Below are 909420 nucleotides of genomic sequence, written 5' to 3' on the forward strand. Positions count from 1 at the left end.
CGCCGGCCGCCAGCAGGTCCAGCGGGTACTGGCGCGCGGGCACGCGATGGTGGTTGCGGTAGGTCAGCGTATAGCGTTTGCGATAGCCGGCGGGGGTGCCGCCCAGCGCCTCAAGAGTGTCCACGCCGTGTAATTCAAGTGCGCTGGTATTGGCCCAGGCGATCGAGCCATCGGGTTCAAGCAGAATGATGCCTTCATTCAAACCCGCAATGATGGCTTGCAGGTGCTGGCGATGCGCGTGGGGCGCGGCGGCGTTTGCGGTCACGTAGGCCTCTTCGGTTCGCGTGGCGTTAGCCCACAGGATGCAGGCGCGCGGCGATGCTGTCCAGAGAGCAAAACGGACGAGTCTTAGCGGGGGGGTAAAGCCGGGGGGATAGCGCTTGGGGATAGCGCTTGGGGATAGGGTTTTGATTGAGCGCCGAGATATCGCGCCGAAGAAGCGGAGGGGTATACGCGCGCAGAAAAGCAAAAAGCTCCGGAATCCGGAGCTTCAATGGCGTACTGCTGTGGTGTGCTGCAATGCGGACAAGCACAAAGTGCTTGGCGGAGCGGACGGGGCTCGAACCCGCGACCCCCGGCGTGACAGGCCGGTATTCTAACCAACTGAACTACCGCTCCGCAGCGGTTTACTGAACTTCATCACTACACTGCGGTGTCAAGGCAGCTTGGAACTACATGCCAGAAAAGCTGGCGTCCCCTAGGGGATTCGAACCCCTGTACTCACCGTGAAAGGGTGATGTCCTAGGCCTCTAGACGAAGGGGACCTGAACTAACAGAACTGCAAACAACTTTACTACGGTACTGCGGTACTGCGATTTTGCCTAATGGTGGAGGTAAGCGGGATCGAACCGCTGACCTCTTGCATGCCATGCAAGCGCTCTCCCAGCTGAGCTATACCCCCACAGGGCGCCTTGGTGTTCCGAACTGCAAACAACAAGGTCTCACACTCTATAAAAGCAAAAAGCCCCGAAGACGGAGCTCTTGAAAGACTCAGAGCGAGAGAGCTTTTGGCGGAGCGGACGGGGCTCGAACCCGCGACCCCCGGCGTGACAGGCCGGTATTCTAACCAACTGAACTACCGCTCCGCAGCGGCTTACTCAACTACTTTGTCACTTCAACTGCACTTATCTACTTCTGTACTGCTGCCAGTAAACTGGCGTCCCCTAGGGGATTCGAACCCCTGTACTCACCGTGAAAGGGTGATGTCCTAGGCCTCTAGACGAAGGGGACTTGGACTTGCTGTACTGCATTACTGGTACTGCATTCTTCGCTGTTGACTGGTGGAGGTAAGCGGGATCGAACCGCTGACCTCTTGCATGCCATGCAAGCGCTCTCCCAGCTGAGCTATACCCCCGTTTCTCTAAGCAATGCCAGCTACGTTTTACGAGATAAACACACGTTTTATGGTGCGTTTTTCGTCGTTCGTTGCCGGTTTTGTTTAGTGCCGTTGGCGAAGAAACGAGATTATGCACGAACAAAATCGGGTGTGCAAGTCGATCGCGGGCAAAAACCGTAAAACGACAAAAAAAATGGGGGTTGGATGACTTTTTTTGCGTATTTTGTGATCGATTCATCGCAAAACGGGTGCCATCGATTTGTGCAGAATCCAGGAAAATCAATGGCTTGTGCTGATGCTATCGTGAGAGGCAAAAAATTTCTTCAATCCGTGGCTTTCGCGTAAAAAAAACGGCGCGACAACATCGAGAATTCACGCATGAGCACGAAGACTTCGTTTCCCACTCGGCCACTTGGCCGCAGCGGCATGGCCATTACGCGGATCGGTCTGGGCGCGTGGGCAATCGGCGGCAACGGCTGGGCGGTGGGGTGGGGGCCGCAAGACGACGCCGACTCCATCGCGGCGATCCGGCTGGCGGTGGACCGAGGCATCAACTGGATCGACACCGCCGCGGTCTACGGGCTGGGCCATTCCGAAGAGATCGTGCGCCGCGCGCTGGCGCAGATGGCGCCGGGTGAAAGGCCCTACGTGTTCACCAAATGCGGGCTGACCTGGTCGGCCGACAATCCCCAGGCGATGCCCCGCCGCACCGGCGCGCCCGCCAGCATCCGCCGCGAAATCGAGGGCTCGCTGCGCCGCCTGGGCGTGGAACGTATCGACCTTTACCAAATGCACTGGCCGGCCGGCGACGGCACGCCGATCGAGACCTATTGGCAGGAACTGCTGGACCTGAAGCAGGAAGGCAAGGTGGGGGCGATCGGCCTGTCGAATCACAATCTGGCGCAGGTGCAGGATGCCGAGTCGCTGGGCCACGTGGATTCGCTTCAGCCGCCGTTCTCGGCAATTCAGCGCGCCGCCGCCGCTGACCTGATCCCATGGTGTGCCGAACACGACATCGGCGTGATCGTCTATAGCCCGCTGCAATCCGGATTGTTAAGCGGTGCGTTTTCCGCCGAGCGCGCGCGTGCGTTGCCTCCGGACGATTGGCGCGCCCGCAATGCGGAGTTTTCGTCGCCCAACCTGGACCGGAACCTGGCGCTGGCCGATGCCTTGAAACCCATTGCCGAACAGCACGGCACCACGGTGGCCGCGGTTGCCGCAGCGTGGACGCTGGCTTGGCCCGGCGTCACCGGGGCGATCGTGGGCGCGCGCAGCGCCGCGCAGGTCAACGGTTTGCTGGGCGCGGCGGAGCTGGAGTTGGATAGCGACGACATGGACGCCGTCGCTGAAGCGATTGAACTGACCGGCGCGGGCGCCGGACCTGTGCGCCCGCCCGATGACAGCGGCCGCTTGCCGGTCAACCTGTTCGCTTAGGTCTGGAGCCTGGATTTGGGTCTGGGTCTGGGACTGGATCTGGACCTGGATCTGGACCTAAGCCCAGGTCTGGCCCCCGGGGCCGATCAGCCCCGGCGCGCCTTGCGGTGGCTGCCGATGGCGGCGATCAGCACCAGACCCATCAACGCCAACGCCAACTTGTCGCCAAATCGCGCATAAGGGGTCAGCCCCGTCATGCCCTGAACCGACACCGGCAGCACGCCCGGCTGCAAGGGCGCGAGCTGGGCCGCGACATGGCCCTTGGCATCGATAGCGGCGGTGATGCCGGTATTGGTGGAGGTCAGCATGGGGCGCGCGGTTTCCATGGTGCGCAGGCGGCCAATCTGCAAATGCTGGCGCAAGGCCCACGAATTGCCGAACCAGCCCAGGTTGCTGACGTTGACCAGGATGGTCGCGCCGGGCTCGCCGTTGGTGCCGGTCTGCAACGCGGGCAGCAGATCGGGGCCGAACAGATCTTCGTAGCAGATGTTGAAGGCGATGTGCTGGCCACCCACCGCGAACGGCGTCTGGCGTGCCGCGCCGCGATCGAAGTCGCCCAGCGGCATGTTCAGCAGGTCCACGAACCAGCGGAATCCAGGCGGCACGTATTCGCCCCAAGGCACCAGATGGCGCTTGTCGTAGCGCATGGCGGTGGTGCCACGCACCAGTTGTTCGATCGGCGTGTTGCCGTCAAAGCCCATCACGCTGTTGGTGTAGCGGTCGCGGCCATCGACCTGGTCGTGCAGGGGCACGCCCATGGCGATCGTCATGTTGCCGCGCGCGGCCACGCCGCGCCAGGCGTCCCAGACGCGCGGGTCCAACTGGTCTTGGAAGATGGGCAGCACCGTTTCGGGCAGGATCACCAGTTGCGGCGCGGGCACGCCCTGGGCGGGCGGCAATGCCGTCATTTCCAGATGGCGCACCAGGCTTTGCTCCAGCAAGGCCGGATCAAATTTCTGCGACTGTTCGATGTTGCCCTGGATCAGCCGCACGTTGAGCGGGTCGCCGGTTGGGGCGGACCAGTCCATGCGGGACAGCGGCCAACCGACAGCGGCAAGCGCCAGCGCGATGCCGGCCGCCATGGCCTGGCGCGAATCCATGGCCTTCTTGCGGGACGGTTGCCACAAGGTGGCGATCGCCGCCGCGACGAAGGCGGCGATGAACGCCATGCCATGCACGCCCAGAATCGGCGCCCAGCCGGCGATGGGGCTGTCCACCTGGGCGTAGCCGATGTTCAGCCACGGAAAACCCGTCAGCAAGACGGCGCGCAACCATTCGAAGCCGCCCCACATCGCGGCCCAGGCCAGGGCGGACGCCAGGATTCCAAGGGGCGTGGCGTCGGCGGTGAGGGGGGCATAGCGGCGCGTCAGCGCGCTGGCCGTGGCGGGAAACAAGGCCAGGAAGGCGGACAAGGCCAGCACGCCGGCCACGGCCAGCGGCGCGGCCAGATCGCCGTAGCGATGCATGCTGATGAACAGCCAGTACAGGCCCACCGCATAGGTGGCGAAGCCGAACAGCCAGCCCCGCAGCCAGGCCTGCCTGGCCGACGGCGCGGTCAGCGTGACGCGCGCCGCGATGGCCAGCATCAGAATCTGCGTGATCGCCAATGCCCAATCGGGCAAGGGGCCGGGCGCGAAGCTCAGGGCGTGCACGGCGCCGGCCAGCGTCAAGCCGGCGGCGCCACGCAGAAGGGTGCTGCGCGGGATACGGCTCATTCGTCGTCGGCGGGGCGGGCGGTTTGGGTGGGATCGTTGCGCTTGACGCGCAGCCAGATGGCGCGGCGGGCGTCGCCTCGGGCCACTTCCATGCGCAGGCCGTCGAATTCGGCGACGTCGCCCCGGCGCGGAATGCGGCCCAACTGGCCGCCCATCCAACCGCCGACGCTATCGTATTCGTCGTCCGGCAACGCGCAGCCGAACACCTCGTTGAAGTGCGAGATGTCCGTGGCCGCCATGACGCGCCACTGGTTTTCGCCTTCGGGGAAGATCTCGTCTTCCTCGGTTTCGTCGAATTCGTCTTCGATTTCACCGACGATCTGTTCCAGCACGTCTTCCATCGTGACCAGGCCCGAAATACCGCCGTGCTCATCGATGACGATGGCCTGGTGGTTACGGCTGGCGCGGAATTCGTGCAGCAGCACGTTCAGGCGCTTGGATTCGGGAATGAACACGGCGGGGCGGACCAGCGTGCGCAATTCGATGTTGGGTTCCAGCATGCAGCGCAGCAGATCCTTGGCCAGCAGGATGCCGATGATGTTGTCGCGGTCGCCCTCGTAGACCGGGAACCGCGAATGCGCGGTTTCGATCACCGAGGCCACCAGATAGGGGATGGGCTGCGTGACGTCCAGCAGATCCATGCGCGAGCGGGGAACCATGATGTCGCCGACGGTGCCTTCGGACACGGCCAGCGCACCCTTGATCATCTTGTAGGACTCGGCGTCCAGCAGGTGGCGATCGTGGGCGGCTTCCAGAATGGCCTTGATGCCTTCGCGGTCCTCGGGCTCTCGGCGCACAAGGGAAAGCAGGCGGTCTAGAAGGGATTTGGTGGCGGGTTTGGATGAGCGAGCAGTGGTCGCTTCAGGAGCAGGGTAAGGGTCAGACATCGTCCGGGAGGACAAGTTATGGAGGGGCCAGCATAACCGAAACTGACCTGCCTTTTGTTACGACGGCCTCGAAAATGGGGCCAAACAACGGCATCTGCGCCTTGCTGGCCGCCATTTTCATAAGATTCGTAAGGGTAGACCCGGACCTCCGGGCCCACCTGAACCCCGCGCTGGGCTCACATGAAAGCCGTGTTGAGCCGGCGCCTGTCGGCTTCAGTCAGCGACGACGTACGGGTCGTTGATGCCCATCTGCGCCAGCGTGGCCGTTTCCAGCGCTTCCATGCGCTTGGCGTCGCGTGCCTTGATGTGGTCGTAGCCCAGCGAATGCAGCACGCCATGGATGGTCAGGTGGGCCGCGTGTTCAAGCAGCGGCTTGCGCTGTTCACGGGCCTCGCGCACCAGCACGGGCACGCACATCACGATATCGCCGCGCGCCACGCCCACGGGGTCCACGCCATACTCAAAAGTGAGCACGTTGGTGGCGTAGTCGCGTTCGCGGAAGTCGCGGTTCAGGCGGCGGCCCTCGGCCGCGCCGACCAGGCGCAGGCTGAGCTCGGCGGCCGAGAAATCAACCAGGCCATCTTCGGCGGCGGCCGTCAGCGCGCGCTCAGCCCACCGACGCAGGCGCCAGCGGGGCAGGCGTGGCTCTTCCACCCCGTATTGCACGGACAGGGACAGCTCAGGCTTCATTTTCAGAGGCGCGGTCGTAAGCGTCGACGATGCGGGCCACCAAGGGGTGGCGCACGACGTCGCGGCTGGTGAAGCGGGTGGTGGCGATGCCTTGCACGTCTTCAAGCACCTTGACCGCGTGGGCCAGGCCGCTGTCCTGGCCGCGCGGCAGGTCCACCTGCGACGGGTCGCCGGTAATGACGGCCTTGCTGCCGAAGCCGATCCGCGTCAGGAACATTTTCATTTGTTCCGGCGTGGTGTTCTGCGCTTCGTCCAGGATCACGAAGGCGTGGTTCAGCGTGCGGCCGCGCATATAGGCCAGCGGTGCGATTTCGATGGTCTGCTTTTCAAACAGGCGCTGCACCTTTTCAAAACCCATCAGGTCGTACAGCGCGTCGTACAGCGGGCGTAGGTACGGGTCCACCTTCTGAGCCAGGTCGCCGGGCAGGAAGCCCAGGCGCTCGCCGGCTTCGACGGCAGGGCGGGTCAGCACCAGGCGCTGCACGGTGTCGCGTTCCATGGCGTCGATGGCGCAAGCCACCGCCAGCCAGGTCTTGCCGGTGCCGGCCGGGCCAACGCCAAACGTGATGTCGTGCTTCAGGATGTTGTTCAGGTAGTCGCGCTGGCGCGGCGTGCGCGGGCGCAGGTCGCTGCGCTTGGTGCGCAGCGCGATGCTGTCGCTTTCGTCGTCCAGGGCGGGCAGCGGGTCGGCTTCGGGGGCCTGTGCTTCCTGCTTGTCTTCCTGGCGGCCGACGCCGATTTCGACCAGGCCCAGCTGGATGTCGTCCACCGACAGAGCGCGGTGCACGGCCTGTTCGTGAAAGCGCCGCAGCACGCGGCCGGCCAGTTCAGCCCGTTCGCCTTCAATGGTGACGCGGCTGCCGCGGCGCGAAAGCTTCACTTCCATGCCATCGGCAAGCTGACGCAAATTTTCGTCCAGCGGGCCGCACAGGTTGGCCAGGTGGGTGTTGTCGCCGTCCAGGTTGACGACGGCGGGCATGCTGCGACGGGCGCGGGAACGGGGAGTGGTCATTCGGCCTCTTGGGGAACGCGGTCCACATCGGCCACCCGGGCGCGCAACGAATTCGTGTGCGCTTCGGTGATGATGACGTCGACCATTTGTCCGATGAGCCGCGCGGGCGCGGCGAAATTCACGATGCGGTTGTTCTCGGTGCGGCCCATCAGCTCGTTGGGGTCGCGGCGCGAGGGGCCTTCGACCAGCAGGCGCTGGCGGGTGCCGACCATGTTGCGGGCGATGGTGGCCGCCTGCTCGTTGATCAACGCTTGCAGGCGCTGCAGGCGGCGCAGTTTCACGTCTTGCGGCGTGTCGTCCGTCAGGTCGGCGGCGGGCGTGCCCGGGCGGCGCGAGTAGACGAACGAGAACGAGGTGTCGAAACCGACGTCCTCGATCAGCTTCATGGTCTTTTCGAAGTCTTCTTCGGTTTCACCGGGGAAGCCCACGATGAAGTCCGACGACAGGGTCAGGTCCGGGCGCGCCGCGCGCAGGCGCCGCACCACCGACTTGAATTCCAGCGTGGTGTAGCCGCGCTTCATGCCGGCCAGCACGCGGTCGCTGCCGGCTTGCACGGGCAGGTGCAAAAACGACACCAGCTTGGGCAGGCGGGCGTAGGCGTCCACCATGCGCTGGGTCATTTCCTTGGGGTGCGAGGTTGTGTAGCGGATGCGTTCGATGCCGGGAATTTCGTGCACGTATTCCAGCAGCATGGCGAAGTCGGCGATCTCGTCCGAGCCTTCCATCTTGCCGCGATAGGCGTTCACGTTCTGGCCCAGCAGCGTCACTTCCTTCACGCCCTGGTCGGCCAGGTCGGCCACTTCGATCAGCACGTCCTCGAACGGGCGCGAGACTTCCTCGCCGCGCGTGTACGGCACGACGCAGAAGCTGCAGTACTTGCTACAGCCTTCCATGATGGACACGAACGCCGTGGCGCCATCAACGCGCGGGGGCGGCATGTTGTCGAACTTTTCGATTTCCGGAAAGCTGATGTCCACCTGCGAGCGGCCTTCGGCACGGCGGCGCGCGATCAGGTCGGGCAGGCGGTGCAGGGTTTGCGGCCCGAACACCACGTCCACGTACGGGGCGCGCTTGACGATGGCAGCGCCTTCCTGGCTGGCCACGCAGCCGCCCACGCCAATCACCAGGTTCGGATTGGTCTTCTTCAGGTGCTGCACCCGGCCCAGATCCGAAAACACTTTTTCCTGCGCCTTTTCACGCACCGAACAGGTGTTGAACAGGATGACGTCGGCCTCTTCCGGGTTGTCGGTCAGTTCCAGGCCCTGGTCGCCGCGCAGCACGTCGGCCATCTTGTCCGAGTCGTACTCGTTCATCTGGCAGCCAAAGGTGCGGATGTACAGCTTGCGGGGGGAACCTGTGCCGGCGTCAGCGGCGGAAGTGTCAGGGACGGGCGCGGCGGGGGGGCCGTCACCGGGCGCGTTGCCGCGCTTGAGGGAGGTAGCTTGCATGATGGTCGCCGTGACGGGTGTAGATCCCGGGGGCTTCAATGAGGTGGAAAGGCGGAATTTTAACCCTTGCGTGGAAATTGTTTCTTTGCCGTGCGTGCGGGTGCCGTTACGATAGCGAGCCGGCTGGGTTTGAGTCGGCAGTAATATCTCTTATTCTCCTTGAGCGTTACCGATGAATCCCGATCCCCTGACGCCCCAGGCTGCCGTTTCGGTGGCCCCAGCCGCGCCCGGTCTATCCCCGCAGAAGCCGATCCGCCACCCTGTTTCCTTAGTGACGTGGCTGCTGCTTGCCGGGGTGTTGGCGCTGGTGGCCGGCGCCTGCGCGCGCTGGATCGATCTGCCGCTGGCCATCTGGATCAAGCAATCTGTCTCCGACGGTGTGAACCTGTCCTTCGAATGGATCGGGGAATTGGGCGAAAGCGGCCCGTACATCGGCGTGGCGCTGGCGTTTTACGTTGTGGGTCTGATTGGCCTGGCACGCGGCTGGAGCAACCCGCTGCGCATGAGCTACGCCAGCATGGCGCGCGGCAGCCTGCTGATGCTGTCCACCCTGGCGGTGGGCGGCTTGATTGTGCTCTTGCTTAAACGTTCGGTGGCGCGGGCGCGTCCCGAGTTGTTTTTCGAGAAGGGCATCTACGGCCTGGGCGAATCCTTTTCGCGCGCACAGCAGTTCAATTCCTTTCCGTCCAGCCACACCTATGCGGCCTTCGCCGTGGCCGTCGTGCTGGCTATCCTGGCGCCGCGCTGGCGCGCGGTCTTTTATCTGTTGGCCGTGCTGGTGGCAATGAGCCGCCTGGTCAACCTGGACCATTACCTGTCGGACGTGATGACCGCGGCCGGCATCGCCTTCGTGGTGGGTCATATGCTGGCGCCGCGCGTGTTGGGCAGCCAGTACCAATGGCCGCTGCGCGCGCCGTGGCGCTGGTGGAAGAAGGCGTAAGCGTGCGTGTTGAATAAAAGAAAGGCCGCGATGGTGTGAACTGACCCCAAGAAGTTGGACAGTTAAAAGCTAAGGGCCGAAGGCCTGGGTCCGGTATTGAACCGGGCTCAGGCCTTTTAGCTTGAGCTTGATGCGGTGGTGATTGTAGTAGTGGATGTAGCGGCGGATGCCGGCCTGTAGCTGCTCGATGCTCTCGAAGCGGTTCAGATGGAAGAACTCCGACTTGAGCGTGCCGAAGAAGCTCTCCATGGCGGCGTTGTCCAGGCAGTTGCCCTTGCGGGACATGCTCTGGGTGACGGCGCGCTCGGCCAGCAGGCGCCGGTAGGCGCGTTGCTGGTATTGCCAGCCCTGATCCGAGTGCAGCAACGGCGTATCCAAGGGTTTGAGCTTGGCGAAGGCCTTTTTCAGCATCTTGGTCACCAGGCTGAACACTGGGCGCTGCTCGGTTTGATAGGCCACGATCTCGCCGTTGTACAGGTCCATCACCGGGGACAGATACAGCTTCTTGCCCTGGACGTTGAACTCGGTCACGTCGGTAGCCCACTTCTGGTTGGGGCCAGACGCCTCGAACTGGCGCTTGAGCAAATCCGGTGCGATCCGGCCTACCTCGCCACGGTATGAGCGATATTTCTTGGCCCGCACTAGCGATTTGATCCCCAGCGCCTGCATCAGGCGCTGCACCGTCTTGTGGTTGATCAGTTCGCCGGCCTGGCGCAGCACCGAGGTGATCCGGCGATAGCCGTAGCGCCCCTTGTTGCGAGCATAGACGGCACCGATCCTGGCCTTGAGCCCGGCGTACTTGTCCGCCGCGCCCTGCGCCTTCAGATGGTAGTAAAACGTGCTGCGCGACAGCCGGGCTGCGCGCAGCAACAATGTCAGCGGATGGGCTGACCTTAATCCTTGGACCATTTGCGCTTTTTGACGAGCGCTTCGGTCCGTTCCGCTTGGATCAAGGCCTTCAATTTTTTTAGGTAGTCGAGCTCCGCACGCAGATAGGCATTCTCTTTGCGCAACTCGTCCTCGGTCATGTCTTTGGGGGTCGGTGCCGGAGGGTATTTATGCGGCATGGGACGTCTACCTTTAGTTCGCGGCGCCAACGCGCCTGCTCCCCCAGCATCATACTGGGCGCGCCAGATGCCGATGCTGCCCGCGTGACGAATGTCATAGAGCGCCGCAGCCTGGCGATCTGACAGGCCATCAAGGTCTATCCGCCCAAGCACCTCCTGCTTGAACGCCGCATCGTAATGACTGAACTTCTTGGCTAGCCCAGCACTGCCGTGCTGCTCGTAGCTCGCTACCCAACGGCGCAGCATCGAATGCTCGATCCCATGGCTGCGGGCCACCTCTCGATAGCCAAGCTGGCCAGCTAAGTAATGCCTTACCGCATTCAGCTTGAATCGCTCATCGTACTTCGTCATGAAAAACACCCCAAAGGTCGGACGGGTGTCCAACTTCTGGGGTGCAGTTCAGGTGATCGCGGCCTTTTTTTCACGGGTGGGTGTCAGGCGAAATTGACGACCACGCGGCGGTTCGTGCGGCTTTTCTTTTCAATCTTGGCGATGGCCACCGCACCGATTTCGCTGGTGTTGCGCACATGCGTGCCGCCACAGGGCTGGCGGTCCACGCCCGGGATGTCGATGATGCGGATCTTGGCCGTGCCGGCTGGCGGCGCGGCGCCGATGGTACGCACCAGGTCGGGCTGCGCGGCCAGTTCTTCGGGCGTGATGCCATTCACGGCAACGTCCAGGCCACGGTTGATCAGTGCGTTCAGGCGCTCGGTCAGTTCGCCTTTTTCCAGGGTGGATTCGGGCAGGTCGAAATCGATGCGCGCGGAGTCGGGCGAGATGCTGCATCCGGTCACCGGCGCGGGCACCAAGGCGCCCAGCAAGTGCAGGCAGGTGTGCAGGCGCATCAGGCGATGGCGGCGCGGCCAGTCGATGGCCACGGTGACGCGGTCACCCACTTGCGGGGCCGCGTCGCCCTCCGGCAGGGCCAGCACGTGCAAGATGCGCTGGCGGTCGTCTGCGTAGACCGTGTCCGCCAATGGCAGCACCCGCCCATCGGACAGGGTCAGCGTGCCGCTGTCGCCGGCCTGGCCACCGCTGCGTGCATAGCAGATGGTCTCGTCCAGCTCGACGCCTTCAGCGGTGACGGCAATGATGGTGGCCTCGCACTGGTCCAGGTAGGGCTCGTCGTCGAAACGTTTGCGGGTGGCGATGATGCGGGTGGCGGTCATGCAGGGTCTCCGGTTTGTAAGGGACGGGGCGCGTTACGCCAGGGTCTTCAGCCCTTGCGGCGTGTCGATCAGCGCGGTCAGGCGCGGCTGCCCGTCGGTTTGTTCCAGGTCGATCAGGGTGTCGGCCCCCATCCAGGTCAGCCCTTGGCGCAGCAGGCCCGCCTGCGGATGGCAACCGGTCAGGCGCACCAGCTTCAGGGGCTGGCGCGGCAGGCTGATGCCGGGGTAGGCGTCCACGTCCCATTGGATCAGCGTGGGCAGCAGGCCGTCGCCCGCCATGTGGCCCGCTTCGCGCCAGGCGGGCAGGCTGCCGTCGTCCGGCACCGTCAGGCGCCAGCGGAGATCACCGCGCGTCATGGGGATGACGGGGGCGATGCGTTCGGGGTGTTCGGCCTGCATGCGGGTCAGGTCCAACGGCGCTTCTACCCGCGCGGCCCAGTGCGCCAGGAAAGGCGCCTGTTCCAGCCGCGCGCGCATGTCGCCCTGGTCCAGTCCGAACCAGCGGGGGCGCTCGGGCGCGGGTGCATCGGGATCAATCGCGATGACCTCCAGATACACGCCGTCCGCCATGCCCAGCACGCGGTTGTGGGTGCCCATGCGCGGGTGCGCGCCGCCGCCCTGGGGCGCGATGCCCAGCAGGCCCGCGACATATTCGGTACCGCTGGCAAGGTCCGCCGCGGCGATGACGAGATGATCGATGGTGAGTTTCATGGTGGTCTATGGTAGCGAATGCGGAAGGATTCGTACCCGTACACCGTGCAGCGACGGGACAGTACAGTTTTGACTTGGTTTGGCGCAGACTTCTTGAGCGATCTAGGCGTTGCATAACACATACCAGGCAGAAAGCACAAAGCCCGTCGCGGGCGACGGGCTTTGGGAAACGCAAGACAGATCAGGATCAGGCGACTTCGCCTTCCTCGCCTTCCTTCTTGACCGGCTTGATCAGGTCTTCGCGCTTGACGCCCATCCACATGGCCAGCGCGGCGGCGACGAACACCGACGAATAGATGCCGAACCAGATGCCGATGGTGAGCGCCATGGCGAAGTAGTGCAGGGTGGGGCCGCCGAAGAACAGCATGGCCAGCACCATCATCTGCGTGGAACCGTGGGTAATGATGGTTCGCGAGATGGTCTGGGTGATGGCGCTGTTGATGACTTCGGTGACGTCGGCCTTGCGGTACTTGCGGAAGTTCTCGCGGATCCGGTCCATGATGACGACCGATTCGTTCACGGAATAGCCCAGCACCGCCAGCACGCCCGCCAGCACCGCCAGCGAGAATTCCCACTGGAAGAAGGCGAAGAAGCCCAGGATGATCACCACGTCGTGCAGGTTGGCGATCACGCCGGCGACGGCGAACTTCCATTCGAAGCGAAAGCCCAGGTACACCATGATGCCGATGACCACAACTAGCAAGGCCATCAAGCCGTTGTGCAGAAGCTCCTGGCCGATCTGCGGCCCGACGAACTCCACGCGGCGCAGTTCCACGCCGGAGTCTGCTGCCTTCAGGGCGGCCAGCACGCTTTCGCTTTGGGTGGCGGACGTTTGGCCTTCCTGAAGCGGCAGGCGGATCATGACGTCGTGCGAGGTGCCGAAGTTCTGCACCTGGAAGTCGGTGTAGCCCAGCTTGGACACCACGCCGCGCACGTTTTCAAGCTGCGCCGTCTGGGCGTAGTTGACTTCCATGACCGTGCCGCCGGTGAATTCGATCGACAGGTGAAAGCCGCGCGTGACGATGAAGAAGACCGCCAGGACGAACGTGACGAGACTGATGATGTTCAGCACCAATGCGTGGCGCATGAACGGGATGGTGCGGTGAATACGGAAGAATTCCATTTTTCGCCTTCGGTTCTTTTCTACGGCGGATGGCTGTGCGCCACCCGCCTTATTGTCAGTTTGCCTTCGGTTTCCAGACTTCGCCGATGGAGATCGTGGTGAGCTTCTTCTTGCGGCCGTAGTACAGGTTGGCCAGGGCGCGCACGCCCACCACCGACGAGAACATGGACGTCAGGATGCCCAGGCAGTGCACCACCGCGAAGCCCCGGATCGGACCCGAGCCGAAGGCCAGCAGCGCCAGGCCGACGATGAGCGTCGTGAGGTTCGAGTCAAGAATCGTGCCCCAGGCGCGTTCGAAACCTTGGTGGATGGCCTGCTGCGGGGAAGCCCCGGCGCGCAGTTCTTCGCGTATCCGCTCGTTGATCAGCACGTTCGAGTCAATGGCCATGCCGAGTGTCAGCGCAATAGCGGCGATACCGGGCAAGGTCAGCGTGGCTTGCAGCATGGACAAGAGCGCCAGCAGCAGCAACACGTTCAGCGTCAGGCCCACCGTGGAGAACACGCCGAACAGGCGGTAGTACACGATGATGAAGGCGGCGATGGCCAGGAAGCCGTACAGCGTCGAATGGAAGCCCTTCGAGATGTTGTCGGCGCCCAGGCTCGGGCCGATGGTGCGTTCTTCGATGATGGACATCGGCGCGGCCAGCGCGCCCGCGCGCAGCAGCAGCGCGGTGTCGGCGGCTTCTTCGGAGCTCATGCTGCCCGAGATCTGCACCTGGCCGCCCGCGATTTCGCTGCGGATGACCGGCGCCGTGACCACTTCGCCCTTGCCGTTTTCGAACAGCAGGATGGCCATGCGCTTGCCGATGTTGTCGCGGGTGACGTCGCGGAAGATACGCGCGCCCTTGGAGTCCAGCGTCAGGTGGACGGCGGCTTGCTGGGTTTGCGAGTCGCGGCCGGGTTGGGCGTCTTGCAGGTTTTCACCCGTCAGCACCACTTGGCGGCGAACCAGGATCGGGCGGCCGTCGCGGTCGTTGTAGCGTTCCAGGCCGAAGGGCACGGTGCCGCCCAGCAGCGCGCCTTGCGCGGTGGGGGAGTCGTCGACCATGCGGATTTCCAGCGTGGCGGTGCGGCCCAGCAGTTCCTTGGCCTTGGCCACGTCTTGCACGCCGGGCAGTTGCACCACGATGCGGTCCGCACCCTGTTGCTGGATGACCGGTTCGGCTACGCCCAGTTCGTTGATGCGGTTGTGCAGCGTGTTGATGTTCTGCTTCAGCGCGGAGTCTTGCACGCGCTGGACGGCGGCGGGATTCAGTGCGCCGATCAGCAGGGGCTTGCCGCCTTCTTCGCGTTCGGCGAATTCCAGGTCAGGCAGGCGGGTACGCAGGGTGGCGATGGCGCGATCGCGATCGTCGTTATTGGCGAACGTGGCGGCAACACCCATGCCCGAGCGTTCAACGCCGGCCACGTTGACCTTCTGGTCACGCAGCACGGAACGCACATCGGCGGCCAGCGAGTCGTAGCGGGCGGTCAGCGCGCCCTGCATGTCGACTTGCAGCAGGAAGTGCACGCCGCCGCGCAAGTCCAGGCCCAGGTACATGGGCTTGGGGGCGAACCAGCCCATGGCGCGCATCCAGGGAGGCGACGCGGGCAACAGGTTCAGCGCCACGGTGTAGTGCGGATCGTCGGCGACGGTGTTCAGGGATTTTTCGATCAGGTCACGGGCCTGCAGTTGCAGGTCGGTTGACGTGAAGCGGGCGCGCACGGTGCCGAGCGTGCCGTTTTGTTCGTAGAAGACGCCTTCGTTCGGGATCTTGGCGTCAGTCAGGATTTGTTCGACCCGGTTCAGCATGGCCGGATCCACCTTGATGGTGGCCTTGGCGCTGGAAACCTGGACCGCGGGGGACTCGCCGTAGAAATTGGGAAGCGTGTACAGCAGGCCAATGATGACCGCGATCAGGACCGTAATGTACTTCCAGAGGGGATAGCGGTTCATTGCCGGCTACTTCATGTCAGGGTGATAAAAGGGCCGCCCGGGCGATGAACGCGGCGGGCGGCGGTGGGGTCCCATCAAACGTAAGAGCCCGACGGGGCTCCTATTAGACGCTTAAAGGGCCTTGATGGTTCCTTTAGGAAGCACGGTCGACACCGACGATTTCTGCATGATCACTTCAACGGGCTTGTCGGCCAGTTCGGACACTTCAACGGTCACGTAGCTGTCATTGACCTTGGTGACTTTGCCCAGCATGCCGCCGGCGGTGACCACTTCGTCACCCTTGGCCAGGGCGGCGATCAGGTTGCGGTGTTCCTTCTGACGCTTCATCTGCGGGCGGATCATCAGGAAGTAGAGGATCACGAACATCAGGACGATGGGCAACATGCCCATCAGCGCATTACCTTCAGGGGCGGCGGCTTGAGCCACGACGAGGCTTGCGGTATCGATAACGGACATTGAATTCTCCTGCGTTTAAGTCTGTTTGGGTTGTTTGTTGCTACGGACGGCCATGCCCGAGTTCTCTATGTAACTACGACACATCGCCATACCCACTAGCTGTCTTGTTATGCGCCCATCCCCGCGCGAGCCATGGATAGGGCAAGCCGGCTATTGTATCCATCTTATTGCCGGCCTTTCACTAGGGGGGGATCCCAATCTATGGGGGCAAAACCCCAATAGAAAAGTCCCCCGGACAAAAAAAGCCCGCTATTCAATGCCGCGGGCGCGGTCCGCGGCGAACTGCGCGCGCCAGGCGTCGAAACGGCCTTCGGCGATGGCTTCGCGCATTTCCTTCATGATAGTCAGATAGAAATGCAGATTGTGCAGCGTGTTCAGGCGCGCGCCGGTGATCTCGTTGGCCCGTTGCAGATGGTGCAGGTAGGCGCGCGAGAAATTGGCGCAGGTGTGGCAAGTGCAACTGGGGTCCAGCGGGCGGGTGTCGTCGCGGTACTTGGCGTTGCGGATCTTGACGTCGCCAAAGCGGGTGAACAGCCAGCCGTTGCGGGCGTTACGGGTGGGCATGACGCAGTCGAACATGTCCACGCCACGGCTCACGCCCTCGACCAGGTCTTCCGGCGTGCCCACGCCCATCAGGTAGCGCGGCGCCTGGGCCGGCAGCTTCGGCGTGACGTGCGCCAGGATGCGCATCATGTCTTCCTTGGGCTCGCCCACGGATAGCCCGCCGATGGCGTAACCATGGAAGCCGATGTCCTGCAGGCCCGCCAGCGATTCGTCGCGCAGCGATTCATACATGCCGCCCTGAACGATGCCGAACAGCGCGTTCGGGTTGCCCAGGCGGTCGAATTCGTCGCGCGAGCGGCGCGCCCAGCGCAAGGACATGCGCATCGAGCGCGCGGCTTCTTCAACGGTGGCGGGGCGGCCATCGATTTCATACGGCGTGCATTCATCGAACACCATGACGATGTCGGAATTCAGCGAACGCTGGATGCGCATGGATTCTTCGGGCGTCAGGAACAGGCGCGCGCCGTCGATGGGCGAGGCGAACTTCACGCCTTCCTCGGTGATCTTGCGCATGCCTTGCAGGCTGAACACCTGGAAGCCGCCCGAGTCGGTCAGGATGGGCTTGTCCCATTGCATGAAGCCATGCAGGCCGCCGTGCTTTTCCATGATGTCCGTGCCCGGGCGCAGCCACAGGTGGAACGTGTTGCCCAACACGATCTGCGAGCCGATTTCCTTCAGCTCGTGCGGCATCATGGCCTTGACGCTGCCATAGGTGCCCACGGGCATGAAGATGGGCGTTTCGACCACGCCGTGGTTCAGCGTGACGCGGCCGCGGCGGGCGCCGCCGTCAGTGGCGAGCAGTTCAAAATTCAGACCAGTCATGGGGCGGAAGACTCGATAAACATGGCGTCGCCATAGCTGAAGAAACGGTAGCGCTGGGCTACCGCGTGGGCGTAGGCGCGGCGGATCGGCTCAACGCCGGCCAGCGCCGACACCAGCATCAGCAGGGTCGACTGGGGAAGGTGGAAGTTGGTGACCAGGGCGTCCACGACGCGGTACTGGTAGCCAGGCGTGATGAACAGGCGGGTGTCGCCCTGGGCGGCGGCCAGGGGCAGGCCGGGCGCCGTGCGGCCTTCGGTCTGCGCGGCGGCGGATTCCAGCGCGCGCACGCTGGTAGTGCCCACGGCGATGACGCGGCCGCCCTTGGCGCGGGTGGCGGCAATGGCGTCCACCGTGGCCTGGGGCACCGTGAACCACTCGGCGTGCATGATGTGGTCGGCCAGGTTGTCGACCCGCACCGGCTGGAACGTGCCCGCGCCGACGTGCAGCGTGACAAAAGCGCGCTCGATACCCAGGTCGGCCAGGCGGTCCAGCGTGGGCTGGTCAAAGTGCAGGCCGGCCGTGGGGGCGGCGACCGCGCCGGGTTCGCGGGCATAGACGGTTTGATAGCGATCGTCGTCGCCCGCGTCGGCCGCGTGCGTGATGTAGGGCGGCAGCGGGGTGGCGCCATGGGCGTCCAGCAAGTCCAGCACGGGGCCGGGGAAGCGGATGTCGAAGAGCTCGCCTTCGCGGCCCAGCACGGTGGCCTCGAAGGCCTCTGCCAGGCGCAACACCATGCCGGGTCCGGGCGATTTGCTGGCGCGCACGTGGGCCAGGACGCGGTCGGATTCGGTGATGCGTTCGACCAGTACCTCGACCTTGCCGCCGGTAATCTTGTGGCCGGCCAGGCGCGCCTTGATGACGCGGGTGTCGTTGAACACCAGCAGGTCGTTGGGGCGCAGCAAATCGGTCAGGTCGGCGAACTGGCGGTCGTGCAATTGGCCAGCGGCGTCCAGATGCAGCAGGCGGCTGCCCGTGCGCTGGGCGGCGGGCGTTTGCGCGATAAGCTCGGGCGGCAGCTCGTAATTGAAATCGGAAACGGTCAGGGACTGGGTCACGCGGATATCTGTCTGTCAGTGAGGGCGGCCCGGAAAACGAGGGCTGGGCCAGCCGGGCGGGCTCGGGGCAACCGGGTATTGTAAAGGCGAAGGTTATCAGGGCCGGAATACAGGGGCGCCCGTAACCGTCGCAGGTTTTGTATGCTCTCGGTTTTGCAGGACGGGCAACAAGGTGGACAGCGCATGACGGGACAAGCGAAGAAGCGGGTGGGCGGGCTCAGGCAATGGCTGGCCGGCGGGCTGCTGGCCTTGTCGGCAGGTTCCGCCTTTGCGCAGGTCCAGGGCTTGCCGCCAGACGTCATCAAGGCGTGGAAGGCCACCAAATTGCCCGACAGTTCGCTGTCGCTGGTGGTGCAGGAACTGGGCGGCCCGCGCATGGTGGCCCTGAACGCCAAGGAACCCCGCAACCCCGCGTCGGTGATGAAACTGGTCACCACCTGGGCCGCGCTGTCGGAGCTTGGCCCCAATTACGTCTGGCGCACTGAATTCATGACCGCGCCGGGCGCCCGGCCCGACGCGCGTGGCGTATTGGCCGGCCCCCTGTACCTGCGGGCGGGCGGCGACCCCCAATTCCTGATGCAAGACCTATGGGCCCTGTTGCGCGAATTGCGGCTGCGCGGGGTCAAGCAGATCAATGACTTGATCATCGACCGCAGCATCTTCGGCCAGGTCGCCATCGACCCCGGCGCCTTTGACGGCGCGCCCGACCGCGCCTATAACGCCAGCCCCGATGCGCTGATGGTGGGCTTTGGCGCGCAGCGCCTGCTGTTCACGCCGGACGCCGCCGCGCAGAAATGGGTGCCCCTGATCGACCCGCCGTTGCCCGGCTTGAAACTCGAGGGCAGCGTGGAATGGAGCGACATCCGTTGCCCCGGCCCGCCCGTGGTCACGACGGAACCGCTGATCACCCAGCAGGGCGTCACGATCCGCCTGGGCGGCAAGGTGGCGGGTTCGTGCGGGGAATTCAGCCTGTACCGTCTGGCCTTGTCGCAACCCGAATACGCCACCGAAATCTTCCGCCTGCTGTGGAAAGAGCTGGGCGGCACGTTCAAGGGGCAGGTCAAGTCCGGCATGGTGCCGGGCGACGCGGTGGTGCTGGCTTCGCACGATTCGCCGACGTTGGCCGAAGTGATCCGCCAGATCAATAAGCGCAGCAACAACGTCATGGCGCGCACGCTGCTGCTGACCCTGGGTGCCGAGCGCGGCCGCCGGCCCGCCACGGTGACCAGCAGCGAGGCCGTGGCCAAGGGCGCGCTGGTCAAGCAGGGGCTGGACATGCCTGAACTGGTCATCGACAACGGCGCGGGCCTGTCGCGCGAGGCCCGGGTGTCGGCCGACAGCCTGGCGTCGATGCTGACCGTGGCGTGGAATTCGCCGGTCATGCCGGAATACATTTCATCGTTCGCCATTGCCGGGGTGGACGGCACGGTGCGCCGCCGCCTGAAGGGCGACGGCACGCTGGGCATGGCCCACCTGAAGACGGGATCGCTGCGCGACGTGCGCGCGATCGCCGGTTACGTGCTGGGCGCCAGCGGCAAGCGCTACGTGGTGGTCAGTATCGTGAACCACGAGCAGGCGGGTGCCGTCCGCGCGTTCGACGACGCGCTCATCGCGTGGCTCGCAGAACAGTAGATGTTGGTTGCCCCCACGCCGCGCGCACTACGTGCGCTTGCTGCCCCCCGAGGGGGCTTTTTCCCCTTGGGGCGGCCCGGCGGGGAAAAGTCCCCTATGCTCCGCGCGGCTTCCAAACCGATTACGATCCTCAGCTATGGCTCGCAAATGGCCTGAGGCGACAACCCCTGTATTTCAATATTCTGGAGAATTACGCACATGCCCGTGCACGAAATCCGCCATCCGCTGATCCGCCACAAGCTCGGGATCATGCGTCGCGCCGACCTCAGCACCAAGAGCTTCCGGGAGTTGTCGCAGGAAGTGGGCGCGTTGCTCACGTACGAAGCGTCCAAGGACCTGCCGCTGGCGCCCGCCACCGTGCAGGGCTGGTGTGGTGAGGTTCAGGTTGAGAAAATCGCCGGCAAGAAAGTCACGGTGGTGCCCATCTTGCGCGCCGGCATCGGCATGCTGGATGGCGTGCTCAGCTTGATTCCCGGCGCCAAGGTCAGCGTGGTGGGCGTGGCCCGCAACGAAGAAACGCTGGAAGCCCATACGTACCTGGAACGCCTGGTCGGTGAACTGGACCAGCGCCTGGCGCTGATCGTCGACCCCATGCTGGCAACCGGCGGCTCGATGGTGGCCGCGATTGATCTGCTCAAGCGCGCCGGCTGCAAGGAAATCCGCGCCCTGGTGCTGGTGGCCGCGCCCGTCGGCATCGACACCGTGCTGGCCAAGCACCCCGACGTGCATATCTACACGGCGTCCATCGATGATGGCCTGAACGAACACGGCTACATCATGCCGGGCCTGGGCGACGCGGGCGACCGCATTTTCGGCACGACGCAAAAGGCGGTTTGAGGCAAGCGGCTACGCGCCGCCATCACCCTCGATATGTTGGCCAAACCATTGCAAGCGCGGCGCCAGCCCGGCCACTTCGCCCACGATCAACAGGGCGGGCGACCGGATGGCGTGTTCCGCCGCCAGGCGGGGCAGGGCTTCCAGCGTGCCCGACAGCACGCGCTGTTCCGGCCGGCTGCCGTTTTCGATCAGCGCGAACGGCGTGTCGGCCGCACGGCCATGAGCCAGCAGGCGGCGGGTCAGCAGGTCTAGCTGACCCACGCCCATATAGAACGCCAGCGTCTGCTTTTCACGCGCCAGCGCCGGCCAATCCAGATTGTCTTCGTCTTCACGGCAGTGCGCCGTGATCAGCCGCACCGACTGCGCATGCTCGCGGTGCGTCAGCGGAATGCCGGCATAGGCGGCACAGGCCAGCGCGGCCGTGATGCCCGGCACCACCTCGAAGCGCACCTTGTGTGCGCGCAGGTACTCCAGTTCTTCGCCGCCCCGGCCAAAGATGAACGCATCGCCACCCTTCAAGCGCACCACCCTGCGGCCGGCTTGTGCATGTTCCACCAGCAGGGCATGGATGCGGGCCTGGGTGGCGTGGTGGTTTTCACCGGGAAGCTTGCCCACGGCAATGCGCTCGGCATCGCGGCGCGCCAGCGACATCACGTCGTCGCTGACCAGGCGGTCGTACAGGATGACGTCGGCTTCGTTCAAGGCGCGCAGCGCCTTCAGGGTCAGCAGGCCGGGGTCGCCCGGCCCCGCGCCCACCAGCACCACGCTGCCGTCGGCCGGGGCCAGCGGCGCGTCCAGAGCCTGGGTCAGCGCGGCTTCGGCCTGCGCGGGTTGCTGCTGGCGCAGCAGGCCCGCCACCGGGCCGTCCAGCAGCCAGTCGTAGAAGCGGCGGCGCGCGCCCAGGTCGGGATGGCTGGCGCGGATGCGCTTGCGGTAGGTCGCGGCCAGCGCGGCCAGTTGGCCCAGCGTATGGTCGAACAGGGATTCGATGCGCTCGCGCACGCGGCGCGCCAGCACGGGCGCCACGCCCGACGACGAGATCGCCACGATGACGGGCGAGCGGTCGACAATGGAGGGCACCTGGAACGAGGACAGTTCCGGGTCGTCCACCACATTGGCAAAAATGCGTCGCGCGCTGGCGGCGTCGGATACCTCGGCATTGGCGCCGCGGTCGTCCGTGGCGGCCACCACCAGCCACACGTCGTTCAGCCAGTCGGGGTTGAACCGGCCGGCCAGATGGCGGACGCGGCCCTGGGCGGCCAGCTCGGTCAGTGCCGGGGTCAGTTCCGGCGCGCCCACGACCACGTCGGCCATGGCTTCCAATAGCGCGAGCGTCTTGCGCTCGGCCACCGCGCCACCGCCCACCACCAGCACTCGCCGACCCTTCAGGTCAGCAAAAATCGGGAAAAGCTTCATCTTGTGCCCGCCTCGGGCGTACCCGGCAAAATATCAGCCGATGATAGGGACGGGCTTACATCCCCACAACTTTTGATTTCTTGAATCCTTATATCCAGAACTTATATCCAGAACTTATTTGGTCAGGCGCTGCCCAGCCACTGGCTCATTTCGACGACCTCGCGCGCCACCTCGCCCAGCCGCTTCTGGCTTTGCATGGCGCGGTCACGCAACAGCCGGTGGGCTTCCTCTTCCGGAATCGAGCGCGTCTTCATCAGGATGCCCTTGGCCTTTTCCACCCACTGGCGCTCGGCCAGCCGCAGTTGCGCGTCGCGCAGTTCCTCGCGCCGCGACTTTTCCATGGCGAAGCGTTCAATCGCCACCGTCAACAAGGGTTCGATGCGGGTTGCCGGCACGTCGCCCACCACATAAGCCGCCACGCCCGCGCGCAACGCGGTGCGGATGGTGTCGCGGTTGCCGTCGTCGGTGAACATGACCACCGGCCGGTCGCTGTGTGCGCTGGCCACACAGACGTTTTCCAAGGTGTCGCGCCCGGGGGCGTCGCTGTCGATCAGCACCACGTCCGGGGCCGCCTGGGCGATGGCAGTGGCCAGGTCGGTGCCGGGCGCCACTTCCGAGACCACGTGTACGCCCGCCGCGGCAAGCGTTTGCCGCAGCGACGCCGCGCGTCCCTCGCCATCATTCAGCAGCATGACCTTCAGCATGTGTTTCCCCCGATGCCGTGGTGCATGCAAGTTCCATGCCATCCCGGATTGCGCGCGCGGCAAGAATCCCACGCACAGCTGCAGGGCGTGGGCGGCACAGGGATGGTGCGCCGCCGCATCGCATCGCGCACCAACTTGGTTCCGTGGCAAATACAACGGTCATCGCGCGCCTACGAATGATTCATCGCAACGCCAATGCTGGCGCGGCATACCGACCGGCCAAGGCATTTTCTTGCGCGTCTGGCACAGCGTTTGCTTGAGTGATATCGGGCGGCCAACGGCGGTCGCCGACGCAACGCGCCGCACTACGCGGCAAGGGACAACGACGTTCCGCTGCGCCAATGGACTGGGTTCCATGGCGCGCGGGACGTTTTTTTTTGCCAGGAGCCATGCATGACGCCAGTAACACGTAGCCCCTCATCCGACCTTGCCCCTCTTGTCGATGCGGGCGCGAATGCCAGCCGCCGCAAGTGGTTGAGCGGCACGGCGCGCGCGGTGGCGGGCGCCGGCCTGCTGTCCTTGGTCGACCCGCTGGTGCGCGCCGGCGCCTGGGCGGCCGGCACGGACGCACCGGAAAAGACCGAGGTGAAGATCGGCTTTATTCCGCTGACCGATTGCGCATCGGTGGTGATGGCGTCGGTGCTGGGCATCGACAAGAAATACGGCGTGACCATCACGCCGTCCAAGGAAGCGTCGTGGGCTGCCGTGCGCGACAAGCTGCTGACCGGCGAGCTCGATATGGCGCACGTGCTGTATGGGCTGGTGTACGGCGTGCACCTGGGCATCGGCGGCCCCAAGAAGGACATGGCGGTCTTGATGAGCCTGAATCAGAACGGGCAGGCAATCTCGCTATCCAACAAGGTGTTGGAAGGGGGCGCGCGCGATGGCGAATCGCTGGCCAAGCTGATGGCGTCCGACAAGCGCGAATACACCTTCGCGCAGACCTTCCCGACCGGCACGCACGCCATGTGGCTGTATTACTGGCTGGCCGCCTATGGCATCAATCCAATGAAAGACGCCAAGGTCATCACCGTGCCGCCGCCGCAGATGGTGGCGAACATGCGCGTGGGCAATATGGACGGCTTCTGCGTGGGCGAGCCCTGGGGCGCGCGCACCATCATGGACAAGATCGGCTTTACCGCCGTGACCTCGCAAGGCATCTGGCAGGACCATCCCGAAAAGGTGCTGGGCACCAGCGCGGATTTTGTGTCGCGCAATCCGAACACGGCGCGCGCCGTCACCGCCGCCATCCTAGAGGCCGGCAAGTGGATCGACGCCTCGCCTGCCAACCGCCAGAAGACGGCCGAAACCATCGCCGCCAAATCCTATGTGAACACGGACGCCAGCGGCATCGTGGACCGCATGCTGGGGAAGTACCAGGACGGCCTGGGCAAGACCTGGACCGACGAGCACGCCATGCGCTTCTACGCCGACGGGGCGGCCAACTTTCCGTACCTGAGCGACGGCATGTGGTTCCTGACGCAGCACAAGCGGTGGGGCCTCTTGAAAGAGCACCCCGACTACCTGGCGGTGGCCAAGCAGATCAACCGCATCGACCTCTACAAGCAGGCCGCGCAAGCCGCGGGTGTGGCCTTGCCCACCAGCGAAACGCGCAGCTCGACGCTGATCGACGGGGTGAAGTGGGACGGCAGCAACCCGGCGGCCTATGCCGACGGATTCAAGGTCAAGGTCTGACCGGAAAACCACAAGAGGGTTTGCTATGACTACTACCGTAACGACTGAGGGCCGGGGTGAGGCGTTTGTCGCCGCTGGCCGCGAGAAACTGGAATCGGCGCTCAAAGCAGTGGCCGGACCGGTGGCCGGCTTCGCATTGTTTGTGCTGATGTGGCAGGTGATCGCGATGCAGATTCCAGAGCTCCCCACGCCGGGGGTGACCTGGCATGCCGCCGTGACGCTGTTTTCCGACCCGTTCTACGACAACGGCCCCAACGACAAGGGCATCGGCTGGAACCTGGTGGCCTCGCTGGAGCGCGTGGCCATCGGCTTTGGCCTGGCGGCGGTGATCGGCATTCCGGCGGGCTTCGCCATCGGCCGCTACGCCGCCATCAACGCCATGTTTTCACCCATCGTCAGCCTGTTGCGTCCGGTGTCGCCGCTGGCCTGGCTGCCGCTGGGATTGCTGCTGTTCAAGGCCGCCAACCCCGCCGCGATCTGGGCGATTTTCATCTGTTCGATCTGGCCGATGATCATCAACACCGCCGTGGGCGTGTCGCGCGTGCCGCAGGACTACTTGAACGTGGCGCGGGTGCTGAACCTGTCCGAATGGAAGCTGACCACGAAAGTGCTGCTGCCGGCCGTGCTGCCCTATGTGTTGACCGGCGTGCGCCTGTCCATCGGCACCGCCTGGCTGGTGATCGTGGCGGCGGAAATGCTGACCGGGGGCACGGGTATCGGCTTCTGGCTGTGGGATGAATGGAACAACCTGAAGGTCGAGCACATCGTCATCGCCATTTTTGTGATCGGCATTGTGGGCTTGCTGTTGGAAACCCTGCTGGTGGCCCTGGCTCGCCGCTTTACCTACACCGAGGAATAGCGCCATGAAGAAATTCGTTCGCATCGAAAACGTGGGCCAGACCTTCCACACCCGCAAGGGCGACTTCGTGGCGTTGCGCGATATCGACCTGACGGTTGAGCAGGGGGAATTTATAACCCTGATCGGCCATTCCGGTTGCGGCAAATCGACCTTGTTGAATTTGATCGCGGGCTTGACCCGCCCAAGCCGTGGCGTGCTGCTGTGTGCCGAGCGCGAGATCACCGGGCCCGGCCCGGACCGCGCGGTGGTGTTCCAGAACCATTCGTTGCTGCCTTGGCTCACGTGCTTCCAGAACGTTTACCTGGCGGTGGAGCGCGTGTTCGGCGCCACGGAAAAGCGTCCGCAACTGGAGCAGCGCACGCGGGCGGCGCTTGAATTGGTGGGGCTGCTGCCGGCGCAAAACAAGCTGCCGCGCGAAATTTCAGGCGGCATGAAGCAGCGCGTGGGCATCGCGCGCGCCTTGGCCATCGAGCCGGGCGTGCTGCTCATGGACGAACCCTTCGGCGCGCTGGATGCGTTGACGCGCGCGCATCTGCAAGACGAGCTGCTGAAGATCGTGGCCAAGACGCGCACCACCACCATCATGGTCACGCACGACGTGGACGAGGCCGTGCTGCTGTCCGACCGCATCGTCATGCTGACCAACGGCCCGGCCGCCACCATAGGCGACATCCTGTCCGTGCCTTTGCCGCGCCCGCGTGACCGCGTGCGGCTGGCCAACGACGCCACGTATCTGGCCTGCCGCGCGTCGGTGGTGGACTTTCTGCATCGTCGCCATGGCAACCCGGAACGGTCGCAAGCCGCCGCTGACATCAACGCCGAGCTGGACCGCGAAGCCGAGGCCTTGGAATCCCCCGACCACGCCGTCCGGGCCGCCGCCTGAACGGCGGCACAGGAGAGCACATGGGCGCGACGACACGCAACACGGGCGCCAAGCCCAAGCTGGTGGTGGTGGGCAACGGCATGGCCGGTATCCGCACGGTGGAAGAACTGCTGGCGCTGGCGCCTGAGCTCTACGACATTACGGTGATCGGCGCCGAGCCCTACACCAACTACAACCGCATCCTGCTGTCCCCCGTGTTGACCGGGGAACAGACCTTGCAGGACATCGTGCTGAACGATGAAGCCTGGTATGCGCGGCATGGCATCCGGCTGCTGTGCAACCGCAAGGTCACGCGGGTGGACCGGGCGCGCCGCCGAGTGCATTGCGACGATGGCACCGAAGCCGCGTATGACCGCCTGCTGCTGGCCACGGGCTCGAACCCGACCATCCTGCCGGTGCCGGGCCACGACCTGGACGGCGTGGTCGCATTCCGCGACATCGACGACGTGAACCGGATGATCGAGGCATCGTCGCGCTACCGCAATGCGGTGGTGATCGGCGGCGGCCTGCTGGGGCTGGAAGCGGCCAATGGCCTGGCCGCCCGAGGCATGAACGTATCGGTCGTGCATTTGGGCGGCGCGTTGCTGGACCGCCAGTTGGATCGTGAAGCGGCGGCGCTGTTACGGCGCAGCCTGGAAGCGCGCGGCCTGACTTTTCTGCTGCAACGCCAGACGCGCGAGATTGTCGCGGGCGACGATGGGCGCGTGCGCGCGCTGCGGTTTACGGATGGCGCAGAGATACCGGCGGACCTGGTGGTGATGGCGGTGGGCGTGCGGCCGAATACGGCGCTGGCGGAAAGCTGCGGCTTGCGGGTGGATCGCGGCATCGTGGTGACCGACACCCTGCAGACCTATGACCCGCGCATCTACGCGGTGGGCGAATGCGTCAGCCATCGCGGTACGGCCTATGGCCTGGTCGCGCCCTTGTTCGAGCAGGCGAAGGTGGCGGCCAATCATCTGGCCATGCATGGCATCGGCCGATACGAAGGCAGCATCACGTCCACGAAATTGAAGGTGACGGGCATCGACCTGTTCTCCGCCGGGGACTTCACGGGCGGCGCGCACACCGAGACGATCGTGCTGGCCGACGCGTTGGACGGTGTCTACAAGAAGCTGGTGATCCGCGACGACAAGCTGGTGGGCGCGTGCCTGTATGGCGACACGGCCGACAGCAGTTGGTATGTGCGGCTGATGCGCGAAGGGCAGGGCATTGGCGCCCTGCGCGACCGGCTGATGGCCGGCGAGTTCGCTGGTGATGCGCTTGATAACGCGGTGGCGGGCGGATAAACCATGGACATGCCGTTGCGTAGGATCGTGCCGCTGGCGAACGAGGGCGGCGCGAACAAGGGCGTCGAAAACGAAGGCGAGCGCGAGCTGCGGTCGGTCTGCTGCTATTGCGGCACGGGATGCGGCGTGCGCGTGCAGGTGCGCGACGGTGCGGTGCTGCGGGTGCGTGGCGATGAAGATCATCCCGCCAATCACGGCAAGCTTTGCAGCAAGGGCCTGGCCCTGGCCGACACGGTGCGGCGAGACGGCGCGCGCGTGCTGTCGGCGCAATGGCGCGAGTCACGCGGCGCGGCGCACCAGAACATTGCCCTGGATCAGGCGTTGGACATCGCGGCGCAAAAGCTGGCCGATACGATACTGACGCACGGGCCGGACGCCGTAGGGTTTTACTTGTCGGGCCAGTTGCTGACCGAAGACTACGCCGTCTTCAACAAGCTGGCGCGCGCGCTGGCCGGCACCAACAATATCGACACCAATTCCAGGCTGTGCATGTCCAGCGCGGTGTCGGGCTACAAGCGCACACTGGGCGCGGATGCGCCGCCCGCCTGCTACGACGACCTGGACCTGGCCGACACCGTGCTGATCGCCGGTTCCAACATGGCGTACGCCCATCCCGTGCTGTTTCGCCGCCTGGAAGCGGCCCGCGCGCGCCGGCCCGGCATGAAGGTGATCGTGGTGGACCCCCGCCGCACGGATACCGCCGCGTTCGCCGACTTGCACCTGCCCATCGCGCCGGGCACGGACGTGGCGCTCTTTCATGCCATGTTGCACGTCATGGCGCATGAAGGGCGGCTCGACCAGACTTACATCGACCGTCACACCGACGGCTTTGACGCGCTGATGAATACCGTGGATGCGTATTCTCCGGCCGTGGCGCAGGAAATTTGCCGCGTGCCGGCCGCCGACATCATCCAGGCCGCGCGCTGGTTCGGAAGCGGCGGCGCGGCGCTGTCGCTATACACGATGGGCCTGAACCAATCCACCCAGGGCACCGACAAGAACGCCGCGCTGATCCATCTGCATCTGGCTACCGGCCAGATCGGCAAGCCGGGCGCGGGGCCGTTCTCGCTGACCGGCCAGCCCAACGCCATGGGCGGGCGCGAAGCCGGCGGCATGGCGACATTGCTGCCGGGCCACCGCGACCCTGCCGTGGCCCAAGATCGTGCCGAAGTCGCGGCGCTGTGGGGCGTGGACCGCCTGCCCGATGCGCCGGGCGCCACCGCATTGGAGCTCTTCGATGCCGTGCTGGCGGGCCGCGTGAAAGTGCTGTGGATTGCGGCAACGAATCCGGCGCAGTCACTGCCCGATCAGGCCCGTGTTCGCGCGGCCTTGGAGCAAGCCGAGTTCGTGATTGTGCAAGAGGCCTACACCGGCACCGAGACGCTGGCCTACGCCGACCTGGTGCTGCCCGCCGCGACCTGGCCCGAGAAATCGGGCACGGTCACCAATTCCGAACGCCGCGTCAGCCGCGTACATGCCGCCGTGGCGCCGCCCGGTGATGCCCAGCCGGATTGGCGGTTGGCGCAGGCGGTGGCGCAGCGTTTGGCGGCCCGCATCGCGCCGGACAAGGTGGCGGGGTTTGCGTACCGCGACGAAAGCGAAGTGTTCGCGGAACACGTGCGCATGACGGCGGGGCGCGACCTGGATTACAGCGCGCTGGACTACGCCATCCTGGATAGGGATGGGCCGCAGCAGTGGCCCTACCGGGCGGGGCAGGGCATGGCGCGGCTGTACGCGGATGGCGTGTTTCCCACCGCCCGCGGCCGCGCGCGGTTTTGCGATGTGCGCTATCAAGCGCCTGCCGACGCGCTGACGCCCGACTTCCCCATGCCGCTCACTACCGGCCGCTTGCGCGATCACTGGCACACAATGGCGCGCACGTCGCTGGCGCGGGTATTGACGCAGCATGTTGAAGAACCGTGGCTGTCCCTGCATCCGGAAACCTTGCAGCGGCTGGGGCTGGCGCCGGGCGCCCTGGCGCGGCTGCGTTCGCGGCGGGGCAGTGTGGTGCTACCCGTGCAGGCAGACGAGGGGCTGCAACGCGGCCACGCTTTCTTGCCCATGCATTGGGGCAGCGCCTACATGGCGGGTCTGGGCGTGAACGCGCTGGCCAGTCCGGCCACGGATCCCTTTTCGCGACAACCCGAATTGAAGTTCAGCGCTGTTGCCGTTGAACCCGCCGAACTGCCGTGGCAGGCGGCAGGCTGGCTGCAAGGCGATTCCGTGGCCCTGCGCGCACGCTTGGCGACCTGGCTGCGCCGCTTTGACTACGCGGTGGTGTCGCCATCCAGCGCGGGCGGCGTGCGCATTCGCGTGGCCGCGGCGCAGGCGCCGGACAATGGCGTGCTCGCCGAATTGGCGCAGTCGCTGGATCTTTGCCAGGCCGACGTAGTGTTCGACGATCTGGCGCAGGGCAAGCTGCGCCGGGTGACCGTGGCGGAGGGCAGCGTGCGCGCCTTCCTGCTGGCGGGGGACCTGCGGGCGCAGGACGCCCTGCTGTCCTGGGCCGCCGGCGGTCAGGCGCCAGCCAGCGTGTCCGCCTTGCTGGCGGGGCGCATCAGCGGGCCGGCGCGTTCGCGGACGGTGTGCGCGTGCATCGGCGTAAGCGAGGCCGCGATCCTGTCGGGCATCGCGCGCGGATGCGATCTGGACGGGCTGAAATCCACCTTGGGCTGCGGTACGGGCTGTGGCTCTTGCGTGCCAGAACTGCGGGCGTTGATCGCCCGCGCCCCGACACGAGTGGACATATGTCAGGCACGGCAACCGGTGTAGTATCAAGCCAGCCGCCGCCAGCCGTGGGCGGCCTGTCCTGAATACTGGAGTGGCTAGTGACGATGCAAAAAATCGCATCCTTGATGTTGTGCGTGGGCGCGCTGGGCGCGGCCGCGTCGGTGCAGGCGGGCGTTTGCGACGCCCAGTTCATGCATGACGGCGGTGCGGTGCAGTTGACCGGCTCGGGCAACCTGGCCCTGGGCGCGGACCTGAGCTTCACCGAAGTTACAAAAAGCAATGGCGACAACTGCCGGGCGCGCGTGCAGGGCGTGGCCACCTTCGGCTACGCGGGCCTGCCACCGGGCAAGTCCAAGCTTGATTACCTGATGACGGTGAAGGGCGGCCAAGCTACCTTCGTGCGCTATGCCACTGCCGGCGAAGCGCCGAAGCCGTCCGAGGGCCAGTTCGACCTGCGCATGCTGGGCCTGTTCGCTTACGACGGCAATCTGAACGCAGGCCAGAAACTGCCGGGTTCGTCGTTCCGCCTGAAGATCGGCAAGGAAGCGCCGGTGGGTGGTCAGCCCAGCACCACGGTTCGCATCGGCGAAAAAAGCGTGGGCCAAAAGACATCGTTGAGCACGGCCTTGGGCAACCAGTCGTGCCACCCCGTCAAGTACACGCGCAACTCGGACCCCACCATGGCCACGTTCCAAGGCCTGACCATTCCCATCCCCGGCATGAACACCACGGTCACCGATTGGTATTGCCCGGCGGTGAATCTGGTGATGAAGCAAGACATCGATCAAGGCGGCGTTAAATCGGCCGTTGAAATTACGCAGATCAAGTAGCACACGGTATCAAGCACGCCTTGCCGCGGGCAAGGCGGCTGGTATGATGTTTTTGTCATAGACACACAACAGGAGCTCAATAAAATGGCCACGAGAAAATCCGAAGAAGTCGCAAAAGAAAAACTCATCGACAGTGTCAAGACCAGCCTGACCGACGCCGAAAACCTGCTGCGCGAAGCAGCCGGCACCACCGGCGACAAGGCCAACGAGCTGCGTGAACGCGCCATGACCTCGCTCAAGCGCACGCGCGAAGCCCTCTACGAAGCACAAGACGCCGTGTTGGAGCGTGGCCGCAAAGCCGCGCGCGCCACCGACGACTACGTGCATGACAATCCCTGGCAAGCCATCGGTGTCGCAGGCGTGACCGGCCTGCTGCTCGGCTTGCTGATCAGCCGCCGCTAAGGGCTTGAGCGTCAAAGGCGGGCACTGCCCGCCTTTGACGTTCCAGACGCCATGGGTCTACGAAAATCTGTTTTCGGCGTTGCGTCCAGCCTGGTCGGGCTGTTGCGAACGCGCTTGGAGCTTCTGGCACTGGAAGCCGCCGATGAAAAGGCGCGCCTGCTCAAACTGCTGGGCATGGCATTTGCGGCGTTGCTTTTCCTGACGCTTGCGGTGCTGGTGTTCACGGTGACGGTGGCGGTGCTGTTCTGGCCCACCGAAGACCGCTACATGGCCTTGGGCCTGTTGGCGGCGTTCTACGGCATTGTCGGCATTGTGTTGCTGCTGGTTGTGCGCCACGGACTGGTCTATGGCGCGCCGCCTTTCGCGGCCACCCTGGACGAGCTGAGCCGCGATGCGGAACTGCTCGAACGGGTGCGTGATGCGCAAGACGACGATCCCCCGGCGCGTCGGCGCGAGGAGGACTGAACATGTCGAAAAGGTCTCCCGTCGTGGATCGCGCCGTGCGTATCGAGCTGCTGCGCGCCCGCGCCGCGATCGAACGCGAATCGCTGGTGCATGACATCGTGACGACCGGCCACAAGCTGGAACCCGCCTCGATCATCCGGGGTCTCTTGCCCCGGCTGGCCTCGGGCGGAGCATCGCGCTGGGCCATGCAGGCGATTACCTTGGCACGGCGCTATCCGCTGGTCAGTTCGTCCGTGTCGACGCTGCTGATGCGGGGCGGCAAACGTTCCAAGCTGCTGAAGATTGCGGGCGGCGCGCTTGTCGGCTGGCAGTTGTTCAAGCTATGGCGCAGCTCCCGCGAGGACGATCAGTAGGGTTCTGCGTTGCACCAAGCAAAAACCCCGCGTTGGGTACAACGGCGGGGTTTTTTTACGGGTGTGGATATGGTCGGCAGCGGCTACAGGCCCAACTGGCCCCAGATATCGTCCACGCGCTTTTTGACGTCGGCGTCCATGGTGATGGGCGTGCCCCATTCGCGCTGGGTTTCGCCAGGCCATTTGTTGGTGGCGTCCAGCCCCATCTTGCCGCCCAGCCCGGACACGGGCGAGGCGAAGTCCAGGTAGTCGATAGGCGTGTTTTCCACCAGCAGCGTGTCGCGCACGGGGTCCATGCGGGTCGTCATGGCCCACACCACTTCTTTCCAGTCGCGCGGGTTGATGTCTTCGTCCACCACCACGATGAACTTGGTGTACATGAACTGGCGCAGAATGCTCCACAGCCCGAACATGACGCGCTTGGCGTGGCCCGCGTACTGTTTGCGGATCGACACCACGGCCAGCCGGTAGCTGCAGCCTTCGGGGGGAAGATAGAAGTCGACGATCTCTGGCAGTTGGCGGCGCAAGAGCGGCACGAAGACTTCGTTCAGCGCGACGCCCAGCACGGCGGGCTCGTCGGGCGGTTTGCCGGTGTAGGTCGAATGATAGATGGGGTTGCGCCGCATCGTGATCCGCTCGACCGTGAAGACGGGAAACCAGTCCTGCTCGTTGTAGTAACCGGTGTGGTCGCCATAAGGGCCTTCCAGCGCCATTTCATAGTCGCTGTTGGGCGGCGGGTTGACGCCTTCGGGCACCACGGGCTTGATGGCGCGCGGGTCGGAGGACGGCAGCAAATGCCCCTCCAGCACGATTTCGGCCCAGGCCGGCACTGACAGGTTGCTGCCGAGTGCCTGCGCGACTTCGGTGCGCGAACCGCGCAGCAGGCCGGCAAACTGGTATTCGGACAGGCTGTCGGGCACGGGGGTGACGGCACCCAGCGTGGTGGCCGGGTCGGCGCCCAGCGCCACGGCAATGGGGAAGGGCGTGCCGGGGTTGGCCAGGGCGTGGTCGCGAAAATCCAGCGCGCCGCCGCGATGCGACAGCCAGCGCATGATCAGCTTGTTCGGCCCCAGCAGTTGCTGGCGGTAGATACCCAGGTTTTGCCGCTTGGCATTGGGGCCGCGTGTGATCACCAGGCCCCAGGTCAGCAAGGGCGCCACGTCGCCGGGCCAGCAGGTCTGGATCGGCAGGCGGGTCAGGTCCACATCCTTGCCTTCCCAGACCACTTCCTGGCAGGCCGGGCTTTTCACATTCTTGGGGCTCATGTCCCACAGCGCGGCCTTCAGCATCGACACCTTGGCCAGCGCATCGCGCAGCCCCTTGGGTGCTTCGGGTTCGCGCAGCGACGCCAGCAGTTCGCCGATATCGCGCAGGGCGCTGACGCTGTCGGCGCCCATGCCGCGCGCCACGCGGGACGGGGTGCCGAACAGGTTGGTCAGCACCGGCATCTGCGCCGGCTGGCCGTCGTGCAGGGCTTTTTCAAACAGCAGGGCGGGGCCTTCGGCACGCAGCACGCGGTCGGAAATTTCGGTCATTTCCAGGCGCGTGGACACGGGCGCGGCAATGCGTTTGAGATCGCCCATGCGTTCGAGTTGGGCGAGGAAGTCTCTAAGGTCGCGGTATTTCACTACAGATCCCAGCGATTTGGTTACATTTGAGGTCGAAAGAGAGGTTAACATTGACTCCCTCTTTTTCCACGCAGGAGGTTTTCATGCCCGATGCGTCAGTGGCCAGCCTGTTCAGGAATATGGCCCAAGGAGTGCACCAGTATCTTGCCGAATGCTTGCGAATTTGCTCAGTCTATCTGGGCATCGCAGTGATTGTGACGGTAAGCATGGGATTTGCCCTGCCCGGTTTGCGCGACCAGGCATTGCAAGTGCACAAAGCCTTGTTGACCGCCCTAGCGCCTTCATCCATGCAATCCGGCACCGATTCCGATGCCGGTTCCGAATTGGGTTCCGACACTGCGTCGGCAATTGCCATGGCCGTACCAACCGCTCCCGCCAGCAATGCCACCGGCATGCTGGGGCCGGCCCGCGTCGCACCGCCGGCGCAGAAAAAGCCGGCTTCGGCGGCAACGGGCCCCCAGGCGGAGGCCTTGCGCAACTATATTTCGCGCAAATACAAGGTGGCCTATGACGCCACCGGTCCGCTGTTGAACACCGTGTACAAGGTCAGCCGCGAAAAGCAGCTTGACCCCCTGTTGGTGCTGGCGGTCATCGCCATCGAGTCCCGCTACAACCCCTTGGCTGAAAGCCACGTGGGCGCGCAGGGCCTGATGCAGGTCATGACCAGCGTGCACCAGGAGAAGTTCGACGCCGTGGGCAAGAACCCGCTGGACCCCGCCGCCAACATCGGCGTGGGCGCCACGATCTTGCGCGATTGCATCAGCCGTCGCGGGTCGGTCGACGCCGGCCTGGCCTGCTACGTGGGCGCCACCGGACCGAACGACAACGGCTACGGCGCCAAAGTGCAGGCGGAACGTCGGCGCCTGGCGCTGGCCTCGGGCATTGCGCTGGCGCGCGACTGACGCCGCCGGCCGGTTGGACACCCAAGCGCGCTTCTTTCCGAAGCGCGCTTTTTTTAGCGTTGCAGCAGTTTGCCGATGCGGGCCACGGCCTCTTCCAGCCGGTCCAGGCCGGTGGCGTAGGAAAAACGCATGGTGTGGCTGCCATGGGTGGGTCCGAAGTCCAGGCCCGGCACGGCGGCAACCCCGGCTTCCAGCAGCAGGCGTTGCGAGAACGCGGCGCTGTCCATGCCCAGGTTGCTGATGTCGGCATAGATATAGAACGCGCCGTCCGGCTTGACCGGCACATGGATGCCCAAGCGCTCGAATTCGGGCAGCAGGTAGTCGCGGCGCTGCTTGAACGCTTCGCGGCGGTGCTCGAAGGTTTTCATCGCCTGCTCGGTGAAGCAGGCCAGCGCGGCGTGCTGGGCCAGGGTGGGCGCACAGATCGCCAGGCTGGCGGCAATTTTTTCAACGGGAGCCACCATGTTTTCGGGCACGATCATCCAGCCCAGCCGCCAGCCCGTCATGTGGAAGTACTTCGAAAAACTGTTGATGACGATGATGTCATCGTCCAGGGTCAACGCCGATTTCGGCTGGCCTTCATAGGACAGGCCCAGGTAGATTTCGTCGACGATGGCAAAGCCGTCGCGCGCGCGAACCTGCGCCAACAGTTCCGCCAATTCGGCATGGGCGATGGAGGTGCCGGTGGGGTTGCTGGGGGAGGCCACCAGCACGCCCTGGGTGGCGGGCGTCCAGTGCTGGGCCACGTCCGCCGCCGAAAGCTGGAACCGTTTTTCGGCCGAACTCGGAATCAAGCGCGGCACGCCGCCTGCCGCCAGCACGAAGTTGCTGTTGGCGGGGTAGGAGGGGTCCGGCATCAGGACTTCACCGCCGTGGTTGACCAGCGCCGCGCAGGCCAGCGTGAGCGCGCCCGATGCGCCCGCCGTGACAATCACGCGCGCCGGATTGATCTTGGCGCCGAACTGGTCGTGGTAGAACTGCGCAATGGCCTCGCGCAGCGGCATCAGGCCGGCGGGTGGGCCGTAGCCGCTCAGGCCGGCGCGCGCGGCGCGTTCCAGCGCTTCCACCACCTGGGGCGGCGCGGTAAAGTCCGGTTCGCCGATGCCCAGGCTGATAATGTCCTTGCCCGCCGCCTGTAGCGCTTGCGCCTGCTTGAAAAGTTCCACTACCTGGAAGGTCAGAAAGTCATGAGTGCGAGCAGCAAGGCGGGGCATTGGATTCTCGAAAAGCGTATTTGAAGCAAAAAGGAATTGTAGTCATGCAGCCATCCCGGCGCGCTTTCCTGCTTGGTAGGCGGCCCGCGCAAACGCCGTGGGCCGCATTTATGCAGCGCTTGACGCTGTTGTGCCAGGGGCAAGTCAATGATTTGGGCGAGAACGGTCCGGGCGGTGCACAGGCCATCCTGACACCCACGCGCGATGCCGACGTGGCCCATGCGCGCACACTGTGCGGCGAGTACCGCGTGGTGATGGCGCTGGAGGGCGCGACGGGGCCTTATGCGCCGTCCGCCAGCCCGCGTTTGCGGATTGATCCGTCGCGCCTGACCGGCTTGGCCCGCTTGGGTGGTGACCCGGCCAGTGACCCGGCGGGCAACCCCGCCCGTTGGCGCGCACAGCCCGGCGTGCCCATGGCGGCGCTGGTCCAGGCTGGCTTGCGGCAGTTCGCGGGTTTTCCGGATGCCATGACCCTGGCCGAATGGCTGGCCGCGCCGGCGCCCTGGCCGGCTGGCCGTTGTGCCGCCTCGGGCGTGCTGACGGTGGATGTCATGTTGGCCGACGGCGTCGAGGAAACCCTGGGACCTTTTGGCGAGGCCGATGTCCAGCCGTTGCGCTCAGCCACCGTGCAAAGCCTTGTGCCTTCGCTGTTTCAGTTGGCCTCGGGCGGCGACGCCTTTGCCACGCGGGACGGCGATCACTGGCTGGGGCGTTACCGGTTGGACGCGCTTAAACCCGAGGCTCCGGCCACCGTCAATCTGGCCCATCTGCTGCTGGGCCACGGCGGGACGCTGGCGTGGGTACAAAGCGTGACGCTGACTGATGCGCCGGCAGCCATGGAGCCGGGTTTCGTGCCGGTTGCGGACTCGGGCCTGGGGGCGGGCCTGGAGTCGGGTCGGAAGCCTGAAGCGCCTTCCTTCCCTCCATCGGAACCGCAAACGCCCGGGCTTGCCACGTTCCGGCTCGACGCGCGGGTCAAGACGCTGTTCGACCCGCATGGTCGTTTTCCCTTATTCCTGCCCAACGAAACCTGACGGTCATTCAGCTTAATGTAAGATTCGGCCGCTTGTCCTGCTCAAAGGGAGAGGCCGCGCAGAGATACCGCGAAGGCCGTCATGGGAATAGAATTCCTCCCTCTGTTTCACTTACCAGCCTGTAGCCGCCCATATGGATGACAACCTTCGCAAAGCCGCCCTTGAATATCACGAGGCCGGCCGTCCCGGCAAAATCTCGGTCACGCCGACCAAGCAACTGACGAATCAGCGCGACCTGGCGCTGGCCTATTCGCCGGGCGTGGCGGCAGCCTGTGAGGAAATCGTGGCCGACCCGGCCAATGTGTTTCGCTACACGGCGCGCGGCAACCTGGTGGGCGTGATCACCAACGGCACGGCGGTGCTGGGTCTGGGCAATATCGGCGCGCTGGCTTCCAAGCCCGTCATGGAAGGCAAGGCGGTGCTGTTCAAGAAGTTTGCCGGCCTGGATGTGTTCGACATCGAAATCAACGAAACCGACCCGGACAAGCTGGTCGAGATCATCGCGGGTCTTGAAGCCACGTTCGGCGGCATCAACCTGGAAGACATCAAGGCGCCAGAATGCTTCACCGTGGAACGCAAGCTGCGTGAACGGATGAAGATCCCGGTTTTCCACGACGACCAGCACGGCACCGCCATCACCGTGTCGGCCGCGTTCATCAACGGCCTGAAGGTCGTGGGCAAGGACATCAAGACGGTCAAGGTGGTGACCTCCGGGGCTGGCGCTGCCGCCCTGGCGTGCCTGGACCTGATGGTGGACCTGGGGCTGCCGCTGGAAAACATCTGGGTGACGGACATCGAAGGCGTGGTCTACGAGGGCCGCACCGTGCTGATGGACCCGGACAAGGCGCGTTTTGCGCAAAAGACGGAAGCCCGCAAGCTGGCGGAAGTGATCCAGGACGCCGACGTGTTCCTGGGCCTGTCGGCGGGCGGCGTGCTCAAGCCGGAAATGGTTGCGGCCATGGGGCCGCGTCCGCTGATCCTGGCGCTGGCCAATCCCACGCCGGAAATCCTGCCGGAACTGGCGCATTCGGTACGTGACGATGTTGTCATGGCCACGGGCCGGTCCGACTACCCGAACCAGGTCAACAACGTCCTGTGCTTCCCGTACATCTTTCGTGGCGCGCTGGACGTGGGCGCCACCACCATCACGCGCGAAATGGAAATGGCGGCGGTGTATGCCATTGCCCAGTTGGCGCAGGAGGAGCAGAACGAAGTCGTGGCCGCCGCCTATGGCACGTTCGACATCTCGTTCGGCCCCGAGTACCTGATTCCCAAGCCGTTTGACCCGCGCCTGATCGTGCGTATTGCACCGGCCGTGGCCAAGGCCGCGATGGACGGCGGCGTGGCCACGCGCCCGCTGGCCGACCTGGAAGCCTACGAAGCGCAGTTGCAGCAGTTCGTCTACCACTCTGGCGCGTTCATGAAGCCGCTGTTCTCGGCGGCCAAGCGTATCGTGCGTGAAGGTGGCCCCGCCCGCATCGTGTTTGCGGAAGGCGAAGACGAGCGCGTGCTGCGCGCAGTGCAGGTGGTGGTTGACGAAGGCCTGGCCCGCCCCATCCTGGTGGGCCGCCCGTCGGTGCTGCTGACCCGCATCGAAAAGCTGGGCCTGCGCCTGCGCCTGGGTGAAGACGTTGAAGTCACCAACCCGGAATACGATGAACGTTTCCATCAGTACTGGACGACCTACTGGGAACGCATGTGCCGTCGCGGCATCACCAAGGAAATGGCGCGCGTGGAAATGCGCCGCCGCATGACCTTGATCGGCGCGATGATGGTGCACCTGGGCGATGCCGACGGCATGGTTTGCGGGTCGGTGGGGGCGTATCACGATCACCTGCGTTTCGTGGATGAAGTGATCGGCCGCCGCCCGGGCCACAACGTGTATGCCGCCATGAACATCCTGCTGCTCAACGAGCGCACGGTGGTGTTGGTGGACACGCACGTCAACGATGAACCCACAGCGGAACAGATCGCGGAATTCACCATTTCGGCGGCCAACGAAATGCGCCGGATGTATCTGGCGCCGAAGGTGGCGCTGCTGTCGCGTTCGAACTTCGGTTCCGGCAGCTCGGCGTCCGGCGCCAAGATGCGCCGCGCGTTGGAAATCGTGCGCGAGAAAGAACCCGAACTGGAAATTGACGGAGAAATGCACGGTGACTGCGCGCTGGATGAAGCGCTGCGCATGCGCATCCTGCCGTCGTCCACGCTGAAGGGCGAAGCCAACCTGCTGGTGTGCCCGAACGTGGACTCGGGCAACATCGCCTATAACCTGCTCAAGACGGCGGCGGGCGGCAACGTGGCGGTGGGCCCGTTCCTGCTGGGCTGCAATGCGCCGGTGCATATCCTGACCTCCAGCTCGACCGTGCGCCGCATCGTCAACATGACCGCGATGACTGTGGTCGATGTCAACACGCCACGTTGAAGTGAGTCCCGCAGGTCCGGCGTGCCCGCGCGCGCCGATCGGCCTGGTCCTGACAGGTGGCGGCGCGCGCGCCGCCTATCAGGTCGGCGTGCTCAGCGCCATCATGGAGCTGCTGGACCCCGACTGGCAATCCCGCTTCCGTAACCCCTTTGACATCATCTGCGGCACATCGGCGGGCGCGATCAACGCCGCCGCGCTGGCCTGCCGCGCCGACCGCCCGCACCTGGGCGTGCGCCGCATTCGCCGGCTGTGGTCGTCTCTCAATACCGACATGATCTACCGCGCCGACGCGCCCGGGCTGATACGCACGGGTGTGCGCTGGCTGGGCTTGCTGTCGCTGGGGTGGATGTATTCGGGGCTGACGCGCAAACGACCGCAGTCGCTGCTGGACAACAGCCCCATGGAAGCGCTGCTGGGCCGGGTGCTGAACTTCGATCATTTGCGCGCCAACCTGGAAGGCGGCGCGCTGTCGGCGCTGGCCATCACGGCGTCGGGCTACACCAGCGGCGAACACCTGACTTTCTACCAGGCGCACGCACCCATCGAACCCTGGCACCGCTATTTGCGGCTGGCCATCCCCACGCCCATCAGTATCGACCATCTGATGGCGTCGTCATCGATTCCGTTTGTGTTCCCCGCGCGCCAGGTGCAGGTGCATGGCAAGGGTGAGTGGTGCGGCGACGGCTCCATGCGGCAGTTGGCGCCGATCAGCCCGGCCATTCATCTGGGCGCGCACCGCGTCATGGTGATAGGCACGGGCTTTCGTGACGATACCCATCCCGAGAACCGCGAAGATTCCCCGCCGTATCCGTCCTTGGCGCAGGTGGGCGGCCATGCGCTGTCCAGCATCTTCCTGGATGGCCTGTCGGTGGACGTGGAACGGCTGGAGCGCATCAATGCCCTGATGGAACACGCCACGCCGGATGGTGTCCAGGTCAATGTGCGCCGCATCCAGGTGCTGACCCTCACCCCCAGCCAGTCGCTGGACACGATGGCGCTTGAGCACTTGCAAGACATGCCCGCACAAGCGCGTGCTCTTTTCCGCGTACTCGGTGTATCGTCCGATCCAGGCCGTCCTGGGGGCGGTGCGCTGATGTCGTATCTGCTGTTCGAATCCAGCTACACCAAGCGATTGATTGAACTGGGTTATGCCGATACGATGCAGCGTAACGAAGAAGTGATCGCCTTTTTCAAGGAGGCTCAGGCATGACGCGCAATGGCCAATCTACGTTGCAGAAGCAGCTTCTGCGCGGGGGAGCGCTGCCTCATGAGGGGCTGGACAAGAAGGCCGTCGTGGATGCCTCCCACGAGCTGGGCCTGTCCTTGTTCGTTGCCAACTGCGACCCCGCCCGCAGCCGTTCCGCGGTACTGCGCGCCATCGTCAAGGCGGTGGACTTTCCCGAATACTTCGGCGGCAACCTGGATGCCCTGTACGACTGCCTGTGCGATACGGTCCTGGATCACAAGACGGGCGTCGTGTTGTGGCTGTACCGGTTGCACTCCGGCGACCCGGTGCTGGAAGAAGACGCCGCCCGTATTGAAACCGTATGTTCTGATGCGGCGGATTTCGCCCGCGAGAACGGTCGTATTTTTGCGTTCGTCATTGAGCACGCGGGCAAGCACCCCGATCCGGAACCCGGCATCGCGGCAGCGCCCTATGGCGAAAACGACTGAAGGCGTAACCGCCTGAGCGTTTGATGGTTCGGCGGGGGTTGCGGCTTGGCTGCTGCTTGGTGGTCGCTTTGGTGGTCGCTTTGGTGGTCGCTTGGCCGCCCGGCGGTCTGACTGCTACCAGCCCAGCAACGCGCTGACAGCCGACAGCAGCGCCAGCCCGGCAGTTTCGGTGCGCAGCACGCGCGGACCGAATCGCACGGCCTGCACGCCCGCCTGGCGGGCCAGGTCCAGTTCCTTGTCCGACCATCCGCCTTCAGGCCCGACCAGCAAGGTCAGCGCGGGTAAGTCGGGCGTGGCTCGCAGCTTGCCGGCCAGATCGTCAGTGGCTTCCGGATGACACAAAAGGCGCAATCCGTCGGCGGGCTGGGCCAGCCAGTCAGCCAGCGTTTGCGGTGCATCCACAGCCATCAGACGATTGCGGCCGCACTGTTCACTGGCGGATTGTGCAATGCGGTGCCAATGCGCCACGCGCTTGTCGAGCCGGGCGCCGGATAACTGCAACACGCTGCGTTGCGCGGCGATGGGGCTGACCCGGGCCGCGCCCAGTTCCACGGCCTTTTCCACCACCCAATCCATCTTGTCGCCAGACGGCAAGCCCTGTACCAGCGTGATGCGCCCGGCCAGTTCGGCTTCGCGGGGGTTGAAGTCGCCCAGTGTGGCGAAGCCTGCCTTGCCATCGACCTCAAGCACGGCCGGGTATTCGCCGCCTTGGCCATTGAACAGCACAACGGTTTCGCCGGCTTTCAGCCGCAGCACGCGCAATGCATGGTGCGCCAGGGCGTCCGGCAGGGCGACACGGGAGCCGGCAACAAGGGGAATGTCGCAGAAAAATCGGGGGGCGGACATGGGCGTTCGGGCGCGGGGCGCGGCCGTTCAGGTTATTTGAGCGCGTAGCCTACCACCTTGACCCCCCATTCCAGGAAGGTCGGGGCGCTGGACGCCAGGTTCAGGCCCAGCAGCGTCAGAAACCCCACCGTCATTTTCTTGTCCAGGCGCATGAACTGGGTACGCAGGTCGGCCAGGTCTTCGTGGGTGGCGAAACGCTTGAGTTCTTCGCGGGTGGGCAACTGCGCGATCTGATTGCGGATTTCGGCCAGTTCTTCGCGGCGCGCGAAAGGGGCAATCATGGCGGCCATTTCTTCGCGGCGAGCGAAGGGGGCGATCATGGCGGCCATTTCGTTGCGCCAGTCTTGCTGAAGCTTGGCGGCCAGGTCGGCTTCGCCCTTGATCTGGGCGCGCTCCAGCGCGCGTGCCAAGGCAACGGCACGTTCTTCGCCCACGGCATTTCGCAGGGCCATGAAGCCTTCGATGGGGATGGTCAGATTCAGCATGAGGCCCATGGTAGGGGACTCCATCAGAGAGGTACAGGGCACCATGCTGAATGTCGGACTACTTTCCCGCAATTGTGGGAGCTACGCTGATATTTCCCCGGGGGCGATACGCTTCATTACATCGGGCTTAAGAGCGATGGCGTGAGGGAAATCCCCTGATGCTAAAATCGTCTGCTTCGCAACCCACTCAACTGGCCCCTATATTTCCCGTAGGCGCGCCAGCTTCAAAGAGCCTTCCGAATGAGCAATCCGACCGCCCCTAAACTTGCCTTGGCGGATGCCATCCGCGCCCTCGCGATGGATGCTGTGCAACAAGCGAACTCCGGGCACCCGGGTGCTCCCATGGGCATGGCGGAAATCGCCCAAGCCTTGTGGACGGGCAACCTGCGCCACAACCCGAAGGATCCCGCCTGGGCCAACCGCGACCGCTTCGTGCTGTCCAACGGCCACGGCTCGATGCTGATCTACGCGCTCTTGCATCTGACGGGTTACGACCTGTCGATCGACGAGCTCAAGAATTTCCGCCAGTTGCATTCCAAGACGCCGGGCCACCCCGAAGTGGGCATCACCCCGGGCGTGGAAACCACCACCGGCCCGCTGGGCCAGGGCCTGGGCAACGCCGTGGGCATGGCGCTGGCCGAAGCGCTGCTGGCGGCTGAATTCAACAAGCCCGGCCACACCATCGTCGACCACCACACCTACGCCTTCACGGGCGACGGCTGCCTGATGGAAGGCATTTCGCACGAAGTGTGCTCGCTGGCCGGCACGCTGAAGCTTTCCAAGCTGGTCGTGCTGTATGACGATAACGGCATCTCCATCGACGGCCACGTCGAACACTGGTTCGCCGACGACACCGCCAAGCGCTTCGAAGGCTACGGCTGGAACGTGATCCGTGGCGTTGACGGCCATGACGTCGCCGCCGTGGACGCCGCCATCAAGGCTGCGCGTTCGCAATCGGAAAAGCCCACGCTGGTGGTCTGCCGCACCGTCATCGGCAAGGGTTCGCCCAACATGGCCGGCACGCACAACGTGCACGGCGCGCCGCTGGGCAAGGACGAAATCGCCGCCACGCGCGCCGCGCTGGGCTGGTCGTCGGAACCCTTCCAGATCCCGCAAGACGTCTACGACGGCTGGGATGGCCGCAAGTCGGGCGCCGCCGCGCAAGCCGAATGGCAAACCGCGTTTGACGCCTACGCCGCCGCATTCCCCGCCGAAGCCGCTGAATTCACGCGCCGCATGAAGGGCGAAATGCCCGAGGGCTACGCCGACCAGTTCAAGGCCTTCCTGGCCTCGACCCTGGAAAAGGCCGAAACCGTCGCCACCCGCAAGGCCTCGCAATTCGCGATCGCCGCGCTGGCGCCGCTGCTGCCCGAAATGCTGGGCGGCTCAGCCGACCTGACCGGTTCCAACTTCACCGACTGGAAGGGCGTTGCCGCCGTTCGCGCCGGTGACAAGGGCATCCAGTTCGGCCGCCACATCAACTACGGCGTGCGCGAATTCGGCATGGCCGCCATCATGAACGGCGTGGCCTTGCATGGCGGCTACCTGCCCTTCGGCGGCACGTTCCTGACGTTCTCGGACTACTCGCGCAACGCCATCCGCATGGCCGCGCTGATGAAGCAGCGCGTCGTACACGTGTTCACCCACGACTCGATCGGCCTGGGCGAAGACGGCCCGACCCACCAGTCCATCGAACACGCGGCCAGCCTGCGCTTGATTCCCAACCTGTCCTTGTGGCGTCCTTGCGATACGGCCGAAACCGCCGTGGCCTGGAACGCTGCCGTGACGCGCCCCACCAGCATCGGCATGGATGTGCATGACGGCGGCCCGACTGCCCTCTTGCTGTCGCGCCAGAACCTGCCGTTCGTGCCGCGTGACGCGGCTACCGTCGACGCCATCGCTCGTGGCGGCTATGTGCTGCGCGATGCCGAAGGCGCCCGCGCCGTCATCATCGCCACTGGCTCGGAAGTGGCCATTGCGCTGGACGCGCAGGCCCAACTGACCAAGGACGGCATCGCCGTGCGCGTGGTCTCCATGCCCAGCACCGACGTGTTCGACAAGCAAGACGCCGCCTGGAAACAATCCGTGCTGCCCAAGGGCCTGCCGCGCGTGGCTGTCGAAGCCGGCGTGACCGCCTTCTGGCACAAGTACGTGGGCCTGGAGGGCGCCGTGGTCGGCATCGACCGCTACGGTGAGTCCGCCCCGGCCGGCGCATTGTTCAAGTTCTTCGGGCTGACCGCCGACAAGGTGGCCGAGACCGTCAAACAGGTTTTGTAAAAAAGGAGCTTAGTATGACTATTCGCGTCGCCATCAACGGTTACGGTCGCATCGGCCGCAACATCCTGCGTGCCCACTACGAAGGTGGCAAGAAGCACGATATCGAAATCGTCGCCATCAACGACCTGGGCGATCCCAAGACGAACGCGCACCTGACGCGCTACGACACCGCCCACGGCAAGTTCCCGGGCACCGTCGAAGTCGACGGCGACTTCATGGTCGTCAACGGCGACAAGATCCGCGTGCTGGCCAATCGCAACCCGGCTGAACTGCCCTGGGGCGAGCTCAAGGTTGACGTGGTCCTGGAATGCACGGGCTTCTTCACGACGAAGGAAAAGGCCGGCGCGCACATCAAGGGCGGCGCCAAGAAAGTCATCATCTCGGCCCCGGGCGGCAAGGATGTGGACGCCACCATCGTGTTCGGCGTGAACCACGGCGTGCTCAAGTCGACCGACACGGTCATCTCGAACGCTTCGTGCACCACCAACTGCCTGGCCCCGCTGGTCAAGCCGCTGAACGACAAGCTGGGTCTGGAAAACGGCCTGATGACGACCGTTCACGCCTACACCAACGACCAGGTCCTGACCGACGTCTACCACGAAGACCTGCGCCGCGCGCGTTCGGCCACGATGAGCATGATCCCCACGAAGACCGGCGCTGCCGCTGCCGTGGGCCTGGTGCTGCCGGAACTGAACGGCAAGCTGGACGGCTACGCCATCCGCGTCCCGACCATCAACGTGTCGCTGGTTGACCTGTCGTTCGTGGCCAGCCGCGACACGACCGCCGAAGAAGTGAACAGCATCCTGAAGGCCGCGTCGGAAGGCGAGTTGAAGGGCATCCTGGACTACAACACCGAGCCCCTGGTTTCGGTGGACTACAACCACAACCCGGCCTCCAGCACCGTTGATGCGTCGCTGACCAAGGTCTCGGGCCGTCTGGTCAAGGTCTCGTCCTGGTACGACAACGAGTGGGGCTTCTCGAACCGCATGCTCGACACCACCGTCGCGCTGATGTCGGCCAAGTAAGCAACACGGTCAGTCCATAGGGGACGGATTTGTTTTCCGCCAATGCGGAAAATGGGTTCGTCCCCTTTGTTCGCCTATCGTAGGAAAGCAAATATGTCCAAGGTCAATACCCTGTCCGCGCTGGCCAAGTCCGGCGCCCTGTCCGGCAAGCGCGTGTTCATCCGTGCCGACTTGAACGTGCCGTTCGATGACACCGGCCGCATTTCCGAAGACACGCGCATCCGCGCCTCCGTGCCCGGCATCCGCCTGGCGCTGGACGCCGGCGCCGCCGTGATGGTCACGTCCCACCTGGGCCGCCCGAAAGAAGGCGTGCTGACCGACGCCGACTCGCTCGCCAAGGTCGGCCAGCGCCTGTCCGAACTGCTGGGCATGCCCGTGCAGTTGGTGCGCGACTGGGTCGATGGCGTCCAGGTGGATCACGGTCAGGTCGTGCTGCTGGAAAACTGCCGCGTGAACGTCGGCGAAAAGAAAGACGACGAAGCGCTGGCCAAGAAGATGGCCGCGCTGTGCGACGTCTATGTGAACGACGCGTTCGGCACGGCCCACCGCGCTGAAGCCACCACGCACGGCATCGCGCGCTTTGCGCCCATTGCCTGCGCCGGCCCCTTGCTGGCAGCCGAGCTCGACGCCCTGGGCCGTGCGCTGCACGAACCCAAGCGCCCGCTGGTCGCCATCGTGGGCGGTTCCAAGGTGTCGACCAAGCTGTCCATCCTGCAATCGCTGGCCGACAAGGTCGACCAGTTGGTGGTGGGCGGCGGCATCGCCAACACCTTCCTGCTGGCCGCTGGCCTGCCGATTGGCAAGTCGCTGGCCGAACCCGACCAGGTGGATCAGGCGCGCGCCGTGATCGAACTGATGAAGCAGCGCGGCGCGGCCGTGCCGATTCCGGTGGACGTGGTGTGCGCGAAGGCGTTCGGCGCGGATGCTGAAGCGACGGTGAAAGCCGCCACCGATGTGGCCGACGACGACATGATCCTGGACATCGGCCCGCAGACCGCGGCGCAGTTGGCCGAGATCCTGAAGAAGGCCGGCACCATCGTCTGGAACGGCCCGGTGGGCGTGTTTGAATTCGACCAGTTCGCCAACGGCACCGAAGTGGTGGCGCGCGCCATTGCGGAATCGGACGGCTTTTCGATCGCCGGCGGCGGCGACACGCTGGCCGCCATCGCCAAGTACGGCATCGGCGAACAGGTCGGCTACATCTCGACGGGCGGCGGCGCGTTCCTGGAATTCCTGGAAGGCAAGACCCTGCCGGCGGTAGCGGTGCTGGAAGCACGCGCAGCGTAATGATGGATCATTCGCGCAATATCCCATCGTAGGATGGGTGTAGCTTGAGACGGTCTTTGCAATAGCGCTGCAAGGTAGCGCGCGAAACCCATCAAGCGGCATACGCATGTGGCTGATTCGGCCATTGTGCCTGTGCTGCTTGATGGGTTTCGCGCGTTTGGGACTTGTGTTCTTCTTTGCGTCGGGCTCGCGCTGCACCCATCCTACGTGCCATTGAACGGCTTTTTTTAAGCGACCCGCCTTATTCCTTTTTGGCGGCGGAGATCTTCCTTCGAACCTGCGTGCTCGGTGCTGCGCGTTCGCGCAATATCCCATCGTAGGATGGGTGTAGCGCGAGACGGTCTTTGCAATAGCGCTGCAAGGTAGCGCGCGAACCCATCAAGCGGCATACGCATGTGGCTGATTCGGCCATTGTGCCTGTGCTGCTTGATGGGTTTCGCGCGTTTGGGACTTGTGTTCTTCTTTGCGTCGGGCTCGCGCTGCACCCATCCTACGTGCCATTGAACGGTTTTTAAGCGACCCGCCTTATTCCTTTTTGGCGGTGGAGATCTTCCTTCGAACCTGCGTGCTCGGTGCTGCGCGTTCGCGCAATATCCCATCGTAGGATGGGTGTAGCGCGAGACGGTCTTTGCAATAGCGCTGCAAGGTAGCGCGCGAACCCATCAAGCGGCATACGTATGTGGCTGATTCGGCCATTGTGCCTGTGCTGCTTGATGGGTTTCGCGCGTTTGGGACTTGTGTTCTTCTTTGCGTCGGGCTCGCGCTGCACCCATCCTACGTGCCATTGCAGATCGGGTTTTTAACCGACCATTCTTATTCCATTTTGGCGCCGGAGATTTTCACGATCTCTGCGTAGCGCTTGATTTCCGACTGGATGAACGCGCCGAATTCTTCCGGGGATTGGCCGGCCGGCACCAGCGCGCCCATGTTTTCCATGCGCTGCTTCACGTCCGGACTGGCCACGACTGCGTTGACCTCCTTGTTCAGGCGCTGCACCACGTCCGGCGGCGTGCCGGCGGGCGCCACGATGCCGTACCAGGCCGACGCATACATCTTCGGCACGCCTGCTTCCTCGAAGGTGGGCACGTTCGGCAGCGCCGGCAGACGCTGGTGCGAGGCCACGGCCAGTGCGCGCAGGGCGCCGGCCTGAACCTGGGCCAGCGATCCGGTGTCCAGCATCATGTCCACTTGTCCGGCCAGCAGGTCCGACACGGCCGGGCCGCTGCCCTTGTACGGAATGTGCATCACATCCGCGCCCGTCAGGTGCTTGAACATCGAACCCGCCAGATGCTGCGACGAGCCCACGCCGCCCGAACCGTAATTCAATTTGCCGGGTTGCGCCTTGGCGGCCGCGACCACGTCCGCGACTGAATTAAAGGGTGACTGCTTGGGCACTTCAAGAATGTTGGGAATTTCGGCCACGAAAGCGACCGGCGCGAAGTCCTTCGCCGCATCGAAGCCCAGGCGCGAATACAGGTGCGGATTGGCCGCGTTGGTGGAACTGGTGGCCATCAAGAGCGTGTAGCCGTCGGCCTTTTCACGCACGAAAGACGCGGTGCCGATATTGCCGCCCGCGCCGGCCTTGTTGTCCACGATCACCGTCTGGCCCAATCGTTCGGACAAGCGCTGCGCCAACAGGCGGCCCAACGAGTCCGTGGCGCCGCCCGGGGGCCAAGGCACCACCAGCTTGATCGGGCGGTCGGGATAGGTTTGCGCATGCACGGCAGGGGCAACGCCCGCGGCAAAGGCGGCCAGGATAAGCGCGCGGCTGGCGCGACGCAGGAAAGCGTAGGACATCAAGTCTCCAGAAGTGCCGGCCCTGTCCTTCGCGTCGGCTGGTCGATGCGGGCGGGCCATGTCGGTGTGCAAGGCGCGGTGAATTGCCGCTGTTCTTATGCGGGGGACTCTACGCAATCCGGCTTTTCGATAAAAGAGATAAATATGCAACGATCTTCATTCTAAAAAGGAATGAAATGCGTGGGCTTGTTGATTTGAATCGGGTTTAACTAGCACCGTCTGGTGTAGCCTTTGCGGTCTATGTGCCCCGTCGCGCAACATCATCAATCAGGTCATCTCGCAGCATCATGAACCTACGCTTCTTCCCCGGCCTGAACAATTTCCGTGGCATCACCCGAGACTCGGCGCGGCGCGATGTCATGGCAGGGCTAAGCGTGGCGGCGGTGGCCTTGCCGGTGGGCCTGGCCTATGCCGCGATGATGGGCGTTCCCCCCGTCGCCGGCCTGTGGGCCGCCATTGCGGGCATGCTGGGCTATGCGCTGTTCGGCTCGTCGCGCACCCTGATCGTGGGCCCGGACACCGCCACCTGCACGCTGATCGCCGCCACCCTGACGGGCATGGCGCTGACGTCGCCCGAAGACCGGCTGGTGGCCGCGACCGGCATTGCGCTGACCGTGGGCGTGGGCTGCCTGATCGCCCGCGTGCTGCGGCTGGGCGTGTTGGCCAACCTGCTGTCGCGCCCCGTCCTGATCGGCTACATGGCCGGCGTGGCGATTACCTTGGCGGTGTCGCAGATGAGCGGGCTGACGGGCGTGGGGCTGCGCAACAGCGGCCTGGTGCATCCGTTTCTGGAGCTGTCCCGGCGTATTCAGGAAATTCAGATTCCGACTCTGATCCTTGGGCTGGCCTCGTGCGCGCTGTTGGTAGGCGTCAAGCGCTGGCGGCCGACCTGGCCCGGTCCGATTCTGCTGGTCGTTGGGGGCTGCCTGTTGTCGTGGCTGTTTGATTTTCCCAGCCTGGGCATCGCGGTCGTGGGCGAAGTGCCGGCCGGCTTGCCGGGCATCAGCCTGCCCGTGCGGCTGGAAGGCGTGGACAGCATGCTGCTGGGCGCGGCGGGGGTGCTGGTGGTCAGTTTTTCCAGCGGCATCGTCACGGCGCGCAGTTTTGCCGCCCGCACCGGCGAACACGTGGACCCCAATCGCGAACTGGTGGGCTTTGGCGCGGCCAACGTGGCGGCGGGCCTCTTTCAGGGCTTTGTCGTGACGGGGGCCGATTCGCGCACGGCGGTGGGGCTGGTGGCCGGGGGCTCGTCGCCGCTGGTCAGCGTCAGCGCGGCCGTTGCCTTGGCGATCGTCGTGGGCTTGTTGAGCGCGCCGCTGTACTGGCTGCCGCAAGCCGTGCTGTCGGCCATCTTGCTGCTGGCGGCGGCCAGCCTTTTCGATGCCAAGGCCTTCATGCGCCTGGCACGCATTTCCCGCATCGAACTGGCTTTTGGCATTTTGGCGGCGGTGGGCGTGGTCGGCTTCGGCGTGTTGCAAGGCGTGGCGGTGTCGGTGGGCGCGACCCTGCTGTACGCCATGTATGTATCAGGCAACCCGCGCGACGCGCTGCTGGGTCGGCTGCCCGGCGAGTACGTGCTGGGCAAGCTGCATCTGAACCCCGACGCGCAGCCCGTGCCGGGCGTGGTGATCTGGCTGTTTGAATCGTCGGTCTGGTTCTTCAACGCCGATGCCTTCCGGCGCCGCGCGCGCGAAGTCATGGATCAGGCGGGTGACGCCACCTGGTTCGTGCTGGACGCCGAAGCCATGACGCAGGCCGATGCCGATGCGGTCGAAGCACTGTATGAGTTGAAGCGCGAACTGGATGCGCGCCACATCAGCTTGCTGGTGGCGGGCGGCCACGGCCAGTTCCGCATGGCGCTTGAACGTTCGGGGCTGGTCAAGAAAATTGGCCGCGACAAGATTTTCGGCAGCGCCGAACAAGCGGTCGAGGCAATAGAGCGATGGCGCCAGGGGCCGCCGGACACTCTTGCCTGAGCCTAATCGATGATGTGATAGCCGCCGTCGATGTACAGCGTCTGCCCGGTCATGAGCCGTGCGGCGTCGGTGGCCAGCCACGCGGTGGCTTCGCCCACATCGTCGATGGACACCAGGCTGCGCGCGGGCGCCTTGGATTGCGCGCGGTCCAGCAGCGCGTCGAATTCCGCAATGCCGGAGGCGGCGCGCGTTTTCAGTGGCCCGGGTGAAATGGCATGTACGCGGATGCCTTGCGGGCCGAGTTCGGCGGCCAGATAGCGCGTGGCCGATTCCAGCGCTGCCTTTACCGGCCCCATCATGTTGTAGTGCTCTACCACCATCTGTGAGCCGTAATAGCTCATGCAGAACAGGGCGCCGCCCTTGGTCATCAGCGGTTCGGCCAGCTTCGCCATGCGGATGAACGACCAGCACGACACGTCCATGGCTTGCAGGAAGCCTTCGCGCGAGCAGTCCGTCACGCGGCCATGCAGGTCGTCGCGCGGGGCGAAGGCGATGGAGTGCAGCACGAAGTCCAGGTGACCCCATTCGGCCGTGATGCGGTCGAACGCCGCTTCCAGTTCGCCGTCGTTCAGCAGGTTCAGCGGCATCAGCAACGGCGCGTCCACTTGGCGCGCAAGCGGCTCGACGTGGGGCAGCGCCTTGTCATTCAGATAGGTCACGGCCAGTTCGGCGCCCATGGCGCGAAACGCCTTGGCGCAGCCCCAGGCAATGGAATCGGCGTTGGCGATGCCGGTCACCAGGCCGCGCTTGCCGGCCAGCGGCAGCGCCGCGTTCGAGGTAGGGGCGTTCATCGTGGGCTCACTCGCGGTTGGGGCATTCTTGGCGCATTCATTGTTGGCGAACCAGGGCCAGCGTGTGTTGGGCAATGATCAGCTCTTCGTTGGTGCGGACCACATACACGCCGATGCGGCTGTCGTCGCTGGAGATGCGCGGCCCTTGATGGGCGTTGCGTTCCGGGTCCAGCCTGATGCCCAGCCAGCTCCAATGGTCAGCGATCATCTGCCGGATCTGGGGCGAGTTCTCGCCCACGCCGGCGGTGAACACAATGCCGTCGATGCCGTTCATGGCGCAGCCCAGGCCAAGCATGCCTTCGGCCACGCGCCACGCGAAATACTTCAGCGCCAGCTTGGCCGATGGCGCGTCGCTGGCCAGCAGTTCGCGCATGTCGTTGCTGATGCCCGACAGGCCCTTCATGCCGCAGTCGTGATAGAGCAGGTGCTCGATCTGGTCGTGGTCCATGCCGCGCTCCATCATCCACAGCACCACGCCCGCATCCAGCCGGCCGGGGCGCGTGCCCATGGGCAGGCCTTCCAACGCGGTGAAGCCCATCGTGCTGTCCACGCTCTTGCCTTCGTGCATGGCGCAGGCGGACACGCCCGAGCCCAGGTGCGCGGCGATGATCTTGCCCATTGCCAGTTCGGGCAGCGCCTGCTTCAAGCGCTGCGCGATGTACTCGTACGACAGCCCATGAAAGCCGTAGCGGCGCACGCCTTCCTGGTATAGCGATTCCGGCAGCGCGTAGCGGTCGGCCACGTCGGAATGACTGCGGTGAAACGCCGTGTCGAAGCACGCCACCTGCGGTATCCACGGGCGGCGTTCACGGATCACGCGGATGGGCGCCAGGTTGTTGGGTTGATGCAGCGGCGCCAGCGGCGTGAACGTATCCAGCTTGGCCAGCACGGCATCGTCCACCAGCACCGGTTCAGACAGGTCCGGCCCGCCATGCACCACGCGGTGTCCCACGGCCAGCGGCGCGCCGCCCAGATGGCCGCTTAACCAGGTGCCGACCACTTCCTGGGCGTCGCGTACGTCCGGTGCGTGGCTGGGCGCCACATCGCGTTCCAGCAAGGTCTTTCCCGCTGCGTCGCGTACCCGCAGCTTGGGATGCGAGGTGCCGATGCCTTCCAACTGGCCGCCCAGGCGCGGCGCCAGTTCCTGCTTGTCGTCGATGTCGTACAGGTAGAACTTGATGCTGGAACTGCCGGCGTTGATGACGAGGATGGTGTCGCTGGTATCTCGGGTGTCGCGGGGTTCGCTCATGGTTCTGGGATCCGGTAGCGGTGGGGCGCGGGTCAGATCAGCGGGCGGGCCGCCAACTGGCTGAGGTGGTGCGCGTAGATGGCCGCCACCGCGCACGACGCCAGGCGCGAACGCGGGCTGTCGGCGCGGCTGGTCAGGATGATGGGCACGCGCGCGCCCAGCACGATGCCGGCCGCTTCGGCGTTGGCCAGGAACGTCAGGTTCTTGGCCAGCATGTTGCCCGCTTCCAGGTCGGGTACCACCAGCACCTGCGCCACGCCCGCGACGGGCGAGCGGATGCCCTTGATGCGCGCCGCGTCCGGGCTGATGGCGTTGTCCAGCGCCAGCGGGCCGTCCAGCAGGCCGCCCGTGATCTGGCCACGGTCTGCCATCTTGCACAAGGCCGCCGCTTCGATGGTGCTGGGTATGCTGGGCGTGACCTGTTCCACCGCCGACAGGATGGCCACGCGCGGCTCGCCCAAGCCCAGCCCGTGATGCAGATCGATCACGTTGCGGATGATGTCGGCCTTGGTTTCCAGGTCGGGGAAGATATTGATGGCCGCGTCCGTGATGAAAAGCGGACCGGCATACGTGGGCACTTCCATGATGAACACATGGCTGATGCGCCGGCCGCTGCGCAAACCGGTGGTGCGCGCGACGACTTCGTGCATCAGTTCATCGGTATGCAGGCTGCCCTTCATCAGCAGCGTGGCCTCGCCGTTGCGCACCAGCGCCACGGCGGTTTCGGCGGCGGCGTGGCTATGCGGCACGTCGACAATGCGCGCATCGCCCAGGTTCAGATTGAACTGGGTCGCCGTGTCGCGGATCTTCTTTTCCGGGCCCACCAGGATGGGATGCAAGAGGCCCAGGTCGCGGGCTTCCAGCGCGGCGGACAAGGACGGTTCGTCGCAGGGGTGGGCGATGGCGCAGAAGGCCGGCTCCAGCGTCTGCGCGCGGGCGATCAGCGTGTCGTAATGCGTGGACGTGGGCAGTGTCATGCGCGCTTGGCCTTGGCGGGTTGTGCAGCGGGTTGCGCAGCGGCTTTCGTGCTGCGCTTCGTGGCGGGCTTGGCTGCTTTCTTAGCCGCCTTCGGTGGGGTCTTCGTTGCCGCCTTCGTTGCGGTCTTCGTTGCGGTTTTCGGTGCTGCGTCCGTTGCTGCCTTCGTCGCCACCTTCGCCGCTGATTTTGCCGCGGCCGGGTGCGGACGGGCAACCTTGGACGGCACTTGCGCGGCCGCGTCGATCAGGTTCAGCGCGGGGGCCGTGGAAGCGGGCGTGGCTTCCAGCCTGGCGGGCGCATGCGCCTGGGCGCGTTTCTGGGCACGGCGTTCGGCGGCCTCGAAGATGCGCTCCATTTCGGTAAGGCTTTCGCGAGCCGCCGGGCTAAGCGGTTCGGCGGCTTCCAACACGTGCTTCATCGTTTTCAGCGCGCTGCGGATGGCGTCGGGGGGCGACTTCTCCAACAGGCGCGGCATGGCCTGGATGGCGGCGTCGGAATCCAGCGTCAGGATCAAGGCCTGGTCGCGGATGGTGTCCTTGAATTCCTGCAACGTCATGGCGTTGTCGGACTCGGCGCGCACCTTGCGGATCAGCGCAAAGCTGCGTTCGTCCAGGCCACCTTCGGCGCCGGACACATACAGCAGCATGCGGATGGCCGCCACGCGCAAGCCGCCTTCTTGAAGCAGCGAACGCAGGTCGGCGGTGCGTTCTTCCATGAAGCGGCGGTGTTCGGGCGATACGCCGGGGTGCTTGCGCGGCGGGCCGGAGCGCGCGCCCAGGCCGGCCAGATCCTGCACCAGCGGCGATCCGTAGACGCCCATGAACGTGCGTTCGTCCGCGGAATCGCGCATTTCCTGCCAGATGTTCAGGCTGCTCTCGACCCAGTTCGAGAACATTTCCTGCGCGATCAGGAACGGGTTGGACTCGGACACCGGCTGGCGGTGTTCGCGCACCTGTTCGGCAACCGCCGCGATGGGGGCGATGGCGGGGTTGCGGTCCGAGATCAGCTCGTACGGCAAGCGCAGCGGATGCAGGCGCTGCGACCATTCCGCCGATTGCGGCGTAACCAGCGCACGCAGCCATGGCTGCATGAAGCTGCGGTACATGCCCAGGTTGATGTCCGAAATACGGGCCACGGCGGCAAAGCGCTTATCGTCTTCTTCCTTGCGGTCGACAATGGTGCGCACATCGTCCAGCGTGCGCTGCTCGAACGACAGCACGTAGTTGCCAAACGCCAGGTCGGCATTGGGCGTGTCGGGCGTCTTGTCGGCGATTTCAGCCTCGTAGATGCCGGGCGGCAGCACGTCGATCATGTCGATGTTCGACGTGAATTCCTGATGCTCCTTGCGGGCCACGCTGCCCGACACGAAGATGCCCAGGTGGCCGATGCTTTCGTGTACGGCGTAGACGATGGTCTGGCCGTGCGCCAGCACTTCGGCTTCGTTCTGGTACAGATCCGGGATCCAGCCCAGCGCCTGCGGCGGGGGCGTGATGTTGTCGCCCTTGGAGCAGAACACCACGATGGGCGAGCGGATATTGCGCAAGTCGATACGGATGCCGTCAGACGTGACCAGGCCGGCGGTGGCCAGGCGGTTGCCCACGAACAGGTTGTCGACGATGTACTGGATTTCGGGGCCGTTCAGGAAAACGTGGCCGCCCCACCATTTTTCAAAGCTCAGGTAGCGGTCGGCTTCGGTATCCACCTTGGAATACAGGTTGTACTGCTTGGACCACAAGGTGTTGGCGGGATTCAGGTTTTCGAAGTTCTGCACCAGCCAGGCGCCGTCGAATTTGCCGTTGCCCAGGTCGCTGGTCATCGCCGTCAACCAACTGCCGCCCAACAGGCCGCCGGAATAGCGCATGGGATTCATGCCGCGCCAGCCCGCCCAGTACGACAGCGGGGCGCCGGCCACGATGATGGGGCCGAACAATTCAGGGCGGATGGCGGCGGTCATCATGATCTGCCACCCGGCCTGGCAGTTGGCCACCACCACCGGCTTGCCTTCCGCGTCGGGGTGCATCGCGATGATCTCTTCCAGGAAGCGCGCCTCGGCCATCATCACGTCTTCGACGGTCTGTTCCGGCATGGGCTGCGGCAGGAAGGTGGCGAAGTAGCAGGGATGCCCCGCACGGACCGCCACACCGATCTCGCTTTCCGGCTTGAAGCCGCCGATGCCCGGACCGTGCCCGGCGCGCGGGTCCACCACCAGGAAGGGGCGCTTGATCGGGTCGGTTTCCACGCCTTCGGGCGGCTGGATGCGCAACAGCCCGTAGTTGACGGGGCGGGGCAGCTCGCGGCCATCCATCACCAGTTCGAACTCCATGCTGAGCACGTTGGGTGCGCGCTTGGCCATGTGTTCGTGATACTGGTTGCCGCGTTGGCGCAGCACGTCGGCGTAGAGCACGCCACGTTGCCAGGCATCCACGGCATATTCGTAGGCGGCCGTCCAGGGATTGAAGGACGGGGTGGGGACGCGATCGTTGCCGGAATCGGCCATGGCGATCTCCTGTGAGTGGCGCCCGACGGCGAAAGACCGTCGGACCGGCCCCAAGTGGAGCCGGCTAAGTTGACCTCACCATTACACCGCAACGAATGCTGCGCCGCAACATTTCAGCGATTAAAACTCGGTAATCCGCAGTGAATTCAGCCGTCCCTTTTTATTGTTGTCGACAGGCTGGTCATGGCGTGGTGTCAGTCGCGCGCGGCGGCGTTGTGTTCCAACCATTTCTGAACGGACGGGCGTTGCCATTGGGCGTCGGCATAAGCGCGCAACGGGTCGGGCAGGTCGTCCAGGGCCAGGCGCTTGAGCATGACCGCCAAATCCAGGTCGGCAATGCTCCAGGTGTCGAACAGCGTGGTCTGGCCCACGGGAATCAGGTAGCTGGCCACCCGAATCAGCTTGGCCGAGGCCGCGTGCCCCGCATCGGACAGGGGTTCGCCCGCCACGCCGTAGAACACGGTTTCGGTGGGACGTTCCTGGCGCAGCGCCGCCAGGTCACTGCGCAACCAGGCCTGCAATTGGCGGGCGCGGGCCCGGGGGCGGATCGCCTGCGGATACAGGGCGGCGTGTTGTGGGGCGGGAAAAACGTCTTCCAGGTATTCCGTGATGACGCTGGATTCCGTCAGGTTGAAGTCCTCGTGCGTCAGCGCCGGCACACGCGCGGTCAGCGCGCGGCACTGGTAGGGCTGCATGCGCTGCTCGCCCGCGTTCAGGTCGATGGGGCGCACTTCGAAAGGCAGTTGCTTTTCGGTCAGCGCCACATACACCGACATGGCGTAGGGGCTAAGGAACTGGGAATCGACGTATAGGGTAATCGGGGCGCCCAATGTAGTCTCCGGTCAGGCGGGGGTCTGGCAATGCGGCAATGCATAGCCATGCGGCACCGGGCCGCATGAATTGCAAAGCGTAACGCAACGGCAATTTTGCGTGTGGCGCAGGCGCATCAGTCAACAATGAAGAGCTTGGCGCCCGTGGTGGTGGACGAACGGTGCGGTTCGGCCTGGTCGGCCACCTGGTAGCTCATGCCGGGGGTCAAGACAAATTGGCGGCCATCTTCAAGCTCGGTGTGGAGCTCGCCTTCCAGACAGAAGAGGATGTGTCCCTTGGTACACCAGTGGTCGGCCAGGTAGCCCGCCGTGTATTCCACCATGCGTACGCGCAGGTCGCCGAATTGGCGCGTGCGCCAATAGGCCATGCCCGTGTCGCCGGCGTGTTCGGTGCGTTCGACTTCGGACCAGTCCGTGGTGCCGAAGGGGATGTTGCTCATCTTCATCGTGGATCCTGCGTTTAGGTGGGTGGCGGCCCAGTTTGGCCGCCGGTAAAGAATAGATACTGCGAAACAGATACTACGCCACTCGCGTGACACGCCGCATCCACGGCTTGGTCTGATATTGCGCATTGAAAAATCGGTCCGCAACCCCTATCTTGTTGATATTCAAGGCCGGATGCGGCACTGCCCCAGGCGGCCGAAACCTTTAAGGTGGGCTGGCATATGGAGTTCAAGGACTACTACAGCATTCTCGGGGTGGAGCGCAGCGCGTCGGAAGACGAAATCCGGCGCGCCTACCGCAAACTCGCCCGCAAATACCACCCCGACGTCAGCAAGGAAAGCGACGCCGAAGTTCGCATGCGCGACGTCAACGAAGCCTATGACGTGCTGCGCGATCAGGAAAAGCGCGTGGCCTACGACAACCTGGCGGCGGGCGTGTCACCCGAGGGCGGCTTCCAGCCGCCTCCCGGCTGGGACGAGGGCTTCGAATTCCACCGGGGCGCGGCGTCCGGCGACGAAGCGCAGTTCAGCGAATTCTTCTCGTCGCTGTTCGGGGGCCGTGGCCAACGCGGCCACCGCGCCGGTGGCCCAGGCGGGGCCAGCCAGCAGGACTTCCGGGTGCGCGGCGACGACCATCACGCCGCCATCGAGGTTGACCTGGAAGACGCCATCCATGGCGCCACGCGCGACATCAGCCTGCGCGCCATGGAGACGGACGCGCAAGGCCGCCCGCATCTGCAGACACGCACGCTAAGCGTGCGCATCCCGGCGGGCGTGCGCGAAGGCCAGTTCATTCGGCTGTCCGGCCAGGGCATGCCAGGATACGGCGGTGGCGAAAACGGCGATCTTTATCTTGAGGTGCGCTTCAAGCCACATCCCCGCTACCGCGCCGAAGGGCGCGACCTGTATATGACGCTGCCGGTGGCGCCGTGGGAAGCGGCGCTGGGCTCGAAGGTGAATGCGCCCACGCCTGGCGGCACGGTTGAAGTGTCGATTCCACCGGGGTCGGGCAATGGCCGCAAGCTGCGGCTGCGCGGGCGCGGCATACCGGGCGATCCACCGGGTGACCTGTACCTGGTGCTGGACCTGGTGCTGCCGCCCGCCGATAGCGATGCGGCCAAGGCGGCCTACCGGAAGCTGCAACAGGATGCGCCGTTCAACCCGCGACGCCACATGGGGGTCTGATCATGAACAAACTTGTCATCACCAGCGCCACCGTCGTGGGCAAATCGCAGCCGCTCAGCGCGGATGATCTAGCCCGCGCCTGCCATGCGGAAGTGGAGTGGGTGGCCCAACTGGTTGAGGTCGGCATCGTCAATGCCCGGGGACGTCAACCCGCGGAATGGTGCTTCTACAGCATGGACCTGCAACGCGCCCTGCACGCGCGCAGGTTGGAGCACGACTTTGGCGCCAGCCTGGACGCGGTGGCGCTGATCCTGGACCTGAGCCAAGAAGTGCGTCGCCTGAAAGCGCAGTTGCGCGCCCTGGGCGAGGCGGATCAGTAGGCACTTCGGCGGCTTTCGTCCGCGCGCGGCGCAAGGCAAAATGGTCGGAGTCCAAGGCAGAGGAGGCCGACCATGCTTACGCTTTACCATGCGCCGCGCTCGCGGTCGTTCAGGGTGTTGTGGCTGCTTGAGGAATTGGGCGTGCCCTACGACACCGAAATGGTGTCCATTCGCGGCACCGACAGCGCGGGGCATATGCCCGCCGACTACATCGACATCCATCCCCACCGCAAGGTGCCCGCCTTGGTGCACGACGGCGTGCCCATCTTCGAAACCCCCGCCATTGCGCTATACCTGACGGACCTTTTCCCCGAAAAAGGGCTGGGGCCCTTGGTGGGCGACGCGCAGCGCGGGCCCTATCTGACGTGGCTGGCCTATTCCACCGGCGTGTTCGAGCCTGCCATGGTGGAACGCGCCTTCAAGCGGCCGCACCAGGACGGCGCGCCGGGTTGGGGGTCGGCCGACGAGGTTGAACAGGTGCTGACCCGGGTGTTGCAGGCCCGGCCGTACTTCCTGGGCGATACGTTTTCGGCCGTGGACATCGTGCTGGGCGGGTCGCTGCAATACATGGTGCAGGTGAAGGTGATACCCGAATCGCCCGTGTTCAACGCCTACTTCGAACGGCTGGGGGCGCGCCCGGCGATGCACCGGGCCTTGCAGCGCGACGGCGACATCGAAGAATCCTGATGGGTCAGCCGCCGGCCTGGATGCGGTTGCGCAGGTCAGCCTGCCATTGGTCCGGGCGACCCAGGTAACGGCCGGGTTCCAGCAGGGTGTAGGCACCGTGCTGTTCCAGCACCAGCGTGGGGAAACCGCTGCCGCCCACTTGCGCAAGCAGGCGACGACTGGCCGCGATATGCGCGGCGGTGTCCGCGCCCTGGGCGGCATCGTAGGCGGCGTCAAACGCGACGCCGTCCAGGCCGATCTCGCGAGCCAGTTCCTTCAGGACGGCGGGGTCGGCGATGCGGCGGCCCTCCTCATAGTGCGCGCGTTGCAGGCGCTTGAGCAGGTCCAGCCCACGGCCGGCGAGTTGTTCGGCGGCCAGGATGGCGGTGGTAGGGGGCTCGGAATCGAAGACGGCGCCGGTATCGCGCAGCAAGCCGTCGAAGTAGCCCTTGCCGAAGACTTGGCCGGTCATGCTGGCGATGCGTTCGTCATGCGCCATGACGTAGCGGCGCAGCGCGTCGGTGACGGGCTGGCGGTTGCTGCCCGTCATCATGCCGCCGCCATGGGGCGCCACATGCAGGCCGGCAACGCCGCGCGCGGCGTCCACCAGCGGGGCGGCGCCATAGCACCAGCCGCAGAGCGGGTCAAAGATGTAATGCAGGGTGGGGGTCTGGGTAGCCATGGCGCCATGGTAGACGCGGACCGCGTGCCAGGAAAAGCCTGACGCGGTCGCCACTGTGTTGCACCGGCCGCGCAGATTGCCCGCGCGGCCGTCTGGCCTTAGCCCGAGATTTGTACGCCGATCCAGAACAGCGCGGCCGCCAACGACATCGAGGCGGGCAGGGTCAGCACCCAGGCCAGCAGGATGTTGCGCACGGTATTGCCTTGCAGGCCGGTCTTGTTGGCGATCATCGTGCCCGCCACGCCTGAAGACAGCACGTGGGTCGTGGACACCGGCAGGCTGAACACGTTGGCCAGCCCGATGGCGGCAACGGCCGTCACCTGCGCCGACATGCCCTGCGCGTACGTCATGCCTTGTTTGCCGATCTTTTCGCCCACAGTCAGCACCACGCGGCGCCAGCCGACCATGGTGCCGGCGCCCAGCGCCAGGGCCACCGCCACGATGACCCAGAAGGGCGCGTATTCCGTGGTGGCCGTCAGGTCGGACCGCAGGCGTTGCAGGTCGGCGCGTTCGCGGGCGGGCAGCCCTTCGATGCTCGATACCTTCTTGGCAGTGTCATCCAGGCAGAGCAGGTAGCGGCGCACGTCGATACGCTTTTCGGGCGACAGGTCGGCGTAGTTGCTGACCCCGGCCAAATCGGTTTGCAGCGCGGCGATGGTCGGTACGGTCAGTTTGGGGTCGCAGCGGAAGGTGGGCGGCAATTCGGTCGTGACGTCCGGGCGATTTAGCGCCAGGAAGTCGCCCAGCATCGCTTCGTTGCGGTGGTAGAACACGTTCAGATGGTTGGCCGCGTCGCGCGTGCGTTCAATCTGATAGGTGGTGCTGGTGGTATCCAGCACGAAGTTGGCGGGCACGATACCGATCAGCACCAGCATGATCAGGCCGATGCCCTTCTGGCCGTCGTTGGACCCGTGCACGAAGCTCACGCCCATGGCCGACAGCACCAGCACCAGGCGGTTCCAGAACGGCGGGTGCTTTTTGTTGTCGATGGCGCGGCGCTGCTCGGGCGTCTTGTGCATTTTCGACAGCGGCAGCCAGCGCTTGAGCAACAGCAGCAAGCCGCCCGCCACCAGGAAACCGGCGATGGGCGAGGCTACCAGCGACATGCCGATGTCGATCGCCTTGCCCCAGTTCACGCCGTCCGCCAGCGGCAGGTCGGTGATCAGGGCGTTGGCCAGGCCTACGCCCAGGATCGAGCCGATCAGCGTGTGCGAGCTGGAGGCAGGGATGCCGAAGTACCAGGTGCCCAGGTTCCAGGCGATGGCGGCGGCCAGCATGGCGAACACCATGGCCAGGCCGCGGCCGGTATCCACGTTGATCAGCAGTTCCACCGGCAGCAGGTGGACGATGGCATAGGCCACACCCACGCCGCCCAGCAGCACCCCCAGGAAGTTGAAGATGCCGGACAACACCACCGCAAGATGCGGCGGCATGGCCTTGGTATAGATCACCGTGGCCACGGCGTTGGCCGTGTCGTGGAAACCATTGATGAATTCAAAGGCCAGGACGAATGTCAGGGCCAGCACAAGGCTGAGGCCGACCCAGAGGTCTAGGCCGTGGAAGAGGTCGAACATGGAGGCGGGGGGCGAGGTTCCGGCGTGAGGAGCCGATTATTGCAGATTTGTGACCGGGCCCTGGTTGCGTCGAAAAACCAAATCCCGCCCCGCCGACGGGCGCGACCGTCAGAATTTCGAGTATTGGAACTCGATCTCCATCGGCTTGCCCAGGTTGGCGGCGGTGTCCGCCTGGATCAGCAACACGGCCAGCACGCCCAGATACAGCAGGCACAGCCAAAGCGTTCTTTTCATGAGGGCGTCAATCCAGTGGTGTCCGGGGGAACCCGTCTTCGCGGGTCGGGGCAGGCGTCATGGGCGGAATACCTCGGCAATCTTGCGGTTCACGCGCAACCACCCCAGTTCGCCCAGATGCTGCACGTCACGCAGCATGCCCACTTCGTACGGCGCGTCATACAGGTCCATGCAGGTCATCGCGTAGCGCTGGCACAGCGTGGCGACTTCCTTTTGCACGGGATCAAAGCGATCCAGGTCCTTGAACACCATCGGGTGCAGCGGCTGCATCACGAACAGCGCATTCACGCCGCGCTGGTGCAGCAGCGCCATCAAGGCGGTGAGTTCACGCAGTTCAACGCGGCCCGTCAGCGGCTGCGGCTGATACGCGGTCTTGCCGCCCTCCGGAATACCGCGCAGGTATTTGTTGAAGAAATCGTCGCGCACCGCGTAGCGGTTGCCTGTCATCTGATCCTGTTCCGCGCGTTGGGCCTCTTCCGCCAGCGCGTCCCAGTCCACCACGCGGGCAGCGGCGGCAGGGCCTTCGCGCTCGCGCTCCGGGGCCGGCGCGGCATGCGCGGGCGTCCACAGGTCGACCAGGCGTTGACGGAATACATAGGCTTGCTCGGCCATCATGGACCAGGCCACGCCTGCGTCGCCCTTGTCGCGCAGCCAGCGAGCCAGCTCGGCGCGGCCCTCGGGCTGCTTCACCAAGCGGGGCAGCAGCGGGTTGGCGTGTTCCTTGAATTCATCGGCGCCCAGCCCGCCGTCGCCGTCGAACCAGCCGGGCGACAGCATCACCACCACGCGCGAGGCCGGCGACAAGTCATCGGCCAGCGCGGCCAGCACCAATTGCATGCCCAGGGACTGAAAGCCCGAATGGCCATAGGCCAGCACGGGCATCTGGAGTTCGTCGGCAAGATAGCGGTAGGGAACGAAGCGCAGATCGTTGCTGGTCAGTTCGGACGAGCCCAGGATCACCAGCCGGTCCCCCGTGCGCAGCGCCTGGCTCAGCCGCGACAGGTTGCGCGTCTGCTCATGCAGCGTGTTGCCCAGGTTGGGCAGGTAGATGCCGGGCGCCGCGGCGGGCACGGGTTCCGTCTTCAAGGCCAGCGCGTGCCAGGCGAGCCAGCACACGGCGGCGGCGGTCGACAAGGCCAGCGCGGCGGCCAGGGCGTGCTGGCGTAACGGTCGTTTGAACATGGAAGCCAAGAGGGGGAGGGGTGACGCGCCAGCCAGGAATATTTTTGTTAGCGGATGTTATCCACCGTCCGTGACCCCAACAAGCGCGGTAAACGGGGCCACTGAGCAGATTCGCTTTTTCGCCACAGCGCCAAACGGGCCAGGCGGACCGGCCGGCCGCCATTCTCCAGGGAAAGAATGCGATAGCATCGACATCGCGGCCATCTTCTGGATTTCCATGATTGACCGCACCGCGCGCCATGCCTGGCCGTCGGTACTGCCTCCCTTTCCTCTCATACGCCTTCGCCATGACCGCCACGACCCGAATCGCCCGCCGCCATCCCGACGACCTGATCATCGGCCTGGTGTCCGTCTCTGACCGCGCGTCCAGCGGCACCTACCAGGACCTGGGCCTGCCCGCCTTGCGCGAATGGCTGGGCTCGGCGCTGGTGTCGCCCTGGCAGGCGGTCGACCGGCTGATTCCTGACGAGCCGGCACGCATTTCCGAAACCTTGATCGAGCTTGTCGACATCTGTGGCTGCGATCTGGTCCTGACCACCGGCGGCACGGGCCCCGCCCGCCGCGACGTCACGCCCGAGGCCACCTTGGCCGTGGGCACGAAAGAGATGCCGGGTTTCGGCGAACAGATGCGCCAGATCAGCCTGCGCTTTGTGCCCACGGCGATTCTGTCGCGCCAGGTGGCGGTTATCCGGGAAACGCCTTCGCATGCGGCCCTGATCGTGAACCTGCCCGGCCAGCCGAAGTCCATTCGTGAAACCCTGGAAGGGTTGAAGGGCGATGACGGCGCCGTCATCGCGCCTGGAATTTTTGCCGCCATCCCCTACTGCATTGATCTGATCGGCGGGCCTTATGCAGAGACGCGCTCCGAGATCATCGATGCGTTCCGCCCCAAATCGGCCCGCCGCGCGCCCCAGTCCTGAGTCCTTGCCGCGCGTAGCGCTGCGTTATAGTTTTGGCCGCCCATCCACTTTTCTGCTTGAGAGTCCGCCCGTCATGAAGGTTCGCATTGCCCTGTCCCTTACCGTCCTGGCTGCCTTGTCGGCCTGCGCCAACGTCAAAGACGTGCGTGATCGCGACCCCGTTTTCTACGGTTCCACCCAGCGCACGGCCGAGGCCTACACGACCTGCGTGGCCAGCGCCTGGAAGAACATGGGCGTCAACTTTCAGCAGAAGGCAGTGCGCAATGGGTTTGAATTGATCCAGGAAGACAGCCTGGGCGTCGAAGCCGTGCTGACCACCACCACCTGGCAGGGCAAGACCGAAGTGCGCCTGTCCACGCGCATCGCCCGCCGCGACCAAAGCATCATCGAACCGGCGAACCTGTGCCTGTAAGCAAGCTGTACCCGCGCCGCGCCGTTCTGGGGCTGGGCCTGGCGGCCGCCGCCCTGGCCATGGGCCTGCCGCGCCGCGCGGCTGCCCAGCAAGGCTTCATTTCGCGCAAGCTGAATGCCCCGGTGCCGGGCGGCGTGGCCGTCTTGTCGCTGGGCGATGCCGACGTTGCGCCCGAAGTCACCTTCCAGGACCGGCGCGTGATGGTCCTGCGTGAAGAAGGCAAGCAATGGATCGCCGTGGTGGGGATTCCGCTGAGCGTGAAGCCGGGCGAGCAGCACGCCGTGGTGCGCGACGCCAACGGTGAACGCAAGCTGCCGTTCAAGGTGGGCGCCAAGGAATACGTGGCGCAGCACATCACCCTGAAGAATCGGCGTCAGGTGGATCCCAACCCGGACGACATGAAGCGCATCGAGCGCGAGCTGGCCGAGCAGGTCGCTGCCTATCGGACGTATCGCGCCGGGGTGACGCCCAGCAATGTGCTGCTGGACCGCCCCGTGAACGGCGGGCGCCTGTCCAGCCCGTTCGGGCTGCGCCGGTTTTTCAACGGCCAGGAACGCAATCCGCATTCGGGGCTGGACTTCGCCGTGCCCTCGGGCACGCCGATCAAGGCGCCGGCGGCGGGCGTGGTGGTGCTGGTGGGGGATTATTTCTTCAACGGCAAGACCGTGTTCATCGACCATGGCCAGGGCTTCATCAGCATGTTCTGCCATATGTCAGCCGTAGACGTGAAGGTGGGCGACGAGGTGCCGCGCGGTGGAGTGGTGGGCAAGGTGGGCGCCACGGGGCGCGCGACCGGGCCGCATTTGCACTGGAACATCAGCCTGAATGATGCGCGGGTGGATCCCGCCATTTTCATCGGGGCCTTCAAGCCCTGATTCCGCTGATTCAATCCCGGGCCGGCGTGCCCGGCGCACGCATCAGGCCGTGGCCGTTTGCTGCGCGATCTTGTTCAACACGTACTGATGCATGCGCTCGGCATAATCCATCTGCTGGCGCACATGGTGCTGCGCGGCCTCTTGCTCGTCCAGGCAGTTGTCGTACTTGATCTTGGCTTCGGCGTAGGTCAGGCCGGTATTGCGCAGGCTGTTGATGAACGCCTCGCGCGATTGGTGCAGCAGGCGCAGCCCTTCCTCCCCTTTCGCGAATTTTCTTCGCGCCAGGGAAAGCTGGTCAGCAGCGGCTTGCAACTCTTCTTTGAAATCCATCTTGCTTCATGCGTTTCCCGTCAGACATTGCCTGATCGGGTTGCCATTTTTTCACGAACGGACGTTCCACGCATTACGGCATGTCGCGCCGGGGCCTTAAGGGCGGTGGGCCCTGAGGCAGGCGACGAAAAGCCAGGGGGAGCCGGCCAACAGGCCGGCCCTGAGGCCCTGGCTTAACGGCGGTATTGCTGGGGACGATGGGGCGCGGGAGCGCGCTCGTCCTTGTGGCGGAAATTGATGCGGCCCTTGGTCAGGTCATAGGGCGACATTTCCAGGGTGACACGGTCACCCGCCAGGATGCGGATGCGGTGCTTGCGGATACGGCCGGAGGCGTAAGCGCCGACTTCGATGCCGTTGTCCAGTTTGACGCGGTAGCGGCTATCGGGCAGCACTTCGTCAACAATGCCATCCAATTCGATGAGTTCTTCTTTAGCCATTCTCTACTCCTTGATCAATACGCGCAGCCAGGCCGGCGGCATGACGCGCCGCACGAAGCGGCATGCGCGTTGGACACAGATAACCAGGTCCAGCGGTTGAACGTAAAACGTTCGGGCAAGCGCGGGTAAAGGCCACGGCATCCGAAGCGGATGTCTGAAATGACGGATACTCGCGCAGCGTGGGCAATGTGCGCGCGGGGCGCGGCTTGGTCGCGACGCCATGCAAATGCATGGTTCCGGAAGAAGCGGGTTGGAGCGTTTGCTGCAATGCCTTGCGGCGCGTGGGGCAGGGGTGAGGTCGCTCGGTGGGTTGATCCGTGAGGTTCCCCGGTGATGTCCACCCGGGCCATCCCGTGGGGGTAATCCAGTGGCTTATCTCAACCAAACCGGGAGCAGCCTGGGTATCTTGGGGGGTTGCCCGAAGGAGTACAGGTTGGCACGCAGAGTGACCGAAGCCCGGTTTTTGCGGAAAAATCACGGACTGATGTTACTGCAAAGCGCGCAGCTTAGCCAGTATTTATCCGCGCGAGCGGCGTGATAGTTGCTGCTGAACGACTCCGCGTTCGGGGGCGCGGCCCCGAGACCCCCGCATTGCGCGGGCTCGGGCGAGGGGGCTTCAGGGTGCGGGCTTATGTAACGGTTTGCTGGCGGGATTCGAGTTCGGCGGGAAAGTCGTCGGGGTATTGGGGCAAATCATCCGTGATGTCGAACCACGGCGCCTTGCTGGCCACATGGCAGTGCGCGGCGGGCTTGACGCCGGGGTCGTCGTCCAGCGCGCCCAGCGGCAGGCCGTAGGCGTCGGGCGCCTGGTCGAAGCGGCTGAGCAAGGGCGTGCCGCAGGCTTCGCAAAAACCCCGGTAGTTGCCCGGCGACGAGGCATACCACGTGACGTGGTTTTCGCCCTTGGTCCATTTGAAATCAACCGCTTGCACCGAGGCGCGGCTTCGAAAAGCCGCGCCGTGCGATTTGCGGCACATGACGCAGTGGCAGTTCAGGGCGTCGGTGAGGGGGCCGTCGATCTCGTAAGCCACGCGGCCGCACAGGCAGGAACCTTTGATCATGATGAGCGCCAGGCATTGGGATAACACCTCGAATATACCCGCGCCGCCCGCCGCCCGTCGCCGCAAGCCGTCCGCCTGGACGTTTATGACGGTGATCTTTCAGTTGGTTGCTGGCCCCGATTTTTATCCCTGGCGATTGGGCTTGCGGGTCATCGCGCTGTCATGCCGCGAAAACAGAATGCCGCAATGACCACATCCAAGGGGGATCAAGCGATGACAACCGCCATCGAAGTACATGCCTTGAGCAAAACGTTCCAGGCCGGGTCCAAGGCGCTGGACAACGTCAGCCTGCAAGTGGCCGACGGCGAAATGGTGGCGCTGCTGGGCGCGTCGGGTTCGGGCAAGTCCACACTGCTGCGCCATCTGGCGGGTTTTGTCGCCGGTGATGCAGGCAATTCGGGCGCGGGCAGCGTCACGGTCAATGGCCAGCTTATCCAGCGCAACGGCCGCCTTAGCCGTGACGTGCGCGCGGCGCGTGCAGGCATCGGCTTCGTGTTCCAGCAATTCAACCTGGTGGGCCGCCTGCCGGTCATCACCAACGTCTTGACCGGCATGTTGCCGCGCGTGCCGCTGTGGCGCAGCCTGACGCGCTGGTTCCTGCGCGACGAAGTGCGCCAGGGTCTGGAAGCGCTTGCCCAAGTTGGTATAGACGACTATGCATTTCAGCGCGCCTCGACGCTGTCCGGCGGCCAGCAGCAGCGCGCCGCCATCGCCCGCACGCTGGTGCAGAACGCGCGTGTGATCCTGGCCGACGAACCCATCGCGTCCTTGGACCCCGAGTCGTCGCGCCGCGTGATGGACACGCTGGCCCAGATCAACCGCAGCCGCAAGGTGGCGGTGGTGGTGTCGCTGCACCAGGTGGACGTGGCCTTGCGCTACTGCCCGCGCGTGGTGGCGCTGCGCCACGGCAAGGTCGTGTATGACGGCCGCGCCACCGACCTGACTCCCGAAATGCTGCGCGACCTGTATGGCTCGGAACTGAGCGAACTGCTGCCCGAGTACACGCAGCAGGCGCCGGCCATGCCGGCCCTGGCGCCGTTGTCCACTTTGGCGCAAGCCGCCTGATCCCTTTTTTTATTCCGCTCTTCGCGACCTCTCTGCCCCTTCCTACCCGGAGCCACCCATGCTACGCAGAACCTTCGTTACCCTGATCGCCGCCGCGGCCCTGTCCACGCAAGCCCACGCGGAAGAGGCCAAGCCCTTGAACTTCGGCATCATCTCGACCGAGTCGTCGACCAACCTGAAATCCGTCTGGCAGCCCGTCATTGACGACCTGAGCCGCGCCATCGGCGTGCCGGTCAAGCCCTTCTTCGCGTCGGACTACGCCGGCATCATCGAAGGCATGCGCTTCAACAAGGTGCAGTTGGGCTGGTTCGGCAACAAGTCGGCCATCGAAGCCGTGGACCGCGCCAAGGGCGAAGTGTTCGCCTCGGTCATCGACAAGGACGGTAACCCTGGCTACTGGTCGCTCTTGATCGTCAACAAGGACAGCAACCTGAAGACGCTGGATGACGTGTTGAAAAGCCCTGGCAAGCTGAGCTACGGCGCGGGCGACCCCAACTCCACGTCCGGCACCGCCGTGCCCGGCTACTACCTATGGGCCGCCAACAAGATCGAACCCAAGACCTTCTTCAAGACCATGCGTTCCAGCAACCATGAAACCAACTTGCTGTCGGTCATCAACAAGCAGGTGGATGTGGCCGTCAACAACACCGAAGCGCTGGAGCGCTATCGCCTGAACACGGGCAAGGACGCCAACGACAGCGTGCGCGTGCTGTGGAAGTCGCCGTTGATTCCGGCCGACCCGCTGGTCATGCGTTCCGACCTGCCCGCCGACCTGAAGGGCCGCATCCGCGACTTCTTCGTCAATTACGGCAAGGGCAAGGACGCCCAGCGCGAAATGGCCAACCTGAAGGCGCTGACCTATCAGGGCTTCCGCGCGTCCGACAACCAGCAGCTGGTGCCCATCCGCCAGATCGAGCTTGCCCGCGAAAAGGCCAAGGTCGAATCCGACACCACGCTGGGCCAGGCGGAAAAGCAACAGCAACTGGCTGACCTGGACAAGAAGCTGGCCGGCCTGGGCCAGCCTGCCGTCGCCAAGCAATAAGCACGGCGAATTGCCGACGCATCGCCGACGCATCGCCTGATGCGTCGGCCCTGCCTTTTTTGAACGCCTTCAAGCGGACCGCCCCTTCCATGAACCTTGCCACTCATTCCCCCCGCCTGCCCACCGCGCCGCGCTCGTCGTTGCCCGTGCTGCTTGTGTGGGCCGTCGTTCTCGCGCTGCTGGTCATGTCATGGCAGGGCGCGGACATGCGGCCCATGGATCTGTTGCGCGACTCGGGCAACATGGCTCAATTTGCCGCCGACTTCTTTCCGCCTAATTTTCGCGACTGGCGCATGTACCTGGACGAGATGATCGTCACCGTGCAGATCGCGGTGTGGGGCACGTTCCTGGCCATCGTGGTGGCCGTGCCGCTGGGGCTGCTGTGCTCGTCGAACATGGTGCCGGCCTGGGTCTACCAGCCGATGCGGCGCCTGATGGATGCGTGCCGCGCCATCAACGAAATGGTGTTCGCGATGCTGTTCATCGTGGCCGTGGGACTGGGCCCGTTCGCCGGCGTGCTGGCGCTGTGGGTCCACACGACCGGGGTGCTGGCCAAGCTGTTTTCGGAAGCCGTCGAAGCCATCGACCCGCGCCCCGTCGAAGGCGTGCGCGCCACCGGCGCCAATGCGCTGGAAGAAATCGTCTACGGCGTCATTCCGCAAGTGCTGCCGCTGTGGATCTCGTATTCGCTGTACCGCTTTGAATCCAACGTGCGGTCCGCGTCGGTGGTGGGCATCGTGGGTGCCGGCGGTATCGGCACCGTGCTGTGGGAAATCATCCGCAGCTTCCGCTACGCCGAAACCTGCGCGGTGATGATCATCATCGTGGCCTTCGTGGTGGCCATCGACATGCTGTCCTCGCGGATCCGGCGGGCGTTGATCTAGCTGGCCTGCCGTGCCGCCAACAGCGCCGGCAGCGCCAGCAAGCCCGCCAGGCGGGCGTTGTCGACGTCGGCGTCCGACACCTTGGGGCGCGGCATCAGGAAATTCACCGTGCCCAGGCACACGTCGTTGTAAACGACGGGGACGTTGATCACCGATTGCAGGCCCAGCTTGCGGATGGCGTCGTGGTCATTGAAGAATTCGCGGATGGCGGCTTCCCCTTCGCCCACGAACACGCGCTGTTCCAGCAACACGTGGCGGCCCCAGGGCGTGTCGCGCTTGTCCTTGCTGCCGCCCGGCGGATAGGCTTGCGGGTTGGAACTGTACAGGCGCACCACGCGCATGGCGTCGGCGTCAAAGCGGTTGACGGTGCACAGGGTGTGTTCCAGCGAGGCGTGGGCGTAGGCGTCGATGGCCTGCAAGGCCGCCGCCGAGTCGGCGGCGGCATAGGCCAGAGCGATCGCTTGCACGCCGGCCAGCGCCGGCGTCACGGAAGTCGGCTTGCCGTTCATTCAGCGGTAATTCCCAGTTCCTTGATCAGCTTGCCGTACTTGTCGGCATCGCGCGCCAGGATCTGGCCGAACTGCTCCGGCGTGGTTTCCGTCAGCAGCACGCCCATGTCGCCCATCTTCTTGATGACGTCGGGACGCTTCAGGATCAGGTTGATTTCGCGGTTCAGGCGGGCGGTAAGTTCAGGCGGCATGCCGGCGGGGCCGAAGGCGCCGTACCAGACCGACAATTCATAGCCCGGCAGCGTTTCGCCAACAGTGGGCACGTCAGGCAAGAGCGGCGAACGCTTTTCTTCAGTGACGCCCAGCAGCTTCAGCTTGTCGGTGCGCACGTGGGGCAGGGTCTGCGTGCCGGCGCTGAACAGCACCTGCGTGCGGCCGGCCACCGTGTCCAGCACGGCGGGCGCGCCACCACGGTAGGGGATGTGCATCATCTTCACACCCGCGGCCTTTTCAAACAGCGCGGCGCTCAGGTGGTTGGTGGAGCCTTGTCCCGCCGACGCATAGGCCACGGTGTCGGGGCGCTCTTTCACGTAGGCGATGAATTCCTTCACGTTCTTGGCGGGCACCGAGGGGTGCACCACCATCGTGTTCGTCACCAAGGCCAGTTCAGCGATGGGCGTGAAGTCCTTGACGCCATCGAAGGGCATGTTGGAATACAGCGCCTGGTTCATCGTGTGCGTGCTCATCGAGCCCACCAGCAGCGTGTAGCCATCGGGCTTGGCGCGCGCCACGAAGGTGGTGCCGATGTTGCCGGATGCGCCCGAGCGGTTTTCAACGATGACCGGCTGGCCAAGCGATTGGGTCAGCCCTTCGGACAGCACGCGCGCCAGGATGTCGGTGGACCCGCCCGCCGCCCACGGCACGATCAGCGTGATGGGTTTTTCAGGCCAGGCGGCCTGGGACAAGGCGGGCGTGGCCAGGGCCAGGCCCAGCGCGCACACGCGCAGCAATCGTTGGAAATTCAGCTTCATGGTGTTTACCCCTGTGAAAGTGCCGGTCTGGACGCCGGCTGGATGGAAATGGTTGATATGGGTCTGTTGATAATGTTCAGCGCCCCACGGCGTAGCCCTGCATGCCGCGCGGATTGGCCCCCGCGCGCAGCAGCAGGCCGCCGCCCGCGATGGGTTCGCGCGTGCAGGCGCTGATGCGTCCTTCGGACCAGGCCGGTCCGACCTTGACGTCGTGGCCGGCGGCGCGCAGCGCTTCGATGGTGGCCTCGGGCAAGCGTGATTCCACCGTCAGCCGGTTCAGCGTTTGCGTGCGCGGCCAGAACGAGCCCGGGAAATGATCGATGTGCCACGACGGCGCGTCGATGGCTTCTTGCAAATTCATGCCCATGGCGTGCCGCAGGAAGAACGCCACGGTCCATTGGTCCTGCTGGTCGCCGCCCGGCGTGCCGAACGCCATATAAGGTTGCCCGTCGCGCAACACCAGGCCCGGTGACAGCGTGGTGCAGGGGCGCTTGCCGGCTTGCAGTTGGCCGGGCACGCCATCGTCCAGCCAGGTCATTTGCAACCGGGTCGTCAGCGGAAAGCCCAGGCCGGGCACGACGGGGCTGGACGACAGCCAGCCGCCCGAGGGCGTGGCGGCGACCATGTTGCCGTCGCGGTCGATAACGTCGATCTGGCAGGTGTCGCCCACGAAGATTTCGCGCGCGGCCCACTCGGCCACGGGCGGCAAGGCCGCGAACGTGGGCTCGCCCACGCCGAAGCGCGTGTCGGAAGCGGCCAGCGTGCGGTCGGCGGCGCCCAGGTCAGGCAGGCGGGGGGCAAGCCCATCGGGGCTGCCGGGCCGGAGCACGGTGGACGCGGTGGTGTCGATGAGGGCAGCGCGCTCGCGCGCATAGGCGTCGCTGAGCAGTGCGGTCAAGGGCACGGGCGTGAAGTCGGGGTCGCCATACCAGGCGGCGCGGTCCGCGAACGCCAGCTTGGCCGCTTCGGCAATGCGGTGCACGAATTCGGGCGATGTGGGGTCCAGGCCTTCCATGCCCAGATGCCGCAGCATCGCTAATTGCTGCAAATGCACCGGCCCTTGCGACCATACGCCGCACTTGGCCACGGTATAGCGGCCGTACTGCGTGGTGACGGGCTCATCGTAGGTGGCGCGCCAGTCGGCCATGTCGGCCTTGCGCAGCAGTCCGCGATTGCGCTGGCCGGTGGTGTCGCGCACTTCGGCTTCGGTGTAGTAGGTGTCGATGGCGTCGGCGACAAAGCCGCGATACCAGCAGTTCAAGGCCGCATCGATGCGGCCGATGCGATCACTGCTGGCGGCATGCGCTTCATTCAGGATGCGCGTGTACGTGTCGGCGATGGCGGGCGTGCGAAACAGGGAATCCGGCGCGGGAACGCGGTCATCGGGCATCCAGACGTCGCGCGAGGTGGTCCATTCGTCACGAAACAGCGCCTGCACGGCCAGCACCGCCTGCGACACGCGCGGCACCAGCGGGAAACCGTGGCGGGCGTAGTCGATGGCGGGGCGCAGCACGTCGGCCAGTTCCCACGTGCCGTAGTCGCGCAGCAGCGTCAGCCAGGCGCCGAAAGCGCCGGGGACCGTGGCGGGCAAGAGGCCGATGCCGGGCACCATTTCCACGCCCAGCGCGCGGAACGCGGCGGGCGTGGCCAGCGCGGGGGCGGGCCCTTGGCCGCATAGCGCGCGCATGCGTTGTTCGTTTTCGCTCCAGAACAGAATGGGCACTTCGCCGCCCGGGCCGTTCAGGTGCGGCTCCACGATCTGTAGCGTGAAGCCCCCGGCCACGGCCGCGTCATAGGCGTTGCCGCCGCGTTCCAGCACCCCCATGGCCACCTGCGATGCCAGCCAATGCGTGGACGACACAACACCGAAGGTGCCGCGTATTTCAGGACGGGTGGTGAAGGAGGCGCTCATGGTGGCGGGGCGGCTGTGGGTAAGGGACGAGAAGAAGTATAGGGTTGTGAAATAACTGGAATCATCTTTGTTGGCATAATCCAATAACTGTTTGGTTATAGAGAAAGCCATGAGCTGGGATGCTGCCCGTCTGTCCAACCGCCTGAAACACCGCCACCTGGTCTTGCTGACCAACATCGCCAAGCACGGTTCGCTGACGCGCGTGGCGGCGGCCACCGGCATCAGCCAGCCCGCCGTGACCAAGGCGCTGGCCGAGCTTGAGGATATTTTCGGCGGGCCCTTGTTCCTGCGCAGCGGGCGCGGGCTGCTGCCCACGGCGCTGGGCAATCTGGCCCTGGTCCGCGCGCGGCACATGCAGAGCGACCTGGACCTGTGGGCGCGTGAAGTCGAAGCCCTGCATGCGGGCCATTCGGCGCATCTGAACGTGGGCGTGGTGCCCTATGTGTCCAGCGCCTTGCTCACCACCGCCATCAGCCGCCTGCACCAGCGCTATGGCGTCACGCTGACGCTGCACCGCGCCACCACGGACCACTTGGTGCCCATGCTGCGCCGCCATGAGCTGGACTGCATCATCAGCCGCGCCACGTCCACGGTGACGCTGGACGACCTGATCCACCGCGTGCTGTACCGCCAGCGGCCGCGCTTGATCGCGCATAGCCGCCTGGCGCAACGCCTGGCGCGGCGCCGGCCCGATTGGGCGGGGGTGGCCGCCATGGACTGGGTGCTGCCGGCCGCCAACACGCCCACGCGGCAATTGATCGTTGAACACTTCATCCGCGCGGGTCTGCGTCCGCCGTCGCCGGTGCTGGAGGCCTATTCCACGGATGTCATCGAAGGCATGCTGACCATGAACGAGGCGCTGATTTCAGTGGTGCCGGAAGACATCGCGCGCGAGCTTTGCCAGCGCGGCAAGCTGGGCATGCTGCCTTGGGATTTCGGTTGGGAACTGCCGCCCATCAACCTGATCCGCCGCAAGCGCGAACAGGTGCTGGCGGCGGAAGAGCGCTTTTCCGAAATCCTGCTGGACTTGTGCGTGGACGCCGGGCTGCCGGAAGGCGCGGGTTTCGGGGCGCCTGCGGCGGCTTGAACCCTGGATAGCGGGTTTCGCTGGGCCAATCGCTTCAGCGTGCCCGCCGCGTCATTCGGCTAGCCGCGTCAGCTAACCACGTTAGACAGCCCCTTCAGCCCGCCAACGCCCGGCGTGCAATGCCCAGCAAGGCCGCCGCCGCGACATCATGCGCGGCATCGTTGCTGATCCGCGTGTAGGCGCAGTGCGGCGGAATGGCAAAGGCCTGTGCCGCGCGCGTCAGCCGCTCCTGAATCTGGTCCGCGCTTTCGCGGCCCCGGCCCGCCAGCCGTTGCGCAAGCACGGATGGGTCCACGGTGACTTCCACGGCGGTCAATGCCGGGTAGCGCTGATGCGCCGCTGCCAGATGCTCGCGCGAACCGTTCACGATCACCGCCGCGCCACAGGCCAGCCAGGTATCGATCTCGATGCCGATGCCGTATTGCAAGCCATGGCTGGCCCAACGCAGGGCGAAGCAACCCAGCGCCGCGCGTCGCGCGAACTCTTCCGGCGTCAAGGCCAGCGCGTCTTCCGTGCCGCCGCTATCGCGGGTGATGTAGCGGTGCGCCACCAACACGGGTTCTTCTGCATGCAGATGCGCGCGCAGCCAGCGCAGCAAAGTGTCCTTGCCGCTGCCCGATGCACCCATCAGGTAGATCAGGCGCGCACCGTCGGCGGGCGGCAAGGGGGGGGCGGGCGTGGTCATGGCGCGGCGGGGCCTTGCAGGGCAGGCGCGCCGACGGCGTCGGACTGCGTGCCGTCAAAATGGTAGTGGCGCGCTGCGACAAAATCGGCGCCAGGTTCTGACTGCACGAAGAGGCTGACGCTGGATACGGGCATCGCCTGGCCGCGCAGCGGGTCGGCAAAGGCGGCGATGCGGCGTTGCGCCTGCTCCAGCGCATCGCCCTCCAGCTTGCCGGTCAGCGTGATGTGAAAGGTGTAGGTGTCGAAGACATACGGGTAGCCCCAACGCGCCAGCATCGCCTGTTGTTCGGGCGTCAGGGCATGGGGTTGGCGCCGCGCGATTTCCTCGGGCGTGGGCGGGGCACGAAAGACGTCCAGCGCCTGCACGGCGGCGTCGGCCAACGCCTGGATGCGGGCCTGGCCTGGTGTGTCCGCGTCCGCAATGCGCCAGGCCAGAAAGCCGCGCAGCGTTTCGCATTCCAGCGCCAAGCCAAAGGGGCTGATGCCGTCGACCAGCTTTCTTACTGCCGCGTCCAGCGCCTGCGGCGTGGCGCCGGAGGCCAGCCGGAAGGGCGGCTTCAGGGTGGCGTGCAGGCCGTAGTGGCGCGGTGCGTCGGTCCAGTCGCGCGCGGCATCGGGCTGACCCGGCAAGGGCGGCAGCAGGGCGCCCGTGTCCGCGCAGCGGCCCAGCCAGCGGCTGCCGCATTCGCGCCACGGTCCACTGGGCGACAGGTACAAGGCGTAGCGGTGGGCAAGCGGCATGATCAAGCCGCCATGCGTTGGCTGTGGCCGTCGCCGAACACGCGCGTGGCGTAGCGCAGTTCGCCGCCGACAATGGCCGCCACCACGCGCGGCAAGCCCGGCACGTTGTCGTCCACCACGATGGCGTCGGCGATCAGGCCCGGCGCCAGTGCGCCACGGTCTTTCAAGCCGGCGGCGCGCGCGGGGTTCATCGACACCAGGTTCCAGGCCTGCGCCAGCGGCAGCACGCCGTCTTGCACCAGACGCATCACGGCGGCCAGCGGGGCGGGGTAGTAGTAGTCGGACGTCAGGATGTCGCACAGGCCCGCCTGCACCATCTCGGTGGCGCTGGGCGCGCCGGTATGGCTGCCGCCGCGCACGACGTTGGGCGCGCCGAACACCACGGAATTGCCCAGCTCGCGGGCCACGCAGGCGGCTTCACGGGTCAGCGGAAACTCGGCCACGCCGCAGCCCAGTTGATGGTAGTAGCGGCGCGTGGCGGCGTCGGGATCATCATGCGAGGCGACCTTCAAGCCGGCCGCTTGCGCGCACACCGTCAGGTCGCGCATGGCGTCGGCCACGGAATCCGCCGCCGACATCGCGGCGCGGATGCGTTGCTGGAAGGTGTCCAGATCGCATTCCGCGCGGTTGGCGTACTGCATCAGCTTGCGGTCGTCGCCCAGGCGGCGGGCCATGCCGGGCAAGTGGTCGTTCAGCGCCAAAAAGCGCACACGGCCGTCGCGGATCCACTGTTGGGCCAGTTCTACGCCGCCCACATGGTGCGTTTCAAAGCGCAGATGCACATAGTGCCGTGCGCCCATCATTGGCTGCATGCGCTCCAGCGCATCGAACATGCGTTCGGCATAGGCCTCGCCGCGCAGCCCGCCTTCCCAGGACAGCGTCACGCCGTGGAATTCGGTGGTGATGCCATTGGCCAGCAATTGGCGGTCTACGTCGAACAAGGCGCTGTCATACGGAAAGGTGACACTGGGGCGGGGCATGATGGCGCGTTCGAAAGCGTCGCCGTGCAGGTCCACGATGCCGGGCAGCACCAGCAGTTGGCCGGCGTCGAACCACGGCGCGCCACGGGCGGGCGAGCCGCCGCCGTCGTCGATGAGTCCGCCCTGAAAGCGCAGGCTGGCTTGTTCGACGCCACGCGGCGTCAGGATGCGTTGGCCTGTAACACCGGCCAAGGGCGAAGGGGCGTGTGAGTTCATGGTGTGAACGTTATCGATTTTGCATGACAACCAGATGTCTAGATGAGTTAACGCTTGTCGGCCCAAGAAGGGCCGTGAAGCTTAGCTGTCGTCCGCCACCATCAGTTGCACCAGATCGCCCACAAAGCGGGTGATGCTGTATTGCAGCGGGGCGCCGTCCTGATCCACGTTCAAGGCCTCGATCTGCAAAATGGGCCGGGTTTTGGGCTGGCCCAGCAGGCGCGCGACTTCCGGCGTGGGCAGCGCGGCGGTAATGCGCGACCATTTGCGCGTGTAATCGCCAATGCCGTAGTGCGCGTACACCTTGGACACCGAGCGCAACGCGGTCAGGCGGTCGGCAAAATCCGGGAACCGCTTTTCGTCGAAAAAGTGTTCAGAGGCGCTGATGGGGCGGTTTTCAGCCTTGCCCACGATTTGCACGCGCAACAGCGGGGCGGTGCGGGTCAGGCCCAGGTGCTTGGCAATATCAGCCGCGCGCAAGGTTTGGCTGCCCAATACTTCCTGGTGGCCCAGCATGCCCTGGCTGCGCAGGTTTTCGGAAAAGCGCGTGCGCTTGCCGATGGCGTAGTCAATGGCGTGCTCTTGCACGAACGTGCCACGGCCCTGTTCGATGCGGACCAGCCCACTTTGCTCCAGCTCGCCCATGGCGCGCCGGATGGTGTGGCGGTTGACCGAAAACTTGGCGGCCAGTTCGGGCTCGGAGGGCAGTTGCTCGCCCGCCAGATAGAGCTTGTTGCGGATGTCGTCCGCCAGGGACTCCCCGATTTGCCGCCAGACGGCGATGCCGGAACCTCTTTCAACCATGGGGTCTGCTCGTGCTGTCATATCAGCTTCATGAAGAATGGCTGTGATTGTGCCCGATGCGGCGCGCGCCGGATAGGCGCTGCGCATTCACCGCAACTGTCATCAAAAATTCACGCCAGCCTGTTGAACTTCAATTTCCAAGCGATCATACTTCATCCAGTCGTCTAGACGTGTAGAGGAAATTATGGATCACTCACAAGCGGGGCAGCAAACGCCCGATGCCCGGCGCGCCGCCTGGATGCGCGTGTTGTCCCTGGCGGACCCGGCCTCCTTGGAAGGGGCATTCAGTGGCTTGGGCAGCGTGCCGCCACACCAGATGCTGCGGCCGGCCCAAACCGGCATGGCCATGGTGCGGGCGCGCAGCGGCGGTACCGGCGCGCGTTTCAATCTGGGCGAAATGACCGTGACGCGCTGCGCGGTGACGCTGGACGCAGCCGGCGCGGGCGTGGTGGGCGTGGCCTACGTGCAGGGGCGTTCATTGCGCCATGCCGAACAGGCCGCGGTAGCCGACGCGCTGCTGCAACTGCCGGAATGGCACGACACCGTGCAAGCGCAATTGATCCAGCCGCTGGCGCGCCAGCATGCCGATAAGGTCGACGCCCAGGCGCGTGTCGCGGCTCAAACCAAGGTTGAATTCTTCACGATGGTGCGGGGCGAGGACTGACATGCAAGCACAGACTCTAAGCACGCCGACCGCCGCGCGCGGCGGCCTCATCCCCGGGTTTGCCGCCCCGGTCAACGATGCGCAAACCACCTTTCGCGCCGCGCTCAAGGCCTTGGCGCATCCCGGGCGCGTGCAAGAAATCGTCGCCCACTGCGGCGTGCCCGCCGGCTTGTCGCCGGCCATGACGGCGCTGCTGCTGACGCTGGTCGACGGCGATACGCCCTTGTGGTTGCCCCCGGAAGCGAGCGCCGACGCGCTGGCCTTCCTGCGCTTTCATTGCGGCTGCCCCATCGTGCCATCGCCGTCGCTGGCGCGCTTCGCCGCCGTGCCGATGGGTTGCGATGCACCCGCGCTGTCCGCCTGCCATCCGGGCGACCCGGCCTATCCGGACTTGTCTACGACCTTGCTGCTTGAAGTGGGCTCGCTTGCCGACGGCCACGCGGTCAGCCTGACCGGCCCGGGCATCCAGACGCGGCAAGCGCTGTCGGTCACGGGCCTGCCCGAGGGCTTCTGGCGCGACTGGCGCCTGAACCATCAACAGTTTCCGCTGGGCGTCGACGTGTTCCTGACGCAAGACCGGTGGATATGTGGACTGCCGCGCACGACGCGGGTGGAGAACTGACATGTACGTAGCCGTCAAAGGGGGCGAACGCGCCATCCTGAATTCCTACCGCATGCTGGACGCCTACCGGCGCGGCGACCGCGCGGTGCCCGAACTGAGCCTGGACCAGATTCGCGAACAGATGCCGCTGGCGGTATCGCGCGTGATGGCCGAGGGCTCGCTCTACGATCCGCAACTGGCCTCGCTGGCGCTCAAGCAGGCGGCGGGCGATGTGATCGAAGCCGTGTTCCTGCTGCGCGCCTATCGCACCACCTTGTCGCGCTATGGCTACACGCAGCCGATCGACACGGGCGCCATGCGCTTGCAGCGCCGTATCTCGTCCACCTTCAAGGACGTGCCGGGCGGCCAGATCCTGGGCCCCACCTACGACTACACCCAACGCTTGCTGGACTTCACGCTGGAAGCGCAGCGCGAGGCCGATGCGCTGCCCGCGGGCGGTGAGGCGCTGGATAGCGCCATGCCGCGCGTGACGGATCTGTTGGCGCACGATGAATTGATCGACGCCGAACCCGTGCCCGAAGGCGACCCCGAACCCTTTGACCTGACGCGCCAGCCGCTGGACTTTCCGGCCTCGCGCGCGGCCCGTCTGCAAAACCTGGCGCGCGCCGACGAGGGCTTTCTGTTGTCCATGGGCTATTCCACGCAGCGCGGCTACGGCAACACCCATCCGTTCGCGGCCGAAATTCGCTACGGCACGCTGGAAGTAGAGATGCACATCGAAGAGCTGGGCTTCGCCGTCACGGTGGGCGAAATCGAAATCACCGAATGCCAGATGGTGAGCCAGTTCGCGGGCAATGCCGACGACGGTCCGAAGTTCACGCGCGGCTACGGCCTGACCTTCGGTTACGGCGAACGCAAAGCCATGTCGATGGCGCTGGTGGACCGCGCGTTGAAGGCCAAGGACCTGGGCGAACGCGCCGATTCGCCCGCCAACGACCACGAGTTCGTGCTGTATCACAGTGACAACGTCGAGGCGTCCGGCTTCGTCCAGCACTTGAAGCTGCCGCATTACGTGGACTTCCAGGCGAATCTGGAACTGCTGCGCCGCTTGCGCGCGGACGGCGCTGCACAAAAAGCCGAGCCGCTTGACACAACCCAAGCCGCATCGCAACCCACCCCCCAAGCCGCTCCCAGCGATCTGATCGACGAGGCTGTTTCCCAATGAGCGCCCACCACGCCACGGTCGAACGCGACGACCACTACAACTTTGCGTATCTCGACGAATCCACCAAGCGCATGCTGCGCCGCGCGCTGCTCAAGGCGGTGGCCATACCCGGCTACCAGGTGCCCTTCGGCAGCCGCGAGATGCCGCTGCCTTATGGCTGGGGCACGGGCGGCATCCAGGTCACGGCGGCCATCATCGGCCAGGACGATGTGCTGAAGGTCATCGACCAAGGGTCGGACGACACCACCAACGCCATCAACATCCGCCGCTTCTTTGGCCGCGTCACGGGCGTGGCCACGACGGAATCCACGCCGGACGCCACCATTGTGCAGACGCGCCACCGCATTCCTGAAACGCCGCTGCGCGAAGGGCAGGTGATGGTCTACCAAGTGCCGATTCCGGAACCGTTGCGCTGGCTTGAACCCAGTGAAACCGAAACCCGCACGATGCACGCGCTGGCTGAATACGGCGGCATGCACGTCAAGCTGTACGAGGACATCGCGCAGCACGGCCACATCGCCACCACCTACGACTACCCCGTCATCGTGAACGACCGCTACATGATGCGCCCGTCGCCCATCCCGAAGTTCGACAACCCCAAGCTGGACGGCAACCCGGCGCTGATGCTGTTCGGCGCCGGCCGCGAAAAGCGCGTCTATGCCGTGCCTCCGTACACCCGCGTCAAAAGCCTGGACTTCGACGACCACCCCTTCACCGTGGAAACCTGGACCGAATGCTGCGACCTGTGCGGATCGCGCGACAGCTATCTGGATGAAATCATCCTGGACGACGCGGGCACGCGCCGCTTCGTGTGTTCGGACACGGAATACTGCAACCACCGCCAAGCGCAACAACGCAACGACGAGGCCACGGCATGAACCCCCAACCCCACCCGCAACCCCTGCTTTCCGTGCGCAACATGACGCGCACTTGGGACGGCGTGCACGGTTGCCGCGACGTCAGCTTTGACCTGTTTCCCGGCGAAGTCCTGTGCGTGGTCGGTGAGTCCGGCTCGGGCAAGAGCACCTTGCTGTCGGCCGTGTCATACCAAACCCAGCCGGACGCCGGCAGCGTCTGGTACGACACGCGAGACCAGGGCTTCATCGACCTGGCCGCGCTGCCCGGCGCGCGCCTGCGCCTCTTGTCGCGCACCGATTGGGGCTTTGTGCGGCAGAACGCGCGCGACGGCCTGCGCATGCAGGTCAGCGCGGGCGCCAACATCGCCGAGCGCCTGATGGCCGTGGGCGACCGGCATTACGGTGACCTGCGCGCCGTGGCGGGCAACTGGCTGCAAAAGATGGAGATCGACGCGGGCCGCCTGGACGATACGCCGGTGTCGTTTTCCGGCGGCATGCAGCAGCGCTTGCAGATCGCGCGCAATCTGGTCACGCATCCGCGCCTGGTGTTCATGGACGAGCCGACCGCGTCGCTGGATGTGTCGGTGCAGGCGCGCTTGTTGGACCTGCTGCGCCAGTTGGTCACGGACCTGGGCCTGGCCGCCATCGTGGTCACGCACGATCTGGCGGTGGCGCGCCTGCTGGCGCATCGCACGCTGGTGATGCGCGGCGGCGTGGTGGTGGAAAGCGGGCTGACCGACCAGATTCTTGACGACCCCCAACACCCCTACACCCAGTTGCTGGTGTCTTCCATTTTGCAGAGCTGAACATGCGCGCAACCACTCCCATGATCGAGGTGCGGGGCCTCGGAAAGATGTTCACCCTGCATAACCAGGGCGGCATCCGCCTGCCCGTGCTGGACGCGGTGGACTTTGATGCTGCCGCGGGCGATTGCCTGGTACTGGCCGGCCCGTCAGGCACCGGCAAAAGCACCTTGCTGCGCTGCCTGTACGGCAACTATCTGGCCACCGAAGGCAGCATCCGCGTGCGCGCAAACGACGAATGGGTCGAGCTGGTGGGCGCGCCCGAACAACGCATTCTGGCCTTGCGCCGCGACGTCATCGGTTATGTCAGCCAGTTCCTGCGGGTGATTCCGCGCGTGTCCGCGCTGGATGTAGTGGCCGAGCCGCTGCGCATGGCGGGCGTGGACGCGGACGCCGCGCGCGAGCAGGCCGGCGCCTTGTTGCAACGCCTGAACGTGCCGCCGCGCCTGTGGGGCTTGGCGCCCGCCACGTTTTCGGGCGGCGAGCAGCAGCGTGTGAACATCGCGCGCGGCTTCATCGCGCGCCATCCCATCTTGCTGCTGGATGAACCCACGGCTTCGCTGGACGCCGACAACCGCCGCGTGGTGATCGCGCTGATCCATGAAGCCCTGGCGGCGGGGCGTTGCCTGCTGGGCATTTTTCACGATGCCGAGGTGCGCGACGCCGTCGCCACGAAAACGTTGGCGCTGCGCCCGGCGTTGCTCGGGGCGGCAGAGTCGACCCAACCGGAGGAATCATGCAAAGCACCTATCTGACCCACGCCCGCGTGGTGCTGCCCGATCGCGTGCTGGACAACAGCGCGGTGCTGATCGATGACGGCCGCATCGTCGCCATCGAACCCGACGGCGCGCGCGCGGACCGGGTGGTCGATCTACAGGGCCAGACCCTCTTGCCCGGGCTGATCGACCTGCATTGCGACGCCATCGAAAAGGAAGCTGAACCCCGTTCGCGCGTGCTGTTTCCCCTGGACTTCGCCGTGGCCCAGGTCGACCGCCGCAATGCCGCGGCCGGCATCACCACGCCCTACCATGCGCTGTCGTTCGCGAACAAGGATTTGGGCGTGCGCAATAACCAGACGGCGGCCGAAGTGGTGCGCACGCTGCGCGCATTCCGCCCGCACAGCCTGGTGGATAACCGCGTGCATTGCCGCTACGAAGTTACCGACGACACCTCGGTGCCGGTGCTGCGCGCGCTGATGGAAGAGGGCGCGGTGGACCTGTTGTCCGTCATGGATCATTCGCCGGGGCAGGGCCAGTTCAAGACGCTGGAGTCGTATCTGCAATACATGATGGGCAATCACGCAATGACCCGCGAGCAGGCGGAAGAAGCCGCCCATGCCAAGACGCGCGCGAAAGATGGCGCGGTGACGCGGGTAGAGACCTTGCTGGCGCACGCCAAGTCCCTGGGCATACCCACCGCCAGCCATGACGACGATTCCGTGCAACGCATTGCCACCATGCGCAACCTGGGCGTGGCAATGAGCGAATTCCCGATCACGCTGGATACCGCCCGCGCGGCGGTGTCATGCGGCCTGCCCACCATTCTGGGCGCGCCGAACGTGCTGCGCGGCCAAAGCCAGAGCGGGTCGATGCGGGCCATCGATGCCATTCGCGCGGGCGTGGCCAGTTGCCTGTGTTCGGACTATCAGCCGTCCACGCTGATCGCCGCGGCCTACACGGTGGCGGCGCAGACGGACCTGAGCTGGCCGCAGGCGATTGCACTGGTCACGGCGAACCCCGCGGACGCCTGCGGGCTGTCGGACCGGGGCCGTATCGCCGTGGGCCTGCGCGCCGATCTGGTGGCAGTGGCGCAGGTGGGCGCCTTGCCATTGATCAGTCACACCTGGTCGGCCGGCCGGCTGGTATTCTCCACGCACTATCAGCCGTCGCGTACCCACGTGGCGGCGGCGCCCCAGCCGCAACGGGTGGCGGCCTGAGCCGCTGGTGATGTCTTCCAGGAGAACCGCGATGAATCCGATCGTGATTGCCGTGGCGCTCAGCGCCACGCACACGTTCAGCAAGCCTGTAGTGCCCACGATCATGCTGTTGCGCGGGCTGGGGGTGGATGGCGACGCGCATCAGGGGGTGACCGTAAAGCATCGCTCGCGCGTGCGCGTCGACCCCACGCAGCCCAACCTGCGGCAGGTGCATTTGATTCAGGCCGAGCTGCATGACGAACTGCAACTGGCCGGTTTCAACGTCGCCGAAGGCACGATGGGCGAAAACATCACCACCCGGGGTATCGATCTGCTGGCCTTGCCGCGCGGTGCGCGCTTGCGCATCGGGGTCGACGCGGTGGTCGAGATCACCGGGCTGCGCAATCCCTGCGTGCAACTGGACCAGTATCAGAAGGGCTTGACGGGCGCCGTGCTGGGCCGCAATCCCGACGGCAGCCTGCAACGCCGCGCCGGCGTCATGGGGATTGTGGTGGAGGGCGGGGCGGTCAGCCCCGGCGACGCCATTCGGGCCGAGCTTCCCGCACTGCCGCATTTCCCGCTGGAACGGGTGTAGGGGCAAAAACATCGTTGCGGGTCAAAGACGGGTTGCCCGGCATCTGGTTAAATGGCGAAGGGCGTAACGGCCTAAGGCGCAGCCGGCCCTTCTCCGGCTCGTCATCCAATTTTCCGGAGCGCGCGATGGCACGATTCAATTTCAACCAAGACCCCGAAGAACCCGATCTGTGGGCGGCCGAAAACGTGCCCGTCGGCGATGGCCGTCCCCCCATCCACGTCATGATCCAGACGGATGGCGAAGAGCCCGACAGCGGCGCGTCCAAGGTGGTCAAGGCCATCATCGACAATCTGGACGATCACATCCTGGCAGCGGCCGAGTTCCTGCTGGATAACTATTCCTACGAGCACTACAAGAAGCTGGGCCTGGAAGACGACCAGTTGCTGCAGGAAGAAACCGCCGAAGCCATGGCCGAAAAAGCCGTGCTGCGCGCCTTGTGGCTGTTCGACGAAGACGGCGACGGCTACGAACTCTGGTTTACGCTGCCCTGGGACCCGGTCCACACCTACGACGTTGAATTCGAAGACGGCGCACCGGTGTCCTGCTCGGTGAACGACTGAATACAGTCGACTGAATCGGGTCGCCCCGGTTCAGTCGATCCCACCCAATCGACTACCCCTGGTTTTCGGGCACGACTGCTGGCGTGCCGGTTGCCGGCCGCGCCGGCGCATCGGCGGCCGCGTCGCCGGGGTTGTCTTCCCGCTTATCTTCCAGCTTGGCGATGACGGCGGTGGCCAGGCTGTTGCCCACCACGTTCGTCGCCGTGCGGCCCATGTCGAAGAACTGGTCGATGCCCATGATCAGCAGCAGCCCGGCCTCGGGCAAATGGAACATCGGCAAGGTCGCGGCCACCACCACCAGCGACGCGCGGGCCACGCCCGCCATGCCCTTGCTGGTCACCATCAGCACCAGCAGCAAGGTCAGTTGCTGGGCAAAGCTCATTTCGATGTTGTAGGCCTGCGCGATGAACAGCACCGCGAACGACTGGTACATCATCGAACCATCCAGGTTGAACGAATACCCCAGCGGCAACACAAAGCCCGAAATGCGCTTGGACACGCCAAAGCGTTCCAGCGCTTCGATCGTCTTCGGGTAGGCCGATTCGCTGCTGGCGGTGGAAAAGGCCAGCAGGGTCGGTTCCTTGATCAGCCCGCCCAGGCGGCGCGTGGACTTACCCAAAAACAGATAGCCCACGCCGAACAGAATGGCCCACAGCAGCGCCAGGCCCAGGTAGAACTCACCGATCAACTTGCCGTAGCTGACCAGCACGCTCAGACCTTCGGTGGTGATGGCGGCGGCCATGGCGGCGAACACACCCAGCGGCGCAAAGCGCATCACATAGTCGGTGACGCGGAACATGATCTTGGCCAGCTCGTCGATCAAGGTGTAGATCGTGTTGTGGCCCTTGCCGCGTATGAACGACAGCGCGGCTCCGAAGAACAGCGAGAACACCAGGATCTGCAAGATCTCGTTGTTGGCCATGGCCTCGGCGATGCTCTTGGGGAACACGTGCGCAATGAAGGCCTTGAGCGTGAAGTCGCCGGTCTTTAGGCCCGAGGTGATGCCCGCGTCGGGTATCGCCAGATTCATGTGCGCGCCCGGATGGAACAGATTGACCAGCAGCAGGCCCAGCAACAGCGACACGGCGGAAGCGGCAATGAACCACACCATGGCGCGCAGGCCGATGCGGCCCACGGCGTTGGCGTCGCTCATGCTGGCCAGGCCCGATACCAGGGTGGCGAACACCAGCGGGGCGATGATCATCTTGATCATGCGCAGGAAAATATCCGTGACCAGGCTGAAGTACGAGGCAATGTGCGCGGCCTCTGTGGCGTCCTGCGCGGTCTTGTCGCAGAGGTAGCCCACCAGGACGCCCAATACCATGGCGATGCCGATGGTGCGCGTCAGCTTCTTTGTATTCATGATCAAAACGGAAAACGAGGAGCCCGCCGCTGCAAGACCCCAGGGGGGCTGCGCCCGCCGGCACGGGGCGGGAAAACGGTCCGGTGACGGGTATGCCGGGGCAACCTGCAAACTGCGGGTTTTCCCTTGGGGCGCGATGTTAACGCTGCACTCCTGACACGCAGTTGTCATGCTGGGGACGTATCAGTAACACCTTCCGGCGTGCCAGAATGGGCCCGCCGCCCAGCGGCGCGTCAATAAGAACCGGCCCCGACCGGGAACATAAAAGGAGATCAAACAATGCCGAAACGCGAACTGTCCGTGCTGGCTTCCGGGTACACCTATCTGGAAGGCCTGCGGTGGCACGAAGACCGCCTGTGGGCGTCGGACTTCTATACCGAGCAGGTCATCGCCGTGGACCTGGCCGGCAAGATTGAACAGATCTGCCGCGTGCCGCAGCAGCCCTCGGGCCTGGGCTGGCTGCCCGATGGCCGCCTGCTGATCTCATCCATGAAAGACCGCAAGGTGCTGCGCCGCGAGGCCGACGGCACGCTGGCCGTGCATGCCGACTTGTCGGCGCTTACGGGCGGCCCCATCAACGACATGGTGGTGGATGACCAGGGCCGGGCCTACGTGGGCAATTTCGGGTTTGACCTGATGGCCGGTGAACCGGTCGCGACAACCACGCTGGTGCGGGTGGACACGGACGGCGTGGCGCAGGCAGTGGCCGAAGGGCTGTGCTTTCCCAACGGTTCGTTCATCACGCCGGACGGCAAGACGCTGATCGTCAACGAAACCTTCGGCAACCGGATCTCGGAATTCGACATCCTGCCCACGGGCGCGCTGGGCCCGCGCCGCGACTGGGCCAACTTCGGGCCATTGCCCGATAGCGACGACCTGTCGGTGCTGATCGCCGCGTCGGCCATCGGCCCGGACGGCGGGGCGCTGGACGCGGAAGGCGCGCTGTGGGTGGCCGACGCCATCGGCAAGCGGATCGTGCGGCTGGCGCGCGGCGGCCAGATCCTGGAGCAGATCGACACCGGCGAATTCGGCATCTTCGCGGCGGCCCTGGGCGGGCCGGACGGCTGCACGCTATTCATGGCCGCCGCCCCGGATTTCATCGAAGCCAACCGCCGCGCCAAGCCCGAAGGCCGCATTCTGATGACCCGGGTGGACGTGCCGCACGCGGGTCGGCCTTGAAGGGTCGGTCTTGAGGGGGCTGCCTTGACGGGTTGGTCTTGATGGGGCGGGCTTGAGGGGGCGGCCCCGGGGCTGGACGCCCTGGGGCTGGTCTTCAACGCCTACTTCGGCGCCAGCCAGGCGTCGGCGTAGCTGCCCACGGCGCCCAGTCCGGTCGTGATGGCGCCGTGTACCCGCTTGTCCAGGTAGGTGGAGTAATTGGTGTCGTCGATCCAGGCCAAGGGCACGTCTTCCGCCAGAATTTTCTGGACCTCGGTGTACAGGCGTTGGCGTTCCTCATCCGTGGGCGCGGTGGCGGCCTGGTCAAAGAGCGCATCCACCTTGGGATTGCGATATTGCGAGGTGTTGGTGAAGGCCAGCCCCTTTTTGATGTTGCTGCTGACGTAGGTGCGCGACACGCCGATTGCCGGGTCGCCATACTGGAATACGCCGTTGTAGGCCATGTCGAAATCCCAGTTGCCCATGCGGGTGGTCCAGCCGCCCACGTCGGTGCTTTCGATGTCGATCACGATGCCGACCTTGCCCAGGCTCTGCTTGGTGTATTCGGCAATGCGGCGCTGCATTTCGCCGTAAGGGTTGGGGATCAGCCCCAGCTTCACGCGCACGCCATTGGCGTCCGGCTTCAGGCCCATTTCGTCGAGCAGGGCGATGGCCTTCTTGGGGTCATACGGATACTGCTTGATGTTGGAGTCGTAAAAGCGCGTGTTGCGATGGAACGGACCCGTCGACACGGTGCCCATGCCGAACATGATGCGCTTGGCGATGAAATCGCGGTTGATGGCGTACATGACCGCTTGCCGGAAGCGCTTGTCGTCCATGGGTTTGCGCGCCCCGTTCATTTCGATCCAGTGCAGCGTGGACCAGTATTCATAGCCCTTTTGCGTGACGTTGATGTGCGGCAGTTTGGCCACGCGCGGCATGTCGAAGGGTTCGATGTCTTGCAACCAGGCCTGCTGTACGGTGCGTTGCTCCAGCGCCAGACGGCGCGAGGCCGCATCCGGGATCACGCGGAAAATGATGCCGTCCAGATAGGGCCTGCCTTTCGCCCAGTAGTGCTCGTTCTTGACCAGCTCAATGTAGGAGCCGCGCTCCCAGCGCTTGAACTTGAACGGGCCGGTGCCGACGGGTGCATTGTTGTGCGGGTTTTGCGCCATGGGCGTGTCGACATCGAACAGATGCTTGGGCAGGATCACGCCGCCGCCGATGTCGAAGGCATACAGGAACGCTGAATAGCGTTCCTTCAACTTGAACACCACGGTGTGATCGTCGGGCGCGGTGATGTCCTGGATGTAGCGCATCAGCGCGCGCGTGCGCGGCGTGTTGGCCAGCACCTGCTTGTAGGAAAACAGCACGTCCGCCGACGTGAAGGGCTTGCCGTCGTGCCATTGCGCGTTGGGCTGCAGGCGGAACGTATAGGTCAACTGATCGTCGGACACCTCCCAGGACTTGGCCAGGCTGGGCTGCGGCTTCAGGTCGAACGAATAGGTCAACAGACTTTCGTACACCTTGCCCGCCACCATCTGCGTAGTGCCCACCTGCTGCATGGCCACGTTCAGATTGGGCGGCTCGGGGTTCAGGATGGCGGTTAGCACGCCGCCGTATTGCGGCTGAAGCTCGGCCGAGGGCGGCGCGGCCAAAACGGTGGCGGGGGTGGCGGCCATTGCCGTGGCGGCCATTGCCTTGGCGACAGCGGCGGTGACCAGCAGGCCCCGAGTCAGGGCGCGGCGGACGATATTGCACTTCAAGGCGAGTCTCCTTGGTTTTTAAGTATCAAATATTGATACTACGGAATCCAAGAGGCTTATGGTGCAGCAGTGGCCCCGGCCGCGCAAGGCGGCGAGGGCTAGGGATATCCCGCTAAAGGAATGGGGAGGGCGGCGCCTTCAGTTGCGGTTGGGGCGGCCGCTCAGTGCGCGCGCGGCCGAGATCGCCAATGAGCTGAAGCGCTGCGTGAAGGAATCCAGCGTCCATTCGGCCAGCAGGCCGGAGATATGGATGGCCGCGATGGGGCGGCCGCTGTGGTCGACGACCGCGCTGCCCAGCACGATCTCGCCCACCATGCTTTCTTCCAGGCAGATGGCGTAGCCCTGCACGCGCGCCTCGCGCACGCGCTGGCGGATCAGGTCCGGGTCGGTGATGGTCTTGGCCGTCAGCGGGCGCAAGTCGCTGCGCGCCAGGATGTCGTCGACTTCGTCATCAGCCAGGTGCGACATGATGGCGCGGCCACCCGATGACGAGAATGTCGGCATGCGGCGCCCCACCAGCGTGGCGTAGAAGGTCTGGCGCTTGCTCTGCCGGCGCAGGGCATACACGATGGTCAGGCCGTCGAACAGGCTCAGATCCACGCGCTCGCCGCATTCCTGTTGCAGTTGTTCCAGGATGGGCGTGGCGCGTTCAAGCAACGGATGGCCGCGCAGAAAGTCGAAGGTGCGGTCCAGGATCTTCTTGCCCAGCACGTAGCCGCGCTGGTTGCTGCCGCGTTCCAGATAGCCCAGGGCCACCAGCGTATGCAGCATGCGCTGGGTTGAACTGCGGTCCAGCCCTGACAGTTCTGTCAGCTCATTCAGGCTGAGCGGGCCGGGATGGTTCGAAAAAGCCTCCAGGATGCCGAAGCCTTTCGCCAGGGATTGGTTGAACCGGGTTTCGGTTGTGGCCATGTTGATTTACTCCAGTCTCTTTTCTTGTTTTTGCCGCGCGGTATCGGTGCGGGCTATTCGCACGCGGATAGGAACTGTAGTGGCAAATCGATTTCTGTCAGGGCTAGGGAAATTACCCATGGTTTCCGTCTTGTCCCGTAATTGTGCGAACTCTATCATGCCAAATATGGATATCTAGATATCAAATATTGATACCTATGAATTTGCCGCTTTCACATCCGACAAGGGGAATGCAATGAGCAGCGTCGCAGCAGCCAGCCTGGACCAGGCCCGTATCGCCGAAGCCGTCAACCAGCTTCGCCAATACATGACCGACACGCTGACCGGTTTCGTGCAATGCCGCAGCCTGCCCGGGCAGGAGATGTCCGCCGCCGAGTTTCTGGAAGACGCGCTGGCGGACCTGGGCCTGGCGTCCGAGCGCATTGCGCTGCGCACCGAAGAACTGAAAAACCTGCCGCTGTATTCCCCGGCATGCTGCCCGGACGGCGGCCGCTACAACGTGCTGGCGCGCCACGAGCCGCGCAGCGCGGGCGGCCGGGCCGTCTTGTTCAACGGCCACCTGGACGTGGTGCCCACGGGACCGCATGAACTCTGGGACCCGGCGCCGTTCGACGGTGAACTGCGCGATGGCTGGTTGTATGGCCGCGGCGCGGGCGACATGAAGGCGGGCATCATCTGCGCGCTGGCCGCGTTCAAGGCGCTGCGCGAGCTGGGCGTGCAACCCGCTGGCGCGGTGGGCTTCAACGGCGTGCTTGAAGAAGAAAACACCGGCAACGGCACGCTGGCCACGGTGTCGGCGCTGCAAAGCGCCATCGCGGCGGCCAAGCTCAGCGCGTTCGACGCGGTGGTCATCCCCGAACCCACGCATGAACGCATGATGAGCGCGCAACTGGGCGTGTACTGGATGTACGTGGACATCGTGGGCCGCCCCGCGCATGCCGCGTACATGACCACGGGCGTCAACCCGGTCGAAACCGGTCTGCGCATCGTGGACGCCATGAAGCAGTTGGAACACGAATGGAACCTGCCCGAAAACCGGCACCCCGCCTATCGCGATCATGCGCATCCCATCAACTTCAACCTGGGGCAGATCCACGCGGGTGACTGGAATTCGTCGGTGCCCAGCGTCTGCACGCTGGGCATGCGCATCGCCTGCTATCCGGACATGAGCATCGAAGCGGCCAAGCAGTTGGTCGAGTCGCGCATCCGCGCCGTCGAAGCCGAACTGACCGACAGCGATGTGCGCATCGACATCCGCTACGAAGGCTTCCACGCGCCGGGCTGCGAGTACGACCTGGACGTGCCGGCCATGCAGTTGCTGGCCGATGCCCACCGCCGCGTGGCCGGCGAATTGCCCGAGCCCACCGCGTTGACGGCCACCACCGATGGCCGCCATTTCCGGCTGCTGATGGACGTGCCGGTGACCTGCTACGGCCCCAAGGTGCAGAACGTGCACGGCTTCAATGAATGCGTGTCGGTGGACAGCATGGTGCGCGTGGCCACCGCCTTGGCGCTTTTCATCCACGACTGGTGCGGCGTCGAACCGCTGCAAGCCTGAGCCCGGCCGCGGCATGCGCCGCGGCGCCTCCTGCCGTTGTTCTCTCAATACGGAATACCTGCCATGACATCCATCATTGCCCGGCGCGCCCTGGCGCGCTGCACCCTGGCCGTGGCCAGCCTTCTGACCCTGTCGACGCCCGTCTCGCAGGCGGCTGAAACGCCCCAATACGGCGGCGTGCTGACCGCCATCCTGAGCCCCGAGCCGCCCAGCTTGAACGTGGCGGTGCAACAAGTGGCCAGCACGCAGTTGGTGGGAGGCAAGATATTCGAAAGCCTGCTGACCTACTCCTTCGATCTCAAGCCGCAGCCCGGCCTGGCCAAGTCCTGGGACGTTTCGCCCGACCGCCTGACCTACACCTTCCACCTGCAACCCAAGGTGCAGTGGCACGATGGCAAGCCGTTCTCGTCCGACGACGTGGTGTTCACCTACACCAAGATCCTGGCTAACACGCCGCGCACCCGCACGCTGATGGCCAATGTGCAAGAAGTGTCGGCACCCGATGCGCAGACCGTCGTCTTCAAGCTGAAGCAGCCGTATTCGGCGTTCCTGTACGCCTTCGACATCGGCGGCGGCGCCATCCTGCCCAAGCATTTGTATGACGTGGACACGCCCATTGGCCAGAACCCCAACAACAACGCGCCCATCGGCACCGGCCCGTTCAAGTTCAAGCACTGGGAACGTGGTTCTTATGTTGAGCTCGTCAAGAACGAGCACTACTGGAAGGAAGGCCGGCCCTACCTGGACGGCATCACCTACCGCGTGATTCCCGATTCGGCCTCGCGCCGCGTGGCGCTGGAACAAGGCACGGTGCTCCAGGGCTGGTTGCAGGACATCGAGCCGGTGGATGTGCCGCGCCTGGTCAAGCTGCCCCACATCACCGAGACCCACAAGGGATATGAGTACTGGTCCACCTTGCAATGGATTGAACTGAACGGCGGTCGCCAGCCGTTTTCGGACAAGCGCTTTCGCCAGGCGCTGATGTACGGCATCAACCGCCAGTTCATCGTCGACAAAATCATGTTCGGGGCGGGCACCGTGGCCACCGGCCCTATTCACCACAACACGCGCTTCTATGACGCCAACGTCAAGAAGTACCCCTACGATCCTAAGAAGGCCATTGCGCTGCTGGACGAAATGGGCCTGAAGCCGGACGCCAAGGGCGTGCGCGCCACGCTGGGCCTGATCCCGCTGCCTTATGGCGAAATGCCGCGCCGCACCGCGGAATACATCAAGCAGAACCTGGCCAAGATCGGCGTGGCCGTCAGCATCGAGAACACCGATGTGGGCGGATGGGTCAGCCGCGTGGGCAACTGGGATTTCGACATGGGCGCCAACGGCGTATTCCAGTACGGCGACCCGGCGATCGGCGTGTCGCGCACCTACGTCAGCAGCAACATCAAGAAGGGGCTGATGTTCAGCAATACCTCGCAGTACAGCAACCCCAAGGTCGATGAGCTGTTCGATGCCGCCGCTACGGCCGCAACGGACGAAGAACGCCAGAAGCTGTACAGCGAGGCGCAGCGCATTCTTGTCGAGGACGTGCCGGTGCTGTGGCTGGCCGACACGAACTATTCGACGCTGCTGAACAAGCGCGTGCACAACGCGGTGACGACGGCGCTGGGCGTGGTGGATACGCAAAGCGATACCTGGCTGTCCAAAGAATGAAGAAGGTCGGCAAATTCCTGGCGAACCGGGTGGTCAAGAGCGTCCTGGTTCTGCTGATGATCGCGCTCTTCAACTTCTTCCTGGTGCGGGCGGCGCCGGGCGACCCCGCCGAAATCCTGGCGGGTCAGTCCGGCGCGGTGGATGCCGAGTTCATCGCCAAGCTGCGCCAGGAATTCGGGCTGGACAAGCCCATTGCCGTGCAACTGGGCCAGTACCTGAAGAACGTCGCGACGTTCGACCTGGGCTATTCCTACCGCCAGCAGGCGCCGGTTTCCAGCCTGATCCTGCAACACCTGCCCGCCACGTTGCTGCTGACCTTGTCGGCCTTCGCGTTCGCGCTGCTGGCGGGCGTCAGCCTGGGCACGCAGGCGGCGCTGCGGGTGGGGAAGTGGGGCGACACCGTCATCACCACGCTGTCCATGTTGGCCTACGCCACGCCGCTGTTCTGGGTGGGGTTGATGCTGGTGCTGTTGTTCTCGGTGAACCTGGAATGGCTGCCGGCCTTCGGTTATGAAAGCGTGGGCGCCAATCTGACGGGGTTGGCCCGCCTGGCGGATGTCGCCAAGCATCTGCTGCTGCCGGCGCTGACCCTGGGCATGTTCTACATGGCGGTCTACGCCCGCTTGACGCGCGCGTCCATCCTGGAAATCAGCCAGCTTGATTTCGTCAAGACGGCGCGCGCCAAGGGCTTGTCAGAACGCACGGTCATCGTGCGCCACGTGCTGCGCAACGCGCTGCTGCCCGTCATCACGTATGCCGGTATCCAGGCGGGCGGCCTGATCGGCGGTTCGCTGCTGGTGGAAACCGTTTTCGCGTGGCCGGGTATCGGCCGGCTGGCGTTTGACGCCTTGATCCAGCGCGACTACAGCGTGCTGCTGGGCGTGTTCTTCGTGGCCTCGCTGATCGTGGTGGTGGTCAACCTAGTCACCGACATTCTGTACACGGTGGCGGATCCCAGGATCGAACTGAAATGAAAGCGTTCATGCAATCGTTCTGCCGCAACAAGGGCGGCATCATGGGCCTGATCGTGATCGCGCTGGTCACGCTGATGGCCCTCACCGCCAGCTGGATCTTTCCGGACAGCCCCTGGGACATCATCAACGGCCCCTTCATGCCGCCATTGTCGGACGGCGCCTTGCTGGGCACCGACACCCTTGGCCGCGACATCGCCACCGGTATCGCCTATGGGTCCCGCGTGACGTTGGTGCTGGCCGCCGTGTCCACGGCGGTGTCCATCCTGGTGGGCATCACGGTGGGCGCGCTGGCGGGCTTTTATGGCGGGCGGGTCGACCAGGCCATCGTCGGCTTCATCGAACTCTTCCAGACCATTCCCAGTTTCTTCCTGGCGGTGGTGCTGGTGGCCATCCTGACGCCCAACATGGCGACGGTGATCTTCGCGATTGCGGTGGTGTCCTGGCCGCCCTTGGCGCGCCTGGTGCGGGCCGAGTTCATGAGCCTGAAAAATCGTGAATTCGTGCAGGCGGCCATGCTGGCCGGCCAATCCAACCTGCGCATCATCCTGACGCAGATCCTGCCCAACAGCCTGTCGCCGGTGATCGTGTCGGGCTCGCTCATGATCGCCAGCTCGATCCTGCTGGAATCGGCGCTCAGCTTCCTGGGCCTGGGCGACCCCAACGCCATGACGTGGGGCTACATCATCGGCGCGTCGCGCAGTGTGCTGCGCGATGCCTGGTGGATGAGCGTGTTCCCCGGCGTGGCGATTCTGGTGACGGTGCTGTCGCTGAACCTGATCGGCGAAGCGCTGAACGACGCGCTGAATCCAAAGCTGGCGCGCAGGAGGACGACGTAATGGGTACCGACTACACGAATGCGAATGCCGACGCCACGCATTCCGCCGCCACGAATGCCACCACCGCGGCTTCCGACACCTCCAGCGCGCTGCTGGACATCCGCGGTCTCAGCGTAACGGCCGCGCATGGTGGGCCGACCGTGGTGCAGGACGTGTCCTACACCGTCAACCGCAACGAGATCCTGTGCGTGGTGGGGGAATCCGGTTCGGGCAAATCCGTGACGGCGCACGCCATCATGGGCTTGCTGCCGGCCGGCCAACTCAGCGTCACGCAGGGGCAGATCCTGTACGGCGGGCGCGACCTGGTCGGGCTGTCGGCCACCGACTGGTACGGCTTGCGCGGCAAGTCGTTCGGCATGGTGTTCCAGGAGCCCATGACCGCGCTGAATCCCATCATGCGCGTGGGCCGGCAGGTGGACGAGGTGCTCGAACGCCACACCACGCTGAGCGTCGCGGCGCGCAAGCAGCGCGTGCTGGAATTGTTTGAACAGGTGTTGCTGCCGGATCCCGCCGCCATGATCGACGCCTTTCCGTTCCAGTTGTCGGGCGGGCAGCGCCAGCGCGTGGTGATCGCGATGGCGCTGGCGCTGGAGCCGGACGTGCTGATCGCCGATGAACCCACGACCGCGCTGGACGTCACGACGCAGGCGCAGATACTCGGGCTGATCAAGGACATCCAGCGGCGCATGGGCATCGGCGTCATCTTCATTACCCACGACTTTGGCGTGGTGGCCAACATTGCCGACCGCATCGTCGTCATGCGCAAGGGCGCGGTGGTGGAGGCGGGCGCCGCCCAAGACATCCTGAACCGCCCACAGCATCCCTATACGCGCCAGTTGATCGCCGCCGTGCCGCACAAGCCCGAGGGCAAAGAAGAGGCGGGTGCGGCGCCCGCGCTGATGGTGGTGGACAAGCTGTGCAAGACCTTCGCCACCGGCGGGCGCCGGGTCGACGCACTGCGCGATATCTCGCTGGAAATCCGGCAGGGCGAAACGCTGGGCCTGGTGGGCGAGTCCGGCTCGGGCAAGTCCACCTTGGGCCGCACGCTGATCGGCTTGATCTCGCCTGACAGCGGCAGCGTGCGTATGGAGGGCCAGGAACTCGTCGGCATGAAGCCGCGCGACTTCCGCCCCTATCGTCGCCAGATCCAGATGGTGTTCCAGGACCCCTATGCATCGCTGAACCCGCGCCACCGCGTGATCGAGGCGGTGGCGCAAGGCCCCATCGCGTTCGGCATCAGCCGCAAGACCGCGCTGCGCGATGCGCGTGAATTGCTGGAACTGGTGGGCTTGGGCGGAGACGCGGGCGACCGCTATCCACACCAATTTTCCGGTGGGCAGCGCCAGCGCGTGGGCATCGCGCGCGCCCTGGCCTTGAAGCCCCGGCTGCTGGTGGCGGACGAAGCGGTGTCGGCGCTGGACGTGTCCATCCAGGCGCAGGTGCTGGACCTGCTCAAGACCGTGAGCGGGCAGTTCGACCTGTCGGTGCTGTTCATCACCCACGACCTGCGTGTCGCGGCCCAGATCTGCGACCGCATTGCCGTCATGCGGCAAGGGCAACTGGTGGAGCTGGAACGCGCGGCCACGATTTTCTACCACCCACAACATGAATACACGCGCCGCCTGATCGAATCGGTGCCGGGCAAGGCCTGGAACAAACCCGATCTGGAAGCGCTGTCAGACCCCTCAAGGAGCAAGCAGTATGCGTGACACCGAGTATCAGGCGCTGGACGGGCTGGCGCTGGCCGACTTGTTGGCAAGGCGCGAAGTCAGCCCCGAAGACCTGATGGCCTGCGCCATCAATCTGGCGCGGGAACGCGCGCCGGCCATGAATGCGCTTTGCTACGAGCGCTATGAAGAGTCCCTGGACGTGGCGCGCGCCTGGCAAGTCCGGGGCGTGTTTGGCGCGATTCCATTCCTGCTGAAGGATTCCGGGCTGGCGCACACGCGCTTTCCGTCCAGCCTGGGCTCCCGCCTGCTGAACGACACGCGCTATGCCCGCAACGCCACGCTGGCTGACCGCTTCGAGGCGGCTGGCCTGATTCCGTTTGCACGCACCACCGTCCCGGAATTCTGCATGGCGCCCACCACCGAGGCGGCGCGCAACGGCGGCCCCACCCGCAACCCCTGGGACCTGACGCGCTCGACGGGCGGCTCCAGCGGCGGCGCGGCGGCGGCGGTGGCGGCGGGCATCGTTCCCTTGGCGCACGGCAGCGACGGCGGGGGCTCCATCCGTATTCCCGCCGCGGCTTGCGGCGTGTATGGGCTGAAAGTGTCGCGGGGCCGCGTGCCCATGGGCCCGTTGCGGGGCGAAGGCTGGGGCGGCCTGGCGACGGATGGCGTGCTGTCGCGTTCGGTGCGCGACACGGCGGCCGCGCTGGACGCCGTGTGCGCGCCGGAGCCGGGCGCGCCCTATGCGGCGCCCGCCGCCCCGGGGTCATATCTGGAACTGCTGGCCACCCCCCCGCGAAAAATGCGCATCGTCGTGTGGCGCAGCGCCTTCAATGGCGTGGCCGTGGCGCCCGAATGTGTTGCCGCTGTCGAGCGCGCGGCGGCGCTGTGCCGGGAACTGGGCCACGAGGTCGTGGACGGCACGCCGCCGGACATCGAGTACGACGCCTTCGTGCAGGCCCACGCCAATGTGCTGGCAGGGAACATCGTGCTGTCGGTGGATACGCGGCTGGGCCTGACCGGCCAGCCCTTGCACGACGATGACCTGGAACCCGTGCTGCGCCAGGGCTATGAATACGGCAAGACGCTGCCCGCGGCGCAGTACATCGGCAGTGTGAACCGCTTCCATGCCATCGGCCGCATCCTGGACCACTATATGGAAGGCTGCGACGCCATCCTGTCGCCCTCGCTGACGCAACTGCCGTTGAAGCTGGGCGAATTGTCCACGGCCCAGGGCTCGTTCCTGGACTTCCGCCGCAAGGTCGCCACCTATGGCACGTTCTCGGCGGCGTTCAATGCGTCGGGCCAGCCGGCCGCCAGCTTGCCGCTGGTCTGGACCGACGCGGGCCTGCCCGTGGGCGTGCAGGTGGTGGGCCGCTATGGCCACGAAGCGGTGGTGCTGGCCTTGTCGGCCCAACTGGAAACGGCCCAGCCCTGGGCCGGACGCATCGCGGTGCCGCAGCCCGTCTAGGGGCGGCCCCGGGGGAACAGCCCCCGAGGCAGGAGTTTCGCGCGTCGGGGCGGCTTTGGCCGCCCCTAGTCCCTCATGCTTCCGGACGACCCGCGCGGCCTTGCGCCGCTTTGCCATCGGCTGAATGGACCGGATACCGGCGGTTGCAAGACCTTTCAGCGATTCCCCCGTAAAATCACCCCATTCAGCAAGGCTTCAACCATTTCAATAAACAGTACTTAGGAGGACCACTCATGGCCCTAGTCTCCATGCGCCAGCTGCTCGACCACGCCGCCGAGAACGGCTACGGCATTCCGGCTTTCAACGTCAATAACCTGGAACAGGTCCAGGCCATCATGGAAGCCGCTGCGGAGACCGACAGCCCGGTGATCATGCAAGCTTCGGCCGGCGCGCGCAAATACGCGGGCGAGGGCTTCCTGAAGCACCTGATCCAGGCCGCGGTGGAATCCTATCCGCACATTCCCGTCGTCATGCACCAGGATCACGGCCAGTCGCCCAAGGTCTGCCAAGGCGCGATCGACCTCGGTTTCTCCAGCGTGATGATGGACGGTTCGCTGAAAGAAGACGGCAAGACCATCGCCGACTACGACTACAACGTCGAAGTCACCAAGAAGGTCGTGGACGTCGCCCACAAGCTGGGCGTGACGGTTGAAGGCGAACTCGGCTGCCTGGGTTCCCTGGAAACCATGGAAGGCGACAAGGAAGACGGACACGGCGCCGACGGCAAGCTGACCATGGATCAACTGCTGACCGATCCGGAACAAGCCGCCGACTTCGTGCGCCGCACCCAGTTGGACGCGCTGGCGATTGCCATCGGCACCAGCCACGGCGCCTACAAGTTCACGCGCAAGCCCACCGGCGACATCCTGTCGATTTCCCGCATCAAGGAAATCCACGCCCGCCTGCCCAACACCCACCTGGTGATGCACGGCAGCTCCAGCGTGCCGCAGGAACTGCTGGCCGAGATCCGTGAATTCGGCGGCAACATGAAGGAAACCTACGGCGTGCCGGTCGAGGAAATCCAGGAAGCCATCAAGTACGGCGTGCGCAAGATCAATATCGACACCGATATTCGTCTGGCCATGACCGGCGCCATCCGCCGCTTCTTCGCCGAGAACCCCGAAAAGTTCGACCCGCGCGAATACTTGAAGCCCGCCCGCGCCGCTGCCAAGGCGATCTGTGTGGCTCGCTACACGGAATTCGGCACGGCCGGCAACGCCAGCAAGATCAAGGCGCTGCCGCTGACCGAAATCGCCGCGCAGTACGCATCGGGCAAGCTGTCGCAAGTGGTGCAGTAAATCTGTCCAGCGCCGCCTTCGGGGGGCGCCGGGGTAGCAAAAAGGGGTGGGTCCGTCATGGACCCACCCCTTTGTTTTGGCCGGCTGCCAAGACGGGCGTACCGGCTGGCCGCGTCAGCCCCGCGCGTCAGGCGGGCGGCGAGTTTTGCGGGAAGTGCGGCACGCTGCGGTCCACGTGGTGCCAGGACGGCGCCGAACTGGTCCACAGGCTGGCCTTGGCGTGGAAGGCTTCGGGGTCGTCCAGCGAGCCCGCGCGCACCACTTCGTATCCCATGCCTTCCGAGCCGCCGAACAGCGGCGTGCCACAGGCGGCGCAGAAGCTGCGCATGACGGTGTGCCCGGAGTCTCCCTTGTAGCGGTGTTCCTTGGCCTGGCCGCGCAGCATCGTCACCGAGCCGGCGGGAAAGATCAACGCATGGGCCGGGGCGCCGCCGCTGGAATATTGGCAGTCGCGGCAATGACAGGTGGCGGCGGTGATGGGCTCGTCGGTAACGGCGTAACGGATCGCGCCGCACTGGCAACCGCCAGTCAGGTGTACCGGCGCGTCGGCGGCGGGCGGGCGTTTGAGGGAAGCTTCCTGCATACGACTTTGTCTCCGGGCGTAAGGTCTGCGGCGTGACGCCCAAAGGCGGCCGGCGCGAATTGTGAGTCGGAAATCAGAGCCTAACCCGGCCCCCGCCGCCCGGCAAGACGGGCTTATTTGCAGTAATCTATGCGTCTTGCAGAGGCCATGCCGCCTTTTGCGCAGGTTCCGATTTCGTTCTACTTCCCGCCCTGGCGCTCGCCCGTGGCGGGAATCTTCATTTTTGCCATAGGCCATTCCCGTGACTTCTGCTTTGCATCAATCCAGCATCAAGTCCTTGCCGCTGCTGGGCCGCGGTAAGGTGCGCGATATGTACGCGGTGGGCGACGACAAGTTGCTGATCGTCGCGTCGGATCGTATCTCCGCTTTCGACGTGATCCTTGACGACCCCATTCCCGGCAAGGGACAGGTGCTGACCGAGCTGACCGAATTCTGGTTGCAGAAGCTGGCCCACATCCTGCCGAACCACTCCACGGGCGTGCAGCCCGAAGACGTGGTGGCCCCGGAAGAAGTCGACCAGGTGCGCGGCCGCGCCGTCGTGGTCAAGCGCCTGAAGCCGATTCTGGTGGAAGCGGTTGCCCGCGGTTACCTGATCGGTTCCGGCTGGAAGGACTACCAGGCCACCGGCGCCGTCTGCGGCATTCAACTGCCCGCCGGCCTGCAACAGGCCAGCCAGTTGCCCGAGCCCATCTTCACGCCCGCCGCCAAGGCCGAATTCGGCATGCACGACGAAAACGTGGACTTTGCGCACGTGGTGAAGGAAGTTGGCCAGGAAATGGCCGAGCGCATCCGCGACGTCACGCTCAAGCTGTACACGGAAGCCGCCAAGTTCGCCGCCACCAAGGGCATCATCATTGCCGACACCAAGTTCGAATTCGGCCTGGACGACAACGGCACGCTGCACTTGATGGACGAGGTGCTGACGCCTGATTCGTCACGCTTCTGGCCCGCCGACGGCTACCGCGTGGGCATCAGCCCCCCGTCGTTCGACAAGCAGTTCGTGCGCGACTGGCTGGAAACCCAAACCTGGGACAAGACCCCGCCCGCCCCGCGCCTGCCGCAAGACGTACTGGTGAAGACGGCCGCCAAGTACCGCGAAGGGCTGGATCGCCTGATCGCCTGATCCGCCTGATCCGCCTTAGGGCATCAGGCCTTCGTGGTCGAAACAACCCGCTCATGCACAGTGAGCGGGTTTTTTTATGCCTCCAAGGCATAAGCCGGCGCCGCGCGCATCAGGGCTTTCGATAACAAATATGTCGGATTGTTACGTTATACTCGTCGGCTGCTTAGCAGGACGTCCGCCGACAGGAGCCTTCCGCATGATCATGATGTTGCCCTTTCTGACCGGATTGGTCGCCGTGTGGTTCGGGGTGCTTGGCAAGCGCCGCCCCTGCGTGACTTTCTGGATGCTGACGCTGGCGATCTTTGCCGCCTGGTGCGTGCACCACATGAACACGCCCCTGGCGTTGTCGCTGTAAAGGCCGGGCAATGATCTTTTCCCGCAATCCGGCGCGCGGCTCGCGCGTGTTGAACGGCCTGGCCCTGCTGGGCATCTCCGGCATCCTGGGCATGGCCTTCGCCTGGCAGTTCATTTATGACGAACTGCCGTGCCCGCTATGCCTGTTGCAGCGCGTGGCGCTGATACTTGCCGGGGTGGGGTTCCTGCTGAACATGCGCTTGGGGCCATCGCCCATGCACTACGCCATGAGCATCGCGGCGTCGCTCGGGGGAATGCTGGCGTCGGGCCGGCAAGTGCTGCTGCACATGGCGCCGGGCGACCCGGGCTATGGCTCGCCGTTCCTGGGCATGCATTTCTACACCTGGGCCTTCATCGCCTTTTGCGCCATCATCGTTTTCTGCATTCTGATGCAGACGGCCGACCGCAAATGGGGCGACAGCATGCTGAAAAAGCCGGTGTCGGTGCTGGGCATCATCGTCATGGCCCTGTTTTTCATCATGACGCTGGCCAACGTGGGCGGCACCACGCTGGAATGCGGTTTCGGGCCTTGCCCGGACAATCCCGACAGCTATCTGTGGCTGTCGTCATCGGCCGCACGCTAGCTTCGCCCGCGCGCCGGGTAAAATACCGGGTTTCGCGGACTGGGTCCGCGGTCCTTTGACATTCCGCGGGCAGGTTTCCGCGGTCTTACCTCTTTGACACCGGTTATGACAGCCAAGACTTCCGCAGCGGCAGAGGCCACCCCCGTGGTGGGCGTGATTATGGGATCTTCCAGCGATTGGGAGGTCATGAAGCACGCGGTGACCATGCTGGAGGATTTCGGCGTGGCTTACGAGGCGCGCGTGATTTCCGCGCATCGCATGCCGCAGGACATGGCCGAGTACGGCGCGGCGGCACATGGCCGCGGCCTGCGCGGCATCATCGCCGGCGCCGGCGGCGCGGCCCACCTGCCGGGCATGATGGCGGCGCTGACCGAAGTGCCGGTGTTTGGCGTGCCCGTGCCGTCCAAGTACCTGCGCGGCGAAGATTCGCTGCTGTCCATCGTGCAGATGCCCAAGGGCGTGCCGGTGGCCACGTTTGCAATTGGCGAAGCCGGCGCGGCCAACGCGGCGCTGCACGTGATTGCCACGCTGGCCGGTACCGATGCGGGCTTGCATCAGAAGCTGGTGGCTTTCCGCGCGCGCCAGACGCAAGCCGCGCGCGACATGAAGGTTCCGCCCGAGGCGTCGATCGTATGAGCAAACCCACTTCCTTCATGATTGCCCCCGGCGGCTGGCTGGGCTTGCTGGGCGGCGGCCAACTGGGCCGCATGTTCTGCCACGCGGCGCAAAGCCTGGGCTACAAGGTCGCCGTGCTGGATCCGGCCGACGAATGCCCCGCCGGCATGGTGGCCGACCTGCACATCCAGGCGGCCTACGACGACGAAGCCGGACTGGCCCGCCTGGCCCAGACCTGTCAGGCCGTCACCACCGAATTTGAAAACGTACCCGCCGACAGCCTGCGCACGCTGGCCACGCGCTGCCGCGTCAGCCCGGCCGCCGACGCCGTGGCCATCGTGCAGGACCGTATCGCCGAAAAGACCTTCATCGCCGCGCAAGGCATTCCCGTTGCGCCGCACGCCGCCATCCGCAGCGAAGCGGACCTGCGCGCCGCGCCCGAGGCTTTGTTCCCCGGCATTCTGAAAGTGGCCCGCCTGGGCTATGACGGCAAGGGTCAGGCCCGCATCAACACGCGCGACGAAGCGCTTGCTGCTTTCGCTGAATTCGGCGGCGTGGCCTGCGTGCTGGAAGCCTTGATGCCGCTGGATTATGAAATCTCGGTGGTGCTGGCGCGCGGTTTCGATGGTGCCAGCGTGGTGTTCCCGGTGGCGCGCAACGTGCATCGCGACGGCATCCTGGCGGTGTCGACGGCGGCGCCCGTGCAGTCGGACGCGGCCCATGCCGAACGGCAGGCCCGCGCCACCGAGGCGGCGCAGTCCATTGCGCAAGGCCTGGGCTACCACGGCGTGCTGTGCGTGGAGTTCTTTGTCTTGAAGGACGGCAGCCTCATCGTCAACGAGATCGCGCCGCGCCCGCACAACAGCGGCCACTACACGATGAACGCCTGCGTCACCAGCCAGTTCGAACAGCAGGCGCGCGCGATGGCCGGCTTGCCCTTGGGCAGCACGGCGCTGCTGGCGCCCGCCGTCATGCTGAACATCCTGGGCGACATCTGGTACGAATCGGCCACGGCCACGACCCAGCGCGAACCGGATTGGGCCGCCGCGCTGGCGGTGCCCACCGCCAAGCTGCACTTGTACGGCAAGCATGACGCGCGCCGAGCCCGCAAGATGGGCCACATCACCATCGTGGCGCCCACGCTGGATGAAGCCCGCAGCGACGCCGCCCGTGTGGCCGCCGCGCTGGGCATGCAAGCCCCCGAGTAAACCGCGATGCCTTCCTTGCCTACGCTGGATTCCGCGCGCGACGCGGACATCGCCCACGCCGCGCAGCGCCTGCTGGACGGCGAGCTCGCCGCCTTTCCCACCGAGACCGTCTACGGCCTGGGCGCGGACGCGGAAAACCCGCAGGCGGTGGCGAAGATCTATGCGGCCAAGGGCCGCCCGTCGAATCATCCCGTCATCGTGCACATCGCGCCCGGTGGTGATGTGTCGTATTGGGCAGCGGACGTGCCGCCCGAGGCGCGCCTGCTGATCGATGCGTTCTGGCCGGGGCCGCTGACGCTGATCCTGAAGCGCGCGCCGCATATCGTTGATACGGTTAGCGGCGGCCAGGACAGCATCGGCATTCGCTGCCCATCGCACCCGGTGGCGCAGGCGCTGCTGGCGGCGTTTGCGGCGGGCAAGCCGAACGGGCAGGGCGGCGTGGCCGCGCCGTCGGCCAACAAGTTCGGCCAGGTGTCGCCCACGCGCGCCGAGCATGTGCGCAGCGAATTCCCCGAGGAAGTCGCGGCGGGCATGCCGGTGCTGGAAGGCGGGGCGTCGGAAGTCGGTATCGAGTCGACCATTCTTGACCTGTCGCGGCTGGATCGGGGGGCGGGTCCCGTGCTGCTGCGTCCGGGTCATATCAGTGCGGCGCAGATTGAAGCGGTGCTGGGCATGCAGGTGTTCGCACCGGACGCCGCCGCGCCCAGGGCATCGGGGACGTTGAAGGCGCACTATGCGCCGCGCACGCCGCTTGAGCTGGCGTCGGATGATCGCCTGCAAGAGGTGGTGCAAGGACGGAATCTGCCGGCGGGCAAGGTGGTGGTGGTGGCGTATGGGGTGAAGCCTGAAGCGCTGGATGCGCGTTTGCAATGGCAGCCCGTTCCCGCAGACCCGGCGCGCTATGCGCAGGCCTTGTATGGATTGCTGCGCGATCTGGATAAGCAGGGGTATTCGCGCATCATCGTGCAGGCGCCGCCCGCCAGCGATGAATGGCACGCGGTCAATGACCGGATTGGTCGCGCGGCTGCCGCGTTTTCGCTGGATATGACGGGGTTGGAGTAGGTTGCTTGATGGGGTTTGTGGGACTCTTGGGCGGTGGCTTGATGGGTTTCGCGCGAACTTGGCTTGGTTTCTTTTGCTGGGCTTCTCGCGCTGCACCCATCCTACGAATCGTGGGGTGCGGTGGCTCCTGAATCGTGCTGGTTTCTGCGGGCTTCGTTGATGTGGACGGTTGCTTGATGGGTTTCGCGCGAACTTGGCTTGGGTTCTTTTGTTGGGTTTCTCGCGCTGCACCCATCCTACGTGCCGGACTTGTAGGATGGGTGCAGCGCGGCATGGCGGTTAGCTAAGGCACGGCGCGTCACGCGCGTAACCCATCGGACGGTGCCGCCCACGTCCTCACGCCACCAAAAATTCCCCGATTCTTTCCACTGCTTGCCGCAACGGGGGCAAGAACTCTTCGGTCAGGCGCGTCAGCGGCACACGCGCTGCCTTGACGCTGACGTTCACGGCGCCGCAGGCTTTGCCGCTGGCGGAACGGACGGCAACTGAAATCGCGCGCACGTTCAATTCCAATTCCTGGTCGACCACCGCGTAGCCTTGCTCGCGGATACGCGCCAATTCCACGCGCAATTTCGCCTCGGTGTTCAGCGTAAATTCCGTATAGGGCTGCAAGTCGGTCGCGGCGAAATAGCGGGCCAGGGCGGGCTCGGGCAATTCGGCCAGCAACACGCGCCCGATCGACGTGCAATACGCCGGCAGGCGGCTGCCCAGGCCCATGGAGGTTGCCAGCAGGCGGTTCACTTCGGAACGCGCCAGGTACAACATTTCGTGGCCTTCCATGATGGCCAGCGCGCAGGTCTCGTTGACCGTGGCGCTCAGTTCTTCCAGCACGGGTTGGGCCAGCGACACAAACGGCGTCGACGAAAAATACGCATAGCCCAGGCCCAGGATGCGCGGCGTCAGCACATACAGCCTGCCGTGCTGTTCGGCAATGCCCAGCAGCACCAGCGTGTGCAGGCAGCGCTGCACCACCGCGCGCGGCAGGCCTGCGCGACGGCTCAGTTCCGCCGCCGTTTGCGGATGGCGCCGCGTGCCGAACGCGCGGATCACGTGCAGGCCGCGCGCCAGGGTCAGCATGTAGTCCGGGTCGCCCCGGAACTGGTCGGGATGGTCGTCAGCGGCCAACGGCGCGGCGTAGCCGGGCGGGGGCAGATTAGGCAGCATCAGCCCGCGCGCAGCGGCGCGCCGGTGCGTCCTTGCAGTTCGGTCAGCGTCATGCCGTCGATCATATCCCGAACCACCAGGCCATCCGGCGTGACATCAATGACCGCCAGATCGGTATAGATGCGGTCCACCACGCCCGCGCCCGTCAGAGGATAAGTGCAGCGCTCGACGATCTTCGGATCACCGTTCTTGCTGTTGTGCTCCATCATGATGAACACGCTGCGCGCACCAACCGCCAGGTCCATCGCACCGCCCACGGCGGGCGCTTCGCCCGGCTTGGCCAGCGACCAGTTGGCCAGATCCCCATTGGCCGCGACCTGCATGCCGCCCATGACGCAGATGTCCAGGTGGCCGCCGCGCATCATCGCGAACGAATCGGCATGGTGAAAATACGCACCGCCCGCAAGCAGGGTCACGGGCTGCTTGCCGGCGTTGATCAAATCCAGATTGATGGCGTCGTCAGCGGGCGGCGGGCCCATGCCCAGGATGCCGTTTTCGCTGTGCAGCACAATCTCGCGGTCATCCGGCAGGTGCGCGGCCACCAGCACCGGCATGCCGATGCCCAGGTTGACGTAGCTGCCGTCGGGAATATCCAGGGCCAGGCGGCGCGCCATGGCCTCGCGGGTCAGGGGTTGATACATGGCTGTCCTTCAACTGGAAAAGGCGGCTTTGGCCACCTCGGTGACGCGCTTGACGAAGATGCCGGGCGTCACGATGGCTTCGGGCGGCAATTCACCCAGTTCGGCCTTGGCGCGCACCTGCACGATGGTGGTCTTGGCCGCCATGCACATGATCGGCCCGAAGTTGCGCGCGCTCTTGTGATAAGTCAGATTTCCCCAGCGGTCGCCCTGGTCGGCCTTGACCAGCGCAAAGTCGCCATGCAGCGGCGTCTCGAAGACATGGCCGCGCCCGTTGATCATGCGCGTTTCCTTGCCTTGGGCCAGTTCGGTGCCGTAGGCGGTGGGCGTGAAAAATCCGCCCAGCCCCGCGCCCGCCGCGCGCAGCCGCTCGGCGATGGTGCCTTGCGGCACGCATTCCAGTTCGATGCCGCCGCGCCGATACAGGTCGTCGAAGACCCAGGAGTGAGACGCCTTGGGAAACGAGCAGATGACTTTGCGCACGCGGCCGGCCTTGATCAGCGCGGCCAGCCCCGTTTCGTGGTTGCCCGCGTTGTTGCTGACCACGGTGAGCTCGCGCGCGCCCTGGTCGATCAGTGCATGGATCAGTTCGGTGGGCATGCCGGCGCCGCCGAAACCGCTGATCAGTATCGTGGCGCCGTCGTGGATGTCCGAGACCGCGGCCTCGGGCGTGTCGATGAACTTGTTGATCATGGTGTGGGTTCCGATCTGCCGGGGCAGCTGTGTTGCCGCCGCGCCCCGGCTTCGTTCAGTTCGCGGTGATGCCGACCTGCTTGACGACGTCGGCGTAGTGGGCGGACTCTTGCCGCATGAATTCGGCGAACTGCGCCGTCGTGCCCCCCACCGGCAGGAAGCCGACGTCGATGAATTTACGCCGTACCTCGGGGTCTTTCACCACTTCCGCGACCTCGCGCGCCATGCGGTCGATGATGGGCTGGGGCGTATTGGCCGGCGCCAGCAGCCCCGCCCACGAACCCGTTTCAAAACCCGGCTGGCCGGCTTCGCCCATGGTGGGAATCGAGGGTTCGTCGGGCCAGCGTTGCTTGCCGGTGAAGGCCAGCGCCTTCAGCCGGTTCTGTTTCACGTATTGCATCGGCACCAGGATCGGGTCGAACACCATCGATACGCGCCCGCCCAGCAGGTCCGTCAGAATCGGCGCGCTGCCCTTGTAGGCCACGTGCGTCATCGCAATCTGGTTCTTCGACGCGAACCGCGCGCCGGTCAGGTGCGCGTTGGAACCCGTGCCGCTGGAGGCATAGGTGAGCTTGTCGGGATGCTTGCGGCCGTAATCGACCAATTCGGCCACGTTGTTGACGGGCACGTCTTCGGCCACGAACAGGAACAGGGGCAGATCGGCCATTTGTACGACGGGCACCAGGTCCGTGGGCTTGAAGTTCAGCTTGTACAGATGGAAGTTGACCAGGTAGGCCGGCAGCATGGCCAGGAAGGTGTAGCCGTCCGGGTCCGCCTTGGCGGCGATGGCCGAGCCCACGCTGCTGTTGGCGCCCGGCTTGTTCTCGACAATGATCGTCTGGCCCAGGCGCGGCGCCAGCTTTTCCACCACGATGCGGGTGACGATGTCGGTGGAGCCGCCGGGGGTGTACGGCACGATGATCTTGATGGGCTTGGTGGGCCAGTCATCCGCGGCCTGGGCCGGGCCGGCGGCCAGGCCGATGGTGGCCAGGGCCGAGCACAACAGGGTTTTCAGGGCAAGGCGGCGGGGCTGCGATTTGCAAACTGTAGCCATGGATTTGTCTCCTCCATGAATCGACCGAATATCGATGCGCGCCGGGTTTTTCTAGTGGCGCGCTCGGCGTTTTTTTAAGGTTTGCGGCAATGCCGCGTATCGGACATCGACGCAAAAAAAGTATGGCATGCGGGGGCGCGACGATTGGGGTGTAAGGGTCTGATTAAGTTCGATCACCGGACAAATGGCCAAATCTGTCTGACTCGTCATTCCCGGGGTTTGCACTAGGGAAAGCCGCGTTGTTCATGTGGTGGACATGGCGTAATCTGGCTCGGATTTCACCCTCAGGAGAAGCACAATGAAGCGGTCAACGTGGTTTGCAGCCGGCGCTTTGGCCCTGGCGTGCGCGTCCCAGGCGGCAGTTGCCGGCCCCACCCTGGATGCGGTGAAGAAAAAGGGATTTGTGCAGTGCGGCCTGACCGACGGCGTTTCCGGGTTCTCGGCCACCAACAGCAAGGGCGAATGGGAAGGCATGGACGTGGACATCTGCCGCGCGGTGGCCGCGGCCGTGTTCGGTGATCCGACCAAATTCAAAGGTACCGCGCTGTCCACCCAGCAACGCTTCACCGCGCTGCAATCGGGTGAAGTCGACGTATTGCTGCGCACCGTCACGCTGACCCAGACGCGCGACACGTCACTGGGGCTGTCTGCCGTGGCCCCCAGCTTCTTTGACGGCCAGGGCATCCTGGTCAGCAAGAAGCTGGGCGTGAAAAGCGCCAAGGAACTCAACGGCGCCACCGTCTGCGTGCAGCCCGGCACCACCACCGAATTGAACCTGGCCGACTGGTTCCGCGCCAACGGCATCGAATTCAAGCCCGTGGTGATCGACAAGGTGACGGAAGTGGTGCGCGCCTTTGAATCCGGCCGCTGCGACGCCTTCACCGACGACTCCTCGCAACTGGCCGCCGTGCGCGCCACGCAAGTGGCGAACCCGGATGACTACGAGATCCTGCCCGAACGTTTCTCGAAAGAACCGCTGGGGCCCATGGTGCGCCAGGGCGACGAGAACTGGCTGGGCATCGTGCGCTGGACCTTGTTCGCGCTGCAGGAAGCCGAGGAGTACGGCGTCACGCAGAAGAACGTGGATGAGATGTTGAAGAGCAAGAACCCGAACGTCTTGCGCATCCTGGGCGTGACGCCGGGGGCGGGCAAGAACATGGGCCTGGACGAAAAGTGGGCCTACAACGCCATCAAGGCCGTGGGCAACTACAGCGAAGTGTTCGAGCGCAACGTCGGCAAGGACAGCAAGCTGGGCCTGCAACGGGGCACCAATGCGCTGTGGAGCAACGGCGGCGCGATGTATCCGTGGCCGATTCGGTGATGCGGCGCGCGCGGTAATAGCCAGGCGGCCCGCGGCGCGGGCCGCTTTTTATTGCCAGGGTGATCACGGGCATGCTGCTGACGCGGATTTCTCCCAATCGCCATGCGATATAAGCGAACCGTTATACGGTACGCTATGCGTTTTCCCCTTGCACGCCCCGCGCCATGACCCTGACGCCACACCCCGAGGATTCTCCTTTGTTCATTGCCGCGCTGGCGCGCGGTATTTCCGTATTGCGGGCGTTCAGCGAAGGGCAGCCTGCCATGACGCTGCCTGAACTCGCGGAGGCGACGGGCTTGAGCAAAAGCGCGGTCCAGCGCTTTACGCACACGCTTTGGACGCTGGGCTACCTGCGCAAGGACCCCACCAGCAAGAAGTTCTCGCTGGCGCCCTGGTCGCTGGAGCTAGGGATGCACTATGTGCAGACCAGTCCGCTGGTGCTGGGCGGCAACCCTTTCCTGCATACGCTGAACCGGAACAGCCAGGAAACATGCAGCCTGGCAGAGCCGGACGGCCTAGACATGGTCTATGTGGCGCGTTTCGCCACCCACAAGGAAATGTTCGTGAACATGCCGGTCGGCATGCGCTTGCCGTTGTATTGCACGGCGGCTGGACGTGCCGTGCTGGCCAAGCTGGACCCGGGCGTTGCGCATGATCTGCTGGAACGCTGCGCCCGCAAGCCTTACACGGCAAATACGCTGACCACCATGGACGACTTGCTGGACGAGCTGGCGTTCGCGCGGCGCCACGGCTATGCACGGTCCAACGGCGAGTTCTATCCCGGCGACATCACGGTCAGCGCGGCGGTCCTGGATGCCGGCGGCACCCCCTTGGGCGCCGTGAACGTGTCCGTGCCATCCAGCCGCTGGTCTTTTGAACAGGCGCAAGCCGTGTTCGGCCCGCAGGTGGTGGAAACCGCGCACGCTATCAGTGCATCGCGCACCTTGGGGCGGTCGCATCCCTTCTACCTGATGGAACCGCCTGGCGGCGCGTTGCGGGGGGCGATGCCACCGCCCGACGACGCGGCCTGATCCCTTTCCGCATGCCGTTTTTTGGTGCGACATCCGCACCATGGCAGGGCGCACTCTTTCGTAATTCCTACTAAATCGCTCAACTAAATTTCACGCCTCTAGGGGGAACTCCCTAATTGGCTGCCTTGGTTTTTGCTTGCTAATCTATTTACGCCACGATCGTATCGCATAGCGATTCGATTGAATCTAAATAGAGCAACGTTCGCGATATTGCCGACGGGGCATGCCCAGGAGCCGCGCTGTGCCGCAGTCATCTGAAGTCCGTTTCAATCCCGTTGCCGGGTTCATGGGTTTGCCATCGGTCCGCGAGCCCGGGACGGGCCTGGCGCGCGCTTGCGTGGTCGGTATTCCGTTCGATTGCGGCACGCATCCATTCCGCGTCGGGTCGCGGCAGGGCCCTGACGCGATCCGCGAGCAATCCCGCTTGCTGCGCCCCGTCGACATCTTCCGCCGTCATGGCATCGACAATCCGCCCGAATTCCTGCGCGCCATCGACGTGGGCAACGTGGCCTGCCACCCGGGTGACCCCGACGCTTCGTACCCGCTGATCGAAGCCGGCATCGGCGCCATCCTGGATGCGGGTGCGATCCCCATCTCGATGGGGGGAGACGGCGCGGTGACGTTGCCGCAGTTGCGTGCCGTGGGACGCCGCCATCCGGATTTCGTCGTGCTGCATTTCGATTCGCACACCGACACCTATCCCATCGCCGGCTACAACACGGCCACGACTTTCACACGAGCGGCGGAAGAAGGGCTGCTGGACGTTGCGGCCAGCTTCCACGTCGGCACCCGGGGCAGTTCCTTCATGCCCGGGGTGTTGGAGTTCGGACGCGAGGTCGGCTACACGATCGTCCCCTACGACGACTTCGATCAGGACCAGAAAGCCACGCTGGCGGACATCAAGCAGCGTATCGGCCAGCGCCCGGTCTACCTGTGCTTTGACATGGACATCTTCGACCCCTCCTGCGCGCCGGGCGTATGCACGCCGGAGTGGGGCGGCTTGTCGGCCAAGGAAGGGCTGGCGCTTTTGCGCCAGCTTGCCGGCCTGAACTTCGTGGCGTTCGACGTCAACACCGTGTCGCCGCCGCAAGACGTGCAGGGGGCCACGGCCTTCCTGGCCGCTACCGTGATGCAGGAATTCTGCGCGTTGGCGGCGGTAGCGGTACAGCAGTACCCGCAAGGGCGTCCGGCCTGAGCCGTGCGTTTGCAGCATTCATGTCTGCGCATTCATTCATCCAAGGGGAAAACGATGAAACTCAAATCCATCCTGCTGGGCCTGGCAGCCGCCGGCCTGCTTATCCAATCGGCCGCGCAGGCGCGCACGCTGGACGAAGTGCGCGCCGATAAAAGCCTGGCCGTCGTCACCACCGCATCCGCGCCGCCGCACGGTTTCAAGAATCCAAAGTCGAACCAGTTGGAAGGCATCATGGTGGACGTGGCGGCCGGCGTGGCCAAGCACCTGAAGGTGTCGGACAAGCTGTCCGACGTGCCCTTTTCCGGCTTGATCCCCACGCTTACGTCCGGGCGGGCGGACGTCATGTCCGCGCCACTCTTCATCACCGAAGAACGGGCAAAGGCCATCGATTTTTCGGTACCCGTCTACGGCTGGGGCGAAGGCGTGGTGGTCAGCGACAAGGCGACCAGAAAGTACGCCAGGTTCGAAGACATGCAGGGACAGCGGGTGGGCGTGCTGGTGGATTCGGTGCAGTTCAACATGATCAAGGACATGCCGGGCACCAAGGTCACAACCTACCAGGACTATTCGACCTTGCTGGCTGACGTGCGTGCCGGCCGCATCGACCTGGGCATCGTGGACCCGCCCAGCATCATCTACCAGATTCAGACCAAGAACATTCCGGGCGTGAAGCTGGACACCGGCTACGAGCCGCAACGCAAGTGGCAGGTTGGCATGGCCGTGCAGAAGGGCAATACCACGCTGCTCGAAGCCGTCAACCAGGCACTGGCCGAGATGAAGGCAAACGGGGAAATGGCCGCCATCGGAAAGAAGTGGGGCGTGTCCGACCTGATCAGCAAGTAAGCGCCGCAACGGCACGCATAAGGAGCACGACTTGGATCTCGCTACGCTGCGCATGTACCTGACCCCTTTGGCCGAGGGCACGGTCTGGACTTTGGCGCTGTTTTTCTGTTCGGCTTTTCTGGCGGTGGCGTTGGGCCTGGTCGTCTGCTTGTGCCGCTTGTCGCCTTCGCGCCTGCTGAGCCGAGGGGCGCGGTTCTACATTGAGGTGATCCGCGGCACGCCGCTGCTGCTGCAACTGTTCTACATCTACTACGGGCTGCCCGAGATGGGGGTGGTCATCAACGGTTTCGTGGCCGGCGTGCTGGGCCTGACCCTGAACTTCGGCGCGTACCTGGCCGAACTGTTCCGAAGCGGAATCCAGTCGGTGGACACGGGCCAGTACGAGGCGGCCCGCGCGCTGGGTCTGCGCAAAGTGCAGCGGCTGCGCCGCATCGTGTTGCCGCAAGCGCTGCGCACGGTCTTCCCGGCCTTGGGCAACTACGCGCTGGTGTTGATCAAGGAGACGTCGCTGGTGGCCGTCATCAGCGTGTACGAACTGATGCGGGCGGGCGAGATGCTGGCCGGCGCGACCTTCCAGGCGCTGACGGTCTACACGATGGTGGGGGTCATCTACTTCGCCATGTGCAGCGTGCTGTCGTACCTGTTCCGGCGTTCCGAGAAGCGCTTGACGGTGCCGGGCTACTGGAGCGGCGCCGGCGAGAACCACGATATTTCCAAGGCCTGAAACGATGAACGCAACGACTGCCTCCGCCCCGATCATCACGATGCAGGGCGTCAGCAAATGGTATGGCGACTTCCAGGTGCTGAACGACCTGGCGCTGGAAGTGTCGCCCGGAGAGAAATTGATACTCTGTGGGCCGTCCGGCTCGGGAAAATCCACCACCATCCGCTTGCTGAACCGCCTGGAGGAACACCAGAAGGGCCGCATCGTGGTTGATGGCATCGAACTCAATGAAGATGTGAAGAATATCGAGCGCATCCGCGCGGAAGTCGGCATGGTGTTCCAGCACTTCAACCTGTTCCCGCATTTGACCGTGCTTGAGAATTGCACGTTGGCGCCGCTGCTGGTCAAGGGCGTGCCGGCGGATGAGGCCCGGTCGCGCGCCATGGAATATCTGGAGCGGGTGCGGATTCCACAGCACGCCGACAAGTATCCCGGCCAGCTCTCGGGCGGCCAGAAGCAGCGCGTGGCGATCGCGCGCGCCTTATGCATGCAACCCAAGATCATGTTGTTCGACGAACCCACCTCGGCGCTGGATCCCGAGATGGTCAAGGAAGTGCTGGACACCATGGTCGCGCTGGCCAAAGACGGCATGACGATGGTTTGCGTCACGCATGAAATGGGATTCGCGCGGGAAGTGGGCGACCGGGTGGTCTTCATGGACCAGGGAGCCATCGTTGAGGCCGACACGCCGGAGAACTTCTTCAATGCGCCCCGTTCGGAACGAGCACGGGCCTTCCTGGGGCAGATATTGGGCTGACGTCGTAACGGCTGGATGGCATTTATGCTAATTCCGGCTGGCGGAACTCGGCGGCCGGATACCGGAATGGTTCCATGCTCGCAACCTGAAATGGGTCTATCGCGATTTTGATACGCTCCCTATCATGCATATCAGGCGGGCGCGCATGCGCCCGCATCGCCATTGAAAACGACTAGGGAAAATCATGAACGGCGCTGACAGTCTCTGCGATACCTTGCTGGCCAACGATGTGGACGTGTGTTTTGCCAACCCCGGCACATCCGAAATGCACTTTGTCGCGGCCTTGGATCGCAAACCCAAGATGCGCTGCGTGCTGGGCCTGTTCGAAGGCGTGGTGACGGGCGCGGCCGACGGTTACGCGCGCATGGCCGACAAGCCGGCCGCCACCTTGCTGCACCTGGGGCCCGGCCTGGGCAATGGCCTGGCCAACCTGCACAACGCCAAGCGCGCGCGCACGCCCATGGTCAATATCGTGGGTGACCACGCCACCTATCACGTGCAATACGACGCGCCGCTGACCAGCGACGTGGAGGGCGTGGCGCGTCCCATGTCGCATTGGGTCAAGCGCACGATGACGGCCGCCGCCGTGTCGGCGGATGCCGCCGAGGCCATTGGCGTGGCGCGTCAGGCGCCCGGCAACATCGCCACCCTGATCCTGCCCGCCGACACCGCCTGGACCGATCTGCCCGACAGCGCGCCCGCGCCGGTGCAAGTGAAGGACCTGCCCTTGGCCCAGACCTCCGCCGAGTCCGTGCGCGCGGCAGCCGCCGCCATCCGCTCGGGCGAAGTCACGGTGCTGATGCTGGGCGGCGCGGCGCTGCGTGAACGCGCCTTGAACGCCGCCGGCCGTATCGCCCGCGCCACCGGTGTGCGCCTGATGTCCGAAACCTCCAACCGCCGCATCGAACGTGGCGGCGCGCGTACCCCGGTTGACCGGCTGCCCTATCCGATTGACCTGGCCGTGGCCAAGCTGAAAGACGTAAAGCACCTGGTGCTGGCGGGCGCCAAGGCGCCGGTCGGCTTCTTCGCCTACCCCGGCAAGCCCAGCCTGCTGGCGCCGCCCGACAGCAACCAGGTCGTGCTGGCGTCCGCCGAACAAGATCTTGCGCATGCGCTGGAATGGCTGGCCGATGAGCTTGGCATTGCCGCCGACGCCCCGCGCCTGGCCACGCCGGCCGCGGCCTATGACGTGCCGTCGACTGGCAAGCTGACCGGCGCCGCCGTGAACATTCTTATCGCTCACACCTTGCCCGAGCAAGCCATTGTGTGCGACGAGTCCATCACGCAGGGCCGCGAATTTCCCATCTACAGCGCCAGCAGCGCGCCGCACGATTGGCTGATGCTGACCGGCGGCGCCATCGGCATCGGCCTGCCGCTGGCAACCGGCGCCGCCGTGGCCTGCCCGGACCGCAAGGTCATCACGCTGCAAGCCGATGGCAGCGGCATGTACACCTTGCAAGCGCTGTGGACGCAAGCGCGCGAAAACCTGGACTGCCTCACGGTCATCCTGGCCAACCGCTCCTACGCCACGTTGCATGGCGAAATGAAGAACGTGGGCGTGAAGGAACCGGGCCGCAACGCCCGCCGCATGCTGGACCTGGAAGAGCCCTATCTGGATTGGACGCACCTGGCGCGCGGCATGGGCGTGGAGGCGGTCAGCGTGGATACGGTGGAAGGCTTTGCGCGCGCGCTGGCCGACGGCCTGAAGCGCCGTGGGCCGTTCCTGATCGAAGCCATCATCTAAGGCGGCATAGCCGGGAGGCACCCCTGGGACGTCCCCGGGGCTGCACGCAAAGGTCGAACCCCGGGCCGCATTCCGGTCGGCATATCCGGTCGGCATACCCCGGCCGTGTGCCTGAGTTGCCTACTCCTACACGCCCAGATAGCGCGTCAGTTGTTCCGGTTGCCGGGCCAGCGACGCGCTATCGCCGTCTTCCACGATCAGCCCTTTTTCCATTACCAGGCAACGATCGGTGTGTTCGAGCACCGCGCGATAGTTGCGGTCCACGATCAACGTAGACATCCCCGTCGCGCGAATCTCGCGGATGATGCGCCAGATCTCGGCCACGATCAGCGGGGCCAGCCCTTCGGTGGCTTCATCCAGAATCAGCAGGTCGGGGTTGGTCATCAGCGCGCGGCCGATGGCCAGCATCTGCTGCTCACCGCCCGACAACTGCTGCCCACCATGGCCCAGCCGTTCGCGCAGCCGGGGAAAGGTGTCCAGCACGCGCGTATAGGTCCAGGCGCGCTCGCCACCTACGCTGGGCCGCGCCGCCACTTGCAGGTTTTCACGCACGTTCAGATTGGGGAAAATGCCGCGCCCTTCAGGCACGTACGCGACGCCCATGCGCGCAATGGCATGGGCCGGCGCGCGGGTGCAATCGCGACCAGCCACGCGCACCTGGCCGCGCGTGCTTTTCACCTGGCCCATCAGGCTGCGGATCAGCGTGGTCTTGCCCATGCCGTTGCGTCCCACCAGCCCCACGGATTCACCTGGGGCGATGTGCATGTCCACGCCGCGCAGCACATGGCTGGCGCCGTAGTACACATGCAGGCCGCCCGCTTCGATCAAGGTGTGCATGCGGGGTCTCCTTGGGTGTGGCCGGGGCGGGTGTCTTCGCCCAGGTAAGCCGTGCGCACGTCCGCGTTGGCGCGGATGTCGGCGGGCGGGCCGCTGGCGATGGCGGTGCCGTTGACCATCACGGTGATGGTTTCGGCAATGCGGAACACCGCGTCCATGTCGTGCTCCACCAGCAAAATCGCGTGGCCTGCCTTCAAGCTTTGCAGCAGGTCCAGAATGCGGTCTGTTTCTTCCGGTCCCATGCCGGCCAAGGGCTCATCCAGCAGCAGTACCTGGGGTTCGCCTGCCAGGCACATGGCGATTTCAAGCTGGCGCTTGCGACCGTGCGGCAGCAGGCCGGCCGGTCGCGCGGCGTCGTCCGCCAGCCCCGTGCGTTCCAGCGCGTGATGTGCCAATTCCGCGCTGCGCCGGCAGTCCGACGCCGAACGCCACCAATGCCAGAAGCGCTGGCGTGCCGCCTGCGCCGTCAAGCGACAGTTCTCGAACACGCTCAGTTCGGGAAACAGCGTCGAACGCTGGTAGCTGCGGCCCAGTCCGGCACGCGCCCGTTGCGGCTGGCGCCAGGGGGTGATGTCGCGTCCGCCCAGCATCACCTGGCCGCTGCTGGGCGCCAGTTCGCCCGACAGGATGTTGATCAGTGTGGACTTGCCCGCCCCGTTGGTGCCGATGACGGCATGCACCTGGCCGCGCGCCAGCGTGAGTGATACGTCGTTGACCGCGGTCAGCCCGCCAAAGCGGCGCGTGATGCCGGTGGCGGCAAGCAGGCAATCAGACATGGCGTTCTCCCTGGATGGGCAGGCGGGCAGCGGGGCGCACGGAGGTGGAGGAGGGCGCCAGGGCCTGCGTGCCGCCGCCAGAGGCCGCATGCGCATTGGCGGCGCGTGCCTCGCGACGCTGGCGCCATTGCGCGGGCAGGCCCGCAATGCCATTGGGCAGCAGCGCCACCAGCGCAATGATGGCGATACCCAGCGGCAGATGCCAATGGCGTGCGTAGTCGCCAAACAGCGCCTGCGACTGGAACAACTCTTGCATCAGCACCAGCGCCACCGTGCCGATCACCGCGCCGCCCAGGCTGGCCATGCCGCCCAGAATCACCATCAGCAACACCAGGCCAGATTGTTCCCAAGCCAGCAGTTCCGGCGTGACAAAGCCGTCTTTCAGCGCGAAAAGAAAGCCCGCCAGACTGGCCAGCGTGGCGCCCACCACGTAGGCGGTCAGCTTGTACGGATACGTGGCATAGCCGGCTGCGCGCATACGTTGTTCGTTGATGCGGATGCCGGCCAGCGCCGCGCCAAAGGGTGACCGCCGCAGCAGCGACAGAAAGCCCCAGGTCAGCGCCAGGCAGGCCAGCACGAAGAAGTAGAAGGTGGTGGCGTTGCTCAGGTCGAAGGGCATCCAGCCGCCCACGGGCAGTTCGGGCCGGAAGTACAGGTAGATGCCATCGCTGCCGCCGCCGAAGTCGGTGTCGTGGAAAACGTAATAGGCCATCTGCGCAAAGGCCAGCGTCACCATGATGAAGTACACGCCGCGCGTGCGCAGCGCCAGCGCGCCGGTCAAGAGCGCATAGGCCGCCGCCGCCAACAGGGCCGCGGGCAATAGCCACCACAGGTTGCCCGCCTGGGATTCGGGCGACAGCAGTGCCGCCGCATAGGCGCCGATGCCGAAGAAGGCGGCATGCCCCAGGCTGACCAGCCCCGCGCCGCCCACCAGCAGTTGCAGGCTTAGCGCGAAGATGGCGTAGATCATGACCTTGATGGCCAGGCCCGTGTAGTAGTCGCTGCCGCTATAGGCAAACGCAGCCAGCGCCAGCAACGTTGCAAGGGGAAGAAGTCTCTGCATGGCTAGCCCTGTTTGAACAGCCCTTCGGGCTTGCATAGAAGAATGAAGGCCATCAGCAGATACACCAGCACGCCCGCGGCGGACGGGAACAGCACCTGGCCGAAGGTTTCCACAAAGCCCACCAGCATCGCGGCCAGGAAGGCGCCGCGTATCGAGCCGATGCCGCCGATCACCACCACCACGAAGCAGATGATCAGCACCCCGTTGCCCATGCCGGGATACACCGACGACACGGGCGCGGCAATGGTGCCGGCCAGCGCCGCCAGGGCCACGCCGGCCGCGAACACCAGCCGGTACAGCTTGTTGACGTCGATGCCCAAGGACGCGGTCATTTCGCGGTTGCTGGCGCCGGCGCGCAGCATCATGCCCAGCCGCGTGCGCGAAATCACCCAATACAGCAGCAGCGCCACCGCAATGCCCACGGCCGAGATGAATAGCCGATACACCGGATACGTCATCACGCCGCCCAGCGAGATACTGCCTTGCAGCCACGCGGGCAGCGGCACGCCGTGCACGTCGTTGCCCACCAGGATGCTGCGCAGTTCCTCGAAGACCAAAATCAGCCCGTAAGTCATCAGCACCTGCTGCAAGTGGTTGCGGTGGTACAGGTAGCTGAAGAACGCCGCTTCCAGCACATAGCCCAACGCACCGGCCAGCAGCACGCACACGGCAAGGGTGGCGATAAAGCCGCCGCCCAGCCAGCGGTCAACCAGCGGCCCCAGCGCAAACGCCATGTAGGCGCCGATCATGTAGAAGCTGCCATGGGCCAGGTTGATGATGCCCATGATGCCGAAGATCAGCGTGAGTCCGCTGGCCACCAGGAACAGCAGCAAGCCGTACTGGAATGCGTTCAGGCTTTGAATAAGCAGGATGCTGATGTCCATGGGGCGTCCTTGTTGCCTGGGTGCGTCAGAGCTTGCAGCCGCGCGCGGGGTCGGCCAGCTTTTTCGCGGCAACCTCGACGACCTTGTTCTCCAGGCCATCCACCCGGCGCAGATAAATGTCCTGCACCGGGTTGCCCGCAGCCGACAGCGTGAAGGGGCCGCGCGGGCTGTCCACGGTGGCGCCGCGCATCGCCTGGCGGAAGTCCGCCTTCTTGGCGAAGTCGCCCTTCACGGCCGACAGGCCCGACTGCATCAGTTGCGCGGCGTCGTAGCCTTGCACGGCGTACACGTCAGGCTGCACCTTGTAGTTCTTGGCGTAGTCGGCGCGGAAGGCGTTGTCGCGCGGCGTGTTAAGACCGTCGGCGTAGTGCAGCGTGGTCAAGAGGCCTTGCGCGGATGCGCCTTGCGCCTGCAAGGTGCCGTCGGTAAGGAAGCCCGAGCCGTACAGCGGAATGGTCTTGTCCAGGCCCGCCGCGTGATAGTCCTGCACGAACTTCACCGCGCCGCCGCCCGCGAAGAAGGTGAACACCATGTCGGGCTTGGTGGCGGCAATCTCGGTCAGGAGCGATTGGAATTCCACGTTGGGAAACGGCAGGCTCAATTCCTTGACGACCTTGCCGCCCGCCTTTTCAAAACCTTCCTTGAAGCCGCCAATGGCCTCGTCCCCCGCCGCGTATTTCCAGCTGATGGTGACGGCGGTCTTGTGGCCCTTGGCGTAGGCCACGGGGCCCATGGCGTAGGCCGGCTGCCAGTTGGTGAACGACGTGCGGAAGATGCCGGGGCCGCACAGCGGGCCGGTGATGGCGTTGGCGCCCGCGTTGGTGACGATCAGCGTGGTGTCGCTGTCTTTCGCGGCCTTGGCCAGCGCCATCGCCACGCCTGAGTGCACCGTGCCGATCAGCACGTCGACCTGGTCGCGCTTGATCAGGCGGTTGGCGTTTTCAGCGGCCTTGGCGGGGTTGGACTCGTCATCCACCTTGAAGTATTCGATCTCGCGCCCGCCCAGCTTGCCGCCTTGTTCGGCAACGTACAGCTTGAAGCCGTTCTCGATGGCGTTGCCCAGCGCGGCGAAGGTGCCGCTGTAGGGCAGCATGAAACCGACTTTGATCTTGTCGGCGGCCTGCGCGCCGCTGGCGGCGAACGTCAGGGCCGCGGCAATCGCAGCCCGGGTCAGGGCGTGGTTCATGGTTTGTCTCCGTGCTTGTCATGGGCTGGCGGAAGGCCGGCCGGGTTTAACCAACGCGCCGACAATGCCGGCGAGGGGGATTCATAGCGTTGCTTCTTCCAACTGACGCAGCCGGAAGCGCTGGATCTTTCCCGTGGCCGTCTTGGGCAGCTCTTCGGTGAAGTTGATCTGGCGCGGATACTTGAAGGGCGCCAGATGCTGCTTCACATAGCTTTGCAGCGCGGCGCCGGTCTGGGCGTCGGGCTCGAAGCCCGGGCGCAGCACCACATAGGCCTTGGTTTTGACCAGGCCGTCGTGGTCCGGCACGCCGATCACGGCGGCTTCCAGCACGGCTTCGTGCTGCACCAGCACGTTTTCCACTTCCACCGGCGACACATACTGGCCGCTGACCTTGATCATGTCGTCGCTGCGGCCGGCATAGGTGTAGTAGCCGTCGGTGTCACAGGTGTATTTGTCGCCGCTTTTCAACCAGTCGCCCAGAAAGCACTGGCGCGTCTTGTCGCGGTTGTTCCAGTACATCAGCGCGGCGCTGGGGCCTTTGATGTAGAGGTCGCCGATGGTGCCGGCCGCCACGGGCGCGCCGCTGTCGTCGCGCAACTGCACTTCGTAGCCCGGCACGGGCTTGCCGGTGGTGCCGTAGCGGATCTGCCCGCTTTGGTTCGAGATGAAGATGTGCAGCATCTCGGTGGAGCCGATGCCGTCCAGGATCTCGCAGCCGAAATGCCGCGTGAAGCGTTCACCGATGTCGCGCGGCAAGGCTTCGCCGGCTGACGTACATACCCGCATCGCCACCTGCTCGCGCGGCGGCAAGTCGGGTGATGCCAGCATGCTGGCGTACAAGGTGGGCACGCCGTAGAACACGGTGGGGCGATGCCGCGTCAGGCGCTGGAAAACGGCCTGTGGGGTGGGACGTTCGCCCATCAGGATGACGGTGGCGCCGACGGACAGCGGAAAGGTCAGGCCGTTGCCCAGGCCGTAGGCAAAGAACAGCTTGGCGGCTGAGAACACCACGTCGTCCTCGCGGATGCCCAGCACCGGCTTGGCATAGAGTTCGGCCGTGTGCCAAAGGTTGCCATGCGTATGCACCACACCCTTGGGCTTGCCGGTGGAGCCCGACGAATACAGCCAGAACGCGATCTCGTCGGAGAGCGTGCGCACGGCGGGGGCCAGCGGCGCGCCGGCCAACAGGGCGTCGAAGTCCTGGGCGGGGGCGGGCAGGGTGGCTGCGGGGTGCGCAGGTTTGGGCTGTGCGTTGTTTGGCTGTGCAGGTTTGGGCTGTGCGTTGTTTGGCTGTGACACGACCACGTGTTCGACATCCCCGGGCGATTGGGCCAGCGCCGCCTGCAAGGCCGGCATCAGCGCGCCCGAGACGAACACGGCGCGCACGCGGCTGTGCGTGATGATGTAGGCGTAATCGTCGGGCGTCAGCAGCGTGTTGACGGCCACGGGCACCACGCCGGCATGCAGTGCGCCCAGGAAGGCAACGGGCCAATCTACCGTGTCCTGCATCAGCAGCAGGATGCGTTCTTCGCGGCGCAATCCCAACTGCCGCAACGCGCCCGCCATGCGCGCGACCCGCTCGGCCAGTTCGCCGTAGCTGAGCTGGCGGCTGTCGTCGATATAGGCGGGCTTGGCGGCGCGGGCGGCGTTCAGGGCAGCCAGATGGCTGGCGAAGTTGAGTTCGGCGGGGCAGGTGTTCACGGTTGTCTCCTGATGTCCTGGTGGGGCGCGTCATGGCTGTGTTTTTTTGTCTGCCATGGCGGGTGGGCGTCGGCGTCAGCCGTCGGGCGGTGTGAACGCGATGGCGCCGCCGGGCAGCAGGTACAGCACCAGCGCGCGGCCTTGCGTCACGGTGGGGCTATGCGCGCTGCCGGGGCCGTAGACCAGCCAGCCGGCGCCGTGGCCGTCAAAGCGCGCGTCGGCGGTGAGCGGCATGATCAGGTCTATTTCGCCATTGGGATGCGCGTGGTGGGGGCCGGCCAGGTCGTTCATGTCGACCACGTCCACCGAGCAGCCAGCCAGGTCTTCCGCCGGCTTGATGACGCGCCCGTAGCGGATGCCGCCGCCTTCGCGGTTGCACATCCAGCCGTCGGCCACGCCCTGCCTACAGGCGGCGAAGATGTTCTGGTACAGCGTGCTATCGGGGCCGGCCTCGCGGTTCAGCATCGCCTGCAGCCCCTCATCCAGCGGCTGGTTCGCCACCAGGCGCGTGGCCTCGCGCATCAGGGCATGGAATTGATCTGGCGTGCTCACCGGGACTCCTCCTTTACACTGTCGGCGCCTTGGAAGCGGCATGAACTTGAATGCTGCTTTGTTGCGCGATAACGGCTTGGAACTGCTTGGAAGGAAAAATAGTGCTTCCATACGAAAGGGTCAAGCACTATAGTGCATAAAACATGGCGTATCAGGGTATTTGCGGAGTCAGCCAAACATGAATCAAGCGCTAGATGCGGCGCCAACCGAACCCAGGCGGGAAGCTTTCCTGGTGGCATTGGGCGAGCGCGTGCGCCGCCTGCGAGCCATACGCGGCATGACCCGCAAAAGCCTGTCGCAAGTGACCGGGGTGTCGGAACGGCATCTGGCCAATCTTGAACATGGGGTGGGCAATGCGTCCATCCTGGTGCTGCTGCAGATTGCCCGCGCCTTCAATTGCGCGCTGGCTGAACTGGTGGGCGATGTCACCACCGAATCGCCCGACTGGCTGCTGATCCGCGAACTGCTCAGCGGCCGCACCGAATCCGACCTGCAACGCGCGCGCGAAGCCTTGACGCAACTGTTTGGCGTGGGCGCGGGCGCGCAGCGGCCCAACCGCACGCAGCGCGTGGCGCTGATCGGGCTGCGTGGCGCGGGCAAGTCCACCCTGGGCCAGATGCTGGCCGACGATCTGGGCTACCCCTTTGTCGAACTCAACCGCGAGATCGAGCGCGTGGCGGGGTGCAGCATCCTGGAAATCCATAATCTGTATGGCCCCAACGCGTATCGCCGCTACGAACGGCGGGCGCTGGAAGAAGCGGTGCAGATCTACCCGGAAATGGTGCTGGCCACCCCCGGCGGGCTGGTGTCCGAACCCGCCACGCTGAACCTGCTGCTGGCGCACTGCTACACGGTATGGCTGCGCGCCACGCCCGAAGAGCACATGGGCCGCGTCATGGCGCAGGGCGATTTCCGCCCCATGTCGGGCAATAACGAAGCCATGGCCGACCTGAAGCGCATCCTGGCCGGGCGCGAGGCTTTCTACGAGAAGGCTGACCTGACCTGGGTCACCAGCAACCTGGAAGTGCAGGAAAGCTTTGCCGGCCTGCGCACCCAGGTTCGCAAAGCCTGCGGCCTGCCGCTATAAAACTGCACTTTTCTGCATGTCTTGCTTGACGTGTCTTTTTGCCTGAACTAATCTGCACAATAATTCATGTGATGCAGTATTTTTCCTGTCCAGGCAGGGCGTACGAGGAGACACACGATGAGCAGCACCGCAAATGGGGCGGAATCCCGGCTTGAAGTTCGGCCGGAATCCCGGCCTGAATCTTTGGCAGAAGCCCGCGTCGATTTCCGCACCCAACCCGGCCAATACCGCCATTGGCGCCTGTCGTTCGACGGCCCCGTCGCCACCCTGGCCATGGATGTGGCCGAAGACGGCGGCCTGCGCCCCGGCTACAAGCTCAAGCTGAATTCCTACGACCTGGGCGTAGACATTGAATTGCACGACGCCCTGCAACGCATCCGCTTCGAACACCCCGAAGTGAAAAGCGTGGTCGTCACCAGCATGAAAGACCGCATCTTCTGTTCGGGCGCCAACATCTTCATGCTGGGCTTGTCGTCGCACGCCTGGAAGGTGAACTTCTGCAAGTTCACCAACGAAACCCGCAACGGCATCGAAGATTCCAGCCGTCATAGCGGTCTGAAATTCATCGCCGCGCTGAACGGCGCCTGCGCCGGGGGCGGGTACGAGCTGGCCTTGGCCTGCGACGAAATCTTGCTGGTGGACGACCGCTCGTCCTCGGTGGCGCTGCCCGAGGTGCCGCTCTTGGGCGTGCTGCCCGGCACAGGCGGGCTGACGCGCGTGACCGACAAGCGGCGCGTGCGCCACGACCATGCAGATATCTTCTGCACGCTGGTCGAAGGCGTGCGCGGCCAGCGTGCCAAGGACTGGCGGCTGGTGGACGACGTGGTCAAGCCCGCGCGTTTTGAAGAGGCGGTGCGTGAACGGGCGATGGCGCTGGCGGAAAGCAGCGACCGCCAGGGGACTGAGCCCGGCATTGCGCTGACGCCGATCGAACGCACTGAAGGCGCGGACCATTTGTCGTACCGCTACGTGGATATCCAGGTTGACCGCGACAAGCGCCTGGCAACCTGGACCGTGCGCGCTCCGGAAGGCGAGGTGCCATCCGAACTGGCTGACATCATGGCCGCGGGCGCCGCATGGTGGCCCTTGCAGATGGCGCGTGAACTGGACGACGCCATCTTGACGATGCGCACCAACGAGCTGGACATCGGCACCTGGATCTTCAAGACCGAAGGCGACGCCGCTGCCGTGTTGGCCGCCGACGCCACGCTGCAACGGCACGCGGGCCACTGGTTCGTGCGTGAAACGGCCGGCATGCTGCGCCGCACGCTGGCGCGCCTGGACGTTACCTCGCGCAGCCTGTTCGCGCTGATCGAACCCGGCTCCTGCTTTGTGGGCACCTTGCTGGAACTGGCGCTGGCCGCCGACCGTAGCTACATGCTGGATAGCGAGGCGGATGCCGGTGCCGACGTTGATGAACCTGCCGCGCAGATCGTCGTGGGCGAACGCAACTTCGGCGCCTATCCGATGGTGAACGGGCAAAGCCGCTTGCAGCGCCGCTTCTATGAAGAAATCGAGCCGCTGGAAGCCGTGCGCGCCCGCGCCGGGCAAGCCCTGTCGGCCGTCGACGCGCTGAACCTGGGCCTGGTGACCTACGCGCCCGACAGCATCGACTGGGACGACGAGGTGCGGATGATGCTTGAGGAACGCCGCGCGCTCTCGCCCGACGCCTTGACCGGGCTGGAAGCCAACCTGCGCTTTGGAGGCAAAGAGACGATGGAAACCCGCATCTTCGGGCGCCTGACGGCCTGGCAGAACTGGATCTTCAACCGCCCCAACGCGGCCGGCGACAAGGGCGCGCTAAAGCTCTACGGCAAGGGCGAGCAGGCCGCGTTCGACTGGAAGCGGGTCTGAAAATCGGTCATAGAAGCCGGTCTTAGAAGCCGGCCATGGAAGCCGGTCTTCGACGCCGAGCCGGAAAACAAACAAGGAGCGAGACAATGTCTGGAATCAACTACACCGATAAGATCCCCAATAACGTCAACCTGTCCGGCGATCGCACCTTGCAACGCGCGCTGGAACATTGGCAGCCCAACTACCTGCAATGGTGGCAAGACATGGGGCCTGACGGCTCGCATGGCTTCGACGTCTACCTGCGCACGGCAGTCAGCGTGGAACCCGATGGCTGGGCCAACTTCGACCACGTGCGCATGCCGGATTACCGTTGGGGCATCTTCCTGGCGCCGCAGGACGGCCAGCGCAAGATCCACTTCGGCGAAAACATCGGCCGCGACGTGTGGCAGGATGTGCCGGGCGAACACCGCGCCAATCTGCGCCGCATCATCGTGACGCAGGGCGACACCGAACCCGCATCGATCGAACAGCAACGCCACCTGGGCCTGACCGCGCCGTCGCAGTACGACCTGCGCAACCTGTTCCAGATCAACGTTGAAGAAGGCCGCCACCTGTGGGCCATGGTGTATTTGCTGCATCGCTACTTCGGCCGCGATGGCCGCGAAGAGGCCGACGCGCTGTTGCAGCGCACGTCGGGCGATGCCGACAACCCGCGCATCCTGGGTGCCTTCAACGAGAAGACGCCCGACTGGCTGGCCTTCTACATGTTTACCTACTTCACCGACCGCGACGGCAAGTTCCAGTTGTGCGCGTTGGCAGAGTCCAGCTTCGACCCGCTGGCGCGCACCACCAAGTTCATGCTGACCGAAGAAGCGCACCACATGTTCGTGGGCGAATCCGGTATCTCGCGCGTGATCCAGCGCACCTGCGAAGTGATGAACCAGTTGAAGACCGACGATCCGCAAAGCGTGCGCGCGGCCGGCGTGATTGATCTGCCCACCATCCAGCGCTATTTGAATTTCCACTACAGCGTCACCATCGACCTGTTCGGCGCGGATCAGTCGTCGAACGCGGCCATCTTCTATGGCTCGGGCTTGAAGGGCCGCTATGAAGAGTCCAAGCGCACCGACGACCACCAGTTGAAGAACGACACCTATCGCGTGCTGACCGTGAACAACGGCAAGCTGAACGAGGTGGAAGTGCCCATGCTGAACGCCCTGAACGAAGTGCTGCGCGATGACTTCATCCGCGATTCGGTGGCGGGTATTGGCCGCTGGAACAAGGTCATCGAAAAAAGTGGTATTCCGTTCCGCCTGCAGGTGCCGCACAAGGCGTTCAACCGGCAGATCGGCACGCTGGCCGGGATCCGCATGTCGCCCGAAGGCGAGATCGTGTCCGAAGCGCAATGGCAGGCCAACAGCCACAAGTGGCTGCCCACGCCTGAAGACCGCGCGTTTGTCGCGTCGCTGATGGGGCGGGTGACGGAACCCGGCAAGTTCGCCAATTGGATCGCGCCGCCCGTCATGGGCGTCAACCGCCAGCCAGTGAACTTCGATTACGTCCGTTTCAACTGAAGGCGACGGGGCGGCGCGCGCATGCCGCCCGCCCGCGCATTGGGAAGACCGCGATGAACGCTCCCTTACCCGCACAGGTGCTCAAGCAGCACCTGATCGACCCCGAGATCTGTATCCGCTGCAACACGTGCGAAGAGACCTGTCCGGTTGACGCGATCACGCACGATTCCAACAACTACGTGGTGGACCCTGACATCTGCAATGGCTGCATGGCCTGTGTGCCGCCGTGCCCAACGGGCTCGATCGACAACTGGCGGCTGATGGTGCGCAGCGAAGCGTATTCGGTGCAAGAGCAATTGGGCTGGGAAGAGTTGCCCAAGGAAAAGGCGTTGCCGGTGGCGGATGAGGCTGTGGCGGCGGCGGCACCTTCGGATGACGTGTCCGAGGCGCTGGCGCAGCCTTCCGGGCAAGCGTCCTTCACGCTGCCGGGTGCCTCCGTGCCGCCATGGTCGGCCGCGCATCCCTACGTCAATCTTTACACGCACAAGGCGCCGATGACGGCCACCGTAGTCGGCAACTATCGCGTGACGGGCGCCGATACCGAAAGCGACATCCATCACATCGTGCTGGACTTCGGCGAGCTGCCGTTTCCCGTGTTGGAGGGTCAGTCCATCGGCATCCTGCCCCCCGGCGTGGACGCCCAAGGCCGGCCGCATCATGCGCGCCAGTATTCGTTGGCCAGTCCGCGCGACGGCGAACGCGCGGGCTACAACAACCTGTCGCTGACAGTAAAGCGCGTGACCGAGGACCACGGCGGCGTGGCGGCACATGGGGTGTGTTCGAACTATTTGTGCGATCTGGCCAAGAACGACACGGTGCAGGTCATAGGCCCCTTCGGCCATACCTTCTTGATGCCGAACCACCCGCGCGCGAACCTGATCATGATCTGCACGGGCACGGGTTCCGCGCCGATGCGCGCGATGACCGAGCGCTACCGGCGGCGTATCGATACGGGTGAAAACGGCAAGCTGATGCTGTTCTTCGGCGCGCGCACCGAACGCGAACTGCCGTATTTCGGACCGCTGATGAAGCTGCCGCGCGACTTCATCGACATCAATCTGGCGCTGTCGCGCGAGCCCGGCCAGCCCAAGCGCTATGTGCAGGATTTGATCCGCGATCGGGCTGGGCAAGTGCGCGATCTGCTGGCCGATCGCAACACCTGCATCTATGTGTGCGGGCTGAAAGGCATGGAAGTCGGCGTGCTGGACGCCTTGCGTGATGTGACGATGCAGGCGGGGCAGGATTGGTCTATCCTGCACGATGTGCTGCGCCGCGAAGGGCGCCTGCATTTCGAGACCTATTAGCGTCATTCACAAGCGTGACATACGTGAAAAGCACGGCGCGCCTTGAGCGCGCCGTTTGTTTTTCCGGGGGGAAAAAATAAATGAAGTTCGCTGAATTCAAAGACGGCATGTTGATCAAGGCCGGTCCGGTCACCATCACGGAAGCCGAGATCCTGGAGTTCGCCCGCAAGTTCGACCCGCAGTGGTTCCACACCGACCCGCAACGCGCGGCGGAAGGCCGCTGGGGCGGGCTGATCGCCAGCGGGTGGCATACGTGCGCGCTGGCCATGCGCATGGCGGTGGATGCCGCGCTGCATGATTCGGAGTCGTTCGGGTCGCCTGGGTTGGGGGAAGTGCGCTGGCGGACTCCGGTGCGCCCGGGCGATACCTTGCGTTTGGAGGCGCGTGTGCAAGGCGCGAGAACGTCGTCGTCACGCCCGGATCTGGGGATTATCACGTGGTCTTGGACGGTGATCAATCAGCACGACGAAGGCGTGCTGGAAATGGACGCGACGAGTTTGTTTGATCTGTCGGGGGAGAATTAAGGGGGGGATGTGGTGTGATGGGTTTGCGCGATGGAGGCTGCGCGTTTGGCGGATGCATCGCGCGCCACACCCATCCTACGGGCTTGCGGTGGATGATGGGTTTGCGCGGTGGCGGCTGCGTGTTTGGTGGATGCATCGCGCGCTGCACCCATCCTACGGGCTTGCGGTGATTGATGAGTTTGCGCTTTTGGCTGGCGCATCGCGCGCCGCACCGCGTTGTAGGATGGGTGCGGCGCGGGGATGTCGGGGCAAGGACCCTGTCGTATAGCGCGCGTAACCCATCACGGTGCCACCCAAAAAAAATCCCGCCTTCATCGCGAAGGCGGGATTTTCATTCAAGCCTGACAAGCGATCAATAGAACGCCTGGATGCCCGTTTGGGCGCGGCCCAGGATCAGGGCGTGCACGTCGTGGGTGCCTTCGTAGGTGTTGACCACTTCCAGGTTCACCAAATGGCGGGCCACGCCGAATTCGTCCGAAATGCCGTTGCCGCCGAGCATGTCGCGCGCCAGGCGGGCGATGTCCAGGGCCTTGCCGCAGGAATTGCGCTTCATGATGGACGTAATTTCGACGGCGGCGGTGCCTTCGTCCTTCATGCGGCCCAAACGCAGGCAGCCTTGCAGGGCCAGCGTGATTTCGGTTTGCATGTCGGCCAGCTTCTTCTGGATCAGCTGGTTGGCGGCGAGCGGGCGGCCGAATTGCTTGCGGTCCAGCGTGTACTGGCGAGCCGTGTGCCAGCAGGCTTCAGCGGCGCCGACGGCACCCCAGGCGATGCCGTAGCGGGCGGAATTCAAGCACGTGAACGGACCCTTCAGGCCGGACACGCCGGGCATCATCTGGTCTTCGGACACTTCCACTTCGTCCATGACGATTTCGCCGGTGATCGACGCGCGCAGGCCGACCTTGCCGTGGATGGCCGGGGCCGACAGGCCCTTCATGCCCTTGTCCAGAATGAAGCCGCGGATCTTGCCGTCGAAGTCGCCGCCGACGCACTTGGCCCACACCACGAACACGTCCGCGATCGGCGAATTCGTGATCCACATCTTGTTGCCGGAAACCTTGTAGCCGTCGGACGTCTTGACGGCGCGGGTTTCCATGCCGCCGGGGTCGGAACCGTGGTTGGGTTCGGTCAGGCCGAAGCAGCCGATCCACTCGCCGCGCGCCAGCTTGGGCAGGTACTTCTTCTTTTGCGCTTCGCTGCCGAATTCGTTGATCGGCACCATTACCAGCGACGACTGCACGCTCATCATCGAGCGGTAGCCGGAGTCGATGCGTTCGACTTCGCGGGCGATCAGGCCGTAGCTGACGTAGTTCATGCCAGCGCCGCCGTATTCTTCAGGAATGGTGGCGCCCAACAGGCCCAGTTCACCCATTTCCGAGAAGATTTCCGGATCGGTTTTCTCGTTGCGGAAGGCGTTCAGCACGCGGGGGGCAAGCTTGTCCTGCGAATAGGCATAGGCGGCGTCGCGCACCATGCGTTCTTCTTCGGTCAGTTGCTGGTCCAGCAACAGGGGATCTTGCCATTGAAAAGAAGGATTCGAGGACATGCTGGGTCTCCGCTATGGATCCGTATTCGGAATCTAGAAAGTTTAAACCTAAAATAATTCGGGCGGCAAGTTCGGGTTTCCGAGGGCGGCGCGCCTGGGCGCACCGCCGTGTTTGCCCGCCCGGTCGAGGGTTCAGTGCTGAGCTTTGAGCGCCGCGTCGCGGATCTTTTCCAAGGTCGTCGACGGGGTGATGGTTTCGGGGTCGATGAAGCAATGCAGGATGGCCGGCTTGCCGCTGGCCAGGGCGCGTTCGAACGCCGGGCCGAACTGTTCGGTGGTCTCGACGCGTTCACCGTGGCCGCCGAAGGCGCGCGCGTAATCGGCAAAGTCCGGGTTCTTGAGTTCAGTCGCGGACACGCGGCCGGGGTAGTGCTTTTCCTGGTGCATGCGGATGGTGCCGTACATGCCGTTGTCGACCAGCACCACCACGATGGGCAGGTCGTACTGGACGGCGGTGGCGAATTCCTGGCCGTGCATCAGGAAGCAGCCGTCGCCGGCAAAGCAGACAACCGTCTTGTCAGGCCAGACGCGCTTGGCGCCCACTGCCGCGGGCAGGCCGTAACCCATCGAGCCCGACGTCGGCGCCAACTGCGTGCCAAAGCGCGTGAAGCGGTGGAAGCGATGCAGCCAGGTGGCGTAGTTGCCCGCGCCGTTGGTCATGATGGCGTCGGCCGGCAGCGTCTTTTCCAGATACGCCATAACCTGGCCCATTTGCAGCGCGCCCGGGGTCGTGACAGTTTCCGGGTCGCTCCACTTCAGGTACGACTCGCGCATGGCCTGCGTGCCTTCCGCCCACACGGGCTTGGCGGGCGCTTTCAGGCTGCCCAGCGACTCGGCGAACGCAGCGGGCGACGTATTGATGGCCAGCGTGGCGCGGTAGACGCGGCCCAGTTCGGCGGTGTCGGGATGCACGTGCACCAGCTTTTGCTTCGGGACCGGAATGTCCAGCAGCGTGTAGGCCTGGCTGGGGTTTTCGGACATGCGGCCGCCCACCAGCAGGATCAGGTCGGCATCGGCCACGCGCTTGAGCAAAGCCGGGTTGATGCCCAGGCCCACGTCGCCGATGAAGCAGGGGTGATCAGCCGGGAACAGCATCTGGCGGCGGAACGACACCGCCGTGGGCAGCGCATGGCGCTGCGCGAAATCAGCAAACTGCTGCACCGCGCGGGCGTCCCAGCGGGTGCCACCCAGGATGGCGACAGGGTTCTTGGCGTCGGCCAAGAGCTTTTCCAGGTCGGCCAACTGGCCGGCCGTGGGCGCGGATTCAATCAATTCGTAGCGCGGGGCGTCGGCCACCTTGGCCGCTTCCACCAGCATGTCTTCGGGCAGCGCGATCACGACGGGGCCGGGGCGGCCGGACGTGGCGATGTGGAACGCGCGCGAGATCAGTTCGGGAATGCGCTCGACCTGATCGATCTCGGTGACCCACTTGGCCTGCGTGCCGAACACGGCGCGGTAGTCCATTTCCTGAAAGGCTTCGCGCTCGCGCATGCCACGTTCGATCTGGCCCACGAACAGAATCAGCGGCGTGGAATCCTGCTTGGCGATGTGCACGCCGGCCAGCGCGTTGGACGCGCCCGGGCCACGGGTGACCATGCAGATGCCGGGTTCACCGGTCAGCTTGCCGTGGGCGTCCGCCATCATGGCCGCGCCGCCTTCCTGGCGGCACACGGTAACTTTGATATCCGCGTCGTGCAGGCCGTCCAGCACCGCCAGATAGCTCTCGCCGGGAACGCAGAAAACGTGTTTGACGCCCTGGGCGACCAATTGGTCGACCAGAATGTGACCGCCAAGGCGGGAATCTTGCTGAGACATGGTGGGGTGTCGTGGTGAGCCGAGGATAAGACCTTTGAGGATATGTGCCCTGGCCGCACAACGCAATTGATAAAATTGCACAATCTATTGATTCCCCGGCACGTAGTGCCCGTTGGCTTTCAGGCAGTTTTGCAACATGAGAAACGGCATTCCCAACTTGACCGCCCTGCAGGCGTTCGAGGCATCGGCCCGGCTGGGCAGCTTTTCCCGCGCCGCCGAAGAACTGTCCCTGACGCATAGCGCCGTCTACCGGCAGGTGGCCAGCCTGGAAGCGCGGCTGGGCGTGCAGTTGTTCACGCGCGTGCGGCGGCGCATTGTGCTGACCGATCACGGCGCCGAATACGCCGGCCGGATCCGTCACCATCTGGACCAGATCGAAAAAGATACCTTCGGCCTGGTCAGCCGCACGGGCATGGGCCGCAGCATACACATTGCGGTAGTGCCCACGCTGGCCACCACCTGGCTCATCCCGCGCCTGGCGGACTTCCAGCGGACGCATGCCGACATTACCGTCAGCCTGTCGGTGCGCACCTTGCCATTCCAGTTCAAAGACCAGCCGTTCGACGGCGCGCTTTATCATGGCGACGGCTTGTGGCCCGGCACCCAGGGCGGGCTGCTGTTTCCCGAGCGGGAACTGGTGCCCGTCTGCGCGCCCGCGCTTGCCGCCCGCGCCGCCAAGACGGCCGAGGCGGGCGTCAGCGTGCTGGCCGGCATGACGCATCTGCACCTGGCCTCGCGGCCGGACGCCTGGCGCCAGTGGTATGCCGCCAATAACCATCTGTATGGCCCGCAGGCCGCGGGCGGCCCCCGTTATGAACTGTTCACCATGGTGATGGCGGCGGTGCAGGCCGGCTTGGGCGTGGGGCTGATGCCGCGCTTCCTGGCCCAACCCGCGCTGGACCAGGGCACGCTGGCCATGCCCGTGCCGCAATCCCTGACGGTCAGCCAGGGGTATTACTTCGGCTATCCGCAGCGCAGCGAGCGGTCGGATGCGCTCAAGCTCTTCGAAACCTGGCTGAAGTCCGCGGCGGCAGGGGTGGGGGAACGATGAAGGCCATGACGAAGGGAACACCGAGGCAAACAGCGAGGCAAACAGCGAAGGAAACGCCGAAGGGCATGACGACCGCCCGCCCAGCGCTTGCCTCCCAAGCCGATATCGACGCTTTCATCGACGCCGTGTGGCTGGAAGACGGCCTGTCGGCCAACACGCTGGCCGCCTACCGCCGCGACCTGACCGGGTTCGCCCGCTGGCTTGAAGACCCGGAAGCCTATGCCCGCGAAATGGCCGATCGCCATGGCGATGCGGCAAGCGCCCAGGCACTGCCCGTGGAACCGGCCAAACCGCTGTGCGACGCGCAAAAGGCCGACATCGAAGCCTGGTTCGCCTTCCGCCACGAAGAAACCCGCGCCACCACCGCCAACCGCCGCCTGGCCGCGCTGCGCCGATTCTTTGCCTGGGCGCTGCGCGAACGCCGCTCGGAACGCGACCCCTGCCTGACCCTGATCGCCGCCAAGCAGCCGCCGCGCCTGCCCAAGACCCTGTCCGAGCAACAAGTGGACGCCTTGCTGCGCGCGCCCGATGTCACGCAGCCGCGCGGCCTGCGTGACCGCGCCATGCTGGAAACGCTGTACGCCACCGGTTTGCGTGTGTCTGAATTGGTGGGCGTGCGCGCGCTGGACGTCAGCCTGAATGAAGGCGTGGTGCGCGTGGTGCTGGGCAAGGGCGGCAAAGACCGCCTGGTGCCGCTGGGCGCCGAGGCGGCTCACTGGATCGACCTGTATTTGAAAACCGCGCGCCCCGAGCTGGCAGCCGGCCGCCAAAGCGATGCGCTGTTCATCACCGGCCGCGCCGAAGCCATGTCGCGCCAGGCGTTCTGGCAACTGGTGAAGAAGTATGCGTTGCTGGCCGACATCCACGCGCCGCTGTCGCCGCACGTCTTGCGCCACGCCTTCGCCACGCACCTGCTGAACCATGGCGCCGACCTGCGCGTGGTGCAGATGCTGCTGGGCCACGCCGACATTTCCACCACGCAGATCTACACCCACGTCGCGCGCGAGCGCCTGAAGGCGCTGCACGCCGCGCACCATCCGCGCGGTTAGCCGCCCGCGACGACGTTCCCTTTATCTATTCTGATCCGGCAAACCATGAGCAAAGCCCGCCACGTATCCGAAACCCCCGCCACGCAACTCCTCAAGCAGCACAAGGTGCCCTACACCGAACACACCTACGACTACGTGGACCACGGCGGCGCGGGCGAAGCCGCGCGCCAGTTGGGCCTGGACCCGCACGCTGTCGTAAAGACGCTGGTGATGGAAGACGAATCCGCCAAGCCGCTGATCGTCGTCATGCATGGCGACCGCGAAGTCTCCACGAAGAACCTGGCGCGCCAGGCGGGGCTGAAACGGGTCGAGCCCTGCAAGCCCGAGGTGGCGCAGCGGCATTCCGGTTACCAGGTGGGCGGCACGTCGCCCTTCGGCACCCGCAAGAAGATGCCGGTGTGGGTCGAGGCCGACGTGCTGACTTACCCGGTGGTCTACATCAACGGTGGACGGCGCGGTTACCTGATCGGCATCGACCCCAACGCCCTGGTGACGGTGTTGGGCGCCAAGCCGGTGTCCGTGGCACTGGAATAGGGCCGCGACGGCCGCGCAGCAGTCAGGCGCGGTTTAAGGCCTGCTCTTGGGCAGATTGCTCCAGCATCTTTTGATAGGCGCTGTAATAGCAGGCCGCCGCCGCGCGGGCGTGTCCCAGCATGCGGATGCGCACAAGTTCGGTATCGCCGGATAGAAACGCTTCGTACAGGCCCCGCATGCCCTGCAGGATGATGCTGCGGATTTCCTGGTCGTCCATCGTCACCAGGCGCACCACCTGCACGTGATCGATGTAGCGCGAGATCACCTCGGCCAGTTCGCGGTTGGGCACCATCGTCAGCCAGGCCGATCGGAAATGCGCGTTGCTACGCATGAATTCGTCGATGTCGGTGCGGGCGTGCGCGTCTTCGGCGCGTTCCAGGGCAGCCTTCATATCGGCCAGGCCCTTGGGGCCGGCGTGTACCGAGGCCGCGGCGGCCGCGGCGGGTTCAAGCAGCGTGCGGATTTCGAAAATCTCGTTCATCTCGCCCAGCGTGAATCGGCGCAGCACGAAGCCGCGCGCCGTGCCTTCCAGCAAGCCTTCGCTTTTAAGTTGCATCAGCGCTTCGCGCACGGGCATGCGCGACACCTCGAGCTCTTCGGCAATGTCGTGATCCACCAGCCGGTCTTCCAGACGGATCAGGCCCATCTGTATGCGCTCTCGGACGATGCCGTACACCTGTTCACGCAGGTTCGGCTTGCGCGCCGTGTCTCTTGTTGTGGTTTTTGCCTTCATCACTGCCTGCCGGCCTTAATCGTTTTGCGCCTGGAACGCGCAACAAGGCGCGCCCATGCTGGCGCACCTGGTCTCGCGAAACGTGCTTGCCTTGCCCGCGACCAATGCGCTGACGGCCTCCAGCATACCTGTAATCGCATGGCAGACCGGGCGGTCGGACGCGGTGACGGCCATCGCGAATGGGCTGTTGTCCACCTCTAGCGCCAGCGCGTCCGTGCCCTCCGTCTGGAAGCGCCAGACGCCCCAGCCCAGGTCGGCGGCGGCTTGCGTCATCACCTGCAGGAACTGCACGCGGTCGGGCGCGCCTTGCGCCTGATAGGCCCGCGCGGAGGCGCCGCCGTGGCTGCGCACCGATGCCTGCAGGCTGCCAAGTGCTGCGTCGCGTTGCGCGGGCGGCAGGGCGGCGAACAGTCCCATCAATACGTCGGCGCGCAGCATGACGTAGCGGCGGTCGGCATCCAGGATGGCGCCTGCATCGGCGTCCCATACCAGGCGTTCTTGAAGTTGTCCCATTTGATCTGTTCCATCGCCGGGCCGGCGGGTTGTGTAGGCGGGTGCAGCGGCTGTTGGGGCGGGGTTATCCCTTAACAATATATTGTTTAAGTGAGTACTAAACCGCTGATACTAGGGTAAATAATTAGTTTAAAGTTCAACTACTAGTGCTTAAATTCACAACAGTATACTGTTCGCGCGGCGGTGCCGGGCGCCTTTGCAACGATTCCGATATCGGAGGCCGTTCATGATTGACGCATGGTGGGTAAGGTGGTTTGGCAGAGCCGTGGTGGCCTGTCTGGCAATGGTGTGTAGTGGGCTGATGGCGTCCTCGGCGTGGGCTCAGGCGGACAAGCCGGCCGCGCAAGGTGAAGAGCTGAAGATTGCGTATCCGGTGGACGTGCCCTCATGGGATCCCACCGCCGTCACGTTCCCGGCGGGGCAGTCGTTGTACAAGGCGGTCTTCGATTCCGCGCTGTTCATAGACGGGAATCTGAAGCTGCAACCGGCGCTGATCAAAAGCTGGCGCTGGCTGGACGACAAGAACATGCGGCTGGGCATCGTGCTGCGCGACGATGTGACCTTCCACGATGGCTCCAAGCTGACCACCGACGATTTCAAGTTCAGCTTCCTGGACCGTCCCAAGCAGGACAAGCGCCTGGCCATCAACGGCTTCTTCGGTGCGCTGCAAGACATTCAAGTCGCCAGCCCCACCGAAGCCACGATGGTGTTTTCCACACCGACCCCGACGGCGCCGAACTACCTGGGTTTTCTGACCTCGTACATCCTGCCCCACGCCTACTTCGAAAAAGTGGGCGAAGACGGGTTCAAGGCCGCGCCTATTGGCGCCGGTCCGTACAAGGTCGTGCGCTATGAACGCGGCTCCCGCGTGGTGCTGGAGGCGTATGACAAATACTGGGGGCCGAAACCCGCCATCAAGCGCGTGGTGTTCGAGTTCGTGCCGGATTCGTCGGCGCGCGTGGCGATGCTGGAATCGGGTCGGGCCGACGTCGCGGTGCAAATTCCACTGCGTGAAGTCAATCGCCTGAACAAGAACCCCGCGCTGAAGGCCGAGGTCTATCCGTACAGCGAGATCTTCATCCTGCAAATTCCCAGCTACGTGCCGGAATTCCAGAACGAGCACGTGCGGCGCGCCTTGCACCTGGCCATCAACAAGCAGGCCATCTCCAAGGCTTTCTACGCCAACGTGGCCAAGCCGCTTTCCGTGTTGGCCACCCCCGGGTCGCCGGGCGACGTGGCCGGGTTCAACTATGCGTTCGACAAGGCCGCGGCGCAGGCCGAGCTGGCACGCGCGGGATACGGGCCGGACAAGCCGTTGAAGATCCAGTTCCTGTCGACCAACAACACCTTTCCCAGCGACTACGAAATGGCGCGCGCCATTGTGCAGATGTGGTCGCAGATCGGGGTGCAGGCCGATCTGCAAGAGATCACGCTGGCAAAGTACCTTGAGCTGAGCCATTCATCGAAGGTGCCTGGCGTCATGCTGTACAGCTGGGCCAATGCCACCGGCGACCCCGAAATATTCGCCGGCAAGATCCTGGACCCGCGCCTGCGCTTTTCCACCTGGAAAGAACCGGAACTGGCCAAGACCATCGACGCGCTGGCGGCCCAGGCCGACCCTGATAAACGCATTCAGGGCTACCGCGAGCTGGCGCGCCAGGCCACCGAACACGCCTGGAGCCTGCCGCTGTTGCAGTCCGTGGCCACGGTGGCGTCCAAGAAGTCCGTGGACATGCAGGTCTATCAAACCGGCTACATCCTGCCTGCGACGTATCGCTGGAGCCGCTGATGTGGGCAGCGCTGGTGTCCCATTTCGTGCGGCGGCTGGCGGTGGCGGTGCCCACCATGCTGGCGCTGTCCGTGGTGGTCTTCGTGGTGCTGCGTTTGTTGCCCGCGGACCCCTTGGGCATGATGCTGCCGCCCAGCGCAACCAGCGCCGAAGTCGAGGCCTTGCGGCACACGATGGGGCTGGATCGGTCCCTGATCGTGCAATACGGCATCTGGCTCGGGCAGGTGCTGCACGGCGACCTGGGGCGTTCCATCAGCTCCGGCGTGCCGGTCACGCAACTGATCGCCACCACCTTGCCGGCCACGCTGGAGCTATCGATCGTGGCGCTCATCATGGCGCTTGCCATCAGTGTTCCGGGCGGCTTGCTGCTGTACGTGCTGCATGATCGCCGTGGCGAGTTGGTGGCCGACACGGGGCTGGTGCTGCTGATCTCCATCCCCGGGTTCCTGTGGGGAATATTCCTGATGCTGGGCTTTGGCGTGCATTGGCCCATCCTGCCGTTCTCGGGCAGGTTCAGTTCGGACGTGGCCATGTCGGGCCCCACCGGCTTCGTGCTGCTGGACTTCCTGTTGCAGGGCCGCTGGGCGGCATGGGGCGACGCGGCATCGCACCTGGTGTTGCCGGCGCTGGCCTTGGCGCTGGGGTTTAGCCCCTTGATCGTGCGGGTGCTGCGCGCCAGCCTGCTGGAAGCCAGTCACGAACAATACGTGGCCGTCGCGCGGCTGCGCGGTCAGCCCGAACGGCGCGTGATTCTGCGCCACATGCTGCGCAACGCGTTCTTGCCCACGCTGACCCTGATCGGCGTGCAGTTCGGGTTTCTGTTTGGCGGCACCTTGCTGATCGAGATGATTTTCTCGTTCCCCGGCATGGGCAACATGATGGTGCAGGCGGTTCGCAACCATGACCTGCCGCTGATCCAGGGCATTTCGCTGGTCTTTTGCGCGGTGATCCTGCTGATCAATGCCAGCGTCGACTGCCTGTACGCCGTAATTGACCCCCGCTTGAGAGACCTCTGATGACGACGCTGAATTTCCGCGCGGCCCCGGTCGCGGTCCGCCTGTCTGGCTGGTGGCTGGCCCTGCGCGCATCGCCCAAGGCAGCGCTGGGCGGGGCGATTGTGCTGGCGCTGCTGGCGGTGGCGTTGTTTGCGCCCGCCATCGCGCCGAACGATCCGCTGGCGCAGGACCTGCTGTCTCCCTTGTTGCCGCCGGCCTGGGCGGCGGATGGGTTGTCGCAATATCCGCTGGGTACCGACAGCCTGGGCCGCTGCGTGTTGTCGCGCCTGATATTCGGCACGCGCGTGGCCTTGTGGGTGGGCCTTTGCGCCGCCATGGGCGCGATGCTGGTGGGCTGCACCCTGGCCCTGGTGGCTGCCTATTTCGGCGGCCGCGTGGACAAGGCAATCGGCTATCTGGTGGACTTGTGGATGTCGTTTCCGCCCGTGGTGCTGTCGCTGATATTGATGGTGGGCCTGGGCACCGGCGTGGGTAACGTGATTCTTGCCATCGTGCTGGTGGACTGGACGCGGTTCTGCCGGGTGGTGCGGGCCGAGGCCTTGAAGATTCGCCGCAACGACTATGTGACGGCGGCGCGGCTGATGGGCTTTGGCCATATGCGCGTGATGCTGCGCGAGATGCTGCCGGGCCTGGTGCCGCTGATACTTACCTTGTTCAGCCTGCAGATCGGCATCGCCATCATTGTCGAAGCCATCCTCAGCTTTGTCGGGCTGTCGGTGCCGGCCGACGTCGTTGCCTGGGGCGTGATGATTGCCGACGCCCGCAGCACCATGCAGGAAGCCATCTGGACCCTGATCGCGCCGGTCGCCGGCATTGTGTTGACGGTGTTCGGATTCAATTTGCTCAGCGACGGCATGCGCCAGATGCTGGATCCGCGCAAGCGTGGAAGGAACTAGGCCATGTCGCTGTTGAGCTTGCAGAACCTGACGCTGACCGTGAACGTCGACGTGGGCGGCCAGCGCCTGCCCGCCGCCGTATTGCGCGGCATAGACCTGGAGGTTCCCGAGGGCCGCATGCTGGGCCTGGTGGGCGAATCGGGCGCGGGAAAAAGCATGGTGGGCCGCATGGTGGCGGGCAGCTTGCCACCCGGGTTCACGATCACGCAAGGCGCCATTCATTTTCGTGGCACCGATTTGAATCAGCTTCCAGCCGCGCAACGCCGCGCCATGTTGGGGCGGCAGATTGCCTTCATTCCGCAAGAGCCGCTGTCGGGCCTCAACCCCGCGCTGACGGTGCGCCAGCAACTGTTCGAGCATCTGCGCCATGTGGGCATACCGGCGGCGCGGCACGAGTCTTATGCCTGTGAGCGCCTGCACGAGGTCGGCTTGGCCGACGCGGCTGGCATGCTGGCGCGGTATCCGCACCAGATGTCGGGCGGACAGTGCCAGCGCATTCTGATCGCCATGGCGTTCTGCGGCGACCCGGCGCTGATCTTTGCCGACGAACCCACCACGGCGCTGGACGTCATCACCCAGGCGCAGATCATGCGGGTGCTGGCGGAACAACAACGGCGCCATAAAACGTCGGTGGTGTTGGTGACCCATGATCTGCGCTTGGCCGCGCACGTCTGCGATTCGATCGCCGTCCTGTACGCGGGCGAAGTGGTGGAATTCGGTTCGGCGCGCCAGGTGCTGGACGAGCCCCTGCATCCCTACACGCGCAGCCTGAAGGAATCCGCGCCAGGCATGGCGGCACCGACGCAGGCCTTGCGCACCTTGCCCGATTTCATGCCGGGCTTGCGTGACTTCGCCACGCTACGAGGATGCCGGTTTGCGTCTCGCTGCCCGTCGCGTCAAGACGTTTGCGGCCAGCGCGACATTGCGTTGCTAGACCGTGGCGGCGAGCGCGCCGCGCGTTGCCTGCCGTCCATTCCGCCTTTACGTGCCCCGGCTGACGACGACGGAACCGCGTTCCTGGCGATGCGCGCAGTGCCGCCCTCAAGCGCGGAACCGGTGGTGACGCTTAGCGACGTTGCGCTCAGCTATCCCGGGCGCGCGCGTCTGTTCAAGGCCCGGCCCCAACTGCAGATCTTGCAGCCCTTGTCGCTGTCCGTCGCGCAGGGGGAGTTCCTGGGCATCGTCGGTGAAAGCGGCAGTGGCAAGACGAGCCTTGCCCGCCTTATCGCCGGAATGGTTCCGGCAAGCGCGGGCCGCATTGCCTATGCCACGTCCGAGCGTCCCGCCGACACGCCCTCTGCCAACCCGTTGCGGCGGGCCTCCGGCCATGCGCCGCTGGCGGACCCGCACGACGTGCAGTTGGTATTTCAGAACCCCGATTCCGCCCTGAATCCCAGGCGCTCGGTGGGTTCGCTGGTGACGCAGATTCTGGAAGCCGCGCCCGCTGGCACAAGCGCCAACACGGGGCGTTCGGCGCGACTGCAGGCCGCGCTGCGCTTGCTGGCGTCGGTCGGCCTGCCGCCAGAGGCCGTGGACCGCCTGCCCTCGCAGCTATCCGGCGGGCAGAAGCAGCGCGTCAACATCGCCCGCGCGCTATGCGTGACGCCGCGATTGATCGTGGCCGACGAAATCGTCTCGGGCCTGGACGTGTCGGTCCAGGCGCTGATCCTGAACCTGTTGTTGCGGCTGAAAGAAGAACTGGGCATTGCCCTGGTGTTCGTGTCGCACGACCTGGCCGTCGTCCGCTATTTGTGCACGCGTGTGCTGGTGTTGCACCAAGGCAAGGTCGTGGAGCAAGGGCCCGTGGATGAGGTCTTTGAACGGCCTCGGCACGCCTACACCCGCGCGCTGATCGCCGCCGTGCCGCCGGATTCGGCCAGCCGTGCCTGGACGCCGATACCCATTGGCGATACGCCCGCGCCAAACCTGGCGCAAGCCGCCGCTGCCTGACCCGAAACCATGAAACGCACAGGAGACGCTATGACGGACGGTTCTTTCAAGGACGGTTCTTTCCACCAGGGGTTCGGGCATCTGGTCGGACCGGACCAGGTACACCGGGACTTGTATATCGATCCCGATGTGTACCGCGCCGAGCAAGCCCGGCTGTGGACGCGCGCCTGGGTGTACGTGGGCCACGAAAGCCAGACGCCCGCCGTGGGTGACTACACCACCACCCACATCGCCGGACAGTCGATGATCATGCTGCGCGCCAGTGCGAACGAGGTGACGGTGCTGATGAACCGGTGTGCGCACAAGGGCAGCCAGTTGGTGCACGAGCACGCGGGGAATTGCGGCAAGGTCTTGCGCTGCCCGTATCACGCCTGGACCTACCGGCTGGATGGCAGCCTGCTGTCCATTCCCTTGAAGAACGACTACGAGGGCACGAACCTGTCCGCCTGCCCGTCCGGCAAGGGCCTGGCGTCGCCCGGCGCCTGCGTGAACTACAAGGGCTTTGTGTTCGCGCGGATCAGCCACGACGGCCCGGACTTCGCGTCCTATTTCGGGGAAGCCCTTGCCACGCTCGACAACATGGTGGCGCGCGCGCCGGACGGCGAACTGTCCGTGCTGGGTGCGCCCTTGCGCAACCGCATCGGCTGCAACTGGAAGCTCTATCTGGAAAACGTCAACGACACCGTGCATCCCATCTCCACGCATGAATCGGCCGCCAGTGCCGCGAAGCACGTGGCAGAAGCGCTGCCCGAAGGCGGCGACACCGTGTTGGCCATGGAGCAATTGCTGCCTTTTGGCGCGGGCTACAGCTTCTATTCCGAAATGGGCGCACGGGTGCTGCCGCACGGGCACAGCATCCTGGGCACGAAGTTCAGCATTCACACCGGCTACGCCCCGCTGCCCGACTATCAAGCGGAGCTGGAAGCGCGCCATGGCAAAGAGGGCGCGCAACAGATCCTGGCGTTTTCCCCGCAGAACACCGTGCTTTATCCCAGCCTGGCAGCCAAGGCGTCGCCCATGATCCTGCGCGTGCTGCGTCCGCTGGCGGTCAACGAGACCCTGATCGAAACCTGGGCTTTCGCGCCCAAGAACGCGCCCGCCCGTCTGCGGCAACGCGCGGCGTCGTACGCGCGGCTGGTGTTTTCGCCCATGTCGGTGGTTGCCCATGACGACGTGCATCTGTTCGAAAGCCAGCAACGTGGCCTGGCCTGTGACGGTAATGAATGGCTGAGCCTGCACCGCGGCTATCAAGAGAGCGAATTGCAGGCCGGCGCCAGTTCAATGGAAAGCGGCAATAACGAGTGGGTCATCCGCAATCAACATCGCGGCTGGCTGAACCTGATGGGAGACGCTGCGTGACTAGCCAGCAAATGTCCACGGATACCACGACGCTGCGCGCCGCGCTGAGCGCGTTCGTGTACCACGAAGCCATGCTGCTGGACACGCGGCGTTACGACGAATGGTTGTCCTTGTATGCGGAAGACGGCTTGTATTGGATGCCCCTGTCGCCGGACCAGCCCTTGGGGGACGAGTCGCCGTCCTTGCTTTACGAAGACCTGTTGTTGCTGCGCCTGCGCATGCAGCGCTATGGCAATCCCCGCGCGCATTCCTTGCACCCGGCGGTGCGCGGGCTGCGCATCCTGCAGGCGCCGCAGCTCATGGATGGCGAGCCTGGCTCGACCCTGCACCACACGCGCACACCCTTCCTGTACGTGGAGACGCAAGGAGACACGCAACGCATGTTGGCGGCTACGGCGTATCACACGGTTGAAGGCGCGCCCGGCGCGTTCAGGCTACGCATGAAAAAGGTCGTGCTGCTGAACGCGGAAGCCAGTCTGCCGGCTATCCAGTTGTTGTTATAGGGGCGACGTTGCCCCGACCTTGATCACCACCTTGCCCCGGGCTCTGCCGCTTTCGACATAGGCCAAGGCCTCTTGCGCGGCATCCAATGGAAAAACGCGATCGATCACGGGTCGGATGGCGCCGGATTCGACCAGCCCGGTGATCCGCCGTAGCTGTTCTCCGTGTGCGCGCATGAATACGAAGTCATAGTCGACGCCGAGCTTGGCCGCTTTCCGGCGTACGCGCCAGCTAAGAAGCCGTAACGCCTGCTTCAATCCCCAAGACAGCCCTTGTTGTTCGGCGAAGGCGGGCGTGGGTGGACCAGAGATGGAAATCAGTCGTGCTCCGGATCCGGCTTTGAGCACCTGAAACGATTTATCCAGTACGTCAGGCCCCAAGCTATTGAGGACCACGCCGTAGTCGCGCAGCGTCGATTCGAACGCTTGTGTGCGGTAGTCGATGACGAGATCGGCGCCCAAGCCCTTAACCCAATCGACGTTGCGAGTGCTGGTCGTTGTTGCGACAAAAGCGCCCAGGTGCTTGGCAAGCTGGATCGCGATCGTTCCGACACCACCGGACCCAGCGTGTATCAACACCTTTTGCCCCGGCTTCACCTGCGCGGTTTCAACCAGCACCTGCCAGGCGGTCAGCGCCACCAAGGGCAGCGAGGCCGCCTGTTCCATGTCCAGGTTGCGGGGTTTGAGGGCCAGCGCGTCTTCATTTACGGCGATCAACTCGGCGAAACTGCCAATGCGATTGTCCGGTGGTCGCCCATACACTTCGTCGCCCGGCTTGAATTGGCGCACGTTTCTGCCGACCCGCACGACGACTCCCGCCAGGTCGTTGCCGAGCACCAGGGGGAAACGATAGGGAAGGATGAGTTTGAATTCACCTTTGCGGATCTTGGCGTCCAGCGCGTTGACGCTGGCGGCATGCACCTGCACCAAGACATCGTTGTCGCCGACAGAGGGCTCGGGTAATTGGCCAAGCTTGCCGACGTCTTTGTAGCGCTCGATAAAAAATGCCTGCATGGTTGCGTAGCCTGTGGCCAGATAAAAGGCCGCGCGCCCGGGTGGCCGCGGTCAACACCAAGCCCGCGCGACGTCGAAATCCATCACGCGGGATTCATTATGATGTCGATCGTAATCTAAACGGTTTTCTGCGGCAAGCGCCGGAAACAGGGCAATGGCGTAATGCCGGGGCGGCCCGGGTTATTCCCGCGGCGGAGGGTTTCCCGCAACCACCAAGGCCCATAAATTCTCGGCCACGGCAGCCATGTCGCTAGGTTGGCGAAACAGGCAGATGTCCAGCGGGATGTCCCATTCCTTCCCGCCTGCCCGAACCAGGCTGCCCTGTTGCAGGTCATCGTGCACCAGCATGTCGGGTAGCCAGGCGATGCCTCGGCCTTGTATCGCCATGGATCGCAGCAACGTGGCGTGGGGCCCTACGAAAGTGGTCTGGATGCGTTCAACTGGCATCGACTTGTGCCGCAATTGGTGGCTGACGATGCGGCCCAGGCCGGAGGCCGGCCCATAGGCAAGAAAGGGCACCACGCCGTCGTCGTCGAGGCGGTGCGCCGGCGTGTCGGCAAGGCCATCGGCAGCGGGGGCGCAGACCGGCACCAGCATGTCCGTACCCAGATGCACCTTGGGGTAGGGCACTTCATCCAGTCGGCTGGCCACTTGCGGATGGCGGTGGCACAGCAGGAACTGCACGCGCCGCTGCGCCATCAGGTCTTCGCAGGCCTGGAAACTGTCGGACATCATCTGGATCGCGCCGACTTCCAGCGCCGCTTCCAGCCGGGTCAGCCATTGGGGGAAGAACGTCAACGACAGCAGATGGGTGGCCGCAAAACGCAAGCTGGCGCCTTCCTGGGCGTGGGCGGCCAGCGCCTTGATGCGGGCGGCTTCAAGGTCGGCCATGGCCTGCTTGAGCAGCGGCAGGAATTTTCGGCCTGCGGCGGTCAGTTCGGTGGGGTGTGTGCTGCGGTCAAAGAGGTCCGCGCCCACCCATTCTTCCAGCGCGCGGATGTGTCGGCTGAACGCCGGTTGCGCGATGGCGCGGGCTTCCGCCGCGCGCGAAAAACTGCCTGTCTCGGCCAGGGAACAAAAGTCCTCAAGCCAATTCATGTCCAGGGGTCGGTTTCCAGGTCCCATGTCAGGTGTGCGCCGCGGCAAACATAATTCTATGCGTTTCGAGTATTGGACGACCCCATGGGGGTGCCGCAATCATACCTGCCATTCCCTACCCATAAGATACGGAGACAACGATGGCTTCCATCTCGAATTACCGCGGCATCATCCCGGCGATTTCCTGCCCCTTTACCGACGATCATCGTATCGACGAACCCGCGCTGCGCCGCCTGGCCTCGTGGCTGGCGGGACACGATGGCGTCGTCGCCGTCATGACCAACGGCCATACGGGCGAAGTGTTTTCGCTGACCCCATCCGAACGTGCGCAAGTGACCCGCATCGTGGCGGACGAACTGCGCGGCAAGCTGCCCGTGATTTCGTCGATTGTTTGCGAAGGCATTGCCGAGGCGCAGGAACATGCCCGCGCCGCGCGCGAAGCGGGCGCCGCCGCGCTGGACGTCATGCCGCCGCACCACTGGCTGCGCTTTGGCTTCACACCCGGCCATGCGCTTGAATATTTCCAGGCCATCCACGAGGCCGCGCCTGACCTTGACCTGGTGTGCCACGTATACCCGGCGTGGACGCGGGCGTCCTACTCGTCCAAGCTGATGGGCGACCTGGCCCGCTTGCCCTACGTGCAGGCGTTCAAGGTGGGCCAGCGCGACATGAACAAATATGCGCGCGACATCCAGGCGCTGCGTGAGGCCGATGCGTCCAAGGCCATCCTGACCTGCCACGACGAATATCTGCTGGCGTCGATGGTGCAGGGCGTGGACGGCGCGCTGGTCGGCTTCGCCACGTTCATCCCGCAACTGATCATCGACCTGTGGGACGCCGTCAAGGCAGGCGACCTGAAGCGCGCGCAGCAGGTGCAGGCCTTGATCACGCCGCTGAAAGACGCCGTCTACGGCGGCGGCGAACCCACTGGCGAAGCCCATGCCCGCATGAAGGCCGGCATGTACCTGGCGGGCGTGCTGGAAAGCGCGACCGTGCGCCCGCCTACCGAGGCGCCCAACGACGCCGACATGCAGGCGCTGCGCACGGCGTTGACCGGCGCGGGCTTGCTGGCTCGCTGAAGCACTCGCGTCTGTAGCGGCACGGATGCGGCGGGGTGGCGTGGCGCCAACCCCCTGCACGATGCCGCAAGCAAAATAAACAAGAGGAGACACATCATGCAAAAGAGAATCGCGTTGCGCGCCATGGTCGCGTTGTGCCTGGCTATTGGGGGCGGCATGGCGCATGCGCAAGACACCTACCCGTCACGGCAGATCCGGTTCGTGATCCCGTTTCCGCCGGGTGGCACGCTGGACATGCTGGGCCGCGACCTGGCGCAGAAGCTCAGCGAACAGACTGGCCAAAGCTTCATCGTGGAAAACCGTTCGGGCGGCAACGGCATCATCGGCGCCGACGTCGTGGCCAAATCACCGGCCGATGGCTACACCTTGCTGTTCAATGCGTCGACCTTCACGACTGCGCCCATGACCATGAAGGCGGTGCCCTTCGACGTCGACAAGAATTTCGTGCCGGTGGCCATGGCGGGCAAGGCGCCGCTGTCGGTCTCGGTGAAGAAGGAACTGCCCGTGACCGACCTGGCCGGCTTGCTGGCCTACGCCAAGAAGAACCCGGGCCAGCTCACCTTTGCCGTGGGCTCCATCGGGTCCGCGGGTCACCTGGCCACCGAGCTCTTGAAACGCCAGGGTGGCCTGGACTACATGGTCATCCCGTATCGCGGCACGTCGCCCGCCTTGCAGGATCTGGTGGGCGGGCGCATTGATGGCTTCATCGACCCAGTCCTGGGCGCCGTGTCGTACTACAAAAGCGGCATGCTGAAGATCCTGGCCGTGACGTCCGACGCGCGCCTGCCCAACCTGCCCGACGTGCCGACCGTCAGCGAAGTGTTGCCCGGCTATCAGTTCTACAGTTGGTACGGGTTGTGGGCGCCGGCAGGCACGCCGGGGCCCATCGTCGAGAAGCTGAACGCCGAGGTCAACAAGGCCTTGTCTTCGGGCATGACGGCCAAGTACGAACAACTGGGCGTGACGTTGACGCCGGGGTCGACCACGGCGTTCGCACGCTTCCAGAAAGACGACATGGCACGCTCGCGCAAGATCATCGACGAAGGAAACATCCATGTCGAATAATCCGGCGGGCGCGCTGGCTGTGGTGACCGGCGCCACGGGCGGCATCGGCCTGGCCATTGTGCAGCGCCTGCTGGACGCGGGCTGGCAGGTGGCGGGCCTGGACATCGGGCCGGCCGTGGCGCGGCATGCGGCCTATCGCCACATCACCGTTGACCTGTGCGATGAGGCCGCTACCCGGCAGGCGTTGGTGGGCTGCAAGCACGCCAGGGCGTTGGTGCATGCCGCGGGCATCATGCGGGTGGGACCCTTGGCGCAGTTGGACCCCGCCGACGGCGAACGCATGTGGAAGCTGCACGTGGACGTTGCCGTCAGGCTGGCCCAGATGTTGGCGCCGGAGATGGCCGAACGTGGTGGCGGCCGCGTGGTGCTGGTGGGTAGCCGGACTGCCCAGGGCATGCCCGGCCGCAGCCAGTACGCGGCGTCCAAGGCCGCGCTGGTGGCGCTGGCGCGCAGTTGGGCGGCGGAACTGGCGCCACAGGGCGTCACCGTGAACGTGGTGTCGCCGGCCGCCACGCAGACAGGCATGTTGCAGGACCCCGCGCGGGCCGCCAGCGCGCCACGGATGCCGCCGATAGGCAGATTGATCCAACCCGAGGAAGTGGCCGCGCTGGTCGAATTCCTGCTGTCGCCCCAAGCGGCCGCCATTACCGGCCAGGACATCGCGATCTGCGGCGGCGCATCATTGCCGCGCTGAGCCGGCCTGCTGTAGTGTCCCCCATGTGGTATCCCCGTGTGGTATCCCATTACCACCCCCCGCCCGTCGGACGCGCGCACAATGTCTCCCAGAACATCAAGAACCGGAAGCCCATGCCGGGTGCTGAACCGGCCGCCCCTCATCCCAAGGAGACATTCATGAGCAAGAGACTGTTGATGCTGGTCGGCGATTACGCCGAAGACTACGAAACCATGGTGCCGTACCAGACCTTGCTGGCCGTGGGGCACACGGTGCACGCGGTCTGCCCGGACAAGAAGGCCGGCGACACCATTGCCACCGCCATCCACGATTTCGAAGGCGCGCAGACCTACAGTGAAAAGCGTGGTCACAACTTTGCGTTGAACTTCGACTTCGATCGCGTCGAGCCCGCGTCCTACGACGGCTTGGTGATACCCGGCGGCCGCGCGCCGGAATACTTGCGGCTGAACGAAAAAGTGCTGGATATCGTCCGTTACTTCGATCAGGCCGGCAAACCCATTGCAGCGGTGTGCCACGGCGCGCAACTGCTGGCGGCGGCCGGCATCCTGAAAGGGCGCACCTGCTCGGCGTACCCCGCGTGCGCGCCCGAGGTGCGGTTGGCGGGCGGCACCTATGCCGAGATCGGCATCGATCAAGCCTATACCGATGGCAACCTGGTGACGGCGCCGGCCTGGCCCGCGCACCCGGCATGGCTGTCGCAATTCCTGGCGGTGCTGGGCACGAAGATCACGCCCTGATGCGTGGGGTCGTGCTGGGTGGAATCAGGCAAAGTCCAGCACGACCCGGCCTTCGATCTGGCCCTGCTTCATGCGGTCGAACACGCTGTTGATGTTTTCCAGCCGATCCGTGGACACCGTGGCGCGCACCTTGCCGGCTTCGGCAAATTGCAAGGACTCTTGCAGGTCCAGCCTGGAGCCCACGATAGAGCCGCGCACGGTGACGCCGTTCAACACCATGTCGAAGATCGACAGCGGGAAGTCGCCCGGCGGCAAACCGTTCAGCGCCACGGTGCCGCCGCGCCGCACCATGCCCATCGCCTGCTCAAACGCCTTGGGCGATACGGCCGTGATCAGCGCGCCATGCGCGCCACCGATTTCGCGCTTCAGGTAAGCGGCGGGGTCGGTGGTCCTGGCGTTGACGGTGACCTCGGCGCCCAGGCGGCGGGCCAGCTCCAGCTTGGTGTCGTCGATGTCCACCGCGGCCACGTTCAGGCCCATGGCGCGGGCGTATTGCACCGCCATGTGGCCCAGCCCGCCGATGCCGGAGATGACGACCCAGTTGCCGGGCCGCGTGTCCGTCATCTTCAGGCCCTTGTACACGGTGACGCCCGCGCACAGCACGGGGGCGATGTCGACAAAGCCCACGTTCTTGGGCAACAGCCCCACGTAGTCGGCGGCAGCCAGCGCGTATTCGGCGAAACCGCCGTTGACGGAATAGCCTGCGTTCTGCTGCTGTTCACACAGCGTTTCCCAGCCGCCCAGGCAGTGTTCGCAGTGGCCGCAGGCGGAATACAGCCAGGGAATGCCCACGCGGTCGCCTTCCTTCACATGGGTCACGCCGGCGCCCACCGCCACCACGTGGCCCACGCCTTCGTGGCCCGGAATGAAGGGCGGCTTGGGTTTGACGGGCCAGTCGCCCTGGACGGCGTGCAGGTCGGTATGGCAGACGCCGCAGGCTTCTATCTTGACCAGCAGTTCGCCCGGCCCCGGGCGCGGCACGGCCACTTCTTCAATCACCAGGGGTTCGCCAAATGCGCGCGCAACGGCGGCTTTCATTGTCTTGTCCATCGTCTGCTCCGAAGTCAGGTCAGTTTCCCTATGCTCGACCGCTTGCGTCGTCGACACCATGATTTTTATCAATCGGGACCGGATGGAAAGGGTGGGGGACGGGTGACGTGACGGCAGCGTGTTGACGCTACGGGATGTCAGGGACGTAAGCCGCCTGGCGTGTTGCGAGCGCCGCGGCAAACGTCGTAAAGTGGCCCTTCGCGAGGCGTGCCCGGCAGGTGCGCCTGGCCCCTGGTCCGGGAGCTTATATGTGTGAAATCTTCATCCGCGCGAGCGAGCAGTCCTACGCGCCCGAAACCCGTTCGCTGCGCCTGCATGGCGTGGCGACCAGCTTGCGGCTGGAGCAGTTGTTCTGGCAGGTGCTGGAAGAAATTGCCGGGCGTGACGGCATGCGCGTCACGCAATTGATCGAACGGCTGTACGACGAGCTGATCGAATATCGCGGCGAGGCCGCCAATTTCACGTCGTTCCTGCGCGTGTGCTGCCTGCGCTATCAGTTGCTGCAGGCCGATGGGCGCATTCCTCACGATGCTTCGGTGCCGATCCGGTCGCTGAACCCGCAAGCGGTGCTGGAAGGACTGCCGGCATCGATGTACGACGCGGAACCGCTGCGCGCCAAACGGCGCGTCGCCGCCTAGGCTGGTCAAAAAAATAAGGCCCGATCAGATCGGGCCTTATGCATTGTTGCGCGATGTGGGGCCGCCCGCTATGGGTGCCCCCGCCGTCAGTGTTCAGCCCCCGGGCTGAATGGACGCCAGCGCCACTTCGTTTTGTACGATGCGACGGATGCGCACCGCATCGCCAATGCGCGACAGCTTGCCTTGCGAATCCAGCAGCACGATGGCCAGGTCGCGGCCATTGATGCGCGCCAGCATCACCAGGCACTCGCCGGCCTCGTTGATGTAGCCGGTCTTGGACACCTTGATGTCCCAGTCGGGCTTGCGCACCAGCAGGTTCGTATTGCGGAAGGTTTGCGTGCGGTTGTTGATTTCAACGTCGTACTCGGTGTCGGTCGAGTAGCGATGGATCAGCGGGCGTTGCGAGGCCGCGCGCAGCAGGCGGGCCAGATCATGTGGCGACGACACGTTGTCGCTGGACAAACCGGTAGGCTCGATAAAGTGTGTGCTGGTCATGCCCAACGATTGCGCCTTGGCGTTCATGGCAGCCACGAAAGCGGGCAGGCCGCCCGGGTAGTGGCGGCCCAGCGCGTTGGCGGCGCGGTTCTCAGACGACATCAAGGCCAGGTGCAGCATGTCGCCGCGTGACAGCTTGGTGCCCACGCGCAATCGTGACGTGGTGTGCTTGAGGCCGTCGATGTCATCGTCGGTGATCTCAAGCATTTCATCCATCGGCAAGTTGGCGTCCACCACCACGACGGCCGTCATCAGCTTCGAGATGGAAGCGATGGGTCGCACCACGTTTTCGTTCTTGGCGAACAGAACGGTGGATGTTTCCAGGTCTTGCACATACGCCGTGCTGGAGCGCAGCGCGGCGGCTTCAGCGCGCACCGACGAAGCGGCGGGCGGCATGGCGGCGGATGCCGCCAATGCCGCGGCGCGTTGCGCGCGGTTCGGTTTGTTGGGCTTGCCACTCTTGCCGGCGGCGCCCTTCTTGGGCGGCGTGCCCTTGGCGGCCACTTGCTTGCCACCCTTGGGCGGCGACTTCTTGGCGGTGGACGACGACTTGGGCGGGGCTTTCTTGGCGCTTGATGAAGATTTGGGAGGCGCCTTCTTGGCGCTGGGGGAGGCTTTGGCAGCGGCTTGCTTGCCGGAGGAACCCTTGCCCGAAGCCGCCTTCGGGGCGGGGGCCTTCTTGGCTTGTTGCGCCTTGCAAGCCGCCGATTTGGCGTTGGTCTTGCAAGGGTCGGAATTTTTCGCGGCTTGCGCGGCGGGGGGCAGGAGCGCGCACATCGCCAGCGCCATGGGCGCTACCGCGTTCGCAATTGCACGTGTCCAGGAAAATGCCATGGTTGAGCAGGCTTATCAGTCTGTGAAGAAGTGTTTCGCAAGCCGGCGTATCGTCGGTTCAGGAAAAGTCCCGATGAATTAGGGGCTTACGCGATGAATTTAAACAGTACATCAAGAGGCGCGCAAGGCGATTCGCGATCTTGTCATAAAAAAATAATAGTGACGCATGTGTCATGGATGCAATTTGTCACAGGCGTGAGGTGAGAAGCTAACGGCTGAACGCGCGTGAGCGTAGCCCGGAATAACCCTCATTTGGCTGAACGTCGGTAATAGCCGTCTTTAGAAGACTAAATTCAGTCTAGAATCAGTCTCATTGGATCCGAGGACAGCCATGAAATACTCAACCCAAGTCAAGCCCATCAGCTACCTGAAAAGCCATGCGGCAGAGATCGTCAAGGAGATTTCTGAGAATCGAGAACCGATGCTCATCACTCAAAACGGGGAGGCAAAACTCGTGGTGATGGATGTTCTGAGCTACGAAGAGCAAGAACAAACGATTGCGCTACTGCAACTGTTGGCCCGCGGACGCCGCGAGATTGAAGAGGGCCGGGTCGTTCCAGCTGCCAATGTTTTCGCTCAGATTGAGGCAATGGACAAAGAAGGTTCGGAATGAGCCACCAGGTTGTTTTTCTTCAGTCCGCTGTAGACGATTTGCATGAAATTCGCCGCTACATTAGAAAGCACTTTTCTCAGGCGGTTTGGCAGGCTTCTTATGCCAAGATAAAGAAAGCAATCCTTAACCTCGAGCAGTTTCCGCAGGTCGGCCACGCCCCTCTCGAACTGCCTGCCACGCATTTCCTCGAAATCATCGCTGCGAAGAACCGCGTCATCTATGAGGTGGTAGGGAAGATCGTCTATATCCACGTCATCTGCGACACACGTCAGGACTTCAAGACAAAGCTCGCAAGGCGGCCCGTCCGAACAGGTTAGCCACCTGGCCGGACGCGGACGCGAGCTACATTGCGCACGTGAGTCGTGGGGCCCAATTCATAATCCGCCTTGCGTTGCAGGGTCGCCCCTGAAAAGCGATACAATTCCGCCCGCAGCGTGTCTCCGTAGTTCAACGGATAGAACAAGGACCTCCTAAGTCCTAGATACAGGTTCGATTCCTGTCGGAGACGCCAGCTTGTCTTTCTGCCTTCCTTTCCTGCCAGGCCATTCGCGCCTTTCGTCTATTTCCCACTCTGAAATCTGAAGTGTCCGGCATTGAATCGTGCTGAACTGCCGTGCTGAACCGCCGTGCTGAACTGCCGTGCCGAACCGCTTGTTGCCATGGCGCAAATCACTAGCGCGGTGAGCGCCGAGCGCACACGCTTGGCGATTTAGGATTCGTCTGAAATTGCGGTCCAGATGCCGCTGGTATGTGCGCGCCGTACCAAGGCGGCGTCATAATGCGCGCAGTGCCGACGGGACGCCACACAATTACAACCTGCGCCTGCGGCCCGACCCCTGACGCAGGAGACTTTCACCATGATGCTGGGTTGGCTTGCGCTTGCCTTGTTGATCTTTGCCCTGCTGGCGTATGCCGCCCTAAGGCACAGCCCGCTACGCATGCCCGACCTGCTGGCCACGCTGGACAGCATGGATCAGGGCGTAAGCGTGGTGGATGCGCGCATGCGGCTGGTGGCTTGGAACCAGCAGTATCAACGCCTCTTCGATTACCCAGACGGCCTGCTGCGCGTGGGGCAACCGGTGGCCGACCTGATCCGCTTCAATGCGCATCGCGGCAAGTTCGGGGCGGATCCGGGCCTGGATATCGACGCCCTGGTAGGCAAGCGCATCGCCTTGATGCAGGCGGGCGCCGTCTATCACCGCCAGCGCACCTTGCGGTCTGGGCGCGTGGTGGAACTGCGTGGCCGGCCATTGCCGCGCGGCGGTTACGTCACCAGCTATAGCGACATCACCGACTTCAAGCGCGTGGAAAGCGAGCTGCGCGACATCAACAACACGCTTGAGCAGCGCGTCAGCGCGCGGGCGCAAGAGGCCGAAGCGGCGCAGCGGTCGCGCACCCAGTTCCTGACCGCCGTCAGCCACGACGTGCTACAGCCCATCAACGCGGCGCGCCTGTTTGCGTCGGCACTGAACGAGGAAGACCGGCCCGAGGCACAGCGCTATCTGGCGGGCCGCATCAACACGTCGCTGCGCGCGGCGGAAGAATTGCTTGAAGGCCTGCTGGATATATCGCGGCTGAACGCGGGGGTGCTCAAGCCTGAACTCAGCGACTTCAACGTGGAACCCATGTTGCGCCAACTGGCCGACCAGTACGGTCACGTGGCCCTGCGGGCCGGCTTGCAGTTGCGCCTGCATGCCAAACCTTCGCTGCTGGTGCGCAGCGATCCGCGCTTGTTGCGCCGTATCTTGCAGAACTTCCTGGCCAATGCGCTGCGTTACACGGGGGGCGGCCGCATTCTGCTGTCCGCGCGTTCGCAAGGCGGGCAAGTTCAACTGCAAGTGTGGGACACCGGGCCGGGCATTCCCCCGCATCAATTGCGCCGCATCTACGACGAGTTCCAGCGCTACGAACAGCCGCAGAACCGGGAAGGGCGCAGCTTCGGCCTGGGGCTTTCCATCTGCCGCCGCTTTGCGTTGTTGCTGGGACATGGGCTGGACGCGCGCTCGGCCCTGGGCCGGGGCAGCGTGTTTTCGGTCAGCGTGCCCAGCGCTGCAACCACTAGGCCCGCGCTGGCTCGCTTGAACGTCGGGGCGTCGGGGTTGCAATGGCCGCCCGCACATGCCTCGCTACAAGGCTTGCGGGTGCTGTGCCTGGACAATGACTCGCAAGTGCTCGGCGGCTTGCAAGCGCTGCTTGGCGGCTGGCAGGCCAGTGTGTGGTGCGCGGCCACGTTGGACGACGCCCTGGCGCTGATGCGGCATCAGCCTCATGTTCTATTAGTGGACTTCCTTCTGCGCGACTGCATGAACGGGTTGGATAGCCTTGACGCCCTGCGCGCCGGCTCGCCTGCCGCGCGCGGCGCGCTGCTGGTGGCGGATGGCGCGGATGCCTTGGCCCAGGCGGCGCGGGCGCGCGGTTATCGGATGCTGACCAAGCCGATCAAGCCGGCGTCGCTGCGTGCCTTGCTGACGGCGAAGCTGCGCGCGCAGATGTTGACGCAGCACGAGTTGGCGCATCAAGGATTGGCGCGTCAGGGTTTAGAGCATCAAGGATTGGCGCAGCAGGGTTTGGAGCAGCGGAGTTCGGAGCAGCGTGGCTTGGCCGCATCACGCTTCCCCCCTGGAATTTGACGCCATAGCGCCATAGCGCCACGTGCCCAGGCCCAGCCGCGCGGCGATCACCACGGCTTGCGTGCGGTTCGATACCCGCAGCTTGCGCATCACAACGGTCATGTGGGCCTTGATGGTGGCTTCCGATACCTGCAATTCGTGCGCAATCTGCTTGTTCAGCAATCCCGCGCCCACCATCTGCAATACCCGGAACTGCTGCGGCGTCAGTTCGCGCACATTGGCCGCCATGGCCGGCTCGCGCGGCAGGGCGTCGCGGGTTGCGGTAATGGTGGCGGCAATGGTGGCGTGACCGGCATCGGGCGCCCAGGTGCCGCCATCCATCACATGCAGCAAGGCAGCGCCCAGCGTATCGGCGTCCGATGATTTCGGGATGAAGCCCATCGCGCCGTGATCCAGCGCGCGGCGTATCAAGAGCGGGTCTTCATGCGCCGACACAATCACGATGGGCAGTTGCGGATGCTGGCTGCGCAAATGGCCAAGCGGCTCCAGGCCGAACGAGCCGGGCATGTCCAGGTCCAGCAACAGCAGGTCGGCGTTGGGGCAGGAGTCGACCAGATCGTAGAGCACGGAGATCTGGTCGGCTTCGTGAATGACGGCGTCCGGGAACACACGGCCGATCACCCCTCGCAAAGCTTCACGAAACAGCGGGTGGCCATCGGCGATCAGCAGGACAGGCATGGGCCGATCATGCCACACGCCGCTCGCGCACCAGCGCCTGGACCACCGTGGGATCGGCCAGCGTGGTGATGTCGCCGAGGTCGTCGATGGTGTTCTCGGCAATCTTGCGCAGGATGCGGCGCATGATCTTGCCCGAGCGCGTCTTCGGCAGGCTGGGCGCCCATTGCAGGTGGTCGGGCGTTGCAATCGGGCCGATCTCGCGGCGCACGTGCGCCACCAGCTCCTGGCGTAGCGTATCGGACTGCTTGGCGCCGGACTTCAGCGTGACGTACACATAGATGCCCTGGCCCTTGATGTCGTGCGCGTAGCCCACGGCGGCGGCTTCGGCCACCTTGGGGTGCGACACCAAAGCGCTTTCCAGTTCGGCGGTGCCGATGCGGTGTCCGCTGACGTTGAGCACGTCGTCCACCCGCCCGGTGATCCAGTAGTCGCCGTCTTCGTCGCGGCGGCAACTGTCGCCCGTGAAGTACATGCCCGGATAGTCCTTGAAGCAGCTCTGGATGTAGCGCTGTTCATCGCCGTACACCGAACGTGCCTGGCCAGGCCAGGAATCGCGGATGAAAAGATTGCCTTCGCCGGGGCCGTTGATGATGGCGCCGGTCTTCACATCGACAAGCTCGGGGCGGATACCGAAGAAGGGCGTGCTGGCCGCGCCCGGCTTGCTGGCGCGGGCGCCGGGCAGAGGCGAAATCAGGATGCCGCCCGTTTCGGTTTGCCACCAGGTGTCCACGATGGGGCAGCGGCCCGCGCCCACGATGTCGTGATACCAGCGCCAGGCTTCGGGGTTGATGGGTTCGCCCACCGACCCCAGCAGTCGCAAGGACTCGCGCGACGTGCGCAGCACGGGCTCGGACCCTTCGCGCATCAGCGCGCGGATGGCGGTGGGGGCCGTGTAGAAGATGGTGACGGCGTGTTTGTCGATGACCTGCCAGAAGCGCGAGGCGTCCGGATAGCTGGGCACGCCTTCAAACATGAGGGTGGTGGCGCCGTTGGCCAGCGGGCCATAGACCAGGTAGCTGTGGCCGGTGATCCAGCCCACGTCGGCCGTGCACCAGAAGACGTCGCCGTCGCGGATGTCAAACAGCGTGGCGTGGGTGTAGGCGGCATAGACGAGGTAGCCGCCCGTGGTGTGCAGCATGCCCTTGGGCTTGCCGGTGCTGCCCGAGGTGTAAAGAATGAACAGCGGGTCTTCGGCGTTCATGCGTTCAGGCGGGCAGTCGTCCGGCTCGCGTTCCATCAGGCGGTCCAGCCAGTAGTCGCGTTCGGGCGTCATGTTGACGGATTCACCGGTGTGCGGCACGACCAGCACGGTGCGCACGACTTCCATGCCCGGCATGTCCAGCGCGGCGTCCACGTTGGCCTTCAGCGCAACGCTTCGGCCCGCGCGGCGGCCGCCGTCGGCGGTGATGATGGCGCAAGCGCCGCAGTTGCGCACGCGGTCGGCAATGGATGCCGGCGCGAACCCGCCGAACACCACGTTATGCACCGCGCCAATACGTGCGCATGCCAACAGCGCCACCACGGTGTCGGCAATCATCGGCATATAGATGGTGACGCGGTCGCCGCGCCCGATGCCTAGGCGGCGCAACGCGTTGCCCATCTTGCAGACCTTGGTGTGCAGTTCGCGGTAGGTCAGGCGTTGCGAGGGCATGCCGGGGTCGTCGGATTCCCAGATCAGCGCGGTCTTGTCGCCGCGTGTTGCCAGGTGTCGATCCAGGCAATTGACGCTGACGTTCAGTTCGCCATCGGCATACCAGCGAATATGAAAGTCGTCGGGCGACAGATTGACGTCGCGGATCTGGGTGGGTTCGCGATACCACTGCAGGCGCTTGGCCGCATCCGCCCAGAACGCATCGGGGTCCTGCAGCGAGGCCGCGTACGCGGCTTCGTACTGGTCGTGCGTGACCGTGTGCGGTCCGGCAAAACCTTGGGGGACGGGATAGCGATCGCGTATGGGTTCCATGATGGCTCCTGAGCGGGGTGAATAGGGGGGGGGTTAATGAGCGACGGCGGTGGTGGCGCCGATGCCCGTCTGGCTGCGGACGGTCAAGGCGTCGAAGGCCTCGGCTTCCTGCTGCGCCCGGGGGCTGTTGTCCAGCGTGGAGAACAGCCAGATCGAAAAGAACGCCAGCGGGATGGACAGAATGCCGGGGTTGGGGAACGGCGTGATGGGCGTGGCAAAGCCGAATACATCGACCCATACCGTGTCGCTCAGCACCACCCAGATCGTGGCCGAGGCCAGCCCGAGAAAGCCGCCGATGGTGGCGCCCCGCGTGGTGCAACCGCGCCAGGAAATCGACAGCACCAGCACCGGGAAGTTGGCGCTGGCCGCAATCGCGAACGCCAGGCCCACCATGAACGCCACGTTCTGGTTTTCAAACACGATGCCCAGCAAGATGGCCATGACGCCCAGCGCAATGGTGGACAGCCGAGAGATACGCATCTGCTGGGCTTCGGTGGCGCGGCCCCGCGCGATGACGTTGGCGTAGAGGTCATGCGAAATAGCCGCCGCGCCCGCCAGCGCCAGGCCCGCCACCACCGCGACGATGGTGGCGAAGGTAACGGCCGCCAAAAAGCCCAGCAGCAGGTTGCCGCCCACCGCGTTGGCCAGGTGCACGGCCACCATGTTGGTGCCGCCGATCAGGCTTTTCAGCATGTCGAACTGGCCATCCGCGCCCGTCACGTAATACTCGGGGTGGCGCACCAGCAGCGCCACCGCGCCAAAGCCGATGATGAAGGTCAGCAGGTAGAAGTAGCCGATGAATGAGCTGGCGTAGATGACCGACTTGCGCGCTTCCTTGGCGTTGGACACGGTGAAGAATCGCATCAGGATGTGCGGCAGCCCGGCGGTGCCGAAGGCCAGCGCAATGCCCAGCGACAAGGCGTTCAATGGGTTGCTGCTGACCTGCGCACCCGGCGCCAGCAGTTCCCTGCCGGACGGGTGCACGCGCGTCGCTTCCGCCAGCAGGGCGTCGGGGCTGTAGTTGAACGCGGCCATCACCAGCACCGTCATCAGCGTGGCGCCCAGCAGCATCAGCACCGCCTTGATGATCTGCACCCACGTGGTGGCGGTCATGCCGCCGAAGGCCACGTAGATCATCATCAGCGACCCGACGATCACCACGGCGACGTTGTAGTCCAGCCCGAACAGCAACACGATGAGCTTGCCCGCGCCCACCATCTGCGCAATCAGGTACAGCGCAATGATCAGCAAGGACGCGCTGGCCGCCAGCACGCGCATCGGCGTCTGCGACAGCCGGAACGAGGTGACGTCGGCGAAGTTGTAGCGGCCCAGGTTGCGCAGCCGTTCGGCGATCAGGAACATGACCACGGGCCAGCCGAACAGAAAGCCGATGGCGTAGATCATGCCGTCGAACCCGCTGACGTAGACCATGCCCGCAATGCCCAGGAAAGACGCGGCCGACAGGTAGTCGCCCGCGATGGCCAGGCCGTTCTGAAAGCCCGACAGCCCGCCGCCCGCGGTGTAGAAGTCGGACGTGGTGCGGGTGCGCTTGGCGGCCCAGTAGGTGATGCCCATGGTGCCGGCGATGAACGCCAGGAACATCACGATGGCGGACATGCTGGCTTGTCCGCCGGTGGCGGCGCGCGCCGCGCCCGCCAGCGTGCAGCCCAGGATGAAGATCAATGCGGCGCCCAGTTTCTTGTTTTTCATGACACGTCCTTGATGATGGCGGCCAGCAGCGGGTCGAACACGGAATTGGAGATATGCACGTAGGCGGAAATCAGCACCACGGCGCTGCACACGACCAGCGTGCCCGTCAGCACGCCGATGCTCATCGTCATGCCGGGTACCGGGCTGCCGAAGAACACGGGGTCAAAGGCCAGCGTCAGAATGAAACCGGCGTAGATCACGCCCGTGATGGCAAAGAACAACAAACTGGCGCGGCTGCGGCGGCGCAGCAGTTCCTGATATTTGGGATGCCGCATGACGGCGGCGACCCTGCTTTCGGGTTCGGATGCTTGGGGGGAGGGGGGCCCGTGGGGGGAGGGCACGTGGGGTGAAGGCACGTGTTTGGGGGTGGGCACGATAGGGCTCCTTGTTGATATTGCCGGGCGCCGTCAGCGCATCCGGATGGGCCCGTTTGGGGATGCCTCGCGGGCCTCTGCCCAATATAGAGACGCATCACGTGCTAGAACACACGACCTTGGTCGTAGGGGGTAGGCCCTAGTGACAGGGCGCGCAAAGCGCGATTCGGCAGCAGGGCTATTACCGTTGCGCGGGCGGCGACTTGTATATGATGTCGGCCGGGTCCCGAGGAGGGGACGCAAACCCAAACAACAACCAGACACGGGTTTCATGTCTAGCCAAACCGATACGATTTCCACGCGCACCCTCATCCTGGGCACCTTGGTGGTGCTGCTTGCCATGGGCGTGCGCGCCACTTTTGGCCTCTTCATGCAGCCGATGGGCCTGGCCCACGGCTGGGGGCGCGACGTGTTCTCAATGGCGTTCGCGCTGCAGAACCTGGTCTGGGGCGTAGCCTGTATCTTCATGGGCATCCTGGCCGACCGCTACGGCTCCGGTCGCACGATCGCGCTGGGCGCGGTGCTCTACATGCTGGGTATGATCGGCACCCGCTTCGCCACCGACGAAACCACGCTGTACCTGACGGCGGGCGTCCTGGTCGGGCTGGGCCAGGCGGGCACCACATTTCCGGTGATCCTGCCGGTGGTGGCGCGCGCGGTGCCGCCCGCCTACCGCAGCACGGCCATGGGCATCGCCAGCGCGGGCGGCTCATTGGGCCAGTTCGCGGTGGTGCCGACCGGGCAGGCGCTGATCACCGGCATGGACTGGCCGGGCGCCTTGTGGGTGTTGTCGCTGTTCGTGGCTTGCGCCGCGCCGCTGGCTTACTTCCTGCGCGGCCGCCCGCAAGCGCAGTCGGGGCCGCAGCAATCGCTGGCCGCCGCCGTGCGCCAGGCGGTGCGCCACCCGTCGTTCCACTTCCTGTTCCTGAGCTACTTCGTCTGTGGCTTTCACACGGCCTTCATCACGCTGCACCTGCCCGCCTACGTGACCGACGGCGGCTTGACGGCCGGGCAGGGCGCGACCGCGGTGGCGCTGATCGGCCTGTTCAATGTGGTGGGCTCGTTCTATGCCGGCAAGCTGGGCGGCAAATACAGCAAGAAGCGCCTGTTGGCCCTGGTGTATTTCATGCGCGCCTTCGGCATCGTGCTGCTGTTGGCGGTGCCGCTGTCGGCTTGGGTGCTGTATGTGTTCGCGGCGTGGATGGGTTTGTTCTGGCTGGGCACCGTGCCGCTCACGCAAGGGCTGATCGGGCAGATCTACGGCCTGCGCTATGCCGCCACGCTGTCGGGCATCGTCTTCTTGGGGCACCAGTTGGGCAGCTTCATCGGCGTCTGGCTGGGCGGGTATGCTTACGCCAAGACCGGCAATTACGATATGGTCTGGTGGCTGGGCTTGGCGCTTGCCATCATTGCCGCGCTGCTGTGCCTGCCGGTGCGCGAGCAACCGGTGAATGTCGCCGAACCCCGACCCGTGGCAACTTGATCGCCGCGACCCGACTGCAACCCGACCGACTGCAACCCGACCGTCCGCCACCCGCCTGCCGCCTGCCTGCCATTTGGAACCCCTGACCATGCCGCACGCCAACACCCCCGCCGTCCGCCGCCATCGAGGCTGGCGCGCCGTGGGCGGTTTGGCGCTGGCGGCAGTGCTGGGCTTGGCATTCTGGGGCTACACCACGCCCGACATGCAGCTGCATTGGGAAAACCTGGCCGCCCTGTGCGGCTTCTAGCCGCTTCTTTTTCGGATGCCCATGCAGGACGCGCCGCTTTCCCCTTCTTTGCTTTCCCCATCCTTGCTGTCCCTGGCGGACATCGGCGCCCTGGCCGCCGCCGACACGCTGGTGCTGACGGTGAACAACCGCCTGTCGCGCCGGCTGACGCTGGAACTGGCCGGCCTGCTGCGCCAGGAACGCCAGGTCAGCGAGCTGCCGCGCATCTTGCCCTTGTCCGCCTGGCTTGCCGAGTCCGCCAACGAACTGGCGTTTGAAGCCGACGACGACGTGCCCGCCTACCGGCTGGACAGCTTCGCCACGCAATTGGTCTGGACCGAAGCCATCCGCGCCGAAGAGGCCGAGCGCGTGCTGCTGGACGCCAGCCAGGCGGCCAAGCTGTCCATGGACGCCGACCTGCTGATGGACGAATGGGATTTGCACGTGCCCTCGGGCGCCGACACCGATGAATACCGCGGCTTTGCCAAGTGGCGCGTGCGCTACCGGCAGACGCTGGCGGGTATCGACGCCGAGGACGCCAACCAAGGCTATGCCCGCGTGCTGCGCGCCTTGGAAGAAGGCCGCTTACCTATCCCCGGGCAATTGGTGCTGGCCGGGTTTACCGACGTATCGCCACGTTTTCGCCGTCTGCTGCGCGCCTTTGAAGACCAGGGCTGCCGGGTTGCGCAATGGCGCGACGAGCAGCGCGTTGAAACCGTGGCCCGCCGTTTCGAAGCCGCTGACCAGGGTGCGGAATGGCGCGCGGCGGCGGCGTGGGCCGCCAGCCAGTTGCGGGCGCATCCGCAGGGGCGCTTTGCCATCGTGTCGCCGCAGTTGGAAGCCGAATCCCCGTTTGCGCGCCGTGTCTTGAGCCAGGCTTTGGCCGGCCGCGACGGCGCGCCGGCCCATGCCTTCAACGTGGCCGTGGGCCGGCCGCTGAATGACTGGCCGATGGCGCGCGCCGCGCTGGCGTGGCTGCGTGCATTGGCCGAATGCGCGGGCGGCAAGGGCTGCGGCGTGGACGTGCTGGGCGCGGCGCTGCTGGCCGGGCATTGCGCGGGCGACGTGCGCGACCGCGCGCGCCTGGCCGCTATCGATGCGCGTTGGCGCCGTCAGGCGGTGCAGCGCGTCAGCCCGAATGATTGGAAGAAGCTGCTGGCCGACACGCCCGCTTTGGCGCAGGCCTGGAACCAGGCGCTGGACATCTGGACCCAGGGCGGCCGCCAGGCCACGTGCGACGTCTGGATGCTGCGTATGAAAGCGGCGTTGACGGCGCTGGGCTTTCCGGGCGAAGGCGCGCTGGACAGCGTGGCCTATCAGGTCATGGGCGCATTGGGCGATGCCCTGGGCAGCTTTTCAGCGCTGGCGCCGGCGGCCGGCCGGCTGGGCGGCGTGGCGGCGGTCAACCTGCTGCAAAGCGTGGCGCGGTCGGCGTCGTTCCAGCCGCAGCGCGATCCCACCGCGCGGCTGGACGTGCTGGGCCTGCTGGAAGCCGAAGGCGGCTACTGGGACGGCGTGTGGATGCTGGGGCTGACCGACGACGTGCTGCCCGCGTCGCCCAAGCCCAACCCCCTCTTGCCCTTGGCCGTGCTGCGCCAGGCCAAGGCCCCGCGCGCCACGCCGGAACGCGAACGCGAATGGGCCGAAGGCATGTATGCCGCGCTGTGCCGCTGCGCGCCCGACATCATCGTCAGCCATGCCCATATGGATGGCGAACGCGAGCTGCGGCCCTCGCCGCTGATTGCTGGCGCCGCCTTGACCGATTGGACGCCGCCGCTGGTCGAAGCCACGGCGGCGCTGCCGCAGGAATCGCTGGACGACAGGCAGGGCCCGCCCTTGGCGGCGGGCAACCGTGGTGGCGGCGGGCTGGACGTGCTGGACACGCAGGCGCGCAATCCGCTTTGGGCGTTCGTGCGGCACCGCCTGGGTGGGCGCGAGCTTGCGCCCTATGCCGATAGCGCCACCGTGAACGTGCGCGGCCAGTTCCTGCACAAGGCGCTGGAACTGGTGTGGGGCATGATGCCCGACCAGGACGCGCTGCACGACGTCATCGCCACCCAGCGGCTGGCTGCCTTGCTGGAACAAGCCGTGGCCCAGGCTGCTGACGAAGAACTCAAGGACTATGCGCCCGCGTTGAAGACGCTGGAATGCCAGCGTGCGCAGACCGTGCTGGCGTCGTGGCTCCACATGGAGGCGCAGCGCCTGCCGTTCGCGGTGGCCCAGGTCGAAAAGAGCCACCAGTGGCAGCGCGGCGCGTTGACCTTGAAGCTGCGGCTGGACCGCATCGATAGCCTGGCCGATGGCCGCAACGTCATCGTCGACTACAAGACCGGCGTGGCCGCCGCCAAGCCCGAACCCGATTGGTCGCGCAGCCGTCCCGTGAACGTGCAGTTGCCGTTCTATGCGTCGGTGCTGGCGGATGCCGCGGGCGGCGAGGTGGCGGGCCTGGTGCTGGCGCAGATCCACGCGCGCCAGGTGGCCGCGCAGGGCCTGGCCGACGAAGACCTGGGCGTGCCCGGCGTGACGCTGGCCAGCGACAGCAAGTTTTTCGACGGCCTGACCTGGTCGGAAATCCGGCAGCGGTGGCGTGTGGCCATCGAGGCGCTGGCCGATGAATACGTGGCGGGCGTGGCCAGCAATGTGGCCTACCGCCGCGACGACCTGAAATACTGCGATGCATTGCCGTTCCTGCGTCTGCATCTTGACGACGAGGACGCCTGAGCCATGGCCGACACAGAACGCCTGCCACAGGACCACGCCGCGCGCACCGACGCGCTGGACCCCACCCGCTCGTTCCTGGTGCAAGCCCCGGCCGGCTCCGGCAAGACCGAGCTGTTGACCGACCGCATCCTGGCCTTGCTGGCCACGGTGAACCGGCCCGAGGAAATCGTCGCCATCACGTTCACGCGCAAGGCCGCGTCCGAGATGCACGCGCGCGTGCTCAGCAAGCTGCGGCGCGGGCTGGACGGGCCGCCCGAGGCCATGCACGAACGCCGCAGTTGGGAGCTGGCGCGCGCCGCGCTGGCCCGCAACGCCGAGCAGGGCTGGCATCTGCTGGACCACCCGGCGCGTCTGGCAATCCGCACCATCGACTCGTTCTGCGCGGGGCTGGTGCGCAGCATGCCGTGGCTGTCCGAACTGGGCGGCATGCCCGACATCACCGACGACGCGCGCGCCCATTACGAAGCGGCGGCGCGCGCCACGCTGGACCTGGCCGACGACTACGACGCCGTGCGCATCCTGTTGCAGCATCTGGACGTGGACGTGCAGGCGGCCAAGGACGCCATCGCCGACATGCTGGGCCAGCGCGACCAATGGCTGCCGCTGCTGCGTCACGGTTCCGACCGCGCCGGCATGCAGGCCATGCTGGCCGAAGCCATCGGCGAAGACCTGGACGCGCTTTGCGAAGCCATGCCTTATGGCTGGGCCGACGCGCTGTGCGGCCCGGCCCGCTTGGCCGCGGCCCACCTGCAAGACGGCGAAGACGACAACAAGCTGCTGGCGCTGTTGGACTGGACGCAAGAGCTGCCGCCTGATGCCGAGGTGCTGGACCAGTGGCGCGCCGTGGCCCATCTGCTGCTGACGGGCACCGGCAGCCTGCGCAAGACCGTCAACAAAAATCTGGGCTTTCCGGCCAAGTGCGCGCACAAGGAACCCTTTGTGGCGTGGCTGGAAGCCGCGGACGACAAGGCCGCCTGGGTGCGCCGGCTGAACGCCGTGCGCGACATTCCCAACCCGCATTTCACGGACGCGCAATGGGAAGTGCTGGGCGCGCAGTTGATGACCCTGGCGCTGGCCGTGGCGCAACTGCGCTTGCGCTTCGCCGACCAGGGCGAGGTGGACTTCATCGAAATCGCGCAACGCGCGGCCGCCGCGCTGGGCAGCGCCGACGATCCCGGTGAACTGCTGCTGAAACTGGACGCATCAATCCGCCACCTGCTGATCGACGAATTCCAGGACACCAGCCAGACGCAGCTTGACCTGTTGCGCACGCTGACGTCGGGCTGGCAGGCGGGCGATGGCCGCAGCTTGTTCCTGGTGGGCGACCCCATGCAATCCATCTACCGTTTCCGCAAGGCGGAAGTGGGCCTGTTCCTGGAAGTCGCCGATATGGGCGTGGGCGAATTGACGCCCGACTTCCTGAACCTGACCGACAATTTCCGCTCGCAGGCGGGCATCGTGGAATGGGTCAACCAATCGTTCGCGGGCCTGCTGCCCAAGCGCAGCGACGCCGCCGCGGGCGCCATTGCCTACAGCCCGTCCACGGCATTCCACGAGGCGCTGCCAGACCCGGCGGTGTGCTTTCACCCGGCCTGGTCGCGGGCGGGGGGAACACCGGCCGAAGAGCAAGCCGAGGAAATCGCGCTGGGCCTGGTGCGCCAGGCGCTGATCGACCACAAGGGCGCCAAGCATCCGGTGGCGGTGCTGGTGCGCGCGCGCAGCCACCTGGGCAACCTGACGCGCCGGCTGGCGCAGGAAGGCATCCGCTGCCGCGCCGTGGACCTGGTGCCGTTGGCCCTGCGCCCGGTGGTGGCCGACCTGGTGCAGTTGGTGCGGGCGCTGTCGCATCCGGGCGACCGGCTGGCTTGGCTGTCGGTGCTGCGCGCGCCGTACTGCGGCTTGACGCTGACGTCCCTGCAGCGCCTGTTTGGCGACGACCACATCACGCCCGTTCCCGTGCTGCTGGAACGCGCGCTGCGCATTGCGCCGCCGACGGCGCCGCTGCCCCAGGCCGCGCGCAGTGAACCGCAGGGTTCCTTGTTCGACGCGTTTCCGGCAGCGTCCGAAGCAAGCGAAGCGCTGGAAACGCCCGCCGCGCAAGCGGTGTTGAGCGCCGATGAATTCGAACGCCTGCGCCAGGTGGCCGCCATTTTGCTGGACAAGCGCAATGCCTCGGGCGCGATGCCGTTCGCGGCCTGGGTGGAGTCCTTGTGGCGGCGCCTGGGCGGCCCGGCGCTGTACTCCGGCCTGTCGGTATCGAATGACGCTGAAAGCCTGTTCCAACTGTTGGAGCGGCTGGCGCCGCACGGCGGCATCGATCCGGCCGCCTTGGACGCCGGTATCTCACGCCTGTTCGCCGCACCCGATGCGGCGGACGAGGACGACGGCGCGGTCGAAATCATGACCATGCACAAGTCCAAGGGCCTGCAGTTTGAAACGGTCATCCTGTACGGCCTGCACCGCGCGCCTCGGGGTGATCAGGCGCCGCTGGTGCGTTTTGAACAAAGCAGCGGCCGCGTGCTGTTTGGCCCGGTCAAGCCGCGCGCCGAGGTCGAGGCCGACCCGATATCGCGCTACCTGGGCGCCCGCGAGGCCCGCCGCGCGTCGTACGAGATTGATCGTCTGCTGTACGTGGCGGCGACACGGGCGCGCAAACGCCTGCACCTGGTGGGCCATGTCGCGGTCGACGAGGCCACCGGCCAAGCCAAGACGCCGCCGTCCGCGAGTTTGCTGGGCCGCTTGTGGCCGTGCCTGGTTCCGCCCGTGCCACCCACGCAGGAAAGCGAGGCCGAGCCCGACGCGGTCGACACCCCGGAATGGCAAGGCGAGCCGCTGCGCCGCGTGGCCGGCGACGGCCTTGCGCAGTTGGCGCGGCTGTCCAGCGTGGTCATCAGCCCCGGCTTCGGCGCAGCCGAACGGGGCGCGTGGGGCGACGGCAGCGAACACCCCGCCTGGCAGCTTGAAGCCGGCTACGACGCCGCCATCGGCACGCTGGCGCACGCCTGGCTTGCCCGCATCGGCCAAGATGGCATCCACGCCTGGCCGGCCAACGCCCTGGCCGACCGCCTTCCCGCCATGCGCCGCCAACTGACCCGCGCAGGCATCCCCGCCAGCCAGGCCGACGCCGCCGCCGAGGCCGTCCTGGAAACGCTGCAAGCCACGCTAGCCGACGATCGCGGCCTGTGGCTGCTATCCCAATCCGGCGCCCGCCGCGAATGGCCGCTGATCGACGCGGCCGGCAAGGTATCGGTGATTGACCTGGCGCTAAGCACCGAAGACGGCTGGCTGATCGTCGACTACAAAACCGGCCGCCCCCATCCCGGCGAACCCCCAGCGGCGTTCGCGGCACGGATGCGTCAAAGACACGGCGATCAGTTGCTGCGGTATTGCACGCAAGTCACATCGCTGGACGGCCGCAAGGCCAAAGCCGCGCTGTACTTTCCCAGGGCGAAGGCGTGGATTGATTTGCAGGGGTGAGGGAGGCGGGGGGGAGGGTGGGGGGATGTATGTGGCAGATGGGTTACGCGCGTAGACGACCTGTTTTCTTCTGACGGCCAACCCGCGCTTCACCCATCCTACGAGCATGGGCTTCACCCATCCTACGAGCAAGTGAGCCGCCAAATATCCGGCAAATCAAACGTCGGAAAAAGTCAGGCAAATCAAACGTCGGAAAAAGTCAGGCAAATCAAACGTCGGAAAAAGTCAGGCAAATCAAACGTCGGAAAAAGTCAGGCAAATCAAACGTCGGAAAAAGTCAGGCAAATCAAACGTCGGAAAAAGTCAGGCAAATCAAACGTCGGAAAAAGTCACGCAAATCAAACGTCGGAAAAAGTCAGGCAAAGCGAAGCGAGCCGAGAAGAAGCAAGGCAAAGCGAAGCGAGCCAAAAATGGCAAGCGAAGCAACGCCATCACCCCCTCCCCCTCGGGGGGAGGGCCGGGGAGGGGGCAACATACCGCCCCACAGGGGCCCGCCAACCGGAAGGCTGCAAGCAAGCGAAGCGCAGCTCTGCTAGAATTCCGGTTGGCGGGCCCCTCCGCATGGTTCGACGGTGAACCTGGTCAGGTCGGGAACGAAGCAGCCATAGTCGTTTAGGGTCAGTGCCGGAGTAAGGCTCGCCAACCGGATTCTTCAAAGCAAAGGGTCATGATTTCAGTTCATGGCCCTTCGCTTTCAAGGGGGACGGGGTTATTTTCCAGGGATTCGTTCCACGGGAATAAGCCCGTCCCCTTTGCATTTCAGCCAGCACGCGAAACAGGCTCTACAATCCAGCCATGACTTATCTGGTACTGGCCCGCAAGTGGCGGCCGAGATCGTTCGATACCCTCGTGGGACAGGATCACGTGGTCCGCGCGCTGACTCATGCGCTCGACACCCAACGCCTGCACCATGCCTGGTTGTTTACCGGCACGCGGGGCGTGGGCAAGACCACGTTGTCCCGCATTCTGGCCAAGTCGCTCAACTGTGAAACCGGCATCACGTCCAAGCCTTGCGGCGTCTGCCGCGCTTGTACGGAAATCGACGCCGGGCGCTTTGTTGACTACCTGGAGCTGGATGCGGCCTCGAACCGCGGCGTCGAGGAAATGACGCAGTTGCTCGAACAGGCGGTGTACTCGCCGGGCGCGGGGCGCTTCAAGGTCTACATGATCGACGAAGTGCACATGCTGACCGGCCACGCCTTCAACGCCATGTTGAAGACGCTGGAAGAGCCGCCCCCCCACGTCAAATTCATCCTGGCCACCACCGATCCGCAAAAGATCCCGGTGACGGTGCTGTCGCGCTGCCTGCAGTTCAATTTGAAGCAGATGCCGGCCGACTCCATCGTCGGGCACCTGCAAGCGGTGCTGGGCCACGAAGAAGTCGCCTTCGAAATGCCGGCCTTGCGCCTGATCGGCCAGGCCGCGCAGGGTTCGATGCGCGATGCGCTGTCGCTCACCGACCAAGCCATTGCCTATAGCGCCGGCAACATGACCGAGGACGCCGTGCGCGGCATGCTCGGCACCATCGACCAGCGCCATCTGGTGCGTCTGCTTGACGCCTTGTCGGCGGGCGACGCCAAGAGCGTGTTGGCCGTGGCGGATGAGCTGGCCATACGCGGCTTGTCGTACGCGGGGGCGCTGGCCGACCTGGCCGTGCTGCTGTCGCGCGTTGCGATCGAACAGCGCGTCACGGGCGTCACGCCTGCCGAAGACCCGCTGGCCGCCGACATCGCGCGGCTGGCGCTGAGCCTGCATCCCGACGCCGTCCAGTTGTTCTATTCAGTGGCAGTGCATAGCCGCAGCGAACTGACGTTGGCGCCGGACGAATACGCGGGCTTCATCATGGCCTGCCTGCGCATGCTGGCGCTCAATGGCGAAGCCGGGCCGCAGACTGCATTGGAAGCGCCTGTCACTCCGGCCCGCCAGACGGCGGAACCGGCCTCGGCTTCCGCGCCGGAAGCGGTTGTTGCGGCTGCCGAGGTTGCACCTGCCGCTTCGCCCGCCGCCGCAGCCGTCGCTGCGTCCACGCCGGCCGCAGTGACCGAACCTGCGCCGCAGGCAACGGTCGCGTCCACCGCGCCGGTTGCCGAACCTGCCCAGGCGGCTCCCGCACCCGCCGCGCCGACGCCACAAGTTACGGCCCAAGCCGCACCGCAAGCCGCACCGCAAGCCGCGCCCCAAGCCGCACCGCAACCGGCACCGCAAGCCGCACCCCAGCCCGCGCCGCAATCGGCCACTGCCGCAACGGCAGCGACGCCCGCGCCAGACAGCGTGCCGCCGTGGGAAGACCTTCCGGCTGGGACGACGACTACCGCGCAAGCGGCGCCACCGCCTGCGCCCGAACCCGCACCAGAGCCCCCGCCCGAATCCACGCTGGCGCCTACGCCGGAACCCACGCCAGAACTGTCCCCCGCCGCGCCTGCCTTTGACGCCGATGCGGCCGCTGCCGTTGCGCCCGCTGCTGCTACAGCATCCGCCGCCGACACCGCCGCCGCCAAGGGCGCAGGTTCCGCCGCGCTCGCTGTCACGCCCGCCGTGGCGGCCGTGCTGGCCACCGCGCCGGCCGAGGCCGACAACGACGGCCCGCCGTCCTGGGTCGACGAAGAAATCCCCTTTGAAGCCGAAGGCGGCTTTGTGCCGGAGGGCGGTTTCACGTCCAACCCGGACGACGATGAATTTGAAACGCTGGCCAGCGCGCCGTCGGTGGCGCCGCCACCCGCTGCCCGCCGTGAAGCCCCCGCGCCGTCGCGCAAGCGCGCCTCTCGCGCTCGCATGTCTGACATGACCCAGGCCGGCTGGCCCGAATTGGCCGCGCGCCTGCCCGTCACGGGCCTGGCGGCGGAACTGGCGCGGCAAAGCGAATGGGCCGGCGTGCAGGGCGATGCCATCGTGCTGCGCGTGGCCGTCAAGACGCTGGCCGAAAGCGAAAGCCGCGTGCGTCTGCAAACCGTCTTGTGCGAACATTTCGGCCAGGGCATCCGGCTGGATGTGCAAGTCGGCATCACCGGCGACGACACCGCGCACGCGGTTGCCAAAGCCGAACGCGCCGCGCGCCAGCAGGCCGCCGAAGATGCGGTGGCCGTCGATCCCTTCGTGCAAGCGTTGTTGGCCGATTTCGGCGGGCAGGTCGTTGCCGGCTCCATCCGCCACGTTGATCCCCCGGCCGCTGCCTGACGCGGCGGCCATCTCTTATTCCCCTCGTTCAAGGAACATCCATCATGATGAAAGGACAACTGGCCGGCCTGATGCGCCAGGCGCAGCAGATGCAGGAAAACATGAAGAAGGCGCAAGACGCGCTGGCCGAGATCCTGGTCGAAGGCGCCTCGGGCGGCGGCCTGGTCAAGGTCACCATGACCTGCCGCCACGACGTCAAGCGCGTCGTGATCGACCCGTCGCTGCTGGGCGACGACAAGGACATGCTGGAAGACCTGGTTGCTGCCGCGTTCAACGACGCGCTGCGCAAGGCCGAAACCACGTCGCAGGAAAAGATGGCGGGCGTCACCGCCGGCATGCCGCTGCCCCCCGGCATGAAGCTGCCGTTCTGATCAAGGCTGCCCTGGGCTGCAATGGATCCCTTACTGCCTGAACCCGAACCGCTGGTGTCCCTGATCGAGGCGCTGCGGCGCCTGCCCGGCGTGGGCGTTCGATCAGCCCGGCGCATGGCCTATCACCTGTTGCAGCATGACCCGCAAGGCGCGGACATGCTGGGGCGGGCGTTGGCCGGCGCGGTGCGGGACTTGAAACATTGCGCCCGTTGCAACAGCTTTTCCGAAGACGAGGTCTGCGGCACCTGCGCCAACCCCAAGCGCGACCCGTCGCTCTTGTGCATCGTGGAAACCCCGGCCGACCAGAACATGATCGAGTCCAGCCACGGCTACCGTGGCCTGTACTACGTGCTGATGGGCCGTGTGGCGCCGCTTGAGGGCATCGGCCCGCGCGAGCTGGATTTCGATCGCGTCATCAAGCGCGCAACCGATGGGGTGGTGCAGGAAGTCATCCTGGCCACCAACTTCACCGCCGAAGGCGAAACCACCGCCCACTTCCTGGGCGAAGCGCTGGGTGAACGCGGCCTGCGCGTTACGCGCCTGGCGCGTGGCGTGCCCGCGGGCAGCGAACTTGAATACGTGGATGCCGGCACCATCGCCTGGGCGCTGATGGAGCGCAAGACCACCTGACCCAAGGCTCGCAACGTTAAAACAGCCACCGGCAACGTACCGGCTCGGCACGAAACGTGAGGAAGACAAACCATGTCAGCGCTGACCGGACTGAAAGTCCTGGAACTCGGCACGCTTATCGCCGGCCCCTTCGCCGCGCGCATCTTCGGCGAATTCGGCGCCGACGTCATCAAGGTGGAAACGCCGCACGGGCCGGATGGCACGGGCGGTGGCGACCCCATCCGCAGTTGGCGCCACCTGCACGAGGGCAATTCGCTCTGGTGGACGGTACAGGCGCGCAACAAGCAATCCATTGCCCTCAATCTGAAAGACCCGCGCGCGCAGGAAATTGCCCGCAAGCTGGCGCTGGACGCCGATGTCGTGGTGGAAAACTACCGGCCCGGCGTGCTGGAAAAGTGGGGCTTGGGCTTTGAGCAACTGCGCGCCATCAACCCTGCGTTGATCATGGTGCGGCTGTCGGGCTACGGCCAGACGGGCCCCATGAAAGACCAGCCTGGTTTTGGCGCCATCGGCGAATCGATGGGTGGTCTGCGCTATGTCTCGGGCCATCCTGACCGCCCCCCGCTGCGGGTCGGCATTTCCATCGGCGACTCCATCGCCGCGCTGCACGGCGTGATCGGCGCCATGATGGCGCTGCGCCACCGCGACGCCACGGGCGGGCGGTGGAACGGCAAGACGGGCGATGCCTGCCAGGCGGGGCAGGGGCAGATGGTGGACGTGGCCTTGTACGAAGCCGTCTTCAACATGATGGAGAGCCTGGTGCCCGAATACGACGTGGCCGGCGTGGTGCGCGAGCGCACCGGCGGCGCGCTGCCGGGCATCGTGCCATCAAACACCTACACCACCCGCGACGGCCAGAACATCGTTATCGCGGGCAATGGCGACGCCATCTTTCACCGCCTGATGCGCGCCATCGGCCGCGACGACCTGGCCGAAGACCCCGACCTGGTGCGCAACGATGGGCGCGCGCGCCGCGTGGAAGAAATCGACGGGGCGATCCAGCAGTGGTGCAACGGGCGCACCATCGACGAGGCGCTGGGCACGCTCAAGGGCGCCGATGTGCCGGTCGGAAAAATCTATAGCGTGGCCGATATGTTCAGCGATCCGCAGTTCCTGGCGCGCCGCATGATCGAACAACATCAGCTTGCCGACGGCAGTCCCGTGAAGCTTCCCGCAGTGGTTCCCAAGCTGTCGGAAACCCCTGGCCAGACGCGCTGGGTAGGCCCGAAATTAGGGGAACATACCGAGGAAGTCCTGAAAGCGCTGGGGTATGATTCAGCGGCTATTGACGAGCTGGCGAAGACCGGCGCTATCGGTAAACCCGACAACTAAGGAGACAACCCAATGTCAGTTACTCGCCGTGACTTGCTCAAGATGGCTGGCGCCGCCGGCGTCATGGGCATGGCCCCCGCCATCGTGCGGGCTCAGAAGCTTGAGAAGACCAAAGTCCAGATCGCCGTGGGCGGCAAGCCCCTGATTTATTACCTTCCGCTGTCCATCGCGGAAGCTCGCGGCTACTTCAAGGATGAAGGGCTGGACGTCAGCATCGCCGACTTCGCGGGCGGCTCCAAGGCCTTGCAAGCCGTGGTGGGTGGCAGCGCCGACATCGTGTCGGGTGCCTTCGAACACACGCTGTCGATGCAGTCCAAGGGCCAGGCTTATCGCGCCTTCGTGCTGCAAGGCCGCGCACCGATGATCGGTGTGGGCGTGTCCAAGAAGAACCTGCCCAACTACAAAGGCGCCGCTGACCTCAAGGGCAAGAAGATCGGCGTGACCGCGCCGGGTTCGTCCACCAACATGGTGGTCAGCTTCTTCCTGGCCAAGCATGGCTTGAAGGCCTCTGACGTTTCCATCATCGGCGTGGGCGCCGGCGCGGGTGCCGTGACGGCGCTGCGCAGCGGCCAGATCGACGCCATCTCCAACACCGACCCCGTGGTGTCGATGTTGCAGATGCCGGGCGACATCGAGATCATTGTCGACACGCGCACCCTCAAGGACACGCAGGACATCTTCGGCGGCAACATGCCGGCCGGTTGCCTGTACGCGCCCCAAGCGTTCATCGACGCCAATCCGAACACCACCCAGGCGCTGGCCAATGCAATGGTGCGCGCCGACAAGTGGATTCAGAAGGCAGGCCCGGATGAAATCGCCAAGGTCGTGCCGGAAACGTATCTGCTGGGCGACCCGGCCATCTACAAGGCCGCCATCGCGAAGAGCCTGGAAGGTCTGTCGCCCGACGGCATGATCCCCGAGGACGGCGCGGCCACCGCGCTCAAGGCGCTGGCCGCGTACCAGGCGGAGTTCAACGCGTCGAAGATTGATCCGTCCAAGGTCTGGACCAACGACTTCGCTCGCCGCGCCAACGAGAAATACGCCAATGGTTGAAGCCGCACTATCGCTGGAAAATATCAGTTGCACCTTTGTTTCGCGCGACGACCGGTCGCAACGCTACACCGCCGTCAGCGATACCAGCCTGGCCATCGCGCCGGGCGAGTTCGTGTCGGTGGTGGGCCCGACCGGCTGCGGTAAGTCCACCTTGCTCAATGTCGGCGCCGGCTTGCTGGCGCCGTCGAGCGGGCAGGTGAAGGTCTTCGGCCAACCCTTGTCCGGCATCAACGAGCGTGCGGGCTACATGTTCCAGGGCGAAGCGCTGTTGCCCTGGCGCAGCGCGCTGGACAACGTGGTGGCCGGCCTGGATTTCGCCGGCGTGCCACGCCCCGAAGCGCTGGAGCGCGGGCGGGAGTGGATGCGCCGGGTGGGGCTGGGCGGCTTCGAAAGCCGCTATCCGCACCAGATGTCGGGTGGCATGCGCAAGCGCGCCATGCTTGCCCAGACGCTGATCCGCGACCCCGACATCATCCTGATGGACGAGCCGTTTTCCGCCCTGGACATCCAGACGCGCCAGTTGATGGAAAACGAAGTCCTGGACTTGTGGATGGCCAAGCGCAAGGCCGTGCTGTTCATCACGCACGACCTGGACGAAGCCATCGCGATGAGCGACCGCGTGATCGTGCTGTCGGCCGGTCCCGGCACGCACCCCATCGGGGAATTCGCCATTGACCTGCCGCGTCCGCGCGACGTGGCCGAGGTACGCGCCCATCCGCGCTTTGTCGAACTGCACTCGGCCATCTGGGCGGTGCTGCGCGAAGAAGTGCTCAAGGGCTATGCCCAACAGAAGCGAGCCTGAGGTATGTCGAAGTCACTGAAATCCGGTTCCGCCAGCTTGCGCTTCTGGCAACTGCTGCTGCTGGTCGTCATCCTGGGCGTCTGGCATTTTGCGTCGCGCGATCCCAAGATTGCGTTCTTCTTCGGCGAGCCCTTGAAGGTCTGGGGCCGTATCTGGGCCTGGTTCGTCACCAATGCGGACATCTACACGCACCTGGGGGTGACGCTGACCGAAACCGTGCTGGCCTTTTTCATCGGCACCATCGCGGGCTTGGGCTTTGGCTTGTGGCTGGGCTTGTCGCCGCGCGCAAGCGCAATCCTCGACCCCTACATCAAGGCCGCCAACTCGATGCCGCGCGTCATTCTGGCGCCTATTTTCGGCATGTGGTTCGGCTTGGGGATCTGGTCGAAGGTGGCGCTGGCGGTCACGCTGGTGTTCTTCATCGTGTTCTTCAACGTCTACCAGGGCGTGCGCGAAGTCAGCCCAACCCTGCTCGACAACGCCCGCATGCTGGGCGCGCGCAAGCGTCAGTTGCTGCGTCACGTCTACCTGCCGTCGGCCACCAGCTGGGTGTTTTCCAGCCTGCATACTTCCGTGGGCCTGGCCTTCGTGGGCGCGGTGGTGGGGGAATACCTGGGCTCGGCAAGCGGCGTGGGCTACTTGATCCTTCAGGCGGAAGGCACGTTCGACGTGAACACCGTGTTCGCGGGCATCGTGGTGCTGACCGCGTTTGCGCTGGTGCTGGACTACATCGTCGGCGTGGGTGAAAAGCGCTTGATGAAGTGGCAGCCCAAATCGGGCGAAACCGAAAAGCTGTAATCAAGCAGCGCGGCCGCGCCGCGAGCCGATCAGGTTCGCAGCGCGTGCCGGCTGTGCAGCCAGGCCGTCAGGCTGTCGAAGGCGTCACGCGCGCCTTGCAAAGCGTGGTCCTCGCGCCCTTGGGCGCCGGCCTCGCTGTCCAGAAACTGTAGAAACGTCTTCCACATCGGCCCTAGCGCCTCGCCATAGCCGCGCAGATAGCGCAGCGGCAGCGCGGGCGTGGCATCGGCCAGTTGCCTGGCCAGAAAGCGTCCACCCAGTTGCGACCCTTCCACCACGTACGCAACCCCCAACGCATAAGCGTCGGCCGCCTCGATACGGGGCGCGTCAGCGCAGTACGACACCGGTGCCGCGTCACCAGCGGCGGCCAGGTCGGCACGGATCCATTCGCTTTTACCGGCGCGCGCGGAGGCTTGCAGGCTGTGGGGCCAGTCCAGTCGCCACAGGCGCTGTTCCAAGGGTTCCAGCCAGCCCAGCAACGCGCGCAGATAATTCAAATACCCGGCGCGGTCCATGTCGCCGCTGGTCAGGGCCAGGCCCTGGTCCAGCGCCTCGTGCCTGTCGCGCGTGCCGTCGCGAAGCCACTGGTGTACGGGCGAAATCATGGCGGTTGCTTATTGCTCTTGGGTGGCAACAGGCAGGTGCAACGACCAGCACTGTGCTTGGCGCTCCAGGCGCCAGCCGGATACCGCCGCCAGCAGTTCCACTTCCTCGGGGGCAAAGGCGGGCTGCTCGGACGGCGCCGTCGACGCCAAGCTGTTCGGAAAAAGCACATGCCAGGCATCGGGCTGCGAACAATCCAGCGTCAACGCGGCGTCCGCCGGCAGGACGGACAGCAGGCTCAGCAGCCAGGCCAGCAGCAGATACCGCGAGGTGAATTGCGGCACCTGGATGTCGGCCGCGTCTTCGGGCCAGGTGATGCTGTGACGCGACAGCAGCAGATGCGAAAACATCAGCTTGCGGCACTCGCGCAGCAGGGCTTCGACGGACGTGGTGGCGTCGCTGTCCAGCAGCCATTGGTCCAGTTCGCGCACGATGGTGACGCTGTCTTCCAGCATGCCGGTCAGGTCGCCCGCCAGGCGATGGCAGCGCTGCTGCAAGGCGTCGGCATCGGCGCCGTCCGGGGTTTGGCGCAGCATCGCGGCGGCCAGCGTTGCGTTGGACAGCGGGCCCACGACTTCGTGGCGCAGCACCGGGAACACCTGGGCCAGCACTTTGAACCGCACACCTTGCGCGGCAAGGGCGTCCAGGGGGTTGGCGATAGACATGGGCGGCCCTAGTGAGTCTGTTGCAAGATGGCCAGCAGCGCGTCGGGGTCGGCGGGCTTTTCGATCCAGCCGTCGAACATGCCGTCCGCGTCACGGCGCTCGTGGCGCGCCAGGCCGCTCAGGGCATAGATGCGCGGCGGTGCGCCGCGCGAGCGCAAGCGGGACGCCAACTCATAGCCGTCCATATCAGGCAGCAGGATGTCAACCAGCACGGCTTCGGGGCTGAAGCCGTCAATCATGTCGAGGGCGGCTTCGCCTGAGGCGGCGCAGCGCGTTTCCACGCCTGAAAGCGCCAGGAACTCGGCAAGCAGCTCCGAGCCCATTTCATTGTCGTCAACCAGCAGGACGCGAACTGCGCGCACTTCGTTCAAAAGGTGTCTCCAAGGTTCAAGGGGCGGGCGTGTCGCGCACGTCGCGCGGCAGCCTCACCGTAAAAATGACCAGGCCGTCCCGGCACGCAACCGAGATCTCGCCGTCATGGCCGCGCACGACCTGTTCGGCGATATACAGGCCCAGCCCCAGGCCGTTGCGGTTGCGCGACTGGCCCAGCGATTCGGGTTTGAAAGGCGAAAAAAGATGCGTCAGCACCTCTTGCGCAATGGGCGCGCCATGGTTGATGACGCGCAATTCTATGTCGTTGCCGCGCTGGTGCGCCTGAACAATGATGGGCTGGCGCGGCGCGCCGTGCTGGCGCGCGTTGCTCATCAGGTTGGTCACAACCTGGGCGATGCGATCGGTGTCGGCCATCAGCATCAAGCCGGGTTCCACATCGGGTTCGATGCGCAAGCCGGGGTAGGCCTGCCGCTTTTCGTCGATCAGCCCGTTGACCAGATCGCTCAGGGCGCACGGCCGCTTTTCGATGCCCAGGCCCATGCCGCCCTGTAAACGCGATAAATCCAGCACCTGTGAAATCAGGCGCTGCATACGGCCGCTGGAATAACGGATGCGTTCGCCCATGCGCGCGCCGGAATCCGTTTTGGACAGCAGCGTGGCGGCCATGGAGATGGACTGCAATGGGTCACGCAGATCATGGCCCAGCATGGCCAGCAGCGCGGTGCGCGCGCGGTCGACGTCGGCAGCCCGGCTCGTGGCGATGTGGGAAAGTTCGTCGCGCAGATTGTCGGCGGCTTCCAGTTCGGCGGGCAGCCACGGGGTGCAGGTATTGCGCACCACTTCGCGCCAGGCCTCAAAAGAGCCGCGCGGCGTCAGGCGCGGGCCCTGGTTGCCGACCGCGTATTGCTTTTCGGGCTTGCCGCCCCACACCAGCGTTTCGATCTGCTCTTTGCGCAGCCAGATCAGCCAGCCGTTGTTCATCGGGTCGAACTTGCAGGCCAGCAGGCCGGCATACGGGACCAGATCGGTTTGCAGATCGGGGTAGTCGCGAGCGATGTTGTCGGTATGCACCAGGCGCTGGCCGCTTTGGTCCAGCGCGCACAGAATGCCCGACAACTCGCCGCGCGGCGCGATGCCGCCAAACACCGTGACGCTGTTGCCCCACAGGCACAGCGCGGCGTCGTTCTCGATCAGTGACGCGGGCGTGTCGGGCCCGCTCGACAAGGCCAGATGCAGGTTTTCGGAGGCGGAGGCGCGTTCGGTCAGCTGGCTGACCAAGACTGCGTTGCGGCGCGCCTGGGCGGCGCGTTCAGCCCCTTCGATATTGGCCAACGCGGCGGACAGCACCTGCGCCAGCGCTTCGCAGGCCAGGCGCGCGGGGTAGGGGATGGGGCGCGGCCCATGGTGATGGCAGGCAATCATGCCCCATAGCCGGTCGCCGATCACGATCGACAGGCTCATCGACGCTTGCACGCCCATGTTGGCCATGTATTCCAGGTGGATCGGCGACACGCTGCGCAACACTGAAAAGCTCATGTCCAGCGGCTTCGCGGCCGCCGCGGGCGCGCCCAGCACGCGCACCGGTGTGTAGCGCGCATCGGCAATCTGGCGTAGCGTGTTCATGGTGTACAGGCGGCGCGCTTGCGCGGGGATATCGCCGGCGGGATAGCGGCGGCCCACCCAGTCTTCCAACGACTCGTGGCGTTCTTCCGTGAAGATTTCGCCGCTGTCGTCGGGATGAAAGCGGTAGGCCATGACGCGGTCGAAACCGGTGGCGCGGCGCACCTCGCGCACGGCGCTCTTGAGCAAGCCGGCGATGTCGCGCTCGCGACGCACGCGCTCGATGCTGCGGTAAATGCGTGCGGGGTCGGCGACGCTCTCGCCGACCTGGACGCGTTGCTCCAGTTCGATAATCGTGAGGCCGTCGCTATTGCGGTGGCCGATCACGTCGTACGTAGCGTCGTTCAACGCAAGCGCGAAGGGGTCGAAAACGGGATCGGACTTGTCCAGCCACACCGTCAGATACTCGGCCAGGCTGGCGGGCAGCGCGCCTGGCAGGCAGCACTCGCCCAAGGTTAGCGACACCCCCAGCACGGCAGGCGCATTTTCGCTGGCAAATTGCAGCACGCCATCCGCGTCGAACGCCAGCAACGCTCCCAACGGCTGGATAGCGCCCGGTATATGTATCGGTTCGCTGTCGCAGTTGGCGAGCGTGACTGGCGTGGGGGATTGGGTTGGCGCATTCATTGTGGGTGGGGTACCTGGGACGCGCAATGAGCTGTCATTATGTCAAATATATTGTTCGAATGTATGCATTTGCAGCCCCTTCAACTCTCTGGAGCGCCCATGGCCCGTCTTCCCTACGCCGATCTGTCTCATCCCGAAGCACGTCCCCTGGTGGACCGCATCGTTGCCGAACGGGGCAGCGTGCTTCATCTGTACCAAATGCTGCTGCATAGCCCCGCTGTGGCCGGAGGCTGGTTGAACTACCTGACGTCCATTCGGCAACTCAGTACCTTGCCCGGCGACGTGCGCGAACTGGTCATCATGCGCGTCGCCGCGCTAAACGGCGCGCCCTACGAAGCCGATCAGCATGCGCCGATCGCGCTTAAAGAAGGTGTGTCGCAAGCCCAGTTGGATGCCCTGGGCGATTGGGAGAACTCAACGCTGTTCGACGAGCGCGAGAAAGCCGTACTGGCCTACACCGACGCCATGACGCGCAACGTCCAGGTGCCGGAACCGGTGTTTCAGGCGGCCCGCGCGGCTATGGGCTCGGAAAAGCTCATCGTCGAACTGACCGCGACGGTCGCGGCCTACAACATGGTGTCGCGGTTTCTGGAAGCGTTGCAGGTGCATTCGCACGACCACCGCTAAGTTCACCGCTAAGTTCACCGCCAAGTTCACCGCCAAACAGGCAGGCCATCAGGCGTGTCAGCAAGTAGCGTGCCCAAAGTTTGGGCACGCTTGTTTTTTAGCTGAAAGCGGTAGGATCAGCGGCGCTGAGCGGCGATCAATGCATCCAGCTTCACCGCGTCGGCGACGAACAGGCGGATGCCTTCGGACAGTTTTTCGCTGGCCATCGCGTCGTCGTTGAGCAGCGTGCGGAAGCTGACTTCGTCCGCGTCGATACGATCAATGGCGGGGCCCGTGTCGTCGGCGCGCAATTGCGCCGGTGCATCGCCTTGCGTGCCGGCCAACTGATTGAGCAAGTCCGGGCTGATGGTCAGCAGATCGCAGCCCGACAGCGCCAGGATCTGGCCCACGTTGCGGAAGCTGGCGCCCATGATTTCGGTAGAAATGTCGTGTTGCTTGTAATACCGGTAGATGCGCGTCACCGACAGCACGCCGGGATCTTGCGGCCCGGCGTTGTCGGCTTCCACCCACGCGGCGCCGGCGCTTTTCTTGTGCCAGTCGTAGATGCGGCCAACAAAAGGCGAAATCAGCTGCACACGCGCGTCGGCGCAGGCGACGGCCTGGGGCAGTGAAAACAGCAGCGTCAGGTTGCAGCGCACGCCTTCGGCTTGCAGGGCGCGGGCGGCCTGGATGCCTTCCCAGGTGGACGCGATCTTGATCAGCACGCGCTCGCGCGGCACGCCGGCGGCTTCGTACAGGGCGATCAGGCCGCGCGCGCGCTCGATGGTGGCGCGGGTGTCGAACGACAGGCGGGCATCCACTTCGGTGGACACGCGGCCCGGCACGATGTTCAGGATGGCGCGGCCAAAGGCCACCAGCAGGCGGTCGACCAGTTCAGGCGCGGACGCACCCGGGTGATCGCGCACGGTTTGTTCCAGCAGGGGGCGGTAGGCATCCTGCTGAACGGCTTTAAGAATAAGGGACGGGTTGGTGGTGGCGTCGGTGGGGCGCAACGCCTTCATGGCTTCGAAATCGCCGGTGTCGGCGACAACGGTGGTGTGGTTGCGCAAGGCGTCAAGTTGGCTGGGCATGGACAAGGTGCGGCTCACAACGGCAAGGGTTGAAGATTCCCTAGCGTATCACTGCCTTTGGTGTCTCGCCGTCGCCCACAAGCCGGAGGTCGCGCAGGGGCCAATCAGCGATTCCGGCCTTATTTGGCGCGGTTCGCCGGGGAATTTGCCCGGTCAAGGTATAATCCGAAGGTTTGATTATCGATTCTAAAACCGGGGTTTACTGTGCTGCCGCAACTTTTTCCCGAGGGGATCAACCGCTTCCCTCCTGCAATTCTGGCTCTGGCGGACGGTACCATTTTTCGAGGCGTGTCGATCGGTGCGCCTGGGGCTACCGTTGCCGAAGTGGTGTTCAACACCGCGATGACCGGGTACCAGGAAATTCTCACCGATCCCAGCTATAGCGGTCAGATCGTTACGCTGACCTATCCGCACATTGGCAACACCGGCGTCAACGCCGAAGACGTGGAAGCCAATCGCGTCTATGCCGCCGGACTCGTGGTCCGCGACTGTCCCGCCCGCGTGTCGAACTTCCGTTCCACGCAATCCCTGCCCGACTATCTGGCCGCGCAGGGCATCGTTGCCATCTCCGGCATCGACACCCGCAAGCTCACGCGCATCCTGCGTGAAAAAGGCGCCCAGGGCGCCTGCATCTTCGTCGGCACCGACGCCGAACGCGCCGTTGAAATGGCGCAGGGCTTTGCCGGCATGGCCGGCCAGGACCTGGCCAAGGTCGTGTCGCAGAAAGCCAGCACCGAATGGACCGAAGGCACCTGGCAATTGGGCGAAGGCTTCTCCAAGCCCGACCAATCCAAGTTCCACGTCGTCGCTTACGACTTCGGCATCAAGACGAACATCCTGCGCCTGTTGGCTGATCGCGGTTGCCGCCTGACCGTGGTGCCGGCGCAAACCAGCGCCGAAGACGTCCTGAAGCTCAATCCCGACGGCGTGTTCCTGTCCAACGGCCCCGGCGACCCCGAGCCCTGCGACTACGCCATCGACGCCACGCGCACGTTCCTGGACAAGAAGCTGCCGGTCTTCGGCATCTGCCTGGGCCATCAGATCATGGGCCTGGCCGTGGGCGGCAAGACGCTCAAGATGAAGACGGGCCATCACGGCGCGAACCACCCCGTGCAAGACTTGCAGTCCAAGCGCGTGTTCATCACCAGCCAGAACCACGGCTTCGCGGTCGATGCGGCCAGCCTGCCGGCCAATGCGCGCGTCACGCACGTGTCGCTGTTTGACGGCACGCTGCAGGGCTTCGAGCTCACCGACCGCCCGGCCTTCTGCTTCCAGGGTCACCCCGAAGCCAGCCCGGGTCCGCACGACATCCTTGAACTGTTCGACAAGTTCATCGCCCTGATGTCCGGCCAAAAGTAAAGATTGCATCATGCCCAAGCGTACAGACCTAAAAAGCATACTCATCATCGGCGCCGGCCCCATCATCATCGGGCAGGCCTGCGAATTCGACTATTCCGGCGCACAGGCGTGCAAGGCGCTCAAGGCCGAGGGTTACCGCACCATCCTGGTGAACAGCAACCCCGCCACGATCATGACGGACCCGGAAACGGCCGACGTCACCTACATCGAGCCCATCACCTGGCAAGCGGTTGAAAAGATCATCGAGCGTGAAAAGCCCGATGCGCTGCTGCCCACCATGGGCGGCCAGACCGCGCTGAATTGCGCACTGGACCTGGCCCATCACGGCGTGCTGAAAAAGCACAACGTGGAACTGATCGGCGCCAACGAGCACGCCATCGAAAAGGCCGAAGACCGCCAGAAGTTCAAGCAGGCCATGACCGACATCGGCCTGGAATCGGCCAAGTCGGGCGTCGCCCACAGCATGGACGAAGCCTGGGAAGTGCAGCGCCGCATCGCTTCCGAAGTGGGCACCTCGGGTTTCCCGGCCGTCATTCGCCCCAGCTTCACCATGGGTGGCTCGGGCGGTGGTATCGCCTACAACGCCGAAGAATTCGAAACCATCTGCCGCCGCGGCCTGGAAGCCTCGCCGACCAGCGAACTGCTGATCGAAGAATCCTTGCTGGGCTGGAAGGAATTCGAGATGGAAGTGGTCCGCGACAAGGCGGACAACTGCATCATCGTCTGCTCAATCGAAAACCTGGACCCGATGGGCGTGCACACCGGTGACTCGATCACCGTGGCGCCGGCCCAGACGCTGACCGACAAGGAATACCAGATCATGCGTAACGCATCGATCGCGGTGTTGCGCGAGATCGGCGTGGATACGGGTGGTTCGAACGTGCAGTTCGCGGTCAACCCGCGTGACGGCCGCATGATCGTCATCGAGATGAACCCGCGCGTGTCGCGTTCGTCGGCGTTGGCATCCAAGGCCACCGGCTTCCCCATCGCCAAGGTCGCCGCGCGCCTGGCCGTGGGCTACACGCTGGACGAGCTCAAGAACGAAATCACCGGCGGCGCCACGCCTGCCTCGTTCGAACCGTCGATCGACTACGTCGTCACCAAGGTGCCGCGTTTCGCCTTCGAAAAATTCCCCACCGCCGATGCGCGCCTGACCACCCAGATGAAGTCCGTGGGTGAAGTCATGGCCATCGGCCGCACTTTCCAGGAATCGTTCCAGAAGGCGCTGCGTGGCCTGGAAGTCGGCGTCGACGGCCTGAACCAGAAAACCACCGACCGCGAAAAGCTGCAAGTCGAACTGGGCGAGCCCGGTCCCGAACGCATCTGGTACGTGGGCGACGCCTTCGCGCAAGGCTTCACGCTGGACGAAGTGCACAACATCACGCACATCGACCCGTGGTTCCTGTCGCAGATCAAGGAAATCGTCGACATCGAACTGGCGTTGGAACAAAAGACGCTGGCCGACCTGGACTACGCCACGCTGTGGGAACTGAAGCGCCGCGGTTTTTCCGACCGCCGCCTGGCGTTCCTGCTGGATTCCGCTGAATCGGAAGTGCGCAAGCTGCGTCACCAGTTGAACGTGCGCCCGGTCTACAAGCGCGTGGACACCTGCGCCGCCGAATTCGCCACCCGCACTGCGTACATGTACTCCACGTACGAGGAAGAGTGCGAATCCGCGCCCACCGATCGCAAGAAGATCATCGTGCTGGGCGGTGGCCCGAACCGTATCGGCCAGGGCATCGAGTTCGACTACTGCTGCGTGCATGCCGCGCTGGCGCTGCGCGACGACGGGTACGAGACCATCATGGTCAACTGCAACCCGGAAACCGTGTCCACCGACTACGACACGTCCGACCGTCTGTACTTCGAACCGCTGACCTTGGAAGACGTGCTGGAAATCGTCCACAAGGAAAACCCGGTCGGCATGATTGTCCAGTACGGCGGCCAGACCCCGTTGAAGCTGGCCCGTGCCCTGGAAGCCAACGGCGTGCCCATCATCGGCACCAGCCCGGAATCCATCGACGTTGCCGAAGACCGCGAACGCTTCCAGAAGCTGCTGAACAAGCTGGGCTTGCGTCAGCCGCCCAACCGCACCGCGCGCACCGAAGGCGAGGCCCTGGCCCACGCCACCGAGATCGGCTACCCGCTGGTCGTGCGCCCCAGCTACGTGCTGGGCGGCCGCGCCATGGAAATCGTGCACGAGCAGCAAGACCTCGAGCGCTACATGCGTGAGGCCGTGAAGGTCAGCAATGACTCGCCCGTGCTGCTGGACCGCTTCCTGAACAACGCCACCGAAGTCGACGTGGACTGCCTGGCCGATGGCGAAACCGTCTTCATCGGCGGCGTCATGGAACACATCGAGCAGGCCGGCGTGCACTCGGGCGACTCGGCTTGCAGCCTGCCGCCTTACTCGCTGTCGGCGGAAGTCATCGCCGAGATCAAGCGCCAGACCACGATGATGGCCAAGGCCTTGAACGTCAGCGGCCTGATGAACGTGCAGTTCGCCATCCAGGGCGGTGACGTCTACGTGCTGGAAGTGAACCCGCGCGCCTCGCGTACGGTGCCCTACGTGTCCAAGGCCACCGGCCTGCAACTGGCCAAGATCGCCGCGCGCGCCATGGCCGGCCAGACGCTGGCGGCGCAAGGCATCACCAAGGAAGTCGTGCCGCCTTACTTCTCGGTCAAGGAAGCCGTGTTCCCGTTCGTGAAGTTCCCGGGCGTGGACACCATCCTGGGTCCGGAAATGAAGTCGACCGGCGAAGTGATGGGCGTGGGCATGAGCTTCGGCGAAGCCTTCGTGAAGTCGCAATTGGCTGCTGGCGTGCGCCTGCCGGAATCCGGCACGGTGTTCATCAGCGTGAAGAACCAGGACAAGCCCCGCGCCGTGGAAGTGGCGCGCGGCCTGCACGCCATGGGCTTCAAGCTGGTTGCCACGCGCGGCACGGCGGCCGAAATTGAAACCGCGGGCATTCCGGTGCAAGTGGTCAACAAGGTCACCGAAGGCCGTCCGCACATCGTCGACATGGTGAAGAACGGCGAAATCGCGCTGGTCATCAACACCGTCGAAGAACGCCGCAACGCCATCGTTGATTCGCGCACGATCCGTACGCAGTCGCTGGCTGCCCGCGTCACCTTCTTCACCACCATCGCCGGCGCCCGCGCCGCGGTCGAAGGCATGCAGTATCTGCGCCAGGGCCTGGGCCTGCAGGTGTATCCGTTGCAGGAACTGCACGCATCGCTTAGCGGTCAAGGCTGACGCGATAGCGCCAAGCCTACGGGCTTGAGGTAGGATGCCGGGGCGGCCCTTGATCAGGGCCGCCCTTTTTCTTTTCTATCTTCCTATTCGCTTACGACGATCCCATGAACAGAGTCTTCATCACCGGCGCCAGCAGTGGCCTGGGTCGCGCCCTGGCGCAGCAGTACGCCGCATCGGGCGCCACGCTGGGTCTCTTGGGCCGGCGCGAAGACGCGCTGCGTGAATTGGCCGACAGCCTGCCGGGCGAGCATCGTTGTTACGCGGTGGACGTGCGCGACCGCGCCGCGCTGCATGCGGCGGCGGCCGATTTCATTGCGTTTTGCCAGGGCAGGGTGGATGTCGTCATCGCCAGCGCCGGCATCAGCGCGGGCACCTTGACCGAGCACGGCGAGGACTACGACGTCTTCAAGGCCATCGTGGACACCAACTTGCTGGCCACCGTGGCCACCTTCGAGCCCTTCGTAGGCGCCATGCGCGCCGCTGGATCGGGTCGCCTGGTGGGTATTGCCAGCGTGGCGGGTGTGCGCGGACTGCCGGGCGCAGGCGCCTACAGCGCCTCCAAATCCGCCGTGGTGACCTATTGCGAAAGCCTGCGTCTGGAATTGGCGGCTGACGGTATCCGGGTGGTGACAATTGCCCCGGGCTACATCAAGACCGCCATGACGGCGAAGAACCCGTATTCCATGCCCTTTTTGATGGAAGCGGCCGCCTTTGCACAACGCGCGCATGCAGCGATTGCACGCGGCACGTCGTATACGGTGATTCCGTGGCAGATGGGCGTGGTGGCCAAGCTGATGCGCCTGTTGCCCAACGCGGTGTACGACAAGCTGGCGCGCAACGCGCCACGCAAGCCGCGCAAAGCAGGGTGATGCGTGTTGCGTGCGTTACGGCACCACGTCGTCGCCGACCTCATCGGCCACGTGGCCCACGTCGCCCCAATCCAGCACTTCCCATTTACGCCCCTCTACGCCGACGCGATTGATGCTGACGTTCAGCAGCGCGGCATCGCGCGCGCCGTTTAGCGGCACGCCCGAGGCATGGCGCCAGATGATGTCCAGCACGCCGCCGTGCGTGAACATCAGGATGCGCTCGCCGTCGTGGCGGCTGGCGATGTCGTCCACGGTGGAAATGACGCGCGACTGGAACTGGCCCAGCGTTTCGCCGCCATCCAGCGGCCGCAAGGGGTCGCGGCTTTTCCAGGCGGCGGCGGCTTCGGGCGCCTGCACGTCGATGTGTTCGTGGTCCAGCCCTTCCAGCACGCCGAAGCCGCGCTCGCGGATGCCGGGCTCTACCCGCACGCGCAAACCCAGTTGTTCGGATACCGGCACCGCCGTGGCGTGGGCGCGTTGCAGGTCGCTGCTGTAGATGGCGTGGATGGGCGTTTCGCGGGCCTCGTCGCGCAGGCGCGCGGCAAGCAGGCTGGCCTGGTTGACGCCGAATTCGTTCAGGGGAATGTCTTTCCAGCCTTGCAGGCGGCGCTGGCGGTTCCAGTCGGTTTCGCCATGGCGGATGAACCAGATTTCAGTCATTACGGTCGTAGTGGGGAATAAGGCAGGGAGTGGGGCAAAGCGTGGTGATCAACGCTTGTTAATCAACGCTTGGTCATCAAAGCTGGGCCGGCGCGATCACCGCGCGCGGCTTCCAAATGGCATGAATGATCGAGCTTAACGCGACGAGCGCGGGCTCGCTAGCGCGCTCATAAGGCAGGATGAAGCCTAGCATGGCGTCGGCGCGGGCTTGGCCCCACACGATGAAATCATTGGACGCGGCGCCCGCCAGTGCGGTCTCTTCGCGCAACAGCGCGCAGCCCGCGCCAGCGCGTACCAGCGCCTCCAGGTTGGCCTGGTCATCGTTTTGCATGACGATGCGCGGTGTCAGGCCATGGCGTTCGAACATGTCGCGCAGCAGCAGATGCGTATGGCTGCCCGACGGCCCGTCCAGCCACGGCAACTGGGCCACTTCGCGCCAGCCGCCGCGCTTGAGCGCCGTGGCGTGTTCTTTCGGCAAGGCAATGCGATAGCGCACGCTGCGCAGCGGCAGCCACAGCACCCCGCGCGGCGGGTTGGCGGCGATGGTCAGCGCGGCCGGCAGCCGGCCGGTGCTGACCTGTTCGGCCAGCGTGGCGGTGGGCAGGGTCTGGGTCTTCAATTCCACCAGCGGCAGGCGCTGCGTCACGGCCGAGGCCAGCTCCCCCAGGCGCAGGAAGTCCGGCTTTTCGCTGGGCACGCCCAGTTCCACGACCCCATGCAGGCTGCCCTGCAACTGCTGTGCTTCAGACTTGAACTGCGCGCCCAGCACCAGCAGCGATTCCGCCGTGGGCAGCAGCACCTCGCCCGCCTTGGCCAGCGCCAGCCGGCCGCCGCTACGGTCGAACAAGGCCACGCCCAGGCTTTGTTCCAGCGCCTTGATCTGCGCGGTCACGGCGGGCTGGGTCAGGGACAGCGCTTCGGCCGCCTTGGTCAGGTTGCCCAGCCGGGCAACCGTGACGAAAGCGCGGATCTGATAGATTTCCATGGCGGCAAGTTTAGGCCGCCAGCAGCCGTATCTGGGTGGGCTCCAGTCCAATGGAAACCGGCGCGCCGGCAGGAAAGGGCGACAGCCCCGCCAGGTGCGACTGGTCGGCCGTCAGGCGCTGCTCACCGATCAGCACCTGATAGCGCGTGAATTCACCCAGGAACTCGCTGCTTTCCACAATGCCCGGCAGCCACACATAGCGCGCATCGCCCAGGCCATCCGCCATTTCGATCTGCACGGTATGCGGCCGGAAGCTGGCGGCCAGGCGGCTTGCGGCGGGCGCCTCGGCCGTCAGCGGCAGATGCAGGTCGCCCACGCCCGGCACCGCCAGCACGACGCTGCCGCTGGTGCGTTCGCGCACATCGCCTTCCAGCACGTTCATCGTGCCCACGAAGTTGGCCACGAAGCGGTTCACCGGATAATCGAACAGCGTGCTGGGCGCGCCAATCTGCTGCACCACGCCGTGGTCCAGCACGGCCATGCGGTCAGCCGTGGTCATGGCTTCTTCCTGGTCGTGCGTGACGAAGATGGTGGTGATGCCCAGCCGGCGTTGCAGGCTGAGCAGGTCCTGGCGCATCTGCACGCGCAGCTTCTTGTCCAGGTTCGACAGCGGTTCATCCAGCAGCAGCACCTGCGGTTCGATGACGATGGTTCGGGCCAGCGCCACGCGCTGCTGCTGCCCGCCCGACAATTGATTCGGCCGGCGCTTGCCAAACTGCGACAGCCCCACCAGTTCGAGCGCGGCTTCGACCTTGGCGCGGATCTCGGCCCGGGGCAGCTTGCGTTCGACCAGGCCGAACGCCACGTTGTCCCAGACCGACATGTGCGGCCACAACGCATAGTTCTGGAACACCATGCCGATGTTGCGGTTCCAGGGCGGGGTGCCGCTGATGTCCTTGCCGTCCACCAGCAACTGGCCCGCGCTGTGCCGGTTGAAGCCGGCAATCAGCCGCAGCAATGTTGACTTGCCCGAGCCCGACGGCCCCAGCAACGCGAAGAACTCCCCCGGCTCGACGTGGATGTTCACATCTTTCAGCACTTCCGTCGTGCCGTACGACAGGCGGATGTTGCGGCACTCTACGCTAACTTTCTTCATGCGGATTCCCCCTCAGTGCGCGCCGGACGCTGGCGCGACTGCGCGCGCTCCACCAGCAGGTGCGATACATACGTGCCGATAGCCACCGCGGCCACCGCCAGCACGCCCAGCGCGGCCCCCGGCCCCCGTCCCGCCGCGCTTTGCATATACAGATAAATGCCGTAGCTCATGGGCGCCTGGCTGTCCTTGGTGACCAGCATGATGGTGGCCGACAGCTCAACTGCCGCCGTCACGAAGCTGGTCACGAAGCCCGCCAGCATGCCGCCCGCCATCAACGGCACCACCACGCGGCGGATCGTGCTCATGCGCGTGGCGCCCAGCGATTGCGCGGCTTCCTCCAGCGACACATTGATCTGCTGCAAGGACGCCACGCAAGAGCGCAGCGCGTACGGCAGGCGCCTGACCGAATACGCAATCATGATGATGATCCACGACGAGGTCAGCAGCGTGCCGGTTCCGGGAAGCTCGATCCCGCGGAACGTGCGCAGGAAGCCGATGGCCAGCACGATGCCGGGGATTGCCAAGGCAGCGGAGGCCATGAAGTCCAGCCACTGGCGCGCCGGCAGCCGGGTGCGCAGCATCAGGTAGGCGATGGCGGTGCCAATAATCACATCCACGCCCGCCGCCAGCCCGCAATAAAGCAGCGTGTTGGCGATCATGCCCTGCGACTCGGAAAACACCGCCGAATAATGCGCCAACGTGTAGCCGTCGGGCAGCGGCGCAAAGCTCCAGACGCTGGCCAGCGACAGCAGCAGCACACCCATGTGCGGCGACAGCACGAGCAGCAGCACCAGGATGATCCAGCCGTAGGCCAGCACGCTTTCCATCGGCCCCAGCTTGCGCTTCTGGATCGAATTGCCGCCCTTTTGCAGCGTGGAGTAATCACGCCCCTTAAGCACGCGCGCCGACAGCCACAACGCCAAAATCGAAAACGCGATCATGATGACGCTGATCACATAGCCCAGCGGGTCTTCCAGGCCCACCTGCGTAATGCGCAGGTACGCTTGCGGCGCCAGCATGTTGGTGGTGCCCAGCACCAGCGGCGTACCCAGGTCGTCAAACACCTTCACGAACACCAGTGACGCGCCCGCCACGTAGCCGGGCAGGGCCAACGGAAATATCACACGGCGGAACAGGCGGAACCCGCGCGAGCCCAGGTTGAACGCGGCTTCTTCCATGGCGCCGTCGATGTTGCGCAGCGCCACCACCAGGTTCATCAGGATGAACGGGAAGTAGTGCAGGGCTTCAACGAAGATGACCCCGTTCAAGCCTTCCATGAACGGAATCGTGAAGCCGAACCAATCGTTCAGCAGCAGGTTGACGCTGCCCGATCGTCCGAAGATCAGCTGCATCGCCACCGCGCCCACAAACGGCGGCATGATCAGCGGCAGTACGCCCAGCGTCTGGATGATCAGCGCGCCCCGGAACTCGAAGCGCACCGTGAAGTACGCCAGTGGCACGGCGATCAGGGACGCCAGCAGCGCAGACCAGCCCGCCACGTACAGGCTGTTGAAGAACGCTTCCTGCATCAAAGGCTGGTTGAAGAACGCGCCGAAGTGGCCCATCGTGAAGCTGCCGTCGGCGTTCACGAAGGCACTGTAGAACACCGTGCCCACGGGCACGGCAAGAAAGAGCAGCAGAAAGCCGAACACCAGCAGCGCCGTCAATACGGGGCCGGCGGGCAGGCGTGAGTGGCCCGAAGAAGTCATCGAGATTCCCGAATGTGTTGCCAGGGGATTGCCCGCGCGGCGGGGGCATGTTGTCGCGCCCACCGCACGCGCCTTGCGACGTGTGGCTTAGAGTGACGCAGCCTCTCTGGCCAGCTTCACGGCTTCTTCGTAGTTCGCCCGAGCGCGGCCGTTCCACTCGCCTTCCAACTGGGTGATCTGCTGGTTCACCGAGGCGTCTTTCTTGTTGCCCGCGAAGACCGCCAGGAACGCCGGGTCGGCGGCTTTCTTGCCATCGATAAGCGGCGCCCAGGCCAGTTTGCGCGCCTGCCCCAGCAGCTCGGCGGCGCGCCCGCTATTGGCCTTGTCGCCCAGCTTGGCCTCGGCGTCGTAGATCGCCTTGGTGGCGGCCTGCAATTCCTTCAGGCGGAACGTGATGGTCTGGTCGTACAGCGATTGCACGACGTAGTAGCGGCTTTGCGACAGGTCGGCGTTGAACTGCACCTTGCTGCGCTTGGCGATCTCGGCGGGGTCAGGGTAGCCGGGCGGAATCTTGCCGGCCAAGGCCGAGTACGGCAGCACGGGCAGGCGCGAGATCTTGGGTTGCAGCAGCAGTTCCTGGCCCGCCTGGCTAAGCGTGAAGGCAATGAACTTTTTGCCTTCCTCGGTGTTTTTCGCGCCGTCGATCAGCGCAATGTTGGCCGGCACGATGGCCGTCTCGGAGGGGTAGACGAATTCCACCGGGAACTTGGAATACTTGCTGGACAGGCCAAAGAAGTCGATGACCGGGCCGGCGCCGAACTGGCCGTTGTTCACGCCGTCGGGCACGCCGAAGGACCGTTCCGTAATGGCGCTGCTGTTGCCCGACATGCGCAGCAACGTGTTCCAGCCATCATCCCAGCCTTCGCCTTGCAATATGGTTTCGACCGTCAGGTGCATCGTGCCCGACCGCGACGGCGAGGTGATGCCGACATGCCCAAACCATTTGGGCGACAGCAGGTCCTTCCATTCCACCGGCGCGGCAAGTTTGTGCGCGGCAAGGTAGCGCGTGTTGTAGACGATGCCGTAGCCCGCCAAGGCCTGGCCCAGGTACATGCCGGACGGGTCGTTGATGGGGTAGTTGCCGATCTTGTCCGGCACATCCTTGTTGGCCACGTCGGAAGACTTGGCCAGCAGCTTGTCGCGGCCCAGCACTTCGAAGGCGTCGGGCGCGCTGGCCCAGAACACCTCGGGGCGTTGGCCCGCTGGGGTCTCGCGCACATAGGCAATGCCCGACACGGTGTTCTTGTTCAGGATTTCCAGCGTGATGCCGGGGTTGGCCTTTTCGAACGCGGTCTTGTAGGCCTGGGTCAGGTCTTTCGGGAACGACGTGATCACCGTGACGGTGCCGGCCAGGGCAGGGGCCGAGCAAACGGCCAGCAGGGCTCCTGCAAGGGCTGTGCGCATTGCATGCATGGTTTGTCTCCGTAGTTTTAATTTGTCTGGAGACAGTAATGTCAGGCCTGCTATGCGTCCAATCAGAAATTTTGATGCGCCTCATCAGCGCGGGCACCCTGGTGGCGGCGCGCGGCTGGCGGGGCTGTGGCGCTTATGCCGTGGCGGACACGCCGTTGGCCTTGGCCGCCTTGGCCTGCTGGGTCAGCACCTGCTGGATCTGGCCTTGAATCTGCATGGCCTGGGCGTTCAGCGACTGCAACTGCTGCGCCTTCATCTCGTCCGACATGCCGCTGGCCTGCACCTTGGCGATCTGGTCCATGATGCGCTTGAGCTGCTTTTGCAGCATTTTGATCTGGCGGGTGAACTCGTCGTCGTTGTCGGTCTCTTCAGTGGCCTTGGCGCCGCCAATGCCCATCGCCCCGGCGTTGTTGACGCGGATCTTGCCGTCGGGCGTAACGGTCGTCGCCTCCGCGCCGGCGGATTCCTTCGCTTCTTTGTTGGCCTGAATCTTCTGGGCCCACAGCTCGGCCAAGCTGCCGATCCGGGATGTGCCGCCGATGGAATTGATAGCCATGATGTCTCCTGCTGCCGGGTAGTACTTCGGGGTCCCCTTGGATTTCCGGGGTTTCCCTAAGTACGGCATCGCGCGAGCCATACTTAAACGTTGCCGCCCCTTCGCAGCCCCCTTTACACTGGCGCCCGCTCACCCAACCCCTTATTTGGGATATTTATGTCGAATTCGTACTTTCCGCGTTGGCGCCTGGCGGACGATGCCGAACCCGGCGTCATCATCGCGCCTGATGAAAGGCTGTCCTGGCCCAAGAATGTGGCGATGGGCGCGCAGCACGTGGTGGCCATGTTCGGCTCGACGGTGCTGGCGCCGCTGCTGATGGGCTTCGACCCCAACGTGGCGATCCTCATGTCCGGCATCGGCACGCTGATCTTCTTCCTGTTCGTCGGCGGCCGGGTGCCCAGCTACCTGGGGTCCAGCTTCGCCTTCATTGGCGGCGTGATCGCGGTGACGGGGTATGCGGGGGGCGGGGCAAACGCCAATATCGGCGTGGCGCTGGGCGCCATCATCGCCTGCGGCCTGGCCTATACCTTGATCGGCGTGATCGTCTGGATTGCCAACGCCCGATCGGGTAGCGGCGCCAACTGGATCGATGCGCTGATGCCGCCCGTCGTCACGGGCGCCGTGGTGGCGGTGATCGGCCTGAACCTGGCGCCCATCGCGGCCAAGGGCGCCATGGGCGCGTCGGGCTTCGACACCTTCATGGCGCTGGTCACCATCGTCTGCGTCGGCGGCATCGCCGTCTACACGAAAGGCATGGTCCAACGCTTGCTGATCCTGGTCGGCCTGATCCTCGCCTGCGTGGTCTACGCGGTGCTGGCCAATGGCATGGGCCTGGGCAAGCCCATCGATTTTTCGGGCGTGGCCACCGCCGCCTGGATCGGCCTGCCGCATTTCGCGGCACCGGTCTTCAAGGCCGAAGCCATGGGCTTGATCGTGCCGGTCGCCATCATCCTGGTGGCGGAAAACCTGGGCCACGTGAAGGCGGTCAGCGCCATGACGGGCCGCGACCTGGACCGCTACCTGGGTCGCGCCTTCGTCGGCGACGGCGTGGCGACCATGGTGTCGGGCGCGGTCGGCGGCACGGGCGTCACCACCTACGCCGAGAACATCGGCGTGATGGCGGTGACACGCATCTATTCCACGCTGGTCTTCGTGGTGGCTGCGCTGATCGCCATCGTGCTGGGCTTTTCTCCCAAGTTCGGCGCGCTGATCCAGACGATTCCCGGCCCGGTTCTGGGCGGCATGTCGGTCGTGGTGTTTGGCTTGATCGCGATTGCGGGTGCGCGCATCTGGGTGGTGAACCAGGTCGACTTCAGCGATAACCGCAACCTGATCGTGGCCGCGGTCACGTTGGTGATGGGGGCGGGCGACTTCACCATCAAGATCGGTGACTTCATGCTGGGCGGCATCGGCACCGCTACATTCGGGGCCATCATCTTGTACGCCTTGTTGCGTCGCAGGAAGCCTGTTTCGGCATGAATCGGGCCGTTTTGGCCTTCGTCAGCGGTCAAAATGACAAAATACTATTGAAAAGTATCTTTTCAGCAACGCGGGGCGGGCGTCCCTTGCCGGGGGCCGCCGCCGCGTCTGGAAATTGTTGAGGAAATAGCCGGTTTTCGCGGGTTACAGCAGCGAAAACCGTGCAAAAGCACGTTTTCCGCGGTGGCTTGCAATTCCGAGGGACTTTGCCCACAATATGACTTTGATTGCCCCGGTTCCGACCCGAGCCGGGGTTTTGTTTTGGTCGTCCGCGCCGCTTGCCTCGCTTTGATTTTTGTCCCGATGGCAGGTGCGCGCCCCGGTAACGACCTTCACCGAGAACGCTCCCTTCGGGGCGTTTTCTACTTTTTGTTTGGGAAACGACATGTCTGCCATTCCTTTGACCGTGCGCGGGGCCGAGCGCTTGCAAGAAGAGCTCCAGCGGCTGAAAACCGTGGAACGCCCTGCCGTTATCAATGCCATCGCCGAAGCGCGAGCGCAGGGTGATCTGTCGGAAAACGCCGAATATGACGCTGCTCGCGAGCGCCAAGGCTTTATCGAAGGCCGGATTGCCGAACTTGAAGGCACGCTTTCCAATGCCCACCTGATCGACCCCACTTCCTTGGACGCCGAAGGCCGTGCCGTGTTTGGCGCAACCGTCGACATCGAAGACCTGGATTCCGGTGACCGCGTCACGTACCAGATCGTGGGCGACGTCGAGGCCGACATCAAGGCCAACCTGATTTCCGTGTCCAGCCCGGTGGCGCGCGCGCTGATCGGCAAGAGCGAAGGCGATGTGGTCGAGGTCAAGGCCCCGGCCGGCGTTCGCGAATACGAAGTTCTGGGCGTGCGTTACATCTAACGCGCTCGCCTTAGCGGTAAACTGTCAAAACGCCATAGCTCGAAGCCTGATTCAGGCTGAGTGTCCGCGGAAACCGCGCGGATCGCTATGGTGGACCGGGCGCGTCAGGCGCCCGTTTTTGTGCCCGGCCTTAGCTTTTCGACGTCTTGCGGCTGGTACCGCTGCGTGCACCGGCGCGCAGGCTGAGCGCGCTGCCGGCGCGGCGCGGAATACCGTGGCCGCTGGCGGTAGCCCGCTTGTTGCTGGGGCGCATCGGTTTGCCGTTCTTGTTCAGTTGGTCTTGCGGCACGAAACGCGCCTTGGCCGGCTTGGGCTCTTCGGACTCGCTGCGGCGCGGACGCTTGGACAGGGTCTTGCCTTCGGCGGCCAGCTTCTTCGGCGTGTACGGCTCGGAAGCGCGGCGCTTGGCGGGAGCCTCGGGCTCCATCGCTGCCAGGGCGGCGGGCTTGATGTTGCCGGCCAGCGGGCGGAAAAGAATCAGGGTCTTGCCCAGATGGTGCACCGGGGCGCAAGACAGGGTGTCGCAAATGGTCGACAACATGGTCTCGCGGGCCTCGCGGTCATCGCCGCCGGCGCGTACCTTGATGAGGCCGTGGGAAGCCAGTGCCAGGTCAATTTCCTTGAGCACGGCTTCAGTCAGGCCATTGTCGCCAATCAGGACGACGGGGCGCAGAGGGTGAGCGGCGGAGCGAAGGTCGCTGCGCTCACGAGAGGTAAGTTCTAATATAGGCATGCGTGGAATTGTACGGTAATGGCCAAGAATAAATTCTCTAAAGACTGGATTCACCAGCACATCAACGATCCCTATGTGAAGCTGGCGCAACAGAAGGGCTATCGCGCCCGCGCCGCCTTCAAGCTGATCGAGATCCTGGATACCGAAAAGCTGATGCGCCGGGGCGACCTGGTCATCGATCTGGGTTCGGCGCCCGGCAGCTGGTCCCAAGTGGCGCGCGAGCGCCTGGCGGGCCCGGGCGGCATCGTGGACGGACGTATTATTGCGCTGGATCTGCTTCCGATGGAGCCGGTGGCCGGGGTGGAATTCATCCAGGGCGACTTTCGCGATGATGACGTTCTGAAACAATTGGAAGACATGGTCGGATCTCGAGCCGTGGACCTTGTAATCTCGGATATGGCCCCCAACTTGTCAGGCGTGGGTAGCGCCGACTCCGCGCGCATTCAGCATGTGTGCGAGCTGGCGATGGAGTTTTCCCGCGCCCACCTCAAGCCCAACGGGGCGCTGATCGTCAAGGCCTTCCACGGCAGCGGATTTTCGCAGATCGTGCAGTCCTTCAAACAGCACTTCAAGCGGGTAGTCGAGCGCAAGCCGAAGGCGTCACGGGATAAATCCTCTGAAACCTTTCTGGTTGCGCGCGATCTGAAATAACCCGGGCCGGGGCATGTTGCCCCGCACCCCTGAAAAGTTGACCTGCTTGCCGAGACAACGACCACCATAACGACAAACCAGACGTAACTACACGGACCCCAGGGATCCCAGGACGCAGTTGGGTCCAACAGGGTAGAATGGGCTATTGACATACTTGTGACCGTGCCATACGCGGGTGCGCGGTTGCTGGTCGGAATCAAAAGCAGGAGATCGACCTTGAATAATTCATTTTCGAAAGTCGCTGTTTGGATGGTGATAGCCCTGGTGCTGTTCACCGTCTTCAAACAGTTCGACGGACGCGCTCAGACCCAGGACGGCGTGAGCTACACGCAGTTCATGGACGACGCCAAGGCGGGACGTATCCGCAAGGTCGACGTTCAGGGCGATGTGCTGTACGTCACCCCGGACGCGGGCCGCGCCTATACGCTGACTTCGCCGGGCGACCTCTGGATGGTTTCCGATCTGTTGAAGTACGGCGTCCAGGTTTCGGGCAAGCCGCGCGAAGAGCAGTCGCTGTTGATGAGCATCTTCGTGTCGTGGTTCCCCATGCTGCTGTTGATCGGCGTGTGGGTATTCTTCATGCGACAGATGCAGGGCGGCGGTAAGGGCGGCGCATTCAGCTTCGGCAAATCGCGCGCTCGCATGCTCGACGAAAACACCAATCAAATCACCTTTGCCGACGTCGCTGGCTGCGATGAAGCGAAGGAAGACGTCCAGGAACTGGTTGATTTCCTGCGTGACCCCAGCAAGTTCCAAAAGCTTGGCGGCCGCATCCCGCGCGGCGTGCTGATGGTGGGTTCGCCCGGCACCGGCAAGACGCTGCTGGCCAAGGCCATCGCCGGTGAAGCCAAGGTGCCGTTTTTCAGCATCTCGGGTTCGGACTTCGTTGAAATGTTCGTTGGCGTGGGCGCGGCCCGTGTCCGCGACATGTTCGAAAACGCCAAGAAGCACGCGCCTTGCATCATCTTCATCGATGAAATTGATGCGGTGGGCCGTCAGCGTGGCGCCGGCCTGGGTGGCGGCAACGACGAACGCGAACAGACCCTGAACCAGATGCTGGTTGAAATGGACGGCTTCGAATCCGGCCAGGGCGTCATCGTGATCGCCGCAACCAACCGTCCCGACGTGCTGGACCCGGCATTGCTGCGTCCCGGCCGTTTCGACCGTCAGGTCGTGGTGCCGCTGCCCGATATCCGTGGCCGCGAGCAGATCCTGAAAGTTCACATGCGCAAGGTTCCGCTGTCGCCTAACGTCGACGCGACCATCCTGGCGCGCGGCTGCCCCGGTTTTTCGGGCGCCGATCTGGCCAACCTGGTCAACGAAGCTGCCTTGTTCGCCGCGCGCCGTAATGGCCGCACGGTGGATATGTCCGACTTCGAAAAGGCCAAGGACAAGATCATCATGGGTGCCGAGCGCCGCTCGATCGTCATGCCCGAAGAGGAACGCAAGAACACCGCGTACCACGAGTCCGGCCACGCCATCGTTGCCCGCATGCTGCCCAAGACCGACCCGGTCCATAAGGTCACCATCATCCCGCGCGGCCGTGCGCTGGGCGTGACGATGCAGTTGCCCGAGACCGACCGTTACAGCATGGACAAGGGCCGTCTGCTGTCGACCATCGCCGTGCTGTTCGGTGGCCGTATCGCCGAAGAACTGTTCATGGACCAGATGACGACGGGCGCTTCGAACGACTTCGAACGCGCCACCGCCATCGCTCGCGACATCGTCACCCGCTACGGCATGACTGACGAACTGGGTCCCATGGTCTACGCCGAGAACGAAGGCGAAGTCTTCCTGGGCCGTAGCGTCACCAAGACGACCCACATGTCCGAAGCCACCATGCAGAAGGTGGACACCGAGATCCGCCGCATCATCGACGAGCAATACCAAGTCGCGCGCAAGATCCTGGAAAACAACCGCGACAAGGTCGAAGTGATGACGTCCGCGCTGCTCGAATGGGAAACCATCGACGCCGACCAGATCAACGACATCATCGAGGGCCGCCCTCCGCGCCCCCCGAAAACGCCGCAAGGCCCGTCGGATTCCACCGACACGCCGCCTCCCAGCACCGGTCTGGCGGCTGACGGCAGCACGGCTGCAGCAGTCTGAGGTTTTTTGTCCTGAGTTATGGCAAATAACTTCCTTTGCGGGCGCTTCGAGTTTGATCTCGAGCGCCCGCTTGTCATGGGTATCGTCAATGTCACGCCGGATTCGTTTTCCGACGGCGGCCAGCACGACGATACGGATTCCGCGGTGGCGCACGCGCGCCAGTTGATCGAAGAGGGCGCGCAGATCCTGGATCTGGGCGGTGAGTCCACACGCCCTGGCGCCGATCCGGTTTCCGTGGCCGATGAGCTCGACCGCCTGTTGCCCGTGATCGAGGCATTGCGCGATTGCGGCGTGCCCTTATCCATCGACACCTTCAAGCCGGAAGTCATGCGCGCCACGCTGGACGCGGGCGCCGACATGATCAACGACATCTATGGCTTTCGCCAACCCGGCGCCGTCGAGGCAGTGGCGCAATCGCGCTGCGGGCTTTGCGTAATGCACATGAAAGGCGAGCCTCGTACCATGCAGGCCTCGCCCCCCGAATACACCGACCTGATCGGTGAAATCGGATTCTTCCTGGGGTCTCGCGCGCAGAAGCTGCGCGCGGCCTGGATAGACCCTCGCCGCATCGTGCTGGACCCGGGATTCGGGTTCGGCAAGACGGCGGACCAAAACTTCCAATTGCTGCGCCGCTTGTCCAGTTTGCGCAGCACCGGTTATCCATTGCTGATCGGCCTGTCGCGCAAGAACATGATCGGGCAGGCCACGGGCCGACCGGTCGGCGACCGGCTGTCCGGCAGCATCGCCGCAGCGCTTGCCTGCGTGTCCCGGGGCGCTTCCATCGTGCGTGTGCACGATGTTGCCGCCACCGTGGATGCCCTTAAGGTATGGCATGCGGCTGAACAAGGAGCTATCAGTTCATGAGTCAACGCAAGTATTTCGGCACCGATGGGGTGCGTGGTGAAGTCGGCGGTCCGGTGATCAACGCCGAATTTGCGCTGCGCCTGGGTTATGCCGCCGGCCGTGTGCTGGCGCGCGAACACGCTGTGCGCGGCGGTAGCCGCCCGCAGGTCGTCATTGGCAAGGACACGCGCATTTCGGGCTACATGCTGGAATCCGCCCTTGAAGCCGGCTTGTCCGCCGCCGGCATCGACGTGCTGCTGGCCGGCCCCATCCCGACGCCGGCCGTGGCCTATCTGACCCGGGCATTGCGTTTGGTGGCGGGCATCGTCATCAGCGCCTCGCACAACCCGTATCAGGACAACGGCATCAAGTTCTTCTCGGCGCAGGGCATGAAGCTGCCGGACGAAATCGAAGCAGCGATCGAAGCCGCGCTGGACGAGCCGCTGGGCTGCGTCAGTTCCGAAGGCTTGGGCCGCGCCCGCCGCATGTCGGACTCCCAAGGCCGCTACATCGAGTTCTGCAAGAGCACCTTCCCCTACGATCTGGACCTGAACGGGATGAAGATCGTTGTGGACGCCGCGCACGGTGCCGCCTATAACATCGCCCCGCACGTGTTCCGCGAGCTGGGCGCCGAGGTGCATGCCATTGGTGTGCATCCGGACGGCTTCAATATCAACAAGGGCGTGGGCGCGTTGCACCCCGAATCCCTGGCCAAGGAAGTGCAGGCGCGTGGCGCCCACCTGGGCATCGCCCTGGACGGCGACGCCGACCGGCTGCAGGTTGTGGACGGCGAAGGCCGCATCTATAACGGCGACGAACTGCTGTACGCCATCGTGCGCGAGCGCATGCAGCGCGGCAAGGTCGACGGCGTGGTCGGTACGCTGATGACCAATTTCGGCTTCGAGCGCGAGATGAAGCGCCTGGGCGTGGGCTTCGAGCGCGCCAACGTGGGCGACCGCTACGTGCTGGAGCAAATGCAGGCGCACGGCTGGCAGTACGGCGGCGAAAGCTCTGGCCACCTGCTGTGCCTGGATTGCCACTCCACGGGCGACGGCATCATCGCCGCCTTGCAGGTGCTGACCGCCCTGCGCCGCAGCGGCGAGACGATGGCGCAATGGGTGCGCGATCTGCGCATGTATCCGCAGAAGATGATCAACGTGCCGTTGACGCCCGGCCAGGACTGGAAGACCCACGCCGGGCTGACTGCCGCGCGCGAAGCGGTCGAGGCGGAACTGAACGGCCGCGGTCGCATCCTGATCCGCGCTTCGGGTACTGAACCCAAGCTGCGCTTGATGGTCGAAGCGGAAGATGAATCCCTTGCTGTTTCCTGCGCAGAGAAGCTTGCCGCCAGCTTGGCCTAAGCCCGGCCTCCTGACTGTGTCCCCGAAAGCCACGCACCGCCTAGCGGTGAGTGGCTTTTGTGCATTTTTGATAAGTATTGCTTTGTAAAGTTTTGTCGAGATTTGCCCTAAATTGACCTATCTCCTCCGAACTAAACTTCATAGTCACGTAACATATCGGTCAAGTCTTTGACATACAGGGCGTCCAAACTGACTGGACTCTCTAGGAGCTTCGCGCAATGCTTGAATTAGCACGCACCACCCCAAGCCGTAATCCCGCAGAACCCTGGAAGGGCAACGCTCCAAAAGTGTTGGCGGTGGGCTTGGCGCGCACGGCTGAAGAAATCGAGCAGATCCAGCGTCTGCGTTACGACGTCTTCACCGAGGACATGGGCGCGGTGTTTCCCGACGCGCTTGACGGCATTGAGCACGACCGCTTCGACCCTTTTTGCGAACACCTGATGGTGCGCGAAATGGATACAGGTCGCGTCGTCGGCACGTATCGAATCTTGACTCCTGAAAAGGCGCGAGAAGCGGGCGGCTATTACGCGCAATCAGAGTTTGATCTTTCCGGGCTGGGTCCCATTCGTGACCAACTGGTTGAAGTGGGCCGGTCGTGCACCCATTCCGACTACCGCAACGGCGGGGTGATCATGCTGTTGTGGTCGGGCCTGACGGAATACCTGCGGCGCGGCGGCTACGAATACGTGTTGGGCTGCGCCAGCGTCAGCCTGCGGGACGATGGCGTTACCGCCGCCGAAGTCTGGCGCACCATCATGCCGAAGCTGCCCCAGGCCGGCGAGCCCAGTGTTACCCCGCTGCACCGCTACCCGGTGGAAAAATTGAACAGCACCTTGCCGGCGCGCGTGCCGCCGTTGATCAAGGGCTACCTGAAGCTGGGGGCCAAAGTCTGTGGCGAACCCGCCTGGGACCCGGATTTCAATGCCGCCGACTTCCCGGTGCTGCTGAAGATGGAGCGGATGGACGAGCGCTACCGCCGCCACTTCGGCCTGGACCAACCGACGGCCGTCAACGGCCAGCGCTGATCATCATGCGCCGCTTGCTCCGCCGTATGAAAATCAGGCTGATACGGCGGGCCACGCGGCCTATCCGTCTTGAGCTCAGGCAGTTGCACCGGCAGACAGATCTGTCTCCAGATTAAGCACATAAGAACGTAAAAGCGGGGAGGGCGTTGCCGCCGTCACCCGCTTTTTTTCGTCTGTGCCGTCTGCGCCACGCGCGCCGTCTGCGCCTTGTGTAGGCGCGCACGACGCCTGAATCAGAACTCCAGCAGTTCGAACGAAAAGCCCACCTTGTTCCATTCCGCTTCTTCAGCGCGCAGGGTGAAGTCGCTCAAGGGGTGCTGGGTCAGCCAGTCGCGGTTGACCCGCACAACGATGGAGCTTTCGCGTACCGACGCGGTCAGCGGCAGGGGCTCGATTTCGCCACGGCGGCGGAACAGCAGCACGGCCAGGCGCAGGCTCAGGATGGCTTTCCATTGCGCCCGGGTGCGGATCAGCGGTTCCAGCTTGGTCAGCTTGCCCTGGTGGCCCAGCGCCAACAGTGCAAGCAGTTGCTGGTCGGCGCGCGAGAAGCCCGGCATGTCGGCGTTTTCCAGCACGTAGGCCGTGTGCTTGTGATACGCATTGTGCGCAATCGACACGCCCACTTCGTGCAAGTCCGCCGCCCAGCCCAGCGCCGGACGCAGTTCCGCGCGTTCCTGGCCTTCGGGGAACATCGCGTCAAACAGCGTCAGCGCGGCATGGCGCACACGGCGCGCCTGGTTCACGTCCACGTGGTAGCGCTTCATGAACTGGCGCACCGATTCGTCGCGCTTGTCGTGTTCGTCGTCGCGGCCCAGCAGGTCATACAGCACGCCAAGGCGCAGCGCGCCGTCGCCGGTGTGCATGACGTCGATGCCCAATTCGTCGAACAGGGCGGTCATGATGGCCAGCCCGCCGGGCAGCACATCGGAACGCTCGATCTTGATGCCGGGCAGCTCGGACGGGATGACGCGGCCCGAGCGCACGATGCGGTCTTTCAGCTTGGCCAGGCCGGCGCGGGTAATGCCGCGGTCGGAAAAGCGGCTTTCGGTCAGGATGGCGAACAGCGCCTTGGCGGTGCCGGAGGAGCCATAGGCTTCTTTCCAGCCCATCTTGCGGTACTGCTTGGCGATGACTTCAATTTCACGCCGTGCCGCCAATTCAGCCTGTTTCATCTGGTGCGCGTCCACCACGCCGTCAGAGAAGAACTGACGGCTGTAGCTGACGCAACCCATGTACAGCGACGACATCAGGCCCGGCTCGTGCCCCTTGCCGATGATGACTTCGGTGGACCCGCCACCGATGTCGATGACCAGGCGCTTGTTGGGCGACGGTGGCAGCGTGTGGACGACGCCCGAAAAGATCAGGCGGGCTTCTTCGCGGCCCGCGATGACTTCAATCGGAAAGCCCAGCGCCGCTTCGGCGCGAGGCAGGAAGTCGCGCGTGTTGCGCGCCACCCGGAAGGTATTGGTGGCCACCGCGCGCACCCGGTTGGGGTGGAAGCTGCGCAGGCGGTCGCCAAAACGCTCAAGCACGGCGATGGCGCGTTCGATCGCGTCGTCGCCCAGGCGTTTCTCGGCGTCCAGTCCGGCGGCAAGCCGGACGGTTTCCTTGAGACGATCGATCTGGTAGATCTGGGGCGTACCGTCCTGTTGAACGATGCGTCCGATAGAGAGGCGGAAGCTGTTGGACCCGAGGTCCACCGCGGCCAGAAGTTGATCCATGCGGCTCGTAATATAGGCTTTGAGGTGGCCTGATTATAGAGACCCCATGTGACAGTGCCCTTCGGTACGGGTTTTCGCTTATGGATCATGGGCTTGGCGAAATCACGACGTGCGCTATACGTCCCGCTTTTGACGTACGCTACGGTTTTGTCGTTATGTCATAGAACCGTCACTTTTTTGCAGTAAAACTCCACGCTCCTCCCAACGTATGGAATCCGGTATGCCCACACGCCCGCCTGGCGAGCCTTTGCTCATGAATCGTGAATTGTCGCTGCTCAAATTCAACGAGCGCGTGCTGGCGATGGCGGAAAATCCGACGACACCGTTGCTGGAGCGGCTGCGTTACGTGTGTATCGTCAGTTCCAATCTGGATGAGTTCTTCGAAATCCGGATTTCCAGCCTGAAAGAGCAGCAGCTTCAGTCGCCCAACCTGGTGGGCCCCGACGGGATGACGCCGGATCAGGCCTTTGAAAACGTCCAGCATGCCGTGCACGCCCTGGTGGCGCGCCAATACAACCTGCTTAACGACGACATCCTGCCCGCCATGCAGGCAGAAGGCATCACCCTGCATCACGCGTCCGAATGGAACGCCGAGCAGCAGGAGTGGGCGCGCCAGGTGTTCAACCGCGATGTGATGCCGCTGCTGACCCCCATCGGGCTGGACCCGGCGCATCCGTTTCCCCGCGTCTACAACAAGAGCCTGAACTTCATTGTGTCGCTGTCGGGCGCCGACGCCTTCGGCCGGCAGGCCTCGATTGCCGTGGTGCAGGCGCCGCGCGCCCTGCCGCGCCTGATCAAGATGCCGCCCGAGCTGTCCGGCCACCCGGAAGGCTTCATTCTGCTGACGTCCTTGCTGCGTGCCTTTGTGGGTGAACTGTTCCCCGGACTGGAAATGCTGGGCTGCTACCAGTGGCGCGTCACCCGCAACAGCGACCTGTTTGTTGACGAAGAAGAAGTCACCAACCTGCGCCACGCCTTGCAAGGCGAGTTGTCGCAGCGTAATTTCGGCGCCGCCGTCCGCCTGGAAATCGACAAGCTCACCCCTGTCGAACTCGAAACCTTCCTGCAGCGGGAATTTTCGCTGAAGGCCGAAGACACCTACCGCGTGCCAGGCCCCGTGAACCTGTCGCGCCTGATGCAGTTGTGCAATTCCGACCTGCGGCCCGATCTGCTGTTTCCGGAATACCGCGCGCCCGTGCCCGCGCCGTTCGACAAGGTGGGCGACAAGCCGCAAGACCTGTTCGAGGCCGTGGCCGCGCAGGACCGCCTGCTTCACCACCCCTACCAGTCGTTCCAGCCCGTTATTGATTTCCTGACCGCCGCGGCGCTGGACCCCGACGTCATGGCCATCAAGCAGACCATCTACCGCACGGGCGAAGATTCCGAGCTGATGAAGATCCTGCTGGCCGCCGCGCGGGCCGGCAAGGAAGTGACGGTGGTGGTGGAGTTGATGGCTCGCTTCGACGAGCAGACCAACATCAATTGGGCGTCCAAGCTGGAAGAGGTGGGGGCGCACGTGGTGTATGGCGTGGTGGCCCACAAGACGCACGCCAAGATGGCCGTGGTGCTGCGTCGCGAAAAAGGGCGTTTGCGCCGCTATGCCCACCTGGGTACCGGCAACTACCATCCCCGCACGGCCCGCCTGTACACCGACTTTGGCCTGCTGACCGCCGACCCGAAGTTGTGCGAGGACATGGACAAGGTGTTTGCGCAGTTGACCGGGCTGGGCGCGCGCCGCTCGCTCAAGGCACTGATGCAGTCGCCGTTCACCATGCATGACGGCATGGTGGCGCTGATCCGTGCCGAGGCGCGGGCGGCCAAGGCGGGCAAGCGCGCGCGCATCATGGCCAAGATGAATTCGCTGCTGGAAGAGCAGGTGATCGAAGAGCTCTACAAGGCCAGCCAGGCCGGGGTCAAGATCGACCTGATCGTGCGCGGGGTGTGTGCGTTGCGCGCCGGCGTGTCCGGGCTGTCTGAGAACATCCGCGTGCGGTCCATCGTGGGCCGCTTCCTGGAGCACTCGCGGGTGTTCTATTTCTATGCGGACGGCGAGGAAACGGTCTATCTGTCTTCGGCCGACTGGATGGACCGCAACTTCTTCCGTCGGGTGGAAATAGCGTTCCCGATCTACGACAAGACCCTGAAAAAGCGGGTGATCGACGAAGCGTTTACCTACGCGCTGCGCGACAACCAACTGGCGTGGCAGCAGAAGCCGGATGGCGACTATGCTCGGGTGAAGAGCCGCCGCGAACCCTTCAACGTGCACCAATACCTGATGCAGAAGCTGGGCGTATAAGCCGACCGTTTGCTTGTTGGGGTGCGTCCCCAAAATACTGTGGCCGCCTTGGTTCGCCGGGCGGCCACAGGTTTTTCCGGGGTTGGGGACAGGGCAACATGAACCGTATGTGACTGTCACTATCTTGTCACGTTGGACCCCTAAGATGCGAGGGTCGCTGAAAGACAGGCAGCAAAGAAAAGCCTGATACGACTTCTCCAACAAGCACTGAAGGAACCCAGATGTTCAAACGTGTCTTCAAACAAGTTTCCGTGGGCGTCGCGCTGAGCGCCGCTGTATTTGCCGTGCAAGCCGCCAATGTGACCGGCGCCGGCGCATCGTTCCCGTACCCGGTCTACGCCAAGTGGGCGTCGGACTACAAGGCAGCCACCAACAACGCGATCAACTACCAGTCCATCGGTTCGGGCGGCGGCCAGCAACAGATCATCGCCAAGACCGTCGATTTCGGCGCTTCGGACGATCCCATGAAGGCGGCTGACCTGGAAAAGAACGGTCTGCTGCAGTTCCCCGCCGTGATCGGCGGCACCGTCGCGGTCGTGAACGTCGACGGCATTGAGCCGGGCAAGCTGAAGCTGTCGGGCACCGTGCTGGCTGATATCTTCCTGGGCAAGATCAAGAAGTGGGACGACAGCGCCATCAAGGCACTGAACCCCGACCTGAAGCTGCCTTCGGCCGACATCATCGTTGTTCACCGTTCGGATGGCTCGGGCACGACCTTCGGCTGGACCAACTACCTGTCCAAGGTCTCGGCTGACTGGAAGTCGCAAGTCGGTGAAGGCAAGGCCGTCAAGTGGCCCACCGGCCAAGGTGGCAAGGGCAACGAAGGCGTCGCTGCCTACGTGGGCCAGTTGAAGAACTCGATCGGCTATGTGGAATACGCCTACGCCAAGCAGAACAAGCTGGCCTGGACGCAACTGCAGAACAAGGACGGCAAGTTCGTCCAGCCCGAGCAGAAGGCATTCGCCGCCGCGGCCGCCAACGCCGACTGGAAGAGCGCACCCGGCATGGGCGTGGTCCTGACCAACGAACCGGGCGCCGATTCGTGGCCCGTTACGGCAGCCACCTTCATCCTGATCCACAAGTCGCAAGCCAAGCCGGCGCAAGGCAAGGCCGTGCTGGACTTCTTTGACTGGGCGTTCAAGAACGGCGCCAAGTCGGCTGAAGCCCTGGACTACGTGCCGCTGCCGGAAGCCGTGACCAAGGAAATCCGCGCCGCCTGGGGCGAAGTCAAAGCCGCCGACGGCACCCCCGTCTGGAAGTAGGATGGGTGTAGCGCGAGTAAAGAGCGACAAGAAAACCGCCCTCCAACGCGCGTAACCCATCAAGCAGCCGCCCCTGAATTCTGCCCGTCAGAAAGAAGGGGCGGCCTGCAGCAAGACCTCCCGTTTTTTTCCCAGGTTACCTAAGGAAAGTCCATCCATGAGCGCGGTAATGGATAATAGTGTGCCGCTTTCGCCCAGCGTGGCGGACTCCGTGACTACCGGCACGCCTTCGCCTATGAAGCAAAATAAAAACGCGCTGATGGATGCGCTATTCAAGAATCTGACCCGCCTGTTCGCCTTCCTGGTGTTCATTTTGCTGGCGGCCATTCTTGTATCCCTGATCTACGGCAGCCGCGAATCGCTGGCCAAGTATGGCCTGTCGTTCCTGTGGCTGAACGATTGGGATCCCGTCAACCAGAACTACGGCGCCGTGGTGCCCATCATCGGCACGCTGCTGACCTCGGCCATCGCCTTGATCATCGCCGTGCCGGTTTCGTTCGGCATCGCCATCTTCCTGACCGAACTGTCGCCGACCTGGCTGCGTCGCCCCTTGGGCACGGCCGTGGAAATGCTGGCGGCCATTCCGTCCATCATCTATGGCATGTGGGGCCTGTTCGTCTTCGTGCCCGTGTTCCAGCAGTATGTGCAGCCGTTCCTGATCGCCACCCTGGGCAACGTGCCCATCATCGGCGGCCTGTTCGCGGGGCCGCCGTTTGGCATCGGTATCTTCACTGCCGGCCTGATCCTGTCGATCATGATCATCCCGTTCATCGCCGCCGTGATGCGCGACGTGTTCGAGCTGGTGCCGGCCATGTTGAAGGAATCGGCCTACGGCTTGGGCAGCACAACCTGGGAAGTCATGTGGCGCGTGGTGCTGCCCTTCACCAAGTCGGGCGTCATCGGCGGCATCATGCTGGGCCTGGGCCGGGCATTGGGCGAGACGATGGCCGTCACGTTCGTGATCGGCAACGCCTTCAAGTGGTCGGGGTCGCTGTTTTCACCGGGCAACTCGATCGCCTCGGCGCTGGCCAACGAATTCAATGAAGCGGGCGGCATTCAGAAGTCGGCGTTGCTGGAGCTGGGCTTGATCCTGTTCCTGATCACGACGATCGTGCTGGCCCTGGCCAAAGTGCTGCTGGTTCGCCTGTCCGTCGGCGAAGGCAAGAAATCCTGACGCGCCGCGAGCACAAGGAAAAGATCATGGCTGTATCCGTACTCAATATGCAGAATGGCATTTACCGCCGGCGCCGCGTGGTCAACCGCATCATGCTGGCGGTGTCCCTGACCACGCTGGTGTTCGGGCTGTTCTGGCTGTTCTGGATCATTCTGACCCTGCTGACCCGGGGCGCCCCCGCGCTGTCCTACACGCTGTTCACCGAGATCACCCCGCCGCCCGGCCAAACGGGTGGCCTGATCAACGCTATTTTCGGCAGCGTGGTGATGGCCGGCGTGGGCACGCTGATCGGTACGCCGGTCGGCATCCTGGCGGGCACCTACCTGGCTGAATATGGCCATCGCGGCTGGCTCGCGCCCGCCACGCGGTTTTTGAATGACGTGCTGCTGTCGGCGCCGTCCATCATCATCGGCCTGTTCATCTATGCCGTGTATGTGGCGCAGGTGGGGCATTACTCGGGTTGGGCCGGCGCGCTGGCGTTGTCCATCCTGGTGATTCCGGTGGTGGTGCGCACCACCGACAACATGCTGATGCTCGTGCCCAACAGCCTGCGCGAAGCCGCGGCCGCGCTGGGGTGTCCCAAGTGGCGCATGATCACGCTGGTGTGCTATCGCGCTGCCAAGACCGGCATCATCACCGGCGTGCTGCTGGCCATTGCCCGGATCTCGGGCGAGACCGCGCCGCTGCTGTTCACGGCGCTGTCCAACCAGTTCATGTCGTTCAACATGAACGCGCCGATGGCCAACCTGCCGGTCGTGATCTACCAATACGCCGCCAGCCCCTTCAAGGACTGGAACGACCTGGCCTGGGCCGGGGCCACGCTGATTACGCTGCTGGTGCTGGGTATCAACATCCTTGCCCGCAACATGTTCCGCAACAAGTAAAGATCGCTTTGCCGGTGCGCGTGGCGCGCCGGAGCCAAGGGAAGAGAAATGGAAAACACCGCTACCGCCGTCAAGAACAAGATCGAGGTCAAGAACCTGAACTTCTACTACGGCAAGTTCCATGCGATCCGCAATGTGAACATGTCGATCCAGGAGAAGAAGGTCACCGCCTTCATCGGCCCCTCGGGCTGCGGCAAGTCGACGCTGTTGCGCACGTTCAACCGCATGTTTGAACTCTACCCGGGCCAGCGCGCCGAGGGCGAAATCGTGCTGGACGGCGAGAACCTGCTGACGACCAAGACCGATATCTCGCTGATCCGCGCCAAGATCGGCATGGTGTTCCAGAAGCCCACGCCGTTTCCGATGAGCATCTACGACAACATCGCGTTTGGCGTGCGCCTGTTCGAGCGCCTGTCCAAGGGTGAAATGGACGAGCGCGTGGAATGGGCCTTGAGCAAGGCCGCGCTGTGGAACGAAGTGAAAGACAAGCTGCACCAAAGCGGCAACAGCCTGTCGGGCGGCCAGCAACAGCGCTTGTGCATTGCGCGCGGCGTGGCCATCAAGCCGGAAGTGCTGCTGCTGGACGAGCCGTGTTCCGCGCTGGACCCGATTTCCACCGCCAAGATCGAAGAGCTGATCGCCGAACTGAAGAACGACTACACCGTCGTCATCGTGACGCACAACATGCAACAGGCCGCGCGCTGCTCGGACTACACCGCCTACATGTACCTGGGCGAGCTCATGGAATTCGGCCAGACCGACCAGATCTTCGTGAAGCCGTCGCGCAAGGAAACCGAGGACTACATCACGGGCCGCTTCGGCTGATTGCCGTGCTGGGTTGATGTGGTGATGCAAGAAGGCGGCGCGCCGGGCATGGCGCGCCCCAGAAACACAGCACGGCTCCCGGAGCGGCCTGGATTCTGGTATAGTTGCCACCCTTCGGGGCGTAGCGCAGCCTGGTAGCGCATCTGCTTTGGGAGCAGAGGGTCGTGAGTTCGAATCCCACCGCCCCGACCAAAAAATGAAAGGCCGTTAGTGAGCATTCTCACTAACGGCCTTTTTCATTTCAGAAAGCCTTTACTCAGTTAGCCGTGATCTTCGCGGTCTTGACTACCTTGCCCCAGCGGTCCAGTTCCGACTGCGTATACGCGCCCAGTTCCTTCGGCCCCATGAAGATGGCTTCCGCTCCTTGCTCGGCGGCCTTTTGGCGGAAGGCGTCGGTCTTCATGATTTTCTGGATTTCACCGGCGATCTTGTCCACGACCGGGGCGGGCGTGTCCTTGGGGGCGTACATGGCGAACCACGATGACACGATCAGGTCGGGATAGCCGGCCTCGGCGGCGGTGGGCACGTTCGGCAGGGACGGCAGGCGGGTGTTGCCGGTGACGGCCAGCGCGCGCAGCTTGCCGGCGGCGATCTGGCCCAGCAGCGGCGGGGGCGTGGTGATGGTCATGTCCACGGCGCCGCCCAGCAGGTCGTTCAGCGCGGGGCCGGTGCCCTTGTAGGGGATGTGCGTGATCTGCGTGCCGGCCATCTGGTTCAGCAGTTCGGTGGCCACCTGTTGCAGCGAGCCGTTGCCGGACGATGCGTAGTTCAGCTTGCCCGGGTTGGCCTTGGCGTAGGCCACCAGTTCCTTGAGCGAATTGATGGGCAGGTCCGGGCGCACCACCACGACTTGCGGCGCCGACAGCACGTTGGCGACGGGGGCGAAGTCCTTGATCGGGTCCCAGCCGGCGGTGGGCGTGACGTGGGGCGTGATGACCTGGAAGCCGGAGTATTGCAGCAGCAGCGTGTAGCCATCGGCCTTGGCGCGCGCCACCGTCTGCGCGGCGATACCGCCCGAGGCGCCCGGCTTGTTCTCGACGACGACGCTCTGGCCCAGCGCCGCGCCCAGAGGCTGGGCGATCAGGCGGGCCGCGATGTCGGTGGTGCCGCCCGGCGCGGCGGACACGATCAGCGTGACCGGACGATTGGGGAAGTCGGCTTGTGCGCTGGCGGCGCTGGCGCCGAGGGTCAGGGCGGCGGCGATACCGGCGCGCAGGATGGTGGGCAGGCAGGGCAATGCCATGGGATGTCTCCTTGGTTTTTTATAGGTGTGGTGTCAAAACAAGCGGATAAACGGCTGCACTACATCGGTACTGCACTACATCGGGTACTACTCTGGAAATCTCTCGGCCAGCCAGGCGGGCGCGGCGTGGGTCGCCAGGCGGGGGCCTGCTTGTAGCAAGGCGTTGCTCAGATCGCGCTGCACCAGTGCGGGCAAGCCGCGCACGATGGCCAGCAAAGGCGTAAGCGACACGCCGGTATCCACGCCCATGCAGGCGAACATGTGCACCAGTTCTTCGGTGTTGACGTTGCCGCTGGCGCCGGGCGCGTACGGGCATCCGCCCAGGCCGCCGGCCGCCGCGTCAAAGCGGGTGATGCCGGTTTGCCAAGCGGCCATCGCATTTGCCAGCGCCATGCCGCGCGTATTGTGCAGGTGCACGGTCAGCGCCACGCCGGGCAGCCGTGCGGACGCCTGTTCACACAGGGCGGCCACTTGCGTCGGGTACGCCATGCCGGTGGTGTCGCACAGGGTGATGCCGGTGGCGCCGGCGTCCGCCAGCCGTGTGGCCAGGTCCAGCACCTGATCCACCGGCACGTCGCCATCAAACGGGCAACCGAAGGCGGTGGACAGGGACACATTGCACGGCGTGCCGCTGCGGCCCGCTGCGGCCAGCACCTGCGACAGTTCCGCATACGACTGCTCGCGCGTCATGCGCAGGTTGGCGCGGTTATGCGTCTCGCTGCACGACATGACCAGATTCATTTCGTCTGTGCCGGCTTCCAGCGCGCGTTCCAACCCGCGGATGTTGGGCACCAGCGCGGTATAGATCACGCCCGGACGGCGGCGGATGCGGCGCATCACGTCCGCCGCGTCGGCCAGCGCGGGGATGGCCTTGGGCGACGTGAAACTGGTGACTTCGATGCGCGCAAAGCCGCAGTCGGACAAGGCGTCCACGAAGGCGACCTTGTCGTCGGTGGCGACCAGGGTTTTTTCTATCTGCAGGCCGTCCCGGGGGCCGACTTCGTTGATCTCGATCTTGGTGGGGCCGGCGTTCATGCGATTACTCCCTTGGCGCGCAGCGCGTCGCGTTGTTCGTCCGACAAGCCCGCCTGCGCCAGCACGGCATCGGTGTGCTCGCCCAGCGTGGGCGCGCGTTCGCGGACCGCGCCGGGGTTGGCCGATAGATACGGAAAGACGGCCGGCATTTCCACTTGCACGCCGGCGGCGGATTCTACGGTGGTGATGGCATTGCGGGCGCGGTAGTGCGGGTCGGCGGCAATATCCGCCACCGAATAGATGCGGCCGGCCGGCACGTCGGCTTCGCGCATCGCGGCCAATACGTCGTCGATCAGCCGGGTTTGTGTCCAAGCGCCGATGGCGGCGTCGATCTCGGCCACGCGTCGAGCGCGGCCATCGTTGTGCGCCAAGGCCGGGTCCTGGCCCAGATCGTCGCGGCCGATGCGTGCCATCAGGCGGGTGTAGATGGCGTCGCCGTTGCCGGCGATGAGCACGTAGCCGTCCTGGCACGGATAGGCGTTGGACGGCGCGATGCCCGGCAGCGCGGCGCCGGCCGGCTCGCGCACGGCGCCGAACACGGAGTATTCCGGCAACAGGCTTTCGCTCAGGTTGAACAGGCTTTCGTAGAGCGCCGCGTCGATCACTTGGCCCACGCCGCCACGCGCATCGCGTTGGTACAGCGCCATCATCACGCCCAGCGCGCCATGCAGACCCGCGATGGTGTCGCCCAGCGACAAGCCCGCCCGCACCGGCGCGCGGCCTGGTTCGCCGTTCAGGTAACGCAGCCCGGCCATGGCCTCGCCGATGGCCGCAAAGCCCGGCTCGCGCGCCTTGGGGCCGGTCTGGCCATAGCCCGAGATGCGCAGCATGATCAGACGCGGGTTCAGTTCACGCAGGGCTTCCCACGACAAGCCCCATTTTTCCAGGGTGCCAGGGCGAAAGTTTTCGATCAGCACGTCGGCCTGCTGGGCCAACAGGCGCACGATGTCCTGGCCTTCCTGCTGACGCAGGTCCACACACACCGACTGCTTGTTGCGCGACTGCGCTTCCCACCACACGGACGTGCCTTCGTGCAGCAAACGCCATTTGCGCAGCGGGTCGCCTTGCCCGGGGGGCTCGATCTTGATGACCTGCGCGCCAAAATCCGCCAGAGTCTTGGCGGCGAACGGCCCTGCTATCAGTTGACCCAGCTCCAGCACGCGGATGCCAGCAAGAATCTGCCCAGCCATTTCGCCTCCCTGGCGACACTCGATATTGATAGGCGGCAGTGTGCGCGCAAAGCGGCGCCGGGCGGAATGGACAATCGGGGAAAGGGGGGTTCCCAGAATGAGAAACCCCGGGCAAACCCGCAGCGGCTTCGCCTTAGTTATCGCCGCGCAGATGGGCCAGCAACAGGCGCGCGCCTACGGTCAGCGTGTCGGCATCGCGCACGCCCAGCAGCAGCCAGCGGCGCGCCCATTCGTCGGTCAGGGGAATGAGTTTGATCGGCATCGACCGCGCATGCGGCTCGGCCGCGATGCGCGGAAGGATGCCAACGCCACGGGTCGCCGCGACCATGCGGCAGATCGCGTCAAAGCTGCGCACCTGGATGCGCAAGCGCATGGCTCGGCCCAGACGACCGCTTTCGTCGGACAAACGGGTAGCCAGCGACGTGGCCGGCGGCAGGCCCACGTAGTCGTAGGCCAAGGTGTCCGCAAACGCCACTTGCGCCTCAGAAGCCAAGGGGTGGCGCTGTGGCACGATCACCACCAGTTCATCCAAGCGGTAGGGGAAGGTCGACAAGCCGTCGGCGGGCGTACGGTCGGCGAATACGCCGATATCGGCGCGGTTTTCAAGCACGGCGGTGACGATGTCGCTGCTGTTCTGCTCTTCCAGGTCGATGCGCACGGCCGGGTGGCCATCCATGAAGGCGGCCAGGTCTTCGGGCAGGAACTGCGTCAGCGACGAGGTATTGGCGGCAATGCGCACCTGCCCGCGCACGCCTTGCGCGAAATCCGACAGCGCGCCCGTCATCTGCTCCACTTCCTGCAACACGCGCAGCGCGTGGACCAGGCAGGCCTGGCCGGCATCGGTCAGTTCCACCCCGGCGGCGTTGCGGTACAGCAGCGCGGTGCCCAGGGCGGTTTCCAGGTCGGAGATCCGCTTGCTGGCCGCCCCCACCGCCAGATGCGATTGGCGCGCGCCGGCCGAGATGCTGCCCTGGCGCGCAACGGCAACAAACAGGGCGAGTGTGACGAGGTCGATACGGGCAAGGTTCATGGAAAAATCCGGCGCGGGGTATGCCAAGGCGGGCGACGGGCCGAGTGCTATAGCCGAGGCGCCAGGGCAATAATTATGTCCGAATTCTTCCATTCTTCCTTGATGGGGTCGACGGCGCGATCAGGCCCACCCGGAGCGGTCGGGTGGCGCACATCGGTGGACCGCCTGCCGTCACAGCATCGCGACGCGCTTTCGCTCGATCAGATCGAAGTCGATCTTCGCCCCCAGTCCGGGGCCGGTCGGTGCATGGACGTAGCCCTCGGCGTCCGGCTCTATGTCCTCGATCAGACCGTATTTCTGTGCCCCACCGGGCAATAGCACTTCGAAGAACTCGGTGTTCTTCAGCGCCATGGCCACGTGCAGTTGCGCCACGTTGTTCAACGAATTTCCTCCGTGGTGGATTTCGTAATTCATGCGGAACGCTTCGGCCAGATGCGCCGTCTTCAGCATGTTGGTAATGCCGCCCTTCAGCGGGACATCGCCGCGCAGGAAGTCGGTCGCGCTTTGCTGTATCCACGGCACATAGGCATCCAGGACGGCGGCCGGGGCCTCGGTTGCCATGATGGGGATGTGCAGTTGCTGCTTCAGCTTTACGTAGTTGTAGATGTCCGAATCCTGCAGCGGGTCCTCGTACCAGTAGTAATCCAATTCCTCTATCGCGCGTCCTACCCGCACGGCTTCGGGATACTGATAAGCCCAGGCGGCGTCCAGCATCAGCAGGTAGTCGTCGCCTACGGCCTTGCGCACGCCTTCGCATACGCGGATGTCCTCTTTCCAGGGGTGGGGCGGGTGGATCTTGTAGGCGGCCCAGTTCAACGCCTGATAGTGACGCGCTTCGTCGGCGTATTCTTCGACCGAGTCCAGGATCATCGAGCTGGCGTAGGCTTTGATCTTGTTGCGGTAGCCACCGATCAACTGGTGGATGGGCAGGCCGGCGACCTTGCCCGCGATGTCCCACAACGCGACGTCGCAGGCGCCGATGGTGCGCACCGTGGTCGTCCGCGAACGCCGCCACATGGCCTGGAACAGGCGTTCCCGGTCCAGCGGGTCCTGGCCCATCAGTATGGGCTTGAGATACTTGATCAGGTTTGGGCCGTCCAGATCGGCGGGGTAATACGCCGATCCCAGGAAGGCGTGGCCCGTCACGCCCGCGTCGGTCTGGATGGACAGTAGCCCCAGCTTGCTGGAACCGGCAAACTTGCCGGTGTGCGCGGCATAGCTGGTTGGCGGAATGTCGTCCCAGGCGAAAAGCGTAAGACTGACGTTGTCGATTTTCATGAAGGCTCCCGTTCATCGCGGCGTGCGGCCGCCTGGTTCAACACAGCAGTTCAATCAGGTAGGGCCCTTGCGCATGCAAGGCGCGCGATAAGGCGTCGGCGAGCCCTTCCATGGTGTCGGTGCGTTCAGCGGGCACGCCCATGCCCTGGGCCAGTCGTACCCAGTCCAGCGCGGGGTCGTTCAAGCTGAACAGCGCGTTGGACGCGGGGCCCGGCACCGCGCCGACGGCGCGCAGTTCGCCTTGCAAAATGGCATAGGCCCGGTTCGCGAAGACGATGGTCACGACGTTCAGACGTTCGCGGGCTTGCGTCCACAGGCCTTGCAGCGAATACATGCCGGCGCCATCGGCTTGCAGGCAAATCACGGGGCGGTCTGGGCACGCGATCGCCGCGCCGGTGGCGGTGGGAATGCCCCCGCCAATGGCGCCGCCGGTGTTCTGCAGCCAGTCATGTGCGGCGGCCTGGAAAGTCGGCGTGAACAGCCCGCGTCCGGATGTGACGGCGTCTTCCATCACGATGCCGTCATGCGGCAGAAGGCGCGCCAGCACCTGGCCAAACGCCGCCGGCGTGAACGCACCGCTGGGCATGCCCGTTTCCGGCGCGGGCAATCCAAGATCGACCTGCCGTGGCGCCCGCAGTGCTTCGGCCAGTGCAATCAGCGCTGCCTCGGCATCTTCGTCGACACCGGCCAACGGGATCACCGTCGTCCCCTGGGCGCACAAGTCGCTGGGCTTGTCGGGATACGCAAAGAAAGCCGCGGGCGCCGGTGCCCCGGCCAGGATCAACGTGCGGACGGGCGCCAGCGTGGCCAGCGCCTGGTTCACGGCATACGGCAATCGGTCGATAGGCGGCCGCCCGTGTCCGCGCGGCATGCGTGCCACGAAAGTGGTGGTGCGCAGTGCCGCACCCGTGGCGCGGGCGATACGCCAGGCGGCCAGCTGGCCCGCTTCCGTCAGCCCGCCAGTACCCAGCAAGATCATGGCGGCGCCGTCGGCGCCCTGGGCACGCAAGGCGCGCGCAGCCTGGTCGATGTGCTGGCTGCCGGCCTGACGGCGGGCCGGCACCGGGTGGGGTTGTTGCGGGCCGTCGGACTCCGTCCAGGCTGTGTCGGCGGGCAGGATCAATGTGGCCACACCGCCTGGCGCCGTGCGGGCGGCCTGTACCGCCAGCGCGGCGTCATCGGCCACGCTACGGGCATGGCGCGACAGACGTACCCATTGCGACATGGGCCGCGCCAGGCTTTCCACGTCGGACGTCAACGGCGTGTCGTAGGCGACGTGGTAGGTGGCGTGGTCGCCCACGATATTGACGACGGGCGTGTAGGCACGCTTTGCGTTGTGCAGGTTTGCCAATCCATTGGCCAGCCCAGGGCCGCAATGCAGCAGAGTGGCGGCGGGGCGCCCCATCATGCGGCCATAACCGTCGGCGCAGCCCGTCACGACGGTCTCGGCCAAACCCAGCACGCAGCGCATGCCGGGGACTCGATCCAGCGCCGACACAAAGTGCATCTCCGATGTTCCCGGATTCGCAAAACATGTGGTGACGCCTGCATTGACCAACGTGCGCACCAGCGCTTCGGCGCCGTTCATCGGCGTCATGGCGACTTCCCCGTGTCGGCATGCAAGCGCATGCCCGCGATGACGCCGGGACGCTGGCTCATACGGTCAGCCCAGGCCGCCAGCGCCGGGAATGCCGCCGGGTCAAGCAGGTTGCGGCGCAGCGCGTAGTTGGGATACAGGATGAAGTCCGCATAGCTGATGCTGTTGGCCAGGTAATCGCGCTTGGCCAGATGTTCCTCGACGATGCGGAAATAGCGGGCGAAGCGCTTCTGGAACAGGTCGATGTGTTCTTGCACTTTCAGCGGCGACACCACTTCCACCTGGTTCATCGAAGCGCTGGTGCCGCCTATATCGGTGCCCGCTTGCCAGGCCCATTGCATTGCTATGGCCCGGTCGGCGGCGTTGTCGGGAACAAAGCGGCCTGCTTTCTGGCAGGCGTACAGCACGATGGCGCCCGATTGGGCCAGTACCAGCGGCTGGCCGCCCGGCCCATCCGGATCGACCATGGCGGGGATCTGGCTGGCGGGATTTATCTTCAAGTAGTCGGGCGACTTTTGCGCGCCGGCGCCCACATCGATGGGGATGACGCGATGCGGCAATTCGCATTCGGCCAGGGCAATGGTGGCACGCAGGCCATTGGTGGTGCGCCAGGCGTAGAGATCTATCATCGAATCTGTCCTTTATGGCAGGGCAAGCGGGTGGCTGACGGGGGGCGGCCACCTGTCACCGTCATTGCACTTTGATGTCGGCGCGCTTGATCAGCGCTGCCCATTCACTGGCTTCCTTGTCCAGCCAGGTCTTGTATTCGGCGGACGACTGGTACACGGGTTCCACCATCATTTTTCTCAGTGTCTCTTTGGTGTCGGGCTGGTTCATGAAGTCCTGCACGGCCTGATTCAGCTTCTGAACGGTTTCGGGGGGCGTATTGACGGGCGCGAACAAGCCTTGGGATATCAGCGCCGAAAATCCTGGTACTCCTGATTCGCTGATCGTGGGGATCTCGGGCGCATACGGGGAGCGCTTGTCGGTAGCGATCGCCAATGCACGCAGCTTTCCGGACCGCAGCAACTCCAACACGGATGGCAATCCCGTGAACACCATGTCGATGTGGCCACCCGCGGTGTCGGTAATCGCGGGGCCGCTGCCTTTGTACGGAACGTGCACGAGTTTGATCTTCGCTTGTTCCATGAGTCTTTCAGCCGCCAAGTGCGTAATGCCGCCCGTTCCAGACGACCCGATCGACAACTTGCCCGGGGACTTGCGCGCGGTTTCCAGCAGATCCTGGAACGTCTTGAAACGCGAGTTCGCGGGCACGACCAGCACGTTCCCGAACGTGGCCAGATTGGCCACGGGGATCAAGTCCTTGCGGGAGTACGAAAGCGGTGTGTATAGCGAGGGAATGATGGAGTAGACAGCGGAATCCGACACCAGCAGCATCTTGTTGGGAGGGGTTGCCCTGACCACCGCCTCGGTGCCGATGATGCCGCCCGCGCCGGCGCGATTTTCAACGATCACGGTTTGGTTCATGGCCTTGCCCAGCCCTGGCGCGACCAGGCGGGCGAAGAGATCGGAGCCGCCTCCCGGGTTGTAAGGAACGATCAGTTGTATGGGTTGCCCCTCTTGCGCCAGAACGGACGATGGGGCGATAGACAGCCCGAGTGCGACGCAGGTCGCGCGTAACAGTATTTTGAACATTGGTTGTCTCCGTGTTCTTTGTTCTACTGCTTATAGGTACTGCTTACAGAAGGGGAACGGATCAGAACGTGCCTGGATAGGCGCCGCCATCCAGCAGAATGTTCTGCCCGGTCAGGTAGCCGGCATCCATGCCGCATAAGAATGCGCAGACGGCACCAAATTCTGCCGGCGTGCCGAATCGCTTCGCGGGAATCGCCTCGCGCCGATGATCGGTATAGGACTCGACCGACGCATTCGCGCGCCCGGCCATCGCGGTCAAATTGCTGCGCAGGCGGTCTGTATCGAAGGTGCCGGGCAGCACGTTGTTCAGGGTGACATTTCGTCCAGCCAGCTTGGCTTGCCGCGCCAACCCCGCGATGAACCCGGTCAGGCCGGAGCGCGCGCCGTTCGATAGTCCCAATGCCGCGATCGGCGCTTTGACGGCCGACGACGTAATGTTGATGACCCGGCCGTAGCCGCGTTTGGCCATGCCGTCGACAGTGGCCTTGATCAACGCAATCGGCGCCAGCATGTTCGCGTCCAGTGCGCGGATCCAGTCGTCGCGCGTCCAATCCTGCATATCGCCCGCGGGCGGTCCGCCTGCGTTGTTGATCAGGATGTCGATGGCGGGAGCTTGCGCCAGCGCGGCTTCACGGCCCTGCTCGGTGGCGATATCGCCAACGGCGGTACGGATGTCGACATTTGGCGCCAGCATGCGCAGTTCTCTAGCTGTGCTTTCCAGCGTGTCCGGGTGGCGGGCAGTGATCACAAGATTCACGCCTTCGGACGCCAACGCTTGCGCGCATCCGCGCCCCAGTCCTTTGCTGGCGCCGCACACCAGCGCCCATTTACCCGCAATCCGCAAGTCCATCTTGATTTGTCTCCGGTGGCAGTCGTGGCTGCAATTCGTCGTTTGCGCTAAATTACATCATTGTTAAGTTGTAAGGCAACTATTTTGAAGGGTGTCCATTCAGGCCAAATGCAGGGCACAGCTATACTGGCCGCCAATCAGTGCGTCGCCCAGCTCTGGCACCACGCGGCCATCTGATCCCCGGAACTTCTATGTCCAGACCTAAGACAGACAATCGGGCTCAGGCCCCGGAAAGTGAATCTTCCGAAGCGCAAGACTTGCGCGCCCAGCGTCCGCCCCGACTGGCCGACCAACTCTACGATCGGTTGCTACAGCAGATCACCTACGGAAAATATCCGGAAGAAAGCCGGCTGCCTTCCGAGATGGATTTGTGCGCGACTTTCGGCGTCTCCCGCCCCGTGGTGCGCGAAGCGCTATTCAGGTTGCAGGCAGACGGCGTCATTATTTCCCAGCGCGGCGCCGGGTCGTATGTGCGTCGGCGGCCCAGCCCTGAACTGGTGAAACTGGCGCCGATCGGCGGGCTGGCAGAGCTGGTGCGCTGCATGGAATTGCGCAGTGCGCTAGAAGGTGACGCTGCCTGCATGGCGGCGACGCGTCGCAGCGAAGGTGATCTGCAAGCCATGGCAACTGCGCTGGAAGACATGCGCGTCGCTTTCGATGCTCGCCAGGTGGGCAACGAAGCTGACTTCCGGTTCCACCAAGCGATTGCGAACGCCTGTGGAAATGACCTGTTCGTGACGATGCTGCAATCGCTATCCAAGCAGATATTCGATTACATGCGTGTGATGCGCAGCCTGGCGTTATCCAGCGCGGTCACTCGCGGCCAACAAGTGCAGCGAGAGCACGAGCGCATTTTTCAAGCCATCAGCAAGCAGCAGCCCGAAGAGGCGCGTGACGCGATGCGCGAGCATATCTACAACTCCAGAATGCGGACGCTGGACGCAAGCTTTTCGCCCACGGTCGCGCGCAAGCGTTAAGGGCACGTCCTTGGCCGGCGGTTCGCCGACGCGCCCGTCGACATGGGCTACTCGCTGATATGGGCGAACTGAACTGAATCAGGTGCGATACCCCCCTGGTGCAGACGCGCGTCCACGTCCTCTTGCCCACCATCGGGAACGCCTGCTTCAGGCAACTCCAGCCAGTTCGCCAGTTCGCGCTTTGCCTGGCTCGTTTCCGAAATACCGCCATTGACCAAGGCGACACCGTCGCCGCCGTCAAGTTTGCGATAGCTGATCTGCGTTTTCATTTTCTCTCCTGGTGCATGGGTTATTCCGGCTTGGGCGCCGGCAGGCCTAGTTCTCGGTAGTCGCGAAGTTCCGGGCTGCCTTCGGGCGGCGGGTTCTTTTCCAGGTCGGCGATAAGCTGTTCCATTTCGCCTATTTCCTTGACCTGTGCCCGGATGATTCCATCCGCCAGTTTGCGAACGCGCGGGTCGCGGATGCGCGCGCGTTCACTGGTCAGAATCGCAATGGAGTGGTGGGGGATCATGGCCCGCATGTACGAAATATCGTCCACCGTGGCTTGGCTGCGCACCAGCCACAATGCGGCGGCGAAGGCGGCAACGCTGCCGATGACGATGCCCAGGTTGATGCGCCGGTTGCGATACATTGACAGCATGAACCCCAGCATGACCACCGCCATGACGGCGCCCATGATCACCGCCATCCACAGCCGCGTTTGGCTGAAATAGATATGCGACAGGGCATAGACGTTCAAGTACATCAAGCCGTACATGATGGTCGTCGCTACGACGATCATCAGTGCGAAGCGGGCGTAACCCCTCTTTTGAGTGTTGTTTGACGATTTGTCCATGGGCCGACTCCCGCGGGTATACACATGCCCGCCGCGCAGCAAGTTCTGTTCCAAGAGGAATTGAGCGCTTGGAATCCAGGCGGTCCGGAATTGCCCTCTACGCCGGCTTGAACACCATCAGCCAGAAAATGCCCAGAAAAGCGCCCAGCGCGGGAAAGCCCAACACGAACCAGGCGCTGAAATAGCGCATGAATCGGGGCGACAGTGGTTGCCCGGCTTGCGCCGAGGCCGTGGCGCTGTCGCGCATCAGCATTTGCAGCCTGACCACGGGTAGCCAACATGCGATGGCGATCGCGTACAGGATCAAGGACGCGGACAGCCACGGCGTGCTCCAGGGAAGCTGCATCAGGTGCACCAGATACCAGCCCGTCAGCGGCTGGATGACCGCCGTGGTCGCGGTGAACAACCAGTCGGCCATCACCACCAGGCGGGCCACGGCGGCGACCACCTTGGGGTCGCGGCCCCGCACCACGCAAAGCAGGTAGAAAGCCGATCCGACGCCGGTGCCGAACAGCAGCGTCGAGGACAGGATGTGCAGCAGCTTGAACCAAAAGTAGTCCATCAACGTCTCCCCACGCGGCTATCGCAGAGATACAGCAAGGCCAGCACGGCCAGCATTGGCAGGTTCTTGGAGAGGGGGCCGAATGGATGTAGCCATTGTTCGGGCAGGCGCAAGCTGATGATGGCGGAATAGCCAAGAATCAACGCTATTTGCGCCACCCAGACCCAGCGTTTGCGTCCGCCCAGATTCATCAGGGTCAGCACACCCAGCGCCAGATCCAGCCCTGCGGCGCTTGCCAGCATTGCCGGTGCGAGCGCGGGGGGGATGCCGGCGCGCGCCAGCAGCGCCAGGCTGTCGGCGATGGGGTACAAGCCCATCGATACCGCGGCCGTCCATAGCCAGACGGCGGCAATGCACAAGCGCATGATCGGCAGCATGAGACGCAGGCTGGCCTCGGCGTGAAGCGGGCCTTGCTCTTGCGGCTTGATGAAGGCGCTTGGGGCGGTGGGGGAGCGGCCGAGCAAGGCGGCAAAGGGGGCTGGGTTGCCGGTGTTGCCACGATTCAGCATGGCAAGGCTATCGGGGTGGATCAACGACCCCGGTAGCCATTGCGCGGCCACGGCGATGGGGTGCGCAAGGCCAGTGGGCACGGCGATGATCCATTGGCGCCCCGCGATCCCGAAGCCTTGCCGCAGCAACGCCAGGTATTTCCGAACCGTCACGGGTTCGGGGCCGCAGAACGCAATGGTGGTGGGGGCGCGCGCCGGTTGTGCGAGCATCGCCCGAACGCCATCGACGACGTCGTCGACATAGACGGGTTGAATGCGTTGCCAGCCGCCCGCCGGCAGCGCGACGACGGGCAGGGCGGCCAACAGGTTGAATAATGCCGCGCTGGCCCCACCCGTTCCGTATACCAACGACGGCTGCACGATGTACGCGGCGGAACCTGCCGCCCGTAGCGCATCGTCCGCCACGCGCTTGCTCAGATGGAAGCCGGTACGGGCGTCGGCGTCCGCGCCCAAGGCAGAAAACTGGACGATCTGCGCGCCGCATTGCCGGGCCGCTGCGAATAGCGCGATCGCCGCGTTTCCGTGCACATCTGAAAAGTGCGCGGTGCGGGTTTCGCGGAACACACCCACGGTGTTGATGACGGCTTGAACGCCCGACAGGTGCGGCAACCAGTCTTCAATGCGGGTCAAACGGGCAAAGTCGGCGGGCACGTATCTTGCTCGCGGCACGTTCAGATCGTCGGCGCGCGGCGTGCGCACGAGGCAAACCAGATGATGGCCGTCGTTGCGCAAGGCGTCGACCAATCGACCGCCGATAAATCCATGCGCACCAGTCAGCAGAATTTTCATTGGCGTTCCCTTTTGTCGCTAGGGCGGAGTCAGGGGCTGCAACGAGCAGCAATCGCCATACCCGCTAGTACCCACAAGGATCAAACTTGGGAGACTGACATGCACGAATGGCGCCAGGCTTTTCGGGAAGGAGTGCGTAGCGGCAGTGCCGCCAGCGCGTTGTCGACGTTGGCGCTGATGGCATTGTCGCGGCGGCAAGCCGGGCATATGGCTGCCGCGACCAATGCCACCAGCCAGTGGGTATGGGGGGATCGCGCGCTGCATCAGGACGACATAAGCTGGCAGCACACGGTGCCGGGCTTGCTGATTCATCACGCGGCCTCGATTTTCTGGGCGACCCTGCACGCGCGCGCCAGCGCAAGGGCGCAGCAGACCTCGTGGGGAAAGCGGCCGTGGGTGGAAGGGGCGTTGGTGGCGGCGACGTCCTGCTTCGCCGACTACCAGCTCACCCCCAAACGGTTGCAACCGGGCTTCGAACAGCGGCTGACGCGCGGCGCGCTGCTGTTGGTCTATATTGCGTTCGGCGCGGGCATCGCGCTGGCGTCCGGTGGCTTGTCGCGGGGCGAGTCTCGAACCCCGCGTCGTCCGCCGCGCCGAAGCCTGCGCCGAGCCCCGTGACGAATGCGACGGGATTGCCCCGGCGCTGGCTTCTGCTGCTTATTTCGCCTTGCCCGCCTGCGCGGCTTCAGCATTGGTTTGCTGCAGGGCCAGCATGCTGAGCTTCTCGTCGGTGGCCTTTTCCTCGGCCAGCGTTTCCTTCAACAAGGTCAGCGCCTGGGTCATGCCAAGTTGTTTGGCGAAGGTGCATAAGGTGCCGTAGCTGGCAATTTCGTAATGCTCGACCTTCTGCGCCGCCGCGATCAAGGCCGCGTCGCGCACCGGGCCTTTTTCTACGTCTTCCATCACGTCGCGGCCTTCCTCCACCAAGCCTTCCATCGCCGCGCACTTGATGCGCTTGAGACGAAAATCGGCCGACTCCACAATCTTGTCGATGCGTTCCACCTGACCCCGTGTTTCCTCCAGGTGCTGAGTGAAGGCGTCTGCCAGCGAGGGTTCGCTGGCAGCGCGGGCCATCTTCGGCAGCGCTCGTGTCAGTTGCTTTTCGGCGCTGTAGATGTCGGATAGTTCGTGAATGAAGAGATCCTGCAAAGTCTTCTGCGTCATGTTCTGCTCCCGTGGGTGATAGACGGCCATGATCGGCCCAGCCGCTTTCAGCAAACACCATGCCTGTGTGCGCTTGCGGTCAAACCCGGTCAGCTTGCCGGGTCTTTGATCGCTTTGCGCAGCGCGCGGGCCATGTCCAGATGGCGCTTCAACAGGGGCAGCGTGTCGGCGGCGAAGCGCTTCAGATCGTTGTCCGTGGCGTGTCCGGCGGCCTCTTCGAATAGTTCGATAGCGTCCTCGTGCGCCGCCACGCCGATCTCATCGCCATAGGCTTCGTCAAAGCCGTCGTCGCGCAGCTCCAGCGCTTTCAGCTTGGCGGCCTGGACCAGCGATGGTTGCGTGGGCGTCTCGTAACCCTTCTTCTTGACCAGCGCCTGGATTTGCTCGCCCAGCCTTGTGTGCTCGTCGATCATCTTCTGGGCGAATTGCTTGATTTGGGCGTTGCGGGATTTTTTCAAGGCGAGCTTGCCGCCCGCGATTTCCATATAGCCGGATTCCGCCGCCTTGGTCAGAAAGCCTCGGTCCTCACTGTTCAATTGCGTGATCGATGCGGACGAGCCGGGTGCGCTGGGGTCGGGGGCGGGTTGCGCAAATGCGAAGCCCGGCGCGGCCAGGAATAACGCGATGCATAGGCTTGCGCTCAACACGGGCTTGTTCATTTCCTATCTCCTGGGTGATACGCGCCGGCAGAACGTGGCCGCTGGTTCAGGCAGGATTTGCCGGCCGCGCACAGTGGAAGAGCAAGCCGCGTACCTGCTTGGCCAGGATCCGCCGCGGCCAACGCTGGCGAGGCACGCCAGAGGCACGATAGTTGCTGCCCATCCCCCGCGACCGCAACCCTGCGATTGCATGACAAAGGGGATACACATGAAAGCACTCTGCTGGCACGGCAAACACGATGTCCGGTACGACACCGTTCCTGATCCGACCCTCGAGCATCCAGGCGACGCCATCATCAAGGTAAGCGCCTGCGCCATTTGCGGTTCGGATCTGCATCTATTCGACGGCTTCATGCCGCAAATGAAGTCCGGAGACGTACTCGGGCATGAATTCATGGGAGAAGTGGTGGAGGTGGGCAGTGAAGCCAAGCGCCTGAAAGTGGGGGACCGCGTGGTGATTCCGTTCACCATTACTTGCGGCCAATGCGAGCAGTGCCTGCGAGGCAACTTCTCGGTCTGCGAACGCACCAACCGGAACGCGGATGCGGCGGCCAAGGTGTTTGGCCATACCACGGCCGGCTTGTTCGGATATAGCCATTTGACGGGCGGTTACGCGGGCGGGCAGGCAGAATTCGTGCGGGTACCGTGGGCTGATACCACGCACATCCCGGTGCCACCCGAACTTAGCGATGATCAAGTCTTGTTTCTGGGTGACATCTTTCCCACGGGTTGGCAGGCGGCGGTGCAATGCGAGATTGAACCCACCGACACGGTTGCGATCTGGGGCGCCGGTCCGGTGGGCCAGATGGCGGTGCGCAGCGCGGTCTTGCTGAACGCCAAGCAAGTAATCTGCATCGACGACGTTCCCGAACGCTTGAAGATGGCCAGTGATGGCGGCGCCATTCCGATCAACTTTCAAGAAGAAAGCGTGGTCGATCGGCTGCAAGCGCTGACGCAGGGCAAGGGGCCGGAGAAATGCATAGACGCCGTCGGCATGGAATCGCACTCCAGCCACACCATGGGCGAACTGTATGACCGGGTCAAGCAAGCCGTGGGCGCCGAAACCGACCGGCCGCACGTGCTGCGCGAAATGATCTATGTATGCCGCCCGGGCGGGGTCTTGTCGGTGCCGGGCGTGTACGGCGGCTTGATCGACAAGATTCCGTTTGGGGCATCGATGAACAAGGGGCTGACCTGGCGCATGGGCCAGACCCATGTGCGGCGATGGACCGACGAACTGCTGGATTTGATTGTCGACGGCCGCATCGATCCGTCGTTCGTGATTACCCACCACGAACGCCTGCAAGCCGGCCCCGATATGTACAAGACGTTTCGAGACAAGCTGGACGGGTGCATCAAGGTGGTGTTGAACCCTTGAAGCAAGGCGCGCTGGCCGCTAGGAGTTGGACGGCAGCAATTGCATTCCCGTGCGGCGGACGAATTCCTCGTAGCTGATCGGGGCGCTTTCTTTTGCGCTGGCGTTGTTGGCCTGCCAGTGCACCCATGAGCGGCGCGTGGTGGCGTCGTACACCACCTTGTAGACGTGGCTGGGCACCGCCACGCCGAAGCCGATGGATGCAGGCTTGCCGGCGTAGTAGGGGCCGGTATAGACGTACACATCGCCCGCCGCGCGCATGACGTACTTGCGGGTGTCTTGTTCGATGCGGCTCCAGGGGCCGGCGTTTTGCGTCTGGTCTTGCGGCACCATGTTGGCAAGCGAAAAGCTCTGCGCCATGGCGTCTCGGGAATACATGTCACCGGCGGGCGCCATGTGGCCGCGCGAGTAGCCGGATCCCTTGTAGTCGTCCAGGCTGGCGCGTTCGCCGCTGGGCAGGCGGGCTTCGGCGTAGAACTTGTCGGTGCGCTGCAAGCCCTGCGCCTGCGTCAGCAGCTTGCGGTTCAGGCGTTCGGCGACAAACACCGGCGTTTTGGTCTGGCCGTTGTGCAGGACGGCAAAAGCTGAAAAGCACAGCTCGCGCAGCGCGGGGGCCGAGGGCACGACGGGCAGGTTGCCGGATGGGAAAAACTGCGGGCAGTCGGCGAAGCGAGTGTGGGTCAACGCCCCGGAAGGGATGGCAGCCGGGGCAAACTTTTCCTGGGCTGGCCACCCCAAGCGCGCCAGGATGGCATCCGGCGAGAACTGCGCGGGCCATTGCGGCTTCAAGACATAGGTGGTGGCGCCGAAGCTGGCCAGTGACGAAACCAGAAGCGCCCTGAAGAACCGATAGGCACGGCTCGCCGATTTGCTATTGCCCCGAGCTACCGGGCGTTTTCTTGTTGATGCTGTTTTCTTCGCGCGCGTCATGCTACCTGTGTGTTGCGGGCTGGGCCACCGCAGGGCCAGCGTCGCCGAATTGTAGATGACTGACTGCGGGCGACCGCAAGCTCAGTCCGCTACAACAACAGTTCGTCACAACACCAGTTTCAATCCGATCGCGAACATCGCCACGCCCACGCAACCGTCCAGCACCCGCCAGGCGTTGGGGTTCGCAAACAGCGGTCGCAGCAGCCGGGCGCCATAGCCCAGCGTGAAGAAAAATGTGAACGACGCGCACATGGCGCCCAGCGCGAAGGCGGTTTTGGCGCCGTCGTACTGGCTGGAGATCGATCCCAGCAGCACCACGGTGTCCAGGTACACATGCGGGTTGAGCCAGGTGAACGCCAGGCAGGCGGCCAGCGTGGCGGCAAGCCCGGTGGTTTGGCGGGCGGAAGGCGCCAGGCTGTCGTGCTGGGCGCGCAGGGCCGACCGCAAGCTGCGCGCGGCGTAGAGGAAGAGGAACAACGCGCCCCCGTAGCGCATGGCGGGCTCCAGCCAGGGCAGTGTGTCGGCCGCCAGCCCAAAGCCCGCCACCCCCGCCGCAATCAGGATGGCGTCGGAGGCGGCGCAGGTGAGGCAGACCGCGAACACGTATTCCTGGCGCAAGCCTTGTCGCAGGACGAAGGCGTTTTGCGCGCCGATGGCGACGATCAGGCTAAGGCCGAGCAGAAACCCGGGAATGAATGCGGTCGTCATGGCAACCCTTGTGGCAACCTTTATGGAAAGGCCGACAGACTAGCCGCTGGTAGGGGATTAGAAAAACTAAATAAGCTAAATCAACATTAGTTCGTCTAAACAGCATCGTGGCCAGGTGTCACACCGACGCCCGGCCCGCCGCGACCAGATGATCCAGCAACAGGCTGGCCGCCGCCGACAGCGAATGCGCGTCGCGCATGCAGATGGCGAAGCGGCGGTGGCTCCAGGGGTCATGCAGCGGCAACACTCGCAGCCCATGGGCCAGGGCGTAGGGCGTGGCTACCTCGATGGGCGCCACGCTGATTGCCAAGCCCGCCAGCACCACCCGGAAGGCAGAGTCGAAATTGCTGACGGTGACGCGGTGGCGCAGAGACTTGCCGCTTTGGTTGGCCGCGGTTTGCAGCATGCGCAGGACCGCGCCGGCGGCAGGCATGTTGACGTGCTCGTAGTCCAAGGCTTCGTCGAACCAGACCGCGTCGCGCTGGGCCAGCGGATGATCGGGCGCGGTAACGACAGCCAGGCGATCGCCCCGGTATGGCCGGGTGTCCAGCCCATGAAAGTCGGCCGCGTCCCAGCAGATGCCCAGGCTGGCGATGCCGCCCTTGACCTCGCGCACGACGTCCTGGCTGACGCGCTCTTCCATGTCCACGCGGATGTTGCGGTGGGGGGCGGCTTGCAGGAATGTTGCGATGTCCTCGGCCAGGGATTCGGCCAGGACGGACGCGGTGGCCAGGATGCGCACCTGCCCCTTCACGCCGCTGGCGTAGGCCGACATGTCGCGTTCAATGCGTTGCGAACTGGCCAATATCGCGCGTGCGTGTTCCAGCAGGGTCTCGCCGGCCTCGGTGGGTTCGACGCCCCGACGCTTGCGCGTCAACAGCTTGGCGCCCACGGTGTCTTCCAACTGCGCCAGCCGTTTGCTGATGGCCGAACCGACGATGTTGGCGCGTTGGCCGGCGCGGGCGATGTTGCCGGTTTCACAGACGGAGATGAACAGGCGCAGGGTGGTGATGTCCAGGTCGCGCATGGCAGGGCCGCCTTGTTTAGAAGTTCCAAAATGGAATATTAGTCGTTCCGGAATACCGCTTGTGCGTGAATCGAGAATATCTAAACTGGCTTGGTCGCTTGATGAAGCCTTACTGGATAACGCCGCTGCCATGCCGATCGCCCCGTCCTCCTGTTTTCCGAACCGCGCCACGGTGCGCGAAGTGGGGCTGCGCGACGGCTTGCAGAGCTTGCCGGTCGTGATGCCCACGCAAACCAAGCTTGAATGGATCGATGCCGCCTACGCGGCCGGCCAGCGCGAGATTGAAGTGGGGTCATTCGTACCCGCCCGCCTGCTGCCCCAGTTGGCGGATACCGAGACCTTGGTGGCCCACGCCAAACGCCTGGATGGACTAATGGTGTCGGTCTTGGTGCCCAACTTGAAAGGCGCCGAACGCGCGCTGGCCAGCGGCGCGGACCTGATGCTGGTGCCCTTGTCGGCCAGCCATGCCCATAGCTCGGCCAACCTGCGCAAGACCCCGGATGAGGTGGTGGCGATGGTGGGCCAGATGCGCGCGGCGCGCGACGCGGCCGGGTCGTCAATGTTGATTGAAGGCGGGGTGGGCACGGCGTTCGGCTGCACCTTGCAGGGCCATGTTCCGCCGCAGGAAGTATTGCGGCTGATGCAGGCCTTGCTGGATGCGGGCGCCGACCGCGTCAGCCTGGCCGATACGGTGGGCTATGCCGACCCGGCAGCGGTGCGACGGCTTTTCGACGAAGCGCGCCGCTTGGCGGGCGACCGCCTGTGCTGTGCGCACTTTCATGACACGCGGGGCTTGGGGCTGGCCAATGTGCTGGCCGCGTTGGAAACGGGCGTGTCGCGTTTTGACGCTTGCCTGGCGGGCATCGGCGGCTGCCCGCATGCCCCCGGCGCCAGCGGCAATGTCAGCACGGAAGACCTGGTTTTCATGCTGGAAAGCATGGGCATCGCCACCGGCGTGGACATCAGCCGATTGCTGGCGCTGCGCCACAAGGTTGGCGTCTGGCTGCCGGACCAGCCCTTGCACGGCGCGCTGTGGCAGGCCGGCCTGCCCAAGACGTTCCATTCCCTATCCGGCGCGGCTGCCTGATTGCGCCCGCCCAATATCTTTCGAGCTTACCCATGCCACAACCGATTCAAGATACTGCTACGCCCCCGTCTCCCCGTGCATTGCCGCTGGCCGGCTTGCGCGTGGTCGAATTCACGCACATGGTGATGGGCCCGACCTGCGGCATGGTGCTGGCCGACCTGGGCGCCGAAGTCATCAAGGTGGAACCGGTGCGGGGGGATCGCACCCGGCATCTGCTGGGTGTGGGCGCGGGCTTCTTCCCGATGTTCAACCGCAACAAGAAGAGCATCGCGCTGGATATCCAAAGCCCCGAGGGCGCCGCCGCCGCGCGCAAACTGGCGGCCAGCGCCGACGTGGTGGCCGAGAACTTTCGCCCCGGCACGATGGCCAAGTACGGGCTGGACTACGCCTCGCTGTCGCAAGACAACCCCCGGTTGATCTACGTCAGCCACAAGGGCTTTCTGCCCGGCCCCTACGAGATGCGCACCGCCCTGGACGAAGTCGTGCAAATGATGGGCGGGCTGGCCTACATGACCGGCCGGCCTGGCGACCCGGTGCGCGCGGGCACCAGCGTCAACGACATCATGGGCGGCATGTTCGGCGCCATCGGCGCCATGGCCGCGCTGATCCAGCGGGGCATTACGGGCCGGGGGCAGGAAGTGCAGTCGGCCCTGTTCGAGAACAACGTCTTCCTGGTGGGGCAGCACATGCTGCAGTACGCCATTACCGGCCAGCCGTCCGCGCCGATGCCCGATCGCGTATCCGCCTGGGCGCTGTACGACGTGTTCACCGTGAAGGATGGCGAGCAGATCTTCCTGGCGGCCGTCAGCGATGCGCAATGGGTCACCTTCTGCGACGCCTTCGGATTCGATGACTTGAAGCGGGATCCCGCCATGGCCACCAACAATGACCGGGTGCGTCTGCGCCCCACCTTGTTGGCCGACCTGCGCGAGCGTTTGGCCGGCTACAGCGCGGCGGAACTCTCAAGCGTGTTCGAACGCATCGGCTTGCCGTTTGCGCCCATCGTCAAACCCGAAGCGCTTTATGACGACCCGCATCTGCGCGCCACGGGCGGGCTGGCCGACATCCGGCTGCCCGACGGCGAACGCGCCGGCCAGACCGCGGGCGCGGCGTTGTTCCCCTTGATGATGGACGGACACCGGCTGGGGGTGCGGCTGCACCCGCCGACCTTGGGCGTGGACACGGACGCCGTGCTGGCGGACCTGGGTTATGACGCAACGCAGATTGCGGCGCTGCGGGAGCAGGGCGCGGTAGCGTGATGGGAAACAAAAAACCAACAGGAGACAAACATGAGCAATCAACGCGCGGGGTGGAGCCGCCGACAACTACTGGGAGCGCTGGGCGTGACGATGTTGGGCGCGCCAGCCCTGGCCAGGGCGCAGTCGGACCGGCCCATCAAGTTCATTCTGCCCGTGGGGGTGGGTTCAGGCGTGGACACGATCACGCGGTCGGCCGGCCCGGCGCTGTCCGCCGCCCTGGGCCACACGGTCGTGGTCGAAAACCAGCCGGGCGCGGGCGGCATCGTGGGCACGTCCGCGTTGGTGCGGTCGGCGCCGGACGGCTACACGCTAAGCATGCTGTCGAACAACCATGTGATTTTTCCCAGCGTCTATAAGTCTTTGCCGTTCGACCCGCTGACCGACATCACGCCGATCAGCATGGTGGGCATGACGCCGTTCCTGGTCGTGGCCAACCCGAAGCAGATCGCGGCGGGCAACCTCAAGGAATTGACCGCGTTGCTATCGCGCGAGCCCGGCCGCTATAACTACGCCTCGTCGGGCAACGGCACCATCCTGCATCTGGCCGCCGAAATGTACGTGCAGCAGGCGGGCGTCAAGGCGCGCCATATTCCTTATAAAGGCGTGGGTCCTATGATGGCGGACCTGATCGGCGGGCAGGTGGATTTCGGCGTCTTGTCGCTGCCTTCGGTGCTGCCGCAGATAAAAAGCGGTGCGCTCAAGGCGCTGGCGGCTTGTGGTGGCGAACGGATGGCGGCCTTGCCTGATTTGCCCACGGCGCGTGAGCAGGGCTTGGAAAATTACGAGATCGGTGGTTGGTTCGCTGCGGCAGGGCCGGGCAAATTGCCGGCGGCCGATGTGCGCCGCATTTACGACGCATTGGGTCGGGCGTTCAATTCGCCAGAGGTCAAGCAGGCCATGGCGGCGCAGAACAACCGTATTTTGCTGATGCCCCCCGAACAGACGGCGGCGTACTTTCGTTCTGAAATGGCGAAGTACGCGGTCGTGGTGCGGGGGGCGGGGCTGGAGCTGATGTAGGGCAGGTAGCCGGTGCCGGACAGGCGGGGGGTTAGCCGGTGTTCTGGTCGGCTGCTCGCAGCAGGCCGTAGAGCTTGTCCTTGAGCAGCAGTTTTTCTTTTTTCAGCACCTCGATGTGGGCGCTTGAGGACGGCACCTTGCCGTCCTCCATATTTTGGATTTCCTGGTCCAGGTCGTTGTGACGCTGGAACAGGGCCGAGAAATGCGCGTTCTCGGATTTCAGCTGCGTAATGAGTTGGCGATATTCAGGGAACATTAGGGCCTCTCTCTTGGGAACCCGTTGACGGGACCGGCACGCGCCAAGCGCGGCGAGCGTCGGCGTCCTCATGACACGCCAACGACTGTTCATTGTCAACCCGCCCCCTGCCAGGGCGGGGCAAGCGGGTTGAGCGCGCGCAAGGAAGATCCGAACGTGCGCTGAATTTGTCGTTGATATTCACGTTTGATTACATGACCGGGGTTGAGCGGGGATACACTCTGGCCCCCGTGGTCAGTCATATCGCAGACATGAAACAGCGCGCGTCCGGTGTTCGGCAAGTTCTAGATCTTTTCAGCAAGGACGGGCGCATCAACCCGGGAACCGGCATGATCAGCGGCGTGATTGCGCTGTTCCTGGCCATTCTGGCCGTGCTGGGGGTGCTGGCTTTCCACTTTCCCGCCTATCTCACCACGCCGGAACTGCGCGCCTTCTACTCCGTGGAAGCGATGCGCACGCTGCTGTTTTCCGCGCTGCTGGTGTCGGGCTCCATTGCGCTTGCCAATACCGTGCTGGGGCGTCAGCGCTGGCTGAACATCTCGGCCTTCGCGCTGGTTTGTTGCGCGGTGGCGGCGGGCGGCAGCCAAGTGGTGGTGACGTCGTCCAACACCGGCAACCACCCGTACCTGGGCCTGGACTGGTTCATCCTGGACCTGCTGGCGTCCAGCATGGTCTTCATCATTGTCGAAAAGCTGACGCCGTTGTATCCCGGCCAGCCCGTGTTTCGCGGGGAATGGCAGGTGGACATGAAGCATTTCCTGTTCAATCACCTGTCGGTGGGCGCGGTGCTTCTGTGCATCAACTTCTTCATCCACCGGCTGTTTTCCTGGGCGGCGTATGAGCCCTTGCAGGCGGCCATCCAGTCGATGCCCTATGTGCTGGAACTCTTCGTGGCGGTGCTGGTGGCGGACCTGGCGCAGTACGCGGCGCATCGGGTTTATCACGAGGTGCCGTTCATGTGGCGCTTTCATGCGGTGCATCACAGCACGCGCACGCTGGACTGGCTGGCCGGTTCACGCCTGCACATCGTTGAACTGCTGATCACGCGCGTGGCCGTGTTGGGCGTGCTGTTCGTACTGGGGTTTTCGAAGGCGGTGCTGGACGCCTACATCATCATCGTCGGGTTCCAGGCCGTGTTGATCCATTCCAACGTGAAGCTGCCGTGGGGCTGGCTGCGCTACATCATCGTGACGCCGGATTTTCATCATTGGCATCACTCGTCAGACACCGAAGCCATCGACAAGAACTACGCCGCGCACTTCTCGTTTATCGATTACGCCTTTGGAACCGCCGTGCGTGGCGTGGGCAAGCGCTTGCCCGAGAACTACGGGATTCTTGATAACGACATGCCGGGGACGTTCCTGGCGCAGCAGGTGTATCCCTTCGCGCGCAAGCGCTAGGGGTAGAGGCCCGCTACAGCATCTTGACCGCGCGCCCGATGAATTGAATCGGGCCGGTGGGCTTGCCGATGGGCGAGCCGGTCTTGGGCTCAAGCGTCAGCTCGAAAAGCTGGTTGGGTTCCAACGGCGGCAGCTTGTCCAGCGGGATCAGGACCGGTTCGCCGGGCTTGACCAGGCCCAGCGATACGGGGCCGGCCCAGCCGTCGGCCTTGGTCCAGAATTCCAGCGCACGATCCGGCGGCACTTCCGTTGCGGTGATCGGCACCAGTTGCACGGCGCTTTGGCCGGCCTGCGCCTGCACCACCCAGCCGGGCGCCTGCGATTGCGGCGCCACCAACACCACCACATACTGCGGCGCATCGGGCGTGGCCACGGGGCGCAGCGCCAGCGTGCTGCCCAGGATCAGCACCGCCGCCATGCCGCCCACGGCCAGGCTGCGCCAGAATGCCAGGCTGTCCCAGAGCCCGGGCTTGGGGGTGGGCTTTGTGTTGGACTTTGGGCTGACAGCGGGCCGCGCCTGTGCCTGTGCCGAATCCAGTGTGCGGGTAATGCGAGGCCAAAGGCTGGTCGACGGTTCGATGGGTTCGGACAGATTCGTCAAGGGCAGGAGCCTGGCTTCCCAGCGCGCGACCGCCGCGCGCAGGTCGGCGTCGTGCGTCATGCGCGCCTGCACGTCGCGGCGTTGCGTGGCCGACAAGGTGCCCAGCACGTATTCGCCGGCAAGCTCGTCGATGTCATCGTGAGAGGTTTGCGGAGCGCTCATGCCAGGCACTCCTTAAGCGCTTGCAGGCTGCGCTTGATCCAGGCCTTGACGGTGCCCAGCGGCGCGCCCAGGCGCTGGGCGATTTCGCTGTGCGTCAGCCCCTCTACGTAGGCATGCAGCACGCAATTGCGGCGTACCGGTTCCAGTTCTTCCAGGCAGGGGCCGATGCGTCCGGCGCTGGCGCGCCAGTCGAACGCGTCACGGGTGTCGTGCCAGGCTTCGATGGCGTCGCGCGCGTCCAGGGCGGCGGCCGCGTCGTCGTCAACGTCGGTTTCGCGGGCGGTGTCGCGCAGCGCATTCAACGCCAGATTGCGAGTGATGCTGTACACCCAGCCGCGTCCCGATCCGCGCGATGCGTCGAACGTGTCGGCCTGGTTCCAGATCTTGACGAAGGCGTCATGCACGATGTCCTCTGCCCAAGCGCGATCGCGCAGGAGTCGTTGGGCCACGCCCAGCAGGCGCGGGCCTTCTTGCCGATATAGGGCTTCCAGCGCGGGCCGGCGACCGGCCGCGCACGCCTGCAGGGCAGCTTCGTAATCGAAATCCGGGGTCAGGCGGTTCGGCATGCGAGAGCAGGGACGGTAAGGGAGCGGCCGCGCGAACCCGCCATGCGCGGTTGAAGGTTGCGCCATCTTACCGGACTCTCTCGCCACTGGCCCGCCGATGGGGGCGGCGGGCCGGCGGGCTTAGTTCGCCTTCCAGAAAATGTAGTCAGCCTGATACTTGACTACGCTTTTCTGGCCCAGCATCGCCGTGGTGCAAGGCGTCTTCGGCGCCACGCCGCCCTTGAGCGCGACGCGCTGGATGTAGGTCACGCCCGTCATCGCGCCCGCGCCCATGGCCGGATTCGCCTGCACCAGTTGGTAGGGGATGTTGCCGTCGCCGGCGGGCGCCACGGCCAGTTGCTTGCCGGTGACTTTCGAGCCGTCCATGGCTTCCCAGGTGGCGGGCGGGCCGTAGTACTTGCCGACTTGCTTGCCCATGCGGTCATTCAGCGCGGCGTTGGGACCGGCGAACACCCATTCGGCCTGGTCTTTCATGTCGGCCTTGGCGCGGCATTCGTAGGTGATTTCGCCCACGCCCACGGTTTCCCAGGCCACCTTGTTGCCGGCCGGCACCTGGATGCTGGCAGGCAGGCTGGCTTGGGAATAGGCCATGGATTTGGAACTCATCGAGCCGCAGGCGGCCAGGAGCGACACGGCGAACAGGCCGGTAACGACGGGGATGCGGTGCGAACGTTGGGTCTTCATGAGCGGTCTCCAGCGACGTGAAAGGTCTGTAGACGACGCGCACCATGCGCGCCGGTACAGGTACTACACGCGGGAGGCCCAATTGGATGCAGGCCGGACGCAAATATTTTTGCGGCCGGCCTGCGGGGGGAAAAATGCGGCTTACTTTGCCTTGCGGTTGGCCGAGTACGACGCCATCAAGTTGCGGTAATCCGGAATGTGGTTGGCGAAGAGGGTGCCCAGGCCTTCCACGTCGTTGCGCCAGTCGCGATGCAGTTCGCAGGCCACGCCGAACCAAGACATCAGTTGCGCGCCGGCTTGTTCCATGCGGCTCCAGGCGGCGTTGCGGGTGACTTCGTTGAACGTGCCCGACGCATCGGTCACGACGAACACGTCAAAGCCTTCTTCCAGCGCCGACAGGGCGGGGAAGGCGACGCACACTTCGGTGACCACGCCGGCGATGATCAGTTGCTTCTTGCCGGTGGCCTTGACGGCCTTGACGAAGTCTTCGTTGTCCCAGGCGTTGATGTTGCCGGGGCGGGCGATGTAGGGGGCGGTGGGGAATTTGTCTTTCAGTTCCTGGAGCAGCGGGCCGTTGGGGCCGTCTTCGAAGCTGGTGGTCAGGATGGTGGGCAGCTTGAAATATTCGGCCAGGTCGGCCAGGGCCAAAACGTTGTTCTTGAATTGGTCCGGTTGGAAATCGCGCACCAGGGAAAGCAGGCCGGCCTGGTGGTCAACCAGCAGGACGGCGGCTTCGTTCTTGTCCAGTTTCACGTAGGGCTTGGTCATGGTTTTTGCTCCGTTATGTCTTCAAGGTGGTGCGCGGTGTTGCGCGTTGAGTGCATGAACAGAATTCTAAATACCAGCCTATAACCCCGGTAGTCGGTCAAATTGCGCTTCAGCGTTCTATTTATCGGACGATGAGGCGGGTGATGTGAGGGTTTGGGCAAGGAGTTTGGAGCCAGTAAGGCCGTAGCGCTGCTGCGTATCGCATTCGCGCTGGGCAGTTTCACGATACTCCGCCGCCATGAAATCCAATAGCTCCCGTACCGCTGGCAGCAGGCCGCGCCGCGACGGGAAGACGGCATGGACGGCGCCGGGTTCGGGCACCCAGGGCGCGCCCACCGGCACCAGCGTGCCCGCGTCCAGTTCGTCGCGGATCATCATCAGGGGCAAGGCGGCCACGCCCACGCCGCGCAGGGTGGCTTGCTTGAGCGCCAGCATGTCATCGGTGACCAGGCGCGGCGTGAAGGGCACGCTTAGACGCGCGCCGTCGGGCCCGTCCAGCCGCCACTGGCATTCACGCTGCTCGGTGCCCAGCGCCAAGGTGGGTAATTCGGCGAACTGGGCCACATCGGCGTTGGGGGGCAGCGAGCGCGCCAGCGCGGGGCTGGCAACCAGGCTCTGGCAGCTCATGCCCAGGTGCTTCATCACCAGGTCGCTGCTTTCCATGGGGCCGAAACGTACGCGCACGGCCAGGTCGAACCCTTCGCGCAGCACGTCCACCGAGCGTGAAAAGCTCTTCAGGTAGACGTGTACCTTGGGGCAGCGTTCCATGAAGCGCGCCACCACATCGCCCAGAAAGTAGTAGATCAGCGCGGGTGGTGCGCTCATGCGGATGGTGCCTTGCGGCTCGGCGTGCGTGCGGTCGATGACGTCCTGCGCGGCTTCGGCCCCGGCCAGCATCGACAGGCATTGGTCGAAATATTCCTGGCCCAGTTCGGTCACTGCAAAGCTGCGGGTGGAACGCTGGATCAGGCGCACGCCCAGCCGTTCCTCAAGCAGGGCGATGCGGCGGCTCAGGCGGGATTTGGGGATGTCCAGCGCGCGGCCGGCGGGCGCGAAGCCCCCGTTCTTGACCACCTGGACAAAATAATAAAGATCATTCAAGTCATGCATGACCGTTTCCGCGATTTCCGATTTCTAGACGTAGCGGCGAGCATATAACGGCGCCGGCGTTTGCCAGAAGACGGAAAGCGGAACGGACCCGCGCGGATAACCCTGTCAGGCCGCCACGCCCAGCGATTCTTCCTTCCAGCGCTGCTTGTCGCGCAGCGGCGGGGTGCCGAACAGGCGGCTGTATTCGCGGCTGAATTGCGACGAACTTTCATAGCCCACGGCATGCGCGGCCAGCGCCACGCCCGCGTCATCGCTCAGCATCAGGCGGCGCGCTTCCTGCAAGCGCAGGTGCTTCTGGTATTGCAGCGGGCTCATGGCGGTGGCCTGCTTGAAATGGTGGTGCAAGGACGACACGCTCATGTGCACGTCGCGGGCGATTTCCTCCACGCGCAGCGGCTGGGCGTAGTTGTCGCGCAGGATGCGGATGGCCTTGGCCACGCGGTTCAACTGGCTGTCTTGCAGCACCGACTGGCGCAGCACCACGCCCTGGCCATTCATCAGCAGCCGGTACAGCAGTTCGCGCTTGACCATGGGCGCCAGGATGGGAATGTCGCGCGGGTTATCCAACAGGCGCAGCAGCCGCAGCACCACGTCCAGCAGCGAGCCGCCCAGCGGATTCACGCTCAGCGCGCGTGACGCCTCCGCGGGCACCAGCGGCGGCAGGTTCTCGTCGCTGATCAGTTCGGCGATTTCCTCGGGGTTCAGATCCAGCCGCAGGCCCAGGTAGGGCAGCGTCGGGCTGGCCACCGACACCTTGGCCACCACGGGCAGGTCCACCGAGGAAATCAGGTAATGGAAGGGGTCGTACTCGAAGCTCTCATCGCCGATCAGCAGGCGTTTGGAACCCTGCGCGATGACGGCCAGCGCGGCTTTCTGCAAGCCCGGCTTGGCGCCAGTGGGCTGCGACAGGCGGTGCAGGTAGAGGCCTTCGATGGGCGTATCCAGCGATCCTTCCAGATCGCCCGTCATCCGGTCCAGCGTGCAAAGCAGCTCTCGGCGGGCCGGTTCGTATGCGATGTCTAGCGGGGCGGCGTTGATGGCGTCTTGGCTGGGAACGGTAGCGGATCGAGCGGTAGTAATAGGCATGGAGGCTCCGGAAGGCGCGCCGACCGCGGGGCAAGCCGGCGGCGCCGCAGAGAGTAGGGCGGGGTTCAGTGTATGCGCGGTCCAGGCGCGATGCACAGTCACCATTTTCGGTCTGGAGAAATGGGCAAAAAGTCAGGAGGATCGGGCGCATGCCTGATTCTCCGGAAGGCTTGCCAGAGAATCAGGCAAAAAAAGGGCAGGATCAAGCAGCGCGCGCCGCCGCCTGCCGACGCATACTGTTCCCACCCCGGCAAGCAGGTGTTCGGCGTCCCATCCCGGGGCGCACGGACCGGCGACGCCGCTGACAGGAGTTCAATCATGCGATACAAGAAATTCGGCAGCACAGGCCTTTTCGTTTCGGAACTCTGCCTGGGCACCATGACCTTCGGCGGCGAGGGCGAGCTGTGGAGCAAGATCGGCAGCCTGCAACAAGAAGACGCCAACCGGCTGGTGGGCCGGGCGTTGGAGGCGGGCGTCAACTTCATCGACACGGCGGACGTTTATTCGGAAGGCCGTTCCGAAGTCATCACTGGCCAGGCCCTGCGCGATTTGAAGGTGGCGCGCGACGACGTGGTCATCGCCACGAAAGTGTTCGGCCCGACCGGCGCGGGCGTGAATGCGCGCGGCAATTCGCGCGCTCACATTCTGGATGGCGTGAAGAAGAGCCTGTCGCGCTTGCAGTTGGATCACATCGACCTTTATCAGATCCACGGCTTTGATCCGGCAACGCCCATTGAGGAAACCGTGCGCGCGCTGGATACCTTGGTTCAACATGGCCATGTGCGTTATGTGGGCGTGTCCAACTGGGCGGCCTGGCAAATCATGAAGGCGCTGGGTATTGCCGAACGCCTGGGGCTGGCGCGCTTTGAATCGCTACAGGCCTACTACACGATCGCGGGCCGCGACCTGGAACGCGAACTCGTGCCCATGCTGCAAAGCGAAGGCGTGGGGCTGATGGTGTGGAGCCCGCTGGCCGGTGGCTTGCTTAGCGGCAAGTACAGCCGCGATGGTTCCGTTGAGGCCGGCAGCCGCCGCGCCGCGTTCGACTTCCCGCCGGTGGACCGCGATCGCGCCTACGACAGCATCGACGCACTCAAGTCCGTGGCCGATGCGCGCGGCGTATCCGTGGCGCAAGTGGCGCTGGCGTGGCTGCTGCATCAGCAAGTGGTCACCAGCGTCATCATCGGCGCCAAGCGGGTGGACCAGTTGGACGACAACCTGGCGGCAACCGCCATCAAGTTGACGCAAGACGAGCTCGCAGCCTTGGACAAAGTCAGCGCGCTGCCGCCGGAGTATCCCGGCTGGATGCACGTGCGCCAGGGCGAATTCCGCCGCCAGCAGTTGATCGAGTCTGGCGCGGTGTAAGCACGAGGGGGCAGGGCCGGGCCGGCGAGCGCGCGTCAACAATGATCGCCGGGCCCGGCGGCCACGCATGCGGGGAAGCGCGGTGCGGATGCCGCAGCCAGCCCTCTCATCGCGATCCGTGGCTAGTAGAATCCTGGCAGCTTTAACGAATGAAGACGCCAGATGACCCACCCGTTTTCCCCCGACGATGTGCGCGTCTTGCGCGAACACGGTATTGCGCTGTTCGCCGACCGCGTGCTGATCGCGGTGCAGCCGCCCTTGTCCGACGCGCGGATCGCGGAGATTGAATCCGCCTGCGCCGGCCCCTTGCCACAAGCCTTGCGCGACCTGTGGCGCCTGACCGCCGGCGGCGAACTGGCCTACGACTTGCACGCGCGGATGAACGGCAATGAAGAGGCCTTGAGCTGGTCCGAACTGTTCTACGACGGCAGCGACCACTATCGCGATCTGCAAGGCTGGATCGAACACGAACAAGAGTGCGCCGAAACCGCCGCCACCGAAGACGGCGAGACCTGGAACGGCACGCTGCGCTATCTGCCCATAGGCGGCTTTGAATACTGCGACCGCATCTACGTGGCGGTGGAACCTGGCCCTCGCGCCGGCAGCATCGTGGCGTGGAAGCAGGGCCTGCCCGGCTGGACGCATGCCTTGCAACAGGATGGCATTGCAACGATTGCGCCGGATCTGCATGCCGCCTTCGCCTCGTTGTGCCTGGAGTCAGACCCGGAAGACGACCTGGATAGCCCCGGCGTGCGCGTGCTGGAATATCTGGACGAACGGGTGTCGGACCACGGCATGCCGCAAGCGCTGGCCGACGCGCTCGTCGCGTACTACCGGCGCGCACTGGTGGATTGGCGTGGCCCGCTGGCGGCCGGCACGCTGATGCAATCGCCGCGGCTGGCCGGCTTGGCTTTGCAGCACGCGATAAGCAAGGATGACGCGGCGCTGGTGCGGCAATTGGCAGAGCAGGGCATGCGCTTCGACCAGCCCCTGCGAGGCAGCGCCACCCCGGTGGAAGTGGCCTTGATGCAGCACGCCTGCGCCGCCGCCCACGCCTTGTTGCAAGCGGGCGCGGCGGTCAGCCCCACAGCCATTCATCGCTTTGATCGCAAGCCTTCGGCGGAACTCGTCGACCGTCTGCTGGCACAAGGCGCCCAAGCCGATGCCCTGGGCGTGGCCCGCTGCGTGGCCTGCGGCGCGCCCGAGGCCGCGCGCCGCGTCGCGGCAGCCTGCGGTGACGGGATTGCCGCCGCTTACGCAGAGGTGCGCGACGCCATGGCCAACAGCTACCAGGAGGACCTGCGCAAGGTGCGCGCGGGCAAACTGGGTCACTACCTGGGCGCGGACGGCCTGGCCGAACGCGTAGCCAACCTGCGGGCGTTTTCGCTGTGACGTTGCGGGCGGCTTGACTGCGTGGACGATGCCCGCCGTGTCGTCGTCCACCGCGCGTCGTCCCCGACTAGAATGTGCTTCGCGTTTCCGTAAGCGCGCTCTTGTTTGACGGGACGTTTTGAAGGGAAAAGCGTGGCCATTCCGTATCTGCGCAGACTGACGGCGGTCAGCCGTAGCCCGCAAGCCAACAGGCATCTTGCCTACTTCCTGACCTTTACCGCCGGCGCGGTCAACGCGGGCGGCTTTTTGGCCGTGCAGCAATACACCTCGCACATGTCGGGCATCGTTTCCATGATGGCCGACCACATGGCGCTGGGCGGCCTGGTGGTGGTGTTGCAGGGCGTGGCGGCGTTGCTGTCGTTCCTGGCGGGCGCGGCCAGCTCCGCGTTCCTGATCAACTTCGGGCGGCGTTCCCACCTGGCCAGCGAATACGCCTTGCCGCTGCTGCTGGAAGCCGTGCTGCTGCTGCTCTTTGGCCTGTTGGGCGCCAACCTGGAAACTCTCCGCTGGTTCTACGTGCCTGGCACCGTGATGCTGCTGTGCTACATCATGGGCCTGCAGAATGCGATGATCACCAAGGTGTCGCGCTCCGAGATCCGCACGACGCACGTCACCGGCATGGTGACCGACATCGGCATCGAACTGGGCAAGCTGTTTTACTGGAACGTGTCCAAGAGCGACACGCAACATAAGCCGCCCGTGTTCGCCGATCGCGGCAAGCTGATTGTGCTGAGCCTGATGGTTACCCTGTTCTTCGTGGGCGGCGTGACCGGCGCGTATTCGTTCTACCACTTTGGCTTCGGTTCGACCTGGCCGCTGGCGCTGCTGCTGACCTTGCTGGCCGCGGTGCCGGTCATGGACGACATCCGCAGCTTCATTCGCCGCGCCTAGCGCGGCGGCTTCACCTTTTCGCCTTGCGCGCGACGGCGTGGCCCAGGAAGACCTGCAGCGCCGCCAAGGTTTCGTAATGCAGCTTTTCCAGCCGGGCGTCCTTGGCCGGTTCCGTGATGGCGTAGCCCTTGGCGTCCAGGGGGTAGGGTTCACCCAGCAGGCGCCCCATGTCGATCTGGTAGTAGCTGGCGTCGCCATACGGCCGCTTGCCGTCGATCAGGGGAGCGGGCCAGAAGCGGTCCCCTTCGCGTAATACGGCTTCCAGTTGTTGCGGGCTTGCTTCCCGCCAGACGGCGGCGCGCAACAAAACCAGGTGTTCGGCGCGCAGCGTGAAGCCGCCTAGCGCGTCCATGCCGCTTTGCGGAAAGTCGAACGCTTCCTTCATTTCGGTCGGCAGCGGGTAATGGCCGGGCGCGAGCTTTCCCACGGACGCCACGAAGTCGGGCAGCACGCGGCACACTTCGGCCAGGCGCCGGATGGCCAGCGCGTCGTCCGATGTCTTCAACGCGCGGCGCGCAATGGCCAGTGTGTCCGGGCCGCCCAGCAGCGGCTGTTCGAAATCGATGCCGGGCGCGCCGGATTCGATCGGCATCCATTGCACGCGCAGCAAACGTATCAACGCGGCGTGCTGGGACGAGATCGGAATGGCGCCGGGCGGCAGGGCGAATACCTGCCGGATGATCGGCTTGCGGTCGGTGGCGGCCAGGGCGCGCAATGGCGCGATCGTCAGCCCGCCCAAGCTCAAACCCAAGCCCAAACCCATACGCAGACCCACACCCAAACTCCCACCCAGACCCAGGCTCTTCAGCAACGCACGGCGTTTCATCATGGCTACCGGATTACTTGCGCAGATCGGCCAGCGCCGACTCGGCCAGCGGGTAGCCCGGCTGGATTCGCAATGCGTCTTCGTAAGACAGGCGCGCGTCGGCTTGCCGCCCCAGGCGCCGCAGCAAATTACCCTGATTGGTCAGAATCAACGCGCTGGCGGGTTTGGCGCGCACGGCCTTTTGGTAGGCCGCCAGCGCCTCGTCTTCGCGGTCCATGCTGTCCAGCAACGAGGCTTGAAGGTTGTAGCCGATGCTCCAGTCCGGAAAGCGATTCGTCAGCGCTTGGGTCGTGGCCAAGGCATTGGGCAAATCCCCGCGCTGCGCCTGCGCGCCGGCTTTGTTGACGTATGCCCACTTAAGGTCCGGGTTCAGCTTGATGGCCTCGTCGAACAGATCTTGGGCGGCGGGCAGCTTGCCTTGCTGCGCTTGCAGCTTGCCCAGGAACAGCCGGACGTCGGCGTTGCGCGGATCTTGCTTGGCCATTTCTTCGGCTACGCGCTGCGCCTCCTGCGGATCGTTCGCCCGCAAGGCGGCCGAGATCCGCGTGTTCAGCGTTTGCATGGCGGGCGGCAGTTGCTTGATGCGGGCTTGCAGCGCCTCGTTTTCCGCGCGCAGCTCGGATTGGTACGCGTGGTCCAGTGGCGCGGCGGGTTGCGCATGGGCGGCCGACACGGCAAGGCCGATGCAGCAGGCAAGGGCCGGCCCGAGCAGGCAGGCACGCACACGGCGGCTCAGGGTTGCAAGCATGGCGGTCGATGGTTCCTTGAAAGAGGGATGTGCTGGCGTCAGGGCGGGGACGGATGCCTACGATACCGGAAGCGCGGCGCGCCGTAAAAAACAAAGGCGCCAAACGTAGAAAGTCCAACGCAAAAAGCCCGGCGCGCAGGCCGGGCTGGAACGCTGGCCCCGTGGGGCCGCTTTTAATCAAGCGATCAGTTCGGCATCAACACGGTGTCGATCACATGGATCACGCCGTTGGACTGATAGACGTCATAAGTGCTGATGGTGGACACGCCGCCCTTTTCGTCCTTCAGGGTCAGGTTGTGCTTGCCGTTCATCATCACCCACAGCTTGCCGCCGCTGGCGGTCGTCAACTCGGTCTTGCCGCCGCCCTTCTTGATACGTGCTGCCAGCGCGTCGAAATCCAGCTTCCCCGGTACCACGTGGTAGGTCAGGATCTTTGTCAGCGTGGCCTTGTTTTCTGGTTTGACCAGTGTATCCACGGTGCCCGCGGGCAGCTTGCCGAAGGCGGCGTTCGTCGGCGCGAACACCGTGAACGGGCCCTTGCCTTGCAGCGTATCCACCAGGCCCGCCGCCTTCACCGCCGCAACCAGCGTGGTGTGGTCCGCGGAATTCACCGCGTTGGCGACGATATTCTTGGCGGGCATCATCGGCTGGCCGCCCACCATGACGTCCGCCGCGAACGTGGGCGACAGGGTCAGGGCCGAGCAAGCGATGGCAATCGAGGCTAGCAATTTCATGACGATCTCCTTTTGTGTGGCCGTCATGAGGAGATACGGGGCAAGCCTGCGATTGGATGCGTGTTCAGCCTAAGGACTAACCCTGGTCAGATGACCTTGCCGCTCAAGACGACCGGGCCGGTGGGGATGCCGCCGGGGGCGCCGCCCGCCGGCTCCAGCGTAATGGCGACCGTGTCGCCTTGCTGCGGCAGCAGGCTGGGGGCCAGCACCGTGGTCTGGCCTGGCTGCACCAGGCCCAGCGAGCGCGGCGCCTGTCCGGGGGTGATGGACCACAATTCCAGCGCGCGGCCATCGGCCAGCGCCACCAGGTCTTGCATGGGCTGCACGGCCAGGCGGTTGTCCGGCAGCGTGTTCACGACCATGGCGCCGGGCGCCTTGTCGCCAGACAGCACGGCAACGGTGCGTACTTCGGTCGGTGCGGGGGCCGGCTTGAGCATCAGGAAGGCCAGCACCACCACGGCGGTGGCCAAGCCGGCCGACAAGGCGCGCCACCAGGACAGGCCACGCGGCGCGGAAGGCGTGCGCGTGGCGGCGTAGTTGGGTGCAGACTTGGGCGCCGCTGCAATGCGGGCGGCAATTGCCTGCCAGACATGCGCGGGTGGCGTCTCGGGCGGCAGGGCCATCGCCAGCGGCAACAGCCGGTCTTCCCATTCAGTAACCGCGCGGCGCAGGCCGGCGTCATCGCGCATCAGGGTAATGAAGCGCTGCCGCGCACCCGCGCGCAAGCCGCCCAGCACGTACTCGGCGGCCAGGCGGTCCTGCAGTTCGGGGTGGCGGTAATTCATTCCAGGCACCTTTTCAGCCGTTGCAAGCCACGGCGTATCCAGCTCTTGATCGTTCCCAGCGGCGTCTCCAGGCGGGCCGCGATATCGGGATGCGCCAGGTCATCGAAAAACGCCATGGCAATGGCAACCCGTTGCGGCCCTTCCAGCTGGCCCATGCAGTCGGCCAGGCGGCGGCCTTCCTGGCTGGCTTGCAGACGGGCAAGCGGGCCGGGGCCGTCGTCGGCCATGGCCAGCGTCAGCGTGTCGTCCGGGTCCGGCACCACGACGTCGGGCCGCCTCAGGCGGTCGATGCAGCGGTTCCGGACGATGCGGGTCATCCACGTCATGGGTTGGCTCTGCTCGGCCTGGTATTGGCCGGCCTGGCGCCAGATCGATACGAAACACTCTTGCAGCACGTCTTCCGCGGCGGCCTGGTCTCTCAACATACGTCTGGCCAGGGCAAACAGATGCGGGGACGCAAGGCGATAAAGCTCAGCCAGTGCGGATTCGCGTTTTTCCGCGCACTGGACAAGCAGGGCCTGCAGGTGTTGAGCGTCGGGCATCGGTTCCTAAGAGGGAAGGGGCGCGCTGGTGCAGAGCATACCGGGCCAGGACGCCGACGTCACTATTGAACTGGGCCCTGATCAGCGCACTACAATGCCCGGCACACTTGGCAGCGTCAGGCAAACCGGGAAACCCCGGCAAACTCGGCATGCCGCGTGCACAACCCCCCGGGCCCCGGCTGGCCCGGACAAAAGCGTAGAGCTTGCAATCGACACACAGGAGGAGCAGACAGGACATGGACGCAGAATTCTGGTTGGAACGCTGGCGCGAAGGGCGCACGCACTTTCATCAGGCCCGGATTACGCCGCTCTTGCAGAAGTACTGGCCCACGTTGGCCGTACCGCAGGGTGGACGGGTACTGGTACCGCTATGCGGCAAATCGCTGGACATGGTGTGGCTGGCGGCGCAGGGACACTCGGTGCTGGGCATTGAGCTTTCCCAGCTTGCGGTGGAACAGTTCTTCACCGAAAACGAGCTGCGGCCCGTGACGCATGAATCCGTCTACGGCAAGCACTACGTGGCGGGCAACATTGAAATCATCTGCGGCGACATCTTCAAGCTGGATTCGCAACTGCTGTCGCACTGCGTGGGCGCTTACGACCGCGCGGCGCTGGTCGCGCTGCCCGAAGACATGCGGGCGGACTACGTGCGTCACGTCTACGGGCAGCTATCGCCCGCCAGCCGGGGCCTGCTGATCACGCTGGACTATCCGCAGGAAGAGATGGCGGGGCCGCCATTCTCGGTCGTGGACAGCGAAGTGCAGGCCATCTTCACCGGGGTGGCCCCGGCCGTCATCATTGACCGCCGCGGCATCCTGGACAAGGAACCCAAGTTCCAGAGCGCGGGCGTCAGCCGGCTGGATACCGTGGTGTACCGGCTGGGCGTGCAAGACGCCTGACACCGGAACCCGGATGTGGCGGCGAGGTGCGAAGTGAGCGAAGGCCTTTCAGGTCATCAGCCAGCCGCCCGCCACATCCAGTACCTGGCCGGTAACGAAGCGGGCCTGATCGGACGCGAAGAACAGGCAGGCGTCGGCCACCTCTTCCGGGGTGCCCAGGCGGCGCAGCGCCGTCACCCGCGCCACGGCGTCGTTGATTTCCTGAGGCACGCTTTTCAGCAGCGGCGTACTGATGCGTCCGGGCGCCAGCCCATTGACCGTGACGTCGAACTCGCCCAGTTCGGCGGCCCAATGCCGGGTCAGGCCGATCAGCCCAGCCTTGGTGGCCGCGTAGTGCGCCGCCACGATGTCGCAGTACGCCTTGCCCGCCACCGACGACATATTGATCACGCGCCCCTGGCGCTGCTTGACCATGTGCGGCGTGGCCAGGTGCGTCATGTAGAACACGCTGTTCAGGTTCACCGACATGACCTGGTCCCATTCGCCCGGCGGCATCTCCCAGACCTTCAGCGCGCGGCCGTCGGTCTTGGGCGAAATGCCCACGTTGTTCACCAGGATCGTGGCCGCGCCCAGTTCGGCCGTGATGCGGTCGTAGGCGGCCTGGCACTGCTCGTAGTGCGCCACGTCGGCCGGCACGAACACCACGTCATGGCCGCGCTTTCTAAGCGCCTGTTCGTAGGCCGCGCCCGCCTGCGCATTGAAATCAATCAAGCCCACCCGCCCGCCTTCGGCCAGAAAACCTTCGACAATCGCCGAGCCGATACCGCCTACCGCGCCCGTCACGATGGCGACCTGGCCATCGAAGCGAGCCTTCATGTCCGCACTCATGCACCCACCTTCAACATGATCTTGCCGATGTGCCGGCTGCTTTCCATCAAGGCATGCGCGCGGGGCGCATCCGCCAGCGGGAACACTTCGTGGATCAGCGGCAGGCATTGCCCTTGTTCCATCAGCGGCACCACCTTCGTGGCTAACGCCTTGGCGATGGCGCCCTTGTCATCGTCCGAGCGCGGGCGCAGCGTCGACCCCGTGAATTGCAGCCGCTTGGTCATGATGGGCAGGGCATCGATGTCGGCCTTGCTGCCTTCCAGGAAAGCGATCTGCACCAGCCGCCCGTTCACGGCCAGCAGCTTGATGTTCTTGTTGATGTAAGACCCGCCCACCATGTCCAGGATGACGTCCACGCCCACGCCTTGGGTCGCCTGGCGCACCTCGGTTTCGAAGTCGGTGTCGCGATACAGCACGGCGTGATGCGCGCCGGCTTTCAGGCAGGCCTCGGCCTTGGCGGCGTTGCCCACGGTGGTCCAGACTTCGGCGCCAAAGGCGCGGGCCAATTGAATGGCCGTGAGCCCGATGCCGCTGGAGCCGCCATGCACCAGGAATTTTTCGCCGGCCGCCAGGCGCGCGCGGTCGAACACATTGGTCCAGACGGTGAAGTAGTTCTCGGGAATGGCGGCGGCCGTCAGCAGGTCCATGCCGCGCGGCACGGGCAGGCAGTGGCGTTCGTCGGCCAGGCAATACTGGGCGTAGCCGCCACCGGGCGTCAGCGCGCAGACGGTGTCGCCCACCGTCCACGCGGTCACGTCGGGGCCGACGCCGATGATGGTGCCGGACACTTCCAGCCCCAGATACGGCGACGCGCCGGGCGGCGGCGGATACGAGCCCGAGCGTTGCAGCACGTCGGGGCGGTTGACCCCTGCGTAGGCCACTTCGATCAGCACCTGCCGGCCGGTGGGGGCTTCCATGTCGCGTTGGGCAACCTGCATGCAATCGGGCGCGCCGCCCTTGCCATGGTCGATGAATGTGCAGCGTAGGGTCATAGGGGAAATCCTGGTTTCAATGGCCCAGATAGGCCTTCTTTACATGCGGGTCGCTAAGCAGCTCGGCGCCCGTGCCGGTGCGCACGATGGCGCCGTTTTCCAGCACGTAGCCACGGTCGGCCAGGCGCAGGGTGCGGAATACGTTCTGCTCGACCAGCAGCACCGTCACGCCATGCGAGGTGACGTCGCGGATGATGTCGAACATCTGCTGCACCAGCAGGGGCGACAAGCCCAGCGACGGCTCGTCGAACACCAGCAGCTTCGGGTCGGCCATCATGCCGCGCGCGATGGCCACCATCTGTTGTTCACCGCCCGACAAGGACCCGGCGTACTGCGACAGGCGTTCTTTCACACGCGGGAAGATGCGCAGCACCTCGTCCATCTTCTGCTGCACGATGGGGCGCGCGGCGCGCTTGTACGAACCCATCAGCAGGTTGTCTTTCACGGTGAAGTGCGGAAACAGTTGGCGGCCCTCGGGAATCATCGTGATGCCGGCGTCCACGATGTCATAGGGATTGTGGTTGGTGAGGTCGCGGCCTTCGAATTCCACCTTGCCTTGCAGCGTGGGAATGACGCCGCACAGCGTTTTCAGGGTGGTGGTCTTGCCCGCCCCGTTCGCGCCGATCAGGGTCACGATTTCGCCCGCGTTGACCTCGAAGTTCAAGCCGTTCAGCACTTGGCTCTTGCCATAGCCCGACGTCAGATTCGACACCTTAAGCATCCTGGTACTCCTTGCCCAAATACGCCTCGATGACGGCGGGGTTTTCGACCACGTCCTTCGGCGCGCCGCTGACCAGCACGCCGCCTTCGTTCAGGACGATGATGCGATCGGACAGCGCCATCGTGGCCTGCATCATGTGTTCGATCAGCAGCACCGACACGCCGGAATCGCGGATGCGCCGGATCATCTGGATGGACTTCTCGATGTCGGTCGGGTTCAGCCCCGCCATCACTTCGTCCAGCAGCAGGATGCGCGGCTTGATGGCCAGCGCGCGGGCGATTTCCAGACGCTTCATGCCGCCCACCGTCAGGCTGCGTGCCTCGGTGTTCAGGTACTTGGTCAAGTCCGTCTGCTCGGCCACCTTCAGCGCAATCTGCTCGGCCTCGTCACGGTTCGACGTGCGGATGAACGCGCCCAGCATGATGTTTTCCAGCACCGTCAGGCCAGTGAAAGGCTTGGCGATCTGGAACGTGCGGCCCAGCCCCTTGTGCGCGAACTCGTCCGGCGTCTTGCAGGTGACCCAGTTGCCGTCCGCGTCCAGCATCGAAATATCGCCCTTGTCTGGCGACAGAAACCCGGACAGCAGGTTGAACACCGTGGTCTTGCCCGCGCCGTTCGGCCCGATCATGCCCAGGATTTCGTTCTGGTTCAGCGTCAGCGACACGTCGTTGGTGGCGCGCAGGCCGCCAAAGCTCTTGAACAGCTTGTCTGCCTTTAACACCGGCTGCTCGGAGCGGGTGGCGCTGTGCAGGCGCAGTTCGTCCGCCAATTGCCGCTTCTTGCGCGGCGTGCCCAGATACGGCAAGCGCGCCAGTCCGCGTTCGATGGCGGGGCCGAACGCTCCGGCCAGCCCGCGCGGAATGGTCAGCACCACGGCCACCAGGATCAGGCCGTAGATCAGCCCGTGCATGCCGTTGCCCACGCTGGACAACCAGCCGCGCGCCAGTTCCGCGATGGGCAGCACCAGGAAGGTGCCCGCGATGGGACCGGCCACGGTGCCCAGGCCGCCGATCAGCGCGAACATGGCAACCTGGATCGACAGTTCCAACGAGAACGCCGAGCTAGGGTCCACGAAGGTCAGGTAGGTGATGTGGAAGGTGCCGATGATGCTGGTCAGCATGGCGGACACCACGGCCGCGATGATCTTCACCCGCACGGTATGGATGCCCACGGCCAGCGCGGCATCTTCGCGTTCGCGGATGGCGATCAGGTAATGGCCCAGGCGTGATTTGCGTATCGCCCACGACACCCAGGTCACGAACAGGAACAGCCCGAACGCGATGATCACGTAGTTGAGCTTTTCGCGGAACACGATCCATGCCCAGCCGATATTCAACGGCAGGCTGATGCCGCTGGAGCCGCCCGTCCAGCTTTCCTCGTGGATGACCAGCAGGCGCACCACTTCCAGGATGGCGATGGTGGCCAGCGCGAAGAACGGGCCGCGCAGCCGCAAGGTGGGATAGCTGATCAGGATGGCCACGGCCGCCGAGATCGCCGCGCCCGCCAGCATGCCGATCCACGGCGAGATGCCGAAGTTCTGCGTCAGCAGCGTGGCGGTGTAGCCGCCGATGCCATAGAACACTGCATGGCCCAGCGAAAGCTGGCCCGCATAGCCGCCCACGATATTCCACGCCACGGACAGCGAGGCGAAGACGAACAGCAAGACAAACAGGTTGGTCCAGAAAGGCGTGCCCATGACGACGGGCACGAGGAACATCACAATCAGCAGAATCAGGCTGACGTAGGCTTTGGGGCTTCGAAAGTCGGGAAACACGTCTCGCTCCTTGTGGCTCTGATCACTCTGTACCGACGCCGAACAGGCCGTTCGGTCGCAGGACAAGGATCAAGAGGAAGATCCCGAAATACACGACCTCTTTCAGGTCGGGGGCGATGTAATAACCGGCCAGCGTATCGACGATGCCGATGATCATGGAGCCGGCCACGGCGCCGTACAGGCTGCCCAGTCCGCCCAGCACCACGATCACGAAGGCGGTCAGCACGAAGTACGTGCCCACTGTGGGAAACACCGGATACTGCGGCGCCAGCAAGCCCGCCGCGATGCCGACAAAGGCCGTGCCCAGGCCGAAGGCGATGGCGTAGACGTTGTTGACGTTCACGCCCATCAGCGTGGCGGCATAGCGATGCTGGGCCACCGCGCGCAGCGCACGGCCCAGATAGGTGCGATGCATGAACAGATGCAGCAATATCGCCAGGCTGATGCCGATGACGAAGGTGATCAGTTGGCCCGTCACCATCGAGAAATTGCCCACATCGATGGCGTTCGTGCCCAGCTCCACCGGCGCGCGGTACACATTGGCGCCGAAGATCACCAGCGCCAGGTTCAGCAAGATGGTGGACACGCCCACCGTGGCGAAAATCTGGATGTGCTGGTCGGCGTTCAACAGCGGCTGGATGATGCCCTTTTGCGTCAGCGCGCCCAGCGCGAACAGAATCACCGCTACCGGCACCAGGCCCACATAAGGGTGGACGCCGAATTGCGCGGCAATCAAATAAACCAGGTACATGCCAACCATCAGGAACTCGCCATGCGCGAAGTTCACGACGCGCACGACGCCGAAGATCAACGTCAGCCCCAGGCTGATGATGGTGTATGCGCCGCCCAGCAACAGGCCGTTGATGACCAGTTGAATGAAAATATCCATGGTGCAACCTCTTAGAGCGGGACGCGGCCCCGGCGTGGCCGCTGTGAAGTCGGCCACGCCGGGGCGCGACAATCCCGGGAAACGTCAGGCGCCCCCGAGCGCCTGATCACTGGCGTCGCGCTTACTTCTTGAAGATGGGCTTGCCAAGTGCGAGGTTGCTGGGCGCAATGGTGACGAGCTTGCCGTCCTGCCACTGCATGACGTAGAACGTCGAGGCGTTGTTCTGGCCGTCTTCGCCGAAGTCGAACGCCCAGCCGTTGGCCGTTTGGCCGGCCGGCTTCTTGTAGGCCAGGACCGCTTCGCGGATCTTGTCCTTGTCGGTGGACTTGGCGTTGCCGATGGCTTCGAAGAAGGCCTTGGCGCCGACGTAGTTCGTCAGGCTGTGGCCGGACTGGGGGTCGCTCTTGTAGGTGGCTTTGTAAGCGGCCAGGAATTTATCCAGGCCCGGCGCGCCGGCCGGGTTGATGGACGATTGGGGGAAGTCCAGGTCGAACACGCCGTTCATGTCGGCGCCCACCGCCTTGGCCGTGTCGGCAAGCGAATAGCCGCCGCCCGCGCCAATCACGACCTTGGGCTTGAAGCCCGCCGCGCGTGCCTGGCTGAAGTACAGGATGGCGTCGTTCTGGTAGGCCGTTTGCAGCACGACGTCGACCTTGGCGCCTTTCAAGCGCAGGATCAACGACGACAAGTCCACCGTCTTGGCCGAATAGGGCAGCACTTCGGCCACGGTGTAACCCAGTTCCTGCGCGCGTTTTTTCTCGGTGGCCGCCACGTCGGTGCCATACGGCCCGTCTTCGTGGATGATGCCGATCTTGATGTCCTTGGGGTTCAGGCCCATGCCCGGGGCGATGGTGTCATGCAGCGCGTTGACCACCGACACACCGTACAGCGCCGTGTTGGGGTTGCTGCGGAACAGGTACTTGTAGCCGCGCGTGGTGATCTTGTGGGCGGTGGCGCCCAGTTCGAAATAGGGCACGCCGGCCAGTTCGGTTACGGGCGTGGCCGCGTACGAGATGCCCGAGGCGTAGCTGCCGAACACGCCCACCACGTTGGACGAGATCAGGCGCTTGGTTTCCGACACGGCTTGCGTCGGGTCCACGGCGTCCGCCTTGATGAGTTCGATCTTCTCTCCGTTGACGCCGCCCGCGGCGTTGATTTCGTTGACGGCAAGCTCCAGCCCGCGATAGCTCTCTTGTCCCAGAAGCGCAAGCGCGCCGCTGAACGGGAAGAGGGCGCCCACTTTCATGTCGGCCGCCGCGGTGCCGCTTGCCAGTGCGCCGCACACGCCCAGCGCCAAAATAATCTTGTTGAACTTGAACACTGTCTACGCTCCTTTGTCGGTATGGGATGCGGACTGTTTTGAGTGTTGTCCGTCTTTTTTAAATATATGATATATGTGCCGGCCAGGTACAAAAACCCCGAATTGGATTCTAGTGGGGGCCGCTTCAAGCCGAATCGGGGAATTCCCTAAAGCCGCATGAATAAAGCCTTAGCGGCCGATAGTATGGGAAATAAAGCGCAAAATTCCGTCAGGCGGACGGTGCCGTTCCGGGGCTGTTGGTGCGCGTCATCATGCCAGAAAATATTGCGCTACGTCATATATCGTATATGATCAAACGCGCGCTTTTCCATAAGAACCAGGAGACAACAGCATGTTCGAGGAAGTCGATTTCGCCGGAAAACGGGTCTTGATCACCGCGGGCGCGGATGGTCTGGGCTTGGAAATGGCCAAGGTTTTCCGCCACGCCGGCGCAACGGTTTTCGTGTGCGATGTGAACGAGGCGCGCGTGGCCGCCATCCCGTCCGAACTGCCCGGCGTGCAGGCCATGGTGGCGGACGTGTCGGACGAAGACAGCGTGGGCGCGCTCTTTGCCGCCGTCAAGCAGAAACTGGGCGGGCTGGATATTCTGATCAACAACGCGGGCGTGGCGGGCCCGACAGGCTATGTCGAAACGCTATCGAAGGCCGATTGGGACCGCACCTTGGCCGTCAACATCACCGGCCAGTTCCTGTGCGCGCGCCAGGCCATCCCCATGCTGAAGGAATCCAAAGCCGGCGTGATGATCAATCTGTCGTCCGCCGCCGGCCATCTGGGCTTTGCCGGGCGCTCGGTGTATTCGGCGTCCAAGTGGGCGGTGATCGGATTCACCAAGTCGTTGGCCATCGAATTGGGTCCGCACGGGATCCGGGTGAACGCGATCTTGCCGGGCGCCGTCGAAGGTCCGCGCATCCGCGCCGTGATCGCCGCCAAGGCCAACACGCTGGGCCGTCCCGTGGATGAGATCGCCGCGCAGTACGAAGGCCAGGCCGTGCTGGGCCGCATGGTCACCGCGCGCGACATCGCCAACACGGTGTTGTTCAACGCCAGCGAGGCGGCCCGCAGCGTGACGGGCCAGGCGCTGGTGATCGACGGCTTTACGCAGAAGCTCTACTGATGGGCGCCGATTCCGCAGTCCAATCTGCTCCCCACACCGCCGCCATTATCGGAACGGGCCTGATCGGCCAGGGCTGGGCCATCGTGTTCGCCCGCCAGGGCTGGCAAGTGCGCCTGCACGACGTCAACGCAACCATGCTGGCCGAAGCCCGCGCGCTGATCTTGCAGCAATTGCGCGAGCTGGAAGCTCAGGGTTTGCTGACGGACGCCGACGCCATCATCGGCCGCGTCCACATTGCCGACAGCCTGGCCGATGCCGTCAAGGGCGCGTGCTACATCCAGGAAAATTCACCCGAAAAGCTTGAGATCAAGCGTGCGCTGTTCTCGGCGTTGGATGCGGTGGCTGAGCCTGACGCCGTCATCGGCAGTTCCACGTCCAGCATCCCCGCCAGCCAGTTCACCGACCATCTGCCGGGCCGCCATCGCTGCCTGGTCGCGCATCCGGTCAACCCGCCGTATCTGATTCCCGTCGTGGAGCTTTGCCCAGCGCCGTGGACCAGTGCGGACGCGCTGCAACGCGCCAGCGACATCATGACGGCCATCGGGCAAAAGCCCGTGCGGCTGCGCCGTGAAATCGAAGGCTTCATCTTGAACCGCCTGCAAGGCGCCTTGCTGCACGAGGCCTTCCGGCTGGCCAAGGAAGGCATCGCCAGCGCCGAAGACATCGACACGACGGTCAAGGATGGCTTGGGACTGCGCTGGTCGTTCATGGGGCCGTTCGAAACCATCGACCTGAACGCGCCCGGCGGCATCGCGGACTATTGCGCGCGCTACGGCGGGCTGTACCAGTCCATTGGCGCGGACCAAACCGAATGCGTGGCCTGGGACGAACCGCTGGTGGAGGCGCTGGCGGACGAACGCCGCCGCTTGCTTCCGCAACAAGACCTTGCCAAGCGCCGCTTCTGGCGCGACGAAAAACTGATGCGCTTGATGCGCCACAAACAACAGGATGGAGACAAACATGGCTAAGCCCAAACAGAAAGTCGTCATTACCTGCGCCGTGACGGGCGCGATCCACACGCCCAGCATGTCGCCGCACCTGCCGGTCACGGCCGAGGAGATTGCCGACGCCGCCATCGGCGCGGCCCAGGCGGGCGCGGCCGTGCTGCACCTGCATGCGCGCGACCCCGAAACCGGCAAGCCGTCGCAAGATCCGGCGCTGTTCAAGCCGTTTCTTGAGCGCATCAAGAACGAGACCGACGCCATCATCAACATCACCACCGGTGGCAGCCCGCACATGACGGTGGAAGAGCGCATGCGCCCGGCCACAACGTTCAAGCCGGAGTTGGCGTCGCTGAACATGGGGTCGATGAACTTCGGTTTATTCCCGATGCTGGATCGCTTCAAAGAGCTGAAGCACGACTGGGAACGCGAGCATCTTGAGAACAGCCGTTCGCTGATCTTCCGCAACACCTACCAGGACATTGAATCCATCCTGACGCTCGGCAACGCCAACGGCACGCGCTTTGAGTTCGAGTGCTACGACATCAGCCACCTCTACAACCTGGCGCATTTCGTTGACCGTGGGCTGGTCAAGTCGCCGCCTTTCATTCAATCCGTGTTCGGCATCCTGGGCGGCATTGGCCCGCACCCGGAAGACCTGATGCACATGAAGCGCACGGCCGACCGGCTGTTCGGCGACGATTACGAATGGTCCATTCTGGGAGCCGGCCGCAATCAAATGCCGCTGGCCACCATCGGTGCCGCGATGGGGTCGAACGTGCGGGTGGGGTTGGAAGATTCGCTGTGGATCGGGCCGGGCCAGTTGGCCGAGTCGAACCGCTTGCAGGTCGAACGCATCCGCACCATCGTCGAAGCGCTGAGCCTGGAAGTGGCCACGCCTGACGAAGCGCGCGCCAAGCTCGGCCTGAAAGGCCGGGACAACGTGGCGTTCTGAGTTGGCGTTCTGATTCGGCGTTCTGATCTGGCGGGCGCCGCGCCGCCGCGTTCAGGCGTGGCGGCGCAGCGCGTCGGCAAGCGTGGCGACATCCAGCGGGCGGTCGAAGTTGGCGGCGTGGCGGGCGTTCAGTGTCAGTTCGGCCGCCAGCGTCAAGTCCGCATCGCTGGGCATGTCGGCCGCGCCGAGTTCGCGCAGCGTGGTGGGCAGGCCGACCTGGGCGTACCACTGGGTCAAGTCCGCCAACATGCCGTCGTTGCGCTGTTCCAGATCCAGTTGCACGAGCAGGCCGACCGCGACTTGCAAGCCATGCAGCGCGGTAGCCACGCCGCCGATCTTGGGTAGCCCGCGCGTCAGCGCATGCGCGATGGACAGGCCGCCGCTTTCAAAACCGAGACCGCTCATGAGGATCATCGCTTCCACCACGCGCTCGAAGGCGGGCGTGGGCTGGCCCGTGCCGGCAGCCGCCACGGCGTCCACGCCGTCGGCCAGCAGCGTGCGCAAGCAGCCGTCGGCGATCAGTTGCGCCGTCAGCAGTGGGGCACCGTCGTACATGTTCTTGCCGCCGTTGCGCTGGCATTGCTCGGCTTCGAATTTCTTCGACACGGCGTCGCCCAGGCCGGCGCGGAAAAAATGCACAGGCGCGGTGGCGATGATGGCCGTATCCACCAGCACGATCGTGGGGTTGAACAACATGTGTTCCACCGCCAGGAGGTTGTGATGCGCGTCGTACAGCACGTAATTCTTGCTGGTGGGCGCGTCGTTGGACGCCACCGTCGGCACCGTGATCAGGTGGCAGTGCGACGACTTCGCCACCGCCTTGCCCGCGTCCAGCGACTTGCCGCCGCCCACCGCGATCACGAAGTCGATGCCCGCGGAGTCGGCCTGCGCGCGCAGGTTGGCGATCAGCTCGGGCGTCAGGTCGCCTTCAACGATCAGTGGCGTCAGCGCCACGTGGTGCTTGGCGCACAGGGCTTCGATTCTTGGTCCCAGCACGCCATGGACGTAGCGGTCGATGACCAGCGCCGCGCGGCGCCCGAACAGGGCGGCGGTTTGGCCCAGGCTGTCCAGGGCGCCCGCGCCTTGTATGTAGCGGCTGGGCGCGCCAAAAATCTTCAGCATGACGTCTTCCTATTTGCGTGGCACGGGAGGGCGGTAGTCGAGCTCTTTCTCGCGTTCGACCAGCCAGTCGATCATGATCTTGCCGCCCCAGACCAGGTCGGCCTGAATGGCGTTGCGCGCGGCCTCGGAGTCGCGCGCTTCCAGCGCTTGCAACACGGCTTCGTGGCGGTGTTCGTTTTCGGAATAGTCCAGCCCGGCGGTCTTGACGTGGAACACCTTCAGGATGGGGCCGGTGATGACCCAGAACGATTCCACGGTGGCGCGCAAGATGGGCTTGTTGCTGGCTTCCAGGATGGCGAAGTGGAACTTGCGGTTCAGGTAGCTGGCGCGCTTGGGGTCGGTCGACGTGCAGGAAATGAAGTCCTTCTGCAGGGCGATCAGGTTGTCCAACTGTTTACGCGTGATGTGCTGCGCGGCCTCGGCCGCGCCCATGCCTTCCAGATGGAAACGAATCTGCTGAATTTCACGCAGCTTTTCCGAGTTCACGTAAGGCACGTAGACGGCCGTGGCCGCCTGCATTTCCAGGCCCTGTTCGCTGATAAGCCGGAAGATGGCTTCGCGCACGGGCGTGATCGACACGCCCATCTCTTGGGCCAATTCGCCAATGATCAGGCGTTCGCCGGGTTCGTACTGCCCATTGATCAGGGCATTGCGGATTTCGTTGTAGACCCTGACGGAGAGGTTCTCTTTCTTTACCGGTTTAAGGCTGGGCATGACGTTTCGGGCTTGCTGAAATGAAGGGAACGGGTTGAATCCGGGTGAATTCTAGCCCGCGATAGCCAATCCGAGCGCAATGGGTATATTATATATCATATATCCTAACGAAGAAAGGACGCGCCATGCGCCACCACGAGGAGGCCCCCACCCAGGGGGAGGTCGCGATGCTGCGGGAAAAGGCCCGCCACATCCGGCTGGAGACCATCAGGTTGATTGAAATTGCCAAGGTCGGGCATTACAGCTCGGTCTTTTCTTGCGCCGAAATATTCGCGTCGCTGTACTACGACGTGATGCGGCTGCGCCCGGGCGAGCCGCATTGGCCGGACCGCGACCGCTTCCTGATGGGCAAGGGTCACGCGGCGGTCGGGCTGTTTCCGGTGCTGGCCGACCACGGCTTCATTGACCACGCTTTGCTGGATGGCTATACCCGGCTGGGCAGCCCGCTGGGCGACCACCCCGACATGAGCAAGGTGCCGGGCGTCGATTTCAGCTCGGGCTCGATCGGGCACGCGCTGTCCAACGGCGTCGGCATGGCGATGGGTGGCCGCATGAGCCAGCGCGACTTCAATGTCTTCGTGATGTTGGGCGATGGAGAAATGCAGGAAGGCCAGGTGTGGGAAGCAGCGCTGTTTGCCGCGCACAACAAGCTGTCGCGCCTGGTGGCCATCATCGACCGCAACGGCTACCAGTTGGACGGCAAGGTGGATGACGTGATGGGCGTCGAATCGCTCAAGGAAAAGTGGCAGGCGTTCGGTTGGGACGTGCATGAGGTGGACGGCCACAATCTGCACGACCTGACCGCGCTGCTGCGCCGCCTGCGCGCGGACGACACGCGTGACAAGCCGGCTTGCGTGATCGCCAAGACCATCAAGGGCAAAGGCGTGTCCTACATGGAAACCGAGCCCGGCTGGCACCTGGGCTATCTGGCGCCGCAAGACGCGCAAAGCGCCGTCGACGAAATCCTTTCCCGCGAGATCTGAATGGCACAGGCACAAGTTCTTTCTTCTGACTCCTGGCAGTACCGCGCCCTGAACGCGGTCAACCCAGGGCTGTCGTATCTATCCGACGCGCTGATCGAATTGGCCCAGGCGGGGCACCCGGTCGTGGCGGGCTCGGCCGACCTGCAATATTCCAACGGCCTGAACCGCTTTGCGCAGGCTTACCCTGACCGCTACATCCAGTTCGGCATTTCAGAGCAGAACATGGTGTCGGCGGCCGCGGGCCTGGCCACCACCGGCATGATGCCGTTCGTGGCCACGTTCGCATCCTTTCTAGGCCTGTTGTGCTGCGAGCAGATCCGCATGGACGTGGCCTACACCAAGCTGCCCGTGCGCCTGATCGGCCACCACACCGGCATCAGCCTGGGGTTTTACGGCACCTCGCACCACGCCACCGAAGACATCTCCACCATGCGCGCGCTGGCTGGCCTGACGGTCGTGTCGCCCGCCGATGGCCCGCAACTGGCCTCGGCCATCAAGGCGTCGGTGAACTGGCCGGAACCGATCTACTTCCGCATCGGCCGTGGCCGCGACCCGCAGGTCTATGAAGACGGCGCGCCATTCGAATTCGGCCGCGCCATCGTGCATTCCCAAGGCAGCGATCTAAACATCATCGCCTGCGGCATCACCCTGCATGCCGCGCTGGCGGCCGCAGAGCAATTGCGTGAAGACGGCCTGTCGGTAGGCGTAATCGATATGCCCACCATCAAGCCCCTGGACCGCGACGCCGTGTTGGCCGCTGCCGGCCAGGCGCGCTTGATGATGACGGTGGAAGAACACAATGTGCTGGGCGGGCTAGGGTCGGCCGTGGCCGAAGTGCTGGCGGACGCCGGTACTGGCACGCGCTTGCGCCGCCACGGCATCTACGACGAATACAGCCTGATTGCACCGCCCACCACGCTCTACGCGCACTACAAACTGGACGCGGCCGGCATCGGCGACGTGGCCCGCGAACTGCTCGCATCCTGAAGATAATGCTTGAAACCTTGGAGACCCCCATGAAGGAAATCACCGGCAACACCCGCCTGTTCGGCATCCTGGCCGACCCGATCCATCACGTGAAGACGCCGCAGCGCATGAACGAGCTGTTCGCGCAATTGGGCTATGACGGCGTCTGCGTGCCGTTTCACGCGCGGCCCGATAACCTGCCCGCCGTCGTCGAAGGCCTGCGCCGTCTGGAGAACCTGGGCGGCGTCATCGTCACCATGCCGCACAAGACCGCCATCCTGGAGCTGGTGGACGAGGTAACGCCGGTGGCGCAAAAGATCGGCGCGGCCAACGTGGTGCGCCGCGATGCCGATGGCAAGCTCACCGCCCATATGCTGGATGGCGAAGGCTTTGTGCGCGGTTTGCAGACCGCAGGGGTGGACCTGAAGGGAAAAAGCGCCTATCTGGCGGGCGCCGGCGGCGCGGCCAACGCGATCGGCTTTGCGCTGGTGCAGGCCGGCGTGTCGCGGCTGACCATCGCCAATCGCACACCCGCCAAGGCCGAAGACCTGAAGGCGCGCATTCTGTCACTGCATCCCGAGGCCAATATCGCCGTCGGCACGCCAGACCCGTCGGGGCATGATCTTGTCGTCAACGGCACCTCGCTGGGCATGAAGGAGGGCGACGCGCTGCCGCTGGATACCGCACGGCTGACCCCGGACCAACTCGTCTGCGAGGTCATCATGCAGCCTAAGGACACCGCGTTGCTGCTGGCCGCGCAAGCGAAGGGCTGCAAGGTGCATTACGGCGCGCCGATGCTGGTTTGCCAGATTGCGCTGATGGCAGAAATGCTGGGCGTGGCGCCCGCCAAATAAGGCCGGGCAACTAAGGCCAGGCGACTAAGACCCGGCGACTAAGACCCGGCAACCCAGGCCGGGCAACCAACATCAGGACGTGGCGAGAAACGATGGGCGATTACGATTTCATCATTGCGGGCGGGGGCACGGCGGGCTGCATCCTGGCCAACCGGCTCAGTGCCGACGGCAAGCATCGGGTCTTGATGCTGGAGGCCGGCCAAGAAGCACGCAGCATGTGGATTTCCATCCCGGCGGGCTTCTCCAAGCTGCTGGTGAACCCCGACTACAACTGGCGCTTTGCCACCGAGCCCGAGGACAACGTCTATGGCCGGACCATCGCGGTGCCGCGCGGCAAGGGCGTAGGCGGCTCCACCTTGATCAACGGCATGATCTACGTGCGCGGCCAGCCCCAGGATTACGACGGCTGGGAAGCGGCGGGCGCAACGGGGTGGGGCCACGCGCAGGCCGAGCGCGTCTTCCGCAAGATCGAGCATTACGAAGCCGGGGGCGACACGCGCGGCAAGAACGGCCCGATGCACCTGGAAGAAGTGGCCGAACGGTTTCCCGTGTCCGACGCCTTTCTGCGCGCCGCGCAGGAAGACGGCCAGCCCTTGAACGCCGACTACAACAGCGGCAACCAGGAAGGCGTGGGCTACTACCAGGTGCTGCAGCGCCGGGGGCGACGCTGGAGCGTGGTGGACGGATATCTGAAGCCCGCCGCCGAGCGGAAGAACCTGCACGTGGAATGCGGCGCGCATGTGACGCGGCTGGTGTTCGACGGCAAGCGCTGCGTAGGCGTCACCTATCGCAAGAACGGGCAGGAACACACGGTGCGTGCCGGCCGCGAAACCATTCTGTGCATGGGCGCGGTGCAGTCGCCGCAGTTGCTGGAGTTGTCAGGCATCGGCAACCCTGGCTTGCTGCAATCGTTCAACATCCCGCTGGTGCACGCGCAGCCGCAGGTAGGCGAAAACTATATCGACCACTTCGCCACGCGAATGAACTGGCGGGTGAAAGGCACGGTGACCTTGAACGAGATGTCGCGCGGCTGGCGCCTGGCGCAGCAGGTGGCGCGCTACTACACGCGCCATACCGGCATCTTGACCTTGGGCACGGGCCTCGCGCACGGCTTTGTGAAAAGCGCGCCGGATCTGCCCACGCCCGATGTGCAATTTTTCTTCGTGCACGCCAGCTATGCCAACGCCGCCGAACGCATCCTGGACCGGCAGCCGGGCATGACGATCGGCGTGGCGCAACTGCGTCCGGAATCGCTGGGTTCGATCCACCTGAAATCTCCGGACCCGACCGCGGGCCCCGCTATCCGGCCCAACTTCCTGTCGGCACAGATCGACCGCGACAGCCTGGTGGGCGGCATGAAGGTTGCGCGCCGCATCGTGGGGCAGCCCGCCATGCAACGCTACGTGGAATCCGAAATCAGCCCCGGCGCCGCCGTCGAAAGCGACGAGCAATGGCTGGACTTCGCGCGGCGCAATGGCCAGACCATCTATCACCCCATCGGCACCTGCCGCATGGGTTCAGACGCCGCCGCCGTAACCGACGTCAGGCTGCGTGTGAACGGCGTGACGGGCTTGCGCGTGGTGGATGCATCGGTGATGCCGAAGATGGTGTCCGGCAACACGCAGGCCGCCGTCATGATGGTGGCCGAGCGCGGCGCGGAACTGATCCTGGAAGACGCGGCAACGGCGTGACGCGTTGTGGAAAGGGCGTGCAAGGCCATAACGCCTTGCACGCGCCTTGCACGTCTTTTTGCGAGACGATGAGCGCATCAACGGATCAAGAACCCCGCGCCCACCGGGTCGTTGCGGTCAATCACCCAGCGCGCGGTACCCAGGATGCTGGCCGTGCCCTTGACCGTGGGGCGCACGGCGCGCGTACCGTTCAAATCCACTTCACCCAGCAAGCAGCCTTCAAAGGTGCCGCTGCCCAGCAGCCCCTCGGACTTGATGGGTTGATTCAAGCCCATCTTTCCGCGCGCCTCGAACATGGCCATCATGGCGCTGGTGCCCGTGCCGCCCGGCGAACGGTCCAACTGCCCCGCGCTGAACACGTGCACGTTCTTGTAGAACGCGCCTTCGATCGTGGGCTGGTGCCAGAACGTGATGAAGTTCAGGTTGTTGATGTGCGCTTCGGTGGGGTGCTGGATGCGATGGCGCGCGTTCAACTGGTCGCGCACGATCAAGCCCATGCGCGACAGCTCGGTGCCGTTGTCCGGCGAGATCCGCAGGTCGCAGCCTGACAGGTCGACGATGCCGAAGTAGTTGCCGCCCCACACGATGTCGGCGTGCAGCTTGCCGTAGCCGGGCAGTTCAACGGGGATGTCTTGCGCGGCCACGTAGGCGGGCACGTTTTCAAAGCGTGTCCACAGTACGTTGTCGCCCTCGGACGCCACTTCCGACACGACCAGGCCCGCCGTGGTTTCAAAGCGGATCTTGGTGATGCCGTCCTTGCCGCGCGCGACCAGGCCGTTGGCCACCATCGCCATGCTGACCGCGATGGTGCCGTGGCCGCACATGTGCGAATACTCGGTGCCGTCGATGTAGATCAGGCCGGCGTCGAATTCGGGGCTGGACGGCGGCGTGAGGAACACGCCGAACATGTCTTTGTGACCGCGCGGTTCGCGCATCAGCGCCTGGCGCAACCAGTCGTAGTTTTGCTCCAGAAAAGCCCGCTTTTCCAGGATGCTGGATCCGGCGGGGTAGGGGATGCCGCTATGCACGATGCACAGGGGCTCGCCTTCGGTATGGGTATAGATGACATCGAACGCGTCTTGCTTGCGCATGACTGTGGCTCCAGACTAAGTAGGATGAAAGGGAAAAACAGCGGAAGGTGGGAAACTATTTGCCGCGTTCGGACAGCATGTCCAGGCCGACGGTCAAATCCAGGATGACGATAGCGATCACCGCAACCACAATCGTGGCGCCCGATACGGCTGCGATGGTCGGATCGATCGTGTACTGCACATAGTTGAAGAGCTTGACGGGAATGGTGTTCAGGTCCGCCGTGGTGTTGAAGATGGAAAGCTCCACGTTGATCCACGACGAGATGAACGCGAAGATGGAACCGGTGACGATGCCGGGCCGGATCTGCGGCAGCACCACCAGGAAAAACGTGGTCCAGGGGTTGGCGCCCAAGTCCGCCGACGCCTCCTCCAGCGCGCGCTGCTCCGGCGTCAGCAGGGTCAGCGTGGACCGCAACACAAACGGCGCAATGATGACGATGTGCCCGATCAACAAAGACAGGAAGCTGCGCGTCAGGCCGAAGTACGCGCCGTACTGCAGCAGCGCCGCGCCCAGCACGATGTGCGGCAGCACCAGCGGCGACATCAGCACCGACGCCAGCGCCACCTTGCCCGGAAACTCGTACCGGGCCAGGGCCAGCGCGGCCGGCACCGTCAGCAGCACCGCCGCAACGGTTGCCGCCAGCGCCAGCACCGTGCTGGTGGTGAACGCGGCCATGTAGCCGGCTTCCACCAGCAGCGTGCGATACCACTCCAGCGTCCACCCTTGTGGCGGAAACGCCAGATACGGCGTGGCCGTGAACGACGAGCCCAGGATCACGATCAAAGGCAGGGCCAGGTACGCCAGCACGGCCAGCGCGATCAGGCGGATCAGGTGGCGGGCGATCATCGCGCGGCTCCGGGCAAGGTGGCGGCGCGGTTGGCCAGCGCCACCAGGATCAGGGTGAAGACCAGCAGCACCATGCTCAACGCGCCGCCGTAGTGGAAGTCGAACACCGAGCTGTATTGCTGGAAGATCAGCATCGACAGCACCGATATCCGCCCGCCGGACAGCAACGCCGGTGTGACGTAGGCGCTGACCGCCAAGGTGAAGACGATGATGGCGCCCGACATCACGCCGGGTAGCGTCAGCGGCCAGGTAATGTGAAAGAAGGTTGCCGTGGGGCTGGCGCCCAAGTCAGCGGAAGCGTGTTCGCACGCCGGATCCACCCGCGCCAGCGCATTGCCCACCGCCAGCACCACGAAGGGCAGCAGCACATAAACCATGCCGATCAGGATGCCCAGTTCGGTGCCGATGAAGCGCACGGGGCGGTCCGCCGCACCCACGCCCACCAGGGCCTGGTTGACGAGCCCATTGCGGCCCAGCAGCACCATCCAGCCGAACGCGCGCACGATGTTGCTGGTGAACAGCGGCACCACCAGCAAGATCACGCAAAAGCGCCGCCATGCCTGCCAGCGCACGACGCGCACCAGATACCAGGCCAGCGGATACCCCAGGATCACGCAGACGAGGGTGGTGAAAAACGCCAGCCGGAAGGTCGTCAGGATCACGTCCCAGTGGTACTGGTCGGCCAGCACGCGCAGATACTGTTGGGTGGTCAGCGACAGGCCCGGCTCGCCGCTGGTGACGCTGGCCAGCGCCACCACGGCCAGCGGGGCCAGGAAGAACGCCGCGAAGAACAGCACGGGCGCGGCCAGCAGCAGGCCGGGTGAGAGCCAGGCGCGCTGGTTCATGGCTGTTCACCGATCAGGTGCAGGTGTTCGGGCGCGAACGTCAGGCTGACGGGCGCGCCGGGCCGCAAGCCGGATGGCGCGATGCCACCATGGCGCGACACCACGGTCTGCCCGTCGATGTCCACGTGAATCATGCTGTGGCTGCCCACATTGATGACGTCGGCAACCGTGCCGGTCAGCATGCCCGTGGCTTGGCCATCAGCAAGACGCAGGTCTTCGGGACGCAGCACCGCCACGCCGCGCGCGGGTGTGGGCAGGGTCTTGACCGTGCTGCTGACGGTGTTGTTGCTCGCCAGCGGCACGCGCAGGTTTTGCAGGTCCAGTTGCAGCGTGTCGCCGGTGGCCGACGTGGCAAGCGTGTACGCCATGAAGTTCGCGTCGCCGATGAATTCCGCCACGAAGCGGGTGGCGGGCTGGCGATAGATGTCGGTGCCCGCGCCCACTTGCTCGATGCGCCCGGCGTGCATGACGACCACGCGGTCGGCCATGGTCATGGCTTCTTCCTGGTCATGCGTGACAAAGATGAAGGCGATGCCGAGCTTGGCTTGCAGATGCTTGAGTTCCAGTTGCATGCGCTTGCGCAGCTTCAGGTCCAGCGCCGAAAGCGGTTCGTCCAGCAGCAACAGCTTGGGCTGGTTCACGATGGCGCGCGCCAGCGCCACGCGCTGCTGCTGGCCGCCGGACATCTCGCGCGGTTAACGCGGGCCGAAATCCGCCAGCCCCACCATGTCGAGCGCGGCGCGGGCGCGGTCGGCGGCGTCAGCCTTCGACGCGCCTTGGCGTCGCGGGCCGTACGCCACGTTTTCCAGCACGGTCATGTGCGGAAACAGCGCGTAGTTCTGAAACACCGTGTTCAAGGGGCGATGGTGCGCCGGCAGGCGGCTGATGTCCTGGCCGTCGATCAGGATGCGGCCCGATTCCGGCTTCAGAAACCCGGCTATCGCGCGCAGCAACGTCGTCTTGCCGCAGCCGCTGGGGCCCAGCAGGGCCACGAATTCCCCCTGCTGGATGTCCAGGCCGATGCGGTCAAGCGCCTGGTAGGCGCCAAAGCGCATCGACACGTCTTCGATGGTGAGCAAAGCGGACATGTTCAACCCCAACCTAGCGCTTGCGAGCGACTTGGCGGTTCCAGGCGTCGGTGACCTCGGCGCGGCGGCTGTTGATGAGGTTCCAATCGAACAGGCTCAAGTTCTCCACCGAGCCTTCGGCCCCCCACGGCAGCTTGCGCGCCACATCCTTGGGCACCTGCACGCCCTTGACGGCCGGCCCCAGGTACAAGCGCGTGGCCAGGCACGCGGCGGCGTCCGGCGTCAGGGCGGTGTCGATGAACTTCCTGGCGGCGGCCGCGTTGGGCGCGCCCTTGACCAGATGCAGGCGGGCGTCGGTGGCCCAGGCGCCTTCCTTGGGCACGGCAAAGCCGATGGGCAGGCCCTTGTCGATCAAGTCCCACGCACCCACGTTGAAGTGCGCGCCGATGATGGCCTCGCCGCTTTGGTAGGCGTTGCTGGCCGCGCCCGAGCTATCGAAATAAAGCGCCGTGTCCAGCGAGGAAAGCTTGGTGTAGAGGGGCGCCAGATTCGACGGGTCTACCCCCCAGACGCGCGCCAGGAAGAACACGAAAGGCACGCCGGATGAATTCGCGGGCGAGGGCACGGCCACCGCGCCGGCGTATTCGGGCTTCCACAAGTCTTTCCAACTGGTGGGCGCCTGCGGCACTTCCTTGGTGTTGTAGGTGATGCCCAGCGAGTAGTAGCCGGTGCTGACGGCGTAGGCCGCGTTGCCATGGCGGTACACGCCCTGGTCAATCACGTTCTTCAGGTTCGGGATGGCGGCGGGGTCCAGCGTGTCCAGCACGCCGGCCTGCTGGGCCAGCTCGCTGATGCCGCCGTCCATCCAGGCCACGTCGATGGTGGGCGCGTTCTTTTGCTGTTGCAGCTTGGCCAGCGTGGTGGTCGATGTGCCCACTTCCGGCACCACGGTCACGCCCGTGGCCTTGGTATAGGGGTCGGCCACGCAGGTGCGGAAGGCGTCGCCCCAGTTTCCGCCGTACCAGGCGACCGTGATCTTTTGCTGCTGCGCGCCTGCCGGGCCGGCCATCATTAGGCCGGCGCCCAGCAAGGCGACGCCGAGTGCGCTGCGGGTAAGTGTTGCCATGTTGGATTCCCCTTGTCGATTTGTCGATTTTTCGGCTTGTCCAGCAAGTCTGACGCAATGGAAGCGGCACAGGACATCGCCATGGATGCATCTTGGGTGACACGCGGGAAAACGAGATTGAAGGCGCGGGACAAAAACTTGAATAATTGCGTCATGAACACCGTCGACTTTCCGCCCGCTACCGCGTCCTCCTATGACGAGGATGCCGACGCCCTGCCTCGGGAGAAACCCGCACTGAACGTCGGTATCGTGCTGATGGACCAGTTCACGCTGGCCGCCTTCGCCGGCCTGGTGGATGTGTTGCGCCTGGCGGGCGACCACGGCGGACGCAGCCGGCAGATCCATACGTCGTGGCGTGTCATGAGCTGGGACGGCAAACCGCGCTGCGCAAGCGCCGGGCTGACGATAGATGTGGCCGACGCGCTGCCCGCGGACCCCGCCGAGTTCGACTACGTGGCGGTGTGCGGCGGCAACGACTATCACAACGGCCGTATGCCGGAACCCCTGCGCGACTGGCTGCGGCTGGCGGCGGCGCGGCGCGTGCGCTTGCTGGGCATCTGCACGGGCACCTTCGCCTTGGCGCAGGCCGGCGTGGTCGGGCCGCGCACCGTCTGCGTGCATTGGAATGTGCTGGATGCCTTCCGCGAACGCTTTCCGCAGACGCGCGCGGTGGTGGACCGCTTGTTCGTCGACGAAGGCGACCTGATTTCCTGCGCGGGGTCCACGGCGGCCATTGATCTGGCCTTGTACCTGGTGGCCAGGCATTGCGGGCGCGACAAGGCCCAGCAGGCCATGCGGCACATGATGCTGCAAGGCGTGCGCCCCGGGCGTGTGCCGCAAGCGCATTTCCGCACCGACCTGTCCGGCATCCAGGACCTGCGGGTGCGGCAGGCCGCGCACTTTATCGAGCAACGCATTGACAACCCGCCTCCGCTGGATGCGATTGCGCGCTATGTCGGGGTGGGGCGCCGCCAATTGGAGCGAGCGTTCCGGCTGGCCACGGGCAAGTCGCCCATGGCGTTTCAGCGGCAACTGCGCCTGGAATACGGAAGCTGGTTGTTGCTGAATAATCCTTGCAGCATCACGCAGATTGCGTTGGACTGCGGCTTTGCGGATGGCGCGCACTTCTCGCGTGACTTCCGCGCGCACTTTGGTTTGTCCCCACGGCAGTATCAGGCCCGCGGCTTGCTGGCCGTGGGCCAAGAGGGCGGCGCCGACGAATTTCCCGCCTGACCCTCGCCCTGACGCAAGGAGCCGGCATGACGTATGACCTTTGGTATTGGGAGAGCATTCCCGGACGCGGCGAGTTCGTGCGCCTGGCGCTTGAAGCAGGCGGCATTCCGTACCGCGAGCGGGTGCGCGAACCGGACGCCTCGGACGAGGCCCTGATCGAAGACATGCGCGCCCCGCGGGCGCATCCCCCGTTCGCGCCGCCGTATCTTGTGGCCGGCAAGATCACGCTGGGCCAAACCGCCAATATCCTGCTATTCCTGGGGGAAAAGCACGGCCTGGCGCCGGAATCCCTGGAAGGTCGGTTGTGGGTGAACCAGTTGCAATTGACCATTGCCGATATGGTGACCGAGGCGCACGACACCCATCACCCCATTTCGGCAAACGATTACTACGAAGACCAGAAAGAGGAAGCGGCACGGCGCGCCCGGGGCTTCCGGGAAGAGCGCATCCCAAAATTCCTGGCCTATTTCGAGCGCGTGCTCGCCGGGCCGTCCGCGTGGCTCGCGGGGGGAGACGGCTGGACCTACGTCGACCTTTCGCTTTTCCATCTGGTGGACGGGCTGCTGTACGCATTTCCAAAGCGCATGGGCACGGTGGCGGCGCATTATCCGAACGTCATGGCATTGCATGCGCGGGTTGCGGTGTTGCCGGCGTTGCAGCCCTATTTCTCCAGCGGCAGGCGGCTGCCATTCGGCGAATGCATATTCCGCCAGTATCGCGAACTGGATGCGCCATGAACTAAGCAGCGCCTGTTTGGTATTAAGAATTAGGGCCAGTTCCGGTATCGGAACTGGCCCTTTTGATTAATGCGACGGGTCTAAACGTGACTTTGTGGTAACCCGATTGCACCTCAGGTGATACCGGGTTTATACGGAGAGAACTACTTCCTATAAATGACTTTAGTGTCCTGGTTTTCAAGTTTTTTTCACGGAGCACGTGTCAATAGGTTGAGAAACGTACATTTATAGGATTAATATTTTCGACTGGATACATTCTGCAGGGTTTATCTTCTTTGTAGGTTTCGTCGCCGTTGGGGCGACGGACAAACGGGGTAGTGCATGCGGCGCGGCTTGCATTGCTTGGCTTGGGTTGGGACGCGCCAGTCAGTTCTGCTTTGAAAAACCTTTTGGTCATTGTCAGCAACTTTGTCCCATCCCTGGCAGGAGACGCCACTATGCAATGGACTACATTCAGCCGGTTGTTCCGTGGAAATCGCGGTATGCAAAAGGCGGACCTATACGGTCAGATATCCGCCATTCACAAGGCGCAGGCCGTGATCGAATTCGATCTCCAGGGCCATGTGCTGACGGCGAATCAGAATTTCCTGGACACCATGGGATATTCCCTGGACGAAGTGCTGGGCCAGCATCACGCCATGTTCATCGACCCGGCCGAGCGCGAATCCGCGGAATACGCGGCGTTCTGGCACAAGCTGGGGCAGGGGGCATACGACGCCGGACGTTATCGCCGTGTTCGTAAAGACGGTAGCGACGTCTGGCTGCAAGCCTCCTACAACCCCATCTTCGATAAGCGCGGGCGGCCGCTGAAGGTGGTGAAGTACGCCACCGACATTACCGACCAGCAACATCGCCAGGCCGACACCGAAGGGCAATTGGCGGCGATATCCAAAGTGCAGGCGATTATCGAATTTGAACTCGACGGCACCATCATCCGCGCCAATGAGCTGTTTCTGAAAACCGTGGGCTATCAAGCCTCGGAAGTGGAAGGCCGCCACCACAGCATGTTTGTGCGCCCGGAAGAGGCGCGCGGCGCGGCGTATAAGGAATTCTGGCGCAAGCTGCGCGCCGGTGAATACGACACCGGGCAATATCTGCGTATTGGCAAGAATGGCCGCCAGGTGTGGATCGAAGCCAGCTATAACCCCATCTTCGACGCCGAGGGCCGGCCGTTCAAAGTGGTGAAATTCGCCACCGACATCACCACGCGCTTTACCGCCGCGCAAACGCTGAGGGTGGCGGTGCAGGGCTTGACGGAAAACGCAGAGCGCGCAAGCCAGGCCAATGCCCTGGCGCTGGACGCAAGCCAGATTGCCGAGCAGGGCGGCAAGACCGTGCAGGGCGTGGTGCGCACCATGAGCGCCATCACCGAAAGCTCGCGCCGTATTTCCGAGATCATCGGCGTGATGGACGGCGTTGCCTTTCAAACCAACATCCTGGCGTTGAATGCCGCCGTGGAAGCGGCGCGGGCCGGCGCGCACGGCAAGGGGTTTGCCGTGGTCGCGGCCGAGGTGCGCAGCCTGGCGCAAAGCAGCGCCGCGGCCGCCAAGGAAATCAAAGGCCTGATCACCACGTCGGTCGAGCAGATTGAAAGCGGGGCGGGCCAGGTTCAATCGGCGGGCGCCACGATGGAAGACATCGTGGCGTCGTCGCGCCGGGTGACCGAGATCATGGCGGAAGTGGTGAATGTGTCGCTTGCCCAGTCGGCCAAGCTGGGCGGCGTGACGGAAGACATCACCAAGATGACCGCCGAAGCCGAACAGACGTTGCGGGCCACCCAGGCAGCGGCCGATGCGCTGGAGGCGCGCCAAGCCCGCCAGCATCCCGTGGTCAAGCCGGTAACGGCCTCGGTGCGCGCCAGGCAGGCGGCCAATACCCCGCTGCCCCCGGCGCCGGTTCTGGAATATGTGCGGTACTGAGCGTGCGGCCCCCGAGTTTGCGGCACTGAGCGTGCAGTACTGAGCGTGCAGTACTGAGCCCCACGCGAGTGCGCTATAAAGACGGTTCTGTTTGAATCCCAGGCCTGGGCCGGACCCTTACCCGCCCAGGCCGATTATTTTTTGCGGCCACCGTCCATGACTGAATCCGAAGCCCTGGCTCTTGCCTCGCACCGCCACTACAAAGGCGGCCTTTACCTGTATGTGGGCACGGCCCGCCACTCTGAAACCGAAGAGTCGATGGTGGTGTACGAACATCTGTGGCCGCACGAGCGTGGCCTGTGGGTGCGGCCCGCGTCGCTGTTCTTCGGTCAGTTGGCCGACGGCTCGCCGCGTTTTGCGCCCTTGCCGGCGGGGCAGTGACGCCGTGACCTTCTATAACCGGCGCCCGCGCACGGGCACTGCGACGTCACGCACGGCAGGTAAGCCCACCCAAGCGTCGGCGGCGTTGACGTCGGCCTTGCAGGCTTTGCGTGGCCCCTTCATCGTGGCCGACTTGGAAACCACCGGGCTGTCCACCGCCACGTGCGAGATCCTGGAATTCGCGGCGGTCCGCGTCGAGACCTGCGGCACATTGGCGCGCGAGTACACGCAGGTGGTGCGCACGGCCTCGCCCGTGCCGTCCTTCATCACCCGGCTGACCGGCATCACGCAGGCCGAAGTCGACCGACACGGGGTGCCGGTGATGCAGGCGTTTTCGTCTTTCCTGGCCTTTGTCGAAGACTTGCCGGTGTTCTTTCACAACGCGTCGTTCGACCGGCGTTTCCTGGGGGCAGCGGCGGATCGGACGGGCTTGCCGTTTCTGAATCCCACGCATTGCACCCTGGCGCTGGCGCGACGCGCCTGGCCGGAATTGCCTTCGCACAAGCTGGATATCCTGGCCCGTCACGTGGGCGCTTCGAACCCCACGCACCGGGCGCTGGCCGATGTGCGCACCACGGTCGCCGTGGCGCTGGCCGCCAATGCGCGCCTGGCCTTGGGGCAAGCCGCGCCGGCGTAGGCCTCAGATCACTTGCTGTTCGTGATGCACCAGGGGCGGCTCGACGAAGAACCCCCCGACCAGCTTGCGCCACTCTTGAAAGTCAGGCGATTCGCGGAAATCCACCATGTGATTTTCAACCGTTTCCCAGGCAACGACCAGGGTGTAGCGCTGCGGTTGTTCGATGCTGCGGTGCAGTTCCATCCCGTGGCAGCCACGGGCACGCAGGAACAGGGGCTTGGCTTGTGCGACGCCTGCCTCGAACAGCGCTTCCTGTCCTTCGCGCACATGGATGCTGGCAATTTCCTGGATCATGACGGGGTCTCCAATGAATTGGGGCCAGGTGGGTCCTGGCCGGCCGGAGTAGTATGGCGGAAATTTCTTATATCAGCCTGACCGATGAATTCCCGAGCCGCCGTCCTGACTCGCCTTGTTGCCCTTCGCCTGCTTTGGTATGTGGCGATCGGCGCCATTGCGCTGATGGCCCTGGTGCTGCACACCCAGTTCAGTGTGGCCGTGGTGCTCTCCGCGATTGCCATCTACATTCCTTTGTCGATGCTGTGCCTGCCGCTGATGGCATGGCTGTGCGTTGGCCGCGTGACGCCGCCAGCCGGGGCAGGGTTGCCGCCCGTGTGGCCGGCGTGGCTGGCAGGCGCGTTGGGCATGTCGCTGCTGGCCAGCTACCACGTGCTGGCCGATCCATTCTTGGCGGAGTGCGGTTTCCTGCTGCTGTTGGTGGGGGTTGATCTTGCGTTGGCCCGGCGCGAGGTGGGGCTGTACATCCAGGCGCAGTTCATCCGCGCGTAGTCGATACGTGCCTAGTCGATACGTGCCTAGTCGATACGTGCATGACGATGCGCGCGTAGTGAATCCGGGCGTAGTTAATTCACGCCATGCGACATTCGCAAACTTCTCAGTAATCCTAACGGCCATCAACGCCGGGCCACCCCAGCGTGCGCGCTAGGCGCCTTGCCTGAGCCGTTCGCGCCTTTTGCCATCCTTAGAGTTGAACCCGCGTCCGCGCGCGGCGACATCGCCTGCGCCTTTCATCGGCCATATGCATGGTGTGATGCCGCGCTGTTCGTCATTGTTGCGCTTCGCTTCATGCGTTGCGCTCGTCCACAAAGACGCGATCGACCGTTTAGCCGATATCGACATGCCTAGGACGGAGCAATCATTCCGTACCAATACGAAAGTCCCACGCCCAGCCTTGTTGCCAGGCGCATGGCAGGACGTAGCGGTCCGCGCCGGTCGGCCACCGGCACCTGTGTATCCGCATGAAGCGGGTCAGGAGGAGCTCAAATGAAAAAGCTCGCAGCAGTCGCAGCCCTGTCATTGTTTGCCGCATCGGCTTATGCCAGTGGGCCGAACATCTCATCCGTGTCGATCACCGGCCATGCCGGCACGATCAACGGCACGGCGTCATCCATCTCGAACGGCAGTTCGGTGGTGGCCACCCAAGTCAACGGCTATGGCTCTTCCAGCCAGACGTCGTTCGGCGAAACGGGTGGCGTCGCGCAAGTGGGCGGGTCGTTCAACCATGAGGGCACGACGGTGGTGACCAGCACGCGCCAGTACGCCACCAGCGAAACCTACGGCAGCGTGTCGGGCAACGCCCCGATCATGGTCGGCGACAGCATCGCCAACGGCGGCGCCACGTTCGGGCAGACGGAAACCGTGGCCTCGGCCGCGGGTACCTTCAAGGCCGCCAACATCGGCGCGTTTGGGGCGATTGGTGGGGTTGGATCGATGGGCCACGTTGGTGGCTTCAATCGCTGACCCAATTATCCGGACGGCTTCGGCCGTCCGGTCGAGGGGACATCATGAAGAAAATCGTGTTTGCAATCACGCTCTCGCTGGTGGCCAGCTCGGCCTTCGCGCAGACCAGCAATTCAAGTTCTACTACCTCTGCAGCGTCGGGGTCGACCAACGCCGGCAACAACCAGGGCATTACGTTCAACTCAAGCAACAACGGCTCCAGCTCGGTGAAGACGGTGCCCCCGGTGGGCGGTCAGAGCTTCTACGGGTCGTTTTCGTCGGATAGCTGCATGGTGTCCGCCGGCGGCGGCGGCTCGGTCATTGGCTTCGGCATGAACGTGGCGGTGCCGATCGAGGACCAGAAGTGCAGTTTGCGGCGCAATTTCGAACGCACCATGCAGGCAGCGGCCTCCACCAAGGATGCCGACCGTTCGCGACGCCTGGAAACGGCGGCCATCGACATCCTGTGCCAGACGGACGACCGCACCAAGGCCGCGCTGGTGGCGCAAGGCCTGTGCACCAATCCAGCCTTGACCACGGCGGACCATCGCTTCGATAACACGGCCGTGGCGCAAGCCGCACCGACCTCGACGGCAGCCACCGTGCCAGCCGCGCCGGTGCAGAGCCGGGTGCAGGCCCGGGTGCAGGCGCCGCCACTGGCCACCGTGGCTGCGATGCAACCGTACCCGGTGCAAACCGCGCAGACCACCGCGCTGGCGTCGCCGCCCTTGCGCAACCCGCGGCTGGAACGCCAGCAGTTCGCCGACCTGTATTCGCCCGGTTGAAGAGAAGGGGGGGCGGCGCCTACGCCGTGGGCGGCGGCGCCACTCCCTTGGTCTCCTGCTCGGTGCTGAACGGCGAGGGCGACGACAGCAACATCGTGGGCGGCGAAGACACTTCCAGCCCGGCCTCATGCAAGCGCTTGAGGACGGTGAACAGCAGGGCGCTGCGTACCCCGTAGGCGGCGCGCGGCGACGAGACGTAGCCCCTGGCGTTGAAAATCAGATGCCCGTTTTCAATGCCGTCCAAAAACACGTTGGGGGCGGGGGTCTCCAGCACGTCCTCATGGTCGGTGAAGGCTTGCAGGATCAGTTCTCGCACCGCTTCGGCGTCGGTCGACAGCGGCATCGGCAGCTTGATCTGCACCAGCCCCAGCGGATTCGAATGCGTCACGTTGCGCACGGTCTTTGTCACGAATTCCGAGTTCGGCACGATCACGGTAGAGCGGTCGCCCATCTGGATTTCGGTGGCGCGCACGTTGATGCGCAGGATGTCGCCTTCGACGCCGCCCAGCGACACCCAGTCGCCCACCTTGACCGGCCGTTCGGCCAACAGGATCAGGCCCGACACGAAGTTCTGCACCACGGCTTGCAAGCCGAAACCGATACCCACCGATAGGGCGCTGGCGATCCACGCCACGCGCTCCAGGCCGATGCCGGCGGCGGACAACGACAGCGCAAAAGCAATCACAAAGCCCGCATAGCCAAACAAGGTGGCGGCGGATAGCTGCATGCCCGGATCCAGTTCCGTGGTGGGCAGATAACGATTCGACAACCAGCGCTTGAGCAATTTGACGCTGAGCAGCGACAAGGCCAACACCAACAGCGCTTGCAGCACCGCGCCGGGGCGGATCTGCGCTTCGCCGATCGACAAGCCCTTGTGCAGTTGGTCAAAGCGCTGCACCAGGTCCATCGGGCCTTCGCCAAACGGGGCCAGCAGCAAGATGATGGCCAACAAAGCGACCAACACGCGGCCCACGCCGGAAAGCAGCACGGCCGCCTGGTCGCGCAGGCTGGCGCCTTCACGTTCTCCTTCGCGGTGCGTCGTGCCCAACAGCGTGCTGAATCCATCTTCGATCAGTATCGCCACCAGGTAGGCGGAGGCCAGCACGATCAGCACCCACAACGCCTGCTTGACCAGGAAGGCGCCGAACGCGACATAGCCCGCCAGCAAGCATGCCAGGCTCAAGACCAGCACCGCCCAGAGGATGCCCAACAGCAGCGAAATCCAGAAGGGCGCGGGCGCCTCGGTTTCCTGGATCAGCTTCTGCCGCAGGCGACGGCCAATCACCAGCACGGCGCTCATGGCCGCCATGATTAACGCGGCAACAATGCCGGTCAGCGTGATCGTCGTGGTCAGGCTGGCATTGAGCAACACAGGCAGGCGTTCAGCCAGCCAGATCATCACCACCAGCGTGCCCAGCAGATTCGGCAGCCATTGCAGCCGCGTGGCCGCGGCATTGCTGATGGGTGGCAAGCGCCACGAGGGGCGCCGCCGGGACAGCAGCGCATTGCCAAGGCCCGAGACGAAGCCGCCGAAACAGACGGTGGCCACCAGGGTTGCCAGCAACGACACGGTGTTGTCGGACAGTTGCGAATCCCAATCCAGGCCGGTGTGGATCAGCAAGGCGATGATGCCGGGCGTCGCCACCGACAGCATCACTTGCGCCACGGCCAGGAACGAGCGGCGCAGCCGGCCGGGCGGCACGCGGGTGGCTGTCAGACGAAGGATCAACCGGCCGATCCAGATGCGCAGCGCGATGGTCAGCGCGGCGGCGCCCGCCAGCAACAACCAGCCCCACTTCGGCGTTTGGCCGACGGCGGTCGCCAGGTCATCGCCCAAGGCTTCCAGGCGCTCGAGGTCGCGCGGAAACTCTTCCTGGAATTCGGTCCAGAACTGGCCCGACAGGAATGAATCGCGGCGTTCGCCCAGGCGCGCCTGAAATTGCGTGCGCCGCTGTGCCGAAATCTGTTCGGCAGTCTGGCCCGCGTCCACCGACAACAGCCGGGCCAGCTTGATCTGCGCATCCAGCGCACGGCTGTTTTTTTCCAACTGCGCGCGCTGGGCCGCCACGTCGGGCGCTTCCTTGGCGCCTTCCGGCGCCGCACCCAGTTCGCTCAACCGGGCGGTCACACTGGCCAATTGCGGGGTCAACGCCTCGCTGACCGCGTCGGCCTTGGACTGGATGTCGAGCGCGTCGCCACGTTGCTTGACCAGTGTGGCGTCATCGGTTTCGTCGGCGACACGCTTGCGCATGTCGTCGATCTGCTTGCGGGCAGCGGCCAACTGCGTTTCGAATTCCGCCGGGTTCTGAGGTGGCGCCGCAAAGGCGGGCATCAGGCAGAACGCCAGCAGCATCGCCGCGATCAGCGCCGCGAAAGCGGGCATGCGCGAACGGCGCTTGCAGAAGAGCAGGAGGGGGGCGGTGTAGGTCATTTTCCGGGGGCGAGATACTCGCGTCGAGGCGGCAGCATACCAAGGCCTTGCTTTGCCCGTTGCAACAAAAATAGTGCTTTGTCCCCGGTATATCGCCCGCTCTTGATAGCCGGCAAGCAGACCGCCTTCAGGGCTAAAAACAGGGGCGGATCAGTTTCAGCGGTTGGGTGGCATTTTGCCTGGCGTGCGGCGCGCAATCCCTCTTTACGAGCCCAACGTTTGGAATCAACTCGACTGCGCCGGCGTACCCCTTGGCACCGCTTTTTTCGGTTTGCCCAACACCGCATCGCAGACGTCCAGCCACGCCCGCGCGGCGTACGACAGGTAGCCCGATTGCAGCCAGATATGCCCCACCTCCCATTGCATCCCCGACTTCGCCAGCTTGGCGGTGCTTAAGCCGCGCGTCTTCATGCGCTGCATCAGGGGTTCGGGCAGCAGCGCCACGCCCAGGCCGGCGGACGCCATCGCCACCAGAAAGTCCCAGTGCGCGCTTTGGGCGGCGATGCCGGGTTGAAAGCCTGCGTCGGCAAAGGCCTGGCGCAAGCGGCGGGTGATGGCGAAGTCGTCGGTGGGAATCAGCAGGCGCGCGTCGCGCAGGGCACTCAAGGGCAGAGACGTCTTGCCGGCCCACGGCGCGTCGGGCGGCCCGATTACCCAGATGGGGTAGTTGCCGAACGGCTGCGCGGCCAATCCACCGTCGGGCGCAATGGGCAGGATGGTGGCGCCGACTTCCAGTTCACCGCTGGCGACCAGGCCTTCAACCGCTTGGCCGGTGCCCTCGCGCAGCGTCAGATGAATGCCGGGATGCAGTTCGCGAAAGCGCTTCACCACCGGCGTGAACAGCAGGTTGATCATGGGCGGAATGCCAACCTCCAGCGCCCCGCGCCGCAAGTCGGCCGTCTGGCGCATTTCTTCGCTGAGTTGGCGCATGGTCTCCAGCACTTGCAGCCCGCGCTGGTACATGACGCGCCCGGTGTCGGTGGGCCGGGCGGTGTGGCCGTCGCGAATCAGCAGCGGCGTTCCGGCCTCATCTTCCAATTGGCGAATCATTTTGCTGACCGTGGACTGCGTCACGAACAGCGTCTTGGCCGCCTGCGTGAAGCTGGCATGCCTGACGGTTTCAACGAAATACCGCAATGCGCGCACGTCCATGGCGGCGGGTTCCCTGTGGCGCGATGCGCATGAAGGCAATTCAAACTATGAAAAAAACGACTGGATTGGATGATTTTAAGTCATTACGAGATTCAAGCGCGCGTTTCTATACTGCGGAAAATTCTTCCGGCGCGGGCGTAATACGTCTGCGGCGGGATATCGGGAAACGCCGCGTCAGACGGTGTCCGGGTGCTTGGACGGTATCGCCACGCCCGGCCGCGAGCCGTTGGCCTTTAAATCTGGAGACACCATGCATCTCGACCGTATTCGCCATCCTGGCCTGCTCGCCAAGATCACGTCCGCCGACCAGGCGGCATTGTTGATTCAGGACGGCATGACCGTGGGCATGAGCGGGTTCACCCGTGCGGGCGACTGTAAGTCCGTGCCGGCGGCGCTGGCCAGCCGCGCGGAACGCGAGCCGCTGTCGATCACGCTGATCACCGGCGCGTCGCTAGGTCACGATACGGACAAGATGCTGGCCCAGGCGAATGCACTGGCGCGCCGCATGCCGTTCCAGGTCGACACGACGTTGCGACGCAAGATCAACCAGGGCGAGATCGCTTTCATTGATCAGCACCTGTCTGAAACGGTGGAGCAGTTGCGGGCCGGCCATATCGGACCGATCAACGTGGCTATCATCGAAGCCGCCGCCATCACGGAAACCGGCGCGATTGTGCCCACGATGTCCGTGGGCAATTCGGCGTCGTTCGCGCAGCAGGCCCACAAGATCATCATCGAGCTGAACGTCGGCGTGCCCGCCGCCATCGAAGGGTTGCACGACATTTATGTGCCGGCCGAGCGCCCGGCGCGCCAGCCCATCGGTCTGATGTCGGTGGACCAACGTATCGGCCAGCCTTTCATTCAGGTCGACCCTGACAAGATCGCGGCAATCGTCATCACGCACGAACCCGACAGCCCGTCCAACGCCCTGCCGCCGGACGAAGACACCAACGCCATTGCCGGCCACATCAATACGTTTTTGCGGGGCGAAGTGGATGCCGGTCGCCTGACCAATGCGCTGCTGCCGCTGCAGGCAGGCATTGGCACCATCGCCAACGCCGTGCTGCATGGTTTTGAATCGTCAGACTTCGACGCGCTGACCATGTATTCCGAAGTGCTGCAAGACAGCGCCATCGAATTGCTGGACCAAGGCAAGCTGGCGTTCGCGTCGGCCTCGTCCATCACCGTGTCCAAACCGGTGTACGACAAGATCCTGGCCAACATGGAGCACTACCGCGAACGCATCGTGCTGCGCCCGCAGGAAATCAGCAACGCGCCTGAAGTCGTCCGTCGCCTGGGGGTCATCGCGATCAATACGGCTTTGGAGTTCGATATCTACGGCAACGTGAATTCCACGCATGTGGGCGGCACGCACATGATGAACGGCATCGGCGGCTCCGGCGATTTTGCGCGCAATGCCCATCTGGCAATCTTCGTTTCCAAGTCCATGGCCAAGAACGGCGACATTTCCAGCGTGGTGCCGATGGTGTCGCATGTGGACCATACCGAGCACGACGTTGATGTGCTGGTCACCGAATGTGGCCTGGCTGACCTGCGCGGGTTGGCGCCTCGCGAGCGCGCTCGCGCCATCATCCGGCATTGCGTGCATCCGTCCTACCGCGCCGCCTTGCAAGATTATTTTGACCGCGCGTGCGAACGTGGCGGGCAAACGCCGCATCTTCTGGAAGAGGCGTTTTCATGGCATCAGCGTTTCAACGAAACGGATTCCATGCTGCCGGCCAAGTCCTCGGCCCGCAAGGCGGCCTGAGCGCGCTTTAGTCGGCGGGGTGTTGCTGCTGCTGCTGCTGCTGCTGCTGCTGCTGCTGCTGCTGCTGCTGCTGCTGCTGCGTGACAAGCGCGCAGCGCGACAGCTCCAACTCGTCATGCAGCCATTGCTTCAGCGCAACCAGTGGCGCCCAGTCCCGCAGGCTCGGCGGATAAACCAGATGGTAAGTCTGCGCTTGCTCATAGTGCACGCTCATGGGCGACACGCGCACCAGGCGCCCGGCACACAGTGCGTCCGCGGCAAGCAGCTCGCGGCCCAGCGTAATGCCCAGTCCTTGCTCGGCGGCTTGCAACATCATGCCGGCATCGTTGAACGTGGCGACCGGTGTAACGGGCGTGCGCAACCCCGCCGCGTTGAACCAGTGCTGCCACATTTCCCGTTCGCCCAGGAGCGGCTGGCGAGCCAGCGTTTCGGCACGATCGTCTTCAAGTGCGGCGGCGGTCTCCGGCGAGGCTAAAGCGATCAATGGCAAGGGCATGTCGAACAGCGGCTCAGACTCCACGCCCGCCCATGGGCCGCGTCCAAACCGCAAGGCAGCATGAAAGCCGTCGCGTACCAAATCGACAACTTGCTGAGACGTTTCTATCTCTAGTGCAAGCCCCGGATTGCGCGTGCGCCAGCGAGCCATGCGAGGCAACAACCAACGCTGCGCGAACGAGGGCAACACCGACACCCTCAGCCGCTGCTCACTCCCGGTGGCTGACGCCGCCGCCGCCATGACGCCCTCATCCAACAGCGCCAGCGCGCTCTGCACGCTGCACAGCAGCGCCGCGCCCGCACTGTTCAAGACGATGCCTCGTCCGCTGCGCTCAAACAGCGGAAAGCCCAATTGCTCTTCCAGCCCTTTGATCTGCTGGCTGACCGCGCTGTGCGTCAAGTGCAGCCGCTCGGCCGCCGCGCGCAGATTCTGCAGTTCGGCCACCGCACGAAAGGCGGGCAGGGTATTCAAAGGCAAGCGCATGGTGAGCTATCCAAGGCAAAAAACGTTCGGTTAGCGTAACTGACCAATAAGCGGAAAACAATTGGATTTTCAGGGTTGATTTGGGCGATTACGCTTACCAAAACGTCGAACATCACAAGGAGGCGCTCATGTCTGCCCAAATTTCTACTCTCTATTCCTTCCCCGCCGCCGCTTCAGCCCCGCAGCATGTCATGGCTGCCCCGCGCCAGGCCGGACTGCTTAGCCTGTTGTGGGCGGCGTATTGCCAATGGCGTCTTCAGTCTCGCCTGCGCAATCTCGCCGCTGATATGGATCCGCACATCATGAAAGACATGGGCGTGCCAGAGTGGCTGGTCCACGAAAGCACGGTTCAACGCCAACTGGAGCGCATGCGCAATGCCGACTACCTGCGGTGGTAGCGGTGTAGCGGTTCCTCAATGGTCATCGGCTCCTCTGTCTCGCTATATATAGAAGGCGTTTTGATGACGCCGCGCGCTCTATATATAGAGGGGAGGGGCGAAAGAAGGCGTCAGACGCAGGCTCAGCCCAGAGTTTTGCTTCCCCGCGATGACAGGCGTAAAACTTGTGCTATAGTCTCGCTCCTTCGCAGTTCAGGCAGTTTTTGAATCGCGAAGCCAAGCAAGCGCAACAGGTCAACCGGCAAGCGATCCGCAAGGAAACCTTCCCCGGCCTGCCGCAAAGCAGCCAGCAGATAGTTATGCCGGCAGCCAAGCGGTTATTGCAAGGATTGCAGCAAATCAGGCAAAAGCCAGTTGCGCAATCTGCAAAAATCGTGCTATAGTCTTGGGCTTGGCTGGTGATGTTGATTCAGGGTTTACCCGGATAAATATTGCGAGCCACCTGGTTCAGTAACCAACCTCTGGATTCCAGAGCCAACGCAAAGCGTAAGCGAGCGGCGGGGTTGCAAGATAGGATGCAAATTAGGCAAGAGCCGGTTGCATAATCTGCAAAAGTTGTGTTATAGTTTCAGGCTTGGCAGTTGCCGAAAACTTAGGGTTAACCCGAATGGGTGTTCTGATGTTTCGATAGCTGCTAAGGGGGGGTGATCTGAAGAGGTCGCAAGCAAGAAAGCGGTGGCGCGAAAGCGAACGAAGCTGACTTGACAAGCGATAAAAACTTCTTCATAATCTCGCCTCTCTGCTGCTGAAAACAGCAAGCGACGCAAGGCGAAAGCCGCAGCGAAGCTGGCGAGTTCAGTAGGTAGCAAGAAGTTGGTAGTACAGAATTTAGCAGTACCGCTCTTTAACAATTAAACAACCGATAAGTGTGGGCGCTTGATGCGATGCACTGTGATTCAGGTCTGGGGTCAAACCTTGGCTTGCTTTACAAGCACAATGAAATCAAGTGCTCACTAGAAGTGAAGTACCTTAGACGTCAAGTTTAAGAACATACCTCACTTCCTTTGAGTAGCGACGTATGACCTGGTTCGGATTTATTCGGACCAAGAATACGAAACAAATACAGAGATTAAACTGAAGAGTTTGATCCTGGCTCAGATTGAACGCTAGCGGGATGCCTTACACATGCAAGTCGAACGGCAGCACGGACTTCGGTCTGGTGGCGAGTGGCGAACGGGTGAGTAATGTATCGGAACGTGCCTAGTAGCGGGGGATAACTACGCGAAAGCGTAGCTAATACCGCATACGCCCTACGGGGGAAAGCAGGGGATCGCAAGACCTTGCACTATTAGAGCGGCCGATATCGGATTAGCTAGTTGGTGGGGTAACGGCTCACCAAGGCGACGATCCGTAGCTGGTTTGAGAGGACGACCAGCCACACTGGGACTGAGACACGGCCCAGACTCCTACGGGAGGCAGCAGTGGGGAATTTTGGACAATGGGGGAAACCCTGATCCAGCCATCCCGCGTGTGCGATGAAGGCCTTCGGGTTGTAAAGCACTTTTGGCAGGAAAGAAACGTCATGGGCTAATACCCCGTGAAACTGACGGTACCTGCAGAATAAGCACCGGCTAACTACGTGCCAGCAGCCGCGGTAATACGTAGGGTGCAAGCGTTAATCGGAATTACTGGGCGTAAAGCGTGCGCAGGCGGTTCGGAAAGAAAGATGTGAAATCCCAGAGCTTAACTTTGGAACTGCATTTTTAACTACCGAGCTAGAGTGTGTCAGAGGGAGGTGGAATTCCGCGTGTAGCAGTGAAATGCGTAGATATGCGGAGGAACACCGATGGCGAAGGCAGCCTCCTGGGATAACACTGACGCTCATGCACGAAAGCGTGGGGAGCAAACAGGATTAGATACCCTGGTAGTCCACGCCCTAAACGATGTCAACTAGCTGTTGGGGCCTTCGGGCCTTGGTAGCGCAGCTAACGCGTGAAGTTGACCGCCTGGGGAGTACGGTCGCAAGATTAAAACTCAAAGGAATTGACGGGGACCCGCACAAGCGGTGGATGATGTGGATTAATTCGATGCAACGCGAAAAACCTTACCTACCCTTGACATGTCTGGAATTCCGAAGAGATTTGGAAGTGCTCGCAAGAGAACCGGAACACAGGTGCTGCATGGCTGTCGTCAGCTCGTGTCGTGAGATGTTGGGTTAAGTCCCGCAACGAGCGCAACCCTTGTCATTAGTTGCTACGAAAGGGCACTCTAATGAGACTGCCGGTGACAAACCGGAGGAAGGTGGGGATGACGTCAAGTCCTCATGGCCCTTATGGGTAGGGCTTCACACGTCATACAATGGTCGGGACAGAGGGTCGCCAACCCGCGAGGGGGAGCCAATCCCAGAAACCCGATCGTAGTCCGGATCGCAGTCTGCAACTCGACTGCGTGAAGTCGGAATCGCTAGTAATCGCGGATCAGCATGTCGCGGTGAATACGTTCCCGGGTCTTGTACACACCGCCCGTCACACCATGGGAGTGGGTTTTACCAGAAGTAGTTAGCCTAACCGTAAGGGGGGCGATTACCACGGTAGGATTCATGACTGGGGTGAAGTCGTAACAAGGTAGCCGTATCGGAAGGTGCGGCTGGATCACCTCCTTTCAGAGCTTAAGTGCTCGTGTTAAGCGTCCACTCTTATCGGTTGTTTTTTGTAGCTGGGGTCAATATTGATTGGCCTGGCGTAGAAGTTAACGCATAGCGCTGCTTGCAGCGCTATGCGTTGGGTTTTACTCAACAGCTATATTCGTTCTTTAACAATCTGGAAGAAGCACAACGAAATGTACTTATTAAGTACTCGGCGCAAGCCGAAGAAAATAAGTACGGGTTGTGATTGCATTATTTTGTTCCAAGTTCTCAAGGCTGAGGTGAATAACCTCAGACTGCTTTGAAACTTATGAACGGCACAAACGCTAATACTCAGGTCCTATAGCCTACAGCGTTATAGGATCAAGCGACTAAGTGCATATGGTGGATGCCTTGGCGATCACAGGCGATGAAGGACGTAGTAGCCTGCGAAAAGCTACGGGGAGCTGGCAAACAAGCTTTGATCCGTAGATGTCCGAATGGGGAAACCCACCGCAGCAATGCGGTATCCCTAGCTGAATACATAGGCTAGTGGAAGCGAACCGGGTGAACTGAAACATCTCAGTAGCTCGAGGAAAAGAAATCAACCGAGATTCCGAAAGTAGTGGCGAGCGAAATCGGAAGAGCCTTTACGTTTTAGCACGCAAGATAGTCGAACGGAATGGAAAGTCCGGCCGTAGCAGGTGATAGCCCTGTAGATGAAATCTTGTGTGTGGAACTAAGCGTAAGACAAGTAGGGCGGGACACGTGAAATCCTGTTTGAAGATGGGGGGACCATCCTCCAAGGCTAAATACTCGTGATCGACCGATAGTGAACCAGTACCGTGAGGGAAAGGCGAAAAGAACCCCGGAAGGGGAGTGAAATAGATCCTGAAACCGTATGCATACAAACAGTAGGAGCCTCCTTGTGGGGTGACTGCGTACCTTTTGTATAATGGGTCAGCGACTTACATTCAGTGGCAAGGTTAACCGAATAGGGAAGCCGTAGCGAAAGCGAGTCCGAATAGGGCGATTCAGTCGCTGGGTGTAGACCCGAAACCAGATGATCTATCCATGGCCAGGTTGAAGGCACGGTAACACGTGCTGGAGGACCGAACCCACTAATGTTGAAAAATTAGGGGATGAGCTGTGGATAGGGGTGAAAGGCTAAACAAATCTGGAAATAGCTGGTTCTCTCCGAAAACTATTTAGGTAGTGCCTCAAGTATTACTGCGGGGGGTAGAGCACTGTTATAGCTAGGGGGTCATGGCGACTTACCAAACTATGGCAAACTCCGAATACCCGCAAGTACAGCTTGGGAGACAGAGCACCGGGTGCTAACGTCCGGACTCAAGAGGGAAACAACCCAGACCGCCAGCTAAGGTCCCGAATTATCGCTAAGTGGGAAACGAAGTGGGAAGGCATAGACAGTCAGGAGGTTGGCTTAGAAGCAGCCATCCTTTAAAGAAAGCGTAATAGCTCACTGATCGAGTCGTCCTGCGCGGAAGATGTAACGGGGCTAAGCGATAAACCGAAGCTGCGGGTGTGCACTTTTAGTGCACGCGGTAGGAGAGCGTTCTGTAAGCCTGCGAAGGTGGCTTGTAAAGGCTGCTGGAGGTATCAGAAGTGCGAATGCTGACATGAGTAGCGATAAAGGGGGTGAAAAGCCCCCTCGCCGTAAGTCCAAGGTTTCCTGCGCAACGTTCATCGGCGCAGGGTGAGTCGGCCCCTAAGGCGAGGCAGAGATGCGTAGCTGATGGGAAACTGGTTAATATTCCAGTACCGTCGTACAGTGCGATGGGGGGACGGATCGCGGAAGATCATCAGGGTGTTGGATGTCCCTGTTGCTGTATCGAAGATGGCGCTTAGGCAAATCCGGGCGCGTAAATCAAGGGTATGGCACGAGCGAGCATTGCTTGCGAAGTGATTGGAAGTGGTTCCAAGAAAAGCCTCTAAGCTTCAGCTGTGCGAGACCGTACCGCAAACCGACACAGGTGGACGGGATGAATATTCCAAGGCGCTTGAGAGAACTCAGGAGAAGGAACTCGGCAAATTGATACCGTAACTTCGGGAGAAGGTATACCCCGGTAGTGTGAAGCGCCTGCGCGCTTAGCATGATGGGGTCGCAGAGAATCGGTGGCTGCGACTGTTTATTAAAAACACAGCACTCTGCAAAGACGAAAGTCGACGTATAGGGTGTGACGCCTGCCCGGTGCCGGAAGGTTAAGTGATGGGGTGCAAGCTCTTGATCGAAGCCCCGGTAAACGGCGGCCGTAACTATAACGGTCCTAAGGTAGCGAAATTCCTTGTCGGGTAAGTTCCGACCTGCACGAATGGCGTAACGATGGCCACACTGTCTCCTCCTGAGACTCAGCGAAGTTGAAGTGTTTGTGATGATGCAATCTACCCGCGGCTAGACGGAAAGACCCCATGAACCTTTACTGTAGCTTTGCATTGATCTGTGAACCGGCCTGTGTAGGATAGGTGGGAGGCTTTGAAGCGTGGTCGCTAGATCACGTGGAGCCATCCTTGAAATACCACCCTGGTTTGTTTGCGGTTCTAACCTTGGTCCGTTATCCGGATCGGGGACAGTGCATGGTGGGCAGTTTGACTGGGGCGGTCTCCTCCCAAAGTGTAACGGAGGAGTTCGAAGGTACGCTAGGTACGGTCGGAAATCGTGCTGATAGTGCAATGGCATAAGCGTGCTTGACTGTGAGACTGACAAGTCGAACAGGTGCGAAAGCAGGACATAGTGATCCGGTGGTTCTGAATGGAAGGGCCATCGCTCAACGGATAAAAGGTACTCTGGGGATAACAGGCTGATACCGCCCAAGAGTTCATATCGACGGCGGTGTTTGGCACCTCGATGTCGGCTCATCTCATCCTGGGGCTGTAGCCGGTCCCAAGGGTATGGCTGTTCGCCATTTAAAGAGGTACGTGAGCTGGGTTTAAAACGTCGTGAGACAGTTTGGTCCCTATCTGCCGTGGGCGTTGGATACTTGACGGAGCCTGCTCCTAGTACGAGAGGACCGGAGTGGACGTACCTCTGGTGTACCGGTTGTCATGCCAATGGCATTGCCGGGTAGCTAAGTACGGAAGAGATAACCGCTGAAGGCATCTAAGCGGGAAACTCGTCTGAAGATTAGGTATCCCGGGGACTTGATCCCCCTAAAGAGTCGTTCGAGACCAGGACGTTGATAGGTCGGGTGTGGAAGCGCAGTAATGCGTTAAGCTAACCGATACTAATTGCTCGTGAGGCTTGATCCTATAACACTGATGGTTATTGACCTGGTGATATAGCGTTCCAAGTGTCGTTCAATACAAAATCTGGCTGCACCGTCAGCAGCCAGCCAACACCAATTACATACCCCTTGTGCGTGATCATCGAGTTTGCCTCTGATCACCCACACGTTGTGTTTCTTCCAAGATTGGAGCCGTTGCGCTAACCCGCAGCCGCTCAACCCGTTACGCCTGACGACCATAGCAAGGTGGTACCACTCCTTCCCATCCCGAACAGGACAGTGAAACGCCTTCGCGCCGATGATAGTGGACGGACGTCTGTGAAAGTAGGTCATCGTCAGGCTTTTATTGCGCAAAACCCCACAGGTGATCCTGTGGGGTTTTGTTTTTGGGTTTTATTTTTGGGTCTTGATATTAGGTTTGAAATTTTAGATTGAGACCGAAGATTTGACCTTTGCGATACTGATTAATTGAAAACGCCTCGCGGCTCATGCCGCGAGGCGTTTTTGTTTGATGTCGCCGCCATTCGATTACGAATTGGCCAGATATTGCTGACGATCGATACCGTGGCGCTGGAGTTTGTCGTAGAAGGTCTTGCGTGGGATGCCCAGCGTTTCAAGTGTGGTCTTGAGGTCGCCTCGGTTGGCGGCAAGTGCATCGCGGATCAATTGCGCTTCCAAACTCTCCATGCGTTCTGGCAGGCTGAGAGCTTCGTGCGTTTGAGGGCCCGTTCCGGATTCCGGCATATTCAGCACGCCCAGCACTACGCGCTCGGCGAAGTGGGCAAGTTCCCTCACATTGCCTGGCCAGTCGTGCGTCATGACGTGCTGATTGATGGCGGGAGGCATCTCCGGGATGTCGCGATGAAATCGACGCGATGCGTGCCCAAGATAATGCGCGAATAACAGAGGGATGTCGTCCCGGCGTTCGCGCAAGGGTGGGATGCGGATGGTGACCACGTTGAGCCTGTAGAACAGGTCTTCGCGAAACTTGGTCCGGATGGCTGGGCTACCCAGATCTTCTTTGGTGGCGGCCACGACGCGCAGATCCAGGTTGCGCACTTCGTTGCTGCCCAGCGGGGTGATCTGGCGCGATTCGAGTACGCGCAGCAGTTTCACTTGCACCGCGAGCGGCATGCTCTCGATTTCGTCCAGGAACAAGGTTCCCCCGCTGGCATGTTCGATCCGGCCGACACGCTTTTTTTGCGCGCCGGTAAATGCACCGGCCTCGTGACCAAATAGCTCGCTTTCAATGACGGTTTCTGGCAACGCGCCGCAATTAATGGCGACCAATTCACGATGGCGGCGGCGACTGAGCCGATGAAGCGCCGTTGCCACGACCTCCTTGCCGGTTCCCGTTTCGCCCTCGACCAGCACATCGACATCCGCATCCGCAATGTGGCGGAGGGTTTCCTTGATGCGCTGCATGGCGGGGGTGGCGCCGATGAAGGGCACTTCATCGGCTTGCACTGCAAACGCGGCGTCGCGCAGGCGGCGGTTCTCCAGTACCAGACGGCGCTTTTCTGCCGCGTGCAGGATGGCGGTGGTGAGCCGGTCGGGCGCATAGGGCTTGGCCAGGAAGTCATAGGCGCCCTCGCGCATGCATTGGACCGCGGTAGCGATATCGCCGTGGCCAGTGATAAGGATGACCGGCAGTTCCGGGTCGATGCCACGCAACCGATTGAACAGTTGCAGGCCATCGATGTCCGGCATGCGGATATCGGTCACGACCACCCCGTCGAAGTCGCGGTGCAAGGCCGGAAGTGCGGAACGCGCGGTTCCGTATGCGTCGACGGTCATGCCTTGCAATCTAAGGGTTTGCACGTTTGCCCGACGCAGGTCTTCGTCGTCGTCGATGAAAACGACATGGGGCGCTGCAGGTGCGCGATCGTCCAGTGCTGGACCCGCATACGGAAAGGTGTCAGGGCTTTGGATCATGGTGAAAAGAAATGGCCTGAGCGCCGTGGCCGGCGTCTGCCTTGCGCAATGTAAGGATGAACACGGCGCCGCATTGGGCGCCTTGAGTTGTCGGAATACCGAGCTCACCTGGATGGCTCGCGTGCAGGTCGCCGCCGAATTCGGCGACGATATCGCGGCAAATGACCAGGCCCAAGCCCAGGCCTTCCGGCTTCGTCGTATAAAAAGGGGTGAACAGACGAGCCCGTGCGTCGGTCGACAGCCCGGGGCCGTTGTCGTTCACGTAAAGCCGCACGGTTGTGCCGAGGTCTTGCAAGGCGACGATGACCCGGCCATCGGAAACGCCTTCCAACGCTTCCATCGCGTTTTGTAGCAAATTCACCAAGACCTGCTCCAAGCGGATGCGGTCGGCGCGGACGAGTACATCTTGGTCAGCCGGCGGCCGTTCCAGTGCAACGCCCTGCCTGCGCGCGCGTGGGCCAATCAACAACAAGGCCCCGTCCAAGGCCTCGTTGAGACTGGTGGGGCCTATCGACGCACCGGCTTTGCGTGAAAATGCGCGCAATTCGCCCGTGATATGGCCAATACGTTCGGTCAGTGTGGCGATGGTGCCCAAATTCTCTTTGGCGGCCTCCGCGTCGTGGCGGCGCAGGAATTCCGTGGCGTTGTCAGCGTAGGCTCGGATCGCCGCGACGGGCTGGTTGATCTCGTGGGCAACCCCGGCGGCAACCTGTCCCAGCAAGGCCAGCTTGCTGGCTTGCACCAGTTCGTCCTGCATCGTATGCAGGCGCGCCTCGGCGCGTTGCCGTTCGTCCATTTCGTCCATCAGTTGCTCATTGAGCTCGCGCAGTTGGCCAGTGCGTTCACCGACCAACGCGGCCAATTGCGCCTGGATGGCGGCCTGCAGGCCGGCCCGTTCGCGGTTGCGATGGCGCCGATACAGCACGATGCCGATTGCAGCCGCCAGAAGGCCCTGCAACAGCAAGGCGGCCAATTGCGCGTTGGCGGTGGCCTGGTTCACGGCCGTTTGGACGGGCGACAGTAAATGCAACGTCCAGCCCGGAGACTCCGCGATGGGCAAGGTGGTGTGCAGCAGCGGCGCCCCGTTGGGAATCTGTGGCAAGGCGTGGTTGGCCTGCACCAATTGACCGGTGCTGCCCAGGGATAACGGCGGCGTCAGGGGCAAAGGTTGAAAGGGTGCATCGCCAAACTGAAGGCTGGTGCGCAAGGTTTGCGCCAGGTCGGGCGCCAGAGGCGCCAAGACGTCGAAACGCCAGGCCGCTACGCTGCCCAGCAACACCACGCCATGCTCGTCGGTGACAAAGATGGGCGCGGCGGATTGCCGCCAGTCTGACTCCAGGCCGCGAAAATCCACTTTCAACACGATCACGCCCAACATGGCGCCGTTGGCATCGTCCACGCGGCGCGACAAATATAAGCCGGCTTCATGGCTGACCGTTCCCAAGGCGAAATGCTCTGCGTAGCCGTTGGCGACGGCGCCTTGGAAGTAGGGGCGAAATTGATAGTCGACCCCGACAAACGTGGCGGGTTCGCGCCAATTACTGGCGGCGATTGCCAGCCCCGTCTTGTCCAGTAGATAGATGGCGGAGGCGCCGACGCCACGAGTCAGCGTGTCGAGTTTGTCGTCCAGGGATTCGATCTGGGCGGTCGACGCGCCCTGTAGCGCCGCGCGCACGTCCACATCTCGTGTCAAGACGAAGGGCAGGGCCCGGAATTTGTCGAGGTTATTGCGCAGCAGGGCGGCGTTGATCTGGCCAGCGCTGCGTGCCTGGGCGGTCGCGCTCTTGATGGCGTTGTCGCGGGCCCACTCCGTGGCCACATGCAGGACCCCGACAACGATGCCGACCGCGACCAAGATGCCCAATGCGCGCGCACGCCACGAGCGCGGAGCGTGTCGCGAGGCGAGCGTGGAAGAGGTTGCGTCTGAACGCTCGGCGGAGGAAGAGGGTTGGGAGTTGGACATGGTGTGCGGACTTCCGCACATTCTAGCTCAGTTGTGTGCGGCTTCCCGCCATTAATGCACCTGGAGATCCGCGCGAGGGAAGTAAAACCACTGCAATATCAATGGTTTGTCGTATTCCGCTTGCACCAAGCTCACCTGGCACGGGTCTTGCATATACAGGGCTAAGCCGAGCCGTATCCGCGCGCGGTGAAATCGGCATGCGACCACAACGCAATGCCATAAAACAGAAAACGCCCTGTCGCCCGCTGCGCTCAACCGCGTGGGGCAAGGGGCATTGGTGGGGACAAAACCCGATGATCGACGTAGATCAGAGCGCACCCGTGCGCAAGCTGAAGTTCTATCAAATCCTGTATGTGCAGGTGATTTTCGCCATCGTGATTGGGGTGCTGCTGGGCGCGTTCAAGCCCGAACTCGGCCAGCAGATGCAGCCGTTGGGCGATGCCTTCATCAAGCTGGTGAAGATGATCATCGCGCCGGTGATCTTCCTGACCGTGGCGTCCGGCATTGCCGGCATGAGCGACTTGAAAAAGGTCGGGCGCGTGGCCGGCAAGGCAATGCTGTACTTCCTGACTTTTTCGACACTGGCCCTGATCGTAGGCATGGTCGTCAGCCATATCGTCCAGCCGGGCGCGGGGATGCACATCGACCCCAGCACTCTGGATCAGAAGGCCGTGGCCAGCTTCGTGGCCAAGGCGCACGACTCGACCATCACCGGCTTCCTGATGAACATCATCCCGACGACGATCTTCAGTCCGTTCGTGGGCGGAGATATTCTGCAGGTGCTGTTCGTGGCGGTGCTGTTTGGTATCGCGCTTGCCATGGTGGGCGAGCGCGGCAAGCCGATTCTGAGCTTCATGACCGCGCTGGCCCAGCCGATCTTCAAGCTGGTTGCGATCCTGATGAAGGCGGCCCCCATCGGCGCGTTCGGCGCGATGGCGTTCACCATCGGCAAGTACGGCATCAAGTCGGTCGTGAACCTGGCCATGCTGGTGGGCACCTTCTACGCCACGTCGGTGCTGTTCGTGGTGGTGGTGCTGGGTCTGGTCGCCCGCTACAACGGTTTTTCGATCCTGAAACTGGTGCGCTACATCCGCGAAGAATTGTTGTTGGTGCTGGGCACGAGTTCATCGGAAGCCGCGTTGCCCACGCTGATGCAGAAGATGGAACGCGCCGGGTGTTCGAAGTCGGTGGTTGGCCTGGTGGTGCCCACGGGATACTCGTTCAACCTGGACGGTACCAACATCTATATGACAATGGCCGCGCTGTTCATCGCGCAGGCGTGTGACATTCCCCTGTCGCTGGGCGACCAGATCTTGCTGCTGGCTGTCGCGATGCTCAGTTCCAAGGGGGCCGCGGGGGTCACGGGCGCTGGTTTCATTACCCTGGCCGCCACCTTGTCGGTGGTGCCCTCGGTGCCCATCGCGGGGATGACGCTGATCTTGGGCGTGGACCGCTTCATGTCGGAATGCCGCGCCTTGACCAACCTGGTCGGCAACGCCACCGCCGCGGTCGTGGTTGCTCGCTGGGAAGGGGAGCTGGATCAGGAGCAGTTGCACGCCGCGCTGGAGGGGCAGTTGGCGCCTGTCGTGCCGGCTTCTGAAGCGCCCGCGCACGACGCGCAGCCGACGCTGGGCCACACGGTGGTGTAAACGTCCGAAGGTGCTTCCTTGAATGAAAAAATCCCCCGGGTCACGACGATCTCGGGGGATTTTCTTATGGGCGTGTCATTACGGGCGTGACACTACGGGGCATGACACGACAGGGCGTGTCACCACGCTGTTCAAGGAATCTCGATGCCTGCCGCTCGCAGCAGATTCGACGTTTCGAATAGCGGCAGGCCCATCACGCCGGTATAGCTGCCGGCAATGCGCGAAATGAACGTACCGGCCAAGCCCTGGATGCCATAGGCGCCTGCCTTGCCGAAGGGTTCACCGCTATCGCAGTAGCGGCCGATTTCGTCGTCGCTCAAGTCGCGCATGTGGACGTCGGTGACTGACACCGCTTCCAGTAGCTGATCGCCCGTGCAGACTGCGACGGCGGTTCGGACTTCATGCGCCTGTCCGGACAAGGCACGCAAGATGCGCACAGCGTCCGCGCGGTCGGCAGGCTTGCCCAGGACCGTGCCATTCAAAATGACGGTCGTGTCGGCGGCCAACAGGGGCAGATCAGGCAGATTGTGGACGCGCATCCAGTCGCGGCCCCGCAGCGCTTTGTCGCGCGCCGTGCGTTGCACGTAGTCGGCGGCGCTTTCGCCTTCGTGTTGAGGCTCGTCTTCGCCGGGAGGCGATGGCACCAGCAGGACGGTGTGGACAAGGCCGATCTGAGTCAGCAGTTCACGCCGCCGAGGGCTGGCCGAGGCCAGGTAAAGGCGAGCGGGGGAAGCGTCAGGGGCGGCGGTGTGAGGCATGCGGAATCGAGTGGGGCGCCGCCCTGGCTGCGGTCAGGCGCGGTGGTAGGGGTGATTGGTCATGATGGCCCAGGCGCGATAGAGCTGTTCGGCCAACACCACGCGGACCATGGGATGCGGCAAGGTCAGCGACGACAAGCGCAGCTGCCCGCTGCACGAGGCCTTCAGGTCGGCGTCCAGGCCATCCGGGCCGCCCACCAGAAAAGCCACGTCCTGGCCGCCCGCGCGCCACTGTTCGAGCTTTTGCGACAAGGCCATGGTTGTCAGGTCGCGGCCGCGTTCGTCCAGCGCCAGCCGCAGCGCGCCGGCGGGTAAGGCGGCTTCAATGCGTTTGGCTTCCGCCGCCATCATCTGGGCGGGCGTCTTGCCGGTTGTGCGCGGTTCCGGCTTGATCTCGCGCAGTTCCAGCGCGCAATCGGCGGGCAGGCGTTTGGCGTAGTCGGCCCAGGCAGTCTCTACCCAGTCCGGCATTCGCGTGCCCACTGCCGCAACAATCAGCTTCACGGCAAGAACTCAGGCTTCGGCGTCGTCGTAGCCGTTGTCGGCGGGGATCGGCGCTGCCCGGGTCGATTCCGGCAGCAGCTTTACACGCACCGGTTTGCCGCCCCAGATCTCTTCCAGGTTGTAGTACTGGCGGATGGCGGGTTGCATGATGTGCACGACGACGTCACCGAGGTCGACGACGACCCATTCACCGGTGTCCTCGCCTTCGATGGTGATGCCGGTCAGTTCAAGGGCACGGCCGCGGTCGGCCACGCTGGAGGCGAGGGCTCGGGTTTGGCGGTTGGAGGTGGCGCTGGCAATCACGACGCGATCGAACAAGCTTGTCAGATGCGTGGTGTTGTAGACCTTGATGTCTTGCGCCTTGACGTCTTCGAGGGCATCGATGACGGCGCGTTGGAGTTTCGTTATATCCATAGCTGCAAATATAACCCGCGGACGGACGGCGGATGCCGGCTCCGTGGCGCTTTCGGCGCCGGGCGGGTGTGGGTTTATCGGTAAAGTTGGTGCGCCGCAATGTAGGCGGCGACGGGCGGGGCCAACAGGCCGTCGGTGGATTCACCCGCGGCCAGCCGCCTACGGATGTCCGAAGCGGACACCGCCATGGGGGCAAAGGGCAATTCTTCCAGGCTGTGGCCCTGGTCTTGCAGCCAGGTGGTCAGTTCCGTGGGCGGCAAGAGCGGGGTGCCAGGGCGGGTGGCCACGGCCAGATCCACCAGGCTGGCGATGTCGCGCCAATTGCGCCAGGTGCAAAAGTTGGCGAGTTGGTCGGCCCCCAGCAGCCAGACATATCGCGCACCCTGGGGCAGGCCGCGCAGCGTGTCGATGGTGTAAGTGGGGCCGTCGCGTTCGATTTCGACGGGGTTGACGACCAGGCCGTCGTGCCCGGCAATGGCCAGTTCCAGCATGTCACGGCGTTGTTCGCCCGTGGCGTGCAAAGCTGCTCGCTGCCACGGGTTGCCGGCGGGAATGAGCTCCACGGCGGCGAGATCCAGCGTGTCCAACGCGCTTTTTGCCAGCGCGACATGGGCGACGTGGACGGGGTCAAAGCTGCCGCCCAGCAGACCGATGCGCTTCAAACCCAATCTCGCGGCGTCAGGTAGGCGGCAAGCTCGGCTTCCGGCGTGCCCGCTTCGGGCTGCCAGTCGTAGCGCCATTGCGCCAAGGGTGGCATCGACAGCAGGATGGATTCGGTGCGGCCACCGGATTGCAGGCCGAACAGCGTGCCACGGTCGAAAACCAGATTGAATTCAACATAGCGGCCACGGCGGTACGCCTGGAAGTCGCGTTCGCGCTCGGTGTAAGCCATGTCGCGGCGGCGTTCGACGATGGGCAGATAGCTGTCCAGGAATGCGTCGCCCACAGAGCGGGTCAGCGCGAACGAGGCGTCAAAGCCGGGTGCGTTCAGGTCGTCAAAGAAGACGCCGCCGATGCCGCGCGTTTCGTTGCGGTGCTTCAGGAAGAAGTACTCATCGCACCAGCGTTTGTAGCGCGGATAGTACTCAGGGCCGTGGCTGGCCAGCGCGTCGCGGCAGACCGTATGGAAATGCCGGGCGTCGTCTTCGAAAGGGTAGTAGGGCGTGAGGTCTATGCCGCCACCGAACCAGAAGACGTCGGCTTCATCATGCCCGGGGCGGGCCGTCGCCACGAACATGCGCACATTCATGTGCGTGGTGGGCACGTAGGGGTTGCGCGGGTGCAGCACCATGGACACGCCCATGGCTTCCCAGGCGCGGCCGGCAAGCTCGGGCCGGTGGGCGCTGGCCGACGGGGGCAGCTTGGTGCCCTTGACGTGGCTGAACAGTACGCCCGCGCGCTCGAACAGCTTGCCGCCTTCCAGCAGCCGCGACAGCCCGCCGCCGCCTTCCGGACGTACCCATTCATCGGCGCGGAAGGGGCCGCCTTCCGCCGCTTCCAGCGCTTGGACAATACGCGCCTGCAAGCCGGTGAGGTAATCGCGGACGGAGGCAACGGGCAAGGCGTTCATCAGCGCTTTCCGGGGTTACGCGTTGGACTTCGGCTTTTGTTGCGAGGGCTTGAGCGCGCGCCAGCCGATGTCGCTGCGGTACTGGCGGCCATCGAAATGGATGCCGTCGATGGCTTCGTACACGCGGTCGCGAGCCATCTTGACCGAGTCGCCCAAGGCCGTGACGCACAGCACGCGGCCGCCGGTTGTCTTGGTATCTTCACCATCCCGTTCGGTGGCGGCATGGAAGACCATGCAGTCTTCGGCGTCGGCGGGCAGGCCGCGGATGACGTCGCCGGTGCGTGGCGTGTTGGGGTAATTGTGCGACGCCAGCACTACGCCCAGCGCGGTGCGGCGGTCCCAGACGATGTCGGCCTGGTTCAGCGTGCCGTCCACGGCGTGCTCAAGCGCGTCCAGCAGGTCGCTCTTGACGCGCATCATGATGGGCTGCGTTTCCGGATCACCCATGCGGCAGTTGAATTCCAGCGTCTTGATCTCGCGGTCGGGATCGTCGCCCGGGGCGATCATCAGGCCGGCGTACAGGAAGCCGGTGTAGGGAATGCCGTCGCGCGTCATGCCCTGCACCGTCGGCAGGATGATTTCGCGCATGATGCGGTGGTGCAGTTCGGGCGTGACGATCGGCGCGGGCGAATAGGCGCCCATGCCGCCGGTGTTCGGACCCTGGTCGCCGTCTTGCAGGCGCTTGTGGTCTTGGCTGGTAGCCAACGCCAGCACGTTGCGGCCGTCGCACATGACGATGAAGCTGGCTTCTTCGCCCACCAGGCATTCTTCGATGACGACGCGAGCGCCCGCGGCGCCCATCGAGCCGTCGCCCAGCATGGCGTCAACGGCGGCATGCGCTTCTTCCAGCGTGGCCGCAACCACAACACCCTTGCCGGCGGCCAGGCCGTCGGCCTTGATCACGATGGGGGCGCCTTCCTGGTCAATATAGGCATGCGCCTGAACCGGGTCGGTGAAGGTGGCGTAGCGCGCGGTCGGGATGTTGTGCCGGACCATGAAGGCCTTGGCGTAGTCCTTCGAGCTTTCCAGTTGCGCGGCGGCCTTGGTGGGGCCGAAGATTTTCAGGCCGCGCGCGCGGAACACGTCCACCACGCCCGAGGCCAGCGGCGCTTCCGGCCCAACGACCGTCAGGGCGATTCCTTCGCGCTGGACGAAATCGGCCAGCTCCTCGGCATTGGTGAGCGCGATGTTTTCCATCTGCTCGGCCCGTTGCGTGCCGCCGTTACCCGGAGCGACAAACACCTTGTGTACGCGCGGGGAGCGGGCCAGCCGCCAGGCGAGGGCATGTTCGCGGCCGCCCGAGCCAATTACCAGGAGTTTCATGTTGCGTGATTCTGAAGGTTGCCACTCTAGCCCGTGGAGAAGGCGACGGACCCGGGACAGCCCGGGGCCGATTCATATTCCAGCGCGCTGGCGGACGGGCCGTCAACGTGCTGGAACCGTGGGATTTACTGCGCTTCGTCGAAAATGACGGTGGTATAGACTTCCTGCACGTCGTCCAGGCCTTCCAGGGCGTCGAGCAGTTTCTGCATCTTGATGGCGTCTTCGCCAGCCAGTTCGGTTTCGTTCAGCGCCTTCATGACGATGCCGTCAACTTCGGCTTTCAAACCGGCTTCGTCGAAAGCCTTGCGCACGGCGGCGTAGTCGGCCGGCGCGCAAACGACTTCGATCACGCCTTCTTCGTCGGTCGTTACGTCTTCGGCGCCGGCATCGAGCGCGGCTTCCATCACTTTGTCTTCAGCGGTGCCGGGCGCGAATACGAACTGGCCGCAATGCTTGAACATGAAGGCCACCGAGCCTTCCTGGCCCAGGTTGCCGCCGTTCTTGGCGAAGGCGTGGCGGACTTCCGCCACGGTGCGGGTGCGGTTGTCGGTCATGCAGTCAACGATGACCGCCGCGCCGCCGATGCCGTAGCCTTCGTAGCGGACTTCCTCGTAGGCGTCGCCGTCGGCGCCGCCCGCGCCACGCTGGATGGCGCGCTGGATGTTGTCCTTGGGCATGTTGGCGTCAGTGGCCTTGTCCCAGGCCATGCGCAAGCGGGGGTTGCTGTCCGGGTCGGGGCCGCCGGCGCGCGCCGCCACGGTGATTTCACGAATGATCTTGGTCCAAAGCTTCCCGCGCTTGGCGTCTTGACGCCCTTTGCGGTGCTGGATATTGGCCCATTTGCTGTGTCCGGCCATGGCTTCCCAGGAGAATTTGTCTGCAAAAAAAGGCATTTTACCGTGCCGACGGCCATAGCGCCCCGACGTAGCCCCGCCTGTGTCGATATTGCCACGCGCACAAGCACTACGGCAGGCTCTACACTTGGCCATCCTTTTGGCTTCCTGGTCCGGAGCGTTGCCCATGCCTAATCCCATCGTCATTGCCAAGAATGCGCAGACCGAACTGGCCCTGTTACCCGCGTTGGCCAACCGGCACGGGTGCATTACCGGGGCCACGGGCACCGGCAAGACCGTCACCCTGCAAGTGCTGGCCGAATCGTTTTCACGCATCGGCACGCCGGTGTTCATGGCCGACGTGAAGGGCGACCTGACCGGTATATCGCAAGCTGGGTTGGCCAGCCCCAAACTGGTCGAGCGGCTGAAAAGCCTGGGCCTTGACGAACCCGCATGGGGCGCCAGCCCGGTCACGCTCTGGGACGTCTTCGGTGAGCAGGGCCTGCCGGTGCGGGCCACCATTACCGATATGGGGCCACTGCTGCTGTCGCGCGTCCTGGAACTGAACGATACGCAGGAAGGGGTCCTGACCCTGGTATTCAAGGTGGCCGACGACGAAGGCCAACTGCTGCTTGACCTGAAAGACCTGCGCGCCATGCTGCAAAACGTGGCGGACCGTTCGGCCGAGCTCAAGACCCGCTACGGCAATGTGTCCTCGGCCAGCGTGGGCGCCATCCAGCGCGGCTTGCTGGCGCTGGAATCGCAGGGCGCCGAGCAATTCTTCGGCGAACCCATGCTGGACGTGGGCGACCTGATGCGCACCGATGCCCAGGGGCGCGGCATGGTCAACGTGCTGGCCGCCGACAAACTGATGCAGGCGCCGCGGCTGTACGCCATTTTCCTGCTGTGGCTCTTGGCCGACCTCTATGAAAAGCTGCCCGAAGTGGGCGACATGGACCAGCCCAAGCTGGTTTTCTTTTTCGATGAGGCGCACCTGCTGTTCAACGACGCGCCGCCCGCGCTGCTGAACAAGATCGAACAGGTGGTGCGCCTGGTGCGGTCCAAGGGCGTGGGTGTTTATTTTGTGACCCAGAATCCGCTGGACATTCCCGACACCGTGTTGGGGCAACTGGGTAACCGCATCCAGCATGCCTTGCGGGCTTTCACCCCGCGCGACCAGAAGGCCGTCAAGACCGCCGCGCAGACGATGCGCCCGAATCCGGGCCTGGACATCGAAGCGGCCATTACTGAACTAGGGGTGGGCGAGGCGCTGATTTCATTGCTGGACGCCAAGGGCCGCCCCATGCCGACGGAGCGCGCCTACGTGATGCCGCCGGCCAGCCGTATTGGCCCCGCGACGGACGTCGAGCGTCTGGCGTTGCGCCAGGGCAGCCCGATGGCCGCCAAGTACGAAAAGGCGGTTGACCGGGAATCCGCCTACGAAATCCTGGCGGGACGCGCCGCCGTGCCGGCGGATGCCGCCAGCGGCACGCCGACGGAATCCAAAGGCGAGGCGCCCGCCGAATCCTCTGACGGCGGCTTGATGGGCAGCTTGAAAGACGTACTGTTCGGATCGACCGGCCCGCGCGGGGGCAAGCGCGACGGCGTCGTCCAGACCATGGCCAAAAGTACGGCCCGCTCGATTGCGCGTGAACTGACGCGCGGCATTCTGGGATCGCTGCTGGGCTCCAAAACCCGGCGCTGACGCCACCTGTCCACTGGCAGGACGCTACCTTCCGTTTTGTAACGGGGGGTGTTGCGTCGCGCCCGTTTATGCCTATGATTCTGGGCGGTCTATCAAAGGAAACCTTAAGGACAAACGTGGTGGCTAAGAAACACAAGATTGCGGTGATTCCAGGAGACGGTATTGGCAAGGAAGTCGTGCCGGAAGGACTGAAAGTGCTGGACGCCGTGGCGACGCGCTTCGGCATCGAATTCCAATGGGATCATTTCGACTGGAGTTGCGACTATTACGCTCAGCACGGCAAGATGATGCCGGACGACTGGAAGGCGCAGATCGGGCAACACGAAGCGATTTTCTTCGGCTCGATCGGCTGGCCCGCCACGGTGCCGGACCACGAGGCGCTGTGGGGCTCGTTGTTCAAGTTCCGTCGCGAATTTGATCAATACATCAATTTGCGACCGGTTCGCCTGATGCCTGGCGTGCCGTCGCCGCTGGCCGACCGCAAGCCCGGCGACATTGATTTCTTCATCGTCCGTGAAAACACCGAAGGCGAATATTCCAACAGCGGCGGCCGCCTGTTTGAAGGCACCGACCGTGAGGTCGTCATTCAGGAAAGCGTGTTCACGCGCATTGGCGCCGATCGGGTGCTGAAGTTTGCATTCGAGCTGGCCCAAAAGCGCGGCAAGCACCTGACCGCCGCCACCAAATCAAACGGCATCTCGATTTCAATGCCCTGGTGGGACGAGCGGGTTGCCGACATGGCCGGGAACTATCCGGACGTGCGTTGGGACAAATACCATATCGATATCCTGTGCGCGCACTTCGTGCAGCATCCGGATTGGTTCGACGTGGTGGTGGCTTCCAACCTGTTCGGCGACATTCTTTCCGATCTGGGGCCGGCATGCACGGGCACGATTGGCATTGCTCCGTCCGCCAACCTGAACCCCGAGCGCAAGTTTCCGTCGCTGTTTGAACCCGTGCACGGCTCGGCGCCGGATATCTATGGCAAGGGCATCGCCAACCCGATCGGTCAGATCTGGAGCGGCGCATTGATGCTTGATTTCCTGGGTTACCCCGAGGCTTCGGCCGCGGTGGTGAAAGCGATTGAAACCGTGCTGGCGGACGGACCTCGCACGCGGGACATGAAGGGCAGCGCATCGACCGTCGATGTCGGGGACGCCATTGCGTCGCTGATCTCGGCCGGGTAAGCGCATCGAGCGGGGGCGGCCACTCAGGCTAGTTGATGGAACATTCAATGTCTTCTACCTCCGCCGCCCACGTGGGCGGTGGTCGGGCCGACCGCTTTGTACGCAAGCTGTTCCGTTTGCTGCGTTCGCGCACGCAACGGCATAACCAGCATTTGTGGCCGTTCGTGCGGATCTGGCGAGACCGCACAGGCGCCATCAGCGGCTTTCGCGCCTTTGGCCGGTCGCTGCCGTTGACGCCGTTGGCTCGGGGCTACGACCGCGCCGATGAAACGGTGCATCTGATCCTGAGCGGCCCGTCGGTTGCGCAGATTCCCTACGATCAGTTGGATATCCGCGTGGCCATGGGCGTGAATGGTGCCATTGCGCTGGCGCGCAAGTTCGACCTGCCATTCAAGTACTACTGCATCATCGACCAGAATTTTGTGCGGGAGCGTATTGACCTGGTGCGCGAGATCGTTGCGCGCGACCTGACGCTGTATGTGTTTCCGGAAGTGCTGCGCTACATCATGCAAGGCATTGCGCAAGACCAGATCCGCTGCCGCATCTGCGTCATTGAACTGATTTCCGAACGCGCCTATCAACGCAGCGCGGCGCCCGCGGTGCTCAAGCGGATTGCCGCAGCCACGCCTGATGTGCAATTGCTGGATGCCAAGCAGGGCATGGGGTACAGCTTCGATGCATCGCTAGGCGTGTTCGATGCCGACACGGTGGCCTATGCGGCCTTGCAGGTGCTGATGTCCTGCGGCGCGCGGCAAGTGTATGTGCACGGGCTGGACCTTACCTTACAGAACGGGCTGCGCTTTTATGACGAAGACGGCAAGCCTCAGACCAGCCGCCTGGCTCGCAAATTCACGCATTTGATCGAACCGTCGTTCCGCTTTGCCGCCGAGCAATGGCGGGCGCGTGGCGTGTCGGTGTTCAACCTGTCGCCCGTCAGCGCCTTGTCGGCCGATATTATCGAGCGGCTTGATTGGCAAGCGTTCTTGAAAGAGGACGCGCGCAGCGCGCCCTGATTCTCTGCATCAGTGTGCGCCCGCCGCGGCTTCAGCCGCACCGCCGCCGCCCGCCTTGCTGGAGCGGGGCCGCGCGAACCAGACCAGGCCCGTCAGCATCAGGAAGATGATGGCCGAGGCATAGAACACATCCACCGCCGACATCGTGAACGCTTGCGTATTGACCAGGCCATCCACCATGCTCAAGGCTTGTTGATGCGACATGCCCAAGCCGTTCTGCAGCGCATTCATCGTCTGGTCGAACGCTTGCTGCCCTGGCTTGGCGGCCTCGGTCAATTGCGAGTGGTGCAGCGTGGCGCGGTTTTCCCATAGCGTCGTTGCGATCGAGGTGCCGAACGCGCCCGCCGTCAGGCGCAGGAAGTTCGACAACCCAGATGCCGCGGGAATGCGCCACGGTTCAATGCTGGACAGCGTGATGGACGTCAGCGGCACGAAGAACGCCGCCATGGCCGCGCCCTGGATGATGGTTGGCAACATAAGCGTGCGCACGTCGGTCTGGGTGTTGAAGCCCGCCCGCATGAAGCACACCAGCGCGAAGATCAGGAACGCAACCGTCACGATCTGGCGCGGGTCGCGCGTGGCCAGCATCTTGCCCACGATGGGGGTCAGCAGGATGGCCAGCAGGCCAACCGGCGCCGTCACCAGACCGGCGTAGGTGGCGGTGTAGCCCATATTGCTTTGCAGCCACAGCGGCAGCAGCACCACGTTGCCGAAGAACACGCCGTAGGCCACCGCCAGCGTCAGCGCGCCGACGGTGAAGTTGCGTTCCTTGAACAGGCGCAGGTCCACCACGGGGTGGGCATCGGTCAGTTCCCAGATCAGGAAGAACACGAAGGCCACGAAAGCGGTTGCCGCCAGCGCAATGATGGTGGGGCTGGCGAACCAGTCCAGTTCCTTGCCCTTGTCCAGCATGATCTGCAAGGCGCCAACCCAGACCACCAGCAGCACCAGGCCCAGCTTGTCGATGGGCAGCTTGCGGGTCATGGATTCGCGGTTGCCGTAGATGCGCCAACTGATCCAGGCGGCCAGGAGGCCCACCGGCACATTGATGTAGAAGATCCAGGGCCAGGTGTAGTTGTCTGAAATCCACCCGCCCAGCAGGGGACCCGCCACGGGCGCGACCAGCGTGGTCATGGACCAGACGGCCAGCGCCATGCCCGCCTTGGACTTCGGGAAGCTGGCAAGCATCAACGTTTGCGACAGCGGGATCATCGGCCCGGCTACCGCGCCCTGCAACACGCGAAACGCGATCAGCGCTTCCAGCGACGGCGCAAAGCCGCACAGCCACGACGCCAGCACGAACAGCAGCGTGGAAATCAGGAACAGGCGCACCTGCCCGAAGCGCTGCGTGAGCCAGCCCGTCAGCGGTACCGTGATGGCATTGGCCACGGCGAACGACGTGATGACCCACGTGCCCTGGCTGGTGCTGACGCCCAGATCGCCCGAGATGGTGGGGATCGACACGTTCGCGATCGACGTGTCCAGCACGTTCATGAACACCGCGGTGGATAGCGCAATGGACCCGATGATGCGGGCCGCGCCTTCCAGCGGCGGGTAGGTGCCCGATGGGCGGGCGGGTTCTACGGGGGGCGCGCCAGCGCCCGCGGGCTGGGCGGTAGTGCTCATGATGCGAGGTTGTCTTCGATGATCTTCTTGATCATGGCGTCGACATCATCGTGTGCCGGTTCAAAGGCGCGCGTGGACCAGGCCGGCTCGCTGCGCACGGCCTGCGTCAGCGCTTCGCCGTCCTGCTGGCCCACATCCACTTCCACGTCCATCGACAGGCCGACGCGCAAGGGATGCGACTTCAGGTCTTCGGGGTCGAGCAGAATGCGCACGGGCACGCGCTGCACCACCTTGATCCAGTTGCCGGTGGCGTTCTGGGCGGGCAGCAGGGCGAACGCGCTGCCGGTACCCGCGTCCAGGCCGGCGACCTTGCCGTGGTAAACGACCGAGCTGCCGTACAGGTCGGCCACCATCTTGACCGGCTGGCCGATGCGCATCTTGCGCAGTTGGCCTTCCTTGAAGTTGGCTTCCACCCAGACCTGGTCCAGCGGCACCACCGTCATCAGCGCGTTGCCGGGGGCCACACGCTGGCCAACCTGCACGCTGCGGCGCGCGATCACGCCGCCCACCGGCGCGGGCAGCACGGTACGCGACTGGGCCAGCCAGGCATTGCGCAGGCCGGCGGCGGCCTGGAGCACATCGGGATGATTGGCCACCGTGGTGCCCTGCGTCAGCGCCTGGTTGGTCACCAGTTTGGCCTGCGACGCGGCCAGGGCGGCGCGGGCTTGGGCCAGGCCGGATTGCGCCGACTTCAGCGCGGCTTCCGCGTGCAGGATCTCTTCACCGCTGACACCGCCCGACTTGGCTAGTTGCTGGCGGCGGCTGACGTCGCTTTGCGCGCGGGTCAGCTCGGCCTGTGCGCGCAGAATGTCGGCACGGCGCAGGTCGACGTCGGCGGCCAGCGCATCGTTCTGCACGTAATAAGTGCGGACCTGGCGCACCATCTGCGCCAGCCTGGCTTGCGCTTGTTGCAGCGCCACGTCGGTGTCGGCGGGGTCCAGGCGAACGAGCGGCTGGCCGGCTGCGACGGTTTCGGTATCGTCGGCTTCGATGGCCACGACGGTACCGGGCACCTGCGGCGTAATCTGCACCAGGTTGCCGTGCACGTAGGCGTCGTCGGTGCTTTCGAAGTGGGCGCCGAAAAGCACCCACCAGATGCCATAGGCGATGGCGATGAGAATGAAGACGCCAGTCGCGATCAGCAATAGGCGTTTGCGGGCGGGGTTGGCGGTGGGGGTGGCAGCGTTCATGACGTCTGAATCCGGGGATCGTTCAATGAATGGGGTTCGTAGCGGCAGCGGACTGCGCGGTGTGCGCGGTGTCCGTCTGTGGCGCCGGTGTGTAGCCGCCGCCCAGGGCGTTGGCCAAGTTGGCGTCAAGCTGATAGGCGCGGATACGCAGATCGGTATCCAGGCGGGCCTGGGTCAGCACGCCGGTTTGCGCGATGAGCACGGTGATGTAGTTGCCCAGGCCGGCCTTGTAGCGGTTTACGGCCAGGTCGTAGGCGGCTTCGATGGCGGTGCGGGCCTGGCGCTGTTGGGCGCGCTCCTGCTCCAGCAAGCGCAGGCCGTCCAGCGCGTCGGCCACCTGGTGCACGGCGTCCAGCACGGCCTGGTTGTAGTCCGCCACGGCCAGATCGGCGTCGGCGCGGCGCCCGGCCAGGTTGGCGTTCAGTTCGCCGCCATGGAAGATGGGCAGCGTGACGGCCGGACCAAAGCCCGCCGTGCGCGCCGCGGCGCCCAGCAGGTTGCCCGTGCCCAGGGCCTGAAAGCCGGCAAACGCGGTCAGGTTGACGTTGGGGTAGAACTCCGCTTTGGCGGTGTCGATGGCGCTGCGCGCGGCTTCGGCGCGCCAGCGCGAGGCCACAACGTCGGGGCGATGGCCCAGCAGGTCCAGCGGAATGGCCGTGGGCACGACGCCCGCGGGCGCGGTCAAGTCCACGGCAACCAGCGATTGGCCGCGTTGCGGGCCGGCGCCTGCCAGCGCCGCAACCTGATTGCGCAACTGCGCCAGCGTCGTTTCCGTCTGCGTCAGTTCCACCTGGCCCGCAGCCAGCGACGATTCCGCCTGCTTCACTTCCACCTGCGTGTCCAGGCCGGCGCTGTAGCGGCCTTGCGTCAAGGACAAGACATCGGCGCGTTGCGCGATCACCCGCTTGAGCACATCGCGCTGCGCGAAGGCGTTCTGCAGGTTCAGGTAGGCACGTACCGTCGCGCTGGCCAACATGTTGCGTGCGGCTTGCGCGTCGGCGGTTGCGGCTTCGCGCTCCGACACGGCCGACTTCAGGCGTGATCGGTTCTTGCCCCAGAAGTCCAGCTCATAGCTGAAGTCCAGCGCCAGCCGGTTATCGCTGACGACGGTGCCGCCCAGCGGTGCCGGGTAGATGTAGTCGGCCGACAGGTGTTCGCGGTTCAGCGAGTAATTGGCGTCCACGCGGGGCATCAGCGGGGCGCGGGCGGTGCTGACGGCGGCGTTGGCCTTGGCCAGGCGCGCTTGGGCGGCGCTCATCGACGGGCTGTTGGCCAGTGCTTCGTCCATCAGCGCGTTGAGCTGTGCGTCGCCGTAGCGTTGCCACCATTGCGTGTTGGGCCAGGCGGTGTCGTGAGCGGTCAATCCCAGCTTGGCCGCATCCAGCGCTACAACGGGCTCGGGCCCGGGTTCCATCAGTGCGCAGCCGCTCAGGGCAAGCACCAATACGGTAGAAAGAAGGCGTTTCATCCTGACTGTTTGCTGAAAGTAATTGATTGATCTGTATTTGCCTAGGCAAATATTATGCCAAATAAAGCCCCACGCGCGAGTGGGGCGGAGCAGGTCGGAAAAGGGTCGTCAGCGCTCGGGCGCGGTGCCGGAGGCCGAGCCGTTGGCGATCATCCGGCGCATGAAGTGCATCAACTGGGTAACTTCGTCTGCAGAAAAACCACGTAGGTGGTGGTTCAGCGCGCGGGCGATGCTAGGCGGGATTTCACGAGCCTTGGCTTCGCCCAGCTCGGTCAGTTCGATTTTTACAACGCGGCGGTCTTCCAGGCTGCGACTGCGGCGCAGCAGGCCTTTGGCCTCAAGACGGTCAAGCGCGCGAGTCATGGCGCCAGTGTCCATGTCATTGAGGCGGGCCAGTTCGGCGGGGGTGTCGGCGCGGCCCAGGAAGACCATGGCGAGCGGGCGCCATTGCATGGCGGTCAGGTCCAGCGGCGCCATTTCCTGGTCCAGCATCCGGGTCAGGGAGTGATAGACCAGCTTGATGAGGTAGCCCGCGTTCTCTTCCCCCATGCAACGGTGGTCGTTGCGATAGTGGATGGGGGCGTCGGCGTCAGGCGGGGCAGTTTCGGCATTCATGCGCCGAATTTTACTGCCTAGTCAGTTATTGTCAAGGCTGCTATTTTACCGGTATTTCCGCCTCGAACACGCCCTTGCGCAAGCCTGACCAGACGATTGCCGCAACGATCAGCGCGGCGCCCGCCATCATGCGGGGCGTCGGTTCCTGGCTGAAAAGCATCCACGCGAATGCGATGGCATACACCGGTTCCAGGGCAATCACCAAGCCGGCGCTGCGGGCGTTCAGGCGGGTCAGGCTGGACACGAACAGATAGTGCGACAGGCCGGTGCAGAAGATGCCCAGCAAGGCCAGCCAGAACCAGTCCAGCGCGGGCAGGGCGGGCAACTGTCCGACCGCGAAGGGCACCATTACCAGCGCCACCACCACGTTTTGCCAGCATGCCACCTGCATCGGGTCCATGCCGGAGGCCGAGCGCCGGTTGCTCAACGCCAGCAGGGCGAAGGTCAGCCCGGACAGCAGGCCCCACGCCAGGCCGATGGTGCCCTGGTCGGCCAGGTCGAAAGACGGCGTCACCAGGATGAGCCCGGCGGTGACCAGGCCCAGCAACATCCATTCGGCCGCGCGGATGCGTTCTCGGAAGAGCAGGCCTTCGAACAGCGTGATGAATGCGGGAAAGCTGGCGAAACCCAGCGTGGCGATGGCGATGCCGCCCACTTTGACCGAAATGAAGAACGTGACCCAATGCGCCGCCAGCAAGGCGCCGGCAAGTACCAGCACGAATAGCTGGGCGGGCGTCAGCACGCCCAACAGCGGCTTGCGACGCATGCGGGCGAAAATGCCCAGCGAGATCACCGCGAAAACCGCCCGGCCCAGCGTGATGACGGCAGCGCTGGCCTGTATCAATTCCCCGAAAACGCCGGTCAGGCCGAAAAGCACGGCGGCGATATGGATGTAGGTCAGAGCGCGATGTCGGGTCATGCCAGAGGGTGTCGATGCCAAAAAGCGATGTTTAAGCGTGCAAAGAGGATTGCACTGAATCTAAAATCATCGCATGAATCGTATCGCCAAGCTTTTGCCATCCTCTCTTCCATCCGGCCGCGCGGCCGGAATACTTATGGCAATGCTTGGCGCGGTGCTGTTTTCGGCCAAGGCGATTGTGGTCAAGTTCACCTACCGTTACGGCATCGACGCGGTCACGCTGATCGCCTTTCGCATGCTGTTTGCGATGCCCTTCTTCGCGGCGGTGGCCTGGCACCAGTCACGCCGCGCGGCGCGCGGCGAGATCGTGACGATGACAAGCAAAGAGCGCATCCAGGTCATCGTGCTTGGGCTGTTGGGCTACTACCTGTCCAGCTTCCTGGACTTCCTGGGCCTGCGCTACATCACCGCAAGTCTGGAACGGCTGATCCTGTTCCTGTCGCCGTCGCTGGTCGTGCTGCTGTCCGCGTTCTGGTTCAAACGTCCCATCGAGCGCCGGCAATGGCTGGCCATGGTGCTGTCGTACGCCGGTGTGGTGCTGGTGTTTGCCCACGACCTGTCCTTTGGCGGCGGGGGCGAGGTGCTGTTAGGGTCTTTGTTCGTTTTTGGCTCGGCGGCAAGCTATTCTGTCTACCTGATTTGTTCCGGCGAACTGATCAAGCGGGTTGGCCCGACGCGCCTGGTGGCCTACGCCATGCTGGTTTCGTGCGTGGCCTGCATCATCCAGTTTTTCGTGATCCACCCGCCGTCGATGCTGATCCAGCCGGCGGGCGTTTACGGGTATTCCGTGATCCACGCCACGCTGAACACCGTGGTGCCGGTCTTCATGCTGATGTGGGCGGTGTCGCTGATTGGCGCGCCCACGGCATCATTGCTGGGCATGGTGGGGCCGGTGTCCGTGCTGTTTCTGGCGTCGTGGTTCCTGGACGAGCCCATTACCTTGTGGCAGTTGGCGGGCACCGCGCTGGTGTTGACCGGCGTGTTCGCCTTGATGGGCGGCGGCGCCGGCAGGCCGGTATCCGACGCAAAGCGCGCGGCGGAACCGCCGTCGCGTTAAAGCCTGGTTTTCTCGATTTATTCGCATCATTTCCATTGAAAGGAGGCCAGCATGGCCAGCAATCTCGTCAAGGCAATTCGTATCGAGCAACACGGTGGTCCCGAAGTCCTGAAGCTGGTTGACGTGGAAGTTCCGCCGCCCGCCGCCAATGAAGTCACGATCGAGCAGCACGCCGCTGGCCTGAATTTCATCGACATCTATTTCCGCACGGGCTTGTACCCGCATCCGCTGCCGCACGGCCTGGGTTTCGAAGCCGCGGGCGTGGTCACGGCCGTGGGCGCCGACGTCAAGCACCTGAAAAAGGGCGACCGTGTGGCGTATGGCCAGAGCCCCATCGGCGCCTACGCCAAGGCGCGCAACGTGCCGGCCAATCAAGTGGTCACCGTGCCCAAGGGCATTGGTTTTGACGAGGCCGCCGCGCTGATGCTCAAGGGCCTGACGGTGCAGTACCTGTTCCGCCAGACCTACCGCCTGCAAGGCGGTGAAACCATTCTGTTCCATGCGGCCGCGGGCGGCGTGGGTCTGATCGCTTGCCAATGGGCCAAGGCGCTTGGCGTGAAGCTGATCGGCACCGTGTCCAGCCCGGAAAAAGCCGAGCTGGCACGCGCCAACGGCGCTTGGGAAACCATCGATTACTCGCGCGAAAACGTGGTCGAGCGCGTGCTGGAACTGACCAAGGGCAAGAAGGTGCCGGTGGTGTATGACGGCGTGGGCAAGGACACCTGGGAAACCTCGCTGGACTGCATCGAGCCGCGCGGCCTGATGGTCAGCTTTGGCAACGCGTCCGGTCCTGTCGCCGGCGTCAACCTGGCCGTGCTGAACCAGAAGGGCAGCCTGTACGTGACGCGCCCGTCGCTGGGCGTGCATGTGAATACCCTGGAAAAGCTGCAAGCCGCCTCCAAGGAAGTCTTCGACCTGGTCCTGAAGAAGAAGATCAAGGTCCGCATCGACCAGCGCTACAGCCTGGAGCAGGCCGGCGAAGCGCAGACCGCGTTGGCATCGCGCAAGACCACCGGCGCTACGGTGTTGATGCTGGACTGATTCTCCGCATCTGGCGCGCCCCTTGGTGGGCGCGCGACGGGGCCGGGCAGGGCGCGCATTGCGTGACCTGCCCGGCCTTTTTATTGGCAAGTGCTCGTGCGCAGAATGACAAATCCCCATGCACGGCCCGACAAGCCAGCAATAAAGCCCGTTGCTATTCTGGCTCCACACTTTTCGTTGGAGCTTTCAGATGTCTTCAGCAAGCGCACGTGCCACGGCCGACCGCCCGGAACTGGCCGCCATCCGGGAATTCATGCTGATAGACGGCAAGCCGGTGCACGAGGGGCAGGGCCAGCCTATCCCGGTGTACGACCCGGCCACGGGCCGCGTCATTGCCCATCAGCCCGATGCGGGCCCCGCCCAGGTGGATCTGGCCGTGCAAGCCGCGCGGCGCGCTTTTGCCTCCGGGCCGTGGCGCGACACGCTGCCGGCCGGCCGTGAACGCCTGCTGCTCAAGCTGGCTGACTTGCTTGAGCTGCACGGCACCGAACTGGCTCGACTGGAAACCCTGAACAACGGCAAATTGCTGGGCATCGCGCAGGGCCTGGAAGTGGCCGCCGGCGCGCAATGGCTGCGTTACATGGCGGGGTGGGCCACGAAGATCACGGGCGATACCCTGTCGCTGTCGATTCCTTTCCCGCCCGGCGTCCAGTACAGCGCCTATACCCTCGCGCAACCCGTGGGCGTGGTGGGCGCCATCATCCCGTGGAATTTCCCGCTGCTGATGGCGGTGTGGAAGATCGCGCCCGCCTTGGCCGCCGGCTGCACGGTGGTGCTCAAACCCGCCGAGGAAACCCCGCTGACCGCTTTGCGGCTGGCGGAGATTGTGCTTGAAGCGGGCTTTCCGCCCGGCGTCGTCAACGTCATCACCGGCCGTGGCGAAACGGCCGGCGCTGCGTTGGTGGCGCATCCGGGCATCGACAAGATCGCCTTCACCGGCTCTACCGAAGTGGGCAAGCTGATTGGGCGGGCCGCCATGGACGACATGAAACGGGTGTCGCTGGAACTGGGCGGCAAGTCTCCCGTGATCGTGCTGGACGACTGCGACGTCGACCGCGCCGTGCAGGGCGCCGCCGCGGCCATCTTTTTCAACCAGGGCCAAGTGTGCACGGCCGGCTCGCGGCTGTATGTGCAGCGCGGCCTTTACGACAAAGTCGTGCAGGGGCTGGCCGACGTGGCCGCCGGCATGACCCTGGGGTCGGGTTTCGATCCGGCCACGCAGATCGGCCCGCTGATCTCGGCGCGGCACCAACAGCGCGTGATGGACTACATCGGCATCGGCCGGGCCGAAGGGGGGCGCGTGCTGACGGGCGGCGTGGCCGACGACGGCGAAGGCTACTTCGTGCGGCCCACGGTGTTTGCCGACGTGCCGCAGCAAGCCCGCATCACGCAGGAAGAAATTTTCGGGCCGGTCGTCGTGGCGCAGCCCTTCGACAGCCTGGACGATGCGGTGCGCCTGGCCAACGACAGCGCCTTCGGCCTGGGCGCCAGCATCTGGAGCAACGACCTGACCCGCGTCCAACGCCTGATCCCGCGCATTGACGCGGGCACAGTCTGGGTCAACACCCACAACATGCTGGACCCGAACATGCCGTTTGGCGGCTTCAAGCAATCCGGCGTCGGCCGCGAACATGGCCGAGCCGTGCTTGAGATGTATCTAGAGAAGAAGTCTGTTTGCATCGCGTATTAGTACGGCGGGCAGCGCTGACCAAGCCGGGGCATACCGGCGGCGGCGCGTTCGCGACAACCAAGGGGAAGTGGATGGCAGGCAAGACATACGGCCGCGCCCGGGTGGGCGCAGCGCTGGCGCTGGCAGGCGCGGGTGCATTACAGCCGGCTTGGGCGGGGGACCCCAGCGCGCGCGACTGGATCCCGGCGCCCGTGGGCACCAATATCGTGGCGGGCTATCTGGCGGGCCTGCGCTCGTCCGGGCTGTATTCCGAGGGCAAGCGTGTCGACGATGCTTCGGTGGACGTGAACGCGCTGGTCTATCGCCAGATGCACTACCGTGACTTCTACGGCAAGACGGTGCAACTGGAATTCATCGTGCCCATGTACCGCACGTCGCTGGACCTGCCGGGCGTGCCTGGCGATCATCAAACCGGCATTGGCGACGTGACGCTGGGCTCGGCGATCTGGCTCTACAACAACGAGCAGACCAAGACCTGGTTCGCCTGGGAGCCCTTTATCGTGGCGCCGGTGGGCCGCTACGACGGTTCGCGGCCCGATGTGTCGCCCGGCAAGAATCGATGGTCAACCATCCAGGACTTTTCCTTCGTCAAAGGGGTGGGCGAATCCACCTTTCTGGAAGCGATCGCCGAAGTGGAAATCTATGGCCGCAACACCGACTGGTATGGCCAGACCTTGAAGAAAGACCCGTCGTTTCGCTTCTTCGCGCTGGCCTCGACCAACCTTACCCCGGACACCTATACAGGCATCCGCTATCGCTACGAGACGGGCGGGCGCGAAACCGCATCCGGGGAAACGGTGGCAACCCGGGCCCGCAATCACCAGGTGGCGCTTGAACTGACGCACCAGCTCAACGACGCCAACCAGATTCAAATGCAGTACATCCACGACCTGAAGGTCGAGAACGGGCCGCGAATGCGGGGCGTGCAACTGCGCTACGTCTACGCTTTCTAGGGAATCGGATCATGAGACCAGGAGAATATCGATGATTGCGCGTCGAGCCAGATCACGAGCGTTGCGGGCAGGCCGGTGGGCGCTGTGCGCCGCCTTGGCAAGCGCCTCGGGCCTAGCCTGGGCGGATTTGCCCATAGAGGAACTCAAGGGCGGCACCCGCTTGCCCCCGGCCACGGCGCACCGGCTGTACGTCATGGACGCGGCCTTCAACCACCTGGTCGACAGCCGGGTCAACATCTATGACGGCGATACCGGCAAATTCCTGGGGCTGGTGCCGACTTCGTTCAACGGCCACATGACGGTGTCGTCCGACGGCCGCGACATCTATGTCATGACGACCTATTACGAGCGACTCAATCGCGGCAAGCGCACCGACGTCATCGAAGCCTGGGACGCCGAAACCCTGACGCCCAAGTACGAGGTGCCCATTCCGCAAAAGCGCGCGCAAGCACTGAACTACCGCAACTATCTGCGCCAAAGCACCGACGGTGCACTGCTCTTCGTGCAGAATGCCACGCCCGCCACGTCCGTCACCGTGGTGGATGTGAAGACGCGCCAGTTCGCCGACGAGATCACCGCCGCGGCCGGGTGCTGGAGCGTCATCCCGCTGCCTTCGCGCCCGCGCAGTTTCACCACGATATGCGGCGATGGCGCGCTGCTGACCATCGACCTGGACGCGGCCGGCAAGCCCGCCTCCCAGCACCGCAGCCAGCCGATGTTCGACCTGGAAAAAGACCCCATCTTCACGCACACCGAGAACCTGGGCGACACCTTCTATTTCGTGTCCTATAACGGCAACGTCTACACCGCCGACTTCAGCGGCAAGGAAGTCAGTTTCGGCAAGCCATGGTCACTGCTGGACGCCTCCGGCAAGGACCAGGGCTGGCGGCCGGGCGGCTACAACCTGCTGGCCGTCAACCGCGCGCTGAAGCGGCTATACGTGGGCATGCATCCGAACGGCGCGGAAGGCACGCACAAAACGCCCGCCGCCGAGATCTGGGTCTATGACCTGGAATCGCGCAAGCGCGTTGCGCGCGTGCCGGGTAAAGGCGCGCTGTCGATGTCGGTATCGCAGGACGACAAGCCGCGCCTGTTCACCATCGACGGCGGCAACGTCAGTGTCTTTGACGCCGCGCCGGTCGCACCGGTATTCAAGACCACCATCCAGGCGGCGGGCGAGACCGCGTTGCAGGTCGAGCCGCAGCCGTTCAAGGGGGCGCCATGAACGATCCCGTCCTGTTCTATGGCGCGAGCGCCGCGCTGGCCTGCGTGCTGCTGTTGGGCGCACTGGAAAAAATGAAGGATGTGGCGGCGTTCTCGGCAGCGGTGTCGGCTTACGACATCCTGCCGTCAAGCTGGAGCGGCGTGTTTGCTCGCGGCTACGTGCTGGCCGAGCTGGCGGCGGGTGTCTTGCTGCTGATACCCGGGCAGCAAGCCGCGGGCGCTCTGTTGGCGTTGGGGGTGCTGGCCGTGGCGACCTTGGCGCTTGCATACAACCTGGCGCGTGGGCATCGCGACATTGATTGCGGTTGCGGCGGGCCGGCTTCGCGCGCACCGGGCGGCGCGCAAACGGGCTTGTCCTGGTGGCTGGTGCTGCGCAACGGTGCCCTGGCGCTATGGGCGATGCCAGCCCTTGCCTTCTTGGCGGGGCAAGCGCGCAGCCTGCAATGGGCGGACGCCGCCGCTGTATTCGGCCTGGCGATGACCGCCGTGGGTCTGTACTTCACCGCCAATCACTTGTTGGCCTCGCATCTCAAGCTGCGGAATCTTTGAAGGAGTTTCATATGGATGCCTTGATCATTTCCAATTTCCTGCTGTGGGGCGTGGTGCTGTGCCTGGTGCTGGTCATCCTGGCGCTGTCCCGGCAGATCGGCGTGTTGTACGAGCGGGTAGCGCCGATGGGGGCGCTGACCATGGACAAAGGCCCTGCGGTGGGCGAGGCCGCGCCGCGCTTTGCCTTGCCTGATCTGCTTGGGCGCCGCATCACGATCGGTGAACGCGGCCAGCACAGCCAACTGCTGTTTTTCCTGTCGCCAACCTGCCCGGTGTGCAAAAAACTGCTGCCTATCCTGAAGTCCGTCGCCAATACCGAAAGCGCGTGGTTGCGCATCGTGTTGGCCAGCGACGGCGAGATGCCCGAGCATTTGGCGTTCTATAAGCAAGCCGGGTTGGAGCGCTTTCCGTACGTGCTGTCGACCGAGCTGGGCATGAAGTTCCAGATCAGCAAGCTGCCCTACGCGGTGCTGCTGGACGAAACGGGCACCTTGCGCGCCAAGGGCCTGATCAATTCCCGCGAGCAGTTGGAAAGCCTGTTCACGGCCAAGGAACTGGGCGTGGCGTCGGTGCAGGACTTCCTGGCCGCAAGCACGCTGGACGAGACCCGGATTTCCCGCAAGGAGAGCGGCAATGCACTGGCTGGATAAACTTGGAGAGCGCGCCACGCGCTCGGTTGCGCACGCCACGTCGCGGCGCAGCGTGCTGAACCGTATCGGCAAGCTGTTGGTCGGCACGGCCTTCCTGGTGCCGGTGCTTCCGGTGGCACGGTCGGCGCCCGCGGCCGGCAAAAAGCCTCAAATGGACGACACGGCTTGCGATTACTGGCGCTACTGCGCGGTGGACGGCTTTTTGTGTTCGTGCTGCGGCGGCAGCATGACGTCGTGCCCGCCCGGCACCTCGCCATCGGCCGTATCGTGGGTGGGCACCTGCCACAACCCCTTGGACGGCAAGGACTATCTCATCAGCTACAACGACTGCTGCGGCAAAACGGCATGCGGCAAGTGCATGTGCGCGGCGGCTGAACGTGAACGTCCGGGCTACCAGATGTTCCTGCACAACGACGTGAACTGGTGCATGTCCAACGAATCCTCAATCTTCCACTGCACCACGTCGGTGATCGTGGGCTTGGCCAAACCCCAGCTCAAGGCGCCGGCCAAGCCATGAGGTCTGGCGGCAAGCGGCGAATGACGGGACGTCGGTGGCCCTGGGCTGCCGGGGGCGCCGGGGTTACCGGGGTTGCCCTCCTGCTGCTTGTTGCGGGGCAGGCGGTAGCAGCGGACGACGCGTCCACGACAGACCGCCTGCGGCAGGCGGTGCGCGCCGACTACGTCCTGCAATGCGCGGGATGCCATCGCGTGGACGGCCGGGGCAGCAACCCGCATGGCATTCCAGACTTTCGCCAGTCGGTGGGCGCGTTCGTGCATTTGCCCGCGGGCCGCGAATACCTGATCCGCGTGCCGGGCGCCGCCCATTCGCAACTCAGCAATGCCGAGCTGGCGGCCGTGCTGAACTGGGTGCTGACGGAGTTCAGCGCCGCGCAGTTGCCGGCCGATTTTGCGCCGTATACCGAAGCCGAAGTGGCCGTGGCACGCCCGCGCCGGTACGACGACGTGGTGCCGGTGCGCCATGATCTGGCCGACAAGCTGTCGTCCATGGGCTTCACCTTGTCTGATTATTCTTATGGAAGCGACAGAAAACCCTAGTCCGCCAAGAACTTAGGGGTTGTCACGGATACTCCCTGCCCAAACGCGGTGCTAGAAAGAGGCAGCATCCCATTCAACGCTGTAGCTGTGCCGTGGGGCTTGCCGTCCCAGGCACAAAAGGCACGCCGTTTCGAGACGCCGGAGTCGCCATGTCATCATCCCTTTTGCACAGTCCGCCCAGGCATTTCCTGGACTGCGCCAGTTGGCAGGAAAGCATCAGCAGCACCTTCGTGCCCTTGGAAGTGTCCGCGGTGTCTCCGGCGCGTTTTCGTAATAGCGTGGCGGTGGATTCATTGGGGTGGATGCACGTCAGCGAACTGCGCAGCAGCGCGCAGCGCGTGCGCCGCAGCAAGCTGCTGGCAGGACGGTCCGAGGAAGCGGGCTACAAGGTCACGCTGCAATTGGCGGGCCGCAGCGAAATCCGCCAATCCAATCGCACGGCCTTGTTGATGCCGGGAGAATGGAGCATCTACGACACCACGCGCCCCTACGAGGTTGATGTGGACGACGGCGCGCACTTTCTGGTGATGCAGGTACCGGGCAAGCATGCCGAAACTTGGCAACCTCATATGCAAAATGCCGTGGCGCGCAGCTTCAGCGCCCGGCAGGGTTGCGGCCGCATGGCCATGGACCTGTTGCGCGTGGCCTTGAGCGAGCATGCCCATTTGTCGGAAAGCGCGGCGCGCGACGCGGCCAATGCCGTGCTGCAGATGATGGGGCTGGATATCAGCGAACGGGCGGGGGGGCTGGCCGAGCAGGATCAGGCCGGTTTGAAGCATGCGCAGTTGCGCCGCGTGCAGCAGCATATTCTTGAAAATTTGCACGATCCGGCCTTGTCGCCGGCGTCGGCCGCAGCGGCATTCCGGATGTCGCGCCGCTACCTGTACAACCTGTTTGCGCTGGCATCCACCACGCCCGCTGACTTCATTCTTGGCGCCCGGCTTGAACGCTGCCGCGACGTGTTGCGCGATACGACGCAGGCGGCGCGGCAAATCGGCGATATTGCCTACCGCTATGGGTTTTCAGACGCGGCGCGATTCAGCCATGCATTTCGCAAGCGCTTCGGGGCATCGCCATCCGAATACCGGCGCCAGGAGCGCTAGGGCTCCAAGCGCGGTCCCGCCTGAAAAGGACGCAAGCGCAGCGCTGTGATCAGAGCTGCTCTTCGTTGATCAGGTCTTCCTTGCCGTAGAACTTCACGCCGATGTGAATACGGTCGCGGCCTTGCGCGCGGCGGTGGCGGTTGGTGTCGCGCAGCGAATACACGCAGCCGCAATATTCCTGCTGGTAGAAGTTTTCGCGCTTGCTGATTTCGATCATACGGGCCGAACCGCCGCCTTTGCGCCAGTTGTAGGTCCAGTAGATCAGGTCATCGTAGCGGGCCGCCGCGCGTTCGCCGCAGCCGTTGATCTGGTTCATGTCCTTCCAGCGCGAGATGCCCAGCGAGCTGGTGATGGTGTCAAAACCGTGTTCGTGCGCGTACAGCGCGGTGCGCTCGAAGCGCATGTCAAAGCAGGCGGTGCAGCGCTCGCCGCGTTCGGGGGCATCTTCCATGCCCTTGACGCGGTCGAACCAGTTGTCCATGTCGTAGTCGGCGTCGATGAATTCGATGCCGTGCTGCTCGGCGAAGCGGATGTTTTCCTGCTTGCGGATCTCGTACTCTTTGACCGGATGGATGTTCGGGTTGTAGAAGTAGATCGCGTAGTCGATGCCGGAAGCCGTCATGGCTTCCATGACCTCGCCGGAACAGGGCGCGCAGCACGAGTGCATCAGCACTTTGCTGCGGCCGGCGGGAAGGTCAAGCTTGGGGCGGACGAGTTCGGACATGGCTGGCGTGCGGGAAAAAGGCGGAAAACTCCTTATTTTACCGCGAGTTGGGGGCAGGCGGGCCGGGCCTGAAGCGCTGCCGCTAAGCACTGTCCATAGCTCGGCTTCCGGGTCTGCTTCTTAGCTCTGGCTCTTCGCCCTGCCTCTTAGCCTTGCTTCGCGGCGCCGCTTCCCAGCACCGCCTCCCAGAGTTCGCGCACCGCCGCGCGTTCGGTCACCAGTTGTTCCGGCCCCACCCGCGCTTTTTCCACGCCCTGCATGCGCATCTCGTGCTGTACGCGGCGCAAGGTGCGGTAGGCGTCGGCGGCGCGTGCCGCCAGTTCGGGGGAGATCAGACCGGCTTCGCCCGCCAGCCGCAGCAAGGTGATGTTGCCCAGGTTTTTCACGAACACGGGGTGCGTCGCCGCGTAGCACAGCACCAGATACTGCGTCACGAATTCCACGTCGACCATGCCGCCACGGTCATGCTTCAGGTCAAACTGCTGGCTGGTGTTGGGATGGCCGGCGTTGATTTTTTCACGCATGGCCAGCACCTCGTCGCGCAATGCGGCGGGGTCGCGGGGCTGCACCAGAATCGCTTCGCGGATCTGCTCGAAGCGGGCGCCTACCTGGGCGTCGCCCGCGGCGTGGCGGGCGCGTGTCAGGGCCTGATGTTCCCAGGCCCAGGCGTGCTTGTGCTGATATTGCTCGAAGGCCTCGACGGAAACGGCCAGCAGGCCGGCGTCGCCGTCCGGCCGCAGGCGTAGATCCACCTCGTACAGCCGGCCCGACGAAGTCATCGTGGACAGCCAGGACGTCATGCGTCGGCCGAGCTTGGCGTAGACCTCGGCGGCATCTTCACGCGGATCGTCGAACAGGAACACCAGGTCCAGATCGGACGCATAGCCCAGTTCCTTGCCGCCCAGTTTGCCGTAGGCGATGACAGCGAAGCGCGGCGGGGCGCCCTCCACCTTGTTCACCAGCGGCCAGGCGCGGTGAATGGTCTCGGTCAGCAGCAGGTCTGCAAGCGCCGACAACTGGTCCGCCAGCTTTTCCACCGTGAGCTCGCCTTCCAGATCCTGCGCCAGCAGTTGGAAGCTGGCCTGCCGCTGCACGTCGCGCATCAGGTTCATCTGCCGCTCGACGTCGGGGGCGCCATCAGGCAGGCGGCAAGCGTCCAGGTCGGCGCTGAGTTGGCGCGCGATCTGGGCGAAGTCCAGCGGTTCGAACAGCGTGCGCCAGTCGATCAGGCTGTCCAGCAGCAGCGGATGCTGCGTCAGGTATTGCGCGGCCCAGGGGCTGGCCGCCACCATCCGCGCCACGCGCGCCAGCGTGTCCGGGTATTCGGCCAGCAGCGCCAGATAGGCGCTGCGCTGAACAATTTTTTCGATCAGGTCAAACAGGCGCACAGCGGCATTCAGCGGCGCCGACGTCTGCCTAGCCGCGCGCAAGGCGGCCGGCAGCAGGGCTTCCATGCGGCGGCGGCTGCTCTCGGGCAGGCTGCGTACCCGATGGCTGCCCAGCAGCGTTTCGGTACGCCGCAGCAAGTCCTGGGCCTCGTCGCCAAAGGCCTGCCGGATCTGCTCGGCAAGTTCGCATTCGCTGCCCGACTCGTCGGTGTCGTTGGCCGCTTCGGCCGACGTGCCGGTGTCTTCCGCATCGCCCATGCCGACCATGCGGAAGACGTTGCGGAAGGTCTGCGACACGAACTTGCGGTGCGCGGCAAGCGTGCTTTCAAAGTCGTCCGGGCTCATGCCCAGCGCGGCGGCCAGCGCGGCGCGTTGCGCGGGGTCGCCCGGCAGCAGGTGGGTTTGCTCGTCTTCGCGATACTGCAAGGCATGTTCGGTGCGGCGCAGGTAGCGGTAGGCTTCTTCAAGACGGCGCGCGTCTTCCTCGGGCACCAGGCCCGCCAGGCGCTCGGCATGCAAGGCTTCCAGCAGGCCGCGCTTTTGCAGGGCAGGCATGCGGCCGCCTCGGATCAGTTGGGCAAGCTGCACCACGAATTCGATTTCGCGGATGCCGCCATCGCCCAGCTTGATGTTGTTGGCGCTGTCGATGCCGTTGCGCGCCATGGCGCGGCGCTGCCAGTCCTGACGGATGCGTTCGCGCAACGCGCGCAAGGCGGCAAGCGCATCGAAGTCAAAGTACTTGCGATAAACGAACGGCACGCGCAGGCTTTCCAGTTGGCGGGCTTGCGCAGTGCTGTCGCTGCCTTCAAACGCTTGCGCGGGCATCAGGCGGGCCTTCAGCCAGGCATAGCGTTCCCATTCGCGCCCCTGGCCGATCAGGTAGTGTTCAAGCGCGTCCAGGCTCCAGGCGAGCGGGCCGGCGTCACCATCGGGGCGCAGCCGCAGGTCGGTGCGGAAAACCTGGCCATTGGCGTCCACTTCCGAAATCACCGGCATCATGCGCCGCGTCAGCCGGCCGTAGAACTCGTGGTGGCTGATGCGGCGCGGGCCATCCGTTTCGCCTTCTTCGCCATACAGCATGATGAGGTCGATGTCGGAGGACACGTTCAGCTCGCAGCCGCCCAGCTTGCCCATGCCGACGATCAGCATTTCCTGCGGCTTGCCGGTGGCGGGGTCGCGCGGCACGCCGTGGACCGCGGCCAGTTCGGCGGCCACGCTGCGGTAGGCTTGCGCCACCGCGATGTCGGCCAACGTGGTCATTGCGCCGACCACTTCTTCAAGGTCGGCCTGGCCGGACAGGTCGCGCACGATCAGTACGCTGAACACGCGTTCGCGCAATTTGCGCAGCACCATCCGGCAGGTGTCCAGCGGCAGGGTGGGCGGCGCGTCGGGTCCGGCCAGCTCAGATTGCCATTGGGCCATCCTGGCCGCAGTGACGGGCTGCTGCACGGCATCCGTCAGCCATGCGGCCAGATCGGGATGCGCGTCCAGGCGGCGGCGCAAGTGACCGGACCAGGCAAGAGCGGGGGCAAGCGAAGAGGGCGTTGACATGGCGTTGGGGGCGGCAGACGAATGGGCGCGTTTCAGGTATAAGTGGGGACGATACCGCAAGACATATTCTCCTGCCCACCGATCCGTGTCTGTTTCAAAAAAAGCTCCCACGCCGCGCGCGCGACGCGTGTTCCGCTGCCTATTCTGGGCCGTGTTGATCGTTTATTGCGTGGCGGCCGCGGGGTTTTTGGGCGTGCGCTACTGGGTGCTGCCTCGCGTGGGCGAATGGCGTCCTCAAATTGAAGCGTATGCCAGCGAGACCTTGGGCGCCCGCGTCACCATCGGCGGCATCCAGGCAAACTGGCAAGGCCTGAATCCCCGCCTGGATCTCACCGCTGTTCAGGTCGTCGACCACGACGATGCAACGCCGGTGCTGTCCCTGCCATCCGTCTCCGCCGTGCTGGCCTGGCGCAGCGTGCTGACGCTATCGCCACGGCTGGTGCGTTTGCAGGTTGAAAAGCCCGAACTGACCCTGCGGCGAGATGCCGCGAATCACCTGTGGGTGGCGGGGCAAAATATTGATCTGAACGCCAGCGACCATCAGTCCGATCTGGATCACCCGGCCTTGCGATGGTTGGTGCGGCAGCGAGAACTGCTGATCAACGATGCAACAATCGTCTGGCAAGACGACCTGCGCCGAGCCCCCCCTTTGCCACTGACCGGCGTTGATTTCCTGATGCGCAACGGCAGCTTGTCGCACCGCTTTGTGTTGCGGGCCTCGGCCGGCCAGGCGCTGGCTCGCCACGTGGAATTGCGCGGGGAATTCAACCGCAGCCTGTTCGCCGCCAATGCCGCCAACCCCGCAAACTGGAGCGGCCAGCTCTATACGGAACTGGATGACGCCGAGCCGCAGTCCTGGGCGCCGTGGGTTTCTGCGCCTGTGATTGCGGGACGGATCGCCGGCCGGGCGTGGCTGCAAATGGATCGCGGCAAGTTCACCGTGCTGACGGCTGATGTTGCCGTGCGAGGCGTGGACTGGGCGGCGTCCAAGGACGGCCCGGCGGTGCAAGGTGCGTCGGCGCAATTTCGCGTGCAGGGTTTGCCGGGTGACTTTGTTCAGATAGCTGGGGTGCCGCTGGCGCGCAGCCCTGGCGCTGCCGACTTGTCGATCAAGGGGGCGGTGCAGCACCTGCGTGTATCGCTGCCTGGCGTGTTCCAGGAACCAACCCTGGCCGCGCGCGAACTGTCCCTGGATGCGCAGGTGAAGGGGCCGGACGCGGATCATTGGTTTGTAGACGTTGCGCAAGCGCATGTTGTGAACGATGACCTGGACGTGCGGGTGCAGGGCCAATGGAAGCCGGAGGGCAAGACCTCGGCGGGTAGCGTCGACATGCGCGGCACGATGGTGCGCGGCGCGATGTCGGCCATCCATCGTTATCTGCCGCTTGAGGTGAATGCGGATGCGCGCGAATGGCTGGCGGTAGGTTTGCCGGCGGGCGAAATGCGTTCGGCCGCCGTCACGCTCAAGGGCGACCTGGATGATTTCCCTTACGCCGCGCCGGATGCGGCCGGTGAATTCGTCATTGCGGGCGACTATGCGGGCGCCAAGGTCGACTACGCCCCGGCAGGGCCGAATCACAAAGGGTGGCCCGTGCTGGAAAACCTGTCGGGCACTTTCCGCATCGACAAGGTAAGCCTGACGCTGGACAGCGCTGGCGGAGCCACCGCGCGTACCGGGCCGGGGCAGACGGTCAACCTCGGCGCGGTGAAGGCCACGATTCCGAACATGGATGATGGCTCTGAACTGCTGCTGGACGGTGAAACGTCCGGCCCCGTTTCGGCCTATCTTGCCTTGGCGGCCAATTCCCCGTTGGGCGGGCTGTTGGACGGCGCCCTGGATGAGGCGCACGGCACGGGTGACTGGCGCGTGCCCCTGAAGCTGAAAGTGCCGCTGTTGAACACTGACGACACCGAAGTGCAGGGTCACATCCTGTTTGCGGACAACAGCTTCACGTTCATGCCTGAAATGCCGCTGCTCAAAGACCTGCATGGCGACCTTGAGTTCTCGGAAAAAGGGGTGCGCACCCAGGAGATCCGCGGGCAGTTCCTGGGCGGGCCGGTCAAGATCTTCGGCACCTTGGCGAAAAATTCGGATGTCCTGCAGTTCGAAGGCGCGCTGACGGGCGCCGGCCTGTCGCAACTGAGCAATGCGCCGTCCATGTCGCGGTTTTCCGGCAAGACGGACTACAAGGGCCGGCTGGGTTACCAGAAGGGCGGGTCGGTCGATATTTCGATGGAATCCAGCTTGGCGGGCATGGCGATCGACATGCCGGCGCCGGTGGGCAAGGCCGCCTCGTCGTCGCGGTTGTTGAAGCTGCAATGGGGCGCAGCCGAAGATCGCGGCATGAAAGGCCGGCGCTGGCTGACGGCCAGCCTGGGCGAAGACGTAAACGCCCTGTTCGAGCGAGACGCGAACGGCGGCGCGTCCTACTTTGCTCGTGGGGCGTTGGGCATCGGCCGTCCGGCCAGCCTGCCGGATCGGGGGCTGAGCCTGAACGCCAGCCTGCCTGAACTGGACATGGACACTTGGGAAACGGTGGTGGACGGCTTCGATGCGCCACCGGGCAAGGGCGGGGCCAGGAAAGCCGCGACGAAGCCGGTTTTCCCGCAGCCCGAGCGCATCAGCCTGGCCACCGGCACCTTGCGCGCAAGCGGCTATACCTTGAATGACCTGACGCTGTATGCGATGCGGCCGGGTCCGTCGCAATGGCGTGTCGACATCCAATCGCGTCAGGCTACGGGGTCGCTGGAATGGCAGGAGGCCTCTGGCGCGATCGCGGGCCAGCTCACCGCCCGGATGAAACACCTGTCGTTTGGGGGCGAGGGCGACACCAACGAGGCGGACAAGGCCCTGGCCTCTGGTAATGACCTGTCGGACATTCCCGCCATCGACCTGCAGGCCAAGGAATTTCTTCTGTACGGCAAGAATGTGGGCGAGCTTCAGGTGGTGGGAACGAACCAGGAGCGCGGCCGGCAATGGCGGCTGGATAAGCTGACGATCACCAACGACGCGGCCACCCTGAACGCCACGGGCAACTGGCGCCTGGAAGGGCCGGATCGCGGCCTGAGCGTGGACGCAAACGCCAACTTCGTGGACATTGGCAAGTTCATGACGCGGATTGGTTTCGAGGGGGTGGTGTCCGGGGGGTCGGGTACGACGCAGGGCAAGGCCACTTGGCGCAACCTGCCCTGGACCCACAATGTTGCGGACATCGGCGGGGAGGTCACCGTCAGTTTGGACAAGGGCCGCTTCATGCACGTGAATTCCCGTACGGCGCGCCTGCTGGAACTGCTGTCGCTGCAATCACTGCAACGGCTGGCGCGGCTGGACGTCAACCCAACCAACCTGCTGCGCGACGGCTTTCCGTTCGACACCATTCGCGGTCACGTGAAGATGGCGGATGGCAATGTGTCCACCGAGGGCTACAAGATCAACGGGCCGGTGGCCACCATCGTCCTGGCGGGCGGGGTCAACCTGATCCGTGAACGCTGGGATTTGAAGGCCGTGGTGATCCCGAACCTGGACGCCAGCGGCGCGGCCATGGTCACGGCGCTGGCGGTGAATCCGCTGATCGGCCTGGGCGCATTCGTCACGCAATGGTTGTTGAAGCAGCCGTTGGCGCGCGCGATGACCATGGAATATTCGGTGACGGGCAACTGGGACGATCCGCAGATCGAGCCGATCGAGGCTTCGGGCAAGGAAGCTAGCAAAGAAGCGGGTAAAGAATCCGGCAAAGAAGCACCCAAGCACACGCCGCGGCCTGCCAACGCCCCCGTTCGCAGCGTCATACCGGAATTCATCGAGCACTGATGCCGATTTCCGGGCCGCCAATTATTGGGTCCACCAAAAAATAAACCGCCCGAGGGCGGTTTATTTTTGACGCGAAGCCAGCTTACTTCTTCTTCATCATGTCGAAGAATTCGGCATTGGTCTTGGTCGCGCGCATCTTGTCCAGGATGAACTCCATGGATTGCACTTCGTCCATGTCGTGGATGAACTTGCGCAGCACCCAGACCTTTTGCAGCAGGTCCGGCGCAATCAGCAGTTCTTCGCGACGGGTGCCCGACTTGTTCAGGTTGATGGACGGGTAGACGCGCTTTTCAGCCAGGCGACGTTCAAGGTGGACTTCGGAGTTGCCCGTGCCCTTGAATTCTTCGTAGATGACTTCGTCCATGCGGCTGCCGGTTTCGATCAGCGCCGTACCCAGGATGGTCAGCGAACCGCCTTCTTCCAGGTTACGGGCCGCGCCGAAGAAGCGCTTGGGGCGTTGCAGGGCGTTGGCGTCCACACCGCCGGTCAGCACCTTGCCGGAAGCCGGCACCACGGTGTTGTAGGCACGGGCCAGACGGGTGATCGAGTCCAGCAGGATCACGACGTCTTTCTTCATTTCGACCAGGCGCTTGGCCTTTTCGATGACCATTTCAGCCACTTGCACGTGGCGGGTGGCGGGTTCGTCGAAGGTCGACGCCACCACTTCACCGCGCACCGTGCGCTGCATTTCGGTCACTTCTTCCGGGCGCTCGTCCACCAGCAGGACAATCATGACGGCGTCGGGGTAGTTGGTGGTGATGGCATGCGCAATGTGCTGCATCATCACCGTCTTGCCGGACTTGGGGCTGGCGACGATCAGGCCGCGCTGGCCCATGCCGATCGGGGCGAACACATCCAGGATACGGCCCGTCAGGTTCTCTTCGCTCTTGATGTCCCGTTCCAGACGCATCGTCCGGTTCGGGTGCAGCGGCGTCAGGTTTTCGAACATGATGCGATGCTTGATCGCTTCGGGCGCCACGCCGTTGACCTTGTCCACCTTGACCAGCGCAAAGTAGCGTTCGCCATCTTTCGGCGTGCGCACTTCACCTTCGATGGAGTCGCCGGTGTGCAGGTTGAAACGGCGGATCTGCGAGGGCGAGATATAGATGTCGTCCGTGCTGGCCAGATACGAGGTCTCGGGCGAGCGCAGGAAACCGAAGCCGTCCGGCAGGACTTCCAGGACGCCGTCGCCAAAGATCTGCTCGCCTTGCTTGGCGCGCCGTTTCATGATGGCGAACATCAGCTCCTGCTTGCGCAGGCGGTTGGCGTTCTCGATTTCCAGGCCAGCGGCCATTTCGAGCAGCTGCGAGACATGCAGCGCCTTCAGTTCATTGAGGTGCATCGCGGTGAATGTGGGGGAAAAGTAAAGGAGGGTTCTGGCGGCGCGCCACGGACGGGCTCGCGCGGTATTGAAATGAGCGCCGCCTCCGGGGCGGCGCCTTTCACAGCACGCAGTTTACAACGCGCCGTCCAGGAATGCGGTGAGTTGCGACTTCGACAGCGCGCCAACTTTGGTGGCGGCGGCTTGGCCGTCTTTAAAGAGCATAAGGGTGGGAATGCCGCGGATGCCGTACTTCGTGGCGGTACCCTGGTTTTCGTCCACGTTCAGCTTCGCGATCGTCAGGCGACCTGCGTACTCGGTGGCGACTTCTTCCAGGATCGGGGCAATCATCTTGCAGGGGCCACACCAGGCGGCCCAGTAGTCCACCAGCACCGGCTGGCCGGATTTCAACACATCGGCATCGAAGCTTGCGTCACTGACGTTCTTGATTTGGTCGCTCATGATGGTGATTCTCGGTTCGGCAGCAAAAGGCGCGTAAAAAGGGACGCGCCTTGCCGTTGTTCTTGTATGTGGAATGGATTAAAGCATACCACTGTCAATAACAACAGGCATACCACTGTTAATAACAACAGGGTTTGCTGGTTTTGTGTAGGATGTTGCGGCGCAGTCGTTGTGATCCGGGCCGTGAAGCCCTGACGCGCTGGCTGTGACTGTCATCATCCTACCGAATTCGGAGCTGGTCAGGTCGTGCGCAACCCACCGGGAGCCGCGCGGAATCTAGGCTTACCCGTAAAATGTCGGTTTTTTTCCACAGATGTTGGGGATAACTTGGCCACTCCACGTTACACCGAGGCGTCCATTCGCGTCCTGAAGGGGCTGGAGCCCGTGCGGCAACGCCCGGGCATGTACACCCGCACCGAAAACCCCCTGCACGTTGTGCAGGAGGTCATTGATAACGCCGCAGACGAGGCCTTGGCCGGCTACGGCAAACAGATCCAGGTCACGCTGCATAGTGATGGCAGCGTGTCCGTCGAGGATGACGGCCGGGGCATTCCCGTTGGCCTGCATCCGGAAGAAGGCGCGCCCGTCGTCGAACTGGTCTTCACCCGCTTGCACGCGGGTGGCAAGTTCGACAAGGCGGGCGGCGGCGCCTATGCATTCTCGGGCGGCCTGCACGGGGTGGGCGTTTCCGTCACCAATGCGCTGGCGACCCGGCTTGAAGTCGTGGTCTGGCGCGACGGCGCGGTCAACCGCCTGGTGTTCAAGGGCGGCGACGTTGCCGAACCCTTGGCCCCGTACGACCAGGGCGGCCGCAAGAAGTCCGGCACTCGCGTGCGCGTCTGGCCCGACGGCAAATACTTCGACAGCCCCAACATTCCGTTGGGCGAACTGACGCACCTCTTGCGCAGCAAGGCCGTGCTGCTGCCTGGCGTGAAGGTCACGCTGGTCAATGAAAAAAGCGGCGACACCAAGACCTGGCAATACGAGGACGGCCTGCGCGGTTACCTGGCCGAGGCGCTGACCGGCGCCGAACTCATGGTGCCGTTCTTCGAAGGCCAGCAGTACGCCGGGGCCGACCACGAGAACTTCGCCGAAGGCGAGGGCGCTCAGTGGGTGGTGGCCTGGACCGAGGACGGCAACGCCGTGCGCGAGTCCTACGTAAACCTGATCCCGACGCCGGCCGGCGGCACGCATGAATCTGGCCTGCGCGAAGGCCTGTTCGGCGCCGTGAAGGGCTTTGCCGAATTGCACAGCCTGTTGCCCAAGGGCGTGAAGCTGCTGCCCGAAGACGTGTTCGCCCGCGCCAGTTTCGTCTTGTCCGCCAAAGTGCTGGACCCGCAGTTCCAGGGCCAGATCAAGGAACGCTTGAACAGCCGCGACGCCGTGCGCCTGGTGGGCGGTTTTTCCAAGAGCGCGCTGGATCTCTGGCTGCACAGCAACGTTGAATACGGCAAGAAGCTGGCTGAGCTGGCCATCCGCCAGGCGCAGGCGCGCCAGCGCTCGGCCCAGAAGGTTGAAAAGCGCAAGAGTTCCGGCGTGGCGGTCTTGCCGGGCAAGCTGACTGACTGCGAATCCAGCGACGCCAGCCGCACCGAAGTGTTCCTGGTCGAGGGCGACTCTGCCGGCGGCTCCGCCAAGATGGGGCGCGACAAGGAATTCCAGGCCATCCTGCCGCTGCGCGGCAAGGTGCTGAATTCCTGGGAAGTGGATCGTGACCGGCTCTTTGCCAACAACGAAATCCACGACATCTCGGTGGCCATCGGCGTGGACCCCCACGGCCCGAACGACACGCCCGACCTGTCCGGCCTGCGTTATGGCCGCATCTGCATCCTGTCTGACGCTGACGTCGACGGCTCGCACATCCAGGTCTTGCTGCTGACCCTGTTCTACAAGCACTTTCCCAAGCTGGTCGAAGCCGGCAACGTGTACGTGGCCAAGCCGCCGCTGTTCCGTCTGGATGTGCCCGCGCAGGGCAAGCGCCCGGCCAGGAAGATCTATTGCCTGGATGACGGCGAACTTGAAGCCGCGCAGGACAAGCTGCGCAAGGAAGGCGTGCGCGAAGGCGCCTGGGCGGTCAGCCGCTTCAAGGGCCTGGGCGAAATGAACCCGGAACAGCTCTGGGAAACCACCATGAATCCGGACACGCGCCGCCTGCTGCCCGTGGGCTACGGGGATCTGACCCCGGAAGACACCACCCGCATGTTCGACATGCTGATGGGCAAGGGCGAGTCTTCACAGCGCCGCGCCTGGATCGAGGAAAAAGGCAACCTGGCCGAGCTGGATATCTAATGACGTCCACCGTGCCCGCCTCCGACTCCGCCCGCATGACCGTCGACATGACGGCCGACGACTACGCCGAGTTCGCCGCCTATGTGTACAGGCGCCCCGAACTGCGCCGGCGTCGTTACCGGTCGCACCTGCGCTTTGGTGTCCTGATGATCGTGGCGCTCTTCGCCTACCTGGTCTGGCAGACCTGGGACGGCAAGGGGCCCAACTGGTCGCAGATGCTGCCCGTGTATTTCGAGGGGCTGGCGGTGGGCCTGGGCATTCTGGTGCTGTTGGCGCTGGCCTATGAGTTCGCGCTGCCGCCGCTGGTGCGGATGAACACGCGCCGCATGCTGAACAAGCAGCCCGACGACTTGTTCCTGGGCCGGCATCAGCTCGACTTCGGGCCCGAGGGCATTCTGGACACCACCGCCCGCGCCTCCGGGCGCATGGAGTGGTCGGATATCCGGCGCGTCGAGGAAACCCCGCAGCACCTGTACGTCATTCTGGGCACCTTGCAGGGCGTGATCATTCCCAAGCGCGGCCAGGACATCACCACGCTGGCCGCGGTGCGCGCGCAATTGCGCACGCATGTCGCCGACACCCAGCTTGCTCCGTCCGCCTGAAGGCGCATTGACGCCGTTTCGATGAAATTGTCTACCTGAATACAACATGACCGATAGCAATCAACCCGGCCTGTTCGACCCCACCCCGCCCGATGGCGACGGCGATGGCGATGCCAATGCCGCCATCACGCTGGCGCGCTACGCGGAACAGGCCTATCTGGACTACGCGGTCTCCGTCGTGCGCGGCCGCGCCTTGCCCGACGTGGGCGACGGGCAAAAGCCCGTGCAACGCCGCATCCTGTTTGCCATGCAGGCGATGGGGCTGGCCGCTGGCGCCAAGCCGGTGAAGTCCGCGCGCGTCGTGGGCGACGTGCTGGGTAAGTACCACCCGCACGGCGACCAGGCCGCCTACGACGCCATGGTCCGCATGGCACAGGACTTTTCGCTGCGCTATCCGCTGATCGACGGCCAGGGCAACTTCGGTTCGCGCGACGGCGACAACGCCGCCGCCATGCGATACACCGAAGCGCGCCTGACGCCTATCGCCAAGCTGCTGCTGGATGAGCTGGACGAAGGCACGGTCGATTTCGTGCCCAACTACGACGGCAGCCAGGAAGAGCCGCAGATGCTGCCCGCGCGCTTGCCGGTGATGCTGCTGAACGGCGCGTCCGGCATTGCGGTCGGCATGGCCACCGAGATTCCGTCGCACAACCTGCGTGAAGTGGCGCAAGCCTGCGTGGCGCTGATCAAGCAGCCGCAATTGCCGGACGCCGAACTGCACGCCATGATTCCCGGGCCGGACTTTGCAGGCGGCGGCCAGATCATCACTCCCGCGGCCGACATCGCGCAAATCTATGGCGGTGGCCGTGGCTCGCTGAAGGTGCGCGCGCGCTGGACGTTCGAAGAAATGGCGCGCGGCCAATGGCAACTGGTTATCACCGAACTGCCGCCGGGCACGTCGGGCCAGAAAGTGCTGGAAGAGATCGAGGAAATCACCAATCCGAAGATCAAGTCCGGCAAGAAGAGCCTGACGCCCGAGCAGACCCAGGCCAAGGCGGTGATGCTGAACCTGCTGGACGCCGTGCGCGACGAATCCGGCAAGGATGCGGCCGTGCGCCTGGTGTTTGAACCGAAGACCTCGCGCGTGGACCGTGACGAATTCGTCAACACGCTGCTGGCCCAGACCAGCATGGAAAGCAGCGCGTCGATCAACCTGGTGTGCATCGGCACGGATGGCCGCCCGCGTCAGAAGGGCCTGCGCGACATCCTGGTTGAATGGGTGGCGTTCCGCACCAACACGGTCGTGCGCCGCACGCGATTCCGCCTGGACAAGGTCACTGACCGGATCCACGTGCTGGAAGGCCGCATGCTGGTCTACCTGAATGTGGACGAAGTCATCCAGACCATCCGCGAATCCGACGAGCCGCGCGCCGCGCTGATGGAACGCTTCAAGCTGTCCGAGCGCCAGGCGGAAGACATTCTGGAAATGCGCTTGCGTCAGTTGGCCCGTCTTGAAGGCTTCAAGATCGAGCAGGAACTGGCCGACAAGCGCAAGGACCAGATTTCGCTGCAAGAGCTGCTGGACAATCCCACGACGCTCAAGCGCCTGTTGATCAAGGAAATCGAGGCCGACGCCAAGCAATATGGCGACGACCGCCGCACCCTGATCGAAACGGCCGAACGCGCCGTGCTGGAAACCAAGGTGCTGGACGAACCGGTCACCGTGATCGTCTCGCAAAAGGGCTGGCTGCGCGCCCGCCAGGGCCATGGCCACGACGCTGCGCAATTCACCTTCAAGCAGGGCGATGACCTGTACGGCGCCTTCGAATGCCGCACCACCGACACGCTGATCGCCATGGGCGACAACGGCCGGGTGTATTCGGTACCGGTCGGCGGGCTGCCGTCCGCACGGGGCGATGGCCAGCCGGTCACGACCATGATCGATCTGGAATCGGGCACGCGCATCGTGCATACCATTGCCGCGGCGCCGGATTCCCGCTGGCTGCTGGCCACGCGCGGCGGCTACGGCTTTGCGGCCAAGCTGTCCGACATGGTCAGCCGCCAACGGGCGGGCAAGCAGTTCATCACGCTGGAAGCCGGCGATGAAATGCTGCGCCCGGTGCCGCTGTTCGTGGGCGCCACGCAACTGGCCTTGCTGTCGGCCAAGGGCAAGTTCCTGGTGTTCGGCCTGGATGAATGCAAGTCCTTGTCCGGCGGCGGCCGCGGCACCATCCTGATGGGCCTGGATGCGTCCGACAAGCTGGATCAAACGGTGCCGATCGGTGCTCGCGGCCTGCGCGCCACGGGCATTTACCGCAACAAGCTCACCGAGGACATCCTGGCGGGCGACGCCTTGGCGCCCTATGTGGGCAAGCGCGCGCGCAAGGGCCGTCAGCTGGATGTGCGTCCCAAGCAGCCGGTGCTGTCGCCGGTACTGGGGTAGGGCAGGCGCGGGGGGCGCGGCCTTGCCTCGCCCCGCTAGCCAACAGGCTTCCACGTCATGCACACCTTCACGCACCCAGGGCTTGTGCAGCCGTCATCCGGGCGCCTGGCGCATGTGGACGCGCTGCGCGGCTTTGCGCTCTTTGGCATCCTGATCGTGAACATCGGCGTTTTCTCGTCGCCGTTCTATGGCGCGGGCGTGGCTGACCCGGTCTATTCGCGTCCGGTGGATCTGGGCGTGCGCTGGCTTATCGCGTGGCTCTTCGAGACCAAGTTCTACCTGCTGTTCTCGTTCCTGTTCGGCTACAGCTTCACCTTGCAGATGGCGGCGGCCGAGCGCGACCAAGCCGCCTTTGCGCCGCGATTCCTGCGTCGCCTGGCCGGGCTGGCTGTGTTGGGGGCCGCACACGCCGTGTTGTTCTACCAGGGTGACATTCTGGTGACCTATGCGCTGCTGGGGCTGGGCTTGCTGGGATGCCGGTCCATGGCGCCCCAGCGCGCATTGTGCGTGGCGTTGTGGCTGATCGTGCTGACGGCGTCGGTGTGGGCGCTGCTGGGTTGGCTCAGCTTCCTGGACCCCGTGCCAGCGGGCTATCTGGCGCAATACAAGGCGCAGGCGCTGGCGGCCATCGAGGCCTATCGCGGCGACATCGGCTCCACCGTCGCGCAGCACGTCCATGAACTGACCACCAGCGTCTGGTTCATGGTCTTGTTCGTGCAAGGCCCGTTCGTCTTTGCGATGTTTTTGATCGGCTACGCGCTGGGTCGACGCAATGCGTTGGCGGACCCCTGGGCGCGGCCGGGCGTGTTGTGGCTGCTGTGTGCGTTGGGCCTGCTACCGGGCCTGGCCGGCTCGGCGCTGTACGCCACGTCGTCTCTGCCAGTTGCCGGCGCGGCCTGGGAATTGCCCGGGCTGGCCGCCGACCTCTTGACGGCGCCGCTGCTCAGCATGTCGTATGCGGCTCTCTTCCTGCTGGCGTGGCGCACGCGAGTGATTGGGCGCGCGTTGCGATGGCTGGCGCCCGCCGGGCGGATGGCGCTAAGCAACTACCTGATGCAATCCGTCGTCTGCGCCTTTCTGTTTACCGGCTGGGGCCTGCGTCTCTTCGCATCGGTCTCGCCCCTGGCGACCGTCGGGATCGCGGTGGCGATTTTCGCGGCGCAGTTGCCATGGTCCGCATGGTGGTTGCGGCACCATGCCTACGGCCCGGTTGAATGGTTGCTGCGCGCGCTCACCATCGGGGCCTTGCCGCCCTGGCGCCGACGCTGCCGCATCCACAGGCCCGCCAGCAACAGCAAGGCCGGCAGGTAAACCCAGTAATCCGACCAACGCCTCGGGTTCGGCGCTTTCACTTCGACGACGTCCCAGCCTTGCTCCCAGCCGGAACGTTGCGCGCGGCTGCCAAACCGCACCCCACCAATTTGGGTTTGGTCACCCAGGCTCATCAGCGTTACTCCGGCTTCCGCCAGACGGCGGCGGCCGGCGTCGGGGGCGTCAGCGCCTGTCTGCAGGGAGGGCAAGGCCACGGCAACGGTTTTGGTCAGTTCATCGCCTTCCAGATTGATGCCGCGCAGTACCACGGTCAGGCGGCCGTTGTCGGGCATGGCGGCGGCAATCGTCTGCATGTCGGCGGCTGGGCGGCTTTCGTACTGCGGCGCGAAGTGGTCCATGAACCAGTCGGGGCGAAACAGCATGAAGGTGACCAGCAGCAGCACACCCACCTCGGCCCAGGTGCAGCGCGTGCGGAACCACCGCATGGTGGCCGCCGCGAACGTCAGCGACGCCAAGGTGGCGCCCGCCACCACCAGTGCCAGTTCCCACCCGTAGTTGACGTCGATCAGCAGTAGGGCGGGATTGAACACGAACATGAACGGCAGAATGGCGGTGCGCGCGGCATAGGTCACGCCCTGGATGCCGGTCTTGATCGGGTCTTCACCAGAGATCGCCGCGGCGGCGAAGGTGGCCAAGCCCACGGGCGGGGTGATGTCGGCCATGATGCCGTAATAGAACACGAACATATGCACGGCAATCAGCGGGATCACCAGGCCGCTTTGCGCGCCCAGTTCCACCACGACGGGCGCCATCAGCGTTGCCATCAGGATGTAGTTGGCCGTGGTGGGCATGCCCAACCCCAGCACCAGGCAGACCAGCGCGGTGAAGATCAGCATCAACAGCACGTTGCCCATCGACACCAGTTCCACGAAGGCGGTCATGCGCAGGCCCAGGCCGGTCAAGGTGATGGCGCCGACAATCAGGCCGGCCGTGCCGCAGGCAATGGCGATGCCGATCATGTTGCGCGCGCCGTCTTGCAGGCCGCCGATGGCGTCGTGCCAGCCATGCCGCCAAGCCGGGGCGGCATCCTGTTTGCGGAACCAGGCAATCAGCGGCCGTTGCGTGACCATCTGGAACAGCATGGCCATGGCTGCCCAAAAGGCCGATAGCCCGGCGGATAGTTCTTCCACGCTCAGGCACCACACAAGAATGCCGATGGGAATCAGGAAATACAGCCCGGCGCGCACCGTCGGCCAGGGCTGCGGGCGCACAGGGTGGTTGACGTCAATGTCTTGCGGCAGGTCGGGGTGGGCGGCGGCGATGCGCAGCAGCCACACGTACAGGGCCGCCAACAAGGTCAGCAGCACCCAGATGGCGGCCGCGCCCGCCACGGCCTGTACGCCGGTGCCTATCCAATAGGCCGCGCCCATCACCAGCAGCGTGCCGCTGATGCCCATGCCCCATCCCGCCAGCTTTTGCAGCGGCGTGCGCGACGGGCCAGCCGCCATCATGGGTTGGATGCCCAGCTTCAGCGCTTCCAGATGGACGATGTAGAACAGCGCAATGTACGAAATCGACGCCGGCAGAAGGGCGTGGCGGATGATGTCGGTGTAGGGAATGCCCACGTATTCGATCATCAGGAACGCCGCCGCGCCCATCACGGGCGGCATGATCTGGCCGTTGACCGAAGACGCCGTCTCAATCGCGCCCGCCCGCACGCCGCCGTAGCCCGCCTTCTTCATGAGGGGAATGGTGAAGATGCCACCCGTGACCACATTGGCCACCGACGACGCGGACACCAGCCCGTTGACGGCCGAGGACACCACGGCCACTTTGGCCGGCCCGCCCCGCAGGTGGCCCAGCAGCGCGAACGAGACCTGCATCATGTAGTTGCCCGCACCGCACTTGTCCAGCAACGAGCCCAACAGCACGAAGATGAAGATGTAGGACACGGATACGCCCAACGCCACGCCATACACGCCTTCAGTGGTGAGCCACATGTGCGACATCAGGCGTTCCAGCGAGGCGCCTCGGTGCGCCAGCACGTCGGGCAGCCAGGGGCCGGCCAGCGCGTAGGCCACGAACACCAGGCCCAGCACGGTCATGGGCAGGCCAAGCGCGCGGCGCGTTACTTCAAGCAGCAGCGCCAGGCCCACGACGGCGGTACCCACGTCCATGGGCGTGGGTTGACCGGGGCGGCCCGCCAGTTCGTTATAGAAAACATAGAGATAGCTACCGCAAAAGCCGGCCGCCAATGCCAGCACCCAGTCAAACCAGGGCATGCGGTCGCGCGGCGAGCGCTTGCTGGCCGGGTAGGCCAGATAGCCCAGGAACATGGCGACGCCCAGATGCAGGGCGCGCGCCTCGGTGTCGTTGAAGATGCCCCAGTTGAACGAGAAAGGCAGCGGCGATGCGTACCAGAGCTGGAAGAACGACCAGGCCAGCGCGCCCGCGGCCAGCGTGGCGCCGGCGATGCCGCCCGCGTTGCGGCCGCCTCGGTCGACATCGGCCACGAGCTGTTCCAGGTCCGGGGCCGACGTATGCGGCGCTTTTGTCATGAATTTCCCCTACGTGTCATGGCGCGCGCCGTCTGGGCGGCGCGCGCTGATTCCTGGCGTGCGGCAGTCGCGCGCCGGCAAGGCCTTGAAGCAGGCGCTTTTTAAAGCAGGCCTTTTTCCTTGAAGTACTTTTCAGCGCCCGGATGCAAGGGCGCCGACAAGCCGTTCTTCACCATGTCGGCGGGCTTCAGGTTGGCGAATGCCGGATGCAGTTTCTTGAAGTCGTCGAAGTTGTCGAACACCGCCTTGACCACGGTGTAGACGGTGGCATCCGGCACGTCGGCCGACGTGACGAACGTGGCGGTGACGCCGTACGTCTTGGTCTCGTTGGGGTTGTTCGGATACAGTCCGGCCGGAATGGTGGCGTAAGCGTAATAGGGGTACTTTTTGACCAGCGCGTCCACGGCCGGGCCGGTCAGCGACACCAGCTTGGCGCCGCAACTGGTGGTGGGGTCCTGGATGTTGGCCGACGGGTGGCCCACGCCGTAGAAGAAGCCGTCGATCTTGCCATCGCAAACCGCCGAGCCGTGCTCGTCCGGGCGCAATTCCGACGCCAGCGCAAAGTCCTTCATCGTCCAGCCCATCGTGGCCAGCAGTTCTTCCATCGACGAGCGCGTGCCCGAACCCGGGTTGCCGACGTTGAAGCGCTTGCCCTTCAGGTCTTCAAAGGTCTTGATATTCGCGTCCTTGCGCGTCACGACCGTGAACGGTTCGGGGTGGATCGAAAATACCGAGCGCAGCTTGGTGAACGGGCCCGCTTGTTTGAATTGCCCTTCGCCGTTGTAGGCGTTGAAGCCGACGTCGGACTGCACAACGCCCAGATCAAGTTCGCCGGCCTTGATGGTGTTGGCGTTGAAGACCGATCCCCCGGTGGATTCAACCGAACAACGGATGCCATGCGTCGCCCGGTCCTTGTTCACCAGGCGGCAGATGGCGCCGCCCGCGGCGTAGTAGACGCCCGTGACGCCTCCCGTGCCGATACTGACGAACTTCTGTTGGGCGGCGGCGGGTGCCGGCGCCGTGGACAGCAAAGCCGTGGCCAGGCCCGCCGCGGCGAGCGTCCAGGCGTTGCGATGGCCCAATGGGTGTTTGACGGACGTGGTCATGCAAACTCCTTATGGGGTTTTTCCCCGTGAATTACCGGTCTTGGCCGGCGGTTAATGTGCCCCGCGTGCTTGTCCAATGGCGGCGTCGATGGCGCCAGCCAGGCGTTGCGTCAATTGGTCCAGTTCGTCGTCGGAAATAATGAAGGGCGGCGCAAGCAGCACGTGATCGCCGTGGCGGCCATCAATGGTGCCGCCCATCGGGTAGACCATCAGCCCCTGCGCCATGGCTTCGCGCTTGATGCGCGCATGCAGCGTCAAGGCCGGGTCGAACGTCTGCTTGGTGGCCCGGTCCTGCACCAGCTCGATGCCCATGAACAGCCCGCGTCCGCGGATATCGCCCACATGCGGGTGCGCGCCAAATGTCTGTTCCAGCCGCTGCCGCAAGCCCGCGCCTTGCTCGCGCACGCGCTCCAGCAGCTTGTCGCGGCGGATCACGTCCTGCACGGCAAGCGAGGCGGCGCAGGCAATGGCGTGGCCCAGATAGGTGTGGCCGTGTTGAAAGAAGCCGCTGCCTTGCTGCATGGCGTCCACGATGCGCCGCTGCGCCATCACGGCGCCGATGGGTTGATAGCCGCCGCCCAAGCCTTTGGCGATGGTGATCAGGTCGGGCACGATGCCCTCTTGCTCTACCGCGTAGAGCGTGCCGGTGCGCCCCATGCCGCACATCACTTCGTCGGCGATCAACAGCACCCCATGGCGGTCGCAGACTTCGCGGATACGCCGGAAGTAACCCGGAACGGCCGTGACGGCGCCGGACGTCGCACCCACCACCGGCTCGGCCACGAAGGCCATTACGGTGTCCGGCCCCAGCCGTTCAAAGGTCTGCTCCAGTTCAAGCGCCAGGCGCTCGCCATATTGTTCAGCGCTTTCACCGGCTTGCTGATCGCGATAGGCGTAGCAGGGCGAAACGTGTTCGACGTCGATCAGCAGCGGCGCGAATTGCGCGCGGCGCCAGGCGTTGCCGCCCACCGCCAGCGCGCCCAGCGTGTTGCCGTGGTAGCTCTGGCGGCGCGCCACGATATGACGGCGCTGCGGTTGGCCGATTTCCACAAAGTACTGGCGGGCCATCTTCAAGGCGGCCTCGACGGCTTCGGATCCGCCCGACACAAAGTACGCATGCGAGATGCCTTCCGGCGCATCGGCCACCAGGCGCTCGGCCAGGCGTTCGGCAACCTCGGTCGTGAAGAAGCTGGTGTGGGCATAGGCCAGCGCGTCGATCTGGGCGTGCATGGCGGCCTGGACGTCGGGGTGGTTATGCCCCAGGCAGGACACGGCCGCGCCGCCCGAGCCGTCAAGATAGGCGCGGCCGGCGCTGTCGTGGACCCATACGCCCTGGCCGCGTACGGCCACGGGCGGGGTCTGACGTAGGGAACGATGCATGACGTGTGTCTGGCTCATGGGTATTCCGTGATGCGTAGAGGGCGTTAGGGGAAAACAGCAGGGTCAGCCCGGCCGCCGCGAGGCGGGGGCGGTCCAGTAAACGTTGTCGGCGCGCAGGCGCTCTTCGACTTCGGTCAGGCGGTTCAGCACGTCGGCGCCGCCACGGGCGGTCAGGCGGGCAATCAGATGTTCGGCCAGGCCCAACAGGCCGGCGGTGGTATGGAAGAACGAGCCGGGACCCTGGCGCGCGGGCTGGGCTCGGACGCCGTCGCGATCGGGAGGCGCGAATCGCAGTGTGTGACGGGCTTCCACCGCCAACGGCGACAGCGGGTCATCGGTTAGCGCAATCAGCGCGACGCCGCGCTGCGCCGCCTGGCGGGCCAAGTGCACGGTGGCGGTCGGGTAGGGGGCTTGGGAAATGACAATCAGCGCGTCGCCGGCATCCAGGTTGTCAGCCTGCTCGGCGGGGGCTCCGCCCAGGCCGTCTATCAGCACACTGTTGCGGCGCACCAGTTGGTAGGCGTAGCGCATCTGGAACGCAATGCCAAACGCCGAGCGGGTCCCCAGAAAGCCGACCTGGCGCGCGTTCAGCAAGGTCTGTACTGCTGCATCAAATTCCGCTGCCGGGTTCAGCGCGCACACCGAGCGCATGGCTTGGATCTGGTAGTCGGTCAGCACGTCGTGGCCGGGGGCGGCGGGGTCGCCGGCGGCGGCCTGCAAGGCGGCAGCGCGGTCGCGCAGCCCGGGCTCGCCTTGATGACCGGCAAGAGCCTGTTGAAAAGGCTGACGAAATGCTTCATAGCTGGCATAGCCCAGCGCCCGCGCCAGCCGCAACATGGTGGCGGGCGCCACGCCCAGCGCCCGCGCCAGCCGCAACATGGTGGCGGGCGCCACGCCCAGCGCTTGCGCCTGCCGGCGCATGGACCACAGTCCAACCTCTGCGGGATGCGCCACCACCCAATGTGCCGCGCGTTGCAGCTCCGGGGGCAGGTCCTCCAGCTTTTCTTGCAGGGTTGGTATCAGGTGGGAAGGCAGGGGCATGGGGGCACCGCTAAACAAAAAACAAATGATATATCTGAATATTTCTATAAAACATCTGTTTTTTATTGGGGCTTTCCACTAGGGTCGGGATGCAGCGCCAAGCCCTTGATGCGACGGCATTAAGTCCAGTAATTCTGCTGCCATCTTCTGCAATTTCGTGTTCATTTATTTACATCGTGCGGGGGTTTTTTGTTTGACGCGAATAGATCGGGCGCATATCATTCGTGTAGAAATGAATTTGACCGAACCCTTTTCTTCCATGACCCACCCCGTGAACACTGATTCCACCCAGCAGTACGATCTGCGCATTTTGCGAGCCCTGCGCCGTATTACGCGATCGATCGCACTGCACTCGCGTCAGTTGTCCGCGGTCAGCCATATCACTGCGCCGCAGTTGATGTGCTTGCGTACGGTGATGGCCAATGGCCCGATGACGGCCACGGCCATCAGCCGCGAAATGCATGTCAGCCCCAGCACGGTGGTCGGCATCCTGGACCGCCTGGAAGACAAGGGTTTGATCCGCCGTGAACGCGGCCGCGAAGATCGCCGCATCGTTTTCGTTACTGCCACGGACGCCGGGCGCGAGCTGGCCCAAGGCGCGCCGTCGCCGCTGCAAAAGCACCTGGCCGACGCGCTCAATGCGTTGCCCGAGCTTGAACAGGCCACCATCACGCTATCGCTGGAACGCATCGTGGCGCTGATGGAGCAGGAAGGCCAGGCAGTCGCAGCGGAACCGCACGGCGATGTATCGTCGCCCATCCTTGAAGTGCCCACGGGCGGGGCACCCCCAGAATCGGGAATCGTTGCATGAAGAAAAACGAACTGGATACCCCCCATCTCTCAAGTGCCGTGGCGCCGGCGGTTCGCGCGCAGACCCATACGATGCGTCTGCCCAACCGCAAAGACGGCGCCGCCATTCACCACCTCATTTCCGAGTGCCCGCCGCTCGACCTGAATTCCCTCTACGCCTACTTGCTCCTTGGTGAGCATTTCAGCGACACCTGCGTCCTTGCCGAAAGTGCCGGCGGACGTATCGACGGTTTTATCTCCGCTTACGTGATCCCGACCCGACCCGACGTGTTGTTCGTCTGGCAGGTTGCGGTGCACGCCCGCGCACGTGGCCATCGCTTGGGCCGCGCCATGCTTCGCGAACTCCTGCAACGCAAGGGGCTCGAGCATGTTCGATATCTTGAAACCACGGTGGGGCCTGACAACCAGGCATCGCGCCGCAGCTTTACCGGCCTGGCCGGCGAGCTTGGCGCCCACGTTTCCGAACAGCCGTTCTTCGACCGGCAATTGTTTGGCGGCGCGGACCATGACGACGAGATGTTGTTGAGGATAGGCCCGTTCGCATTGCCCGCCCCGTAGGGCGAGCAACCCCAGCGGACTTATCGAAATACCGGGATGGCAGTGCCTATCCGAATGCGTTCAACGCATCCGGAGGGATCGTGCCGTCTATTCAACTTATTAGATGAAAAGGGAGGATTACTCATGGACTTGAAGATCTTTGACCGGATGGAATCAGAGGTGCGGGGCTACATTCGGTCGTTCCCCGTGATATTCAGCCAGGCCAGGGGCTCGACCCTGATCGATGAGGAAGGCACCGAGTACATCGACTTCTTCAGCGGCGCCGGCACGCTGAACTATGGCCACAACAATCCTGTTCTCAAGGAAAAGCTGCTGGAGTATGTGCAGGCGGACGGCGTCGTCCACGGCCTGGACATGGCGACCAGCGCGAAGAAGCGTTTCCTGGAGACGGTGGATCGCGTGCTGCTCAAGCCGCGCAACTGGCAATACACGCTGCAATTCACCGGCCCCACCGGCACCAATGCCGTGGAAGCCGCGCTGAAGATCGCGCGCCAGGTCAAGGGCCGTTCCAATGTGATTTCGTTCACGCACGGTTTTCATGGCGTCAGCGGCGGTTCGCTGGCGGTGACGGCCAACATGAAGTTCCGCGAAGCCTCGGGCTATGCGCTGGGCAACACCACGTTCATGCCTTATGACGGCTACTTCGGCCCGGACGTGGACACCATGGCCTACCTGGAGCGCATGCTGGAAGATCCCAGCAGCGGCATGGACAAGCCGGCCGCCGTCATCGTGGAAACGGTGCAGGGCGAAGGTGGCGTCAACGTTGCGACCCTGCGCTGGTTGAAAGAGCTGGAAAAGCTGTGCAAGCGTCATGACATGCTGCTGATCGTGGACGACATCCAGGTCGGCTGCGGCCGCACCGGCACGTTCTTCAGCTTCGAGGCCGCCGGCATCCGTCCGGACATCATCACGCTGTCGAAGTCGCTGTCTGGCTTTGGCCTGCCGATGTCGCTGGTGCTGATGAAGCCCGAGCTGGATATCTGGAAGCCGGGCGCCCACAGCGGTACGTTCCGCGGCAACAACCTGGCGTTCGTTACGGCGACGCAGGCGCTGGAAACCTATTGGGCCAACACCGCCTTCACCGCCGACATCCAGCGCAAAGAGCGTCTGGTGCGCGACTGGCTGGAAAACCTGGTCCACAGCTATCCCAACGCCGGCCTGTCGGTGCGCGGCCGTGGCTTGATCCAGGGCCTGGTGTGCAACACCACGCCCGCGCTGGCCAACCGCATTGCGCAGCAGGCATTCAAGAAGGGCGTCGTCATCGAGACCTCGGGCGCGCATGACGAAGTGCTCAAGCTGCTGCCGGCACTGACGATCGAGGAAGATCTGTTGAGCAAGGGCCTGGACGTCATCGAGGCCAGCGTGGCTGAAGCGCTGAGCGAAGAAGGGCAGTCTGCCCGCATTCTGAAATTTGGAGGAAAACGTCAATGATCGTACGCAATGTCAAAGATGTCATCGGCACCGCCGACGAAGTCCGCACCGATACCTGGGTCAGCCGCCGCGTGCTGCTGAAGAAGGACGGCATGGGCTTTTCCTTCCACGAGACCACCATTTTTCCGGGCGGCCGCACGCACATCCACTACAAGAACCATCTTGAAGCGGTGTGGTGCATTGAAGGTGATGGCTCCATCGAAACCATTGCCGACGGCAAGAAGTACGACCTGGGCCCTGGCGTGGTCTACGCCCTGAACGAGAACGACGAGCACTGGCTGTGCGGCGGCAAGGAGCCGCTGCGCGTCATCTGCGTCTTCAACCCGCCGCTGACCGGTCAGGAAGTGCACGACAAAGAAGGCGTTTACGCCTTGCCTGAAGCCGAAGCCAAAGCGGCTTGATACAAGGAGGTTCGCATGATCTCACCTGCACAGGATCCGTACGCCTCCCGTACGGACCGAGGTTCCGCCATCATCGCCCGCCAGGATCCGGTGGTTTACGAAGACGGCAAATACGCTAATGCCCTATCCGGCGAGCAAGTCGGGCAATACGAGCGCGACGGCTTTCTCTTGATGGAAAACCTCTTCTCGGAAGAGGAGATCCGCGCGTTGTCCGCCGAGGTCGAGCGCATGACGCGCGACCCGTCGATCATCCGGCGCGAAGAGTCCATTACCGAGCCGGGCAGCAATGCCGTGCGTTCCATTTTCATGGTCCACGTGTTGAACCCCGTGCTGTCGCGCCTGGTGCGCGACCCACGGCTGGTCAATGTGGCGCGCCAGATTCTCGGGTCCGAAGTCTACATCCACCAATCGCGCGCCAACATGAAGCCTGGCTTCAAGGGCAAGGAGTTCTACTGGCACTCGGACTTCGAGACGTGGCACGTGGAAGACGGCATGCCGTCCATGCGCGCGCTCAGTTGCTCGGTGCTGCTGACCGACAACAACGAGTGCAACGGCCCCTTGATGCTGGTGCCGGGCTCGCATCGGCAGTTCATCTCGTGCGTGGGCGAAACCCCGAACGAGCACTACAAGCAATCGCTGAAGAAGCAGGAATACGGGGTTCCCGACCCGGTCAGCCTGCAATTGCTGGTAGAGCAGGGCGGCATCCGCTCGATGACGGCCAAGGCGGGTTCCGTGGTGTTTTTCGACTGCAACACCATGCACGGCTCGAACAGCAATATCTCGCCGTGGCCGCGCGCCAATGTCTTCATGGTCTACAACAGCATGGAGAACACCTTGAACCCGCCCAAGTACGGCTTGACGCCTCGTCCCGAGCATATTGCGACGCGCAAGGGTTTCAAGGCGGTGACGCCGTTGGATACGCTGAAGCTGGTGGGCGGTTAATTCGCCGCTCGCGACGAGCCCGCCGCGGTACATCTGCGGGCGGGACTCGCCACACCGAAACCCGGGCCTTGCCCGGGTTTTTTCTTGGCCGTCCGGCAGGTGAAACATCAGCCTATGAAGGCCGGGCTCTCTGCTATTCTTTCGCGGATTCCTCCCACGCCAAACCCATGCCGCCATGTCCGCCCGTATCCTGAGCCTGCATATCTACCCGATCAAATCCTGCGCCGGCATCGACCTGGCGGAGTCTTCCATCGACCGGGCCGGCCTGGCCCACGATCGCCGCTGGATGTTGATCGGCGCCGATGGCCAGTTCATGACGCAGCGCCAGTGGCCGGCGATGGCCCTGATCCGCACGGCGCTGACCGCCAACGCGCTTCGCCTCAGTGCGCCCGGCATGCCCGACCTGGACGTAGCCTTGGATGGATCGGGCTTGGAACCCGGCTCCCAAACCGTTGCGGTCTGGAGCGACACCATTTCAGCCCAGCAGGAAAGTGTGGCGGTCGGGAATTGGTTTTCCGAATTCCTGAAGACGCCTTGCCGGCTGCTCAAGGTGGATAGCGCCGCTGCGCGCAACGCCAAGCCCGACTGGGTATCGCGCTGGGTAGACGGGCATCCCGACCTGGCCGATGCCTTCGTGGGCGAACACCATTTTGGCTTTGCCGACGGCTTTCCCTTGCTGATTGCCAATCAGGCGTCGCTGGATGACCTGAACGCACGCCTGCAAGCCAAGGGCGTGGCGCCGGTGCCCATGGACCGTTTCCGCCCCAACATCGTCGTCGAAGGCGAATGGGAGCCCTTCGAGGAAGATCACACCGCCATGATCACGGCGGCAGGCGTCAGGATGGCCTTCGTCAAGCCGTGCACCCGTTGCTCGATTCCCGACATCGACCAACGCACCGCGCAGCAGCACGACGAGCCCGGCCGTACGCTGGCGGGCTATCGCAATCTTGATATCGGGGTGGTGTTCGGCCAGAACGCCATTCTGGATGCGCCGGCCGGCGCACGGTTGAAAGTGGGCGACGCGGTCGAGATCGAACTGGATTTCTGACCGGTCGCCGGGGCCGGGGCCTGGTTTGGCTTACGCCGAAGACAATTTCAGGCCGATCAAGCCCAGCACGATCAACGCCACGCTGACGATGCGCATCCAGCTCGTGGATTCGCCAAACAGCACGATGCCGGCCACAAAGGCGCCCACGGTGCCGATGCCTACCCAGACGGCGTAGGCGGTGCCCAGCGGCAGGGTTTTCATGGCCACGGCCAGCAGCCAGACGCTGATGGCCATGCCGCCCGCCGTAATCAGGGACGGCCAGAGGCGGGTGAATCCATGGGTGTATTTCAGGCCCACGGCCCAGACGATTTCAAACAGGCCCGCGAGCACCAGGATGATCCAGGTCATTGACGACTCCTCTTGTTGCGTTGCCGGCGTTGCACCGGCAATAAGGGGTCGTCCCCGGATAAAAAAAACGCCGGTCGTTTGACCGCGCGCAGCAACGGGCCGTCCCGCTGCGGCAAAAATTATAGAATACCGGCTTCCAACGGCAAAACCGGATGCCGGGTATCACCTTAGCTACACGTCGCGGACCGGACCGCGAACCAGGAAATTTCCATCATGCAACGCATCATGCTGCGGGCAAAGCTACACCGCGTCACGGTCACCGAAGCCGACCTTCACTACGAAGGCTCTTGCGGCATCGACGAAGACCTGCTGGACGCTGCCGGCATGCGCGAGTTCGAACGCATCGAACTCTACAACGTCACCAATGGTGAACGTTTCGACACCTACATCATCAAGGCGGCCCGCGGCAGCGGCGCCATCTCGTTGAACGGCGCGGCGGCCCGCCGGGCGCAGGTTGGCGATCTGTTGATCATCTGCACCTACGGCCCGATGTCCGAAGAAGACTCCGCCACCCACAAGCCGCAAGTGGTGTTGGTGGACGACGCAAACCGCGTCAAGGAAATCCGCAAGTTCCCGGCCTGACGCCGGCCCGAGCGCAGCGCCATCCTGGCCCAGCCGGCTGGCGCTCCCGTCAACCCTGAACCGTTTCATCATGAGCTTCCAGGTCATCATTCAACCCAGCAAGCATCAATTCCCGGTCGAGCCCGGCCAGACCGTGCTCGACGGCGCCTTGGCCGCAGGCATCGTGCTGCCCTATAGCTGTCGCAACGGCGCGTGCTCCACCTGCAAGGGCAAAGTGGTCTCCGGGGAGTTCGACGCCGGGCAGTATCCCGCCCAGATCCTGTCGCCCGAAGAACTGGCCGACGGCTACACGCTATTCTGCCAGGCGCGTCCGGAATCGGACATGGTGGTGGAATCCACTGAAGTCCGCCTGGCCAGCGACATCCAGATCCGCAAGCTGCCTTCGCGCGTGCAGACGCTGGAGCGCGTGGCGCCGGATGTCACGGTCATCAAGCTGCAACTGCCGGCATCCGAACAGTTCCGCTACTACGCGGGTCAGTACATTGAAGTCATCCTCAAGGATGGCCGCCGCCGCAGCTATTCGATGGCGGGCGCGCCGCACACCGGCAGCCCGCTGGAACTGCACATCCGGCACATGCCGGGTGGCCTGTTCACCGATCATGTCTTCGGCGCGGGCGACACGCAGATGAAAGAACGCGAGATTCTGCGGCTGGAAGGGCCGTTCGGCTCGTTCTTCCTGCGCGAAGACAGCAACAAGCCGATCGTCCTGCTGGCCAGCGGCACGGGTTTTGCACCGGTGAAGGCCATCGTCGAGCACATGATTCACAAGAACATCAGCCGTCCGGTCACGCTGTATTGGGGCGGCCGTCGCCCGCAAGACCTCTACATGGACGCGCTGGCGAAATCCTGGTCGGGTCTGTTGCCGAATTTCAGCTATGTGCCGGTCGTGTCCAACGCCGTGCCGGAAGACGGCTGGACCGGTCGCACCGGATTCGTCCACGAAGCCGTCATGCACGACATCGCCGACTTGTCCGGACACCAGGTCTATGCCTGCGGCACGCCGTTGATGGTGGATGCCGCCCGCCGCGAATTCAGCGTGCAGAACGGCCTGCCGCCGGAAGAGTTCTACGCGGACGCCTTCACGTCCGAGGCCGACCTGGCGAAAGCCGCGTCGTAACCAGACAGCACGAGCCACTGGGGGGGGAATTCACAGGCTGAAAAGCTTGGTGACTTCCGCCCCTTTTTTATACGTAGGCGTAGGCAAATCGGCGGGGTAAACTGCCTTGGCAGCGGCTTGCCAAGGGGGGCGGACATCGGGTCCGTGGCCGATTTGGCACGCAAGGAGCAATGCGGGCATGAAAGTAGCGGTATTGGGTAGCGGCATTATCGGAATCTCCAGCGCCTGGTGGTTGAATCAGGCCGGCCACGACGTCGTGGTCATTGATCGCTGCACCGGTCCCGCCCAGGAAACCAGCCTGGCCAACGGCGCGCAAATCTCGGTGTCTTATGCCGAACCCTGGGCCAATCCCCAGGCACCGCTCAAGCTGCTCAAATGGATGTTCCAGGACAACGCGCCGCTCTTGTTCCGACCGCAGCTTGATTGGCGCCAATGGATGTGGGGCCTTGCCTTCCTGCGCGAATGCCTGCCCGGCCGCCTGGCGCCGAACATCCGCGCCATGGTCCGCATGGCCGAGTACAGCCGCGCTACCTTGCGCAGCATGCGCGCCGAAATGGGCATCGAATACGATCACCTTGAACGCGGCATCCTGAACTTCTATCGCGATCCCCATGAATTCGAGAACTCGCAACGGGCCGCTGGCCTGATGCGCGATTTCGGCGTTGAACGCCGCGTCGTCACCGCGGATGAAGTCATTGCCATTGAACCGGCGCTGGCGCCGCACAGGCAGACCATCGTCGGTGGCGACTACACGCCCGAGGACGAAAGCGGCGACGTGCATTTGTTCACGGTCGCGCTGGCCGAGCGTTGCGCGCAAGCGGGCGTTGAGTTCCGCTACAGCACGCGGGCCACCCGCTTGCTGACTCAGGGAGGCGCCGTGCAAGGCATTGAAATCATTGAACCCGATGGGCGTTTCGGCACGATTTCGGCCGACGCCTATGTCGTGGCGATGGGCAGCTTCAGCCCCAATCTGCTGCGCCCCTTGGGCATCCCCTGCAACGTTTATCCGGCCAAGGGCTATTCGGCGACGTTCCCGGTTGTACGGCCGGACGCCGCGCCCACGGTCAGCTTGACGGACAGCAGCCATAAAATCGTGTTCTCGCGCTTGGGCGACCGCCTGCGCATGGCGGGTACCGCAGAGCTGTCGGGATATTCCCGCAGCCTGAACACCGGTCGCTGTGAAGCCTTGACCCATCTGGCGCAAGAACTCTTTCCCGACGCGCTCGATTTCGAGCGCGTCAGTTATTGGTCGGGCCTGCGCCCGTCCACCCCCTCGAATGTGCCCATCATCGGCCGCAGCCGTATCCCCAATTTGTATATCAATACGGGGCACGGTACGCTCGGCTGGACGATGGGTGTTGGCTCAGGCCGGGCTTTGGCCGATCTGCTCAGCGGACGGCGGCCAGAACCGGAATTCCCTTTTCTTGGTCTGTGAACCTATGAAGAATCTGCAATTGGCGGGTGTTGCCCGCGCGATGTTCGCCAGCCGGCGTGCATGGGTATTCGGCGCCGCCATGGCGCTGGCGGGCGTGGCGAATGCTGCTCCCGTTGAAATCCAGGTCTGGCACGCGCTGTCGGACGCGAATAAGGCCGAGTTCGAAAAACTGGCCAAGAAGTACAACAAAGAGCAGGACCAAGTCAGCGTCAAGCTGCGTGGTTTCAGTTCGCAAGACGCGTTGGAACAAGAAGCCGTCTCGGCCGTCAAGGCCAAGAAGGCGCCGAACCTGGTGCAACTGACCGACAACCATTCACCGGAAGTCGTGGCGCAGCACAAGGCCATCCTGCCGATGTATGAGCTGCTGGCCAAGTACCCCATCAAGGACCTGAACTGGTTCGTGCCGGGCACCAGCAGCTTCACGCGCGACGGCAAGGGCCGCCTGCTGGCTTTCCCCTGGATGGCCGAAGTGCCGGTGATGTTCTACAACACCGCTTCCTACAAAAAGGCCGGGCTGGACCCGAACAAGCCCGCCCGCACCTGGAACGAGCTGCAAGCCGAACTGCTCAAGCTGCGCGACGTGGCCGACATCGACTGCCCCTACGCATCGAGCGACCAGGTCACCGTGCACCTGGAGAACCTGGCCCCCATCAACGGCCAGCAGTTCACCAGCAACAACAATGGCCTGGACGCCGTCAGCAAGAAAAGCGCCGCGCCCGCCATGCAGTTCGACACGCTCTACATGCGCCACATTTCGTTGATGGTCAGCTGGAAGCGTTCGCTGCTGTTCATGGCGCACACCGGCGACGCCTCGGCCGACAAGCTGTTCGCCAAGGGCGAGTGCGCCGTGCTGACCGCGAATTCCGGTGCTTTCGGCACCTTCGTGAACACCAAGTCGCTGTCGTTCGGCGTGGCGCCGCTGCCTTACTACGACCAGGCTACCAAGTCGGCCGGCCAACCGTTTGTCAGCGGGTCGGCGCTGTGGGCGCTTGAAGGCCGTCCGCAAGCCGAGGAAAAGGCCACCGCCCAGTTCCTCGCGTGGTTGTCCAAGCCGGTCGTCGCCGCCGAATGGCATCAGCGTACGGGCTTCCTGCCGCTGACCGAAGCCGCGTTCCGCGCGTCCGACGTGTCGTTCTACAAGAGCATCCCGGGCGCACAGTCCGTGATCGCCTCGATGAGCAACCGTCCGGCCAGCAACAGCCGCGGCTTCCGCATGGCGAACTACACGCGCATCGAGCCGGTGTTGAATCAACAACTGAACGACGCTTTCGAAGGCAAGGTTCCGCCCGTGGCGGCCTTGAACAACGCTGCCTCGCAGGCACGCAGCATCGCCGCGCAGCGCTGATCTACCGCCGTGCCCGGCAGCGGATACGCTGCCGACCGCGCCCCTCGAAACCCGGTCCAGAAGGACCGGGTTTTTTTTCGTCTGTGCCCCTGCTCGTCGCGGGCGGGATCAATTCATCCATGCGTACATGCCAGTCTGGCGGCACCCCCAGCCGTCGTCCACCATGCCGTTCATGCGTACCGCTTCCGGTGCGCCTTTCGCTTGCGGTGAGGCATGGTTCGAATCTTCTTCCTGGCGGCAGGCCTGTCCTGCCTTGGGGCTTGCACTAGCTGGCCCACCAACGGCGGCGCCGCGTCGGCTTGGCAAACCACCGGATCCGCCGCGCGCGGTTTCCGTTTTGACTGGCGCTTGTCGGGCGACCCGGCGGTGGCGCCCATGCAGGTCTTTGACGATGGCAAAGAGGTTTGGCTGCAGTTCGCCCCCGGGCAGCCCTTGCCGGCGATCTTCGGCATGCGTGAAGGGCTTGAACATCCGTTGCCGTATACGCGGCGCGAGCCCTACGCCGTGGTCGCGGGCTCGTGGAGCGCGTTGCGGTTTCGCGGGGGCAGGCTATCGGCCCGGGCTGAGCGTGATGTTGAAGCGTCAGTCATGCTGTCTGCGTCTGCGTCCACATCTGCATTTGCATCTGCCTCCGCCTCTGCCTCCGCTTCCGCGCTGCCCCATGCCACGCGTTCGGTAGCCATCCCGCCGTCGGGTGTCGGTGAATTGGCTGCACGTGGGCCAATGGGCAGCGCTGGTGACGCGCCAGCAAAGGCGGCAACCACCGCGCTTGATGCGGCTGTTGACGGGGCCCCGACGGAATCGCCGCCCGCCATGGCCGCTTCCGTGCCATCCATATCCGGTGATGCCAGCGCACCGGCTCGGTTCTATCGGGCCGCGCCTCCCGACACCACCCTGCGTGCCGTGTTGGCGCGCTGGGCGGGCGATTCCGGCTGGACGTTTCGCCCGCAGCATTGGGCGGTGGACGTTGATATTCCCTTGTCTGCCTCGGCCGAATTTTCCGGGGACTTCAAATCCGCTGTGCGCGAGTTGCTGAGTGCCACTGAACTGGCCGATAAGCCCTTGCAGCCTTGCTTCTATGCCAACCAGGTGCTGCGCGTGGTGCCCTTGGCCCAATCGTGTTCTCGCGCGGCCGTCACGCAAGGAGCTGGGGCATGAGCATTTTTCGAATGACCTGCGTCGTCGTCACCGGGGCGCTGGCAGGCTGCGCGGCGTCGCAACAAGCTGCGGATCTGAACCGCGCGGCGAAGGATCGGCTTGCCGCCGTCTCGGGCCGTCATCAGGCGTTTGCCCAGGGGCTATCCGACCGGCAAGCCCGTATCGCCGCGCAGGACGTGGCCGCGCCTTGGGTAGCCGGCGCGCCGCAGCCGTTGGCGCGCGAGGTGTCGTTGCCTCCGGCCTTGCGCGAGAACGTGCCCACCACGCTGATGCTCGCCGACGAGACCGACCTGTTTGCGCTTGCGCAGCGCTTGGGCGCCGCCACAGGCATCCCGGTTCGCGTGCAACCGGAAGCCTTGCTTCCCATTGAACAGTTCTTGCCGCGCCTGGCCGTCACCGGAGGCGTGTCCCTGCCCGCGCCCGTTCGTATGGAAGTCCGCGATGGCCCCTTGCCGCTTGCTGATTTGCTGGATGCGCTTGCCGCGCGTTTCTCAGTGCATTGGCGGTACGTGCGCAACGCGCTGGAATTCTATCGAACCGACACTCGGGTGTTTGACGTGCGCGCGCTATCGCTTGCCAGCGCGGTCGATGTGCGGTTGGGCCGGTCGGGCAGCGAAGACGGCGAGGGCTTTGAAAGTACCTCCAGCACTACCTTGTCGGCCAAGGAACACAACGCCGTGGCGGTTCTGCGCGCAAGCATCGTGCCCTTCCTGACCCGCTCGGGCCTGGTTGCCGACGCCGTGGATGGCGCATCTTCCATCGTTGTCACCGATACGCCCGAAGCGCTGGAGCGCGTGGCGCATTACCTTGAGCGCGAGAACAAGGCTATGACCCGCCGCGTGCGTCTGGTCTTTGAAGAAATCACCGTCATCGTCAAGCAGTCGGCATCAGGCGGGCTGGACTGGAATGCGCTTTACGCCGCGGCGGGTTCGTCGGCACGCTATGTCATGCCTGCGGCGGCCGCCTTGGGCGCGGGCACGCTGGAAACCTCGGTAGGCAGAGGCCCGCTGCAAGGGTCGCAAGCCATTGTTTCCGCACTCAGCACCATGGGCGCGATCGTGCGGCACAGCAAGGTCCCTGTGCTGACGCTGAACCGGCGGCCGGTCACCCACGCGGTCCGCACCACGTTTTCGTACATCGATCGTGTGCAAAGCACCGCCATGCCAGGCACCACGTCGGGCGGCGCCAACGGATCGCTGCCCGCCGTGTCCATTACCCAGAAAGAAGAAACGGTGGGCTCGTTCCTGACGCTCGTGCCCGACATTCAGCAAGACGGTCAGATCTTGCTGTCTGTTGCCTACGACAACGCGGTCGCGCAACCCTTGAAGACCATCACCTTCGGTGAGCGCGGCAACCAGGTCCAGGTGCAGCAGATCACGATCGACGGCAATGGCACGGTGCAGCAGATTGAACTGCGCCCTGGCCAGCCCGTCATCCTGTCCGGCTTTGACCGCAGCACAGACGAACACAACCGTCAGCGTCTGGCGCCCGGCATGCCCCTGATTGCGGGCGGGCAGGACAGCGCGGCGCAAGAGCGCGAGACCACGCTGATGCTGGTTACGGCGCAGGTTGAAGAGGGGTACTAAGGCGCCATGAAACGAGCCCCTGTTCCTTTCCTGCTTGATTGCCCCGGCGCCAGCCACCAATTGGCGTTCGGCCTGCGATGGCTGGCGCTGATTGGTTCCGATGTGCCGGCGTTGGCGCGCGCTCGCGGGCGCAGGCTTCGTGCCACACATTTCATCGTGGGCGGATCACCCGCCACCATGGCCGGCTTTGGCCGTTTGCGCTCGTCCTGGCGCATCAGAGGGCAGGGCGAGCGGGCGCGGCCTGACGGCAGCCCTCGCGTCCAGGCCGCCGCGCAACTTTATGCACTGTTGTATCCACTGGGCGGGCATTGCCTGATCGACCTTCCTGGCGGCCGCTATTGGCTGGCCGCCGCCCAAGACGGCGTGGTGCTGTCGCAGGCGGACCGGCTATTCAATTCGCGAGACGATGCGGAGCAGGCCCAGGCGCGCTTGCGGGAACAGCGCCCCGGCCTGATCGAACACGATGCCGATGCGGTATGGGCTGCGCTAGTGCGGGCGGTGGACCCCGGCGCCCGCATGGCGCGCCTGCCTTCACGCTGGGCGGCGCTGCCGTTTGCCCTGCGCCTGTTCCTGGCGTGTGTGGCCGTGTCGGCCCTTGCGCCACCGCTATGGCGCGTCGCGTCGTCCTATATTTTTTCCCAGCAACGGCCCTCGCGCGCCGAGGAGACCGCGTCGGCGGGTCAGCAAAACCCCTATCAGTCGATGATCAGCGCAATGGCTGCGCATGGGCCTCTTGAGGTTTCGCGGCTGCTGCGCAGCGTGGGAGAACTGCCGGTTCAGGTGCAAGGCTGGGCGCTGCGCCGTGCGCAGTGTGATGCCCAAGCCAGCGGCTGGAACTGCGCAGCGGTCTATGCGCGCGCGCATCCCCAAGCCACGAACCGTCGGCTCCACGCCGGGCTACCGGCGGGGTGGCGGGTGTCATTCAAGCCCTTGGACGAAGCCACCTTGGCATGGCATATCGCGTCACCGCCGGTCCCCTTGGCGCGTTTGATGTTGCCCAGCGCATTGCATGTCGACACCGAGCTTGTCGCCATCTTGCAGCGTTTGCGGCCCGCTTTTTCGTCCGTGACCTTGGCGCCCGCCATCGCGTTGACGCTCCCCGGGCCTATGTCCGAACCCATGCCCGGGCCTGCGGGCGGGGATGCCGCCGATGTCACGCCGTTAGACCCCTTGCCCGTATTGCGGCGGCGCACATTGCGCCTGCAAGGGCCTTTGCGATCGCTCGCACTGTTGCCGGCCGCCATCGCGCCGGCGCGTTGGTCGCGCCTGGTGCTTGATGTGCAGCCGCAACACCGGCCCACCTTGGTCGCCAGCACGCTGGTCGCCGAGCTTCAAGGAGATTTGTATGAACAGGATTAGGCACACCATTGCCCGTGGCCCGCGCACGGCGGCTTGTGTGGCCGTGGCGTTGTGCGCGTGCGCGGGTGCGCCTGCGCCTGCGCAGGCTTCATCACCGGTTGAAGAGGCACAGGCGTGGCCGGAAGTGGAAACCGTGCGCACCTTGCTGCGCGCCGATGCGGCCGCCGCGCTGGCGGACTGCAATGTGCCGGGGATCTGCCGACCCTGGGCGGAACGAGCAGACCCGGGCGAGCGCGTCTCACCGCGGCAGGACGACATTCGCGTTGCGGCCATCTTCGGGTCCACCCGGCGGCTCACCGTCGACGTGCTTGTCAATGGCGCGTTGCTGCGCTATCGGGCGGGTCATGGCGCGCCCGTGGCGGGTGCGGTGTCGCCTGGCGGGTACCGCTTGCTTGCCGTGGAGGGCGCTTGCGTGCATCTGCGGCGCGATGAACTCAACCGTACCGCTTGTCTTGATGTGGGCAGGGCCTATCCATGAATTTGTCGACCATGCCGCTGGAAACCTGCGTGCCGCCCGCCTTGCAAACCGCTGAAGACATCGCTCGGCTGAATCCTCCCTTTGCGCGTGCGCTGGCACGTGACTTCGATCTGGCCTCGTTGGCCGGCAGGCTGTGTCCGGTCATGCTGGACAACGGCGACGCGGCTATTTTCGCCGTCAAAGAATACGTCCAGGGCGATGCCGTCGACGAACTGCAACGCATGGTGATTGCGGCGGGATACCGCTTGGCCGACCCGGCGCGCTACACGCTGCCCGCACCCTTGTTGCTGATGATCGCCCGTGGGCAACTGACGGCGGCGGGATTGGGTAGGCGCGGCGCGGGGCCGCAGGCCGAACGCACTTCGGGCTTGGCCTCCTTGTTTCTGGACATCGTCCGCTGGGGCGTCGCAGAAGGCGCCAGCGACGTGCACATCAATGTGAATCGGCGGCAAGAGGCCTGCGACATTCGCTACACCATCAACGGCGACTACGTCGGCACGCAGCGGTTTGCGGGGCTGTCCAACGACACCTTGCTGGAGGTGCTTGCGGTGGCATGGATGGATGTGCGCGGGGGCAACGGCGCCGTGTTTGATCCCACGGTCGAACAGCAAGGGCGCATCGCCTTTAACGTCGACGGCATTCCCGTCGTGCTGCGGTGGGCGTCCTTGGCCACTGACGCCGGGCCTTCGGTCTGCCTGCGCATCCTGCGTCTGGATGCCACCGCGGATGGCGACCTGCAAGCACTGGGATATCCCCCCCAACAAATCTCAACCCTGCTGCGCGCGCGAGACCGTGATGGGGGCGCCATTGTGCTGGCTGGGGTGGTGGGGTCGGGCAAGTCCACCACCATCGCAAGCCTGATGCGCGGCATTGAGTCCACGCGCAAGGTCATCACACTGGAAGATCCGGTGGAATACCTCATTGCCAATGCCTTGCAGAACACCTTGGGCAGCGCGCTGTCGGAATCCGCCTGGCCCGCGTTCGATGCCAAGCTCAAGACAATCAAGCGATCCGCAATGAACGATCTGCTGATCGGCGAGATCCGCGATGTCAACACCGGCCGTGCATTCATGGATCTTGCCAGTTCGGGCGTCAGCCTGTACGCCACCACGCACGCGGGCACGGCCGCCATGATTCCCGAACGTCTTGCGTCCGACGCCATCGGCGTGTCGCGGGACGTACTGGCAACGCCGGGCATTCTTAAGCTGCTGATCTATCAAACCTTGTTGCCACGCTTATGCACGGGCTGCGCGTTACCGATAGACAGCCTGTGGCGGGGGCGTGATGCGGCTGCCTTGTCCGAAGGCGCGCCGGATTGGCGGGCGTGGATAGCAGGCATCTTGAACGCCTATCAACTGGATGGCGCAGCGCTACGGGTCAGGAACGCGGCGGGGTGCCCGCAATGCCGGCGCGCGCAGCTACCGGAACTGAACGGCACGGCAGGCCGTTGCGTCGCCGCCGAGATGATCGAACCCGAACGCACGGAAGGCTTTCTGGAACGCGTGCGCGTGCGCGACAACCTGGGCTTGAGCCAACTGGCCGGCAAGTCAGCGCCCGCCGGCGACTGGCGCGCATCGGTGCTGCGCGGCACGCGAGCGCTGGACTGCGCATTGCACAAGGTCAGCATCGGGGACGTGGACCCGCGAGCGCTGTTGCGCCGCTTCGATCTACCGCTGACGCCCGGTGTGGTCGAAGCGCGCGACTCCCTTCGTGACATCGCCCGGGGGCGCTCATGAACAGGCCGATGCCACCCACGCGCTTCTGGTCAAGCATGGCGCTCGATGCCATGTCGACACGGCTCGACGCACTGCGCTTTCGCCCGCTGCGCGCGGACTATTTCGCGTATCTGGCGGACCTTGTTGAAGGAACGCAAGGGCGAAAGAGCCTGCGCGACATCTTCGAGGACGACGCGCGGCGCTACGGGCCGGGAACGGTGCGGGGCCGCCTGTCGCGGCATTGGGCGGCGGCGTACCAGGAAGAGGGGGGCGACTTGGGAGTGGCGTGGTGGGGCACGCTGCCGCCGGCCGAATGCCAACTGCTTGGTTGCGTGCAAGAGGAAGGTGGCGACCTTGCCGCCGCGCTGCGAGACCTGGCGGGCGCCGTCCGGCTGGCGGGGCAGGCGTGGCTGGCGGTGGTGTCCGCCGCGGCGGCGGGACTGGTGGCGGCAGCGGTTGCGTTCGCCTTGCTATGCGCTATCCCGTACTTCAGTGTGCCGCGCTTGCAGTCGGTCTTTCAGATTGTGCCGCCCGAAGACTATGGACGCCTGACGCGCAATCTCTTTCGCCTGGCCCAGGCATTGCATCAATGGTTATTGCTTTGGCTCGTGCTTAGCCTGGGTGCGGCCGTCTTGAGCTTGTGGTCGCTGCCGAACCTCACGGGGGGCTTGCGGTCCGTGTTGGATCGTTGGCTGCTGTGGCGCTTGTATCGCGATTTTCAAGCGATCCGCTTTTTGTGCCTGCTGTCGGTGCTGGTCCGACAACGCGGCGCGGCCGACACCCGGCTACGCCGCGCCCTGTCTGTGCAAGCCCGGGGCGCGCCGCCTTGGATGCATGCCCATCTGCAGGCCATGTTGGAGCACGTTGATGCCGGGGAAAGCGGCCCGGAGATATTCGCCACCGGCCTGCTGGATCAGGAAACGTGGTGGTACATGGCCGACATGATGGACGTGCTGGGCCTGGAGGCCGGCCTTGCGCGGGTGCGCGAGCGGGTCGAACTGCGTCTGCTCGCGCGCGTCCGCCGACAGGCGGCCACGTTGCGATGGTCGCTTCTGATCCTGTCGCTGGCGACGGTGTTGGGCATCACCCTTTGGCATTACGGCGTCATCGACGAATTGCGTCACGCGCTGACCAATTTCTATGCAAGTCAGTAGCTCTTCACGCGCGGATCTGCGGGCTTTGCCCGCCGGCGCGCACTTACCTTATCAACCCACGGAGGCAGCGATGCAGCAGATAAAGAATATTCATTCGGGCGCCAGGCGCCAGCAGGGCTTTTCCTTGATGGAAGTGTCTATCGTGACCGCCATTGTCTTGCTGATCGCAATCGTCGGTATTCCGGCAATTGGTTCGTATGTCATTGAAAACAAGGTCCCGAAGGTGGGAGAAGAGATCCAGCGGTTCGTGGCCAGCATGAAGATCAACGCCCAAGGAGGCGGCGTGACGCCCTACCTGGGATTGGACACGGGCGCGTTGGCGAATGCGTTGCGCGATTCAAGCGTGCTGGCGGTTCAGGGCAGCGGCGCGTCGGCGCGGGTGGTGCACGGTCTGGGGGGCAGCGGCACGGGGCGCAATGGCGTCGTGGAAGTGGCCGCGGCCGCAGCGGGCGGCGGAGGCCTTGGGTCCGCGTTCGTTGTTACGTTGACGAACGTCAGCCACGCGGCATGTCCGGCGCTGGCCTCGGTGTTGCAGCGGGTCTCGGACGTCATTTCCATTGGCGGCGGCGCGGGCGCGACGGTCGTGAAAGACGCGCTGGCGACGCCCGACGTCCCTTACCGCGCCGCGTCGGCCCAGGCCCAATGCAGCCAGGGCGAGGTCAACACATTCGCGTTCACGGCAAGATGATGTCGCGCACCGTTGCGGGAAATTCGACAAGGCGCGCGGGGGGTTGTCCGCGTCAGCGAGGCTTTTCGTTATTGGGCCTGGCGTTGACGCTGGCGTTGACTTCCATGATTGCCATCTGGGCGTCTAGCCAGCTTGTTCAGCGTATTGAGGACGCGGCTGCCCGGTCAACGGGGGTTTGGCTGACGCAGGTCAGGCAGGCGGCGGCGGACGTGCTGAAACAACACTTTGCCGCGCTGGCCAAGGGGGAACCGCCGCAGGGCGAAGCGGGCGTTCCGCTGTTTGCGGACCCCTATGCGCCCACGGTTGCCGAATTGCGCGCATCGGCGCATCTCCCTGCCGATTTTCCTGAACGCGCGGCGATGGGATTTGCCGCACGGATCAATATCGCCAAAAGCGAAGCCTGCCCGGGCGAGCGATGCCGGATAGACGCATTGATCTACAGCGCCAAACCCTTGCTGAAAGCGGGTAAGCATGCTCCCGATCTGATCGGCATCGCCGCGGTCATTGATGCAGCCCAGGGGTATGGCGGAGCGGTGTGGCCAGAAGCGCCGGGCCGTGTTCGAGGCGCCGCCTTCAGCTTTCCCAATCCCTGGGTGGCGGGCGCGCCCGCGCTGTCGGCGGGCACCGTGGCGCTTTGGGCTGGGCTTGGGGCGCAAGCCGAGACGGACCGCCCGCCGGCCATGCCGGACCTGAGCGCCTACGTCAAAATCGGCGACGCGCGCGACCCCAATCTGAGCGGAGCGCTGACGGTCGCCTCCTCTATTCGCGCGGGGGCATACATTTCCGTGGGCGCGCGAGCGGTGGCGCGCCAGCCTTGCCGCGTAGCGACCGGCACTATTGCATCCACGCACGACGGCGAGCTGCTGACCTGCCAAGCCGGCCTCTGGCAACGCGCCAGCAGTGGCTTTGGCGGTGCCTACAGCTCCAACTATCCGCACGGGTGCAAACATTACTCCGGCATTTCCACCGCCAACCCCGTTACCGGTCAGTGCTCTTGCCCCCCGGGATTTGCGGCCGTGATTGTTTCCGCGGGTGGAAAATGGACCGAATCGGAGGGGTGGACGACGGGGTACGTCTGTGTCAGGTGAACCGTCAGCGGGCACCTTTTCCGCGCTTTCGCGCTAACCCTCTATAATCAAAGATTCGCCTAAATCTGCGTCATCCACGATGAAATCCTCCGAGATTCGCCGCCAGTTTCTGCAATTCTTCAAGTCGAAGGGACACACCATTGTTCCGTCGTCCTCGCTCGTTCCCGGCAACGATCCGACCCTGCTTTTCACCAATTCGGGCATGGTCCAGTTCAAGGACGTGTTCACGGGCAAGGAATCGCGGTCGTACACGCGTGCCACGTCGTCGCAGCGCAGCGTGCGCGCGGGTGGCAAACACAACGACCTGGAGAACGTGGGCTACACCGCCCGCCACCATACGTTCTTCGAAATGCTGGGTAACTTCAGCTTTGGCGACTACTTCAAGCGCGACGCCATCCAGTACGCCTGGGAACTGCTGACGCAGGTCTACAAGCTGCCGGCCGAGAAGCTCTGGGTCACCGTGTACCAGGAAGACGACGAAGCCTACGATATCTGGGCCAAGGAAGTGGGCGTACCCACCGAGCGCATCATCCGCATCGGCGACAACAAGGGCGCGCGCTACGCGTCCGACAACTTCTGGCAGATGGCCGACACCGGCCCCTGCGGTCCGTGCTCGGAAATCTTCTTCGACCACGGCCCCGAGATCTGGGGCGGCCCGCCCGGATCGCCCGAAGAAGACGGCGACCGCTTCATCGAAATCTGGAACCTGGTCTTCATGCAGTTCGAGCGCGACGCCGAAGGCAACATGCCGCGTCTGCCACGCCCCTGTGTCGATACCGGCATGGGTCTGGAACGCATCGCCGCTGTTCTGCAAGGCGTGCATTCCAACTACGAAATTGATCTGTTCCAAAAGCTGATCCACGCCGCCGCTCGCGAAACGGGCGTCAAGGACCTGGAAAACAATTCGCTCAAGGTCATCGCGGACCACATCCGCGCCTGCTCCTTCCTGATTGTCGACGGCGTCATTCCCAGCAACGAAGGCCGGGGTTACGTACTGCGCCGCATTGTGCGCCGTGCGCTGCGCCATGGCTACAAGCTGGGCCAGACCAAGCCGTTCTTCCACCGCCTGGTGCCGGATCTGGTTGCCGAAATGGGCGAAGCCTATCCGGAATTGGCGTCCATGGCCGACCGCGTTGGCCAGGTGCTCAAGCAGGAAGAAGAGCGTTTCGGTGAAACGCTTGAACACGGCATGCGCATCCTGGACACGGCCTTGGCCAATGTGCCCAAGGGCGGTGTGCTGGACGGCACGACCCTCTTCACCCTGTATGACACCTACGGTTTCCCGGTCGACCTGACCGCCGACATCTGCCGCGAACGCGAAGTGGAAGTCGACATGGCGGGTTTCGAGGTCTCGATGGAGCGGCAGCGTGATCAAGCCCGCGCCGCCGGCAAGTTCAAGATGGCCGAAGGCTTGAGCTACGAAGGCGCCGATACGCGCTTCGAAGGCTACGAAAAGCTGGAGCTCGACAACGTCAAGGTCACGGCCCTGTACGTGGATGGCACGCAGGTTCAGGAAGTGAAAGCCGGCCAAAGCGCCGTCGTTGTGCTGGATGCCACCCCGTTCTACGCGGAGTCGGGCGGCCAGGTCGGCGACACCGGTCTGCTGGAAGCGGACGGCGTGCGATTCGCCGTCGCCGATACCCTCAAGATCCAGGGCGGCGTTTTCGGCCACCATGGCGTGCTGGAATCGGGTTCGCTGTCGGTTGGCACCACGCTGTTGGCGCGTGTGGATGCGGTGCGTCGCGCGCGTACGGTCCGCAACCACTCGGCTACCCACCTGATGCACAAGGCCTTGCGCCAAGTGTTGGGCGCGCACGTGCAGCAGCGCGGCTCGCTGGTCGATGCCGAAAAGACCCGCTTCGACTTCGCTCAGGATTCACCGCTGACCGCCGAGCAGATCGCGCGCGTCGAGGCGATCGTCAACGCCGAAGTGCTGGCCAATCAGCCTACCGTGGCCCAGGTCATGGCTTACGACGACGCCGTCAAGGGTGGCGCCATGGCGCTGTTCGGCGAAAAGTACGGCGATACGGTTCGCGTGCTGGACATCGGCTTTTCGCGCGAACTCTGCGGTGGCACGCACGTGAGCCGCACGGGTGACATCGGCTTGTTCAAGATCGTGTCCGAAGGCGGCGTTGCCGCCGGCGTGCGCCGTATTGAAGCCATCACCGGCGACAACGCGCTGGCCTGGGTGCAGAATCAGAACGCCTTGCTGACCCAAATCGCCGGCATGCTGCGCAGCACGCCCGCCGATGTGCCGGCGCGTATCGCGCAGGCGCAGGACCAGATCAAGGCGCTTGAGAAAGAGCTGGAACAGTCCCGCAACAAGCTGGCCGCCAGCGCGGGCAACGATCTGGCCACCAGTGCCGCTGTCGACGTGAAGGGCATCAAGGTCCTGGCCGCAAGCATTGGCGACGTGGATCCCAAGGCGCTGCGCGGTATGGTCGACAACCTGAAAGACCGTTTGAAGCCGGCCGTTGTGCTGCTGGCCACCGGCTCGGCCGATGGCAAGATCAGCGTGGTGGGCGGCGTCACCGCCGACCTGACCGACCGCATCAAGGCGGGCGACCTGGTGGGCTTTGTCGCCAGCCAGGTGGGCGGCAAGGGCGGCGGCCGTCCGGACATGGCCATGGGGGGCGGCACGGACCTGGCAGCCTTGCCGGCGGCCATTGCCGGCGTGCAGAAGTGGGTCGACGAGCGTCTCTGATGAGCAGCGCGGAAACAGATGTCGATGTCGGCGCGCAAGCGCCGACATTCGAGCATGAGATCGATGCCAGCGGCTTGACCTGTCCGCTGCCGATCTTGCGCGCGAAGAAGGCGTTGGCCCAGATGGCAAGCGGCGAAGTCTTGCGCGTGGTCACCACCGACCGCAACGCGATCCGCGATTTTCAGGCTTTTGCCCGTCAAACCGGGAATGTGCTGGTGGCTCAGGAAGAGGCCGAAGGCCGCGGCGTGCACTATCTGCGCCGGCGCTAGCGCGCAGCCGGTCGCGGCATTGAAGGCTGGCGGGGCGGCACAACTCCCGCATCCGCAAAAAAGGTCCGGCGCTGAACTGACCCCCAGAAGTTGGAGAGTCAGAAGCTAAGGGCCGAAGGCCTGAGTTCGGTACTGAACCGGACTCAGGCCTTTTAGCTTGAGCTTGATGCGTTCGTAATTGTAGTAACGGATGTACAGACGTATGCCGGCCTGCAACTGTTCGATGGTCTCGAAGCGGTTCGGGTAGAAGAACTCGGCCTTTAATGTGCCGAAGAAGCTTTCCATGGCGGCATTGTCCAGGCAGTTTCCCTTGCGTGACATGCTCTGTGTTATTGATCGAGTGGCCAGCATGTGCCGGTATTGAGGCTGCTGGTAGTGCCACCCCTGGTCAGAGTGCAGCATCGGGTGGTCGGCGGGTTTGAGCCGCATGAGCGCCTTTTTCAGCATAGCGCCAACTAGCTGGAACATGGGCCGCAGACTGGTCTGGTAAGCCACGATTTCGCCGTTGTAGAGGTCCATGACGGGCGACAGGTACAGCTTCTGGCCACGCACATTGAATTCCGTCACATCGGTGACCCATTTCTGGTTCGGCCTGTCGGCATCGAACTGGCGCGCTAACAGATTAGGCGCCACACGGCCCTCCTGGCCCCGATAGGAGCGATATTTCTTCGGTCGTACCACGGACCTCAGTCCTAGCACTTGCATCAGTTTTTGTACCGTCTTGTGGTTCACATGCTGCCCGGCTTGGCACAGCGCGGCCGTGATGCGCCGGTAGCCATAGCGTCCCTGGTGGTACACGTAGGTCTTGCCGATGCTGGCCTTGAGGGTGGCATGCCGATCAGCGACCTGGGCCATCTTCACTTGGTAGTAGTAAGTGCTCGATGCCAGACCTGCCACTTGGAGCAAGGCTGACAGCGGATGTTGTTGCCTTAATCCAGTCACGACTTGCGCTTTTTCTGCGCAGCCGCACGCTTTTCCTGGATCAAGGCATCGAGTTTTTTTAAGTACGCGACCTCGGCGCGCAGCAGGATCAACTCCTTGTTCTGCCGAGCAATGATCTGCTTGTCGTCCAGTTCAGCGACCGAGGAGGTAGGCTTGGGTGGCTTGTTGCTCATGGTCATGCGGGGCCCCTTTCGACGGGAACGCAGTGCGTCGATACCCCCTGCATCATACTGGCGTGCCCACTTACCGATGTGCGCCGCGCTGCGAATGTCGAACACCACCGCTGTCTTGGCCTGTGACCAGTGCTTCTGCCACATCCGCTTGAGCACCTTCAGCTTGAAGGCCTGGTCATAGCTTGCGCCCTTGCGGCGCAAGCCCGAGACACCGTGCTCGCGATAGCCGTTCACCCACCGCTCAACGGTTGCGTGCCTAAGGCCGTGAACCGCTGCCACAGCTTTGAAACCCAGTGAGCCTGACAGGTAGTCCTTGACCACCTTGACCTTAAAACGCTCGTCGTACTTCGCCATGTAAAAACCCCCGAAGGTTGGATATATCTCCAACTTTCGGGGGTCAGTTCAGCTTGATATCAAGCGGGCCTTTTTTGTCCTGGCGGTGTGCTTACTTGTGAATGGCCGCGGCCACTGCCTGGGTAATCGTGAAGTCCACCAGATCGCCTTCCTTGAGTTGCTGCAGACGCGCCTGCAAGGCGGGGTCCTTGACCTGGATCGTGCGTTTGCCGCCCTGTGGGCCCTTCAAGGTGACCATGTTGGCGCTCTTGTTGATGTGCCAGATCTCGGCGGTAATCGTGGTTTGGCGGCCTACCGCACCGCCAGGCTTGGCGCCCGGCGCGCTGCGCGTCGCCGCTGTTTCAGTCTTGACTTCGGGGGCACCCGAACCGGCGGGGCGCACATCGACCCCCACGGATTCGTAGTAATCCAAGGTCAGCATGTCGCCCGGCTTGATCTGCTGAAAATTGCGGACGTCGGGACCGGCCACGACCTCGACCGTATTGCCGTTGTCCCCTTGCAAGGTGATGGCCCGTGTGGCCGGGTCCACGGCTGTGACCTTGCCGGTAGCAGTGGTCATTGCCGCGCCGATGATGCGGGCGGAGGCCGCGATGGGCATCGCCAGCGTGCCCAGCAATAGGCCCGTCAAGGCCAGGCGTGCGACGGGTTTGAAGACGGATGTCGGGTTCTTCATGGTGTGGCGCCCTCCAAGAGAGGAAGTGTTGGGAAAAAACACGAACGAACAGGCGTAGCGAGGCCGGAGGAATGGAATCCGTCGTCAGGGTAAAGGCGGGAAAACAGGGGAGACGCCGTGCCGAAGAGGCGCAGCGCAAGGCGGGCAAGCGTGGGGTCTGGCGTAGGACGACATAAATCCGATCTCTCCAACCGGGCTATTTCTTCAAACGCACTAAGGGGGTATCGCAGGAAATGCAGGCGCAAGCGCGGCCAGGCGGCTACACTTCGGTCTGCGGCGGGCTTCGGCCCGTTTTGTAGAATACCCGGATGCGGTGTTTTACGATACAAATTGCGCCGCCCCGACTGATTCAGCACCTGCATTTGCCAGCCGGCTTGTTTAAGTGCTAGAATTTCCCGTTTTTCACAACTAATTCAAGGGATTACCTATGGTGGTGATTCGCCTGGCCCGCGGTGGGTCCAAGAAGCGTCCGTTTTACAACCTGGTGGCCACCGATTCGCGTAACCGTCGCGACGGCCGCTTCATCGAGCGCGTGGGTTTCTACAACCCCGTCGCTAGCGAAGGCACGGAAAACCTGCGCATTGCGCTGGATCGCGTGCAGTACTGGACTGGCACCGGCGCCCAACTGTCGCCCGCCGTCGAACGTCTGGTCAAGGACTACTCGGCCAAGGTTTCCGCCGCGGCTTAATTGCCTGCGTCGTATAGCCAAGCCGTTAGTTCAGCTGTAAAGCTACCATTCTTAGCTGTTTCATAACTATCAAGAGCGCGATACATGTCTGATGCCGCAACCTCTAACGCGGCGCCTACGGATTTGATCGAGCTGGGCCGCATCACTGCAGCCTACGGTGTGAAAGGCTGGGTTAAGGTGCAGCCTCATTCGGCCAATGCCGAAGTGCTGCTCTCAGCATCTCAATGGTGGTTGACTCGCCCTGTGCCTGAATTGGCGCGGGGCGCTGTCGCGTCTGCGCCTGTCGCAATCAAGGTATTGCAAGCTCGCTCCCAGGGCGCCACGGTGGTGGCCCAGCTGGCGGGTATTGTGGACCGCGACCAGGCCGAAGCCATGCGCGGATATTCCGTGCAGGCGCCGCGCGGCTCTTTTCCCGCGCCGGAAGAAGACGAATACTACTGGGTCGACCTTATCGGTTGCGCGCTGTATACCAGCGCCAACGGTGAACCCGCGCTTATTGGCGTGGTGGATGAAGTCCTTGATAACGGCGCTCATGCCGTCTTGAAGGTCTTGTGCCAGAAAGTTGGGGCCGAAGGGCCCGAACCCATTCTGAACGCCAAGGGCCGACCCGCCGAAATGCTTGTTCCGTTCGTACGCGCGCATATTCACGCCGTCGATCTGGCCGCTCGCCGCATTGACAGCGATTGGCCGGCGGATCTTTGATGCGATTTGACGTCATTACGCTCTTTCCCGAAATGTTCGGGGTGGTGCGCGATCTGGGTGTCACCGGCCGGGCTCATACCCAGGGCCGGTGGTCCCTGCATGCGTGGAATCCCCGCGATTTCACGCAGGACGTCCATCGCACGGTAGACGATCGCCCTTACGGTGGCGGTCCGGGAATGGTGATGATGGCCGCGCCGCTTGAAGCCGCCGTCAATGCCGCCCAACAAGCGCGTGCCGCGCAAGGTCTGGGGCCTGCCCCCGTGGCCTTGCTGGCACCGGTTGGTCAGCGCTATGACCAGGCGGGCGCTGAAACCCTGGCCGCGGGCGACGGAATCATCCTGATCTGCGGCCGCTATGAAGGCGTGGACCAACGGTTCATTGAACGTTGCGTCACGCACGAAATCTCGCTGGGCGACTTCGTGTTGTCCGGCGGGGAAATCGCCGCGCTTGCGGTGATCGACGCCGCGGTGCGCCTCTTGCCTGGTGTGCTGAACGACGGCGACTCAGCCTTGCAGGACTCGTTCAACGACACCTTGTCTGGCCTGCTGGACAGCCCGCACTACACGCGCCCCGAAGTCTATGAAGGCGAGTCCGTGCCCGCGCCGCTCCTGAGCGGCCATCATGCCAATATCGCCCGCTGGCGGCGCGAACGTTCGCTGGCCCTGACGGCGGCGCGTCGCCCCGAGTTGATTGAATCGGCTCGTGCCAAGGGTTGGTTGAACAAGGCGGATGAACGCTACCTGGCAGAACTGGCCGGCACCTACGACCCCGCGTCGGATGCGCCCAAGCGCCGTCGCAAGCCTGCGTCAAAATCCCCCGCGCAATCCCCCAAGACGCCCGACGCGTCCTGAGCAATTCCCCTACTCAGCTATTTCGTAAACGCTAGGGATGTTCCTAGGTTGTGAGCTTTTCGCCTGCTCCTTAGTATTGAAAATTACACATAAATGAAATTTTCACATGAGCAGATCCAATTCGGCCGCCTCGCGGGTGGCCCGACCCGTCCTAGAGCATCGCGCCTCGCCGTCGCCGGCAAGGGCGGCTTCGTTTGCGGGCAGGCCGGAATCTGCCGTGGATTTGTGGTTGGGTCAGCAACTGCGGCAGTTGCGCAAACAGCAAGGCCGATCCCTTGCCGATGTGGCGCGCGCTTGCGGCATGTCCTTAGGGCTGCTGAGCCAGATCGAGCGCGGCCTGAGTTCCGCCTCGGTGAAGGTGCTGCACCTGCTGGCGCGCGAATTCCAGGTTTCGGTCAATTCACTGCTGCGCAATGCTGAGCACACGCAGGGCGAAGACGGCGGCCGCGTTGCCCGCGCGGGCACGCACCGCTTTATCGATCTAAGCGAAAAAGGCATCAGCAAAGAGATGTACACGCCGCCGGCCTGCAGCAGCATGGACCTGTGCCGCGCCACGATTGAACCCGGCGGCTCCACCGGCAACGAGCTATTCGTGACGGGGCAGGGCGAGCAGATTGGGGTGGTGCTCAAGGGTTCGCTTGAATTATGGGTGGGCGACCGCGTAATGCTGCTGAATGAAGGCGACAGCTTTTGCTATGCCAGCAGCACCCCGCGGCGCTGGCGCAATCCCGGTTCGCAGACGACCGAGGTCATCTGGGCCATTTCCAACATCACTCAAGCCGCGGGGGACGACACGCAACAAGCGCCATAAGCGCGCAGCATCCACATCGGCGCGATGACACTGGGGATTGTCGCGCCACCGGACACGCAAGGCGTTGCCCGGACTTCTTTGCCACGATGAGGAAATGTCATGAAGATCAAGACTCTGGTTGTCTCTGTATTTGCAGCATTGTCCATGGCCGCGGGCGCGCAAGCCCAGACGGTGTTGAAAGTGGGGTCCACACCCACCGGCAGTCCCTTCACTTTCCTGGACACCAAAGCCAATAGCATCGAAGGCGTGATGGTCGACATCGTCAAGGCCGTTGGCAAAGAGGCGGGTTTCGAAGTGCAGATCGAACCCATGGCGTTTTCCGCACTGATCGGATCGCTGACCTCAAAGCGTATCGACATCGTGTCGGCCGCCATGTTCATCACTCCGCAGCGCCAGCAGATCGTGAGCTTTTCCGAGCCCGTCTATCGTTACGGAGAAGGCTTGATGGTGTTGAAGAGCGACAACAAGGAATACAAATCGTTCGCCGACATGAAAGGCATGACGGTCGGCGTGCAGGTGGGCACGGCTTTTGTTGAGCCCGTTCAGAAGAGCGGCGTGTTCAAGGAAGTGAAGCTGTATGACAACCCGCCCGACATGATGCGCGACGCCAATGCCGGCCGTATCCAGGGTGGTTTCATGGACTACCCGATTGCAGCGTACATCCTGACGCAAGGCAACTATCCCAACCTGAAGATGGCGCAGTCTTACCAGCCGACCGTGATGGGCAGCCTGGGGCTGGCCACGCGCAAGGAAGACACGGCGTTGCTGGACCGTATCAATAAAGCGCTGGCCAAACTCAAGGCGGACGGTGCCATCGACGCCATCCTGAAGAAGTGGGGCCTGTCCGGCTCGTAACGCGGCGTTAGTTCCAAGCAAGCAAGCGTTTTTGCAACAGCCTGGCCGGCGCGTATCCGCGCGCCGGCTGGCGGGGCGCATCCCGCGTTCCCGCAAGAGGTCTTGTCGGGGTGGGGTAGTTCATGACGGAATTCTTCAACGACGCGGCAGAGTACATGCCGATACTGCTGGAAGGCGCGAAGCTGACGATCCTGGTCACGCTGGGTTCGCTCGCGCTGTCGACGGTGCTGGGTCTTGTGTGGGCGCTGATGCGCGTCTCGGGAAACAAATTCCTGTCCAAGTTCAGCGCCGGTGTGATCAATCTGCTGCGCGGCATTCCTATCATCGTGCTGCTGTTCTACATCTATTTCGTGATGCCCGACATGGGGGTGTCGCTGACTGCGGTGCAGGCCGCCATCATCGGTCTGGGTGTCGCGTATTCCGCCTATCAGGCCGAGAATTTCCGCGCCGGCATCCAGGCGATTGACCGTGGCCAGATCGAAGCCGCCATGGCCATGGGCATGAGCTGGAGCATGACGATGCGGCGCGTGGTCCTGCCGCAAGCGGTCAAGATCGTGCTGCCGCCTTACGGCAACATCATGATCATGATGCTCAAGGACTCATCGCAGGCGTCCACCATCACGGTGGCCGAGCTGGCCCTGCAAGGCAAGCTGATCGCGGTGTCTACCTTCAAGAACGCCACAGTGTTCTCTCTGGTGGCGTTGATGTACCTGGTGATGTGCGTGCCCTTGATTCTGCTGGTGCGCCATCTGGAAAAAAGGAGCACCACCAAATGATCGAACTTCGCGGAGTCCGCAAGAGCTTTGGCTCGCTGGAGGTGCTGAAAGGCATTGATGCCGACGTCAGCAAGGGCGAGGTGGTCTGCGTGATCGGCCCCTCCGGTTCGGGAAAATCCACGATCCTGCGCTGCATCAACGGGCTTGAGCGCTACAACGCAGGGCGCATCACCGTGGACGGAGAGCTGGTCGATGCCGACGCGCCGTCCATCGTGTCCATCCGCACGCAAGTGGCCATGGTGTTTCAGCGCTTCAACTTGTTCCCGCATCGCACCGCATTGGAAAACGTCATTGAAGGGCCGATCTTCGTAAAGAAAGAGCCGCGCGCGCAAGTGCTTGAGCGCGGCCGCGAACTGCTGGCCAGCGTGGGCTTGGCGGACAAGGCCGATGCACATCCCAACCAGTTGTCGGGCGGGCAGCAGCAGCGGGTCGCCATCGCGCGTGCGCTGGCCATGCAGCCCAAGGCCATCTTGTTCGACGAACCCACTTCCGCGCTGGACCCTGAACTTGTCGGCGATGTGTTGGGCGTCATGCGCAAGCTGGCGGAAGCCGGCATGACGATGGTCGTCGTCACGCACGAAATGAGCTTTGCCCGCGAGGTTGCCGACCGCGTCATGTTCTTTGATGGCGGGGTCATGGTAGAGCAGGGCGCCGCCCGCGAAGTGCTGAATCATCCGCAGCATCCCCGGACGCAGGATTTCCTGCACCGCGTGCTGCATCCCATGTAAGGAACCGTCATGCAGCAAGCGCCGTTTCCCCTTTCCCCGTCATTGTGGGCAGCGACCGCGGCGCCACCGCCGTCGACCGAGCCGCTGGCCGCTTCCACGCAGGCCGATGTGTTGGTCATCGGCGGCGGCTATGCCGGTCTGAGCACGGCCTTGCATCTGGCCGAGCGGGGCGTGAAGACCGTCGTACTGGAGGCGCGCGAAATCGGCTTCGGCGGCTCGGGCCGCAATGGCGGCCAGGTGATCCCAGGCTTGAAATACGATCCGGACGATTTGATCGCCATGTTCGGGCCTGAAAAGGGCGACCGGCTATTGCGGTTTGCGGGCAGCACGGCGGACTCGGTGTTCAACCTGATCGACCGCCACTCCATGGATGTGCCGCATGTGCGCAAGGGCTGGATCCAGGGGGCGCATACCGCCGAAGCCTTGCGCATTGCGCACGGGCGCGCCGCGCAATGGGCGCGCCACGGCGTGGATGCGCAACCGTTGGATCGGGATCAGGTCGCACGCTTGTTGGGCACGGATCGCTATTTGGGCGGTTGGGTCGACAAGCGCGCGGGGGCCGTGCAGCCCTTGAGCTACGTGCGCGGCCTGGCACGCGCCGCCTTGAATGCGGGCGCCGTGATCCACACTGAAACGCCGGTCACCGGCTTGAAGCGTGACGGCGGCAAGTGGACGGCGTCCACCGCGCGCGGCGCAACCGTTACCGCAGACCGCGTCGTCATGTGTACGAACGCCTATGGCGGCGATCTGTTGCCCGGGCTCAAGACATCCATTATTGACGCCAACACCTTCCAGGTGGCCACGGCGCCGCTACCGGAATCAGTGCGCGCGGGCATCTTCCCCGAAGGCCACGTTACGTCGGACACCCGCAATCTGTTGCTGTACTTCCGGCTGGACCACCAGGGCCGCCTCTTGATGGGCGGTCGCGGTCCGTTTCGCGAACCCAAGGGGCCGCAAGATTGGGCGCATCTTGAGCGCGTCATGTTGAAGATGTTTCCGCAGGTGGCCGGCACGCCGTTCGAATATCGCTGGTGCGGCCGCGTTGCCATTACGCGCGATTACCTGCCGCATTTGCACGAGCCACAGCCCGGCTTGCTGGTGGACATTGGTTGCCAGGGGCGCGGCGTGGGGCTGCAGACGAGCATGGGGCGCGCGATGGCGGAATATGTGGCCACGGGTGATGCCGCCGCGCTGCCGGTGCCCTTGTCGCCGGTGGTGCCGTTTCCGCTTTATGGCTTGCGCCGGCTGTATGTGAATGCGGTCGTCACTTGGTATCGCATGACGGACGGCGGCGTGTAGATCTCGTGCCGATAACGTTGGCCAGATAAAAAAACACCCCGGAGCATGAACTGCACCCCAGAAGTTGGACACCCGTCCGACCTTTGGGGTGTTTTTCATGACGAAGTACGATGAGCGATTCAAGCTGAATGCGGTAAGGCATTACTTAGCTGGCCAGCTTGGCTATCGAGAGGTGGCCCGCAGCCATGGGATCGAGCATTCGATGCTGCGCCGTTGGGTAGCGAGCTACGAGCAGCACGGCAGTGCTGGGCTAGCCAAGAAGTTCAGTCATTACGATGCGGCGTTCAAGCAGGAGGTGCTTGGGCGGATAGACCTTGATGGCCTGTCAGATCGCCAGGCTGCGGCGCTCTATGACATTCGTCACGCGGGCAGCATCGGCATCTGGCGCGCCCAGTATGATGCTGGGGGAGCAGGCGCGTTGGCGCCGCGAACTAAAGGTAGACGTCCCATGCCGCATAAATACCCTCCGGCACCGACCCCCAAAGACATGACCGAGGACGAGTTGCGCAAAGAGAATGCCTATCTGCGTGCGGAGCTCGACTACCTAAAAAAATTGAAGGCCTTGATCCAAGCGGAACGGACCGAAGCGCTCGTCAAAAAGCGCAAATGGTCCAAGGATTAAGGTCAGCCCATCCGCTGACATTGTTGCTGCGCGCAGCCCGGCTGTCGCGCAGCACGTTTTACTACCATCTGAAGGCGCAGGGCGCGGCGGACAAGTACGCCGGGCTCAAGGCCAGGATCGGTGCCGTCTATGCCCGCAACAAGGGGCGCTACGGCTATCGCCGGATCACCTCGGTGCTGCGCCAGGCCGGCGAACTGATCAACCACAAGACGGTGCAGCGCCTGATGCAGGCGCTGGGGATAAAATCGCTAGTGCGGGCCAAGAAATATCGCTCATACCGTGGCGAGGTAGGCCGGATCGCACCGGATTTGCTCAAGCGCCAGTTCGAGGCGTCTGGCCCCAACCAGAAGTGGGCTACCGACGTGACCGAGTTCAACGTCCAGGGCAAGAAGCTGTATCTGTCCCCGGTGATGGACCTGTACAACGGCGAGATCGTGGCCTATCAAACCGAGCAGCGCCCGGTGTTCGGCCTGGTGACCAAGATGCTGAAAAAGGCCTTCGCCAAGCTCAAACCCTTGGATACGCCGTTGCTGCACTCGGATCAGGGCTGGCAATACCAGCAACGCGCCTACCGGCGCCTGCTAGCCGAGCGCGCCGTCACCCAGAGCATGTCCCGCAAGGGCAACTGCCTGGACAACGCCGCCATGGAGAGCTTCTTCGGCACGCTCAAGTCGGAGTTCTTCCATCTGAACCGCTTCGAGAGCATCGAGCAGCTACAGGCCGGCATCCGCCGCTACATCCACTACTACAATCACCACCGCATCAAGCTCAAGCTAAAAGGCCTGAGCCCGGTTCAATACCGGACCCAGGCCTTCGGCCCTTAGCTTTTAACTGTCCAACTTCTTGGGGTCAGTTCAGCAACGTTCCGGGGTGTTTGGCGTCAGCGCGATTCGCAGTGGCTTATTCGCCCAGCTTGGCGCGCTGTTCGCGCACTTTTTGCAGGGTTTCGCCAAACTGCGCCATGCGCGCCTTTTCCTGTTCGACAACCGCCGCCGGGGCGCGCTCGACAAAGCTGGCGTTCGACAGCTTGCCGTTGGCCTTGGAGATTTCGCCTTCCAGGCGGGCGATTTCCTTGTCCAGGCGGATGCGTTCGGCGGCCACGTCGATCTCAACGTGCAACATCAGGCGGCTGGCGCCCACCACTTGAACCGGCGCGCCGGCATCCGGCAAGACGTCCAGCACATCGACCTGGCTCAGCTTGGCCAACGCGGCCAGGTACGGCGCGTTGCGCTTGAGCGTGGGCGCGTCGCCCTGGGCGCACAGCGGCACCTTCTGGGCGGGCGACAGGTTCATTTCGCCACGCAGTGCGCGCACGGCTTCAACTTGCGCCTTCAGTTCAGCCACGTCGGCTTCCGCGGCGGCATCCACGGCGGCCGGATTGGCCTGCGGATACGGCTGCACGCTGACGCTGTCGGCCACGCCTTCCTTGCGCTTGCCCGCCACCACCGACACTTTCTGCCACAGCTCTTCGGTGATAAACGGAATGATGGGGTGGGCCAGGCGCAGCACGCATTCCAGCACGCGGATCAGCGTGCGGCGCGTACCCAGTTGCTGGGCCGGCGTGCCGGTCTGGATCTGCACCTTGGCCAGTTCCAGGTACCAATCGCAGTATTCGTCCCAGACGTAGCGGTACAGGGCGTTGGCGATGTTGTCGAAGCGATAGTCGGCAAAGCCGCGCGCCACGTCGGCTTCCAGCGTTTGCATCTGGCTGATGATCCAGCGGTCGACGAACGAGGTTTCGCCTGCGTCCGAACCGGTCAGGTCATGGCCTTCGGTGTTCATCAGCACGAAGCGCGTGGCGTTCCACAGCTTGTTGCAGAAGTTGCGGTAGCCCTCGCAGCGCTTCAGGTCGAAGTTGATGTTGCGGCCCAGCGTGGCGTAGGCCGCCATCGTGAAGCGCAGCGCATCGGTGCCAAATGCCGGGATGCCGTCGGGATACTGGCGGCGCGTGGCCTTTTCGATGTTGCCGGCCTGCTTGGGGTTCATCAGGCCGTAGGTGCGCTTGGTGACCAGGCCGTCAAGGTCGATACCGTCGATGAGGTCCACCGGGTCCAGCGTATTGCCCTTGGACTTGCTCATCTTCTGGCCGTCGGCATCGCGGATCAAACCGTGCACGTAGACGTGCTTGAACGGGATCTGGCCGGTCATGTGCGTGGTCAGCATGACCATGCGCGCGACCCAGAAGAAGATGATGTCAAAGCCCGTCACCAGCACGCTGGAGGGCAGATAGCGTTGCAGGTCCGGCGTGTTGTCCGGCCAGCCCAGCGTGGTGAAGGGCACGAGACCCGACGAGAACCAGGTGTCCAGCACGTCCGGATCCCGCGTGAGATCGCCCGTGACGCCGGCGGCGCGGGCCTGCTCGATGGCGCCCGCTTCGTCGTGCGCCACGAAGACCTGGCCGTCTTCCGAATACCAGGCCGGGATCTGATGGCCCCACCACAGTTGGCGCGAAATGCACCAGTCCTGGATGTTGTTCAGCCACTGGTTGTAGATGGTGGTCCAGTTGTCCGGGTAGAACTGGATGCGGCCGTCGGCCACCACTTCCAGCGCCACTTCGGTAATGCTCTTGCCCGGGTTCAGCGTGCCTTCCGGCGCGGGCTTGCTCATGGCCACGAACCATTGGTCGGTCAGCATGGGTTCCAGGACGACGCCGGTGCGGTCGCCCTTGGGCTGCATCATCTTGTGCGATTCGACCTTGACCAGATAGCCCTCGGCATCCAGTTGGGCAACGACCGCCTTGCGGGCTTCGTAGCGTTCCAGGCCCTGGAACTGCTTGGGGCCGTTTTCGTTGATGTGCGCGTCCAGCGTAAAGATCACGATCAGGGGCAGATCGTGGCGCATCGCGCAGGCGTAGTCGTTGAAGTCGTGCGCGCCGGTGATCTTCACGCAGCCCGTGCCGAATTCCGGGTCGACGAAATCGTCGGCGATGATGGGGATGTTGCGGTCGCACAGCGGCAGTTCGACTTCCTTGCCAACCAGGTGCTGATAGCGGGGGTCTTCGGGGTGCACGCACAGCGCGCCGTCGGCCAGCATCGTTTCCGGGCGGGTCGTGGCGATGGTCAAGCCGCGCAAGGTGACGGTCTGGCCGTCTTTGTCGACGATGGTCTGCGGGCCGTCCACGAAGGGGTAGAGGATGTGCCACATGTGGCCCTCGGTCTCTTCGGACTGCACTTCCAGGTCGGACACGGCGGTCAGCAGCTTCGGGTCCCAGTTGACCAGGCGCTTGCCGCGGTAGATCAGGCCCTGTTTATGCAGGCGCACGAATGTCTCGACCACGCCGCGCGACATGCGGTCGTCCATGGTGAAGTATTCGCGCGGCCAGTCGGCCGAGGCGCCCAGGCGGCGCACCTGTTCGGTAATGGCGTTGCCCGACTTTTCCTTCCATTCCCAGACCTTTTCCACGAATTTTTCGCGGCCAAGGTCATGGCGGGAAACCTTCTGGGCATCCAGCTGTCTTTCAACAACGATCTGCGTGGCGATGCCGGCGTGGTCGGTGCCGGGAATGAATACGGTGTCGTCGCCCGCCATGCGGCGGTAGCGCACCAGGCCGTCCATGATGGTCTGGTTGAAGGCGTGACCCATGTGCAGCGTGCCCGTCACGTTGGGCGGCGGGAACTGGATAACGTAGGGCTGGCTTTCCGTCCCCGTTTTTACGTGCTGACCCGCCGTGAAGTATCCGCGCTTGTCCCATTCGGCATACCAGCGCGATTCCAATTCGGAGGGTTCGAAGCTCTTGGAGAGTTCCGGGGTGTCGCTCGCGGGATTCGCGGCGTTCGGGGGAGCAGCTTGAGTCATTACAGGGTTCCGGCAGACAGGGCGCCCGGCGTAGGGATACGGGCAGCAAACCGCTCATTTTAAGATGTAATGCGGTCTTCTCAGCGTGTTAGAATACCGGGTTACTGTAAACCTTTTAGAAGTCCCTGAATTCATTGAGGTTTCCTTCAGAAATGTGCGCTTAAAAGGCCACGTTTCGGTATCCTCGACAAGAATCATGGGCACGTCCGATCGGTGGCCAGTGTCGAATCCCTGCCTTGGCAAGCGGTTCAGGCCGGCCCGGAATGTTCAACGGAATCGTTCAAACACGCCGGACCGCCTGCGCGCCCATCGCGCGATGACACTTCAAGGGTGACACCGACAAGTGCAGAGCCACGCCAGGCAATTCATCAGAAACCAGTCAGAAATCAGTTTTCGGAGTTCCTAATGTCCATTCAACGCACCCTCTCGATCATCAAGCCCGACGCCGTCGCCAAGAACGTCATCGGCCAGATCGTCGGCCGCTTCGAACAAGCCGGCCTGAAGGTCATCGCTGCCCGCCTGGCGCAACTGTCGCGCGCCGACGCCGAGCGTTTCTACGCCGTGCACAAGGAACGCCCCTTCTTCAAGGACCTGGTCGATTTCATGATCTCGGGCCCCGTGTTCGTGCAAGTTCTGGAAGGTGAAGACGCCATCCAGAAGAACCGCGACCTGATGGGCGCCACGGACCCGAAGAAGGCCGAAGCCGGCACCATCCGGGCCGACTTCGCCGACAGCATCGACGCCAACGCCGTGCACGGCTCGGACGCTCCGGAAACGGCTGCTGTCGAAGTCGCTTTCTTCTTCCCCGAAATCAACATCCACAGCCGTTGATTTTCGCGTAAGCACTGATTTAGTTTTTTAGCGTTACCCAGGTCATGGAATCCGTCGAACGAATCAATCTGCTGGGGCTCGATGGCTCCGCCCTGTCCGAACTTGTCGGGCAGTGGGGCGGCAAGCCGTTTCGCGCTCGCCAGTTGCAGCGCTGGATGCACCAGCGCGGCGCCGATTCGTTCGACGCCATGACCGATCTGGCTCGCGAATTCCGCAGCCAGCTCGCGTCCAACTGCCGCATCGAGGCCTTGCCTGTCAATATCGAGCAACGCTCGACCGACGGCACGCGCAAGTGGCTGTTCGACGTGGGGCAGGGCAATGCCATCGAAACCGTCTTCATTCCCGAGGACGATCGCGGCACCCTTTGCATTTCCAGCCAAGCCGGCTGCGTGGTCAATTGCCGCTTTTGCTCGACCGGGCATCAGGGCTTTAACCGCAACCTGAAAACCAGTGAAATCATCGGCCAGTTGTGGTGGGCCAAGCGCGTGCTGGAAGCCGATATCGGTACCGCACGGCTGGCGAACGCCAAGGCTACCGAAGATACGCGCGTCGTCAGCAACGTGGTCATGATGGGCATGGGCGAGCCCCTGCTCAATTACGACCAGGTGCTGCCGGCCCTGCGCCTGATGCTCGACGACAACGCCTACGGCCTGTCGCGCCGCCGCGTCACGGTGTCCACGTCGGGCGTGGTCCCCATGATGGACCGCCTGTCGCAAGACTGTCCGGTGGCGCTGGCGGTGTCGCTGCACGCGCCGAACGACGCGCTGCGCGACGAGCTCGTGCCGCTGAACAAGAAGTACCCGCTGAAAGAGTTGCTGGCGGCCTGCGAGCGCTACCTGGCGTTTGCCCCGCGCGACTTCATCACTTTTGAATACTGCATGCTGGATGGCATCAACGATACCGACCAGCACGCCAAGGAACTGATCCAAATTGCACGCCAGTTGCGCTGCAAGCTCAATCTGATTCCGTTCAACCCCTTCCCAGAGTCGGGCCTGAAGCGTTCCAACTCCGCGCGCGTGAAAGTGTTTGCGCAGCGCCTGATGGACGCCGGCATCATCACGACCGTGCGCAAGACCCGGGGTGACGACATCGATGCGGCTTGTGGTCAACTGGCCGGAGAAGTGCGCGACCGCACTCGGATTACCGAGCGCAACGCTGCACAGCGCCAGACCATACCAATTAAACAGGTGCATGCATGACGCAGGATGTCGCTTCTGCAGTTTCTGAAAAGCCCGCCAGCGAAGCGGGCAATATCGGCTCGGCATTGCGTTCGCTGCGCCAGTCCAAGGGCTGGTCACTTGATGAGGTTTCCAGCCGCATCAAGTTTTCCACCAAGCAGATCGACGCCCTTGAAAACGAAGCGTGGGCGGACTTGCCCACCGGCGTTTCGCTGCGCGGCCTGGTCCGCAACTATGCGCGCCTGCTGGGCGCTGATTCCCAAGCCATCGTCGATTCGCTGGACCCGAAGGCCCGCGTCACCGGTCCGGTGAAGCTGAGCCCGGGCGCCCTGCATTCGGCGCATTCCATTCCCCAGTCCAGCGCTGACGACGACCGTTCGTCGTCCACCTCCTGGGGCTGGCTGATTGCCATCGTGCTGGTGCTGGCCGCCGGCGTGGCGTATGCCTTCTGGCAAGGCTGGTTGCCGCAGCAATGGCTGCCGTTCGACTGGCTGCCCAAGCCCACCAAGTAAACCGGTTCCACCGATGCAAGATTCCTCTCTGCCTTGCCACGATGCGCCGCCTCCGTCTGTCGGGGCCGCCATGCGCCGCGCTACCCGCTCCGTTGCGGTGAAGTGGGGCGATCGCGTTGTCATGGTTGGGGGCGATGCCCCGGTCGTGGTGCAGTCCATGACCAACACCGATACCGCAGACGCCATCGCCACGGCGATCCAGGTCAAGGAACTGGCGCTGGCCGGCTCCGAGCTGGTGCGGATCACGGTGAATACGCCCGAGGCGGCCCGCGAAGTGGTCGCCATCCGCGAACAACTTGATCGCATGGGCGTGAATGTGCCGCTGGTTGGAGACTTCCACTACAACGGCCACAAGCTGCTGACGCAGTTTCCGGAATGCGCGCAGGCGCTGTCCAAGTACCGGATCAATCCGGGCAACATGGGCGGCGGCAAGCGGCGCGACGACAACTTCGCCCAGATGATCGAAGTGGCTTGCCGTTACGACAAGCCCGTGCGCATCGGCGTGAACTGGGGCAGCCTGGACCACGAACTGATGGCGCGCAAGATGGACGAAAACAGCCGCCGCGCGCAGCCCTGGGAGGCCCAGGCCGTGATGCGTGACGCGCTGGTCGTGTCGGCCATCACCAATGCGCAGCGCGCGGAAGAGCTTGGCTTGCGCCGTGATGCCATCATCCTGTCGTGCAAGGTCAGCCACGTGCAGGACCTGATCGCGGTCTACCGCGATCTGTCCGCCCGTTGTGATTACCCCCTGCATCTGGGCCTGACCGAAGCCGGCATGGGCAGCAAGGGCATCGTGGCCTCCACCGCCGCGCTGGCCGTGCTGTTGCAGCAGGGCATCGGCGACACCATCCGTATTTCGTTGACGCCGGAACCCGGCGGCGACCGCAGCCGCGAAGCGGTTGTGGCGCAAGAAATCCTGCAGACCATGGGCCTGCGCGCTTTCACCCCCATGGTGGTAGCGTGCCCCGGTTGCGGCCGCACCAGCAGCACGTTCTTCCAGGAACTGGCTGACAGCATCCAGTCCTACCTGCGTCGCCAGATGCCGGTCTGGAAGGCGCAGTACCCCGGCGTCGAAAGCATGAACGTCGCGGTCATGGGCTGTGTGGTCAATGGGCCGGGCGAAAGCCGCCATGCCGATATCGGTATCAGTCTGCCGGGAACGGGCGAAGTGCCCGCGGCGCCGGTATTCGTGGATGGCGAACGCACGGTCACGCTCAAGGGCGACCATATCGCCGAAGAGTTCCAGGCCATCGTCGAAGACTACGTGGCGCGCCGATACGGCGTGCTCGCCTCTCATTAAAAGAAAGGGTGTAGCCGCAAGCGCGCCGGCAGGTGCGCGGTGCGGCATGATCAAGATGACTCAAGCTTTCCAGAAAGTCGCCGCCATACGCGGCATGAATGACGTGTTGCCCGGGCCGAGCGCCCGCTGGGAACAATTCGAGGAAATCGTGCGCGGCTGGCTGCGCGGCTACGGCTATCGCAATGTGCGTACGCCCGTGCTTGAGCATACGCGCCTGTTCACGCGCGGCATCGGCGAAGTCACCGACATCGTCGAAAAAGAGATGTACACGTTCACCGATGCCTTGAACGGTGAATCGCTGACGATGCGCCCTGAAATGACGGCAGGCATCGTGCGCGCCTCCATCGAGCACAACATGCTCTATGACCGCCCGCAGCGCGTCTACTCGATTGGTCCGGTGTTTCGCCACGAACGCCCGCAGCGCGGCCGCTACCGCCAGTTTCATCAGATCGACGTGGAAGCCTTGGGCTTCGTCGGTCCCGATGTGGACGCCGAACTCATCGTCATGCTGGCCCGCCTGTGGAAGTTGCTGGGCTTGACGGATGTGCGCCTGGAGCTGAATTCCCTGGGGCAGCCCGCTGAACGCGCCGCGCACCGCGCCGCGCTGATCGAGCACCTGGAAAAGCACCGCGACATTCTCGACGAAGACGGCCAGCGCCGCTTGTACACGAACCCGTTGCGCGTGCTGGACACCAAGAACCCCGCCATGCAGGAAATGGCGAACAGCGCGCCGCGCCTGTTTGATTTCCTGGGCGATGAGTCCCGCGCGCACTTTGAAGGTGTGTGCCAGCGTCTGACCGAAGCCGGCATTGAATACAGCTTGAACCCGCGCCTGGTGCGCGGCCTGGACTACTACAACCTGACTGTGTTCGAGTGGGTTACCGATCGTCTGGGTTCGCAAGGTACGGTGTGCGGCGGCGGTCGCTACGACGGGCTGATCGAACTGCTTGGCGGCAAGCCCGCTCCGGCGGTCGGCTTCGCAATCGGCATGGAACGCCTGCTTGACCTTTGGGAACAAAGTGTCCAGCTCGACACCCCGGCGGAATGCGATGTCTACGTGGTGCACCAAGGCGAAGAAGCGCAGCGCCTGGCGGCGAGCGTCGGCGAAACCTTGCGTGATGCCGGCCTTTCGGTGATCGTGCATGCGGGTTCGGCCGGCTTCAAGTCCCAATTCAAGCGCGCGGATGCCAGCGGCGCCCGGGTTGCGGTTATTCTTGGCGCCGACGAAGTCACTTCGCAGACCGCCAGCGTCAAATATTTGCGTGCGGACGCCCAGGGCGACAACGCGCAGCAGCAGGTGCCGCTTGCGGACCTGGCTGCGGTACTGAACAACAAGGGTTAAGGCATGGCATACGATCTCGAAGAACAGGAAAAGCTGGACGCCATCAAGGCGTGGTGGGCGCGATACGGCACGCTGGTTGTGTCGCTGTTTGCCGCGGTGGCGCTGGCGTGGGGCGGATGGTGGGGCTGGAAGGCCTACGAGTCGCATCGCACCAACCAGGCCATGGGCTACTTCGAGGCGCTGGAAGACGCCGCCCGTCTGGGTGGCGCCGATTCGTCGGTACGCATCAAGGCCGCCGCCGCCACGCTGCGCGAACAGTACCCGGCCACTGGCTATGCCGCGCGCGGCGCGCTGGTCGCGGCGCAGGCGCTGCAAGCGCAGAAAGACGATGCCGGCGCACGTGAACAACTGGAATGGTTGGCCGCACAGGGCAAGAATCCGTCCATGCAAGCCGTTGCCCGGCTGCGCCTGGCCGGCATGCTGCTGGATCAAAAGCAGTTTGATGCCGCGCTGGCGCAATTGAACAATCCGCCGGCTGCGTTTGCCGCCTTGTTCGCGGATCGCCGTGGCGATGTCCTTGCCGCGCAGGGCAAGCGCGATGAGGCGCGTGCGGCGTGGCAAAGCGCCATCGATGGCCTGGGTACGGCTAACCCGCTGACCCAAGTCGTGCAACTGAAATTGGATGCCCTGAGCGGAGCGTGACTGTAATGCGTAAATTTGCACCTGGTCGTACGTGGCGTGGCGCCGTTTGCCTGGCAGGCTTGCTTGCATTGGGCGGTTGCGGCCTGTTTTCCCATGACGATGGCCGTTATGATCCCGCGCCGCTGACCGAATACAAGGCGGGAATGTCGGTGCGTCAGGTCTGGTCTACGTCGATCGGCAGCGGGTCCGGCCTGGGCTTCGCGCCCACGGTGCTGGGCTCCGCCGTCTACGCCGCCACGCCGGACGGTTCGGTCGGCAAGTTCGACCTGCAAAGCGGCCGTCCCTTGTGGAAGGCCAAGACCGATTCCAAGCTGTCGGCCGGCGCCGGCAGCGACGGCACTACTACCGCCGTCGCCTCGCCTGATGGCGAAGTCATCGCCTTCGACGACACTGGCAAGGTCAAGTGGAAGGTCCGCGCCACCAGCGACGTTACCGTCCCGCCGGTGGTGGGCTATGGCATCGTCGTGGTCCGTAGCGGCGACTACCGCATCCAGGCGTTCGATGCCAACAGCGGCGAACGAGTTTGGAACGTTCAGCGTCCCGGCCCGTCACTGGCCTTGCGCAGCGTGTCGCAGATGGTTCTGGCCGAAGGCCTGATCATCTCGGGGCTGCCTGGTGGCAAGCTGATGGCAATTGCGTCGGACAGCGGCAACGTGCAATGGGAAGGCACCGTGGCGACGCCGCGTGGCGCCAGCGACCTGGAACGCCTGACCGACGTTGTCGGCACGCCGCGCATCGCGGGAAATCTTCTTTGCGCGGTGGCCTATCAAGGGCGTATCGTCTGCTTTGATGTCACGGCTGGCGGCCGTCCGCTGTGGGCCAAGGATTTTTCCAGCGTCAGCGGCATGACGCTGGATGAGCGCTTTGCCTATGCGGCGGATCAAAATAGCGTCGTCAGCGCGTTTGCGCTTGATAATGGCGGCAATGTGTGGAAGCAGGCGGCCCTGAAGAACCGTCAACTGACCGCACCGGCCCTGCTGGGTGGCGCGTTGGCGGTTGGCGATCTGGAAGGCTATCTGCACTTTCTGTCGCGTAGTGACGGCAGCCTGATGGCGCGGCTGTCCGTGGGTGGAGGCGCCGTTGTTTCGCCGCCGCAAACCACCCCCCAAGGTGTGCTGGTCCAGACGGGCAATGGCAATCTCGTCCTGATCGGCGCCAATTAAAACCTATAGAACAAAGCCTTACACCGTGTCTTTCAAGCCTGTCGTTGCCCTGGTCGGTCGCCCCAATGTGGGGAAGTCGACCCTTTTCAACCGCCTGACGCGATCTCGCGCCGCGTTGGTGGCCGATTTTTCCGGCCTGACCCGCGATCGCCATTACGGTGAGGGCAGGGTAGGCGAGATCCCGTTCATCGCTATCGATACCGGTGGTTTCGAGCCTGTCGCCAAGGACGGTATCTTGCTGGAGATGGCTCGCCAGACCCGGCAGGCCATCGCCGAAGCCGACGTAGTGGTGTTTTTGGTCGACGCGCGCGCGGGCCTGAACGCCCACGATCACGAGATCGCCCAACTGCTGCGCAAGTCGGGCCAGCAGCGAGTTCTGCTGGCGGTGAACAAGGCTGAAGGCATGGGCTTGGGCCCCGCCATTTCCGAGTTCCATGAACTGGGTTTGGGCCAGCCCTATCCGATTTCGGCGGCGCACGGCGACGGCATCGTCGACCTGATCGAGCTTGCGCTTAAAGATCTGGCCGAGCCGCCCTCGGAAGAAGAACCTTTCGAAGAAGGCGAGGGCGAGCACGATCACCGCATCAAGCTGGCGATCGTGGGCCGTCCGAACGTGGGCAAGTCGACGCTCATCAACACGCTGATGGGCGAAGAGCGCGTGATTGCGTTCGACCTGCCCGGCACGACGCGCGACGCCATCGAAATTGATTTTGACCGTGATGGCCGCCGCTACACGCTGATCGACACCGCCGGCTTGCGCAAGCGCGGCAAGGTGTTCGAGGCTGTCGAGAAGTTCTCCGTCATCAAGACGCTGCAGGCCATCGAGGCCAGCAACGTCGTGCTGCTGATGCTGGACGCGCATACCGAGATCTCCGAGCAGGATGCCCACATTGCGGGTTTCGTGCTGGAAACGGGTCGCGCCGTGGTGGTTGCCATCAACAAATGGGATGGCCTGGACGGCGAGGAAAAGGAACGCATCGAACGCGAATTCCAGCGCAAGCTGCGTTTCCTGTCGTTCGCGCGCATGCACACGATTTCCGCGTTGCGCGGGCAGGGCATCAAGCCGCTGCTGAAGTCCATCAATTCGGCGCATGCCGCGGCGTTCGCCAAGTTGTCCACGCCGAAGCTGACGCGTGAACTGCAGGCCGCCATCGAGCAGCAACAGCCGCCGCGCAAGGGTATCTTCCGCCCCAAGATGCGGTATGCGCACCAAGGTGGCCAAAACCCGCCGCTGGTCGTTATCCACGGCAACGCGCTCGATGCCATCCCCGATTCGTATCGCCGCTATCTGGAAACGCGTTTCCGTAATGCGTTTGACCTGGCCGGTACGCCGCTGCGCATCGAATTCAAGTCGTCGCACAACCCCTACGCGCAGGAAAGCTGATCCATGAGCCGTTTCTGGAGTCCCGTGGTCGGGACGCTCAGTCCGTATGTTCCGGGCGAGCAGCCCAAGCTTCAGAACCTGGTCAAGCTGAACACCAACGAGCATCCTTATGGGCCGTCGCCCAGGGTGCTCGAGGCCATCCGCGCAGCCAGCGACGACACACTCAAGCTGTATCCGGACCCGTCGTCCGATCAACTGCGCCAAGCCATTGCGGCCGCGGTTGGCGTACAAGCCAGCCAGGTCTTCGTCGGCAACGGTTCCGACGAGGTGCTGGCGCACGCATTTCTTGCGCTGCTCAAGCACGACAAGCCGCTGCGCTTTCCGGACATCACTTACAGCTTTTATCCGGTCTATTGCGGCCTGTACGGCATCCAGTACGAAACGGTGCCGCTGGCGGCGGACTTCTCCATCAACGTTGATGACTACCTGCCGGACGCAAACGGGCAGGCTGGTGCCATCATCTTCCCGAATCCCAATGCGCCTACCGGCCGAGCGCTGAGCTTGGCCGACGTTGAGCATATCGTAGCGGCCAACCCGGACGCGGTCGTGGTGGTGGACGAAGCCTATGTGGACTTCGGTGCTGAATCCGCTGTGAGGCTGGTTGCGCGCTACGACAATCTGCTGGTGGTGCAGACGCTGTCCAAGTCGCGTTCGCTGGCGGGGTTGCGCGTGGGCTTCGCGGTGGGAAGCCCCGAGCTTATCGATGGACTCGAGCGCGTAAAGAACAGTTTCAACTCCTACCCCATCGATCGCCTGGCATCGGCCGGCGCAGTGGCGGCATTGGAAGATACAGAGTACTTTGAGCAGACGCGCCAAGCCGTGATCGAAACCCGGTCGCGGATGACGGGGGGGCTGGAGGCGTTGGGCTTTGAGGTGTTGCCGTCGGCGGCGAATTTCGTGTTTGCGCGCCATCCCTTGAAAGACGCTGCGAGTCTGGCCGCCGCCTTGCGCGAACGCAGCATCATCGTGCGTCATTTCCGTCATGCGCGCATTGACCAGTTTCTTCGCATTACCGTGGGCACCGACGAGCAAGTAAACCTGCTTCTGAAAGCGCTGGCGGAGGTCCTGCAAACGTGATTTTCAGAGCCATTTCAGCTTGAAATCTCTGGTGTCACTTTTGCTTCCGGGTCAAGTAGCACGGGCCGGGAAAACCCTGTAGAGTACGTGCTTCGATGTGCTCCACCAGTACAAGAAAGCACATCATCATTCAATAACAAACAAATGGAGCCTGGCCAATGAGCAATAAAGGGCAAACTTTGCAAGATCCGTTCCTGAACACGCTGCGCAAGGATCATGTGCCCGTGTCGATTTACTTGGTGAACGGTATCAAGCTTCAAGGGCAAATCGAATCTTTTGATCAGTACGTGGTGCTGCTGCGTAATACGGTCACGCAAATGGTTTACAAGCACGCCATTTCAACCGTTGTTCCCGCGCGCGCCGTAAATTTCCAGGTGGAAGTCCCTGCTGAATAGTCTCGCTCCAGCTTTACCTTTTTTTGCCCGCCGGACGGTTCTCGTCGGCGGGCATTTTCGCTTTGGCTCCAATATGGTGCATGTATGCGCGCTCTGATTATCAGCGTCGACCTGGGTGATCCGGACTTCGCTGCCCACGCCGAAGAATTCGCTATGCTGGCCAAGGGGGCGGGCGCTGAAGTCGTCGGCACCCTGACTGCTCGGCGCGACCGGCCCGACGCCAAGTTCTTCATCGGCTCGGGCAAGGCGGATGAGGCCGTCGGAATGGCGCAGGCCCTGTTGGCCGACATTGTTCTGTTTGATCAACCGTTGTCACCCGCCCAGCAACGCAACCTTGAACGCGCCTTTAATCTGCGCGTGGTGGACCGCGTTGCGCTGATCCTGGATATCTTCGCCTTGCGTGCGAAAAGCCACGAAGGAAAATTGCAGGTCGAGCTGGCGCAGTTGCAGCATTTGGCCACGCGCCTGACGCGCATGTGGAGCCACCTGGAGCGTCAGCGCGGAGGTATCGGGATGCGCGGCCCTGGTGAATCGCAGCTTGAAATGGACCGCCGCATGATCGGCGCCAAGGTCAAGACGCTGCGTGAACGGCTGGACCGCGTTGAGCGCCAGCGTGTGACCCAGCGTCGTGCTCGGGCGCGAGGCGGCGCCTTGTCGGTGTCGCTGGTGGGTTACACCAACGCCGGAAAGTCCACGCTGTTCAATGCGCTAACGCGCGCGGACAGCTATGCCGCCGACCAGCTCTTCGCAACGCTCGATACCACCACCCGCCGCATCTGGATCGAAGGCGCCGGTTCTGTCGTAGTGTCGGACACGGTGGGCTTCATTCGTGACCTGCCTCACGGCCTGATTGCCGCGTTCCGCGCAACGCTGGAAGAAACCGTGCATGCGGATTTGCTGCTGCACGTGGTTGATGCGGCCAGCCCCCAGCGCGACGAGCAGATTTTTGAAGTGAACAAGGTACTTGCCGAAATCGGCGCGTCCGCCATTCCGACCATCCTGGTATACAACAAGATTGACCGGGCCGGACTGGAACCCCGGGTGGAACGCGATGCACATGGTACGATTGCGCGAGTATTTGTAAGCGCCACCGAGCGCGCCGGTCTGGATGCGTTGCGCGGGGCAATTGCGGAGACCGGACAGATTGTGGGAAACAATGCCGCGAATTATCAAACTCTTCAATCTGAATGACCCCGGTTGGGGTCGTGGGAATAACAATGGCTCCGAGCCGCCGCCGAAGCGGCCTCAAGGCAATGGAGACGGCCCACCTGACCTGGACGAAGTCTGGCGCGATTTCAACAATCGCATCGGCTCGTTGTTTGGTCGCAAGGGCGGTGGCGGTGGCAATAACCGCCCCAGCAACCGAGGCGGCATGACGCCGCCTTCCCCGCGTGGTGCGCGCATTGGCCTGGGCGTCATTGCCCTGGTCGCGGCGGGCATCTGGCTGGCCAGCGGTTTCTACATCGTGCAAGAAGGCCAGGTCGCGGTTGTGACCCAATTCGGCAAGTACAAGAGCACCTCGCAAGCCGGCTTCCAGTGGCGCTTACCGTATCCCATTCAAAGCCAGGAAATCGTCAACGTGTCGCAATTGCGCACGTTCGAAGTCGGTTTCCGCGGGGGTTCGCGCAACAAGGTTCTGCCTGAAGCGCTGATGCTCACGACGGACGAGAACATCGTCGACATGCAGTTCGTCGTGCAATACCGCCTGCGCGCCGATGGCGCTCCTGACTATCTGTTCGAGACTCGCGACCCAGACGAATCCGTTCGCCAGGCTTCTGAAACGGCCATGCGCGAAGTCGTGGGCAAACAGACGATGGACTTCGTCCTGTACGAAGGCCGTACTCAGGTGGCCACGCAAGTCCAGGAGTTGATGCAGCAGATCCTGGACCGCTACCAAAGCGGCGTGCAGGTCAGCACCGTCGCCATTCAAAACGTGCAGCCGCCCGAGCAGGTGCAAGCCGCCTTCGATGACGCCGTCAAGGCCGGCCAAGACCGCGAGCGCCAGATCAACGAAGGTCAGGCCTATGCCAACCAGGTCGTGCCGCTGGCCAGTGGCCAGGCTTCGCGCATGACTGAGCAGGCCGAAGGCTACAAGGCCAAGGTCGTGGGCGATGCGCAGGGTAATACCTCGCGCTTCACCAGCATCCTGGGCGAATACGAAAAGGCGCCGCAAGTCATGCGCCAGCGCATGTACCTGGAAAGCATGCAGGACATCTTCACGCGCGCCAGCAAGGTCATGGTCGACACCAAGAGCAACAACAACATGTTGTATTTGCCCCTGGACAAGATCATGAATCTGGCTGCTCAAGACGGCGGCAAGTCCACCGTCGGCAACCCGGGTTCGCCTGCGTTGATCAGCCCGCCGATTCAACCGCCGTTGCGTAGCAACGTGGTCCCGGTGCCCCAATCTTCCGGCAGCAGCAATAGCAACACGCTGCCTCGCGACCGCGCGTCGCGCTAACCCGGAGGAATTCTGATCATGCAACGTTTTATGCCCATCCTGGTCGGCCTGCTTATCGTGCTGGCTGCCCTGTCGTCCTGCGTCTTCGTCGTGCGCGAGCGCGACTACGCCCTGGTGTTCTCGCTGGGTGAAGTGCGCAAGACCATTAGTGAACCCGGCCTGTACTTCAAGGCGCCGCCGCCGTTTCAGAACGTGGTGACGCTCGACAAGCGCATTCTGACCATCGAAACCAACGAAGCCGAACGTATCCAGACTTCCGAAAAGAAGAACCTGCTGATCGACTCCTACGTGAAGTGGCGTATTGCGGACCCCCGTCAATACTACGTTTCGACGGGCGGCAATGAGCGCGTCGCGCAAGAGCGCCTGCAAGCGCTGATCCGCGACGCCTTGAACGCCTCGGTCAACGTGCGCACGGTGCGCGACGTGGTCTCGACCGAGCGCGACAAGATCATGTCCGAGATTCTGGCCAACGTGGCCAAGCGCGCCGAGCCCTTGGGCGTGCAAATCGTCGACGTGCGCTTGCGCCGCATCGAGTTCGCGCCGGAAATTTCGGAATCGGTGTACCGCCGCATGGAAGCGGAGCGTACGCGCGTCGCCAACGAGCTGCGTTCCATCGGTGCCGCGGAAGGCGAAAAGATCCGCGCTGAAGCGGATCGTCAGCGCGAAGTGATCGTGGCCCAGGCTTACGCCAAGGCGCAGGGCATCATGGGTGAAGGCGACGCAGCCGCCGCCTCGATCTATGCGCAGGCCTACGGCAAGAACCCGCAGTTCTATACTTACTACAAGAGTCTGGAAGCCTACCGTGCTTCGTTCTCGAAGCCGGGCGACGTGCTGGTGGTCGACCCCAGCTCCAGCTTCTTCCAGTTCATGAAGGACCCGGCCGGCGACGCCTTGGCGCCGGTTACCGTGCCCGCCAAGTAAGTCGGCTGCGTATCGCGGAACGAAAAGCCTCTTGGAAATCCAAGGGGCTTTTTTTGATACCCAGCCAGGCTAGGGGGCACGCAAGGAAATAAGGGGACGGTTTGGCGGCGCCTGAATCCCGGCTGGCGCTGCTCGCTGACTCATGTACAATACCGCGTAAGCTAGAAAACATTCCGCAGCGGCTGAGCGGGCTTACGCCCCCTCAGCCGCTTTTTCGTTTGGGCGACGCCCACGCATCACTTGGCGTTATTCAGGTAAACATTCATGGGTAACTGGTTGCTGCCCGAGAGCCTTGCCGACGTACTTCCGGCAGAGGCCCGGCGCATCGAGGAATTGCGCCGCGAACTTCTCGATTTGTACCGTACTTACGGCTTCGAGCTGGTCGCGCCGCCCCTGGTCGAATACATCGATTCATTGCTGTCCGGCACCGGTAGCGATCTGGATCTGCGCACTTGCAAGCTGGTTGATCAGCTTACCGGGCGCACTCTGGGTGTGCGGGCCGACATGACTCCTCAGGTCACGCGCATTGATGCGCACTTGTTGAACCGTGCCGGCGTAACCCGCCTGTGCTATTGCGGCAACGTGTTGCACGCTCGTCCGGCTGATCTGCTATCCAGCCGCGAGCTGTTGCAGATTGGCGCCGAGATCTATGGTCATGCGGGTTTTGAAGCCGATCTGGAAATCATCCAGCTTGTGCTGGAAACCGTGGCGATTGCCGGGGTGCGCAACCCCCGTCTGGACTTGTGCCATCCGGGTGTGGTTCGCGCCATCGTTGAGTCGGACCCGGCTGCCGTGGCGTTGGCGGAAGACGTTATCCGTTTGCTGCGCGATAAAGACGTGCCGGGGTTGGCTGAGCTGGCGTCGCGCGCACCAGGTATGCGGGAAGAGACGCTTAAGGCGTTGACCTTGCTGCCGAATCTGTACGGTGGCCCTGAAGTGCTGAAAAATGCACGTCGTGAATTGCCGTTGTTGCCGGGGGTGGCGGCGGCGTTGGACGCGCTTCAAGCACTGGTGGACGCGATGCCCAATGTGGCGTTCGGTGTCGATCTGGCTGACGTGGGTGGGTATGGCTACCACTCCGGCGTGAAGTTCGCGCTGTATGCGGAAGGCTGGCACGACGCACTGGTCAGTGGCGGCCGCTACGACGACGTCAGTCGTGCCTTCGGTCGGGCTCGTCCGGCAACTGGTTTCAGTCTGGATTTACGCAAACTGGCGGCGGGTTTGCCGCCAGCGGAACGGGCGCGTGCGGTTCGCGCGCCTTGGGGGCAAGCCCCCGCCTTGACCGAGGCGGTTCGCCGTCTGCGCCGGTCAGGGGAAATTGTCGTTCAGGTATTGCCCGGTCACGAGCAGGATCAGGACGAATTCGTTTGCGATCGCGAGCTGGCGCTGCAAGATGGCGCCTGGACGGTCAGAACGCTGTGACTAACTCCCTCTTGGAAACGAGAGGGCCGCGGGGAGATTTCCGGATTTCCCGAGAAACTCGATATTGATTCGTAACATGAGCAAGAACGTAGTCGTAATCGGCACCCAATGGGGTGACGAGGGCAAGGGCAAGATCGTCGACTGGCTGGCGGAATCCGTCCAGGGCGTGGTTCGCTTTCAGGGCGGTCACAACGCCGGCCATACGCTGTGGATCAACGGCAAGAAGACGATTCTGCGCCTGATCCCGTCGGGCATCATGCATCCTGGTGTCACCTGCTTTATTGGCAATGGCGTCGTGCTGTCCCCGGAAGCTCTGCTCAAGGAAATCGAAGAGCTGGAAGCTGCGGGTCTGGACGTGCGTTCGCGCCTGCAGATTTCCGAAATCTGCCCGCTGATCCTGCCTTATCACGTGGCCATCGACAAGGCGCGCGAAGCGCGCAAGGGCGAAGGCAAGATCGGCACGACCGGTCGTGGCATCGGGCCGGCGTACGAAGACAAGGTCGCTCGTCGCGCACTGCGCGTGCAGGACCTGTTCAATCCGTCGCTGTTTGACGAGAAGCTCGCCGAAGTGCTGGATTACCACAACTTCGTGCTGACCAAGTACTTGGGTGCCGAGGCAGTGTCGGCCGACGAGGTACGCGATCAGGCCATGGCGTTGGCTCCAGCCATTGCGCCGATGGTCAAGGACGTGTCGAGCAACCTGTATGCAATGCAGCAGGAAGGCAAGCGCATTCTTTTCGAAGGTGCGCAGGGCGCCTTGCTGGACGTCGACCATGGCACGTACCCCTTTGTCACCAGCAGCAATTGCGTGGCTGGTGCCGCGTCCGCGGGTGCTGGCGTAGGCCCGCAGCAGTTGGATTACGTGCTGGGTATCACCAAGGCGTACACCACCCGCGTCGGTTCGGGCCCGTTCCCCACGGAATTGGTTGACGAGATCGGCACCCGCCTGGCCACCATCGGCAAGGAATTCGGTTCGGTCACGGGCCGTCCGCGTCGCTGCGGCTGGTTTGACGGCGCCGCACTTAAGCGTTCGGTCCGTCTGAACGGCATTTCCGGCCTGTGCATCACCAAGCTGGACGTGCTGGACGGTCTGGAAACGATTCAACTTGGCGTCGGCTACCGCGTGAACGGCGAATTCCGCGACGTGCTGCCTTACGGCGCGCACGCCGTTGCGCAAGCGCAACCGGTTCTGGAAGAACTGCCGGGTTGGTCGGAATCCACCGTCGGCATCACCGAGTACGACAAGCTGCCCGCCGCGGCCCGTCGTTACCTGGAGCGCGTTGCCGAAGTTTGCGGTGTGCCGATCGACCTGGTGTCGACGGGTCCTGACCGCAACGAAACCATTGTCCTGCGTCATCCCCTGAAGGGCTGATCGGGTTAATATTCCAAAGGCCGCCGCCGGTCTCATACCGGCGGCGGCCTTTTCGTATCTTTAAGCAGGAGATGCTTACCTATGAGCACGCCGACCAATGATGAAAGCCATCTGTGGGTGACGTGGGACGATTACAACCGGTTGATCGAGCGCCTTACCTTGCAGGTGCACCAGTCGGGATGGAAGTTCGACAAGATTCTGTGTCTGGCGCGCGGCGGTATGCGCGTCGGCGATGTTATGTCCCGTATTTTTGACGTGCCGTTGGGCATCCTGGCGACCAGCAGCTATCGCGAGGCCGCCGGCACAAAGCAAGGCGACATGGATATCGCCCAGTTCATCACCATCACGCGCGGCACCTTGTCCGGGCGCGTGTTGCTGGTTGACGACATGGTCGATACCGGTAAGACCTTTAACAAGGTCTATGACCACCTGAAGCGCCAGTTCGCGGACATTACCGAGCTGCGCAGCGCGGTATTGTGGTGGAAGGGCCATTCCCAGGCCACGCCCGACTATTACGTCGAAAAGCTGCCGACGAATCCGTGGATTCACCAGCCGTTCGAAGATTACGACAGCCTGCGTCCGCATCAGTTGGAAGCCTGGATCCGCAAAGGTCACACGAGCTGAACCGTTGCGAACGTCAAAGGAGGGGGGCTTGTACGCGCCCGGAGTCCCTCCTAGTAGTCAAAGCGGCGTTGACCATGCTAGAATCGCTGGTTATCGCTAAACCGAACTTGGCTTGTTACTCTTTGGGTAGTCTTTGGGTAACGGAAACAGCCAGCGGAAATCCGAGAAATAAGTAAGAACGAGTAGAAGTGGGGGCGCGTCGGTGTTGTTCAAGCAGCGCTGCATGTTTCCCACTTAGTCGTTTTTCAAGAACTCGGGTTGCGCTTTCAAAGGTTCCACGTTCCGCGGTTATCGCGGACCTGGACCCGCGCAGCGTTGCTGGTAAGCAAGCCAGGTTTGTCATCAACTTTTGTTACCCTACAAGCAGGCCAATCACTTTATGCCTATCGTTCGACTGAAGGAAAACGAACCGTTTGAAGCCGCTCTGCGCCGCTTCAAGCGCACCATCGAAAAGACCGGTTTGCTCACCGAGCTGCGTTCGCGCGAGTTCTATGAGAAGCCCACGGCTGAGCGCAAGCGCAAGCACGCCGCCGCCGTGAAGCGCCACTACAAGCGCATCCGTAGCCAACAACTGCCCCCGCGCCTGTATTGATTTTTGATTCCCGAATCTATTGATTCCAGAATCATTCATCCAGGATCTACTCGCCCGAGTCGACGTCGTCGACGTTGTCGGGCGATATGTGCAGTTGCGAAAGGGTGGGGCCAACTTGCTTGGCCTGTGCCCCTTTCATAACGAAAAAAGTCCGTCATTCACTGTCAGCCCCACCAAGCAGTTCTATCACTGCTTCGGCTGTGGAGCACACGGCAGCGCCATCACTTTCCTGATGGAACATACGGGCACCAGTTTCCCCGAAGCCGTGCGCACGCTCGCGGCTTCGGCGGGAATGACGGTCCCCGAAGAAAATCACAGTCCACGTCAGCAGCAGGAATCCGCGCGTCGCAAGGCCGAGGAGTCCCGCCATACACAGGTGCTGGATGCCGCTCAGGCGCATTATCTGAAGCAGTTGCGAGCATCGCCCGCCGCGATCCGCTACCTGAAACAGCGCGGCCTGACCGGGGAAATTGCAGCGCATTTCGGCTTGGGCTGGTCGGGTACCGACCGTCACGGGCTGTCGCAGGTTTTTCCCAATTACGAAGACCCCACGCTGGTTGAGTCAGGGCTGGTCATCGAGTCCGAAGACGGGCGCCGCTATGACCGTTTTCGCGAGCGCGTCATGTTTCCGATCCGCAATGTGCGGGGTAGCCTCATCGGATTTGGCGGACGCATCATCGGCAAGGGCGAGCCCAAATACCTGAATTCCCCCGAGACGCCGCTGTTTTCCAAGGGCCACGAGCTATACGGCCTTTGGGAAGCGCGCCAAGCCATCCGCCAGGAAGGCCAGGTGATCGTGGTGGAAGGCTACATGGATGTGGTGGGGTTGGCGCAGCAGGGTATCGCCAACGCCGTCGCGACGCTGGGTACGGCGACCACGCCAGACCACGTGAAAAAGTTGCTTCGCGCAAGCGATAAGGTGATCTTCAGTTTTGATGGGGACGGAGCGGGCCGCCGCGCCGCCTGGCGAGCGTTGCAGGCTTGCCTACCGGTGCTGCGTGACGATATCGCGATACGATTTTTGTTTTTGCCGTCAGAGCACGATCCCGATTCGTATGTCCGCGAATTGGGCGCCGAAGCGTTTCGCGCCTGTTTGGGCGATGCGGTGGCGCTTTCTCGTTTCCTGTTGGACGAGCTGGCGTCGCGCCATAACATGTCCGAAGCGGAAGGGCGCGCCAGTTGCCTGCATGAGGCCAAGCCTTTGTTGGCGTCGATTCCAGAATGCGCGTTGCGCGTTCAGATCGAGCGCGAAATGGCCAAGCTTGTGCAACTGACGCCCGAAGAAATGGCGCAGATTCTGGCCCAGCAGCCCGCCAAGCCTTTTACGCCGGCCGGGTCCAAGCCCCCGTCTGGTGAAGGTGGCGGGGCAGCGGGAGCCTCTGCTTCAGATCATGATGGCGGGCACCCGGATATGGGATACGACTTTGCCGGCCATGATTTCCAGGACATTCCCGCCGACGAGCCCGACTATGCCGATTACGGGCATATTCCGTCGCACGGCGCTGAAATGCTTGGCGGTGGCGGCCAGAGGGCCGCAGGGAAACCCGAGTGGAAGAGTAAAGGCGACTGGAAGGGCAAGAGCGACTGGAAGGGCGGGAAAGGCAACTGGAAGGGGCGCCGGGACAATGACGTCGGCGGCTTCGAAGGACGCCGCACGATGCCGTCACTGGCCAAGCGTTTGCTGGGTCTTTTGCTGGCCCACCCCGAATTAGTGGATTCCATGGGTGATCAGCAGCTTGAAGTCATCGATCATGGCCCCCATCTAGGTTTGGTAAGAGACCTGATCATGCTGGCCCAATCCAGCGGGGCACGCCATGTGGGCGCCTTGCTGGAAGCGGCTGATCCGGACTCGGACTTGGCAACCGTATTGAAAGGGTTGCGCGCGGATATCCTGTCGCAGGAAGATCTGCCCGACCCGCAGACGGAGTGGGATGACGCCTTGCGGCGCATTGAATTCGATTCGGCCAAGCTGGAAATGGCCAAATTGGCGTCTACCGGCCTGTCGACTGACGAAGCGCGCAAGCGCTACCTGGAGCTCTCCGGCAGAATGGCCGTCCTTAAGGGTGCCGGGATACGTTAAATGCGCTAAAATTAAAGGTTGTCCGCTGGCAGGCATGGGTGCTTGGCGGAACGATCTGACGGAATCAAATCCCGATATCGCGATCTAATTCTGAAGTGATGGGTTGAAAAGCAGTCGTAGAAAGTAGAAGCAAAAGATAGAACCAAGATCGGTGCTGGAAGTAGCGCACCAGAAAAGGGTACCAAGCAATTGAAATTCGGCCGAAGAGCTTTGGATTCGGCAGCCGTATTTGTTACATCATTAAATTATTATGGCCAATGGCTGATAGCCAAAGGCTGAGCGGTGAATCAGGCAGTTCAACGGCGAGCATTTTTGCGTAGCGTTAGTGGTCTGGGTGCTGTGTCTACATAGCTGCTAGGGGCAACGACCCCATAAGCAAGCAAAGCCTATTTATAGGCAGGCAGCCCCCCCAACGCCCGGAATCCGTCGCGGAATGAGGTTATGCACGTAAAGCGCCCCAACGGTATTGCTCCGCCACGTCGCTAAACGGGTTCGAAAGAACTGGCGCTGCGAACAACGCAGCCGCGTGATCTTCGCCGATTTATCTGTTTTACCCGTAGCTGCGTCGCGCTAGGCCACCGTCTGGCGTGGCGCTTGCGCGGTGCAACATGCCCAAACGGGTTGCGACGACCACGGAAGCGACTATGACCAAATCCACCGGCAAATCCTCCTCTGCAATTGATGCGGCTGAAATCAAGGCCCCCGCGGCCAAGCGCGCCGTAAGCATGGCGGCGGAAAAAGCGCCCGCCAAGACGGCGGTGAAGGTCGCCAAGCCTGCTGCTGCCAAGACGGCTGCCAAAAAGGCAACCAAGACGGCTGCGGCTGACAAGCCCGAAAAAGTGACGAAGGCTCGCGCCAAGAAGGCTGAGGATAAGCTCGCCGACCTGGTGGGGGGCAGCGCCCCGCGCTCGGGTCCCGTGCCTAGCGGCCGCCGCCCGGGCCGTCCCGCAAAGAATGCCAACAATGATTCCGACGGTTTCGACGATACGATGGACGGCGAAGGCGAAGTCTTGCCCGATCTGAAGCCGCCCAAGCGTGGTGGCAAGCGCGGCAAGGCCGATCCCAAGGATCTGATCGCCCGTGGCCCCGTCACGCCCGAAGAATACGAAGCACGCCGCAACCGCCTGAAGCAGCTGATCAAGCTGGGCAAGGATCGCGGCTACCTGACATACGGCGAAATCAACGACCATCTGCCTGACGACTTGGTCGACGCCGAAGCCATTGACGGCATCATCAGCACGTTCAGCGACATGGGTATCGCGGTCTATGACCAGGCACCCGACGCCGAAACGCTGCTGATGAGCGAGAACGCGCCGGTCGCGTCCAACGACGACGACGTCGAAGACGAAGCCGAAGCCGCTCTCACCACGGTGGATTCCGACTTCGGTCGCACCACCGACCCCGTGCGTATGTACATGCGCGAAATGGGTTCGGTCGAGCTGCTGACTCGCGAAGGCGAAATCGAAATCGCCAAGCGCATCGAAGACGGCTTGAAGCACATGGTCATGGCTATTTCGGCCTGCCCGGCCACGATCAACGAGATCCTTGCCCACATCCTGCGCGTGCGCGAAGGCCAGGCGCAGATCGACGAAGTCGTTGATGGCCTCGTTGATCCGGAAGACGGCGAAGAATACGCTGGTGCCGGTGTCACGGCGGACGAAGACGAAGGCGACGACGGCCCTGCCGGCGGCATGTCCAGCAAGCAACTGGAAGACCTGCGCGTGAAGGCGCTGGCCAAGTTCGATGAAGTGGGCAAGCAGTTCGACAAGATGCGCCTGTCGTACGAGAAGGACGGCTACAAGTCAGACATCTACGTGCGCGCCCAGGAATCCATCCAGAACGAACTGATGGGTATCCGCTTCACCGCCAAGATGGTCGAGAAGCTGGCTGACACGCTGCGCAACCAGGTGGAAGAAGTGCGCCAGCTTGAACGCGCCGTCCTGCACACGTGTGTGGACCGTGCCGGCATGCCGCGCACGCACTTCATCAAGGTCTTCCCGGGCAACGAAACCAATCTGCAGTGGGTGGTGGACGAAGTTGCCGCTGGCCATCCTTACGCCGAGACGCTGGAACGCCAGATTCCCGCTGTTCAGGAATTGCAGCAGAAGTTGATCGACCTGCAAACGCGCGTCGTGCTGCCGCTGAAGGACTTGAAAGACGTCAACAAGCGCATGGCCACCGGCGAAGCCAAGGCTCGCAAGGCCAAGCGCGAAATGACCGAGGCCAACTTGCGCCTGGTGATCTCGATCGCCAAGAAGTACACGAACCGTGGCCTGCAGTTCCTGGATCTGATCCAGGAAGGCAACATTGGTCTGATGAAGGCCGTGGATAAGTTTGAATACCGGCGCGGCTACAAGTTCTCGACGTACGCCACGTGGTGGATTCGTCAGGCTATTACGCGTTCCATCGCTGACCAGGCGCGCACCATCCGTATTCCGGTTCACATGATCGAAACGATCAACAAGATGAACCGGATCAGCCGTCAGATCCTGCAGGAAACCGGCGCCGAGCCGGATCCCGCAACCCTGGCGCAGAAGATGGACATGCCCGAGGACAAGATCCGCAAGATCCTGAAGATCGCCAAGGAACCGATCTCGATGGAAACGCCGATTGGTGACGACGATGACTCGCACCTGGGCGATTTCATTGAAGATACGTCGACCCTGGCGCCGTCGGACGCGGCCTTGCATGGTTCCATGCGTGATGTGGTCAAGGAAGTGCTAGACTCTCTCACCCCGCGTGAAGCCAAGGTTCTGCGTATGCGTTTCGGTATCGAAATGAGCACCGACCAGACCCTGGAAGAAGTGGGCAAGCAGTTCGACGTGACCCGCGAGCGCATTCGCCAAATAGAGGCTAAAGCGCTGCGCAAGCTGCGTCACCCCAGCCGGGCCGACAAGCTGAAGAGCTTCCTGGAAGGGCAGTAATCGTTTCCTGGGCCTCTAGCTCATGCCTGGTTAGAGCAGCGGACTCATAATCCGTTGGTGCCGAGTTCGACTCTCGGGGGGCCTACCAAGTAATGGCGCGGGTTTGCGGGTATTTCACGCAACCCGCGCTTTCTTTTGTGTGTGGGATTTCTTGCCAATCTCCCCAAGCGCCGATTTCATTGCTGCGGTCGCCAAGTGACTGTAGCGCTGTGTTCTGGCCGCTGACTTGTGGCCGAGTACGGCGCTGACGGTGTACAGGTGCACATGCGCGCTGATCATGGCGCTGGCGGCGCTGTGCTTTAGATCGTGAAGGCGCAGGTAGCCCATGTCTACGGTGGTTCGCCGTTCTTCGTGTCTTCCAGCAGGAACATCCCATCCCGGCGCACCACCTTTAGAATCTCGCTCAGACGCATCCCGCTGTAGAAGGCGATCCGGATACCATCCTTTCCAGTGGACGGCGCTCGTACCTTTCCAGTGGACGGCGCTCGTACATAAGAAGCGAAGCCCTGGCACCCGCTGAGGTTTTCGCTATTTATATTGTTTTGGGGCCGAGGGGTTTGGTCATGTTTTGCTCCGTGGATTTCACCCTAGACCCGGTTCGCGGGTTACGAAACCCCTGGCTACAGCGAGTGCTCTAGGGGACTCCTTCGCGGCGATCTCAGCTAGCTCTATCGCAAGGCCGACGAGCTTCAGATATGGCATAGCCCTAAGGCGCGCTCTAATTAGGTCCTTATGGCTTTGTTCTAGCCCACTCTGCTGAATTCGCGCATCAAGTGCTGTTCGTAACGCTGACGCACCTTCTGCGTTGCTACCATAAATGGTGCTTATGGGATCTTCAACTCCGTGAACCAGATCCAGCCCTTTCGATGTTATGTGCAGGCGTTTGAGATCAACCATGAGGAAAGGCGTACCCATTATGGTAGCCGTGGTGCGGCCGGAATTGGCGAGATCATGGCCTTCGAGATATCGTACGCAGGCATCTATTTCGTCTTTTGAGGCGTACTTTCGTGCTCGTCTAAGGAATGTTTTGCCGGAAGCTGGGAACGTGTCCGCAAGGTCTATCAGAATCCGACGGATTAAATCGGGGTTCATTTGCATCAGCGTCTCCTTTCGCTTGTTCAGTAGAAGTGAGCGACGCATCTATTTTCGACTGTATGCCCCTGATTGCGACAGGTTTTGGCAGCCCGGTATTAATATGCAATCGCACCGGAGATAGGGTGGGACGCGCCGCCTCTCTCCCTTGTGACCGACATGAATAAGCCAACCCAACTAGACCGCATCGAGGTCAAGCTCGATGCTTTCATAGAAGCCCTGGCAGATGAAGGCGAAGAGAGGTGCCAGCCAGAGCTAACGCTTGATGGTGAGGCAGTAGGCGGCGAGCGGGACGATACCCAACTGCTATGAGCAGCCACCCCTGGAGTGCTTGCTACAAGACCTGGCGCTGGCAGAAGCTGCGGGAGCGCCAAGTTCATACTTCAGGGCCGTCCCGATTCACTCCTAGCCTCCCGTGTTACCGAGACCGAGTGCGCCCCCTCGCCTTGCTAATGCGCTTTTACTACGCCGTGCTCGATCCCGTGATAGTGGCGCAACGCTACGATATGCAAGGCAAGTGGCCGGGGTGCCACGCCAATGATGCTGGATTTACACGCCTGCCGCGATGTTCTGGGCCTGAACCGCCTGCTGCGCGGGAGGTCTTCGGGCAACCTGTCCAAGATCCGCCGTGCCCGAACGCATCGGCTATCGCGTGCGTCCCTTTGCGCTGGCGAACCACATTCACGACGTGCACGCGATTAAAACTTCGATGGCCGTGCGTAGTGGCAGCCCCGTACTGGCGCGTTGCATTGTGGTGGGGAGTTTTCATTGATACCCCCGGCCATCGCAACGGGCCACTTGAGACCACAGAGCGCCTGGTGGGCTATATCAAGCTGCCGCGCAGCGGCGAATTGGTCCACTACCTGGACCTGATAGGGCACCGCGACCATCTGGCTGGCGGCGTCATGCATGTTTATGCATGCGCACATCGCCCAATGGCTACTGAACGCTGACACGCCACCGGCCCCCGGTGCGCGCGCCATCTGGTATGGGGCGCTTGAGCATGGAGGAGAAGGCCTGCTGACTTGGAAGCGGCGCGCGGGGCTTCGCACCCGTGCGGGCCCGCTTGCGGGCCTGACGTTACGCCGATTCGCGCCGACGCCGGCGGCGTTGTCAGGTCATGTTCCCGGCTAGCCGGGCGATGGTGGGTTTAGCTAAAAGGAATACAGATCATCCTCGGTCGGCCGCATGCCGATTTGTTCTTGCAGCGCAACTTCTGCACAGTATGCGCGGATCATCGCGAGACAAAGTTCTTTGTCTGCGAGCGAGAGCGCTCTGAATTGCTCGAGCGGGAAATTGGGGATAGGCCAGTCGTTCATGCATCGCACTCTACCAAGCGAACTCAGCTTTGCGTTGCTTATAGGCCCAATCTAAGACCAATTGACTCCCCTCTCTGCGGCCCGCCGGGGCACGCCCCAGCGCTTACCGTGGGGCCATTCCCTTCCTGAGCTTGTCCGGCGCTTCCAGCAGCGATGACGCCAGGCCGTCGCGTTCTTGCACACAGGGCTCGTCGCGCAGGCTTTTCATGAAGTCGTCGTAGAGCTCGCCTGTGACCCCTGCCGGCCGTTTGAAATCGCCGGATAGCTGATACGCGCGCAGCAACACTGAGCGCAGCCGTTTGACCTCCCAGAGCAGCGAGATCACATCGGAGTTCCAGGGCTGGCGCTCGCGGATGGTGCGAAGGTCGTCAAGGGTGAGGGGGGCTTTGAACGTCATGGCGGAAAATACTGTTTGTATATCCAGTATATTCCATCAAAAACGGGGACGTTCCTCGTTATCGCAACAAGTCCTGCGGCGGCGCGGATACGAGATGGTTGGTCGTCTTGACATGGCGAATGCCGGGTAATGCGACGCGCCAACGGAAGAGCGCCCCAGCTCAAGATGAGTCTGAGGCGCTCCTGCCCGGCTTCGCACGCGATGGGTGTCAGACAGCCCGGCAACTCAAATCTACTGCTGTGAAAACCCATCGGCAATAGGGAAAACCCCAGAAAATGAAAGGGTTACAAGAATCTTGAGTGGGGCACATCCACTCATTGCATGAACCCTTCGTTGCCGACGGCGCGAAGGGTTTTTTCTTGCCAGCTCGTCACCTTCTCACGCACGTCAAGATCGCGGGATCTTTTTGCCCACCTCGGCATGCGCGAATTGTGGCGGTCAGGTGCCAAGCCGACACTGACGCTTCATTCAACGCATCGGAGAGCAGAAATGTGGAGCAGTCGAAAACGGCAATTGGGCCAAGGTATGACGGAATACATCGTTGTCGTGGCGCTGGTCGCGGTGGCGGCCATTGCCGTCTATCAGTACTTCGGCCAGGTGGTGCGTTCACAAACCGCCGCCATGGCACGAGAGCTTGCCGGGGAAGATGGCGGCACGCAGACGCGCGCGGCACAGCAGGCGGCTCAGAAGGCTGCGGCTCAGGCCAAGGCTAGGTCGCTCAAGTCCTTTACCGGCAACGCCTCGGACGCGAAGTGATGACGCAGATGCGTATGCCTCCCGACCTTCAGCATGGCCAGGCATTGGTGCTGGGCATGATGATCGTGTCTGTCGCGGCGGCATCCCTGGTTGTGCTCTACAACCTGGGTCAAACGGCGGAAGGCCGTATGCGCTTGACCCATGCGGCGGATGCCGCCGCCTACAGCGGCGCGCTTGAGCAAGCGCGCACACTTAATGCCCTTGCTTATGTGAACCGTACGCAGATTGCGCATCAAGTCGCCATGGCGCACCTGGTCACCTTGGCAGCCGCCGCGCAGTACGGCCGCACCATGCACGCTCAACGTACCCGGGGCAACCCGCCTGCCGGCTTGATCGCCATGCTGTTCGGTCCGGATATGGGGCTTGCTTATCGGGCAGGGCGGGCATTGCCCGATGCTGAGTCGCGGTTGGCAAGCGCGTTTGCGCAACATGACTACGTTGTGCATCGGGTGTTGGAAGCGGCGGCGGCCTCGGCCATGACGGGGCTGTCGGCCTCGCGCGATCGCATCATGCGCAAGGTCCTGGAGGCCAACATGACTGATCCGGGTTCGGATCAGGAGTCGGGTTGGGATTCGGGCAAGTCGCCGCGTGCGCGGGGTCTTACCTTGCATCTGCTGTCGGATGCGTGGCCCGGGTTCGCCGAGCGCCGTGTCGCTACGCGCAAAGCAGGGTTGCGGCCAGCAGTGGAACAGGCGGCCGACCGCTACGGATATCTGCAAAAGCGCAATGCCACACGTCGTAATCCCTGGCCCGTCAGCAAGCGCTGCCCGTTGAATCGGCATGAGTTGCGCCGCCGTGGTTCGACCTGGCTTGGGCCCGATGGGCGTTGGGGCGCTTTGGACACGCAGTCGTTTCATGCGCTGCGATCCAATCGATGGATCGGCTGCTATTACCGTGAATACGCAATGGCCTGGGGCACGGCGCAGGGTCAGAAGTCCAAGACGCCAGATGGCGTGGACTACGTGGATGAGCCGCCCGCGGACTTTTCCCAAGAGGACTTTTGGCGCTGGGTGGAACAGTCCACCGCGTGGGACATCTTCAGCGGCGTGACCAACCCCATGGCAAATTCCTATGCGATGGCGTCCGCGCAGCGTTGGCCCGGCAAAGGCTTGCCGGCTTACCGCGAAGTCCAGGCATCGCGCTTGCAAGAGCGGTTGCGTTTTGCTGTGCGCGTGCGTTGGTCTGGCTCCGTGCTGAAGACCACCGATGCGGCCAGCGTGTTGGCGTCGCCGACGGGCATCTTTCGTTATGCCGCCCTGGGGCAGTCTGGCGGGATCACCGTGACCAGTGCCGCCGAAACGTATTTCTTGCGGCCTGAGCAGCGTGCGGATCGCCGTGAAGAACTGGCCACCTTGTTTCGACCTTACTGGCAGGCACGTCTCTCGGCGGTTACGCGCGCAGAGGCCTCGCATGCGCGGAGCGCACCATGATGCAGAGGGATAGGTACCCCCGCTTTCCCGCGCGGCAACAAGGGCAGGCGATCGTCGAGGCCTTGCTGATGCTGCCGCTGATGGCAGTGCTGGTTTGGGCGGTGTCCTGGGTCGGCGGGCTGCAGTTTTCGGCGCAACAGTTGTCGCAGGCCAGCCGCAAGACAGCGATGTCCGGCGCGCTGGGTCAGCCCCTGGCGCCAGCGCATTCGATGGTTGCCGCCGGACAGCGCCAACGGGTCCTTGAGCTGCCCGGCATCGCGCCGCCGAACATGTCTGTATTGCAAGGCGAATGGTTTGGTGTGGGCCTGCGCCTGCTGTCGGTGCACGCGCGCTCGATGCCTTCGCGGAAGGGGCAAGCGCCGATCATTGCACGACATGCGCATGTGGCGATCGGTGCCGGCCATGCACGCGGAGACGCCGACGCGCGCCGCCGTATTGGCAATGCACCGACTGCATGGCGTCAGGTTGAACGGGTGTCGCTTGCGCAGGCGCGGCGAGTCGGGCCTGCCACACGGCGCATGGACGGCCCCTGGAGGCGGGCCGCGCTACAGACCGATTGGCTGTCGGCGTGGGCAGATGTGGTGCCGCCCGACCGGTTGGGAACACGTAAAGGACGAAAGCCATGAATGCGTACTCAATGACTTCGATTCGCCGGACTAGGCCCGCGGTCGTCCGTTTGTATCGTCCCTTGGCGGTGATGATGTGGCTTGCGAGTGTGGCGGGCCCCTGCGTCGCGCAGCCCTCGCAGTCCGCAACGACAGCCCCGGCATCCTTGAGCCGGCTGCGCTTGCCGGAAGGGTCCACCCATGCCTTGCTGGCCGACCGCGTGTGGCTTCATGGCTACCCCGCCCAAGTGTTGGTGTTTGACGCACCAACAGATACCCGTGCCGTGGTCCGCGCGTTGGTGGATCAGCAGCCCGGCTTGTCCGATTTGAATGTGCTGCCGGGTCATCTGATCCTGTCTGGCTGGATCGATGACCAGCAATGGGTGGCGCAAATGCAAAACGTCGGCCCGAGCCGGACTATCGGCACGGTGTCTGCGCTGCGCATGTCGGCTCCTCCAAACCCTGTGGCGCCCGCCTGGCTGCCAGAGGGCGCACGGCTGCGCCTTGATTTTGCCGTGATGGAGGCGGGCGTCAAAGTGTGGGAGCGCATTTGGCAACATGGCTTGCCGCCTTCTCGGATAACACCCTTGTTAAAAGCGGCCTTGTTGCGCGACGGCTGGCGCCTTGAAGCAGACGACGGTGCTTCCCAGTCATGGGCGCGCGCAGACCAACGCATGCAGGTGTCGGTGGTGCCCTTGGATGCGGGCAGCGGCCTGCGGGTCAGAAGGTGGGTGCCATGAAGGCCGCACTGATGCATGGTGTTTCCCGGCTGCGCCGCGCGGGCGTGTATGGCCTGGCGTTGATGGCCGGTCTGCTGTCGGCATGGGCCGTGCGCGAGCACGTGCAGCAACGGGTAGAGGCGTTGGAAGCCGAGGCCCGCACACCGGTTGTCGAGCGTCTGGTGGCCGCCTATGACCTTGCCGCGGGCACGCGGCTGGAAGAGGCTGACGTGGCGGTCCGCGAAATTCCGGCGCAGTGGGCGTCTTCCGCCAGCCTGGATCCGCTGGCGTTGAACAGCTTGCTTGGCGGCACCTTGGTGGCGGATGTGGTTCATGGCGAACCTTTGCTGAAGTCACATCTGACTTTCTCCATGCCGGCCCCCGCCCTGGCATCCCGATTGCGTTCGGGCCAACGGGCGCTGACTGTCGCCGCGGCTGACCTCGGCGGGCTGGCCGATATGCTGCGTGCCGGCGATTTGATCGACATCTACGTGACCTTTCCTCATCACCAAAAAGAGCTCACCGTGCCTTTGCTGCAGGGTATGCGTGTGCTGACGGTTGGCGCCGGGGCCGATGAAGAGGGGGCGGCAAGTGGTGCCGGCAGCATTACGCTTGCCGCCGATCCAGACCAAGCCATGAAGTTTGTCGCTGCCAGGCAGGCGGGCTCGCTGACGGCCATGCTGCGACATCGCGACGATGAGGCGGCCGTTGCCGAATCCACTCAGACGGATCTGGCCTCGCTCATCGGATTGGCGCCGGAACCCGCGCCTGCTCCCGGCGTAACGATCTTGTACGGGGACCGCATGCAGGTGCAATCGCCTGTTCCTACAGACGCCGCCGCAATGGTGGGTAGTGCATCGGAGCGGCCATGAGACGCATCGCATTCATCCTGAGCGCAATCACGCTTGCGCTGACGTCTACCACGGCCACCGCCAGCACCTCAAATGAGCCGCAGGCGCTGGAGTTGCAGGTGGGTGAAACCCGGGTGCTGCCGCACCCCGGCGTGAAACGAGTGGCCATTGGAAACGGGCAGGTGTTGAGCGCCGTTGCGACAGAAGGCCGGGATGTCGTGATTTTTGCCCGCGCCGAAGGCGTGTCGTCTGTGCACGTCTGGGCGGCCGGGGGCAAACCGAAAGCCTATGACCTGCGCGTTGTTGCCGCCGGCGCGCCGCGTTTGCGGGCAGAGGTCGAGTCGCTGCTTGCCCGTATTCCCGGCGCGCGCAGCACCACGGTGGGAGGGCGTATCGTGATCGAAGGCGACGATTTGTCCGACGACGACCGGGCACGCATTGCCGCCTTGGCCGAACGCTATCCCGCCATCCTGGACTTCACGGGGCAAGTGGGATGGGACCGCATGGTACTGCTTGATGTGCAGGTTGTTGAAATTCCCACATCGCGAATGCGCGAGTTCGGCCTGCGCTGGGACGGGGTGACTCAGGGCGGTGCAAATGCCGGCCTGGCTTGGGATGCAGGCTCGCGGGGGCGCATGACCCGACCCGGCGAATCCTTCATCGAGACCGCTGGGCCGGTGTCGGCCGCCGCGGGTTACTTCGGGGTAAATGCCTTGCTGTCCGCCCGCATCGCCGCGCTGGCGCAAAGTGGTGAAGCCGTCATGCTGGCGCAGCCGCAACTACTGGCGCGCAGCGGCGCCAGCGCCACGTTTCTGGCCGGTGGCGAGGTTCCCTACACATCGACCGATTCCCGTGGCAATCCGACCACCTTGTTCAAACCGTATGGCGTGTCACTCAACATCACGCCGCGCATCGACCGAAACGGCGTGATCCGGTCGTTGATCGAAGTCGAGGCAAGTTCCGTCGACACGTCGCTAAGCGTGGCGGGTGGCCCGGCCTTGCGGACGAGGCGGGCTTCCACCGAATTCAACGTCAGATCGGGCAATACGCTGGTCATCGGGGGCTTCTTGTCGCGAGAGCAAGGCCGGGAGATCAATGGCCTGCCTTGGTTGCAGAACATTCCCATTCTCGGGGCCTTGTTCTCGTCGCGTCGCTTTCAGCAGCGCGAAACCGAGCTGGCCATCTTTGTGACGCCCAAGATTGTGTCGCAAAGCGAGCCCGCCATGCAGGATCGGGTGCGGCGCGGACGAGGGGTGTTGGACACGACGTTTCCAGAGCCGCCGCGCCTGGGCACCGCAACGCCCGTCGCCGTCGACGCTTGGGATCCCTATGCCGGCGCAGGCTCGCAGTGGGTATCCCGCGATGACTTCCCCCAGTCGCCACATCAAGAGTGATGCCATGCTCGACATCGAAATGACATTTGAAGATTCCGGCGTTCGCCGACAGTTCGCGCCGGCGCCGGTGCTGATCGGACGGGGCTCCCAGTGCGGCTTGCGTATTGTCAATTGGCGAGTGGGGCGGCAGCATGCCCGCTTGCTTCGTCAGGACGACGATATCGTCCTGGAGGATCTGGGTACCTTGGCCGGCACCCTGGTGAACGGAACAAGAGTGGTGCGTCATGCGCCGGTCTTGCCCGACGACGATATCCTGATAGGTCCTTGCCGCTTGCGCGTACGGTGGGCAGCGCCGGACGATGCCGCACCGGCTCAGGCCTTCGCTGTAGCTGTTGCGCCCGCATCATCGGACGCGGCCGTGCAGGCCCCGGCTGAGACGGCTTCGCCCTCGATGGCCACGACACCGCTGCCGCCTATTGCGCCACAGCGCTTGCAAGCGCGTCGGCGTTTGCACGCGGCCTTGCTCGACGCGCTGGACCTGCGCCGGCGCGACGTCGCGGGCATGAGCGACGGCACGTTACGCGCCGAAGCCGAGCGCCTGCTGACGCATATCGTCGCGTCGGACGTCGATTTGTCCGACGATGCGGCCAAGCAGGCCTTGTGCAGAGAGGTGCTGGACGAAGCCGTGGGGTTGGGACCCTTGGAGCCACTGCTGGCGGCGCCCGACATCACCGAGATCATGGTCAACCGTTATGACGAGATCTATGTGGAACGCGCGGGGCGGCTTTGGCGACACCCCGCCGCATTCACCAGCGAACAATCGGTGCGTTGGGTGATCGAACGCATCGTCACGCCACTGGGCCGTCGCATCGACGAAAGCTCGCCCATGGTTGACGCACGCTTGCCCGATGGCTCGCGCGTGCACGCCATCATTCCCCCGGTGGCGATGAAAGGCGCCAGCTTGACCATCCGAAAGTTTCCGCAGCGGCGGCCCCAGATGTCCGATCTGATCGCGGCGGCGTCCTTAAGCGAGGCCATGGCGCGATTCCTGGCGCTATGCGTCAGGATGCGCAAAAACCTGGTTGTGTCCGGCGGCACGGGCTCGGGCAAAACGACCTTGCTGAACATCTTGTCCAACGAAATCCCCGATGGCGAGCGGGTCGTCACTATTGAGGACGCCGCCGAGTTGCGGCTGAATCACGATCATCTGGTGGCCCTGGAAGCGCGTCCCGCTAACCAGGAGGGCAGGGGGCATATCGCCATACGCGAGCTGGTACGCAACGCGCTGCGCATGCGGCCGGACCGTATCGTCGTCGGGGAGTGCCGTGGCGCCGAAGCGTTCGACATGTTGACGGCCATGAACACGGGCCACGAGGGCTCGTTGACAACCTTGCACGCGAACTCACCTCGCGATGCCTTGGGCCGGCTGGAATCGATGATCCTGATGGCGGGCCTGGATTTGCCCTTGTCCGCCGTGCGCGAACAGATCGCCGCCAGCGTTGAACTTGTGGTGCAGCAGGCCCGCCTGGCGGACGGCCGTCGAGTCGTGACGTCGATCGTCGAAGTCGCGGGGATGGAAAGCGGGCGCATACAACTGCAGGAGCTATTCCGATTTGACCGGACGGCGGGGTTCAAGGGGTGCGGAGCGTTGCCCGGCTTTTCGCAGGGCTGGTCTGACGATGGGGTATCGATGGATCCGGCGTGGTTCACCGAAACATCGACGCCGAAGGGGGCGCCTTCGTCCAAGTCTGAACCGGGGTTTTCATGATCTGGCTGGCGGCGGCGGGCGCAATGTGCTGCGCGGCAGTGTTGGTGCTGCATGCCCAGGCCTGGTTTGCGCCGGCGTTGCGCCGCTACCGGGAGCTTTACACGCAAGACGCGGGAGTCCGGCTTAGCGAGGTGTTCCTGTTCATCGACCCCGCACAGTTGTGGCTGGCGGCGGTCGCCTGCGCGGCGCTGTCGGCGGCGTTGGTTTTTTCGTTGACGGGCAGTGGCATCCTGGCGGCGTTGCTTGCCGGGTTGGCGTCCCGAGCGCCTCGCATGACGGTTGAGATGCTGCGGCGCAGACGGGCGCGCCGTTTCGAACAGCAATTGCCAATGGCCTTGTTGATGCTGGCCTCGGCATTACGCGCAGGGGTCGCACTGCCCACGGGCTTGCGCCATGTGGTTGAGCAGAGCGGCGCACCGCTGGCCCAGGAATTTGGCTTGATGCTGCGGGAACAGCGCTTGGGCGTGCCGTGGGACGCGGCGCTAGGGAATTTGCAGTCGCGGATGCCCGCCGACTCCACTTCGCTGGTGGTGGCCGCCATGCGTATTGCAGCACAGACCGGCGGCAACCTGGCCGAGGCGCTGGAGAGCATTGCGCAAACCTTGCGCGCGCGCTTGCAATTACAGGCGAAGCTGCAGGCGCTGACATCCCAAGGGCGTTTGCAAGCTTGGATAGTGGGCGCGTTGCCCTTGGTGTTGCTTGCCGTGTTGAATGAGCTTGAACCCGACATCATGGGCTTGCTGTGGCACACGCCCATGGGGTGGGGCGTGCTTGCGATGGTGGCCGTACTGGAAACGGCGGGTGTGTTGCTGATCCGGCGCATTGTCCGGATCGAGCTCTAACAGGAGGGGGTAATGGGGAAGGGGACCATGTTGCTGAACCTGAGCATGTTGATGGCGGCGCTGGCCGTGGGTTGCGTGACCTGGTTTGCGCTGCGCCCCTTGCTGGGCGGCAAACAGGTGGTGTCGGCCGGATTGCCGTGGTGGTGGCGGGCGGCCTGGCCTTGGGTATCTGCCGTGGCACCGATCGCTGGGCCGTTATGTTCGTGGCGCCTGCGCACCCGATTGGCGCGCGCAATCGAATGGGCGGGCCTGCCGGCAAGCGTGGGTTACGCGCACGTGGCGGCATTGAGCGCCAGCGCGGCGTTGCTGGCTGGTGGGGCGGCGGCAGGTGCGATGGCGGGCTACGGCATGTCGCTCTTGGGCTGGATGCCTTGGGCACTGGCCTTGGGCGTCATGGCCGGCCTGGCCCCCCGCGCCTGGCTGCGAAGCCTGAGCAAAACACGCCGCCGCAGCATTGAACGCGATCTGCCCTTTGTGTTCGACATGATGACGTTATGCGTGGAAGCGGGTTTGAGCGTGCAGGGGGCGCTGCAGTTGGCGGCGCAAAGCGGTCCGCAAGGCGTTCTGCGTGATGCCTTGGCGGAGGCCTTGGCCGAGATGCGGGCGGGCGTTACGCGCACAGCGGCGATCAAGGCGCTGGCCGACCGCAGCAACAGCCCGCTTGCCCGGACCTGGGCCGCCGCATTGGCGCAAGCCGAGGCGCTGGGCATCAGCCTGGGGCCGGTTCTGCGGGCACAGGCGGCGCAGTGCCGCAGCGACCGGCACGTGCGAGCCGAACAATTGGCGATGCAGGCGCCGGTAAAAATGCTGCTGCCCTTGATCGCGTGCATTTTCCCGTGCACGTTCATCGTGCTGGCGTTTCCCATTGCCGTTCAATTGCTGCAAAGCGTGCAATGAATGGCCCCCCGCCCTTGCCACCTGTCCGGCTGAGGTTCTTGCTTGTGGATGGCTGGATGAGCCGGATGCGGGGGCTGCTGGGACGCCGACCGCCTGGCAAGCGGTCCGGCGTGTTGCTCATGCCCTGCGCTGGCGTGCATACCTTTGGCATGCGCTATGCCATCGACGTGGCGTTTGTCGGGCGGGATCTGCGGGTGATGAAGGTGCGCAGGGCGCTGCCGCCCTGCCGCATTGCCTTATGCCTGGGCGCTGTTGCCGTTGTCGAGATGCGGGCCGGCGTTATTGATGCCGAACACGGAGGTATAGGCAGGATAGAAGCTGCAATACAGCGCGCCGCCCGCGGCGATATTGAACGGAATCTGTAGAGTGCCCGCGAATTCGAGCGACAGGCCCATATACACCAGCAGGCCGGCGCACAGGTCGATGAAGAGGAACACAAGTGCCCAGGTGGCGCCGTACACCAGAAAGGGCCACTTGTTGCGCCAGCACGCAATGCCGGAGAAAAACAAGGCTTGCACCAAGCGCAGGCCATGCCACGCGACCAACACCGGGGCATGCCAGAACAAGGCCGCGATCACGACATAAATAATGGCGAAGATGGTCAGCGGAACCCGCATGGCCATCAGGATAGGGTCCAGAGAGCGCTCGACGGAAGCAATGCGATAGGCCTCCGCCATTGAGTCCATGAACGGCAGGAAAGTCAGCAGGCCGGCCGCCATGCTCAAGCCCGCGTACAACAAGCCCATCAGGAACAGCTTCCTGAACACGCCCGGCTGCTTAAGGGGTTTGCCCCACATCGACGGCAGCATGACGCGGTCGGCCTCAATGTGCTTGCACGCCGACAAGGTCATGAGGGTGATGATGGGCATGAGCGCCACGACCAGAATCGGACCCACGGGAGGCGTCGCGCTGGCGAAGACGACCAGAAGGCTGATGAACATTGCCCAGGTAAACATGGCCAGGGGTTGTTTGCGGAACAGACGGAAGCCGTCTCGAACCCATTGCCAGCCGGACGTCGCGGGTAAGAATGCTGCTTGCATGGCTCTCTAAAGGAGGATGTCTCTCAAAAAGGGACGCGCTAGCCCCATTATGCGGGGCGTTACGGTTACGGCAATATTGGCAAGCGCGAGCGGTGGCGTGCCTGCAACACTCTTTCGAAGTGGCGCGGGTCGTGCGGTTTAAGCGTTTGCGCGGGTCGGGGCAGGAAAAAGTCGTACAGGCGGGAGATCCAGAAGCGCAGGGCGGCCGCTCGCAGCATCAGGGGCCAGACTTCCCGTTCGGCGTCGGTGAACGGGCGCACGCCGGCGTAGGCGGCCAGCCATGATTGCACCAGCTCGGGGACGAATTCGCCGGTATCGCGGTCAATGCACCAGTCGTTGACGCTGACCGCCACGTCGAATAGCCAGGTGTCGCAGCCCGCGAAATAGAAGTCGATGATGCCGCCCATAAGCGGATCTTCGAACGTGCCCGCAAACAGCACATTGTCGCGGAAGAGGTCGCAGTGGGCGGGGCCTGTCTGCAGCGCCTGCCAGGCGGGCGTGGTCACCGCGGCTTGTTGGGCACCCAGTTCCGCGCTTATTAGCTCGGCCTGCTCGGGCGTCAGAAACGGCATGACTTTGGGGGCCGTTTCCAGCCACCAGTTCAAGCCGCGCAGGTTGGGCTGGTGGATCGGGAAATCCTGGGCGGCCAGATGGGCGCGGGCCAGGGTCGCGCCCGCCAGTGCGCAATGGGTCGCGCCGGGGGCGGGTTCGTAGCCGCCAGGCAAGCGCGACACGATGGCGCAGGGTTTGTCGTGCAGCGTCGTCAGCCGGGTGCCGTCGCGCAGGTTTTGCGGCTGCGGCACCGGGACGCCGCGTTCCGCCAGGTGGTACATCAGTTCAATGTAGAAAGGCAGTTGCGCGTGCGTCAACACCTCGAACAGCGTCAGCACGAATTCGCCGCGGGTCGTATACAAGAAGTAATTGGTGTTCTCGATACCCGCCGTAATTCCTCGAAGCGAGACGAACTCGCCCAGGTCGAATCGCGCCAGGAGGGCGCGTGCGTCGTCGTCGGATACGGGAGTGAATACGGCCATTGATGTACAGGGTAAGGAGTTAACGGACGCGCGGACATGCCTGGTGCGGCGGCGGCGGCGCAATTTTAGACCACATAGCGCCTGGGCCGTTCGGAAGGGGCGCGGGCAGGCGGGGACGGGCTGCCGGACATATTGCCGCGAAGCCCGTAAAATACCGCATCCCCTTGTTTTGTAGAGTGATTCTTGGACTCCCCCGACTGGCGGCTGTGCGTCGCCCCGATGATTGACGTAACCGATCGCCATTGCCGCTATTTCCATCGGCTGCTGGCTCCCCGCGCGCGCCTGTATACGGAAATGATCACGACGGGCGCGCTGTTGCATGGCAACGTCCCGCGGCACCTGGACTTTGACGAAGCCGAGCACCCCGTGGCGCTGCAGCTTGGCGGTAGCGAGCCCGACGCATTGGCCCAGGCGGCCAAGCTGGGCCGCCAATGGGGTTACGACGAAATCAACCTCAACTGCGGCTGTCCCTCGGAGCGCGTGCAAAAAGGCGCGTTCGGCGCCTGCCTGATGGCCGAGCCCGCCCTGGTCGCGGATTGCATGAAAGCCATGCAGGACGCCGTCGACGTCCCCGTCACCGTCAAGCATCGCTTGGGCCTCGATTACGAGAATTCCTACGAATTCGTCCGAGACTTCGTCGGCAAGATTTATGACACGGGATGCCGGGTCTTCATTGCCCACGCCCGCAATGCGGTGTTGAAGGGCTTGTCGCCGAAGGACAACCGCGAAATTCCGCCGCTGCGTTACGACGTGGTCAAGCAGCTCAAGCGCGACTTTCCCGATTGCACATTTGTGCTGAACGGCGGGTTGGCCGACGCGGATCAGTCCGTTGGGGCCGCGAACGAGTTCGATGGTGTGATGCTGGGCCGGGCCGCCTGGCACACGCCGCGCGTGCTGTCCGAGGTTTCCCTGCAATTGTGGCCGTCGGTGCGCCTGCCCACCGATGCGCAGGTGGTGGACGCCATGACCGAATACGCCACCAGGCAGGTGGCGAAGGGCGTGCCCTTGCGCGTGATGACGCGCCCGATGCTGGGCTTGGTGAATGGGCAGTCCGGGGCGCGGCGCTGGCGCCGGATGCTGTCGGATCCGGCCCTGCTTGCGGCCAACAACCCTGACTTGATCTATGACGCCTGGCGCAGCCAGCGGCAGGCGCCGGATGTGCGCGGCGCCGCATTGGAAGCGGCGCCGGCGGGGGGCTGACGGCAGGCTGGCGGCTGCGGCCGCCAAAGCCTGGGGGGGATCATGACTTGGCGGGTTCCGCGCTTTCGGTCGGCCAGTCGCGGATGTAGGCTTTCAGCATGTTGTTTTCAAACTGCTGAGCCGCCACGATCGCCTGCGCCATGTCATAGAACGAAATGACGCCCATCAGGGTCGGGCCGTCCATGACCGGGATGTAGCGCGCATGCTTTTCCAGCATCAGGCGCTGCACTTCGTCGGCGCTGGTGTTGGGAGACACACTGACCGGCGCATCGTCCATGATGGACCGGATGGTGGTTTCACCGGCGCCGCCATGCGCGTGCATGTGGCGGATGATCTCGCGGAACGTGAGCATGCCGGTCAGGGTGCCGAATTCCATGATGACAAGCGAGCCTATGTCCTGCTCGCTCATGGTTTGCACGGCCTGGGACACAGGCATGTCGGGCGACGCCGTATAGAGCGTGTCGCCCTTGACGCGCAAAATCTCGCTGACCTTCAACATCGGTTCCTCCTGGGCGGACTGCGCCCTGATACTTTGCTATTTCTTGTTCGCTTCCAACTGCAATAGGGGAGCGACTCCATTTTCGGTATTCTGCGCTTCTCCGCACAGTTCTTCCAGCGTTGGCGCATTTTCCTGGGAAATCACGGACGAGGCGACTCGCAGGATCTCCGGATCGTTTCGTACCCGGGCCTGGCCGCGGTCCAGCAGAAAATTGTCCACGACCGGCGCCATCGATGTTTCGCGAGCATCGCAGGTCAGCACCCAGAGGTCTTCCGGGCTGCGGGTGGCCAGACCCATCGCGCTCAGCTTTTCCAGCACGTCGTTCAGTTCGTCTTGGTGCAGACGCAGTTGCGAAGCAAGCACGTTGGCGGGCAGGCCCGGCGGATTAGCGGACTGCGCGCGGCGCAGGGCGCGCAAGGCGTCCAGGGCATCCACGAATTGCGCGCCGGGGTAGCGGTTGATCTTGCGGCGGCCCAGTCGGATCAGCGGCGCGCTGGAAGCCAGGATGGCGCCCAGCAGCACGGCCAGCCACGACAGGTAGATCCACAACAGAAATATCGGCAGTGTGGCGAATGCGCCGTAAATGACGGTGTAGGTGGGAAACCGGGTCAGGTAGTACGCAAAGCCCGACTTCATGATTTCCAGGACGATGGCCGTCACGGCCCCGCCAATCAGCGCATCCCGCCACAGCACGTCCCGGTTGGGGACGAAGACGAACAGGGCCGCGAAGCCCAAACCCGTCAGGATCAGCGGCATGAAGGAAACGGCGATGCTGATGATTTCCGGGACGTCGCGCACCAGTCCCAGGGATTCGCGCGCCACGAAAGAGGTGGCCCACAAGCTGGCGCCGGCCAGGACCGGCCCCAGCGTGATGATGGCCCAATACACCAGCGCGCGCTGCCGTAGCGGCCGCTGGCGCGTCACATGCCAGATGTCATTGAAGGCCTGGTCGATCGTCATGATCAACAGCAGGGAAGTCACCAGCAGGAACGCGCCGCCAATGGCCGTCAGGCGGGACGCCTGGCGCGCGAACTGGTTCAGGTAGTCCATGATGTTGTCCGAGACGGACGGCGGCATCAGGCTGTTGGCGAGGAAGTCTTCGAGGGCGACACGGAACTCCTGAAACACCGGAAAGGCGGTGAACAGGGAAAGCACCACTGCCAGCATGGGCACGATAGCCAGCACCGTAGTGAAGGTGAGGCTGGACGCGACTTGCAGAAGTTTTTCTTCGTTGGCGCGTTGCAGGGTGAACCGAAAAACACGTCCTGCCCTGACAAGCCATGAAGAGCGCGGGGTCGCGGGTTTGGTAGCCGCCGGCGTGGCGGCGACGGACTCGGCGGGGCGATTCATCAGGCGATAATAGCAGCATGAACCTTGAACTCAATCCCCGTTTGCGCCTGCTGGCGTCGGTTTCGCTGTTCGCCCTGATCGTCCTGTGCGTGACCTGGGAAACCGTGGTGGCGCCGTTGCGGCCGGGCGGATCCTGGATGTTGTTGAAGGCGCTGCCGCTGGCGTTTCCGTTGCGCGGCATCCTGCGTGGGAACCTCTACACCTATCAGTGGGCGTCCATGTTGTCGCTGCTGTATCTGATGGAAGGGGTGGTACGAGCCATGTCCGACCCCATGCCGCTTTCCGTGCTGATGGCCTGGGGCGAAATCGTTCTTTCGGCTACTTTTTTTCTTAGCGCCATTTTCTATGTGCGGCCCGCCAAGCGCGCCGCCAGGAGCCAACGCGCATGAATGCACACTCCCTATCCGAACTGCGCGCGGTCAATACATTTGCCGCGTTGCCCGCTGCCTTCTATACCCGCCTGACGCCGCAAGGCCTGAATAACCCGCGGCTGTTGCACGCCAACGCCGACGCGGCCGCGCTGCTTGGCCTGGACCCGTCCGTCCTGACTAGCCCCGAGTTTTTGCAGGTTTTTTCCGGTTCGGAACCGCTGCCGGGCGGCGACACGCTGGCCGCGGTCTACAGCGGACATCAGTTCGGCGTGTGGGCGGGCCAGCTCGGAGACGGGCGCGCCCACCTGTTGGGCGAGGTCCAGGGGCCGGACGGGGGCTGGGAACTGCAACTGAAGGGTGCCGGGATGACGCCGTACTCACGTATGGGAGACGGCCGCGCCGTGTTGCGCTCATCCGTGCGTGAATACCTGGCCAGTGAGGCCATGCACGGTCTGGGGATTCCCACGACGCGCGCACTGGCGCTGGTGGTTTCAGATGACCCGGTCATGCGAGAAACCGTGGAAACCGCCGCCATCGTGACGCGAATGTCGCCCAGCTTCGTTCGATTCGGTTCGTTTGAACATTGGTCATCGCGCCGACAGCCGGAATTGTTGAAGACGCTGGCCGACTACGTCATTGACCGCTTTTACCCGCAATGTCGCGAGGCGCCGGCGGGCCAATCGCATGACTCGCCGGATGGCGTGACGCCCTACATCAACTTGCTGCGCGAGGTCACGCACCGCACGGCGCGGTTGATGGCCGACTGGCAGGCGGTGGGCTTTTGCCATGGTGTCATGAACACCGACAACATGTCCATTCTGGGGCTCACGCTGGATTACGGCCCGTACGGCTTCATGGACGGATTCCGCCTGGGACACGTGTGCAACCATTCCGATTCGGAAGGGCGCTATTCCTGGAACCGCCAGCCGTCGGTGGCGCTGTGGAACCTGTACCGCCTGGGCGGCAGCCTGCATGTGCTGGTGCAAGACGTTGACCGCCTGCGCGCCGTGCTGGACGAGTTCGAGGCGGTCTTCACGCGCGCCTTCCACGACCGCATGGGCGCCAAGCTGGGGCTGGCGGCATGGCGGCCGGCCGATGAGGCCTTGCTGGACGACCTGCTCAAGCTGATGGACGCCAACCAGGCGGATTTCACCCTGTCATGGCGCCGGCTGGCGGACGCGGTGCTGGGACAGCGCAACGGGTTCGAAGATCTGTTCATCGATCGTCCGGCGGCTGCGGCCTGGCTAGACAGGCTGCTGGCGCGCCAGGCGCAGGACGGGCGGCCCGCGCAGGAAATCGCTGACGGCATGAACCGCGTCAACCCCTTGTATGTATTGCGCAATCACCTGGCCGAAGAGGCAATCCGGGCGGCAAAGACGGGCGACGCAAGCGAAATCGATACCTTGATGACGCTGCTGCGCAGTCCGTACGAGGCGAAACCGGGGTATGAACGCTATGCCGGTCTGCCCCCGGATTGGGCCGGAAGTTTGGAAGTCAGCTGCTCGTCTTGATAAGACTTAGCGCAAATCGCGCGAAAACGCATACCGAATTCTTGTGATTTACGCGAAAAAGCGGTGATAGAGAGCGAAATATCACGCTTTTTTTCACTGCAATCATTCGTTTCCATTGTAAATCTCGTAAGATTGTCGCCTGTTGGACACCCAGGATCGCATACCGCATCCATGGGGCATTTGTCGACAATTTTCAATATAAAGCACTCTGAATATGCCTGGCGCAGATGGTTTGCTATGTATCGGTCTGCTTGAGGATGACGCCGACTTCCGAGAGGAACTGGCGTTAGGCCTGGGCGGCTATGGTTTTCGGGTAGCGTTTGCTTGTGACAATGCGGCCGCGTTTTATCGTCGGCTGCAGGAGCAGCCGTGCGACATCGTCATACTGGATGCGCATCTTCCAGGTGAAGACGGCTTTTCCGTCGCCACGCGGCTGCGGGCATTGAGCCCGGTAGGCATTGTCATGCTGACAGGTCGTAGCGCCCTGGAAGACCGGGTGCGCGGCCTGGAAGGCGGCGCGGACGTCTATATGACCAAGCCTGTGGACTTGCTTGAACTCAGCTCCGTGATTCGCAGCCTGGCTCGCCGCATGCGGCTGGCCAAGGCGCCGCGTCCGGCCGACGCCGAATCGCGAGCATCGGCGGACAGCACCTGGTCATTACAGGACGGGGGCTGGATCCTGGTGGCGCCAGACGGCGCATCGCTGCACTTGAGCGCACAGGAACGGACGTTCCTGATGGCCCTGATGGATGCGGCAGGCAATGCCGTCAGCCGCCAGGTATTGGCGGAATTGTTCTTGCCCGAGAGTCCAGGTGGATTCGAACTGCGCCGCATCGATGTGCTGGTGAGCCGCCTGCGCGCCAAGGCGCAAACCGCCGGCCTCAAGCTGCCGGTCTTGTCGGTGCGCGGCCAAGGTTACGTGTTCGCAGCCTGATTCGCGCCAGATTGGCCGGGCTCGTTGACGGGCAGGGTGATGACAAAGCGGGTGCCCACGCCGACCTTGCTCTGCAGGGTCAGCGAGCCCCCCTGGTTCTGACAAATGCGCCGAGCCAGATATAGCCCAATACCCATGCCCTGCGTTTCCCGATGCGCGGAACGCCGGAAATGCGGTTCGAACACACGCGCCTGCTCCTGCTCTTCAATACCCGGGCCACGGTCCACCACGGCCAGCCATGCCATTTGCGCGTCACCGACGCGAACCTGGCCGGTTTCTACCCTGACGGGTTCATTGGCCGGCGAATATTTGATCGCGTTGTGAATCAGGTTGCGCACCACGACGCTGGTCAGCGGGCGGTCGCAAAACACGGGCAAGGGGGCGTCCGCTTGAACCATCAGCGCGTGAGCGGTGTCGGGTTGCATTGCCGCCGCCACGTCGCGCGCCAGTTCGGCCAGGTCGGTATGTTCGCCGCGCGGCGTCCAGGCCTGATCGCCCAGACGGTCTTGATTCAGCAACTGATCCATCAATTCCGTCATGCGCGCCACAGAGCGGTGGATGCGGGCCAGGCGCGTGTCGACGGCTTCACCGCTGTCGGACAGAATCATGTCCAGGGATTGCGCCGCCGCACTGATGGTGGATAGCGGCGCCCGCAGTTCATGTGAAATCAGGGCGTTCATTTGGCGTTGCGTGTCCAGCGCACCAGCCAGTTCCGCCACACGCAATTCGCCCTGCGCCACGTGTTCCGCATCGGCGTGGTCGTGAACGTCGCGGCGCACGGCGAAGGGCTCGTGGCTTTGCCACCTGAGCGCCACGCCCAGCAGCGCACCGGCCACCAGCAACAGCCTGGCAAGCTCAATCGGCGTGCCGGTGGTGTCGGCGCCGCTGGACAGCCAGGCGTCATGGCCCAGCATCCATGCTGATGCCGCGTAGATGCAGGCCAAGGCCATTGCCAGGGGGCGGCCGGCTTTGCGCCGAACGGCTTGCACCGCGAACCAGGCCGTCAGCGCCACGCTCAGGCAGGCGCACGTTCCGGCGACCAAGGCTGGAATCAGGCCGCTTTCGGTTTCGTAGACGAAGATCAGCGCCAACGCGGCCACGCACGCCAGCGCCATGCTGAGGCCGCGGCAGGCGCTGGCAACCCTGGCGGCTTGTGGCGTTCCCGTCTGAGGCCCCCCCGTCTGAGGCCCTCCCGGCTGAGGCGCCCCCGGCTGAGGCGCCCCCGTCAGCAGAGGAGCGGTCAGCGCCAATAGCGCGGCAAAAGAGCCGGCCTGCAACGCACCGGGCGGCAGCAGCATGGGTAATGAACGAAATACGCCTTCCAGCAACATGAAGGCCAGGCCCGCGCCGAAAAGCGACGACCGGGTGCAGACCCAGGCCATCAGGCATGCCAGGCCGCACGTCATCGCCACGCCCGCGGTCAAGCCAAGCAGGATGTCTTCGTAAGGGGACGTGATGCCACGCGCCAGCACCGCGCCAGGCCAGAAGAACGCGCACGCCAGCATGCCGAGTCGCAACAAGAGGGCCTGCGATCCGGCGGTGGCGCGTCGTGCACCGCATTGGTGGAAAAAACAGCGGGTGCGAAGAAACAGTCCTTCCGTCAACTAGGAACCCATTGATGATCCGGCGCGAGTTCGCGCGTAAGGGCGAAGTTTACGACAGCCCCGCGTATCGCGCGGACACCCAGATCTTCCAGGATGTCCTGGGTGGCCAGGTCGGGCACGTCTTCGGCATAGACGGCCATGCCCAGGGTTGCCGCGGTGGTCATGACGGTGGCGGCCAGGTGCTGGCTGCCGGGGCTGTAGAGCAAGCCGGTAATGAAGCTGCCACACAGCTTTAAATACGACACGGGGAATTCGTGCAGCCGTTCCATTGCGCCGAACTGCTGCGACAGCCGAGACAGGCCGACGCGGCCGCCAGCCGCCGTGACGATGTTGCAAAGCTGGCGCAGATCGGCGGCTTGCTCGATCAGCCCGTCGGCGTCTACCTCGATGATCAGGCGCACGGTCAATGCCGGGCGGTCGGCCAGCATGCGTTCAAGCCGCGACAGGAACGAGCTTTGCGCCAGCGACGCCAGGGAAACCGGCACCGTCAGCGCCGCCGAATGGGTGAACAGCCAGTCCAGTCCCAAGCGGATAGCCTGTATGTCGCATTCGGCCGACAGGCCCAGGCGAACCGCGGGCGGCATGAAAATTGAAGCCGGAACGGGATCGCCACCGGTCGTGTCGTGCAACGTCAGGCTGGCTTCATGGTGAAGCAGCTCGCCCTGCACGGCATGCAGCGGCAGTACCGATAGCGAAAATCGATGCTGTTCCAGGGCGGTGACCAAGGCGTCGTGCCAACTGTATTCGCCGATGCGCGTGCTGTCGGCCGCCTGGCTGGCGGGGGTGATCTGATCGTCTTCGGCGCTTTCAGCGCACATCAGGGCGTGGTCCAGCCGCGCCAGCGTATCGCTCATGTTGTCACCGGGGGCGTAAGCGGCCATCGCCAGCGCCCAGCGACACCATCCGTATTTGTCCATGGGCACCCGCAGCGAACGCAGTTCGCGTCGTACCCGTTCGGCCAGCACGCTGGCCTGAGGTGCCGAGGTGCGGGGCATCAAGAGCGCGAAGTCCGAGCCGCTGATCCGGGCAAGTTGCGCCGTGGGTCCGCCAAATTCGGTAATCAGCTTGCGCAGGCGGTCGGATGACGATCGCAGCCACTGATCCGTGAACGCGCGCGACAGATGGCGGTTGATCTGGGCCAGATCGCGCTGTCGGAACATCAGGACGTGGCCGCCCGCTTCCCAGGTTTTATCGGCCAGCGCCGCTCGGAATTGGTCAATGAAATGCTTGCGGTTGGACAGGCGGGTGATCGGGTCCCGATAGATTTCGCTTTGCAGCGATTCAATCTTGGCATTCTGTTCTTCGACGGTGGCGGCCACCCGGCGCTGCGCGTCAACCAGAGCCTGGTCCACGCCCGCCAGTTCACACGATCCGCTTGGCGGGGCATTGTGGCCGGGCGCCAAGGCGCGTACACGTTCGCAGATGTCGCGCGACGTCCTCGCCTCAATCCATCGCACCAGGTTGATGGCGAACAGCGCCCAGAAGACGCCCGCCGCCAACACCAGCCCCAGGACCCGGACCCCACCTTGCCACAGCGTGTCGCGCGCTAATCGGGTATCCGCTTGCACCGTTACCGTGCCGCGCGCGCCGCCATCCAGCGACACATAGGGACGCGATATCGGCGGGGCCTGGACCATCAGCCAGGCATTGCGCCAATCGCCGTTGCGGGCGGCGGTGGCTTGCGCGTTGTTCCGCTCAATGATGGAGGCATCGCCTTCGTTGGTGATGCGCACCTGCGTATACAGCCCCTGCTCGAACAATTCATCAGCCAACGCTGCCCGTTCTTCGTGGCTGGATGAGGCGTGCGCCAAGGCCCACGCCAGTGCGCTGGCCCCGCCCTCGCTCTGCTGGGCAAGTTGGGCGTTCAGATAGCGATGGGCGGCCAGCATCCCCAGCGCCTGGGCGCCAAGCAGGATGAAGCCGACCAGGAGAGCAGTGCAAAAAAGTAATCGGCGTAATGTCGACATGTGGTTGAGTTCCCTTTGCGGGCAGCAAGCGCGCGTGTCGAAGACTGCATGGCCGCCGGTTAAAGGGCGTCGGGCAACGAGGGTGCTCGACGTAAAGAAGCCTGGATAAGAAACGTGACACACGTTACTAATACTCCAGCGGCACCGCTTACACTGTAATTCGGCATGTCACATAACGTACAGAATATTACGAAATTCGGCGCAACGTCAGACGAGCTATGCAATTATTTCGATTGTGCTGATACCAGCTTGAGAACTATTGAGACAGGGCGTATTAATTTTTGGGGCTTCGCTGTCGTAGTAAGGGCAGGGCATGGGTCAAGGGACCGGCCGGCATTCTGCTACCAAGGACCGACATGACCACCCTCAAGCGAGTAAAGAGCCTTCAGATTTCAAGGAAAAGAGGCGCGTTGCCTCCGAAGTGTGGCGTTTTTTTGCGAAAATAATGCATAATTTAAAAAATGTTACAGCCCTTGGGTTCTTTCCTGGACCGCAACGCCAAGGGTATCTAGATAGGGGGCTCCGTGCGTGAGAGTTACCTGCTCGCACTGTGCCTGACGCTCACGGGCGCACTGGCAGCGATAAGTTGGTTTTTCGTGCGCCGCGATCGCGTGCTGCGTCGCCGCCTGACGCGCGACGAGTTGACCGGCGTCCTGAGCCAGCAGGAATTGCATCGGCGCGCCCGGGCTTGGCTGACGCAAAAAGACGGGCCGGCGCGCCGAGGCGCGTTTTTTCTTGTCGGTTTCGAGCAATATGCCGAGATCAGCGCCATGCTGCGCGCGGGCGAAGACCAGACCCTTTTGGTGCTTGTCGCCAACCGCCTGAGCCTGATCACGCGCACGCTGGGCGGTATGGTCGCTCGTAGTGGCACCGACACCTTTACCATCTGCGTGCCGGAAGTGGACGAGGTGGGCGCAGCCCAGGTGTCCAACAAACTGCTGGAAGACTTGAGCGAACCTTATGAATTGGGGGGGGCGTCCCCTGATCGCCGTGTTCAGGGTGGGCGCGGCCTTGTACCCGGAACATGGGCGCACGGTCGAAGAACTGCAACGTTGCGTGCAGGTGGCGCTGGTGCCTCTGAAGGAGCGCGGCGGGCCGGGGTGGAATCTGTTCGATTTCCGCCTGTTGGCACGGCATCGGGACCAGCAGGGTCTGGAGAACGACCTGCGGCTGGCCTTGACTACGCCGGCCATGGAGCAATTCGAGCTCTTTTACCAGCCGGTTTGCGACAGCGGCTCGGGCGTGGTGCAGGGGTGCGAAGCGCTGTTGCGCTGGCATCACCCGACGCTGGGCAGTGTGTCGCCGGCCGTCACCATTGAGCTGGCCGAGCGCAGCGGGCTGATCGTGCCCCTGGGCGCCTGGATCCTGGAACGCGCGTGTTCTCAGGCCGCGCTGTGGCCGCCGGCCTGGCGTGTGCATGTGAACCTGTCCGTCAAGCAGATGAATGAAGACGGGCTGGTGCAATTGGTGTCCGACGTCTTGGCCACCACGCAACTGTCGCCGCGCAAACTGGTGCTGGAGATCACGGAATCGATCTTCATCCTGCATTACGAAAGACAGGTGAAGATGCTGAACACGCTGCGCGCCCAGGGCATCGGCATTGCGCTGGACGATTTCGGTTGCGGCTATTCCAGCCTGAATCATTTGCGCCATTTGCCCATCGATTGGGTGAAGATTGATCGCAGCTTCATTTCCGCGCTGGAGTCCGACGCCGGCAGCCGCGAGGTCGTCTCGGCGCTGTTCGGGCTATGCCAGGCGATGCGCCTGCCCGTCGTGGCCGAAGGCGTTGAAACCGAAGGCCAGCGCGAAATCCTGAAGTCGCTGGGCTGCCGCGTGATGCAGGGGTTTCTACTTGGGCGGCCAGCGCCGGCTGCTGAAATCCAGGCTTTGGCCCTGGCGGTGTCATAATCGGGGTTGCTTGCAAACCCGACCTGTTGACTACCTATGCCCGGCAATACCCTTGGTACTCTTTTTACCGTCACGAATTTCGGCGAATCCCACGGGCCGGCTATCGGTTGCGTGGTGGACGGCTGCCCCCCGGGGCTGAGTCTGGACGCGTCCGATATCCAGTTGGAGCTGGATCGCCGCCGCCCTGGCACCTCGCGCCATGTCACGCAGCGCCAGGAAGCCGATCAGGTCGAAATCCTCTCCGGGGTATATGAAGGTGTCACCACCGGCACGCCGATCGGCCTGCTGATCCGCAACACTGATGCTCGCAGCAAAGACTATTCGAACATCGCCGACACGTTTCGGCCCGGCCATGCCGATTTTGCCTACTGGCGCAAGTTTGGCGTGCGCGACCCGCGCGGTGGCGGCCGTTCATCGGCCCGCCTGACGGCGCCTACGGTCGCGGCCGGCGCCATCGCCAAGAAGTGGCTGGCCGAGCAATACGGCGTCAAGGTGCGCGGCTACATGAGCCAGTTGGGTCCGGTCGCCATCCCGTTCCTGTCCTGGGACGAAGTGCCCAACAACCCTTTCTACGCACCTAACGCCGAGGTCGTGCCGGAACTGGAAGCCTATATGGACCAGTTGCGCCGCGATGGCGATTCGGTTGGCGCCCGCATTGAAGTCGTGGCCGAGAACCTGCCCGCAGGCTGGGGCGAGCCCATCTACGACCGCCTGGATGCCGACATCGCGCACGTGATGATGGGGTTGAACGCCGTCAAGGGCGTGTCCATCGGCGCGGGCTTTGACTGCATTGCGCAGCGCGGCTCCGAGCATGGTGACGAAATCACGCCTGATGGCTTTCTGACCAATCACGCCGGTGGCGTGTTGGGCGGCATTTCAACGGGCCAGCCGATCACCGTGTCGCTGGCCATCAAGCCCACGTCCAGCATCCGCGTGGAACGTCGCTCGGTCAACCGCGCGAACGAACCCGTCATGGTGCAAACGCTGGGCCGTCACGACCCTTGCGTCGGCATTCGCGCAACGCCCATCGCGGAAGCCATGCTGGCGCTGGTGCTGATCGACCACGCGCTGCGCCATCGTGGGCAGTGCGGCGATCCCCTCTGATCCCCCGGCGTTCTCGCCATTGTTTCCAGGAGGCCGTCATGAATCGTAAACGTCATCTGTTGCGCGGCGCTGGCGCCGGGCTTGCCCTGGCCGTGCTGGCGGGCTGCACGGGCATGAACACCACGCAGTCCGGCGCCATCGGCGTCAACCGTACGCAGTACATGTCCAGCCTGGTGCCGTCCCAAGCGCTGGAGCAGGAAGCCAGCCAGCAATACGCCGACATCCTCAAACAGGCGCAAGCCAAGGGCTTGCTGGATCGCGATGCGCAGCAATTGGCGCGCGTGCGCACCATTTCCCAGCGGCTTGTTGCGCAGGCGGGCATTTTTCGCCCAGATGCGGCGGGCTGGAAATGGGAAGTCCACGTCTTGTCCAGCGATGAGGTCAACGCCTGGTGCATGCCCGGGGGCAAGATTGCCGTCTATACCGGCCTGATCTCCAAGATCAAGCCGACCGACGATGAGCTTGCCGCAGTGATCGGCCACGAGATTGCCCACGCGCTGCGCGAGCATGCGCGTGAGCGCGTTTCGCAGCAGATGGCCACGAACCTGGGCTTGTCGGTGTTGTCGATCGCCACGGGTTCCAGCGCTGCTTCCGACCTGGGCGGCCAGCTGACCGACGTGATGTTCTCGTTGCCCAACAGCCGCACGCATGAAACGGAAGCGGATCGCATGGGTGTCGAACTGGCGGCCCGGGCAGGTTACGACCCCCGCGCCGCGGTGACCTTATGGCAAAAGATGGGGGCGGCCAGTAGCGGCAGTGCGCCGCCGGAAATCTTGTCGACGCACCCGTCGGCCGAGTCTCGCATCACCGATCTGCAAGCCGCCGCCCAGCAAGTATTGCCGCTGTATCAGCAGGCGAAGAAATAGCGGCGTCATCGCGCAGCAGCCACGCAAGAAAATAAGCCGCCCGGTGTCAAACCCTGGCGGCTTATTCGTTGATGCGTCGTTGATGCGCGGCGCGACTACGCCGAGTTTGCCACGCGCTTCACGCCAGGGCCACGCATGACCTCAATGCCCAAGCCGGCCAGGATGCGCTGCGTTTCAGCGTCCGGCACGTCTTCGGCGTATACGTCGATGTTCAAGGCACGAGCGGTTTCCAGCACCGAGGCCGTCAACTGTTGGCTGCCCGGGCTTTGCGACATCCCTCCCACAAAGCCGCCACCCAGTTTTACGTAGGACAAAGGCAGCGTGTGCAATTGGGCCACCGCACCGAATTGCTGCGCCAGGCGGCGCACGCCAATATGCGCGCCAAAGTCCGAGACAACGCGGGCCAGCGTGGCGATCTGCTCGTGGCATTCCACGAGACCGTGCGCATCAATCTCCAGAAACAGGCGATGGGCCAAGGGCCGGTGTTCCGTCAGCATCAGGGCCAATTGGCGGAAGAACTTCTGGCCTCGCAAGGACGGCAAGGCGACCCGCACCGCCAGTTCACCGTCATGGGTGGCAAGCCAGTCCAGGCCAAGGCGCACCGATTCCAGGTCGCAATCCGCCACCAGGTCCAGGCGCACCGCGGGGGGGATGAACAGCGTAGCGGGAATGGCAACCTGGTCGGCGGACGTGCGCAGCATCAGCATGGCCTCGGTGCGCAAGGCGGTGCCGTCGGCCGCCAGCAGTCGTTCCGTGGCCAGTTCGAAGTGCTTTTCTTCCAGCGCGGACAGAATGGCGTCCTTCCAGGCCCGCTCTCCCGACTCCGACGGCGATTGCATGTCCGTTGCGCCCGCGATCACGACCTGATCGTTGTTGGCGCTTTCCGCGCGCATCAGGCCGAAGTCCAGGCGCGCCAGCACCGGGCCGGCCTGATTGCCCCGGCCGTAGTCCGTCATGGCCAAGGCCCAGCGGCAAAGATGGCCTTCCCCAACGGGAATGCGCGTGGCATGCAGGTCGGCCCGCAACTGCTCGGCCACCATCATGGCCTGTGGCGCGGCGCAGCCGGGCAGCAACAACGCAAAGTCCGAACCGTTCAGGCGGGCCAGCAAAGGCGACGCCACGTGCAGCGCCTTCAGCGCACCCTGAATCCGTTCGCACGCGGCGCGCAGCCATTGGTCGATGAATTCGCGCGGCATGTGGCGGTTCAGGTCAGCCAGGTCGCGTTGGCGGAACACCAGCACGTGCCCGCCCGCGACGGTCGGCGCTTCAAGCGCGCGCCGGAATTCGTTCACGAAGTATTTGCGGTTCGGCAAGCGGGTCACCGGGTCCTGGTTCAGCTCCAGTTCCAAAGATTCGATCTTGGCGTTCTGTTCTTCCACGCTGGCGTACACGCGCTCGCGGGTCTGGTTCAACGCCTGTACCACGCCCGACAACTCGGGCACGCGCGCCTCGACCTGCTCGGGCGGGGTGTCTTGGCCGATGCTGCGGACATGGTCGCTGATCTCGCGCAGCAGACGGTTCTTGATCCATCCCACCAACACAAAGGCAAACACGGCCCACAACACACCTGCGCCGACCACCAGCGCAATCATCTTCACGCTGCTGCGCCACAGGGCTTCCCAGGCGTACGAATCATTGGCGATCAAGGTCACTTCGCCCAACTGGCGCCAGCCGTCGCTGACCGCGTGGCTGGCCGGTTGCGTGTCCAGCGGCGCCAGCTTCTGAAACCAGGCGGGAACCGCATTCGGCGTGGCGGTGGACCTGCGCTCGATCAGCACCTTGCCTTCGGGGTCCGCCAGGCGAACCAGCGAGAAATGCCCCCCGTCGTACAGCGCCGATATCAGCAATTCCTGCAGCACCGGATCGTTATTGGCGGGCTGCGACAACGACAGCGCCAGCGACACCGCCGCATCGGTGCTTTGCACCTGCAACTGGCCAGACAGGTATTCGCGCGCCGAGTTGATGCTGAGCGCCAACGTGCCCAGCAGGATGACGCCGATCGCGAGGGTCACGCTAAGCAGTAACTGTCGAAGTATGGACATAGTCTTGTTTCCGGCCATCAGGGGCGTATGCCGTCCCGTTCCATGCGTTGAAGTAGATCACGCCAGCGGCTGAGTCGGTCAACCGGCGCGGCAGGCTTGCCGTCAACGTAGACACCGTCGGCGTTGAAACTGAATACCGGCGTCAGGTCGCGACGTTGCGTGGCCGGCAAGATGGTTGAGATCAGGCTGTCCAGCACCAGCGGGACGGCGTTTGGCGTGTCGTAGTAGCCCAACACCATGTGGGCGACCTGGCTGCTGCTGGCCGGCCCGCCCACGCGCGCGCGGACGTAGATGAAGCGCAGCTTGTTGGCGGGCACACCCATCGCCAACCGGGTGAAGTACTTGCCGATGACGTAGTCTTCACAGTCGCCGGCGCCTCGGCCCAGCGATTCCAGCGGCGTGGCCCAGTAATCGGCCTGCTTCCAGAGGGTGATGTCTTCGGCGGACAGCAGCGCCTGGTTCCAGAAATCGTTGGCGAGCGTCAGGCGGTCTCTTTCTGTCGCGGGCGGCGGGTTGCGCAGCAGTTGCAGCCAGTTGGAAACAGATCTGGCGCTTTTGGCGCCGTAGCGACTTGCCGCCAGGTTCTGCAGTTTGACGGCATCGAGCTCGATTGCGAACGTGCCGCCCCACCAGCATGTGAGGCCAAGCAAGGCAAGGCCGATAACCCGTTTCAACCGAAGCGGGCGGCGGCGGAGCATGATTCCAGGGGCAAGTAATCTGGCCGCATGTGGGTGCAGTTCTTTCGGGATATCAGGCGGTTGCCTAATTATGCTTGGCCTGCCGGGCGGCCTTCATTTGTGCGCGGTCCGACGCCTCTTGCGTGAGGTTCTTGATGTAGCCGTCGTAGGTTTCGCCGTGCGTGGCCTTGCGGACTTCTTCGCCCACCTGGCATGCCCATTTCTCGCCTCCGACGATCAGTGCGGATTGCGTGATCAGGTCGGCATAGGATGAGCGCAGGACGAATGCGATGCTTTTCTCGTAATTGCCGCCGTCGCGCTCCAGCTTGGTGGCAATCTGCCAATTCGAAACGGCATTGATGAGCACCGCATTCAGGTGGTCGAAATGCGAGCGGTAAAAGGCATTCCGGGGCAGGCGCACGAGCGCCTCGAAGAAGCCCTGATTGATTTCTTCGTCAGGGACATCCTTGTCGCGGTCGATCAGATCGTCCCACAGATGCGCGATACGGCACACCATGTCCACGTAATCGGCCGCGGCGGCGTTTCCCTTGAACCAGGTCAGGAGCTGGTCGCGTTCAAAAAAATGCTTGGGCATGGGATACGGGAATAAACCCGCGATCCGACCCGCCGGGCCGGATCGCGTGGTGGGTGGGTCAATGATGGTCGACGATGAGTTTACCCTTGTTCAACAGGTCATTGATGACTTGGGCGCTGGTCAGCGAGCCGTTGTTGGTGAGGTCCACGTTCTCCAGAATGATCTTCTGGTCGACGTTGTGCTGGAGGTCTCCATTGGTGCTGACGTTGATCACCGTGTTGTTGCCTTCCTTCTTGACCTGCAGATAGTCAGTCAGCGGGTTGTTCTCTTCGTGTTGCAGCAGGTCCTTCAGGTCGAGCACGTCGCCGTTATTGGCGGGGGTGGCCGTCGAGAAGTCCTTGATGCGGTCCACGGCGGGCGTGGCGGCCGTGCCTTGGTCGTTGAGTTCCCAGCGGAAGGTGTCGCTGCCGGCGCCGCCCACGAGGATGTCGTTGCCTTTGCCTCCGACCAGGATGTCTTTGCCCGTACCGCCGTAGAGGGTGTCGTTGCCCTCGCCACCGTTCAGGTAGTCATTGCCGCCCTGGCCGAACAGGGTGTCGTCGCCCTTGCCGCCGTACAGGAAGTCGTCTCCGCCGCGCGTGTCATTGGGCTTGTCGAATTCGGCGCTGTGCTGCTGCAGATAGTTGTAGATCTCCGCGGTAGTCGGGGCAACGCCGTTCTTTTGCGCCGTCATGAAGTCCACCAACGCCTGCCAACCCTGGCCGTCATGGGTGCCCTGGGCATGGCCGGCCCACGACAGGTGGTCGGTGTTGATGGTGTCGCCGAAGATGATGTCGTTGCCTTCGCCGCCATTGATCGTGTCGCTGGAGACCGGAGCCAGCTCGGTCGACGAATGGCCTCCTTGCAGCGCGGCGTCAAGTTCGTTGGCGCTGTTGACGATCTGGGGTTGGCCGACCGTGCCGGTGACGGTGTATTCGTTGCTGTTGCAACCGCTGCCTTCCTGAATTTTTTGCGAACCAGTGCCCGTGGCGTTGGTGTTGTCGAAGAAACGCAGATAGTCGCTGTTCACACCCGCACCGATGCCAATGCCGTACATCACGACCTTGTTATCGCCAACCAGCACGCCGGATCCGTCCACCAGCGGCTTGGCTGCATCGACGGCTTGCTGCATCGCCCCGTTGCTTTGGTTCCCGCTAGACCCGTAGACGGTGGGATTGCCGTCCGTCAGGAAGAACGTCAGGTTCTGGTAGTCGTGAGCCGCATCCTTTCCGTCCGAAACCTGGGAGTTGAACCAGGCCACGGCCTTGTTGAAGGCATCTTGATAATTGGTGTTGCCGTCGGCCTTCAAACCATCAATGGCATTGAGCAACAGGTGGACGTTCTGCGGCGTCAGGTTGTTCAGCGTCACCCCTTTCTGCGCAGTGTCGGCAAACGGAATCAGGCGAACGTTCACCACGCCATCGTGATCGGCCAGTTGATTGGCCAGTGATACCAGGGAGCTCTTGAGCAGGTCGATCCGCGTTACTTTGGTGTTGCCGATCTTATCCGTCATGCTGCCGGACACGTCGACGATCAGCGAGATGTTGTAGTTCTTGCCCGGTTCCACGGCCGTGACGGAGCCGCCTCGGTCGCCCACCAGGATGTCGTTGCCACCGCCGCCGTTCAAATCCGTATTGCTGGCGTTATTGCCCAGGACGAGTTTGTCGGTGCTCAGTGTGAACGTATGGTCGGCCGACGTATTCTGGCCGCCGTGGGCGGTGCCGCCCGAATCCCGCACCGAGAAGTCGAACGTGGCGTCCCCGCCTGCGCTCGAGGGCGTGAACACCAGTTTGCCTGCTTGGATGTCGGCCACGGTAATGACCTGGCCCGTGGTCACCGGCTGATTGTTGAACATCAGGGTGCCTTCACCGGCGCCAGGCACGCGGGTAACGACCACGCTCTGGAAGCTGTCGTTCTCCACGCCGTCATTGAACGGGAAGTCGGACGTCTTGAGCACGTACGAGGTGCCGATAGCCAGATGCGCGGACGCATCGCCAGAGACCGGCGCATCGTTGGTGCCCACGATGGTCACGTCGACAGGGCTGGATGCGGTGCCATCTTGAGACGTGACGGTGAAGTTCTCGGTCAACGTTTCGCCGGCCTTCAGGTTTTGCACCTCGGCCAGCGCGTTGTTCAACTGGTAGCTCCAGTTGCCGTTGGCGTCGACCGTGAACGTGCCGTACTTGCCCGGCACGCTTGCCTGGGCCTGCACATAGCTCTGATTGGCATCCGGATCGGAGACCGTGAGCTTGCCGCTGGCGAACGCCGGCGAATCCTCGTAGACCTGGCCCGAGCTTGAGCCGCTGATGGTGGCCGCGTCGTTCTTGCCCATTACCGTGACGGTCAGCAAGGCTTGGCTGGTGCCGCCTTCGCCGTCCGAAACCGTGTACCAGACCGAGGTTTGGCCAGGCTGGCCTTCAGCCAGATTCTGGAAGTCATTGCCCGGGTTGAACGAGTAAGTACCGTCAGCGTAGATGATGAAGGTGCCGCCATTCAGGCCCGCGACCGTCTGGCCTACGCCGTTGGCATTTCCGCCCACCGCGGAGACGTGCAGCGGGTCGCCATCCGGATCCACGTCATTGGCCAGTACGCCCTTCGTGACGTCGGTGACCTGGATGGACGTATCTTCGTCAGTATTGGCCTGGTCGTGATCAGCCTGGGGCAGCGGATTGGTGATATTCCACTTGAAGGTCTGCGTCGTCGACGCGCCAGCCAAATCCGTTGCCGTGACCGTGATCGTGTGCACGCCGGTGCCGCCAAACTGCGACGCGGAATGATCGATCTTGCCGCTGATGATGCCGGTGTTCGGATCAATCGTCAGGCCAGCCGGCAAGCCGGTGGCGCTGAAGGCGAGTTTGTCGCCCGTGCCTGCGTCCGCGTCCGCGAAGTGGCTCGATACATCCAGGCTCACGACCGTCTGCGAATCCTCGCCGCTCTGGTTGGCGATCGCAGTGGAGGTCGGACCTGAGTTGGTGCCCGTAACCGTTACGGTCAACGTCGCGGTTGACGTGCCGCCTTCGCCGTCGGAGACGGTGTAGGCAATCGACGTGGTGGCACTGACACCGTTCGCCAGGTGCTGGAACGCGGTGCCGGGGTTGAAGCTGTAGGAACCGTCGGCGTTCAAGGTGAACGTGCCGCCGTTGGAGCCCGCGATAGCCGAGCCCACGTTGGTCGCTTGACCATTGACCGCCGAGACGGTCAGCGTGTCGCCGTCCGGATCGGTGTCGTTGGCCAGCACGCCGTCTTGGGCATTGACGTTCAAGCCCACGCCCTGGTTGGTCGAACCGTCGTCATCGACAGCGGTCGGCGCCGGGTTCTTGACGTCCCACGAGAAGTCTTGCGAGACCGAAGCGCCGCTCTTGTCGGTGGCGGTGATGGTGATGGCGTAAACGCCTTGAACACCACCTTGCGAGGCCGAGTTGTCCAGCGTGCCGGTGATGAGGCCGGTGGTCGGATTGATGCTCAGGCCCGGCGGCAGGCCGGTGGCCGAGTAGGTCAGCGTATCGCCGGTGTCCACATCGGAGAACTGGCCGGAGACATCGACCGGGGTGATGGCCTGGCCGTCGTTGCTGGCCTGGTCGTCCAGGGTCACGCCCGGGGTCAGGATGGGCGTGTCGTTGGTGCCGGTCACCGTTACGGTCAGCGTCGCTGTCGACGTGCCGCCTTCGCCGTCGGAGACGGTGTAGGTGATCGTGCTGATCGCTTTCTCGCCAGCGGCCAGGTTGTTGAAGGCGTTACCGGGGTTGAAGGTGTAGGAACCATCAGCGTTAAGGGTGAACGTGCCACCACCTTGGCCGGCTACGGCCGCGCCCACGTTGGCCGCTTGGCCGTTGACTTGCGAGACGGTCAGCGTGTCGCCATCCGGATCGGTGTCGTTGGCCAGCACGCCGTCTTCGGCGTTGACGTTCAAGCCCACGCCCTGGTTGGTCGAACCGTCGTCATCGACAGCGGTCGGCGCCGGGTTCTTGACGTCCCACGAGAAGTCTTGCGAGACCGAAGCGCCGCTCTTGTCGGTGGCGGTGATGGTGATGGCGTAGACGCCTTGAACACCACCTTGCGAGGCCGAGTTGTCCAGCGTGCCGGTGATGAGGCCGGTGGTCGGATTGATGCTCAGGCCTGGGGGCAGGCCGGTGGCCGAGTAGGTCAGCACATCGCCGGTATCGACGTCAGAGAACTGCTTGGAGACATCGACCGGGGTGATGGCCTGGCCGTCATCGCTGGCTTGGTCGTCCAAGGTCACGCCCGGGGTCAGGATGGGGGTGTCGTTGGTGCCGGTCACCGTTACGGTCAGCGTCGCTGTCGACGTGCCGCCTTCGCCGTCGGAGACGGTGTAGGTGATCGTGCTGATCGCTTTCTCGCCAGCGGCCAGGTTGTTGAAGGCGTTACCGGGGTTGAAGGTGTAGGAGCCATCAGCGTTAAGGGTGAACGTGCCGCCACCTTGGCCGGCCACGGCCGCGCCCACGTTGGCCGCTTGGCCGTTGACTTGCGAGACGGTCAGCGTGTCGCCATCCGGATCGGTGTCGTTAGCCAGCACGCCGTCTTCGGCGTTGACGTTCAAGCCCGCGCCCTGGTTGGTCGAACCGTCGTCATCGACAGCGGTCGGCGCCGGGTTCTTGACGTCCCACGAGAAGTCTTGCGAGACCGAAGCGCCGCTCTTGTCGGTGGCGGTGATGGTGATGGCGTAGACGCCTTGAACACCACCTTGCGAGGCCGAGTTGTCCAGCGTGCCGGTGATGAGGCCGGTGGTCGGATTGATGCTCAGGCCTGGGGGCAGGCCGGTGGCCGAGTAGGTCAGCACATCGCCGGTATCGACGTCAGAGAACTGCTTGGAGACATCGACCGGGGTGATGGCCTGGCCGTCGTTGCCGGTTTGATCGCCCAGCGTCACGCCCGGAGTCAGGATGGGCGTGTCGTTGGTGCCGGTCACCGTCACGGTCAGCGTCGCTGTCGACGTGCCGCCTTCGCCGTCGGAGACGGTGTAGGTGATCGTGCTGATCGCTTTCTCGCCAGCGGCCAGGTTGTTGAAGGCGTTACCGGGGTTGAAGGTGTAGGAACCATCAGCGTTAAGGGTGAACGTGCCACCACCTTGGCCGGCTACGGCCGCGCCCACGTTGGCCGCTTGGCCGTTGACTTGCGAGACGGTCAGCGTGTCGCCATCCGGATCGGTGTCGTTGGCCAGCACGCCGTCTTGGGCATTGACGTTCAAGCCCGCGCCTTGGTTCGTTGCGTCGGTGTCATCGACAGCGGTCGGCGCCGGGTTCTTGACGTCCCACGAGAAGTCTTGCGAGACCGAAGCGCCGCTCTTGTCGGTGGCGGTGATGGTGATGGCGTAGACGCCTTGAACACCACCTTGCGAGGCCGAGTTGTCCAGCGTGCCGGTGATGAGGCCGGTGGTCGGATTGATGCTCAGGCCTGGGGGCAGGCCGGTGGCCGAGTAGGTCAGCACATCGCCGGTATCGACGTCAGAGAACTGCTTGGAGACATCGACCGGGGTGATGGCCTGGCCGTCATCGCTGGCTTGGTCGTCCAAGGTCACGCCCGGGGTCAGGATGGGGGTGTCGTTGGTGCCGGTCACCGTTACGGTCAGCGTCGCTGTCGACGTGCCGCCTTCGCCGTCGGAGACGGTGTAGGTGATCGTGCTGATCGCTTTCTCGCCAGCGGCCAGGTTGTTGAAGGCGTTACCGGGGTTGAAGGTGTAGGAGCCATCAGCGTTAAGGGTGAACGTGCCGCCGTTGGAGCCCGCGATAGCCGAGCCCACGTTGGCCGCTTGGCCGTTGACTTGCGAGACGGTCAGCGTGTCGCCGTCCGGATCGGTGTCGTTGGCCAGCACGCCGTCTTGGGCATTGACGTTCAAGCCCGCGCCCTGGTTGGTCGAACCGTCGTCATCGACAGCGGTCGGCGCCGGGTTCTTGACGTCCCACGAGAAGTCTTGCGAGACCGAAGCGCCGCTCTTGTCGGTGGCGGTGATGGTGATGGCGTAGACGCCTTGAACACCACCTTGCGAGGCCGAGTTGTCCAGCGTGCCGGTGATGAGGCCGGTGGTCGGATTGATGCTCAGGCCTGGGGGCAGGCCGGTGGCCGAGTAGGTCAGCGTATCGCCGGTGTCCACATCGGAGAACTGGCCGGAGACATCGACCGGGGTGATGGCCTGGCCGTCGTTGCCGGTTTGATCGCCCAGCGTCACGCCCGGAGTCAGGATGGGCGTGTCGTTGGTGCCGGTCACCGTCACGGTCAGGGTCGCGGTCGACGTGGCACCCTGGAAATCGGAAACCGTATAGGTAATCGAGGTGGTGGTCGTCTGGTTCAGCCCCAGGTTCTGGAAGGCAGTGCCAGGGTTGAACGTGTAAGTGCCGTCAGCGTTCAGCGTAAAGGTGCCGCCGTCGGAACCCGCCACGGCGGTGCCCACGCCAGCGGTATCGCCATTGACGTGCGAGACATGCAAGGCGTCGCCGTCCGGATCGGTGTCGTTACCCAGCACGCCTTCGGTGCGATGGTCCACCACCAGCGTGTTGTCCTGTCCGGTGGAGCCCGTGTCGTCGGTGGCGACCGGCGCGGGATTGCCGACGTTCCACACGAAAGTCTGCGTCACCGAGGCGCCAGATTTGTCGGTGGCCGTCACGGTAATGAGGTACTCGCCCTTCACGCCGGTGTTGGTGTGATCGGATGCCCAGTGGGCAAACTGCCCGCTGAACGTGCCGGTGGCCGTGTCGAAGGTCAATCCGCCGGGTACGTAGTCGACCGAATACGTCAACACATCGCCGCTGTCCACGTCATTGAAGAAGCCGGCCAGGTTGTAGTCGACGGTATCGCCGTCCATGTTGCTCTGGTTGTCCAGGGCAACCGCGGTGGGCGCGTCGTTCGTGCCGGTGATTTCAACCGTGAGGGTGGCGGTGCTGGTGCCGCCTTCGCCGTCCGAGACGGTGTAGGTGATCGTGCTAGTCGTTTTCTCGCCGACGGGCAGGCTCTGGAAGGCCGAACCGGGGTTAAAGCTGTAGGAGCCGTCGGCGTTCAGGGTGAAGGTGCCGCCGTTGGAGCCAGCCACGGCCGCGCCCACGTTGGTTGCCTGGCCGTTGACCTGCGAGACGGTCAGCGTGTCGCCATCCGGATCGGTGTCGTTGGCCAGCACGCCGTTCTGGGCATCCACGCTGAGGGTGGAGTCTTCGTCGGTCGCGCCGCTGTCATTGACGGCGGTCGGCGCCGGGTTCTTGACGTCCCACGAGAAGTCTTGCGAGACCGAAGCGCCGCTCTTGTCGGTGGCGGTGATGGTGATGGCGTAGACGCCTTGGACACCACCTTGCGAGGCCGAGTTGTCCAGCGTGCCGGAGATGATGCCGGTCGTCGGATCAATGGTCAGTCCGGGCGGCAAACCGGTAGCCGAGTAGGTCAGCACATCGCCAGTGTCGACGTCAGAGAATTGCTTGGAGACATCGACCGGGGTGATGGCCTGGCCGTCATCGCTGGCTTGGTCGCCCAGCGTCACGCCCGGGGTCAGGATGGGGGTGTCGTTGGTGCCGGTCACCGTCACGCTCAGGGTCGCGGTGCTGGTGCCGCCTTCGCCGTCGGAGACGGTGTAGGTGATCGTGCTGGTCGCCTTCTCGCCAGCGGGCAGGTTCTGGAAGGCCGAACCCGGGTTGAAGCTGTAGGAGCCGTCAGCGTTCAGGGTGAAGGTGCCGCCGTGGGAGCCGGCTACGGCCGCGCCCACGTTGGTTGCTTGGCCGTTGACCTGCGAGACGGTCAGCGTGTCGCCGTCCGGATCGGTGTCGTTCGCCAGCACGCCGTTCTGGGCGTCAACGTTCAGGCTGGTGTCTTCGTCCGTTGCGCCGTTGTCGTCCGTGGCGGTCGGAGCGGGATTGCTGACGTTCCATGCGAACTCTTGCGAGGTCGAGGCGCCGGACGGATCCGTCGCGGTCACGACTACGGTGTAGACGCCGTTGGCGCCGCCCTGGGAAGCGGAATGATCGATCGTGCCGGTGATGATGCCGGTGTTCGGATCGATGGACAGGCCCGGCGGCAGGCCGGTGGCGCTGAACGTCAGCTTGTCGCTGGTGTCGGCGTCCGAGAAACGATCCGACACGTCGTAGCGGACTTCCGTTTGGGCGTCGATGCCGGTCTGGTTGGACAGCGCGGAGGACACGGGACCATCGTTGGTGCCGGTTACCGTCACGACGACGGTCGCCGTGGAGGTCGCCCCGCTGGGGTCCGTGATGGTGTACGAGATGGTGCTGGTGGCCGTTTCGCCGACGGCCAGGTAGTCGTACTGGCCGCCCGGTGTGAACACATAGCTGCCGTCGGGCTGGACGACGAAGGTGCCGCCCGTGGAGCCCAGCACGCTGATGCCGCCCGGAATCATCGGGCGGCCATTGATTGACGTGATGGCCAGCGGGTCGCCGTCGGGATCGGAGTCGTTGTTGAGCAGGTTGCCGCGGACTTGGGAGTTCTGATCGCCGCTGCTGGCGTCATTCAACGCATTCGGCGCGTTGTTGTTGGCAACCGTGGGCGGCGTCACGGCCGCATCGCCATCATCACCAGTCGCGCCCGCGCCCGCCGCGCGGGACACGGTATCGTCGCCTCGGGCCGGGTTCGGGTAGGCCAGATCCAGCGGCGAGGTCGATTCAAGAATCCGGGCCAGGCGTACAAAACTGCTGCCGCCGGCATCGCCACCGCCCGCCACGATGGCGGCGGTGGGGTCGAGTTCGTCAAACGGGTCGCGGCCGGCTTGCAGAGCGGCCAGCAGACGGTCGGAATCGGTGCCGGTGGGCGGCGCTACCGCGGCTTCGCTGGCATCGGCCAACGGGCCTGCCATGTCGCCATTCACGGCAACTTCACGGCTTTCTCCGATGACGATCGGCATGCCGTTTTCAACCTGAAGGGAAACCGTGGCGCCCGAAGCCGTGACGATGTCGCTGCCGGCGGGGACTTTGCTGCCTTGATGCAGTTCGGTCAGAGAGCCGTCGCTATTGCGTATCCACGCGCGACCGGAGATTTCATTGACGATTGCGGGAGAAGAGTTGGCCATGTGGGTTCCGTTTCAGGGAGTTATCCAAGATGGCCAGATACTAAAGAGCGCCGCGCCGGCGCGATATTGTCCTCAAGGACAGGTTCAGGAAGGTATTTTGCTGCGCGTGTCGGCCGGCGCCGAAATGCCGTGGACCAGCAGGGCGAGTTGAAGGCGGTCAGACACCTTGAGCTTCTCGAAAACAGCGGACAGATGCGCCTTGACCGTACGTTCGGTGATGCCCAGCGCCTCGGCGATCTGGGCATTGGCCTGGCCGCTGGCGGCATATCGCGCCACCGTGGTCTCGCGTTCGGTCAACACGCCGTCATCCCAGGAATGCGAGTCCTGAGCGCGTTCGGTCACCAGCTTCAGCAGGCGCGCCACCAACGAACGGCCCATCCAGATCCCGCCGGACAAAACCACTTCCAGTGCTTGCGACAGGGCGGCGGCGGGTGCATAGCTGTGGCAATAGCCGTGGGCGCCAGCGCCCAGCACCTGGGTGCCTTGTTCGTCGTTGGGGCTGGGGCTGGCCACCACCAGGTGCAGGCCGGCCACGGCAGGTGCCCAGATGGGGTCCTGCCAGGACGGCAAGCGCGGCACGCCGGTATCCAGCACGGCCAGTGTGCGGCCTTGCTCGCGCCAGCGCTGCAGGTCGGCCAGGCCGCGCCCGCGGGCAGCCAGCCAGCGCGTGGAATCCAGCGTGCGCCAGTGCTGCCAGAGCAGGTCGTCGTGCGTAATCAACAAGACGGGAACAGGTTTCATAAAGCCTTCCAGCTCTCCTTTAACGTTCGGTGAAGGCGTTCGCCTTGGCACGCAAAATCGGCTTGAGCAGGTACTGCAACACGGTGCGTTTACCTGTCAGGATATGAACCTCTGCCACCATCCCGGGGATGATGGGCAATAGCTTGTCGCCCACGGTGCTGCGGTCCGTACGGACGCGCACCACGTAATAGGAATTGCCTTTCTCGTCGGTGACCGTGTCGGCGCCGATCTGTTCGACCTTGCCTTCCAGGCCGCCATAGATGGCGAAGTCGTAGGCGGTGAACTTCACTTCCGCCTTCTGGTCAGCGTGCAGGAAGCCGATGTCGCGCGGCTGGATACGGACTTCCAGCAGCAGCGTGTCGTCCTTGGGCACGATTTCGATGATGTCCTTGCCCGGCTGCACCACACCGCCAACCGTGTTGTTGAACAGCGTCTTGATGGTGCCGGCCAGGGGCGCGCGGACTTCCGCCAGCTTCACTCGGTCGGCCAATGCCAGCTTGCCCTGGCGCAGGGTGGCCAGCTTGGTGTTGGTTTCCGACAGCTCGCTGCGCGCCTGGTTGCGGATATTGAGCTCGGATTCTTCAAGCTTGCTTTGCGCTTCCTTGATGGACGCCTGGAAGCGGTCGATCTGCGCTTCGGCGCCTTTCTGTTCGCCGCAATAGCGCGCCACATCGCGCTGCAAGCGCAGCAGGTCCACTTCAGATACGGCGCCGCTCTTGAGCAGCGGCCGCGTTACCTGCAGTTCGCGCGACGTCAGGCTGCAACTGGCCGAGGCCTGGTCGCGCTTGGCGATGGTCTCGCGCAAGTCTTCTTCGCGCTGCTTGAGCTGTTCGCGCGCCACGTTGATGGTGGCGTTCAGTTCGGTATTGCGCGCCAGGTAGGCGTTGCGTTCCATTTCGACCAGGCCGGGGGCTTGCTTGAGCACCTCTTCCGGGGCAACGAACGGTTCGCCGGTGGCCAGCGCATTCAGGCGGGCGGATCGGGCCAGCAACGACAGATATTCGGCGTTGTTCTCGCCGAGCGAGGACGCAAAGCGTGTGGAATCGATCTTCAGCAGCGTTTGGCCGGCTTGCACCTCCTGGCCCGGACGGACCAGGATTTCCTCGACGATGCCGCCGTCCAGGCTTTGGATGATCTGCACCTGGCGCGACGGCACGACCTTGCCTTCGCCCCGCACCACTTCGTCGATGCTGCCGGTGGCCGCCCAGACGATCAGCAGGAATGTCGCCAGCAGCGCCACGCACAGCAGCACGCGCGAACTGCGGGCCTGCGATTCGTGGATGACCCATTCGGCGTTGCCGACATAGTCGGAACGCTTTTCCCTATTGCCTTTGTCGGCGCCATCCAGCAGCCGATCGAAGAAGAATACGAAGATGTTGCGCAATTTGTGCCACAAGCCGCCCAACAGGCCGTGCTTGATCTGTCCAGGATTATTCTGCATGACGCCCTTAACTCCCGCGTCCAACGCGTCCTTGACGCAGTGCCTCGACAACCTGCTCCTTAGGACCGTCCGCCACGATGTGGCCGTTATCGATCACGATCAGGCGATCAACCAGGTCCAGCAGCGCGGTGCGGTGCGTGACCAGCAGGATGGTCTTGGTGGCGCTGGCCTCGCCCAGGCGCTTGCGCAATTGGGCTTCGCTTTGGTGGTCCATGTTGCTGCTGGGTTCGTCCAGCAGCAGGATCGGCGGGTCGTTGATCAACGCGCGCGCCACCGCCACGGACTGGCGCTGGCCGCCCGACAGCGATTCGCCACGTTCGCCGATCACCATGTCAAAACCGTTGGGGTGCAGGTTGGCAAAGTCGGTAACGCCGGCCAGATTGGCGGCCGCCAGGATGCTGGCGTCGTCGGCATAGGGCGCGCCCATGGCCAGGTTGTGCTTCAGGCTGCCGTAGAACAGCGTCGGGTCTTGCGGCACGTGGCCGATGGCGCGGCGCACGTCGGCCGGGTCGATCTGGCGCACGTCTACTCCGTCCAGCAACACGGCGCCTTCGGTGGGTTGATACAGCGCCAGCGCCAGCTTTTCCAGCGTGGTCTTGCCTGAACCGATACGGCCGATGATGCCGACTTTTTCGCCAGGCTTGAGCTTGAACGACACTTTCTTCAACACCGGCTGGGTGCTGCCGGGGTAGGCGAACGTCACGTCGCGGAATTCCAGGCCACCATGAAACACGGGGCGATGCAGGAACTCGGCTTCAGCCGGGCGCTCGATCGGCAGCTTCATGTAGTTGTCGATGGAACCCAGCGATGTGCGTGCGTTCTGGTACTGCATCAACAGCCCGGCCACCTGGCCCAGCGGCGCCAGGCAGCGGCCGGCAATCATGGATGCGGCGATGATGCCGCCCATGGACATGGCGGATTCCTGCGCTTGGTAGACGCCAATGATCACAACGGCGATCGACACCAATTGCTGGACGGCCTGCACAAAGCCCACCGTGGACGACGAAATCAGCTTGAGCTTGCCGCTGGTATGCGCGATGAACTCGGTGGCGCGTTCCCAGTTGCGCTGGACGGAGCCTTGCGCGTTCAGCGTTTTCACGGCCTCCAGGCCGGTCAGCGCTTCCACCAGCGTCGCGTTGCGTTGCGAACTGGCCTGGAAGCTGGCCATGGTCAGCGCCTCCATGCGGGCTTGCGCGGCAAACGACACCAGCAGAATCAAGATGATGGCAACCAGCGGCGGCAGGATCATCCATGGCGAGATCCAGGCCAGCGCGGCCAGGAACAGCAGGATGAAGGGCAGGTCGACCAGCGTGGTGATCGTGGCGGAGGCGATGAAGTCGCGGATGGATTCGAACGAACGCAGGTTGGCCGCGAAAGACCCCACCGACACTGGGCGGCCCTCCAGGCGCAAGTCCAGCACCCGCTCCATGATCTGTGCGGACAGGCGCACGTCGACCCGCTTGCTGGCGCTGTCCACCACATGGGAGCGCGCCGTCGACAAGACCATGTTGAAGATGACCACCAGCGTGATGCCGATGGCCAGCACCCACAGCGTTTCAACCGCGTTGTTGGGCACCACGCGGTCGTACACGTTCATCGTGAACAAGGGCATGGCCATGGCGAAGATGTTGATCAGCAGCGCGGCGACCAGCGCGTCGCGGTACAGGCGCCGATTTTCCATGATGGCAGCCCAGAACCAATGGCGCTCTCGCACTTTGGCGACTTCGGGCGCGCGGGCGTCGAAGCGGAACTGCGGGCGCACAAAGCACACCAGACCGGTGTATTGCGCGGTCAGGGCTTCGTGCGTCATCTCGACGGAACTGCCGCCCAGCTCGGGGTGGCTGACCAGGTACTTGCCGTCTTCTTTCTTCAGCAGCAGGCAGGCGCGTTCGCCTTGCAGCAGCAGGATGGCGGGCAAGAGGTCTTGGGAAATGCTGTCCAGCGTGCGCTTGACGACGCGCGCGGAAAGTTGGGCGCGCGCCGCGGCGCGCGGAAGCAGGGCAGGGGTCAGGCGGTGCTCTTCCAGCGGCAGGCCGGAAGACAAGGCCTGGGCCGTGGCCGTCACGCCATGCAGGCGCGTGATTTCAACCAGGCAGTCCAGCAGCGGGTCATCGTGCGCCGCGCGAGCGTCGGTGCGCCATTCCCGAGCCGCCGCTTCAGATAACTTGTCCATCGTCGTCATCCAGGAGGTCGAGGTGTTCCGAGAGGCGCGCGCGTTGCTGCTTGCGCTGTGAAAGCTTTTGCTGTGCCTGAATAGGCAGGTCCGTCATGCGCAAGGTGCCATTGGCGATCAAGGCGTCGATCAGGTCTTCCAGAACGCGGACAAAGTCCGCGTCCAATTGCGAAAATTCGTTGCCCTGGGGCGTCATATGGCCTCCTTGCGTCCTGCCGCCATTACGGCTTGGCGTTGGATACGTTCAGCGGCACGAGCGTGGGCGGCAACGTGCCTTCGTTGTATTGAACGCGCACCGGAGCCAGGCGGGCAGAGTCGGGAACCGTCGAATTGCAAAGCTTGATCACTTCGTCGGTCACCTCCAGCTTGCCGTTTTCCTCGGGCATCTCGTTGCGCGCGGGTTGCAGCGTCAGGGCAGGCAGCAGCGTGTGCGACAGCGCCAGCCAGCGATACTGCGCAAGCTTGAGGTCATATAAGCCGTTGGTCAATGCGCGGCGTGACTCAAACAGCTCGTTTTCGGTGTCCAGCAAATCCAGCAGCGAACGCTGGCCAATCTGGAACTGTTGGCGATACGCATCACGCACCTTGGTGGTGGCCACTTCGTGGTCGCGCAGGAAGGGCAGCTTCTGGCTCAGGCTGGTGATGTTGTTCCAGGCCACGGCCAAGTCTTGCTGCACGTTGCGGCAGGTGTAGTCGCGGATGTCGCGCGCTGCGTAGGACTGCGCAGCCGTCTGGCGCACGCGGGCCGAATCGGCGCCGCCGCGGTACAGGTTGTAGCTCATCACCACCTGCACGCTGGAACTTTGGATGTCGCGGTTTTCGGGCGTGGGGTCATTCTGGTCACGACCCGAGGACGCCACGAATTCAAACTTGGGCGAAAAAGCGCCCTTGGACGAGGCGACGCCCGCTTGCGCGGCTTGCAGCCCGGCCTGCTTGGACAGGAAGCTGGGGTTGCGGCGCAGCGACTCGTTGAAGTCACTCGGCTTGACGGGCAGCTTGCCGGCGACGTCGGGCGGCGGTTGCATGGCTTCAGGCGGGAAGGCGCCGGTCACGCGCTGGAAGCGCTGTTGCACGTCCAGCAAATTCGCGGTCTCGGTCATCAGGTTTGTCTGAGCCAGGGACAAGCGACCACCCGCCTGTTCAAGGTCGACCCGGCGGCCAACGCCCGATTCCGTACGTTCGCCGATTTGCTTCAGCGTTTCTTCGTGCAGCGAATAATTCTGGCGCGCCAGCAGTTCCATGTCGCGGTAGCGCTGCAGGTCGATATAGGCCTGGACCGCCGCAAAGGCCGTGCTGTCGCTGGTGGCCAGCACATCGTAGAAGCGCGCAAGCTTGTCGAAACCGGCTTGCTTGACGTCGTTGCTGGTACGGAAGCCGTCGAAAATCAATTGGCGCAGTTCAACGTTGTAGCCGGGACGGCTCCAGCGCTGCGAGCCGACGTCGGGCACGTTGCTGCGATATTCGCGCCCCACGTAGCCCAGCGCGTTGATCTGCGGGAAGAACGCAGCACGGGCAACCGACTGGCCTTCCAAAGACGCTTGAAAGTCGTGGTACTTCGCCTGGATTTCCGGATTGCTGAGCAGGGTCTGCTCCACAATCTGGTTCAGCGTCACTGCGGGGGTGCCGGCAGAGGACGCCGCGGCGGGGGGAGCTGCAGGCGCGGAAGTTTGGGCAAATGCAGCGGGAACAAAAGCCAGGGCAAGAATCGTAGTCGTGCGTTTGAGCAAAAACGAAGCCATAGTGATTATTCGCGGGTCAGGTTGGAATGAATGGCCGCCATGTTGTATGTAAATGTCATAGTCGACTAGTCAAGATTTGTTAAGTCTTGGTATTTAACAAACGGCGGTCCATAACTTATCGTCGCGCAACATCACCTAATTTGACTGAATTTGCACGAACTACGCAGGTTTATTTTGCTATCGCTTTTATTAATACGGTTTATTACGCATTATGTCGAAAGCTATGTGTCCTGAGTGAAACGGGATTATATCGACTTGATAATTGTGTATCTATTTTATTTACATCTATTGTGTGGTTGATTAACTTCATTCACCCACCAAAGCGTGAGACTGCGCGGGCTGAAGGGAGGCGTACCGGCGCATCATGGTAGTAGTGGTACTAGTATGTATCGTGCGCTTGTACTAGGTTTGGAGCGTGGGCATAATTCATTCATGCCGCAGTGGCCGGCGCGGGAGCGATTTGCTTTTCAACCGCGTGAGGCTCAAGCCGGATTGTCTATTTGCAGAGCGCATCCATGGCCCAAACCCTTTACGACAAACTCTGGGACGCCCACATCGTCCACCAGGAATCAGACGGCACCTGTCTGCTCTATATCGATCGCCACCTGGTGCATGAAGTCACCAGCCCCCAGGCGTTCGAAGGCCTGGCCATCGCCGGGCGCAAGCCGTGGCGCACGGGCGCCAATCTGGCGGTAGCGGACCACAACGTGCCGACGCTGAATCGCGCCCAAGGTATTGACGACCCCATCTCGCGCCTGCAAGTGGATACGCTGGACGCGAACTGCGAAAAGTACGGCATCACCGAATTCCGCATGAATGACCTGCGTCAGGGCATCGTGCATGTGATCGGACCCGAGCAAGGTGCAACGCTGCCTGGCATGACGGTCGTCTGTGGCGATTCGCATACCAGCACGCACGGCGCGCTGGGCGCCTTGGCGTTCGGCATCGGCACGTCCGAGGTCGAGCACGTGCTGGCGACCCAGACGCTGCTGATGAAGAAAGCCAAGAGCATGCTGATCAAGGTCGATGGCGACTTGCCGTTCGGCTGTACGGCCAAGGACGTGGTCCTGCACATCATCGGCATCATCGGTACGGCGGGCGGCACGGGCCACGCCATCGAGTTTGCCGGCAGCACGATCCGCGCGCTGTCGGTGGAAGGGCGCATGACGGTGTGCAACATGGCCATCGAAGCCGGCGCCCGTTCGGGCATGGTCGCGGTGGACGACAAGACCGTCGACTACTTCCGTGGCCGCCCGTTCGCGCCCACGGGCGTGGTGTGGGACCAGGCCGTCAAGTACTGGCGCACCCTGCACACCGATGACGGCGCCAAGTTCGACACGGTAGTGGAAGTGAACGCGCGCGATATCAAGCCGCAGGTCACCTGGGGCACCTCGCCTGAAATGGTGCTGCCGGTGGATTCCCGTGTGCCGGACCCCGACCGCGAAAAAGACGACGTGCGCCGCAGCGGCATGGAGCGCGCCCTGCAATACATGGGCTTGAAGCCCAACACGCCCTTGACCGACATTCGCGTCGACCGCGTGTTCATTGGTTCGTGCACCAACTCGCGCATTGAAGACCTGCGCGCGGCGGCTGCCGTGGCGCGCGGCAAGCGTGTGGCGTCCAACGTGCGCCAGGCGATGGTTGTGCCGGGTTCCGGCCTGGTCAAGCAACAGGCCGAACGCGAAGGCCTGGACAAGATCTTCATCGAAGCCGGTTTTGAATGGCGCGAACCGGGCTGCTCGATGTGCCTGGCCATGAACGCCGACCGCCTTGAGCCCGGCGAACGCTGTGCCTCCACGTCGAACCGTAACTTCGAAGGCCGGCAAGGCCAGGGTGGGCGTACCCACCTGGTCAGCCCCGCCATGGCAGCCGCCGCCGCCGTGGCCGGCCATTTCGTCGACGTCCGCACGTTCCGTTAAGCGATCACGCACCGAGTACCGACATCATGCAAGCATTTACCACTCACGAAGGCCTGGTGGCTCCGCTCGACCGTGAAAACGTCGACACGGACCTCATCATCCCGAAGCAGTTCCTCAAGTCGATCCAGCGCACCGGTTTCGGCCCCAATCTGTTTGACGAGCTGCGTTACCTTGACCACGGCGAACCCGGCATGGACAACAGCAAGCGTCCGCTGAACCCGGACTTCGTGCTGAACCAGCCGCGCTACCAAGGCGCATCGATCCTGTTGGCGCGCAAGAATTTCGGCTGCGGTTCCAGCCGCGAGCACGCGCCCTGGGCGCTGACGCAGTTCGGCTTTCGCGCCATCATCGCGCCGTCGTATGCCGACATCTTCTTCAACAACAGCTTCAAGAACGGCTTGCTGCCGATCGTGCTGTCCGAATTGGAAGTGGCCCGCCTGTTCGACGAAGTCAAAGCCTTCCCGAACTACAAGCTGCAAATCGACCTGGACCGCCAGGTGGTGATTGCCGCGGACGGCCGCGCCATGGGCTTCGACATCGAACCTTTCCGCAAATACTGTTTGCTGAACGGCTTTGACGACATCGGCCTGACGCTGCGCCATTCCGACAAGATCCGCGCCTTCGAGGCCGAACGCCTGGCCCGCCACCCGTGGCTGGAAAGCCGTCCCATCGCCTGAACCCATACTGATCACAGGATCGCATTTAAATGACCCACAACATCGCAGTCTTGCCGGGTGACGGCATTGGACCGGAAATCGTCGAGCAGGCCGTGCGCGTGCTCAAGGCGCTGGACGTTTCCATCGACATCAAACAAGCCCCCGTGGGCGGCGCCGCGTTCGACCAGTTCGAACACCCGCTGCCGCCGGCCACGCTGAACCTCGCCAAGGAATCGGATGCCGTGCTGTTTGGCGCCGTGGGCGACTGGAAGTACGACAGCCTGCCGCGCGAATTCCGCCCGGAGCAAGCCATTTTGGGCCTGCGCAAGGCGCTGGGCCTGTTCGCCAACCTGCGTCCCGCCATCTTGTACCCCGAGCTGGCCAGCGCCTCGTCGCTGAAGCCCGAGATCGTGTCCGGCCTGGATATCCTGATCATCCGCGAACTGACCGGCGACATCTATTTCGGCACGCCGCGCGGCGTTCGTTCGTCGCCCGATGGCGTGTTCGCGGGCGAACGCGAAGGCTACGACACCATGCGCTACGCCGAATCCGAAGTGCGCCGCATTGCGCGCATCGGCTTCGAATCGGCCCAGAAGCGCAACAAGAAGCTGTGCAGCGTGGACAAGGCCAACGTGCTGGAAACCTCGCAATTCTGGCGCGACATCGTCATTGAAGTGGCGCGCGAGTACCCGGACGTCGAGCTGTCGCACATGTATGTCGACAACGCCGCGATGCAGTTGGTGCGCAACCCGCGCCAGTTTGACGTGATCGTCACCGGCAACCTGTTCGGCGACATCCTGTCGGACGAAGCGGCCATGCTCACGGGTTCGATCGGCATGCTGCCGTCGGCATCGCTGAACGCGGGCGGCCAGGGCTTGTACGAGCCCAGCCACGGTTCGGCACCGGACATCGCGGGCCAGGGCATCGCCAACCCCTTGGCGACGATCTTGTCGGCGGCCATGTTGTTGCGTTATTCGCTGAATCTGGCTCCGCAGGCCGACCGCATTGAAGCCGCCGTGCGCCGCGTGCTGGCCGACGGCCTGCGCACCGCCGACATCTTCGAGCCGGGCACGACGAAAGTCAGCACGGCAGGCATGGGCGACGCAGTACTGAAAGCCCTGGCCTGAATGCCGGGCAGGGGGTAGCGCCCTTGCGGCGCGAGCCCCGTTTCTTGAAGGGCCGCCTGCGTAGCGGCCCTTTTTTCGGCCCTGTTGCGACGGCGCCGCGAAAGGGGTTTTCAAGGCTTTCGACCCCCATTATTTCTAGCTGCACCGCAACATCCCTCCGTGCATTCTGATAAATTGTTGAATTGCACGCCTTTTTCACCTGGACCTTGTCTCCACCTTTATAGAGCGATTGAAATGAATCAAGCAGTAGGCCTTATCGGCTGGCGCGGAATGGTCGGCTCGGTGCTCATGCAGCGCATGCGCGACGAGAACGACTTCGCACTGATCGAACCGGTGTTCTTTTCCACCAGCAATGCTGGCGGCGCCGCGCCCACGTGGGCCGAAGGCGCGGGCCCCTTGCAAAATGCCTACGACATTGACGCTCTGAAAAAACTGCCGATCATTCTGACGGCGCAAGGCGGCGATTACACGTCCGAGGTCTACCCGAAGCTGCGCGGCGCGGGCTGGAACGGCATCTGGATCGATGCGGCCAGCACCCTGCGCATGGCTGATGACGCCATCATCGTGCTGGACCCGGTCAACCGCCCTGTCATCGACGCAGCGCTCAAGCGCGGCGTGCGCAACTTCATCGGCGGCAACTGCACCGTCAGCTGCATGCTGATGGGCCTGGCCGGCTTGTTCAACAACGACCTGGTTGAATGGATGAGCTCCATGACGTATCAGGCCGCTTCCGGCGGTGGCGCGCAGCACATGCGTGAACTGTTGACCCAGTTCGGTGAGATCAACCAGGCCGTCAAGCCCTTGCTGGACGACCCCGCGTCGGCCATTTTGGCGATCGACCGTGGCGTGCTGGCCAAGCAGAAAGATGCCGCGCTGCCCCACGAACACTTCGGCGTGCCGCTGGGCGGCAACCTGATTCCCTGGATCGACAAGGATCTGGGCGACGGGATGTCGAAGGAAGAGTGGAAGGCCGAAGTCGAAACCAACAAGATCCTGGGCCGTGGCGCTGCTTTCGGTACGCCCGCCACCCCGATCGACGGTTTGTGCGTGCGTATCGGCGCAATGCGCTGCCACAGCCAGGCGCTGACCATCAAGCTCAAGCGCGATGTGCCGCTAGATGAAATCGAAGCGTTGATCGCGCAGGGCACGCAGTGGGCCAAGGTGGTGCCGAACACCAAGGAAGCCACCGTTTCCGCGCTGACCCCGGTGGCTGTCACCGGCACGCTGGACATTCCGGTTGGCCGTCTGCGCAAGCTGTCGATGGGCTCGCAGTACCTGGGCGCTTTCACGGTGGGCGACCAACTGCTGTGGGGCGCCGCCGAGCCGTTGCGCCGCATGTTGCGCATCGCGCTGGCCGAAGCCTGATCTCCCGTTGCGGGCGCCTGGCAAAGGCGCCTGCTTGGTCGTCAAGACAAGCAGGGGCACCTTCGGGTGCCCTTGACGTTTGCGCAATCGTAGGAAGGGTGTGGCGGATGTGCTCGAGAGCCAACGCCTACGCGCCTTTCAGGTTTGTGAAATGGGCATCATCCATTACACTTTTCCCGTGAATTGAGGCCTGTTCCCGCCTATCTGCCGCGAGACCAGTGCTAGCCCGTAATTCGACTACAAGAACGGAATTCCAGCTTATGACCCAGCGTTCGCGCCATGTGAAGCATGCCCGCCGTTTGAAAGCCCTTCAATGGGCAATCGCTTTGGCGATAGGGTCGAGCATGTGCAGTTCGGCGCTGGCCATGCGGGTCGGGCATTCCCGCGTGGTGTCGGTGCCGGGCGCGCCGTTGCAGGCGGTCGTGGGGTTGCAGGAACTGACGCCTGATGAAGTGTCGTCGCTGAAGGTGTCTGTGGCTGACGAAGCTGCGTGGCAGCGCGCCGGCCTGAAGCCGCCGGTGCCGCTGGCCAGCATGGTGGTCCGCGTTGAAGACGGCATGGATGGCACGCGCAAGAATCTTCGCGTCCGGGGTACGCAGCCTCCGGCAAGCGGCGCGGTTGACCTGTTGTTGGACATCAGTTCCAGTTCGGGGCAGCGCCAGGTACAGGTCAGCATTCTGGTGCCGCTGCGCGGCACCGGCGCCGATGTGACGCCGGCAGCGGTGGGCGGCACGGCGCGCGCATCGGCTGCCAGCGTGAATGTAAAGCGTGGTGATCACCTGTTTGCCATCGCACAACGCAACAAGGTGCCGAACGCCTCGGTTTATCAGATGTTGGTGGCGTTGTGGCGCGCCAATCCCGAAGCGTTCATTCAGAACAATATGAACCTGGTCCGCGCCGGCCAGACCTTGAAGATTCCGGATGCGGCAACGGTCAGGGCGATTGACCCGGCCGAAGCGCTCCGCATCTTCAATGAACATGCCGAGGCGTTTGCCCGGTATCGCGGCCGAATAGGCGCCGCCGCCAGCGCCAACCCCTCAGTGGTAAAAGGGCAGGACGCGGCGTCGGGTACGGTGGCGCAACCGGGCGATACCGGCGTGGCCAGCGCCGCGCCGCCACAAGACCGGGTGCGCCTGTCCACAGGGCTGGCAGCGGACAGTCCCGCCGCGCAAGCCGATGCGCAGGCGGACGCCAGAACGTCGAATGAACGCGCGATGAAGGATGTCGAAGGGCGCGTGAATCAGCTGCAAAGCAATGTCGACGAATTGAACAAAGCCGTGGCGCAGCAGGGTGCCCCGGGAACGGGCGGCACGGGGGCTGCGGTTACGCCGGGGGCACCCGGTGCACCGGGCACACCGAGCGCAGCGGACACACCGGGCGCAGCGGGCACATCGGGTGCAGCAGGCACACCGGGCGCAGCGGGCACATCGGGCGCAGCAGGCACTCCGGGCGCAGCGGGCACTCCGGGTGCGGCTGGCACATCGGGCGCGGCAGGCACATCGGGCGCAGCGGGCACACCGGGCGCGGCAGGCACATCGGGCGCAGCGGGCACACCGGGCGCAGCAGGCACTCCGGGCGCAGCAGGCACATCGGGTGCGGCAGGCACATCGGGTGCAGCGGGCACATCGGGCGTAACTGGAACATCGGGTGCAGCAGGTGCACCGGGTGCAGCAAGCACATCGGGCGCAGCAGGCACGTCGGGCGCAGCAGGCACATCGGGCACAGCAGGCACATCGGGCACAGCAGGCACATCGGGCACAGCAGGCACATCGGGCACAGCAGGCACCTCGGGTGCGGCAAGTACACCGGGTGCAACAGGCACACCGGGTGCAACAGGCACACCAGGTGTAGCAGGCACCCCTGGCGTATCAGGTCCCTCCAGCGCGGCAGGCACACCCAGCGCGGCTGGCACGCCCGGCGCTTCCACCACCGACAACGCGACAGGCGGCGCTTCCGCCAACACGACCAAGGACGCAACGACAAGCATGCCCAGTTGGCTGGCCGACAACCTTCTCGTCATCGTCACCGCCTTGCTGGCGCTGATCGCATTCGTCATTGCATGGTTGCTGCGCCGAGCCGGCGCGCGCCGCGATGACGACGACGAGGACACTTACGCTTATAACGAGCCGGCGCTGGACACGGCAGCGCTGAACCGCAAGCTCGATACGATCAATCTCGACCTGGATGAACCGCCCACGGACGAACCGCGCCGAGTCAGCGGTCCTCGGGTTTGAACGATGTCTAGAGTTGCATTGGGGCTGGCGTATGACGGCTCCGCTTGGCAGGGTTGGCAGACACAGCCGCATCGGCAAACGGTGCAGGACACACTGGAGTCTGCCTTGGCAAGATTCTGTGGTGTGAAGCAAGCCGTGCCCACCATATGCGCCGGCCGCACCGATACCGGCGTACATGGCGCCATGCAGGTGGTCCATCTGGACACCGCGTTGGATCGGCGCATGGAATCCTGGGTGCGCGGCGTGAATGCTTTTCTACCGCCCAGCGTGTCTGTGCAATGGGCGCAAGAAGTGCCGGATGAATTTCATGCGCGATTCTCCGCGCGTGCCCGCACCTATGTGTACCTGTTGTGGCGTGGCCGCGTGCGGCCGGCCCTGTGGGCAGGGCGTGCGGGCTGGTGTTTTCAACCGCTGGACGTGGACGCCATGCGCGCCGCGGCGCAGGCCTTGGTGGGCGAACACGACTTTTCAAGCTTTCGTTCTTCGCAATGCCAAGCCAAGCATCCGGTGCGGCATATGCACCGTCTTGAGATCGCGGAGCGCGGGCCGTTTCTGGTCTTCACGTTGAAGGCCAATGCGTTTTTGCATCACATGGTGCGCAACATCATGGGCGCGCTGCTGCAGGTGGGGCAGGGCAGGGAATCGGTAGAGTGGATGGCGCAGTTGCTGTCCTGGCGCGATCGCACGCAAGGCGCGCCCACCTTTTCGCCGGACGGCCTGTACTTGTCCGCCATTGAATACCCGGCGGAGTTCGGCTTGGAAGAACTGGATGGCGGCGCGCTGTTGTTGTCGCCATTCACGCAATCGTATTGAACAGACGTTGTGAAAAGACGTTGTCGCGGACGACGCCTTAATCGCGCTTATCAGGGGGGATTTCGCCATGCAACGCCGCGCGTTTTTGAAGCAGGCCGCCTTGGGAGCCGCGGGGTCCGCCACGATCGCCGCGCCGGCCTTCGCACAAGAGGCGCCGACGATCGCGTGGCGGCTGGCATCCAGTTTTCCGAATGAATCGCCCACGTTGTTCGCGGGCGCCGAAGACGTTGCCCGTTATGTGGCCGAGGTCACCGACGGCCGCTTCACCATCGAGATTTTTCCGGCGGGTGATCTCGTCCAACCGGGCCAGGTGCTTGAAGCCGTGCAGCATCGCGTGGTGGACTGCGGCCATACGGCGTCGACCCGTTACTTTGACGTCGATCCCGCGCTTAGCTTTGATGCCGGCGTTCCCTTCGGCTTGAACACGCGGCAGATGAATGCCTGGATGAGCGAGGGCGAAGGCCTGGCGCTGACGCGGGTGCTGTTCGACAAGTACAACATCATGAATTTCCCCTGTGGCTACACGGGCGCCCAGATGGGCGGGTGGTTTCGCGGCGAGATCAAAACCGTGGACGACCTGCGCGGGCTGAAAGTGAAGGCGGGCGGCTTTGCGCGCCATGTCCTGTCGCGCCTGGGCGCCACGCCGGTGGACGTGCCTGTGTCGGAATTCTATGGCGCGCTGGAGCAGGGGACGGTCGACGCCGTGGCGTGGATCGGGCCGTACGACGATGAGAACCTGGCGCTGTATAAAGTGGCGCGCAATTATTATTTTCCAGGCTGGTGGGCCGGTACCTTGCAGCTATCGCTGTACGTGAACCAAAGCGCCTACGATGAGCTGCCCAAGCCGTTCCAGTCGGCCCTGGCGTTGGCTTGCAGGATGGCAACCGCCAACATGATCGCCAAGTACGACGCCGGTAATCCGGACGCGTTGCGAAGGCTGGTGTCCAAGGGGGCGCAGCTGAAGGCGTTTCCCAAGCCGGTGCTGCAAGCATGCCATGAGGCCTCGATGGCGGCTTATAAGGAATTGAGCGCCAAGGACCCCATGTTCAAAAAGCTCTACGACAGCATGACCGCCTTCCGGAACAAGGAGGTGCCTTGGTTTCGCGTCGCCGAAGGCAGCTTTGATTCCCTGATCTCCTCGGTGGGCCAGCCCGGCACCTGAATGCCGCTGGCGCACCCGATATACTGATACGCCGCGTCCCGTTGGGCGACAGGTAAAACGCCATGCGCACACGCATCAAAATCTGCGGATTGACCCGCGAACAAGACATCGAGGCCGCTGTTTCAGCCGGCGTCGATGCGATCGGATTCGTCTTCTACCCCAAGAGCAAGCGTTGCCTGACGCCGACCCGCGCCGCGCAGTTGCGCCGTACCGTACCGGCGTTTGTCGACGTCGTGGCCTTGTTCGTGAACCCGGATCCGTCCGAGGTACAAGCGGTGCTGGACGAGGTGGAACCTGAATTGCTGCAGTTCCACGGCGACGAGTCACCGCAGGATTGCGGCCGCTACAGCCATCGCTTTCTACGCGCCTTCCGCGCGGGCGCGCCCGGCCTGGACACGGCTGAAAACCTGGCCACGTACTGCCGGGCTTTCGGCGAAGCGGCGGGCTGGCTGTTCGACAGCTACAGCGCCGGTTACGGCGGCAGCGGCCATGGTTTTGACTACAGCTTGCTGGACGAGGTGCGCGCGGATCCCGTGTCGCGTCCGTTGATCTTGTCGGGTGGTTTGAACGGCGATAACGTCGGCCAGGCAATCGAGCGGGTCAGGCCTTGGGGGGTCGATGTAAGCAGCGGCGTTGAGCTTGAGCAAGGAATAAAAAGTTCTGATAGAATCTCGGTCTTCGTTGATGCAGCACATGCTGCGGACGCGAAATTGAAGGGAAAGTAGTGCGGTGATGTGGGCAGAAAAATGCTCACAGCTATGGCAGCGAAAGCTAGCGAAAGCAAAGCCATTACCACGCAACGAACATAGCAAAAAATCGATTATGACGATTTGCACAGTTCAAAAAAGCACTATATAATTCTTCTTCTTTGCAGGCGGTTAGCTCAGTTGGTTAGAGCGCCACGTTGACATCGTGGAGGTCGTTGGTTCGAACCCAATACCGCCTACCAGATTCCTGCAAAGCAGTGCCCAGCACTGCTCCGAAAGCCGCATAAGTCTATGACTTTGCGGCTTTTTTGCATTCTGCGCCGCCAACTGCGGGAAGGGAGGCGGGCGGGTGATGTGGTCAGCGCCTGCATCAAGCAAACCTATTGCCGCGCATCAATTTTGCGCAAAAAAGAGAGCGGGGATAGTAGCTCTGATGGAATGATTGCCGCCGTCTGTGCTGATCGTAGAATCTCTTTAGTTCCTAAGGATGATTATGACGACAGGCCGTCTCCCAAGCCGGTATGGGTTGCTTTTGGTCCTCGTGCCAACTGTTGTGGTGCTCACCCTGCTTTGTGGGGCAATCGGCTATTCGTTTGAAGCTTCGCACGCGGACCATATTGTTGAACACAATAATGACCATCTACTTCGACGTTCGCTCGGCATTGCCAATGAGCAAATCGCCACGATTGTTGAGCTGAGCGCTCCGGCGGACTCCTGTTCGGACGAGGACCTTGCCCGGATGAGGGCGCGCCTCTTTAAGTCCAGGTATGCCGGCGACATCGCCCGGATTTCCGATGGGGCAGTGAGATGCTCGGCCGTGTGGGGGCCCTGGAAAGAACCGTATGCTCTTCCTCCTGGCGGCAAGCGCGTGCGCTACGGCATCACCCTGTGGAGAAATCTGACAAACCCGGTTCAGCCATCGTTCGTTGGCGGGTTAGCGGCAAATGACCGCGTGGCGGTATTTATTATCCCCAATGCACTTGGTGAGGTGGAAGAGCACTCTGGCCGTTTCTGGGGACGGGTATTTTCAAGAGACGGAAGCACGATCCAAGAATTCGGTTCTCAGCCACATGCGACGAAAGACTCGAGCGTTGTGGGGCGGGTAGCGAGCCGGCTTGGGATCATTCGGCATGGCGTCACGTGTTCGTCGGCTGGTGAGCCCGACGTCTGTGTTGAGTCTTTTACCCGGGTGGATGCGCGCGTTTCGGTGCTGGTGTCCGCCCTGATCGGGATGGTGCTGGGCGCGGCCAGTGGCATAGCGTTGTTCCTCTGGTGGCGAGGATCAAACGGTTTGCGCGGAAGTATGGCCCAGGCCCTGCGTCAAGAAAAAATACACGTTCACTATCAGCCGCTCTGTTCTCTTGCGACTGGCGAAATGGTTGGCGCTGAAGCGCTAGCCCGCTGGACGCATGACGAAGTGGGGCCTATTCCTCCGGACACGTTCATTCCGTGGGTTGAGTCCATGGGACTCCGTCGACTTTTCACGAGATACATCATCCGCACTGCGATTGACGGCGTGCGGGAACGGTTGGCCGCCGCGCAGCCGTTCTATTTGAGTGTCAATGTCTTTCCCGCGGATTTGGAAGACGACCTGTTCCTTGAATTTCTCGTTCATTGTGTAGAAGAGCGTGGGGTTTCACCCGAGCGGATTGTGCTTGAAGTGACTGAGTCCGCGAGGTTCTCAGCCACCTCACCGGCAGATCTGTTCAAGCGGTATCACCAAGCGGGTTTCAGAGTCTTCCTGGACGATTTTGGCGTGGGGTATTCCAACCTGGTGAACGTCTTCCAATGGGACGTCAGCGGGATCAAGCTGGACAGAATCTTTGTCGGGGCGATTGGAGATGTTTCCAGCGCCATTCCGGTATTAGATCAAGTAATCGAAATGGCCAATCAGTTGGACATTCAACTCGTCGTGGAAGGCATAGAAATGCGCAGACAGGTTGACTACATCGTAGAACGTGCGCCGCACGCCGTAGGACAGGGCTGGTTTTTTGGAAAACCAGTTCCTGCAGGCGAGCTGGGCAATGCTCTGAAAGCCGCGTAAGTCTTGGACTTCGCGGCTTTTTTGCAATCTGCGCCACACCCTGCCAGTTTCGCCTAGGGTTTCGCCGGGTCTTGCCTCAATCAAAAACATCAAAGAGCACATCGGCGACCACGGCGGTCGCGACGGCCACGAGGATCAGATCGGATCCTGCGACTCGCCATTCGTAGCCAGGATAGGCGGGCAGGCGTGCCAGCATCGGACCTGGGACCATCTTTTTTGCAATGCCCGGGGGCAGGGGCTTGCCGCGTGCCAGGTTCTTTCGGACGCCGGGCGGCAATGCGCTGTAACCCGACAATCCATACTCGTCCGCGTAGCCCCGCGCGACCGAGATCGTGATGCCGGCGTGGCGTAGCGTCATGTTCGTGTCGCGGGAATCGGCGGCTCCCCCCTTGGACGAGCCGCCCTTATTGCCACTATTACCGTTGCCATTCCCATTGCCTTTACCGTTGCCGTTGTTCTTGTTGCCCTGGCCCTGACTTTGGCCCGCGTTATCGGGTTTTCCTTTTCCTTCGGGCGGAGCGGCAACTGCGCTGCCACCCACGTACAGGCAGCAGATCATGGCAGCGGCATATTTTTTGATAGTGGGGGCGGCATCCATGGAATGGCTCCTGATCAGCCAAAAGTGGCAGTGAACCGATTCTAGGGTGGTCGTAGTCTTTTGGAGTAGGGGCGGAATCGATAAAGATGTAAGCGGAATTGGCCGCAGATGTGTGGCGACTTTAGGGGTATCCCGCTGCCTATGTTGCACTGCCCGCTCGTTTGTTTTTCATCACCCCACGGATATTCAACGCGGCCAGCCCGACTTGAAGCGCGATCAGCGCAAACGCCCCGTCGTGCAATCCCCATGCAATCCACAAGGCGTTACTGAATAGAAATACCCAGAATCCCCATTGGCGTTTCGCTTTTCCTTGCGACGCCACCAGCCATGCGGCCGCCAGCGAGGTAAGCATCGCCGGCCATTGAAGAAAATCCCATAGCGCTTCCATGGTGCGTATTTGGCTCGTGGTCGTCTTCAGCCTAATTTCTTGACGACACGCGCCAGTTTCGCGATGCCGCCGGTGCCGCTTGCAGCCCGGCCCATCAGCGCGGTGCCGGCGGCCGTCAGTACGGTGCGCTTGAAGAAGGTTCGGCCCTTCAGGCCCGCCACCATCAGCAATGCGCCCAAGCCAAATACGATCACATGCTCGCCAGGAAAGTCGGGGCGTCTGGCGTCAATGTCTTTCAAATCGCGAAGTAGCGAGCGATTGCCGCGCTCGACCGGTTCCATTTCCACAACGTCGTCGGATTTCATGGTGGTCCCCCAAAGAATAGAAACTGGGTCCCACTCAGCAAGTGACATGCCAGGCACGGTGTGCGCCAGTGCTGCCTTATATCTGATAAGGTCCGGCGTATCTTTCCTACCGGCCACACCATGCATAAATCGTTCAAGGCACTACTGCTGGTTCCCTGCCTGGGACTGGCGGCTTGCGCCATCAAGCCGCCGTCTGCAACGCAAGCGCAGCCGCGCATCGACGAATTGCCCATGTACGGAGGTATGGACCGATCCGCCGCCGCCGAACTTGAGGTCAGCGATAAAAAGCTTGTTGCGGATGCTGTCCAGGCGTTCGGCTCCGCCGACAAGGCTTCGCGGGCGTGGGTGTCCCAGGGATACCGTTTTTATCAAGCCGACCAGTTGGGCATGGCGATGCGCCGCTTCAATCAGGCCTGGCTGTTGAATCCGAACAACCCCGAGGTCTATACCGGCTTTGCCGCCGTGCTGCATGACCAGAATAAGTTCTGCCAGGCCATGAGCATGATGGATTTGGCGATCAGCCATGATCCCCCCACCTTCCAGGGTATCTATGCGGATGCCGGGCGTATCGCGGCCCGCTGCGCGGCGGAAGACAAGACGCTGCCTCCCGAAGCGCGGGTGGCGGCAACTGCCCGTTCCGACGAGTGGTACCGCAAAGGCGAGGCCGTCGAACCGGATAAGGGGTATCTGTATTCGTCCTGGGCCACCGCCTATTACTGGCGCGGGCAATATGACCAGGCCTGGGCGATGGTTGTCCGCGCGCGCGCGGCGGGCGGATCGCCAAGCCCGAAATTCATCGACATGCTAAGCGCCCAAATGCCGGAGCCGCGCACATAGGCCGCCCATCATGCGGGTGAATCCGGCTGCGCTGGCGGCATTTGCGATATTCTGCTGACCATCATGATCAAAGCTCTATGGTTGGCGTTGGGCTGCGTGATGCTGGCATTGGGCGTCATCGGCGCGTTCTTGCCGGTCATGCCGACGACGATTTTCCTGATTTTGGCGGCGGGCTGCTTTTCGCGCTCGTCTCCGCGCCTGGAAAAATGGCTGCTGGATAGTCCGACTTACGGGCCGCCCCTGCGTATCTGGCGTGAACAGAAGGCGGTGTCGCGCAAGGGCAAAACCTACGCTTGCCTGGGCATGGTGGCGGGATACGGTATTTTCTGGTGGAGCGCGCATCCGTCGTGGCCTATTGCTGCGGGCGTTGGCCTGTTCTTTCTGGTCAGCGCGGCGTATGTGCTCAGCCGCCCGGCACCCAAGATGACGACGGGTGCCGGTAGCGAGCCTTTTCAACGATAGGGCTGCGCGCCGTACTGGCGCGGGGGCATTCAGCCTTTTGTGTTCAGTGTGAATGCCGGGGATCGCCCCGCGTTTCGATCACTTTCAGATAAAGCGTTGCGGGTTCCAGGCAACCGCCGGTCGACAATTGGCCGACCAGTTGCCGATAGAGCTCCTGCCAGGGCGTTTGCGACGCAGGTGGCTGGTATGCCGGTTCCTGTTTGCGCCGTTCCATTTCCGCGTCGTCCACCAACGCGGTCACGCTGCGCTGGTTCAAGTCGACACGGATCTTGTCGCCCGTGCGCAGCAGCGCCAGGCCCCCGCCCGCGGCGGCTTCCGGTGACATGTTCAGGATGGAGGGGCTGGCCGATGTGCCGCTTTGGCGGCCGTCACCCAGGCAAGGCAGCGAGTCCACGCCGCGCTTGATCAGGTGCGAAGGCGGGGCCATGTTGACGACCTCTGCGCTGCCCGGATAGCCCACCGTGCCGGCGCCACGTATCACCAGAATGCAGTGCTCGTCGATGTTCAGCGATGGGTCTTCAATACGGGCGTGATAGTCCTCGGGGCCTTCGAACACGATGGCGCGCGCCTCGAAGGCGTTCTCCGATCCGGGCTCCGACAGATACGTGCGGCGGAAGGCTTCGCCCACGACCGACATCTTGATGATGGCGCTGTCGAAGAAGTTGCCCGACAGCACGATGAAGCCGGCGCGGTGCTTGAGCGGCGCCTCGCAGGTGCGGATGACGTCGGCGTCGCGGGTCTTGGAGGCGGCGGCGATGTCGCCGATGGTTTTGCCGGACACGGTGGCGCAGTCTGCGTGCAGGCGGCCCGCGGCCAGCAGTTCGTGCATGACGGCGGGCACGCCGCCCGCCCGGTGGAAGCCTTCGCCCAGGTGTTCGCCGGCCGGCACGCAATTGACCAGCAGCGGCACGTCTTCGCCCAGCCGCTGCCAATCGTCCAGGCTGAGGTCGATGCCGGCGTGGCGGGCCATGGCGATCAAATGCGGCGGACAGTTGCTGGACGCGCCCAGCGCCGACGCCACGACGATGGCGTTTTCAAAGGCCTGGCGGGTCAGGATGTGTGACGGCCGCAGGTCTTCGCGCACCATGTCGCAAATGCGCATGCCGGTGGCGTAGGCCATCTGCGCGCGTTCGCGATAAGGCGCGGGAATGCTGGCGCAGGTGGGCAGCGACATGCCCAGGGCTTCCGCCAGTGAATTCATGGACAGCGCCGTGCCCATGGTGTTGCAGTGCCCGACCGACGGCGACGATGCCGTGGCCAGCGTCATGAAACCTTCGTAGTCCAGTTTGCCCGCCGCCATCAGGTTGCGCGCATGCCAGATGACGGTGCCGGAACCCACCCGCTGGCCGTCGTGCCAGCCGTCCAGCATCGGCCCGCCCGACAGCACGATGGCGGGCAGGTCGACGGTGGCGGCGGCCATCAGGCAAGCGGGGGTGGTTTTGTCGCAACCGGTGGTCAGCACCACGCCGTCCAGCGGATAGCCGTGCAAAATCTCCACCAGCCCCAGATAGGCCAGATTGCGGTCCAGCGCCGCGGTGGGCCGCCGGCCTTGCTCGGCCAGCGGATGCACCGGGAACTCCATCGGGATGCCGCCCGCGTCCCGGATACCCGCCTTGATGCGCTCGGCCAGCGCCAGGTGATGCCGGTTGCAGGGCGCCAGGTCGCTGCCGGTCTGGGCGATGCCGATGATCGGCCGCCCGGACTGCAGCTCTTGCCGCGTCAGGCCGTAGTTAAGATAGCGCTCGACGTAGATCGCCGTCATATCGGCGTGCGAGGGGTCGTCGAACCATTTCTGGCTGCGCAACTTGCGGGGTATCTGAGACATGGGTGACTCGCTTGCTTCGCTTGGGCGTCAGGTGATAAGACGTCAATACCGAGACGTCGGTAAACAGGCCTTAGTTACGCGCCTTCTGGATCTCGTCGTTCATCTGCTTGATGAGTTCGGGGCCCAGTTCCTGGGTGTACTTGTCGACCACCGGCTGAACCTTCTGGCGCATGCGGGCCACTTCCTCGGGGCTGACGGTATTGATCTTCATGCCGGCCTTTTCAAGCGTCGCCATGGCCTTGGTCGAATCCTCGCGGCTGTCCTTGCGTTCGAAATCGCGCGAGGCCGCCGCGGCCTGCCGGATCAGCTTCTGTTCGTCAGGCGACAAGGTGTCCCACCATTTCTTCGAGGCCAGCACCACCCACGGCGTGTAGACGTGGCGCGTGATGGTCAGGAAGGGCTGCACTTCGTAGAACTTGCTGCTTTGGATGGTGGTGATGGGATTTTCCTGCCCATCGACCGTGCGCGTTTCCAATGCGGTGAACAGTTCCGAGAACGGCATGGGCACGGCGTTCGCGCCCAGCGTGTTGAAGACACCCAACGCGATCTGGTTCTGCATGACCCGCAGCTTGATGCCTTGCATGTCTTCCGCGCGCACGATCGGATGCTTGGAATTGGTCATGTTGCGAAAGCCGTTTTCCCAATAGACCAGGCCAACCAGGCCCTTGGCTTCGAGCTTCTTCAACAGGTCCTGGCCCACCTTGCCATCCAGCACGGCGTCGGCTTCCTTTTCGCTGTTGAACAGGAAGGGCAGGTCGAACACGCCAAATTCCTTGACCATGCCTGCCAATGGCGCGGTGGAACCCACCATCATTTCCTGTGCGCCGCCGGCCAGGGCGCCCTGCATTTGTTCATCGGAACCCAGTGTGGCGGAACCGAAGGTCCTCATCTTCAGCTTGCCGTCGCTGACTTTTTCAAGCTCTTGCGCCAGGAAGCGCGCGGCGCGGCCCTGGACGCTTTCTTCGTTCAGGCCGTAGCCGAAGCGGATCAGGCGCGGCTTGACGTCGGCCGCCGCGGCCACGCCGGCCACGGCGCAGGACAGCGCGGTAGCCAGCACAAGTAGACGGGTCTTGAATCGAATGGTCATGGTGCTCCTCCTTGGGGTTTTCTCTATGCCGCTAGTGCATCCAGCGTGCGGGTACGGTGATCAGTTCTGGGAAGATCACCAACAGAATCAGCAAGATCGCGTAGGCCACGACGTAGCGCCACACGCCCTTGCAGATAGTTTCCATATTGATGCGGGCCACGCCGCACACCACGTTCAGCACCGTGCCCACGGGCGGGGTCAAGAGACCCACGCAGCCGACCATGACGAACATGACGCCGAAGTAGACGGGGTCGATGCCGGCCTTGGTGACAACCGGCATCAGCACCGGCGCCAGGATCAGAATGGTGGGCGTCAGGTCCATGACCGTGCCGATCAGGATCAACAGGAGCAGCAGCGCGAACATCAGCAGCTTGGGCTGGTCCATGATGGGTTCCAGCAGCGCGATGAGATCTTGCGGCATGTCAGCCAGCGTGATCATGTAGGACGACACCATCGCGGCGGCCACCAGGAACATCACCACGGCCGTGGTGCGCGCGGCGTTGACGAACAACGGCACCAGGTCCCGCAAGCCGATCTCGCGGTAGACGAACAGGCTGACGGCCAGCGCGTAGACGGCCGCCACCACGGCCGCTTCGGTCGGCGTAAAGATGCCGCCGCGCAGCCCGCCAATGATGATGACGGGCAGCATCAACGCCCACAGCGATTCGCGCAGCGCTTTCCAGCGGTTGCTCCAGGGCTCGCGCGGCGTAGGCGTGATGCTGCCGTGCTTGCGCGCCACCCAGGTCCATACCGCCACCAAGGTCATGCCCATCATCAGCCCGGGCGCGATGCCCGCAAAGAACAGCTTGGTGATCGACACATTCGTGGCCACGCCAAAAATGATGAACGAGATGGACGGGGGAATGATGGGGGCGATGATGCCGCCCGCAGCGATCAGCCCCGACGCCTGCCCGGCGTCATAGCCTTTTTCGCGCAGCATGGGGATCAGCAGGGAACCCAGCGCGGCGGCATCGGCCACGGCCGAGCCCGATAACGCGGCCAGCAGCACGCTGGCAAAAATGGCCACATAGCCCAATCCGCCCTGAATATGGCCGACGAACATGCTGGCCAGACGCACGATGCGGCGTGAGATGCCGCCCGCGTTCATGAGCTCGCCCGCCAGCATGAATAGCGGCACCGCCATCAGTGTGAAGCTGTTGGCGCCCGTCAACATGTTCTGCGCCAGGATCTGGGTGTCGAAGAAATTCAGTTGGAACATCATCGCCAGGGCGCTAAGCAGCAGCGCGAAGGCAATCGGCATGCCCAGGGCGATCAGCCCAAGCAGCACTAGCAGGAAGACGGTCAGGATCATTACGAGTTTCCGGGCGGGGCAGGGAGGCGGATGCGGGGGGCGGGCAGGGCCGGGATCAGATGGCGGGGTCTTCCGGGCTGGATTCAGCCGGCAAGCGGCCGCCGGCCAGCACACGGATGATGTCGATCACGGTCAGGATGCCCATGGCGACCGAGGCGTAAAGCGCCGCGGTGGTAAACACCGCCAGGCGCATGCCCGTCACGGGCAGCACGGTGCCCATGCCGATCACGGTCTGTACCCAACTGCCTTGCGCCATCAGCCAAAGCACCCACAGCACCAGCAATTGGCAGAACACGTGCGACACGCGGCGGGCCCTGGGGCCGAAGCGGTCGACCAGCATGGTGACGCCGATGTGGTGGTGGTCGCGTAGCGCAATCACCGCGCCCAGGAAGATCAGCCAGACGAAGGCCAGGCGGGACACCTCGTCTGACACATTGATGCCGGAATTGAACAGGTAGCGCAGCGCCACGTTGCCGAACAGCAGGACGACCATGACGACCAGACAGGCCACCATCAGCCAGGTCTGCAACTTGAAACACCAGTCGGCGGCGCGGGCCAACGGTGAGCCGCCGGGCCGCCCGGGATGGGAAGCTTGCATGTTTGTCTCCTACCCCGTTTTCCGGGGCTTTTTTCGCTTATGCTTTTGCGGATGTTAGCGCTAACATTTTGACTTTGGCAAGCCCTGTTTTTTGCGTCAGACTACGCGCTTCCCATTCGACCACGAGGCCCAATGTCCGTCCGTAAACCCCGAAGCTCACACGCTGGCCGCGTCACCATGCAAGAGGTTGCACGCCGTGCGGGCGTCAGCGCCATCACGGTGTCGCGCGCGCTGCGTACGCCTGACAAGGTGGCCGAGGCCTTGCGCCTGCGCATCGCCCGGGTCTGCCAGGATTTGGGCTACGTGCCCAACCATGCCGCCAGCGCGTTGGCGTCGGCACGGTCGCAAACCATCGTGGTGTTGATTCCGTCGTTGAGCAACGTGGTGTTCGTGGACATTATTTCCGGCATCAAGGAAGTGCTGGACCAGCAGGGTTATCACATGCTGATCGGGGTGACGGGGTATTCGCCGGACGCGGAAGAAGCCTTGCTGCGCAAGTATCTGCAGCATTCGCCGGACGGGGTGATCTTGACCGGTATCGACCACAACCCAGGCACCTGGACATTGCTGCGCACGCAGCGGATCGCCACGGTGCACACCATCGAAACGCTGGCCGATGGCGAGGACATGAGCGTGGGCTTTTCCCAGTTTGATTCGGGCTATGCCGCTTGCCGCCACCTGGTGGAGCGCGGCCGCCGCCGCATCGGCATCATCGGGGCTCAATTGGACCCGCGTTCGCTGCGCCGCTGCGAGGGCGCGCGGCAGGCGCTGCGCGACGCGGGCTGCTACGACGCCACGCTTGAAATCATGACGCCGGAGAAGTCGTCCATCAGCCTGGGCGCGTCCTTGCTGGAAACGTTGCGCACCCAGCATCCCGATTGCGATGCCGTCTTCTTCTGCAACGATGACCTGGCGCAGGGCGCGGTGTTTCAGTGCGGCAGGCTGGGCGTGCGCGTGCCGGAGCAGATGGCCATCATTGGCTTTCATGACCTGGCCGGAACCGCCTGGACCACGCCGCCCTTGTCGACCATCGCCACGCCGCGCTACCAGATCGGCCTGTCGGCTGCCGACCTGTTGATGCGGCATCTGGCCGGTGAGCCTGTCGCCCAGCGGCATGTGGACTTGGGTTTTACCCTGGTGCAGCGCGAAACCAGTTGAAAGGCGGCGGCGTCATGCCGCGCGGCGCAGCGCCAGAAACACGCCCGAGGCCATGATCAGCCCCATGCCCGCCAAGGCCAGGCCGTCTGGCGGCCGTTGAAACCAGAACGTGCTGAACAAAACCGCCAGCAGCAGTTGGAAGTAATTCAAGGGCGCCAGCGTGGCGGCCGATACGCGCTGGAACGCGGCAATCAGCAACACCTGCGCCAAGCCACTGCACGCGCCCAGCGCGATGATCAGCGTGGCATCGGCGGGGCCGGGCCAGGGGTCCGGCAGGAAGAAGGGGGCGGGCAGCGCCGTGACAATCAGACAGATGATCGCGGTATAGGCGTATTGGACCGGCCCGGGCACCTTGCCGGACAGCTTGCGCGTCAGCACCTGGAAAATCGCGTAGCACACGGCCGAGACCGCCATCAACAGCGTGCCCAGCAGCGGCAAGTCGGCGCCGGGGCGCACAATCAACAGCATGCCGGCAAAGCCCGCGGCTACCGCCACCCACTGCACGGGCCGCACCCGTTCGCGCAGCAGCCAGGGCGACAGCGCCACCATGATGAGCGGTGAGGTGAAATAGATGGCGGTGGCTTCCGACAGCGGCATCCAGATCAGCGCGGTCATGAAGCACGTGGCCACCGTGGCCAGCGTCACCCCGCGCAGCACCAGCAGCGGTTTCTCGGGCGCGTCGCGCAAGCGCAGGCCGGGGGCGTGGCGCCACAGCATGTACACGGCCAGGACAATCACCGCCAAATACCGCATCACGTTCAGAAAGGGCGCGGGATAGCGTTCCAGCATGTGCTTGGAACCGGCGTCAAACGTGGCGAATGCCACCAGCGCCGCGAAGAACAGCAGGATGCCCGCGTTGCGCGACGCGGCGGGGGCGGGCAGGACGGCGTCTGGAACGGAGGCCATGGAAGGATTTGCGCGTCAGGCGCTGGCCTGGCCCATGCCTTGCAGGAAGGCGTCCAGCGCGGGGCCGATGGCCTGGACCATGTAGCCGCCTTCCTGCACCACGACGGTCGGCACGCGCAGGCTGGCCACGCGCGCGCCGATGTCGCGGTAGGCGTCGATGTCCAGCTTGAGCACGCTGATGGGATCGTCTTTGTAGGTGTCGAAGCCCAACGCCAGCACCAGCGCTTGCGGCCCGTAGCCGGCCAGCGCCGTCAATGCCGTGTCCAGCGCGGCCAGGAAGGGATCGTTGCCGGACCCATGCGCAAGTGGCAGGTTCAGGTTGTAGCCTTCACCGGCGCCGTGGCCGCGTTCGTCCGCGTAGCCGGTATAGAACGGGTAGTAGGCGCTGGGGTCGGCGTGCAGCGACACGGTCATGACGTCGGCGCGCTGGTAGAAGATGTTCTGCGTGCCATCGCCATGGTGCGCGTCCACGTCCAGCACCGCCACCTTGGACCAGGTTTGCAGCAAGCGGCTGGCCGCCGCCGCGCTGCTGTTCAAGTAGCAGAAGCCGCCGGCGCGGTCACGATGCGCGTGATGGCCGGACGGACGGCACAGCGCGTAGGCCATGCCCGCCGTGCTGGCGACATGGTCCGCCGCCGCCACCGCGCTATGGGTTGACCGCAGCGCCGAGCGCCAGGTGTGCGGGCCGATCGGGCAAGACAGGTCGCTCAGGTAGTAGCCCGTTTGCGCCACGATGGACGGCGAAGGGCACGGCCCGCGCCCGGCCTGTTCGATGCGGCCGCTGTAGTAAGGCGACAGGTTGGGCAGGACTTCCGGCCCGGGGTCCACGCCGGGCGCCTTCAGCGACTGCCAGCGGGTGTAGGCGGTTTCCAGGTAGTTCAGGTAGTCGGCGCTGTGAATGTTCTCGAGCGGCTTGCGGCCGTAGTCGGAAGGGGCTTCCACGAGGATGCCGCGCGCCGCCAGCGCGCCTTGCAGGCTTTCCGCTCGCGACGGCAGATCGGTGGGGGCGCTGAGCCGGCCCAGCCGCATGAACTGCTGCGGGGTGTGCAGCAATTGTTCTTCCGAGAAAAACGCCTTCATGATGATCCTCGCTGATGCGTCAGGCCTGCTTGATTTCGATTTCGACAAAAACGAATTCGGTATCGCCGGGATTGATGACGTTGTGCTCAACGCCAACCGGTCGATAGTAGGCGATGCCCGTCGTAAGCTGGCTGGTGACCTGGCCGGTAGGCGTGTCCAACAGCAAGGGGCCGGTGGTCTGCGGGACCACCACGTAGTTCATGCCATGGCGATGCCAGCCCGTTTCGCCACCGGGCGGAAAGCGCCATTCGGTGACGGTGACCAATTCGTTATCGATCTGCACGGTGGGAATGGCGGCGGGACGTTGCACGAGGAATGCTCCTGAGGTTGGCTCGGGGTTTTCTTGCGGGGAAGGGCATTTGTGATCAGGCCATTGTCGCCTGAGTGGGGTCCCAGTGCTGGCCGGGCACGGCGGCGATCAGCTGCCGCGTGTAGGCATCCTGGGGGTTGTCGAAAATCTGTGACGGCGAGCCGTACTCGACCACCTTGCCACGATGCATCACCAGCACCGAATTGCAGATCTGAGCGGCAACCCGCAGGTCGTGCGTGATGAACACCAGCGCAATCTGCAAGCGCTGTTGCAGGTCATGCAGCAGTTGCAGCACCTGGGCCTGCACCGACACATCCAGCGCCGATACCGATTCATCGGCCACCAGTACCTTGGGCTCCAGCGCCAGCGCGCGCGCGATGCCGATGCGCTGGCGCTGCCCGCCCGAAAACTGATTCGGATAGCGGTCAAAGGCGGACGGATCCAGGCCCACCAGCGACAACAGTTCGCGCACGCGGGCCTCGGCCTTCGCGCGCGGCACGCCGTTGGCCACCGGGCCGTCACTGATGATGCGTCCCACGGTGTGGCGCGGGTTGAGCGATGCGAACGGATCCTGGAAGATCATCTGGATGTCGTGGCGCATCGGGCGAAAGCGCGACTCCGACATCTTGGCGATGTCCTGGCCGTTGAAGATCAATTGCCCGCCGTTGATGCCCACCAGCTTCAGCAGGCATTTTCCGATGGTCGATTTTCCCGACCCCGATTCCCCCACGATGCCCAGCGTTTCGCCGCGCCGCACGGTGAAGCTGACGCCGTCCACGGCATGCACTTCACGTTTTCCGCCCAGCCAGCCATGGCCGATCACGTAGGTTTTCTTCAGGTCTTTCACTTCCAGCACGGGCGTGTCGTCCCCGGTTGCCGCGCGTTCTTCGCCACGGCGGTGCGGCACCGCCGCGATCAGGCGCTGGGTGTAGGGGTGGCGCGGTCGGTTCAAGACCTCGTCGGCGGGGCCTTGCTCCACCAGCACGCCTTTTTCCATGACGGCAACGCGATGGGCAATTTCGGCCACCACGCCGAAATCGTGCGTAACGAACATCACGCCCATGCCTTTTTCCTTCTGGATGCGGGCGATCAGCGCCAATATCTGCGCCTGCGTGGTGACGTCCAGCGCCGTGGTGGGCTCATCTGCAATCAGCAGCGCTGGCTCCAGAGCCAGCGCCATGGCGATCATCACGCGCTGGCGTTGGCCGCCCGACAAGCGGAACGGATAGACGTGGTAGAGCGTGGCCGGGTCCGGCAGGCCCACGAAGTCCAGCAGTTCCAGCGTGCGCCGCATGCGTTCGGCGCCCGGATAGGCGTTGTGGACGCGCATGACTTCACTGATCTGTTCACCCACCGTCATCAGCGGGTTCAGGGCCGACAGCGGCTCCTGGAAGATCATCGCCATGTCCTTGCCGCGCATGGCTTGCAGGGTGGCTTCGTCTTGCCGCAGCAGGTCTTTGCCACGGAACAGAATGCGGCCTTGCTGCGGCGTCAGGTAGTCGGGCAAGAGGCCCATGATGGCGTTGGCGCTCATGGACTTTCCCGAACCGGACTCGCCCACGATGCAGAGGATTTCGCCGGCGTGGATATCGTACGAAATGTCCTGCACGGCAAAGGGGCGGTCGCCGCCCCGGGGCAGCGCAATGCTCAGGTTCTGGATGGACAGCAGAGGCGTGGCTTCGGTCATGTCGGCCTCCTATTCGCCGCGCTTGCGCAGTTGGGGGTTCAGGGCGTCGTTCAAGCCTTCGCCGATCAGGTTGATGGCCAGCACCGTCAGCAAGATGGCCACGCCGGGCCAGACGCTCATCCACCAGGCTTCGCGGATCATCGTGCGTGCCGCGCCGATCATGAAGCCCCAGCTCATCAGGTTGCGGTCGCCCAGGCCCAGGAAGGACAGGGACGATTCCGTCAGGATGGCGGTCGCCACCATGAACGAGGCCGACACAATGATGGGCGACATGGCGTTGGGCAGGATCTGGGTGCTGACGATGCGCGCGGGCGTCTGGCCGATGACGATGGCGGCCTGGACGAATTCGCGCTGCTTGAGCGTCATGAATTCCGAACGCACCAGCCGCGCCGCCGGTGGCCAGGACACCACGGCGATGGCCCCCATGATGGAATACACCGACGGGCTCAGGATGGCCACCAGCACCACCGCCATGGCCAATTGCGGAATGGTCTGGAAGAACTCGGTGAAGCGCATCAGCGCGTCGTCCACCCGCCCGCCGCAGTAGCCGGCCACCGACCCGATCAGGATCCCGAACAGCAGCGCCACCGCGGTCGACAGCAGGCCCACCATCAGCGACACGCGCGCGCCCCAGACAAGACCCGCCGTGATGTCGCGCCCCAGCATGTCGGTGCCAAAGGGGTAGGCGGCATTGGTGAACGGCGGAATCAAGGGGTCGGCCACCATCATCCAGGGCGACTCTTCATACAGCAGCGGGGCGGCCAGCGCGACGATCACCACGATCAGCATGATGGCAAGGCCAGCCACTGCGCCGTAGTTGCGCATATAACGTTGGGCAAATGACTTCATGCGGCGGCTCCTTGCTGCGCACCGGCGCCAATGCGCGGATCGATCAGGCGGTACAGCACGTCGGTCAGCAGGTTGAACACCACCACCATGATGGAAGTGACGAGGAAGATGCCCAGCAGCAATTGGTAGTCGCGTTGCAGCAGGGCGTCGAACATCAGGCGGCCGATGCCCGGCCACGCGAACACGGTTTCGGTCAGCACCGCGCCGCCGGCCATCTGGCCAAGCTGGATGCCGGCGAAGGTGATGACGGGCAGCAGGGCGTTGCGCAACACGTGGGCGCGAATCACGCGGCTGGGGCTTACCCCCTTGGCGCGCGCCGTCTTCACGAAGTCCATGCCGATCACTTCCAGCATCGACGCCCGCGTCAAGCGCACGTAGACGGCCATGAAGAAGCAGCCCAGGGTGACGGTAGGCAGGATCAGATGTTGCGCGATGTCCGAGGCGCGGGCCCATCCGGTCAAGCCGGCGCCCACGGTTTCCATGCCGAAGGCGGGCAGCCAGCCCAGCACCACCGAGAACAGCAGAATGCCCATCAGCGACAGCCAGAACAGCGGCGTGGCGTACAGCAGCAGCGCGCCCGTCATGACCGAGCTGTCGATCCAGCGGCGCTTGTTGCGGTAGCGCGCCTTGGCGGCGACTACACCCAGGAACACGCCCAGCACAATGGAAAACACAAAGGCGCAGGACATCAGCAGGAACGTCGCGGGCAGGCGTTCAACGATCAGGTCCAGCACCGGCACGTGGTTGCGATATGAAAAGCCCAGGTCCAGTTGCACCACGCCCTTGAGATACAGCATGAGCTGCGTCATGATGGGCTTGTCCAGCCCGAAGGCCACGCGCAACTGGTCGACGTAGGCGGCATCGCCCGCGCCGGCCTGGCCCGCCAGCACAGCGGCGGGGTCGCCGGGCGCCAGGCGGATCAGGAAGAAATTGATGATCACCACGCCCAGCACGACCACCAGGGCCTTGCCGATGCGGGACAACAGAAAAGACAGGAATTTCATGCTTGATGTCCTTCTCAGGCTGGCGTGGGCAGCCCAGGGCCTGCCCGCCGCGCGGCCGGGATCCGCCGCCGCGGGGAGCTCCGCGGCGGCGTCTTGCTGCGCTTACTTTTCGATGTAGACGTCGTCGAACGATTCGTTCAGGCCAATGGCGGTCTTGACCAGGTTCTTGACGTTGGCGCGGTACAGGGTGGGGAACTCCATATCCACCATGAAGCCGTTGGCCACTTCGTTGACCAGCGTCGTCTGCAGCTTGGAGTAGATCTCCTGGCGCTTGGCCGGGTCGACTTCAGAGGCGGCCGCTTCCCACAGCTTGTCGGTCTCGGGGTTGCTGTAGCCCTGCACGTTGGCAAACGGCGACCCCTTGACGATGTTCGACGAGATATACAGACGCTGTACGCCCAGCGCCGGGTCGCCGTACTGGTAGGTGAAGTTGGTGGTCAGGTCGAAGTCCCAGTTGCCGGTGCGGCTGGCCCAGCCGCCCGCGTCGGTGGATTCCAGGTTCACCTTGAAGCCCAGTTGTTCCAGCGCCTGCTTGGTGTATTCGCCCAGGCGGTCCCAGGTGGAGCCGTACGGGAAGCTCAGTTGGCGGATCGTGTAGTCCTCGGGCTTGATGCCCGATTCCTTGATCAGCGCGCGCGCCTTCTTCATGTCAAAAGGCATGGGCGGCGTGTTCTTGTCGTAGAACATTTCGGTGGTCACGAACGGGCCGGTCGACACTTTGCCCAGGCCGAAGAAAATATTGTTGACCACCATCTGACGGTTCATCGCAGCCATGACCGCTTGACGCACCTTCAGATTGTCGAAGGGCGGCTTGCGCATGTTGAAGAGCAGGTAGGCCTGCGGCGAGAACATTTCCCAGCCGGCGGTGGTGTATTCCACCTTGGGCAGGGCGCGCAGGCGCTTGATGTCGACGTTGTCCACGTCGCCGCCGCGCAGCACGTCCACGCTGCCGCGCTCGAAGGCCACCGCGCGCGAGGCTGCGTCCGGGATCACGTTGAACACCAACTCGTCCAGGTACGGCATGCCCGGCTTCCAGTAGTTGGGGTTACGCGTCAGCTTGATGTATTCGCCACGCTTCCATTCCTTGAACATGAACGGGCCCGTGCCCACCGGCTTCTGGTTCGCCGGATTGGTCATGAAGTCGGTGCCGGCGTACAGATGCTTGGGCATCATGGGTGCAAAGCCCGGTTCGAACATCAGCATGAAGGCCGGGAAGGCGGTCTTCAGCTTGATGACGACGGTCTTGGCGTCGGGCGCGGTGACCGAATCGACGAACTTGTTCAGGATGACGCGGGCGCGCGCATGCGTCTTGGGCAGCATCTCGGCCAGCGAGAACACAACGTCTTCGGACGTGAACGGCTTGCCGTCATGCCACTTGACGTTGTCTTGCAGGTGGAAGGTATAGGTCAAGCCATCTGCCGACGCTTCCCAGGACTTTGCCAGGCCGGGCTTGGGCTTCAGGCTGGTGTCGTAGGTCAGCAGGCTTTCGTAGATCTTGCCCGCGACGAATTGCGTGGGCCCTTGCTGGTTGATGGCCGTGACGATCACAGGCGGCTCGGGCTGAACAATCATGTTCAGAGTGCCGCCCTTGGTCTGAGCCAATGCCTGGGTGGCGGGTAGCGCGGCCGCAAGGACCAATGCGCCGATGCTTAGGGAGAACCATTTCTTCGATTTCACTGCGAGCCTCCGGGCTGGAAAGGGACTGACAGGTGACCGCCGCTGCGCGGCGGATGCCGTGCTTTGACAAGCAAACCTTGTGCCACCTGGGTTTCTCAGGGGTACTACAGGTGAAGCCGCTACAGCCATGCTTCGTACAGGTGCTGGGTAAGACAGGCCGCGCACCATTGCGGCGAAATCGGCGGTGCACCGCGGCGTGCCTGAGGACGTCGGCAAGGGCGGTGCATTGATCGGACTGAAACGTGGCCGCTAGCGCGCGGCGTTGGCGCGCGCCACCATGGCGTCAAGCAGGACGTTGCAGCCGGCTTCCAGATGCTCGGGCTGCGCGTCTTCAATTTCGTTGTGGCTGATGCCGTCCTTGCACGGCACGAAGATCATGGCGGTCGGCGCCACCGCGGCCATGTAGACCGCATCGTGTCCGGCGCCCGTCACGATGTTCATGGCGGGCAGGTGGCGCTGGGCCGCGCCCTGGCGCACCTTGTCCACCAGGTCGGTGTCGAACGGTGTCGGGCGGAAATACTGCACGTCTTTCAGATCGACTTGCACGCCATGGGCCACCGCGATGTCATCGCAGGCGCGCCGCCATTGCTGGTCCATGCGCGTCAAGGTGGCTTCGTCTTCGTGGCGCAGGTCGGCGGTAAAACGGACCTGGCCCGGGATGACGTTGCGCGACCCGGGATGCGCGTGGATTTCTCCGACGGTGCCGCGTCCGTGCGGCTGATGCGCGTTGGCAATGTTGATTACCGCCTGCACCAGAAAGCTGGCGGCAAACAGCGCGTCGCGGCGGATCGCCATCGGGGTGGGGCCGGCATGCATTTCCATGCCCGTCACCGTGATGTCGTACCAGCGCAGGCCAAGCGACCCGGTCACCACGCCGATGGTCTTTTCCTCGTGCTCAAGGATCGGGCCTTGTTCGATATGGGCTTCAAAATAGGCGTCAACCGGACGCCCGCCCACCGGGTCCGCACCCGCATAGCCAATGGCCGCAAGCTCGTCGCGCACGGCGATACCTTGAGCGTCTTGCGCCGACAGCGCTGTTTCCAAGGGAAATTTTCCGGCGAACACGCCGGACCCCATCATCACGGGCACAAAGCGCGATCCTTCCTCGTTGGTCCAGATGGCCAGTTCCAGCGGCGCTTCGGTCTGCGCGCCGGCATCGTTCAATGTGCGCATCACTTCAAGCCCGGCCAGCACGCCATAACAGCCGTCGAACTTGCCGCCGGTGGGCTGCGTATCGATGTGGCTGCCGGTCATGACGGGCGGCAGGTCGTTGTTGCGGCCCGCGCGGCGCGCAAAAATATTGCCGACCTGGTCCACCCTGACGGTCAGGCCTGCTTCGCGCATCCAGGCGGTGACCAGGTCGCGGCCTTGGCCGTCCAGCGCGGTGAGCGCCAGGCGGCAGTTGCCGCCTTTGGGGGTAGCGCCAATTTGCGCCAGATCCATCAAGGACTGCCACAGCCGTTGGCCATTGATGGACAGGGAAGACGATGTCATGGGGCGCCTCGATGGTCGGAAAGTGAGTCGAAGTCTTCGCGCAGCCTGGCCAGGATGCCCAACAGGTGCGTGTGCATGGCGTGGCGCGCGCGGATGGGGTCCCGCGCCGTGATGGCGGTCAGGATGCGCTGATGCTCGGCCTGGGCGGCGGCCCAGGCTCGTGTGGTGACAAAGTAGTCCTGCATGCGGCTGTACACCGAGCTGGCTTGGCTCAGGTTCCACAAGTGCGCCACGGCCGAGGCCAGCGCGGCATTGCCGCAGGCCGCGCCAATGGCGCTGTGGAACGCGCGGTCGTGGTCGCCGGGCGACTCGGTCAATGACATGGCGGCGTGGGCGTCGCGGATGGCGGCGATTTGCGCGGGGGTGGCCTGATGCGCGGCCAGCGCGGCGCATTCCGGTTCAATCAGCATGCGCGCTTCCAGCAGATCGAAGGGACCGATGTCGTCCTGCCCGGCGAGCATGGCCGCGCCGGTGGCGGGCAGGGCGGGAAACGCGGCGCCGTCGGGCGCGATGGTGACGAACACGCCCGTGCCCACCCGCACTTCCACATAGCCTTCGATCTCCAGGGCAATCAACGCTTCGCGGATGGACGCCCGGCTGACTTGCAGTTGTTCCGCCAGCTCGCGCTCGGACGGCAAGCGTCCGCCCCGAGCAAAGTCGCCCGCCCGGATGCGGCCGGCGATCTGGTCGGCAATCATGCGGTAAAGGCGGGTGGCGGCGACAGCCTGGAAAGTGCTCATCAATGGGACGTTGCTATGGCCTGGTGGTCAGGCCACCAATATAGGCACGTCGCCATTGAAATAGAAGGGAAATATCGCGTCTTCAGGGAAAACGATCAGAGGGATTCCACGGCTTCCTATCTGGTGGTCAGGCCAGTTAGGAAGCGCGCGGTAGGACTATTGCTGTCCGTTGTCGCCGTCGGGTTCCGGCGTCTGCGTGAAAGCGCGAACCAGGCGGGCGATGCCGTCCAGTTCGTCGTGCGCGCCCACCACCCATTCGGGCTTTTCGAAGGGGCTGTCGGAAGGCGCGTTGTCCATGCTTGCCTTCAGATCGTTCAGCAGTTCCAGTGCCATGTCGGTGGCTTGGGGGCTGCTGCGGGTGGAAAGGGCGATGGCAATTGCCAGCGCCTGGCGCATGGCCAGCAGGCGGCCGTCCAGTTCAGTGCCCATGAGGCGTCCTTGTTATGCAACGTGAAAGGGGGCATTTTAAGGGCGGGGCAAGTCGCGCGCGCGGGGGCGACCGGGGTTTGCGCAAGATCAAGATGCGGCGGCAGGCATGGGCGAATAATCCCGGGTATGCAAGCCGCCCTACGCCCATCCGAATCGCCGCCCGCGCCTGTCGCCGCCGCGCCTTTTTTTCCCCCTCAGTTGCTGGCCAGGCTGGACAAGAACGGGCCGCGCTATACGTCGTATCCCACGGCCGACCGCTATCACGGCAATTTTGGTAAACAAGACTATCGGCTGGCGCTGCGACAGCGGCGCGCCACCTGTCCTACCGAGCCCCTGTCGCTGTACGTGCACATTCCGTTTTGTGATTCGGTTTGCTATTACTGCGCGTGCAACAAGGTGGTGACCCGGCATCACGATCGCGCCGCCCGATACCTGGATGCGCTGGCAAGCGAAATTGCGCTGCACGTCAACGAGCTTGGCGCGGGCGTTCCCGTGTCGCAACTGCATTTTGGCGGGGGCACGCCAACCTTTCTGTCCGACAACGAACTGACCCGTCTGATGCAGGACTTGCGGGCGGCTTTCCAGTTTGCGCCGGATGCCGAGATCTCCATCGAGGTCGATCCCCGCACGGCCACGCCGCAACGCCTGGCGCATTTGCGCGAATTGGGATTCAACCGGCTGAGCTTCGGCGTGCAGGATTTCGATGCGCGCGTGCAAAAGGCAGTGCATCGCGTGCAGTCCTTCGAAGATGTCCGGACGCTGATGCAAAGCGCCCGCGCGCTGGGCTATGACTCGGTCAACATGGATTTGATCTACGGCCTGCCTTTGCAGACCACAGAATCTTTCGCGCGCACGATCAAGCAGGTGGTGGCGCTGCGCCCCGACCGCATCGCGCTCTACGCCTACGCGCACTTGCCAGAACGCTTCAAGCCCCAGCGCCGCATCAATGAAGCAGACTTGCCCGAGCGCGCAACGCGGGTCGGCTTGCTGGGTTCCGCCATCGATGGTTTCTTGCAGCAGGGCTATACCTACATCGGCATGGACCACTTCGCGCTGAACACCGACGCGCTGGCGATCGCCAGGCAGCGGGGTGAACTGCATCGCAATTTTCAGGGTTACAGCACGCAGCCTGATCGTGACCTGATCGCGCTGGGCGTGTCGGCCATCGGTCGCATCGGCAACACGTACAGCCAAAACGCAAAGGTGCTGGATGCGTACTATGGCGCCATCGAAGCCGGTCATTTCGCGGTCGAACGGGGCCTGACGCTGTCGCCCGACGACTTGGTGCGGCGCGACGTCATCATGGACATCATGTGTCAGGGGCGCGTCGACTTCGCCACGGTCGAAGCGCGCCATGGGTTGCGCTTTGGTGACTATTTCAGCCGCGAACTGCTGCAAATGGCCAATCTGGCCCAGTTGGGGCTGGTCAACCTGCGGGCGGGGGACGTGCAGGTGACCGGGTTGGGTTGGTATTTTGTGCGAGCCGTCGCGATGGTGTTTGACGGTTATCTGGGCAGCGTCAGCAGCACTGCCAGCTATTCCCGCATTATTTGACATCGAGGCCTGAGATCGCCGCTGCAAGGCGGTTTCATTCGGCGAACTTTTCCCGCAGGTAGAGCGCCAGCGACAGGTCGTCGGCCAACTGCAGCTTGCGCATGGCGCGGCGCTTGTGGGTGCTGATGGTCTTCTTGCTCCGCATGAGCCGCGCCGCAATCTGCGTGACCGACAGCCCCTGGCTGATGTGACGCAGAATTTCGACTTCCGACGTGGTCAGCATCGCATGCGGGTTGGTAGGCAGAAGCGGGCGGATCTTGCCGTCTTGCACCGAAAGAAAATCATCCTTGCTGCTAAGCACGCCTCGAATGATCTCCGGCAACAGCATCATGCCCCATTGCTTGGCAAGGTAGCCGTTGGCCCCTGCGCGGTAGGCGGCGTATTGCGTTTCCTGCCGGTTGCCGGCCGAAAACGTGATGATCGACAGGGTAGGGTGGTAGCGCCGCAAGCGGCGCAGGAAATTGACGCCGTCCCAGGGTTCCTGGGGCAGGTAGAAGTCGATCAGGGCAACGTCACAGGGTGCTTTGCTCAGTTTTTCCAGCAAGGCGCGGGCGGACGTTTCGCGATGCAGTACCCGAAAGCCCGGCCGGCTTTCCAGGTATGCGCTGACGCCCAGCGCCACGACCGGATGGTCGTCAAGTATTGCGACCTTGATGACCGAAGGCAGGCGCGACAGCAGCAGGTGCCGGCGCCCGCCTGAGCGGCTGCCGCCATCGCCGCAGCGAGACGGGGTTGAAAGCGTTGCCGCTTTGGTCACAAGTTTTGGGACAGCTTTCATCGATGCTCCACAAGCCGGGAAAAAGGACGTTGGTGGCGGGTTCAGCCGGCTAGAGTTGAAGTCCGGAGCACGCTCCGCGGTCAGTCGTAAATTTGCGATGGAAGGTTACGTTTTCGGGCGGCTGTCCGGATAGGAATCACGCGAAAATCAGACCGTTGCACCTTCGAGTGCGCATTCGGTCTTCTCCCCGGCAAGGGGGGCGTGTGCCGGCCTTCGGGATGGGCGCAAAGGGTGCTACAATCGGCAACGTTAATTGCACTCGTTCCGTTGGTGTCCGGGGTTTTCCCCGCGTGGTTCCAGCGTGAATCGATGGCTACAACTTGATTTCTCAATATTTATCGCGCCGCCTTGGGCGCGTTTCATCAGGCTTAGAATCATGTCTTTCCCGCTGGCACGAACTACGACCCGGAACTTTCGCCCTATGTCGCGTTAGTTTTTCGTGCGTCGGGTTCCACCGTGTCAGGTCAGCGGCAGAACTCAGCAAGACAACCAAAAAACGCGGCTCTCAGGCCGCGTTTTTCGTTTCCGTTTCGTTTATTGATTTTCTCGTTCCCAAGAACCCCAGGAAGCACTCCCGATGGTACAGATCACATTGCCCGATGGTTCGCAACGCCAATATCCGGGGCCGGTCACGGTCGCCGAAGTGGCGCAGTCGATCGGTACGGGCCTGGCCAAGGCCGCCTTGGGCGGCCGCGTGACGTTTGACGGCGCGGACTCCAAGCTGGTCGACACCAGCTTCAGCATCGAAGGCGATGCGCGCCTGGCGATCGTGACCGCCAAGGACGCCGACGGCCTGGACCTGATCCGCCACTCCACGGCCCACCTGCTGGCCTATGCCGTGAAGGAGTTGTTTCCGGACGCCCAGGTCACCATCGGCCCCGTCATCGACAACGGCTTCTACTACGATTTCTCGTACAAGCGTCCGTTCACGCCCGAAGACCTGACGGCCATCGAAAAGAAGATGTCCGAGCTGGCCAAGAAAGACGAAATCGTGACGCGCGAAGAATGGTCGCGCGACGACGCCGTCGAGTTCTTCAAGGGCATTGGCGAAAAATACAAAGCCGAGATCATCGCGTCGATTCCGTCGAACGAGCCGCTCAGCCTGTATCGCGAAGGCAACTTCATCGACCTGTGCCGCGGCCCCCACGTGCCGTCCACGGGCAAGCTGAAAGTCTTCAAGCTGATGAAAGTGGCTGGCGCTTATTGGCGCGGCGACAGCAAGAATGAAATGCTCCAGCGCATTTACGGCACGGCCTGGGCCACCAAGGAAGAACAGGAAGCCTACCTGCACATGCTGGAAGAGGCCGAGCGCCGCGACCACCGCAAGATCGGCCGCGAACTTGACCTGTTCCACTTCCAGGATGAAGCGCCGGGCTTGATCTTTTGGCACCCCAAGGGTTGGGCGTTGTGGCAGCAGGTGGAGCAGTACATGCGCTCCGTCTATAACAACAACGGCTACCAGGAAGTCAAGGCACCGCAAATCCTGGACATCTCGCTGTGGAAAAAGACCGGTCACTGGGACAACTATCGTGAAAACATGTTCACGACCGAGTCCGAGAACCGCGTCTATGGCCTGAAGCCGATGAACTGCCCGGGCCACGTGCAGATTTTCAACGCCGGCCTGCATTCCTACCGCGAGCTGCCGCTGCGCTACGGCGAATTCGGTCAGTGCCATCGCAACGAGCCCTCGGGTTCGCTGCACGGCATGATGCGCGTGCGGGGTTTCACGCAAGACGACGGTCACATTTTCTGTACCGAAGAGCAGTTGCAGGACGAATGCGCCGACTTCACGGCATTGCTGCAAAAGGTCTACCGCGACTTCGGTTTCACCGAAGTGCTGTACAAGGTTGCCACGCGCCCTGAAAAGCGCATCGGGTCGGACGAAGTCTGGGATACGGCCGAGCAGGCCCTGATGGAAAGCCTGCGCCGCACGGGCTGCGAATTCGAGATTTCCCCCGGGGAAGGCGCGTTTTACGGTCCCAAGGTGGAATACACCCTGAAAGACGCCATCGGCCGCCACTGGCAATGCGGTACCATTCAGGTCGACTTCTCGATGCCGGTACGCCTGGGCGCCGAGTATGTCGACCAGAACGACCAGCGCCGTCCGCCGGTCATGCTGCACCGTGCCATCCTGGGTTCGCTTGAGCGATTCATCGGCATGTTGATCGAAAACCATGCCGGCGCGATGCCGCCCTGGCTGGCCCCGGTGCAAGCCGTTGTATGCTGCATTTCCGAACCTTCGGCCGATTATGCGGCTGAAATAACACAAAGCCTGAAAAAACAAGGCTTTAGAGTAGAGTCCGATTTGCGTGGTGAAAAAATCACTCGTAAAATCCGGGAGCACAGCCTGCAAAAGGTGCCGTACATTCTTGTCGTCGGCGACAAGGAAAAACAAAATGGCACCGTAGCCGTTCGCGGTCTGGGTGGATTGGACCTTGGCGCCATCGCATACGACGAATTCGTCGCGCGATTGTCCGAGGATGTCTCCGCCCGTCGCGACGTCAATCAACCTGATAGCAGTGCTGCTTAACATTTCTAGGAGCTTTCAACATCGCCACTGAAAAAGCCAATCGCATCAACGGTGAAATCCGCGTCCCCGAGGTGCGCCTGATAGGTCTGGAAGGAGAACAGCTGGGCATCGTCAAGATTGCCGACGCGTTCCGTCTTTCCGAGCAAAGCGACGTGGATCTGGTGGAAATCGCGCCGAACGCCGAGCCGCCGGTCTGCCGTTTGATGGACTACGGTAAGTTCAAGTACCAAGAGCAGAAGCGCCAAGCCGAAGCTCGTTCCAAGCAGAAGGTCATCCAGGTCAAGGAAGTCAAATTCCGTCCGGCCACCGACGAGGGCGACTACCAAGTCAAGCTGCGCAACCTGCGCCGCTTCCTCGAAGAAGGCGACAAGGCCAAGGTGACGCTGCGCTTCCGTGGCCGCGAAATGGCCCACCAGGAACTTGGTATGCGCGTGCTTGAACGTGTGCGTGACGATCTGCTGGAACTTGCCCAGGTCGAAGCCATGCCGAAGCTCGAAGGCCGTCAGATGGTCATGGTGCTGGCGCCCAAGAAGAAGGTCGTGCCCGCTGCGGGCAAGCCTGAGACGGCGGCGTAAGTTCCAGCCTTGGCCTTCCCTGGAGGGCCGGCCGCTTCCCATCCGACCCGCCGTCCATTGTGTGACCGGCGGGTTCGCTTATTGGGCGGCTCTGCGCTACGATGTAAAAAATGCCGCCTTCCCACTAGGGAAGGCGGCGTACGTTCAGGGTGTCGCGATGCATGTATTGTTCGTTATTGATCCCTTGCCGCTTCTCAAGGCGTACAAGGACAGTTCGGTTGCCATGATGCGTGCCCTCGTGGCGCGCGGTCACACGCTTAGCGTGGCCATGCAGGGCGACCTCTACATTGAGGCCGGCACGGTCAAGGCTGTCACCACGCCCATCGCGCTGGTGGCGGACGCCGACCTGCACGGCCACGACTGGTGGACGGAGTCCGCCGCGCAAGATCTGCCGCTGGCGGATTTTGGCGCCGTGGTCATGCGAAAAGACCCTCCCTTCGACATGGAATACGTGTATTCCACGCACCTGCTTGAATACGCCGAGGCGCAAGGCGCCCGTGTGTTCAACACCGGCGCCGCCATCCGCAACCATCCCGAAAAGCTGGCTATCACCGAGATTAGCGAGTTCACCGCCCCGACGCTGGTGACGCGCAACATGGCTCGCCTGAAGGCCTTTCACGACACGCATCACGACGTGATCGTGAAGCCGCTGGATGGCATGGGTGGCACTGGCGTGTTCCGCTTGCAGCCCAAAGACCCCAACCTGAACGCCATCCTGGAAACGCTGACCGACAACGGCGCGCGCACCATCATGGCCCAACGGTATATCCCTGAGATCGTCAACGGTGACAAGCGCATCCTGCTGATCGGCGGCGAGCCGGTGCCGTATTCGCTGGCACGCATTCCCCTGGCTGGCGAAACGCGCGGCAACCTGGCTGCCGGCGGCCGTGGCGTGGCGCAAGAATTGTCCGCGCGCGACCGCGAAATCGCCGAAGCCGTGGCCCCCAAGCTTGCCGCTCGCGGCCTGCTGTTGGTCGGCCTGGACGTCATTGGCGATTACGTCACCGAAGTCAACGTCACCAGCCCCACCTGTTTCGTAGAGATTGCCGAACAGACCGGTTTCGATGTCGCGGGCATGTTCGTCCAGGCGCTTGAAAAGGCCGTGGCGACGACTGCTCGCGCGGCCTGATCTCTCTGGAAACCGTCATGACCACGGGTATTGTTATCGTCGTGCACGCGCCTTTGGGCGCGGCGATGCGGGAATGCGCCAGTCATGTCATGGGCGACCTTGACGGCATGCTGGCCATTCACGATATCCAGCCCGAGGACCGGCCCGATGAACAGGCGCCCGCCGTTCTGAAGGACATCCTGGGCCAGGATCACGGCGCTGGCGTGCTCGTGCTGACGGACCTGATTGGTGCCACGCCTGCCAACATCTCGAAGCGTGCCGTGGCCGATGCCCAGGCGCAGGGCATCCAATGCTGCGTCCTGGCGGGGTTGAACACCCCGATGCTGCTGCGCGCATTGACCTACCGCAATCTTCCGTTGGCAGAAACGCGAGAGAAGGCTCTGGCGGGCGGAGTGCAGGGCGTCTTGCGTGTAGACTGACGGGCAGAATTTGCCCTTGAATTTGCCCTAATATGTCGGCTGGCAATTCAAGTCAAAAAAATGCGGGTGGTGGTTCGGCTCTTTGCTGCGATCAACACTGCGGCGTCAATCCGCGGTCATAATATTTCCTATGCCTACTAAAGACATCGTCATCAGCAATAAATTGGGTTTGCATGCGCGTGCCGCAGCCAAGCTGACACAGCTGGCCAGCAAATTTTCAAGCGAGGTCTTTATCTCTCGTGGCGCGCAGCGTGTGAACGCCAAGAGCATCATGGGCGTCATGATGTTGGCGGCCGGCTTGGGTGTGACGGTCAAACTGGACGCTTCCGGCAGCGATGCCGAGCAAGCGCTTTCCGAAATCGAAACTCTGTTCGACAGCAAATTCGGTGAGCAGGAATAGAACAACCCCTGAATCCGCCAGCCTGGGCGTCGCCGAGGCTGGCCGGTCTACGACCCTGAACAATGCCCACGACGGGGCTGGCGGTGCCAGTCCCGTCGTTTGTCTTTATGGCAAAGGCGTTGCGAAGGGATATGCCATCGGACGCGCGGTCGTCATGGGCGCCGCGGCGCTGGAAGTGGCGCACTACCGGATTGCCCCCGAGGACGTGCCTGCCGAAAGCAGCCGGCTGACCGAGGCGCTGGCGTCGGCGCAGCACGAGCTTCGGCAACTGGCCGACACGCTACCTGCCGACGCGCCGCGCGAGCTGGGCGCGATGCTGAACGTGCACAGCCTGTTGCTTGGCGATCCCTTGCTGGCCGAGCAAACGCTTGGCCTTATTGCTGAACGCCACTACAACGCCGAATGGGCGCTGACGACGCAAGGCCAGATGCTGGGCCAGCAGTTCGATGCCATGGAAGACGAATACCTGCGCGAGCGCGGGGCTGACGTCCGCCAGGTGATTGAACGGGTGCTGCATGTGCTGGCCGGTACGTCGGCCATTCTGCCCGACATGTCGCATATGGGTGGCGACGACGCGCTGGTGGTCGTGGCGCACGACATTTCTCCCGCGGATATGCTGCGCTTGCGCGGCGGCCGTTTCGCCGCCTTCGTCACCGACCTGGGCGGCCCCACGTCCCACACCGCCATCGTGGCGCGCAGCATGGGTGTGCCCGCCGTGGTGGCAATGGGCAACGTGCGCGAGCTGGTGCGTGATGGTGACATGCTCATCATCGATGGCGCGGCGGGCGCCGTGGTGGTCAACCCGTCGGAACGCATTCTTCAGGAATATCGCCGTCGTCAGGCTGTGTATGCCGACGAGCGCGCCGAGCTCGGCCTGCTGCGCGACGAGCCATCCGTTACGCTGGATGGCATCGATATCGTGCTCCACGCCAATATCGAGCTGCCCGAAGAAGCTGCCCTGGCGCTGGCCTCGGGCGCGCATGGCATCGGCTTGTTCCGCAGTGAATTCCTGTTCATGGGGCGCCCGGATCTGCCCGGCGAGGAAGAGCAGTACGAAGCCTATTCCTCGGTAGTCAAGGTCATGGCGGGCAGGCCCGTCACGATCCGCACCTTGGATATCGGGTCAGACAAGACGCTGGACGGCGAAGCGACTGTCGCCACCAATCCTGCCTTGGGGCAACGCGCAATCCGCTACTGCCTGGCGCGTCCCGAAATGTTTGCCACGCAGTTGCGCGCCATCTTGCGAGCCTCGGCGCACGGCCCGGTCCGTCTGTTGATTCCCATGATCGCGCACATGCATGAAGTGGTGGCGACCAAGGCGGCCATCGAGTCCGCCCGCCGCGAGCTTGACGCACGCGGCCAAGCCTATGCGCCGCACATGGAAGTGGGCGCCATGGTGGAAGTGCCCGCCATCGCGATTGCGATCGAGCCTTTCGCGCAGGCGCTGGATTTCCTGTCCATCGGCACCAATGACCTGATCCAGTACACGTTGGCCATTGACCGCGGCGACCACGACGTGGCGTCGCTGTACGACCCGCTGCACCCCGCCGTCTTGCGGCTGGTGGCCAACACCATCAATGCGGGCGAGCGCGCCGGCAAGCCGGTGGCCGTGTGCGGCGAAATGGCGGGCGATTCGCGCATGACCCGGCTGCTGTTAGGCCTGGGCCTGACCGAATTCTCCATGCATCCGCAGCAATTGCTGGACGTGAAGCGCGAGGTGCGCCGCGCGCACTCGAACGCCCTGCGGATCAAGGTGGCCACGGCGCTCAACCGCGCCTTGCCCGTCGACCTGGATGCGCTGGATCCGGCCTGATTCCTGCCTGAATCGCCATACGCCGAACGCCCCGTGATGGGGCGTTTTTCTTGTGGAGGCGTTTTGCTGGCCCGTCGATATCCGCAATGAAAAACGGCGCCGGGTGTAAACCCCGGCGCCGTTTTCCTGCATGGCCCGCTGCAAGTGCCGCGGGCCCGCCATACCGATTTAGCTGTGATAGGCCGATTCGCCGTGGCTCGTCACGTCCAGACCTTCGCGTTCCTGGTCTTCCGGTACACGCAGGCCGCACAGGGCATTGGCGATCTTGTAGGCAATCCACGCCACCACGCCGGACCAGACAATGGTCAGCAGCACGCCTTCCAGCTGGACCCACAGTTGGTGGGCGATCATGCCGGGCTCGGCCAGGCCGGGGCCGCCGAGGACTTGCGCGTTGAACACGCCGGTCAGCAGGGCGCCGACGATACCGCCCACGCCGTGCACACCGAACACATCCAGCGCATCGTCGGCACGCAGCAGGCGCTTCAGGCCGTTCACACCCCAGACGCAGACCACGCCGGCGATAACACCGATGACCAGTGCGCCCACCGGGCCAACCAGCCCGGCTGCGGGGGTGATGCCCACCAGGCCGGCGATTGCGCCAGACGCGGCGCCCAGCATCGAGGGCTTACCCTTGACGGCCCATTCCGTGAACAGCCAGGCCAGGACGGCGCCCGCGGTGGCGATCATGGTGTTGAAGAAGGCCAGGGTGGCGTTCTCATTGGCGGCCAGGGCCGAACCCGCGTTGAAACCGAACCAGCCCACCCACAGCAGGGCAGCGCCCACGAAGGTCATCGGCAGGTTGTGCGGCTGCATCGCTTCGCGGCCGTAGCCCACGCGCTTGCCCACCACATAGGCGCCCACCAGGCCAGCCACACCGGCGTTGATGTGCACCACCGTGCCGCCCGCAAAGTCCAGCGCGCCCGCGGCGTTAAGCAGGCCCGGCGCCGTTTCGGAAGCAAACCACACCATGTGGGCGATCGGCACGTAGGCGAACGTGAACCAGATCACGGTGAACACCAGCACCGCCGAGAAGCGGGCGCGTTCGGCGAAGCTGCCCACGATCAGCGCGCAGGTGATGCCGGCGAACGTGGCCTGGAACGAGGCGAACAGCAGCTCGGTCAAGGAGTTCGACATGGCGTACGTGCCGTCTGCCGGGTTGAACATGCCAGAGAAGAAGGCGCGCGACAGGCCGCCGAAGAAGGCGTTGCCCTCGGTGAAGGCAAGCGAATAACCGTAGATGAACCAGAGAACCAGGCCCAGCACGAACGTGCACAGCACTTGCAGCAACACAGACAGCACGTTCTTGCTGCGTACCAGGCCGCCATAGAACATCGCCAGACCGGGTACGGCCATCATCAATACGAGTAGGGTAGAGACGAGCAACCAGGAGATATCTGCTTTATCCATTTTCAGGCTCCAATGAGTCTTTATTTATTTATTTACAGCGCAGCTTCGCCAGCTTCACCCGTGCGGATACGGATAACTTGTTCCAGGGGCGCGGCAAAGATCTTGCCGTCGCCGATCTTGCCGGTACGAGCAGCTTGCTCGATCGCTTCGATGACTTGATCGACAAGGTGGTCGGGCACGGCCGCTTCGACGCGCAGCTTGGGCAGGAAGTCGACGGCGTATTCCGCGCCGCGATACAGCTCGGTATGGCCTTTTTGACGGCCAAAACCCTTTACTTCGGTAACAGTCAGGCCCTGGACGCCGATCCCGGATAGAGCCACCCGCACTTCGTCGAGCTTGAAGGGCTTGATGATGGCGATGATGAGTTTCATGGCATTTCCTCTCTTGGTTGCACGTTGGCTACGACTATCAAGCAATATCCATGCCATGTTTCCTGATGCGCGGAATACGGGGAGCAGGCGCTCGAGTTGTGCCTGACTGCACCAATATGGGGCGTCGTGCACCATGAGGCGGCCTCAATTTGGTGCGTAAGGTGGGGATCCCAGGGTGTGCAACCAAATATGTTTCAGGCTCGGTATTTGTAGCCAGTTAATGCTGCGCCCGTAGCCGTTTGTATGGCGTTTTGCATTCCTCGGGCTGGCTGTGCGACAAGCGGCGATGTGGCGCGCAGCTATGCGGGCCGGGGTCGCAGGGGGGTGCGACGGTGCGAAAAACGGGGGCCGATGCGTGCTCTGAAGCGCCCAAAATTACGGCCATGCGTGATACCAGGGTTTACACGCATCAGCTTGTTGCGAAGCATCACCTGACGAAGAATCAACAAAAGCTCACCTAAATTGGTGAGCAAGCCCGGCGCCAGGCGCGTTGTGGTCGGTGGAACGCTTTGAAGAATAAGTCGCAATTGTTGGTGCAGTGCAAGCAGTCGTCTGGCTTATTCGCGTAGTCGATAAGCCAGGTAGGTTGTCCGTAACGATGTTGGTAGGGGGTTGCCGCCATGGCAGCCCGGTTTTCTCCTGTGCTTTGATGGGCGGTCACCGCATGCGGCCCGCCCTTTTTTTTGCCTGGCGTTTCGCTGCCTGCCTGTGACGGGCTGCCAAAGCACTACACTTGAGCCATCAAGAACACGAGAGGCCGCCATGAACAATCGCACCCAATGGATGGAAGACATCCAAAAGAATATTTCCGACCTGATCGCCCGCAGCCCGGCCGCGGATGTAGAGCGCAACGTGCGCGCGATGATGACGCAGGCGTTTTCGAAGCTGGATCTGGTCACCCGCGAAGAGTTCGACGTGCAAGCTGATTTGTTGGCCCGTACGCGCGCTCGCGTTGATCAACTTTCGGCTCAGGTGCAGCAGATGGAATCGCGTTTGTCCGCATTGGACAAGTGATTGATCGCCAGCCGGTTCGCCGGCTTGCAGTAAAACGACCGCCCTGCGCGGTCGTTTTGCTTTGGCGGCAATGCAGTCTTGATAAGGGACATCATTGTCCCGCTGGGCCTGCGGCCCGCGGGCGGAATTGCCGATACTGACGGTCTTGCATACACGGAGACTGTCTTGACGCTTGCCGTACTTGCCAGCCGCGCGCTTAGCGGCATGCATGCGCACGCCGTCCGGGTCGAAACCCATTTGGGCCCTGGGCTGCCCAGCTTCAACGTCGTGGGGCTTGCCGACACGGAAGTGCGCGAAAGCCGCGAGCGCGTGCGTGCCGCGATTCTGAACAGCGGATTCGATTTTCCTTCCGGACGAATCACGGTCAATTTGTCGCCGGCCGACATCCCCAAGGAATCGGGGCGATTTGATCTGCCCATCGCATTGGGCTTGCTGCTGGCGTCGGGCCAACTGGCCGCGCCCGCCGACGGCGACGTGGCGGGCAAACTGCCTGCGTCTGATCCGTCGCTGGCGGATCTGGTGTTTGCGGGCGAGCTATCCCTGACGGGCGCGTTGGTGCCGGTTGCGGCACCATTGGTCATTGCGTTGAGCGTGGCCCGCGATGCCCCCGGCGCTACGTTGATTTTGCCGGCGGGCAGTGCCGAAGAGGCTGCCTGGGTGCCGGGCTTGCGTGTCTTGTCGGCGCGCAGTTTGGCCGATGTCGCCGCGCATGCCGCGGGCGCGCAATTGCTGCCCGACGCCATCCCGAAGGCATGGCCGCAAGCGCCACCCGGGCCGTGTCTGTCGGATGTACGAGGGCAGGCAGTCGCCCGGCGGGCGTTGGAAGTCGCCGCTGCGGGCGGGCACAGTTTGCTGATGGTAGGCCCGCCGGGGGCAGGTAAAAGCATGCTGGCGGCGCGTTTGCCGGGGCTGCTGCCGCCATTGAGCCGGTCGCAGGCGCTTGAGGCGGCGGCTGTCGCCGCCTTGGCGGGCTTGCCGCAGACCCTGATGGGCGAGCCGCCATTTCGCGCGCCGCACCATTCCGCCTCCGTTGCCGCCCTGGTGGGAGGCGGCAGCCGGCCACGCCCCGGCGAGATCAGCCTGGCGCACAATGGCGTGCTGTTCCTGGACGAATTGCCCGAGTACAGCCGTCGTACCCTGGAGGCGCTGCGCGAGCCCCTGGAGGCGGGCAGGGTGGTTATCGCCCGGGCATTGCACGCCGCGCAGTTTCCGGCGCGGTTTCAACTGATCGCCGCGATGAATCCCTGCCCATGCGGTTGGCGCGGGCACCCCGTGCGGGCCTGCGTGTGCCGGCCGGACCAGGTTGCTCGTTATGTAGGCAAGATATCGGGGCCACTACTGGACCGTATCGATCTGCATGTCGCGCTGCCGCCGTCGGATCCGGAGTCGATGGCGGGGCCAGCGGGAGAAGCCTCAAGCCATGTCTCCGAGCGTGTGCGGCGATGTCGTCAGCGTCAGCACGACCGCCAGGGTAAGCTGAACGCCGCATTGAGCGGCGCGGAGCTTGATCAGTACTGCATGATGCAGGCAGACGCCCAGGCGTTGCTGTTTCAGGCCATGCGTCGTCTGTCCGGATCCGGCCGAGCCTTGCACCGAGCATTGCGGGTTGCCCGTACGGTCGCCGATCTGGAGGGGGCGGACGTGCTGGGCGCCTGCCATGTCGCGCAGGCGGTCCAGTACCGCCGGCCGGGTTTGTAAGGTTGCTTGGAAGCCGGGCTGAGCACCCGCCTCGGGTAATTCCGTATTTCGGCTCGACAACCGCCCGGAAATCACCATATAATCAAAGGCTTTCCCGGATCTGGGCTGCTTGTCTGCCACGTTCCAGGAAGGAAGCCCTGGGAGAAATTCCGGGCAAGCGGCAGCGCTGCAGGTCAGGCGTTGCCGGTAGTAGTGCATCAGTAGAACCCTAGCAATACCCCAGCAGTACCCCAGCAGTACCCCAGCAGTACCCCCCAAGAAGTGGCAACAGGTCTACAAGTTTTGCCGTTGTGTCGGTACCAGCCTTTGGGCTGTCAGCCACCAGCGTCAAGCACCTCGCGTCATGTCAAATCAACTACGAGTTTAAGTTTAGGGAATCATCATGCCCAAGATGAAAACCAAGAAAAGCGCTTCCAAGCGCTTTAAGGTTCGCGGCAGCGGCTCCATCAAGCGCGGTCAGGCGTTCAAGCGCCATATTCTGACCAAGAAGACCACGAAGGCCAAGCGTCAATTGCGCGGCTCGACGGCCGTTCATGAATCCAACGTGGCCTCCGTCAAGGCCATGATGCCTTTCGCTTGATAAGGGAGATCTAATATGCCTCGCGTCAAACGCGGCGTAACTGCCCGCGCACGTCACAAAAAAGTCATTGCCGCCGCCAAGGGTTACCGTGGCCGCCGCGGTAATGTGTTCCGTATTGCCAAGCAAGCAGTCATGCGCGCTGGCCAATACGCCTACCGCGACCGCCGTAACAAGAAGCGCACGTTCCGTGCTCTGTGGATCACGCGTATCAACGCTGCTGTCCGCGAACATGGCGTCAGCTACAGCGTGTTCATCGCTGGTCTGAAGAAGGCTTCGATCGAACTGGACCGCAAGGTTCTGTCCGACCTGGCCGTGCGCGACAAGGCCGGCTTTGCCGCCATCGTGCAACAAGCCAAGGCTGCCTTGGCTGCCTGATCGCGCGCTTTAACTCATCGCGCATCGCTGCAAACGGGGCTGTAATAGCCCCGTTTGCGTTTTGAAGGCTGGATTTCATGACTCTATTGGTTGACGACCTGGTCTCCCAGGCGCAAGAACGGTTCGCCGCGGCTACGGATGCCGCCGCGCTTGAGAACGCAAAGGCTCGATTCCTGGGTAAGGAAGGCGCACTGACGGTGCTGCTGAAAGGCCTGGGCAAACTCGATCCCGAGCAGAAGCGCGAGATGGGCGCCCGGATCAATCAGGCCAAGCAACAAGTCGAAGAGCTCTTGAATTCGCGCCGCGCCGCATTGGCGCAGGCGGAACTGGATGCCCGACTGGCCTCTGAAACCATTGACGTCACCCTGCCGGGCCGTGGTCGCGCGCCTGGAGGCATCCATCCGGTGATCCGGACCTGGGAGCGTGTGGAAGCCATCTTCCGTTCCATTGGCTTCGACGTGGCCGACGGCCCCGAAGTGGAAAACGACTGGACCAATTTCACCGCATTGAACAACCCGCTGGACCATCCGGCGCGTTCCATGCAGGACACGTTCTACGTCGACATGAACGACGCCGACGGCCTGCCGCTGCTGCTGCGCACGCACACCAGCCCCATGCAGGTGCGCTACGCCCGCATGCACAAGCCGCCCATCAAGGTAATTGCACCTGGGCGCACCTATCGCGTCGACAGCGACGCCACGCACTCGCCCATGTTCCACCAGGTGGAAGGGCTCTGGATCGCCGAGGACATCTCGTTTGCCGATCTGAAAGGCGTGTACACCGATTTCCTGCGTTGCTTCTTTGAAAGCGATGATCTCGTCGTGCGTTTCCGTCCGTCGTTCTTCCCCTTCACGGAACCGTCCGCCGAAATCGACATGATGTTCACCTCGGGGCCCAACCGTGGCCGCTGGCTGGAAATTTCCGGCTCGGGCCAGGTGCACCCCGAAGTGGTGCGCAACTTCGGCCTTGATCCCGAGCGCTACATCGGCTTTGCCTTTGGTTCCGGACTGGAGCGCCTGACGATGTTGCGCTACGGCGTCAACGACCTGCGCCAGTTCTACGAAGGCGATTTGCGCTTCCTGCGCCAGTTCAACGAATAACAGACGGCTGATCATGCAATTTCCCGAATCCTGGCTGCGTACGCTGGTCAATCCTCCGATCGCAACCGACGAACTCGCGCACCGGCTCACCATGGCCGGCCTGGAAGTCGAAGACACCGCGCCCGCCGCGCCGCCCTTTACCGGCGTGGTCGTGGGCCACATCGTTGAGATCGCTCCGCATCCCGACGCTGACAAGCTGCGCGTCTGCCAAGTGGACGATGGCTCTGGCGAACGCCTGCAAATCGTGTGCGGTGCACCGAACGCGGCTGCCGGCCTGAAGGTGCCGCTGGCCCGCGTGGGCGCGGAACTGCCCGGCGGCATGAAGATCGGCGTCGCGAAAATGCGCGGCGTGCAATCGTCGGGCATGCTGTGCTCGGCCCGCGAGCTGGGCTTGTCGCAAGACCACGCCGGCCTGTTGGAATTGCCCGCCGACATGGTGCCCGGCCAGTCCATCCGCGAAGCGCTCGACCTGGACGACACGCTCTTCACGCTCAAGCTCACGCCCAACCGCGCCGACTGTCTGTCAATCCTTGGCGTGGCGCGTGAAGTGGCCGCGCTGACGGGTGCTCCGCTGTCCGTGCCCACGGCCGTTGCCGTGCCCGTGCAGCTTGATGAGCGCCTGCCCGTCAAGATTGAAGCCCCTGATCTGTGCGGCCGTTTCGGCGGTCGCGTGATCCGCGGCGTGAACGCCCGCGCTGCAACGCCCGACTGGATGAAGTCGCGCCTGGAGCGTGCCGGCCAACGTTCGCTGTCGGCCTTGGTCGACATCTCGAACTACGTGATGCTTGAGCTGGGTCGTCCGTCGCACGTGTTCGATCTGGACAAGATCGGCGGCGACATCTCCGTGCGCTGGGCGCGCGAAGGTGAAACGCTGGAACTGTTGAACGGCCAGACCGTCGCGCTGGACCCGAAGGTGGGCGTCGTCGTCGCTGGTGATCAGGTGGAAAGCCTGGCCGGCATCATGGGCGGCGAAGCCACCTCCGTGACGCTGGACACGCAGAACATCTATCTGGAAGCCGCGTTCTGGTGGCCGCAAGCCATCGCCGGCCGCGCGCGCCGCTACAAGTTCAGCTCGGAAGCCAGCCATCGCTTCGAGCGTGGCGTGGACTACGCCAGCATCCCCGAGCACATTGAATTCATCACGCGCCTGATCGTTGATATCTGCGGCGGCCAGGTCGGCCCGTTGGATGATCAGATCGTCAACCTGCCCGCGCGTCCGCCCGTGCGCATGCGCCTGGCGCGTTGCCATCGCGTGCTGGGCGTGCCCGTCACGCAGGAACAGGTCGCGAACATTTTCGCCAGCCTGGGTCTGGAATTCACGGTTGAAGGCGATGACTTCATCGTCAATCCGCCGTCGTATCGATTCGATCTTGAGATCGAGGAAGACCTGATCGAGGAAGTGGCTCGCATCTACGGTTTCGAAAGCATTCCCGACGTGCCGCCGATGGCCCGCGCCAAGATGTTCTCGCAGCCCGAAGTGCATCGCGGCGCGCACGCGCTGCGCCGCTTGACCGCCGCGCAGGATTACCAGGAAGTCGTCAACTACAGCTTCGTCGAAGCCGACTGGGAACGCGACTACGCCGGCAACGACACGCCCGTGCGCCTGGTGAACCCGATTGCCAGCCATTTGTCGGTCATGCGTTCAAGCCTGATCGGCGGCCTGGTGGCCAACATCCGTCACAACGCCAACCGCAAGCAGTCGCGCGTTCGTGTGTTCGAACTGGGCCGCGTCTTCATGCGCGACGCCGATGCGCAAGATGGTCCCCTGCAAGTTGCAGGCGTGCGCCAGCCGATGCGTTTGTCGGGCGCCGCCTGGGGCCCGGCCGTTGAAGAGCAGTGGGGCGTTGCCACGCGCCAAGTCGATTTCTTTGACGTGAAGATGGACGTCGAGGCGCTATTCGGCGCACGCGGCCGCCGCTTGCGTTTCGAAGCCGCCGCCCATCCTGCACTGCATCCGGGCCGCAGTGCCCGCATCGAACTGGACGGCAAGCAAGTGGGCTGGCTCGGCGAGCTGCATCCGCGTTGGGCGCAACAAGCCGACTTGGCGCATGCACCTGTCGTGTTTGAGCTGGACGTGGACGCGCTGTCTGAAGGCGAGCTGCCTCAAGTGCGCGAGCTCTCGCGTCAGCCGGTGGTGGTGCGCGATCTGGCACTGTGGGTCGACGCATCCGTCTCCACGCAATCGATGCTGGACACTGTGTTCGCAGCCGTTAAGGCCGATGCCCAACTGGCCGTTGTGCAGGACGCGCGCGTGTTCGACGTGTGGCGCGAGAAGGCCCATGGCGGCGAGCCCGTCACGGAGAAAAGCCTTGCTTTCCGTTTCTGGCTACAGGACACTGAAGTCACCCTGGACGAAGCTCGTGTGGCGGATTGCCTGTCCCGCATCAAGGATGCATTGGTCAGTGCCCACGGCGCGCGCCAGCGTACATGAACCATGGGGAACAGTATGCTTGCTGCCGAGCCACGCACCCTGACCAAGGCTGAGCTTGCCGAACTGCTCTTCGAGCGGGTCGGCCTGAACAAGCGCGAAGCCAAGGACATTGTCGATACCTTCTTCGAGGAAATCCGCGACGCTCTTGCGCGCGGAGATTCCGTCAAGCTCTCGGGTTTTGGCAATTTCCAGGTGCGCGACAAACCGCCGCGCCCGGGCCGCAACCCCAAGACCGGCGAGACCATTCCCATCGCCGCACGCCGCGTGGTTACGTTCCACGCGAGTCAAAAACTCAAGAGCGTGGTGGAGCAGGCCACCCCTGCTGCACCCGACGCCGCGGAGTGATACGCTTTGTCGGTAATTGTTATCGGCACCCAGCTTACTCGCGGCATAAAATTCGCTTATGACACGTACTGAATCCACCGTTACGCTACCGCCCATTCCCGCCAAGCGTTACTTCACCATTGGTGAAGTCAGCGAGCTGTGCGGCGTCAAGCCTCATGTCTTGCGGTACTGGGAGCAGGAATTCACCCAGCTCAAGCCGGTCAAGCGGCGCGGCAACCGCCGCTACTATCAGCATCATGAAGTGCTGCTGATCCGCCGCATCCGTTCCTTGCTGTATGAACAAGGCTTCACCATCAGCGGCGCACGCAATCGCTTGGGCGACGCGCGCGACATGCCGCACGATCAGGACGCGGCGGTGCGCTTGTCCGGTGCCGAAATGCAAGGCTTGCGCAACGAACTCGCCAACGTCTCGACGATGTTGGCCGATGCTTTGGGCTTGCCTGCGAACGCGACCAGCTCCGCCAACACCGCAAGCAACAGCAACGTTGGCACCGCGGTCTGAGCGCTGAGCTGATCTACCGCTTCATCGTCGTCAAAGATCTTCCGGCAGTACGCAACATCCGCAACGCGCGCCGCTGATCCAGCAGCGCGCGTTGCACATCGCAGTGCCTTTGCGCGTCATGCGCCGTCTTGTATGTAGCTGATGCAAGCGACGAACATGAGGCGCAAATTTTTTTGAGTATTCAGCACTTTTTTTGCACCAATCCGTGCAAACAAATTTTTGTTCTGCTATACTCTTTTTCTTTCGGGGCGTAGCGCAGCCTGGTAGCGCACTTGCATGGGGTGCAAGGGGTCGCGAGTTCGAATCCCGCCGTCCCGACCAGCAATACCCTAGGGGGTTAGTGATAGTAATCACTAACCCCCTTTCTCATTGTTGGCGCATTCTGGGGACTTTGCTCTATTGTTGTCGGTGCAATGCCGTCAACGCAGGCGTGTGATCATTGCTGTGTGCAATACGCTTGCTCAAGCATTGCGACAACTACCCGGAGATCAAGAATGCGAAAGCTAATTGCAGTGGTGCTCGCTTTTTCTGCCTTGATTGGCTTTGCTCAAGCGCAGAACATCGATTCATCGCCGATGGATCATTCCAAGATGGACCATGCGGCTCACATGAAAGAGAAGGCTGACGCGCAACGTCAGACTGAGGTGTCCCAGCGGGGCAAGGATGTGATGCCTTTCAGCTTGTCGGCCACGACCCATATTTTCACCAAGAGTGCGGACGGTGGCGTTCAGCGTGTGGTGGCGAAGGATGCGTCAGACGTTGATCAAGTGGCGCGGATTCGGCAGCATTTGCAGGAAATCCAAGCGCAGTTCTTGAAAGGGGACTTCTCGGGCCCGAGCCACATTCATGGTCAAGGCATGCCAGGATTGGCTGAACTGCAAAAAGCCACCCCAGGGCGAATCGACATTACCTATCAAGACGTTAAAGGGGGCGCGCAGTTGACGTACACGGCGAAAGAAGCGCCCCTGGCTGGTGCATTGCAAAAATGGTTTGATGCCCAGCTATCTGACCATGGCAACGATGCTGTCGAAGGGCATGAATCCCATTGACTGACTGCTTTTCTGGCGTCTTGCCAGATGGAGTCATCATCGAATCGCAACGAAAAAATCACGGACTCTGGTGTAACGTATCGCTCCATCTCAGTCCCCCAAAGGCAAGCCTGTGGCTAGCAAACTCGCTGGAACTCAGGTCATCGCGTTGACCTTCAAAGCCATCCGTCAACAAGGCCGTCGAATGATGGCGACCGCGCCTGGGTCATTGGCCGCATTCATCGTTACGCTGCCTTTCGCGTTGCTGTTGTCCAACTCCGTGGGCACGATGCAGTTTGTGTTTCTACTGCTGGCCATGGTGAACCTGCTGGCGTTGGCGCGGGTGACCTTTACTTGGCTGGGGATGCTTGTCGGCCGGGATACTGCCGCGGTGCAGCTTTCGCGAGGGAGCAACGCCGAGGCCAAGCATCTGGCTTTGCTGGTGCTCTTTGTGGTCGTGGTGGGCGCGTTATTGCGGGCGTCCGCTGATATCCCAATATTGCTTTACTTCGCGATGAATGGCGTGGGCGACACCGGGTTCTTCATCGCGCTGTTCATCGTGCTGGGCCTGCTTTGGGTGCCTTTTGTGTATGCCGGCGCTGTGTTGGCGTTGAGCTGGGTGTGCGCCGTGGCGTCGGGTGAATATCGCTTCAAGGCCATGTGCGATGCCATGCGTTTCAAGCGTTGGCCCTTGGTCAGTGCGCTGTTTTTCTTGCTTGTGTCCGTGGGCTTTACCAAGACCATGGTGGCGGACGTGGCGCGTTACCCGACGACGTCTGGCGTTGGGTTCAGCGTAGCCGGCATGCTGATCAGCATCGGCATGCTTGTGATCGTGACCGTGATGTGCGCGGTGGCGTATCGCGAGTCCGTGCCGCAAACAGCCGATACGGCGGGCGATCCCGCCGTGGTTGCGTGAGCCATGCGTACACAACATCAAATCCCTTGCGGTCGCGCGATGCTTTCTGCGGAAGCGGAGGGTAGCGGCGACCCGGTCGTGTTCTTGCACGCCGCCATTTGCGACCACCGCATGTGGGATGTGCAGATGTCGGGCATTGCGGCCGGCAACAAGGGCATTGCGTATGACCGGCGTGGCTATGGGAAGACGCATGCCGTGGCAGAGGATTATTCGGCGATTGCGGATTTGATAGCAGTGATTGATGCCTTGGCGGACGGCAAGCCGGTGATCTTGGTTGGATGCTCGCAGGGTGCGCGGGTGGCGCTGGACGCTGCGCTGCTACATCCGTCCCGCGTGCGGGGGCTGGTGTTGATTGCACCGACGGTGCCAGGCGCGCCCGAGCCGGAGTTTCCGGCCAACGTCAAAGCACTGATGGCGGCGCTGAAGCAGGCGGAGGCCGACGGCGACAAAGATCGCGTGAACACGTTGAAGGCGCGCCTATTCCTGGACGGGCCTTGTGAACCGGAAGGGCGCGTAGCGGGCGCTGCACGTCAGCGCTTTCTTGAAATGAATGCCGCCATATTGCAGTCGCCGTATGGTGGAGTAAGCCTAGATGATTTGCCCACCTACGGGCGTTTAAATGAGATCCGCAAGCCGGCGCTGGTGATGTGGGGTGACTGCGATTTTCCACATATTCAGGCACGAAGCCGGCAGGTGGCGACGATGCTGGCGAACGGCACTGGTCAAGCCTTGTCCGGCACGGCCCATTTGCCCAGCTTGGACCGGCCGGCCGAATTGACCGTCGAGATCTTGGCGTTCATCCATCGCATCGCCAATCAGGCCTGAGCGCGCGCTACAGGCTTCAGCGTTTCAGGTTTGAACCCTGTAGGCTTTAGCGCCTCGGCCACGGCCTAGGCTTCAGCGCATCAGGCATCAGCGCTTCTTGCCCGCGCCGCGCGGCATCGGCGCAAGCGGGGTGCCGACGTGTGAGGCCAGCCAGTGTTCGATCTTGTCGTCCCGGCGTGCTGCCCAATCCTTGCCTAGTTCCAGCACCAGCATGTTGCGCGTATCGCCCAGGTCTTGGCCCGGTTCCTTCTGGAACATGGCGCGCCAGATTTCCGAGGCCACCATATCCGTCGTGAGCAACACGCCGATGCCCTTGGCGTCGATCCATAGTGGCGCGGCGCGGTCATCCACGTGCTTCTTGAGGTTTTCAAGCTGCTTTTGGGCGAGTGAGGCGTTGTCTTTGGATGCCGCGATCAAGATCAGGTATTGCCGGTGGCCGACAACGGGTTCGTCGGCGTCGCCAAAAGGGTTTTCCATGGTGCATTCCTTGCAGGAGTAAAGCGCGCTTCGGGCCGCGAGGACGGCCCAGGAAGACAGGGTACTCGACCTGCGCGCCCGCGCCGCGCTGTTATGGCGAAAGTCGTGGCTTTCTGTGCCTGTCGCAACCCTCGCAGTGGCGCGCATACTCGTGCCATTCACACCCCAATGAGAGACCTTTGATGCGCTACCGCTACGTGACGGCCGATGTATTCACCACGCAGACCTATTGCGGCAACCCTCTGGCGGTCGTGCTGGACGCCGAGGGGCTGGATGGTGCGCAGATGCAGCGCATCGCGCGCGAATTCAACTACTCGGAAACCAGCTTCGTACTGCCGCCGAAAGATCGTGCCAATACGGCCTGGGTGCGGATCTTCACGCCTGATCGCGAGGTGCCGTTCGCGGGGCATCCGAATGTGGGTACGGCGGTGGTGCTGGCTCGCGAAATGGTGGCGGCGGGGCGCCCGGCGCCGGATGCCTTTGTCTTTGAAGAGGCTGCGGGTCTGGTGCGCATCGCCCTGCGGTCGGGCGCCAAGGGCGTGGAAAGCGTGGAGCTGCAAGCGCCGCAACCGTTGTCTCGCGCCAGCGAAGTCTCCGCCGCGGATCTGGCGCGCGCGCTGAAATTGGAGCCGTCCGACATCGAGATGTCCGAGCATGCGCCGCAGGTGGTGTCGGTGGGGTTGATATTCCTGGTGGCGCAGTTGGCCAGCCGCGACGCCTTGCGTCGTGCGTCGCCGGATTCAAACGGCTACGCGGCGCTGCTGCCGTTGGACGGGGCGAAGTCGATCTACGTCTACACCACCGACACCAGCAGCGATACGGTCGACGCCCCGACGGATATCCAGGCGCGGATGTTCACCGGCCGCATGACGGAAGACCCCGCCACCGGCAGCGCCACGGCGGCCGTCACGGCGCTGCGCGCAGCCTTGCGCGGGCGCGGGAAGTTGGAATTGCGCGTAGGGCAGGGGGTGGACATGGGCCGGGCCAGCCTGTTGCTGGCGCATGCCGAACCCCGCGCCGATGGCGTATGGGCAGGCGTGGCGGGTCACGCAGTGGTGGTGATGGAAGGGTCGTTGCCCGCGCCGGAACTGGGCTGAATCCACCTTGATTGCGCGCAGGGGCCTCGTGTATGCTGGCCCGCATGAACGCACTGCATTTTTCTCCCGCATGTCGGGCAGGCAACCGACGAGTCACTCGACGCTTATGTTGAGTGGCTAGTCACGTCAAGGCGCCGCGCATGCGGCGCCGTCCCTTGAAGGCCACGATACCTCTCGTGGCCTTTTTGTTTGCAGGGTTTGTGGCGATGCTATTTGTTTGCACCGCTGCGTTCGAGACGGTTCGCCAGGCCTTCGTTTTCCTCGCTACAGGAACGAAGCATGACTATGACTATCCAAGCATTGGCCATCCAACCCTATCAACCCGCCGATGAGGCCGCCCTGATCCAGTTATGGCGCGACTGCGGCCTGACGCGCCCCTGGAACGATCCGGTCAAGGACATCGCGCGCAAAGCGACTGTGCAAGCCAATCTGTTTTTGGTGGGCAAGATTGACGGCGCCATCGTCGCCACGGTGATGGGCGGCTATGACGGGCATCGGGGTTGGGTGAATTACCTGGCGGTGTCGCCGGCGCATCAGCGGCGGGGCTACGCCACGGTGCTGATGCGTGCCCTTGAAGCGCGCTTGCTCGCTATGGGCTGCCCGAAGATCAACCTGCTGATCCGGTCGGGCAACCTGGGCGTGCAGGCCTTTTACAAGAGCCTGGGCTTTCAACTGGACGAGGTCGTAAGCCTGGGCAAGCGCCTGATTCCGGATACGTAAGGCGGATATCTATGACGCGCCCAGCGATACGGTCGCCAGCGCTTAGATGGCGACCGTCAAATAGACCGCTTCGCGGCCAACGATCGGCATGCGCGTGGGCATGAAGATCGTGCACTGGTCACACGGCGATCGTATTTCCTCGGCGCCGTTCGTGGCTATCAACTCGCCTTTGTCGAAGGTCTCGAAGCCAATGACCGGGCGGGTGAAGCGGAAGTCTTCAGACTTCACCATGTGCACTTCAAGCAGGCGATAACGTTGCGGCACGGGCGGGGGCGCGGCGTCCTGGGGCGCATCGATCAAACCGGTGTGGGCAAGGAAGCGCAGCGTCACGTCGGTGGCCAGTTCAGCGGCCGAACGCGCGAAGTGCTGGCCGCATTCGACCACCAGCGCACCACCGCTGTCGGACGACGGGTCACCATGGTGGCCATAGCCCATCACGCCCGTGCCGGGAAACTTGTGCTGCGGCATGACCAGATGCACGGCGGGGGCACCCACGGCCGCTGCCAACGCGGTGTTGCGGTCCATCTCGTTGTAGACCCAGAAAGGTTGCACCGGCGCGCGGGTCGAGTGGATGTCCAGCACGAAGTCTGCTGCGTCCAAGACCGGCCGCAACTCGCGCGCGCGACGCAATTCGGGGCTGTCTTCGGAACCGTCCAGCATGGCCGCTGACCAGATGCGGTTCAAGTTGTGGACCAGTTGGCGGTTTTCGTACGGGTTGTCGATGTCGAAGGCCTCATAGGCTTCGACGTGGGCGAAGCTGACCGTCAATGTGCCGATCTTCGGCCGTACGCCGTTGTCCAGCAAATGGGTGGCGGCGACCATGCCACAGATTTCGTTGCCGTGCGTGATGGCGTTGATCAGTACGTGAGGGCCGGGCACGCCGGATTCAAAACGATGCACGTACGGGATGCCGGTGTTGCCTTCGCGGTATGCCGATAGGTCGCGGGGCAGGATTTCCAGGGGGGCGGTGTCGGGTTCGAAAGCAGTGGGTTGCATGGGGATGTTTGGCCTCTTGTTGAACGTTGCAATATACCCCTGGGTATCGCGCTCTGGTCCATCGTGCTTTTTTTTGAATCGCAAAAAATAATGAAAATGGCGCGAAAAGGGGGGGATTTCGCCGCTTGCGATGGTTCGCAAGATGCGTCAGCACTAGGCGAAATAGTGCGCCATAACCCGTTGAAACGACTGCTTTTCAGCATCATTATTTTTTGGCATATTGCGCGCGGTGAGTTCGATTTCAGGAGCGAAAAGAATGGGTTCGGTGCCGCAACGGCATATCGATGGTTTTCAAGTCGGTTGTGAAATCGTAAGCCTGGATGCAGGCGTGTTGGCCATCGAGATAATCGTGAGCCGGGTAGGCAATGACGGTGGACAGCAACGCTGGTCCTTGCCGCGCTTCGTGACGTTCGCCGACGCCGATGTGGCTCGGCGTCACGCGGAACTGGTTTTGTCGGGCATTGTGTCCGTGGATGTGGCTACGGGCGAGCCGCGTTATGGCATTCTGTAGTGATGTAGCACCGGTAGGAAAATGCCCTACCAAATGTTGCCGTGTGATTGGGGGTGATTTCTCGCCCGCAGGCGCATGGTTGTTGAAGAAGACCCGCCTAGGTCAGGGCGGCAGCAGGTAGGTTTTGTTTCGTTTATCACAATCCGATGCCGCGGCCCGGCGGGTTTGGCCGGTACATTGGTAGCGGATGACAACAATAAAGGAGAGTTCCATGCTTGATACTTTTCCTGTCCTGCGTCGTGTAGGCATCGCGGCGACTATCGGTGTGGCAGGCCTGCTGTTTGCGGGTTGCACCACTACCTCGCCAAAATCTTCCGCGACGGCCACTGAAAAGCGCGATTCGATGAATAGCGCGGCCAATGCAACCCTGACCAAACTCTACGAGGCATCGCCGCAGTCCAAGGAATTGGTGGCGCGTGCAAAGGGCGTGCTGGTGTTCCCTGATGTATTGAGCGGCAGCTTCATTGTGGGCGCCGAGCATGGCAACGGTGTGCTGCGCGTGGGTGGGACCAACGCCGGCTACTACAGCACGACGGCGGGTTCGATCGGCTTCCAGGCTGGCGCGCAATCCAAGGCCATGGTGCTGCTGTTCATGACGGATGACGCATTGAACAAGTTCCGTAACAGCAGCGGCTGGACGGTGGGTGCTGACGCCACGGTGGCGGTGGTGAATATCGGCGCGAACGGCCGTATTGACACCAACACGGCGCAGCAGCCGATTGTTGGCTTCGTGATGAATAACGGTGGCCTGATGGCTGGGGTTTCGCTGGCGGGCACCAAGATCTCCAAGCTCGACTGGTAAGATCTTTCCCCATGAAAAAACGCCGCGGATTTTTGAACTGACCCCAAGAAGTTGGACAGTTAAAAGCTAAGGGCCGAAGGCCTGGGTCCGGTATTGAACCGGGCTCAGGCCTTTTAGCTTGAGCTTGATGCGGTGGTGATTGTAGTAGTTGATGTAGCGGCGGATGCCGGCCTGTAGCTGCTCGATGCTCTCGAAGCGGTTCAGATGGAAGAACTCCGACTTGAGCGTGCCGAAGAAGCTCTCCATGGCGGCGTTGTCCAGGCAGTTTCCCTTGCGGGACATGCTCTGGGTGACGGCGCGCTCGGCTAGCAGGCGCCGGTAGGCGCGTTGCTGGTATTGCCAGCCCTGATCCGAGTGCAGCAACGGCGTATCCAAGGGTTTGAGCTTGGCGAAGGCCTTTTTCAGCATCTTGGTCACCAGGCTGAACACCGGGCGCTGCTCGGTTTGATAGGCCACGATCTCGCCGTTGTACAGGTCCATCACCGGGGACAGATACAGCTTCTTGCCCTGGACGTTGAACTCGGTCACGTCGGTTGCCCACTTCTGGTTGGGGCCAGGCGCCTCGAACTGGCGCTTGAGCAAATCCGGTGCGATCCGGCCTACCTCGCCACGGTATGAGCGATATTTCTTGGCCCGCACTAGCGATTTGATCCCCAGCGCCTGCATCAGGCGCTGCACCGTCTTGTGGTTGATCAGTTCGCCGGCCTGGCGCAGCACCGAGGTGATCCGGCGATAGCCGTAGCGCCCCTTGTGGCGGGCATAGACGGCACCGATCCTGGCCTTGAGCCCGGCGTACTTGTCCGCCGCGCCCTGCGCCTTCAGATGGTAGTAAAACGTGCTGCGCGACAGCCGGGCTGCGCGCAGCAACAATGCCAGCGGGTGTGCCGACCTCAATCCTTGGACCATTTGCGCTTTTTGACGAGCGCTTCGGTCCGTTCCGCTTGGATCAAGGCCTTCAATTTTTTTAGGTAGTCGAGCTCCGCACGCAGATAGGCATTCTCTTTGCGCAACTCGTCCTCGGTCATGTCTTTGGGGGTCGGTGCCGGAGGGTATTTATGCGGCATGGGACGTCTACCTTTAGTTCGCGGCGCCAACGCGCCTGCTCCCCCAGCATCATACTGGGCGCGCCAGATGCCGATGCTGCCCGCGTGACGAATGTCATAGAGCGCCGCAGCCTGGCGATCTGACAGGCCATCAAGGTCTATCCGCCCAAGCACCTCCTGCTTGAACGCCGCATCGTAATGACTGAACTTCTTGGCTAGCCCAGCACTGCCGTGCTGCTCGTAGCTCGCTACCCAACGGCGCAGCATCGAATGCTCGATCCCATGGCTGCGGGCCACCTCTCGATAGCCAAGCTGGCCAGCTAAGTAATGCCTTACCGCATTCAGCTTGAATCGCTCATCGTACTTCGTCATGAAAAACACCCCAAAGGTCGGACGGGTGTCCAACTTCTGGGGTGCAGTTCATTTTTCCGCGGCGTTTTTATTTTGGCTCGGCTTATTCGCCAAGCCCACTAAATCAACCGATCAGGTTGTCGCCGTTACTGCGCACGGCGCTTTCGCGTTGGATTTCAGCTTCTTCGATGTCGGGGTCCAGGCCGCGCCATCGCAGGATGCGACCGCGTTCGGGCTCGGGTTCCCAACCCAGCATGCCGTAGCGCGTGATTTCGGTTTCGCCTGTGTCGAATTCGACTTCAAAGTAACCCTGACGATCGGGTAGCGTGCTGCCGGGGGACCATTCTGTTTCGGGCATGGTTGCTCCTTGCTAAGCGATGGGAGGGAAGGCCGGCGCACATGCGGCGCCGACGCAATCATTGTGCGGGTGCCCGCTGGATCCCGCAAGCTTGCCGATCACGTGGCGCCAGCCATCAGGCAAGCGGCACGGCGGTGGTGTAGAGCACTTGCTTCAGCGCAAAGCTTGAACGGATGCTGGCAACGCCCGGAATGCGCGTGATGTGCTCGACGATCAGGCGTTCCAGTGCATCCACGTCCGGCACCAGCGCGCGGATCAGGTAATCGGCGTCGCCCGACATCAGATAGCACTCCATGATTTCCGGCAGCACGGCAATTTCGCGTTCGAAGACATCCAGCGCGGCCTTGCGTTGCTTGTCCAGCGAGATCTGGATGAACACGTTGACCTTCAGCCCAAGCTTGCGCGCATTCAGCAGTGTGACCCGGCGGTCGATCAGCCCATCGGTTTCCAGGCGCCGGACACGGGCCAGGCAGGGCGAGGCCGACAGGTTGACCCGGGCGGCAAGCTCGACATTGGTCAGGCGTGCGTCGCGTTGAAGTTCGTTCAGGATTCGGATGTCGGTTGCATCCAGGTTGATTTCCGGCATAAGTCACCTAGCTTTGTCGATTGGCAGCGCATTCGTGCTGAGGCAGGAGTTTATCGGAGTGCATTCAGGTGAAATATGCTGGGGTTTACCCTATAGACTATTCCTTCCTTTTGCCAATCGGCAAAAGCACAGAATATTCAAGCGGTAGAGCAGGCAGTGATGAGTCAGCAAAGTGCGTTGCGCAGGTTTTTGCCCTTGGTGGGTGCGGTCCTGATCTGGGGCGGCAATTGGCCCGTCATGAAGATGGGGCTGGCGCACATGAGCCCGCTTTGGCTGGCGGCCAGCCGTTTTGGATCGGCGGCGCTGATCAGCATGGTGGTACTGGCGGTGTTGGGGCGATTGCGCTTGCCGACGCGCCAGGAATGGCCGCTGGTGGCGGGCGTGGCCATGCTGCAAATGGGCGCGTTCACGGCGTTGGCGCTGTGGGCGCTGCAATACGTGGCGCCTGGCCGCGCGTCCGTCATTGCGTACGCCACGTCGATATGGGTCATTCCGTTGTCGGCATTGATTCTGAAAGAGCGCTTGAGCGCGGGCCAGTGGCTGGCAACGGCCCTTAGTTATGCGGGCATAGCCGTGATCGTGGCGCCCGCATTCAGCCCGTGGCAGGCGCATACGGCGATCGGCCTGATCATGCTGCTGGGCGCCTCGTTCGCGTGGGCGTGCAACATCATCCAACTGCGCGGCAGCCGCCATGTGCGCTTGGGCGCTGACATGATTCCCTGGCAGACCGCGCTGGCCACGCTGCCATTGGTTGCGCTGGCCTGGATGCGTGACGGCGCGCCCACGTTTCTGGCGGTGCCGGACGCCTGGCCCATTATTCTGTACACGGGTCCGTTGGCCACCGCGCTGACTTTCATTGTGGTGCTGGGCATGACGCAAAAGATGCCGCCCGTAGCTACGTCCATTGCGATGTTGTGCGTGCCGGTCATCGGCTTGGTCGTTTCGTCGGTGGTCTTTCATGAACGCATTTCGGCAGACCTGGCGTTGGGCCTGTGCTTGATCGCCGCCAGCGTTGCGGCATCCGCCGTGGCGGCGCGCATGAAGCGTCCGCTTGCGCTGCGGCCGTCTTAGAACGCTTTAGAATGTCGTGCGCCGGGCGGGGCCTGGCAACACCTGTAGGTGCGCGGCAGAATGGATTCGTTATATGTGTTGGTCGTGGTCGGTGCGGTGGCTGCCGGCTTCGTGCAAGGGTTATCAGGGTTCGGCTTTGGGTTGGTGGCCATGTCATTCTGGGCGTGGACGATAGACCCCCGATTGGCGGCGGCGATGACCGTGTTCGGTGGGTTGACCGGCCAGTTGCTGGCCGCATTCACCGTGCGTCGAGGGTTTGCGTGGTCAAACCTTCTGCCTTTCGTGGCGGGCGGGCTGGTGGGCATACCCGTTGGCGTGCAGCTCTTGCCGCATCTGGACCCCGTGATATTCAAGGCCTGTATTGGCGGCTTGCTGGCGGTCTGGTGCCCGCTGATGTTGTTCGCCACGCGCTTGCCGCGCATCACGGCGGGCGGCAAGGTGGCTGATGGGGTGGTAGGCGCGATGGGTGGCGTCATGGGCGGCATCGGCGGCTTTACTGGCGTGATCCCAACCCTGTGGTGTACCTTGCGCGGTTTTGATCGCGACGTGCAACGGTCGGTGATCCAGAACTTCAACCTGTCGATGCTGGTCGTGACGATGGCGGGCTACCTCTACACGGGCGTGGTCACGCGCGACATGCTGCCGCTTTTCGCCATCATCCTGCCGGCGATGCTGGTGCCCACATTGCTGGGCGCTCGCTTGTATGTGGGCATCAGCGATGTGACGTTTCGCCGCGTCGTGCTGGGCCTGTTGACGCTGTCGGGCGTGGCGCTGCTGGTCTCTTCGGTGCCCAAGCTTTTGACGTAGCCAGGCGGGCTTGACGGGCATGCTATCGTCTACGTCATTGAAGAGAGAATTAGCATGGCATTGCATCGTTTCCAAAAAGGCGAACTGAGTCACTGGCTGCGCATCGTGGCCGACAACTGTGAAGCTGACGCCGCTAAAGCTGTGGTGCCCGCTGAAATTTCGCAGGCACTGCAGACCTTGCGCTGCATCCAACCCGGCCCCGATGGCCGTTGGCTGATCACCGAAAAGGGCAAGCTTGCCCTGCGCATGGAAGAACCTGGCGCCATTCACGTGCGCTAAGCGCGTCCACGCAAGCGGCATTCCGTCGGACGCTTGCAGCGCTTTTCTTTCAACCCCCTGAAATCTTTCTGCTTGCTGCGCATTGAAGCAAGATGCGTGGAATTGCCGCATAGTTTGCGAATGTTTTCGTCCTATGTCGCACTTCAGGGGGTATTTATGGGCCAGTACGGGAATCTCCTGAGACGGAATGTGCGATTTGGCATCTTCCGGACGTATCGCGCACCTTTCGTCGCCAGTAAGATGAACTTGCGTGACGCTTTCAGGTCTATTCATTTGGCGGGAATTTGTTCTCGCAACGTCACGCGTGGTTCACGCGTTTAGGTAACCGACTGGGAGGTAGCACATGCAGCATCGTGACCAGGAAGTACTGATCGACGTTTCCACGGCGGCCATGGATACCGGCGGATATGGCGTCTTGCTGACGGTAACGGCCGAGGGCGGCACCGAGGTGGATGCCGCGTTTTCCCACTTGGGCAACTGCGCTTCGTTAGACGAAGCACGTGATCGCGCGGAAATATTCGCGCAGAACTGGGTCGAGGAAAACATCTTCCGATAGGGCATAAGCGCCCTGAACGAAGCTGATCGGTTGGACCGGTCTGTGCTTGCATGAGGCTTTGGAAAATACTCAAAAAATTGCGACGAAGTTTTCGGTTATCGTTGCTGCTCCGAAACCTGGAGCCCTTTTCGGGTATGCGTCGTTCCAAGATGACTGCCGCACAGACCACTCTTACTCTCACGGAACATGCCCGCGCCTTGCGGGCGCATTTTGGCTCTGTGATCCTGCCTCTGTGGATGGGGCCGGGCTTCAATCAAACCCTGAATCTGCCGTACGAATCGTTGGATGCCGCAACGGGTCAACCGTTGGCGCCCACGCGATATCGTGCGATGGCTTGCGCGCGGCAACTGTATGTATTCGCGCAGGCGCCGGACGAGCAAGCCGGCCTGCATGCCGACCGGCTGTTCGATTCGCTATGCCGTGTGTTTCGCAATGAACTCGGCGGTTGGCTGTACAGCGTGGACGCGGATGCGCGCCCCTTGGATGACACGCAAGATCTTTATACGCACGCTTTCATAGTGCTGGCCTGCGCGGCGTATTTTCCGCGCAGCCGCAATGCCCAGGCGCGCAAGCTGATGTTGTCGACAGCGGCCACGATCGACTCGCGTTTCAAGACGAATGATGGGCTGTACCACGCAGCGCTGAGCGCGGATCTTACGCACCCGCTGAAAGCCCCGGCGCAAAACCCCATGATGCATCTGACGGAAGCGTACCTGGCTGCCGCGCAAGTGGCGGAGCCCGCGCTGTTTGCCCAGCGTTTGCGTTCTCTGGCGCAGGGCGTCAGCCAGTTCTTCGTGCATGGACCTACGCAGTGCATTTCCGAGGCCTTGCAGGGCTCGGCCGACAATCGGCTGGAGCCCGGGCATCAGTTCGAATGGTTGTCGCTGGTGCACGGCGCGGCTGAAGTGTTCGAAGGCCTGGAGCTGGTGGAATCCTTGCCGCGAGCCGTGCGGTGGTCGCGCGAGCACGGTGCGGATGTGGACGGCCTCGGTGTGGTGGCGTCGTTGGACGAGTCGGGCGTGGTCGTTGATGCCACCCGGCGGATCTGGGCGCAAACGGAATACCTGCGGGCGTTGGCGGTGTTGGGCGATTTGCCCGCGCTGGAATCCGGACTGGCCAGTTTCCGTGCCCGTTTCCTGCATGACGGGGGGTGGCACGAGTGCCTGGACGGCCAGGGAGCAGTGGTGCGGGCCGATATGCCGTCGACGTCGCCGTACCATTTGGCGACCTGTCTCGCCGCGTTACCAAACGTTGTTTAAACGCTCATTTAACAATTATTGTCATTCACTTGATATAAATCGATAGAAAAACATTGGTGAAATCCCTTGCAATTCCGTAACACTGTTTGTGGGGAAGCATCAATGAGCGTCATGTGTTTGGCGTGCCAACGCATTAATCCGGGCCTTGCAGGCGTTGCGCCGCATTCGCACCTGGGACATCAAGGTTTCACCAATCCGACGCAGAAAGGGCGCGAAGAAAGTCGCGAAGATCACTTCCGGTGCCTGAGTTGCGGGGCGAAATGGTTGCGTGAAACCGATAAGTGGGGCGTGGATCTGGGATTCAAGCTGGCGCCTTGAGCATCGCACCGCCGCATTTAAGTCGGGCCTCTGAAAAGAGGCCCGTTTTATTTGGTTTCACGAATTCACTTATGAACGAAACCAGACATTTCTGCGCCGCGGTGCGGACTCAGCGGACTTGATCCGCCGCCACGACGTCGGGATCGGCCTGCGCGGTGTGCAGCAGCCATTGCCGGAAACAGTCCAGCGCGTAATGGTCGCGCCGCTGGGCCGGGGCGCATAAGTGATAGCCGCGCCGCAAGCGTATCGGCAGCTCGGGAAAAGGCGCCGCCACGCGGCCGGACTGAAGCTCATCGCGCACCAGGCAGCGCTGCAGGACGGCGATGCCCATGTCGGCCATGACCGCTCGGATCAGGATGGACACCTGATCGAACCCTTGTGACAGCGTGACGGCCTGGCGTGGCACGCCGGCGGCCGTGAACCATTGCGCCCAATTGTCCTGGCCGTTGGTGTGAAAAAGCAGCGGCTCTCCCAGCAGGCCGTGCGGCGTGTTCCATAGCTCTTGGGCCTGGCGGGCGGCCAGGCGGTCCGGGTGGCAGATCACCACCACTTCGCGCCCAATCACGTAGTCGGCTTGCCATCCGGGCCATTGCTCGGGTGTGCCCGCCAGGATGCTCGCGTCCGGCGTATCGCCCGAAAAATCTTCATTGCGCCGATAGGCCGAGAAATTGAGTTGGATGTCGGGATGGCGCCGGTGGAAGTCGGGCAGATGCGGCACCAGCCAGGCGCTGGCCAGCGTGGGAACCATGGACAGCGTCAGGTGCCGGCGGCGGTCGTCGGCGCGTAGCTCGGTGCTGAGCTTTTCGATGGCTTGCAGCGGCGCTTGCGCGCCATCGTAGAGTTTTTGACCCATCGCCGTCAGGGTCAGCCCGTGCGCATTCCGATGCATCAGCGGCTGGCCGAAATGCGCTTCCAGGCGCGAAATGGCGCGGCTGATGGCGCCCTGCGTCACGCATAGCGTCTGGGCGGCCAGGGTGAAGCTGCCCAAGCGTGCTGCCGTGATGAAGGCATGCAACTCTGACATGGAAGGCGAATGCAGCCGCATCGAGCATGATCTATGGTAATGAAGGAGTGCAATATAGTCGTTTGAAAGGGGGCGGTAAAGTTTGGACACTGGCGGCCTGTCTGAAACCCACACCTTCCTTTTTCGGAGTCGACTCATGTCTCGTCGCCTGCTTGGCCGGTCCGCGCGTTTCGCGCTTGCCGGCATGTTCGCTACCTTGTCTTTTGCCGGCATTGCCCAAGCCGCCGACTACCCCTCGCGCCCCATCAAGCTGGTGGTGCCGTTCGCCGCCGGTGGATCAACCGACATCGTGGCCCGCCTGGTGGCCGAGTACACCGGCCGCGAACTGAAGCAGACTATCGTGGTCGAGAACAAGGCGGGCGCGGGCGGCTCGATGGGCATGGAACAGGTGGCGCGGTCCACGCCCGACGGCTACACGCTGGGCATGGCCACGATGAGCACGCACGGCTCGAACCCGGCCGTCTATCGCAAGATGAATTACGACCCGGTGAAGGATTTCGCGCCCGTGGCCAATGTGCTGGCGGTGCCCAGCATTCTGGCCATCAACCCGAATCTGCCGGCCAAGAACATGGCGGAATTCGTGGCGATGGCGAAAGCCGCGCCGGCTGACCGCTACAGCTTTGCCTCGCCGGGCGTGGGCTCGCTGGGCCACGTGAATATCGAGAACTTCATGATGCTGTCCGGCGTCCGCCTGCTGCACGTGCCGTATCGCGGCGCGGGTCCGGCCTTGAACGATGTGATGGGCGGGCAGGTCGACGCGATCACCGACAACCTGTCGTCGACGCTGCCGCAAGTGAGGGGCGGCAAGCTGCGAGCGCTGGCCGTGTTGGGCGCCGAGCGCTCGCCCTTGCTGCCGGATGTGCCCACCTACATTGAGCTGGGTTACCCCGACATGGGCACGGGCGGTTGGTTTGGGCTGGTGGCGCCGGCGGGTACGCCCACGGCCGTGATCGACAAGCTGAATCAGGCCGTGCGCGCGGCGATGAAAGATCCCGAGTTCCGCAAGAAGGCCGAAGACGTGGGTGGTACGCTGATGCCGACTACCCCCCAAGAGTTCCAGGACCAGATTCACGAGGCCCTGGCCCGCTACGCCAAGGTGGCCAAGGCCGCCAACATTCAGGCTGACTGACGATGACGCTTGCCGATTTCAACGTGGTTTCCGTGCATGAACCCCAAGGGCCGGCGCTGCCGCTGGTCTGTGATTCGCCGCATAGCGGCGAGCACTATCCCGAGGATTTCGGGGCGGTCGCCACGCGGGCGCAATTGCGCCAGGGGGAAGACACGCACGTGGACGCGTTGTGGTCGGCGGCGCCCGCGCTGGGCGCGACCTTGATTGCGGCGCACTTTCCGCGCGTGTACATCGATCCGAACCGCACGCTGCAGGATCTGGACCCGGAACTGTTGGCCGAACCTTGGCCGCATGCGCTGTCGCCCGGCGAGAAAACGCGCCTGGGCAAAGGGCTGATCTGGCGCCGTATGGACAAGGCCACGCCCATCTATGACCGCAAGCTGAGTCTGGCCGAAGTGCGGCATCGCATCCAGGCGTATTACGAGCCTTATCACGCCGCCTTGGCGCGCGCGATCAGCCAAGCCGAAGCGCGCTTTGGCGCCGTGTGGCATCTGAACCTGCATTCGATGCCCAACGATGCCTATGAACGCCTGGGTCGGCAAAGCGAACATCCCCTGGCGGATTTTGTGCTGGGCGACCGTGACGGCACAACGTGCGAACCCGAGTTCATCGCGCTGATCGAAAAGGCCTTGCGCGACCTGGGCTATACGGTGGCGCGCAACGACCCCTACAAAGGGGTGCAGTTGATTGCGCAGATTGGGCAGCCCGCGCTGAACCGGCACAGCTTGCAGGTGGAAATTCGCCGGCCCTTGTACATGGACGAGGTTACGCGCGAGCGCAATCCGGGCTTTGAATTGCTGCGCGGACATTTGTCGACCGTGCTGGAGCAGGTGGCCGATTACGTGCGCGTGCGCATGGACGCTGTCACGTCGACAAAATAGAGTCGCTTGTGTGGTCGGCGAGCGGAAAAAGCCGGTGTTGATGCAGATCAACCCGGCTTTTTGCATGGCGCTTAAGTTTCCTCGTGCCGCGCCGTTGTCGCTAGGAACAAGCTGCGCCGTCTGTGGCCGTGGCGCGAGGGAACCGCAATGCTAGAGAAGACGATCAACGGATTTTCGGTGGTGGCGTACGCGACGCAGCCGGAAGGGCGCACGCCGCCCCGGGCCTTTTTGGAGACGCGGCGTTTAGCGTCCAAGGCAAAAGAGGGCGACGCGGCGCGGGACGGGGCGGCATCGGAAGACGCGCCGGCGGAAGGTCTGCCCCAGGAAGGCCTGCCCCCGGATGGCCGGCCCCCGGAAGGCCGGCCCTTCGAGATCTTTGTCAGCCGGCGCTTTCGCAGCACGATCGAAGCGATGTCCGCCGCGCGCAATGCCTTGGACCGCGTGAAGAGCGTGGACGAAGACGGCGTGCCCGACCCGCTGCCCGAATAAAGGGCTGCGCCAATGGCCCCGCGCGCGTTCAGGTCAAGGTACTGCGCATCAGGATTTCAGTTAGCGCCCGAGTGGGCTTGTTGGGCGACGGGGCCGAGATGACGATGAATTCCACCTGCGGTAACGCCGGCAACTGAATCGCGCCGCCCGGCGCGGCCAGGCCCGCCGTGGACAAGTGCGAGGGCTGCACCGTAATGCCCAGGCCCGCGCGGGCGGCGGCCTGGCAGCCGGCGTAACTGGTGCTGGTGCACACAATCTGCCAACTGCGCCCCACGCGCGCCAGCGCGTCCAGCGTCAGTGTGCGCGTGACGCTGGGTTCGCGCAGCAGAATCAGCGGCAGTGGCTCATCGGGCGCAAAGCGCAGGCCTTCCTTGGCGCGCCACAGCAGCGCTTCGTTGTGCAGGGTCTGGCCCCGGCGGTCGCCTCGGCGGCGCTTGCCGATCATCACATCCAGGTCGTTGTCGTCCAGCAGTTTGTAGAGCTCGCTGGTGACGCCGATGGTCAGGTCCAGCTCGACTTCGGGATGCGCCAGGCGGAACGCGGCCAGCACATCGGGCAGCGGGCCCATGGCCAGATCGTCCGACGTGCCCAGCCGCACGCGGCCGCGCAGGCGCGGCGCATCAAACAGGCGTTCGGCGCGTTCGTGCGCGTCCAGGATGATCTCGGCATGTACGAGCAGGCTGCGGCCGTCGCTGGTCAGCACCAGTGAATGGGTGTCGCGCAGGAACAGGCGCCGGTTGACCGACTGTTCCAACTGCCGGATGTGTTCGCTGACGGTGGGCTGGGTCAGCCCCAGGCGGCGGGCGGCTTCCGTGAAACTGGGGGCGGCCGCCGCGGCGGTGAAGGTCTTGAGCCATAGGGGATTCAGCATGAGGAAGGCGGCCTGGTCATTATGATTTCCGATGACAGTTAAAGTAATCAGTGGCCTTCACGATGGCAAGCGGCGCGCCTATAGTTTTCCGTAATTTCTTGGAAACCCTTACGCCATGCGCCGCTTCCTGCCAGACCAGTTCACCTTGATTTTGATTGCCACCGTGGCATTCGCCAGCTTTTTCCCCGCCGTGGGCAAGGGCGCTTCGTTCATGATGGTGGCCAGCAACGTGGCCATTTCGCTGTTGTTCTTCCTGCACGGCGCGCGCCTGTCCACGGACGCCATCGTGGCGGGCGTGAAAGACGTGCGCCTGCATGTCTTGATCCTGGCGTCCACCTTCATTCTGTTTCCCGCGCTGGGCCTGGGCTTGCGTGCGCTGTTCCCCGGCCTCTTGACCCCATCGCTTTGGCTGGGCGTGCTGTTCGTGTGCACCTTGTCGTCCACCGTGCAGTCGTCGATTGCGTTTACGTCGATGGCGCGCGGCAATGTGCCCGGCGCCATTTGCGCGGCGACGGCGTCCAATCTGCTTGGCACCGTGTTGACGCCGTTGCTGGTGGCGGTGCTGTTGCATCGTCAGGGGGGCGGGCACGGGCTGGCCGACGCAGGCCGCATCTTGCTGCAACTGTTGTTGCCCTTCGCCGTGGGCAGCCTGCTGCGGCCGTGGATTGGCGCATGGGCGCAGCGCAACAACCGCACCTTGTCCAAGGTGGACCGCAGTTCGATTCTGTTGGCCGTCTACACCGCGTTCAGCGAGGCCGTGGCGCAGGGCATCTGGCACGCCTTTCCGGCCATAGACCTGGCCACGATGGTGCTGGTGAATGCCCTGTTGTTGGGGGCGGTGCTGGTGATCACGACCTGGGGCAGCCGCAAGCTGGGCATGTCCAAAGAGAACGAGATCACGCTGGTGTTCTGCGGATCGAAGAAGTCGCTTGCATCGGGCATTCCGCTGGCCACGGTGCTGTTTGGCACGTCGCAGATGGGCGTGGTGGTGCTGCCCTTGATGATTTTCCACCAGATGCAGCTGATGGTATGCGCCGTGCTGGCGCGCCGCTATGCGGAACGGCAGCAGCCGGCCCAGGCGGTGGTGGCCGGGGCCTAGGTCCTGACCCGCGTCAAGCGTCGTTGCGGGGAACGATCTTGCCGCTGGGGTGCCAGTAGACGGCGCCGTCGTGTTCGGAAACCGTCAGCACGGTCAGCCGTCCGTTCTTGCAGGGGCCGCCCACGCACAGGCCCGTGTCGGGCTGGTACGTGGCGCCATGGCGCGCGCACATGATCAGGTCGCCGGCGCGGGTGAAGAAGCTGCCTTCCCAATCGAGTTCAACGCCGACGTGGGCGCAGCGGTTCAGGTAGCCGTGCACGCGGTCTTGATAGCGTACGAAGAACGCGGTGGTCTGACCCGCGCCATCGGCCACGGGCACTTTCACGCCCAGGCCGCCGTTGACCAGGTCGGAAGAGGCACAGACGTGGACACTGGGAGCGTCGGGAATCTCAGGGACGTCAGGGGCGGAAGAATCCTGCATGGCGGGCCTTGGAAGAAAAGGGTGCGATCTTCGGATAGCGGGCGGGGCTTGTCAATCCGCCGGGGCGCTGTGGGCGCTGTCTTGCTGGCGGGCCCACATGCCGGCGTACACGCCGCGTTGGGCCAGCAACTGCGCATGGCGCCCACGTTCGATGATGCGGCCTTCGGACAGCACGATGATTTCATCGGCGTCCGCCACCGTGGACAGCCGGTGCGCGATGATCAGCGTGCTGCGTCCTTCGCTGACTTCGCGCAGGTTCGCCTGGATCTCGCGTTCGGTATGGGTGTCCAGCGCGCTGGTGGCCTCGTCGAATAAAAAGATGACGGGGTTCTTCAAGATGGTGCGGGCGATGGCCACGCGCTGCTTTTCCCCGCCCGACAACTTCAGGCCGCGCTCGCCCACCATGGTCTGGTAGCCGTCGGGCATGGTCATGATCAGGTCGTGGATGTGCGCCAGACGCGCGGCGGCTTCGATCTCGGCATCGGTTGCGCCGGGGCGGCCGTAGCCGATGTTGTAGTGGATGGTGTCGTTGAATAGCACCGTGTCTTGCGGCACCACGCCGATGGCCGCGCGCAGGCTGGCCTGGGTGACGCTGCGCACGTCTTGGCCGTCAACAAGAATGGCGCCGCTGTCGGCGTCATAGAAGCGGAACAGCAAGCGGGCGATGGTGGATTTGCCGGCGCCCGAGGTGCCCACCACGGCCACGGTCTTGCCGGCGGGGATGCTGAAGCTCACGCCCTTCAAGATGGGCCGGCGCGCGTCATAGCCAAAGTACACGTCGCGGAATTCGACCTGGCCGCCCGCCAGATGTAGGGGCCGGGCGTCGGGGCGGTCGGCCACTTCGCGGTCCTGGCCCAGCAGTTCGAACATGCGTTCCATGTCGATCATGGCCTGCTTGATTTCGCGGTAGATGAAACCGAAGAAGCTCAGCGGCTGGTAAAGCTGCAATAGGTAGGTGTTGACCAGCACGAAGTCGCCCAGCGTGTAGCGGCCTTCGGCGATGCCGGTGGCGGCCATCCACATCACCAGCGTCAGGCCGACCGAGATGATGGCGGCCTGGCCCACGTTCAGGATGGACAGGCTGACCTGGCTGCGCACGGCCGCGCGTTCGTAGCGGGTCAGCGAGGCGTCGTACCGGCGTGCCTCGTGTTCTTCATTGCCGAAGTACTTGACCGTCTCGTAGTTCAGCAGGCTTTCGATGGCCTTGGTGTTGGCTTCCGAGTCGGTTTCGTTCATCTGGCGCCGGAACTTGGCGCGCCATTCCGTTACCGCAAGCGTGTAGGCCATGTAGAGGATGACCGTGGCGCCGGTGGCCACGGCCAGCCAGATGTCGAACATCTTCCACAGCACAATACAGACCAGCCCGATTTCGAAGAACGTCGGCAGGATGTTGAACAGCAGGAACGACAGCAGCGTCTGGATGCCCTTGGTGCCGCGTTCGATGGCGCGGGTCAGCCCGCCGGTCTGGCGCGACAGGTGAAAGCGCAGCGCCAAGGCATGCAGGTGCCGGAAGATCTGAAGGCCGACTTCGCGGATGGCGTGCTGGCCGACGCGGGCGAAGATGGCGTCGCGCAGTTCCGAGAACAGCAGCGACAGCACGCGCGCGGTGCCGTACGCCAGGATCAGGCCCAGCGGCACGGTCACCGCGCCGGGCGCGCCCTTGCCCAGTTCATCGATGGCGTGCTTGTAGATCAGGGGCACGTAGACGGTCGCCGCCTTGGCGGCGAACAGGCACAGCAGCGCCGCCACGACGCGTACCTTCAGCCCGGTTTTTCCCGGCGGCCAAAGGTAGGGAAACAGGGTTCGCAAGGTGGAAAAACCGCCGCGATTCTTGGGCGGCGCGTCAGGGGAATTCATGGCTGGGCGAGGGGGCGCGATGGCGCAAAGGACGGGGTGAAAGGCGGTACGGCAGGGGGTGCAGGTGGCCTTGTGACGGGCATTATCGGGCACGGGCGCTATTATTTGGTGATAACCCCTGGTGTTTCCGGACCATTGCCAGGGGATGTCGGTCCGGAATTACGGCGCGGGCGCAGCTCGGCAAGCCCGTTTTTTTTATCTCTTCAATCCGGGGGTGGCCGGGCTGGGCCCTGGATTGCGCGACCTGGCGCGTATTCGCCGTGCGAGCGTCGCGGTGCAAGCTTCGGAGGATCTTATGGCGAAGGTACCCGCAGTGAAATTGAACGACGGCAACAGCATCCCGCAGTTGGGCCTGGGTGTGTGGCAGGTGCCCGACGACCAGGCGGCTTCCGCGGTCAAGGAAGCGCTGGCGGCCGGTTACCGGTCGGTGGACACTGCTGCCATCTACGGCAACGAAGCCGGCGTGGGCACGGGCCTGCGCGCGGCGGGCGTGGCGCGCAAGGATCTGTTCATCACCACCAAGCTGTGGAACGACAAGCACGGCTACGACGATGCCCACAAGGCCATGGACGAAAGCTTGGAAAAGCTGGGCCTGGCGTATGTGGACCTGTACCTGATCCACTGGCCCGTGGCGGGCAGCACGAAGTTCCTGGACGCCTGGCGCGCCATGGTCGAGATGAAGGAAGACGGCCGCGCGCGTTCGATCGGCGTGTCCAACTTCACGCAGGCCAACCTGGAGCAACTGATTGAAGCGTCGAAAGTGGCGCCGGCGGTGAATCAGATAGAACTGCATCCGGGGTTCGCGCAGCGTGAGCTGCGGGCGTTCCACGCTAGGCACGGTATCGCGACCGAGTCCTGGAGCCCCTTGGCGCAAGGCGGGGTCACCAAGGAAAAGGTCATCGTGGACCTGGCCAAAAAGCACAACAAGTCGGCCGCCCAGATCACGCTGCGCTGGCACTTGCAGAGTGGGCTGATCGTGATTCCGAAGTCGGTCACGCCGGCTCGCATCCGCGAGAACATCGACGTTTTCGATTTTGAATTGTCAGCCGACGAGATGGCCGCCATCGACGCCATCAATGACGGCGCGCGCTTGGGACCGGACCCGGAGAAGTTCGGCCGCTAAGCCGGTCAGGTGCAAGGCCAAAGGCCAGATACGAGGCCCGATACAAAGCCAAATACGAGGCCAGGGGTGGGGCAGCGGGGCCCCATGACCCCACGGCCCGGCCCGCGGGCTAGTGTTTCAGCGGGAATACCCAGTAGCGCAGGATGACCACCAGCAGGATGGTCAGCGTGATCCACGAGGCCCAGTGCCAGGCGCCCGTGCCCAACAGGGCGGCCAGCAGGCCGAACACGCTCAAGACGCCCAGCAAGGTAGGCGCGCCCCATACGAACATGAAGCCCCGGCCGCCCCGGCCTTTGGATTGGCGCTTGCTCATGCCGGCGTCCTTTGCGGCGCGGCGGCGGCTTGGTGCTTTTTCACGAGTTCGTTGATGCGCGCTTCGGTGGCGCGGCGCCGCGCGACCCAAAGATACAGGCCGCTGACCAGGACCACGATGGTGATCAGGTCCAGCAAGGCCCAGATGATCTTCAAGGGCAGGCCGGCGTAATCCCCGAAGTGCAGCGGGCGCGAGACTTCAAGCGCGGTCAGGTACCACGGCATTTTGGCCACGGTGGTGAGCTCGCCGGTTTTGCCGTCCACCAACACGGGGGTGTTCAGCTTGGAGGTCAGCGGGGTGTCGCCGCGCATCCAGGCAATGTAGTGGTGCGGGCTGCCGAAGGCGTTGCCGGGGAAGGCGATGAACGACACCTCGTTGCCGGGCAGCGCTTTCTTGGCGGTGTCGGCGGCAAGTTGCGCCGAGGCCAGTTGGGTGGGCACGGTCTGGCCCTTGTAGGGCTCAAGAATGCGGACCAGTTCGGTGGACTGCCACAGGCGGAACAGCGGCGTCGACAGTTCGTTGATGACGCCCGTGAACCCCACCACAAAGGCCCACACCAGCGTCACGATGCCCAGCAGGTTGTGCAGGTCCAGCCATTTCAGGCGCGTGGAGCGCGCCGCGCGCACAGTGCCGAATTCCAGCTTCTTCATGAACGGGCCGTACAGCACCACGCCCGAGACGATGGCCACACAGAACAGCAGGCCCATGAACCCCAGGAACAGTTCACCGGGCAAGCCCGCGAACAGGTCCACGTGCAGGGCCAGCATGATGCCCATGAAAGAGAACTTGTCTTCGGTATAAAGCGGGCCGTCCAGCAGCACCTCGCCCGTGCGGCCGTCCATGCGCACGGCGTGGCCGGAAGCCTGGCCGTCGCCCGGGGTTTTGGCCATGCCAACATACACCTGAGGTTCATCGGGGTCGAAGAACAAATAATCAACGACCTCGCCCGGGTACATCGTCAGGGCGCTGGCAACCAGCTTGTCCAGATTGGCGGGTGGCGTGTCGGCCGGCACGTTGGACAGGGGCTTGCCATCATCCAGCCAGTGTTCAATCTCGTGATGGAACACCAGGGGCAAGCCCGTAAGGCAGATGATGAGCAGGAAGATGGTGCAGACCAGGCTGGTCCATTTATGGATCCAGTACCAGGTTTTGATGGTGGACGCGGCTGTCATGGCGGCGGGAGGGCGGCGGCGCGCGCGGCCCCCTTTAAGGTATTTGTGAGGAAGTACGGAACATTATCACGAACAATAGCGATTCTCGTAACGGATTATTTGACCGCGCTGGCGGCGGGGGCGCAAGGCCCGTGTCAACTAAAGCGGGTTAAAAAGACAGGTCGGGGTTTACCGGGCGCGAGCCGCCACGGTGTGTTTCAAGGGACGGTTCATGTCCCCCTCAACCGGTTGTCGAGAATCATCATGGAGCAGCGTTTTGTGAAAGTCCCGCGCAACGAGCTGGGCCGCGATTTCGCGGTGGGCGACGTGCACGGGCATTTTTCACGGTTACAGGAAAGCTTGGACAGGCTGGGTTTCGACCCCGCCCGCGACCGGCTGTTCTCGGTGGGCGACCTGGTCGACCGTGGGCCGGAATGCGAGGCGGCGCTGGAGTGGCTGGCGCGCCCGTGGTTCTACGCGGTGCAGGGCAACCATGAGGACTATGCGATCCGGCATGTGCGCACGGGGCAGGTGGACGTAGCGAACTGGCGCGGCTATGGCGGCGGCTGGTTCCTGGACCTGCCCGAGGAGCGGCAGCAGGTGTTCGCCGAGGCGTTCGCGCAACTGCCCATTGCGATCGAAGTCGAAACGTCCGAGGGCGCGGTCGGCTTGTTGCATGCGGATTGCCCGGTGCTGTTCTGGCCGCGCCTGGAGTTCGCGTTGCAGGATCGCTACAAGCGCACCAGCGCGGCCTGCCAATGGTCACGCGAGCGGCTGCGGCAGATGAACCGTACGGGCATCCAGGGCGTGCGGGCGGTGGTGGCCGGGCATACGCCGGTGACCGCGCCCTTGGCCTTGGGCAACGTCTATCACATCGATACTGAGGGATGGCGCGCGGGCTACTTCACGTTCCTGGACCTGGAGTCGCTGTCGGCCTGGCCGTGCGAGGTGGTGACGGAACTGGTGGTGGAAGCTTAGGGCGTCAGAACAGGGCTGCCATGGCCATTGGCTTGAAATGAAGACGGGCGCCGCAGAGGCGCCCGTTGGCATTTCAAGACCCGAGGATCAGAGCGGCCGCGCGACGACGGCGCTGGACGGGGTGATGGCGCTGGCGCTGGCCGCGCCGCCATCGGCGCCATTGATCGGCGCGGCGACGGGTACGCCCGAAGCCGGTACGCCCGCAGCCGGTACGCCCGCCGCGGGTCCGCCCGCCGTCGGAACCGCCGGCAGCGCGCTGCCGGCGCTGGGCACCGGGATAGGCTGAAGCGGCGCCTGGATGGGGCTGTTCAAATTCGGAGGCGGCACATTCGCGCCGGGGGCGGGCAGCGGCTTCACCGAGGTGTCCACGCCATCGGTGCTGAGGTTGTTGTTCAGGAAGTCGGTGAGCTCGTCCCCGGAAGACAGATCCAGCGACGCTACGGCCTGGCCGGGCGGGAATTCCGAGAAATAGTATTCGCCGTTATCCACCAGCAGGCCATCGGGGCGCGGCGCCTGCTTCACTTCGGGCACGCCCTTCAACACCGGCTGCATGTAGTCCAGCCAGGTGCTCAGCGCCAGGCCGCTGCCGAACTCGTTGGTGCCCAGGGACTTGGGCTGGTCAAAACCCATCCAGACAGTGGTGGCCAGGTCGGGCGTGAAGCCCGAGAACCAGACGTCCACCGCGTCGTTGGTGGTGCCCGTCTTGCCGCCCACATCGTTGCGCTTTAGCACTTGGTGTGCGCGCGCGGCGGTGCCGTTCGTGGTGACGCCGCGCAGGATGTCGTCCATGACCCAGGCGGTGCGCGGGTCGATGGCGCGCGCCGCTTCGTCGCCCGCCTTGACGGGTTGCGCCTGCATCAGCACCTTGCCCGAGCGGTCTGTGACGTGGTCCACCAGATAGGGGGTGACGCGGTAGCCGCCGTTGGCAAACACGCCGTAGCCGTTGACGACCTGTAGCGGCGTGGCGCCGCCCGCGCCCAGCGCCAGCGGCAGCACGGCCGGCCAGCGCGACTTGTCAAAGCCGAAGCGGGTCAGGTAGTCCTGCGCGTACTGCGGCGAGATGGCCTGCAGGATGCGGATCGACACCATGTTCTTGGACCGATAAAGCCCCTGGCGCAACGTCAGCATGGGTTCGTACTTGTTGCCGTCATTCTTCGGCTGCCAATCCTTCGAGCCGGTCTGGGCGGCCGTCAACATGAAGGGCTGGTCGGAAATCTGCGTGGCGGGCGTGAAGCCGCGTTCCAGCGCCGCGGCGTAGACGAAGGGCTTGATATTGGAGCCGGGCTGGCGCCAGGCCTGGGTCACGCGGTTGAAGCCGCCACGGTTGTAGTCGAAGCCGCCGATCATGGCGCGGATGGCGCCATCTTGCGGCGCCATGGATACCAGCGCGGCTTGCAGCGCCGGCATGTTGATGATTTCCCAGCCGTCGCCGTCCTTGCCGCCCGTCTTGTGGATGTAGACGACCGAGCCGCGACGAATCCGCTGGCTGTCGCTGGCCTTGGGGTTCAGTGCGCGGGCCACGACGGCCAGCGCCTTCTTGTCCGAAATGGTGATGATGTCGCGCGCGCTGCGGGCGAGCTTGACCTCGGTGGGGCTGGCCGACAGCACCACGGCAGCCAGCAGGTCCTCGCTGTCGGGCGTTTTGTCTTGCACGCCGTCCAGGATGTCGTCCAGCGCCTGCGGATCGCTTTCGACATCATCGGGCAGGTCGATCTGGTCTTCCGGGCCGGGGTAGACGGCGCGGCGCGTGTAGTCCAGCACGCCGCTGCGCACAGCCTGGTAGGCGGCTTCCTGCGCCTTGGAATCGATGGTCGTGTAGACGTCGATGCCCTTGGAATAGGTTTCTTCCTGGAACACGCCATACATCAGTTGGCGCGCCAGTTCCGACGGGTAATCGCCATGCACGGCAAAGCCGCGCGCGCTGGTGCCGTCGGCGCCACGGATAGTCAGGTGCTGCTGCAAGGCCTGGTCGGCCTGCTCGGGAGTCAGGTAGCCCAGCGTCTTCATGCGGCCCAGCACATAGTGCTGGCGAATTTCGGCGCGCGGGAAGTTGGTGATGGGGTTGAAGCGCGACGGGGCCTTGGGAATACCGGCCAGCATGGCGGCTTCGGCCGCCGTCACTTCCGACAGCGGCTTGCCGAAATAGGTGCGCGACGCGGCGGCGAAGCCATAGGCGCGATGGCCCAGGTAGATCTGGTTCATGTAGAGCTCAAGGATCTGGTCCTTGGTGAGCTCGTTTTCGATCTTGAAGGTGAGCAACAGCTCGTAGAACTTGCGCGAATAGGTCTTTTCCGACGACAGGTAGAAATTACGCGCCACCTGCATCGTGATGGTGCTGCCGCCTTGCGACTTCGAGCCCTTGACCACGTTGGTCAGCACCGCGCGCGCCACCCCCATCCAGTCGACGCCGCCATGGCTGTAGAAGCGGTCGTCTTCGGCCGCCAGCACCGCCTGACGCATGACGGGGGGAATCTCGTCAAAACGCAGCACATTGCGGTGTTCTTCGCCGTATTCACCGATCAGCACCTTGTCCGCCGTGTAGATGCGCAGCGGCACCCGTGGCCGGTAGTCGGTCATGGCGTGCAGGTCGGGCAAAGCGGGCCAGGCCAGCGCGAGGGCGAGCCCGAGCGCAAGCGCGCCGCACGCGCCGACGCAGGCGGCGGCGATGCCCGTTTTGACCAGGATGCGTTTCCAGGGAAGGCCCGATTTGCCGCCCGGGGTGGCGGAGGATTGCTGGGGGGTGCTCATTGCAGGCGATTCTAGGACAGAACGCTATAGACCGGCCATGACGCAATAAGGTTTCGGTAACCAAACTTGCCGAGGCTGGGCGGGGGCGCATGCCGGGTAAATTGAGGGACGTGGTCCAGGATACGCGGGACGGGGCTTTCGCGTGGGGTCAATGGGAAATGCGCTGTGAAATGTATTGCGCGCTGTGACAAACGGCAAGGCCGGTTGCATGCGATGGTGGGAAATTAGCCTCGGATTCAGCTTCCATTCAGTCATGCCGCGTCGCGCTGATAGCGTTGCGGCGGCGCACCCAGGGCACGGTGAAACATGGCGCTGAATGCGCTGGGACTGCGGTAGCCCAGGTCGGCGGCGATGCGCGCCACCGGTTCCCCCTGCGACAGGCGGCACATGGCGTCCGCCAAGCGTACCTGCTGCACCCATTGCCGATAGTTCAAGCCCAGTTCGGCCTGGAACAGCCGGATCAAGGTGCGCGCGCTGGCGCCGACTTCGCTACCCCAGGCTTCGATGCCGCGTTGCAGGCCGGGCTGGGCCAGGATGGCCGCGCAGATGGTTTGCAGGCGGCGGTCGCGCGGCCAGGGAATCTGGACGGGCACCACGCGGGCCGCCGTCAGTTCCGTCAGGATCAGCGCGGCGATCTGCTCGCTGCGGCCGCCCAGGGGGTAGTCAATGGGTTCGGCGGTCAGCGCCAGGATCAGTTCGCGCAGCAACGGGCTGACTTCAATCACCTGGCACTGCGGCCAGTACGTTGCGGCGGCGTCGGCCTGGATGTAAAGCGACCGCATGGCCACCGCGCCCACCATGTCCACGCCGTGCGGCACGCCGGCCGGCACCCACAGCGCGCGCAAGGGCGGCAGCGCCCAGAAGCCGCTGGGCGTGGTGACGCGCATGACGCCTTCGGCCGCATAGATCAATTGCGCGCGGGGGTGGAAGTGCGCGCCGGTTTGCGCGCCCGCCCGGAATTCCTTGGCCATCGCGGTAACCACGCGGGGGCGGTCCTGGTAGTCCTGCGCATTGACGCTGCGGGTGGGGTCGGGCGGAGGCAGGCGGGCGGGCATGATGTCACTTCCGACGAAAGGATGAGGGCGCGGTTAGACGTGCGATTTCGCTATTTTGTCACTTGGCCGACGAATATTGGCAGATCGGATTTGTGGCGCGTTTTTACACTGTGGACAGTGCCCTGATTGTTGGCCGGGGCGCTCCCTCTGTTCTATATGCCGACCCATTATTTTCGCCGTCACGGCTTTCACGCGACCTCTTTCGCCCCGGACTTTCGCCCCATGACTTCCGCCCAGAACCCCGTGGCCGGTATCTCCGACGCCAACGTCACCTCGCCCGCCGCCGCACCGGCCCCCGCTGCGCCCTCGACCGCTTTCAAGGTGCTGGGCGCGATCAGCGTGGCGCATTTGATGAACGACATGATCCAGTCGATCCTGTTGGCCATCTATCCCATGCTGAAGGATTCGTTCAGCCTGTCGTTTGCGCAGATCGGGCTGATCACCTTGGTGTATCAACTGGCGGCGTCGCTGTTGCAGCCCTTCATCGGCTTTTATACCGACCGCCATCCCAAGCCGTATTCCCTGCCGGTGGGGATGGGGTTCACCTTGCTGGGCCTGCTGCTGCTGTCGGTGGCGCCGTCGTTCGGCTGGCTGCTGGTGGCGGCGGTGCTGGTGGGCACGGGCTCGTCGGTGTTCCATCCGGAGTCGTCACGGGTGGCGCGGATGGCCTCGGGCGGGCGGCATGGCCTGGCGCAGTCGTTGTTCCAGGTGGGCGGCAATGTGGGGTCGGCGCTGGGGCCGCTGTTGGCGGCCTTGTTCATCATTCCGCATGGGCAGCGCAGCGTGGCCTGGTTTTCCTTGGCGGCCCTGTTCGGCATCGTGGTACTGACAGGTATCGGCCGTTGGTATAGCGCGAATCGCGTCATTCTTAAGCCCCGCGCGCGCCGCGAGGGGGCCGGCAATGGCTTGTCGCGCAATCAGGTCATGGGCGCGTTGGCGGTGCTGGGCGTGCTGGTGTTTTCCAAGTACTTCTATCTGGCCAGCCTGAACAGCTATTTCACTTTTTATTTGATCGACAAATTCGGCCTGTCGGTGCGCGAGGCGCAGTTGTACCTGTTCCTGTTCCTGGCCGCGGTGGCGGTGGGCACGGTGGTGGGCGGCCCCGTCGGCGACCGCATCGGCCGCAAGATCGTGATCTGGGTATCGATCCTGGGCGTGGCGCCGTTCACGCTGCTGTTGCCGTACGCCAACCTGTTCTGGACGGGCGCGTTGGTGGTGGTTATCGGCATGGTGCTGGCGTCGGCGTTTTCCGCCATCGTGGTGTATGCGCAGGAACTGGTGCCGGGCAAGGTGGGCATGATTGCCGGGCTGTTCTTCGGCTTTGCGTTCGGCATGGGCGGGGTGGGCGCCGCCGCGCTGGGCAAGCTGGCTGACGCCACCAGCATCGGCTATGTGTACCAGGTGTGCGCGTACCTGCCGTTGCTGGGGGTGGTGGCGATCTTGCTGCCGAATGTGGAGAAGGCGCGAGGGTAAAAGGGTGAGTCGAGAAAGCACGCCAATGACGCGCGCCTATCAAGCACGCTACTAAAGCATGGGATCCTCGGACGCGCACTAGCGCTTATGGACGACTATGAAGGGCGGCCCACAATAATTAATCTATGGCCTAACCCGTCGTCCTTTGCGATGGCGGACGGGTAAAAGTTTTAACTGTCAAATACTGCAAAGGTTGAACCGGGCGCCCCGGCCTTGGCGTATTCTCCGTGCATACCGCGCAATCGTCTTGGCGCGGGTGGTAAAGGTTCTGGACAAATCGCGCCCTCGCAACGACGCATCGCCGTCTTGCGGGGATTTTGCCTTTAGTCCTATTGGTAACAAAAAGCATCAATCATGCTGACGTGTAACACGTTTTCACCTTACGAACCCAGTGCAACAGCAGGTCAGAAGCGGCGGCGCACGCCTGCAAGGCGGCCCGGCAAACAACATGACGACTTCCTTATTTTTCCTGATGTGGGGGCTGGCCACGGCCTTGGCGTTACCGCTGCTGCTGCCGTTCCAGGCGCGCGGCGTGCGCGGCATACGTGCATTTATCGCCGCGAATGCCCTGGCCGTGCTGTCCTTGCTGGCGTTTGCCACTGCCCGGCTGATACCGCCGGGGGTCTACGTCATTGTGTCCAACGCGGCGTGGGTGTTCGCCATCAGCCTGGTCTATGTGGGCGTGCGCCAGTTTTTTGGGCTGCGTCCGCATATCGTGCGCACGGCGGGAATCAGTGTGTTGTGTGTGCTGGGCTTCGCGGTGCTGCTGTATGGCACGGATGATCTGGCCGGCCGCATGTTGCTGTTCTCGGGGTTTACCTGTGTCAGCGCATTGATGACGGGCCGGGTGATCTTCCAGCAGCGCGATCAGATCCGTACGCGTGGCGTGGTGCTTTATCTGATGTTGGCGATTGTCGGGGTGGCCGCGCTGCACGCGCTGCGGGTGCTGGTTTATGGCTTGGGCTGGGCTGAACCGGTTTCGCTGGTGCAGCCGTCGCCATGGGGCTTGTTCTTCATTGTGTGCGGTTCGGTCGCCGTGCCCGCCTTGTTCCTGGCGCTGCTGTTGCTGGTGCAGACCCGCTTGTCCGAGCAGATGCAGGCGGCGTTGACGTTTGACAGCCTGACGCACGTGCATTCCCGCCGCAGCATCCTGGATGAACTGGAACGCGAACTGCAACGCTGCGCGCGCTCGGGCAGCACGCTGGCGGTGCTGGTGCTGGACATCGATCATTTCAAGTCCATCAATGACCGCTATGGCCATGCGGCCGGCGATACGGCGCTGCGCCACTTCGCCAAGGTGGCGCAGAACGCCGTGCGCGCTACCGACCGTGTCGGCAGATTGGGCGGCGAAGAGTTCGTGCTGCTGATGGTGGACTGCGACCCCGCGCGCGCGCTGGTGCACGCGCAGCGCGTGTGCGATGCGCTGCGCGACACGCCGCTATACCTGCAAGGGGTGGAAGTGCCCATGACCGCCAGCGGCGGCCTGGCGTCCTATCAGTCGGGCGATAGCGCCGACGTCATTCTGGCGCGTGCCGACGTGGCGCTGTACCGCGCCAAGGAACAAGGGCGTGACCGTGTGGAAATGGCGTTTGGGGGGCGCGCCCCAGGCCGCATGCAGGTAAGCAGCCTGGTCGGGATGGCGCCAGCGGCGAATGGGCCGCTGGTGACGCAGGAAGGCGCCGGACGTTAGACGTTAGGGCTTGAGGTGTTGCGTCAGAAATTTTTCCATGGCTTCGTAGAACTCGAACTTGTTCTCGTCGTTGTGGAAGCCGTGGCCTTCGTTGTCCTTGACCATGTATTCCACTTCAACGCCGCGCGCCCTTAGCGCGGCTACCATCTGGTCGCTTTCGTCTTTGTTGACACGCGGGTCCTTGGCGCCCTGCGCCACGAACAGCGGCGTCTTGATCTTGTCCGCGTGCAGCGCGGGCGAGGTCGCGGCCAGCCGATCCTTGTCGCGTTCGGGGTGGCCGACCATGTCCTGCATCTTGTCCAGCATGGGCTTCCAGTACGGCGGAATGGACTTCATGAACGTGAACAGGTTCGACACGCCCACGTAGTCCACGGCCGCGGCGTACAGGTCCGGCGTGAAGGCCACGCCCGCCAGCGTGGCGTAGCCGCCGTAGCTGGCGCCGTAGATGCCGATGCGCTTGGGGTCGGCGATGCCTTGCTGTACCAGCCATTGCACGCCGTCGGTGATGTCGTCCTGCATCTTCAGGCCCCATTGCCCGAAGCTGGCTTCCCAGAAGGCGCGGCCGTAACCGGTCGAGCCTCGGAAGTTCATTTGCAGCACGCAGAAGCCGCGATTGGCCAGGAATTGCGTTTCGGGGTTGTAGCCCCAGCCGTCGCGCGCCCAGGGGCCGCCATGCGGGTTGACGACGCAAGGCAGGTTCTTGGGGTCGCGGCCGGCGGGCAGCGTCAGGTAGCCATGGATGGTCAGCCCGTCGCGGCTTTGGTAGCTGATGGGCCGCACGTGCGACATGTCGCTTTCCGGAATGGCCGGGTTGATGTCGGCCAGCTTGGTCAGCGTGTCGGACGTGGCGTCGTACAGATAGCGCGAGCCCGGCGTGCGGTCGTTGTAGGCGGCGACGATGAACACGTTTTCGTCGCGGTTGGAACCTTGCAGCGCGATGTCGTAGCCCTTGAGCTTTTCAGTCAGCGTATTGAACAGGGCTTCGGATTGCGCATCGAAGAACTTGTATTGCGGCTTGTCGGTCTGGTAGGCCGCCAGGGTCAGCACGCGGCGCTTGCGCGAGTAGCCCGCGCCGTCCAGGTCCACGGTGTCGGGCGTGAAGATTTCTTCTTCGGCGTCGGGTTGCGCGGGGTCGATGACCACCAGCGACAGCTTGTCGCGCCCACGGTTGCTGAGCGCGTAGATCTTCTTGTCGTCGAACGTGAAGAAGGACGGGCTGACGTTGGTGCGGTAGTCGGTGGTGATCAGCGGGCGGAATTCAGAGGCTTCGTCGTCGCGGTAGAGCAGGGTGGTGTTCAGGCCGTCGCTGGTGACGGCGGCGCGCACCTTGCCCGCGTGGTCGGTCTGCCAGCCGACGATGTTGCCCGGGTTCTGCGCCACCAGCACGGCCGCGCCGGTGTGGACGTTGACGCGGTAGACGTCAAAGACCTCGGGGTTGCGCTGGTTGTGGCTGATGAGGACGTGGTCGGGGTCGTCTTCCAGGTCGTCTTCGATGCTGGCGCGCGCGCCCTCATACGGGGTCAGGTCGGTGATCTTGCCGGTCTTGGCGTTGACGGCCAGCACGTGGTAGTTCTCGTCGCCGCCAAAGTCCTTTTGATAGAGCACCACGTCGGCGCCCTTCCAGAAGTAGTTGGAGATGTCGCGGGCGGTTTCGCTGGTGAGGCGGCGGGGCTCGCCCACCAGCTTGCTGCCTTGCAGCGCTTGCACATAAATGTTCATGCGGGCCGGCTGGCCGTCCACGCTGGTGGGCTGCATGAAGGCCAGCGTACGGCCGTCATCGGCCAGGCGGAAGAAGCCGCGTTCCGGATTGCGGAAAAAGTCCTTGAGAGGATAGGCGCGGGGCGGCGGCTGGGTGGCGCAGGCGCCCAGCGTGGTGCCGACGATGCCGGCCATGCTGGCGGCCAGGACAGTGCGCGTCATGAATGAAAACAAGGCAAGACCTCCGCGATTTGGATGCGATCGATAATGCCATAGTCGCGCGGACGGTGTCGAACCGGCCCCACTTATGCCGCTGTGCGGTTTGCGGGATAATCGCGGCAGTTCATCTGGAGAATTACATGGTCAGGAATCTGGTCGCGGTATCGGCGCTGGTATTGGGCCTGGCGGGTTGCTCGCTGGGCATCTCGTCGGACAGCGCGTCGCCGCACAGCGAATTCAAGGCGCCGGTCGCGTTCAAGGACGCTTACGCCGCGGTGATCCGGCAGTCGAACAACTGCCTGCGCAGCACCGACAACGCCTATCGCGTGGTGTCTGATCTGAACGAAGCGGCGCAGTCGGGCGTGGTGCGCGTGTTGGCGCCGTATAGCGACAACGAAATGTCGCGGGTCGACCTGAAGGCCGCCGGCCCCAAGAGCACCGACGTGCGCATTGTGATGTGGGGCAAGGGCACCTGGGACGCGGCGGCAATGCGCGCGATGCAAGACGCCATCTACTACAGCATCACGTCTTGCAGCAGCTACATGCCGCTGGACCCGCGCACGCCCGTCAAGCCTTCGCGCGACCTGCGGGACTAAGCCCCGGCGCCGTGCGCGGGGCCGGTGTTGGGCCGCTTGGGGGCTGGTCAGTCGCCGCCCGGGCGGCGGCGGACGATCTTGAAGGTGGCCGTGGCGCGCGCCACCAGTTCGCCATCGGCGCGGCGGATGTCGCCTTCACAGAAGGCGATGGACCCGCCCCGGCGCAGGCAGCGCGCTTCAATGACCAGATCGCCCGTGCCGGGCGACAGGAACGTGGTGTTCATGTCGATGGTGGCCATGCCTTCGGTGGCGTCGGCCGACCCGCGCGCCGCCGCGCTAAGGGTGAAGTCCAGCACGCTCATGAGCGTGCCGCCATGCACGTCGCCACGGCTGTTGGTCAGGTCCTGGCGCCAGGGCAGCGTGGTGCGGGCGAATCCCGGCGCGATGCTTTCGGGTACCAGGCCAATGAAGTGCATGAAGGGGATCGTCAGGCCGAAATAGTCGGTGGATGCGGGTGCGGTCATGGGCGGTGGATGGGGTGGGTAGGCAGTGGTTAAGCGATTCAGCCGGTCATAATATATTTTTTTGCAGTGCCCGCCAGCGTCCGCCAGCATGGCGCGGCGGCGGCCACCCTGGTCTTCATCGGAATGTCTGAACTCTTGCGCAAGATCGTGCACGTGGATATGGATGCGTTTTACGCGTCCGTCGAGCAGCGCGACAACCCCGAGCTGCGTGGCAAGCCCGTCGTTGTGGCGTGGACCGGGCCGCGCTCGGTCGTGTGCGCCGCGTCTTACGAGGCGCGGCGCTTCGGCATTCATTCGGCCATGTCCGCGATCCGCGCCGAACGCCTTTGCCCGCACGCCATCTATGTGCCGCCCGACTTCAACCGATACCGCGACGTGTCGCGCCAGATCCGGCAGATTTTCGCCCGCCATACTGATTTGATCGAACCGCTGTCGCTGGACGAGGCCTATCTGGATGTGACCCAGAATAAGTACGGCTTGCCGTCCGCGACCGAGGTGGCGCAAGTGATTCGCCAGCAGATCAAGGAAGAAACGGGTCTGACCGCGTCGGCCGGCATTGCGCCCAACAAGTTCCTGGCCAAGATTGCGTCAGACTGGAACAAGCCCGACGGCCAGTTCGTGATCCGGCCCACCAAAGTGCTGGAATTCTTGCAGCCCTTGCCGGTGCGCAAGGTGCCCGGGGTGGGCAAGGTGACGCAGGCGCGCCTGGAGCAATTGGGTATTCAGACGGTGGGCGACCTGGCCACGCACAGCGTGGAAGAGCTGTCGCACTATTTCGGCCGTTACGGCAGGCGTCTGTACGAGCTGGCGCGCGGCATCGACGAACGCCAGGTTCAGACCGACCAGCCCTTGCAGCAGGTGTCGGCGGAAACCACGTTTTCGGAAGATATCCGCCTGGACGCGCTGGGCGACGCCATCGACCGCATGGCGGACAAGGTCTGGGATCAGGCTTTGAAGAAGGGCGCGCTGGGACGCACGGTGGTACTCAAGCTGAAGACCGACCGGTTTCGCATTCTGACGCGCAGCCAGACCAGCTTGAACCCGCCGGGGTCGGCGGCCGAGCTGGCCTCGGTGGCCAGGTTGCTGTGCGAGCGCGTGGAGCTGCCGCCGGAAACGCTGTACCGGCTGGCAGGGGTGGGGATGAGCAATTTTGCCGACCCCGCTGAGCAGGCGCGCCAGCCGGATCTGTTTGGCGGCGCGTTCTGAACGGCGGCTCGGCCTGGGCTGAGGGATCAGGCCAGACGCGGCAGGCCAGACGAATCAGGCCAGACGCGGCAGCCCAGACGAATCAGGCCAGGCGGGCCTTGACCTGCTGCGACAGCGCCGTCATGTCGGCGCGGCCAGCCAGCGCTTGCTTGAGCAGCGCCATGACCTTGCCCATGGCGGGCGCGCCGGTCACGCCTTGCGCGGCCACTTCGGCCAAGGCGGCGTCAATGGCGGCGGCCACTTCTTCGGGCGAGGCGGCTTGCGGCAGGAATTCTTGCAGCACCAGCAGTTCGGCTTTTTCCTGTTCCGCCGTTTCAGTGCGGCCGGCCTGTTCAAACGCGGCGATGGACTCGCGGCGCTGCTTGACCTGCTTTTCGATGATGGCGGTGATTTCGGCGTCGTTCAGCTCGCGGCGTTCGTCCACTTCTTTCTGTTTGACGGCAGCCAACAGGAAACGCAGCGTGGTCAGGCGTTCCGAGGCCTTGGCGCGCATGGCGTCCTTGACGGCATCAGAGAGGCGGGTCTTGAGCGTAGCAGTGCTCATAAGTGAACCTTTTGGGTGGTGTTGCGGCAATCCGCAAGTGTAAATCGGGTTTTACTTCAGCCGGGCCAGGTCGCCGCGCAGCGCCACACCCGCCACGACCGCGCCAGCATGGCATTCGTAGTCGGTCTTGCTGCTGTATTCGTTTTTGCGATAGTAGCTGACGATATTCGTGACGGCGTTGGCGTTGGCCTTCTTGGCGGCTTCGTGCAGCGCGATCACCGCCGATTGGGCCACCCACAGGCAGGCTTCCGCGTCCTTCTTGGCAAAGGCGTTCGTCTTGCGGTTGGTGACCACGCCCGCTTCCAGCACTTGGCCTTTCGGGCCGGTGCCCGCCAGGTAGAACTTCACGCTGCCGTCGATCTTGCCGGCCGCCAGGGCCGCGTCAATGGCGGGTTGCAGGGGCAGGAACACGGTGCGATCCGCCGCCACCGCTTGCGCGGAGCAGGCAAGCGACAGGGACAGGGCGCCAAACAGCTTGTAGGAGATCTTCATGACGAGCGTTTCCGAGTATGAAAGTGAATCAAGGGCTGAAAGAGAGGGCTCAGGACCAGCGGCGGAAAATCAGGGACGTGTTGATGCCGCCGAACGCGAAATTATTGTTCATGACGTACTCGTTGCTCATGCGGCGGCCATCGCCTTGCAGGTAGTCGAGTTCGCCGCAGCGCGGATCGATATTGCGCAGGTTCAGCGTGGGGGCGTACCAGTCGCGGTTCAGCATTTCGATGCTGAACCAGGACTCCAGCACGCCGCAGGCGCCCAGCGTATGGCCCAGATAGCTTTTCTGCGAGCTGATCGGCATGCGGCTGCCAAAGAGCGCGTGCGTGGCCTGGGTTTCGGCGATGTCGCCTTGTTCCGTGGCGGTGCCGTGGCCGTTCACATAGCCGATGGCTTCGGGGGGCAGGCCGGCATCCGCCAATGCCATTTCCATGGCGACCCGCATGGTCGCGGCTTCGGGCCGAGTGATGTGGGTGCCGTCTGAATTGCTGCCGAACCCGACCACTTCGGCATGGATGCGCGCGCCGCGCGCCAGTGCGTGGTCCAGCGATTCCAGCACCAGCATGCCGCCGCCTTCACCGATGACCAGGCCATCGCGGTCGCGGTCGTAGGGGCGGGGCGTGAGCTCTGGCGTGTCGTTCTGCTGGCTGGTGGCATACAGCGCGTCGAACACCAGCGCCTCGCTGGCGCACAGTTCTTCCGCGCCGCCGGCCAGCATCATCTGCTGGCGGCCGTAGCGGATGGCCTCGTAGGCATATCCGATGCCCTGGCTGCCCGATGTGCAGGCGCTGGACGTGGGGATGATGCGGCCTTTCAGTTCGAAGAAAATGCCGACGTTGGCGGCCGTGGTGTGCGGCATCATGCGCACATAGGAATTGGCGTTGAGATCGTCGGTGACGCCATTAAGAAGCATGTTGCCGAAGGCGCGGATTTCAGCGGTGCTGCCCACCGACGAGCCGCAGGCCACGCCCATGCGGCCGTCGGTGATGCTGGCATCGCCCAGCAGCGCGGCGTCTTCCAGCGCCAGTTCGGCGGCGCGCACGGCCAGTTGCGATACGCGGCCCATGCTGCGCAGTTGCTTGCGGGTCCAGTGCGCGGGCACGCGGAAATCTTCCACCGGCCCGGCCAGCCGCGTGTTCAGTTCGGCAAAGCGCGACCAGTCCGGCATGTGCCGGATGGCGCTGCGGCCCGATTGAAATGCTTGCTGCACGCTGGCCCAATCCGAGCCCAGCGCGCTGATGCCGGCCATGCCGGTAATGACGACGCGGTTCATCAGCACAAGCCTCCGTTGACGGCGATGACCTGGCGCGTGATGTAGGCGGCGCCGGGTGACATCAGGAAGGCCACCGTGGCGGCGACCTCTTCGGGCTTGCCCATGCGTTGGGCCGGCACCGCCTTCAGGATTTCTTCAACGGGCACGTGCTCGTCGATCATGTCGGTATCGATCAGGCCGGGCGCCACGCAGTTCACGGTGATCTGGCGCTTGGCCAGTTCAACGGCCAGCGCCTTGGCGGCGCCGATCAGCCCGGCCTTGGACGCGCTGTAGTTGACCTGGCCACGGTTGCCCACCAGCCCCGACACCGATGCCATGCAGACCACGCGGCCCGCCGCGCGGCGCCGGATCATGGGCATGGCCAGCGGGCTGAGCACGTTGTAGAAGCCGTCCAGGTTGGTGCGCAGCACCTGGTCCCAGTCGTCGCCGGTCAGCGCCGGGAATGCGCCGTCGCGCGTCAGCCCGGCGTTCAGCACCACGCCGTAATAGGCGCCGTGCGCGTCCACGTCCGCTTGCAGCACGGACGCGCATTGTGCGCGGTCGGACACGTCGAATTGCAAAATGCGGGCTTGGCGGCCGCGCGCGGTGACCTCGGCCAGCACGGCTTCGGCCTGTTCGCGTTGTTGGCGGCAATGCAGGACCAGGTCATGGCCGGCGTCGGCCAGGGCCAGCGCGATGGCGCGGCCGATGCCGCGGCTGGAGCCGGTGACGAGTATGGGGGCGGCGCTCATGTGAGGGGGGCTTCCTGAGTAAATTCGTTGGGGTCCTTGGGCTGATAGACATTCAGCCGGGCGTGCGCCAGCAGGCGGGTATCGCTGCGGTCCTTGCCTTCGTCGCTTTCGTTGCGTTCATCACGCTGCTCTTCGCGCAATTCGCATTCGAAAACGCTCATGCCGCTGGCGTCGATCAGGCCGCGTTGGACGTGGATGGACAGGGCCATGCCCACGGGCAGGCTGTCGCAGTGGCAGTCGTAGCGCCGGGTGCCAAGCAGGAATCCCAGCTTGACGCTGGCACCGGCTTCGCGCGCGTGGCAGCCGGCCCAGGCGCCCACGGCTTGCGCCATGAATTCCATGCCCAGCCAGGGCGGTAGCGAGCCGTCCGGCAAGGAGTAGGGGCCAGGCTTGACGACGGCACGGGCGCGCAGGCTGTCGGCGTCATAGCCCAGCACGTCGTCAATCAGGATCATGTTGCCGGCGTGCGGCAGCAGGCTGGCAATGGGCCAGGGGCATGCGTTCATGAGCGGGCTCCCAGGATCAGGCTGGCGTTGTTGCCGCCGAACGCGAACGAGTTGCTCATGGCGATGCGCGGCCGGCCTTGGGCATAGCGGTGCACGCTGCTGCTGAAATCCAGCGGGGGCAGCGCCGGGTCGGGCTGGCCGTCCCAGACGTGGGGCATGAGCCGGCCGTCGGCCGTGCGCGCGGACAGCGTCATCCACGACAGCGCCGCTTCCATGGCGCCGGCGGCGCCCAGCGTGTGGCCGGTCAAGGCCTTGGTGGACGCGCAGGGCACGCCTTCGGGGAAGACGGCATGCATGGCCTGGCTTTCCATTGCGTCGTTGTGCACGGTGCCGGTGCCATGCAAATTAACCCAGCCGATGTCGGCGGGCGTGAGGTCGGCGGCGTTCAGGGCGGCAAGCATGGCCTGCCGCGCGCCCGCGCCGGAGGGCTCGGGCGCCGACATGTGCCAGGCGTCCGAACTGGCGCCGCCGCCCAGCAGGGCCACGGCATCGGCATCGCAGGCGTCGCGTTCCATCACGAACAGGACACCGGCTTCGCCGATGTTGATGCCACGGCGGTTGGCCGAGAATGGCTGGCAGAGCCCGTCGTCGATGGCTTCCAGCGTGGCGAAGCCATTGATCGTCAGGCGGCAGAGCGTATCGGCGCCGCCACACACCACCGCGTCGCAAAGGCCCAGGGCCAACAAGCGGCGTGCCGACAGCAGCGCGCGGGCGCTGGACGTGCACGCGGTGGACAGCGTGTAGGCCGGGCCGGTCACGCCCAGGTGCGCGGCCAGGAACGACGCGGGCGACGATAGCGCCTGACGGCGGTAATCGTAGCCAGGGGGAAAGGCGCCTTCGGCGGCAAGCGCCCGGAAGTCCGGCGCGTTGTCGTTCACGCCCGACGTGCTGGTGCCCAGCACCACGGCAATGCGGGCCGGGCCATGGCGGGCGATGGCGCGTTGCACTGGCGACGCGATCTGGTCCGCGCAGGCAAGCAGCAGGCGGTTGTTGCGGCTGTGCAGGTGTGCGGGCAGAGAATCGGAAAGCGACGGCAATGCGCCGTCATAAGCGCCCAGCGTCAGGCTGCGGCCGTTGACCCAGCCGGTCTGCCTGCGCATGCCGCGCGTGTCGCCGCTGAAGGCAGCCTGTGCGACGGCATCCACGCCCGCGCCCAGCGCGCAGACGATGCCGGGGGCGCTTAACCAACTGGTCACGGGGCTTCTATTCATTTCGGCTCCCGTTCATTGCAGCTTCCATTCATGGCGACTCCTTCAGCGGTTCGATCCGCCACGTGACGCCATCGGCGCCGGTGATGGTAAAGACCTCGGGCCGAGCGGCTTGCGGCCAGCGCACCGTCCATCGAACCTTGGCGCCATCCCGCAGGCTGCGTTCCGCCCCACCGTCATCGTGCCGCTGCGCGCGCCACGCGCCCGCGCCGTAGGCGGCGTCCAGCTCTGCCTGCGGCGTCCACGCGAACATCAGCGCGGCGAACATGTCGCGGGCCTGGGCGTTGGGACGCAGGAAGCCATCGTTGCGCCAATGGCCGGCTTCCAGCATCTGACGCGCTTGCGGCACGCCCATCGGGTCAAACAGCGACCAGCGCAACGCCGCGCCTTCGCGCTGCACCACCAGCATCGTGTCCACCGCGGGCAGGCCGGCGGCCGACTGCACCACATGCAATTGGCGCGGCAAGGCAAAGTGGGCATCGCGCGCGGGAAGGGGCGGGGCGCCGGCGCAGCCCGTCAGCGCGGCAAGCAGCATCGCCGTGGCGGTGGCGCGGCGGGCGGGTAGGGGGAACGGAAGGGTGCGCATGGTGGGTGTCAGACCGGTTCTGCTTGCGTGACGCCACGGCACAGCTCGCTCAGCATGCGCAGGCGGCGCTGCGGGCTGGCCACAAAGGGGTTGGCCGTGTCCCAGGCGTAGCCCGCCAAGATGGAACTGATCATGCGGCGGATGTCCGGCTGCGGGTTCTTGTGGAACACCACGTCCTGGAATTCGCCGCTGTACCAGCCCTGCACATAGGCGCGGAAGGTTTCCACGCCCAGCATCAAGGGGTCGGCAAAGTCTGCCTGCCAATCCACCTGTTCACCGCGCAACTGGCGGTGCAAGGCGTCGGTGGCCAGCTTGGACGAACGCAGGGCGATGGTGACGCCCGATGAAAACACCGGGTCCAGGAATTCGGCGGCGTTGCCCAGCAGCGCATAGCCGGGTCCGTGCAGCCGCGTGACGCTGGCGGAATAGCCGCCGATGGTGTTGGCGGGCGTGTCCCAGACCGCGTTGGCCAGCACGCGCTTGAGGTTCGGGGCGGCATCCGCCATGGCGCGCAGGGTGCTCATCAAGTCTTGGTCGGGGCCGCCGAACAGATCCTGTCCGCCCACCACGCCGAACGAGCAGCGCCCGTTGGAAAACGGAATCAGCCAGTACCAGATGCCGGGCTGTTCGGGATGCACGCTGATCAGGATCTTCTCGCGGTCAAAGCCGGGGTCGTCGATGCGGTCTTCGATGTGCGTGAAGATGGCTTTGCGCGGTGGCATGGACGACGGGCGTTCCAGGTCCAGCAGGCGCGCCAGCACGCGGCCGTAGCCGCTGGCGTCCAGCACGAAGCGGCTCTGGATCTGATAGCTGTCGCCGTCAGCGCCGCGCACGTCCAGCACGGGCTGCTCGCCGCTGAAGTCAGCGGCGGTCACTTCCTGCAGGTAGCGCACGTCCACGCCCTGGCGGGCGGCGTCGTCGGCCAGCACCTTGTCGAACTGCGCGCGCTGCACCTGGAAGGTGGTGCCGGGGCCGGCGGTGAATTTGTCGCGGAAGTCAAAGTAGGTGTAATCGTTTCCGCGCGCAAAGGCGGCGCCGTTCTTCACTTGAAAGCCCGCCGCGTTCACGGCGGGCATCATGCCCGCTTCTTCCACGAATTCCAGGCAGTGGGCCAGCAGGCTTTCGCCGATGGAAAAGCGCGGGAACTGTTGACGTTCCAGCATCAGCACATCGTGGCCTTGCCGCTTGAGCAGCGCGGCCGCGACCGCGCCGGCGGGGCCCGCTCCAATCACGACGACTTCACGATGTTCCATGCGAGTTGATTCCATGTCGGTGCAATAAAAGTTGGCCACGGTCAGGCCGCCGGGGGCGGACGCACCCAGGGTGACCACAGCAAGGAAAAGCCGACACCCAGCGCCACCGCCATGCCGAAGTTGGCAATGGCGGGCGTCTGGCTCACGGCCAGCAGCCCGAACGACAGCAGCGTGGTGACGGCGCCCAGCAAGATGCCGACCAGGCTGGCTGCCGCGCCCGCCACGCGTTCATACATGAAGATGGCGTAGTCCACGCCGATGGCGGACACCAGCAGCAGGCCGAACAGGCTGAACAAGGTCAGCGGCTGGCCCAGGTAACCCAGGGCCGCCAGGGCGCAGGCAGTGGCGGCCACGGGTACTGCCAGGATGCGCCAGGTGGCGGCGCGGCCCAGGGTCAGCAGCAGCAGCACCGCCGCCACGACGTAGGACAGCAGCTTGAGTTCGGCGGCTTCGATGCGGGTGGATGCGAACATCCGGTTCAGGTCACCGCTGCGGTCCACCAGTTCAACACCGGGCAGCCCTTGCGTGATGCCGTCCAGCGCGGCGGTGTTGCGCAGGCCCCGCAAGGTGACCATGCCGGCCGCCTCGCCGTTGTGCTCACCCAGCCACTGCGCGCGCCAGCGTTCGGCCAGCGGCCCTTGCAGCGCGGCGTCGATGCTAAGCGTGGGCAGCGCCGCCAGGGCTTGCAGTTCGTGTTGCACGGCGTCGAAGGGAATGCCGAGGTCGGTCAATGGCTTCCACACCTGCGGCTGTTGCGCCAGGGCTGCCAGGCGCTGGCCCAGCGCCCGCTGGTCTTCAGCGGGCGACACCAGCTGGCTCAGCGCGTTGTAGCCGGCAAGATCGCCGCGCTTGACCAGCGCGTCCAGCTTGTTGGCCACTTGGGCCTGCCTGCGCAGCAGTTCATCAGCGTTGGCGCCGCGCACCAGAAAGAACTGGCTGGTGGGCGTGAAGCCGGTGATCTCGCCAATCTGGCGCGCCTGCTGCAACAGCGGCGCGGGCAGGCTCAACCATTGGCGCAGGTCGTCCTGGATGACAAGCCGGCTGATGCCGCCCACGGTGGCGGCGCTGAGCGCCAGCGCGCCGACCACCAACAGCACGCGCCGGCCCGCCAGGCGTTCGCGCAGGCGCAGGGCGGCCTCGGCGGCTTGCAGCAGGGGCGGCCACGGGCGGGGTTGCCAGCCGTTCATCCAGGCCGGCAACTGACACACTGTGCAGGCGTAAGCGCCCAACAGGCCAGCCGCCGAAAACACGGCGGTCTGCGTCAAGGCGGGAAACGGGGTGAAGGCCAGCGCGATATAGCCGACCAGACTTGCCGCCAGGCTGATGCTCAGCCCCGGCAATACGCGGCGCAACGCGGGCCACGCCCGCCAGTCGGGCATGCCATAGCTTTTGCCTAGCCAGTGCATGGGAAAGTCCACCGCCACGCCGATCAGGCTGGCGCCGATCACCAGCGTCAGCACATGGATCGAACCGAACACGGCAACGCAGGCCACCGCCCCGGTCAGCAAGCCCACCGCCACGGGCACGAACGCCAGCAAGGCGCGCACGCGGCGCAGGGCTAACAGCAGCACCAGCACGATGCCCGCCAAGGCGATGGACCCAATCCACGTGCTTTCCGCCATGGCCTGCGCCCGCCCGGCGGCGGCGTACAGCGGGCCGCCTGCCACCAACAATTCAGCGCCGTCGGCGCGCAGCGCTTGCCGGGCTGCATCGATGCGCGCCGACAGGTCTTGCGGCGCGTCGGTGTCGAAAGCGTCCGCACGGGTTTCCGCCCGCACCAGCACCCAGCGCCTGTCGCCGTGTTCGGCTTGCAGCGTGCCGCTGCCCATGTCGTATTGCACCGCGCCGCCGGGGCGCAGCGCCTGTTCGGCGCGCCGCGTCAGGCCCAGCCAGTCCTGGTCCACGGACACCAGCCCCGACGATGAAAACGGGTCGGACAATTCACGCGCGCGCCGCTGGGCGTAGGCGGTGGGGGCGGAGCTTAGTTGTTCGCGGTCGGCCATGGGCAGCATGGCAAGCCGGCCAGCCAGCAGTTGCGCGCGCAACGCGGGCACGTCCACATTCAATTCAAGCTGTACCGACGCGAACAGGCCGCTTCCCCGCAGGCGCTCGGCCAAGGCGCGCGCGGGGGCAACCGGGTCGGCGCCAGGCGGTGCGGCCACCAGCGCCAGCAACTGCCGCGACAGCGGTTCCTGGATGCGGGCTTCGGCCAATTGCCGCGAGGCGTCGGCTTGGGCGCGCGGCACCAGTTCCATCAGGTTGGCCGACACCGGCCAGCCATGGCGGCACTGCCATGCTCCCACGCACAGCACCAGCAACAAGCCCAGCTTGAAGAGGCGGGGCAGCCAGCGCTCAATCGGCAAACGCACGTTGCTCCTCGGGAGTCAGTGCGTCGGCGGGCGCCGCGTCCGTCATTTGCAGGACGCTGCGGTCGCCCTGGGTTTCACGCAGCTCGATGCGGTCGACAAGCTTGCCGCCATTGATCTGGATGTTGTCGAAAATCTGGCGCAGCAAGGCGGAGCGGGGCGTCAACAGCAACTGCCATGCGCCGGCCTGGCCCGTCAGCGTCAGGTCGAAGTTTTCTTGCAGGCCTTTCGTGTCGCCCGCCAGCACCGCCAGGAACAGGCGGTTCTCGCGGCTGGAGCCGGTTTGCTGCGGCAGGGCTTGCCAGGCGCCGGAGTCGTCGCGCCGCGAAATCCCGTTGGCGTTGATGCGCAGATCTTGCGCGATAGGCGTGCGCAGCAGCCACAACAGCCCCTTGCCGGCGGCCAGCGTGAAGTCGCCCCGGCTGGTCAGCGGCTGCGGCAGCGAGCGCAGGAATTTTTGCTGCACGAAGTGGCCGCGCACGATGGGCGTGGCGCGCAACTGGGCTTGCAGCTCGTCCAGGCCAAAGGCGTGGGCGTGCGCGGGCAGGGCGGCCAGCAACAACAGCAAGGCCACATGATGCGCGGCGGCGCGCGCGGTCTGGAGGCGAGTGACCCAAAGCAGGGAACGGAACACGTTCATGCCCAGCGCCTTCATGTGGCGTGCCTTCATATTCAGCGCGTTCATGTTCAGCCCATTCATGTCGCGGACTCCAGGGATTGCAGCTTGCGCCGCACGGCGTCCACGAAGACGGCGGGCGAGGTCAATTGCATTTCGCGGGTGTCGATGCTCACCGCGACTTGCTCCGAGGTGCCGCGCGTCAGCCGCTGGCCGGTGGCCGCGTCCAGGATCAGGTAGTTGATCTTCAAGCGGTTTTCCCATTCCACCAGTTCGGCGCGCACCGTCAGGCGCTGGCCGAATTGGGCCGGCTGGGCGTAGCGCAGATGCAGGTCGATCACCGGCCAGGCGTAGCCGCTGGCGCGCATGGCGTCGTAGTTGTGGCCCAGTCGGTCCAGCAGTTCGCAGCGCGCCTGTTCCAGGTACTTCACGTAGTGGCCGTGCCACACGACGTTGAGCGAATCGACGTCGAAGAACGGCACGCGGATGTCGATTTCCGCGCCGATAAGGCCTCGTTTACGCATCGTCTTTCCAGAAGGGGTAGAAGTTGAACCACTGTAGCGGCGCCTGGCGGCAATGCGCGGCCAGGCGGTCGGCGTAGCGTTGCGCCCAGTGGGCGATGCGTTCCTGGCGCGTCGCGCGCGTCCATTCGATGCCGTCGGACAGGCGTTCCATGGCGACGCGATAGCGTGCGCCGTGGCGCGTGCAGAACAGCACATTGACGGGGCAGCGCAGCAGGCCGGCCAGCAGCCACGGCCCTTGCGGCAGCGCGGCGCGGGCGCCCAGGAAATCAACCAGGGTGGTGCGGTCGCCTTGCAGCGGCACGCGGTCGCCGGCAATGGCAAGCCATTCGCCACGCTCCAGCCGCTGCGCCAGGTCCAGCATGACGGGCGCGTCCAGTTCGCTGACTTGAATCATGCGCAGCCCGCCGCCCGCTTCGCCCAGCAGGCGGTTGAAGTGGACCGCATGCTTGCTGTGCACCAAGACGTTTAGCCGCAGCAGGCCGGACTGTTCGGCCAGCGCGCGGCAGACTTCGATATTGCCCAGGTGCGAGCCCACCAGGATCTGGCCCCGGCCCACGCCCATTTGCGCATGCAGGCCGTCGGGGTCGGTGATGTCCAGGTGCGACATCGTGATCTTGCCTTGCCAGACGTCCAGCTTGTCCAGCATGGCGTCGGCAAACGCCAGGTACTGGCGGTATACGGGCAGGGTGCGCGGCAGCGGCACGGGTTGCGATGGATGCTGCGAGGGGGGCTGCCGTTCTTGTCGCAGCGGCGCGGTTTGCGACAGCCGCTGCTGGTACTGCGCGATGGCACGCCGCGCGCGGCCGCCGAAGGCGTAGAAGTACAGCACAACCAGCCACACCACCGGCGCCACGACGCGGCGGCCCAGCTTGCGGGCGGCCCAGGCCGTCAGGCGCATCAGCGCGGGGCTGCCGCGTTCAGTCTGGTGGGCCCAGTGGGGATCGGCGGCGCTCAAGGGCGCGCCTTTTGCGCCAGGCGGCGCCAAAGCAAGGCGGGCGCGCGGCCCAGCATGCCGAAGAACAGCCGCGCGTGCATGCGGCTGATCAGCAGGTTGTCGCGCAGGCCCTTGAAGTGCGACACGCCGCCTGCGGGGTAGGTGACGCGGGTGGGCAGCCACGCCATCGGCACGCCGCGCCAATGCAGGCGCACCAGGATGGCGATGTCGAAATCCATGCGGCGGCCCACGCTGGCCTGCTCAAGAACCGGCAGCACGCGCGCCAGCGGATAGACGCGAAAGCCGCACATGGCGTCGGGGATGTCGAATGACAGCGTGTTGATCCATACCCAGACGCGGGTCAGCCAGCGCCCATAAAGACGGCTGCGCGGCACGTCGTCGCCATAGACCGGCGCGCCGCAGATCACGGCTTGCGGGTGGGCGCGGGAAGCGTCGGCAAAGGCCACGGCGTCTGCCAGTGCGTGCTGGCCGTCGGCGTCCACCTGCAAGGCGTGGGTGTAGCCGAACGTGGCGGCGGCGCGCAGGCCGTCCTGCACCGCCGCGCCCTTGCCGCCGTTTTCGGCGCGGCGCAGCAGATGTGTGCGGGGCTGCTTGGCCAGCGCGTCCAGCACGGCGGCGCAGCCGGGTTCGGAGCCGTCGTCCACCAGCACGCAGGGCAGGCCCTGTGCCGCCAATTGCGCATGCACGGCCGCGACGGTGGCGCCGTGGTTATAGACGGGGATGACGGCGCAGAGCTTATGCAGCGGCATGGCCGTCCTGTTGCAGAATGCGGCCGGACGAGCAGGGGGCATCGTCCACCGTGCAGGTGAAATACAGCTTCTGCCGGGCGTCGTCCCAGCGCAAGGCAAGCTGGGCCTGGTCACCGGGGCGCAACAGGCGCTGGAACTTCAAGGCTTCCATGCCGGCAAAGCGCAAGCCGGGGCAAAGATCGCGCTGGGCGATCGACACGGCCCAACTGATCTGGGCCACGCCAGGCACCACGGGCACGGACGGAAAATGGCCGCTGAAGAATGCCAGGTCGTGGGGAATGTCCAGCGTGTAGCGGCGTTCGTTGGCGGGCTGGCCGGGCACTTCCTGGGTGATGGGGGCCACCGGGCGCGGGCCGGCCGCCGCGTCGAACAAAGCCTGCGGCAGCTTGCCTTGTGCATTGCTGGGCAGGTGCCTGAAAAAACGCCACGCGCGCGGAATGGCCAGGGATTCGAATCCGGCGCCCAGGTGCGCGCGCAGCGCGTCAACGACGGTTTTGCGTCCTTGGTTGCGCAGCGCGTGCAGGCCCGTGGCCGACAGCGCCACCAGCCCCGTCAGGCGCGTGGCGCCGGTGGCGCGGCCCACGCGCGCGTCGCTGACATAGGCATGGCGCATCAAGCACTGTTCCAGCATGGGCAACGAGATCCGCTTTTCTTCGATCTTGAGGATGCGGTCCAGGCGGCCCAGTAGCTGGAAGCCGTTGGGGGTAAGCTGCGCGCCGTCCGCGGTCTGTTCGTCGGCGGTATTTACCCACGGCGACTGCACGCGCAAGGCGCCGTCTGCGTTCACGCTGATGGCCGCGCCCGGCAAGGGCTGCCAATCGGCCGACCCGCAGCGCCAGGCCACCGCGCCGGTTTCAGAGCTGCCGTAGATTTCGGTGGGGCGCAGGCCCAGTTCGCGTTCAATGTCGTCGGAAACCTCGGGCGGCAGCGCGCCGCCCGACGAGTGGATGCGTAACAGCCGGCCGCGCAGTTGAGCCCAATCCAGCCGTTGGCCCAGGCGGCGCAGCAAGGCGGGGCTGGCGATCCAGGTGAAGGTCGGGTAGCGCAGGCTGGCCTGTTGCAGCTCTTCGGGATAGAGCCGTTGGCGGCGGTCGATCTGCCGGCCCGCGCACAGCGGCCACAGCACTCGGAACGGCAGGCCATACATGTGCTGGGCCGAGACGCTGCCCAGCACGGGCGCATCCAGGTCGGGCCATTGCTGCTGCAAGGCCTGGACCTCAGCCGACAACTGCCGCCATGGTTTGTGCAGATGCTTGGGCGTGCCGCTGGAGCCCGAGGTACACAGCACCAGGCTCAAGGACAGGTCCAGGCGGGCGGGCGCCAGCGGGGGATGGTCTTGCAGATCCGCCAGCCGCCATTGCCGGGCGGGCGGCAGGGGCAGGTCGGCGTCGGTGAGCCATCCGGTGACGTCCGCGTCCAGCGCGGCGCAGGTGGCGGGTTGGGCATCGCCGGGAAGCACGGCGATGATGCCCGCGCGCCAGCAGGCGAAGAGAGCGATCGCCAGCGCCGCGGCGTCGTCGAACCACAGCGCGACGCGTTGCGGCGCGCGCGCCTGCAAGGCTCCGGCCACGCGCAGGCTGGCTTGCGCGAAGGCAGCGCGCGCAAGCGGCGGCTCGTCGGCAATGCACGTGCTGTCGGTATCGTCCGACGGCAGCAGCAGGTGTTCCAGCGGTGTCCAGCGCATGGCTTAAGCCGCCTTCGCGGCTGCCGGGCGCAGCAGCCATTCGCCTGCCATCAGCAGGCCCATCAAGCCATAGCTGATGGCGCCGTTATAGGCCACCCACCAGCTCCACGGCCCCCACGCGGCCAAGCCCGCCGCGATCGCGCCGTTCAAGGCGAAAAATACGCACCAGGCGCGCGTGACGTTGCGCGTATAGCGCACGCCTTCGGGCGGCAGGTTGGGGTGGCGCAGGCGCGCCAGTTGTTCGACCACCGGGCGGCCCACGCGCAGGCTGGCGCCGAAGATGGCCAGCATCATCGCGTTGACCATCACGGGATACCAGCGCAGCCATGCCTCGGTATTGGACACGGCAAGAATCAAACAGAAGGTGACGGCGACGGCGGGCAGCAAACGGCCGCCGGGCTGTCCGGTGCGCGCGGTCAGGCCGCGCAGCAGCCACAGAACGGCCAGCGGCAAGGCCAGCCACGCGGGGCTGACCCGGCCCAGCGTTGCGTGCACCACGAAGGGGTACGCCACGCCGGCCACGGCCAAACCGGCCGCCACGCCGCGTCTCATGCGTCGGGAGCCTGCTTTTGCCACATGGCCTGGACCACGTCCTCGACGGTTCGCACCGTGCGGAAGTCGTTCGCGTCCAGCTTGCGGCCGGTCTGGCGGCGCACGTGGTCGATCAGGTCGATGGCGTCGATGCTGTCGATTTCCAGATCGGTGTACAGATTGGCCTCTGGCGTGACGCGCTCGGGTTCGATCTCGAACAGTTCGACCAGCGCATCGCGCAGCGTATTGAAGATGTCCTCGCGGGTATGCATCGTGGGCTCCGTGCGTCAGGCGCGCCGCTGCGCGGTGACAAAGGCCGCCAGGCTGTTGATGCTGGTGAAATGCTCGCGCATGTTGCGCGTTTCAGGGTCGATGGCGATGCTGTAGCGCTTTTGCAGCGCCAGGCCCAGCTCCAGTGCGTCGACCGAATCCAGCCCCAGCCCGTCGCCAAAGAGTTGCGCGTCGGACGCGATGTCGTCGGGGGTGATGTCTTCCAGCCCCAGCGATTCGATGACGAGCGTCTTGAGCTCAAGTTCCAGTTGGTTCATCCCGCTTCAACTCCACTACCACCCACCGGGGTGGCTTGTTCGTTCATGACAGCACCGGCGGGCGCGCGCGCCAGCTCGGCTTCGAAATAGGCATGTAGCCAGGCATTCATCTTGCGTCCGGCGGCGGGCAGGGGGTGCGCGCTGCTCCAGACGGTGGGGTCGATGTCTTCGCCCACCTGGATCACATAGCGCATCCGGCGCGCCGGAATGCGGTACCACGGTTCGCCCTTGGTCAGGCTGCGCGGGTTCATCTGAATGACCACGGGCGTGACGACTCGCGCCCCGCGCAGTGCAATGGCGCAGGCGCCCCGGTGAAATTGCGGCAAGGCGTCGGGGGGCGTGCGCGTGCCCTCCGGAAAGACGATCAGGGTTTCGCCGTTGCGCAGCACGTCGGCCGCGCGGTCGAACATGTCGAAGCTCTCGTCGTTCGTGATGTAGCCGGCGTTGGCGACGGGGCCGCGCGTGAACGGGTTGGTGGCCAGGCCGTGCTTGACGATGCAGTTGGCGTTCTTGACATGGCCCACCAGGAAGACGACGTCGAGCAACGACGGGTGGTTGGCCAGAATCATCTGCCCGGGCTTGCCCAGGCGTTCGGCGCCCTTGAATTCCACGGTCAGGATGCCCACGCGAACCATGAACCGGATGAACAGGCGGAACGTGCCGTTCAGCGCCCAGCGCGCGCGGCGCTGGCGTTCCAGCTTGCCGCCCGGCAACAGGCGCTGGGGCGGGAAGACCAGCACGCGCAACAGCACGCCGCCCACGCCGAACATCGTGAACGCCACGCCGGTGGCCAGCAGGCGCCAGAGCCAGAAGTCCTGGCGGGTTTGGGTGGGGCTTGTCATGCGTTGCGGGTCCAGGTCCAGCGTCGGGCGCGATTCGCATGCCCCCAGGAGGGGGTGCGCAGCGTCAGATGGCGCAGCAGATTCAAGGGGTTGGGCCAGGCTTGGGATGCCTTGGCGGCCGAGGTGGCCTCCGCGTCAGGTCGCGGGGCCGGCTCGGCCGACATGGCCAGCGTCCATTCCGTGCCCGCGCGCAGGTGGAAGGCGGCGGCGTAGGTGTAGGGCACGTCGTCGATCCACGGGGCATAGGGGGCGGGCGGGCGCTCTTCGGCCAGCACCACCAGCACGTCTTCATGCCCCTGGTCCAACAACATGGCGCCTTCGATGAAGGCGTGTTCCAGGCCGTCGTCGTCCACGGAAATGGCTACGGATTCGGTGGTTTCGCGGCGTATGATCGACCACTGCGCGGCAATGGCGTTGTGCACCGACAAGCCAAACGCGGTAGGTGACAAGGGTTCATCCGCCGCCAAGGATTGCAACAGGCCAAAATTGCGGCTGGTTTCGCCGTGCCGCGAGGCGAACACCAGGGGCATCGCGGGGCGGTCGGCAGCCAGCGGCCACGCGCACTCGAACACCGCGCGAGCCAGTGGGCTGAGTCGGCGGCGTTGCATGGGCGGCAAAAAATCCAGGCGGGGCGCGCGTGGGTTATCAAGAGGGCAGTAAGGGTGTTGCGCCCAGTAAAACCAGTCGTCGGGCGACTCCATTCCTTGCGTCCAACCTTGCCATTGCGCGATTGAAAACGTCAACATAGCGCGCGATTCTACTATGTCGAGTTGCGCAGACTTTGTTTTTAATGGTTACTTTGTCCTTGTCTATTAGCTAGGGGACAGGTTTGTAAAAAATATAATCGGTTACTTGTTGCTGTGGCTATTCAGGAACTATTCATGTATTGGGCGGACCAAGGCGCCGCTGATCGCTATCAAGCAAAGGACTTGTCCCTGGACGATGCGGCGCGCGCCTCCGGGCGAACAGGCCGCAAAGCCCAGGAAGACTGGCGGGTCAGCCGGGCACTGAAGCATGAAGTAAGGCGGAAGGCCGATCCTGGCGCGATGATGTCGCTTAGCCACAGCGGCGGCCACGCGGTTTGCGCCAGCGCGCCCGCGGGATGGCCGCTGGGGGCGGATCTTGAAAGCCTGCGTCCGCGCGATTTTTCCCGGCTGGCGCAGTGGGTATGCACGCCGGAAGAGGCCGCCGCGCTGGCGGCGCTGACCGGGCCGGCGCAATGCCAGCACTTTTATCTGCTGTGGACCCTGAAAGAGGCCTTCATCAAGGCGGCGGCGCTGGATTTCCCGGCGGATATGGCCTTGTTCGGGCTGAATCCGGGTCCGGATGGCCAATGGCGCTTGCGTGCGCCGCCCGGTCATTGGCGGGCGTGCAGTTGGCGCCTGGGCAGCGCGTGGATGGCGTCGGTGGTCTGGCGGGCGCCGACTGATAACACAACGTATCCAGCCTGGCGCGGCGCCGTGGGTTGCGAATTGCCTGCGCTAACACTTGTTGGCGAATGGCTACGCGACGCTGACTGATATCGCTGGCAGGCAGGTCTTGCAAGTTGGCACTTTGTTCTGCCCTTCGTTTTGTCCTTCGGACTTAAAGATGTATTATGAATGCATGTTTAAAAAGCGATCCCCGATCGCCCTCCAAGGAGCAGCAGATGTTGAGCCCCCAAGTCCGCGCGCTGGTCAAAGCGACCGCCCCCGTCCTCAAGACGCACGGCGTGGCGTTGACGCGCCATTTCTATGCGCGCATGTTCGAACACAATCCTGAACTGAAGCACGTCTTCAATCAGGGCCATCAGGCCGGTGGTCAGCAGCAGCACGCCTTGGCGGGCGCGGTGACGGCGTATGCCGAGCACATCGACGATCCCTCGGTGCTGGCGCCGGTGGTGACGCGTATCGTGCACAAGCACGTCAGCCTGGGCATACGGCCCGAGCACTACGCCATCGTGGGCAAGCATTTGCTGGCGTCCATCCGCGAAGTGCTGGGCGCGGCAGCTACGGATGAACTGGTGGACGCCTGGGCCGCCGCCTACGGCCAGTTGGCCGATCTGCTGATTGCCGAAGAGTCCCGCCTGTACGCGGAATCCGCCGCCAAGCCGGGCGGCTGGACGGGCTGGCGCGCCTTCCGCGTGGTGGGCAAGCAGCCGGAAAGCGCCGAGATCACGTCCTTCTACCTGGCGCCGTCCGACGGCGGGGCCGTACCGGCTTATCGTCCGGGGCAGTATGTGTCGGTGCGCGTGTACGTGCCCGAGCTGGGCCTGATGCAGCCGCGCCAATACAGCTTGTCGGATGCGCCCGGCCAGGACCGGCTGCGCATTTCCGTCAAGCGCGAAGCGGCCGGTGCGGACACGCCGGCAGGGCGTGTGTCCAACGCCTTGCATGACCGCCTGGAAGAGGGCGGCGTGCTGGACGTGGCGCCGCCGCAGGGCGATTTCCATCTGAAGGACGACAGCGATGCGCCCGTGGTGCTGGTGAGCGGCGGCGTCGGCCTGACCCCCATGGTGTCCATCCTGAATCACCTGGTCCGCGCCAACGACGAACGTCAGATCCGTTTTGTTCACGGCTGTCGCAACCGTTCGGTGCACGCCATGAAAGACCATGTGAACCAGATTGCGGCCGAGCGCGGCAACGTGCGCAAGGCAGTTTTCTACGAAGAGGTGGGCCACGGCGACCAGGCCGGGGTTGATTACGACCATCGCGGCCGCGTGGACCTGCGAGCCATCACGGACGATGCCATCGTGCCCGGCGCCGACTACTACCTGTGCGGGCCGGCGCCCTTCATGGCCGCGCAACGCGCCGTCTTGCTGGAGCTGGGCGTGGACCCGGGCCGCATCCACGCTGAAGCGTTCGGCACCGGCGGCGCGCCCGCCTGAGCGGTGTATCCTGGCGGCCTGATCTTGCCAGGCCGACCCGGGCCCCCATCCATGCCATGCAACTGACCCGATTCACCGACTTCGGCCTGCGCGTCCTGATGTACCTGACGCAATGCCGTGACCGGCCAGCCGCCGTGACCATCCCGGAGATCGCCGGGCGGTTCGACGTGTCGCGCAATCACCTGGTCAAAGTGGTGCACTTCATGTCGCAGCGCGGCTGGGTCAGCACGGTGCGTGGCAAGGGTGGCGGCTTGCGCCTGGCGCGCGAGCCGTCTGCCTATCAGGTGGGCGACCTGATCCGCGAACTGGAACAGCAAGGGCCCTTGATCGATTGCCGCGAGCCGCCCTGTGCGCTGGACGGCGCGTGCCGGCTGGCGGGCGTGCTGGCGCAGACGCTGGCGGCGTTCTACGACGCGCTTAATGCCTACACCCTGGCCGACCTGGTGCGCGACCCCACCGCCGCCGCCATCATCAAGCTGCACCGCGCCGCCTGAACTGAAACCCAGGGCATGATGTTTTGTTATGGATGCTGCGGCGTTTGGCATTTGCCGGACGGCCCGCGCGCGTTCCAGAATGGAGCCGTTCCCTGTTCTCTTGGATGAAGGCATGCGCGTTTGCGTAATCGGTGCGGGCGTGGTCGGTGTAACGTCCGCCTATTTCCTGGCGCGCCAGGGCCACGACGTGGTGCTGGTGGACAGCCAGGCGCGTCCGGCGGAAGTCTCCAGCTACGCCAATGGCGGCCAGCTCAGCTATAGCTATGTGGCCCCGCTGGCCGGCCCGGGCGTGCTGCCCAGCGTGCCCGGCTGGCTGCTGCGCCAAGATTCCCCGCTGCGTTTCCGGCCCAGGCTGGACCCCCATCAATGGCGTTGGTGCCTGCAATTTGCCTTGGCGTGCCGCGCGTCGGTCGCCAAGGCGTCCACCGCGCAATTGCTGGGCTTGTCCTACCTGAGCCGCGACGTCATGCACACGCTGCTGGAACAGGAAAACCTGGATTTCGGCCATCTGAAAAACGGCAAGCTGATCGCCTATCGCAGCGCGGCCTTGCTGGACAAGGCGCGCGCGCTGGTGGCGTACCAGGCGGGCCATGGCGCCCAGCAGCAGGTGCTGGACGCCCCGCAAACCCTGGCGATGGAACCGGCGCTTGCCGCCATGGGCAGCAAACTGGCCGGCGCCATCTACACCCCCAGCGAAGAAGCCGGCGATTGCCGGCAGTTCACCGAAGGCCTGTTCGACCGCCTGCAATTGCTGGGCAACGTGGAATGCGCGATGTCCAACCCGGTAACCGGCTTGCAGCGGGAAGGCCGCCGCATCGTGGCTGTGAACACGCGCAACGGCGATATCGGCGCCGACGCCATCGTGCTGGCCACCGGCATCGGCACCCGCGCGCTGCTCAAGCCGCTGGGGCATGACGTGCCCTTGTATCCGCTGAAGGGCTACAGCCTGAGCGTGCCCCTGGCTGACGACGACACCGTGGCCCCGCGCATCAGCGTCACGGACTACGAGCGCCGCATTGTCTACGCGCGCGTGGGCAAGGTGCTGCGCATTGCGGCCATGGTCGATATCGGCAGCGCCAACGCCGATATTGATCCGGCGCGCGTGGCGCTGTTGAAGCAACAGGTGCGCGAGGCGTTTCCGGCCCTGGACCTGACCCAGGCCATCCCCTGGGCCGGCCTGCGTCCCGCCACGCCCACCGGCAAGCCGCTGATCGGGCGCAGCCCCGCAGCCGACAACCTGTGGCTCAACATTGGCCAGGGCGCCTTGGGCTTTACCTTGGCCTGCGGCAGCGCCGCGCTGCTGACGGCGCAGATGGCCGGCCTGGAATTGCCGCTGGACCCCGCGCCGTTCCGGCCTTGAATCCAGAAGGGTTCAAGATTCACGGGCGTTCAATACAGGCCCACGCCGCGCAGCCATAGTGTTGCTCTCTAGCGGGAGCATCCATGAGCATTTTCCAAAGAACCACCATCGCGCTGGCGCGTAGCCCCGCGATGGGGCGCGCCATGCGGGCGGTGGCGGCGCGCACGTCGCTGGCGCAGCGCTTTGTGGGCGGGGCGGACGTAGACGCCGCCGTGCGCACCGCGCTGCGGCTGCGCGACGCGCACGGCATCCGGGCGTCGCTGTTCTACCTGGGCGAATACGTGGCCGAGCCGGCCGCCATCGAGCACAACGTGTCGGAGGCCATCCGCGCTTGCGGCGCGCTGGGCGCGGCGGGCCTGGATGTGCACGTGTCGGTGGACCCCACCGCCATCGGCTACATGGCCAGCGACGCGCTGGGCGAGGCCAACGCGCGGCGTATCGGCGAGGCGCTGCGGCAGGCGGCTGGGCGGAAGATAGGGCAGACGGCGAGGCAGGGGACAGGCCCGGCGACAGGACAGGCAACGGGCCAGGACACGGGCCAGGCGGCGCGGGCGGGACAGCACTGGATGGTGTTGGACATGGAAGATGCCGGCATCCGCGAACGCACCTGCGTCTTGCACCGCAGCTTGCTGGAAGCGGGCCTGCCGGCTGGCCTGACCTTGCAGGCGCGGCGGCGGCGCACGCCCGAAGACCTGGCCTGGGCGATCCGCCAGCACACGTCCTTGCGCCTGGTGAAGGGCGCGTTTCCCGAGCGCGCGCTGGACCACGCGGGCCGCGACCGCATCGACCACGCCTATCTGGACGCGGCCGCCATCATGCTGTCGCGCGAGGCCCGCGAGGCCGGCTTCTACCCGGTGTTCGGCACGCACGACGACCGCCTGGCCGGCGCCATCATGGCCTTGGCGCGCGAACGGGGCTGGTCGCCCGACGCGTTCGAATTTGAAATGCTCTATGGCGTGCGGCCGGACTGGCAACTGGCGCTGCGCGACCTGGGCTATAACGTCAGGGTTTATCTGCCCTTTGGTGGCGATTGGTGGCCCTACGCCATCCGCCGCGTGGGCGAAAACCCCGGCAATGCCTGGCTGCTGGCCCGTTCGTTAAAGGCCGATGGCGGGTACTTCGGTTAGCGGCCCGATTGCCTTGCCGGGGCTCCTTGCATCTTTGCTTGCTTCTCTGGTGGCATCTTTGCGTTGTTCTTTGCTGCCTCTTTTGGCCCATTCTTCTGGCGCGGTTTTCCAACGATCTCATGGCCGTCACCCAACACATCTGGCATTGCGGCGCGGGCTTGCCCGGCGACGTGCTGATCGCGGACCTGCGCGCTTATCGGTACGCGCCGCATTTCCACGACGCCTGGTCCATCGGTGCTGTGGAACACGGCCACTGCGCGTTCACCGTGCATGGCGTGGCGCATTCGGCCGCCGCGGGCGATCTGGTGGTGATCGCGCCCGGCCAGGTGCACACGGGCGGCACGTCGGATGCGCCCTTGTCTTACCGCATGGCGTATATCGACGCCGCCTGGTTCGACGACCACGCGCAGGCCTTGTTGGGTGCTGTCTCGCGCTTGGCCGGGCCGGTCATCACGGCGCCCGCGCTGTGCACACAATGGTTGGCCGCGCTGACGCCAGCCGCTATCCCCGATAGCGAACGCCGCGAACGCATTTCGGCCGCCTTGTTTGGTCTGCTGGCGGCGCACGGCAAAGCCATCGGCGCGGAGCATATAGACGGCGCCAATTGTGCAGACGGCGCCAATGGCGCGGACCGTGCTGACGATGCCCGCAGTGCCGATGGGAAGGACGCGGCGGACGTCTGCGCCTTGCTGCGCGAACGCATGACCGCCGACCCGGCTTGCGCGCCGGACCTGGAAGCGCTGGCCCGCGCGCAGGACCGTCACCGCACCACGCTGGTCAAGCAGTTCGCGCGCCGTTACGGGCTGCCGCCGCAGGCCTGGCTGCGCAATTGGCGGGTGGCGCGGGCGCGGGTGTTGTTGCGCGCCGGCCTGCCCTTGGCGCAGGCCGCCCAGGCCGTGGGCTTTGCGGATCAGGCGCACCTGACCCGCGTGTTCAAGCAGGTTTACGGCAGCACGCCGGGCGCGCTGCTGCGCGCGGATTCCCAGACGTTGCGAGCGCGGGGCGTTTCGATCCGGTAGTCCGAATATTTGCGGCTGAAGAACGTGGCCCCCAACTGCTCGGCCGCCAGCAAGGGCGCACGCGGGTCAGCCGCGATTTCCCCGCGCAGGTTGCCGGCGCCATGCACAAACCCCACAAAGTCCGAGTGCGTATACCGCGCGTATTCCTGCACCTGATGCACGATGCCCAGCGCCGCGCCGGGGTAGGTTTCTTCAGACGCCACGGCCAGGCCCAGCCGCTTGCCGGTCATGCGCGCCTTGACCCGTTCCGGCTCCGGCCCGCTGCCCGCGTAGTGCGTGAACGAGCGGTCAAAGAACGCCTTGGTCTGCGCCGACATGCCGTACCAATAGATAGGCGTGCAGATCAGGGCGCCGTCGGCCGGCAGGAAGTGTTCCAGGAACAACTCCGGATAGCGGTCTTCGGGCGCGGGCTGGTGCCGCAGGTCCGACAGAAAGCCGTTGAGGTAGTCATCCAGAAAGAGCAGGGTGGTGGCAAGGCCGGCGGCGTTCGCGCCGCGTTGCGCGGCCGCGCCCAGCGCCGCGCTGTTGCCGTCGCGGCGGGGGCTGCCCACCAGGATAAGCAAGCGTTGAGTGGGCTGATTTAAATTCATGGTGAGTCCCTTGGGTGGGTTCAGAGTCAAGGCATCAATGTAGGGATCAAGCGATCCGGCGACAAATGACGAATCCTTGATTACGATGAATCCAATTCATCTAAAGGAATGCTGGAAAAGGAGCGCCAGAACCCCATGTTTGCGACCCTGCCCGTCACCGCGCTGCGCACCTTCGAGGCGGCCGCCCGACTGCGCAGTTTCAAGCTGGCCTCGGTGGAACTGGCCGTGACGCCCACGGCGGTCTCGCACCAGATCAAATTGCTGGAACGCCAAGTGGGTGTGGCGCTGTTTGACCGCGTGCCGCGTGGCGTGCGCTTGACCGACAGCGGCGCGCGTCTGTTCGCCAGCGTGCATGGCGCCTTGCTGGAGATTGCGCAGACGCTGGATGCCTTGCGTCCCGAACCCGCATCGGGCGCGCTGACCCTGTCCACCACGCACTCCTTCGCGGCGTTGTGGCTGGTGCCACGCCTGGGACGCTTTCACCAGGCCTATCCGCAATATCAGTTGAACCTGCAAACCGGCGCGGATGCGGTCGACCTGTTGCAAGACGCCAGCGTGGACGTGGCGGTGCGCTACAGCCGGCAACGGTATCCGGCCTTGCATACGGCGGCCACGTTGCCGGAATGGTTCGGCGTCTACGGTGCGCCGTCGCAAATTACCCAGTTGGAAAAAAGCGCGGATAAGCGCGCACCGCCACCCGCGTCCCCGCCCACCCCCGCGCTGGTCACCGTGCGTTGGCGCGATTCCGATTTGTACGACCAAGGTTGGCGCGCCTGGTGCCAGGCGGCGGGTTTGCCGGCATGGCAGGCGCCGTCGGCGGTGCACGCCTATGAGGAAGAACACTATGCCTTGCAGGCCGCCATTGCGGGGCAAGGATTGGTGCTGGCCAGTTCCGTGATGGTGTCCGACAGCGTGCGCGCCGGCACCCTGGCCGCCTACCGGCCACAGGTGCGGGTGCCGGGCGCGGCCTACCAGGCGCTGTGCGCGCCCGGGCGCGAACGCCATCCGCCGGTCAAGGCTTTCCTGGCGTGGCTGACGCGGGAATTCCAGGCATGACATCGGCAGCCTGGCGGCGGTCGGGGCGCGGCAACAAGGGCAGCGCCGCCAGCATCAGCGCGCCCGCCAGCACCCAGGCGGCGGGCCACGAACTGGCCGCGACCACGTGCGGAATCGCAAGCGGCGTCAGGAACAAGCCCAGGTAGACGCAACTATTGGCCATGCCCAGCGCCGTGCCGGCGCGCGCGGCGCCCGCCAGCGTGGCCAGTTCGGTATACGCCACGCCATGCCAGGCGGACGCGCAGATGCCTGCCGCCGCCAGCAGGCCCGCCATGGCCAACACCGCGCCCGCCGCCGTGGGCGCAGCGCTGACCGCCCACGCCACCGCGCCCAGCGCCGCAAACAGCAGAAAGCTGCATTGCGCGCAGCGGCGCAGATAGGCGCGCCGGTTGCCGTGGCGATCGGTCCATCGGCCGCTGGCGATGCGCGCCACCATGGCGCCCAGTTGTACCGCCACCATGACCGCGGTCAGCGTGCCGATGCCGGCGTGGCTGACGTCATGCAGGAATACCGTGGCGAAGGTCAGCACGGCAAATTGCGGGCAGCACATCAGGCCGATGGCGGCGGCGGCGCGCCAGACGCGCGCGTCCCGCAGCGGCGAGGGTGCGGTGCGTCGGCCCGTGGCCGGCAAGCCGTGGCCCGCTTGGGCAGGCTGGGCGGATTGGGCGGGTCCAGCAGATTGGGCCGGCTGACGAGGCTGGTCGGATTGTCCGGGTTGAGCAGATCGAGCGGGCTGGCGAGGCAGGTCGGAGGCCGGCTCGCGCAGCCAGCAAGCGGCAAGCACCGCCGCTGCCCCGCACATCAGTGCCAGCACGCCGAACACCGCCGCAAAGCCCGCGTGCGCCGCCAGCCAGGGAAGCAGCAGCGCGCCCAAGCCGCCGCCCAAGGGCACGGCGGTCTGGCGGATGCTCATGGCCAGGCCGCGCTCGCCGTCGTCAAACCAGGCCATCACCGCCCGGCCGCTGGCGCCGTTGACACTGCCGCCCAGCATGCCGACCAGCACCAGGCCCACCGCCAACAGCCACAGGCTGGGCACGGTGGCGCCATCCGGCGAGGCAAAGCCGCTCATCCAGGCCAGCGCCGCAGCGGTCGCGCCCAGACCGGTCAACAGTACCGGGCGGTCGCCCCAGCGGTCGGTCAGCAAGCCCCAGGGCAGTTCGAACAGGGCCACGCCCAAGCCCATCAAGCCTAGCGCCAAGCCCAACTGATCGTTGTCCAGGCGGTAACCGGCGCGCATGAACACCGCCGTGGTGGGCAAGCCCGCCGCCGCGGCGGAGAAGGCGGCGTTGGCGGCTACGCCCACCGCCAGCACTTTCCAGCGATGGGTAGGGCGGAGCGCGGAGTTGGGCACGGGGTAGGGCGCGAGGTGAGGCGCCGGATGGGGAGCCGGGTGGGGCGCGGGGTGGAGTAAGGGCGGCGTCGAGGGCACGGACATGCAGAACTCCAAGAGCAGGTAACAAGGACCCAGCCAGTTTGCGCATCTGCTATCGTTTTGAAAATCAGGAAATATTGCGTCAATTGTTTTGAAAAACAGGACTATTCAATGCGGCCTGTCACCTTTGACCTCGATGTGCTGCGCAGCTTTGTCGCGGGCGTGGACCTGGGTAGTTTTGGCCGCGCGGCCGACCGCCTGGGCCGCTCGACGTCCGCCATCAGCGCGCAGATGAAAAAGCTGGAGGAACAGGCGGGCGTGCCGCTGCTGCGCAAAGCCGGGCGCGGCCTGGCGCTGACCGAGGCCGGGGAAACCATGCTGGCCTATGGCCGCCGCCTGTTGGAATTGAACGACCAGGCCGCGCGCGCGGTGCAGGGCGGCGAGCTTTCCGGCCGGGTGCGGCTGGGCATGCAGGAAGATTTTGGCGAGATGGTGTTGCCGCAGGTGCTGGGCCAATTCGCCAGGGCGCATCCCAAGGTGCGGATCGAAGCGCGGGTCGCGCGCAATGCCGAATTGCTGGAACGGCTGGCGGTGGGGCAGTTGGATCTGGTCCTGGCCTGGGACTACGACGCGCGCGTGCCGCATGCGGAGCGCTTGCTGGATCTGCCCATGCGCTGGATCGGCCCCGCGCAGCCCACGCACGCGGCCAGCAGCCATGGCACTGACACTGGCTCTGGCTCTGGCACAGGCGCTGGCACTGGCAATGGCAATGGCAATGGCAATGGCCATCGCGATCGCAATGGCAATCGCGATGGCGATGGCGATGTGCCCTTGGTGGCGTTCGAGGCGCCGTGCCTGTTTCGCACTTGCGCCACCGATGCCCTGGACCGTGCCGGCCTGCATTGGCTACCCGCGTTCACCAGCCCCAGCCTGGCTGGGCTGTGGGCAGCGGTGTCGGCGGGTTTAGGCTTGGCCGTGCGCACGCCCTTGGGCTTGCCCGCCGGCGTGCGCGCGTTGGCGCCGGGCGAACAGGGCCTGCCGGCATTGCCGTCGATTGCGCTGTCGCTGTATCTTGCCCATGCGCAGCCCGATCCCGTGACCGCCGCCTTGGGCGATATCGTGCGGCGATGCATCCAGGACAGCGCCGCCGCCTGGGCGGCCCCTGCCGTTTCCTCCTCCCCGTCTTCCCCAACCGCTTCCCCCTCCGCTTCCCCCTCATCCTCCCCATTCAAGCCCCCGCGCGCCAAGGTCCATCCATGAATCGCTTCCACGAAATGTCGGTGTTCCTGGCCGTGGCCGAGGCGCAGAGCTTTGCCGCCGCCGCGCGGCGCCTGGACATGTCCGCGCCCACCGTGACGCGCAGCGTCGCGGCGCTGGAGCGGCGGCTGGGCGCCTTGCTGCTGGTGCGCACCACGCGCAGCCTGCGCCTGACCGAAGCCGGCCAGCGCTACGCCGCCGACTGCCGGCGCATTCTTGAAGAGGTTGAACAGGCCGACGACGCCGCCGCCGGCGTAATGGCCGTGCCGCGCGGCGCGCTGCATGTCACCGCGCCCGCCTTCTTTGGCGAACTGCACGTGATGCCGGTGGTGCTGGGATATCTGCGCGCCCATCGCGAAGTCTCGCTGCGCACGCTGTTGGTGGACCGCGTCGTCAACCTGTTGGACGAAGGCGTGGACGTTGCGGTGCGCATCGGGGCCTTGCCGGATTCCACGCTGACGGCGGTGCCCGTTGGGCACGTGCGCCGCGTGGTGTGCGCCGCGCCCGCGTTTTTGCAGGAACACGGCGCGCCCGAACACCCCGATGCGCTGGCGCGTTTTTGCACGATCACCGCGGCAATGGAAGGGCGCGGCGCGCAGTGGCGCTTCATGCAGGACGGGGAGCCGCGGCGGATGAACGTGTCATCGCAGTTGACGGTGACGTCGTTTCAGGCCGCCGTGCTGGCCGCCTGCGAAGGGTGGGGGCTGACGCAGGTGGTGTCGTACCAGGTGGCCCGCCACCTGAAAAGCGGCGCCTTGCAGGTGGTGCTGCGCGACTTTGAATTGCCGCCGATGCCGGTGCACGTGGTGTACCCGGAAGGCCGCCGCAGTTCGGCCAAGGTGCGCAGCTTTGTTGAATTCTGCGTGGAGGCCTTGCGCTGCGATCTGGCGGCGCTGCCGGTCTGAACCGCCGCGCCCGGGGCGGCGCTGCGCGTTTCCCGTTTTCCTCGCTGTCCTTTCAGCGCTGTCCTTTCATTTTCGGCAATAGTGTCTTGTTGCGGCTGGCCGTTCACGCGGCGGGCGGGGAGGGCCAACATGGAGCCCTCGTTCACCCACTCTGGAAATCTCCATGTCCGCCGCCCCGTTGATCTTCTATAGCTTTCCCCTGTCTGGCCACGCGCATCGAGTCGCCTTGATGCTGTCGCTGCTGAACGTGCCGCACCAGCGTGTTGACGTCGACCTGCGCGGCGGTGAACACAAGCGGCCGGCATTCCTGGCGCTCAATGCGTTCGGCCAGGTGCCGGTGATTGATGACAACGGCACGGTGGTGGCCGACTCGAACGCCATCCTGGTTTACCTGGCCACGCGATACGGCGGCCAGGCCTGGTTGCCCAGCGACCCGGTGGGTGCTGCCGCCGTGCAACGCTGGCTATCGGTGGCAGCGGGGCCCTTGGCCTACGGCCCGGCAACGGCGCGCCTGATCACGGTGTTTGGCGCGCCCCACGACGCGGACACCACCATGGCGCGCGCGCATGCCTTGTTGACGGTCATGAACGGCGAGCTGAGCGGCCGCGATTTCCTGACGGGATCCACGCCGACGATCGCGGATGTGGCTTGCTATGCCTACGTGTCGCACGCGCCCGAAGGCAACGTGTCGCTGGCGGATTATCCGCATGTGCGCGCATGGCTGGACCGTATCGAAAACCTGCCCGGGTTCGTGCCCATGGCACGTACCGCCGCGGGTCTGCAAGCGGCTTGAAACCGGCAACAGCCCCCACGGCAAGGACCACATCATGACGAACGCTGACGCTACGCTGCACAATGCATCCCCCTGGCATGCGGGCGAACGCCTGCTGCAAACGCATGTCGGCATGGCCGAGCGCATGGCGCAGATCGGCCCCAAGGTCATCCGCGACTACATGCCGGACCAGCACCGCGCGTTCTTTGCGCAGTTGCCCTTTATGGTGATGGGCACGGTGGACCCGCAGGGCGACCCCTGGGCCGGCGTGCTGGAAGGCGAACCGGGCTTTGCCGTATCGCCCGACCCGCACACGCTTAGTGTGGCCGCAGCGCCCGACGCCGACGACCCACTGCGCGCGGGACTGGGCCAGGGTCAGCCGGTGGGCCTCTTGGGGATTGAATTGCACACGCGCCGCCGCAATCGCATGAACGGCCGCGTTGCCGCGTGGGATGGCCAGCGCTTTGATGTGGCGGTCACGCAGTCGTTCGGCAATTGCCCGCAGTACATCCAGGCTCGCGACTTCAGCTTTTCGCGTCCGCCGTCGTTGCGCGTTGCCACGGCGCAAGCCGAAACAAACCAGTTGGACGACGCGGCGCGCGCGCTGATCCGCGCGTCCGATACGTTTTTCGTGGCGTCGTATGTGGACGCCCCGGACATGGACCCCGCTGTGAACTCCGACTTAAACCCGGACGTAGCCCCGGCCATGGCCCACAACCCGCGCGCCGGCCGGGCGGTGGACGTCTCGCACCGGGGCGGCAAGCCAGGCTTCGTGCGGGTGGACGGCAATGTGCTGACCATTCCCGACTTCTCCGGCAACCGCTTTTTCAACACCCTGGGTAATTTGACGGCGAACCCGCGCGCCGGACTGGTGTTCATCGACTTTGAGAATGGCGACGTATTGCAGGTGTCCGGCCGCGCGGAAGTGGTGTTGGACAGCCCTGAAATTCAGACCTTCGCGGGCGCGGAACGACTGTGGCGCGTGCACGTGCGCCGCGTGGTGCGCCGCCCCGGCGCCTTGGCGCTGCGGTGGCGGTTCCACGACTACGCCCCGACCGCACTCGCCACGGGGCAGTGGCCCGTTTAGGTGGCGGGCGGCGTCGTCTTCTGCACGACCGTGTCGTCGGGTTCCAGCAGGCGGCCGTCCTGCGCGCGGATTTCCAGGCGCCGCACGGCCTGGCCGCGCTTGCGGTCGATCAGCGTGGAATGGGCTTCGGCGGGGCCGTAGTAGTGCTCTTCGCCCCATTGGCGCAAGCCGACGATCACCGGAAACAAGGCGCGGCCTTTGTCCGTCAGCACGTATTCCTGGTAGGCGCTGCCGTCCGATGCGGGGGCCACGGCAAGAATGCCGTGGGCGACCAGCGTGCGCAGCCGGTCGCTAAGAATGTTCTTCGCCACGCCCAGGCTTTTCTGGAATTCGCCAAACCGCCGGATGCCGTCAAACGCATCCCGCACGATCAGCAGCGACCACCAGTCGCCGATGGCATCTAACGAGCGCGCCACCGGACAGGCGGCGCCTTCAAGGCTGGTGCGTTTGACCATGTTGGGTCCTCAAGCAAAAGGGATGGGCGTAGGGACGGCGGGAACGGCACTAGACAGAACGGTTGCATTATAAAACCTAAAGATCTAGCATTCTGGTTTCTTAATAAAACCGAATAGAACCTATGCCTGACCCCTCACATACTCGTGCCAATCCCGGCGGCTCAGCGGATTCCGTACCCAGCCCCATGCCGACCTCGCTAGTCATGCTGCTGGCCGTTGCTTGCGCCTTGAGCGTGGCCAACGTGTACTACGCCCAGCCCTTGCTGGACGCGATCGGCCGCGAATTCGCGCTCGATCAGGCGGCGGTGGGCGTGGTGGTCACGGCCACCCAATTGGGCTGCGCGGTGGCGCTGCTGTTGGTGGTGCCGTTGGGCGATCTGCTGGATCGGCGCAAATTGATGCTGGGCCAGTTGGCCCTCTTGATGCTGGCCTTGGTGGCGGTGGCGCTGTCAGCCAACACGCCCTGGCTGCTGGCGGGCATGGTGGCGCTGGGCCTGCTGGGCACGGCGATGACGCAGGGCTTGCTGGCCTTGTCCGCCGCCCTGGCCGCGCCCGGCGAACGCGGTCGGGTGGTGGGCGCCGCGCAGGGTGGGGTGGTGATCGGCCTGCTGCTGGCGCGCACGGTGGCCGGCGTGGTGTCCGATGCCTGGGGCTGGCGCGCCGTGTACGGGGTGTCGGCGGTGGTGGCTGCCGTGCTGGCTCTGGTGCTCATGCATCGCCTGCCCCAGCGCCGGCTGCCCACGGCCAACCTGTCTTACGTTGCCCTGCTGCGTTCCATGGCGACGCTGCTGGCCACGGAACCCGTGCTGCGTGTGCGCGGCATGATCGCCTTGCTGATGTTCGCCGCCATCAGCGCGTTCTGGACGGCGCTGGTGTTGCCGCTGAGCGCGCCGCCGCATTCCTTGTCGCACACGGCGGTGGGCGCGTTTGGCCTGGTGGGGGTGTTGGGGGTGCTGATGGCGGCGCGTGCCGGCCGCTGGGCCGATCGCGGCTTGGGCCAGCGCACCACCGGCGCGGGCCTGTTGCTGCTGTGCCTGGCGTGGGCGCCCATCGCGTTGCTGGACTACAGCCTGTGGGCTTTGGCGCTGGGCGTGCTGGTGCTGGACGTGGCGCTGCAAGCCCTGCATGTGACCAATCAGACGATGATCTTCAGCATCAGCACGCAGGCGCATAGCCGGCTGGTCGGGGGCTACATGATGTTCTACGCGGTGGGCAGCGGGCTGGGGGCAATTGCGTCGACGGCGGTGTATGCGCGCGCGGGCTGGCTGGGTGTCTGCGCGCTGGGCGCCGCCATCAGCGTGACGGCGCTGTTGTTCTGGGTGGCGACGCTGCCCGCCAAGGCCGCGCCGCCACCTTCCGGTCAGGGTTGTACCGCGTAGTCCTTGGACCCCAGCACCACGGCCGCCAGGCCGGGCGCCTGCGTCAGCTTATGCAGGGCATACGTCTGCACCGTGGCGATCTTGGCCTGATGGAATTCAGGGTCTTCAGCCTGGTGTTCCAGGCTGGCCAAGAGCGCGCGCGCCATCTGCCAGCCCGCCAGCGTGGTGCCGGCCAGCAGCAGATAGGGCACGGCCGACCCGAACACGGCGTTCGGCGCGCCGGCCGCATTGGCCAGCACGAAGTCCACCACGTTGGCCAGCGCCAGACGGGCTTGCCGCAGCGGCTTCAGCACCAGGCCAGCGGCGGGTTCGCTGCGCGATTCCAATTCCGTTTCGGTCTGGCGGATGGCTTCCAGCAGGCCCTGCGCCACGGCGCCGCCATCGCGCAGGGTCTTGCGGCCGACGAGATCATTGGCCTGGATGGCGGTGGTGCCTTCGTAGATGGTCAGGATGCGGGCATCGCGGTAGTACTGCGCCGCGCCGGTTTCTTCGATGAAGCCCATGCCGCCATGCACCTGCACGCCCAGGCTGGCGACGTCGATGGACATTTCGGTGCACCAGCCCTTGACGATGGGCACCAGGAATTCCTGGATGGCCAGGTGGCGCTTGCGCTCGTCGGCGTCGGGGCTGGCATGGGCCAGGTCGGCGTGTCCGGCGGTGACGTAAGCCAGCGCGCGGCCGGCCTCGGTCAGGGCGCGCATGGTGCCCAGCATGCGGCGCACGTCGGGGTGATGGATGATGGTCACGGCCTCGCGCGCCGACCCGTCCACCGGACGGCTTTGCACGCGGTCGGCGGCATAGGCCAGCGCGTGCTGGTAGGCGCGGTCGGCAATGGCGATGCCCTGCACGCCCACCGCGTAGCGCGCGGCGTTCATCATGATGAACATGGCGTCCAGCCCACGGTTTTCCTGGCCGACCAGATAGCCCAGCGCGCCGCCCGCGTCGCCAAATTGCAAGGTGGCCGTGGGGCTGGCCTTGATGCCCAGCTTGTGTTCGATGGACACGCAGGTGACGTCGTTGCGCGCGCCCAGCGAGCCGTCTTCGTTGACCAGGAACTTGGGCACCAGGAACAGGGAAATACCCTTCACGCCCTCGGGCGCGTCCGGCAAGCGCGCCAGCACCAGGTGCAGGATGTTCTCGGTCAGGTCGTGGTCGCCGTAGGTGATGAAGATCTTGGTGCCGGACAGGCGGTACGTGCCGTCGCCCACCGGTTGCGCGCGCGTGCGGATCATGGCCAGATCGGACCCGGCTTGCGGCTCGGTCAGGTTCATGGTGCCGGTCCATTGCCCGGAAATCATCGGGCCGATGAAGCGCGTTTTCAGTTCCGGCGAACCGGCCGTCAGCAGCGCCTCGATGGCGCCGTTGGTCAGCAAGGGGCACAGCGCGAAAGACAGGTTGGCGGCGTTCAGCATTTCAGAGCAGGGCGAGCCGATCAGCCCGGGCAAGCCCTGGCCACCGTATTCCTGCGGATGCGACATGCCTTGCCAGCCGGCCCCGGTGTATTGCCGAAAGGCCTGCTTGAAGCCGGGCGACGTAGTGACGGCGCCGTCGCGCCAGGCGCTGGGTTCGCGGTCGGCCGGGTGGTTCAGGGGAGCCAGCACCTCGGCGGCGAAGTGGGCGGATTCTTCCAGCACGGCTTGGGCGGTGTCGGGCGTGGCCTCCTCAAAACCGGGCAGGGCGGCAACTTGCGGCAGGCCGGCCAGATGGTTCAACACAAACAGCATGTCTTTCACGGGGGCTTGGTACGTCATGGCCGAAAAACTCCTGGATGAAGGTTGCTGGGGGGCCGGCGTTCAGGCGGCTTTGTTGGGGTTGTCTTGGGTGGGGGCAGTGTCGGCCGACGTGCCTGCCGACGGGCCGGCCAGATCGATGGCCTGGGTCGCGCCGATGGCGGCGCGCAGTTCAAACTTCTGGATCTTGCCGGTGGAGGTCTTGGGCAGTTCGCCGAAGCGCACCGCGCGCGGCACCTTGAAGCCCGCCAGCAGCAGCTTGCAATGCGCAATGATCTCTTCGGCGGTGGCGGTGCTGCCGGCCTTCAGTTCGACAAAGGCGCAAGGCGTTTCGCCCCACTTCGGGTCGGGCATGGCCACCACGGCCACGGCCGCCACGGCGGGGTGGCGGTAGAGCGCGTCTTCCACTTCGATGCTGGAAATGTTCTCGCCGCCCGAGATGATGATGTCCTTGCTGCGGTCTTTGATGCGCACATACCCGTCTGGCGTCATCACGCCCAGGTCGCCGGTGTGGAACCAGCCGCCCGCGAAGGCCTCGTCGGTGGCACGTTCGTTTTTCAGATAGCCCTTCATGCAGATGTTGCCGCGGAACATGATCTCGCCCACGGTCTGCTCATCGGCGGGCACTTCCTGCATGGTGTCGGGGTTGCGCACGGACACGCCCGCCTGCAAGTGGTAGCGCACGCCCTGGCGCGCGGTCAGCAAGGCGCGGCGTTCATCGTCCAGCGCGTCCCAGGCTTCCTGGCGGGCGCAGACGGCGGCTGGTCCGTAAACCTCGGTCAGGCCATATACGTGCGTCAGTTCAAAGCCGATCTCGCGCATCTTGGCGATGACGGCCGGTGCCGGCGCGGCGCCCGCCACCATGGTGCGCACGGTGTGCGTGATGCCCGCCCGTAGTTCGACAGGCGCGTTGGCCAGCGCGCTTTGCACGATGGGCGCGCCGCAATAGTGCGTGACGCCTTCGGCGCGGATCAGGTCGAATACCGTCTTGGGATCGAACTTGCGCAGGCAGACGTTCACGCCCGCGCGCGCGGCGACGGTCCACGGAAAGCACCAGCCGTTGCAATGGAACATGGGCAGCGTCCACAGATAGACCGCGTGCTTGGGCATGTCCCATTCAAGAATGTTGCTGATGGCGTTCATATAGGCGCCGCGATAGTGGTAGACCACGCCTTTCGGGTCGCCGGTGGTGCCCGACGTGTAGTTCAGTGCAATGGCGTCCCATTCGTCGGCGGGCGGCTGCCAGTCGTAACGGGCGGGGGCGTCGGCCAGAAAGGCCTCGTAGTCGACGGCGCCGGGCAGGGTGGCGGGGGCGCCGTCCAGGTCATGGACCGAGATAACCGTCAGGTGGGGGAATTCGGCGCGGGCGCGTTGGGCGATGTCGGCATATTCGGTGTCGATGATCAGCGCGCGGGCTTCGCCGTGGCCCAGCATGAACAGCACGCTGGGCGCGTCCAGCCGGGTGTTCAGCGTGTTGAGCACGGCGCCCAGCATCGGCACGCCGAAGTGGGCTTCGACCATGGCGGGAATGTTGGGCAGCATGACGGCGACGGTGTCGCCACGCTTGATGCCGGCCCGTTCCAATGCATTGGCCAGCCGCTGCGCGCGTTCGTAGGTCTGGCCCCATGTGCGCCGTACCTGGCCGTGCACCACGGCCAGCCGGTGGCCATAGACTTCCGCCGCGCGGGCGATGAAGTCCACGGGCGTCAAGGGGGTGTAGTTGGCGTCGCGGCGCCCCAAACCATGGTCGAACATGCTGCTCATGCCTAGTCTCCGAATGGGGCGCGTCGTGCGGCCCCTGTCTTGTTCGAGGTGTGCTGATTGCGGGAAGCTTGATTCCCGTCGCTTGCGTGAGCTTAGGGGCGGCCGGAAAATACTGTCTGTCGCCTGCATGACAGACCGCCGGCCGACCCCGCAAACTTCCAGTTTTACACGGTTCCGCCCATGTCCGACGTTTCAAACATTGTTTCCGATGCCGAGCTGGCCAGCCTGTTCCGGGCCTGTGCCTGGTTCGGCGCGCTGGACGCCCGGCACCAGGATTTGGTGCTGGCGACGTCGCGGGCGGAACACGTGGCGAACGGGGCCTGGATTGCGCGGCGCAACGCGCCATCGGACTACTGGCTGGGCGTGCATACGGGGCTGCTGAAGCTGGCCATCTATAACGAATCGGGACGCAGTTGCACGTTTTCCGGCGTGCCGCGCGGCGGCTGGTTCGGCGAGGGCAGCGTCATCAAGCGCGAACTGCGCAAATACGATGTGGTGGCGATCCAGCCGTCGCTGGTGATGTTGGTGCCGGCCGCGACCTTTCACGCGCTGCTTGCCGCCAGCCTGCCGTTTTCGCATTTCGTCATTGGCCAGTTGAACGACCGCATGGGCGAATTCATTGCGTCCATCCAGAACCACCGGCTGCTGGACGCCGATGCGCGCGTGGCGCAGTCATTGGCGCAGTTGTTCAATCCGCAGTTGTATCCGTCCACCGACCTGACGCTGGCCATCTCGCAGGAAGAGCTGGGTTTTCTGACGGGCTTGTCGCGTCAGCGCGTGAACCAGGCCTTGCAAACCCTGGCGGACGCCGGGATCCTGGCGCTGGCGTACCACCAGATCAAGGTGCTGGACCTGGACCGCTTGCGGCAGTTTGGCCTGGATCAGATCTAGACGCGTTCAGCGCGGCGCCAGGGCACGGGACAGCGCGGCGCGCGCCAGGATGCGGGTGGAGTCCAGGGTGGGCAGGGCGCAATTGCCGTCGTTCAACACCAGCGGCAATTCGGTGCAGCCCAGCACCACGGCATCGCAGCCGGCATCGCGCAGGCGCTCAGCAATGCCTTGCAGCCGCGCCACCGATTCGGGCTTGAATTCGCCATAGACCAGTTCGTCCATGATGATGCGGCCCAGCGTGATCCGGTCTGCTTCGGCGGGGCGCAGGTAATCCAGCCCCAGCGCACCCAGCCTGTCCGGGTAGACGCTGCTGTCGACCAGCCAGCGCGTGCCCAGGATGCCGATGCGCCGGTAGCCGCGCGCACGCGCCTCGGCCGCGACTTCTTCGGCGATATGCAGCCAGGGCAACGGGGAATCCGGCAGCACGTGGCCCAGCGCCTGGTGGATGGTGTTGTCGGGGCAGATCAGGAAGTCGGCGCCCGCGCGCGCCAGCTTGCCGGCCGACGACAGCATCAACGCACCCACGCCGGGCAGGTCGTTGTTGTCCAGGCAAACCACGTAATCCGCCAGCGAATGCGTGTGCAGGGAAATTTCGGGGTGCGCGTGCGGCCCCATGCGCTGCGCGCCTTCCGCGCACAGGGTGCGATAGCACAGCGCAGCGCCCTCGGCGGAGCAGGCGACGATACCGATATGCAGGGGGGCGGCTTTCATGGGGTGGGGTCCTGGTTCATGGCCCGCACGTGGCGGGCGATGTCGACAAAGCTCTTGGCCATGGCGGCTTGTTGCGCGGCAGGCAATCGCGACAGGAACAGTTCGTCGATGGCTGGGCCGTACACCTTCCACATCTCGCGCCGCAGGGCACGGCCCTTGGGCGTCAGGCGGGCATAGGTCGCGCGCCGATCCTCGTCGGAACGAAAGCGTTCGACCAGGCCGGCCGCTTCGATGCGGTCCATCAGGCGCGTGAGGTTATAGCGCGCGATCACCATGCGTTCGGCCATTTCAAACATGCGCGCCGTGCCCTCCGGCGCGCGCTCCAACGCCCATAGCGCGTCGTACCACGCCAGCGGCGGCAGCTCGGCGGCTGACAGCCGCTTTTCAATTTCCTCCACCACCAGCGCGTGCGCGGTCAGGAAGAGGCTCCATCCGTCGGGCTTGCCCGTGGCCATTCGGTCGTTCCTTCTGATATCGGGAATGCAGCCGCGATTGTAAGAGCGGCTTGGCGGGATGCGCGACCGGGGGTGAGCTGCACGGCGCAAAGATAGTTGCACTTGCAATTGTTATTGTGTCGCCATACGATTGCAATTGCACATGATGCAATTGCAACTCACAATGTGAAACGCAGGTGCCGACGTCTTGCGGCTTGGCGCTGCCCACCCACCAAAGGAACCCATCCATGGACACCCCGATCGATTCAACCGACGCCGACCCGCAAGAAACCCAGGAATGGCTTGACGCCATGCAGGCCGTGCTGGCCCACGAAGGCCGGCCGCGCACGCATTACCTGCTGGATCAGTTGATCCAGCAGGATCGCGCGGACAATGGGCGCTATGCGGCGCCGGGCGTCACCCCCTACGTGAACACGATCAGCGCCGCGTGCCAGCCCGCCTTTCCGGGCGATATCGGCATCGAGCAGCGGCTGGACGCCTACCTGCGCTGGAATGCCATGGCCATGGTGTTGCGAGCCGGCAAGACCTCGGGCGTGGGCGGCCACATCGCCACCTATGCGTCGGCCACGACGCTGTACGAAACGGGCTACCGCCATTTCTTTCGCGCCGCCACGCCCGACTTCCTGGGAGACCTGCTTTATATCCAGGGACATTCCGCGCCCGGCATCTACGCGCGTGCCTATCTGGAAGGCCGAATCTCCGAAGCTCAGTTGGACGGCTTTCGCCGCGAAATCGGCGGCGGTGGGCTGGCGTCCTATCCGCACCCGCGCACCATGCCGGACTTTTGGCAATTTCCCACGGTGTCGATGGGCCTGGGGCCGTTGATGGCGGCCTACCAGGCGCGCTACATGCGTTATCTGGAAGACCGCGGGTTGATCCCCGCGCAGGGCCGCAAAGTGTGGGGCTTTCTGGGCGACGGCGAACAGGACCAGCCCGAAACGCTGGCCGCCGTGGCGATGGCCGGCCGTGAAAAACTGGACAACCTGATCTTCGTGGTCAATTGCAACCTGCAACGGCTGGACGGACCGGTGCGAGGCAATGCCAAGATCATCCAGGAACTGGAAAGCGTCTATCGCGGCGCGGGCTGGAATGTGATCAAGGTGGTCTGGGGCGCCGGCTGGGACGCGCTGCTGGCGCAGGACCACGACGGCCGCCTGCGCCGGCGCATGATGCAATGTGTGGACGGTGAATACCAGGTGTTCAAGGCGCGAGGCGGCGCCTACGTGCGCGAGCATTTCTTTGGGGTGGACGAGGTGCTGCTGGAACGCGTGGCCCATCTGTCGGACGAAGAGATCGGCGCGCTGAATCGGGGCGGCCACGACCCCGCCAAAGTGCATGCCGCCTATGCGGCGGCCGTGGCGCATCGGGGCCAGCCCACCGTCATCCTGGCCAAGACCGTCAAGGGCTACGGCATGGGCGCCGCGGGCGAGGCCGCCAACACCAACCACCAGCAAAAGAAGATGGCGGACCCGGCCGTGCGCGCGTTTCGCGACCGATTCGCCATTGCCGTGCCAGACGATCAGCTTGCGCAAATTCCCTATATCAAGCCCACGCCCGGTAGCGCCGAACACAACTACTTCCAGGCCGCCATCGCGCGCGCGGGGGGCCATTTGCCGAAGCGTTCGGCGGGGCCGGGACCCTTGGCCACGCCGCCGCTCGCCGCGTTCGCCGCGCATCTTAAGGGCAGCGACGGCCGTGAATTTTCAAGCACGATGGCATTTGTGCGCGTGTTGGCGCAGTTGCTCAAAGACCCGGAGATCGGCCCGCGCGTGATTCCCATCGTGCCCGACGAGTCGCGCACGTTCGGCATGGACGGCATGTTCCGCCAGGTGGGCATCTATTCGCACGTCGGCCAGCTCTATACGCCGCAGGACGCGGACCAGCTCAGCGTCTACCGCGAGGACCGCAAGGGCCAGATCCTGCAGGAAGGCATCAACGAATCCGGCGCGATGTCGTCGTGGATCGCGGCGGGCACGGCGCACAGCACGCATGGGCTGGCCACGATTCCCTTCTACATCTTCTATTCCATGTTCGGCTTTCAGCGCGTGGGCGATCTGGCCTGGGCCGCGGGCGACATCCGCGCGCGCGGTTTCCTGTTGGGCGCCACGTCGGGGCGGACCACGCTGGAAGGCGAGGGCCTGCAACACGACGACGGCCACAGCCACGTGCTGGCGTCGGTCATTCCGTCCTGCCGCGCCTATGACCCCGCCTACGCCTATGAAATCGCGGTGATCGTGCAGGACGGACTGCGCCGGATGTATCAGGACGGCGAAGACGTTTTCTATTACCTGACGCTGGTCAACGAGAAGACCGCGCATCCGCCGATGCCCGAAGACGCACAGGCCGGCATCCTGCAAGGCATGTATTGCCTGCGCCAAGGCGAGCCGGGCGCGTTGCGTGTGCAACTGCTGGGTAGCGGCGCGATTCTTGCCGAGACGCTGGCCGCCGCCGATCTCCTGCGGCAGGACTTCGGCGTGTCGGCGGATGTCTGGAGCGTGACAAGCTATTCCGAACTGACGCGTGACGGCCAGGAGGTCGAACGTTGGAACCGCTTGCATCCGCAGGCCCAGGCGCGGCGCGGCCATGCCGAAACCGCCTTCGCCGCCAGCGTGGGCCCGGTGGTGGCCGCGACGGACTATATGAAGACGGTGCCCGAGCAGATCCGTCCCTTCGTGGCGGGCCGGCGCTATGTCACGCTGGGCACCGACGGGTTCGGCCGCTCGGATACGCGGCAGGCGCTGCGTTCGTTCTTCGGCGTGGACCGCCATCACATCGCGCTGGCGGCGCTAAAGGCTCTGGCGGATGACGGGCGGGTAGACCCGGCCCAGGCCGCCCAGGCCATCGCCCGATACGGCATCGACGCCGAGGCCGTATCGGCCGCCTTGCCCTAGGGTAAGGGTTGAATCGCGGGGGGCATGGGCGGGCTCGCACCGCGTCCCTGCCGCCCGCGCGCGGCAGGGGGCGCGCCGGTAGTGTTAAATACGGTTTTCCCGGACCGTGAATGCGGGCGCTCGGGCTATAGCGAAGGAAACAATATGGCATTCGATTTTGATCTGTTTGTGATCGGCGCGGGCTCGGGCGGCGTGCGCGCGGCCCGTTTCGCGGCGGGCTTCGGCGCGCGCGTGGCCGTGGCCGAAAGCCGCTACCTGGGCGGCACCTGCGTCAACGTGGGCTGTGTGCCCAAGAAGCTGCTGGTCTACGGCGCCCACTACAGCGAAGACTTCGAGCAGGCCCACGGCTTTGGCTGGTCCACCGGCAAACCGTCCTTCGACTGGCCCACGCTCATCGCCAACAAGAACCGCGAAATCGAGCGCCTTAACGGCATTTACCGCAACTTGCTGGTCAATAGCGGCGTGACGCTGCTGGAAGGCCACGCCCGCATCGTCGACCCGCATACTGTCGAGATCAACGGCCAACGCCACACCGCCGCCAACATCCTGGTGGCGACCGGTGGCTGGCCGCGCGTGCCGGACATTCCGGGCAAGGAACACGCCATCACCTCCAACGAGGCCTTCTTCCTGCCGGCGCTGCCGCGCCGCGTGCTGGTGGTGGGCGGCGGCTATATCGCCGTGGAATTCGCCTCTATTTTCAATGGAATGGGCGCGCAGACCGTCCAGGCGTATCGCGGCCCCTTGTTCCTGCGCGGCTTCGACCAAGGCGTGCGCGAGCATCTGCGTGACGAGCTCACGAAAAAAGGCGTCGACCTGCGCTTTTTCACGGACCTTGCCCGTATCGACAAGCAGCCCGACGGTTCGCTTGCAGCCACGCTGAAGGACGGCTCGGTGATTGAGACGGACTGCGTGTTCTACGCCACCGGACGCCGCCCCATGCTGGACAACCTGGGCCTGGAGAACACCGGCGTCAAGCTGCGTGAAGATGGCTTTATCGAAGTGGACGACGAATACCGCACGGCCGAGCCTTCCATCCTGGCCATTGGCGATGTGATCGGGCGCGTGCCATTGACGCCGGTGGCGTTGGCCGAAGGCATGGCCGTGGCGCGCCGCCTGTTCCGTCCCGAGGAATACCGCAAGGTCGACTACAAGCTGATTCCGACCGCCGTGTTCAGCCTGCCGAACATCGGCACGGTGGGCATGACCACCGAAGAAGCGCGCGAGGCCGGCTACGAGGTCAAGCTCTTCGAAAGCCGGTTCCGTCCGATGAAGCTGACGCTGACGGAATCGCAGGAAAAGACGCTGATGAAACTGATCGTGGACGCCAAGACAGACCGCGTACTGGGTGTGCACATGGTGGGCCCGGATGCCGGCGAAATTATTCAGGGCATCGCCGTGGCGCTGAAGGCGGGCGCCACCAAGCAGGTGTTTGACGACACCATCGGCATCCACCCCACGGCCGCCGAAGAGTTCGTGACGCTGCGCACGCCGGTCGCGCAATAAGGCTTACAGCCGTTCGATCATGGCGCGCGCCGCCGCCGGCGCGCGTTCTTTCGCCCCGTTGATGAAAAAGGCATAGACGTCCTGCGGGCGGGCCGCCCCGGGCGGCGGCTGGCCGACGCGGGGCAGGTCGGCCGGATCGGCCCCGCGCGCCCAGGTGCGCAGGCGTTCGGCCCAGGCGTCCAGCACCTTGGGCGCATAACCGGCCTTGAACGCGGTGCTGGCGCGCATCAGGCGCGCGTAGACGAAGTCAGCGGTGCGGTCGGCGATGGACGGAAAATCCTCGCTGTCGGTGTAGACCGTGGCGGTGCGGTGGCGGCGGGCCAGTTCCAGGTATTCCTCGCAAGCAAAGCTGGGGTGGCGCACGTCCAGCACGTGGCGCAGCGGCAGACCATCAACCTTGTCGGGCAGCAGCGCCAGGAACGCGCCGAAATCCTCGGCGTTGAAGGTCTTGGTGGGGGCAAACTGCCACACCACCGGACCCAGCTTGGGGCCCAGTTCGGCGATGCCGCTGTTCACGAATCGCAGGATCGAGTCTTTCGCGCCCGCCAGTTCGCGCCGGTTGGTGGCGTAGCGCGAGGCTTTCAGCGAAAAGACAAAGCCGTCCGGTGTCTCGTCGCGCCACTTGGCGAAGGTGGCCGGCTTCTGCGTGCTGTAGTAGGTGCCGTTGATTTCAATGGCGGTCAGCCGCTGGCTGGCATATTCCAGTTCGCGCGCATGCGGCAGGCCTTCTGGGAAGAACGTGCCGCGCCAGGGCGCATAGGTCCAGCCTCCGATGCCGACTCGAATGGTGGGGCCTGCCCCCTGGGACTGATGACGATTCGGCATGTTCAGGTGCTCCATGCTGTCGAACGATGCCGTTCACTGTATCGCTACGCAGGCGCGGTCGTAAAGGCGAGGATGTTGCTCGGAAGGTCCTGCCCACGCCGGTGTGGCTTCGGCGATACGAGATGAAAGCGGGTTTGGGAACATCAAAAAAATCCCTGTTCCGATACAGTTTTGAGATAACGTGTGCGAATCACTTTCCGACGACATCCGGCGCGCGCCGGCTCAACATGCCCGACCTGACTCATCTTCTTGCCTTCGCCCTGGTGTCCTTGGGCATGGTGCTGACGCCCGGCCCCAACATGATCTACCTGGTGTCGCGTTCGATCTCCCAAGGCGCGCGCGCCGGCCTGATTTCGCTGGGCGGCGTGGCGGTCGGGTTCATCTTCTACGTGTGTTGCGCGGCATTCGGCATCACGGCCTTGCTGCTGACGGTGCCCATGGCCTACGACGCGCTGCGCATCGGCGGCGCCCTGTATCTGCTGTACATGGCGTGGCAGGCCATCCGGCCGGGCGGCCGTTCGCCGTTCCAGGTGCGCGAGCTGCCCAAGAGCAGCGCGCGCACCCTGTTCACCATGGGCCTGGTGACGAACCTGCTTAACCCCAAGATCGCGGTGATGTATGTGTCGCTGCTGCCGCAGTTCATCCAGCCCGATCACGGCAGCGTGTTCACACAGTCGCTGGCCTTGGGCATGACGCAAGTGGTGATCAGCCTGTCGGTCAACGCCGTCATCGCCATCACCGCGGGTTCCATCGCCGTCTTTCTGGCGGGACGCCCCTTGTGGATGGTGATTCAGCGCTGGCTGATGGGAACCGTGCTGGCCGGCCTGGCCGTGCGCATGCTGATGGACACGCGCCGCTGATGCCACAGGACGACGGATTTTTCGGATCGCTGGGCGTCATGCTCGGCGAAGCGCTGCGCGCCGTGGTGGCGGGCATCAAGTGGCTGCTGGGCGGCTTGGGCGGCGCCTTGGGCGACTTCTACGGCGGGCTGTCCAAGGCGATGGGCATGAGCCCATCCATCTTCAATTTCGTCTTGCTGGTGCTGGGGCTGATGTTCCTGTGGGCGGCCATCAAGGCGTTGTTGCGCCGCTCCATCCTGGGCTTTCTGTTCTGGCTGGTGCTGGCGGTGCTGGTGCTGGGCGGTTTGGTGAATTAGCGGCGTGCGTTAAGCGCCCGATGCTGCGGCGCTGATTCTCCAGCGCTGATTCTCCGACGCTGATTCTCCAGTGCCGCTCCTCTAGCGCCGTGCCTGGCGCGCGAAGTCACCCAGGCGTTTGATCATGGTGGGGAAGTGGTCGGCGCTGGTGTTGCCGTAACCGATCACCAGGCCGTTGTCTTCCGGACGCGGCACCATCGCGAACGACGATAGCGCGCTGGGGTTCATGCCCACTTGCCGCGCCTGCGCCACGATGGTCTGATCCGGAATGTCGGGCGGCAGGCGTACCGTCAGATGCAGCCCGCTATGCCCGCCCAGCACCTCGTGGTCAACGCGCAAATGGGTGGCCAGCGCCTCGCGCAAGGCGGCTTGCCGGTCACGGTACAGGCGCCGCATGCGACCCAGGTGCCGCGAAAACTGGCCGTTGTCGATGAAGGCGGCCAGGGTAAGTTGTTCCAGCCGATGGCCGCCGCGCAGCATCTCAACGACCGAGGGCAGCGCCGTCTGGGCAAGCGCCTCGGGCAGCACCAGAAAGCCCAGCCGCAAGGCTGGGAACAGCGTCTTGCTGAACGTGCCCACGTACAGCACGGGCGCATCAGGCACCAGCCCCTGCATGGCGGCGATGGGTTCGCCCTGATGACGGAATTCGCTGTCGTAATCGTCTTCGATGATCCATGCGCCCGCGCGCCGGGCGCGTTCCAGCAAGTCCAGCCGACGCGCGACCGACAGCACGGCGCCCGTGGGGTATTGATGCGTGGGCGTGGTCTGGATCAGGCGCGGCGGCTGGGTGTGCCAGGCGTCTTCGGAGATGACAATGCCGTCGGCGTCCACGCGCATGGCCACCACGTTCAGGTCACCGCCATGAAAGGCCGACTTGGCGCCGCGATAGCCCGGATCTTCCAGCCAGGCCGTGTCGCCCGGGTTGGTCAGCAATTGCACGCACAAGGCCAAGGCGCCTTGGGCGCCTTCCGTGATGATGATGCGCGAGGCGTCGCAGTGCACGCCCCGCGACACGCGCAGGTATTGGGCGATGGCTTCGCGCAGCGCGGGTTCGCCGATGGGGTGGCCGTAGCCCAGTGTGGCGGCGGGTGCTGCGTGCAGGGCGCGGTCTTGCGCGCGGCGCCAGGCGTTCAAGGGGAACTGGGTCAGCGCCGGCGTGCCGGGCGTCATCGGCAGCGAACTGTCGCTGGGCGGGCGCGTGGCCACGATGCGTGACAGGCGCGTGGCGGTGGCGGGGGGCAGGGCGCGCTTGGCGGCACGGTTTGCTGAGGGCAGAGAGGCCGTGGACAGAGGCGACGACAGGGGCGCCGACAGGGGGGCAACGCGCGTGCCCTGGCGGTCGGCAATGACGTAGCCTTCGGCCGTCAACTGCTCGTAGGCGATCAGCACCGTGTTGCGCGAAATGGCCAGGTCTTCGGACAGCGCGCGCGACGATGGCAGCTTGCCGCCGGCAGGCAATTGGCCGGCCAGAATGGCTTGCTTCAAACGCTGGATAAGCTGGCGCTGGCGGGGCAGCGCACCGGGGCCACGCGCAAGCGGGCTGGACAGCAGGGCGCTGTCGGCGGGAAGGTTCGGGCTTGGCATTTGGGCTGATGTTTGGGCTGGCATTTGGATTGGCGCCGGGGTTGACGCTTGCGATGGCGCCTGGGCTGGTACGTGCAAGGGCGCAGGGGTTGGTGCCTGCGATGGTGCAGAGGTTGGCACGCGTGATCGCGCTGGGGTTGGCACGTGCAATGGCGCAGGGGTAGGCACGTGCAAGGGCGCAGGGGTTGGCACCTGCGATGGTGCGTGGGTTGGCATCTGGGATGGTGCCGGGGCTGCTGCCTGCGTCGGTGCCCGGGCTGGCATATTCATGGCCCCATTAAATTCCAGGATCGTGGTGCTTTTTATGATGCCACGATTCCGATATCGTGAGGTTCTGCGTGTTGCGTCCGCCACGGCCGGCGGCGCGCGCTTACCCCTTGATGAGGCCCCGCCGCATGCCACCCCGCGTCAATGCATTCCAACAACCCATCGGCCCCGACGTACCCGGCTGGACGCCGCGTCCGCGACCCCCGCTGACACCCGCTACCGGCCGCTACTGCCGGCTGGAACCGTTGTCGGCCGAGCGTCACGCGGCAGACCTGTATCAGGCGTTCAGCCAGGCGCCGGACGATAGCGACTGGACCTACATGGGCGTTGGCCCGTACGCCGATGAAGCCGCGTACCGCGCCTTTGCCGAAGCCGCCCAGGCGGGCAACGACCCGCTGCACCACGCCATCATCGACCTGCAAACGGGCCGGGCCATCGGCACGCTGGCCTTGATGCGCATCGACCCGGCCAATGGCGTCATCGAGGTCGGCTTCGTGTCGTTCTCGCGCCAGCTCAAGCGCACCCGCATCGCCACCGAGGCGCAGTTCCTGCTGATGCACCGCGCGTTCGACGAACTGGGTTATCGGCGATATGAATGGAAGTGCGACAGCCTGAACGCGCCGTCGCGCCAGGCCGCCGCGCGGCTGGGGTTCCAGTTTGAAGGCGTCTTCCGCCAAGCCACGATCTACAAGGGCCGCAGCCGCGACACCGCGTGGTTTTCGATCATCGATAGCGAATGGCCGGCTCTGCGCGCCGCTTACGAGCGCTGGCTGGATCCCGCGAACTTCGATGAGCAAGGCAAGCAGCGTCAAGGGCTGTCCGAACTGATCGCCATGGAAAAAGCCGCGTGCGCCTGATCCCGGTAGCGCTGGCCCTGTTCTGGGGCTTGAACTGGCCGGCGGTGAAGATCATCTTGGCGATCTTCCCGCCGTTTACGCTGCGCGTGCTGGGGCTGGGCAGCGGCGCCATCCTGTTGCTGCTGCTGGCGCGCGCCAAGCGGCTGGCGCTGCTGCCGCCTCGCGATGCGTGGCCCGGCATCGTCGTGGGCGGGGTGCTGGCCGTGGCCGTCTTCAACCTGGCGGTGGCCTGGGCGCAACTCAGCACCAGTACGTCCCGCGCGGCGGTGCTGACCTTCACCATGCCCATGATGTCGGCGGTGCTGGCGTGGCTGGTCCTGGGCGAACGCCTGGACCGGCGGCGCGGGCTGGCGTTGATGCTGGGCGCGATAGGCGTGGCCATCCTGGCCTGGCCCGTGCTGCACGCGGTGTTCGCGGAACACGATCTGGCGGCAACCAAGGGCTTGATCTTCCCGCTGGTGGCGGCGTTCGGATGGGCGGCCGGCACCGTCTATCTGAAGCGCTGGCCCGTGAATGGGCATCGCATCGTCATCACGGCTTGGCAACTCGCCGTAGGCGCCGCCTGCGCGCTGACCGGTGTGTTGATCGCAGGCGAATTGTTTCCCACCCAAGGCTGGAACGGCCGCATCGTCGCGGCGCTGTCGTTCCACATCATCCTGGGCACGGCGGTGGCGTATTGGCTGTGGTTCGTCCTGAGCGAACGCGTCAGCGCCACGGTCGCCGCGCTGACAACGCTGATGGTGCCCGTGGTTGGCGTGCTGGGCGCAATGGCCCTGGTCGGCGACAGACCTGGCGCAGCCGACTGGTGGGGGTTTGGTTTTGTGCTGGCGGGCGCGGCGCTGATCGTGTTGAACCTGGGGCGCGGGCGTGGCTGAGCGAGATGGGTTACGTGCGCTGGACGGCAGTTCCCAGTTGTTTGCCGTCCCGCACTTCACCCATCCTACGAACGTGCACCCGTAGGATGGCCCGTAGGATGGGTGAAGCGCGGCAAAATCGACGCAAGAACACCCCCACAAATCGCGCGCAACCCATCACACCCGTCGCCGTAGGATGGGTGAAGCGCGGCAAAATCAACGCAAGAACACCCCCAAAAATCGCGCGCAACCCATCACCCCCGCCGTCTACGCACCCACTCCCTGACCATTTCCCCGCCACTCACCAACGTGATGCCGATTAGCACCAACACCGCGCCCACAGCAAACCCGGAGTCCAGCGGTTCATCAAGAATCAGCACGCCGAAGCTCACGCCAAACAACGGCGTCATGAATGACAGGATCGACAGGCGCGACGCCAGGTATCGGCGCAGCAGCCAAAACCACGCCAGGTAGCTCGACAACGCCACCACCACGGATTGAAAGGCAACGCTCAAGATAGCGGCTTGCGTTGCGTGGATGGTGTGCTGGCCGGTGGCCGCGGCATAGGCCAGCAGGCCGACCGCCGCAACCATCATTTGATAAAGCAAGGTCTTGGACGGCGCGGCCTCTGACAGCGATGTTGCGCGAATGGCAACCGTGGTGGCGCCCCACAGCAGGCCGGCCGCCAAACCCATGGCGTCGCCCAGCAGCATGTTGGGGGCGCCGGCCGCCGCTTGTGGCGCATCGCCCTTGACCAGGAATGCCACCGCGATGCCGCCGAACGCCACCGCTACGCCCAGCCATTGCAGCGGCTGCATGCGTTCTTCGGGCAGCAGCCAGTGCAGGCCCAGCGCGGCGAAGATGGGGGCCGTGTACAGGAACACCGACATGTGCGAGGCCGTGGTGTGCAGCAACCCTTGCGCCACGAACAGAAATTCGCCCGCGAACAGCAGCCCCACGATCAGCCCTGGCAGCGCCGTGCCGTCGCGCACCGCGCGCAAGCCTTCGGCCCGCCACACCACTACCGCCAACACCAACGCGGCGAAGGTCGAGCGCAGGCCGATCTGCATGATCGGGGCAATGTCGGCCGCGACCAGCTTGATGGCAATCTGCTGAAACCCCCAGCACACGCACAGCACCAGCATGCCGGTGGTGGCCAACGCGTCCAGCGGCAGGCGCAGCGGTTTTGAAGCCGGGGCAGAACGCGACCCACGCGTACTCATGGCAATTCGGCGGGGTAGCTGTCCAGCGCCAGGCCGATCTGTTGGCGCAGGTCCCATTCGGCCAGCGTGGATTGCACCGGGCCGAAGAAAGCGCCGTCCCGCGTGACGAACATGGCGGGCAGGTGAAAGACCTCATACCGTTCCACCAGGCCGCGGTTGTCGCCGGCATCCACCCAGCAGACGCGCTCCACCGGCAGTTCCAGCGCGGGCAGTTGTTCGCGCGCGATGCGGCAGGTGCCGCAGGTGCGGCTATGGAAGACCAGCAGCGTAAGACCGGGGGCGTCCAGCAGGTAGCGGTCGGCGGTGCTGTCGTTGAGTTCTATCTGTTCCATGGCGTATCAAATCCGGGGCGAGGCAGCGGGGCAAGGCAGCCATTATGGCAGCGCGCCGCCCCGGCGCCGGCGATAACCGCAAGGGCGTGATGGGCGGGCCGCCTCAGGCGCCGCGCAGCACCCGATCCAGTTCCAATACCGATTGGTACAAGACCCGCGTGCCGTCCAGCAACTGTGCCGGTTCAATCCATTCTTCCGGGCAATGGCTGCGGCCGTTCAGGCACGGGATGAAGATCATGCCGATGGGGCCGGTGGGCGCCATGTAGACGGCGTCGTGGCCGGCGCCGCTGGGCAGGCGCATCGACGCGTAGCCCAATTGGTCGGCCGCCGCCTTGACGGCGTCCATCACCAAGGGCGAGCAGTCGGTGGGCTGGGCGCGGCTTAGCGGGGTGAAGCCCGCCGTCAGGCGCAACGCCTTCAGGTCGCTGGCCACGCCGGCCATCAGCGTTTCCGGGAAGGTGTCAAGCACCGCGTTGCTGTCGCTGCGCATTTCCAGGGTCATTTCCACGCGCCCCGGCACCGCGTTGGCGGCGTTGGGCGTCATCGACAGACGGCCCACGGTGGCCACCACGTAATGCGGGTTGCCGCTGGCGGCGCTGGCCTGGCGGCTGGCCGCGTCGATGATGCGGGCGGCGCCCACCAGGGCGTCGCGGCGGATGTCCATGGGCGTGGTGCCGGCGTGGTCGGGCTGGCCTTCCACCACGATCTGCACGCGGCGGATGCCCACAATGTTGGTCACCACGCCTATGGGCAGGCCACGGCTTTCCAGCACGGGGCCTTGTTCGATATGCAATTCGACGAACGCGGCGGTGCCCCCGGGGCCACGCAGCGGCGCGTGCAGCGCGGCGGGGTCGCCGCCGATGCGCGCAATGCCTTCGGCCAGCGATTCGCCGTCGGGGTTACAGGCGGCCAGCATGTCGGCCGTGAGCAGGCCGCTGAGCGCGCGGCTGCCCACGCACGAGATGCCGTAGTCGCTGGGTTCTTCGGACAGGAAATCGATGACTTCAAACGGGTGCGCCAGTTCGATGCCGTGCTCTTGCAGCGTGTGCGCGACTTCAATGCCGGCCAGCACGCCGATGATGCCGTCAAAGCGGCCCCCGGCCATGACCGTGTCGCAATGCGAGCCGGTGGCGATGGGTTTGCGCAAGGGATCGCGGCCTGCGCGCGTGCCGACCAGGTTGCCGCCCGCATCCAGCCGAGTGGCCAGTCCGGCGGCCTCGAATTCGCCGCGCAACCAGGCGCGTGCGTCATCGAACAGCGGCGAAAAGGCGCGGCGCGTCCAGGGGACGTCGGGCAGGGTGAATTGGGACAAGGCTTCAACGCGGGCCCACAGGCGGTCGGCGTTGAGCGGCGGGAATGCGGGGGAGGGGGAAGTCGGATGCGGCATGAAGAAATTCCTGAAGATGCGCCAGGGATTATGTCATGCGTGCAAGTGGTGTCCCGCCCATGGGCGACGTATTCAGCCCGCTGCGGGCTTTGCAACGCCGCCTTTGCAACCCCGCCTCAGGACCCCCGCCGCCAGGAAGGTTCACGCTTTTCCAGGAAGGCCGCCACGCCTTCGCGCGCTTCCTCGGTGCTGCGACACGCGGCGATGCGTTCGACGGTGTCGGCGATCAAGGCGGCGTTGATGGGGGCGCCGGCAAAGTCGCGCACCAACCGCTTGCTGGCCTTGACCGCGTCGGGGCCGTTGGCGCAGAGCGTGCGGCACAGCGCGTCGACCGCCTCGCCCAGCCGATCAGCGGGAACGACGTCATGCAGCAGGCCGAGGCGCAGCGCGGTGGCGGCGTCAAACCGTTCAGCCGTCAGGAAGTAGCGGTTCGCCGCGCGTTCGCCCATGGCGCGAATCACGTAAGGGCTGATGGTGGCCGGTAGCAGCCCCAAGCGGGTTTCCGACAGGCAGAAGTGCGCGCTGTCGGCCGCGATGGCGATGTCACACGCCGACAGCAGGCCCATGCCGCCCGCATAGGCGTCGCCGTTCACGCACGCCACCACCGGCTTTGAGCACGCCCAGATGGTGTGCAGCATGTCCGCCAGCCGGGTGGCGTCGGCGCGGTTGTCCGCATCCGTGTGCGTGGCCATCTTGCGCATCCAGTTCAGGTCGCCACCCGCGCAAAACGCCTTGCCGGCGCCGGTCAACAGCAGCACGCGCACGTCAGGGTCTTGCTCGGCCTGCCGCACTGCGCTTGTCAGCGCGGCGATCAGCGCCTCGTCGAAGGCGTTACGCATGTCGGGCCGGTTCAGCGTCAGGCGGGCGATGGCGCCGTCGCGCGCGACGTCCAGCGGGGGGGGTGCAGTCATGCGGGTCTCCTCTTTCTTTGAATAGTGCTCAATAAATAATAGGGGTTTAGTCAGAAGATTCTATGGGTAAAACTACCTTTATGGGATGCGTGGGTTGTAAGTATTGAGTTATCCTCAAAAAAATATCGGAGCGATCCATGGACCCACAAGCAAACCAACATGCGGCCCCTCAAGCAGGCAACCACACCGCCACCACGCGATACGCCTCGGTCTTTCGGCCGGGCCTATTCGACGGCAAGACCCTGGTGGTGACGGGCGGCGGCAGCGGCTTGGGACGTTGCACCGCGCACGAGCTTGCGTCATTGGGCGCGAACCTGGCGCTGGTGGGACGCAAGCCGGAAAAGCTGGAAGCGGCAAGCGCGGAAATCGCGCGCATCTACCCCGAAGCGGCGGGGCGCATCAGCCTGCACGCTTGCGACATCCGCGACGAAGCCGGCGTGCGCGGCGCGGTGGCGGATGTGCTGGCCCGGCACGGCGCGATCGACGGGCTGTTCAATTGCGCGGGCGGGCAGTTTCCCGCTCCGCTGGACCGCATCAGCCTGAATGGCTGGAACGCCGTGGTGCAGAACAATCTGCACGGCACCTTCCTGATGGCGCGCGAGGTCTACACGCAGCATATGCGCCAGCACGGCGGGGCCATCGTGAACATGCTGGCCGACATCTGGGGCGGCATGCCGGGCATGGGGCATTCGGGCGCGGCGCGCGCCGGCGTGTGGAACCTGACTGAAACCGCGGCCTGCGAATGGGCGCATGCGGGCGTGCGGGTGAATGCGGTGGCGCCAGGGTGGATCGCGTCCAGCGGCATGGACAGCTACGACGACGATTACCGCGCGGTGCTGCGCGACCTGAAAACCAAGGTGCCGCTGCAACGCTTCGGCACCGAGGCCGAGCTGGCGGCGGCGGTGGTGTTCCTGCTGTCGCCCGCGTCAGCCTTCATCAACGGCACGGTCATCCGGGTGGACGGCGGCGTGCCCAACGCTCGCCATTCCTGGACCTTGCAGCCGGCCGAGCGCGGCGAGGTCTATAACGGCTTTCCTCAGTACGTGCCGCCATCCTTGTTTTCAGAGCCCGCCGATTCCTCGGCGGCCTGAAGCCGATGCAGGGCGTCGCGCACTTCGCCGCGAAAGCGGGCCAACGCCAGCGCATGCTGGCGTGGGGGCTGCAAGGCCTGCCACAAAAAGCCGACCAGTTGCTCGGCCGTGCCGGCCACGTCCACGCGCGCGCCACGCAGAATGGCGTCCCACAGCACATGCTCCATCGGCCCGTAGACCGTGGAACGCAGCAGCCGCAACGGCATGTCCTGGCGGATGTCGCCGTCGGCCTGCCCCTGGGCCAGAATGCGCATCAGCGGCGCGGTATAGCGGCGCTGCAAACCCGCGTAGATCTCACCGAAATCGTCGTTGCGCGCACGCCCCTCCGACAGAATGAACGCGCACAGGCCCGGCCCTTCGGCCAGCAGGTGCCGCAAATGCGTGTGCACCAGGTAGTGCAATTGCGCACGCGCGCCCTGCACGTGCGGCAGGTTGTCTTCCACCTTGGCGATGATCTCGTCATACCAATCGCTGATTACCCGCACGCACAGTTCACGCTTGCCGCCGAAGTACGTGAAGATGGTGGCTTCGGACACGCCCAGCCGCTGGGCGATCTCGGTCGTCGTGGCGGCCTGGAACCCGGCTTCGGAAAAGACTTGGCGGGCCATGTGCAGAATGTCGCGGATGCGTTGCTCGGACTTGGCGCTGGCCGGCGGGCGGCGGGTCGGGACGACGGGGGTTTTTTCCATGCGGACGGCAAAAGGGCGGTGGGGCGGGGCTTATTATTGAGCCAGGGTCAAGCAAGTTGAGCAAGCCCTGGATTATTCATAACAACATCAGAGACAAAACCATGCTGTCCCGAGCCGAATCCTACAAGCAGCTTGTGTCCCAATTCCAATGGCAGGTGCCGGAATACTTCAACATCGGCGTGGACGCCTGCGACAAATGGGCAGACGGCAGTGGCCGCCTGGCCCTGATCTTCGAAAAAAGCGACGGCGCCCAAACGCGCTATTCGTTCGACGACATCAAGGCGCAATCCAACCGCCTGGCGCATAGCCTGACGCGCCACGGCGTAGCGCGCGGCGACCGCGTGGCCGTGTACCTGCCGCAAGCGCCCGAAACCGCGGTCACGCATATTGCCGTCTACAAGATGGGCGCGGTGGCGGTACCGCTGTTCACGCTGTTTGGCGTGGACGCCATCCAGTTCCGCCTGGCCAACAGCGGCGCGGTGGCGCTGGTGACGGATACGGAAGGGTGCCGAAAACTGCACGAGATACGCGCCAGCCTGCCGAACTTGAAGGTCGTGTATTGCATCGACGGCGACGGCGAGGACGGCACGGTGCCGTTTCACGCGGCCTCGGCCCAAGAGTCCGACGACTACACCCCGGTGAACACCGCCGCGGATGATCCTGCCGTGATCATCTACACATCGGGCACCACGGGCAAGCCCAAGGGCGCGCTGCACGCGCACCGCGTCCTGTTGGGCCACCTGCCGGGCGTGGAGATGTCGCACGAGTTCTTTCCCGAAAACGCCGCCTTGATGTGGACGCCGGCCGACTGGGCCTGGATCGGCGGCCTGCTGGATGTATTGCTGCCGGCCTGGCACCACGGCGTGCCGGTGCTGGCCCGGCGCTTTGAAAAATTCGACGGCACGTCCGCGCTGGAATTGATGGCGCGCCACGGCGTCACCCACACCTTCCTGCCGCCCACCGCGCTGAAGATGATGCGCGGTTCGGCCTACCCGGAAGGCGCCGGCCCGCTGGCGCTACGCTCGGTGGCCAGCGGCGGCGAATCGTTGGGCGCCGAACTGATCGACTGGGGTCGCCGCGTGCTGGGGGTGACCATCAACGAGTTCTACGGCCAGACCGAATGCAACATGCTGGTGTCGTCGTGCTCGTCGCTGTTCGACCCGGAAATCGGGTCGATCGGCCGCGCGGCGCCGGGCCATCGCGTGGTTATTGTGGATGACCTGGGTGTTGAAGTGGCCGATGGACAGGAGGGCAACATCGGCGTATTGCGGCCCGACCCCGTCATGTTCCTGGGCTACTGGAACAACCCCGATGCCACCGCCGAGAAATTCGTGGGCGACACCCTGCTGACCGGCGACCTGGGCGTGCGCGACGCGCGCGGCTTCATCCGCTTCGTGGGCCGCAACGACGACGTCATCACCAGCGCCGGCTACCGCATCGGCCCCGCGCCCATCGAAGATTGCCTGATCGGCCACCCGGCCGTGCGCATGGCCGCGGTGGTGGGCGTGCCCGACGAACAGCGCACCGAAATCGTCATGGCGTATGTGGTGCTGAACGATGGCTTCGACGGCGACGACGCCTTGGTCAAGGCCTTGCAGGCGCATGTGCGCACCCGTCTGGCCGCGCACGAATACCCGCGCGCCATCCGCTTTGTAACCAGTTTGCCAACGACCGCCACCGGCAAGATCATTCGTCGAGAGTTGCGCGACGGAAGCTACCGTTGAGCTCGTCTCAACCCGTGACAATCTCGTCCATGTGGATGGGTTGACGGGTTGCCCGGCGCTGCAAGTATGATGGCGCAAATTACATACGGCCCCACGCAATCGGGGCCGTATCACCATTTGTCTAAAGCATGGAGATAGCCCCAATGAATAAGCCATTGGATGGGGGTTTGGCTGCGTTGAACGTGCCTGCCTACGTCAAGCATCGCGGCCTGATCGACTGGGTCGCCAGTTTTGTTGCGCTGGCCAAGCCCGATCACGTTGTATGGTGCGACGGCTCGCAAGAAGAATACGACCGCCTGTGTGAACAAATGGTCCAGGCCGGCACGATGCGCAGGCTCAACCCCGCCAAGCGGCCCAATTCCTTCCTGGCCTGCTCGGACCCGTCCGACGTGGCGCGCGTAGAAGACCGCACGTTCATCTGCTCCGACCGGCCTGAAGACGCCGGCCCCACCAACAACTGGGCCGATCCGGCCGAGATGCGCGACACGCTCAACGGCCTGTTCGACGGCGCCATGCGCGGCCGCACGCTGTACGTGGTGCCGTTCTCGATGGGCCCGCTGGGTTCCGACATCGCCCACATCGGCGTCGAACTGTCCGACAGCCCCTACGTGGCCGTGAACATGCGCATCATGACGCGCATGGGCAAGCAGGTGTATGACGTGCTGGGCGCGGATGGCGACTTCGTGCCCTGCGTGCATTCCGTGGGCAAGCCGCTGGCGGCGGGCGAGGCCGACGTGGCGTGGCCGTGCAACCCCACCAAGTACATCGTGCACTTCCCCAAGAGCCGCGAAATCTGGAGCTTCGGTTCGGGCTACGGCGGCAATGCGCTGCTGGGCAAGAAGTGCTTCGCCTTGCGTATCGCGTCCACGATGGGGCGTGACCAGGGCTGGCTGGCCGAACACATGCTGATCCTGGGCGTCACGTCGCCCAAGGGTCGCAAGTACCACGTGGCCGCGGCATTCCCGTCGGCCTGCGGCAAGACCAACTTCGCCATGCTGATCCCGCCGCAAGGCATGGACGGCTGGAAGGTCACCACCATTGGCGACGACATCGCCTGGATCAAACCCGGCCCCGACGGCCGCCTGCATGCCATCAACCCGGAAGCGGGCTATTTCGGCGTGGCCCCGGGCACCAGCGAGCAGACCAACTTCAACGCGATGGCCACCTTGAAGGCCAACGTCATCTTTACCAACGTGGCGCTGACCGATGATGGCGACGTCTGGTGGGAAGGCATGACCGACACGCCGCCCGCGCACCTGATCGACTGGCAGGGCCAGGACTGGACGCCCGCCATCGCCCGCGAAACGGGCCGCAAGGCCGCGCACCCGAACGCGCGCTTCACCGCGCCGGCCGCGCAATGCCCGTCGATCGACCCCGAATGGGAAAACCCCAAGGGCGTGGTCATCGACGCCTTCATCTTCGGCGGCCGCCGCTCCACCACCGTGCCGCTGGTGACCGAAGCGCGCAACTGGGTCGAAGGCGTGTACATGGCCGCCACCATGGGTTCGGAAACCACCGCCGCCGCCGTTGGGCAGCAGGGCGTGGTGCGCCGCGACCCGTTCGCCATGCTGCCGTTCTGCGGCTACAACATGAGCGACTACTTCAACCACTGGCTCAAGCTGGGCAAGCAACTGGAAGCCACCGGCGCCACCTTGCCGCGCATCTACTGCGTGAACTGGTTCCGCAAGGGCCCCGACGGCAAGTTCGTCTGGCCGGGCTTTGGTGAAAACATGCGCGTGCTGCGCTGGATGCTGGGCCGCATCGACGGCGAATCCAAGGGCGTGGACCAGGTGTTTGGCGTATCGCCCAGCTACCAGGACATCGACTGGACCGGCCTGGAGTTCACGCCGGACAAATTCGAACAGGTCATGTCGGTGGACGCCGCGGCCTGGCGCGATGAGCTGGCGCTACACCACGAACTGTTCGGCCAATTGTCCCAGGGCTTGCCCGAAGACCTGCCGGCCACCAAGACCAAGATTGAAGGGCGCCTGGCTGCCTGACGCTGACTTGGTCCGATAAGCCCGTGTGCCCCATAGGCGCGCGGGCTTTTCTATTCCATGATGGCTCTCTTCATTCGGCTTTTTTGAGGAGTTGTCGTGGTGGCGAAATGGAATCTGGACGAATTTCGGGGCGACCCGGGCAGGGCGGCATGGCGCGACCCCGGCCCGGACGGCGATCTGCAAGTGGCCGTCATCCGCGACATGGAGTCCTTCCTGCTGGAACTGGACATGGGGTTTGCCTTCATCGGCCGGCAGGTGCGCACTCCCATCGACGGCGATGACGCTTGCCTGGATCTGCTGTTCTACCACCGCAAGCTACGCCGGCTGGTGGCGGTTGATTTGAAGGTTGATGAGTTCAGGGCGGCCTACAAGAGCCAAATGGAACGCCACCTGCATTGGCTGGACAAGTTCGAACGCGAACCCGATGAAGCCGCGCCGCTGGGCATCATTGTTTGCGCGGGCATGCAGAGCGAGCAAATCGAATTGCTGGAACTGGACAAGTCCGGCGTACAGGTGGCGCAATACCTGACCGACCTGCCGCCACGCGCGGTGATGGCGCAACGGCTGCAACAGGCGGCCAGGCGGGCGCGTTCGCGGATCGAGCAACGCGCCATGCGTGATCCAGGCACAATGACCCCATGAAACTTGATCCCGAAGACCTGGCCAAGATCACCGCGCTGACCTTGGCGAACTACGAAGAAAACGCGGTGGACTTCGAGGCCGGCACGCGCGGCCACGATGTCAGCCAGAACATCGCCGCCTTGTTGCGGCACATCCAGGGCGTAGCGCCCTTTGACGTGCTGGATCTGGGCTGCGGGCCGGGCCGCGACCTGAAGACGTTTGCCGCGCTGGGCCATCGGCCGGTGGGGCTGGACGGCACGCCCAGCTTTGTCGAGATGGCGCGCGCCGCATCCGGTTGCGAGGTCTGGCACCAGGATTTCCTGCAACTGTCTCTGCCCCCGGCACGCTTTGATGGCGTCTTCGCCAATGCCGTGCTGTTTCACGTGCCAGGCCAGGAGTTGCCGCGCGTGCTGCGCGACCTGTGGGCCACGCTGCGCCCGGGCGGCGTGCTGTTCTGCTCCAACCCAAGGGGCGGCAACCAGGAAGGCTGGAACCGAGGACGCTATGGCGCGTATCACGATCTGGACGGCTGGCGCACGCTGATGATCGAGGCCGGCTTCGACGAGCTTGAACACTATTACCGGCCTGATGGGCTGCCACGTGAGCAACAACCGTGGCTGGCCAGCGTGTGGCGGCGAGTCGGCTAGGGACGCAGCGTGCGTCACTGCGCAACGGGAGCGGGCGCAATGCCCGTCCCAAATGCTTCACTCCAGGGCGTCACTCCAGGGCGTTAGCCCCCAGCGCGCCGCCCCGGCCCGTCAGTGCATCTGCCCGTAGCGGCCGGCGTTGAAGTCCTGGATGGCTTCGATGATTTCGGCCTGCGTGTTCATCACGAACGGGCCGTAGCCCACCACCGGCTCGCTGATCGGCTCGCCGCTCAGCACCAGGAATACCGCGTCGTTGTTGGCTTCGACGGTGATGTCTTCGCCATCCTGCGAGAACAGCGCCAGTTGCGCATCGCGCGCCACGGATTCGCCATTGATCAGCACCGTGCCGCGCAGCACGACCAGCATGCTGTTGCGGCCCGCCTCGATCGGAAAGCTTGCCGCCTTGCCCGCGTTCAGGCGCACGTCCCACACGTCCATCGGCGTAAAGGTGCGCGCGGGGCCGGCCACGCCCGCGAAGTTGCCCGCGATGACGCGCACGCTGCCTGCGCCGTCGGGCAGGGCGGCCGTGGGGATGTCGGCATTCAGAATGCCCTGATAGCCCGCCGCCGCGGCCTTGTCCTTGGCCGGCAGGTTGACCCATAGCTGCACCATTTCCAGTTCGCCGCCCGAGCGGGTGAACGCGGGCGAGTGGAACTCTTCGTGCAGGATGCCTGACGCCGCCGTCATCCATTGCACGTCGCCAGGGCCGATGACGCCGCCATTGCCGGTGGAGTCGCGATGCTCGACCTCGCCGCTGTAGACGATGGTGACGGTCTCAAAGCCGCGATGGGGATGCTGGCCCACGCCGCGCGGACGGTCGGCCGGCTCGAACTTGGCCGGGCCCGCGTAATCCAGCAGCAGAAACGGGCTGACATTCTGGATCTTGTCGTTGTCGTGATACGAGAACATCGAGCGCACCGGGAACCCGTCGCCCACCCAGTGGGGGCGCGGAGCGGCATGCAGGCCGAGGATCTTCTTCATGGCATCTATTCCTATTGCGCGGCCCCTTCGGGGCCGTTCGTCATGAGGGTAAAGATAGGGGCGGACCCACGTTTGAGTAGTACTGGTTTCTGATAAGGACTGTTCCATGAATCGGACGATTGCCAGCCCGTACTGAAGACGCTTTCGGGCCAGTTTGATACCGTGCCGATGCTGCTTCGATACCTCTTTGATACCTTGTTCAGTCCGTCTTTGAAGCCTTGATCATGAGCATCGAGGCCGGGATTTTTAAGAATAATCTGATTTTTTGAGCCCGGCCCCCGTCTGACGTATCCTGCCGCCATGGAACATCGCGTCACCCTTGCGCCGGCCGCGCGCATCGATCAGGTTTGGGGCTTTGCCCCCGTCGCCGCGCCCGATGCGCGGGTGCTGGTGCTGGGCTCCATGCCCGGCGTGGCGTCGCTCAAGCAGGCACGCTACTACGCCCATCCGCGCAATGCCTTCTGGCCCATTGCCGCGCAGGTGCTGGGTTTTGACGCGGGCCTGGACTATGCAGAGCGGCTGCAAGCCCTGCAAGCCGCCGGCGTTGCGCTATGGGACGTGCTGCACGCCTGCGAACGGCCCGGCAGCCTGGACGCCGACATCCGCCGCGACACGCTGGTGCCCAACGATTTCGCGTCCTTCCTGGACCGCCATCCGGCCATTACGCGGATCTGCTTCAACGGCGGCAAGGCCGCCGCGCTGTATCGCCGACACGTCCTGTCCACGTTGGACCGATCGGTGGATTATGTAGACCTGCCATCCACCAGCCCCGCCCACGCCGCCGCGTCGTTCGACATGAAGCTCGCGGCGTGGCGCCGCGCGCTGACGATGTAGTTGCACGCGGCAGGACTGAAGTCGCAGCCTTTAGCCCGCAGCCCGCGGCCCGCAGCCGAAGCCCGAAGCCCGAAGCCCGAAGCCCAGGGCGGAGCCCAAGGCCCAGCCCGCCCCTCTTGGCGGGCTTTTTACCGTCCATCGCTTGATCTCCGTCCCCGATTTGATTCAGATCAACTGTCTATATAACCAAAAGTGATAAGTTAATAGCAACAAAAAGCTACCCGTCTGGAGTTCGTCCGTCATGCCTGCCTCACCCGTTCCCCCCGACCCTGCCCTGCGCGGCAAACGCGGTTTTCTCAAAGGGCTGCTTGGCCTGAGCGCCGCCGCCACGATCATCCCCATCCATGCCGAAGCCACGGGCATGAACGGCCAGCCGCCGCGCCGTCCCGGCATGCCCGGCAAGCGCTATGGCATGGTGGTCGACCTGCGCAAGTGCATCGGCTGCCAGGCCTGTACGGTCAGTTGTTCCCTGGAAAACCTGCCGCCCATCGGGCAGTTCCGCACCACTGTCCTGCAATACGAAGTCACCCCCGACGCCGGGGGGCCAAGCGCCATGGTCATGCTGCCGCGCCTGTGCAACCACTGCGACAACCCGCCCTGTGTGCCGGTCTGCCCCGTGCAGGCCACGTTCCAGCGTGAAGACGGCATCGTGCTGGTCGACAACGAACGCTGCGTGGGCTGCGCCTACTGCGTGCAAGCCTGTCCCTACGACGCCCGCTTCATCAACCACGACACGCAGACGGCCGACAAATGCACGTTCTGCGAACACCGCCTGGAAGTCGGCCTGTTGCCGGCCTGCGTGGAAAGCTGCGTGGGCGGCGCGCGCGTCATCGGCGACATGAACGACCCCGACAGCGCCATCTCGACGCTGCTTGAGGAACACAAGGCCGACATCAAGGTGCTCAAGCCCGACATGAAGACCGACCCCCACGTCTATTACATCGGCCTGCCCGACGCCTTTGTCCACCAGGTCGATGGCCAGGCGGGCGTGCGCCTGGCCGGCGGACATTGAGCCATTGAAGGGGACTTTCATGCAGATCTCGGAATTGCTCACGCCGGTCTATGACGCCGCCTGGCTGCCGTGGGCCGTGCAGTACTTCTTTCTTATCGGCATTGCGGCCACCACGGCGCTGACCGCCGTCTTCGCCGCCTTCGGCGAGGCCGGCTCGCCCTTGCGCCGCCTGTTGCCGGCCGCGGCCACCGTGCTGCTGGTCAGCGCCGTCGCCGCGCCCGTGTCGCTATTGGCCGACCTGCACCAGCCCGGCCGATTCTGGCATTTCTACGCGCACATCACGCCCTGGTCGTGGATGTGGCTGGGCGCCTTGCTGCTGCCCGTGTTCGTGGGCCTGTCGGTGCTGTTCTGCGCCGCGTGGTGGTGGGGCCGCATCGTCTGGCTGCGTGTGCTGGGCGTGGGGCTGGCGCTGTCCGCCGCGTCCATCCTGGTCTACACCGGCGCGGAAGTCATGGTGCTGCGCTCGCGGCCCTTGTGGCACACCGCGTTCCTGCCCGTGAACTTTGCCTTGACGGCCTGGCTGGGCGCGCTGGGCGCCATGTTCCTGGTGGGCCGTTGGCTGCCGGGCGGCATGAAGGCCTTGCCGGTGGCGTGCTTGCGCGGGCTGAGCCTGACCGCAGTGATCCTGATGGCGGTGGGGGCGGGCGCCTGGGCGGCGCTGGGCCTGCTGGGGGCCGACCCGTCGTTTGACGCGGCCTTGCGGCTGTTCGCGGAATTTCCCATCTGGCGCCTGAGCCTGGCGGGCGCCGTCATCACGGGCTTTTGCATGATCGCACTGTTGCAGCGGCCCGCGCGCGCGCTGGCCGCGCCGCTGCCTTCGGCCGTGTTGGCGCTGACGATGCTGGGCGCCGCCTGGATTTTTCGCTGGGTGGTCTTCATGAGCGTGCAGGGCGTGCCCAAGTATGGCGCCGGCCTGTACCTGTACGACATGCCCTGGGGCAGCGATGGGCTGCTGGGCATGGTGGGGGTGTTGGGCTTGTGCGTGGCCCTGATCACCGCGGTGACCTGGGCCCTGGAAGCCTACCCGGCGCGTGCACGTGGCATGGCGGCCTGAAGCAATGGAACACAAAGCAATGAACAAGCAACACGAAGACGACAAGCCCGGCGCGAAGCCGGGCCGGAACGCAAGCCCTGGCGAGAGCGCAACCTCGGGCCGGAACACAAGCCCGGTCCAGGGCTCCCGCCCGGACTCGTCGCAGGACACGCCCCAGGACGCCGCGCGGCGCAAGCTGATGGTGCGGGGCGGCATGGTCGCCGGTGGCATGGCCGCCTTTGCGGCCGGCTACGGTGAAACCGTCACACGCGCCGTGAAGGGTCTGGCCCACGGCACGGCCGGCGTGCCCACGGCGCATGCCGTGCGCGGCAATTCGTTGACCCCGGAATTCCGTATCGACCCGCTGACCGGCGTCCTGAGCCCGCAGCCTGGCCAGACGGTCAGCCCGTCCAGTTGCCTGGGCTGTTGGACCCAATGCGGCGTGCGGCTGCGCGTGGACACGGCGGAAAACCGCATCCTGCGCGTGGCGGGCAACCCCTATCATCCGCTGGCCACCACGCGCCCGGCCGCCATGGAAACCCCCGTGCGCGAGGTCTACGCGCAACTGGGCGGCGACAACGGCCTGGAAGGGCGCGCCACGTCGTGTGCGCGCGGCTCGGCCATGCTGGAACAACTGCAAAGCCCGTACCGGGTGCTGCAACCGCTCAAGCGCGTAGGCGCGCGCGGGGCAGGCCAGTGGCAGAGCATCTCGTTTGAACAACTGGTGCAGGAAGTGTGCGAAGGCGGCGACCTGTTCGGCGAAGGCCACGTCGATGGCCTGCGCGCCATCTTCGACCGCGACACGCTGCTGGACCCCGCCAACCCCGAGTACGGTGCGCGCGTGAACCAGTTCCTGTTCACCGATGCCTCCAACGAAGGCCGCACGCCGCTGATCCAGCGCTTTGCCGCGCAGTCCTTCGGCACGGTCAACTTCAGCAACCACGGCTCGTATTGCGGCCAGAGCTTCCGGGTGGGGGCGGGCGCCGCACTGGGCGATTTGAAGGGTATGCCGCATGGCAAGCCTGATTGGGACAACGCCCGCTTTGGCCTCTTCATCGGCGCCGCGCCCGCGCAGGCCGGCAACCCGTTCCAGCGCCAGGCCCGGCAGTTGGCTGAAGCGCGCGTGCGTCCGGAAGAAAACAGCTTCACCTACGTGGTCGTGTCGCCCGTGCTGCCCGCGTCCTCCAGCCTGTCGGCCGGGTCGGGCAACGAATGGCTGCCGGTGAACCCGGCGAGCGACCTGGCCTTGGTCATGGGCCTGATCCGCTGGATTCTCGACCACGAGCGCTTCGACGCCAAAGCCTTGGCGCAGCCCGGCCCGCAGGCCATGCAGGCGGCGGGCGAAGCCGCCTGGACCAACGCCACGCACCTGGTCGTGGCCGAATCCGGCCACCCGCGCCTGGGCAGCTTCCTGCGCGGCGCGGACCTGGGCTGGCCGCGCCCGTCGGACGCCGATGACAAATGGCAAGACGTGTATGTCGTTCGCCTGGATGACGGCACGCTGGCGCCGCACACCGGCGCGACGCCCGCGACCTTGTTCGTGGACGAACGCATCGCGGCGCCCGGCATGGCAGGTGCGCCGCAAGCCTTGCGCGTGTGTTCTTCGCTTGCGCTGCTGCGCGAGGAATCGCATCGTAAAACCCTGGACGAATATGCCGACCTGTGCGGCGTGCCGGCCGACAAGATCGCCCAGTTGGCCCAACGCTTCACCAGCCACGGCAAGCGCGCCGTGGCCGACGCCCACGGCGGCACGATGAGCGGCGCGGGCTTCTACACCGCTTATGCCATCGCCATGTTGAACACCCTGGTGGGCAATCTGAACGTGGACGGCGGCCTGGTGCTGGACGCCGGCCCGTTCCCGCCCTACGGCCCCGGCCCGCGCTACAACATTGCCGGCTTTGCCAACCGCGCCACACCCAAGGGCGTCGCGCTGTCGCGCAACCGTTACCCCTACGAGAAGTCCAGCGAATTCAAGCGCAAGCAGGCGGCTGGGCAGCCCGCCTATCCGGCTGCCGCGCCCTGGTATCCGGCCACCGGCGGGCTCAGTTCGGAAATGCTGGCGTCCGCGCTGGCGGGCTATCCCTATCGCGCCAAGGTGTGGTTCAACCACATGAGCAACCCGGTCTACGGCATTGCGGGCTTCAAGTCCGTGCTGGCCGACAAGATGAAGGACCCGCGCATCCTGCCGCTATCGGTGTCGATCAACCCCTTCATCAACGAGACCAACGCGCTTGCCGACTACATCGTGCCGGACACCGTCACCTACGAAAGCTGGGGCGTGTCGGCGCCGTGGGCCGACGTGGTCGCCAAGGCGTCCACGGTGCGCTGGCCCGCCGTCCGCCCGCGCGTGGCGCGCACGGCCACGGATGAACCGGTGTGCCTGGAAACGTTCTTGATCGCCTGCGCCAAGCGCCTGGGCATGCCGGGTTTCGGCGCCAACGCCATCACCGACAAGGACGGCGGCAAGCACGCGCTGGACACGCCCGAAGACTTCTTCCTGCGCGGCATGGCCAACATCGCCTTCTCGGCCGGCCGCCCCGTGCCCGAAGCCAGCGACGAAGACATGGCGCTGACCGGCGTGGACCGCTATCGCGCCCTGCTCGAACACAAGCTGAAGCCGGGCGAGTGGCGGCAAGTGGCCATGCTGATGAGCCGTGGCGGGCGCTTCGACAAGATGGACGACGCCTGGGTGCAAAACGAGACCCGTCAAACCCGCCAGACACGCGCCGCCTACGCCAAGCCCTTGCACATATGGAGCGAAGATCTGGCGGCGTTCCGGCATGCCATGACGGGCGAACGCTACAGCGGCTGTCCGACCTGGTATCCGCCACGCCTGGCGGATGGTCGCGATGTGCGCGCCGAGTATCCCGCTGCGGACTGGCCCTTCCTGCTGAGTTCGTTCAAGTCGAACCTGATGAGCTCGATGTCCATCGGCGTGAGCCGGCTGCGCCAGGTCCATCCGCACAACCCGGTATCGATCAACCGGCAGGACGGCGAACGGCTGGGCATCCGCAACGGCGATGCCGTGCGCATCGTGACGCCGGGCGGCGCGGTGACGGGGCTGGCCTTGCTGCGCGATGGCATCCAGCCGGGCGCGGTCGGCATTGAACATGGCTACGGCCATACCGAGCTGGGGGCGCGCGCGCACGTGGTGGACGGCAAGCCCATGCCGCACGACGCCACGCTGGCGGCGGGCGTCAACCTGAACGACCTGGGCTTTGGCGACGCCACGCGCGGCGAACACGCCAACGTCTGGATCGACTGGGTGTCCGGCGCGGCGGTGCGTCAGGGCTTGCCGGCGCGGATCGAGCGGGTGTAGCGGATCCAGCGGGCTTAGCGGATCCAGCGGTCTAGCGGGTCTAGCGGACCTGGCGGACCTGGCGGACCTGGCGGATCGCGGGCCGACACCCGGGGAGTGCCTCAGCGCACCACGGTGTCGGCCACCAGATTCAGGTCGCGCGCCCGGATGTTTACATCGGGCAGCACGCCCGACAAGTCGCCCGGCTGGGCGGCGGCCTTGCCTGAACGGCTGATGCGGATTTCGACCTGCACGCGGCTGGCCCCAGACAGCTTGGCCTGTGGCGACATGGCGCTGCTGTCATCCAGCACGAAGGCGCGCGGCAGGTCCGACACGCGCCATTGCGTGATGGCCAGCGGCATGCGCGAGCCGGCGACGGGGCGCGCCAGGATGAAGACGGTATCGCCGGGCTGAACCTGATCGCGCAGCGGGTCAGCGATGCTCGCGGTGCCCGAAATGCGGGCGGGAGACGGGTCGGCGACGGGCGAGACGGTGTTTGCTGTGGCGTCGTTGGCATCGGTGGCGGCATCGTCCGTGTTGCTGATCGAAGCGCCCATGCCACTACCCGACCGCGCGGCCGGCGCACCAGCCGACATGGCACGCGCCTGGGCGATGTTCGACTGAATCTGACGCGCGGCCTCGGAGTCCGCCGGCAGCAGCGCTTGCAGGCGTTCCCAATGCACCAGCGCTTCGGCTGCGTCGCCACGGCGCAGCGCCATCATGCCGGCCAGCGCCAGGGCCTTGGGCTGGTCCGGGTCGGCCACCAGCGCCTGCGCCACCGCCGCGATGGCGTCGGTGTCCGGCTTGCCCTGATTGGCCGAGAGCAGGGCATCGGCCAGGTCCGCCAACACGGCGGGCTGCCCCGGCGCCAGCCGCAGCACTTGCCGATACGCCGCTACCGCATCCGGATAGCGCCCCAATGTTTCGTAGGAACGCGCCAGCGTATACCAGCCGTCAGCATCGTCAGGGCTGGCGCGCAGCCGTTGCGCCAGGGCATTGATGGCCACGGCCATGTCGGCGCCGTCGCTTGCCGGGCCTGCCGCACTGCCTGCCGCGCCATTATTCGCGCCATTGCCTGCGGTGTTACCCACGCCATTCCCCGCGTTGCTGGCATGGGCGGGCGCCGTGCGCATGTGCGTCATGTCGGCCACGGCGCGCGGGTTGCCCACCTTGCCGTACAGCAGCACGGCAGCCACGGGGATCAGCACGCTCAAGAGGCAGGCGGCGGCCAGGCCGGCGCGCTGGCCGCCGACCAGTCCCACGCGGGGTTGACGCGCCGCCAGGTCTTGCAGCAGTTCACGCTGCAATTCTTCTTCCGCGCGCAGGGCGGCCTCGCGGGTCAAGCTGCCCGCGCGCAGGTCGCGCTGCAACTGCTCGCGCTGCGCCCGATAGAAGGCGCGCAGGTTCTCATCGGCGGCGGGAGCGGGGGACGACGCGCGGCGCAGCAGCGGAGGAATCAGGCACAGCAGGGTGGCCAGCAACAACAGCACAACGACAATCCAAAGCGAGGTCATGGGTCGGTGTCCAGAAAGCGGGTGGCGCGGGCGCGCTCGTCGGCCGTCAATGGCGCGCGCGCCACGGCGCGCCGCTTGAGCGTGCGTACCAGCACCCAGAAGCCCAAGGCCAGCAAGGTGAACGGACCCAGCCACAGCAGCCAGGTAATCGGTTTGAAGGGCGGGTCATAGCGCACGAAGTCGCCGTAGCGGTCTTCAAAAAAACGCATGATCTGCGCGTCGCTGCGGCCCTCGGCCAATTGCGCGTGGATCAGCTTGCGCATGTCTTGGGCAAGCGGCGCGTTGGAGTCGGCCAGGGTCTGGTTCTGGCAGACCAGGCAGCGCAGGCCGTGCGCCAGCTTGTCGGCGCGCTGCTGGTCGGTGGGTGACAGGGCGGGCAGGCCAGGCGCTGCGGGCGAGGGCGAGGCTGCCTGCGCGATCGTCGCGCTCAAGGCCAGCATGATCGCGACCATCAGCACTGGCATCAACGCCTGCCGCAGCGTCAACGGACGCCACCGCCCGCTCATTTCAGCGCCTCGATGATCGGCAGGATCCGCGTGCGGAAAATCTCGGGTGTGATCAGGCCCAGATGCTTGTGGCGGATGCGGCCGGCGCCGTCGATGACGAAGGTTTCCGGCACGCCGTAGACGCCATATTCGATGCCGACGCGGCCGTCCGTGTCGCTGGCCGAGGCCACGTACGGGTTGCCATTGCGCGCCAGCCACGCGACGGCGTCTTCGGGCTTGTCCTTGTAGTTCAAACCGTACAGCGGGATGGCGTGACGCTGGGCAGCGTCGCGCAGCACCGGTAATTCTTCCCGGCATGGCGCGCACCACGATGCCCATACGTTCAGCAACCACACTTGCCCACGCAGCGCTTGCACGTCCAGTTGTTCGCCCGGCGATTGCAGCACCGGCAGGTTGATGGGCGGGGCCGGCTTGTCGATCATGGCGGACGGTACGGCGCGCGGGTCACGTGACAGGCCCATCGCCAGGAACACGGCCATTGCCATGAAGACGGCCAGCGGCAGCACGTAGCGCATCAGTAGCCCTCCCGCGCCGGGCGCTGCGCCGTGGCCAGGCCTGGCTGGGCCTGACGCGCAGCGGCTTCCTGCTGGCGGCGATAGCGCTTGTCGCCAGCAGCCAGCAAGCCGCCCAACGCCATCAGCACGCAACCCGCCCAGATCCACATCATGAAAGGCTTGACCTGGATGCGCACGGTCCAGGCGACCTTGCCCCCGGGTTCGCCCACCGGTTCGCCCAGCGCCACGAAGAGGTCGCGCGTGGGGCCGCTGTCGATGTCGGCCTGGCTCAAGGCCATGTCCTGCACGGTGTACAGGCGCTTTTCGGGATACAGCGTCACCACCGGCTTGCCGTTGCGCGTGACCTTGAACTCGGCGCGCTGGGCGCTGTAGTTGGGGCCGGTGGCGGGCGCGATGCCGGCAAACGTGAACTGGTAGCCGCCCGCTTCCTGGGTGGCGCCCAGGTCGAGGCGGACTTCGTGTTTGACTTCATAGCCGTTGGCCAAGGTGACGCCCGCGATGAAGACGCCGATGCCGGCGTGCGCCAGCAGCATGCCGTACCAGGAGCGTGGCTGCCGCCCAAGGCGGCGCAGCCATTGGCCGTCGGCGCCGTCGGTCAGTCGTTGCCACGCATGCGCGCCGGCGGCGGCCACCGACCAGGCGGCCAGCCACAACCCCAGCATGACCAACGGCGAGCCCAGGCGCGCCGGCCCCGGCATGGCCAGCGGCAGCAACACGGCGGTCAACACACTGACGACGAACGCAGCGCGCAGCTTGCACGCCAGGTCGGGTACTTCGGCTTGCTTCCAGCGCGCAACCGGCCCCACGCCCATCAGGAAGATCGCGGGCGTCATCAGCGGTACGAATACCGCTTCAAAGTAGGGCGGGCCGATGGAGATCTTGCCCCAGTCCAACACGTCGAGCACCACGGGGTACAGGGTGCCCAACAGCACTGAGCCCGCCGCCACCGTTAGCACGACATTGTTGGACAGCAACAGAGATTCGCGCGACAGCAGCGAGAAGCCGCCGCCCAGGCCCACCGAGGGCGCGCGCCAGGCGTACAGCACCAATGAGCCGCCGACGATCACGGTCATGAACGCCAGGATGTACAGGCCCCGGCCGGGGTCCACCGCAAAGGCGTGCACCGAGGTCAACACGCCGGAGCGGACCAGGAAGGTGCCCAGGATGCTGAGCGAAAACGTGCAGATGGCCAGCAGCACCGTCCAACTGCGGAACGCGCCCCGGCGCTCGGTGACGATCAGCGAATGGATCAGCGCGGTGCCCGCCAGCCAGGGCATGAACGAGGCGTTCTCCACCGGGTCCCAGAACCACCAGCCGCCCCAGCCCAATACGTAATAGGCCCATGCGCTGCCCAGCAAGATGCCCACGGTCAGGAATGTCCACGCGGCCAAGGTCCACGGACGCACCCAGCGCGCCCACAGCGCGTCCAGCTCGCCCGACAGCAGCGCCGCGATCGCAAAGGCGAAGGCCACGGAAAAACCCACGTAGCCCATGTACAGCATCGGCGGGTGCACGATCATGCCGGGGTCCTGCAGCAGCGGGTTCAGGTCGCGGCCGGCCATGGCGGGCGGCATCAGCCGTTCAAACGGGTTGGACAGGAACAGCAGGAACAGCAACAAGCCCACGCTGATCCAGCCCATGACCGCCAGCACGCGCCCGGTGAAAGCCAAAGGCAGGCGGCGGCTGAAGACGGCGACGGCCACTGTCCAGGCGGTCAGCAGGTACAGCCACAGCAACAACGACCCTTCATGCCCGCCCCACACGGCGGCAAAGCGGTAGGCGGCGGGCAGGTCGGCGTGCGAGTTGCCCGCCACGTACAACACCGAAAAGTCGTTGTCGACGAACGACCAGGCCAGGCAGCCAAACGCCAGCGTCGTCAGACAGAACTGGCCCACGGCGGCGGGCCGCGCCACGCGCAGGCCCGCTTGCCAGCCGGTGGCGGCGCCGATCAGCGGCAACGTGGCCTGCGTCAACGCGACCAGCAACGCCAGGATCAGGCTGAACAGGCCTATCTCGGGAATCATCGGGCCTCCGGAGGCAACGCGTTGGTCGCTTTGTTGCCGGCCGTGCCGGTTGGGGCAGCGGCGTTGCCTGATGCCGCGGTCGCGTAGCCAGGTTTGCCTGCGGCAGGGCGAGGTGCGCCAGCGGCGTCGCCAGTCACCGCAAGCGGGCCACCGGATGCGCCAGCCGCGCGCTTGAGCGCGTCGGCGGCTTCGGGCGGCATGTAATTTTCGTCGTGCTTGGCCAGCACCTGCGTGGCGCGGAACACGCCGTCCGCGTCCAGCTTGCCCGCCGCCACCACACCCTTGCCTTCACGGAACAGGTCCGGCAACAGGCCCTGGTAGGCGACTTGCACGGTGTGCGCGGTATCGGTCACGACGAAGCGCAAGGTCACGCCGTCCGGTTCGCGGCGCACCGAGCCTTGTTCGACCAATCCGCCCACGCGGAAGCTGCCGCTGGTTGGGGCCTCTTTCGCGGCGATCTGGCTGGGGCTGAAGAAGAACACCAGGTTCGATTGCAGCGCGTTCAGCACCAGCGCCGTGGCCAGGGCCAGCAGCGCCAGCCCGCCCGCGGTGGCCCATGCGCGACGCTTGCGCGGGCTCATGGGCGCCCCGATTCCGCGCGCGGGTCGGACGATACGCGCGACGCGCGTGAGCCGGACCGCCCGCGCGCGCGACGCCACAGCAAAAAGACTTCCAGGCCCATCAGCGCCACCGTCACCCCATAGGCGCCCAGGATGTACGGGCCATGGCCTTGCAGCGAAAACAGTGCGTCCCAACTCATGGCGCCTCCTGGCGGCCGGGCTGGCCCGCGTGGTCATGGCTACCCCTGACGCCCGAACGCACGGCGCCCGGTTCGCGTTGCGCGATCAATCCGCGCACGCGCGCCAGCGCCACCGCCGCGCTGTACAGCCAGAACGCCGCCACCATCAGCAGCATGGCCGTCAGCATGATGCGCGCCATGCTGGGCGCGGTGGTCAGGTTGATGGACGCGCCCTGATGCAGCGTGCTCCACCATCGCACCGAAAAATAGATGATGGGCACGTTGACCACGCCGGCCAGCAGCAGGATGGCGCCACTGCGGTCGGCCCGGCGGACGTCGTCAGTGGCCGCTTGCAGGGCGATGAACCCCAGGTACAGAAACAGCAGGATCAACTCGGACGTCAGCCGCGCGTCCCAGACCCACCATGCGCCCCAGGTTGGCTTGCCCCAGAGCGCGCCCGTCCACAAGGTCAGGAAGGTGAAGAGCGCACCGGTGGGCGCCAGCGCGCGCATCATCATGAACGACAGGCGCGTGTTGTAGATCAGGCCCAGCGCGGCGTAGGCCGCCATCACCAGGTAAAGGAACATCGACATCCACGCGGCCGCCACATGAATGAACAGGATGCGATAGACCTCGCCCTGCTGGCTGTCCGCGGGTGCGACGACCAGGCCCACGTACAAGCCGGCGGCGGCAAAAAGGGCGGCGGCCAGCGCCAGCCCGGGAATCCATCGGCCGGCCAGCGGGTAGAACAGCGCGGGCGAGGCATAGCGCATCCAGCCAGGTTGCTTGTGCATGGGCCCTCTCATTCCAGCGCCACGCGCAGCGCGGCGGACGCGCTCCAGGGGCAGAGCAGAATCGCCAGGCACAGGCACGCGCCCAGCAGCGACAGTTGTGGCCCCGCGCCCAGCCCGGCGTGCGTGGCCGACACCGCGCCCGCGCCGAAGATCAGCACCGGTACATACAGCGGCAACACCAGCAAGGGCAATAGCGCGGCGCCGCGCAGGCCCAGCGTCAACGCCGCGCCCAGGCCGCCCACCAGTGCCAGCGTGGGGGTACCCAGCAGCAAGGAGAGGACCAGGACGCCGATGGCGTGCGGCGGCAAATCAAACTGCAATGCCAGGATGGGGCTGGCAAGAATCAGCGGCACACAGCCGCTGAACCAGTGCGCCGCCAGCTTCACGCCCACCAGCAGGGGCAGTGGGTGGGGCGACACCAGCAGTTGCTCCAGCGCGCCGTTATCGTGGTCTTGGGTAAACGGGCGGTGCAGGCTCAGCAAGATGCCCAGCAGCGCGCACACCCACAGCACCCCCGGCCCGATGGCGCGCAGCAGCGCCGGGTCGGGGCCGACCGCCAGCGGAAACAGCGATCCGGCCACCACGAAGAACAGGGTGGCGCCCAGCGTGTCGGCGGGCCGCCGCCAGGCCAGCCGGATGTCACGCAACACCAACTGAGACAGCGTAGCCAGCATCCGCGTAGTCATCCATGTTCAGGGTTTGCAGGCGATCGGGGGCAGTGACGGGTTGCCGATGGCAGGCCACCACCGCCGCGCCGCCAGCGTCCAGGTGCGCGTCCAGCGCGGCCCACAATTGTTCGAGGCTGGCCGCGTCCAGCCCCGCGTCGGGTTCGTCCAGCAGCCATAACGGCTTGCCGCTAAGCATCACCGCCGCCAGCGCCACCCGACGCGCCTGCCCTTGCGACAGGCGGGCCGCCGGGGTATGCAGGCAGGCGTGCAGGCGCCAGGCAGCCAGTCCGGCATCGATGGCGCCATCGCCTTGCGGCGCGCCCGCCACATGCAGGCTGTAGCGCAGGTTTTCCAATGCGCTCAGGTCCGCGCACAGCCCGTTGGCGTGGCCCAGATACGCCACGCGCGCGAAGTAGGACGACGGGTCGCGCGACACGTCGCGGCCCAAGGCATGCAGCGAGCCCGCCACCGGCCGTAGCAAGCCGGCCAACATGCGCAGCACGCTGGTCTTGCCGCTGCCATTGGCGCCGTGCAAGTGCAACAGCTGGCCGGCGTGCAGGTCGAAGTGCAACGCGCCCAGTCCTTGCCCCGGCGCACCACCACGCGGGCAGCACAGACCGTGGGCGGCAAGTAGAGGCGGCGGCGCGTCAGCGGGCCGCATTGGCTGGCCCCGCCTTGGCGATTTCCTTGGGTGTGCCGGCGGCCGGCGTCGCATCGGACGTCTGCCCCGGCGGAATATGCGGCAAGGTGTGCGCGATGCCCTTGTGACAATCGATGCAAGTCTTGGACTTGTCCGCCAGATAGGTCGAATGCATGTTCTGCGCGCGCACGCTCTGGCGCGTGAAGTCCATGTATTCGTAGTTGTGGCAGTTGCGGCATTCCAGCGAATCGTTTGCCTTGAAGCGCGCCCATTCGTGCTGGGCCAGTTCCAGCCGCTTGTCGACGAATTTTTCGCGCGTGTCGATGGTGCCGAAGATCTTGCCCCAGACTTCCTTGGACGCCTGCATCTTGCGCGCGATCTTGTCCGTCCAGTTGTGCGGCACGTGGCAGTCCGAACACAGTGCGCGCACGCCCGAGCGGTTGGTGAAGTGGATGGTGCCTTTCAGTTCCGCATAGACGTTGTCGCGCATCTCGTGGCAGCCGGTGCAGAACTTCTCGGTGTTGGTCAGCTCCATCGCGGTGTTGAAGGCGCCCCAGAACAGGATGCCGCCGATGAAACCGCCTATCGTCAGAAAGCCCAGGCTGAAATGCACGCTGGGGCGGCGGATGATGTTCCAGTAGCGCTTTAGAAGCTTGACCATGGCTGCGTCCTGTCCCTTACTTCTTGTCTGTCGCCGGGGCGGTCAGGCGCTTGAGGATTACGTCGATGTCCTGATAGGTATTGGACACCAGCGGCTTGGCCTCGGCTTGCGGCACATGGCATTGCACACAGAAATACCGGCGTGGCGACACCTCGGCCAGTACATTGCTGTCGCGGTCCATGTAGTGCGTGACGCTTAGCGGTGGCGCCTGGGTTTCCTCGGTGTTCACGCGCGCATGGCAGGCCAGGCAGCGGTTGTAATTCTTGTCGATCTGATAGCCGTCGATCTTGTGCGGAATGGTGGGCGGCTGCATCGAATACGTGCGCATCCGCTTGATGTCTTTGTTTTCGATGGGGCTGATCAGGGGCGGGGTGGTCTCGTCGGCAACGGGCGTGGGCCCCCGCATGGGGTCTTCGACCTCGAAGGGCGGCGCGGCCCAGGCGGACGAGCCCAACAGGGAACCCGCAACGAGTGCAAGGGCGATGGCGGCGGTGCGCGTGTTCATGGCTGTCTCCCCCAGGCCTTCAGACCTTGACGATCCGGACCGCGCACTTCTTGAAGTCGGTCTGGAACGAGATCGGGTCGGTGGCGTCCAGCGTGACCTTGTTGATCAGTTGGCCGGCGTCGAACCAGGGCACGAACACCAGGCCGCGCGGTGGCTTGTTGCGCCCGCGCGTTTCCAGCCGGGTGCGCATCTTGCCGCGCCGCGATTCGATTTCGACTTCCACGCCGCGTCGCAAGCCCATCGCCTGGGCGTCGTCCGGGTGCATGAAACAGACGGCATTCGGAAAGGCGCGGTACAGCTCGGGCACGCGGCGCGTCATGGACCCGGAATGCCAGTGTTCCAGGATGCGGCCGGTGGACAGCCAGAAGGGGTATTCCTTGTCGGGCGATTCCGGCGGCGGTTCGTAGGGCAGGGCATAGATGATGGCGCGGCCGTCGGGGTGGCCGTAGAACTCGAAGCCCGCGCCGGCCTTCACGTAGGGGTCGCTGCCTTCGCGGTAGCGCCACAGGGTTTCCTTGCCGTTGACCACCGGCCAGCGCAGGCCGCGCACCTCGTGGTAGGTGTCGAACGGCGCCAGATCGTGGCCATGGCCCCGGCCGAACTCGGCGTATTCCTCGAACAGGCCCTTTTGCGCATAGAAGCCGAACGCCTCGGCCTCATGGTTTTCGTATTCCGCGTTCAATTCGCTGTTGGGGAATTTGTTGACCTTGCCGTTGGCGTACAGCACGTCAAACAAGGTCTTGCCGCGATACTCCGGCTTCTTGGCCAGCAGGTCGGCGGGCCAGACTTCTTCCACCTTGAAGCGCTTGGAAAATTCCATCAACTGCCACAGGTCGGAGCGCGCGTCGCCGGGCGCGTTCACCAGTTGATGCCAGAACTGCGTGCGCCGTTCGGCGTTGCCGTAAGCGCCTTCTTTTTCCACCCACATGGCGGTGGGCAGGATCAGGTCGGCCGAAATGGTCGTGACCGTGGGGTAGGCATCCGACACCACGATGAAGTTGGCCGGGTTGCGGTAGCCGGGCAGCCCTTCGTTCATCAGGTTGGCGGCCGCCTGCATGTTGTTGTTGACCATCACCCAATAGGCGTTGATGGTGCCGTCCTTCAGCATGCGGTTCTGCAACACCGCGTGCGCGCCCACCTTGTCGGGGATGGTGCCGTCCGGCAGTTGCCAGATCTCTTCCGCGTGGGCCCGATGCTTGGGGTTGGTGACCACCAGGTCGGCCGGCAGCCGATGCGAAAACGTGCCCACTTCGCGCGCGGTGCCACAGGCCGACGGCTGGCCCGTCAGCGAGAACGGGCTGTTGCCCGGCGTCGAGATCTTGCCGGTCAACAGGTGGATGTTGTAGGCCATGTTGTTGGCCCACACGCCGCGCGTGTGCTGGTTGAAACCCATCGTCCAGAAAGACGTCACGCGGATCTTCGGGTCGGCATATAGCTCGGCCAGATCACGCAACTGCTTTTGCGGAACACCCGTCAGCTTGGACGTGTATTCCAGATCGTATTTCGACACGAACTTGGCGAATTCATCGAAGGTGATGGGCTTGGATCCGCCGGCCTTGTCCGCGTTCTTGGCGGCCTTTTGCAAGGGGTGGTCGGGGCGCAGGCCATAGCCGATGTCGGTATTGCCTTCGTGGAATACGGTGTGCTTGTCGACGAAGTCGCGGTTCACCCGCTTGGTCTGGATGATGTAGTTGGCGATGTAGTTCAGGATGGCCAGGTCGGTCTGCGGCGTGAAGGTCAGCGTCAGGTCGGCCAGCTCGTACGAGCGGTGTTCGAAGGTGGACAGCACCACCACGCGCGTCTTGGGCGCGGACAGGCGGCGGTCGGTGACGCGGGTCCACAGGATGGGGTGCATCTCGGCCATGTTCGAGCCCCACAGCACGAAGGCGTCGGCGTTCTCGATGTCGTCATAACAGCCCATGGGCTCATCCGCGCCGAAGGTGCGCATGAAGCCCACCGCCGCCGACGCCATGCAGTGGCGCGCGTTCGGGTCCAGGTTGTTCGACCGAAAGCCCGCCTTCATCAGCTTGAGCGCGGCGTAGCCTTCCCAGATGGTCCATTGGCCCGAGCCGAACATGCCCACGGCGGTCGGCCCCTTGTCTTTGAGGACGCGCTTGAACTGCTCGGCCATCACGTCAAACGCCTGGTCCCACGACACCGGGGCGAATTCACCGTCCTTGGCGTACTTGCCGTCTTTCATGCGCAGCAGCGGCGTGGTCAGCCGGTCGTTGCCGTACATGATCTTTGACAGGAAATAGCCTTTTACGCAGTTCAGGCCCTTGTTCACATCGGCATTGAAATCGCCGTGCGTGGCCACGACCTGGTTGTCCTTTACCGCGACGTTCACGCCGCAGCCGGTCCCGCAGAACCTACAGGGCGCCTTGGACCACTTGAGCTTGGCGGCCTCGGATTCGGTCACGATGTTCTGCGTCATGCCGACGATGGGTATGCCCGCCACGGTGGCGGCGGCCGCGGCGGCGGACTGCTTGATGAAATCTCTACGAGCCATGGACATCGCCAATCTCCTCGTTCATCGCGGCCAGCGTGTCGGCGTGCTGATAGACCAGCGCCGAAGCCAGTACGCCATCCAGGCGCTGAATCTCGGAGATCCGCGCCATCATGTCGTCGGTGGTGGGCGCTTCCAGCGTGACGACCAGCTTGCCGGTGTCGGACGCGCCATGGATGTCCGAACCCGCTATCGCCAGGATGGCGGCGCGCACGTCGGGCAAGCGGTGGGGCAGGGCATGCACAACCAGACTGGCGATGTGCAGCTCGGGCGGCGCCGGAGGCGGCGCGTTGGGGGAGAGCGCGGACATGGAAGGGGTTCCGTCGCGTGGCATCAGCTGCCCGGGGGGCCGGCGATCAGCTGATAGATCCAGACGATGAACCCGTAGCCCGCCACGATGATGACCGTAAGAACGGGGGCCATGACAGCCGTCAGGAACAGAAAACTTCGCAGCTCCTGGGGCTTGGTGTAGCCATCAGACTCGTTTTGCACACACCACCTCACTTTGACAGTTGGGGTATTGCATTGAACGTGCGGATGTCGAAGTTTTTAGCAGTGCTTTTACATCGCGTCAATGTTGCATGACGGCGAAACAATTTGCGGCGCTGCAATAACGCGGCCCATGGTGCGGCACATCGCGCGGCGATAAAAAAGCGTGCCGGATGCGTCGGCCGGATCGATCCGGCCTAGCATTCGGCACGCGACACGCCATCGGCGTTGACGCGAGTTTGAATCAGGCAATCGCGCCGTAGATGCGGCGCGCGTCGGCGGCCGTGGCGATGGGGCGGCCCAGCGCGCGCGCGCCGTCGGCCGCTTGGCGGACCAGCGCCGCGTTATCCGGTGCGACGCTTCCATCACGCAGCTTCAGGTTGTTTTCAAAGCCCACGCGCATGTGGCCCCCAAACGCCGCCGCCGTCGTGACGCATGCGTTTTCCTCGGGGCCGAACGCGCATACCGCCCAGGGCAAGGACTGATCGTAGGCACCCAGGAACGGCAGCAGGTCATACGCCGACGAGGTCTGGCCCGCGCTGTAGCGGCCCAGCACGAACAGCACCGACCACGCGCCCGGCGGCACCAGCCCACGCGCGCGCAGCGACAGCCAGCGGCGCACGTCGCCTTCGTCGTACAGGATGATCTGCGTCATGATGCGGCGCTCGGCCAGCCAGGCCAGGAACGCCGCCAGTTCCGTCTCCGGAATGTCCGGCACGGCAATCTCGCGCAGGCCGATCGACACGGCTTCCGGCTGCAATTCGCGCACCAGCGCAATCTGTTCGGCGGCCTTGTACACGCTGGCTGCTTCGCTGGTGACCTGCACCAGCAATTCGCGGCCCACGGCGCGTTCCACGGCGGCCAGGGCGTCGCGGTAGGCGGTAGCGTCCAGCAGATGGCTGCCGTCCGGCTTGCGCACATGCATGTGCATCATGCCGGCGCCCGCGTCCAGGCAGGCGCGCGCTTCACGCGCCAGATCGTCGGCGGTCAGCGGCACGGCCGGATGGTCGGCCGCCTTCTTGTAGGCGCCGTTGGGCGCCACGGTGATGATGACGGGGGAGTCGGCCAGCGCGGCGCGCGGCAGGGCAGGGGCGTTCAAGGCTGGATCTCCGGCAATTCCGGGTTGATAAGGTCAAGGCCGGCTCGCAGCAGGCGGTCGTAGCGGGCGCGTTCGGCCGCAATGGTCTCGGGCGTCCAGGCGTAGAAGCCTTCGCCCGCCTTCATGCCATGGCGGCCGTCGGCGGCGCGCTCGGTCAGGCAGCGCGCGGGGTGGTCCGCGTTGCAGAACGTGGGGTACATCGTGGCGCCGGCCGCGGCGTGCACGTCGATGCCGGCGTGGTCGCGCTGCATGACGGGGCCGGCGGCCAGGAAGCGGAAGCCAAAGCCGAAGCGCACGGCGGCGTCCACGTCTTCCGGCGACGCAATGCCACGGTCGATCAGGTCAAACGCCTCGCGCGACAACGCATGCTGCAAGCGGTTGGCCAGAAAGCCCGGCAGGTCCTGCTTGACCTTCACCGGCACGCTGCCGCAGCGGCGCATGAAGGCAATCAGCGAATCGGCGCAGGCGTTGTCGCTGGCTTCGCCCAGCACCACTTCTACCAAGGGCACCAGATGCGCGGGCATGAAGAAATGCAGGCCCAGCATGCGGCCGCGCGTGTCCAGGCCCTGGCTGATGGCGCTGATCGGAAAGCTGGAGCTGTTGCTTGCCAGAATGGCGTCGGGGCGCGCACGCTGCCCGAGGTCCGCGAACAATGCTTGTTTGATGTCCAGGCGTTCGGGGATGCATTCGATGACCAGGTTCACCGTGGACCAGTCCACCTCGTCCAGGCTGGCGGCCGTGGCCAGCAACGGGGCGTTCGCCTCGCGCCCGATGGTCTTCAGATTTTCCGCCACGCGCGCGGGCAGGCCCAAAGCGCGTTCCGCGTTCGATTCGATCACGGTGGTGCGGCAGGCGGCGCGGGTCAACACCACCGCCACGTCCGCGCCCATCGTGCCGCCGCCCACCACCACTGCATGCGCCGCGCCCGGGTTGGGCAGCGCTGTTGCGTCCGTCTGCATGGTTTGCTCCTGTCATTGCATCGTCGTTGGGGGCGAGTGTAGAGAAGGGCGTTTGATAGATGAATCAGATTTTTTGGATAGAATGATCGACAAAACAGATCAATACGACCCGGGTGTAGAGACATGCAGATCAACCTTTCGATGCGCGACATTGACACCACGCTGGTGCTGGGCCGTACGCTGAATTTCCGGCAGGCGGCGGCGCAATTGCATTTGTCGCAATCGGCGCTATCCACGCAGATACAGCGCATTGAAGAGGCCTTGGCCGTGCGCCTGTTTGACCGCACCACGCGCACCGTGCGGCTGACGGCGGCGGGCGAGGTCTTCATGCAGCAGGCCGCCACCTTGCAGGCGGCGTTTCGCGACGCCATCGCAGCGGTCAGCAGCATCACCAGCGCCGAGCAGGGGCAGGTGTCGGTGGCCGCGCTGCCCTCGCTTGCCGCCCGCCTGCTGCCGCGCGTGCTGATGACCTACCGCCAGGCGCACCCGCACGTCGCCCTGAAAGTGCGCGACACCTTGTCGGGCCCGGCCTTCGATCTGGTGCGCGCGGGCGAAGTCGACTTCGCGCTCACCGCCGCCGACCCGCAGCACGCCGACCTGCACTATGTGCCGCTGATGTCCGACAGCTTTCTGCTGCTGATCCCCGAGTCGCATCCGCTGGCCAAGTCCCGTGGCCCGCTGCGCTGGGCCGACACCGCTTCGGCCGAGCACGTGTCGATGGTGCAACCCAGCAGCGTGCGGCAATACACGGAATGGGCGTTTCTGCAAAACCGCATCCGCTTCACGCCCGCGTTTGAAGCCGAACACCTGACCACCATCGTGGCGATGGTGGAATGCGGTTTCGGCGTGGCCGCACTGCCCGAGATCGCGGCGGGCGCCGTGGCGCAGACGGGAATCGTGCAACGCCCGCTGATCGGGCCGGTGGCGGAACGGTCGATTGGCTTGGTCACGTCACGCAATCGCAGCTTGTCGCCGGCGGCGGCGGCGTTGGTGGGGACGTTGAAGGAGTATCTGGCGTTGCAGGGGCGGTGAGGCATATCAGGCTAAGACCACGCCGACCCCGTGTCGCGGAAGATCATCTTCGCGTATCATGGATATACATTTTTCGTGTATATCCAAAAAGGAGCTCATATGCGAGTCGCCAAGTGGGGAAATAGTCTGGCCGTGCGTCTTCCCGCCAGCGTGGTTGATGCGTTGAATCTGCAAGAGGGCGACGATATCGAAATCCACATTCAGGGTGATCGTCATTTCGAAGTGCGCAAGACGGCCGGCGAGGAAGGGGTATTGGCGAAGCTGCGTCAATTCCGCGGAATGTTGCCGGCAGACTTTGTTTTTAACCGTGACGAGGCGAATCGCCGTGATAAGTGACGCGCGCGTTTTTCTTGATAGCAACATCCTGATCTATCTGCTGAGCGCCGATGCACGCCGGGCCGACATTGCTGAAGTCCTGCTCAAAGGCAAGCCATTCATCAGCGTCCAGGTGCTGAATGAGGTAACGAATGTCTGCGTGCGCAAGCTGAAAAGACAGTGGGAAGAGACTAACGAGTTTCTGGCAATGGTCAGGATGTTCTGTCGTGTTGTGCCACTGACTGTTGACGTCCACGACAAGGCGCGTCAATTGGCTGAACGCTATCAAATGTCGTTCTATGACGCTTGCATCGCGGCATCGGCGTTGGCCGTCGACTGCCAGATTCTCTACACGGAAGACATGCAGGCCGATATGTCGATTGATCAGCGGCTCACGCTTATCAACCCGTTTACGCAACAGCGTTCGCGCTTGGCTGAGCCGGGTTTTTGAAGCGATTTCTTTACTCATTAGTGTCGAATCATTGGCTGACTTAAGCCCAAACAGCCTTAAGCCCGCGGCCTCACGCCCGCAACCGCGTCTGCTCCGACGCCAGATAGGCGTCTCTTGAAGGCAGCAAATGATCCCGGCAGATCGCCATCAGCGCGTCCCGGTCGCCCGCGCGCAGCGCCTGGATCATGGCCCAGTGTTCCTGTCTTGCGCGCTCACGGTAGGCGGGGGCGACCAGGGTGCCGAAGCGGATTGGGTGGGTGCGGCGGGCGTATTCCTCAATCGCCTGGCCCAGCACGGCGTTGTCCAGCAGGCCGAAGAATTCGCGGTGAAAGCGTTGATTGCTGCGGAACACGCGGCGCGCGTCGCCGTCGGCCACGGCAGCGTCGTGTTCGCGCTGCACCATGACCAACGCCGCCAGCCGCGCTTCGGGAACGGGTAGCGGCATCTGGCTGGCGGCGTGGACTTCCAGCACTTCGCGCAGCGCGTACAGCTCCATGACTTCGCGCGCGGAAAACGTCCGCACAACGGCGCCGACGTTGCGCTTTTTTTCCACCGCGCCCAGCAGTTCAAGCCCGGTCAATACTTGCCGCACGGCATGGCGCTTCATGGAAAAGCGCGCCATCAGCTCGTCTTCGGTCAGGCGTTCGCGCGGGTGCAGCCGGCCGAAGACGATGTCTTCTTCCAGGGCTGCCACCGCGGATTGCGTGGCGTCGGGGGCCTCTGCTTGCAGGGCGTCGGGCGTGATGGCGTTCATGTCGGATTGCTTTGAGTCGGTTTACTTCTTGGGCACGGTGTCATGCGTCACGCCGGCGCGCAGGAAGTCGAAATCAACGCCCTGATCGGCCTGCGTCACGGTTTGCAGGAACAGCTTGCGGTAGCCACGCTCGGCGGTCGGTCGCGTGATCGGCTTTTCCGCCGCGCGGCGCGCGAGTTCGGCGTCGTCCACCAGCAGCGCGATTTCCCGATTGGCCACCGACAGCCGGATGCGGTCGCCATTCTGCACGTAAGCCAGCGGGCCGCCAATCGCGGATTCGGGCGTGACGTGCAGCACGATGGTGCCGGCCGCCGTGCCGCTCATGCGGCCGTCTGAAATGCGGACCATGTCCTTCACACCCGCGCGCGCCAGCTTCTTGGGGATCGGCATGTAGCCGGCTTCGGGCATGCCGGGCGCGCCGGTCGGACCGATGCGCTTGAGCACCAGGATGTCGTCGGCGGTTACGTCCAGCGCGTCGTCGTCGATGCGGCGCGCCATGTCCTCGGCGTCTTCGAACACCACGGCGCGGCCTTCGTGTTCCATCAGCTTGGGGTTGGCGGCCGACTGCTTGATGATGGCGCCGCCCGGCGCCAGATTGCCGCGCAACACAGCCAGGCCGCCCACGGGGTAGATCGGTTGCTCGGCGGTGCGGATCACGTCCTGCTTGAAGGGCGCGGGCGCGTCGTCCAGTTCCTGGCCCAGCGTGCGGCCGGACACGGTCATCACGTCCAGGTGCAGGTAAGGGCGCAGTTCGCGCAGCAACGCCAGCATGCCGCCGGCGTCGTGGAAGTCTTCCATGTAGTGCTGGCCCGAGGGCTTCAGGTCGACCAGCACGGGGGTTTCGCGGCTGATGCGGTCCAGGCCCGCCAGATCGATGTCGATACCCAGGCGGCCGGCGATGGCGGTCAGGTGCACGATGCCGTTGGTGGACCCGCCAATCGAGAGCAGGACGCGCAAGGCGTTCTCAATGGACTTGCCATTGATGATCTGGTCGGGCGTCAAGCGCGACGCGGCCATGGCGACGGCGGTGGCGCCGGTGCGTTCGGCCACGCGCACGCGGTCGGCGGTGACGGCCGGGGCGGACGCGCCGCCCGCCACCATCATGCCCAGCGCTTCGGTGATGCAGGCCATGGTGCTGGCCGTGCCCATCACCGAACAGGTGCCCACGCTGGCGACCAGCTGGTTGTTGACGTCGGCGATCTCGGGCGCGTCGATCTCGTCGGCGCGGTAGCGGCCCCAGTAGCGGCGGCAGTCGGTGCAGGCGCCGACCCGTTCGCCACGGTGCGAACCGGTCAGCATCGACCCCGTGACCAATTGAATGGCGGGCACGCCGGCGGACGCCGCGCCCATCAATTGCGCGGGCACGGTCTTGTCGCAGCCGCCGATCAGCACCACGGCGTCCATGGGCTGCGCGCGGATCATTTCCTCGGTGTCCATGGACATGAGGTTGCGCAGGTACATGCTGGTGGGTTGCGAGAAGCTCTCGTGCACCGAAATGGTCGGGAAGTCCATGGGCAGGCCGCCGGCCAGCATGACGCCGCGCTTGACGGCTTCGATCAGTTGCGGCGCGTTGCCGTGGCAGGGGTTGTAGCTGCTGCCGGTGTTGACGATGCCGATGATCGGACGGGCCAGGGCGTCGTCGGACAAGCCGGCGCCCTTGATGAACGCCTTGCGCAAGAACAGCGAAAAGCCCTTGTCGCCGTAGTTCGTGAGCCCGCGCGCCACGCCCTGCGCGGTGGCACTGTCGCTATCAAAAGGGCCCATCGCGGGCTTGGCGCCCTTGGTCTCGTCCGTCATTTTCAGTCCCGATAATATTATTGATAATCCAGGTCCAAGATCATATCCAGCCTTTGAAAGCGACGGCAAGCGGTTTATGCATGCGTAAACATTGATCGAAATTAACGATCAGTCGATAGAAAAATTCTGATTCTTCAATCAAGTTCGCGCTCCTAAACTGGCGCGGTTGACGAGCCGGGCGTCCGTCCATTCCTATACTCAACCCGGCTGGAGAGAGACCTTATGTCAGACCTGCGTCTGCGGCCGCGCCGTGCCGTCCTGCTATCCCTGCTGGCCTTGTGTGCCGGCGTGTCCGCCCCGGCCATGTCCGCCGATGCCTACCCGGACAAGCCCATCCGCCTGATCGTGCCGTACCCGCCCGGGGGCGCAACCGATGTGATCGGCCGCGTGCTGGCGCAGGAACTGACGGGCGCGCTGGGCCAGTCCGTGATTGTGGAAAACCGCGCGGGCGCGGCGGGCAACATTGGCGCCGACCAGGTCGCCAAGGCGCAGCCGGATGGCTACACCTTGCTGATGGGCGCGCTGACCAGCCACTCCATCAATGCCGCCTTGTACCGTGGCCGCGTCACGTATGACGTGGAAAAGAGCTTCGCGCCGGTGTCCATCGTGGGCACGGTGCCGCTGGTGTTCGTGGTGAACCCGTCGGTGCAGGCCAAGACCTTGTCCGAGTTCATTGCCTTGGCCAAGTCCAAGCCGGGCTACATCACCATGGCGTCGGCCGGCAACGGTTCGCCGCAACATCTGGCGGGCGAAATGTTCAAGCGCGCCGCCGGCGTCGACATCCTGCACGTGCCCTACAAGGGCAGCGGCCCCGCCATGACCGACCTGATGGGCGGCCAGGTGTTGAGCATGATCGAAACCGTGCCGGCCGCGCAGGGCAACATCAAGGCGGGCAAGCTGCGCGCGTTGGCGGTGACGTCCCCCGCGCGCGTGGACGCGCTGCCCGACGTGCCGACCGCGGCGGAGGCGGGCCTGAAGGATTTCGAGGTCAGCTCCATGTTCGGCATCGTTGCGCCCGCCAATACGCCGGCGCCGGTAATCGAACGTTTGAATGGCGAGTTGAAGAAGATCCTGGCCAAGCCAGAGGTGAAGGCGTCGTTGTTGAACCAGGGCGCCATCGCCACCTGGACCACGCCGGCCGATGCAAGCAAGCGGGTGTCGGCGGAAGTCGCCCGCTGGACCAAGGTGATCGACGAAGCCGGCGTGAAGCCGGAGTAAGCCTGATCGCTGCGCCTCTCGGCTGAACCATTTAAGCCACACGCCGAAGATTTCCGAACGAAGTCTTCGGCGTTATTTTTTGTGCGACGCCAAAAGCTGCCGCGCAACAAGACGTTCGTCGCAGGGGAACCCGGCGCACTAAAGGGCGCGGGGAAGCAGGTGGGTGCGCCGCCGGTTCAGACTGCCGTTGCAATAATCCGTAATACAGGGTTTGTTGCACCGCAAACGGGTATTGACCCTGTTCGGACTACGCCGTAATGTACTTTGCGGTCCAGCCTAGGACAGTGGGGGGATACCACGATGACAGAGAATCAAGACGAAAAGTCGATCCTGTACACGCAGTTCGGTACGCACAGCCCTTATTGGCGTCTGTCGGCCGATAGCGACGCCATACAGTTGGCCGCCATCAAGGGGGCGACCAACATCGCATTGGCGCTGCGGCCGGATCAGGCAGACACGGTTCGATCGCTGACGGGGATTACCTCCAGCGTGCGCATCGACATCTTGCTGTACGGCGATCTGCTGCGCTTGCACCTGGTGGGCCGCAAGATCAACCCAAACGAATGGGCCGGCACCGCGTCCGCCTATTCCGATACCGAATCCGTCGCGAAGGACCTGGTCGAAGGCCTGTCGTTTGCCGAGACGGTGGTGTCCGAAGCCAATTCGGTAATCGTCATCGTGGACCAGAACGGCCGCGTGCAGCGCTTCAACAAGCTCAGCGAGGAATACACCGGCAAGCGCGAGCAAGACATCGTCGGGCGCAGCGTGTTCGAAATGTTCATGACGCGCGAAGAGGCCATTGCTTCGCGCCGCAATATCGCGGAATTCTACAAACGCGGCCAGTCGTATGAGGTCGAGCGCCTCATCAACACGGTCAAGGGCCCACGGCTCTTCCTGTTTCGCAACAAGTTCGTCACCAGCGGCAGCGGTGAAAAGCGTGTCTACCTGATCTGCTCGGGCACCGACATCACCGAAGAACGCCAGGCGCAGGAACGGCTGCGCGTGCTGGCCAATACCGACATGCTGACCAACCTGCCCAATCGGCATGCCATTACGTCGCGCCTGAAAGCGGCGTTGACGGCGGGGCAGGACGGGCGCGGCGGCGTGCTGTTCCTGGACCTGGACAACTTCAAGCGCATCAACGACCACTATGGCCACGGCTTCGGCGACCGCCTGCTCAAGGCCGTGTCGGTGGCGATTTCAACCTGCCTGTCGCCGGGCCAGACGCTGGCCCGCCTGGGGGGCGATGAGTTCATCGTGTTGCAGGAACAGGCGCAGGCCTGGGAATTGGAAGCCACTGCCGAACGCATCATCGAACGGCTGCGCGAGCCGTTCCGCCAGGGCTTGATCGAGGTCTACACCAGTTGCTCGATCGGCATCGCCATGTACCCCGACCACGGCGCCGACCTGGACAGTGTGGTGCGCAGCGCCGACATCGCCATGTATGTGGCCAAGGAAGCAGGGCGGCATACCTACCGCGTGTTCCAGCCCGACATGGACCGCCGCAACGCCGACTACGTGTGGCTGGACACGAACCTGCGCAAGGCCTTGTCCGAGAATCACCTGATGCTGTATTACCAGCCCAAGCTGGTGGGCCGCACCGGTGAAGTCCACAGCGTCGAAGCGCTGTTGCGCTGGCGCTCGCCCGATCGTGGCATGGTCTGCCCCGGCACCTTCATTCCCTATGCCGAAGAGTCGGGCCTGATCTCGCCGCTGGGCGTGTGGGTGATGCGCGAAGCCGCGCGCCAGGCCGCGGCCTGGAAGCGCGACGGCCTGAACATCCGCATCGCCATCAACATGTCGGCGCGGCAGTTGGACGACAAGGGCGTGGTCAGCGACTTCATGCGCGCCATTGGCGATGCGGGGCTTGCGCCCTGCATGCTGGATATCGAGCTCACGGAAAGCTGCCTGATCGATGACGAGGACGCCGCCATCGATCTCATCAAACAGTTCCGCCAATTGGGCGCGCGCGTGCACCTGGACGACTTCGGCACCGGCTATTCGTCGCTGTCGCAACTCGCGCGCATTCCGCTGGATGCCATCAAGCTGGACGCCAGCTTTGTGCGCGGCGTGAACGAGAACCCGGTGTCGCAAGCGCTGGCCCGCGCCATCGTGGCCGTGGCGCGCACGCTGGAATTGAAGGTGATTGCGGAAGGCGTGGAAACGCTTGAGGAAACCGCCTTCCTGGATACGCTGGGCGTGGACGCCAAGCAAGGCTATCTGTACGCCAAGCCCATGCCCGCGACTGAATTCGTTGCCTGGCTGGCTCAGCGGCGCCGGCTGCATCTGATCGCCTGATGCAGCCCGCGCGATGCGGGGGCGCGCTCAGTGCATGGTGGCTTCCTGCACGGCCTCGCTGCTGACGGCGCTGCGGCGGTTCTGCGCCAGCACCAGGCGCTCCATGTAGGCGCGGTCTTTCGGGTCGATCGAGAACGCGGCCTCGACCCAATCCTCGGTGATGTCCATCAGTTCGGAACGCGACAGGTTCAGCACGCGCTGGCGGGCGCGCAGCATGGCGCGCATGCCGTTGAGCTTGGGCCGCATCACATCGATGAAGGTGCGCGTGGCGCGGTACGCCTCGCCCGGTTCAAACAGGGTGTCCACCAGCCCCTTGCCGTGGAACCATTCCGCCGTATGCGATTCGCCTGAGCTGATCAGCTCTTCAGCCAGCTTCATGCCCGAACGGCGCGCCACCAGCGAATAGCCGCCCATGCCCGGAAACAGGTTGAACGCCATTTCCGGAAAGCCCATGCGCGCATTGTTCTGCGCCAGCACGAAGTGGTGCGCCAGCGCGGCTTCAAAGCCGCCGCCCAGCGCCGTGCCCTCGATCATCGCCAACGAGATCGCACCGGTGTCGAAACCGCGCGAGGCTGCGTGCACGCAGTCCACGCAAGCGCGTGCATAGGCCCGCAGCGCTTCGCGCTTGCCGTTGCGGATGGCTTCGGCGAAGAAATTCAAGTCGCCGCCCACGTTGTAGATCTGCGGCACCAGCGAACCGGTGACCCAGAAGTCGATGGGCAGGCCCGAGTCCTTGGCGGCGCGCGCCAGGGTCATGATTTCGTCGATGAGTTCGTGGTTAAAGCACGGCCGCGGTTGTGCGCGCAGCATCATCCACATGACTCGGCGTCCCTCCTCATAAAAGGCCGAGATCTGCTTCATATTGCCCGCGGCGGTGAAGGGGTGGCAGTCTGTATGAATGAGTTGATTCATTTGCTTTCGTCCAATCGATCAAGGTGAGTCGGAGTACTGCCGGGTCAGCCTAAACCAGAGCTTCCGGGTGCCGTCTCATGCAAACCTCGTCCGACTGGCCAGACTTGGCCGTAGGTCGAACCGCCGAGTGATTAATGAAAAAGTTCTGCCAACCGATGCAAGGTCTCGGCCTGTCGGGCGAGACGCGCATCGCCGCAACGGATGACCAAGCTCGCAAATTCGCGACCTTGCGGGCAGGGCGCCAAACCGCTTGCGGTCCGCATGCCGTCATGCGTTCGGATGAGGATGTTGCAGCACTGCAACAAGATTGAGTCTCATTTGTAAATAGAATCAATTCTCGATAGCATCGCGCCTTTCATTTTCCTGAACCGACGTAAAGGTCTTGCGATGCATCCGCCGTTTGTCCCACGCTCCCTCTCTTTGGCGGTAGCGTTCGCCCTGTCATCCGCCTTGCCGCAGGCACTGGCGCAGACCGCCCAATTGCCCGCCATCAGTGTCGAAGGCACTAACGCCGACGACCCGCGTGTGCCGGAAGTCACCACCGCCACGCGCACGCAGACGCCGGCCCGCTACGTGCCGCAGACCATCGACACCGTGAAGGTCGAAAACGTGCAGAACTACGGCGTCACGGCGATCAGCGACGCACTGTCGGGCATGCCCAACGTGTCCAGTGCGCAAGACACCCGCTTTGACTCGGTGCGTATACGCGGCTTTGACGCCAGTAATGATTTCTATCTGGACGGCATCCGCGACGACAGCCAGTACGTGCGCGACCTGCACAACATTGAACGCATCGAAGTGCTGAAGGGGCCGGCCGCCGTGCTGTATGGACGGGGCAGCCAGGGCGGTATCGTCAACCGCGTCAGCAAGGCGCCGCAGCCGGGCCGCGAATCCAGCATCGAAGCGCAGACCGGCAGTTGGGATTTGCGCAGCGTGTACGGCGACTTCAGCGCCGACCCCAGCGATAACGTCAGCGTGCGCCTGAACGTGGGCCAGGAAGACAGCAACAGCTTCCGCCACAAGATCGGCGGCACGCGCCAACTAGTGGCGCCCGCGATCAACTGGCGCATCACGCCCAACCTGGACTGGCTGGTGCAGTACGAATACAGCCGCTACGACCGCACGCCCGACCGCGGCATTCCCAGCGTCAACGGCCGGCCCGCCGACGTAGGCCGCAGCACCGTCTACGGCGACCCCGACCGCGACTACATCGACGACCGCGCGCAATCCTTCCGCTCGCGCCTGGCCTACACGCTGGCGCCCGATTGGCAACTGCGCTACACGCTGGGCGTGTTCAAGCTGGACAGCGATTTCGACAACACCTACCTGACGGGCTACAACGCCGCCACCGGCAAGGTCACGCGCACGCGCTGGCAGCAGGACCTCAGCACGCGCAACATCACCAACAACCTGGAAACCGAAGGCCTGTTCCGCACGGGCAGCATCGAGCACCGCGTGCTGTTCGGGGTGGAACTGGCCCACCAGGACAGGTCGCCCACCTTGTATTCCGCCGCCACGCGCGGGCCGGGCGCGCAGCCCGTGCCGGCGCTGGATCTCTATGATCCGGACTTGTCCCGGCAGCACAACGGCGCCATGGCGCTCAGCAGCGATGCGCGCCACAAGGTCAAGAGCCAGGGCTACTACGTGCAGGATCAGATCCGGCTGAACGACGCCTGGCAGGTATTGCTGGGCGTGCGCATGGACCGCTTCAACATCGATTCCACCAACCGCCTGCTGGATGCCTCGGCGTCGCACGACAGCAGCGGCGTCAGCCCGCGCGTGGGCCTGGTGTGGTCGCCGCTACGCGACCATTCTTTCTATGCGTCGTACAGCAAGACGTTTTCACCCACGGGCGGCGGCACCATCGGCATCACGCCGAACGCGCGCGGCAACACCAACGAGCTGGACCCGGAACACACGCGCCAGACGGAAGTGGGCGTCAAGAGCGATTGGCTGGACGGGCAGCTGAGCACCACGCTGTCGCTGTACCAGCTTGAACTCTATAACCGCCGCACCACCGACCCCAATGACCCGACGCTGGTGCTGCTGACCGGCAAGCAGCGTTCACGCGGCATCGAGCTGACCGCCGCCGGACGGCTGACGGGCAACTGGTATCTGCGTGGCGGAATCGGCCTGCAAAACGCCGCCATCATCGAAGACAACAACGGCATGGCGGGCAACCGCGTCAGCAACGTGGCGCGGCGCAACGGCAGCGTCTTCCTGACCTACAAGCCGGCCGAAGGCCTGTATGGCGAAACCGGGCTGACCTTCGTGGGCGAACGCTACGCCGACAACACCAACCTGACGACGCTGCCGGGCTATGCGCGGTGGGACGCGCTGGTGGGTTATCGCACCGGCAAGTGGGACTGGCGCCTGGCCATGCGCAACATCACCGACAAGACCTACTACGGCTCGGCCACCAGCGCCGGGCAGATCCAGGTGGGCGAGCCGCGCACCGTGGTGGCCACGGCGCAATACCGGTTCTAACGCCGCGCTCAGGCCATGCCGCCATTGGCGCGCAGCACCTGCCCATTGACCCAGCCGCTGTCGGGGCCGGCCAGGAAGGACACGATGCCCGAGATGTCGTCCGGCTGGCCCAGCCGTTCCAACGGCGGCATCTTGGCAAAGTGCTCGATCAGTTCGGGGCTCTTGCCCTTCAGGAACAGCTCGGTGGCCACCGGGCCGGGCGCCACGGCGTTGACCGTGATGCGGCGCCCGCGCAATTCCTTGGCGAACACGTGCGTCAGGCTTTCCACCGCGGCCTTGCTGGCGATGTAGATGGCGTAGCCCGGCAGGTTGGTCGCCACGGTGGTGCTGGACACGTTGACGATGCTGCCGCCGTCGGCAAGGCGCGTGGCGGCTTCGCGCAGCGTGTTGAAGGTGCCTCGGGTATTGATGTCGAAGGTCTGGTCGTAGTCCTCGTCGCTGGTCTGCGCCAGCGGCTGCACCTTCAGTACGCCGGCGCTGTTGACCAGCGCGCTGACGCGGCCCAATTCCGATTCCACCTTGTCGAACAGCGCGCGCACTTCGGCGGGCTTGGCCACGTCGGCACGCACCGCCAGGGCGCGGCCGCCGGCCTGGCGGATCTCGTCGGCCAAGGCCTCGGCGTGCGAGGCGCTGGCCGCGTAATTGATGGCGACGGCGTAACCGTCCTGGGCCAGGCGGCGCACGATGGCGGCGCCAATACCGCGCGACCCGCCGGTAACCAGGGCGACGCGTTGAGATGCGTGATCAAGGGCTTGCGTATTCATGGGGGGACTCCAGTGAAAGGGGAAGGCAAAACAGGGAATCGAAACTGCATGGACCGAATCATGAACTATTCCAAACTGAAAATAATTACCCTATATTCGCTAAGTTAATTTCATTTGCATTAACAATCCGAACCCTCATCCCAGCCGTAAACCCAACTACCCATGGACCGTTTCCAGGAAATGCAGGTGTTCGTCCGCATCGCCGAGCGGCGCAGTTTTTCGCAAGCGGCGGAAGACTTGCGCATCCCGCGCGCCACGGTCACCAACCCGATCAAGCGCATGGAAAAGCGCCTGGGCGCGCGGCTGCTTGAACGCACCACCCGCCAGGTGCGCTTGACGCATGACGGCGAGGCCTATTACCAGCGCTGCGTGCGCTTGCTGGCGGATCTGGAAGAGGCCGACGGCGCCTTCCTGAACACCGCGCCCAAGGGGCTGCTGCGCGTCAATGCGCAGGGCACGCTGGCCAAATATTTCCTCATGCCGGGCTTGCCCGGCTTTCTGGAACGCTATCCCGACATCGTCCTGCATCTAGGCGAAGACGACCGGCTGGTTGACCTGGTGCGTGAAGGCGTGGACTGCGTACTGCGCTCGGGCACCTTGCAGGATTCATCCCTGGCGGGCAGGCAGATCGCCTTGATGCCGCAGGTAACGGTGGCCAGCCCCGCGTATCTGGCGCGCTTTGGCGAACCCACCGGCCTGGACGACCTGGCCGGCCATCGGGCCGTGGACTACATTTCAAGCGCCACCGGCCGCGCCATGCCCTTGGACTTCATGGTGGATGGGCGCAACGTCACGGCGCGGCCGGCGTCAGTGGTCAGCGTGACGGGCGCCGAGCTCTACACCGGCGCGGCGCTGGCCGGACTGGGCCTGGTGCAGGTGCCGCGCTATCGCGTCGAGCGCGAACTGGCGGCCGGGCATCTGCGCGTCGTGCTGCCTGATCTGCCGCCCGCGCCCATGCCGGTGTCGGTGCTGTACCCGCAGAACCGGCAGGTGTCGGCGCGGGTGCGCGTCTTTACGCAGTGGCTAACCCAGGTGTTCGCCACCGCGTTCGATCAGACGATGCCGGTCAGGTAGTACACCGCAATCACCACGAACACCGACAGCGTTGAAATCAGCGTGATGGCGAAGATGTCGCCATACGACTGGCGATGCGTCAGGCCGGTGACGGCCAGCAGCGTGATGACCGCGCCGTTGTGCGGCAGCGTGTCCATGCCGCCGCTGGCCATGGCGGCAATGCGGTGCAGTACCTCCATGGGAATGCCGGCCGCCACCGCGCCGTCGATAAAGGTCTGCGCCATCGCGGCCAGCGCGATGCTCATGCCGCCCGAGGCTGACCCGGTGATGCCCGCCAGCGACGTCACCGCCACGGCTTCGCCGATCAGCGGATCGGGAATGGCCTTGAGCGCGTCGGCCACCAGCAAAAATCCCGGCAGCGCGGCAATAACGCCGCCAAAGCCGTATTCGGCCGCCGTGTTCATGGACGCCAGCAGCGCGCCCGACACGGCGCTTTTGCTGCCTTCGGCAAAATGCGCCCTGATGGTGGAAAACGAAAACAGCAGGATGGTCGCGATACCCGCGATCAGCGCGCCCATTACCGCCCACAGCGCCACCTGGTCGGCGGCGTTGACGGGCAGGGGCTGGGCCAGGCCAGGCAGGTCCACTTCGGCGCCCGCCGGATACCAGCCGGGAATCCAGCGGGTCAGCAGGAAGTTCACCACCCCCACGACCACCAGCGGCAGCAGCGCGATCAGCGGATGGTGATTGCGTTCGGTAGCGGGCGTGGTGGGTTCGTTGCGCAGTTCGGTGCCATAGGTTTCGCCCGCCGCCGCCGCGCGCTTGCGCCGCCATTCCAGATACGTGATGCCTATGGTCAGCGTGAACGCCGCGCCGATCAGGCCCAGCCAGGGTGCGGCCCAGGTGGTGGTTTCAAAGAAGGTGGTGGGGATGATGTTCTGGATCTGCGGCGTGCCGGGCAGCGCCGTCATGGTGAAGGTGAACGCGCCCAGCGCGATGGCGCCGGGCATCAAGCGCTTGGGGATGCCGCCCTGGCGGAACATCTCGGCCGCGAAGGGGTAGACGGCGAACACCACCACGAACAGCGATACGCCGCCGTAGGTCAGCACCGCGCACACCATCACGATGGCCAGGATGGCGCGCTCGGCGCCGATCATGCGCAGCACGGCCTGCACGATAGCGCGTGAGAATCCGGACAGCTCGATCAGCTTGCCGAACACGGCGCCCAACAGGAACACGGGGAAATACAGCTTGGCGAAGCCCGCCATGCGCTCCATGAAGATGCCCGAGAACACGGGGGCCAGCGCGGATGGATCCGTCAACAACACCGCGCCCATGGCGGCGATGGGTGCGCACAAGATGACGCTATAGCCTCGATACGCCGCCAGCATCAGGAACGCCAGCGCCGCCACCACGATAAACAATCCGGTCATTCACGACTCCTGGAATGAAGAGATAAGGGGTGCAGGGGGCTACACCTTACCTGAACATGCGGGCCGCATTGCAAGGGCCTGGTGGGCGATGTTCAGGTCAACTGCGGCGTCCTCGCAGTCTGGCTTGGGACGCCGACTTATCACGACGACGTACGACGCCGACTTACGAGCCGGACATCAGCGCCGCCGCCTTGCGGGCCAGGCGCGCCACGCCGAAGCTCGTGGCAAGTTCGTGGCCTTCCAGGTCGGCAAGCGCAATCCAGCGTGCGTCGCGCGCGTCGTCGCCGGCGACCGGTTCGCCGGACTGCCAGCGGCACAGCATGGCGATCAAGATGAAATGACGGCGCAGGGCGCCGGTGTCGTCGCGGTCGAAGACGTCTACCGCGTCAAACACGTGCAGGGGCTCGGCCACGACGCCGGTTTCTTCCAGCAATTCGCGCGCGGTCGCCGCTTCGAGGGGTTCACCGGCGTTGATCTTGCCGCCGGGGAAGGCCCAGCAGTTCTCGTCGGGCGGGTTCGCGCGGCGCACCAGCAGCACATGGCCGTCGCGGATGACGGCGGCAATGGTGGCGGCGATGGGGGCAGCGACGGGGGCTGCTTTGCGTGTGTTGGAGGCAGCGATGGGGCCTGACAGCGGGCCCGGCGCGGCGGCGGGGGAGGTCATGCGGAAATCTCCTGGGGGTGGCGCTCATCCTAACGTATCCGGCGAGGCCACCCCCAGGCGCTTACTTCTTCACCAGCGGGCAGGTGGATTTGGACAAAGGCATGAAGGCCTGGTCGCCCGGCAGGGTTGCCACCAGCTTGTAGTAGTCCCACGGCCGTTTGGATTCAGACGGCTGCTTGACCTCGAACAGGTACATGTCGTGCACCATGCGGCCGTCTTCGCGGATGCGGCCGTTGGTGGCGAAGAAGTCGTTGATGGGCATGGACTTCATCTGCTTCATCACGGCTTCGGGCGCATCGGTGCCGGCCGCCTGCACCGCCTTCAGGTAGTGCATGACCGACGAATAGGTGCCCGCCTGACTCATGTTGGGCATTTTCTTCAGCTTGTCGTAGTAGCGCTGCGACCACGCACGCGTCTGGTCGTTCATGTCCCAGTAGAACGCTTCGGTCAGCGTCAGGCCGGCCGCGGCGTCCAGGCCGATGGCGTGGATGTCATTGATATACAGCAGCAAACCGGCCATCTTCTGGCCGCCCTTGGTCAGGCCGAATTCGCTGGCTGCCTTGATGGCGTTGACCGTGTCGCCGCCCGCGTTGGCCAGGCCCACCACCTGCGCCTTGCTGGCCTGGGCCTGCAGCAGGTAGGACGCGAAGTCGCTGGAACCCAGCGGATGGCGCGAGGCGCCCAGCACCGTGCCGCCGTTGGCCTTGACCACGTCGGTGGCGGACGCTTGCAGCGTGTGGCCGAAGGCGTAGTCGGCCGTCAGGAAGTACCAGGTCTTGCCGCCTTTTTCGACGGTGGCGCGCGCCGTGGTGTTGGCCAGCGACCAGGTGTCGTAGGTGTAGTGCACGGAATAGGGCGAGCACAGATCATTGGTGATGCGTTCGGTGCCGGGGCCGCTGAACACCACAATCTTCTTCTTTTCGCGGGCCACTTCCAGCACGGCCAGCGCGGGCGCGGAACCGGCCACGTCCATGATGGCGTCCACCTTCTGCGTGTCGTACCACTCGCGTGCCTTGGCGGCGGCGATATCGGCCTTGTTCTGGTGGTCCACCACCATCATGTCGATCTTCTTGCCCAGCACCGTGCCGCCGAAATCGGCGATGGCCATTTCAGCCGCCGTGGCGCTGCCCTTGCCGGTCACGTCGGCGTAGACACCGCTCATGTCCAGAATCAGGCCCAGCCGGACGACGTCGTCAGAGATGGCGGCGGGCTGCTGCGCCCAGGCGGGGGTGGCCGCCGCCGCCAGCAGGGCGGATGCGGCGAATAGACGGGTAATCGTGCTGCGGCATTGCATGGAAATCCGGGGCGTGTTGGCGTAAGCCATGGTTTGTCTCCTCTTGTGCCGGATCATGTTGAAGTCTGCCGGCGCCTTGATGGCGCTCTGGTTTGGAGGCTGGCCGCGAAAGTGGCGTGGGTGGTGGGATGGGCTCCTTGGGCGATGGGATTGATGGGGTTGACGATGGCGGGTCGTTGCCGGCTCAGCGTTGCGCCAGCAGGTCGAATTCCATCCGCACTTTGCGAAACGGAAATTCCAGCCTCGCGAAATACACCACGCGGCCGTCGATGCAGGCATAGCGGCGCAGCTCGGCCACGGGCGACGACACGGGAATCTGCAAGGACTCGGCCGATTCCTGGCCGGCTTCGATCACGTTCAGCACCTGTCGCGCTTCGGTGATGCGGGTGCCGTAGAACTGGTCCAGCACGGGCGCCACCGTGCTTTTCTGGATGCGGGTGCGATGCTTGCGAAACAGCCCGCTTTCCAGGAACACTTCGCTGTAGCAAAAGGGGCCGGCGTCCGTGGTGTGTACGCGCCGCAGGTACTGGAACAAGCCACCGCGGTCCGCCTCGCAAGGCATGCCCAGCGTGTCGGGCAACGGGGAATCCGCGCTGGATTCCACCAAGGACACCGTGCCCAGCTGATTGCTCAGTTCCACGGTTTCAGCCCAGGTCTTGGGGATCAGCAGGGTAGGGGTTTCGGGCAGCTCCGCGTTCACGAACGTGCCCGACCCGCGCGAACGCCGGATCAGGCCGTCTTGCTCCAACAAACCGAACGCCTGGCGGATGGTGGCCCGCGAGATGCCATAGGTTTCCATCAACGACTCAAGCGGCGGGATCTGTTGCCCCGGCCGCCACGTGCGGTTCTGGATATGGCTGCGGAACAGCGCCGCCGCTTGCAGGTAAAGCGGCTGGGGGCTGCGCGAAAAGAGCTTGCGGGCGGGCATGGGTCAGGGCGTGGGCGGTAAGGAAGGATCCGAGAGCATAGCCTCAGCCATGTCGCGCAGCCGGTGTTTCTGGATCTTGACCGAATTGGCGCTTTCCACCGACGGAAAGGCGTCCAGCACGGTGAAGCCCACCGGCGCCTTGAAGCCGGCCATGGCGGCCTTGCAGGCGGCGGTCCAGCCGGCGGGGTCGGCTTGGGCGCCGTCATGCAGCAGCACAAAGGCGTAGGGCACGATCTTGCCGTCGCGCGTGGCCCCCACCACCTGGCAGGCGCGCACGCCGGGCAGGGTTTCGACCACCTGTTCGATTTCCACGGGGTTCACCAGAAAGCCCGACAGGCGCAGGGAATCGCCCATGCGAGTCTGGAACACAAACTGCCGCTCGGTCAGCGTGTAGCCCAGGTCGCCCGTCTTGAAATAGCCGTCATCGGTGACGGCGTTCCGGGTGGCCTCGGGGTTGTCCAGATAGCCTTGCATCAGGCTGGGTGAAAGGATTTCAATTTCGCCTGACTGGCCGTGTGGCAGTACGTCGCCGGATGCCGGGTCGCGGGCGCGCACCCGCGCCTCGGGGTAGATCAGCGTGCCGCCGGGTTGGTGGCGGGCGGACACGTCGCCTTCCGCCGGATCACGGGGCTGGCCCGCCACGAGTGCAATCAATTCGCTGGAGCCGTACAGGCCGGTCAGCGGCACGCCGGCTTCGCGCGCCAGGTCCAGCATGTTGTCCAACGCCGGCGTGAAGCTGGCAAAACCGAACAGCCGCGCCGAGGCGAAGGCGCTGGCGGGCGCGCTTTGCATCATGCCAACCAGCGCCTCGTTGTTGGCATAGGTGTGCGTGACTTTGTAGCGTGCTATCGCGTCGGCCGATTCGGCGGCGTTGAACACCGGCGCGCAGACCACGGGCACGCCTTGCGCCAGGCCGCCCGCCAGGGTTGCAAAGCCGAACGCGCCGCAGAACGGCGCGCTGGCCAGCACGCAACTGTGGTCGTCATAGCTGAAAGCCCGCGCCACCGTGGCGCCGTGCCGCAGCAAGGTTTGCTGGTCATGCAGCACGAATTTGGGTTTGGACGTGGTGCCCGACGTGGTGAAGCACAGCACCCCGGCGTTGCCGTGCGCGGCCAGGGGCGGTTGCTGGCTTGCCATCAGGTCGGCGTAGCGATGGGTCGGTTTGCCCGGGATGAATGCGGTGGGCGGTGTGGCGGGGGCATTCGAAGTGGCGTCGGTTGTAGGGGCGACGTTCGGGGTGGCGTCATTCGGGGTGGCAATGTTCGGGGTGGCATTGTTCGGGGTGACGTCATTCGGATCCGGCGCGGAAACGGCGATCACGCCTTGCAGGCGCGTCAGTTCCGACGCCGGGACGGCGGCCAGGATGCCCGCGAAGTCGATGCCCTTGAACCCCGGCCAGAACACCAGCCAGTCGGCCTGGCCACGCCCCAGGATGTCGGCCACCTCTAGTGCGCGAAAGCGCGTGTTGACGGCCAGCACCAGCGCGCCCAGATGCGCGCAGGCCAGGAATGATTCCACCCAGGCGGCGCAGTTGGGCAGCCAGACCGCCACGCGTTGGCCGGGGCGCACGCCGATGCGCGCCAGTCCCGAGGCCAGGGCGCGGCTCTGGGCGCGCAACTGAGCCGCGCTGATCGGCTGGTCTTGATCGATCAACAGGGGCGCATCGGGGCGGCGGGCCGCCAGCGCGTCCAGATGTTCGGCGAAGGTCGAGTACGGCAAGGTCATGGCTTACACCGTGGCGATGGGCGTCACGGGCGAACCCACCGCGCCGGGCATGCGCAAGGGCGGGGCGGTCAGCAGGAAGCGGTTGCGTCCGTTGGCATGCAGCCAGTCGGCCAGGTCCTTCAAGTACCACAGCTCGGCCAGGGGCACGCCCAGTTTGAAGAGGCAATGGTGGTGCAGCGGGAGGATCGAATGGCCGGGGCCGGAGGTGCGTGCCGGGTAGGATTCCACCGCGTAGTTGTCGGCGCAAATGGCGGCCACGCCGCTGGCCGAAATCCAGTCCAGCAGCGCGCTATCGGCACCGTCCAGCACTGCGCCGGTCTGCTCCAGTGCGTGCGGGTCCGGCTGCCCGTTCATTTCAACCACGCGCTCGGCGAAGCCCGTGCGCAACACCAGCATGTCGCCGGTTTCCACCACCACGTTCTGTGCGCGCATGGCGGCTTGCAATTGTTCATGCCCCACCAGCGTGCGGCCGGGGCCGAAGGCGCGCGCCAGGTCCACCAGCACCCCGCGCCCCTGCATGCCTTTTTCGGCATAGCGGCTAACGCTGAGCTTGCGCGCATACGAGCCCCCGGGCGGGCAGCAGGCATCCGGCGACGTGTCGGGGTCGGCGCCGCCAAACACGTCCACCCCGGCGGCATAACCGTTGTAGTACACGCGGCGGGCCTCGCCGTCGCCCTGGATGTCGAACATCGCGCCCACATGGCACAGGCCGTCCCACTGCGTGGAATATTGCATCGACAGCGTCACCTGGTCGTCGGACAGCACGTCCACGGCCTCGGGCTGCACTTGCGACATCGCAAAGTTCAGGTAGGGCGTGCCCTCGCGGAACGTGGGCTTGAGGGTGGGCGCGTGGCGGCGGGGGTTGAGCACGTTGCCGCCCGGCAGGTCCAGCGGCAGCGACAGGCAGAACACCTTGCCCGCCTGCACTTCACGCACGGCCTGCAACACTTTTTCCTCGGTCAGCAGATTCAGCCGGCCCAGTTCATCGTCCGGGCCGAAGTCGCCCCAGGTGGATCCTTCGGGGCGTTGCGTCCAGCGTTTCATTGCTTGTCTCCTATCCGATTTCTGTGTTTTTATAACTATAGTACGTATTTACGTACTTTGAGCAGTTGTCGATTTCAAGAAGAAATCCGCATGCAGCGGATTCAACAGGAGACAAGTTCATGACCTCATCCGTACTCCCGCGCGCCGGGCGGCGCAGGCTGGCCCTGGCCGCCCTGGCCCTGCTGGCGTTGCCCGTGGCGCATGCCGCGGGCTATCCCGATCATCCCGTTACGGTGGTGGTGCCGTACCCGCCGGGCGGTGGCGCCGACATGTTCGGGCGCGCCATCGCCAATGCGCTGCAACCCGGCCTGAAGCAGACGGTGCTGGTTGAAAACAAGCCCGGCGCGGGCGGCAATATCGGCATGGCTTACGTGGCCCGCGCCAAGGCCGACGGCTACACGTTGGGTCTGGGCACGATCGGCACGCAGACCATCAACCAGTTCCTGTACAGCAACATGGCGTTCGACCCCGAAAAAGACCTGGTGCCGATCGCGCTGGTGTCCACCACGCCGAACGTCATCGCCGTCAGCGCCAAGTCGCCCTACAAGACGGTGGCCGATGTCATCAAGGCCGCCAAGCAATCGCCCGACAAAAAGCTGACCTACGCCTCGCCGGGCGTGGGCTCGTCGGTGCACCTGACCGGCGCGTACTTCGAGGCGATGGCGGGGGTGACGATGCTGCACGTGCCGTTCAAGGGCACCTCGGCATCGCTGCCCGCCGTGGCGGGCGGGCAGGTGGACCTGCTGTTCGACAACCTGCCCGGCTCGCTGGCGCAGATCAAGGACGGCGGCCTGGTGCGGGGCGTGGCCGTTACCTCGGCGCAGCGCGACCCGTCCGTGCCCAACCTGCCCACCGTTGCCGAATCCGGCCTGCCCGGGTTTGACGTGACGGCCTGGTTCGCGCTGTACGCGCCGCGCGGCACGCCCGCGCCGGTGGTCAAGCAATTGATCGACGCTGCCCGCAGCGGCCTGCAAGACGCCGCCCTGGCCAAGAATTTCTCCACGATGGGCGCCAAGCCCGGCACGCTGTTCGGCGACGACCTGGCCGCCTTCGAACGCGCGGAGCGCAAGAAGTGGGGCGGGCTTATCAAAGACCAAGGGATTACCGCGCAATGAACACGCCCATCGCACTTGTCACCGGCGGCAGCCGGGGCATCGGCCGCGCCATCGTGGCCCGCCTGATTCAGGACGGCTACCAAGTGGTGAATTTCAGCCGTCGGCCGCCCGATGCCTTGCTGCCGGGCGAGACGTTTCGATCGGTTGACCTGGGCGATGCGGCGGCCACCCGCTCGGCCGCGCGCGAACTGGCGGCCGAGCGGCGCGTGCTGCATCTGGTGAACAACGCCGGCATGATCCAGGTGGCCAACATCGAAGACGTGACCGAGGCCGAATTACAGCGCACGTTGGCCTTGAACCTGACCGCGCCCGTGTTGCTGTTGCAGGCGCTGCTGCCCGCCATGCGCGAGGCGCAGTACGGGCGCGTCGTCAATATCGGCAGCCGCGCCGCGCTGGGCAAGGGCGGGCGCACGGTCTACGGCGCGTCCAAGGCCGGGCTGGCCGGCATGACGCGCACCTGGGCGCTGGAATTGGCGGCCGACGGCATCACCGTCAACACCGTGGCGCCGGGGCCGATCGCCACCGAGCTGTTCAATCAGTCCAATCCGCCCGGCCAGCCCAAGACGCTGGCGCTGGAGGCGTCCATTCCCGTGCGACGGGTGGGGCAGCCGGAAGAAGTGGCGCACAGTGTCGCCATGTTCCTGGACAAGCAGGCGGGCTTCATCACCGGGCAACTGCTGTATGTGTGCGGGGGTATGTCGGTGGGCCTGGCGGGGTAGCGCGTTGCCAGCGGCGGCTCCGGTGGTCTTGGCGGAGGCCGCTTATTGCGGCTTCCATTCGCGCCCGTCCTTGGACCGGAAGCGGCCCCCGGTGGCGCAGCATCCGCCCGCGCCCATCGCCATTTCGCCGATGATGGCCTCCACCGTCTGGCCTTCTCGGCTTAAGGACTGGCGCTGGCAGTCCATGAACGACGGATAGAACTCGGGCTCCAGCACCTTCGTCCAGCGGCGGGCGCCGGCTGACGTGGATTCGGGATCGGGCTCGTTCAGGAAGACCTCGCACTCGTGGACGATCAAGTGCACCTGCTGGCCGTTCAACTCGCCCTTGAATTCCCGGTGGGGCGCCAGATCCTTGAACAAGCGTTGTTCCAAGGTCAGCTTGGGCGGGTCGTCGGGGTTGTCGCAGCCCGCCAGCAGCGGCAGCGCCAGCAAGGCAAAGGCGGCGAGGGCGTGGCGCGCGGACTTGCGGTGGACAGCGGGTGTTGTCATGGAGTGGACCTGTTGTGCGTGGGGCCCACATGTTGCTGGACCGATTTTTTCGACATCTTACCGGTGGCCTGCAGCGCGCGGGCGCGCTCCTGGCGCAGCCGCCGCAGCACTTCGGTGGGCGCCACACCAAAGTGCGCGGCGAACTTACGTTGGAAGGTACGGCGCGACATCTGGCAGGCATCGGCCATGTCGTCCACCGACCAGCGTGCCGACAGCTTCGCCTCGATTCTTTCGACCAGATCCCGGAACGGCGCGGCCACGCGATCTTGCAGGCGCAGCGTCTGGCTGTACTGACGCTGGTCGCCATCGCGGCGCATGAAGACGACCAGCCGGCGCGCTACCTGTTGCGACAGCGCCGCGCCCACGTCACGTTCGATCAGCGCCAAGGCCAGGTCGATGCCCGCCGTCACGCCCGCCGACGTCCAGTACTTGCCGCTTTCAATGAAGATGCGGTCGTCTTGCACGCGCAGGGCGGGGTACCTCTGCCGCAGCCGGTCGGCCGAACGCCAATGCGTGGTGACGGCGCGGCCATCCAGCAGGCCGGCCGCGGCCAGCACGAAGGCGCCGGTACACACGCTGCACGTGCGCGGCGCGCCGGCGTCGCGGCGGCGCAACCAGGCCATCGTTTCAGCATGGGCGCTGGCGTGGTCCGCGCCGGGGCCGCCTGGCACAAGCAGCATGTCGATGGGCGCGTCGCCGTCTTGTTCGAAGGTGCCGTCCACCTGCATGCGCAGGCCCTGTTCCCAGGTGCTGACGACCGGCGTCGCGGCAATCGTGCTCAACTGGTATAGCGCTTGTCCCGCCTCTTCGTTGGCGGAACTGAAGGCCTGCCAGGGGCCCGCCAGATCCAGCGGCTGGAATCCGTCGTACAGCATGAACACCACGCGCCGTGGCGCGGTTTGGCCGCATTCTGGCGCACCGGCGGGGGCGCGTCCGCCTATGCTGGACGCTGGCGTTTCTGAGGGAGCATCGTCATGCATGTGAATTTTCTCTTGTTCGAAGGGCTGACCCAGTTGGACATGACCGGGCCCTACGAGGTCTTGGCGAACGCGCCGGGCTTCACCGTGGATTTTGTCGCAAAAACGCGCGATCCGGTACGGTGCGATCGCGGCCTGCAATTCGTGCCCACGCAAACCCTGGCGTCCGCGCCGCCCTGCGACCTGCTGGTGGTGCCTGGCGGGCCGGGCACGGATGATGCCATCGTCGATGCGGATTGGGTGGCGTTCACGCGCACGCAGGGCCTGGCCGCGCAAACCATCTTCGGCATTTGCACGGGGTCGCTGCTGTTGGGCGCGGCGGGCTTGCTGCGCGGCAAGCGCGCGTCCAGCCACTGGCGCGCGCGCGAACTGCTGTCGCGCTTTGGCGCGATTCCCAGCGATGAACGCCTGTGTGTCGACGGCAATATCTACACGGCCGGCGGCGTGACGTCCGGCATCGACATGGGCTTGAAAGTGGTGGCGGCGCTGTGTGGCGAAGACGTAGCCAAGCTGATTCAGTTGCAGATCGAATACGACCCCAAGCCGCCGTTCCCGGGCGGCACGCCGGCCACGTCCGAGCCGGCCGTGGTGGAGCGCTACCTGGCCTTGTCAGAAGCGCGCTTCGCGCGGCGGTCGGCGGCGGTGGACCGCGCCGCCGCCGCCATGCCCTAGGCTATCGGGCTGCCTGACTGGGGCCGCGCGACTGAGGCCTTGCTACTTGGGCCTTGCTACTTGGACCGCGCTACTTGCCGAAGGCGTAGCTGCCTTCATCCACGTCCGTGTCCAAGCTCGGATCCAAGCTCGGGTCCACATTCGGGTCCTTGACCTTCGGGGGCGTGGCGCCGTCTTGCAGCATTTCGGCGGCCGTCAGGCCCTTGGTCAGTTCCAGGGCCTGGCGTTCGAACAGGCGCCGATACAGGCCGCCCTTCAGGCGAATCAACTGGTCATGGCTGCCTTCCTCGATGATGCGGCCACGGTCCATCACCAGCAGACGGTCCAGGGCGCGCACGGTCGACAGGCGGTGCGCCACCACCAGCGTGGTGCGGCCCACCATCAGGCGGTCCATGGCCTGCTGGATCAGCACTTCGCTTTCGCTGTCCAGGCTGGAGGTGGCTTCGTCCAGGATCAGGATGGGCGAGTCCGCCAGGAACGCGCGCGCGATCGCCACGCGCTGGCGCTCGCCGCCCGACAGCTTGATGCCGCGTTCGCCCACCAGCGTGTCGTAGCCCTTGGGCAGCGTCATGATGAAGTCATGCGCGCTGGCCAGCCGGGCCGCCTGCTCGATCTCGGCTTGCGTCGCGCCCGGCCGGGCATAGGCGATGTTCTCGGCCAGCGTGCGGTGGAACAGCACCGGGTCCTGCTGCACGATCGCGATCTGGCTGCGCAACGACGCCTGCTTCACCTGGGCGATGTCTTGCCCGTCGATGGTGATGCGGCCGTCGTTCACGTCGTACAGGCGCTGGATCAGCTTGATGAACGTAGTCTTGCCCGAGCCCGAATGGCCCACCAGGCCGACGCGTTCTCCGGGCGCGATGCGCGCGGAGAAGTTCTGGTACAGCGCCGTGTTGTGCGCGCCATAGCGGAAGGTCACGTCTTCAAAGCGGATTTCACCTTCGCGAATGTTGATGGCGCGTGCGCCCGGACGGTCGGCCACGCCCAGCGGCTGGCGTCCCATCGCCACCAGTTCTTCCATGTCGTTGACCGAGCGTTGCAGGTTGCGGATATGCATGCCCACGTCGCGCAGATAGCCTTGCAGCATGAAGAACATCGTCAAGGTGAAAGTGATGTCGCCCACGGTGGCCTGGTTGCGCGACCACAGCAGCAGGGACGCGCCCAGGATGGCGGCCTGCATCGCCACCAGCATCGCGCCCTGGATGCCGCCGTTCAGTGTGGCGCGTACCCAGGTGCGGCGCGTGCGATGGCGCCACTTGTTCACCACGCGATCCAGCCGCGCCTCTTCACGCGCTTCCGCGCCGAAGGCCTTGACCACGGCATTGCAACTGACGGCGTCGGCCAGCGCACCGCCCATGCGCGTGTCCCAGGCGTTGCCCAGGCGCGCGGCCGGGGCCACATAACCCAGCGACAACGCGGCGGTGACGGCGATGTATAGCACCGAACCCAGGCCCACCACCAGGCCCATCAAGGGCCAGTGCGCGCCCAGCAGGGCGGTTGCGCCCACCAACATCACCACGGACGGCAACAGCGCGATCAGCAGCGTGTCGTTCAGGATGTCCACGGCCCACATGCCGCGCGTGATCTTGCGCACGGTGGAACCCGCGAAGCTGTTGGCATGCCAGTCGGTGGAAAAGCGCTGCACGCGGTAGAAGGCGTTGGACACGATCCCGTTCATCATCTTCAGCGTAAACGTGATGATGTTCTGGAACACTGCCTGGCGCAGCAGCGTGCCGCCCACGCCCAGCGCCACCAGCAGCCAGAAGGCCGTGATGGCCGCGTCCCAGGCCAGCGCGTCGCCGCTCGAGCCCGACGCCACGGCGTCAACCAGGCGGCCGGCATACATCGGCGTCAGAATATCGGCCACGGCCGACAGCAACGCCAGCAGCACGATGACCAGGGTGCGCAAGGGCTGCAAGGCCCAATGCTTGAAGGTAAAGCCCAGGACGTCCTTGAAGGCCTGTCCTCGAAAGTCGATTTTTTTTCTAGCCATAACAATGGCCTGGCGGCACAAGACACGCCAGGATGTCCTTGTGAGGAAAGAGGGGTAACAAGCCGGATGCCCAAGGCATCGGCAACTGCGTTTACGGGTGTTGAGCGAGCGCGGTGGACCAGTCGCTAGGTAACGGTCTAGCGATGGATCCGCGCGGGCGACGACTTAATGGCGTCGCGGGGATACGCGCGGGACGGCGGTGAGCATGGGGTAAAACATCATGCGGCCTCCCTGGCGGTAAGTGAAGTGGATAAAAAAGGAATGGGCAAAGGCCCGAATTGCTGATTCTATAGAGATGATGTAAGGGAATCAACGGGGCGCTTTGTGTGGGTATTGCCGCTGTGGGTTTTTTTCAACGACCGGGGCCGCGGGGCTTGAACGCGGCGAACCCCGCCCAACATTGCTGCGTGAATTCGTACAGCGCATCTTGCGCCGCCAGGGGCGTGCGCCCGGCCAGGCGCGCCAGCACGTAATGGCCCTGGCGCTGGCGGTCAGGCGGCAGCGGCACTTCCACCAGCCGCCCCGCGTCCTGTTCGCGCCGCGTCACGCAGATCACGCCCAGCAGCAGCGTGTCGGTATGCAGCGCCAGGTCGGCCAGCGCATCCAGGTTTTCGCACCGCAGCGTCACCATCTGTTCGGGCGCGCCGCCTGGCCCCAAGGTTTCGGCAAGCCGTAGCGATACCTCCGGGCTCAGCGTGCTGGAGGCCACCGGGTATTGCCGCACCTGTTCGATGCCCACGCGCTTTTGCGCCAGGATGGGGTGCCCCTTGCGGCAGACCATGCCCGCGCGCAGCGGCGCCAGCGGGCGGGTGTCGATATCGGCGGCGTCGTACAGCATGCGCGCATCGCACACCATGGCGTCGATGCGCTCGGCGCGCAGCATGTCGAGCAGCGCCGCGGTGCTGCCGAGTTCGACGCCCACGCGCACCTGGGGCCGGTGGGCGGCCATGTGGGCCAGAAACGGCGACAGCAGCAACGACGCCGGGGCAGGGCTCAGGCCGATGATCAGCGAGCCGGCATCGCCGCCGTGCAACGCCTTGAGTTCGCGTTGCAGCTCGGCTTCCTCAAAGCGCATGCGGCGTGCGCGCTCGGCCACGCAAGCGCCATAAGGCGTCAGGCGGACCCGGCGCGTGCCGCGATCCAGCAGCGGCAGGCCCAACTCGGTTTCCAGCGCCTGGATGCTGCGGCTAAGCGCGGGTTGGGACAGGTTCACCTTTTCCGCCGCCAGCGAAAAAGTGCCGTGTTCGACCACCGCCAGCAGATGTTTGAGTTTCTGAAAGTCCATGAGCTTTACGCATCGAATCCATGACATAAATGCATTGGCATTATAAGTAGCGGCTTCTTATCATGGTCCCCGGACGGCGCCCGCAGAGGCGCCGCATCCCGCGCTGAAGGTCGCTCGCAAGCATGGCGCGGTTTATCAATTTGGAGACAGAGTCAATGAAGCAGCATTTGTTGTCGGCCGCCATCCTGGCAGCCTGCGCCGGCGTGAGCGCAGCCCCCGCGCAGGCGCAATCCCAGCCGCAATTCCAATCCCAACCGTCCCTGACCACCGACGCCCAGCGCCCCGCCGCCAAGCAGGTCACCATTCGCCGCGACGGCTACGGCATGCCCCACGTCTACGCCAACACGGTGTACGGCATCTTCTACGGTTACGGCTACGCGGTGGCGCAAGACCGTCTGTTTCAGATGGAGATGGCGCGTCGCAGCACCCAAGGCCTGGTGGCTGAAGTGCTGGGCGAAAAAATGGTGGCCTTCGACAAATCGATACGCGGCAATTTTTCGCCCGAGCGTATCCAGCGCCAACTGGCGGCCTTGCCCGCGTCTGAAAGGCAGATTCTGGACGGTTACGCGGCCGGCATGAATGCATGGATTGCGCGCGTGCGCGCCGAACCCGGCACGCTGATGCCCAAGGAATTCAATGACCTGCAATTCCAGCCGTCCGACTGGACGCCCTATGACGTGGCGATGGTGTTCGTGGGCACCATGGCCAACCGGTTTTCGGACGCCAATAGCGAAATCGATAACCTGGCGCTGCTGACCGCGCTACGCGACAAGCACGGCGAGGCGCGCGCCATGCAGATCTTCAACCAATTACGCTGGATGACCGACAGCCGCGCGCCGACCACCGTGCCGGAAGAAGAGGGGGTTTATCAGCCCGCGATCTACCAGCCCTCCGAGCGTCCGCCCGCCAAGCTGTCCTACGCCTTGCCGCGCTATGACGGTACGCCGCCCATGCTGGAGCGCGTGGCGCGCGACCCGCAAACGCGCGGCGTGTTGCAAGACGCACCCGCCGACGCGCCCGCCCGCCTGCTGGCGCAGTTCGCGCAAAGCGGCCAGCCCGGCATCGCCGGCTTTCCGACCACCAGCAATATGTGGATCGTGGGCCGCGAGCACGCCAAGGACGCGCGCTCCATTCTGTTGAACGGCCCGCAGTTCGGCTGGTGGAACCCTGCGTACACCTACGGCATCGGCCTGCACGGCGCGGGCTACGACGTGGTGGGCAACACCCCGTTCGCCTATCCCAGCATTCTGTTTGGCCACAACGCGCACGTCACCTGGGGCTCCACGGCGGGCTTTGGCGACGACGTGGACATCTACGCTGAAAAGCTCGACCCCACCGACCGCACGCGCTATTTCCACAATGGCGAATGGAAGACGATGGAAAAGCGCACCGAGCTTATCCAGGTGAAGGATGGCAAGCCTGTGTTGATGGACGTGTACCGCACGGTGCATGGCATCGTGACCAAGTTCGACGACAAGCAGCATGTGGCCTACGCCAAGGCGCGCGCGTGGGAAGGTTTTGAGTTGCAATCGCTGATGGCCTGGACGCACAAGACGCAGTCGCGCAATTGGGACCAGTGGAAGCAGCAGGCCGCGCGCCATGCACTGACCATCAACTGGTACTACGCCGACGACCGCGGCAACATCGGCTACGCCCACACGGGCTTCTATCCCAAGCGCAAACCCGGCCATGACCCGCGCCTGCCCGTGCCCGGCACCGGTGAAATGGACTGGGACGGCATGCTGCCGTTCGCCACCAACCCGCAGGTCTACAACCCGCGCCAGGGCTACATCGCCAACTGGAACAACCAGCCCATGCGCGGCTATCCGTCCACCGACCTGTTCGCCATCGTGTGGGGCCAGGCCGACCGCTACGCCGAAATCGAAACGCGCATGAAGGCCATGACGGCCGATGGCGGCAAGATCAGCGCGCAGCAGATGTGGGACTTGATCCGCACCACCAGCTACGCCGACGTCAACCGCCGCCACTTCCTGCCGTTCCTGCAACGCGCCGTGGCGGGCTTGCCGGCTGACGACGCCCGCGCTCGCCTGGTGGCCGACTTGTCCACCTGGGACGGCATGGGCACCAGCGACAAGCAGCCCGGCTACTACGACAACGCCGGGTCCGCCGTGATGGACGCCTGGCTGCGCGCCATGCTGCGCAGCTCGCTGGCCGACGAGATGCCCGCCGACTTCTTCAAGTGGTACAGCGCCACGGGCTATCCCACCCCCGCCACGCCGGCCACCGGTTCGCTCAACCTGACCGTGGGCGTGAAGGTCTTGTTCAACGCCTTGGCAGGCCCCGACGCCGGCGTGCCCCAGCCCTACGACTTCTTCAACGGCAAGCGCCCCGAAGCGGTCAGCCTGGCTGCGCTGGACGAAGCCCTGGCCGCCTTGCAAAAGGCGTATGGCCAGGACCCGGCCGCGTGGCGCATTCCCGCGCCGCCGATGGTGTTTGCACCGAAGAACTTCCTGGGCGTGCCGCAGGCGGACGACAAGGCGGTGCTGAGTTTTTCGGCTACCCAAAACCGGGGCACCGAAAACAACATGACGGTGTTCGACGGCAAGGGCGTGCGCGCGGTGGACGTGGTGGCGCCGGGGCAGAGCGGTTTCGTGGCGCCGGACGGCACGCCGTCGGCCCACACCCGTGACCAGTTCGACTTGTACAACCACTTTGGCAGCAAGCGCGTCTGGTTCACGGATGCGGAAGTGCGCGCCAATACTAAGTCGGCTGAGACGTTGCGCTACTGACCGTGTAGCCGCCCTGGTGGCTGGCCAGGCGCGCATAGGCCCCTTGCTTGCGCAGCAATTGGTCATGCGTGCCGGCCTCGGCCAGCGTGCCGCGGTCCAGCACCAGGATCAGGTCCGCGTTGCGGATGGTGGACAGCCGGTGCGCAATCACCAGGGTGGTGCGGTGCTGCATCAGCGCGTCCAGCGCGGTCCGCACCTGCATCTCGGACAAGGTGTCCAGGTGTGAAGTCGCCTCGTCCAGGATCAGCACCGGCGCGTTCTTCAGGAAGGCCCGCGCAATCGAGATGCGCTGGCGTTGCCCGCCCGACAACTGCATGCCGCGTTCGCCCACCTTGGTGGCCAGCCCGTCAGGCAGTTGCCGCACGAATGCCGTCAGCGCCGCCTGGTCCAGCGCGCGCGCCAATTCCTCGGGCGTGGCCTCGGGGCGCGCCAGCCGGATGTTGCCCTCCAGTGTGTCGTTGAACAGGTAGGTGTCTTGCGTGACCAGGGCTACCCGCTCGCGCAAGCCGTCCAATTGCAGTTGGCGCACATCCAGGCCGTCCAGCTTGACCGCGCCCTGGCGCGGGTCCCAGAAGCGTAGCAACAGGCTGGCCACGGTGCTTTTGCCCGCGCCCGAGGCGCCCACGATGGCCACGGTTGCCCCGGCCGGCGCCTTGAAACTCAAGTCCTTCAGCGTGTCTTCCTGTTTGCCGGGGTAGGCGAAGCTGACGTGCTCAAACGCCAACGATAAGCCATGCGTGGCCACCGGCGGCGCCAGCGGGCCGTCGGTAACGGGTTCGGGCTCGTTGCTGACCACGTGCAGGCGGCGCGTGGCGGCGATGGTGTCGGCCAATTGGCGGCTGACCTGTGAAATCTCGGACACCGGCAGAAAGGTCGCCATCGCAATCAAGACCAGCAAGGGCAGCATGCTGGCCGACAGCGCGCCCGCCGACACCTGCAGGGCGCCCACGACCGCCACGGCCAGCCCGCCCAAGCCCATGGCCACTTCAAACCAGGCCGTCTGCTTGGACAGATCGCGCAGGATGTCCAGGCGGCGGATACGGTATTGGTCAGCCACTTTCAGGAACTGGCCTCGGCGGCGATCGGTCGCCTGAAAGGCGGTCAGGTCGGCCAGGCCCTGGATGGTGTCGGTGGTGTGCGCGCTCATTTCGCCCAGCGCCTGCCGGGCCTTGTCGCCCAGCGCATCGATATGGCGGCGGCCACGCACGGGCGAGACCAGCGCATAGGCCAGGAAGGGCAGCAGCGCCAAGGCCACCGGCCAGCTATACACGCCCAAGAATCCCAGCACCGACAGCGGCACCAGCACCGACACGATGGCCGGGGCGATGGTGTGCGCGTAGAAGTACTCGACCATCTCGATGTCCTGCGTGGCCAGCGCAACCAGGTCGCCCGAGCGGCGCTGCAACAGGTAGGCGGGCGCCAGGCGCTCCAGCTTGTCGAACAGCTTCACCCGCATGTCGGCCAGCAACTGATAGGCCATCGCGTGCGCCAGCCACGACTCCAGCCAATGGAACAAGGCGGCCAGCGGCGCGCAGATCAAGAGGCCGATGATCAGGGCGGAGACCTCGCGGCCATCGCGGATGGCGGCCACGATCAGCGCGCTGAACACGCCCACGCCGATGAAGGCGGCCACCCGCGCAACGCCCAGCAGGATCGTGGCGGTCAGCGTGCCGCGCCACGGCTTGACCACGGACAGCAAGGTGCCCAGCGTGGCGCGCCAACCCACTTGGTCCGCATCGGCATCCAGCGGGCGCAGGGCGGAGCCTTGCGCGCCGCCGTCGCCGTCTGCATCGTCGGGCTTGGCGGCATCCAGCACCGGAGCCGTCGCCAGGGCGGCCACGCCGGCCGACGGGTTCCGGTGCGCCTCGGCCTGTTCGTGCATCAGGCGGTAGTACAGCCCGCGTGCCTGCATCAGTTGCGCATGCGGCCCGGCTTCCACCACGCGGCCCTGATCCAGCACCAGGCTGCGGTCGGCACCGATGACGCTGGCCAGCCGGTGCGCCAGGATCAACGTGGTGCGGCCGGCCATCAGGCGGTCCAGCGCCTGTTGGATCAACGCTTCGTTTTCGGTGTCCACCGATGACAGCGCTTCGTCCAGGATCAGGATGGGCGCATCGCGCAGCAGCGCGCGGGCGATGGCCACGCGCTGGCGTTGCCCGCCCGACAATTGCAGGCCGCGCTCGCCGATGCGGGTGGCGTAACCGTCGGGCAGCGCCATGATGAAGTCGTCGATATTCGCGGCGCGGGCGGCGGCGCGCACCTGCTCGTGCGTGGCGTCGGGCCGGCCCAGCCGCAGGTTGTCGTCGATGGTGCCGTGAAACAGCGTGATGTCCTGGCTGACCAGCGCAATTTGCGACAGCAGCGTCTGCGTGTCCAGCGTGTTCACATCCTGCCCGCCCACGCGGATGACGCCCGCCTGCGGCACGCATTCGCGCAGCAGCAGCCGCACGATGGTGGACTTGCCCGCGCCGCTGGGGCCGACCACGCCGACCCGTTCGCCCGCCGCGATGCGGAACGCCAGCCCTTGATGCGCGCGGCGCTCGGGCGTGTAGGAAAACGCCACGTTGTCGAATTCGATCGTGGGCGACAGGGGGGCGGACGCGAGTTGGTTGGGCGCTGGATGGCCGGCCGTGTTGCGCGTGCCCAAGACCGTGCTGGGCACGGGCGTCAGCGGCTGCGCGTCCATCAAGGCATGGATGCTGACGGCGGCCGACTGGCCCAGCATGCCGCGGTGCAAGACCGAACGCAGGTCGCGCAGCGGCCGGAAGATCTCGGTGCCGGCCATCAGCACGATCAGCAGCGCTTCCACGCTCATGTCGCCCGAGGCCACGCGCCAGGCGCCCAGCGTCAAGGCCAGCGCCGCGCCCAGCGCCACGCCCAGGTCGCTGATGCCGCGCGTCAACAGGCTGACCGACAGCACCCAGAACGTGTTGTCCGACAGGCTGCGGGCACGGGCCGCCAGGCGCCGGCCCCAGGCCTTGCCCTGGCCGTAGGACTTCAACGTGGGCAGGCCTTGCACCGCATCCAGGAAGTCTTCGCCGAAGGCATTCAGCGCCTGCGTGCGCGCCTGGCTGGCGCGGCGGTCCAGCATGTGCACCGCCATCGGGCCGAACAGCGCGAACAACGCCGCCACCAAAAACACCAGCGCGGTGGGTACATCCCAGAACGCGATCACGGCGAAGATGGCAAAGGGCGCGGCCGCCGCAATGGCGACTTGCGGCAGGTATTGGCCGAAGAAGGTTTGCAACTGCTCCACGCCGTCCACCACGGTCAGCATGACGCCGCCCGTGCGCTGGTTGGCGAACCATGCGGGTCCCAGGGCGACGATGCGGTCGTACAGCTTGCCGCGCAAGGTCTGCTGGATTTGCGCCGACGTGTGGTTGGCCTGCACGGTGCGCCAGTGGTCGAACAGCGCGCGCAGCAGCACCATGGCGCCCACGCACAGGGCAGGCGTGATCCAGTCTTGCCACGGCGCGCCGTCGAACACGCGGGCCAGCAACTGGCCCAGGAATACATAACGGGCAATGCCCGCCGCCAGCGCCAAGAGGCCCAGGAAAATGCCGCCCGCCATGCCGGCGCGCAATCCCGCCGTCAAGCGCCACAACCGAGAGTCAAAATACATATCAATGCTCCATGCAGAGCCTGCATGGTCGCTGATCCGCCGCCGTTGCGATAGCGAGTCTTTTTCACTCTTGGGTTGAGATAAACTCAACCCCATGTCTGATCTGCCCAACCAGAATCCATCCCCCGATCTGCCCACGCACACGCCGCCCCTGGCCGCCTTGCGTGCGTTCGAGGCCGTTGCCCGCCTGGGCAGCCTGAGCCGCGCAGCGGGCGAGCTGCACGTCACCAAGAGCGCGGTCAGCCATCAGCTACGCGCGCTGGAGACGGACCTGGGCGTGCAATTGCTGCGCCGGGGCGGCACGGTGCGCCGCGCCGAAACCACCGAAGCGGGCGCCAAATTGCTGGCTTCCGTACAACAGGCCTTGACCCTTCTGGAGTCGGCATGCCGCGACGTCCGCGCCACCGCGCGAGGCCGCCGCCGCTACACGCTGAACGTGTCGGCCAACCCGTCGCTGGCCGCGCTATGGCTGGCGCCGCGCATCGGGCGCTTCATCGAACTGCATCCCGACATCGGCGTGCAGGTCTACTTGCACGCCAGCCAGGAGCCCGCCTGGAAAAGCCAGGATATCGACCTGGCCTTCCTGCACGTGCGCGCCCGGGGGCCGCACCTGGCCGAGCCGGGCGACATTGCGCTGATGACCGAAACCGTGGTGCCCGTGTGCAGCCCCGCGCTGATCGCCGAAGCCGAACGCGGCGACCCCCGCGTATTCCTGCGGCACCGCTGGCTGGAGGAAAAACACATCGACAGCCCCGAAACCGATTGGCGCACCTGGGGTCCGCGCTTGGGGCTGGCGGAATCGGAGTGGCAAGAACCGATGGTCTTGAGCGGCCTGAGCACCGTGGTGGCCGCCGCCGCCGCGGGCGTGGGCATTGCGCTGGGGCGCGCGCCGCTGATCGATGAAGACCTTGCCAGCGGCCGCCTGGTGCCGCTGATGCCGCAACTGCGCATGCCGGGCTCGTGGGGCTATGTGATGCGCATCCACGCCAACCGGCCGATGGATGCGTCGCTGCCCGCGCTGGTGGAATTCCTGGCCGAAGAAGGGCGCAGCCAGGGGGCCTGGTAGGGACAAGGCAGCGGCCATGTATCGGCCAGGCTAAGGCCAGATAGCGGCCTGGTCGTGGCCAGGTAGCGGCCTTCGTCGGGCCAGACCCGCCTAGTCGGTCGTCAGCTCCATGCTGCGCGTGACCTCTTCCTGCACCCGTTCCCAGATCGACCGCTTCAACTCCACAAAGCGCGGCGACAACTGCACGTCGGCGCTGCGCGGATGCGGCAGGTCGTTGTGGATGTCTTGCACGATGCGCCCGGGCTTGGAGCCCATCACGGCCATGCGAGTGGACAGGGTCAGCGCCTCGTCGATCGAATGCGTGATGAACACAATCGTCTTGCCGCTTTGTTCGTAGATGGACAGCAACTGGTCTTGCAGCACCTGGCGCGTCATGGCGTCCAGCGCGGCAAAGGGTTCGTCGAACAGCATCACGTCCGGGTCGTTGGCCAGCACGCGCGCAATGGACACGCGCTGCTTCATGCCGCCCGACAGCGCATGTGGATACTTGTCCGCCGCCTGCTTCAAACCCACCATCTCGATGAACTTGCGGGCAATCGGCGCACGTTCCTGCTTGGACATGCCGCGCATTTTCAAGCCGAATTCCACGTTCTCTTGCACCGTGCGCCACGGAAACAGCGCGTACTGCTGAAACACCATGCCGCAGGCGGCGGTCACGTCGGTGACCGTCTTGCCATTGATGGCCACCGTGCCCGTGTTGGGCTGGATGAAGCCGGCCATCAGGTTCAGCAGGGTGGACTTGCCGCAGCCGGACGCGCCCAGCAGCACCAGGAATTCGCCGCGCTTGACCTCCAGGTTGACCTTGTCCAGCACGGTCACGTCGCCATAGGCCTTGGACACGTCGGTCAGCTGGATCATCGTTTCGTTCATCGTTGCCATGCCAGCACCCATCGTTCAAGTAGCCGCAAACACAGATCGGTCACCAGCACGGTGAAACTGATCAGCACCATGCCGAGCACCACGGTGTCGGTCTGGAAGAATTCCTTGCCGTTCATGATCATGAAGCCCAGGCCTTCCCGCGAAGCGACCAGTTCCGCCGAGATCACGCAGGTCCAGGACAGGCCCAGGATGATCTTCATGCCCGACAGAATCTGCGGCAGGCAGCCGGGAAACAGCACCTCGCGCATGACCTGCCAGCGGTTGGCGCCCAGGTTGCGCGCCGCGCGCACCAGCACCGGGTCAATGCTGCGCGAGGCTTCCATCACATACAGCAGCGCGGGCACGAACGAGCCCATGAAGACGATGCTGTACTTCTGCGTTTCGGTAATGCCGAACCACAACAGCGACAGCGGAATCCAGCTCATCGACGGCAGCGGCCGCAGGAACGAGATGATGGGGTCAAAGACGGCGCGCGCCACCTTCGAGGTGCCCAGCAGGATGCCTAGCGGTATGGCCACGAAAACGGCCGCCAGAAAGCCCACCATCACGCGGCGCGTGGACGCCAGCACGTTGTAGAACAGCGTGCCCTGGTCCGACATGGACAAGGCCCGCGCAAGCACCTGGGACGGCGCGGGCAAAAAGATGGGGTCGACCGCGCCGGCACGGCACAGGCCTTCCCACAGCAACAGAAAGCCAAGAAGCGAAAACACGCTGACCCAGATCAGCCGTGTTTCCTTTGAAGACGAGCGCGCGGACATGGCGAGTGGGTTCCGCGTTTACAGGTACGAGGCCTGGACCCAGTCCTTGACCTGGGGCGCCTTGTCGATCTGCTTGAGCGACACCAGCATCTCGGCCAACTGCTGCATGCCGGTGACGAAGTTGCCCGGGTCCACCATCAAGGCCTTCTGGTCGGCGGCGGAATACCACTGCGTCTGCTTGATGACGGCCAGTTGCTCTGGCCGCGACAGGCCGGTCAGTTCCAACAGCACGCCGGCGGCCTCATCGGGCTGCTCGGTCAGCATGGCGTTGGCCTGGAACACGGCGTGCAGGAATTTCTTCACCGCTTCCGGGTTCTCGCGCCCCAGCTTGGCGTGCGTCAGCAGCACGTCCGGGCCCGGGGTGATGGCGTATTGCTTGTAGAGCGAGAACGCGGTGTCGTCCAGCAGCACGTGCGTGCCGGGCACCACCTTGATGCGGTCGAACGCGGGCGTCCAGGCCACCGCCGCGTCAATCTGCTTGCCCTGGTAGGCGGACAGCAGGTTGGTGGCCGGCAGGTTGATGATGGACACGTCGCGTTCGGGGTTCAGGCCGGCCTGGCGCAGCACGTCAAGCAGCAGCACGTGGGCGCTGGAGGCGTAGGTGACGCCGATCTTCTTGCCCTTCAGGTCAGCCACCGACTTCACGTCTTCGCGCACCAGCACGCCTTCGGCGCGGCCGAAGTTGTTGGGCGTGGCGATCACCTGGAACTGGCGCGCGCCGGCCGCCATCAAGGCCAGCGACGACACCACGCCGGTGCCGGCCAGGTCGATATTGCCGGCCATCACGGCGCTCATGCGGTCTGACGACGTGGCAAAGCTTTGCCACTTGATGTCCAGGCCTTGCTTGGCGAACAGGCCGGTTTTCATGGCGATGTAGGCCGAATAGTGGCCCAGCCATGCCGAGCCGCCATACGTATAGGAGGCATTGGCGGCGCGGCCGATCATGGGAAAGCCCAGGGCGCTTGCGCCCGCCAGGGCAGCGGTGCGCACCAGCATGGCGCGGCGATTCATGTTCATATTTTTCCCCTACGCGGATGTAGATTGACGGATAGATTCCATGTCGCCGGCACTCTATGGTGCGGCAGACGAGACTTTCACCCGGCCGCCGCGCGAAGCCATGAATATAAGGAGCGGCGATGGTCAAAATTCGCTGCGCTTAAGCAATTCGCTTCCGTCACGCCCTGTTCTTGCCGCGCTTTTATTAAGTATTCGCGATGCTTATATTGCGATCGGCCAGACAACGCAGGTTCACACTCGCGCCACTTGTCCTTGGAGCCTTGTCGTGAAAAGTTATGACGTGATCGTGATTGGTGCCGGCGTGATCGGCAGTTCGGTGGCGTTCCACCTGGCGGAGCTGGGCGCGAAGAACGTGCTGGTGCTGGACCGCGCGACCATCGGCGCGGGCACGACCTCGCAGTCGTCCGGTATTTTGCGCACCCATTATTCGGTGCGCGAAAACGTGGAGCTGGCGCAGCGTTCCTGGAACGTGTTCAACCACTTTGCCAGTTACGTCGGTGACGACGAAGCGTCCTGCGGCCTGGTCAAGTGCGGTTATCTGATCACCGCTGCTGACGACGACAAGCTGGCGCCCTTGCAGAGCGCGCTGGACCAGCAGCGCGAACAGGGCATTGCGCTGGAATTGCTGAACCCCGCCCAGGCCCGCGAGCTGCTGCCCATTGCCTCGTTCGACAATGCCGCGCTGATCGGCTTTGAACCGGAAGCGGGCTTTGCCGATGCCTACCTGGTGGCCACCAGTTTCGCGCGCGGCGCCCGCCGCCGTGGCGTGACCATCCGCGAAAACGTGGACGTGAAAAAACTGCTGGTGGAAAACGGCCGCGTGGTGGGCGTGTCCACCTCGGAAGGCGACTACGCCAGCCCGGTGGTGATCAGCACGCAGAACATCTGGACCTCCGAACTGGCGGGTTGGACCGGCGTGGCCATGCCCGTGGTGCCCGAGCGCCACGCCGTGCTGGCGCTGGAATGCGACGCCGCGCCCTATACCTATTCGATGCCGGTCTTCAAGGACCTGGCCTCGCCCGGCATGCTGTATTGCCGCAGCTATGGCGGCAACCAGATGCTGGTCAGCGAAGGCATCGTGGGCGAGGCGCTGCAAAACAGCGATGCCGAGCAAGGCGACATTCCGCTGGACTACGTGGCCGAAGTGGGCGAGCAGGTGGCGACGCGCTTTCCCGCCTACGAGACGGCGGGCCTGGCCTCGTCCTGGACGGGCGTGTACGACGTCACCCCGGACTGGAACCCTGTGTTGGGCCGCGTGCCGGGCGTGCAGGGCCTGATCGTGGGCTTCGGGTTTTCGGGCCACGGCTTCAAGCTGTCGCCGACGGTGGGCCGCGTGCTGGCGCAGGAAGCGCTGGGGCTGGCCACGGACGTGTCGCTCAAGCCCTATGACATCGGCCGCTTTGCAAGCGGTGCCTTGCTGACCGGCAAGTACGGCCTTGGCGCCGTCTCGTAACGCGATGCGCCCGCTGCACGCAAGCTGGCTGGCCGTCACGCCCGAACCCTGGAAGAACGGCGGCGGCGTGACGCGCACGCTGTCGGTGGACGCTGCCCAGCAACCGCCGCGGTGGCGGGTGAGCGTGGCGGACATCGACCGCGACGGGCCGTATTCCCGCTTTCCCGGCTATGACCGCGTATCGGTGGTGTTGACGGGCGGTGGTGTGGAGTTGGTTGTGGATGCGGCGGAGGCGGCGGATGTGGCGGATGCCGGGCGCATCACGCTTGCGCCCGGTGTGGCCACGGCCTTCGCGGGCGATGCGGCGTTGCACTCCCGACTGGTCAATGGACCGGTGCGCGTGCTGAACCTGTTTGTGTTGCGCGGCTCGGCGGCGGCCAGCGTCGTCAGCGTTGGCGGCGGCCAGGCTGCTGTAGAGGCGGGCGGGCTGGCGCAAGACGGCGCCGCCGCGCACACGCTGCGCATTGTCGTCGCCGCTGAGGCGGGGCGCTTGAACCAGGGAGCGGCCGATGCTGGCATTGCGCTGGCGGCGGGCAGCTATGTGCTCGGCGTGCCCGGCGCGTCCTGTGGCATCGATGCGCGGCAGGCCTTTGCGCTTGCACAGCCCACGGTGCGGGATGGTGTGGCAGCAGTGGTGCTGGACGTGCGCGTACTGGCGTCGGTTGCCGTGTGAGTCGTGCGGTGTGATCCGTGCTGTGTGATCCGTGCTGTTTGGGTGCGCTGTTTGAGGTGCGCGGTTTAACCCTGTCCTATTCGATCCATTTTTGACGTCCTGCGCGGTTGCGGCGCAAGGCGTTCATTGATTCCCTGACCCAGGAGTGTTTGCATGAAGGTATTAACCGCGGTCAAGCGCGTGGTTGACTACAACGTCAAGGTGCGCGTGAAGGCCGATCAAAGCGGCGTGGACATCGGCAACGTCAAGATGTCGATGAACCCGTTCGATGAAATCGCCGTCGAGGCGGCCGTGCGCCTGAAAGAGCTGGGCGTGGCGACGGAGGTTGTCGCCGTGTCTTGCGGCCCCGCGCAATCACAGGAAACGCTGCGCACGGCGCTGGCCATCGGCGCCGACCGTGGCGTGCTGGTGCAGACCGACGCCGCGCTGCAACCGCTGGCCGTGGCCAAACTGCTGCGCGCCGTCGTGCAGAAAGAACAGCCCGCGCTGGTGATCCTGGGCAAGCAGGCCATCGATGACGACGCTTGCCAGACGGGCCAGATGCTGGCCGCGCTGTTGGGCTGGCCGCAAGCCACCAACGCCAGCGCCATCGAGATCGACGGCGGCACGGCGCGTGTCACGCGCGAAGTGGACGGCGGCCTGGAAGTGCTGGACCTGACCCTGCCCGCCATCGTGACGGCCGACTTGCGCTTGAACGAACCGCGCTACGTCACGCTGCCCAACATCATGAAAGCAAAGAAAAAACCCGTGGACATTGAAACGCCCGAGGGCTTGGGCGTAGACCCCGCGTCGCGCCTGTCGACCTTGCGCGTGGAAGAGCCCGCGGCGCGCGCGCCCGGCATCAAGGTGGCCGATGTGGCCGCGCTGGTCGACAAACTGAAGAACGAAGCGAAGGTGATCTGATGACTGTCCTGGTTATTGCCGAACACGACAACCACACTCTGAACAGCGCCACGCGCAACGCCGTTGCCGCCGGCGCCAAGCTGGGCATGCCGATCCATGTGCTGGTGGCGGGCGCCGAAGCACAAGCCGTGGCGCAGTCTGCCGCGCGCATCGCGGGCGTGCAGAAAGTGCTGCTGGCGGATGCACCGCATCTGGCCGATGGCCTGGCCGAGAATCTTGCGGCGCAAGCGGTCGCCGCTGCCGCAGACACCTACACGCATGTATTCATGGCTGCGACCACGCAGGGCAAGAGCGTGGCCCCGCGCATTGCCGCGCTGCTGGATGTGGAGCAGGTGTCGGATGTGATCGAGGTGCTGGCGCCCGACACGTTCAAGCGTCCCATCTATGCGGGCAACGCCATTGCAACGGTCCAGAACGGCTATGCCGTCGTGGTGGCGACGATACGCTCCACCGCGTTCGATGCGGCGGCCGAGGACGGCGGCAACGCAGTGGTCGAACCCATTGCCGCCGTGGCCGACCTGGGCCTCACGCAATTCAAGCGCCGAGAAATCGCCGCGTCGGAACGGCCCGAACTGGGCGGTGCGCGCGTGGTGGTGTCGGGCGGGCGCGGGCTGGGCAGCGCCGATAACTTCAAGCTGCTGGACCCGCTGGCCGAAAAGCTGGGCGCGGCGCTGGGCGCCTCGCGCGCGGCGGTGGACGCGGGCTATGCGCCCAACGACTGGCAGGTGGGGCAGACCGGCAAGATCGTGGCGCCGGCGCTCTACATCGCGGTGGGGATCTCGGGCGCCATCCAGCACCTGGCCGGCATGAAGGATTCCAAGACCATCGTCGCCATCAACAAGGACGGCGATGCGCCGATCTTCGGCGTGGCGGATTATGGCTTGGTGGGCGACCTGTTCGATGCCGTGCCGGCGCTGACGACGTCGCTGTAGGGAATTTAAGCGCCCGCCCGTGTCAACGCCGCGTGCTGCGCCAGAGCGTGGCGGGCGGCAGGCCGAGGGCCGGCGCGATGTCTTTCTGGATCAGGCGTTCCACCGCCATCAGGATCACGTCGCGCGCCTCGGTGGGCAGCTTGCCCACCTCTTGCTGGCGCGAGGCCAGGTACAGCGTGCGCGACAGGCCCGGGTCATCGGCACGCGTCACACCCAGATAGGGCGCCAGCGGCAGCACCCGCAACTGGTCCACGAAATGGCGCGACTGCCAGATGCACAGGGGCGTGCTGATCGCAAAGCCGATGCCCGCCGTGACCAGGCTGAGCAGCGGGTCGGTGTTGTCGAATTCGAACGTGCGTTCGATCATCACGTCGTGCGCCTCGATCAGGCGGTCGATCTCGGCGCCGATGAACGAACGCGCGCTGTAGCGGATGAACTGCATGCGCTTGCCCAGGTCTTTCAACGAGCCGATCTTGTCCACGTCCAGCGTGCGCGGCACGATCAGCACATAGGGTTCGCTGAACAGGCTGATCTTGCGGATGGTGGGCTTGCCCGCCACGGCGCTGGTGGTGACCACCAGGTCCAGTTGCCGGTCTTCCAGTTGCTTGTCCAGCACGGGCGTAATGCCCGACCACAAGCGAATCTGGCGCGACGCGCCGGACAGGCCGTGAATCAAGGTTGGCCCCAAGGTGCCCGCAAAGGAATCCACGCAGCCAAAGCGCACGATGTTGCGCTTGGCGCGGCTCAGGTTGCGCACGCTTTCCGTCATGTCGCCGGCTTGCGCCAACAGGCGCGCGGCGTGATCGAACAGCAGTTCGCCCGCCGGGGTAGGCCGCGCCGGCCGTGTGCTGCGGTCCAGCAGCTCGGTCGACATGGCGGCTTCGAGTTGCTTGACCCGCTGCGACACCGCCGCTTGCGACAGGCCCAGCAGGCGCGCCGCGCCGGACACCGACGCGGCTTCCACCACCGCCACCCAGGTCAACAGCAGGCTCCATTCCGGATAGTTTTCCGTCGTGCTGAAGGAAAAGCGGTTCATGGCCTGGGTTGTCCTGGATACGGTGGAGGAAAGGCTGGCGCTTGGCGTTTATCGCTTAGCGCTCAGCGCTTAGTGCTTAACGCTGACGCGCCGTGGTCTGCTCCAGCGCGGCCCGCACCATGGCTTCGACCACCGGGATGACGCGGCCGGCCAGGTCGGGGCGATAGCCGTAGGGATGCGTTTCGTCCATGTAGGTGGACTGGCACATTTCCAGTTGGATGGCGTGTACGTTGTCGGCCGGCGAGCCATAGTGGCGCGTGATGTAGCCGCCCTTGAAGCGGCCGTTGACGGCCCAGGTGTAGTCGGTGCAAGGGTCCAGTTGCGCCTGGACGGCGGCCAGGATGTCGGGCGCGCAGGCGGCGCCGTCGGACGTGCCGATGTTCAGGTCGGGCAGCTTGCCGTCGAACAGGCGCGGCAACACGCTGGCGATGGAATGCGCTTCCCATAGCAGCACGGTGCCGTGCTCGGCCTTGATGCGGTCGATTTCGCTGCGCAGTTGCGCGTGGTACGGCTGCCAATAGGTCTGCAAGCGCTGCGCGCGTTCGGCGTCGGTCAGCACGGCGTCGTCCTGGTAGAGCGCATCGCCACGGAAGGTCTGGGTGGGGCAGAGGCCCGTCTTGGTCTGGCCGGGGTACAGGCTTTCGTCGTTGGGCGGGCGGTTCAGGTCCACCACATAGCGCGAATAGCGCGCGCCGATCACCGACGCGCCCAGGGCCTGGGCAAATTGATACAGCGTGTCCAGGTGCCAGTCGGTGTCGCCGGACTGCAAGCCCAAGGGCGTCATTTGCGCGCGCTGCGCATCGGGAATCTGGCTGCCAAGATGGGGAATGGAAATCAGCAGCGGGGCGGTGCCACGGCTGAAATGAAAGAGGTCGCTCAAGGGAAAACTCCGGGTCACAAAATGAATGCGCGGCGTGGGGGGGCTGACAGGCGCCGCGGGCGGGGCATGACAGCGTCGTGCGGTCGTTGCTGTGCCAGCTATCCAGCTATGCTAGGCAGCGCCATCCGCCACGGCAATTGCATCAGTTTAATGGATGTTGATAATCAGCAAGCCTGATGCTGATGGCGCGGGTGGGGCGACACCGGGAAATGGGTAAGGTAGAGTGCGCTACACAGCGCGCGGCAAGGCCCGCGCTTGTTTTGCCCGTACTTTTTTGCCTGCACTTTTTTCAGGAGTCCCATGATTGATGACCTGATTGAACTGGCCAAGCTCACCAGCCTTGGCCTGGCGCTGATGCTGCCCCTGGCCAATCCCCTGACGTCCATGACCTTGCTGCTGTCACTGGGCGGGCAGATTCCCTATAAAGAGCGCGAACGCCAGGTGACGCAGGCGGCGTTCTATGTGGTGGGCGTCATGCTGGTGACTTACTACGCGGGCGCGTGGATCATGCACACGTTCGGCATTTCGATTCCTGGTCTGCGCATCGCGGGCGGGCTGATCGTGGTCAGCATCGGGTTCAGCATGCTGTTCCCGCCGGCGGAGCCTCGCACGCTGGCCGCGGAAGCGGCGGCCGACGCCCAAACCCGGCAGGTGCCCAACATTGCATTCGTGCCGCTGGCGCTGCCGGGCACGGCGGGGCCCGGCACCATCGCCATGATCATCAGTGGCGCGGCCTCGGTGGATGGCTCCATTACGCCGCAATACCCCGAGTGGGTGGTGGTCGTCACCCCCGTCATCGTCTTCGTCTTGCTGGGCGTGCTGTTCTGGGTGTGCCTGCGTTCGGCGGGCCGCATCGTGGCCGTGATCGGGCAGAGCGGCGTCGAAGCCATCTCGCGCGTGATGGGCTTTCTGCTCGTGTGCATGGGGGTCCAGTTCGTCATCAACGGCGTGCTGGAAATCGTGAGCCAGCATGCGGGCGGCTAGATGAGTGGAATGATCGCGGCGGTGTAACAGAGGCCGCGTAACGTAGGGCTTGCGGTAGCCGGTGCGCGGCAGGTCGCGCACCGGCTACCGCTTTTTCATGACGTGTTTCTCGGCGTTACGGAACAGTGTTTTCCATTCCGTTATCGCGTATTTCGCGACGATTGTGGAGTAAATTTCTTTTCGCAGGCGCTGGTTGTGAGCCTTTCCAGCGCGATTTTTTCCGCCGGTTTCGTACCGCGATGTCTTCAAGGAGGGCGTCAGATGTTCTGGCTGACCCTGGTTATTGCAGTGGTTGTAGCGGTAGGCATTGCCACCGTGCTGTTGCGCCGCCCTGGCGTTGTTTTTTATGACTGGTTCGCCACCCACCGAGCCGCCCGCCAAGCCCGCAAGTACGCGGCCAAGGCCTTGCCGCGTGCGCCGAAGGCTGCCCCCAAGCATGTCGAGCCTGCGCCATTGATGACGAACTAACTGGCGCCGCCGGGGGCCCCAGGCCGTTGCAGACCCAGATGTCCACGCAAGGTACTGTGTTCGTATTCCGTACGGAACAGCCCGCGCCGTTGCAGGACAGGAATGACCTGATCCACGAAATCGTCGATACCGCCCGGCAATGACGGCGGCATCAAGTTGAACCCGTCCGCGCCTTCGTTCTTGAACCAGTGTTCCATCTGGTCGGCAATATGCTCCGGCGTGCCCACCATGGTGCAGTGGCCGCCGCCCGCCGCCAGGCGCCCCAGCAATTGGCGCACGGTGGGCTGCTCGGTTTCGATAATCCGCAAAATCGTGGCGTAGCGCCCCTTCGGACCCTTGAACTCATGCAGGGGCGGCAGCGCTGGCACCGGGGCGTCCAATTCCCACGCGGCGCAATCCTGCAACACAAAAGTGCCCAACTGGCGCAACGACGCATCGCTGGGCAACAACACGTCCAGCTCGCGCTGCTTGGCGCGCGCTTCGGCCTCGGTCGACCCCACATAGGTGACCAGGCCCGGCATGATCGGCACAAAAGCGCTGCGGCCCGCGGCGCGCACGCGCTGTTTGATGTCGCGGTAATAGGCTTGCGCGGCCGGCAGGTCGTACGCCACGGCATAGATGGCTTCGGCGCGCCGGGCGGCCAGGTCGCGGCCTTGGTCGGACGCGCCCGCCTGGAACAGCACGGGATGCCCTTGCGGCGGGCGCGGCACGGTCAGGGGGCCGTCCACCAGGAAATGGTCGCCGTGGTGGAGGATCTGCCGTACGCGTTCGGGGATGCCGTAGACGCCGTCGCGGTCGATGGCCAAGGCGTCGTCTTGCCACGAGTCGAACAGGCGCAAGGCCACGTCGACGAATTCTTCGGCGCGCGCGTAGCGCCAATCGTGGCCGGGCATGGCTTCAAAGCCGTGGTTGCGCGCTTCGGCGTCGAACATGGACGTGACGACGTTCCAGCCCATCCGGCCGCCCGAAATGTGGTCTAGCGACGCGACCATGCGCGCCGCGTGAAAGGGCGTGAAAAAGGTGCTGGACACCGTGCTGATCAAGCCGATGCGATGGGTGGCGCGCGCAATCGCGGCCATGGTCGTAAGCGGTTCCAGGTACCAGCGCGGCCCGTCGCCGATGTTGTCGGTGGACTGCCCGTCGGCAAAGAAAATGGCATCGAGCTTGCCGCGTTCGGCCGTTTGCGCCAGCGCTTCGTAATAGCGGATGTCGCCCAGGCGCTCGGCGGCGGAATCCGGGTGGCGCCACGCGGCGCGGTGGTGTCCGCAGCCGAAGATGAACAGGTTCAGGTGCAGCATGGCGATCAATTCTTGACGAGGCCGCCGTCCACGACCAGGTTCTGGCCGGTGACGCTGCGCGACCAGGGGCAGGCGAAGAACAGCACCGCGTCGGCGAACTGTTCGGGTGTGGTGACGGCACGCAAAGGCGTGCTGGCGGCAATCAGGTCGAACACCGCTTCGGGCGTGGCGGCCGACGCGTCGGTGGTGCGCAGCAAGCCGCCCGACACCATGTTGACCGTGATGCCATCGGGGCCCAGGTCCTGCGACAGCGTGCGGGTGAACGACAGCAACGCGGCCTTGGCGGCGGTGTAGTCGTGATAGGGCACCACCGGGTTCTGGACCAGATTGGTGCCGATGTTGATGATGCGGCCGACGCCGGCGCTGCGCATGCCGGGCAGCGCGGCCTGCGTGGTGTTCAGCGCGCCGCGTACGCAGCCTTCGATCTGCTGATTCAGGTTGTCCCAGGTCAGGGTGTCGGCGTGGGGGCGCGCATCGCCATTGAACTGAAAGGCGGGCAGCGCATTGTTGACCACCGTGGTCACCGGCATGCCGAAGTGGCTTTGCGCCTGCGCGATCATCCCGGCCACGGCAGCGGCGTCGCGCACGTCGGCCTGCACTGCCAACGCGCGGTCGGACGCGGTAGCGGCCAGCGCCTGGGCGGCATCCGCACTGTTCAGATAATTGATCACCACGCGCGCGCCCTCGCGCAGGAAGGCCCGCGTGATGTGCGCGCCCAATCCACGGGCGCCGCCCGTGACAATAACCAGTTGTTCGTTCAGGGCAGGGGAGCGATGGGCAATGGACATGGTGGGCTCTTCGGTTCACCGGCACGCTTGCAAACAGGTGCCGCACGCGGGCGAACTTAGCACGAATCCATGCGTTGACATTGGCCCGCCGCGACCCTAATCTTGCGGCTATTCCTGGGGGAGCCCGTTTGGGCTGAGATTCCGCGTCATGCGGTAACCCTTTGAACCTGATCCGGGTAATGCCGGCGAAGGGAAGGACATCGCACGGTTCGTGCGCCCTCCCTAGACTTTCATCCATCAGCGGCCCCTGTTCCTCACGGGCCGCCGCATTGCGCGTCCGGCTGTCGGCCGGGCCAGGGAGGACTGTTTTTCATGCTGACCCAAACCACCGCCTTGTTGTGGCTGCTGCTGTTTTCAGGCGGCTTCGCCGTTGCCAGCGTGCTCTATACCCGTCGCAAGCGCGGCACGCTGGAAGACTACATCGTGGCCCGCAACAGCCAGGGCGCGTTCGGCACCATCCTGACGTTGATGGCGTCTACGCTGGGCGCCTGGATCCTGTTCTCGCCCGCGCAGGCCGCCACCTGGGGCGGACTGGCGGCGGTGATCGGTTATGCGCTGGGGTCCATGTCTCCGCGCCTGGTGATGATTCCGCTGGGGCGACGCATGCGTGAACTGATTCCGCACGGCCATACCCTGACCGAATTCCTGATGGCGCGCTATGGCCGGCCGATGTATGGGCTGGCGCTTTTCATCATGCTGTTCTATCTGTTCATTGCCTTGTCGGCCGAAGTCACGGCGATTGCCAAGCTGGTCACCATGCTGGCGCCCGTGCCGCTGTGGGCCACCGCCGCCATCGTGATGGGCACGACGCTGCTTTACACCACCTACGGCGGGCTGCGTTCGTCGATCTTCACCGACCAGGTGCAGATGATGGTCATCGTGCCGTTGCTGGTGATCCTGTGCGTGGTGGGCTGGCAGGCGGCGGGCGGCGCGTTGCCCACCATCGAAGCGCTGCAAGCCCGCGCGCCCCAATTGCTGGACCTGACGGATCCGGTGGGCGTGAAGGCGGGCCTGACGTTCTTCGTGGCGATCCTGTTGACGGGCATCTTCCATCAGGGCAACTGGCAGCGCATCTACGCCGCGAAAGACGCGCGGTCGATGCGCAATGGTTTCCTGCTGGGCGGAATCCTTGCCGCGCCGTTCATCTTCTTGATGGGCCTGTTCGGCCTGGCGTTCGTGGGCCTGGCGCCGCAGGGTGATAGCTCTGTCGCGCTGTTCAGCGTCATCATGCCGCACGCGCCGGCCTGGTTCGTGATCGCCTTGATTCCGCTGGGCCTGGCGCTGGTCATGAGCACGGCCGACACGGCGATCAGCGCGGTGTCCAGCATCGTGGCGGTGGACATGCGCCGCCTGATGCCGCACGCCAATGGCCGCGACATGAAGCGCCTGGCCCGCTGGGCCGTGCTCTTGCTGGCAATTCCCGTGATGATCGTGGCCTCGCAAGGCTACAGCGTGTTGTATCTATTCTTGCTGGCCGACCTGCTGTGCTCGGCCGCGGCGTTTCCGGTTTTCTACGGCCTGTTCAGCCGCAAACATGATGGCGTGACGGCCACCACGGCAACGGCGGCGGGCCTGGCCGTGGGGCTGTTCTTCTTCCCGGCGCCGGGCGACAAGCCCACGTTCCTGCTCGAATCGTTTCTGCTGGCGGCGTTCGTGCCGGTTGTGGTAACGGTGCTGATGCGCCTGGTACGCCGGGGGGCGAAGGAGTTTGATTTGTCCACGCTGAGCGCGGCGGTGCGGCGGCTGGATAAGGATGTGGTCTGACGGGGGCAAAGACTGCGGTCTTGGACTACGGTCTTGGGCTGCGGCCTAAGAACGCAGCCTAAGAACGCAGCCTAAGAACGCAGCTATGTAGCCCCAAAAACAAAAAAGCCTTGGAACACGTGTTGGTGTCCAAGGCTTTTCCGTCTGGTGTTTGGTGGAGCGGAGGAGGATCGAACTCCCGACCTTCGCATTGCGAACGCGACGCTCTCCCAGCTGAGCTACCGCCCCAATGAAGCAAGAGCAAAACTATACCTGAACTTCAAAGCGCCGCGCAATACGGCGCCAGGCAATTATTTTCAGACGAATTCCAGCGTGGCCACGACCGGCGCGTGGTCCGACGGCTGCTCGTTGCGGCGCGGTTCCTTGTCAATGACGCAGGCCACGCAGCGCTTGATCAGCGGCGCGGACAGCAGCACGTGGTCGATCCGCAGGCCGGCGTTGCGGCGGAAGGCGAATTGCCGGTAGTCCCACCACGAAAACGACTTTTCCGGCTGCTCGAACAGGCGGAAGGAATCGGTCAGGCCCAGGTCGAGCAGGGCGCGCAAGGCGGCGCGCTCGGGTTCGGATACCAGCACCTGGCCTTCCCACTTTTCGGGGTTGTGCACGTCTTCATCGGCGGGCGCGACGTTGTAGTCACCCAGCACGGCCAGGCGCGGAAACTGCTTGATCTCGTCGGCCAGCCAATTGCGCATGGCGTCAAACCACGCCAGCTTGTACACGTACTTGTCCGAATCCACCGACTGCCCGTTGGGGCAATACGCGCACACCACGCGCACGTCGCCTTCAGGGCTGGGAAAGGTCAGCGCCAGCACGCGTTGCTGCGGATCTTCATAGCCGGGAATGTTGCGCACCATCGTCGTGCCCGGCACCCGCGACACGATCGCGACGCCGTTATAGGTCTTCTGGCCCGCCCAGACGGCGTGGTAGCCGGCTTCCTTGAAAGCCGCCTCGGGAAACTTGTCATCCGTCAGCTTCAGTTCCTGGATGCACAGTACGTCAACAGGGTTGGCCGCCAGCCAATCCAGCACCTGTGGCAGGCGTACGTTCAAGGAGTTCACGTTCCAGGTGGCGAGTTTCATGATTGTTGTAGACCGTTTGTTTATGCGGTTCTCAGGGGTGCTGCCTTCCAAAAAACCGATCTAGCTACAAATCTGGCTACTCATCCGTGGCGTGGTTGGCGGGCGCCATGGAGAAGGCCAGATGATACCTGCTGATGCTGCAATCGATCAGGGACTGAACGCTGGCGGCGGCAGTGGCTCAATGCGGGACGTGGGTCTGGTCACGCTGAGATGGCGGCTCCAGGTTGCGTGCGACATCGGCGATATCGTCGCCATGCGTGCTGCGCCAATGGTCGCGCTCGGCGCGGATCCGGCCGAGGTGGCTGTCGAGGTTGGCTTGGGTCAGTACCACACCGAAAGTGTCGTCGGCGGGGGAACGGTTGGCGATACGCTCAAGTATCCGGTCGCCGATTTCCTTCTTGAAGTGGAAACCGTCCCAGTAATTGTGCATCTGCGACGCCTTGTCATCCTTGGTCGGCACAGCTTCCGTAGTGACCGCGTTGTAACCGCTGAAATCGATAACGGTGATGTTACCGCCGGTCGAAGCGTCGGCGGCGTGCACAAGTCGTCTTTTCCAGTCTTCAAAGACGTTCCACAGCCCAAGTTGCTGCATGCTTTCCAGCAGCCGCGCATGAGACGGGGAAATGACGATTGTCAGGTCGGCGCCGTCCTGGCGGGCCATGTCCATGATCCTGGCGATTTCCGCAATGCTGTCGTACCCGTCAGGACGAGTGAAGCTGAAGGCGCGCGACGGCGGCGGCAGAAAAGAGCCTTCACGGATGAAGGTCTCTGCATAGGCGAAGGCTCCGCCGTAGCCGTATTGCCGGATATGGGCGCTGCGGTAGTTCCATTCGAGCTGGCCGTTGGGCAGGAACGCGTTGGGTTGATCCTGCCCTTGCAATGTCGCCAGACTGGCGCGTGTCGTGTCCAGTGAAAACAGCGTGGCCAGGTTCAGTTTGCTGATCTGGCGGTTGGGCGAACCGTCCGCCGTCACGTTCAGCAGTTGTTCGTTGAAGTCCGGCCGGTTGGGCAGATTAGCGTTGAACATGAACAGATCAACGGCCACGACGACGCGCTTTATCCTTCCCGTCGAGCGGGCGTGCTGATAATAGCGGCGGACCTCGTAGATATTCGCACCGCTCAGGCCCAGGTTGTAGGCGCGCCCGGCCCCGTGCAGGGCGGAGGGATCCAGGCCCGTTTCGGCGGTCGAACTGCCCAGGATTAGCGCGTCGGGATTGGCCCAGGCGACGGATTTGGCCTTCGCCATCCGCAAATGCTTGGTGACCTCGGGTTTTACCGCGTTGAAGCCGGGGCGAGAGACCAAGTTGTAGAGGCTGTAGGGGTCGATCACGACGTTGAACGCACCCACGGCGGCCAGAGCCGCCAGCAACAAGGATGATTGGACGATCAGGTAGTTGCGCGCCGTCATGTCAGAACTGGTAATAGATGAATTCGGACACGCGACCCATCAGTAACAGGGCAGTGACTCCCAACGCTGCGATGCCGATGGCGTAGGGCGCGGTGGGTTTCCAAGCCCATCGGTGCGGCAGGGGCGTCGGCTGCGGTCCTTCCGTCTCGACCGGGGTATAGGCGCGGGCAAAGAACTGCTGGGTGTTGGGCAGTAAGAACGCGATCGCCGCCAGGATGGCCAGTCGGGTAGCGACGTCGGCGGGCAGCGCCTCGGCGATATCCGCCCGCGTCGCGTTAAGGCTGAACATCGCTTGCAGCAGATTGCCCGCCGCGTGCAGGTTGTCGGCGCGGAAGAAGACCCAGGCGCAGACTACGGCCACGAACGTCAGCGGCCCGGCCACGATCCCCGGCATGCGCCGTCCAGAGCCCTGCCAGGCATGGTTGACCAGCAGATAGACACCGTGCAGGCCACCCCACACGATGAAGGTCCAGCCCGCGCCATGCCAGAGACCTCCCAGCAGCATGGTGAGCATCAGGTTCACGGATCGCCGCGAGGAGCCCTTGCGATTGCCCCCCAACGGAAAGTAGAGATAGTCCCGCAGGAAGCGCGATAGCGTCATGTGCCAGCGGCGCCAGAATTCAATGATGTTGAGCGCCCGGTAGGGTGAATTGAAATTGACCGGAAAGCGTACGCCGAAAAGATACGCCAGGCCGATGGCCATGTCGGAATATCCGGAGAAATCGAAGTACAACTGGAAGGTATATGCGAGGCTGCCAACCCATGCGGCGACGGCGGTCAGCGGCTTGCCGTCGCGCGCGGCATCGAACACCGGTCCGACATACGGCGCGATGCCATCGGCCAGCACCACTTTCTTGAACAGGCCGATCAGCAGGAAGCCCAAGGCCACGGCCAGGACTTCGGCGTTGATGCTGTGCCGGCCCAGGCGCGTGAACTGGGACATCATGGCACGGTGGTGCAAAATGGGGCCAGCTACCAGATGCGGAAAAAACGTCACGAACAGCCCGTAGGCTTCAGGCCTGCGCTCATGTGTCTTGCGCTGGTAGGTATCAACCAGATAGGCGATCTGGGTGAACGTGAAAAAAGAGATGCCTGGCGGTAGCTCGATATCCAGGCGGGTGCCCGGCGTCAGGCCGAGCAGGGGCGCAAGGTTCTCCACGAGGAAATTGCTGTATTTGAAATAGCCGAGCAGCAGCAGGTTGCAACCGACAGCGAGGCCAAGTAGTGCTTTGCGATGTCGTTCAGCGTGTTCGATGGCTGCGCCCGAGCCATAGTTGAATAGGGCGGAGGCCAGCAACAGGGGAATTGCCTCGGCGCTCCAACTACCGTAGAACACCAGCGACGCGACGAATAGCCAGATGATAGCGAGCCGGGTCGCATTGCGCGCCAACAGGAACCAGCCGACCAGGCAGGTCGCGGGAAGGAAGGCGAACAGGAATTCGTAGGTGTTGAACAGCATCTATAGGGGACTTCTTCGCTTCGCAATGCGCATGCCAGCCCAGCACCCGAGGGGCGTGGTAGCTTGCGGCGTAAGGGGCGGGGCGCGCGGGTGCGGGCCGCGGAATTATATAGGTCGGTGTATCGGGGTGTTAACGTGTCGAATTAATGAGTAGGGTTTCGCGCTAGACACGCCTGATCAACTCTCCGAGCCGCTGTTCAGCATCCGGCTCTTTGCTTTTTCAATATGCGCCCGCATGACGTTGCGGGCGCCGTCGGCGTCTTGTTCCTGGATCAGGCGGTAGATGTGGCGGTGTTCGTCGATGGCGGCGCGGGTGCGTTTCCAGGGTTCGCTGTGTACCAGGTGTCGCATGACGTTGACGGCGTGGCTGACGTCGTATTCCAGCGATTTCAACACTTGCACGAAGCGCTGGTTGCTGGTGGCGGTGGCGATGGCGCGGTGAAAGCCGTAGTCGTAATGGTGGGCGATGGCGCCGGAGGCGTCGGCCTCTTCGTAGCCGGTCAGCATGCGGTCCATCTCGCGCAGGTCGTCGCTGCTGCGGCGCAGGGCGGCCAGGTAGGCGCATTCGGGTTCGATCACCATGCGTAGTTCCAGGCCGTCCAGGATGTGGCCGACGCGGCGTGCCGGGTCGACGGCGGGCATGCCGCCCATCAGGTCGGGCTTGGCGCGGACGTAGGTGCCCGAGCCTCGGATGGAATCCACCAACTGGTCTTCGCGCAAGCGGTCCAGCGCCTGCCGGACCACCGGGCGGGACACCTCGAACAGCGCGGCCAGTTCCAATTCAGTGGGTAGCTTGTTGCCGGGGGCGATCTTGCCGGTGGCAATCGCGTAGAACAGGCTTTCATAGACGCGCTCGGCAAAGCGCTCGGCGCGCACATAGCCCAAGCCCGACGCCACGTCCGCCAGCACGTCCAGTTCGGGACGGGGGCGCGAGGCGGATTCCAGCAGGGAGTCCAATTGGGGGTCACGCACATCGCTCATTGGCGCGTTCCTGAAGAGGTTGAAGAAAGCCGAAGGTTGTCAGTCGCCATGACAAAAATCGCGGGTGCTAAGCCGGCAGGCAATGGCTTGATATCTAAGGGATTACCCGAATCTGGAGTCAAAAATCCCGAAGCTTAGGAAGAAAGCTGTCAATTCATTTGACAAGTTAGGGGGGCTCCCTTAATTTGCCTTCATAAGTTTGCCTTCACAAGTTCGCTTTCCTCAGTTTGCTTTACGACCGTTGCGTACAGGTATTCGCCACCAGATACGCAGCACATCGCATCACTCACATCGCCCGCGCCTTGACGCGCACCCCAGGCCATTCGGCCGCTACTTTACTCCGCACATCGTGACTCAGAAGAACTTTATCGCCAACCAATGGGTGGCTGCTGCCACCGGTGAAACCATCCCCGTCCTGAACCCGTCCGATGGCAAGCCTTTCGAGTCGATCGCCCGCTCGGGCGAGGCGGATGTCGACCGCGCGGTGCAGGCCGCCCGCCAGGCATTCGAAGGCGAGTGGGGCCAGATGGCGCCCGCCGTGCGCAGCCGCCTGTTGATGAAGATTGCCTTCGCGCTGCTGGATCGGCAGGAAGAGTTGGCCCAACTGGAATCCGCCGATACCGGCAAGCCCATCAAGCAGGCGCGTGCCGACGCCGCCGCCGTGGCGCGCTATTTCGAGTTCTATGCCGGCGCCGTCGACAAGCTGCATGGCGAGACCATTCCCTACACCCCGGGCTTCACCGTGCTGACGGTGCGCGAGGCGCATGGCGTTACCGGCCATATCGTGCCCTGGAACTATCCGCTGCAGATCTTTGGCCGCAGCGTGGGCGCGGCGCTGGCCGCGGGCAACGCCTGCGTGGTCAAGCCCGCCGAAGATGCGTGCCTGTCGCTGTTGAAGCTGGCCGAGATTGCCGCCGAAGTGGGCCTGCCGGCAGGCGCCCTGAACATCGTGACCGGCTATGGTCACGAAGCCGGCGCCGCCTTGTCCGCGCATCCCGGTATCGACCACATCTCGTTCACGGGTTCGCCGCAGACGGGCAAGATGGTGGCCCACGCCGCCGCCGACAACCACGTGCCGGTCACCCTGGAACTGGGTGGCAAGTCGCCGCAAATCGTGTTTGACGACGCCGACCTGGACGCCGCCTTGCCCGTGCTGCTGGCCGCCATCATTCAGAACGCCGGACAGACCTGCTCGGCGGGCAGCCGCGTGCTGATCCAGCGCGGCGTGTACGAAACCGTATTGAAGCGTTTGTCGGAGGCGTTCGCGGCCACGGTGACCGGCCCCGCCGCGCAAGATCTGGACGTGGGCCCGCTGATCAGCGGCCGCCAGCATGACCGCGTGCGCGGCTTCCTGGCCGAAGCCGAAGCCGAAGGGCTGAAAGTGGCCGCGCGCGGCACGCTGAAAGAAGGCGCGCCCGAAGCGGGCTATTACCAGCCGCCCGTGCTGTTCCGCGACGTGCCGCCCAACAGCCGCCTGGCGCAGGAAGAAGTGTTTGGCCCGGTGCTGGCCGCCATGGTGTTCGACACCGAGGAAGAGGCGCTGGAAATCGCCAACGGCACGCTGTACGGCCTGGTGGCGGGCGTCTGGACGCGCGACGGCGGCCGTCAGATGCGCCTGGCCCGCAAGCTGCGCGCCGGCCAGGTCTTCGTGAACAACTACGGCGCGGGCGGCGGCGTGGAACTGCCGTTCGGCGGGTCGCGCCAGTCTGGTTACGGCCGCGAAAAGGGCTTCGAAGCGCTGTACGGCTTCACCACATTGAAGACCATCGCCATCCGTCATTGATGGCAGGGCGGGTGGCGTTCGCCACCCGCCTGCTTCGGGGCGGCGCCTGGCAAAATATGGGTTAACGTTCATGTTTTGCTTCAGGGGCCCGCCGCCCCGTATTCAGGATCCGTATGTTCACCGGTATTGTTCAAGGCACCGCGACGATCGCGAAGATCGCGGATCGCGAAGGCCTGCGCACCTTCACGCTGGATTTCCCCCGTGGTTTCTGTGTTGACCTGGCCATTGGCGCCAGCGTGTCGACGGATGGCGTCTGCCTGACCGTGACCGAGCTGCTGTCCGACAACCAGGCAACGTTCGACGTCATGCTGCAAAGCCTGGCGATCACCACGCTGGGCAGCTACGCCGAGGGCGACCGCGCCAACGTCGAACGCGCGGCAAAAGACGGCGCCGAAATCGGCGGGCACCCGCTGTCGGGCCATGTGGACTTCACGTCTGAAGTCGTCATGGTGAAGTCGTCGGACACCAACCGGCTGATGCGTTTCAGCATCCCGGAAGCGTTCCGCAAATACGTCTTCGCCAAGGGTTACATCGCCATCAACGGCGCCAGCCTGACCGTGTCCGAGGTGAACCGCGCCGAAGGCTGGTTTGAAGTGTGGCTCATCCCCGAAACCCGCCGCATGACGGTGTTCGAGGACAAGCAGGTGGGCGATTTCGTGAACATTGAAATCGAACGCAGCACGCAGGTGGTGGTCGACACCGTGCGCGAGACGGTGCAGGAAAGCCTGGGCAAGCTGCAGCCGCTGCTGGAAGCCATCTTGAAGGAAAAGGGCTTGACCCTGGAAGACTTCATCAGCCCCCAGGGCAAGCTGAAATAGCGCGCTGGGGTTCATGCCCGGGGGGTTAAGCCCGGGCTCTCCCAGGTTTTACCCCTCGAACGGTCGGCCCTGAGGCCGCACGCGGATACCCGGCTGCAAGCGGGTCCAGGGCAGATCCGCGGGGTCGGCCTGCATCGGCCCGGGCGCCTTGGCCACCAGCACCTCGTGCGCGATGGGCTGGAAGTCGGCGCGAAAATGCACCGAACTCTTCACGACCAGAATCCCCATTTCCTCGGGCTGCACCCCGCCCACGCGGAACAGGTTGCGGTCCAGCATCTGCGCCTTGCTGGCGCTGACCACCACGCGCACGCCGCCGATTCGCAGGCCGGCCACGGCGCCCAGGTTCACATCCATCCCGTGCATCATCGGCCCGTCAAAACGCAGCTTGCCGGGCGATAGCGTTTCCACCACGAATTCCCCCGTGAACGGGGCGTCGCCCGCCACGCCCGACTGCCCACCCAAGCTAAGCGTCACCGTCTGGCCGATGCCGGCGGCGGTGGCGGCGCGCACGGCGTCGGGGTCATAGAGCAGGCCCAGCGCGGCATTCTGCGCATCGGCCTCCACCAGTGCGCGCAGCATGCCCGTGGTGTTGGCGTCGCCGCCCGCGCCGGGGTTGTCCTGGGTGTCTGCGATCACGATGGGGCGCGATGCGCCCGCCGCCAGCGCCTGAGCGCGGCGCACGGCATCGGCGGGTTCCAGGAAGTCGGGCGACCATTCCGGCTCCAGTTCCAGCACCTGCCGATACAGCTCGTCGGTAACGTGTTCCACGGCCGCCGCATCGGTGCCGTAGGCCCACACCACCGGGCCGCATTCCGGAAAATCAGCCGCCGGGAAACCGGGCGCGAACGACATCGACGTGACCCCTGGCGTCTGCTCCAACTGGGCCAGCGTTTCGTACACGCCTTGCGACGGTTGCAGCATCGTGCACATGCCGTTGATGGGAATCAGGAAGGGCAGGCGCCGCACGTGCCGGGTCCAGCGCGAGCCGGCCGCGATACGGGCCAGCAACAGGCGCGCGGCCTGTTCGCCGGTATCCGCCATGTCCACATGTGGATAGGTGCGAAAGGCCACCAACGCATCGGCCTCTTGCAGCATCTGCGCGGTGACGTTGGCGTGCAGGTCCAGGCTGGCCACGATGGGCACGTCCGGCCCCACGATCTGGCGCACCCGCGCCAGCAGTTCGCCTTCGCCATCGTCCAGGTGTTCGGTGACCATCGCGCCGTGCAGGTCCAGGTAGACAGCGTCGTAGCGGCCCGACCGCGCGGCATCCAGGATTTCGCCGGCAATACGTTCAAACGCGTCGCGCGTGACGTGGGCCGAGGGGCTTGCTCCGGCCCAGATCACGGGATGCACGCTATGCCCCTGCGCCTGGATGGCGTTGATGAAACCGCCTGCGGGAATGTTGACCGAGCGCAGCGCCAGCACGTCCTGGCCGCGCGCCATGGCGGGAAAGCCTTCGCCCCGGACAAAGTTGTCGTACCCGGCCTTGGAGGGCGCAAAGGTATTGGTCTCGTGCTGGAAGCCAGCCACCAGGATGTGCATGTCGTTTCCTCTTGGATTCAGGTCCGTGAATTTCCGGGTCTGCCGAATTATTGGAGAGGGCGCGGGCTTTCAGCAATAGGGGTCTCCGCGCGCCGGTTCATTTCCCACGTTGGAAGGAAAGATGAAGCTGAATCAGGATAAATCGGTGCAGGACCGCCTGGGGGTGGTACGCGAACTCAAGCGTTTGGGCGACACTGGCGGCTTGGCCATCGCGCGCTTGATCCGTGCCCAGCTTGATCTGGCCGGCCAGGCGGATGCGTGACCCTGATCGCAACCGGAGCCTTACTCATGATTCAAGAAGCAAGCGAAGCACAAGTGCGTGAAGAACTGGCGGCGCTGTACCGCCTGGTCGCGCATTTCCGCATGACGGACTTGATCGACACCCACATCAGCGCACGAGTGCCTGGCGACAAACATCATTTTCTGATCAACCGCTACGGCGTGCTGTTTCACGAAATGCGTCCGCAAGATCTGGTGAAGATCGACCTGGACGGCAACCCGGTGGACCCGGGTGACGCCGAAAGCCAGGTGGTCAACGCCGCGGGCTTCACCATCCATTCGGCGGTGCACGCCGCCCGCCACGACCTGGCTTGCGTGGTGCACACGCACACCGCCGACGGCATCGCCGTGGCCTGCCAGCGCGATGGGCTGCTGCCGATTACCCAGCACGCGCTGCGTTTCTACAAGCGGCTGGGCTACCACGACTACCAAGGCATTGCGCTGGACCTGGAAGAACGCGAAAGCCTGGTCGCCAGCCTGGGCCGGCACAAGGCCATGATCCTGCGCAACCACGGCCTGCTGGCCGCGGGTTCGTCGGTGGCCGAGGCCTTCGTCAATATCTATTACCTGGAACGCGCCTGCCAGGCGCAGGTCAAGGCGCAGGCGGCCGGCGTGCCGCTTGTGTTTCCGTCCGAGGCGGTGTGCGCACGTACCGCCGGACAATACGAACTGCCTACAGCCCCGATCTACACGCAACGTGTCTGGACGGCGGCCCGACGGCTGCTGGAGCCGGGCCTGGAAGCCCCAAGGTAAAAGAGCTTCTGCTTGGGGCCAAGTTCGCCGGCCGTCGGCAAGCGTACTGCTGGGTTGGCGCTTTTTCTTCCGACGGCCGCAGCATTTGGTGTGGCGATTTTGAGAAATTCTTGATATTCAAAGCCAGCAATAACAATGCTTTCCAGCCATAAACGTCTTGAAACCCGCATGAACAAACAAGAAATTTCTGAAATTCCCATGAAACGGGCGTTTCGAGGCCAATAGGAATACAATGGCCGCACTTTCGGAGGTTTCTATGTCGGTCATATCCGATATCAAAATTCGCCCCCTGGAGCGCGGCGACCTGCACTTCGTGCACAAGATCAACAACAACGACGTCATCATGCGTTATTGGTTCGAAGAGCCTTACGAGGCCTACGACGAACTGGTCGCTCTTTATGATCGCCACTTGCATGATCAAAACGAACGGCGCTTCATCATCGAGCACGATACCGGCCAACCCGCCGGCCTGGTGGAACTGGTTGAAATCGACTACATCCACCGCCGTGCCGAATTCCAGATCATCATTGCCCCCAGCTACCAAGGCCGGGGTTACGCCAAGGCCGCCACCCGCATCGCGGTGGGCTATGCGTTTCGCGTGCTGAACATGCACAAGGTCTACCTGGTGGTGGACAAGGACAACACCGCCGCCGTGCACGTGTACGAACGCTGCGGCTTCCAGATCGAAGGGCTGATGAAGGAAGAATTCTTCTCCAACGGCGCCTATCGCGACGCCTACCGCATGGCCTTGTTGCAGCACGAGCACCTGCGCGATGTCGGCCCCGGCGCCCCGGACGCGCCCGTGTTGCGCGACTGGCCGCAAGAAGAGCAGACGGGCTGAGGCCCGGGGTGGAACGGCCGAGGATCTTGATCGAAGGCACGGCTTGATCCACCGCGCGGCTTGACCGGCCGTCCCGCTTGAATTTCCACGCCGCTCAATCCGCCGGGCGCAGCAGCCGCAGGCCGTTGGCCACCACCAGCAGGCTGGCGCCCACATCGGCAAACACCGCCATCCACAAGGTCGCATTGCCGGTCATGGCAAGCGCCAGGAACACCACCTTGATGCCCAGCGCCAGCACAATGTTCTGGATCAGCACGCGGTGGGTGGCGCGCGACAAGCGCAGGAACGTGCCGATCTTGCGCAGGTCGTCGTCCATCAGGGCGACGTCCGCCGTCTCGATCGCCGTGCCGGTGCCGGCCGCGCCCATTGCGAAACCGATGTCGGCGCGCGCCAGCGCAGGCGCATCGTTGATGCCGTCGCCCACCATGCCTACCTTGCCATCGGTTGCCACATTGGCCGCCAGCTTGCTTTCAATGGCGGCCAGCTTGTCTTCCGGCAACTGATCTCCCCGAGCTTCATCAATGCCCACCTGCCGTGCAATGGCTTCGGCGGTGGGCGTGTTGTCGCCCGTCAGCATCAGCGTGCGCACGCCCAAGGCGTGCAGGTCGGCGATGGCGGCGGCGCTGGTGGGCTTGACCGTATCGGCCACGGCGGCTAGCGCCAATACGTGCGTGCCGTCGGTCAGTGCGATGGCGCTCTTGCCTTGGCGTTCCAATTCATCCATGCGCGCTTCCAGTGTCGGATTCGACACGCCCGCATCGCACATCAGGCGGCGGTTGCCTAACTGGAACGTCACGCCGTCAACGCGCCCGCTGACTCCCCGGCCGGGCAGGGCGGTGAAGGCGTCTACTTCCAGCAAGGTGCTGCCGGCCTCGCGCGCGGCGTTGGCGATGGCCAGCGACACCGGGTGGTCCGAGCGGGCGGCCAGGCTGGCCGCGATCAGCGTGGCGGGATGGGGGGTGAAGTCGGCCACATCCCACGCTTCCAGGTCGGTCTGCACCGGTTTGCCCTGGGTCAGCGTGCCGGTCTTGTCCAGCGCCAGCCACTTCAGGTTGCGGCCTTCTTCCAGATAGACGCCGCCCTTGATCAGGATGCCTCGGCGCGACGCGGCGGTCAGGCCGCTGACGATGCTGACCGGCGTGGAAATGACCAGCGCGCAAGGGCAGGCGATGATCAACAGCGCCAGGGCGCGGTAGATGGCGTCGAACCAGGGCTGGCCCCAGAGCAGCGGCGGCACCGTGGCCACCAGCAGCGCCACCGCCACCACGGCGGGCGTGTAGATGCGCGAGAAACGGTCAATGAAACGTTGCGTGGGGGCGCGCGCGCCTTGCGCCTGCTCGACCGCATGGATGATGCGGGCCAGCGTGGTGTTGCCGGCGGCGGCGGTGACGCGGTATTCGAAGGAGCCCGCCGCGTTCACGGTCGCGGCGTAGACCGGGTCGTCCGGCGCTTTTTCCACGGGCAGGCTTTCGCCGGTGATGGGGGACTGGTCCACGGTGGAGCTACCGCTGACGATGATGCCGTCGGCGGCGATGCGTTCGCCCGGGCGCACGCGCACCACGTCGCCCACGTTCAGCTGCGCGGCCGGCACCGGCAGCCAGGCGCCGTCGGCCTGGCGGACGGTGGCCGTTTCGGGGGCCAGGTCCAGCAGGCCGCGCACGGCATTGCGGGCGCGGTCCAGCGAGCGGGCTTCGATCAGCTCGGCCACGTTGAACAGGAACATCACCATGGCGGCTTCGGGCCATTGGCCGATCAGCACGGCGCCGGTGACGGCGATGCTCATCAATGCGTTGATGTTCAGGTTGCCATTGCGCACGGCGATCCAGCCCTTGCGGTAGGTGCCCAGGCCGCAAGCCAGGATGGCGGCCAGCGCCAACGCCGCGGTCGCGCCCCAATGCCAGCCCGCAAAGTGCGAAAACTCGGACAGCGCGGCCAGCACGCCCGCGCCGCCGATCAACCACCAGTTCACCGGCGTGGAGGCGGGGGCGGGCGTGCTGGCCGCGCCTTCGGCCAGCGGTTCCGGCACCATGTCCAGGGATTTGATGGCGGCCATGATACGGTCCAGCGCGCCTTCGGCGTGCACCACGGTCAGCACGCGCTGCATCAGGTTGAAGTCCAGCGCATGCACGCCGTCCAGGCCGTCCAGCTTTTTACGGATCAGCGTTTCTTCGGTCGGGCAGTCCATTTGCCCGATACGCAGCCGCGCCAGCAACTGGCCGGGGCCGGCGCTAAGCGTGGACGCATCGGCCGCCGCCGCGTAGGCGGGCGTGGCGTGGTCGTGCCCGCAGCAGGCGGATGCCGCCTGATTGTGGCTGTGGTTGTGATCGTGGCTGTCGCTGTGACTGTGATCATGGCTATGGCTGTGGCCATGATCATGGCCGTGCCCCTTCGTGTCATGCGCATGGCCACCGCAGCCGGCGTGGGCATGCTCGGCAGAGGGTCGATCGTGGGATTTGACCGGCGGGAAAGACATGGTTCTGAGCCTTGTTGAAACGGATGTCGCCATTCCACACCTTGGAGTTACTATAGGGTCAACCCCCCCCAAAAAACACTCATTCGGATGCGATCCCAGGAGGCGTGATGCGAATTGGCGAATTGGCCACGGCGGCCGGCACCACGGTCGAAACCGTGCGGTACTACGAGAAAGAAGGGCTGCTGCCCGCCCCGGACCGGGGCCTGAACAACTACCGCAGCTACGGGCAAGCCCATCTGGAACGGCTGCGCCTGATCCGCAACTGCCGGGCGCTGGACATGACGCAAGACGAAATCCGCGCCATCCTGTCCTTGGCCGACAACCACCACACGGGCTGCGGCCCCATTAATGAATTGTTCGACGAACACATCTCGCACGTGGATGAACGCATTGCCGAATTGATGCAGTTAAAGACCCAGCTGACTGATTTGCGGCAACGCTGCCTCTCGGCGCAGCCCGATGCGGAAAATTGCGGCATCTTGCATGGCCTGTCTGAAATGCAGGTCGAAGAGCGCCAGGAGCGGCATACGCACCTGGGCTGAACCCGCCCCGCGATGCCCTTGCCAACGGCCGGGGGATACCCGCCCCGGCCGGGGCCATCGCTTAATATGAGAATCTATCTCTTTTACCTTTGCGCCTGAATCAATGACCGACTCCACCACCGCCACCCCGTTGCACGCGCTGACCACCCGCCGTTCCACCAAATTCCTGCGCGGCCCCGCGCCCAAGCCCCAAGAACTTGAGCAGATCCTTCAGGCCGCCATGTCGGCCCCCGACCACGGCGCGTTGCGCCCGTGGCGCTTTGTCGTGATCCAGGGCGAGGCCATCGCCAAGCTGGCGGACGTGGCGCTGGAAGCGGTCAAGCGCAGCGGCGACCCCCGCATGACGCCCGAAAAAGAAAAGTCGGTACGCGAATGGATGGCCGGCGTGCCGCTGTTCATTGGCGTGGCGCAAAAAATCGCGCACGACAACACCAAGATCCCCGAGCATGAACAGTTGCTGGCCACCGGCTGCGCCGTCATGAACATCCTGAACGCCACCCACATGCTGGGCTACGGCGCGTTCTGGAGCACCGGCGTCGGCACCTACGTGGAAGACGTGCAAAATGCCCTGGGGCTGGACTCGCTGGACTACCGCTTCCTGGGTTATCTGGCCATCGGCACGCCGGGTTGCGCCGTGCCGCCCGCCAACCGACCCGACTTCCGCGAGTTCGTCACGGAGTGGACCGGTCCGGTCTAAGCGCTTAAGGGCACGTCCCTTTGGCTAGGCGTCCCTACGGGACGCTTGCGCGCCAGGCAATAAATAACAATAATTCTTATTGTTAATTAGCCTGGCGTTTTTCCATGTCCTCATCCGCGCAGCCCTCGGAGCATTCCACTGCCGCGTTGTATCAAGCGCATCACTCCTGGCTGCAGGAGTGGCTGCGGCGCAGGTTGGGGTGCCGCCATGATGCCGCCGATCTGGCGCACGATACGTTCGTGCGAGTCCTGGCTGGCCGGCACACCGAGGCCATCCGCGAACCGCGCGCCTTCCTGACCACGCTGGCGCAGCGCACGTTGTTCAGCTTTTGGCGCCGCCGCGAACTGGAACGCGCGTATCTCGATAGCCTGGCCGCCTTGCCGCAAGCCAGCGCACCCAGCGAAGAATCCCGCGCCCTGGTGATCGACGCGTTGATGCACATCGACCGCGCCTTGCAACGCCTGCCGCCCAAGGCGCGCCAGGCCTTTTTGTATAGCCAGCTTGATGAGCTCAGCTACAGCGAGATTGCCGCGCGCATCGGCACATCGGTGATCACGGTGCGCCGCTATATGAAGCAGGCCATCACGCTGTGCGTGACCGCGCGCTTGTCGGCATGACGGCCCCCATGCCGGTGTTGCCCGCCGACCTGCAATCGGCCGTGGACTGGATGGTGCTGCTGTCTTCCGGTAGCGTGCCCACCGCAGACCGGGCGCGTTTCGAACAATGGAAAAAGTCCGACCCCCGGCACGAGGCGGCCTGGGAAACCGTCAACGCCGCCGTCAAGGACCCCTTTGCCGCGTTGACCGACGTTGAGCAGCGCCATGCTGCCGGCGCGGCCTTGCTGACCGCGCCCGCCCGGCGCCGGGCGTTGCGCAATGCGTTGGGCGTGGCGCTGGCCGCGGGCGGCATGGCGGCGCTGCTTGACCGCCAGATCCCCCTGCGCACGCTGACCGCCGACTTGCGCACGGGCACCCGCGAACGCCGTACCTATACCTTGCCTGATGGCAGTGAGCTGACGTTGAACGCGCGGTCGGCCGTGGACCTGGACTTCAGCGCGGGCGTGCGTAGGGTGCGCTTGCGGGCTGGCGCGGTCTATGCGCGGGTGACGCCGGATGCGGCGCGTCCATTCATCGTCGCCACCCCCGATGGCGAAGTGCAGGCGCTGGGCACCGTTTTCAGCGTGGCGCGCGAGCACGAGGCATGCATCGCCAGCGTGGTCGAACACAGTGTCGAGGTGCGCGCGGCGGGCCAGCGCCGGATTCTGCAAGCGGGGGAGGGCCTGCGGTTTGATTCGCAGGGCCTGGGCTCCCCGGACCCCGCACTGCGGGACGTCGCCGCCTGGCACGCGGGCATGCTGGTCGTTCATGACCAGTCCTTGGGCGAGGTGGTTGATGCGCTGCGGCCGTACCGGCGCGGCATCATCCGCATTACGCCGGCGGCCGCGCGGCTGCGTGTATTGGGCGCGTTTCCGCTGGACGACACCAGCCGCGCGCTGGAGTCGCTGCGCCAGACCTTGCCGATCGATGTCAGTTCGCTGGGCGGCTGGTTCGTCAGCATCGACCTGGTGCCTCGCGCTTCCTGAAAATAAATGATCACTTTTGCCCCCGTCGTGGGACATCCCTCCTGAACACCACACTGTTGCAGGAGAATCCATGTTTCATCGTCCCCCGCTGCGGCCGCTGGCTGCCGCGCTGTTCATTGCCCTGACCCTTCCCACGGCGGTTGCCCAGACAACGCCGGCTGCCGTGTCGGCCGGGGCCGTCCAGCAATTTAATTTGCCAGCGGCCGCGCTGGGCGACACGCTGACCCGCATTGCGCGCCAGACCGGTCGCGCGGTGTCTGTCGACCCCGCCTTGGTCGCCGGCCGCAATGCGCCGGCTATCGTGGGGGATTACACAGCCGAAGACGCCGTGCGGCGCGCGCTTGCTGGCAGTGGATTGGAATTGGCCGTCACGGCCAACGGCACGTTGAGCGCCCGCCGCGTGCTGGAAAGCACCACCGTGCTTGAGCCCGTCCGCGTCACCGGGTCGCTGGAGTCTCCCACCGCGCACGTCGACGGCTACGTGGCGCAGCGCGCCTTGTCCGGCACCAAGACCGACACGGCGCTGATCGAAACACCGCAATCGGTGTCGGTCGTCACCAGCGACCAGATCCGTATCATCAAGGCGGGTTCGGTGGCGGACGCCTTGGGCTACACGCCTGGCGTGTCGGCGCAATCGCCCGCGTTCAGCCGCATGGTGGACGACCTGATGCTGCGCGGCTTCAATGTGGCCGCCGGCAACTCGGGCCAACTGCGCGACGGCCTGAAGCTGCAATCCAGTGTCTACGATGGCGGCCAGGAGCCCTATGGGCTTGAGCGTGTTGAAGTGCTGCGCGGCGCCTCATCGGTGCTGTATGGACAGTTGAGCCCGGGTGGCGTGGTCAACACCGTCAGCAAGCGGCCAACGGCCGACACGCTGCGCGAACTGAACGTGGAGGGCGGCAGCTACGGCCGCCGCCAGGTGTCGGGCGACTTCGCCGGCGAGCTGTCTCAAGACGGTGCATGGACCTACCGCCTGACCGGCCTTGCCCGCAATGCCGACAACTGGGTGGACCATGTGCCGGACGACCGGACGTATCTGGCGCCGGCCCTGACGTGGCAGCCTTCGGCGGCCACGTCGCTGACTCTGCTGGCCAGCTATCAGCGCATTCGCACGCGCTTTTCCGCGCCGATGCCCGCGGCCAATACCTTGAACGGCCAGGTGCCGCGCGACCTGTTCATCGGCGAGCCCGATTTCGACCGCTACGACACCGACACCTACACGGTCGGCTACCAGTTCGAGCACGCCTTCAATGACCGCGTGAAGCTGCGCCAAAGCGCCCGCTATTTCACCGCGGATGGCCAGTGGGACTACCTGAGCTTCGGCGCCTTGCAGGCCAACGGCCAGACCTTGAGGCGCGGCGTCGTGAGCCGCGACGAACATTCCTACGGCGTTGCCACCGATACGTCGCTGGAACTGAAGCTGGACGCAGGAGCCTTCCAGCACACGGTGCTGGCCGGCCTGGACTACTACCGCAGCGGCTACGATTCGCACCGTCATTCGGGCACGGTGGCGTCGTTGGCGAACATCTACAACCCCGTCTACGGCGCGGTTCCCATCGTGAACACCGCTGCCGATTACGGGATCAATACGCGCAGCAGTTCGCTGGGGCTGTACCTGCAGGACCAGATCAAGATCCAGGACAAATGGGTGCTTGTGCTGGGCGGCCGCCAGGATTGGGCCGATACCGACCAGAAGAGCTACACCACCGGCGCCACCACGCGCTTGCGCGATACCGCGACGACGGGGCGTGTGGGCCTGGTCTACCTGGCCGACAACGGCTTGGCGCCCTATGCAAGCGCCAGCCAGTCGTTCGCGCCGACCGTGGGGGTGGACCGGGCGGGCAACGCCTTCAAACCCACCAAAGGCACGCAATTTGAACTGGGCCTGCGCTATGAACCGCTTGGCGGCGACATGCTCTATAGCGCCGCCGTCTACGACCTGACGCAGACGAATGCACTGACCAGTGATCCGGCCGACGCCACGTACTCCGTGCAAAGCGGGCGTGCCCGATCACGCGGCCTGGAACTGGAAGCCAAGGCGCGCCTGGGCGCCATGAATCTCACCGCCAGCTACGCCTACACCGATGCGCGCACCACGCGCAGCACCGTGCCCTCGCTTGTGGATCAGCGCATCGCGCTGGTGCCGCTGCACAGCGCTTCCGTCTGGGCCGACTACAACCTGAGCGCCGTGGGCGTGGCTGGTCTGACCGTCGGCGCGGGCGTGCGCTACGCCAGTTCGACGAACCTGCCCGGCTATCCCGCCAACGTGCCCGGGCAATTCCTGGTCGACGCGATGACTGCTTATGACTTCGGCGCCCTGGATCCGGCCATGTCGGGCTTGTCGCTGACGGTGAACGCACGCAACCTTTTCAACCGGGGTTATCTGGCGTGCGCCGGCGCGACGGGGTGCCGTTATGGCGAGCCGCGCACGCTGTATGCCACCCTGAGCTATCGCTGGTAAACCGTGGAAAACCCCTAGTGCAACGCGGGCCGGCATGCTGCTTTGGCCCTCTCAACGCCCCTGTCCCCTGTGCTAATCTCGTCGACGGCCACGCATGTTTATCCCTATGCGCGGGCCGACGATGGCAGCGCCCCGGGTCACACGCCCTTGGCAATGTCTTGGTAGGAAGAAAACGCGTGACACGATCAAGCGTGGAGACAATATATGAGCCAGTATGGGCCGTTGAAGTTGCACGTCCCCGAGCCCACGGGGCGTCCGGGTTGCAAGACCGACTTTTCCTATCTGCATCTATCGCCGCCCGGCGAGGTGCCCAAACCCCCCATTGATGTTGCCGCGGTTGATACCGGCGCCTTGGCGTACAGCCTGGTCCGGGTGATCGACGACGACGGCCGCGCGGTGGGCCCATGGGCGCCCGAGATCAGCAACGATTTGCTGCGCGCCGGCATGCGTGCCATGCTGAAGACGCGCATTTTTGATGGGCGCATGTTGACCGCGCAGCGCAAGAAAAAGATCTCGTTCTACATGCAAAGCCTGGGCGAGGAAGCCATCGGCTCCGCTCACGCGCTGGCGCTGGAACAGGGCGACATGTGTTTCCCGACCTATCGCCAGCAAAGCCTTCTGCTGTCGCGCGATGTGTCGCTGGTGACGATGATGTGCCAGCTTATGTCCAACGAGCGCGACCCGCTCAAGGGCCGCCAGTTGCCGGTCATGTATTCCGACCGCCCCAACGGCTTCTTCACGATTTCGGGCAACCTGGCCACGCAGTTCATCCAGGCGGTGGGCTGGGCGATGGCCTCGGCCATCAAGGGCGACACCCGCATCGCCTCGGCCTGGATCGGCGACGGCGCCACCGCCGAGGCCGACTTCCACACCGCGCTGACCTTCGCGCACGTCTACCGCGCGCCGGTCATCCTGAACGTGGTCAACAACCAGTGGGCCATCTCCACCTTCCAGGCCATTGCCGGCGGCGAAGGCGCTACCTTCGCGGGCCGTGGCGTGGGCTGCGGCATTGCGTCGCTGCGCGTGGATGGCAACGATTTCCTGGCGGTATATTCCGCCTCGCTCTGGGCCGCCGAGCGCGCCCGCCGCAACCTGGGTCCGACCCTGATCGAATGGGTCACGTACCGAGCAGGCCCGCACTCCACGTCCGACGACCCTTCCAAGTACCGGCCTGGCGATGACTGGGCGCACTTTCCGCTGGGCGACCCGATCGAGCGCTTCAAGAAGCACCTGATCGGTCTTGGCATCTGGTCCGACGCCGAGCACGACGCCGTGCGCGCCGAACTCGACGCCGAGATCGTCGCCGCCCAAAAGGAAGCGGAAAGCTACGGCACCCTGGTGGACGGCCACGTTCCCAGCGCCGCCAGCATCTTTGAAGACGTCTACAAGGACATGCCGGAGCATCTGCGCCGGCAGCGCCAGCAGCTCGGAGTCTGACCATGGCAATTGATAACAACGCTGGTCCGGCCTCGGCGCCGATGACCATGATCCAGGCTTTGCGCTCGGCCATGGATGTGATGCTGGAGCGTGACAACAATGTGGTGGTTTTCGGACAGGACGTCGGCTATTTCGGCGGCGTATTCCGGTGCACGGAAGGCCTGCAAACCAAGTACGGCAGCTCGCGCGTGTTCGACACGCCGATCTCCGAAGGCGGCATCGTGGGCGTGGCGGTGGGCATGGGCGCCTATGGCCTGCGGCCCGTTTGCGAAATTCAGTTTGCCGATTATTTCTACCCCGCGTCGGACCAGATCGTGTCCGAGGCCGCGCGCCTGCGCTATCGCTCGGTGGGCGAATTCATTGCCCCGATGACGATCCGCATGCCTTGCGGCGGTGGCATCTACGGCGGGCAGACGCACAGCCAAAGCCCCGAAGCCATGTTCACGCAGGTCTGCGGGTTGCGCACGGTGATGCCGTCCAACCCCTACGACGCCAAGGGCCTCTTGATTGCGTCCATCGAAAACGATGACCCGGTGATCTTCCTGGAGCCCAAGCGGCTCTACAACGGCCCGTTCGACGGCCACCATGATCGCCCCGTCACGCCGTGGACCGGCCGCCCCGGCAGCGTGGTGCCCACCGGCTATTACACCGTGCCGCTGGACTCCGCTGCGATCGTGCGGCCGGGCAATGCGCTGACGGTGCTGACCTATGGCACGACCGTGTATGTGTCGCTGACCGCCGCCGAAGAGACCGGCATCGACGCCGAAGTCATTGACCTGCGCAGCCTGTGGCCGCTGGATCTGGAAACCATCGTGAATTCCGTGAAGAAGACCGGCCGCTGCGTGGTGGTGCACGAAGCCACGCGCACCTGCGGCTATGGCGCGGAACTGATTGCGTTGGTGCAAGAGCATTGCTTCCATCACCTGGAGGCGCCTGTCGAGCGTGTGACCGGTTGGGACACTCCCTACCCGCACGCGCAGGAATGGGCGTACTTCCCCGGCCCGCGCCGGGTGGGCGAAGCGTTCAAACGCGCGATGGAGGTGTGACATGGGGATCCATATCATCAAGATGCCCGACATCGGCGAAGGCATTGCCGAGGTCGAACTGGTGGGCTGGCACGTCAAGGTCGGCGACACGGTTGCGGAAGACCAGCCGCTGGCCGATGTGATGACCGACAAGGCCACGGTGGAAATTCCGTCGCCGGTGGTCGGCAAGGTGATTGCGCTGGGCGGCGACGTGGGCCAGGTCATGGCCGTGGGCGGGGAATTGATCCGCCTGGAAGTGGAGGGTGAGGGCAATGTGCGCCCCGGATCGGGCGCGCCGCAGAAGGCGGCATCCGAAGGGGACAAGCCGGCAGGCGGCGACGCGTCGGCGTCCGCGCAAGGTGACGCTGGCGCGAAGGCGGGCGGCATCGCCGGCCAGATCGCCGCGTCGATGTCGCCGGGGTCTGCGTCAGCGGCCGCGCCGGCCCAGCAAAAAGACAATCAAACAGCTCGTCCGCAATCTTCTCAATCATCCGGGCAACAAGCCGCGCGGTCTTCCTCCGCGTCTTCCACCACCCCCGCCGTGCCACGCCAACCGGGCGACAAGCCCTTGGCCTCGCCGGCCGTGCGCAAGCGCGCCTGGGATCTGGGCATTGAACTGCGCTTTGTTGCCGGCAGCGGTCCGGCCGGCCGCGTCATGCACGAAGACCTGGACGCCTATCTGCAATCGCAAGGCTCGGGCCAGGCCGCGCGTGGCGGGTCGGCGTATGTGGAGCGCCACGACCAGGACGTGGTGCCCGTCATCGGCCTGCGCCGCAAGATCGCGCAGAAGATGGCCGAGTCCAAGCGCCGCATTCCGCACTTCAGCTACGTCGAGGAAATCGACGTGACCGAACTGGAAGATCTGCGCGTGCAACTGAACCAGAAATGGGGCGACTCGCGGGGCAAGCTGACCTTGCTGCCGCTCCTGGCGCGCGCCATGGTGGTGGCGCTGCGGGACTTTCCGCAGATCAATGCGCGTTATGACGACGAAGGCGGCGTGGTGACGCGCTTTGGCGCCGTACACATCGGCATCGCCACGCAAAGCGAGGGCGGCCTGATGGTGCCTGTCATGCGCCACGCCGAAGCGCGCGATCTCTGGTCCATGGCGGCCGAGATCGGGCGCCTGGCGCAGGCGGTGCGCAGTGGCACGGCCGGGCGCGACGAGCTGTCCGGCTCCACCATCACCATCACCAGCCTGGGGCCCTTGGGCGGCATCGTCACCACGCCGGTGATCAACCACCCCGAGGTCGGCATCGTGGGCGTGAACCGCATCGTCGAACGGCCCGCTTTCCGCAATGGCGCCGTGGTGGCGCGCAAGCTGATGAACCTGTCGTCGTCGTTTGACCACCGCGTGGTGGACGGCATGGACGCGGCGCGCTTCATCCAGGCGGTGCGCGCGCTGCTGGAACAACCCGCGCTGCTTTTCGTGGAGTAAGCATGAGCCAGATCACAAAGACTACGACCTTGCTGGTGATCGGCGGCGGCCCCGGCGGTTATGTGGCCGCCATCCGCGCCGGGCAATTGGGCGTGCCGACCCTGCTGGTTGAAGGCGCGCAACTGGGCGGCACCTGCCTGAACATCGGCTGCATTCCGTCCAAGGCGCTGATCCACGCGGCCGAGGAATTCGACAAGGCGCGGCACTATGCGGGGGAATCCCCGCTGGGTATTTCAGTGTCCGCCCCGGCCATCGACATCGCGCGGACCGTGTCCTGGAAAGACGGCATCGTCGGCAAGCTGACCGGCGGCGTCGGCGCGCTGTTGAAGAAGAACGGCGTGCAAGTGGTGCAGGGCTGGGCGCATCTGCTGGACGGCAAGACCGCCGAGGTCACCACCGCCGATGGCGGCACGCTGCGCATCCAATGCGAACACCTGTTGCTGGCGGCGGGGTCCGAACCCACGCCGCTGGTGTCGATGCCGTTCGGCGGCATCGTGGAGTCATCCACCGAGGCCTTGTCGCCCACGTCCATTCCCAAGCAGTTGGTGGTGGTGGGCGGCGGCTACATCGGGCTGGAGCTGGGCACCGTGTACCGCAAGCTGGGCGCGGAAGTCGCCGTGGTGGAGGCGCAGGACCGCATCCTGCCGACCTACGACGCCGAACTGACCAAGCCCGTGGCCGCCGCGCTGGCGAAGATGGGCGTGTCGCTGCACCTGAACCGCAAAGTGCTGGGCTTGAACGCGGCGGGCAACGCGGTGCGTATCCAGGACGCATCCGGCGCCGAAACCCTGTTGCCGGCCGACCGCGTGCTGATCGCCGTGGGCCGGCGCCCGCGCACGCAGGGCTGGGGGCTGGAAAGCCTGCAACTGGATCGCAAGGGCAATGCGCTGCGCATCGACGACCAGTGCCGCACGTCGATGCGCGACGTCTGGGCCATTGGCGACATTGCCGGTGAACCGATGCTGGCGCACCGCGCCATGGCGCAAGGCGAGATGGTGGCGGAACTGGTGGCGGGCAAACGCCGTCACTTCCAGCCCGCATCCATTCCCGCCGTGTGCTTTACCGACCCCGAAGTCGTGGTGGCGGGCTTGTCGCCGTCGGACGCGGAAGCCGCGGGGTTGGACTGCCTGGCGGCATCGTTCCCGTTTGCCGCCAATGGCCGCGCCATGACGCTGGAATCCACCGACGGCTTTGTCCGCGTGGTGGCCCGGCGCGACAACCATCTGATCGTGGGCTGGCAGGCGGTGGGGCGCGGGGTGTCGGAGCTATCGACGGCGTTTGGCCAATCGCTGGAAATGGGCGCCACGCTGGAAGACGTGGCGGGCACCATTCACGCGCATCCGACCTTGGGCGAAGCGGTGCAGGAAGCGGCGCTGAAAGCGCTGGGCCACGCGCTGCACATTTGATTCGTCGTTTGTTGATCGATGCTGATCGATGATCAGCCGGTGGCGGCAAGCGCCGCTACCGGCTGCCGTCGATATACGGCCGGGCCTGCAAGACGATGATGTTGTCGCCCTGCACGGCCCATTCGATATCCTGATCCACATTGCCCAAACGCAGCTTGATCTGGTTGCCCACGGCGGCCAGCCGCGCGACGAGCGCATCGTTCAGCACTTGTCGTGATCCTTCGATCGGCACTTCGCGCACGCCACCTGCCGCGTCCGCCACCAACTGCGTGTCCTCGGCGGAACGGCTCAGCACCTGCACCGCCTTGGACCAGGTGGAATACATCAGTTGCTCCGCCTGGCGCTTGCCTTCCACCACCTTGATGCCCAGCCCGCGCTTGGCGGAAATGTACGTGACGTAGCGGCGCGACGCATCAAAGGGATCGCGCGTGATCATCACGCCTGAACTGTCCGATGCCGCCGCCTGCTGCACCAGCACCGCCATCACCACGCCATCCTGGCCGATGCCGGCCGCGCGCCGCGCCTCATAGGCTTCGAAGTTATAGACCGACGCCCATACGGTCTGCACGGCTTGCGCCAAGGCATTGGCCTGCGTCACGTTGGGCACGGTGGTGTAAAGACCCGCGCCGCTGAAGCCGGGTAGGTCTTCGGAATTGGATGAGCTGCGCACGAAGACGCCGCGCCCCTTCAACTGCTGTTGCCAGCGTGCGCGCCAGGCGGCAACCAGCGCGTCGTCGGGCGGGGCGTTGATGATGTCCTGGCGCAAGGCGGCCAGTTCGGCGCGGCGCACGTTGGCGTCACCAATAAAGTCCGGCCGCTGCTCCAGCGCCGCGATACGTTGCGGGATGCCCAACTGCGTCATGAACGCCGCGTACTGGGCAAACGGAATGCAGAAGCCGTCCGGCACGCTGGCCAGCGGCGGCAGCGCCGATTTGAGCGCGCCCAGGTTGGCCGCCTTGACCCCGCAGTACCGGCTGTCGCGCGTGGCCATGCCCGTCAGCGGCTTCAGCGCCCGAACCGACAGGTCGGGCTTGGGCAGCGGCGGGGCGGCGGCTTTGGGCGGGTCGTTGGGCTTGCCTTCCGGGTTGCCTTCGGGTTTGGCCTCCGGCTTGGCAATGGGCTGCACCTGATAGCCATTACTCGCGACCGTCAGTTCCACCCACTGGCCGTCATACTTGCGCAGCGCCGCGACGGCATCGCGCACGTAAGCGTTGGGAATGCGCCAGCCCTTGGCCAGCAGGTTCACATGCGACAACAACGTGGACGGCCGCTGCGTGACCAGGCCCGCGACCGGCGAGATGGCGACGGGCACTTCGTCCAGCACCACGATATCGGTGGGCGCCAGATCCGGCGTGTCATCTACCGACTTCACGATACGCAAGCGGCCCTGCGCATGGCCGGTGTTCAGCGGCAAGAACGTCTGTTCGCGCAGCAACGCCTCTTGCGTCACCAAGGCCAGCCCGGCGGTTTGCGCCGTCTGCTCTTGCGCCGTGGAATTCGCCTTGAAACGCACCGGCTCGTAGAACGTGGCGCGTAGCTTGTCTTCGGTCAGCCGCAGCAGCGCGGGCGTGACTTGGTCGCCTTCCCAGAATTCGTAGGTGTAGCCGGGCAGGTCGCGCTGCCAGCTCAGGGTGCCGAACAAGAGCCGCCGCTTGGGATCCTTGTACTGCGCGATCAGCGTGGCCCGGTCCGTGCCCGGCAGCAGCCGGTGTGCGCGCGCGAAGTTCTCGTGCAGGGAATAGCGCGGCGTGTCGATGTAATAGATGCGGTCGCCGCGTTGGCGATCAATCACGAACAGCACATGCGGAATCTCAAGCGGCGTGCCGGCGTTGTAGACGCGGGCCAGTTGCTGGAATTCGGCCTGTGTGCCGATCCGACCCAGATACGCCGGCCCGCCACGCTTCGCGCCTTCCTGCGATTGCGTCGCGCGTTCGTCCGGGCGCAGGGGGCGGGCGTTTTCGTAGGGCGAAGGCTTGCGGGCGGTTTGCGCCAGGGCCTCGGAGCCGCTGCCGGCGACAAACAGCAGGCCGAACGCGCTCAGAATGATCGGGCAAACACGCAGCCTGCGCGGCAGGCCAACATGGCGTAAGGCAGGCGATAGCGGCATGAAATAGGGGGCGGGTCGCAAGGAGTTGCGATGATATCGGAGCGCCGGCCCTGGCCTGTAGGCGAGTGTTTCCAGATGTGGCCAGTCATGCGTGGCCCATGCGAGGCTGAAACGGGCCATCGAAAATACCCAATTCCAGTGATACGCGCCCAACGACGATTCCCGTGTAATCCAGTCTCGGCAATCAGCCGCGCCGGCGGCGCGAGCGCCACCCTGTTTTCGCACGCGCGGACGGGGCGGGCTCGTAGGGCCTTTCATGCAGGGGGAGCGAAAGCTGCCCCTGTTTTTTTGGGGATGAGGAATTGCGTCGGGGACGTGCCCAGTCTCGACCCGGCAACACCGTACACCGTGACGTTGCCGGCCGTCGTGACGAGCAAAGTGTTCCTGTCCAACGAGATGATCCGGCAAGGTGTGCGTAAAGCAGAGATGGCCCGTCGCCTGGGGGTTCATATGCCGCAGGTCGATCGTCTGTTGAACCTGCGTCATTCGTCACGGATCGAGCAGGTGGAGGCGGCACTGGAGAAGCTCGGCCGCCGTCTGGACGTATCGATCGCGTAGCCATTCCCGGCCTAAGGCGGAATCAGCCTTAGGCCGCTCCGCCCGTCCCACTCTCAACGTCAGTACGTGCCGCGCAAGGTCAGCATGACGTTGCGGGGGGCGCCGTACCAGTTGCCGCCATTGGAAGCGCCGACCCGTTCGTAATACACCTTGTCGAACAGGTTGTTGACGTTGACGGTGGCTGTCCATTGCGGGGCGAAACGGTATTGCGCCATCAGGTTGACGGTGGCGTAGCCTGCCTGCTGGAATTTGTACGGCGTGTAGGTGCGGCTGTCGCGCGAGTATGCCGTGCCCGTCACGTAGTTGGCGCTTTGCACCTGCGCGCTGCCGCCGATGCGCCAGCGCGACCAGTCGCCGGGCAGGGTGTAGGCCGTCGATACCTTCAGCAGATGGCGCGGCGTGATGCTGCTGTAGACCGCGTCGTTGGTCTTGTCGCGGGTGTTGTTGAAGGTGTATCCCAGCGCGACTTCCCAGCCGGGCGAGACCTCGCCGCCGATCTCCATGTCCAGCCCTCGGCTGACCACTTTGCCTTGCGCCAGGTAGCAGCAGTTGCCGGCCCAGGCGTCATAGTCTTCCGGGTAGCGGGGGTCCAGCACGCCGGTGCCGGTGCGCTCCACGTTGAACAGGCTGAACGTGGCGTTCAGGCGGCCGTCCAGCAGTTCGCCCTTGACGCCCATTTCGTAGCTCTTGCCCTTGATGGCGGGCAGCGATGAGCCGGGCAGGGGGCCCGACTTCAGCAAACCCTGCGGCTTGTGGATGGTGGCGTAGCTGACATAGGCCGACCATGCGTCGCTCAGGTCATAGATGACGCCGCCGTAGGGCGTGGTGGTGGTCGGTTCGCGGTAGGACGTTTTTGAGTACGGCACCCAGCCGCCATTGATGGGGGCGGAGACCGTCTGGTAGAAATTGTAGGAACTGAAGCGCGCGCCCGCGATCAGGTGCAGGCGCTCGGTCGGGTTGATCCGCAGCACGCCATACATGCCTTTCTGCTCTTGGCCCCACGGGTCATAGCGTTCGTTTTCCGGCAGGCTCAGGTCTGGGTTCCAGATATTGCGGTTGTAGACGTTGACCGGCACCTTCCATTCGTCCACGGGCTTGGACACGGCCCACGTGCCTTCGCTGCGCTGCCAGTCGGCGCCCAGCAGGGCTTCGTGCGTGCCGCCAAGCAGGTCGAAGCTGCCGGACAGGTTCACATCCAGCAGGTTCTGGGTGTTGGTCATTGCGTACCGTCCGCCGCCCCAGGTGGCGCCCAGGCCCGTGTCGCGATCCACTCCGCCGTTGGCGAACGCGGTGAGCGATTTGCTGTCGGTTTCTTCGCGGGTGTAGTTGGCCTTGAAGCGCCAGGTGTCGCCCAGCCGTTGTTCCAGTTGCGCAAAGATCTGCTTGGTGTCGGTATGGACGTAGGTCCAGGGCTGGCTCAGGTTGGTTGAGCGCGACAGGCCGATATCGCCGCCGTCCGTGTACCGAGGCAGGCCGCTGCGGCTGCCTTGCTCGCGCATCCGGCTGTAGCTGCCGCCCACCGTCAGCAGCGTGCTGCGGGTCAGGTCGGCTTCCAGCACGCCGTAGATCTGCGGCGTTTCGGTGGAACTGTGCGACATGTACGAACCGCTGTCGCCATAGACGGCAACCGCGCGGCCGCGCAGCCGGCCATCGAATCCCAAGGGGCCGGTGGCGTCGATCATGCTGCGGTAGTTGTCCCAACTGCCGGCCGAGGCTTCCACCGTCAGTTGATATTCCGCCAGCGGCTTCTTGCGCACCAGGTTGATGATGCCGCCGGGGTCGCCCATGCCGCCCAGCAAGCCCGAGGCGCCGCGCATGATTTCCACGCGGTCATAGAACGCCATGTCCTGCGTCGGGCCGTAGGTGTACGAGCCCAGCGCCAAGGGGGCGCCGCCGTCGATCTGCATGCTGGTGATCTGGAAGCCGCGCGAGTAGTAGTCGGACGAATAGGAATTCACGCGGCGGACCGTGATGCCGGGCGCACGGCTCATGGCGTCGGTGACGTTGACCAGATGCTGGTCGTCGAGCATCTGACGGGTCACGACCGACACGGACTGAGGCACTTCGCGGAACGCCAGATCGGTCTTGGACGCGGTGCTGGTGACCAGGCTGGTGTACGACCCCGTGCCTTCGGTTGTGCCGTCGGCGGCGCGGCGCGCGATGACGGTCACGGCCGCCATGGTGGTGGCGTCCAGGTCCCGCGGTTCGGGTTCGATGGTGACCGTGTTGCCGCGTATCACCGCGATCAGGCCGCTGCCGGCCAGGATGCGGTCTAGCGCCTGTTGCGGCGTCAGGCGGCCCGCGACCGGGGGCGCCGTCTTTCCCGCGACCAACTCCGGCGGGTAGAGAATTTCCAGCGATGCCTGCCGGCTGACTTCGACCAAGGCGTCATGCAAGGGTTGGCGGGCGGTGTTGACCAGGACGGCGGGGCTGTGGGCTTGCGCCTCCTGGGCCTGCGCGTCGGGGGCTTGAGCCAGGCCCAGCGCAATCAGCAAGGGCAGCGTGCGCAGGGCAATGCGCGGCTGGCGCGGTCGCGACGGCAGGGCGGTGCCGTCGCGGGAAAGTCTACGGTTCACAAGAATAGTTCCAATAATGATTCTCAGCGGCAAAGCCGCGCCACCCTTTGGCCAAAGGTCTCCAGGGGCCGCCGCGTGCGCGGCCGTCCCCTCTTAGCTAAAGAGTGTGAAAGGCGCGAAAACCCTGAAGATCTAGCGGAGTAATTTTGAAACTATATGTTTCAGATGAGGGGTGATGCCGCAGTGGGAATCAGCGTGCTTTGACGACGTAGCGGTTACCGCCTTCCGCGTCGATACGCACAGGCGCGATGCGGGGCAGCAGTTCCAGGAAGCTCGCCGGCTGGTCGATGCTGACCGCGCCCGCAATCCGCACCTTGTCCAACCCCGCGCCGGACAGCCGGATGGCATAGGGCGCATAGCGATTCATTTCGCGCACGGCGTCAGCAAGCGGCGTGTTGTTGAAAACGATGCGGCCTTGGTGCCATGCGGTCAGCGCCGCCAGGTCCACGACATGCGGGGCACCCAGCCCCGACCGAGACACCGTCAGGCCTTGGCCGGGCGTCAAGGCGGCCTGTTGCCAAAAGCGCAAGCCCGTGGGTTTGACCTCGACCGATCCGGACAGCACGGCCACGTCGGTAACGTCGCCGTGGCGGCGCACGTTAAAGCGTGTGCCCGTCACGCGAACTTGCGCGTCGCCCGTGCGCACGTAGAAAGGGCGGTTGGCATCGGCCTTGACGGAAAACGTGATCTCGCCCGCCGCCAGATCGACCTCGCGGCGGTCGGGGTAGAAGCGCACGTTGGCCTGCGTGTCGGTATTGAGTTCCAGGATGGAATCGTCCGACAGCGCGACCTGGCGGCGTTCACCATGGGCGCTGGCGAGCGTGGCATCGTAGGTTGGCGCGGCGGTTTGAAACAGCGGCACCGTGGCCACCCCAATCGCCAGCGCGGCGGCGCCCGCCAACGCGACGCCGGCCCAGCGCACCCGTCGCGACGGGGGGCGGACCCGCGTCGGGGCGGATTCGGATTCGGTTTCGAATTCGGTATCGCGGGCCAGGGCGCGCAGCCGTTCCGCAGGCACCGCCAGGGTATCGCGCCAGACCTCGTCCAGCAGCGCGTATTCGTGGGCGTGCGCTGGGGCTTGCTTCAACCAGGCATCGAAAGCGAGCTGGTCGGCAACGCTCATCCTGCCGGAGCGCGCGCGGGCGAACCAGAATGCCGCGGCATCGCGCGGATCATCGAACGTGGGGCGGGTGCCGTTGTCGGCCGGGGAATGGGGCTCAGTCGGGCGCATAGCTGTGCAGGGCGTCGCGCAGATGACGCATGGCGCGCATGATATAGCGCTCGACGGAATTCAGCGACACGCCCAGCCGCGCGGCGACTTCCTGGTGGGAATACCCTTCCAGGCGATGCCAGATATAGGCCTGCCGGCATTTGATGGGCAATTGCAGCAGGGCCGCTTCAACGGCCGCGGCCAATTGCGCGGCGCGCACGGCGGCGCCGCTGTCCACGTCCCGGGGGTGATCGTCTTCGCTGATTTCATGCAAGGGCAGCGTGGGCAGCCGGGCCTCGCGGCGCGCGTTGCCGGCCAGGCTGTTCATGCTGGCGCGGTACAGGTAGGCCCGTGGCTCCAGGATGTGACCGCCGTCCGACTTCAACAAGCCCACGGCCGCGTCTTGCAGCGCGTCCTCGGCCTCGTGGGTGTTGCCCACCTTGCGCACCCAGCCGCGCACCATCTCGGCATAGCAGCCGATCCAGCCTTTGTCTTGGGGTTTGCTGCGAGGCATGGACGAATGGGGAAAGGGACGACGGGGAAGGGACGACGGGGAACAGAGAAGGTGCGTAGTGTAAATCATTCCCATTAATGCGGGGCCGGACGTACGGCGTTGCCGGGCATCCGCGCTGGCGCCAGACGCAACAAGGCCCTCTTGCGAGGGCCTTGTTTGGTAAGGCGGGATCCCGGAGGAATCAGCCTTCGGCCGTTTCCGCCAGTACGCGCTGGGCTTCTTCGGCCACGCGTTCGGGGGCGGTGCCGCCGACGTGCTTGCGGGCGGCAACCGAGCCTTCCAGCGTCAGCACCTGGTGGACGTCGTCGCCGATCTGGGCGTGATAGGCCTTGAGTTCGTCGGTGGACAGGTCAGCCAGGTCGCAGCCGCGCTGTTCGCAGTCGCGCACGGCGTGGGCGACCACTTCGTGGGCGTCGCGGAAGGGCACGCCGCGCTTGACCAGGTAGTCGGCCAGGTCGGTGGCGGTGGCGAAGCCTTGCAGGGCGGCGGCGCGCATGTTGTCGGCCTTGACCTTGATGCCGGCAGCCATGTCCGCAAAGATGGTCAGCGTGTCGCGCACGGTGTCCACGGTGTCGAACAGGCCTTCCTTGTCTTCCTGGTTGTCCTTGTTGTAGGCCAGGGGTTGGCCTTTCATCAGGGTCAGCAGGGCGACCAGGTTGCCGTTGACGCGGCCGGTCTTGCCACGGGCAAGCTCGGGCACGTCGGGGTTTTTCTTTTGCGGCATGATCGAGCTGCCGGTGCAGAAGCGGTCGGCCAGGTCGATGAAGCCCACGCGCGGGCTCATCCACAGCACCAGCTCTTCGGACAGGCGCGACACGTGCGTCATGATCAGCGCGCCGGCGGCGCAGAATTCGATGGCGAAGTCGCGGTCGGACACGGCATCCAGCGAATTGCGGCACACGCCGTCAAAGCCCAGCGTCTTGGCGACGCGTTCGCGGTCGATGGGGAACGACGTGCCGGCCAGCGCGGCGGCGCCCAGCGGCAGGCGGTTCACGCGGCGGCGGCAGTCGGCCAGGCGCTCGGCGTCGCGGCCGAACATTTCGGCATAGGCCAGCAGGTGGTGGCCGAACGTGACGGGTTGGGCAACTTGCAGATGGGTGAAGCCCGGCATGATGGTGCCGGCGTTTTCCAGGGCGACTGCGGCCAGGGCGTGGCGCAGTTGGCGCAGCAGGTCTTGCAGGTTGTCGATTTCGTCGCGCAGCCACAGGCGGATGTCGGTGGCCACCTGGTCGTTACGCGAACGGCCGGTGTGCAGGCGCTTGCCCGCGTCGCCCACCAGTTCCACCAGGCGCTTTTCGATGTTCAGGTGCACGTCTTCCAGATCCAGCAGCCATTGGAAGCTGCCGGCGTCGATTTCAGACAGGATCTGGGTCATGCCACGCTGGATGTCGGCCAGGTCTTGCGCGCCGATGATGCCTTGGGCGGCCAGCATGTCAGCGTGCGCGAGCGAGCCCTGGATGTCGTGGCGCGCCAGGCGCTTGTCGAAATCCACGGACGCCGTATAGCGTTTGACGAGTTCGGATACCGGTTCCGAGAACCGGGCGGACCAGGCCTGCGCCTTGTTGGCGAACTGGTTTTGATCGGGGGAGGGAGTGTTTGCCATGATGGGCGGAATTATAGGGCCTGCCGGCGGGGCGGCGCACGCGGCGGCCGGCCCGGCCCCGATTTCACGGGCGCGACAGCGCGCCAACGCCCGACATGTCGGATAATCCAGCCTTGGTTTCAAGTCGTCGTTTCAAGAACTTAGAGCGAGTCAAAGAGATATGCCCGTGGAATGGGAAGAACTGGTCACCCAACTCGATGCGCACATGCCGCACGAGACCTGGGCGCAGACGCTGGTGGGTGTAGGCGTGCTGGTGCTGACCGCGCTGTTCGTGCAGTGGGTGGTGGCGCGCGTGGTGCTGCTGCTGGCGCACCGCGTGCTGGTGCTGAGCGGGCGGGGTGACTGGGACCAGGCGCTGCAACGCCGCCGGGCGTACCAGAACCTGTGGTACGCGGTGCCGTTCGCCGTGGTGTCGATGGGCATCGGCCTGGTGCCGCACGCGGAAAAAGCCGTCAGCATCGTTGGCCGGCTGGCCCACGCGGGCGCCTGGATCTGCGTGTTCGTGGCGTTCTCGGGCGTGCTGAGCGCCTGGCAGGACACCTATTCCGCCACCACGCGGGCGCAAACGCGCTCCATCAAGGGCTATATCCAGATCGGCAAGCTGATTCTGGCGGCGGTGTGCACCGTGTTGGTGCTGTCCATCCTGATCGACCGCTCGCCCTTGTGGATGATTTCCGGCCTGGGCGCGCTGTCGGCGGTGCTGTTGCTGGTGTTCAAGGACACGCTGCTGTCGCTGGTGGCCAGCACGCAATTGACCAGCAACGACATGCTGCGCATTGGGGACTGGATCGAAATGCCGCAATCCAACGCCGATGGATTCGTGAAGGACATCGCGCTGCATACGGTCAAGGTGCAGAACTGGGACAACACCGTCACCACGGTGCCGACCTACAAGCTGTTCTCGGAAAGCTATCGCAACTACCGGCACATGTTCGAATCCGGCGGCCGGCGCATCAAGCGCACGCTGCGCATTGACGCGACGAGCGTGCGCTTCCTGACCGACGAAGAATCCCAGCGCCTGATGCGCTTTCGCCTGCTGCACGACTACCTGCAGGCCAAGACGCAGGACATCGCCCAGGCTAACCAGACCATGGGGGAATTGGCCAGCGTGCCCGCCAACCGCCGCCGGCTGACCAACATCGGCACCTTCCGCGCCTACGGCCTGGCCTTCCTGAAGCAGAACCCGGAAGTGCGCCAGGACATGGCGATGATGGTGCGCATGATGGAGCCCTCGTCCGACGGCATTCCGGTCGAGGTCTATTGCTTTACGGCCGTGACTGCCTGGGTGGAATACGAACGTATCCAGGGCGACATCTTCGACCATCTGCTGGCCATCCTGCCCGAGCTTGGGCTGCGCCTGTACCAGCAGCCGTCCGGGGCCGACATCGGCGCCATGGGCAGCCATCTGCGCGAAAGCGCCATCCAGGCCGCGTTGGCGGCGGACCGGGATCGCGATCGTCCGGCGCCGGCGTTGCCGGATGGCTCGGGCGCCGTGTCCGAGCGCGGCCTGACCGATGGCAAGATGCCGACCTAGACGAAAGCGCGCCAGGCGCCGTGAGATAATCCGCCGGTTGGAACTTAGTCTTCATTGACCCCAGGCGAACCCCCGATGTCGAACCCGTTCTTCAACCTGTATTCCCACGGCTTCGCCCGGGTGGCGGTCGGCGTACCCGAATGCCGCATCGCCGATCCGGCCTTCAACGCCACGCAAACCATCGAACTGGCTCAGCAGGCCGCCCAGGGCGGCGCCGTGCTGGTGGCGTTTCCCGAATTGGGCCTGTCGGCCTACACCTGCGACGATCTCTTCCACCAGAAAGCCTTGCTGGACGAATGCGAGGAAGCGCTGGCGCGGGTGGTGGCGGCCACGGCCGAACTGGATATCGCCGTCATCGTGGGTGCGCCGCTGCGCGTGTCGCACCAGTTGTTCAACTGCGCCGTGGTTGCCGCCGGCGGGCGCGTGCTGGGCGTGGTGCCCAAGAGCTACCTGCCCAACTACGGCGAGTTCTACGAAGCGCGCCAATTCAGCGCCGCCGATTGCGCGCCTGTCACCGACATCCGCCTGCTTGACCAGACCGTGCCCTTTGGCGCCGAACTGCTGTTCCAGATGGAAAGGCTGCCGCTGTTCCAGTTCCATGTGGAAATCTGCGAAGACGTCTGGGTGCCGATTCCGCCGTCGTCGTTCGCGTCGCTGGCCGGCGCCACCGTGCTGGTGAATTTGTCCGCGTCGAACATCGTCGTGGGCAAGTCGGAATACCGGCACCAGCTTGTGGCGCAACAGTCGGCGCGCTGCCTGTCCGCCTATATGTACACGTCGGCCGGCCGGGGCGAATCGTCCACCGACCTGGCGTGGGACGGCCAGGCGCTTATCTATGAAAACGGCGAACTGCTCGGCGAGTCCGAGCGCTTCTTGAACCATTCGCACCTGTTGTTCTCGGACGTGGACCTGGAACGTTTGTCGCGCGAGCGCATGCGCCAGACCACCTTCGGCCAATCCGTCCGCCGTCATCAGGACGAAGTGCGCAAGTTCCGCCCCGTGGCGGTGCCGGTGAACCCGCCGCTTGACGATGCCGAGCTGCCGCTTGAGCGGCGCGTGGCGCGGTTTCCCTATGTACCGGCCGACCCGCAACGGCGCGATGCCCGCTGCAAAGAGGTCTACAGCATCCAGGTGCAGGCCCTGGCCCAGCGCCTGTCGGCCAGCAAGATGTCGAAAGTGGTCATCGGCATTTCCGGCGGGCTGGATTCCACCCACGCGCTGCTGGTCTGCGCGCAGGCCATGGATACGCTGGGGCTGCCTCGGTCCAACATCCTGGCCGTGACCATGCCCGGCTTCGCCACCAGTTCTCGTACGCTGCAACAGGCGCGCCGGCTGATGTCGGTGGTGGGCTGCACCGCGTCCGAAGTCGACATCCGCCCCAGTTGCCTGCAGATGCTGAAAGACCTGGGCCACCCCTATGCGGATGGCAAGCCGGTCTACGACATCACGTTCGAAAACGTGCAGGCCGGCGAACGCACCAACCACCTGTTCCGCATCGCCAACTTCAGCAACGCCATCGTCATCGGCACGGGCGACCTCAGCGAACTTGCACTGGGTTGGTGCACGTATGGCGTGGGCGACCACATGTCGCACTACAGCGTGAATGCCAGCGTGCCCAAGACCCTGATCACGCACCTGGTGCGCTGGGTGGCCGAATCCGGCCGGCTGGGCGAGGACGGCGCGGCCGTGCTGCTGGACGTGCTGGGCACGGACGTCAGCCCGGAACTGGTGCCGGGCAGCGACGAAAAGCCCGTGCAGAAAAGCGAAGACTCCATCGGCCCCTACGAGCTGCAGGACTTCAACCTGTACTACACGCTGCGCTACGGCTTTGCCCCGACCAAGGTGGCGTTCCTGGCGTTTACCGCCTGGCGCGACCGCGAGGCCGGCGCCTGGCCCGATGCCGGGCACGTGGTGCGCAACCAATACGACCTGGCCACCATCAAGCGCAACCTGAAGATATTCCTGGACCGGTTTTTCCGCACGACCCAGTTCAAGCGCACCTGCGTGCCGAACTCGCCCAAGGTGGGGTCGGGCGGTTCGCTGTCGCCGCGTGGCGACTGGCGCGCGCCCAGCGATTCGGAATCGGTGGTGTGGATGCGTGACGCCGAGCGCATTCCCGACGCCGCGCCGCCGGGCTGATCGGGGTTGTCCCGCAATGCCGCAATCGCCTCGCTTGCGGCGCGGGCCCCGGTGGTATTCTCTTATCCATTGCGCTTTGCCGGCCGCGCCAGCGCGGGCAGGGCGCCGCAACACATCAAAAACCCAGGACGACCAACGTGAAACAAGTCACCGCCATCATCAAACCCTTCAAGCTTGACGAAGTCCGCGAAGCGCTGGCCGAAGTCGGCGTCAGCGGCCTGACCGTGACCGAGGTCAAGGGTTTCGGCCGCCAGAAAGGCCACACCGAACTCTATCGGGGCGCGGAATACGTGGTGGACTTCCTGCCCAAAATTCGCGTTGAAGTCGTGCTGCCCGACAGCCAGGTCGAAGCCGCCATCGAAGCCGTGGTCAAGGCCGCGCGCACCGGCAAGATCGGCGACGGCAAGATCTTCGTGTCTCCGGTCGAACAAGCCATCCGCATCCGCACCGGCGAATCCGACGAAGAAGCGCTGTGATCCGCGCTACCTGTTGAGCGCCATCGCCTGAGCGTCCAAGGCGCTCGCCCCATCACCGGGGCGGACGCCTTTGTCTTTCTAGCGGATCAGTTGGTTCATTTCCAGAATCGGCATCATCACCGCCAGCACGATCAGCAGGACAAAACCCCCCATCAGCAGAATCAGCGCCGGTTCCAGCAGCGCCGTCATCGCCATGGCGCGGCGTTCCAGATCGCGCGACAGATTCTGCGCGCCTCGGTCCAGCAATTCGGGCAGCCGTCCGGTTTTTTCGCCGCTGGCAATCAGGTGCACCAACAGCGACGGAAAGACCTTCTGCGCGCCCAGCGACGCCGATAGCGCCGCGCCTTCGCGCACGCGTGCAGATGCCTCGTCCACCGCTTGGCGCAGCACGTCGTTGCCCAGGGTGCGGCGCGCAGCTTCCAGCGCGGTCAGCAGCGCCACGCCGCTGCCGCACAAGATGGCCAGCGTGGACGCAAAGCGCGCCGCGTTCACCCCCAGCACGAAGCGGCCCATCAGCGGCAGGCGCAACACGCGCGCATGCCACGCACGGCGCGCGGCGGGCGCGCGCAGCGTGTAGCGCCACAGCACGATGGCCAAGGCCAGGCCCACGCCCGTCACCATGCCCCATTCGCGCACATAGTCCGACAAGGCCAGCATCACGCGGGTCAGCATCGGCAATTGCTGCTTGGCCTGGCTGAACGCCGACACCACCTGCGGCACCACATAGCCCAGCAGGAAGATCACGATGATGACCGACACGCTGGCAACCACCGCCGGGTAGATGAAGGCCGTCATGACCTTGCTGCGCAAGGTGTTGCGTTCTTCGATGTAGTCCGCCAGCTTCTCCATCACTTGCGCCAGGTCGCCGGACTCTTCGCCCGCGCCGATCAGGGCGCGATAGATCTCGGGAAAGTCACGCGGCCGGGCGGCCAGCGCGGTGGACAGGCGGTGGCCGGCGCGCACGTCGTCGCGCACGGCGCCAAGTGTGGCGGCGATGTGTTTTTTCTCCGCTTGTTCAAGCGTGGCGGAAAGCGCGGCATCCAGCGGCAAGCGCGCCGCCAGCAGACTGGCCAGTTGGCGCGTCAGCCAGGCCAGGTCGGCATCCGACAGGCGGGTGCGCAGGCTGGCGCCCAGGCCTTCAGTGCGCGCGGCCGATGCCGTCGATAAGGGCAACAGGCCACGGCCGCGCAACTGGTTGCGGGCGCCGCGCTCGGTGTCGGCGTCGATCGTGCCACGCACGATTTTGCCCAGCGCGTCGGTGGCTTCGTATCGAAAGGAAGGCATGGCGAAAGCAGGGGGAGACGCGCAAATGAAAAACGCGCAAGAGCCCCGAATTTAAAGGGTTTGCAGGCTGTATGTTGCATGTCAAATATGACCGTGGTGTTGCACTGTCACCCCGTATACTCCGACGCGATTTCACGTTTTTTCACACCTGCATTCACGTCTGAAGGCACCACTCTCGTCATGCGTCACATCGCGCAATTCAGCCTTGCCGCCTTGCTCATCGCAAGCCAAATCGGACCGGCGATCAGCACGGCCCAAGCTCAACAAACGGACAACCGTGTCAGCTTGAACTTTGTCGACACCGACATTCCCGCCGTGTTGCGCGCGCTGTCGTTGTTCACGCAGCGCAACTTCCTGGTGGACCCGCGCGTCAAGGGCAAGCTGACGCTGGTGTCCGACCGCCCCGTGGATAGCGGGCAGGCGCTGGCCATGCTGACGGGGGCGCTGCGCTTGCAGGGCTTTGCCATCGTGGACGTGGACGGCGTGACGCGCGTGGTGCCTGAAGCCGACGCCAAGCTGCAAGGCAGCGCCGTGGTGGGCAATACACGGCCGGCGGCCGCGCCTGCATCGACCAGCGCGTCGACCGGCGCCGCGCGCGGGCCGGTGCCCGTGTCGGCCTTCGCGAAAGGCGGCCGCAGCAGCGGCGAGATGCTGACGCGCGTGTTCCCCCTGAAGTACGAGAACGCGGCGAACCTGGTGCCCGTGCTGCGCCCGATGGTGCCGCCCAACAACCCCATCAATGCCTACCCCGGCAATAACACGCTGGTGGTCACGGACTACGCCGACAACCTGGAGCGCATTGCGCAGGTCATCGCCCGTATCGACGTACCCAGCTCCATCGACACCGACGTGGTGCCGGTGCAGTCGGGCATCGCGACCGACATCGCCATCCTGGCCTCGCAGTTGCTGGACACGCAAAGCAGCGACCCCACGCAGCGCATCGCGGTGGTGGCCGACCCACGCAGCAACAGCGTGCTGGTGCGTTCGGGCAGCCCGGCGCGCACGCGCCTGGCGCGTGACCTGATCATGAAGCTGGACGCGCAGCAGAACCGCGCCGGCAACTTGCACGTGGTCTACATGCGCAATGCGCAAGCCTCGCGCATTGCCGAAGTGCTGGGCGGCCTGTTGACCGGGCAGGCCAATTCCGCGCCAGGCGCGTCGGGCGGTGCAAGCAGCGCCACGGGCGGTCAGCAGACGGGCGCGCGTACCCAGAACACCTCGGCGGGCAACGCGCAGACGGGGCAGGGCATGGCCAGCTTGTCGGGTTCATCCAAGAGCGGTTTGTCGGGCGAGCAAGAGCGCATCGCGCGGGAAGACAACAGCTCGCAACCCGTGTCGTATTCGGCGGGCGGCGCCACCATACAGGCCGATCCGGCCACCAACTCGCTGATCATCTCCGCGCCCGAACCGCTGTACCGCAGCCTGCGCGAAGTGATCGACCAGTTGGACCAGCGCCGCGCGCAGGTGCTGGTGGAAAGCCTGATCGTTGAAGTCAGCGAAGAAAAAGCCGCGGAATTCGGCATCCAGTGGATGACGGGCGCGGGCAACATCAACAGCAACGGCACCAGCTTCATCGGCGGCACCAACCTGGGCGGCAGCGGCATCACGGGCAACGGCCCGACGTCCATCGACGCCATCGGTGGCGGCCTGAGCCTGGGCGTGGTCAAGGGCACCGTGGACGTGCTGGGCAACCAGGTCATCAACCTGGGCGTGTTGGCCCGCGCCATGGAAAACACGGGCGAAGCCAACATCCTGTCCACGCCGAACCTGCTGACGCTGGACAACCAGTCGGCCAGCATTCTGGTGGGCAAGACCGTGCCGTTCGTGACGGGCCAATACGTCACGTCGGGCAGCAACGGCAGCTCGAACCCGTTCCAGACGATTGAACGCGAGGACGTGGGCCTGAAGCTGAACATCCGTCCGCAAATTTCGGAAGGCGGCGCGGTCAAGCTGGACATCTACCAGGAAGTCAGCAGCATCGACGAAAGCCGTTCCAATTCCACCAGCGGCATCGTGACCAACAAGCGCGCCATCGACACCAGCGTGTTGATCGATGACGGCCAGATCATCGTGCTGGGCGGCCTGCTGGAAGACAACGTCACCTTGACCACCAACAGCGTGCCCGGCCTGGGTTCGCTGCCGGTCATCGGGTCGCTGTTTCGCTACGACACGCGCAAGCGCACCAAGACCAACCTGATGGTGTTCCTGCGCCCCTACGTGGTGCGCGACGCCAAGCGCAGCGCCAGCGTCACCATGGACCGCTACGACTACATGCGCCGGGCGCAGGGCGCGGCGCAACCGGGTCACCACTGGGCATTGCCCGACATGCAGGCGCCGATGCTGCCGCTGCCCGGCTCCGCGCCGTCGGTGTCGAACAACGCCTACGACCTGCGCCCGGACCAGCAGGCCGCCACCCTGCGCCAGCCGCCACCCGCCACGGTGCAGTCGTTCACGGTGCGTCAGTACCCGGGCAGCCCGCCGGCGCGCACTGCCGCCATGCCGATTCACGTGTCCAGCAGCTTGATGCACAGCGTGGCGGTGGACCCCGAGTCGCTGCTATGAGCGCGCACCCCTTGCCCTACGCCTGGGCGCGCGCGCAGCGGGCCGTGCTGTCGCTGCGCGCGGGCCAGGTGCAGTTGACGGTCAGCCCGCGCACGCCGGAATGGGCGGTGCGGGAAATTCGGCGCTGCCATGGCGACGTGACACTGGCGCAGGTGGACGACGAGGCGCTGGAAACCTTGTTGACGGCGGCATACAGCCATTCCGAAGACGCCGCGTCCGTCATGGGCGTGGCGGAAAACGAGATTGACCTGGACCGCCTGCTGCAAGACATGCCCGAGGTGGCCGACCTGCTGGAAGCGCAGGACGATGCGCCCGTGATCCGCATGATCAACGCGCTGTTCGCGCAGGCCGCGCGCGACGGCGCCAGCGACATCCACATTGAGCCCTTCGAAACCCATTCGGTGGTGCGTTACCGCGTCGACGGCACGCTGCGCGATGTGGTGTCGCCGCGCAAGGCCTTGCACGCGGCCTTGATTTCACGCATCAAGATCATGGCGCATCTGGACATCGCCGAAAAACGCCTGCCGCAAGACGGCCGCATTGCGCTGCGCGTGGGCGGCCGGCCCATTGACGTGCGCGTGTCGACCTTGCCCACGGGCCATGGCGAACGCGCCGTGCTGCGCTTGTTGGACAAGGAAGCGGGGCGGCTGCAATTGGAGCGCCTGGGCATGTGCCCCGAGGTGTTGACGCAACTGGACCGCCTGATCCGCCAGCCGCACGGCATTGTGCTGGTGACGGGGCCCACCGGCAGCGGCAAGACCACTACGCTGTACGCCGCGCTAAGCCGGCTGGATGCGGCCACCAGCAATATCCTGACGGTGGAAGACCCCATCGAATACGACCTGTCCGGTATCAGCCAGACGCAGGTCAACGCGAAGATCGACATGAGCTTCGCGCTGGCCCTGCGCGCCATCTTGCGACAGGACCCGGACGTCATCATGATCGGAGAAATCCGCGATCTGGAAACCGCGCAGATCGCGGTGCAGGCCTCGCTGACGGGCCACCTGGTGCTGGCCACGCTGCACACCAACGACGCCGTGTCCGCCGTGACTCGGCTGACGGATATGGGCGTGGAGCCCTTTCTGTTGGCCTCGTCGCTATTGGGCGTGCTGGCGCAGCGGCTGGTGCGCAAGCTGTGCCCGGAATGCAAGAAGCCGTCGATGCAGGATGGCATGCGAGTGTTCCATCCCGTGGGGTGCCCGGCCTGCAATCACACCGGCTACAGCGGACGGTCGGGTATCCACGAACTGTTTACCGTGGACGACGACGCGCGCCGCCTGATCCATGAAGGCCGCGACGAACGCGAATTGCGCGTGGCCGCCATGGCCGCGGGCATGCGCACGATGCGGCAGGATGGCCAGCGCTGGGTGGAAGGCGGGCAGACCTCGCCCGAGGAAATCGTGCGGGTTACGCGCGACGCCTAGCACTGCGGGCAGGCACGCAGGCATCCAGGCATCCAGGCACGCAGGCACGCAGGCACGCAGGCGCGGAGGCACCCAGGCGCGGCCTGCCTGGCGGCAGGCCCGCCTACTTGCCGGCCCGAAACACCACCGTGTCACCCGAGCGGCGGCCCAGCGTGGACATCAAGCCATCCAGCGCGGCCCGCTGCGCGGGCGTGGCCGCCTCCGCATAGGTGGCCTGGCCTTCGAAGCGCGCGCCGCGCGGGCCGGCGGTGCCCTGGCCCGTGACGGCCAGCAGCCCGCTTTCCGTGCTGAGTGTCAGCGTTGCACCCGCCTTGCCTTGGCCTTGTACCCGCAGCAGATACGTGCCCACCGGCGCAATCGACGTCAGCGCCGTGCCCGCGTTACGCCAGCGCACATCCGCGATCTGGCCGGCCGGCAAACTGCCGCCCAGGCTCAAGGCCTGCCACTTGATCTCCAGCATCCCTTCGGGCGCCAGCGTGTTCCAGGGCGCGCCCAGCGCGGGCAAGACGGTGGCCGGCACACGCAGCGATTGCGCCGGCACGGCTATGCCGGTCCAGCCCAGACGCGCCCGCAAGGGACCTTGCAGCCAGGGGTGCGTGACCTCAAGCGCCATCGCATCCCAACGCCATTGCCATTGCACGGGTTGCGGCAACACGCGCCGCGACCCTTGCGGGCCCAGCGCCACCCAGGCACTGCCGTGCCATACCGTGCCGCCGGCGTCCGCCAGTGACACAAGGGAAGCATCCGACTGCATGGCCAGCAACCAGCGCGCGGGCAGCACGCTGGCGGCGGCGGCCACGGCACAGGCGCAACTGGCCAGCCAGAGCGTGGCCGACCGCTTGTTCACACGCACCCACGCCATCAGCGGGCTCCCGATGGTTCGGGCAGCGTCAGCGTGACGTGGCCGTTGACGAGCCCTGGCAGGGGCCGGCCATTGGGATTGGTGGCCCGGTTCAATTCCACTTGCTGTGTGCTCAGTCCCCAGTCTTGTCCGGCGCCGTCCAGCCAGGGCAGCAGGGCGGATGACGGCGCCTGGTTCAAGGTCAATTGCAAACCCTTGCCGGACTCGGGCGTGCCCAGGGTCCACATCGCCGCCGGCAGCCCGGCGCGTTCCAGGCTGGCGCCCACTTCCGCCTGCGTGGGCAGCGACGCCACGGGCGCGGCGGATCGTTGGCGCAGCGCGCGGGCCTGGGCGGTCAGGTCGGCCACGGCGGCAGCCTGCCCGCGCAAGAGCGGCAGTTCGGCTTGCAGCTTGCGCATCGTGTTCAGGGGCGGTTCGATCAGCGTGACAAAGACCACGGCCATGCCGAGCAGCGCGCCGGCTCCCGTGACCAGGCGGCGTTCGCGCGGCGCCAGCGCCTGAAAGCGTAGTCGGGCACGGGCAAGCGTGGGGTCGACGGCTTTGCGCAGACGGGCGTGGGCGGTTTGCCAGCCGGCTTGCAGGCGGGTTTGCAGATTGGTTTGCGGAGTCGTGTGCGGAATTGTGTGCGGAATTGTGTGCGGATTCGCTTGCGGATTCTTTTGCAGAATCGTCTGCCGGTTTTCAATCGGGGCGGTCATGGTTGTTTGCGCACGATGCGCCAGGTGTTGTCGGTATCGCCGCGTTCCAGCTTTAGGCCCAAGGCGGCGGCTTGCTGGATCAGCGCGGGGGTTTCGGCGACGCGCTGCGCTTGTTCGCCGGACTCGGCCAGTTGCAAGGTCAGGGCCTGATCCGCGTAAGTCAGTCGCGACACCTTGTCGGCCGCGAACGGCAGCAGTTGCGCGGTGGCGCGCGCCAAGGGCAGGAAGTCGGCCGCGTTGGCCGCGCCACGATTGGCCTGTAGTGCATCCAAGCCTTGCTGAGCCTGGCGGGGCGGGTCCAGCACGACGGGCAGGTCGGGAAACGCGGCCAGCACTTGCTGGCGCATGCCCGCCGTCAGTGCCTGGGCCTCGGTGCTGAGCTGCGAGGCGTAAAGGTTCAAGCCCGCAATCCAGACGACAGCGGCCGCCGCACCCCAACGCCACACCGGACGCCAGCGCGAGATCTGGGCCGGCGCCAACTGCGGCATGGCCAGCGACCACGTGGGCGACGGCGCCTGCCAACGCGGGTCGGCGGGGGTACGCAAGGGTTCGGACGACGTGGGCGCCAGGGTTTGCGGCGCGATCAGCGCATGGGCGCGCAGGCCCTGGGCATTCAGCAGGCCCCAGGCGCGCCGCACCGGCTCACGGGGTGACCACGCCAGCGCCACGCTGCCATCGGCGGCGCGTGCGCTAAATCCGATAGCCAGCGCGTCCAGATCGCTTAGCACCAGGGGTTCCAACGCGCTGTGCACGGCAGCGGCAAAGCGCGCGCGGGGCACGGCTGGAATGCGTACCGTGGTGGCGATGACGTCGGCGGGGTGCAGCACCGCTTCGCAGACGGCGTGGGGGTAGGCGTTGCCCAGGGCGCGCACGCTCAGTTCGCCCTGCTGGACGCAACGTCCGCGCCGGTCGAACCAGGCATAGGGCAGCGGCGAATCGGCCGTTAATTCTTCCAGGGGGGCAAGCGCGATGCGCAAGGCGTTCTTCAAGGGATTTCTCTTGTCCATATCGTGTCGGGCGAGGCGGGCGGCGCGCTGCGCACCAGGGCTTGCATGGCGACTCGCGCGCGTTCGTAGACGACGGTGCCGCTGGCCATGAACCAGCCGCTGGCGGTGGTGACGGTGGGGGCGGTCGCCTCGACGCCAGTGCCGGCGAGGCGGTTGCTGAAGTCGCCGGCGTTGTTGAACCAGTTGCCACGATCGCGTTCGCCCGTCATGGCGCGTGCCTGGCTCAGCGACAGCCCGGGCACCAGGGCGGCAATGACTTCGGCGGGCGCGGTGTTGACGTTGACGCTGGTGGCTACCGGCAGCACCGTCATCGTGCGGCGCATTTCGTTGCGCACGGCGGGTTCCAGCCCAAGCTGGGCGGCAATTTCATCCACGCCGCGCGGCAGCGGCGCGCGCGAATCGGGGGTGGCGGCGGGTTGGCCACTGGCGCCGGAAGGCGCGTCGGCCGCCAGCGCGGGCGGCTGCGCCAGGGCAATGATGTCGATGAGGTGAGCAGCCAGCGTGTCGGGCAACTGCTGCGCGGCCAGCAGGCGGCGCAGCACTTTTTCCTGCTCGGGCTGCGGCACGCCGTTGCGCGCGAGGTTGCTCAGGTTGTACTTGCCCTGTTCGTCTTGCACGCGGCCCGAGAACACGGCGACGCGGTCGTCGCCGGGGCGTTCGATGCGCGTGTCGAGGATGGGCGTGGCCCAGATCTGGTCGCCGCGCGTGGTGGATTCGCGCTTGCCGTGGTCGCGGATGACCAGGCGCGCCCAGTCGATGCCACCCGCCAGCATGACGCGGGCCTGCACGCGCGACATCTCGTTCTCCACGCGCCGCGTGCTGGCGGTCTGGCGCTGGAACAGGCTGGTGGTCAGCGCCGCCACGATGGCCACGATGATCAATGCGCTGATGACCGCCGCGCCGCGTTCCTTCAGGGTAGAGCGTGGCGTCATGGCAGCTCCAGGACGCGCGTGTAGCGCTGCGGCGCGTTGGCCGCGCCGCGTTCCAGCGTGATTTCGATGCCGGTGGGCGCCGTGCCGAAACTGGCGTTGGCGTCCGCCCAGCCCACGCCCGGCACCCAGGCGCGCAGGCTCAGCACGCGCACGCCGGGCAGCAGCAACACGGCATTGACCGCGGGGGGCAGCGGGCTGCGCGGCGCTGGCGGCCCGCTGGCGCGCCACAGGCCGTCCGCCCGCACCTGCCATTGCACGCGCTGCCAGAGGCCATTGCCGTCGGTATCGGGGCGCAGCAGTTCCAGCGTTTGCCCGCCCGTGTTCTGGCGCAGCAGGCGCAGCCCGCTCGTCAGCGCAACGGCGTCTTTGCCGGGCGCATCGAAGCGGGGGCCGGTGTAGGACAGTTCCACGTCGCGCGCCATCTGGCCCAGTGTCCGGACGATGGCGTCGGTGTCTTCGGCCTGTTGTTCGATGCGGTCGCGCGCGCTGGACACGCTGGCCAGGCCGCGCCAGGCCATCAGGCTGACCAGCGCCATCAACGCCAGCGCAACCAGCACCTCGATCAGGGTAAAGCCGGCCTGGGACGCGCGGGTGGGGCGCTCGACGGGTGGGGATAGCACGCGGCGCATCGTCATCGCAGGCTGGACAGCAGGCCGTCCAATTGCAGTAGCACGGCGTCCGGCCGGCCCGACGCGGCGTCATGGACGTTGACCGATACCTGCCGGAAGCTGCGGTTCATCGAATTCGTGAAGACCAGTTCGCACTGCAACGCGCGGCCGCCTTGCGGGCAGGGCACGGTTTGCGATCCCGCGCGCGGCAAGCTCTGTTCCAGCCGCAATTGGGTCAAGGCATTCTGCGCGGCCAGCAGCGCCAAGGTCTTGTCCTGCAAGGCGCGGTTGTTGGCCGTCATGACGCCGGTGGCGCGCAGCGCGGCGGCCATCGCCACGGCAATGATGGCCAGCGCCACCAGCACTTCAATCAGCGTGAAGCCGCGCTGGCGCTGGGGGCGCTTGGGGTGTTGAGTGCGCTTTGTGCGCTTGGCGACAAGCTTGGTGGCGCAAAGAGGAAAATCAGCGGATGTCATAACGGCCGGCGGCGTCGCGTTGCAGGGTGACCTGGTCATCGCCCGCGCGCAGGGTCAGCGTGATCGGGTCGGCGACCCATTCGGTGTTGAACACTAGCGGCCGGTTGGGGGCCAGACTCAGGTGGACGACGCCCGCGTGCCAGGACTGCGGGCGCAGCATGTCGTCCTGCTCCAGGCGGTCTACCGGCACGGGCACGTTTTCGTCGGCGCTGGGGCCGGGCAAGCGGCCCTGGCGCTCGAACGACCAGCCTTGGTCGCTGGCCAGCCAGCGTATGGGCCGGCCGTCGCTGCGGGCTTCGCTTTGCGCCACGGTGAACGCATCGGCCAGGCGTTCGGCGTCGACGCGCAGGCCGTTGTCGCGCTTGCCGATCGACAGGCTCACCATGCTGGCGGCAATGGCCACAATCACCAGCACCACCAACACCTCGACCAGCGTGAAGCCGCGCTCAGAGCTCCCAGGAACCGATGTCGGCATCGCCGTTTTCTCCACCGGGCTTGTTGTCGGCGCCAAACGAGAACACGTCGATGTCGCCCTTGACGCCCGGGCTCAGGTATTGATAGGGGTGGCCCCAGGGGTCGTTGGGCAGCTTGTCCAGATAGCCGCGCCAGTTCGACGCGCCATCCGGCTTTTCAGCCAGCGCGCGCAGGCCTTGCGCCGTGGTCGGATAGCGGCCGTTGTCCAGCCGGTACAGCTTCAAGGCCTGCATGATGCCGCCAATATCCTGACGCGCCGCCACCTGCCGCGCCTGGTCCGGGCGGTCCAGCACGCGCGGCACGATCAGCGCCGCCAGAATCCCCATGATCACAATCACCACCATGATCTCGATCAGGGTGAAACCTTGCTGACGGGCAAGCCCGCGCGGTAACTGACGCACTTTACGACTCCGGTCTTCTAGTAGAAGCCCGGAATTGTGGACATGAAATATGACAGTAATGCTTGCGCCGACGCTTATTCGACCCAGGGCGTTTGCGCCCAGATCTGACGCAGGCGGGCATCGTCACCCTTCAGGCGTTCCTGCCACTGGGGGCCGTCCACGTAGTCCATCTCGGTGAACTGCTGTTTCATCTGGGCCTGGAAGTCCGGGTTGGCTGCAACCTTGCCCAGCGCCTTGCGCAATTTTTCGGACACGTCGGCGGGTAGTCCCTTGGGTGCGACGATTCCGCGTTCCGATGCAAACACCAGGTTCACGCCCAGTTCCTTGAATGTGGGCACGTCGGGGCCCAACGGCGAGCGCTTCTCGCTGGCCTGCGCCAGCACGCGCATGTTCTTGCCGTGATAGGGCATGACTTCGCCCAGGTTCAGGCCGCCGACGACGGTATGACCACCCAGTACCGAACTGCGCAAAGGACCCGCGCCGTTGTAGGGCACGTGATTCAGCTTGGTGCCGGTCTGGGCCTGGAACAGCACCAGCGCCAGATGGTCGTCGGTGCCGACGCCGGTGGACCCATAGCTGATTGAGCCGGGCTTTTCCTTGGCGGCGGCGATCAGGGCTTCCAGCGTTTGATAGGGGCTGTTGCTGGCCACGCTGAATGCGCTGGGGTCCCGCACCAGATTGGCCAGGTAGGTGAAGTCGTCACTAGTGAAGCCTGCCTTGCGTTCGATGGGCAAGGACACCAGCCCAGGCATGTTCGTCATGGACAGCGTGTAGCCGTCCGGCTTGGCGCGCGCCACATAGGCCAGGGCAATGGCGCTGGACGCGCCCGGTTTGTTCTGCACCACCACGGTGGCGCCCAGTTCCTTTTCCAGAAAGACCGCCAGCGAACGGGCAGTGAGATCCGTGCCACCGCCAGGCGCAAAACCCACGATCAATTCGATCGGGTGGTCAGGCCATGCCCAAGCGGGCAACGCGGCACACAGGCCAGCAACGGAAAGCACGGCGCGCGCGGCGCTCTTGCGTGAAAAAAACATGTTGTCTCCAGGTTTTGTGTTTGAAATTGGACGTGGGAAGTCGAAGCGCGCCGCTTGCCGGCAATATCTTGCCGGCGTTCATGAGTCCTTGGGGATCCAGGCGAGCTTGATGCCCCGCATCGGGTCCGCCTTCTGTTGACGCGGACCCTGCACGCGTTTTGCTGCTTATTGCCTGACGCTCTGTGGCGCCATGTGGCGAGTTCTGCTTTGGGCTCGCCCTGTGGGTGCGGACTTAGCCGGCTTCCTGCGCTTCGCGCCAGGCGAGCAGCCGGGCCACGCCTTCGGCCATGCCGACCTTCGGTTGCCAGCCGATGTGCTGGCCGGCCAGGTCGTGCGGGATATGGAACGCACCGCCTGAGGTCAGGCGCACGGTGCCGGGCGGGTCGGGTTTGATCTCGGGTTGTAGATCGCTCTTGCAGTAGTCGAGTACCAAGCGCACCAATTCGCCGGTGGTGATGGGCGCGGGACCCGACACGTTCACCGCCACGTCGGTCGCCGCGCTCTGGAACGCCGCGACATTGGCGCGCGCCACGTCGGAGACGTGTACGAAGTGCTTGGTGTCGGTGCCGTCGCCCGGCAGCACGGGGCGTTCACCCTTGCGCACGCGGTCGTAGGTTTCCATGATGTACAGCGAGTTGGCGGCGCGGTAGTGCTGGCGTTCGCCGTAAACCGTGGAGTAGCGCAACACCACGTAGTCCAGCCCGGACTTCTGGTAGTACTGGCGGCAAAGCTGCTCGCCCATGATCTTGGACGCACCATACAGAATGGCGGCCGGGGGCGCGCCTTCGGAATGGAAAGGGCCGTTCTCGACCAGCGCGCCGGCGATGCCGGTGCCATAGCCATAGACCGCGTTGGATGAGGCGAAGACGATTTTCCGCACCTTGTTGGCGCGGCAGGCTTCCAGCATGTTCTGCGCGCCGCGGACGTTGACGTCCACCGCCTGCCATGGCGTCTGGGAAAAGCCCAGTGTCATGTAGGCGGCCAGGTGCAGTACGCCGTCCACGCCCTCGGTCGCAGCAAGCAGGTCCGGCAGGCGCATCAGATCGCCGCGAACCACTTTCACGCGGGGATTGTCCTGCAGGTGGGCAATGGCCTCGGGGGTGCCGAATGCAAAATTGTCCAGCAGGATCACTTCTTTCGCGCCGGCGGCCAGCAAGGCGTCGGCGGTGTGGGAGCCCACCAGGCTGGCGGCGCCAGCGATCAGGATGCGGGAGTCGGCCAGCGACAGCGCCGCGCTTTTCTTTTCAGTTGTCATGTTGCTTTAAAGTCCCATGGGTTTTTCATGCATGCCCCAGTACAGGCTCTTGACCTGGCTGTACAGGCGCAGGCCGTGCAGGCCTTTTTCGCGCCCGATGCCGCTGGCCTTGAAGCCGCCGAACGGGGTGGCAATATGCGATTGCTTGTAGGTATTGATCCAGATAGAGCCGGCCTCGATCTCGCGGGCCACGCGCCAGGCGCGGGCGTAGTCGCCCGTCCACATGCCGGCGGCCAGGCCGAAGGCGGTGTCGTTGGCCTGATGGACAACGTCGTCCTCGTCGTCAAAGGGCAGCGCCACCAGCACGGGGCCGAAAATTTCTTCCTGGCACACGCGGGCCTGGTTGCCCAGCCCGTCTATGACCGTGGGCAGATAGAACCAGCCATTGGCCAGTTCCGCCTGGGTGGGCGGCTCGCCGCCCACCAGCACGCGGCCGCCTTCGGCGCGGCCGATATCCACATAGCCGGCGACCTTGTCGCGATGCGCGCGCGACACCAGAGGCCCCATCTGCGTTGCCGGGTCGTCCGGCAGTCCGACGCGCACTTGCCGCGTGCGCTCCACCAACGCTTCCATGAAGCGCTGGTAGATGGATTTCTGCACGAACAGGCGCGAGCCCGCAACGCAGCTCTGGCCCGCCGAACCGAAGATGCCCGAGACCACGCCCGCCACGGCGCGGTCCAGGTCGGCATCGTCGAACACAATGTGGGGTGACTTGCCGCCCAACTCCAGTCCGACCGGAATCAGGCGCTGGCCCGCGATGCCCCCAATGGCGCGTCCGGTTTCTGTGCCGCCGGTGAACGACACCATGCGCACGCCGGGGTGTTTGACCAGCGCGGCTCCCACGTCTTCGCCATGGCCGGGAAGCACGGTCAGCAGGCCTTCCGGCAAGCCGGCCTCGCCGCAGATGCGCGCCAGTTCCAGGGCCAACTGGGGAGTTTCCTCGGAAGGCTTGAGCAACACGGCGTTGCCGGCGGCGAGCGCTGGCGCGGCTTTCTGCGCCTCGTTCATGATGGGCGAGTTCCACGGCGTAATCGCCGCGATCACCCCGAACGGCTCAGCCAGCGCCATGGAAAAGTACTCGCCGCGTGGCGAGGTCATTTCGTTCTGCCAGGTTTCGCACACGGCCGCGTAGTAGCGGAAATGGCCGGCCGCGCTGTCGACCATGTTCAGGCATTCTTTCCAGGGCTTGCCGCTGTCTTGCATTTGCAGGCGCGCCAAGGGTTCGCGCTCGGCGGCAAGGCGTCGGCCGATTTCGTACAAGGTGGCGGCGCGCTGGTCCGGGCGCAGCTTGCGCCAGGGCTTATTGTGGAAAGCGTCCCAGGCGATGGCCACGGCCGCGTCCACGTCCTGCGCAGAGGCGCGCGTGACGACGCCGGCTATGCTGCCGTCGGCCGGGTTGATGGAGGTGATGACGGCGTCGCCGTCTTGGCTCAGGCGCCAGTTGGCTCCTAGCCGGAAGGGCTTGTTGCTTGATGCGTCCATAACGTCTTTGAGGGTCAAGGGCTTCGGTAGACGTCATCATCGGCTGCTCGATTATTAGACACAAATAGATATTTATTTAATATTCTTAGTCTATGGCTATCAATATCAAATACCGTCCCCTCAAGGCGTTTCTGCTGGCGGTCGACAGTGGGTCGTTCACGCATGCGGCAAACCAGTTGGGCGTGACGCAGCCCTCATTCACCGCGCTGATCCAGGACCTGGAAGAAGTGCTGGGGCTGCGGTTGTTCGAGCGCACGACCCGCAACATCAGCCTGACCAGCGCCGGGCAGGATTTTCATTCACGTGTGCAACGCCCCATCGCCGATCTGGAGGAGGCCTACCGCAGCCTTGCCGATTTGGCCGCGGTGCGGCGCGGCAATGTTGCCTTGGGGGCGCTGCCGTCCACCGCCCTGACACTGCTGCCCGCGGCGGTCGGTGCGCTGCGCCTGGCGCATCCGGCGTTGAAGGTGCGCGTGGTAGAGGCGCACAACGACGAACTGCTGGCCATGCTGCGCACCAATCAGATTGAATTCGCGGTAGCCGCCCAGGCTGATCCGGCTTCCGACCTGAGCTTCACGCCGCTGGGCGAGGATTGCTTTTGCGCGGTTTATCCCGCGGGGCACCCGCTGGGTGATGTCCGAGGGACGCTGCATTGGCGCGATGTACTGCGTTACGACCTGATCTTGCTATCGCAGGGGTCCAACGCGCGCCAACAGTTTGACCGTGCCGTGCGCGACGAAGTGGACGCCCCGGCCACCGCGCTGCGTTACGACGTGACCAACATGGGCACGGCTGCCGGCATGGTGCGCCAGGGCCTGGGCGTGAGCGTACTGCCCCGCCTGGCACTGCCCGAGCTGAACCTGTCCGGGTTGCGCTGCGCGCCGTTGGGCGATGCTTCGGCACGCCGCTACATTGGGTTGCTGCACAGGCGTGACCGCTCGCTGTCGCCCGCCGCTCAGGCATTGGTGGCGCAGTTGGAAAACGTCATGGCAGGGGTCCTGCCCAGCCTGCTGCCCTTGCCACCGCTAGGGAAACCAGGTTGACCTTGGCGGCCTTGTTTTCTCGCGGAACGCAGCGGTTTCCCCCAGCCTGCTACCATGGCCCATCTACAAGGAGCGGTAATGGCTACAAAAGAGAAGTCTTCGACTGGTTTGGCGGCGTTGGTTGAAAAGGCGCTTCAACAGAAGAAGCTGGCTGCCGCCACGCAAAAGCCGACGGGATCTTCCCTGTCGAACATGGCGGGACGCAAGCAAATGGGGCGTCCGGCAGGTCGTAAACGCTGATTCACTTCACCTTGGCAATACCCGCTGGCGCGTCCAGCGCGGCGGGCGTTGCCAATCGGTTCATTCTTCCCCCTTGCTCTACCGTTACGGCGTCGACCGCGATATCGCGTAGCACGATGCCTGGCGCCACTTCGGCGCCCGTGCGCCACGCCAAGGGCGGGCCACCGTCCACGCTGAGCACCGCCGCGCCATCCGGGCCGGCCGCGATCAGGCCCAGCACGCTTATCTGCGTGCGCATCACTTCATCCTTTCCAAACCATAGCGCCACGGGCGTATTGTCGGCCGCGCGCGGCGGGGCCGCCGATACGGCGGGTGGCAACGCGCCTGGACGCGGGGCCAGCAATATCGACCCCCACACGCCCACGCCCGCGGCCAGCGCCAGTACGGCAAGAACACGCAGCGCGGCGGGTGCGGAAGGCAGGGAAGGGCGCAAGGAAATGGGCATGGGTGTACAGCAGCGGCTACGGTGTCGGGAAACGAGGGGCAGGGAATGCGCCCGACTATAGCGAGGCTACGTGACAATTACGCGATAAGGTCGCAATGCCGGCGCAATATCGCAGCAACACAGCAGCCCCCCCCGCACGCCAACGCAACCTCCCTGCACCAACACGGCAACCCCGCGCCCCCCGATTCAGCTTCCCTACAGTTTTTTGTCATTCCGCCTACACGGCGCGTCTCTAGCATGCGGACACGCTCAGGTTCAACGCTTGGGCATCCATACGAACCAACAGGGAAACCGCATGCAAGACATGAATCAAGCCAATCGCCGCCGACTGCTGAAGATGCTGGGAGGCGCGCCGATGCTGCCGATCGGCGGCGTCAGCATGGCGGCGTTGCTGGCCGGCTGTAATTCGAGCGATGACGATGACGACGCGGTTGCCTCGCCGCCCGCCGCGCCGGTCACCTTCACGTCGGCGTCATTCACGTCCATGCCCGCGCCCACGCTGGCCAACCCGGAACTGATGGCCCGCACCACGGTGAGTTCGGCCATGAACCTGGCGTTCAGCGATGGCTCCAAGCGCACCGTCGAGCTGGGCTACGAGCCGTTCTTCATCACGGGCGACAACGTGCCCGACGGCAAGGGTGGCGTCGCCATTGCCGGGGGTTACTTCAACCTGGCCGGCGCGCCCATCATGGACAACTCGGTACCCGCGAAGGCGCGCCAGTTTTTCTCGAACTGTCCGGACGGCACGTCGTTGCTGGCGCTGTCGGCCCCCACCACGGTGCCGGGCGTGGCGGGCAATGCCGTCTATGCGGTGGTGCAGTTCGAATACCAATCGGTGGACCAGGCCGGCAACGACATGTATGGCTTGCTGCCGTCGCCCATCGCCGTGTTGACGCTGTCGCAAGACCCCAATACGGGCAAGCTCAGCCTGGTCAAGTACAGCAACGTGGACACCTCGTCGGTGCACGGGCTGTGGATCACCTGCGGCGCCAGCCTGTCGCCGTGGGGCACGCACCTGTCCAGCGAAGAGTACGAGCCGGACGCGACGACGGCGGTCGGCTCGGCCTCGTTCCAGGCCTATAGCAACAACGTCTATGGCGACCCCAACAAGGCCAACCCCTACCACTACGGCCACATGCCGGAAGTGACGGTGCACCCCGATGGCACCGGCACCATCAAGAAGCACTACTGCATGGGCCGCATCTCGCACGAGTTGGTGCAGGTCATGCCCGACGAGCGCACCGCGCTGATGGGCGACGACGCCACCAATGGCGGCCTGTTCATGTTCGTGGCCGACCGCAAGGCCGACCTGTCGGCCGGCACGCTGTACGTGGCAAAGTGGACGCAAACCTCGGGCACGGGCCCGGGCGCCGGCACGCTGAGCTGGATCAAGCTGGGCCACGCCACCAGCGCCGAGGTCAAGGAACTGGCCGACCAGCTTACCGCCGCCGACATCATGGACGTGCGCACGGCCGACCCCGGCGATGCTTCCTTCACGAAGATCCGCTACAGCGGCAAGAACAACTGGGTCAAGCTGCAACCGGGCCGCCGCCAGGCCGCGGCCTTTCTGGAAACGCACCGCTATGCGGCGCTGGTGGGCGGCTCGCTGGCCTTCACCAAGATGGAAGGCACCACCGTCAACATCAAGGACAAGATCGCATACAGCGCGATGTCGCGGATTGAATCGTCCATGACGGACGGCCTGGTCGCGGGCTTCAAGGTCGAAGCCAATTCCGCCGGCGCGGTGTATCAACTGCACCTGAAAGCGGGGCAGGTGGATACCGACGGCGGTGTCATCGACAGCGAATGGGTGCCGGTGGACATGGCCGCCGTGACCGAGCTGATCGGCAAGCCGCTGGCCACGCCGGATGCGCTGGGCAACACGCACAACGCCGATTTTGTGTCCAACCCCGATAACCTGAAGTTCTCGGAAAAGCTGCGCACCTTGTTCGTGGGCGAAGACAGTGGCGGCCACGTCAACAATTTCATGTGGGCCTACAACGTCGACACCAAGGCCTTGTCGCGTCTGCTGTCCTGCCCGGTGGCGGCGGAATCCACCGGTTTGCAGGCGGTGGATGAAATCAATGGCTGGACCTACATCATGAGCAACTTCCAGCACCCGGGCGACTGGGGCAGCGTGCACGCCGTGGTGCGACCCACGCTGGAACCGCTGATCAAGGCCAACTACAAGGACGGCTTTGGCGCGGCGGTGGGTTACCTGACGGGCGTGAAGATCGGCGCATAAGCAAGCGCTAGTTGCGTCGGCTTGATGGCTGACGTTGCAGAGCAGGGGGACCGGTTCGCCGGTCCCCTATGCACGTCTGGCATCAGTACCAGCGGGCATCAGTACTTACGGGAATCATTTCTCAGGTGTAACGCCGGCCATGCCACTGCCGGCTGGCTCCTACACTCGGCGGCGTCAGGCTTGCCTGATGTGTTTGATGTGTCTTCCGGCATGCGCTCCGGTGCGCGGTCGCGCGAGGCCAGTGCGCGCATGGCCGGTTCGTTGTTGGGTGTTTGAACCTGGGAGCGTTCACATGAAAAATCCTGACCACACTGATCGTCGCCGGCTGCTCAAGATGCTGGGCAGCGCGCCGATGTTGCCGCTGGGCAGTGCGGCGCTGGCTGGCTTGCTGTCCTCGCCTCATGCGTCGGCGGCCACCACCACGCGATCCGCCGAATTCCTGTCCGCCGAGTTCATATCCATGCCCGCGCCGGGCTTGTCGGATCCGGCGGGCATGGCGCGCACCACGGTGGAATCGGCGATGGAACTTGTCTTTGCCAACGGCACGCGGCGGCGCGTGCAACTGGGCTACGAAGCGTTCTTCATGACGGGCGACCAAGTGCCCGATGGCAAGGGTGGCACCGTGCTGGCGGGCGGCTACGTCGACATCAACGGCAAGCCCATCCTGGATACCTCCGTGCCCAAGCGCGCACGGCCGTTTTTTTCAGACTGCCCGGATGGCATGTCGCTGTTGACGCTGGCCCGGCCCGCCGGCGAGGCCGACGGCGCAACCGGCCCACCGGAGGCCACCGTGTACGCGGTGGTGCAGTTTGAATACCTGTCGCGCAACCAGGCGGGCGTCGACATGTGGAGGCACCTGCCATCGCCGATTGCCGTGCTGACCCTGGCGCAAGACTTGCAGACCGGCACACTGCGTCTGGTGCGTTACTGCAATGTGGATACCGCGCCGGTGCATGGCCTGTGGGTCACCTGCGGGGCCAGCCTGTCGCCGTGGAACACGCATTTGTCCAGCGAGGAATACGAGCCCGACGCGACCACCGCGCGCGACGCGCCTTGGTTCCGGGCGTTCAGCCGCCACCTGTATGGTGACGCGCGCCGCGCCAACCCGTATCACTATGGCCATCTGCCGGAAGTGACGGTGCACGCGGACGGCACGGGCAGCATCAAGAAGCACTACTGCATGGGCCGCATCTCGCACGAGCTGGTGCAGATCATGCCCGACCAGCGCACCGCGTTGATGGGGGATGACGCCACCAATGGCGGCCTGTTCATGTTCGTGGCCGATCGCAAGGCGGACTTGTCTTCGGGCACGCTCTACGTGGCCCACTGGATGCAGACGTCGGGAGTGGGGCCGGGCGCGGCGGCGCTGCGCTGGATACGGCTGGGCCATGCCACCAGCGCCGAGGTCAAGGACATGGCGGACGAACTGGTCGCTGCCGACATCATGGACGTGCGCACGGTCGACCCCGTGGATACGCGCTACACCCACATCCGCTTTGACGGCAAGGACAACTGGGTTCGGCTGAAACCGGGCCGCCGCCAGGCCGCGGCCTTTCTGGAAACGCACCGCTATGCCGCGCTGGCGGGCGGCACGCTGGCCTTCACCAAGATGGAAGGCACCACCGTGAACGCGCGCGACAAGATCGCGTACACCGCCATGGCGCACATCGAAACGTCCATGGTCGATGGCACGTCGCCGCACCTGCGCGTGGAAGGGCCGGACGCGGGCGCGGTCTATCAATTGCACCTGCAAGGCGCGCAGTCGGACACCGACGGCGTCGCCATCGACAGCGACTGGGTGCCGGTGGACATGGCGGCCGTGCCCGAACTGGTGGGCGCGCTGCTGGCCGCGCCCGACGCGCTGGGCAACCGCCATCGAAGCGACTGCATATCGAACCCCGACAACCTGAAGTTCTCGGAAAAGCTGCGCACCTTGTTCATAGGCGAAGACAGCATGGGCCGCGTGAACAGCTTCCTGTGGGCGTTCAACGTGGACACGCGCGTGTTGTCGCGCCTGCTGTCTTGTCCGGTCGCCGCCGAATCCACGGGCCTGCACGCGGTGGACGACATCAATGGCTGGACCTACATCACCAGCAACTTCCAGCACACGGCGGACTGGAACGACGTGCATGACGTGGTGCGGCCCGTGCTGGAGCCGCTGGTCAAGGCCAACTACAAGGACGGCGCGGGCGCGTCGGTCGGCTACCTGACGGGGGTGAGGATAGACGCCAAAGAATCCTGATTCGTCGATCAATCTTTCTGGCCTTGCCTTCATGGACCTTTCACGTTCGCCCGCCACTATGTGCGCAGCGGAAACTGTTCCTGAAACGAGAAGGCAAGCATGAAAGCGATGGATTGGAGAAGATGGTGCGCCATGTTGCTGGCCACCAGCGCGTTGGCGGGCTGTGGCGGCGACGATGACGACGCCGACACACCGCCGCCGACGCAACCGCCGGTGACCGAACCGGGGCCGGCGACCACCGACAAAGTCTTGTTCATCGGCGTTGATGGCCTGACGTATGACGCCATGCGACGAGGCGTCGCGGACAAGACACTTTCCAACATCGGCCAGTTGACGGCCACGCGCGCCTGGACGGGCGGGGTAACGGGCGACGTCACCCAGCAGCCCACGCTGGCCGCGCCGGGCTGGGCCACCCTGTTGACCGGGCAGTGGGCGGACGTGCACGGCGTGCGTTCCAACGCGGCGGGCCAGTCGATGAAAGCGGCCAGCCTGTTCCAGCGCATCAAGACGGCGCACCCCGAGGCGCGCACGGCGGGCGCCTTCAATTCGTCTTTGCTGGCCGGCCTGGTCGGCAGCGACCGCGACGCCGGTTACCTGCAAGCCCTGACTGATTGCGCGGGCGTTGACGACTGCGTCGCCTCGCAAGCGCGTGACCGCATCACTGAAGGCTATGACGTGGTTGTTGCGCAGTTTGGCGCACCCGAACGCGCCGCGTCCGACAGCGGCTTTGGTGCCAACTACAACGCCGTGATCCGTCAGACCGACGCGGCCATCGGCGTGCTGGCCAAGCAGATTGCCGACCGCCGCGCGGAACATCCCAACGAGAACTGGCTGATGGTGGTGGCGTCCAGCCACGGCCTGGGCAAGACCGGCGTGGCCGACGGCCTGCCGCTAGGGGCGAACAAGACCGTCTTTCTGGCCGCCAATCAACCGGCGCTGCTGGGCGGCAGCGCGGACGACGCGGCTTATGACGGTGTCTGGGACAACAACTGGTACGCGTTGCCCAGCGCCGCCGACGTGGCGCCCACCATGCTGGCGCATGTGCACGCGTTGCCTGCCGACGGACAATACGACATGGCGGGCACGCCCTTGTCCGAACCGCTGGCGCTGCGTCGCCTGTCGACCCGCACGTCCATGGACAACAAGACGGTGACGCTGTCCTGGGTGCGCGTGGGCGAACCCGTGGGCGACATCATCGTCAGCCGCGACGGTGTAGAGGTGGCGCGCCTGCCCGGCACGGACACGGGCTACGCCGACACCGGCTTCACCTTCGATACCGAAGGCGTGCATACGCTGAACTACAGCGTGGCCACGGGCCGCGCCACCAGCGCCGCCCGCGCCACGGTGGTGTATGCCAAGCCGGTCGAGCTGTTGGCGTCGCTGCGCACCGGCCTGACGATGCTGTTCCCCTTCGAAGGCAATGTGACCGATGCGGCCGCGGGCGGCGGTGTCATCACCCCGTATGACGGCGTGCAGGCGCCGGCGTTCGCCGATGCCGGCGTGTTCGGCAAGATGTTCAAGAACGAGCGCGGCACGGCCGCCCTGGGCGCCTTCAAGCTGGACTACCCGGCCGGCATGCTGGACAGCCTGCCCGTCTTCACGATCGGCTTCTGGTACCAGTCGGACGGCACGGCGAACGACCGCTCGATCCTGGGCAACAAGGACTACAACTCCGGCGGCAATCCCGGCATCACCATTGCCCAGTGGGCCGGCCCCGAGCTGCGCTTCAACGTGGCGGGCGGCGGTGCTCGCGCCGACATCAACGGGCTGAAGTTCACACCGAACAAACCGGTCTACGTCGCCATGACCATCGACAAGCCCGCCAAGACCATGACGGCCTTCGTCTATGACAGCGAAATCGGCTTCCTGCGCCGCAACACGACCACGGGCACGGTCGACTTGGGGCTGGTGGCGGGCGTGTTCGGTCCGCACATCGGCCTGAATGAAGACGGCCGGGGCACTTACGGCATCTGCTGCGCGGGCACCAAGGGTGCGTACACCATGAATTTTGACGATCTGGCCTTCTGGTCGCGCGCATTGACCGAGGACGAAGTGAAGTCCCTTGCGCTGTCCGGCAAGTCCGTTTCCGACCTGTTTCCCTGATGTTTCTAGGATAGAAAAGCCATGAGCCATTCCCTGATCTTGCGCGGCCTGCTGCGCGCCGGCGCGGTACTGATGCTGACCGTCACCCTGGCCGCCTGCGGCGGCGATGACGGCGACGACAGCACGACGCCGCCCGACAACGGCGGCGGGACCGAAACGCCCACGCCCACCAAGCCCGAACTGCGTTGCGCCCCTTGAAGCGCGCTCCCTACCGAGTCATAGGAAACCCATCCGTGAAGTCCGAAAAAGACCCGATCCACGCCGGCAAGCGCCGCTTCCTGCGCAACGCCGCCGCGTCCACCGCCGGCCTGACCGCGCTGTCGATGTTCCCGCCCGCCATCCGCCGCGCGCTGGCCATTCCGGCCAACAACCGCACCGGCACGATCAACGACGTTGAACACGTGGTGATCCTGATGCAGGAAAACCGTTCGTTCGACATGTACTTCGGCACGTACAAGGGCGTGCGCGGTTTTGGCGACCGCATCACCATTCCGCTGCCGCAGAACCGTTCGGTGTGGGAACAGACCAACGGCACCCGCGTGGTCATGCCTTATCACCTGGACAGCACGCAGGGCAACGCCCAGCGCGTGGCCGGCACGCCGCACGACTACATGGACGCGCAGATGGCGTGGGACGGCGGCCGCATGGACCAGTGGCCGCGCTACAAGCAGAACCAGTCCATGGGCTACTACCGTCAGAAGGAAGTGGACTTTCAGTTCCTGCTGGCCGAAGCCTTCACGCTGTGCGACGCCTACCACTGTTCCACCCACGGCGGCACCAACACCAACCGCCTGTTCCTGTGGACGGGCACCAACGACCCGCTGGCCCAAGGCAACGGCCCGTCCACCCGCAACCAGTGGGACAGCCTGGGCGCGTCCGCCACCGGCTGGACGTGGAAGACGTATCCGGAACGCCTGCAAGAGAACGGCGTGACGTGGAAGGTCTACCAGAACCTGCCCGAGAACTTCGGCGACAACTCGCTGGCGGGCTTTCAGCAATACCGCCGCGCCAACGAACAGGCGGGCAACGCCGCCAATGGCTCGCCGTATCCGGCCTGGACGCCCAGCATGGATGCCGCCAACCCCTTGTACAAGGGCACGGCCAACACCATGCCGGACGGCGGTTTCCTGCAATCGCTGCGCGACGACGTCAACAACGGCACCTTGCCGCAAGTGTCCTGGATCGTGGCGCCCGCCACGTATTCCGAACACCCGGGCCCGTCCAGCCCCATCCAGGGCGCGTGGTACATCCAGGAAACGCTGGACGCGCTGACGGCCAACCCCGACGTCTGGAGCAAGACGGTGCTCTTGATCAACTTCGACGAAAACGACGGCTACTTCGACCACGTGCCGCCGCCTGCCGCGCCGTCGCTGAATGCGGATGGCTCGATGGCGGGCGCGTCCACCGTCAATACCGACCTGGAACGCCACACGCATGCCTCGGCGCAGGACGCTGCCGACAACCGCGTCTACGGTCCCGGCCCACGTGTTCCGATGTATGTGGTGTCGCCGTGGAGCCGTGGCGGCTGGGTCAATTCCCAGGCGTTTGACCACACCTCGGTGCTGCGTTTCCTGGAAGCGCGCTTCGGTGTGCCCGAAGACAACATCAGCCCGTGGCGCCGCGCCGTGCTGGGCGACCTGACCTCGGCCTTCAACTTCGCCACGCCCAACGACGAAGCGCTGCCCGACTTGAACAGCCTGACGCGCGCGGGCGCCGACCAGGTGCGCGCCGACCAGCAAGCCTTGACCGCCGTGCCGCTGCCGGACACGACGGTGCAGGCCAAGCCCGAGCAGGAAAAGGGCTATCGCTATGCGCGCCCCTTGCCGTATGAGCTGCATACCAGCGGTCGCAGCGAGCCCACCATGGGCGCCATGTGGCTGCTGTTCTCCAACACCGGCAAGCAGGCGGCGGTCTTCCATGTGTATGACCGCCTGCATCTGGACCGCCTGCCGCGCCGCTACACGGTGGAGCCCGACAAGCAGTTGGAAGGAAGCTGGGATACGGCGGCCGATGGCGGCAAGTACGACCTGTGGGTGCTGGGTCCCAATGGCTATCTCCGCCACTTCGCGGGCGACCTGGCCCTGGCGCGCACGTCGCAGTTGGACCCGGAAATCCGCGTCTGCTACGACATCGCCAACGGCGACCTCTACGTCAGCTTCATCAACAGCGGCAAGGTCGATTGCACCTTCGAAGTCACGCCCAACGCCTACTACAGCAATAACGAGCGTTGGACGTTGACCGTGCCGGCTGGCGCCAAGGTGGAACAGCACTGGGCGCTGGAAGGCAGCGGCCACTGGTACGACTTCACCGCCCGCCTGGCGGAAGACCCGGCCTACCTGCGCCGCTTTGCCGGCCACGTTGAAACCGGCAAGCCGTCGGTGACCGACCCGGCAATGGGGTCGTAAGGCTCAGGCGGCAGTCTGCGGTTCGCGCGCCCGGAAAGCCGTGGCGCACGCATCGCAGATTGCCGCGGTGATGCCCTGGCGGGCGTGTTCGCGCCGTTCCAGCATGCCGATGGCCCGCGACAGCGGGCCCAGGTCTTGGGGCAACGTCAGAATGCGTAGCTCGGGGCTGTGCTGCCAGTTGGACCCGTTGATCAGCGGCAGCAGGGTCACGCCCACTTCCTGACGCACCAGTTCCACCAGCGTCTCGATGGCGTTGAGTTCCAGGAATTCATTCAGCGGCACCGCCAGGCGCCGCAGCAGGCGGTCGATCTGCAAGCCCGTGCGCTGCGTGCGGTCAAAGCGCAGAAAGGGGTTGCCGGCCAGCACCTGGCGGGCGTCCTTGCCGGGCGCCGACGCGGGCGCAATCACCACCAGTTGCTCTTCATATAGCGGGGTCCAGCGCGTGCTGGCCATCTTGCGCCCGGCTTCCACCAGAAAGGCCGCGTCCAGTTCGCCGTCTTCGACCTTGCCGGCCAGTTCGCTGGCCTTGCCCGACAGAATGCGCACGTCCAGCTTGGGGTGGGCCTTCTTCAAGCCCGATACCACCTTGGACAGCGTGCCCATGCACGACACGATGCTGCCCACCGATACCGCGCCCGCCAATTCGCCCGGCACGGTACTCGGCAGCCGCATTCGGTCGTATAAATCCAGTAAATGCTTGATTTCAGGTAGCAATTCACGGCCAGCTGCGTTAAGAATGGCAAGTCGGCCGCTGCGGTCGAAGAGTTCCCGGCCCAGCTCGGCTTCCAACGAACGCATCTGGAAGCTGACGGCGGCCTGGGTCAGCGCCACTTGCTCGGCCGCTTCCGAAAAAGAGCCATGGTGGGCGACCGCCAGGAAAGTGCGTAAAAACCGGATGGTGCTCATAGCGGTGACCCATAAAAATTTCTTTTATGACGGAACAAAAAATCAAATTGATTTAATTAGATCACGAGAGTACCTTCGCCTGCTTAACCGTTCAGACCGTTTAGAGACAAGCACATGAAAACCTTCGACTGGGCCAACCCGTATCCCTCCGTCCGCATCCCGCTGTTTGCGCGCAACGTGGTGTCCACGTCGCATCCGCTGGCGGCCCAGGCGGGTCTGCGCATGCTGCTCAAGGGCGGCAACGCCGTGGACGCCGCCATTGCGGCCGCCGCCACGATCGTGCTGGTGGAACCAGTGTCTTGCGGCCTGGGCGGCGACTGCTTCGCCATCGTCTGGGACGGCAAGGAACTGCATGGCTTGAACTCGTCGGGCGTGGCGCCCGCCGCATGGAATACCGAATACTTCAAGGCCAAGTACGGCACGGGCCCCGACGGCCTGGCCATCCAGCCCAAGCGCGGCTGGGACGCCGTGACGGTGCCGGGCGTGGTGGCCGGCTGGGCCGCGCTGCACGAAAAGCTGGGCAAGCTGCCGTTTGAACAACTGTTCGAACCCGCCATCGAAATCGCCGAGCGCGGCTATGCCGTGCCGCCGGTCGTGGCGCACAAGTGGGCCGCCGCCGCCGACGAACTGAAGTCGCAGCCCGGCTACGCCGCCGCCTTCATGCCCGAGGGCCGCGCGCCCAAGGTCGGCGAACACTTCCGCTTTCCTGACGCCGCCAACACGCTGCGCCGCATCGCCGAATCCAAGGGCCGCGACTTCTATGAAGGCGAGCTGGCCGAACGCATCGCCGCCTTCAGCAAGGAATGCGGCGGCGCGATGACGCTGGAAGACCTGCGCAACTACCGTCCGGACTGGGTCAAGCCCATTTCGAAGTCGTACCGTGGCTACGAGCTGCACGAAATCCCGCCCAACGGGCAGGGCATCGCCGCGCTGATCGCGCTGGGCATCGTCGAACGCTTTGATATGTCCGACATGCCGGTGGATTCGGTGCAGTCGCAGCACATCCAGATCGAAGCCATGAAGCTGGCGTTTGCTGATCTGTACAAGTACGTGGCCGACCCGCGCGCCATGCAGGTGACGCCCGAGCAGATGCTGTCGGACGCCTATCTGGACAGCCGCGCCAAGCTGATCCGCCTGGACCAGGCCACGCATTTCGAAGCCGGCCGCCCGCATGCCGGCGGCACCATCTACCTGACCGCCGCCGATGAAAACGGCATGATGATTTCGTTCATCCAGTCCAACTACATGGGCTTCGGATCGGGCGTGGTCGTGCCGGGCACCGGCATCAGCATGCAGAACCGTGGCGTGGGTTTCTCGATGGATCCCAAGTCGGCCAACGTGGTCGAAGGCGGCAAGCGCCCGTTCCACACCATCATCCCGGGCTTCCTGACGCGCGGCGGCAAGCCGGTGATGAGCTTTGGCGTGATGGGCGGCGACATGCAGCCCCAAGGCCACATGCAGACGGTCGTGCGCATGATCGACTACCACCAGAACCCGCAGGCCGCGTGCTGCGCGCCGCGCTGGAAGGTCAACCGCGACTTCACGCTGGACATCGAGACCAACATGAAGGCCTCCACCATTGCAGGCCTGAAAGACCTGGGGCATGCTTTGAAGTCCGTTGACGATCCGTACATGGACTTCGGCGCCGGCCAGTTCATCTGGCGCATGTCCGAAAACGACAACGAACTGGGTTATGTCGCCGCCAGCGACAGCCGCCGCGACGGTCAAGCGGTCGGCTTCTAAGACAGCCCTTCACATTCAAGCATCGCAAGCACCAAGGGGAAATACCACAATGAAACGCTTGACCTTGACCTTCGGCGCCAGCTTGCTGGCGCTGGCCGCCGGCGCCGCGTGCGCCCAGAACATCCGCATCGGCCTGCAGGAAGATCCGGACGTGCTGGACCCGCACCGCGCCCGCACCTATGTGGGCCGCATCGTGTTCACGTCGCTGTGCGACAAGCTGGTGGACATCGATCCCAAGCTGCACTTCGTGCCGCAACTGGCCACGTCGTGGTCATTCAGCCCCGACAACAAGGTGTTGACTTTCAAGCTGCGTGACGACGCGCTGTTCCACGACGGCTCGAAGTTCGACGCCGCCGCGGCCAAGGCCAACATCGAACGCGCCAAGTCCCTGCCGGACAGCCTGCGCAAGGGCGAACTGGCCTCGGTCGACAAGGTAGACGCCCCGGACGCCACGACGCTGGTGCTTACCCTGAAAAAGCCGGACGCCACCTTGCTGGCGCAGTTGTCGGACCGCGCCGGCATGATGCTGTCGCCCGCGACCTTCAACGACGCCGACGTGGCCGCCGTCGGCCGCAAGCCCGTGTGCTCGGGCCCGTACAAGTTTGTGGAGCGCATCCAGAACGACCGCATCGTGCTGGAGAAGTTCGACAAGTACTACGACGCCAAGGACTACGCCTTCCAGCGCATCACCTTCCTGCCCATCCCCGACACCACGGTGCGCTTGTCGAACCTGCGCGCGGGTGACCTGGACATGCTGGAACGCCTGAACCCGTCGGACGCGCCGCAAGTCAAGACCGACACCAACCTGACGTTCGCGCCGGTGGCCGGCCTGGGCTTCCAGCAGTTCATGTTCAACGTGGGCAACGGCAAGCGCGCCGAAGACAACCCGTTCAAGAACAAGCTGGTGCGCCAGGCGTTCCAGTACGCCATCGACCGCAACGTCATCAACGACGTGGCGGGCGGCGGCATCTTCGAACCCGCGCAGCAGCCGTTCCCGCCGGCAAGCCCTTATCACAGCGACAAGTTCCCCGTTACCCAGCGTGACGTGGCCAAGTCCAAGGCGCTGCTGAAGCAGGCCGGCATGGAGCGCGTGAAGGCCGAGCTGGTATTCGGCAACAACACGACCACGTCGTCCATCGCGGAAATCGTGCAGGCCATGGCGGCCGAGGCGGGCTTTGACCTGTCCTTGCGTCCCACGGAATACGCGGCCCTGCAGAAAGAAGCGTCGGCCGGCAACTTCCAGATCGTGATGCTGGGCTGGTCCGGCCGGGTTGATCCGGACGGCAACATTTACGCCTTCGTGACGTGCAAGGGTGCGTTGAACGACGGCCATTACTGCAATCCGGAAGTGGACAAGCTGCTGAATGAAGCCCGCACCATTCCGGATGAAGCCCAGCGCAAGGTCATCTACGAAAAGGCGCTGACGATCATGCAGGACGAGTTGCCCGGCGTGTACAACTACTACCAGCCGTGGCCGTTCGTGATGGCCAAGAAGGTCAAGGGCTTCACGCCGTATCCGGATGGCATGATCCGTCTGAAGGGCGTGACGTTCGCGCAAAAGTGACAACGAGGCGCGGCGGCCCGCCTGTTTGGTGGCTGCCGCGCGCGTGGGGCGCAGCGATGCGTCCCATGGCTTTTTGCGGCGGACGTGCGTCAGGTGCTGTTGACCTGAGCCCGTCCGCCGTTCCTGTTCTACGGTTTTCCCCCACATGCTTAAACTTATCTTGCGCCGCGTGATCGTCGCGATACCGACACTGATACTGGTGTCGATGATCGTCTTCATGCTGCAGAAAATCTTGCCCGGCGACCCGGTGCTGACCTTGGCCGGCGAAGAGCGCGACCCGGCCGTGCTGGATTACCTGCGCGACAAATACCGCCTGAACGATCCTTTGCCCGTGCAATACGCGGCCTGGGCCGGGCAGGTGCTGCAAGGCGACCTGGGCAAGTCCCTGCGCACCGACGTGCCCGTCACGACGCTGATCGCGCAAAAGCTGCCCGTGACCCTGCAACTGGCCGCCATGGCCATGTTCTTTGCGCTCTTGATCGGCATTCCCATGGGGATCATCGCCGCGGTGCGCAAGGGCAAGCCCATTGAAATGGGCGCCAACATCGCGGCGCTGTCCGGCATGTCGATTCCCAATTTCTGGCTGGGCATCATCCTGATCATGGTGGTGTCGGTGCAATGGAAGCTGTTGCCGGCCTCGGGCTATGTGTCGCCGGCCGAAGACTTCTGGCTGTCGATCAAGACGATGCTGATGCCGTCGCTGGTGCTGTCTACCGCCATTGCCGCGTATCTGATGCGGCACACGCGCTCGTCGATGCTGGAGGCGCTGTCGGCCGATTACGTGCGCACCGCGCGCGCCAAGGGGGTGTCGCCGCGCAAGGTGGTGCTGCGCCATGCCTTGCGCAATGCGCTGATGCCGATCGTGACACTGGTGACTTTGCTGTTTGGTGAATTGCTGGCCGGCGCGGTGTTGACCGAACAGGTCTTCACGATTCCGGGCTTTGGCAAGCTGGTGGTGGACGCGGTGTTCACGCGCGATTACGCGGTGGTGCAGGGCGTGGTGCTCTGCGTGGCGGTGGGCTTCATTCTGATGAACCTGCTGGCCGACATTCTGTACATCCTGGTCAACCCCCGCCTGAGGCACTCATGAGCGCAAATACTGCAACGGCCGCTGCCGTCACGCCGCCCCGCAGCCGCAATCGTGCCTGGGGCAAATTCAAACGCAACCACATCGCGATGCTCGGGCTGGGCATCGTGGCGTTCTTCGTGCTGCTGGCAGTGCTGGCGCCGTTCATCGCCAACCACGATCCCTTGCAGACCAGTTTCACCACCATCCGCAAGGCGCCGTCGGCGTCGTACTGGCTGGGCACGGATGAACTGGGCCGCGATATTTTCAGCCGCATGGTCTATGGCGCTCGCGCGTCCTTGATGGCGGGCCTGGTGTCGGTGCTGATCGCCTTGGTGGTCGGGGTGCCGTTCGGGCTTGCGGCCGGCTACTTCGGCGGCTGGACGGACAGCATCATTTCGCGCGCCACGGAAGCGCTGCTGGCGATTCCGTTCCTGATCCTGGCGATTGCGCTGGCCGCGTTTCTTGGGCCCAGCCTGACCAACGCGATGATCGCCATTGGCGTATCGGCCGCGCCGAAGTTCGTGCGGCTGACGCGCGGGCAGGTGCTGGCGGTGAAAAACGAAGACTATGTGCAAAGCGCGCGGGCGCTGGGCGCGTCGGACTTGCGGATCATCGGCCGGCACGTGTTTCCCAACGTGATGCCGCCGCTGATCGTGCAGGCCACCATCACCATCGCCACGGCCATCATCGCCGAGGCCAGCCTGTCGTTCCTGGGGCTGGGCCTGCAACCGCCGACGCCGTCGTGGGGCTCGATGTTGAACACGGCCAAGAACTTCATGACCCAGGCGCCCTGGATGTCGATCTTTCCCGGATCGGCCATTTTCCTGGTGGTGCTGGGCTTCAATCTGCTGGGTGACGGGCTGCGCGACGCGCTCGATCCGCGTCAGGAAAAGTAATCACTATGGCAACAATGGATTCCAAACGCGTCGTCGAGGTCAACGGCCTGTCGGTGCGCTTCAAGACCCCGGATCGCACGGTGGACGCCGTGCGCAATGTGTCGTTCCATGTGGACCGCGGAGAAACGCTGGCCATCGTGGGCGAGTCGGGCTCAGGCAAGTCGGTGACGTCGCTGGCGCTGATGCGCCTGGTGGAGTATGGCGGCGGCAAGATCATCAATGGCGACATGTTCCTGCGCCGCCGCAATGGCGAGGTGCTGGACTTGGCGAACGCGCCGGACACGACGTTGCAGCGCGTGCGCGGTGCGGACGTGGCGATGATTTTCCAGGAGCCGATGACGTCGCTGAACCCCAGCTTCACGGCGGGCAACCAGATTGCCGAGGCCTTGCAATTGCACCAGGGGCTGGATGCGGCGGCGGCGCGGGCGGAAACGCTGCGCATGCTGGAGCGGGTGCGCATCCCCGAGGCGCGGGCCATTCTGGACCGTTATCCGCATCAGTTGTCGGGCGGGATGCGCCAGCGGGTGATGATCGCGATGGCGCTGTCCTGCAAGCCGCAATTGCTGATTGCCGATGAACCGACGACGGCGCTGGATGTGACGATCCAGGCGCAGATTCTGCAACTGATCCGTCAGTTGCAGGAAGAAATGGACATGGGGGTGATCTTCATCACGCACGATATGGGCGTGGTGGCGGAAGTGGCCGACCGGGTGCTGGTGATGTATCGCGGCGACAAGGTGGAAGAGGGCGGTTCGGACGAGATTTTCGCGCGTCCGCAGCATGCCTATACGCGCGCGTTGTTGTCGGCGGTGCCTCGCTTGGGGGCGATGCACGGCACGGATGAGCCGGCGCCGTTTCCGCTGTTGAAGCTGGAAGAGGCGGCGCAGGTGGCGGACCCGGCGGCGTTGGTGGATGCGCCGGTGGCGGTGCCGTCAACGGTGCGGCGCGAGAATGGTCCGGTGCTGAAGGTGCGGGACCTGACGACGAGTTTCGACATTACGGGCGGCATTCTGGGCCGGGTGCAAAAGCGTGTGCATGCGGTGGAGAAGGTGAGCTTCGATCTGTACCCGGGCGAGACTTTATCGCTGGTGGGCGAGTCGGGCTGCGGCAAGACGACAACGGGTCGATCGCTGTTGCAACTGGTGAAGAGCAAGGGCGGCACGATCGAGTTCGACGGCAAGAACATCGGCGCGTTGCGCGGTAGCGCGATGCAGACGTTGCGGCAACATATCCAGTTCATTTTCCAGGACCCGTTTGCATCGCTGGACCCGCGCATGACGGTGGGTTATTCGATCATGGAGCCGTTGCTGATCCACGGGGTGGCCAAGGGCAAGGCGGCCGAGGAACGGGTGCGCTGGCTGATGGAAAAGTGCGGGCTGGTGCCGGAAATGATCGACCGCTATCCGCATGAGTTTTCGGGCGGGCAGCGTCAGCGTATCTGCATTGCGCGGGCGTTGGCGTTGAATCCGAAGGTGGTGATTGCAGATGAGTCGGTGTCGGCGCTGGATGTGTCGATTCAGGCGCAGATCGTGAATTTGCTGCTGGATCTGCAACGGGAACTTGGGGTGTCGTTCCTGTTCATTTCGCACGATATGGCGGTGGTGGAACGAGTGAGCCACCGGGTGGCGGTGATGTACCTGGGCCAGATCGTCGAGATCGGCCCGCGCCGCGCCATCTTCGAAAACCCGCAGCATCCGTATACGAAGAAGCTGATGGCGGCAGTGCCGATTGCGGACCCGCAACGACGGCATCGTGAACGGTCGCTGCTGGTGGATGAAATCCCAAGCCCGATGCGGAAGCTGGGCGATGATCCGCTGGTGGAGCCGCTGGTTGCCGTCGGAGAAGGGCATTTCGTGGCACGGCATTCGATTGGGGTTTATTGAGGCTTGGGGTTCTTTTGGGGCGAGGTTGGTCCTTAGGATTTGATGCGGATCTTAGGATGCGATGTTGGTTCTTAAGGCGCGTTCGGCGTCGGGGCGAGGATGAGCTTGGCTCAACGATTGCGGTCCGGAGCCTTCGCTCCGGACTACCCCGTTGTCATCCTCGTTGCCGCCTGCGGCGGCTGCCTTCGGATTCCCTCGGGCGCATCGACTCGCCTCGCTCACCCTCGCCCCAACGCCAAACGCTCCAGCCATAGCCGGTGACGGACGCTGGGGCGAGCGGTGTGCTTGGCATTCTTGCCACGGGGGTGGTTTGGCGGAAGGTCTTGCGGGGCCGCCAAAGCCGGCCGCGCGGGCGGCCTTTTTTGGCATTTGGGCGGCTAGGTGCTCCCGACATCGCCAGCGCAACCAACGGCGCCAACGGCGCCAGCTTCACCTGTAGGATGGGTGAAGCGCGGCATGCCTTGAACAAAAACGCCGACCTCCATCGCGCGTAACCCATCAACCACCCCCGCAACAAACCTATCGCCCCTCCAACGCCAATTTCAACCCAAACGCAATAAACGCCGCTCTCGTCATCCGGTCCAATCCCCGCATGACTCCCGCCCTGGCGTGATGATCAAAATTATGCCGGCAAGGGTGAAGACGAAGAGGGCGGCGATAACGGTCATAATCTTCGGGCGATCGATACGAAAAGGCGCCGGCCGCAGTGCAATTCCCCCTTGATTTGCTCAGGCGGTATCATGGCGGGCTTCACGCAATTCGCACCATTCACTACGGATTTTCGCCATGGCCCTGCGCGCCACCATCTACAAGGCCGAACTCAACGTCGCCGACACGGACCGCCATTACTACGGCAGCCATGCGCTGACGGTCGCCCGCCACCCCTCTGAAACGGACGAACGCATGATGGTGCGCCTGGTGGCTTTTGCCCTGCATGCGCAGGAAGAACTGGCGTTCACCAAGGGCTTGAGCGATACCGACGAGCCCGACTTGTGGGTCAAGGACCTGACCGGCGCGGTCAAGCTGTGGATTGAAGTGGGCCAGCCCGAAGAGCGCCGCATTCTGCGCGCTTGTGGGCGGGCGGACGAGGTCATCGTCTATTGCTATGGCGGGTCGGCCAGCAAGATCTGGTGGGATGGCGTGCGCAACAAGCTGGAACGCACCCGCAACCTGAAGGTGGTGAACCTGCCGTCCGACCAGAGCCGGGCGCTGGCCAAGCTGGCCGAGCGCACCATGCAGCTGAACGCCAACATCTCGGACGGCATCGTGTATTTCTCGGCCGACAAGGGCGAGGTCAGCGTCGAACCCGAGGTCTGGCGCTAAGCGCCGTTTCTGCGGGGGGCTGTGCCGTTACATCCCCCGCAGTCACATCCCCGCAGTTACAAAATCCCCCAGATTTTTCTTGCACGCTGGATTTTTGCGGGATTAATATGATGATCATCATATTTCAGGATCCCGACCATGTCTGGCCCCTCCAATCGCAAAGCGCTTTCTCACGAACGGATTGTTGACGCCGCCGCGCGCGCCATCCGGCGGGAAGGGTATGCCGGGGTGGGCGTGGCCGACATCATGAAGGAAGCCGGGCTGACGCATGGCGGGTTCTACGCGCATTTCCCGTCGCGCGATGCGCTCTTGGCCGCCGCGATGGAACGCGCCGGGCGCGATGGCGCGTCGCGCATGATGCAAAGCGTGGCCAAGCGCCAGGCCGAGGGCGCCAGCGCGCTGCGGGCTTGGGTGGACGCCTATCTGGGCGATGCGCATCTGAAAGGCTGCGAGTCTGGTTGCCCGGTGGCGGCGCTGGCTTCCGAGATGCCGCGCCAGTCGCCCGACGTGCGCGAGGTGTCGGCCGCGCGCGTGCAACGCCTGATGCAGGCGGTGCGCGGCGTCTTGCCCCCGGACGCGGGGGAGCACGCTGCCGCAGCGGTGACCAGTACGTTGGTGGGTGCGCTGCAACTGGCGCGCGCGCTGGGCGATAACCCGGAGGGGCGCGCCGTGCTGGCGTCGGCCCGTCAGAGCATTCTTGACCAATACGACACGGTGGCGGCTTCATGAGCTTGACCGCCTACCGATTTCCAGGCCGCTGTGCGCGGCCTTTTTATCCAACATGAATATGATGACCATCATATTTTAACCAGGCAGCAGTCTCTACTTCCCGACAAGGACCCCATCATGAATCTCAAGAATGCAGTTGTTTTGATTACCGGCGCCAACCGCGGTCTGGGTTTGGCTTTTGCGCGCATCGCGCTGGCCCGTGGCGCCAGCAAGGTCTACGCCGCCGCGCGCGACCCGTCCACGATCACCTTGCCCGGGGTCGAGGCCATCAAGCTGGATGTGTCCAACCCGGCTGACGTGGCGGCCGCCGCGGCGCACGCCACGGACGTGACGCTTGTCATCAACAACGCGGGTGTCGCGGCCATGGGTGGCTTTCTGGACGCCGACGCCATCGAATCTGCCCAGCGCCACCTGGACGTCAACCTGTTCGGTTCGTTGCGCGTGGCGCAGGCGTTTGCGCCCGTGCTGGCTGCCAATGGCGGTGGCGCGCTGCTGAATGTGCTGTCGATTGCCAGTTGGATCAACGGGCAGCCGCTGGGCCTGTACGCGATGAGCAAGTCGGCCGCCTGGGCCATGACGAACGGCTTGCGTCACGATTTGCGCGCGCAGGGCACGCAGGTGCTGGGCTTGCACATGGGCTTTGTGGATACCGATCTGACCAAGGGCATCGACGCGCCGAAGTCCACGCCGGACGCCATCGTCAACCAGGCGTTTGACGGCCTGGAAGCGGGCGCGCAAGAGGTGTTGGCCGATGAGCGGACTCGCCAGGTCAAGCAAGGCTTGTCGGCCAACCCGCCGGTCTACCTGTAAGCGCGGGGTAAAGATCACCATGCATGCCAACGCGCATTCTCAAACACCGCCGACCGCAGCGTCGCCCGCCGCGCCCATCACGGCTTCGCCCTGGCCCGTCTTCTGGGTAGCCAGCATTGCCGTGTTCCTGGTGTCGCTGGACGCCACCATGCTGTATGCGGCTTTTGGCGCCTTGCGCGCGGGCTTTCCCGAGGCCTCGGCCGCGGACATGTCCTGGGTGCTCAACGCCTACACCGTGGTGTACGCCGCCATGCTGATTCCGTCGGGGGGCCTGGCCGACACGCATGGCCGCAAGCGCATGTTCATGATTGGGGTGGTGTTGTTCCTGGCCGCCTCCGCCGCCTGTGGCCTGGCCGGCAGCGTGGGGTGGTTGATTGCCGCGCGTGTGTTGCAGGCGGTGGGCGCGGCGCTATTGACGCCCGCGTCTCTGTCGATTGTGCTGGCGGCGTTTCCTACGCAAAAGCGGGCGGTGGCGGTCAGCTTGTGGGGCGCGGTGGGCGGTTTGGCCGCGGCCATCGGCCCCAGCCTGGGCGCGTTCGTGGTGGACACGGCCGGCTGGCCCTGGGCCTTCTACATCAATCTGCCGCTGGGCGCGGTGTCGCTCTGGTTCGGCGCGGGGCTGTTGAAGGAATCCGTCAAACCCGAGTCGCGCCGCCGCGTCGACGGGGTGGGCATGGTCTTGTTGATGGTGGCCGTGGGCGCGCTGGCGTTGGCGACGGTGCAGTCGGAATCACCGTCCTGGACGCGCGTGGAACTGCTGGTGGTGGCGGCCGTGGGCGTGGTGTCGATGGGCGCGTTCGTGGCCTGGGCGCGGTCCACGCCGCATCCCTTGGTGGACCTGGCCTTGTTCAAGCATCGCACCTACCGCTATGTGAACCTGGCCACGCTTAGCTTCGGCATTGCGTTCGCCATGATGTTCTTCGCCTTCTTCTTCTACATGACGGGTGTGTGGCACTACAGCCTGCCGCGCGCGGGCCTGGCGGTTACGCCCGGCCCCTTGCTGGTCATGCCGACGGCCATCATCACGGGCCGGCTGGCGGCGCGCCTGGGCCACCGGCCGTTCCTGGTGATGGGGTCTTTGATCTATGCGGCCAGCGGTCTGTGGTTCTTGCTGGTGCCGGGCGAACAACCCGCTTATCTGACGCAGTGGTTGCCGGGCCTGCTGTTAAGCGGTATTGGCGTGGGGATGGTGCTGCCGTCCTTGTCGGGCGCCGCCGTCAGCCGCTTGCCGGCGCAACATTACGCGGTGGGCAGCGCGGTGAATCAGGCTACGCGCCAGATCGGCGGGGTAATGGGCGTGGCGATCACGGTGTTGCTGCTGGGGCAGGGCGCGGTCAGCCATGCGGATTTCTCGCCCTTGTATATGGGGCATGTGGGGCTGGCGTTGTTGACGGCGCTGTTGTGCCTGGCGGTGGATACGCGGCCGGGCAAGGGGTGAACGGGTGGGGGCAGAGGGACGGACCTGCTATGGTAGCCATCACTCTGCCTCGGACTCGCTTTCCCTGACCACCCATGCCGACAAAAATCGCCTCTGTTCTTGCTGTGCTGCTTGTTACCGGCTGCTCTTCTTATGCCGACCAACAAATCACAAGCACGAAGGCGGCGGGTAGTGTCCTTGATAGCGATACCTCGTACTTCTGCCAGGACGCCAGTTACGCCACCCGGGACAGCGTCTATCGCGGCGGCGAAGTGCTGTCCCATCTGTTGGGGTTCTGGAAGGCGCTGGGCGTGGTGGTGGTCAGGTTCAAACCCTTGTCCCAGGACGGATTCCAGGCGGAATACCTGGACAAGGATCTGAATATTGTCGACTCGCGTCATTTCGTCAAAGGCGTCGACTTCCAGGCGCAAGATGATGGCGGCATAGAAATCAAGACGGCATCCCGCTGTGGTGGGGGTGACGGCCCAGGCGTGGGCTGCTCGTGGAGCAACGTCAGGGTATTTATCGATCAAGCGGGCAATCTGGCCGTGGTCCAGGCAACCGGTGGCGCGGGATTATTAGGGCTGGTCCCGGTCTCGACCAGTTCTAAATACCTGTCGCTTTTTCCGCCGATCACGCTCTCTGATGGGTCCGCGCAAGCGGGCCTGGCCCTATGCCCTGAAAGCGGGGCGTCCAAGAGCCGGGCGGAATATGAAAAGCACAAAGTGCTGCCCACGTTTGCCGTGGGAGATGTGGTCATTCCTTATCGCCACTTTGACCACAAAAAGAAGGAATTCTTGCCGGGCCCAGCGAAAGGCCTTGAGGGTACGAAGTGGCTGGTCAAGGAAATTACGGTCAGGCACGTGCGGGTTGAGCTGATCGAAGGCGAATACAACCCAGGTTATCCCAAAGGCGTGATCCACCGGGCCGGGGCGTACTCAACCCTCTTCGCATCGTCTAACGGGTACAAGGCCACGAACCGGTACGGCGGTGATCTTGGTCAGGTATTCGAAGAGTTCAAGAAAAGCGATTGATTGGGCGCATTGAATGTCCAACGGGTGACATCCGCTCATGAACATCCCAGCATGCACGCCGCGCTACTCTCCACGCCGTATCGTGACACGTAGCCCGGGTCCAAAGTCGACCGCCGCCTCGCGCATTGCAAACCGGATGTTCATGCCGTGGTTGTGAGCAATGCGGCGAGCAATCGACACGCCCAGCCCGCTGCCGGCTTCTTCATGCCCCGCCGCGCGCAAGAATCGATCGCCCAGCCGGGGCAGTACGTCGGGAGCGATGCCCGAGCCTTCATCGTCGACCGTGATGTCCGCGGCCGAGAAAGTCAAGCGTACGCGGGAATGCCGGGGGCCGTAGCGAATCGCGTTGTCCAGAATATTCTTCAGCATGATCGTCAGCGCGTTTTCATCACCGGCCATCGGCAGCGGCAGCACGCCGCTTTCGGGCCATTCCACGGCGATGTCGACATCGCGCCGGTCGGCGATCCACAGGCAGTCTCCCACCGCTTGTTCAGCCACCACACGCCAATCGACGGAGCCACCAAAGTCCGCATGGTTGGCACTGTCCAGCCGGGCCATGGTCAGCAATTGCGACACCAGCCGGTCCAGTCTTTCCATGCCGCGAGTCACGCTCTCCTGGGCCTGGCGTCGTTCAGCGGCATCTTGGGTACGTTGCACCACGTCCCATTGGGCCCTTACCGCCGCCAAAGGCGTGCGCAACTCGTGAGCGGCGTCTGCCGTCAGGCGTCGTTCTTGTTCGATCAGTGTGCCAACTCGCGCCAGCAAGCCGTTCATCGCATCCGTAAGCACCTTCAGTTCGCCCGGCACTTGCGAGCTTGACAAGGGCGTTGCGTCATCGGGGCGGCGTCGTTCCAACTGCTTCGACAGATCTCGTACCGGCCGCATCGCCTGGCGTACGGCGAAGATCAGCAAAGCGATCAGCACCGGCAGCCCCACCAGCCAGGGAAGAATCTGGCCGGCGATGTAGGCCACCACCAGGTCGTTGCGTTCCCCGATGCGCTGTCCGACAGCAATGCGGGTTTGGTTGGACGCATCGCTCAAGTAGACCAGCCGCCAGGGCTCGCCATTGACGACGCTTTCGAAGAATCCCTCTCTGTCGCCCTGACGCGGAAACTGCATCGCTTCGGGATCCAGCACCAGCGGGGCACCGGCGCCCCGCCAGATCGCTACAGAGAGATCCCCCAGCCCAGCATCGCCCGTATTCGCCGAAGACGGCGTCTTGGCGGGCGTGGGCAGCAGGGTGGCGGACGGGGGAAGCAGCGCGGAGATGGCCAGCGTCTGCTGCGCGAGCCGCAGCATATCCGTGTCGTAGAGCTCGTTGATTTCATGCGAGGCGCGCCAGTAGGTCCCGGCGATGGTGATCAGCCAGGCGAGCGGCGCGGCCAGAAGTACGGCAACGATAAGCCTGCGTTGCAAGGTCATGAGTCGGCGTCCACTTGGCCCAGCGCGTAGCCTGATCCCCGCACGGTGCGCACAATCTTGGGATGAATCTTCTTGCGCAGGTGGTGTACGAATACCTCAAGCGCATTGCTTTCCAGTTCCGAGTCCCAGTCGTAGAGCTTGTCGCGAATAAAGTCGCGGGTAAGGACACGGTTGGGATGGGTGAGGAAGAGTTCAAGCAGCAGCGCTTCGCGCGTGGTCAGATCCACCTTCTGACCCTTCCAGTGCACTTCGTGCAGGGCAGGGTGGTAGTCCAGATGGCCATGGCGCCACACGGGTTCGGGCTTGCCCGCCACGCGCCGCGTCACCGCGCGCAAGCGTGCCGCGAGTTCGTCCAGCGTGATGGGTTTGATCAGGTAGTCGTCCGCGCCGGCATCCAGCCCCGCGATGCGGCTTTCGACGGCTTCGCGCGCGGTCAGGATCACCACCGGCAAGCTGCGGCCATTGCGGCGCCAGCGCGTGAGCAGCGCCACGCCGTCTTCGCCCGGCAAGCCAAGATCCAGCACCACGGCATCGTAGTGCACCACGTCCATGGCCTGGTCGCCTTCGCGGCTGCTGGTGAACCAGTCGACGGCATAGCCCAGCAGGCGCAGGCCCGATTTCAGGCCATCGCCGATCAGTGGATCGTCTTCAATGATGAGGATTCTCATTTATTGCCTTCGCATTGCCTTCGCGCGATATTCGGCTGAGATTACCACCACGCACCCGTTAATTTCTCATTAAGGTTGGCTGCCTAAGCTGCGCACCAGATGTCGATAAACCGACGCCACATCGACCGGATGCCAGTATGCCGCAAACCAAGTTTTTATCGCTGCCCACGCAGAGTTCGATCGCCTCGCAGCCAAGGGCTGTGTCTCGTACGCTGCACATCCACCCCGTCGGCGACCCCATGCGTGGCCGCGTGGAAGCCTACATTCATCAACGCTATCAGCAACGGTTTGGCGCAACGCTGAAAGATTGGCTGCCCACGCTCGTAAGCGTGCAGGAAGACGGAGAAATCCTCGCGGCAGCCGGCTACCGGGGCGCGGACGATTCCTTGTTTCTTGAACGCTACCTGGCGGCGCCGATTGAACAATATCTGCGTGACCACAACGCGCCGGTAGCGCGCCGCCTGATCGTGGAAGCGGGCCAGTTTGCCTCGGCCCGGCCGGGGGGCGGGCGGCTCTTGGTGCCCTTGCTTGCGCGCCACCTGCACCAGCAAGGTTTCGACTGGGCGGTCAGCACCCTGACCAGCGAACTGCACCACCTGTTCGCCCGCATGGGCTTGGCGCACCAGCCGATTTCAGCGGCCACCTCTGATCACCTGAACGAGCAGGAACGCGGCGATTGGGGCGACTACTACGCCCATGCGCCCCATGTCTTCGCGGGACGCCTGCACGCCATTCTTGAACATTTTCCGGAGCAGGACGCATGAACGTCGCCGAGTTTTTTTCCCTATTGCGCGACCCGGGCCGCGGCAGCCGCATTGCGCTACAGAACGGCAAGGAATCACTGGATTACGCGGGCTTGCTGGGGCGGGTACAAACACGGGCAGATGTGCTCGGGACCCATCGGGCGCAAGTCACCGCGTCGCTTATGGATAACGGCGCCGACTGGATCGTCCACGACCTGGCGTGCTTGCTGGCGGGCGTGGTGCACGTGCCCTTGCCCCTGTTCTTCACGCCGGACCAATGGCGTCAAACGCTGGACGCGGCCGGCGTGAATACCGTCATCGGGCCTTTATCGATGCAAGCCATGCTGCGCGCATTCGGCTTTGACGTGGCCGAGGCTTTGCCGCATGCGTCGGCGCTGTTCCGGCGCACGGCAAGCGCCGCGCCATTGCCGCTCGGAACTGCGAAGATCACGTTCACCTCCGGGTCGACGGGCAGCCCCAAGGGGGTGTGCCTGGGCGCTACCGAAATGCTGGCCGTGGGCGCCAGCCTGGCGGCGGCGACCCGGCCGCTGGGCATACGACGCCACCTGACCGCCTTGCCGCTTCCTGTGCTGTTGGAGAACATCGCCGGCGTCTACTCGCCATTGATCGAGGGGGCGGCGATTACTACGCGCCCCTTGATTCAGACCGGCTTGCAGGGCTCATCCCGCTTTGATCCCGCCATTTTTCATGCGGCGCTTGTCGATGCCAAGGCGCAAAGCGTCATCGTCTTGCCGCAGATGCTGCGCGCGTATACCGGCTGGCTGCGGGCGACAGGCGCTGGCGCCCCGTCTGAACTTCGCTTGATGGCGGTTGGCGGCGCGGCGGTAGGCGCGGACTTGCTGGCCGCCGCCCGCGCGCAAGGGCTGCCTGCCTACGAAGGCTACGGCCTGTCCGAAGCCTGCTCGGTGCAGACCCTGAATTTGCCCGGCGCCGACTGTCCGGGTTCGGCGGGCCGTCCCTTGCCGCATGCGCGCTTGCGAGTTTCCGCCGACGGTGAAATCGAGGTGGCCGGCACGCATGCGCTGGGCTACCTCGGCCAGCAGGCCGAGTCACGGCAGTGGCTGCCAACCGGTGATCTGGGGCGGCTGGACGAAGCGGGATTCCTGCACATCGATGGGCGCAAGAAGAACCTGTTGATCACCGGCTTTGGGCGCAACGTGTCGCCCGAGTGGATAGAGCTGCGACTGGCGAACCAGGCCGCTATTGCCCAGGCCGTGGTGCTGGGCGAAGGCCAGTCCGAGCTGGGCGCGGTGATCTGGCCGCTGGGCCAGGTGGGTGACGAGGCCATACGCGCCAGTATCGATCGCGCCAACGCCGCACTTCCCGACTACGCGCGGATCGGCCCGTGGATGCGCGCGCGGGCCGAGTTCAGCGCGGCCAGCGGCATGGCCACCGCCAACGGCCGTCCGCGCCGCGCGGCCGTGGCGGACCTGCATGCCGACCTGTTTTCGCGGACAACCGCACAACCTCTGGTGTAAATCGTCATGACCTTTTTCGAAAAATTGATTGATCAGACCCGTGAAAGCCGGGAATCGCTGGTGGCGATCCCGATCATCCAGGATTGCTTGCGCGGCAAGGTCGCCTTGCCCGCCTACATTGCATTCCTGCGCGAGGCCTACCACCACGTCAGCCATACCGTGCCGCTGATGCATGCGTGCCGTGCCCGCATGCCGGCCCGGCTGGCCTGGATGCTGGCGCCCATCGACGAGTACATCGAAGAGGAAACCGGGCACGACGCCTGGATCCTGAACGATCTGCGGGCGCTGGGACAAGACGCCGACGAGATCCGGCTGGCCGGCCCAGGCCCCCAGACCGAGGTGATGGTGGCCTATGCCTATGACACGATCGCCCGCAAGAATCCGATGGGATTTTTCGGGATGGTTCACGTGCTGGAAGGCACCAGCGTCGCCTTGGCGCTGAACGCGGCCGATCAGATCCAGCAGAATCTGGCGCTTCCGGCATCCGCCTTCAGCTATTTGCGCTCGCATGGCACGCTGGACCAGGAACACACCGCGCACTTCGCCGAACTGATGAACCGCCTGGATGATGCCGGCGACCAGGCAGCGGTGATCCATGCCGCCAACATGTTCTACGCGCTGTATGGCGCGATTTTCCGCGCATTGCCACGCGCGCAGACGCAAGCGGAGGCCGCATGAGCCCGCGCGATGCCTCCATCGTGTTGACCGGCGCAGCGGGCGGCCTGGGCAGCGCGATTGCTCGGCAACTGTACGCGGAAGGCGCGCGTCTGCTTTTGATAGGGCGCACGGCAGGTCCGCTGCTGGCGCTGGCGCAATCGCTGAATGCTGGCGCGCAGGACCGCTCGCGCGTCGACGCCTTGGTGGTGGACGTCACGACGGATCACGGTCGCGCCGCGATCATCGACGCCGCCGAGGCCAGAGGCGCGAACGTGCTGATCAACAACGCGGCGGTCGCGGCGTTTGGGCCCGCGCAGGACGTGCAGAGCTACGACGCACGTCGCGTGATGGAAACCAATGTCGTGGCGCCCATGATGCTGACGGCGGGCATGCTGCCGCTATTGCATAGCCGTCCGCGCGCTCAAGTGTTGAATATCGGGTCGACCCTGGGCAGCCTTGGTGTGCCCGGCTTCTCGGTCTATGGCGCCAGCAAGGCCGCGCTTCGCCTCTACACCGAGTCGCTGCGGCGTGAACTCGCGGACTCAACGGTCCGGGTCCAGTACTACGCGCCACGGGCAATTGAAACGCCCTTCAATTCGCGTGAGGTCCAGGCTTTCAACAACGCTACCGGCTCCGCCAGCGATACGCCGGATGCGGTGGCGGCTTGCGTGTCACGCATGCTGCACAGCGAATCGCGCCAAGGTTTCGCGGGCGGTGTCGAAGCGATTGCGGCGCGTTTGAACGGCTTGTGTCCCGAGTGGCTGGACGGTGCATTCGCCAAACACCGCCGCGCGCTCACGTCCTTGAAATTTCCTTCAGGAGCTTCTTCATGATTAAAAGATTTTCATTGCTGAACGCGGCTGCCGCCCTGCTGACGGGCGCCGCACTGTCCCTCTCGGCCTTTGCCGCACCCGCTCCCGCAGACCTTGATCAGGGCATCCGAGCGCTGCAAGATGACTGGGCGGTGATCCAATACCAGACGCCGGCCAAGCAACGCGAGGCCCGCTTCGAGTCGCTGTCGCAAACCGCGCATGCGCTGACCGAGCGCTATGCCACCCGGGCGGAACCGCATATCTGGGAGGGCATCATCCTGAGTTCATGGGCGGGCGCCAAAGGCGGGCTGGGTGCGCTGGGCTTGGCCAAACAGGCCAAGGCGGAATACGAAACGGCGATCCAGATCGACAGCAAGGCGCTGGGCGGATCCGCCTTGAACAGCCTGGGCGTCCTGTACTACAAGGTGCCCGGCTGGCCGGTGGGATTCGGCGACAACAAGAAAGCCGAAGCCTTGCTGCAACAGGCGTTGGCGCTGAATCCCGATGGAATCGACGCCAACTACTTCTATGCCGACTACCTGGTCTATCGGAACCGAAAGACCGAGGCCATTCCGTATCTTGAGAAAGCACTGAAGGCGCCGCCCCGGCCAGGCAGGGAAGTGGCGGATGCCGGGCGCAGACAGGAGGCCCAGGCGCTGCTGGATACGGTGCGATAGGGGGAGGTGTGAAGACCTGGCCGAGAGCCGCCGTAAACTTGCCCCTTCCGATAGGCAGGCCCAAGATTCGGGTCAGAACTATTAAACGGACAACACATACATGGCGCTCTCGCTGCACGCTTTCGCTGATATCCCGACAGAAGACTGGCTAGGCCTGCTGACCCACCCCGACGTGGTTCGTCATATGCCGCTTGACGGCGGCAACTGGAACGAGAATTCCGTCATCGACTGGACCAAGGGAAAAGACGCGCAGTGGGTGACCAACGGATATGGACCTTGGGCCTTTCGGATTGATGGCATGTTTGCGGGCTGGGGCGGCTTTCAGAAGGAAGGCGACGAGGCCGACCTTGCATTGGTGCTGTTGCCGACGTACTGGGGGCAGGGCGCGATGATATTTCGCCATGTCATGAGCCGCCGCCATGAACTTGGTATCGGACCGGTAAGCATCCTGCTGCCGCCCAGCCGGTCACGACTGAGAGGTTTGGCCAGGCTAGGCTTTGAGTTTGTGGGTGAACTGGCCTACGAAGGTCAACGCTTTCTGAAGTTTCAAGCCGTCGGGTAAGGGTCGGGAGGCGTCTGCTTCCGGCCCGGCTGTCCCAGGCCGCGCTCAGCCCGCGCAAGCATCCGTGGCCGTGTTCACCGGGTCGCTACACGCCTTCCACTTTTCCGGCGCCATAGCGGGCAGCAGCATCACCCGTGTCATCGGGTCCGGGTAGAAAAAGATGCGCCCTGGGTGTTCGCCCATGGCTTGCCACACCTGCTTCTGCTGTACCGGCGTCAAGACCGCGCCGTTGGGCGTGCCCTGCGGGCTTTCGGCCAGCACGATTTGCGTTTCCGGGTCCCACGACATCATGTCGTCGTCCAGCGGCACGTCGTCCTTGATCCTGACAACGCGCCACGGGTTTTCGGGCACCTCGACCGGTAGCGCGGCAAGCGCTTCCCGATGCAAGGGAAAGAGGCGATCGGACGGCTTGCCTGGTGGCGCGGGATACGCGGTCAGCGCTTGGCTGACGCCAGGCGCATGGTAGTTGGGGCTTTGGCGCACGTACCCTGGCCCGGGCTTGCCTTGCGCATCCACGATCTGGACCGCCACCGGCTGGTTCGAGGACAGCATGTCGATCACGCGCAGCAAGCGGCCAGAGGCGTCTCGCACGTAGTGACGGCTGGGGCCGGCGCCCTGGGCCTCACCGCAGCCGTCGTCGATAAATGCAGCCAGTTGGCCCTTGGCGTCGCGTTGCAGGCAGGCGCGGCGGGTGGCGGTGTAGGGCTGCGCGCGGGATGCGCCGGCCTGTTGATATTCGCGTTGGTATTCGCGTTGATGTTCGCGTTGATATTCGATGTACGCGGCCAATTCGCCCGCTGTGTCGTATGACAGCGCGAAGCCGCCATCAAGCACGGCCTGGCCGCGTACGGCACGGTAGTGTTCCATGCGGCACAGGCGGCCATCCGGGTCGAAGTACAGCTTGGTGGGCGCGGCGCCCGCGGTCTTGCCGCTGGCGCGATAGGCGGACCAGTCGACCTTGTCCGCCCAGGTGTGGGGCATCAGGTCGCCGGCATCGTCGATCCAGGCAAGCTTGCGATGGGTCGGCACGCGCTCACCGCGCTTGCCAAGCAGCACGCGGTCGTCGTCCAGGGCAATGACGACGGGCACGGCGGGCAGGGCGGACGCTACCGAGAAGTCGGTATCGACCGGGCCGCAGGCAGCGTTGCCCCTTGAGGCGAACAACACCGGCGTGGCCACCAACAACAGCATCAAGACGCGCGGCAGCTTACGCATATTGCAGCGCGTCCATGAACTTCACCAAGTCCCAGAATTCCTTGGACACGCCTCCCAGGCGCAACGTGCCGTGGCTGTCTTCAAAGAGCAAGAAGGGGTAGGCATTGCGCTCGAACACGCCCGGGTCCGGCAGCCGGTAGGGCTTGAAAATCTCTGGGTTATTGAAGTAGCGTTCCAGCCGCCCGCCACCGTCCACATGCATGTAGCGCACGCGCAAGGTCCGCGACTTGTATGCGTCCTGCGTGTCGGGATAGATGCCGCCATCTCCGGCCACTATCGATTGGGACAAGGCGCCCAGGAACACGCGCAGGATGCCCACGAAGCGGATCTCGCCGTGCGTGCTTGCGCCCGGTGCCTGCACCAGCGACTTGACCACTTGCGTGGCGCGCGAGCCGGGCACCAGCGTCTTGGCGAACAGCGCGTCGATGTCGGCGTTAGCCGGGTCGGGCGACTGCCGCAGTGTCTGGAGGTCTTGCCGGAAGGCGGCCAGCCATTGCTGGTAGCGCTGGTTTTCCAGTTGGCGGTCAAACGGCTGGGTCTGTGCTGCGCCTGCATGGGGTTCAGCCGGATTTACCTCAGCCGCATGTAGCGCGCCAACATGCAGCGCGATCAATGCGGCCGTGGCGAGCATGCCGATGCGCCAAAGCCACGAGCCTGACGCATGAATGGGGGAGGACGGGTGTGTGCGCATAGGAGAGCGATGATACTGCTGCACTCCACGAATGCCCATCCGCCCTCGAACGACTCCCGTCCCCGCGTCAGTACGTGTAGCTGATTCCCAGTTGCGCGGTACGCGGCGCGCCCGGATACACGTAGGTGTTGAACGCACCTTCGTCGTAATTGCGATTGAACAGATTCGTCACGTCCAGGTTCACGCGCAGGTTCTTGTTGACCTGATAGAAGCTATAGAGATCGACCGCGACGTAGGCGTCCATGTTGTACGACGTGGCAACGGTCTGGCCGGCGCGGTCGTCCACATAGCGCACGCCTACGCCCAGGCCCAGGCCGCGCGCCGGGCCTTCGTGGAACTCGTACATGTTGAGCAGGCTGAACGTGTTGCGCGGGATGTTGGCCAGGCGCGTACCCGTGGGCAGCGTGTTGTCCTGCGTCACCTTGGCGTCCACGAACGAGTAGCCGCCGATCACGCGCCATTCGCGCGTGATGTTGCCCGCCACGTTCAGATCGAAGCCCCGGCTGCGCACCTTGCCCGCCGCCACCCGGTAGGTGGAGTCAGCGGGGTCGACGGTCAGTACGTTGGTCTTGTCGATCTGGTAGGCCGCCACGTCCACGCTTAGCTGTTGGTCCAGCAATTCCCATTTGGCGCCCACTTCAAAAGACTTGCCCTCTTCAGGGTCAAAGCCGTTGCCCTGACGGTCCGCGCCGGTGTTCGGCTTGTACGAGCGCGCCGTGTTGGCGTAGACGGCCAGCGTGTCGGTCAGGTCGTAGATCACGCCCAGACGCGGCGTGATGGCCGAATCCGTGGTGCGCCAGCTTGTGCCTGTGGGAAGCCGGTCGCGGTAGGTGTGTTCGAAATGCTCGAAGCGCAAGCCGGCCAGCACCTTGAAGCGCTCGGTCAGCGCCACCTGATCCTGCACGAAGGCGGCCCAGGTCTTGAGGTTTTCCTTGTCGTGCGTGGTGGTGCGGGTCAGGGCAGGGCGGGGTTGGCCCAGTACCGGGTCGAAGAGGTCGATCGGGTAGGCGTTGGCGCCCGCCGCCGAACGCTGGATGATCGATTGATAGTCGTAGTCTTCCACTTCCACCCCGGTCAGCAAGGTGTGGCGCAGCCCGCCGGTGTTGAAGTTGCCGGTCAGGTTCAGTTGGACGTCGCGGTCGGTCCAGTCCAGCTTGCGGTAGTTGAAGTTGCGGCCCAGCGTGCGGCCGTCGGCTTGCAGCGCGTTGGCTTCAACGGCGTTGCCCTTCAAGGTGCCATCCAGCCATTGCGCGCCGCCGCCCAGCTTCCAGTTGTCGTTCAGCGCGTGCTCAAAGCGCAGTTGCACCAGCTTGTTGTCGTTGTGCAGCTTGTTGTCGGTACCGGTTTCCCACACGTTGGTGTCGCGCGAGGCGCGTCCGGCTTGGTTGGGATAGCGGGTCAGGCCACGGTCCAGCGGGTGGTTGTTGCGCATCAGCTCGGCTTCCAGCGTGATGCGGGTGGCGGCGCTGGGCTGCCAACTGATCACGGGCGCAATGCCATAGCGTTCGGTGCTGACGTCGTCACGAAAGCTGTCGCCGCCTTCGGCCAGCGCGTTGACGCGGTAGGTCAGGCTGCCGTCCTCGTTCAGCGCGCCCGTGGTGTCGAGGGTGGCGCGGCGCATGCCTTGCGTGTCGAATTGCGTGCCCATGGTCACGCGCGATTCGGCTTCGGGTTGCTTGGTGACCACGTTGAACGTGCCGCCGGGGTCGCCCCGGCCATACAGGCTGGTGTTGGGCCCACGGATGACTTCAAGGCGTTCCAGCGTGTAGGAATCGGGCGCGTTGGGATAGCCGCGATTCATGGGAAAGCCGTTGCGGTAGTACTCGCCGGTGGTAAAGCCGCGCACGGTGACCGTGGTCAGCCCCTGTCCGCCAAAGTTGTTGGCGCGGCCGACACCGCCCGCGTAATCCAGCACTTGTTCCAGGCGTGTCGCGCCGGTGTCTTCGACCACGTCACGCGGCACCACGCTGATGGATTGCGGCACGTCGTGCAGCGCGGTGTCGGTGCGCGTGGCGCTGACGGAGCGGGTGGCGCGATAGCCGATTACCGGCCCATCGGCGCGCTCGGCATCGCCATACACGCTGACCGCATCCAGCTCAATCGGCTTGGCCTCGCCGATGCCATTGGCCAGCACCACGGGAACTGCCGTGTTCAGTAAACATGCCGAGAGGATGACGCGCCGCATTCCAGGATCCGAGAATTTTTGAAAGAGGCGCGATATTACTATCGATGCGATCGATTCGCATTTGCAACAAATGGTGCGCAGGGTTGATGTCGGGTTTTAACAACGGGGAGGCGAGCAGCCTTGAACCGAAGCGGGCATCAGGTTGCCGGCGCCAGGGGCGCGGCCTCTTCCTGTATCCAGTCCAGGAACGCACGCACTTCCGAGCGTTCCGCAGCCCCGGGCCGAGTCACCGCGTAATACGCGAATCGCGCGGGCCACGGCTTGTCCAGCACCTGCACGAGCCGCCCCGCCGCGATTTCATCTTGGGCATAGGCTTCCGGAACCAGCGCCAAACCCTGGCCCGCTTCCGCCGCGCGGATCAGCAAGAAGTCGTCCTCGAATGCGTTGCCGCGTTCCGCGCGCGTGTCGTCATCGACCCCGTGCGCCTTCAGCCAAAGCGGCCAATCCGCGCGGTCGGAATCGTGCAGCAGGGGGTAGTTGAGGCAATCGCAGGCTTCACTGATCACGGCCTGCTGGCTTTCCAGAAAGGCGGGCGAAGCCACCGGCGTCAAGACGGGCGCCATCAGCGGCCTGACATCCAGCCCGGGATAGTCGCCCAGCCCATGGCGCAAGGCCACGTCGACGCGATCACGGCGCAGGTCAACCAGCTCAGACGTGGCTTCCACGCGGACTTCGATATCGGGATGCAATTGCTTGAAGCGCCCCAGTCTGGGCACCAGCCACGACGCCGCGAAGGAGGCCACCGTACTGACCGTCAGACTCTTGCCGCCCTTGGCCGCTTCCAAGGCATGCACCGCCTGATCAATCTGAAGGAACGCATTTTGTACCTTCGGATGAAAGCTTGCGCCGGCAGCGGTCAGGCGCATGCCAAGGCGCTCACGCTCCAGCAATACGACGCCCAGGCGGTCTTCCAGCAGCCGAATTTGTTGGCTTACCGCGCCCGGCGTGACATGCAGCGCCTGGGCCGCGGCCTTGATGCTGCCGCGCTGTCCCACTTCCACAAAGGTGCGTAGCGCTTGCAAGGGATAGGTCATAGGAAGTTAAGATTTACTAAATTTAATCGGCAGAAAGCATCGCTTCTATCGGTGCGCGATAAGGATGAGAATTCGTGCTCCCCCTGCGAACCCATTAATTTAGTTTATCTATAGCCGCTATGTTGCATCTTTATTCCGACAGCTCGCCCAATGGCTTCAAGGCAAGCATTGCGCTTGAAGAGCTTGCCTTGCCCTATCGCCTTCATCACGTGCGTATCGATGAAGGCGAACATCGCCAGCCGGACTTTCTTGCGCTGAACCCCCATGGCCGCATTCCCGTGCTGACGGACAGCGAGACGGGCGTGGTGCTTTTTGAATCCGCGGCCATTCTGCTGTACCTGGCCGACAAGACGGGCAAGCTGCTGCGCTCGGACCCGCTTGCCCGCTGGGAAGCGATCAAGTGGTTGCAGTTCCATGCGTCCAGCGTGGGGCCGATGCTGGGCCAGCGCGTGCACTTCGAGCTATTCGCGCCTGAACCCATCCCCAGCGCCATTGACCGATATCGGCGTCTTACCGAAGACGCGTTCGCGGTGCTGGATCGCGTGCTGGCGGATCGCGCTTATCTGGCCGGCGACGACTATTCCATCGCGGACATCGCCCATTTCGGCTGGACCCACATCGCGCGAATCATCCATTTCGACTTCAGCCGGCATCGTCACTTGAGCGCATGGCACGAGCGCGTGGCGGATCGACCCGCCGTACGCAAGGGCATCACGTTGCCGGTGCCGGCAACCGGCGCGTGAATACAAGGCACGGCCCCAATCGCAACCCAATCAGAACCCAATCGCAATTCAATGAACGCAACCCACTTCCCCGCACCCACGACCGGCGCGTCCTACGCCGCGTTTTACGCACACCCTGGCTACCGCCGCATGTTCGCGCCGGATAAATTGACCGTTGGCATCTTCCTGCCGCTGCGCAGCTACTCGGGCGACATGAGCGTGCTTGCCGGCCAGGCCGACTTGGTCAGCCAGATCGACAGGCAGGGCTTCGCCGCCGTGTGGGTCCGCGACGTGCCCTTGTTCGATCCGTCCTTCGGGGATGCCGGGCAGGTGTTCGACCCCTTTACCTATCTGGCCTACCTGGCCGCGCGCACGAAGCACGTGGCGCTGGCGACCGGCAGTGCCGTCGTCGCTCTGCGGCATCCCATCGACCTGGCCAAAGCCGCCACAACGATTGATCAGTTGTCTGGCGGCCGCCTGGTGATGGGCGTGGCGTCTGGTGACAGGCCGATTGAATTCCCGGCTTATGGGCTGGAACACGGGGATCGGGCAGAGCGTTTCGCCCACGCGCTCAGCTACATGCGTCAGCTTATGCAGGCCGGGCCGTTGGCCATCGATTCCCCGCTGGGACGCTTCAAGGGCGCCGAGTTCCTGCCCAAGCCCGTCGCGGGCGCGATTCCGATGATGGTGACGGGCTCGTCCGGCCAATCGCTGGCGTGGATTGCCGAGCACGCGGACGGTTGGCTGACGTACCCCAATGCAACCCATACGCCCACAGGCCCTCAGCATCTGGCGGAAAAAATCCGTGCTTGGCGCGACCTTATTCCCGGGGGCGCATTCCGCCCGCACATGACCAACGAATGGATAGATCTGGTGGATGACCCCAACCATCCGCGCACGCCGTTGCATGGCGGCTATGTGCTGCGCACCGGGCGCAAGGGCCTGATGGCGTTGCTGGAAGCGTGGCAGGCGGCGGGCGTGAACCACGCCGCCCTGGGGATACAGTTTTCGCAGCGCCCGGCATCCGAGGTGTTGGAGGAACTGGCCGCCGATGTGTTGCTGCATTTTCCATCGCACGGGGCGGTGTCAGCGTCGACGGTTGCGTGGTGAAGGCCTTAATTCACCTGGATCTTCGCGCTGTCGATGATCTGCTTCCAGCGTCGTGTTTCCTCGGCGGACAGCTTCGCCAGGTCTTCGCTGCTGCCCGGGAACGGCACCGCACCTTGCTCGGCCAGTTGCTCCACCATCGCCTTGTCGCGGGCCAGGGCGACGACCGTGTCCTGTAGCTTGCGCAGCACCTGCGGATCGGTGCCGGCTGGCGCCATCACGCCATACCAGGACTCGACGACCGCGTTCTTCACACCGGCCTCGGCCAGCGTCGGGATATCGGCGATGGAATCGCTGCGCTTGTCGCTGGCCACCGCCAGCACCCGCACCTGCCCTGACTTCACGTAGGGCAGCACATTCGGCAGGTTGGCGAACAGCACCTGTACCTGGCCCGACAGCAGGTCCGACGTCGCCGGCCCCGCGCCGCGATATGGCACGTGCTCGAAGCGGGCGCCGGAACGGAACATGAACAGCTCGCCCGTCATGTGATTGACCGAACCAATGCCGGCCGATGCCATGTTCAGCTTGCCGGGATTGGCCTTGCCATAGGCCACCAGCTCGGCCACGGTCGTGGCCGGTGTGTTCTTGGACACCGCCAGCACATTCGGTACCGTCGAGAACAGCGCTACCGGCGCGAAATCCTTGTCAGCGTTGTAGGGCAGGTTTTTCGATATCAACGGCTGAATCGACTGCTGTCCCATGGTTGCCAGCAGCAGCGTATAGCCGTCCGGCGCCGCTTTGGCCACGAAGTTGGCGCCGATGCTGCCTCCCCCGCCGGGCTTGTTTTCCACAATGACTGTCTGCCCCAGCGTCTCGGACATGCGGTTGGCCAGCAAGCGTCCCATCAGGTTGACCGTGCCGCCCGGGGCGAACGGAACCACCAGCGTGATCGGCTTGCTGGGATAGTCAGTCGCCGCGTGGGCCAACGGGTTGAGGCTGATGGCCGCGGTCAGCGCCGCCGCAAAAGAAAGTGCTTTGACTTTGAACATGATTGAATTCCCCTTGCCTTGGTTGATTTATACGGCGATGCCTCAGGCGGCGGCTACGCCAGATTCCTGCTTGACCAGTGCATTGACGCGCTGACGCAGCATCTCGCTGGCGTCGGCGGCGCGTTGCCGCGCCGCGTCAATCACCGCCTGCCGCGCGTCTAGAATCGTTTGCTGTTCCCGCAGATGCACTCGCACCGATTGCGGTGCCGGGCCTCCGAGCGACACACGCGCGGCCACGTTGCGCACCGGATCCAGGCAGGCGGCGATGTCGTCGGCCGCCAGCGCCACCGGCCGGCCCAACTGTTCTTGCGCGGCGGCCGAAATCATTGCCGGGGTGATGGCGTGCGCCGGCAGCCCCTGTTCCAGCGCCTGCCGAACCACCGCGCCGATGATGTGGTGCGCGTCGCGAAACGAGGCGTCGGCCTTGCGCACCAACAGGTCCGCAAGATCGGTCACGGTCGAGAAATCATCCGCTGCGCGTGCCGCCATGCGCGCCCGGTTGGGCTCGACCTGCTCCACCAGCAGGCGCATCAGCTCCAGCGCCTTCAGTGCTTCTTCGCAGGCTTCCCAGCAGGTGCGCGTGCTTTCCCGGCTGCTGTCGCCGGAGTGGGTGAAATGGGTGGACTTGACCGTGGATAGCGCTGCGGCGGTCAGGCCAATCAGGTGGCCCGTCTTGCCGCGCAGGTACTCCAGCACCGCTGGGTTCTTCTTCTGCGGCATGATGCTGGACGTGCTGGCGATACTGTCCGGGAACGACAGGTAGCCGAATTCGGGCGTGGACCAGATATAGAAATCCTGCACCATGCGGCTGCAGGTCACCATCATGATCGACAGCGTCGCGCTGAGTTCCAGCGCGAAATCGCGTGACGCCACGGCATCCAGCGCATTGGCCAACGGCGCACTGAAGCCCAGCATGGCGCTGGTGTCGGCGCGATCGATCGGAAACGACGTGCCTGCCAGCGCGCAGGCCCCCAGCGGCGAGGCGTCCGCCGTGTCCAGCGCGTGCGCCAGCCGGCCGATATCGCGCGACCAGGCATCGACCAGCGCCGACAGGTAATAGCCATAGGTGATGGGTTGCGCTGCCTGCATGTGGGTGTAGCCCGGCATCACCCAATCGGCGTAGCGCTCGGCCTGGGCCAAGGCGACGCGCGCCACCTCGATCAGCGCGGCGCCGATGCGGGCGGCGAAATCGCGGGCTCGCATGCGGTCGATGGTGGCGCCGATGTCATTGCGGCTTCTTGCTGTGTGCAGCCTGCCGCCCAGCTCCTGGCCCACCGCTTTGATCAGGTGCGCCTCGTAGTTGAAATAGGCCTCTTCACGCGCCGGGTCCAGTTCAACCGCATGGGGGCCGTCGGCCTGCATCGTGAGCAGCGCGCGCGCCAGACGCAGCGTGGCGTCGTGCTCAAGAATGCCTTGCTCGCGCAGCATCAGCAGATGCGCCAGGTTGATCTGGGTAAGCATCTCGAAATTGGTGAAGAACTCCCGGTTCAGGCGCGGAAGGAAAATGTGCTGCAGCACCTCTTTGGCGAGGGGTTGCTTAAGGCGGGCACTGACTTTGGATTCCATATCGGTCCGGTGGCTGTGAGGCTTAAAACCGTAGTCTCCCGCCGCGCCAATCCATGCGTCAAATCAGAGTTTTACGGCTTTAAATACAAAAATGATATGATTTGAACGCCCGTTTTCGGATCAGGTCCCGCGCATGAATTTCAAACAAGTCGAGGCCTTTCGCGCCGTCATGATGACCCGCTCCATGACCACCGCGGCGGGCCTGCTGCACACGTCGCAACCGAACGTCAGCCGCTGGATCGCGCTGCTTGAGAAGGCGCTGGGCTTCGTGCTTTTTCAGCGGGTCGGTACCCGCATCATCCCCACGCCCGAGGCCGAAGCGTTCTACGCCGACGTCGAACGCGCCTTCATCGGCCTTGAATCGCTGAACGACAGCGCCAGTTCCATACGCCGTCGTGGCACCGGCCTGTTGCGCGTCGGCGCGGTCGGCTCCATCACCCAGTGCGTGTTGCCCGACGCGATCGCGCTGTTCCGGCACAAGTTCTCGGACATCCCGGTGGTGGTCAACACCGGCGGTTCGGACGTGGTCGCCAAGTGGCTGGCCACCGGCGTTTGCGACATCGGCTTCTGCTCGCTGCATACCGATCTGCCCGGCGTGCGCTACGAGCGCATCAACACGGCCCATGGCGTCGGCATCGTGCCGCGCACCCATCGCTTGGCGACGAAAAGGAAACTGGCGCCGGCGGACTTCCGCGACGAAAACTTCATCTCGCTACCCACCGGCAGCTTCAACCGCGCCGCCATCGATCGCCTCTTTCCCGACGATGCGCGCATTCTGTCGATCGAAACCCCCTACGCGACCACCATCTGCAGCATGGTCGCGAAGGGGTTGGGCGTCTCCATCGTCAACCCCGTGGTGCCGCGCGCCCTGGGCATTTCCACGCTGCGTGAAATCCCATTCTCGGAAAAGGTGGAATTTCACAGCTATGCCGTTACCTCCGACCACTTCCCGGTCAGCACGCTGGCGCGGCGTATGGCTGAATGCGTGCGCGAGACCTTGGCCGCGGTCAACGCGCCGGCCAAGCGACGCTGACGGCCCGATGAAACTTCTCGACACGATCAATAATGATTACAATTCCCATTCGTAAATTTGGGAAGCGATCGCGCTGCCGCCATGTCGTCCTTGGAATCTCTGGAGCACCGCGAGCTGGGCTTGCTCTACCGCGACCACCACGGGTGGCTGCGGAGTTGGCTGCAACGGCGCTTGAGCGTGCCCGCCGAAGCCGCTGACCTGACGCAGGACACCTTCATGCGCCTGCTGGCATCCCCGGCGTCGATGGCGCAGTTGCAGGGCGTGCGGCAACCACGCAGTTTTCTGGCCACGGTGGCTCAACGCACGTTGGTGGACCACATCCGCCGCCAAGTCTTGGAACGCGCCTGGCTGGAAACGCTGGCTCAGCAGCCCGAGGCGCACGCCATTTCCCCCGAGACGCAGGCCATCCTGCTGGAAACCATCCGCGAGATCGACGCCATGCTGCACGGCCTGGGGCATAAGGTGCGACGCGCCTTCCTGATGTCTCAGCTGGAAGGCGCCAGCTATGCGGACATCGCCGTGCAGTTGGGCGTCACGGTCAGTTCGGTGAAGAAGTACATGGCGCGCGCCACCGAGCATTGCCTGGTGTATGCCTTGGACAGGCAGTAGCACAGATGGCCGACAAGACCATCACCGCGGCGGCGCAATGGTATGCGCGCTTGTGCGCCGACGACGTCAGTGCGGCCGATGTGGCGGCGCATGGCCGCTGGCTGGCGGCCGACCCTGAACACGCGCGCATCTGGCGCCAGGTGGAGCGGCTGCGCGGCACCTTGGGCGCGGCGCCAGCCCGGCTTGCCGCCGACACGCTGAACCGCGCCGATCATCACTTTGCACGGCGACGCGCCGTCTTGCGCAGCAGCCTGGGCGCAGTGGCGCTGGTGGGCGGGGGCGGTTTGCTGGCCTGGCGCGTCTTGCCGGTTGAGCAGATGGTGGCTGGATATCTGGCCGACTACCGCATGGGCACGGGCGAACGCCGCGAGCTCTTGCTGACGGACGGCACGCTGCTGTGGTTGGATAGCGCCAGCGCGGTGGACGTGGCCGTGGACGCACGCGGCCGCCACATCACCGTGCATGCCGGCGAAGTCCTGATCGATACCGAACGCACCACGCCGGGCCTGCCACCGCTACGGGTGAGCACGCGCCACGGCACCGTGCGCCCCTTGGGCACGCGCTTCACCGTCAACCGGCTGGACGACCTGACGCGCGTGGCAGTGCTGCGCCATGCGGTTGAACTGCTGCCAGCCGATGGCGGTGCGGCGCTGGTGCTGAAGGCGGGTGAACAAGGCGTGCTGCAAACGGCCTCCGCCCGCCACGAAGGCGAGATCACCGGCGAACCCGACGCCTGGACGCGCGGCCTGTTGGTCGTGGATGGCATGCGCCTGGCCGATTTCGTGGCGCAGTTGGACCGCTACCGTCCGGGCCATCTGCGTTGCGACGAGGCGGTCGCGCAGTTGCGCGTGTCGGGCGCGTTTCCCATCGACGACACCGACCGCGCGCTGGCCGCCGTAGAGCGCGCCTTGCCCGTGCGGATATCCCGCTTCACCCGCTACTACACCCGGATCACCACCCGGGGCTGAATTTATTTTCGCCGGGCATTGTCCTTTTTCCGCGCTCATCCGACTTAGCAGGGATTACGTCGGATTTGATTCACGGAAACTTTCATCCCATGCCTTCCTTACCGTCCAAACATCGCCACCCCGGCACCTTGGCGCCCGTTGCGTGCGCGCTCTTTACCGCCCTGATGGCACTGGCGTCCACCCCGCCCGCCTGGGCACAAACCGCTGACTCGGCCGCCAGCGCGCGTCGTTATGACGTGCCTGCCGGACCGTTGGGTCTGGCCTTGAGCCGCTTTGCCGCGCAGGCGGGCGTGGTGCTGTCCTTTGATGCGTCGCTGACGCAGGGCAAGCAAAGCGCGGGCCTGCAAGGGGAATACGGCATCGCCTCGGGCTTGGCGGCGATGCTGGCGGGCACGGGGCTGGAAGCCGTCAGCCAGGGCGGCAACAATTACGGCGTGCGCCGCGCGTCGGCGCAGACGCTGGCGCCCGTCGAGGTTCTGGGCTCGCGTGAACCCGGCCCCAGCGAAGGCACGGACTCGTACACGGTGGGCTTGTCCACCACGGCCACCAAGCTGCCGATGAGCTTGCGCGAGACGCCGCAGTCGGTGTCGGTGATGACGCGCCAACGCTTGTCGGACCAGGGGCTCAATACGCTGGAAGACGCCATCGCCAACACGCCGGGGCTGACCTTCAAGAAGAAGGGCTCGGCCGACGACAACGAAAAGGGCTTGTACGCGCGCGGCATGGAAGTCACCAACATGCAGGTGGACGGCGTGCCCACGCACAAGGACTTCAATGCGCTGGGTCTGGACACTGCGTTGTACGACCGGATTGAAGTGGTGCGCGGGTCAACGGGCTTGTTGAACGGCGCGGGTAATCCGGCGGCGTCCATCAACCTGGTGCGCAAGCGGCCGACGCCGGAATTTCAGGCCGGCGTGGGCGCGGCAGTGGGGTCATGGGACTACAAGCGCACGGAATTTGATCTGGGCAGCCCGCTGGACGAAGCCGGCAAACTGCGCGGCCGCGTGGTGGGCGCGTGGCAAGAGGGCGGTTCGTTCATCGACCGCGTCAAACAGGATTCGCAACTGCTGTACGGCGTGATCGAGGCCGACCTGGGCGAACGCACGATGCTGACCTTGGGCGGCGAATACCAGCGCAAGCACTGCACGGCGTGCTCGTACTTCGGCTTTCCGGCCGCGTACGCGGATGGAACAAAAACGGATTTCCGCCAGAGCTTCAACTCTGCCACCGACTGGAGCCGCCAGACCCGCACGCGCTACAACGTGTTCGCCACGCTGGACCACGAGTTTGCCCCGCTGTGGAAAGGCTCGGTGACCGTGTCGCACACGGGCGACGACAACGACCGCACCTATGGCTGGTTCAGCAGCAACGGCTGGGCGGATCCGAACACGGGCCGGGGCGCATCGCTGTGGGTCGCCAAATGGCCGATCCCCAAAACGCAGAACGCCGTGGACGCCAGCTTGAGCGGCGCCTTCAACGCGTTCGGCCGCCAGCACGACCTGGTGGTCGGCGCCAGCCTGTCGCGCACCCGGGGCGACTACGACATGTACCCGCTGTGGACGGCGCCGGGCTATGACGCCAAGATCCCCGACATACGCGATTGGTCCGGCAACATGCCGGAGCCCGACTGGCAGACCACGGGCAAGCGTTACTACACCGAGAAGCAATCGTCGATCTATGGCGCGCTGCGCCTGCGCCCAACCGATGCCTTGTCGGTGGTGCTGGGATCGCGCGTGACGTGGTGGGACCAGCAGGCGTCCTACAACTACAACGACGGCACGTCGTATCCGGACAATATGCGCGAGCAGGGCGTCTACACGCCTTACGCGGGCCTGGTCTACGACCTGACGCCTACCTTGTCGGCATACGCCAGCTACACCAGCATCTTCCAGCCGCAGCAGGCGCAGAACGTATCGGGCGGCGTGCTGGAACCCATCAAGGGCAATACCTACGAGATCGGCCTGAAGTCGACGTGGCTGGATGGCCAACTGAACGGGTCGCTGGCCTTGTTCCGCACGCGCCAGGACAACTACGCCATGATCGACGGCGACAAGCTGGCGCCCAATGGCGACAGCGCTTACGTGGCCGCCGATGGCGCGGTGATGCGCGGCGTTGAAGCCGAGCTCAGCGGCGAGCTGACCCCGGGATGGCAGATGCAGTTGTCGTATGCCTATGTGGACCGCCGGCTGCCGCAAGGCTTCATCACGCAGGTGGGCCTGCCGCGCCACATCGCCAAGCTGTACACCACCTATCGCCTGCCGGGGGACCTGAGCGGGCTGACGGTGGGCGGCGGCGTGCGTTGGGAAAGCGGCAGCGACTATTCCATGCGTGGCCCGGGCGGGCAACAGTTTGAATCGTCACAAAGCGGCTATGCGCTGGTGGACCTGATGGCCCGCTACCAGTTCAACCGCCAATGGTCGGCGACCTTGAACCTGAACAACATCTTCGACAAGAAGTACTACGCCAGCACCAACGTCTACAGCAATTACTACGGCGCACCGTTCAGCGCCATGCTTGGTGTGAACTACAAGTATTGACCCATGCGTTCGGCACGGCGGCGTAGGCGGCCGTGCCGGACGCAGGGGCGTCCTTTCTCCAAGCAGGGAAGGGTAGCTCGCTGCGCTTACCCCTTCCTTTTGCGCGGCTTGCTCGCCACGTAGTGTTCGCCCCAGGACTTCATCGCTTCCAGTGTCGGAGCCAGTGTGGTTCCAAGCGCCGTCAGCGTGTATTCCACCCGTGGCGGCACTTCGGCAAACACTTCACGGCTGACAATGCCGCTAGCCTCAAGCTCGCGCAGTTGCAAGGTCAACGAGCGCTGCGTGACCCCGCCGATCAGCTTTTTCAGCTCACCAAAACGCTTGGTTCCGCTCAGCAGGTAGTGAATGATCAAGGGCTTCCATTTGCCGCCCGCGATGTGGACGGTGATTTCTACCGCGCATCGGTATTGATCGAGCTTGCCTTGGGCCATAGATGCTCCATTAGTACCCGTAAAGTCGAAATAGTATAGTTTTTATCCTTAGGTATAAATAATGTGCCTACTTGTTAAAAAGGCACTGGATTTTGATAATGCCGGCTGACGGAAGGAATGCCTTCCAAGCCGGAGAACAAATCCATGAGAGCCGCTTTTTACGAACGTCAAGGCCCCGCCGATGAGGTGCTTTGCGTCGCTGAACTACCCATTCCCCAACCCGGCCCCGGTGAAGTCCGGGTGCGCGTGCACGTGTCGGGGCTGAACCCCACTGACCTCAAGGCCCGCACCGGGTTTTCGTCCGCGATGCCGTACTCGCGGATCATTCCGCATCAGGACGGCGCGGGCGTCATTGATGCCGTTGGCGATTCGGAAGAGGAAAATCGGCTGGGCCAGCGGGTATGGATCTACGAGGCACAGTACGGCAGGCCGACAGGAACCGCGGCCGAATATGTGGTGGTGCCGTCGGCGCAAGCCGTGCCACTACCCGACAACGTGTCGTTCGACGTCGGGGCATCCCTGGGCATTCCGGCGTTGACGGCCCATCGCTGTCTTTTTGCCGATGGTGATATCCAGGGCAAGAATGTACTGGTGCAGGGCGGGGCGGGCGTGGTCGGCACCGCCGCCATCCTCCTGGCAAAGTGGGCGGGCGCGTGGGTCGCGGCCACCGTCATGAACGAAGCGCAAGCCGCCATCGCCCGCGCGGCGGGTGCCGACCTGGTGCTGGACCGCCTGAATGACGATGTTGCGGCGGCAATCAACGCAAGCACCGGCAACGCGGGCGTGGACCGCATCGTCGATGTCAACGTGAAGGCAAACCTGGATATCGACATGGCGTGCCTCGCGCCTGGGGGCGTCATCAGTTCCTACGCGATGACGCATGCCACCGACACGCTCACGCTGCCGCTGTTAAGCGCGATGGTGCATGGCTGCGTGCTGCGATTCGTGTACATCTATTCGGTGCCCGTGGCGGCGAAAGTCCAGGCGATCAGCGACATCAACGCCTGCCTGGCCAGCGGCAACTATGCGCCGCATATCGGCATGAGGGTCGAGCTGGAGAAGATCGCCGACGCCCACAACGCGCTGGAATCGGCATCGGTCATGGGCAAGGTACTGATCGCTTTGTGAGCGGGAGGTCGTCGTTGATTGAGCCGCCTTGGAGCGGCTTCGATTCCATCATTCCACCAAGCCGGGCCTTCTATTCACTTGCCTAGAGCGTCGCCACCGATCTTCCTGGCCGTCAACGTCACGGTGAAGAACTCGCTGCGCTTGTCGGCTGGAACGGTGTCGAGCTGTGTGCTCCCGTAGTCGGTATGTTGCCTCTGCTCGAAGCTGGGGCAATACCCTTTCCAGAAATAGCGCGTCTGTGTGCCGGCCGCGAGCACTTGTTGCGCAGGCAGGGCGGCTACAAAGCGCGTATTAGCACGGTCCGCCCGCGCCCTCACCGCGACGCGCGCTTCTGTCAATGCTCAATGGCATACCCCGCGCCCGTAATAGTCCTCGTCTTGCTGCATGTCGGCATACACGGTGCCCACGTACTCGGTGGCGGATATACGGGAAAGGCGGAACGGTTCGTGGCTGGACAATGTCGGCACGTGGCCGGACAAGGCGTTGGATTTTTCACAGCGGGCGCCGTTGCTGGCGTCGAACTGCACAGTGCCCTCTACTACCGTAAACGGCGATCTGCCGTCGGCTGCGCTTGAGAGATCCGTGGCATTGGCAAGCGTCAGGCGAACTTCGTATGCCTGTGTCGGAGCGCGATTTAGCTTGCGCAACGCGGGCTTGGGCGCGTTGGAGGTGGCGTCAAGCTGGTTCAGGGTCTCGGCGTGGGTTGGCCCGTAGATGGCAGCGGCCAGAAGCGCCAACGCCGGCAGTGCATGACGCAAGGCAGGCGCCGAAATGCATCGCGGGGAGGAGGGGAGGAAGGGGCACTGTCGACGCGAAGAAAACAGCCAATAACGTTCAAATTTGTCGCCATGCGCTCCGTTTTGCGCATGTCGCCTCGAACGCATGGCAAGCCGTCATGGGCGGCACATCCTCTGCCGCTTTTCCGACTCACCAGTCGTATCAATAACCGGTTGATAGAGGCCGAACACCCTTTCGTCAATGTGATAGACATAGAAACACTCGCTCTTATACAGATTTCGACCATTGCTGGCGTCGATGATTTCGATCGTTAGGAAATAGTCTGGAGCTGAGATGTAGGCAAGTGGATGGGTCTTTACAGCACCCGCATGTGCATCCAGGGTCAGCGTGTGCCTGAAGCTGTTTTTTCCAACGTCGGATTTGCTAAGGCTAATCACTTGTGACTCGTAGTCGCAAGGCATGAAGAGTGGACGCCCGTTTATTCCCTTTATGCACCCCATATTGGTATGCGCGCGCAAAAAATACTGTAGGTTCGTTTTGCTGGTATTTGCTACCTCCAGCTCAACCGGCATGCTTCCTTCATTAACTGTGGACAGCGGTAGTGCGCCCGGCTGAACTAAAACTGCGCGGTCGTAATCGCTGTCGTGCTGGGACCAAGATACGTACAAGGCGGCGCCGCTGATCACAAGCGACAGGAAAGCCAATGCGGCGGTGATGAAATTATGGGTTCGCTGATTCATATGATGACTAGCTAGATCTGCGCGACTGCACTTGGCCGCGAGCTGTCCTTGTCGAAAGATCGAGGACGACCCTAAGTGACCCTTCGAGTTTGCAGGAAGCGGACGTTTCCTTGCTCTCTGTGTTGCTGCGCCATCTCCGTTTCTCCGTCCGCTACACAGAAATTGGAATCTTAGAACTTCGGCAGAGTTGTTGCTTTTTCCCACCGCATCGCTATCGCGAATGCTCGATGTCTGAGACGCTGAGAAAACGCACGCTGGCGAGAGATCTTCAGGAGCAGAGCGGCAATCTCTGCGTCAATGGAAAGTCCTTCGTCAAGCCAAGCCAGTGCCAGCTGAGGCCAATATTCAGTGGGCCACGCAAGACCAGCGATCACAATTGCTCGGGCGTGAGGGCCGCCAAGAGGCAACTGGTTCATAGGCTGTTCAAGATGGATCACTAGCTCAGATGGATTCATCGGTAGTTCGGTAGGTGTGACTTTCTCAAAAACGGACAAAGTCAGATTGTTGGAGGCCGAAATCAGCATTAGGTTGACGGGGGCGCTGCCGCTGACCGTGGTAGCCAAGGAAGTCACGCATCTCGTTAGTTCGGCTCTCGCCACCCGCAACCTTCCAGAAGCGGTGCTCGCCTAACACCGGCTCGAGATACTTGATCAACTCCTTTGGCTTCCCACCCTGAGCCGCCGTCTAGCCAAAGTCACCAAGATTGTCATTTGGCTTTGATCTCCTGCGGCTCGAGTTTCGCCGATGCTGACGAAAGTGGGTCAATTTTCAAGCGCCGTTGACAGCTATTTCTCTGGTGCAAGCACCTGCAGGCGTTGCTGGATGTTGGCGATCTTTTGCTGGTTGGCAAAGATGGCCTGTTCCTTGGCGGTCAACTCCGCTACGACGTTCTCGATCGTCTTGATCTGCGGCGCAAACGTATCGAGTAGCTTGTCGTCATCGGAGAGCAGGTCGTAAATCGACTTGAAGCTCTGTTTGATGATTTTTCCGATGTCCGCTTTGCAATCGCTCAGCTCCTTTTCGAGCTCGCTTTCCTTGTACGCGCTGTACAAGTCCGCGCCGACCGAAAACGCCGCTCCAGCGGGACCGGCCCACTTCGAAATGCTGCCGGCGAGGTTGCTGGCCTGCCAGGGCTTGAACTTGAAGACAAAGCCAGACACGCTGGCCAGCGCGTCACGTGCGAGGAAAATCGTGGACTTGATCGCCTCAGGGTTGATCTTGGACAGCCCTTTTAGCACGTTGCCAGCCGCCTTGAGTGAGCCTTCCGCGTAGGTTTCGAAGAAGCTTTGGCTTGAGTGTAGCTGTCGCTTGATGTCGTCAGAAATGCGGTGTGTCACGGCGGACGATTGTTCGAAGAACCGATCGATGGCCTGCTTGATATTCAGATTCAACTTGTAGCCCACGCCATCTTCGGTGTAGCCCAGCTCGTCCTCCAGATAGGGGCGGATCTCGTTCAGCGCGAGCGGCCGCAGCTTGCTCATTAGCAGGTTCTCCATGCCCTGCAGTTCGCGTGTCAACTCGGCGGCTAGCCGTTTGATCTCGGCGCGACCGGAGAGAATGTCTTGAGAGAAACGCCGGGTCTGTTCCTGGTTTTGCTCGGCGAACACGCCCAAAGTGTCCAGTTGCTGTGCGACCGCAGTGGTGCGCTGCTTGACTAGGTCACGCACGACATCGAGGCCCGTCTTGGCCGACAGCACGGCGGGAACATTGGCTGTTAGGACCTCGTTGGTCGCCGCCTTCAGGGCGTTGATGCGAGAGCGCGCTTCGTAAATCTCGGGCTTGCCGAACCAGAACGGCAGGCCGCGTCCATTGGGGTCGGAAGCGACGCAGATGATGTTCAGCCGTTCGAGTTCGGTGGTATCGAGATCGGCGCTGCGCTGCAATTTCTCCTTGAGGTTGTTGCGCTTGATCATGGCCTGTTCGTCGAACATGGCCGGTTCGGTCAAATCTGCTACTTCGTCCATCTTGTTGATGACGAAGACGATGGACGAAAGCTTGTTGAGGTCGCGCAGCAGCCAGCGGACGATTTCCTTGTGGCTATCCTTGAGCGGATTGGTCGCGTCAACCACGTACAGAATCAAATGCGCTTCAGAGATGTAGCGCTTGGTGAGGTCCTGGTAGAGGACTTGTTCGCCATCGATTTCCCTTTCTTTGTCCCCGAACAAGCCCGGCGTGTCGACGATCTCACACTGGCCAGGCAGGCCCTCGGGTTTGTAAATGGCGAGGCGGTCCGAGGACTCGTCCATCGATATTTTCATGTCGTCCATGACGCGGCCCAACCAGCCAGCAATCACGCTTGTTTTGCCGTCCGAGAATGCGCCCAGCAAGGCAATCCGTAGCACATCCGATTCCACGGCTTCGATGGCGGTAATGATTTTTTCGAGGTCAGCCTGCACATCGACTTCCATCTCGCCTAGTTCAGTGATGATGGCATGAAGGTCGCGCAACGCTTGGACGGTAGCCTGCTTTCCTGTTTCAAACTGATTGAATGGTTCCATGTTCCATGTGCTCCATTTTTTCTTCCAGATGACACATCGCGGCAATCTGCCGCGATAAGATTTCGATAGGTGCAGCGAGATTCTCGTGTAGCGCGTCGATGCGCTGTTGCAAGGGAACGATCAACGTGTGCTTGATGTTCTTCAGTTGCGTTTCGGTGTAGTTGACACTGCCAGCCAGCGCTTCGGCACGAGCTTCTTCGATTTTTTTGTGGGCAGCTGACTGGGCCTTACGTACGCGGGCACTGCGGGTAGTGAAAAGGCTGAGCAGGCCAAGCAGTAGCCCGACTGCCGCGCCGATGGCACCACCAATTAGCGTTCCAATAACAGGGATGGCAGATCCTATCGCTGCACCCGTCGAGGCATAGCTGCCGATCTTGAATGCAAATGCGCCGTAGTCGCGAGTCTTGAGGCCGCCGCCGATGTCCTCCAGCTTGTCGCCGAAGTGGATATTCGGCTTGCCGAGCGACAACTCCTCTTGGTACTCGATGCGTTGCACGTCCTGAGCCAGGCGCATCAGGGCGTCGTGCATACTGTCGTTAAGCGTGTCAATGCAGCGCTTCACCAGGGCTTGATACGCCATGTCCGTGCTGGCCTGCCTGGCTTTGGCGGCGCGGGTGATCTTGTCCGAGATCTGCTTGGCTTCGCCGAGGTTATCGTCGATGATGATCTCGGCGTCTCCGGTCAGGTCGTTGTAAAGGCCGTCGATAAGGTTGCGGGTGCCGGCTTTCAGACTGCGTGAAAATGAGGCAGCGGCTTTATCAAACGCTGCCCGGCACTTGTCGAATTCGGGGGCGCTTCTGTCCAGGTAGGCCTGATACTGTTGCAAGGCTTCTTGCAGCTCGTGGAGGTTTTGTCCCAGCAGTTCGCGCAGCTTGCGCTTGTTGCTTTCGACGATATCTTGCTTGAACGTGGCCCGCTTGACGTCGATCGCTTGGGCGATATCCTGGACGCCGCTGAACGCGAGCATGCTGGCTGCTGAACCGAAGTGCTTGCGGTAGTTACGTTGTTGGACGACTAGATCGCGGTCACGCGACGGGTGGATGCTAGTGCGACCATGCATGTCGTAGGCCAGAGCCGAGAAGGCGAGGAGGCCTTGCACGCAATGGCCATCCAGCAGGGTGTTCTCGGGCAGGACGTTCTTGAGTACGTCAGTGGTTTGTTTGAGCGAATTCGAATCCGCAAGCCGGACCCGGTCTTCGTCGAACTCATAGGCATCAGCGTTTCCACGTACGTTGATTAGCGGATAAACCTGCGTACCGTAGCGTAGATAACTACGAATTTTCTTGGCGGTGCCTTGCTCGGGTTTCTTGTTGGTGCCGTTGACATAGAAGACCAGATGCGCTTGCGCGACTGCTTCACGAATGAAGCCGGTGTACTTGAGTTCGTCGCCTTCTATTCCTGGCACGTCAACTAAGACGAAGGTCTTGCCATCGCGTTGGAGCGTATAGCTGGTATTTCCCTGGGTGAAGTCGGCCTTGCCGGTGCCGATGATCTGGCCATCCACGCGGGTAGCCAGCGTATGCCGAGCACATTGCTCGCGCAGGCCAGCCAGGATGGTGGGCAGGGTCTGCGTGGCCACGGCCACCGTCGTTGCGAGCAATGGCCGCTCGGCGGGGATTTTCTGCGCTATCTGGCCATGATTGACGGAGCCTTGCATGTCAACTCCAGATCAGCAGGCCTGCACCGGCCAGCAGCAACCCTGCCATCAGCCCCAGGGCGGCCGCGAGCAGGCGTTGGCGTTGTACACGTGCTGATATCGCCTCTTGTTCGAGGGCAAGGCGGGCATCGGCTTCTGTCTGCAGAATCTCATGCTTCGTCGAGGCGGCTTCGCGCTCGAGCTCTAAGCGCGCCTCGGATTCGGCTTGCATAATGGCTTCAAGTCTGCGGGTCCCGGTTCGGATGAAATCCAGCTCCTCGGCATAGGCGGCGACGATTTGCTGCAGGTCGTCGACGATCAGTGTCGCCTGCTTAGCCAAGCTCGCCTCGAATGCCTGGAGATCGCGCTGGTTTTGCTCTATCAGTTGCCGGCGGGAAGTCTCGTCCAGCAGGATGCGCAGAGATTCGATCAGTGTACTTTTGCCGGCGTTGGTCTCTCCGAAGAAGGCGATCGTAAATTGGTCCCATTCGGTATTGGACTTGAGCAGGTCGAGTTCCCGGCTAAAGCGGTCTTGCATATGGCGCAGCCGGAGTGTCAATCCGCTCAATTCTCTCTCACCCTGCGTGTCCTCGATCTTAAGCTGATTGAGATCGCTGATGGCGCCAGCGATGTTCTGCGAGATGTCCTGGTAGAGCCTGTCAAATGCTTGTGCTGCGTTCATCGTGTAGCGGATAGAAGTGTGTTGTAAGCGCCAGATGGAAGGCGCGTTGTCTTTCACTATCATCCGCTCCTGGCCGGAAGCAGCGTTCAGTGACGAACTGCTGCCGAACTAGAGCAGACGACCACTAATGGCCAAGCTAATCCGCCGGTAGACGGCGGGTCAGCTTGATTGCAAATTCAGCCGCGAGACAAAATCAACTTTCCCCCGGCATTAGAAACAACTTTGTACTTGCGCAAGGAGTTGAGGGCTCCTACACCACCAGCAGCGACTGCGATACTGACTGCGGACAAAGCGGCAGGGAGCCCAAGCACTGTGACGGCACCTGCGCCAACGAGCCCGCTGACTGGCGCACCAGCCCCGCTAGTGCCTAAAGTGATAGCTACTGCAATACCAATTGCACCGATCGCGATGATCCAAGCAACCGAGCCTGTCGCTTTAATTTTTAGAACTTTCTTTTGCAAGTCGCCTTCAATTTCGATGGTGTCTTGATCATTTTTTAGTGCTTCTCCAAGCTCTTTCTCAGTTCGGACTGTCATGATGCTTTCGGTTGTTAATAATTTGATTTCGACGCGGCACAAGAAGCGATGTTACATATTATAACACTGTAAAGGTGTGCAACATCGGTGGAAAATCTAATTTCTTAGCGTTGGGGCACGTCTAAAAAAATCCAGAATTACGGTTGGTGGCTAATACGGAATTCAAATGCCGATAGTGGCCAAAAGGCGCCCACCGCGGATATCCGACTATCTATCCGGCCTCCCGCGGTCCCCACCATTACCAGGCGGGCCGCACGCTGGCAGTCGATTCTCCTAGCGGGCGCCGACTTCCTCTTCGACGTTTCGGTCGTCACTGGTAATTCAAGTCAAACCGTTTCGGCGAGACTGAGCGATACGCCAAGAAGACCGAGATGTCTTCAGAGTTCGCTGGCGTGGTTCTTGTCTTCATGCTCGCCCCTCTGTCCCGCTACATCTTCTGGGTCGGCCTTGAACTGACGCAGGCATCGCGCGATCGGCCGCTCACGGAGCCGTGGATTACGGCGATTCTGATGATGGCTACGGCTGCCATCTTCGAAATTCCTACGCTTGGAAGAATCGCTTGGGGCGGCAAGGGTCAAGGGCACCTGACTGCTCGCCGTCCATGATTTCCGCGCTGGCTAGACGGCCTACTATGGCCGCCAACGTAACGCCGGGGTGCATTGCGCAAACGTATACGCCGCCGATTTTGGGTAGATAACCAATGATAGGGATGCCATCGGCGGGTATGGGTCTGATTCCGACGCAGGCCACTTCGGGATCAAGGTACGCAACACCATGGAGTTCGTTCCGAATCGCCTTAGCCGTTCGTAGCGCTATCGCTGCCGGCTGGTTTTCCAAGGCGTCGTCCAAGTAATCTTCTGCCGCCAGCAACGCGCCGTGCGCACTTTGCCTGACTTCCATTTCCGGGCTGGAGATCAGGGTTTGGACAAGGTTGAGGGGTGACTTATAGCGAATGAAAATCGCAGGAGACGCTTCTATCGGAAGAGGCGCTTCAAGCATCTCTGTCAGCTTCGCGGTGCCTGTTCCGGCTGCCAGTACGACAATATCGGCCTCAATGATGCCGGCGGCGGTTTTAACTCCCGTCACCGTTGCGCCCTGGTTTTCGAAGCCAAGAACGCGTGTCTGAGTGAAAATCTTGGCCCCGTTCGCCCGGGCTCCTGCGATCAACGCATGCGTAGCTTCCACCGCATCCAGCGACGCTTCATCGGCAGCGTACGAAGCGGATTGCGGAGGATGCTTGAGTTTCGGCTCAAGGTCGATGATTTGCGATCGCGACACCACATTTTTGGAAGCCGGGTTATCCGATTCCGGTGGCGATTCACTTGAGTTCGCGCTGTAGGATAAAGCGCCGGTCCATCGGACCTTCAGGCCGGGAAGCTGCGTTTCAAGGCGGCGGTACGCTTCGATTGCGGCGCCGCGTAATGGCGCGATTGGGTCGGATTCGCGGTGCGAGGCGTTGATCCATGCGAACGAGGTTCCCGTCACGCCTGAGGCGATGCCTTCCGCCTCAACCACGGTGACCTGCGCGCCTTTAGCTGCCAAGTGATACGCCAGTGACGCGCCCACGATGCCGGCACCGATGACAACGACTCGTTTGGCCAGATCGTCTTCCACGTCAACGTCCTTTCCGTGGATCTGGGGCTGGCGGGTACACAGGGGTGGAAACATGTATTTGTGAAGCTCCCTACGGGGTTTTCATCTCCTTCTCCTTCTCTTTCTTCTCCTTTTTCTCTCCATCGTAATGGGACTTGATGGCGAGATACATGCCGGTGCCCAACACGAGCAGCTTGAACGTACCGAAGACTACAGGGACCCAAAAATTCATCATTTCCTCAAAGCGCTGATGCTGCATATAGACGGTCAAAGTTTACCGCCAAGCGCCATACAAACTGTTGAACTGGTCGATTGGTACGTCTTTTCTGACCAGCGCAGTTTGGACAAAAAAACCACGTATCAGATCAGGCATGTCTCTTGTACGTGACCTCAAAAAACAAACGTGTGACGGCCCGCATTGCGGTTCGTTCCGCCGCTTCGTTCCGCGTTATGTGAGATTCAATCCGCCATCGGAAAGCAAAATCTCGCCCGTCAAATAGTTGGATTCAATGAGCATGGATACCGCTTGTGCAATATCTGCCGGGCTCGCCGCCCGCCGCATCGGCGCACGCTCTCGCCACAACTGCTGAGCCTGCGTCCAGTCAGCGGTCAACGGCGTATCCACAAGCCCGGGGGCGACGGCATTCACACGAATATCAGGAGCAAGTGAGACCGCGAGCAAGCGCGTGACATGGTTCAGCGCCGCCTTCGTCGCGGCATAAGGGATGGAAGCCCCTTTGGGACGAACGCCCGCATGCGAGCTTACGTTAATCACGCAAGCAGGCACGCCGTCAGCGGCAGACGCCCGCAGTGCGGCCTGCGCTTCTGCAACGATACGAAACGGCGCAATGACATTGACCTCGTGTAGCTCGCGCCAAATGTCAGGAGTGGCAGCTGCCATATCGGCATGAGGAATCACGCGGCTGATTCCTGCATTGTTCACGACCACGTCCAAACGACCCCATTGCGCGACAGCTTCTTGCACCAGTCGTATCCGGTCTGCATCTATAGCGAGGTCTGCCTGCACATAAGCCGCCAAACCCAGCTCACGCGCCATGGAAATGCCTGCATCCACGGAGCTACGCGAATGCAGAACGACTGCATAGCCGTCCTTGGATAGCCGGCGTGCTATCGCATTTCCAATACCCGAAGTCGACCCTGTGACGAGAGCAACGCGCTGTGGTGTAGGCATAGAGAAGTCAGATGAAATTGAAGAGTGGTTTTACATTCCGGGGAGACCCCGCGAACTCTTGCGCTCCCGGGGTCTTTCTTGATTTTGACGGCATCCTGCACCTTCAGAGAGAAGCGCGCCCCGCGTTATTATCGCGAGACCACTAGCCGCAAGGAAGGGAATGAACCAGAAGCAGCGCACGACCAAACGCCGCCGGATTCCGCGCAAGGCCTGGGCCTTGGGTCTGGCCATCGCCGCAGTCGCCGGGTTTTATGCCTGGAATGAAACCCCGCTGGGCCCAGGCCTGACCGAAAGAAAGATACACAAGATCCTGGTCGCTGCCATGGCGACGCCCACCAACGCGCCAGGCAGCGCCTGCGTCAAAGTGGTGGGCGTGCGGCCCTTGCCGGCCAATGTCTACACCACGTTCCTGGAACAACAGGACAAAATCGTGCAGGGGCTGATCAAGCACCAGCTGATCACGGTCAAGCGCATCAGCGCCAACGGCGACGGTTCACCACCAAAGCCGGATGAAGATCCCGAGGAAGCCACCAGCCGCATGGAGCTGACCGAGAAAGGCCGCGCGTACTACGCAGAGAGCGAGACTCTCATCGGTTCTGATATGTACTACAGCGCGAAGTTCTGCGCCCCCGGCCTCCAGGTCGGCAAGATCCTCGACTACTCCAAGCCGGGCAAGAATCCGTTCGACGACAACCCCAATGCGGTTTCGGCGGTGCACTTCGAATGGCGTCTAGATCGCGCCACCGCGGACTGGGCGGCGGACCCTGTCTTTTATCCGCAGATAAACGCCTTTCCCTCGGAGTCCCCGCCGGAAGAGTGGCCGACCCGGCACATCATGCTGGAACGGAAAAACGGCGTGTGGGGGCTGGGAGACAGGCCCTATACGATCCGCTGGTAAGCATGCCCGCGCCGGCAAGGCGCGGGCGCTCCAGGGCCTGAGCGGCGGACGATTTCAACTATCCGGCCGGTTCGAAACAGGCGGTGAGGTCAAGGATTGATCCGGGCAAAGGCCGCACCATGGCCTGGCCGTCCGTTCACCGTTGCTCTTTGGAGCAGTCGCGTCTTCGCCCAATAGGTCCATGGCGAAGGCAGGCCATTACCCTAAGGGAAAAGAATCGGTAAGGTTTGACTCATCGGTCGGTTCGTGGTCGGCTGCCTCAGCTCGTCAGGAACTCAAGTCAGGTTTTGGCCGAAAGGGGAAATTCTATAGGTCTAACTCTAACGCTACCGTTTCTGGCAGCAGACGCCAGATAAAGTCGGGATGACTACAGTTCATGCGAACAATTGGGAAAGTTCGGCATGAATATTTTTCCACGGTTTTGCCAAATCGACCGTTGCTACTGTCAACGGATATTGCCGAATTAAAAACTGACAACGTAGTGTTTTATCCACTCTTGGGTACACAAGCATTCCGCCTATGGATGTACCCTCCCGCTGCTGTACATTTGTCAGGTATGCCCACATCTGAAATAGGTTGCTGGCATGCAGCTTCTTGGTCCCAAAGCGCTCGGTCAACGTGTTTTGATAATACTTTGCGTCGATGATGATGTGCTCGTTGCCACGACTAATAGAAATATCGGTTTCCATCCGTGGTAGTAGTGCCATATCTTCCTCGGAAGCCACGACACCATGCCATACAATGCGCTCGCGTTGTGCCGACCATTGTGGCAACTCGATGCGAATGAAATTGAATAGGAAATCCTGAAACACGTGCGCCATCAATCTCTCGTCACGTAGAAAATCTCGAAATCGATAACCACCGGTCTCAGAGTCGGGTAGGCAGGCTACATGAATGAACTCACAAACATTCAATAAGAATCGATAAAACCGGTTGTTCGCATGCAGTTGAACTTGGCGGAACGCTTGTGAATTCAACACAGTTTCCGTGACACCGCGCAAGTCGCGATGCAGCACTAGGACGCGCTTGCGCAGGCTGTCGTTGAGGCCGCTCGAATTCGACAAGCGACGCAAGGTCGTTTTGAGGATCCGGTTGGGCAGCGTATTTGGTGTCAATTCATCGAAACGGCAAGCCGCTCGTCCGTGAGCTACCAAAAAACGGCGGGCCGAAGGCAGTATGTCGATACGACCTCGCACTCCGGTAAGCTCCTCTTCACGCAGCTCGTAACCTTGCTCGAGGCCACGCCGTCCAAGATGATCGATACCTTCGCATAGCACAAAGGCGAAAAAATCCACCAGCTCTGTGGTCGGCGCGCGTGATATGTTGACGATGTTGCCTTGCGGAAGTTGGTTCCAAGCGTAACAGAGCAGATAGTACAGGTTGCGTATCGGAACGATCGGGGTGTCCATCATCACGCCTCACGCAAACGATCTTCCCAGCTTTTCACCCGGGGCTCATCGTCGAACCAGTATTCTCGTAACAGCGGTAGGATTTCCGACACGATAACGTCGTCGTACCATTCGGGAGTCGCGCCAGCTTCGCTAATGCCAGTGCAGTAGTAGCTGTGCCCAACGCAGAAGCCCGGTCCTAGGTTGAGTCGGTCATTCGCGATCTCTTCGTTGAGCGCTACCATGGCGCGCACGATGCGCGCGGCCAGCTCGTCTGAGGCGCCACGCTGCTTAATGAAAGCGTCAAATTGCGGTGTACCGAAGCCGGGGCCGACATCCACAAAGGCAAAGCGGCGCCGTAGGGCGTAATCGACCATGGCCAGCGAACGGTCGGCCGTGTTCATTAACCCGAGAATGTGCACGTTCTGCGGCACGTAGAACTTTTCCTCGTCCTTGTCAGCATAAGCTAGCGGAACCGCCCACTCCGGCCCGCGTTTGTCACTCTCAATCAACATCATCAGCTCACCAAACACCTTGCTGAGGTTGCTGCGATTGATTTCGTCGATTATGAAGACGAAATCTTCCTTGCTCTTTCTAGCTTCCTCGCAAAATTCATGGAAGGGCCCATTGCGACGATTAAATCCGACACCGCTCGGGCGAAAACCTTGCACAAAGTCCTCGTAAGCATACGACTGGTGAAACTGAACCATCTGAACCCGTTCGGGAGACTGACTGGCCATCAAGGCGTAGGCCAGGCGACGAGCGAAGAAGGTCTTTCCCACACCGGGCGGGCCTTGCAGAATGAGATTCTTCTTGGCACGCAGACGCTCGACGATTCGGCTGAAATCTGCACGATCAATGAATAAGCCGTCGACTGCTTCATCGAGGGTATAGGAGATTTCAGCACCCAACTCGTCGGCGTAGTTTGCCCGTGGTTGGTTAACCATCGTCGAATCCGCACCCAAGTCCTCCGGGCGCGTAATGGTCGGCCGGTGCCATTGATCGCGCAGGGGTGCGACGTAATAGTCCAAAGACTGTCCTGCATATTCAGTTTCGAGGCGACGCCGAATAGCTTGCAGGGTACGATCAAGCTGTATGGGGTTCTGTGCGCGGATCTCCGAAGCGGGCAACTGGGAGAACACGCTCGCTATCAACTTGCGATCCCCTTGCCCGAAGATGCGTTCGAAGCTATCCGGGAACAGCAGGAACAGCAGCATGTGCCGAAACTGACGTGCCGCACTGTCCGGTACTGACTGCAGCCACTCGGCAAAGGCCCAACCGTTGGACAGCAGTTCCTTGCGCTTGTCTACGGGTAGTGACTTGAACTGGCGCACGAAGTTAATCGTGAAGACCATCTCCCGCCAACGGTAGTTGTTATAGCCAGGACCTCCGCTGCCGATTCCAGCAAGCTCGTCATCAGAGAGAAATAGCCTTGCCGTATCTGGCATGGCTTCGTCCGACCAGCGCCAGATTGCGCTGATGATTTCGCGCTTCTTCGCCGCGCTGGTATTGCTGGGACAGAGCAGCATCACCCACATCATTTCCGCAGCCAGCTGCTTTACCTCCGGTCCTGTGGGAGTGAGCTGTTCGCGGAGTTTTTCAATAAAGTTCCCGCCGTTGGGATCTAGGTTTTCGACGAAGTACTTATTCAACGCGTCGAGTCCGACTTGGGTCCACAGCGGTTTCTCGCCGAATACCGAGCCATCACCGATTAACGCCCGGTCACGCCAACGCTCGGCTGCCTGCAGAATGGGGGCAGTTTTCGTTTCACCGCAGTACCGACTCATGTTTTCTCCTGGATGGATCAAGGCGGTGGCATACAGGAGCCGGGCCGCAGATGAGACATCGTTCGCGTTTGTTCATTCCCACGGCACCATTGTGCGGTCGGTGTCGAGCGACATTTTGTTACGCATTATCTGATACACGGAGGCCAGCGGCAAGGAAGTTAGGATCGGCAATGTCCCAAGTGCAGCTCGACCGCATCCACTTCGGCGACAAGAGGGAATTGCTGGCGGCGGTGGTTGAACAGATCGACGCCAACCTGGACCAGCGTCTGCAAGCCATCTCCGATAGCGCCTCGGACCCATGGGAAGGCTTTCGCAGCCGCTGCCGCGCGTATCTGGAGATGGCGCTGGAGGCGGAAATCCAGCGCATCGTGCTGCGCGACGCCAGGGCGGTGCTGGGGGGCGCTTCACCGACATCGCAACGGCATTGCATAGCGTCGATGCAGGGCCTGATCAACAACCTGATCCAACAAGGCGTGGTGGCCGAGGCCGATCCGCAGGCATTGGCATCGTTGATCTACGGCAGCCTGGCCGAAGCGGCGTTCTGGATTGCGGACGGTGAGGACGGCAATGCGCGCCTGGCGCAAGGGGGTGTCGCGCTGGACCTGTTGCTGCGTGGGTTGTTGGTGCAGCGATAGCCTTGCTGGCGTTGTGAATTCCTGGCCGAATTTACATCGCGGCGTTCGCGAACCCACGCAAAAGCTCTTCTGTTGAGACAGATCGCCGCGAATCATGAGACATTCGCGGCGATCTTGCGGGACGTAAGTAGACCCGCCGTACCCCAAGGCATTACGGGCTAGGCAAGCTCGAAAGTGGATGCACGCCCACTGCTTGCATTCTCTTTAACGCGTTCAGTGATGCGCTCTTGCACGAGTCGGGCGATTTCTTCCTTCTCCGCTGGCGTCATCGCCTCATACTCTTCCTTTGAGATGCCTAGCGACCGCAGCGTCATCTCAAAAAAGCGCTCTTCGGTGGACATGCTCACAAAATCGTGCAGCTCCTGTTCAGCGGCAGACAGGGGGGCAGGGGGCTTGCCCGTCTTGAATCGGTCCATGCTGCGCTGCGTTTCTTCCAGCGTTTCAGCGAACGACGCATTGGACCCGCTGGCTCGGCCTTGTTTGGCCAATGAGGCGCCAAGGCCCATGGTCGACAGTTCAACTCTGTTCATGGCTGTACCTATTCTTCCGATTGACTAGCAGAACATTGAACGACATTCGGCATCGGCCCAATACGCCGAACTCGGCATTTTTTTCAACTCACCTGTCCGATTAAGCGGTCGTTCGCGCGCGAGGTGGGCACGGGCGTCGAAGGTGTTGAAACGGCGGGACACGCCGCCGCGCTACGGCTGTTCCAGTGGCCACACTTCAACCACGCCATGCGCAACGGCGCAGGGGGTTCGAGACACCAGGTCTATCGCCTCGGCCAAATCCGCGGCTTCGATGATGGCAAAGCCGGCCACCGGCAAGGCTGACCGCATATAGGCTTCGTTCGTCGTTTCAACGCGAACCGCCTCGGTATTGCGCACCTGGACCGGGGCGCCCGCGATGCCCATCAATACTCCCTTATCCCGAAGTTCCTGGTCATGCGCGTGAGCCGCGTTTCTGACGCTGAGCGGCGTGCGGTCATAGCCCGCTTGGTCTCCATACCCGATGGCAATGAACTTTGGCATGAATCGTCTCCTGACGTTAATCCCTATTGGGGTTATTCCGTGTCGGGATTTTCTTGAATAGGTGGGGTGATTTCGGGTAAATAGCTGGGCAGTCGGCTGAATGGGGACACAGACAACAAAATAAAGCCGTGGCTTCCCCTAAATTCTCGTGTTCGTCCGCCGATAACAGGGGTAGTCGGCGCACGGTTTTGTTCCCGGCCAGGCAAGTTCCATTGCGTGGAATTTACAGGCCTGCCTGCAGAAGCATTGCGGCGGCTGACTGATCGGGCTGACAGCTTGGCAACATCCCCATGATCGCTTTGCGCGGGTAGGGGTGTAGGGGAACGTCCGATTGACTCTCCTGGCCAGCAATAAACCTTTGTACTCCAGACCGTACCTACGCCAAGAACAACCCTCCCACCCGAGACATTGCCCATGCGTACCCCCTCTGCCGCCCGCAAGCTGAAGCTGAGCCCTGGCTATCTTGCCCTTGCCGCGGCGACCTGCATGCCCCTGGCTGTAACCCCGTCATTTGCGGGCAGCCTGCTTGTGGGCAGTGGTGGTAACGGTGGCGTGACGTCGGCGGATTCGTTCGCCGGCGGCAGCGGCGGAGGCGGGGGTATTGGCGGGGGCGGCGGCGGTGGCAAGAGTGGATTCAGTGGCGGCGCCGGCGGCGGACTGGCGCGTGGGGGCGACGGGATTTTGGGAATCAACTCGCCCGGCGGCAGCAGCGGCGGTGCCGGTGGCTCATCCGGTATCTTGGGCGGGCTGGCTGGTGTTGGCGGCGGTGGTGGCGCGGGTGGCCCAACCGGCACCGCAGGCGGCGGCGGTAGCGGTGGTGGCGCGCTGGGCGCTGGCGGCGGCGTGGGCAATGGCGGCGCAGGCGGCGATGGCGGCGGCATTGTCGGGCTTGACGGAACGCCTTTCGCGGGTACATCAGGCCAAGGCGCCCAAGCGGCGGCTTCCGGCACCATCAGCACGCCGGCAAGCTACGACTACGTGGGCATTGGCGGGGGTGGCGGCGGCGCCAGCCATGGCGGCGCGGCGGGTGGCGACGGCGTGGCAGGCAACCTGACCGTCAACAATAATGCGAGCTTGACGGTGAATCGCTCCTTACTGGTGGGTGGGGCGGGCGGAGGCAGCAGCGCGACGGCTGGTGGTGGACGCGGCGGAAACGGAACGCTGACCCTGACGACGGGCGCCACGCTTTCCGTCGCTGACAGGCTTCAGATCGGCGGCACCGGTGGTGGTGCGGTCACCTACACGGCCGGCGGCCAGGGCGGCAACGGCACGGTGACCGTGGACGGGAATTCCACCCTGTCGTTCGGCAGCGGGTCGCGGCTGGTGGTCGGCGGCGGAACGGGCGGCGGAGCCGGCGTGTTGAACCTGGGCCCGGGTACGGCGGACTTCGCGGGCGGTGGCACGTTCACCATCAACACGAATGGCACGCTGAATATTGGACTCGATGTTCCCCAAGCACGGATGGGCGGCAAGATTGCCAACCTGTCTATCTTGGTCAACAACGGCAGGATCAATTTTTATCAGGCCGACGCCGCCCTCTACACGCTGGACGCGAGCATCACGGGTTCTGGTGGAGTGGAGGTCAATAGCTTGGGCACCACGGTGCTTGCTGGCAACAACACGTACACGGGCGGAACGACGGTATCCGGGGGCACGCTGCAAATAGGTAAGGGCGGCACCACGGGCTCAATCAGCGGCAATATCGTCAATAACTCGGCGGTCGTCTTCAACAGAAGCGACACCGTCGACTACGCCGGCAACATCAGCGGCACCGGCTCGTTGAACAACATCGGCGCGGGCCTGTTGCGGCTGTCGGGTGCCAGTACGGCGACGGGAGAGATCATTGTTTCCAACGGTGGCATGGAGTTGACGGGCGCCGCGGCGCGGTTGGGAAGTGTGACGTCCGATGTATACATCGGGGCGGGCGCCGCTGCGCAATTGACCGTGAGCAACGGCGCACAATTGACGTCCCATGACGTGCGAGTCGGTTCCTCTTCTTATGCCGGTACCGCAACCGTGACGGGACCAGATTCGACGTGGTCGGCCAACTACCTTGAGATCGGGGGAGCCGCGGGCGCGACCGGCACGTTGCAAGTCATGAATGGCGCTCAGGTATCCGCAGCGAAGAGCTTCGTCGGCACTGTTGACAACGGGACCGCCCTGGTCTCCGGCGCAAATTCGCGATGGGACAGCCAATTCGGGGTGATCCTCGGCAGCGGATCAGGCGGGACGGGCTCGGTGGTCGTGGACGGGGGCGCCACATTGAGCGCCCAGCAGGTAGAGATCGCCGGTATGGGCGGATCTGCGGAAATCAACGGTTCGGATGCGACCGGCCGAGGCGTTCTGCAGACCGCGTACGTTGACAGACATGCCGGCACCCCGCTAAGCACCGTCGACTTCAATGGCGGTGTGCTGCGGGCGACAACCTCGGAAGCCCGGCTCTTCCGGGGCTTCATCGCCGGCGAAATCACGCTGGGCGCGGGCGGCATGTATCTGGATTCCAACAGCTTCGACGTCGGCATCGACTCGGTGCTGGACGGCACCGGCCGGCTGAGCAAAACCGGCGTGGGCACACTGACGCTTTCCGGCGCCAACACGTATACAGGCGGCACCGCCGTGCAGGCCGGTACCTTGATGGCGGGCGCGTCGCAGGTGCTGGGCACCGGCTCGGTGGATGTCAGCGCCGGCGCCACGCTGAATCTCAACGGCTATGGGCAGTCGTTGACCGCGCTGTCGGGTGCGGGCGATGTGCGGCTGGGCAGCGCCACGCTGACGCTGGGCAGCGGCAACACCAGCACCACGTTCTCGGGCGCGGTCAACGGAACTGGCGGCTTGATCAAGCAGGGCAGCGGCGCGCTTACCTTGTCAGGGGTCAACACCTACACGGGCGCCACGCAGATCGACGCCGGTTCCTTGGTGGTCAACGGGTCCATCGCCGGGTCAGCCGTGACCGTGGGCAGCGGCGCGCGCTTGGGCGGCAGCGGCACCGTGGGCGCGACCACGGTGGCGTCCGGCGGCGTCCTGGCGCCGGGTAATTCGCTGGGCAGCCTGCGGGTGGCCGGCAACTTCACGCTGGCCGCCGGCGCAACGCTGGACTACGAGCTGGGCGCGCCCGGCACGGGGGCGTCGGCGCCCGGCGCCAGCGACCACATGCAGGTCGACGGTGATGTGCAACTGGACGGAACGCTTGCACTGAGCGACCCGGCAAGCACGGCTGGATTGGGCTACTACCGCTTGATCAGTTATGGCGGGCAACTGTTGGGCAGCGGCTTGCAGACGGGCGCCATTCCGGCCTCGCTCGCCGCTTACGACGTGCGTCTGGTGTCGGAAGTGGCGGGCCATCTTGACCTGCGAGTTGGCCTCACGGGCAGCAATCTTCTACAGACCTGGGCAGGCGGCAACGGAACGTGGACCTCCGCCGCCACCAATTGGTTGAACGACGGCGGCACCATCCCTGAAGCGTGGGCGGGCAATCACGCCGTGTTCCTGACGACCGGCGGCGGCACGGTAAGCGTGCAAGGCACGCAGTCGTTCGCCGGCTTGCAGTTCGTGGCCGACGGCTATCGCCTGAACGGTCCCGGCACGCTGGAAACGCGCGCGGCTGGCAGCGAGCTTCGCGTTCTGGGCGGCGCGACCGCCGTGATCGATACGGTGATCTCCGGCGCGGGCGGCATCAACAAGACGCAGGGCGGCACGCTGGTGCTCAACGGCGCCAACACCTACGCAGGCGGCACCACGGTATCCGCGGGTGTGCTGTCGGTGTCCAACGACGCCAATCTGGGCGCAGCCGGCACCGATGTGACGCTGAACGGCGGCGCACTGCGTATCGCCAGCGCCGCCTACCAAGGCACCGGGCGCAACCTGATGCTGGGCGCCGCGGGCGGCGCGCTTGACCTGTCGAATGACTTCGCCTTGCAAGGCGCGGTATCGGGTGGGGGGGCGTTCAACAAGACGGGGGCGGGCGTGCTGACGCTGGCCTCGGACAGCAGCGCCTACACGGGTGCGGCCACGGTGTCGGCCGGTGGACTGACGCTGACCGAGAGCGCGCGCCTGGGCGGATCCTTGCATGTCGCGTCGGGCGCCACGCTGGCCGGCAGCGGCACTTTGGGGTCAGCCACCCTTCTGGCGGGCGCCGTGCATGCGCCGGGCGGCGACGGCATCGGCACCCAGGCGTTCACCGGTGACTACGTCAACCACGGCACGCTGCGCATCAACGCCACGCCCACCACGCATGACAGCGTGGTGGTGGCGGGCGGCGTCGACATCACGGGAGCCACCCTGGACCTGCGCCTGTCGCCCGTGGATGCGCCGGCCTGGAGCACCACGACCGGCCCCTACACCTTGATTTCCAAGCAGAGCGCCGGCGCGGTCGCGGGCGGGTTCGCCACGGTGAACAATCCGCTGCTGTTCCTGGATGCCTCGGTCAATACGGCAGGCGGTGACGGCAACGACGTGACCCTGACGCTGGCCCGTAACGAACGCAGCCTGGCAAGCGCCGCGCAAACGCCCAACCAGCGCGCCGTGGCGATGGCCATCGACAGCCTGCCGCAAAGCCATGAGGTCTGGCGCAGCGTCATGCTGAGCAGCGATGCCAGCCAGTTGCTGCAAGCCCTGAACCAGTTGTCCGGCGACACGCACGCTGGCGTAGCGTCTGGTTTGATGAGTGCCACGCCGTTCACCACGCAGGCCGGATTGGCCCGCTTGCGCACCAACCTGTCGGCGCCAATGCTGTCGGGCGGGTTCAGCGCGCAGGCTGGCATGTCGGATGCGCCCCCGTCAGCCGCGATGCTGCCTCGGTCCGGCGCCTCGCCGCTGTGGGCGCAGGTAATCGGAGACCGTCAACGCCTGCGCGGCGACGGTAACGCGCAGGGCGCGGATCAAAGCAGCACCGGCGTCGTGGTGGGCGGGGATGTCGGCGTCGGGCAGGGGTGGCGTGTCGGCGGCGCCTTCGGCTACACGGATGCGCGCTTGAGCCCCGACCAGCGCTCGGCCACTGCCAAGACGCAGAGCTACACCGCAACGATCTACGGCGGCAAGTCCTTCGCCACGGGCGCGGGCGCTGTGAACGTTCTGGCGGGCGCGGCCTATAGCTGGCACGACATCGACACGCAACGCCAGATTCGCTACGGCAGCCTGGACCAGACCCTGAAAGCGAACTACAGCGGCAACACCACGCAGTTGTTCGCCGAAGCGGGATATTCCCTGGCGGTGGCGCCCACCGTCACGCTTGAGCCCTTTGTCGGCCTGTCGTGGAGCCAACTGCGCATGCGCGGCTTCTCTGAATCGGGCGGATCCGCGGCCCTGTCCGGCCGCGCCCAGACGCAGGACACCACCAGCACGCTGGCGGGTCTGCGCGGCCAGTGGTCACCGGCTCGATCCGCCATCGTGTTGCGCGGCATGCTTGGCTGGCGCCACGCGTATGGCAGCCTGCAGCCGACGCAGACGCTGGCTTTCGACCAGGGGGCTTCGTTTTCCGTGGCGGGCGCGCCCATCGCGCGGGACGCGGCCCGCATCGAACTGGGCGCCGACCTTGTCGCGGTGCGCAACATGACGGCGGGCGTGAGCTACGGCGGCGAATTCGGGGGTGGAAACCGTCAACACACGGGGTCGGTGGACGTGCGCTGGAAGTTCTGACGCGTTCAGCAATGGGAGTCGGAGGACGGTTCGCAGCTTACTGATCAGCCGTCAAACGTAAACTCCAGCACCTCGTCGCCGGCGTCATTGAAGGTGCCTGTGGACCGCCATCCCAGGTGCCGGTAAAACCCATAGGACCGCACCGCCGGATCCGTGGCGCAACCCAAGAACACACGCGCAAATCCGCGCGTGCGTAGCGCCTCAACCACCATGCCCAAGAGCGTCTTGCCCACTCCCAGGCCTTCATAGGCGGGCAGCAAGGCCAGCACGACGATCTCGCCGGTATCCCGGTGCGCGAAGCAATAGCCCGCCAGCACATCGCCGTCCATCGCGACCATGCCGGGGTATAGGCCGGCGTCGATCCCCGCCGCCCAGGTTTCGCGCGTGATGCCGGCGGCGGCGAGTTCTGCTTCGGTGACCGCGTTTTCGCGGGTCTGGGTCCGCAGCGTGATGCACGCGGCGGCGTCGTCGGCAATGGCGGATCGGTAGGTGATGGGCATGGCACGTACCCTATCAGATGTCGTCCTGTTATCTACGGGCGCAAGCGAAGATTTAGCCTTCCCAATCGAAGCGTTCAGCGTCCTCGTCGTGACGCCGGGCGTCCCATTCGTACCGATCGGCGAGCCCGTCGAGTGCCTTGGCGGTATGCGGATGTTCGAAACCGATTGCTCTGGACCATGCGCGATACCGCGCCGAAAGCGCCCGTTCCTGGTCTCCACCGTCTCGCGGCATACGGGTTGTCACACCACGGCGGTTACTCTTGCCGATTTGAAAGCCGTTAAGCATTGATTTGTTGCGGAAGAGGTCAAGTACGTCACGCACGGGTTCGGCAGGCCAGTTGCTGTCGGTGCCCATTGGCGAGGCGGACAGAATTTTTCCTATGTACTCGTCAGCGATGACCTCACGTCCAACGGCTTTGGCTAGCGTTCGCGCCTCTTTGATCCAGGCTTCGAGAACCTGCACATCTATCGTTTCATCTTCTCGTGTTCCTGGCAGACGATCCCAAAGCGAGAGCAAGCGGTAGGCTTGGCTCGCGAGTGCTCGAGCTTGGTCTGGATCTTCGGGCTCGACGTCACTTACTTCACTCTCTTCGCTCGGTCGGAACACGGCGCTTAGCATTTCGATGAATAGTGATGGCTGTTCTGACAGAGCGCGGAGCAGCGCCTTTGCTGGTCGACCAGAGCGCTCCAGAAGGCGCAGGTAGTTCCATTCCAGCACCACCAACACATTGCGCTCAACGTCCTCCCGTGTGTCGAGCGCGTTTAGCGCTTCGGCAACATAGTACTGAAACATCGTAGCTTCGTTGTTGTCGCCGTTATCCTCGAATGGCTGGCGCGCGGCCTCTTTCAGAACTTCGATCAGCAATTCTGTTGGTACCTCCGCCCGGTCCCGGCTATGTGCGAGCGGTAGAGCGTGCCGGGCGCGATCAGCATCGATGAGGTGTCGGATTGCGTACGACCGGTCTTTGTTGCCGTCGCTCATCCAGTGCACGGGCGTTCTGCGCCAATAACTGGTCTCGATCGCACCACCGATCTCGGCGACTTGCTCCCAGGTCCAGCGCGCAAACGGCAGCGCTCCCAGGATGGTGAGTAGCGCTGTGTCGCCCCAGGCGCGCGTCCTGGCCTTGGCGACTAGCTCCGCGCCCCATGGTTCCTTACGGTCCTGGAACGCCGAAATGATCAGGCCATGCGCGAAGTCACACTGTCGCGTGTCTTCACTCCGAACAGCTGCGTCAATTAGGGCATCCGTGTCAGTTGCCGGAAAACCAGCGTCATAGACCGCCTTGCCAAGTACCCCCGGCGCTTCGCTTAGATGGGCAAGAGCTAGCACTTCAGCAACACCTCCGAGGCTAAATACCTTTTTGGCGGCCTCAATCCGGGCCACTTCAACATCGCGCTGATGAGCTTCCCACCCCTCTCCCGACGGGCTCGGCAACGCAACGCCATTCTCAAATAGCCAGGCTACTTGTTCTAGAGGACTTTCCGGAGCGAAGCGATCGTAGATTGTGTCCAGCCTATCCAACACAGGATCTTTCAGTCGCCACTCAGCATCCGGATATTCTCGATGGTGATGCAAGACTTGCCTCAACTTATCCCAGATGAGATGGCGGTCTTCCTTTGCGTTCATGTGTACTTCGGCGGCCTCAAGTGCGTCTAGAACGGCCTCTGGGTGGGGACCCAGGTCGTTAATTCGGTCGAGCAGCGTCACCCATCGTGCGGAATCAAGGCCCACGTCTTCCAGCAGCCGCTGGCTGACCGCGGTAGCACCACGCCCGATTAGCGGCCAGGTGATTGCCTCGACTTTTTTGACCGAGAAGTCGCGCCACCTGGGCATCGGTGAGGGGGTTGAACTGTCTTGACCTCTAGGGAGGATGCCTAGCATTAGCTTCCAAGCCGCATTGGACTCTCTCTTTCGGATGAGGTCGAGTGTGCGAAGCCGTTCGTCAAGTGTGGCGTAAGTCTGAGGACTCCACAGTAGGAATAGCTCGCGCAAGCTATTTGCAGGACCATTCGAATAGCGTCGTGGCTTGACGTCGAGCGTATCCATTCGGGCGAGGGCGAGAGCCACGCGTGGTAGCCAATCTGGCGACCAGGCGAGGGTTTCCATAGCCCACATTAGATCTGACAGATGTTCGGCGCCAAAAACGCCGTCTTCGTCATGGACGAAGAGGGCGCAGATCGGTGGGTCAGGCTGGTCTAGGCTGTCCTCGACCGCCGACAGGAATGCAGCTGGCGATGCCTCTGCCAGAAGTCGAAAGTCTCGGGATAAGGACCACCAACGATGACGATCGGCGCCGTCCAGCAGTTTGGTGACAATAGCGTCGGCGCGGCGTGCGGCGTCTGGTACGGTGCGTACCTGGTCGCCCCACAGTGCCAAGAGAATGAGCACTTGGCCGATGCCGTGTCGGATTAACCGCGAGTAGTCACGATTGATGCCATTTACAGACGCCATCCAGCGTTCGGTGGGATCCATGTCGAAACGCGGATCGGCCGCTCCGAGAACTGCATGGGCGGCGGCCTCAAATCTATCGATGTCAAGGGCCGTGAGGTGGTGAGCGAATAGGACCCAAGCGTCGGACGGCGATGCCACGCGCCACGTTGCGCCAACCTTCTGCAACGGACTGTCGAAGTGGCCGATATACGGCGTCAGTGCGGCAATCACATGATCGTAGGGTGCGTCGGCGAGCTCAGAGAGTCTAGCTTTATCGGCCTGGACGCTCTCGTCCCAGCCTCCGGCCAGGAGCGCCGCCATGAGCGCGCGCGGGGGCTCATGGGCCCATTTCGGCAATCGACCGCGAGCTCCTGGAATTAGTCGTCGGAGGATAGCGAGATTACGGGCGCAGTCGCGAGCAAGCGCCTCTGCTCGGGGTTCAACTAAGCCCGCTGCTTGCAAGGCACGGGCAATCCCATCTCGAGATGGGCGCGCGAGCATGCGTATTTCACCTCCGGATATGTGGCCCTCATCGTAGATCTGCAGCACAAAGTGCCCCCTCTGGGCGAGGTTCTGCGCTAGGCCGGGAGCCGGCTCGGTCAGAATCAGGATAAGCGGCCCTGGAGTGTTTGCCAGGGCCCGCGCGGCCGCTGCGGTTGTTACCAAGCAACGAGCACGGTAGGCCGCTCCAAGGTCGTCCGGGAGTTCGTTGAGCGTGGCATGGAAGAACGCAACTACCTCTTCGGATGATGTGGCTTGCAAGGATAGGACCGAGGGTTCAGCGCGAAGCCAGCGTAGTACCTCGGCGGCATCTTGGTCGCGGTCGCTTAGCACAAGGTCTTCGGTTAGCGGCCACTGGGTGGCGCGCGACCACTCTTCCCACGCCTCGTCGAGCTCTTGCGTTCCTGCGGGGCGCTTATCTAGGCGGGTTGCGAGCCATAGACCGACTGCAGGGGTCTGCTCAATCCAATGGACAAGATCGTCGGCATCGTAGACGCGGACCTCGCGCCAAGGGCCTTCAGCCATCCGAGCTTTGGCCCATTCGTCTTTTTGGGGCCACCGGTGGAGAGTCACGAAAATGCAGGCCGACGACACGGGGTCGAGGGGGGCTGGCTTGTCCGTGCGCTTTCGGTAGTCGTTGGTGATTTTCAGGCCCACGTCCTTGCGCTGGGCGCTGAGCTCCCACCCGGCTTTACCTTGCGGAACATACTCGCTACCGATTTCAGCGTTGGTTAGTCCGTCCCAACCTGGATGACGCACACCGCCGTCTGCGGGGAAGCGCAGATGTGCTGTGCTGCCATGTGTGGCTCGAACCAGGAAGGCTACTAAAGTGGGAAGGTTTACCGGCCCATCAGTCCGTTGGGCCCACATGGCCAGATCGTCGGCGTTGACCCAGCGCACTGGGGTCCCAGGTCGAATAGACGGTTGCATCATCGGCACGGCCGGACCAATCACCGCACCGGTCGGTAGGAAGCGGATGCCTGCGTTCTCCAGGGCGCTACGGATGGCTTGCGCGTTGTTTGCGACAGGGGTGCGTGAGCCGCGCTCGAAATCTGCAACGGTTGACGTTGCAACCTTTGCAGCTTTGGCAAGATCCTGCTGCGACCATGCCAGCAATGCGCGCGCCGCGCGTACATGCTTAGGAGTAAGTTCAGGCGATGAAAGGGATTTGCTCATGGTCATATGAAATATATGACATCAGTTTAAAAAAGCAAACTGTTTTTTTTTGTCGGCAAAAATATTCTATGTGCCTACAATCGAACACATCATGTCCGAATATCCCATTTCTAATCGCGAACGAGTCCTTCAGCTAGTGAGGGACAGAGGAATCGCGCGCGCGCGTGACCTTACGGCTGCGGGCATTCCCCTCGCATATCTAAAACGCCTGACCGACAGTGGCGACCTTATCCGTTTGGGTCGCGGTCTCTACCAAACACCGGATCGCGTCGGCGAAGATGCCGCCCATGATCTCGCCGAGGCGGCCCGCCGAGTGCCTAAGGGAGTCATTAGCCTGATCAGTGCTCTTCGCTGGCACGAAGTGACGACGCAACTGCCGAATGCCGTCTGGATGACCATTCCCCACAAGTCCCGTGTACCTAAGTCAACCGGTCTGAGACTAGAAATTGTGCGCGCCACGGGCGAGACCCTGACCGCCGGCGTCGAATACGTCGACGTGGAAGGGGTGGCTGTGCCCGTTTACTGCGTTGCCAAGACGGTGGCAGATTGTTTCAAGCATCGGCGTCATGTAGGTGAGGATGTGGCTATCGAAGCCCTGCGTGACGCCCTGCATCAGCGCAAGGCTACCCCTAGTGACCTTATGAAATTTGCTGCGATTAACCGGGTCGCCGGTCTAATGGCACCGTATATCAGGGCGATGCAATGATAGTGATGAATCCCGCCTTCTCGATACGTGCAAGGCTGCTCACCCATGCCAAACGACACGGGGACGACTTTCAGCGGGTGCTGACTCGTTACGCCATTGAGCGACTGCTGTTCCGCCTTAGTCAGACGAAGGTGGGAGAACATTACGTGCTGAAGGGTGCAATGTTGTTCGTGACTTGGCCCAGATACGTCTTCCGCCCGACCGGCGATCTGGATCTATTGGGGCAGGGAAATTCAGAACCTGCGGCTCTCGTGGAACTCTTCACTCGCATCTGCCAGGTCGAATGCGTCGCCGACGGTATTGTTTTTGATGCGGCCATGGTGAGGGTCGAGGCGGTTCGCGAAGCCGACAAGTACCACGGATCTCGCATTAGCCTCGCCGCAGACTTGGCGGGGGCAAGGATCCCAGTCCAGATTGACGTCGGTTTCGGTGACCGAGTCTATCCGGAACCGAAGCGCGAAATATTTCCGAGCTTAGTGCCTGACGTCCCGCATGCCAGCATTTTGATGTATCCACCCGAGACGGTAGTCGCCGAGAAATTTGAGGCGATGATCAGGTTCGGCGAAACCAATACCCGAATTAAGGACTATTACGACGTATGGGTCACCACTAGGATCTTTCCGTTCGATATGGCCAATGTAGTCGAGGCCGTCGGTGGAACTCTTCGGCGCCGCGAGACGGCTATTCCGACGGAAATGCCGATGGGGCTTACCAGTACGTTTGCCGCGATTGTTGATGAACGTGGTCTGTGGTCGGGTTTTCTACGTCGGACCTCCCCAACTCTAACGCCGCCGTCGTTTCCAGACCTTCAATCCGAATTGCGAAGTTTTTTCCGCTTAGTTATTGAGGGCCTCAATATGTCCGAAGGTGCTCGAGGAGTGTGGGACACGGACGGTAGAGTTTGGCGGAACCGTTAGAACCCTCCACGGTTTGACCTGACTCGTCCGGTGTCGTCGTGGCTACCGATCGACCGGCAGCTTCGCCCCTTTGAAAGGCAGGCGTCGCGCACAACATACATGGTGCTACGTTGACTGGGCGCGATGCGGCCTTTTGAGCACGGTCCTCTACTGTCAGTGTTTTCCCGATAGAACAACCCTCCCAGCCATTTGTTCCATTGACGGTACATTAGGACACCCCTAGAGTTTCCGGCATGGGAACCACACTGCCTCTGCCGAAGTACCACCAGATCTACCTTGTGCTGCGCGAGCAGTTGCAAGAGGGCCGTTTCGACCAGGACGGCTTGCCGGGCGAGCACGCACTGGCCGATCAGTTCGATGTGGCGCGCATCACCATCCGCAAGGCAATGGAAATGCTGGTGGCCGATGGGCTGGTGTCGCGGCGTCCGGGGCTAGGAACCTGGCCATTGCGCGGGGCGTCCCGCACGCAGGCCGCGCCCGCGGCCAACGCGTCGCAGAAAGCGCATCTGACCGGGCTGCTTGAGAACATCGTCAACATGGGCCTGCGCACCTCTGTGCAGGTGCTGGACAGCGCGCTGGTGTCCGCGCCGCCCACGGTGGCCGAGTCGCTGGGCATTCCGGTGGGCACGCCGGTCCACAAGAGCCTGCGCGTGCGCAGCACCGAGGCCGGGCCGCTGTCGCACATCACCACCTACGTGCCGCAGGCCGTGGCCGATTTCACGCGCGAAGACCTGGAACGCGAACCCTTGCTGATGCTGCTGGAAGCGGCGGGCGTGGAGTTCGGCGGCGCCACGCAAACCATTTCGGCTCGCCTGGCCGATGCACAGGTCGCGCGCCATCTGGATGTGTCGGTGGGGTCGGCGCTGCTGGCTGTGACCCGCGTCGTGCGCGACGTGAACGACCGCCCCGTGCAGCTCTTGCAGGGCCTGTACCGGCCCGACCGCTACCAATACCAATTGCAGTTGTCGCGCGTCGGCAGCATCGACGCCAAAGTCTGGGTCAGCGAAGAGCTGTCGGCCCAATTTCATTGAACCCTTCGGAGATCACCCATGAATTCGCGCCGCACTTTTCTCTATCGATCCGCCGCCGCCACGGCGCTGCTATCCGCGCCCTGGGTGGCGCGCGCGCAAGGCGCCACGCCCGTGAAGGTGGGCGTGCTGCATCCGGTGACGGGGGCCTTGGCGTATTCGGGCCAGCAATGCCGGCTGGGTGCGCTGCTGGCCATTGAAGACATCAACAAGGCGGGCGGCATCAAATCCTTGGGCGGCGCGCCCTTGTCGGCGGTGTTGGGCGACGCGCAGTCGCGGCCCGAGGCGGGCTCGGCGGAAGTGGAAAAGATGAACGAGGCGGGCGTGTCGGCCATTGTCGGCGCGTATGCGTCGGCGATCTGCCTGGCCACCACGCAGACCGCGGCCAAGTACAACCTGCCGCATGTGGTGGACGTGGGCGTGGCCGATCAGATTGTGGAGCGCGGCCTGAAGAACACCTTCCGTTTCGGCCCGGGTTACCGCGCCTGTAGCGAACGCGCCATTGCCGACCTGGTGGCCTTGAACGATGCCGCCGGCAAGCCGGCCAAGACCGTGATGATCGTGCACGAAGACTCCTTGTTCGGCACCGGCACGGCGGCGTTGCTGTCGAAGTCGCTGCCGCAGCATGGCTTCGAGGTGAAGGAAGTGGTGAAGCACCCGAACCCCACGCGCGACTTCAACAACATCGTGCTGCGCATGCGGTCCGTGAACCCGGACATCGTCATCCCGGCCAACTACTACAACGAATACGCGCTGCTGCTGCGCGCCATGAAGCAGCAGAAGGTGCAGCCCAAGGCGATTTACTCGGTGCTGGGCGGCGCGGCGTCCAGCTACAAGTTCCTGAAGGAATTTCCGGACATCGCCAACGGCATCATCGACTGCAACCACTGGTTCAACCCCAAGGATGCGCGCGTGGCGCCGTTGAAGGCCCGGGTGGAAGAGAAGGGCGCGTATTTCAGCTACGAGGTCTTCATGACCTACGTTGCGGTGCAGTTGCTGGCCGACGCCATCGAACGCGCCAAGTCCGCTGACCGCGCCGCCATCACTGAGGCGCTGGCGTCCAGCACCTTCCACGACAACCTCATGCCCTATGGTCCGACCAAGTTCGTCAACGGCCAGAACACGGGCGCGCAGCCGCTTCTGACGCAAGTCATCGGCGGCGACATCAAGGTGATCATCCCGGCGGAATACCGCCAGGCCGACGCCATTTTTCCGTTGAAGGCCTGAGCGCGCAGCATGCTGGATCCCGCCATCCTCTTTTCATCGGTGCTCAACGGCCTGACGACCGGCGCGGTGTACGCGCTGATCGCCCTGGGGCTGACCCTGATCTACGGGGTGCTGCACATCATCAACTTTGCCCACGGCGCCGCGCTGATGGTGGCGCTGTACGCCGTCTACCTGCTGAAAGACCGGCTGGGCATCGACCCCTACGCGGCGCTGCCCCTGGTGGTGGCGGGCATGTTCGCGCTGGGCTATGCGTTGCAGCGCTTCGTGATCAACCGCGCCAGCCATGGCAAGGACGAGAACATTCTGCTGGTGACGCTGGGCCTGGCCATCGTGCTGGAAAACCTGGCGCTGGTGTGGTTCAAGTCGGACACGCGCAGCATCGACACCGCCTACACGCTCAGCACGGTCGAGATCGGCCCCGCCATGATCGCGCTACCCAAGGTCATCGCCTTCTTTGGCGCGTTGGCCGTGGCGGCGGTGCTGTTCTGGATTATCCGCAGCACCGACCTGGGCCGCGCCATACGCGCGGTGGCCCGCGAAAAGCAGGGCGCCAAGCTGATGGGCATTGATGTTGAAAAGGTCTATGCGCTGTCGTTCGGCATCGGCATGGCCTGCCTGGGCGCGGCGGCCTGCTTCCTCTTGCCCGCCTACTACGTCAACCCGCAGGTGGGCAGCGGCTTTGTGCTGGTGGCCTTCACCATCGTGGTGCTGGGCGGCATGGGCAGCTTTGTGGGAGCGCTGGTGGGCGGCTTGCTGATTGGCGTGGTGGAGTCCATCGGGGGCCTGTTTCTGGGTGACTCGCTGGGCCAGATGGGCATTTTTGCGATCTTCATCGCGGTGCTGCTGTTTCGCCCGCAGGGGCTGTTCGGGGCGAGGGGCTGAGCATGAACCGGGATCTTATTTCCATTGCGTTGTTCGGGGTGGCGTTGGCCGTGCTGTCGACGTTCGCGCAGTCGGGCGTGTTGCTGACGTTCGTGATGATGTCGCTGTACGCGGCGCTGCTGTCGCAGGCCTGGAACATTCTGGGTGGCTATGGCGGCCAGTTGTCGTTCGGCCACGCGCTGTTCTTTGGCGTGGGCGCTTATGCGCAGGCGCTGGGTCAGCTTAGCCTGGGCATCAATCCCTGGCTGGCGCTGCCGATGGCGATAGCGCTGGGCGCGCTGACGGGCCTGGCCGTGGGCGGGCTGACGTTCCGCTACGGGCTCAAGGGGTCGTACTTTGCGCTGGTGACGCTGGCCTTTGCCGAGGTGTTTCGCATCCTGGCCTTGTCGGCGCCCTTCACGGGCGGCGGGGTGGGGCTGATGGTGCCGCTGCAAGAGGGCGCGGCCAACATGCAGTTCGTGTCGCGCCGGGGTTATATCTATCTGCTGCTGGCGTTCGTGGTGCTGGCGCTGGCCGTCACGGCCTGGCTGCGACATTCGCGCTTTGGCGCGTACCTGCAAGCGGTGCGCGACAACGAGGACGCGGCGCGCGCCATCGGTGTGAATCCGCTGCGCGTGAAGCTGGGCGGCATAGCGTTGTCGGCGGCGTTCATGAGCGCGGCGGGCGCCTTCTACGTGCAGGTGTTCCAGTACATAGACCCAGGCATCGCCTTTGGCTCGGCCGTGTCGGTGGAAGCCCTGGTGGGCGCCATCGTGGGCGGCATGGGCACGCTGTGGGGGCCGGTGCTGGGCGCGGTGGCGCTGCATGGCCTGGCCGACCTGACGCGCAACCTGTTCGGCGAACTGCCCGGCATCAGCATGGTGATCTACGGCGTGGTGCTGATTCTGATCGTGATGTTCCTGCCGCGTGGCATCAGCGGCAGCGGCCAGTCGCTGCGTGGGCTGTTTGGCAAGGAGCGCGCCCGTGTCTGAGATCCTGCTGCAAGCCCGCAATCTGTCTATTTCCTTTGGTGGCCTGAAGGCGGTTCAGGACGTGAACCTGGCCGTGCCGCAAGGCTCGCTGACCGCGTTGGTCGGCCCCAACGGCGCCGGCAAGACCACGCTGTTCGCGCTGCTGTCCGGCTTTCTGAAACCCGGCGCCGGCTCGGTGCATTTTGCCGGGCAGGACATCACGGGGCGCGCCCCGCATGAGTCCGCGCAACTGGGCCTGACCCGCACCTTTCAGATCGTGCAGCCCTTTGGCGCGCAAACGGTGCGCCAGAACATCGCGGTGGGCGCGCACCTGCGCCTGCGCGACCGGCGCGCCGCCCTGGCCGAGGCCGAAGCGGTGGCCGCGCGCGTCAACCTGCAAGGCGTGCTGGACAAACCCGCCGCCGACCTGACGGTGGCGGGGCGCAAGCGGCTGGAACTGGCGCGCGCGCTGGCCACGCGTCCGCGCCTGCTGCTGCTGGACGAGGTGCTGGCCGGCCTGAATCCGAGTGAGATAGACGAGATGATTCCGGTGGTGAAAAAGCTGGTGGACGATGGCGTTACCGTGCTGATGATCGAACACGTCATGCGCGCGGTGATGAGCCTTGCCGAACACGTATGGGTGCTGGCGCAGGGGCGCTTGATTGCGTCGGGCACGCCCGGCGAAGTGACGCGCGACCCAACGGTGGTGGAAGCCTATCTGGGGCACGGCGCGGCGGCACGGCTGGCCGCGCAAGGGGCGCCGGCATGAGCGCGCTGCTGGAAGTCTCGGGCTTGAAGGCGGGCTACGGGCGCATGGAAGTGCTGCGCGGCGTGGACCTGACGGTGGGCGAAGGCGAGATCGTCGTGCTGCTGGGCAGCAACGGCGCCGGCAAGTCCACCTTGAACAACACCGTCTGCGGGCTGTGCAAGCCCTGGGGCGGAGCGGTGCGCTTTGAAGGGCAGGACCTGACCGGGCGGCATTACCGCGACGTGGTCAAGGCCGGCCTGATCCAGGTGCCCGAAGGCCGCCGCATCTTTCCGAACCTTAGCGTGCGCGAAAACCTGGAGCTGGGCTCGTTTACCCGGGCGCGCGAGCACCGCGCGGCCAATCTGGATCGCGTGCTGGATATCTTTCCGCGCCTGCGCGAACGGCTGGCGCAACTGGCCGGCACCATGTCGGGCGGCGAACAGCAGATGCTGGCAATCGGGCGCGGCCTGATGGCCGAGCCTCGGCTGCTGATCCTGGATGAACCGTCGCTGGGGCTGTCGCCCTTGATGGTGGAAGAACTGTTCGGCCTGATCCAGCGCCTGCACGCCGATGGGCTGGCGATTCTGCTGGTTGAGCAGAACGTGGGCCAGTCGCTGGAAACGGGTCAGCGCGCCTACGTGATGGAAAACGGCGCGATCCGCTATAGCGGGCCGTGCGCGCAGCTGATGGCCAGCGACGACGTGCGCCGCGCTTATCTGGGGATGTAGCGATGCCTGATGCTCAAGCCCTCCCGCCCCAACGTCCGCCGCAAACCCTGGCCCAGAAGCTGATCGCCGCCGCCTGTGGGCGCGCCTCGGTCGAGCAGGGCGAGATCGTGACCTGTGCCGTGGACCTGGCGATGTTCCATGATTCCAGCGGCCCCCGGCGCTTGCAGCCCATGCTGCAAGAATTGGGCGCATCGCTGTGGGATCCGAAAAAGATCGTGCTGGTCATCGACCACTACGTGCCCGAATCCGATGATGAATCGCGCCGCATCGTGCGCATCGCGCGCGACTGGGCGGCGGGTCAGCAACTGCCCAACGTGTACGACTCGGTCGGCATCTGCCACGTGGTCGTGCCGCAGCATGGCCATATTCGCCCCGGTATGTTCTGCGTGGGCGGAGATTCGCATTCGCCCACGGGCGGCGCGTTCGGCGCGTACATGTTCGGCATCGGCAGCACCGAAATGCTGGGCGTGGCCGTCACCGGCAAGATCTGGGTCAAGGTGCCGCAGACGCTGATGATGCGCTGGAACGGCCGGTTGGCAGCCGGCGTGACCGCCAAGGACATGATGCTGCACATGATCGGCCGCTACGGCATGAACGGTGGGCGCTACCAGGCCGTGGAATTCTGCGGCGAGGCCGTGCGCGCGCTACCCATGCAGGAACGCATGACCTTGTCGAACATGAGCGCCGAGCTGGGCTCGCAGGTGGGCTTGATTGCGCCTGACGAAACCACTGCCGCCTACCTGCGCGCGGCGGGCGTGACCGACACGTTGGACCTGGCCCGCTGGCAAAGCGATGCGGACGCCGAGGCCGAATGGCACGATTTCGACGCCGCCTCGTTGGCGCCGCAAGTGGCCGCGCCTCACAGCCCGGCGAATGCGCGCGACGTGGACCAGTACCGCGACGTGCCGGTGCAAGTGGCTTACATCGGCGCCTGCACCGGCGCCAAGCTGGAGGACCTGCGCGCGGCGGCCAGCGTATTGCGCGGGCGCCGCTTGGCGCCGGGCGTGCGCCTGATGGTGGCGCCGGCCAGCCGCCTGGACCAGCAGCAGGCAGAACAGGAAGGGGTGATGCAGGTGCTGCAAGACGCCGGTGCCCAGGTGCTGGCCACGTCTTGCGGCGCCTGTGCCGGCTATGGCGGATCCATCCCCGACGGCGCCAGCGTCATCTCCACCACGGCGCGCAACTTCAAGGGCCGTATGGGGTCCGAGACGGCGCAGGTTTATCTGGCGTCGCCCTACACGGTGGCGGCGTCGGCCGTGGCCGGCCGCATCGCAGACCCGCGCGAGGTGATGGCATGACGGACCGGATCGCAACAACCCCCATCGCCACCGAAGCCACCGCAACACCTGGCACATCCACGCATCGCGTCTGGCGCGTGGGGGCCGACATCGACACCGACGCGCTGGCGCCTGGCGCCTACATGAAGTTCGGCATCGACGAGATTGCGCGGCACTGCCTGCAACGGGTCCGCCCGGAATTCGCGGGGCAGGTGCAGCCGGGCGACGTCCTGGTGGCCGGCCCGAATTTCGGCATCGGCTCGTCGCGCGAGCAGGCGGCGTCGGCCCTGGTGCACCTGGGCGTGGCCGCCGTGATCGCGCCATCCTTCAACGGCCTGTACTTTCGCAACGCCTTCAACGTCGGCCTGCTGCTCCTGACCTGCGCGCAGGCGGACGTGCTGGCGGAAGGCGAGCGCATCACCCTGGACCCCGAGTCTGGTCGCATCGGCCGCGCGGCCGGCGCCGACCCGTCTGAACTGCATTGCGAAACCGTACCCGCCTTCCTGATGGACATGGTGCGGGCCGGCGGACTGCTGAATCTGCTGAAACAGCGTCAAACCTCTTAGGAAGAACACGATGCTTGATCCCGTCACCCTGGCGGTCCTGAAGGGCCGTCTGGAACAGATTGCCGATGAGATGGACGCGACGCTGTACCGCAGCGCGTTCAACCCCATCATTGCCGAGGCCCACGACGCCTGCCACGGCATGTACGACGCGACCACCGGCGCCACCCTGATCCAGGGCAAATCCGGCCTGCCGGTCTTTGTGGGCGCGATGGCCTTTGCTGTGAAGGCGGCCGCCAAGGTGGCCGCCGAGCGTGGTGGCATGGTGGATGGCGACGTCTGGCTCTTCAACGACCCCTACGAAGGCGGCACGCACGCGAATGACTTCAAGTTGGTGCGCCCGGTGTTTCGGGGCGCAAAGCTGTTCTGCTTTCTGGCGTCGGCCGCGCATTGGCACGACGTGGGCGGCGCGGTGCCGGGCAACTACAACCCGGCCGCCACCGAATGCTGGCAGGAAGCAGTGCAGATCCCGCCCGTGCGCATCCTGCGCGCAGGCGTGCTGGACCAGGACGTGCTGGCCATCCTGAAAGCCAACACCCGCTTGCCCGACAGCCTGTGGGGCGACCTGAACGGTCAACTGGCCGCGCTGGAACTGGGTGCGCGCCGGCTGGACGGGCTGCTGGACGAATACGGCGATGACACGGTGCTGGAGTCGCTGGACACCTTGCGCGAGCGCGCGCGCCGCTTGATGCGCGACCACATCGGGCGGCTGCCCGACGGCGAGTACGCGTTTGAAGACATGCTGGACAACGACGGCGTGCGCGACGTGGCGCTGCGCATCGCGCTGAAGCTGACGATCGCCGGCGACCGCTTGACGCTGGATTTCAACGGCACCTCGCCCGCCTGCGCGGGGCCGGTCAATATTTCCCGCGCCACCGCCATTGCGGCCTGCTACGTGGCCTTGAAGCACCTGTTTCCCGACGTGCCGGCCAACGCGGGCGTGCTGGACGCGGTGGACGTGGTGCTGCCGGACGGCCTGGTGATCTCGGCCGACCGCCCGCGCCCCGTGGGCGGCTACACCGAAACCATCCTGCGCATGATCGACGTGATTTTCTGCGCGATGGCGCAGGCGGCGCCCCAGCGCGCCATGGCACAGGCCTACGGCACGATCAACGCTTTGTCCATCGCGGGCTATCGCAGCGACGCGGCGCGCAAGGGCCAGCGCTGGGTGATGTTCAGCTTCTTTGGCGGCGGCCACGGCGGGCATTCCGACGGCGACGGGCTTAGCCACGGCAACGCGCCGATCTCCACCGCCACCATTCCGCCGCTGGAAATCCTGGAAGCCGCCTATCCCGTGCGCTTCACGCAGTGGGCGCTGCGCCCGGATTCGGCGGGCGCCGGCACGCATCGCGGCGGCCTGGGCGCCATCTACGAAATTGAATTGCTGGAAGACAGCGCCGAAGCCTTCATCTTTGGCGAACGCGGCCGCAGCGCGCCCAAGGGCATTGCGGGCGGCGGTGAGGCCGCCTTGAACGTGTTCCGCTATCAGCAGGACGGACAGTGGCGCACCCCGCCCATGAGCTCCAAGATGCTGGGCATTCAATTGCAGCGCGGCGACCGCGTACGCCTGGAGACGCCGGGTGGGGGCGGTTATGGCGACCCGGCCGGCCGTGCGCCGGCAGCGCGCGAGCACGACCGCAAGATGGGCTATGTGGGCGATATCGCCGACAACAAGAAGGAGCAGTTGGCATGAGCGCGGCAGATAAGAACACGGCACAGGGACTTGTCGTTGGCGTGGACGTGGGCGGCACGTTCACGGACCTGTTCGTGCTGGACGAGGCAGCCGGCACGGCGCGCGTGGTGAAGGTGCCGTCAACGCGCGGCGAAGAGGCGCGTGGCTTCATGAACGGCATCGCGCGCGTGGCCGACGGCGCAAGCGCCATTGCCACCATCGTGCACGGCACCACCGTGGGCACCAATGCGTTGCTGGAACGCAAGGTGGCCCGCACCGGCATCATCACGACGGCGGGCTTTCGGGATGTGCTGGAAATGCGCCGGCGCGATCGTCCCCAGACCTGGGGGCTGCGCGGCAATTACGAACCTGTCGTGCCGCGCGACCTGCGCCTGGAAGTCGCCGAGCGCGTGCTGGCCGACGGCACGGTACACACGCCCGTGGACCTGGATCAGGTGGAAGCGGCGGCGCGCGCGCTGTTGGCGCAGGGCTGCGAGGCCGTGTGCGTGTTCTTCGTCAACGCCTATGCCAACCCGGTGAACGAAGCCCAGGCCGCGGCCCGCGTGCGCGCCATCTGGCCGAATGGCAACGTCACGGCGGCCACCGAGGTACTGCCCGAAATCCGCGAATTTGAACGCTGCTCGACGGCGGTCTTGAACGCCGCCTTGCAGCCCGTGGTGGGCAGCTACCTGACGCGGCTGGAGTCTGACTTGCAGCAGAACGGCTTTGACGGCGAGCTGCTGGTGGTGCAAAGCAACGGCGGCGTGATGTCGCGCCAGACCGCGTGCGACGTGCCGGTGCGCACCGCGCTGTCGGGGCCGGCGGCGGGCGTGATCGCCTGCGCCGCCATTGCGCGCGCCTCCGGCTTTCCCAACGTGGTGACGGGCGACATGGGCGGCACCTCGTTCGATGTGTCGCTGGTGGCGGGCGGCGAAGCGTCCTTGTCGGCCCAGACCTCCATCGATTTCGGCATGGTGGTGCGCGCCCCGATGATCCAGATTGAAACCATCGGCGCGGGCGGCGGCTCGATTGCCAGCGTGGATGCGGGCGGCCTGTTGCAGGTGGGCCCGGAATCCGCCGGCAGCATTCCCGGCCCGGCCTGCTATGGCCGTGGCAATACCCGGCCCACCGTCACCGACGCCAACGTGCTGCTGGGCCGGATTTCGGCCGAGCGCCCGCTGGGCGGCGGGCTGTTGGCCACCATGAATGTGGACCTGGCGCGCGCTGCCATCGACGAACACGTGGCGCGGCCGCTGGGGCTAAGCGTGCATGCGGCGGCCGAAGCCATCCTGACCGTGGCCAACGCCAAGATGGCGGGTGCGATCCGGGTGGTGTCGATTGAACGCGGGCACGACCCGCGCAGGTTCGCCTACATGCCGTTCGGCGGGGGCGGGGCGCTGCACGTGTGCGCCATGATGAATGAAGTGGACGCGGCCCACGGCATCGTGCCGCGCTACCCGGGCGTGACGTCCGCGCTGGGCTGCGTCATGGCCGACATGCGGCACGACGGTGTGCAGACGCTGAACACCGCGCTGGATGCGCTGGATGCCGCCGACCTGCTGGCGCGCATCGACGGCCTGGCGCTGGCCTGCCAGGAACGCCTGGATTCGGCGGGCGTGGCCTTCGAAGGCATCCGCGAAAGCATCGAGCTGGACATGCTGTACGTGGGCCAAAGCCATACCGTGCGCGTGGAACTCTCGCGCGCCGAGCTGGACCGCGCGGGCATCGCCGCCGCGTTTGATCGCGCTTACCGCGCGTCGTTCGGCCGCAGTCTGGATGGCATTGCCGTGCGCATTCTGAACCTGCGCTATGCGCGCATCGGCCAGCGTCCCAAGTTTGATCTGGCGCTGCTGGCGCCCACCTGCCAGGACATGCCCGCCGCGCTGGGCACGCAAGCGGTGTTTCACGCGGGCCAGTGGCACGACGCCGTGCGCTATGCGCGCCTGGACCTGCCCGTGGGAGCGGAAGTGGCCGGCCCCGCCATTCTTGAGCAGCCCGACACCACCATCTGGATCGAACCCGGCTTTGCCGGTCGCGTCGACGCGCTGGGCAATCTGCTGATCACGCGCCAGACCGCCTAGGAGACCGCCATGCATGCCTTGGACCCTCGTACCACCGCCTTGCTCATCATTGATCTGCAAAATGATTTCCTGGCGCCGGGCGGCGCCTATGACCGGGGCGGCGCGGTCAGCCGCGAGGCGCGCGCCTTGCCTGCCCGCGTGGCGCCGCTTGCCCGCGCGCTCAAGGGGCAAGGCGGCTTGGTCGCCGCCAGCCTGTTTACCTTGTGGCCCGATGCGCATGGCGAACCCATGATTTCGCCGCACCTGAAGCAACTGCGCCCATTCCTGGCGAAAGGCGATTTCGCGGCCGGCTCGCAGGGCCAGGCCAATGTGGCCGAGCTGGATGGGCTGGTGGATGTGTCGGTGTGGAAGGTGGCGTATTCGGCCTTCTTCAATACGCAACTGGATTGGGTGCTGCGCCGCGCGGGCGTATCCAACGTGGTCATCGCCGGCATCGTCACCAACGGTGGCGTGGCCAGCACGGCGCGCGACGCCCACATGCGCGACTATCACGTGACGGTGCTGGCCGACGGCTGCGCCGCGCCCACGCCCGCCATGCACGATGCCGCGCTGGCGGACCTGCGCACGGTGGCGGACGTGATCACGTGCGCGGAATTCGCGGGCAGGCTGGCGTCGTGAGCGCGCCTGTCGTGAAGCGGGGCAACCCCGGCGGTAACGCTGGCGCCGCCCCGGTCGGCACCCCAGGCAGCACTTCGGACGCCGACATGATGCAGGTGCCGGTGCTGATCATCGGCGCGGGCGCTTGCGGGCTGACCGCCGCGCTGCGGCTGGCGCAGGCCGGCATTGAAACCGTATTGATCGAGCGCGACGCCGCGCCCAGCGGGTCGTCGGCGTTGTCGTCGGGATTCATTCCGGCGGCGGGCTCCGCCGTGCAGCGCGCGGCCGGCATCGAAGACGACGCGGCGCGTTTCGCCGCCGACATCCAGGCCAAGGCCCACGGCACGGCCGCGCCGCATCTGGTCGCGGCCTACACGGACGCGGCGGCCCCGGCCATGGACATGTTGGCGCGCCATGGTCTGGCCTTCGATGTGCTGGACGGCTTTCTCTACCCGGGCCACAGCACGCGCCGCATGCACGCCTTGCCGGAACGCACGGGCGTGGCCTTGGTGACCGCGCTGGAACGCGCCGCCACGGGCGCGGGCGCGCATCTGTTGACGCGCGCGCAGGCCCGCGACATCTGGGTGGAAGATGCGGAAGGGATAGGCGGGGATGGGAACAACAGCGGTGGAAACAACCGCGGTGGGAACAACTGCGGCCGCATCACCGCCGTGGGCTGCGAACGGCCCGACGGATCGGTGGACGTGATCGGCTGCCAGGTGCTGATCCTGGCCTGCAACGGCTTTGGCGGCAACGCGGCCATGGTGGCCGAACATTTACCCGCCATGCGCGAGGCCGTCTACGGCGGTCACGTGGGCAATGACGGCAGCGCCGTCGAATGGGGCAAGGCCTTGGGCGCGCGCCTGGCCGATTTGGGCGCGTATCAGGGGCACGGGTCCTGGGCGACACCGCAAGGCGCGCTGATCTCCTGGGCCGTCATGATGGACGGCGGCGTGCAGATCAACCGCGACGGGCTGCGCTTTCATGACGAGACGCAAGGCTATTCCGAAGCCGCTGTCCACGTACTGGCGCAACCGGGCGGGGTGGCATGGAATGTGTTCGACGACCGCACGCTGGCATTGGCGCGCGGCTTCCCGGATTTTGTCGCGGCCGAAGCGGGCCATGCGGTCAAGACCTGCGCGGACGTGTCCGCCTTGGCCGCGCTGATCGGCTGCGATGCCGGCGTGTTGCAACAGACCGTGCAAGGCGTCTGCCCGGATGCGACCGACCCCCATGGCCGCCGCTTTGACCGCACCCTGCAAGCGCCGTACCACGCCATCAAGGTCACCGGCGCGCTGTTCCATACGCAAGGTGGTCTGGACATCGATGCGCAATGCCGCGTGTTGAATCGCGATGGGCAGGCGCTGCCGAATCTGCTGGCTGCCGGCGGCGCCGCGCGCGGCGTGTCGGGCAACGACGTGTCGGGCTATCTGTCCGGCAATGGATTGCTCAGCGCGGTGGCGGGCGGCTATATCGCCGCGGCCACCGCCGCGTCGCTGCTGGGTCATGAACTTGGTCAGGAATCACCATGAAGCACACACTGAATACGCAATTGGCCGCGGGCGCCGTGCTGGCCCCCGGCATCTATGATGCCCTGTCGGCGCTCATCGCCGAGCAAGCGGGCTTTGACGCGCTGTACCTGTCGGGCGCGTCCATCGCCTACACGCGGCTGGGGCGCTCGGACATCGGCCTGACCACGTACTCGGAAGTCGAGGACACGCTGGCGCGGATCACCGAGCGCGTGGCCACGCCGGTCATCGTGGACGCCGACACGGGCTTTGGCAATGCGCTGAACACGCAGCGCACGGTGCGCGGTTTTGAACGCGCGGGAGCCGCGATGATCCAGTTGGAAGACCAGACCTTTCCCAAGCGCTGCGGCCACCTGGATGGCAAGACGGTGATACCCGCCGCCGAAATGTGCGGCAAGCTGCGAGCGGCAGTGGATGCGCGCGTTGATGCGTCCACGCTGATCCTGGCGCGTACCGATGCGGTGGCCGTCGACGGCCTGGAAGCCGCGCTGGACCGCGCCGAAGCCTATCTGGAAGCCGGCGCGGACGCGCTATTCATCGAAGCGCTGCGCACGCCCGAACAGATGCAGGCGGCCTGCGCGCGCTTCGCCGCCCGCGTGCCGCTGCTGGCCAATATGGTGGAAGGCGGCAAGACCCCCGTGCAAAGCGCCGACGCCTTGACTGCCTTGGGCTTTCGCATCGTCATCTTTCCTGGCGGCACCGCGCGCGCCGTGGCGCACACCTTGCAAGGCTATTACGGCAGCCTGCGCCAACACGGCACAACCGCGCCGTGGCAGGGGAAGATGCTGGATTTCGACGGCTTGAACACGGTGATCGGCACGCCGGAATTGCTGGAGCAAGGGCGGCGGTACGAGGGGTAGAAGGCGGAGATAGATGCGGGGGTAGGCGTCTATAACCGACGCCCAGCTCACGCCAGGCCTCGGCCGCCTTGGGTCAACGTGGCGGTACGCCCCGGTTGAGCTGCTGCTGCATCATTTGCTCCATCATCATTTGCTGCATGCCCATGTATTGATCCCGCATGTATTGGCGTTCCCTGATCTGCTCGGGGCTCAGGTTCGAGTAGTTTCCTCGCATCGCATTCCAACCCATCTGCCCGCGTCCGCCATGATGCGGGCCGCCGGCACCCATGGTCCCGCAGCAGCCCATCGTGCCACCTCTCCAAAATTGGCCCATCATCCCCATGGTTGTCTGCATCAAGGCTTGATGCTCCTGAAGCAGTTTCCGACGTTCGTTCGGGTCGGTTGTCTTTTGTATCTGATTCATGGTCTGCTGCATTTTCTCCATGTTGTCTCTGACCTCCGCGGCTTTCTTGTCAAACTGCTGCGGGTTGTCGACGGGCTGTTCAGCCGACTGAGCGGGAGCGGGCGGCGCGGTCTGCGCGACAGCGGTCGTCAAGGCGGGGGCCAGCACGGCGACGAATGCCAGTGCGGCCAGATTGCGGATCTTCATGGTCAATCTCCACGTGGTTGGCACCTTAGACTGCCAGGCAAATCAAGAGGATTTGCAGAGTCAGCGTAGATCCGCCAAGACGATGGGACTTGACCATAGTCAACATATGCCCATCAGGCCGCATGCAGCCTGGCATCCTGGAATTTGTGAACGGCCTCTTCAAGCGTTTGGAACAGGCCGTCCGTGCCCAAGGTTTCGCCTAGCGGTGACCGTCTTACCGTGGCCAGTACGCCGGGGGTAAGGTTCGCCAGCCAAAGCTGCACACCGTCCCGTCTTAATCGGCGTTCCGCATCGCTCATCATTTTCAGCGCGGTGTATTCGATATCGAAAACGCTTCCCATATCAAGCACGACCACCTTCGGCCGTGTGGCGGTGATCAACTGGTTGATCTTCTGGCCGATATTGTCTGCATTCACAAAGAAGACGCGTCCCTCTGGCCGAAGCAGCAAGATGCCTTCAAGCACCTCATCGTCCGGATGGTCCGGGGACGCAGGGCGGAACAGGTTCGTGTTCGGTTTACGCAGCAGCCGATGCAAGGGCGGGTTGGAAACCTGGTGGGCAAGGGCGATAAGCGACACGATGATGGCCACGAGTATCCCTTGCAGCGTGCCCAGCAGCACGACACCGGCAAGCGCCACCAAGGCCCAGATAAGCTCTGTGCGCCGCACTCTGGCAATCGCACGGAACTCAGCCGGGTCGAACAGGCCAACCGAGTAAATGATGACCACCGCCGCCAGGGTGGCGTGCGGCATGGCGCCAATCAAAGGCGCCAGCAGCAGCATGACGCCCAGCGTGACCCCCGCGGTGACGCACTCGGCGGCCTGGGTGCGCGCGCCGGCGCGCCGATTCACCGCGGTTTGTGACGTCCCGCCGCCCGCCGGCATGGCGCCGAAGAACGCGCCGCCCGCGTTCGAAAATCCCGTGGCCAACAATTCCCGATTGGCGTTCGGCAGGGCCTCGCCCGCTTTCGCGAAGGCGCGTCCAGCGGCGATCGTTTCCGTGAAACTCATCAAGGCGATTCCCAGCGCCATGGGCCAAAGCTCACCCAGCAACGACGCGTCCGGCAGGGTCAACGACGGTAAGCCCGTGGGCACGTGGCCCACCGTTTGCACGCCAAGATCACCCAGTCCGAACATGCTGGTTGCCGCGATGGCAATCGCAACCGTGACCAACGGCGCCGGCACGCGCGGCATGAATCGTTCCAGGACGAGGAGCAGTCCCAAGGTGATCGCGCCGACGGCGGTGGTGGCTATCGAGACGTGTGTGAATCCATCAAGAATTGCCAGCACGTTCGATAGAAACGGGCCCTTCGCGAAGTGAAGGCCAAGCAGCTTCGGTATTTGGTCGACCACGATCACGATGGCGATGCCCGCCTTGAACCCGACCAATACCGGCTCCGAAATAAAGCTGGCCAGGTAGCCAAGCCGCAACACGGAGGCCGCTATCAGCACGATGCCAACCAGCAGCGCCAGCGTTGCCGTGGCAATCAACATTTGCGTGGGGTCGCCGTCCGGTACGGCGCGATCCAGGGCTGTCGCGGTAAGGATGGCGAGCGTTGTCGTGGTGCTGACACTAAGCGGCCGGGATGTGCCAAGGAAGGCGTAGACAAGCATCGGCACAAACGCGGTGTACAGCCCGACCTGAACCGGTAACCCCGCTACGGCGGCATAGGCCAGCGCTTTTGGAATGACGACGGCGGCGGTCGTCAGCCCGGCGGTGACGTCATCCTTTATGGGGCTTGTAGAGGGCAGGTCGGATGGCATGGCGTCTCAACCGGGGGCCACCGCCTGCTGCTACCGACGCGGGCGGCTGAGATTGATTGTGAGCGCAGCCGCCGCGTGGCGTCCATGATGATTCCGGCGAAATGCCGTAAGAATCACGCTTAACGGTCAATGATCAACGCGCCGTGCGCTGGTGCGGCACCAGCGGCGGGACGGGCTGGTCGGCGATCTCATCCCAGAACCCGGGCAGGAAGCATTCGGCCACCAACAACGGCTGGCCCTGGCGCCAGAAGACGGACCGGCGTGCCCAGACCCGGGCGGCGTCCTGTTCCCGGCGTTCAGCCGGCAAGGCCCCACGCGCCGTCGCGTAGAACGGCACGGGCGACGCCAGGCGGCGGCAGGCGAAGGGGGAGCGGATGACGGTGCTGTCGTGATACAGCATGTCGGCAAGCGGGCGGGTCAAGAGCCGGCGCATGCCTTGCCACGCGCCGTGCGAGGCGCGCAGCGGCGTCAGGCTGCGGGCGGGCACGCTGTCCACGCCGTTCACGGACATCAGCACTTCACGGATCCATACGGGTGAGCCGGGCGCGATGCCCATGGCCTGCGCTTCGTCCGGCGGCGCGCCGTCGGCGTATTCGGCCAGCACGCGCAAGCGCACCTGGCCCACCTGGCGCAAGCCGGCGGTAAGCGCGCCCGGGCGGAACAGCCAGTGGCGCATGGCGGGGGGCAGGACGGGCGGCGCGACGGCCAGCCAGCCGGAAGCAAGCGGGGGGTGATGGGCTGCGGGTTTCCTCATGGCTGCGTATTATGCCAAGCCCGGCTGACAGCCCCCATGCGTCGCAGTGACGCAGCGCGGATGGCGACATGCAACGCACAAGGCAACGCGCCAAGAGGCGTGGCGCAGCAACGGCCGGCAGGCGGCTACGGCGTCCGGGAAAGCACTGATTGTCCCGCTAATGGCGCTCTCTCTATGATTTGCCCACGGTCAACATTGACCTGAATGCCTTTCCTCCCGGTGACGGGACCCGCAACCGGCTTTGGTGGTTCCGGGCAAGGCATGCAGTACCCCGCAGCAATAATTGCTGCTTGAACATTTGGTATGGCTATAGAAGCCCCCGACTTGCACGCGATGCGTGGTCGGGGGCTTTTTCGTTTTCAATTTTCGAATACGGAGATCGCATGCAAGCGTTGGACCCGCAGAGTTCCCCGGCCGTAGCGACCTGGGTGGCCAGTGTGCAGATGGCCCCGATGATCGGCGACGTCGCCGCCAATATGGCCCGGTCGGTCGAGCTGGTGGAGCAGGCCGCGGCCCAAGGCGCGCGGCTGGTGGTGCTGCCCGAATTGGCAAACACTGGCTACGTGTTTGAAAGCCGCCAAGAGGCCTATGCGCTGGCCGAGGTGGTGCCAGGCGGCCCCAGCTCGCAGGCCTGGATCGCGCTGGCGCAGCGCCTGGGCATCTACCTGGTGGCGGGCATCGCCGAACGCAGTGGCGACCGCCTCTACAACGCCGCCCTGATCGCGGGGCCGGCCGGGTACATCGGCACCTACCGCAAGCTGCATTTGTGGGGCGACGAGAACCTGTATTTCGAGCCTGGGGATCTGGGTTTGCCGGTGTTCCATACCGAACTGGGCCGCCTGGGGGTCGCCATCTGCTATGACGGCTGGTTTCCCGAGGTCTACCGGCTGCTGGCGGTGCGCGGCGCGGACATCGTGGCCGTGCCGACCAACTGGGTGCCGATGCCAGGGCAGACGCCCGACGGGCCGGTCATGGCGCATGCGCTGACCATCGCGGGCGCGCACAGCAACGGTTTGACCGTGGTGTGCGCCGACCGCGTGGGCACCGAACGCGGCCAGCCGTTCGTGGGCCGCAGCCTGATCGTCGGATCGCAAGGCTGGACAGCCGCGGGCCCGGCCAGCGCCGACCAGGAAGAAGTGCTGCTGGCGCCCATCGACGTGCAGGCCTCGCGCCGGGCGCGTCAATTGAACGATTTCAACCACGTGCTGCGCGACAGGCGCTGCGATATCTACGACGAGCAACTGGGCGCCTTGGCCGCCCCGGGGCAACGTTAAGCGATGGCCAATGGCCGACTCCCAAGGAGCAACCTCATGAAACCCCTGTTCAGCAGCTTCCCCATCCGCCTGTCGTTCGTCGCGTTACTGGCTGCCGTTGCCAGCGCGCACGCGGCGGAACCCTTGCGCATCGGCGTGCCCGTCGGTCTGTCGGGCGCCAACAGCGTCGTGGCACCCGGCGTGGTGCAGGCGTCCCAGTTGGCGGCTGACGAGATCAACGCGGCCGGCGGCATCCTGGGCCGCCAGATCGTGCTGGAGATCGCCGACGACGCATCGGGCGCCGTTGGCGCGCAAAAGGCCTATGACACGCTGGTCTTTCAGAAGAAAGTCGATGCCATCATCGCCATGGAAACCAGCGCGGCGCGCAATGCCGCGCTGCCCATCGTGTCGCGGGGCAAGGTGCCGTATATCTATACCTCTTTCTACGAAGGCCGCTCGTGCAACCGCTGGATGCATGTGAACGGCTGGGTGCCGGAGCAACAGGTTGCGCCGGTGGTGGACCACTTCATGCAAGAGCGCAAGGCCAAGACCTTCTTCCTGGTCGGCAGCGACTACGCGTTCGGGCGTGGCATGCTGAAGTTCACGCGGGAGTACATCGAGAAGCAGGGCGGGCGCGTGGTGGGCGAGGAATACCTGCCCATCGATGGTTCGGACTGGACGCCGGTGGTGTCCAAGATCCGTTCGGCAAACCCGGATGCGCTGATCAGTTCCACGGCGGGCGGCGGGCCCAACGTGAGCCTGGCCAAGCAGATCAAGGCGGCGGGGTTGTCCATGCCCTACGGCAACCTGGCGATCGACGAAGGTACGGCCAAGACCATGGGCGATACGGCGGTGGGCATGTACATGTCGGCGTCGTACCTGACCAGTATCGATACGCCGCAGAACCGAAAATTCCTGGATGGCCTGAAGGCCAAGTTCGGCAACGATGCCAAGACCGCGAACGAGTTTTCCGGCCCGCAGTACGAAGCCTTCTATCTGTACAAGGCGGCGGTCGAGAAGGCCGGTGGCCTGGATCCGCAGAAGGTGGTGCAGGCCTTGAGCGAAGTGTCGTTCGACGGCCCCCGGGGACCGGTCAAGATGGACCGCCAACGGCACGCGGCGCTGACCATGCGCCTGGGCCAGGTGCAGCAGGACGGTTCCATCAAGATCCTGCAAACCTTCAACCAGGTGGACCCGGGCGCGCAATGCCCGAACCTGAAGTGACGCCACGGTAACGGGATACGCGCCGCCGGCCTGGCTGGCGGCGCCGGAGATCGATATGGGTTTGCTGCTGGACATCTTGAGCACGGCCGCCATGCTCTTCATCGTGACGTCGGGGCTGATGATCATCTTCGGTGTGATGAAGATCGTCAATTTCGCGCATGGGGCGATTCTTACCCTGGGAAGCTATGCCAGTCTGGTTGTGACCCAGCTCGGCCTGAACCCTTGGGTGGCGTTGCCGTTCGCGCTGGCGGTTGGCGTCCTGGTGGGCATGGGGGTGGAACGCCTGATCGTGCAGCCGCTGTACAAGCGGCCGCTGGACGCGATCCTGGCTACGTGGGGCTTGGGCATCGTGATCGGCCAGCTCATTACGGTGGCGTTCGGGCGTGAAGTGCAGTTCGTGGATTCGCCGATCCAGGGCGCCGTGTCTTTTCTGGGCATGGAATATTCGGCGTACCGCCTGTTCCTGGTGCCCGCCGCGCTGCTGATCTATGCCGCCATGACGCTGCTGCTTAACGGTACCCGCTTCGGCGTGCGGACCCGCGCCGTGGTCATGAACGAAGACCTGGCGCGCGGCCTGGGCATCAATGCCGAGCGCATACGCTTCACCACGTTCGGCCTGGGCGCCGGGTTGGGTGCGTTGGCCGGCGCGCTGATCACACCGTTGTCCAGCGTGGACCCGAACATGGGCCTGCCGTGGCTGGTCAGCGCATTCATGCTGGTCATGGTGTCGGGGCATTCGATCACCGCGCTGTTGCTGACCTGCGTGGTCTATGGCGCTTGCCAGGTGCTGGTGAGCATTTTCGTCAGCCCGATCCTGGGCGGCGTCACCATCGCCGTCCTGGCCGCGCTGACGCTGCGCCTGCGTCCTCAAGGATTCGCCCATGACTGACCATTCGCTTACCCAAGCCGCGCAGGTGGGTTCCGCGCCCGCCTCGCGCAGGTCGCTTGGCCGCGGGCTGCCTTGGTTGGCCGCAGCGTGCCTGATGCTGACCGTGGCCGGCCCCTGGCTGTTCGACACCTACTTGCTCAATGTGCTGATCAAGGCGCTGTTTTTTGCGATGGCGGCGGTGACCGTGGACGTGCTGTGGGGCTACACCGGCCATCTGACGTTCGGCCAGTCCGCCTTCTTTGGGGTGGGTGCCTATGCCGCCGGCCTGGCCTTCACGCATTACGGGTTTTCTCCCACCACCGCCGCGCTGGCCGCGTTCGCGGCCGTGGGCGCCGCGGTGCTGCTGGCGCTGGTGACCGGGTGGCTGTCGTTCTATCGGGGGGCGTCGCCGTTCTTTGCGACGGTCATCTCGCTGGTGCTGCCGATCGTGCTGATGCAGTTGGTGTTGGCCGGTGGCACCTATACCGGGTCGTCCTCGGGCCTGACGGGCTACGAGACGTTCGATCTGTCGCTCGAGGCCTGGTATGTGATTGCGGCCGGAACGTTGTCGGTCGTGGCCTTGCTGGCGTGGGTCGTGGTGCGCAGCGATGGCGGTCGCATTCTGGTGGCGCTGCGCGACAACGAGTCGCGTTGCAGCTATCTGGGCCTGAACACCGCCCACTGGCGCATTGTGCTGCTGGTCGTGTGCGGCGCCGTCGCCAGTCTGGCGGGGTTCGGCTATGGCGCGTTCAGCGGCGTGGTGGCGCCAGAACTCACGGGTTTCGTGTTCGGCACGGAATTGATCATCTGGGTGGCGCTGGGGGGGCGGGGGACCATCTGGGGGCCGGTGCTGGGCGCCATCCTCATCAATGTGGCGGGTTCCTACCTGAGCGGGAATCTGCCGTTCCTGTGGCAGTTGCTGCTGGGCGTGACGTTCATCCTGGTGATCCTGCTGCTGCCGCGCGGGCTGCTGCCGCTGCTGACCGCGCCGTTTTTGCGGCGCGGCGCCACGGCCCCCGTGCCGGTGCTTGGCGTACGCGCCGGGCAGGCGCAGCCGGCCAGCGGGGCATCGTGGGCGTTGAGCCTGTCTGGCGTCGCCAAGCGCTTCGGCAGCCTGAAAGTGCTGGAAGGCATCGACCTGCAAGCCCGGGGCGGCGAACTGGTGGGCCTGATCGGTCCCAACGGCGCGGGCAAAACCACGCTGATGCGCTGCATCGCCGATGGCGCCGAGCGGTCCGAAGGAGAGTTGGCGCTTTACGGCCACCGCGTGTTGCAAGATGGCCCAGAGCAATGCGTGCGCTACGGCCTGGGGCGCAAGTTCCAGAACGCCAATGTGTTCGACACGATGACGGTGGCCGAAAGCCTGCGCATCGCGACGACCTTGCGCGAACAGCCATCGTGGTGGCGGCGGTCGCCCACGCTGGATTTGCCGCCTTACGCGTTGGAGGTGCTGCGCGTGACCGGGCTGGACCAATCCCTGGCCAGCGTGGCCCGCGACCTGTCGCACGGGCAGCAACAGGCCCTGGAACTGGTGATGGCGCTGGCGCTGGAGCCGCGCATCGTGCTGCTGGACGAGCCCACGGCGGGCCTGAGCAAGGCCGAGCGGGCGCGGATCGGCCAGATGCTGTCATCGCTGGCGAACAAGTACGGCTTGTGCTGCCTGCTGGTGGAACATGATCTGGATTTTGTGAAGGAAGTGGCGACACGGATCGTCGTCTTGCACCAAGGCCGGATTGTCATGGACGGGAGCTTTCGCGACGTCGTGGAATCCGAGCTGGTGCGCACCATTTACGCGGGCAGCGCGCAGGCTGCACAAGGAGCAGGGCAATGACGGGAACGGGGCCGGCGTTAAGCCTGGAAGGCGTGGCCAGCGGCTACAAAGGCTCGGTGGTGCTGAACGATGTGTCGCTGTCGGTCGAGCGGGGCGCCTGCGTGGCGCTGCTGGGCAAGAACGGCATGGGAAAAAGCACGCTGCTCAAGACCATCATGGGGTACCTGCCGAAGCTGCGCGGGCGCGTCAGCGTGGGTGGGGTGGACGCCACGCGCTTGCGCCCGCACGAAGTGGCGCGCTGCGGCGTTGCCTACGCGGCGCAGGAGCAGCCCCTGTTTCCCGACCTGAGCATCCGCGACAACCTGCGCCTGGGCCTGCCGCGGGAGAATCTCTTCGACGAGCGCTTTGCCGACATCGTCGAACTCTTCCCGGTGTTCGCGACTCGGCTGCGCCAGCACGCCGGCACCTTGTCTGGCGGAGAGCAGAAGATGCTGCTGGTGGCGCGCGGGCTGATGCAACGGCCCGATTTGCTGCTGCTCGATGAAATCACCGAAGGGCTGCAACCATCGGTGATCGAACGGCTGGGCCGCGCCCTGAACTGGGAGCGAGAACGGCGTGGCACGACCCTGTTCATCGTCGAACAGAACGTGGCGTTTGCGTTGGACGTGGCCGACCGCTATCTGGTGCTCAAGCAGGGCGCCATCGTGGACGAGGGCGATGCTGGTGCGCCCCAGGCCATCGGCAATATCATTGACCATCTCAAGGTATGAACGCCGCCATGTCGGTTTGCGCCATGGCCAGCCTGCGGGTTTCACGCTTAAGGACGTCATCATGACCTCGCTCCAGGACAAGGACGCAGACCGGCCCGGGTGGCGCATCGGCGTGCTGTATTCGCGCAGCGGCGTCACGGGCACGACCGAGTCGCAGCATTTCTTCGGGACGGTGCTGGCCGTGGAAGAGATCAACGCCTTGGGCGGCGTGCTGGGCCGGCCGTTGGAACCGGTGGTGTACGACCCGCGCAGCGACGCCGAGGAGTACCGGCGCCTGGCGGCCCGCCTGCTGCTGGACGACGAAGTCAGCGTCATTTTCGGCGGCTGCACCTCGCATTGCCGCAAAGCGATGCTGCCCGTGGTGGAGCGCAGCAACTCCCTGCTGTGGTACGGCTCGGTCTACGAGGGCTTCGAGTATTCGCCCAACGTCATCTACACGGGGGCGGCGCCCAACCAGGGCAGCATGCAGTTGGCCGCATACCTGATCCAGCACTGCGGCTCGCGTATTTTTCTGGTGGGGGCGGACTACATCTACCCGCGTGAAACGAACCGCATCATGCGCGAGACCGTGGAGGAGCACGGCGGCGAGATCCTGGACGAGACCTATCTGCCCTTGGGCTGCGATGAAAGCGACATCATCGACGTGGTGGCGGACATCCGGCGCATCCAGCCGGATGTGGTGTTTTCGACCCTGATCGGTGATGACGCCCAGCGCTTCTATCGGCGCTACCACGAGGCCTGCCAGCAGGCGGGGGCGGAAACGGCTCATATTCCCATCGCCAGCCTGACCATGGCGGAATCCGAGGTCGCCGAGATCGGGCCGCGGCTTTGCGTGGGCCACATCACCGCCGCGACCTATTTCAACACCGTCGATACGCCCGCCAACCAGCATTTCCTGGCGCGCTGGCGCGACCGCTTCGGCGAGCGTCCCGCCAGCGTCTATGCCGAAACCTGCTACAGCCAGGTGCACCTGTTCGCGCGGGCGCTGCAGCGCGTGGGCAGCATGGACACGCGCAAGCTGGTGCGGGCGGTGCACCAGGTCCTGTTCGACGCGCCGAACGGGCAGATGTCCATCCTGGCGGAAAATAACCACTGCGTGCTGACGCCGCGCATCGGCGTGTGCCGGGCGGACGGGCGGTTCGATATCGTCTGGGAAAGCGACCAGCCGGTGAAGCCGGACCCCTATCTGACGGCGTTCGGTCTGGACGATTTCTGGTTGAAATGAGCATGGACCATAGCCTACGCCGCCTCTACGAGGACTTGCGCAGTGTGGCCGTCGCGGTGGTGTACCCGCCGGGCGAAGACCGCGATGTGCTGGTCGAGCAACTCAAGCGCATCGGTTGCCGCATCCATCTGCATTGGCCGTTTCCGGACGCCGCGCCCGCCGGCGCGGATGTCATCTTCTTCCAGGTTTCGCAGTGCGTGCAAAACAGCTCGGCCTGGTCCGCCAGCGAAGTCGAAGCCACCTTGATCGCGCTGTCCGAATACGAAACGCCCACCACGCTCAAGCAATTGCTCAAAACCAATGCCCACGGGGTGCTGACGCGGCCATTCCGATCGGCCGGCATACTCAGCACGCTGGTGCTGGCGCGGTCGGCCAAGCAGTTCCAAAGCCGGCAGCAGGTCAAGATCGACAAGTTGGAGAACACCATCAAGGCGCGGCGCGTCATTGAAAAGGCGATCCGTGTGCTGATGGACCATCAGCGGCTGGACGAACGCGCGGCCTATGAACACATGCGGACCCGCGCCACGGGTCTGCGCGTCAGTGTGGCGGAAGTGGCCGCGATGATCATCGAGGCCAGCGAGGCCATGGAAAAACTCGGCCTGGGCGGCGCGCGCTCAGGACCGCCGCAACACGGCTAAGCGCCCGCCTGCAAAGAGGAAAACAATGAAAGTCATGATCGCCCGCCTGAATCACGAGACCAATACGTTTTCGCCCGTGCCCACGCCGCTTGCGGCGTTCGGCAACGACGGCCCCGCCTTTGATGCGCAGGCCTACAACGACAACAAGGGCAAGCGCACGGCCATGTCGGCCTTTATTGACCTTGCCGAGGCGAACGGCGCGTCGCTGGTCACGCCGGTATCCGCCACCGCCTATCCCAGCGGCCGGGTGGACGCAACGGCGTATCGCACGCTTTGCGACGCGATCGTGGAGGGCGCGCGGGGATGCGGCGCGATCCTGTTGGACCTGCACGGCGCCATGGCGGTCGAAAGCACCGATGACGGCGAGGGCGACCTGCTCGAACGCCTGCGCCAGCAGACGCCCGACGTGCCGATTGCGGTGGCGCTGGACCTGCATGGCAACGTCACGCCCAAGATGATGGCCAACGCCGACGTGATCATCAGCTTCAAGACCTACCCGCACGTGGACATGTACGAAACCGGCGAGCACGCGGGCCGCATCCTGTTTGACTGGCTTAACGGCGGGCCGCGCCCGGTGATGGCGTGGCGCCGCCTGCCGTTGATGACGCACACGTTGCGCAGCGCCACGGCGCAAGGCGCCATGCGCGACGCCGTACGGGAGGCCCGGCTGGCCGAAGCCGGCGGCATGCTGGGCGTGTCCGTGCTGGCGGGGTTCGCCCTGGCCGATATTCCCGCTCCGTGCCTGAGCGTGGTGGTGGTGGGCGCGGGCGACCCGGCGCAGGCGGAAGAGGCGGCCACCAAAATGGCGCAAACCCTCTGGGCCGCGCGCGACGGTTTTTTCTATGACAGCGAGCCCTTGGCCGCATCGTTGGCCCGCGCCGTTGAACTGGCGTGCGGCGCCGGCAAGCCGGTGCTGTTGCTGGACCATGGCGACAACTGCATGTCCGGTGGCACGTGCGACACCATGGAAGTGCTGATGGCCGCGGTCGACGCCGGCTTGACCGGCATCGTCGCCGGCCTGTATTGCGACCCCGAGGCCGTGGCGGCGTTGGCGGCGGCGGGCGAGGGCAAGCAGGTCGAGATCCTGGTGGGCAACAAGCGGCCCATCCCGGCCATCGGCCGTCCGGCCGCGCCGGTACTGTTGCAGGGGCGGGTCGGCGCGGTCACTGACGGCCAGTATGTCATCACGGGTCCCACCTACACCGGCCAAACGGCTTGCATGGGCCGCAGCGCGGTCCTGGATATCGGCGCCGCGCAATTGGTGATCACCGACAGGACTCACGAACCCTGGGACCTGGGCGTATTCGAAAGCATGGGACTGGACCCCCGGCGCGCCCGCTTCGTGCTGGTGAAGTCCCGGATGTACTGCCGGCCGGTGTTCGAACCCATCTCGCAGGCGCTGGTGGAATGCGCCAGCGCGGGTGTCACCAGTTCGGATTTTTCGCTGTTTCCCTATGAGCGCCGGCACCGCCCGCTCTATCCGCTGGAACCCATGGCCCCGTCCGACTACGATCCTGCCGTTTGATCGGCATGGCGCTAGGCGTCCGCATACAATACCGCCCATGGAAAAAGTACGCATCTCCAAGCTCATGTCCGAGCGCGGACTCTGCTCGCGCCGCGAGGCCGACAGCTATATCGAACGCGGCTGGGTCCGCGTGGATGGCGTTGTGGTGTCCGAACTGGGCGCCAAGGCGTTTCCCGACCAGGTCATCACGCTTGAGCGCGCCGCGCAGGCGCGCCAGACCTCGCGCGTGACCATCCTGATCAACAAGCCCGTGGGTTATGTGTCGGGCCAGGCGGAAAAGGGCTATACGCCTGCGGTTGCACTGATCGACTCGCGCTCGCGCTTCGCGGGCTGCCGGCATCCGCAACGCTTCGAACGCGCGCATCTGGAAGGGCTGGCCGTGGCCGGCCGGCTGGATATTGATTCGCAGGGCCTGCTGGTACTGACGCAAGACGGCCGCATCGCCAAGCACCTGATCGGTGAAGACTCCAGTGTCGACAAGGAATACCTGGTGCGCGTGCAGGGCGATTTGCCCGACCGTGGACTGGAACTGTTGAATCACGGCCTGTCGCTGGATGGCAAGGCGCTGAAGCCCGCGCACGTGCGCTGGCAGAACCACGACCAACTGCGCTTTGTGCTGCGTGAAGGCAAGAAGCGCCAGATTCGCCGCATGTGCGAACTGGTGGGCCTGAAAGTGGTGGGCTTGAAGCGTGTGCGCATCGGCCGCGTGCAGTTGGGTGATCTGCCGTTGGGCCAGTGGCGTTATCTGCGCGACGACGAAGGGTTTTGACCCTTCTTTTTTGATCCTGCATTCAGGGAACATTCAGCCTCCCTGTTCGGCTCAGCCGACAACTGATGTCGGCGGTCAGCAGATTTTTCAGTCTGTTTCCAAGCCCCCGTTATTTCATGAACGCGGGGGTATCCTTCGCCTGCCCGTTGCTGCCCAGCCGCTCCATCAGGAATTCGATGAAGATCCGGGTCTTGGCCGGCAGCAACCGAGTTTCGGTGACCGCATAGACAGGGAAGGGGCCCAATTGCCAATCCGGCAACACGCGCCGCAACTGCCCTGATTGCTGTTCGGCCGTCTGGCCGCCCACCAGCACCGCGATGCCCGCGCCCAGCATGGCCAGGCGCCGCGCCATGGCGACTCCGTTTACCGAAAACCGGTTGCCCGGCGTGAACTCGATGTGCTGGTCGCCGCAGTTAAGCGGCCATCGCGTGACGCGGCCCGCGCCTTCCGCGCGAAATTCGATGCACTCGTGGCGGGTCAAGTCACTGGGGTGCTTGGGTTCTCCGTGCTTTTCCAGGTAGTCGCGCGAGGCATACAGGTGCGCGGGCAGCATGCCCAGCAGACGGGCGATTTGCGTCGAATCGGGCAGTTCGCCGATTTCGATCGAGATGTCGCAGGTCTGGAACACGCGCGAGGCGTGGTCCGGGTTTGCCAGGTCCAGGAAAAACGTGACGTCGGGATAGCGGCGGGAGAACTCCATGAACGATTCAGCCAGGAAGTCCGTGCCGAAATCAGCGGGCATGTTCACCCGCAACGGCCCGGCTGGCGTGTCGACCAGCTTTTGCAGTTCTTCATGGGCAATCTGCGCTTCGGCCACGATGCGTTGGCAGCGTTCGAAATACAGCCGCCCGGCGTCGGTCAATTCCACCTTGCGGGTGGTGCGGCTCAACAAGCGCAAGCCCACGGATTTTTCCAATTCGGCCACCTGGCGAGACAAGGTGGATTTAGGCACGCCCAGCGTTGCTGCAGCGCGGCTAAAACTACGTGTCTTGGCCACTTCGACGAAGAGTTCCATGCCTTGTAAGCGTTTCATGGCGAGATTCTTTCACAGACTTGGTGTGGGAAATTGTCCCATAAATGGAATGATGTTTTCTTTCTACGCCCCTTTGTTTCTGGGGCGGGATAACTCAGAATGCGGGTTCTGCAATGCAGCAATGCACTAAAGCCCAGCTTGCGTTTTCAATGCCAATCCACCCTTTGATGCACAAGGCCTCCCCCTCATCGCAGGCGGGAGGCGGGCTCCTTTTTTGTCGGAAATCGGGAATATCTATGAATAAGAAAAGCGCTATGTGGCGCAGCGCGGCAGTGCTCACGCTGACGGCATCGGCTCTCACTCTGGCCGCTTGCGGCAAGAAACAAGACGCACCGCAGGCGGGCAAGCCGCAAGTCACCGTGGTGACCCTGACCACGCAACCCGTTTCCCTGACCACCGAATTGCCGGGCCGCACGTCCGCGTTCCGCGTGGCCGAAGTGCGGCCCCAGGTGAACGGCATCGTGCAAAAGCGCCTGTTCACCGAGGGCGGCGAGGTCAAGGCCGGCCAACAGCTCTATCAGATCGACCCCGCGCTGTACCAAGCCAGCGTCGATAGCCAGAAGGCCGCGTTGGCCCGCGCCCAGGCGCAGCAGAAGACGGCTGCCTTGCTGGCCGAACGCTACAAGCCGCTTGTGGCAACCCGCGCCGTCAGCCAACAGACCTACGACAACGCCGTGGCGTCGCGTGACCAGGCCGCCGCCGATGTGCTGTCGGCCAAGGCCGCGCTGGATACCGCGCGCATCAACCTCGTCTACACCAAGGTGCTGTCGCCCATTGAAGGCATCATCGGCCGCTCGTCGGTGACCGAAGGCGCGCTGGTCACGGCCAACCAGACCGGCGCCTTGGCGTCGGTGCAGCAGATTGACCCGATCTACGTCGACGTGACCCAGTCCAGCGTGCAGTTGCTGCGCCTGCAGGACGCGCTGGCCAGCGGCCAATTGAAGCGGGCCGACGGCGAACAGGCCGCGCTGGTCACGCTGACCCTGGAAGATGGCTCGCAGTACAAGCAGACCGGCAAGCTCCAGTTCTCGGAAGTCACGGTAGACCAGGGCACCGGTTCCATCACGCTGCGCGCGGTGTTCCCGAACCCCGACCGCCGCCTGTTGCCGGGCATGTTCGTGCGTGCGCGTCTGGCCGACGGCGTGGCCGCCGACGGCCTGCTGGTGCCGCAACGCGGCGTGACGCGCAATCAGCGCGGCTTGCCGACCGCGCTGGTGGTCAACGCCAAGAACCAGGTGGAACTGCGTGAACTGAAGACCGACCGCGCCATTGGCGACAAGTGGCTGGTTACCGACGGCCTGGCCGCCGGCGACAAGGTGATCGTGGAAGGTCTGCAAATGGTGCGTCCGGGCGTCGAAGTCGTCGCTACCGAGGCAAGCGCCACCGCGCAGCAGCCGCAGGCGGCCAATGCCGCCCCGGCCAAGCAGTAATCAGGGAGCCTTGCATGGCAAAGTTTTTTATCGATAGGCCGGTTTTCGCCTGGGTGATCGCGATTGTGCTGATGATGGCCGGCGCGCTGTCCATCCTGCAATTGCCGGTCTCGCAGTATCCCAACATCGCGCCGCCCGCCATCGGCATCGCGGTGACCTACCCGGGCGCGTCCGCGCAGACGGTGCAGGACACCGTGGTGCAGGTCATCGAACAGCAGATGAACGGCCTGGACGGCTTGCAGTACATCTCGTCGGAAAGCAATTCCGACGGCAGCATGTCCATCACGCTGACCTTCAAGCAGGGCACCAACCCGGACACGGCGCAGGTGCAGGTGCAGAACAAGCTTGCACTGGCGCAGCCGCTGTTGCCGCAGGAAGTGCAGCAGCAGGGCATCCGCGTCACCAAGGCCACGAAGAACTTCCTGATCGTGGCGGGCTTCGTGTCCACCGACGGCACGATGACCAAGGACGACCTGGCCGACTACGTGGCCTCGTACGTGCAGGATCCCATCAGCCGCACGCAAGGCGTGGGCGACTTCCAGTTGTTCGGCTCGCAGTACGCGATGCGGATCTGGCTGGATCCCGCCAAGCTCGTGAACTACGGGCTGACCACGGTTGACGTGGTGACGGCGATCAAGGAACAGAACGTGCAGGTGTCGTCCGGCCAGTTGGGCGGCCTGCCGTCCGTGCGCGGCCAGCAGTTGAACGCCACCATCATCGGGCCGTCGCGCCTGGAGAAGCCGGAAGACTTTGGCAAGATCCTGCTCAAGGTCAACACCGATGGTTCGCAGGTGCGCCTGGGCGATGTCTCGCGCATTGAACTGGGTGGCCAGACCTACGCCATCGACAGCTTCTACAATGGCAAGCCCGCCTCGGGCCTGGCGATCAAGCTGGCGCCGGGCGCCAACGCGCTGGATACCGCGCAGGCCGTGCGCGACACCATCAACAACCTGAAGCCGTACTTCCCGCCGGGCATGGACGTCGTGTATCCGTACGACACGACGCCGTTCGTCAGCCTGTCGATCCATGAAGTGTTCAAGACGCTGGTGGAAGCCATCATCCTGGTCTTCCTGGTGATGTACCTGTTCTTGCAGAACTTCCGCGCCACCATCATCCCCACGCTGGCCGTGCCGGTGGTGCTGCTGGGCACGTTCGGCGTGCTGGCCGCGTTCGGTTATTCCATCAACACCTTGACGATGTTCGGCATGGTGCTGGCCATTGGCCTGCTGGTGGATGACGCGATCGTGGTGGTGGAAAACGTCGAGCGGGTGATGGCCGAAGAGGGCCTGACGCCCAAGCAGGCCACCCGCAAGTCCATGAGCCAGATCACCGGCGCGCTGATCGGCATTGCCATGGTGCTGGCCGCCGTGTTCATCCCGATGGCGTTCTTCGGCGGTTCCACGGGCGTGATCTATCGTCAGTTCTCGATCACGATCGTGTCGTCGATGGTGCTGTCGGTGCTGGTCGCCATTGTCTTCACGCCGGCCTTGTGCGCCACCTTGCTCAAGCCTATTCCGAAGGGCCATCACGGTTCGAAGAAGGGCTTCTTCGGCTGGTTCAACCGCACGTTCGAACGCAGCAGCAATGGTTACGCCAACACGGTGGCGCGCGGGCTGAACCGCACCAAGCGCCTGATGATCGTGTACCTGGCGCTGGTCATTGCCATGGGCTGGCTGTTCACGCGCATTCCCACGGCGTTCCTGCCGGCCGAGGACCAGGGCATTTTGTTCGCCCAGATCCAGACGCCCGCCGGCGCCACCGCCGAAGCCACCAAGGCCGTCATCGACGACGCCACCAAGTACCTGCTGACCGAAGAAAAGGACGCCGTGACCTCGGTGTTCGCGGTCAACGGTTTCAACTTTGGCGGTCGTGGCCAAAACGCGTCCATCCTGTTCATCAAGCTGCGTGACTGGGAAGAACGTGGCGACGCCAAGCTGAAGGCCGGCGCCGTGGCGGCGCGCGCCAACGCGCACTTCGCCAAGACCGAGCGCCGCGCGCAAATGTTCGTGGTGCCGCCGCCGTCCGTGATGGAGCTGGGCAACGTCACCGGCTTTGACTTCCAGTTGATGGACCGCGCCGGCGTGGGCCATGAAAAGCTGCTTGCCGCGCGCAACCAGTTGCTGGGCGAAGCGGCCAAGAGCCCGGTGCTGGTGGGCGTGCGCCCCAACGGCATTGAAGACGCACCGCAGTATCAGTTGGACATCGACCGCGAGAAAGCGCGTGCGCTGGGCGTGGCCGTGTCGGACATCAACAGCACGCTGGCCACCGCGTGGGGCTCGTCGTACGTCAACGACTTCATCGACCGTGGCCGCGTGAAGAAGGTGTTTGCGCAGGGCGAGGCATCATCGCGCATGCTGCCGGAAGACCTGAACAAATGGTATGTGCGCAACAACGCGGGCGACATGGTGCCGTTCTCGGCATTCTCGAAGGCGACTTGGAGCTTCGGTCCGCAAAAGCTGAACCGCTATAACGGCGTGCCGTCCTACAACATCCAGGGCCAGGCGGCGCCGGGCTACAGCTCGGGCGCGGCCATGGAAGAAATGGAAAAACTGGCGGCCAAGCTGCCGGTGGGCGTGGGCTTTGAATGGACGGGGCTGTCGTTCGAAGAACGCCTGTCGGGTGCGCAAGCGCCGGCGCTGTACGCGATTTCGTTGATCGTGGTGTTCCTGTGCCTGGCCGCCTTGTACGAAAGCTGGTCCATCCCGACGGCGGTGATGCTGGTGGTGCCGTTAGGCATTATCGGCGTGCTGCTGGCGACGCTGGCGCGCGGCTTGTCCAACGACGTGTACTTCCAGGTGGGGCTATTGACCACAGTGGGGCTGGCGGCCAAAAACGCCATCCTGATCGTGGAGTTCGCCAAAGAGCACTTCGAGTCCGGCGCCAGCCTGACGGAATCGGCCATCCACGCCGCCCGCCAACGCCTGCGTCCCATCCTGATGACGTCGCTGGCGTTCATCCTGGGCGTGACGCCGCTGGCGATCTCGTCCGGCGCCGGCTCGGGCAGCCAGAACGCCATCGGCACGGGCGTGATCGGCGGCATGCTGACCGGCACGTTCCTGGCCATCTTCTTTGTTCCGGCCTTCTTCGTGCTGATGCTGCGCGTGTTCAAGGTCAAGCGCATGAGCGAAAACCTGGACAAGCACGACACCAGCGCCAATGGCTCGAAGGACGTGTCCGCCGAAGGACAACCGTAATGAAAATTCAGATGAGAACCTTGTTGTCTGTTTCCCTGGCGGCGGCCCTGGCGGGCTGCTCGCTGGCCCCGACCTATGAACGGCCGGACGCGCCGGTCAGCGCTGCCTATCCCACCGGCCCGGCCTACAAGGCGGACGGTTCCAATGCGGCGCTGGGCATGTCCACGGCCGATATCGGCTGGCGTGACTTCTTCAGCGACCCGCTGCTGCAACAGTTGATTGAACTGTCATTGGCGAACAACCGCGACCTGCGCGTGGCGGCCTTGAATGTCGAGGCGGCGCGTGCGCAGTACCGCATCCAGCGCGCCGACCTGCTGCCCAGCGTGGGCGTGGCCGGCCAGGAATCCGCCCAGCGCACCCCGGCGGACTTGTCCGCCAGCGGCCGCGCCACCACCAGCCGCAGCTACCAGGTGGGCGCCGCCATGTCGGCGTGGGAACTGGACTTGTTCGGCCGAATTCGCAGCCTGAGCGACCAGGCGCTGGAGTCCTATCTGGCGCTGGACGAAACGCGCACGGCCACGCAGTTGACGCTGATTGCCGAAGTGGCCAACGCCTACCTGACGCTGCGCGCCGACCAGGAACTGCTGAGCCTGACGCGCGACACGCTCACGAGCCAGGAAGATTCCTTCAAGCTCACGCAGCAAAGCTATGACCAGGGCTTGTCCACCGCGCTGGACTTGAGCCAGGCGGAAGTGTCGCTGCGCACGGCCCAGCGCAACCTGTCGCAATACACGCGCCAGGCCGCGCAGGACCGCAACGCGCTGACGCTGCTGGTGGGCCAACCCATGTCGCCCGAGATCGTCGCGGCGCTGGATCAGGCGGTGAAGCTGGACGACAGCATGCTGCCGACCACCTTGCCCGCCGGCCTGCCGTCGGACCTGCTGGCGCGCCGCCCGGACATCCGCGCGGCCGAGCATCAGCTCAAGGGCGCCAACGCCAACATCGGCGCGGCGCGCGCTGCGTTCTTTCCCACCATCAGCCTGACCGGCCAGGCGGGCACCGCCAGCGCCAGCCTGGGCGGTTTGTTCGAAGGCGGGTCGGGCGCCTGGAGCTTCGTGCCCCAGATCACCGTGCCGATCTTCGCGGGAGGCTCGTTGCAGGCTGGGCTGGACTTGGCCAAGGTGCAGAAGAACATCCAGGTGGCGCAGTACGAAAAGTCCATCCAGACGGGGTTCCGCGAAGTGGCGGACGCCTTGGCCGGGCGCGGCACGCTGGACGACCAGATTGAAGCGCAGCGTTTGCTGGTGAACGCCAACCAGCGCGCCTACGACGTGTCGGACCAGCGTTTCCGCCAGGGTATCGACGACTACCTGAGCGTGCTGGATTCGCAGCGTTCGCTGTACACGGCGCAGCAGACGTTGGTGGATACGCGCCTGGCGCGCTTGTCGAATCTGGTTACCTTGTACAAGGTGCTGGGCGGCGGTTGGACCGAGCGCACGGTGGCGGCGCAGACGGCGCCGGCCGTGCCGGCCACGGGATCGTAAGCCGCGCGCGCTGGATTTTTGCGGCGCAAAAGAAGTTCGGCGCAAAAGAAGTTTGGTGAAAAAGAAACGGGCCGATCGAAAGATCGGCCCGTTTTTATTGATGATTGCTGTAGCAGGGCGTCAAGCGCGCTTGCGGGCGATCATGCCAACCACGAACAGCACGATGATGGCGCCTATCACCGACGCGATCCAGCCCGCGGGTTCGCCTTCCGCATACCAGCCCATCGTCTGTCCCAGGAACCCTGCCACCACGGCGCCGACGATACCCAGGATGGTGGTCATGATGATCCCCATGTTCTGGTCTCCGGGCATGATGGCGCGGGCGATCAAGCCCACGATGAACCCGACGATGATCATGATGATAATGCTCATGCGCGTACTCCTTGCTTTGGAAAAAAGGGGGCCATGCGCAATGATGATACCCACGCTCTTTATTGGGCGGCTGTAACAACTGGTATGTGGGGTTGCCATGCAACATGCTGCGCTGCACGGCGCTGGCCGTGGCCGGATCAGGACGTAATGTCGATCAATTGGCGGACGTCCTTGGTCAGGGCTTCGACGCTGTCGGTGTCGGACGCCAGCAGGCGCGCGTGGCCGTCCTTGTCGAAAATGTACACGCCACGGCTGTGCGTCACTTCGTACATGTCGGCGTCATCGCCGGGGCGCGGCTTTTCAATCTGGTAGGCCACGCGGTAGCGGCGGGCCAGGTCGGCGACCTGCTTTTCGTTACCGGTCACACCGATGGCGCTGTTGTTGAAGGCATTGACATAGGCCTGCAGGATGTCGGGCGTGTCACGGTGCGGATCGACGCTGACGAACACGATGCGCACGTTTTCGGCCTTGTCACCCAGGTTCTGCAGCACGGCGGTCAGTTGCGCCATGGTGGTGGGGCAGATGTCGGGGCAACTGGCGTACCCGAAGAACAGCATGACCGTCTTGCCTTTGAGATCGTCGCTGTTGATGGTCTTGCCGCCCGCGCCGGGCAGCGAGAATTTCAGGTCAGGCAGGTGGCCCTTGACGTTGTAGAGCGTCCAGTCCACGTTCCGATCGCCGCAGGCGGCAAGAAACACACACAGAGCCAACAGCAGGCCGCGCCAGGCGCGGCCGGTAATGAGGTGTCGCATGAGTCCAGGAGGTGCCAAAAGGTTGAACGAAGGGCAAGCCCGCGGCAAGCGGGTTGATTCTACCTTCATGGCCGGGGTGGGGCGGCGGGCGGTGCGGCGTTGCGGGCCTGATGTGAGGGGGATGTTTGTCCTGACGCAAACTTATGGCGTGCTGTTTCCGCTTTCGCCAGACCACGACGCCGCAGTACATTCGGTGCGTCGTCAGTGTTGATGTCAGGAGAGCTTTAACGTGGATATGGCAGCAAGCACCAGCCTTAATTACCCGTATTACCCGGTGGTTATCGACATCCTGCGTGCCCGGCGTGCCAAGCAGGTGCTGGACGCGCCTTGCGGCGTGGGCTGGTTGGGTGAAGCGCTGGCCGCCGAGGGAGGCGTGCAAGTGGCCGGTGATGGTGGGCGAGTAGCCGGTGATGGCGGGCAAGTAGCCGTTGCCGGCGGGCAAGTGGCCGTTGACGGCGTGGGCCTATGGGAATTTCCCGCGGCAAGCGCGGGCTATCGGTCAGTGACCGAACACGACCTGGATACCCCGCTGAGCGTGGCCAAGGCCTATGACGCGGTGGTCTGCTGCGAGGCGATTCACTTGATGACGAATCCGGGCGTGCTGCTGCAAAGTCTGCACGATGCGCTGCGCCCCGGGGGCACGGCGATCATCACCACGCCCAATACCTGGAACATGCGGTCACGGCTGCAGTTTTTGATGCGGGGCTTCCATTCCGGTTTCCGGCCCATGGTGGGTCGCAAGCGGGGCGAAGACTACATCACGTATTTCCCGTGGAGCTTCCCGCAACTGCATTTGTTGTTGTCGCATTACGGTTTCGTGGATATCACGCTGCATGAGGTGGATGAACCGAAACCGAAGCGGATGATGGAACATGTGCTGGCCGTGCCGTCACGGTTGTACTACCGACGGCGCGTGAAGCGGGCCGAGAACGAGGACATTCGCGGGTTCTGGAAGCAGGCCGGGTCCAGGCAGTCGGTGCATGGAAGGTGGTTGGTGGTGTCGGCGGTGCGGGGGGTGTGATGGGTTTCGCGCGGCAGATGGCGTGTTTCTTGCATCGGATTTGCCGCGCTTCACCCATCCTACGTTCGTTGTTCGGCGTTCGGCGTTCGTCGTCCGTTGTTCGGCGTTCGTTTTTCGTAGGATGGGTGAAGCGCGCGATGCGGTGTAGAAAATCAATGGCCTGAATCGCGCGTAACCCATCTGGTGGCGTCGGCGTGATGGTGCCGGCTGCTGATGGGTTACGCACGGCAGATGCTTTGTTTCTTGCATCGATTTTGCCGCGCTTCACCCATCCTACGTCGGCGTTTTACGTGCCGCTCATGCCGCTGTGGCGCAGCAGGGCGTCGATGCGGGGGGGGCGGCCGCGGAAGGCGGCGAAGGAATCGGCGGCGGGGCGGGAACCGCCCACGGCCAGGACTTCGCGGCGGAAGCGGGCGCCGGTTTCCGGGTCCAGTGTGCCCAGCGCGTTGCCGGGCTGCTTGGCCGCGGCTTCTTCGAAGGCCTCGTAGGCATCCGCCGACAGCACTTCGGCCCACTTGTAGCTGTAGTAACCCGCGCCGTAGCCGCCCGCGAACAGATGCGAGAACGCGTGCGGCAGGCGGTGCCACGACGGCGGGAACAGCACCGCCACTTCCTGGCGCACTTCCTGCAGCAGCGCCAGCACTTCCGAAATGGATGCACCCTTGGCGCGGTCGTGCATCAGCATGTCGAACAGCGCGAATTCAATCTGGCGCACGGCCTGCATGCCGCTTTGGTAATTGCGCGCCGCGACCAGGCGGTCGTACAGCGCGCGCGGCAGCGGTTCGCCCGTGTCCACATGCGCCGACAGCTTCTGCACCACCGCCCATTCCCAGCAGAAATTTTCCATGAACTGCGAGGGCAGTTCGATGGCGTCCCACTCCACGCTGGCAAATGCCGCCGCGCCGGGTTCGTCCACTTCCGACAACAGCGCGTGCAGCGCATGGCCGGTTTCGTGGAACAGGGTGATGACGTCGTCGTGCGTCAGCACGGCGGCGCGCTCGCCATTGGGGCGCGAGAAGTTGCAGGTCAGGTAGACCACGGGCGTTTGCACGTGGCCGGCCACCACACGGCGAGCGCGTTCGCTATCCACCCAGGCACCGCTTTGCTTGCCGGAACGGGCGTACAGATCCAGGTACAGATAGCCGATCAAGCCGCCGTCCGGGCGTTCCACGCGCACGCCGCGCGCGTCGCTGTGCCAGGTGGAGACGGGCGTTTCGGTCAGGCGCACGTCGAACAGCTTTTCAATGACGTCGAACAGACCGGCCAGCACGCGGGGCTCGGTGAAGTACTGCTTCACTTCATCTTCGGAATAGGCATAGCGCGATTCGCGCAGGCGTTCCGAGGCGAAGGCCACGTCCCAGGGTTGCAGCTCGTCCAGGCCCAATTCGCCGGTGGCGTAGGCCTTGAGTTCGGCCAGGTCACGCTGCGCGAACGGTTTGGCGCGCGCGGCCAGGTCGCGCAGGAATTCGGTGACTTCGCGGGCGTCGCGCGCCATGCGGGTTTGCAGGCGCAGCGATGCGTAGGTGCCCAGGCCCAGCAGGCCGGATTCCTCGGCGCGCAGCGACAGCAGTTCTTCGATCAGCGGAGAATTGTCGAACTTGGCTTCGCCTTGTTCGGAGGCCACGGTGCCATAGCCACGGTACAGCGCTTCGCGCAGGGCGCGGTCTTGCGCGTATTGCATGACGGGCAGGTAGCACGGCATTTTCAGGGTCAGTTTCCAACCCGGCTTGCCGTCTTCTTCGGCGGCGGCGCGGGCGGCTGACAGGACGTCGGCGGGGATGCCGGTCAGGCGGGACTCATCGTCCACCAGCAAGGACCACGCGTCGATGGCGTCCAGCACGTTTTCGGAGAACTTCTGCGATGCCTGGGCTTCGCGGTCAGAGATCTGCGCATAGCGCTCGCGATCGGCGCCTCGCAGTTCCACGCCGCTCAAGCGGAAGTCGCGCAGCGCCATTTCGACGATGCGGCGGCGCACGGGCGACCACGACGCAAAATCAGGGGCAGCGGCCAGGCGCTGGTACTGTCGGTACAGACCTTCGTGCAGCCCGACCCAGGTGGAAAATTCGGTAATGAGCGGCAGCGCGGCGTTGTAGGCTTCGCGCAGTTCCGGCGTGTTGACCACGGCGTTCAGGTGGCCAGCCACCGACCAGGCGCGCCACAGGCGCTCGGAGGCGGTATCCAGCGGTTCCACCACGGCTTCCCAGGTGGGCGCCAGCGCGGAATCAGCGGCATGGTCGACCGCCTTGCGGGCGATGCCCAGCAGTTCTTCCACGGCCGGGACAATATGCCCCGGCTTGACGGCCGCATAATCGACCAGGTCGGAGACAGGGGCAAGCAGGGGATTCTGGGTCATGGTGTTACCGGAAAAGGCGAGAGACATAGGGACCAGATAGGGGCGATCTGTCCAAAAGCAAGGGCAGGAATGCGTAGGCCCGTCTGCGTCACGCGCCGTTCGGCGCGCGTCAGCCTACGTGCATCGTAGGATGGGTGCAGCGCGAACGACTATACAAAAAAAACGGGCAATGAACGCGCGAAACCCATCAAGCAGCGTCGGCACCATCGCAAACGCAGCCACGCCGGCTTTCGAAGGTGGCAATGTGGCACCGTGGCAGGTGCAGGCACCCTGGCTTTCGTGAATTGCATGCGGGTGTTTTTACCAAGCCCCGCCACGGTCCCGGCGCTGCCTGATGGGTTTCGCGCGATTGGCGGTGGCGTTCTTTTCCACTGTCAATCGCGCTGCACCCATCCTACCGGTCATTCAGCGCACTCGGCCATATCGGCACTGGCCGCATCAGCGCACCGGCCGCACCAGCGCACCTACCGGATCAACCCGCCGCGCGTTCGGCGGCTTCTACCGTGTTGACCAGCAGCATGGCGATGGTCATGGGGCCTACGCCGCCGGGGACGGGGGTGATGGCGCCGGCCACTTCCTTGGCGGAGGCAAAATCCACGTCGCCGCACAGCTTGCCGTCTTCGCCACGGTTGATGCCCACGTCGATCACCACGGCGCCGGGCTTGATCATCGAACCGTCGATCATGCCGGGCTTGCCGGTGGCGACCACCAGGACATCCGCGCGGCGGGTTTGGGCCGCCAGGTCGCGCGTCTTGGAATTGCAGATGGTGATGGTGGCGCCGGCTTGCAACAGCAACATGGCCATCGGCTTGCCGACGATGTTGCTGGCGCCGACGATCACGGCTTCAGCGCCGCGCAGCGTCACGCCTTCCGATTCCAGCATCTTCATCACGCCGTACGGCGTGCAGGGGCGGAACAGCGGCTGGCCGGTCATGAGCAGGCCGGCGTTGCTGATGTGGAACCCGTCCACGTCTTTCTCGGCCGCGATGGCTTCGATGACCTTGTGGGAATCCATGTGCTTGGGCAGCGGCAACTGCACCAGGATGCCATGTATGGTCGGGTCCTGGTTCAACACGGCGATGCGGGCCAGCAGTTCGGCCTCGGTCATCTCGGCCGGGTACTGTTCCTTGACGGAATGCAGGCCGGCTTTCTCGCAGGCGGCAACCTTGTTGCGCACGTAAACCTGGGACGCGGGGTCCGCGCCCACCAGCACCACGGCCAGACCCGGGCGCGTGCCCTTGGCAGCCAAGGCCGCAACACGTTGGGCCACTTCTTCGCGAATGCGCAGCGACAGGGCGGCGCCGTCAATAATCCTGGCGGTCATGCATGTGCCTCGGGTTTGGCCAAGGCCACTTTCATCAAATCAGCAACGGTAGTCACTTCCAGTTTTTCCATAATGTTGGCGCGATGCGCCTCGACGGTCTTGATGCTGATGCCCAGGTCGTCGGCAATCTGCTTGTTCAAGCGGCCGGCGACGATGCGCTCCAGCACCTGTTGCTCGCGCGCGGTCAGGCGCGCCAGCATGGCTTCATGGTCTTTTTGGGCCTGGTGCTTGCTGACCCGCTGCGTGGCCTGCTCCAGCATGCGGGCGACGATCTCGCGCAGGTCGGATTCGTTGAAGGGCTTTTCCAGAAAGTCGACAGCGCCTTTCTTCATCGTGGACACCGCCATGGGCACGTCGCCGTGGCCCGTGATGAACACGATGGGCAGGGGGGCGTTGCGGGCGATCAGTTGTTCCTGGAGTTCCAGGCCGCTCATGCCGGGCATGCGCACGTCGGCGATCAGCACGCCGACCTGGCTGGCGTCGTAGTCTTCCAGGAAGGACTCACCGCTGGCATAGGCGCGAACGCGATAGCCGTTGGCTTCCAACAGCCAGCGCAACGAATCGCGGACCGCTTCGTCGTCGTCAACTATGAATACCGTGCTCGACAGGTGGGGCGTGTTCATGCGTGCAACTCCTCTGACTGATCATTCTGGGCCTGCGGCTGGGATGCAGCGCAGGGCAGGGTAAAGCGGAAAATGGTGCCGCCGGCGGGATTGGGGTCCGCCCACAGACGGCCGTGGTGCGATTCAATAATGGTACGGCAGATATTCAGCCCCATGCCCAGGCCCTGGGACTTGGTGCTGAAGAAGGGTTCGAACAGGCGTTCGGGCTCGGCCAGGCCATGGCCGCGGTCCACCACGGCCACTTCGATGTGCTGCTCGTGCAGGATCACTGCCACCTTGAGCTCGTCGACCTCGCTGTTTTCCATGGCTTCCAGCCCGTTCTTCAGCAGGTTCAACAGCACCTGTTCAATCAGGATGGGGTCGGCCAGGACATCAGGCGCGTTGGACGGCACGAAGCTGTCGATGCGGATGCGGCGCTTGCGGGCGTCGATTTCGGCAAAGCCGATGGCGTTGTCGACAATGCGGCCAATCGCCACGCGTTGGCGGCGCGGCTCGCTGCGCTTCACGAATTCGCGGATGCGGCTGATGATCTTGCCGGCGCGTTCGGCCTGTGACGCCGCCTTTTCCAGCGCCGGCAGCAGCATGTTGGGGCTGGTGTGGCCGGCCTTGACCAGGGCCACCGCGCCCATGCTGTAGTTGGCGATGGCGGTCAGCGGCTGATTCAGTTCGTGCGCCAGGGACGAAGCCATTTCGCCCATGGTCGTCAGGCGGCTGGTCAGTTGGATCTTTTCCTGCTGCACGCGCGACGCTTCTTCATGGCCCCGGCGCTCGGTGATGTCGCGCGCCACCTGCATGCGCACGCGGCGGCCGTCGGTCCAGGCCAGCATGCGATGGTGCACTTCAAACCAGCGCTGTACGGAAGGCGCGAACACTTCCACCGATTCGTCGGTGAAGCGGCCCCGGCGCCCGGCCAGCAGTTCGTCGTGGCCGCCCGTCTGCGCGCCGAAGACGCGGCGGTAGGTGCGGTTGGCAAACAGCAGTTCCAGGCCGTCGTGCGTGTCGGCCGTGACCGAAATGGCGTCGTCCAGGCCTTCCAGCACGGTCATGAAGCGTTCGTGGGCGGCGGTCAGGGCTTCGCGGATGCGCTTGGGTTCGGTGATGTCGGTCATCGACGTCATCCAGCCGATCTGGTTGCCGTTGGGGTCCAGCAGCGGCGACACATACATGCGCGCGGTAAAGCGCGAGCCATCGCGCCGTTGCGCTTCCACTTCCAGGCCGCTGCTGGGCGTCTTGCCCGACATCAGCACGTCCAGCGTGTGCTGGTGCTGTTCGTGGCGGCCGGGTACCCAATAAGGGAAGGGCGGGCTGCGGCCGATCAGGTCGGCTTCGTTCCAGCCGATCATGCGGCAGAACGCCGGGTTCACGTAGGCGATGCGGCCTTCCATATCCAGTACGCGCATGCCGGTGGACATGGAATTTTCCATGGCGCGGCGAAAACCGGTTTCGGCGATCAGCGCGGCTTCGGCGGTGGAGCGAAACCGGGTATAGCGCCACAGCATCAACAGGCTGATGACGATGACGCAGGACAAAGCCAGCACCACCCATATCAGGCGTTGCTGGCGCATTTCCTGGTCGATCGTCACAAACATGACGCTATCGTCATGAATGCGTTGCAGCCAGAAGAACACCCCCATTACACAGAGGTATAGGATCAGCACCATGGCGGGCGTGACCCAATACACACCGCGGCGGCGGGTGCGGGCGTGATCGTGGAACGGCGTAGGAATATTGGACTTGGGCGCGCTGGACATGGAATTCGGGCCGGATAGACCGCGCATTTTAGTGCGTGTTGGCTGGGAATTACCGGGAATCAACCCCTGCTTTTGGCGTACAGCTTAAAAAGTGGCGTCATCGGCCATTCAGCTTGCGGTCAACATTTCACATTACGAAATGCCGTACCGCAACATGAAATTTTCCTTGCGACCGGTTAATCTTCTTTCTTAGAATGCCGGCTGATAGGGAACCGACCCAAAGCAGGTCTCTAGAAAAACACCCCCCGACCCATGCCTGTCATGGTAGCCCGGATGATCCCGGCTACCATGCAGAGTCCGCGAGTTGAACGAATAAGCGGGTGTGGTCACGAACGAACCCCAACAGGAGACACACGATGTCCTCTTTCGCCCAGGCTGGCGCCCCGCAGGCTGCCAACGACGAAGACACCCTAGAAACCCAGGAGTGGCTCGAAGCCCTGGCGGCAGTCCTTGATCGCGAAGGGCCGCAGCGCGCGCACTACCTGCTGGAACGTCTGATCGACGAAGCCCGTCGTTCCGGCGCCCACATCCCGTTCTCGCCGAATACCGCTTACGTCAACACGATTCCGCCGGGCCTGGAGCCCGCGCATCCGGGCAACCTGGAACTGGAAACGCGCATCCGTTCGTACGTGCGCTGGAACGCCATGGCCATGGTCGTCAAGGCCAACAAGCACAACCCGCCGGATGGCGGCGACCTGGGCGGCCACATCGCGTCGTTCGCCTCGCTGGCCACCATGATCGGCTGCGGCCAGAACCACTTCTGGCACGCCGAAGACGAAGGCCACGGCGGCGACCTGGTCTACTTCCAGGGCCACACATCGCCCGGCATGTATGGCCGCGCCTATCTTGAAGGCCGCCTGACCGAAGAACAGCTGAACCACTTCCGCCAGGAAGTGGACGGCAAGGGCCTGTCGTCGTACCCGCACCCGAAGCTGATGCCGGATTTCTGGCAGTTCCCCACGGTGTCGATGGGCCTGGGCCCGCTGATGGCCATCTACCAGGCCCGCTTCCTGAAGTACCTGCACGCCCGCGGCATTGCCGACACCAGCAACCGCAAGGTCTGGGTGTTCTGCGGCGACGGCGAAATGGACGAACCCGAATCGCTGGGCGCCATTGCGCTTGCCGCCCGTGAAAAGCTCGACAACCTGATCTTCGTGGTGAACTGCAACCTGCAGCGCCTGGACGGTCCGGTGCGTGGCAACGGCAAGATCATCCAGGAACTGGAAGGCGACTTCCGTGGTTCGGGCTGGAACGTGATCAAGCTGATCTGGGGCGGCTACTGGGATCCGCTGCTCGCGCACGACAAGGAAGGCATCCTACGCAAGATCATGGAAGACACCGTTGACGGCGAGTACCAGGCGTACAAGGCCAACGACGGCAAGTTCGTCCGTGAACACTTCTTTGGCAAGCACCCCAAGCTGCTGGAAGCCGTCTCGCGCATGAGCGACGAAGACATCTGGCGCCTGAACCGTGGCGGTCACGACCCCCATAAGGTGTATGCCGCGTTTGACGCCGCCACCAGCCACACCGGCCAACCCACCGTCATCCTGGCCAAGACCATCAAGGGTTACGGCATGGGCCACGTGGGCCAGGCCAAGAACCCGACCCACCAGCAAAAGAAGCTGGAACTGGAATCCATCCGCGAATTCCGCGACCGCTTCGGCATCCCGATTCCGGACGATCAGCTGGAAGACCTGCCGTACTTCAAGCCGGCCGAAGATTCGCCCGAAATGAAGTACCTGCACGAGCGCCGCGCCGCGCTGGGCGGCTATCTGCCGCGCCGCCGCGCCAAGGCCGACGAGCAACTCAAGGCCCCCGCGCTGGAAGCCTTCAAGGCCGTGCTGGAACCCACCGCCGAAGGCCGTGAAATCTCCACCACCCAAGCCTTCGTCCGCATCCTGAACCAGGTGCTGCGCGACAAGGAACTCGGCCCGCGCGTGGTGCCGATTTTGGCCGACGAATCGCGTACCTTCGGTATGGAAGGCCTGTTCCGCCAGATCGGTATCTATGCGCCGGAAGGCCAGAAGTACATCCCGGTCGATAAAGACCAGGTCATGTACTACAAGGAATCGGCCGACGGCCAACTGCTGCAGGAAGGCATCAACGAAGCGGGCGCGATGAGCTCGTGGATTGCGGCGGCCACGTCGTACTCCTCGAACAACCGCATCATGATCCCGTTCTTCATCTACTACTCGATGTTCGGGTTCCAGCGCATTGGCGATCTGGCCTGGGCAGCGGGCGACATGCAGGCGCGCGGCTTCCTGTTGGGCGGCACCGCCGGCCGCACGACGCTGAACGGCGAAGGCTTGCAGCACGAAGACGGCCACAGCCACATCCTGGCGTCCACCATTCCGAACTGCGTGTCCTACGACCCGACGTTCGGCCATGAGCTGGCCGTGATCATCCAGCATGGCTTGAAGCGCATGGTGGAAGACCAGGAAAACGTCTATTACTACCTGACGGTGATGAACGAAAACTACCCGCAGCCCGGTCTGACCCAGGGCGACGAGGAAGGCATCATCAAGGGCATGTACAAGCTGAAGTCGCACGGCAAGGGCAAGAACCGCGTGCAACTGATGGGCTCGGGCACGATCCTGCGCGAAGTCATGGCGGCGCAAGACCTGCTGGACGCCGATTGGGGCGTGGCGTCGGACATCTGGAGCGTCACCAGCTTCACCGAACTGCGCCGCAACGGCCTGGACGTCGAACGCCACAACATGCTGCACCCCGACGAGAAAAAGCCGCAAGTGGCTTACGTCACGGAACAGTTGGCCAAGACGGAAGGCCCGATCATCGCGTCGACCGACTACATGAAGTTGTTTGCCGACCAGATCCGCCCGTTCGTGCCCAAGGGCCGCGAATACAAGGTGCTGGGCACCGACGGTTTCGGCCGCTCGGATTTCCGCGCCAAGCTGCGTGAGCACTTCGAAGTGGACCGTCACTTTGTCGTGGTTGCCGCGCTGCGCGCGCTGGCCGACGAAGGCAAGGTTCCGATGGCCAAGGTGGCGGAAGCCATCAAGAAGTACGGCATCAATCCGAACAAAGCCAACCCGCAATACGCCTGAGGGTAAAGAGACATGAGCAACATCGTGCAAATCAAGGTTCCCGACATCGGCGACTTCAAGGAAGTGGAAGTCATTGAGGTGTTGGTGGCGGTGGGCGACACGATCAAGGCCGAACAAAGCCTGATCACCGTGGAATCCGACAAGGCTTCGATGGAAATTCCCGCGTCGCAAGGCGGCGTCGTGAAGTCCATCACCGTGAAGGTCGGCGACAAGGTCGCCGAAGGCGCGGTCGTGCTGGAAGTGGAAGCCGAAGCCGAAGCCTCGGACGCCGCCCCGGCCGCCAAGGAAGAAGCGCCCAAGGCCACCGCCAAGGAAGCGCCGAAGCAGGCTGCTGCCGCTGCCCCCGCCGCCAAGGCGGAAGCCGCCGCGCCCGCTGCCAGCGGTCCGGTCGAAATCGAAGTGCCGGACATCGGCGACTTCAAGGAAGTGGAAGTCATCGAAGTCATGGTCGCCGTGGGCGACACCATCAAGGCCGAGCAAAGCCTGATCACCGTGGAGTCCGACAAGGCCTCGATGGAGATCCCGGCATCGCAAGGCGGCGTGGTCAAGGAAGTGAAGGTCAAGGTTGGCGACAAGGTCGCCAAGGGTTCGGTCGTGGTCGTGGTGGAAGGTGGCGCTGGCGCCGCGCCTGCCGCGAAGACGGAAGCCAAGGCTGAAACGCAGGCTGAAACCAAAACCGAAGCCAAGGCCGAAGCACCCGCCGCCGCATCCGCGTCGCGTCCGGCACCTGCCGCCGCGCTGGAAGACCCCAACCTGAAGCCCGGCCAACTGCCGCACGCTTCGCCTTCCGTGCGCAAGTTCGCGCGCGAACTGGGCGTGAACCTCAGCAAGGTCAAGGGTTCGGGCCCCAAGGAACGCATCACCGCCGAAGACGTGCGTGGTTTCGTCAAGCAAGCGCTGGCCGCCGGCCCCGCAACCGCCGCTGCCGGTGGTTCGGCCGATGGCGCCGCGCTGGGCCTGTTGCCGTGGCCCAAGGTCGACTTCACCAAGTTTGGCCCGATCGAAGCCAAGCCGCTGTCGCGCATCAAGAAGATTTCCGGCGCGAACCTGCACCGCAACTGGGTCATGATCCCGCACGTCACCAACAACGACGAAGCGGACATCACCGACCTGGAAGCGCTGCGCGTCACGCTGAACAAGGAAAACGAGAAGTCGGGCATCAAGGTCACGATGCTGGCCTTCCTGATCAAGGCCGTGGTTGCGGCCCTGAAGAAATTCCCCGAGTTCAACGCGTCGCTGGACGGCGACAACCTGGTGTTGAAGCAGTACTACCACATCGGTTTTGCCGCCGACACGCCCAACGGGCTGGTGGTGCCGGTGATCCGCGATGCCGACAAGAAGGGCATTCTGCAGCTCGCGCAAGAAATGACGGACCTGTCCAAGAAGGCGCGCGACGGCAAGATCTCGCCCGCTGACATGCAGGGCGGCTGCTTCTCGATCTCGTCCCTGGGCGGTATCGGCGGCACGTCCTTCACGCCGATCATCAACGCGCCCGAAGTGGCCATCCTGGGTGTGTCGCGTTCCGCGCACAAGCCCGTCTGGGACGGCAAGCAGTTCGTGCCGCGCCTGATGGTGCCGCTGTCGCTGTCGTATGACCACCGCGTCATCGACGGCGCGTCCGCTGCCCGCTTCAACGCCTATCTGGGCGCCTTGCTGGCCGACTTCCGCCGCATCGCGCTGTAAACGGGGAGCCCTATGAGCAATACCGTTCAAATCAAAGTGCCGGACATCGGTGACTTCAAGGAAGTGGAAGTCATCGAAGTGCTGGTCGCCGTGGGCGACACGATCAAGGCCGAACAAAGCCTGATCACGGTCGAATCCGACAAGGCCTCGATGGAAATCCCCGCGTCGCAAGGCGGCGTGGTGAAGTCCATTGCGGTCAAGGTCGGCGACAAGGTCGCGGAAGGCGCGGTCGTGCTGGAAGTGGAGGCATCTGATGCCGCCGCCGCGCCGGCCGCCAAGGAAGCCCCGGCGAAAGATGCCCCCAAAGCTGCTGAAGCCCCCAAGAAGGCCGAAGCCGCCGCGGCCCCCGCCGCCAAGGCTGCCGCACCCGCCGCGTCCAGCTTCAAGGGTTCGGCCGACGGTGAATACGACATGCTGGTGCTGGGCGCGGGCCCCGGCGGCTATTCCGCCGCCTTCCGCGCCGCCGACCTGGGCCTGTCCGTGGTCCTGGTCGAACGCTACGCCACGCTGGGCGGCGTCTGCCTGAACGTGGGCTGCATTCCGTCCAAGGCGCTGCTGCACAACGCCGCCGTCATCGACGAAGCACGCGAGCTGGCTGCCCACGGCATCAGCTTTGGCGAGCCCAAGATCGATCTGGACAAGCTGCGCGGCTACAAGGACAGCGTGGTCGCCAAGCTGACCGGCGGCCTGGCCGGCATGGCCCGCGCGCGCAAGGTCACCGTGGTGACGGGCGTCGGCGAATTCGCCGACCCCTACCACCTGACCGTGACGTCCGCCGACGGCAAGAGCCAGACGCTGCGCTTCAAGCAAGCCATCATCGCCGCCGGCAGCCAGTCGGTGAAGCTGCCGTTCATGCCCAAGGACGACCGCGTCGTCGACTCCACCGGCGCGCTGCTGCTGCGTGAAGTGCCCAAGAAGATGTTGATCGTGGGCGGCGGCATCATCGGCCTGGAAATGGGCACGGTGTACTCCACGCTGGGCGCACGCCTGGACGTCGTGGAAATGCTGGACGGCCTGATGCAAGGCGCTGACCGCGACCTGGTCAAGGTCTGGCAGAAGAAAAACGCCTATCGCTTCGACAACATCATGTTGAAGACGAAGACCGTGGGCGCCGAAGCCAAGAAAGACGGCATCTACGTCACGTTCGAAGGCGAGGGCGCGCCCAAGGAACCGCAACGCTACGACCTCGTTCTGCAAGCCGTGGGCCGTAGCCCCAACGGCAAGAAGATCGGCGCCGACAAGGCCGGCATCGCCGTGACCGACCGAGGTTTCATCGAGGTCGATCGCCAGATGCGCACCAACGTGCCGCACATCTACGCCATTGGCGATATCGTCGGCCAGCCGATGCTGGCGCACAAGGCCGTGCACGAAGGCCACGTCGCAGCGGAAGCCGCCGCCGGCCAGAAGTCGTTCTTTGACGCGCGTGTGATTCCGTCGGTGGCCTACACCGATCCGGAAGTGGCATGGGTGGGCCTGACCGAAGACGAAGCCAAGAAGCAAGGCATCAAGATCGAGAAGGGCGTGTTCCCGTGGGCGGCTTCCGGCCGCGCCATCGCCAACGGTCGCGACGAAGGCTTCACCAAGCTGATTTTCGACGCGGAGACGCATCGCATCCTGGGCGGCAGCATCGTGGGCACCCACGCTGGCGACCTGATCAGCGAACTGGCCCTGGCCGTGGAAATGGGCGCCGACGTTGTCGACATCGCCAAGACCATCCACCCGCACCCGACGCTGGGTGAATCGGTGGGCATGGCGGCCGAAGTCGCGGAAGGCGTCTGCACCGACTTGCCGCCGATGAAGAAGAAGTAATTGCCGGTGGGGCGGCTTGGCCGCCTCACGCAAGCCACGCAACGGCAAACAAAAAGCGCCGGCCCTGTTCAGGGTCCGGCGCTTTTTTTATCGGCTGGCCGCGTGGGTGGGCGGCGCCGTGGGGCTGAACGCGTGCGCGTCAGGCCTGGGTATTGATGCGCGAACCCAGCGTGCTGTCAATCGCCATCGGTGCCACGGATTGCATCAACGTTGCGACCGTATCGGCTTGCGCGTTCAACGCCTTCTTAAGCACGGTGGCCTGCACTTCCTGGACCACATTCGCGTCCTTCAAAGCCAGCGCGGTGTTGACGGTGTTGCTGATGGAATCCATGGTTTGTGTCCTTGTAGAGGAAAGCGTGTGGCAGGCAATACGGCTAAGCCGATGCGGCCTGGCCAAATCAAACATGTCGCATTATTACGCAGGTTTGCGGTTTTGGTGCAAAGAATTGTCGGTGTTTTGCGTGGCTGGGATGTGACAGCGTGAAGGCGTGGGTTGATGCCTGAGTGCATGCCTGAAGCGGTGCCTGATCAAGGCAGCGAGAGCAAAGCCAGGCTGATCAAGGTAAGGGCTGGGCAGGGCATTCCTTGACGACGCCCCAGCCCTGGTTCGGCTCGCACCATTGCCTGCGTGCTTCCCAGGCGCATTCCGGACGTTCAAAAAAGCCCCGCTCGGCGCAACGCGCCAATTCGCCTTTCAAGGTGTCGACCCAGGCCAAGGGGTTTTCCGCCGGAATCTCCGTGATGCGCAGCGTGGGCTGCGGCGCGGGTGTCGCGGGGGCGGCAGCGCCTGGCGTTGTGTTTGATGCCACGGGGGCAGTCGCCGTGGAAGCGTCGTTTGATGCGTCGCTTGAGGGCGCGCTTGAGGGGGCGCTAGGGGGGGCGTCGGATGCCGGTCTCGACGGCGGATCCTCATGCGGCGCCTTGACGGGCATCGGGTTCGAAGACGGCGCGGGCTGCGCGCTTGGTGCCGACACAGGCGTTGGCGCCGTGGTCTCCCAATCGCTGGGGGCTTCATCGGCGGGCAACAGGGGCAAACGTGTCAGCGGCACGCGGCCCGAGCTGGCGGACGTCGCGCCAGGGCCGGTGATGCCATTGTTCGGCGCGTTCCACGACACCACCAGCAGCACCAGCGCGGCATAGATGGCCAAGGTGTACAGCACGGTCAACGTCGCTGAACCGACCCGGCGCCCGGTAATCGGCGCGGCATCGTCACGGCCCAACAAGGCGCGCCAGCCAACCAGCGCGGCGCCCGGCGCCGAAATAAGCGCCCAGCCAATGCGGCGCATACAGCTCGGCTCGGGCTGCGGGGGCAGGGGCGGCGGCGCAATGGCCTGCACCTGGGCGGCCAACAATTCGCGCAATGCGCGGTTCTCTTCGCGCAGACGCCGGGTCTGCGCATCATCGACCGGTGCCGTGGCATCTGGATCCGTCGTGCTGTCGTACTGCGTAGCGAAAGGATCGGGGGGCGTGGCGGTCATGGGGCTGAAAAATATAGATACAAAAGCGGTGCGACGGCAATTATGAAGTAAGCGGCAAGTACCTCAAAAGGGGAATAGCGTGGAAAAAGTGCGGTTTGGTGAGGATTCGCCGGCAGGTTGCCGGCCAAGCCTACTCAAGGATGGCGTAGCTGACGTGCGGTTCGTAGGTAAATCGTTGAATCCGAAGCTTGTTCAAGCCCAGCTTTTCCATCACCGCCAGCGTCTCGCCCGGCCAGGTGCGATTGTTCAACTCGTCGAAGACGATGACACCGCCCTTCGGCATGCGCGGCACAAAGTGTTCAAGACAGATCTTGGTCGGCTCGTACAGGTCCAGGTCCAGGTGCAACAGTGACACCACGGTCTGTGGTTCGCGCGCCAGATAGCGGGGTACGCTTTCGGCGACATCTCCCTTTACCAATTCGACCTTCTGAATGTGCCCGATGAAGCGGTTCCCATCGAAGAGTTCGATCGCGCGTTGCAGGTCGTTGAAGCTGTCTGCTTCATACCCGTTGATGCGGCGTTCGGTCGTCTGGATCACTGCATGCTGGTCCTGCTCGGCTATACCCGAAAAGCCCGAGAACGTATCGAAGCCGACGATGCGCCGTTGCAGGTTGACGGGTTCAAGCGTGGCGCTCAACTGCGCGAACGTCATCAGGCCGCCACCCCAGTTCACGCCGCATTCCATGATGTCGCCCTGCACATGCAGCGCCATCTTGAAGAGTTCGGACAAGCACAGAAAGCGCGCGATGCTCTGGCGCGGAACAAAACAGGGGAAATTCTCCAGCTTCTCAACGGCGCTGCCGCGCGCGGCGGCAAACAGATCGCCCAACTCGGCGCGGTAATTGACTTCGCGGCTCGTGCTGCGGCCGTCCTGGCGAAAGCGGGAGGGGTCGGTGGTGTCGTTCATGCGGCTGCGTTCTCGGCTTCTTGCTTGCGGCGTTGCTGGGCGTTGTGGCCCAGGTAGTCCACGTAAAAGATGTTGGTGCGGTCGCCAGTGGGAAAGCGCTGGCGGCGGTACTCCGCATCAGCCAGATCGGTGATGCGCAGTTGTGTGGTCCAGCGGATCTGTTGGCCCAGGTTGGGAGTGCTGCGATGCAGGAGCATCTGCTTGAAGATGACGATATCGCCCCGTGCGGCTGTGATTGTTTCCGGCGTGTCGGTGACTTCGACGTCCAGGCTCAGATCGCGTTGCAAGAACGGCACGTAGGGCGCAATCACTTTCTCGCTGATGCGCTTGAACGGATAGAGACCGCGCTTGTGGCTGCCAGGGATGACCTGGATGGTGCCGGACGCCAGGTTGACGTCCTGGAACGGAATCCACAACGTGACGGCATTTTCCGATCCCAGCAGGTAGAGCGAATCCTGGTGCCAGGCAAACAGGTGACGCGAGTCTGCCGGCTTGTCCAGGCGCATGTTGCAGCACCCCATCAATGAGGGATGTGCCAGGCCTAGATCGCGGCACAGGTCATGGACGGCCGGGCTGCCCGACATCCGCGACAGGGCGGGCAGGTACTTCAGGCGGTCATACAACAACGATTGCGTGGCCGGCTCCAGCTCGTATTGGCCGAAGTCGCGCGGGTTGAATTGCGGTCCGACGATGCGCTGGCCCAGTTCGGCCAGCTGCGTTTCCAGCTCGATGAGTTCGCCGTGCTTCCAGAAGTCCTTCAGGACGAGGTAGCCGTCCTCTTCAAAGCGTTCCCGCTGCGTGGTGCTCATGATGTTCCTACTGTTCTCTCGTTGCGTCAGGCGACTTCAGGCGCCCGTTTCTTCACGCCAGCCCAGCACCTTCATCGGGTTGCCGCCCTGTATCGAAAACGCAGCCACCTCGCCGCGTACGATGGAGCCCGCGGCAATCACGCATCCTTCGCGCAGGATCGCGCCATCCAGCAGCACGCAGTTGGCGCCGATCCAGACGTCATCCTCGATGACGATGCCGCCCTTGCTTGGCCGGAAGCCCTGTTCACGAATCGGTACATCGCGGCGGCGGAACTCGTGATTGGCGGGGGCGAACGTGCAGTTCGCGGCAACCGCCACGCGCGCGCCCATGCGAATGCCGTGGCCCGTATACAGCACACAGCCCGAATTGATCACGCACTCCGGGCCGATCTCGACATCGCCTGAGCCGCCGGCGGGCTTGATCTTCACGAAGGCATCCACGACGGCCTTCGGGCCGATCACAATGCGCGTGCCGCGTGTGGAGTCTTCAATATCGGCCAGGGGTGACACGCGTGCAGTGGGGTCGATCAGGATCATGGCGTTGGCTCGATCGGCGGTTCAGGCCTTGCGGCGCAGGAAGCCGTCCGGCGCGGACGTGACCAGCAGGCGGTCTTCCACCGAGCGGTCGATTTCAAACTCGGGGTGCTGCTTGATCCATTCCCACACGGCGGTCTTGGGGTTGTTGCCCTTGCCCCAGTGACGGCCCGGCCATTCGTAGTCGGCCGGCATGTCTTCCACGAAGGTGTCGAAGACCACGCAGTAGCTGCCGACGCTGACCAGGTCGGCGTAGGCATTCAGTTCCGCCAGCACGTGGTCGTGCGTGTGGTTCGAATCCAGGCAGACCATGATGTTCTTCTTGCCCTCGGCATGCGCGCGCACTTGCGCGATGGTCGCGGGATCAATGCTGGAGCCTTCGATCAGGTGGATACGCTGCGCCAGCGGATGGGCTTCGATGGCCTTGCGGTTGTGCTCGCGGATCTCGATGTCCACGCCCACCACGTCGCCCGCTCCCAGCAATTGCAGCATGGACGCCGACAGCATCAACGAGCCGCCGTGCGCAATGCCGGTTTCGATGATCAGGTCCGGCTTTACGGCCCAGATCAGCTCTTGCATGGCCATGGCGTCCATGGGCAGTTGGATCAGTGGACGCCCGGCCCACGAGAAGTTGTTCATGTACTTGCGTTCCAGCGCCATTTGGCGCCACGCAATGGACAGCTCGCGGAATTCCTGGTCGGTGGCGAAGCCGGCAATGCGGGCCTGCTTTTCCCGGCGGTATTCGGGGTGCGCGTCGGGCGTGGTTTCAAGGTAGGACATTCAGATTCCTTTGTGCAGGCGGTACTGCTCGAGAAAATTCGGGAAATAGTCAGAGAAGGCGCGCGGGGCAGCCCCGCAAAGCGCCTGGATGCGGGTCACGTCGACATCGGCAAAGGTCCATTCGGGAGCGCCCGGTTCAACGGTGCAGCGATAGCCCAGCGTCTCGCGCAGCCAGTGCGCCACGTCGCAGTTGGCAATGCCCATGCCATGGGCAACGTTGTAGATGCCGCTGGCCGCCGGCGACAGGGCGATGGCCAAAATTTGCGACACCGCGTCGTCAACGTAGAGATAGTCCTTGCAGGACGAAAGCGAGGTGCGCAGTGTGACGCCGTTGCCGCGTGCGCCTTCTTCCAGCAATTGGTCGATAAAGCTGTCCGGCGTGTCACGCAAGCCCACGATATTGGACAGGCGCGCAACCTTTGCGCCCGCGCGACCCCCGTGCAGGCACAATGATTCGCCCATCAGCTTGGACAGGTTGTACAGGTCGCTCGGGTCGTTCGGGTTGACGGCAAGCGTTGCCGTTTCGCGAGTGTCGCAGGATCCGGCATAGACGCGAGTGCTGGACAGATAGGTCAGGCTGTCGAAGTCAGCATCGGCCAGCAAGGTGCGAAGCAGGCAGACATGCGCTTCCACGGTCTCAAGCGGACGGCTCCGAAAATCCGAAGTCAGGCCGATTGCATAGATCACATGACCCAAGGGTCGGCTTAGCAGGTCAGCATCGCCTCGAGGCGGGGCGTTGTACGGCACGCCGTCCGCCCGCAAGCGCGCGACCAGGTGCCGGCCGATAAAGCCCGACGCGCCCAGGACGGTGACCTGTCGATGGCTCATGCGGACGGGCTGCTTTCAATGGACAGCGAAGGAATGGCCGTGACCAGCTTGGCGTGCCATTCGCGGCGGGCGTAATCCAGTTGCTCGGAAACTTCTGCCTTCAGGTTCCAGGGCAGGATCAGGATGTACTCGGGCTTGTCTTCGCGCAACCGGGCTTCCGTGACGATCGGGATATGGCTGCCGGGCAGGTACTTCTCCTGCTTGGCGGGGTTCAGATCCACCACGTAGGCAAGCAGATCGGGGCGCACACCCGCAAAGTTCAACAGCGTGTTGCCCTTGGCAGCCGCGCCGTAGGCCGCGATGCGCTTGCCACCTCGACGCAGTTCCACCAGAAACGCCAGCAGATCGTTCTTGATGCGCTCGGCCTCTTGCTGAAAGCGCGAATAGAACTCGGGGGCGGTCATGCCGGCCTGATTTTCCAGGGCCAGGATGCGCTCGACATTGTCGCTGACGGCATGCCGGCCGGTGTCGGCCCGCTGCGCGAAAACGCGCAGGCTGCCGCCGTGCGTGCCCAACTGCTCGACATCGAAGACGGACAAGCCATTGGATTCGAAGATGCGCGACACAGCCGTCAACGACAGATACGAATAGTGTTCGTGATACGCCGTATCGAACTGGCTTTCCTGCACCATGCGCAGCAGATGCGGAAACTCGAAGGTCGCCACGCCTTGCGGCTTGAGCAACGCCGTAAAACCCGACACGAAATCGTTGATGTCGGGCACGTGAGCCAGCACGTTATTGGCTGCAATCAGGTCGGCCGCACGGCCTTGCTCGGCAAGCTCATCACCCAGCGCCACGCCAAAGAAGCGTTGCACGATATCGATGCCACGCTCACGCGCGGCCTGCGCCGTGCTGGCCGTGGGCTCCACGCCATAGCACGGTACGCCGGCCGCTTTCACGTACTGCAACAGATAGCCGTCATTGGCGGCAATCTCGGTCACCATGCTGTCGGCGCCGAGTCCGAAACGGCTGATCATCTTATCGACGTACTGGCGCGAATGCGCCAACCACGACGATGAGAACGAGCTGAAGTAGGCGTAGTCGTCGGTGAACAATGCCTCGCGTCCCGCATGATCTTCGGTCTGGACCAGCCAGCACGATTCGCATACCAGGATGCGCAGCGGAAACCACGTCTCGGGGCCGCGCAGTGCGGCCTCGGTCAGATAGGCGTTGGACGGCGGCGCATGGCCGAGGTCCAGGAAAGGAAGGCGCAAGTCGGCCTGGCAATGGCGGCACTTCACAGTGCGACTCCAGAAAATGCAGTGTCCAGGCGGGGGTGTTGCTGATCGCGCTCGGACACCAGGGTCAGGGGTAACGGCCAGGCGATGCCCACGCGGGCATCCTGGAAGTGCAGGCCGGCTTCGGCCTGCGGTGAATAGGGGGCGGAATGGCAATACAGCATTTCCGCGTCGTCAGTCAGTGTCTGAAAGCCGTGGGCAAAGCCCTCGGGAATCAGCAGGGCGCGACCGTTGTCGGCGCTTAAACGCTCGGCGTGCCACTGCAGGAAAGTGGGCGAGCTAGCGCGTAGATCCACGGCGACATCCCAGACGGCGCCACGGATGCAGCTGACCAGCTTCATCTCGGCGTGTGGCGGCAGCTGATAATGCATGCCGCGTATCGTGCCGGCCTGCGCGGTATAGGTGTGGTTGACCTGCTCAACAGCACGTTGCCAGCCGCAGGCTCGCAAGTCGCCCGCATCGAATAGGCGCGCCAGAAAGCCCCGCGCATCGCCACGAGGGTGGCGCTGTATGACCTTCAAATCGGCCAAAGGTGTATCGATGACGTCCAGGCTCATGGCCGCCCCTCGTAGTCGTCGATGTCGGCGTGGCACAACGCCAGTGCGTGTTCGCCCGCGTCAAAGCGGCGATACCACTGCATGCTGCGCGTGACGCCGTGCGCCAGCGGCCAGCGCGGAGCCACATTCAAAACGGCTCTTGCCTTGGACGTGTCCAGCGTCAGCAAACCGGCTTCGTGCGGACCTTCGACCTGTTCAGCGTAAACGGTCCGGCCGCGTCCGTACGCAGCCTGCGCGATGTCCACCACTGTCCGCACGGATGCGGCTTCTGCGGCATCCGGGCCAAAGTTGAACGGGCCGGCAAGCACGGGTTGGTCCCACAACGCCTGCGCCAGCATCAGATAGCCCGCCAACGGCTCCAGCACATGCTGCCAAGGCCGTACGGCGTCGGGACGGCGAATGTGCAGATCGCCGTCGTCGCGCCAGGCACGAACGGCATCGGGCAGCAAGCGATCCACTGACCAGTCACCACCGCCGATGACGTTGCCGGCGCGGGCCGTGGCCACGGCGACGCCTTGCGCCTGAAGGAAGGCATCCCGATACGATGCGATGACCAATTCGCTGGCCGCTTTGCTGGCGCTGTAGGGATCGTGCCCGCCCAGCGTGTCGCTTTCGCGATACGGGTATAGCCGTTCGTTGTTGCGATAGACCTTGTCGGTCGTGATCATGACGGCAACGCGCGCGGACGGCACCGCGCGCAGTGCGTCCAGCAGGTGTGCCGTGCCCATGATGTTGGTCGCAAAGGTATCCAGCGGGGCGGCGTAGCTGGGGCGCACCAGCGCTTGTGCGGCCAGATGCAGCACGACGTCGGGTCGGGCGGCCAGCACGATGTCGCGTAGCGAGGCGGCATCGCGGATGTCGGCATGACGGCTGTCGATCAGCTTGGCGACGCCGGCGGACTGGTACAGGCTGGGTTGGGTGCAGGGCGGCAACGCCACCCCCGTCACCCGGGCGCCCAAGCGGTGCAACCACAGCGCCAGCCAGCTGCCCTTGAAGCCTGTGTGGCCGGTCAGCAGGACGCGCTTGCCGCGCCAGAACGCGGTGGAGGGACTCACCAGACTTTCCATGGCGCCTTGCCCGTGCTCCACAGCGATTCAAGTAGATTTTTCTCTCGCAGCGTGTCCATGGGTTGCCAGAAACCCAGATGCTCGAAGGCATGCAACTGGCCTTCGCGGCTCAGGGTCTCAAGCGGGCCGGCTTCCCAGGTGGTGTCGTCGTCCTCGATCAGGGAAAGCACGCTAGGCGACAGCACAAAAAAGCCGCCGTTGATGAGGCCGCCGTCACCACGCGGTTTTTCCGTGAATCCAGTGACCCGGTCGCCGTCCCGGCGCAGCGCGCCATAGCGTCCGGGCGGCTGCACGGCGGTGACCGTGGCCGCCTTGCCATGCTGGCGATGAAAGGCGACCAGTGCGCTGATGTCAATATCCGCCACGCCGTCGCCATAGGTGAAGCAGAATGCCTCGTCTTCCTTCACATAGTCGGCCACGCGCTTGAGGCGGCCTCCCGTCATGGTCGTTTCACCGGTGTCCACCAACGTCACGCGCCAGGGTTCGGCCTTGCGCTGGTGCACTTCCATGCGGTTATCGGCCATGTCGAAGGTCACATCCGACATGTGCAGGAAGTAGTTGGCGAAGTACTCCTTGATCATGTAGCCCTTGTAGCCGCAGCAGATCACGAAGTCGTTCACGCCATGGGCGGAATAGGTTTTCATGATGTGCCACAGAATGGGCCGCCCGCCGATTTCGATCATCGGCTTGGGACGCGTGTGCGTTTCTTCGGAGATACGGGTGCCCAGGCCCCCGGCGAGGATGATGGCTTTCATGCTTGGGACTCGCACCAGGTGTTGAACATGCCGCGCAGCGCGGCTTCGAATTTGCGGGCGAATGCGGGTTCGTCCATCAAGGGGCTGGCGTGCATTTCTTCACGCAAGCCGGCGCGCAGAGCGGCTAGTGCTGGCAAATCACTGGCCAGCGCAACCACTTTCTCGATGTATTCCTCCTCCGTTTGGGCTATCCACTCAGGGTGCCCGACTCCGTGCAACACGGACGAACCAATTCGGCCCACGCTTGGGCGGTCCGCAAGCGTGACAAAGGGGACGCCCATGTATAGCGATTCCACCAAGGTCACTCCTGAATTGTGGGGGAAGCAATCGAGGCCGATGTCCATGTTCCTCAGAGTGTCCCAAGGTGGGCTGTGGCATCCGATGGCGAGACGGCTGCGGTCGACGCCTTGGCTCTCAAAGCGAGTGATCAATTCTTCCTGCATGGCGATATCGCGATAGCTATTGCTGTCCACGACCAACCGAGCCAGAGGCAAGCGGCCAAGGATTGTGGCCCAGACGCGAATTGTTCGACTGTTCATCCGAATGGCCCGGGTCAGGCTTCCCAGCGTTACATGGCCCGAGGATAGCGCCGGGAGCGAACCGTATTCACCCATGCTATTGCCGGGTCGATAAATGAAGTTCGTGTTGGTTAGGCGCCAGGGCTTCTCAGCGAAAAGTTCTTCGCTGCCCCCGGGTGCCATCGCCTCGTCGGTCAGGATGTAGTCGATCGCCGATACCCCGGTGGTGTACCCATAACCAAGCCACGTCATCGACACTGGCGCTGGCTTACGTGCAAATACGGCCAGTCGATTTCCAGCAGTATGTCCGGCAACATCGATCAATATGTCGATCTGATCGGCGCGGATTCGGTCGGCGAGTTCGGTGTCGGCTAGGGGAGCCGTCGGCACCCAATGATCGAAGTACTGCTTGAACCGGGTGGTGGCTTCGTCCTCCATCGTCAACTCCGCATACGCGGTTAGCTCGAAGGCTTCACGGTTCAAATGCGTCAGTAGCGGCTCGATGAAGCAATTGCCTGAATGCTGCCGGAAATCAGGCGACGTAAAGCCGACTTTCAGCTTGCGATGGAGCTGGTGTGAGTTCTTGTGCGGTCGCCAGGTGTTGCGCAGGGGCAGGCAGTAGCTCTGATCGTAGGCCTGGTACGCCTGATAGACTTCTTGCGCGCTGACCGAGGGAGCATAGTTCAAGGCAAACAGTAAGTTGTTGTTTGCGGCCAGGGACTTCGGCGCACGCTCGACTGCATTGCGGGCTGCCGCAATGGCTCCTTCCGCGTCGCCGCTATCGATAAGTATTTTGCTCAGATTGGCGAGTGCTTTCTGCAAATTGGGATCAATCTCTAGCGCGCGCAGGCACGAGGCCTTGGCCTCTTGGTATCGCCGTTCAGTATTCAGGGCATCGGCCAAAGCTGCATGCGCGTGGGCATCTGCTGGAGCCAATTCAACAGCACGCCGACCGGCACTTATCGCCTCCGAGGTTCGCTCCAATTGGCTGAAGCAGACTGCCAGCGTGATATAGCTTTGGGCGTGGTTGGGCTGCAACTCCAACATTCGCAGCGTGGCCACCAATGCCTGCGCAGGACGCCGCGTGTTGCACAGCGTAATGGCAAGCGCTTCCCATGCGTCGAAAAATTTCGGTGCGAGCTTGGTAAGCGTGCGCGCAAGCGGTTCAGACTCCGAATAGGCGTTACGCGTCATCGCTTGGTTCAGACGCTGAGCCTGAGAGAGAAGGCTCGCTGGCGGATGCACGGAGGGCTGGGGCTTGAGCCGTCCAGTCAGCCATATTCGCGCAAGCGCGTCGACGAACAGCCCCGCGTAGTGGCCCCTGCCTTCGCTCTCTATCAGGCCCGCCTCTAGAAGTGCATGCCAGGATTCGGCGGACCCCTCCATCAACGCAAATCGCTTGATCAACGATAGGACGTCATTCAAATCACCTGTGCCTAGGTTGGAATATGCAGGGTCGGCGGCGACTGACTCGAGCGATTCCTGTAGAGACTGGCCAGAGGACAGCGTGCCCAAGAGCGCGCGCTGCGCATCATTGAACACCAAGCGCAAAGGTTCATGCCAGAGATTGAACAGGGGAACGTCGGTATTCGTTGGGGGGATGCACCGCAGTGGTCGAAAGACGGTGTCCATTTGGTCGTAGGGGGCCGGGCCGAGGCAGAAATGGGCAAGGTCCGCTTCCACCAACGTCTTCAAACACTTGCTCAACGACTTTTGCAGAGTCGTCTCATCCTTGACCGCGCCACGAATCAACTCCTTAAGGATCGTCGCATAGGGCAGGGCGCTGGGCCACGCACGGCCAAGTACTGTCAACAGCTCGATCATGACGGGATCCGTGGTCACAAGTCCACGGCCCAGATGCGTGACATAGGAAACAGCTGAATCGGATCCTCTAGCGGCCAATCTGATCAGGCCGCTCGCCCAGCTCAAATCAGCGAAACGAGACAACTCCGGCGCCGTCAAAACCTCCTGTTCGCGGTCCTGCGAAACCAACAGACTCTGGCGAAAACCTCGTCCACTGGAAAAATCCAGATATTGCTGACGGATAGGTCGCGGCTGTCCCATGCTAAGCAAACTATGGGACAGCGACACGTTCTGCCCAAGTTCCAGAGGGATTTCGCTCAATGGGTCTGCGTCACCTACGTAAGCCAAGCCCGCTTGGGTCGCTTGTCCGGCAAACTCGATGAAGTACTTGGGCGAACACGCCAAAAGGCGTGCGGCTTCGTCAGTTTCGAGTCCATTCGCGATTTGCGCAGCTATTGCTCCAACGGAAGCGCCCATAGGATTGGTCTGGGCCAACCCTTCCTTGAATAGAGTCAGTGCCGCGCGGGCGCCGGCCTTGACTTCGGCCTCTGTCGTGGCGGAATGCGTGTGCAGCAAAATGGCGTCGCGCACGACCTCCAGACCTTTGGCGCCCGGATAGGTTCGGTAGTCCACGTACAGCAAACCCAACGGGGACAGCAGCCTCTTGCAATGTTCCAGAAGGGCATGCGCCTGCGCTGCGGGCAGGCTGTCATACAGTGCAGGGACAATAATGTAATCGAATGGCTCGATGTCTGCGGGCAGTTGAGCGAGGTCAGAGACGCTCAGAGTGACATTCGTAAGTCCTAGTTCGTCCAGACGCCGCCGACCCAGTTCGATCTGGTCGGAGCGCGTATCTAGCCCGATAACGCAGGCGGCGGCGTTGGCCAGCGCGAATGGAAGAAGCCCGTCCGCGGCACCGCAGTTCAGCATCAGTACGCGAGCGTGTTTAAGGGGAGAGGTCGGTACTCCATACAGGTGAGCGACGGCACGCAGATGTAGTGGTGAATGGCTGGGGGTCAAATGGCCAGGGCTGTCTGCCGTCTGACGTTGCGTGGGGGCCGGAGTCAACATAGGAGGATGAACAGGATCAAGGCTGGGAATAATTAGCAGATTCTATGAACAAGCCAGTCCCGTCATTTTGGCAAGCAGCGTTCAAATTCACCTCCAGTTCGGGTGCATCCATTCTCTTGAAAGCGCTTTTCCGACCAGGTGAGCCCTTCTCTTGCGCGTCAACGATAGCTATTCCTACAAACGAAAAAAACCCGCCGAGAGGCGGGTTCTTGGGGCGGCCAGCGTAGGATGCGAAGGTTCCCGCGCTGGCCGGTAGCCGGAAAAGCCGGAGCTTTCCCAACCGAATGTACCGTGCGGCGAATTAACGCAGCAGCGACAGAACCGTTTGCGGCACTTGGTTGGCTTGCGCCAGAACCGAGGTACCAGCTTGTTGCAGGATCTGAGCCTTGGACATGTTCGACACTTCCGTGGCGTAGTCGGCGTCTTGAATACGCGAACGAGCGTTGGACAGGTTGTTGACCACGTTGTTCAGGTTCGAGATCGTCGATTCCAGACGGTTCTGCACAGCACCCAGTTCGCCGGTCAGCTTGTCCAGCTTCGTGAAGGCCGCGTCCAGCGTCTTCATCGGGTCGGTGGTCTTGGTGCCCTTGCTGGTGTCTTCCGTGGTCAGCTTGCCGGAGCTGTTGACCTTGGCTTCTGCGCCAATCTTCGGCTCGTAGTCACCCGTGCCCGTGCCGCCCTTGACAGTGGTCTTGCCCGTGTTGGGGTCCACGTTGTAGATAGTCGTGTAGTTCAGGGTGCGGGTCAGCGTGCCCTTATCGTCGACGTAGGCGATGCTGCCGCCAGCGGACGTGCCGCCGGTGAAGGTCACCGTCGCTGCGGTGATGCCGCTGCCCAGGGTGACCGTGTTGCCGCCGGCGGCGGCGTTAGCCTTGAAGTTCGCCAGCAGGGCGTCCTTGGTGATCGTGTCGGTGAACCACAGTCGGCCAGCCGTGCTGTTCTTGTACGTCTTGCCGCCGATGTCGACCGAGGCGGTGTTGACGGGCGAGCTTGCTGCCGTGCGCAGGACCAGATCCAGCTTCGCTGCGGTGCCGCTGGCGTTGTTGGTGGTCAGGTTGCCCGAGGCGTCCATGAAGGCGGCTTGGCCACCGATGGACACGTCGCCGTTGGCGTCAACGGTGAACTCCGTGGAGCCCGAAGTACCGTTGTTGTACGTGCCGGTGACGGTGCCCGTGCCCGGCTTGATCGAGGTGGCCAGCGTGTTGATGGCAGCAGCGTCCGAGGCGCTGTTGTTCGTGAACGTGAAGTTCTTGTTGTCGGCGTCGTACGTATAGGTCGTATCGTTACCAGCCGCGACGCTGACACGGACGGTGTTGCCATTTTCCAGGCGGCCGAAAACGTCGTCAGCCTTGATGGCGGTGTGCGTCGTGGTAACGGTCCATTCGTTGGTGCCCGTGGCCGCGCCACCAGCAGCTTGCAGATCCGACGCCGTAGCCGAACGGTTTTGGGTCACGCCCGAGCCGTTGACGTTGAAGCCGTCCAGACCCAGCGTCTTGACGCTGATTTCCGACAGGTTCAGGGTGATCGTTTCGCCGTCGTTGGCGCCAACTTGCAGCGTCAGGGGCTTGGCCGAATCCGACAGAACCTTCACGCCGTTGAAGTCGGTTTGTTGCGAGATGCGGTCGATGTCCGACAGACGTTGGTTGATTTCGTCTTGCATCGAGTTCAGCTGTTCTTGCGAGTAGCTGCCGTTCGAAGCTTGCACCGACAGTTCGCGAACACGTTGCAGGTGGGTGTTGACTTCGGAGGCGGCGCCTTCCGTCGTCTGAGCCAGCGAGATACCGTCGTTGGCGTTACGAGCGGCTTGGGTCAGGCCCTTGACGTTCGCGGTGAAGCGGTTGGCAATGGCCATACCGGCGGCGTCGTCCTTGGCGCTGTTGATGCGCAGGCCCGACGACAGGCGTTCGATGGCGGTACCCAGGGACGATTGCGACTTGTTCAGGTTGTTCTGAGCAACGAGCGACAAGTAGTTGGTGTTGATAACTGCAGCCATGTTTAGGCTCCCAAGAGAGAAAGGCTTCTTCAAACCGGGCAGCGGGGCCGCCCATCGTGTTAACGGGAGAATTCGCTTTCTTGCGTCTTCGAATTTCTCTGTTGTCAGGATTACGGCAGTCGCAAATCAATCTTTAGCCCTATTTCGCGAAAGTCGAATTTATTGTTGTATCCGTCGAACGATGGATGTTGCGTGGCGTGGCCCGCGCTGGCTGTAGGTCTCTATGAATGGAAACGGGCGCCAGTTCGTCACTGAGCGCCCGTTCTTGTCTTGTGCTGGGAGCAGCCGCGCTATCGCAACTTCTTCCTATATATAGGCATCAAATAATCTGCGCGATCTGCCCTTCCAGCGGCAGTTCCTGCCAGGCCATCTCTTTCAACTTCGCCCGGATCCGCGCGGTCGCCTGTGACCTCAACTGGCACACCCGTGCCTCGGTCACATTCATGATGGCGCCGATCTCTTTCAAGTTCAGCCCCTGCTCGTAACACAGCGACAGCAACAATTTTTCGCGATCAGGCAACGCGTCAATCGCCTGCACCAGCGCCTGGCGGAAATCGCCGGCCAATAGCGCATCCAGCGGGTTGCCGCCGGCCGAGCCGTGGTTGAGCGTGGCGGTCCAGTCCGATTGGCCGGAGGCGGAGTCGGGTTCGGTGGTGAAGTCTTCGTAATGCACGATCTGCACGCCTTGGGCGTCGTGCAGCAGGGATTGGTATTCGCCGATCGGCATTTCAAGCTGGGCGGCGATCTCGGCTTCCGAGGGCGCGCGCATCAGGCGCTGTTCAAGCTGCTGGATGGCTTGTTCGATCTTGCGCGCCTTGGTGCGGACGCTGCGCGGCAGCCAGTCCTGGCCGCGTAGCTCGTCCAGCATCGCGCCACGGATACGGGTCGTGGCGTAGGTCTCGAATTGGGCGTCTGCGGTTTCCTGATAGCGCCTTACGGCGTCAAGCAGGCCGATCATGCCGGCCTGTATCAGGTCGTCGAGCTCAACACTGGCGGGTAGCCGTGCGAGCAATTGCAGGGCCAGCTTCCGCACTAGCGGGGCATATTCGACCAAGCTGTCATCTGCGTGGGGCATTGCGGGAATGTCAGGCTGTGTCCATCGTGACGCATCGTCGGACGTTGTCAATTTGCGACATTGTCGACAAACGCGCGGCTGCGCTAAAGCGACCAGGATTGAGTGATCGGCAAGGTGTCATTGTCGGCACTACACAACATTTCATTCGCGGAAGTACGCAATGTTTTGAATGCTTATTTGCCAAATTGACGTAAATTCGTCACGAGTTTCTATGTCAATGTGTATCTAAACTCACAGGTTGCGCAATATCAACAAAGATTTGTCATATAAGTCATAGAAAATGACATCACCTGTGGTAAATTTTACTTAAATTGCGAACAAATAATACATTTCGCATTAAAACAGGATGCAGCAGCATTCAGGCGCTCTTAAGGCGCCGGTGCTTTTGGTCATAGAAGCCCCCGTGGGTGGGATTTGGGATAGGGAGTAGGGCGTGCAACAAGTCGAAAATTCATTGCTGGCAGACATTCGCGAAGTGAATCTGTCATATCTGTTACTTGCGCAACGTATGTTGCGTGATGACTACGCAGCATCAATGTTCCGTTTGGGATTCAGCAACGAAGTTGCCGACATCCTGATGCGTTTGTCGCCGGCGCAATTGGTGAAGCTGGCCAGCTCCAGCTCGCTGCTGTGCCGGTTCCGCTTTGATGATTACAGCCTGCTGTCCGCGCTGACCCGCGACGTGCTGGGTGGTGCGCTGCAACAAGCCCACGCTACGATCCTGTTGGCCAAGCAACCTGTAGAAGAACTGGCCTGACGGCCGCTCGATCACCCACTCGGACTCTGCAATGGCCTCCAAAAGCGTATCTCAGGAAGCGGACGACATTCTGCTTGCCAGCTCCATGATTACTTTGGGAGCTCGGTTACAGGTCCTGGAGGCGGAAACCAGCCTCAGCCACGACCGCCTCGCACGCTTGTATCGTGAAATTCGTGGTTGCTCGCCACCCAAAGGCATGCTGCCGTTCTCGGTTGACTGGTTCATGACCTGGTTGCCGAACATCCATTCGTCGCTGTTCTATAACGTGTATTCGTTCCTGAACGCGCGCACCAGCAGCAAGGGCATGCGCGCCACCATCGACGCCTATCGCCTGTACCTGGAAAACGCCGGCCTTGATACGGCCGAAAGCACCGAGCCGGTACTGAGCTTCACCCGCGCCTGGATGCTCGTGCGTTTCTTTGATAGCGGCATGTTGCAACTGTCCGCCTGCCGCCAGTGCGGCGGCCATTTCATTGCCCACGCCCATGATCCGCAATCGGATTTTGTTTGCGCGATCTGCCGTCCGCCCCCTCGCGCCGGCAAGACGCGCGCAGCGGCCAAAGCGCGCGCCGGCACCCGTCCCGCGCCTCTCTTCGGCGACGCCCGTCCCTGACCGGGCCGGCGCAGTTTGCGTCCAAATACATCAAAAGCCCTGGAAAACTCCCCGTAACCCGCCTTTTTGGGTCGGGGGGAACAGGGGATCATTGACGCTAGTTTTAGACTTCGTTGGCAGGGGCCTGATGTGTTGATTGTTATCGGTTTTCTCGTGGTGATCGTGTCGGTCGTCGGCAGCTTCATAGCGCTGGGCGGCCACTTGGGCGCGCTTTACCAGCCCTTCGAGCTGACGCTGATCTTTGGTGCGGCCTTTGGGGCTTTTCTGGCCGGCAACAGCAAAAAGTCGCTGATGCTGGTGAAGGCGGCGCTGCCCGACGCGCTGAAAAGTTCGCGCTACAGCAAAGACGTGTACATGGAGCTGATGGCTCTCTTGTATGTGTTGCTGAACAAAGCGCGTCGTGAAGGCCTGATGGCCATCGAATCGCATATTGAAGACCCGGCGTCCAGCCCGATCTTCAGCGAATATCCTCGCATCGCCAAAGACGCGAAGCTCATGGAGTTCATTACGGACTACCTGCGCATCATGATCAGCGGCAACATGAGCTCGTTTGAAATCGAAACGCTCATGGACGAGGAAATCGAGACCTATCGCCATGAACGGGAAGTGCCCGCGCATGCGCTGCAGCAGATGGCCGACGGCCTGCCGGCCTTCGGTATCGTGGCCGCGGTGCTGGGCGTGATCAAGGCGCTGGCCGCCGTGGACCAGCCGCCCGCCATTCTGGGCGACCTGATCTCCAAGGCCATGGTCGGCACGTTCCTGGGGATTCTGCTGGCGTATGGCTTCGTGGGGCCGCTGGCTTCGCGGGTTGAGCGCCGCAACGACGAAGCCATGAAAGTGCTGGAATGCATCAAGACCACGTTGCTGGCCAGCATGAACGGCTACCCGCCCCAACTGGCGGTGGAATTTGGCCGCAAGGTGCTGTTCTCGTCCGTGCGTCCGACCTTTGGTGAGCTGGAAGAGCACGTCCGGCAAACCAAGTCGACCGGCAAGGCCTGACGGAGCGGGCCATGAGCACGGTAAACAATCACCGTGTGGTGATCCGCCGCAAGAAGGTCAAGGGCGGCGGACACCACGGCGGAAGCTGGAAAATCGCCTACGCCGACTTCATCACCGCGATGATGGCGTTCTTTCTGGTGCTGTGGCTGATCAGCATCGTGCCACGCGAAGAACTCAAGGGCATCGCGGAATATTTCCGCATGCCCCTGCGCGTGGCGATCACGGGCGGGCCCAGCAGCTCGGCCGAGACCAGCGCGGTGCCGGGCGGCGGGCGCGACCCCTTGCGCAGCGAAGGCGATGTGCGCAAAGGCCAGGGCAACCGGGTTGAATCCCAGCCCATGGGCGACGCCGAACGGCGCGAGCAGCACCGCCTGGAAAACCTGAAAAAGCGCCTTGAGAACGTCATCGAGACCAGCCCCGTCCTGAAAAGCTTCAGGCCGCAACTGCTGATCGACCTGACGACGGAAGGCCTGCGCATTCAGATCATCGACAACCAGAACCGCCCCATGTTCGCGACCGGCCGCGCCGAAGTGCAGTCGTACATGCGCGACATTCTGCGCGAGCTGGGACCGGTGCTGAATGAACTGCCCAACAAGGTCAGCATCTCGGGCCACACCGACGCCTCGCAGTACGCGCGCGGCGAACGTGCCTATAGCAACTGGGAATTGTCGGCGGACCGCGCCAATGCCTCGCGCCAGGAATTGGTGGCCGGCGGCATGAACGAAAGCAAGGTCATGCGCATCCAGGGTCTGTCTTCCAGCATGAGTCTGGTTAAAGATGATCCGTATGCAGCCGTTAATAGACGTATCAGCCTCGTGGTGCTCAATATGAACACCCAGAAGCGCATCGAAAGCGAGAACGCCGCCGCGGCGGACATCAGTGCCAAAGATGCCCGCGAGGTGGGGACGGCCGTGGAGGCGGCGCAAGCCGCCGTCCAGGCCGCGACGGCAACCAATCAAGGCGAAGCGGCAAATGCGCCGCCGGTTCAGGGGGTTCGATAGCAATGGCGGCAACGATTCTGGTGGCGGACGACTCGGCGACGATGCGCATGATCGTCCAGGCGACGTTGACGGGCGCGGGATGGAAGGTGTTGACGGCCGGCAACGGCCAGGAAGCGCTGGATGTGGCCAAGAGCCACCCGGTGGACCTGGTGGTCAGCGACTGGAACATGCCCGTCAAGGGCGGGCTGGAGCTGATCCAGGGCCTGCGTGAACTGGACCAGTACCTGGATGTGCCGGTGCTGGTGCTGACCACCGAAGACGATGTGGATAGCAAAATGGCCGCTCGGGATCTGGGCGTTTGTGGCTGGCTGTCCAAGCCGGTCGACCCCGATGTGCTGGTGGAATTGGCGACCGAGCTGCTCGATGAGCAGGCCGGCGCGTAAAGCAGGTTCATTTATGAAGGCGTACGGGTCATGAGTTCTGGTTTGGACCTCAGTCAGTTTTACGAGACCTTTTTCGATGAGGCGGACGAGCTGCTCGCGCAGATGGAGCAGCTGCTGCTTGAACTCGACGTGGGTTCTCCCGATATCGAACAGCTCAATGCCATCTTCCGCGCGGCCCACTCCATCAAGGGCGGCGCGGCGACATTCGGCTGTTTTACGCAGTTGGCGGGTACCACCCACCTGCTTGAAAACCTTCTGGACGCAATCCGCCGTGGCGAAATGGCGCTGCGTACGGACATGATTGATATTTTCTTGGAAACGAAAGACGTGCTCAAAAGCCAACTGGATGCCTATCGGGCCTCCGAAGAGCCCGATGAAGCCGTGTTTGAGCGTATCTGCGCCGTCTTGAGGCAGTTGGCGCTGGAGCATAAGGACCCCGCCGCGGCCGTGGCCGCGCCGGCGGCGCCTGCTCCCGTGGCTGCTCCGGCTCCCGCGCCCGCGCCTGTCGTGGCTGCTCCGGCCCCCGCGCCCGAACCCGAACCCCAACCCGTCACGCAGGCCGCCGCCGCCGGCGACTTGCCGCTCAAAGTCAGGATCACCAAGGTGTCCGACAAGGACGCGGCGTCCCTGCTTGAAGAAATGGGCAACCTGGGCAACGTGCGCGCAAGCGAACGTGCCAATGGCGCCCTGACCGTGTGGATGGACAGCACCTGCACGCCGGACGACATTGAAGCGGTGTGTTGCTTCATTGTGGATGGTGACCAGCTTTCCATCAGCCGCGAAGCCGCACCCGCCGCCCAGGCCACCACCCCGGTGGCCGAGCCGGTGGCAACTGCCCCCGCGCCGGTGGCAGCGCCTGCGCCTGCGCCCGTAGCGGCAGAGCCCGTGCCGACGGTGGCGGATACCGTCGCAGCGGCCGAGGCCATCACGCAAGCCGCTGCCCGCGCATCGCGTCCGGCGGCACCCGCGCACGCCGACAAGGAATCCACCTCCATTCGTGTGGGCGTGGAAAAAGTCGACCAGGTGATCAACCTGGTGGGCGAACTGGTCATCACGCAGGCCATGCTGGCGCAAACGGCCTCCACGCTGGACCCCGTCCTGCACGACCGCCTGCTCAACGGCATGGAACAGTTGGAACGCAACGCCCGTGACCTGCAGGAAGCGGTGATGTCCATCCGCATGATGCCGATGGACTACGTGTTCAGCCGCTTTCCGCGTCTGGTGCGCGACATTGCCGGCAAGATGGGCAAGCAGATCGAACTGCAAACCTACGGCCGCGCCACCGAGCTGGACAAGAGCCTGATCGAACGCATCATCGACCCGCTGACGCACTTGGTGCGCAACAGCCTGGACCACGGTATCGAAACGCCCGAAAAGCGTATCGCCGCGGGCAAGGATCCGGTCGGTCAACTGGTGTTGTCCGCGCAACACAACGGCGGCAACATCGTGATCGAAGTCAGCGATGACGGCGGCGGCCTGAGCCGCGAAAAGATCCTGAAGAAGGCCATGGCCCAGGGCATGGCCGTCAACGAGAATTCGCCTGACGATGAAATCTGGCAACTGATTTTCGCGCCGGGTTTCTCCACCGCCGAAAAGGTCACGGACATCTCGGGCCGTGGCGTGGGCATGGACGTGGTGCGCCGGAACATCCAGGACATGGGTGGCCATGTGCAGTTGTCGTGCGAGCCGGGCAACGGCACCACGACGCGCATCGTGCTGCCGCTGACGCTGGCCATTCTGGACGGCATGTCGGTGCGCGTGGGTGAAGAAACCTTCATCCTGCCGCTGAACCATGTAACGGAATCGCTGCAACCCACCAACGACCAGATCTACTCGGTGGCGGGTAACGAGCGCGTGATGCATGTGCGTGGCGAATACCTGCCGCTGGTGGAAATGCATCGTGTGTTCTCGGTCAGCCAGGCGCAGACCGATCCCACGCAGGCCATCGCCGTCATCATGCAGGCCGAAGACCGCCGTTTTGCGCTGTTGGTGGATCACCTGATCGGCCAGCACCAGGTGGTGGTGAAGAATCTTGAGTCCAACTACCGCAAGGTTCCCGGCATCTCGGCGGCCACCATCCTGGGTGATGGCAGCGTGGCCCTGATTGTTGACGTATTTGCGCTTGCGCGCGCCAACCGTGAACGTTGGTCGCAGCCCGAAGCCATTTTGAATTGATGGAGCATTAAAAATCATGGCAGCCAAACCGCAAGCGCAATCCGCGCGCAACGAAGATGTCGGCAGCGAATTCCTCGTCTTCACGCTGGGCGACGAAGAGTACGGCATCGACATCCTGAAAGTGCAGGAAATCCGGGGCTACGACGCCGACACGGTGACTCGCATCGCCAACGTTCCGACCTTCATCAAGGGCGTGACGAACCTGCGCGGCATCATCGTTCCCATCGTCGACCTGCGTATCAAGTTCAACCTGGGCCGCGTTGACTACAACGAGCAGACCGTCGTCATCATCCTCAACCTGGATCGCCGCGTGGTCGGCATCGTGGTTGATGGCGTGTCCGACGTGCTGATGTTGAACGCCGGCCAGATTCGTCCGGCGCCGGAATTCGGCGCCACCTTGTCGACCGAATACCTGACCGGTCTGGGCACGGTGGACGAGCGCATGCTCATCCTGGTCGATATCGAAAAGATGATGACCAGCGACGAAATGGCGCTGGTGGAGAAGGTCGCCTCCTGATCGGAGTTTGACCGGAACGCGGGGTAGAGGCGCCATATTCAATCCGATGTGGCGCTTTCCTTTAACGATTGCAGTCAAAGGGTGGTTCTTGAGATGCGCAAGTTTTTCGCGAACATGACGATACGCAGCAGCCTGTTGTGGGTGCTGGCGTTCTTCTCATTCATGTTGGTGATTGGGGCGGCGCTAGGCGTGTTGTCCCTGCGCATCAGCAATGGAACCCTGGCCGAGATCAAGCAGTCGCAGGAACTGAATGACGCGGTGAGCCGGGTCGTGTCCAGCTACAAGGACACGATGAGCGGCCTGGGCCGCGCGGCGACCGCCAACTATGCGGACATCGTGGGCAGTGTCGGTCAAGCCACCTTGCTGACACAGGGCCTGTCGGCGGAAGCCACCGGGCTGCTGGAACGCGCCAAGGGGTCCATGAACAAGGGCCAGGCGGAATTCGAGTACTACAAGACGCTGCCCCAGCCCCCGGACGCCGTCGAGTCGCTGAAGGAAATTGAAGCGTCCTACGCCATGCTGGTGCAGCAAGGCTTGAACCCGCTGGTGGCCGCCCTGGAAAAGGCCGACATGCCGGCCTACCAGAAGCAGGTCCAGACGGTGCAAGACGCGCTGGAAGGGCGTTTTTCACGCGCCATCGAGGGCTTTGATTTCTGGCGCGCCAGCAAGATGCTGGACGCGCATGACGTGGCGCAGGTGCGCTACCAATTCGTGTTGATCGCGGTGGCCGCGGGCGGTGTGATCGCCGCGCTGCTGGTGTTTGCCACCTATATCTTCCTGCGCCGCCGCGTGCTGCAGCCCTTGAAAGAAGCTGGCCAGCACTTCGACCGCATCGCGGGCGGTGACCTGACCGCCCGGGTGGAGGCGCGCAACACCAATGAAATCGGCCAGTTGTTCGCCGCCCTGAAGCGCATGCAGGAAAGCCTGACGCGCACGGTGGCGACGGTGCGCCGTGGCGTGGATGAAATCAACGTGGGCTCGCATGAAATCGCGGCCGGCAACACCGACCTGTCCAGCCGCACGGAACAGCAGGCGGCGTCCCTTGAGGAAACCGCCGCGTCCATGGAAGAGCTGGCCTCTACCGTGAAGCAGAATGCCGACAACGCGCGCCAGGCCAACCAGTTGGCGGCCAGCGCGTCGGACGTGGCCGAGCGCGGCGGTTCTGCGGTGTCGGAAGTGGTGACCACCATGCACGACATTTCGGCCAGCTCGCGCAAGATCTCCGAGATTGTTTCCGTCATCGACGGCATCGCGTTCCAGACCAACATCCTGGCGCTGAACGCCGCCGTGGAAGCGGCACGCGCGGGCGAGCAGGGCAAGGGTTTCGCGGTGGTGGCGGGCGAAGTGCGCTCGCTGGCGCAACGCAGCGCGCAAGCCGCCAAGGAAATCAAGGGCTTGATCGAAGACTCGGTCACGAAGGTGGGCGCGGGTTCTCAGCAGGTGGAACGCGCGGGTGCAACGATGCAGGAAATCGTGGCATCGGTGAAGCGCGTGACGGACATCATGGGCGAGATCTCGGCAGCGTCCGAAGAACAGTCCAGCGGTATTGACCAGGTCAACCGCGCCGTGTCGCAGATGGACGAAGTGACGCAACAGAACGCGGCGCTGGTGGAAGAAGCGGCGGCCGCGGCCGGCTCGCTGCAAGAGCAGGCGGAACGCCTGGCGCAAGCCGTGGCGGTGTTCAAGATCAATGCGGGCGAAGTCATCGAGGTGCCGGCGCAACGCCTGTCTTCGGTGCGATCGTCCGATGAAGACTCTCGCTTGCAAGCGCACGATGCGCTTGCGCTTGGGCACTGAGGAATCGCGTGGCAACTGCGGCAACCCAGGCGCCGTCCATTTCGGTGGACCGCCAATTCGATTTTCGCGACGCGGACTTTTCCCGCGTCCGCAAGATGATCCACGCGCGCGCGGGCATCTCGCTGGGCACGCACAAGCGTGAAATGGTCTACAGCCGCCTGGCCAGGCGTTTGCGCGCTCTGGGCCGCCAGGACTTCGGCAGCTATCTGGACCAGTTGGAGCACGAACCCGACGCGCACGAATGGGAAGAATTCGTCAATGCGTTGACGACCAACCTGACCGCGTTCTTCCGCGAATCGCACCACTTTCCCATCCTGGCCGACTTCGCGCAAAAGCGCGGCGGCCCGGTGTCCGTATGGTGCTGTGCCGCGTCCACGGGCGAAGAGCCGTACTCCATTGCAATGACCCTGGTCGAAGCCCTGGGGCCGCGCGCGTCATCGTCCACGGTGCTGGCCACCGACATCGACACCAATGTGCTGAACCGCGCGCGCGCCGCCGTGTACCCCGCCGAGCGCGTGGCGAAGATGGAAGACGAGCGCCTGCGCCGCTTCTTCCTGAAAGGCCGTGGCGCCAACGCCGGCCAGGTGCGGGTGCGGCCCGAGATCGCCGACATGGTGCGGTACGAAACCTTGAACCTGTTGGCGCCGTCATGGCCGATCAACGAAAAGTTCGACGTGATCTTCTGCCGCAACGTGATGATTTATTTTGACAAGCCGACGCAGGCGAAGATTCTGGAGCGCTTTGCGCCGCTGCTCAAGCCGGGCGGCCTGCTGTTTGCCGGGCACTCCGAGAACTTCACCTACATCAGCCGGGATTTTCGTCTGCGCGGGCAGACCGTCTACGAATGTGCGAGTAAGGCCTGAATGGGCCAAGGCAGCAAACAATGAAAAAAATAAGCGTTTTGTGTGTAGACGACTCCGCGTTGGTGCGCGGGCTGATGACCGAAATCATCAACAGCCAGCCCGACATGGAAGTGGTCGCGACCGCGCCCGACCCCTTGGTGGCGCGCGACCTGATCAAGCGCCACAACCCGGACGTGCTGACGCTGGACGTGGAAATGCCCCGCATGGACGGGCTGGATTTTCTTGAAAAGCTGATGCGCCTGCGGCCGATGCCGGTGGTGATGGTGTCGTCCCTGACCGAACGCGGCGGCGAAATCACGCTGCGCGCGCTGGAACTGGGCGCGATCGACTTCGTGACCAAGCCCAAGCTGGGCATTCGCGACGGCCTGCTGGAATACACCGAGATCATCGCGGACAAGATCCGCGCGGCCTCGCGCGCCAAGCTTCGCGCGCCCACGCCGCACGCGGCGCAGGCAGCGCCCGCGCCGATGTTGCGCCGCCCGCTGTCCAGCTCGGAAAAACTGGTTATCGTGGGCGCGTCCACGGGCGGCACCGAAGCCATCCGCGAAGTACTGCAACCCTTGCCGCCGGACAGCCCGGCGATCCTGATCACGCAGCACATGCCCGCCGGCTTTACCCGTTCGTTCGCGCAGCGGCTGGATGCGCTGTGCGCGGTGACGGTGCGCGAAGCGGTCCATGGCGACCGCGTGCTGCCGGGCCACGTATACCTGGCGCCGGGCGGCGAGATGCACATGCGCCTGGGCCGCAGCGGCGCCAACTACGTGATCGAGCTTGAAGCCAGCGAACCCGTCAACCGCCACCGCCCGTCGGTGGATGTGTTGTTCAATTCCGCCGCCGTGGCCGCGGGCAAGAACGCCATCGGCGTCATCCTGACCGGCATGGGGAAAGACGGCGCGGCCGGCATGCTGGCCATGCACCGCGCGGGCGCGCACACCATTGCGCAAGACGAAGCCAGTTGTGTGGTGTTCGGCATGCCCCGCGAAGCCATCGCCATTGGCGCCGCGGATGAAGTGGTTGCGCTGTCGGCGATTAGCGAACGCATTCTGACTCGCCTGGGCGACCGTGGGCACCGCGTTTGACGCGACTGCACCCACGATCGGTCTCAAGCAAATTTCTTCTGGAGTGAAAGATGGTAGACAAGGGCATCAAGATTCTGGTGGTGGATGACTTCCCCACCATGCGACGAATCATTCGCAACCTGCTCAAAGAGCTGGGTTTCGAGAACGTGGACGAGGCTGAGGACGGCGCGATCGGGCTTGAGAAGCTGCGCAACGGCGGTTTCCAATTCGTCGTGTCCGACTGGAACATGCCCAACCTGGACGGCCTGGAAATGCTCAAGCAGATTCGCGCCGACGCATCGCTGGCCTCGCTGCCGGTGCTGATGGTGACGGCCGAAGCCAAGAAGGAAAACATCGTGGCGGCGGCTCAGGCCGGCGCCAACGGTTACGTGGTCAAGCCTTTCACCGCGGCAACGCTGGAAGAAAAGCTCACCAAGATCTTCGAGAAAATAGCCGGCTGAGGTGTGCAATGAGCCCCACGGAACAAGTTGAAGCCGCCGCCGAGAATCCGGATCTGATCCACCGAATTGCCTCGCTGACGCGCATGCTGCGTGACAGCATGCGCGAACTGGGCCTGGATCAGGCCATCAAGGACGCGGCCAATGCCATCCCCGATGCGCGCGATCGCCTGCGCTACGTGGCCCAGATGACCGAGCAAGCCGCCAACCGCGTGCTGAACGCGACCGAGCAGGCCGGCCCCATCCAGGATGGCATGTCGCGCTCGGCCCAGGCGCTGGATAGCCGCTGGCAGCAGTGGTACGACCAACCGCTGGAAATGCCCGAAGCGCGCGAACTGGTGAAAGACACGCGCGCCTTCCTGGCGGACGTGCCCAAGCAGACGCAGCAGACCCAGTCCAAGCTGATGGAAATCATCATGGCGCAGGATTTCCAGGACCTTACGGGCCAGGTGATCATGCGCATGATGGACGTGGTGGGCGCGATTGAACGCGAGCTGCTGCAGGTGCTGCTGGACAACGTGCCGCAGGAACGCCGCGACGAAGCCAACAGCCTGTTGAACGGACCGCAGATCAGTCCGCAAGGCAAGACGGACGTCGTCACCAGCCAGGATCAGGTTGACGACCTGCTGGCCAGCCTGGGGTTCTGATCGACCCATCGCGCCGGCCGGCCTGGCCGCCGGCGGCGCGTGCATAGAAGAATAAGCAGGGGGGCCTTGCAGTACGAGACAAGGCGCGCGCCGCGCGCCAGGCAACGGACGCCCACAGAAGGCGATCCGGGCCAGCACAAGGAGGTCCATCATGGCCAGATCCGAATTCCGCCTGGGCGGTATGTGGGCATTGCTACGTCGCTTGAACCGAGGCGACGGCACGCTGTCCGAACGTACCTTTTCCCTTAGCCCCGCGGTTTTTTCCCTGCATCGCTTCCTGGCGCGCATGCGCGGGCGCATCGTCACCGTGCGGCAATCCAGCATCGAAATCGCCTTGAACGCGGCGCGCACGCAATACCAGGCGGGGCGTTGCTCGGTCTTGGCGCAAGAGCAGGCGCGCGCCGCGGGTGCGCTGGCCGACAGCGGCGCGCAGATTGCCGCCTTGTCCACGTCCACCTCCACCCATGCGCGCCAGATCGCCGACGTGTCCGGCCATAACCTGCACGCGGCTGAGCAGGCCTTGTCAGAACTGTCCGACGTGAAGGCGCGCGTGGACCGCATGACCCGTGAGATGGCCGCCTTTACCGACGTGGTGGGCCAGTTGACCTTGCGCGCGCGCTCGGTGGCCGACATCAGCAAGCTGATCAAGGACATCGCGCTGCAAACGCAGCTGCTGGCCTTGAACGCGGGCGTGGAAGCCGCCAGGGCTGGGGACGCGGGGCGCGGCTTCGCGGTGGTGGCCAGTGAAGTGGGCCGTCTGGCGGAACGGGTCAATGCCGCCACCAGCGATATCGGGCGCCATACCGTTGAAATGCTGGACCTGGTGGACACCACCCAACGCCAGACCGGCACGCTGCGCGAAGACGTGGACGCCTCCGGCGCGGTGCTGGACCGCACTTGCACGGATTTCGAACGCTTCGTGCGCGATTTCGACAGCATGAACCGGCAGGTCAACGAGGTGGTGCAGGCGATTGGCGAAGTCGACGCCACCAACCACGGCATGAGCCAGGAAGTGGGGCGCATTGCCGCGCTGAGCGCCGACGTGCTGGATCGCGTGGGCAGCATGTCGAACGAAATCGACCGTATCCGCCGGCAGACGGAAAGCGTGCAGGAGGTGCTGGCCGATGTGCGCACCGGCAAGACTGCGTTCGACCGCCTGTGCGACACGGTGGAAAGCTTTCAGGCCGCCGCCGAGCGCCTGCTGGACGACGCCCGCCGCCGTGGCGTGGATGTGTTCGACCGCCATTACCAGCGCATCGCGGGCAGTGAACCGCCGCGCTTTCACACGCGCTATGACCGGGCGATTGACGAGGCCTTGACTCAACTGCTGGACGAGGTGCTGGACGCCGTGCCGGGCGGCATCTATACGCTGGTGGTCGACGCCCGGGGCTACGCGCCCGCGCACAACGGCCGGTTTTCGCACCCGCCCACGGGCGACCCCAAGGTGGACATCGCGCGCTCGCGGCACAAGCGGATCTTCGACGACCCCGTGGGCGCCCGGCTGGCCGCCAATACCGGTGCAATGCTCTTCCAGACCTATTCGCGCGATACCGGCGAGATCATCAACGATATTTCGATTCCACTGTATTTGGGGTCGGAACACTGGGGCGCGGTCCGCATCGGACTGGACTATGTCAGCTTCCAGGCCGCCCTGGACGGCGCGGCGCCGGTGGCCGTACTGCGCAGCGCGGAATAGCACCGCTTTCTTCCCGCTTCTTGGCTTATCGCCCAACCCCGGGCAATCCTAGAATCTCGGCGGGCGGCTCGTAATCCGAAAATCCGCGAGCCGCAACAGAACCGCAGAGCATGGCTGAAGAAAGCGACCTCGAGAAATCCGAAGCAGCCTCTCCCAGGCGCCTGGAAAAGGCGCGTGAGGAGGGGCAGATTGCGCGTTCCCGGGAACTGGGAACGTTCATGATGCTGGCCGCGGGTGTGGGCATGATCTGGGCCGGCGGCGGCTCGCTGTACCAGGGCCTGAGCGGCGTGCTGCACAACGGGCTGGCGTTCGATCAGCGCATTGTGACGGACCCCGGCGTGATGGTTGAACAGGCGGTGGTCGGCTTTGGCCACGCCCTGATGACGCTGCTGCCGGTGTTCGGCGTGCTGATGGTGGTGGCTGTGCTGTCCAGCGTGTTGCTGGGCGGCATCGTGATCTCGGGCAAGCCCTTGCAGGCCAATTTTTCGAAGCTGAGCCTTTTCGGCGGCCTGAAGCGGATGTTCTCGTCGCAGACGGTGGTGGAACTGATCAAGGCGCTGGCCAAGGCCCTGTTGGTGGGCGGCGTGGCCGTCTGGGTCATTTGGCGCTACCACGACGAGATGCTGGGCTTGATGCACGTGGCCCCGTCGGCGGCGTTGATCAAGGCGCTGTCGCTGGTGGCGCTGTGCTGCGTCTTCATCGTGGCGTCCCTGCTGGTGATTGTGCTGCTGGATGTGCCCTGGCAGATCTGGAGCCATTTGAAGAAGCTGCGCATGTCCAAGGAAGACGTGCGCCAGGAACACAAGGAAAGCGAAGGCGATCCGCACGTGAAGGCGCGTATCCGCCAGCAGCAGCGCCAGGCCGCGCGCCGCCGCATGATGTCGGAAGTGCCGAAAGCGGACGTGGTGGTGACCAACCCGACGCACTACGCCGTGGCGCTGAAGTATGACGAGGACAAGAGCGGCGCCCCGCGCGTGATCGCCAAGGGCACGGGCCTGATCGCGGCGAAGATCCGCGAACTGGCCGCCGAGAACCGCATTCCCACATTGGAAGCGCCGCCCCTGGCGCGCGCATTGCATCAACACGTAGAGCTGGGGCAAGAAATCCCGGCCGAGCTATATACCGCGGTGGCGGAAGTGCTGGCATGGGTCTTCCAGTTGCGTTCGTGGCGTTCAGGATGGGGGGCCGAGCCATCGACCCCGACCAAACTGGCCGTACCCGCAGCGCTGGACCCGCAGGCATCAACCGCAGCACAAGGAGTCTAAGGAATGAGCGCTTTGCTCACCATGTTGAAGAGTAGCGGAGCCGGCCATGCGCGGCTTCTGGCAGGGCCGATCCTGATCGTGATGGTGTTGGGCATGATGGTATTGCCCCTGCCCACGTTCCTGTTGGACTTGCTGTTCACCTTCAACATTGCGCTGTCCGTGATGATTCTGCTGGTGGCCATGTTCACGCGCAAGCCGCTGGACTTCGCCGCCTTTCCGGCCGTGCTGCTGTTCGCGACCTTGCTGCGCCTGTCGCTGAACGTGGCGTCCACGCGGGTCGTGCTGCTGCACGGCCACACCGGCCCCGACGCGGCGGGCAAGGTGATCGAGGCGTTCGGCCACTTCCTGGTGGGCGGCAACTTCGCGGTCGGGATCATCGTGTTCGTGATCCTGACCATCATCAACTTCATCGTGATCACCAAGGGTGCGGGGCGTATCGCCGAAGTGGGCGCGCGTTTCACCCTGGACGCAATGCCCGGCAAGCAGATGGCGATCGATGCCGACCTGAACGCCGGCCTGATCGGCGAAGACGAAGCGCGCAAGCGCCGCGCCGAGGTCTCGCAGGAATCGGACTTCTTCGGCTCGATGGACGGCGCCAGCAAGTTCGTGCGCGGTGACGCCATCGCCGGCCTGCTGATCATGGTGATCAACGTCATCGGCGGCCTGATCGTGGGCGTGGCGCAGCACGACATGTCGATGGCCGAGTCGGGCCGCGTCTACACGCTGCTGACCATCGGCGACGGCCTGGTCGCGCAAATCCCCGCGCTGGTGATCTCGACGGCCGCCGGCGTGGTGGTGTCGCGTGTGTCGACCGACCAGGACATTGGCCAGCAGATCATGAGCCAGTTGTTCTCGAACCCGGCCGTGCTGTTCCTGACGGCGGGCATCATCGGCATCATGGGCCTGATTCCCAACATGCCGCACGTGGCTTTCCTGACGCTGGCCGCCGCGCTGGGCTGGGGCGGCTGGAAGCTGAGCAAGCGGCGGCAGGCCGCTGCGCTAGCCGCCGAAGAGGTGCCGCCGCAAGCGATCACGCAGGCGCAGGCCGCGGCCGCCGAGGCCAGTTGGGACGACGTGTCGATGGTGGATCAGTTGGGGCTGGAAGTGGGCTACCGGCTGATCCCGCTGGTGGACCACGCTCAGAACGGCGAACTGCTGCATCGCATCCGCAGCCTGCGCAAGAAGTTCGCGCAGGACGTGGGCTTTCTGCCACCGGTGGTGCACATCCGCGACAACCTGGAACTGAAGCCGAACGACTACCGCATCCTGCTGTCGGGTGTCGAGGTGGGCCAGGGCGTGGCGATGCCGGGCCAATGGCTGGCCATCGACCCGGGCGGCGTCACGGTACAGATCAAGGGCACGCCCACGACCGACCCGGCATTCGGCTTGCCGGCGCTGTGGATCGACGGGAGCTTGCGCGATCAGGCGCAGGTAGCGGGCTATACGGTGGTGGACGCCGGCACCGTGGTGGCCACGCACTTGAACCATTTGATGCACCGCCACGGGTCGAACCTGTTGGGCCGCCAGGAAGTGCAGCAGTTGCTGGACCGCATCGGCCGCGACGCGCCCAAGCTGGTGGAAGACCTGGTGCCCAAGACGCTGTCGCTGACTGCCTTGCAGAAGGTGCTGCAAGGCCTGCTGTCGGAAGAAGTGCCGATCCGCGACATGCGCACCATTATCGATACGCTGTCCGAGCACGGCCCGCGCCTGGCGGCGCAGGCGGCGGGCACGGGCGGGCAGCCCGACATCAACGAGCTGATCATGCTGGTCCGCCGTTCGCTGGGCCGCGCGATCACGCAGCAATGGTTCCCGGGCGAGGGCGAGCTGCGGGTGATCGGGCTGGACGTGAAGCTGGAGCGCGTGCTGTCGCAGGCCATGACGACCAGCGGTGGCCTGGAGCCGGGCCTGGCGGACACCTTGCTGCGCGAAACGCAAGCCGCTGTCGAACGCCAGGAATCGCAAGGCAATGCGCCGGTGCTGTTGGTGTCGCCGGTGTTGCGCGCGCCGCTGTCGCGCTTCTTGCGGCACCATCTGCCGCAGTTGGGCGTGTTGTCGAATACGGAAATACCCGATGAACGCATGGTCCGCGTGACCGCGATGATCGGCGGGAGTAACGGGCAATGAAGATAAGCCGATTTTTTGGGGTCAACAGCCGTGAAGTGATGCGCCAGGTGCGTCAGGTGCTGGGGCCGGACGCCTTGATCGTGTCGAACCGCAGCGTCGATGGCGGTGTGGAAGTGCTGGCCACGGTGGATGGCGCGTTTGAGGACGCGGCGTCGGAAACGCCGCAGCGGGAAGCGGCGGGGGTTGCCGCGCCCGGTGGGGATGCGCGTCAGCCTGCGCCGACCAGTTCGCCCTTCGGTGGGGCGGCTGTGCAGCAGCCGATGGCTCGGCCTTCAGCGATGCCGCAACCCGTGCATCCGGCGATGCAGCAGCCTGTATATCCGGCAATGCCGTCGCCGATGCCGCAGACCAACTATTCGACGCCGTCGCGCTCCATCGCGGCGTACCAGTCCGCCTTTGCCTCGTCGGCGGTGCCGGAGATGGATGCGATGCCGGAGTCGAACGGCGCCGTTGAGCCTCAATCCGCGACACCCCATCCCGCAACCCTTGCTCCCGCGTCGCTACATCATCCGGCGCCCGCGCAGCAGGCTCCCATGCCGCACGCAGCCCACGCGCAAGTGGCTGCCCCGTCAGTCGTCACGCAGCCCGCTGCGCCGCTGACCGGCGCGGCAACCCGTGTGGAACTACCGGCCTTGCCGCCCGCCCGGCCGGCGGCACCTGCGTCGGCACCTGCGTATGCGCCGGCTGCGCCCGCGCCTGCGTCGGCTCCCGCCTATGCACCGGCTGCGTCCGTGCCGGCTTCGGCACCTGCCTATGTGCCGCTTGCGTCCGCGCCTGCGTCGGCACCTGCCTATGTGCCGCCGGCGTCCGCGCCCGCCTACACACCGGCTGCTTCAGCCGCCGCATCCGCGCCGTCCATGGCGCGCATGCCGGACGCGCCGTTGCGTCAGGCGCCGCCCATGGTGCCGCCGTCGCTGCCGGCGAACTCCAACGCCGGGTTGCAGGACGCCATCAGCGCCCTGCGCGGCGCGCTGGAAACGCGCATGGATGGCCTGCTGTGGGGGGGGCGCCCGGGCTCGGGCCGCGAACCCGCCGCCGCGGCGCTGTTCCGTAGTCTGCTTGACGCCGGCTTCAGCACGAAGCTGGTTCGCACGCTGGTCGACCGCCTGCCGCAAGGCCTGTCGACGGACGCCGCCCAGGCTTGGGCGCGCAACGAGCTGGTCACGCACCTGCCCGTGGTCCGCTCCGAAGACGAATTCCTGGCCGGTGGCGTCTATGCCCTGGTCGGCCCCACCGGCGTGGGCAAGACCACCACGCTGGCCAAGCTGGCCGCCCGTTGCGTGGCGCGCGAAGGCCGCGACCAGGTCGCGATGCTGACGACCGACTTGTTCCGGATCGGCGCGCTTGAACAGTTGCAGATCTACGGCCGCCTGATGGGCGTGCCCGCGCATTCAGTGCGCGACGCCGGCGAGCTGCGCCGCATTCTTGCCGAGCTCGGCAACCGCAAGATCGTGCTGATCGACACCACCGGTATCAGCCAGCGCGACCGCCTGGTGGCGGAGCAGGCCACCTTGCTGTGCAACGCGGGCAAGCCGGTGCGCCGGCTGCTGGTGCTGAACGCCGCCAGCCAGGGCGATACGCTGGATGAAGTGGCGCACGCCTACCGCAACGGGGTGGGCGAGGATGTCGCCGGTTGCATCATCACCAAGCTGGACGAAGCCACGCGCCTGGGCGCGGCGCTGGACACGGCGATCCGCCATCGCCTGCCGATTCACTACATGTCGGTGGGGCAGAAGGTCCCGGAACACATGGAACTGGCGCGCGCCGACGTGCTGATCGACCGCGCTTTCCAGATGGTCGAACGCGCGCGCGCCTTGTATACGCCCAGCGAAGCGGATCTGGCGTCGCTGATGCCGTCGGCCCGCGAGGCGGATGCGGTGGACCCCGCGCGCCGCCGGCAGCTGCTGGCCTCGGCGATTCTGCGTCCGCAAGGCGGATCGGCATCGGTCGCGGCGGCGCAGAATCTGGACGATACGATCGGGTTGTTGGACAACGACCCAGCCTGCGTGCAAGCGCGCGCGTCCTGGCGAGAATATGTCGGTGACGGCGCGGGCGCTAGCCTGGCAGGCTTGGCTGACCAGCCGCTGGCGATGGTGCGCCGGGAATTCTCGTCGGTCTGCAATCGGCATTTGCTGGCCATGCACGGCAAGACCAGCATGAAAGGCGAGGGCTTGCCGGGTGGTGTGTTGATGGGGTCCTTGCTGATGAGCGATCGTGGCGTGGCCTTGGCGGCGCCCGCGCAGCAGTTGGCGCTGGCCCACGGCATGCTGACGTCGTTTGCACCCGCGGCGCCCGGTCTGGCGGATGCCGGCCCGGCACTTGAGGCGCGCGTGCGCTGGCTGGGCGAGCAGTTGCCGCGTCTGCCGCTGGTGCATCTGCTGGAGGCCGGCACGTCGGCATTGTGGCAGTCGCTAAGCGGGCAGGGCGCGTCATGGGTGGCGCGCTGCCCGGGCGGTATGCGCGTGGTGCAGGACGAATGCCCGACCAATCTGAACGCGGTTGGCAAGAGCGTGGGTTACCTGCCCGTGGGCCAGCCGGGTGATATGCCGGGACTGGTCAGCGAACAGGACGGTAAGCAGGTGCCGTTGGCGCTGTGGGCGTCGGGAACAGAGATCGCCTTGCCGGGGCGTGGCGAGGATGCGGCGTTCCGTTTGGTGTGCGCGCGGTTGATCGACACGGCAAGCGGCGAAGTGGCGGGCCAGTTGTTCGGCGTGACGAATGTGGCGGCTTCACAAGCCGACGCGGCGACGGTGGCGCGGTGGCTGGTGCTGCAGGACGAGGCCAAGGCGGGCTTCCGCTATATGGCGAGCGCCTGGCAGGCATTGCCGGCGGTTGACGGCGCGCATACCTTGGCCAGGCAGTCGCTGATGGCCGGCCAGTTGGGCGCCGCGTGCTGGCAGATGGCGCATTCCGCGTCTGCGGGCGTGGCGAGGGGGCCGTTGTCGGGGATCATGGGGTCCGAGAGAAAGCTGTCAGGGAAGTTGCTGCCGGTAGCGATACTGAAGATGTTCGCGATGCTGGAGATGGCGGCGGGGTGATGGGGTGATGGGGTTCGCGGGGCGGCTGTGATGCGGTTCGCGGGGTGGCTGTGATGGGTTTCGCGCGTTGGGTGGTTGTGATTTTTTGGCGGGCGTGCCGCGCTGCACCCATCCTACGGGTATGTGTGGTGGTTCCGGGTATATCCACCTGTGGCTGATGGGTTTCGCGCGGTGGGCGCTGGTGTTTCTCTGGCGGGTGTGCCGCGCTGCACCCATCCTACGGGTATGTGTGGTGGTTCCGGGTATATCTACCGGTGGCTGATGGGTTTCGCGCGGTGGGCGCTGGTGTTTCTCTGGCGGGTGTGCCGCGCTGCACCCATCCTACGGGTATGTGTGGTGGTTCCGGGTATATCCACCTGTGGCTGATGGGTTTCGCGCGGTGGGCGCTGGTGTTTCTCTGGCGGGTGTGCCGCGCTGCACCCATCCTACGGGGATGTGTGGTGGTTGCGGGTATATCCCCCGTTGCTGATGGGTTGCGCGCGTTACGCGCTGCTGTTTCTCTGGCGGGTGTGCCGCGCTCCACCCATCCTACGGATGCGCGGTGGTGCTTGTAGGATGGGTGAAGCGCGCGGGGGACTTGGCAAGGACGCTGGGGACGCATCGCGCGTAACCCATCTTGCAGCGGTTCCGTATTTATCCATTCACCGCTGATGCGATGCGCGCGTGAGCCGGTCTTTTTTTTTGACCGGATTTTCGCGCTTCACCCATCCTGCGTGTAGCGCGGACTTATCCGGCGACGATGGGTTTGCGGCTGGGGGCGCCTCGGGCGCCGCGGCCGTGGGCGTCGTATGTGACGTTGCCCTTGGCGCCGTTGATGTCGCGCAGCGCGTCCAGCGATTGCTGGGTGTAGCGCAGATGGACGTCGATCAGCGCGCCATTGCGCATATTGATTTCATTGGCCGATGCCGACTTGCTCAACAGCGCTTGCCAGACACCCGACAACTGCGGGTGCAGCACGGCGGCCTGCTCGGTGCCGGTGTGGCCGGCGGGCAGGCCGATTTCGGCCAAGAGGCCGTCGCGCGTGTCGCTCAGATCCACCAACTGCTGTGCCACGCGGCCCTTGCGTTCCGTAATGGTCTGCAGCGCGCCCACGTTGCCCGGCCCGACCAGCACCTCGGTCTCTTCTTCCAGAATCGCCGAGAACTCGGTGATCAGGGCGTCTTCCTGACGCATGCAGGACTGGAGGGCGTCGACGGGGTTCATGGTCATGCTTTGTGGATGATCAGGCGTTGAACAAGGATTACTTCAGCAGATCGCGCGCGCTGGCGATCAGGCTGTCGGCGATACGGCCGGTGTCGATCTTCAATTGGCCAGAGGCAATCGCGGCGCGAATGGCGGCCACGCGCTCGACGTTGATGTCGTTCGACCCGTCTTGCAGGGCCAGCATCTTGCGCGATGCCGAGCTCAACGCCACTTGCGAGCTGCTCGAGCCCGAGGCGTTGCTGGCGCCGTACGCCTGCGACACGGCGGAATCCGGGCGCTGGCTCACGGCGTCGGCCGAAAGGGGCCGGTTGGAGGTCGAATTGATTTTCAAGGTTTTCTCCGCAGGGCGTCCTGGGTCGGTTTGCGACGGATCCGCCTACTTATGTCTGTGTAACGACAGGGCAGGGGGGAACTTTAGGGCAGCTTGCCCGCCGCCGCAACGCGATTTGTAACAGACCCTACAGTTGTATTTCCACCAAGCCCGCGTTGCGCACCACACCGCTGACCACCTGGCCGTTCGCGGTGCGGACCTGCACACGGGCGCCTGGCGCCGCATTGTCCAGCGCCTCGCCCTCGCTGCTGACCACAAACCCATTGCCGCGCGCATTGATCCGCACGTTGGAGCCGCGCAGCACCGTTTGGGCATTGCGTAAAGAAGAACTTCGCACCGGCTGGCCGGCGTTGATCCGGTAGGCGGCCGTCATGCCCTCAACCATCTGGGGGTCGGTGATGGCGCCCGGCGGCAGCGACACCAGGTCGCCATCCCGGGGGGAAAGGTCGTCCGGCGTCAGTGCCTGGCCCGCCGCGATCAAGCGCGAAGCGACGTAATAGTACCCGGGCACGCTGACCGTGGCCTGCACATAGGTGGTCCAGGGCTTGGGCGCGTTGCACCGCACGCCGACCGTCATCCGCGAACGCAGCCGCATGCCCGACGGCATGAACGGGGCCATGGCGTCGCAGGGCGTCAGGTGTTCCACGCGCGGCGGGTCGACGGTAACGGCGGGTTGGCCGGGCAGGCCGGCCAACTGATCCAGCAGATAGTCTTGCGCAACAGAAGCGATCGCCCCGGGTGGCTGGCTGGCCACGGCTTGGGCCAGCGCGGCCCCGGAACCGGCCAGCGCCAGAACGATCAGGCCGCTGGCGCGCGCGAGGAGGAGTCGTGCGGAGATTTTCATGATGACTGAATTGTAGGAGTCCGCCGCGCTTGGCAATACGTGAATTGGATGAGAAATGGCAGGTTATTTGGCTGATTGTGTTACGCCGTCGGCCCCTATGATTCCGTCATCCAATGGGATACCGGTGTGTTCGGGGTCCTGTGCTCTATCCGTATTGCAACGCAAGAAGGCGCCACGATGCTCGACAGGCTTAATGAAGATTTCCGGTTCTACCAGCAGGCTCTGGGACTGCGCGCGCAGCGCCAGGAAGTGCTGTCGTCCAACATCGCCAACGCCGACACGCCGAACTACAAGGCGCGCGACTTTGACTTCAAGGCCGCGATGCAGAACGCCATGGAAGGCTCCAAGCGCCTGGAGGACACCTCGCTGACGCTGACCTCGGCGCGCCACATTCCCGCCAAGGCCGTCTCGCAAGGTCCGACCGACCTGCTGTACCGCCTGCCGTACCAGCCCAGCATGGACGGCAACACGGTGGACATGGATATCGAGCGCGTGCAGTTCGCCGACAACACCTTGCACTACCAGAGCACGATGCAGATGATCTCCGGCCGTATCCGGACGCTGCAAACCGCTATTCAGGATTGATCCATAAAGGGAGCAACAGGCAATGTCCTTGTTGAGCATTTTCGATATCGCCGGTTCCGCGCTCAGCGCGCAGTCGCAACGCATGAACGTGTCGGCCAGCAATATGGCCAATGCCGACAGCGTCGTCGGCCCGGACGGCCAGCCGTACCGCGCCCGCCAGGTCGTGTTCCAGGTCAACCCGGCTCCGGGGCAGGCCATGGGGCAGGAGATCGGCGGCGTGCGCGTGGCCGGCGTCATTCAGGACCCGTCGCCCTTGAAGCAGGTCTATGACCCCAAGCATCCGCTGGCGGACGCCCAGGGTTACATCAGCATGCCCAACGTCGATCCGGTGGCCGAAACGGTCAACATGATCGCGGCGTCGCGGTCCTATCAGGCCAACGTCGAAGTGCTGAACACCGCCAAGTCGTTGATGCAGAAGACCCTGACCATTGGTCAATCCTAACCCCTGACAGAGTGAATCCATGACCACCGTCAATCAAAACACCAGCGCCACCGGCATGGCCTTGGCCCAAACGGGTTCCACCAGCTCCATCACGGCGCAGGGCCTGCAGGACCAGTTCCTGAAGCTGCTCACCACGCAGTTGCAGAACCAGGATCCGCTGAACCCGATGGAAAACGCCGAGCTCACCTCGCAGATGGCCCAAATCGCGACGGTGGAAGGCGTCAACAACCTCAAGAACACCATGCTGGCCATCAGCGGCCAGATCGACGTGTCGCAGTCGATGAACGCTGTGGCGATGATCGGCAAGGGCGTGCTCATCCCCGGCAACAAGATCAAGATGGGCGTCGACGGCGATAACGCCGCCGAGCGCGTGGTCACCCCTTACGGCCTGGACTTGCAAGCCGACGCGCAGAAGGTGCAAGTGCGCATCGCCGACGCCAACGGCGCCATCGTTCGCACCATTGAAATGGGCGAGCAAAAGGCTGGCGTTTACACGCTGGACTGGGACGGCAAGAACGACAGCGGCGTGGTGCTGGAGCCGGGCGCGTACACCGTGTCCGTCCTGGCCACCGACGGCGATGGCAAGAAGATCAATTCGGAAGTGCTGCGCTACGGCCAGGTCAAGAGCGTGGCGTACTCCACCGAAGGTTTGCGTCTGGACATGGGCCTGGACGGCCAGGCCAGCATGCTGGATGTGCGTAAGGTAATCGGCGCCTGAATCGGGCGGACGTGAATCGGTGCCGGCGCACGGGCGGCGGCTTCCCTAGATAAAGATCAGCGAGAGAAAACATGGGCTTCGGACAAGGATTGAGCGGCTTGAATGCCGCTGCGCAGAACCTGGATGTCATCGGCAACAACATTGCGAACTCCGGCACCGTCGGCTTCAAGTCGGCCACCGCGTCGTTCGCCGACGTCTACGCCAGCTCGCGCGTGGGCCTGGGCGTGAAAGTGGCCGCCATCAACCAGCGCTTCACGGTGGGTACCGTGCAGGGCGGCGGCGGCGAATACGACATTGCCATCGACGGCGCCAAGGGCATGTTCCGCCTGACCGACCAGAGCGGCGCGGTCATGTATTCGCGCAACGGTGAATTCCTGGTCGACAAGAACAGCTACATCGTCAACGCCCAGGGCTACCGCCTGACGGGTTACCCGGCGGGCGCGATCGGCGCGAACCCGGTCGAACTGCAAGTGCCGACCGCCAACGTGGCGCCGCAAGCCAGCGCCACCGGCACGACCGTGGCCAACCTGAACGCCAACGCCAAAGTCGTTTACCTGACCGATACGGTGACGTCGCCCGCGGTCGACGGCACGGTGACGCTGGGCGGTACGCCCTACACATTCACGCGCGACGCCGGTGGCGCCCTGGTCTGGGCAGCGGGTACCCCGCCCGCCGGCACGTACGGCACGGCGCCAAACGAGGTCACCATCGACGGCGCGGGCGCCATCACGGCGGGCGACATCAGCCAGATTCCGGGCTACGTCAACTACACCGCGGCTGTCACGGAAATTGGCCGTCCGTTCGACCCCACCATCTCCGCCAGCTACACAAACGCATCGCCCATGACGGTGTTCGACTCCCTGGGCAACTCGCACCAGGTGATGCAGTACTTCGTCAAGCGTCCGGCCGACGCCGGGGGCAATAGCGTCTACGACGTGTACTACACGATGGACGGCCAGGCCATGGCGCCCACGACCCAGGCGGCGGGCGTCTGGGGCAACCCCACGCAGTTCACGTTCAACAAGGCCGGCGCGATGACCAGCGCCCCGGTCGTGACGTTGAGCTTTGCGACGCCGGGCGGCACCGTCACGCCGGCCGACCCGCTCAGCATCGCCATGAACTACACCGGCACCACCCAGTACGGCAGCGACTACAAGCTGGTGGCCAAGCCCGACGGCTACACCTCGGGTGAATTCAGCGGCATCAACATCGGCGCCGACGGCAGCCTGGTGGCCAGCTACACCAACGGCGAAACGCAAGTGGTCGGCAACATCGTGCTGGCTGACTTTTCCAACCTGCAAGGCTTGCAGCCCATCGGCAACAACGCCTGGTCCGAAACGGCCGCCTCCGGCCAGCCGATCCTGGGCCAGCCCGGCACCAACGGCATGTCCCGCGTGGTCGGCCAGGCGACGGAAGCGTCCAACGTCGACATGAGCAAGGAACTGGTCAACATGATCATTGCCCAGCGCACGTACCAGGCCAACTCGCAGACCATCAAGACCCAGGACGAAATCATGCAAGTCCTGATGAACCTGAAGTAAAGCTGGCTCGCGACGACACCGACGGAATAGGCAATGGACAGAATCATCTACACCGCCATGAATGGCGCAGCGCGTATCACTGAGCATCAGGCCGCGCTCTCCAACAACATGGCCAACGTGAACACGACGGGCTTTCGCGAGCAGATCGCGTTGTACCGCTCGGTTCCGATGGCGGACGGGGTGAGTCTGCCGACGCGGGTTTCGACGGTGGCGTCCACCCCCGGCAACAGCTTCCAGATGGGCACGATGCAGACCACGGGCCGCGACATGGACGTGGCGCTGGCCAGCGAAAACGGCTGGATCGCCGTGCAGACCCCGCAAGGCGAGGCCTACACGCGCGGCGGCAGCCTGCAAGTGGGCATCAACGGTCTGTTGCAGACGTCGTTGGGCCAGCCGGTGCTGTCGGATCAGGGCGGTCCCATCGACGTGCCCGACCAGGCCGCGCTGAGCATCACGTCGGACGGCACCATCACCGCCATCGGCGCGGGCGACGGTCCGAACAACATCCTGAACCTGGGCCGCCTGAAGCTGGCCAACCCGAACAACGCGCAACTGGTGCACGGCGACGACGGCGTGTTCCGCATGCCACCGGTCAATGGCCAGCCGGCGCCGCCCCTGCCCGCCGACCCCGGCCTGCGCCTGTTGTCCGGCGTACTGGAAGGCAGCAACACCAATCCGATGAAGGCGATGGTGGGCATGATTGAAAACGCCCGCCGCTTCGAGCAGCAGATGCAGGTGATCCAGCAGTCGGACCGCAACGCCGAACGCGCCAACGGCATCCTGTCGGTCAGCTGATTCGGCCGCTGATTCAAACCATTTTTTGCGCGCGGCCGGGCCGCGCCACTAGGAGTACTTCATCATGATGCGTTCGCTGTGGATTGCCAAGACGGGCCTGGAAGGTCAACAGATGTCCATGGACGTGATCTCCAATAACTTGGCCAACGTCTCCACCAACGGCTTCAAGCGCGGCCGCGCCGTGTTCCAGGACCTGATGTACCAGACGCTGCGCCAGCCCGGCGCCCAGGTGGGCGACGCCACGCAACTGCCGTCCGGCCTGCAATTGGGCACGGGCGCGCGCGTGGCCGCCACCGAGCGCATCCACACCGACGGCAACCTGAACAACACCGGCGGCGAAATGGACATTGCCATCAACGGCCGGGGTTTCCTGCAAGTGGAACTGCCCGACGGCACCCAGGGTTACACCCGCGACGGCGCGCTGCAACGCGATCAGAACGGCCAGTTGACCACGGTGTCCGGCTACGTGATCCAGCCGCCGATGAACGTGCCGGACAATGCCTTGTCCATCTCCATCGGCAAGGACGGCATCGTGTCGGTGACGCAGCCTGGCGCCGCCGGCGTGAACGTGCAGATCGGCCAGTTGCAGATCGCCACCTTCATCAACCCGACCGGTCTGCAAAGCATCGGCGAAAACCTGTATCTGGAAACGGATGCCTCCGGCCCCGCCAACCTGCTGCAGCCGGGTGTGGACGGCGCGGGTTCGATCATGCAGAACTACGTTGAAACCTCGAACGTGAACGTTGCTGAAGAACTGGTCAACATGATCACGACCCAGCGCGCTTATGAAATGAACAGCAAGGCCGTCAAGACCTCTGACGAGATGCTGGCCCGCCTGTCCCAACTGTGATGCCCATGTCTGTCCTGCGTCTGGTATTGTCTGCGGCGCTGGCTATGCTGGCGGCCGGTTGCGCCATGATTCCGCCCGAGCCCATCGTGACCGGGCCGACGACCGCCGCGCCGCCGCCGCCGCCCATGCCCATGGCGCAGCCCACGGGCTCGATCTATCAGCCCACCACCTACGGCAACTATCCGTTGTTCGAAGACCGCCGGCCGCGCAACGTGGGCGACATCGTCACCATTGTGCTGAACGAACGCACCAACGCGTCCAAGAACGTCGCCACCAACACCAACCGCACCGGCTCGACCACGCTGGGCATCGCGGCGGCGCCATCGTTCATGAACAGTTGGGCCAACGCCAACCTGAATACCGAGGCCAACGGCGGCAACGTGTCGCAGGGCAAGGGCGACAGCACCGCCAACAACGCCTTCACGGGCACCATCACCACCACCGTGGTGGGCGTGATGTCCAACGGCAACTTGCAGGTGGCTGGCGAGAAGCAGATCGCCATCAACCGGGGCAGCGAGTACGTACGCTTTGCCGGCGTGGTGGATCCGCGTTCCATTACCGGCACGAACACCGTGTCGTCCACGCAAGTGGCCGACGCCCGCATTGAATATCGCAGCAAGGGCGTCATGGATGAAGTCCAGACCATGGGCTGGCTGCAACGCTTCTTCCTGCTTGCTTCGCCGTTCTGATGATGACAAAACCCACTCCGATATCCGCCGTGCTGTCCTTGTTCGCCCGCGTGTGCGTGGCGGTGGGGCTGCTTGCCGGCGCCGGCGCTGCGCAAGCCGATCGGCTCAAGGATCTGGCTACGATCCAGGGCGTGCGGGGCAATCAGCTGATCGGCTATGGCCTGGTTGTGGGCCTGGACGGCAGCGGCGACCAGGTGCGCCAGACGCCCTTCACCCAGCAAAGCCTGACCAACATGCTGTCGCAACTGGGCATTACGGTGCCCGCCGGCAGCAACATGCAATTGAAGAACGTGGCGGCCGTCATGGTCACCACCACCTTGCCGGCGTTCGCCCGGCCCGGCCAGACGCTGGACGTGGTGGTGTCGTCCATGGGTAACGCCAAGAGCCTGCGCGGCGGCACCTTGTTGATGACGCCCTTGAAGGGCGCCGACAGCCAGGTCTACGCCATTGCCCAGGGCAACATCCTGGTGGGCGGCGCGGGTGCGTCGGCAGGCGGTTCCAGCGTGCAGATCAACCAATTGAACGGCGGCCGCATCAGCGCGGGCGCCATCGTCGAACGCGGCGTGCCCACCACGTTCTCGCGCGACGGCTATATCCACATTGAACTGAACAATACGGACTTCGGCACGGCGCAGAACGTGGCGGTGGCCTTGAACCGCAAGTTCGGCCAGGGCACGGCCACCGCGCTGGACGGTCGCGTGGTGCAGGTGCGCACGCCCATGGAGCAGTCCTCGCAGGCGCGCTTCCTGTCGCAGGTGGAAGACTTGCAGGTGACGCGCGCGCCCACGGTCGCCAAAGTCATCATCAACGCCCGTACCGGCTCGGTCGTCATGAACCGCACGGTCATGATCGAAGAGGCCGCCGTGGCGCACGGCAACCTGTCGGTCATCATCAACCGCCAGAACCAGGTGTCGCAGCCGGACACGCCTTTCACCGAAGGGCAGACGGTGGTGGTGCCCAACACGCAGATCGAAGTGCGGCAGGACAACGGTTCGTTGCAGCGCGTGAGCACCAGCGCCAACCTGGCTGACGTGGTCAAGGGCCTGAACGCCCTGGGCGCCACGCCGCAAGACCTGCTGGCAATCCTGCAGGCCATGAAAACCGCGGGCGCCTTGCGCGCCGAACTGGAAATCATCTAACGGCCATGGCGATCACCCAAGACGCGGCACGCGGCGCCGGCCGCCAGGAATCTGTCTTTGACATGGGCCGCTTGTCGGACCTGAAGCGCGACGTCAAGAAAGACCCCGAAGGCACCGACCAGCAGAAGCAGGTGGCCAGGCAATTCGAAGCCCTGTTCCTGCAGATGATGGTCAAGCGCATGCGCGAGGCCACGCCCAAGGAAGGGCTGTTTGATTCGCAACAGACGCAGATGCTGCAGTCCATGGCCGACGAGCAATTGGCGCTGCACCTGGCGTCGCCCGGGATCGGGTTGACCCAGTCCATCCTGGCGCAGATGCAGCAAGGCAAGCCGGCCGATATGTCCGACGATGCCGTGCGCGCCATCGCGCAGGGCGGCGACCTGGATTTCCGCACCGGCGGCTCGCGCGAGGTGTCGGCGCTGCTGAACGTGATGCGCAACAACCGCGCCAGCGACCGCGCCTTGGCGGCAGCCGAGGGCGCGCCCGAACACGTGGTCGACTTCGTGTCGAAGATGTCGCGCGCGGCCAACCTGGCGTCTCAGCAAAGCGGGGTGCCCGCTCGCCTGATCATGGGTCAGGCGGCCCTGGAGTCGGGTTGGGGCCAGCGCGAGATCAAGCATCCGGACGGCAGCACCAGCTACAACCTGTTCGGCATCAAGGCCGGCGGCAGTTGGAAGGGGCAGGTCGTCAATGTGTTGACCACTGAATACGAAGGCGGTGTCGCGAAAAAAGTGACACAACCCTTTCGTGCCTATTCTTCTTATGAAGAGTCGTTCTCGGACTACGCCCGCCTGATCGGCAACAGCCCGCGCTACGAAGCCGTTACGCAGGCTCGCAACGAAATCGACGCGGCCCGCAAGATCCAGGACGCCGGCTACGCCACCGACCCGCGCTATGCGCAAAAGCTGATCGGCATCATGGGCCAGTTGCGCGGGGCGGCATCCGACGTGGAAATTTCTCGTCAGATGTTGGAAGGACTCTAAATTTGGACGATCTCCTGCCGTTATTGGAGTATCCAGAGATATCACCTGCGGTTACACACGGGGCATTGTTAGCATGAACTTGTACAAAACAGCGCTGAGCGGGCTGAACGCCGCCCAGGCAGGCTTGTCAACCACCACTCACAACATCAACAATGCCACCACGGTTGGCTACAACCGTCAGCGCGTGCTGACCTCGACCGCGGGCGCCCAAGCCACCAGCAACGGTTACATCGGCCGAGGCGTACAGGTTGATACGGTCGAGCGCAGCTACGACAGCTTCCTGTACAAGCAGTTGGTCGGCTCGACCGGCAGCGGCGCGCAGTTGCAAACGCAGTTTGCGCAGGTATCGCAGATCAACAACCTGTTTGCCGACCGCACCGTGGGCATCGCCCCGGGCCTGACCGATTTCTTCACCAGCATGAACACGGTCGCCAGCAAGCCGGCCGACCCGGCGGCGCGCGCCGACCTCTTGGGCAAGGCCAACAGCCTGGCCACGCAGATCCGTTCGGCTTACACCGAAATGCAGAATCAGCGTGAAGGCCTGAATACGCAGATCACCACCACGGTTGAACAGGTCAACAGCTACCTGGGCCGTATCGACGACCTGAACACGCAGATTTCGCTGGCGGCCGGCAAGGCCAATGGCAGCCCCCCCAACGACCTGCTCGATCAGCGCGACCAGGCCGTGCTCGAACTGAACCAGCTCATCGGCATCACGACCTACCCGCAGGGCGACAAGATCAATATCTCGTTGACCAAGGGTGGCCAGTCGCTGTTGGCGGGCACGACGCTGTACCCGTTGCAGGCGATTCCGTCGACCAAGGACGCCAGCCGCACGGTCATCGCCTACACCTTGCCGGCCGGTGCGGGCAAGACGGTTGCGGTGGAAATGGAAGACAGCGAAATCACGGGCGGTTCGCTCGGCGGCCTGTTGCAGTTCCGCTCGTCGTCGCTGGACCTGATGCAGAACCAGCTGGGCCAGATGGCCGTTGGCCTGGCCTTGTCGTTCAACGAACAGCACACCCAGGGCCTGGACCAGAACGGCAATCCGGGCACCGATTTCTTCAGCGTCAGTTCGCCGGAAGCCGTACCGAACACCAGCAACAAGAGCAACGCGCAGATCACGGGCGAATTCACCACCCTGGGCAACATCAACGCCAAGGACTACGAGATTTCGTTTGACGGCACCAACTACCAGGTGCTGCGCATGCCGGAAGGCACGCGCGTCTATAACGGACCCGCCACCGGCACGCCGCCCAACGCCACGCTGAACATGGACGCCGAGATGGGCGTGACGCTGACGATCGACGCGCCGCCGCAGGCAGGCGACAAGTGGTCGCTGTCGCCCACGCGCAATGCCGCGCGCGACATCAACGTGCTGATCACCGATCCGGAAAAAGTGGCCGCGGCCGACGCCGAGGGCGGTGACGCCAACGGCAAGAACGCGCTGAAACTGGCGCAGCTGCAAAGCGCCAAGATTCTGGGCCACGGCACGATGAGCACCACCGACATGTTCGCGCAGGTGGTGAACACGGTGGGTGTGCAGACCGCACAGGTGAAGTCGGCCGCCACCGCGCAAGCCAACCTGATCAAGCAGACCACCGCTGCCCAGCAGTCGGTGTCGGGTGTCAACCTGAACGAAGAATACGTCAGCCTGTCGTTGTACCAAGAGCAATACCAGGCCAGCGCGCGCATTATCGATGTGGCCAGCACCGTGTTTGACACGCTGTTGGGCCTGCGTGGTTGATACGAACCTATTGTGATGATTAAGAAGAATTCCGGAGCCGCACCATGCGCCTGAGCACCACGATGATGTATTCGAACGGCCTGAGCGGCATTATGGCCCAGGAGTCGGACATGAACCGCCTGGTTGAACAGGTGGGCAGCGGCCGCAAGTTCCTGACTCCCGCTGATGATCCCTTGTCCGCTTCGCTGTCCATCGGCGTGGCGCAGACCCAGAGCATGAACAGCACGTACGGTCTGAACCGCGACGCGGCGATGACCAATCTGGGCCAGGAAAGCAATGTGCTGGACTCGATCACGACCGCCTTGCAGGATGTGCGCACGCGCGTCATCCAGGCCGGTAACGGCACCTTCGCCGACAGCGACCGCCAGGCCCTGTCGACCGCGCTGAAAAGCGCCCGCGATGCACTGCTGGGTCTGGCGAACAGCACGGACGGCAACGGCCAGTACCTGTTCTCGGGTTACCAGGGCGGCGTGGTTCCCTATTCGCAGGACGTCAACGGCAAGATCATCTACAGCGGCGCCACCGGCGAACGCACGATGCAGGTGGACCAGTCGCGCCAGTTGTCCACGAGCGATCTGGGCAGCGATGTTTTCAATCGCGCCAACCCCGGCTCGCAGGCGTATGTCAGCACCGCCGCCAACGCCAATACCGGCACGGCCCAGTTCAGCACGGTGTCGGTGACGCCGGGCAGCGCCAACATCGGCAAGAATTTCCAGATCCAGTTTGAAGCGGATCCGGCCACGGGCAACATGGGTTACCGCGTCACGACGACGGACCCGACCGCCATCCCGCCAGTCCCGCCCGTCATCACGCCCGCGCCGCCGGCCGCGCCCACGCAGTACACGGCGGATTCGGCCATCGACTTCGGTGGCGTGTCGGTAGTGATCAAGGGCACGCCCGCCAACGGCGACGTGATCAACGTCGAGAGCGTGCAGTCGGCGGACGTGGACATGTTCAACACGCTGGACAGCCTGATCAAGGTGCTGGATTCGCCGATTGCCGGCGACGAAGTCGCCCTGGCCAAGCTGAACAACGAATTGGCGACCGCCAACAAGAAGCTGGCGAGCAACTACGACAACGTCTTGACGGTAGCAGCCTCGGTCGGCGCCCGCATGAACGAGCTGGAAGCGCTGGATGCGACCGGCACGAAGAAGGGTTTGACCTATTCCAAGTCGCTGTCGGACTTGGAAGATTTGGATTATTACGCCGGCACCAGCCAGCTTGCATTGCGCAAGGTCGCGCTGCAAGCGGCTTCCGCCGCGTTCATGACGATTCAGGGATCCAGCCTGTTCAGCCGCCAATAAGCGGCGGATTCCCAGGCCGCGTCACGGCGCGGCGGTGCGCATACTCGGACGCTTCCGGTCAAGGACCGGGGCGTCCGTGGTTGCGTTCAGGGTAGGTTGTGTCGTTTCACTGTTTAACGCTCGGGTATTTCATGCTTGCCAATTTGAAAGTCCGCACCTGTATCGTTCTGGTGCTCTTGCTCTTCACGGGCGCCATGTTCATTTCGAACGGCGTGGCGTGGTTGGGCCTGAACTCCAGCAACGGGAAGCTGGAGCAGGTCAATGACGCCTATTCCAATCAGGCGACCCAGTTGAATCGCGCCTACATTGCCTTCCTGCGCGGCCGCCTGTTGCTGGCGAATTCGCTGATGGATATGCAGCAGGGCAAGACCGAGCAGGCAACGTCCCAGGCCAAGCGCGCCGATACGCTGATGCAGGAAGGCAAGCAGCAGCTTGAGGCGTTCCGCAAGGTGCCGCGCATGACGGGTTCCGAAGCCGTGGTCGAAAAGCTGGAAGCCGCGTTCAGGCAGTTTGACGACGTGTACAAGCGCCAGGCAGCGGCATTGTCCAACCTGGCCATTCAAGAGTATCTGGACCTGAACGACGCCGGCAGCGCCGCCAATACCGCATTCCGTGAATCGGTGTATGGCGTGCTGCAATTCCTGGATACGCGCACCAACGAACTGGTGGTGCAGGCCGAGACCGATCATCGCATCTCGCGCACCGTGACGATTGCGATGCTGGCGATCACGCTGCTGCTGGCGCTGGGTTGCTGGATTTTCATCAACCGCACCGTGCTGCGTCCGCTGCATCAGGCGGGCGACCATTTTGACAAGATCTCGGGCGGCGACTTCACCGGCCGTATCGATGTGCGCAGCACCAACGAAATCGGCCAGTTGTTCGGGGCCATCAAGCGCATGCAGGAAAGCCTGACGCGTACGGTCGCGACCGTGCGCCGTGGTGTGGACGAGATCAATGTGGGCGCGCGTGAAATTTCCGCCGGCAACACCGACCTGTCCAGCCGCACGGAACAACAGGCGGCGTCCCTTGAGGAAACCGCCGCGTCCATGGAAGAGCTGGCGTCCACCGTGAAGCAGAACGCGGACAACGCGCGTCAGGCCAACCAGTTGGCGGCCAGCGCGTCGGACGTGGCCGAGCGCGGTGGTTCTGCCGTGTCGGAAGTGGTCAGCACGATGCAGGGCATTTCGGCCAGCTCGCGCAAGATCTCCGAGATTGTTTCGGTCATTGACGGCATTGCGTTCCAGACCAACATCCTGGCGCTGAACGCGGCGGTGGAAGCCGCGCGTGCAGGCGAGCAGGGCAAGGGCTTTGCGGTGGTGGCGGGCGAAGTGCGCTCGCTGGCGCAACGCAGCGCGCAAGCCGCCAAGGAAATCAAGGGCCTGATCGAAGACTCGGTCAACAAGGTCGGCGCGGGTTCGCAGCAGGTGGAACGCGCGGGTGCAACGATGCAGGAAATCGTGGCGTCGGTGAAGCGCGTGACGGACATCATGGGCGAAATTTCGGCGGCGTCCGAAGAGCAGTCCAGCGGTATTGACCAGGTCAACCGCGCCGTGTCGCAGATGGACGAAGTGACGCAGCAGAACGCGGCGCTGGTCGAAGAAGCGGCCGCCGCGGCGGGCTCCTTGCAAGAACAGGCCCAGCGTCTGGCGCAAGCCGTGGCAGTGTTCAAGATCAACGCGGGCGAAGTGATTGAAGTGCCGGCGCAGCATCTGGCCAGCCAGCAAGCCGCGCCGCGCGTGTCGCCGCCGCAAACGGCGCCGCGTGCGCCGTCACCGGCCCAGCATTTGCCGCATTCGGCTCAAGCTGCCAGCGCGGCATCGACGTCCGCATCGCAGGCCGAGGCATCGACGCAGGACGCTGACGAAGCGTCCGCCGCACCGAAACCCGCGCCGCGCAAGACGCAGGTGGCACGTCCCAAGCCGGCCGCCACGGCGGCTACCGTGGTGCGCCCGTTGCGCCGTCCGGCCACGCGCGCGGACAACGCGGCGACCCGGGCCGGGGCAGATGCAACGCCCACCGCTTCAGCATCCAGCCGCCGGTCCGCGCCCTCGGACGATGATTGGGAGTCCTTCTGACGAATCCCGCGTCAGTGCATTGAATAGGCAGTCGATTACAAACAGGTCATTCCCCTTTACGGACCGGCGGCCATCGCGCGCCACCGGGACGACTACCGGAACTATCGGAACATGTTCAGCAATCTGAAGGTGCGTACGGGCTTGATGCTCGCTCAGTTGGCAGTTGCCCTGGCCGCACTGGTTGCAATTGGTTTGGGCTGGAACAGCATGCGTGCCAGCGCCGTGACGATCAACGCGCTCGATTCGCTGAGCGTGCAGCAGAGCAACCTGATCAAGGATGCCTACACACAGATGCTGCGCGCCACGGTGCGTGCCGACATCGCCGCCGCGCAGCGCGCGGCCGGCGACGCCAATGGCGCGGCCGACAACTCGCGCACGGTGCAGCAACTGATCGGCGACGCGAAGAAGAAGATGGACGCCTTCAAGGCCGTTCCGAAGATGACGGAGATGGGCAAGGCCTCCGAAGGCCAACTGATTTCGTCGTTCAACGGCTTTTCCGATGCGCTGCAGTCGATGATGGGCGCGCTGGACAAGGGCGACGCCGCCACCTACCTGAGCCTGAAGAACACCAAGGCGGGCGCCGCCAGCGGTGCGTTCTTCAAAGAACTGACCGCCTTCGCCGACAACATCAGCGCCTACAGCGAGCAGCAGGTGCAAGCCTCGCGCGCCGAGTCCACGATGATGACCTACGTGTACCTGGGCTTGGCCGCCTTGATTCTGGCCGTGTCCCTGGGCGCCTTCCTGTTCATGAACCGCGTTGTGCTGCGCCCCTTGCGCGCCGTCAGCGACAGCTTCGACAAGATCGCGGGCGGCGACCTGACCGTGCGCGTGGAAGCCACGGCCAACAACGAAATCGGCCACTTGATGGCTGCGGTGAAGCGCATGCAGGAAAGCCTGACGCGCACGGTGGCGGCGGTGCGCCGTGGCGTGGACGAGATCAACGTGGGGTCGCGTGAGATTTCGGCCGGCAACACGGATCTGTCCAGCCGCACGGAACAACAGGCGGCGTCCCTTGAGGAAACCGCCGCGTCGATGGAACAACTGGCGTCCACCGTGAAGCAGAACGCCGACAACGCACGCCAGGCCAATCAATTGGCGGCCAGCGCGTCGGACGTGGCTGAACGCGGTGGTTCGGCGGTGTCGGAAGTGGTCAACACCATGCACGACATTTCGGCCAGCTCGCGCAAGATTTCGGAAATCGTTTCCGTTATTGACGGCATCGCCTTCCAGACCAACATCCTGGCGCTGAACGCCGCCGTGGAAGCCGCGCGTGCAGGTGAGCAGGGCAAGGGTTTCGCGGTGGTGGCGGGCGAAGTGCGCTCGTTGGCGCAGCGCAGCGCGCAAGCCGCCAAGGAAATCAAGGGCCTGATCGAAGACTCGGTCACGAAGGTCGGCGCGGGTTCGCAGCAAGTGGAACGCGCGGGCGCGACGATGCAGGAAATCGTGGCATCGGTGAAGCGCGTGACGGACATCATGGGCGAGATCTCGGCGGCGTCCGACGAGCAGTCCAGCGGCATTGACCAGGTCAACCGCGCCGTGTCGCAGATGGACGAAGTGACGCAGCAGAACGCGGCGCTGGTGGAAGAAGCGGCGGCCGCGGCGGGTTCGCTGCAAGAGCAGGCGGAACGCCTGGTGCAAGCCGTGGCGGTGTTCAAGATCAACGCGGGCGAAGTGATTGAAGTGCCGGCGCGCCAGTTGGCGCAGCAAGCCCCGCCGCAGCGCGCGCCGCGCGTTGCCGCGCCGGCCCCGGCCAAGGCCCCGGCTGATGCGCCCGCCGAAGCGCCTGCGCGTTCGGCGCCTGCTGTGCGTCTGACCCACGCCGCGCGTGCCAAGCCGGCACCCGCCGCCGAGGGCGCATCCGCCGCGCGTCCGTTGCGCCGTCCAACTCCGCGTCCGGCAGCGCCCGCAGGCGAGGCCAAGCCGGCGCCTGCGGCCAGCCGCCGGCAAGCACCGTCCGACGACGATTGGGAATCTTTTTGATGCCGGCACCGCTGGCGAACAGGTAGGGTATGCGAGGCTATAGACATCTTCTGGCGGCTGCCGCCATCGCGTTGCTGCTTGGCGGCTGCGCGGCCACGGGCCACAACTTCGACCCGGGCAAACTGAGCACGCTGACCCCTGGCCAGACGACGCTGGAAGAAGCCTCGCGGGCGCTGACCGCGCCGCCTGACAAGATTTACCGACAAACCGACGGCACGCAACTCGCCCTCTGGTCGCACAAGATCACGTTTATCACCGACGGGCTGTACAGCCGCAAGGAAGCGCTGCTGCAGTTCGGCCCGGACGGCCGCCTGATGCGGCTGGTTGATAGCACCAATATTCTGCTGGAACCTTGGGAACGCCAGAAATTGCTGGGTCCCGCGCCCATGCCTGACGCGCGTCAGGATTGGCCGCCACCCGTGGCGGAACCCGAGGTGCAAACTATCTACATACCCGGTCCGGGAGAGCCGGCCGGGTTGGCTCCACAGGGTAAGCAGTAGGCCTGGGTAGTCCGGCAGAGAGCATTGCGGCGCGCGCCGCAATGTACGTCGCCTTGAATGTACCCGCCGTGTAACAGGGCGTGTCCGCAAGGTGGTTTTTCATTTGGTCAGAGCAGTTCCTGAGGGATGGGGAAAAATATGGAAGCGAGTCTCGAATCCGGCGCAAAGGCCGGCAAAGGCAGGAAAAAGGCCGCGCGCGCGCCCAAGGTAAAACGCAAGCTGCGGCTGCGTGACGCCCGCGTCGGTACGATGCTGCTGTGGGTGATGGCGTTTTTCGCGATCCTGATCGCGGCGGTGGGCGGCCTGGCCGCATTTTTCTTGCAGCACAATTACGAGTCCATTCGCGAAGTGAACGCGCTGACCGAGCGTGCCAAGCAAGTCGAAGTGATCAACAGCGACATGTTGCGCGCCCGCGTGAGCCTGATGGTGGCCGCGCGCCACTTGCAGGAATCCGGCTGGGGCAGCGGCGAGAACTCGGCCCGTGACGCGGCCGCCGCCTTGAAGGCCGCCACCGACCTGCTGACGGGCGTGCGCAGCCGCTTCTCGGACTTCCAGAAGAACATGCCTCGGACTTCCAGAAGAACATGCTTCAGGACGACACCGGCCGCCAACTGTCCATGAACCTGGTGCGTCGTTATCGCTCCTACATCGACGACGGTGTGGACACGATGGTGGAAGCCCTGCGCAGCGAAGACTATTCGACGTTCTACATGGTGAACAACGAATACGGCACGCCGCGTAGCGCCGCCTTCATCGAGGCGATCGGCGATTTCAGCAAGTACATCGGCGACCAGCAGCAAGCCACCATTGATCAGGCTGAAGCGAACTTCAACCGCGCCATGGTGGCCGTGGCCGTTGCGGTGGGCATGGCATTGCTGCTGATGATTTTCTGCCGCATCTTGTTCGGCCGCCTTGTCGTGCGCCCGCTGGTGGAAGCCGGCCAGCACTTCGACAAGATCGCCGCCGGCGACCTGACGAGCCGCGTGGAAGTGAAGTCGCACAACGAAATCGGCCAGTTGATGGCGGCCGTGAAGCGCATGCAGGAAAGCCTGTCGCGTACGGTGACGACGGTGCGCCGTGGCGTGGACGAGATCACCGTGGGTTCGCGTGAAATCGCGGCCGGCAACACGGACCTGTCCAGCCGTACCGAAGAGCAGGCGGCTTCCCTTGAGGAAACCGCGGCGTCGATGGAAGAGCTGGCCTCTACCGTGAAGCAGAACGCGGACAACGCGCGCCAGGCCAACCAGTTGGCCGCCAGCGCGTCGGACGTGGCCGAGCGCGGTGGTTCGGCGGTGTCGGAAGTGGTCAGCACGATGCAGGGCATTTCGGCCAGCTCGCGCAAGATCTCGGAAATCGTTTCCGTCATCGACGGCATTGCGTTCCAGACCAACATCCTGGCGCTGAACGCGGCGGTGGAAGCGGCGCGTGCAGGCGAGCAGGGCAAGGGTTTCGCGGTGGTGGCGGGCGAAGTGCGCTCGCTGGCGCAACGCAGCGCGCAAGCCGCCAAGGAAATCAAGGGCTTGATCGAAGACTCGGTCAACAAGGTCGGCGCGGGTTCGCAGCAGGTGGAACGCGCGGGTGCAACGATGCAGGAAATCGTGGCGTCGGTGAAGCGCGTGACGGACATCATGGGCGAGATTTCGGCGGCGTCCGAAGAGCAGTCCAGCGGTATTGACCAGGTCAACCGCGCCGTGTCGCAGATGGACGAAGTGACGCAGCAGAACGCGGCCTTGGTGGAAGAAGCTGCGGCCGCCGCCGGTTCGTTGCAGGATCAAGCGCACCGCCTGGCCGAAGCCGTGGCGGTGTTCAAGATCAACGCCGGCGAAGTGATCGAAGTGCCCGCCCACCAACTGAGCGGCTACGCGTCCCCGACGCTGACGCAAGGTTGATAGGTAGACGGCCGGGGGAAACCCCGGCCTTTGATGCAACGGCGGCTCGTAGGATGGGTGGAGCGCGCGCGGACGTTGATTAGAACAAGGCTGCCGATCGCGCGTAACCCATCGGACGGCGCAGCGGTTCTTAACCGGATCCGCCACAACGCGACGTTCGTCTGATGGGTTACGCGCGATCGGCGTTTGTTTGCGCGGGGCGGACGGTGCGCGCTTCACCCATCCTACGGCCACCACCGGGCGCCGGCGGCCACCACCGGCCGCCACCGGCCACCGGCATCGTGCGAATCGCGTCACGCACCGATTAATACGCACGTTAAGTTTTCATTAAAAATACCGTTAATAACAATAACGCCTGGAAGAGGGCGGTGAACAGTGTTTGATGGTCGGTGTGCGCGTGAGGGCGCCCCGGCCAGACAAACCGGGCGGGGTCATGCGGGGCGCCACGCCCTGGTTTGCTCACTGCTATTCATTCGCTGCTCTATTGATGTCACTGGAGACTAGCTGTGCGCGTGAACTTACCCATCACTGATGTGGAAACCAAGCTGCGCGAAGATCAATACCTGATCTCGCGAACCGATACCAAGGGCCGCATCGTCTACGCGAACCCGGCGTTCGTTGACGTCAGCGGCTTTACCCGCGAAGAACTCATCGGCAAGCCGCACAACATCGTGCGCCATCCCGACATGCCGCCCGAGGCTTACGAAGACTTGTGGGAAACCTTGGAAGCCGGCGAATCGTGGCTGGGCCTGGTCAAGAACCGCCGCAAGGATGGTGGCTATTACTGGGTGCTGGCCAACGCCACGCCCATCGTCGAAAACGACGAAGTCGTCGCGTATTCCTCGGTGCGGGTGCGGCCTTCCGACGAACAGATCGAGATGGCCGAAGAACTCTACGCGCGCATGCGCGAAGGCTCGGCACGAGGCATCCGCATCAAGCGCGGACGGCCGGTGCGCGCCGGCTGGCGGCGTGGCCTGGACGTGGTGGCGTTTCCGTTCAAGCGCAGCGTGCGCAGCCGGATGTTCCGCCATGCCCTGGTGTCCGCCGGCATCGTCGCGGGCGCGGGCGCCTATGGCTTGCACGCCAATTGGGACAGCCTGGGCACCTGGGGCGCCAGCCTGGGATGCGGCGCCATCGCGCTGGGCGTGATCGCCATCTTCGGGATGGGTTGGAGCTTGTCGCGGTCGCTGCTGGACCCGATGCTGGACGCCGCCAACATGGCGCGCCAGGTGGCCGCCGGCAACCTCACCACGCAGATCATCGCGGACTCGGATGATGAAGTGGGCAGCTTGAAGTTCTCGCTGGAAGTCATGCGCAAGAGCCTCATCGGCATCGCCCAGGACGTCTATCGCGGTATCGAGGGCACGACCCATGCGGCCGTGCATATCGCGCGCGGCAACCAGGAACTGGCCGGCCGCACGGAAGGGCAGGCGTCGTCCTTGCAGCAAACCGCCGCCAGCATGGAGCAACTGACGTCCACCGTGCGCCAGAACGCCGACAACGCACGACAGGCCAACCAGTTGGCCGCCAGCAGCATGGACGTGGCGCGGCGCGGTGGCGTGGCCGTGGGCCAGGTGGTCGACACCATGCACGGCATCTCGGCCAGCTCACGCAAGATCGCGGACATTGTCAGCATCATCGAAGGCATCGCGTTCCAGACCAACATCCTGGCCCTTAACGCCGCGGTGGAAGCAGCCCGCGCCGGCGAAACCGGCAAGGGCTTCGCCGTGGTGGCGGGCGAAGTGCGCAGCCTGGCGCAGAAAAGCGCGCAGGCCGCTAAAGAGATCAAGGGCTTGATCGAGGATTCCGTGGACCGCGTGTCGGAAGGCTCGGCGCAGGCCGAGCAAGCGGGCGCAACCATGGAAGAAATCGTGGCGGCCGTGCATCGGGTCACCGACATCATCGGGGAAATCTCGCAGGCGTCCCAAGAGCAGTCCAGCGGTATCGAACAGGTGGATACTGCCGTGTCGCAGATGGACGTGATGACCGTGCAGAACACGGCGCTGGTGCAGGAATTGGGCGGCGCGGTGATGCAGCTGGGCACCCAGTCCGGTGCGCTGCGCGAGACGATCCGGGTATTCCGGCTTACCGGTCAGCCCTGAGCGATTTCATCCGCGTCCGGTAGACGCTTAACCCCAGGTTGGTTCAACAAGCCCCTCCCTTTCGATGTTTCGGGGAGGGGCTTTTCCATTGGCCATTTGCCCAGGACTTTCCCGCTACCGCCCCGCCAGCGCATCCACCACCCGGCTCATCGCACCCAGGCCGGATTCGAACAAGTTCTCCAGGAACGGGCCGGAGTGCGGCAGTACCACGGTCAGCACGATCACGCCGATGATGAGCGTGACGGGAAAGCCCACCGAGAACACGGACAGTTGCTGCGCGGCGCGGTTCAGGATGCCCATGGCCAGGTTGATGGTCAGCAGCGCGCAGATCAGCGGCAGCGCCAGCAGCAGGCCCGAGACGAACACGGTCTTGCCCCATTCCACCACCACGCCCCAGCCGTTCTGGTGCAGTTGGATCGTGGCCACGGGCAAGGTGTCGAAGGACCGCACCAGGGCGGCCAGCACCAGCAGGTGGCCGTCCAGCGCCAGGAACGTCAGCATCGCCACCATGTTGAACAGGCGCGACAGCACGGCGGTGTTGGCGCCGGCGCTGGGGTCGAAGAACGAGGCGAACGACAAGCCCATCTGCAAGCCGACGAATTCGCCGGCCGTCTGCACGGCGGCGAAAACGATGCGCATCGTGAAGCCCATGGCGATGCCGATCAGCACCTGCTGCATCACCATCCACAGGCCCGCATAAGAGCCGGGCGAAACGGGCGGCATGGGATCCAGCGCGGGGCTGACGGCCACGGCCAGCATGAACGACAGACCCACCTTGACCTTCACGGGAATGGCGGATTCCGAGAACAGCGGGGCGGTGCCGACCAGCGCCAGGATACGCACGAACGGCCAGAGAAACTGGCCGATCCAGCCGTTGAGCTGTTCGAGCGTGAAGGCGATCATGGGGAAACGTCCGGGGCCGGGCGGCGCGGGCCGCTCAGGACACCAGCATGGGAATCTGGCCGATCAGTAGCCGGATGTAGTCGACCATGACGCCGATGAGCCAGGGGCCCAGCAGCACCAGAACGCCGCACATGGCCAGCAGCTTCGGAATGAACGACAGCGTCATTTCGTTGATCTGCGTGGCGGCCTGGAAGATGCTGATGACCAGACCCACCACCAGCACCACCAGCAGCAGCGGCCCGGCCATCGCCAGTACGATCTTCATCGCCTGGTAGGCCATGGTCATGACGGTTTCAGCGGTCATGGCGATTGCTCCGGCGTTATTGGTAGAAGCTCTGGGCCAGGGAACCCATCAGCAGGTTCCAGCCGTCGGCCAGCACGAACAGCATCAGCTTGAACGGCAGCGCCACGGTCACGGGCGGCACCATCATCATGCCCAGCGCCATCAGCACGCTGGCCACGACCAGGTCGATGATCAGGAACGGAATGAAGATGGTGAAGCCGATCTGGAACGCCGTCTTCAATTCGCTGGTGATGAAGGCGGGCACCAGGATGCGCAAGGGCACTTGCGACGGATCTTCCAGCGCGGGCTGCTTGGCCAGGTTGGCGAACAGCGACAGATCGTTCTCGCGCGTCTGGTGCAGCATGAACGTGCGCAGCGGGCCGGCCGCGCGTTCCACCGCGGTCTCGAATTGGATCGACCCTTCGGACAAGGGCTTGTAGGCGTCGGCGTAGATCTTGTCGAACACCGGCGACATCGTATAGAAGGTCAGGAACAGCGACAGCCCGATCAGCACGTGGTTGGGCGGCGACATCGCGGTGCCCATGGCGCTGCGCAGCAGGCCCAGCACGATGATGATGCGGGTGAAGCCCGTCATCATCAGCAAGGCGGCCGGCAGGAACGACAGCGACGTCATCAGCAGCATGGTCTGCATGCTGAGCGAGTACGTCTCCGAGCCGTTGGGGCCGGGTGTGGCGGTCAGGGCGGGCAGGGTGGCCTGGGCGACGACTCCGGCCGGAAAGAAGGCCAGGCCCAGCACTGCGGCGGCCGCCAGCAAGGGCAGGGCGCGCGGACGGGCGGGCAGGAGTGTCGTGCGAGAGAGAAAGCTCATGGGTGTCGCAAAGATGCGCGTGTCGCGCTAGCGGCGCTTGAGCGCCTGGCCCAGCTTGGCCGCGAAGGCCGCGGCGGGCAAGGGCGAACCCTCCGGCATCTGGCCGGCGGGCAGGGTGTGCAGGGTAGTGAGCTGGTTCGGGCCGACGCCCACCACCAGCCAGGTATTGTCGATTTCTACGACGACGATGCTTTGGCGCGCGCCGACGGGCAGGCTGGCGACCTGCTTGAGCAGGTTGCCGCCGCCGCGCTGGGTCAGGCCGGCCCGCCGCGCCAGCCAGGCCGAAGCCAGGATGGCGGCCACCACCAGCACCAGGCCGATGACGACGCGCAGCAGGGCGGATTCAGTCATGGCGCCGGGCTGCTAGCGGCGGTTGTTCAAGCGGTTGATCCGCTCGGACGGGGTGATGATGTCGGTCAGGCGGATGCCGTACTTGTCTTCGACCACCACGACTTCGCCTTGGGCGATGAGGTAGCCGTTGACGAAGATGTCCATCGGCTCGCCGGCCAGGCCGTCCAGCTCGACCACGGAGCCCTGGCCCAGTTGGAGCAGGTTCTTGATGGTCAGGCGGGTGCGTCCCAGTTCGACCGTCAGTTGGACGGGCACGTCCATGATCAGGTCGATGTCGCTGCCGGAGCCGCTCGTGGCGCCAGCCAGCGGCTTGAACACCGACTGCGACGCCGATTGCGCGGCCGGTGCCGCGGCGGCCGGTGCCGCAGGTGCAGCCGGTGCCGGGGCAGGCGCCGCGGCCGCGGGCGGCGTGGAGGCGGTTTGTTCAGCCATCGCGGCCGCCCAGTCGTCCTGCGGCTTGAGGCCGTCGGCTTGGGTGGGCGGGTTGGCGCGGGATTGTTCGGCGAGCGCGTCGGCCCAGTCGTCGGCCGGGGACGAGCCGGTGCCAGGCTCGTTCTTGTCAGTCATGGTCGGGGGCCTCGTTTGAATCGGTATCGTAGGTAAACATGTTCTGTACGCGAAGCGCGTACTGGCCGTTGAAGACGCCGTAGCCGCATTCCATCAGCGGTACGCCATCCACATGGGCTGTGATGGTTTGGGGCACGTCCACGGGAAGGACGTCGCCCACCTTCAAATTCATCAGTTCGCGGATCGACGACGGGATGCGCGCGAATTCCGCCACCACGTCGATGTCGGCGCTGCGCACCTGGCGCGACAACTGCTGCGACCAGCGCTGGTCAACCTCTTCCATCGTGGTTTCTTGCAGCGGCCGCGTCAGCAGATCGCGCACCGGCTCAATCATGGAATAGGGCAGGCAGATGTTCAGGTCGCCGCCGGTCGCGCCGAATTCGATGTGGAACGAGGTGACGACCACCACTTCATTGTTGCCGGTGATGCTGGCGAACTTGGTGTGCATCTCCGAGCGCACGTACTCGAATTCGATGGGATAGACGGGGTCCCAGGACTTGCCGTAGCTTTCCAGCGTCAGGTTCAGCAGGCGCCGGATGATGCGTTGTTCGGTCGTGGTGAAGTCACGGCCTTCGACGCGCGTGTGGTAGCGTCCATCGCCGCCGAACAGGCTGTCGATGACCAGGAATACCAGGTTTGGGTCATAGGTGAACAGCGCCGTGCCGCGCAGGGGCTTCATCTGAATCATGTTCAGATTGCTGGGCACGGGCAGGTTGCGTTCAAAGTCCGCGTACTTCTGGATCTTGATCGAGCCGACGGTAATGTCGGCGCTGCGGCGCATGAAGTTCAACAGCACGTTGCGCATGTGGCGCGCAAAACGCTCGTTGATGAGCTCCAGCGTCTGCATGCGGCGGCGCACGACCCGCTCGGGCGAGCTCAGGTCGTAGGCGCGCGCGCCATCGTTGGAGTTCGCGGCCGTTGATTTGCTATCGCTCTCGCCGGTGACGCCGGCTAGCAGCGCATCGACTTCGTCCTGCGAAAGGAATGCCTCGTAGGCCATGCTTATTGCACCACGAACGCCGTGAACAGCACGTCGGTGACATACTGGCCGTCAGGCAGGGGCGAGAACGGCTGGTTGACCGCGGTCTTGATCGCGTTGGCCATTTCGGTCTTGCCTTGCTGCGTCTGCACGCCGGTGGGCGATTGCGACGACAGCACCATCAGGATGCGGCTGCGCACTTCAGGCATGTACTTTTCAAGTCGGGTGCGGGTCTGCTCGTCGCTGACGCGCAGGGTCAGACCCACGTGCATGATGCGTTCGGTTTCCGCGTTTTGCAGCGTGACGGTGAATGCTTCGATCGGGACGAAGATCGGGGCGGGCACCGCGATGGGGCCGGCGGGCGGCGCCACGAATGTGGTCGGCGTGGCTTGGGGGCCCTGGCCGGGCTGACCGGGCTGACCCGGTTGGCCGGGCTGACCGCCAGGCACCTGGCCCACGCCCAATTGCACGGGCGCGCCGGCTTGCGGTTGCTGCAGGCGTTGGGTGATGAACCAGGTTGCGCCCGCACTGCCGGCGGCAACAAGGAGCAAGACCAACAGGCCCAGCAGCAGACGAAGAATGCCGCCGCCGGATTTCTTTGCGCCCGACGGCGCGGTTATGGGTTTGGTAGTCGCCATCTCGGTTTCGATGCGTATTGAGCCGCTGGTGAAAACGGATTCTTAGTGGATGAAAGCATTCTGCCCCAAACTACGCCTCGGCTTGGAGGCGAAAAACAGGGCGAAAGCCGCGTATCTCAAGCTATTGCTGCACTGCCCGCGTTCGTTGCCAAGCGCGGGCCGCGTGTTTGTCACGCAAAGGTGTCGACCAGTGCGTTGGCGTTGCGCGACACCGTCACGGTGGGGGTGGCGTTGTCGGCCGACGCATCGGCAAGCGCCGATCCATTGCCCGACTGACGCTGCGAACCGCCGTTGCCTTGCTGTTGCGCGAATTCCTGCTGCGCGGACTGTTCGCCCACGCTGGTCTGGCCCAGCGAAATGCCCGCTTGCGCCAAGGCTTGCTGCAATTGCGGCATGGCGGTTTCGATAGCCTGGCGCACCGAGGCATGCGCCGAGACGAACGAGGCGCTGGCCACGCCGTCGGCGATGTTCAGGCTGACGCGCAGGGGGCCCAGGTCGGGCGGATCCAGCCGCAGCTCGGCAGTCTGCATGCCCTGGCGCGCGTTGGTGCTCATCATCACCACTTGCTGGCCCAGCTCGGTGCCCCAGTGCGTGCCGCCGACCGGGGTGGCGACCTGCATCACAAGCGGCACGGCCGGCGGGGCGAAGGCCGATTGGTTCACGACGGGCGCAGCCTGGCGTTGGGTGGCGGCGGCAAGTGCCTGCGCCAGATGGTCCTGCGGCGTGGCGCCATGTTGCGGCGCCTGGAATTGCTGGGTGGTGCCGGTCAGGGCGGCCAACAGTTCTTCTTCGGTGCGCGCGGGCAAGGTCGTGGTGGTGCCGGCATCGGCATCGGCCTTGGTTTCGCGTGCAACGCGCGGCAACGGAAGTTCGACAGCGGCGCGCGGTACTGCGGCCTTGACGGCCGGCTGCGTGGTCGGGGCGGCGGCGACGGCCGGGGCCGTGGCGCTGCCCGGCTTGACGGCGGCGGTCAGGACCGGCTGCGCGACCTGAGCATCGCGCGCGGCAATCGCGGCGGCGGCTTCGGCCTGCACGGCGGTCACGGCGACCGGCGTGCGGGCGGTGGCGGGGGCCGCAACATCGGCCGCGTTCAGCGTGGCGGTCAGCACGGCCGCGCTGCTGCCGAGTGCGGCGGCGGCGGCTTCGGCGCTGCCGCGCGCAAGCTGCACTTGCTCGGCGGCCTGCGCCGCGAGCTCAAGCGTTTGCTGCGGCAGGGCGGGCACGGGCGGCTGCGCGGCGGCCACGGCCAGCGCGCCGGCTTCGGCGGACGTCGCGGTATTGACGGCGTCATTGATGGCGCCGGCAGCGGCATCTTCCGCCTTGGCGTTGGGGTCGGTGCCGGCGTCGGCGGTCTTGCCGGGCATCTTGCCGGGCGCCTTGGCGCCATCGTTGGCCGGACGTGAATCGGCGGACGGCTTCGGACGTTGCTGAGCCAGCACGTCGGAGAAGCTGGGGCCTTTCTTGTTCGCGGGTGCGGGCTTGTTGGCGCCCAGCGTGTCGGCGATGGACGTTTTCGCAACGGGCGCGATAGTCGGCAAGGGCAGGGGAGCGGTCATCTTGGGCTTCCTGTTAGGTGCAGCTTTATAGGTGCTGCTTAATGCATCCCGGCCTGGCGCTGGACCAGGCGGGCGGAATATTCATCATTGGCGCGCTGTTCACGGCGCGATTCCACGACGGCCTGCGCGCGCATTTCGCGCTGCGCCAGGGCGTCGTAGGAACTGAGCTTGCGCTTTTCCTGCTGCCAGTACAGACGGCCCTTGGCAAGGTTGTCATCCGCCTGGCGCAGCACGGTTTGCTGCTGGCTGATGGCGTCGTCCAGGGTGCCGATGAAGCGCTGGTAGTTGTGGCAATCGCTGGCGGACATGCCGGTCGTCATGGCTTGCTGCAACCGCTCCAGGTAGTCCTGGCGGTAATCGCTCAACATGCCGAGCTGGCGCTCGGCGTTGGTGCGTTCGGCGCTGAGCCGACCCAGCAGGCGCGCGGCTTCATCCGTGCTTTCCTTGGCCAGGTTGATCAACATGTCCAAGGGCAATTGGCTAGGCATAGGTGTCCCTTAACTCGAAACTGGCGCGCAACTGGTTGACGGCGTCGTCGTAGCCGATGTTTTCGCCGACGTCTTGCTGCAAGAAGGCTTCCAGGCGCGGATAGCGCGCGATGGCTTCGTCCAACTGCGGATCGTTGCCGGCCGCATAGGCGCCCACGGCGATCAGGTCGCGGTTGCGCTGGTAGCGCGACAGGTTCTGCTTGAAGCGGCGCACGATGGAGAATTGCTGCGGCGTGATCAGCGAAGTCATCGCGCGCGAAATCGACGCTTCGATATCGATGGCGGGGTAGTGCCCGGCTTCGGCCAGATGGCGCGACAGCACCACGTGGCCGTCCAGGATGGCGCGCGCCGAGTCGGCGATCGGGTCTTGCTGATCGTCGCCTTCGGCCAGCACCGTATAGAACGCAGTGATGGAACCGGCTTTGCCGGACGGGCCGGGCGCGCCCATGCCGGCGCGTTCAACCAGCATCGGCAACTTGGCGAACACCGACGGCGGGTAGCCCTTGGTGGCGGGCGGCTCGCCGATGGCCAGCGCGATTTCTCGTTGCGCCATGGCGTAGCGGGTCAGCGAATCCATGATCAGCAGCACGTCTTGGCCCTGATCGCGGAAATGCTCGGCCAGGCGGGTGGCGTAGGCCGCGCCCTGCAGGCGCAGCAACGCGGACACGTCGGCGGGCGCCGCCACGACAACCGAGCGGGCCAGGCCTTCGGGGCCCAGGTTGTGTTCGATGAATTCCTTGACTTCACGGCCGCGTTCGCCGATCAGGCCCACGACAATCACATCGGCCTTGGTGTAGCGGGCCATCATGCCCAGCAGCACGGATTTACCCACGCCGGAGCCCGCGAACAGGCCCATGCGCTGGCCTCGGCCCACGGTCAGGAGGCCGTTGATGGCGCGCACGCCCGTGTCCAGCACGGTGTCGATCGGGGCGCGCGACAAGGGGTTGATGGGCTGCGCGGACAAGGGCGCCAGTTCGGCGCCCGTCAGCGGGCCCAGGCCATCCAGCGGGCGGCCGGCGCCGTCCAGCACGCGGCCCAGCAGCGCGTTGCCCACGGGCAGGTGGCGGCCCAGTTGCGGCTTGGCGTTGCCATTCAATTCAGCCTTGCGCGGCAGCGGGATCGCGCGTTGCACGGGCGGTTCGCCCGGCACGACGCGCGCGCCGGGCGGCAGGCCGGAAATATCGGCCTGCGGCATCAGGTACAGCGTGTGGCCGTCAAAGCCGACCACTTCGGCATCGGCCCAGTGGTCATGGCCGCGCGCGATTTCGATGCGGGCGGCGGCGCCCACGGGCAGGCGCAGGCCGGTGGCATGCAGCACCAGGCCGGTGGCGCGCGTGATCTTGCCGCTGACCAGCCAGGGGTCGGTGGAGGCGGCGCGGATCGAACCGATTTCCAGCTGCGTCTTCCAACGGTCCAGCACCGGCACGGTAGCGGCGGGCGTGGCGGGCGCGGCCGTCAGGCCGGGTTGCGCCGGGGCCGGATTGCCGCTCACGCCGGATCCTCCCAGGACACGTTGCGGCCCAGCGAGGCCGCGACGCGGCGCCAGCGCGTTTGCAGCGTGGCGTCGATGTCGCCAAAGGGCGTTTCGGCGCGGCAACCGCCACGCGCGATGGATTCATCGGCCATCACGCGCCAATGGCCTTCCTTGAGTTCGTCGGCCAGGTGCAGGCGGATCAGTTCGATGTCCTCGGGGTTGGCCCACAAGCGCATCTGGCCATTCGTCGACGGGTTGATGTGCAGCACGTCGCGCACGGCGGCGGCCACGGCCTCGGGTTGTTCGGACAGGGTGGTGCGCACGACCTGCTGCGCAATATCCAAGGCCAGCGTCAGCAGGCTCTGGCCCATTTTTTCTTCCAGCGCACCCACCGACGCGGCGCAAGCCTGCACCAGCGCGTGCAAGCGCTGCGCTTCTTCGGCGCCTTGTTCACGCGCCTGGGCCAGGCCTTCGGCGTAGCCGGCTTCACGGCCCGCGGCGTAGCCCGCTTCGTGGCCTGCCTGCTGGCCGGCTTCCACGCCGGCCGCATGGCCTTGCGCGTAACCGTCCTCGCGTCCTTCGGCCATGGCCTGGGCGCGCAACTGCGCCATCACCACGGCGGGGTCGGGGCCCGGATCGGGTTCCGGTTCGGGCTCCACGTCGACGGTCTCCGGCTCGTCGAACGACAGCATCTGCCAGCGCCGCCAGGCGGCACTGCGCGAGATGAGCGTCGTCGCGCCGTTGTCCGCTTCAGACATACGCGTCGTCTCCGGAATTGCCCAGCACGATCTGGCCGCTTTCGGCCAGGCGGCGGGCGATCTGCAGAATCTTCTTCTGTTCGCCTTCGACCTTCGACATGCGGATCGGGCCCTGGGCTTCCAGGTCCTCGCGCAGCATTTCGGCGGCGCGGCTGGACATGTTGCGCAGGAACTTGGCGCGCAGCTCTTCCTGGGCGCCCTTGAGCGCGACCATGAGCGTGTCGTTGTCGATTTCCTTGAGGATGAGCTGGATGGCGCGGTCTTCGACGTCGAGCAGGTTGTCGAACACGAACATCTCGTCGATGATCTTCTGCGCCAGGTCGTTGTCGCGCTCGCGCAGGCTGGCCACAACGGTTTCCTCGTCCGAGGAATTCATCATGTTCAGGATCTCGGCCGCGGTGCGCACGCCGCCCATCTTGCTGCGCTTGGCGCCTTGGCCGGCCAGCACGGAGTTCAGCACTTCGGTCAGTTCGGACAGGGCAGCGGGCTGCACGCCGCCGAACGTGGCGATGCGCAGCATGACGTCGTTGCGCAGGCGGTCGGTCAACAGCGCCAGCACACCGGCGGCGCGGTCGCGCTCCAGGTGCACCAGGATCGTCGCGATGATCTGCGGGTGTTCGTCGCCGATCAGCTCGGCCACGGTGTTCGGGTCCAGCCAGTTCAGCGCATCGATGCCGCTGCCGCCGTCGCCGGCTTCCAGGATGTCTTCGATCAGGCCGGCCGCGCGGTCGCTGCCCAGCGCCTTGGTCAGCACGCTGCGGATGTAGTCGTCCGAGCCCAGCGTGACGGCCATGAACTGGTCGGCTTCCTGGCGGAATTCTTCCAGCACCACGGCCACGTCGTTGCGCGTGACCTGCTTCAGGCTGGCCATCGCGCCGCCCACCTGCTGCACTTCGCGGGCGCTCAGGTACTTGAAGACTTCAGCCGCGGCGTCTTCGCCCAGCGACATCATCAGGACGGCGCTGCGCGTCATGCCGTCCATCGGAGTGGAATCATTTGTCATCTTTGCTCATCCAGGTGCGCAGGACCATCGCGACGGCGCGCGGATCCTTGTTGGCCATTGTGCGGGCGCGTTCCAGGTTGTCTTCGTAACGGTTGACTTCCTTGGCGCGGGCCACGTCCTGGGCTTCGCGAGCCGCTTCCTGGCGCTCGGCTTCAGCCATTTCCGGATCCACCGGCGGGTACAGGTATTCGGTGACCGAGCGACGCACCTTGCGGTACAGCCACAGTGCAACCACCAGACCCACCAGCCACGCAAGAATGGTCTTGAACAGGGCGATCATTTCCGGGTCGCGCCACATCGGCAGCGGCGGCGGGCCATCATTGAACTGGCTGTTGACCAGGTTCAGCGAGTCGCCACGCGTTTCGGAATAGCCCATGGCTTCGCGGACCAGGTTGGTCAGCTTGTTCAATTCTTCGGGCGGCAGGGCTTGCGGCTCGCCGTCCTTGTCGCGCACGTAATTGACCACCACGGCGACCGACAGGCGCTTGACGTTGCCCACCGGTTGCTTGATGTGGCTGATGGTGCGGTCCACTTCATAGTTGGTGGTGGCGTCGCGGCGCTCGTTCAGGTTGGCCGTGGCCGCCTGGGTGCCGGTCTGCTGCTGTTGCTGTTGTTGCTGCTGCTGTTGTTGCTGTTGCTGAGCATTGGCCGGCGGTTGCGGCGGCTGCGCGGGCGGGTTCGTCAGCGGGGCCTGCGCGTTGGGCGGGGCCTGGTTGGACAGCGCGCCGGGCACGCCTTGCGCGGGGTTGACGCCGCGCTGCGTGGAATCGCTGGTTTGCTGGCTGCGCACGGCGGCCTGGCCAGGTTCCTGGTTCGGGCGGTAGACCTCGGAGGTTTCTTCGCGGCGGGCGAAGTCGACGTCGGCGCTGGCCTGGGCGTGGACGTTGCCCGGGCCGACCAGCGGATTCAGGATGGTCAGGATGCGTTCAACGGTGCGCTGTTCCACTTCGCGCACAAAGCGCATCTGGTCGGCGTCCATGCCGCGGCCTTCGCCCAGCGGGGCCGACAACAGCCGGCCGTTCTGGTCAACGATGGACACGCTTTCGGCGGTGAGCTCAGGCACGCTGGAGGCCACCAGCCAGGAAATCGCGGACACTTGCGCGTCGCTCAGGCTGCGGCCGGGGTACACGTTCAGCAGCACCGAAGCCGTAGGCGCCTGGCGTTCGCGCACGAACAGCGACTGACGCGGCATGGCCAGGTGGACGCGGGCGTGCTGCACCGTGTTCATGGCTTCGATCGAACGGGCCAGCTCGCCTTCAAGGCCGCGCTGGTAGTTGATCTGTTCAGAGAATTGGCTGGCGCCGAAACGGGCGTTGTCCATCAGCTCGAAGCCGACGGAGCCGCCACGCGGCAGGCCTTGCGAGGCCAACTGCAAGCGCGCGTCGTAGACGCGGTCGGCCGGCACCAGCAGCGCGGTGCCGTTTTCGTTGTAGCGGTAGGGCACGTTCATGGAACCCAGGGCCGTCACGATGGCGCCGCCGTCGCGGTCATCCAGGTTCGAGAACAGCACCTTGTACTGGGGTTCGCTGCTCCACATCACCGTGGCGACGATCAGCGCGATGACGGCGGCAGCTGCGCCAAGCAAGATAGGCTTGGGCAGTGCGCGGACCTTTTCCAGCACAGGGAACTTCGCCAGCAGCGACGAGCTCAGAGTGGCCTGCTGATTCATCGATGGCTCCCGCTGGCTACGCGGCGCAAGGAAAAAGTCTTCATGTCTTGGTAGGGCAGATTACACATGCAACGTGCTTCTGGTCTGGGGAGAGCCTGGATTATTGCCGTTGGGTCGACAATCCCAATCGATGAAAACAGCAGGTTTTTGGCGTTACTTATCCTCTATGTCGATCGAAGGTCAGCCGATGCGGCCCCGGTTGACGGCATTCAAGGAAATGTCGGGTTTTTTGGCGGTTTATAGCGGCTATGGGCGTGCGCGATCGGCGTTACGCTCTGCGGCAACATTGGCGATATGCCCAACCAGCAAGGAATCAGGTAATGGCTGTATCAGGCTTGAACGGCATCGAAGGCATGCTCCAGCAGATGCGCACCGTCGTGAGCAAGGCGGAAACCGGCAATCTCGCCGCGGGGGAATCGGTGGGCCAGCCCGACGGTTTCGCCGCCGAGTTGCAGCGCTCGATCCGCCGCGTGACCGCGGCCCAGAACGCGTCGTCGGCGCAGGCGAAGGCCTTTGAAATGGGCGCGCCCGATATTTCGCTGAACGATGTGATCATCGACATGCAGAAAGCCAGCCTTGGCTTTCAGACGGCGGTCCAGGTGCGCAACAAGCTGGTTGCCGCCTACAAGGAAATATCGTCGATGGCCGTGTAAGGGCGTCGATCTGAAAAAGGCCTTTCCATTGGAAAGGCCTTTTTGCATTGGGGCTTAGCTTGGTGTTGCGGGTGGTTTTGCCTTAATTGCGCTGCGCGCCTTTCTCCAGGCGCCACACCACTTTCTGCAGCCAGTTTTCCTGGCGCGCATCCAGATTCAAGAACACGGCGCCCATGTGGCTCATTGGCGGTTCGCCGGTCAGCGACACGTGCCGGGGCGCGGCGTCGTCCGGGCTGTCGGGCTGAATCATCGGCTGGCCGGAAATGGGGTAGATGTTGCGCACTTCCAGGTTGGCGCTGAGCTTGCCCAGTTCACCAAAATCCAACTGCACGTCTTCCAGCACCGTGCCGCGTTCCGGCAATTCTGGCACGGCAAGCGCGGCCCGCAGCCCCACGCCGTCGACCGAAATATCGCGCACCGTGAACTGGAAAGGCTTGGTCTTGGCATCGGGCTGCCAACTGGCCCGGCATTGGCCAGCGCCCGTGACCAGCGAGGCGCGAAACATCTTGCGCCGCTGGATGCGGGCCAGGCGATCCGGAAAGGGCGACATCAGCGCCGCGCTGCCGTCGTCGAAGTGGATGACTTCGGGGCGCTGCACGCGAAAGCGGATCTGCACGCCGCCATAGGCGGTGGCGTGGAAATGGAAAGTGGTGCCGCTCAACAGGCCCATGCTGTCGGACTGCTCGAAGTCAGCGCCGGCGTAATCGCGCGGCCGCCAGAAGAACTGGCGGGTTTGCTTGTCGGCGCCCAGCACCAGCACCGCCATTTCGCGGTCGGCGGCGTCGCGCACCAGGATGTGGCTGTCGGGGTGCGTCAGCTCGAACAGGGCGGAGCGCATGTCTTCCGGCCGGGTCAGCAGGAATTCCGGGTCGCTGGCATCCAACACGATGGTGGTCCTTAAAGATTGAGGTCAGGCGGGCGGCGCCGCTTGGGGAAGCTCGCGCGATTCCAGGCGATAAAGCCAGGCCAGCAATTCTGCCACTGCTACGTACAGTTGGGGAGGAATATGTGCGTCCAGATCGACCTGCATGAGCAGGCCAACCAATTCACGCGATTCGTGCACATACAGGCCATTCTCTTCGGCGGCGCGCACGATGGTGTCGGCCAGTTGGCCGTAGCCCTTGGCGACCACGCGCGGCGCGCCGTCCTTGTCGTCATAGGAAATAGCGACGGCGGCATTGCGGTTGGCGTTGGGGCCATCGTTCAGGCCGATGCCCTGGGAATTGGGGGTATTGCTCATCAGAAATCGGTCGGCATGACGGGGCGCGGCTCCGTCACGCTGACCGCCAGATTGCTCAAGGTCAAGCCCGCGGCCAGCAGGCGCGAGCGCAGTTGGTCGGACGCATCATTGATTTCGGCGGCGGCCAGCGGCGCGACCAATTGCAATACGATCTGGTCGCCCGCCAGGTTCAGCCGTGCATCCACCAGCCCCAGGCGGGGCAGGTCCAGCTTGAGCCGGGTGGCCCAGGTGGGCGTGGCCGAATCGGGGTCGCCACCGTAGGGGTCGCGTTCCACTTCCCATTCCATCGGCGTGCCGGGCCAGGCTTCGCCTTGCCAGGCCAGGGATTGGTTGGCCAGCACGTCCAACTGCTGGCGCACCAGCACGGTCAGGTCCTGGTGGATGCCGGCCACCGGCGTGCCGGGCGCGGGCGACCCGCTACCCGACGTTGCCTCGGCGCCGCCACCGGTGCGCGCGGTACTTGATGCGTCCGAACGGCTGCGCGCCGACGTGGCGTTTTGCTGGGCGGTGTCGCGGCTCATCCTGGCTTGCGGCTCTTCCTGGAGCGCGGCCGGGTTGGTGCGGCCGAACACCATGTCGGTCAAATGCGATTCATAGAACAAGCCGCTGGTTTGCAGGGCTTGGCGCAGCGCCTGGCCCAGCAAGCGGGCGGTCGGGCCGCCTGCCGCCAACGAGGCATGGGCCGCGGCGTCGGCGCCGCGTGCCGCATGGGCATCAGCCTGGCCGGCGGGCCGCGTCAGCTTGGCGCCAGCGGCGGCATCCGCGCTGGTCGCGGCGGTTGCGGTTGCAGTGGCGGTGGTCGGCGCGGCAGGTAACGTAGGGGCCGAGGCCGGGGGCTGCCCGGCGGCGGCTTGACCGGACGGCGGGGGTTGGCCTGCACCCGGCGCGGGCTGCGGCGTGGCTTGCGCGGGCGCTTGTCCGGCCGCGCCGCCATTGGCGTTCCAGAGCGGCGCGCGCCCCTGGACGGCGGGCGCGGCTTCGGGAAACTGCGCCAGCAAGGCAAGAATCGTGCGGGCGGTGGTGCCCAGCGTGGTCGGGGCGGAGGCGGTGGTGTCGCTGCTGGTGACCAGGCCGCGCGCGGCCAGCGCCAGCGCGGCGGCCGTCTTCGCGTCGACAACGGCATTCTGGCGGTCGCCTCGGGCGCCGCCAGTTTGTATGCCTTGCCGGGGATCGCGGGTGGAACCGTCCGACGACCCGGGCTTTTCCAGGCCTCCGGGCTGGCTGACGGCGTCTGGCCGTGCGCCCGACACCTGGTTGGCGTTCGCGGCGGACATCGTCGTGCCAAGCACGGCGTCCAACCGCTGCACCAGGACATTACCGAGTGCGGCGGGACCGACGCTCATTCTTCAGGCGCCTGATATCCGTAGGCCGACAGCAGCGTCTGCTGGCGCTTCATGCGTCCCAGCAGGTCGCCCAGCCGGGCCAGTTGCGGGATAGCCAGGTCGCGCGTCAGCGCATCGTTTTCCAGAATCCGCACGAGCAGGTCGTACTTCATGGCGCGGCCGGCTTCGTCCAGCGGCGCCTTTTGTTCCGTCTGGCGCAGGAGCTCGACACGCTCGCAATATTGCTGGCCATGGACCATGGCCAGGTCCCAGTCGCCTGCCTTGGCGGCGGTCAGCATTTCCCCCGTGATGAAAGCAATTTCCTGGTAGTGCTCCAGGATGGCGGGAAGGGACTGGGTCAGGGACGTCATGGAAATCTCGGGCGTTCTCAGGCTGGCTAGGGGCATGGTTTGGGCCATTACGGCTCCATGCCGCCAGCCGGCCGGTCGATGGAAGTCTGCCAAGCTTCGGCCAGATCGGCCAGCAGCCGGTCGGCAATATCAAGCTGCTCGGCATCCGCCTTCAGGTTCGCTGTCAGCAGCGTACGGATGATGTAGTCGTAAAGCAGGGCGAGGTTGACGGCGATGTCGCCGCCGGCCTCCATGTTAAGCCCCGTTTTCAGGCCTTCATCGACAATCTTGATCGCTTTCGAGATGGCCGCGCCGCGTTCAGCGATGCGGCCTTCGTTCAAATGGATGCGCGCCTGCCCGATGGCCGCCCGCGCTCCCAGATACAGCAGGGTGATCAGCCGCTCCGGGCTTGCGCCCAGGACTTGCGTTTCCAGGCCGATGTCGGCGTAGGAACGAACAGAATAAGACCCTGAGGGCCGTCGGGCGGCATACGTCATTTAATGCATCTTCTTTTAAGTTGGTTACTTCGACTTGTTCATGGCCTCAAACTGCTGGGTCAGATAGCTGCCCGTGCTTTGCATCTGCATATAGAAGGTGTCCAGCGCAACGAACTGCGTGCGCATCCGCTCAATTTCAGCATCGCTCGATGCCTTGGCGCGCGCTTGCTGCGCGGTCAACGCGGTGATCGACTTGGCCAAGCCGTCCTGGCGCGTCTTCAAGGAGCCGGTCGAACCCAGCACATCCTTGAGCGCGGCGTCGATGTTCTTCGCCAAGCCGTTTTCGCCCGTCAACAGTTTGGTGACGTCGGCGGGGTTCTCGGTCAGAGCCTTGGTGAGCTTGGTCGTGTCCAGCTTCAGTTCGCGGGCGGTGGCATCGGTGGTGATGCCCAGATCTGCCAGCGAGCGCAGCGTGCCGTCGCCCAGCACGCCTTGCAAGGCGCCGGACAGGGCCGACTGGATCGAGCGCGTGGTGCCGTCGCCCGTCAGCGGCTGGTTGGTGGCCGCCGCGGCGTCGAACGCGGTCAGGTTCTTGATCGTGGTTTGCAGCGTCTTGTACTTGGTGACGAAGTCCTGCACCGCCTTGCTGGCCACCGAGGTATCGGCTTCCAGTTTCAGGGTGATGGGCTTGTTGGTTTCGGTCTTTTCGGCCAGGTTCAGCGTAATGCCGTCGATGGCGGTCGAAATGTTGTTTGAACCGCTCTTGACCGTGATGCCGTTGATGATGACTTCGGCGTCCTGTCCGGCGGTGGCCTTCATGCCGGAGGTTGCGCCGTTGGCGTCCGTGCTGAACGTCAGGATGTCTTCCAACTTTGGGTCGCCGTTGACCGTGATGGACTTCACCGCTGCCTTTTCCCCCGTCTCGCGCGAGGTCAGCATCAGGTAGTTGTTGCCGTCGCCGTCGTTGATGACGGTGGCGCGCACGCCGGTCTTGTCGTCGGCGTTGATGGCCTTGACGATGCCGTTCAAGGACGTATCGTCCTTCAGGTCGACCGTGCGCTTGGTGCCGTCGGCCAGTTCGATTTCGAAGGTGCCAGTGGCGCCGTTCTGGGCGGTACGGTCAGGCACCGCCGACGATTGCAGACTTTGCGCCCGCGCCAGGTTCTTCACTTCGATGGTGTATTCGCCAGCCACTGCGCCCTCGGCCGCCACCGTGGCCGTCAGGGCGGAACCGCCAGTGACGCTGCCCTTGATGGCAGCCATCGTTTCCGTCTTGCCCAGCACGGCGGCCGAAGACTGCAGGGCTTCCAACGCGCTTTGAAGCTGCGAGTAAGCGTCGATACGAGTTTTGTAGCTTTCCGCGCGGGTCGTGTAGACCGAAAGCTTTTTCGTCTCGGCGTCTTGCAGGTCCGACAGGATCTTTTCCAGCGGCAAGCCGGACACGGACCCAAGGTTGGTGATAGAAGCCATGTGATTTCCTTCCTAGCGAAGCGATTCTGACAAAAATAGGGTGCCGGCGATTGGCCGGGTAAGGGCATAAGGCGGGCCTAATTCGGGGTTTCCCTCACGCATAGGCGCCAAAACAGTTGAAGAACACTGTTTTAAGGGTCAGGTCATGCAGTGGTTTTAATGCCGTTGCCTTGCATGTTCACGATCATTTTGGCGATTTTGAGTACCGTTTCGCTGGGGATCGTGCGAATAACATCGCCCGACTCCGCATCCACGACCGACACCACCACCTGATGCACATTCGGATCAATTTCGAACTGCAATTGCGTCGACCACGCCTTCATCTGGTCGTTGATTTCGTCAAGCGCCTTGTCCAAAGGCAGCTTTTGCGAATCTGGTTGATCCGACGTGGCGCTGTCGGAGGCGCCGCTGTTCGTGGCGGCGGCGGCGGGCGTCACGCTCACAGCCGGTTCGGCTGCGATGGGTGCCTGCACGGGCGCAGCGGGTGCGAACGTAGCGGGGGCTAGGGGGGTTACGGCCATGATCACTCCAGCGGCGATGTGGGCGTCTCGGAGGAACGCGCTGTTTTCAGGGAATTCTCAGCTACGATTACGGCACCTTTGCAGGGAACTTTAGCCCCCGGCAAGGACGGGTGTTTCACGTGCTAATCAGTTTGGATCGGGCAATGAGTGTCAAAACGGCGCTGCGAGTCATCGAAATCATCGAAACCTTTGCCCGCGAGAAGCGCGCGCTGCCCTTGTCGGAGCTGGCGCGCTTGCTGGATGTGCCGGTGTCCAGTTGCCTGGCGCTGATCCGTACGCTGACGGGCCTGGGCTACCTGTACGAAACCGGCCGGCGCCAGGGCTATTACCCCACGGGTCGCTTGCTTGCCATGGCGCAGCGCATCGCGCGCGCCGACCCCGTTTTGGACCGCGTTTACCCCAGCCTGGCGGAATTACGGGACGCCACCCGCGAAACCGTCGTGTTCGCCAAGCTCACCCAGGATGGCCGGGTGGTCTATCTGGATGTGCTGGATTCCCCACATACGATCCGATACGCGCCCGTTGCAGGCGAGTTCAAGGACGTACACGCCAATTCTCTGGGAAAGGCGCTGGTGTCGCTGATGGATGCCCCCTCGCGGCAGAGCCTGCTGTCCGACATGCCGATGACGCGCTACAACGAGCGCACGCTGGTCACGCCGCAAGCGCTGGAAGACGACCTGCAACGCTCGCGTCAGCGCGGTTGGTTCATGAACAGTGGGGAATCGATCGCCGACGTGGGCGCCATCGCCTGGCCCGTCACCCTGTCGGGCGAGCACTATGCGATTTCGGTGGGCGGCCCGATCTACCGGATCGAGCCGCAGCAAGAGGCCTATGCGCGCATCTTGCGGGCGGCGTGCACCGCCCTGGAACAGCAGGCCTGAATGGGCCCCGGCCGGGCGTCGCGCCCGGCTTGTCGTCAATATGCCTTGGGCGTTGCGCCTGGCGCGCCGTCAACATGCCTCGTCAATACGACTTCGGCAGGCCCAGCACCTTTTCCGCGATGAAGCACATAATCAGCTGCGGGCTGACCGGCGCGATGCGGGGAATGAAGCTCTCGCGCAGCAGCCGTTCCACGTGGTATTCCTTGGCGTAGCCCATGCCGCCCAGCGTCATCACGGCCGTTTGGCAGGCGTTGTAGCCGG

Annotated in this window: 817 protein-coding genes, 12 tRNA genes, 3 rRNA genes, 1 other RNA gene, 7 pseudogenes and 1 riboswitch (2 of these 841 running past the window's edge); of the genes and pseudogenes, 453 read left to right on the forward strand and 387 right to left on the reverse strand. The window is 64.3% G+C overall.

The window, feature by feature from the left end; genetic code table 11:
• The 7 genes from CVS48_RS12910 to CVS48_RS12940 all read right to left on the reverse strand — a co-directional run.
• On the reverse strand, positions 1-265 hold the beginning of the coding sequence (locus CVS48_RS12910) for a helix-turn-helix transcriptional regulator (RefSeq protein ID WP_100854803.1). The gene continues 1229 nt to the left of window position 1, outside the view; the window shows 265 of its 1494 coding nt (coding positions 1-265); it begins with the start codon at positions 263-265; the stop codon falls past the left edge of the window.
• A gap of 276 nt (positions 266-541) precedes the next feature.
• Positions 542-618, reverse strand: a tRNA-Asp gene (locus tag CVS48_RS12915).
• A gap of 70 nt (positions 619-688) precedes the next feature.
• A tRNA-Glu gene (locus CVS48_RS12920) sits at positions 689-764 on the reverse strand.
• 61 nt (positions 765-825) lie between these two features.
• Positions 826-901, reverse strand: a tRNA-Ala gene (locus tag CVS48_RS12925).
• A 107-nt stretch (positions 902-1008) separates the two neighbouring features.
• Positions 1009-1085 (reverse strand) — tRNA-Asp (locus CVS48_RS12930).
• A 69-nt stretch (positions 1086-1154) separates the two neighbouring features.
• A tRNA-Glu gene (locus CVS48_RS12935) sits at positions 1155-1230 on the reverse strand.
• Positions 1231-1278: 48 nt separating this feature from the next.
• Positions 1279-1354, reverse strand: a tRNA-Ala gene (locus CVS48_RS12940).
• 360 nt (positions 1355-1714) lie between these two features.
• On the opposite strand from CVS48_RS12940, the gene CVS48_RS12945 reads away from it, so the two are divergent.
• Entirely contained in the window at positions 1715-2770 is a 1056-nt protein-coding gene (locus CVS48_RS12945) for an aldo/keto reductase (RefSeq protein WP_100854804.1), read from the forward strand.
• 86 nt (positions 2771-2856) lie between these two features.
• Here the strand turns inward: CVS48_RS12945 and lnt are convergent, their stop codons facing one another.
• From lnt to miaB, 5 genes are all read right to left on the reverse strand, one after another.
• Positions 2857-4485 carry an apolipoprotein N-acyltransferase gene (lnt, locus tag CVS48_RS12950; protein ID WP_100854805.1) on the reverse strand — a complete coding sequence of 543 codons (1629 nt, stop codon included), beginning with the start codon at positions 4483-4485 and terminating at the stop codon, positions 2857-2859.
• Positions 4482-5372, reverse strand: coding sequence for an HlyC/CorC family transporter (locus CVS48_RS12955; protein WP_100854806.1), 891 nt, complete (start codon positions 5370-5372; stop codon positions 4482-4484). Before CVS48_RS12955 ends, lnt begins: the two co-directional genes overlap by 4 nt.
• A 213-nt stretch (positions 5373-5585) precedes the next feature.
• The gene (gene ybeY, locus CVS48_RS12960; protein WP_100854807.1) at positions 5586-6062 is read right to left on the reverse strand and encodes an rRNA maturation RNase YbeY; all 477 of its coding nucleotides are present in this window, start codon (positions 6060-6062) and stop codon (positions 5586-5588) included.
• Entirely contained in the window at positions 6052-7074 is a 1023-nt protein-coding gene (locus CVS48_RS12965; RefSeq protein WP_100854808.1) for a PhoH family protein, read from the reverse strand. The genes ybeY and CVS48_RS12965 overlap by 11 nt, the downstream gene beginning before the upstream one ends.
• A complete protein-coding gene (miaB, locus tag CVS48_RS12970) occupies positions 7071-8522 on the reverse strand; it encodes a tRNA (N6-isopentenyl adenosine(37)-C2)-methylthiotransferase MiaB (protein ID WP_100854809.1) in 1452 nt (483 codons plus the stop codon). The genes CVS48_RS12965 and miaB overlap by 4 nt, the downstream gene beginning before the upstream one ends.
• Before the next feature lie 172 nt (positions 8523-8694).
• On the opposite strand from miaB, the gene CVS48_RS12975 reads away from it, so the two are divergent.
• Positions 8695-9462: a phosphatase PAP2 family protein gene (locus CVS48_RS12975; protein ID WP_100854810.1), complete on the forward strand. Its 768-nt coding sequence runs from the start codon at positions 8695-8697 to the stop codon at positions 9460-9462.
• 69 nt (positions 9463-9531) lie between these two features.
• Here CVS48_RS12975 and CVS48_RS12980 read toward each other — a convergent pair.
• The 8 genes from CVS48_RS12980 to queA all read right to left on the reverse strand — a co-directional run bounded on the left by CVS48_RS12980 (position 9532) and on the right by queA (position 18365).
• A protein-coding gene (locus tag CVS48_RS12980; protein WP_419191428.1) for an IS3 family transposase occupies positions 9532-10880 on the reverse strand; the annotation gives its coding sequence in 2 pieces (ribosomal slippage) (positions 9532-10395 and positions 10398-10880; 1347 coding nt in all).
• 83 nt (positions 10881-10963) lie between these two features.
• Entirely contained in the window at positions 10964-11698 is a 735-nt protein-coding gene (locus CVS48_RS12985) for an alanyl-tRNA editing protein (protein ID WP_100854811.1), read from the reverse strand.
• A gap of 33 nt (positions 11699-11731) precedes the next feature.
• Positions 11732-12409 (reverse strand): VOC family protein, encoded by a 678-nt coding sequence (locus CVS48_RS12990; protein ID WP_100854812.1) that lies wholly within the window; start codon positions 12407-12409, stop codon positions 11732-11734.
• A 187-nt stretch (positions 12410-12596) separates the two neighbouring features.
• The gene (secF, locus tag CVS48_RS12995) at positions 12597-13532 is read right to left on the reverse strand and encodes a protein translocase subunit SecF (RefSeq protein ID WP_100854813.1); all 936 of its coding nucleotides are present in this window, start codon (positions 13530-13532) and stop codon (positions 12597-12599) included.
• A 55-nt stretch (positions 13533-13587) separates the two neighbouring features.
• Positions 13588-15468 (reverse strand): protein translocase subunit SecD, encoded by a 1881-nt coding sequence (gene secD / locus CVS48_RS13000; RefSeq protein ID WP_100854814.1) that lies wholly within the window; start codon positions 15466-15468, stop codon positions 13588-13590.
• A 111-nt stretch (positions 15469-15579) separates the two neighbouring features.
• On the reverse strand, positions 15580-15924 hold the full coding sequence (yajC, locus tag CVS48_RS13005) for a preprotein translocase subunit YajC (RefSeq protein ID WP_006221220.1): 345 nt from the start codon (positions 15922-15924) through the stop codon (positions 15580-15582).
• A gap of 249 nt (positions 15925-16173) precedes the next feature.
• Positions 16174-17310 carry a tRNA guanosine(34) transglycosylase Tgt gene (gene tgt, locus CVS48_RS13010; protein WP_100854815.1) on the reverse strand — a complete coding sequence of 379 codons (1137 nt, stop codon included), beginning with the start codon at positions 17308-17310 and terminating at the stop codon, positions 16174-16176.
• Entirely contained in the window at positions 17307-18365 is a 1059-nt protein-coding gene (gene queA / locus CVS48_RS13015; RefSeq protein ID WP_100854816.1) for a tRNA preQ1(34) S-adenosylmethionine ribosyltransferase-isomerase QueA, read from the reverse strand. The genes tgt and queA overlap by 4 nt, the downstream gene beginning before the upstream one ends.
• 183 nt (positions 18366-18548) lie before the next feature.
• Here queA and dacB point away from each other — a divergent pair, with 183 nt between their 5' ends.
• Positions 18549-19997, forward strand: a complete 1449-nt coding sequence (dacB, locus tag CVS48_RS13020; protein ID WP_100854817.1) for a D-alanyl-D-alanine carboxypeptidase/D-alanyl-D-alanine endopeptidase — start codon at positions 18549-18551, stop codon at positions 19995-19997.
• A gap of 198 nt (positions 19998-20195) precedes the next feature.
• Positions 20196-20834: a uracil phosphoribosyltransferase gene (upp, locus tag CVS48_RS13025; RefSeq protein WP_100854818.1), complete on the forward strand. Its 639-nt coding sequence runs from the start codon at positions 20196-20198 to the stop codon at positions 20832-20834.
• A gap of 9 nt (positions 20835-20843) precedes the next feature.
• On the opposite strand, the gene cysG is transcribed toward upp, so the two are convergent.
• Positions 20844-22250, reverse strand: a complete 1407-nt coding sequence (cysG, locus tag CVS48_RS13030; RefSeq protein ID WP_100854819.1) for a siroheme synthase CysG — start codon at positions 22248-22250, stop codon at positions 20844-20846.
• Between the two features lie 122 nt (positions 22251-22372).
• Positions 22373-22954: an ANTAR domain-containing response regulator gene (locus CVS48_RS13035; RefSeq protein WP_100854820.1), complete on the reverse strand. Its 582-nt coding sequence runs from the start codon at positions 22952-22954 to the stop codon at positions 22373-22375.
• A 393-nt stretch (positions 22955-23347) separates the two neighbouring features.
• Between CVS48_RS13035 and CVS48_RS13040 the strand changes: the two genes are divergently transcribed.
• The 9 genes and pseudogenes from CVS48_RS13040 (at position 23348) to CVS48_RS13080 (ending at position 32457) form a co-directional block, all read left to right on the forward strand.
• On the forward strand, positions 23348-24649 hold the full coding sequence (locus tag CVS48_RS13040) for a CmpA/NrtA family ABC transporter substrate-binding protein (protein ID WP_100854821.1): 1302 nt from the start codon (positions 23348-23350) through the stop codon (positions 24647-24649).
• 25 nt (positions 24650-24674) lie between these two features.
• Complete coding sequence (gene ntrB, locus CVS48_RS13045; protein ID WP_100854822.1) at positions 24675-25508, forward strand: nitrate ABC transporter permease; 834 nt, start codon at positions 24675-24677, stop codon at positions 25506-25508.
• Positions 25509-25512: 4 nt separating this feature from the next.
• Positions 25513-26391, forward strand: coding sequence for an ABC transporter ATP-binding protein (locus tag CVS48_RS13050; RefSeq protein WP_100854823.1), 879 nt, complete (start codon positions 25513-25515; stop codon positions 26389-26391).
• Between the two features lie 20 nt (positions 26392-26411).
• A pseudogene (locus CVS48_RS13055) lies at positions 26412-27771 on the forward strand (NAD(P)/FAD-dependent oxidoreductase); the annotation flags it as partial.
• Positions 27681-30449, forward strand: coding sequence for a nitrate reductase (locus CVS48_RS13060; protein WP_100854825.1), 2769 nt, complete (start codon positions 27681-27683; stop codon positions 30447-30449). The pseudogene CVS48_RS13055 and the gene CVS48_RS13060, both read left to right, overlap by 91 nt.
• A 62-nt stretch (positions 30450-30511) precedes the next feature.
• Positions 30512-31237, forward strand: coding sequence for a hypothetical protein (locus CVS48_RS13065; protein WP_172616197.1), 726 nt, complete (start codon positions 30512-30514; stop codon positions 31235-31237).
• Between the two features lie 84 nt (positions 31238-31321).
• Positions 31322-31639, forward strand: a complete 318-nt coding sequence (locus CVS48_RS13070) for an ElaB/YgaM/YqjD family protein (RefSeq protein ID WP_100854826.1) — start codon at positions 31322-31324, stop codon at positions 31637-31639.
• A 51-nt stretch (positions 31640-31690) separates the two neighbouring features.
• A complete protein-coding gene (locus tag CVS48_RS13075) occupies positions 31691-32104 on the forward strand; it encodes a phage holin family protein (protein ID WP_100854827.1) in 414 nt (137 codons plus the stop codon).
• 2 nt (positions 32105-32106) lie between these two features.
• The gene (locus tag CVS48_RS13080; RefSeq protein WP_100854828.1) at positions 32107-32457 is read left to right on the forward strand and encodes a hypothetical protein; all 351 of its coding nucleotides are present in this window, start codon (positions 32107-32109) and stop codon (positions 32455-32457) included.
• Positions 32458-32540: 83 nt separating this feature from the next.
• Here the strand turns inward: CVS48_RS13080 and ubiD are convergent, their stop codons facing one another.
• Entirely contained in the window at positions 32541-34085 is a 1545-nt protein-coding gene (ubiD, locus tag CVS48_RS13085) for a 4-hydroxy-3-polyprenylbenzoate decarboxylase (protein ID WP_100854829.1), read from the reverse strand.
• A gap of 83 nt (positions 34086-34168) precedes the next feature.
• On the opposite strand from ubiD, the gene CVS48_RS13090 reads away from it, so the two are divergent.
• A complete protein-coding gene (locus CVS48_RS13090) occupies positions 34169-34987 on the forward strand; it encodes a lytic transglycosylase domain-containing protein (protein WP_100854830.1) in 819 nt (272 codons plus the stop codon).
• A gap of 53 nt (positions 34988-35040) precedes the next feature.
• On the opposite strand, the gene CVS48_RS13095 is transcribed toward CVS48_RS13090, so the two are convergent.
• The gene (locus CVS48_RS13095) at positions 35041-36201 is read right to left on the reverse strand and encodes a pyridoxal phosphate-dependent aminotransferase (RefSeq protein ID WP_100854831.1); all 1161 of its coding nucleotides are present in this window, start codon (positions 36199-36201) and stop codon (positions 35041-35043) included.
• A 44-nt stretch (positions 36202-36245) separates the two neighbouring features.
• Here CVS48_RS13095 and CVS48_RS13100 point away from each other — a divergent pair, with 44 nt between their 5' ends.
• From CVS48_RS13100 to CVS48_RS13115, 4 genes are all read left to right on the forward strand, one after another.
• Positions 36246-37235 carry an FAD-binding protein gene (locus CVS48_RS13100; RefSeq protein ID WP_100854832.1) on the forward strand — a complete coding sequence of 330 codons (990 nt, stop codon included), beginning with the start codon at positions 36246-36248 and terminating at the stop codon, positions 37233-37235.
• Positions 37236-37368: 133 nt separating this feature from the next.
• A complete protein-coding gene (locus tag CVS48_RS13105; RefSeq protein WP_100854833.1) occupies positions 37369-39657 on the forward strand; it encodes an NADP-dependent malic enzyme in 2289 nt (762 codons plus the stop codon).
• Positions 39638-40867 (forward strand): patatin-like phospholipase family protein, encoded by a 1230-nt coding sequence (locus CVS48_RS13110; protein ID WP_167400990.1) that lies wholly within the window; start codon positions 39638-39640, stop codon positions 40865-40867. The genes CVS48_RS13105 and CVS48_RS13110 overlap by 20 nt, the downstream gene beginning before the upstream one ends.
• Positions 40864-41331, forward strand: coding sequence for a barstar family protein (locus CVS48_RS13115; protein ID WP_100854834.1), 468 nt, complete (start codon positions 40864-40866; stop codon positions 41329-41331). Before CVS48_RS13110 ends, CVS48_RS13115 begins: the two co-directional genes overlap by 4 nt.
• A 114-nt stretch (positions 41332-41445) precedes the next feature.
• Here the strand turns inward: CVS48_RS13115 and CVS48_RS13120 are convergent, their stop codons facing one another.
• Together CVS48_RS13120 and CVS48_RS13125 are read right to left on the reverse strand one after the other, a co-directional pair.
• A complete protein-coding gene (locus CVS48_RS13120; RefSeq protein ID WP_100854835.1) occupies positions 41446-42177 on the reverse strand; it encodes a 16S rRNA (uracil(1498)-N(3))-methyltransferase in 732 nt (243 codons plus the stop codon).
• Between the two features lie 32 nt (positions 42178-42209).
• The gene (locus CVS48_RS13125; protein ID WP_100854836.1) at positions 42210-42671 is read right to left on the reverse strand and encodes a hypothetical protein; all 462 of its coding nucleotides are present in this window, start codon (positions 42669-42671) and stop codon (positions 42210-42212) included.
• 231 nt (positions 42672-42902) lie between these two features.
• Between CVS48_RS13125 and tkt the strand changes: the two genes are divergently transcribed.
• From tkt to CVS48_RS13140, 3 genes are all read left to right on the forward strand, one after another.
• Positions 42903-44939 (forward strand): transketolase, encoded by a 2037-nt coding sequence (gene tkt / locus CVS48_RS13130; RefSeq protein WP_100854837.1) that lies wholly within the window; start codon positions 42903-42905, stop codon positions 44937-44939.
• Between the two features lie 14 nt (positions 44940-44953).
• A complete protein-coding gene (gene gap, locus CVS48_RS13135; RefSeq protein WP_006221200.1) occupies positions 44954-45964 on the forward strand; it encodes a type I glyceraldehyde-3-phosphate dehydrogenase in 1011 nt (336 codons plus the stop codon).
• Between the two features lie 93 nt (positions 45965-46057).
• The gene (locus tag CVS48_RS13140) at positions 46058-47251 is read left to right on the forward strand and encodes a phosphoglycerate kinase (protein WP_100854838.1); all 1194 of its coding nucleotides are present in this window, start codon (positions 46058-46060) and stop codon (positions 47249-47251) included.
• A gap of 813 nt (positions 47252-48064) precedes the next feature.
• Here CVS48_RS13140 and CVS48_RS13145 read toward each other — a convergent pair.
• Positions 48065-49048, reverse strand: coding sequence for a Bug family tripartite tricarboxylate transporter substrate binding protein (locus CVS48_RS13145; RefSeq protein WP_100854839.1), 984 nt, complete (start codon positions 49046-49048; stop codon positions 48065-48067).
• A gap of 287 nt (positions 49049-49335) precedes the next feature.
• Between CVS48_RS13145 and CVS48_RS13150 the strand changes: the two genes are divergently transcribed.
• A complete protein-coding gene (locus CVS48_RS13150; RefSeq protein WP_172616196.1) occupies positions 49336-51024 on the forward strand; it encodes a SulP family inorganic anion transporter in 1689 nt (562 codons plus the stop codon).
• Between the two features lie 2 nt (positions 51025-51026).
• On the opposite strand, the gene fabI is transcribed toward CVS48_RS13150, so the two are convergent.
• The 6 genes from fabI to CVS48_RS13180 form a co-directional block, all read right to left on the reverse strand.
• Positions 51027-51815 (reverse strand): enoyl-ACP reductase FabI, encoded by a 789-nt coding sequence (fabI, locus tag CVS48_RS13155; protein ID WP_100854840.1) that lies wholly within the window; start codon positions 51813-51815, stop codon positions 51027-51029.
• Between the two features lie 37 nt (positions 51816-51852).
• Positions 51853-53064, reverse strand: a complete 1212-nt coding sequence (locus tag CVS48_RS13160) for an acetate/propionate family kinase (protein WP_100854841.1) — start codon at positions 53062-53064, stop codon at positions 51853-51855.
• Between the two features lie 32 nt (positions 53065-53096).
• Positions 53097-54041, reverse strand: a complete 945-nt coding sequence (locus tag CVS48_RS13165; RefSeq protein ID WP_100854842.1) for a phosphate acetyltransferase — start codon at positions 54039-54041, stop codon at positions 53097-53099.
• A complete protein-coding gene (locus CVS48_RS13170) occupies positions 54038-56539 on the reverse strand; it encodes a DUF3141 domain-containing protein (RefSeq protein WP_100854843.1) in 2502 nt (833 codons plus the stop codon). Before CVS48_RS13170 ends, CVS48_RS13165 begins: the two co-directional genes overlap by 4 nt.
• Positions 56540-56733: 194 nt before the next feature.
• Complete coding sequence (gene yfcF / locus CVS48_RS13175; protein ID WP_100854844.1) at positions 56734-57369, reverse strand: glutathione transferase; 636 nt, start codon at positions 57367-57369, stop codon at positions 56734-56736.
• Positions 57370-57485: 116 nt separating this feature from the next.
• The gene (locus CVS48_RS13180) at positions 57486-57815 is read right to left on the reverse strand and encodes a DHCW motif cupin fold protein (RefSeq protein WP_100854845.1); all 330 of its coding nucleotides are present in this window, start codon (positions 57813-57815) and stop codon (positions 57486-57488) included.
• A 219-nt stretch (positions 57816-58034) separates the two neighbouring features.
• On the opposite strand from CVS48_RS13180, the gene CVS48_RS13185 reads away from it, so the two are divergent.
• The 3 genes from CVS48_RS13185 (at position 58035) to CVS48_RS13195 (ending at position 60004) form a co-directional block, all read left to right on the forward strand.
• Positions 58035-58997, forward strand: a complete 963-nt coding sequence (locus CVS48_RS13185) for a DnaJ C-terminal domain-containing protein (protein ID WP_100854846.1) — start codon at positions 58035-58037, stop codon at positions 58995-58997.
• Positions 58998-58999: 2 nt separating this feature from the next.
• Entirely contained in the window at positions 59000-59317 is a 318-nt protein-coding gene (locus tag CVS48_RS13190; RefSeq protein WP_100854847.1) for a chaperone modulator CbpM, read from the forward strand.
• Between the two features lie 72 nt (positions 59318-59389).
• Entirely contained in the window at positions 59390-60004 is a 615-nt protein-coding gene (locus CVS48_RS13195; protein WP_100854848.1) for a glutathione S-transferase family protein, read from the forward strand.
• Positions 60005-60008: 4 nt separating this feature from the next.
• Here CVS48_RS13195 and CVS48_RS13200 read toward each other — a convergent pair whose 3' ends face one another.
• The 4 genes from CVS48_RS13200 to CVS48_RS13210 form a co-directional block, all read right to left on the reverse strand.
• Complete coding sequence (locus CVS48_RS13200) at positions 60009-60665, reverse strand: DsbA family protein (RefSeq protein WP_100857641.1); 657 nt, start codon at positions 60663-60665, stop codon at positions 60009-60011.
• A gap of 98 nt (positions 60666-60763) precedes the next feature.
• Positions 60764-62239, reverse strand: a complete 1476-nt coding sequence (locus CVS48_RS13205) for an inorganic phosphate transporter (protein ID WP_100854849.1) — start codon at positions 62237-62239, stop codon at positions 60764-60766.
• Positions 62240-62347: 108 nt separating this feature from the next.
• Positions 62348-62473, reverse strand: coding sequence for a hypothetical protein (locus tag CVS48_RS29775; RefSeq protein ID WP_255696068.1), 126 nt, complete (start codon positions 62471-62473; stop codon positions 62348-62350).
• Positions 62474-62530: 57 nt separating this feature from the next.
• A complete protein-coding gene (locus tag CVS48_RS13210) occupies positions 62531-63655 on the reverse strand; it encodes a D-alanyl-lipoteichoic acid biosynthesis protein DltD (RefSeq protein ID WP_100854850.1) in 1125 nt (374 codons plus the stop codon).
• A gap of 287 nt (positions 63656-63942) precedes the next feature.
• On the opposite strand from CVS48_RS13210, the gene mog reads away from it, so the two are divergent.
• From mog to CVS48_RS13225, 3 genes are all read left to right on the forward strand, one after another.
• The gene (mog, locus tag CVS48_RS13215) at positions 63943-64575 is read left to right on the forward strand and encodes a molybdopterin adenylyltransferase (protein WP_167400991.1); all 633 of its coding nucleotides are present in this window, start codon (positions 63943-63945) and stop codon (positions 64573-64575) included.
• A gap of 73 nt (positions 64576-64648) precedes the next feature.
• Positions 64649-64987 (forward strand): hypothetical protein, encoded by a 339-nt coding sequence (locus CVS48_RS13220; protein WP_100854851.1) that lies wholly within the window; start codon positions 64649-64651, stop codon positions 64985-64987.
• 59 nt (positions 64988-65046) lie between these two features.
• A complete protein-coding gene (locus CVS48_RS13225; protein WP_100857643.1) occupies positions 65047-65862 on the forward strand; it encodes a peptidoglycan DD-metalloendopeptidase family protein in 816 nt (271 codons plus the stop codon).
• A gap of 42 nt (positions 65863-65904) precedes the next feature.
• On the opposite strand, the gene CVS48_RS13230 is transcribed toward CVS48_RS13225, so the two are convergent.
• The 3 genes from CVS48_RS13230 to CVS48_RS13240 all read right to left on the reverse strand — a co-directional run bounded on the left by CVS48_RS13230 (position 65905) and on the right by CVS48_RS13240 (position 67690).
• Positions 65905-66192 (reverse strand): hypothetical protein, encoded by a 288-nt coding sequence (locus tag CVS48_RS13230; RefSeq protein ID WP_100854852.1) that lies wholly within the window; start codon positions 66190-66192, stop codon positions 65905-65907.
• A gap of 173 nt (positions 66193-66365) precedes the next feature.
• A complete protein-coding gene (infA, locus tag CVS48_RS13235) occupies positions 66366-66629 on the reverse strand; it encodes a translation initiation factor IF-1 (RefSeq protein WP_006221179.1) in 264 nt (87 codons plus the stop codon).
• 629 nt (positions 66630-67258) lie between these two features.
• Entirely contained in the window at positions 67259-67690 is a 432-nt protein-coding gene (locus tag CVS48_RS13240; RefSeq protein WP_100854853.1) for a GFA family protein, read from the reverse strand.
• Between CVS48_RS13240 and CVS48_RS13245 the strand changes: the two genes are divergently transcribed.
• The 4 genes from CVS48_RS13245 to phnE all read left to right on the forward strand — a co-directional run bounded on the left by CVS48_RS13245 (position 67689) and on the right by phnE (position 70681).
• Positions 67689-67880 (forward strand): hypothetical protein, encoded by a 192-nt coding sequence (locus CVS48_RS13245; protein ID WP_126376186.1) that lies wholly within the window; start codon positions 67689-67691, stop codon positions 67878-67880. The two genes, CVS48_RS13240 and CVS48_RS13245, sit on opposite strands and share 2 nt — an antisense overlap.
• A 23-nt stretch (positions 67881-67903) precedes the next feature.
• Positions 67904-68755, forward strand: a complete 852-nt coding sequence (gene phnC / locus CVS48_RS13250; RefSeq protein WP_100857644.1) for a phosphonate ABC transporter ATP-binding protein — start codon at positions 67904-67906, stop codon at positions 68753-68755.
• 58 nt (positions 68756-68813) lie between these two features.
• A complete protein-coding gene (gene phnD / locus CVS48_RS13255; RefSeq protein ID WP_100854855.1) occupies positions 68814-69797 on the forward strand; it encodes a phosphonate ABC transporter substrate-binding protein in 984 nt (327 codons plus the stop codon).
• An 89-nt stretch (positions 69798-69886) separates the two neighbouring features.
• Entirely contained in the window at positions 69887-70681 is a 795-nt protein-coding gene (gene phnE, locus CVS48_RS13260; protein ID WP_100854856.1) for a phosphonate ABC transporter, permease protein PhnE, read from the forward strand.
• Here phnE and CVS48_RS13265 read toward each other — a convergent pair.
• From CVS48_RS13265 to CVS48_RS13275, 3 genes are all read right to left on the reverse strand, one after another.
• The gene (locus CVS48_RS13265) at positions 70678-71190 is read right to left on the reverse strand and encodes a GAF domain-containing protein (RefSeq protein ID WP_100854857.1); all 513 of its coding nucleotides are present in this window, start codon (positions 71188-71190) and stop codon (positions 70678-70680) included. The two genes, phnE and CVS48_RS13265, sit on opposite strands and share 4 nt — an antisense overlap.
• On the reverse strand, positions 71187-72161 hold the full coding sequence (locus CVS48_RS13270) for a Bug family tripartite tricarboxylate transporter substrate binding protein (RefSeq protein WP_100854858.1): 975 nt from the start codon (positions 72159-72161) through the stop codon (positions 71187-71189). The genes CVS48_RS13265 and CVS48_RS13270 overlap by 4 nt, the downstream gene beginning before the upstream one ends.
• Positions 72162-72237: 76 nt before the next feature.
• On the reverse strand, positions 72238-74073 hold the full coding sequence (locus CVS48_RS13275; RefSeq protein WP_100854859.1) for a gamma-glutamyltransferase family protein: 1836 nt from the start codon (positions 74071-74073) through the stop codon (positions 72238-72240).
• 109 nt (positions 74074-74182) lie between these two features.
• On the opposite strand from CVS48_RS13275, the gene CVS48_RS13280 reads away from it, so the two are divergent.
• Positions 74183-75160, forward strand: coding sequence for a LysR family transcriptional regulator (locus CVS48_RS13280; RefSeq protein ID WP_100854860.1), 978 nt, complete (start codon positions 74183-74185; stop codon positions 75158-75160).
• 94 nt (positions 75161-75254) lie between these two features.
• Here the strand turns inward: CVS48_RS13280 and phnN are convergent, their stop codons facing one another.
• From phnN to phnF, 4 genes are all read right to left on the reverse strand, one after another.
• Entirely contained in the window at positions 75255-75845 is a 591-nt protein-coding gene (phnN, locus tag CVS48_RS13285) for a phosphonate metabolism protein/1,5-bisphosphokinase (PRPP-forming) PhnN (protein WP_100854861.1), read from the reverse strand.
• A complete protein-coding gene (locus CVS48_RS13290) occupies positions 75842-76585 on the reverse strand; it encodes a DUF1045 domain-containing protein (protein ID WP_100854862.1) in 744 nt (247 codons plus the stop codon). Before CVS48_RS13290 ends, phnN begins: the two co-directional genes overlap by 4 nt.
• A gap of 2 nt (positions 76586-76587) precedes the next feature.
• Positions 76588-77781: an alpha-D-ribose 1-methylphosphonate 5-triphosphate diphosphatase gene (locus CVS48_RS13295; RefSeq protein WP_100854863.1), complete on the reverse strand. Its 1194-nt coding sequence runs from the start codon at positions 77779-77781 to the stop codon at positions 76588-76590.
• 81 nt (positions 77782-77862) lie between these two features.
• The gene (gene phnF, locus CVS48_RS13300) at positions 77863-78585 is read right to left on the reverse strand and encodes a phosphonate metabolism transcriptional regulator PhnF (RefSeq protein WP_100854864.1); all 723 of its coding nucleotides are present in this window, start codon (positions 78583-78585) and stop codon (positions 77863-77865) included.
• A gap of 184 nt (positions 78586-78769) precedes the next feature.
• On the opposite strand from phnF, the gene phnG reads away from it, so the two are divergent.
• The 9 genes from phnG (at position 78770) to CVS48_RS13345 (ending at position 85766) form a co-directional block, all read left to right on the forward strand.
• Positions 78770-79249: a phosphonate C-P lyase system protein PhnG gene (gene phnG, locus CVS48_RS13305; RefSeq protein WP_100854865.1), complete on the forward strand. Its 480-nt coding sequence runs from the start codon at positions 78770-78772 to the stop codon at positions 79247-79249.
• Between the two features lies 1 nt (position 79250).
• Complete coding sequence (gene phnH / locus CVS48_RS13310; protein WP_100854866.1) at positions 79251-79871, forward strand: phosphonate C-P lyase system protein PhnH; 621 nt, start codon at positions 79251-79253, stop codon at positions 79869-79871.
• Between the two features lies 1 nt (position 79872).
• The gene (locus CVS48_RS13315) at positions 79873-81036 is read left to right on the forward strand and encodes a carbon-phosphorus lyase complex subunit (RefSeq protein ID WP_100854867.1); all 1164 of its coding nucleotides are present in this window, start codon (positions 79873-79875) and stop codon (positions 81034-81036) included.
• Complete coding sequence (locus CVS48_RS13320; protein ID WP_100854868.1) at positions 81033-81914, forward strand: alpha-D-ribose 1-methylphosphonate 5-phosphate C-P-lyase PhnJ; 882 nt, start codon at positions 81033-81035, stop codon at positions 81912-81914. The genes CVS48_RS13315 and CVS48_RS13320 overlap by 4 nt, the downstream gene beginning before the upstream one ends.
• The gene (gene phnK, locus CVS48_RS13325) at positions 81911-82699 is read left to right on the forward strand and encodes a phosphonate C-P lyase system protein PhnK (RefSeq protein WP_100854869.1); all 789 of its coding nucleotides are present in this window, start codon (positions 81911-81913) and stop codon (positions 82697-82699) included. The genes CVS48_RS13320 and phnK overlap by 4 nt, the downstream gene beginning before the upstream one ends.
• Positions 82700-82701: 2 nt before the next feature.
• Positions 82702-83451, forward strand: coding sequence for a phosphonate C-P lyase system protein PhnL (gene phnL / locus CVS48_RS13330; RefSeq protein WP_100854870.1), 750 nt, complete (start codon positions 82702-82704; stop codon positions 83449-83451).
• On the forward strand, positions 83433-84632 hold the full coding sequence (locus tag CVS48_RS13335; RefSeq protein ID WP_100854871.1) for an alpha-D-ribose 1-methylphosphonate 5-triphosphate diphosphatase: 1200 nt from the start codon (positions 83433-83435) through the stop codon (positions 84630-84632). The genes phnL and CVS48_RS13335 overlap by 19 nt, the downstream gene beginning before the upstream one ends.
• 31 nt (positions 84633-84663) lie before the next feature.
• Complete coding sequence (locus tag CVS48_RS13340) at positions 84664-85206, forward strand: MOSC domain-containing protein (RefSeq protein WP_100854872.1); 543 nt, start codon at positions 84664-84666, stop codon at positions 85204-85206.
• A gap of 125 nt (positions 85207-85331) precedes the next feature.
• A complete protein-coding gene (locus CVS48_RS13345; protein WP_100854873.1) occupies positions 85332-85766 on the forward strand; it encodes a hypothetical protein in 435 nt (144 codons plus the stop codon).
• 52 nt (positions 85767-85818) lie between these two features.
• On the opposite strand, the gene CVS48_RS13350 is transcribed toward CVS48_RS13345, so the two are convergent.
• On the reverse strand, positions 85819-87129 hold the full coding sequence (locus CVS48_RS13350) for a dicarboxylate/amino acid:cation symporter (protein WP_100854874.1): 1311 nt from the start codon (positions 87127-87129) through the stop codon (positions 85819-85821).
• A gap of 279 nt (positions 87130-87408) precedes the next feature.
• Between CVS48_RS13350 and CVS48_RS13355 the strand changes: the two genes are divergently transcribed.
• Entirely contained in the window at positions 87409-88308 is a 900-nt protein-coding gene (locus tag CVS48_RS13355) for an SMP-30/gluconolactonase/LRE family protein (RefSeq protein WP_100854875.1), read from the forward strand.
• Positions 88309-88409: 101 nt separating this feature from the next.
• On the opposite strand, the gene CVS48_RS13360 is transcribed toward CVS48_RS13355, so the two are convergent.
• Both CVS48_RS13360 and CVS48_RS13365 read right to left on the reverse strand, forming a co-directional pair.
• Entirely contained in the window at positions 88410-90053 is a 1644-nt protein-coding gene (locus CVS48_RS13360; RefSeq protein WP_100854876.1) for an ABC transporter substrate-binding protein, read from the reverse strand.
• Between the two features lie 138 nt (positions 90054-90191).
• Positions 90192-90965, reverse strand: coding sequence for an IclR family transcriptional regulator (locus tag CVS48_RS13365; RefSeq protein WP_100854877.1), 774 nt, complete (start codon positions 90963-90965; stop codon positions 90192-90194).
• Between the two features lie 235 nt (positions 90966-91200).
• On the opposite strand from CVS48_RS13365, the gene CVS48_RS13370 reads away from it, so the two are divergent.
• From CVS48_RS13370 to fba, 7 genes are all read left to right on the forward strand, one after another.
• The gene (locus CVS48_RS13370) at positions 91201-92523 is read left to right on the forward strand and encodes an ArgE/DapE family deacylase (RefSeq protein WP_100854878.1); all 1323 of its coding nucleotides are present in this window, start codon (positions 91201-91203) and stop codon (positions 92521-92523) included.
• Between the two features lie 63 nt (positions 92524-92586).
• Positions 92587-94191, forward strand: a complete 1605-nt coding sequence (locus tag CVS48_RS13375; RefSeq protein WP_100854879.1) for an ABC transporter substrate-binding protein — start codon at positions 92587-92589, stop codon at positions 94189-94191.
• Positions 94188-95165, forward strand: coding sequence for an ABC transporter permease (locus CVS48_RS13380; RefSeq protein ID WP_100854880.1), 978 nt, complete (start codon positions 94188-94190; stop codon positions 95163-95165). The genes CVS48_RS13375 and CVS48_RS13380 overlap by 4 nt, the downstream gene beginning before the upstream one ends.
• Positions 95162-96001 (forward strand): ABC transporter permease, encoded by an 840-nt coding sequence (locus CVS48_RS13385; protein WP_100854881.1) that lies wholly within the window; start codon positions 95162-95164, stop codon positions 95999-96001. Before CVS48_RS13380 ends, CVS48_RS13385 begins: the two co-directional genes overlap by 4 nt.
• On the forward strand, positions 96001-97710 hold the full coding sequence (locus CVS48_RS13390) for an ABC transporter ATP-binding protein (protein WP_242001290.1): 1710 nt from the start codon (positions 96001-96003) through the stop codon (positions 97708-97710). Before CVS48_RS13385 ends, CVS48_RS13390 begins: the two co-directional genes overlap by 1 nt.
• Positions 97703-99142, forward strand: a complete 1440-nt coding sequence (locus CVS48_RS13395) for an amidase (protein ID WP_100854882.1) — start codon at positions 97703-97705, stop codon at positions 99140-99142. Before CVS48_RS13390 ends, CVS48_RS13395 begins: the two co-directional genes overlap by 8 nt.
• Before the next feature lie 233 nt (positions 99143-99375).
• Positions 99376-100440, forward strand: coding sequence for a class II fructose-bisphosphate aldolase (gene fba, locus CVS48_RS13400; protein ID WP_050448830.1), 1065 nt, complete (start codon positions 99376-99378; stop codon positions 100438-100440).
• 127 nt (positions 100441-100567) lie between these two features.
• Here the strand turns inward: fba and CVS48_RS13405 are convergent, their stop codons facing one another.
• A complete protein-coding gene (locus tag CVS48_RS13405; RefSeq protein ID WP_100854883.1) occupies positions 100568-101023 on the reverse strand; it encodes a GFA family protein in 456 nt (151 codons plus the stop codon).
• Between the two features lie 241 nt (positions 101024-101264).
• On the opposite strand from CVS48_RS13405, the gene CVS48_RS13410 reads away from it, so the two are divergent.
• The 6 genes from CVS48_RS13410 to CVS48_RS13430 all read left to right on the forward strand — a co-directional run bounded on the left by CVS48_RS13410 (position 101265) and on the right by CVS48_RS13430 (position 105969).
• Positions 101265-102146: a phosphoribosylaminoimidazolesuccinocarboxamide synthase gene (locus CVS48_RS13410; RefSeq protein WP_100854884.1), complete on the forward strand. Its 882-nt coding sequence runs from the start codon at positions 101265-101267 to the stop codon at positions 102144-102146.
• 196 nt (positions 102147-102342) lie between these two features.
• Positions 102343-102501, forward strand: a complete 159-nt coding sequence (locus CVS48_RS29370) for a DUF5993 family protein (protein WP_167400992.1) — start codon at positions 102343-102345, stop codon at positions 102499-102501.
• A 10-nt stretch (positions 102502-102511) separates the two neighbouring features.
• Positions 102512-103084, forward strand: a complete 573-nt coding sequence (locus CVS48_RS13415) for a disulfide bond formation protein B (protein ID WP_100854885.1) — start codon at positions 102512-102514, stop codon at positions 103082-103084.
• 105 nt (positions 103085-103189) lie between these two features.
• The gene (gene purE, locus CVS48_RS13420) at positions 103190-103720 is read left to right on the forward strand and encodes a 5-(carboxyamino)imidazole ribonucleotide mutase (RefSeq protein ID WP_167400993.1); all 531 of its coding nucleotides are present in this window, start codon (positions 103190-103192) and stop codon (positions 103718-103720) included.
• Complete coding sequence (locus tag CVS48_RS13425) at positions 103717-104907, forward strand: 5-(carboxyamino)imidazole ribonucleotide synthase (protein ID WP_100854886.1); 1191 nt, start codon at positions 103717-103719, stop codon at positions 104905-104907. The genes purE and CVS48_RS13425 overlap by 4 nt, the downstream gene beginning before the upstream one ends.
• A 6-nt stretch (positions 104908-104913) precedes the next feature.
• Positions 104914-105969, forward strand: coding sequence for an L-threonylcarbamoyladenylate synthase (locus CVS48_RS13430; protein WP_100854887.1), 1056 nt, complete (start codon positions 104914-104916; stop codon positions 105967-105969).
• Positions 105970-106305: 336 nt separating this feature from the next.
• Here the strand turns inward: CVS48_RS13430 and CVS48_RS13435 are convergent, their stop codons facing one another.
• Genes CVS48_RS13435 through CVS48_RS13450 form a run of 4 tightly spaced genes read right to left on the reverse strand, consistent with a single transcriptional unit; the run spans position 106306 to position 109518 of the window.
• On the reverse strand, positions 106306-107133 hold the full coding sequence (locus CVS48_RS13435) for an IclR family transcriptional regulator domain-containing protein (RefSeq protein WP_100854888.1): 828 nt from the start codon (positions 107131-107133) through the stop codon (positions 106306-106308).
• Entirely contained in the window at positions 107133-107774 is a 642-nt protein-coding gene (locus tag CVS48_RS13440) for a 3-oxoacid CoA-transferase subunit B (protein WP_050448838.1), read from the reverse strand. Before CVS48_RS13440 ends, CVS48_RS13435 begins: the two co-directional genes overlap by 1 nt.
• A gap of 9 nt (positions 107775-107783) precedes the next feature.
• A complete protein-coding gene (locus CVS48_RS13445) occupies positions 107784-108464 on the reverse strand; it encodes a 3-oxoacid CoA-transferase subunit A (RefSeq protein ID WP_100854889.1) in 681 nt (226 codons plus the stop codon).
• A gap of 55 nt (positions 108465-108519) precedes the next feature.
• Positions 108520-109518, reverse strand: coding sequence for a Bug family tripartite tricarboxylate transporter substrate binding protein (locus CVS48_RS13450; protein WP_100854890.1), 999 nt, complete (start codon positions 109516-109518; stop codon positions 108520-108522).
• A 298-nt stretch (positions 109519-109816) separates the two neighbouring features.
• On the opposite strand from CVS48_RS13450, the gene CVS48_RS13455 reads away from it, so the two are divergent.
• The 7 genes from CVS48_RS13455 to CVS48_RS13485 all read left to right on the forward strand — a co-directional run bounded on the left by CVS48_RS13455 (position 109817) and on the right by CVS48_RS13485 (position 117133).
• Entirely contained in the window at positions 109817-110839 is a 1023-nt protein-coding gene (locus CVS48_RS13455) for an amino acid ABC transporter substrate-binding protein (protein WP_100854891.1), read from the forward strand.
• A gap of 164 nt (positions 110840-111003) precedes the next feature.
• Positions 111004-111870: an IclR family transcriptional regulator gene (locus CVS48_RS13460; RefSeq protein WP_100854892.1), complete on the forward strand. Its 867-nt coding sequence runs from the start codon at positions 111004-111006 to the stop codon at positions 111868-111870.
• Positions 111871-112156: 286 nt separating this feature from the next.
• Positions 112157-113065 (forward strand): arginase family protein, encoded by a 909-nt coding sequence (locus CVS48_RS13465; protein ID WP_100857647.1) that lies wholly within the window; start codon positions 112157-112159, stop codon positions 113063-113065.
• Between the two features lie 54 nt (positions 113066-113119).
• The gene (locus CVS48_RS13470) at positions 113120-113908 is read left to right on the forward strand and encodes an ABC transporter substrate-binding protein (RefSeq protein WP_100854893.1); all 789 of its coding nucleotides are present in this window, start codon (positions 113120-113122) and stop codon (positions 113906-113908) included.
• Positions 113909-113939: 31 nt separating this feature from the next.
• A complete protein-coding gene (locus tag CVS48_RS13475; protein WP_006222809.1) occupies positions 113940-114632 on the forward strand; it encodes an amino acid ABC transporter permease in 693 nt (230 codons plus the stop codon).
• Positions 114633-114636: 4 nt separating this feature from the next.
• Positions 114637-115389, forward strand: coding sequence for an amino acid ABC transporter ATP-binding protein (locus CVS48_RS13480; protein ID WP_100854894.1), 753 nt, complete (start codon positions 114637-114639; stop codon positions 115387-115389).
• 184 nt (positions 115390-115573) lie between these two features.
• Positions 115574-117133, forward strand: a complete 1560-nt coding sequence (locus CVS48_RS13485) for an acetolactate synthase large subunit (RefSeq protein WP_100854895.1) — start codon at positions 115574-115576, stop codon at positions 117131-117133.
• A gap of 126 nt (positions 117134-117259) precedes the next feature.
• On the opposite strand, the gene CVS48_RS13490 is transcribed toward CVS48_RS13485, so the two are convergent.
• From CVS48_RS13490 to CVS48_RS13520, 7 genes are all read right to left on the reverse strand, one after another.
• Positions 117260-117970, reverse strand: coding sequence for an ABC transporter ATP-binding protein (locus CVS48_RS13490; protein ID WP_100854896.1), 711 nt, complete (start codon positions 117968-117970; stop codon positions 117260-117262).
• A complete protein-coding gene (locus CVS48_RS13495) occupies positions 117958-118746 on the reverse strand; it encodes an ABC transporter ATP-binding protein (protein WP_100854897.1) in 789 nt (262 codons plus the stop codon). Before CVS48_RS13495 ends, CVS48_RS13490 begins: the two co-directional genes overlap by 13 nt.
• Complete coding sequence (locus CVS48_RS13500) at positions 118739-119809, reverse strand: branched-chain amino acid ABC transporter permease (protein ID WP_100854898.1); 1071 nt, start codon at positions 119807-119809, stop codon at positions 118739-118741. Before CVS48_RS13500 ends, CVS48_RS13495 begins: the two co-directional genes overlap by 8 nt.
• Before the next feature lie 2 nt (positions 119810-119811).
• On the reverse strand, positions 119812-120693 hold the full coding sequence (locus CVS48_RS13505) for a branched-chain amino acid ABC transporter permease (RefSeq protein WP_100854899.1): 882 nt from the start codon (positions 120691-120693) through the stop codon (positions 119812-119814).
• A gap of 25 nt (positions 120694-120718) precedes the next feature.
• The gene (locus CVS48_RS13510; RefSeq protein WP_100854900.1) at positions 120719-121879 is read right to left on the reverse strand and encodes an ABC transporter substrate-binding protein; all 1161 of its coding nucleotides are present in this window, start codon (positions 121877-121879) and stop codon (positions 120719-120721) included.
• An 81-nt stretch (positions 121880-121960) separates the two neighbouring features.
• A complete protein-coding gene (locus tag CVS48_RS13515) occupies positions 121961-123580 on the reverse strand; it encodes a benzoate-CoA ligase family protein (RefSeq protein ID WP_100854901.1) in 1620 nt (539 codons plus the stop codon).
• 75 nt (positions 123581-123655) lie between these two features.
• Complete coding sequence (locus CVS48_RS13520) at positions 123656-124132, reverse strand: DUF4863 family protein (RefSeq protein ID WP_100854902.1); 477 nt, start codon at positions 124130-124132, stop codon at positions 123656-123658.
• 178 nt (positions 124133-124310) lie between these two features.
• On the opposite strand from CVS48_RS13520, the gene CVS48_RS13525 reads away from it, so the two are divergent.
• From CVS48_RS13525 to CVS48_RS13545, 5 genes are all read left to right on the forward strand, one after another.
• Positions 124311-125219, forward strand: coding sequence for a helix-turn-helix transcriptional regulator (locus tag CVS48_RS13525; RefSeq protein ID WP_050449754.1), 909 nt, complete (start codon positions 124311-124313; stop codon positions 125217-125219).
• A gap of 117 nt (positions 125220-125336) precedes the next feature.
• Positions 125337-127073: a 2,3-epoxybenzoyl-CoA dihydrolase gene (gene boxC / locus CVS48_RS13530; protein WP_242001289.1), complete on the forward strand. Its 1737-nt coding sequence runs from the start codon at positions 125337-125339 to the stop codon at positions 127071-127073.
• An 86-nt stretch (positions 127074-127159) separates the two neighbouring features.
• Complete coding sequence (gene boxB, locus CVS48_RS13535) at positions 127160-128587, forward strand: benzoyl-CoA 2,3-epoxidase subunit BoxB (RefSeq protein ID WP_100854903.1); 1428 nt, start codon at positions 127160-127162, stop codon at positions 128585-128587.
• A gap of 53 nt (positions 128588-128640) precedes the next feature.
• Positions 128641-129891: a benzoyl-CoA 2,3-epoxidase subunit BoxA gene (boxA, locus tag CVS48_RS13540; protein ID WP_100854904.1), complete on the forward strand. Its 1251-nt coding sequence runs from the start codon at positions 128641-128643 to the stop codon at positions 129889-129891.
• Between the two features lie 80 nt (positions 129892-129971).
• Positions 129972-130415, forward strand: coding sequence for a MaoC family dehydratase (locus tag CVS48_RS13545; RefSeq protein ID WP_006221119.1), 444 nt, complete (start codon positions 129972-129974; stop codon positions 130413-130415).
• Positions 130416-130767: 352 nt separating this feature from the next.
• Here CVS48_RS13545 and CVS48_RS13550 read toward each other — a convergent pair whose 3' ends face one another.
• The gene (locus tag CVS48_RS13550; protein WP_100854905.1) at positions 130768-131961 is read right to left on the reverse strand and encodes an acyl-CoA dehydrogenase; all 1194 of its coding nucleotides are present in this window, start codon (positions 131959-131961) and stop codon (positions 130768-130770) included.
• Positions 131962-132093: 132 nt separating this feature from the next.
• Positions 132094-133776: a thiamine pyrophosphate-binding protein gene (locus tag CVS48_RS13555; RefSeq protein WP_100854906.1), complete on the reverse strand. Its 1683-nt coding sequence runs from the start codon at positions 133774-133776 to the stop codon at positions 132094-132096.
• Between the two features lie 136 nt (positions 133777-133912).
• Here CVS48_RS13555 and CVS48_RS13560 point away from each other — a divergent pair, with 136 nt between their 5' ends.
• The 3 genes from CVS48_RS13560 (at position 133913) to ybaK (ending at position 136410) form a co-directional block, all read left to right on the forward strand.
• Positions 133913-134827 carry a LysR substrate-binding domain-containing protein gene (locus CVS48_RS13560; RefSeq protein ID WP_100854907.1) on the forward strand — a complete coding sequence of 305 codons (915 nt, stop codon included), beginning with the start codon at positions 133913-133915 and terminating at the stop codon, positions 134825-134827.
• Between the two features lie 65 nt (positions 134828-134892).
• Complete coding sequence (gene xerD, locus CVS48_RS13565) at positions 134893-135876, forward strand: site-specific tyrosine recombinase XerD (protein ID WP_100854908.1); 984 nt, start codon at positions 134893-134895, stop codon at positions 135874-135876.
• A gap of 45 nt (positions 135877-135921) precedes the next feature.
• Entirely contained in the window at positions 135922-136410 is a 489-nt protein-coding gene (ybaK, locus tag CVS48_RS13570; RefSeq protein WP_100854909.1) for a Cys-tRNA(Pro) deacylase, read from the forward strand.
• 22 nt (positions 136411-136432) lie between these two features.
• On the opposite strand, the gene CVS48_RS13575 is transcribed toward ybaK, so the two are convergent.
• Both CVS48_RS13575 and CVS48_RS13580 read right to left on the reverse strand, forming a co-directional pair.
• Positions 136433-137143 (reverse strand): GntR family transcriptional regulator, encoded by a 711-nt coding sequence (locus CVS48_RS13575; RefSeq protein ID WP_100854910.1) that lies wholly within the window; start codon positions 137141-137143, stop codon positions 136433-136435.
• 15 nt (positions 137144-137158) lie between these two features.
• A complete protein-coding gene (locus CVS48_RS13580; protein WP_100854911.1) occupies positions 137159-137656 on the reverse strand; it encodes a V4R domain-containing protein in 498 nt (165 codons plus the stop codon).
• Between the two features lie 226 nt (positions 137657-137882).
• On the opposite strand from CVS48_RS13580, the gene CVS48_RS13585 reads away from it, so the two are divergent.
• From CVS48_RS13585 to CVS48_RS13610, 6 genes are read left to right on the forward strand one after another with little or no spacing between them, the layout of a single operon-like run.
• On the forward strand, positions 137883-139445 hold the full coding sequence (locus tag CVS48_RS13585) for an ABC transporter substrate-binding protein (RefSeq protein WP_242001288.1): 1563 nt from the start codon (positions 137883-137885) through the stop codon (positions 139443-139445).
• On the forward strand, positions 139445-140461 hold the full coding sequence (locus CVS48_RS13590; RefSeq protein WP_100854913.1) for an ABC transporter permease: 1017 nt from the start codon (positions 139445-139447) through the stop codon (positions 140459-140461). The genes CVS48_RS13585 and CVS48_RS13590 overlap by 1 nt, the downstream gene beginning before the upstream one ends.
• Positions 140461-141357, forward strand: coding sequence for an ABC transporter permease (locus CVS48_RS13595; RefSeq protein WP_167400994.1), 897 nt, complete (start codon positions 140461-140463; stop codon positions 141355-141357). Before CVS48_RS13590 ends, CVS48_RS13595 begins: the two co-directional genes overlap by 1 nt.
• A gap of 3 nt (positions 141358-141360) precedes the next feature.
• Positions 141361-143307, forward strand: coding sequence for an ABC transporter ATP-binding protein (locus CVS48_RS13600; protein WP_100854914.1), 1947 nt, complete (start codon positions 141361-141363; stop codon positions 143305-143307).
• 30 nt (positions 143308-143337) lie between these two features.
• Positions 143338-144666: an aromatic ring-hydroxylating dioxygenase subunit alpha gene (locus CVS48_RS13605; protein ID WP_100854915.1), complete on the forward strand. Its 1329-nt coding sequence runs from the start codon at positions 143338-143340 to the stop codon at positions 144664-144666.
• Positions 144663-145169, forward strand: a complete 507-nt coding sequence (locus CVS48_RS13610) for an aromatic-ring-hydroxylating dioxygenase subunit beta (protein ID WP_242001287.1) — start codon at positions 144663-144665, stop codon at positions 145167-145169. Before CVS48_RS13605 ends, CVS48_RS13610 begins: the two co-directional genes overlap by 4 nt.
• Here CVS48_RS13610 and CVS48_RS13615 read toward each other — a convergent pair.
• Positions 145164-146180: an NADP-dependent oxidoreductase gene (locus CVS48_RS13615; protein ID WP_100854917.1), complete on the reverse strand. Its 1017-nt coding sequence runs from the start codon at positions 146178-146180 to the stop codon at positions 145164-145166. The genes CVS48_RS13610 and CVS48_RS13615 overlap by 6 nt on opposite strands.
• Positions 146181-146360: 180 nt before the next feature.
• Complete coding sequence (locus CVS48_RS13620) at positions 146361-147278, reverse strand: LysR family transcriptional regulator (RefSeq protein WP_242001286.1); 918 nt, start codon at positions 147276-147278, stop codon at positions 146361-146363.
• A 140-nt stretch (positions 147279-147418) separates the two neighbouring features.
• Between CVS48_RS13620 and CVS48_RS13625 the strand changes: the two genes are divergently transcribed.
• From CVS48_RS13625 to CVS48_RS13640, 4 genes are all read left to right on the forward strand, one after another.
• The gene (locus CVS48_RS13625) at positions 147419-148357 is read left to right on the forward strand and encodes a dihydrodipicolinate synthase family protein (protein ID WP_100854919.1); all 939 of its coding nucleotides are present in this window, start codon (positions 147419-147421) and stop codon (positions 148355-148357) included.
• Between the two features lie 96 nt (positions 148358-148453).
• On the forward strand, positions 148454-149422 hold the full coding sequence (locus tag CVS48_RS13630) for a Bug family tripartite tricarboxylate transporter substrate binding protein (RefSeq protein ID WP_100854920.1): 969 nt from the start codon (positions 148454-148456) through the stop codon (positions 149420-149422).
• On the forward strand, positions 149412-150116 hold the full coding sequence (locus CVS48_RS13635; RefSeq protein WP_100854921.1) for an SDR family NAD(P)-dependent oxidoreductase: 705 nt from the start codon (positions 149412-149414) through the stop codon (positions 150114-150116). The genes CVS48_RS13630 and CVS48_RS13635 overlap by 11 nt, the downstream gene beginning before the upstream one ends.
• A 158-nt stretch (positions 150117-150274) precedes the next feature.
• A complete protein-coding gene (locus CVS48_RS13640) occupies positions 150275-150853 on the forward strand; it encodes a DJ-1/PfpI family protein (protein ID WP_100854922.1) in 579 nt (192 codons plus the stop codon).
• A gap of 24 nt (positions 150854-150877) precedes the next feature.
• Here the strand turns inward: CVS48_RS13640 and adhP are convergent, their stop codons facing one another.
• Positions 150878-151903: an alcohol dehydrogenase AdhP gene (gene adhP / locus CVS48_RS13645; RefSeq protein ID WP_100854923.1), complete on the reverse strand. Its 1026-nt coding sequence runs from the start codon at positions 151901-151903 to the stop codon at positions 150878-150880.
• Between the two features lie 248 nt (positions 151904-152151).
• On the opposite strand from adhP, the gene CVS48_RS13650 reads away from it, so the two are divergent.
• Complete coding sequence (locus CVS48_RS13650) at positions 152152-152541, forward strand: ribbon-helix-helix domain-containing protein (RefSeq protein WP_100854924.1); 390 nt, start codon at positions 152152-152154, stop codon at positions 152539-152541.
• Positions 152542-152634: 93 nt separating this feature from the next.
• Here CVS48_RS13650 and pbpG read toward each other — a convergent pair whose 3' ends face one another.
• Positions 152635-153870, reverse strand: coding sequence for a D-alanyl-D-alanine endopeptidase (gene pbpG / locus CVS48_RS29600; RefSeq protein WP_167400995.1), 1236 nt, complete (start codon positions 153868-153870; stop codon positions 152635-152637).
• A 331-nt stretch (positions 153871-154201) separates the two neighbouring features.
• Here pbpG and CVS48_RS13665 point away from each other — a divergent pair, with 331 nt between their 5' ends.
• From CVS48_RS13665 to CVS48_RS13680, 4 genes are all read left to right on the forward strand, one after another.
• Positions 154202-154483 carry a type II toxin-antitoxin system Phd/YefM family antitoxin gene (locus CVS48_RS13665; protein WP_100854926.1) on the forward strand — a complete coding sequence of 94 codons (282 nt, stop codon included), beginning with the start codon at positions 154202-154204 and terminating at the stop codon, positions 154481-154483.
• Positions 154480-154800 carry a type II toxin-antitoxin system RelE/ParE family toxin gene (locus CVS48_RS13670; protein ID WP_100854927.1) on the forward strand — a complete coding sequence of 107 codons (321 nt, stop codon included), beginning with the start codon at positions 154480-154482 and terminating at the stop codon, positions 154798-154800. Before CVS48_RS13665 ends, CVS48_RS13670 begins: the two co-directional genes overlap by 4 nt.
• Positions 154801-154919: 119 nt before the next feature.
• Positions 154920-154994: transfer RNA gene (locus CVS48_RS13675), tRNA-Arg, on the forward strand.
• Positions 154995-155340: 346 nt separating this feature from the next.
• A complete protein-coding gene (locus CVS48_RS13680; protein WP_100854928.1) occupies positions 155341-157113 on the forward strand; it encodes a PAS-domain containing protein in 1773 nt (590 codons plus the stop codon).
• Here the strand turns inward: CVS48_RS13680 and CVS48_RS13685 are convergent.
• From CVS48_RS13685 to CVS48_RS13700, 4 genes are read right to left on the reverse strand one after another with little or no spacing between them, the layout of a single operon-like run.
• A complete protein-coding gene (locus tag CVS48_RS13685) occupies positions 157090-157791 on the reverse strand; it encodes a response regulator transcription factor (protein ID WP_100854929.1) in 702 nt (233 codons plus the stop codon). The genes CVS48_RS13680 and CVS48_RS13685 overlap by 24 nt on opposite strands.
• 7 nt (positions 157792-157798) lie before the next feature.
• The gene (gene acs / locus CVS48_RS13690) at positions 157799-159754 is read right to left on the reverse strand and encodes an acetate--CoA ligase (RefSeq protein WP_100854930.1); all 1956 of its coding nucleotides are present in this window, start codon (positions 159752-159754) and stop codon (positions 157799-157801) included.
• A 33-nt stretch (positions 159755-159787) separates the two neighbouring features.
• Positions 159788-161464 (reverse strand): cation/acetate symporter ActP, encoded by a 1677-nt coding sequence (actP, locus tag CVS48_RS13695; protein ID WP_100854931.1) that lies wholly within the window; start codon positions 161462-161464, stop codon positions 159788-159790.
• Complete coding sequence (locus tag CVS48_RS13700; RefSeq protein ID WP_050449774.1) at positions 161461-161739, reverse strand: DUF485 domain-containing protein; 279 nt, start codon at positions 161737-161739, stop codon at positions 161461-161463. Before CVS48_RS13700 ends, actP begins: the two co-directional genes overlap by 4 nt.
• A 370-nt stretch (positions 161740-162109) precedes the next feature.
• Here CVS48_RS13700 and CVS48_RS13705 point away from each other — a divergent pair, with 370 nt between their 5' ends.
• The 12 genes from CVS48_RS13705 to CVS48_RS13755 all read left to right on the forward strand — a co-directional run bounded on the left by CVS48_RS13705 (position 162110) and on the right by CVS48_RS13755 (position 177905).
• Complete coding sequence (locus tag CVS48_RS13705) at positions 162110-163321, forward strand: MFS transporter (RefSeq protein ID WP_100854932.1); 1212 nt, start codon at positions 162110-162112, stop codon at positions 163319-163321.
• Positions 163322-163409: 88 nt separating this feature from the next.
• On the forward strand, positions 163410-163568 hold the full coding sequence (locus tag CVS48_RS29380; RefSeq protein ID WP_167400996.1) for a hypothetical protein: 159 nt from the start codon (positions 163410-163412) through the stop codon (positions 163566-163568).
• A 21-nt stretch (positions 163569-163589) separates the two neighbouring features.
• On the forward strand, positions 163590-166268 hold the full coding sequence (locus tag CVS48_RS13710) for a PD-(D/E)XK nuclease family protein (RefSeq protein WP_100857650.1): 2679 nt from the start codon (positions 163590-163592) through the stop codon (positions 166266-166268).
• Between the two features lie 3 nt (positions 166269-166271).
• Positions 166272-169745 (forward strand): UvrD-helicase domain-containing protein, encoded by a 3474-nt coding sequence (locus CVS48_RS13715; protein WP_100854933.1) that lies wholly within the window; start codon positions 166272-166274, stop codon positions 169743-169745.
• Positions 169746-170291: 546 nt separating this feature from the next.
• Positions 170292-170389, forward strand: an RNA gene (gene ffs / locus CVS48_RS13720) — signal recognition particle sRNA small type.
• Between the two features lie 151 nt (positions 170390-170540).
• Entirely contained in the window at positions 170541-172919 is a 2379-nt protein-coding gene (gene dnaX / locus CVS48_RS13725; RefSeq protein WP_100854934.1) for a DNA polymerase III subunit gamma/tau, read from the forward strand.
• Between the two features lie 44 nt (positions 172920-172963).
• The gene (locus CVS48_RS13730) at positions 172964-173290 is read left to right on the forward strand and encodes a YbaB/EbfC family nucleoid-associated protein (protein ID WP_006221090.1); all 327 of its coding nucleotides are present in this window, start codon (positions 172964-172966) and stop codon (positions 173288-173290) included.
• Between the two features lie 21 nt (positions 173291-173311).
• Positions 173312-173920, forward strand: a complete 609-nt coding sequence (gene recR / locus CVS48_RS13735) for a recombination mediator RecR (protein ID WP_050449018.1) — start codon at positions 173312-173314, stop codon at positions 173918-173920.
• A 72-nt stretch (positions 173921-173992) separates the two neighbouring features.
• Positions 173993-175252, forward strand: coding sequence for a CaiB/BaiF CoA transferase family protein (locus CVS48_RS13740; protein ID WP_100854935.1), 1260 nt, complete (start codon positions 173993-173995; stop codon positions 175250-175252).
• Between the two features lie 12 nt (positions 175253-175264).
• Positions 175265-176305: an ABC transporter substrate-binding protein gene (locus CVS48_RS13745; RefSeq protein WP_100854936.1), complete on the forward strand. Its 1041-nt coding sequence runs from the start codon at positions 175265-175267 to the stop codon at positions 176303-176305.
• Positions 176298-177107, forward strand: a complete 810-nt coding sequence (locus CVS48_RS13750) for an ABC transporter ATP-binding protein (RefSeq protein WP_100854937.1) — start codon at positions 176298-176300, stop codon at positions 177105-177107. Before CVS48_RS13745 ends, CVS48_RS13750 begins: the two co-directional genes overlap by 8 nt.
• 3 nt (positions 177108-177110) lie before the next feature.
• Positions 177111-177905 carry an ABC transporter permease gene (locus tag CVS48_RS13755; protein ID WP_100854938.1) on the forward strand — a complete coding sequence of 265 codons (795 nt, stop codon included), beginning with the start codon at positions 177111-177113 and terminating at the stop codon, positions 177903-177905.
• A gap of 29 nt (positions 177906-177934) precedes the next feature.
• On the opposite strand, the gene CVS48_RS13760 is transcribed toward CVS48_RS13755, so the two are convergent.
• Genes CVS48_RS13760 through CVS48_RS13775 form a run of 4 tightly spaced genes read right to left on the reverse strand, consistent with a single transcriptional unit; the run spans position 177935 to position 181753 of the window.
• A complete protein-coding gene (locus CVS48_RS13760; RefSeq protein ID WP_100854939.1) occupies positions 177935-178510 on the reverse strand; it encodes a biliverdin-producing heme oxygenase in 576 nt (191 codons plus the stop codon).
• Positions 178511-178519: 9 nt separating this feature from the next.
• Positions 178520-179173 (reverse strand): hypothetical protein, encoded by a 654-nt coding sequence (locus tag CVS48_RS13765; RefSeq protein WP_100854940.1) that lies wholly within the window; start codon positions 179171-179173, stop codon positions 178520-178522.
• An 8-nt stretch (positions 179174-179181) separates the two neighbouring features.
• Entirely contained in the window at positions 179182-179535 is a 354-nt protein-coding gene (locus CVS48_RS13770) for a response regulator (RefSeq protein WP_242001389.1), read from the reverse strand.
• A gap of 25 nt (positions 179536-179560) precedes the next feature.
• The gene (locus CVS48_RS13775; protein WP_100854942.1) at positions 179561-181753 is read right to left on the reverse strand and encodes an ATP-binding protein; all 2193 of its coding nucleotides are present in this window, start codon (positions 181751-181753) and stop codon (positions 179561-179563) included.
• A 99-nt stretch (positions 181754-181852) separates the two neighbouring features.
• Here CVS48_RS13775 and CVS48_RS13780 point away from each other — a divergent pair, with 99 nt between their 5' ends.
• The gene (locus CVS48_RS13780; RefSeq protein ID WP_100854943.1) at positions 181853-182380 is read left to right on the forward strand and encodes a carboxymuconolactone decarboxylase family protein; all 528 of its coding nucleotides are present in this window, start codon (positions 181853-181855) and stop codon (positions 182378-182380) included.
• A gap of 116 nt (positions 182381-182496) precedes the next feature.
• Here the strand turns inward: CVS48_RS13780 and tal are convergent, their stop codons facing one another.
• Complete coding sequence (gene tal / locus CVS48_RS13785) at positions 182497-183450, reverse strand: transaldolase (RefSeq protein WP_100857651.1); 954 nt, start codon at positions 183448-183450, stop codon at positions 182497-182499.
• A gap of 204 nt (positions 183451-183654) precedes the next feature.
• Between tal and carA the strand changes: the two genes are divergently transcribed.
• The 3 genes from carA (at position 183655) to CVS48_RS13800 (ending at position 188934) form a co-directional block, all read left to right on the forward strand.
• Positions 183655-184809 (forward strand): glutamine-hydrolyzing carbamoyl-phosphate synthase small subunit, encoded by a 1155-nt coding sequence (gene carA / locus CVS48_RS13790; RefSeq protein WP_050449029.1) that lies wholly within the window; start codon positions 183655-183657, stop codon positions 184807-184809.
• 10 nt (positions 184810-184819) lie between these two features.
• Positions 184820-188065: a carbamoyl-phosphate synthase large subunit gene (gene carB, locus CVS48_RS13795; RefSeq protein ID WP_100854944.1), complete on the forward strand. Its 3246-nt coding sequence runs from the start codon at positions 184820-184822 to the stop codon at positions 188063-188065.
• 104 nt (positions 188066-188169) lie between these two features.
• On the forward strand, positions 188170-188934 hold the full coding sequence (locus CVS48_RS13800) for an SDR family oxidoreductase (RefSeq protein ID WP_100854945.1): 765 nt from the start codon (positions 188170-188172) through the stop codon (positions 188932-188934).
• Positions 188935-188949: 15 nt separating this feature from the next.
• Here CVS48_RS13800 and CVS48_RS13805 read toward each other — a convergent pair whose 3' ends face one another.
• The 6 genes from CVS48_RS13805 to CVS48_RS13830 all read right to left on the reverse strand — a co-directional run bounded on the left by CVS48_RS13805 (position 188950) and on the right by CVS48_RS13830 (position 195353).
• Positions 188950-189594, reverse strand: coding sequence for a histidine phosphatase family protein (locus CVS48_RS13805; RefSeq protein ID WP_100854946.1), 645 nt, complete (start codon positions 189592-189594; stop codon positions 188950-188952).
• A 76-nt stretch (positions 189595-189670) separates the two neighbouring features.
• Complete coding sequence (locus CVS48_RS13810; protein WP_100854947.1) at positions 189671-190579, reverse strand: LysR family transcriptional regulator; 909 nt, start codon at positions 190577-190579, stop codon at positions 189671-189673.
• Between the two features lie 10 nt (positions 190580-190589).
• Positions 190590-191675 (reverse strand): ABC transporter ATP-binding protein, encoded by a 1086-nt coding sequence (locus CVS48_RS13815; protein WP_100854948.1) that lies wholly within the window; start codon positions 191673-191675, stop codon positions 190590-190592.
• Complete coding sequence (locus CVS48_RS13820; RefSeq protein ID WP_100854949.1) at positions 191672-193384, reverse strand: ABC transporter permease; 1713 nt, start codon at positions 193382-193384, stop codon at positions 191672-191674. Before CVS48_RS13820 ends, CVS48_RS13815 begins: the two co-directional genes overlap by 4 nt.
• A gap of 87 nt (positions 193385-193471) precedes the next feature.
• Positions 193472-194797, reverse strand: coding sequence for an ABC transporter substrate-binding protein (locus CVS48_RS13825; RefSeq protein WP_100854950.1), 1326 nt, complete (start codon positions 194795-194797; stop codon positions 193472-193474).
• Between the two features lie 133 nt (positions 194798-194930).
• Positions 194931-195353: a FlxA-like family protein gene (locus tag CVS48_RS13830; protein WP_100854951.1), complete on the reverse strand. Its 423-nt coding sequence runs from the start codon at positions 195351-195353 to the stop codon at positions 194931-194933.
• 156 nt (positions 195354-195509) lie between these two features.
• On the opposite strand from CVS48_RS13830, the gene CVS48_RS13835 reads away from it, so the two are divergent.
• Entirely contained in the window at positions 195510-196832 is a 1323-nt protein-coding gene (locus tag CVS48_RS13835) for a solute carrier family 23 protein (RefSeq protein WP_050449038.1), read from the forward strand.
• Between the two features lie 144 nt (positions 196833-196976).
• Here CVS48_RS13835 and CVS48_RS29210 read toward each other — a convergent pair whose 3' ends face one another.
• Positions 196977-197219 (reverse strand): hypothetical protein, encoded by a 243-nt coding sequence (locus CVS48_RS29210; RefSeq protein WP_126376181.1) that lies wholly within the window; start codon positions 197217-197219, stop codon positions 196977-196979.
• Here CVS48_RS29210 and greA point away from each other — a divergent pair.
• The gene (gene greA / locus CVS48_RS13840; RefSeq protein WP_006221068.1) at positions 197218-197694 is read left to right on the forward strand and encodes a transcription elongation factor GreA; all 477 of its coding nucleotides are present in this window, start codon (positions 197218-197220) and stop codon (positions 197692-197694) included. The genes CVS48_RS29210 and greA overlap by 2 nt on opposite strands.
• Before the next feature lie 130 nt (positions 197695-197824).
• On the opposite strand, the gene CVS48_RS13845 is transcribed toward greA, so the two are convergent.
• Positions 197825-198427: a YhbY family RNA-binding protein gene (locus tag CVS48_RS13845; protein WP_100854952.1), complete on the reverse strand. Its 603-nt coding sequence runs from the start codon at positions 198425-198427 to the stop codon at positions 197825-197827.
• A gap of 18 nt (positions 198428-198445) precedes the next feature.
• On the opposite strand from CVS48_RS13845, the gene CVS48_RS13850 reads away from it, so the two are divergent.
• The 5 genes from CVS48_RS13850 to CVS48_RS13870 all read left to right on the forward strand — a co-directional run bounded on the left by CVS48_RS13850 (position 198446) and on the right by CVS48_RS13870 (position 204416).
• The gene (locus CVS48_RS13850; RefSeq protein WP_100854953.1) at positions 198446-199078 is read left to right on the forward strand and encodes an RlmE family RNA methyltransferase; all 633 of its coding nucleotides are present in this window, start codon (positions 198446-198448) and stop codon (positions 199076-199078) included.
• Between the two features lie 216 nt (positions 199079-199294).
• Entirely contained in the window at positions 199295-201187 is a 1893-nt protein-coding gene (gene ftsH, locus CVS48_RS13855; RefSeq protein WP_100854954.1) for an ATP-dependent zinc metalloprotease FtsH, read from the forward strand.
• Positions 201188-201205: 18 nt separating this feature from the next.
• Positions 201206-202051 (forward strand): dihydropteroate synthase, encoded by an 846-nt coding sequence (folP, locus tag CVS48_RS13860; protein WP_100854955.1) that lies wholly within the window; start codon positions 201206-201208, stop codon positions 202049-202051.
• Positions 202048-203391, forward strand: coding sequence for a phosphoglucosamine mutase (glmM, locus tag CVS48_RS13865; RefSeq protein WP_100854956.1), 1344 nt, complete (start codon positions 202048-202050; stop codon positions 203389-203391). The genes folP and glmM overlap by 4 nt, the downstream gene beginning before the upstream one ends.
• Positions 203392-203609: 218 nt before the next feature.
• Positions 203610-204416 (forward strand): GNAT family N-acetyltransferase, encoded by an 807-nt coding sequence (locus CVS48_RS13870; RefSeq protein ID WP_100854957.1) that lies wholly within the window; start codon positions 203610-203612, stop codon positions 204414-204416.
• Positions 204417-204649: 233 nt separating this feature from the next.
• Here the strand turns inward: CVS48_RS13870 and ppx are convergent, their stop codons facing one another.
• On the reverse strand, positions 204650-206137 hold the full coding sequence (gene ppx, locus CVS48_RS13875) for an exopolyphosphatase (protein ID WP_050449044.1): 1488 nt from the start codon (positions 206135-206137) through the stop codon (positions 204650-204652).
• Between the two features lie 220 nt (positions 206138-206357).
• On the opposite strand from ppx, the gene ppk1 reads away from it, so the two are divergent.
• The 6 genes from ppk1 (at position 206358) to CVS48_RS13905 (ending at position 212770) form a co-directional block, all read left to right on the forward strand.
• Entirely contained in the window at positions 206358-208433 is a 2076-nt protein-coding gene (gene ppk1, locus CVS48_RS13880; protein ID WP_100854958.1) for a polyphosphate kinase 1, read from the forward strand.
• 221 nt (positions 208434-208654) lie between these two features.
• On the forward strand, positions 208655-209695 hold the full coding sequence (gene pstS / locus CVS48_RS13885) for a phosphate ABC transporter substrate-binding protein PstS (RefSeq protein WP_100854959.1): 1041 nt from the start codon (positions 208655-208657) through the stop codon (positions 209693-209695).
• A gap of 157 nt (positions 209696-209852) precedes the next feature.
• Positions 209853-210869, forward strand: coding sequence for a phosphate ABC transporter permease subunit PstC (gene pstC, locus CVS48_RS13890; RefSeq protein ID WP_100854960.1), 1017 nt, complete (start codon positions 209853-209855; stop codon positions 210867-210869).
• Between the two features lie 26 nt (positions 210870-210895).
• Positions 210896-211753, forward strand: a complete 858-nt coding sequence (gene pstA, locus CVS48_RS13895) for a phosphate ABC transporter permease PstA (protein WP_100854961.1) — start codon at positions 210896-210898, stop codon at positions 211751-211753.
• 48 nt (positions 211754-211801) lie between these two features.
• Positions 211802-212578 (forward strand): phosphate ABC transporter ATP-binding protein PstB, encoded by a 777-nt coding sequence (pstB, locus tag CVS48_RS13900; RefSeq protein WP_050449049.1) that lies wholly within the window; start codon positions 211802-211804, stop codon positions 212576-212578.
• A gap of 115 nt (positions 212579-212693) precedes the next feature.
• Positions 212694-212770 (forward strand) — tRNA-Pro (locus CVS48_RS13905).
• Between the two features lie 64 nt (positions 212771-212834).
• Here CVS48_RS13905 and CVS48_RS13910 read toward each other — a convergent pair.
• From CVS48_RS13910 to CVS48_RS13950, 9 genes are all read right to left on the reverse strand, one after another.
• Positions 212835-213821, reverse strand: a complete 987-nt coding sequence (locus tag CVS48_RS13910) for a Bug family tripartite tricarboxylate transporter substrate binding protein (RefSeq protein ID WP_100854962.1) — start codon at positions 213819-213821, stop codon at positions 212835-212837.
• Between the two features lie 87 nt (positions 213822-213908).
• Positions 213909-214856, reverse strand: a complete 948-nt coding sequence (locus tag CVS48_RS13915) for a hydroxymethylglutaryl-CoA lyase (protein WP_100854963.1) — start codon at positions 214854-214856, stop codon at positions 213909-213911.
• Positions 214853-216046, reverse strand: coding sequence for a CaiB/BaiF CoA transferase family protein (locus CVS48_RS13920; RefSeq protein WP_100854964.1), 1194 nt, complete (start codon positions 216044-216046; stop codon positions 214853-214855). Before CVS48_RS13920 ends, CVS48_RS13915 begins: the two co-directional genes overlap by 4 nt.
• 133 nt (positions 216047-216179) lie before the next feature.
• Positions 216180-217076 carry a LysR family transcriptional regulator gene (locus CVS48_RS13925; protein WP_100854965.1) on the reverse strand — a complete coding sequence of 299 codons (897 nt, stop codon included), beginning with the start codon at positions 217074-217076 and terminating at the stop codon, positions 216180-216182.
• 171 nt (positions 217077-217247) lie between these two features.
• Complete coding sequence (locus tag CVS48_RS13930; protein ID WP_100854966.1) at positions 217248-218354, reverse strand: enolase C-terminal domain-like protein; 1107 nt, start codon at positions 218352-218354, stop codon at positions 217248-217250.
• A gap of 37 nt (positions 218355-218391) precedes the next feature.
• Positions 218392-219942 (reverse strand): acetolactate synthase large subunit, encoded by a 1551-nt coding sequence (locus tag CVS48_RS13935; protein WP_100857653.1) that lies wholly within the window; start codon positions 219940-219942, stop codon positions 218392-218394.
• A gap of 5 nt (positions 219943-219947) precedes the next feature.
• A complete protein-coding gene (locus tag CVS48_RS13940) occupies positions 219948-220580 on the reverse strand; it encodes a glutathione S-transferase family protein (RefSeq protein WP_100854967.1) in 633 nt (210 codons plus the stop codon).
• Positions 220581-220641: 61 nt separating this feature from the next.
• Complete coding sequence (locus CVS48_RS13945) at positions 220642-221607, reverse strand: Bug family tripartite tricarboxylate transporter substrate binding protein (protein WP_100854968.1); 966 nt, start codon at positions 221605-221607, stop codon at positions 220642-220644.
• 61 nt (positions 221608-221668) lie between these two features.
• Entirely contained in the window at positions 221669-222457 is a 789-nt protein-coding gene (locus CVS48_RS13950; protein ID WP_100854969.1) for an SDR family oxidoreductase, read from the reverse strand.
• A gap of 257 nt (positions 222458-222714) precedes the next feature.
• On the opposite strand from CVS48_RS13950, the gene CVS48_RS13955 reads away from it, so the two are divergent.
• Complete coding sequence (locus CVS48_RS13955) at positions 222715-223434, forward strand: FadR/GntR family transcriptional regulator (RefSeq protein ID WP_167400997.1); 720 nt, start codon at positions 222715-222717, stop codon at positions 223432-223434.
• A gap of 47 nt (positions 223435-223481) precedes the next feature.
• On the opposite strand, the gene CVS48_RS13960 is transcribed toward CVS48_RS13955, so the two are convergent.
• The 4 genes from CVS48_RS13960 to CVS48_RS13975 all read right to left on the reverse strand — a co-directional run bounded on the left by CVS48_RS13960 (position 223482) and on the right by CVS48_RS13975 (position 226129).
• Entirely contained in the window at positions 223482-223703 is a 222-nt protein-coding gene (locus CVS48_RS13960) for a hypothetical protein (RefSeq protein WP_100854971.1), read from the reverse strand.
• Positions 223704-223723: 20 nt separating this feature from the next.
• The gene (locus CVS48_RS13965; RefSeq protein ID WP_197723154.1) at positions 223724-224269 is read right to left on the reverse strand and encodes a DUF305 domain-containing protein; all 546 of its coding nucleotides are present in this window, start codon (positions 224267-224269) and stop codon (positions 223724-223726) included.
• A 97-nt stretch (positions 224270-224366) separates the two neighbouring features.
• Positions 224367-224831 carry a DUF2269 family protein gene (locus CVS48_RS13970; protein WP_100854972.1) on the reverse strand — a complete coding sequence of 155 codons (465 nt, stop codon included), beginning with the start codon at positions 224829-224831 and terminating at the stop codon, positions 224367-224369.
• On the reverse strand, positions 224831-226129 hold the full coding sequence (locus CVS48_RS13975) for an SDR family oxidoreductase (RefSeq protein ID WP_100854973.1): 1299 nt from the start codon (positions 226127-226129) through the stop codon (positions 224831-224833). The genes CVS48_RS13970 and CVS48_RS13975 overlap by 1 nt, the downstream gene beginning before the upstream one ends.
• A gap of 99 nt (positions 226130-226228) precedes the next feature.
• On the opposite strand from CVS48_RS13975, the gene CVS48_RS13980 reads away from it, so the two are divergent.
• Entirely contained in the window at positions 226229-226747 is a 519-nt protein-coding gene (locus tag CVS48_RS13980) for a hypothetical protein (protein ID WP_175121088.1), read from the forward strand.
• A gap of 39 nt (positions 226748-226786) precedes the next feature.
• On the opposite strand, the gene CVS48_RS13985 is transcribed toward CVS48_RS13980, so the two are convergent.
• Both CVS48_RS13985 and CVS48_RS13990 read right to left on the reverse strand, forming a co-directional pair.
• A complete protein-coding gene (locus CVS48_RS13985; RefSeq protein ID WP_100857655.1) occupies positions 226787-227293 on the reverse strand; it encodes a YciE/YciF ferroxidase family protein in 507 nt (168 codons plus the stop codon).
• 89 nt (positions 227294-227382) lie between these two features.
• Positions 227383-227952 carry a DUF4142 domain-containing protein gene (locus tag CVS48_RS13990; RefSeq protein ID WP_100854974.1) on the reverse strand — a complete coding sequence of 190 codons (570 nt, stop codon included), beginning with the start codon at positions 227950-227952 and terminating at the stop codon, positions 227383-227385.
• A gap of 208 nt (positions 227953-228160) precedes the next feature.
• On the opposite strand from CVS48_RS13990, the gene CVS48_RS13995 reads away from it, so the two are divergent.
• On the forward strand, positions 228161-229330 hold the full coding sequence (locus CVS48_RS13995) for a zinc-dependent alcohol dehydrogenase (RefSeq protein WP_100854975.1): 1170 nt from the start codon (positions 228161-228163) through the stop codon (positions 229328-229330).
• A gap of 18 nt (positions 229331-229348) precedes the next feature.
• On the opposite strand, the gene CVS48_RS14000 is transcribed toward CVS48_RS13995, so the two are convergent.
• The 3 genes from CVS48_RS14000 to CVS48_RS14010 all read right to left on the reverse strand — a co-directional run bounded on the left by CVS48_RS14000 (position 229349) and on the right by CVS48_RS14010 (position 231992).
• Positions 229349-230257 (reverse strand): DNA/RNA non-specific endonuclease, encoded by a 909-nt coding sequence (locus CVS48_RS14000; protein WP_172616195.1) that lies wholly within the window; start codon positions 230255-230257, stop codon positions 229349-229351.
• Between the two features lie 105 nt (positions 230258-230362).
• A complete protein-coding gene (locus CVS48_RS14005) occupies positions 230363-230965 on the reverse strand; it encodes a LysE/ArgO family amino acid transporter (protein WP_100854976.1) in 603 nt (200 codons plus the stop codon).
• 118 nt (positions 230966-231083) lie between these two features.
• Positions 231084-231992, reverse strand: a complete 909-nt coding sequence (locus CVS48_RS14010) for a LysR family transcriptional regulator (RefSeq protein WP_100854977.1) — start codon at positions 231990-231992, stop codon at positions 231084-231086.
• 130 nt (positions 231993-232122) lie between these two features.
• Here CVS48_RS14010 and CVS48_RS14015 point away from each other — a divergent pair, with 130 nt between their 5' ends.
• From CVS48_RS14015 to CVS48_RS14025, 3 genes are read left to right on the forward strand one after another with little or no spacing between them, the layout of a single operon-like run.
• The gene (locus CVS48_RS14015; protein ID WP_100854978.1) at positions 232123-233079 is read left to right on the forward strand and encodes a hydroxymethylglutaryl-CoA lyase; all 957 of its coding nucleotides are present in this window, start codon (positions 232123-232125) and stop codon (positions 233077-233079) included.
• A 32-nt stretch (positions 233080-233111) separates the two neighbouring features.
• Entirely contained in the window at positions 233112-234338 is a 1227-nt protein-coding gene (locus tag CVS48_RS14020; RefSeq protein WP_100854979.1) for a CaiB/BaiF CoA transferase family protein, read from the forward strand.
• 30 nt (positions 234339-234368) lie between these two features.
• A complete protein-coding gene (locus tag CVS48_RS14025) occupies positions 234369-235355 on the forward strand; it encodes a Bug family tripartite tricarboxylate transporter substrate binding protein (protein ID WP_242001285.1) in 987 nt (328 codons plus the stop codon).
• Positions 235356-235386: 31 nt separating this feature from the next.
• On the opposite strand, the gene CVS48_RS14030 is transcribed toward CVS48_RS14025, so the two are convergent.
• Complete coding sequence (locus CVS48_RS14030; RefSeq protein ID WP_050448397.1) at positions 235387-235611, reverse strand: HP1242/YdcH family protein; 225 nt, start codon at positions 235609-235611, stop codon at positions 235387-235389.
• Positions 235612-235862: 251 nt separating this feature from the next.
• Between CVS48_RS14030 and CVS48_RS14035 the strand changes: the two genes are divergently transcribed.
• Positions 235863-237011 (forward strand): sterol desaturase family protein, encoded by a 1149-nt coding sequence (locus tag CVS48_RS14035; RefSeq protein WP_100854980.1) that lies wholly within the window; start codon positions 235863-235865, stop codon positions 237009-237011.
• Between the two features lie 13 nt (positions 237012-237024).
• On the opposite strand, the gene CVS48_RS14040 is transcribed toward CVS48_RS14035, so the two are convergent.
• From CVS48_RS14040 to CVS48_RS14065, 6 genes are all read right to left on the reverse strand, one after another.
• The gene (locus CVS48_RS14040) at positions 237025-237774 is read right to left on the reverse strand and encodes an anti-sigma factor (protein WP_100854981.1); all 750 of its coding nucleotides are present in this window, start codon (positions 237772-237774) and stop codon (positions 237025-237027) included.
• Positions 237771-238340 carry a sigma-70 family RNA polymerase sigma factor gene (locus CVS48_RS14045; RefSeq protein ID WP_050448395.1) on the reverse strand — a complete coding sequence of 190 codons (570 nt, stop codon included), beginning with the start codon at positions 238338-238340 and terminating at the stop codon, positions 237771-237773. The genes CVS48_RS14040 and CVS48_RS14045 overlap by 4 nt, the downstream gene beginning before the upstream one ends.
• Positions 238341-238460: 120 nt before the next feature.
• On the reverse strand, positions 238461-239024 hold the full coding sequence (locus CVS48_RS14050) for a DUF3455 domain-containing protein (RefSeq protein ID WP_100854982.1): 564 nt from the start codon (positions 239022-239024) through the stop codon (positions 238461-238463).
• 141 nt (positions 239025-239165) lie between these two features.
• On the reverse strand, positions 239166-239792 hold the full coding sequence (gene ycaC / locus CVS48_RS14055; RefSeq protein WP_100854983.1) for an isochorismate family cysteine hydrolase YcaC: 627 nt from the start codon (positions 239790-239792) through the stop codon (positions 239166-239168).
• Between the two features lie 117 nt (positions 239793-239909).
• Positions 239910-240902 (reverse strand): LysR substrate-binding domain-containing protein, encoded by a 993-nt coding sequence (locus tag CVS48_RS14060; RefSeq protein WP_100854984.1) that lies wholly within the window; start codon positions 240900-240902, stop codon positions 239910-239912.
• Positions 240903-241007: 105 nt separating this feature from the next.
• Positions 241008-241988 (reverse strand): AraC family transcriptional regulator, encoded by a 981-nt coding sequence (locus CVS48_RS14065; protein WP_242001284.1) that lies wholly within the window; start codon positions 241986-241988, stop codon positions 241008-241010.
• Between the two features lie 318 nt (positions 241989-242306).
• On the opposite strand from CVS48_RS14065, the gene CVS48_RS14070 reads away from it, so the two are divergent.
• The 3 genes and pseudogenes from CVS48_RS14070 to CVS48_RS14080 all read left to right on the forward strand — a co-directional run.
• Positions 242307-243353, forward strand: a complete 1047-nt coding sequence (locus tag CVS48_RS14070) for an aldo/keto reductase (protein ID WP_100854985.1) — start codon at positions 242307-242309, stop codon at positions 243351-243353.
• 162 nt (positions 243354-243515) lie between these two features.
• Positions 243516-244745, forward strand: coding sequence for an SMI1/KNR4 family protein (locus tag CVS48_RS14075; protein WP_100854986.1), 1230 nt, complete (start codon positions 243516-243518; stop codon positions 244743-244745).
• Positions 244746-244877: 132 nt separating this feature from the next.
• A pseudogene (locus CVS48_RS14080) lies at positions 244878-245615 on the forward strand (YoaK family protein); the annotation flags it as partial.
• Between the two features lie 31 nt (positions 245616-245646).
• Here CVS48_RS14080 and CVS48_RS14085 read toward each other — a convergent pair.
• The 5 genes from CVS48_RS14085 to CVS48_RS14105 all read right to left on the reverse strand — a co-directional run bounded on the left by CVS48_RS14085 (position 245647) and on the right by CVS48_RS14105 (position 249271).
• On the reverse strand, positions 245647-246462 hold the full coding sequence (locus CVS48_RS14085; RefSeq protein WP_419191458.1) for a hypothetical protein: 816 nt from the start codon (positions 246460-246462) through the stop codon (positions 245647-245649).
• A gap of 13 nt (positions 246463-246475) precedes the next feature.
• Positions 246476-247210, reverse strand: a complete 735-nt coding sequence (locus CVS48_RS14090; protein WP_100854988.1) for a tetratricopeptide repeat protein — start codon at positions 247208-247210, stop codon at positions 246476-246478.
• 185 nt (positions 247211-247395) lie between these two features.
• A complete protein-coding gene (locus CVS48_RS14095) occupies positions 247396-247944 on the reverse strand; it encodes a fasciclin domain-containing protein (protein ID WP_100854989.1) in 549 nt (182 codons plus the stop codon).
• 86 nt (positions 247945-248030) lie between these two features.
• Positions 248031-248729 (reverse strand): anti-sigma factor, encoded by a 699-nt coding sequence (locus CVS48_RS14100; protein ID WP_100854990.1) that lies wholly within the window; start codon positions 248727-248729, stop codon positions 248031-248033.
• On the reverse strand, positions 248726-249271 hold the full coding sequence (locus CVS48_RS14105) for a sigma-70 family RNA polymerase sigma factor (RefSeq protein ID WP_100854991.1): 546 nt from the start codon (positions 249269-249271) through the stop codon (positions 248726-248728). Before CVS48_RS14105 ends, CVS48_RS14100 begins: the two co-directional genes overlap by 4 nt.
• A 236-nt stretch (positions 249272-249507) precedes the next feature.
• On the opposite strand from CVS48_RS14105, the gene CVS48_RS14110 reads away from it, so the two are divergent.
• A complete protein-coding gene (locus CVS48_RS14110; RefSeq protein ID WP_100854992.1) occupies positions 249508-250170 on the forward strand; it encodes a thiopurine S-methyltransferase in 663 nt (220 codons plus the stop codon).
• 48 nt (positions 250171-250218) lie between these two features.
• Here the strand turns inward: CVS48_RS14110 and CVS48_RS14115 are convergent, their stop codons facing one another.
• The 6 genes from CVS48_RS14115 to CVS48_RS14140 all read right to left on the reverse strand — a co-directional run bounded on the left by CVS48_RS14115 (position 250219) and on the right by CVS48_RS14140 (position 256695).
• Positions 250219-250986, reverse strand: coding sequence for an SDR family oxidoreductase (locus CVS48_RS14115; protein WP_100854993.1), 768 nt, complete (start codon positions 250984-250986; stop codon positions 250219-250221).
• An 8-nt stretch (positions 250987-250994) separates the two neighbouring features.
• Positions 250995-251990: an NAD(P)H-quinone oxidoreductase gene (locus CVS48_RS14120; RefSeq protein WP_100854994.1), complete on the reverse strand. Its 996-nt coding sequence runs from the start codon at positions 251988-251990 to the stop codon at positions 250995-250997.
• A gap of 16 nt (positions 251991-252006) precedes the next feature.
• Positions 252007-252711: an ABC transporter ATP-binding protein gene (locus CVS48_RS14125; RefSeq protein ID WP_100854995.1), complete on the reverse strand. Its 705-nt coding sequence runs from the start codon at positions 252709-252711 to the stop codon at positions 252007-252009.
• Positions 252704-254485: a branched-chain amino acid ABC transporter ATP-binding protein/permease gene (locus tag CVS48_RS14130; RefSeq protein WP_100854996.1), complete on the reverse strand. Its 1782-nt coding sequence runs from the start codon at positions 254483-254485 to the stop codon at positions 252704-252706. The genes CVS48_RS14125 and CVS48_RS14130 overlap by 8 nt, the downstream gene beginning before the upstream one ends.
• Before the next feature lie 22 nt (positions 254486-254507).
• Positions 254508-255374, reverse strand: a complete 867-nt coding sequence (locus CVS48_RS14135) for a branched-chain amino acid ABC transporter permease (protein ID WP_100854997.1) — start codon at positions 255372-255374, stop codon at positions 254508-254510.
• 121 nt (positions 255375-255495) lie between these two features.
• On the reverse strand, positions 255496-256695 hold the full coding sequence (locus tag CVS48_RS14140; protein ID WP_100854998.1) for an ABC transporter substrate-binding protein: 1200 nt from the start codon (positions 256693-256695) through the stop codon (positions 255496-255498).
• A gap of 331 nt (positions 256696-257026) precedes the next feature.
• On the opposite strand from CVS48_RS14140, the gene CVS48_RS14145 reads away from it, so the two are divergent.
• Genes CVS48_RS14145 through kce form a run of 3 tightly spaced genes read left to right on the forward strand, consistent with a single transcriptional unit; the run spans position 257027 to position 259705 of the window.
• On the forward strand, positions 257027-257809 hold the full coding sequence (locus CVS48_RS14145) for an SDR family oxidoreductase (protein WP_100854999.1): 783 nt from the start codon (positions 257027-257029) through the stop codon (positions 257807-257809).
• Complete coding sequence (locus CVS48_RS14150; RefSeq protein ID WP_100855000.1) at positions 257809-258777, forward strand: 3-hydroxyacyl-CoA dehydrogenase; 969 nt, start codon at positions 257809-257811, stop codon at positions 258775-258777. Before CVS48_RS14145 ends, CVS48_RS14150 begins: the two co-directional genes overlap by 1 nt.
• Entirely contained in the window at positions 258770-259705 is a 936-nt protein-coding gene (gene kce, locus CVS48_RS14155) for a 3,5-dioxohexanoate:acetyl-CoA acetone transferase (protein WP_100855001.1), read from the forward strand. Before CVS48_RS14150 ends, kce begins: the two co-directional genes overlap by 8 nt.
• Before the next feature lie 51 nt (positions 259706-259756).
• On the opposite strand, the gene CVS48_RS14160 is transcribed toward kce, so the two are convergent.
• Positions 259757-260827: a glycerol dehydrogenase gene (locus CVS48_RS14160; RefSeq protein WP_100855002.1), complete on the reverse strand. Its 1071-nt coding sequence runs from the start codon at positions 260825-260827 to the stop codon at positions 259757-259759.
• A 9-nt stretch (positions 260828-260836) separates the two neighbouring features.
• Complete coding sequence (locus CVS48_RS14165; RefSeq protein ID WP_100855003.1) at positions 260837-261541, reverse strand: GntR family transcriptional regulator; 705 nt, start codon at positions 261539-261541, stop codon at positions 260837-260839.
• A 125-nt stretch (positions 261542-261666) separates the two neighbouring features.
• On the opposite strand from CVS48_RS14165, the gene CVS48_RS14170 reads away from it, so the two are divergent.
• From CVS48_RS14170 to CVS48_RS14185, 4 genes are all read left to right on the forward strand, one after another.
• On the forward strand, positions 261667-262524 hold the full coding sequence (locus tag CVS48_RS14170) for a transketolase (protein WP_100855004.1): 858 nt from the start codon (positions 261667-261669) through the stop codon (positions 262522-262524).
• Positions 262525-263511 (forward strand): transketolase family protein, encoded by a 987-nt coding sequence (locus tag CVS48_RS14175; protein WP_100855005.1) that lies wholly within the window; start codon positions 262525-262527, stop codon positions 263509-263511.
• 29 nt (positions 263512-263540) lie between these two features.
• Entirely contained in the window at positions 263541-264344 is an 804-nt protein-coding gene (locus CVS48_RS14180; protein ID WP_100855006.1) for a shikimate dehydrogenase family protein, read from the forward strand.
• A 92-nt stretch (positions 264345-264436) separates the two neighbouring features.
• Entirely contained in the window at positions 264437-266035 is a 1599-nt protein-coding gene (locus CVS48_RS14185) for a GMC family oxidoreductase (RefSeq protein WP_100855007.1), read from the forward strand.
• A 77-nt stretch (positions 266036-266112) separates the two neighbouring features.
• On the opposite strand, the gene CVS48_RS14190 is transcribed toward CVS48_RS14185, so the two are convergent.
• The 6 genes and pseudogenes from CVS48_RS14190 to CVS48_RS14210 all read right to left on the reverse strand — a co-directional run bounded on the left by CVS48_RS14190 (position 266113) and on the right by CVS48_RS14210 (position 270972).
• Positions 266113-267126: a proline racemase family protein gene (locus CVS48_RS14190; protein WP_100855008.1), complete on the reverse strand. Its 1014-nt coding sequence runs from the start codon at positions 267124-267126 to the stop codon at positions 266113-266115.
• Positions 267127-267181: 55 nt separating this feature from the next.
• Positions 267182-267973, reverse strand: a complete 792-nt coding sequence (locus CVS48_RS14195) for an ABC transporter permease (protein WP_100855009.1) — start codon at positions 267971-267973, stop codon at positions 267182-267184.
• Positions 267970-268818 (reverse strand): ABC transporter permease, encoded by an 849-nt coding sequence (locus CVS48_RS14200; RefSeq protein WP_100855010.1) that lies wholly within the window; start codon positions 268816-268818, stop codon positions 267970-267972. Before CVS48_RS14200 ends, CVS48_RS14195 begins: the two co-directional genes overlap by 4 nt.
• Complete coding sequence (locus tag CVS48_RS29845) at positions 268815-269504, reverse strand: ABC transporter ATP-binding protein (protein ID WP_341867014.1); 690 nt, start codon at positions 269502-269504, stop codon at positions 268815-268817. The genes CVS48_RS14200 and CVS48_RS29845 overlap by 4 nt, the downstream gene beginning before the upstream one ends.
• Positions 269481-269906: pseudogene (locus CVS48_RS29610) on the reverse strand (ABC transporter ATP-binding protein); the annotation flags it as partial. The pseudogene CVS48_RS29610 and the gene CVS48_RS29845, both read right to left, overlap by 24 nt.
• Before the next feature lie 13 nt (positions 269907-269919).
• Complete coding sequence (locus tag CVS48_RS14210; RefSeq protein WP_100855011.1) at positions 269920-270972, reverse strand: ABC transporter substrate-binding protein; 1053 nt, start codon at positions 270970-270972, stop codon at positions 269920-269922.
• 153 nt (positions 270973-271125) lie between these two features.
• On the opposite strand from CVS48_RS14210, the gene CVS48_RS14215 reads away from it, so the two are divergent.
• The 5 genes from CVS48_RS14215 to CVS48_RS14235 all read left to right on the forward strand — a co-directional run bounded on the left by CVS48_RS14215 (position 271126) and on the right by CVS48_RS14235 (position 275879).
• Positions 271126-272205, forward strand: coding sequence for a GlxA family transcriptional regulator (locus CVS48_RS14215; RefSeq protein WP_100855012.1), 1080 nt, complete (start codon positions 271126-271128; stop codon positions 272203-272205).
• 26 nt (positions 272206-272231) lie between these two features.
• Entirely contained in the window at positions 272232-272942 is a 711-nt protein-coding gene (locus tag CVS48_RS14220) for a glutathione S-transferase (RefSeq protein WP_100855013.1), read from the forward strand.
• A 437-nt stretch (positions 272943-273379) separates the two neighbouring features.
• Positions 273380-274861 (forward strand): methyl-accepting chemotaxis protein, encoded by a 1482-nt coding sequence (locus CVS48_RS14225; protein ID WP_100855014.1) that lies wholly within the window; start codon positions 273380-273382, stop codon positions 274859-274861.
• Positions 274862-275017: 156 nt separating this feature from the next.
• A complete protein-coding gene (locus tag CVS48_RS14230; RefSeq protein ID WP_100855015.1) occupies positions 275018-275242 on the forward strand; it encodes a DUF1653 domain-containing protein in 225 nt (74 codons plus the stop codon).
• 4 nt (positions 275243-275246) lie between these two features.
• Positions 275247-275879: a 3'-5' exonuclease gene (locus CVS48_RS14235; protein ID WP_100855016.1), complete on the forward strand. Its 633-nt coding sequence runs from the start codon at positions 275247-275249 to the stop codon at positions 275877-275879.
• Between the two features lie 3 nt (positions 275880-275882).
• Here CVS48_RS14235 and CVS48_RS14240 read toward each other — a convergent pair whose 3' ends face one another.
• The gene (locus CVS48_RS14240) at positions 275883-276173 is read right to left on the reverse strand and encodes an antibiotic biosynthesis monooxygenase family protein (RefSeq protein ID WP_100855017.1); all 291 of its coding nucleotides are present in this window, start codon (positions 276171-276173) and stop codon (positions 275883-275885) included.
• Positions 276174-276257: 84 nt separating this feature from the next.
• Between CVS48_RS14240 and CVS48_RS14245 the strand changes: the two genes are divergently transcribed.
• From CVS48_RS14245 to CVS48_RS14255, 3 genes are all read left to right on the forward strand, one after another.
• Positions 276258-276665 (forward strand): hypothetical protein, encoded by a 408-nt coding sequence (locus CVS48_RS14245; protein ID WP_100855018.1) that lies wholly within the window; start codon positions 276258-276260, stop codon positions 276663-276665.
• Positions 276666-277160: 495 nt separating this feature from the next.
• Complete coding sequence (locus CVS48_RS14250) at positions 277161-277637, forward strand: hypothetical protein (protein ID WP_100855019.1); 477 nt, start codon at positions 277161-277163, stop codon at positions 277635-277637.
• A 44-nt stretch (positions 277638-277681) separates the two neighbouring features.
• On the forward strand, positions 277682-278401 hold the full coding sequence (locus CVS48_RS14255) for a hypothetical protein (protein WP_100855020.1): 720 nt from the start codon (positions 277682-277684) through the stop codon (positions 278399-278401).
• Between the two features lie 19 nt (positions 278402-278420).
• Here CVS48_RS14255 and CVS48_RS14260 read toward each other — a convergent pair whose 3' ends face one another.
• Entirely contained in the window at positions 278421-280832 is a 2412-nt protein-coding gene (locus tag CVS48_RS14260) for a DUF3772 domain-containing protein (protein ID WP_100855021.1), read from the reverse strand.
• A 225-nt stretch (positions 280833-281057) separates the two neighbouring features.
• On the reverse strand, positions 281058-281984 hold the full coding sequence (locus CVS48_RS14265) for a LysR family transcriptional regulator (protein ID WP_100855022.1): 927 nt from the start codon (positions 281982-281984) through the stop codon (positions 281058-281060).
• A gap of 250 nt (positions 281985-282234) precedes the next feature.
• Between CVS48_RS14265 and CVS48_RS14270 the strand changes: the two genes are divergently transcribed.
• Positions 282235-283752 (forward strand): acetyl-CoA hydrolase/transferase family protein, encoded by a 1518-nt coding sequence (locus CVS48_RS14270; protein WP_100855023.1) that lies wholly within the window; start codon positions 282235-282237, stop codon positions 283750-283752.
• 7 nt (positions 283753-283759) lie between these two features.
• Here the strand turns inward: CVS48_RS14270 and CVS48_RS14275 are convergent, their stop codons facing one another.
• Positions 283760-284731, reverse strand: coding sequence for a LysR substrate-binding domain-containing protein (locus tag CVS48_RS14275; protein ID WP_242001282.1), 972 nt, complete (start codon positions 284729-284731; stop codon positions 283760-283762).
• Positions 284732-284859: 128 nt separating this feature from the next.
• On the opposite strand from CVS48_RS14275, the gene CVS48_RS14280 reads away from it, so the two are divergent.
• The 5 genes from CVS48_RS14280 to rrf all read left to right on the forward strand — a co-directional run bounded on the left by CVS48_RS14280 (position 284860) and on the right by rrf (position 291275).
• Complete coding sequence (locus CVS48_RS14280) at positions 284860-285129, forward strand: isoleucyl-tRNA synthetase (protein ID WP_242001281.1); 270 nt, start codon at positions 284860-284862, stop codon at positions 285127-285129.
• Positions 285130-285332: 203 nt separating this feature from the next.
• The gene (locus CVS48_RS14285; protein WP_126376175.1) at positions 285333-285512 is read left to right on the forward strand and encodes a hypothetical protein; all 180 of its coding nucleotides are present in this window, start codon (positions 285333-285335) and stop codon (positions 285510-285512) included.
• A 688-nt stretch (positions 285513-286200) separates the two neighbouring features.
• Positions 286201-287731: ribosomal RNA gene (locus tag CVS48_RS14290) — 16S ribosomal RNA — on the forward strand.
• Between the two features lie 343 nt (positions 287732-288074).
• A 23S ribosomal RNA gene (locus tag CVS48_RS14295) occupies positions 288075-290959 on the forward strand.
• 203 nt (positions 290960-291162) lie between these two features.
• Positions 291163-291275, forward strand: a 5S ribosomal RNA gene (gene rrf / locus CVS48_RS14300).
• Together the 16S, 23S and 5S rRNA genes form the textbook arrangement of a ribosomal RNA operon.
• Before the next feature lie 187 nt (positions 291276-291462).
• Here the strand turns inward: rrf and CVS48_RS14305 are convergent.
• Both CVS48_RS14305 and CVS48_RS14310 read right to left on the reverse strand, forming a co-directional pair.
• Positions 291463-292869, reverse strand: coding sequence for a sigma-54-dependent transcriptional regulator (locus tag CVS48_RS14305; protein WP_100855025.1), 1407 nt, complete (start codon positions 292867-292869; stop codon positions 291463-291465).
• Positions 292853-294832: a sensor histidine kinase gene (locus tag CVS48_RS14310; RefSeq protein WP_100855026.1), complete on the reverse strand. Its 1980-nt coding sequence runs from the start codon at positions 294830-294832 to the stop codon at positions 292853-292855. The genes CVS48_RS14305 and CVS48_RS14310 overlap by 17 nt, the downstream gene beginning before the upstream one ends.
• A 293-nt stretch (positions 294833-295125) precedes the next feature.
• Between CVS48_RS14310 and CVS48_RS14315 the strand changes: the two genes are divergently transcribed.
• A complete protein-coding gene (locus CVS48_RS14315) occupies positions 295126-296481 on the forward strand; it encodes a dicarboxylate/amino acid:cation symporter (RefSeq protein WP_100855027.1) in 1356 nt (451 codons plus the stop codon).
• A 131-nt stretch (positions 296482-296612) separates the two neighbouring features.
• On the opposite strand, the gene CVS48_RS14320 is transcribed toward CVS48_RS14315, so the two are convergent.
• The 7 genes from CVS48_RS14320 to CVS48_RS14350 form a co-directional block, all read right to left on the reverse strand.
• A complete protein-coding gene (locus CVS48_RS14320) occupies positions 296613-297239 on the reverse strand; it encodes a Maf family protein (protein WP_100855028.1) in 627 nt (208 codons plus the stop codon).
• A gap of 33 nt (positions 297240-297272) precedes the next feature.
• Positions 297273-297743, reverse strand: a complete 471-nt coding sequence (gene rlmH / locus CVS48_RS14325; RefSeq protein WP_050449060.1) for a 23S rRNA (pseudouridine(1915)-N(3))-methyltransferase RlmH — start codon at positions 297741-297743, stop codon at positions 297273-297275.
• A 9-nt stretch (positions 297744-297752) separates the two neighbouring features.
• Positions 297753-298157 carry a ribosome silencing factor gene (gene rsfS / locus CVS48_RS14330; protein WP_100855029.1) on the reverse strand — a complete coding sequence of 135 codons (405 nt, stop codon included), beginning with the start codon at positions 298155-298157 and terminating at the stop codon, positions 297753-297755.
• A gap of 74 nt (positions 298158-298231) precedes the next feature.
• The gene (gene nadD, locus CVS48_RS14335) at positions 298232-298819 is read right to left on the reverse strand and encodes a nicotinate (nicotinamide) nucleotide adenylyltransferase (protein ID WP_100857661.1); all 588 of its coding nucleotides are present in this window, start codon (positions 298817-298819) and stop codon (positions 298232-298234) included.
• Complete coding sequence (hemF, locus tag CVS48_RS14340) at positions 298816-299727, reverse strand: oxygen-dependent coproporphyrinogen oxidase (RefSeq protein ID WP_100855030.1); 912 nt, start codon at positions 299725-299727, stop codon at positions 298816-298818. Before hemF ends, nadD begins: the two co-directional genes overlap by 4 nt.
• Before the next feature lie 15 nt (positions 299728-299742).
• Positions 299743-301050, reverse strand: coding sequence for a phosphoribosylamine--glycine ligase (gene purD, locus CVS48_RS14345; RefSeq protein ID WP_100855031.1), 1308 nt, complete (start codon positions 301048-301050; stop codon positions 299743-299745).
• Between the two features lie 125 nt (positions 301051-301175).
• On the reverse strand, positions 301176-301907 hold the full coding sequence (locus CVS48_RS14350) for a YebC/PmpR family DNA-binding transcriptional regulator (protein WP_050449096.1): 732 nt from the start codon (positions 301905-301907) through the stop codon (positions 301176-301178).
• A 163-nt stretch (positions 301908-302070) separates the two neighbouring features.
• Here CVS48_RS14350 and CVS48_RS14355 point away from each other — a divergent pair, with 163 nt between their 5' ends.
• The 3 genes from CVS48_RS14355 to CVS48_RS14365 all read left to right on the forward strand — a co-directional run bounded on the left by CVS48_RS14355 (position 302071) and on the right by CVS48_RS14365 (position 305788).
• Positions 302071-303588, forward strand: coding sequence for a helicase HerA-like C-terminal domain-containing protein (locus CVS48_RS14355; RefSeq protein ID WP_100855032.1), 1518 nt, complete (start codon positions 302071-302073; stop codon positions 303586-303588).
• 119 nt (positions 303589-303707) lie between these two features.
• Positions 303708-304775: a tartrate dehydrogenase gene (locus CVS48_RS14360; RefSeq protein WP_100857662.1), complete on the forward strand. Its 1068-nt coding sequence runs from the start codon at positions 303708-303710 to the stop codon at positions 304773-304775.
• 47 nt (positions 304776-304822) lie between these two features.
• Positions 304823-305788 carry a hypothetical protein gene (locus tag CVS48_RS14365; RefSeq protein WP_419191444.1) on the forward strand — a complete coding sequence of 322 codons (966 nt, stop codon included), beginning with the start codon at positions 304823-304825 and terminating at the stop codon, positions 305786-305788.
• A gap of 9 nt (positions 305789-305797) precedes the next feature.
• On the opposite strand, the gene CVS48_RS14370 is transcribed toward CVS48_RS14365, so the two are convergent.
• The 5 genes from CVS48_RS14370 to CVS48_RS14390 form a co-directional block, all read right to left on the reverse strand.
• Positions 305798-307414, reverse strand: coding sequence for a DHA2 family efflux MFS transporter permease subunit (locus tag CVS48_RS14370; protein ID WP_242001280.1), 1617 nt, complete (start codon positions 307412-307414; stop codon positions 305798-305800).
• The gene (locus tag CVS48_RS14375) at positions 307411-308604 is read right to left on the reverse strand and encodes an HlyD/EmrA/EmrK family protein (protein ID WP_100855034.1); all 1194 of its coding nucleotides are present in this window, start codon (positions 308602-308604) and stop codon (positions 307411-307413) included. Before CVS48_RS14375 ends, CVS48_RS14370 begins: the two co-directional genes overlap by 4 nt.
• 22 nt (positions 308605-308626) lie before the next feature.
• Positions 308627-310072 (reverse strand): efflux transporter outer membrane subunit, encoded by a 1446-nt coding sequence (locus CVS48_RS14380; RefSeq protein WP_100855035.1) that lies wholly within the window; start codon positions 310070-310072, stop codon positions 308627-308629.
• Positions 310073-310180: 108 nt separating this feature from the next.
• On the reverse strand, positions 310181-310687 hold the full coding sequence (locus CVS48_RS14385; protein WP_100855036.1) for a MarR family winged helix-turn-helix transcriptional regulator: 507 nt from the start codon (positions 310685-310687) through the stop codon (positions 310181-310183).
• Positions 310688-310727: 40 nt separating this feature from the next.
• The gene (locus tag CVS48_RS14390) at positions 310728-311606 is read right to left on the reverse strand and encodes a DMT family transporter (protein ID WP_100855037.1); all 879 of its coding nucleotides are present in this window, start codon (positions 311604-311606) and stop codon (positions 310728-310730) included.
• 73 nt (positions 311607-311679) lie between these two features.
• On the opposite strand from CVS48_RS14390, the gene CVS48_RS14395 reads away from it, so the two are divergent.
• From CVS48_RS14395 to CVS48_RS14440, 10 genes are all read left to right on the forward strand, one after another.
• Positions 311680-312663 carry a DMT family transporter gene (locus CVS48_RS14395; RefSeq protein WP_100855038.1) on the forward strand — a complete coding sequence of 328 codons (984 nt, stop codon included), beginning with the start codon at positions 311680-311682 and terminating at the stop codon, positions 312661-312663.
• A gap of 51 nt (positions 312664-312714) precedes the next feature.
• Positions 312715-313704 (forward strand): quinone oxidoreductase family protein, encoded by a 990-nt coding sequence (locus tag CVS48_RS14400; RefSeq protein WP_050449071.1) that lies wholly within the window; start codon positions 312715-312717, stop codon positions 313702-313704.
• Between the two features lie 190 nt (positions 313705-313894).
• Positions 313895-315394 carry a phenylacetaldehyde dehydrogenase StyD gene (gene styD, locus CVS48_RS14405; protein WP_100855039.1) on the forward strand — a complete coding sequence of 500 codons (1500 nt, stop codon included), beginning with the start codon at positions 313895-313897 and terminating at the stop codon, positions 315392-315394.
• Between the two features lie 71 nt (positions 315395-315465).
• The gene (locus CVS48_RS14410) at positions 315466-316347 is read left to right on the forward strand and encodes a transporter (protein WP_100855040.1); all 882 of its coding nucleotides are present in this window, start codon (positions 315466-315468) and stop codon (positions 316345-316347) included.
• Between the two features lie 31 nt (positions 316348-316378).
• Entirely contained in the window at positions 316379-317572 is a 1194-nt protein-coding gene (locus CVS48_RS14415; RefSeq protein WP_100855041.1) for an amine dehydrogenase large subunit, read from the forward strand.
• The gene (locus CVS48_RS14420) at positions 317569-318120 is read left to right on the forward strand and encodes a MauE/DoxX family redox-associated membrane protein (protein ID WP_100855042.1); all 552 of its coding nucleotides are present in this window, start codon (positions 317569-317571) and stop codon (positions 318118-318120) included. The genes CVS48_RS14415 and CVS48_RS14420 overlap by 4 nt, the downstream gene beginning before the upstream one ends.
• Before the next feature lie 11 nt (positions 318121-318131).
• Entirely contained in the window at positions 318132-318770 is a 639-nt protein-coding gene (mauD, locus tag CVS48_RS14425) for a methylamine dehydrogenase accessory protein MauD (protein ID WP_100855043.1), read from the forward strand.
• On the forward strand, positions 318754-319287 hold the full coding sequence (locus CVS48_RS14430; protein ID WP_100855044.1) for a methylamine dehydrogenase light chain: 534 nt from the start codon (positions 318754-318756) through the stop codon (positions 319285-319287). Before mauD ends, CVS48_RS14430 begins: the two co-directional genes overlap by 17 nt.
• Positions 319288-319307: 20 nt before the next feature.
• On the forward strand, positions 319308-319826 hold the full coding sequence (locus CVS48_RS14435) for a c-type cytochrome (RefSeq protein WP_242001279.1): 519 nt from the start codon (positions 319308-319310) through the stop codon (positions 319824-319826).
• 149 nt (positions 319827-319975) lie between these two features.
• On the forward strand, positions 319976-320929 hold the full coding sequence (locus CVS48_RS14440; protein ID WP_100855045.1) for an AraC-like ligand-binding domain-containing protein: 954 nt from the start codon (positions 319976-319978) through the stop codon (positions 320927-320929).
• 49 nt (positions 320930-320978) lie between these two features.
• On the opposite strand, the gene CVS48_RS14445 is transcribed toward CVS48_RS14440, so the two are convergent.
• Together CVS48_RS14445 and glnE are read right to left on the reverse strand one after the other, a co-directional pair.
• The gene (locus CVS48_RS14445) at positions 320979-321653 is read right to left on the reverse strand and encodes an epoxyqueuosine reductase QueH (protein ID WP_006218530.1); all 675 of its coding nucleotides are present in this window, start codon (positions 321651-321653) and stop codon (positions 320979-320981) included.
• Positions 321654-321799: 146 nt separating this feature from the next.
• Positions 321800-324592 carry a bifunctional [glutamate--ammonia ligase]-adenylyl-L-tyrosine phosphorylase/[glutamate--ammonia-ligase] adenylyltransferase gene (glnE, locus tag CVS48_RS14450; RefSeq protein WP_100855046.1) on the reverse strand — a complete coding sequence of 931 codons (2793 nt, stop codon included), beginning with the start codon at positions 324590-324592 and terminating at the stop codon, positions 321800-321802.
• A 127-nt stretch (positions 324593-324719) separates the two neighbouring features.
• Here glnE and CVS48_RS14455 point away from each other — a divergent pair, with 127 nt between their 5' ends.
• Positions 324720-328403, forward strand: coding sequence for a YhdP family protein (locus CVS48_RS14455; protein WP_100855047.1), 3684 nt, complete (start codon positions 324720-324722; stop codon positions 328401-328403).
• An 82-nt stretch (positions 328404-328485) separates the two neighbouring features.
• On the opposite strand, the gene rho is transcribed toward CVS48_RS14455, so the two are convergent.
• Positions 328486-329745, reverse strand: coding sequence for a transcription termination factor Rho (gene rho, locus CVS48_RS14460; RefSeq protein WP_006218533.1), 1260 nt, complete (start codon positions 329743-329745; stop codon positions 328486-328488).
• 114 nt (positions 329746-329859) lie between these two features.
• Entirely contained in the window at positions 329860-330186 is a 327-nt protein-coding gene (gene trxA, locus CVS48_RS14465; RefSeq protein WP_006218534.1) for a thioredoxin TrxA, read from the reverse strand.
• Positions 330187-330513: 327 nt separating this feature from the next.
• Between trxA and CVS48_RS14470 the strand changes: the two genes are divergently transcribed.
• The 4 genes from CVS48_RS14470 to CVS48_RS14485 are packed head-to-tail and all read left to right on the forward strand — an operon-like array spanning position 330514 to position 336771.
• On the forward strand, positions 330514-332475 hold the full coding sequence (locus CVS48_RS14470) for a DNA topoisomerase IV subunit B (protein ID WP_100855048.1): 1962 nt from the start codon (positions 330514-330516) through the stop codon (positions 332473-332475).
• Positions 332475-333077, forward strand: coding sequence for a YcxB family protein (locus CVS48_RS14475; RefSeq protein ID WP_100855049.1), 603 nt, complete (start codon positions 332475-332477; stop codon positions 333075-333077). Before CVS48_RS14470 ends, CVS48_RS14475 begins: the two co-directional genes overlap by 1 nt.
• Before the next feature lie 46 nt (positions 333078-333123).
• A complete protein-coding gene (parC, locus tag CVS48_RS14480) occupies positions 333124-335460 on the forward strand; it encodes a DNA topoisomerase IV subunit A (RefSeq protein WP_100855050.1) in 2337 nt (778 codons plus the stop codon).
• 57 nt (positions 335461-335517) lie between these two features.
• Entirely contained in the window at positions 335518-336771 is a 1254-nt protein-coding gene (locus tag CVS48_RS14485; protein WP_100855051.1) for a DUF418 domain-containing protein, read from the forward strand.
• On the opposite strand, the gene CVS48_RS14490 is transcribed toward CVS48_RS14485, so the two are convergent.
• The 4 genes from CVS48_RS14490 to CVS48_RS14505 all read right to left on the reverse strand — a co-directional run bounded on the left by CVS48_RS14490 (position 336660) and on the right by CVS48_RS14505 (position 342817).
• Positions 336660-339290, reverse strand: a complete 2631-nt coding sequence (locus tag CVS48_RS14490) for a TRAP transporter permease (protein WP_100855052.1) — start codon at positions 339288-339290, stop codon at positions 336660-336662. The two genes, CVS48_RS14485 and CVS48_RS14490, sit on opposite strands and share 112 nt — an antisense overlap.
• Positions 339291-339391: 101 nt before the next feature.
• Complete coding sequence (locus CVS48_RS14495) at positions 339392-340396, reverse strand: TAXI family TRAP transporter solute-binding subunit (RefSeq protein WP_100855053.1); 1005 nt, start codon at positions 340394-340396, stop codon at positions 339392-339394.
• A 51-nt stretch (positions 340397-340447) separates the two neighbouring features.
• A complete protein-coding gene (locus CVS48_RS14500; RefSeq protein ID WP_100855054.1) occupies positions 340448-341794 on the reverse strand; it encodes an aspartate aminotransferase family protein in 1347 nt (448 codons plus the stop codon).
• A gap of 45 nt (positions 341795-341839) precedes the next feature.
• Positions 341840-342817: a MurR/RpiR family transcriptional regulator gene (locus CVS48_RS14505; protein ID WP_100855055.1), complete on the reverse strand. Its 978-nt coding sequence runs from the start codon at positions 342815-342817 to the stop codon at positions 341840-341842.
• A 271-nt stretch (positions 342818-343088) separates the two neighbouring features.
• Between CVS48_RS14505 and CVS48_RS14510 the strand changes: the two genes are divergently transcribed.
• From CVS48_RS14510 to CVS48_RS14535, 6 genes are all read left to right on the forward strand, one after another.
• A complete protein-coding gene (locus CVS48_RS14510) occupies positions 343089-343628 on the forward strand; it encodes a MarR family winged helix-turn-helix transcriptional regulator (RefSeq protein ID WP_404976465.1) in 540 nt (179 codons plus the stop codon).
• The gene (ectA, locus tag CVS48_RS14515) at positions 343625-344185 is read left to right on the forward strand and encodes a diaminobutyrate acetyltransferase (protein WP_100855056.1); all 561 of its coding nucleotides are present in this window, start codon (positions 343625-343627) and stop codon (positions 344183-344185) included. The genes CVS48_RS14510 and ectA overlap by 4 nt, the downstream gene beginning before the upstream one ends.
• Before the next feature lie 123 nt (positions 344186-344308).
• A complete protein-coding gene (gene ectB / locus CVS48_RS14520) occupies positions 344309-345616 on the forward strand; it encodes a diaminobutyrate--2-oxoglutarate transaminase (RefSeq protein ID WP_100855057.1) in 1308 nt (435 codons plus the stop codon).
• On the forward strand, positions 345613-346017 hold the full coding sequence (locus CVS48_RS14525) for an ectoine synthase (RefSeq protein WP_054427419.1): 405 nt from the start codon (positions 345613-345615) through the stop codon (positions 346015-346017). The genes ectB and CVS48_RS14525 overlap by 4 nt, the downstream gene beginning before the upstream one ends.
• A gap of 15 nt (positions 346018-346032) precedes the next feature.
• Positions 346033-346959, forward strand: coding sequence for an ectoine hydroxylase (gene thpD / locus CVS48_RS14530; RefSeq protein ID WP_100855058.1), 927 nt, complete (start codon positions 346033-346035; stop codon positions 346957-346959).
• 175 nt (positions 346960-347134) lie between these two features.
• Positions 347135-348007 carry an MOSC domain-containing protein gene (locus CVS48_RS14535; RefSeq protein WP_100855059.1) on the forward strand — a complete coding sequence of 291 codons (873 nt, stop codon included), beginning with the start codon at positions 347135-347137 and terminating at the stop codon, positions 348005-348007.
• Positions 348008-348037: 30 nt separating this feature from the next.
• On the opposite strand, the gene sugE is transcribed toward CVS48_RS14535, so the two are convergent.
• Positions 348038-348355: a quaternary ammonium compound efflux SMR transporter SugE gene (gene sugE / locus CVS48_RS14540; protein WP_046803706.1), complete on the reverse strand. Its 318-nt coding sequence runs from the start codon at positions 348353-348355 to the stop codon at positions 348038-348040.
• Between the two features lie 213 nt (positions 348356-348568).
• On the opposite strand from sugE, the gene panD reads away from it, so the two are divergent.
• The 14 genes from panD to CVS48_RS14615 all read left to right on the forward strand — a co-directional run bounded on the left by panD (position 348569) and on the right by CVS48_RS14615 (position 365033).
• On the forward strand, positions 348569-348937 hold the full coding sequence (gene panD / locus CVS48_RS14545; RefSeq protein WP_050446262.1) for an aspartate 1-decarboxylase: 369 nt from the start codon (positions 348569-348571) through the stop codon (positions 348935-348937).
• A gap of 70 nt (positions 348938-349007) precedes the next feature.
• Positions 349008-350054, forward strand: a complete 1047-nt coding sequence (locus CVS48_RS14550) for a CDP-6-deoxy-delta-3,4-glucoseen reductase (RefSeq protein WP_100855060.1) — start codon at positions 349008-349010, stop codon at positions 350052-350054.
• Positions 350055-350232: 178 nt separating this feature from the next.
• On the forward strand, positions 350233-351489 hold the full coding sequence (locus tag CVS48_RS14555) for a D-amino acid dehydrogenase (protein ID WP_100855061.1): 1257 nt from the start codon (positions 350233-350235) through the stop codon (positions 351487-351489).
• Between the two features lie 4 nt (positions 351490-351493).
• The gene (locus CVS48_RS14560; RefSeq protein WP_100855062.1) at positions 351494-352834 is read left to right on the forward strand and encodes an extracellular solute-binding protein; all 1341 of its coding nucleotides are present in this window, start codon (positions 351494-351496) and stop codon (positions 352832-352834) included.
• A 213-nt stretch (positions 352835-353047) separates the two neighbouring features.
• Complete coding sequence (locus CVS48_RS14565) at positions 353048-353992, forward strand: TrbG/VirB9 family P-type conjugative transfer protein (protein WP_100855063.1); 945 nt, start codon at positions 353048-353050, stop codon at positions 353990-353992.
• A complete protein-coding gene (locus tag CVS48_RS14570; protein ID WP_100855064.1) occupies positions 353989-355578 on the forward strand; it encodes a hypothetical protein in 1590 nt (529 codons plus the stop codon). Before CVS48_RS14565 ends, CVS48_RS14570 begins: the two co-directional genes overlap by 4 nt.
• Before the next feature lie 6 nt (positions 355579-355584).
• Entirely contained in the window at positions 355585-356937 is a 1353-nt protein-coding gene (locus tag CVS48_RS14575; RefSeq protein ID WP_242001278.1) for a type IV pilus inner membrane component PilO, read from the forward strand.
• Positions 356924-357415, forward strand: a complete 492-nt coding sequence (locus CVS48_RS14580; protein ID WP_100855065.1) for a hypothetical protein — start codon at positions 356924-356926, stop codon at positions 357413-357415. Before CVS48_RS14575 ends, CVS48_RS14580 begins: the two co-directional genes overlap by 14 nt.
• Complete coding sequence (locus CVS48_RS14585) at positions 357412-359151, forward strand: ATPase, T2SS/T4P/T4SS family (RefSeq protein ID WP_167400999.1); 1740 nt, start codon at positions 357412-357414, stop codon at positions 359149-359151. Before CVS48_RS14580 ends, CVS48_RS14585 begins: the two co-directional genes overlap by 4 nt.
• Before the next feature lie 50 nt (positions 359152-359201).
• Positions 359202-360284, forward strand: coding sequence for a general secretion pathway protein (locus CVS48_RS29485; protein WP_157814465.1), 1083 nt, complete (start codon positions 359202-359204; stop codon positions 360282-360284).
• A gap of 70 nt (positions 360285-360354) precedes the next feature.
• Positions 360355-360972 carry a type 4 pilus major pilin gene (locus tag CVS48_RS14600; protein ID WP_100855068.1) on the forward strand — a complete coding sequence of 206 codons (618 nt, stop codon included), beginning with the start codon at positions 360355-360357 and terminating at the stop codon, positions 360970-360972.
• Between the two features lie 104 nt (positions 360973-361076).
• The gene (locus CVS48_RS14605; RefSeq protein WP_242001277.1) at positions 361077-362060 is read left to right on the forward strand and encodes a prepilin; all 984 of its coding nucleotides are present in this window, start codon (positions 361077-361079) and stop codon (positions 362058-362060) included.
• Positions 362061-362139: 79 nt separating this feature from the next.
• Positions 362140-364764, forward strand: coding sequence for an alanine--tRNA ligase (alaS, locus tag CVS48_RS14610; protein ID WP_100855070.1), 2625 nt, complete (start codon positions 362140-362142; stop codon positions 364762-364764).
• Positions 364764-365033, forward strand: coding sequence for a sulfurtransferase TusA family protein (locus CVS48_RS14615; protein WP_100855071.1), 270 nt, complete (start codon positions 364764-364766; stop codon positions 365031-365033). Before alaS ends, CVS48_RS14615 begins: the two co-directional genes overlap by 1 nt.
• A gap of 105 nt (positions 365034-365138) precedes the next feature.
• Here CVS48_RS14615 and CVS48_RS14620 read toward each other — a convergent pair.
• Positions 365139-366502 (reverse strand): IS3 family transposase gene (locus CVS48_RS14620; protein ID WP_100853427.1). Its coding sequence is split into 2 segments (ribosomal slippage): positions 365139-366028 and positions 366028-366502, totalling 1365 coding nucleotides; the frame shifts between segments, so codons are not numbered across the junction.
• Positions 366503-366593: 91 nt separating this feature from the next.
• Positions 366594-367175 (reverse strand): hypothetical protein, encoded by a 582-nt coding sequence (locus CVS48_RS14625; protein ID WP_100855072.1) that lies wholly within the window; start codon positions 367173-367175, stop codon positions 366594-366596.
• Positions 367176-367602: 427 nt separating this feature from the next.
• Between CVS48_RS14625 and rpsP the strand changes: the two genes are divergently transcribed.
• The 9 genes from rpsP to CVS48_RS14670 all read left to right on the forward strand — a co-directional run bounded on the left by rpsP (position 367603) and on the right by CVS48_RS14670 (position 375331).
• The gene (gene rpsP, locus CVS48_RS14630; protein WP_006224007.1) at positions 367603-367863 is read left to right on the forward strand and encodes a 30S ribosomal protein S16; all 261 of its coding nucleotides are present in this window, start codon (positions 367603-367605) and stop codon (positions 367861-367863) included.
• Positions 367864-367947: 84 nt separating this feature from the next.
• The gene (gene rimM, locus CVS48_RS14635; RefSeq protein WP_100855073.1) at positions 367948-368565 is read left to right on the forward strand and encodes a ribosome maturation factor RimM; all 618 of its coding nucleotides are present in this window, start codon (positions 367948-367950) and stop codon (positions 368563-368565) included.
• Positions 368565-369416 carry a tRNA (guanosine(37)-N1)-methyltransferase TrmD gene (trmD, locus tag CVS48_RS14640; protein WP_100855074.1) on the forward strand — a complete coding sequence of 284 codons (852 nt, stop codon included), beginning with the start codon at positions 368565-368567 and terminating at the stop codon, positions 369414-369416. Before rimM ends, trmD begins: the two co-directional genes overlap by 1 nt.
• A 106-nt stretch (positions 369417-369522) precedes the next feature.
• Entirely contained in the window at positions 369523-370227 is a 705-nt protein-coding gene (locus CVS48_RS14645; RefSeq protein WP_242001276.1) for a helix-turn-helix domain-containing protein, read from the forward strand.
• Positions 370228-370326: 99 nt separating this feature from the next.
• A complete protein-coding gene (locus tag CVS48_RS14650) occupies positions 370327-371082 on the forward strand; it encodes an ABC transporter substrate-binding protein (RefSeq protein WP_100855075.1) in 756 nt (251 codons plus the stop codon).
• A 122-nt stretch (positions 371083-371204) separates the two neighbouring features.
• The gene (locus CVS48_RS14655) at positions 371205-371858 is read left to right on the forward strand and encodes an amino acid ABC transporter permease (protein WP_100855076.1); all 654 of its coding nucleotides are present in this window, start codon (positions 371205-371207) and stop codon (positions 371856-371858) included.
• Positions 371855-372586 carry an amino acid ABC transporter ATP-binding protein gene (locus CVS48_RS14660; protein ID WP_100855077.1) on the forward strand — a complete coding sequence of 244 codons (732 nt, stop codon included), beginning with the start codon at positions 371855-371857 and terminating at the stop codon, positions 372584-372586. Before CVS48_RS14655 ends, CVS48_RS14660 begins: the two co-directional genes overlap by 4 nt.
• Before the next feature lie 9 nt (positions 372587-372595).
• On the forward strand, positions 372596-373885 hold the full coding sequence (locus CVS48_RS14665) for an NAD(P)/FAD-dependent oxidoreductase (protein ID WP_100855078.1): 1290 nt from the start codon (positions 372596-372598) through the stop codon (positions 373883-373885).
• Between the two features lie 97 nt (positions 373886-373982).
• Positions 373983-375331 (forward strand): IS3 family transposase gene (locus CVS48_RS14670; protein WP_419191420.1). Its coding sequence is split into 2 segments (ribosomal slippage): positions 373983-374465 and positions 374468-375331, totalling 1347 coding nucleotides; the frame shifts between segments, so codons are not numbered across the junction.
• Positions 375332-375407: 76 nt separating this feature from the next.
• Here the strand turns inward: CVS48_RS14670 and CVS48_RS14675 are convergent.
• The gene (locus CVS48_RS14675) at positions 375408-378302 is read right to left on the reverse strand and encodes a valine--tRNA ligase (RefSeq protein ID WP_100855079.1); all 2895 of its coding nucleotides are present in this window, start codon (positions 378300-378302) and stop codon (positions 375408-375410) included.
• 405 nt (positions 378303-378707) lie between these two features.
• Here CVS48_RS14675 and ndk point away from each other — a divergent pair, with 405 nt between their 5' ends.
• From ndk to CVS48_RS14775, 20 genes are all read left to right on the forward strand, one after another.
• Complete coding sequence (gene ndk, locus CVS48_RS14680; protein ID WP_006218576.1) at positions 378708-379133, forward strand: nucleoside-diphosphate kinase; 426 nt, start codon at positions 378708-378710, stop codon at positions 379131-379133.
• A 44-nt stretch (positions 379134-379177) separates the two neighbouring features.
• On the forward strand, positions 379178-380332 hold the full coding sequence (rlmN, locus tag CVS48_RS14685; RefSeq protein WP_050446283.1) for a dual-specificity RNA methyltransferase RlmN: 1155 nt from the start codon (positions 379178-379180) through the stop codon (positions 380330-380332).
• Entirely contained in the window at positions 380329-380823 is a 495-nt protein-coding gene (locus tag CVS48_RS14690; RefSeq protein ID WP_100855080.1) for a helix-turn-helix domain-containing protein, read from the forward strand. The genes rlmN and CVS48_RS14690 overlap by 4 nt, the downstream gene beginning before the upstream one ends.
• A 13-nt stretch (positions 380824-380836) precedes the next feature.
• Complete coding sequence (gene ispG / locus CVS48_RS14695) at positions 380837-382123, forward strand: flavodoxin-dependent (E)-4-hydroxy-3-methylbut-2-enyl-diphosphate synthase (protein WP_100855081.1); 1287 nt, start codon at positions 380837-380839, stop codon at positions 382121-382123.
• Positions 382124-382178: 55 nt separating this feature from the next.
• The gene (gene hisS, locus CVS48_RS14700; RefSeq protein WP_100857668.1) at positions 382179-383465 is read left to right on the forward strand and encodes a histidine--tRNA ligase; all 1287 of its coding nucleotides are present in this window, start codon (positions 382179-382181) and stop codon (positions 383463-383465) included.
• Between the two features lie 3 nt (positions 383466-383468).
• The gene (locus CVS48_RS14705; protein WP_100855082.1) at positions 383469-384107 is read left to right on the forward strand and encodes a YfgM family protein; all 639 of its coding nucleotides are present in this window, start codon (positions 383469-383471) and stop codon (positions 384105-384107) included.
• Between the two features lie 5 nt (positions 384108-384112).
• Positions 384113-385270, forward strand: a complete 1158-nt coding sequence (bamB, locus tag CVS48_RS14710; protein WP_100855083.1) for an outer membrane protein assembly factor BamB — start codon at positions 384113-384115, stop codon at positions 385268-385270.
• A 25-nt stretch (positions 385271-385295) separates the two neighbouring features.
• On the forward strand, positions 385296-386654 hold the full coding sequence (gene der, locus CVS48_RS14715) for a ribosome biogenesis GTPase Der (RefSeq protein ID WP_100855084.1): 1359 nt from the start codon (positions 385296-385298) through the stop codon (positions 386652-386654).
• 3 nt (positions 386655-386657) lie between these two features.
• Positions 386658-387731: a histidinol-phosphate transaminase gene (gene hisC / locus CVS48_RS14720; RefSeq protein WP_100855085.1), complete on the forward strand. Its 1074-nt coding sequence runs from the start codon at positions 386658-386660 to the stop codon at positions 387729-387731.
• 158 nt (positions 387732-387889) lie between these two features.
• Positions 387890-388126 carry an RNA chaperone Hfq gene (gene hfq / locus CVS48_RS14725; protein ID WP_006218585.1) on the forward strand — a complete coding sequence of 79 codons (237 nt, stop codon included), beginning with the start codon at positions 387890-387892 and terminating at the stop codon, positions 388124-388126.
• A gap of 84 nt (positions 388127-388210) precedes the next feature.
• A complete protein-coding gene (gene hflX, locus CVS48_RS14730) occupies positions 388211-389317 on the forward strand; it encodes a GTPase HflX (protein WP_050446291.1) in 1107 nt (368 codons plus the stop codon).
• Complete coding sequence (gene hflK, locus CVS48_RS14735) at positions 389283-390587, forward strand: FtsH protease activity modulator HflK (protein WP_100855086.1); 1305 nt, start codon at positions 389283-389285, stop codon at positions 390585-390587. The genes hflX and hflK overlap by 35 nt, the downstream gene beginning before the upstream one ends.
• An 18-nt stretch (positions 390588-390605) precedes the next feature.
• Positions 390606-391508 (forward strand): protease modulator HflC, encoded by a 903-nt coding sequence (hflC, locus tag CVS48_RS14740; RefSeq protein WP_100855087.1) that lies wholly within the window; start codon positions 390606-390608, stop codon positions 391506-391508.
• 264 nt (positions 391509-391772) lie between these two features.
• Positions 391773-392930, forward strand: a complete 1158-nt coding sequence (locus CVS48_RS14745; RefSeq protein ID WP_100855088.1) for an ATP phosphoribosyltransferase regulatory subunit — start codon at positions 391773-391775, stop codon at positions 392928-392930.
• 76 nt (positions 392931-393006) lie between these two features.
• Complete coding sequence (locus CVS48_RS14750; RefSeq protein ID WP_162941177.1) at positions 393007-394302, forward strand: adenylosuccinate synthase; 1296 nt, start codon at positions 393007-393009, stop codon at positions 394300-394302.
• A gap of 81 nt (positions 394303-394383) precedes the next feature.
• Entirely contained in the window at positions 394384-394926 is a 543-nt protein-coding gene (locus CVS48_RS14755; RefSeq protein ID WP_100855090.1) for a phosphoribosyltransferase, read from the forward strand.
• Positions 394927-395305: 379 nt separating this feature from the next.
• Positions 395306-395518, forward strand: a complete 213-nt coding sequence (rpsU, locus tag CVS48_RS14760) for a 30S ribosomal protein S21 (protein ID WP_006218592.1) — start codon at positions 395306-395308, stop codon at positions 395516-395518.
• Positions 395519-395537: 19 nt separating this feature from the next.
• On the forward strand, positions 395538-397598 hold the full coding sequence (dnaG, locus tag CVS48_RS14765) for a DNA primase (protein WP_100855091.1): 2061 nt from the start codon (positions 395538-395540) through the stop codon (positions 397596-397598).
• 644 nt (positions 397599-398242) lie between these two features.
• Positions 398243-400522, forward strand: a complete 2280-nt coding sequence (rpoD, locus tag CVS48_RS14770; RefSeq protein WP_100855092.1) for an RNA polymerase sigma factor RpoD — start codon at positions 398243-398245, stop codon at positions 400520-400522.
• Positions 400523-400531: 9 nt separating this feature from the next.
• Positions 400532-400610: transfer RNA gene (locus tag CVS48_RS14775), tRNA-Ile, on the forward strand.
• 26 nt (positions 400611-400636) lie between these two features.
• Here the strand turns inward: CVS48_RS14775 and CVS48_RS14780 are convergent.
• Positions 400637-400849, reverse strand: coding sequence for a tyrosine-type recombinase/integrase (locus tag CVS48_RS14780; RefSeq protein WP_242001275.1), 213 nt, complete (start codon positions 400847-400849; stop codon positions 400637-400639).
• A 924-nt stretch (positions 400850-401773) separates the two neighbouring features.
• Here CVS48_RS14780 and CVS48_RS29220 point away from each other — a divergent pair.
• Positions 401774-401926, forward strand: a complete 153-nt coding sequence (locus CVS48_RS29220; protein ID WP_157814466.1) for a hypothetical protein — start codon at positions 401774-401776, stop codon at positions 401924-401926.
• 316 nt (positions 401927-402242) lie between these two features.
• Positions 402243-402386: a hypothetical protein gene (locus tag CVS48_RS29490; protein ID WP_172616194.1), complete on the forward strand. Its 144-nt coding sequence runs from the start codon at positions 402243-402245 to the stop codon at positions 402384-402386.
• Positions 402387-402768: 382 nt separating this feature from the next.
• Here CVS48_RS29490 and CVS48_RS14795 read toward each other — a convergent pair whose 3' ends face one another.
• Positions 402769-402933, reverse strand: coding sequence for a 2'-5' RNA ligase (locus tag CVS48_RS14795; RefSeq protein WP_100855095.1), 165 nt, complete (start codon positions 402931-402933; stop codon positions 402769-402771).
• Between the two features lie 103 nt (positions 402934-403036).
• Positions 403037-403330, reverse strand: a complete 294-nt coding sequence (locus CVS48_RS14800) for a hypothetical protein (protein ID WP_100855096.1) — start codon at positions 403328-403330, stop codon at positions 403037-403039.
• 489 nt (positions 403331-403819) lie between these two features.
• Between CVS48_RS14800 and CVS48_RS14805 the strand changes: the two genes are divergently transcribed.
• From CVS48_RS14805 to CVS48_RS29880, 10 genes and pseudogenes are all read left to right on the forward strand, one after another.
• Positions 403820-404086, forward strand: coding sequence for a hypothetical protein (locus CVS48_RS14805; RefSeq protein WP_100855097.1), 267 nt, complete (start codon positions 403820-403822; stop codon positions 404084-404086).
• 14 nt (positions 404087-404100) lie between these two features.
• Positions 404101-405516: a hypothetical protein gene (locus CVS48_RS14810; RefSeq protein WP_111886368.1), complete on the forward strand. Its 1416-nt coding sequence runs from the start codon at positions 404101-404103 to the stop codon at positions 405514-405516.
• Entirely contained in the window at positions 405513-406142 is a 630-nt protein-coding gene (locus tag CVS48_RS14815) for a TadE/TadG family type IV pilus assembly protein (RefSeq protein WP_100855098.1), read from the forward strand. Before CVS48_RS14810 ends, CVS48_RS14815 begins: the two co-directional genes overlap by 4 nt.
• A gap of 185 nt (positions 406143-406327) precedes the next feature.
• Positions 406328-406861, forward strand: a complete 534-nt coding sequence (locus tag CVS48_RS14820) for a hypothetical protein (RefSeq protein WP_242001274.1) — start codon at positions 406328-406330, stop codon at positions 406859-406861.
• Positions 406858-407712, forward strand: a complete 855-nt coding sequence (cpaB, locus tag CVS48_RS14825; RefSeq protein WP_100855099.1) for a Flp pilus assembly protein CpaB — start codon at positions 406858-406860, stop codon at positions 407710-407712. Before CVS48_RS14820 ends, cpaB begins: the two co-directional genes overlap by 4 nt.
• Positions 407709-409085 carry a type II and III secretion system protein family protein gene (locus tag CVS48_RS14830; RefSeq protein ID WP_100855100.1) on the forward strand — a complete coding sequence of 459 codons (1377 nt, stop codon included), beginning with the start codon at positions 407709-407711 and terminating at the stop codon, positions 409083-409085. Before cpaB ends, CVS48_RS14830 begins: the two co-directional genes overlap by 4 nt.
• 4 nt (positions 409086-409089) lie before the next feature.
• Positions 409090-410793: a TadA family conjugal transfer-associated ATPase gene (locus CVS48_RS14835; protein WP_100855101.1), complete on the forward strand. Its 1704-nt coding sequence runs from the start codon at positions 409090-409092 to the stop codon at positions 410791-410793.
• Positions 410790-411635, forward strand: a complete 846-nt coding sequence (locus CVS48_RS14840) for a type II secretion system F family protein (RefSeq protein WP_100855102.1) — start codon at positions 410790-410792, stop codon at positions 411633-411635. The genes CVS48_RS14835 and CVS48_RS14840 overlap by 4 nt, the downstream gene beginning before the upstream one ends.
• A 27-nt stretch (positions 411636-411662) precedes the next feature.
• Positions 411663-412532 (forward strand): type II secretion system F family protein, encoded by an 870-nt coding sequence (locus CVS48_RS14845; protein WP_100857671.1) that lies wholly within the window; start codon positions 411663-411665, stop codon positions 412530-412532.
• A 65-nt stretch (positions 412533-412597) separates the two neighbouring features.
• A pseudogene (locus CVS48_RS29880) lies at positions 412598-412762 on the forward strand (DUF192 domain-containing protein); the annotation flags it as partial.
• 6 nt (positions 412763-412768) lie between these two features.
• On the opposite strand, the gene CVS48_RS29615 reads toward CVS48_RS29880, so the two are convergent.
• A complete protein-coding gene (locus CVS48_RS29615; RefSeq protein ID WP_242001272.1) occupies positions 412769-413572 on the reverse strand; it encodes a BPSS1780 family membrane protein in 804 nt (267 codons plus the stop codon).
• Positions 413573-413637: 65 nt separating this feature from the next.
• Entirely contained in the window at positions 413638-414606 is a 969-nt protein-coding gene (locus CVS48_RS14855) for a homoserine kinase (RefSeq protein ID WP_100855104.1), read from the reverse strand.
• A 183-nt stretch (positions 414607-414789) separates the two neighbouring features.
• Here CVS48_RS14855 and dusA point away from each other — a divergent pair, with 183 nt between their 5' ends.
• On the forward strand, positions 414790-415806 hold the full coding sequence (gene dusA, locus CVS48_RS14860) for a tRNA dihydrouridine(20/20a) synthase DusA (RefSeq protein ID WP_100855105.1): 1017 nt from the start codon (positions 414790-414792) through the stop codon (positions 415804-415806).
• A 40-nt stretch (positions 415807-415846) separates the two neighbouring features.
• Here dusA and CVS48_RS14865 read toward each other — a convergent pair whose 3' ends face one another.
• Complete coding sequence (locus CVS48_RS14865) at positions 415847-416305, reverse strand: CBS domain-containing protein (protein WP_042792875.1); 459 nt, start codon at positions 416303-416305, stop codon at positions 415847-415849.
• A 36-nt stretch (positions 416306-416341) separates the two neighbouring features.
• A complete protein-coding gene (locus CVS48_RS14870) occupies positions 416342-417655 on the reverse strand; it encodes a YihY family inner membrane protein (RefSeq protein ID WP_100855106.1) in 1314 nt (437 codons plus the stop codon).
• A gap of 17 nt (positions 417656-417672) precedes the next feature.
• On the opposite strand from CVS48_RS14870, the gene CVS48_RS14875 reads away from it, so the two are divergent.
• The 3 genes from CVS48_RS14875 to CVS48_RS14885 all read left to right on the forward strand — a co-directional run bounded on the left by CVS48_RS14875 (position 417673) and on the right by CVS48_RS14885 (position 420471).
• Complete coding sequence (locus CVS48_RS14875; protein ID WP_100855107.1) at positions 417673-418044, forward strand: DUF2069 domain-containing protein; 372 nt, start codon at positions 417673-417675, stop codon at positions 418042-418044.
• Positions 418041-419537, forward strand: coding sequence for a protein adenylyltransferase SelO (locus tag CVS48_RS14880; RefSeq protein WP_100855108.1), 1497 nt, complete (start codon positions 418041-418043; stop codon positions 419535-419537). The genes CVS48_RS14875 and CVS48_RS14880 overlap by 4 nt, the downstream gene beginning before the upstream one ends.
• Positions 419538-419751: 214 nt before the next feature.
• Positions 419752-420471: a response regulator transcription factor gene (locus CVS48_RS14885; RefSeq protein WP_100855109.1), complete on the forward strand. Its 720-nt coding sequence runs from the start codon at positions 419752-419754 to the stop codon at positions 420469-420471.
• Here the strand turns inward: CVS48_RS14885 and CVS48_RS14890 are convergent.
• The 3 genes from CVS48_RS14890 to CVS48_RS29620 form a co-directional block, all read right to left on the reverse strand.
• Positions 420453-421991, reverse strand: a complete 1539-nt coding sequence (locus tag CVS48_RS14890) for a sensor histidine kinase (protein WP_318269860.1) — start codon at positions 421989-421991, stop codon at positions 420453-420455. The two genes, CVS48_RS14885 and CVS48_RS14890, sit on opposite strands and share 19 nt — an antisense overlap.
• Positions 421992-422071: 80 nt before the next feature.
• Complete coding sequence (locus tag CVS48_RS14895; protein ID WP_100855111.1) at positions 422072-424042, reverse strand: bifunctional diguanylate cyclase/phosphodiesterase; 1971 nt, start codon at positions 424040-424042, stop codon at positions 422072-422074.
• A gap of 464 nt (positions 424043-424506) precedes the next feature.
• Positions 424507-424794, reverse strand: coding sequence for a hypothetical protein (locus CVS48_RS29620; RefSeq protein ID WP_242001459.1), 288 nt, complete (start codon positions 424792-424794; stop codon positions 424507-424509).
• Here CVS48_RS29620 and CVS48_RS14900 point away from each other — a divergent pair.
• From CVS48_RS14900 to CVS48_RS14910, 3 genes and pseudogenes are all read left to right on the forward strand, one after another.
• Positions 424684-425950 (forward strand): annotated as a pseudogene (locus CVS48_RS14900) (putative bifunctional diguanylate cyclase/phosphodiesterase). The gene CVS48_RS29620 and the pseudogene CVS48_RS14900 sit on opposite strands and share 111 nt — an antisense overlap.
• Before the next feature lie 36 nt (positions 425951-425986).
• Positions 425987-427054, forward strand: coding sequence for a chorismate synthase (aroC, locus tag CVS48_RS14905; protein ID WP_100855112.1), 1068 nt, complete (start codon positions 425987-425989; stop codon positions 427052-427054).
• Between the two features lie 38 nt (positions 427055-427092).
• Positions 427093-427920, forward strand: coding sequence for a M48 family metallopeptidase (locus CVS48_RS14910; protein ID WP_100855113.1), 828 nt, complete (start codon positions 427093-427095; stop codon positions 427918-427920).
• A gap of 95 nt (positions 427921-428015) precedes the next feature.
• On the opposite strand, the gene CVS48_RS14915 is transcribed toward CVS48_RS14910, so the two are convergent.
• The 9 genes from CVS48_RS14915 to CVS48_RS14955 all read right to left on the reverse strand — a co-directional run bounded on the left by CVS48_RS14915 (position 428016) and on the right by CVS48_RS14955 (position 446323).
• The gene (locus CVS48_RS14915) at positions 428016-429962 is read right to left on the reverse strand and encodes a bifunctional diguanylate cyclase/phosphodiesterase (protein ID WP_100855114.1); all 1947 of its coding nucleotides are present in this window, start codon (positions 429960-429962) and stop codon (positions 428016-428018) included.
• A gap of 17 nt (positions 429963-429979) precedes the next feature.
• Positions 429980-430663 carry a transglutaminase-like cysteine peptidase gene (locus CVS48_RS14920; RefSeq protein WP_419191457.1) on the reverse strand — a complete coding sequence of 228 codons (684 nt, stop codon included), beginning with the start codon at positions 430661-430663 and terminating at the stop codon, positions 429980-429982.
• 61 nt (positions 430664-430724) lie between these two features.
• Entirely contained in the window at positions 430725-431234 is a 510-nt protein-coding gene (locus CVS48_RS14925) for a hypothetical protein (RefSeq protein WP_100855116.1), read from the reverse strand.
• Between the two features lie 58 nt (positions 431235-431292).
• Positions 431293-440229 (reverse strand): retention module-containing protein, encoded by an 8937-nt coding sequence (locus CVS48_RS14930; RefSeq protein WP_100855117.1) that lies wholly within the window; start codon positions 440227-440229, stop codon positions 431293-431295.
• Positions 440230-440313: 84 nt separating this feature from the next.
• Positions 440314-440970 (reverse strand): response regulator transcription factor, encoded by a 657-nt coding sequence (locus CVS48_RS14935; protein WP_100855118.1) that lies wholly within the window; start codon positions 440968-440970, stop codon positions 440314-440316.
• A gap of 19 nt (positions 440971-440989) precedes the next feature.
• Positions 440990-442411, reverse strand: coding sequence for an HlyD family type I secretion periplasmic adaptor subunit (locus tag CVS48_RS14940; RefSeq protein ID WP_100855119.1), 1422 nt, complete (start codon positions 442409-442411; stop codon positions 440990-440992).
• 7 nt (positions 442412-442418) lie between these two features.
• Complete coding sequence (locus CVS48_RS14945) at positions 442419-444584, reverse strand: type I secretion system permease/ATPase (protein ID WP_167401002.1); 2166 nt, start codon at positions 444582-444584, stop codon at positions 442419-442421.
• On the reverse strand, positions 444568-444780 hold the full coding sequence (locus CVS48_RS14950; RefSeq protein WP_050448630.1) for a hypothetical protein: 213 nt from the start codon (positions 444778-444780) through the stop codon (positions 444568-444570). The genes CVS48_RS14945 and CVS48_RS14950 overlap by 17 nt, the downstream gene beginning before the upstream one ends.
• A 25-nt stretch (positions 444781-444805) precedes the next feature.
• A complete protein-coding gene (locus CVS48_RS14955; RefSeq protein WP_100855121.1) occupies positions 444806-446323 on the reverse strand; it encodes a TolC family outer membrane protein in 1518 nt (505 codons plus the stop codon).
• A 515-nt stretch (positions 446324-446838) separates the two neighbouring features.
• On the opposite strand from CVS48_RS14955, the gene leuC reads away from it, so the two are divergent.
• From leuC to CVS48_RS15005, 10 genes are all read left to right on the forward strand, one after another.
• The gene (gene leuC, locus CVS48_RS14960) at positions 446839-448242 is read left to right on the forward strand and encodes a 3-isopropylmalate dehydratase large subunit (protein ID WP_100855122.1); all 1404 of its coding nucleotides are present in this window, start codon (positions 446839-446841) and stop codon (positions 448240-448242) included.
• A 26-nt stretch (positions 448243-448268) separates the two neighbouring features.
• A complete protein-coding gene (leuD, locus tag CVS48_RS14965; protein ID WP_050448627.1) occupies positions 448269-448919 on the forward strand; it encodes a 3-isopropylmalate dehydratase small subunit in 651 nt (216 codons plus the stop codon).
• A 29-nt stretch (positions 448920-448948) separates the two neighbouring features.
• Complete coding sequence (gene leuB, locus CVS48_RS14970; protein ID WP_100855123.1) at positions 448949-450025, forward strand: 3-isopropylmalate dehydrogenase; 1077 nt, start codon at positions 448949-448951, stop codon at positions 450023-450025.
• A gap of 234 nt (positions 450026-450259) precedes the next feature.
• Entirely contained in the window at positions 450260-451390 is a 1131-nt protein-coding gene (gene asd, locus CVS48_RS14975) for an aspartate-semialdehyde dehydrogenase (protein WP_100855124.1), read from the forward strand.
• Between the two features lie 344 nt (positions 451391-451734).
• Entirely contained in the window at positions 451735-453624 is a 1890-nt protein-coding gene (locus CVS48_RS14980) for a FimV/HubP family polar landmark protein (RefSeq protein ID WP_242001269.1), read from the forward strand.
• Between the two features lie 3 nt (positions 453625-453627).
• Entirely contained in the window at positions 453628-454437 is an 810-nt protein-coding gene (gene truA, locus CVS48_RS14985; protein ID WP_100855126.1) for a tRNA pseudouridine(38-40) synthase TruA, read from the forward strand.
• A gap of 67 nt (positions 454438-454504) precedes the next feature.
• Positions 454505-455599, forward strand: a complete 1095-nt coding sequence (locus CVS48_RS14990) for a TRAP transporter substrate-binding protein (protein WP_100855127.1) — start codon at positions 454505-454507, stop codon at positions 455597-455599.
• 62 nt (positions 455600-455661) lie between these two features.
• Entirely contained in the window at positions 455662-456324 is a 663-nt protein-coding gene (locus CVS48_RS14995; RefSeq protein WP_100855128.1) for a phosphoribosylanthranilate isomerase, read from the forward strand.
• A 147-nt stretch (positions 456325-456471) separates the two neighbouring features.
• Positions 456472-456548: transfer RNA gene (locus tag CVS48_RS15000), tRNA-Val, on the forward strand.
• 284 nt (positions 456549-456832) lie between these two features.
• Complete coding sequence (locus CVS48_RS15005; RefSeq protein ID WP_167401003.1) at positions 456833-458350, forward strand: EAL domain-containing protein; 1518 nt, start codon at positions 456833-456835, stop codon at positions 458348-458350.
• Between the two features lie 76 nt (positions 458351-458426).
• Here the strand turns inward: CVS48_RS15005 and CVS48_RS15010 are convergent, their stop codons facing one another.
• From CVS48_RS15010 to CVS48_RS15020, 3 genes are all read right to left on the reverse strand, one after another.
• Positions 458427-458948: an anti-virulence regulator CigR family protein gene (locus tag CVS48_RS15010; RefSeq protein ID WP_100855130.1), complete on the reverse strand. Its 522-nt coding sequence runs from the start codon at positions 458946-458948 to the stop codon at positions 458427-458429.
• A gap of 139 nt (positions 458949-459087) precedes the next feature.
• A complete protein-coding gene (locus tag CVS48_RS15015; protein WP_100855131.1) occupies positions 459088-459336 on the reverse strand; it encodes a hypothetical protein in 249 nt (82 codons plus the stop codon).
• Between the two features lie 26 nt (positions 459337-459362).
• Positions 459363-459689, reverse strand: a complete 327-nt coding sequence (locus tag CVS48_RS15020) for a hypothetical protein (protein WP_244191391.1) — start codon at positions 459687-459689, stop codon at positions 459363-459365.
• Between the two features lie 72 nt (positions 459690-459761).
• Here CVS48_RS15020 and CVS48_RS15025 point away from each other — a divergent pair, with 72 nt between their 5' ends.
• Both CVS48_RS15025 and CVS48_RS15030 read left to right on the forward strand, forming a co-directional pair.
• On the forward strand, positions 459762-460478 hold the full coding sequence (locus CVS48_RS15025; protein ID WP_100855133.1) for a tetratricopeptide repeat protein: 717 nt from the start codon (positions 459762-459764) through the stop codon (positions 460476-460478).
• Between the two features lie 63 nt (positions 460479-460541).
• Positions 460542-460940 carry a YbaN family protein gene (locus CVS48_RS15030; protein WP_100855134.1) on the forward strand — a complete coding sequence of 133 codons (399 nt, stop codon included), beginning with the start codon at positions 460542-460544 and terminating at the stop codon, positions 460938-460940.
• A 43-nt stretch (positions 460941-460983) separates the two neighbouring features.
• On the opposite strand, the gene CVS48_RS15035 is transcribed toward CVS48_RS15030, so the two are convergent.
• The 4 genes from CVS48_RS15035 to CVS48_RS15050 all read right to left on the reverse strand — a co-directional run bounded on the left by CVS48_RS15035 (position 460984) and on the right by CVS48_RS15050 (position 465762).
• Positions 460984-462765: an IlvD/Edd family dehydratase gene (locus CVS48_RS15035; protein ID WP_100855135.1), complete on the reverse strand. Its 1782-nt coding sequence runs from the start codon at positions 462763-462765 to the stop codon at positions 460984-460986.
• 70 nt (positions 462766-462835) lie between these two features.
• Positions 462836-463852 carry a TRAP transporter substrate-binding protein gene (locus CVS48_RS15040; RefSeq protein ID WP_100855136.1) on the reverse strand — a complete coding sequence of 339 codons (1017 nt, stop codon included), beginning with the start codon at positions 463850-463852 and terminating at the stop codon, positions 462836-462838.
• Between the two features lie 31 nt (positions 463853-463883).
• Positions 463884-465164: a TRAP transporter large permease gene (locus tag CVS48_RS15045; RefSeq protein WP_100855137.1), complete on the reverse strand. Its 1281-nt coding sequence runs from the start codon at positions 465162-465164 to the stop codon at positions 463884-463886.
• Positions 465165-465219: 55 nt separating this feature from the next.
• Positions 465220-465762 carry a TRAP transporter small permease gene (locus tag CVS48_RS15050; protein ID WP_100855138.1) on the reverse strand — a complete coding sequence of 181 codons (543 nt, stop codon included), beginning with the start codon at positions 465760-465762 and terminating at the stop codon, positions 465220-465222.
• Positions 465763-465894: 132 nt separating this feature from the next.
• Between CVS48_RS15050 and gntR the strand changes: the two genes are divergently transcribed.
• Positions 465895-466920, forward strand: coding sequence for an HTH-type transcriptional regulator GntR (gene gntR / locus CVS48_RS15055; RefSeq protein WP_100855139.1), 1026 nt, complete (start codon positions 465895-465897; stop codon positions 466918-466920).
• Between the two features lie 12 nt (positions 466921-466932).
• Here the strand turns inward: gntR and CVS48_RS15060 are convergent, their stop codons facing one another.
• The 10 genes from CVS48_RS15060 to CVS48_RS15105 form a co-directional block, all read right to left on the reverse strand.
• Entirely contained in the window at positions 466933-467826 is an 894-nt protein-coding gene (locus CVS48_RS15060; RefSeq protein ID WP_100855140.1) for a DMT family transporter, read from the reverse strand.
• 15 nt (positions 467827-467841) lie between these two features.
• Positions 467842-468906 carry a histone deacetylase family protein gene (locus CVS48_RS15065; RefSeq protein WP_100855141.1) on the reverse strand — a complete coding sequence of 355 codons (1065 nt, stop codon included), beginning with the start codon at positions 468904-468906 and terminating at the stop codon, positions 467842-467844.
• Positions 468907-468925: 19 nt separating this feature from the next.
• On the reverse strand, positions 468926-469216 hold the full coding sequence (locus CVS48_RS15070) for a cupin domain-containing protein (RefSeq protein WP_100855142.1): 291 nt from the start codon (positions 469214-469216) through the stop codon (positions 468926-468928).
• 55 nt (positions 469217-469271) lie between these two features.
• A complete protein-coding gene (locus CVS48_RS15075) occupies positions 469272-470903 on the reverse strand; it encodes an ABC transporter ATP-binding protein (RefSeq protein WP_100855143.1) in 1632 nt (543 codons plus the stop codon).
• A gap of 9 nt (positions 470904-470912) precedes the next feature.
• Positions 470913-471752, reverse strand: coding sequence for an ABC transporter permease (locus CVS48_RS15080; protein ID WP_100855144.1), 840 nt, complete (start codon positions 471750-471752; stop codon positions 470913-470915).
• Positions 471749-472756, reverse strand: coding sequence for an ABC transporter permease (locus tag CVS48_RS15085; RefSeq protein ID WP_100855145.1), 1008 nt, complete (start codon positions 472754-472756; stop codon positions 471749-471751). Before CVS48_RS15085 ends, CVS48_RS15080 begins: the two co-directional genes overlap by 4 nt.
• Before the next feature lie 102 nt (positions 472757-472858).
• Positions 472859-474433: an ABC transporter substrate-binding protein gene (locus CVS48_RS15090; RefSeq protein WP_100855146.1), complete on the reverse strand. Its 1575-nt coding sequence runs from the start codon at positions 474431-474433 to the stop codon at positions 472859-472861.
• Positions 474434-474682: 249 nt separating this feature from the next.
• Positions 474683-475927: a Zn-dependent hydrolase gene (locus CVS48_RS15095; protein ID WP_100855147.1), complete on the reverse strand. Its 1245-nt coding sequence runs from the start codon at positions 475925-475927 to the stop codon at positions 474683-474685.
• A complete protein-coding gene (locus CVS48_RS15100; RefSeq protein ID WP_100855148.1) occupies positions 475924-476667 on the reverse strand; it encodes a FadR/GntR family transcriptional regulator in 744 nt (247 codons plus the stop codon). Before CVS48_RS15100 ends, CVS48_RS15095 begins: the two co-directional genes overlap by 4 nt.
• A gap of 156 nt (positions 476668-476823) precedes the next feature.
• Positions 476824-477096 carry a hypothetical protein gene (locus CVS48_RS15105; RefSeq protein ID WP_100855149.1) on the reverse strand — a complete coding sequence of 91 codons (273 nt, stop codon included), beginning with the start codon at positions 477094-477096 and terminating at the stop codon, positions 476824-476826.
• Between the two features lie 126 nt (positions 477097-477222).
• Here CVS48_RS15105 and hemN point away from each other — a divergent pair, with 126 nt between their 5' ends.
• Positions 477223-478650, forward strand: a complete 1428-nt coding sequence (gene hemN / locus CVS48_RS15110) for an oxygen-independent coproporphyrinogen III oxidase (protein ID WP_167401004.1) — start codon at positions 477223-477225, stop codon at positions 478648-478650.
• Positions 478651-478684: 34 nt separating this feature from the next.
• Here hemN and CVS48_RS15115 read toward each other — a convergent pair whose 3' ends face one another.
• On the reverse strand, positions 478685-479428 hold the full coding sequence (locus CVS48_RS15115) for a response regulator (protein ID WP_100855150.1): 744 nt from the start codon (positions 479426-479428) through the stop codon (positions 478685-478687).
• A 577-nt stretch (positions 479429-480005) separates the two neighbouring features.
• Here CVS48_RS15115 and thrS point away from each other — a divergent pair.
• From thrS to ptsP, 6 genes are all read left to right on the forward strand, one after another.
• Complete coding sequence (thrS, locus tag CVS48_RS15120; RefSeq protein ID WP_100855151.1) at positions 480006-481958, forward strand: threonine--tRNA ligase; 1953 nt, start codon at positions 480006-480008, stop codon at positions 481956-481958.
• A gap of 20 nt (positions 481959-481978) precedes the next feature.
• A complete protein-coding gene (gene infC / locus CVS48_RS15125) occupies positions 481979-482533 on the forward strand; it encodes a translation initiation factor IF-3 (protein ID WP_100855152.1) in 555 nt (184 codons plus the stop codon).
• Positions 482534-482690: 157 nt separating this feature from the next.
• Positions 482691-483662, forward strand: a complete 972-nt coding sequence (gene gshB, locus CVS48_RS15130; protein ID WP_100855153.1) for a glutathione synthase — start codon at positions 482691-482693, stop codon at positions 483660-483662.
• Positions 483663-483679: 17 nt separating this feature from the next.
• On the forward strand, positions 483680-484081 hold the full coding sequence (locus CVS48_RS15135) for a PTS sugar transporter subunit IIA (protein WP_050448596.1): 402 nt from the start codon (positions 483680-483682) through the stop codon (positions 484079-484081).
• Between the two features lie 130 nt (positions 484082-484211).
• Positions 484212-484481 (forward strand): HPr family phosphocarrier protein, encoded by a 270-nt coding sequence (locus CVS48_RS15140; RefSeq protein ID WP_100855154.1) that lies wholly within the window; start codon positions 484212-484214, stop codon positions 484479-484481.
• Positions 484417-486294 carry a phosphoenolpyruvate--protein phosphotransferase gene (gene ptsP, locus CVS48_RS15145; protein WP_279629465.1) on the forward strand — a complete coding sequence of 626 codons (1878 nt, stop codon included), beginning with the start codon at positions 484417-484419 and terminating at the stop codon, positions 486292-486294. Before CVS48_RS15140 ends, ptsP begins: the two co-directional genes overlap by 65 nt.
• Positions 486295-486462: 168 nt before the next feature.
• Here ptsP and amt read toward each other — a convergent pair whose 3' ends face one another.
• Both amt and CVS48_RS15155 read right to left on the reverse strand, forming a co-directional pair.
• Positions 486463-487701, reverse strand: a complete 1239-nt coding sequence (gene amt / locus CVS48_RS15150) for an ammonium transporter (RefSeq protein ID WP_100855155.1) — start codon at positions 487699-487701, stop codon at positions 486463-486465.
• A gap of 32 nt (positions 487702-487733) precedes the next feature.
• Entirely contained in the window at positions 487734-488072 is a 339-nt protein-coding gene (locus CVS48_RS15155) for a P-II family nitrogen regulator (protein WP_006218735.1), read from the reverse strand.
• A 762-nt stretch (positions 488073-488834) separates the two neighbouring features.
• Between CVS48_RS15155 and CVS48_RS15160 the strand changes: the two genes are divergently transcribed.
• The 12 genes from CVS48_RS15160 to CVS48_RS15215 all read left to right on the forward strand — a co-directional run bounded on the left by CVS48_RS15160 (position 488835) and on the right by CVS48_RS15215 (position 498886).
• A complete protein-coding gene (locus CVS48_RS15160; protein ID WP_100855156.1) occupies positions 488835-489086 on the forward strand; it encodes an accessory factor UbiK family protein in 252 nt (83 codons plus the stop codon).
• Between the two features lie 165 nt (positions 489087-489251).
• Positions 489252-490784, forward strand: coding sequence for a YifB family Mg chelatase-like AAA ATPase (locus CVS48_RS15165; protein ID WP_100855157.1), 1533 nt, complete (start codon positions 489252-489254; stop codon positions 490782-490784).
• Between the two features lie 382 nt (positions 490785-491166).
• Complete coding sequence (gene rpmI, locus CVS48_RS15170) at positions 491167-491364, forward strand: 50S ribosomal protein L35 (protein WP_006218740.1); 198 nt, start codon at positions 491167-491169, stop codon at positions 491362-491364.
• A gap of 15 nt (positions 491365-491379) precedes the next feature.
• On the forward strand, positions 491380-491739 hold the full coding sequence (gene rplT / locus CVS48_RS15175; RefSeq protein ID WP_100855158.1) for a 50S ribosomal protein L20: 360 nt from the start codon (positions 491380-491382) through the stop codon (positions 491737-491739).
• 77 nt (positions 491740-491816) lie between these two features.
• Entirely contained in the window at positions 491817-492839 is a 1023-nt protein-coding gene (pheS, locus tag CVS48_RS15180; RefSeq protein ID WP_006218742.1) for a phenylalanine--tRNA ligase subunit alpha, read from the forward strand.
• Positions 492840-492852: 13 nt separating this feature from the next.
• Positions 492853-495270, forward strand: coding sequence for a phenylalanine--tRNA ligase subunit beta (pheT, locus tag CVS48_RS15185; protein WP_100855159.1), 2418 nt, complete (start codon positions 492853-492855; stop codon positions 495268-495270).
• A gap of 3 nt (positions 495271-495273) precedes the next feature.
• Positions 495274-495615, forward strand: a complete 342-nt coding sequence (locus CVS48_RS15190) for an integration host factor subunit alpha (RefSeq protein WP_006218744.1) — start codon at positions 495274-495276, stop codon at positions 495613-495615.
• Between the two features lie 58 nt (positions 495616-495673).
• On the forward strand, positions 495674-496117 hold the full coding sequence (locus CVS48_RS15195; protein ID WP_100855160.1) for a MerR family transcriptional regulator: 444 nt from the start codon (positions 495674-495676) through the stop codon (positions 496115-496117).
• Positions 496118-496361: 244 nt separating this feature from the next.
• Positions 496362-496438: transfer RNA gene (locus CVS48_RS15200), tRNA-Pro, on the forward strand.
• 173 nt (positions 496439-496611) lie between these two features.
• The gene (locus CVS48_RS15205; protein WP_100855161.1) at positions 496612-497166 is read left to right on the forward strand and encodes an aspartate carbamoyltransferase; all 555 of its coding nucleotides are present in this window, start codon (positions 496612-496614) and stop codon (positions 497164-497166) included.
• A gap of 112 nt (positions 497167-497278) precedes the next feature.
• Entirely contained in the window at positions 497279-498061 is a 783-nt protein-coding gene (locus tag CVS48_RS15210) for a hypothetical protein (protein ID WP_126376167.1), read from the forward strand.
• A gap of 3 nt (positions 498062-498064) precedes the next feature.
• Positions 498065-498886 carry an alpha/beta fold hydrolase gene (locus tag CVS48_RS15215; protein ID WP_100855163.1) on the forward strand — a complete coding sequence of 274 codons (822 nt, stop codon included), beginning with the start codon at positions 498065-498067 and terminating at the stop codon, positions 498884-498886.
• Positions 498887-498973: 87 nt separating this feature from the next.
• Here the strand turns inward: CVS48_RS15215 and CVS48_RS15220 are convergent, their stop codons facing one another.
• Positions 498974-499363: a hypothetical protein gene (locus CVS48_RS15220; RefSeq protein ID WP_100855164.1), complete on the reverse strand. Its 390-nt coding sequence runs from the start codon at positions 499361-499363 to the stop codon at positions 498974-498976.
• Positions 499364-499545: 182 nt separating this feature from the next.
• On the opposite strand from CVS48_RS15220, the gene CVS48_RS15225 reads away from it, so the two are divergent.
• Positions 499546-500460, forward strand: coding sequence for a PhzF family phenazine biosynthesis protein (locus tag CVS48_RS15225; protein WP_100855165.1), 915 nt, complete (start codon positions 499546-499548; stop codon positions 500458-500460).
• A gap of 285 nt (positions 500461-500745) precedes the next feature.
• Positions 500746-501180 carry a GNAT family acetyltransferase gene (locus CVS48_RS15230; RefSeq protein WP_100855166.1) on the forward strand — a complete coding sequence of 145 codons (435 nt, stop codon included), beginning with the start codon at positions 500746-500748 and terminating at the stop codon, positions 501178-501180.
• Positions 501181-501222: 42 nt separating this feature from the next.
• Here the strand turns inward: CVS48_RS15230 and CVS48_RS15235 are convergent, their stop codons facing one another.
• Positions 501223-502176, reverse strand: a complete 954-nt coding sequence (locus CVS48_RS15235) for a M14 family metallopeptidase (RefSeq protein ID WP_100855167.1) — start codon at positions 502174-502176, stop codon at positions 501223-501225.
• Positions 502177-502432: 256 nt separating this feature from the next.
• Between CVS48_RS15235 and CVS48_RS15240 the strand changes: the two genes are divergently transcribed.
• Together CVS48_RS15240 and CVS48_RS15245 are read left to right on the forward strand one after the other, a co-directional pair.
• Positions 502433-502687: a hypothetical protein gene (locus CVS48_RS15240; protein ID WP_100855168.1), complete on the forward strand. Its 255-nt coding sequence runs from the start codon at positions 502433-502435 to the stop codon at positions 502685-502687.
• A 211-nt stretch (positions 502688-502898) separates the two neighbouring features.
• A complete protein-coding gene (locus CVS48_RS15245; protein ID WP_100855169.1) occupies positions 502899-503489 on the forward strand; it encodes a BPSL1445 family SYLF domain-containing lipoprotein in 591 nt (196 codons plus the stop codon).
• 66 nt (positions 503490-503555) lie between these two features.
• On the opposite strand, the gene CVS48_RS15250 is transcribed toward CVS48_RS15245, so the two are convergent.
• From CVS48_RS15250 to CVS48_RS15260, 3 genes are all read right to left on the reverse strand, one after another.
• A protein-coding gene (locus tag CVS48_RS15250; protein WP_419191443.1) for an IS3 family transposase occupies positions 503556-504904 on the reverse strand; the annotation gives its coding sequence in 2 pieces (ribosomal slippage) (positions 503556-504419 and positions 504422-504904; 1347 coding nt in all).
• A gap of 103 nt (positions 504905-505007) precedes the next feature.
• On the reverse strand, positions 505008-505241 hold the full coding sequence (locus CVS48_RS15255; RefSeq protein ID WP_100855170.1) for a hypothetical protein: 234 nt from the start codon (positions 505239-505241) through the stop codon (positions 505008-505010).
• A gap of 115 nt (positions 505242-505356) precedes the next feature.
• Positions 505357-505827: an Lrp/AsnC family transcriptional regulator gene (locus tag CVS48_RS15260; RefSeq protein WP_006218755.1), complete on the reverse strand. Its 471-nt coding sequence runs from the start codon at positions 505825-505827 to the stop codon at positions 505357-505359.
• Between the two features lie 159 nt (positions 505828-505986).
• Between CVS48_RS15260 and CVS48_RS15265 the strand changes: the two genes are divergently transcribed.
• The 6 genes from CVS48_RS15265 (at position 505987) to CVS48_RS29850 (ending at position 510117) form a co-directional block, all read left to right on the forward strand.
• Complete coding sequence (locus CVS48_RS15265) at positions 505987-506898, forward strand: DMT family transporter (protein ID WP_100855171.1); 912 nt, start codon at positions 505987-505989, stop codon at positions 506896-506898.
• 60 nt (positions 506899-506958) lie between these two features.
• On the forward strand, positions 506959-507705 hold the full coding sequence (locus CVS48_RS15270) for a sulfite exporter TauE/SafE family protein (RefSeq protein ID WP_100855172.1): 747 nt from the start codon (positions 506959-506961) through the stop codon (positions 507703-507705).
• Positions 507706-507759: 54 nt separating this feature from the next.
• Positions 507760-507984 carry a hypothetical protein gene (locus tag CVS48_RS15275; RefSeq protein ID WP_100855173.1) on the forward strand — a complete coding sequence of 75 codons (225 nt, stop codon included), beginning with the start codon at positions 507760-507762 and terminating at the stop codon, positions 507982-507984.
• Positions 507985-508327: 343 nt separating this feature from the next.
• On the forward strand, positions 508328-508540 hold the full coding sequence (locus tag CVS48_RS15280) for a hypothetical protein (protein ID WP_006218759.1): 213 nt from the start codon (positions 508328-508330) through the stop codon (positions 508538-508540).
• Between the two features lie 149 nt (positions 508541-508689).
• Entirely contained in the window at positions 508690-509799 is a 1110-nt protein-coding gene (locus CVS48_RS15285; protein ID WP_100857674.1) for an AGE family epimerase/isomerase, read from the forward strand.
• A 102-nt stretch (positions 509800-509901) separates the two neighbouring features.
• Entirely contained in the window at positions 509902-510117 is a 216-nt protein-coding gene (locus CVS48_RS29850) for a hypothetical protein (protein ID WP_025135384.1), read from the forward strand.
• A 109-nt stretch (positions 510118-510226) separates the two neighbouring features.
• On the opposite strand, the gene CVS48_RS15295 is transcribed toward CVS48_RS29850, so the two are convergent.
• Positions 510227-511162 carry a LysR substrate-binding domain-containing protein gene (locus CVS48_RS15295; RefSeq protein ID WP_100855174.1) on the reverse strand — a complete coding sequence of 312 codons (936 nt, stop codon included), beginning with the start codon at positions 511160-511162 and terminating at the stop codon, positions 510227-510229.
• Between the two features lie 115 nt (positions 511163-511277).
• Between CVS48_RS15295 and CVS48_RS15300 the strand changes: the two genes are divergently transcribed.
• The 3 genes from CVS48_RS15300 to CVS48_RS15310 all read left to right on the forward strand — a co-directional run bounded on the left by CVS48_RS15300 (position 511278) and on the right by CVS48_RS15310 (position 513640).
• Entirely contained in the window at positions 511278-512270 is a 993-nt protein-coding gene (locus tag CVS48_RS15300) for a Bug family tripartite tricarboxylate transporter substrate binding protein (RefSeq protein ID WP_100855175.1), read from the forward strand.
• 2 nt (positions 512271-512272) lie between these two features.
• Complete coding sequence (locus CVS48_RS15305; protein ID WP_100855176.1) at positions 512273-513151, forward strand: N-formylglutamate amidohydrolase; 879 nt, start codon at positions 512273-512275, stop codon at positions 513149-513151.
• A 147-nt stretch (positions 513152-513298) separates the two neighbouring features.
• Positions 513299-513640, forward strand: coding sequence for a hypothetical protein (locus CVS48_RS15310; RefSeq protein ID WP_100855177.1), 342 nt, complete (start codon positions 513299-513301; stop codon positions 513638-513640).
• A gap of 28 nt (positions 513641-513668) precedes the next feature.
• Here the strand turns inward: CVS48_RS15310 and CVS48_RS15315 are convergent, their stop codons facing one another.
• The gene (locus tag CVS48_RS15315) at positions 513669-514511 is read right to left on the reverse strand and encodes a LysR substrate-binding domain-containing protein (RefSeq protein WP_100855178.1); all 843 of its coding nucleotides are present in this window, start codon (positions 514509-514511) and stop codon (positions 513669-513671) included.
• A gap of 115 nt (positions 514512-514626) precedes the next feature.
• Here CVS48_RS15315 and CVS48_RS15320 point away from each other — a divergent pair, with 115 nt between their 5' ends.
• Positions 514627-515610, forward strand: a complete 984-nt coding sequence (locus tag CVS48_RS15320) for a bile acid:sodium symporter family protein (RefSeq protein ID WP_100855179.1) — start codon at positions 514627-514629, stop codon at positions 515608-515610.
• Positions 515611-515623: 13 nt separating this feature from the next.
• Here the strand turns inward: CVS48_RS15320 and CVS48_RS15325 are convergent, their stop codons facing one another.
• Positions 515624-516031 carry a Rieske (2Fe-2S) protein gene (locus CVS48_RS15325; RefSeq protein ID WP_100855180.1) on the reverse strand — a complete coding sequence of 136 codons (408 nt, stop codon included), beginning with the start codon at positions 516029-516031 and terminating at the stop codon, positions 515624-515626.
• A gap of 51 nt (positions 516032-516082) precedes the next feature.
• On the reverse strand, positions 516083-517888 hold the full coding sequence (locus CVS48_RS15330) for an ABCB family ABC transporter ATP-binding protein/permease (protein WP_100855181.1): 1806 nt from the start codon (positions 517886-517888) through the stop codon (positions 516083-516085).
• Positions 517889-518183: 295 nt separating this feature from the next.
• Here CVS48_RS15330 and CVS48_RS15335 point away from each other — a divergent pair, with 295 nt between their 5' ends.
• A complete protein-coding gene (locus tag CVS48_RS15335) occupies positions 518184-519011 on the forward strand; it encodes an aldo/keto reductase (protein ID WP_100855182.1) in 828 nt (275 codons plus the stop codon).
• A 109-nt stretch (positions 519012-519120) separates the two neighbouring features.
• On the opposite strand, the gene CVS48_RS15340 is transcribed toward CVS48_RS15335, so the two are convergent.
• Both CVS48_RS15340 and CVS48_RS15345 read right to left on the reverse strand, forming a co-directional pair.
• Positions 519121-519324, reverse strand: coding sequence for a hypothetical protein (locus tag CVS48_RS15340; protein ID WP_100855183.1), 204 nt, complete (start codon positions 519322-519324; stop codon positions 519121-519123).
• Entirely contained in the window at positions 519321-520496 is a 1176-nt protein-coding gene (locus CVS48_RS15345; RefSeq protein WP_100855184.1) for a PepSY-associated TM helix domain-containing protein, read from the reverse strand. Before CVS48_RS15345 ends, CVS48_RS15340 begins: the two co-directional genes overlap by 4 nt.
• A 243-nt stretch (positions 520497-520739) precedes the next feature.
• On the opposite strand from CVS48_RS15345, the gene CVS48_RS15350 reads away from it, so the two are divergent.
• A complete protein-coding gene (locus tag CVS48_RS15350) occupies positions 520740-521453 on the forward strand; it encodes a metallophosphoesterase (protein WP_100855185.1) in 714 nt (237 codons plus the stop codon).
• A gap of 87 nt (positions 521454-521540) precedes the next feature.
• On the opposite strand, the gene CVS48_RS15355 is transcribed toward CVS48_RS15350, so the two are convergent.
• Together CVS48_RS15355 and CVS48_RS15360 are read right to left on the reverse strand one after the other, a co-directional pair.
• On the reverse strand, positions 521541-524201 hold the full coding sequence (locus CVS48_RS15355) for a PBP1A family penicillin-binding protein (RefSeq protein ID WP_100855186.1): 2661 nt from the start codon (positions 524199-524201) through the stop codon (positions 521541-521543).
• Between the two features lie 251 nt (positions 524202-524452).
• Positions 524453-525256, reverse strand: coding sequence for an AraC family transcriptional regulator (locus CVS48_RS15360; RefSeq protein ID WP_100855187.1), 804 nt, complete (start codon positions 525254-525256; stop codon positions 524453-524455).
• A gap of 222 nt (positions 525257-525478) precedes the next feature.
• On the opposite strand from CVS48_RS15360, the gene CVS48_RS15365 reads away from it, so the two are divergent.
• Both CVS48_RS15365 and CVS48_RS15370 read left to right on the forward strand, forming a co-directional pair.
• The gene (locus CVS48_RS15365; RefSeq protein ID WP_100855188.1) at positions 525479-526729 is read left to right on the forward strand and encodes an MFS transporter; all 1251 of its coding nucleotides are present in this window, start codon (positions 525479-525481) and stop codon (positions 526727-526729) included.
• Positions 526730-527177: 448 nt separating this feature from the next.
• On the forward strand, positions 527178-528419 hold the full coding sequence (locus tag CVS48_RS15370) for a GGDEF domain-containing protein (RefSeq protein WP_100855189.1): 1242 nt from the start codon (positions 527178-527180) through the stop codon (positions 528417-528419).
• 3 nt (positions 528420-528422) lie between these two features.
• Here CVS48_RS15370 and CVS48_RS15375 read toward each other — a convergent pair whose 3' ends face one another.
• Entirely contained in the window at positions 528423-530312 is a 1890-nt protein-coding gene (locus tag CVS48_RS15375; protein WP_419191456.1) for a S9 family peptidase, read from the reverse strand.
• A gap of 164 nt (positions 530313-530476) precedes the next feature.
• On the opposite strand from CVS48_RS15375, the gene CVS48_RS15380 reads away from it, so the two are divergent.
• Positions 530477-530932, forward strand: coding sequence for a BPTD_2524 family lipoprotein (locus tag CVS48_RS15380; protein WP_100855191.1), 456 nt, complete (start codon positions 530477-530479; stop codon positions 530930-530932).
• 47 nt (positions 530933-530979) lie between these two features.
• Here the strand turns inward: CVS48_RS15380 and CVS48_RS15385 are convergent, their stop codons facing one another.
• The gene (locus tag CVS48_RS15385; protein ID WP_100855192.1) at positions 530980-531396 is read right to left on the reverse strand and encodes a PaaI family thioesterase; all 417 of its coding nucleotides are present in this window, start codon (positions 531394-531396) and stop codon (positions 530980-530982) included.
• Between the two features lie 123 nt (positions 531397-531519).
• Between CVS48_RS15385 and dinB the strand changes: the two genes are divergently transcribed.
• Positions 531520-532602 carry a DNA polymerase IV gene (gene dinB / locus CVS48_RS15390; protein ID WP_100857675.1) on the forward strand — a complete coding sequence of 361 codons (1083 nt, stop codon included), beginning with the start codon at positions 531520-531522 and terminating at the stop codon, positions 532600-532602.
• A gap of 82 nt (positions 532603-532684) precedes the next feature.
• On the opposite strand, the gene CVS48_RS15395 is transcribed toward dinB, so the two are convergent.
• Genes CVS48_RS15395 through CVS48_RS15485 form a run of 19 tightly spaced genes read right to left on the reverse strand, consistent with a single transcriptional unit; the run spans position 532685 to position 548759 of the window.
• Complete coding sequence (locus CVS48_RS15395) at positions 532685-533146, reverse strand: GatB/YqeY domain-containing protein (protein ID WP_100855193.1); 462 nt, start codon at positions 533144-533146, stop codon at positions 532685-532687.
• 51 nt (positions 533147-533197) lie between these two features.
• A complete protein-coding gene (locus CVS48_RS15400) occupies positions 533198-533638 on the reverse strand; it encodes an excinuclease (protein WP_100855194.1) in 441 nt (146 codons plus the stop codon).
• Positions 533639-533687: 49 nt separating this feature from the next.
• A complete protein-coding gene (locus CVS48_RS15405) occupies positions 533688-534914 on the reverse strand; it encodes a beta-ketoacyl-ACP synthase (RefSeq protein WP_100855195.1) in 1227 nt (408 codons plus the stop codon).
• The gene (fabG, locus tag CVS48_RS15410) at positions 534914-535645 is read right to left on the reverse strand and encodes a 3-oxoacyl-ACP reductase FabG (protein WP_100855196.1); all 732 of its coding nucleotides are present in this window, start codon (positions 535643-535645) and stop codon (positions 534914-534916) included. The genes CVS48_RS15405 and fabG overlap by 1 nt, the downstream gene beginning before the upstream one ends.
• Positions 535642-536151, reverse strand: a complete 510-nt coding sequence (locus tag CVS48_RS15415) for a hotdog family protein (RefSeq protein WP_100855197.1) — start codon at positions 536149-536151, stop codon at positions 535642-535644. The genes fabG and CVS48_RS15415 overlap by 4 nt, the downstream gene beginning before the upstream one ends.
• Positions 536148-537362 carry a beta-ketoacyl-ACP synthase gene (locus tag CVS48_RS15420; protein WP_197723153.1) on the reverse strand — a complete coding sequence of 405 codons (1215 nt, stop codon included), beginning with the start codon at positions 537360-537362 and terminating at the stop codon, positions 536148-536150. Before CVS48_RS15420 ends, CVS48_RS15415 begins: the two co-directional genes overlap by 4 nt.
• A 28-nt stretch (positions 537363-537390) precedes the next feature.
• Positions 537391-537945: a hypothetical protein gene (locus CVS48_RS15425; RefSeq protein ID WP_100855199.1), complete on the reverse strand. Its 555-nt coding sequence runs from the start codon at positions 537943-537945 to the stop codon at positions 537391-537393.
• A gap of 8 nt (positions 537946-537953) precedes the next feature.
• On the reverse strand, positions 537954-539198 hold the full coding sequence (locus CVS48_RS15430; RefSeq protein WP_100857676.1) for an NAD(P)/FAD-dependent oxidoreductase: 1245 nt from the start codon (positions 539196-539198) through the stop codon (positions 537954-537956).
• Between the two features lie 41 nt (positions 539199-539239).
• Positions 539240-541567 carry an MMPL family transporter gene (locus CVS48_RS15435; protein ID WP_100855200.1) on the reverse strand — a complete coding sequence of 776 codons (2328 nt, stop codon included), beginning with the start codon at positions 541565-541567 and terminating at the stop codon, positions 539240-539242.
• Positions 541551-542264 (reverse strand): outer membrane lipoprotein carrier protein LolA, encoded by a 714-nt coding sequence (locus tag CVS48_RS15440; protein WP_242001266.1) that lies wholly within the window; start codon positions 542262-542264, stop codon positions 541551-541553. Before CVS48_RS15440 ends, CVS48_RS15435 begins: the two co-directional genes overlap by 17 nt.
• Positions 542261-542704: an acyl-CoA thioesterase gene (locus CVS48_RS15445; protein WP_100855201.1), complete on the reverse strand. Its 444-nt coding sequence runs from the start codon at positions 542702-542704 to the stop codon at positions 542261-542263. Before CVS48_RS15445 ends, CVS48_RS15440 begins: the two co-directional genes overlap by 4 nt.
• Entirely contained in the window at positions 542697-543659 is a 963-nt protein-coding gene (locus CVS48_RS15450) for an LpxL/LpxP family acyltransferase (RefSeq protein ID WP_100855202.1), read from the reverse strand. Before CVS48_RS15450 ends, CVS48_RS15445 begins: the two co-directional genes overlap by 8 nt.
• Positions 543656-544408 (reverse strand): glycosyltransferase family 2 protein, encoded by a 753-nt coding sequence (locus CVS48_RS15455; protein WP_197723152.1) that lies wholly within the window; start codon positions 544406-544408, stop codon positions 543656-543658. Before CVS48_RS15455 ends, CVS48_RS15450 begins: the two co-directional genes overlap by 4 nt.
• The gene (locus CVS48_RS15460; RefSeq protein WP_100855203.1) at positions 544395-546092 is read right to left on the reverse strand and encodes an ApeI family dehydratase; all 1698 of its coding nucleotides are present in this window, start codon (positions 546090-546092) and stop codon (positions 544395-544397) included. Before CVS48_RS15460 ends, CVS48_RS15455 begins: the two co-directional genes overlap by 14 nt.
• Positions 546093-546095: 3 nt before the next feature.
• Positions 546096-546644 carry a COG4648 family protein gene (locus tag CVS48_RS15465; protein WP_100855204.1) on the reverse strand — a complete coding sequence of 183 codons (549 nt, stop codon included), beginning with the start codon at positions 546642-546644 and terminating at the stop codon, positions 546096-546098.
• The gene (locus CVS48_RS15470; RefSeq protein WP_054422263.1) at positions 546641-546895 is read right to left on the reverse strand and encodes an acyl carrier protein; all 255 of its coding nucleotides are present in this window, start codon (positions 546893-546895) and stop codon (positions 546641-546643) included. The genes CVS48_RS15465 and CVS48_RS15470 overlap by 4 nt, the downstream gene beginning before the upstream one ends.
• A 15-nt stretch (positions 546896-546910) precedes the next feature.
• Entirely contained in the window at positions 546911-547171 is a 261-nt protein-coding gene (locus CVS48_RS15475) for a phosphopantetheine-binding protein (protein WP_100855205.1), read from the reverse strand.
• Positions 547168-548013: a lysophospholipid acyltransferase family protein gene (locus CVS48_RS15480; RefSeq protein ID WP_100855206.1), complete on the reverse strand. Its 846-nt coding sequence runs from the start codon at positions 548011-548013 to the stop codon at positions 547168-547170. The genes CVS48_RS15475 and CVS48_RS15480 overlap by 4 nt, the downstream gene beginning before the upstream one ends.
• Positions 548010-548759: a beta-ketoacyl synthase chain length factor gene (locus tag CVS48_RS15485; RefSeq protein ID WP_100855207.1), complete on the reverse strand. Its 750-nt coding sequence runs from the start codon at positions 548757-548759 to the stop codon at positions 548010-548012. Before CVS48_RS15485 ends, CVS48_RS15480 begins: the two co-directional genes overlap by 4 nt.
• Positions 548760-548894: 135 nt before the next feature.
• Here CVS48_RS15485 and CVS48_RS15490 point away from each other — a divergent pair, with 135 nt between their 5' ends.
• The 6 genes from CVS48_RS15490 to CVS48_RS15515 all read left to right on the forward strand — a co-directional run bounded on the left by CVS48_RS15490 (position 548895) and on the right by CVS48_RS15515 (position 554879).
• Positions 548895-549533, forward strand: coding sequence for a 4'-phosphopantetheinyl transferase family protein (locus tag CVS48_RS15490; RefSeq protein ID WP_242001265.1), 639 nt, complete (start codon positions 548895-548897; stop codon positions 549531-549533).
• A 128-nt stretch (positions 549534-549661) separates the two neighbouring features.
• A complete protein-coding gene (hmpA, locus tag CVS48_RS15495) occupies positions 549662-550879 on the forward strand; it encodes an NO-inducible flavohemoprotein (RefSeq protein ID WP_100855209.1) in 1218 nt (405 codons plus the stop codon).
• Positions 550880-550935: 56 nt separating this feature from the next.
• The gene (locus CVS48_RS15500) at positions 550936-551373 is read left to right on the forward strand and encodes an Rrf2 family transcriptional regulator (protein ID WP_100855210.1); all 438 of its coding nucleotides are present in this window, start codon (positions 550936-550938) and stop codon (positions 551371-551373) included.
• A gap of 112 nt (positions 551374-551485) precedes the next feature.
• A complete protein-coding gene (locus tag CVS48_RS15505; protein ID WP_100857679.1) occupies positions 551486-552733 on the forward strand; it encodes a D-amino acid dehydrogenase in 1248 nt (415 codons plus the stop codon).
• 83 nt (positions 552734-552816) lie between these two features.
• A complete protein-coding gene (locus tag CVS48_RS15510) occupies positions 552817-553860 on the forward strand; it encodes a proline dehydrogenase family protein (protein ID WP_100855211.1) in 1044 nt (347 codons plus the stop codon).
• 119 nt (positions 553861-553979) lie between these two features.
• Complete coding sequence (locus CVS48_RS15515; protein ID WP_100855212.1) at positions 553980-554879, forward strand: AraC family transcriptional regulator; 900 nt, start codon at positions 553980-553982, stop codon at positions 554877-554879.
• On the opposite strand, the gene CVS48_RS15520 is transcribed toward CVS48_RS15515, so the two are convergent.
• Positions 554804-555469, reverse strand: a complete 666-nt coding sequence (locus tag CVS48_RS15520; protein WP_100855213.1) for a flavodoxin family protein — start codon at positions 555467-555469, stop codon at positions 554804-554806. The genes CVS48_RS15515 and CVS48_RS15520 overlap by 76 nt on opposite strands.
• Before the next feature lie 135 nt (positions 555470-555604).
• Here CVS48_RS15520 and CVS48_RS15525 point away from each other — a divergent pair, with 135 nt between their 5' ends.
• A complete protein-coding gene (locus CVS48_RS15525; RefSeq protein WP_100857680.1) occupies positions 555605-556525 on the forward strand; it encodes a LysR substrate-binding domain-containing protein in 921 nt (306 codons plus the stop codon).
• On the opposite strand, the gene CVS48_RS15530 is transcribed toward CVS48_RS15525, so the two are convergent.
• Positions 556482-557960 (reverse strand): MFS transporter, encoded by a 1479-nt coding sequence (locus CVS48_RS15530; protein ID WP_100855214.1) that lies wholly within the window; start codon positions 557958-557960, stop codon positions 556482-556484. The genes CVS48_RS15525 and CVS48_RS15530 overlap by 44 nt on opposite strands.
• 108 nt (positions 557961-558068) lie before the next feature.
• Between CVS48_RS15530 and CVS48_RS29640 the strand changes: the two genes are divergently transcribed.
• From CVS48_RS29640 to CVS48_RS15550, 4 genes are all read left to right on the forward strand, one after another.
• Positions 558069-559157 carry a LysR substrate-binding domain-containing protein gene (locus tag CVS48_RS29640; protein ID WP_242001264.1) on the forward strand — a complete coding sequence of 363 codons (1089 nt, stop codon included), beginning with the start codon at positions 558069-558071 and terminating at the stop codon, positions 559155-559157.
• Positions 559154-560059: a LysR family transcriptional regulator gene (locus CVS48_RS15540; RefSeq protein ID WP_100855215.1), complete on the forward strand. Its 906-nt coding sequence runs from the start codon at positions 559154-559156 to the stop codon at positions 560057-560059. The genes CVS48_RS29640 and CVS48_RS15540 overlap by 4 nt, the downstream gene beginning before the upstream one ends.
• Positions 560060-560222: 163 nt before the next feature.
• Positions 560223-560852 carry a glutathione S-transferase family protein gene (locus CVS48_RS15545; protein WP_100855216.1) on the forward strand — a complete coding sequence of 210 codons (630 nt, stop codon included), beginning with the start codon at positions 560223-560225 and terminating at the stop codon, positions 560850-560852.
• Positions 560853-560886: 34 nt separating this feature from the next.
• On the forward strand, positions 560887-561918 hold the full coding sequence (locus tag CVS48_RS15550; protein WP_100855217.1) for a pyridoxamine 5'-phosphate oxidase family protein: 1032 nt from the start codon (positions 560887-560889) through the stop codon (positions 561916-561918).
• Here CVS48_RS15550 and CVS48_RS15555 read toward each other — a convergent pair.
• Positions 561915-562373: a winged helix-turn-helix transcriptional regulator gene (locus CVS48_RS15555; protein WP_100855218.1), complete on the reverse strand. Its 459-nt coding sequence runs from the start codon at positions 562371-562373 to the stop codon at positions 561915-561917. The two genes, CVS48_RS15550 and CVS48_RS15555, sit on opposite strands and share 4 nt — an antisense overlap.
• Before the next feature lie 185 nt (positions 562374-562558).
• On the opposite strand from CVS48_RS15555, the gene CVS48_RS15560 reads away from it, so the two are divergent.
• Positions 562559-563752, forward strand: coding sequence for an MFS transporter (locus tag CVS48_RS15560; RefSeq protein WP_100855219.1), 1194 nt, complete (start codon positions 562559-562561; stop codon positions 563750-563752).
• On the opposite strand, the gene CVS48_RS15565 is transcribed toward CVS48_RS15560, so the two are convergent.
• On the reverse strand, positions 563734-565503 hold the full coding sequence (locus CVS48_RS15565; RefSeq protein ID WP_100855220.1) for an acyl-CoA dehydrogenase: 1770 nt from the start codon (positions 565501-565503) through the stop codon (positions 563734-563736). The genes CVS48_RS15560 and CVS48_RS15565 overlap by 19 nt on opposite strands.
• A 42-nt stretch (positions 565504-565545) precedes the next feature.
• The gene (locus CVS48_RS15570) at positions 565546-567246 is read right to left on the reverse strand and encodes an acyl-CoA synthetase (protein ID WP_100855221.1); all 1701 of its coding nucleotides are present in this window, start codon (positions 567244-567246) and stop codon (positions 565546-565548) included.
• A 180-nt stretch (positions 567247-567426) separates the two neighbouring features.
• Between CVS48_RS15570 and CVS48_RS15575 the strand changes: the two genes are divergently transcribed.
• Positions 567427-568137 (forward strand): Crp/Fnr family transcriptional regulator, encoded by a 711-nt coding sequence (locus CVS48_RS15575; RefSeq protein WP_100855222.1) that lies wholly within the window; start codon positions 567427-567429, stop codon positions 568135-568137.
• 6 nt (positions 568138-568143) lie between these two features.
• Here CVS48_RS15575 and CVS48_RS15580 read toward each other — a convergent pair whose 3' ends face one another.
• Positions 568144-568848: an aspartate/glutamate racemase family protein gene (locus CVS48_RS15580; protein WP_100855223.1), complete on the reverse strand. Its 705-nt coding sequence runs from the start codon at positions 568846-568848 to the stop codon at positions 568144-568146.
• Positions 568845-569303: a MarR family winged helix-turn-helix transcriptional regulator gene (locus CVS48_RS15585; RefSeq protein ID WP_100855224.1), complete on the reverse strand. Its 459-nt coding sequence runs from the start codon at positions 569301-569303 to the stop codon at positions 568845-568847. Before CVS48_RS15585 ends, CVS48_RS15580 begins: the two co-directional genes overlap by 4 nt.
• Before the next feature lie 227 nt (positions 569304-569530).
• Between CVS48_RS15585 and aceE (CVS48_RS15590) the strand changes: the two genes are divergently transcribed.
• Both aceE (CVS48_RS15590) and gorA read left to right on the forward strand, forming a co-directional pair.
• Complete coding sequence (gene aceE / locus CVS48_RS15590) at positions 569531-572194, forward strand: pyruvate dehydrogenase (acetyl-transferring), homodimeric type (RefSeq protein ID WP_100855225.1); 2664 nt, start codon at positions 569531-569533, stop codon at positions 572192-572194.
• Between the two features lie 144 nt (positions 572195-572338).
• Entirely contained in the window at positions 572339-573697 is a 1359-nt protein-coding gene (gorA, locus tag CVS48_RS15595; RefSeq protein WP_100855226.1) for a glutathione-disulfide reductase, read from the forward strand.
• 3 nt (positions 573698-573700) lie between these two features.
• On the opposite strand, the gene CVS48_RS15600 is transcribed toward gorA, so the two are convergent.
• Positions 573701-574522: a DUF72 domain-containing protein gene (locus tag CVS48_RS15600; protein ID WP_100857681.1), complete on the reverse strand. Its 822-nt coding sequence runs from the start codon at positions 574520-574522 to the stop codon at positions 573701-573703.
• A 227-nt stretch (positions 574523-574749) separates the two neighbouring features.
• Between CVS48_RS15600 and CVS48_RS15605 the strand changes: the two genes are divergently transcribed.
• Positions 574750-575382, forward strand: coding sequence for a LysE family translocator (locus tag CVS48_RS15605; RefSeq protein ID WP_100855227.1), 633 nt, complete (start codon positions 574750-574752; stop codon positions 575380-575382).
• The gene (locus CVS48_RS15610) at positions 575382-575678 is read left to right on the forward strand and encodes a hypothetical protein (RefSeq protein ID WP_100855228.1); all 297 of its coding nucleotides are present in this window, start codon (positions 575382-575384) and stop codon (positions 575676-575678) included. The genes CVS48_RS15605 and CVS48_RS15610 overlap by 1 nt, the downstream gene beginning before the upstream one ends.
• 81 nt (positions 575679-575759) lie before the next feature.
• On the opposite strand, the gene pdxR is transcribed toward CVS48_RS15610, so the two are convergent.
• Positions 575760-577262, reverse strand: a complete 1503-nt coding sequence (gene pdxR, locus CVS48_RS15615) for a MocR-like pyridoxine biosynthesis transcription factor PdxR (protein WP_100855229.1) — start codon at positions 577260-577262, stop codon at positions 575760-575762.
• Positions 577263-577657: 395 nt separating this feature from the next.
• On the opposite strand from pdxR, the gene CVS48_RS15620 reads away from it, so the two are divergent.
• Together CVS48_RS15620 and CVS48_RS15625 are read left to right on the forward strand one after the other, a co-directional pair.
• The gene (locus CVS48_RS15620) at positions 577658-578386 is read left to right on the forward strand and encodes a GNAT family N-acetyltransferase (protein WP_100855230.1); all 729 of its coding nucleotides are present in this window, start codon (positions 577658-577660) and stop codon (positions 578384-578386) included.
• Positions 578377-579261 carry a DMT family transporter gene (locus CVS48_RS15625; protein ID WP_100855231.1) on the forward strand — a complete coding sequence of 295 codons (885 nt, stop codon included), beginning with the start codon at positions 578377-578379 and terminating at the stop codon, positions 579259-579261. Before CVS48_RS15620 ends, CVS48_RS15625 begins: the two co-directional genes overlap by 10 nt.
• Before the next feature lie 233 nt (positions 579262-579494).
• On the opposite strand, the gene CVS48_RS15630 is transcribed toward CVS48_RS15625, so the two are convergent.
• The 4 genes from CVS48_RS15630 to CVS48_RS15645 form a co-directional block, all read right to left on the reverse strand.
• Entirely contained in the window at positions 579495-580463 is a 969-nt protein-coding gene (locus CVS48_RS15630) for a DMT family transporter (RefSeq protein WP_100855232.1), read from the reverse strand.
• Positions 580460-580795 carry a thioredoxin family protein gene (locus tag CVS48_RS15635; protein WP_100855233.1) on the reverse strand — a complete coding sequence of 112 codons (336 nt, stop codon included), beginning with the start codon at positions 580793-580795 and terminating at the stop codon, positions 580460-580462. Before CVS48_RS15635 ends, CVS48_RS15630 begins: the two co-directional genes overlap by 4 nt.
• 103 nt (positions 580796-580898) lie before the next feature.
• A complete protein-coding gene (locus CVS48_RS15640; protein WP_100855234.1) occupies positions 580899-582182 on the reverse strand; it encodes a Zn-dependent hydrolase in 1284 nt (427 codons plus the stop codon).
• 116 nt (positions 582183-582298) lie between these two features.
• The gene (locus CVS48_RS15645; protein WP_100855235.1) at positions 582299-583093 is read right to left on the reverse strand and encodes an enoyl-CoA hydratase/isomerase family protein; all 795 of its coding nucleotides are present in this window, start codon (positions 583091-583093) and stop codon (positions 582299-582301) included.
• Between the two features lie 137 nt (positions 583094-583230).
• Here CVS48_RS15645 and CVS48_RS15650 point away from each other — a divergent pair, with 137 nt between their 5' ends.
• Positions 583231-584184, forward strand: coding sequence for an SDR family oxidoreductase (locus tag CVS48_RS15650; RefSeq protein ID WP_100855236.1), 954 nt, complete (start codon positions 583231-583233; stop codon positions 584182-584184).
• On the opposite strand, the gene CVS48_RS15655 is transcribed toward CVS48_RS15650, so the two are convergent.
• Positions 584130-584873 carry a TetR/AcrR family transcriptional regulator gene (locus tag CVS48_RS15655; protein WP_100855237.1) on the reverse strand — a complete coding sequence of 248 codons (744 nt, stop codon included), beginning with the start codon at positions 584871-584873 and terminating at the stop codon, positions 584130-584132. The two genes, CVS48_RS15650 and CVS48_RS15655, sit on opposite strands and share 55 nt — an antisense overlap.
• 101 nt (positions 584874-584974) lie before the next feature.
• Here CVS48_RS15655 and CVS48_RS15660 point away from each other — a divergent pair, with 101 nt between their 5' ends.
• The 4 genes from CVS48_RS15660 (at position 584975) to CVS48_RS15675 (ending at position 589865) form a co-directional block, all read left to right on the forward strand.
• Positions 584975-586597 carry an acyl-CoA synthetase gene (locus CVS48_RS15660; RefSeq protein WP_100855238.1) on the forward strand — a complete coding sequence of 541 codons (1623 nt, stop codon included), beginning with the start codon at positions 584975-584977 and terminating at the stop codon, positions 586595-586597.
• Positions 586598-586740: 143 nt separating this feature from the next.
• Entirely contained in the window at positions 586741-588597 is a 1857-nt protein-coding gene (locus CVS48_RS15665; RefSeq protein WP_100855239.1) for a phosphoenolpyruvate carboxykinase (GTP), read from the forward strand.
• A 99-nt stretch (positions 588598-588696) separates the two neighbouring features.
• Positions 588697-589239 carry a PDDEXK nuclease domain-containing protein gene (locus CVS48_RS15670; RefSeq protein ID WP_425265763.1) on the forward strand — a complete coding sequence of 181 codons (543 nt, stop codon included), beginning with the start codon at positions 588697-588699 and terminating at the stop codon, positions 589237-589239.
• Entirely contained in the window at positions 589236-589865 is a 630-nt protein-coding gene (locus CVS48_RS15675; RefSeq protein WP_100855240.1) for a class I SAM-dependent methyltransferase, read from the forward strand. Before CVS48_RS15670 ends, CVS48_RS15675 begins: the two co-directional genes overlap by 4 nt.
• A 111-nt stretch (positions 589866-589976) precedes the next feature.
• Here the strand turns inward: CVS48_RS15675 and CVS48_RS15680 are convergent, their stop codons facing one another.
• Positions 589977-590846 (reverse strand): pirin family protein, encoded by an 870-nt coding sequence (locus CVS48_RS15680; protein WP_100855241.1) that lies wholly within the window; start codon positions 590844-590846, stop codon positions 589977-589979.
• Positions 590847-591146: 300 nt separating this feature from the next.
• Between CVS48_RS15680 and CVS48_RS15685 the strand changes: the two genes are divergently transcribed.
• The 4 genes from CVS48_RS15685 to CVS48_RS15700 all read left to right on the forward strand — a co-directional run bounded on the left by CVS48_RS15685 (position 591147) and on the right by CVS48_RS15700 (position 597044).
• Positions 591147-591680, forward strand: coding sequence for a DNA-deoxyinosine glycosylase (locus CVS48_RS15685; protein ID WP_100855242.1), 534 nt, complete (start codon positions 591147-591149; stop codon positions 591678-591680).
• 241 nt (positions 591681-591921) lie between these two features.
• Positions 591922-592692: a sulfate reduction electron transfer complex DsrMKJOP subunit DsrO gene (gene dsrO / locus CVS48_RS15690; RefSeq protein ID WP_100855243.1), complete on the forward strand. Its 771-nt coding sequence runs from the start codon at positions 591922-591924 to the stop codon at positions 592690-592692.
• 19 nt (positions 592693-592711) lie between these two features.
• A complete protein-coding gene (gene nrfD / locus CVS48_RS15695; protein WP_100855244.1) occupies positions 592712-593746 on the forward strand; it encodes an NrfD/PsrC family molybdoenzyme membrane anchor subunit in 1035 nt (344 codons plus the stop codon).
• Between the two features lie 178 nt (positions 593747-593924).
• Positions 593925-597044 carry a tetrathionate reductase subunit A gene (locus CVS48_RS15700; RefSeq protein ID WP_242001379.1) on the forward strand — a complete coding sequence of 1040 codons (3120 nt, stop codon included), beginning with the start codon at positions 593925-593927 and terminating at the stop codon, positions 597042-597044.
• Positions 597045-597145: 101 nt separating this feature from the next.
• Here CVS48_RS15700 and ccmI read toward each other — a convergent pair whose 3' ends face one another.
• The 16 genes and pseudogenes from ccmI to CVS48_RS15780 all read right to left on the reverse strand — a co-directional run bounded on the left by ccmI (position 597146) and on the right by CVS48_RS15780 (position 610642).
• A complete protein-coding gene (ccmI, locus tag CVS48_RS15705; protein ID WP_100855245.1) occupies positions 597146-598537 on the reverse strand; it encodes a c-type cytochrome biogenesis protein CcmI in 1392 nt (463 codons plus the stop codon).
• The gene (locus CVS48_RS15710) at positions 598534-598977 is read right to left on the reverse strand and encodes a cytochrome c-type biogenesis protein (RefSeq protein WP_419191455.1); all 444 of its coding nucleotides are present in this window, start codon (positions 598975-598977) and stop codon (positions 598534-598536) included. The genes ccmI and CVS48_RS15710 overlap by 4 nt, the downstream gene beginning before the upstream one ends.
• 62 nt (positions 598978-599039) lie before the next feature.
• Positions 599040-599561 carry a DsbE family thiol:disulfide interchange protein gene (locus tag CVS48_RS15715; protein WP_100857685.1) on the reverse strand — a complete coding sequence of 174 codons (522 nt, stop codon included), beginning with the start codon at positions 599559-599561 and terminating at the stop codon, positions 599040-599042.
• The gene (locus CVS48_RS15720) at positions 599558-601582 is read right to left on the reverse strand and encodes a heme lyase CcmF/NrfE family subunit (RefSeq protein WP_100855246.1); all 2025 of its coding nucleotides are present in this window, start codon (positions 601580-601582) and stop codon (positions 599558-599560) included. Before CVS48_RS15720 ends, CVS48_RS15715 begins: the two co-directional genes overlap by 4 nt.
• 140 nt (positions 601583-601722) lie before the next feature.
• A pseudogene (gene ccmE, locus CVS48_RS15725) lies at positions 601723-602163 on the reverse strand (cytochrome c maturation protein CcmE); the annotation flags it as partial.
• Positions 602160-602342 carry a heme exporter protein CcmD gene (ccmD, locus tag CVS48_RS15730; protein ID WP_100855247.1) on the reverse strand — a complete coding sequence of 61 codons (183 nt, stop codon included), beginning with the start codon at positions 602340-602342 and terminating at the stop codon, positions 602160-602162. The pseudogene ccmE and the gene ccmD, both read right to left, overlap by 4 nt.
• The gene (gene ccmC, locus CVS48_RS15735) at positions 602339-603115 is read right to left on the reverse strand and encodes a heme ABC transporter permease CcmC (RefSeq protein WP_242001262.1); all 777 of its coding nucleotides are present in this window, start codon (positions 603113-603115) and stop codon (positions 602339-602341) included. Before ccmC ends, ccmD begins: the two co-directional genes overlap by 4 nt.
• An 8-nt stretch (positions 603116-603123) precedes the next feature.
• On the reverse strand, positions 603124-603789 hold the full coding sequence (gene ccmB, locus CVS48_RS15740) for a heme exporter protein CcmB (RefSeq protein ID WP_100855249.1): 666 nt from the start codon (positions 603787-603789) through the stop codon (positions 603124-603126).
• Positions 603755-604444 carry a heme ABC exporter ATP-binding protein CcmA gene (gene ccmA, locus CVS48_RS15745; protein ID WP_100855250.1) on the reverse strand — a complete coding sequence of 230 codons (690 nt, stop codon included), beginning with the start codon at positions 604442-604444 and terminating at the stop codon, positions 603755-603757. The genes ccmB and ccmA overlap by 35 nt, the downstream gene beginning before the upstream one ends.
• Positions 604431-605084: a cytochrome c3 family protein gene (locus CVS48_RS15750; protein WP_100855251.1), complete on the reverse strand. Its 654-nt coding sequence runs from the start codon at positions 605082-605084 to the stop codon at positions 604431-604433. Before CVS48_RS15750 ends, ccmA begins: the two co-directional genes overlap by 14 nt.
• Before the next feature lie 16 nt (positions 605085-605100).
• Positions 605101-605589, reverse strand: coding sequence for a nitrate reductase cytochrome c-type subunit (locus tag CVS48_RS15755; RefSeq protein WP_100855252.1), 489 nt, complete (start codon positions 605587-605589; stop codon positions 605101-605103).
• 19 nt (positions 605590-605608) lie between these two features.
• Complete coding sequence (gene napA, locus CVS48_RS15760; protein ID WP_100855253.1) at positions 605609-608104, reverse strand: periplasmic nitrate reductase subunit alpha; 2496 nt, start codon at positions 608102-608104, stop codon at positions 605609-605611.
• A complete protein-coding gene (locus CVS48_RS15765; RefSeq protein ID WP_100855254.1) occupies positions 608088-608405 on the reverse strand; it encodes a chaperone NapD in 318 nt (105 codons plus the stop codon). Before CVS48_RS15765 ends, napA begins: the two co-directional genes overlap by 17 nt.
• A 23-nt stretch (positions 608406-608428) precedes the next feature.
• The gene (napE, locus tag CVS48_RS15770) at positions 608429-608587 is read right to left on the reverse strand and encodes a periplasmic nitrate reductase, NapE protein (RefSeq protein ID WP_100855255.1); all 159 of its coding nucleotides are present in this window, start codon (positions 608585-608587) and stop codon (positions 608429-608431) included.
• Positions 608588-608828: 241 nt separating this feature from the next.
• Positions 608829-609683, reverse strand: a complete 855-nt coding sequence (locus tag CVS48_RS15775) for a beta-keto acid cleavage family enzyme (protein ID WP_100855256.1) — start codon at positions 609681-609683, stop codon at positions 608829-608831.
• Positions 609680-610642 (reverse strand): 3-hydroxyacyl-CoA dehydrogenase family protein, encoded by a 963-nt coding sequence (locus tag CVS48_RS15780; protein WP_100855257.1) that lies wholly within the window; start codon positions 610640-610642, stop codon positions 609680-609682. Before CVS48_RS15780 ends, CVS48_RS15775 begins: the two co-directional genes overlap by 4 nt.
• A 123-nt stretch (positions 610643-610765) precedes the next feature.
• Here CVS48_RS15780 and CVS48_RS15785 point away from each other — a divergent pair, with 123 nt between their 5' ends.
• The 3 genes from CVS48_RS15785 to CVS48_RS15795 all read left to right on the forward strand — a co-directional run bounded on the left by CVS48_RS15785 (position 610766) and on the right by CVS48_RS15795 (position 612440).
• Positions 610766-611674, forward strand: a complete 909-nt coding sequence (locus tag CVS48_RS15785; protein WP_100855258.1) for a LysR family transcriptional regulator — start codon at positions 610766-610768, stop codon at positions 611672-611674.
• Positions 611675-611773: 99 nt separating this feature from the next.
• Complete coding sequence (locus CVS48_RS15790) at positions 611774-612010, forward strand: AbrB/MazE/SpoVT family DNA-binding domain-containing protein (protein ID WP_100855259.1); 237 nt, start codon at positions 611774-611776, stop codon at positions 612008-612010.
• Positions 611994-612440 (forward strand): PIN domain-containing protein, encoded by a 447-nt coding sequence (locus CVS48_RS15795; protein WP_100857686.1) that lies wholly within the window; start codon positions 611994-611996, stop codon positions 612438-612440. The genes CVS48_RS15790 and CVS48_RS15795 overlap by 17 nt, the downstream gene beginning before the upstream one ends.
• A 70-nt stretch (positions 612441-612510) precedes the next feature.
• On the opposite strand, the gene CVS48_RS15800 is transcribed toward CVS48_RS15795, so the two are convergent.
• Positions 612511-613194: a GntR family transcriptional regulator gene (locus CVS48_RS15800; RefSeq protein ID WP_167401006.1), complete on the reverse strand. Its 684-nt coding sequence runs from the start codon at positions 613192-613194 to the stop codon at positions 612511-612513.
• A 21-nt stretch (positions 613195-613215) separates the two neighbouring features.
• Entirely contained in the window at positions 613216-614991 is a 1776-nt protein-coding gene (locus CVS48_RS15805) for an IlvD/Edd family dehydratase (protein WP_167401007.1), read from the reverse strand.
• A 222-nt stretch (positions 614992-615213) separates the two neighbouring features.
• Here CVS48_RS15805 and CVS48_RS15810 point away from each other — a divergent pair, with 222 nt between their 5' ends.
• Together CVS48_RS15810 and pdeR are read left to right on the forward strand one after the other, a co-directional pair.
• A complete protein-coding gene (locus CVS48_RS15810; protein ID WP_100855260.1) occupies positions 615214-616209 on the forward strand; it encodes a Bug family tripartite tricarboxylate transporter substrate binding protein in 996 nt (331 codons plus the stop codon).
• A gap of 300 nt (positions 616210-616509) precedes the next feature.
• Positions 616510-618507 (forward strand): cyclic di-GMP phosphodiesterase, encoded by a 1998-nt coding sequence (gene pdeR, locus CVS48_RS15815; RefSeq protein WP_100855261.1) that lies wholly within the window; start codon positions 616510-616512, stop codon positions 618505-618507.
• A 27-nt stretch (positions 618508-618534) separates the two neighbouring features.
• Here pdeR and CVS48_RS15820 read toward each other — a convergent pair whose 3' ends face one another.
• On the reverse strand, positions 618535-619419 hold the full coding sequence (locus CVS48_RS15820) for a crotonase/enoyl-CoA hydratase family protein (protein WP_100855262.1): 885 nt from the start codon (positions 619417-619419) through the stop codon (positions 618535-618537).
• A 134-nt stretch (positions 619420-619553) separates the two neighbouring features.
• Here CVS48_RS15820 and CVS48_RS29230 point away from each other — a divergent pair, with 134 nt between their 5' ends.
• Together CVS48_RS29230 and CVS48_RS15825 are read left to right on the forward strand one after the other, a co-directional pair.
• Positions 619554-619730 (forward strand): hypothetical protein, encoded by a 177-nt coding sequence (locus tag CVS48_RS29230; protein ID WP_157814468.1) that lies wholly within the window; start codon positions 619554-619556, stop codon positions 619728-619730.
• Between the two features lie 76 nt (positions 619731-619806).
• Positions 619807-621906: a TonB-dependent receptor gene (locus CVS48_RS15825; RefSeq protein ID WP_100855263.1), complete on the forward strand. Its 2100-nt coding sequence runs from the start codon at positions 619807-619809 to the stop codon at positions 621904-621906.
• 8 nt (positions 621907-621914) lie between these two features.
• On the opposite strand, the gene CVS48_RS15830 is transcribed toward CVS48_RS15825, so the two are convergent.
• Positions 621915-622670, reverse strand: coding sequence for an SDR family oxidoreductase (locus CVS48_RS15830; RefSeq protein ID WP_100855264.1), 756 nt, complete (start codon positions 622668-622670; stop codon positions 621915-621917).
• Between the two features lie 162 nt (positions 622671-622832).
• Here CVS48_RS15830 and CVS48_RS15835 point away from each other — a divergent pair, with 162 nt between their 5' ends.
• Positions 622833-623744 (forward strand): LysR family transcriptional regulator, encoded by a 912-nt coding sequence (locus CVS48_RS15835; protein ID WP_100855265.1) that lies wholly within the window; start codon positions 622833-622835, stop codon positions 623742-623744.
• On the opposite strand, the gene CVS48_RS15840 is transcribed toward CVS48_RS15835, so the two are convergent.
• The 6 genes from CVS48_RS15840 to CVS48_RS15865 all read right to left on the reverse strand — a co-directional run bounded on the left by CVS48_RS15840 (position 623723) and on the right by CVS48_RS15865 (position 630772).
• Positions 623723-625117, reverse strand: coding sequence for a GntP family permease (locus CVS48_RS15840; RefSeq protein WP_100855266.1), 1395 nt, complete (start codon positions 625115-625117; stop codon positions 623723-623725). The two genes, CVS48_RS15835 and CVS48_RS15840, sit on opposite strands and share 22 nt — an antisense overlap.
• 163 nt (positions 625118-625280) lie before the next feature.
• The gene (locus CVS48_RS15845) at positions 625281-625781 is read right to left on the reverse strand and encodes an NUDIX hydrolase (protein WP_242001260.1); all 501 of its coding nucleotides are present in this window, start codon (positions 625779-625781) and stop codon (positions 625281-625283) included.
• 61 nt (positions 625782-625842) lie between these two features.
• On the reverse strand, positions 625843-627105 hold the full coding sequence (locus CVS48_RS15850) for an ABC transporter substrate-binding protein (RefSeq protein WP_100855267.1): 1263 nt from the start codon (positions 627103-627105) through the stop codon (positions 625843-625845).
• A gap of 154 nt (positions 627106-627259) precedes the next feature.
• On the reverse strand, positions 627260-628003 hold the full coding sequence (locus CVS48_RS15855; protein WP_046804777.1) for a GntR family transcriptional regulator: 744 nt from the start codon (positions 628001-628003) through the stop codon (positions 627260-627262).
• A gap of 3 nt (positions 628004-628006) precedes the next feature.
• Positions 628007-629728 (reverse strand): AMP-binding protein, encoded by a 1722-nt coding sequence (locus tag CVS48_RS15860; protein WP_100855268.1) that lies wholly within the window; start codon positions 629726-629728, stop codon positions 628007-628009.
• Between the two features lie 3 nt (positions 629729-629731).
• Positions 629732-630772: a cyclase family protein gene (locus CVS48_RS15865; RefSeq protein ID WP_100855269.1), complete on the reverse strand. Its 1041-nt coding sequence runs from the start codon at positions 630770-630772 to the stop codon at positions 629732-629734.
• A gap of 119 nt (positions 630773-630891) precedes the next feature.
• Here CVS48_RS15865 and CVS48_RS15870 point away from each other — a divergent pair, with 119 nt between their 5' ends.
• Together CVS48_RS15870 and CVS48_RS15875 are read left to right on the forward strand one after the other, a co-directional pair.
• Positions 630892-631887: a Bug family tripartite tricarboxylate transporter substrate binding protein gene (locus CVS48_RS15870; RefSeq protein ID WP_100855270.1), complete on the forward strand. Its 996-nt coding sequence runs from the start codon at positions 630892-630894 to the stop codon at positions 631885-631887.
• Positions 631884-632606, forward strand: coding sequence for an SDR family oxidoreductase (locus CVS48_RS15875; protein WP_100855271.1), 723 nt, complete (start codon positions 631884-631886; stop codon positions 632604-632606). The genes CVS48_RS15870 and CVS48_RS15875 overlap by 4 nt, the downstream gene beginning before the upstream one ends.
• Positions 632607-632648: 42 nt before the next feature.
• Here CVS48_RS15875 and CVS48_RS15880 read toward each other — a convergent pair whose 3' ends face one another.
• Together CVS48_RS15880 and CVS48_RS15885 are read right to left on the reverse strand one after the other, a co-directional pair.
• Positions 632649-633095, reverse strand: coding sequence for a hypothetical protein (locus CVS48_RS15880; RefSeq protein ID WP_100855272.1), 447 nt, complete (start codon positions 633093-633095; stop codon positions 632649-632651).
• Positions 633092-633979, reverse strand: coding sequence for a GlxA family transcriptional regulator (locus tag CVS48_RS15885; protein WP_100857690.1), 888 nt, complete (start codon positions 633977-633979; stop codon positions 633092-633094). Before CVS48_RS15885 ends, CVS48_RS15880 begins: the two co-directional genes overlap by 4 nt.
• Positions 633980-634069: 90 nt before the next feature.
• Between CVS48_RS15885 and CVS48_RS15890 the strand changes: the two genes are divergently transcribed.
• Positions 634070-634744, forward strand: coding sequence for a DJ-1/PfpI family protein (locus tag CVS48_RS15890; RefSeq protein WP_100855273.1), 675 nt, complete (start codon positions 634070-634072; stop codon positions 634742-634744).
• 70 nt (positions 634745-634814) lie between these two features.
• On the opposite strand, the gene CVS48_RS15895 is transcribed toward CVS48_RS15890, so the two are convergent.
• Together CVS48_RS15895 and CVS48_RS15900 are read right to left on the reverse strand one after the other, a co-directional pair.
• Complete coding sequence (locus tag CVS48_RS15895) at positions 634815-636737, reverse strand: ABC transporter ATP-binding protein (protein WP_100855274.1); 1923 nt, start codon at positions 636735-636737, stop codon at positions 634815-634817.
• A 352-nt stretch (positions 636738-637089) separates the two neighbouring features.
• Positions 637090-638022 carry a LysR family transcriptional regulator gene (locus tag CVS48_RS15900; RefSeq protein WP_100855275.1) on the reverse strand — a complete coding sequence of 311 codons (933 nt, stop codon included), beginning with the start codon at positions 638020-638022 and terminating at the stop codon, positions 637090-637092.
• 155 nt (positions 638023-638177) lie between these two features.
• On the opposite strand from CVS48_RS15900, the gene CVS48_RS15905 reads away from it, so the two are divergent.
• Complete coding sequence (locus CVS48_RS15905) at positions 638178-640772, forward strand: penicillin G acylase (RefSeq protein WP_100855276.1); 2595 nt, start codon at positions 638178-638180, stop codon at positions 640770-640772.
• Here CVS48_RS15905 and cydC read toward each other — a convergent pair.
• The gene (gene cydC, locus CVS48_RS15910; RefSeq protein ID WP_100855277.1) at positions 640744-644394 is read right to left on the reverse strand and encodes a thiol reductant ABC exporter subunit CydC; all 3651 of its coding nucleotides are present in this window, start codon (positions 644392-644394) and stop codon (positions 640744-640746) included. The genes CVS48_RS15905 and cydC overlap by 29 nt on opposite strands.
• A gap of 94 nt (positions 644395-644488) precedes the next feature.
• On the opposite strand from cydC, the gene CVS48_RS15915 reads away from it, so the two are divergent.
• On the forward strand, positions 644489-645460 hold the full coding sequence (locus tag CVS48_RS15915) for a LysR substrate-binding domain-containing protein (protein WP_100855278.1): 972 nt from the start codon (positions 644489-644491) through the stop codon (positions 645458-645460).
• A gap of 90 nt (positions 645461-645550) precedes the next feature.
• On the opposite strand, the gene CVS48_RS15920 is transcribed toward CVS48_RS15915, so the two are convergent.
• The 3 genes from CVS48_RS15920 to CVS48_RS15930 are packed head-to-tail and all read right to left on the reverse strand — an operon-like array spanning position 645551 to position 648114.
• Positions 645551-646339: an ABC transporter ATP-binding protein gene (locus tag CVS48_RS15920; RefSeq protein WP_167401008.1), complete on the reverse strand. Its 789-nt coding sequence runs from the start codon at positions 646337-646339 to the stop codon at positions 645551-645553.
• Complete coding sequence (locus tag CVS48_RS15925; protein WP_100855280.1) at positions 646327-647097, reverse strand: ABC transporter permease; 771 nt, start codon at positions 647095-647097, stop codon at positions 646327-646329. The genes CVS48_RS15920 and CVS48_RS15925 overlap by 13 nt, the downstream gene beginning before the upstream one ends.
• An 18-nt stretch (positions 647098-647115) precedes the next feature.
• Positions 647116-648114 carry an aliphatic sulfonate ABC transporter substrate-binding protein gene (locus CVS48_RS15930; protein ID WP_172616192.1) on the reverse strand — a complete coding sequence of 333 codons (999 nt, stop codon included), beginning with the start codon at positions 648112-648114 and terminating at the stop codon, positions 647116-647118.
• Between the two features lie 265 nt (positions 648115-648379).
• Here CVS48_RS15930 and CVS48_RS15935 point away from each other — a divergent pair, with 265 nt between their 5' ends.
• The 4 genes from CVS48_RS15935 to CVS48_RS15950 all read left to right on the forward strand — a co-directional run bounded on the left by CVS48_RS15935 (position 648380) and on the right by CVS48_RS15950 (position 652075).
• Complete coding sequence (locus tag CVS48_RS15935; RefSeq protein WP_100855281.1) at positions 648380-649567, forward strand: NAD(P)/FAD-dependent oxidoreductase; 1188 nt, start codon at positions 648380-648382, stop codon at positions 649565-649567.
• A 4-nt stretch (positions 649568-649571) separates the two neighbouring features.
• Positions 649572-650240 carry a HutD/Ves family protein gene (locus CVS48_RS15940; RefSeq protein ID WP_100855282.1) on the forward strand — a complete coding sequence of 223 codons (669 nt, stop codon included), beginning with the start codon at positions 649572-649574 and terminating at the stop codon, positions 650238-650240.
• A 153-nt stretch (positions 650241-650393) separates the two neighbouring features.
• Complete coding sequence (locus CVS48_RS15945; protein ID WP_100855283.1) at positions 650394-651143, forward strand: electron transfer flavoprotein subunit beta/FixA family protein; 750 nt, start codon at positions 650394-650396, stop codon at positions 651141-651143.
• The gene (locus tag CVS48_RS15950; RefSeq protein ID WP_100855284.1) at positions 651143-652075 is read left to right on the forward strand and encodes an electron transfer flavoprotein subunit alpha/FixB family protein; all 933 of its coding nucleotides are present in this window, start codon (positions 651143-651145) and stop codon (positions 652073-652075) included. Before CVS48_RS15945 ends, CVS48_RS15950 begins: the two co-directional genes overlap by 1 nt.
• Positions 652076-652097: 22 nt before the next feature.
• On the opposite strand, the gene CVS48_RS15955 is transcribed toward CVS48_RS15950, so the two are convergent.
• Positions 652098-653111, reverse strand: coding sequence for a LysR family transcriptional regulator (locus CVS48_RS15955; RefSeq protein WP_100855285.1), 1014 nt, complete (start codon positions 653109-653111; stop codon positions 652098-652100).
• A gap of 76 nt (positions 653112-653187) precedes the next feature.
• Positions 653188-653991 (reverse strand): N-formylglutamate deformylase, encoded by an 804-nt coding sequence (gene hutG, locus CVS48_RS15960; protein ID WP_050447943.1) that lies wholly within the window; start codon positions 653989-653991, stop codon positions 653188-653190.
• 300 nt (positions 653992-654291) lie between these two features.
• On the opposite strand from hutG, the gene CVS48_RS15965 reads away from it, so the two are divergent.
• Together CVS48_RS15965 and CVS48_RS15970 are read left to right on the forward strand one after the other, a co-directional pair.
• Positions 654292-654975 carry a MarC family NAAT transporter gene (locus CVS48_RS15965; protein WP_100855286.1) on the forward strand — a complete coding sequence of 228 codons (684 nt, stop codon included), beginning with the start codon at positions 654292-654294 and terminating at the stop codon, positions 654973-654975.
• Positions 654976-655236: 261 nt separating this feature from the next.
• Positions 655237-655443 carry a hypothetical protein gene (locus CVS48_RS15970; protein ID WP_100855287.1) on the forward strand — a complete coding sequence of 69 codons (207 nt, stop codon included), beginning with the start codon at positions 655237-655239 and terminating at the stop codon, positions 655441-655443.
• Here the strand turns inward: CVS48_RS15970 and CVS48_RS15975 are convergent.
• Positions 655440-656741 (reverse strand): LLM class flavin-dependent oxidoreductase, encoded by a 1302-nt coding sequence (locus CVS48_RS15975; protein ID WP_172616191.1) that lies wholly within the window; start codon positions 656739-656741, stop codon positions 655440-655442. The genes CVS48_RS15970 and CVS48_RS15975 overlap by 4 nt on opposite strands.
• Before the next feature lie 5 nt (positions 656742-656746).
• On the reverse strand, positions 656747-657529 hold the full coding sequence (locus CVS48_RS15980; RefSeq protein ID WP_100855288.1) for a 3-oxoacyl-ACP reductase: 783 nt from the start codon (positions 657527-657529) through the stop codon (positions 656747-656749).
• 106 nt (positions 657530-657635) lie between these two features.
• A riboswitch (TPP riboswitch) is annotated at positions 657636-657740 on the forward strand.
• A gap of 101 nt (positions 657741-657841) precedes the next feature.
• Between CVS48_RS15980 and CVS48_RS15985 the strand changes: the two genes are divergently transcribed.
• Positions 657842-659293, forward strand: coding sequence for a sodium:solute symporter family protein (locus CVS48_RS15985; RefSeq protein ID WP_100855289.1), 1452 nt, complete (start codon positions 657842-657844; stop codon positions 659291-659293).
• A 152-nt stretch (positions 659294-659445) separates the two neighbouring features.
• On the opposite strand, the gene CVS48_RS15990 is transcribed toward CVS48_RS15985, so the two are convergent.
• The 5 genes from CVS48_RS15990 to CVS48_RS16010 all read right to left on the reverse strand — a co-directional run bounded on the left by CVS48_RS15990 (position 659446) and on the right by CVS48_RS16010 (position 664220).
• Positions 659446-659521: transfer RNA gene (locus CVS48_RS15990), tRNA-Ala, on the reverse strand.
• A gap of 68 nt (positions 659522-659589) precedes the next feature.
• On the reverse strand, positions 659590-660372 hold the full coding sequence (gene xth, locus CVS48_RS15995) for an exodeoxyribonuclease III (RefSeq protein ID WP_100855290.1): 783 nt from the start codon (positions 660370-660372) through the stop codon (positions 659590-659592).
• Between the two features lie 178 nt (positions 660373-660550).
• Positions 660551-661780 carry a hypothetical protein gene (locus CVS48_RS16000; protein ID WP_100855291.1) on the reverse strand — a complete coding sequence of 410 codons (1230 nt, stop codon included), beginning with the start codon at positions 661778-661780 and terminating at the stop codon, positions 660551-660553.
• 1 nt (position 661781) lies between these two features.
• Positions 661782-663239 carry an MBOAT family O-acyltransferase gene (locus CVS48_RS16005; protein WP_100855292.1) on the reverse strand — a complete coding sequence of 486 codons (1458 nt, stop codon included), beginning with the start codon at positions 663237-663239 and terminating at the stop codon, positions 661782-661784.
• A gap of 177 nt (positions 663240-663416) precedes the next feature.
• Positions 663417-664220 carry a FadR/GntR family transcriptional regulator gene (locus CVS48_RS16010; RefSeq protein ID WP_100855293.1) on the reverse strand — a complete coding sequence of 268 codons (804 nt, stop codon included), beginning with the start codon at positions 664218-664220 and terminating at the stop codon, positions 663417-663419.
• Positions 664221-664566: 346 nt separating this feature from the next.
• Between CVS48_RS16010 and CVS48_RS16015 the strand changes: the two genes are divergently transcribed.
• Positions 664567-666003, forward strand: coding sequence for an aldehyde dehydrogenase family protein (locus CVS48_RS16015; protein ID WP_100857693.1), 1437 nt, complete (start codon positions 664567-664569; stop codon positions 666001-666003).
• Positions 666004-666116: 113 nt separating this feature from the next.
• On the forward strand, positions 666117-666821 hold the full coding sequence (locus CVS48_RS16020; protein WP_100855294.1) for a riboflavin synthase subunit alpha: 705 nt from the start codon (positions 666117-666119) through the stop codon (positions 666819-666821).
• Positions 666822-666869: 48 nt separating this feature from the next.
• Here CVS48_RS16020 and CVS48_RS16025 read toward each other — a convergent pair whose 3' ends face one another.
• Entirely contained in the window at positions 666870-668363 is a 1494-nt protein-coding gene (locus tag CVS48_RS16025) for a M81 family metallopeptidase (protein WP_100855295.1), read from the reverse strand.
• Positions 668364-668484: 121 nt separating this feature from the next.
• Here CVS48_RS16025 and CVS48_RS29235 point away from each other — a divergent pair, with 121 nt between their 5' ends.
• The 3 genes from CVS48_RS29235 to speG all read left to right on the forward strand — a co-directional run bounded on the left by CVS48_RS29235 (position 668485) and on the right by speG (position 670236).
• Positions 668485-668625, forward strand: a complete 141-nt coding sequence (locus CVS48_RS29235) for a hypothetical protein (RefSeq protein WP_157814469.1) — start codon at positions 668485-668487, stop codon at positions 668623-668625.
• A 26-nt stretch (positions 668626-668651) separates the two neighbouring features.
• On the forward strand, positions 668652-669395 hold the full coding sequence (locus CVS48_RS16030; RefSeq protein WP_100855296.1) for a class II aldolase/adducin family protein: 744 nt from the start codon (positions 668652-668654) through the stop codon (positions 669393-669395).
• Positions 669396-669651: 256 nt separating this feature from the next.
• Entirely contained in the window at positions 669652-670236 is a 585-nt protein-coding gene (gene speG, locus CVS48_RS16035; RefSeq protein ID WP_006218930.1) for a spermidine N1-acetyltransferase, read from the forward strand.
• 94 nt (positions 670237-670330) lie between these two features.
• On the opposite strand, the gene CVS48_RS16040 is transcribed toward speG, so the two are convergent.
• A complete protein-coding gene (locus tag CVS48_RS16040; RefSeq protein ID WP_100855297.1) occupies positions 670331-672709 on the reverse strand; it encodes a heavy metal translocating P-type ATPase in 2379 nt (792 codons plus the stop codon).
• Between the two features lie 107 nt (positions 672710-672816).
• Here CVS48_RS16040 and cadR point away from each other — a divergent pair, with 107 nt between their 5' ends.
• The 9 genes from cadR to lpdA (CVS48_RS16085) all read left to right on the forward strand — a co-directional run bounded on the left by cadR (position 672817) and on the right by lpdA (CVS48_RS16085) (position 683294).
• On the forward strand, positions 672817-673251 hold the full coding sequence (gene cadR, locus CVS48_RS16045) for a Cd(II)/Pb(II)-responsive transcriptional regulator (RefSeq protein WP_050449728.1): 435 nt from the start codon (positions 672817-672819) through the stop codon (positions 673249-673251).
• 103 nt (positions 673252-673354) lie between these two features.
• Positions 673355-673948 carry a nitroreductase family protein gene (locus CVS48_RS16050; RefSeq protein WP_100855298.1) on the forward strand — a complete coding sequence of 198 codons (594 nt, stop codon included), beginning with the start codon at positions 673355-673357 and terminating at the stop codon, positions 673946-673948.
• A 104-nt stretch (positions 673949-674052) separates the two neighbouring features.
• Positions 674053-674565, forward strand: coding sequence for a sigma-70 family RNA polymerase sigma factor (locus CVS48_RS16055; protein ID WP_100855299.1), 513 nt, complete (start codon positions 674053-674055; stop codon positions 674563-674565).
• Complete coding sequence (locus tag CVS48_RS16060; RefSeq protein WP_100857694.1) at positions 674562-675530, forward strand: FecR family protein; 969 nt, start codon at positions 674562-674564, stop codon at positions 675528-675530. The genes CVS48_RS16055 and CVS48_RS16060 overlap by 4 nt, the downstream gene beginning before the upstream one ends.
• Positions 675531-675600: 70 nt before the next feature.
• On the forward strand, positions 675601-677991 hold the full coding sequence (locus CVS48_RS16065; protein WP_100855300.1) for a TonB-dependent siderophore receptor: 2391 nt from the start codon (positions 675601-675603) through the stop codon (positions 677989-677991).
• A 204-nt stretch (positions 677992-678195) separates the two neighbouring features.
• Positions 678196-679428 carry a 3-methyl-2-oxobutanoate dehydrogenase (2-methylpropanoyl-transferring) subunit alpha gene (locus CVS48_RS16070; protein WP_100855301.1) on the forward strand — a complete coding sequence of 411 codons (1233 nt, stop codon included), beginning with the start codon at positions 678196-678198 and terminating at the stop codon, positions 679426-679428.
• A 2-nt stretch (positions 679429-679430) separates the two neighbouring features.
• Positions 679431-680474 carry an alpha-ketoacid dehydrogenase subunit beta gene (locus CVS48_RS16075; RefSeq protein WP_054426127.1) on the forward strand — a complete coding sequence of 348 codons (1044 nt, stop codon included), beginning with the start codon at positions 679431-679433 and terminating at the stop codon, positions 680472-680474.
• 1 nt (position 680475) lies between these two features.
• Positions 680476-681888 carry a dihydrolipoamide acetyltransferase family protein gene (locus CVS48_RS16080; RefSeq protein ID WP_100855302.1) on the forward strand — a complete coding sequence of 471 codons (1413 nt, stop codon included), beginning with the start codon at positions 680476-680478 and terminating at the stop codon, positions 681886-681888.
• Positions 681889-681890: 2 nt separating this feature from the next.
• A complete protein-coding gene (gene lpdA, locus CVS48_RS16085) occupies positions 681891-683294 on the forward strand; it encodes a dihydrolipoyl dehydrogenase (RefSeq protein WP_100855303.1) in 1404 nt (467 codons plus the stop codon).
• Between the two features lie 55 nt (positions 683295-683349).
• Here the strand turns inward: lpdA (CVS48_RS16085) and CVS48_RS16090 are convergent, their stop codons facing one another.
• A complete protein-coding gene (locus CVS48_RS16090) occupies positions 683350-685401 on the reverse strand; it encodes a PEP/pyruvate-binding domain-containing protein (RefSeq protein ID WP_100855304.1) in 2052 nt (683 codons plus the stop codon).
• A 315-nt stretch (positions 685402-685716) separates the two neighbouring features.
• Between CVS48_RS16090 and CVS48_RS16095 the strand changes: the two genes are divergently transcribed.
• On the forward strand, positions 685717-685959 hold the full coding sequence (locus tag CVS48_RS16095; protein ID WP_419191442.1) for a helix-turn-helix domain-containing protein: 243 nt from the start codon (positions 685717-685719) through the stop codon (positions 685957-685959).
• Between the two features lie 59 nt (positions 685960-686018).
• Here CVS48_RS16095 and CVS48_RS16100 read toward each other — a convergent pair whose 3' ends face one another.
• From CVS48_RS16100 to argH (CVS48_RS16115), 4 genes are all read right to left on the reverse strand, one after another.
• The gene (locus CVS48_RS16100; protein WP_100855305.1) at positions 686019-688535 is read right to left on the reverse strand and encodes a TonB-dependent siderophore receptor; all 2517 of its coding nucleotides are present in this window, start codon (positions 688533-688535) and stop codon (positions 686019-686021) included.
• Positions 688536-688725: 190 nt separating this feature from the next.
• The gene (locus tag CVS48_RS16105; RefSeq protein ID WP_100855306.1) at positions 688726-689766 is read right to left on the reverse strand and encodes a FecR family protein; all 1041 of its coding nucleotides are present in this window, start codon (positions 689764-689766) and stop codon (positions 688726-688728) included.
• A complete protein-coding gene (locus tag CVS48_RS16110) occupies positions 689753-690259 on the reverse strand; it encodes a sigma-70 family RNA polymerase sigma factor (protein ID WP_100855307.1) in 507 nt (168 codons plus the stop codon). Before CVS48_RS16110 ends, CVS48_RS16105 begins: the two co-directional genes overlap by 14 nt.
• 181 nt (positions 690260-690440) lie before the next feature.
• Complete coding sequence (argH, locus tag CVS48_RS16115) at positions 690441-691862, reverse strand: argininosuccinate lyase (RefSeq protein WP_100855308.1); 1422 nt, start codon at positions 691860-691862, stop codon at positions 690441-690443.
• A 160-nt stretch (positions 691863-692022) separates the two neighbouring features.
• On the opposite strand from argH (CVS48_RS16115), the gene CVS48_RS16120 reads away from it, so the two are divergent.
• From CVS48_RS16120 to CVS48_RS16130, 3 genes are all read left to right on the forward strand, one after another.
• Positions 692023-693396 carry a mechanosensitive ion channel family protein gene (locus CVS48_RS16120; protein WP_100855309.1) on the forward strand — a complete coding sequence of 458 codons (1374 nt, stop codon included), beginning with the start codon at positions 692023-692025 and terminating at the stop codon, positions 693394-693396.
• Positions 693397-693471: 75 nt separating this feature from the next.
• On the forward strand, positions 693472-695535 hold the full coding sequence (locus tag CVS48_RS16125; RefSeq protein ID WP_100855310.1) for an NAD(+) synthase: 2064 nt from the start codon (positions 693472-693474) through the stop codon (positions 695533-695535).
• A gap of 137 nt (positions 695536-695672) precedes the next feature.
• Positions 695673-696011, forward strand: a complete 339-nt coding sequence (locus CVS48_RS16130) for a P-II family nitrogen regulator (protein ID WP_050449738.1) — start codon at positions 695673-695675, stop codon at positions 696009-696011.
• A 78-nt stretch (positions 696012-696089) separates the two neighbouring features.
• Here CVS48_RS16130 and gspF read toward each other — a convergent pair whose 3' ends face one another.
• Positions 696090-697295, reverse strand: coding sequence for a type II secretion system inner membrane protein GspF (gspF, locus tag CVS48_RS16135; RefSeq protein WP_100855311.1), 1206 nt, complete (start codon positions 697293-697295; stop codon positions 696090-696092).
• Positions 697296-697475: 180 nt separating this feature from the next.
• Here gspF and gspD point away from each other — a divergent pair, with 180 nt between their 5' ends.
• Complete coding sequence (gspD, locus tag CVS48_RS16140; protein ID WP_100855312.1) at positions 697476-699857, forward strand: type II secretion system secretin GspD; 2382 nt, start codon at positions 697476-697478, stop codon at positions 699855-699857.
• On the forward strand, positions 699854-701281 hold the full coding sequence (gspE, locus tag CVS48_RS16145) for a type II secretion system ATPase GspE (protein ID WP_100855313.1): 1428 nt from the start codon (positions 699854-699856) through the stop codon (positions 701279-701281). Before gspD ends, gspE begins: the two co-directional genes overlap by 4 nt.
• Positions 701282-701384: 103 nt before the next feature.
• On the opposite strand, the gene CVS48_RS16150 is transcribed toward gspE, so the two are convergent.
• The 11 genes from CVS48_RS16150 to CVS48_RS16200 form a co-directional block, all read right to left on the reverse strand.
• On the reverse strand, positions 701385-702143 hold the full coding sequence (locus tag CVS48_RS16150) for a type II secretion system protein N (protein WP_100855314.1): 759 nt from the start codon (positions 702141-702143) through the stop codon (positions 701385-701387).
• Complete coding sequence (gspM, locus tag CVS48_RS16155; RefSeq protein WP_100855315.1) at positions 702143-702841, reverse strand: type II secretion system protein GspM; 699 nt, start codon at positions 702839-702841, stop codon at positions 702143-702145. Before gspM ends, CVS48_RS16150 begins: the two co-directional genes overlap by 1 nt.
• The gene (gene gspL / locus CVS48_RS16160; protein WP_100855316.1) at positions 702838-703848 is read right to left on the reverse strand and encodes a type II secretion system protein GspL; all 1011 of its coding nucleotides are present in this window, start codon (positions 703846-703848) and stop codon (positions 702838-702840) included. The genes gspM and gspL overlap by 4 nt, the downstream gene beginning before the upstream one ends.
• Positions 703827-704780 carry a type II secretion system minor pseudopilin GspK gene (gene gspK, locus CVS48_RS16165; protein WP_100855317.1) on the reverse strand — a complete coding sequence of 318 codons (954 nt, stop codon included), beginning with the start codon at positions 704778-704780 and terminating at the stop codon, positions 703827-703829. The genes gspL and gspK overlap by 22 nt, the downstream gene beginning before the upstream one ends.
• Positions 704777-705415 carry a PulJ/GspJ family protein gene (locus CVS48_RS16170; protein ID WP_242001259.1) on the reverse strand — a complete coding sequence of 213 codons (639 nt, stop codon included), beginning with the start codon at positions 705413-705415 and terminating at the stop codon, positions 704777-704779. Before CVS48_RS16170 ends, gspK begins: the two co-directional genes overlap by 4 nt.
• Complete coding sequence (gene gspI, locus CVS48_RS16175) at positions 705412-705864, reverse strand: type II secretion system minor pseudopilin GspI (protein ID WP_242001258.1); 453 nt, start codon at positions 705862-705864, stop codon at positions 705412-705414. Before gspI ends, CVS48_RS16170 begins: the two co-directional genes overlap by 4 nt.
• Complete coding sequence (gene gspH, locus CVS48_RS16180) at positions 705851-706339, reverse strand: type II secretion system minor pseudopilin GspH (RefSeq protein ID WP_100855319.1); 489 nt, start codon at positions 706337-706339, stop codon at positions 705851-705853. Before gspH ends, gspI begins: the two co-directional genes overlap by 14 nt.
• Positions 706311-706739, reverse strand: coding sequence for a type II secretion system major pseudopilin GspG (gene gspG / locus CVS48_RS16185; protein WP_100855320.1), 429 nt, complete (start codon positions 706737-706739; stop codon positions 706311-706313). The genes gspH and gspG overlap by 29 nt, the downstream gene beginning before the upstream one ends.
• A gap of 74 nt (positions 706740-706813) precedes the next feature.
• Positions 706814-707773, reverse strand: a complete 960-nt coding sequence (locus CVS48_RS16190) for a tripartite tricarboxylate transporter substrate binding protein (protein ID WP_100855321.1) — start codon at positions 707771-707773, stop codon at positions 706814-706816.
• Positions 707774-708005: 232 nt separating this feature from the next.
• Positions 708006-709028 carry an NAD-dependent epimerase/dehydratase family protein gene (locus CVS48_RS16195; protein ID WP_100855322.1) on the reverse strand — a complete coding sequence of 341 codons (1023 nt, stop codon included), beginning with the start codon at positions 709026-709028 and terminating at the stop codon, positions 708006-708008.
• Positions 709029-709034: 6 nt separating this feature from the next.
• On the reverse strand, positions 709035-710510 hold the full coding sequence (locus CVS48_RS16200; protein WP_100855323.1) for an aldehyde dehydrogenase: 1476 nt from the start codon (positions 710508-710510) through the stop codon (positions 709035-709037).
• A gap of 92 nt (positions 710511-710602) precedes the next feature.
• Between CVS48_RS16200 and CVS48_RS16205 the strand changes: the two genes are divergently transcribed.
• Positions 710603-711553: a LysR family transcriptional regulator gene (locus CVS48_RS16205; RefSeq protein ID WP_100855324.1), complete on the forward strand. Its 951-nt coding sequence runs from the start codon at positions 710603-710605 to the stop codon at positions 711551-711553.
• A 78-nt stretch (positions 711554-711631) separates the two neighbouring features.
• Entirely contained in the window at positions 711632-711793 is a 162-nt protein-coding gene (locus tag CVS48_RS29240; protein WP_006218955.1) for a hypothetical protein, read from the forward strand.
• Position 711794: 1 nt separating this feature from the next.
• Here CVS48_RS29240 and CVS48_RS16210 read toward each other — a convergent pair whose 3' ends face one another.
• On the reverse strand, positions 711795-712238 hold the full coding sequence (locus tag CVS48_RS16210; protein ID WP_100855325.1) for a general secretion pathway protein GspC: 444 nt from the start codon (positions 712236-712238) through the stop codon (positions 711795-711797).
• A 295-nt stretch (positions 712239-712533) separates the two neighbouring features.
• Here CVS48_RS16210 and CVS48_RS16215 point away from each other — a divergent pair, with 295 nt between their 5' ends.
• The 5 genes from CVS48_RS16215 to CVS48_RS16230 all read left to right on the forward strand — a co-directional run bounded on the left by CVS48_RS16215 (position 712534) and on the right by CVS48_RS16230 (position 721233).
• Positions 712534-714483 (forward strand): PhoX family protein, encoded by a 1950-nt coding sequence (locus CVS48_RS16215; protein WP_100855326.1) that lies wholly within the window; start codon positions 712534-712536, stop codon positions 714481-714483.
• Between the two features lie 292 nt (positions 714484-714775).
• Positions 714776-716725: a PhoX family protein gene (locus CVS48_RS16220; protein ID WP_100855327.1), complete on the forward strand. Its 1950-nt coding sequence runs from the start codon at positions 714776-714778 to the stop codon at positions 716723-716725.
• Between the two features lie 99 nt (positions 716726-716824).
• The gene (locus CVS48_RS29245) at positions 716825-718828 is read left to right on the forward strand and encodes an alkaline phosphatase family protein (RefSeq protein WP_242001257.1); all 2004 of its coding nucleotides are present in this window, start codon (positions 716825-716827) and stop codon (positions 718826-718828) included.
• A gap of 21 nt (positions 718829-718849) precedes the next feature.
• Entirely contained in the window at positions 718850-719026 is a 177-nt protein-coding gene (locus CVS48_RS29395; protein ID WP_167401009.1) for a hypothetical protein, read from the forward strand.
• A gap of 35 nt (positions 719027-719061) precedes the next feature.
• Positions 719062-721233, forward strand: coding sequence for a phosphocholine-specific phospholipase C (locus CVS48_RS16230; RefSeq protein WP_100855328.1), 2172 nt, complete (start codon positions 719062-719064; stop codon positions 721231-721233).
• A 3-nt stretch (positions 721234-721236) separates the two neighbouring features.
• On the opposite strand, the gene CVS48_RS16235 is transcribed toward CVS48_RS16230, so the two are convergent.
• Positions 721237-722139, reverse strand: a complete 903-nt coding sequence (locus tag CVS48_RS16235) for a LysR family transcriptional regulator (protein ID WP_100855329.1) — start codon at positions 722137-722139, stop codon at positions 721237-721239.
• 114 nt (positions 722140-722253) lie between these two features.
• Here CVS48_RS16235 and ggt point away from each other — a divergent pair, with 114 nt between their 5' ends.
• The 10 genes from ggt to CVS48_RS16290 all read left to right on the forward strand — a co-directional run bounded on the left by ggt (position 722254) and on the right by CVS48_RS16290 (position 734607).
• Complete coding sequence (ggt, locus tag CVS48_RS16240) at positions 722254-723882, forward strand: gamma-glutamyltransferase (protein WP_100855330.1); 1629 nt, start codon at positions 722254-722256, stop codon at positions 723880-723882.
• A 49-nt stretch (positions 723883-723931) separates the two neighbouring features.
• On the forward strand, positions 723932-725446 hold the full coding sequence (locus CVS48_RS16245) for an ABC transporter substrate-binding protein (protein ID WP_100855331.1): 1515 nt from the start codon (positions 723932-723934) through the stop codon (positions 725444-725446).
• 145 nt (positions 725447-725591) lie between these two features.
• A complete protein-coding gene (locus CVS48_RS16250; protein WP_100855332.1) occupies positions 725592-726536 on the forward strand; it encodes an ABC transporter permease in 945 nt (314 codons plus the stop codon).
• Positions 726533-727411, forward strand: coding sequence for a nickel transporter permease (gene nikC, locus CVS48_RS16255; protein ID WP_050449336.1), 879 nt, complete (start codon positions 726533-726535; stop codon positions 727409-727411). Before CVS48_RS16250 ends, nikC begins: the two co-directional genes overlap by 4 nt.
• A gap of 14 nt (positions 727412-727425) precedes the next feature.
• Positions 727426-729294 (forward strand): dipeptide ABC transporter ATP-binding protein, encoded by a 1869-nt coding sequence (locus CVS48_RS16260; RefSeq protein WP_100855333.1) that lies wholly within the window; start codon positions 727426-727428, stop codon positions 729292-729294.
• A gap of 786 nt (positions 729295-730080) precedes the next feature.
• Entirely contained in the window at positions 730081-730617 is a 537-nt protein-coding gene (locus tag CVS48_RS16270; RefSeq protein WP_100855334.1) for a YaeQ family protein, read from the forward strand.
• Between the two features lie 138 nt (positions 730618-730755).
• On the forward strand, positions 730756-731346 hold the full coding sequence (locus CVS48_RS16275; protein WP_100855335.1) for a TetR/AcrR family transcriptional regulator: 591 nt from the start codon (positions 730756-730758) through the stop codon (positions 731344-731346).
• 117 nt (positions 731347-731463) lie between these two features.
• Entirely contained in the window at positions 731464-732156 is a 693-nt protein-coding gene (locus tag CVS48_RS16280) for an SDR family oxidoreductase (RefSeq protein WP_100855336.1), read from the forward strand.
• Positions 732157-732175: 19 nt separating this feature from the next.
• Positions 732176-733594, forward strand: coding sequence for an MFS transporter (locus tag CVS48_RS16285; RefSeq protein WP_100855337.1), 1419 nt, complete (start codon positions 732176-732178; stop codon positions 733592-733594).
• Positions 733595-733668: 74 nt separating this feature from the next.
• Positions 733669-734607: a hypothetical protein gene (locus tag CVS48_RS16290; RefSeq protein WP_100855338.1), complete on the forward strand. Its 939-nt coding sequence runs from the start codon at positions 733669-733671 to the stop codon at positions 734605-734607.
• Between the two features lie 63 nt (positions 734608-734670).
• Here the strand turns inward: CVS48_RS16290 and CVS48_RS16295 are convergent, their stop codons facing one another.
• Both CVS48_RS16295 and CVS48_RS16300 read right to left on the reverse strand, forming a co-directional pair.
• The gene (locus CVS48_RS16295) at positions 734671-736029 is read right to left on the reverse strand and encodes an ATP-binding protein (protein ID WP_100855339.1); all 1359 of its coding nucleotides are present in this window, start codon (positions 736027-736029) and stop codon (positions 734671-734673) included.
• The gene (locus CVS48_RS16300) at positions 736026-736697 is read right to left on the reverse strand and encodes a response regulator (RefSeq protein WP_100855340.1); all 672 of its coding nucleotides are present in this window, start codon (positions 736695-736697) and stop codon (positions 736026-736028) included. The genes CVS48_RS16295 and CVS48_RS16300 overlap by 4 nt, the downstream gene beginning before the upstream one ends.
• Before the next feature lie 200 nt (positions 736698-736897).
• Here CVS48_RS16300 and CVS48_RS16305 point away from each other — a divergent pair, with 200 nt between their 5' ends.
• The 6 genes from CVS48_RS16305 to CVS48_RS16330 all read left to right on the forward strand — a co-directional run bounded on the left by CVS48_RS16305 (position 736898) and on the right by CVS48_RS16330 (position 741647).
• Positions 736898-737461 (forward strand): thermostable hemolysin, encoded by a 564-nt coding sequence (locus CVS48_RS16305; protein WP_242001256.1) that lies wholly within the window; start codon positions 736898-736900, stop codon positions 737459-737461.
• Positions 737458-738939 carry an AMP-binding protein gene (locus CVS48_RS16310; RefSeq protein ID WP_100855342.1) on the forward strand — a complete coding sequence of 494 codons (1482 nt, stop codon included), beginning with the start codon at positions 737458-737460 and terminating at the stop codon, positions 738937-738939. Before CVS48_RS16305 ends, CVS48_RS16310 begins: the two co-directional genes overlap by 4 nt.
• Before the next feature lie 6 nt (positions 738940-738945).
• Entirely contained in the window at positions 738946-739617 is a 672-nt protein-coding gene (locus CVS48_RS16315) for an iron-containing redox enzyme family protein (protein ID WP_100855343.1), read from the forward strand.
• Complete coding sequence (locus CVS48_RS16320) at positions 739614-740429, forward strand: SDR family oxidoreductase (protein WP_100855344.1); 816 nt, start codon at positions 739614-739616, stop codon at positions 740427-740429. The genes CVS48_RS16315 and CVS48_RS16320 overlap by 4 nt, the downstream gene beginning before the upstream one ends.
• Positions 740426-741085, forward strand: a complete 660-nt coding sequence (locus tag CVS48_RS16325; RefSeq protein WP_100855345.1) for a tetratricopeptide repeat protein — start codon at positions 740426-740428, stop codon at positions 741083-741085. The genes CVS48_RS16320 and CVS48_RS16325 overlap by 4 nt, the downstream gene beginning before the upstream one ends.
• Positions 741086-741185: 100 nt before the next feature.
• The gene (locus CVS48_RS16330) at positions 741186-741647 is read left to right on the forward strand and encodes a GNAT family N-acetyltransferase (protein ID WP_100855346.1); all 462 of its coding nucleotides are present in this window, start codon (positions 741186-741188) and stop codon (positions 741645-741647) included.
• A gap of 45 nt (positions 741648-741692) precedes the next feature.
• Here the strand turns inward: CVS48_RS16330 and CVS48_RS16335 are convergent, their stop codons facing one another.
• The 4 genes from CVS48_RS16335 to CVS48_RS16350 all read right to left on the reverse strand — a co-directional run bounded on the left by CVS48_RS16335 (position 741693) and on the right by CVS48_RS16350 (position 746772).
• A complete protein-coding gene (locus CVS48_RS16335; protein WP_242001255.1) occupies positions 741693-742862 on the reverse strand; it encodes a hypothetical protein in 1170 nt (389 codons plus the stop codon).
• Complete coding sequence (locus CVS48_RS16340; protein ID WP_242001254.1) at positions 742855-743493, reverse strand: hypothetical protein; 639 nt, start codon at positions 743491-743493, stop codon at positions 742855-742857. The genes CVS48_RS16335 and CVS48_RS16340 overlap by 8 nt, the downstream gene beginning before the upstream one ends.
• Before the next feature lie 127 nt (positions 743494-743620).
• A complete protein-coding gene (locus CVS48_RS16345; RefSeq protein ID WP_100855348.1) occupies positions 743621-745738 on the reverse strand; it encodes a TonB-dependent siderophore receptor in 2118 nt (705 codons plus the stop codon).
• A 137-nt stretch (positions 745739-745875) separates the two neighbouring features.
• Positions 745876-746772, reverse strand: a complete 897-nt coding sequence (locus CVS48_RS16350; RefSeq protein ID WP_100855349.1) for a LysR substrate-binding domain-containing protein — start codon at positions 746770-746772, stop codon at positions 745876-745878.
• Positions 746773-746891: 119 nt separating this feature from the next.
• Here CVS48_RS16350 and CVS48_RS16355 point away from each other — a divergent pair, with 119 nt between their 5' ends.
• Together CVS48_RS16355 and CVS48_RS16360 are read left to right on the forward strand one after the other, a co-directional pair.
• Positions 746892-747515 carry a glutathione S-transferase family protein gene (locus CVS48_RS16355; protein ID WP_100855350.1) on the forward strand — a complete coding sequence of 208 codons (624 nt, stop codon included), beginning with the start codon at positions 746892-746894 and terminating at the stop codon, positions 747513-747515.
• Positions 747516-747644: 129 nt separating this feature from the next.
• Entirely contained in the window at positions 747645-748604 is a 960-nt protein-coding gene (locus CVS48_RS16360; RefSeq protein ID WP_100855351.1) for an LLM class oxidoreductase, read from the forward strand.
• Between the two features lie 5 nt (positions 748605-748609).
• Here the strand turns inward: CVS48_RS16360 and CVS48_RS16365 are convergent, their stop codons facing one another.
• On the reverse strand, positions 748610-749590 hold the full coding sequence (locus tag CVS48_RS16365; RefSeq protein ID WP_100855352.1) for a Bug family tripartite tricarboxylate transporter substrate binding protein: 981 nt from the start codon (positions 749588-749590) through the stop codon (positions 748610-748612).
• A gap of 42 nt (positions 749591-749632) precedes the next feature.
• The gene (gene argH, locus CVS48_RS16370) at positions 749633-751051 is read right to left on the reverse strand and encodes an argininosuccinate lyase (RefSeq protein WP_242001253.1); all 1419 of its coding nucleotides are present in this window, start codon (positions 751049-751051) and stop codon (positions 749633-749635) included.
• Between argH (CVS48_RS16370) and CVS48_RS29645 the strand changes: the two genes are divergently transcribed.
• From CVS48_RS29645 to CVS48_RS16390, 5 genes are all read left to right on the forward strand, one after another.
• Positions 751025-751261, forward strand: a complete 237-nt coding sequence (locus CVS48_RS29645; protein ID WP_242001252.1) for a hypothetical protein — start codon at positions 751025-751027, stop codon at positions 751259-751261. The two genes, argH (CVS48_RS16370) and CVS48_RS29645, sit on opposite strands and share 27 nt — an antisense overlap.
• Positions 751262-751289: 28 nt before the next feature.
• Complete coding sequence (locus CVS48_RS16375) at positions 751290-752189, forward strand: LysR substrate-binding domain-containing protein (RefSeq protein ID WP_100855354.1); 900 nt, start codon at positions 751290-751292, stop codon at positions 752187-752189.
• A gap of 81 nt (positions 752190-752270) precedes the next feature.
• Positions 752271-752798: a sigma-70 family RNA polymerase sigma factor gene (locus CVS48_RS16380; RefSeq protein ID WP_100855355.1), complete on the forward strand. Its 528-nt coding sequence runs from the start codon at positions 752271-752273 to the stop codon at positions 752796-752798.
• Between the two features lie 5 nt (positions 752799-752803).
• Positions 752804-753766 (forward strand): FecR domain-containing protein, encoded by a 963-nt coding sequence (locus CVS48_RS16385; RefSeq protein WP_100855356.1) that lies wholly within the window; start codon positions 752804-752806, stop codon positions 753764-753766.
• Between the two features lie 89 nt (positions 753767-753855).
• Positions 753856-756303 (forward strand): TonB-dependent siderophore receptor, encoded by a 2448-nt coding sequence (locus CVS48_RS16390; RefSeq protein ID WP_100855357.1) that lies wholly within the window; start codon positions 753856-753858, stop codon positions 756301-756303.
• 86 nt (positions 756304-756389) lie between these two features.
• Here CVS48_RS16390 and CVS48_RS16395 read toward each other — a convergent pair whose 3' ends face one another.
• On the reverse strand, positions 756390-756734 hold the full coding sequence (locus CVS48_RS16395) for a winged helix-turn-helix transcriptional regulator (RefSeq protein WP_100855358.1): 345 nt from the start codon (positions 756732-756734) through the stop codon (positions 756390-756392).
• Between the two features lie 144 nt (positions 756735-756878).
• Between CVS48_RS16395 and CVS48_RS16400 the strand changes: the two genes are divergently transcribed.
• Positions 756879-757862 (forward strand): NADPH:quinone reductase, encoded by a 984-nt coding sequence (locus tag CVS48_RS16400; protein WP_100855359.1) that lies wholly within the window; start codon positions 756879-756881, stop codon positions 757860-757862.
• 341 nt (positions 757863-758203) lie between these two features.
• Here CVS48_RS16400 and CVS48_RS29650 read toward each other — a convergent pair whose 3' ends face one another.
• From CVS48_RS29650 to CVS48_RS16440, 10 genes are all read right to left on the reverse strand, one after another.
• Positions 758204-758620: a hypothetical protein gene (locus CVS48_RS29650; protein ID WP_242001251.1), complete on the reverse strand. Its 417-nt coding sequence runs from the start codon at positions 758618-758620 to the stop codon at positions 758204-758206.
• 135 nt (positions 758621-758755) lie between these two features.
• On the reverse strand, positions 758756-759340 hold the full coding sequence (locus CVS48_RS16410; RefSeq protein WP_100855360.1) for a hypothetical protein: 585 nt from the start codon (positions 759338-759340) through the stop codon (positions 758756-758758).
• Positions 759341-759510: 170 nt separating this feature from the next.
• On the reverse strand, positions 759511-759903 hold the full coding sequence (locus tag CVS48_RS29250; protein ID WP_126376163.1) for a hypothetical protein: 393 nt from the start codon (positions 759901-759903) through the stop codon (positions 759511-759513).
• 222 nt (positions 759904-760125) lie between these two features.
• Positions 760126-761838: a LeoA/HP0731 family dynamin-like GTPase gene (locus CVS48_RS16415; RefSeq protein ID WP_100855361.1), complete on the reverse strand. Its 1713-nt coding sequence runs from the start codon at positions 761836-761838 to the stop codon at positions 760126-760128.
• Positions 761816-763495 (reverse strand): hypothetical protein, encoded by a 1680-nt coding sequence (locus CVS48_RS16420; protein WP_100855362.1) that lies wholly within the window; start codon positions 763493-763495, stop codon positions 761816-761818. The genes CVS48_RS16415 and CVS48_RS16420 overlap by 23 nt, the downstream gene beginning before the upstream one ends.
• A 1-nt stretch (position 763496) precedes the next feature.
• Positions 763497-764213, reverse strand: coding sequence for a hypothetical protein (locus CVS48_RS16425; protein ID WP_126376160.1), 717 nt, complete (start codon positions 764211-764213; stop codon positions 763497-763499).
• A 119-nt stretch (positions 764214-764332) separates the two neighbouring features.
• Positions 764333-764692: a hypothetical protein gene (locus CVS48_RS16430; RefSeq protein WP_100855364.1), complete on the reverse strand. Its 360-nt coding sequence runs from the start codon at positions 764690-764692 to the stop codon at positions 764333-764335.
• Positions 764693-765232: 540 nt separating this feature from the next.
• The gene (locus CVS48_RS16435) at positions 765233-766306 is read right to left on the reverse strand and encodes an NAD(P)/FAD-dependent oxidoreductase (RefSeq protein WP_100857698.1); all 1074 of its coding nucleotides are present in this window, start codon (positions 766304-766306) and stop codon (positions 765233-765235) included.
• A 70-nt stretch (positions 766307-766376) separates the two neighbouring features.
• The gene (locus tag CVS48_RS29255; protein WP_126376157.1) at positions 766377-766556 is read right to left on the reverse strand and encodes a hypothetical protein; all 180 of its coding nucleotides are present in this window, start codon (positions 766554-766556) and stop codon (positions 766377-766379) included.
• Between the two features lie 177 nt (positions 766557-766733).
• Positions 766734-767477, reverse strand: coding sequence for an SDR family NAD(P)-dependent oxidoreductase (locus tag CVS48_RS16440; RefSeq protein ID WP_100855365.1), 744 nt, complete (start codon positions 767475-767477; stop codon positions 766734-766736).
• Positions 767478-767637: 160 nt separating this feature from the next.
• Between CVS48_RS16440 and CVS48_RS16445 the strand changes: the two genes are divergently transcribed.
• Positions 767638-768375, forward strand: coding sequence for a hypothetical protein (locus CVS48_RS16445; RefSeq protein ID WP_100855366.1), 738 nt, complete (start codon positions 767638-767640; stop codon positions 768373-768375).
• A gap of 374 nt (positions 768376-768749) precedes the next feature.
• On the opposite strand, the gene CVS48_RS16450 is transcribed toward CVS48_RS16445, so the two are convergent.
• Positions 768750-769784, reverse strand: coding sequence for a 5-methylcytosine restriction system specificity protein McrC (locus CVS48_RS16450; RefSeq protein ID WP_157814470.1), 1035 nt, complete (start codon positions 769782-769784; stop codon positions 768750-768752).
• Between the two features lie 2 nt (positions 769785-769786).
• Positions 769787-771550 carry an AAA family ATPase gene (locus tag CVS48_RS16455; RefSeq protein WP_100855368.1) on the reverse strand — a complete coding sequence of 588 codons (1764 nt, stop codon included), beginning with the start codon at positions 771548-771550 and terminating at the stop codon, positions 769787-769789.
• A gap of 170 nt (positions 771551-771720) precedes the next feature.
• On the opposite strand from CVS48_RS16455, the gene CVS48_RS16460 reads away from it, so the two are divergent.
• Entirely contained in the window at positions 771721-772185 is a 465-nt protein-coding gene (locus CVS48_RS16460) for a TetR/AcrR family transcriptional regulator (RefSeq protein WP_242001249.1), read from the forward strand.
• Between the two features lie 158 nt (positions 772186-772343).
• On the opposite strand, the gene CVS48_RS16465 is transcribed toward CVS48_RS16460, so the two are convergent.
• Together CVS48_RS16465 and CVS48_RS16470 are read right to left on the reverse strand one after the other, a co-directional pair.
• Positions 772344-772715: a hypothetical protein gene (locus CVS48_RS16465; protein ID WP_126376154.1), complete on the reverse strand. Its 372-nt coding sequence runs from the start codon at positions 772713-772715 to the stop codon at positions 772344-772346.
• Positions 772716-772886: 171 nt separating this feature from the next.
• Positions 772887-773216 (reverse strand): YciI family protein, encoded by a 330-nt coding sequence (locus tag CVS48_RS16470; RefSeq protein ID WP_100855370.1) that lies wholly within the window; start codon positions 773214-773216, stop codon positions 772887-772889.
• A gap of 414 nt (positions 773217-773630) precedes the next feature.
• Here CVS48_RS16470 and CVS48_RS16475 point away from each other — a divergent pair, with 414 nt between their 5' ends.
• The gene (locus CVS48_RS16475; protein ID WP_126376151.1) at positions 773631-778850 is read left to right on the forward strand and encodes an autotransporter outer membrane beta-barrel domain-containing protein; all 5220 of its coding nucleotides are present in this window, start codon (positions 773631-773633) and stop codon (positions 778848-778850) included.
• Between the two features lie 44 nt (positions 778851-778894).
• On the opposite strand, the gene CVS48_RS16480 is transcribed toward CVS48_RS16475, so the two are convergent.
• Complete coding sequence (locus tag CVS48_RS16480; RefSeq protein ID WP_100855372.1) at positions 778895-779350, reverse strand: GNAT family N-acetyltransferase; 456 nt, start codon at positions 779348-779350, stop codon at positions 778895-778897.
• Positions 779351-779402: 52 nt separating this feature from the next.
• Positions 779403-783458, reverse strand: a complete 4056-nt coding sequence (locus tag CVS48_RS16485) for a helix-turn-helix domain-containing protein (protein WP_100855373.1) — start codon at positions 783456-783458, stop codon at positions 779403-779405.
• A 91-nt stretch (positions 783459-783549) separates the two neighbouring features.
• On the opposite strand from CVS48_RS16485, the gene CVS48_RS16490 reads away from it, so the two are divergent.
• From CVS48_RS16490 to CVS48_RS16560, 15 genes are all read left to right on the forward strand, one after another.
• Positions 783550-784164 carry a type IV toxin-antitoxin system AbiEi family antitoxin domain-containing protein gene (locus tag CVS48_RS16490; RefSeq protein ID WP_100855374.1) on the forward strand — a complete coding sequence of 205 codons (615 nt, stop codon included), beginning with the start codon at positions 783550-783552 and terminating at the stop codon, positions 784162-784164.
• A gap of 5 nt (positions 784165-784169) precedes the next feature.
• Positions 784170-785081 carry a nucleotidyl transferase AbiEii/AbiGii toxin family protein gene (locus CVS48_RS16495; protein WP_157814471.1) on the forward strand — a complete coding sequence of 304 codons (912 nt, stop codon included), beginning with the start codon at positions 784170-784172 and terminating at the stop codon, positions 785079-785081.
• A gap of 233 nt (positions 785082-785314) precedes the next feature.
• On the forward strand, positions 785315-786112 hold the full coding sequence (locus CVS48_RS16500) for a GntR family transcriptional regulator (protein WP_100855376.1): 798 nt from the start codon (positions 785315-785317) through the stop codon (positions 786110-786112).
• 18 nt (positions 786113-786130) lie between these two features.
• Entirely contained in the window at positions 786131-787336 is a 1206-nt protein-coding gene (locus CVS48_RS16505; protein WP_100855377.1) for an ABC transporter substrate-binding protein, read from the forward strand.
• Between the two features lie 9 nt (positions 787337-787345).
• Positions 787346-788218, forward strand: a complete 873-nt coding sequence (locus CVS48_RS16510) for a branched-chain amino acid ABC transporter permease (RefSeq protein WP_100855378.1) — start codon at positions 787346-787348, stop codon at positions 788216-788218.
• 2 nt (positions 788219-788220) lie between these two features.
• Positions 788221-789189: a branched-chain amino acid ABC transporter permease gene (locus tag CVS48_RS16515; RefSeq protein WP_100855379.1), complete on the forward strand. Its 969-nt coding sequence runs from the start codon at positions 788221-788223 to the stop codon at positions 789187-789189.
• Positions 789182-789937: an ABC transporter ATP-binding protein gene (locus tag CVS48_RS16520; protein WP_100855380.1), complete on the forward strand. Its 756-nt coding sequence runs from the start codon at positions 789182-789184 to the stop codon at positions 789935-789937. Before CVS48_RS16515 ends, CVS48_RS16520 begins: the two co-directional genes overlap by 8 nt.
• Positions 789934-790644 (forward strand): ABC transporter ATP-binding protein, encoded by a 711-nt coding sequence (locus CVS48_RS16525; RefSeq protein ID WP_100855381.1) that lies wholly within the window; start codon positions 789934-789936, stop codon positions 790642-790644. The genes CVS48_RS16520 and CVS48_RS16525 overlap by 4 nt, the downstream gene beginning before the upstream one ends.
• Before the next feature lie 2 nt (positions 790645-790646).
• Positions 790647-791942, forward strand: a complete 1296-nt coding sequence (locus CVS48_RS16530) for a 3-isopropylmalate dehydratase large subunit (protein ID WP_100855382.1) — start codon at positions 790647-790649, stop codon at positions 791940-791942.
• Complete coding sequence (locus tag CVS48_RS16535) at positions 791939-792487, forward strand: LeuD/DmdB family oxidoreductase small subunit (RefSeq protein ID WP_100855383.1); 549 nt, start codon at positions 791939-791941, stop codon at positions 792485-792487. The genes CVS48_RS16530 and CVS48_RS16535 overlap by 4 nt, the downstream gene beginning before the upstream one ends.
• A gap of 10 nt (positions 792488-792497) precedes the next feature.
• On the forward strand, positions 792498-794177 hold the full coding sequence (locus CVS48_RS16540; RefSeq protein WP_100855384.1) for a hydantoinase B/oxoprolinase family protein: 1680 nt from the start codon (positions 792498-792500) through the stop codon (positions 794175-794177).
• A complete protein-coding gene (locus tag CVS48_RS16545; protein WP_100855385.1) occupies positions 794174-796237 on the forward strand; it encodes a hydantoinase/oxoprolinase family protein in 2064 nt (687 codons plus the stop codon). Before CVS48_RS16540 ends, CVS48_RS16545 begins: the two co-directional genes overlap by 4 nt.
• Before the next feature lie 9 nt (positions 796238-796246).
• Positions 796247-796855, forward strand: coding sequence for a cysteine hydrolase family protein (locus tag CVS48_RS16550; RefSeq protein ID WP_100855386.1), 609 nt, complete (start codon positions 796247-796249; stop codon positions 796853-796855).
• Entirely contained in the window at positions 796852-798366 is a 1515-nt protein-coding gene (locus CVS48_RS16555; RefSeq protein ID WP_419191441.1) for an FAD-dependent oxidoreductase, read from the forward strand. Before CVS48_RS16550 ends, CVS48_RS16555 begins: the two co-directional genes overlap by 4 nt.
• Positions 798363-799223, forward strand: a complete 861-nt coding sequence (locus CVS48_RS16560; protein WP_100855387.1) for an isocitrate lyase/PEP mutase family protein — start codon at positions 798363-798365, stop codon at positions 799221-799223. Before CVS48_RS16555 ends, CVS48_RS16560 begins: the two co-directional genes overlap by 4 nt.
• A gap of 73 nt (positions 799224-799296) precedes the next feature.
• Here the strand turns inward: CVS48_RS16560 and CVS48_RS16565 are convergent, their stop codons facing one another.
• From CVS48_RS16565 to CVS48_RS16575, 3 genes are all read right to left on the reverse strand, one after another.
• Positions 799297-799812: a hypothetical protein gene (locus tag CVS48_RS16565; protein WP_100855388.1), complete on the reverse strand. Its 516-nt coding sequence runs from the start codon at positions 799810-799812 to the stop codon at positions 799297-799299.
• 113 nt (positions 799813-799925) lie between these two features.
• The gene (locus CVS48_RS16570) at positions 799926-801575 is read right to left on the reverse strand and encodes a SulP family inorganic anion transporter (RefSeq protein ID WP_100855389.1); all 1650 of its coding nucleotides are present in this window, start codon (positions 801573-801575) and stop codon (positions 799926-799928) included.
• Between the two features lie 133 nt (positions 801576-801708).
• Positions 801709-802329, reverse strand: a complete 621-nt coding sequence (locus tag CVS48_RS16575) for a chorismate--pyruvate lyase family protein (protein WP_100855390.1) — start codon at positions 802327-802329, stop codon at positions 801709-801711.
• A 383-nt stretch (positions 802330-802712) separates the two neighbouring features.
• Here CVS48_RS16575 and CVS48_RS16580 point away from each other — a divergent pair, with 383 nt between their 5' ends.
• From CVS48_RS16580 to CVS48_RS16620, 9 genes are all read left to right on the forward strand, one after another.
• Complete coding sequence (locus tag CVS48_RS16580) at positions 802713-803603, forward strand: nitrilase family protein (protein ID WP_100855391.1); 891 nt, start codon at positions 802713-802715, stop codon at positions 803601-803603.
• Between the two features lie 36 nt (positions 803604-803639).
• Positions 803640-804806, forward strand: a complete 1167-nt coding sequence (locus CVS48_RS16585) for a substrate-binding protein (RefSeq protein WP_100855392.1) — start codon at positions 803640-803642, stop codon at positions 804804-804806.
• Between the two features lie 55 nt (positions 804807-804861).
• Positions 804862-805695: a branched-chain amino acid ABC transporter permease gene (locus CVS48_RS16590; RefSeq protein WP_100855393.1), complete on the forward strand. Its 834-nt coding sequence runs from the start codon at positions 804862-804864 to the stop codon at positions 805693-805695.
• Entirely contained in the window at positions 805688-807505 is a 1818-nt protein-coding gene (locus CVS48_RS16595) for an ABC transporter permease subunit (protein ID WP_100855394.1), read from the forward strand. The genes CVS48_RS16590 and CVS48_RS16595 overlap by 8 nt, the downstream gene beginning before the upstream one ends.
• Complete coding sequence (locus CVS48_RS16600; protein ID WP_100855395.1) at positions 807502-808215, forward strand: ABC transporter ATP-binding protein; 714 nt, start codon at positions 807502-807504, stop codon at positions 808213-808215. The genes CVS48_RS16595 and CVS48_RS16600 overlap by 4 nt, the downstream gene beginning before the upstream one ends.
• 61 nt (positions 808216-808276) lie before the next feature.
• Positions 808277-809440: a transporter substrate-binding domain-containing protein gene (locus CVS48_RS16605; RefSeq protein ID WP_100857700.1), complete on the forward strand. Its 1164-nt coding sequence runs from the start codon at positions 808277-808279 to the stop codon at positions 809438-809440.
• Positions 809441-809442: 2 nt separating this feature from the next.
• Positions 809443-810078: an ANTAR domain-containing response regulator gene (locus CVS48_RS16610; protein ID WP_100855396.1), complete on the forward strand. Its 636-nt coding sequence runs from the start codon at positions 809443-809445 to the stop codon at positions 810076-810078.
• A 25-nt stretch (positions 810079-810103) separates the two neighbouring features.
• Positions 810104-811603 (forward strand): M81 family metallopeptidase, encoded by a 1500-nt coding sequence (locus tag CVS48_RS16615; protein ID WP_100855397.1) that lies wholly within the window; start codon positions 810104-810106, stop codon positions 811601-811603.
• A 37-nt stretch (positions 811604-811640) separates the two neighbouring features.
• Positions 811641-812372, forward strand: a complete 732-nt coding sequence (locus tag CVS48_RS16620) for a pseudouridine synthase (protein WP_050448996.1) — start codon at positions 811641-811643, stop codon at positions 812370-812372.
• 109 nt (positions 812373-812481) lie between these two features.
• Here the strand turns inward: CVS48_RS16620 and CVS48_RS16625 are convergent, their stop codons facing one another.
• Positions 812482-813387, reverse strand: coding sequence for a LysR family transcriptional regulator (locus tag CVS48_RS16625; RefSeq protein WP_100855398.1), 906 nt, complete (start codon positions 813385-813387; stop codon positions 812482-812484).
• A 272-nt stretch (positions 813388-813659) separates the two neighbouring features.
• Between CVS48_RS16625 and CVS48_RS16630 the strand changes: the two genes are divergently transcribed.
• Genes CVS48_RS16630 through adeC form a run of 3 tightly spaced genes read left to right on the forward strand, consistent with a single transcriptional unit; the run spans position 813660 to position 819513 of the window.
• On the forward strand, positions 813660-814835 hold the full coding sequence (locus tag CVS48_RS16630; protein WP_100855399.1) for an efflux RND transporter periplasmic adaptor subunit: 1176 nt from the start codon (positions 813660-813662) through the stop codon (positions 814833-814835).
• A gap of 14 nt (positions 814836-814849) precedes the next feature.
• Positions 814850-818029: an efflux RND transporter permease subunit gene (locus tag CVS48_RS16635; RefSeq protein ID WP_100855400.1), complete on the forward strand. Its 3180-nt coding sequence runs from the start codon at positions 814850-814852 to the stop codon at positions 818027-818029.
• Positions 818029-819513 carry an AdeC/AdeK/OprM family multidrug efflux complex outer membrane factor gene (gene adeC, locus CVS48_RS16640; RefSeq protein WP_100855401.1) on the forward strand — a complete coding sequence of 495 codons (1485 nt, stop codon included), beginning with the start codon at positions 818029-818031 and terminating at the stop codon, positions 819511-819513. Before CVS48_RS16635 ends, adeC begins: the two co-directional genes overlap by 1 nt.
• A 120-nt stretch (positions 819514-819633) precedes the next feature.
• Here adeC and CVS48_RS16645 read toward each other — a convergent pair whose 3' ends face one another.
• Entirely contained in the window at positions 819634-819885 is a 252-nt protein-coding gene (locus CVS48_RS16645; protein WP_100855402.1) for a GlsB/YeaQ/YmgE family stress response membrane protein, read from the reverse strand.
• A gap of 137 nt (positions 819886-820022) precedes the next feature.
• The gene (locus CVS48_RS16650) at positions 820023-820637 is read right to left on the reverse strand and encodes an SCO family protein (protein ID WP_100855403.1); all 615 of its coding nucleotides are present in this window, start codon (positions 820635-820637) and stop codon (positions 820023-820025) included.
• A 235-nt stretch (positions 820638-820872) separates the two neighbouring features.
• Here CVS48_RS16650 and CVS48_RS16655 point away from each other — a divergent pair, with 235 nt between their 5' ends.
• A complete protein-coding gene (locus CVS48_RS16655; RefSeq protein ID WP_100855404.1) occupies positions 820873-821658 on the forward strand; it encodes a class I SAM-dependent methyltransferase in 786 nt (261 codons plus the stop codon).
• A 286-nt stretch (positions 821659-821944) separates the two neighbouring features.
• Here the strand turns inward: CVS48_RS16655 and CVS48_RS16660 are convergent, their stop codons facing one another.
• The 4 genes from CVS48_RS16660 to CVS48_RS16675 all read right to left on the reverse strand — a co-directional run bounded on the left by CVS48_RS16660 (position 821945) and on the right by CVS48_RS16675 (position 827709).
• Positions 821945-824011, reverse strand: coding sequence for a M3 family metallopeptidase (locus CVS48_RS16660; RefSeq protein ID WP_100857701.1), 2067 nt, complete (start codon positions 824009-824011; stop codon positions 821945-821947).
• 472 nt (positions 824012-824483) lie between these two features.
• Positions 824484-825335 carry a bifunctional methylenetetrahydrofolate dehydrogenase/methenyltetrahydrofolate cyclohydrolase FolD gene (gene folD, locus CVS48_RS16665; protein WP_050448987.1) on the reverse strand — a complete coding sequence of 284 codons (852 nt, stop codon included), beginning with the start codon at positions 825333-825335 and terminating at the stop codon, positions 824484-824486.
• Positions 825332-825958, reverse strand: a complete 627-nt coding sequence (locus tag CVS48_RS16670; RefSeq protein WP_043545730.1) for a response regulator transcription factor — start codon at positions 825956-825958, stop codon at positions 825332-825334. Before CVS48_RS16670 ends, folD begins: the two co-directional genes overlap by 4 nt.
• Complete coding sequence (locus tag CVS48_RS16675; protein ID WP_050448986.1) at positions 825955-827709, reverse strand: PAS domain-containing sensor histidine kinase; 1755 nt, start codon at positions 827707-827709, stop codon at positions 825955-825957. Before CVS48_RS16675 ends, CVS48_RS16670 begins: the two co-directional genes overlap by 4 nt.
• 356 nt (positions 827710-828065) lie before the next feature.
• Here CVS48_RS16675 and aceE (CVS48_RS16680) point away from each other — a divergent pair, with 356 nt between their 5' ends.
• Genes aceE (CVS48_RS16680) through lpdA (CVS48_RS16690) form a run of 3 tightly spaced genes read left to right on the forward strand, consistent with a single transcriptional unit; the run spans position 828066 to position 834266 of the window.
• Complete coding sequence (aceE, locus tag CVS48_RS16680; RefSeq protein WP_100855405.1) at positions 828066-830774, forward strand: pyruvate dehydrogenase (acetyl-transferring), homodimeric type; 2709 nt, start codon at positions 828066-828068, stop codon at positions 830772-830774.
• 12 nt (positions 830775-830786) lie between these two features.
• Positions 830787-832457: a dihydrolipoyllysine-residue acetyltransferase gene (gene aceF, locus CVS48_RS16685; RefSeq protein WP_100855406.1), complete on the forward strand. Its 1671-nt coding sequence runs from the start codon at positions 830787-830789 to the stop codon at positions 832455-832457.
• Positions 832458-832469: 12 nt separating this feature from the next.
• Positions 832470-834266, forward strand: coding sequence for a dihydrolipoyl dehydrogenase (gene lpdA / locus CVS48_RS16690; RefSeq protein ID WP_100855407.1), 1797 nt, complete (start codon positions 832470-832472; stop codon positions 834264-834266).
• Positions 834267-834405: 139 nt separating this feature from the next.
• On the opposite strand, the gene CVS48_RS16695 is transcribed toward lpdA (CVS48_RS16690), so the two are convergent.
• From CVS48_RS16695 to CVS48_RS16760, 14 genes are all read right to left on the reverse strand, one after another.
• Positions 834406-834597 (reverse strand): putative motility protein, encoded by a 192-nt coding sequence (locus CVS48_RS16695; protein ID WP_100855408.1) that lies wholly within the window; start codon positions 834595-834597, stop codon positions 834406-834408.
• Between the two features lie 226 nt (positions 834598-834823).
• Positions 834824-835744 (reverse strand): hypothetical protein, encoded by a 921-nt coding sequence (locus CVS48_RS16700; protein WP_100855409.1) that lies wholly within the window; start codon positions 835742-835744, stop codon positions 834824-834826.
• Positions 835745-835874: 130 nt separating this feature from the next.
• Positions 835875-836651, reverse strand: a complete 777-nt coding sequence (locus CVS48_RS16705; protein ID WP_100855410.1) for a TylF/MycF/NovP-related O-methyltransferase — start codon at positions 836649-836651, stop codon at positions 835875-835877.
• Positions 836648-837460, reverse strand: a complete 813-nt coding sequence (locus CVS48_RS16710; protein ID WP_100855411.1) for a phytanoyl-CoA dioxygenase family protein — start codon at positions 837458-837460, stop codon at positions 836648-836650. Before CVS48_RS16710 ends, CVS48_RS16705 begins: the two co-directional genes overlap by 4 nt.
• A 36-nt stretch (positions 837461-837496) precedes the next feature.
• Positions 837497-837997: an acyltransferase gene (locus CVS48_RS16715; RefSeq protein ID WP_100855412.1), complete on the reverse strand. Its 501-nt coding sequence runs from the start codon at positions 837995-837997 to the stop codon at positions 837497-837499.
• A gap of 21 nt (positions 837998-838018) precedes the next feature.
• Positions 838019-838774 carry a cephalosporin hydroxylase family protein gene (locus CVS48_RS16720; RefSeq protein WP_100855413.1) on the reverse strand — a complete coding sequence of 252 codons (756 nt, stop codon included), beginning with the start codon at positions 838772-838774 and terminating at the stop codon, positions 838019-838021.
• Positions 838775-839602, reverse strand: a complete 828-nt coding sequence (locus CVS48_RS16725) for an NAD-dependent epimerase/dehydratase family protein (RefSeq protein WP_100855414.1) — start codon at positions 839600-839602, stop codon at positions 838775-838777.
• On the reverse strand, positions 839599-840843 hold the full coding sequence (locus CVS48_RS16730) for a class I SAM-dependent methyltransferase (protein ID WP_100855415.1): 1245 nt from the start codon (positions 840841-840843) through the stop codon (positions 839599-839601). The genes CVS48_RS16725 and CVS48_RS16730 overlap by 4 nt, the downstream gene beginning before the upstream one ends.
• Complete coding sequence (gene rfbC, locus CVS48_RS16735; RefSeq protein ID WP_100855416.1) at positions 840840-841397, reverse strand: dTDP-4-dehydrorhamnose 3,5-epimerase; 558 nt, start codon at positions 841395-841397, stop codon at positions 840840-840842. Before rfbC ends, CVS48_RS16730 begins: the two co-directional genes overlap by 4 nt.
• On the reverse strand, positions 841394-842464 hold the full coding sequence (rfbG, locus tag CVS48_RS16740) for a CDP-glucose 4,6-dehydratase (protein WP_100855417.1): 1071 nt from the start codon (positions 842462-842464) through the stop codon (positions 841394-841396). Before rfbG ends, rfbC begins: the two co-directional genes overlap by 4 nt.
• A complete protein-coding gene (rfbF, locus tag CVS48_RS16745; protein WP_100855418.1) occupies positions 842449-843219 on the reverse strand; it encodes a glucose-1-phosphate cytidylyltransferase in 771 nt (256 codons plus the stop codon). The genes rfbG and rfbF overlap by 16 nt, the downstream gene beginning before the upstream one ends.
• A complete protein-coding gene (locus CVS48_RS16750; protein ID WP_100855419.1) occupies positions 843216-846611 on the reverse strand; it encodes an O-linked N-acetylglucosamine transferase family protein in 3396 nt (1131 codons plus the stop codon). Before CVS48_RS16750 ends, rfbF begins: the two co-directional genes overlap by 4 nt.
• A gap of 301 nt (positions 846612-846912) precedes the next feature.
• On the reverse strand, positions 846913-848604 hold the full coding sequence (locus tag CVS48_RS16755) for a flagellin N-terminal helical domain-containing protein (protein ID WP_100855420.1): 1692 nt from the start codon (positions 848602-848604) through the stop codon (positions 846913-846915).
• Positions 848605-848923: 319 nt separating this feature from the next.
• Positions 848924-849679 (reverse strand): RNA polymerase sigma factor FliA, encoded by a 756-nt coding sequence (locus tag CVS48_RS16760; protein WP_050448970.1) that lies wholly within the window; start codon positions 849677-849679, stop codon positions 848924-848926.
• A gap of 433 nt (positions 849680-850112) precedes the next feature.
• Here CVS48_RS16760 and flhD point away from each other — a divergent pair, with 433 nt between their 5' ends.
• From flhD to flhF, 16 genes are all read left to right on the forward strand, one after another.
• Complete coding sequence (gene flhD, locus CVS48_RS16765) at positions 850113-850436, forward strand: flagellar transcriptional regulator FlhD (RefSeq protein ID WP_100855421.1); 324 nt, start codon at positions 850113-850115, stop codon at positions 850434-850436.
• A 31-nt stretch (positions 850437-850467) separates the two neighbouring features.
• Entirely contained in the window at positions 850468-851049 is a 582-nt protein-coding gene (gene flhC / locus CVS48_RS16770) for a flagellar transcriptional regulator FlhC (RefSeq protein WP_100855422.1), read from the forward strand.
• 129 nt (positions 851050-851178) lie between these two features.
• Complete coding sequence (gene motA, locus CVS48_RS16775; protein WP_100855423.1) at positions 851179-852048, forward strand: flagellar motor stator protein MotA; 870 nt, start codon at positions 851179-851181, stop codon at positions 852046-852048.
• Between the two features lie 11 nt (positions 852049-852059).
• Positions 852060-853049 (forward strand): flagellar motor protein MotB, encoded by a 990-nt coding sequence (gene motB, locus CVS48_RS16780; protein ID WP_100855424.1) that lies wholly within the window; start codon positions 852060-852062, stop codon positions 853047-853049.
• A 2-nt stretch (positions 853050-853051) separates the two neighbouring features.
• Positions 853052-853432 carry a response regulator gene (locus CVS48_RS16785; RefSeq protein ID WP_100855425.1) on the forward strand — a complete coding sequence of 127 codons (381 nt, stop codon included), beginning with the start codon at positions 853052-853054 and terminating at the stop codon, positions 853430-853432.
• Positions 853433-853462: 30 nt separating this feature from the next.
• Entirely contained in the window at positions 853463-855607 is a 2145-nt protein-coding gene (gene cheA / locus CVS48_RS16790; protein ID WP_100855426.1) for a chemotaxis protein CheA, read from the forward strand.
• 16 nt (positions 855608-855623) lie between these two features.
• A complete protein-coding gene (gene cheW / locus CVS48_RS16795; protein ID WP_006219029.1) occupies positions 855624-856124 on the forward strand; it encodes a chemotaxis protein CheW in 501 nt (166 codons plus the stop codon).
• Positions 856125-856217: 93 nt separating this feature from the next.
• Complete coding sequence (locus CVS48_RS16800; RefSeq protein WP_100855427.1) at positions 856218-857921, forward strand: methyl-accepting chemotaxis protein; 1704 nt, start codon at positions 856218-856220, stop codon at positions 857919-857921.
• An 8-nt stretch (positions 857922-857929) separates the two neighbouring features.
• On the forward strand, positions 857930-858784 hold the full coding sequence (locus CVS48_RS16805) for a CheR family methyltransferase (RefSeq protein WP_100855428.1): 855 nt from the start codon (positions 857930-857932) through the stop codon (positions 858782-858784).
• Positions 858785-858804: 20 nt separating this feature from the next.
• The gene (locus tag CVS48_RS16810; RefSeq protein ID WP_100855429.1) at positions 858805-859863 is read left to right on the forward strand and encodes a protein-glutamate methylesterase/protein-glutamine glutaminase; all 1059 of its coding nucleotides are present in this window, start codon (positions 858805-858807) and stop codon (positions 859861-859863) included.
• Between the two features lie 50 nt (positions 859864-859913).
• Positions 859914-860303, forward strand: a complete 390-nt coding sequence (gene cheY, locus CVS48_RS16815) for a chemotaxis response regulator CheY (protein WP_006219033.1) — start codon at positions 859914-859916, stop codon at positions 860301-860303.
• Positions 860304-860311: 8 nt separating this feature from the next.
• Positions 860312-860947, forward strand: coding sequence for a protein phosphatase CheZ (gene cheZ, locus CVS48_RS16820; protein ID WP_100855430.1), 636 nt, complete (start codon positions 860312-860314; stop codon positions 860945-860947).
• Positions 860948-861128: 181 nt separating this feature from the next.
• Positions 861129-862643, forward strand: coding sequence for a methyl-accepting chemotaxis protein (locus tag CVS48_RS16825; RefSeq protein WP_100857702.1), 1515 nt, complete (start codon positions 861129-861131; stop codon positions 862641-862643).
• 110 nt (positions 862644-862753) lie between these two features.
• Positions 862754-863908, forward strand: a complete 1155-nt coding sequence (gene flhB / locus CVS48_RS16830; protein ID WP_100855431.1) for a flagellar biosynthesis protein FlhB — start codon at positions 862754-862756, stop codon at positions 863906-863908.
• Between the two features lie 3 nt (positions 863909-863911).
• Positions 863912-866032 carry a flagellar biosynthesis protein FlhA gene (flhA, locus tag CVS48_RS16835; protein ID WP_100855432.1) on the forward strand — a complete coding sequence of 707 codons (2121 nt, stop codon included), beginning with the start codon at positions 863912-863914 and terminating at the stop codon, positions 866030-866032.
• Positions 866029-869070 (forward strand): flagellar biosynthesis GTPase FlhF, encoded by a 3042-nt coding sequence (gene flhF, locus CVS48_RS16840; RefSeq protein ID WP_100855433.1) that lies wholly within the window; start codon positions 866029-866031, stop codon positions 869068-869070. Before flhA ends, flhF begins: the two co-directional genes overlap by 4 nt.
• A gap of 726 nt (positions 869071-869796) precedes the next feature.
• Here the strand turns inward: flhF and CVS48_RS16845 are convergent.
• From CVS48_RS16845 to flgA, 3 genes are all read right to left on the reverse strand, one after another.
• On the reverse strand, positions 869797-870273 hold the full coding sequence (locus CVS48_RS16845; RefSeq protein WP_100857703.1) for a flagella synthesis protein FlgN: 477 nt from the start codon (positions 870271-870273) through the stop codon (positions 869797-869799).
• A 37-nt stretch (positions 870274-870310) separates the two neighbouring features.
• A complete protein-coding gene (gene flgM / locus CVS48_RS16850; RefSeq protein ID WP_100855434.1) occupies positions 870311-870604 on the reverse strand; it encodes a flagellar biosynthesis anti-sigma factor FlgM in 294 nt (97 codons plus the stop codon).
• 127 nt (positions 870605-870731) lie between these two features.
• Positions 870732-871448, reverse strand: a complete 717-nt coding sequence (flgA, locus tag CVS48_RS16855) for a flagellar basal body P-ring formation chaperone FlgA (RefSeq protein ID WP_100855435.1) — start codon at positions 871446-871448, stop codon at positions 870732-870734.
• A 177-nt stretch (positions 871449-871625) separates the two neighbouring features.
• On the opposite strand from flgA, the gene flgB reads away from it, so the two are divergent.
• The 16 genes and pseudogenes from flgB to CVS48_RS16935 all read left to right on the forward strand — a co-directional run bounded on the left by flgB (position 871626) and on the right by CVS48_RS16935 (position 890787).
• Positions 871626-872033, forward strand: a complete 408-nt coding sequence (gene flgB / locus CVS48_RS16860) for a flagellar basal body rod protein FlgB (protein WP_100857704.1) — start codon at positions 871626-871628, stop codon at positions 872031-872033.
• Between the two features lie 22 nt (positions 872034-872055).
• Entirely contained in the window at positions 872056-872475 is a 420-nt protein-coding gene (flgC, locus tag CVS48_RS16865) for a flagellar basal body rod protein FlgC (protein WP_100855436.1), read from the forward strand.
• A 19-nt stretch (positions 872476-872494) separates the two neighbouring features.
• The gene (locus CVS48_RS16870) at positions 872495-873193 is read left to right on the forward strand and encodes a flagellar hook capping FlgD N-terminal domain-containing protein (RefSeq protein ID WP_100855437.1); all 699 of its coding nucleotides are present in this window, start codon (positions 872495-872497) and stop codon (positions 873191-873193) included.
• Between the two features lie 71 nt (positions 873194-873264).
• Entirely contained in the window at positions 873265-874734 is a 1470-nt protein-coding gene (locus CVS48_RS16875; protein WP_100855438.1) for a flagellar hook-basal body complex protein, read from the forward strand.
• A 33-nt stretch (positions 874735-874767) separates the two neighbouring features.
• Positions 874768-875529, forward strand: a complete 762-nt coding sequence (locus CVS48_RS16880) for a flagellar basal body rod protein FlgF (protein ID WP_100855439.1) — start codon at positions 874768-874770, stop codon at positions 875527-875529.
• Between the two features lie 64 nt (positions 875530-875593).
• Positions 875594-876379, forward strand: a complete 786-nt coding sequence (gene flgG / locus CVS48_RS16885; protein WP_050450233.1) for a flagellar basal-body rod protein FlgG — start codon at positions 875594-875596, stop codon at positions 876377-876379.
• The gene (locus CVS48_RS16890) at positions 876379-877068 is read left to right on the forward strand and encodes a flagellar basal body L-ring protein FlgH (RefSeq protein ID WP_100855440.1); all 690 of its coding nucleotides are present in this window, start codon (positions 876379-876381) and stop codon (positions 877066-877068) included. The genes flgG and CVS48_RS16890 overlap by 1 nt, the downstream gene beginning before the upstream one ends.
• A gap of 2 nt (positions 877069-877070) precedes the next feature.
• Positions 877071-878207 carry a flagellar basal body P-ring protein FlgI gene (locus CVS48_RS16895; protein WP_100857705.1) on the forward strand — a complete coding sequence of 379 codons (1137 nt, stop codon included), beginning with the start codon at positions 877071-877073 and terminating at the stop codon, positions 878205-878207.
• Between the two features lie 5 nt (positions 878208-878212).
• Positions 878213-879190 (forward strand): flagellar assembly peptidoglycan hydrolase FlgJ, encoded by a 978-nt coding sequence (flgJ, locus tag CVS48_RS16900; protein WP_100855441.1) that lies wholly within the window; start codon positions 878213-878215, stop codon positions 879188-879190.
• A 73-nt stretch (positions 879191-879263) separates the two neighbouring features.
• Positions 879264-880937: a flagellar hook-associated protein FlgK gene (gene flgK, locus CVS48_RS16905; RefSeq protein WP_100855442.1), complete on the forward strand. Its 1674-nt coding sequence runs from the start codon at positions 879264-879266 to the stop codon at positions 880935-880937.
• 44 nt (positions 880938-880981) lie between these two features.
• A complete protein-coding gene (gene flgL / locus CVS48_RS16910; protein ID WP_100855443.1) occupies positions 880982-882241 on the forward strand; it encodes a flagellar hook-associated protein FlgL in 1260 nt (419 codons plus the stop codon).
• Between the two features lie 131 nt (positions 882242-882372).
• On the forward strand, positions 882373-884316 hold the full coding sequence (locus tag CVS48_RS16915) for a methyl-accepting chemotaxis protein (protein ID WP_100855444.1): 1944 nt from the start codon (positions 882373-882375) through the stop codon (positions 884314-884316).
• A gap of 111 nt (positions 884317-884427) precedes the next feature.
• Complete coding sequence (locus tag CVS48_RS16920) at positions 884428-886296, forward strand: methyl-accepting chemotaxis protein (RefSeq protein ID WP_100855445.1); 1869 nt, start codon at positions 884428-884430, stop codon at positions 886294-886296.
• Between the two features lie 29 nt (positions 886297-886325).
• The gene (locus CVS48_RS16925; RefSeq protein ID WP_100855446.1) at positions 886326-886796 is read left to right on the forward strand and encodes a hypothetical protein; all 471 of its coding nucleotides are present in this window, start codon (positions 886326-886328) and stop codon (positions 886794-886796) included.
• A gap of 138 nt (positions 886797-886934) precedes the next feature.
• Positions 886935-888685: pseudogene (locus CVS48_RS29780) on the forward strand (methyl-accepting chemotaxis protein).
• A 506-nt stretch (positions 888686-889191) separates the two neighbouring features.
• Positions 889192-890787 (forward strand): methyl-accepting chemotaxis protein, encoded by a 1596-nt coding sequence (locus CVS48_RS16935; RefSeq protein ID WP_100855447.1) that lies wholly within the window; start codon positions 889192-889194, stop codon positions 890785-890787.
• Between the two features lie 114 nt (positions 890788-890901).
• Here CVS48_RS16935 and fliR read toward each other — a convergent pair whose 3' ends face one another.
• The 13 genes from fliR to fliF all read right to left on the reverse strand — a co-directional run bounded on the left by fliR (position 890902) and on the right by fliF (position 902285).
• Positions 890902-891690 (reverse strand): flagellar biosynthetic protein FliR, encoded by a 789-nt coding sequence (gene fliR, locus CVS48_RS16940; protein ID WP_100855448.1) that lies wholly within the window; start codon positions 891688-891690, stop codon positions 890902-890904.
• A gap of 34 nt (positions 891691-891724) precedes the next feature.
• Positions 891725-891994 (reverse strand): flagellar biosynthesis protein FliQ, encoded by a 270-nt coding sequence (gene fliQ, locus CVS48_RS16945; protein WP_050450302.1) that lies wholly within the window; start codon positions 891992-891994, stop codon positions 891725-891727.
• A 16-nt stretch (positions 891995-892010) separates the two neighbouring features.
• Positions 892011-892802, reverse strand: coding sequence for a flagellar type III secretion system pore protein FliP (gene fliP, locus CVS48_RS16950; protein ID WP_100855449.1), 792 nt, complete (start codon positions 892800-892802; stop codon positions 892011-892013).
• A 27-nt stretch (positions 892803-892829) separates the two neighbouring features.
• Positions 892830-893153, reverse strand: a complete 324-nt coding sequence (gene fliO / locus CVS48_RS16955; protein WP_100855450.1) for a flagellar biosynthetic protein FliO — start codon at positions 893151-893153, stop codon at positions 892830-892832.
• 12 nt (positions 893154-893165) lie between these two features.
• Positions 893166-893720: a flagellar motor switch protein FliN gene (gene fliN, locus CVS48_RS16960; protein ID WP_100855451.1), complete on the reverse strand. Its 555-nt coding sequence runs from the start codon at positions 893718-893720 to the stop codon at positions 893166-893168.
• Positions 893713-894720 carry a flagellar motor switch protein FliM gene (gene fliM / locus CVS48_RS16965; RefSeq protein ID WP_100855452.1) on the reverse strand — a complete coding sequence of 336 codons (1008 nt, stop codon included), beginning with the start codon at positions 894718-894720 and terminating at the stop codon, positions 893713-893715. Before fliM ends, fliN begins: the two co-directional genes overlap by 8 nt.
• A 2-nt stretch (positions 894721-894722) precedes the next feature.
• On the reverse strand, positions 894723-895337 hold the full coding sequence (fliL, locus tag CVS48_RS16970; RefSeq protein ID WP_100855453.1) for a flagellar basal body-associated protein FliL: 615 nt from the start codon (positions 895335-895337) through the stop codon (positions 894723-894725).
• A 170-nt stretch (positions 895338-895507) separates the two neighbouring features.
• A complete protein-coding gene (locus CVS48_RS16975) occupies positions 895508-896893 on the reverse strand; it encodes a flagellar hook-length control protein FliK (protein ID WP_100855454.1) in 1386 nt (461 codons plus the stop codon).
• A 38-nt stretch (positions 896894-896931) separates the two neighbouring features.
• A complete protein-coding gene (fliJ, locus tag CVS48_RS16980; protein ID WP_100855455.1) occupies positions 896932-897381 on the reverse strand; it encodes a flagellar export protein FliJ in 450 nt (149 codons plus the stop codon).
• Positions 897374-898873 carry a flagellar protein export ATPase FliI gene (gene fliI / locus CVS48_RS16985; protein ID WP_419191440.1) on the reverse strand — a complete coding sequence of 500 codons (1500 nt, stop codon included), beginning with the start codon at positions 898871-898873 and terminating at the stop codon, positions 897374-897376. The genes fliJ and fliI overlap by 8 nt, the downstream gene beginning before the upstream one ends.
• A complete protein-coding gene (gene fliH / locus CVS48_RS16990; protein WP_100855456.1) occupies positions 898870-899613 on the reverse strand; it encodes a flagellar assembly protein FliH in 744 nt (247 codons plus the stop codon). Before fliH ends, fliI begins: the two co-directional genes overlap by 4 nt.
• Positions 899606-900616, reverse strand: a complete 1011-nt coding sequence (gene fliG / locus CVS48_RS16995; protein WP_100855457.1) for a flagellar motor switch protein FliG — start codon at positions 900614-900616, stop codon at positions 899606-899608. The genes fliH and fliG overlap by 8 nt, the downstream gene beginning before the upstream one ends.
• Complete coding sequence (gene fliF, locus CVS48_RS17000) at positions 900606-902285, reverse strand: flagellar basal-body MS-ring/collar protein FliF (RefSeq protein WP_100855458.1); 1680 nt, start codon at positions 902283-902285, stop codon at positions 900606-900608. Before fliF ends, fliG begins: the two co-directional genes overlap by 11 nt.
• A 320-nt stretch (positions 902286-902605) precedes the next feature.
• On the opposite strand from fliF, the gene fliE reads away from it, so the two are divergent.
• Positions 902606-902938 (forward strand): flagellar hook-basal body complex protein FliE, encoded by a 333-nt coding sequence (gene fliE / locus CVS48_RS17005; RefSeq protein WP_100855459.1) that lies wholly within the window; start codon positions 902606-902608, stop codon positions 902936-902938.
• 82 nt (positions 902939-903020) lie between these two features.
• Here fliE and CVS48_RS17010 read toward each other — a convergent pair whose 3' ends face one another.
• The 7 genes from CVS48_RS17010 to CVS48_RS17040 all read right to left on the reverse strand — a co-directional run bounded on the left by CVS48_RS17010 (position 903021) and on the right by CVS48_RS17040 (position 908278).
• A complete protein-coding gene (locus CVS48_RS17010) occupies positions 903021-903824 on the reverse strand; it encodes a flagellar brake protein (RefSeq protein WP_100855460.1) in 804 nt (267 codons plus the stop codon).
• A gap of 24 nt (positions 903825-903848) precedes the next feature.
• Entirely contained in the window at positions 903849-904178 is a 330-nt protein-coding gene (locus CVS48_RS17015; protein ID WP_167401012.1) for an EscU/YscU/HrcU family type III secretion system export apparatus switch protein, read from the reverse strand.
• Positions 904178-905521, reverse strand: a complete 1344-nt coding sequence (gene fliK / locus CVS48_RS17020; RefSeq protein ID WP_100855461.1) for a flagellar hook-length control protein FliK — start codon at positions 905519-905521, stop codon at positions 904178-904180. The genes CVS48_RS17015 and fliK overlap by 1 nt, the downstream gene beginning before the upstream one ends.
• Positions 905518-905871, reverse strand: a complete 354-nt coding sequence (locus CVS48_RS17025; protein WP_100857708.1) for a flagellar protein FliT — start codon at positions 905869-905871, stop codon at positions 905518-905520. Before CVS48_RS17025 ends, fliK begins: the two co-directional genes overlap by 4 nt.
• Before the next feature lie 47 nt (positions 905872-905918).
• Positions 905919-906347 (reverse strand): flagellar export chaperone FliS, encoded by a 429-nt coding sequence (fliS, locus tag CVS48_RS17030; RefSeq protein WP_100855462.1) that lies wholly within the window; start codon positions 906345-906347, stop codon positions 905919-905921.
• 24 nt (positions 906348-906371) lie between these two features.
• Entirely contained in the window at positions 906372-907757 is a 1386-nt protein-coding gene (gene fliD, locus CVS48_RS17035; protein ID WP_100855463.1) for a flagellar filament capping protein FliD, read from the reverse strand.
• A 143-nt stretch (positions 907758-907900) separates the two neighbouring features.
• Positions 907901-908278: a flagellar protein FlaG gene (locus tag CVS48_RS17040; protein ID WP_100855464.1), complete on the reverse strand. Its 378-nt coding sequence runs from the start codon at positions 908276-908278 to the stop codon at positions 907901-907903.
• A 143-nt stretch (positions 908279-908421) separates the two neighbouring features.
• On the opposite strand from CVS48_RS17040, the gene CVS48_RS17045 reads away from it, so the two are divergent.
• Entirely contained in the window at positions 908422-909159 is a 738-nt protein-coding gene (locus CVS48_RS17045) for an IclR family transcriptional regulator (RefSeq protein WP_100855465.1), read from the forward strand.
• 82 nt (positions 909160-909241) lie between these two features.
• On the opposite strand, the gene CVS48_RS17050 is transcribed toward CVS48_RS17045, so the two are convergent.
• Positions 909242-909420, reverse strand: the 3' end of a protein-coding gene (locus tag CVS48_RS17050) for an acyl-CoA dehydrogenase family protein (protein ID WP_050446573.1). It continues 988 nt past the right edge of the window; 179 of the gene's 1167 nt are visible here — the last part of the coding sequence; the start codon falls outside the window, past its right edge; it ends in the stop codon at positions 909242-909244.

It is taken from the genome of Achromobacter spanius, from assembly GCF_002812705.1.
Classification (GTDB): domain Bacteria; phylum Pseudomonadota; class Gammaproteobacteria; order Burkholderiales; family Burkholderiaceae_B; genus Achromobacter; species Achromobacter spanius.

Bases quoted from the DNA above. Each gene is read 5' to 3' on its own strand.
- CVS48_RS12945 (WP_100854804.1), top strand. From the start codon at position 1,715: ATGAGCACGAAGACTTCGTTTCCCACTCGGCCACTTGGCCGCAGCGGC.
- lnt (WP_100854805.1), bottom strand. From the start codon at position 4,485: ATGAGCCGTATCCCGCGCAGCACCCTTCTGCGTGGCGCCGCCGGCTTG.
- CVS48_RS12955 (WP_100854806.1), bottom strand. From the start codon at position 5,372: ATGTCTGACCCTTACCCTGCTCCTGAAGCGACCACTGCTCGCTCATCC.
- ybeY (WP_100854807.1), bottom strand. From the start codon at position 6,062: ATGAAGCCTGAGCTGTCCCTGTCCGTGCAATACGGGGTGGAAGAGCCA.
- CVS48_RS12965 (WP_100854808.1), bottom strand. From the start codon at position 7,074: ATGACCACTCCCCGTTCCCGCGCCCGTCGCAGCATGCCCGCCGTCGTC.
- miaB (WP_100854809.1), bottom strand. From the start codon at position 8,522: ATGCAAGCTACCTCCCTCAAGCGCGGCAACGCGCCCGGTGACGGCCCC.
- CVS48_RS12975 (WP_100854810.1), top strand. From the start codon at position 8,695: ATGAATCCCGATCCCCTGACGCCCCAGGCTGCCGTTTCGGTGGCCCCA.
- CVS48_RS12985 (WP_100854811.1), bottom strand. From the start codon at position 11,698: ATGACCGCCACCCGCATCATCGCCACCCGCAAACGTTTCGACGACGAG.
- CVS48_RS12990 (WP_100854812.1), bottom strand. From the start codon at position 12,409: ATGAAACTCACCATCGATCATCTCGTCATCGCCGCGGCGGACCTTGCC.
- secF (WP_100854813.1), bottom strand. From the start codon at position 13,532: ATGGAATTCTTCCGTATTCACCGCACCATCCCGTTCATGCGCCACGCA.
- secD (WP_100854814.1), bottom strand. From the start codon at position 15,468: ATGAACCGCTATCCCCTCTGGAAGTACATTACGGTCCTGATCGCGGTC.
- yajC (WP_006221220.1), bottom strand. From the start codon at position 15,924: ATGTCCGTTATCGATACCGCAAGCCTCGTCGTGGCTCAAGCCGCCGCC.
- tgt (WP_100854815.1), bottom strand. From the start codon at position 17,310: ATGACTGGTCTGAATTTTGAACTGCTCGCCACTGACGGCGGCGCCCGC.
- dacB (WP_100854817.1), top strand. From the start codon at position 18,549: ATGACGGGACAAGCGAAGAAGCGGGTGGGCGGGCTCAGGCAATGGCTG.
- upp (WP_100854818.1), top strand. From the start codon at position 20,196: ATGCCCGTGCACGAAATCCGCCATCCGCTGATCCGCCACAAGCTCGGG.
- cysG (WP_100854819.1), bottom strand. From the start codon at position 22,250: ATGAAGCTTTTCCCGATTTTTGCTGACCTGAAGGGTCGGCGAGTGCTG.
- CVS48_RS13035 (WP_100854820.1), bottom strand. From the start codon at position 22,954: ATGCTGAAGGTCATGCTGCTGAATGATGGCGAGGGACGCGCGGCGTCG.
- CVS48_RS13040 (WP_100854821.1), top strand. From the start codon at position 23,348: ATGACGCCAGTAACACGTAGCCCCTCATCCGACCTTGCCCCTCTTGTC.
- ntrB (WP_100854822.1), top strand. From the start codon at position 24,675: ATGACTACTACCGTAACGACTGAGGGCCGGGGTGAGGCGTTTGTCGCC.
- CVS48_RS13050 (WP_100854823.1), top strand. From the start codon at position 25,513: ATGAAGAAATTCGTTCGCATCGAAAACGTGGGCCAGACCTTCCACACC.
- CVS48_RS13060 (WP_100854825.1), top strand. From the start codon at position 27,681: ATGGACATGCCGTTGCGTAGGATCGTGCCGCTGGCGAACGAGGGCGGC.
- CVS48_RS13065 (WP_172616197.1), top strand. From the start codon at position 30,512: ATGCAAAAAATCGCATCCTTGATGTTGTGCGTGGGCGCGCTGGGCGCG.
- CVS48_RS13070 (WP_100854826.1), top strand. From the start codon at position 31,322: ATGGCCACGAGAAAATCCGAAGAAGTCGCAAAAGAAAAACTCATCGAC.
- CVS48_RS13075 (WP_100854827.1), top strand. From the start codon at position 31,691: ATGGGTCTACGAAAATCTGTTTTCGGCGTTGCGTCCAGCCTGGTCGGG.
- CVS48_RS13080 (WP_100854828.1), top strand. From the start codon at position 32,107: ATGTCGAAAAGGTCTCCCGTCGTGGATCGCGCCGTGCGTATCGAGCTG.
- CVS48_RS13090 (WP_100854830.1), top strand. From the start codon at position 34,169: ATGCCCGATGCGTCAGTGGCCAGCCTGTTCAGGAATATGGCCCAAGGA.
- CVS48_RS13095 (WP_100854831.1), bottom strand. From the start codon at position 36,201: ATGCCCCGCCTTGCTGCTCGCACTCATGACTTTCTGACCTTCCAGGTA.
- CVS48_RS13100 (WP_100854832.1), top strand. From the start codon at position 36,246: ATGCAGCCATCCCGGCGCGCTTTCCTGCTTGGTAGGCGGCCCGCGCAA.
- CVS48_RS13105 (WP_100854833.1), top strand. From the start codon at position 37,369: ATGGATGACAACCTTCGCAAAGCCGCCCTTGAATATCACGAGGCCGGC.
- CVS48_RS13110 (WP_167400990.1), top strand. From the start codon at position 39,638: ATGTCAACACGCCACGTTGAAGTGAGTCCCGCAGGTCCGGCGTGCCCG.
- CVS48_RS13115 (WP_100854834.1), top strand. From the start codon at position 40,864: ATGACGCGCAATGGCCAATCTACGTTGCAGAAGCAGCTTCTGCGCGGG.
- CVS48_RS13120 (WP_100854835.1), bottom strand. From the start codon at position 42,177: ATGTCCGCCCCCCGATTTTTCTGCGACATTCCCCTTGTTGCCGGCTCC.
- CVS48_RS13125 (WP_100854836.1), bottom strand. From the start codon at position 42,671: ATGGGCCTCATGCTGAATCTGACCATCCCCATCGAAGGCTTCATGGCC.
- tkt (WP_100854837.1), top strand. From the start codon at position 42,903: ATGAGCAATCCGACCGCCCCTAAACTTGCCTTGGCGGATGCCATCCGC.
- gap (WP_006221200.1), top strand. From the start codon at position 44,954: ATGACTATTCGCGTCGCCATCAACGGTTACGGTCGCATCGGCCGCAAC.
- CVS48_RS13140 (WP_100854838.1), top strand. From the start codon at position 46,058: ATGTCCAAGGTCAATACCCTGTCCGCGCTGGCCAAGTCCGGCGCCCTG.
- CVS48_RS13145 (WP_100854839.1), bottom strand. From the start codon at position 49,048: ATGTCCTACGCTTTCCTGCGTCGCGCCAGCCGCGCGCTTATCCTGGCC.
- CVS48_RS13150 (WP_172616196.1), top strand. From the start codon at position 49,336: ATGAACCTACGCTTCTTCCCCGGCCTGAACAATTTCCGTGGCATCACC.
- fabI (WP_100854840.1), bottom strand. From the start codon at position 51,815: ATGAACGCCCCTACCTCGAACGCGGCGCTGCCGCTGGCCGGCAAGCGC.
- CVS48_RS13160 (WP_100854841.1), bottom strand. From the start codon at position 53,064: ATGAGCGAACCCCGCGACACCCGAGATACCAGCGACACCATCCTCGTC.
- CVS48_RS13165 (WP_100854842.1), bottom strand. From the start codon at position 54,041: ATGACACTGCCCACGTCCACGCATTACGACACGCTGATCGCCCGCGCG.
- CVS48_RS13170 (WP_100854843.1), bottom strand. From the start codon at position 56,539: ATGGCCGATTCCGGCAACGATCGCGTCCCCACCCCGTCCTTCAATCCC.
- CVS48_RS13180 (WP_100854845.1), bottom strand. From the start codon at position 57,815: ATGAAGATGAGCAACATCCCCTTCGGCACCACGGACTGGTCCGAAGTC.
- CVS48_RS13185 (WP_100854846.1), top strand. From the start codon at position 58,035: ATGGAGTTCAAGGACTACTACAGCATTCTCGGGGTGGAGCGCAGCGCG.
- CVS48_RS13190 (WP_100854847.1), top strand. From the start codon at position 59,000: ATGAACAAACTTGTCATCACCAGCGCCACCGTCGTGGGCAAATCGCAG.
- CVS48_RS13195 (WP_100854848.1), top strand. From the start codon at position 59,390: ATGCTTACGCTTTACCATGCGCCGCGCTCGCGGTCGTTCAGGGTGTTG.
- CVS48_RS13200 (WP_100857641.1), bottom strand. From the start codon at position 60,665: ATGGCTACCCAGACCCCCACCCTGCATTACATCTTTGACCCGCTCTGC.
- CVS48_RS13205 (WP_100854849.1), bottom strand. From the start codon at position 62,239: ATGTTCGACCTCTTCCACGGCCTAGACCTCTGGGTCGGCCTCAGCCTT.
- CVS48_RS29775 (WP_255696068.1), bottom strand. From the start codon at position 62,473: ATGAAAAGAACGCTTTGGCTGTGCCTGCTGTATCTGGGCGTGCTGGCC.
- CVS48_RS13210 (WP_100854850.1), bottom strand. From the start codon at position 63,655: ATGTTCAAACGACCGTTACGCCAGCACGCCCTGGCCGCCGCGCTGGCC.
- mog (WP_167400991.1), top strand. From the start codon at position 63,943: ATGACCGCCACGACCCGAATCGCCCGCCGCCATCCCGACGACCTGATC.
- CVS48_RS13220 (WP_100854851.1), top strand. From the start codon at position 64,649: ATGAAGGTTCGCATTGCCCTGTCCCTTACCGTCCTGGCTGCCTTGTCG.
- CVS48_RS13225 (WP_100857643.1), top strand. From the start codon at position 65,047: ATGGGCCTGCCGCGCCGCGCGGCTGCCCAGCAAGGCTTCATTTCGCGC.
- CVS48_RS13230 (WP_100854852.1), bottom strand. From the start codon at position 66,192: ATGGATTTCAAAGAAGAGTTGCAAGCCGCTGCTGACCAGCTTTCCCTG.
- infA (WP_006221179.1), bottom strand. From the start codon at position 66,629: ATGGCTAAAGAAGAACTCATCGAATTGGATGGCATTGTTGACGAAGTG.
- CVS48_RS13245 (WP_126376186.1), top strand. From the start codon at position 67,689: ATGATGAGCGCCAGGCATTGGGATAACACCTCGAATATACCCGCGCCG.
- CVS48_RS13240 (WP_100854853.1), bottom strand. From the start codon at position 67,690: ATGATCAAAGGTTCCTGCCTGTGCGGCCGCGTGGCTTACGAGATCGAC.
- phnC (WP_100857644.1), top strand. From the start codon at position 67,904: ATGACAACCGCCATCGAAGTACATGCCTTGAGCAAAACGTTCCAGGCC.
- phnD (WP_100854855.1), top strand. From the start codon at position 68,814: ATGCTACGCAGAACCTTCGTTACCCTGATCGCCGCCGCGGCCCTGTCC.
- phnE (WP_100854856.1), top strand. From the start codon at position 69,887: ATGAACCTTGCCACTCATTCCCCCCGCCTGCCCACCGCGCCGCGCTCG.
- CVS48_RS13265 (WP_100854857.1), bottom strand. From the start codon at position 71,190: ATGAACGGCAAGCCGACTTCCGTGACGCCGGCGCTGGCCGGCGTGCAA.
- CVS48_RS13270 (WP_100854858.1), bottom strand. From the start codon at position 72,161: ATGAAGCTGAATTTCCAACGATTGCTGCGCGTGTGCGCGCTGGGCCTG.
- CVS48_RS13275 (WP_100854859.1), bottom strand. From the start codon at position 74,073: ATGAGCGCCTCCTTCACCACCCGTCCTGAAATACGCGGCACCTTCGGT.
- CVS48_RS13280 (WP_100854860.1), top strand. From the start codon at position 74,183: ATGAGCTGGGATGCTGCCCGTCTGTCCAACCGCCTGAAACACCGCCAC.
- phnN (WP_100854861.1), bottom strand. From the start codon at position 75,845: ATGACCACGCCCGCCCCCCCCTTGCCGCCCGCCGACGGTGCGCGCCTG.
- CVS48_RS13290 (WP_100854862.1), bottom strand. From the start codon at position 76,585: ATGCCGCTTGCCCACCGCTACGCCTTGTACCTGTCGCCCAGTGGACCG.
- CVS48_RS13295 (WP_100854863.1), bottom strand. From the start codon at position 77,781: ATGAACTCACACGCCCCTTCGCCCTTGGCCGGTGTTACAGGCCAACGC.
- phnF (WP_100854864.1), bottom strand. From the start codon at position 78,585: ATGGTTGAAAGAGGTTCCGGCATCGCCGTCTGGCGGCAAATCGGGGAG.
- phnG (WP_100854865.1), top strand. From the start codon at position 78,770: ATGGATCACTCACAAGCGGGGCAGCAAACGCCCGATGCCCGGCGCGCC.
- phnH (WP_100854866.1), top strand. From the start codon at position 79,251: ATGCAAGCACAGACTCTAAGCACGCCGACCGCCGCGCGCGGCGGCCTC.
- CVS48_RS13315 (WP_100854867.1), top strand. From the start codon at position 79,873: ATGTACGTAGCCGTCAAAGGGGGCGAACGCGCCATCCTGAATTCCTAC.
- CVS48_RS13320 (WP_100854868.1), top strand. From the start codon at position 81,033: ATGAGCGCCCACCACGCCACGGTCGAACGCGACGACCACTACAACTTT.
- phnK (WP_100854869.1), top strand. From the start codon at position 81,911: ATGAACCCCCAACCCCACCCGCAACCCCTGCTTTCCGTGCGCAACATG.
- phnL (WP_100854870.1), top strand. From the start codon at position 82,702: ATGCGCGCAACCACTCCCATGATCGAGGTGCGGGGCCTCGGAAAGATG.
- CVS48_RS13335 (WP_100854871.1), top strand. From the start codon at position 83,433: ATGCAAAGCACCTATCTGACCCACGCCCGCGTGGTGCTGCCCGATCGC.
- CVS48_RS13340 (WP_100854872.1), top strand. From the start codon at position 84,664: ATGAATCCGATCGTGATTGCCGTGGCGCTCAGCGCCACGCACACGTTC.
- CVS48_RS13345 (WP_100854873.1), top strand. From the start codon at position 85,332: ATGGCACGATTCAATTTCAACCAAGACCCCGAAGAACCCGATCTGTGG.
- CVS48_RS13350 (WP_100854874.1), bottom strand. From the start codon at position 87,129: ATGAATACAAAGAAGCTGACGCGCACCATCGGCATCGCCATGGTATTG.
- CVS48_RS13355 (WP_100854875.1), top strand. From the start codon at position 87,409: ATGCCGAAACGCGAACTGTCCGTGCTGGCTTCCGGGTACACCTATCTG.
- CVS48_RS13365 (WP_100854877.1), bottom strand. From the start codon at position 90,965: ATGGCCACAACCGAAACCCGGTTCAACCAATCCCTGGCGAAAGGCTTC.
- CVS48_RS13370 (WP_100854878.1), top strand. From the start codon at position 91,201: ATGAGCAGCGTCGCAGCAGCCAGCCTGGACCAGGCCCGTATCGCCGAA.
- CVS48_RS13375 (WP_100854879.1), top strand. From the start codon at position 92,587: ATGACATCCATCATTGCCCGGCGCGCCCTGGCGCGCTGCACCCTGGCC.
- CVS48_RS13380 (WP_100854880.1), top strand. From the start codon at position 94,188: ATGAAGAAGGTCGGCAAATTCCTGGCGAACCGGGTGGTCAAGAGCGTC.
- CVS48_RS13385 (WP_100854881.1), top strand. From the start codon at position 95,162: ATGAAAGCGTTCATGCAATCGTTCTGCCGCAACAAGGGCGGCATCATG.
- CVS48_RS13390 (WP_242001290.1), top strand. From the start codon at position 96,001: ATGGGTACCGACTACACGAATGCGAATGCCGACGCCACGCATTCCGCC.
- CVS48_RS13395 (WP_100854882.1), top strand. From the start codon at position 97,703: ATGCGTGACACCGAGTATCAGGCGCTGGACGGGCTGGCGCTGGCCGAC.
- fba (WP_050448830.1), top strand. From the start codon at position 99,376: ATGGCCCTAGTCTCCATGCGCCAGCTGCTCGACCACGCCGCCGAGAAC.
- CVS48_RS13405 (WP_100854883.1), bottom strand. From the start codon at position 101,023: ATGCAGGAAGCTTCCCTCAAACGCCCGCCCGCCGCCGACGCGCCGGTA.
- CVS48_RS29370 (WP_167400992.1), top strand. From the start codon at position 102,343: ATGATCATGATGTTGCCCTTTCTGACCGGATTGGTCGCCGTGTGGTTC.
- CVS48_RS13415 (WP_100854885.1), top strand. From the start codon at position 102,512: ATGATCTTTTCCCGCAATCCGGCGCGCGGCTCGCGCGTGTTGAACGGC.
- purE (WP_167400993.1), top strand. From the start codon at position 103,190: ATGACAGCCAAGACTTCCGCAGCGGCAGAGGCCACCCCCGTGGTGGGC.
- CVS48_RS13425 (WP_100854886.1), top strand. From the start codon at position 103,717: ATGAGCAAACCCACTTCCTTCATGATTGCCCCCGGCGGCTGGCTGGGC.
- CVS48_RS13430 (WP_100854887.1), top strand. From the start codon at position 104,914: ATGCCTTCCTTGCCTACGCTGGATTCCGCGCGCGACGCGGACATCGCC.
- CVS48_RS13435 (WP_100854888.1), bottom strand. From the start codon at position 107,133: ATGCTGCCTAATCTGCCCCCGCCCGGCTACGCCGCGCCGTTGGCCGCT.
- CVS48_RS13440 (WP_050448838.1), bottom strand. From the start codon at position 107,774: ATGTATCAACCCCTGACCCGCGAGGCCATGGCGCGCCGCCTGGCCCTG.
- CVS48_RS13445 (WP_100854889.1), bottom strand. From the start codon at position 108,464: ATGATCAACAAGTTCATCGACACGCCCGAGGCCGCGGTCTCGGACATC.
- CVS48_RS13450 (WP_100854890.1), bottom strand. From the start codon at position 109,518: ATGGCTACAGTTTGCAAATCGCAGCCCCGCCGCCTTGCCCTGAAAACC.
- CVS48_RS13455 (WP_100854891.1), top strand. From the start codon at position 109,817: ATGAAGCGGTCAACGTGGTTTGCAGCCGGCGCTTTGGCCCTGGCGTGC.
- CVS48_RS13460 (WP_100854892.1), top strand. From the start codon at position 111,004: ATGACCCTGACGCCACACCCCGAGGATTCTCCTTTGTTCATTGCCGCG.
- CVS48_RS13465 (WP_100857647.1), top strand. From the start codon at position 112,157: ATGGGTTTGCCATCGGTCCGCGAGCCCGGGACGGGCCTGGCGCGCGCT.
- CVS48_RS13470 (WP_100854893.1), top strand. From the start codon at position 113,120: ATGAAACTCAAATCCATCCTGCTGGGCCTGGCAGCCGCCGGCCTGCTT.
- CVS48_RS13480 (WP_100854894.1), top strand. From the start codon at position 114,637: ATGAACGCAACGACTGCCTCCGCCCCGATCATCACGATGCAGGGCGTC.
- CVS48_RS13485 (WP_100854895.1), top strand. From the start codon at position 115,574: ATGAACGGCGCTGACAGTCTCTGCGATACCTTGCTGGCCAACGATGTG.
- CVS48_RS13490 (WP_100854896.1), bottom strand. From the start codon at position 117,970: ATGCACACCTTGATCGAAGCGGGCGGCCTGCATGTGTACTACGGCGCC.
- CVS48_RS13495 (WP_100854897.1), bottom strand. From the start codon at position 118,746: ATGTCTGATTGCCTGCTTGCCGCCACCGGCATCACGCGCCGCTTTGGC.
- CVS48_RS13500 (WP_100854898.1), bottom strand. From the start codon at position 119,809: ATGCAGAGACTTCTTCCCCTTGCAACGTTGCTGGCGCTGGCTGCGTTT.
- CVS48_RS13505 (WP_100854899.1), bottom strand. From the start codon at position 120,693: ATGGACATCAGCATCCTGCTTATTCAAAGCCTGAACGCATTCCAGTAC.
- CVS48_RS13510 (WP_100854900.1), bottom strand. From the start codon at position 121,879: ATGAACCACGCCCTGACCCGGGCTGCGATTGCCGCGGCCCTGACGTTC.
- CVS48_RS13525 (WP_050449754.1), top strand. From the start codon at position 124,311: ATGAATCAAGCGCTAGATGCGGCGCCAACCGAACCCAGGCGGGAAGCT.
- boxC (WP_242001289.1), top strand. From the start codon at position 125,337: ATGAGCAGCACCGCAAATGGGGCGGAATCCCGGCTTGAAGTTCGGCCG.
- boxB (WP_100854903.1), top strand. From the start codon at position 127,160: ATGTCTGGAATCAACTACACCGATAAGATCCCCAATAACGTCAACCTG.
- boxA (WP_100854904.1), top strand. From the start codon at position 128,641: ATGAACGCTCCCTTACCCGCACAGGTGCTCAAGCAGCACCTGATCGAC.
- CVS48_RS13545 (WP_006221119.1), top strand. From the start codon at position 129,972: ATGAAGTTCGCTGAATTCAAAGACGGCATGTTGATCAAGGCCGGTCCG.
- CVS48_RS13550 (WP_100854905.1), bottom strand. From the start codon at position 131,961: ATGTCCTCGAATCCTTCTTTTCAATGGCAAGATCCCCTGTTGCTGGAC.
- CVS48_RS13555 (WP_100854906.1), bottom strand. From the start codon at position 133,776: ATGTCTCAGCAAGATTCCCGCCTTGGCGGTCACATTCTGGTCGACCAA.
- CVS48_RS13560 (WP_100854907.1), top strand. From the start codon at position 133,913: ATGAGAAACGGCATTCCCAACTTGACCGCCCTGCAGGCGTTCGAGGCA.
- xerD (WP_100854908.1), top strand. From the start codon at position 134,893: ATGACGACCGCCCGCCCAGCGCTTGCCTCCCAAGCCGATATCGACGCT.
- ybaK (WP_100854909.1), top strand. From the start codon at position 135,922: ATGAGCAAAGCCCGCCACGTATCCGAAACCCCCGCCACGCAACTCCTC.
- CVS48_RS13575 (WP_100854910.1), bottom strand. From the start codon at position 137,143: ATGAAGGCAAAAACCACAACAAGAGACACGGCGCGCAAGCCGAACCTG.
- CVS48_RS13580 (WP_100854911.1), bottom strand. From the start codon at position 137,656: ATGGGACAACTTCAAGAACGCCTGGTATGGGACGCCGATGCAGGCGCC.
- CVS48_RS13585 (WP_242001288.1), top strand. From the start codon at position 137,883: ATGATTGACGCATGGTGGGTAAGGTGGTTTGGCAGAGCCGTGGTGGCC.
- CVS48_RS13590 (WP_100854913.1), top strand. From the start codon at position 139,445: ATGTGGGCAGCGCTGGTGTCCCATTTCGTGCGGCGGCTGGCGGTGGCG.
- CVS48_RS13595 (WP_167400994.1), top strand. From the start codon at position 140,461: ATGACGACGCTGAATTTCCGCGCGGCCCCGGTCGCGGTCCGCCTGTCT.
- CVS48_RS13600 (WP_100854914.1), top strand. From the start codon at position 141,361: ATGTCGCTGTTGAGCTTGCAGAACCTGACGCTGACCGTGAACGTCGAC.
- CVS48_RS13605 (WP_100854915.1), top strand. From the start codon at position 143,338: ATGACGGACGGTTCTTTCAAGGACGGTTCTTTCCACCAGGGGTTCGGG.
- CVS48_RS13615 (WP_100854917.1), bottom strand. From the start codon at position 146,180: ATGCAGGCATTTTTTATCGAGCGCTACAAAGACGTCGGCAAGCTTGGC.
- CVS48_RS13620 (WP_242001286.1), bottom strand. From the start codon at position 147,278: ATGAATTGGCTTGAGGACTTTTGTTCCCTGGCCGAGACAGGCAGTTTT.
- CVS48_RS13625 (WP_100854919.1), top strand. From the start codon at position 147,419: ATGGCTTCCATCTCGAATTACCGCGGCATCATCCCGGCGATTTCCTGC.
- CVS48_RS13630 (WP_100854920.1), top strand. From the start codon at position 148,454: ATGCAAAAGAGAATCGCGTTGCGCGCCATGGTCGCGTTGTGCCTGGCT.
- CVS48_RS13635 (WP_100854921.1), top strand. From the start codon at position 149,412: ATGTCGAATAATCCGGCGGGCGCGCTGGCTGTGGTGACCGGCGCCACG.
- CVS48_RS13640 (WP_100854922.1), top strand. From the start codon at position 150,275: ATGAGCAAGAGACTGTTGATGCTGGTCGGCGATTACGCCGAAGACTAC.
- adhP (WP_100854923.1), bottom strand. From the start codon at position 151,903: ATGGACAAGACAATGAAAGCCGCCGTTGCGCGCGCATTTGGCGAACCC.
- CVS48_RS13650 (WP_100854924.1), top strand. From the start codon at position 152,152: ATGTGTGAAATCTTCATCCGCGCGAGCGAGCAGTCCTACGCGCCCGAA.
- pbpG (WP_167400995.1), bottom strand. From the start codon at position 153,870: ATGGCATTTTCCTGGACACGTGCAATTGCGAACGCGGTAGCGCCCATG.
- CVS48_RS13665 (WP_100854926.1), top strand. From the start codon at position 154,202: ATGAAATACTCAACCCAAGTCAAGCCCATCAGCTACCTGAAAAGCCAT.
- CVS48_RS13670 (WP_100854927.1), top strand. From the start codon at position 154,480: ATGAGCCACCAGGTTGTTTTTCTTCAGTCCGCTGTAGACGATTTGCAT.
- CVS48_RS13680 (WP_100854928.1), top strand. From the start codon at position 155,341: ATGATGCTGGGTTGGCTTGCGCTTGCCTTGTTGATCTTTGCCCTGCTG.
- CVS48_RS13685 (WP_100854929.1), bottom strand. From the start codon at position 157,791: ATGCCTGTCCTGCTGATCGCCGATGGCCACCCGCTGTTTCGTGAAGCT.
- acs (WP_100854930.1), bottom strand. From the start codon at position 159,754: ATGGAACCCATACGCGATCGCTATCCCGTCCCCCAAGGTTTTGCCGGA.
- actP (WP_100854931.1), bottom strand. From the start codon at position 161,464: ATGAAAAACAAGAAACTGGGCGCCGCATTGATCTTCATCCTGGGCTGC.
- CVS48_RS13700 (WP_050449774.1), bottom strand. From the start codon at position 161,739: ATGCGGCATCCCAAATATCAGGAACTGCTGCGCCGCCGCAGCCGCGCC.
- CVS48_RS13705 (WP_100854932.1), top strand. From the start codon at position 162,110: ATGTCTAGCCAAACCGATACGATTTCCACGCGCACCCTCATCCTGGGC.
- CVS48_RS29380 (WP_167400996.1), top strand. From the start codon at position 163,410: ATGCCGCACGCCAACACCCCCGCCGTCCGCCGCCATCGAGGCTGGCGC.
- CVS48_RS13710 (WP_100857650.1), top strand. From the start codon at position 163,590: ATGCAGGACGCGCCGCTTTCCCCTTCTTTGCTTTCCCCATCCTTGCTG.
- CVS48_RS13715 (WP_100854933.1), top strand. From the start codon at position 166,272: ATGGCCGACACAGAACGCCTGCCACAGGACCACGCCGCGCGCACCGAC.
- dnaX (WP_100854934.1), top strand. From the start codon at position 170,541: ATGACTTATCTGGTACTGGCCCGCAAGTGGCGGCCGAGATCGTTCGAT.
- CVS48_RS13730 (WP_006221090.1), top strand. From the start codon at position 172,964: ATGATGAAAGGACAACTGGCCGGCCTGATGCGCCAGGCGCAGCAGATG.
- recR (WP_050449018.1), top strand. From the start codon at position 173,312: ATGGATCCCTTACTGCCTGAACCCGAACCGCTGGTGTCCCTGATCGAG.
- CVS48_RS13740 (WP_100854935.1), top strand. From the start codon at position 173,993: ATGTCAGCGCTGACCGGACTGAAAGTCCTGGAACTCGGCACGCTTATC.
- CVS48_RS13745 (WP_100854936.1), top strand. From the start codon at position 175,265: ATGTCAGTTACTCGCCGTGACTTGCTCAAGATGGCTGGCGCCGCCGGC.
- CVS48_RS13750 (WP_100854937.1), top strand. From the start codon at position 176,298: ATGGTTGAAGCCGCACTATCGCTGGAAAATATCAGTTGCACCTTTGTT.
- CVS48_RS13755 (WP_100854938.1), top strand. From the start codon at position 177,111: ATGTCGAAGTCACTGAAATCCGGTTCCGCCAGCTTGCGCTTCTGGCAA.
- CVS48_RS13760 (WP_100854939.1), bottom strand. From the start codon at position 178,510: ATGATTTCGCCCGTACACCAGTGGCTTCGCGACGGCACGCGCGACAGG.
- CVS48_RS13765 (WP_100854940.1), bottom strand. From the start codon at position 179,173: ATGTCTATCGCCAACCCCCTGGACGCCCTTGCCGCGCAAGGTGTGCGG.
- CVS48_RS13775 (WP_100854942.1), bottom strand. From the start codon at position 181,753: ATGAATGCGCCAACCCAATCCCCCACGCCAGTCACGCTCGCCAACTGC.
- CVS48_RS13780 (WP_100854943.1), top strand. From the start codon at position 181,853: ATGGCCCGTCTTCCCTACGCCGATCTGTCTCATCCCGAAGCACGTCCC.
- tal (WP_100857651.1), bottom strand. From the start codon at position 183,450: ATGCCCAGCCAACTTGACGCCTTGCGCAACCACACCACCGTTGTCGCC.
- carB (WP_100854944.1), top strand. From the start codon at position 184,820: ATGCCCAAGCGTACAGACCTAAAAAGCATACTCATCATCGGCGCCGGC.
- CVS48_RS13800 (WP_100854945.1), top strand. From the start codon at position 188,170: ATGAACAGAGTCTTCATCACCGGCGCCAGCAGTGGCCTGGGTCGCGCC.
- CVS48_RS13805 (WP_100854946.1), bottom strand. From the start codon at position 189,594: ATGACTGAAATCTGGTTCATCCGCCATGGCGAAACCGACTGGAACCGC.
- CVS48_RS13810 (WP_100854947.1), bottom strand. From the start codon at position 190,579: ATGGAAATCTATCAGATCCGCGCTTTCGTCACGGTTGCCCGGCTGGGC.
- CVS48_RS13815 (WP_100854948.1), bottom strand. From the start codon at position 191,675: ATGAAGAAAGTTAGCGTAGAGTGCCGCAACATCCGCCTGTCGTACGGC.
- CVS48_RS13820 (WP_100854949.1), bottom strand. From the start codon at position 193,384: ATGACTTCTTCGGGCCACTCACGCCTGCCCGCCGGCCCCGTATTGACG.
- CVS48_RS13825 (WP_100854950.1), bottom strand. From the start codon at position 194,797: ATGCATGCAATGCGCACAGCCCTTGCAGGAGCCCTGCTGGCCGTTTGC.
- CVS48_RS13830 (WP_100854951.1), bottom strand. From the start codon at position 195,353: ATGGCTATCAATTCCATCGGCGGCACATCCCGGATCGGCAGCTTGGCC.
- CVS48_RS13835 (WP_050449038.1), top strand. From the start codon at position 195,510: ATGTCGAATTCGTACTTTCCGCGTTGGCGCCTGGCGGACGATGCCGAA.
- greA (WP_006221068.1), top strand. From the start codon at position 197,218: ATGTCTGCCATTCCTTTGACCGTGCGCGGGGCCGAGCGCTTGCAAGAA.
- CVS48_RS29210 (WP_126376181.1), bottom strand. From the start codon at position 197,219: ATGTCGTTTCCCAAACAAAAAGTAGAAAACGCCCCGAAGGGAGCGTTC.
- CVS48_RS13845 (WP_100854952.1), bottom strand. From the start codon at position 198,427: ATGCCTATATTAGAACTTACCTCTCGTGAGCGCAGCGACCTTCGCTCC.
- CVS48_RS13850 (WP_100854953.1), top strand. From the start codon at position 198,446: ATGGCCAAGAATAAATTCTCTAAAGACTGGATTCACCAGCACATCAAC.
- folP (WP_100854955.1), top strand. From the start codon at position 201,206: ATGGCAAATAACTTCCTTTGCGGGCGCTTCGAGTTTGATCTCGAGCGC.
- glmM (WP_100854956.1), top strand. From the start codon at position 202,048: ATGAGTCAACGCAAGTATTTCGGCACCGATGGGGTGCGTGGTGAAGTC.
- CVS48_RS13870 (WP_100854957.1), top strand. From the start codon at position 203,610: ATGCTTGAATTAGCACGCACCACCCCAAGCCGTAATCCCGCAGAACCC.
- ppx (WP_050449044.1), bottom strand. From the start codon at position 206,137: ATGGATCAACTTCTGGCCGCGGTGGACCTCGGGTCCAACAGCTTCCGC.
- ppk1 (WP_100854958.1), top strand. From the start codon at position 206,358: ATGCCCACACGCCCGCCTGGCGAGCCTTTGCTCATGAATCGTGAATTG.
- pstS (WP_100854959.1), top strand. From the start codon at position 208,655: ATGTTCAAACGTGTCTTCAAACAAGTTTCCGTGGGCGTCGCGCTGAGC.
- pstC (WP_100854960.1), top strand. From the start codon at position 209,853: ATGAGCGCGGTAATGGATAATAGTGTGCCGCTTTCGCCCAGCGTGGCG.
- pstA (WP_100854961.1), top strand. From the start codon at position 210,896: ATGGCTGTATCCGTACTCAATATGCAGAATGGCATTTACCGCCGGCGC.
- pstB (WP_050449049.1), top strand. From the start codon at position 211,802: ATGGAAAACACCGCTACCGCCGTCAAGAACAAGATCGAGGTCAAGAAC.
- CVS48_RS13910 (WP_100854962.1), bottom strand. From the start codon at position 213,821: ATGGCATTGCCCTGCCTGCCCACCATCCTGCGCGCCGGTATCGCCGCC.
- CVS48_RS13915 (WP_100854963.1), bottom strand. From the start codon at position 214,856: ATGAACGCCGGCCCCACCAAGATCGAGATCAACGAAGTCGGCCCCCGG.
- CVS48_RS13920 (WP_100854964.1), bottom strand. From the start codon at position 216,046: ATGGCTGGGCAGATTCTTGCTGGCATCCGCGTGCTGGAGCTGGGTCAA.
- CVS48_RS13925 (WP_100854965.1), bottom strand. From the start codon at position 217,076: ATGAACCTTGCCCGTATCGACCTCGTCACACTCGCCCTGTTTGTTGCC.
- CVS48_RS13930 (WP_100854966.1), bottom strand. From the start codon at position 218,354: ATGAAAATCGACAACGTCAGTCTTACGCTTTTCGCCTGGGACGACATT.
- CVS48_RS13935 (WP_100857653.1), bottom strand. From the start codon at position 219,942: ATGAACGGCGCCGAAGCGCTGGTGCGCACGTTGGTCAATGCAGGCGTC.
- CVS48_RS13940 (WP_100854967.1), bottom strand. From the start codon at position 220,580: ATGATAGATCTCTACGCCTGGCGCACCACCAATGGCCTGCGTGCCACC.
- CVS48_RS13945 (WP_100854968.1), bottom strand. From the start codon at position 221,607: ATGTTCAAAATACTGTTACGCGCGACCTGCGTCGCACTCGGGCTGTCT.
- CVS48_RS13950 (WP_100854969.1), bottom strand. From the start codon at position 222,457: ATGGACTTGCGGATTGCGGGTAAATGGGCGCTGGTGTGCGGCGCCAGC.
- CVS48_RS13960 (WP_100854971.1), bottom strand. From the start codon at position 223,703: ATGAAAACGCAGATCAGCTATCGCAAACTTGACGGCGGCGACGGTGTC.
- CVS48_RS13965 (WP_197723154.1), bottom strand. From the start codon at position 224,269: ATGGACAAATCGTCAAACAACACTCAAAAGAGGGGTTACGCCCGCTTC.
- CVS48_RS13970 (WP_100854972.1), bottom strand. From the start codon at position 224,831: ATGGACTACTTTTGGTTCAAGCTGCTGCACATCCTGTCCTCGACGCTG.
- CVS48_RS13975 (WP_100854973.1), bottom strand. From the start codon at position 226,129: ATGAAAATTCTGCTGACTGGTGCGCATGGATTTATCGGCGGTCGATTG.
- CVS48_RS13980 (WP_175121088.1), top strand. From the start codon at position 226,229: ATGCACGAATGGCGCCAGGCTTTTCGGGAAGGAGTGCGTAGCGGCAGT.
- CVS48_RS13985 (WP_100857655.1), bottom strand. From the start codon at position 227,293: ATGACGCAGAAGACTTTGCAGGATCTCTTCATTCACGAACTATCCGAC.
- CVS48_RS13990 (WP_100854974.1), bottom strand. From the start codon at position 227,952: ATGAACAAGCCCGTGTTGAGCGCAAGCCTATGCATCGCGTTATTCCTG.
- CVS48_RS13995 (WP_100854975.1), top strand. From the start codon at position 228,161: ATGAAAGCACTCTGCTGGCACGGCAAACACGATGTCCGGTACGACACC.
- CVS48_RS14000 (WP_172616195.1), bottom strand. From the start codon at position 230,257: ATGACGCGCGCGAAGAAAACAGCATCAACAAGAAAACGCCCGGTAGCT.
- CVS48_RS14005 (WP_100854976.1), bottom strand. From the start codon at position 230,965: ATGACGACCGCATTCATTCCCGGGTTTCTGCTCGGCCTTAGCCTGATC.
- CVS48_RS14010 (WP_100854977.1), bottom strand. From the start codon at position 231,992: ATGCGCGACCTGGACATCACCACCCTGCGCCTGTTCATCTCCGTCTGT.
- CVS48_RS14015 (WP_100854978.1), top strand. From the start codon at position 232,123: ATGCCGATCGCCCCGTCCTCCTGTTTTCCGAACCGCGCCACGGTGCGC.
- CVS48_RS14020 (WP_100854979.1), top strand. From the start codon at position 233,112: ATGCCACAACCGATTCAAGATACTGCTACGCCCCCGTCTCCCCGTGCA.
- CVS48_RS14025 (WP_242001285.1), top strand. From the start codon at position 234,369: ATGAGCAATCAACGCGCGGGGTGGAGCCGCCGACAACTACTGGGAGCG.
- CVS48_RS14030 (WP_050448397.1), bottom strand. From the start codon at position 235,611: ATGTTCCCTGAATATCGCCAACTCATTACGCAGCTGAAATCCGAGAAC.
- CVS48_RS14035 (WP_100854980.1), top strand. From the start codon at position 235,863: ATGAAACAGCGCGCGTCCGGTGTTCGGCAAGTTCTAGATCTTTTCAGC.
- CVS48_RS14040 (WP_100854981.1), bottom strand. From the start codon at position 237,774: ATGAGCGCTCCGCAAACCTCTCACGATGACATCGACGAGCTTGCCGGC.
- CVS48_RS14045 (WP_050448395.1), bottom strand. From the start codon at position 238,340: ATGCCGAACCGCCTGACCCCGGATTTCGATTACGAAGCTGCCCTGCAG.
- CVS48_RS14050 (WP_100854982.1), bottom strand. From the start codon at position 239,024: ATGAAGACCCAACGTTCGCACCGCATCCCCGTCGTTACCGGCCTGTTC.
- ycaC (WP_100854983.1), bottom strand. From the start codon at position 239,792: ATGACCAAGCCCTACGTGAAACTGGACAAGAACGAAGCCGCCGTCCTG.
- CVS48_RS14060 (WP_100854984.1), bottom strand. From the start codon at position 240,902: ATGCATGACTTGAATGATCTTTATTATTTTGTCCAGGTGGTCAAGAAC.
- CVS48_RS14065 (WP_242001284.1), bottom strand. From the start codon at position 241,988: ATGCCTATTACTACCGCTCGATCCGCTACCGTTCCCAGCCAAGACGCC.
- CVS48_RS14070 (WP_100854985.1), top strand. From the start codon at position 242,307: ATGCGATACAAGAAATTCGGCAGCACAGGCCTTTTCGTTTCGGAACTC.
- CVS48_RS14075 (WP_100854986.1), top strand. From the start codon at position 243,516: ATGACCCACCCGTTTTCCCCCGACGATGTGCGCGTCTTGCGCGAACAC.
- CVS48_RS14085 (WP_419191458.1), bottom strand. From the start codon at position 246,462: ATGAAACGCCGTGCGTTGCTGAAGAGCCTGGGTCTGGGTGGGAGTTTG.
- CVS48_RS14090 (WP_100854988.1), bottom strand. From the start codon at position 247,210: ATGCTTGCAACCCTGAGCCGCCGTGTGCGTGCCTGCCTGCTCGGGCCG.
- CVS48_RS14095 (WP_100854989.1), bottom strand. From the start codon at position 247,944: ATGAAATTGCTAGCCTCGATTGCCATCGCTTGCTCGGCCCTGACCCTG.
- CVS48_RS14100 (WP_100854990.1), bottom strand. From the start codon at position 248,729: ATGAATTACCGCCACCCCGAACTGCAGGACCGCCTGGCCGCCGAGTAC.
- CVS48_RS14105 (WP_100854991.1), bottom strand. From the start codon at position 249,271: ATGCCCGACGCTCAACACCTGCAGGCCCTGCTTGTCCAGTGCGCGGAA.
- CVS48_RS14110 (WP_100854992.1), top strand. From the start codon at position 249,508: ATGGACGCAGAATTCTGGTTGGAACGCTGGCGCGAAGGGCGCACGCAC.
- CVS48_RS14115 (WP_100854993.1), bottom strand. From the start codon at position 250,986: ATGAAGGCTCGCTTCGATGGCCAGGTCGCCATCGTGACGGGCGCGGTA.
- CVS48_RS14120 (WP_100854994.1), bottom strand. From the start codon at position 251,990: ATGACCCTACGCTGCACATTCATCGACCATGGCAAGGGCGGCGCGCCC.
- CVS48_RS14125 (WP_100854995.1), bottom strand. From the start codon at position 252,711: ATGCTTAAGGTGTCGAATCTGACGTCGGGCTATGGCAAGAGCCAAGTG.
- CVS48_RS14135 (WP_100854997.1), bottom strand. From the start codon at position 255,374: ATGGATATTTTCATTCAACTGGTCATCAACGGCCTGTTGCTGGGCGGC.
- CVS48_RS14145 (WP_100854999.1), top strand. From the start codon at position 257,027: ATGTTCGAGGAAGTCGATTTCGCCGGAAAACGGGTCTTGATCACCGCG.
- CVS48_RS14150 (WP_100855000.1), top strand. From the start codon at position 257,809: ATGGGCGCCGATTCCGCAGTCCAATCTGCTCCCCACACCGCCGCCATT.
- kce (WP_100855001.1), top strand. From the start codon at position 258,770: ATGGCTAAGCCCAAACAGAAAGTCGTCATTACCTGCGCCGTGACGGGC.
- CVS48_RS14160 (WP_100855002.1), bottom strand. From the start codon at position 260,827: ATGCTGAAGATTTTTGGCGCGCCCAGCCGCTACATACAAGGCGCGGGC.
- CVS48_RS14165 (WP_100855003.1), bottom strand. From the start codon at position 261,541: ATGCCCAGCCTTAAACCGGTAAAGAAAGAGAACCTCTCCGTCAGGGTC.
- CVS48_RS14170 (WP_100855004.1), top strand. From the start codon at position 261,667: ATGCGCCACCACGAGGAGGCCCCCACCCAGGGGGAGGTCGCGATGCTG.
- CVS48_RS14175 (WP_100855005.1), top strand. From the start codon at position 262,525: ATGGCACAGGCACAAGTTCTTTCTTCTGACTCCTGGCAGTACCGCGCC.
- CVS48_RS14180 (WP_100855006.1), top strand. From the start codon at position 263,541: ATGAAGGAAATCACCGGCAACACCCGCCTGTTCGGCATCCTGGCCGAC.
- CVS48_RS14185 (WP_100855007.1), top strand. From the start codon at position 264,437: ATGGGCGATTACGATTTCATCATTGCGGGCGGGGGCACGGCGGGCTGC.
- CVS48_RS14190 (WP_100855008.1), bottom strand. From the start codon at position 267,126: ATGCGCAAGCAAGACGCGTTCGATGTCATCTATACCCATACCGAAGGC.
- CVS48_RS14195 (WP_100855009.1), bottom strand. From the start codon at position 267,973: ATGATCGCCCGCCACCTGATCCGCCTGATCGCGCTGGCCGTGCTGGCG.
- CVS48_RS14200 (WP_100855010.1), bottom strand. From the start codon at position 268,818: ATGAACCAGCGCGCCTGGCTCTCACCCGGCCTGCTGCTGGCCGCGCCC.
- CVS48_RS29845 (WP_341867014.1), bottom strand. From the start codon at position 269,504: ATGTCCGGCGGCCAGCAGCAGCGCGTGGCGCTGGCGCGCGCCATCGTG.
- CVS48_RS14210 (WP_100855011.1), bottom strand. From the start codon at position 270,972: ATGGCAACACTTACCCGCAGCGCACTCGGCGTCGCCTTGCTGGGCGCC.
- CVS48_RS14215 (WP_100855012.1), top strand. From the start codon at position 271,126: ATGAACACCGTCGACTTTCCGCCCGCTACCGCGTCCTCCTATGACGAG.
- CVS48_RS14220 (WP_100855013.1), top strand. From the start codon at position 272,232: ATGACGTATGACCTTTGGTATTGGGAGAGCATTCCCGGACGCGGCGAG.
- CVS48_RS14225 (WP_100855014.1), top strand. From the start codon at position 273,380: ATGCAATGGACTACATTCAGCCGGTTGTTCCGTGGAAATCGCGGTATG.
- CVS48_RS14230 (WP_100855015.1), top strand. From the start codon at position 275,018: ATGACTGAATCCGAAGCCCTGGCTCTTGCCTCGCACCGCCACTACAAA.
- CVS48_RS14240 (WP_100855017.1), bottom strand. From the start codon at position 276,173: ATGATCCAGGAAATTGCCAGCATCCATGTGCGCGAAGGACAGGAAGCG.
- CVS48_RS14245 (WP_100855018.1), top strand. From the start codon at position 276,258: ATGAATTCCCGAGCCGCCGTCCTGACTCGCCTTGTTGCCCTTCGCCTG.
- CVS48_RS14250 (WP_100855019.1), top strand. From the start codon at position 277,161: ATGAAAAAGCTCGCAGCAGTCGCAGCCCTGTCATTGTTTGCCGCATCG.
- CVS48_RS14255 (WP_100855020.1), top strand. From the start codon at position 277,682: ATGAAGAAAATCGTGTTTGCAATCACGCTCTCGCTGGTGGCCAGCTCG.
- CVS48_RS14260 (WP_100855021.1), bottom strand. From the start codon at position 280,832: ATGACCTACACCGCCCCCCTCCTGCTCTTCTGCAAGCGCCGTTCGCGC.
- CVS48_RS14265 (WP_100855022.1), bottom strand. From the start codon at position 281,984: ATGGACGTGCGCGCATTGCGGTATTTCGTTGAAACCGTCAGGCATGCC.
- CVS48_RS14270 (WP_100855023.1), top strand. From the start codon at position 282,235: ATGCATCTCGACCGTATTCGCCATCCTGGCCTGCTCGCCAAGATCACG.
- CVS48_RS14275 (WP_242001282.1), bottom strand. From the start codon at position 284,731: ATGCGCTTGCCTTTGAATACCCTGCCCGCCTTTCGTGCGGTGGCCGAA.
- CVS48_RS14280 (WP_242001281.1), top strand. From the start codon at position 284,860: ATGTCTGCCCAAATTTCTACTCTCTATTCCTTCCCCGCCGCCGCTTCA.
- CVS48_RS14305 (WP_100855025.1), bottom strand. From the start codon at position 292,869: ATGATCCAAAGCCCTGACACCTTTCCGTATGCGGGTCCAGCACTGGAC.
- CVS48_RS14310 (WP_100855026.1), bottom strand. From the start codon at position 294,832: ATGTCCAACTCCCAACCCTCTTCCTCCGCCGAGCGTTCAGACGCAACC.
- CVS48_RS14315 (WP_100855027.1), top strand. From the start codon at position 295,126: ATGATCGACGTAGATCAGAGCGCACCCGTGCGCAAGCTGAAGTTCTAT.
- CVS48_RS14320 (WP_100855028.1), bottom strand. From the start codon at position 297,239: ATGCCTCACACCGCCGCCCCTGACGCTTCCCCCGCTCGCCTTTACCTG.
- rsfS (WP_100855029.1), bottom strand. From the start codon at position 298,157: ATGGATATAACGAAACTCCAACGCGCCGTCATCGATGCCCTCGAAGAC.
- hemF (WP_100855030.1), bottom strand. From the start codon at position 299,727: ATGAACGCCTTGCCCGTTGCCTCCGTCCGCGATTACCTCACCGGCTTG.
- purD (WP_100855031.1), bottom strand. From the start codon at position 301,050: ATGAAACTCCTGGTAATTGGCTCGGGCGGCCGCGAACATGCCCTCGCC.
- CVS48_RS14350 (WP_050449096.1), bottom strand. From the start codon at position 301,907: ATGGCCGGACACAGCAAATGGGCCAATATCCAGCACCGCAAAGGGCGT.
- CVS48_RS14355 (WP_100855032.1), top strand. From the start codon at position 302,071: ATGCCTAATCCCATCGTCATTGCCAAGAATGCGCAGACCGAACTGGCC.
- CVS48_RS14365 (WP_419191444.1), top strand. From the start codon at position 304,823: ATGTCTTCTACCTCCGCCGCCCACGTGGGCGGTGGTCGGGCCGACCGC.
- CVS48_RS14370 (WP_242001280.1), bottom strand. From the start codon at position 307,414: ATGAGCACTACCGCCCAGCCCGCGGGCGCTGGCGCGCCCCCCGTAGAA.
- CVS48_RS14375 (WP_100855034.1), bottom strand. From the start codon at position 308,604: ATGAACGCTGCCACCCCCACCGCCAACCCCGCCCGCAAACGCCTATTG.
- CVS48_RS14380 (WP_100855035.1), bottom strand. From the start codon at position 310,072: ATGAAACGCCTTCTTTCTACCGTATTGGTGCTTGCCCTGAGCGGCTGC.
- CVS48_RS14385 (WP_100855036.1), bottom strand. From the start codon at position 310,687: ATGAATGCCGAAACTGCCCCGCCTGACGCCGACGCCCCCATCCACTAT.
- CVS48_RS14390 (WP_100855037.1), bottom strand. From the start codon at position 311,606: ATGACCCGACATCGCGCTCTGACCTACATCCATATCGCCGCCGTGCTT.
- CVS48_RS14395 (WP_100855038.1), top strand. From the start codon at position 311,680: ATGAATCGTATCGCCAAGCTTTTGCCATCCTCTCTTCCATCCGGCCGC.
- CVS48_RS14400 (WP_050449071.1), top strand. From the start codon at position 312,715: ATGGCCAGCAATCTCGTCAAGGCAATTCGTATCGAGCAACACGGTGGT.
- styD (WP_100855039.1), top strand. From the start codon at position 313,895: ATGTCTTCAGCAAGCGCACGTGCCACGGCCGACCGCCCGGAACTGGCC.
- CVS48_RS14410 (WP_100855040.1), top strand. From the start codon at position 315,466: ATGGCAGGCAAGACATACGGCCGCGCCCGGGTGGGCGCAGCGCTGGCG.
- CVS48_RS14415 (WP_100855041.1), top strand. From the start codon at position 316,379: ATGATTGCGCGTCGAGCCAGATCACGAGCGTTGCGGGCAGGCCGGTGG.
- CVS48_RS14420 (WP_100855042.1), top strand. From the start codon at position 317,569: ATGAACGATCCCGTCCTGTTCTATGGCGCGAGCGCCGCGCTGGCCTGC.
- mauD (WP_100855043.1), top strand. From the start codon at position 318,132: ATGGATGCCTTGATCATTTCCAATTTCCTGCTGTGGGGCGTGGTGCTG.
- CVS48_RS14430 (WP_100855044.1), top strand. From the start codon at position 318,754: ATGCACTGGCTGGATAAACTTGGAGAGCGCGCCACGCGCTCGGTTGCG.
- CVS48_RS14435 (WP_242001279.1), top strand. From the start codon at position 319,308: ATGACGGGACGTCGGTGGCCCTGGGCTGCCGGGGGCGCCGGGGTTACC.
- CVS48_RS14440 (WP_100855045.1), top strand. From the start codon at position 319,976: ATGTCATCATCCCTTTTGCACAGTCCGCCCAGGCATTTCCTGGACTGC.
- CVS48_RS14445 (WP_006218530.1), bottom strand. From the start codon at position 321,653: ATGTCCGAACTCGTCCGCCCCAAGCTTGACCTTCCCGCCGGCCGCAGC.
- glnE (WP_100855046.1), bottom strand. From the start codon at position 324,592: ATGTCAACGCCCTCTTCGCTTGCCCCCGCTCTTGCCTGGTCCGGTCAC.
- rho (WP_006218533.1), bottom strand. From the start codon at position 329,745: ATGCACCTCAATGAACTGAAGGCGCTGCATGTCTCGCAGCTGCTCGAA.
- trxA (WP_006218534.1), bottom strand. From the start codon at position 330,186: ATGAGCGACCAAATCAAGAACGTCAGTGACGCAAGCTTCGATGCCGAT.
- CVS48_RS14475 (WP_100855049.1), top strand. From the start codon at position 332,475: ATGACGTCCACCGTGCCCGCCTCCGACTCCGCCCGCATGACCGTCGAC.
- parC (WP_100855050.1), top strand. From the start codon at position 333,124: ATGACCGATAGCAATCAACCCGGCCTGTTCGACCCCACCCCGCCCGAT.
- CVS48_RS14485 (WP_100855051.1), top strand. From the start codon at position 335,518: ATGCACACCTTCACGCACCCAGGGCTTGTGCAGCCGTCATCCGGGCGC.
- CVS48_RS14490 (WP_100855052.1), bottom strand. From the start codon at position 339,290: ATGACAAAAGCGCCGCATACGTCGGCCCCGGACCTGGAACAGCTCGTG.
- CVS48_RS14495 (WP_100855053.1), bottom strand. From the start codon at position 340,396: ATGACCACGTCCGTCAAACACCCATTGGGCCATCGCAACGCCTGGACG.
- CVS48_RS14500 (WP_100855054.1), bottom strand. From the start codon at position 341,794: ATGAGCCAGACACACGTCATGCATCGTTCCCTACGTCAGACCCCGCCC.
- CVS48_RS14505 (WP_100855055.1), bottom strand. From the start codon at position 342,817: ATGCCCCTGCCTTCCCACCTGATACCAACCCTGCAAGAAAAGCTGGAG.
- ectA (WP_100855056.1), top strand. From the start codon at position 343,625: ATGAAGAAAAACGAACTGGATACCCCCCATCTCTCAAGTGCCGTGGCG.
- ectB (WP_100855057.1), top strand. From the start codon at position 344,309: ATGGACTTGAAGATCTTTGACCGGATGGAATCAGAGGTGCGGGGCTAC.
- CVS48_RS14525 (WP_054427419.1), top strand. From the start codon at position 345,613: ATGATCGTACGCAATGTCAAAGATGTCATCGGCACCGCCGACGAAGTC.
- thpD (WP_100855058.1), top strand. From the start codon at position 346,033: ATGATCTCACCTGCACAGGATCCGTACGCCTCCCGTACGGACCGAGGT.
- CVS48_RS14535 (WP_100855059.1), top strand. From the start codon at position 347,135: ATGTCCGCCCGTATCCTGAGCCTGCATATCTACCCGATCAAATCCTGC.
- sugE (WP_046803706.1), bottom strand. From the start codon at position 348,355: ATGACCTGGATCATCCTGGTGCTCGCGGGCCTGTTTGAAATCGTCTGG.
- panD (WP_050446262.1), top strand. From the start codon at position 348,569: ATGCAACGCATCATGCTGCGGGCAAAGCTACACCGCGTCACGGTCACC.
- CVS48_RS14550 (WP_100855060.1), top strand. From the start codon at position 349,008: ATGAGCTTCCAGGTCATCATTCAACCCAGCAAGCATCAATTCCCGGTC.
- CVS48_RS14555 (WP_100855061.1), top strand. From the start codon at position 350,233: ATGAAAGTAGCGGTATTGGGTAGCGGCATTATCGGAATCTCCAGCGCC.
- CVS48_RS14560 (WP_100855062.1), top strand. From the start codon at position 351,494: ATGAAGAATCTGCAATTGGCGGGTGTTGCCCGCGCGATGTTCGCCAGC.
- CVS48_RS14565 (WP_100855063.1), top strand. From the start codon at position 353,048: ATGGTTCGAATCTTCTTCCTGGCGGCAGGCCTGTCCTGCCTTGGGGCT.
- CVS48_RS14570 (WP_100855064.1), top strand. From the start codon at position 353,989: ATGAGCATTTTTCGAATGACCTGCGTCGTCGTCACCGGGGCGCTGGCA.
- CVS48_RS14575 (WP_242001278.1), top strand. From the start codon at position 355,585: ATGAAACGAGCCCCTGTTCCTTTCCTGCTTGATTGCCCCGGCGCCAGC.
- CVS48_RS14580 (WP_100855065.1), top strand. From the start codon at position 356,924: ATGAACAGGATTAGGCACACCATTGCCCGTGGCCCGCGCACGGCGGCT.
- CVS48_RS14585 (WP_167400999.1), top strand. From the start codon at position 357,412: ATGAATTTGTCGACCATGCCGCTGGAAACCTGCGTGCCGCCCGCCTTG.
- CVS48_RS29485 (WP_157814465.1), top strand. From the start codon at position 359,202: ATGTCGACACGGCTCGACGCACTGCGCTTTCGCCCGCTGCGCGCGGAC.
- CVS48_RS14600 (WP_100855068.1), top strand. From the start codon at position 360,355: ATGCAGCAGATAAAGAATATTCATTCGGGCGCCAGGCGCCAGCAGGGC.
- CVS48_RS14605 (WP_242001277.1), top strand. From the start codon at position 361,077: ATGATTGCCATCTGGGCGTCTAGCCAGCTTGTTCAGCGTATTGAGGAC.
- alaS (WP_100855070.1), top strand. From the start codon at position 362,140: ATGAAATCCTCCGAGATTCGCCGCCAGTTTCTGCAATTCTTCAAGTCG.
- CVS48_RS14615 (WP_100855071.1), top strand. From the start codon at position 364,764: ATGAGCAGCGCGGAAACAGATGTCGATGTCGGCGCGCAAGCGCCGACA.
- CVS48_RS14625 (WP_100855072.1), bottom strand. From the start codon at position 367,175: ATGAAGAACCCGACATCCGTCTTCAAACCCGTCGCACGCCTGGCCTTG.
- rpsP (WP_006224007.1), top strand. From the start codon at position 367,603: ATGGTGGTGATTCGCCTGGCCCGCGGTGGGTCCAAGAAGCGTCCGTTT.
- rimM (WP_100855073.1), top strand. From the start codon at position 367,948: ATGTCTGATGCCGCAACCTCTAACGCGGCGCCTACGGATTTGATCGAG.
- trmD (WP_100855074.1), top strand. From the start codon at position 368,565: ATGCGATTTGACGTCATTACGCTCTTTCCCGAAATGTTCGGGGTGGTG.
- CVS48_RS14645 (WP_242001276.1), top strand. From the start codon at position 369,523: ATGAGCAGATCCAATTCGGCCGCCTCGCGGGTGGCCCGACCCGTCCTA.
- CVS48_RS14650 (WP_100855075.1), top strand. From the start codon at position 370,327: ATGAAGATCAAGACTCTGGTTGTCTCTGTATTTGCAGCATTGTCCATG.
- CVS48_RS14655 (WP_100855076.1), top strand. From the start codon at position 371,205: ATGACGGAATTCTTCAACGACGCGGCAGAGTACATGCCGATACTGCTG.
- CVS48_RS14660 (WP_100855077.1), top strand. From the start codon at position 371,855: ATGATCGAACTTCGCGGAGTCCGCAAGAGCTTTGGCTCGCTGGAGGTG.
- CVS48_RS14665 (WP_100855078.1), top strand. From the start codon at position 372,596: ATGCAGCAAGCGCCGTTTCCCCTTTCCCCGTCATTGTGGGCAGCGACC.
- CVS48_RS14675 (WP_100855079.1), bottom strand. From the start codon at position 378,302: ATGACTCAAGCTGCTCCCCCGAACGCCGCGAATCCCGCGAGCGACACC.
- ndk (WP_006218576.1), top strand. From the start codon at position 378,708: ATGTCCATTCAACGCACCCTCTCGATCATCAAGCCCGACGCCGTCGCC.
- rlmN (WP_050446283.1), top strand. From the start codon at position 379,178: ATGGAATCCGTCGAACGAATCAATCTGCTGGGGCTCGATGGCTCCGCC.
- CVS48_RS14690 (WP_100855080.1), top strand. From the start codon at position 380,329: ATGACGCAGGATGTCGCTTCTGCAGTTTCTGAAAAGCCCGCCAGCGAA.
- ispG (WP_100855081.1), top strand. From the start codon at position 380,837: ATGCAAGATTCCTCTCTGCCTTGCCACGATGCGCCGCCTCCGTCTGTC.
- hisS (WP_100857668.1), top strand. From the start codon at position 382,179: ATGACTCAAGCTTTCCAGAAAGTCGCCGCCATACGCGGCATGAATGAC.
- CVS48_RS14705 (WP_100855082.1), top strand. From the start codon at position 383,469: ATGGCATACGATCTCGAAGAACAGGAAAAGCTGGACGCCATCAAGGCG.
- bamB (WP_100855083.1), top strand. From the start codon at position 384,113: ATGCGTAAATTTGCACCTGGTCGTACGTGGCGTGGCGCCGTTTGCCTG.
- hisC (WP_100855085.1), top strand. From the start codon at position 386,658: ATGAGCCGTTTCTGGAGTCCCGTGGTCGGGACGCTCAGTCCGTATGTT.
- hfq (WP_006218585.1), top strand. From the start codon at position 387,890: ATGAGCAATAAAGGGCAAACTTTGCAAGATCCGTTCCTGAACACGCTG.
- hflX (WP_050446291.1), top strand. From the start codon at position 388,211: ATGCGCGCTCTGATTATCAGCGTCGACCTGGGTGATCCGGACTTCGCT.
- hflK (WP_100855086.1), top strand. From the start codon at position 389,283: ATGCCGCGAATTATCAAACTCTTCAATCTGAATGACCCCGGTTGGGGT.
- hflC (WP_100855087.1), top strand. From the start codon at position 390,606: ATGCAACGTTTTATGCCCATCCTGGTCGGCCTGCTTATCGTGCTGGCT.
- CVS48_RS14745 (WP_100855088.1), top strand. From the start codon at position 391,773: ATGGGTAACTGGTTGCTGCCCGAGAGCCTTGCCGACGTACTTCCGGCA.
- CVS48_RS14750 (WP_162941177.1), top strand. From the start codon at position 393,007: ATGAGCAAGAACGTAGTCGTAATCGGCACCCAATGGGGTGACGAGGGC.
- CVS48_RS14755 (WP_100855090.1), top strand. From the start codon at position 394,384: ATGAGCACGCCGACCAATGATGAAAGCCATCTGTGGGTGACGTGGGAC.
- rpsU (WP_006218592.1), top strand. From the start codon at position 395,306: ATGCCTATCGTTCGACTGAAGGAAAACGAACCGTTTGAAGCCGCTCTG.
- rpoD (WP_100855092.1), top strand. From the start codon at position 398,243: ATGACCAAATCCACCGGCAAATCCTCCTCTGCAATTGATGCGGCTGAA.
- CVS48_RS14780 (WP_242001275.1), bottom strand. From the start codon at position 400,849: ATGGGCTACCTGCGCCTTCACGATCTAAAGCACAGCGCCGCCAGCGCC.
- CVS48_RS29220 (WP_157814466.1), top strand. From the start codon at position 401,774: ATGAATAAGCCAACCCAACTAGACCGCATCGAGGTCAAGCTCGATGCT.
- CVS48_RS14795 (WP_100855095.1), bottom strand. From the start codon at position 402,933: ATGAACGACTGGCCTATCCCCAATTTCCCGCTCGAGCAATTCAGAGCG.
- CVS48_RS14800 (WP_100855096.1), bottom strand. From the start codon at position 403,330: ATGACGTTCAAAGCCCCCCTCACCCTTGACGACCTTCGCACCATCCGC.
- CVS48_RS14805 (WP_100855097.1), top strand. From the start codon at position 403,820: ATGTGGAGCAGTCGAAAACGGCAATTGGGCCAAGGTATGACGGAATAC.
- CVS48_RS14810 (WP_111886368.1), top strand. From the start codon at position 404,101: ATGCCTCCCGACCTTCAGCATGGCCAGGCATTGGTGCTGGGCATGATG.
- CVS48_RS14815 (WP_100855098.1), top strand. From the start codon at position 405,513: ATGATGCAGAGGGATAGGTACCCCCGCTTTCCCGCGCGGCAACAAGGG.
- cpaB (WP_100855099.1), top strand. From the start codon at position 406,858: ATGAAGGCCGCACTGATGCATGGTGTTTCCCGGCTGCGCCGCGCGGGC.
- CVS48_RS14830 (WP_100855100.1), top strand. From the start codon at position 407,709: ATGAGACGCATCGCATTCATCCTGAGCGCAATCACGCTTGCGCTGACG.
- CVS48_RS14835 (WP_100855101.1), top strand. From the start codon at position 409,090: ATGCTCGACATCGAAATGACATTTGAAGATTCCGGCGTTCGCCGACAG.
- CVS48_RS14840 (WP_100855102.1), top strand. From the start codon at position 410,790: ATGATCTGGCTGGCGGCGGCGGGCGCAATGTGCTGCGCGGCAGTGTTG.
- CVS48_RS14845 (WP_100857671.1), top strand. From the start codon at position 411,663: ATGTTGCTGAACCTGAGCATGTTGATGGCGGCGCTGGCCGTGGGTTGC.
- CVS48_RS29615 (WP_242001272.1), bottom strand. From the start codon at position 413,572: ATGCAAGCAGCATTCTTACCCGCGACGTCCGGCTGGCAATGGGTTCGA.
- CVS48_RS14855 (WP_100855104.1), bottom strand. From the start codon at position 414,606: ATGGCCGTATTCACTCCCGTATCCGACGACGACGCACGCGCCCTCCTG.
- CVS48_RS14865 (WP_042792875.1), bottom strand. From the start codon at position 416,305: ATGTTGAAGGTCAGCGAGATTTTGCGCGTCAAGGGCGACACGCTCTAT.
- CVS48_RS14870 (WP_100855106.1), bottom strand. From the start codon at position 417,655: ATGAATCGCCCCGCCGAGTCCGTCGCCGCCACGCCGGCGGCTACCAAA.
- CVS48_RS14875 (WP_100855107.1), top strand. From the start codon at position 417,673: ATGAACCTTGAACTCAATCCCCGTTTGCGCCTGCTGGCGTCGGTTTCG.
- CVS48_RS14880 (WP_100855108.1), top strand. From the start codon at position 418,041: ATGAATGCACACTCCCTATCCGAACTGCGCGCGGTCAATACATTTGCC.
- CVS48_RS14885 (WP_100855109.1), top strand. From the start codon at position 419,752: ATGCCTGGCGCAGATGGTTTGCTATGTATCGGTCTGCTTGAGGATGAC.
- CVS48_RS14895 (WP_100855111.1), bottom strand. From the start codon at position 424,042: ATGTCGACATTACGCCGATTACTTTTTTGCACTGCTCTCCTGGTCGGC.
- aroC (WP_100855112.1), top strand. From the start codon at position 425,987: ATGCCCGGCAATACCCTTGGTACTCTTTTTACCGTCACGAATTTCGGC.
- CVS48_RS14910 (WP_100855113.1), top strand. From the start codon at position 427,093: ATGAATCGTAAACGTCATCTGTTGCGCGGCGCTGGCGCCGGGCTTGCC.
- CVS48_RS14915 (WP_100855114.1), bottom strand. From the start codon at position 429,962: ATGTCCATACTTCGACAGTTACTGCTTAGCGTGACCCTCGCGATCGGC.
- CVS48_RS14925 (WP_100855116.1), bottom strand. From the start codon at position 431,234: ATGCCCAAGCATTTTTTTGAACGCGACCAGCTCCTGACCTGGTTCAAG.
- CVS48_RS14930 (WP_100855117.1), bottom strand. From the start codon at position 440,229: ATGGCCAACTCTTCTCCCGCAATCGTCAATGAAATCTCCGGTCGCGCG.
- CVS48_RS14935 (WP_100855118.1), bottom strand. From the start codon at position 440,970: ATGAAACCTGTTCCCGTCTTGTTGATTACGCACGACGACCTGCTCTGG.
- CVS48_RS14940 (WP_100855119.1), bottom strand. From the start codon at position 442,411: ATGCAGAATAATCCTGGACAGATCAAGCACGGCCTGTTGGGCGGCTTG.
- CVS48_RS14945 (WP_167401002.1), bottom strand. From the start codon at position 444,584: ATGGACAAGTTATCTGAAGCGGCGGCTCGGGAATGGCGCACCGACGCT.
- CVS48_RS14950 (WP_050448630.1), bottom strand. From the start codon at position 444,780: ATGACGCCCCAGGGCAACGAATTTTCGCAATTGGACGCGGACTTTGTC.
- CVS48_RS14955 (WP_100855121.1), bottom strand. From the start codon at position 446,323: ATGGCTTCGTTTTTGCTCAAACGCACGACTACGATTCTTGCCCTGGCT.
- leuC (WP_100855122.1), top strand. From the start codon at position 446,839: ATGGCCCAAACCCTTTACGACAAACTCTGGGACGCCCACATCGTCCAC.
- leuD (WP_050448627.1), top strand. From the start codon at position 448,269: ATGCAAGCATTTACCACTCACGAAGGCCTGGTGGCTCCGCTCGACCGT.
- leuB (WP_100855123.1), top strand. From the start codon at position 448,949: ATGACCCACAACATCGCAGTCTTGCCGGGTGACGGCATTGGACCGGAA.
- asd (WP_100855124.1), top strand. From the start codon at position 450,260: ATGAATCAAGCAGTAGGCCTTATCGGCTGGCGCGGAATGGTCGGCTCG.
- CVS48_RS14980 (WP_242001269.1), top strand. From the start codon at position 451,735: ATGTGCAGTTCGGCGCTGGCCATGCGGGTCGGGCATTCCCGCGTGGTG.
- truA (WP_100855126.1), top strand. From the start codon at position 453,628: ATGTCTAGAGTTGCATTGGGGCTGGCGTATGACGGCTCCGCTTGGCAG.
- CVS48_RS14990 (WP_100855127.1), top strand. From the start codon at position 454,505: ATGCAACGCCGCGCGTTTTTGAAGCAGGCCGCCTTGGGAGCCGCGGGG.
- CVS48_RS14995 (WP_100855128.1), top strand. From the start codon at position 455,662: ATGCGCACACGCATCAAAATCTGCGGATTGACCCGCGAACAAGACATC.
- CVS48_RS15010 (WP_100855130.1), bottom strand. From the start codon at position 458,948: ATGGATGCCGCCCCCACTATCAAAAAATATGCCGCTGCCATGATCTGC.
- CVS48_RS15015 (WP_100855131.1), bottom strand. From the start codon at position 459,336: ATGGAAGCGCTATGGGATTTTCTTCAATGGCCGGCGATGCTTACCTCG.
- CVS48_RS15020 (WP_244191391.1), bottom strand. From the start codon at position 459,689: ATGTCACTTGCTGAGTGGGACCCAGTTTCTATTCTTTGGGGGACCACC.
- CVS48_RS15025 (WP_100855133.1), top strand. From the start codon at position 459,762: ATGCATAAATCGTTCAAGGCACTACTGCTGGTTCCCTGCCTGGGACTG.
- CVS48_RS15030 (WP_100855134.1), top strand. From the start codon at position 460,542: ATGATCAAAGCTCTATGGTTGGCGTTGGGCTGCGTGATGCTGGCATTG.
- CVS48_RS15035 (WP_100855135.1), bottom strand. From the start codon at position 462,765: ATGTCTCAGATACCCCGCAAGTTGCGCAGCCAGAAATGGTTCGACGAC.
- CVS48_RS15040 (WP_100855136.1), bottom strand. From the start codon at position 463,852: ATGACCATTCGATTCAAGACCCGTCTACTTGTGCTGGCTACCGCGCTG.
- CVS48_RS15045 (WP_100855137.1), bottom strand. From the start codon at position 465,164: ATGATCCTGACCGTCTTCCTGCTAGTGCTGCTTGGGCTGATCGCCCTG.
- CVS48_RS15050 (WP_100855138.1), bottom strand. From the start codon at position 465,762: ATGCAAGCTTCCCATCCCGGGCGGCCCGGCGGCTCACCGTTGGCCCGC.
- gntR (WP_100855139.1), top strand. From the start codon at position 465,895: ATGTCCGTCCGTAAACCCCGAAGCTCACACGCTGGCCGCGTCACCATG.
- CVS48_RS15060 (WP_100855140.1), bottom strand. From the start codon at position 467,826: ATGGCCTCCGTTCCAGACGCCGTCCTGCCCGCCCCCGCCGCGTCGCGC.
- CVS48_RS15065 (WP_100855141.1), bottom strand. From the start codon at position 468,906: ATGAAGGCGTTTTTCTCGGAAGAACAATTGCTGCACACCCCGCAGCAG.
- CVS48_RS15075 (WP_100855143.1), bottom strand. From the start codon at position 470,903: ATGACCGAAGCCACGCCTCTGCTGTCCATCCAGAACCTGAGCATTGCG.
- CVS48_RS15080 (WP_100855144.1), bottom strand. From the start codon at position 471,752: ATGAAGTCATTTGCCCAACGTTATATGCGCAACTACGGCGCAGTGGCT.
- CVS48_RS15085 (WP_100855145.1), bottom strand. From the start codon at position 472,756: ATGAAATTCCTGTCTTTTCTGTTGTCCCGCATCGGCAAGGCCCTGGTG.
- CVS48_RS15095 (WP_100855147.1), bottom strand. From the start codon at position 475,927: ATGACATCGTCTTCCCTGTCCATCAATGGCCAACGGCTGTGGCAGTCC.
- CVS48_RS15100 (WP_100855148.1), bottom strand. From the start codon at position 476,667: ATGAGCACTTTCCAGGCTGTCGCCGCCACCCGCCTTTACCGCATGATT.
- CVS48_RS15105 (WP_100855149.1), bottom strand. From the start codon at position 477,096: ATGGGCACTGAACTGGACGGCCGCCTGCTGGCCATGCGCCAGGCGCTG.
- hemN (WP_167401004.1), top strand. From the start codon at position 477,223: ATGCAAGCCGCCCTACGCCCATCCGAATCGCCGCCCGCGCCTGTCGCC.
- CVS48_RS15115 (WP_100855150.1), bottom strand. From the start codon at position 479,428: ATGAAAGCTGTCCCAAAACTTGTGACCAAAGCGGCAACGCTTTCAACC.
- thrS (WP_100855151.1), top strand. From the start codon at position 480,006: ATGGTACAGATCACATTGCCCGATGGTTCGCAACGCCAATATCCGGGG.
- gshB (WP_100855153.1), top strand. From the start codon at position 482,691: ATGCATGTATTGTTCGTTATTGATCCCTTGCCGCTTCTCAAGGCGTAC.
- CVS48_RS15135 (WP_050448596.1), top strand. From the start codon at position 483,680: ATGACCACGGGTATTGTTATCGTCGTGCACGCGCCTTTGGGCGCGGCG.
- CVS48_RS15140 (WP_100855154.1), top strand. From the start codon at position 484,212: ATGCCTACTAAAGACATCGTCATCAGCAATAAATTGGGTTTGCATGCG.
- ptsP (WP_279629465.1), top strand. From the start codon at position 484,417: ATGCCGAGCAAGCGCTTTCCGAAATCGAAACTCTGTTCGACAGCAAAT.
- amt (WP_100855155.1), bottom strand. From the start codon at position 487,701: ATGGATAAAGCAGATATCTCCTGGTTGCTCGTCTCTACCCTACTCGTA.
- CVS48_RS15155 (WP_006218735.1), bottom strand. From the start codon at position 488,072: ATGAAACTCATCATCGCCATCATCAAGCCCTTCAAGCTCGACGAAGTG.
- CVS48_RS15160 (WP_100855156.1), top strand. From the start codon at position 488,835: ATGAACAATCGCACCCAATGGATGGAAGACATCCAAAAGAATATTTCC.
- rpmI (WP_006218740.1), top strand. From the start codon at position 491,167: ATGCCCAAGATGAAAACCAAGAAAAGCGCTTCCAAGCGCTTTAAGGTT.
- rplT (WP_100855158.1), top strand. From the start codon at position 491,380: ATGCCTCGCGTCAAACGCGGCGTAACTGCCCGCGCACGTCACAAAAAA.
- pheS (WP_006218742.1), top strand. From the start codon at position 491,817: ATGACTCTATTGGTTGACGACCTGGTCTCCCAGGCGCAAGAACGGTTC.
- pheT (WP_100855159.1), top strand. From the start codon at position 492,853: ATGCAATTTCCCGAATCCTGGCTGCGTACGCTGGTCAATCCTCCGATC.
- CVS48_RS15190 (WP_006218744.1), top strand. From the start codon at position 495,274: ATGGGGAACAGTATGCTTGCTGCCGAGCCACGCACCCTGACCAAGGCT.
- CVS48_RS15195 (WP_100855160.1), top strand. From the start codon at position 495,674: ATGACACGTACTGAATCCACCGTTACGCTACCGCCCATTCCCGCCAAG.
- CVS48_RS15205 (WP_100855161.1), top strand. From the start codon at position 496,612: ATGCGAAAGCTAATTGCAGTGGTGCTCGCTTTTTCTGCCTTGATTGGC.
- CVS48_RS15215 (WP_100855163.1), top strand. From the start codon at position 498,065: ATGCGTACACAACATCAAATCCCTTGCGGTCGCGCGATGCTTTCTGCG.
- CVS48_RS15220 (WP_100855164.1), bottom strand. From the start codon at position 499,363: ATGGAAAACCCTTTTGGCGACGCCGACGAACCCGTTGTCGGCCACCGG.
- CVS48_RS15225 (WP_100855165.1), top strand. From the start codon at position 499,546: ATGCGCTACCGCTACGTGACGGCCGATGTATTCACCACGCAGACCTAT.
- CVS48_RS15230 (WP_100855166.1), top strand. From the start codon at position 500,746: ATGACTATCCAAGCATTGGCCATCCAACCCTATCAACCCGCCGATGAG.
- CVS48_RS15235 (WP_100855167.1), bottom strand. From the start codon at position 502,176: ATGCAACCCACTGCTTTCGAACCCGACACCGCCCCCCTGGAAATCCTG.
- CVS48_RS15240 (WP_100855168.1), top strand. From the start codon at position 502,433: ATGGGTTCGGTGCCGCAACGGCATATCGATGGTTTTCAAGTCGGTTGT.
- CVS48_RS15245 (WP_100855169.1), top strand. From the start codon at position 502,899: ATGCTTGATACTTTTCCTGTCCTGCGTCGTGTAGGCATCGCGGCGACT.
- CVS48_RS15255 (WP_100855170.1), bottom strand. From the start codon at position 505,241: ATGCCCGAAACAGAATGGTCCCCCGGCAGCACGCTACCCGATCGTCAG.
- CVS48_RS15260 (WP_006218755.1), bottom strand. From the start codon at position 505,827: ATGCCGGAAATCAACCTGGATGCAACCGACATCCGAATCCTGAACGAA.
- CVS48_RS15265 (WP_100855171.1), top strand. From the start codon at position 505,987: ATGAGTCAGCAAAGTGCGTTGCGCAGGTTTTTGCCCTTGGTGGGTGCG.
- CVS48_RS15270 (WP_100855172.1), top strand. From the start codon at position 506,959: ATGGATTCGTTATATGTGTTGGTCGTGGTCGGTGCGGTGGCTGCCGGC.
- CVS48_RS15275 (WP_100855173.1), top strand. From the start codon at position 507,760: ATGGCATTGCATCGTTTCCAAAAAGGCGAACTGAGTCACTGGCTGCGC.
- CVS48_RS15280 (WP_006218759.1), top strand. From the start codon at position 508,328: ATGCAGCATCGTGACCAGGAAGTACTGATCGACGTTTCCACGGCGGCC.
- CVS48_RS15285 (WP_100857674.1), top strand. From the start codon at position 508,690: ATGACTGCCGCACAGACCACTCTTACTCTCACGGAACATGCCCGCGCC.
- CVS48_RS29850 (WP_025135384.1), top strand. From the start codon at position 509,902: ATGAGCGTCATGTGTTTGGCGTGCCAACGCATTAATCCGGGCCTTGCA.
- CVS48_RS15295 (WP_100855174.1), bottom strand. From the start codon at position 511,162: ATGCGGCTGCATTCGCCTTCCATGTCAGAGTTGCATGCCTTCATCACG.
- CVS48_RS15300 (WP_100855175.1), top strand. From the start codon at position 511,278: ATGTCTCGTCGCCTGCTTGGCCGGTCCGCGCGTTTCGCGCTTGCCGGC.
- CVS48_RS15305 (WP_100855176.1), top strand. From the start codon at position 512,273: ATGACGCTTGCCGATTTCAACGTGGTTTCCGTGCATGAACCCCAAGGG.
- CVS48_RS15310 (WP_100855177.1), top strand. From the start codon at position 513,299: ATGCTAGAGAAGACGATCAACGGATTTTCGGTGGTGGCGTACGCGACG.
- CVS48_RS15315 (WP_100855178.1), bottom strand. From the start codon at position 514,511: ATGCTGAATCCCCTATGGCTCAAGACCTTCACCGCCGCGGCGGCCGCC.
- CVS48_RS15320 (WP_100855179.1), top strand. From the start codon at position 514,627: ATGCGCCGCTTCCTGCCAGACCAGTTCACCTTGATTTTGATTGCCACC.
- CVS48_RS15325 (WP_100855180.1), bottom strand. From the start codon at position 516,031: ATGCAGGATTCTTCCGCCCCTGACGTCCCTGAGATTCCCGACGCTCCC.
- CVS48_RS15330 (WP_100855181.1), bottom strand. From the start codon at position 517,888: ATGAATTCCCCTGACGCGCCGCCCAAGAATCGCGGCGGTTTTTCCACC.
- CVS48_RS15335 (WP_100855182.1), top strand. From the start codon at position 518,184: ATGGCGAAGGTACCCGCAGTGAAATTGAACGACGGCAACAGCATCCCG.
- CVS48_RS15340 (WP_100855183.1), bottom strand. From the start codon at position 519,324: ATGAGCAAGCGCCAATCCAAAGGCCGGGGCGGCCGGGGCTTCATGTTC.
- CVS48_RS15345 (WP_100855184.1), bottom strand. From the start codon at position 520,496: ATGACAGCCGCGTCCACCATCAAAACCTGGTACTGGATCCATAAATGG.
- CVS48_RS15350 (WP_100855185.1), top strand. From the start codon at position 520,740: ATGGAGCAGCGTTTTGTGAAAGTCCCGCGCAACGAGCTGGGCCGCGAT.
- CVS48_RS15355 (WP_100855186.1), bottom strand. From the start codon at position 524,201: ATGAGCACCCCCCAGCAATCCTCCGCCACCCCGGGCGGCAAATCGGGC.
- CVS48_RS15360 (WP_100855187.1), bottom strand. From the start codon at position 525,256: ATGCCCGCCCGCCTGCCTCCGCCCGACCCCACCCGCAGCGTCAATGCG.
- CVS48_RS15365 (WP_100855188.1), top strand. From the start codon at position 525,479: ATGACTTCCGCCCAGAACCCCGTGGCCGGTATCTCCGACGCCAACGTC.
- CVS48_RS15370 (WP_100855189.1), top strand. From the start codon at position 527,178: ATGACGACTTCCTTATTTTTCCTGATGTGGGGGCTGGCCACGGCCTTG.
- CVS48_RS15375 (WP_419191456.1), bottom strand. From the start codon at position 530,312: ATGGCCGGCATCGTCGGCACCACGCTGGGCGCCTGCGCCACCCAGCCG.
- CVS48_RS15380 (WP_100855191.1), top strand. From the start codon at position 530,477: ATGGTCAGGAATCTGGTCGCGGTATCGGCGCTGGTATTGGGCCTGGCG.
- CVS48_RS15385 (WP_100855192.1), bottom strand. From the start codon at position 531,396: ATGACCGCACCCGCATCCACCGACTATTTCGGCCTGACGATCCCCTTC.
- dinB (WP_100857675.1), top strand. From the start codon at position 531,520: ATGTCTGAACTCTTGCGCAAGATCGTGCACGTGGATATGGATGCGTTT.
- CVS48_RS15395 (WP_100855193.1), bottom strand. From the start codon at position 533,146: ATGAGCACTGCTACGCTCAAGACCCGCCTCTCTGATGCCGTCAAGGAC.
- CVS48_RS15400 (WP_100855194.1), bottom strand. From the start codon at position 533,638: ATGAAGATCTCCTACAAGCTGTTTGGCGCCCTGTCCCTGTCGCTTGCC.
- CVS48_RS15405 (WP_100855195.1), bottom strand. From the start codon at position 534,914: ATGAACCGCGTCGTCATTACCGGCATGGCCGGCATCAGCGCGCTGGGC.
- fabG (WP_100855196.1), bottom strand. From the start codon at position 535,645: ATGAGCGCCGCCCCCATACTCGTCACCGGCTCCAGCCGCGGCATCGGC.
- CVS48_RS15415 (WP_100855197.1), bottom strand. From the start codon at position 536,151: ATGAACGCATGCCCCTGGCCCATTGCCAGCCTGCTGCCGCACGCCGGC.
- CVS48_RS15420 (WP_197723153.1), bottom strand. From the start codon at position 537,362: ATGAATAGAAGCCCCGTGACCAGTTGGTTAAGCGCCCCCGGCATCGTC.
- CVS48_RS15425 (WP_100855199.1), bottom strand. From the start codon at position 537,945: ATGCGCACCCTTCCGTTCCCCCTACCCGCCCGCCGCGCCACCGCCACG.
- CVS48_RS15430 (WP_100857676.1), bottom strand. From the start codon at position 539,198: ATGGAACATCGTGAAGTCGTCGTGATTGGAGCGGGCCCCGCCGGCGCG.
- CVS48_RS15440 (WP_242001266.1), bottom strand. From the start codon at position 542,264: ATGAATGGGCTGAACATGAACGCGCTGAATATGAAGGCACGCCACATG.
- CVS48_RS15445 (WP_100855201.1), bottom strand. From the start codon at position 542,704: ATGCGTAAACGAGGCCTTATCGGCGCGGAAATCGACATCCGCGTGCCG.
- CVS48_RS15455 (WP_197723152.1), bottom strand. From the start codon at position 544,408: ATGCCGCTGCATAAGCTCTGCGCCGTCATCCCCGTCTATAACCACGGC.
- CVS48_RS15460 (WP_100855203.1), bottom strand. From the start codon at position 546,092: ATGCGCTGGACACCGCTGGAACACCTGCTGCTGCCGTCGGACGATACC.
- CVS48_RS15465 (WP_100855204.1), bottom strand. From the start codon at position 546,644: ATGAGACGCGGCGTGGCGGCCGGTTTGGCCGTGGCCGGCGTGGCGTAC.
- CVS48_RS15470 (WP_054422263.1), bottom strand. From the start codon at position 546,895: ATGCATACCCGCGAGGACATCTTCAATACGCTGCGCGATGCGCTGGTC.
- CVS48_RS15475 (WP_100855205.1), bottom strand. From the start codon at position 547,171: ATGAACCAACTGGAACTTGAGCTCAAGACGCTCGTCATCGAATCGCTG.
- CVS48_RS15480 (WP_100855206.1), bottom strand. From the start codon at position 548,013: ATGACAAGCCCCACCCAAACCCGCCAGGACTTCTGGCTCTGGCGCCTG.
- CVS48_RS15485 (WP_100855207.1), bottom strand. From the start codon at position 548,759: ATGTTGACGTTTTCAATCGCGCAATGGCAAGGTTGGACGCAAGGAATG.
- CVS48_RS15490 (WP_242001265.1), top strand. From the start codon at position 548,895: ATGTATTGGGCGGACCAAGGCGCCGCTGATCGCTATCAAGCAAAGGAC.
- hmpA (WP_100855209.1), top strand. From the start codon at position 549,662: ATGTTGAGCCCCCAAGTCCGCGCGCTGGTCAAAGCGACCGCCCCCGTC.
- CVS48_RS15500 (WP_100855210.1), top strand. From the start codon at position 550,936: ATGCAACTGACCCGATTCACCGACTTCGGCCTGCGCGTCCTGATGTAC.
- CVS48_RS15505 (WP_100857679.1), top strand. From the start codon at position 551,486: ATGCGCGTTTGCGTAATCGGTGCGGGCGTGGTCGGTGTAACGTCCGCC.
- CVS48_RS15510 (WP_100855211.1), top strand. From the start codon at position 552,817: ATGAGCATTTTCCAAAGAACCACCATCGCGCTGGCGCGTAGCCCCGCG.
- CVS48_RS15515 (WP_100855212.1), top strand. From the start codon at position 553,980: ATGGCCGTCACCCAACACATCTGGCATTGCGGCGCGGGCTTGCCCGGC.
- CVS48_RS15520 (WP_100855213.1), bottom strand. From the start codon at position 555,469: ATGAATTTAAATCAGCCCACTCAACGCTTGCTTATCCTGGTGGGCAGC.
- CVS48_RS15525 (WP_100857680.1), top strand. From the start codon at position 555,605: ATGTTTGCGACCCTGCCCGTCACCGCGCTGCGCACCTTCGAGGCGGCC.
- CVS48_RS15530 (WP_100855214.1), bottom strand. From the start codon at position 557,960: ATGTCCGTGCCCTCGACGCCGCCCTTACTCCACCCCGCGCCCCACCCG.
- CVS48_RS29640 (WP_242001264.1), top strand. From the start codon at position 558,069: ATGCGGCCTGTCACCTTTGACCTCGATGTGCTGCGCAGCTTTGTCGCG.
- CVS48_RS15540 (WP_100855215.1), top strand. From the start codon at position 559,154: ATGAATCGCTTCCACGAAATGTCGGTGTTCCTGGCCGTGGCCGAGGCG.
- CVS48_RS15545 (WP_100855216.1), top strand. From the start codon at position 560,223: ATGTCCGCCGCCCCGTTGATCTTCTATAGCTTTCCCCTGTCTGGCCAC.
- CVS48_RS15550 (WP_100855217.1), top strand. From the start codon at position 560,887: ATGACGAACGCTGACGCTACGCTGCACAATGCATCCCCCTGGCATGCG.
- CVS48_RS15555 (WP_100855218.1), bottom strand. From the start codon at position 562,373: ATGGTCAAACGCACCAGCCTTGAAGGCGCCGCCTGTCCGGTGGCGCGC.
- CVS48_RS15560 (WP_100855219.1), top strand. From the start codon at position 562,559: ATGCCGACCTCGCTAGTCATGCTGCTGGCCGTTGCTTGCGCCTTGAGC.
- CVS48_RS15565 (WP_100855220.1), bottom strand. From the start codon at position 565,503: ATGACGTACCAAGCCCCCGTGAAAGACATGCTGTTTGTGTTGAACCAT.
- CVS48_RS15570 (WP_100855221.1), bottom strand. From the start codon at position 567,246: ATGAGCAGCATGTTCGACCATGGTTTGGGGCGCCGCGACGCCAACTAC.
- CVS48_RS15575 (WP_100855222.1), top strand. From the start codon at position 567,427: ATGTCCGACGTTTCAAACATTGTTTCCGATGCCGAGCTGGCCAGCCTG.
- CVS48_RS15580 (WP_100855223.1), bottom strand. From the start codon at position 568,848: ATGAAAGCCGCCCCCCTGCATATCGGTATCGTCGCCTGCTCCGCCGAG.
- CVS48_RS15585 (WP_100855224.1), bottom strand. From the start codon at position 569,303: ATGGCCACGGGCAAGCCCGACGGATGGAGCCTCTTCCTGACCGCGCAC.
- aceE (WP_100855225.1), top strand. From the start codon at position 569,531: ATGGACACCCCGATCGATTCAACCGACGCCGACCCGCAAGAAACCCAG.
- gorA (WP_100855226.1), top strand. From the start codon at position 572,339: ATGGCATTCGATTTTGATCTGTTTGTGATCGGCGCGGGCTCGGGCGGC.
- CVS48_RS15600 (WP_100857681.1), bottom strand. From the start codon at position 574,522: ATGCCGAATCGTCATCAGTCCCAGGGGGCAGGCCCCACCATTCGAGTC.
- CVS48_RS15605 (WP_100855227.1), top strand. From the start codon at position 574,750: ATGCCCGACCTGACTCATCTTCTTGCCTTCGCCCTGGTGTCCTTGGGC.
- CVS48_RS15610 (WP_100855228.1), top strand. From the start codon at position 575,382: ATGCCACAGGACGACGGATTTTTCGGATCGCTGGGCGTCATGCTCGGC.
- pdxR (WP_100855229.1), bottom strand. From the start codon at position 577,262: ATGCCAAGCCCGAACCTTCCCGCCGACAGCGCCCTGCTGTCCAGCCCG.
- CVS48_RS15620 (WP_100855230.1), top strand. From the start codon at position 577,658: ATGCCACCCCGCGTCAATGCATTCCAACAACCCATCGGCCCCGACGTA.
- CVS48_RS15630 (WP_100855232.1), bottom strand. From the start codon at position 580,463: ATGAGTACGCGTGGGTCGCGTTCTGCCCCGGCTTCAAAACCGCTGCGC.
- CVS48_RS15635 (WP_100855233.1), bottom strand. From the start codon at position 580,795: ATGGAACAGATAGAACTCAACGACAGCACCGCCGACCGCTACCTGCTG.
- CVS48_RS15640 (WP_100855234.1), bottom strand. From the start codon at position 582,182: ATGCCGCATCCGACTTCCCCCTCCCCCGCATTCCCGCCGCTCAACGCC.
- CVS48_RS15645 (WP_100855235.1), bottom strand. From the start codon at position 583,093: ATGACTGCACCCCCCCCGCTGGACGTCGCGCGCGACGGCGCCATCGCC.
- CVS48_RS15650 (WP_100855236.1), top strand. From the start codon at position 583,231: ATGGACCCACAAGCAAACCAACATGCGGCCCCTCAAGCAGGCAACCAC.
- CVS48_RS15655 (WP_100855237.1), bottom strand. From the start codon at position 584,873: ATGGAAAAAACCCCCGTCGTCCCGACCCGCCGCCCGCCGGCCAGCGCC.
- CVS48_RS15660 (WP_100855238.1), top strand. From the start codon at position 584,975: ATGCTGTCCCGAGCCGAATCCTACAAGCAGCTTGTGTCCCAATTCCAA.
- CVS48_RS15665 (WP_100855239.1), top strand. From the start codon at position 586,741: ATGAATAAGCCATTGGATGGGGGTTTGGCTGCGTTGAACGTGCCTGCC.
- CVS48_RS15675 (WP_100855240.1), top strand. From the start codon at position 589,236: ATGAAACTTGATCCCGAAGACCTGGCCAAGATCACCGCGCTGACCTTG.
- CVS48_RS15680 (WP_100855241.1), bottom strand. From the start codon at position 590,846: ATGAAGAAGATCCTCGGCCTGCATGCCGCTCCGCGCCCCCACTGGGTG.
- CVS48_RS15685 (WP_100855242.1), top strand. From the start codon at position 591,147: ATGGAACATCGCGTCACCCTTGCGCCGGCCGCGCGCATCGATCAGGTT.
- dsrO (WP_100855243.1), top strand. From the start codon at position 591,922: ATGCCTGCCTCACCCGTTCCCCCCGACCCTGCCCTGCGCGGCAAACGC.
- nrfD (WP_100855244.1), top strand. From the start codon at position 592,712: ATGCAGATCTCGGAATTGCTCACGCCGGTCTATGACGCCGCCTGGCTG.
- CVS48_RS15700 (WP_242001379.1), top strand. From the start codon at position 593,925: ATGGTGCGGGGCGGCATGGTCGCCGGTGGCATGGCCGCCTTTGCGGCC.
- ccmI (WP_100855245.1), bottom strand. From the start codon at position 598,537: ATGACCTCGCTTTGGATTGTCGTTGTGCTGTTGTTGCTGGCCACCCTG.
- CVS48_RS15710 (WP_419191455.1), bottom strand. From the start codon at position 598,977: ATGCTGGCCTTGAGCGCGACGATCGCGCAGGCAGCCTCGCCCTCGCCC.
- CVS48_RS15720 (WP_100855246.1), bottom strand. From the start codon at position 601,582: ATGATTCCCGAGATAGGCCTGTTCAGCCTGATCCTGGCGTTGCTGGTC.
- ccmD (WP_100855247.1), bottom strand. From the start codon at position 602,342: ATGAGTTGGGACGCACTGTTTTCGCTGCAAGGCCATGGCCCGTACATC.
- ccmC (WP_242001262.1), bottom strand. From the start codon at position 603,115: ATGCACAAGCAACCTGGCTGGATGCGCTATGCCTCGCCCGCGCTGTTC.
- ccmB (WP_100855249.1), bottom strand. From the start codon at position 603,789: ATGCTGGCTACGCTGTCTCAGTTGGTGTTGCGTGACATCCGGCTGGCC.
- ccmA (WP_100855250.1), bottom strand. From the start codon at position 604,444: ATGCGGCCCGCTGACGCGCCGCCGCCTCTACTTGCCGCCCACGGTCTG.
- CVS48_RS15750 (WP_100855251.1), bottom strand. From the start codon at position 605,084: ATGGTCAAGCTTCTAAAGCGCTACTGGAACATCATCCGCCGCCCCAGC.
- CVS48_RS15755 (WP_100855252.1), bottom strand. From the start codon at position 605,589: ATGAACACGCGCACCGCCGCCATCGCCCTTGCACTCGTTGCGGGTTCC.
- napA (WP_100855253.1), bottom strand. From the start codon at position 608,104: ATGTCCATGGCTCGTAGAGATTTCATCAAGCAGTCCGCCGCCGCGGCC.
- CVS48_RS15765 (WP_100855254.1), bottom strand. From the start codon at position 608,405: ATGTCCGCGCTCTCCCCCAACGCGCCGCCTCCGGCGCCGCCCGAGCTG.
- CVS48_RS15780 (WP_100855257.1), bottom strand. From the start codon at position 610,642: ATGCAGACGGACGCAACAGCGCTGCCCAACCCGGGCGCGGCGCATGCA.
- CVS48_RS15785 (WP_100855258.1), top strand. From the start codon at position 610,766: ATGCAGATCAACCTTTCGATGCGCGACATTGACACCACGCTGGTGCTG.
- CVS48_RS15790 (WP_100855259.1), top strand. From the start codon at position 611,774: ATGCGAGTCGCCAAGTGGGGAAATAGTCTGGCCGTGCGTCTTCCCGCC.
- CVS48_RS15800 (WP_167401006.1), bottom strand. From the start codon at position 613,194: ATGAACGCCATCACGCCCGACGCCCTGCAAGCAGAGGCCCCCGACGCC.
- CVS48_RS15805 (WP_167401007.1), bottom strand. From the start codon at position 614,991: ATGACGGACGAGACCAAGGGCGCCAAGCCCGCGATGGGCCCTTTTGAT.
- CVS48_RS15810 (WP_100855260.1), top strand. From the start codon at position 615,214: ATGTCAGACCTGCGTCTGCGGCCGCGCCGTGCCGTCCTGCTATCCCTG.
- pdeR (WP_100855261.1), top strand. From the start codon at position 616,510: ATGACAGAGAATCAAGACGAAAAGTCGATCCTGTACACGCAGTTCGGT.
- CVS48_RS15820 (WP_100855262.1), bottom strand. From the start codon at position 619,419: ATGAATCAACTCATTCATACAGACTGCCACCCCTTCACCGCCGCGGGC.
- CVS48_RS29230 (WP_157814468.1), top strand. From the start codon at position 619,554: ATGAAAAAGTTCTGCCAACCGATGCAAGGTCTCGGCCTGTCGGGCGAG.
- CVS48_RS15825 (WP_100855263.1), top strand. From the start codon at position 619,807: ATGCATCCGCCGTTTGTCCCACGCTCCCTCTCTTTGGCGGTAGCGTTC.
- CVS48_RS15830 (WP_100855264.1), bottom strand. From the start codon at position 622,670: ATGAATACGCAAGCCCTTGATCACGCATCTCAACGCGTCGCCCTGGTT.
- CVS48_RS15835 (WP_100855265.1), top strand. From the start codon at position 622,833: ATGGACCGTTTCCAGGAAATGCAGGTGTTCGTCCGCATCGCCGAGCGG.
- CVS48_RS15840 (WP_100855266.1), bottom strand. From the start codon at position 625,117: ATGACCGGATTGTTTATCGTGGTGGCGGCGCTGGCGTTCCTGATGCTG.
- CVS48_RS15845 (WP_242001260.1), bottom strand. From the start codon at position 625,781: ATGACCTCCCCCGCCGCCGCGCCGGGCCCGCTGTCAGGCCCCATCGCT.
- CVS48_RS15850 (WP_100855267.1), bottom strand. From the start codon at position 627,105: ATGGCTTACGCCAACACGCCCCGGATTTCCATGCAATGCCGCAGCACG.
- CVS48_RS15855 (WP_046804777.1), bottom strand. From the start codon at position 628,003: ATGCCCGCCCGCAAGCTCTTTTCGCGCAGCCCCCAGCCGCTTTACCTG.
- CVS48_RS15860 (WP_100855268.1), bottom strand. From the start codon at position 629,728: ATGACCTTGCCGTACTCGACCTTCGCCGAACATCTGGACGCGCTGGCG.
- CVS48_RS15865 (WP_100855269.1), bottom strand. From the start codon at position 630,772: ATGAAACGCTGGACGCAACGCCCCGAAGGATCCACCTGGGGCGACTTC.
- CVS48_RS15870 (WP_100855270.1), top strand. From the start codon at position 630,892: ATGACCTCATCCGTACTCCCGCGCGCCGGGCGGCGCAGGCTGGCCCTG.
- CVS48_RS15875 (WP_100855271.1), top strand. From the start codon at position 631,884: ATGAACACGCCCATCGCACTTGTCACCGGCGGCAGCCGGGGCATCGGC.
- CVS48_RS15880 (WP_100855272.1), bottom strand. From the start codon at position 633,095: ATGACAACACCCGCTGTCCACCGCAAGTCCGCGCGCCACGCCCTCGCC.
- CVS48_RS15890 (WP_100855273.1), top strand. From the start codon at position 634,070: ATGCATGTGAATTTTCTCTTGTTCGAAGGGCTGACCCAGTTGGACATG.
- CVS48_RS15895 (WP_100855274.1), bottom strand. From the start codon at position 636,737: ATGGCTAGAAAAAAAATCGACTTTCGAGGACAGGCCTTCAAGGACGTC.
- CVS48_RS15900 (WP_100855275.1), bottom strand. From the start codon at position 638,022: ATGGACTTTCAGAAACTCAAACATCTGCTGGCGGTGGTCGAACACGGC.
- CVS48_RS15905 (WP_100855276.1), top strand. From the start codon at position 638,178: ATGAAGCAGCATTTGTTGTCGGCCGCCATCCTGGCAGCCTGCGCCGGC.
- cydC (WP_100855277.1), bottom strand. From the start codon at position 644,394: ATGTATTTTGACTCTCGGTTGTGGCGCTTGACGGCGGGATTGCGCGCC.
- CVS48_RS15915 (WP_100855278.1), top strand. From the start codon at position 644,489: ATGTCTGATCTGCCCAACCAGAATCCATCCCCCGATCTGCCCACGCAC.
- CVS48_RS15920 (WP_167401008.1), bottom strand. From the start codon at position 646,339: ATGGCAACGATGAACGAAACGATGATCCAGCTGACCGACGTGTCCAAG.
- CVS48_RS15925 (WP_100855280.1), bottom strand. From the start codon at position 647,097: ATGTCCGCGCGCTCGTCTTCAAAGGAAACACGGCTGATCTGGGTCAGC.
- CVS48_RS15930 (WP_172616192.1), bottom strand. From the start codon at position 648,114: ATGAACATGAATCGCCGCGCCATGCTGGTGCGCACCGCTGCCCTGGCG.
- CVS48_RS15940 (WP_100855282.1), top strand. From the start codon at position 649,572: ATGCGCCCGCTGCACGCAAGCTGGCTGGCCGTCACGCCCGAACCCTGG.
- CVS48_RS15945 (WP_100855283.1), top strand. From the start codon at position 650,394: ATGAAGGTATTAACCGCGGTCAAGCGCGTGGTTGACTACAACGTCAAG.
- CVS48_RS15950 (WP_100855284.1), top strand. From the start codon at position 651,143: ATGACTGTCCTGGTTATTGCCGAACACGACAACCACACTCTGAACAGC.
- CVS48_RS15955 (WP_100855285.1), bottom strand. From the start codon at position 653,111: ATGAACCGCTTTTCCTTCAGCACGACGGAAAACTATCCGGAATGGAGC.
- CVS48_RS15965 (WP_100855286.1), top strand. From the start codon at position 654,292: ATGATTGATGACCTGATTGAACTGGCCAAGCTCACCAGCCTTGGCCTG.
- CVS48_RS15970 (WP_100855287.1), top strand. From the start codon at position 655,237: ATGTTCTGGCTGACCCTGGTTATTGCAGTGGTTGTAGCGGTAGGCATT.
- CVS48_RS15975 (WP_172616191.1), bottom strand. From the start codon at position 656,741: ATGCTGCACCTGAACCTGTTCATCTTCGGCTGCGGACACCACCGCGCC.
- CVS48_RS15980 (WP_100855288.1), bottom strand. From the start codon at position 657,529: ATGTCCATTGCCCATCGCTCCCCTGCCCTGAACGAACAACTGGTTATT.
- CVS48_RS15985 (WP_100855289.1), top strand. From the start codon at position 657,842: ATGCTGACCCAAACCACCGCCTTGTTGTGGCTGCTGCTGTTTTCAGGC.
- xth (WP_100855290.1), bottom strand. From the start codon at position 660,372: ATGAAACTCGCCACCTGGAACGTGAACTCCTTGAACGTACGCCTGCCA.
- CVS48_RS16000 (WP_100855291.1), bottom strand. From the start codon at position 661,780: ATGACGGCGCGCAACTACCTGATCGTCCAATCATCCTTGTTGCTGGCG.
- CVS48_RS16005 (WP_100855292.1), bottom strand. From the start codon at position 663,239: ATGCTGTTCAACACCTACGAATTCCTGTTCGCCTTCCTTCCCGCGACC.
- CVS48_RS16010 (WP_100855293.1), bottom strand. From the start codon at position 664,220: ATGAGCGATGTGCGTGACCCCCAATTGGACTCCCTGCTGGAATCCGCC.
- CVS48_RS16020 (WP_100855294.1), top strand. From the start codon at position 666,117: ATGTTCACCGGTATTGTTCAAGGCACCGCGACGATCGCGAAGATCGCG.
- CVS48_RS16025 (WP_100855295.1), bottom strand. From the start codon at position 668,363: ATGCACATCCTGGTGGCTGGCTTCCAGCACGAGACCAATACCTTTGCG.
- CVS48_RS29235 (WP_157814469.1), top strand. From the start codon at position 668,485: ATGAAGCTGAATCAGGATAAATCGGTGCAGGACCGCCTGGGGGTGGTA.
- CVS48_RS16030 (WP_100855296.1), top strand. From the start codon at position 668,652: ATGATTCAAGAAGCAAGCGAAGCACAAGTGCGTGAAGAACTGGCGGCG.
- speG (WP_006218930.1), top strand. From the start codon at position 669,652: ATGTCGGTCATATCCGATATCAAAATTCGCCCCCTGGAGCGCGGCGAC.
- CVS48_RS16040 (WP_100855297.1), bottom strand. From the start codon at position 672,709: ATGTCTTTCCCGCCGGTCAAATCCCACGATCGACCCTCTGCCGAGCAT.
- cadR (WP_050449728.1), top strand. From the start codon at position 672,817: ATGCGAATTGGCGAATTGGCCACGGCGGCCGGCACCACGGTCGAAACC.
- CVS48_RS16050 (WP_100855298.1), top strand. From the start codon at position 673,355: ATGACCGACTCCACCACCGCCACCCCGTTGCACGCGCTGACCACCCGC.
- CVS48_RS16055 (WP_100855299.1), top strand. From the start codon at position 674,053: ATGTCCTCATCCGCGCAGCCCTCGGAGCATTCCACTGCCGCGTTGTAT.
- CVS48_RS16060 (WP_100857694.1), top strand. From the start codon at position 674,562: ATGACGGCCCCCATGCCGGTGTTGCCCGCCGACCTGCAATCGGCCGTG.
- CVS48_RS16065 (WP_100855300.1), top strand. From the start codon at position 675,601: ATGTTTCATCGTCCCCCGCTGCGGCCGCTGGCTGCCGCGCTGTTCATT.
- CVS48_RS16070 (WP_100855301.1), top strand. From the start codon at position 678,196: ATGAGCCAGTATGGGCCGTTGAAGTTGCACGTCCCCGAGCCCACGGGG.
- CVS48_RS16075 (WP_054426127.1), top strand. From the start codon at position 679,431: ATGGCAATTGATAACAACGCTGGTCCGGCCTCGGCGCCGATGACCATG.
- CVS48_RS16080 (WP_100855302.1), top strand. From the start codon at position 680,476: ATGGGGATCCATATCATCAAGATGCCCGACATCGGCGAAGGCATTGCC.
- lpdA (WP_100855303.1), top strand. From the start codon at position 681,891: ATGAGCCAGATCACAAAGACTACGACCTTGCTGGTGATCGGCGGCGGC.
- CVS48_RS16090 (WP_100855304.1), bottom strand. From the start codon at position 685,401: ATGCCGCTATCGCCTGCCTTACGCCATGTTGGCCTGCCGCGCAGGCTG.
- CVS48_RS16105 (WP_100855306.1), bottom strand. From the start codon at position 689,766: ATGCGCCCGACTGAGCCCCATTCCCCGGCCGACAACGGCACCCGCCCC.
- CVS48_RS16110 (WP_100855307.1), bottom strand. From the start codon at position 690,259: ATGCCTCGCAGCAAACCCCAAGACAAAGGCTGGATCGGCTGCTATGCC.
- argH (WP_100855308.1), bottom strand. From the start codon at position 691,862: ATGGCAAACACTCCCTCCCCCGATCAAAACCAGTTCGCCAACAAGGCG.
- CVS48_RS16120 (WP_100855309.1), top strand. From the start codon at position 692,023: ATGCCCGTGGAATGGGAAGAACTGGTCACCCAACTCGATGCGCACATG.
- CVS48_RS16125 (WP_100855310.1), top strand. From the start codon at position 693,472: ATGTCGAACCCGTTCTTCAACCTGTATTCCCACGGCTTCGCCCGGGTG.
- gspF (WP_100855311.1), bottom strand. From the start codon at position 697,295: ATGCCTTCCTTTCGATACGAAGCCACCGACGCGCTGGGCAAAATCGTG.
- gspD (WP_100855312.1), top strand. From the start codon at position 697,476: ATGCGTCACATCGCGCAATTCAGCCTTGCCGCCTTGCTCATCGCAAGC.
- gspE (WP_100855313.1), top strand. From the start codon at position 699,854: ATGAGCGCGCACCCCTTGCCCTACGCCTGGGCGCGCGCGCAGCGGGCC.
- CVS48_RS16150 (WP_100855314.1), bottom strand. From the start codon at position 702,143: ATGGCGTGGGTGCGTGTGAACAAGCGGTCGGCCACGCTCTGGCTGGCC.
- gspM (WP_100855315.1), bottom strand. From the start codon at position 702,841: ATGACCGCCCCGATTGAAAACCGGCAGACGATTCTGCAAAAGAATCCG.
- gspL (WP_100855316.1), bottom strand. From the start codon at position 703,848: ATGGACAAGAGAAATCCCTTGAAGAACGCCTTGCGCATCGCGCTTGCC.
- gspK (WP_100855317.1), bottom strand. From the start codon at position 704,780: ATGACGCCACGCTCTACCCTGAAGGAACGCGGCGCGGCGGTCATCAGC.
- CVS48_RS16170 (WP_242001259.1), bottom strand. From the start codon at position 705,415: ATGACGATGCGCCGCGTGCTATCCCCACCCGTCGAGCGCCCCACCCGC.
- gspI (WP_242001258.1), bottom strand. From the start codon at position 705,864: ATGACATCCGCTGATTTTCCTCTTTGCGCCACCAAGCTTGTCGCCAAG.
- gspH (WP_100855319.1), bottom strand. From the start codon at position 706,339: ATGCCGACATCGGTTCCTGGGAGCTCTGAGCGCGGCTTCACGCTGGTC.
- CVS48_RS16190 (WP_100855321.1), bottom strand. From the start codon at position 707,773: ATGTTTTTTTCACGCAAGAGCGCCGCGCGCGCCGTGCTTTCCGTTGCT.
- CVS48_RS16195 (WP_100855322.1), bottom strand. From the start codon at position 709,028: ATGACAACTGAAAAGAAAAGCGCGGCGCTGTCGCTGGCCGACTCCCGC.
- CVS48_RS16200 (WP_100855323.1), bottom strand. From the start codon at position 710,510: ATGGACGCATCAAGCAACAAGCCCTTCCGGCTAGGAGCCAACTGGCGC.
- CVS48_RS16205 (WP_100855324.1), top strand. From the start codon at position 710,603: ATGGCTATCAATATCAAATACCGTCCCCTCAAGGCGTTTCTGCTGGCG.
- CVS48_RS29240 (WP_006218955.1), top strand. From the start codon at position 711,632: ATGGCTACAAAAGAGAAGTCTTCGACTGGTTTGGCGGCGTTGGTTGAA.
- CVS48_RS16210 (WP_100855325.1), bottom strand. From the start codon at position 712,238: ATGCCCATTTCCTTGCGCCCTTCCCTGCCTTCCGCACCCGCCGCGCTG.
- CVS48_RS16215 (WP_100855326.1), top strand. From the start codon at position 712,534: ATGCAAGACATGAATCAAGCCAATCGCCGCCGACTGCTGAAGATGCTG.
- CVS48_RS16220 (WP_100855327.1), top strand. From the start codon at position 714,776: ATGAAAAATCCTGACCACACTGATCGTCGCCGGCTGCTCAAGATGCTG.
- CVS48_RS29245 (WP_242001257.1), top strand. From the start codon at position 716,825: ATGAAAGCGATGGATTGGAGAAGATGGTGCGCCATGTTGCTGGCCACC.
- CVS48_RS29395 (WP_167401009.1), top strand. From the start codon at position 718,850: ATGAGCCATTCCCTGATCTTGCGCGGCCTGCTGCGCGCCGGCGCGGTA.
- CVS48_RS16235 (WP_100855329.1), bottom strand. From the start codon at position 722,139: ATGAGCACCATCCGGTTTTTACGCACTTTCCTGGCGGTCGCCCACCAT.
- ggt (WP_100855330.1), top strand. From the start codon at position 722,254: ATGAAAACCTTCGACTGGGCCAACCCGTATCCCTCCGTCCGCATCCCG.
- CVS48_RS16245 (WP_100855331.1), top strand. From the start codon at position 723,932: ATGAAACGCTTGACCTTGACCTTCGGCGCCAGCTTGCTGGCGCTGGCC.
- CVS48_RS16250 (WP_100855332.1), top strand. From the start codon at position 725,592: ATGCTTAAACTTATCTTGCGCCGCGTGATCGTCGCGATACCGACACTG.
- nikC (WP_050449336.1), top strand. From the start codon at position 726,533: ATGAGCGCAAATACTGCAACGGCCGCTGCCGTCACGCCGCCCCGCAGC.
- CVS48_RS16260 (WP_100855333.1), top strand. From the start codon at position 727,426: ATGGATTCCAAACGCGTCGTCGAGGTCAACGGCCTGTCGGTGCGCTTC.
- CVS48_RS16270 (WP_100855334.1), top strand. From the start codon at position 730,081: ATGGCCCTGCGCGCCACCATCTACAAGGCCGAACTCAACGTCGCCGAC.
- CVS48_RS16275 (WP_100855335.1), top strand. From the start codon at position 730,756: ATGTCTGGCCCCTCCAATCGCAAAGCGCTTTCTCACGAACGGATTGTT.
- CVS48_RS16280 (WP_100855336.1), top strand. From the start codon at position 731,464: ATGAATCTCAAGAATGCAGTTGTTTTGATTACCGGCGCCAACCGCGGT.
- CVS48_RS16285 (WP_100855337.1), top strand. From the start codon at position 732,176: ATGCATGCCAACGCGCATTCTCAAACACCGCCGACCGCAGCGTCGCCC.
- CVS48_RS16290 (WP_100855338.1), top strand. From the start codon at position 733,669: ATGCCGACAAAAATCGCCTCTGTTCTTGCTGTGCTGCTTGTTACCGGC.
- CVS48_RS16295 (WP_100855339.1), bottom strand. From the start codon at position 736,029: ATGACCTTGCAACGCAGGCTTATCGTTGCCGTACTTCTGGCCGCGCCG.
- CVS48_RS16300 (WP_100855340.1), bottom strand. From the start codon at position 736,697: ATGAGAATCCTCATCATTGAAGACGATCCACTGATCGGCGATGGCCTG.
- CVS48_RS16310 (WP_100855342.1), top strand. From the start codon at position 737,458: ATGAACGTCGCCGAGTTTTTTTCCCTATTGCGCGACCCGGGCCGCGGC.
- CVS48_RS16315 (WP_100855343.1), top strand. From the start codon at position 738,946: ATGACCTTTTTCGAAAAATTGATTGATCAGACCCGTGAAAGCCGGGAA.
- CVS48_RS16320 (WP_100855344.1), top strand. From the start codon at position 739,614: ATGAGCCCGCGCGATGCCTCCATCGTGTTGACCGGCGCAGCGGGCGGC.
- CVS48_RS16325 (WP_100855345.1), top strand. From the start codon at position 740,426: ATGATTAAAAGATTTTCATTGCTGAACGCGGCTGCCGCCCTGCTGACG.
- CVS48_RS16330 (WP_100855346.1), top strand. From the start codon at position 741,186: ATGGCGCTCTCGCTGCACGCTTTCGCTGATATCCCGACAGAAGACTGG.
- CVS48_RS16335 (WP_242001255.1), bottom strand. From the start codon at position 742,862: ATGCGTAAGCTGCCGCGCGTCTTGATGCTGTTGTTGGTGGCCACGCCG.
- CVS48_RS16340 (WP_242001254.1), bottom strand. From the start codon at position 743,493: ATGCTCGCCACGGCCGCATTGATCGCGCTGCATGTTGGCGCGCTACAT.
- CVS48_RS16345 (WP_100855348.1), bottom strand. From the start codon at position 745,738: ATGCGGCGCGTCATCCTCTCGGCATGTTTACTGAACACGGCAGTTCCC.
- CVS48_RS16350 (WP_100855349.1), bottom strand. From the start codon at position 746,772: ATGACCTATCCCTTGCAAGCGCTACGCACCTTTGTGGAAGTGGGACAG.
- CVS48_RS16355 (WP_100855350.1), top strand. From the start codon at position 746,892: ATGTTGCATCTTTATTCCGACAGCTCGCCCAATGGCTTCAAGGCAAGC.
- CVS48_RS16360 (WP_100855351.1), top strand. From the start codon at position 747,645: ATGTTCGCGCCGGATAAATTGACCGTTGGCATCTTCCTGCCGCTGCGC.
- CVS48_RS16365 (WP_100855352.1), bottom strand. From the start codon at position 749,590: ATGTTCAAAGTCAAAGCACTTTCTTTTGCGGCGGCGCTGACCGCGGCC.
- CVS48_RS29645 (WP_242001252.1), top strand. From the start codon at position 751,025: ATGCGCCAGGTTGATCTGGGTAAGCATCTCGAAATTGGTGAAGAACTC.
- argH (WP_242001253.1), bottom strand. From the start codon at position 751,051: ATGCTTACCCAGATCAACCTGGCGCATCTGCTGATGCTGCGCGAGCAA.
- CVS48_RS16375 (WP_100855354.1), top strand. From the start codon at position 751,290: ATGAATTTCAAACAAGTCGAGGCCTTTCGCGCCGTCATGATGACCCGC.
- CVS48_RS16380 (WP_100855355.1), top strand. From the start codon at position 752,271: ATGTCGTCCTTGGAATCTCTGGAGCACCGCGAGCTGGGCTTGCTCTAC.
- CVS48_RS16385 (WP_100855356.1), top strand. From the start codon at position 752,804: ATGGCCGACAAGACCATCACCGCGGCGGCGCAATGGTATGCGCGCTTG.
- CVS48_RS16390 (WP_100855357.1), top strand. From the start codon at position 753,856: ATGCCTTCCTTACCGTCCAAACATCGCCACCCCGGCACCTTGGCGCCC.
- CVS48_RS16395 (WP_100855358.1), bottom strand. From the start codon at position 756,734: ATGGCCCAAGGCAAGCTCGATCAATACCGATGCGCGGTAGAAATCACC.
- CVS48_RS16400 (WP_100855359.1), top strand. From the start codon at position 756,879: ATGAGAGCCGCTTTTTACGAACGTCAAGGCCCCGCCGATGAGGTGCTT.
- CVS48_RS16410 (WP_100855360.1), bottom strand. From the start codon at position 759,340: ATGAATCAGCGAACCCATAATTTCATCACCGCCGCATTGGCTTTCCTG.
- CVS48_RS16415 (WP_100855361.1), bottom strand. From the start codon at position 761,838: ATGGAACCATTCAATCAGTTTGAAACAGGAAAGCAGGCTACCGTCCAA.
- CVS48_RS16420 (WP_100855362.1), bottom strand. From the start codon at position 763,495: ATGCAAGGCTCCGTCAATCATGGCCAGATAGCGCAGAAAATCCCCGCC.
- CVS48_RS16430 (WP_100855364.1), bottom strand. From the start codon at position 764,692: ATGACAGTCCGAACTGAGAAAGAGCTTGGAGAAGCACTAAAAAATGAT.
- CVS48_RS16440 (WP_100855365.1), bottom strand. From the start codon at position 767,477: ATGCCTACACCACAGCGCGTTGCTCTCGTCACAGGGTCGACTTCGGGT.
- CVS48_RS16445 (WP_100855366.1), top strand. From the start codon at position 767,638: ATGAACCAGAAGCAGCGCACGACCAAACGCCGCCGGATTCCGCGCAAG.
- CVS48_RS16450 (WP_157814470.1), bottom strand. From the start codon at position 769,784: ATGGACACCCCGATCGTTCCGATACGCAACCTGTACTATCTGCTCTGT.
- CVS48_RS16455 (WP_100855368.1), bottom strand. From the start codon at position 771,550: ATGAGTCGGTACTGCGGTGAAACGAAAACTGCCCCCATTCTGCAGGCA.
- CVS48_RS16460 (WP_242001249.1), top strand. From the start codon at position 771,721: ATGTCCCAAGTGCAGCTCGACCGCATCCACTTCGGCGACAAGAGGGAA.
- CVS48_RS16465 (WP_126376154.1), bottom strand. From the start codon at position 772,715: ATGAACAGAGTTGAACTGTCGACCATGGGCCTTGGCGCCTCATTGGCC.
- CVS48_RS16470 (WP_100855370.1), bottom strand. From the start codon at position 773,216: ATGCCAAAGTTCATTGCCATCGGGTATGGAGACCAAGCGGGCTATGAC.
- CVS48_RS16475 (WP_126376151.1), top strand. From the start codon at position 773,631: ATGCGTACCCCCTCTGCCGCCCGCAAGCTGAAGCTGAGCCCTGGCTAT.
- CVS48_RS16480 (WP_100855372.1), bottom strand. From the start codon at position 779,350: ATGCCCATCACCTACCGATCCGCCATTGCCGACGACGCCGCCGCGTGC.
- CVS48_RS16485 (WP_100855373.1), bottom strand. From the start codon at position 783,458: ATGAGCAAATCCCTTTCATCGCCTGAACTTACTCCTAAGCATGTACGC.
- CVS48_RS16490 (WP_100855374.1), top strand. From the start codon at position 783,550: ATGTCCGAATATCCCATTTCTAATCGCGAACGAGTCCTTCAGCTAGTG.
- CVS48_RS16495 (WP_157814471.1), top strand. From the start codon at position 784,170: ATGAATCCCGCCTTCTCGATACGTGCAAGGCTGCTCACCCATGCCAAA.
- CVS48_RS16500 (WP_100855376.1), top strand. From the start codon at position 785,315: ATGGGAACCACACTGCCTCTGCCGAAGTACCACCAGATCTACCTTGTG.
- CVS48_RS16505 (WP_100855377.1), top strand. From the start codon at position 786,131: ATGAATTCGCGCCGCACTTTTCTCTATCGATCCGCCGCCGCCACGGCG.
- CVS48_RS16510 (WP_100855378.1), top strand. From the start codon at position 787,346: ATGCTGGATCCCGCCATCCTCTTTTCATCGGTGCTCAACGGCCTGACG.
- CVS48_RS16515 (WP_100855379.1), top strand. From the start codon at position 788,221: ATGAACCGGGATCTTATTTCCATTGCGTTGTTCGGGGTGGCGTTGGCC.
- CVS48_RS16525 (WP_100855381.1), top strand. From the start codon at position 789,934: ATGAGCGCGCTGCTGGAAGTCTCGGGCTTGAAGGCGGGCTACGGGCGC.
- CVS48_RS16530 (WP_100855382.1), top strand. From the start codon at position 790,647: ATGCCTGATGCTCAAGCCCTCCCGCCCCAACGTCCGCCGCAAACCCTG.
- CVS48_RS16535 (WP_100855383.1), top strand. From the start codon at position 791,939: ATGACGGACCGGATCGCAACAACCCCCATCGCCACCGAAGCCACCGCA.
- CVS48_RS16540 (WP_100855384.1), top strand. From the start codon at position 792,498: ATGCTTGATCCCGTCACCCTGGCGGTCCTGAAGGGCCGTCTGGAACAG.
- CVS48_RS16545 (WP_100855385.1), top strand. From the start codon at position 794,174: ATGAGCGCGGCAGATAAGAACACGGCACAGGGACTTGTCGTTGGCGTG.
- CVS48_RS16550 (WP_100855386.1), top strand. From the start codon at position 796,247: ATGCATGCCTTGGACCCTCGTACCACCGCCTTGCTCATCATTGATCTG.
- CVS48_RS16560 (WP_100855387.1), top strand. From the start codon at position 798,363: ATGAAGCACACACTGAATACGCAATTGGCCGCGGGCGCCGTGCTGGCC.
- CVS48_RS16565 (WP_100855388.1), bottom strand. From the start codon at position 799,812: ATGAAGATCCGCAATCTGGCCGCACTGGCATTCGTCGCCGTGCTGGCC.
- CVS48_RS16570 (WP_100855389.1), bottom strand. From the start codon at position 801,575: ATGCCATCCGACCTGCCCTCTACAAGCCCCATAAAGGATGACGTCACC.
- CVS48_RS16575 (WP_100855390.1), bottom strand. From the start codon at position 802,329: ATGAGGAAACCCGCAGCCCATCACCCCCCGCTTGCTTCCGGCTGGCTG.
- CVS48_RS16580 (WP_100855391.1), top strand. From the start codon at position 802,713: ATGCAAGCGTTGGACCCGCAGAGTTCCCCGGCCGTAGCGACCTGGGTG.
- CVS48_RS16585 (WP_100855392.1), top strand. From the start codon at position 803,640: ATGAAACCCCTGTTCAGCAGCTTCCCCATCCGCCTGTCGTTCGTCGCG.
- CVS48_RS16590 (WP_100855393.1), top strand. From the start codon at position 804,862: ATGGGTTTGCTGCTGGACATCTTGAGCACGGCCGCCATGCTCTTCATC.
- CVS48_RS16595 (WP_100855394.1), top strand. From the start codon at position 805,688: ATGACTGACCATTCGCTTACCCAAGCCGCGCAGGTGGGTTCCGCGCCC.
- CVS48_RS16600 (WP_100855395.1), top strand. From the start codon at position 807,502: ATGACGGGAACGGGGCCGGCGTTAAGCCTGGAAGGCGTGGCCAGCGGC.
- CVS48_RS16605 (WP_100857700.1), top strand. From the start codon at position 808,277: ATGACCTCGCTCCAGGACAAGGACGCAGACCGGCCCGGGTGGCGCATC.
- CVS48_RS16610 (WP_100855396.1), top strand. From the start codon at position 809,443: ATGGACCATAGCCTACGCCGCCTCTACGAGGACTTGCGCAGTGTGGCC.
- CVS48_RS16615 (WP_100855397.1), top strand. From the start codon at position 810,104: ATGAAAGTCATGATCGCCCGCCTGAATCACGAGACCAATACGTTTTCG.
- CVS48_RS16620 (WP_050448996.1), top strand. From the start codon at position 811,641: ATGGAAAAAGTACGCATCTCCAAGCTCATGTCCGAGCGCGGACTCTGC.
- CVS48_RS16625 (WP_100855398.1), bottom strand. From the start codon at position 813,387: ATGGAACTCTTCGTCGAAGTGGCCAAGACACGTAGTTTTAGCCGCGCT.
- CVS48_RS16630 (WP_100855399.1), top strand. From the start codon at position 813,660: ATGTGGCGCAGCGCGGCAGTGCTCACGCTGACGGCATCGGCTCTCACT.
- CVS48_RS16635 (WP_100855400.1), top strand. From the start codon at position 814,850: ATGGCAAAGTTTTTTATCGATAGGCCGGTTTTCGCCTGGGTGATCGCG.
- adeC (WP_100855401.1), top strand. From the start codon at position 818,029: ATGAAAATTCAGATGAGAACCTTGTTGTCTGTTTCCCTGGCGGCGGCC.
- CVS48_RS16645 (WP_100855402.1), bottom strand. From the start codon at position 819,885: ATGAGCATTATCATCATGATCATCGTCGGGTTCATCGTGGGCTTGATC.
- CVS48_RS16650 (WP_100855403.1), bottom strand. From the start codon at position 820,637: ATGCGACACCTCATTACCGGCCGCGCCTGGCGCGGCCTGCTGTTGGCT.
- CVS48_RS16655 (WP_100855404.1), top strand. From the start codon at position 820,873: ATGGCAGCAAGCACCAGCCTTAATTACCCGTATTACCCGGTGGTTATC.
- CVS48_RS16660 (WP_100857701.1), bottom strand. From the start codon at position 824,011: ATGACCCAGAATCCCCTGCTTGCCCCTGTCTCCGACCTGGTCGATTAT.
- folD (WP_050448987.1), bottom strand. From the start codon at position 825,335: ATGACCGCCAGGATTATTGACGGCGCCGCCCTGTCGCTGCGCATTCGC.
- CVS48_RS16670 (WP_043545730.1), bottom strand. From the start codon at position 825,958: ATGAACACGCCCCACCTGTCGAGCACGGTATTCATAGTTGACGACGAC.
- CVS48_RS16675 (WP_050448986.1), bottom strand. From the start codon at position 827,709: ATGTCCAGCGCGCCCAAGTCCAATATTCCTACGCCGTTCCACGATCAC.
- aceE (WP_100855405.1), top strand. From the start codon at position 828,066: ATGTCCTCTTTCGCCCAGGCTGGCGCCCCGCAGGCTGCCAACGACGAA.
- aceF (WP_100855406.1), top strand. From the start codon at position 830,787: ATGAGCAACATCGTGCAAATCAAGGTTCCCGACATCGGCGACTTCAAG.
- lpdA (WP_100855407.1), top strand. From the start codon at position 832,470: ATGAGCAATACCGTTCAAATCAAAGTGCCGGACATCGGTGACTTCAAG.
- CVS48_RS16695 (WP_100855408.1), bottom strand. From the start codon at position 834,597: ATGGATTCCATCAGCAACACCGTCAACACCGCGCTGGCTTTGAAGGAC.
- CVS48_RS16700 (WP_100855409.1), bottom strand. From the start codon at position 835,744: ATGACCGCCACGCCCCCCGATCCTTTCGCTACGCAGTACGACAGCACG.
- CVS48_RS16705 (WP_100855410.1), bottom strand. From the start codon at position 836,651: ATGAACGACACCACCGACCCCTCCCGCTTTCGCCAGGACGGCCGCAGC.
- CVS48_RS16710 (WP_100855411.1), bottom strand. From the start codon at position 837,460: ATGAGCACCACGCAGCGGGAACGCTTTGAAGAGGACGGCTACCTCGTC.
- CVS48_RS16715 (WP_100855412.1), bottom strand. From the start codon at position 837,997: ATGATCCTGATCGACCCCACTGCACGCGTGTCACCCCTGGCCGATATT.
- CVS48_RS16720 (WP_100855413.1), bottom strand. From the start codon at position 838,774: ATGTCCTACCTTGAAACCACGCCCGACGCGCACCCCGAATACCGCCGG.
- CVS48_RS16725 (WP_100855414.1), bottom strand. From the start codon at position 839,602: ATGAGCCATCGACAGGTCACCGTCCTGGGCGCGTCGGGCTTTATCGGC.
- rfbC (WP_100855416.1), bottom strand. From the start codon at position 841,397: ATGAGCCTGGACGTCATCGATACACCTTTGGCCGATTTGAAGGTCATA.
- rfbG (WP_100855417.1), bottom strand. From the start codon at position 842,464: ATGGAAAGTCTGGTGAGTCCCTCCACCGCGTTCTGGCGCGGCAAGCGC.
- rfbF (WP_100855418.1), bottom strand. From the start codon at position 843,219: ATGAAAGCCATCATCCTCGCCGGGGGCCTGGGCACCCGTATCTCCGAA.
- CVS48_RS16750 (WP_100855419.1), bottom strand. From the start codon at position 846,611: ATGTTGACTCCGGCCCCCACGCAACGTCAGACGGCAGACAGCCCTGGC.
- CVS48_RS16755 (WP_100855420.1), bottom strand. From the start codon at position 848,604: ATGGCTGCAGTTATCAACACCAACTACTTGTCGCTCGTTGCTCAGAAC.
- CVS48_RS16760 (WP_050448970.1), bottom strand. From the start codon at position 849,679: ATGCCCCACGCAGATGACAGCTTGGTCGAATATGCCCCGCTAGTGCGG.
- flhC (WP_100855422.1), top strand. From the start codon at position 850,468: ATGGCCTCCAAAAGCGTATCTCAGGAAGCGGACGACATTCTGCTTGCC.
- motB (WP_100855424.1), top strand. From the start codon at position 852,060: ATGAGCACGGTAAACAATCACCGTGTGGTGATCCGCCGCAAGAAGGTC.
- CVS48_RS16785 (WP_100855425.1), top strand. From the start codon at position 853,052: ATGGCGGCAACGATTCTGGTGGCGGACGACTCGGCGACGATGCGCATG.
- cheA (WP_100855426.1), top strand. From the start codon at position 853,463: ATGAGTTCTGGTTTGGACCTCAGTCAGTTTTACGAGACCTTTTTCGAT.
- cheW (WP_006219029.1), top strand. From the start codon at position 855,624: ATGGCAGCCAAACCGCAAGCGCAATCCGCGCGCAACGAAGATGTCGGC.
- CVS48_RS16800 (WP_100855427.1), top strand. From the start codon at position 856,218: ATGCGCAAGTTTTTCGCGAACATGACGATACGCAGCAGCCTGTTGTGG.
- CVS48_RS16810 (WP_100855429.1), top strand. From the start codon at position 858,805: ATGAAAAAAATAAGCGTTTTGTGTGTAGACGACTCCGCGTTGGTGCGC.
- cheY (WP_006219033.1), top strand. From the start codon at position 859,914: ATGGTAGACAAGGGCATCAAGATTCTGGTGGTGGATGACTTCCCCACC.
- cheZ (WP_100855430.1), top strand. From the start codon at position 860,312: ATGAGCCCCACGGAACAAGTTGAAGCCGCCGCCGAGAATCCGGATCTG.
- CVS48_RS16825 (WP_100857702.1), top strand. From the start codon at position 861,129: ATGTGGGCATTGCTACGTCGCTTGAACCGAGGCGACGGCACGCTGTCC.
- flhB (WP_100855431.1), top strand. From the start codon at position 862,754: ATGGCTGAAGAAAGCGACCTCGAGAAATCCGAAGCAGCCTCTCCCAGG.
- flhA (WP_100855432.1), top strand. From the start codon at position 863,912: ATGAGCGCTTTGCTCACCATGTTGAAGAGTAGCGGAGCCGGCCATGCG.
- flhF (WP_100855433.1), top strand. From the start codon at position 866,029: ATGAAGATAAGCCGATTTTTTGGGGTCAACAGCCGTGAAGTGATGCGC.
- CVS48_RS16845 (WP_100857703.1), bottom strand. From the start codon at position 870,273: ATGAACCCCGTCGACGCCCTCCAGTCCTGCATGCGTCAGGAAGACGCC.
- flgA (WP_100855435.1), bottom strand. From the start codon at position 871,448: ATGAAAATCTCCGCACGACTCCTCCTCGCGCGCGCCAGCGGCCTGATC.
- flgB (WP_100857704.1), top strand. From the start codon at position 871,626: ATGCTCGACAGGCTTAATGAAGATTTCCGGTTCTACCAGCAGGCTCTG.
- flgC (WP_100855436.1), top strand. From the start codon at position 872,056: ATGTCCTTGTTGAGCATTTTCGATATCGCCGGTTCCGCGCTCAGCGCG.
- CVS48_RS16870 (WP_100855437.1), top strand. From the start codon at position 872,495: ATGACCACCGTCAATCAAAACACCAGCGCCACCGGCATGGCCTTGGCC.
- CVS48_RS16875 (WP_100855438.1), top strand. From the start codon at position 873,265: ATGGGCTTCGGACAAGGATTGAGCGGCTTGAATGCCGCTGCGCAGAAC.
- CVS48_RS16880 (WP_100855439.1), top strand. From the start codon at position 874,768: ATGGACAGAATCATCTACACCGCCATGAATGGCGCAGCGCGTATCACT.
- flgG (WP_050450233.1), top strand. From the start codon at position 875,594: ATGATGCGTTCGCTGTGGATTGCCAAGACGGGCCTGGAAGGTCAACAG.
- CVS48_RS16890 (WP_100855440.1), top strand. From the start codon at position 876,379: ATGCCCATGTCTGTCCTGCGTCTGGTATTGTCTGCGGCGCTGGCTATG.
- CVS48_RS16895 (WP_100857705.1), top strand. From the start codon at position 877,071: ATGACAAAACCCACTCCGATATCCGCCGTGCTGTCCTTGTTCGCCCGC.
- flgJ (WP_100855441.1), top strand. From the start codon at position 878,213: ATGGCGATCACCCAAGACGCGGCACGCGGCGCCGGCCGCCAGGAATCT.
- flgK (WP_100855442.1), top strand. From the start codon at position 879,264: ATGAACTTGTACAAAACAGCGCTGAGCGGGCTGAACGCCGCCCAGGCA.
- flgL (WP_100855443.1), top strand. From the start codon at position 880,982: ATGCGCCTGAGCACCACGATGATGTATTCGAACGGCCTGAGCGGCATT.
- CVS48_RS16915 (WP_100855444.1), top strand. From the start codon at position 882,373: ATGCTTGCCAATTTGAAAGTCCGCACCTGTATCGTTCTGGTGCTCTTG.
- CVS48_RS16920 (WP_100855445.1), top strand. From the start codon at position 884,428: ATGTTCAGCAATCTGAAGGTGCGTACGGGCTTGATGCTCGCTCAGTTG.
- CVS48_RS16925 (WP_100855446.1), top strand. From the start codon at position 886,326: ATGCGAGGCTATAGACATCTTCTGGCGGCTGCCGCCATCGCGTTGCTG.
- fliR (WP_100855448.1), bottom strand. From the start codon at position 891,690: ATGATCGCCTTCACGCTCGAACAGCTCAACGGCTGGATCGGCCAGTTT.
- fliQ (WP_050450302.1), bottom strand. From the start codon at position 891,994: ATGACCGCTGAAACCGTCATGACCATGGCCTACCAGGCGATGAAGATC.
- fliP (WP_100855449.1), bottom strand. From the start codon at position 892,802: ATGAGCTTTCTCTCTCGCACGACACTCCTGCCCGCCCGTCCGCGCGCC.
- fliO (WP_100855450.1), bottom strand. From the start codon at position 893,153: ATGACTGAATCCGCCCTGCTGCGCGTCGTCATCGGCCTGGTGCTGGTG.
- fliN (WP_100855451.1), bottom strand. From the start codon at position 893,720: ATGACTGACAAGAACGAGCCTGGCACCGGCTCGTCCCCGGCCGACGAC.
- fliM (WP_100855452.1), bottom strand. From the start codon at position 894,720: ATGGCCTACGAGGCATTCCTTTCGCAGGACGAAGTCGATGCGCTGCTA.
- fliL (WP_100855453.1), bottom strand. From the start codon at position 895,337: ATGGCGACTACCAAACCCATAACCGCGCCGTCGGGCGCAAAGAAATCC.
- CVS48_RS16975 (WP_100855454.1), bottom strand. From the start codon at position 896,893: ATGACCGCTCCCCTGCCCTTGCCGACTATCGCGCCCGTTGCGAAAACG.
- fliJ (WP_100855455.1), bottom strand. From the start codon at position 897,381: ATGCCTAGCCAATTGCCCTTGGACATGTTGATCAACCTGGCCAAGGAA.
- fliH (WP_100855456.1), bottom strand. From the start codon at position 899,613: ATGTCTGAAGCGGACAACGGCGCGACGACGCTCATCTCGCGCAGTGCC.
- fliG (WP_100855457.1), bottom strand. From the start codon at position 900,616: ATGACAAATGATTCCACTCCGATGGACGGCATGACGCGCAGCGCCGTC.
- fliF (WP_100855458.1), bottom strand. From the start codon at position 902,285: ATGAATCAGCAGGCCACTCTGAGCTCGTCGCTGCTGGCGAAGTTCCCT.
- fliE (WP_100855459.1), top strand. From the start codon at position 902,606: ATGGCTGTATCAGGCTTGAACGGCATCGAAGGCATGCTCCAGCAGATG.
- CVS48_RS17015 (WP_167401012.1), bottom strand. From the start codon at position 904,178: ATGAGCAATACCCCCAATTCCCAGGGCATCGGCCTGAACGATGGCCCC.
- fliK (WP_100855461.1), bottom strand. From the start codon at position 905,521: ATGAGCGTCGGTCCCGCCGCACTCGGTAATGTCCTGGTGCAGCGGTTG.
- CVS48_RS17025 (WP_100857708.1), bottom strand. From the start codon at position 905,871: ATGACGTCCCTGACCCAGTCCCTTCCCGCCATCCTGGAGCACTACCAG.
- fliS (WP_100855462.1), bottom strand. From the start codon at position 906,347: ATGACGTATGCCGCCCGACGGCCCTCAGGGTCTTATTCTGTTCGTTCC.
- fliD (WP_100855463.1), bottom strand. From the start codon at position 907,757: ATGGCTTCTATCACCAACCTTGGGTCCGTGTCCGGCTTGCCGCTGGAA.
- CVS48_RS17040 (WP_100855464.1), bottom strand. From the start codon at position 908,278: ATGGCCGTAACCCCCCTAGCCCCCGCTACGTTCGCACCCGCTGCGCCC.
- CVS48_RS17045 (WP_100855465.1), top strand. From the start codon at position 908,422: ATGAGTGTCAAAACGGCGCTGCGAGTCATCGAAATCATCGAAACCTTT.